This window comes from Leucobacter komagatae (genome assembly GCF_006716085.1).
GTDB lineage: Bacteria > Actinomycetota > Actinomycetes > Actinomycetales > Microbacteriaceae > Leucobacter > Leucobacter komagatae.
In genome coordinates this window covers 571948-1494693 of sequence record NZ_VFON01000001.1, presented here as the reverse complement: position 1 = coordinate 1494693, position 922746 = coordinate 571948, and the positions used below count along the sequence as shown (strand labels likewise).

The following is a 922746-nucleotide window of genomic DNA, read 5'->3' as shown; positions in this document are numbered from 1 at the left end:
CAGGCGCTGTCTGCGGCGCACGCAAGGCGCCTGCTCGGTGCGGCACGCAACCTTGAGAACGCTGGCTCGCTGACGCTGCTCGCGACGGCGCGCACCCACACGGGCGTCGACGCCGACAAGGATCTGCTCCGCGCACTCGTTCCCGCGGTGAACAGCTTCGTGAAGATCTCAGGCACCCGTCGGGCGCCCGAGGTCAACGCGGAGAAGTCGTACACCCTCTCGTTCTAAGGGAGCGAACTGTGTTTGAACAGGTTTCAGGGCTCATCAACGAGCACACCGAGTTGCAGAACGAACTTGCAGACCCGGCGCTGCACGCCGACGCGGCGCGCGCGAAGCGCGTCAACCGACGCTACGCCGAGCTGAGCAAGATCAAGTCGGCTCACGAGCACTGGGTGCAGCTGGGGGATGACCTCGAGGCTGCGCGCGAGCTCGCGAAAGAGGACGACGCGTTCGCCGAGGAGGTCCCGCTCCTCGAGACGCAGCTCGCCGAGGCCCAGGAGAAGGTTCGCCGCCTCCTGATCCCGCGCGACCCCGACGACGCCCGCGACGTCATCCTTGAGATCAAGGGTGGCGAGGGTGGCGCAGAGTCGGCGCTCTTCGGTGCCGACTTGCTGCGCATGTATATGCACTACGCGGAGTCCAAGGGTTGGAAGACCGAGATTCTTGAGAAGGACGAGAGCGATCTCGGAGGCTACAAGAACGTGCAGGTCGCTATCAAGGCCAACGCGAGTGACCCGTCGCAGGGCGTGTGGGCTCACCTGAAGTACGAGGGCGGGGTGCACCGCGTGCAGCGCGTGCCCGTCACCGAGTCGCAGGGTCGCATCCACACCTCGACGACGGGCGTGCTCGTGTACCCCGAGCCCGACGAGGCCGAAGAGGTTGAAATCAGCCAGAACGATCTTAAGATCGACGTCTACCGTTCGAGCGGTCCCGGCGGCCAGTCAGTGAACACGACCGACTCCGCCGTGCGTATCACGCACCTCCCGACCGGCATCGTTGTCGCGATGCAGAACGAGAAGTCGCAGCTGCAGAACCGTGAGGCCGGCATGCGCGTGCTCCGTGCCAGGCTGCTCGCCCGGCTCGCGGAGGAGGCTGCCGCTGAGGCGAGCGCGCACCGCTCGAGCCAGATTCGCACCATGGACCGCTCTGAGCGCATCCGCACGTACAACTTCCCCGAGAACCGCATTGCGGATCACCGCACGGGGTACAAGGCGTACAACCTCGACCAGGTGATGAACGGTTCGATGGAGCCGATCATCGAATCCTGCATCCGCATGGATGAGGAGGAGCGGCTCAAAGCCCTCGGCCAGTAACTGGCGAAGCGCCCCAGCGGCGATAGGCACAGCGCCTGTCGCCGCTGGGGCTTTCTCGTGCGCCCGGCCCGGCAGTCGGCCTGCAAAAGACGCTCCCTATGCCCAGATCGCGGCACCAGGGCATAGCAATCGTTGATCGCAGATGTATGGCGCGGGAACTGGAAGCCTGGAGGCCTCAAGAGACGGAACCGTGGCGGTCAGGGCCCGCGCCCCAGTACGCTTACTCCATGTCAGAACCTGTTCTCCCCGCAGCCCCCATCGTCGGGCCCCTCGTGTCACTCCGCGCGCCGCAGCAGGCCGACCTCGACCCGCTCTTCGCGATCCTGCTCGAGCCCGAGGTCGCCTTCTGGTGGGTGGGCTACACCCGCGAGCGGGTGCAGGCCGAGTTCATCGAGGCTCCCGAGACGACCCGCATCATCGAGGTCGCGGGGGAGTGCGCTGGCGCCCTCTACGTGCTGCGAGGCGAAGACCCGGAGTACCCGACGACTGTCATGCACCTGTTCATCGGCACGCGCTTCCGCGGGCAGCGGATCGGGGAGGAGGCGCTCGCCCTCGCTATCAAGCACGAGTTCGCGAACGGAATCTCGCGCGTGACGCTTGACCCGAACGAGAACAACGATGGCGCGATTCGCAGCTACGAGCGGCTCGGGTTCAAACGCATCGGCGTGCTCCGCGACTACCAGGTGCGCCCGAGTGGTGCGCTCGAGGGTGCGCTGTTCATGGACCTCACGCGCAGCGACTTCCCCGACGGGCCGCCGCTCCCGCCCCGCTAGTCACTGCAGCGCAAAGTGCAGGGCTCGCTATAGTTTTCTACGCCCGACATCGTCACGCGCCGTCACGCTGCCCGAGCTTGGTGCCTCCAGGGGGATAGCATTGAGCGCATGCGCTCCTCAAAATCACTCCTTCCCTGGGTGGTGTGGGGAGTGGCGGTCACGCTCTACGCGATCGCGATCGTCAACCGCTCGTCACTCTCGGCGCTCGGCCCCGCGACGCAAGATCACTTCGGCATCGACGCGTCGACGCTCGCGGCGTTCCCGGTGATCCAGCTGCTCGTGTACGCGGCCTGCCAGATCCCGGTCGGGATCCTACTCGACAAGTACGGCTCGACCGTTCTGATCCTCGCGGGCGGAACGCTCATGGTCATCGGCCAGGTCGTGATGGCGACGGTCGTGAACGTCGAGTTCGCCATCCTCGCCCGCGTGCTCGTGGGCGCTGGCGACGCCTGCACGTTCACGGCGGTGATGCGCCTGCTACCCGAGTGGTTCAAGCCTCGCCAGCTGTCAACGCTCGGGCAGATCACCGGACTCATCGGCCAGGTGGGCCAGCTCGTGTCGGTCGCCCCGCTCGCGTTCGTGGTCGACAGGTTCGGCTGGGCGACCGGCTTCCTCGGGATCGCGGCGGTGGGGTTCCTATCGCTCCTGCTCGCGGTCGTCGTGCTGCGCGACGCACCCGGCCGCCGCACCGCGCTCGAGCGCCTCACCGGCCGCACCGGCAAGATCACCAAGAGCTCGGAATCGCTCGCGGCCGCCCCGATCACGACCGTGACGATGGCGCCGCCGGCCACGAACATGATCCCTGTCGTCGGAGGGGACCGCGCGCGCAGAAAGCGAGAGACGAAGGGGCCAAACGCGCGCGAAGGGATCCTTGCCCGCGTTCGCAGGCTGCTGTCGATTCCGGGCGTGCGGCTCGCGTACTGGATCCACTTCGTGACGCCATTCTCCGCTCAGGCCTTCCTGCTGCTGTGGGGCACCCCGTTCCTCACGGGCGGGCTCGGGCTCAGCGCCCCCGCCGCGAGCGGCCTGCTGAGCCTCACCGTCGTGTCATCGATGGTCGCTGGCCTCGTGCTGGGCCCCATCAGCTCGCGGTTCATTGAGCGGCGCGTGCTGCTCGTGATCGGCATCACGCTGCTCATCATGGTGACCTGGCTTGCGGTGCTGCTCTGGCCCGGCATGCCGCCGAGGTGGCTCATCATCGCGCTGCTCGTCATCCTCCCGCTCGGCGGGCCGGCCTCAATGATCGCCTTCGAGGTGTCGCGCTCGCACACCCCGCGCTCGTTCGCCGGGTTCGGCACGGGGCTTGTGAACACGGGCGGGTTCACGGCGGCGCTCGTGCTCGTCATGCTCATCGGTGTGATTCTCGACCTGCAGGGGGCTGGCTCACCAGAGACGTACTCGCTGACGGCGTTCAAGGTGGCGTTCGCCGCGCAGATCCCGCTGTGGGTGCTGGGGCTCGTGATGATCCTCATCGAGCGCCGCCGCACGACTGCCTGGATGGACAGGCACGGGCGTACGTTGCGGTAGACCTTGGGAGGCGCTGTGGCGGGCGAGGGGCTCGATCTCTGCGGGCCGACCGCGCCCCGGCTTGACCGCAGCCAGTGCTGCTCGCCCTACTGGAGCGCTCCAGGGTGTGCCTGCCGCCCAGTCATCGTGTGAGCCCGTGACCTAGGTTGGCTCCGAACCGTATCGATCGACAAGGGAGTCTCGTTGGAAACCACTACTGCTTCTACGGCCAGAGCCACTGGGCCGGTCGCGTTACAGGACGTCTACGAGCGTATGCGCTTCACGCCCGCCCACGTGCGGATCGTGATCGCGATGTTTGTCATCTTCGTGATCGAGTCGTGGGAGCAGCTCGCGCTCGTCTACGTCGCCGGCGACGTGTCGAACCATTTTGGGCTCGACGAGACCAAGCTCGGCCTTGTACTCTCGGCCGTGGCAATCGGAATGATCCCTGGGGCACTCGTCTGGGGGCCCATCGCGGACCGCGTTGGTCGTCGCCCAGTGACGATCGTGAGCTTCATTGCCTACGGCGTCATCGCAGCGCTTGTGCCGCTCGCGCCGAACTTTGAAGCGCTCGTCGGCCTCCGCGTGCTTTCCGGGTTCGCGCTGGCCGGCGCATACACCGTCGTCTTCCCGTACTTCCTAGAGCTCATGCCATCGAAGCAGCGGGGTCGGGCCGCCGTGCTCCTCTCAATCGGCTGGCCAATCGGCACCCTCGTCGCTATCGGGGTGACCTCGTTGTTTCACGACGCCGGTTGGCAGGTTGTCGCGTTCGCGGCAGCGGTTGCGTGCCTCTGGGTGATTGTCGTTGCGTTCTGGGTGCCAGAGTCGCCGTATTTCCTTGTCAGCCGCGGCAAGCACGAGCGCGCCGCGAAGGTCTTGCGTGGGCTCGGCGTTGCGGTCGCGCCCGGTACCGAGTTCGTGCGCGAGGCGCAGGCTGACAAGGCCGGAAACCCGCTCCAGCTCCTGCGGAAGGACATGCGCCGCCGCACGCTGCTTATGCTGATCGTGAACTTCGCATTCAACTGGGGCTATTGGGGCCTTCAGGTGTGGCTGCCGACGCTGCTGCAAGAACGCGGGCTCACGCTCGCCGACTCGCTCGGCTTCGTTGCCATCAGCGCGGTCTTCATGATTCCCGGCTACCTCGCTGCGGCGTGGTGCACGAAGCGCTTCGGTCGAAAGCCCACGTTCGTCGCGTTCCTTGTCGGCGCAATCCTCGGCGGCGTGCTGTTCGCGGTGTCGTGGGATCTGCCATCGCTGTACGTCGCGAACTTCGTCATGTCGTTCTTCATCCTTGGCGGTTGGGGCGTCTGGAACACCTGGAACGGCGAGTTTTACCCGACGCGTGTTCGCGCAGCTGGTTATTCGTGGGCGACCGCGGCGCAGCTCATCTCGAACGCGATCGCGCCTGTTGCGGTAGGGGCGCTGCTCGCAGCCTCGGTCTCATTTACGATGACAGTGCTGTTCATTCTCGTGTTCCTCGTGATCGCTGTGCTTGCCGCGGTCACCCTGCCAGAGACTGAGGGGAAGCCGCTCGACTAATGCCGACCCGCCAGGCGAGACAATAGAGGTATGCAGCTCGGAATTGATCTCACGGCGTCAACCGTTCGCCTGGCGGTGACCGACGGCAACGAGGTGCGACACACGGCCACACTGCCACACGCAGCAACGCGCCTCGCGACGCTGGTAGCGGCGCGGGAGAGCCTGTCCGCGCCGCTCGCGACGAAGATCACCGGAGTGAGGATCGCGGCAGCCCCGGAGGAAAGTGACCTCCGACTCGCGGGCATCGGGCTCATCCGGGTCGCTCCACCGACCATGCCAGCTCTGCGCCCGTTTGCTTCGTGGCCGGGTGCCACAGGAGAGTCGCTTCGGGCTCGTAGCGCTCTGGTCGACGGCGGGAGCGACTTCGTTGGGAACGAAGCGAGACAGGCCGACGGTGCCGAGCTTCGCGTCGCGGCAGAGCGGCTCACAGCTGCGGGGGCAGACCGCCTGATCGTGAGCGCGGCGGGGGCACCTTCGGCACCGTGGCTCGAGCGTGAGGCCGCCAGCGAGATTGCCGTCGCGGGTACCGCGCCACCCGGTGCTAGGGTCACGGTTGCCCATGCCTCAGGGGGCACAGGAATACGGGAACGCGAGCACGCCGCCGCGCTTAATCTCGGTCTTGCCGACTGGGGTGCGGATCTCGCCCGGGCGGCGACCGAAGCGTTCCCGAACTGGGAGATCGGGTTTGCCCACGGGCTCGGCGGGTTTGGTTCCGGAGCGGAGCTCATGCGACAGCCGCTCGGAGCGCTGCATGGAGTTGTCCGGGCTGCCGCTCGCGGAGTGCGGCTCGTGACCGGCGAGGACGACTTCGTCCTTGCGCTCGCAGACCGTGGAGCAATGCGACTTATTGGAGTGACAGCGGGTGACGTCGACCGCGCTGACGTCGAGCGACGTTGGGGCATCGCGCACAACCACCTTGCGCTCGATTTCGTCGAGTGTGACAGCACCCCCAGTGACGTTCATCGCGCCCCTGAGGTGCAGCGTATGCTCTCCCGCAGGCCGGGCTACCCCGTGATCGTTGTCGACAGTAGCGGGAACGGATCTTCGGCGCTCGAGTTTGCGACGGCGCTTGGGGTGACTCACGGAAAGATCACGGTCTCACTGGAGCGCATCGCGAGACGCCCCCAGGGAAGCAGAGCCGGGGGCGACAAAGCCGCAGCGCTCGTTGAAGAAGCGATCACCCGGGCGATCCTCGCCGGGGCCGCGCCCGAGCTCGGCCTGACCCGCACCACTGACGTGCGCCCGCTCGCGTATGTCGCCGACCCTATCGACACCGTGCGAGTCAGCGTGACGGGGGCACCGGCGTGACCGAGAATCAGGGAGCCCCACACACTTCACGACTGCGCAGAGCCGACGTCGCGCGTCTCGCTCGCGGGGCTCGCCCGTTCGCGAGCGGAGTGAACAGCGCGGCACTGCAGGTGCTGCGGGATTGGGCCGAGTCCGAGATCGAAGCAGCGGATGTTGAACTTCCCTCCGTCTTCGAACTTGACGACGACGCGCTGTACGCCGTTGTGACGCTTGTTGGGTCGCCAACGGCGCTCGCTGAGGGGCTGCCCGACGGCACTGAACCTGTTCGCGCGGTCGCAGCGCTCGAACGAGCAGTCGGCAAGAGTGTACGAGGAGTGCTGCCGATTAACACCGCGGGCGAGAACGCCGTTCTAGCCCTTGCCGCAGCCGCAGCGTTGGGGGTTGACCTCGTCGACGCCGATGCGTGCGGTCGAGTCCGCCCGACCGTTCAAGACACGCTCCTCACGCTCGCGGGGGTGCCGATTGCCCCGTGCGCCATCGCCTCGCCACTCGGCGAAACGACGCTCGTCGACGGAATGACAGCACGGGTCGCGCAGATCGTTCCGCGCCTGGTCGGGGCAAGTGGGGGCTGGGCATTCTTCGCGGGCTATGCGCTCACGGGCAGGGAAGTGCGAGCCCACGCGAATCCCGGTACGATATCGCGTTACCTCGAAGCTGAGCCGGGCAACGAACTCGCGGGGGTACCGCACCGCACGTTGCTCCGCGCGACAATTACCAATATCGAGAGCGTCGACGGTGTCACCCTGCGTACGAGTATTCTCATGACCGAGCTCGTGGCTGACGGTTTCGGTCGGCGAGTCCGAGTGGACGCCGATGAGAGTTACCTCGGCGCACTCGCCGACGGAGTTCCGCTGCAATCGGCGGCCCACGAGCTCTTCGTGATCTCTGAGAGTGGCGAGGTGCTTGATCCTGAGCGTTGCCTCCCCGGGATGCGCGTTGCCCTCGTCGCCGTCGAGCTGCCAGGCGCATGGGAGGCAGCGAGTACGCATACGACCGGAAGGGAACGGGATGTCATCTAGTCTCACAGTGAGGGAACTCGCGGTTCGTCTCGGCACCCCCGTGACGCTGAACGGGCCCGTCGACACCCGGGTCGATAGCGTGCGAGTGTCAGACAATCACGTCGATATCGCCGTGGCGCCCGCGGGCTGCGCTCTGGTGCTCACTGGGGAAGCGACGAGCGCATCCTGGCGCCTCGAGCGTGCGATCCGCATTGCCTGGGAGCGCGCAGTCGCGTGCGTCGTTATCAGTTCGCGCGATGCCAGCGGACCAGAGCCAGCGGAGCTCGCAGCCAAGCTTGGGCTTGCGCTCATCACGCTCGACTCCGGGGTACTCGATGCGACCGTCAGACTCGCCGCTATCGTCGCAACCGACGAAGCATCTGCGTCGGGCACGCTCGCAGAAGCTGCGCGAGCGTTCGGTGTCGCGGCGGCAAGCCCTCGCCGGGCGCTCGCGACGCTTGGGAGGTTGCTGCCTGACCACGAGTTCGCGCTCGTTGATTCCGCGGGCGCGCTCATCGAAGGTAGCGTTCGAGTCCGTGAGGACACCGCGCACCAGATCGCGGTCGCCGTACCGTTCCCTGATTCGGGCGCCCCCGCCCAGATTCTTGGCGGGCCGCGAGGCACACGAGGTGAGCGCGACGCAAGCCGCACCACGGCAGAGACCGTTGCTCGGCTCGCTATTGCGCCGCTCACAGCCTGGGCCGCGCTGCGCTACATTGACACGTCCCGCGATGTCGTGCGCGCCCAGACCCTGCTCGCGGGTGTGATCGCGGCCAAAGGCGCACCGTCAGGGAAGTTGCGTGGGCGGCTCGCGGCGGGCGGTTGGCCCCTCGCCACGCGATACCGCGTCGTGAAGGTTCGCTCGGAAGGCGGGCGGAGCCACGAACTCGACGCACTCGTGCTGGCGCGCGTCGCTGAGCTCGACGGCCCGGCCGGCGCGGCCCCGCACGGCGACGGTTGGGTGGTGTTCCTGGGGGCCCAGGGCTCGGGCGAGCTGCGGCGCACAGAAGCGGCAGCGGCGGTGCTTGGAACGGAGGATCCGCGATTTGCGCGTCTGGCGGTCGGCGTCTCGACGGTGTTTGCGGCGGGGGAGGCTCCGGTCGAAGCTGTCGAGGAAGCGGATCGCGCGGCCCTGATCGCGCTGAGCACGCCGGGCCTTGTCATGTTCTCCGAGGGGCTCACTCCTGAAGCCGCGCTGCCCGCGCTACTCGGCGCTGACGCGGATGCCGCGGCACGGGCACTTCTTGCGCCACTCATAGAGGTTGATCGTGACGGGTCGCTGCTGCGGACGCTGCTGGCATCGCTCGACCATAGCGACAGGCCCGCGCAGGTCGCACAGGTGCTCGGCGTGCACCGCAACACGGTGACTGCGAGGCTCGACAGGGTGCGGGGACTCGGCATCGATCCGGCGAACCCAGCGCACCGGCTCGCGATCCATGTCGCAGCAAAGCGGGTAGTCGACGCCTAGGGCAAGCCCCGGTGTCGACCACCCGCTCGAACCAGGCGGGGTCTACTCGGTTCCGTAGCCGCCGCCCCCGCCCGACTCGCAACGGAGTACGTCACCAGCGGCGACACGCATCGCGTTTGCTTTCAGGAGTGTACGCTCGCTCTCGGTCCCCGGGTTGAGCGTGACGCGGGGAGCCGCGCCTGACTCGCCGCCGAATAGCCCCCACGCCGGGGTGACCGAGCGCTCCCACCAGAGCGACAAGTCTTGGTCGGCCTCGAAGGTGTACTCACGGACGACGCCATCGCCGCCACGGAAAGCGCCGGCTCCACCCGACCCCTCGCGCACCTCGTACCGGTCGACCCGCACTGGAAACAGTGTCTCGAGCACCTCCACGGGCATGTCCCGGAGCGAGCCGTTCACGTTGTTGATTAGCGCCGTCTCACCGTCACCGCCGTTCCAAGCACCCCAACCGCCGACCGTTGCCTCCTGCGACAGGAAGTCCCTGCCCGTGCGCGGGTCGAAGCCCATCATCTGAACGATGAGCGAGTCACCGTAGCTCGCTGCGGCAACCGCATCGGGCATTGCCTCGGCGAGCGCGCGTGTAACCAGGTCGATGAGCAGGCCGAGGTGCGAGTAGTAGTACTGCACGGGAGCGGGCTCGACCGCGGCAAGCACCGACCCCTCCCTCACGGTGACGTCGAGGTGCTTGAACGAACCACCGTTCAGCGCCACGTCAGGGCTCAAGAGGGCCTTGTAAGCCACTCGACACGCTGCGACGGCTTGCGCCGCCCCGCAGTTCACGGGCCCCCGAGTCTGGTCTGCGGACTCGGTAAGGTCGATCGAGATGCGTCCAGCCTCGACGCTCACTCGCACGCGGATTGGGATTGGAGTGTCGAGGTCGATCCCGTCGTTGTCGAGCGCGCCCTCTGCGAAGTACTCTCCGTCGGGGAGCCCGGTGAGGGCCGCAGCCTCGAGCCGCTCGGTCTGCGCAAAGAATGCGTCACGAGCAGCTTCGACGAGGGGCAGGCCCCACCGTGAGACAATCTCACGCATTCTGTCTGCGCCGGTGCGAATGCAGGCGGTCTGCGCCCGCAAATCTCCAAGCAGAGGCTCGGGGAAGCGCGAGTTCGTGGCTATGAGCCGGAGTACCTCGGCAACGGGTTCGCCCGCTGCGTAGATACGCGTCGCACCGAGCCGCAGGCCCTCCTGATAGATCGAAGTCGAATCCATCGAGCCACCGGGGTCTTTCGAACCGAGGTCGATCCAGTGTGCGCGGCTCGCGGCGAAGCCGATGAGTTCGCCGCCGTCGGCGCGCTCAAAGACCGGCCCGAAGACCGTCACGTCGTTGAGGTGTGCGCCAGCGATGTACGCGTCGTTGAGCACCCATACGTCACCGGGCTGCCAGACGTCGCGCCCGAAGCGAGACTCGGTATCGCGAGTGACCTCCTCGAGATTGCCGAGGAAGATGGGCAGGCCACTTGACTGTCCGAGCACCTGGTGATGGCGATCCATGATCGCAACAGCGCAGTCTTTCGCCTCGTAAATCGTCGGGGTATACGCCGACCGGATGAGCGTCGTGTTCATGTCCTCGGCTGCCTGCAACAGCGCGCTCCGAATGATTTCGGTCCGTACGGGGTCGATTGTGGGTGTCATGCCTGCACCTCCATGGTGAGATGTCCGAGTGTTTCGCGCCTGATCGACGCGCGAGGGGACACAACGGTCGTGGTTGTGTCTTCAACGATGAGGAGAGGACCAGCGATTGTCTCGCCGATCGGAAGCGCATCCCTGCGGCGGATCGGGGTCTCCCACGCCCGCCCGTCGAAACGAACCTGCGCGGTGCGAGCACCCATAGCGTCCTCCCGGTAGCGCTCGCCTGTGAGGTGGCCGAACTCGTTCGTGCCGAGGCCGGTGACTCGCAGGCTCACGAGCTCGACTTTCGCTTCGGGCGTTGCGTGGCCGTAGCGACGCCTGTGCTGCTCGCTGTAGCGGGCTGAGATGCGTGCGGCAAAGCCTGGCATGCCGGGTTCTTCCCCCTCGTGCAACGGCACAGTGAGCGTGTAGTCCTGGCCCTCGTAGCGCATGTCAATGGCGCGCTCAAACCGGCGAAGTTGCTGCGCGACGCCCTGCCTGTCAAGCTCCGCGTCGGCGGTCGCGGAGAGAGCATCGATCGCGGCGCCGAGGTGATCGGCGTCGAGCTGGTCCTCGTGTACGTAGTACTGGGCGCTGAGATCGCGACGTATGTCCGAGCCGAGCATGCCCCAAGCGGAGAATGCTCCGGGAAACTCAGGGATGAGTACCTCGGTGACTCCGAGCTCACGTGCGATCGCCTCAGCATGCATTGGGCCGGCTCCGCCGAAGGCTACGAGAGAGAAGTCGCCGGGCTCCCGGCCGTGGTCGACGGTGAGGGTGCGAATAGCCTGAGCCATCTTAGCGTTCGCGATGTCGAGGATGCCCTCTGCAAGGTCTGCTGCGTCCATGCCGAACTCGTCGCCGAGGCTCGCGATAGCGCGCTCGGAGGCTGCGACATCGAGCGCAAACCGGCCACCAGCAAAGTGCTCGGGATCAACTCGGCCGAGCACCGCGTTCGCATCCGTGACAGTTGGTTCTGTGCCCCCTCGGCCGTAGCAGGCAGGGCCTGGCTGCGCCCCTGCGGAGCGTGGGCCGACGCGCAATGCGCCAGATTCCGAGAACGCGACCGAGCCACCGCCAGCACCGATCGTGTGGAGGTTGACGAGCGGCATCAGCACGGGGAAGCCGTCGGCCTCGCCGTCGGTCGAGATGTCTGGCTGCCCCTCAAGTACGAGCGATGCGTCAAACGAAGTACCACCCATGTCAACGCAAATTGCGTTCTCACGCCCGAGGAGTTGCATGAGCGCGACGCCGCCCGCCGTTCCCCCGACAGGGCCGGAGAGCAGGGTCTGCAACGGATGCTCGGCTGCGAAGCCCGCGCCGACGATTCCGCCGGATGACTGCATCACTTGCACACCACTGGTAATGCCTTCACGCTCGAACCGATCCTCGATCCGCGCGAGATAGCGGCGCACGACGGGGCCGGTGTAGGCTTCGAGCACCGTTGACGAGGTCCGCTCGTACTCGCGCCACTCTCGAGCAACTCGGTGCGAGAGGACCACGGCGACATCGTCCTCGAGCTCCTCGCGCAGTATTCGCTCGGCGGCGATCTCATGCGCTTCGTTCGCGTATGAGAAGAGCAGGCACACCGCAACGGCCTCGTAGCCGCCTGCGCGTGCGATTCCGGCGGCGTCGCGCACTGACTGCTCGTCGAGCGGGTGAAGCTCGCTGCCGTCGTAGCGGAGTCGGCCGCCGACCTCAACCGTGTCTTCGCGTGCGACGAGGGGCTCGGGTTTCCGATAGTGAATGTCAAACATTCGTGTTCGGTTGCCTCGAGCAATGCGATAGACATCACCCATCCCGGTCGTGGTGACCAAGAGTGTCTTTGAACCTCTGCGCTCGAGAAGGGCGTTCAGCCCCTGTGTGGTGCCGTGTACGAACGACAGGATCTCCTCGGGGGGAACCTCAAGCTGCGCGATCGCGGTCAGCACGCCCTCAGTAAGGTCGCCGGGCGTCGTGTCCGCCTTTGATGCGCGTAGCGCGCCTGTTTCGGTGTTGTGCACGACGATGTCCGTAAACGTCCCGCCGATATCCATGGCCACTCGATAGCTCAATGGTGCCTCCTGCTTCATTGCCGTTGTGGGCAGCGTACGGGCAGCACAAAGGGGTGGGCAGTGCGAGCTGCACTGCCCACCCCTCAAGGGTGTGCGATCGGCTAGGCCGTGGGGCCTGCGACCTCGGGGAGGCCTGCCGTTACGGGGCCGCCCATCGGCTGCACGACGTCTTCGTGGATCTGCACGATGCGCAGCGGGCCGTCTGAGTCGACGAGCACCGCGGAGTTGCGAACCAGCTCGGGGACGGCGACGTCGCCGTTCTCGTGGACGCCGTCGATGCGCAGCCACCACGTCGCGGTGATGACGCCCTCGACGCGGCGTGCGGTGAAGAGGTCGGGCGTGAGCGAGGTCTCGCGCGGGGGAGTGGGATCACCATCTGCGGGTGCCTTTCCGCGGCCCGCGCGAACCTCGTTGAGAGCGTCCATGCCGAGGATGACGGGGGCGCTGGCGCTGTCAAACATTGTGAGCTCGGGGTCAAGCAGCGCGTCGATCGCGTCGCGGTCGCCCCCGATGTAGCCCCCGTACATCGTCTCGACGAGTGTGCGGACGCGGGCTGCGAGTTCTGGTTCATTCATAACTCTGAGCATAGGTGCAATGTGCGGTGACATTGCAACTGCGCGAGGGGGCCGCGCGGCGTCGCCGCTCAATGACGGAGAAGCTCGCGGTGTTTGGGGCGGCCAGGGAGGCCCGAGTGGCGGCAGTAGGCAAGGTGATCTGCAGTGCCTATGTCGAACTTGGCTCGTGAGGGCATTGGGCTTGCAGATCCCATTGATTCGGGCTTGGCGTCGAAGGCCGAGGGTCCACGCAGCCCAGGTGGCCGGCGCGGCCAGAAACACTGCTGCTAAATCATGTAAAAGCTTGCGGTGTTCGGGTGCTCGGCGACTGGCGCGCCGCGGCGCGGGCGACCCGTCGCCGGGATCCCGGTGAGCGTGGTCCACGGCCCCGCCGAGCGCACGACGACGGCGTTCGCCCCGACGGCCGAGTCAGCGCCGACCTCGATGTCGCCGAGCAGCTTCGCGCCCGCCCCGAGCACCACGCGATCACCCACGGTCGGGTGGCGCTTGCCGCTCTGGTGCCCCGTCCCGCCGAGGGTCACACCGTGGTAGATGAGTACGTCGTCGCCGACCTCGGCGGTCTCGCCAATGACGATGCCCATGCCGTGGTCGATGAACAGGCGCCGCCCGATCGTCGCGCCCGGGTGGATCTCGATGCCGGTGAAGAACCGGGTCAGCTGCGAAATCGCGCGCGGGAGGAACCGGAGGCCACGGCGCCAGAGCGCGTGCGACACCCGGTGCCACCAGACAGCGTGGAGACCTGAGTACAGAAAGAACACCTCAACCGGCCCGCGCGCAGCCGGATCGTGCGCGCGGGCCGAAGAGATGTCCTCACGGATACGGGAAAACAGGTTCAAACTGCGAGATCCTCGTAGAGCACCGTCGAGAAGTAGCGCTCACCAAAGTCGGGGACGATCACGACGATCTTCTTGCCGGCGTTCTCGGGCCGCTTGGCGACCTCGACAGCAGCCCAGACCGCGGCGCCGCCCGAGATGCCTGCGAGGACCCCCTCGTCGGTGCCGAGCGCGCGCGCCTTGGCGATCGCGTCGGGCAGTGCGACATCGATGACCTCGTCGTAGACGTCGCGGTCGAGGATGTCGGGCACAAAGTTCGCGCCGAGCCCCTGGATCTTGTGGGGGCCGGCCTTCCCCTCGGTGAGCAGCGGCGAGTCGATCGGCTCGACAGCAATCACCTTGACGTTCGGGTTCTGCTCCTTGAGGTACCCGCCGGCGCCGGTAATGGTGCCGCCAGTGCCGATACCGGCAACAAAGATGTCGACCTCGCCGTCAGTGTCTGCCCAGATCTCGGGGCCGGTCGTCGCGCGGTGAATGGCGGGGTTCGCCGGGTTGCCGAACTGCTTCGCGAGGATCGCGCCGGGGGTGTTCGCGACGATCTCCTCCGCCTTCGCGACGGCGCCCTTCATGCCGAGGGGTCCCTCGGTGAGCACGATCTCGGCGCCGTAGGCGGCGAGCAGCTTGCGGCGCTCGACGCTCATCGTCTCGGGCATCGTCAGAATGACCTTGTAGCCGCGGGCCGCGCCGACGAAAGCGAGCGCGATGCCGGTGTTACCGCTCGTGCCCTCAACGATCGTGCCGCCGGGCTGCAATTCGCCAGACTTCTCTGCCGCGTCGATGATTGCGACGCCGATGCGATCCTTCACGCTGCCCGCCGGGTTGTAGAACTCGAGCTTCGCGAGCACCTCCGCGGGCGCGCCCTCGGTCACGCGGTTGAGCCGGACGAGGGGAGTGTTGCCAAACGCCTGAGTGATGTTGTCGTGAATGCGAGCCATGCGGAATGCCCTCCGTGTTAGAGTTGGGTGAAGCGCGGGTGAGTTATGCCACCAGGTTATCTGAAATGTTCTGAATGCTTATGCTGAACGTCGTTGTGTTACAACGCGGGCCGCGCTCGGGTATTCCCGGGCCATCCCCTGAACGCCCCCGCCGCGCGCGTGCGAGAGAATGTCAGGGTGACAGCAGAACGTGAACACCTCATGACCAGCGTGCTTGGGCGCCTCCGCGAGAGCTTCGGCGAGGCCGGCATCGCCGACCCGGAGGTCGACGCCGAGCTGCTCGTTGGGCACATCCTCGGTGTGAGCAGGGGCCGGGTGCAGGCGCTCGCCATCATGGGCGAGCGTTTGACGCCGGCTCAGGCCGAGCGGGTCGCTGAGCTCGCCGAACTCAGGGCCGAGCGCATTCCGCTGCAACACCTCACCGGTCGTGCCCCGTTCCGAGCCCTCGAACTGCGCGTTGGCCCAGGGGTGTTCGTGCCGCGGCCCGAGACCGAGACGGTCGCGCAGTTTGCGATTGACGCGCTCCTCGCTGCCCAAAGTGACGAGCCCCTGGCCGTTGACCTGTGCACGGGTAGCGGGGCCATCGCGCTCGCGCTCGCGACCGAGGTGCCCGCGGCGCAGGTGTGGGCTGTCGAGAAAAGCTCCGACGCACACGCGTGGGCCGCTGAAAACGTCGCCGCGCTCGGCGGGGGGCGCGTCAACCTCATTCACGGTGACCTCGCTGACTTCGTGCCCGGCGCGCTCGCCCCCGAGCGGCTCGCCGGGCGCACGCACGTCGTGATTTCGAACCCTCCCTATGTGCCCGACGCGATGGTGCCGCGCGACGCCGAGGTGCGCGATCACGACCCCGATCTCGCGCTCTACGGCGGCAGCGATGGGCTCGACGTGATCAGGATCATCAGCGGCGTCGCCGCTGAACTGCTCCGTGAGGGCGGCACGCTCGTGCTTGAGCACGCCGAGGGGCAGGGCGAAGCCATCCGATCGCTGCTCGCGCGTGACGGCTGGCGCTCGCCGGCAACGCACCCCGATCTGACGGGTCGCGACCGCGCCACGACCGCACTCAAGTAGAGCTGAAGTAGAATTGCCAACTATGTCCGAGGTATTTGACTGTTCAGATGGCGCCCAACTGCTGCAGGGAACGAGGCTTGCCCGACAATCCCTTGGGCGGGGCGAACTGATCGTCATGCCGACCGACACCGTTTATGGCATCGCCGCAGACGCGTTTTCGCCCGAGGCGGTGCAGCGGCTGCTTGACGCGAAGGGCCGCGGACGGCAGTCGCCGCCCCCCGTGCTCATTCCCAACGTTGGCACGCTGGCAGCCCTCGCCGCCGACGCGAGCGAAGCGCTGCACACGCTCGCCAAGGCGTTTTGGCCCGGGGCGCTGACGATCGTCACGCAGGCGAACCCGTCGCTGAGCTGGGACCTTGGCGAGACTGGTGGAACGGTCGCGCTGCGCATCCCTGGCAACGCGTTCGCCCGCGAGCTGCTGCAGGAGACCGGCCCCCTTGCCGTCTCCTCGGCGAACAAGACGGGGCTTCCCGCAGCCGGAACCGCGGCCGAGGCGCGCGAGATGCTTGGCCAGTCGGTTGCCGTCTACCTCGATGGGGGAGAAGCCCGCGGCGAGGCTTCAACGATCATTGACGCGACGTCGCTCGAAGGTGACGGGGGAGGCACCGTGCGCGTGCTGCGCCAGGGCGCGGTCACGGTAACTCAGCTCCAGGAGGCGCTGCCGAATGCGACGATCGTCGAGCAACTCGCCGCGCCCGCGGTGCCGGTCGAAGCCCCTGTTGAGGGCCCCGAGGACTCGGATACTGCCGAGACCCCAGAGGCTTCCACAGCCATCGAGGCTTCGCGGGCCGACGGCTAACCATGCTTCCGTACCTGCCGGTGCTTGTCGTAGCGGTTCTCGTGACCGCGGCGGCCTCGTTCGGGATACTCAAGCTCGCCCGCAGGTACCGGCTCGCCCCTGAAATTCGAGAGCGAGACGTCCACAAGAATCCCACCCCCCGCCTCGGCGGTGTCGCAATGTTCGTCGGGTTGCTCGCGGCGCTCGGCGCAGCGGCGCTGATCCCTGAGTTTCAGGGCTTGTTTCGTGACGGACTGAAGATGTGGGCACTCATTGGTGCCTGCCTGCTTATCGCTGTCATCGGCTTCCTTGACGACCTGCTCGACCTTGATTGGATGATCAAGCTCGGAGCGCAACTTGTCGCCTCGGGCCTCCTCGCCTGGAATGGCGTACAGATCGTGTCGATCCCAGTCGGCGACACGCTCGTGATCGGCTCGTCGACAGTCAATTTCGTACTCACGGTATTTCTCATCACGCTCGTGATGAACGCCGTGAACTTCGTCGATGGGCTCGACGGCCTCGTTGCCGGCGTTGCCATCATCGCGAGCGGCACGTTCTTCGTCTACACAATCATTCTGAACTCGCAGCTCGGAAACTCGCAGTCGGTGACGTTCGCGAGCCTGATCGCGCTCGTGCTCGTTGGTATGTGCGTCGGGTTTATTCCGTTCAACTGGCACCGGGCCAAGATGTTTATGGGTGATACGGGCGCGCTGCTGGTTGGCATGCTCATGGCGACTTCAACAGTCTCGGTCACGGGCGACCTCGACCCCGCGGCGCTCGACCTCAAGCTCGTTCTTGCGAGCTACATCCCGATCCTTCTCCCGTTTGCCGTGCTCGCGATGCCGCTCGCTGACTTCGTGCTCGCCGTGCTCCGGCGCCTCCGCGCGGGGAAGAGCCCATTCGAGGCGGATCGCCTGCACCTGCACCACCGGCTGCTCGACATGGGCCACTCGCCCGTCCAAGCCGTGTCCATCTTCTACCTCGGCACCGCGGTGCTGTCGGTTGCGGGACTGCTCGTCTTCACGAGCCAGAGCTTTGTACTGCCGCTCGTCGTGCTCGTCGTCGGTATCGCCGTTGGCGTGCTGCTCGTCAGGTTCCCGGCGAGTACGGTGCGCGCAGCTCTTGCCAAGCGCGGGTTGGTAGCGTTAGATGAACGGGCCGCGCCCGACACAGCCCAGGACGCGAGTGCAGATTTAGCTGCCGCGCCCAACGAAAGGACCTCTGAGTGAGCACACCCGTGCACCCCGACGCCCCGCAGACGCCGGGGGTCGAGCCCTCCACTTATGGAAGCGGGGAGTACCCGATGCCGTCGTCCCAGCCAATGCTGCTGCGCGGTGTGCGGTGGGGCATTATCGCGACCGTCGCGTCGATGGTCGTGTTCGCTGGGGTCGGCTTCCTCGTCAGCGGTTCGACGGGGCTCGTCGGAGGGCTGCTCGGTGCTGGCATCGGGGGAGCGCTGCTGCTCGCCACGGTCGGAAGCATCGCTTTCGCAAACCGGTTCGTGCAGAGCCCGGTCTACCTGCAGATCTTCATGGGAATTGTGATGGGGACATGGGTGCTGAAACTCATTGCGTTCGTTGCCGCCGCACTGCTGCTGCGTGACCAGCCCTGGCTCGACCCCAAGATGCTCTTCATCGCGCTCGTCGCCACAGTAATTGTCTCAATCGTGATTGACACAGTCATTGTTGCCAAGGCTCGCGTACCATACGGCGTAAATCTGCCGTAATCCTCCGTTCGCTTGAGGGGAGATTCTCAGGCGGCGTAAAAACTTGACCCGCGAGGGGTCTTCCCGAGTTTCGCTCGGAGTGAAACCTTGTTAGGATTAGTTCGTTCCCAGCCCCGTGGCGCCATTTCTGAGTGCCCGCGAGCAGGGCGCGCGACCATCGTTCGATGCCGTGCGGCTGACGCCGCGCCCCGAATCAGGAGAATGGCCTGTTCGCTAACGCTATGCACCTCGTTGCCCCCGGACTTATTCGTGCCGAGGAGGGTGGCTTCCACGGTCCTACTCTCAATGACTTCTTCCCGCCGGCAGTCCTCTTCGAAGGCACGCCATTTGAGATGAACCGGATCATGCTGATCCGTATGCTCATGGTCGTTGTCCTCCTGGTTCTGTTCTGGCTCGGAACGCGCAATCTGCGCGTTATCCCTGGCCGCGCACAGGGCGTTCTTGAGTTCGCACTCGATTTCGTCCGCAAGAACACGATCGAGTCGCAGCTCGGCGTGAAGGAGGGGCGCCGCTTCGCTCCGCTCCTCATGACGATCTTCTTCCTCGTCTTTGCGTTCAACATCACCGGCGTGATCCCGGGCCTCAACATTGCGGCCTCGTCGGTCGTCGGCTTCCCGATCTTCATGGCTGTTGTCGCGTACGTCTCGTTCATCTACGCGGGCATTAAGAAGCACCCGGGCAAGTTCTTCAAGAACTCGCTCTTCCCCGCTGGCGTGCCGAAGGCCATGTACCTCCTCGTCACCCCGATCGAGTTCATCTCGACGTTCATCGTTCGCCCGGTGACGCTCGCGCTCCGACTGCTCATGAACATGCTCGTCGGCCACATGATCCTCGTGCTGCTGTGGGCCGCAACGAACTTCTTCCTGCTGCATGCAGGGGGTGCGTTCCCCGCGCTGAGCGCGGTGACCTTCACCTTCGGCTTCGCGTTCACGCTCTTCGAGATCTTCGTCGCAGGCCTCCAGGCCTACGTCTTCACCTTGCTCACCGCGCTCTACATCCAGCTCGCGCTGGCTGACGAGCACTAATACCAAACCTTGGGTTCGGCAACCGCCGCTCTCATACACGGAAGGAAACACATACTGTGTCTGTTCTCGCTGAAATCTCGGGCAACATTGCAACCGTAGGCTACGGCCTCGCTGCCATCGGACCCGCCATCGGTGTGGCCATCGTGGTCGGCAAGACCATTGAAAGCACCGCACGCCAGCCTGAGCTCGCCGGCAAGCTCCAGGGCATGATGTGGATCGGCATCGCGTTCACCGAGATGCTCGCCCTCATCGGCGTCGCAACCTACTTCATCTTCCAGTAACCAGCATCCTTTCAACTAGTCTCGAAAGGGAGGCAAGATGAATCACGCAGTGCAGTTCGCCGCTGCAGAGGGCGCTAATCAGAACCCGCTGCTTCCGGCAACGTACGATATCGTCTGGTCGGCGATCGCGTTCTTCATTATCCTCATCGCATTCTGGAAGGTCTTCCTCCCGAAGGTGCAGGTCATGCTTGACGCGCGCGCCGAAGCGATTGAGGGGAACATCGCAAAGGCCGATGAGGCTCAGGCAAAGGCAGAGGCTGCCTTGCAGGAGTACACCGCGCAGCTCGCAAGCGCTCGCCAGGAAGCTGGCGAGATCCGTGAGTCCGCACGTCTCGACGCGACCAAGATCGTGTCGAAGGCAAAGGAAGACGCCACAACCGAGCAGGCACGCATCACGCAGGCCGCTCAGGTGCAGATTGAGGCAGAGCGCCAGAGCGCACTTGTCTCGCTGCGCAAGGATGTTGGCTCGCTCGCGATCGACCTCGCCTCCGGCGTTGTCGGCGAGAGCCTGAGCGACGACAAGAAGGCATCGGCGCTCGTCGATCGCTTCCTCGTCGACCTCGAAGCGTCCGAACGGGCGGCGAAGTAATGGGCAGCGCGTCACGCGAGGCACTCGCGGCGGCGAAGTCCGCGCTCAGCGGCCGCCTCGGGAAGGCAGTCGGTTCAGAGCTCCTCTCGGCGTCTGCGCAGATCGAGAGCTCACCGGCTCTCGTGAGTGCTCTCGCCGATGCGTCGCTCCCGGCTTCTGCGAAGGCAGAGGTCGTCGGCAAGCTCTTCGGCAGCCTGTCGGCTGGCGCGCGCTCTGTGCTTACCGCAGCAGTCGAGCAGAACTGGTCGACCGCAGCTGAATTCGTTGACGGCGTTGAGGAGCTTGGCTTCCGCGCCCAGTCGCTCGCAGAGCCCGGCCTTGCCGATGAGCTGCTCGCAGCGACGGCGACGATCAACTCGAGCCACGAGCTCGAGCTCGAGCTTGGCAACAAGCTCGGCGATCCCGCCGCGAAGGCGCAGCTCGCGTCGAAGATCTTCTCCGGCAAGCTCTCCGCTGGCGCCCTCGGCGTCGTGACGCACGTGGTCTCGAACCCGCGCGGTCGCCGCGTGAACGCAGCGCTCACCGAGGCGGCACGCGTTGCCGCCGACCAGGGTGGGCTTGAGCTCGCGACCGTCACGGTCGCCGCTCCGCTGACCGATGCACAGCAGGAGAAGTTGGCTGCTCTGCTCGAGCAGACCGCTGGCCGCAAGGTCAAGGTCACCACGGTTGTGGATCCCGCCCTCATCGGCGGCGTACGTATCCAGATGGCTGACGACGTTATCGACGGAAGTGTCCGGGCTCGCCTGGATGACCTCCGCCAGCGGCTCGCTGCGTAGAGCACAACATAGTTACTTGCCGGAGAGTCTCTCCGGAACAGATAGAGGAAACGAAATGGCAGAACTCTCAATCAGCCCGGATGAGATCCGTAGCGCGCTGAATGAATTCGCAGCATCGTACGAGCCGGCCCAGGCGGGGAAGACCGAGGTCGGAACTGTCGTCGACGCCGCTGACGGCATTGCACACGTCTCCGGGCTTCCCGGAGTGATGGCCAACGAGCTCGTTCGCTTCGCAGACGGCACGCTCGGCCTTGCACAGAACCTCGAAGAGGACGAGATCGGCGTTGTCGTGCTCGGCCAGTTCACCGGCATCGAGGAGGGCCAGCAGGTCACCCGCACCGGCGAGGTTCTCTCGGTTCCCGTGGGCGAGGGCTACCTCGGCCGCGTGGTCGACCCGCTCGGCAACCCGATCGACGGCCTCGGCGAGATCACCGGCATCGAGTCGCGTCGTGCGCTCGAGCTGCAGGCTCCCGGCGTGATGCAGCGTAAGTCGGTTCACGAGCCGCTGCAGACCGGCATCAAGGCGATCGACGCGATGATCCCCGTTGGCCGTGGCCAGCGTCAGCTCATCATCGGCGACCGCCAGACCGGTAAGACCGCTCTCGCGATCGACACGATCATCAACCAGAAGGCCAACTGGGAGTCGGGCGACAAGAACAAGCAGGTTCGCTGCATCTACGTCGCGATCGGCCAGAAGGGTTCGACCATCGCTTCGGTGAAGGGCGCGCTCGAGGACGCAGGCGCGATGGAGTACACCACCATCGTTGCTTCGCCCGCATCTGACCCGGCAGGCTTCAAGTACCTCGCTCCGTACACCGGCTCGGCAATCGGCCAGCACTGGATGTACGACGGCAAGCACGTTCTCATCATCTTTGATGATCTCTCGAAGCAGGCCGAGGCTTACCGTGCCGTTTCGCTGCTCCTCCGCCGCCCGCCGGGGCGCGAGGCATACCCGGGCGACGTGTTCTACCTCCACTCGCGTCTGCTGGAGCGTTGTGCAAAGCTCTCCGACGAGCTCGGTGCGGGTTCGATGACCGGTCTGCCGATCATCGAGACCAAGGCGAACGACGTCTCGGCGTACATTCCGACCAACGTGATCTCGATCACCGACGGCCAGATCTTCCTCCAGTCTGACCTCTTCAACGCGAACCAGCGCCCCGCCGTTGACGTGGGCATCTCGGTGTCGCGCGTTGGTGGCGACGCACAGGTGAAGTCGATCAAGAAGGTTTCGGGCACGCTCAAGCTTGAGCTCGCTCAGTACCGCGCGCTTGAGGCATTCGCGATGTTCGCATCCGACCTCGACGCGGCAAGCCGCAAGCAGCTCGAGCGTGGCGCACGCCTCACCGAGCTCCTCAAGCAGCCGCAGTACTCACCGTTCGCGGTTGAGGAGCAGACAGTTTCGATCTGGGCAGGCACCAAGGGCTTCCTTGATGACGTTCCCGTTGTCGACATCCTCCGTTTCGAGCGCGAGTTCCTCGACTACCTCGGCCGCAACTCCGAGGCGCTGTCGACGCTCGCGAAGACGAACGTCCTTGATGACGACATCGTCGCTGAGCTCACCACTCAGATCGAGAAGTTCAAGAGCGAGTTCCTGACCGCTGAGGGCAAGTCCCTCAACGAGCAGTTCGACGCGCTCGACGAGGCAGAGATCCAGCAGGAGCAGCTCGTCGTCAAGAAGTAGCTGAGACAGTGGGGGCGTTCGTGCCCCCACTGCTCGCCACTTGACAACTAGCCAGCACCGAATAACACAGGAGAGACATGGGAGCGCAACTTCGGGTCTACAGGCAGCGCATTCGCTCTGCCCAGACGACCAAGAAGATCACCCGTGCGATGGAGCTCATCGCTGCCTCACGCATTCAGAAGGCACGGGCTCGCGTCGACGCCTCAAACCCCTACACCCAGGCGATCACCCGGGCTGTATCGGCGGTTGCGACGCACGCGAAGACCGACCACCCGCTGCTGACCGAGGCCGACAAGGTCGAGCGCGCAGCAGTAGTGATCTTCACCTCCGATCGCGGCCTTGCCGGCGCGTTCAACTCGCAGGTACTGCGCGAGGCCGAGGAGCTCAGCGAGCTGCTCCGTGCCGAGGGCAAGGAGATCTCGTACTACCTCATCGGACGTAAGGCGCAGGGGTACTTCACCTTCCGCCGTCGTGCTGCTGAGCGGGTGTGGGTAGGGGACACCGAGAACCCGGTGTTCGAGACCGCGAAGGAAGTTGCAGAGGCAGTCGTCTCGGCATTCCTCCGGAACAGCGACGAGGGTGGTGTGCAGGAGATCCACCTCGTGTACAACCGCTTCATCAGCATGGTCACGCAGGCACCGCAGGTTACCCGCCTGCTGCCGCTGCAGATCGTTGAGGGCGTCGCCGAGGCGAACGACCTGAGCCCGCTGTACGAGTTCGAGCCAGAGGCAGATGTCGTGCTCGACAAGCTGCTGCCCGACTACATCGAGTCGCGTATTTTCAACGCGATGCTTGAGTCCGCAGCCGCAAAGCACGCGGCAACCCAGAAGGCGATGAAGTCCGCGAGTGACAACGCTGACACACTCATCCGCGACTTCACCCGCCTTGCCAACAACGCACGCCAGGCGGAAATCACCCAGCAGATTTCCGAGATCGTGGGCGGCGCTGACGCGCTGTCCTAAGTCCAGACTGAAGAGAGAAGAGACATGACCGATACGGCCACCACCAAGGTCACCGGGCGCATCGCCCGCGTTACCGGCCCCGTCGTCGACATCGAGTTCCCGCACGACGCGATCCCCGGCGTGTACAACGCACTCGAGACGACCGTCAACATGGGCGAGGGCGCTGAGCCCTTCACCCTCGTCCTCGAGGTCGCACAGCACCTCGGCGACAACCTCGTCCGCGCAATCGCGCTGAAGCCCACCGACGGCCTCGTTCGCGGCCAGGAGGTTGTCGACACCGGCGGCTCCATCACCGTTCCCGTCGGCGACATCACCAAGGGCAAGGTCTTCGACGTTGCCGGTAACGTGCTCAACCTCCCCGAGGGCGAGACGATCGAGGTGACCGAGCGCTGGGGCATTCACCGCACCCCGCCGGCATTCGATCAGCTCGAGTCAAAGACCGAGCTCTTCGAGACCGGCATCAAGTCGATCGACCTCCTCACCCCCTACGTGCAGGGCGGCAAGATCGGTCTCTTCGGTGGTGCGGGCGTCGGCAAGACCGTCCTCATCCAGGAGATGATCCAGCGCGTTGCTCAGGATCACGGTGGCGTGTCGGTGTTCGCCGGCGTCGGCGAGCGTACCCGTGAGGGCAACGACCTCATCCACGAGATGGACGAGGCTGGCGTCTTCGACAAGACCGCACTCGTGTTCGGACAGATGGATGAGCCCCCGGGGACGCGTCTTCGCGTTGCACTCTCGGCGCTCACCATGGCCGAGTACTTCCGTGATGTTCAGAAGCAGGACGTGCTCCTCTTCATCGACAACATCTTCCGCTTCACGCAGGCTGGCTCGGAGGTGTCGACCCTTCTCGGTCGTATGCCCTCGGCCGTGGGCTACCAGCCCAACCTGGCTGACGAGATGGGTATCCTCCAGGAGCGCATCACCTCGACCCGTGGCCACTCGATCACCTCGCTGCAGGCAATTTACGTCCCTGCTGACGACTACACCGACCCGGCTCCGGCGACCACGTTCGCGCACCTCGACGCAACCACCGAGCTCTCGCGTGAGATCGCATCGCAGGGTCTCTACCCCGCGATCGACCCGCTGACCTCGTCGTCGCGCATCATGGATCCCCGGTACTTGGGCGAGGATCACTACCGCGTGGCAACCACCGTCAAGCAGATCCTGCAGAAGAACAAGGAACTCCAGGAGATCATCGCGATCCTCGGTGTCGACGAGCTCTCGGAAGACGACAAGATCACCGTCTCGCGCGCACGACGCATCCAGCAGTTCCTCTCGCAGAACACCTACATGGCGAAGAAGTTCACCGGTGTTGAGGGTTCGACCGTTCCGCTCAAGGAGACCATCGAGTCGTTCGATGCGATCGCCAAGGGCGAGTTCGACCACGTCGCTGAGCAGGCATTCTTCAACGTCGGCGGAATCAGCGACGTCGAAGAGAAGTGGGCTCAGATGCAGAAGGATATGGCCTAATCATGGCGCTCAACGTCAAGGTTGTCTCGGCAACAAGCGAGATCTGGTCTGGCGCTGCCAGCCAGGTCGTCGCGAACACTGTCGAAGGCGAGATCGGTATCCTTACGGGCCACCAGCCGTTCCTCGCTCTCCTCGCCAAGGGTGAGGTGCGCGTGACGACTGAGGCGGGCGAGAAGGTTACCGTAAACGCTGAGGACGGGTTCCTGTCCGTAGACCACGACACCGTTACCGTCGTTGCCGGTGACGCCGTGCTCGTCGCGTAGGCGGGTAGCACTTACAACGGTCGGGCACTTGCCCGTCCCGCGCTAGGCTAGAGTCACTATGCGTATCCTGTTGCCGCCCTCTGAGACCAAACGTCTCGGGGGGCGGCTTCCGTTTACCCCGGGAAGTCTGTTCCTGGGGGAGCGGCTCGCGCCCACCCGGCACGCGGTGCGCGGCGCGCTCGAAGCGGTGAGCAGCGATGAGGTCTCGGCGACGAAGGCGCTCAAGCTCGGAGTGAAGAACCGCGACGAGCGGCTGCGCAACCTCGAGCTCGACGAGAGCGGTGCGATGCCGGCCGTCGAACGCTACACGGGGGTGCTCTACGACGCGCTCGACACCGAGACGCTCGACGACGAGGCTCTCGCCTGGGTCGGCGAGCACGTCTTCGTGCAATCAGCGCTGTTCGGCCTCGTCCGCGCGAGCGACGCGATCCCCGGGTACCGCCTCTCCGCATCCTCACGACTGCCAGATCTCGGCGCGGCCCTGGCGAAGCAGTGGGCGGCGCCCCACGAGGGCGCCCTCGCTGGCGAGCAGTACGTACTCGATCTGCGTTCGAAAGACTACGCGGCGCTTGCCCCGCTCGACTCGCTCGGCGCGGCGCACACCGACTACCTCGAAGTCGTGGCCCGCAGCGACGACGGCGAGGTCCGGGCGCTAAACCACTTCAACAAAGCAGCGAAGGGCGACCTCGTGCGCCGCCTCGCAGTCTCCGCGCCGACCATCGGGTCGCGCGCAGACTTCCTCGCGTGGGCCGAAGCGGCGGGCCTCGAGATCAGTGAGGGCGCCGACAGTGACGTGCTGCGCCTGGTGACGGCTCAGGGCGTCCCCGCCGCGAGCCGTTAGAATACATGAGTGCAGGAGATGAGCTGGTGACCACCCACGGTGAGAACGCTGTGAGGCGACGCCTCGCGTACCGGCCCGGCGGCGAGGCCGACATTGAGCTTTCCTGGCACGCGATTACCCACGTGGGCAACCGTCGCGAGACCAACCAAGACAGCTTCATCACCGTGCCGCCGGTGTTTGCCGTCGCAGACGGCATGGGCGGGCACTCCGCTGGCGAGGTCGCTTCGGCCGCTGTCGTTCGCAGGCTCAACGAGCTCGCGGGTGACCTGTCGGTCACCGAGGACGACCTCCTCGAGATCCTCACACAGGCCGTCGATGACATTGAGCTCGACACGGGCGACACCGAACTCGGCGCTGGCACGACGGTGACGGGCGTCATCGTGAGCGAGCAGGCCGACACCCCCGTGTGGAAGGTCTTCAACATTGGCGACTCCCGGGTCTACCAGTACTTCAAGGGCGCGCTCAGCCAGATCACCGTCGATCACTCTGTCGTGCAGCACCTGCTCGACACCGGCGCGATCACCGAGGAAGAAGCCGAGGTGCACCCGCACGCAAACGTGATCACCCGTGCCGTCGGGCTCGGCGAAGCACCGCTGCCCGATTACACCACGCTCGCGCTCATCCCGGGCCAACGGATCCTAATCTGTTCTGATGGGCTCACGAAGGAGCTGACGGAAGTCGGTATTCAGTACTTCCTCTCGACCCAGCACAGCGCTGGAGACGCGGCGACGACGCTCGTCGAGCAGGCCCTGAACAACGCGGGCCGCGATAACGTGACCGTCGTTGTGATCGATGTGCACGCCGTCGGCGACGTCATTGATACCGGGAGTCTCGCCTCGAGCGGGATCGAACTCGAACCGAGCGGCGACGCTCACCCCACAGAGGAGCCACGTGCTGAAGAAGCTTAGTTCACAGTCCACTCGCCGGGCGGGGAAGGCCGCAGCGGTCGTGCTCGCCGCCGCGCTCGCGCTGACGGGCTGCAGCGGTGGCGATGCAGGGGGCAAGGCGAGCGAGACGACCCTCACGATGAGCCAGGGCGGCGCGGCGACGACCGTGACCTACTACGCCGAGGGGGACAACGTGACGAAGCAGACGACCGAGAACGTCGTCGACTACGAAGCGAGCGGGATCGCCGATCGCGACGAAGCGGAGAAGACCGTTGGCGGGCTCGTTGACCAGTACAAGGGCATCAAGGGCGTCGACCACTCAATCGAGTTCGGCGACACCGAGCTCACCGAGACGGTGACCATCACGTACGCTGACCTCGATGTCGAAAAGCTTGCCGAGGCAACGGGTGCTGACACCGGGCAGGATCCCGAGGACGCCCGCAAAGTGAGTCTCAAGGAGGCGGTGAAGACTCTGACCGACGCCGGGTTTACCGAGGTCGAGTAACGCCGGGGGTGAACAGGCAGGGGCCGGGAGTCGCGCGCGTGGCGCGGCCCCGGCCCCTGTACTGTTCGGCCTTGGTTATTCTGGCTCCGGGGGTGCTGCCCGGCTGTTCGCCGGGCTGCTGTTAGCCGCGTCGCCTGAGGGCGAACACAGCCGCGGCGACGGCGGCGACGCACCAGGCAAGCACCGTGAAGAGGTCGCGCCCGCTCGCCTCGAACGCCTGGCCCGCGAGCCCGGCCCGCATGAGGTTCGCCATCGGCTCGATCGGAAGCACCTCGTGCGCGGCGCGCAGCCACTCCGGCAAGTTCGCGGCGGGGAAGCTCACCGGCGAAAACAGCAGCAGCAGAAATACGAGCATCTGTGAGACGAGCTGCGTGATCACCGGCGGCAGGAGCGCCGCGAAGGCGTAGCCGATCGAAGCCGCGGTGAGGGAGATGAGGATAGCGATCGGCAAGACCCACGCGGCCGGCTGATACGTGATGTCGTACCGCAGGGCGCCGACGATCGTACCCAGTACGAGCCCGGGGAGCGCGAGCGCCGTCCACACCGTCAGGTCGGCGGCGAGGAAGGCGCCGCGGGGGAGAGGCAGCGTTCGCAGCCAGTCGGCGCTGCCCTCGGTGCGCGCCTGCACCATCGCCTGCGGGGTCATCACGAGCCCGATCACGATGAGCGTGATTGTTGGCGCGCCGGTCGCGAGGAACAGCGCCGCTTCCTGATCCACGTCACCGATGAGCAGGCCGTAGCCGAGCACCGTCGAGACCGCGAGGGCAGTCTGCACGACCGCCATGAGCGGGAGAAACTGGGCCTGCCTGCGCACCTGCCACTGGATGAGCAGCAGGGTTCCGCGGAGCCCCTGCATCGCCCGCCCGGCTGACGATGTGTGCTTGGGCGTCTGAAGAGCTGTGATCGTGCTCATGCTGCGGCCTCCGATCCTGCTCCGACGAGCTCAAGGTAGGCGTCCTCGAGCGATGCTGGGGTGAGCGAGAATCGCTCGACCTGGCCGCGCCCCACGGCTGCCTGTGCCCACGCGACGACCTCGGCCCCGCGTTCGGCCGGTACCGGGACGATGCGCTGCGCGGGTCGAGACACGCTCGCCCGAAGCCCCGTTGGCAGTTCGGGCAGGTTGACGCCGTCAAGCTCGAGGAAGAGCTCGCCTCGCAGGTGCGCGGTGAGCTGCGCGGGGCTGCCGGCGGCAAGCACACGCCCGCTGTCGAGTACGACGAGGTCGTCGACAGTGCGCTCCGCCTCGCGAACGTTGTGGGTGACGAGCAGCACCGCGGCGCCCCCGCTCGCGGTGTCGCGAATCGCGTCCCAGAGCAGTCGGCGGCGGGCGGGATCCACATCGTTTGTCGGCTCGTCGAGAATCACGAGGGCCGCGGGCTGCACGACGGTCATGCAAAATGCGGTGAGTCTGGCGACCCCGCCAGAGATTTTCTCCGCGGGGGTGTCGGCCCAGGGCCCGAGGTCGAGCGCTTCAAGAAGCTCGTCGGTGCGCCGGCGTACGGCACCCGGTTCGCCACCGCGGATCCGGCCGACGAGTTCGACAGCCTTGCGCGGGGTGAGGCCGGTGATCGGCACGTTCGCCTGCGCCTGCACCGCGACGATCTCGCGGGCGCGGGCGGGATGGGCGATCGCGTCGACGCCCCCGACGGTAATCGAGCCCGATGTGGGCTTGAGCAGCCCGACGATCTGGTTGACCATCGTCGTTTTGCCGGCGCCGTTGTGCCCGAGTACGCCAAGGACGCGGCCCGCGTGAGCGGTGAGCGAGATGTCGTCGTTGGCGGCCACGGACTTCCCGCGGTAGCGCTTCACGAGACCCTCGATGCTCAGTACTGGATTGCGGTGTGCGCCCGATGGGGCTCGACCGGCGAGCTCGAGTTGCGGTGGTGGGGATGGCGACATCGCGGTTCTCCTGACAGATTGAGGTACTGGTTGGTATGAATATACCCATCGGTATCTGGTGACGCAATAGGATACTTTTGGTATGTCATGTACCCTGGGTGCATGGCAACGAAACCTTCGGACGGCGCAGACGCGAGCGGAGAGCAGCGCCTGCGCGACGCCGCGCGAGCGCTTGCTGACGCTGCCGGCCAGCTCGGTCAGTCACTCGGGGGCGCTGGAGCCCAGGCGGAGACCGGCGTTACCAAGGGGCTGCTCGCTGCGGCGCAGGCGCTCGCGCAGGCGAGCGCGTGGGTCGAACAGCGGGCACGGCCGCTGAGCACCAAGGAGAAGCTGCTCGAGCAAGCCATCAGGCTATTTGCGGAGCGCGGTTACGCGGGCGTCTCGCTCGAGGACATCGCGCAGGCTGCGGGCTTTACGAAGGGAGCGGTCTACAGCCACTTCGGTTCGAAGGAACAGACGTTCCTTGCGGCCCTGCGCGCCGCTGCCGAGGAGCTCGCTGGCCTCGGTCTTGAGGGGTCGGCTGAGAGTGGAAGCGCGCCCGATGGAGCGCAGGCCGAAGGCGAGCCCTCGTCGGGTGCTGCGGCCGGCGCCGCGGCGCAGCCCGAGTCACAACGGCTTGCCCAGACGGTCACGCTGACCCTTGAAGCGATGCTGTTTGGGCGGCGTACCCCTGACCGGCGAGAGGAGGTCCGCACGATTGTCGCGGAGCTCGTTGCGGCACTTGCGGCCGCGGAGCGCAGGCTCAGTGATGCGGGGCTCACGCAGTCGCGGGTGCTCGACCGAGACGAGTCTGAGGTCGCGGAGCTCGCGCTGCGGACACTGCTGCTCGGGCTGACGCCGGACGAGAGGGCGGGCGGGCCCTCCGCGGTCTAGCGCTCCGCTACCTGGCTGCCCTGCCCGGCCCTGCCCTCAAGCCCTCAACCCCCGGCCAGAGAGCCCCATTCTTGCAAGGCTGCCCCTTCCGGGCGGTTTGCAAGGGGCTTTCCTGTAGGGAAGTGGCTCTTCGGTGGGCCTGGGGCCGGGGACGCAGAAGGGGCCCAGGCCAACATGGCCTGGACCCCTGCTGTGTTGCGTGGAAGTGCTACGCGGTCGCCGCGAACGCCTCACGAAGCACGCTCGCAACGTCGAGCAGCAGCTCGTCGCTCATCTTCAGCGACGGCAGGAAGCGGATCGCCTCACCGTACAGGCCAGCCGACAGTAGAATAACGCCCTGCTTGCCCGCGTAGTCGATGATCGCGTTGACGCGGTCTGCGTCGGGCTCAAGGGTGCCCGGCTTCACGATCTCGATCGCGAGCATGGCGCCCTTGCCGCGAACCTCAGCGATCGCGTCGAACTCGCCCTGGAGCTCGCGCAGTGCGCCGCCGAAAGTCTGCTCGATGCGCTTCGCCTCAGCAAGCAGGCCGAGGCTTTCGATGCGCTCGAAGACGGCTACTGCTGCAGCGCACGAGACGGGGTTGCCGCCAAAGGTGCCGCCGAGGCCACCGGGCATCGACTTGTCCATGATCTCGGCGCGGCCGGTGATGCCGGCGAGCGGGAGGCCACCGGCGATGCCCTTTGCGGAGAGTACGATGTCGGGCTGCACGCCGAACTGCTCGATCGAGAACATAGTGCCGGTACGGGCCATGCCCGCCTGCACCTCGTCAGCGATGAAGACGATCCCGTTCTCCTTGCACCACGCGGCGAGCGCGGGGAGGTAGCCGTCGGCCGGGACGACGAAGCCGCCCTCGCCCTGGATCGGCTCGACGACGAGGCAGGCGAGATCGGATGCGCCAGCGGTCTTCTCGAGGTACTTGATGGTGCGCTTCGCAGCCTCTTCGCCGGTCAGGCCGTCGTGGAGGGGGTGCGAGTTCGGTGCACGGTAGATGTCGCCGGCGCGGGGGCCGTAGCCGAGCGCGTACGGTGCGCCCTTGTGGTTCATGCTGCTCGTGAGCATGGTGCGGCCGTGGTAGGCGTGCTCGAGCACGGCGACGCCGGGGCGGCCGGTGAACTTGCGCGCAATCTTCACGCCGTTCTCCACGGCCTCCGCGCCCGAGTTCATGAGCAGCGTCTTGTACTCGCCGTCGCCCGGAACGTGCTCGGCGAGTAGCTCGGCAACGCGCACGTAAGGCTCGTACGCGTTCATTGTGAAGAGGGTGTGCGTGACCTTGCCGACCTGCTCGCGGGCGGCGGCGACGACTGCCTCATCGGTGTGGCCGATCGTGGTGACGCCGATGCCACCGCAGACGTCGATGAGCTGGTTGCCATCAACATCGACGACGATCGAATCGTGTGCGCGATCGATGTAGACGGGGAAGACGGTGTGGACGCCCGGTGGGATGACTCGCTGACGACGCTCGTGGATCTCGCGCGAGCGCGGGCCAGGGATCTCGGTGACGAGCTTGCGCTCCTGAGTAATTTCTGCTTCCAACATGTCTGAGGTCATGGGGCAAGCTTACTCCCGACTATCCGAGGACTCTACGATAGGGCTATGGGAAACGAGCACGAGTACAAGATCGAAGTCGAGTGGCGCGGCAACCGGGGAACCGGCACGAGCGGCTACAGAGATTACGGCCGCGAACTTGTCATTCGCGCTGCCGGCAAGGAGGAGCTCGAGGGTTCCGCCGACCCGACCTTCCGAGGCGACCGCGACCGCTGGAACCCCGAGGAGCTGCTCGTGACCGCGCTCGCGCAGTGCCACATGCTGTCGTACCTGCACATGGCGGTCCGCGAAGGCGTGGTCGTCACGAGCTACCGCGACGCCGCCGTAGGCGTGATGCGGCAGGAGGGGCTCGGGGGCGAGTTCACGGGTGTGACGCTCTACCCGCGCGTGACGGTCGCGGACGAGTCCATGGTCGACGCCGCGCTCGCTGCGCACAGGGACGCGTACGAGAACTGCTTCATCGCGCGGTCGGTGAACTTCCCGGTCAAGCACGAGCCGATCGTCACGGTTGGGTAGGGTGCCGCGGGGTGCGGTGGCGCTGTCGGCGTAACACGGTCCCGAGCGCCCCGCACTGCCAATACAATGGAACCCATGGCCCAGTCCTCTTCGTTCTCCGTCTCCACGCCGATCTTCTACGTCAACGACGCCCCGCACATCGGGCATGCCTACACCGAGGTGGCTGCCGACGTGCTCGCACGCTGGCACCGTCAGGCGGGCGACGAGACGTTCTTCCTCACCGGCACCGACGAGCACGGCCAGAAGATCCTGCGCACGGCGACCGCGAATGGCGTGCACCCGAAGGAGTGGGCAGACCGCCTCGTCGAGTCGTCGTGGCGCCCGCTGCTCGACACGATCAACATCTCGAACGACGACTTCATTCGCACGACCGACGACCGCCACAAGGTCGGCGTCGAGACGTTCCTGCAGCGCCTGCACGACGACGGCCACGTCTACGCCGGCGAGTTCGAGGCGCTGTACTGCGTCGGGTGTGAGGAGTTCAAGCCGAAGAGCGAGATCGTCGACGGCGAGGGCGCGTTCGAAGGCCAGAAGGTCTGCGCGATCCACTCGAAGCCGCTCGAGCTGCTCCAGGAGAAGAACTACTTCTTCAAGATGAGCGCGTTCCAAGACCGCCTGCTCGCCCTCTACGAAGAGCGCCCCGACTTCGTGCAGCCCGCCAGCGCGCGCAACGAGGTCATCGCGTTCGTGCAGCAGGGTCTCGAAGACCTGTCGATCTCGCGCACCTCGTTCGACTGGGGCATCCCCATCCCGTGGGACTCGGCGCACGTCACCTACGTGTGGTTCGACGCGCTGCTCAACTACATCACCGCGCGCGGTTACGGGCAGAACCCCACCGACCCGACGGCTGAGCTGAAGCACTGGCCGGCGGTGCAGATCGTCGGCAAGGACATCCTGAGGTTCCACGCCGTGATCTGGCCCGCGATGCTCATGGCCGCTGGACTCGAGGTGCCCTCGAACGTGTTCGCGCACGGCTGGCTGCTCGTCGGCGGCGAGAAGATGTCGAAGTCGAAGCTCACGGGCATCGCGCCGAACGAGATCACCGACACCTTTGGTGCCGACGCGTTCCGCTACTACTTCATGCGCGCCGTGTCATTCGGCCACGACGGCTCGTTCAGCTGGGAAGACCTCGCGGCCCGCTACCAGGCCGAGCTCGCGAACGGCTTCGGCAACCTCGCGAGCCGCCTGCTCGCGATGAACGTCAAGTACTTCGACGGCGTCGTCCCCGCCGCGGGCGCAGAGGAGCCGGCCGACGCCGTAATCCGCGAGCTCGCCGCGAAGGCGGCTGCCGACGCAGACGCGCACATCGAGGCGTTCGCGATCCACGAGGCGCTCGCCTCGATCTGGGAGCTCGTCGACGCGCTGAACGGTTACATCACCGAGCAGCAGCCGTGGGTGCTCGCAAAGGATGAGACGCAGCGTGAGCGCCTCGGCACCGTGCTGTACACGGTGTCGGAGGGGCTTCGCGTGCTGGCCGAGCTGCTGCACCCCGTGATCCCTGAGTCGACGGGCAAGCTCTGGGCCGCGCTCGGTGCCGAGGAGAGTCTCGGCGCGCTCGCCGCCCAGTCGATTCGTGAGGCTGGCACTTGGGGCCGCCTTCCGGCTGGCGCGACCCAGCACCCGCTGCCCGTGCTCTTCCCCCGGATCGAGACCGAGGGCGACGGTAAGTGAGCCCCGCAGCTGAGGGGACGGCGCCCTCGCAGACTCCCGCGGGCGGGATTCGCAAGCGGCGAGAGGCGCCCGAGGGCCCCGGGAAGCAGACGCGTGATCTGACGCGCCCCGCGAACCCCGAGCCGCTGCCGTTCCCGCTCTACGACAACCACACGCACCTCGAGTTCGAGGACGGCGTCACCCAGCTCGATCCGCTCGAGTCGCTTGCGCGGGCCGAGGCTGTTGGTGTGCGCGGCGTCGTTCAGGTGGGCACCGACCTGGAGACGAGCCGTTGGAGCGCCGAGTTCGCGGCGAACGACGCGCGCGTCCTCGCCGCTGTCGCCCTGCACCCGAACGAAGCGCCGCGGCTCGCAGCAGCCGGCACCCTCTCCGAGCACCTCTCGGAGATCGCCAGGCTTGCGACCCAGCCACGCGTGCGCGCGGTCGGGGAGACCGGTCTTGACTTCTTCCGCACGGGCGAGGACGGGCGCGAGGCCCAGTACGAGTCGTTCGAGACCCACATCGAGATCGCGAAAGCGAACGGTATCGCGCTGCAGATCCACGATCGCGACGCGCACGACGAGGTCGTTGCGACGCTCACCCGCGTCGGCGCCCCCGAACGCACGGTGTTCCACTGCTTCTCGGGTGGCGCGGCTCTCGCGAAGATCTGCAACGAGCGCGGCTGGTACATGTCGTTCGCCGGCACCATGACGTTTAAGAACGCACCGGCGCTGCGCGAGGCCCTCGAGGTCGCGAAGCCCGAACTCGTGCTCGTCGAAACCGACGCGCCGTTCCTCACGCCCGAGCCGCTGCGCGGCCGCCCGAACGCGCCCTACCTCATGCCGCACACGGTGCGTCGCCTCGCCGAGGTGCAGGGCCTGCCACTTGAAGGCGTGTGCCGCCAGCTGGCCGCAAACACCGAGCGCGTGTACGGCACGTGGGAGATGGACACCGATGAGTAGCGCGCTGCTCGGCCCCGTCGAGGTCCGCGAACTCGCGGAACGGCTTGACGTCTCGCCGACGAAGAAGCTGGGCCAGAACTTCGTGATCGACCCGAACACCGTGCGCAAGATTGTGCGGCTCGCGGGCGTCGGCGCGGAGACGGCTGTCATCGAGATCGGTCCCGGGCTCGGCTCACTGACGCTCGGAATCACCGAGGTCGGCGCCGACGTCACCGCGATCGAGATTGACTCCCGCCTGGCGGCTGAGCTACCGAACACCATCCGCGCTATGCAGCCCGAGGCCGCAGAGCGGTTCCGCGTGATCCACACCGACGCGCTCGATCTCGCCGCCGCGCACCTCGCGGGCCTCCCCGCTCAGCCGACGGCTCTCGTCGCGAACCTCCCGTACAACGTGTCGGTGCCGATCCTCATGCACCTCCTTGAGCTCATCCCGACGCTGGATCGCGGGCTGGTGATGGTGCAGGCTGAGGTCGGCTACCGGATCGCCGCTGGGCCCGGCTCGAAGGAGTACGGCGCACCGAGCGCGAAGGCGACCTGGTACGGCGAGTGGGGGATCGCGGGCACCGTGAGCCGCCGCATCTTCTGGCCCGTGCCCGGCGTCGACTCGGTGCTCGTCTCATACGAGCGACGCGCCGAACCCATCGGAACTGAAGCGGAGCGCGTGCTCACCTTTGAGCTCGTGAACGCGGCGTTCGCGCAGCGTCGCAAGATGATCAGGCAGGCCCTCCAGCCCGTACTCGGAGCCGAACACGCCGTCGCGATCATCGAGCAGGCGGGTATCGCTCCCACAGCGCGCGCAGAGCAGCTGCACATCAACGACTTCCTCGCGATCGCGCGGTCACGCGCGGCCTCAGACTTGCGCTAGCGTAGGAACCATGCGGAGCGACCAGCGAAGATCGATCACCGTGCGAGCGCCCGGTAAGATCAACGTCTACTTTCGCGTTGGCGCGCTCCAAGACGATGGCTACCACGAGGTCGCCTCGCTCTATCAGGCTGTCTCGCTGTTCGAGGAAGTGACGGCGACCGAGTCCGACACGTTCTCGCTGCGGTTCGGAGGCCCTATCGAAACGGCGGGGCTTCCGACAGACGACACGAACCTTGCTATCCGGGCGGCGAAACTGCTCGCGGCCCACACGGGCTACCAGGGCGGAGTCGACCTCACGGTGCTCAAGCGCGTGCCCATCGCGGGCGGCATGGGCGGCGGGTCAGCCGACGCTGCCGCGACCCTTCTCGCCTGCGACGAGCTGTGGAGCACCGGTGTCGGGCGCTCGGGGCTAGCCTCGCTCGCCGCCGAGCTCGGCGCTGACGTGCCGTTCGCGCTCGAGGGCGGCACTGCCGTGGGAACCGGGCGCGGCGACGAGCTGAGCCAGGCGCTCGCGAAGGGCACCTTCCACTGGGTGCTCGCCCTGTCTGACGGCGGACTGAGCACGCCGGAGGTCTACAGCATGCTCGACCGGCACCGCGACGACCACGCGAACGAGCTTGGCGAGCAGCCCGAGTACGTGAAGGTTGAGACCGCCGTGCTGCAGGCCGTGCGGGTCGGGGACGCCGAGTCGCTCGCCGACTCGATGCACAACGACCTGCAGGCGGCCGCGCTGCGGCTCGCGCCGGAGCTCACGAAGCTCCTCGAACTCGGGGAGTCGCGCGGCGCGCTCGCCGGCATTGTCTCGGGGTCAGGGCCGACCGTCGCGTTCCTGGTCGAGAACGCGCAGGAGGCCTCCGAGCTGAAGTCTGTGCTCATGCGGGCTGGCGTGAGCGCCCTCACCGTCACAGGCCCCGTGCACGGCGCGCGCGTCATCGAAGGTTAAAAACTTCGCCCTGTTCTTTGGAATAGTTTCGGTCTTGGCTGGGTTGCACGGGACGTGAGTAATACGATCCGCATTGACATTTGGTCAGACATCGCCTGCCCCTGGTGCTACATCGGGGCGAACCGCTTCCGTAAGGCCGTCGAGCAGTTCCGCACCGACAACCCCGAGGTTGAGTTCGAGATCGAGGGCCACAGCTATGAGCTCGCCCCCGACACGCCGCTGAACTTCGAGGGCAGCGAGATCGACTTCCTCGTTAAGCACAAGGGCATGCCGCGCGAGCAGGTTGAAGACATGCTCGGACAGATGACCGCGATGGCGGCAGCCGAGGGCATCACCTTCGACTTCGACAGGGTCGCGCACTCGAACACCGCGGCCGCGCACCGCGTGCTGCACCTCGCGAAAGAGCAGGGTATCTACGACGAGGTACTCGCGCGCCTCTTCAAGGCCTACTTCGAGGAGGGCGTCAACGTCGGCGACCCCGAGCAGATCGCCAAGGTTGTCGACGAGGTCGGGCTCGACCCCGATGAGGTTCGCGACGCATTCGAGGATGAGGGCTTCGGCGAGTCCGTCGAGAGTGACATCACCCGCGCGCGGATGCTCGGTGTGACCGGTGTACCGTTCTACCTCATCAACGAGAAGTACGGAGTCTCTGGCGCCCAGCAGCCCGAGATGTTCGTGAGCGCGTTCGAGCAGGTGCTCACCCTCGAAGCCGAGGCGAACTCGGCTGACTGAGCCTTCACTGAGAGGCCAGTGGACGGGCGGCCTGTCAGCGGGGCGCCGAACTAGAATTCACAGAGGAGAGGATCCAACTATGAGCGACAAGACCGAGACCCCTGACCAGGTCGAGCTGAACACCGACGCGAGCATCGCGGGCGCAGCAGCGTTCGCAGGCGCCGAGACCGCAGAGATTCTGAACCTGCTCGGCGACAGCTCCACCGGCGGCTCGTGCTGCGGCGGAAGCTGCTGCATGCCCGGCGAGGGCTAAGGATTCACAGCTATTGGCGGCGCGCCCCTCGGGGTGCGCCGCCTTTTGTATGGCCTGCACCGGCACTGCGTTGCCCTGCAGGCACCGGCACAGCGTATGCGATCGACTCTTGCAATGCAGAAAGCCCCGGAGTTCGGCATTACTAGGGCCGATCGCAGGCGCTGGAGCTGAGGGCAGGGTTGAGCCGGGCTGCGGCTGAGCCAGACCGGGGCAGGCAGAACCCCCTACGGCCGCGCGTCGCAGTTCGGGGTGGCCGGCTCGCCCGCGGCCCGGGCAAGCGTCCACTCGACGAGCTGCGGCGTCAGGGGTGACTCGGCGGCGACGAGTGTGAGGTGGTCAAGCCCCGCAAACTCCCGGTAGTCGATCTCGGCGCCAGCCCCGCAGCGCTCCTCGACCCACCGCTGCTGCTGCTCCGGCCGCACAAGCGGGTCGGCCGAGCCCTGCGCGACGAGCACCGGGGCCGGGAATGGCCCGACGGGCGTCTGCGCCCGAAGCAGGTCGCCGAACTCGCCGTCGAGCAGGCTGTCGGGGAAGATCTGGTTCGGCACCTGCGTGCCGTGCAGGATAGCGCCGAGCACGTCTTTCCCGTTGAAGCACAGGTTCTGGATCTTCTCGACGCCGCGCGCCGACCCCGGCGTGAGCTGGGACTCGAGGTTGAGCTGCGGGTAGAGCTCGCTCCAGGTCGCCGCGATATAGGCGGAAACGGTCTTGCCGACGGCGTCGTTCTTGTTCACCTCGGCCAGGCCGAAGAGGTCAGCGGCGGGTGCGAACGCGGCGACCCCCTGCACGGTCACGTCGGGGGCGTAGGAGGCAGCGAGCTGCCCCGTCCAGAGCGCGCCCTGGCCGCCCTGTGAGTGGCCCCACACGACGGTCTCGTTCGTGACCGTGACCTCCGAGAACTCGCGGGCGGCGCGGGCCGCGTCGAGCACGTTGCGAGCCTCGGCTTCGCCAATGAGGTATGGGTGGGCGCCGGCCGTGCCGAGGCCGATGTAGTCCGACGTGACCGCGGCCCAACCGTTGTCGACAACGAGTTGCTCGAGCGCGGCCCCCGCGCCGTCTGCGAACGGGGTCGCGCTGAGCGACGGCGCGCACTTTGCGGCCACGCCGGTCGTGCCGTGAGCGACGGAGAGGAGCGGCAGCGGCTCATCACCCCGGGCCGTCGGCGCGACAATCGTGCCGCTCGAGATAGCGGGAGACCCGTCGGCGTTGGTCGTGGTGTACAGGATCCGCCAGGCGTCGGCACCCCTCGGCACGCCCTCGCGCAGCTGCTCCGAACGGATGAGCTTTCCGGGCTCAGCGGGCACGCTCGCTGGTGCAGCGTAGAACGCCCCGGGCTGGGGGAGCGGCACCCCGCCGAGCGCCCAGTTCGAGCCCAGCGCGACCGCGACTGCGAGAATCAGGGCGAGGCTCGCCCCGATGGTGCGCGACCAGCGCGCGACCCTGCCCCGGGGCCGCTCCGGGTCGCGGCCGCCGCTGTAGAGCGCCGCCATCACCAATTGCAGGCCGAAGAAGACGAACCACGCGCCCACGCCGAGCCTGAAGAACGTGAGCGTCAGCACGGGCCAGGCCAGCGCGACGACGCCGAAGACGATGCTTGCGAGCGCGATGATCACGCTCGTTGCGCGCTGATCGCCTCCGTGCCGGATCACCTGGACAGTCTGCAAGACCCCGTGCCCTATGAGTGAAGCGCCGACGACGAACGAGATCCACGGGGCGCCGCCAGCCGGCCAGACCGCGATGATCGTGCCGAGCACGAACAGCACCGCGCCGAAGACGCGCGCTGACACCCTGGTAAAACCATCGAGCGTTGGTAGCAGGGCAGCCGCGATACCGGCGAGCGCCAGCCCTATGCCCGTGACCACCGCGATCTGCTGCGTCGACAGCGGGGCAAGGACAAGCAGCACGCCGAGCGCGACGCCGGCGACGCCGATGAGCGCACGCACCGGCTCCGCGAACGATGACAGCGAGGCGGTGATCGTGGATTTCAGCGGCACTTCGTTGCCCTCACATGGCTCGGCGTCGCCCCGGGGCGAGCGGGCAAGGCGTTCGGTATGACGCGTTCAGAATACCGCGCGTTCACGCCTCCACGGCGACATCGAGCACCTCGTTCTCAGGCCCGAGGTAGACGGCGGGCCAGTAGCCCTCGGGGAAGTGCTCGCCCGTCGTATCGTCAAAGTGCAGCACGAGTCCGCCGCCGGGCGATGCCGCGAGGGTCTGCAGCGCAAGGCCTCTGGCTGCCTCCTCGCGGTCTGACTCCGTGGGATCCTCATCGCCGAACTCGGTGACGATCGCGTCGGTGGAGCGCCGCACGAGCGCGGGCAGCTGCGCGAGGGCGGCGGCGAGCCGCTCGGCGAGGGCCTTCACGACCTTCGGATCACTGCTTTCGACGAGCAGTTCGATGGTTGCCCCGGCGACCTCAATCTCGCCGCCGTAGCTGTCCATGAAGTGGACATCGCCGTCGGTGAGCGTGAACGATGAGCGGCTCAGCGTGCCAAGGGTCGGGTGGGTGACGTCTGGGTGCGCGGTCATACGGCAAGCGTACCGGCGGTGCACAGCATCTATCGGCCGAGCCCTGAAGCTCCGGCCCCCCCGGCACACAGGCCAGTCGACTATTCTCGATAGGTACTCCTTCCGACGCGCGCCGCGTATCGGGCGGCGACGCCCGTGGCGATCGACTGCGTCGGGGGATCCACGCGACTATTGAGGCAGGTATGGCGCATATTCTCGGGGCTGAGGCCCTGCATCTTGAGGTGCCCACGAAGACGGTGTTCGACTCGGTGACGCTCGGCGTTGACGAGGGAGATCGCATCGGCATCGTCGGTCGCAACGGCGACGGCAAGTCATCCCTCCTCATGATGCTCGCCGGGCGGCGCGAGCCCGACTCGGGCCGCGTCACCTACCGCGGCGGCACCACGATCGGGGTGCTCGACCAGGCCGACCAGTTCGACGATGGCGAGACCGTCGGCAACGCGATCGTCGGCGATACGCCCGAGTACGAGTGGGCGGGCGACCCGAAGGTGCGCGAGGTCATCGCGGGGCTCGTCTCAGACCTGCCGTGGGACGCCGAGCTCGAGTCGCTTTCGGGCGGCCAGCGCCGCCGAGTTGCCCTTGCCCGCCTGCTCGTCGGCGACTGGGATGTACTGTTTCTCGACGAGCCGACGAACCACCTCGATGTCGAGGCCGTCGCCTGGCTCGCCGACCACCTGAAGCGCCGCTGGCCGAACGGGCAGGGCGCGCTGCTCGTCGTCACGCACGACCGGTGGTTCCTCGACGAGGTCTGCACGGCGACCTGGGAGGTTCACGACCGCATCGTCGAACCCTTCGAGGGCGGGTACGCCGCCTACATCCTGCAGCGCGTCGAGCGCGACCGGCAGGCCGCGGTTGTCGAGCAGAAGCGTCAGAACCTCGCGCGCAAGGAGCTCGCGTGGCTCAGGCGTGGCGCGCCCGCGCGCACGGCGAAGCCGAAGTTCAGGATCGACGCCGCGAACGAACTCATCGCCGACGTCCCCGAGATCCGCGACAAGGTGTCACTGCAGTCGATGGCCGTCTCACGCCTCGGCAAGGAGGTCGTGAACATCCTCGATGTTGGCGTCTCGTACACCGACCCGGTTTCGGGGGAACCCCGCGAGGTGCTGCGCGACGTCGAGTGGCGAATCGCCCCGGGCGAGCGCACAGGCATTCTCGGCGTGAACGGCGCGGGTAAATCGACGCTACTCGGGCTCATCTCGGGCGCGGTGGAGCCGACGAGCGGCACCGTGAAGACCGGCAAGACCGTGAACGTCGCGCAGCTCACGCAGCGCCTCGACGAGCTCGAGGCGCACCTGAACGAGCCGGTGCGCCTCGTCATCGGGCGACTGCGTACGAGCTTCACGGTTGGCTCAGGCTCGAAGGCGCAGGACCTCACTCCGGGGCAGCTGCTCGAGCGGATGGGGTTCACGAGCGCGCAGCTGTCGACCCCCGTGAAAGATCTTTCCGGCGGTCAGAAGCGACGCCTGCAGCTGCTCCTGATCCTGCTCAATCAGCCGAACGTGCTCATCCTCGACGAGCCGACTAACGACCTCGACACCGACATGCTTGCGGCGATGGAAGACCTGCTCGACTCGTGGCCGGGCACCCTTATCGTGGTCTCGCACGACCGCTACTTCCTTGAGCGCGTCACCGATCAGCAGTATGCGATCCTCGACAAGCGGCTTCGGCACCTCCCGAACGGCGTCGACGAGTACCTCAAGCTGCGCCAGGCCGAGGAACGCGCGAAGGAAGCCGCTGCCGCGGGCGTGGGATCGGCGAAGCCGGGCCAGCCCACGGTCTCGGAGACCGGGCAGCAGGGTTCGAAGGCTTCGCAGCCGGCGCAGCCAAAGCTGTCGGGGCGCGAGCTGCGCGATGCCCAGAAGGAGCTGGCGTCGGTGGAGCGCAAGATGGAGAGGATGCAGGGCGATATCGCGAAGTCGCGCGACGGGCTCGCGACCCTCGACCAGGCGGACTATGCGCTGCTGAACGCGGAGATGGCGAAGATCACCGCGCTCGAAGCGGAGGTCGCGGGGCTCGAGGAGCGCTGGCTGGAGCTCTCGGAGGCGCTCGGGTAAGACACCGGCACTCGGCCAGAGCCTAGCTCTGGCGTGCCAGGCGCCCGCCCGACTCGATGGTGTACGGGATGAGCAGATCGAGGTTTCGCAGCAACTGGCTGACGTCAGCTGGGTCGACGGAGACGTACGTGCCGATCCTGAGCTGATTGCGCCCGACCCCGCTGTACCCGTCGGTGTCGAGGATTCCTGCGCTTCGGAGGAGCGCCGTGAGCGTCTTGACGTCGGCGCGCGGGTCGATCTCAAGGGTCACGTTCGTTGGTGAGCGGAGCGCCGGGTTCGTAACGAACGGTGCCGCGTACTCGCTGCGGTCCGCCCACTCGTAGATCGCGGCGGACAGTGAGCGGGTGCGCCCGGCTGCCCAGGGGAGGCCGCCGCGCTCAAGGATCCAGCCGAGCTGGCTGTCGAGCAGCATGAGGGTCGCGAGCGCTGGAGTGTTCAGGGTTTGCCGCTTGCGTGACTGTTCGATGGCGAGGTGGAGGTTCAAAAAATCTGGGATGTACCGACCCGATGCCGCTATCCGGCCCGTTCGCTCGATCGCCGCGGGCGAGAGCAGTGCGAGCCAGACGCCCGCTTCAGAGCCAAGGTTCTTCTGCGGCGCAAAGTAGTAGACATCGGCGTTCCGTGCATCGAACTCGGCGCCGCCTGCCGCGCTCGTCGCGTCGATGAGCGTGATGGCGCCGTCAGTGGCCCCTACGCGCCGAACGGGGGACAGTACGCCCGTTGACGTCTCGTTGTGGGGCCACGCATACGTATCGATTCTCTCAGCGTGTTCGGCGAGTACGAGCTCGCCGTGCGGAGCGGTGCGCACGTCTGGCGTCATGAGCCAGGGCGCCGCCGCGGCCCGCGCGAAGCGGTTGCCGAAGACGCCGAAATCGAGGCACTGGGCCCGCTGATCGATGAGCGAGAACGCGGCGAGGTCCCAGAACGCCGTGGAGCCACCGTTGCCGAGGACGACTTCGTACCCGTCGGGGGCATCGAAGAGTTCGCGCAGCTGCTCTTGAATGCGACCGACCAGCCGCTTTGCAGGTTCCTGCCGATGGGAGGTGCCCAGCACGCGATGCGGGTCGGCCGCGAGCTGCCCGAGCTGAGCGGGCCGGATCTTGGCAGGGCCGCTCCCGAATCGTCCGTCGCCCAGCGGGTAGCGCGGGAGCGTGCGTGGGTATGTGAGATCCATGTCTGAGTGTCCCTTCGCGGTGGCGCGAGGCGAAATCTCACCTCGAATGTTTTTGTCCTATGACAAAGTGTAGCATTGGCATGACGCTACGATCCGGCGCGAGCGCGCCGAGTGGGGACGAAGGACAATGACAGCACTAGGCGCAGCACCAACCCTCCAAACGGCGGGAGCCGTGCCCCAGGCATCGGAGACGCCGCTGTGGGTGGGCGACACGGTCGACGCCTCCCAGCTCTCGGTGCCCGAATCGCCGCTCGTGACGAACGCCCGAGAGGTGCGCGCTGCGCTCCACGAAGCGACGCGGGTGCTCCGGGCTGACTGGCTGCACCACTACGGGGAGGAACTCGAGCGCCCCGCGACCCGCGTTCAGCGGGAATGGGGGAGCGTCCGAGGTGAGCCGCGCACCCGACCTGAGCTCGACGCCGAAGCGTCGATCGCACACGGACTCGCTCGCGTGCGCGAGCTCTCCGAGCAGTGGGAGCAGCTGCTCGCTGACCCCGAAGCTGCCCGGGCGCTCGCCGCAGCGAGTACCGCGCGCGCCTGGGCGCTGCGCCGGGCGATTGCACTGGTGCGAACGGTCGATGGTGCCGGGAACGAGGATCGCGTCGATGCCCTCGTGCGGCACGCGGCCAGGCGTTCGCGGTCGCTCACGCGTGCGGAACAGGAGACCATCGCAGCGTCTGACGGATGCACCTCGGCGGGCGGCGCCTCGATCGGTTATGCCCCGCAGGCAACGCAGGCATCGCAGGCAGCCCAGCCAACGCCGGAGCCCGATGCGGTGCTTGACGCAGTGCTCCAGATTCGCATCCGACAGGCACGGCGTGAGCTTGAGGCCGGGCTCGTGCTGAACCCGCAAATGCGTGAGCTGATCGCGGCGGCGACGCCCGCGGTGCTCACCGGCGCGCCGATCCTGCTCATCGGCGAAACCGGCGGTGCCAAGACCGCCCTCGCCGAGCACCTTGCCGGGCTGGGCGGCACTACCCACGAGTTCGTCTCGGGGTACGGCGACATCACCGGAGCTCAGATCATCGGGGCTCACGAGCTTCGGGCGTCGGGCGATGCAACGGTGACGGAGTTCGCGCCGGGCCCGCTGCTGCGCGCGATGCAGCGCGGCGTGCCCATCATCCTCGACGAGATCAACGCAATGCCGCCCGAGTTCCTCAAGCGCCTGAACCGCATCCTGCAGCTGCGCCCGGGAGCGCGGTTCGCGGTGCAGGAGCAGCCTGGGTTGACCGTCGAGATTGCGAGCGGGTTCGTCGTGCTCGCAACGGCCAACGAGTACGCACCCCACAGATACCGCGGCATTGAGCCGTTGAGCGCAGAGCTCGTGAATCGATTCGGGTCGGGGACCTTCCGAGTGCACTACCCGGATTCGGGGGCAGACATTTCCGACGTCCCTGCCGAAAACCTGCTGCTCGCGGCTGCGGTGGTGTCTGCCCCGGACGGGTCGCTGCCGCAGGGCCTCGGTATCGCCGAACTCACCCCACTCGCACGCGCGGCCTTCATCAGCCAGCAGGTGTTCGTCGGGAACCCCGACGCGGCGCTGGAACGCTACCGCGGCACCGAGCGCGAGTTCGATGATGAGCCGGGCCTCGCAGAGACCGTCATCGCGCCGCGCACGCTCGCCGCGGTGCTCCAAGGGGTGATGTTGCAGGGCGGGGCGACGGCACTCACGGGCGCACTCGAGCGGTTCACCGCCGGGGTGATGCACGCTGCCGACCGGGCGGTGCTCAGGCTGATTCTCGTCGGACAGGGCCTCCTCACGTGAGCGGAGACGGCAGCGAGCGGGACGCTGAGCGCGCTGAGGCGGCGGAGTTTGACGGCGCGCTCGCCGCGGCGGGCCGGCTCCTTGGGGTGCGCGTCACCACTCTCGCGGGTGAGGAGTGGCGCTTCGAAGGTGAGCGCCTTGCTGTGGGGCGCGAGTACTTCACGCGGCGCGGGCACGGAGTCGACGCTGCGGTCGCGCTGACGCTGCGCGAGCTCTGGTTCGTCACGGGCGCGGGCTGCTCCCCGGCGCGCGAGAACCGTCGCGCGCGAGTGCTCGCGGCTCGCCCCGATCTCCACACGCTCATGGTGACACTCGACCGGGTGCAGGCGCAGCGCGCGCTGCTCGAGGCGCAACCGGGATTCGGGCGACAACTCATTGGGGCCGTTCGCCGCGACATTCCCGAAGCGCTCACCAGTTGGCCACCCAACGCGCAGTGGCTGGGGCTCGTGCAGCGCGCCTCGCTCGGGCTTCCCACGCAGGTGGGCGAGGCCGTCGGGCAGCTGTTCACCCCCGTCACCCGCGCCGCGCTCACCGGGACGGGCGCGGCCGACCCGGTCGACGGCCTCGACCGACTGCTCGCCGCCGTTGCGCCCGCGTATGAGGCGCTCGCGGCGGGCAGCGGCCTGAGCGATGCCGCGGGCGGCGGTGCCGGCCCGCCGCAGGAGGGGCAGAGCGGGGTCGAGGGGCTTGGCGACCTGGGAAGCGCCAACGCGGCTGGTGACGACGCAGGCGGTGAAACGAACGCGGATCCGGATCGCGCGAACGCAGACGAGCAGCGCCGTGAGGGCGACCTCTGCGAGCCGGATCCTTCGGGGTCCCCGCCATCGGCTGCGACCGAGCCGGGTTCCCTGGTTGAAGCCGATTCCGGTCGCATCCCACCAGTGCTGAGTGAGACGCCGTTGCCCGCTCAACGCCCCTCGCTCACGCCGCCGGGCGGCGGTTCTACCGCGCAGCTGGAGGCGGCCGAAGCAGCGACGCCCGGCCAGGCGGCCGCCGAGGCCGGAGGAGAGTGGCGGCGCGGCAGTGCGGCCGCGCTCGCGGAATACAGGCACTGCCTCGGCACGTACCGTCGGGAGATTCGGGCCGTCGGGGACGTCTGGCGGCGCCTGCTGCGGGAGAGTCTGCGGGTCGCCCAGCGCGAGACACGCTTCGCCGGGCCCGAGCCGGGGCCGATCCACACCGGTCGCCTGGCCGCGACGGTTGCTGAGGCCCGCGGCGGCGACCCCCGGCCGAACGTGTACCGGGCGCGCATGCCGGTGACCGTGAGCGGGCCTGGCCTCGGGCGGACCGACACCGTGCTCGTGCTCGACAGATCGGGGTCGATGCAGGGCCAGGCCGCGCAGCTGTCAGCGGACGCGGCGATGGTCTTCCTCGAAGCGCTCGCGGGTGCGGCGAGGGAGCTCCGCGAACTTGAAACCCGATACCCCGGCGGGGAGCCGAGCGCCGTGCGCTCCGGCCTTGTCGTGTTCGACAGCGCCGCGACGCTGGTGAAGCGCTGCAACGAACGGCTTACCGACACCCACCGGATCGCCCTGCGCGAGGCGATGGTGGCGGCGGAGGGTGAGACGCACCCCGTTCCCGCGATCGAGCTCGCGGTGCGTGAACTGTTGATCGCCCGGCGGCCCGCAGGGGTGGCGCAGCGGCGGGTGCTCGTCTTCGTGAGCGATGGTGGATTCGCGAGTAGCCCCGAACATGTTGAGGGCCGTGCCCTTGCGCGCGAACTGGCGAGGGCTCGAGCGGCGGGGATCGAGGTGTACGGAGTCGGGATCGGTGTGACTGGTGGAATGGGCCTCTTCCGCCCGGGACTCACCTTGATCGGGTCGGTGCGGGAACTCCCGGCCGCGCTCGCGCAAATGCTCGGCGACCAGGCGCGTGTGGCGCTGCCAGGGCAGGGTGGCTCGGCTTAGAGGCCTGACCCGGGGCCTTGACCTAGCAACCTGACTTAGAAAACAGTGCGGGCGCCGACGTGGCTGCCGCGGTCAGAGCGGGCCCTGGTGCTGATGCGGATCGAGCCGGTGGAGCTGTCGAAGGTGTGCCTCGCTGCGAGCGCGCGGTCGGGGAGCGCCCCGGCAAGCCAGGTGAAAGTGCGCCCGTCAACAAGCGGAGCAGTCAGTGAGCGCTGCCTGGCCTGCAGCGCGAACATCTCCGGAAGCGTCGGCCAGTTTGCGAGGGCAACGCCCTGCTCCGTGAGAGTCGGCGATGGTCTCGCAGGGGCTGTGCGCTCGGGGGTGGGGCTCGCGGCGGCCGAAACCCAGCGGAGGGTCCAGGAGACGGTGCCGTGGGCGCTCGAGGTTCGCACGGTCGGTACCGCTGACGCTCGCGGCGGCCGATCCAGGGCCGCGAACCAGCGCAGCACCTCGGTGGCGCACTCGATGGGTGGAAGCACGCCGTCTGCGGCAGCCACCCGCAGCCATGCCGGGGCACCGAGCCCGTGCGGCGCGATGACGGGGACGAGTTCGTCCGCTCTCGCGCGGTTCGCAGTCGGCTCGTTCGCACCCAGCGCGAAGAACGCCTCGAAGGGCGGCGCGGTGACCTCGAGCACGCTTGCGAGCGCGTCGGAAGCGGAGCGGGTCTCGGCATAGCGCTCGCTGAGCTCAGGTGACGGCGTCGTCTGGAACCCCGTGCCGAGGGCGCCGACCCTGAGCTGGCGCACCCGCGCAGCAAGTTCGACTTCGGCCTCAGAGCGCGCGACCGGCCGCGGCGAGGGGCCCGCCTCGGCCGCCTCCCGCGCGACGAGGGCAAAGCGGGCCGTCCGGTCGCTACCTGCCACGGTTCACCGCTCCGACGGCCGGCAACGGAGCCAGGCCGCTGGGGAGGCTCGGGAGGCGCCTGAGCCACGCGCGCAGCACGGCCCTGCCCGCAGACGAGAGCGCGGGGCCGTACTCGGAGGCCTGGACACGGATCACGCCCGGGTCGACGCCCGCCGAGCGGAGCTCGACTGCGTGGCCGATGAGCCACTCCTCAATGGCCGCGTGGTCGGCCTCGATGTGAAACTGCAGCCCGAGCACGTGCTCACCACTCGCGAAAGCCTGCACGGGGGTCGCTGGCGTTTGCGCGAGTCGCCGCGCTCCCGGGGGCAAGCTCGCGTGGTCTCCGTGCCAGTGCAGTACCGAGAGGTGAGCGAGCGGGGCGAGCACGCTACGCGCACCCGCCTGGGTCAGTGTCAGCGGGGCGTAGCCGATCTCGGGGGAGCGCAGCGTCTCAACCGTCGCGCCCATGGCCTCAGCGATGAGCTGAGCCCCAAGGCAGATGCCGAGCAGCGGCCGATCGAGCTCGAGCCACTTGCGAATGAGGCGTTTCTCTTCGTGGAGAAAGGGGTACGTCGCCGTCTCTGCCACGCCAATCGGGCCGCCGAGTACGGCGAGGAGCGCGCCGTCGGCGAGCGCGCTGAGGTGCAGCGGGTCGAGGCCAGCGAGTCGAACCCTGACCTCGTATCCGAGCTCGGTGAGCACGCCGTGGAGCGTGCCGGGCCCCTCGAACGCGACGTGTTGAATCACGTATGCGATCGGCGAAGTCGCAGGCTGAGCCTCCTCGGCGGCGGAGGCGCCTGCCAAAAGTTGCATTGTCATAGGACAAACAGTAGCATGGGTGATGTCGCCGAGATGATCTGGCGACTCAGGTGGGGTGACCGAGTGGCCAGGTAGCAGCCCGCAAGGCTGCGCACGCAGGTTCGACTCCTGCCCCCACCTCAACCGTCTCCGCGGTCTTTCGCGTGCCGTCGGGCTCGATGGGTTGAGCGAGGCCGTCCACCCGGCCGGTGCCGGGGTGGCCGGTCTGTGAATCGTGCGACATGCACCAATACTGTCAGTCGCCGATGTGCTGAGTGCACGATCTGCACGCAACGTTCGCGCATTTGTCGCGCCCGTGTCAGACTTGCGCAGAGAACCACAGCACAAAGGAGTAGCTATGACACTGGCAGGGAAGACGATCCTTATGTCTGGCGGCAGCAGGGGAATCGGGCTTGCGATTGCGTTGCGCGCCGCGGCCGACGGCGCCAACATCGCGATGCTCGCGAAGACGGATACCCCGCACCCGAAGCTCGCTGGGACGATCCACACGGCCGCAGACGAGATCCGCGCGGCGGGCGGGAACGCGCTTGCGATCGTGGGCGACGTGCGCAACGACGACGATATCGCGTCGGCCGTCGAGCAGGCGCGTGCCGAGTTTGGTGGGGTCGACATTGTCGTGAACAACGCGAGCGTCATTGACCTGTCGGGCACGCTCGACCTCAATCCGAAGAAGTACGACCTCATGCAAGACGTGAACGTGCGCGGCACCTTCATGCTCTCTCGCGCGGCGCTCCCGCTGCTCCAGCAAGCCGAGAATCCCCACATCCTGTCACTCTCGCCGCCCCTGAACCTCGACCCCAAGTGGCTCGGCGGGCACACGGGCTACACCCTCGCGAAGTACGGCATGACGATGGCGACGCTTGGCATGGCCGCTGAGTTCGCGAAGACCGGCGTCGCTGCGAACACGCTGTGGCCGGCGACCACCGTCGCGACCGCGGCAGTGCAGAACCTGCTCGGCGGCGACCAAGTCATGGCCGCGAGCCGCACGCCCGCGGTGTACGCTGACGCGGCGTACACGGTGCTCACGAAGCCAGCGGGCCAGTACACCGGCCAGTCCCTCATCGCAGAGGACGTGCTGCGTGGCGAGGGCGTCACCGACTTTTCCGGCTACGCGGCGGTGCCCGGAACCCCGGACAGCGAGCTGCGCCCTGACATCTTCCTGGACTAGGGTTCCGTTCCCGGGGTAGCGGTATTAGCGTTGGCACATGGTCAACTATCGCTACCTCGGAAACAGCGGCCTCAAAGTCTCGGAGATCACCTACGGCAACTGGATCACCCACGCCTCGCAGGTCGCCGACGAGGCAGCGACGAAGACCGTGCACGCGGCGCTCGACGCGGGAATTACGACCTTCGATACCGCCGACACGTACGCGAACCAGGCCGCCGAGGTTGTACTCGGCAAGGCGCTCGCTGGGCAGCGGCGCGAAGGGCTCGAGATCTTCACGAAGTGCTACTTCCCAGTCGGAGCCAAGGGGCCGAACGACACGGGGCTGAGCCGGAAACACATCTTTGAGTCGATCAACGGCTCGCTCACCCGGCTCGGCACCGACTACGTCGACCTCTACCAGGCGCACAGGTTCGACTACGAGACGCCGCTCGAGGAAACGTTCCAGGCGTTCGCCGACATCGTGCGCCAGGGGAAGGCGCTCTACATCGGGGTGTCGGAGTGGACGGCGGAGCAGCTGCGTGAGGGCCACGCGCTCGCGAAACAGCTCGGGATCCAGCTCATCTCGAACCAGCCACAGTACTCGATGCTCTGGCGGGTCATTGAGGGTAAGGTCGTGCCAGCGTCCGAGGAACTCGGCATCTCGCAGATTGTGTGGTCGCCAATGGCGCAGGGCGTGCTCACTGGCAAGTACCTGCCGGGCCAGCCGCTCCCCGCGGGGTCGCGCGCGACCGACGAGCGGAGCGGCGCGAGGTTCATCCACGATTTTCTCCGAGAGGAGCTGCTCGTCGCCGTGCAGCGGCTGAAGCCCATCGCCGAGCAGGCCGGCCTCACGATGCCACAGCTTGCAATAGCGTGGGTGCTGCAGCACCCGAATGTCGCGTCGGCGCTTGTTGGAGCGTCCAGGCCAGAGCAGCTCGCCGACACCGTGAAGGCGTCGGGCGTCACGCTCGACGCAGCGACCCTCGCTGCCGTCGACGAGGCGCTCGGGGACGCGGTGTACAGCGACCCAGAAGACACATATACGGTCTCCCCGAAGACCCGCCTGAGCTAGTCGGTTGCGGTGCCGCCCTCAAGCGCGGGCGCGTGCGTCGCGAGCAGGTCGGCGTACGTCTCGCGTCTGGTGACGAGCCGCGCCTCGCCGTCCGCGACGAAGACGATCGCGGGTTTCAGGGCGCCGTTGTAGTTGTTCGACGTCGTGTACGAGTACGCGCCCGTCGTCGCCATGACAACGACGTCGCCCACCCGCGCCTCCGGTAGGTCGGCGCCGTCGATGAGCAGGTCGCCCGACTCACACTGGCGGCCGACGAGCTGCACGGCTTCCGCCGCGGGCTCAGCCGCGCGGTTCGCGATCACGGCCTCGTAGCGCTGCAGCGTGAGGGCAACGTCGAGCTGGTCTGCCATGCCGCCGTCGACCGCGACGAACACCTGCCCGGTGCGCTTCACTGAGACGACGCGGTAGGCCGAGACCCCGGCGCGGGCCACGAGCGAGCGGCCTGGCTCGATGAGCAGCCGCGACCCCTCCGGGAGGTGCGCCTTCGCCGCCGCAACGATCTCGTCAAGGTACGCCTCTACGCTCGGCGCGTCATCCGCGTGGGTGTACTTCACGCCGAGCCCGCCGCCAATGTCGTAGGTGGGGAAGTGGCCCGCGCTCGAGATCTTTTCGACGGCCTCGGCGAACTGGGCGGTGTTGAGAATCTGTGAGCCGATGTGCAGGTGCACGCCCTCAAATCGCATGAGAGGGTGCGCGCGCATGCGCTCAATTGCAGCGAGGGCCTGGTCCATCGGAAGCCCGAACTTCGAGCGGGTGCCACCCGTCGCCTGTGACGCGTGGGTTTCGGCCTCGACGCCGGGAATCACGCGGAGCAAGAGCGCTTGCGGTGCGGTGAGCAGCGCGTCGAGCCTGTCGAGCTCGTCGGTGTTGTCGACGATGATCGTGCCGACACCGCGCTCAAGGGCAAACGCGAGCTCTGCCGTCGTCTTCGCGTTGCCGTGAAAGTAGATGCGTGCAGGGTCGACGCCGGCGGCAAGCGCGAGGTGCAGCTCACCTGCACCGGCAACGTCGACCGCGAGCCCCTCCTCCTGCGCGATCTTGTACATCCCGACGGCGGGAAGCGACTTCGACGCGAACAGCACGTCGGAGTTGGGCCAGCGCTCGCGGAGGCCCCGGACGAAACGGCGCGCCTGCTCGCGCAGCCCGATCTCGTCAAACACGTGCAGGGGCGTGCCGTACTGCTCAACGAGGGCAGAAACCTCGACGCCGCCGATGGTGAGCTCGCCCGCCTCGGTGACGCCGCTGTGCTCTGGGAGCACCTCGCGAAGTCGTGCGGCGTGGGATTCCTGAGCGGGCACTGCGGTCATCACATCTTCCTCGATTCTTGTTATACCTAGCAGTATATGGCGCGGAAATGGCTTTCTGCCCTAGGCTTGCGAATAATAAGTGAGTCTGGGCTAACAGGAGGTACTGACTTGGCGTCAACAAAATCGGGCGCAGCCGCTCCAGCGGAGCCGGGCGCTGGCCGTGAGTTGCGCTACCAGCGTGTCTACGACCTCGTGCTGCGCCTCATTGAAGAACAGGGCCTCGAGCCGGGCGACAAGCTCCCGAGCACCGCAGAGCTCACGAAGCTAGCCGACGTGAGCGTCATCTCCGTGCGCCGCGCGCTCGACGAACTCGACCACGACGGCGTCATCGAGCGCCATCAGGGGCTCGGCACCTTCGTCGCGAAGCCGCGGCTCATCAGCCAACCGGGCCGCGCCGGTGCGCTGCTCGGCACCATCTCGCAAGACGAGCGGCCCGTGGAGTTCACGACGGAGCTCGTACGGATCGCGGTCGGCATGCCAAGCCGAAACCACGTGCGCGCCCTCGACATTCAGGAGGGGCAGCCGGTGTGGGAGATCTCGCGCGTGCGGAGCAGGGAAGGGCGCGCGACCGTTGCCGAGCGCGCGACGCTTCCCCTGAGCCTCGTGCCAGCGCTTGACGAGGCCGAGCTTGCAAGCGGGCGATCGCTCTACGAGCTGCTCGAAGAACTGCACGGCATCACGGAAGCGTACGCCGAGCAGGTCTTTCAGGTAGACCGCCCGAGTCAGTGGGAGCGCGAGCAGCTCGGGCTTGGCCCGAGCGACACCGTGATGCGCGTTCGCGGGGTGAGCTACACCGAAGATGACGTAGCCTTCGACTCGTACCAGCAGTCGTACCGCGCCGACGAGTTCCTGTTCCATGTGCAGGGGCCGCGCTCAACGCCGCGCCTGGTGAGCCCCGAGGCTGCCGGCTCCTGGGGCGTGCGCGCGCTCGGCGCCGAATAGCCGAACGCGCGCGCCCCCTAGACCCGCGCGTGCGCCGGGTCTGGGCTTGGGATGCTGTTGATGAGCAGCTGCGTGTACGGATCCTGAGGCCGGTTCACGACCTCGTCGGGTGTGCCCGACTCGATGATCTTGCCCTCTCGCATCACGATGATGCGGTCGGCGTACTCGGCGGCCGTTGACAGGTCGTGCGTGATCATCAGGATCCCGAGGCCCGCCGTGTCTTTCAGTTCGGCGAGGAGCTGGAGCACCCCCGAGCGCACCGACACGTCGAGCATGCTCACCGGCTCGTCCGCGAGCAGCAGCGACGGCGTCAGCACGAGACCCGACGCGATCGCCACTCGCTGCCGCTGGCCGCCGGAGAGCTGGTGCGGGTACCTGTCGAGGTACTGCTCAACCGGGGTGAGCCCGACGGACTCTAGTGCCGAGGAGATTCGCGCCAGCCGCTCGGCTCGGTTCTTCCCGACCCTGTGGATGAGGAGGGGCTCTTCGAGCGTGTCAGCCACGGTGAAGCGCACGTCGAGCGACTCGTATGGATCCTGAAAGATCGGCTGCACGAGCGAGCGCAGCTGCTTGCGCTCCGCTCGCTTGGCGCCGAGCGCGTTGATACCGGCGACCTCGATGCCGCCCGTCGCCTCGGGCACGAGCCCCATGATCGACTGCATGGTCGTCGTCTTACCGCAGCCCGACTGGCCGACGAGCGCGACAAGCTCGCCGCGGTCGACCTGGAAGGAGACCCCGTCGACCGCGCGATGCTCGCGCCTACCCGCGTACTGCACCGTGAGGTCACGGACAGAAAGGAGTGGTTCGGTCGCGGGCTCGCTCGCCCGGGTCGCGTTCGCGACAGCGGTGATGTCGGGCGTCGATTCGAAGAGCGTGCGTGTGTAAGAGTGCGCGGGGTCGCGGTAGAGCTGTTCGACCTCGCCGATCTCGACGATGTCGCCCGCGCGCATGACCGCCGCGCGCGAGCAGCTCTGGGCGACGACGCCGAGGTCGTGGGTGACGAGGATCACGGCGAGGCCGAGCCTGTCAGACAGGTCGACGAGGAGGCGGAGGATCTGGTCTTGCACCACGACGTCGAGCGCGGTCGTCGGCTCGTCGGCGAGCAGCACCTTGGGTTCGCACGAGAGCGCCATGGCGATGACCGCGCGCTGCTTCATACCGCCCGAGAGCTCGTGCGGGTAGCGCTTCTCGGTGCCGTCGGGGAGGCCGACGAGGCCGAGCAGCTCGCGCACGCGCGCCTGCATGGTCTCGCGCGGGAAGCCGTGGAAGCGCAGCGCCTCCTCGATCTGCCAGCCGATCGTCTTCACCGGGTTGAACGCGCTCATCGCGCCCTGGAAGACCATCGCGATGTCTTTCCAGCGGTGGGGGCGGACGGTCGCGTCGCCACCCGCGATGATGTCGGTGCCGTTGAGGAGGATCTGGCCGCTCACGGTCGCGTTCGCGGGCAGCAGGCCGAGCGCGGCGAGGATCGTTGTCGTCTTGCCGCAGCCCGACTCGCCAACGAGGCCGAGCCGCTCGCCAGGCGCGAGCGCGAGGTTGATGCCGTGAACCGTCTCGGTTTCTTCGCCGCGGTCGTTCGCGAACCAGACGCGCAGGTCGCGGATTTCGAGCACGGGGGTGGGGGATAGTGCTGCGGTCATACGCCCGCTCCGTTCGTAGTGTCAGTTGCGCTGGTGCTGGCCCGCGGCGTCTTCGCGCGGGGCTTCGCGTCTTCGGTCGAGCCGAGCGGGCGAATCGCCCAGGTGCGCAGGGCGAGGTGCGAGATCTTGAGTCGCGGGTTGAGCGCGTCCTCGATGGCGCGGCCGACGAGGTAGCAGCCGAGAATGAGCAGCGCGACGGCGACTCCGGCCGGCACGATCGCCCACCAGGCACCCGTGCTGATCGCGGCTCGGCTGAACGCGCGCTCCATGATGACACCCCAGGTGACCGTGTTCGGGTCTGAGAGGCCAAGGAAGGCGAGCGCTGTCTCATTGAAGATCGCGACGGTGATCGCGAGCACGCCGCTCGCCGCGAGGAGCGGCCCGAGCTGCGGCAGAATGTGCCGCATGATGATGCGAAGGTGGCTGCCGCCGAGCGCCTCGACGCGCTTCACGTAGACGCGCTCGCGGAGGCTCTTCACCTGCGACCGCACGATGCGCGCGGTTCCCGTCCACATGAGCACACCGATCACAATGATGACGTGGTTGAGGCTCGGGCCCCAGACCGCGGCGATGACGATCATGAGTACGATCTGCGGGATGACGAGGAAGTAGTCGGTGATGCGCATGAGCACCGTGTCGACCCAGCCGCCGAAGTAGCCGGAGAGGATGCCGACGGCCGAGCCGATCACGATCGCGATCGCGGCCGCGGTGAACCCGACCCACATCGAGACGCGGCCTCCCTCGAGTACGAGGGTGAGCACGTCGACGCCGCCGTCGTCGCAGCCGAACCAGTGGGCGGCCGACGGTGCCTCGAACACGGCGCAGCTCACCTCGCCGCCGGAATACGGTGTGAGGAGCGGTGCGAAGATCGAGATGAGTAGGAAGATCGCGATGATCGCGAGCCCGATGATCGCGCTTGGCTGCCGAAGCGCGGTCGCGAATGCGCCGCGGCGGCGATCACGCGGCCTGCGCCTGCGCGGGAGCGAGAAGAGTGTTGTGCCCGGTGCTGCCATGGTGTGCTCCCTGCTCAATCGGATACCCGCGGATCGAGCCACGCGTATGCGAGGTCGGCGAGGTAGTTGAAGACGACGACGGTGATGGTGATGACGAGAAACCCGCCCTGGAGCATGGGGTAGTCGCGCTGCAGGACCGCTTGGTAGAGCTCGCGGCCGATGCCCGGCCACGAGTAGATGACCTCGATGAGGATCGCGCCGCTCACGACCGTGCCGAGCGCGAGGGCGATCATCGTGACGGTCGGGAGCATCGCGTTGCGAACCGAGTAGGAGCGGATGATGCGGCCCCTCGGGAGCCCCTTTGCGCGCGCGGTCAGCACGTAGTCCTCACCGAGCGTCTCCAACACCGAGGAGCGCATGATGAGTAGGTACTCGGCGTAGAGCGTGAGCGCGAGCGTCGCGACCGGGAGGATAAGGTGCCGCAGCCTGTCTGCGAACTGCTCGCCCGGGCTCAGCGCCATCGCGAAGGGATCGGCCATGCCGGCCGAGGGAAGGACGCCCGCGAAGAAGATGAGCAGCATCGCGCCGACGAACTGGGTGGGGAACGCGTAGAAGAGCACCGAGATGTTCGTCATGGCGTGATCGAAGAACGTGCCGCGCCGCACGGCGCTCAGGATGCCGAGGAGGATGCCGATGGCGAGAGCGATGATCGTTCCGGTGAGCACAAGGGGCAGCGTGTTGAGGAACGCCTCCGCGAGGTTCGCTGCGACGGGCTGCCGGTTCGAGAACGAGATGCCGAGGTTTCCGGTGAAGAGCCCCTTGAGGTACAGGACGTACTGCTCCCAGAGTGACTTGTCGATGCCGAACTGCCGTTCGAGCGCGGCCTTCATCTCAGCCGAGGCGCCTGGCACGCGCGAGAGGCGATTCGCCGCCGAGCCGGGGAGCACGCGGAAGAGTAGGAAGTTTATGGTGACTGCGACAAAGACCGTGACGAGCGCGAACAGTGTCCTGCGCCAGATATATCTTCCTCGATGCATCGGTGGTCCTTTCAGTGCAGCGACTGTGCGTGCGGCCCGGATTGCGCGGGCGATGGAACTACATTACTGCCTATATGAGAAGTAGCGCTATATAGTATGCTAAGTCTACTGAGAGAGGTGCGCGGGCCGCGCGTACCGATCAGTCGATGGAGGATCAATGAAGATCGCAGTACGCGCGGGCCTGGCTGTAGCAGCCGCGGCCGCACTTGTTGTTTCAATCTCCGCCTGCTCACCTGGCGGATCCGGAGGCGCGAGCGGGGGAGGGAACTTCCTGCGGGTCGGGGCGACCGCGGTCGTCGACTCGCTCAACCCGTTCGTGTCTGACTCCGACTACTCGAGTGTGATGTACCAGTACATCTACCCCCACCTCACCGAGTACGACGAGAACCTCGAGATCGTCCCGTCATTCGCCGAGTCCTGGGAATCGAGCGAGGACGGCACGACCTGGACCTTCCACACCGTGAAGGACGCGAAGTGGAGCGACGGCGAGGCGCTTGACGCCGAGGACGTCGCGTTCACCGCGAACCTCATCCTCGAATACGCCGACGGCCCGACGGGCATCCTCGCGGGCTGGGTGGCGCACCTCGACAACGCGAAGGCAACCGACGCGAACACGGTCGTCTTCACCTACGACGCCCCCGTCGCGAACGTGCTCACCCAGGTACAGGCACTGCACATCTTGCCCGAGCACATCTGGGCGCCCAAGGCGACCGGTGACGGCCTCGACCTCACGAGCTTCGACAACGCCCCGCCCATCGTGTCAGGCGGCCCATTCACGCTTGAGTCCTACAAAAAGGACCAGATGATGATGTACAAGACCAACCCCAATTGGTACGGCAAGGCGCCAGAGATTGAGGGTTGGGGCCTGCAGTTCTTCGCAAACGACGACGCCATGGTGTCGGCGCTGAAGAGTGGCCAGGTTGACATGGTTGGCCTGACGACGCCCCCGACCGCGGTCGAGAAACTCAAGGCCGATGGCATGACCGTGCAGACGGGTCAGAGCGTGTCGATCAAGAACGTCATCATCAACACGAACCCCGAGAAGACCTCGCACCGCGAGCTCCTCAACCCCGAGGTGCGCAAGGCGCTCGAGTACGGCATCGACCGGAACGAGATCGTGGAGCAGACCTACCTCGGAAACGCCGAGCCAGGCTCGACACTCCTCGCCCCGATCTCGGGGTTCAAGAACGAGTCGCTCCCCGGCCTGCCGTTCGACATCGAGGCGGGCAACAAGATCCTCGACGACCTCGGCTACCTGCCGGGCGACGACGGCATTCGAGTCGCTGACGGCGAGAAGATGGCGTACGAACTCGTGTTCCCTACCGCGGAATCCGGCTCCGGTGACCGCGCGTTCCAGACCATGCAGCGCGGCTGGGAGAAGCTCGGCATCAAGGTTGAGCAGCGCAAGATGGACTCGGACGCGGCGTGGGATGCGATCACCGCGCCCGACAACAAGTACCTCGATTTCGACATCGCAATGTGGAACTGGGCGCCGCCGTATGAGCCCGACTTCATCCTGAGCACGCTCACCTGCGACTCGCTCGGCGGAAACTCTGACAGCGGCTACTGCAACCCGAAGTACGACGAACTATACAAGGCTCAGGGCACCGAGCTCGACGCGGCGAAGCGCCAGGAGATCATTAACGAGATGCAGCAGATCATCTTCGACGACCGCCCCTACATCGTGTACGCGTACCCGAACGTGATCGAGGCGTTCAACCCGGCATGGGACGGCTTCGTGCTGTCGCCGCTTGTGGGGTCGATCAACAACCTCTCGACGCAGACCCTCACGGGTGTGTACCGGGTCGAGAAGTAGCGAGGGGAAGTACTGTGCGGGGAACACACCTCCTGCTACTCGCTGACGGCTGGGATTCTGGCAGTGTCGGCACCGGCGGGCCCGCCGGGCTTGCCGCGGCGCTCGGCCTGGGGGAGCGTGAGCTCATCGCTGCGATTGCGGCGGGGCTCGGCGCTGGCTCGGAACCCAGTCGCGTTGTGATCCCCGCGCAGGGAGCGCCCGCGGTCGTGGCGGCGGTTAAGCTGACCGCCGCCCACCGCGGGCCGGGGGCGCCCAGCGTGACCGAGCGCTACTTCGAGGCCGGGCTGAAGCTCGGGGCTGCGAGCGTGGGCCAGGCGACCCTGTGGGTCGCAGGCGGCGAGGATGCGAGTGCCCACGATGCCCTTTGGGCTGGCGCCTGGCTAGGCACGCAACGCCCCGCAGCGCCGCTTGACGCAGAGCGGCGCCCCCTCTTTGGTGATGGCCGAGCGCCATCAGCGGGTGCCGAGCTCGGTGCCGTCGCCCGGGGCTGGGTGCGCGACCTCGTTGAACGGCCTGCGAGCGCGCTCGGGCCGCGGGAGCTGGGTGATGAGATTCTCGCGCTCGCCGCCGGGATGGGCGAAGGTGTCACCGCCGAGCTCTGGGCGGCGGAAGACGCCGAAGCTCGCGGGTTCGGTGCCCTCGCCGCAGTAGGTGGTGGATCGGCGCGGCCCCCCGTTGTTGCGCGACTGCGGTGGGCGGGCTCGGGCTCAACCGGGCCAACTCTTGGCGTCGTCGGCAAGGGGGTCACGTTCGACTCCGGCGGGCTGAATGTGAAGAAGGACCCGGGCGAACTTGCCTGGATGAAGAGTGATATGGCGTCTGCCGCGACGGTCGCGGCCGCGCTCGTCCTCGCGTCACGCCTCGCTGAACCCGGTGCGCCGGTCGAGGTGATCCTGCCGCTCTGCGACAACGCGGTCTCGGGAACGTCGGTGCGGCCCGGGGATGTCGTCACGCACCCCGATGGGCGCACGACCGAGGTCGTCGACACCGACTGCGAGGGGCGTCTCATTCTCGCCGACGGCCTCGCCTGGCTGCGCTCGCAGGGGGCCGCAGCGCTCGTTGACCTCGGCACGCTCACCGACGGCGGCGCCGGCCTGCGCGCTGCCGGGATGTGGTCAAACGATGCCGAATTCGCGGAGCGGCTCCAGAACCTCGCGGGTCAGGTGGCAGACCCGCTGTGGGCAATCCCGCTCCCGTACGGCGAGGACGCGGTGCTTGAGAGCCGCGTCGCCGACGCGAAAAACGCGCCACTTGACCGCCCCGACGTGGGGCGGCACGCCGCAACCTTCCTCGCCGAGTTTGTGGGGGAGACCCCCTGGGCGCACCTCGACATTGGTGGCGTTGCGTACCTCGAGAGCCCCATCGCGGGTTGGCCGGAGGGCCCGACGGGAGCGACGACGCTCGCCCTGGCTGAGGCAATGCGCGCGTGGGCAGCGGGGTCGCTCCGCTAGGGATTGCATCCGCACGTCACCGTGTATATGCTTAGTATGACAAGCTAGCGGGGGAAGGATCCTCCGCGGTAATTGAAAGGCTCAACGTGGACCTCACATTCGATTCAGCGTTCCCCGCGCGCACCGCGCGCTCCCGCGAACTTTTTGAGCGCGCGAAGCTCACGATTCCCGGCGGCGCAGGCAGTACGGCCCGCCTCCCGCGCAACGGCTGGAACCCGTACCCCCTGTTCATCGAACAGGGACAGGGGTCGCGCATCACCGATGTCGACGGCAACGAGTACGTCGACTACCTGCTGGGCCTCGGCCCGGATATCCTCGGCCACCGCCACCCGGTCGTCACTGAGGCCGTCGTGAAGGCGATTCAAGAGCAGGGTACGAGCTTCGGTCTGCCCTACGAGCTCGAGATCGAAGCCTCCGAGAAGGTCGTCGCCGCCGTACCCGGCGTCGAGCAGGTCCGTTTCGCAAACTCCGGCTCCGAGGCCGTCGGGCAGGCCGTGCGTATCGCCCGCGCGACAACCGGTCGCCGCATTATCGTGCGCTTCGAGGGCCTCTATCACGGCTGGCAAGACAGCGTGTACTGGTCGAACCACGTCGATCTCGACAAGGCGGGCTCGGCCGAGCGCCCCCGCCCCGTCGCGATGGGCCCCGGCGTGCCCGCCGAGCTCGAGGAGACCCTCGTCGTGCTCACCTGGAACGACGCGGAAAGCTTCGTGAAGCTCATGGAAGAGCGCGGCGAGGAGATCGCCGCCGTCATTACCGAGCCCGCCGTGCTGAACACCGGCTGCATTCTGCCCGAGCCCGGCTATCTTGAACTGCTGCGCAGCGAGACCACGAAGTACGGCGCAATGCTCATCTTCGATGAGGTCATCACCGGCTTCCGTATCGCCCGCGGCGGCGCGCACGAGTACTACGGCGTGATCCCTGACCTCACGACCTACGCGAAGGGCGTTGGCGGCGGGTTCCCGGTCGCAGCGATCGGCGGTACGAAGGAGGCCATGCGCCTCATCGCCGACGGCACCTATTCGCACTCGGGCACATACAACGCCAACGTGGTGCAGTGCGCCGCGGTCTCGGCGACGATGGACCTCCTCGCTGAGCCCGGCCTGTATGAGCGCCAGCGCGCACTCGGCGATCGGCTCGCACGCGGCCTCGAATCGATCGCGAACGACAACGGTATCGACGCGTACGTGACGGGCCTTGGCACCGTCTTCCAGCTCTGGTTCGCGGACGGCCCGATCAAGAACTGGCGCGACGCGGTCGCGCACACCCGCGAGGGCGTGTTCAAGCGGTGGTACGAGGAGATGCTCGTGCGCGGCGTGCTCTTCCACCCGCTACAGTTTGAGAACCTCTTTGTCTCGCTCGTACACGACGACCGCGACATCGATGACACCCTCGAGGCCGCCGCGGGCGCCATGAAGGTGCTCAAGCAGGAATTCTCGCGCTAAGCGATTCAACGAAGAAAGGGCGCGGCATGACGCCTCCCGAGGGCATCGCGATCGGACTCGACCTTGGCACCTCAAGCCTCAAAGCCATAGCTGTTGGGGTTGAGTCCGGGCGGGTGCTCTTCAGGGAGCGCCAGCCGTACCCGACGCACCGGCCAGAACCCGGCGCCGCAGAGCAAGCGCCGCAGGACTGGATGGCGGCGGCAATCGGCGCGCTCGCGCGGCTCGCCGCCGCCACCGGGGCGGAGCGCTGGGTCGGCATCGGCCTCTCGGCGATGCTCCCAACGCTCGTCTGCCTCGACGCAGACGGCGAACCCGTCGGGAGCGCAATTGTCTGGGAAGACACCCGGGCCGAGCCCGAGGCCGAGTGGCTGCGTCGCGAGTACCCCGATGCCGTGGCCTACGAGCGCACCGGCCAGCAGTTCGACGGTCGCTACCTTGTGCCGATGTTCTTGCGGCTGCGCGACAGGGACCCGGAGGTCGCGGCGCGCACGACGAGGATCGCGGGCGCAAAAGACTACCTGTTCGAACAGCTCACAGGCGAGCTGCTCACCGACCCCTCGACGGCGGCCGGGAGCGGCGTGTACGACCTCACGACGGGCGAGTATGCCGCGGGCCCGTGGCCCGCGCTGCCGCCCACCAGGCCATCGACCGAGTCCCGCGGCCTCGACGCCGGGGTCGCGAGGCTCATCGGCGTGCGGGCGGGCCTTCCCGTCGCACTCGGCGGGGCTGACTCGGTGCTTGGGGCTGAGGCACTCGGCGCCCGGCCGGGGCTCGACGTCGCCATCATCTCGGGCACGAGCACGGTCGTGCTCGGCACCCGCGACGAACTCGAGCTGAGTGCCTCGGGTCGCGCTCTCGTCACCCCGCTCGCGCTCGGCGGCTACGGGCTTGAAATGGACCTCGTCGCGACGGGCTCTGCGTTCCAGTGGCTCGCGGGCCTCACCGGCGCAGCCAGCGTCGCAGACCTCGTCGGCGAAGCGAGCGCCATCGACCCGCTCGCGGCGCCCGCCGTGCTGCCCTACGTCGGGCCGGGTGAACAGGGGGCGCTGTGGGAGCCGGGCATCTTCGGCTCGTTCAGCGGGCTCACCCTCGGCACGACCCGCGGCGCACTCATGCGCGGGCTCCTCACCGGCGTGATTCTCGAACTGCGCCGCTGCATCCTCGCGATCGCGGGTGACAGTGGTGGGCGCATCATCGCCTCCGGCAGTTCGCTCGCCTCACCGCGCGCCCTGCAGGATCTTGCCGACGCCTGCGGCCGCGAGGTCCTCGCCGACGAGAGCGACGCCGACCACTCGGCGCTTGGTGCGATCGCGACGCTGCTCGTTGGGCTGGGGATGTCGCTCCCGGAGCGCCGAGAGCGGCTCACGAGCTACTCACCGGATCCTGATCGGGCTGCCGTGTGGGGGGCGCTCGCGACGCGGCACGACGGCGATCTCGCGCGCGAGCGGGAGCGCGCGGGGGCGGCGCAGTGACCCGCGCGCTAGGGGCCGACGGGGCCCTGCTCGGCGGCGGGTCCATCGGCTCGCTCATCGGCGGCCTGCTTGACGCGGCTCCGGTGAGCGGCGGCACCATCGCCATCGCTCGGGGCGGCGTCGTCGAACAGCGCGCGTTCGGTACGCGTGGCCCGGGCGGGCGGCCCGTGGAAATCCACGACAGATTTGAGATCGGCTCGATCTCAAAGACCGTCGCAGCCCTCGCCGCCGCGAGGCTCGAAGCCGAGGGTGTGCTCAGCCTCGACGACCCGGTGCGCACGTACCTGCCGTGGCTCGAATTGCCGGAGGGGGCAGGCGAACCGAGCCTGCGGCACCTGCTCGCCCACACCGCCGGCTGGATCTCCGGGAACTCCGCGTCTCCCGGGGAAATCGCACAGGCCCTCTCGCTCCCGAAGACGCGCACCCTGACAGCCCCCGGCGAGCGCTTTCACTACTCGAACGTAGGGTACGTGGTGCTCGGCCTCGCGCTCGCTGAGGCGGCGGGGACGGCGTTCCCGCGGCTGCTCGCAGAAGAACTCTTCGGGCCGCTCGGGCTGCCCGGGGCGCTCGCAAGCCTGACGGGCGTGGAGCGCGCGCGGTTGTGCCCGGGAACCGTGCCGACGCGCGACGACGCGCAGTGGGCGCCGGGTGATCCGCTCAGCCAGCAGAGCTGGGTAGAACCGGCGGGCGCCGATGGAAACGTGGGCGCGAGCGCGCGCGAGCTCCTCCAGTTCGGGCTGGCGCTCACCAACCCGACGAGCTTCGCGAGCGAGTCAGCCTGGCTTCCCGCGGCCGTCGCGGCGATTGCGACGCTGACGGCACCGAGCGGCGAAGACATCCTCGGGGCCGGCCCCCACCTTCGCGTGCGGGGCGCGCGCTACGGGCTCGGCGTGAACGTTGAGCCGACGGCCCACGGCACCCTCCTCACGCACGGTGGCGGCATGATCGGCTACGGCGCGTTCTTGGTTGCGCACCCCGAACTCGACCTCACGGTCGCCGTGTTGCTCAGCACTCCGGGGGAGTGGCCGCACGCCGAGCTGCTCGCGCGGGCGGCACACGCGGAGCTCGTTGCCGAGCAGGTGGGCGGCGCCGCTGGCGCTGATGGCGGCGACATCGCCGGGGGCGCCCCCGACCCGATTGCCGCGCTGCGGGTGACCCGCGGCCCGCTCTCTCGAGGTGCCGGCGACGCGGCCCGCCTGGCCGGGCACTACCGGAGTTACACGCCCTGGTGCCCGCACTACGAGGTCGGTGTCTCTTCCGAGCCGGGCGTCGCCGGTCGGCTCGTGCTGCGCGCGTACAGCGGCGTCGAAGCGCCGACCGAAGACACCCCGCTCGTGCCGATCGCGGAGGGGGGCGGCTACACCGTCGGCGCCGAGCCCGGCACGCCTGAGCGGGCGAGATTCTCAAACTTCATCGGTGGCGTAGCGCAGACGCTCGACATCGACGGCTGCGTGTACTCACGCGTGGTCGACCGCTAGCGTGCCGCTCGGCGGCACAGAAAGGGAGTGCGCAGTGCACATCCACGTCTTTTCCTCCGAAGCCGAGCTCGCTGAGGCCGCGGCGGGCCGTATTGTCGACCGCGTGCGGCAGGATGCCGGGGCCGTCGTCGGGCTCGCGACGGGGTCGTCGCCTGTCGCCGTCTACGCAGCTTGGGGTCGGCAGGCCCGGGCGGCCGGGCTCGACCAGAGCGGCGTCCGCGGCTTCGCGCTCGACGAGTACCTCGGCCTCGAGCCTGAGGACCCGCGGAGCTACCACGCCGTGATCCGCCGCGACGCTGTCGCCGGTGCGGGGCTGGACGCAGACCTCGTACGCATCCCTGACGGCTCGGGCGCCCCGGGCGCCGCCGAGGCGTACGAGCAGGCGATCAGGGACGCCGGTGGCATCGACGTGCAGGTACTCGGCATCGGACGCAACGGACACCTCGGGTTCAACGAGCCTGGTGCAGCCGCTGACTCGCGCACCCGAGTCGTGGAGCTCGCCGAGGCGACGATCGAAGACAATGCGCGGTTCTTCGAGCGCGCGGATGACGTGCCGACGGAGGCGATCACCCAGGGCCTCGGCACGATCTTCGAGGCGCGGGAGCTGCTGGTCATCGCTGTCGGAGCTGCGAAGGCGGCGGCGGTCGCCGCGGCGATCGAGGGCGAGGAAACTGAGCTCGTGCCCGCGAGCCGGCTGCGGAACCACGCGAACGTGCACTGGTTCATCGACGAGGCCGCTGCCTCGGGGCTCAGCGCGGCGCCCGCCGCCACCTAGGGCGGCACCTGAGGCCTTTTGCGGAGCGGAACCCGCTCGCCACACCGATCACATCAGATGTGTGTGAGGTTTACCTAACAAGGTGCTACCATCTGGGCTAGAACAATCATCAGATGAATCGCGCCGAAGTGCAACCCCTACGAATGCCGCGGGGAGCGCTGGCGCACGCGCACCTGTTAGGGGAGACATGATTACGTGTGAGCGTTTGACCGTCGGCGGGGCCGCCGGTGCCGAAAGGCCGGTGCTTCGTAACCTCAACGCGCGGATCGAACACGGCCGGGTACGCGCCGTCGTCGGCGGCAAGGGTGCGGGGAAGACGGTGCTCGGTTGGGCGCTGCGGGGTGCGCTGTGCCCAGGGCTCTCCCGTACCGCGGGCAGCGTCAGGCTTGGCGACTTCGACCCGCTCGCTCGCGCCGCGACAGCTGAAGCGGCGGGGCACGTCGCCTGGCTAAGTGAGGACGCCGAAGGGGAGCTGCGCGGCGCCGCCACCGTCCGCGACGCGCTCGCCTCGGCGCTCACCGCGCGCTTCCCGGGCATCGCCTTCGATGATTTGACGCTGTGCGCTGCACTCGCGCGCCTCGGGATCAACGACCCGAAGATACTGGACCGCGACCCCGAACTGCTCCCGGCGGGGCTGCGGCGCAGGGTCGCGCTCGCGCAGGCCGTTGCCCGCCCCGCGAGCGCGGGGTCGCCCAAGCTCGTCGTGCTGGATGAGCCGCTCGCCGGCCTCGAGCGCCCCGTCGCTGACGAAGTCATCGACGCGCTCGCGGGGATGCGGCGCGCCATCCGCACGACGGTCATCGTGCTCACCCGTGACCTTGAGCTCGCGCAGCGCTTCGCGGACGAGATCTCCGTGCTCGAAAACGGCCAGATAGTCGAGACCTTTTGCCCGGAGCGCGCCGCGCGCCGCGCGAACGGAGTCACGGCGCGGCCGCTCGCACGGGGCGCCGGTGACGCCCCGGTCGCGGAGGTCGCTGGTGCGACTGCCCGGCCCCGCGCCAAGGTCGTCGCTGAAGCCGCAGCCGTCACTCGTGGTACGACACGGCGGGCGAAGTCGGGGCCGCTCGCACAGGGCCCACTGGCCGCGCCCGCCGCGCTCCCGGCTCTCGAACTGCGCAATTTCGCCGTGACGCTTCCCGGGGCGCTCGGTGCAACGCCGCCGGTCTCCGTCGCGCTTCAGCGCGGGGGAGGGCTCGCGATCACCGGCCCAACAGGCAGCGGAAAAAGCATGCTCGCGCTCGCCCTCGTCGGCGGCGTGAGCCCCAGCTCTGCGCTGCGCATCGGCGGCGACCTGCGCATCGACGGCGCGCTGCAGGAGTCGCGCGCCGCGGCGCGCACCGCGGCCGAGCGTCGCGCGATCCAACTCGTGACCTACTCGACGGAGCGGGCGTCAAGTGAGACGCACACCGTGCGCACGCTCCTGCGGCGGGCAGTGCGGCGGGCGCGGCCCGCGGTGTCGCCAAGCGCCGTCGGCTCGCGCGTTTCTGAGTTGCTCGCGCTCGTCGCGCTCGGGCCCGACAGGCTGCTCGTGCGCGTCTGTGACCTGTCGCGGGCTGAGCAGCTACGGCTCGCCCTCGCGCGGGCGCTTGCCCACGACCCGCGCGTGCTCGTGCTCGACGGCGGCGAGACCGGCGAGGCCGAGGGCTCGGCTGAGTTCTTTGCGGCCTGCGCGCGAGCCCGCCGCAGCGACGGTGTCGCCCTACTCTCGCTCTCGCGTGACGCCGATGCGCTCGGTGAGTGCTGCGACGCAGAGATGAGGATCGGCGGGGGCTCGCCGGTGCCTCTCGCTGGCAGCCTCATCGAGGGCGAGCCCCGGTCAGCGCGCAGGGCCGCCTGAGCGCCCATCGGGCCACCCGAGCTCCCGCGCCTCATTGCGGCGGGGTCTTTTCCTGTATCCCAACAGACTCCGTATGTTTCAATTTGGGCACATAACACGAGTTCCTGGGGTGTGGCTTTGAGAAAAGCTGTGCGTTGTGCCACGTTGTTGAATACATATCGTTCATTCGTACACGTTTTGGCGTGCCAAAAACTGCTAGGAGAATTCAATGAAGATGAAGCTTCGCGCCGCGGCCGTTGTCTCAGCGTCGGCCCTGTTGCTCGCGGGTTGTAGCACCGGTGGTGACGGCGGGACGGGCGGTGACGGTGGCGGCCTCGTCGGCACCGGCTCGGGTGAGAGCTGCGTCATCGAGAGCCCTGTCAAGGTTGGCGCGGCGCTTAGCTTGACCGGCGGCGCTGGCAGCTACGGTGTCTCGCAGCAGCAGGGTCTTGAGCTTGCGCTCGCTGAGCTGAACGAGGCGAAGGGCATTGAGTACAAGCTCAGCGTCGAAGACGACGCATCCGAGCCGCGCCAGGGCATCAGCGTGATGGAGGGGTTCGTCGGCGATGGCACGAGCATCGTGCTCGGCCCGACGCTCTCGAACACCGCCGTTGCGGCCATGCCGATCGCGACTGAGGCGTCCATGCCGGTCATGGGCATCTCGACCACAGCCGGCGGTATCACCGACATCGGCGACTACGTCTTCCGCGACTCGCTCACCGAGGCGCAGGTCATTCCGCAGACCATTGACGCGGTCATCGACGAGTACAGCCTGAAGAAGGTCGTCGTGATGTACTCGAACGATGACGCCTTCACGGAGTCGGGCTACGAGGTCATGGCGGAGGCGCTTGAGGATACAGACGTCGAGGTGCTCGACACGCTGACCTTCTCGAAGGCCGACACCGACTTCCGCAGCCTCCTCACCGCGGCGAAAGACAAGAACCCCGACGCGATCGTCGTGTCGGCGCTCATCGAGGCGGCCATCCCGCTCGTCACGCAGGCGCGTGAGCTCGGCATCGACCAGCCCATCGTTGGCGGCAACGGCTTCAACAACCCGAAGCTCATGGCAGACGCCGGCGCAGCCGCAGAGGGCGTCGTGGTCGGTGCTGCTTGGAACTCGGCATCGGACAACGCCGAGAACCAGGCGTTCCTCACCGCCTACGAAGAGAAGTTCGGCGCACAGCCCGACCAGTTCGCGGCACAGGCGTACTCGGCGCTCTACCTCATCGACGACGCGATCCGCAGCACCTGCTCGGCCGAGCGTTCGGACCTTCGCGACTCGCTTGCGCAGTTGAAGGACGTCGCGACCCCGCTTGGCGCGGTGACGATCAACAAGAACCGTGACGCTGAGCACCCGGCCGTCGTGCAGATCGTGAAGGACGGCAAGTTCGCCGTTCTGCGCTAGACACGCATCACACCGAACGAGGATCACCCATGCAGCAACTGCTCAACGGCCTATTCATAGGCTCGATCTACGCGCTATTCGCCATTGGCTTCACCCTGGTGTTTGGCATTCTTGATCGCTTGAACCTGGCGCACCCCGCCGTGTTCGCGGCGTCAGCTTTCGTCGGCATCGGCCTTGCCGAGGCGTTCGAGCTGTCGATCTGGGTGATCCTCGTCCTGGTGTTCTTGTTTGGGGCCGTCCTCGGCCTCGTCATTGAGCGGGTGGCCTTCCGCCCGCTCAAGAACAGGCCCGACGCCCACTTTGCCGGGCTCATCGCGTCGATCGCGATGGCAGGCATGATCGTCGCCGTGCTGCAGGCATTCTTCGGCCCGCAGACACGACGGTTCCCCGAGGGCACGGCGCCCGAGGGGAAGGTCGAACTCTTTGGCGCGAGCGCGACCTACGTGCAGCTCGCCATCGTGGTGATCTGCATTGGCCTCGTGATCGCGCTCAACGTGCTCGTGAAGCGTTCGTCGCTCGGCCGCTCGATGCGCGCCGTTGCAGAGAACCCGACCGCAGCGCGCGTGCTCGGCATCAACGTCGACCGCGTGACCGCGATGACATTCTCGATCTCGTCGGCGCTCGGAGCCGTCGCCGGTGTGCTCTTCGCGCTCAACGTGAACAGCGCGCAGCTCGGCATGGGCACCGCGATCGAACTGAAGGGCCTCGCGGTCATCATCGTCGGCGGCATGGGTTCCCTTCCCGGCGCCCTCGTCGGTGGGCTCGTGCTCGGCGTCGCCGAAGTCTTCGCGATCCAGTACATCGGCTCGAGCTGGCGCGACTTCATCGCGTTCGCACTCCTGTTCGTCATCCTGCTGCTCATGCCCCAGGGCATCTTCGGCAAGCGGAAGGTGCGCGAGGTCTAGACCATGTTTACTGAATCGGTTCTCGTCTTTATCGCCCTCAACGGCATCTTCGCGTACTCGTTCTACGCGGTGCTCGTCGCGGGCCAGCTCAGCCTCGGTCAGGCCGGCTTCGCCGGTATCGCCGCGTTCGTCGCAGCCACGTTGGCCCCCACTCCCGCGTCGTGGGGCCCGGTGCCGACGCTCATTATCGCGATCCTTATCGGCATGGTCGTCGGTTCGCTCGCCGCCGTGATCCTCGGCCTTCCGACCATGCGCTTGCGCGGTGTGTTCCTCGCGATCGCGACGCTCGGGTTTGCTGAGGGCATTCGCATCTTCATCCTCAACCAGTCGTGGACGGGTGGCGCGCAGGGCATGTCGGTGCCGAAGATTGTCGGCCCCGAGCTCGCCTGGGCGCTCCTCATCGTCGTCGCGTACTGGTTCTGGCGTCAGGGGCGCTCGCGCTACGGTCGCGCGCTCGAAGCGATCCGTGAGGACGAGCTCGCCGCCCGCTCCATCGGGATCGACGTCGGCCGCCACCGCCTCGCCGCCTTCGTATCGGCTGGCGCTATTGCGGGCCTCTACGGCGTGCTGTGGGCGTACTTCATGCGCATCATCACGCCAGAAGACTTCAGCTTCTCGACCGCGATTGATGGTCTCGTAACCGCCGTCGTCGGCGGCTCGACGAACTTCTTTGGCCCGATCCTCGGTTCGGGGTTCCAGACGATGCTCCCTGAGATCCAACGCGCCGTTGGCATCGAGGCTGGCTGGCTGCGCCCGTTTATCTCGGGCTTGCTGCTGCTCATCGTGATCCTGTACCTGCCCGGTGGCATCGCGAGCCTTGTGCCGCGCCGCAAGCAGAAGATCGACGTTGCGGCGCTCACCGCGGCGGGTGCTGCGCCGGCTTCGCTGCGTTCGCACCCTGCCAAGGGTGAAATCGTGGTGCAGCTCGACGGGCTCGCGAAGGAGTACGGCGGCGTGCACGCGGTGCAGGGCGTCGACCTCACGATTCGCAGCGGCGACGTCGTCGGCCTCATCGGCCCGAACGGCGCAGGCAAGACGACGCTCGTGAACATGATCAGCGGACTCATTCCGCCGTCGAGCGGGTCGGCGACCGTGCTCGGGGTCGAGGTGGGGCGCACTCCGGTCCACAAGATCGCGGCGGCGGGTGTGACCCGCACGTTCCAGCACTCGAAGCTGTTCAACAGGCTTACCGCGCTCGAGAACGTGCTCATCGGCACGCACCTCATCGCGAAGCCGACCTTCCTGCGGCGCCTCGTGTGGCTGCCGTCGGCTCGCCGTGACGAGCGCGCGGCGCTTGCGCAGGCCGCCCGCTGCCTCGACCGTGTGGGCCTCGTTGACAAGGCGAACGTCGAGGCGAAGGGCCTCTCGTATGGTGACCAGCGCCGACTCGAGATCGCTCGTGCGCTCGCGGCCGACCCGTCGATCCTGATTCTCGACGAGCCCGCCGCCGGGATGAACCACGTCGAGGCGGAGGCGCTGTCGGAGCTCATCAGGTCGCTCGCGAACGACGGGTTGACCATCATCTTCATCGAGCACAACGTCGGTATGGTGCTCGGCACCTGCGACCACATCGCGGTGCTGAACTTCGGCCAGCTCCTCGCGAGCGGCACCCCAGCCGAGATCGAGGCCGACGAACGCGTCATTGAGGCATACCTTGGCGCCGTGCAGGAATCCGACGCTGAGGTAGCTCCCGGCGCCGATTCGACAAGCGGGAAGGCCTAACCATGGCAGAGCCAATTCTTCGCGTCACCGATCTCAAGGTGACCTACGGCAAGGTGGAGGCCGTGCGCGGCGTCTCGTTCGATGTGCAGGCGGGGTCGCTCGTCACACTCGTCGGCGCGAACGGCGCGGGCAAGTCTTCGATCATCAACGCGATCTCGGGCATCGTGAAACCCTCCGGGGGCAAGGTGCTCTTCGAGGGGCAGGACATCACGAAGACCGGCGCGCACAAGCTCGTGGGCCGGGGCCTCGTGCAGGTTCCCGAAGGGCGCCAGGTGCTCAGCACACTGACCATCGGCGAGAACCTGCAGCTCGGTGCTCGGAAGCTCCGCGGGGGAGCCGCGGCCGCAATCGATGGCATCTACGAGCGCTTCCCCGTGCTCGGCGAGCGGCGGCAGTTGCCCGCGGGCTCGCTGTCGGGTGGCGAGCAGCAGATGCTTGCGATCGGGCGGGCGATGCTCGCGGAGCCGCGGGTGATCTTCATGGACGAGCCGTCGATGGGGCTCGCGCCGAAGATCGTCGACGAGGTCTTCAAGGTTATCGAGGAGATCCGTGCCGGCGGCACCACAGTCGTGCTCGTCGAGCAGAACGCCCGCCGTGCGCTGCAGGCAGCTGACGAGGGTCACATTCTGCAGAACGGCGAGATCGTGCGCTCCGGCACGGGCGCCGAGCTCCTTGCGGACGACGGAATTATTCAGGCATACCTGGGAACTGGTGGTGGAGACAAGTGACGACCGCGCGCGGCGACTCCCTCGGAGCACGCAAGATCAAGCGGAAACTGCCGAAGTGGAGCGAGGTCTCACCGTTCCTCGGGTTTAAGAAGCCCGAGCTTGATCCGGTGGAGCGGCGGCTGCAGAGAGCCCTCACCGTGAAAGACCTTGCTGAGGCGGCGCGCAGGCGCACCCCCAAGTCGGTGTTCTACTACGTGCATGGCGCGGCCGAGGGGGAGCTGTCGATCTGGCGAGCCCGCGACGCGTTCTCGCGCGTGGAGTTTGAGCCGCGTGTGCTCCACGACGTCGCGAACGTTGACACGAGCACGACGATCCTTGGCAAAGAAGCGAGCTTTCCGCTGATCCTTGCCCCGACCGGGTTCACCCGCATGATGCAGCACGAGGGTGAGATCGCGGTCGCGCGGGCCGCCGCCCGAGCAGGGGTGCCGTACACCCTGTCGACGATGGGCACCACCGCGCCCGGCGACCTGCAGGCCGCCGTGCCGACGGGAGACAACTGGTTCCAGCTGTACCTCTGGAAGGATCGCGCGGCGACCAAGCAGCTCATCGACCAGGTGCGGGCCGCGGGCTACGACACCCTCGTCTTGACTGTTGACACCCCCGTCGCGGGGAACCGGCTGCGCGACACCCGCAACGGCCTGACGATCCCGCCGTCGCTGAGCGTGAAAACCTTCGTCGACTTCGCCCTGTACCCAAACTGGTGGGCCAACATCCTTACGACTGAGCCGATCGAATTCGCCAGCCTGAAGTCATTCGATGGCACCGTTGCCGAGCTCGTCGGACAGATGTTCGACCCGAGCCTGAGCCTCGAGGACCTGCAGTGGCTGCGCGACGAGTGGGAGGGCTCGCTCGTCGTGAAGGGCATTCAGTCCGTCGAGGACGCGAAGCGAGTCGTCGAGCTCGGCGTCGACGCGGTCGTGGTCTCGAACCATGGCGGTCGCCAGCTCGACCGGGCACCAACCCCGCTTGAGCTGCTGCCACGCATTGCCGAGGCCGTGAACGGGCGGGCGCAGATTTTCCTCGACACCGGCATCCTGTCGGGCGCCGACGTGCTTGCGGCCGTCGGGTTGGGCGCCGATGCGTGCATGGTCGGACGCGCCTACCTCTACGGCCTCATGGCCGGGGGAGAGCGCGGCGTCGACAGGATGTTCGAGATCATGCGCTCCGAGGCCGTGCGTACGATGCAGCTGACCGGCGTCGACACTCCCCAGGAGATGCGCGGGCGGGTCATGCTCCGCGCTTAGGTCTAAGCCCAGGCCCAGGCCCAAGCACAAGATCTGCAATCGGCAGAAGGTATGCCTCGTGGGCGCTGAGCGGGCATTGGAAAGGTCGATCCCAGGGGTAGGGGCGGGCCATCAAGCGTCGGAGGTGGGCAGCCAAACGCCTGGGGACCAGGGCTCACCTCGATCGTATGCAAACGACAGAAGATATGCGGCTTCAGGCCAGAAGCTCCATCAGCACTGCAGATCCCCAGGCGGTGTGAGAGAGTGAGGCGGGGCTGCGCTCTGGGAAGGGTGGCTGTCGAGACAAGCCACCAGCCGCCCAGCAACCACAACCCCTACTGGGGCGCCGTCACGCCCTGGGGGTCATAGCCAGCCCCGATGAGGCTCTCGGCGCGCTCAGTGTTCGGGCTGAGGTCGAGCATGTCAGCGTGCACGCCGAGGTCGCGGTCTGCGTGCAGCGCCATCGTGTGGGCGGCGTCGCGCACGTCGCGCTCCTCAATCGCCTTCAGCAGAGCACCGTGGTCGAGGTGCATCGTGTCAGAGGAGATGCCGAGGAAGACGACACCGCGGGCAACAGCCCTCCCAAGCACGGTCATGACTCCCGTGTAGAGATCAAGCAGGAGCTTGCTTCCCGACGCCTCAACAATGAGGCGGTGAAACGAATCGGGGCGTGCGATGTCGTTGCAGCGCTCGCAGTTCGCCGGGTTCATGGCAGAACCCTCGGGCGCCTCGTCGAAGGCGAGGCTGCGCTCGTAGCTCGCGCGCAGAGCCGCGAGCTGAGCGTCGCTGCGCTTCACGGCCGCCGTCTGGGCCGCCTCAATCTCGAGCGAGCGGCGGTAGATGAGCACCTCTTCGAGGTCTTGCTCGATCAGAAACTCGGTGAGCAGCGAGCTCACCGGTGTCCGTGCGCGCACAAAAGTGCCAACGCCGGGAACGGGCTCGAGCATGCCGAGGGTCGTGAGTGACCTGACGGCCTCACGCACGGTCGACCGACCGACGCCAATGAGGTCCATGAGCTCAGGCTCTTTCGGGATGAGCTGGCCGATTGGCCACTCACCCGTACTGATGCGCGAACGAAGGAATTCATGAGCCTCGCGCACCTTGTGCGAACCGAGCTGTGTGGAGGACATGCACTGAGTGTACCGAGCGCGCGCCCATTCAGGCGCGGCGCGCGCTCAGGTATCCCTCGGGCACGGTGCAAGCACGGTGCAGCCACAGCGTGGCTCCCGCCCAGCGGGCGGCGGGCGAATACCTAGCCGAGCGTCGAAACCCAGCCGGTGAGCGACTCGAGCCCGGCGACCGTCGCGCCGAGTCCGAGCGCCTGCACGTCGCGACCCTGAACACGCATGAGCTTGTCGTCCGCGGCGGCCGCAACCGTCGCGACTGCCGGGTTCGCGAGCAGTTCAGCGAACATACGGTCGCCTGTACCGTTCATGTCGATGAGCACGATGCCGTCAGGGTTCGCCTCGACGATCTGTTCGGCGCTGATCGGGCCCGTCGCCTCCATGCCGAGCTCATCGGTCACGCTCACCGCGCCGGCAAGGTTGAGCAGGTGCAGCGGGAACGCGCCGCCTGCCGCTGCGAACGGGCGCCCTGCCTGGTTGGTGAGTACGAGCACGCGCGGGGCGTCCCCGGCGTCGGCGCCCGGCGTCTTTGCCGAGTGCTGCTTCAGCCCGTCTTCGATGTCGGATACGACGCCCGCAGCCTCGGTCTCGGCCCCGGTTGCCTGCCCGATAAGGTCGATGTTCTTGGCGAGGATCTCGGGGCTCGTCCACGGGTCGGGCAGCTGCAGCGTGGTGAGGCCGGCCTGCTCAAGCACGGCGCCGATCGACGCCTCGGCGCCGTGGCGGGGGCTCATGACGACAAGGTCAGGCGCCGTCGAGATGACCGTCTCGGTGTCGAGGTTCATGGCGACCGGGAACGTCGCGGGCACCTCCGCCATCTCGTCGACGTGCCCGCCGAGCGCCGGGTTCAACACGGCCTCGGGGATGAGCACGAGCCTGTCGGTCAGCCCGAGCTCAGCGAGCACCTCAGCGCTCTCATAATCGAGCGCGGCAATCGCCTTCGGCTCCGCCTCAATCGTGATGCTGTGGGCCTCACCGCCGCGCCCTGCCGGAATCTCAACCGTCCGCGGGAACCCGGCGGGGGCCTCAGCCGTGTCGCCAGCAGCCTCGGTCTTTGCAGCGTCGGCGGACGTGTCGGGCGCGGTGCAGCCGGTGAGCGCGAACAGTGAGAGCGCGGTGAGCGCGGCTGCCGCGACGGAACGGGTCGTATTCATGAGTGTCCTTGGCTAGTCGTCGGCCGCGAGAATGCGGCGGCCTTGCGGGGTCGTGTGGATGGTGGTGCGCACGCCGTACGCGGCGAACACGCGGTCGGCGCCGAGCACCTCGTGGGGTGCGCCGTTGTGGGAGGCGCCGCCCGGGTCGAGCAGCAGCACGCGGGTGCAGGTGTTGAGCGCAAGGCTCAGGTCGTGGATCGCCGCGATCACGATGCGCCCCTGGTTTCCGAGGCCGCGCATGATCTGCTCGACCGCGCGCTGGTGGGCGAGGTCGAGCGCGCTCGTCGGCTCGTCGAGTATCACGATCGGCGTGTTCTGCGCGAGCACGCGCGCGAGCTGCACGAGCTGCCGCTGGCCGCCGGAGAGCGTCGCGTACCGACGGTCGGCGAGGTGCGCGATCCCGGCGCGAGTGAGAGCCGAACCAACGGTGGCGTGCGGATCCTCACGCGACGACGCCCACGCGCCGACCCCCACGAGCTCCCGCACGAGCAGTTCGCCGGGCGCCCCGTGATCCTGCGCCATGAGCGAGACGAGCTGCGCGCGACGCTTCGCCCGGCTCCGCCCGAGATCCTCCCCGCCGAACGCCGCGGTGCCGTAGCTCGCGACCCCGGAATGCGCGATCGCGCCGAGGAGGGACGACTTCCCGACGCCATTCGGGCCAACGATGCCGAGCACCGTCCCCGGCTCGATCCGCATCGAGAGTGGGTCGCTGAGCGCGACGCTGCCCCGGACCGCGCCGAACCCGTCGAGTTCGAGCGGCTGCAGTTCGCTGGGCGCCGGGATCATGCGCGGCTCTTTCGCAGGAGGAGCGCGAGAAACACGGGCGCCCCCACGAGCGCGGCGACGACGCCCGTCTGCACGACAACCGCGCCGAACGCCGTGCGGGCGATCGTGTCCGCGACGATGAGGAACAGCGCGCCGCCGAGCGCCGCGAGCGGCAGGAGACGCGCGTGCGATGCGCCGACGAGGAGCCGCAGGAAGTGCGGCACGACCAAGCCGACGAAGCTAATGATGCCGCTCACCGCGACGGCCGCGCCCGTCACGAGCGCCGCGACAAGCAACAGTATGGTGCGCTCGCGGGTGACGTTCACGCCCGACGTCGCCGCGATCTGCTCACCGAGCGCGAGGGCATCGAGCGCGCGCACCCGGGTCGCGAGGTAAGCGAGGCCGATGAGGATCGGGCCAACCGCCATCGCCACGTGGTCCCAGCCGCGCAGTTCGAGGTCGCCAGCGAGCCAGAACATGGCGCTGCGCACGAGCGAATCGTCTTTCGCGTTGGCGATGAGAACGTTGATGAGCGCGCCCGCGAGCGCGCTGATGGAGACACCGACGAGAATGATCGTGCCGGGCCCGAGGTCGCGCCGCGAGCGCAGCACGCCGAGCAGGATCAGCGCAACCGTCGCTGCCCCCGCGAACGCGGCAAGCGGAATGCCCCACTGAGCGGTGCCCGAGAAGCCGAGGGTGATGCCGGCGACAGCGCCTACCGCGGCGCCCGCCGAGACGCCGGTGATGCCGGGCTCGGCGAGGGGGTTACGGAGGATGGCCTGCATGACAGTGCCGACCACGGCGAGGGCCGCGCCGACGAGCGCGGCGACGGCGATGCGGGGGAGCCGGATCGACCAGATCACGGTTGCCGCCTGCATGTCGGCCGCCGACGGATTACCGAGGGCGGCGATGGTGTCGGCGGGCGTGAGGCGTACGATACCAAGCATGAGGGAGATGAGCGCGGCTACGCCGAGCGCCAGTGTCCCGACGATGGCGGTCCACATGACGGGGTGTCGTGTGCGGCTCACGGATCTCCTGCTGCCGAATGTGTGCGGGCGTCGATTGGCGCCGGATCCACTCTAGTCATAGGTCAGATCTAATAAGTCAGATCTTTCACATCAGACGTTCAGGTTCGGTCGAATAGCGTACGGAGCGTGACTGAGAATTCGCCTGCCGCTCTCGCGGCTCCCTACGATGCCCTGCTCCTGTGCTCCTTTGGTGGCCCCAACGGCCCCGACGACGTGCTGCCGTTCCTGCGCAACGTCACCGTTGGCAAGAACATCCCTGAGGACCGACTTGTCGAAGTGGGTGAGCACTACGGCCATTTCGGGGGGAAGAGCCCGATCAACGAGCAGAACCTCGACCTGTTGCAGGCGCTCCAGGCCGAACTCGGTCGCCGCGGCATCGAGCTGCCCGTCGTGTGGGGCAACAGGAACTGGCACCCGTACACGGTAGACACGCTGCGCGACGCCGTCGCGTTCGGCGCGAAGCGCGTGCTCACTATCGTGACGAGCGCGTACGCGTCGTATTCCGGCAGCCGCCAGTACCGCGAGCACCTGGCCGCTGCGGTCGCTGAGCTCGGCGACGCCGCTCCCGAGATCGATATTGTGCGCCCCTTCTTCAACGACCCGGGGTTCGTCATGGCGAACGCCGACGCGATCGCCGAGGCTGCGGCGCAGCTCGACGGCGGGCTCGCTGGCGCCCACATCGTCTACGTCACACACTCGATCCCAGACACCATGCAGGATGCCTCGGCCGAGACCGGCCCCGGCTACCGCGAGCAGCACGAAGACGTGCTCGCGACGATCAACGCGTTCCTGACTGGCGACGTGGCGCCGACCTTCGAGTCGTCGCTCGCCTACTGCTCGCGCTCCGGCGACCCGCGCACGCCGTGGCTCGAGCCCGACGTCAACGACCACCTCGAGGAGCTCGCGAAGCAGGGCGTTCGCAAGGTTGTCATCGCCCCGATCGGCTTCATCTCAGATCACATGGAGGTCGCGTTTGACCTCGACACCGAGGCGCTCGAGACGGCGGAGGAGCACGGCATTCAGGCCGTTCGCGCTGACACCGTCGGGGTGCGCGACAAGTTCGTTGCCGGGCTCGTCGACCTCATCGTCGAGCGGGCGGCCCGCGAGCGCGGCGAAGAGGCCACGCCGGTCACCGTCGGGGAGTTCCCGGCGCTGCCAGACGTCGCTCCACCCGGGAGCTGCCGCATGCGCCACGGCGAGGTCACGGGAATCCCCGTGCTTGCCGGGGCCGAGGACTAACTGAAGGAGAGAGACCGTGACCGAGACCGTTCGCCCCGTCATCGACCACAGCGAGATCGCCGAGTCCATCAATGAGGCGGTGAACTACACGATGTTCGCGGTGTTCCGTGAGGAGCGTTCCGCGGCCCCCGTTGGGGATCCGGCCGCCGCAGCCGCTTCGACCACTGCGGCGCTCGCCGCGATCGATGGCCTGACTGTTCGCGGCTGGTACGACATCGCAGGCTTCCGGGCCGACGCCGATGTGCTGGTCTGGCTGCACGCGCCCTCGACCGAGGCGCTGCAGGCCGGCTACCGCGCGATCCTTGCGGGCGCTTCGGGCAGGCTCTCGCCGGTCTGGTCGAACATCGGCGTGCACCGCGCAGCCGAGTTCAACCGCGCACACATCCCCGCCTTCCTGGCGGGGGAGACCCCGGGCGACTACCTTTGCGTGTACCCGTTCGTGCGCAGCCGTGACTGGTACCTGCTGCCCGACGAGGAGCGCTCGAAGATGCTCCGTGAGCACGGCGCTGCGGCTCGCGACTACGGCGACGTACTTGCGAACACGGTTGCCTCGTTCGCGCTTGGCGACTACGAGTGGCTGCTGGCGTTCGAGTCCGCTGACCTCACGCGCATCGTCGACCTCATGCGCGAGCTTCGCGCGACGGAGGCGCGACGCCACGTCATCGAGGAGACCCCGTTCTTCACGGGCCCGCGTGTGGCCCCTGAAGTGCTGCTCGCCCGCGTGCTCGGAGGGCTCGCGGCATAGGCCGGGTGCGCGGCACAGGCCAGGTGCGCACTCAACACACTTGAACGGGTCAGTTCGCCGTGGGGGCGGGCTGGCCCGTTCGGGTATCTGGGCCGCCACCCATGCCCCCGACACCCCACCCCCACCCCCACCCCCCCCAATTTCTCCGGAGCGCATCATATTCGATCGGATTTCGACGTGTTCTCGCGAAAATGAGGTGTTTTGGCGGCGGGTGGGGCGGGCGGTGTTTGGCACACGCAGTGGGTGGGACTAGGCCCCAACGATTGTGAGGTCGGGAAGGCCGCGCACGGGGGCGGTGTCGGTCACTTGCGAACCAGTGAGCTCCAGCATTCGAAGGTTTCGCAGGGTGCTGAGCGGGGAAAGGTCCGATACGTCGGTCGCTTCGATGTCGAGCCACTCAAGCTCGGCGAGGCCGGCGAGCGACGTGAGGTCGCGAACCTCCGTCTCAGCAAGCTTGAGCGATTGGAGCTTGGCGAGCGAGCGCAGCGGCCCAAGATCACGTACCGCAGTCCAACGAAGGTCGAGCACTTCGAGGTTGCGCAGGCTCGCGAGTGGCGAGAGGTCGGTCACGTGTGTGCCACTGAGGAACACGTGGGTGAGCTGGTCGAGGCCCCCCAGCGCCTCGATGTCTGCCACCGGAGTCCAACGGAGGTCGAGACGAACCAACGCCTTGAGGTGTGAGAGCGGCTCAAGATCGTGCACCGCGGCGCCGTGGAGACGAAGCTCAGTGAGCGCTGTCAGCTGCGCCAGCGGTGCGAGGTCTGAGTCCGGTAACTCATCGAGCTCAAGAAACTGCGTGGCCGCGACCGCCGCACCGTCGAGAGGAGTACCCGTTGGGCGGCCCAGACCTGCATTGACAGCGGCGGTGATGCCATCGGCCCCTCGAAGAGCACTGCGTTGCTTACTCATGTGCTTGTCCGTTTCCCCGGGGGTTGAATTCGGGCTCAATTGGCCGCCTCGGAGCCCCCGAGACCCTCCAACCGGTACCCCATACCGGGCTCGGTGAGAATGTGCACGGGGTTCGCCGGGTCAGCCTCGATCTTCTTGCGCAGCTGCGAGACGTATAGCCTCAGGTAGCCGGTGTCTTCTGCGTGCTCGGTGCCCCAGATCGTCGTCAGCAGGGTCTGCCTGGTCACAAGCTTGCCCGCGTTGCGGATGAGAATCTCGATCACCTGCCACTCGGTCGGGGTGAAGCGAATCTGGCGCTCGCCCGCAGGCGATGCCTGCACGGCGCTGTGCGCGGCGAGGTCAATCGTCACGTCGCCGAGTCGAGCGACGGGCGCGACGGGCTCAACGTCCCCCGCCGAGACCCGCCTGGTGAGCGCACGGATACGGGCGAGCAGCTCGCCAACCGAGAACGGTTTTGTGACGTAGTCGTCGGCGCCCGCGTCGAGCGCCTCAATCTTGTCGGAGGCGCCAGCGCGGCCCGACACGACGAGGATCGGCGCCCGCGACCAGCCACGAATCGCGTGGATCACCTCGACCCCGTCAAGCTTCGGCATCCCGAGGTCGAGAATCACGAGGTCGGGTTCGTGCTCGATCGCGGCTGAGATCGCCTCAGCCCCGTCGACGGCCGTCGACACCTCGTGCCCCTGCGCGGCGAGCGTGATGCGAAGCGCGCGCAAGATCTGCGGGTCGTCGTCGGCGATCAGGATCTTCACGGCCGCGCAGCCCCGTCCGTCTCGGTCGCGAGTGATATGACCATCGTGAGCCCTCCTCCTGGGGTGTCCTCAGGGGTGAGCGTACCGTGCATCGCCTCGATGAAGCCACGGGACAGCGCGAGGCCGAGGCCGAGGCCCGTGTCGTTGTCGGTGTCGCCGAGCCGCTGGAACGGCACAAAGATGTCGTCGCGCTTGTCGGCCGGAACCCCGGGGCCGTGGTCAACGACGCGCACCTCTAGGGTGCCAGCGAAGACGCTCGTCGTGATGACGACAGGCTCGCCCGCGGGGGAGTGGCGCGTCGCGTTCGCGAGCAGGTTGACAATGACGCGCTGCAGGAGGGCAGGATCGGCCTGCGCTCGAGCGTCTCCGTGGTTGAGGGCGAGGCGCACGTCTGCGGGGCCGAGGCCGAGCTCGTCGAGCGCGGGCGCGATCGCCTCGGCTGGGTCGGTCGGCCGGTTCGCGATGCTCAGGGCGCCGCCCTGCAGCCTGCTCACATCGAGCAAGTCGGTGAGGAGGGCAGCGAGCGCACCGAGGCTCTCTTCGGCCGTGTCGAGTAGCTCCCCGCGATCCTCATCGGTGAGTTTGAGGCCGCTCGTGCGGAGCCCGCCGACCGCCGCCGTTGCGGCCGCGAGTGGCCGCCGCAGATCGTGGCTGAGGGCAGTGAGGAGCGCGCCGCGAACCCGGTCTGACGCCGCGATCGGTTCGATCTCCTTCGCGGTCTGCTCGAGCTCCTGGTGCGCGAGCGCGGCCGAGAGCTGAGCGACGACGACCGAGAGTAGGCGCTGTTCTGATGCCGCGAGCGGCGGCCCGTAGAGTTCGAGGTGCGCGCCGTCACCAAGGGCGATGCGGGTGAGTGGGTCGCTATCGGTGTGGGCCCCCGAGCTCGCGATGACGCCCTCTGTCCCGCCGTCCACGACGCGCACGGCGGGCAGCCCGAAGGCCTCGCGGGTGCGCTCGGCGAGGGCCTGCGCCGCGTCATCCCCGCGCAGTACGCTGCCCGCGATCGTCTGGATGAGCTCGGACTCGGCGGCCGAGCGTTTCGCGGCCCGGGTGTGGCGCGCCGCCCGGTCGACGATGATACTCACAAGGCTCGCGATGACGACGTAGAGCGCGAGCGCGAGGAGGTGCAGCGGCTCGTGAATATGGACGGTGAAGATCGGCTCGATGAAGAAATAGTCGAGCGTGAGCCCCGAGAACACGGCGGCGAAGAGCGCCGGCCAGATGCCGCCGACGAGCGCGACGATGACGGTGAGTAGCTGGTAGCTCAGCACGTCGCTCGTGATCGAATCGGGCGTGCGCGACAGCATGAGCAGGGACGTGAGGATCGGGCCGCCGAGCAGCGCGACGACGAAACCGAGGATCCGCCGCTTGGCGGTGAGCGCGCCCGTGAGCGGCGGCAGCGCGAACCTGCGGGCGGCCGCGGCGTGGTTCACCATGTGCACGTCGATCTCACCCGACTCGCGCACCACGGTCGCGCCGATTCCCGGGCCCGTGAGGGCTGCGGCGAACCTGCCGCGGCGGCTCGCGCCGAGCACGAGCTGCGTCGCGTTCTGGGAGCGCGCGAACTCGACGAGCGCCGTCGGCACGTCCTCGCCCACGACCTGGTGGTAGCTGCCGTTGAGCTTCTCGACGAGCGCGCGCTGCTGCGCGAGTACGTCTGGCCCGGCGGTGCGCAGCCCGTCTTGCGTCGTGACGTGCACCGCGAGCAGTTCGCCGCCCGACGACCTGGCTGCGATGCGCGCGCCACGGCGCAGCAGCGTCTCGCCCTCGGGCCCGCCCGTGAGCGCGACGACGACTCGCTCGCGCGCCTCCCAGGTTCCCTTGATTCCGTGCGCGGTGCGGTACCCGCGCAGCGCCTGGTCGACCTCGTCGGCGAGCCACACGAGCGCGAGCTCGCGCAGCGCCGTGAGGTTGCCGAGCCTGAAGTAGTGCGAGAGCGCGGCATCGACGCGCTCGGCCGGGTACACGAAGCCCTCCGCGAGCCTGTCGCGAAGCGACTGCGGGGCGATGTCGACGAGCTCGAGCTCATCGGCCGAGCGGAGAAAGCTGTCGGGCACGGTCTCTTGCTGGGGCACTCCCGTGATCTGCTCGACGACGTCGTTCAGCGATTCGATGTGCTGCACGTTGAGCGTCGAGATGACGTCGATGCCGGCCGCGAGCAGCTCCTCGACGTCTTGCCAGCGCTTCTCATGCGTTGACCCCGGAACGTTTGTGTGTGCGAGCTCGTCGACGAGGGCGAGCTCGGGTTTGCGCGCGAGCACGGCCGCGAGATCCATCTCCTCGAGCGCGACACCGCGGTGAACGACGCGAGCGCGGGGCAGCGTGGGGAGACCTACGGCGAGCGCGGCCGTCGCAGCGCGGCCGTGCGACTCGACGATCGCGACGACCACGTCGCGGCCATCGGCGTGGAGCCTGCGCCCCTCCTCCAGCATGGAGAACGTCTTGCCGACGCCGGGCGCCGCGCCAAGAAACACCCGCAGCCTGCCCCGCTTCGCCATGCTCACCCCCGCAACTGCTCGAGCGCCAGATTGAGTTCGAGTACGTTCACCCTACTCTCGCCCAGGTACCCCAGGTCTGGCCCCGCAGTGTGCGCCCTGACGAGCTGTTCGACCTCGGCGGAACTGAGGCCCCTGGCTTCAGCGACGCGCTCCACCTGGATCGCGGCGTAGGCCGCGCTGATGTGCGGGTCGAGGCCCGAGGACGAGGCCGTGACGGCGTCGGCTGGGACCTCTGCCTCGGGCACCCCGTTGAACTCGGCGACCTGCGCCTTGCGCTCGCCGATCGCGGCGACGAGGTCGGGGTTCTCGGGGCCGAGGTTCGACCCCGACGACGCGGCGCCGTCGTAGCCGTCGCCCGCCGCCGAGGGGCGGGGCTGGAAGAACGCGGGGTCAGGATCGCCTGCGGCCGTGAGAAACTGCTGGCCGATGAGCGAGGAGCCGACTGGCGAACCCGCTGAGTCTCTCACGAGGGAGCCGTTCGCCTGAGCGGGCAGCGCGAGCTGGCCGACCCCGGTCACGGCGATCGGGTAGGCGACGCCGAGCAGGATCGTGAAGAGCGCCATGGCCCGCACTGCGGCCCAGACGGTTCGGCGTGACGTGCGTCGTGCAGCGTTCATGATGTGTGCTTCTTTCGTGGTGCGCTAGAACCCGGGGATGAGCCGGACCAGCTGGTCGATGAGCCAGATGCCGAGGAAGGGGGCGACGACACCGCCGAGGCCGTAGACGGCGAGGTTGCGGCCGAGGATCTGGGCGGCGCCGCCCGGGCGATACTTCACGCCGCGCAGGGCGAGCGGGATGAGCGCGATGATCACGAGGGCGTTGAAGATGATCGCGGAGAGCACCGCCGAGGCCGCCGAGTGGAGGCCCATGATGTTCAGCGCCGCGAGCCCGGGGAAGACGCCCAAGAACATGGCGGGGATGATCGCGAAGTACTTCGCGATGTCGTTGGCGATCGAGAACGTCGTGAGCGCGCCGCGGGTGATGAGCAGCTGCTTGCCGATGCGCACGATCTCGATGAGCTTTGACGGGTCTGAGTCGAGGTCGACCATGTTGCCCGCCTCTTTCGCCGCCGACGTGCCCGAGTTCATCGCGACGCCGACGTCTGCCTGCGCGAGCGCGGGCGCATCGTTCGTGCCGTCGCCGGTCATCGCGACGAGGTTGCCGCCCTCCTGCTCCCTGCGGATGTAGGCGAGCTTGTCTTCCGGGGTCGCCTCGGCGAGGAAGTCGTCGACGCCGGCTTCGCGGGAGATCGCGGCGGCGGTGAGCGCGTTGTCGCCGGTGATCATAACGGTGCGGATCCCCATCGCCCGGAGCTCCTTGAACTTTTCGGGCAGGCCCTCCTTTACGACGTCTTTCAGATGGACGACGCCGAGTAGTCGGCGCTCGCCTTCGGCCGCTCCGCTGCCCGAGCGCATCGCGACGACGAGTGGGGTGCCGCCGGTCTCCGAGACCTCGGCGACGCGCTGCTGGAGCTCTGCCGACCGCTGCGGGGGCAGCGGTGCGCCGCCCTCCTCGAGCCACGCGATGATCGCGGAGCCCGCGCCCTTGCGGATTTCGGTGCCGTCGGGGAGATTGAGCCCAGACATTCTTGTCTGCGCGGTGAACGGGACGATCTCGCCCTGGGTGTTCCTGTCGAACTGCGCGCCCAGCCCGTCCGCGAGCTCGACGATCGAGGCGCCCTCCGGCGTCGGGTCGGCGAGTGAGGAGAGCGCTGCCGCCGTGACGAGCTCGCTCTCGGTGATGCCGGGCAGTGGGATGAAAGCGCTCGCGCGGCGGTTGCCGTACGTGATCGTGCCCGTCTTGTCGAGCAGCAGCGTGGTGACGTCACCCGCAGCCTCGACTGCGCGGCCCGAGGTCGCGAGCACGTTGCGCTGCACCAGGCGGTCCATGCCGGCGATGCCGACTGCGCTGAGCAGCGCCCCGATCGTCGTCGGAATAAGGCAGACGAGCAGCGCGGTGAGCACGGTCAGGCTGACGGGGGCCGCCGCGTACGACGCGATCGGGTTGAGTGTCAGCGCGACGACAACGAAAACGATCGAGAGGCTTGCGAGCAGGATGTTGAGCGCGACCTCGTTCGGGGTCTTCTGCCTGGCCGCGCCCTCGACGAGCGCGATCATGCGGTCAACGAAGGTGTCGCCCGGGCGCGACGTGATGCGCACGATAATCCGGTCACTCAGCACGCGCGTACCGCCCGTCACCGCCGAGCGGTCGCCGCCGGATTCGCGCACGACCGGCGCCGACTCGCCTGTGATTGCCGATTCGTCGACCGAGGCGATGCCCCAGACAATATCGCCGTCGCCAGGGATGAGTTCGCCCTGCTCGACGACCACGACGTCACCGACGCGCAGCTCCGCCGAAGGCAGCGGCGAGAGGGCCGCGCCTGTCGCTGCGGGGTCGCCGGCCTCGTCGTAGCCGTCGACGCGATGCGCGACCGTCGTCGTGCGCGTCTTCCTGAGCGAGTCTGCCTGGGCCTTCCCACGCCCCTCGGCCACTGACTCGGCGACGTTTGCGAAGAGCACTGTCGCCCAGAGCCACGCGGCGATGGCCCAGGTGAACGAGCCGGGCACCGCGCTGCCGCCCGACTGCGCCGGGCCGCCGAGGAACGGTTCTGCGATCGCGAGCGCGGTGGTGAGCGCCGCGCCGGCCCACACGATGAACATGACGGGGTTGCGCCACTGCTCGCGCGGGTCGAGTTTGCGAAGCGCGCCCGGCAGGGCCGCGACGAGCACGGCGAGCGAGAACCCGTTCTTGGCGGGGACTGTGTGCGTTGACATGGTTACATGAGCCCTTCAGCTAGGGGGCCTAGCGCGAGAACGGGAAGGAAGGCGAGCGCGGAGAGCAGGATCGTGACCGCGGCAAGGAGCCCGACGAAAAGCGGGCGGTGGGTGGGGAGCGTGCCAGAGGTCGCGGGGACGATGTCCTGCTGCGCGAGCGACCCGGCGAGGGCAAGCACGAGCATGATCGGTACGAAGCGGCCGAGCAGGATCGTGACGCCGAGCGCCGTGTTCAGCCACGGGGTATCGGCGGTGAGCCCGGCGAAGGCCGAGCCGTTGTTGTTCGCCGCCGACGTGAACGCGTAGAGCACCTCTGACATGCCGTGCACGCCGGGGTTCGCAATCGACTCGCTCGTGACGCTCTCGCGCACGCCGGGCAGCGCGAAGCTCAGCGCCGTTCCGGCGAGCACGAGGGTCGGCATCACCAGAATGTAGAGCGCGGCGAGCTTGATCTCGCGGGGCCCGATCTTTTTACCGAGGTACTCGGGCGTGCGGCCGATGAGTAGGCCCGAGATGAACACGGCGATCACGGCGAGCACGAGGAGGGCGTAGAGCCCCGACCCGACGCCGCCTGGAGAAACCTCGCCGAGCATCATGTTGAGCATCGGGAAGAACCCGCCGAGCGCGGTGTACGAGTCGTGCATCGAGTTCACCGCGCCGGTCGAGGTGCCCGTGCTCGTCGTTGCGAAGAGCGTCGAGCCGACGATGCCGAAGCGCTGCTCTTTGCCCTCGAGCGCGGCCCCGGCGAGCTCGGGCGCCGTCCCGCGGCCCGCGAGCTCGACGAGCGTGAGCGCCGTGAATGACGCGACGTAGAGCAGCCCCATCACCGAGAGGATCGCGTAGCCCTGCCGGTTGTCGCCGACCATGCGGCCGAATGTGCGGGGAAGCGAGAACGGGATTGCGAGCATGAGTAGCACCTGGAAGATGTTGGTCCAGGGCGTCGGGTTCTCGAACGGGTGCGACGAGTTCGCGTTGAAGAAGCCGCCGCCGTTCGTGCCGAGCAGCTTGATCGCCTCCTGCGAGGCCGTTGGCCCGCCAGGGATCGACTGCGTGGCACCCGCAACGGTTGTCACGTCGGTGAAGCCGTTGAAGTTCTGGATAACACCGCCCGCGAGCAGCACGATTGCGCTGACCGTGGCGAGCGGCAGCAGCAGGCGGACGATGCCGCGCACGAGGTCGACCCAGAAGTTGCCGATCGTGCCCGACTTTCGGTAGGCGAAGCCACGCACGAGTGCAACGGCGACGGCGATGCCGACGGCCGCTGAGGTGAAGTTCTGCACGGCGAGGCCCGCGATCTGCACGGTGTAGCCGACGGTCGCCTCCGGCGAGTACGACTGCCAGTTCGTGTTGCCGACGAACGAGGCCGCCGTGTTGAACGAGAGCGGGGCGCTCGGGGCGCCGAGGCCGAGGGAGTACGGCAGAAACTGCTGCAGCCGTTGCAACCCGTACACGAGCAGTAGGCCGACAGCCGAGAACGCGAGCACGCCGCGCAGGTACGCGCGCCACGTCTGCTCGGCCCCCTCATCGATGCCGATGACGCGGAAGATGCCGCGTTCGACGCGCCAGTGCTTCGTCGACGTGTAGACCCACGCCATGTAGTCGCCGAACGGTCGATAGATGATGGCGATCAGGGCGGCAACCGTGAAGAGTGCCATGAGAGCGGTAAGAATGCTCATCAGAACTTCTCCGGTCGGGTGAGTGAGGCGGCGAGGTAGGCGAGGGCCGCGAGCGCCAGGGCCGCGGCGATGATGTTGAAGACGATCACAGCTTCTCCACCGCCTTCGCGAGCAGGCCGATGAGTGCGAAGAGGGCGATCACGCCGGCCGCGTAGACCACATCGAGCACGATGACTCCGTTCAAGAGAGTGACGCCCTGGCCGGTGCCAGGGCGGTGCGCCTCAGTGGCGCATGTTCTGATTGAATACCCGCGGGGCGCCCAAAAACGGCGTCCTAACGGAATCCATACGGCCGCTCCGCGATCCCTAACGAGAACCCAACGCCCCGCGCGAAAACTGGGGGAGTGACCGCGAACTATCAGTGCGCTAATCTCCACCTATGAGTAGTTCTCGCATGCAGCCAACCGTCACGCAGCCGAAGCTAGGGGCCGGGAAGTGAGCGAGACAGGCGAGCTCGCGCAGCTGCGCGAGCGGCTTGACGCGCTCGAGTCCGAAAACACCGACCTGAAGCGGGAGAAGGGTCGCCCCGCTGGGGCGCGATCCCGAACCGCGGCTGCGGTGATCCTCATCCTGCTCGCCGCGCTGCTCGCGCCCGCCGCGGTCGTAAGCACCTGGGTGCGCGCGGAACTCATCGACACCGATCGCTTCGTCTCGGGCCTCGCCCCCCTCGCCGAAAAACCCGCGGTGCAGTCGTACATCGCCGACGAGGTCGTCGTCGCGATCGAGGGCAGCCTTGACATCGAGGCCGTCGTGCACGACGCCGTGAGCGGCCTGAAAGCCCTTGACCTGCCGCCGCAGGCGACCGCGGCGTTCGGGCTGCTCGAGGGGCCCGCCGTGCACGGAATCCAGTCCATTGTGCGCACCACCGTCGATCGCATGGTCGCGTCGCCGCAGTTCGCGCAGATCTGGGAGGTCGCGCTGCGCCAGACCCACGCGCGCGCGATCGCCGTCATTCAGGGTGACCCCAACAGCGCCGTGCAGCTCTCCGGCGACGGCACCGTCTCCATCGAGCTCGGCACCATCATCGCCGAGGCGAAGACACTGCTCGTCGCACAGGGCGTCGACCTCGCGACGCTCATCCCGGAGATCGACAAGTCGATCCCGCTCGTGACCTCCGACTCGCTCACCCAGGTGCGCACCGCCTATTCGTTCGCGACGGCGGTCGGCTACTGGCTCCCGTGGCTCGTGCTCGCGCTGCTCGTCGGCGGCATCGCGATCGCCACGCGCCGGAGCCGGGCCGCGCTTGGCGCCGGCATCGGACTCGCCGCGTCGTTCCTGCTGCTGCTCGCAGGCATCGGCACCGGCAAGGTGTTCTTCCTCGCGACGGTGAGCCCCGCCTTCATGCCGGTCGCGACGGCTGAGGCGCTGTTCGGGCAGGTCACGGTGAACATCCACGCGATCCTCGTCGCGCTCGTCGTGCTCTCGTGCGTGATCGCGCTCGCCGCCTGGCTGTTCGGCGGGTCGCGGCAGGCTCGCGCGATGCGCGGCGCGGCAAACCGGGGCTTCGCTCGGCTTCGCGGCGGCCTCGACAGGCTGCACCTTGACCCCGGCCCCGTCGGCACCTGGGTCGATAGGCTGCGGCCGGCGATCTGGTTCGTTGCTGTCGCCGTGACCGTGCTCGCGGTGTTCTTGAACCGGCCGATCTCCCTCGGGGGCGTCACGGCCGCGCTGGTGTGGCTCGTCGTGGCGCTCGTCGCGGTGGAGCTGTTGCGCAGGCCGCGGGGCCCGGAAGCCGGAAAACCTGGAGCAACGCAACAAATCTCTTGACGTTGCATCAATGCGTCGTTCATGCTTGGGTGTACCGAAAGCCTGCGTTTGGCTCGCCCGCTCGCGGCGCGAGCCTCGCCGGTCCACTCATCACAACCGCTCAACGCGACGACGCGAAGGGAAGACCCACATGGAACGCGAGATTTACGAAGAGATCCACGACGATTTTCGTGAGATGGTGAAGGAGTTCATCAAGCGCTACGTCACCGCCGAGAAGGCGAACTCGTGGGAAGAAGCTGGTGAGGTTGACCGCGCGACGATGCTCGCCGCAGCCGAGCACGGCATCGTCGGTCTCTCGGTTCCCGAGGAGTTCGGCGGGGCCGGCATGCTCGAGGATTACCGCTTCCGCTCGATCGTGCTCGAAGAGCTCACCATCTCTGGCACCGGCGGTGCGCTCGCGGGCGCAGTCGGCATCCAGGATGACCTCGCAGTCCCGTACATCGCTCGGTTCGGCACCGACGAGCAGAAGAAGAAGTGGCTGCCGAAGATGGCCTCGTGCGAGGTGCTCGGCGCGCTCGCGATGACCGAGCCCGGTACCGGCAGCGACCTCCGCGGCGTCACGACGACGGCGAAGAAGACCGAGGGCGGCTACATCGTCAACGGCGCGAAGACCTTCATCTCGAGCGGCAAGACAGCCGATATGGTCGTGACGTTCGTGAAGACCGGCGAGGGCAACCGCCCCGACGCGTTCAGCCTCATCATTATCGAAGACGGCATGGAAGGCTTCGACCACGGCCGCAAGCTCCACAAGATGGGCTCGCACGGCCACGACACCGCCGAGCTGAGCTTCGTCGACGTGTTCGTGCCCGACGAGAACCTCATTGGCGGTGTCGAGGGGCACGGCTTCGTGCAGCTCATGGAGAACCTGCCGCTCGAGCGCCTCTCGATCGGCGTCGCGGCGACCGCGATCGCGCAGGCAGGGTTCCAGTGGACCCTCGACTACACGAAGAGCCGTGAGGCGTTCGGTAAGCCCGTCGCCGACTTCCAGAACACGCGCTTCAGCCTCGCAGACATGGCGACAACCGTCGATGTCATGTGGGCGTACATTGACCGCGCGATGAAGCTCTTCATGGAGGGCAAGCTCACCGCAGACGAGGCGGCCAAGGTGAAGTTCTGGTGCACCGAGCGCGAGTGGGAGATCCTCGACCAGGGCGTCCAGCTCCACGGCGGCTACGGCTACATCACCGAGTACCCCATCGCCCGTGCCTTCCTGGACGCGCGTGTGCACCGCATCTACGGCGGCACGAACGAGGTCATGCGCGAGATCGTCGCGCGCGCCGTCACCGGCCGCAAGTAGCGTCTCCCGGCTTCGCGCCGTTTAGCGGCTTCGTGCCGCGCCACTCAGACTCGCGCATGCCCCACTAGCATTGGGGCATGCGCGAGTCTTTTGATCTCAATGAAGCGAGCATCGCCGACGTGCTCACCGCCTACGAAACGGGAGAGACGACCCCGACCGCTCTGACACGGGAGTACCTCGCCCGCATCGACACGTACGACGCGGGCCCGGAAGGGCTGCACGCCGTCGTGGTGCCAAACCCCGAGGCGCTTGCCCAGGCCGCAGAGTCTGACGCGCGGTGGGCGGAGGGCACGCCCCGCGCGCTTGAGGGGGTGCCGTTCACCGTGAAGGATTCGTACATGGTGCGGGGACTTACCGTCGCCTCCGGCTCACCCGCATTTGAGCACCTCGTCGCCCAGTGGGACGCGTTCTCCGTCGCCAAGCTGCGGGAAGCCGGGGCGGTGCTCCTCGGCAAGACGAACATGCCGCCGATGGCAGACGGCGGGATGCAGCGGGGCGTCTACGGCCGCGCGGAGTCGCCGTACAACCGCGACTACCTCGCGGCGGCGTACGCCTCGGGTTCGTCGAACGGTTCTGCCGTCGCGACGACCGCAAACCTCGCCGTGTTTGGCATGGGGGAGGAGACGGTCTCGAGCGGGCGCAGCCCGGCCTCGAACAACGGCCTGTGCGCGTACACGCCGTCGTGGGGTGTGCTGTCGATCCGCGGCAACTGGCCGCTGTTCCCCGCGCGCGATGTGGTCGTGCCCCACACCCGGTCGATGCCTGACATGCTGCGACTGCTCGACGTGCTCGTGCAGGACGACCCCATCACCCGGGGCGACTTCTGGCGCGCCCAGCAGGTGGTGCGGGTGCCGAAGCCGAGCGAGCACCGGCCCGAGTCGTACCTCGCGCTCGCTGGTGCGACGGGCTCTGCTGGTGCGGCTGGCGACGCGGGCTCCGCTGGTGCCGCGACTGGCGCTGGTGCCGCGGGCTCTGCTGGTGCGGCCGTCGCCCGCCCGCTCGCGGGAAAGCGCTTCGCCGTGCCGAAGATGTACCTCGGGGTTGACCCCGCGTTCCCGATTGCGGTGCGGCCGTCCGTGCTTGACCTCTGGCGTGCAGCGGAGGCGCGGCTCGTCGCCCTCGGCGCCGAAATCGTGGTGACTGACTTCCCGCTCATCGAGCAGTACGAGGGGGATAGGCCGGGGCAGGAGAATGTCGGCGCCCTTGGTGTGCTCCCCGACGGGTGGATGGACACCGAATTCAACCACTTCCTTGCGTATGGCTGGGACGACTTCCTTCGTGCGAATGGCGACCCGGCGACCCCGACGCTCGCTGACGTCGACCCTGACACGATCTTCCCGCGGCCTGAGGGCACCCTTCCCGATCGCTACGAGGAAGTCGAGGACTACGACAACAGATACCGGGCGGTGGTCGCGTTTGCACAGGCCGGGATCCCTGACCCGCGGGAGCGGCCCGATTTCGCAGCAGGGCTGCGTGCGCTCGTCGAGCTTCGCGAATCCCTCTTCGAATCATGGCTCAAGCGCGAAGGTTTCGACGGTGTCGTGTTCCCCGCGAACGCAGACGTGGGGCGCGAAGACGCGGAGCGCGATGCGGCCGCAGCCGACCACGCCTGGTCGAACGGCGTCTTCTTCTCGAACGGCAACTATGCACTCCGGCACCTCGGCATCCCGACCGTGACTGTCGCGATGGGGGTCATGAGCGATATCGGCATGCCGGTGGGGCTCACCTTCGCCGGCCGGGCGTACGCTGACCCTGAGCTGCTGGCGTTTGCCGCGGCGTTCGAGGCGGGCGCAGGAGCCGGGACGCTGCGTGTCGCACCGACGCTCCCGTAGTCGGCCCACCCCAGCCCACCCCAGCCCACCCCACCCCAGCCCACCCCAGCCCACCCCAGCCCACCCCACCTCGAATAATCTGTTGGACCTCAAATACCCCGAAGATTTGGGGAGCAACAGATTATTTGGGCCGGAATGGCTGGGGAAAGCGGTTGTGGGCGGGAATGATGTGTGCGAGCAGGCGTTGGGGTCGGCACCTGTCAGGATTCAGTACAGTCTTGCCAGGTGCTGACTGCCCGCGTCCGCAGTGCCCGCGCTCTCAGTGCCTGCGTCCGCAGTGCCCGCGCTCCCCGCCCAGTGCGCCTCAAATAATCTGGTCGACCTCAAATACCCCGGGCATTTGGGACGTAGCAGATAATTTGGGTTGTTTTGGTGGTGCGGCCGGCGTGGGCGGTTTGGGCAGGCCGGCGGGCAAAGGGCAGGCCGGCGTGGGCGGTTAGGGCAGGCCGGCGGGCAAGGGTCGGGCCAACGGGCGGGCCGGCGGCCGGCGGGCACGAGCCCCCCCAAAAAAATTGTCAGGCGACCGGGTCGTCTGACGCCTCCGAGACCGGTTCGTAGCGATCAACGCTGCGCGCAAGCTTCCGCAGCAGCACCGCGAGTCGCTCGCGCTCGGGCCGGTTCATCGCCCCGAGCAGCCGCTCCTCGCTGTCGGTGAGCCTGGTCATTGCGGCGTCGACGAGAGTCTGACCGCGCGGCGTCATCTCGACGAGCACGCCGCGCCCATCGTTGGGGTCGGTGAGCCTGCGCACGAGGTCGCGCTCCACTAGCCTGTCAATGCGGTTCGTCATCGTGCCGCTCGAAACCATCGTCTGCTGCACCAGCACCTTCGGGCTCTGCCGGTACGGCGCGCCGCCACGCCTGAGCACCGCGAGCACATCAAATTCCCACGATGCAAGGCCCGAGCGCTCGAACGCGTGCGACCGCGCCCGGTCGAGGTGCTTGGCGATGCGCGACAGCCTGGAGAACACGGTGAGCGGCGCAAAATCGAGGTCGGGGCGTGCTGCGCTCCACGACGCGATGATCCCGTCAACCTCGTCGGTCGAGTCTGGGGTGCGGTCTTCCATCTGCCCATTATCTCGGGTGCAGCATCTTTTTTCCCCGCGAACCCGCCGGAGTTGGCCCCGTTCTGCCCGAGAGGTGCGAAAGTGCCCGCGACGTCTGGCAGACTATATCTGTGCCGGTTTCGGTACGGTCCGCCTTGGTGTAATGGCAGCACGACAGCCTTTGGAGCTGTTAAGTCTAGGTTCGAATCCTAGGGGCGGAGCGGCGGCGGGTGAGGGGACCTCACCGCTGCGCGTCGGTTTCGGCGCAGTTCCGCGCAGTGCTCACGCCCTCGCGAACGAGAAAGGGACACCCGACATGACAGAACGCTCACTTGCTGTCGTGATCCTGGCAGCCGGCCAGGGCACCCGCATGAAGTCGACCCTCCCCAAGGTGCTGCACCGAATCGGCGGGCGCGCGCTCATCGAGCACGTGCTCGACACCGCAGCGGCCCTGTCGCCCGAGCAGATCGTTGCCGTCGTCCGGCACGAGCGTGAGCGCGTCTCCGAGGCAATCCTGAACCACGCACCCGACACGGTCATCGTCGACCAAGACGAGGTGCCCGGCACGGGCCGCGCTGTCGAGCTCGCACTCGCGGCGCTCCCCGCCGACTTCGACGGCTCCGTCGTCGTGCTCTCGGGCGACGCCCCGCTCGTCGACGGCCCGTCGGTGACGAGCCTGCTCGACGGCCACTTCGCGGAGCACCGTGACATGACCCTGCTGTCGGCCCTGCTTGAGAACCCGACCGGACTCGGCCGCATCCTCCGCGACGCAAGTGGCGGAATGACGGGCATCGTCGAGGAGAAGGACGCGACCGACGAACAGCGCCGGATCACCGAGATCAACGGCGGCATCTACGTGTTCGCGCACCGCGCGCTCACGCAGGCACTCGGCGAGATCGACACGAACAATGCGCAGGGCGAGAAGTACCTGACGGACGCGGCGGCGCGGATCCTCGCGAAGGGCGGCGGCGTCGAAGCCGTCGCGACGAATGATCCCTGGGTCGTCGCCGGCGTGAACGATCGAGCTCAGCTCGCTGATGCGGGCCGCGAGCTCAACGCCCGCATCATCCGCGAGCACCAGCGGAACGGTGTCACGATCGTTGACCCGGCGACGACGTGGATCGACGCCGACGTCTCCATCGAGCAGGATGTCGAGATCCTCCCCGGCACGTTCCTGCACGGCGCGACCTCGATCGCGACGGGCGCCATCATCGGCCCCGATACGACGCTGACCGATTGCGAGGTCGGCGAGGGCGTGCGCGTTCGCCGTTCGGAGGCGACGCTCGCCGCGTTCCTCGCAGGCGCAGAGGTTGGCCCGTTCGCTTACATTCGCCCGGGCACCGAGCTCGGCGAGGGCGGCAAGATCGGGGCGTTCGTCGAAGCGAAGAACGCGCAGATCGGCGAGGGCTCGAAGGTGCCTCACCTGAGCTACGTCGGTGACGTCACGATCGGCACCGGCTCGAACATCGGCGCGGGCACGATCGTCGCGAACTACGACGGCGTGAACAAGCACCAGACAGTTATCGGTGACGCCGTTCGAATCGGCTCGAAAAACGTGCTCATCGCACCGGTTACCATTGAAGACGGAACGTACACCGCGGCGGGGACAATCGTGCGCAAGCCCGTGCCCGCCGGTGCGCTCGCGATGACCGTCGCCCCTCAGCGGAATCTGGAGGGCTGGGTCGCTGCGAACCGCCCCGGGACTACCTCCGCTGCCGCCGCCGAGCGGGCCGCGAGCCCCGAGGCCGCTACAGACTCACTCAACGACACACCTCACACACTGTAGACACCGAAGGGCAAGTGGGAAAGCACTGATGAGCAAAATCGAGATGACCGGGCAGAAGAAGCTCGTTCTCATTACCGGCCGAGCGTACCCCGAGCTCGCCGAGCAAGTTGCCGCTGAACTCGGCGCTGAACTCGTTCCCACTGATGCCCGAACCTTCGCGAACGGTGAGCTCTACGCCCGCTTCGACGAGAGTGTCCGCGGCTCGGATGCGTTCGTGATCCAGTCGCACACCGACCCGATCAACGAGTGGCTCATGGAGCAGCTCATCATGGTTGACGCGCTGAAGCGCGCCTCGGCGAAGCGCATCACGGTCGTCGCGCCGTTCTACCCGTACTCGCGTCAAGACAAGAAGGGCCGCGGCCGCGAGCCCATCTCGGCGCGCCTCATCGCCGACCTCTTCAAGACCGCGGGCGCTGACCGCATCATGTCGGTCGACCTGCACGCGCCGCAGATCCAGGGCTTCTTCGACGGCCCGCTCGACCACCTGTTCGCGATGCCCGTGCTGCTCGAGCACTTCGAGAAGAACCTCAACCGCGACGACCTCACTGTTGTCTCGCCCGACATGGGCCGCGTTCGCGTCGCCGACGTCTGGAGCGACCGCCTCGGTGCGCCGCTCGCGATCATCCACAAGCGCCGCGACCCCTCGGTTGCGAACCAGGCCTCGGTGCACGGCATCGTCGGTGACGTGAAGGATCGCTGGTGCCTCATGGTCGACGACATGATCGACACGGGCGGCACGATCTCGAAGGCCGCCGAGGCGCTCAAGCAGGCCGGCGCCCGCGGCGTCACGATCGCCGCGACGCACGCGATCTTCTCGGGCAAGGCCGTCGAGTACCTCTCGCAGGATTTCATCGACCAGGTCGTCGTCATGGACACCCTGCCGGTGCCCGAGGAGAAGCGCTTCGAGAAGCTCACCGTGCTGTCGATCGCCCCGCTGCTCGCGAAGGCGATCCACGAGGTGTTCGAGGATGGCTCCGTGACCTCGATGTTCGAGGGCGCGGCCTAACCAGGCGCCAACCATGACCCTGCGCGTCGTGCGGGTAGCGCTCACCGGGAGTGGCGGGATCGGATCTCGCGTCGCGGTGGCGCTGCTCGCGCGGCGCGTTCGCTATGCGGAACGCTTCGGGGTCGACCTTCGTCTCGTCGGCGCGGCGGGGAGCCGCGCGGGCATCGTCGGATCGGGCGGGATCGCGGTGGGCGAGTTCGAGGATCGCGCCTCGTGGGCGCTGGGGCTCACCGGGGCCGCGTTCCTCGCAGAAGCGGCACCCGATGTCATCATCGACGCCGGGCCGAACGATTACGAGACAGGCGGCCCGGGGCTCGCGCACCTTGAGTGGGCGCTGCCGCGCGGCATCCACGCGATCATGGTCTCAAAGAGCGCCCTCGCCCTGCACGGCGCCAGGTTGCTCGGCCTCGCGAGCGCGAGCAGCAGCCGGGTGCACGCGAGCGGGGCGAGCTCGGCGGCGCTGCCCGCCGTCGACTTCCTCAGACACAACCTGGCGGGCGCGAGTGTCACGCGCGTGGAAGCCGCGCTCACGGGCACAACCTCGTTCGTGCTCGACGCGGTCACCCGGCAAGGATCCTCGCTCGACGCCGCCGTCGCCGAAGCGATCTCGCGCGGGATCGCGGAGCCAGACCCCACCTTCGACCTCGACGGCAGCGACACGGCGGCGAAGCTCGTTGTCATCGCGGGGCTTGCGCTCGGCGAGTGGCTGCCATTTCGCGGGATCACACGGGAAAGCGTGCTCGAGGTCACCGGCGCGCGGGTGGCCGCCTGGCGCGAGGCGGGGGAGAAGCCCGCGCTCGTCGGCGTGCTCGAACGGACGGCGACCGGTTACGAGGCGCGGGTCGAGGTGCGGGCGTACCCGCGCGAGCACCCGTTCGCGTCAGCGACGGGGAGCACGAAAGCGCTCATGGTCTCGGCCGAAGGCTTCGGCGACTACACCCTGGTCGGTGGCGCTTCGACGCCAGAGGCGACGGTCGCCGCGGTGCTCAAGGACGTCGAGCACCTCCTCGCAGAGCTCTAACGCTGCGAGGAGGTGCGGAGACGCGCGGCTCGCTGCCGGGACGCGCCGAGCGCGGGCTACCGGGGCAGTTCGACGCTCACCGCGAACCCAGCGCCGGCCGATCCTGACCCCTCACCGGCAGCAGCGGGCGTCGGCCCGGCCGTGACCGACCCGCCGAGCGCGGTGACGCGCTCCCGCAGCCCGGCGAGGCCGAGGCCCGAGCCCGGCGCAGGCGGCGCCTCCTGGGGTGCGGGGCCGTTGACGACGCCGACGGTGATCGTGTCGTCCCCGAGCGTGACCGTCACGTCGATCGCGGCGCCGGGGGCGTGCCGCATCGCGTTCGCGAGGCTCTCCTGAACGACGCGATACACGGTGAGCCCCGTCGCTGACAGCACGCTCTCGGCGGGAGCGTCACCCGCTGTGCGGTAATTGATCTCGGCACCCGAGTTGCGGCTCGACTGGATGAGCGCCGGCAGGTCGGCGAGGGTGGGCTGCGGTGCGAGCGGGGCCGTGCCGTCGCTGTCGCGGAGCGTCGCGAGCAGCCCGCGCATCTCGGAGAGAGCCTGCCGCGATGACTGCGCGATCGCCTCGAACTCGGCCTCCGCCTCGTCACCGAGCCCGGGGATGCGGTACTTCGCCGTGTTCGCCTGGATGCTCACGACCGACATGCTGTGGGCGACGACGTCGTGCAGCTCGCGCGCGACGACATTGCGCTCGGACAGCTCACGCTGCTTCGCATCGAGCTCTGCGCTGTGCTGGCGCTCGGCGCGAAGCGCCCCACGGTTCTCGAGCAGGCGCTGCGCGACGATTCCGCAGAGCCCCAGACCGAGTGCCACGGAACTGCTGATGACGAGGCTCGTGATCGCGCCGCCAGTGAACCCGGCCCCCGAGAACGCGACGGCCGCGATGACGGCGAGCTGCGGGAGCGCGAGCGCCGCGAGTACCCACCGCCAGTCGTGCCGCAGCCCGATGATGAAGGCGAGAAGCGCCTGCACGATCAGCATGGTGACGGGCCACGGCCACGGAGTGGCGATGGGCGCGGCGGTGATGAGCGTGGTCGCGGCGGGCGTGACGGTGCCAAGCGCGATCGCAAGGGCGGGGAGCCGCAGCGCGAGGGCAACCGCGGCCGCCTCAGCGGCGGCGAGCACCATCGCGATCGCAGGGTGCACCTCGTAGAGCGTGACAAGGAGGGGCCAAGTCACGGCGATCGTCGCGACGGTGGCGAAGCCGATCAGGATCCATGACCAGCCAGTGAATGACGCGAACGGCAGCGCCTCGGCCAGCGACATGCCGTCGCTAGGGCTGGCGGCGGTCGGGGCAGCCGGCGCCTCCGCCGCGTTCCCGCCGAGGCCCGCGCGAGTGAGGGCGATGTCGAACACCGCAAGCGCACGCATGACGATGGGCAGCAGTAGGAACGTAACAACGCCGAAGACCGTGTAGGTCACGCCCTCAGCGGCGCGCGAGTAGGCGACCTCTGGGGTCAGTGCATCGCCGAACAGGGCGAGAAGCATGTTGCCGGGGAAGACGCTGTCGTTTTCGGGAAGGAACCGGGCCCAGATGAACCAGGTCGTGCCCCCCGAGCGCGGCCGACAGCCAGGTGATCCCGATCGAGAACGTGATCGCGCGAGCCGGAAACGCGACGAGCGTCTCGAACGCGAGGTCGAGCCACCGGCGGCCGTCCGCCATGATGCGCATGAACCCGGTCACGCCTTCGCCGACAACCTGGTAGCCGGGGGGCGGAACGCTCTCGCCCCACCAGGCGGCGCGGCTCCGGGAGAGGTGTGCGAACTTCGTCGCGAGCAGGAGCGTAGCGGGGAGTAGGAGCGCGCCGAGCCAAATGATGAGGGTAGCGATGCCGAGGGATGCGAGGGGGACGAGCAGCGAGAACGCGAACAGCGAGACAAAGAAACCGGGAAGCACGTAGCCGATGTCGCGCATCACTCGGGCTGGGTTGAAGAGCTCTGACCACCTGCCTCCTCGCGATGGCACTGTCGTCTGTGCTGCTGTATTCACCATGGTGGGTATCCCTGTCTCTCTTCCGACCCGTGGCCGGTGAGGCCGATCTTCCGGCACGAGTGCTGCCGGTGCTGCCAACTGTAAAACGCCGCACCCGCCGCGCACGTCACCCTGCGGGGTGAACGTCGGCCCCGGGCCGTTCCCCCGTGAGAGCGAACGTGCCCGAGAACTCGGGGTGGGTGGGCGCTTTGCGATCCTGCCCGTTTATGATCGTCCCATGACCATGAGCGCCCCCGAGACCTCTCCCATTCGTGTCGCGATCGTCGACGACCAGGCGATGGTGCGGCAGGGCTTCGGCGCGCTGCTCGGCGCCCAGCCCGACATCACCGTGGTCGGGGATGCCGCGGACGGCGATGAGGTGCTTGAGCTTGCGCGCCGCGCGCGCCCGGACGTGATCCTGATGGACATTCGTATGCCGCGGATGAACGGCCTCGACGCGACCCGTGCGCTGCTTGGCAGGCCGGGCGACGACCACCCGCGGGTCATTATGCTCACGACGTTCGATGCCGACGAGTACGTGTTCTCGGCGCTGCGGGCGGGCGCGAGCGGGTTTCTCCTCAAGGACGCGAGCGCGGAGGATCTCGTTGGCGCGGTGCGCGTCGTCGCGTCGGGCGAGGCCTTGCTCGCGCCGTCGGTGACGCGGCGGCTCATCGCCGACTACGCGGCCAGGCCGGAGCGCAAGCAGAGCGCGACCTTGTCGCAGGTCACCGAGCGCGAACTCGATGTGATGCGGCTCATCGCGGCGGGGCACACGAACGCCGAGGTTGCGGAGCGGCTGTTCCTCTCTGAGCAGACCGTGAAGACCCACGTCTCCCGGCTGCTGAGCAAGCTCGGGCTGCGCGACCGGACGCAGCTGGTCATTGCCGCCTATGAGTCGGGGCTCGTGACCGCTGGCGGCTGACCGCTCGAAAGCTGTGAGATTGCGCCGGGAGCGATACGCAGCGCACAACTAGTTGCCAATGGCAACTAAAGGAGTAGGCTGGGAGTATGCCAGCCAGACCCAGTGAGACAACCGCCGCCGACCTGCTCACTGCCGTCGTCGGTCTGATTTCAAACTGGACGGCGGCGGTGACCCAGGGCAGTATCGCGGCAGCGATCAATCTCGACATCGCCGAGGGCGACGTGCGCGCGCTCTACGTCATCGGGCAGCACCGCGCAGGCGTGCAGCCAGCGGCGCTCGCCGCGGAGCTCCGGCTGAGCCGGCCAACGATGAGCAAGACACTGAGCAGGCTCGCGACCGCGGGCCTCATCGACCGGACGCCGAGTCGCACTGACGCGCGCTCCGCGCTCATCGAACTCTCCGAGTCCGGGCAAACGGCGTACGACGGCCTCGTGCTCTACGGGATTCGCATGGTCGAACGCGCGACGGCAGGGCTTCGACCCGACGAGATTGGCACCGTCACCGAGGTCGCAAGAAAGCTGCTTCAGCCGGAACCATCCGCCTAGAAGCTGGTCGGCCACTCGGCCGCCCGAAAGGCCGCTCGAACCGGGCGGCGCATGCAAGCGAAGGAGAAACACCATGACACGTACCTATGTTGTGACCGGCTCAGCTTCAGGCATTGGGGCAACGACGGCACAGACGCTGCGCGACCGAGGGGATCGTGTGATCGGTATCGACCTCAAGGGCGCCGAAGTCGAGGCCGACCTCTCCACACACGACGGCCGAATCGACGCGGCAGCGCGCGCGACCGAACTCGCGGGCGGCGTGATCGACGGCGTGATCGCGTGCGCGGGCATCTCCGCTCCGATCGCGAAGACCATCTCGATCAACTACTTCGGCGTCACCGAGCTCCTCGAGGCGCTGCGGCCGGCGCTCGCCGCAGCCGAGGCTCCTCGCGCCGCCGTCGTCTCATCGATGGCGTCGCTGCAGCCCAACTCCAAGGAGATGGTCGAAGCCGCGCTCGCCGGTGACGAGGCGAAGACGCTCGAGATCGCTGACGCGGTCGTGGCGCAGGGCCCCGAGGTCGGTTACCTCGTGTACCCGTCGTCAAAGCGGGCCATTGCCCGCTGGGTGAGGCGCGAGGCGGTGACGCCCGAGTGGGCCGGCGCTGGCATCGCGCTCAACGCGGTCGCACCCGGCACGGTCGTGACTCCGATGACCGAGCAGTTGCTCGCCACGGAGGAGGGCCGCGCGATGGTCGATGCGGCGGTTCCGATGCCGCTCAACTCGCACCAGCCGGCGCAGTCGATCGCTGACGTGCTCGTCTGGCTCACGGACGCGAACAACACGCACATGGCAGGCCAGGTCATCTACTGCGACGGTGGCGCTGACGCGTCGCTGCGCGGTGACGACATCTGGTCGTGGAACGACCAGTAAGAACCGGGCTCACCCGGTGAAATAGTTTCTTCCCCGGGGGCGTTTCACCGACTGGGAAACGCCCCCGGGACAGAAACGAGGCAGCAGTGACGGACGCAGCAGAGACCAGCCAGAGCGCACCAGCTGAGACCAGGCGTGCCGCGTCCGATGCTGCGGCACGCGGGCTCACCGTCGAGTTCGTGGTGCGCGACGGCACCGGCCGCCCGACCAACGCAGACTTTGGCGGCGCTCAGATCGTGAAGAGCGTCGTCGTACAGCGCGGCGACAGCTTCGTGTTCGTGCTCACCCCACTCGACGGTCAGTTCAGCTGGGCGAAGCTGCGTGCGCACCTCGGCGTCAACCGGCTATCGCTGCCCGACGCCGACGCTGCCTACGCCGCAACGGGCTACAAGCGCGGCACAATCACGCCGCTCGGGTCAAGCACAGCCTGGCCTGTCATCGTGGATGAGGGTCTGCGCGGGCAGACCGTCGTCGTTGGCGCGGGCAGCCCGGGCATCGGGGCGCTCGTCGACGCCGACGCGCTCGTCGAGGCGTATGGCGCCGACACCGTGCAGCTCACCGGCGCTCAAACCGAATAGTCGCAAAGGAGTCACCAGTGAACGAGTTTCCCCCAAATTTCACCGTCGGCATGATCGGCGGGCATGGGCAGATCGCCCTCAAAGCAACCGCGCTCTTGAGCGCAGCCGGCCACCGGGTGCTCAGCGCTATTCGGAACCCCAACCACGCGGCCGACGTCGAACGAGCGGGGGGAGAGCCCGTGGTGTTCGACCTCGAGCGATCCTCCGGCGACGAGCTCGCTCGTGCGCTCGGCGCCGCAGACACGCTCGTGTTCGCAGCTGGCGCCGGTCCGGGGTCTGGCCCCGAGCGCAAGGAAACCGTCGACTATCAAGGCGCGCTCACGACAATGGCGGCCGCCGCTGAGCTCGGCGCGCGGGTTGTACAGATCTCATACATCGGGGTTGCGACCGCGCCGCCGGAGTCCATGGGCGTTGATTTCGCCGCATACCAGCGCGCGAAGTACGCGGCCGATCTCGCCCTCGAAGCCAGCGGGCTCGACTGGGTGATCGTGCGCCCCGGCACCCTGACAAACGAAGAAGGGAGCGGCCGCGTGACCGTGAGCTCCCAGCTCGACCGTGGGCCGGTGAGCCGCGACAACGTCGCACAGGTGCTCGCCGAGGTGGTGGCGCGCCCCGAACTCGGCAGTGTCGCCTTCGACTTGCTCGACGGCGACACGGAAATCGGGCAGGCAATCGCGACGCTCGGGTCGTAGACGTGGCCCGGTTCGTGTAGGATTAGTGGCTGTACTTCGGCGAGGGGCGGAAACGCCCGTTATCGACGCGGAACGACCTCCCCACATCGGGGCATCGCTGCGTCGCACGTTATAAGTGCGAGACACCACGCCGGCGGGGAAACCCGCCCGACACGGGGCGAGAGCCCGCAAGGAGAATCATCATGAGCGTAGAGAACAAGCTCGAAGCAACCACCCGCGATAACTTCGGTAAGGGTGCGGCCCGCAAGCTCCGCGCTGCAGGCAAGACCCCCGTCGTTGTCTACGGCCACGGCACCGACCCCAAGCACATCACGGTTGAGACCCACCCGCTGAGCCTCATCGTTCGCCAGGCGAACGCGCTCATCGAGCTCGACATCGAGGGTAAGTCGGAGCTCGTGCTCGTCAAGGACGTGCAGAAGGATCCCGTACGCCAGATCATCGAGCACGTCGACATGCTCATCGTGAAGAAGGGCGAGAAGGTCGAGGTCGAGGTTCCGATCCACGTCACCGGCACCTCGTTCTCGGGCACCACCTCGCTGCAGGACCTGAACACGGCACGCCTGCTCGTTCCTGCAACCTCGATCCCCGACTCGGTTGTCGTTGACATCGAGGGCGCGGAAGAGGGCACCCAGATTCTCGCCGGCGATCTCGAGCTCCCCAAGGGCGCCGAGCTCCTCGACGACGCCGACCACCTCGTTGTGCAGGTTGTCGTTCCCCGCGGCGCTGGCGCGGACGAGGAGGCCGCAGAGGCGGCAGAGGAAGCAGCTGCCGAGTAACCCTCAGGTACTTCACGAAACCCGCCGGGCGGTGGCTCACCGCCCGGCGGGTTTCGTGTGTCTAGACAAACCATTCAGCCGAGAGCAATTTCGCACTCTCGGCGGCCCGACGGCGCATAGGCTTAGAGGGTGTTTGGCCTGCGAAAGAAAAAGGACGTTGAGACCGTGGCGAGTGATAGTTGGCTGGTCGTTGGCCTGGGCAACCCCGGGCCTAAGTACGAGGCGACTCGGCACAACGTCGGCCAGATGGCGCTCGACGTGCTGGCGGGCCGCATGGGTGCGAAGTTCTCGCCCCACAAGACGAACTCGCGCGTCGCCGAGGGCCGGCTTGTGCCCGGCGGGCCGAAGCTCATCCTCGCGAAGTCCAACGGGTACATGAACACGTCGGGCGGCCCGGTGTCGGCGCTCGCAAAGTACTTCGGCGTCGAGCCCGAACGCGTGATCGTGCTCCACGATGAGCTCGACCTCCCGTTCGATTCGCTGAAGCTCAAGCAGGGCGGTGGCCACGGCGGCCATAACGGCCTCCGAGACATCGCTAAGGCGCTCGGCACCCCCGAGTTTTTGCGCGTGCGCATCGGGATCGGGCGCCCGCCAGGCCAGCAGGATCCGGCCGACTTCGTGCTGAAACCGTTCGCTTCCGGTGAGCGCGACACGCTCGCCGTGCTGCTCGAAGATGCGGCAGATGCGAGCGAGATGCTCGTGACAGACGGGCTCACCGCGACGCAGCAGCGATTCCACGGGGGCGCACGATGAGCCTCCGCGGGCTTGACGGGCTGCTCGAGGGCGCGCCCTCGTTCGCGCGAGCCCTCGACGCCGCGGGCACCGACGCCGAGTTCTCGGTCTCTGACGGGCTGCGCGCACCTCTCATCGCCGGCCTGATCCATCGGCGCCGAAAGGCGGGGGATCGCGGGGCGTACCTCCTTATCGCCGCGACGAGCCGCGAGGCTGATGCGATCCGCCAAGCGATTGCGTCGCTCATCCCTGAGGCGCGCACCACCGAGTTCCCGGCATGGGAGACGCTGCCGCACGAGCGGCTGAGCCCGAGCGCTGAGACCGTCGGGCGCCGCGCCGAGGCGCTGCGGATGCTCCGGGATTACCGCGACGACTCAGCGCAGTCCGAGGCCGGGCCGCTCGTCATGGTCGCCTCGGTCCGCGCGGCGCTGCAGCCCGTGTCGCCACACGCCGCGCTCGCCGAGCCCGTCGTGCTCCGCGCTGGCGAGGAACCGCGGATCGGCGGCGCAGAGACCGGCCTCGAATCGCTCTCGCGCAAGCTCGTCGACTTCGCCTACACGCGCGTCGACATGGTGACCAGGCGCGGCGAGTTCGCCGTGCGCGGCGGCATCCTCGACGTTTTCCCGCCCGCGGCCGAGCAGGCGATGCGCGTCGACTTCTTCGGCGACGAGGTCGATCAGATCCGCAGGTTCTCGGTGTCCGACCAGCGCAGCGCCGGCGACCCCGTCGAGCTCCTCGAACTGTGGCCGGCGCGCGAGCTGCTGCTCACCGACGAGGTGCGTGCCCGCGCCGCCGAGCTGCTGCCGAAGTTCCCGGCGCTGTCGACGATGCTCGAGAAGATGACCGAGGGGATCGCGGTCGAGGGCATGGAGAGCCTGCTGCCGCAGCTCGTGCCAGGGCTCGCGCCACTCACCGGGCTGCTGCCCGACGGCGGCGCCGTGCTCGTCGTGTCGCCCGAGCGGGTCTCCGGTCGTGCGGTGAGCCTTGCCGAGACGAACCGAGAGTTCCTTGAGGCGGCCTGGCACGCGGCGACCGTCGGCGCTGAGACGCCCGTGCCGACCGGCGACAGCGGCATGCTCACGGTCGCCGAGCTTCGGCGCGCGTCGCATGATCGCCCGTGGTGGAGCCTGACGGGCTTCGTGCGCGACGCTGAAGATCTGGACGGCGCGGTGAGCTCAACTGGCCCGAACGACGCCGAGGGCGGCGATGAGCCGCGCGGCCTCACCGTGATCGACGGCGTCGACGACGCGATCATCACGGTGCAGGGCGGACCGGTTCGCCGGTCGGCGACGGACAGCGACGCGACGGCCCAGGCGCTCGTGCACCTGAGCCGCAGGCTTGCGGACGGGTGGCGCGCGATCGTCACCGCTCAGGGCGTCGGGCTCGTCGAGCGCGCCCGCGACCTGCTCTTAGAGACGGGCGCCGCGGCCCGCATTGTCGAGGAGCTTCCGGCTGAGCTCGAACACGGGGTCATCTACCTCGTCACGGGCATCGCATGGCAGGGCTTTGAGAACGAGGAAGCCAAGCTGCTGCTCGAGACCGAGGCCGAATTCTTCGGCCGCACGGTCACCGCGCAGGGGCAGACCGGGCAGAAGCTTGCGCGTCGGCGCGGCAAGAACGTCGTCGACCCGCTGAAGCTCGTCGCCGGCGACCACGTGGTGCACGAGACGCACGGCATTGGCCAGTTCGTCGAGCTCACCCAGCGCATGGTTCCCACCGGTATCGGGCGCGACGCCGGGAAGGCGCTGCGCGAGTACCTCGTTATCGAGTACGCCTCGACGAAGCGCGGCATGCCGAAGGACAAGCTGTACGTGCCGACCGACCAGCTCGACCAGCTCTCGCGGTACGTCGGCGGCGAGGCGCCCGCGCTTTCAAAGATGGGCGGCAGCGACTGGGAAGGCGCGAAGAAGAAGGCCCGCAAGGCCGTCCGTGACATCGCCGTCGAGCTCGTGAAGCTGTACTCGGCACGCATGGCGTCGCCCGGTCACGCGTTCTCCACGGACACCCCGTGGCAGCGCGAGCTCGAGGAGGCATTCCCGTACGCCGAGACGCTCGACCAGCTCACCACCATTGACGAGGTGAAGCGCGACATGGAGCGCCCCGTGCCGATGGACCGGCTGCTCGCCGGTGACGTCGGGTTCGGCAAGACTGAGGTCGCGGTGCGCGCGGCGTTCAAGGCGGTGCAGGACGGCAAGCAGGTCGCGATGCTCGTGCCCACGACGCTGCTCGCGAACCAGCACTTCGAGACCTTCCAGAACCGCTTCGCCGGGTTCCCGGTGCAGTTGCGCGCGCTCAGCCGGTTCCAGACCGACAAGGAGGCAAAAGAGACGCTTGAGGGCCTCGCCGCCGGCACCGTCGACGTCGTCATTGGCACGCACCGGCTCCTCGCCGACAGCGTGATCTACAAGGATCTCGGCCTCCTCATCATCGACGAGGAGCAGCGCTTCGGCGTCGAGCACAAGGACAGCCTGAAGAAGCTCAAGACGGGCGTCGACATCCTCGCGATGAGCGCGACCCCGATCCCGCGCACGCTCGAAATGGCCGTCACCGGCATCCGCGAAATGTCGACGCTCGCGACACCGCCGGAAGATCGGCACCCGATCCTCACCTTCGTCGGGCCGCGCAGCGACCGGCAGATCTCGGCGGCGATCCGCCGCGAGCTGCTCCGCGAGGGGCAGGTGTTCTTCGTGCACAACCGCGTGAGCTCGATTGGCCGCACGGCGGCGAAGATCGCAGAGCTTGTGCCCGAGGCGCGCGTCGCCGTCGCCCACGGCAAGCTCTCTGAGCACCAGCTCGAGCAGGTCGTGCAGGATTTCTGGGAGCGTAAGTTCGATGTGCTCGTCTCGACGACGATCATCGAGACCGGCCTCGACATCGCCAACGCGAACACGATCATCATCGACCAGGCTGACAAGTATGGCCTCAGCCAGCTCCACCAGCTGCGAGGCCGCGTCGGGCGCAGCCGCGAGCGCGCATACGCGTACTTCCTGTACGACCCCGACAAGCCCCTCACCGAGCACGCGAACGAGCGGCTGGAGACCCTTGCCGCGAACAACGAGCTGGGCTCGGGCATGCAGGTCGCGCTGAAGGACCTCGAGCTTCGCGGCGCGGGCAACCTGCTCGGCGGTGAGCAATCGGGCCACATCGCCGGGGTTGGCTTCGACCTCTACCTTCGCATGATCGGCGAGGCGGTGAACACGTTCAAGGGTGAGGACGTGCAGACGACCACCGAGCTCATTCTCGAGCTTCCCGTCGACGCGCACATCCCCGAGGACTACGTCGAGAGCGAGCGGCTCAGGCTCGAGGCCTACCAGAAGTTCTCCGCGGCCTCGCACCCGCAGGCGCCGGCCGAGAACGTCGAACTCGTGCTCGAGGAACTCACGGACCGCTACGGCGAGCCGCCGGCGGAGGTCGCGCGCCTCGCCGCGGTTTCGGCGCTGCGCCGCCGAGCGTCGATCCTCGGCCTCACGAAAGTTGTCGCGCTCGGCCCGACGCTCAGGCTCGAACCCGTCACGCTGCTCGATTCACGGCGCATGCGCATGACGCGCATGTACCCGGGCGGCAAGTACACGGAGTCCACGAAGACGCTGCAGATCCCGCTCCCGGGCGGCACCGCGAGCGCGCGGAGCCCGCTCGCGGGCGTCGGCCAGCGGTCGACCCCCGACGACGGCGACATTGTGAAGTGGACGTCGACGGTGGTGGCGACGCTGCTCGAACCCGATCCTGGTCCCGCTGCGGCCGCGCCGGCGACCAGCTAGCGACCGCGGCTACTTGGCGGTGCAGAGCTCCTGGAGCGCTGCACCGCTGTCGCGGAGCTCCTGCACCTGCGCCCCGAACTCCTGTACGTAGCCGGCGGCCTCGAGCACATTTTGCGGTGCGGGGATATCGGCGAACCCCGCGAAGCCTGTCTGCACCTCGGTAAGCGCCGCGAGCAGCTCTGGGTCGGTCACGCCCTCGGTCAACGACGCGACGTCGGTTTGGAAGGGCGCGAGCAGCGCGGTGAGGTCTGGCAGCTCGCCTGCGAGCGCCGTCTCCTGCACCGTGTCGAGCTCGGCGAGCACGTCGTTCACGAGGGCCTCGACCTTGTCGCCGGCTACGCCGCAGCCCTCGGGCCCGATCCGGTTCGATGCCTCGGGTGAGGGGAGATCGCCGGGGAGCGCCGCAGAGAATGACACGCAACCGGTGAGCGCGGAGGCAAGGGCGACGGCACCCAGTGTGGCCAGGAGTTTCGGGGTCACGTTGCTCATGCGATCGAGCCTAACCGTGCGGGGTCACGGTCCGCTGAGATTGTGCCCGGCCCCGCGGAACACAGCTGGCGTGCACCCGCGGGTCAGCCCGACGCGTTAGGCTCTCACTCATGGATGCTGGCGCTGACAGACCCAAACCAATGGCCGCGACGGACGCGGTGGGGGAGGTCGTGGCGACCGTGCGCCGCCTCGTCGGAGAGGGGGGCTGCGCGTGGCACGCCGCTCAAACCCACGAGACGCTCGTGCCGTTTCTCATCGAGGAAACCTTCGAATTCATCGACGCGCTCGAGCGCGAGCTCCCGGCCGACGAGGTGCGCGGCGAGCTCGGTGACGTGCTGTACCAGGTGCTGTTTCACGCTGCGATTGCCGAGCGTGACGGCGAGAGCTACGACCTCGATACCGTCGCGCGGGCGCTCAACGAGAAGCTGATTGCGCGACACCCGCACGTGTTCGGCGACCGGGGGTACATGTCGGTTGAAGAGCTCAACGCCGAGTGGGAGCGGCTGAAGGAGGACGCCGCGGGGGAGCAGCGCGGCTCACGCGCACCGCTCGATGGCGTTCCCGCGGGCATGCCGACGCTCGCGCGGGCCGCGAAGGTCGTCGAGCGGCTGAAGCGGGCCGGGCTCGTTGACCCGGCCGCCGCCGAGCGATCGGCTGTGGACCCGCTGTCGGTGGCGATCGGGCCGCAGGAGGCGGCGATCGCCGAGGTCGGGATCGGGGACGCGATGCTCGCGCTCGTCATTCGCGCGAACGCGGCGGGGGTCGATCCGGATCGCGCGTTGCGCCTCGCGAGCGACAGGCTCGCAGCGCGCGTGACGGCCGACTGACGCCGCTCGGGCGGGCGGGTGCGCTGGTGCGCAGTGCCTGCCTGGGCTAGTACCTGTCGATTCCGCTGTGCTCTGGGGGTGCGGGGAAGCACGGGGACCAGCCTCCGATTGCGAAGTAGCCAGTCTCTGCGTCGATGTTGACGTTGAACATGTACTCGCCTGGGGAATGCAGGGTGATCTCGGGGCCCGAGTAGCCTACCTTGGGGCGGGTGACGATCCACCCGGGCTTGGCGGAGTAGTCCGCCTCGATCTGCTTGGCAACCTCCACGACGTCGACGGTGTCGTCAGCCCACATCAATCCGCCTCGGGTGATTGTGATGTAGTCGGAGACGCCGTCGAGGTCGGCGCTGCAAAACATCGTGGAGCGGGTCTGATCTTTCTCCGGGTGGTACCAGCTCTCTTCGATGTGCTCTGGGGGGATGTAACTGACGAGCTCTTCCACGACCTCTTCCATGAAGGGCGGCGCTTCTGTGAGAGTACTCGCGGGGGCAACGTAGCCCTCTTGTGGGCTCCCTGAGCAGCCCGACAGAGCCAGCGTAGCGAGTGCTCCAACGAGCAGAAACCCTTGAGCTCTGCTGCGTGTGTGCAGCTTCCTCGGGGTGGCTGCGTTGACGAATGTCGGCATTTGGGGAGCGCTGGAAGTTCAATACTTGTGGATAGTGCGATGCTCTGGAGGCTTGGGGAAGCACGGGGACCACGCTCCGATTGCGAAGTAGCCGGTTTCAGCGTCGATGTTGACGTTGAATATGTAATGCTCGGGGGAGCGGACGGTGATCTCGGGGCCCGAGTAGCCTTCTTCGGGGCGGGTGACGATCCACCCGGGCTTGGCAGAGTAGTCCGCCTCGATCTGCTTGGCAACCTCTACAACGTCGACGGTGTCGTCAGCCCACATCAATCCCCCCCGGGTGATTCTGATGTAGTCGGAGACGCCGTCGAGGTCAGCGCTGCAAAACATCGTGGAGCGGGTCTGATCTTTCTCCGGGTGGTACCAGCTCTCTTCGATGTGCTCTGGGGGGATGTAACTGACGAGCTCCTCCACGACCTCCTCCATGAAGGGCGGCGCCTCTGTGAGCGTACTTGCGGGGGCAACGTAGCTCTCCTTCGGGCTCCCTGAGCAGCCCGACAGAGCCAGCGTAGCGATGCCTCCAATGAGTGCAAGCATGTGTAATCTGTGGCGCATTGCCTACCCCTCCTCGGTTGGGAAAAGCTCCTGCACGAGATCATCGAGCAGTGGCAAGTTTTGTTCCGCGTCAGTTGCGGTCAGGTTGTGGGCGTCGATGCCGCTCATGCCTTCGCCGCTGTAGACGTTCTTGTCGTAGGTGCTGTCTGGAGACGTCGGTGAGTCGAGGCCCGGAACCTTGCCGATGTAGGCGATGGGGTCGTTGTCGTAGCCATAGCTCAGATACTTCGTCATCGATGGCGGCCGCTCGAACTTCGCGCCGAAGCTGTACGACCCCGCGAGCGAAAAGACGATGTCGGCTTGTACCGTCGGCCACGTGACGGGCGTGAAGCCCGCGCTGTGCCCGCCGACAACCGTGGTCGCGTTCGCGAGCACCGGGTCGCGGCCGATGACGTCGCGCTGGAAGCCCCCGAGCGCCGCCCCGACTTTCGCGAGGTACCAGGGGTTCGTATTGCGCCGCTCGCCGGTCCAGGTAATCCACGGCCGGTCCATGTAAACGAAGGTGACGCCCTTGCCATCGCTGTGGTCTGCCAGGTACTTCGGGACCTGCTGCGGACCTTCCTTGAACAGATCGCCCATCGTGATCCCGGTGCCGGGAAGATACGTGATCGCGTGCGTCGTGTTCGGCCCGATCGTGCCGAACATCTCGATCATGCGCTCGAACTCGGGCAGACACAGCACGAGCGAGCGCTCGCCGCTCGCGACCTCCAGCCAATACGTCCGCTCGGCCTTTGAGATGCCCTTGACCTCCGCGAGCTCTGCCGCGCGCAGCGCGTTGGTCGCCGTGCGCGTGGCGATCGGGATGCCTGCGAGGTTTCCGATGAGCACCGCAGCCGCCGTTGTCAGTGCCTCGCGATCCGCCTCTCGGAGCCCTGCCCACCAGTTCTCGACGACGTCAACGGTGACCCCGGGGAAGCCCGCGGCCGCGAGCGCGAGGAGCTCTTCGTCCGTGAGTTCGAGCAGTGACGCGGGCGTTGGCATCGCTGTCGCTGTGGCGAGGTCGAGCACGCGGGTAGTGAGTTCGCCCCCACCGGCATTTTGGAACGCGGTGGCAACGCGGCTCACCCACGCCGCGGTCTCCTCGTTCTCGGTGAGGTAGCGCTCGAACGCTGCGAGGGCTCCCGCGGCCTCAAGCGGAGCCCAACCGCACGACTGCTGAAACTTGGTTACCGAGTCGCGCAGGCGCGAGAAGTCACTGTGCAGTGCAAGGTCCATCGCCTTCGACTGCCTGACGAACTCCCTGAGCTTCCCCGGGTCTGCCGAGCACACTGCCGATCCGTCTCCGCTGCCCTGACGCCCGCGCGGGCGGCCGCGCGCCTGAAAGGCAATGCGTAGCGGCGGCGGGGCTATCGGGTAGTACGACGGCTGTGGGCCCTGCTGCACCATCGGCACCGGAGAGGTGGGCGACAGGGCGAGCTGGCGGAGCGCCGCGCCGGCTTCCCACACGGCAACCTCGCGGAGCCGCTCTTCCTCTTCCCGCGCCTTCTGCGACGCAGTGGCAATCTCGGGTTGCAGGTCAGCGATCTTGCCCCGAAACCTCCCGCGATCTTCTGACTCAATCATGCAAGCGTCTACGAGAAGGTCTGAGTATGGGCCTTTCGCGTCGAGCAAGGCAGTATTCATGGCCCCTCGCCGATGAGCGCCCTGGTCGATGAGGACAGTTGCAAACCAGCCGAGGTCATTCATAAGGCTCGTTGCGACCTGGTGGTCAAACTGAATGGTGGACATTGGGGGTTGCAGAGCTCCAGATCTCGTAGCCTCGGCACGGTTTCCCCACAAACCAATGGCGTTTGTCACACAATCATAGCGCGACGCGGGCGAGCGGAGCTATGGGATGAGCCCGAAGCCGCGCGCTGCGGTCACCGCCGCGTGCCTGGTTGGCGCTTCGAGCTTGCCCATCGCGGTCTTGAGATAGCTCTTGACCGTGCTCTCCGCGATGCCGAGCGCCTCACCGATGCTCGCGTTCGTGCCGCCGAGCGCCGCCTGGCAGAGCACATCGATCTCGCGCGTCGTGAGGTGTAGCTCGGCGGGGGCGGCTGCCGGCCGCCCGATCCCTGCGAGCCGCTGCTCGATGGCGGCGAGCCGCTCGCGGGCGACGGGGTCAGTGGTCTCCGAGGCGATCCTGCGGATCTCGGCGTGGCTGCTCCGCAGCTCCTCGAGCACGTTGCCCGGCAGCTCAGCGGGCTCGACCGGCCGCCGCGCGTGCGCGTGCGCCTGATCCTCCGCTCGGATGACCCGCGCGAGCTCCTCGCTCACACCAGCTGCGGCCTGCATGAAGGTCGCGTCGGGCGCCGACTCGCCCCGCGTGCCGCCATAGAGCACGGCGCGGGTGACGCCGTCGACGATCACGGGAACGGCAACGAGCATCACGATGCGTTCGGCACCGATCTCGAGGTCGTAGTCATGGCTGATGCTCTGCGACGACATGTAGTCGCGGGTGAACCGCGGCCGCAACTCGATCATGGCCTTGCCGCCGAGGCCGCGCCAGTTCGCGACTCTGAGGCCCTGCAGGCTCGCGCCCTCGGTCCCGGAGAGCGCGGTCACGGTCGTGACGCCATCGGCCTCGTACCCGCCGAAGGCGAGCGTGAAACCGGTGGCTCGAGAGAACTCCGTGACTGCGTCCTGGAGGATACGCTGCTTGGTCACGGTCATAGGTGGCACCATTGGCACTCCCAACTTTCGGGGGTACTACATGCTAACCATGATTTCTAGCATCGTGAACAGACCGCAGCGCCGCGGTCGTCAGAGGAGACGAGAACCCGCCACGAGCGGGCCTTGGCTCCCTGAGTTCGACGAGACAGGGCAAGGAGGCCCAGATGTCCGAAGACGTTCCCGTGCAGGAGGCGGCGGAAGCCGCCCCGATTGACTACGAGAAATTTCAAGCAAGCCCGGAGTTCCAGGAGCTCAAACGGAGGCTTCGCAGCTTCGTTTTCCCGCTGACCGCCGCGTTCCTCGCCTGGTTCTTGCTCTACGTGCTGCTCGGCGCGTTCGCGCACGAGTTCATGGCCCGGCCTTTCCTCGGCCTCAACGTTGCCATCTGGCTCGGGCTGCTGCAGTTCGTGACGACCTTTGCGATTACGACCGCGTACGTGATGTTTGCCAACAAGCGCATTGACCCGCGCACGGAGGCGCTGCGCGCCGATCTCGAAGACCTTGCTCGCGAGGCGGAAGGGGCTGCCCGATGAGCGGACTCGTACTGGCGGGGCCGCTCGCGGCCCAGATGTTTACCTTTGAGACCTCGGCGGCGCAGAACCCGACGCTCAACATCTCAATCTTCGGCGCGTTCGTCGCGGTCACCATGGTGATCGTGATCCGTGCGAGCCGCAACACGAAGACGGCCGCTGACTTCTACGCGGGCGGCCGATCCTTCACCGGCAGGCAGAACGGGCTCGCAATCGCGGGCGACTACCTCTCAGCGGCGTCGTTCCTCGGCATCTGCGGCGCAATCGCCATCAACGGCTACGACGGGTTTCTCTACTCCATCGGGTTCCTCGTCGCGTGGCTCGTCGCGCTGCTGCTCGTCGCCGAGCTCATGCGCAACACCGCGAAGTTCACGATGGCCGACGTGCTGTCGTTCCGCCTCAAGCAGCGCCCCGTGCGCATGGCTGCGGCCCTCACAACTCTCGCCGTGACCTTCTTCTACCTGCTCGCTCAGATGGCGGGCGCTGGTGGGCTCGTCTCGCTGCTGCTCGGCATCGACGACAAGATCGGCCAGTCGGTCGTCGTCGCCGTCGTCGGCGTCGTGATGATCCTCTACGTACTCATCGGCGGCATGAAGGGCACCACGTGGGTGCAGATCATCAAGGCCGCGCTGCTCATCCTCGGCGCGGGCGCCATGACGGTGTGGGTGCTTGCGCTCAAGGGCTTCAACTTCGCGGCGGTGCTCGAGGCGGCCGTGAACAACCCGGAGAACACGAACGGCGACGCGATCCTCGCCCCCGGCATCCAGTACGGCGCGATGCCGCTCGACTTCGTGTCACTCGCGCTCGCGCTCGTGCTCGGCACTGCCGGCCTGCCGCACGTGCTCATGCGGTTCTACACCGTGCCGACGGCGCGCGAGGCTCGCAGGTCTGTCGTGTGGGCGATCTGGCTCATCGGTATCTTCTACCTGTTCACCCTCGTGCTCGGGTACGGCGCGGCGGCCTTCGTTGGCCCAGAGACGATCAAGTCGGCACCCGGCGGCGTGAACTCTGCGGCACCGCTGCTCGCAGCAGAGCTCGGGGGCCCACTGCTGCTCGGCTTCATCTCGGCGGTCGCCTTCGCGACGATCCTCGCGGTCGTCGCTGGCCTCACGATCACGGCCTCCGCCTCGTTCGCGCACGACATCTACTCGAGCGTCATCAAGAAGGGCAACGTGACACCGAAGCAGGAGGTCAAGGTCGCCCGTATCACGACCCTCGTGATCGGCGTCGTCGCCATCGCTGGCGGGATCGGTGTGCAGGGGCAAAACGTTGCGTTCCTCGTTGCTCTCGCGTTCGCTGTGGCGGCGTCGGCCAACCTCCCGACGATCCTCTTCTCGCTGTTCTGGAAGCGGTTCACGACCCGCGGCGCTGTCTGGTCGATGATCGGCGGGCTCGTGACCGCCGTTGGGCTCATCACCCTGTCGCCCGTGATGTCTGGCGCACCGACATCGATGCTTGGGGAGAACATCGACTTCGCGATCTTCCCGCTCGCGAACCCGGGCATCGTGTCGATCCCTGTCGGGTTCTTCCTCGCCTGGCTCGGAACCGTCACAGACAAGACCGTTGAATCGACAAAGCTGGCGGCCGAGATGGAGGTGCGCTCGCTCACCGGGTACGGTGCTGAGCCGCCAGTGAACCACTAACCACTCACCGACAATGCGGAAGTGCCCCCGACGCGGTGTGTCGGGGGCACTGCTGTTGTTGCCTGACTTTCTCTCCGTTTTCACGTACTTCGGGCGTGCGCAACTACGTCAAAACGGAGAGAGAGTTCCGCGCGGCCCGAGCTAGCCACGCGGCGGGCCTGCCACCTGGCGGGCCTGCCGCCCCCGCCGGGCATGGAAGAATGGGAGACATGGCTAACCCAGTGAACCCGCCGCGCGGCATGCGCGACTTTCTGCCAGCCGACAAAGCCCGCCGCGAGCACGCCCTCGGCATTATCCGCGGCGTCTACCGCTCGCACGGCTTTGACGAGATCGAGACGCCGGTCGTTGAAGACCACGCGCGCCTCCACTCGGGCCTCGGCGGGGATAACGAGAAGCTGAGCTTCTCGATCCTGAAGCGCGGGATCAAGCCCGAGGCGCTCGCCGCAGCCGCTGAGTCGGGCGACCCGGAACAGCTCGCAGACCTTGGCCTGCGCTTCGACCTCACCGTGCCGCTCGCGCGCTTCTACGCCTCGCACCGCGCAGAGCTGCCGCCGGTGTTCCGGTCAATCCAGATCGCCCCGGTCTGGCGGGCCGAGCGCCCGCAGAAGGGGCGCTACCGGCAGTTTGTGCAGGCCGACATCGACATTATTGGCGAGTCCGGCGTGATCGCCGAGATCGAGCTCATCACCGCGACATCGCAGGTGCTCGCGCAGCTCGGTCTGAAGGACTGCGTAATTCGCGTCAATGACAGGCGCATCCTGTTCGGCCTGCTTGACCACTGCGGCTTCGCGCCAGAGGAACAGGCCGGCGCCCTCATCACCATCGACAAGCTCGACAAGATCGGCGTCGACGGCGTCACGGCCGAGCTCGCGGAGACGAACGAGGCAGCCGCCGCGGCGATGCGCGGCATCCTTGAGGGCGTCGACCAGGCGCTCGCCGCGGGCATCCCGGTCACGCGCGAGGCGATCGCCGCGGTGCTGCCCGCAGGCGCTGCCGAGGAGGGGGTCACGAGCCTCGTCACGCTCGGCGAGGCACTCGACGGCGGCCTCCCCGAAGGCGTCGAGATCCGCTTCGATCCGACCCTCGTGCGCGGCATGGGCTACTACACCGGCACGATCTTCGAGATTGCGCACCCGGGATCCGGATCCTCCGTCGGCGGCGGCGGCCGCTACGACGGCATGATCGGCCGCTTCCTCGGCCAGGATGTGCCCGCCGTTGGCTTCTCGATCGGCTTCGAGCGCGTCGTCGACCTCATCGAGCTCGACACCAGCTCGGGCCCCGCGTCGGTCGCCCTCGTCGCCGACACCGACACCCCGCTCGAGGACCTCATGGTGCTCAAGCGCGCGCTCGTCGCTGACGGCCTGCGCGTGCGCCTCGAGAAGCGCCAAAAGAACATGAAAACGCTGCTCGCCAGGCTCGAGAGCGAGGGCTTCCAGCGGTTCGCGAGCGTGCGCCCTGGCGACCGCGACGCAGCCCTCTTGTCATGGCGCGAACTCGGCGAGTAATGGCCTGATCCCAGGGGCGATGAGCCCCGCACCCTCTACACTGAGAGGAGGCGCGGAACACGCGTCTCATGACTTCCACCACAAGGAGCAGACTGTGGCATTTATCGACGCGGTGATCGCACGCGAGATTCTTGATTCGCGCGGAAACCCGACCGTTGAGGTCGAGATCGGCCTGACCGACGACTCGGTCGGGCGCGCGGCAGTGCCCTCGGGCGCCTCGACCGGTGCATACGAGGCGTACGAACTGCGCGACGGTGACAAGGATCGCTACCTCGGTAAGGGCGTGCTCAAGGCCGTCGACGCCGTGTTCGACGAGCTTGCGCCCGCGATCGAGGGCTTCGCCGCCGACGATCAGCGCATCATCGACACCGTGCTGCGCGAGATCGACGGGACCGACAACAAGTCGCGTCTCGGCGCGAACTCGATCCTTGGCGTGAGCCTCGCCGTCGCGCACGCCGCTGCCGCGTCGGCCGAGCTGCCGCTCTACCGCTACCTCGGCGGCCCAACGGCGTGCACGCTTCCCGTGCCGCTCATGAACATCATCAACGGTGGCGCGCACGCCGACACCGACGTCGACATCCAGGAGTTCATGGCGGTGCCGCTCGGCGCCGAGAGCTTCTCGGAGGGCCTCCGCTGGGGCGTCGAGGTCTACCACGCGCTGAAGGCGCTGCTCAACGAGAAGGGTCTCTCGACCGGCCTCGGTGACGAGGGCGGCTTCGCGCCGAACCTTGAGAACAACGCCGCTGCCCTCGACCTCATCGTCGAGGCGATCAAGCGCGCCGGGCTCGAGCCGGGCAAGGATGTCGCTGTCGCGCTCGACGTCGCGTCGTCGGAGTTCTACGAGAACGGTGTCTACAAGTTCGAGGGCAAGGATCGCACCGCGGCCGAGATGGCCGACTACTACGCGGACCTGCTCGACCGGTACCCGCTCGTCTCGATTGAGGATCCCCTCGACGAGGCAGACTGGGACGGCTGGAAGGAGCTCACCGACCGCGTTGGCGACCGCGTGCAGCTCGTCGGCGACGACCTGTTCGTCACGAACCCCGAGCGCCTTGCCGACGGCATCGCGAAGGGTGTCGCGAACTCGCTGCTCGTAAAGGTCAACCAGATCGGTACGCTGACCGAGACTTTCGATGCCGTGCAGCTTGCGCAGCGCTCGGGCTACACCGCCGTCATGTCGCACCGCTCGGGCGAGACCGAGGACGTCACGATCGCCGACCTCGCCGTCGCGACCGACTGCGGCCAGATCAAGACCGGCGCCCCCGCGCGTTCGGACCGCGTCGCGAAGTACAACCAGCTCCTCCGCATCGAGGAAGAGCTCGGCGACGCAGCTCGCTACGCGGGGCGCGGCGCGTTCCCGCGTTTCCAGGCGTAACCTCTCGCCTGACCTGAGGAGTACACGGTGAAGAACTGGGGCGCAGACATTGCGGCGTGGGTCGCAAGTCTGCGCTTCAGTGTCTTCACCGTCGTCGTGGTCGTCTCGGTGATTGCCGGGGCGCTGATCCTCAGCCCGAACATCTCGACGTTCGTGCAGCAGCAGCGCGAGATCGCGCAGCTGCGGGAGAGCGTGCGTCAGCACCGTGAGGCCGTCGAGGAGATCGACGCCGAGCGAACGCGGTGGAAGGATCCGTCGTACGTGCGCGCCCAGGCACGCGACCGCCTCTCGTACGTGCTTCCTGGCGAGACGCAGCTCAGCATCATCTCCGATGTTGTTCTGCCGGTCGAGTCGCAGGAGGAGACGAGCGCCGACCTGACGCGCGTTGAACGCAACTGGGCGAAAGACCTCCTCGGGTCCGTGATCGCCTCGGGCACCGCGGTGCCCGACACCCCATCTGAAGACGAAGCCTCAAGGAGCAGCAAGTGAGCCGGCCCCCATTCCCCGAACCGACCGCAGCAGACATCGCGGCGGTGAGCGAGCAGCTCGGACGCGAGGCGCGCGGCGTTGTCGGCATCGCTGCCCGTGCCGCCGATGGCAGCCCGACGGTCGTTGCGACCTCGCCCCGCCTGCCCGACGGTTCGCCGTTCCCGACGTTCTACTACCTGTCGCACCCCGAGGTCGTCGCCGCGGCCTCGCGTCTCGAGGCCGCGGGCATGATGGTCGAGTTCAACGAGATGCTTGCCGAGGATGAGGATCTCCGAGCCGCGTACCAGCGCGCCCACGAACAGTACATTGCTGATCGCGATTCGGTGGGGGAGGTTCCCGAGCTTGCTGGGATCAGCGCGGGTGGGATGCCGACCCGCGTGAAGTGCCTGCACGCGCTGATCGGGCACTCGCTCGCGGCGGGCCCCGGGGTGAACCCGATCGGTGACCTTGCGCTTGAGCGTTCTGACTGGAACGAGTAACAGCGCAGTAACTGCGGAATCTGCTCTCGGCAGGCGAATATTCGTCGGCCTGAGTGGCTCCTCGCGCTGTTTGTGACGATCTGCAGGGAATTTGCAGGTAAAGTGGTCTGGGTTGGGCGAACGTTGCCCAGCTGGCTTCCCGCGCAAACAAGCGGGCGCACCTTGCAGACTGCATTTCGTGCATATTTGATCATCAAGGAGATCGCTTCGTGGCGAAGAAGATTCTGATCGTCGGCGGCGGCTACGCCGGCTTCTACACCGCATGGAAGCTCGAGAAGCTTCTCCGTGCCGGCGAGGCTGAGGTCACCATCGTTGACCCGCTTCCGTACATGGCATACCTGCCGTTCCTTCCCGAGGTTGCTGCTGGCTCGATCGAGCCCCGCCACGCGGTTGTGGCGCGTCGCCGTCACCTCAAGAAGACCGCGAACGTCGCGGGCAAGGTGACCGGCATCTCGCACGCCACCAAGACCGCAACGATCACGCCGAATACCGGCGAGGCGTACGACTTCGAGTACGACCAGATCGTCATCACGACCGGTTCGGTCTCGCGCACCTTCCCGATCCCGGGCATCGCTGACCGCGCCATCGGCATGAAGACCATCGAAGAGGCCGTCGCGATCCGCGACCGCATGGTCGGCAACTTCGAGCGCGCCGCGTCGCTGCCGAAGGACTCGGCTGAGCGCGCACGCCTGCTCACCGTCACCGTCGTCGGCGGCGGCTTCGCTGGCATCGAGTCGGTCGCTGAGCTGCGCTCGTTCGCGACCGCGCTGCTCCGCCGCTACCCGGAGATCACGTTCGACGAGACGAAGTTCCACCTCGTTGAGGCCATGGGCCGCATCATGCCCGAGGTCACCGAGGGGCTCGCTGACTGGGTCGTCAAGGACCAGACCCGCCGCGGCGTGAACATTCACCTCGACACGCAGCTGTCTTCGGCTGAGGGCGGCAACATCGAGCTGTCGACCGGCGAGAAGTACGAGTCTGATCTCATCGTCTGGACCGCTGGCGTCATGCCCCGTCCGTTCCTCCGTGGAACCGACCTCCCGATCGGTGCTCGTGGACACGTCGTCGGCACGCCGTCGCTGCGCGTCGCGACCGAAGAGGGCGAGATCGTCGAGGGTGCATGGACCGCGGGTGACACCTCGCAGGTTCCCGACATCTCCTCGACCCCCGGCCCCGGCGGCTTCTGCGTTCCGAACGCACAGCACGCCGTGCGCCAGGGCCGTCTGCTCGCGAAGAACATCGTCGCGACGCTGCGCGGTGAGGGCGTCGTTGAGTACAACCACAAGAACCAGGGCGCAGTCGCGGGCCTCGGCATGAACACCGGTGTGTTCCGCTCGGGCAACTTCACGCTCAAGGGCTACATCGCGTGGCTCGCGCACCGCTTCTACCACGGCCTCGCTATCCCCACGTGGGAGCGCAAGTGGCGCGTGTTCGGCGGCTGGGTTGGACACTTCTTCCTCGGCCGTGACATCGTCAACATCGAGGCAGTCACCGAGCCCCGCGCAGTGTTCGAGGAGTTCGCTTCGCGCCCGCGCCCGGCCGCTGACTAAGTTCTGCTGCTGCTTGCGCTGCTGCTCGTGTGAGTAGCGAGTCGCGCTGAAGGCCGCGAGACCCACTGGGGTTTCGCGGCCCTTCGCGTGCCCGAGCCGTGACGTGGCGGGTGCTTTCCCCGCGGCTGGCACTCGCTCCCTCCGCTCCCTCCGCTCCCTCCACCCCAAATCTTCTATTCCACCTCAAATGCCCGGGACATTTGGGCGCGAACGGATGACTTGGGGTGGAATCGGTGCGCGGGCCGACCGGGAGGCGGTCGGCGGGCCGGGATGCAGCCTGGAGGGTCGGGATGCAGCCGGGAGGGCCGGGCCTGTGCGTGCGGCGGGCCGGTGCGCGGGAAAGACCAGCTGGCCGCAGCCCTACACCTCGGGAGCGTGCTTCGACAGGAACTCGTACATCGAGGTGTCGTCGACCCCGGGGAAGGTGCCCGTCGGCAGGGGGGCAAGCACGTGCTGGTGCATGCGCGCGCTCGGCCAGGCCTTCCCCTCCCACCGTTCACGCAGCGCTGGCGGCGCGGTTCGGCAGCACGACGTGTCGGGGCAGGTGGAACGCTTGCGCACCTGAGTGTCGCGCCCCCTGAACCAGCGAGCATCGTCGAACTGGACCCCACAGGCGATCGCGAACGGGCCGTGCTCCGCCTCACCCGTCTGCACGCTTGTCCAGTACGTCCCGTTCGGTGTATCGGTGTACTGGTAGAACTCGCTCGTTCGGTTCTGGCGGTGGAAGGCGGTTCTGCCGCCCCACTTTGCGCAGAGGATCTCGCCCTCGATCGCACCGCCCTCGTCGGTGGGGAAGGGCTTGCCGTCGTTTTCGTACCCGCGCACGAGCGTTCCCGCGCCGTCTGCACGGTAGTGGTGCACGCGCAGGTCGAGGTGCCTCGTCGCGAGGTTTGTGAACCGGTGTGCGGCCGCCTCGTGCGTGACGCCGAACGCGTCACGGAAGTCTTCGATCGCGAGGTTGCGGTTGCGCTTCGCCTGCTGCAAGTAGTCGACGGCCCGCGCCTCGGGCAGCAGGCACGCGGCCGCGAAGTAGTTGATCTGCAGCCGCTGCTCGAGGAACTGCGCGTAGCTCTCTGGCTCCGAGTGACCAAGCACGCGGTGCGCCATCGCCTGCAGCGCGAGCGACCGGAGGCCGTGCCCACCAGGGATCGAGGTCGGTGGCAGGTAGATGCGACCGTTCTCAAGATCGGTGATGCTTCGAGTGTTCGAGGGCAGGTCGTCAACGAAGATGAGCGTGAAACCGAGCAGCTCGGCAACCATCGCGACGTCTCGGTGCGTGACAGCGCCGACGGTGTGGCCGATGCGCCGCATAAGGTCGGATGCGATGAGCTCGATGTCGGGAAGGTAGTTGTCGCGCGCCTGCATCTGCAAGCGGATCATCGTGTTCGCACGCCTCGCCTCCTCAGAGGTCGTCGCTGCCGCGCGGGTGCGACGTGCGAGCTCGCGGTGCAGGCCGATGAGCGCCTCGAGGGCTTCGTCGTTGAGAGAGCGCGGGGTGCGGATCCGGGGGAGCCCGAGCTGTTCGTAGCCCGGCGTGCTCTGGGCCCGCTCCAGCTCGATCTCGAGCTCGCTACGCCGGTCGGGCGCCTCCTCGCTCAACAGGTCACCGGCGTCGATGCCGAGCTCGCGAGCGACCGCCTGGATGAGTGTGAGCTTGGGCTCGCGCTTTCCGTTCTCGACGAGTGACAGCTGGCTCGGCACGACGCCAACGCGGCCGCCGAGCTGCTCGAGCGTGAGGCCTGCCTGGTTGCGAAAATGCCTGAGGCGCTTGCCAAGGACCAGGCGGTCGACCGTGGCGGCGCTGAGTGAGGAGGCGAGTTGAGGGCTCATAAGTTGACTATATGTCAAAAACCTGAAAATTTGACAGCGGTTTTGGTGAACGGAGGGTTACGGGGGCCGCGACAATAGAAATACAGCCCGGTTCGACGAAACCCCAAGGAGACTCGACGGTATGAGTAACGCTACTCTCGCTTCGATCACTGAACTTGTTCGCGAGAACGCGACGACCGACAACGCAGAGGTTCTGCAGTGGGTCACCGAGGTTGCGGAATTGACGCAGCCCGACGCAATTCTGTGGTGCGATGGTTCGCAGGACGAGTGGAACCGCATCACCAGTGAAATGGTTGAGGCAGGGTCCCTGATCCCGCTCGACAAGAACCTGCGCCCGGGCAGCTTCCTCGCCCGTTCGCATCCCGCCGACGTTGCGCGCGTTGAGGATCGCACCTTCATCTGCTCGGAAAACGAAGCAGACGCCGGCCCCACGAACAACTGGGTCGCCCCTGACGCCATGCGCGCCGAGCTCATGCCCCTCTTCGAGGGATCGATGCGCGGCCGCACCATGTACATCGTGCCGTTCTCGATGGGCCCCGTAGGCGGCGCCATCACGCAGCTCGGCATTGAGATCACCGATTCGCCCTACGCGGTGCTCAACATGCGCATCATGACCCGTATGGGCCAGCAGGCGCTCGACGGCATCACCCCGGGCAGCGAATGGGTGCGCACCGTGCACTCGGTCGGCGCTCCGCTCGTCGACGGCGCTGAAGACTCGGCGTGGCCCTGCAACGACACGAAGTACATCACGCACTTCCCCGACACCCTCGAGGTCTGGTCGTACGGCTCGGGCTACGGCGGAAACGCGCTGCTCTCGAAGAAGTGCTTTGCGCTGCGCATCGCGAGCGTCATGGGCAAGAACGAGGGCTGGCTCGCAGAGCACATGCTGCTCCTCAAGCTCACGAACACCGAGACCGGCAAGGACTACCACCTCTCGGCGGCGTTCCCCTCGGCGTGTGGCAAGACCAACCTCGCGATGCTGCAGCCGACGATTCCTGGCTGGAAGGTCGAGACCATCGGTGACGACATCGCGTGGCTCCGCCCCGGCAAGGACGGCCGCCTGTACGCGATCAACCCCGAGGCAGGCTTCTTCGGCGTCGCGCCCGGCACCGGCGAGTCGACCAACCCCGTCGCGATGGAGACCCTCTGGGGCAACACGATCTTCACGAACGTTGCGCTCACCGACAACGGTGACGTCTGGTGGGAAGGCATGACCGACTCGGTCCCCGATCACCTCATCGACTGGCAGGGCAACGACTGGACGCCCGACTCCGGCCGCCCCGCAGCGCACCCGAACTCGCGGTTCACCGTGCCGATCCAGCAGACCCCGTCGCTCGCACGCGACTGGTACGAGCAAGACGGCGTGCCGCTCGACGCGATCCTCTTCGGCGGTCGCCGCGCGACCAACGTGCCGCTCGTCGCGCAGTCGCGTTCGTGGAACCACGGCGTCTTCGTCGGCGCGACGATCTCGTCCGAGAAGACCGCGGCGCAGGAGGGCACCGTCGGTGAGCTCCGCCGCGATCCCTTCGCGATGCTCCCGTTCTGTGGCTACAACATGGCTGACTACTGGGGCCACTGGCTCGAGATGGGTGAGCAGCTCGGCGAGAACGCGCCGAAGATGTTCCAGGTGAACTGGTTCCGTAAGGACGAGGACGGCAACTTCATGTGGCCCGGCTTCGGCGACAACTCGCGCGTCATCGACTGGGTGATTCGCCGCGTTGAGGGCGAGCACACCGGCGTTGAGACCGCGGTTGGCACCATCCCGGCGCCGGGTGAGCTGAACCTCACCGGCATCGAGGAGGTGGAGAAGGATCTCGGGAAGATCTTCGCCATCGACCCGACCTCGTGGCTCGCCGAGGCTGACCTCACCGAGGAGTACTTCGCACAGTTCGGCGATCGCCTCCCGGCGGCGCTGACCGCTGAGCTCGACGCGCTGCGTGACCGCCTCGGGAAGTAGCGCGTAAGCCCCGAAGGGGCGCGTAACGCCAGAGGGCGGCGCGGCAGGGAGATTCTCCCGCCGCGCCGCCCTCTCGCTGTGTGCTGGGGCAATGGGCCCGTCCGAAGTCAGTGCGCGGAGAACTCGCGGCTGAGGATCGGCGCGATTGCTCGCGCCCCACGCTCGCTCATGACCACCGTGTAGTGGTTGAGGTCGGGCACCTCGACATGGTGCACGTTCGGGAGCGCCTCGAGCAAAGCCGCGAGGTGCGCCGGTGGGTAGAGCCCCGGGGGCTCATCGAGGAGCCCGCGAGCCACCGTGATGAGCTCGACCGGGCTAACGAATGCCGGCAGCGCCCTGAGGGCCGCGGAGAGAGTCGAGCCCGTGTTCATGTCGACGGTATCGTCGGTCGTCGTCGCGAGGCTCGTCGCCGGACGTAGCGCGTCGCCGTCTGGCACGAGATCGTATGCGAAGTACGCCTCGAGCTCCGCGCTCCAGTCACGCGCGAACGCGGGGTGCGCCCGCCAGAAGTCAAGGTAGGCGGGCACGTCGGCGAAGCGCTTCGAGAGGCGCTCGGCGGTCGGCCCGAGGATCGCCTGCACCAGCGCCTCAGCGCTCACCCCCGCGGGGGCGTCGAGCGGCAGGCCGCCGTCGATGAGCACGAGGCGAGCGACCCGCTCGGGCGCGAGGTTGGCAAGTGTGACGGCGACGAACGCCCCCATCGAGTGCCCGAACACCGGAACCGAGCGCTCACCGAACGCGTCAAGAACCGCGACCAGGTCGGCCGCGTGGGCCGCCATTCCCGCCGGGCCGTCGACGCCGTTGCTCGCTCCGCGGCCGCGGAGGTCGGGGGCGATGATCCGGACACCGGGGAGCTCCTCGACAACAAAGGGCCAGGCGAGGTGGGAGGCCGTGACTCCGTGAATCGCGAGCGCAGTTGGATCGCCAGCGGTCGGTGACACGGGATCCCAGACCCCGACCCTCAGCAGTCCACCGGATACCGGTACATCGACCGTGCGATAGGTGTGCGAGCTCATCGAGCGCTCCATCCGCCATCCATGGTGTACGACGCCCCCGTCACCATGCCCGACTGGTTCGAGGCAAGCCAGCCGACGAGAGAAGCGACCTCCTCGGGTTCGACGAGTCGTTTCACCGCGCTCTCGGTGAGCATGATGCGCTCGACAACCTCGCTCTCGGGAACCCCGTGAACCTTGGCCTGGTCGGCAATCTGTCGTTCGACGAGGGGGGTGCGCACGTACCCCGGGTTTACGCAGTTGCTGGTCACGCCGTGCGGGCCGCCCTCGAGCGCCGTCACCTTCGACAGCCCCTCCAAGCCGTGCTTGGCGGCGACGTACGCCGACTTGAACGCGCTCGCGCGCAGCCCGTGCACGCTCGACAGATTGATGATGCGGCCCCAGCCGCGCTCGTACATGCCGGGGAGAGCCGCGCGGATGAGGAGGAACGGGGCCTCAAGCATGAGCCGCTGGATGAGTCGGAACGCATCGGGGTCGAACTCCTCGATGGGGCTCACCCGCTGGACCCCGGCATTGTTCACGATGATGTCGACGTCGAGCTTGAGTCCGTCGAGCGGGCCCGTGTCGGCGAGGTCAACGACCCAGGCTTCCGCCGCCCCACCAGCTGCGGTGAGGTCGGAGACCGCGCGCTCGGCGGCGTCGGCGGTGATGTCGGCAACGATGACGTGGGCGCCGCGCGCCGCGAACTCGTGCGCGCACGCGAGCCCGATGCCCGAGCCGCCTCCGGTGATGAGGGCCCTGCGGCCCGCGAGATCCTGATCGCTCACGACTCCGCTCCCTTCCGTGTGTGTGACCCGCCGAGCGCGCCATTGATGAACTGCATCATTGCGTCGAGAATGTGCGGGGCGATCCGGTCAGGGGCCGTCCCGTCAGCGTTGCGCTCCCAGAGGATGTAGCGCATGCCGATGAGTTCGCCGAGGCCCATGAGCGCCCATGCGGCGACCTCAGGGTCGAGCTGCGGATCGATGTCGCCCGCCGTTTGTGCCGCCCGCAGGCCGGCCGTATACCCCTCGACGATGCGCTCGTAGTGCAGCCGCATCGTCTCTGGAGAGACGAACTCGGCCTCCCTGACGACCCGGTACAGTGCCGGGTGCTTCGCCGTGAAGCGGAAGAACCCCTCGAACCCACCGCGCTCTGCTTCGATGCGGTTCGTTGCCCCGGCCATGGCCTCGGTCATTGACTGCCTGACGCGGTCATTGAGGTCGATCACGAGCGCCTCGAAGATGCTCTGCTTGCTGTCGAAATACAGGTAGAACGTGCCGAGGGCGACGCCGGCGCGCTCGGTGACCTTCACGATTGACGCCTCGTGGTAGCCGAGGTCGGCAAAGACTCCCTCTGCCGCTTCGAGTAGCCGCCGCCTGGTCGCGAGACCGCGTTTGGTGAGCGGCCGGCCGGTCGCGGGCGAGATCGGTTCACCGGCGTCAGGTACGGCCGGTTCACCGGCGTCAGGTGCGGCCGGTTCACCGGTCGCGGGTGCTGGTTCGCTGTGGGAGGTCATGCGGTGCCTGTCTGATCGTGTGCGGCGAGCGCGGTCCGTGCCCGGTTTGCGAGCTCGCCGCGCGCGACCTTCTCGATGGTGGATCGCGGCAGTTCGTCGACGAACTCGACGTGCGCCGGCAGTTTGAACGGGGCGAGCCTGGAACGCGCGTGGGCGAGTAGTTCGTCGCGCGAGAGCGGGGTCGTGGCGACGACGAACGCAAAGCCACGCTCGCCCCACACCGGGTCGGGAACGCCGACGACGGCCGCGGCCTCGACGAGGGGATGCGCGCAGAGCGCGGCCTCGACTTCTGCCGGCGCGACGTTCTCGCCGCCCGACACGTAGATGTTCTTCACCCTGTCGACGACCCGGTGGATGCCGCCGGCGTCACGCTCAACGATGTCGCCGGTGCGCAGCCAGCCATCCGACATCGCGCGTTCGGTCGTTGCCACGTCGTCGAGGTAGCCGGCGAAGAGGCTCGGGCCGCGCACCCAGAGCTCGCCGGTCGCGGCGCCCGTGAGGGGGAGACCGCTCTCGGTGTCGACGATTGCGGTCTCGACCGAGGGGTAGGGGCGCCCGACGGCGCCAGGAAACTCAGCGAGCTCGGCGGCCTGCAGGTGCAGCACGTTCGGGCCCGCTTCCGTGAGCCCGTACCCCTGCGCGAGGGGCAAACCGAGCCTGGCTGCCTCGACGGCGAGTTGCTCGGGGATCGTCGAGCCGCCGACGAGTACCCGCGACAGCGAGCCAAGGTCTGCGCTCTCGATGCCCGGCTGCGCAAAAAGCATCTGGTACTGCGTCGGCACCCCCATCATGGTGGTGACCTTCCGCTCCCGGATGAGCTGCAGCACGCGGCCCGGCTGGAAGGAGCGCTCAAGCACGACCGTCGCGCCGACCCACCACGCGAGCAACGGTTGCACGTTCCACGCCGCAACGTGGTGCTGCGGCAGGATCGAGAGCACGACGTCGGCCGAGCTCATGGGCATTGCGCGCGAGAGCGCGAGATTCGTCCAGAAGCAGGAGCGGTGGGTGAGCACGACCCCCTTTGGCGCGGCCTCGCTGCCCGAGGTGAACACGACGAGCAGCGGGTCGCCGGCCTCGGCGTCTCGGCGTTCGCGCGGGTTCGCCGCGGGCGGTGCGAACTGCTCGACGCCAGCGAGGCCGGGCTCGGCGCACGGGGGAGCGCTATCGCCTGCCTCCCGCAGCACCGCGAGCGCCTGCTCGCCGAGCCCAGCGTACTCGTCTTCCACGAGCAGCAAGTCTGCCTGCGAGCGCCTGATGAGCTCGCCGAGTTCGCGAGCGGTGAGGCGCCAGGACAGCGGAATGAACGCGATGCCGAGGATCGCGCAGGCGAAGAACGCGACGACGTGGTCAGTCGAGTTGCCCGAGACGGTCGCGATGCGACCGCCCGCCCCATAGCCCGCTTCGGCCAGCCGAGACGCGAGCGCCCGGGCCCGGGAATCGAGCGCGCGGTAAGAGGTGAGCACCCCGCGGTCATCGATCGCGATGTGCGAACCGTCTATCGCTGCGCGATCCGCTAGCCAATTGCCGATGGTGTAGTCACTCATGGGCGGCTCTTCCGCGTGCGTGTGTTCCATGCTGTATCCAGCGTGCCAGCGATTCCGCCGGGAAGGAACATGACGACGAGGATGAACAGCGTGCCCAGCAGGAAGAGCGGCTCGGAAAGCGGGATCCGCAGCACATCGGGGAGCCCCTGGATCACATCGGCTTTCGCGAGCACCGTGAGGCGCTGATCAAGGATCGTGTAGATGAAGCCACCCGCGATCGCACCCCACCGGTAGCCGACGCCGCCGAGCACGACCATCACGAGCACGGTGATCGTGAGGTCGGCTGAGACCGCGCGGGGTACGGTGCCCGACTGCAACAGCATGTAGCCGACGCCAGCGAGGCTCGCGAGCACTGCGGCGATGACGAAGATGGTGAGTTTGGCGGCGTACGGGCTGAGGCCGAGCACCTTCACGCGTTCGGGGTTCTCGCGCGACGCGCGTGCGAGGTGCCCGAGGCGGCTGCGATCAACCCAGAGCGCGACGAGGTAGACGAACACGAGGATCGCGAGGATAACCCAGTACAGGTTGCGCGTGTTCACGACGCCGACGAGCCAGTCGGGCACCTGCGCGGTTGCGAGGCTGAGACCCTCCTCGCCGCCTGTCACCTGGGCGTTGCGGCGAACGAGTACCGACCCTGCCTGCGCGAATGCCAGCGTGACCATCGCGAACGGGATTCCAGAGACGCGGTTCGCGACCGATCCGGTGACGAGCGCGATGACGAGGCCGCCGATGAGCGCGAGCAGCACGGCCGGCACGAGCGGCAGGTCGAACTGTGCGAGCGCGATCCCGAGGAGGTACGCGCCGCCGCCGAACGACAGCGCGTGCCCGAACGAGAGCATGCCTGCGGTGCCGAGCAGCATGTTGTAGGAGAGCGCGAGCGCCGCGAAGACCATGCAGAGCGACAGCAACGCGAGGCTGCCCGGCATGTAGGTCGGCGTCGGGAGGATTCCTGGGATCTGCAGGTTGAGGAGGGGGAGCGCCGCAGCGAAAGCAACGAGCGCGAACCCGGCTACGACGGGGAGAACCGGCCGACGTGGCGCGGTGAGCTGCATTGTGTGTGCCGACATTACTGCGCCACCTTTCGTCCCATGAGGCCGCGGGGTCGCACGAGGAGTACCACGGCGAGCAAGATCACGACGATGAAGTCGCCCGTGCCGCCCAGATAGAAGTTTGCAAACTGCTGGAGCACGGCGACGAGCACTGACGCGACTGCGGCACCCGCGAGCGACCCGAGGCCGCCAACCACCGTCACGATGAACGCGAAGATCAGGAGTGTCTGGCCGAGGTGCGCCGAGACGAACGTCATGTAGTGCATGGCGAGCACGCCGCCGATGCCGGCGGCCGCGCCGCCGATCGCGAAGACGAGTGTGAAAGCTTTGCGCACGTCGATTCCGAGCGCGGTGACCATCGCGCGATTCTCAACGCCGGCGCGAATGATCACGCCGTAGCGCGTCTTCTTCAGGAAGAGCACGAGCGCGGTGAGCACCAGCGCGGCGGCGAGGATCAGGATCCAGTACACGTTCGGGATCTTCGCGCCAAGCACGAGGGTGGTCTGCTTGAGCCAGGCGGGCCCGGCGACGGTGATCGGGTCCGAGCCCCAGATGCCCTCGAACAGGGCGATCGCCGCGAACGAGAGGCCGACCGTCACGAGCACCTGTTCGATGTGGCGCTCGTAGAGCGGCCGAATGAGCAGGAGCTCCGTGAGCGTCGCGAAGACCGCCCCGACGAGCGCTCCGACGAGCACCGACACGATGAGCGCGAACCAACTGTCCGTGCCGAGCGCCTGCGCGGTGCGCCACCCGATGAACGCAGCGAGCGTGAGGAAGGCGCCGTGCGCGAAGTTCAGCACGTGCATGAGCCCATAGATGAGGCTCAGGCCGGAGGCGACGAGGAAGTAGAGGGCGCCGAGGCCGACACCGGTGATGAGGGTCAGGACGAGTGCGCTCACAGCTGGCTCCCTCCCTCTGCGTGGACGCCGAGGAGCTGCGTGGTGAGCTGCTCGTCGTCGAGAATGTCGGCCGCCTTGCCGGTGTAGACGACGCGACCGGAGGAAATCACGATCGCGTCATCGGCGAGCTGCCTGACGACCTCGAGATTCTGCTCGACGAGCAGGATCGGCACGGTCGTCGCCGCCTCGGCGAGCGCGTCGGCGACCTCCTGGACGATTTTCGGGGCGAGCCCCTTCGTCGGCTCGTCGACGAGCAGCAGCCGGTTGTCGTTGATAAGGGCGCGTGCGACCGACACCATCTGCTGCTGGCCGCCTGAGAGTGTTCCTGCAGCCTGGTCGCGGCGTGCGACGAGATCGGGGAACAGGTCGGCGACGAACTCGCGCCGCGGGTTCGGGCCGCGCTCGGCGAGTGCGAGGTTCTCGGCGACGCTCAGCGACCCGAACACCTCGCGGTCTTCGGGGACGTACCCGATGCCGCGCTGCACGAGCTTGTGGGTGGGGAGCGCGTCGATTCGCTCACCAGCGAGTCGCACTTCGCCTGAGCGGGTGATGAGCCCCATGATGCCGCGAAGGGTTGAGGTCTTGCCCGCGCCGTTGCGCCCCAGGACCGCGGTGATTCCGGTCGCGGGGACGTCGAAGGACACGTCCTCAACGACCTGCTGCCCGGCGATGGAACATTCGAGGCCTGAGACTGTGAGGATTGGCGCGCTCATACTGCGCGTCCAAGGTATGCGCTCTGCACGGTGGGGTTCTCCATGATGTTCTGCGGGGTGTCGAATGCGATGATGTTGCCGAAGTACATGACGGCGACGTGGTCAACGAATCCGAGGAGTACGTCGATGTGGTGCTCGACCATGAGCACGGTGCACTGCTTTTCTGCCTGCATGTCGCGAATGTTCTGCACGAGCCCACTCACGTCGCCAGACGCGACGCCGGCCATGGGCTCGTCGAGCAGCACGACGCTTGAATCTGAGACGAGTAGCACGGCTATCTCGAGCTTGCGCTTGTCGCCGTGTGAGACGTCGCCGGCGAGCGTCATCGCCTGGTGGGTGAGCCCGACGGTTTCGAGCGTCTCGAGGGCGAGTTGAGTCGCCGAGTCGCCCTGCTTGGGGAAGCGGAGGAGCGACATGCTGCCGCCCGCCGTCGCCTGGGCAGCGAGCCTGACGTTCTCGAGCACGCTGAGCCCGGGAAAGTAGCTGGAAGTTTGGAACGTGCGGCCCAGCCCCGCCCGCGCGCGGGCGGCGACGGAGCTTTTCGTGATCGGGTTGCCGTGAAGCGACACAGTGCCGCTTGTCGGCGCAATGAGCCCCGAGATCACGTTGAAGAGGGTTGTCTTGCCCGCGCCGTTCGGGCCGATGACGCCGACGATCGATCCCTGCGGAACGTCGAGGTCCACGCTGTCAAGAATCGTGGCGCCGCCGATCTTCAGGCCGAGGCCCGAGACGGTGAGGGCGGACGGGGGCTGGGTGTGCACGTGCGTTCCTACTTCGCTTCGGCGGGAGCCACGTCGTCTGCGGCGACAGTGGCGACCAACTCGGGGGCGAAGCTGCCGTCCTGTGCGACGAGCTTCACCTGGTACATCTCCTGAATGAGGGCGTGGTCGCTCCCGCGAACGGTGGTCTTGCCCTTCGGGCCGTCGAACGAGAAATCGTTCAGCGCCGCAATCATGGCGTCGACGTCGCCCTTGCCTTCCTTCACAGCCTGCACGACCATGAGCGCGGCGTTGAACCCATCGGGGGTGAACAGGTCGGGGGTGCCGCCGGCGTCCTCGACAGCCTTCACCATTGCGGTGTTCACGTCGTTATCGGGGGCGCCCGGGAAGTAGTGGTTGAGGAAGCTGATCTTCTCGGAGGCCTCGCCGTATGCCCCGAACGTTGCCGAGTCGCCGAGGCCGGTGACGACCGGCATCGAGTCGAACACTCCCTGCTGGCTCATCGCCTGCCACATGGCACCGGTCGTTGCGCCCGCCCACGCGACAAAGACGAGGTCTGCCTTGGTGTCGAGCACCTGAGTTGCGAACGGCGTGAACTCGGTGACATCCTCTGCGACGAGCACCGGGGTGACCGATGCGCCCTTTGCGCCGAGGATGGCCTCGACGGCGGCGACGTTGCCCTGCCCGAATGCGTTGTTCTGCGCGAGGACCGCGACGGTCTTGCCGCTGATGTCGTCGAGGAAAGTGCCCGCGGTCGCGACATCCTGGGCGCTCTGGCGGCCCGAGCGGAACGTGTACTCGTTGATCCCGGTGATGGCGTCGGCCGCTGCCGGCCCGGAGATGAAGAGCACCTTGTTCTGTGCGGCCTGCTCAGCCACGACGGCGGCGACGCCCGACGAGGCGCTGCCCGCGAGCAGGTTGACGCCCTGGCCGATGAGATCCTTGGCCGCGGTGACCGCCTTGTCTGGGTCGCCGGCGTCGTCGACGTACTTCACGTCGAGTTTCGTGCCGCCCACCTCTCCGGTACCGCCGGTCGCGTAGTCGAGGCCAGCCTTGAAGCCGTCGAGGTACTGGGCCCCGTAGCCCGCGAGGGGTCCGGTCTCGCTCGTGATGATGCCGACGGTGACCGAGCTGGGCCCCTCAGTGTCACCGCCGGACTCGGGAGCCGAAGCTGCCGGCGCGCACGCCGACAGGACCAGTGCGGTTGACGCCACAAGGGCACCAAACGCGAGTTTCTTTCCGATGCGCATGCGCGTACCTTTCGTCCTTGGAAGGTTGGTTTATGAAACCTGATTCAGGTTGCAAGTCCCAACGGTAGGCCACATGCGCCCGGTGCGTCAAGGGAAATTTGTTGCGGCCACGTTGGCGACCCAAAGAGCCGAGTGGGGCGGCGCTGACGTCTTCTACGGTAGGGTCTGAAAACGTTGGCAGTAACCAAGGGAGGGCCGCCAGATGCCTTTTGCTGTACTGGATTTTGAGACCACGGGTATTCTGCCCTCCTACAACCATCGAGTTGTCGAGGTCGGAGTCACTCACGTTGAGGACAGCGGCGAGATATCAGGGCGCTGGGAGACGCTCATCAACCCGCAGCGAGACCTTGGTCCACAGCGAATACATGGAATCCGGGGCGCTGACCTCATCGACGCGCCGCTGTTTGAAGACATCGCGCCCGACTTGCTTGCCTTGCTGCGTGACCGCACGTTTGTGGCGCACAACGCCTCGTTTGACCTCAGGTTTCTCGTCGCAGAGTTCTCGCGTGCCGGGCTCTATTTTGGCGACACGGTGCCGCATCTCTGCACGATGCAGTTGTCTCGAAGCTTCGGTGTTGGGGGCCGTGGCTCGCTGGACTCGTGCTGCGCTCACCTCGGGGTGCCGCTCGTCGACGCACACTCGGCGGGTGCAGATTCGTTCGCTACGGCTCAGCTGCTGAGTGTCTACATTGCCGCGACCAGGGGTGCGCCGGAGTGGGGACCGTACTGGGCCGCAGCCTCTGCGATGGGGACAGGATTTCGATTTCCTACTCCAGCCAGCAGGGGGGTCGCGTGGAAGGGCCGTGGGGAGTTGTTTGAGGAACCGCAGCACTTTCTCGAGCGCATTTCGGACCCGCCGCTCGAAGTGCAAGCTGAAGGAGCCGAGAACTCCTACCTCGAAGCGTTGGATCGTGCACTGCTAGATCACGTTATTTCGGCAAGTGAAGCCTCGCAACTCGTCGCCCTCGCTGATGCTCTGGGGCTCTCCCGTGAGGACGTTGAAGGTTTGAACCGCAGATACTTTGAAGCGCTGCGACGGCGAGCGTGGGCTGATGGCGTGCTCACCGAACGCGAGGCTGAGGATCTCGCGGCGGTGGGAGAGATGCTTGCTATCCCGGCCTCGGAGTGGAACTTGCATCTGACCGTCCAAGACGAGAGTGAGCCTTCTCTGCCCCTCGAAGGGTTCGCGCTTGCCCCAGGCGACCACGTGGTGCTGACCGGAGAAATGAGCGTGGAGCGAGCAGTCTGGGAAGCGAAGCTCGCTGGGGTGGGGCTTGTCCCACACCCCCGCGTGACCAAGAAATCGAGACTCCTCGTGGCTGCCGACCCAGATTCGCTGTCAGGGAAGGCCCAGCAGGCGCGAAAATACGGCGTCCCGGTAGTTGGTGAGGAGTGGCTGCGTGACTACCTCCGCTGACGTGAGCTGTCGCAAGTCTGCTTTGTTCGGGTCTGAAGTGGTCCCCCCACAGGGATTCGAACCCTGACTGAAAAGATTTTAAGTCTTCTGCCTCTGCCAGTTGGGCTATAGGGGGTGGTGCAATCCTCCCACATCGGGGAGGGGCGTAAGAACGCCTGTCGACGCCGACCGCCCCAGCAGAACGGCAGGGGCAGAGCGGCACGGCGCCCGCGCCAGCTACCCGCGCGCGAGCCGCTCCGTGAGCCGGTGCGCGTGGTCGAGCAGGAGGCGGCCGAGCTCGGGCTGGCGCTCGGCCGCGAACCTGTGCTCGGTGCCGGTGAGGCTCAGGGCCCAGGCCGGCTGGCCGGTTGCGGTGAAGACCGCGGCGCCCATGCCCCAGCTACCGGGCACGATGAGCGCGGGGTTCACGGCGTAGCCCGTGTCGCGGGTCGCCGCGATCCGCGCGCGCAGCGCGTCAGTCGAGTGAGCGTCGCCGAACTCGCCCGTGAGGTCGGTCTCGGTGAGGTAGCGCTCTGCGGTGGCCGCGGGCAGGTAGGAGAGGATCGCGAGCCCCGCCGACGCCACGCCCAGCGGGAACCGCTTGCCCTCGTGCAGCACGAAGGATCTGATGGGAAAGCTCCCGTCTTGCCGCACCAGGCAGACGGTCTCGCTTCCCCGCCTGACCGAGAAGAACGCGCTTTCGCCGGTGGCGTCGGCGAGAGCGGCAACGTGCTCGCGCGCGATCTCGGTGACGTCGTATCGCTCTGCGGCGACGGTGCCCATGAGAAACAGCTCCGGGCCGAGAAGCCAGTTGCCGGTGCGAGTGTCGCGATCCACGAACCCCTGCTCGGCGAGCGCGGAGAGCAGCCGGTGCGCGGTGGGGCGCGAGATGGCCGTCGCTGTGGCGAGCGCCGTGGTGCCGACGCCCTCGGGCATGGTGGTGCTGAGCTCGCGCAGTAGCGCGGTGACGCGTGCGACGACCTGTGCTCCCGGCGTGCGCATTTCGTCCATATTGTGAACGTTAGCACGCGCGCTACTCACTGTGTGAGCAGTTGGAATACGCGCGCAGCGTGGTGGTTGCGCAGCGTTAGAGCGATCTTCTACGCTCGCAGCAGGGTGGTCCGTGTGACCGCATTGTGAACGAAAGGTGGCAAGGGTGGCATCAAAGACCTGGAACACCGCCGCGGAGGCAATCGCAGACGTTGCTCGCGACGGAATGACAATCGCTGTCGGTGGGTTCGGCCTCTCCGGCATCCCGCACAATCTCATCGTTGCGCTCCGCGACGCGGGCGTAAAGGATCTCACGATCGTGTCGAACAACATGGGTGTCGATGGGAAGGGACTCGGCCTCTTGCTTGAGAACCGGCAGGTTTCGAAAGTGCTCGGTTCGTACGTCGGCGAGAACAAGCTGTTTGCCGAGCAGTACCTGAGTGGCGCGCTCGAGGTCGAGTTTGTGCCGCAGGGCACGCTCGCTGAGCGCCTGCGCGCGGGCGGCTCGGGCATCCCCGCGTTTTACACGCCGACGGGCGTTGGCACCCCGATCGCCGAGGGGAAAGAAGAGGCAGAGTTCGACGGCAAGCGCGTCATCCTTGAGCGCGGCATCGTCGCAGACCTCGCACTCGTGCGCGCCCACACAGGCGACCGCGAGGGGAACCTGCGGTACCGGTTCACCGCGAAGAACTTCAACCCGCTCGTCGCGATGTCGGGCCGCGTGACGCTCGCCGAGGTCGAGCACCTGAGCGATGAGTACCTCGACCCCGAGCGCATCGACACGCAGGGGGTCTTCGTGCAGCGGCTCGTCGTCGCCGAGGATCCGGTGAAGGACATCGAACAGCGCACCGTGCGCACCCGAGAGGCGGTCTAACCATGTGGACTCGTGATGAAATGGCGGCGATCGCCGCGGCCGAGCTTGAGGACGGCCAGTACGTGAACCTCGGCATCGGCATCCCGACGCTCGTCGCCAACCACCTGCCCGAAGGCGTGAGTGTCATGCTGCAGAGCGAGAACGGCATCCTCGGTATGGGGCCGTTCCCGTACGAGGGGGAGGAAGACGCAGACCTCATCAATGCGGGCAAGCAGACGGTGACACTCGTGCCCGGGGCCTCGATCTTCGACTCGGCGACCTCTTTTGGCATGATCCGCGGTGGGCACGTGCAGACCGCGATCCTCGGGGCGCTGCAGGTCGCGGGCAACGGTGACCTCGCGAACTGGACCATTCCGGGGAAGCTCGTGAAGGGCATGGGCGGGGCGATGGACCTCGTCGCGGGCACCCCGCGCGTGATCGTGATCACCGAGCACGTTGCGAAAGACGGCTCGCCGAAGATCGTCGCGGAGTGCGACCTGCCGCTCACTGGCGTCGGCGTCGTGGACCGCATCATTTCCGACCTCGCGGTCTTCGACATCGCTGACGGGGCGCTGACGCTCAGGCGCATCGCCCCCGGCCACACCGAGGCTGAGGTGCGCGAGAAGACTGGGGCGGCCTTCGCGGTCGACCTCAAAGACTAGGTTCACTCCCGCCTCAATCCAAGCCCAAGCCCAAGCCCAAGCCCAAGCCCAAGCCCGAGCCCAAACCCAAGCCCAAACCCCAGCCTCAAACCCTGGAATCTGCAGACCCAATGCCGGTTCGGCGGGGCGGAGGCATTGGGAGTGCAGATCACATGGATACGGCCGGAGCTGAGGAGGGGCAGGGGCCAAGCGAGGGGGAGAAGGCCTACGTGCCCCGCTGCAGCAGGTACCGTGCAGTGAGAGCGACCGCCCGATCCTGATCGGCCGCGAGCGCGGTGAGCAGGGGAGCGGTCGCCCGCGGGTCGAACTCACCGAGCGCCTGCGTGAGCCTGCCACGCGCGGCGCCCGAGGCTACCGGGTCACCGAGCGCCGCCTCGATCGCGATGAGAATCTCCCGTTCCGCGTGCCGGTCTCGCGCGATCTCGGCGAGCGCCTCAGCGGCCTCGACATCGCGGGGCCCGGAGACAACGAGGCCGAGCAGCACAGGTACCGCAGCCCCCGCACTGCGCGCCCCGGCGGCGAGCGCAGCGTCCTGCCGAATCACGGCGATGGGGTCGTCGAGGAGCGGCAGGATGAGCTCGGTCGCCACGTCGCCCGGGAACTGAGCGGCCGCGGCGAGTGCGCGGGCTCGCCGCGTCGGATCCGGATCCCGGAGCGCCTCCCGCAGCACCTCCGCTCCGCTGCCCGACTGCACGAGCGCCCAGCGGAGCGCGCCTGCAGCGTTCGTTGACTCCTCCGCGAGCAGCGCATCGATGAGCTGCGCCGCGGGCGCCCCCTGTGGGCTGGCGCCGAGCTCGAGCGCCGCCCGCTGCCGCTCGCCCGCGATCGGGGATTCGAGGCCGCGGGCGAGTCTCACCGCGGCGAGCGCGGCATCCCAGTTGCCCGGGGAAACCGACGTGAGTGTGGTAAGGCGCGCAAGGAGCGCCGTGTCGCGCTCGATTCGCGCCCGCGTCTGCTCGGCGAGGTCGGCGATGAGAGCCTCCGGCCCCGCAGCCTCGCTGTCGAGCGCCTCGGCGACCTGCGCGAGGGTCATACCGAGTGCTCGGAGCCCCTCGATCTGGGTGAGGTGGACGAGGTCGGTTTCGGTGTAGTCGCGGTACCCGCTCGCGGTTCGCGCGGCCGGGACGAGGAGCCCCAGCCGCTCGTAATGCCTGAGCATGCGGGCGCTGACCCCTGAGCGCCTCGCGACCTCACCGATGCGCACGCTAGCTTCCTGAACTCGGTGACAGCGCCCGCGCGAGCCTCGCCGCGTCAGCGGGGTCCAGGGCGAACGAGGCATCAGGATCGGCGATCAGCCGTTCCGTCGCCCGTGCGTGTGCGAGCGCTGCGTCGTTGTCCCGCGCCGTCGCCTCGGCTGCCGCTGCCGCGAGGGGCCCCGTTGCGGCCTCACCGAGCGAGACGAGCACCCGGCTGAGGCTGCGCATGGTGTCGATGTCGCCGCGCCCGAGCTCAGACACGAGCGCCGCGGCGAGCCGTGGGTGTTCGGTGGCCGGGGCGACGGCCGCTGCTGCGCGCCAGGCGGTGCGGGCGATGTCGTCGTCTGCCGAGTGCAGGTGCGCGTCCGTGATTGCGGGCCAGGCGCGCGCGTCGCCAAGCTTCGACAGCGTGTGCAGCGCCTGCGAGACCGCGCGCGGGTTCTCGCTGTCGAGCTCGGCAAGCACGCGGGGGAGCACCGCGTCGAGGGGGTGCATGACGAGCGCCCAGGTGAGGGTATCCCTGACCAAGAAGTCGGGCTCCGTGCCTGAGCGGGCGACGAGGGCCTCGACGTAGTCGGGGCGTGGGTGCGTCCCCGCCGTCATCGCGGCCTGGAGCCGCGATGAGCTATTGGGCGAGGCCAGTGCGGTCGCCAGGTTTGCGGTGTGATCTGTCGGGTTCATGGTGATCTCCTCTCATGAGTACCCAACACCTTGACACCGTGTCAAGGTCAAGTCGCCAGTGCAGAGCGGCTACGCTTGCCGCATGGCCTTCGCGAAAGCACTGCTCGTCGTCCTCCTGCTTGCGGCGGTTGTCGCCGGTATCTACACGCGGTTCCGTACCCGGGGGCGACGCCGCGGCGACGCTGGAGAATAGCGACAACCACTCGCGGGGGGCCCGCGCGTCAGGGCTAGAATGCAGCCATGACCCTCGATCTCGCGGCACCGGAGCTGCGCGCGGCAGCCGACAGCACACCCTGGCTCACCCCATCCCTGTATTGGGAGCGCATGACCGAGGCCACGCGCGAGCACTCGGCCCCCGTGATCGCAGTCAACACCGAGGCGCTGAGCTACAACGCGCATGACATGCTGCGCCGCGCGGGCGGGCTGCCGATCAGGGTCGCGTCGAAATCGGTTCGCGTGCGCGAGGTGCTCGATGCGGTGCTCGCCCTTCCCGGCTACGCGGGCGTGCTCGCGTACTCGCTCGCTGAAGCGAACTGGCTGAGCGAGACGATCGGCGACATCGTCGTGGCCTACCCGACGGCCGATCGTGCCGCGATTGCTGCGCTCGCCGCCGACCCGCGCGCCGCCGAGCGCGTCACGCTCATGGTCGACAGCCCCGAGCAGCTTGACCTCATCGACTCGGTCGTGCCGCCGACGAAGCGCCCGAGCATTCGTCTCTGCCTTGATTTCGATGCGTCGTGGCGCAGTCGAGCACTTGGACACATTGGCGTTTTCCGCAGCCCGATCTTTACGGCTGAGGGCCTGCGCGGCTTCGTGCAACACATCCTGGGGCGGCCCGGCTTCACGATCGCCGGCGTCATGTCATACGAAGCCCAGATCGCGGGCGTCGGCGACGAACCCGTCGGCAACCCAGTCTCCGGGCTCGTCATGCGCGCGATGCAGCGAGCGAGCCGCGCCGAGCTTGTCGAGCGCCGAGGCGAAGCGCTGCAGGGCGTGCGAGAGCTCGTCGAACTCGAGTTCGTGAACGGCGGCGGCACCGGTTCGATCGAGCGCACGGTGTCGGAGGGCGGCATCACCGAAGTTGCCGCGGGAAGCGGGCTCTTCGGGCCGCACCTGTTCGACAACTACCGTTCGTTCACCCCGGCGCCGGCGGTGGCCTTCGCGCTTGACGTTGTTCGCCGCCCCAACGACCACACCGCGACGCTGCTCGGCGGCGGTTGGATCGCATCGGGCCCGGCAGGCGCAGACCGGCTGCCGCAGCTCGTGTGGCCTGAAGGCCTGCGCTATGCGCCGAGAGAGGCCGCGGGCGAGGTGCAGACGCCGGTGGCTGGGGCCGCCGCCCGCGACATGCGGGTCGGTGACCGCGTGTGGCTCAGGCATACCAAATCAGGGGAGCCGATGGAGCACGGCAACGCCGTCGTGCCCGTAGCGGGCGGTGTCGCCGGCGATCCGCTCCCGACCTACCGTGGAGAGGGGAAGTGCTTCCTGTGAGCAAGCGCTGGCACAACTGGGCACGAACAGAGTCGTCGACGCCCGCAACCGAGGTCTACCCGCGGTCGGCAGAGCAAATCATGACGGCCGTGGAGCGCGCACGCGAGACGGGCCACACGGTCAAGCCGATCGGGGCCTCCCATAGCTTCACCGCGATCGGCGCGACCGACGGCATCCGGCTACGCCTCGACCGCATGCGTGGCCTCGTCTCCGCCGACCCTGCCGCGGGCCGCGTTACCCTCTGGGCGGGAACGCACCTCTGGGAGCTGCCGGCGATCCTCGGGCCGCTCGGCCTTGCGCTTGCGAACATGGGCGACATCGACAAGCAGACGATCACTGGGGCGACCCAGACCGGCACACACGGGACGGGTCTCGGCCTCGGCGGGATCTCGACGGGCGTTGTCGGCGCGACCCTTGTCACGGGAACGGGCGAGCTCATCACGGTCTCGGAAGACGAGAACCCCGAGCTGTTGCCGGCCGTCGCGCTCGGCCTCGGCGCGCTCGGTGTGCTCGTCACCGTGACGATCCAGTGTGTTCCGCGGTACCTGTTGCACGCGGTGGAGGCGCCCGAGGCGCTCGACAGCGTGCTCGACGACTACGTCGCGCGCAACCGAGCGGTCGACCACTTCGAGTTCTACTGGTTCCCGCACACCACGGGCGCGCGCACGAAGACGAACACGCGCATCCCCGTCGACCCCGCAGCGGGCGCCGCGGGCAGCGGTGCACGCCCGCTCGGCGCGGTATCGCGGTACATCGACGAGGAGATCGTGAACAACACGATGCTCGGCGCCGTGGTCGGTTTCGAACGCTGGGTGCCCGCGTCGACGCCAGCGGTGAACCGCGCCATCCAGTCGGTGTCGAGCGCCCGCGACTACGTCGACGAGTCGCACCGGGTCTACGTGACGAATCGGCGGGTGCACTTCCGAGAGATGGAATACGCGCTGCCACTCGAAGCGGTTCCAGCCGCGCTGCGCGACCTCAAAGCGCTCATCGAGAAGCGGAAGTTCCGCGTCTCGTTCCCCATCGAGGTCCGCGCGGCGGCTGCCGATGAGCTCCTGCTGTCGACGGCGCACGGGCGCGAGAGCGGCTACGTCGCCGTGCACCGCTACTGGCGGGATCGCGAGGATAACTATTTCCGCGAGGCCGAGGCGGTGCTTGCCGCGCACGCGGGCCGCCCGCACTGGGGCAAGATGCACACGCTCGGCGCGCGCGACCTGGGTGAACGCTACCCGAAGTTTGGCGAGTTTCTCGCGATCCGTGACAGGTTGGATCCGGATCGGTTGTTCGCGAATCCATACCTTGAGCGCGTCTTGGGGGAGTAGAACAGCTCGGCCACTCTCACAGCAGAATCATGAGCTCCCACGCTAGTATTCAGCTATGTCAACCGGATTGGTCATCACGCTCGTCGTCGTCGCCCTCGTCCTCATTGCAGGGATCTACCTCTGGGCTACCTACAACTCGCTCGTCACGCTGCGCGTGCGCGTCGAGGAGGCCTGGAGCGACATCACGGTGCAGCTCAAGCGGCGCGCAGACCTGATCCCCTCGCTTGTTGAGACGGTGAAGGGGTACGCCGCGCACGAGCAGGGCGTGTTCGACTCGGTGACGAAGGCGCGCGCGGAGACGATCTCGGCGCAGAGCCCGGCGGAGGCGTCGGTCGCCGAGAACCACATGCAGTCCGCGCTCAAGAGCATCTTCGCCGTCGCTGAGGCCTACCCGCAGCTCCAGGCGAGCCAGAACTTCCTGCAGCTGCAGAGCGAGCTCGTTGACACCGAGAACAAGGTGCAGGCATCGCGCCGGTTCTACAACGGCGGCGTGCGTGAGCTCAACACCAAGATCCAGGTCTTCCCGAACAACCTGCTGGCCGGGCCCTTCGGCTTCACGCAGCGCGAGTTCTTCGAGGTTGACGACGCGGCGGCTATCGCAGAGCCCCCGCGCATCCAGTTCTAACGCAGTGAATCGCGGAAGGAGCCCGCGTGTATAGCGCCGTTCGCAAGAACAAGATCAACAGCGCCCTCATCATCCTGCTGTTTCTCGGCATCGTTGGCGGGCTCGGCTGGCTCGCCGCGGCGATCTACCAGTCGCCGGGCATCGTCATCGCGGTGATGGGCTTCGCCCTCGTGTATGCGCTCATCCAGTACTTCATGGCTGGGAAGCAGGCGGTCTCGATGAGCGGGGCTGTGCAGATCGGCCCGAACGACAACCCGCGCCTCTACCGCGTCGTCGAGAACCTCGCGATCACGACTGGCATGCCGATGCCCGAGGTGTACATCGTGAACGATCCGGCCCCGAACGCGTTCGCCACCGGCCGCGACCCCGAGCACGCTATCGTTGCCGCGACCACGGGGCTCCTCGACATCATGACCGACGCTGAGCTTGAGGGCGTCATGGCGCACGAGCTCGGTCACGTGCGCAACTACGACATCCGCGTCTCGATGATTGTCTACGGCCTCACCGTCGCCGTCGGCATGATCGCCGACATGCTCGTGCGGATGGCGTTCTTCGGGCGGAACAACAATAACAACCCGCTGGTGATGGTCTTCGGCCTGGTCGCGATGCTCGTAGCCCCGCTCGTCGCGAGCATGGTGCAGCTTGCCGTGTCGCGGCAGCGAGAGTATCTCGCGGACGCGACCGGCGCCCTCACCACGCGCCACCCCGAGGCGCTCGCGAGCGCGCTGCACAAGCTCTCCGAGTACGGCCGACCGCTGCAGAAGCAGCAGTCGAGCATGGCGCACCTGTGGATCGCCGACCCGCTCAAGCCGGGCGTCATGCAGCGGCTCTTCGCGACGCACCCGCCCATCCCTGACCGGATCCGCCGGCTGCTCGATATGGGTGGAAAGATGTAACCTCGCCGTAATAGGCGTAGGGTAGAGGCAGCTAATGAGGGGGTTGTCTACGCAGTGTCAGGTACGTTCCGATCCCTCTCCATCCGCAACTACAGGATTTGGTTCTTCGGAGCGTTCATCTCTAACGTGGGGGCCTGGATGCAGGCCACGACCCAGAACTGGGTGGTACTCACCGAGCTGACCGACAACAACGCTTCGGCGGTCGGCATCACAATGGCGCTGCAGTTCGGCCCGCAGCTCTTGCTCGTCCCGTTCAGCGGCGCCGTCGCTGACCGCTTCGACAGGCGCAAGGTGCTGCTCGTCACGCAGTCGCTGCTCATGCTGCTCGCGCTGGGGCTCGGGCTGCTGCTCATCACGGGGTCGGCCGAGATCTGGCACCTCTACGCCTTCGCGCTCGGCCTTGGCATCGTGAACGCCTTCGACGCGACCTCGCGCCAGGCCTTCGTCTCCGACCTCGTCGGCAACGACCAGCTGTCAAACGCCGTCGCGCTGAACTCGGCGTCGTTCAACTCGGCCCGCCTCGTCGGCCCGGCAGTCGCGGGCGTACTCATCGCCGCGATCGGCTCGGGCTGGGTCTTCCTTATCAACGCGGCATCGTTCCTCGCGATGCTCGGGGCGCTGCTGCTGATCACCACGCAGCACACGAAACCCGACCGCGGCGCGAAGCGTGAGTCGCAGATGCGGCAGCTGTCGGCCGGTTTCCGGTACGTCATGAGCCGTCACGACATCGGCGTCATCTTCGTCATGGTGTTCCTCGTCGGCGCGTTCAGCATGAACTTCCCGGTGATGTCGTCGACGATGGCCGTGGAGTTTGGCCGCGGCGCGGGCGATTACGGCCTGCTCTCCTCGATCCTCGCGATCGGGTCGCTCACGGGTGCGCTGCTCGCGGCGCGCCGCCCGGCGGCGCGGATGCGCGTCGTTGTCATCTCGGTCGGCGGGCTCGGGGTCGTGAGCCTCCTCGGGGCAGTCATGCCGACGTTCTGGCTGTTCGCGTCGACGCTCGTGTTCTTCGGCCTCGCGACCTCAACGATGATGACGACCGCGAATGGCTTCGTGCAAACGACGTCTGACCCCGCCGTCCGAGGCCGTGTGCTTGCGCTCTATATGGCGATCCTGATGGGTGGGACGCCGATCGGCGCGCCGCTCGTCGGCGCGGCCGCCGACGTGCTCGGCCCGCGATCGACGTTCGTTATTAGCGGGGTCGCCGCGCTCATCGCGTTTGCGATCGGTATGACCTGGCTCATGAGCGAGCGTCAGCTGCGGTTGCGCTGGGACGGGGGCCCGCGCATCACCCACGCCGGGCGGCCCGGGCTCGACGACAGCCGCGCTGCGCAGGTCGAAACGCTGACCGCGCCGCTCGACGTGCTGCGCCGCGAACCTGAGGCAGAGGCGCCCCTCGACGCGAACTGGGAGTCGGCGCCGCAGGAGACCGCGCCCACGACCGGCATCATCCAGCTGCCAGGCCGGAAGATTCGGGCGGAAGACGAGGATCCGGAGCCCAACGGAGGGTAGGCTAGAAGGGCTGTGCGGGCCAGCCCGCGGAACCCCTTTAACCACTGGAGCGAGATACTCGTGAGTGACTTCATGTCTGCCCAAACCCGTACCGAAACGGATTCACTCGGCAGCGTCGAAATACCCGCATCGGCATACTGGGGCGTGCACACCGCGCGCGCCCACGAAAACTTCCCGATCGCCCGCCGGCCGATCTCCGTCTACCCCGACTTCATCCGTGCGTTCGCGTGCGTGAAGCAGGCCGCGGCGCGCGCCAACCTCGAGATCGGCGCGCTCGACGAGCAGCGCGCGACGCTCATCGACCGCGCGTGCGAAGAGATCAAGACCGGCATGCTGCACGACCAGTTCGTGGTCGGCGTTGTGCAGGGCGGTGCCGGCACGTCGAGCAACATGAACGCGAACGAGGTCATCACGAACCGCGCGCTCGAGCTCGCGGGTCACGAGAAGGGCGACTACGCCTACATCAACCCGAACGACCACACGAACCACAGCCAGTCGACGAACGACACCTACCCGACCGCAATCAAGATTGCGCTCGCGTTCTCGCTCGGCAGCCTCCTCGAAGAGCTGCGACTGCTCTCGGAGTCGTTCGCCGTGAAGGGCCGCGAGTTCTCGCACATCATCAAGGTCGGCCGCACGCAGCTGCAGGACGCAGTGCCGATGACCCTCGGCCAGGAGTTCAATGCGTTCGCCGTGACGCTCCGCGAAGACATCGAGCGCCTCCAGGAGGCCGTCTCGCTGCTCGGCGAGGTGAACATGGGCGCGACCGCCATCGGCACCGGCATCAACGCGCCGAAGGGCTACAAGGAGTCGGTGATTCGCCACCTGCGCGAGATCACCGAGCTCGACCTCGAAACCGCGGGCGATCTCGTCGAGTCGACGAGCGACACCGGCGTGTTCGTGACCTTCTCGGGCGCCCTCAAGCGCTCGGCGCTCAAGCTCTCGAAGATCTCGAACGACCTCCGACTGCTCTCTTCCGGGCCGCAGGCCGGCCTCGGCGAGATCAACCTCCCCGCACGCCAGGCGGGTTCGTCGATCATGCCGGGCAAGGTCAACCCCGTGATCCCTGAGGCTGTCTCGCAGGTCGCGTACGCGATCGCGGGCTCGGACGTCACCGTCTCGATGGCCGTCGAAGCCGGCCAGCTGCAGCTCAACGCATTCGAGCCGATCATTGCTCACTCGCTGTTCCAGTCGATCACGTGGCTCGAGCGCGCCTGCCAGACGCTGCGCGTGAACTGCGTTGACGGGATCACCGCAAACGAGGATCGCCTTGAAGACATGGTTGCCCGCTCGGTGACCGTCATCACCGCGCTCGCGCCGGTCATCGGTTACGCGGAAGCGGCGAAGCTCGCGAAGGAGGCGCTCGCGACGAACGCGAAGGTCTCCGAGCTCGTCGTGTCGCGCGGCCTTCTCGACCAGGATGCGCTCGACGACATCCTCCAGCCGTCGAAGCTCGCGGGTCTCGCCCCCGAGACCGGTGCGATCCCGGTCATCACGGGTGACGCCGCAGCTGAGGGCGCCGACGCCTAGTTCGTCCGCCGCCTGAGTAACAGCGAAGGCCCACGGGGAGTGATCCCCGTGGGCCTTCGCTGTGTGCGCTGACTGTGCTGTTGCGCGCTCGCTACACCTACACCGCGACGCAGTGCGCGGTGACGGCGCCGATCTTCTCGATCGTGACGGTCACGACGGTGCCGTCCGTGAGGTACAGCGGTGGTTTGCGCGAGCGGCCGGCGCCACCGGGGGAGCCGGTCGAAATCACGGTTCCGGGCATGATGGTGAGTGACTGCGAGATCGACGAGATGAGCTCGGCGACCGTGCGAATCATGAACTCCGTCGTCGAGTCCTGTACGCGCAGGTCGTTGACGTCGGTCGTGATTGCGAGCGCCTGCGGGTCGGGGATCTCGTTGGCCGTGACGACGACCGGCCCGATCGGCGTGAAGCCATCGAACGACTTGCAGCGCGACCACTGCGGCTCGGCGAACTGCACGTTGCGCGCGGTGATGTCGTTGATCGCCGTGTACCCAAACACGTAGTCGAGGGCTTCCTCGGGCGTAACGTTCTTCGCCGGGCGACCGATGACGACGCCGAGCTCGCCCTCGTAGTCAACCTCCTCGCTGATGCGGGTCGGCAGCTCGACGGTGCCGTTGTGGCCGTTCAGCGAGTTCGGGAAGAGCGTGAAAAGCACGGGGCCCGAGTCGTTGTCGAGCGCAAGCTCGCTTGCGTGCTCGTCGTAGTTGAGGCCAACCGCGAGCACCACCGGTGGGTTCAGCACGGCTGGGGCGTAGCTCACATCGGCGCTGGCGATGCCGGCGTCGGCGGGGAGCTCAGCGAGCGCCGATGTGATGCGCGAGAGCGCCTCGGGGCCCGCCTCGATGAGGTCCTGCAGGGAGCCGAAAGACTCGCCGAGATCGCGGACGGCCACGAACCGGTCACCCCGCTCTACAAATAGCTCGGGGCTCTGGTCGGACTCGGGGTTCAGGTGCGCAAATCTCACCACTCTAGATTACCGGGCTTTGACAGCAAAGGGGTTGTCGTGCTGCGCCTAAGTTGCTCCGCCAGGACTGTGACTATCGAAGCCTGATGATTCGCCGTGGTTTCCCTCTCAGCGAACCTCGTAGTGAGCGGGGCCGAGATCGGTCACAATGGGGCCATGACTGATGCACCGCTTTCGAAGCCAGAGATTGACGCACCCGAGGGGCCCGCGCCCGCCGAGCTGGAGATCGTCGATATCGTCGTCGGCGATGGCGCTGAGGCAGCCGCAAGCTCGACCGTCGACGTCCACTACCTTGGGGTCGAGTACGACTCGGGTGAGGAGTTCGACTCGTCGTGGAGCCGCGGCGAGTCCGTGAACTTCCCGCTCAAGGCCCTGATTCCCGGCTGGCAGGTCGGCATCCCCGGCATGAAGGTCGGCGGCCGCCGCAAGCTCGTCGTACCGCCCGCACAGGCGTACGGCACGAGCGGCGGGCACCCGCTTTCGGGTAAGACGCTCATCTTCGTGATCGACCTCAAGGGCGTGAGCTAAGCCCTAGCGAACACCACCTCAAACGGTGCCATCTGGCGCCCGGGCCGCACGGCTCGGCGCAAGATGGTACCGTTTTCCTGTTCAGCAAACACTCAGGAACAGGAGCGGGGCGTGTCAGAGGCCACACATCAGCAGGTCAAGGAACGGGGATTCCTTGACCGCTACTTCGAGATCACCAAGCGGGGCTCGACCATCGGGACCGAGATTCGTGGCGGTCTCGTCACGTTCGTGACGATGGCGTACATCGTCATCCTCAACCCCATTATCCTCTCCGGCAAGGAAGACGTCGCGGGCAATATCCTCGATTTCGGCCAGGTGAGCGCGGTCACCGCTCTCGCCGCCGGCGTCATGACGATCCTCTTCGGTATCGTCTCCCGACTCCCGTTCGCATTCGCCGCGGGCCTCGGCATCAACGCGTTCCTCGCGTTCTCCGTTGTGCAGGAGGTCACCTGGCCTGAGGCGATGGCAATCGTCATCATCAACGGTCTCCTCATCGTGCTGCTCGCCGCCACCGGCCTGCGCCGCATGATCTTCGACGCGGTTCCCGTGCAGCTGAAGCTCGCTATCACCGTCGGCATTGGCTTCTTCATCGCGTTCATCGGCTTCGTGAACTCGGGCTTCGTCGATTCGACCGGGCAGTCGTCGCCCCCCGTTGGCCTCGGCCCGTCGGGCGTTGGCTTCATCGCTACGATCCCCACGGTCATCTTCGTCGTGACCCTCGTGCTCACTGGCATTCTTGTCGCGAAGAAGGTCAAGGGCGGCATCCTCATCGGCCTCGTCACCGGCACGCTCATCGCCGTGATCGTTGAGGCAATCTGGAAGATCGGCCCGAAGTTCGGCGCCGACGGATCGCTCAACCCGGGTGGCTGGAGCCTCACCGAGCCCGTGCTCCAGGGCAACCCGTTCGCTGTGCCCGACCTCGGGCTTGTCGGCGCCGTGAGCTTCGACTTCGGCAAGGTCGGCGTGGTGACCGTCATCATGCTCGTGTTCACGCTCCTGTTCACCAACTTCTTCGACGCAATGGGCACGATGACCGGCCTCTCGCGCGAGGCGCAGCTCGCTGACGAAAAGGGCAACTTCCCGCGCATCAAGTCGGCGCTCATCGTCGAGGGCGTCGGCGCGGTTGTCGGTGGCGGCACCTCGTCATCCTCGACCACAGTCTTCATTGAGTCCGGCGCGGGCATCGGCGAGGGCGCTCGTACAGGCTTCGCGAATATCGTCACCGGCCTCGTGTTCCTCCTCGCGATGTTCTTCACCCCGCTCACGCAGATCGTGCCGACCGAGGTCGCTGCCGCGGCGCTCGTCATCGTTGGCGCGATGATGATGTCGCAGATCTCGAACATTGACCTCGGTGACTTCCGTGTGCTGCTGCCCGTGTTCCTTACCGCGGCGGTCATGCCGCTGAGCTACTCGATTGCCAACGGCATCGGCGCTGGCTTCATCTCGTGGGTGCTCATCCACGCCTTCACCGGCAAGGCGAAGCAGGTGCACTGGCTGCTCTGGATCGTTTCGGCAGGGTTCGTGATCTTCTTCGCGCGCGGCCCGATCGAGGCGCTGCTCGGCGTCTAGCGACACCTCGCACGCAACGCGGCGGTGCGGATCGGCTTAGGCTGATCCACACCGCCGCGTTCGTCTGCTGGTGCTGCCCGCACCGCTAGTTCCCGAGGATCTTCTGGTAGGCCTGCGCGTACCGGTTGTCCTCTTGCGCGGTCGGGGTGCGCATGTCGTGGATTCGCGCCGACATCTCCTCGTCAGGGAAGACGAGTGGGTTCTCGGCCATCTCAGGGTTGAGCGTCGCCATCGCGTCGCGCGCACCGGCCACGGGGGTGACGTACTGCACGTACTCGGCGACGCGGGCCGCAACCTCTGGCTCGTAGTAGTAGTCGATGAGCGCGTGCGACTCTTCGTAGGCCGCCGTGCTCTCGGGGAGGCAGAACGAGTCGATGAAGAGCGTCGCCCCCGCCTCGGGCACGACAAACTTCCAGACCTCCTCGCCCTCTTCCTCGTTGATCATCGCGACGTCTCCCGACCAGGCCATGCCGGCGACGACGGCCCCGCTTTGAAGGTCTTGCGTGTACGAGTTTCCCTTCACCGTGTACACGTCGCCGTTCTTGATGTGTTCTTCCGCCACAGCGAGCGCCGCGAAGAACTCGTCGTCGCCCCAGCCGTCGCCCGTGATGTCGACACCCTGCTCGAGCATGATGAGCCCGAGCGTGTCGTCCTGCTCGCTCAGCAGGCTCACTTTGCCCTTGAGGTCGGGGTTCCACAGATCGCTCACCGACTGCACGCCCTTGGGGTAGAGCTTCGAGTTGTAGACGAGCCCGGTCATGCCGGCCTGGTAGGGGATCGACCACTCGCGGGCCGGGTCAAACGACGAGTGGCGCACGAGGTCGATCATCTGCGCGTCGGCGTTCGGGATGAGCCCGTGGTCGAACGCCTTGAGCTGTTCTTGCTCCCACAGCCTGATGAGCGACGAATCGGTGAGCGTGAACAGGTCGTAGCCGGTGTCTTGCCCAAGCTTCAGCTGGTCCTTCACCTTCGCCATGAACATCTTGTTGTCGTCAACGTCCTCGAAGTACTCGACGCTGATGTTCGACTCGGCCATGAACTCGTTGAGCGTCGGGAAATCTCCCGTCTCCTCATCGAAGTCGAGGTAGTACGTCCAGCTCGCCCACCGCAGGTTCCCGCCAGAGCCGTCTCCGTACTTTGGGCCGCTCGGCGCGCAGGCCGTGAGCGAGGCAGCGCCGAGGGCCGCGGCGCCGAGCCCGAGGCCCTGCAGCAGCCGACGTCTGGAAAACTGGGCGGTGCGGGCGCGCCGCACGAGTTCCGCGATGATGGGGTCAGATGGGGCAGCGCGCATTGCTTTCTCCTTTGAAACGCACGTGAACGGCTGGGCCCCATCATCCCAGATCACTGCAAGCTGCGGTACGCATCCCCGATGAGTGTCGCGAGCTCTGCGGAGATGCGCGGTGTGCCCGCGATGAGCAGCTCCTCACCGGGGGCTGCGTCGCCGAGGCCGCGGACGACCGCGCCGGATTCGCGTGCGATGAGGGTGGCAGCCGCATAATCCCACGGTTGCAGGCCGCGCTCGTAGTAGGCGTCGATGCGCCCGGCCGCGAGCATGCAGAGGTCGATCGCGGCTGATCCCATTCGGCGAATGTCTCGCACCCTTGGCAGCACGTGGCGGAGCACCTCAACCTGCTCCGTGCGGCGCTCGGCCGTGTACCCAAACCCTGTCGCGAGGAGCGTACTGCCGAGCTCGGTTTCGGCGGGGCCGGTGAGGCGCACGCCGTCGAGGTACGCGCCGCCCCCGTGCCAGGCGCGGAATGCCTCACCCGTCGTTGGCACGTACACCGCACCGGCGATGGCGCGGCGGCCGTCAGACATGGTGCCGGGAGCGCCGTCTGAGACCGTCGCAGCCACGCTGACCGCATAAGCGGGGAGGCCGTACAGGTAGTTCACCGTGCCGTCGATGGGGTCGATGACCCAGGTGATCCCGCTCGATCCGGCGCTGCTCGCGCCCTCCTCGCCCAGGATCCCGTCTTGCGGGCGCAGGCGAGCGAGCCCCTCGGCGAGGAGGCGCTCGGCCTCCTGGTCCGCCGCCGTCACGACGTCGGTGAGGCTCGACTTCGTCTGCGCAACCGCGACGCCCTCTGCGCGACGGGCTCGGACGACCTCGCCAACCTCGCGCGCGAGCTTCGCCGCAACGTCGGCCAGGGCTTCGGCCAGGGCAGCTGCATCAACCGAATCAGTCATGCTCCCGAGCCTACCCTCTGGCGGTGAACGAGCGGCCCTGGGCCGACGTGGCGGTTAGGCCGACGTGGCGGTTAGGTCGGCGGGTCGGCGGGGCTATGGGCGAGCTGCCGACTGGGACTCGCGGTCGAGCGCGTACGCCTCCTCACCGTGTACGGCCGCGTCGATCCCACCCTGCTCGACCTCAGCCGAGACGCGGAGTCCAGTCGTCGCCTTCACCACGAACGCGATGATGAGCGACGCGGCGAACGAGTAGGCAGCCACACCCACGACTGAGATGACCTGGACGAGCAGCAGCCCGCCGTCGCCGCCGGTGAAGAGGCCGTCATCGAACGCAAAGAAACCGAGGTAGACCGTGCCAAGCACGCCCGCGACGAGATGCAGGCCGACGACGTCGAGTGAGTCGTCGAAGCCGAGGCGAAACTTCCACTCGATCGCGAAGGCGCACGCCGCACCGGCGATGACACCGAGCAGCAGCGCGAGCCCGGGGGAGAGGTTCGCGGCGGCCGGCGTGATCGCCACGAGCCCGGCCACCGCGCCGGAGGCGGCGCCGATCACGCCGGGCTTCCGTGCGCGCAGCGCATCAACTGCGAGCCATCCGAGGATGCTAGCTGCGGGCGCGCCGAGCGTGTTCACCAGGATGAGGCCCGCGGTCGCCCCGTCCGTCGCAAGGCCTGAATTGAAACCGATCCAACCGAACCACAGGAGCGCCGCGCCGATCGTGACGAGCGGGATCGAGTGCGGCCGGTGCGCGCCCGGCGCGAAGTCCTGGCGTTTGCCGACGACGAGCGCGAGCGCGAGGGCTGCCGCCCCCGCGTTGATGTGGATCGCGGTGCCGCCAGCAAGGTCGATCACGTCGGGCGTCCCGAGCCAGGTCCCCAGCTGTGATATCCAGCCGCCGCCCCACACCCACGCGGCGACGGGGAAGTAGACGAGCGTCGCCCATAGGCCCGAGAACAGGACCCACGAACCGAGGCCGACCCTGTCGGCGATGGCGCCCGAGATGAGGGCGGTCGTGATCATCGCGAACACCGCCCCGAAGCCGACCCCGATGAACTCGGCCGGGTCGGTGCCCGCGAGCCCAAAGTCGCGCAGCGGGCTACCCGCGAACCAGCCGTCGCCGTCGCCGATGACGCTCATGCTATAGCCGAACAAGATCCATAGAACGCCGACGACTCCCATCGCGCTCACGCTGAAGAGCATCATGTTCACGACCGAACGGACCCGCACGAGCCCGCCGTAGAAGAGCGCCAGCCCCGGTGTCATGATGAGTACGAGCGCGGAGCTCGCGAGTGTCCAGACCTCTGTTGCTTCCATAGTGTTCTCCTCTGCTCGGCCGCCGATGGCCGCGTGTCGCCCGTCGCGCCGGTGCGCTCAGGTGATGCCCAGTCTGCGCTCCGACGGTTTCGCCACCGTTTCTCTCGTGCGACGGCCCCGTCACTTCTCTGTTTCGGCAGTGTTTCGGTGGGGCGTAGCTTGCGCTGGGTGTGGGGCTGGGGCTGGGGCTGGGGCTTGCGCTGTGTCTGTTCGTGTGGCTGCCGCCTCGTCTGCTCGTGTCGCTGGCTCCGGCAATCGGTGCTAAGGTAGTGAGGTTGCCGTTAGATCGGCCGCGGATACAGAGAGCCCAAGCACCCTGCTGAAGGCGCCGCGCAACTGGAGAAAGGGGATCACCTATGTCATTGCCCACAGATGTCAAGAAGGCGATCATCGAAGAGTACGCAACCACTGCTGGTGACACCGGATCCCCCGAGGTCCAGGTAGCGCTGCTGTCGCGTCGTATCAAGGATCTGACCGAGCACCTCAAGGAGCACAAGCACGACCACCACTCGCGTCGTGGCCTGCTGCTGCTCGTTGGTCAGCGCCGCCGCCTCCTGGCTTACCTCCAGAAGACGGACATCAACCGTTACCGTGCGCTCATCGAGCGCCTCGGCCTGCGCCGCTAAGCTCAGCGCTTCGGCACGGCCGCGAGGCCCGGTTGATCGTGTCAGTCCCTGCGACTGATCGCCTTTGACTCTGGGAAGCCCCTCTCCTCCGGGAGAGGGGCTTCTTTGCGTCTGCGCTCCGCTGCCGCCGCTGCCGCCGCTGCTCCGCTCCGCCGCCCCGCCGCCCTGCTCCGCTCCGCCGCCCCGCCGCCCTGCTCCGCCCCGCCGCCGCTCCGCTCCGCCGCCCCGCCGCCCTGCCCCGCCCCGCCGCCGCTCCATTCCTCCCCAAATTATCTGTTGCGCCCCAAATAGCCTCCGAGTTTGAGGTGGCCTGGAGAAACTGGGGTAGATGGGATGGGAAATCGCGGCAGCTTGAGCTCGCTCTCGGAATCCTCGCCACGCACGGACCGCGAGCGCGTGACCGCGCCACCACACCGCCGCGTGTCTCGGGTCGTCCGTGCCGGGTACTCTATGAATATGCCAAGGGGAAGTCGTCGGCCGCGCGATCGTGGCCTGTACGTCGAGATCCACATTGATGCGCCGATGGAGCGTGTCTGGGAGCTCACGCAAGACCCGCACCTTCACGCCCGCTGGGACGCCCGATTCAGCAAGATCACCCCGACAGCGGTGCGCGAGAACGGGGCGCAAGAATTCGGCTACGAACTCGACCTCGGCGTGCACACGATCCGCGGCACAGGGGTATCACTCGGCGAGAAACGCACCGAGTCAGGGCAGCGGACGTCCGCACTGCTCTTTACTACCGAGGACCCGCTCTCACCACTCGGTGATGGGCGCGGCTATTGGCGCTATGTTCCCTCAGGGAACGGTGTGAGGTTCTTCACAGGATACGACTACGAGCCCGGCTGGGGTGCGCTCGGACGGCTGCTCGACCCGATCCTCACTCGGCGGCTTGTCTGGTGGCTCACGGCCTGGAGCTTCGACAGGCTTCGACTGTGGGCGGAACAGGGTATTGAACCCGAACGCGTCGGCTGGTGGCGCGGTTGGCTCGGTGGTCCTCGCGCGAGCGCGAGAAACTGTGCTTCCCGGCCGCTGCCACAGGCCACTCCTCCAAACCCTGGAGACGGCGTTTCCCGTTCACACTGGTCGGCCCATCCAACTCGGATCATGGACGATGCACCGCACATACTTACCGAGCTCGGTGACGTCGGAACGATTCTGCCGCGCCAACGCCGTACCCGCAGAAGAGGCACGCATGACTGACACTCATCATCATCAGAGCATATTTGCTCGGGCAATTGGCCCTGAGTTCGATCGGCTGCACCCGCAAATGCAGCGCCGATTTGGCGTTGGCACCGGCACCGGCACCGGCACCGGAGCGAGTCCGGGGTACGCCTGCGTCGGCCGCGGGGTGATGCACGAGATTCGCCGTGGCCCGTGGTGGGTGCGGCCGTTCCTCATGCTTGGCGCGACGCGAAACATCATGTTCCCCGAACGCGGCGCGCACGTCCCGTTCCAGATCGACAACTACGCATACATCGACGGGTACGGGCGTGAGACAGTCACGTTTGTTCGCACAATGGAGCTCGGCGGAGGGCGCCGAAGGCGATTCGATGCGACAATGATCCTCAGCGAAACGAGCGGGCAGATCGTTGACTACTTGGGGACCCACCAGCATCTGGCCGTGGATCTGGATCTATCGGTCACCGCCGACGGTGGTCTACGACTCGAGTCGGGGGCGCAGCGATTCTACGAGGGACTGATCGGGTTTCGGTTCCCCGCGTTGCTCACCGGTCGTGCCTTCCTTACAGAGCACTTTGATGATGCCAAGGGTTGCTTCGTCATAGACCTTGAGGTGCGACACGAGCGCTTCGGACTGCTCTTTGGATACCGCGGCGAGTTCACCTGCGAGTTTCCGGAGGGAGTCACAGTGCCGGGAGCCCTGAAACCATATCGCGAGGAGCGGCGCGAGTGACGACGGAGGTAAACCTTACCGAGGGAAGCCCATTCCCGGGCGGCTCTGTCTTTCTGCGTGCGCTGGGAGACGAAGCGGCAAACCTGCACCCCGCGGTGCTTCGCTACGTATCGGGTTCGGGTGTTATCGGTGAGGCCGTCAGCCTAGATGGAGTGTTTGAAGTTGCGGGTAGTCGATTGAGTCTGCTCAACTGGCTCGCACGTCCCGTCGTCGGGCCCGGGCTTCTGGTCACCGCTTTCGAACGAGGGGTCGCGTTTCGCGTGGAGAACCGCCCGGGCTGGGAACCCCGGTCGGCAGGCCGCGGCGCCGTTGAAGAAGCAGGATCGGTTGGCCCGGCAAGGGAGGAGGTAAAAGGCAGGGCCACCCGTGCGGGAACGGGGGAGTTGGGCCTGCACGCGGAACGTGTCTTCAAATTCCGGCGGGGCGAACAGCGATTTGTCGATGTGTTGCTCGCCGGTGATGCTCCCGGAACCTTGCGGAATTTGCTCGGCGAGCGCCGCCGCGTCGAGCTAGAACTTCACTGCTCTGCAACGGACTCCGGCCGACTGCGGCTCGAGTCGGGCCGGGCCTGGTTGCGGTTCGGTCGTTTGCGGCTGCGGTTGCCGCACCTGTTCTCAGTGCACGCCGTCGTGGAAGACGGGTATGAGGAGACCACCGGGCGCAACACGGTTGACGCGCGGGTGCGCAGCCCGCTCTTGGGCACGATCCTCGAGTACCGGGGTAGCTTCCGTCAGTCCACGGGCGGCTAACCGTCGGGAGCTGGGCCCGAGCCTGCCAGCGGGCACTCGCACTCTGCGGCGGACCTCGTCAGGCCCTCGATTACGCCAAACCCAGTTGAACTTGGCCCGAAACTGAGGGCCAGCGGATGAAATGGGGTAGTGGCGGTGTGGGCGGTGTGGGCGGTGTGGGCGGGTTTGAAACGGGGGCTTTACGTTCTTGCTTCGTCCCCAGTCGTAAGGATGCTGCCGCTGAAGCGGATTCATCCACGATCTCTTCCCTCGCGGAGCGCGGGGGGTCGCAGGCCGTCAGACTACGTCTATGTCTCCCGCACGAAATAGTCATTCAGTGGCACCGATTCAAGTGGCCATCGCCGCGGTGGAGCTCATCGCTGCTGAGAACAGGATCCGCAATGCGCTTGCGCCGATTTTGCTCCGACGGGAGCTTGTGCGTCTGGGGGAGGCCTCGGACGGCGAGCTCTTGACCCGTGTGCGGGAGGGCGGGCTGCGACGGCTCGCACACGGAGCGTACATCGACGCCTCACTGTGGGAGTCGATGTTCCCCGAACAACGCCTGCTCGCCGTGACGCTCGCGCACGCGAAGCGATATCGAGAGCGGAACTGGGTGTTCGCAAGAGAGTCCGCGGCGGCGCTGTGGGGCCTGCCGCTGTACGGCTTCACAGGCCTCCGGGTGCACGTTGCCACTCGCGAGGGAAGTCGGGGACACAGTACTCGGCCCGTGGCACGATATTTGACCGAGCTTCCCGAGCCAGACATCGTTGACGCTGCCGGGGTTCGGTTCACTAGCCTTGAGCGCACCCTCCTCGACCTTGCGCACAGCGCAACACCTGAGGTTGCGATCGGGGCGCTTGACGCGGGCATTCGCCGGATGTTTCAAATGGAGCGAGGCGAGTCGGCTTCCGCGGTCGCTGAATGGCGGGAGCGCCGGCTTGCCGAATCCAAGCGCAGCGGACGGCCCGGGGTGCGAGCGGCGCGGCAACTGCTTCAGATCGCAGACGGCCGCGCCGAGTCGGTGCTTGAGAGTGTGAGCAAGTTGCAACTCTCACGACTTCAAGTGCCCTACGACGTGCAGGTTCCCGTTCGCGCGGCAGGTGGCACAACATACTGGATGGACTTTGAACTGCTCGGGCAAGACGCCTTTGGCGAGGTTGACGGCACCGCAAAGTACTTTGACCGGAGCACTCACGGTGCCGGAACACCCGAGGAACGCCTGCTTGCGGAGAAACGGCGCGAGGACGAGGTGCGCGGCGTCACTGGAAAACGCTTTGTGAGGTGGGGTGCGCAGCACATTCACACAGCGAGGCGGTTGGGGGAGCGCTTAAGTTCGTTTGGGATAGCTGTTTCTGGGCTAGAGCACTGCTGACTGCGGGTAAGGCTGCGGGCCGCGGTGCGACGGGCCGTGGCCGACCTGGTTCAGGTGGCCGGAGCGCCGGAGCGCCGGAGCGCCGGAGCGCGCCAAGCGAGCGCCAGAGCGCGCCAAGCGAGCGCCAGAGCGCGCCAAGCGAGCGCCAGAGCGCGCCAAGCGAGCGCCAGAGCACGCCAATTTTTCCAAAGTCACCCAAATGCTGCGGGAAATTGAGCCCCAGAGGATTATTTGAGGGGGTGGGGCGGCGGGAGCGGCCCGCGGGCGGGGAGGCGGGGCCGGGCCGCGGGGGCGGAGGTCGGCCCGGGAACGCGGAGCGCCGTCGCAGCCGCCGCAGCCGCCGCCGCAACCACCGCAGCCGCCGCCGCAACCACCGCAGCTGCCGCCGCAACCACCGCAGCAGCCGCGCCCCAAATGCCGGTGGCCCCTCCCGCAAACGCGAGAGGGGCCACCGGGCTGAGGGTCTCAGATCATTAGATCTTCGACGAAGCGTCCTTCAGGACGCTGCGGAGGATTCCGCCGATCTCAGCGAACTCAGCCGGACCAATGGTCAGCGGCGGAGCGAGCTGGATAACGGGGTCTCCACGGTCGTCTGCGCGGCAGTACAGGCCTGCGTCCCAGAGAGCGGGCGACAGGTAGTCGCGCAGCAGGCGGTTCGACTCTGCCTCGTTGAAGGTCTCCTTGGTCGACTTGTCCTTGACAAGCTCGATGCCGAAGAAGTAGCCCTCACCGCGGACGTCACCGACGATGTCGATGTCGAGGAGCTTCTCGAGCTCCGCGCGGAACAGCGGGCTGTTCTCGCGGACGCGGCCGTTGAGGTCCTCTTCCTCGAAGATGTCGAGGTTCTCGAGAGCCGCGGCTGCAGCAGCCGGGTGACCCGCGAAGGTGAAGCCGTGGTAGAAGGTGTTGTCCTCCGAGTTGAAGGGCTCCGACACCTTGTCCGAGACGATCATCGCACCGAGCGGGACGTAGCCCGAGGTGATGCCCTTTGCAGAGGTGATGATGTCGGGCTCGTAGCCGAGCGCCTTCGAAGCGAAGAAGTCGCCGACGCGGCCGTACGCACAGATGACCTCATCCGAGACGAGGAGCACGTCGTACTGGTCGCAGATCTCGCGAACGCGCTTGAAGTAGCCGGGGGGAGGCGGGAAGCAGCCACCCGAGTTCTGCACGGGCTCGAGGAACACGGCGGCAACGGTCTCGGGGCCCTCGAAGAGGATTGCCTCTTCGATGCGGTTTGCAGCCCACTGGCCGAATGCCTCGATGTCGTCCGAGGGAGCGCCCATCTCTTCGGCGCGGTAGAAGTTCGTGTTCGGCACGCGGTGACCACCGGGGGTCAGCGGCTCGTAGAACTTCTTCATGTCGGGGATGCCGGTGATGGCAAGAGCGCCCTGCGGGGTGCCGTGGTAGGCAACCGAGCGCGAGATGACCTTGTGCTTCATCGGCTGGCCCTTGATCTTCCAGAAGTGCTTCGCCAGCTTGAACGCCGACTCAACAGCTTCGCCACCACCGGTGGTGAAGAAGACCTTGTTCATCTCGCCGGGAGCGTACGAAGCGAGGCGCTCCGACAGCTCGATTGCGGCGGGGTGAGCGTACGACCAGAGCGGCATGAAGTCGAGCTGCTTCATCTGCTTAGCAGCTGCGTCGACGATGCGCTGGCGGCCGTGGCCGGCGTTGACAACGAACAGGCCTGCAAGACCGTCGATGTACTCCTTGCCGGCGGCATCGTAAATGTGGTGGCCCTCGGCGCGGGTGATGACGGGGATACCGTCGTTGAGCACCTTGCGGTTAGTGAAGTGCGGCCACATGTGGCGCTTGGCCGAAGCCTGCAGCGCAGCAGTGTCGACCGCAGCGGTCGGATCGAAAGACATGGTTATCTCGTTCCCCAGTCGTATTTTTGTTTGTTGAGTTGGAGGTAGACGAACGTCTCAGTAGCTGAGACCCCATCGATGTCCCTGATCTTGTCGTTCAGGAGCTCGATGAGACCGTCGTCGTCCTCACAGACAACCTCGGCGAGGATGTCGAAGGAGCCTGCGCTCAAAACGACGTAGCTCACTTCGGGCAGTTCCGCGAGGCGGTCGGCGACGACCCTGGTGTCGCCGGAAACGCGAATGCCGAGCATTGCTTGTCGGTGGAAACCGAGTCGCATTGGGTCGGTCACAGCAACAATCTGCATGACCCCGGCATCCGTGAGCTTCTGAACACGCTGCCGAACGGCTGCCTCGCTGAGGCCGACCGCTTTCCCGATCTCGGCGTACGAGCGGCGACCGTCGAGCTGAAGTTGCTCGATGATCGCCTTCGACGTTGAGTCGAGGGCAGGAGTAGTTCGTTTGCTGCTCACGCTTCCGATTCTGACAGTACTGGCTGGAAAAAGCAAAGGAATCCGTTGTTTGAGCATCAGTTTTCTGCGCATTTCCCCGGAGGAGCGCGAAAAAGTGACGGCGAGGGGGCTGCCGTGACGCGGTCGCGGGCGGCAGGTTCAGCGCAGCCCTGCGCTTATGAGCACTGTAGCAACGGTGGGCGCGGCAGCGCTCGACTTTCCGGCGGAATCATCCGCAAAAGCTCAAAAAGGGTGTGCGAATCGTCGGTTTTCCGTGAGAAAGGTAACTGTTTCATGAAGAAGTCTGGAAATTCGGTTCCAGACAATTGGCAACCCCGCCCAACGTGTGGGATATTCGTCCATACGACTCGGCGGGTTCAATGACTGCACCCGACGAAGCTAAATATGAGTCAAAGGAGACTTCTATGGCACGCCGTATCCCCGAAGACCCCATTGTTCGCAGCATCGTGAACATGGTGCGCAGCGCACAGTTCGATCGCAGGCAGATGCTCAAGGGCGCCGCCGTCGGAGCCGCAGGGCTCGGCGCGCTCACGCTCGCATCCTGCGCCCCCGGAGGGGGAGGAGGAGCCGGCGGCGGGAGCAACGCACAGAAGCTCGTGTGGGGTAACTGGACCTACTACCTCGACTTCAACGAGGACACAGGCTGGTATGACTCGCTTGACCTCTTCACAGACGAGACCGGTATCGCCGTCGAATACATCGAGGATATCGACGACAACAACACCTTCTACGGCAAGATCAAGGACCAGCTTGAGCTCGGCCAGCACACCGGCTACGACGTCATCACGTTCACCGACTGGATGAACGCGCGTCTCATCCAGGCGAAGCAGGTGCAGGAGTTCGACTACGCCAACCTGCCAAACGTCACGGCCAACCTCGTCGACGCGCAGCTGAACGCGCTCGACGCTGACCAGGGCCGCAAATTCACGATTCCGTGGCAGCTGCCCGCGTCCTGTCTCATGTGGGATACCGAGGCCGTTCCGGGCGGTATCAAGACGCTCGACGACTTCATGCAGCCCTCTCTGAAGGGCAAGGTCGGAGTGCTCACGGAGATGCGCGACACGATGGGCATCATCCTTGCGGGCCTCGGGTACGACCCCGCGGGCGCCTGGGGTGACAAGGAGTGGGGCGAAGCGATCCAGTGGCTTGACGACGGCATCCAGAGCGGCCAGATCAAGAACGTGAAGGGTAACTCCTACACGCAGGATCTGGAGCGCGGTGACACGCTCGCCGCGATGGTCTGGACCGGCGACGTCGTGATGATGAACGCCGAGTCGCCAGACGGTCCGCGCTGGACGATCGAGGTGCCCGAATCGGGCGGCATGATCGCGGCCGACTCCTTCACGATTCCGAACGGAACCGAGTCGGCGAAGAAGAAGCTCGCCGAGGAGATGATCAACTTCTATTACGACCCCGAGGTCATGGCGGCCGTCGCCGACTATGTGACGTTCGTGCCGCCGGTGAAGGGCACGCAGGAGGCCATGCGCAAACTCAACCCCGAGAACGCAGACAACCCCCTCATCTTCCCCTCAGACGAAGACTGGAAGCGCCTGCACAGCTTCCGCTCGCTCTCGCCCGAGGAAGACAAGAAGTACTCCTCCGAGTTCCAGAAGGTGCTGGGGCTGTAACCCATGGCTGAAAGTACCTCATTCGCCGAGTCCGGAGCAGACCTCGAACTCGTCGGAATTCAGAAGCGGTTCCCCGGGTTCACCGCGATCGAGAACCTCGATCTCACCATCCCGGCCGGTTCGTTCTTTGCGCTGCTCGGCCCGTCTGGCTGCGGCAAGACGACGACGCTGCGGCTCGTGGCAGGCCTCGAAGAACCGAGCGAGGGGCAGATCAGGATCGGGGGCCGGGACGTCACGGGGCTGAAGCCCCATAAGCGGCCCGTGAACACCGTCTTCCAGTCGTACGCGCTCTTCCCGCACATGTCGATCCTTGAGAACGTCGCGTTCGGCCTGCGGCGCAGGCGGATCGGCGACCCGGTTGGCAAAGCGCACGAGGCGCTCCGCCTCGTCGAACTGGATCACGTCGCCGACCGCAAGCCGGCGCAGCTCTCGGGCGGCCAGCAGCAGCGCGTCGCGCTCGCGCGTGCCGTCGTGAACCGGCCGGCCCTGCTGCTGCTCGACGAGCCCCTCGGCGCACTTGATCTGAAGCTCAGGCGCCAGATGCAGCACGAACTCAAGGAGATCCAGCAGGAGGTCGGCCTCACGTTCCTGCACGTCACGCACGATCAGGAGGAGGCCATGACCATGGCCGACACCGTCGCCGTGATGAACAAGGGCAGGATCGAGCAGATGGGTGCGCCCGAGGCGCTGTATGAGCTGCCGAAGACCGTGTTCGTCGCGAACTTCCTCGGCCAGTCGAACCTGTTCGTCGTCCAGGTGACGGGGGAGAGCGGCGACGCGATCCACACCTCGCTGAACGGTGACCGGATCACGGTGCCGCTCGCGCGCACGGAGCGCACTACGGGTGTCATCACGGTTGGCGTGCGACCCGAGAAGATCAGGCTGCACGCGGAGGCTCCGGTGGAATCCGCGGGCGTCAACGTGATCGGCCCCGGCCGGATCACCGACGTTTCGTTCAGCGGCGTGAGCACCCAGTACACGGTCGAAGCGCCGGAGTTCGGGGAGGTGCAGGTCTTCGCGCAGAACGTCGAGGCCGGGCCAGCGGCACGCCTCGGCGACGAGGTGTGGTTGAGCTGGCTCGTCGAGCACACGTTCGGCCTCGCCGACGACGAGACCGACACCGGTTCGATCACGGCCGAGTTCTCGACGCAGGCGATCGCCGCGCAGGCAGCCAGAGCCGAGTAGGGGGTCACCGCCATGGCGTTTACGGCATTCTCCGGAAACACGAAAGCGGTTGAGCAGCACCCGCGCAGGCAGGGGTGGGTCGTCCTCCTGCTGCTCGCGCCCGGCATCGCCTACATGCTGCTGTTCTTCGTCGCTCCCTTCATCCAGCTCGCGCTCACCGCGCTCCAGGCCCCCGCGGCCTCCGGCGGCATCGGGCAGTACGTCGCCGCGCTCGAGTTCGGCAATTACTGGACCGCGCTCAGCGAGTACTGGCCGCATCTCGTGCGCTCCTTTATCTACGCGCTGACGGCGACGATCATCGGGCTGCTCATCAGCTATCCACTGGCCTACCTCATCGGCGTGAAGGTGCGTTCGAAGCCGATGCTGCAGGGGATTCTGCTGATCCTCGTCGTCGCACCGTTCTTCATCAGCATGCTGCTCCGCACGCTCGCGTGGAAATCCATCCTCCCGAGCGAGCTCATCGGCACGCACTTCTCGGTGATCTTCGGCCTCGTGTACAACTTCATCCCGTTTATGGTGCTGCCGATGTTCGCCTCGCTCCAGGCGCTCGATTTGCGGCTGCTCGAGGCCGGGAGTGACCTGTACGCGTCGCCCGTGACGACGTTTCGCAGGGTGACCCTGCCGCTGTCGATGCCCGGCATCGTGTCGGGCACCCTGCTGAGCTTCATCCCGATGTCTGGCGATTACGTCGTCGCATCCCGCGAATTCTTGGGCGGCACGAGCACGGCGATGATCGGCAACGTCATCGAGTCGAACTTCCTGCAAACCCAGAACTATCCGATGGCGGCGGCGCTGTCGATCATGCTCATGGTGATCATCCTCATCATGATCGCGACGTACGTCCGAAAGAGTGGGGCGGAGGATCTGCTGTGAAGAAATTCAGTCTTGGTAAGGCGTTCGTCCCCGTCGTTGGCGCGATTGGCCTCATCTACCTGCTGCTGCCGATCGCGCATGTCATCCTGTTCTCGTTCAACGAGAAGCGGGGCCGAAACAACATCATTTGGAACGGGTTCACGCTCGCGAACTGGCAGAACCCCTGCGGCGCCCCGCAGGTGTGCACGGCGTTCGGCAACTCGATCATGGTTGGTCTCGTTTCGACGGTCATCGCGACCGTGCTCGGCACGATGATCGCGATCGCGCTCGTGCGGTACCGGTTCAAGTTCCGCTCGACGATCAGCCTCCTCCTGTTTACGCCGATGGCGACCCCGGAGGTTGTGCTCGGCGCGGGCCTCGCCGCGCAGTTTCTGCTCGCCGGCGTTGAGAAGGGGCTCGGCACCGTCATCCTCGCGCACGTGATGTTCTGCATCTCGTACGTGGTCGTCGCGGTGAAGGCGCGCGTGGCGTCGCTGAACCCCGCGATCGAGGAGGCGGGGCGCGACCTGTACGCGTCGCCCGGGCAGGTGTTCTGGCGGATCACGCTGCCGATGCTCATGCCGGGCATCATCGGCGCCGCGCTCTTGAGCTTCGCATTGTCGTTCGATGACTTCATCATCACGAACTTCAACTCGGGCACGGCAACGACGTTCCCGAAGTTCATTTACGTGTCGGCGCTCAAGGGCGTCCCCGCGCAGGCGAACGTGCTCGCATCGATCGTGCTCATTGGCGCGCTGCTACTCGTGATCATCGTGCAGTCGGTGAATATCAGCCGCCAGAAAAAGCTGGCAACCAGGTAACCAAACGTTCAGCTGTTCTTGAGCGTTGCGCGTGAAAGCCCGCTCGATATCCGAAGATAATTCGGCGTGTCGGGCGGGCTTTTGCGCGGTGCCACGGATGGGTGCAAGATGAACTCCTGGCGGAACACACTTCCGCCCAAGCAGTTGTCGCATCGGAGCGAAGAAGCCTGTGCGACTCTCGGTATTTAGGAGAGCACATGACAAAGACGTTCACGCCCGCTGCAAAGCGTGGCGGGTCGCTCAAACGAAACCTCGGGCTGTGGGCCATCGTTGGCCTCGGGCTCGGGTACATGACCCCGACTGTCGTCTTCGACACGTTCGGTCTCGTCGCTCGCGATACCGACAACGTCGTGCCACTCGCGTACCTCGTCGCGCTCATCGTGATGATGTTCACCGCGGTGAGCTACGGCAAGATGGCCGGCGCCATCCCGAGCGCGGGCTCCGCGTACACGTACGTTCGCGAGTCGATCCACCCGAACGTCGGCTTCATGGTCGGCTGGACGTCGCTCATCGACTACCTCCTGCTCCCGATGGTGAACTGCCTCATCATCCGCAGCTACCTCGAAGCGGTCTTCCCGGGTACGCCGGGGTGGATCTGGGTCGTGCTCTACTGCATCCTCGTCACGAGCGTGATTTACCTCACGATGCGCGGCACCTCGAACCTCAACATGATCCTGCTCGTCTTCTCGATCGTCGTCATGGTCGTGTTCGTCGTGATGGTGTGGGCGCAGCTGCGCGAGGGTGAGGGCGTCGGCTCGATCGCTTCAACCCAGCCGTTCTTCCACGAGGGCGTGCAGATGAGCGCCGTGCTCACCGGCGCCACGATCGTCTGCTTCTCGTTCATCGGCTTCGACGCCGTCACCATGTACGTCGAGGAGGCGAAGAGCCCGAAGATCATGCCCCGCGCGATCCTCCTCACCGTCGTACTCGGCGGCGCAATCTTCCTCATCGCCGGCTACTTCACCCAGCTCCGCTTCCCGGACTGGCAGGAGTTCGCGCCCGGCGGCGACATGCAGTTCGTTGAGGATTCGACGCTGCCGCTCATCGGCCAGTTCGTCGGCGGTCCCGTGCTGCAGGCCGTGCTCACCGCCGCGGGCTTCGCGGCGACCCTCGCCTCGGGCCTCGCCTCGCACGCGTCGGTCTCGCGCATGCTGCTCGTGATGGGCCGCAACAACGTGCTCCCGAAGAAGTTCTTCGGTTACATCAACCCGAAGACCCACACCCCGACGTTCAACATTGTGCTGACGGGCGCGGTGAGCCTGCTCGCGATGGCGTTCACCCTCGAGATCATCTCGGCGTTCATCAACTACGGCGCGCTCATCGCCTTCACCGCCGTGAATGTGTCGGTCATCGCGTGGTTCGCGATCAAGCAGAAGCGCTACAAGACGCCGAAGGATTTCTTCTCGTACGTCGTGATGCCTGGCATCGGCATGATCCTCACCGGCGTCCTGTGGGCGAACCTGCACCTCGACGCGCTCATCGGCGGCGTCGCGTGGACCGTGCTCGGCCTCATCTACCTCGTGTTCCTCACGAAGGGCTTCCGAAAGAAGGTCTCGGCCTTCGACGAGATCCAGCCGGTCACGGGCTACAACAAGGTGCCGGAGGGCGCCGAGTAGTCACGCGCTGAGTTCGGAGCGAGCCGCCGGGGGTGGCGGCTCGCTCCGACCAGCAGTACCAGCAGTACCAGCAGCAGCCCGCGCAGCGCGCAGCTCCCGGCGCGTGATCGGGTCAAAGAGCGGCAGCGTGACTCCGCAGAGCGGCCCGATGAGCAGCGCGAACGCGACGGTGCCGAGGCCGACGTTGCCGCCGAGCAGCCACCCGGCGAGTAGAACGGTGAGCTCGACCGAGGTTCGCGCGATCCAGATCGGCGTGCCGAAGCGATTGTGGATCCCGGTCATCAGCCCGTCGCGCGGCCCCGGGCCGAGTCGGGCACCGATGTAGATGCCGCTCGCGGCGGCGAGCAGCAGCAGCCCGGTCGTGAAGAACACGATGCGCAGCCAGAGGGGCCCGGGCGTCGGCAGCAGCCAGAGGCCGAGGTCGATCCCGGGGCCGACGAGCAGGATGTTCAGCACCGTGCCGAGCCCGGGCCGCTGGCGGAGTGGGATCCACAGGAGCAGTACCGCGAGTCCGATGAGGTTCGTGAGCAGCCCAATGCTCAGCCCGGTGCGCAGCGCGATTCCCTGCGCGAATACGGTCCAGGAGTCGACGCCGACGGCGGCCTTGATCATGAAGGCGTCGGCCAAGCCGTATAGCAGAAGTCCGGGGATGAGACGTGAGAGTCGGGCAAGCATGTGATAAGTCCACTCTCATTTGGCCTGGTCTTCAAGAGGCCACTTTGGTTAGAGTGGCCTCATGATTGCGCAGCGGCTTTCGGCCAGGCGCCTCGTCCAGCTCCTCGGGGAGTGGCGCGGTGACGGGCACAGTTACCTCGAACTCAGCGACTCGATCGCCCTGCTCGCCCGCGACGGAACCGTGCCCGTCGGCACCGCGCTGCCGGCCGAGCGGCCACTGTCGGAGGCGCTCGGCGTGAGCCGCACGACGGTGAGCGCGAGCTATCGGCGCCTGCGCGAGAGCGGGTTCGCGCACTCACGCCAGGGCTCGGGCACCGTTATCCGCGCCCGCGGGGACGGGGCGGGCGCCGCCTCAGACGCGGCCTCCGGCGACATCGACCTGACGACGGCGTGCCCAGCACCGTGGCGCGGGCTCAGGGAGCTCACCGCCCGCGCATTCGCCGAGCACGCAGACACCTTCGACGAGCTCGGCTTCGACACGATCGGGCGGCAGGATCTGCGGGTCGCGATCGCCGACAGGTACGCGGCGCGCGGCCTCCCGACCTCGCCCGAGCAGATCATGGTCACGCTCGGCGCCCAGCACGCGAACTACCTCGTCGCGAGGACGTTGCTGGGGCGGGGGGACAGGAGTCTCATCGAGTCGCCGAGCTACCCGAACGCGCGCGAAGCACTCCGGGCCACGGGAGCTCTCGTCGCGGAGCTGCCCGTCGCGTCGGCGGGCTACGATGCCCCGGCGATCCTTGACATCGCGCGCCGCACCTCGCCACGGCTCGCCTACCTCATCCCCGATCACCACAATCCGACTGGGCAGAGTATGCCTGAGGAACTGCGCGCTGAGCTCATCGCAACGCTCACCGCCCAGGGCGCGCACATCTTGGCCGATGAGACTACCGCTGAGTTGACGCTCGGCGCCCCGGCGCTCGTACGGCCATTCGCGGCGGCGGCCGAGCTCCCTCATCAGCGCGACGCCGTCATCACGGTCGGGTCGCTCGGCAAGAGCGTCTGGGGTGGGTTGCGCGTCGGCTGGATCAGGGCCGCGCCGGAACTCATCGCCCGGCTCGAGATCTCGCGGAGGATCGGGGATCTCGGCACGGGCGCGTGGGAGCAGGTGATCGCGCTCTGCGCGCTCGAGCGGTACGACGAGATCCTCGCCGAGCGCGCGATCGAGCACGCCGCCCAATACCGAACGCTCGCGGAGCAGGTCGCGGCGCAGTTCCCCGAGTGGCGGCTGCCCCAGGTCGCCGGGGGAGTGAGCACGTGGGTCGACCTCGGCGGACACCACTCCACGCGGCTCGCGCGCGCCGGGGCCCGCTCGGGTGTGCGTATCGCGCCGGGGCCGAGGTTCGGGAGCCCGGGGGTCTTCGAGCGCTTCATCCGCTTCCCGTTCTCGGCGCCGTCTGACGACCTCAGGGAAGCCGTGCGGCGACTGCGGCTCGGCTGGGAGAGCGACGGCGGGGCCGCGCGCTTAGAGCTTGCGGACGTCGCCGTCATCTGAGCGCGGCTGCAGCGCCGCCGCCGGGGGAGTAAACTTGCCCCATCATGCTTGAACAGGACTTCTCCGCCCGGATTCGCTCGCTCCGCGCCACCTACGCCGATATCGCGGAGGTCACTGACCTGCCGAAGCTCGATCGCGAGATCGCGGAGCTCGAGGAGCAGGCCGCCGCCCCAGACCTCTGGGACGATCCCGCGGCTGCCCAGGTCGTGACGAGCGGCCTGTCGCACCGCCAGGCGCGTGTGCGCAAGGTGCGCGGGGTCGAGTCGCGCATCGACGACGTTGAGGTGCTTGCTGAGCTCGCCGAGGAGGCAGGCGACGCGGACACGGAGGCGGAGGTGCTCGCGGAGCTCGCCGCGATCGAAGCGCAGATTCAGGATCTTGAGGTGCAGACGCTCCTCTCCGGCGAGTATGACGCCGAGTCGGCGGTCATGACGATCAGGTCGGGCGCCGGCGGCGACGACGCGACGGACTTCGCCGAGATGTTGCTGCGCATGTACCTGCGCTGGGCGGAAGACCGCGGCTACACGACGAAGGTGCTCGACACCTCGTACGCGGAGGGCGCTGGCATCAAGTCGGCCACCGTCGAGATCGACGCGCCCTACGCGTTCGGCACGCTCTCGGTTGAGGCCGGGACGCACCGCCTCGCGCGAATCAGCCCGTTCGGGTCGGCCGACAAGCGACAGACGAGCTTCGCCGCGGTCGAGGTGATCCCGCTGCTCGCGGAGGCGACCGAGGTCGAGATCCCGGAGACCGACATTCGCGTCGACGTGTACCGCTCGAGCGGCCCCGGCGGGCAGTCGGTGAACACGACCGACTCGGCTGTGCGCATCACCCACATCCCGACGGGCATTGTCATCTCGATGCAGAACGAGAAGAGCCAGATTCAGAACCGCGCGGCCGCGATGCGCCTGCTGCAGGCCCGACTGCTCATCCTGCAGCGTGAGGAGGAAGCAGCGAAGAAGAAGGAGCTCGCGGGCAACATCACCGCGAGCTGGGGCGATCAGATTCGCTCCTACTTCCTCTACGGCCAGCAGCTTGTGAAGGATCTGCGGACGGGGTTTGAGTCGACGCAGCCCGACGCGGTGTTCGACGGCGACCTCGACGGTTTCATCGCCGCGGGCATCCGTTGGCGCTCGCTCAACAAGTAGTCGAGGCCGGCTTGCCGCACAGGCACGTCTTGGCCCGCGCAAAGGTTCCCGGGAATGCGCCTAACTCGCGCGCGCCTCAGCCGCTATTCACCAAACCGCGCGTAGTCTCTGTGGCGTTATGATCCTCTTTGAAAACGTCACCAAGAAGTACCGGGGCACGCAAAAACCCGCGCTCGACTCGGTTGATCTCAAGATCGACCGCGGCGAGTTCGTCTTCATCGTGGGTGCGTCGGGCTCGGGCAAATCAAGCTGCCTCCGGCTCATTCTGCGAGAGGATCGCCCGACCTCGGGCCAGATCCACGTCGCCGGGCAGGATCTCAGTAAGATCTCGTCGCGCAAGGTCCCGTACTTCAGGCGCGGCCTCGGCACCGTGTTCCAGGACTTCCGGCTGCTCGCCAACAAGACCGTGTTCGACAACGTCGCGTTCACGCTGCAGGTTATCGGCAAGTCGCGCGGCTTCATCCAGGAGGCGGTGCCCGACACCCTCGAGATGGTCGGGCTGACGGGCAAGGCCAAGCGGTTCCCGCACGAGCTCTCGGGCGGCGAGCAGCAGCGCGTTGCGATCGCGCGCGCCATCGTGAACAAGCCCGCCATCCTGCTCGCAGACGAGCCGACGGGCAACCTTGACCCCGCGACGAGCCTTGGCATCATGCAGCTGCTCAAAGCGATCAACGCGTCGGGCACGACCGTCGTCATGGCGACCCACGAGGCGACCTTCGTTGACATCATGCAGCAGCGCGTCGTCGAGCTGTCCCAGGGCGTTGTCGTGCGCGACGACGTCGAGGGCGGCTACGGCCACACCGCCTCGATCCCGATCGCTGAGCTCACCGACACCGGCGCGCGCGTGCTCCGCACCTCCGAGGAGGTCGTGCGGCAGGCGCTGGCCCCCGACGTCGAGCGCATTCGGCAACAGGACGCGGCGGCCGCCGCGGCGGCCATTGCCGACGGCGCAGTGTCTCCGGCACCCGGCGTGCCCGCCGCTGCGCCGCAGGGCGCCGTCGGCTCCGCGCCCGTCGAGATCCCGCTTCCCGAGCCGCTGCTCTCCGCCGCCGCAGAACCCGTGCCCGCGGAAGACGTCGCCGAGCCGCTCGCGACCCGCCTCGATAGCGGCGACGACCTGAGCGTTCCGCCGCCGCCCGACGAAGCGGTGCCGGGCAAACGCATCCCGTCGTTCCTTGAACCCGACGTTGAGAGCACCGTGCAGGTCGCCGAGACGGGCGGCTTCGCGGAGCGCCTCGGGCTGAGCGAAGACGACGATCAGGGGAATGTGGGGCCCACCCGATGAGATTCAGGCTCGTAATGGGAGAGGTCTGGAGCGGTCTGCGCCGCAACCTCTCCGTCGTGATTTCCGTGATCCTCGTGACGTTCGTGTCGCTGACGTTTGTTGGCGCTGCGATCCTCATGCAGCAACAGGTCCAGCAGATGAAGTCGTTCTGGTACGACCGGGCCCAGGTGGCCGTCTACCTCTGCACGTCTCACGACCGCAGCGCCACCTGTGACGGTACCGACGCAGGTGAAGAGCAGATCACCGCCGTTGAGGAGGCGCTGAAGTCCGAGACGCTCGCTCCCTACATCGAGGATTACTTCTTCCTCGACCACGACCAGGCGTACGAAGAGTTCAAGAAGCAGTTCGAGGGCAACCCGATCCTCGACGTCACCAGCCCCGACCAGCTCAACCAGACCTACTGGGTGAAGCTGAAGGATGCGGCGAAGTCGCAGATCATCCTCGAGACGTTCAGCGGCATCCCCGGGGTGCAGAGCGTGAAAGACCAGCAGAGCCTCCTCGACAGGATCTTCCTGTTCCTCGGTGTTGCGAGCTACACGGCCATCGCGATCGCGGGCCTCATGCTCATCGCCGCGATGCTGCTCATTTCGACGACAATCAGGCTCTCGGCGTTCTCTCGCAGACGCGAGATAGGCATCATGCGCCTCGTCGGCGCCTCGAACAGATTTATCCAAACGCCCTTCATCCTTGAAGGGATCATCGCCGCGCTCATCGGCGCGGTGCTTGCGGGCGCCGCCTCCGTCGCGATCGTGAAGTTCTTCGTGCAGGGCTTCCTCGTGAAGGAAGTGCCGTTCACGAGTTACATCACTGTCGAGCAGTCGCTGATCGTGCCTCCGATCCTCATCGCGCTTGGCGTGATCCTTTCGGCGATCGCCGCGAAGATCGCGATTACCCGCTACCTGCGCGTCTAGCGTTCGCCGCCCGCCCGGTTCCCGCCGCGGCGGGCGGCGTCGTACCGGGGCGCGAGTTCGCGCCGCGCCCGAGGGCTCCGGTAGGCTGGATCCTTGCGTACACCCGCAGAGACGACGACGAGAGGGCGTGAACATGCCAAAAGAGACCGGTGAGAAGCTCATCGCTTCGAACAAGAAGGCGCGTCACGACTACCTCATCTTCGACACGTACGAGGCGGGTCTCGTGCTCACCGGCAGCGAGGTGAAGTCGCTTCGAATGGGGCGCGCATCGCTCGTCGATGGCTACGTCTTCATCGAGCGGGGAGAGGCCTGGCTCGACGCCGCCTACATCCCCGAGTACTTGAACGGCTCGTGGACGAATCACGCGCCGCGCCGCAAGCGCAAGCTGCTCCTGCACCGCAAGCAGATCGACAAGCTGTACGACAAGACCCGCGAGGGCGGCATGACGATCGTGCCGCTGCGCATGTATTTCCTTGACGGCCGCGTGAAGGTCGAGATTGCGCTCGCAAAGGGTAAACGCGAGTTCGACAAGCGGCAGACGCTGCGCGAGCAGCAAGACAAACGCGAAGCCGAGCGCGCGATGCGCCAGCGCAACCGCACAGGGGAGTAGGGGCGTCGATGGGGGATCGCTTGCGCCAAGTCGCTGTCGTCATCTTGGACGGCGCGAAACCGCTCGATGTCGGCATCCCCGCGCAGGTGTTCACCACGCGCCCGAGCATGCCCTACGAGGTACGGGTGTGCGGCGTTGAGCCGGGCCTCGTGTCTGGCGGCGATGGGCTCTCGTACGCGGTCGAGCACGGGCTTGAAGCGCTCGAGGAGGCCGAGCTGATCTTCATCCCCGGGTACCGGCATCCCGACCGCGAGGAGCCGCCAGCAGCCCTTGTTGAGGCGCTCATTGCCGCGCACGACCGCGGCACGCGCATCGCCGCGATCTCGACGGGGGCGTTCGCGCTCGCGGCGACGGGGCTCCTCGATGGCAAGCGCGCGACCACCCACTGGCACTACTCGCGGATTTTCGCCGAGCGATTCCCGCGCGTGCAGGTCAACGAGAGCGTGCTCTTTGTCGACGAGGGAAACGTGCTCACCTCGGCCGGTGCCGCCTCGGGCATCGACCTGTGCCTGCACATTCTCCGCGGTGACCTTGGGATGGCGACCGCGAACCACGCCGCGAGGCGCCTCGTTGCAGCGCCCTACCGCTCGGGCGGGCAGGCGCAATACGTGCGGCGGAGCGTGCCGCCGACGATCGGTGAGCGCTTTTCCGCGACGCGCGAGTGGGCGCTCACCCACCTCGACGACCAGCTCACGATCGAGTCCCTCTCGCGGCACGCGAACGTCTCCCCGCGCACGTTCTCGCGCCGGTTCCGTGAGGAGACCGGGTACACGCCGATGCAGTGGGTCATGCGCGCGCGTATCGACCTCGCGCGCGAGTTGCTCGAGAACACCGACTTCGGGATCGACGAGATCGCGCTCAGCGTCGGCATGGGCTCGGGCGCGAACCTGCGCCAGTTCTTCCGCCGGGTGCTCGGCACGACGCCGAGTGAGTACCGGCGCACGTTCACCGCTGGGGAGTAGGCCGGTCGAGCCTCGCTCTTGGGCGCCGCCGTGGCTGATCGGTAGAGCTTGGCGTTAGCGCTCGGCGCCTGTGGCGCGATCCTTTCGGGAGTGGGCGTTAATGCCACTTGATGGGCTCTCCATTTCTCTTGAAAATGGTCTTAGTACCCCAAGAAGTCCGAGAGAGATGGAACAATGACCGCTCGTATTGCTATCAACGGTTTCGGTAGGATCGGCCGCGGGCTCCTCCGCGCGATCCTTGAGCGGGGCAGCGCCCTTGACGTTGTCGCGGTGAACGACCTCGGCGACGGAAACGCGCTCGCGCAGCTGTTCAACTTTGACTCTGTCTACGGCCGCGCTCCCGAGCGGATGCGCTTTGAAGACGGCTTCCTGATCGTGGGCGACCGCAAGATCCAGATCATTGCGGAGCGTGAGCCCGCGAAGCTGCCGTGGGGAGACCTCGGCATTGACGTCGTCGTGGAATCGACCGGCCGCTTCACCGACGCGAAGGACGCGGCGCAGCACCTCGAGGCCGGCGCGAAGCGCGTCCTCGTGAGCGCGCCCTCGAAGGGCGCAGACGTGACCATCGCGCGCGGCGTGAACCACGATGCGTTCGACCCCGAGAGGCACCGCATCATCTCGAACGCGTCGTGCACGACGAACGCGCTCGCCCCTGTCGCACAGGTGCTCAACGACCTCGCCGGCATCGAGCAGGGCTTCATGATGACCGCTCACGCGTACACGGGAGACCAGAGCCTCGTTGACGGCCCGCACAAGGATCCCCGTCGTGCGCGTGCCGCTGCGCTGAACATCGTGCCCTCCTCGACCGGTGCGGCGAAGGCGATCGGGCTCGTGCTGCCCGAACTCGACGGCAAGCTGCAGGGCGACTCACTGCGCGTGCCCGTGCCCGTCGGGTCGATCGTCGAACTCACCGCGATCGTGAGCCGCGAGATCACGCGTGAAGAACTGCTCGCCGCCTTCAAGGAGGCTGCCGAGGGGCGCCTCGAGGGTGTGCTCGCGTACTCCGAGGACCCGCTCGTGTCGAGCGACATTGTCGGCGACCCGCACTCCTCGATCTTCGACTCTGAGCTCGCCAAGGTCGAGGGCAAGCTCGTGAAGGTGTCGGCCTGGTACGACAATGAGTGGGGCTTCTCGAACCGCGTTGTCGAGACCCTGGAGTTCCTGACGCGCTAGCACTGGCGTGGCGGGTGGTCGGCTATGAGTCGCCCACCCGCTTGTGCGTTGGTGGGGCTGCGGGGGCCTCCTCGGCGCATTCGCTGTGGGCGGAGTTCGGCCGGCTGTGCGCCACCAGGTGTCCGTGGTACTCTGGAGGGCCCGGCGTGCCCGGGAACCTTGAGAACTCAACAGTGTGTGATGCGAAATGTTCGCGGGTTGTTTGCTGACCCGCACAGACGGGGCCGATCGGTTTCGACACGTCGATTTGAGACTGTGAGAAGCGGGCCGAGGACGCGGAGTTATCTCGTAAACGCCCTTCGCAACCAATAGGTGCCACTTCTAAGCGCACCGACTTCGCTCTCGCTGCCTAAGCACGAGACCGAGTCCGTCAGGCCGGGTGTGCCTCCGCCCCGGTTTCCTGGCGTCATCTAGGGGGCTTGCTGGTGCGTTGCGTCTCAGGACGCACCGGGACTTTTACTGAGGCTGGGCCTGTCATCCTAGGTGTTCGTGACAAAGAATGGGGCCGAGTAGAACGTCAACACGAACTACGCTCGTAGAAGGCATGGAATCGTCGAAGTGGACCGGGGTTCAATTCCCCGCGGCTCCACGAACATGCGCATCACGCACTGAGTTTTCTTCCAAGAGGCCGCCCCGCGGGGCGGCCTCTTGCGGTTTCTGTGGCGTTGGCTGGTGCCCACGTCTTGCCAATGTGATCTGCGATGCCTATGCTGAGGCGTCAGTCGTGGCGACATTGGACGCGTCGATTGCAGTTCTTGGGTGTGCCGAGACGGCGTCAAGATGGTGTCGCGGTGGCGCCGGTGTGGCGTGAGGCAGCAACCTGGGTTGACAACTTCGCCTCAGCAACGTAGGTTGACAGCATGGACCTTGAACAGATTTCCGGCATCGCAAACGACGTGGCTGACCCGCGTGAGGGGCTGCGGGCAGTTGTCTCGCTCCGCGCTCTCGCTGACGCGCTTGAGCTCAAGCAGGTCGAGGCCGCGCTGGCCGCGGGCATGACCTGGCAGGTCATCGCCGATGCGCTTGGGGTGACCCGGCAGGCTGTTCACAAGAAGTACGCCAAGCGCGTCGACCAGCGCCTCCTGCCTGGGAAGGGTCGCTGATGGGTAAGTTTTCGCGAAGTGCCGCGACCTCGTACGACCTCTCGCTGGCGGCAATGGAGGAGGCGTCGCGCGACGGCCTGCGAGAAGCCGATCTGGCTCACCTGCTGATGGCGCTGTCAATCTCCGAGCAGGTCGGTGGTCAGGTGCTCAGGGCGTCCGGAGTCACGCTGCAGCGGGTGCGCCAGGCGGTCGCGGAGGAACGGGAGGTGCAGCTTCGCGCCCTCGGTGTTGATCGGGCCCAGGTGGCCCCTGGCCCGATTGTCTTCCACCAGACCGGCGGGTACGAGTGGTCGCGGCGCGCGCAGCGGGTGTTGACCCGGGCAAACGCTCGCGGCCGAGATGGCACGGCCTCGGCCGTCTTGCGCGAGCTTCTTGAGGAACCGAGCGGGGCCATCGTCTCGCTGCTGGGCGGCGTGGGAGTGGCGCGCGGAGAACTCGTGGCGGAGCTCGATGCCGTCGAACGTCTCACAGTGTCGGGCGCCGGGGGAGGTGTGCCCAGCGGGGGTGGCGTGCTCCAGAGGTCGGACGTCACGTTTGTGCCGGCCGCAGTGGGTGACGTGTGGGCGCTCCTCGCGGACCCCGCGCGAATGCCCGAGTGGGACATCCTCTTGGGTGAAGTAGCGGTGCCCGACGAGTCACGGGGGCGCGTGCCGAGGCCCGGCGACACGTGGGAGGGTCTGGCGAAGTCTGAAGCGCCAGACGGCACCCCCTTGAAGATTCGCCCGGCGCTGCGGCGCACGGTCGTTGAACTTCTGGCTTTTCGTCACGAAGAACTCATTTCCTGGCGCATGAGCACTCCTGACGAGCCGCGAGCCAACGCGCGCCGGGTTACGGTGGGCCTCGAACCTGCCGCGGGTGGCACTCGGCTGAATATCTCGTTCGCCTGGGAAACCACAGCCCGCGGTCCGGCCTCTCTCGTGCGGAGGGTGCGCCGGCTGCTCATGACCCCGGCCATGCGGTTCGCGGTGTGGATGCAGCTCTCGCAGATCGGGAGTGGCATTAGTCGGGTGTTCCGCTCTGGCGGTGAGGCGGCGGTTGGCCGGTAGCGAACAACGCTTGCGCAAGCGCGCAAGGATTGGGTAGTGTGGAGCTACCGCCTCCTGCACTCTGCTGCCCGCGTTGCCGCATCTGACGCACCGTCTCGGCGCGCCATTCGCGCGAGTCTGACCGGAGGCGCCCCACTACTGAAAGGGGGCACGTCATGGAAATGCTTGATCTTGCTCTTCGTATCTTTGCCGGTCTCGCGCTCGGCGCCGCCATTGGATTCGAGCGCCAGCTCCGATCCCGCACCGCGGGCGTGCGCACGAACGCGCTCGTGAGCCTCGGGGCCGCGCTCTTCGTGATCATGGGCGCGTTCAGCTTCGACGGGTCAGGCGCAGACCCGACGCGCGTCGCCGCTCAAATCGTGTCTGGGATCGGTTTCCTCGGCGCGGGCGTCATCATGAAGCAGGGCACCTCGATCTCTGGCCTGAACACCGCGGCAACGCTGTGGGCCTCGGCGGCCGTCGGCGCGCTCGCGGGTGGCGGCATGCTGCTCGTGGCGGTCGGGGGCACGCTGGCGATTGTGCTGTCGAACATTCTGCTGCGACCGCTCGGGAGGCTCCTCGACCGCGCGGGCGGCGCCGCCTCCCGCGAGCCCGTCGCGACGGAGTACGAGTTCGTGGTCCGCTCGTCGGCTTCCGCAGAGGTCGCCGTGCGGTCCAAGGTCGTCGCGGCGCTGCAGAACCCCGAGTTTACGGTGCACTCGCTTGCCGCGGCCGATGTCGCGGATGGCGTCGTCGAACTCACCGCGACAATCGTCTCCCACGAACGCAATGACAGCGCGCTGGAGGCCGCCATCGCCGACGTCATCCCGGTCCCGGAAGTGACGTCGGTGCGTTGGGCCGCGCAGGAGCTGCGCGGAGAGGACTAGGAGCGGGCTCGCGCGCGTGACGCAATGAGCGCGATAAGGCGCCACCCGAGGAGGAAAGCGCCCACGGTCAGCGTCGCGACGATGACGAACGGGATCGCGGTGCCCTGCCCCGTCAACGCGCGGAAGAGCATGCCGAAGCCGACGGTGCCGATCCAGACGGGAACGCCCGTGCGAAGGATCGCGGCGGGCCGGCGCCACGCGAGCGTGAGTAGCCACGACAGCGCGAGGCCCGCGAGGAACGGCCAGGCTGTCTCGAACGGGCCAAGGAGGGTCGCCTCGCGCGCGTGGCTGCCGCGGCCGACCGCTGCGAACACCACAACGAGCGCGGCGTCGAGCAGCAGCATGCCGGTCACGGCGGCGGCCGACGTGCGCTTGGGGGAGCCTGTCTGCATGGTCACGGTACGCTCCGCTCGTTAGTTCTTCGCTGCGGCGACCGTCGCGATGACGGCGTCGTGGAGGGGGCCATTGGTGGCGAGCGAGCTGCCGTTCCAGGCAGTCTCGTTGCCTTCGATGTCGGTGAAGCGGCCACCCGCCTCGGTGACGATCGGTACGAGCGCCGCGAGGTCGTACGCCTTGACGTCGAACTCGGCGACGATATCGACGAGGCCCTCAGCGAGCAGCATGTATGACCACATGTCGCCGTAGGCGCGGTCGCGCCAGGTCGCTTGTTCGAGGGCGAGCAGCGAGTCGAGGTAGCCAGCGAGGCGCCACTGCTCGATCGACTGGAAGCTCAGCGAGGCGTGCTCGAGGTCGCTCACGCCCGATACGCGGAGCCTGCGTGGCTCCTTCCCGACCTCCTGGCCCCAGGCGCCGCCGCCGGTCTCGGCCCACCAGCGCATCCCAAAACCGGGTGCGGAGACCACGCCGACGGTCTGTACGCCGTCGACTTCGAGCGCGATGAGCGTCGCCCAGTTCGGGACGCCGCGGAGAAAGTTCGAGGTGCCGTCGATCGGATCAAGGATCCACCGACGCGCCCCCTTGTCCTCGCGGCCGGACTCCTCGCCGAAGAAACCATCGTCCGGTCGCTCTGCCTCGATTCGTGCCCGCAACGCGTCTTCAACCGCCTTGTCGGCGTCGGTGACGAATGTGCGGTCGGGTTTCGTGTCGACCCGCAGGTCGGCCGCGCGGAAGCGGGGGAGGGCGATCGAGTCTGCGAGGTCGGCGAGCGCGAGCGCGAACGCGAGATCCGGCGACGGGGAGGTGGGCTGCTCGGTCATGAGGCTCCGTGAGTGCTCGGGCCGCTGCGCGGCTTGACTACCTCAGCTAAGCCTAGCGCTCGGTGGCGGGAGGGATGAGGCCTGAGAGCTTCGCGAGCTCTGCAGCCTCGTCGACCGTGGGATCCTTCTTCGCGATTCGCCTGATGAGGTCCGCGGCTCCGTCGTAGACGACGTGGCGCAGGAAGGCAGCCGGATCCTCAGCCTGCGAGGCGTCCGCCGCCGCGAGCGAAAGCTGCCCGGTGGCGGTGCGCTTTGCGGGTGAGACTCGAGGATTCTTCAGGCCGGTCACACCATCGCCCGCGCTGATCTCACCCCCGATATGAAGAAACAGGTCGAGGTCGTAGGCGAAGGCGGTGTCAGCGAGGTCGCGCGTGATGCGCTTCGGCTCCCCGTAATACTCGGGTTGGAGCGAGGTGCCGCCGAACACCGTGCGAAAGGTCAGTCGACCGGTCTGCGGCGTGAGCGGATCTGGCATAGGGGAATTCTAGTCGGCGCGGGGCCCGGCTCACGAGATCGCTGCGAGCTGCGTGAAGACGAAAAAGAGCCAGATGGTGCCAGCGATGAGCCCGAGGTAGCCGAGCACGAGCCCCGCAACGGCGAGGCCCCACCCGCGCTCGTGAGTGCGGGTGATCTGGGAGAGCGCGATGTGCCCGAGCACGATGGCGGCGATCGAGATGCAGAAGGACAGCACGAACGAGAGGATCGCGAGCGTGTTGTACTTCTCGACAACCACGTACGACGCTGTGCGGTGTTTCGCCCGCCTCACGGCCGTCGTGATGACGATGACCGTGCACACGACGAGGGCGGCAAGGATGAGCAGGGTGAGCGGATCCATGTGGACTCCTTCCGACGGCCGGCGCGGTGCCGGGCTTCGGCACACGCTAGTTCCGCGGAGCTCGGCCTCGGGGCCAAACGGGAGGGGCGCCGCGTTGCGATTCTCCGGAGAGTTCGTTCGGGCCCCGAACGGACCCGAAACGGGGCAGGGGTATCGCCGAAAACGAGAAAGCCCCGAGATCGTGATGATCTCGGGGCTAATCTGTGCGCCCTCACGGGCTCGAACCGTGGACCCGAGGCTTTGGAATCCGTCTCGGGTGTGACGGGTTCGGGATAGCGACAGTCGGCCAACCCGCATAGCTCGGCTCCCACTGGTCCGGCCGAACCGTGCCATCAGCAGAAAACTCGAGGTACATCACGTTTATTCAGGGTCGACGCCCTCAGTGCGGTGCGCCTCAACCTCAAGCGCCTCCGACGCCTTGCCTTGAACCCTTCCCAGCGGTCAGTAGGCCGTGGGGAGAGCCGACAATAAACATCAATGGGCTCCCAGCCTGGTTCATCGTCGGCACGCGATCGGGTCTGCTATAGGTATGGTCAAGTTGTCACCTGTTCCTACAGCAGACCCGAGTGGAGTATGGCGTCACCGTAGATGTCGGCTATCCGTGTGCGCGGGCAGCGGCGCTAGCTTGTGTGCCTAGCCATCGTGTGCCTCCAACAAGTGGTGTCGTGATCTCTGATTAGCAGAAGCGCTTGAACCAGTGTTCGCGTCGCGCTTCGCGTCGGGGAAGTTTCTCTAGTTGGAACACGGCAGCCAGGCTACGATCAGCGTATGGAGCATCGATTGACCCCCATAGAACTAGCTAAAGAGCTGGGGCATGAGCCGGAAGCGCGGCCTGGATTAAAGGTACGCACTTACTTGCGCAAGCATCATCCGCGTCCTGAGTCTGAAAAGGGAACACTGTGGTTCCTTACACAAGCTCAGGCCGATGATGTGAGAGCATACTTCAACGCGAAAGCTCGGCAAAGGTGATCAGGTAGGTTCCCCGCGCTCGTACCCGGTTCGGTTCAGTGTTGTCAGCGGTACGGCGCGGGTACCGTAGGCTCAAAAGGGGTGTACATCATCGTTGGGTCTGTCGTGGCTGGTCGCGTAGCTCGTTGGTGCGCAGCATGCAGAGCGCTTGGTTCTGCTAAACCCGCCTAGTCGCAGTGGCCTCAGCGGGGTCCTGACTTGTCACCTTTGGAGAGATTCATCCACCATTGGTAGAGCGCGTTTTGTTCCGCGCGGATCTGTTCGTAGAGTTCCCTTGTACGGGAGTCTGCCGACAGTTGCAGGTATCGTTCGTCATGCATGATCAGGCCGATGCCGGACTCAACCGTAAGGTAATAGTCCTGGTCCTCGGGTTGGGTGCGCGATAGCATGTCCGCGAGGTACGTTTCAAGAACTTTCAAGTACGCGCCGTCAGCGATTCTTGCTTCTGCTTTACGTTGGCTGATGGCAAGAAATTCCCGCATTTTTGACGAAAGGTTGCTGGCGAACTCGGCCGCATACGAACGCCTCTCCGAAGAGGCGACAATGAGCGCGCGTTCGAACTCGTCGCACAGCTTCTCAGGTAGGTTCGTGAAGCGCTGCAGCTCAGAAGTGGGCCTGGCGCCGATTTCAACTTTGTATGCCTCAGTGATTCCCGGGACAGCCTCTTGGCGGATGTACTGACGTTGGGGTTCACCGTACTCCCCAGCAGACCAGCGTTGCATGAGGCTCGAGATTGCTGCAGCGTCGTCCACATGCAGGAGCTGCAAATCCAGGTTTGTGTACCAATCTGACATGAGCTCAAGAGCGACCCTGCCGTCATGGAAGAGATGAATCTCGAGTCTCACTGGAGCAGTCTTTTCTTCGCTGGACATGGCCCCAGCATAGTTTTCAGCACCTAGGCCTACAAACGTCATACGCGAGTGACACTGTTGTGCGCTCCTGTGTGGGGGAGCTGTTCTTGCCTGAAGACAACAAGCTGATCCACGTGCTCGCGTACTTTGTTCCGGCCTCTGTCGCAATCGTCGCTGCGTTCGTGCTCTCAGTTGAAGTGATCTTCATGCGAAAGAAGGGCTCTGGCTACGCGCAGGAACCACGGGCAACGCCTGACACGCCCAACGCCATCCACCTTTTATTGCCGATAGCCCCCGATAGCCCCCGATAGCCCGCAGAGTCAAACTCAAAGTAAGGAGTAAGCCAGGGCTATAGGACAAAAAGTGTGTAACGAATCCCGATCTACCCGCACCAGCATGCCGTAGTACGAGGTTCGCTATACCCCGGCACCATTAACCGTGCCGAAAACAACCAACTCGTCCACCTGTCTGGTATGCGGCAACGCGCTCGTGAAGAACGGTTTCACGAGCGCGGGAACCAGGCGCTGGAGATGCCTGAACTGCGGCAGCTCCTCAACCAGGAAACGGGCAGACCTCACCCGCCGGCACACCCTCGACCGGTTCCTGTCCTGGCTCCTGGGCAAGGACTCACAAGCCGAAGCCGCGGAACGAGTCTCAGACCGAACCTTCCGCCGGGAGATCGAATGGTGCTGGCAAATCAGGCCAACGCTCCCGACCGTGACGATACCGCCGAGGTGCGTGATCGTGGACGGAACGTACGTTGGTGGATGGTGTCTCCTGGTCGCGCTCGATGAGGACCTCACCCCGCTCGCGTTCCAGTGGTGCTCGACCGAAACCCAGGCCGCGTGGGGTGCGTTGTTCGCGCAGATCCCTGCCCCACTCGTGGTGGTGTGTGATGGCGGGCCAGGCCTGAACGCGGCACTCAAAACAGTGTGGCCGGATACGCGCGTGCAGCGTTGCATCTTCCACGTCCTGATGAACATACGCACCCATCTCACCTGGAGACCCCGCACCGTTGCTGGGCAGACGCTCCTCGCGCTCACAAAACAGCTTTCACAAGTACAAACGCCAGAGGACGCTCTCGGCTGGCTCAAGCGGTTGAACGCCTGGCATTCGATCTACGGACGCCTCACTCGTGAACGCTCGTACGCGAGGCGCAGACTCAAGGACGGGTCATGGGACTCACCCACCGGGAAACAGTGGTGGTACACCCACGACCGGCTTCGGAAGGCGTACCGGCTCCTCACCGAGATCCAACGCCGCGGACACCTGTTCACTTTCGTTCAGATCGATATCCCCAGAACCACGAGCGGCCTCGAGGGAGCCTTCAACTCGGTCCTGAAAACACTCCTCCGATTCCATCGCGGAATGCCCACCGTCCATCAGAAACGCGTCGCGGAATGGTTCGCTCTAAAACAAGCAGGACTGCTCCAGACCGCGCACTCGTTCATCACGCACGAAGTGATCAACCCGCCAGTGAACCCACGCCCCCGGTTCACGGAACCAGACCCGAGCCCCGAGCTCTACGGCACCGGCCTTGACGCCAGCGAAGGCCTCTGGCTACGCAAAGGATGGGGAGGGCGGACCTGACACGCCCAACGGTTTACACACTTTTTGTCCTATAGGCCCGTAAGCCAGGGTTGCGATGACTCCGGGAAACAAAGAAGCCCCGAGATCGTAATGATCTCGGGGCTAATCTGTGCGCCCTCACGGGCTCGAACCGTGGACCCGCTGATTAAGAGTCAGCTGCTCTACCAACTGAGCTAAAGGCGCTTGCTGCGGTGTGCAACGGGATATACGATAGCACGCAAATTTTCGCCTAATCAAATCGGGGCGAAAAACTGTGTATCCCGCGTGTGCCGCGGCCCCAAAATCCTAGCGCGTTGGGGCCGCGGCGCGCAGCAAAGTCCGCGGAATGGTGCGGATGTTCACTCGCCGGTCACGTGATTCACCTGCGTGGAACGCGCTCGGGCGTGTTTGCGCTGGCTCGGCACGAGAATCGCGGCCGCGACGACGACTGCGAGGAGCGACGCCACCATGACAGAGAGTCGGCCCGTGTCGATGTCGCTTGCGTTGGTGAAGCTGAGCTCGGCGACGAGCATCGCTACGGTGAAGCCGACGCCCGCGAGGGCCCCAATGCCGATGACCTCGCGCCAGAGCACGGACGAGCCGAGGGTCGCCCGCGTGAAGCGGGTGAGCAGCCACGTGGTGAGCGTGATGCCGAGCGGCTTGCCAATGACGAGGCCGAGCATGATGCCGATCGCGATCGGGTCGAAGGGGAACCGCGAGGCGCCCCCGAGTGAGACGCCGGCCGCAAAGAGCGCGAAGATCGGCACCGCGATGAAAGCCGACAGCGGGTGGAAGCGGTTGTTCAGCGTCTCGGAGACCTCGCCGCCGCTCTTGCCGCGCACGGGAACGAGGAAGGCGAGCACGACGCCCGCGATCGTCGCGTGGATGCCCGAGTTGTAGAAGAGCGCCCAGGTAATGATGCCGAGGGGGAGCAGGATCAGCCAGGCGCCCCACTTCGACTGCGCGAACCACTCGCCCTTCCAGCGCATGAGGAGCGCGAATACGAGGGCGGGGGCGATCGCGATGAGGAGCGGCGTGAAGTTCACGCCGTCGGTGTAGAAGATCGCGATGATGGCAATCGCGATGAAGTCGTCGACGACGGCGAGCGTGAGGAGGAACATACGCAGGGCCGGGTTAATCCGGGGGGCGATCAGGCCGAGCACGGCGACCGCGAACGCGATATCTGTCGCGGTCGGGATCGCCCAGCCGTGTGACGTCGCGGTCCCCGCATTGACGGCGAGGTAGATCGCTGCCGGGAAGACCACGCCGCCGACCGCGGCGGCAACGGGCACGATCGCCGTGCGCGGGGAGCGCAGGTCGCCCTCGACGAACTCGCGCTTGAGCTCGAGGCCGACCATGAAGAAGAAGATCGCGAGCAGGCCATCGGAGGCCCAGTGACTGACGCTCATGTGGAGCCCGAGGGCCTCAGGGCCGATCTTGAACTCGCGCAGCTCGAGGAACCACTCCGAGATGGGGCTGTTCGCGGCGACGAAGCCCACGAGGGCCGCGATCATGATGATGAGCCCGCCGACGAACTCGCGGCGCAGCAGCCGGTTGAGGCGGAGCAGTTCGCGCCTACCGATGTAGGCGAACAGCCGGCGGCGCGGGCGCCGCTGGCTTCGCGCCTTCGGCGCGTGTGGGATCGGTGAGGTGGGGGTGGGGCTCGTCATCAATGACTCCTCGTGGTGGGTTGGGTCGAACACAACGTCGACCAGACTTCCCGACACACCTAACCGCTGAAAACTATCGCACCTTGCCCGCGGAGGCAAGTGCGGTGCGGGCGGCTACTCGTCGGCGAACTCGGCGTCGCGATCCTGCATTGCGACACCGGCGATCGCAAGAATGAGGCCGGCGATCCACACGCCCCACACGATAAACCGACGCCAGTCGCGCGGCATCGAATTCGTGCGGCGCGCCGTCGAAACGACACCGGCCGCGGCGCCAAGCACTCCGATGTTGGTGAGGTACTTGCCAACCTCAATGCGTTGCCGAGTCATGGAACACCTCCGGGTCGAGTGACTGTAAAAGGGGTGAAGCGCCGCGCGAGCGCCCGCACGCCAAGCCTAACGGGTGTGCCCCTGGCAGTGCGCTTCGGGGCGGGTCTAGGCTACGCTGGGTGTATCGCGCGTAACTGCGCGCAAGCTTTTGAACCACGGAGGATTTGAGAAGTCATGGCAAAGCAGAGCGAGGACCTGTTCGAGGAGAGCTCACAGGGTTCGGTGAGCGCCGTTACGGCGATCGTGTTTGTCCTGTCATTCGTGCTCGCGATGGGCGGCATCGTGCTCGCGAGCTACGGGTTCAACCCCTCGCTCGGCATGAGCACTGAGCTGTTCATCTTCGCGGGCGGCCTGGCCGCGGCGACGATCGGGTTCGCGCTGCCGTTCGCGCTTCTCCCGAAGCTCGGCAAGTAACGCCGAAGTCACGTCGGAAGGAGGAGGCACCCGGAGCTCAGCTCCGGGTGCCTCCTCCGTTTACGTCCCGCTTCGGGAATCCCGCAGGGCGTAGGATGAGTTCATGGCAGAGAAGTCACATATCGATATGAAGCCGCGCAGTCGCGACGTCACCTACGGCATTGAGAAGGCCGCCGCGCGTGGCATGCTTCGCGCTGTCGGCATGGGCGACGAAGACTGGGATAAGCCCCAGATCGGTATTGCGAGCTCGTGGAACGAGATCACACCCTGCAACCTCAGCCTCGACCGGCTCGCGCAGGGCGCAAAGGAGGGCGTGCACTCGGGCGGGGGATACCCGCTCCAGTTCGGCACCGTTTCGGTCTCTGACGGCATCTCGATGGGCCACGAGGGCATGCACTTCTCGCTCGTGTCGCGCGAGGTCATCGCCGACTCGGTCGAGACCGTCATGATGGCGGAACGCCTCGACGGTTCGGTGCTGCTCGCGGGGTGCGATAAGTCGCTGCCCGGCATGCTCATGGCAGCGGCCAGGCTCGACCTCGCCTCCGTGTTTCTCTACGCGGGGTCGGTCGCGCCCGGCTGGGTAAAGCTCACGGACGGCACTGAGAAGGAAGTCACCATCATCGACGCCTTCGAGGCTGTCGGCGCGTGCAAGGCGGGCACGATGAGCGAAGAGGATCTGAAGCGCATCGAGTGCGCAATCGTTCCCGGTGAGGGCGCGTGCGGTGGCATGTACACGGCGAACACGATGGCCTCGATCGCTGAGGCGCTCGGGATGAGCCTTCCCGGTTCCGCGGCTCCGCCCTCGTACGACCGACGCCGCGACTACTTCGCGCACCGCTCTGGCGAGGCCGTCGTGAACATGATCGCGAAGGGCATCACCGCCCGCGACATCCTCACGAAGAAGGCGTTCGAGAACGCGATCACGCTCCTCATGGCCTACGGTGGCTCGACGAACGCGGTGCTGCACCTGCTCGCGATCGCTCGCGAGGCCGAGGTCGACCTCACTCTCGCGGACTTCAACCGCATCGGCGCGAAGGTTCCGCACCTCGCCGACATGAAGCCGTTCGGCAAGTACGTCATGGCCGACATTGACCGTCAGGGCGGCGTGCCCGTCGTGCTGAAGGCGCTGCTCGACGCGGGTCTCCTGCACGGTGACGCGCTCACTGTCACCGGCAAGACGATGGCTGAAAACCTCGCCGACCTGAACCCCGACCCTATCGACGGCAAGGTGATCCACCACCTCGACGACCCGATCCACGCGACCGGCGGGCTCACCATCCTGCACGGTTCGCTCGCGCCGGAGGGCGCCGTCGTGAAGACCGCGGGCTTCGACGCCGACGTTTTCGAGGGCCCCGCGCGGGTGTTCGAGCGTGAGCGCGCCGCGATGGACGCGCTCACCGAGGGCAAGATCGGCAAGGGCGACATCGTTGTGATCCGCTACGAGGGGCCGAAGGGTGGCCCGGGCATGCGTGAGATGCTGGCGATTACTGGCGCGATCAAGGGCGCGGGGCTCGGAAAAGATGTACTACTATTGACTGACGGCAGATTCTCGGGCGGCACAACCGGCCTGTGTATCGGCCACATCGCGCCTGAGGCCTCGGATGGAGGCCCAGTGGCGCTCGTGCACGACGGTGACCTGATACGGGTTGACATCGCGGCACAGACGCTCGATCTGCTGGTAGACCCCGCTGAGCTTGAGGCCCGACGTGCGAACTGGGCCCCGCTTCCCCCGCGCTATACGCGGGGAGTGCTCGCGAAGTACGCAAAGCTCGTGCATTCGGCATCTGAGGGTGCCATCACGGGCTAGTTCCCACATTCGACGCGCTGGCCCCGATGCGGCCCGCGCTCAATCACTACCGTAAGAAAGCGAAAGAATGACGCTCGAGTCGAACGCTATTCAACGACAATCAGGCGAGCCGCCCGCCCGTGGCGAGCGAATGACCGGCGCAATGGCCGTCGTCCGCAGCCTTGACGCACTTGGGGTCACCGACGTCTTCGGCCTTCCCGGCGGCGCCGTCTTGCCCCTGTATGACACTCTCATGGGTGACGAGCACCTCCGCCACGTTCTCGTGCGCCACGAGCAGGGGGGCGGCCATGCCGCCGAGGGCTACGCTGCGGCATCCGGCAAGGTCGGCGTCGCGATCGCGACCTCGGGCCCCGGCGCGACGAACCTCGTCACCGCGATCGCCGACGCGTACATGGACTCCGTCCCGCTGCTCGCAATCACCGGCCAGGTGTTCTCGCACCTCATGGGCACGGACGCGTTCCAGGAGGCCGACATCATGGGCATCACGATGCCCATTACGAAGCACTCGTTCCTCGTGAAGACGGCGGACGAGGTGCCAGCCGCGATCGCCGCCGCCTACCACCTCGCCTCGACGGGCCGCCCCGGCCCAGTGCTCGTGGACATCACGAAGGATGCGCAGGAGGGTGAGCTCGACTTCGTCTGGGACCCCCGCGTTGACCTGCCCGGCTACCGCCCGATCACGAAGGCGAACAGCAAGCAGATTCAGGCCGCGGCCGAGCTCATTGCTGAGGCAGAACGCCCTGTGTTCTACGTCGGCGGCGGCGTCGGCCGAGCCGGCGCTTCTGAGGAGCTCAAGCAGCTCGCCGAGCTCGTTGGCGCGCCCGTCGTGACGACGCTCATGGCGCGCGGCGTGTTCCCCGACTCGCACCCACAGCACCTTGGCATGCCCGGCATGCACGGCACTGTTCCCGCGGTGCTCGCGCTGCAGGAGGCCGACCTGCTCATCACCCTCGGCGCCCGGTTCGACGACCGCGTCACGGGCAAGGCAGCTCTGTTTGCGCCCGACGCGAAGGTGATCCACGCCGACATTGATCCCGCTGAGATCGGCAAGATCCGCGCCGCCGATGTGCCGATCGTTGGCGACGCCGCCGAGGTCATCTCCGACCTCATCGCCGCGGTGTCGACGGCGAAGCTCGGCCGCGACTTCGCCGATATGACGGCGTGGTGGGAGCGCCTGCGCGGGCTGCAGGAGACCTACCCGCTGGGCTACGCCGAGACAAGCGACGGGCTGCTGTCGCCGCAGCACATCCTCCAGCGGATCGGTGAGCTCACCGGCCCCGAGGCGATCTACGCTGCTGGCGTCGGCCAGCACCAGATGTGGGCCGCTCAGTTCATTAAGTACGAGCGCCCGAACTCGTGGCTGAACTCGGGTGGCGCAGGCACGATGGGGTACGCGGTTCCCGCTGCCATGGGTGCCAAGGTCGCCGAGCCCGAGCGCACGGTCTGGGCGATCGACGGCGACGGCTGCTTCCAGATGACCAATCAGGAGCTCGCGACCTGCGTCGTGAACAACATCCCGATCAAGGTCGCGGTCATCAACAACTCTTCGCTCGGCATGGTGCGCCAGTGGCAGACCCTCATCTATGACGGCCGCTACTCGAACACCGAGCTGAACACGGGCCACGGGTCGCAGCGCGTGCCCGACTTCGTGAAGCTCGGCGAAGCGTACGGCTGCCTCGCGATTCGCGTGGAGAAGGAAGACGAGATCGACGCGGCGATCAAGCTCGCGCTTGAGACGAACGACCGCCCCGTCGTCATCGACTTCGTCGTGAGCGCAGACGCGATGGTGTGGCCGATGGTTCGCCAGGGCACCTCCAACAGCGATGTCCAGTATGCCCTTGAGCAAGCCCCCGAGTGGGAGGGAGAGTAATCATGGCTCGTCACGTACTCAGCCTCCTCGTCGAGGACAAGCCCGGTCTGCTGACCCGCGTTGCCGGGCTGTTCGCCCGTCGCGGGTTCAACATTGAGTCGCTCGCGGTCGGCCCGACCGAGATGGAGGGGCTCTCGCGCATCACCGTCGTCGTTGACGAAGACGAGGTGCTTCTCGAACAGGTGACGAAGCAGCTCAACAAGCTCGTGAACGTCATCAAGATCGTTGAGCTCGACGCGAGCAACTCGGTGCAGCGCGAGCACGTGCTCATCAAGGTGCGCGCCGACAACCAGACCCGCTCGCACGTGCTCGAAGCCGTGAGCCTCTTCCGCGCCCGCGTCGTTGACGTGGTGCCTGAGGCGCTCACGATCGAGGTCACCGGAGACTCCGGGAAGATCGAGGCGTTCCTGCGGGTGCTCGAGCCCTACGGCATCAAGGAGATCGCGCAGTCCGGCCTCATCGCGATGGGCCGCGGCTCAAAGTCGATTTCCGAGCGCGTCTTTAAGGTCTAACCGCGCGGCCCGGCGTTCGCCCGGGCAGCGAACAGATTTCACAGTTTCACAAACCACACAACAAAGGAGAACGGCCAGTGGCTGAAATGTACTACGACAGCGATGCAGACCTGTCGATCATTCAGGGCAAGAAGGTTGCCATCGTCGGATACGGCTCGCAGGGTCACGCGCACGCGATGAACCTACGCGACTCGGGCGTCGAGGTCGTCATTGCGCTGAAGGACGGCTCCAAGTCGATCCAGAAGGCTGAAGAGGCCGGCTTCACCGTGAAGAACGTGGCAGACGCAGCCGAGTGGGCTGACGTCATCATGCTGCTCGCGCCGGATCAGCACCAGCGCGGCATCTACAACGACCACGTTGCGCAGCACATGACCGAGGGCAAGACGCTTGCCTTCGCTCACGGCTTCAACATCCGCTACGGCTACATCGAGGCTCCGGCTGGCGTTGACGTCATCCTCGTAGCTCCGAAGGCTCCCGGCCACACCGTGCGTCGCGAGTTCGAGGCCGGCCGCGGCATCCCCGACATCATCGCAGTCGAGGTCGACGCGTCGGGCACCGCATGGGAGACCGCGAAGTCGTACGCGAAGGCAATTGGCGGCACCCGCGCGGGTGTCATCAAGACGACCTTCACTGAGGAGACCGAGACCGATCTCTTCGGCGAGCAGGCAGTGCTCTGCGGTGGCATGAGCCACCTCGTGCAGGCCGGCTTCGAGACGCTCACCGAGGCTGGTTACCAGCCCGAGATCGCCTACTTCGAGGTGCTCCACGAGCTCAAGCTCATCGTTGACCTCATGTGGGAGGGCGGCATCGCTAAGCAGCGTTGGTCGATCTCTGACACCGCTGAGTACGGCGACTACGTTTCGGGCCCCCGCGTCATCGACGCAGGCGTCAAGGAGCGCATGCAGGGCGTGCTGAAGGACATCCAGGACGGCACCTTCGCGAAGCGCTTCATCGAGGATCAGGACGCGGGCGCACCCGAGTTCACCGCTCTTCGCGAGAAGGAGGAGTCGCACCCGATCGAGAAGACCGGCGTCGAGCTCCGCAAGCTCTTCGCGTGGCAGCAGCAGGATTCGGACTACGTCGACGGCAGCGCTGCGCGCTAAGGATCGACGCTAGCGGATCTCGCAAGCAATGGTGGGCGCCCGGAGGAAACTCCGGGCGCCCACCTCTTTTTCGCTCTCGGGGTCCCTCACACCACATGCGATCTGCGATGTACATGCCCTCCCAGCCCGGCGAGAGCATTACCTGGGCAGATCACAGACGATGTAAGCGACTTAAGCCCGCCCCATCGCCCGCTTCGTCCGGGCCGTGGCCTCCGCCGCCCAGGGGTCTTCCGGCCACGGGTGTTTCGGGTACTTGCCCCGCATCTCACGCCGCACGTCTTGGTACGGCCCATTCCAGAACGAGGCGAGGTCAGCCGTGACAGCCAGCGGCCTGCGGGCGGGTGACAGCAGGTGGAAGAGCACAGGGACGCGCCCGTCTACGAGCCGCGGGGTCTCTGCGAGCCCGAAGACCTCCTGGAGTTTCACCGCGACGACCGGGCCCCCCGAACCCGCGAGGGCATCGCCGTAGTCGATCGCCGCGGTCGAACCAGAGGGAACCCGCAGGCGCTCGGGCACGAGCTCGTCAATGCGCGCCGCTTCAGGCCACGGGAGCAGTCGGCGCAGCGCGCCCGTCACGTCGAGCGACGCGAGCGACGCTTTGGGGCTGAGCCTGTCGAGGTCGGGCCCAAGCCAGTCGCGCACCCGGTCGAGCAGAGCCGTGTCGGAGACGTCGGGCCAGGGGTCGCCGAGTTCGCGGTGCAGGAGTGCAAGCCGGGCGCGCAGCGCGGTCGCGGGCCCGGTCCAGTTCAGCGCGGAAAGACCCGCCTCACGCAGGTGAGCGGCGAACGCCGGGCCAGAGTCCTTGGGGAGGGGAGTGGCCGGCTGCGAAGAGAGCAGGATCGCGCCAAGCCGATCCTCCTCGCGCACTCGCACGCGGCCCTCCTCAATACGCGCGCTGCGCTCACGGGTGCGCAGCGAGGCGCCGATCCTGATCGCGTCGTCGACGGAGAGCGAGGCGGCGAGACGGATGACGGCGCCGGTGCCGTCGGCGGCGCGGCCCTCGGCACGCTGTACCTCGCGCACGGCGATCCACTCTGACGTGAGGAGCGGGCTGCCCTCGGGGACGGCCGCCCGCGTGCCGCTCGCGAACAGGTAGCTCCGGGAGTGCTCGGCTGAGCGGCGCGCGATCCACTCCGGCCGCGCGTAACCGGCAGCGATGCCCTCGGGCGAGGACGAGACTCCCGTGGCGCCCACGGCGCCGGCGCGGTGTTCCGCCCCAAACCGCGCGAACCGCTCGACCTCTCGGCGCCACTTGTCGGCGCCCGATGCCCGCCCGGTTCGCAATTCTCTGAGCAGCGTCGAGAGATCGGCATCGGGGGCGCGGTAGTCGCCGGAGAACGCCGCGACGGCCTCCGCGATCCGTTTGGCGTTGCCCGTCGCCGCTGTGCCCGCGGTGATCGCGCGTGCCTCCCGCGCCCCGAAGGGTTGCCCAGCGATTCGCGCCCCGAGTGGCGTCACGCCGCCCGCCGCGTCAGTGAGGTCGAGCGTGCGCAGCGTGGCCTGGGCTCGCTCGATTGCCGCCTTGGGTGGGGCGGTGAGTAGCCTGAGGCTAGTGCCTCCCGGCGTGCCCCAGGCCGCGAGGAGGAGCGCGGCGTCGGTGAGATCTGCGGACAAGATCTCGGGGGTGATTGCCGCAGGCATCCGCGCGAAGTCAGCCTCAGTGTACGCCCGCACCGCGCGCCCGGCGCCCTCGCGGGCTGCGCGGCCCGCACGCTGCTCGGCGCTTGCGCGCGATGCGCTCACGGTGACGAGCCCCTCCATGTCGCGGGCTCGGTCGCGACGCACCTCGCGCGACAGGCCCGCGTCGATGACGAGCCTCACGCCGGGGACAGTGAGCGAGCTCTCGGCGAGGGCTGTGCTGACGACGATCCGCGGAGGATCTTGCGGGCCGCGGCCGGAGACGGCGCGGTCCTGTTCGCGCGAACTCAGTCGTCCGTGGAGCGCGAGGACCTCGACAGGCCCGCCGGGGCGGCCGGCGCATAGCTCCCGCGCCTCGGCAACCACAGCGTCGACCTCCCGCGCGCCCGGCAAGAACACCAGAGCATCGCACCCCTGCGCGGCCTGTTCCCTGACCGCGAGCCCCGCGACGTGCGACAGGAACGCGCGGGTGACTCCGCGCTCGTCGAGGCGCGGCGCCGCGCCAGCGTCGTACGAGACCTCGAGCGGGTGGAGCGGGGAGGGGACGTGCACGACCGCACCCGAGATCAGGTCGGCGGTCGCCTCGGCGGCAAGCGTCGCGGACATCGCGACGAGGATCAGGTCGGGCCTGAGCTCGCGTACCTCAGCGAGCATCCCGAGCAGCAGGTCGCCGTCGACCGACCGCTCGTGCACCTCGTCAAGGATGACGGCGCCCACGCCCTCGAGCTCGGGGTCTGAGAGCAGACGGCGCAGCAAGACACCGGGGGTGAGAACCTCGACCGCTGTGCTGGTGCTGACGCGACGGTCGCCCCTCACCGTGAAGCCGACGGGGCCGCCAAGCTCCGATCCGTCGAGTGAGGCGAGGCGCCTCGCAGCCGCGCGCACGGCTACCCTGCGGGGCTGGGTGAGGAGGGTGCGCTTGTTGCCCGAACGTGCGTCCGCGGCGATCTGAGCAACGAGGTTTGCGGTGAGCGCGGGCACGTACGTTGTCTTGCCGGTGCCTGGCGGCGCGGTGATGACGGCGGCGCCCGTGCGCAGGGCTCGCTCGATCTCTGCGGAAGCCGCCGAGACGGGGAGGCCCGCGCCGATCGTGGCGAGGTCGAAACGATGCGCGGTCATCTGTCCATCCTAAAACGCCGCGTGGCCCCGGGAATCCCCGGGGCCACGCGGCGTCTACGCGTTCGAGACTACGCTGCGGGAGCGTTCTCAATGACGATCGGCGCGTCGCTCGGGTTCGCCCACACGGGAGCCGGAAGGGTGACGTCGGTCGCACCGCCCTGGATCTCCTTGAGCGCAGCCTCAATTTCAGACGCGTTCTCCGGGACATTCAGGCCGCACTTCTGCAGTTCGCTCGCGAACTTCAGGGTGAGGCGCTGCTTGCCTGCTTCGACAGCTTCTGCGGTCGTGCCGGTGCGCTTCTCGCTGCCGGTCTGAATGTCGGAGACGTTCTCGCACACGTGGTAGACGGAGCCGCCGTCGACCCACACGACCTCGTCTTGCCCGAGCAGCTGAATCACGGTCGACTGGTCGGCGGTGTACTTCTCGACCGACGCGGGGTTGTAGTCGATGCCGAGCGCAGTTGCGGCGAGCGCGAGCACGATGCCGATCGCGCCGGCGATGCCCTTCTGCTTCCCGTCCATGTCCTTATTCGTGAAGATGAGGATGATGAGCGGGAGGAACGCGATGATCGAGATGATCGCGCCCAGCTGGTTCTGCACGAAGAACTTCACGGTCTCGGACTGACGTGCGGGGTCGAGACGGTTCGCCTTCTTCCATAGCATCGAGCCGGTGATCGCGAGAGCGGCGATCACCACGAGCGCGATGATCAGCGTGATAAACGCCCACTGCGGGAACACCGCGGTCGCGTTCTGCTGCTCAAGCAGGCCGGTGTCTTCGTTACGGACGAGGGTGCCGTCCTCGCCAACGAACTCGCGCTGACGCAGCAGCCAGAAGATCGAGACGGCCTCGAGCGCGATCGCGAGAGCCCACAGAGCCACTGCGATCCAACGGAAGCGGGTGGCCTTCGCCTTGGCGGTTGCCGTCGGGGTCCACGAGGCGTCTGCGGTGGGTGCTGTTGACGCCGCGGCCTTGCCGGACGCATTCTTCTTGGGTTCAACCACGGTGCTGTTATTCCTTTGTAGGCATTTCTATGAAATCGCTTTAAGTGTAGCTGTCGTTGGGCAACGCTCTAGTGACGATTCTGCAACGGGGAGAAATGTGCAGAATGTTGTTGCGCATTCCCGTCAGAGATGTCAGAATAATTTCGCTGACATTTCACATAAATTCGGGCGGGACTACCCTCCCTGACTAGCAAGGATCAATGATGATTACCGCTCTCACGCGCTTCGGTGGCGCAGCCCTCGTCGCCTCCGCACTGTTCTTCACCGCTGGTTGCAGCTCGACCGAGGCACCAACCGACTCAGGGGCCGCCGGCCATAACTTCGGAGACTGCGACATCACCGAGAACCCCACGGTGCACGAGCTCACTCCGCTCAAGCCGGGCGCACTCACTGTCGCGGCGTCACTCCCGTACCCTGCGGGCTATCGCGGCAATACGCTCGAAGACGTCGACGGCGGCTACATGTACTGCCTCGTTGCCGAGATCGCGAACCGCGCGGGCCTCGAGCGCGTCGACCTCGTGAACGCCCCGTTCGAAGCGCTCGTCACCGCGAAGGCCTCCAACTTCGACATGGCCGTGTGGGACATTATCGTCACACCAGAGCGAGAGAGCGTTGTCGATTTCTCGACGCCTTACAACACCTACCAGACGGGTGTGCTCGTGCGTGCGGGGAGCGAGCTCACCGAAGCCTCGATCAAAGACTCTGTCGTGGGGGTGCTTGCCGGCTCACGGCAGCAGTCGCTCGTCAACGACCAGCTGCACCCCAAAGAAGTGCGTGTGTTCAATTCGAACGACGACCTGTTTAATGCCCTGCTTGCAAAACAGCTTGACGTCGCGCTCAATGACACTGCGACGGTGATGCCGCGCGCCGCAGCCTCCGACGGCAAACTTGAGGTCATCGCGCAGTACGAGGTCGGCGGAGACGTCGCGGCGCTGTTCCCGAAGGGGTCACCGAACCTTGCGCCCACCGACGAGATTCTCGCCGACATGCGCGAGGACGGCACGCTCGACAAGATCATGAGCAGGTGGCTGAACGAGATCCTCGGTGGCGATCCGACGGCTCTACCGGTCTGGTCGGCCTAGCCCCGAGAAATCGGGAGGAAACGCACACACATGTTTACAGAAGAACTCTCAACGGTCGACGGGACACCGACCCCGGCAGAGCCGATGGCGACGAAGCACTACCGAAGTGGAGCCGTGATTCTCGCAGCGCTCACTATTGCGGTCTGCGCGATGTTTATCGCAGAGCTATTGCCAGCTAATACGCTCGCGCTTGTCGGCATCGGAGTGCTCGTGCCAGCCCTCGTTATCGGCGTTCCCCTTGGCCGGGCGTTCGTTGCAGCGAACGAGTCGAGCACCCAGTGGCTCGAGCACAATCCGGTGGGAGCCCGCATCGCGGCCTCCCGCTCCCGCGATCACTCGATCACGGCGATCGGCGTCTCGGGTGCCCTCGCGGTCATCGGGATCGTCGGCTGGGTGATCTTCGTGAATGGGGGAGCCGTCCAACAGACCTTCTTCAACATTGAATTCATGTTCGAGGGGCTTGGCGACATCTTCAAGGCGCTCCTCGTCAATGTACAGATTGCCGTGGGCGCGCAGATCCTCGCAATGGTCTTCGGGCTCTTGCTGGCTGTCGGGCGCCTGCTCCCGGGGAAGGGGTTCGCCCCGATCCGCGCCCTGTGCATCACGTACATCGACGTGTTCCGCGGCATCCCGTCGGTCGTGCTCATCTACCTGGTGTGCTTCGGGTTGCCGCTCACTGAGGTGCCGGTGCTCAGCGAGGGCAGTCTCGTGGTGTACGCAATCGTTGCCCTCTCCATCACCTACAGCGCCTACAACGCTGAGCTGTACCGAGCGGGCCTGGAATCGATCAATCCTGACCAGAATGCTGCAGCGGTGTCGCTCGGGCTCACCCCGGGCGATGTCATGCGCTTCGTGATGGTGCCGCAGATGTTCCGCAACATTGCGGCGCCCATGCTCAGCCAGTTCATTGGGCTGCAGAAGGACACGGCGCTCGTTATCGTCGTCGGCATCATTGACGCCTTCAGTCAGGCAAAGATTTACGCAGCAAATGATTTCAACCTGTCAGCGGTGACCGCGGTGTGCTTCGTGTTCGTACTCATCACCATCCCGCAGACCAGATTCGTTGATTACCTGCTCGCGCGGACAAGCGTCAGCCGGAAGGGGAAGTAGCCATGCAGCCGTTTATCGAACTCTCCGAGGTGGTCAAGCGCTACGGCGAGAACGAGGTGCTCAAGGGGATCAACCTTGAGGTCGACCGTCACGAGGTGGTCACTTTGATTGGTGCCTCGGGGTCGGGCAAATCGACCATGCTGCGTTGCGTCAACGGGCTTGAGACGATTCAGGGCGGGCAGATCGCGCTCGAAGGAGATGTGATCTCCGGCGAGGGTGTCGACCTCGTCGCACTGAGGCGCAAGGTTGGCATGGTGTTTCAGAGCTACAACCTCTTTCCGCACCTCACTGTGCTGCAAAACTGCACCCTGTCGCCCGTGCGCGCCAAGGTCATGGGGAAGCGAGTGGCCGAACAGGCCGCACGCGACATGCTCGCCCGCGTCGGTCTCAAGGACAAGGCCGACGCCTATCCGACGCAACTGTCGGGCGGCCAGCAGCAACGCGTCGCGATTGCCCGAGCCATGCTCATGCGCCCGCGCCTCATGCTGCTCGATGAGATCACGTCAGCGCTCGACCCCGAACTCGTGGTTGAGGTTCTGAACCTTGTACGGGAACTTGCAACCGACGGCATGACGATGATGATGACGACTCACGAGATGCCGTTTGCGCGAGAGATCTCGTCAAAGATCTGCTTCCTGCACCAGGGAAGGATCCTCGAACAGGGGCCGCCCGCTGCCATCTTTGGCAACCCTCAGACCCCGGAACTCATCGCGTTCCTCAGCAAGCTGCACGAGGCCGGCCGCGACTAGTGCCCGCCCGCACGAAAACCACTCACAGGAGACCCACACTATGAAGACCAATTACGACCCGAACAGCTTCTTCGACTTCCTCGGCTACCCGAGTGGGGATACTCCCTACACGAGCCCCGACCTGCGCACCCTCTCGGTCTACTGCCGGGGAAACCGTGCGAACCTCGAGAAATTGCTCGAAGCCACCCCGTTCGAACTCACCGACGATCGGTTTGTCGTACAGATCGCCGACTTCACGAATTCGAGTGTCGGCGCATTCTACGACTCGGGCATCGTCCTCCCCGTCCGCTACGGCGACACCGTCGGTGCGAACTACACCTTTGAGTGGGAAGACCAGCCGTGGAGCATCTTGCTCGGCCGGGAGGTGTGGGGCTACCCGAAACAGTGGGGCAAGATCGTGCTGGATGATGCTCCGGAACGGGTGGCGGGCGAGGTAACCCGTGAGGGGGAACTGCAGTTCGCGATCAGCATGACGCCGGACGACTCAGCGACAAATGCCGCCTGGGAAGACATGCACATTTACCCTCACCTGCAAGTGCACTACCTTCCCAAGGCGAACGAGCGTGGCTTCGAGACCTTCGAAATCGTGTCGCGTGACACGTCAAAGGACTTCAAACTCCACTCAAAGGTGTTCGGTTCAGCTGAGGTCGAGCTTGGCGCTTCTGTGAACATTGGCGGTGTCGCACTTGAGATCGTGGAGGTACTCGGCGGCGAGTACTCCGTCGGTTACTACAATTGCAGCACGGAACACGGCCGGTCAGAGGTGATCGACTCGCTTGTGTAGTTCGGCCCGCAAGCCCCGCCCGATAGCCTGGCGAGGCGCAGCTTCTCCGACAGAAAGAACATAGGAACCTACCGTGTCAGCCCGTCCCGAAAGCCAGAGCAGCCGCGGCCCGCTCTCGGCCCAACCGAGTGCCTCCGCGATGCTTGGTGACCAGGTCTACAGCGCCCTTGTCGACCAGATCGTGCGTCTCGACTTGTTGCCAGGCACCAAGCTCAGTGAGAGTGAACTTGCCGCTCAGCTCGGCGTTGGTCTCGCGCCCGTGCGGGCTGCCGTACGCAGGCTTGAATCCGAAAAGCTCGTCGTTATCGTGCCGCGCTCGGGTACCGTCGTGCAGCCCATCAACCTGCGAATGTCTCGCTCCATCCTTGAGGCGCGCTTGCCGCTTGAAGACCTCGCGGCGCGGCTCGCGGTGCGGCGCGGCACACGCAAGGAGAAGGAGCGGTTGCTCGACATTGCTGTGAAACAGCGCGACTCCGAGCGGCTCGACGACAAGCTCGACCTTGACGTTCTCTTCCACTCGACCGTGTATGAACTCACGCGCAACGAGTTCCTCATCCCGACGCTCCGGATGTACCTCAACCATTCACTGCGACTCTGGCACTATGTGTCTCGCATTCTCGAGTCCGAGAACTGGACAACTGTAGATAGCGTCGCGATGGCCAAGGCGATGCTCGCTGGAGATGAAGATGAGGCAGCCGCGAAACTCACTGAGCACGTGGGGCATGACGGCCAGGAGATCATCAATCTGCTCGGGGAGCACGGGCTATGAGCGAGGTGCAACCAGGCGCACCAGCCGCGGGACCGTTCTCGCTGATCGGTGAGACGGCCCTCGTCACTGGCGGAGCCGGGGGTCTCGGGCTAGCTCAGGCACGAGCCCTTGCCTGTGCGGGCGCGACGATCGTGCTTGCCGACCTTCGCGACGACATCGTTGTGGGCGGAATTGCTGCGCTCGCCGCAGCTGGGATCGTGGCTCATGGAATCGAACTCGACGTCACAGACTCCGCGAGCGTCACTGCGGCGTTCGAAGACCTTAAGGCCCGTGGCATCGCTCCGACAATCCTCGTGAACAACGCCGGTGTCTCGCTTCGAAACGCGGCAATCGATGCAACTGAACACGAGTTCGACCTTACATTCGGCGTGAATGTCAAGGGAACGTTCCTCGTCGCGCAAGCTGCCGCGCGTCTCATGCGTGAGCGGGGCGGCGGAACGATCGTGAACCTCGCCTCGATCGGTGGCCACGTCGTCGATGGCCCACGTTCGTCGGTGTACGACGCGTCTAAAGCGGCCGTGGTACAGCTCACGAAGAACCTTGCCTATGAGTGGGCGCAATACGGGATCCGAGTCAACGGCATTTCTCCGGGCTATATGCGCACTGCGATGACCGAGACGCTGCTTCCAGACGCCGTCGAAGAGCAACGGATCATCGACGGGCACATCCCGCTTGGCAGGATCGGGACACCGAAGGACTTGGAAGGGCTCGTCGTGTTCCTCTGCTCGCCGGCAGCCTCATATATTACGGGGCACACCGTGCTCGTCGACGGTGGCTGGCTCGTCTCGTTCTGACGTTCCGGGCGGGGCGCTCACAGCGGCTGAAGCCCGCGGCTCGGTAGGATTGTGAGCATGCGAACCGGAAGTGGCGAGGAGCGCGCGAGCTCCCTGCAGAGCGGGTGGACGATTCAGCCCGACCCGAAGACCGTCGAACCGGCCCCGGCCGCGGCGACGCCCAGCACCGAGCCCGCCGCCGAGGCCGAAGGCGCCGCTGACAGCAGTGCGCCCGACGCTGTGGCGCCCGACGCGCAGCTCAGCAACCTCACCGTCGTACTCCTTGGGCTCGCAGGCGGACTGTACCTGCTTTTCGCGCTGGTCTGGCTGAGCTGGGCGCAGGGCTACTCGGCCGTCAGCGCCGCCGTTGCCGCAGGCAGCGGGTCGGTCGGGGGCGTGCTGCAGCAGACTTTCTTCTGGATCGCGCCGCTCGCACCGATCCTGTGGTTCTTCTCGGCCCTGGTGCTTGCCCGCAAACGAACCCGTACACTCGTCGTTGCGCTCGTGCTCGGCCTCGTCGTGACATTCCCCCTGCCCATGGTCTTTGCGAGCGGAGCGGCACTGTGAACGCGAAGGTGATTTCGGCCTGGGTCGCCGGCGTCCTGATCCTTGCCCTCTACGCATACGCCGTCGTTGCGGCCGTCGGCAACCTCATTGGCATGTCAACGTTCCTCGGTGAAGCGCTTGGACCGCTGCCGTGGGCACTGCTCGGCGTCGCGATCTTCGCGCCGATCGGCGCCATTATTACGTCGCTCATCGTCGCTCGCGGTCGTACCGCGTGGGTGCGTGTGCTGCTGCTCGCAACGGGGCTCTGCGTGACGGCTGCCGTGCAGCTCGAGATCATGCACCTTATGTCGTAACCGCGCTGAGAGCAATTGCGACGATCGCCGCATCCCGCTGCGCCGCGGTGTTGGGGCGCCCGCCCAACGCAGTCACCCTCCGATACCGCGCGGTTCCGCCTGGGAACCGCGTCGATCTCGGAGGGTGAGGCTGGGGGAGTCTGACGCTAGCCGCCGTATTCGATGACCGTGCGAATGCCGCGGCCCTTGCGCATCTCGGCGAATGCTTCGTTCACACCGCTGAGGGGGATACGGTCAGTCACCATCGAATCGAGGTCGACGCGGCCTTCCATATAGAGGTCGATGATCTTGGGGAAGTCGATCGACTGGCGGCTCGACCCGTAGTTTGAGCCGATGAGACGCTTCTCCTGGTCGCTCATCACGAACGGGTCAATCGAAATCTTGACGCCGTCGGCGACCTGGCCCACGACGACGGCGGTGCCGCCTCGGCGAATTGCCTCATAGCAGGCCTCGATCGTGAACGGCAGGCCGATCGCCTCGAACGCGTAGTCGACGCCGCGCCCGTCGGTGAGCGCCATGACGGTTTCGACGAGGTCGACCTCGCGGCTGTTGATGGTGTGCGTCGCGCCGAAGGTTCGCCCAAGCTCGAGCTTTTCAGCGCTGACGTCTGCGACGATGATCTGCTTGGCACCGGCCAGCCGGGCTCCCTGCACAACGTTCAGGCCAACGCCGCCGCAGCCGACCACGAGTACGGTGCTGCCCGGTTCGACTCCGGCAGTGTTGGTGACGGCGCCAATGCCAGTGGTCACTGCGCACCCGACGAGGGCTGCTTGCGCGAGCGGGGCATCACGCCGAATCTTGATCGCCGCCGAAGCCGGGACCATGGCGTACTCGCCGAACGAGCCGACCGCGAGAAAGCTCCGCACGTCCTTGTCACCATCGTGCAAGCGAGGCTTGCCGTCGAAGAACACGTGCTGGTATGCGGTTTCGTTCGCGAGCTGGCAGAGCACGGGGCGACCCGCGACGCAGAACTCGCACTTTTGGCAGGAGGGCGTCCACGACAGGATCACGTGGTCGTCGGCCTCGAGGCCGGTGACCTCGGAACCGACGGCCACGACGACGCCCGCGCCCTCGTGTCCGAGCACGAGCGGAGCCGGGGTCTCCCAGTCTCCGTCGAGCGCGTGCAGGTCAGAGTGGCAGACGCCCGACGCTACGAGGCGCACAAGCACCTCCTGCGGGCCAGGCTCCGACGGGATCGTGAGCTCGCGAAGTTCGAGGGGCTCATTCGGGCCGACGAAGACGGCCGCGTTCATGGTGATCATGGTGATCCTTTCGTGTGAATCAGACTGAAAGTGGAGACCAGGTGCGCAGCGCGCGGACGATATCGAGCAGACGCTCGGGCTCGCCGGCGGGGAACGCCGTGGCTTTGAACACTGGGGGAATAAGCACCCACACGTACGAGCCGCCCATCGGAGTGAGCGTGAGTGTGCGCGAGGTGCGAGGGCCCGACACGGTTGCTGCGACGAGGTCCACGCCGCGTAGCCGGTCGCCGACGGAGCTGTTCAGCGCCGTGAGCCTGGCAGCGAGTGCGCCGCCAGCGCCTGGTTGCCCGACCGAGGTGTGGGCGCTGGTGCCGGCCCCGGAACCCGCGCGCACGAACTGCGGGCCACTCCGGGCGCGGTGCGAGAGCTTCAGCCCGGTCGGCACGTCGGACTCGGCCGGAAGGGCGACCGAGAGCGTGAGGTTGTAGACCCGCGAGAACACGAAGTTACCCCCTTCGTAGCTCAACGTGACCTCGAGGCCGTCGGGCGTGCGCGCCGTGACCGAGGTCTGGTCGCTCGCGACGACGTCGCCAAACTCTGTGGCGGTTCTCAAGAGAGCGGCCCGGGCTCGATCAACGATCGGCCCCGAACCGGCGAGCGGGTGCTTACGCACGCGTGCGTTCGTCATCGAACTTCACCATCGGTCTCGCGCTGCAGTGCCGCTGGCGCGGTAAGCGGGGACTCGAAGTCGTCGTCGAGGCTCTCCGAACGCACGACGATGTTGTTCTGCGTGTGCGTGAGGTCGGTCGGAGTGAAGAGCGGGAGCCGATTGCGCTTCAGCCAGATCACAGCGAACAGCGCGATCGCGCCGAGAATGATGGCAGCGCTCGACCAGATGACGATGCGCTGGCTCATGTCGGGGACGATGAACACGATGAGGTACACGCACGACGCGATGCCGAGGATCTGGGGCAGTGGGTAGAACGGCGTCTTGAATGGGCGTCGGGCGTTCGGATAGCGCTTGCGGAGCACGATTACGTCGATCTGGGCGATGATGTAGCTGAATAGCCAGGTCGTGCACGCGATGCTGATGAGGTTGAGGATCAGTTCGATCCCGCCCTTGGCGAACGTCGAGTAGAGCAGCACGGATGCCATGCACGCGGCTGTGACAAGCATGCCGGCCCACGGCACGCGCGTGCGCCGGCTCACCTTGGCGAGCCACTTCGGAAGCAGGCCCTCGTTGGCGAGGCCGTAGAGCATGCGCGGGATCGCCGCGAGGTAGGAGTTACCGGTCGAGAACGACGCGAGGATGGTGACGACGGTCATGATGACGCCGCCCGTCGCGCCGAAGATAGCGGTTGCGCCGACGACGTGCGGGATCGACGAGCTCGCCATCTCAGCGAGGTCGGCGAAGCGCGTCGCGCCCCAGCCGAAGAGCACGTCGACGACGAAGATGGTGCAGACGCCGATGATCATGGCGGCCGGAATCGTCTTCCACGGCTTCTTGACCTCTTCTGCGAGTGGGGCGACGAACTCCATGCCAATGTAGAGCCAGATGGCGACGGCGCCCATCGAAGCCAGTGTGCCCCAGTCGGTGTTGAGTACCGGGTTGTCGACGGGGGTCTGGCTCGTGAAGCCAAACACGCCTGCGAGACCCATGACCGCGAGAATACCCATGAGGCCGAAGACGACCGGGATCTGCACGCGCGCGAAGATGTCGACGCCAGAGATGTTCAGGACGAGCAGGATCGCGAGCAGGATGAATGAGAACGCTGCGGCGGGGAAGCCCGTGAGGCTTTCGAACGAGTCGCCGGCCACCATGAGCTGGGTGCCGCCGTCCGCCGAGACGAGTACGAGGTATCCGCCGAGCACCGCGAGGATGGCTGGGAGCCTGCCGAGTGCCGGGAGCGTGTACTCGCCAACCATGCCGCCGCCGGGCAGCATCGACGCGAGCTCACCGTAGGAGATCGCGACCATTGTGATGATGATCAGGCCGGTGAACGCCGGGATCGCGAACGCGAGCCCGCCGGTGCCGAACCCGTTACCGAGGGAGACCATCGCGGTCCCAGAGACCACGAGTCCTGTTGACGCCGCGTAGGCGGCGCCGAAGCCGAGACTTCGCTTGAGTTTTGTCATACATCGCTCCTTTGCGGTGAGGCCTGTGGCGGCCACACTCAAGCATGCGGAATCTGCGGCGCTCGCGCACTCGACAGTTTGTGCAGATTGCGGAGAGGCGTCGCCGATTTGCTAAGCGTTCCGCGATTCTGGGGTTGTCAAAACGTCGAGTGTTATCCGTTTCATTCGACAGTTTGCCGCAGGGTGGTCAATCTTGTAGGTACCTCAGGGCGAGTGCGAGCTCCGCCCGAGCCTGGAAGTCTTCAAGGTCTGTCCCAGTCAGCACCGAGATCTGCTGCAGCCTCGCCCCGAGCGTGTGCCGATGAATGCTGAGCTCACGCGCGGCAGGAAGAGGGCGTCCGTGATGGCGGAGCCACACTCGCAGCGTCGGGAGGAGGTCGGCGTCATGCTCGGCGTCGTGAGCCGTGAGCGGGCCAAGCAATCTGCGCGCTACGTGTGCCGCCTCAGACGAGTCGATGAGGTCAGAGACACCCTCGCGCCAGATGTCAGGGAAAGCGGTCACTCCCGCGGCCTCCCGGCGCAAGCCAAATTCCGCGGCCTTCTTGGCCTCGTCGAGCGACAGCGCGAGCCCCTCCCAGAGGTCACAGCGCGACCTGCCGAGCGTGAGCGGAAACGTCTCGAGGTGGGCGATTACCCGGTCGGCGTCGCGTTCGCGTGCCAGGACAGCGAGGTCTCCGCGGTACTGGGCAAAGAACATCCCCAAGTCCTCCTGCACCTGAAGTGCCTCGAGTGCGGGGAGTACGCGCGCCGCCTCGACATCTCGCGGCACTCCGACAATCGTTACGAGCGGCACCTGTGGTAGCGGACGCCACACACTCTCGACGATGTGCGAGGTGACGGCAACGTTATCCGAGAGCACGAGCTGCAAGAGCGCCTCGCGGAGAGTCGAGTGCAATCGCTCGAGCGCCTGGTTCTGCTCAAGCGAGACACTCACGAGCGCGAGCACGCTCGACAGCACGTTGCGTGACACGTCGTCGAAGGCTTGGCTGAGGGTGAGGACGAGCATTCCGCTCGGCTCGCCAGGCTCGCCAAGAAGCTGGAGGATCGCCTCGACCTCGGCGGTGACCTGCGCCGAGCGGAAGCGCTGGCCGCCCGCGAGCGTCTCCTGCACGATCGCGGTGAGCTTGGGCTCGGACAGGCGCCTACCGTCAGGGGCGTCGATCACGATGACGGGATGGCCGAGCGGGTCATAGAGCGCGACGCCGCAGCCCAATTGCCTGGCGGTCTCGCGCAGCGTCGCGCTGAGGCCGTCGCGCCTGGTCGCGGCGTTCGCGATCGCTTTCTGCGCGCGCAGTGAGCGCCCGTAGCGTTCGGTTTGGTCGCGCTGCAGCACGCGCGAGGCCTCCTGCAGAATGTCCATGAACGAGATCTCGTACGGTACTTCGAAGAGGATGAGGCCGTGCCGCCTGCAGGCCTGGGCGAGGGGGTGGGGCACCCCGCGGTGGAGTACGTCGCTGCCGAACCCGATGCCGATCACTCCGTGCGCGGCGATGAGCGCCACGTAGTCCTCGTATACGCGCTCGAGGCGTGCGGGGGAGACACGCACCTCAGGGATGGCGGGGTCGGCGGCCTCCGTGACGGGGAACTGCCACCCCAGGGTGAGAATGACCTCTGCCGGGCCAAGGAACGGCGTCGGGTCAACCATGTCTGTGGCATGCAGCCACTCGAAATCGCGGTCGAGTGCCTGGTCGTCCGTCGTGCCCGCCTCGCCACCGACGATGAGGTTCAGGTGGAGCGATGGGTTCTGGAGAAGTTTGCGGAGGCTGAGGGACACGTCACCATCGTAGGCGGGACGCGCGCTCTCGCGGCAAGAAACTGGGCTCAGGCTTGAATGGCAGTTCGGTGAGTGAGATGTCACGTGGTGCCAGGCGTGAAAATGTGCGCATCTTCGAACTGTAGACTGGTGATCCGCGCTCTTGCGCCTCAACTGTGACGCTTCATCTATGCCGAAGGAACCACTCGTGACAAAGCCGGTCGTGCTGATCGCCGAAGAACTTTCGTCCGCTACTATCGCCGCGCTCGGCCCCGATTTCGACGTGCAGAACGTCGACGGTACCGACCGTGATGCGCTCCGATCGGCGCTCGCCACCGCCGACGCGGTGCTCGTGCGATCGGCCACCCAGCTCGATAGCGAGGCGATCGCTTGGGGTTCGAACCTGAAGGTCATCGCCCGCGCAGGTGTCGGCCTCGACAACGTGGATATCAAGGCCGCGACGCAGGCCGGCGTCATGGTCGTGAACGCGCCCACCTCGAACATCATCAGTGCCGCGGAGCTCACCGTCGCGCACATCCTCGGCCTCGCGCGCCACCTGCCGCGCGCGCACGGCTCGCTCTCGGCAGGGGAGTGGAAGCGCTCCTCGTACACCGGCACCGAGCTCTACGAGAAGACGATCGGGATCATCGGTCTCGGCCGGATCGGCGCGCTTGTCGCTGAGCGGCTGCGCCCCTTCGGCGTCGAACTCATTGCTTTTGACCCGTACGTGACGGCGCCCCGCGCACAGCAGCTTGGCGTGCAGCTCGTCTCGCTTGAAGAGCTCGTCGAGCGCTCCGACTTCCTGACGATCCACATGCCGCGCACGCCCGAGACGCTCGGCATGATCGGCGCCGAGCAGCTGAAGGCAATGAAGTCGACCGCGTACGTCGTGAACGTCGCGCGCGGCGGGCTCATCGACGAGGCTGCCCTCGCTGAGGCGCTCACCGCGGGTGAGATCGCTGGCGCGGCGCTCGACGTTTTCGTGCAGGAGCCCCCGGCTGACAACTCGCTTACCGGCCTGCCGAACGTGAACGTCACGCCCCACCTCGGAGCGTCGACCGCTGAGGCGCAGGAGAAGGCCGGCGTCGCGGTCGCGAAGTCGGTTCGACTCGCACTCGCGGGCGACCTTGTCCCCGATGCCGTAAACGTCGCTGGCGCTGGGATCGACGAGTACGTCCGCCCCGGACTGCCGCTCACCGAGAAGCTCGGCCAGGTCTTCGCGGGCCTCGCCGCCGGACCCCTCGCGTCGATCGACATCGAGGTGCATGGTGAGCTTGCCGAGCACCGCGTTGAGGCGCTTCGCCTCGCCGCGCTCAAGGGCATCTTCTCGAAGATTGTCTCCGACCCCGTGTCGTACGTGAACGCCCCGCTCCTCGCTGAGCAGCGCAACGTCGAGGTCCGCTTCTCTGCAGACGCTGTCGCGGAGAGCTTCCGCAACATCATCACGATTCGCGGCTCGCTCACCGACGGCACCCAGCTCTCGGTCTCGGGCACGCTCACCGGCCCGAAGCAGATCGAGAAGCTGATCGAGGTGAACGGGTACGACGTCGAGCTGCCGCTCACCGAGCACCTGCTCGTGCTCAGCTACAGCGACCGCCCCGGTATTGTCGCGACGCTCGGCGGCAAGCTCGGCGACGCCGGCATCAACATCGCAAGCATGCAGATCGCACGCGACGAGAAGCGCGGTATGGCGCTCTCGGTGCTGACGATCGACTCGCCGCTCGCTGAGGATCTCGTTGACTCGCTCGCCGAGTCCATTGGCGCGGAGTCTGCGCGCGCGGTCGCCATCGACGCGTAGTCGCGGCAGCGGCACCCAAGCCGGGGTCGGCCAGGGAAACCTGGCCGACCCCGGCTTTCGCTATTTCTGCTGGTTGATCGTGAACGAGTCGAAGAAGGCGTCGTCGCGCGAAGCCGTTCCGCCCTGAATCAGTACAAAGACCCCGTCGGGCGATGTGACCACCGCATTCAGGAGCCAGGCGGGTTCCTCGCCAAGCCTCACCTCCGTGGCGACTGCGTCAACGCCGGGTAGGTTGAGGGCGACAGAGGAGGCAATGTCGGCACCGATTCCGGCGGCCGAACCCCGAGCGGAGTCTGACGCAGTGAGTCGGGCCGCCGGGTTTCCCGAGAATGATGCCTGATAGAACACGTCGCTGCTCTGGTACGTCGCCAACGTGATCGTGTCGTTGCCGCCGAGCGGGTCTGGTATCTCGGTGATCTCCGGTTCTCCCGGGAACGTCACGCTGAACCCGTCTGGCGAATCATACGTATAGCCGGTGACAGGGTCAGCCGGTGCGTCAGTGGTGTCAGGTCCCGAGTTCTGCTCATGCTGGCTTTCTGCCGGCGCCGCCGGCTGATCCTCCCTCGGCTGGGGCGAGTCAGGGGACAGCGCGCCAGCCAGGCGGAGCGCGAGGTCAGCGCTGAGCTGCGTGGGGTGTGCAGGCGTACCAAACACGAGCCCGGCGAATGCCAGCGGAGCTATGACGGTGCCGACTAGCGCGACTCGGGCCCACCCAGGGAAGGCGCGATTCTTCCGCCCACCGGTAGGCGCGATCGAGACGGTTGGGGCGTGCTCCGCTGGCGCGTCAGGGGAGAACCGTTCGGCTGTTGGCGGCGCAGAGGGCTCGCCAAACGCCTGCGCGGGCTCAGGCTCTGGTTCCGGCTCGGGATCGGGTTCTAGCTCGGGCTCAGGCTCAGGCTCAGGCTCAGGCTCAGGCTCTGAGCTTTCCTCGGGCTCCACGTTCGCGCCGCCGTTGTCCAGTAGGTCATCGGTGAACTGCCGCATGCGCTCGTAGAACTCTTGTGCGGGGCTCTTGCTCTCTGCCGCGGGCGTCTCCGGCTCCGTGGGGGTGCCGCTCGGCGATGCTGGGGGTGATGCCACGTGAACTCCTCGGGGTTACGAACGGGTGGCGTAGCGCCCGCCAGTTCAGTACTTTACCTTCGGTATGTAAAATGTTTAAATTCTGATATTTTAAACCGAGTGAAGCGTTCATGCTTCGCGTCATGCGACGCCGTTCATCGAGGCGATCGCCAGTCATGAGAACAGGACAGATTTCGAGTGAGAATTGTTCACCGCACCTTGATAGCGCTCCTCGCGGGCGCCGCAATCACCGTTGCCGGGGCGGGGGCAGCGCATGCGACTTCCTCGCTTGGCGGCCTTGATGTCGCCGTCAACGGAGACGACTCCCGGCCGGCCGCTGAGCGTGCGTCGGAAGCCATGCCACGTGTTCTCAAGAGCGAGATTGAGGGAACTCCTGATGGGTTCTCGGTCGACCTTGAGTTCCAGCAGGAGTGGTCAGACAGTTGGATCGGCGGCACCCCGCTGTATGTGGGGGCCTACTCGGGCACGCTCAAGGATTTCCCTGCTGACCCGGCAACACTGGGGAGTCATGGCCTGGGGCTGTACGGCGCGCTTCCCAGCAATCACTGGGGTACGGATGCGCGGGCTGCATCCCTCGCGCAGGTTCCCGCGCCGAGCTCGCACTACGCGCCGGCGAGCGCCACGGCGTCTCGGGAGTTCGACGCCGACCGGTCGAAGCCGGTGACCGTTCTCGTGTGGGGGTTTGCGGGAGCGATGAACTTGTCGAACCCTGTTGTCGTCGCGAGCGCTGAGATCTTGCCCTCAGCGACGTTGGTCACCCCGAAGGCGCCAGAACTGAATGGCGGTGTCGTCATCCCTCACACCGAGGGCGTTCGATACGTTGACAGTGCGGGGGCAACCCTGCCTGCTGGGCCGCTCGATCGGACCGGCAGGATTACGGTTACCGCCGTGGCCGAAGACGGATATGAGATTGCGCAGGGCGCAGCGATGAACTGGAGCTTCGACGTGCCCGACGTCACTCCCGCGGTTCCCTCGCCGGTGCCAGCGGTCGACGAGGGCGACCTGGGCGCTGACTACGAGGGGCGGATTGGCGGCCCCGATAGCGCGGTCGCCGGTGGCACCGTTGAGATTGAAGTGGGCGCGCGGTACGCGGGCCAGATGGTCCACGTGTTCATGTTCTCTGAGCCGACCTACCTGGGCGAGCATCTCGTCGACAGTGCCGGCTTCGTGCGCGTGAAGCTCGCCGAAGGGCTGGTCGGGGCGCACCGGCTCGCAGCGTACGACGTCACAGGCGGGTTGATCGGTTGGCAGCGACTGGTCATCGACGGCGGCATGGCGGTCGTCGGTGCGGCCGCGGGCGAGAACGGCATCGTGAACGGTGCGGTCACAGCGCCCCAGGCGAGCGGTTCCGTGCTCGCTGAGACGGGCTCGGCAGACAAGCTCCCGGTCGCGGTCGTCGGTGCGCTGCTGCTACTCGCGGGAGCAGCAGTGAGCTTCGGCGGGCGACATCGCGGCATGCAGACGGCTGCCGGCGCACGTCACGCCGCGCACTAGGTTTGGTCTGGCACGCGGGGCTGGGCCGCATACTGCCGGTCTAGGTGTACTGCCCGGGGAGGTTGCTCGATAGTCGTGTGACTGGCGGGAGCTGCCCGATGGCCGAGTGGGGCCTGTGCTGATTGTAGTAGTGCAGCCACGCGGGGAGCGCTTTCCGTCTCGCCTGCTCTGAAGAGTAGTGCCGACTGTACGCCCACCCGTCCGCGAGGGTGCGATGGAACCGCTCGATTTTCCCGTTGGTCTGCGGCCGGTACGGGCGTGTCCACTTCGGTGTGATTCCCAAGCCGCTGCAGGCATCATGCCAGGCGTGAGAGCGGTACGCGGATCCGTTGTCGGAGAGCACCCGCTCGACCCGCACCCCGCGATCTTGGAACCAGGACACGGCCCGCTGGAGTACTCCGATCGCGGTCTCGGCCCGCTCGTCATCGTGGATCTCGGCATACGCGACTCGGGAGTGGTCATCGATCACGGTGTGCACGTAGGCGTGCCGCATCAGCACGTCACGCCTACGGCTCCGTTCCTTCCCGGGAGTCGCAGCCCGGTTCTTCCCACCCTGGACTCGTCCGACCGTGCGCCAGCCTCCTCCGTCAGGAATGTTGCCGAGCTTCTTCACATCGACATGGATCAGGGAACCCGGATGCGGGTGTTCGTACCTGCGGGCTGGTTCCCCGGTCTTCCGGTCGATGTGGGAGAGCCGGTTCAACCGTTCCCGCACCAAGACTGCGTGAACCGTGGAGGGTGGAAGCTGCAGGAGACCGCCGATCTCGACCGGGCCGAGTCGGCGCGTGATCCGCAGGTGCTTGATCTTCCGCACGATCGGGCGCGGGGTCTGGTTCGGGTGGGCGTGCGGGCGAGAGGATCGGTCGGTCATGCCGGCGATCCCATGCTCGGCGTAGCGGCGAGCCCATTTCTGAGCGGTCGGCCAGGCGACGTGGAAATAGTCAGCGGCGTGCGCGACTGTCCATCCTTCATTGATGATGAGGCGGGCGATGCGGAGTCGTTGGCGTGGGGTCAGGGCTGCGTTAGCGTGGGACACGAGAACCTCCGGTGTAGAGCTGTAGTGGTAGCAGCTCCACTCTGCCCGGAGGTTCTCGTCTCTGTCACGGAGTCCAGATCAAACAACGACCCTGGACACTACATCTAGCCCCGCTTGCGCGCCCTGGGCTGGCGCATCCTGTCGCTCACGAGTAGCGCAGCACAGGCGAGCACCGCCACCGCGATCCCGCTCATCGCGATCGAGCCGTCGGAGAAACCGAGAAACTGGGTCGCAACCGGGTGTGAGGTGCGAACAGGCTCGGTGAACCCCCACCAGCCGTCAGCGCTTCGGTAGTTCGTGAAATGCGAGACGCGGGTGCCACCGAGAGCCTCTGCCATCCGAGGGCGGATGAGCGAGTTGAGTACCACAACGACGCCGAGCGGGGCCGCGACGCACAGGGGGAGTGCAAGCGCTCGGAGTCGGGTTCGCGATCGTGGCATACGGCGAGTGTATCGGCGAGGGATCCACCGCCCGTTCTGAGGGCCCCGATGCTATCCTGGCCTAGCGGGTATCACCCGCATCAATGTTGAATTGAGCCCGTCGGTGGGTGGGCTGGTCTTCGGTGGTGGATCTCTCTGGTGAGTGCCAGGGCGGTCATCTACTGAACATCAGCTCCGAAACGCACCGCCACAGCGCGCCAGCGCTTTCGGACTGCCCCCGCGCGCTCACGTATGTAAGGAGTGCCCGTGGAGGGTCCTGAAATCAAGTTCGCCGAGGCCGTTCTCGACAACGGCAAGTTCGGCAAGCGCACGATCCGCTTCGAGGCCGGCCGCCTCGCGCAGCAGGCGCAGGGCGCGGTCGCCGCGTACCTCGACGAGGAGACCATGCTCCTCTCGGCGACGAGCGCCTCGAAGCAGCCGAAGGATCACTTCGACTTCTTCCCGCTCACCGTGGATGTCGAGGAGCGCTCGTACGCTGCCGGCAAGATCCCCGGCTCGTTCTTCCGCCGCGAGGGCCGCCCCTCGACCGAAGCGATCCTCGTCTGCCGTCTCATCGACCGCCCGCTGCGCCCGTCGTTCGTCGACGGCCTCCGCAACGAGGTGCAGATCGTCGTGACCGTGCTCTCGATCGCGCCGGGTGAGTTCTACGACGCGCTCGCGATCAACGCGGCGTCGATGTCGACCCAGATCTCGGGTCTGCCGTTCTCGGGCCCGATCGCGGGCGTTCGCCTCGCGCTCATCGGCGACCAGTGGGTCGCGTTCCCGAACGTTGAGCAGCTGAAGGACGCGGTCTTCGACCTCATGGTTGCTGGCCGCGTCGTCACCAAGGCTGACGGCACCGAAGACGTCGCGATCATGATGGTCGAGGCTGAAGCCACCGAGGATTCGTGGAACCTCATCAAGGGCGGCGCGACCCGCCCCGACGAGGCAGTTGTCGCGCAGGGTCTCGAGGCGGCGAAGCCGTTCCTCACCCAGCTCGTCAAGGCGCAGGAGCAGCTCGCCGCGCAGTCAGCGAAGGAAGTCCAGGAGTACCCGGTCTTCCTGCCCTACACCGATGAGGTCTACGCAGCGGTTGAGGCACTCGCCGAGACCGAGCTCGCTGGCATCTACCAGATCGCTGACAAGCAGGAGCGTCAGGACGCCGACGACGCGCTGAAGGCGCGCGTCAAGGAGCAGATCGCGGCCAAGGTTGAGGCAGGGGAGCTCCCCGCCGAGGCAGACGGCCAGGTATCGGCTGCCTACAAGTCGGTCACGAAGAAGGTTGTTCGCGGCCGTATCCTCACCGAGGGTGCCCGCATCGACGGCCGTGGGCTTCGCGACATCCGCGCGCTCGACGCAGAGGTGCAGGTCATCCCGCGCGTGCACGGCTCGGCGATCTTCCAGCGCGGCGAGACCCAGATCATGGGCGTCACCACGCTGAACATGCTCAAGATGGAGCAGCAGATCGACTCGCTGTCGCCCATCACGTCGAAGCGCTACATGCACCACTACAACTTCCCGCCGTACTCGACCGGTGAGACCGGCCGTGTCGGCAGCCCGAAGCGCCGCGAGATTGGTCACGGCTTCCTTGCCGAGCGCGCGCTCGTTCCCGTGCTTCCCGCACGCGACGAGTTCCCGTACGCGATCCGCCAGGTCTCCGAGGCTCTGAGCTCGAACGGTTCGACCTCGATGGGCTCGGTCTGCGCATCGACGCTGTCGCTCCTCAACGCTGGCGTGCCGCTGCGCGCCGCTGTTGCGGGCATCGCGATGGGCCTTGTGTCCGACACCGTGAATGGCGAGACGCAGTACGCGACCCTCACCGATATTCTCGGTGCTGAGGACGCGCTCGGCGATATGGACTTCAAGGTCGCAGGTACCTCGGAGTTCATCACCGCGCTGCAGCTCGACACCAAACTCGACGGCATTCCGTCGGACGTGCTCGTCGGCGCGCTCGCGCAGGCGAAGGAGGCCCGCACCGCGATCCTCGACGTCATGGATCAGGCGATCGACGCTCCCGACGAGATGGCGCCCACCGCGCCCCGCGTCATCAGCGTGCAGATCCCGGTCGACAAGATCGGTGAGCTCATCGGGCCCAAGGGCAAGACGATCAACGGTATCCAGGACGAGACCGGCGCTGACATCTCGATCGATGACGACGGCACCGTCTACATCGGCGCCGTCGATGGCCCGTCGGCCGAGGCTGCCCGTCTGCAGGTTAACGCGATCGCGAACCCGCAGAACCCTGAGGTTGGCGAGCAGTACCTCGGTACCGTCGTGAAGAACGCCGCATTCGGCGCGTTCGTCTCGCTGCTCCCGGGCAAGGATGGCCTGCTGCACATCTCCGAGGTGCGCAAGCTCGTCGGCGGGAAGCGCATCGAGTCGGTTGACGAGGTGCTCTCGGTCGGCCAGAAGATCCTCGTGAAGATCACGAAGGTTGACGATCGCGGCAAGCTCTCGCTCGAGCCCGTCATCGAGGAGGCAGCAGCCGAGGCTCCGGCCGAGGCCGCCGCTGAGGCTGACGCCGAGTAACCCTCGAGAATGGACGAAGCGCCCGTCGCTCCCGGAAGGGGGCGGCGGGCGCTTCGTCGTTGCGGGGGATTCGCGCGGGAGGGGCGGCCTACTTGTTTCGGTTCGGGATCAGACCGAACGCGATCCAGAATCCGATCGCGTCGACGACGATTCCGCCGCCGAACAGCCAGATCGCCCACTCGTGGATGCTGAACGCGAGGCCCATGACATAGAAGCCGCCAAAGACGAGGACCATCGCCAGGATGATGAGCGCCACGTCTGACGCGGGCATGCGCGGAGTCGCACTCGGCTCGAACAGGGACTCGGGTGCGGGCTTCTCGGGGGCAGATTCGCCGAGCGACATAACTTACCTCACTAATAGTTTGGGCACAAACGAATGCTGTGCGAAATAAGTATAGGCGAGTCGGCCGAAATGCGCGACAATAAGAGCATGAATGACGTGGATCCGCTACTGCTCGAGCGCCAAGTATGCTTCGCGCTCTCTGTCGCGTCGCGAAGTGTGATTGGCGCCTACAAGCCCGTTCTTGACCCGCTCGGAATCACGCACCCGCAGTACCTCGTCATGCTCGCGCTGTGGGAGCACAAGCAGCTCTCGCTGAACGGGCTGGCGCACCTGCTCAGCCAGGAGCCCTCGACGCTCTCGCCGCTCGTGAAGCGGCTTGAGCGCGAGGGGCTCGTCGCGCGGGTGCGCAGCGCGAGTGACGAGCGGAAGCTCGAGATCACCCTTACCGCCGAAGGCGAGGCGCTCCGCGAGCGGGCGATGGCCGTGCCTGGGGAGATGGCGCGTCGGCTCGGGATGAGCATCGAGGAGCTCACGAACATCCACCAGTCGATGCTCAAGCTCGTTGATGCTGCGAAGCGCGCCGGGGACGTCGACGCCGCCGCGGGCTCCGCTGGCCTCGGCGAGACCGCCTAGGGCGCTCCGGCCTCTTTCCCCGCCGAGGCGGGCTAGTCTGGAGGGATGCGCGAACCCATCCTGTTTCCCCTCGACCTCCCCGAACTCTCCGTTGAGCTTGGGGGTGGCACGATCCGCCGCACCGTCCACCCGAGTGGCCTGCGCATCCTCACGGAGCACATGCCGGCCGCGCGGTCTGCGACCGTCGGTTTTTGGGTCGGCGTCGGCTCGCGCGACGAGCAGTCGGAGCGCAGCGATGCGCCGGGCAGCCTCGGGTCAACGCACTTCCTCGAGCACCTCTTGTTCAAGGGCACCCCAAGCCAGGACGCCTACGAGATAGCGACAAGCTTCGATCGAATCGGCGCCGAACATAACGCGCTCACCGCGAAGGAATACACCTGCTACTACGCGAAGGTGCGCGACGCTGACTTCGAGCACGCAGTGGGCTCACTCGCCGACATGGTGACGAACTCGCTGCTCGACGCCGAGGAGTTCGAGATGGAGCGCGGCGTGATTCTCGAGGAACTCGCGATGGCCGCGGACGACCTCGGCGACGTCGCGAGCGAGCGCTTCTTCGAGGAGGTGCTGAAAGACCACCCGCTCGGGCGGCCGATCGGCGGCAACCCTGACACGATCCGCGCAGCGAACCGCGATGACGTCGACAGGCACTACCGCGACCGGTACGATCCCTCGACGCTCGTCGTCACCGCGGCGGGCGCCGTCGATCACGACAGGCTCGTCGAGATGGTGCTCGCCGCGCTCAACGCGTCGCACGAGGAGCGCTGGCACACCGACCGTGCCGGAGTTCCCGAGCGCCGTGAGCGCGGCAACCTGGAGCCCGTCGACACGCGCGAAGCCGGGGAGGGGTTCGTGACGGTCGAGCGGCCGAGCGAGCAGATCAACCTGCTGCTCGGTGCACCCGGCTTCGTTGCGGGCGACCCGCGCAGATTCGCCTTCGGCATGATGAACTCGGTACTCGGAGGGGGGATGTCGAGCCGGCTCTTCCAAGAAATCCGCGAGAAGCGCGGGCTCGCCTACACGACGTACTCGTTCGGGGCCAGCTACTCTGACGCGGGCCTCTTCGGTATTTTCGCTGGCAGCGCCCCCGAGAAGACGGCGCAGGTCATCGAACTGAGCAAGCAAGAGCTCGCCAAGATCGCGGCAGACGGCATCACCGATGAAGAGTTCGAGCGGTCGCTCGGGCAGATCGCAGGGTCGTCGGCCCTCGCCCTCGAAGACACCGAGACCCGCATGGGCCGCCTCGCGCGTGCGGAGCTCGGAGCCGGTGAACTCTACGACCTCGACACCTCCCTCGAACGCTTCGAGGCGGTGACGGCCGACGAGATCAAGGCCGTTGCGACCTACTTCGCGAACACCCCACTCACGGTCGTCGCAGTCGGTGACACCGGGAAGATGACCCGCTAAACGGCGTCGGCGCCGCGACCGCCCCGTGGGAAGGTCGCGGCGCCGACGTGCGCGCTGCGTCGCTCGCGTGCTACTCGCCGCGCAAACGGCGAAGCCCCGCGCGCCAGTAGCGCTGGATCGTCGGGATCCGCTTCCCCTCGTACTTGCCGAGGATCGAGGGAATGAGCTGCTTCGTGCCTTCAGTGAGCGCGTAGTGCTCCTCCTGCGAACGGCGGCGGGTGATGAGCATGCCGACGTCGACGCCGGTCGAGACGATCTCCCCGGGACCGCTGCTGCGGAACCAGAACGCCTCGTCAGGCTCGGAGATCTCCTGCCAGTCGATGTCGGGCGAGATGAACTCGAGCGAGCCGCCGGCGCCAACCCGGTACCGGCCCGTGCGGGGTGCGACGGCGGTGCGCTCCGTCTGGTCGCGCTGGTGCTGGATGACGAGCGTGCTCCACGTCTGCCCCGCGACGGCGGCCGCGCTCTCGGCGTGGATCGTCTCGAGGTCGAGCGTGAAGTCAGTGCCCGAGTACTCCAGCACGTGGAATGCGAAGAGCGGCAGTGCGGGGTGCGTCTCCGTCGACCCCGGTGCCGTCGACAGGCCCTGCAGGTTTGAGTGCGACGACGAGCCGCTGATGCGCGGGTTGAGCTCGCCGAGGTAGACCTCGCCGGTGTCGGTGTCGAGCAGCGTGCTCACCTCGAGGATGCCGCGGTAGCCCTCTTGCGCGAGCCTGTCGCAGAAGCGCTGCACGACGTCCGAGACACGGGCTCGCGTCTCAGCGCTCACGAGCGACGGGTACATCTCGCTGCCCGCCCAGCCGCCCTTGTACCGGGTGAGTTCGGGGTGGCCGGTGATCTCGCGGAGCACGGGGCCCACGACCGTTCCAGCGCTCGTAATGACGGCCTCCGTCGCGAGCGGCTGGTGGTTGATGTAGCGCATGACCTTGATCGTCGGCGCAGACGCGCCAGCGCCTGCGATCTCGCCAGCGATTCGGTCAAAGTCGGCTCGCGACGAGACAAAGTAGGTCGTGCGGCCAGAGTCACCGTACGGCAGCTGGATGACGAGGTTGTCGCCGAGGTTGTGCTGCTCGGCCTGCGCGCGCAAATCATCCCAGCCCGAAATCGTGGTGAGCATGTTCGGCACGCTGAAAGTCTCTGCCTCGTTGCCGAGCTCCGTGGTGACGATCTTCGAATCAAGATGCTTCCGCAGCTTGATCGACGGCATGATGAGCTCGTACCCGAGCTCGGCGCAGAGCCGCTCCGACTCCTCGTCGAACATCGCGATCGCGATTTGCGGGGTGTAGCCGGCCGGAGTGTGCTTGCGGATGTGCGCCTGCACCTGGTCGTTCTGCAGTAGCCAGTTGACGACATTGATGTTGCCGCGCGGCTCGAGCTTCGGAACGTTGCTCGGGGAGAAGCAGCGCGGGTTCGCGCCGTCCCAGCTGTCGCTGAGCGTGATGTAGCGGAATCCGTTGACAGCGCGGTCAACCCCGAGGAGGTTCGTCGCGCTGCGGCTGAGGTAGAACACGGGTTGCGGGGACTCTGCGAGGTACTTCTTGATCTCGTCGAGCGTGCGGAGCGTCGCCTTCGGGCGCTGAGCGGCAGTCATACATCGAGGCTACCGCAGCCGTGCCTCGCTAGACTCGAAACATGAGTGCGAGTGTGACGAGTGTTGCGGTTGCTGGGGCGTCAGGGCGGCTCGGTACGTTGATCTGTGATGTGGTCGAAAGCCACCCCGATTTCGAGCTCGCAGCGCGGCTGTCGAGCCGGAGCACGGCCGAGGAAGGCGCTGGCGCCCAGATCTTCGTTGACGTCACGACGCCCGAAGCCTCGCCTGCAATCGTCGAGCGTGCGGTGAGGCGCGGGCAGAAGGTGCTCGTCGGCACAAGCGGTTGGTCGTCCGAACGGATCGCCAGCCTGACTGACCTCGTAGCAGAGGTGCGGGGAGCGGGCGTGATCGTTGTGCCCAACTTCTCGCTCGGTTCCGTCCTTGGCACCGCACTCGCCCAGATCGCAGCGCCGTACTTCGACTCAATCGAGGTCATTGAGGCGCACCACCCGGCGAAAATCGATTCGCCATCCGGCACGGCCGTGCGCACGGCCGAGCTCATGGCGGGGGCTCGGGAGCGGGCCGGTCGCGGCCCGGCCCAAGCGCCATTCGCTGACCAGCGAGCCCGCGGCGAACTCGTCGCAGGGATCCCGGTGCACAGCCTCAGGCTCGCTGGCGTCGTGGCGAGGCAGGAGGTCAGGTTCGGCGGGGCCGGTGAGGTGCTTACCGTGCAGCATGACACCGTGTCGAACGAGAGCTACGTTGCCGGGATCCGCGCGGGCCTCGAGGCCGTGCGCGACGCGGCCGGCCTCACCGTCGGGCTCAACCGCGTGCTCGGTCTCGGAGCGGACCTGTGAGCCCGCGCACTCGCGCCATCCTTGGCGTGTCCCTCATGAGCGCGCTTCTTGTGCTCTACTTCGTGTTCGCCGGGTTTAAGGCCATCGCCCTGCTCGGTACCGGCGACCCTGTCGCGGTCATCATGGGCGTCGCGTTGCTCATCTTCCCCTTGATCGGGGTGTGGGCGCTCGCGCGAGAACTCATGTTCGGGTTTGCATCGACGAAGCTCGTGGACGAGCTGGCCAACACCGATGACCTTCCCGAGGAGCTCGTGGACGTCGAGGTGACTCGCGCAGAGGTGCGCCAGGTTGCTGACGCCGCGTTCCCGAAATACCGGGAGGCCGCTGAGGGCCCCGGTGCCGGCTGGCGGGAGTTTATGCGGCTCGGGCTCGTGTACGACGCGGCGGGCGACCGAAAACGCGCAAGAAGTGCGATTCGACAAGCGATTTCGTTGAAGCGCGACTAATTTCGTTCAATTTCGATGGCGAATTAGGGCATATGGCCCGAATCTGCTTACAATCTTCCGCGTACACGATGGCCAGCCCACAAGGCACGAGGCCGTTGAAATCCGATGGAGGACGATAGAACGCGATGAGTAAATACGACCTCGGCGACGCCGATCCGGCTACCCGAACACTCGATTCAGTTTCGGGAATCAGTAAGAAGGGTCTCGAGTCCGGCACCGTGGGTGTGATGGGTGCGCTCGTCATTGGTCTCTCGGTGTGTGCGCCGGCGTACACGCTGACGTCGGCGATCGGCCCGGCCGCTTCTGAGGTCGGCTACCAGACTCCCGCGATCTTCCTCATGGGCTTCCTGCCTATGCTGCTCGTGGCAATTGGCTACCGCGCACTCAACACCGCAATGCCAGACTCGGGCACCTCGTTCACGTGGGCGACCCGCGCGTTTGGGCCCTGGATCGGCTGGATGGCCGGCTGGGGCCTCATTGCTGCCACCGTGCTCGTGCTCTCGAACCTCGCGGGCATCGCCGTCGAGTTCCTGTTCCAATCGATCGCGATCATTGCTGACAACCCCGACATCGCGCTGCTGTCGGGCAACAAGTTCATCAACATCGCCGTCTGCCTCGGCTTCATGGCCGTCGCAACCTTTATCTCGTACCGGGGCATGACCTCGACGAAGATCTTCCAGTACATCACCGTGTTCTTCCAGGTCGCGGTCATGCTCTGGTTCGCTACCGCGATGTTCATCGGCGCAGCTGACCCGGCAAACACCGAGGGCCGCATGCCCGAGCTCTCGTGGTTCAACCCGCTTGAGGTCTCAAGCTTCAGCGCGTTCGCAGCGGGTATCGCCGTCTCGATCTTCGTCTACTGGGGCTGGGACACCGTGCTCACCATGGGTGAGGAGACGAAGAAGTCGAAGGGCCGCGTCTCCACCGAGAGCAAGGCCGCGATGATCCTCGTGCTCATCCTCGTCGTCATGTACGTCGGCACCGCAGCGGCAACCGTCGCATACGCGGGCATCGGTGACGGCCCGACCGGCCTCGGCAACTCCGACATCGCCGAGAACGTCTTCGCAGCACTCGCGCACCCCGTCATGGGCCCCGCTGCGATCTTCCTGTCGCTCGCGATCCTCGTCTCGGCGATGGCTTCGATCAACTCGACGGCGATCTCGCCAGCGCGCACGCTGCTCGCGATGTCCCACTACGGCGCCATCCCCGCATCGATCAAGAAGATCCACCCGAAGCACAAGTCGCCGTACGTCGCGCTCTTCCTCTCGTCGATCGTTGCCTCGGTGTTCTACGCGATCATGCGCTTCATCAGCGAGGACGTGCTGTGGGACACCATCACCGCCCTCGGCATGATGGTCTGCTTCTACTACGGCATCACCGCGCTCGCGAGCACCTGGTACTTCCGCAAGCAGGCGCCCCGCGAGGGCTTCGGATCGGTACTGTCGAAGGTTATCCTCCCGGGCCTCGGCGGCCTGCTGCTCCTCGTCGTGTTCGTGCAGACCACGATCGACAGCCTCGACCCCGCTGCGGGCTCGGGCAGCAACATCGCGGGCATCGGGCTCGTCGGCCTGATCGGCATCGTCATGCTGGGCCTCGGCGTCGTGCTGATGCTCATCCAGTCGCGCTTCTCGCCCCGCTTCTTCAAGGGACAGGTGCTCAGCACGACTGACGCGACGAACGACACCTCGGCTATGGAACTGTTCGACGACGGCCTCGACGGCTAACGTCTCACCTCACAGGCCCGCGCTCGCGCGGGCCTGTGGTGTATCTGGGCCCTCCGCGCCGATGCCCAGCCCTACCCGCTCACCCTCAGCCCCTCACTCCTTGTCCTTGGGATCTGCAATAGCAATGCCGCTGGGGCTTGGGGACGGGCAGACCTTCTGCATATCGCATACGCTGCGCTTGGGCGGGGCCACACCCCGCGCCGAAGCCCCACCCCGTATCCCTGGGATCTGCAATAGCAATGCCGCTGAGGCTTTGGGGTGGGCAGACCTTCTGCAGATCGCATACGCTGCGCTTGGGCGGGGCCACACCCCGCGCCGAAGCCCCACCCCGTATCCCTGGGATCTGCAATAGCAATGCCGCTGAGGCTTTGGGGTGGGCAGACCTTCTGCAGATCGCATACGCTGCCCTTGGACAGCACCAGCCAGCCAAGCCCAGCCCAGCCAAGCCAAGCCCACACCCGAGCGCTGTACCATTGAGTGCATGAGTGCAGCTGCGATTCCCACACCGTACGAAGACCTCCTCCGGGAAATTCTCGAGCACGGCACCCCGAAGTCAGACCGCACGGGCACGGGCACCCGCAGCCTCTTTGGCAAGCAGCTCCGCTTCGACCTGTCAGAGTCGTTCCCCCTGATCACGACGAAGCGCGTCCACTTCAAGTCGATCGCGATCGAGCTGCTCTGGTTCCTCCGCGGCGACAGCAACATTGCCTACCTCACCGAGAACGGCGTGAGCATCTGGGACGAGTGGGCCGATGACGCGGGCGAGCTCGGCCCGGTGTATGGCGTCCAGTGGCGCTCCTGGCCGACCCCTGACGGCGGCCATATCGACCAGATCTCCGAGATCGTCGAGCAGATTCGCACCAACCCCGACTCGCGCCGCCTCATCGTGTCGGCCTGGAACGTCGCTGACATCCCCGACATGGCGCTCGCGCCCTGTCACGCCTTCTTCCAGTTCTATGTGGCCGACGGCAAGCTCTCGTGCCAGCTCTACCAGCGCTCCGCAGACATGTTCCTCGGAGTGCCGTTCAACATCGCGTCGTACGCACTGCTCACCCTCATGGTTGCGAAGCAGACAGGGCTCGAGCCGGGCGAGTTTGTCTGGACGGGCGGCGACTGCCACATTTACGACAACCACGTCGAGCAGGTCACGACGCAGCTTGAGCGCGAGCCCTTCCCCTACCCGCAGATGAAGATCGCGGGCCGCGACTCGATCTTCGACTACGAGTACGAGGACTTCGAGGTCGTCGGTTACGAGCACCACCCCGGCATCAAGGCCCCGGTCGCGGTATGACGACGCTCGGCATGATCTGGGCGGAGGCCCGCGGCGGCGCGATCGGCCGCGACGGCACGATGCCGTGGCACCTACCCGAAGACCTCGCACACTTCAAGCGCGTCACCCTCGGCGCGCCCGTCATCATGGGGCGGCGCACCTGGGAGTCGCTGCCCGAGCGCTTCCGCCCGCTGCCGGGGCGCGAGAACGTCGTGGTCTCCCGCGATCCTGATCTCGTCATCGACGGCGCCCAGACCGCGACCTCGCTCGAAGACGCGATTCGGCTCGCCGGCGGCGACCGCGCGTGGATCATGGGCGGAGGCCAGCTCTACCGCGACGCGATGCCGTTCGCGCACGAGCTCGTCGTCACTCGGATCGACATGGACGTGCCCGACGCCGACACCTTCGCGCCCGAGATCGGTGCCGAGTGGACGCTCGACGGCGGGGGAGAGGCTCTCGTCGCGGCGAGCGGGCTCGGCTACCGGTTCGAGCGCTATCTGCGCGAGGCCGCCGCGTAGCGGAAGCAGGATCACCGGCAGAGCCCCTGAGGCGCGCCCGGTTGTGCCCGCGTTCGCAGGGCGGAGAGTGTCGCGCGGCGCGGATTTCGCAGCGCTGGCCGTATCGCGGTGACCGATCCGGTAGCCTAGTGAGGTGGCAAACGTAGAGAATCCTTTCGGGCAGGTGCTCGTCGCTCTCATCACCCCCTTCGACTCCGACGGTGAGGTTGATTGGGCTGCGACCGAACAGCACATTGAAGATTGCATCGTGAGTGGCGCTGACGGCATCGTCGTCACCGGCACCACTGGCGAGACCTCGACTCTTACGGACCCAGAAAAGCTCAAGCTCGTCGAGGTGGCCAAGTCGGTCAGCAGCGGGCGAGCGAAGATCATCACCGGCGGCGGCTCGAACGAGACCGCGCACGCGATCGAGATGTACAAGGCGAGCGAGCGTGCCGGCGCAGACGGCGTCATGATTGTCACCCCGTACTACAACAAGCCCACGCAGGCGGGGCTGCTCACGCACTTCCGCATGGTCGCCGACGCGACCGACCTGCCCGTGATCCTGTACGACATCCCGGGGCGCGCTGGCATCCCGATCAAGTACGAGACGATCCTGCGGCTCGCGAAGCACCCGAACATCCTCGCCGTCAAGGACGCGAAGGGAGACCTCAGCGAGGTCAGCCGGGTGCTCAACCAGACCGACCTCATGTACTTCTCGGGCGACGACCCCAACGTGCTGCCGCACCTGTCGATCGGGGCGACCGGCCTCATCGGTGTGACCGCGAACATCGCGGCGGCGCCCTACCGGGTGATCGTTGACGCCGTGAACGCGGGCGACCTTCACACCGCCCGGGCCGCGCACCAGCAGCTCGAGCCGCTCGTTCGCGCGGCGATGACGCACGTGCCCGGCACGGTCGCCGTCAAGTACATCCTTCACGGCCTCGGCCGCATCTCGAGCCCCCGCGTTCGGCTCCCGCTTGTCGGGCCCGAAGAGTGGGAGGCCGCGCTCATCGAGGACGACCTGTCGCTCGTGCGCGACGTGCCAGGCGTCGACCTTTCAAACTTCAGGCCGGACCGCAACGCGGCTGCCGGCGGTGCTCTGCCCAAGATTGCAGGCACCACCCGCTAATAACAGGAGGCCCAGTGCCCAACCCCCCTTACTCACCGCCCAAGCTCAAGAAGGGCACCCTACGGATCACGCCGCTCGGCGGCCTCGGCGAGGTCGGCCGCAACATGACCGTGTACGAAATCAACGGCAAGCTGCTTGTCGTTGACTGCGGCGTACTCTTCCCAGAAGAGCACCAGCCGGGCGTCGACCTCATCCTGCCCGACATCACGCAGATTGAGAACCGTCTCCAGGACATCGTCGCCGTCGTGCTCACGCACGGCCACGAGGATCACATTGGCGGCGTCCCGTACCTGCTGAAGCGCCGCGAGGATATTCCCCTCGTCGGCTCGAAGCTGACCCTCGCGTTTGTCGAGGCGAAGCTCAAGGAGCACCGCATCCGCCCGAAGAGCCACCTCGTGGCTGAGGGCGATCGCGTGAAGTTCGGGCCGTTCGACCTCGAGTTCATCGCGGTGAACCACTCGATCCCGGATGCGCTTGCCGTCGCGATCCGCACCGAGGCCGGCATGGTCATCGGCACGGGCGACTTCAAGATGGATCAGCTGCCGCTCGACGGCCGCATTACCGACCTCCGCGCCTTCGCGCGACTCGGCGAGGAGGGCGTTGACCTCTTCATGACCGACTCGACGAACGCCGAGGTCCCGGGGTTCACCGCGCTCGAGAAAGATATCGGGCCCGTGCTTGAGCGCGTCATCGAGAAGGCGAGCGGCAAGGTTGTCGTCGCGAGCTTCTCGAGCCACGTGCACCGTGTGCAGCAGGTGCTCGACGCAGCCTCGAAGAACGGCCGCCGCGTCGTGCTGCTCGGCCGCTCGATGGTTCGTAACATGAAGATTGCCGCCGATCTCGGGTTCCTCGACGTCCCCGAGGGCGTGCTCGTCGATCTCAAGAAGAGCGGCGATATTCCGGATCACCGCATCGTCTACATGTCCACCGGTTCGCAGGGCGAGCCGATGGCCGTGCTCAGCCGCATGGTGAACAAGGAGCACCAGGTCGAGGTTGGGGCGGGCGACACCGTCATCCTCGCCTCGAGCCTTATCCCTGGCAACGAGAACTCGGTCTACCGCATCATCAACGGCCTCATGAAGCTCGGCGCGAACGTCGTGCACAAGGGCAACGCGAAGGTGCACGTCTCTGGCCACGCGTCGGCCGGCGAGCTCATGTACTGCTACAACATCGTGCGCCCGAAGAACGTGATGCCGATTCACGGCGAGTACCGCCACCTCATCGCGAACGCTGGCGTTGCTATCGAGACCGGCGTGCCGCAGAACCGCACGATCATTGCCGAGAACGGCACGATCGTCGACCTGCACGACGGCGTCGCGCGCGAGGTCGGCCAGCTCGCCATCGACTTCATCTACGTTGACGGCAAGAGCGTCGGCAAGGTGACTGACGACGACCTGCGCGACCGCCGCACGCTTGCTGAAGAGGGGTTCATCTCGGTGATCACCGTCGTCGAGACGACGCTCGGCCAGATCGTTTCGGGCCCCGAGATCCACGCGAAGGGTGTTGCCGAGGCAGACCACGTCTTCGACAAGATCAAGCCGCAGGTCGCCGACGCGATCGAGAAGGCGATGAAGGAGGGCGTGACCGACCAGCATGCGCTGCAGCAGGTCGTGCGCCGCACCGTCGGCCGCTGGGTCGGCACGAAGCTTCGCCGCAAGGCAATGATCGTTCCCGTTGTGGTGGTGGTATAGCGGTGGCTTCACTCCGCTTTGCGACCGCTGACGAAGTCGCGCGCTGGGACGAGCTCGTAGAGCTCGCCCCGGGCGGCGGCGAGGTCTGGCAGAGCCGCGAATACGCAGAGATCAAGCGCTACCAGCGCTACACGCCGCGGTACATCGTCGGCGACGACTTCCCGGCGACGCTCGTGCTCGAGAAGAAGATTCCGCTCCTCGGACGGTTCTGGTACTCGCCGGCGGGCCCCGACGTGTCGCTCGACGCGAGTGGCACGCCGATGAGCGCGTCCGAGTACGTCGCGCGGGGTCAGCGACTCGCCGACTTTGCGAAGCAAGAAGGCGTGTTCCTTCTGAAGGTCGAGCCGCGCCTCCTCGCGAGCGATGAAGCGTTCGCGACCCTTGAGACCGCTGGCTACGAGCCGGTTGCGCACGTGCTGCCCAACGTCTCCACGATCATCCTCGACATCTCGGGCGACGAAGACGCCATCATGGCCGCCTTCTCGTCGAGCACGCGCACGAAGATTAGGAAGGCCGACAAGGAGGGCTTCGATGTCCGCCGCGTCGAGGCGACGGAAGAGAACTGCCGCATCATGTTCGACCTGCTCACCGGCACCGCCGAGGAGAAGTTCGAGTTGCGCCCGTACGAGTACTTCCGCGACTTTTGGCAGGGCTTCCAGGCCGCCGGCCGCGGCCAGCTCGTGCTCGGCTACGACGGCGACGTTCCGGTCGCGGGCATGTTCGCGACCGCGCTCGGCCAGACGAGTGGCTACAAAGACGGCGCCTCGGCGAAGGCCAAGCTGCCGACCGGTGCGATGTACCGGATGCAGCTCGAGATCATCAGGTGGGGCAAGGAGCAGGGCGCGACGCGCCACGACCTCATCGGCACCCCGCCGAGCGACAGGCTCGATGACAAGAGTCACCGGCTCTACGGCGTCGGCCAGTACAAGCTGCGCCTCTCGAAAGACGTGACCGACTACGTTGGCACCCTCGACCTCGCGATCAAGCCGGGCAAAGTGAAGCTCTGGCGTTCGATTGGCGACCGGATCGCGCGCCGGTACACCCTCGCGACGCGTGGGGACGTGTTCTACTAATGGCATCTGCCCTGCAGCGCGCGAGCGCGATCATGGCGTCGGGCACCATGGTCTCGCGAATCCTCGGGTTCGCGAAGACCATGCTGCTCGTCTACGCCATCGGCAACACTCTCACCCTCTCGGGTGACGCGTTCGCGAACGGCAACCAGCTTCCGAACACGATCTACATGGCGCTCGCGGGCGGCATGCTGAACGCGGTGCTGGTGCCACAGATCGTGAAGGCCGCGCAGGGCGCTGACGGTGGGCGCGCCTACATCAACAAGGTACTCACGCTCGTCTCGGTCGCGCTGCTCACGATCACCACGATCGTGATGATCGCGGCGCCCTCGGTTGTCTGGCTGTTCACCATGGCCTGGGAGCCCGAGCAGCGCGCGCTCGCGATCGCGTTCGCGTACTGGTGCCTACCGCAGATCGTGTTCTACGGCTGGTACACGATGCTCGGCGAGGTGCTCAACGCGAAGAAGATCTTCGGCCCGTTCACCTGGTCGCCCGCGCTCGCAAATGTCATCGCGATCATCGGCACGATCCTCTTCATCGTGATGTTTGGCGCCGACCCCGATGGCAATCGGGCGGTGACCGACTGGAGCCCCGGGGCGATCGGAGTGCTCGCCGGCAGTGCGACGCTTGGCGTTGTCGCGCAGGCGCTGATCCTCATCGTTCCCTGGCGCAAGGCGGGGCTGAGCTTCAAGCCAGATTTCAGGTGGCGCGGTGTTGGGCTCGGCCAGACGGGCAGGCTTGCCGGCTGGGGCCTCGCCTCGGTTACCGTGCTGCAGCTCGGCGGCATCGTCACCAGCAACATCGTGAACTCGGCGTCGGGGGAGGGGCCTTCGCTCCTCGCGATGAACAACGCCTGGCTCGTGTTCATGCTCCCGCACTCCGTGATCGCCGTCTCCCTCATGACGGCGTACTTCACCCAGCTCGCCGAGCACGGCCAGGGCGGCCGGCTCGGAAGCTACCGCGAGACATTCTCGAGCGCGGCCCGCCAGGTGCTGCTGCTCATGATCTTCGCGAGCGTCGCCCTGTTCATCTGCGCAGGGTACGTGAGCCGCGTGATGCTGTTCGGTGCGAGCGCCGACCAGGTCGACAGCTTCGCTGACCTGCTCCGCGCCTACTCGGTGGGTCTCGCGGCCTACAGCATGATGTTCGTGATTCAGCGCGCCTTCTACGCGCTCTCAGACGCGCGCACGCCGTTCTTTTTCATGTCGGGGCAGCTCGTGCTGCTCATCGCGTTGACGGTGCCCGTCGGCCTGGTGATCGACAAGTCACTGCTCGGGTTCGCCTACGCGCTGATCTGGTCGGGCACGACGATTTTGCAGGCGATCGTCGCCTTCTGGCTGCTGCGGCGGAAGGTCGGCGGTATGGGCGGCCGCGATCTCGCCGCGAGCGGCACGAAGAATATCCTTGCCGCTATCCCGACCGCCGCTCTCGGCATCCTTGCGATCGCACTTCTCGCGAACCTGTTCCCGCCGAGCGAGGGCGGCATCGCAATCGTTCGCGCGATCGTCGAGGCGCTCGTCGTGACCGGGATCATGGGCGCCGCATACTTCGGCGGCTTGCTCTTGCTGAAGTCACCCGAGGCGCACGCCGTTCTTCGGAGGGTGCTCAGGCGCTAGCACCCTAGAAACCCTGAGGCTCAGCTGGTAAATTACGGTGGATTGGTTGTTTCCGCCTCACGCCGGTTGCAGCACGACTCGAAAGGAAGCGAGAAGTCGCGATGACGAGAAAGCCACAGCCACGCCTGCGCCTGCGCCGAAAGGCCGGTCTCGCACTGGGGCTCGCCGCAGCGGGAGCAGTGTTCATCGGAGGCGTTGGGCTCGGCCCAGCGTCGCCCGCGCACGCGATTGTCTCCGACCTGCCGACCTGGCAGGACGTCGAGAAGGCGAAGCAGAACGAGGCCGCGGCCGCCGCGAAGGTCACCGAGATTAAGGATCTCCTGGTCAAGGTGCAGCAGGAAGTCGAACGGACGCGCGCCGAGTCAGAGGCAGCGTCCGTGAAGTTCGACCAGGCCGCGAGCCAGCTGCGTGACGCGCAGGCCCGCGTCGAGGCCCTCGACACGCAGGCGAAAGCGAGCGAGGCCGAGGCCAAGCAGGCGTCTGAGCAGGCGGCGGCGCTTGTCTCCCAGATCTACCGTTCGGGCGGTGTCGACCGCAACCTCAGTCTCTTCCTTGAATCAGACGGCAGCACTGCCGACGCTTTGCTCGATCGCCTCGCGCAGACCGAGAAGGCGACCGAGCGCAACACGAACATTTGGCAGACCGCCGAGCGCGCGATGAACTCAGCACAGACGCTCAGCGAGCAGGCCGACTCCGCGCGCGAGGAGCGCGACAAGCTCGCGAAGGAGGCGGAGGCGAACCAGCAGCGCGCCGCTGAGATCGCCGACGCCGCGCGCAACCAGCAGGTTGAGCAGGAGAAGCAGCAGAAACTGCTGGAGCAGCAGCTCGCGGCGCTCGAGGACAAGACCACCTCGACCACCAAGGGCTACGAGGAGCGCCTCGTGCTCGAGGAGCAGGAGCGCCAGCGGATCGAGGCTGAGCGCCAGGAGGCTATCCGTAAGGCCCAGGAGGAAGAGGCCGCGAACAACGGCGGCGGCAACACCGGCGGTGGCAACACTGGCGGCGGCAATACCGGCGGTGGCAACACGGGCGGTGGGAACAACGGTGGTGGCCAGGTGACTCCGGGCGGCTGGACGAACCCGCTCGGCGGCGGATACTGGGTCTCGACCGAGTGGTGGGGCTACTACGGCCACACGGGCATGGACCTGGCGATCGGCCAGGGTACGCCGATCCGTGCGGCTGCCGGTGGCACGGTCTCGTTCTCTGGCTGGGCAGGGCAGTTTAGCTACGGCAACATGGCCGAGATCAATCACGGCGGCGGCGTCTCGACGCTCTACGGCCATATGCAGTACACCCCCTCGGTTGTCTACGGGCAGAACGTCGTCGCTGGCCAGGTGATCGGGTACGTTGGCAGCACGGGCAACTCGACGGGGCCGCACCTCCACTTCGAGACGAAGGTCGGCGGTGTCCCGCAAGACCCGCGTCCGTTCATGGCGAACCGCGGGGTCTGGATGTAGCCCGGAGCGACCGGGCGGTGGCAGTCTGAGGGCACGCCGCGGTCCGTACCGCCATTGTCGGCGGTGGCTTGTACCGTATTCACATGGCCAAAAACGCTTCGTCGGGCGGGAGCTCTACGCGATCCACCGGTTCGCAGAGTTCCCGTTCGAAGGGTGCCCAAACGCGCACCGGCTCATCGAGGGGGAGTACCCGCACCTCGGCGACGACGAAAGTGATTATGGCTGAGACCGAGCGCGAGAGCTTTATCGTGCGTGCCTGGGGTGGGCTGGCGAACGCCGTCGGCGCGGGGGCCCGCGCGTTCCGGTCGGAGGCGCTTGAGCCCGAGGCCAGACGCGACGGCTTCCCGATGCTGCTCGTGCTGCTCGCCGTGGTGGGCGCAGTCATCGAGTGGTTCCTCATCGGTAACCCCGTGGCGACGCAGCTCGACACCTGGACGTTCGGCGCGCTGTTTGGCCGCATCGCGTTCGGGCTGCCGATTATCATGGGCGGCTTCGCGCTCTGGCTTTTCAATAATCCGTCGACGGTGAACGACAACCGGCGCATCGCCATTGGGCTGTTCATTACGCTCGCGAGCGCGTCTGGCCTCGCGCACGTGCTCGGCGGCGCGCCGAAGCCGCGCGAAGGCATGCCCGGCCTCGCTGAGGCCGGTGGGCTGCTCGGCTGGCTCATTGGCGCCCCGCTGAACCTCGCGACAGTCTGGGTCGCAGTGCCGGTGCTCAGCCTGCTGCTCGCATTCTCGCTGCTTATCATCACGAAGACCCCGCCGAGCCGCATCGGGCACCGTATCCGCGAGGGCTACGCGTACCTCTTTGGTGCGCCCGCGCCCGAGGAGCGGGATCAGGAGGCGACGCCAAAGGCCTCGAAGAAGAAAGCTGCAGACAAATCGGGCGAGCTGTTCGACCACTCCGACGAGAAAGACGGCGAGCTGCCCTGGTGGCGTCGAAACTCGACCGGCCGCGAGGAAGATCCGAACTACCTGCCCGACCCGTCGGCGATCGAAGAGGTGCTCGCGTCGAGCGAGGCCGAGCAGGTTGGTGCTTTCGAGTCCGCGCTCGCTGACGAAGCCCAGACCGACGTGTTCGATGCCGACGTCTTCGCGGGCCTCGAGGGCGTCGACCAGGCCGCCGCGCGCACGGGCCGGGGCTCTGGCCTCGGCGACGACTCGTTCGATAGCTTCGCAGACCCCGTCGAGGAGCCCGAGCCCGTCGTCGCCACGCGTGAGTTCGCAGTCGCGCCGCCCCATGACCCCGCGGCGAATGCCGATTACTCGCTCCCCGAGCAGGCGCTGCTCTCGGCCGGTGCACCGCCCAAGACGCACAGCGAAGCGAACGAGCAGATCATGGCCGCCGTCGCGCGCGTGTTCGAAGAGTTCAAGGTCGACGCCGTTGTGACCGGGTTCTCCCGTGGCCCCACGGTCACCCAGTACGAGGTCGAGCTCGGCCCGGGCGTGAAGGTCGAGAAGGTGACCGCGCTCTCGCGCAACCTCTCGTACGCCGTCGCGTCGAACGAGGTTCGTATCCTGTCTCCGATTCCGGGCAAGAGCGCGATCGGCATCGAGATCCCGAATAAGGATCGCGAGAACGTCGCACTCGGCGATGTGCTCCGCTCGACAAAGGCGCAGCGCAATACGCACCCGATGACGATTGGCGTCGGCAAAGACGTGAAGGGCGAGTTCGTGCTCGCGAACCTCGCGAAGATGCCCCACCTCCTTGTCGCCGGTGCCACGGGCTCGGGTAAGTCGAGCTTTATCAACTCGATGATCACGAGCCTGCTCATGCGCGCGACCCCGGCCGAGGTGCGCATGGTGCTCGTCGACCCGAAGCGTGTTGAGCTCACCGTCTACCAGGGCGTGCCGCACCTCATCACCCCGATCATCACGGCGCCGAAGAAGGCCGCCGAGGCGCTGCAGTGGGTCGTGAAAGAGATGGACATGCGCTACGACGACCTCGCGTCGTTCGGGTTCCGTCACATCGATGACTTCAACGCGGCCGTGCGCGAGGGCTCGATCGTGCTGCCCGAGGGCAGCCAACGTCAGCTCAAGCCATACCCCTACCTGCTCGTCGTCGTCGACGAGCTCGCAGACCTCATGCTCGTCGCCCCGCGTGACGTCGAAGACTCGATCCAGCGCATTACCCAGCTCGCCCGCGCCGCCGGTATTCACCTCGTGCTCGCTACCCAGCGGCCCTCGGTGAACGTCGTCACGGGCGTCATCAAGTCGAACGTTCCGAGCCGGTACGCGTTCGCCGTGGCCTCCGGCACCGACTCACGAGTCATCCTCGATGAGGTCGGCGCTGAGCGGCTGATTGGTCAGGGCGACGGCCTGCTGCTGCTCAACGGCGAGTCGAGCCCGATGCGCGTGCAGGGCGCGTGGGTCGACGAGGCCGAGATTGCCCGCGTCGTGAAGCACGTGAAGGAGCAGGCGACGCCCGAGTACCGCGCCGACGTCGCTCAGGCTGCCGAGAAGAAGGAGATCGACGCCGATATTGGTGACGACCTCGAGGTGCTCGTGGCCGCGATTGAGCTCGTGGTGAGCTCGCAGTTCGGCTCGACCTCGATGTTGCAGCGCAAGCTGCGCGTCGGCTTCGCGAAAGCCGGGCGCCTGATGGACCTCATGGAGTCACGCGATATCGTCGGCCCGTCCGAGGGGTCCAAGGCGCGTGACGTGCTCGTCGCGCCAGAGCAGCTCGGCGAGGTCTTGAACCGTATCCGTGGCGGCGGTGGCTCCCCCGATTTCGGGCAAGCACCAGCGGCGCCAGCCCAAGCGGCCCCGTCAGCTCCGCAGCCCGCCCAGCAGGATCCCGCTCGATTTGATCCACCGTCGAGTGACGCGGCGACCGACGTGATCATCCCGGGCGGCGACGACCGCTACAACGATCCGCTCGCGCAGCGCGAGGCGGCGGCGCCCGAGGCCTACGACTACGGCGACAATGACGACGATGAAGGGTCAGAGGACGCCTGGCAGCTCACCGGGCGCGACTAGCGTCCCCGGCCGTCGGGTGCCGTGCGCGACCGCGCGGCACCTTGGCGTATCGCAGTAGAGTGGGCCCATGAACACTGAGGCAGTCGAGCACGCCAAGCCCAGCAACTGGAACGCCCCGAACATCATCACGGCGGCCCGCATCGTCGCGACCCCGTTCTTCGTGTGGCTGCTCCTCGCGTCCGGTGACAACGCCGCGATGCGGTGGGGTGCCGCGGCGTTCTTCGTCGTCGCGATCGCGACAGACGCCCTCGACGGATACCTCGCGCGGTCACGCGGGCTCATCACCGACCTCGGTAAGCTCCTCGACCCGATCGCGGACAAGGCGCTCACGGGCGCCGCGCTCGTCGGCCTCGCGATCCTCGCGGAACTGCCGTGGTGGGTCGTCGCCGTGGTGCTCGTCCGCGAGATCGGGATCACGATCCACCGCCTGATGATCGCGAGCGACGTCGTTGTCGCGGCCGCCTGGATGGGCAAGCTGAAGACCGTCGCGCAGTCGGTCGCGATCGCGCTGGCGCTCACCCCCCTCGCACACATGGACGGCGCTGTCGGCACCGTGTTTACCTGGGTCAACATCGTGACCATGACGATCGCGGTCGTGCTGACCATCGCGAGCGGCATCGACTACGTGCTCGCCTTCGTGCGCGGGCGAAACGGGGCTGCGCAGAATGCCTGAGGCGACCCCCTCGGGCGAGCAGGGCCCAGGCTCCGCTGATGCGGGGACTGCTGTCGGTGACCTCGCTGGCAGCGCGAGCCTCGCGGGCGGTGGAGACCTCGGTGGGAGTGGTGACCTCGCCGCCGAGGTCGTCAGGTTCGCATCGCGCCTCGGGGTCCGCATCGCAACCGCGGAGTCCCTCACCGGGGGCATGCTCGCGGCAGCAATCGTCGACGTGCCGGGTGCGTCCCAGGCCTTCAGCGGTGGCGTGGTCGCCTACGACACCGCGCTCAAGGCGAGCGTGCTCGGTGTTGACGGGGGCCTGCTCGCCGAGCGCGGGCCGGTCGACCCGCGAGTGGCTGAGCAGATGGCACGCGGCGTGCGCGACGCATGCGCGGTGACCGGGCCAGCAGATATTGGCATCTCGACGACCGGGGTTGCCGGCCCGCTCCCGGACCCGCAGACGGGGCAGGCTGCCGGAACGGTGTGGGTAGGGGTGAGCTCGGCCGCGGGGGAGCGCGCTGTGAGCCTCGGGCTTTCGTCTGCGGAAACACGGGAGGCGGTTCGCCGCGAGACCGTGCGCGCGGCGCTCGAGGTACTGCTTGCCGAGCTTGGCAATATCGACCCAGCTCACTCCCAGGATTCCTAGAGCAACCTGAGAATTTAAAGAAACCTGAGTGGAGTTGACTCAGGTTCAGGGAATGTTGGGAATAGTGCGGGTAGTCTCTTGGTTGTTCCCATTGTCACAATGAGTGGCGGCAAGCGCCGAAATGGTGATTGCCGGGTAAAGTAACATGCACGACCAAGGGGTCGTGCAGATTCAAGGAGGTTGCACATGCTGCTGGTGCGTCAAGAAATTGGTGATGTGCTTCGCGACTTCCGTCTGCAGAAGGGGCGCACGCTCCGTCAGGTTGCCGGTGATGCAAGCGTCGCGCTTGGATACCTCAGTGAGGTCGAGCGCGGGCAGAAGGAAGCGTCGAGTGAGATTCTCGCCGCCGTCGCGGATGCGCTCGACACCCCGCTCTCGGTCATCTTGGGTGAGGTGAGTGAGCGTCTCGCGATCGTGGAGGGGCTGTCCCTGCCCATGCCGAGCCGGGTTCCCGATACCGTTCCCGTCGAACTCGTGTCGGGCTACGGCTCCGAGCTCGTCACCCGCTAGCGGATGCGCCATCGCGCATTCCGTGCAGCGGTCGCTGAAGAGTTTGGGGAAGCCCATTCGGGTGTACTGCTGCGCGACTACTGGCTTGCGGGCCTTGGGTCGACGCCGGATGACGCGCTGGCCCGTGGCGTTGAGCCGCGGCTGGTGTGGGAGGCGCTCTGCGCCGAATTCGACGTCCCTGAGGCCCGCAGGTACGGTCGCGGGCTGAGTGACCCGCGGGAGTAACTGGCTTCAAAGTGCGACACGCCGTCGCGCCGTATTCGAATATGTGTTCGAAGGATGTTATCTTCGTCCACAGGTAGTTATCCGGGCTCAGTTGCCCTCAGATTCGCGCAGCCGAGCGTCAATATCGGTGGCCGGATCTAGGGTCTAGAGCACGGGAACTACCCAGCCTTGTCAGCACCGCCATTCGGTGTCGTGACAGTCGGTAGGCAGCAGATCAGCGGAACGCCCGCGCGAATACGAAGGAAGTCATCATGGCAGCACCCAAAGACCGCGAAAAGGCACTCGAGTCAGCCCTCGCACTCATCGATCGTCAGTTTGGCAAGGGCGCTGTCATGCGCATGGGCAGCCAGGAGCGCCAGGCGGTCGAGGTCATCCCGACCGGTTCGGTCGCGCTCGACGTCGCGCTCGGCATTGGCGGGCTGCCTCGCGGCCGCATCATCGAGATCTACGGCCCCGAGTCTTCCGGTAAGACAACGCTGACGCTGCACGCGATCGCGAACGCTCAGCGTGCGGGTGGCATCGCTGCCTTCATCGACGCTGAGCACGCCCTTGACCCCGACTACGCGAAGAAGCTCGGCGTTGACATCGATGCGCTGCTCGTCGCCCAGCCAGACACGGGTGAGCAGGCGCTTGAGATCGCAGACATGCTGATTCGCTCGGGCTCAGTGGACTTGGTCGTCGTTGACTCGGTTGCGGCGCTCGTGCCGAAGGCCGAGATCGACGGTGAGATGGGCGACAGCCACGTCGGCCTCCAGGCCCGCCTCATGTCGCAGGCGCTCCGCAAGATCACCGGTAGCTTGAGCTCGACCAAGACGACCGCGATCTTCATTAACCAGCTGCGCGAAAAGATTGGTGTCTTCTTCGGCAGCCCCGAGACCACCTCGGGCGGGAAGGCGCTGAAGTTCTACGCTTCGGTGCGTCTCGATATCCGCCGTATCCAGACGCTGAAAGACGGCCAGGAGGCCGTGGGTAACCGCACGCGCGTGAAGGTCGTGAAGAACAAGATGGCGCCGCCCTTCAAGCAGGCGGAGTTCGACATCCTCTACGGCACCGGCATCTCGCGCGAGGGCTCGCTCATTGACTACGGTGTCGAGCACGGCCTCGTGAAGAAGAGTGGCGCTTGGTACACCTACGAGGGTGACCAGCTCGGCCAGGGCATGGAAAACGCCCGCCGCTTCCTCATCGCGAACCCCGAGATTGCGCTCGAGATCGAAGAGAAGATCTTGACGAAGCTCGGCGTCAACGGCCGTACCGAGGAAGAGGCGCCTGCGGCCGAGGCTGCCGACACCGGCGAGAACCTGGCTGCGAGCGCGTAGCCGATGGCCGTCAGGTTCCTCCCGGCCCCCGAAGAGCGGCCGCGGCCGCCTCGAGAGGACCGGGGAGACCTTGCCGAGGTGATCGAGTTTCGCAGTCGGCTTCGCCGCCCCGCGGCTGAGGCTGAGGCCGAGCCCGAAACTTCGGCTGGTGCCGAGAGCGACGGCAGGGCTGAAAACCATCGCCCACGCCTCGTGGCGGCCGTTGAGCCTAGCTTCGAGCCTGCCGATGGCGGTCCAGTGGTGTCAGTGGACTCTGGCGACGAGCCCGAGGGTCCCACGGCCTACGAAGACGCGGTGAAGATGCTCGCCCGGAAGCCGCTGTCGAGTGGCGAACTGCAGCGGGCTCTCGTTGTTGCGGGTCACCCCGAGGTTGACGCGGAGGAAGCCGTGGCGACGTGCGAGGAGTCCTTGTACCTCGACGACGCCGGGCTCGCGTGCTCCGTGGCGACGAAGCTTCGAGATGCAAAGGGCGAGAGTAAGGCGCGCATCAGGCAGAAGCTGCGCGAGCGGCACCTGCCCGATGCTGCCATCGAGGCTGCGCTCGCCGACCTTGACGACGAGGCCGAATTTGAGCTGCTCGCGCAGACGGCCCGCGATCGGGCCCGCCGCATGGCGGGGCTCGACCGGCAGACCGCTGAGCGACGCTTGCTCGGCTTCCTCGCTAGGCGTGGCTGGTCTGGCGAACGTGCCACCAGGGCCGCGCGTGAGGCGCTCGACGGTACCGGCAGTGGCCGCGGCACCGTGAGGTTCCGCTGAGTCGTCCGAGTTCTTGAGACTCGGGCGGCGCGGGTAGAATCGTTGCCATGCCTACCGTCGAAGCCCTCACGATCGATCCCTCGCCGGCGGCGGTCCGCCCCGACGGGACCGCCCGCAGTTACACGGTTCGCACCCTCGGCTGCCAGATGAACGTGCACGACTCCGAGCGCATTTCTGGCTCGCTCGAGGCAGCCGGGTATGTCGCTGCGGACGTGCCGGAAGACGCAGACGTCATCGTCATCAACACCTGCGCCGTCCGCGAGAACGCCGCGAACAAGCTCTACGGCAACCTTGGCCAGCTCGCCTCGGTGAAGCGTGAACGAGGAGGTATGCAGATCGCCGTCGGTGGCTGCCTCGCCCAGAAAGATCAGGGCGAGATCGTCGACAAGGCCCCGTGGGTTGACGTGGTCTTCGGTACCCACAACATGGGGTCGCTTCCCGCCCTGCTCGAGCGCGCGCGCCACAATGAAGAGGCTCAGGTCGAGATTCTCGAGTCGCTTGAGGTGTTCCCGTCGACCCTGCCGACGAAGCGTGACTCTGCTTCGAGCGGTTGGGTCTCGATCTCCGTGGGTTGCAACAACACCTGCACGTTCTGCATCGTTCCGTCACTCCGCGGTAAGGAGAAAGACAGGCGTCCCGGCGATATCCTCGCCGAGGTGCGCGCGCTCGTCTACGACGGCGCCGTTGAGGTGACACTGCTCGGCCAAAACGTGAACACCTACGGCGTCGAGTTCGGTGACAGGCAGGCCTTCGGCAAGCTACTCCGTGCGATGGGCGAGATCGAAGGGCTCGAGCGGGTGCGCTTCACGAGCCCCCACCCGGCGGCCTTCACCGACGACGTCATCGCGGCGATGGCCGAGACCCCGAACGTGATGCCGTCACTACACATGCCGCTCCAGTCGGGCTCCGACACAGTGCTGAAGGCGATGCGCCGCTCGTACCGCTCGAAGAAGTTCCTCGGCATCCTCGACTCGGTTCGCGAGCGGATCCCGAACGCCGCGATCACCACCGACATCATCGTGGGCTTCCCCGGCGAGACCGACGCCGACTTCGAAGACACGCTGCGGGTCGTCGAGGCGTCGCGGTTCGCGAGCGCGTTCACCTTCCAGTACTCGATCAGGCCCGGTACGCCCGCCGCGACGATGGCCGATCAGGTGCCGAAGGCAGTGGTGCAGGAGCGCTACGAGCGACTCCAGGCGCTCCAGGAGCGGCTCTCGCTTGAGGAGAACCAGGCGCAGATTGGCGAGACCGTCGAGGTGCTCGTGCAAGGGCACGAGGGGCGCAAGGACGGCGCGACGCGCAGGCTCTCGGGCCGGGCCGCCGATAACCGCCTCGTGCACTTCGCGATCCCTGAGGGCGGCGACGAGCCGCGCCCCGGCGACATGGTGACCACCACCGTCACCGCCGCGGCGCCGCACTTCATCATCGCTGACGACACGACCCTCTACGCTGTCAGGCGCACGCGGGCCGGTGACGCGTGGGATCGCAGGCAGGCAGACAGCTGCGGCGTACCCGCGGCCGGCGAGCCGACCGGGGGCCGCGCCGTCAACCTCGGCCTGCCGACGCTCCGCATCGGAACGTAGGGTGCCGACACTCTGGGCCGTCGTCGGCGCCACCGGCACAGGAAAATCTGAGGCGGCGCTCGACCTGGCGGAGCGCCTGTCTGCGCGCGACGGGCGCGCAGCGGAGGTCGTGAACGCCGACGCGATGCAGCTCTACCGCGGCATGGACATCGGCACAGCGAAGCTGCCGGTCGGTGAGCGACGCGGCATCCCGCACCACCTCTTCGACGCCTTCGAGCCCGACGAGGAAGCGACTGTCGCGCGCTACCAACCGGCAGCGCGCGCGCAGATCGCGGAGATCCTTGGCGGGGGAGCGGACGCGATCCTTGTTGGCGGTTCCGGCCTCTACGTTTCGAGTGTGATCTTCGACTTTCAGTTCCCGCCGCGCGACGAAGCCACCCGGGCGGCGCTCGAGCGCGAGCACGAGGATCGTGGCATCGCGCCGCTCCTTGCCCGCCTCGCTGAGCTCGCCCCCGAGACCGCGGTCGCGGTCGACAGTCGCAACCCCCGCAGGGTCATCCGGGCGCTCGAGGTAGCGCTCCTGGGCGGTGACGCGCGCGTGACTCTCCCGAGCGACCCCGAACTCTGGGTCGCGGGGGAGTCTCACGAGAGCACCCGCATCCTCGGAATCACGAGCGAGCGCACCGTGCTCACCGAGCGGCTCGACCGGCGCGTGGAGCGCATGTGGGCGGACGGGATGCTCGACGAGGTGCGTGCCCTGATCCCGCGCGGGATCGAGCGGGGCAAAACCGCGAGCCGCGCAATTGGGTATGCGCAGGCGCTCTCACAACTGCGCGGTGAGCTGACGGAACCTGCGGCAATCGCCGAGACGCAGGCGCTCACCAGGCGCTACGCGCGGCGCCAAGTCTCCTGGTTCAAGCGCTACCCGGGTGTGACCTGGATTGACCAGACGGCGGGGCCGGACCGCGGCGCGCTCGACCTGGCGGTTGCGGGGGACTGAGCTCGGAGTTCTTCTAGCGCTCCTCGCGTTTCGCGGCGCGATACGTCTCCCAAGACCCAAAGCCTGCGGCAACCGCGCCGAAGAGCACGGCAGCGATTGGCCAGATGATCCACGAGCTTCCCCACGCGTTCCCTAGGAAGCTCCACAAGAGGTAGACAAGGGTCGTGAGCGGCCAGTAGATGCTCGCGATGGCCCCGACGATTGAGGTTTCTTCCTCGCGGGCGAGCTGGTCGGACGGGACCAAACTTCGCTGCCTGATCCGCTCCGCAGCGCTCGCCGCCCAGTTCGCGGGGAGAAAGACGAGGAGGCCCGTGGCGACCAGCAGGATGGCGCACGCCGCGCCGAGTCCGCCCCAGCCGTCGGCGAGCATGCCTGCGCCGACCACTGGCGCGAGCGCGAAGACCCACAGCCCAATGGCGATCTGGAGTCGCCCTGTTCGGCGAGGGGCCTCATTCGAGGCGAGAGTATTGGCCCACGCCATGACGTCTGGGCCCGCGGAAAAGTGGCCGCGGGTGATTCGAGTGAACGGAGTGAGCTTCTGCGCGCGGCCGACCAGAAGTAACACGCCGCCGGCGACGCAGGCCGCGAGGATCAGGATCCCGATGAAGCCGGCAACGCCCTCGCCGTCTTGCGAGCCGAGGCGCTCAGCCAGGGTTGTGAGAACAATGAGGGCGACCGGGGAAGACACGAGCAGGGCGACAGCGAGACCGAGCCGTGAATCGGCCTCGTGGCGCGCCGCCCCGTACGCGGCGGCTTCGTCGAGCGACAGGGGAGGGTGCTTCGCGGCCCTGCCGAGGGGTGGGCCGGGCTGTGGGGCGGTCGGTTGCGGGGCTGCGGTCGCCGGCTGGGGCTGGCCTTGCGCCTGGGGCTGTGCGTGTGTCGGGGGCTGTGCTTGGGCTTGTGCTTGGGGCTCCGGCGAGATCTCCCGGCTAATGCCGAGCACTGGCGCGAGCTCGTCGAGGTTTCCAAACTCGGTGATCACCTTGCCGACGGCCTCGTTCTCAGACAGACCAGCCGACTTTGCCGCCGCGTATGCGTCCTCCATCATCGCCTGGAGTTCTGCCCGTGCCTCGACGAGCTTCGGGCTCGGCGGGTAGGCCGCAAACATGGTGTCGAGGTAGGAGATGATGATGTTCACGAGGACGCTCCTTTGACGAAACGGTCGACGACGGACTTGGTGATTTCCCACTCTGCAAGCTTCTCCTCGAGATGGGAAGTGCCCGCTGGGGCGATTCGGTAGTACGTGCGCGGCTTCCCGGAGTCGGACGAACCGGCAAACGACGTCACCAGCCCCGCAGCCTCAAGCCGCTTCACCGCTGAATACAGTGTCGTTTGCTTGATCGCGTAGTCGTTTCCCGCGACCACAGCGATTTGCTGTGCGAGCTCGTAGGCGTAGGAAGGCCTGGAGCGCAGGAGTGACAGCACCATGAGGTCGACATAGCCGCGGATTGCGTCGGCGCCGATCATGCTTGCCTCCTTCGCGGAGTCGTACACACTAAACCGATGATGCGATAAACGTACTACGTGAGGCGTAGTACGTCAAGCGTTCTTGGTGGGGGCATGCTGTAGCGTATTCGTCAACGCCCGCGCGAACGCCCAAGGAGATTCGACATGACCACACTCGCATTCACCAAGGGACACGGTACGGGCAACGACTTCGTGCTCTTCACAGACCCCGACGGCGAGGTAGATCTCACTCCCGAGCGGGTTCGTTTCTTGTGCGATCGCAGGTTCGGAATCGGAGCCGACGGGGTGATCCGTGCAGTGAGGTCACGCTCGATCCCCGAGGGCGCCGCAATCCTTGAGACCGAGCCCGAGGCCGAGTGGTTCATGGACTACTGGAACGCAGACGGTACCGTCGCCGAGATGTGCGGCAACGGGGTGCGGGTCTACACGCACTACCTCATCTCCGAGGGGCTTGTCGCCCCAGAGCGGAGCGACACGCTTCCGCTCGGAACCCGCGCCGGTGTACGTGATGTACTCATCGGAGCAGCTGGTTACACGGTTGATCTCGGACGGTGGCGGCTCGGCAAGGAGCGGCTTGTGCAGGCCTCGGGCCTCGAAGTGGCACGGCCCGGGCTGGGTATCGAGGTCGGGAACCCCCACGTCGTGACCGTGCTGGCCGACGAATCCGAGCTCGAAGGGCTCAACCTCGTGGCGGAGCCCACGCTCGATCCGGCCCCGGCAGACGGTGCGAACGCCGAGTTTGTTGTGCCCGCTGAGCCGTTCCTTGTGAACGGGGTCGCCCACATCCGCATGCGCGTCTTTGAGCGCGGCGTTGGTGAGACCCTGTCGTGTGGAACGGGTGCTGCGGCTTCGGCACTGGCGTTCCGCCACTGGGGTGGCGACCAGATGCCGCACAGCTGGAGCGTGGCTGTCCCGGGCGGGAAGCTGGGGGTCAGGATGTTCGCGACGGAAGAGGGCGAGCACGTCTCGCTCTCCGGCCCCGCCGAGCTCGTCTACAGCGGGACGATCGACCTCCCATAGTTCGGGCTGCCCCCGCACCGCGCAACCGCCGTGCCCGGGTAGGCTCCGGCCCGGCTGGGCCTGCTGCGGCCTGTCTAGTCACGCCGCGCCTGATGCCTCTCGCTCTCGCCTGGCTTCATTCCTGGTCGGTCTCACTCCAGTCCGCTCCAAATAATCCGGTCCACCCCAATTACCTGTCGAACTTGGGGTGGACCGGATTATTTGAGTGGGAACGGAGGGCTCGGAGCGTCGAACGCAGCCCCTCCCGACCCGGAATCTGGCCCTCGGGCCCGCAAGAAACGCTTCCCGCGCAGCAGGCTGTGTTGTGCGCACGAGCTTCGGCTGAGCGCCCCAAACGGCGAGTAGGTATTTCCTACGGATGTGCTGCCAGGCACCTCAAAAATATCCTGCACCTACCGCGCTCAGGATCCGCACCGTTGCGGGGGACCCGGGCCGGTGGCGCGCGGCCCGTCGGGTCTCACGTCGGGGGAGGCCGGGCAACGTGCTGAACCCATTTGGCAGTGGGGGCGCCGCTCGCGTCTCCGTGAGCGAAATCGGATCCCGATCATGTTTCAGACATCTCGCCGAGAACCCGGTGGGTTACACGCAACACCGAGGGCGGGCCGGTTCTGGCTCGTCCTTATTGCGGCACTAGCGCTGGCAGTTGGTCCGACGCCGATCGCCGCCTTCGCAGACGACGCGGGAGCGAACTCAACGCCGAGCAGTGACGCAGCCGCGCCGGCGGGTGCCCCCGCGCCAGCTCCAGCGACGGCGCCCTCGACGGCGCCCGCGCCCGCCCCGGCTCCCGAGGCAGCGCCTGCGCCCGCCCCCGCGGAGCCAGCGGTTTCGGAGCCCGCGCCGCAGCCGGAGCCTCCCGCGGCCCCCGAAGCTTCGGCACCTCCTGCCGCCCCAGCGCCAGTGGTGGAGCAGGCACCAGCTCAGGCTCCCGCCTCGGAGCAACCTGCAGCCGGTGATCAGGTCCCGGACGTCCCAACAGCGGCCCCTGCACCGACGACAAACCAGTCGACCGCTGACCCGGGAACCCCAACCACCCTGCAACGTCAGGCCCCGGCCGCGCGCGGCCAGGACAAAGTAGAGATTTGTCATGCGACGGGTGCTGATGGGAAGTGGGTTGAGAATTCGCCCGCGAAGAGCGGCGACCTGAATGGGCACGTCGGGCATCAGGATGGTCGGGACATTATTCCGCCGTTCACGTATGTCGAGGCTGGCGTGACGCATGAGTTCGCCGGGCAGAACTGGGATGAGGAGGGGCAGGCGATCTACAACAACGGTTGCAAGACCCCGAAGACTCCCGACCCCGATCCCGAGTACGAGACCCCTGTTGTGGCCCTTGAAGTGACGCAGTGTGTGGCGACTGATGGCGTGGTTCCAGCCGAGATGATGGCGAACCTGTCGAAGCTGACGGCGGGTGAGCAGTACCGTGTGTCAGTTGCGAAGGACGGTGGTGAGCCGGTGGTGCTGCCGCTGGTGACGGCGTCGGGGGTGTCGATGTCGGTGTCGGTTCCGGTGACGGGTGTCGGTGCGTATGTGGTGTCGGTGTCTCGGGTGGGTGCTGCCGACAGTGAATCGGCCGGGACGAAGTCGGTCGTGGTGAAGCCGTGCCCCGAGACCCCGCCGAAGGAGAAGGTGACGATTTGTCATGCCACGGGTGCTGACGGAAAGTGGGTCGAGAACTCACCTGACAAGAGCGGCGACCTGAACGGGCATGTCGGGCATCAGGACGGCCGGGACATCATTCCCCCATTTACGTATGTCGAGGCTGGTGTGACGCACGAGTTTGCTGGGCAGAACTGGGACGAGGAAGGGCAGGCGATCTACAACAACGGTTGCAAGACGCCCAAGGACCCGGAGCCCGACCCTGAACCCGAGCTGCGCATTATCGCCGACCAGTGCCTCGCCTTCGGCGGCACCCTGCCGACCCAGTTCGAGGTGTTCTTCGAAGACACGGTGGTCGGGCGCGACTACTCGCTCACAGTCAGCAAGGACGGCGTTGCCAGGCCCGCACAGATAGTCCGGGGCGCGGGTGCTGAAGGGTCGATCATGATCGACACCGCTGGCGCCGGTAACTACGAAGTCACCCTGAGCTACGGCGAAGTGACGGCGAGTGTCTCGGTGGAGATCGTGCCGTGTCCACAGGCCGACTTCGACCTCGCGCTCACCAAGGCAGCGACGGTCGACGACGGAGTCGCTGAGGTTGGCGACACGATTCGTTACACCCTTACGGTATCGGGAAGCGGCGCCAACGAAGCGCTAAACCCGACGGTGACTGACGCCCTGCCCACCGGCCTCGCCTTCGCAGGGGGTGTGAGCGCTCCGGACGGCTGGATCGTCGACGGTGGCGCGACCGTCACCGCGTCCTACTCCGGAGCGTTCTCAGGCGAGGCTGTCATCTCCTTCGACGCGATGGTCACCGCGGCGCCGCAGAACGGTGAGCTCGTGAACCGAGCCTGTGTGACGAGTGACGGAGCGGCAGCCGAGCCGGAGCCAGAGATCGCGGTACGCGGCGACAGCGCGTTGGCCACCTCCCGGGAAGTGAGCGGCGAAGAACCAAGCGAAGGATCCGGGGACTCGAACCCGGGCAACGACTGCGGCGAGGCGACCACCCCGGTGCGAAGCGTTGAGGTCGCCGGAGCGGCGGCGTGCCTGAACGACACCCCGTGGTTCAACTACTCGGTGACCCCCGCAGGCATCAGCGACCCCGAGAGCCTTCCGATCTCCATCATCTGGTGGTCGCCCGAGGCATACGCGGCGCGTGACGCCTCGATCGCGGCCGCAGATCACGCCGCGATCATGGCAGATGGGGCCGCGAAAGTGGAGACCCTGCCGTACCCGGCAGGCTGGGTGAGTGGGCAACCGCTCACCGGCTCGGTGCTCTGGCCGGGAGCGACGGTCGATGCCGCGGGTGACCCGACGGGTTGGCCGGGCTGGACGCAGCGCGCCGACGGGACCTGGTTCGAGGACCCCGCGGCACCGTTCTACAACCTTCGGGGCGAGACCGTCGTCGAGATTCGGATCAACCCGACGGCCGCCGCAACGACGGTCTACCCGCCGGCGACCCCCGACTGCAACGCCCGACCGCCAGTGACGGAGCCGCCGGTGACGCAGCCGCCAACCGGTGTGGTTCCCGTTGCGAAGCCCGTGGTGAAGCCGTCGCCGCTTGCGGCGCAGGCGCCGGCCCCCGCGGCACGGATCGCCGATACCGGTAGCGGTGGGCCCGGCACGCTCGGCCTCGCCGGAGCGGGCCTGCTCGTGGCAGGGGCGGTGCTGTCGCTGCTTCGTCTCCGCAGGCACGGATCAGTGACGAAGAGCTAGCGACTGCGCCGCGTGTGGGCCCCGGGACGATGCGCTCCGGGGCCCACACGCGTGTGGCGCGACCCGTACTACTCTTCCCCCTCCTCGACGGTGAAGTCGCCGGTGACGTCCTCCGGGAAGACAGTCGAGCGCGTCGGCTCCCAGAGCGAACCGCGCTGCTCGAGGTGGAGCGATAGCCCCTCGCGGTCGTTGACACCGAGCTTGGTGAAGACCCTGGCGAGGTGCGCTTCGACGGTTCGCGTCGAGATCCTGAGCTTGGCCGCGATGCGTTTGGTCTGGTAGCCGAGCACGGCGAGGCCCGCGATCTCCCGTTCCCGCGGAGTGAGCTGCACTCGCCAGCGCAACGGTGCCAGCACGCCGTGCCGCGCGAGCCTGCGAACAGCAGGAGTGTCGACCACGGGCCCGCCCGCCGCGCGCTCACGCACGACGGTCGCGAGCGCACCGGCGAAGCGGGTATCGATCCGGTCGCGGAGCAGCTCGGCCCGCGTGATCAAGGCGGGGGAGACTGGGTCGGGTGTGAGGCTTGCGAGCTGGAGCGCACGCAGCTCGATGAGGGCAAGACCGCGTTCACCGGCCCAGTCCGCGAGAAGCTCCGCGGCGTCCCGGGCGGCCGGGTCCTCGAGCCAGAGGCGTGCCATAACCGATGCCAGCCTGATCGGCCCCTCGAACACTCGGCTCGCCCGCAGCGACGTGTGTTCGAGTTGAGAGAGGGTCTCTGCGGCCTCGGCCGCGCGGCCTCCAGCAGCGAGGGCGTGGGCGCGAGCGGCGAGCGCGACGGGAAGGAAACCGGTGCCATCCGAATGGTTGAGCGCCTCGACCGACGCCCCGAGCTCCGCGGTCGCGTCGACCCACCGGCCCTCGACGAGTGCGAGCGTTCCCGTGATCACCCCGATGAGCCCTGTGCCCTCTCGGTACGCGGCGGTCGGGTGCTCGACACTGCGCAGCAGCGCGTGGTGCAGTCGAGCCGCGCTCGTGACCTGGCCGTGGAGAACCTCGCTCATGAACAGCGCCCCAAAGATCTCACCCCCGGCAGTGGGGTACTCAGCTGCTCGCGACAGCGCGGCGGGCAGGGAATGCCGGGCGGTCGCGCGGCTCGCGCGGAGGTCGCCAGATTGGCTCGAGATGAGGATGTCGGCCCCGGCGATCGGGATCGCGCCCGGAGCGCGCCGCGGCGCTCCGGGCAGCTCGCGGAGCGCACGCGCTGCGGCGAAGTCACCCGCGTAGGCGAGCCGAACGTACGATCCGCTGACGACAAGCTCGTGCGCGACGGAGCCGGGGTCGGAATGGACGCTGCGCAGGTGATCGAGGATCGCTCGCGCCCCAGCGACATCGTCGTCTCGGTATAGGAGCACGTCGGCGCGCGCGAGCCCGAGTCGAATGCGAGAGAGGATAGTGTCGGCCGAGTCCCCGGGCGCGGGGAGGATCGTCGCGAGGTCGCCGTCGCGCGACCTCGCCCACCCGCTCTCGGGCGCGGGGGCCCGGAGCAAATCGGGTTCGTTGAGGAACTCAGGGACGCCGGAGAACCGGGCTGCCGTGAGTCGCGCCGTCGTCGCCTCAAGGCGGTCGCGCTCGCTCAGGCTCTGGTCGCCGCCGAGCAACCGACCGATGCGGACAGCGAGCCTATAGTTGTTCGTCGCTGTCGCGAGGTTGAGCGCGCGCCACATGATCGGGGTCGGTGGGAGCCGGCCCGCGTCAAGGAGGACGACCGCGCCGCGCAGCAGTGTCTCGGCGGGCGCGTGTTCAAGCTCGGCGGGGAGCGTCTCGGAGATTCGACGGAGCAGCCTGATGCGCTGCCCGGCCGGGATCGCCTGCCGCACGGTATCGCCGATGAGCTGGTTGCTCGTACGCAGCAGCGCAGAGCCGTCGGGCGCGAGATCCTCACGCAGCACGCGGTGGTGGAGGAGGGTGTCGATCGCGTCGGGCGTCGCGATGTCGCCAAGGTCTGCGAGCGTTGCGGCGGGGATAGGCTCGGCGAGGGCGACGGTGAGGAGCGCCGACCTCGTCGTAGGGGAGGTGCGCGAGAGCTCACGTACGAGGAACTCGGGGAGCGACGCCGGGGCATCGGCGTCGGACGTCCAACTCACAAGGTCGTCGAACCGAGTGAGCGCGCCAGACCGCTGCAGGCTCGCGACGAGTTCGGTGAGGAAGAGCGGGTTGCCGCCGCTCGCGCGGTGAAGGCGGCTGATGGTCTCAGCCTCCACGGCGTGCGGGGCGAGCAGATGGCACGCGAGCCCCGCAGACTGATCATGATCGAGCGGCGGGAGTTCGATGATCGTCGCGGGCTTCTCTCGGAGGAGTTGCGAGATTGGTAAGGGAAGCGCGGCGAGGCTGCGGGCGGTGACGACCACGCGATAGTTTGGTTCGCCGGCGAGCGCCGCGATGACCTGGAGGGTGAGATCGTCGGCGCTGTCGGCGTCGTCAACGAGAAAGATCGTCCCGGGCGCTCTTCCGGGCCACGCGGCGACGGCGGCGGCATAGCCAGCCGCCGCATCCGGAATGTCAGCGGGGGCAGCAACATCAGCTTGGGGGAGCACCCCTCGGAGCAGCGCGAACGGGATCTGCTGAACCGTCGTCGAGGCGTTGAGCGCCACTACCGTCGGGCTGCTCGCGACGCCTCCTCCGACGATCTCGCGTTGAATCGCCTGCTGGGCGAGCACGTGCTTGCCCGCCCCTGCTTCCCCGACAAGGAGCAGGACTGCCCCGGGCTCAGCGAGCGCGAGGCACGCTTCGTCAAGTTCGGCTTCGCGAAGCGTTGCGAGTGGGGCGCTCGGGCGCGAAGTACGCGGCATGCTCGCCCCCTTCCCAGGTGGTCCTCTGAGCTGCATCATACGCCGCGTAGGCGACACACAGGCTCCCGCGCAGCAGGGGCAGCGGCGAGGTCAGTCCCTGATCGCCCGAATCACGTGGAAGCCCTTCTTCCGCGCTGCGCGATCGACCTCGAAACCGTCGAACGACTCCGCGATCCACCGCTGCAGCGAGTCTGCCCCGAGGTGCTTCGCAACGACGAGGTACGCCGCGCCGCCGGGTACGAGCCGCGGCAGCCACGCGGTGAGGATGCCGTGCAGCGCCTCCTTACCCACCCGAATCGGCGGGTTCGAGCGGATCTCCGCGAACGCGAGATCGGCCGGCACCTCTTCGGGGGCGGCGACGCGCACGTTTGCGAGGCCCAGCAGCTCGGCGTTACGCCTCGTGAGTTCGCGCGACCGCTCGTTCACGTCGATCGCCCAGACCTCGCGATCGGTGTGCTCAAGAGCCGCCGCGAGCGCGATCGGCCCCCAACCACAGCCGACGTCGAGGATGGGGGCGGCGTCGGGCAGCACGTCGGTCGCGTCAGCGACGACATCGAGCTCGGTGAGACCCGGGAGTGCCGAGAGCAGCGTCGCGGTGCCCTGATCAAGGTGCTCGGGGCTGAAGACGCCGCCCGCGGTGAGCACGCGTCGCGCGGCCCCCGCCAGCTCGACCTCGATCTCGCGGGGAGTGAAATCGCCGGCCGGTGTCTCTGAGAAGTAGTGCTGGTTCACGCTGTCAAGTATCCCAGCGTTCACGGGCAAAGCGCGCCCGCAGCGAACAACCGTGCCTGTGAGAGCCCCACACCGTACACTTGGGAATCAGATGAGTGATTTCATGAACGACAAGACCGATGACGTGACGGCCGAGACTGAGCACGTCACCTCGCCCCAGCAGTCCGACGCTCTCGCGCAGGGAACCAGCGACGATCCGCTTGAGCGGGTGCTTCGCCGCGCCGCGGGCGCGGGCGCCTCGGTTATCCGCGACCTGTCGGAGGCCCAGGCGCTCGGCAGTTCAGCCCACGACGACCTTGATGATGGCGACCACGGGATCCAGATGGATCGTGAGGATCGCGCGTCGCTCACCCGCGTTGCCGGGCTGTCGACCGAGCTTGAAGACGTCACCGACGTCGAGTACCGGCAGCTGCGGCTCGAGAACGTCGTGCTGATCGGCGTCTACAGCTCTGCCCGCGCGAAGTCCGCGCAAGAGTCGCTCGACGAGGCTGAGAACTCGCTTCGTGAGCTCGCGGCGCTCGCAGAGACCGCCGGCGCGACCGTGCTTGACGGCGTGCTGCAGCGGCGCGCGAACCCCGACCCGGCAACCTACTTCGGCAAGGGCAAGGCCCAGGAACTCGCAGAGCTCGTGCGCGCGCTCGGAGCCGACACCGTCATCGCCGACGACGAGCTCGGCCCGAGCCAGCGGCGCGCGCTCGAGGACGTTGTGAACGCGAAGGTCATTGACCGCACGACGGTCATCCTCGACATCTTCAGCCAGCACGCGAAGAGCCGCGAGGGCAAGGCGCAGGTCGAGCTCGCGCAGCTCGAGTACCTGCTGCCGCGCTTGCGCGGCTGGGGCGAGTCGATGTCGCGACAGGCTGGTGGCCAGGTCGGTGCGGCAGGTGCGGGCATGGGTTCGCGCGGCCCCGGCGAGACGAAGATCGAGCTGGATCGCCGGCGCATTAACACCCGGATGGCCAGACTGCGCAAGCAGATCGCAGGCTTCGCCCCAGCGCGCGAGGCCAAGCGCGCGAACCGCAAACGCGGGGCGGTGCCGTCGGTCGCGATCGCGGGCTACACGAACGCGGGCAAGTCGAGCCTCCTCAACCGGCTGACCGGCACGCAAGAACTCGTGCAGAACCAGCTCTTTGCGACGCTCGACACCGCCGTGCGGCACTCGGAGACGCAGGATGGCAGAAGCTTCACCTTCGTGGACACTGTCGGCTTCGTGCGCAACCTTCCGCACCAGCTCGTCGAAGCGTTCCGCTCAACGTTTGAAGAGGTCGGCGAGTCCGACGTCATCATGCACGTGGTTGACGCTTCTCACCCCGACCCCGAGGCGCAGATCAAGACCGTGCGCGACGTGATCGCCGAGGTCGACGCTCAGGGCATCCCCGAGGTCGTTGTGTTCAACAAGGCCGACCTCATCGATGACTCGCGCCGCATGCTGCTGCACGGGCTCGCCCCGACTGGCGTCTTCGTGTCCGCTCGCACGGGCGAGGGGCTTGAAGAGCTGCGTGAGCGGATCGACGCCGCGATCCCGACCCCCGACCGTGAGGTGACCGTCGTCGTGCCCTACGATCGCGGTGACCTCGTCGCCGAGCTCCACGAGCGCAACCGCGTGCTCGAACTCGAGTACGACGAGGCGGGCACGCGGGTGCACGCGTTCGTCACGCCCGAGATGTTCGCGAAGCTCGACGCCTTCCTGGTTTAGCGCGGGCTCGTCAGCGCAGGCTCGTCACAGCGCTTCGGTGTGAGCCTCGACCCGCGCGATGAGCGGCCTGAGCGCTGCCGGGTCGGCCCCGAGCCCGACCTCGCCGCACTTGTCGACGATGCCTCGAAGCTCGGTGAGGATGGCGCCGAGCCGGTTCGCCGAGTCCGCGATCTGCTCGGCGATCCGCCGCGCTGACCGCGGCAGCTCGACCGAGTCGATTTCGTGTCGCCAGGCGAGCAGCAGCTCCCGGGGGATGGCCAGGAGTTCGACGGACCGCGTGATCGTGGCCGCGGAGCGGGCCGTGAGGTCGGCGTGCGAGTGGGATTGCTCGATCATCGCTGAGAGCCCCAGCCTGAGCGCCTGCGACAGCGCGATGGCTGCTTGCCGGCCGCTCGTCTCGCTCTCGGGGTTGTCGATGATTTCGGCAGCGAACGCGGCGAGCATGCGGGTGTGAAGCTTTGCGAGCGCGACCCTGAACCGGTGCTCCATCCCGTTGGTGTCAAGCTCGTTCAGTACGCGGAGCAGCCCGTCGATGTACGTCCCGATGAGCTCCTGCATCTGCGTCCACACGGCGAGCGGCTCGACGAGTTCTTTCGGCACGACTCGTTCGCAGGCAAGTTGGCTGAGCCGCGCGACGCCAGTCGACGCGCTCTCGAGCTCTGAGCGCAACTCCTTCCCGATGCGCCTGAGCGACTCTGAGAGTGTTGCGAGCCGGTGCTGCTCGCCCGTCCACGAGGTGAGCGCCCGATTGACCGCGCCAACCGCGGTGAGCAGCTCGCCTACCTCGCCGGTGGCGCCGGGGCGCTCTGGGATCGGGGCCGCCCGACGCTCGAGGCGAGCGATCTCTCGCGGGAGCGTGTGCCGCTGCAGCGCGGAGACCGACTCGTGGCCCGCGGCGCTGATGAGGGCGAGCAGGCGGTTCGCCCCCTGTTCAGCGGCCGACCGCCTCCCGATGCCAGCCTGGCGCAGCTCTGTCTCGTACTCAGCGACCTTCGCGTATGCCCCGTTCGCGAACTCAGCCGACGCCTCATCCATCGGGCGAATCCGTACGGACAGGTAGCTGTCGTCGCCGAGTGGCGTGACGGTTGCGTACACCGAGTATGCACTGCCGTCGGCCGCGAGGTTTGTGATGTGGCCCGCGAAGGGATGCCCGGCGAGCAGCTCTGACCACATGGCGTAGAACACACCCGCGGGCATCTCCGGGTGCCGAATGATCGAGTGCGGCGCCCCAGACAGCGTCTGCCAGTCGAGCTTCGCGAAATCGACGAACAACTGGTTCGCGTGCTTAATGACGCCCTTGCGGTCAGTGACGGAGAAGAAAATGTCGGCGATGCCGACCTCTCGGACTGCGCCGCTCGGTGTGGTGGAGGGAGACATAGGGTCACTCGTTTCTCAATACGCGTTGCTTCCCCCGGATGCTTCACGAAGTCTAGCGCAGCCGCCAAGGTGGAATGCTGACATATCGCCGTAACACTTCGTAATTCACAAACTGAAACATGCGGGTGCGAAGGCGGGGCCGGGAGCTAGCTTGGGGAGAGCCCGGGGTACCCGCCGGGTGACACACACCACTTCACGGAGGAACGCCATGACCGCAACCGAGCAGCCCGCATCGCAGCTCCCGCCCGCAACGATCCTTGGCTACCCTCGGATCGGAAGGCGCCGCGAGCTCAAGCGCGCCGTCGAGGCGTTCTGGGCGGGGCGACTGTCTGAGGACGAGCTCGTGGCGACCGCGGCCGACCTGCGCGCCGCCACCCGAGCGCGACTTGTCGGACTCGGGCTCACTGCCGAGGGCGGCGCCGTCCCCGAGAGCTTCAGCTTCTACGACCAGGTGCTCGACGCGACGCTCGCGCTCGGCGCGATTCCCGCACGCTTCGGCGAGCAGACCGGGTCAGACCTCGCGACGTACTTCACGCTCGCCCGCGGCGACAGCGAGCACCAACCGCTCGAGATGACGAAGTGGTTCGACACGAACTACCACTACTCGGTCCCAGAGATTGACGAGCGCACCCCGTTCGCCGCGCGCCCGGATTCCCTCGTCGCGCAGTACCGCGAGGCGCGCGAGCAGGGCATTGAGACCCGCCCCGTGCTCGTCGGCCCGGTGACCTACCTGCTGCTCGCGAAGGCCTCGGACGACGCCGGTAACGGCTTCGACCCGATCTCCCGCCTCGACGAGGTGACGGCGGTGTACGCCGAGATCCTCCGGGCGCTCGCCGCAGCGGGCGCGAGCTGGGTGCAGCTCGACGAGCCCGCGCTCGTCTCTGACTCGCTGCGCGTGCCGCGCACGGAGGTGCTCACGCTCGTCGAACGCGCCTACGCCGCGCTCGGTGGTGCGGTCGAGCGCCCCCGGATCCTGCTCACGGCCCCCTACGGCGACTCTGCCGCCGCGGCCACCCGGCTCGCGGCGCTGCCCATCGACGCCGTGCACGCCGACCTGGTTCGCGGTGACCTGCCCGCGGCTGCCCTCGCCGACGGCTCGCTCGCGGCGGCCCTCGCGGACAAGCAGTTTGTTGCGGGCGTCGTCGACGGCCGAAACATCTGGCGCACCGACCTGCGCGCGGCGTTCGAGACGCTCGGCGCGCTCCAAGCCGCCGGGATCAACGTCGTCGTTGGCACCTCGAACAGCCTGCAGCACGTGCCCCACGACGTGAGCGACGAGACCAAGCTCGACGCGCGACTGAAGTCGTGGCTCGCGTTCGCGGATCAGAAGGTTGAGCAGGTCGCGGTGCTCGCCAAGGGGCTCGCGGGCGAGTCGATCGAGCAGGATCTCGCGGAGGTTGATCGGGTGCTCGCCGACCGTGACGCAGCGCCGGGAGTGCACGTCGACGAGATCCGGGCGCGGGTCGCGGCGGCGGGGGAGCCCGACCGGAACCGCGTCACGGAGGGGGAGCGCAGGGACGCGCAGCGCACGCTGAACATTCCGCAGCTCGCAACGACGACGATCGGGTCGTTCCCGCAGACACCGGAGATCCGGAAGGCCCGCGCGTCATTCGTGCGCGGGGAGATCGATACCGCCGCGTACGAGGGGTTTCTGCGCGATGAGATCGCGAGCGTGATCAGGCTGCAGGAGGAGATAGGGCTCGACGTGCTCGTCCATGGCGAGGCCGAGCGCAACGACATGGTGCAGTACTTCGCGGAGCTGCTCGATGGGTTCGCGGTGACCGAGCACGGGTGGGTGCAGTCGTACGGGAGCCGGGCGACGCGCCCGTCGATTCTCTGGGGTGATGTCTCCAGGCCCGCGCCGATGACGGTCCGCTGGTCGGAGTACGCGCAGTCGCTCACCGACAAGCCGGTGAAGGGCATGCTCACGGGGCCCGTGACGATTCTTGCGTGGTCGTTCGTGCGCGACGACCAACCGCTCGGCGATACGGCGTCGCAGGTCGCGCTCGCGCTTCGCGATGAGATCGCCGACCTCGTCGACGCCGGCATCGGGATCGTGCAGGTCGACGAGCCTGCACTCCGCGAGCTGCTGCCGCTCGACCGCGCGAGGCAGGCCGCGTACCTCGATTGGTCGGTCGGCTCGTTCCGCCTCGCGACGGGCGGCGCGGGCGCCGGGGTGCAGATCCACACGCACCTCTGTTACTCGGAGTTCGGTGAGATCATCGAGGCCGTTGATGGGCTCGACGCCGATGTCACCTCGATCGAGGCGGCGCGTAGCCGCATGGACGTTGTCGAGCCGCTGGGCGACCACGGCTACTCGCGCGGCATCGGCCCGGGCGTGTACGACATCCACTCGCCGCGCGTGCCGGGCGTTGACGAGCAGACCGAGCTCATCCGCATCGCCGCTGCCCGCATCCCGGGCGAGCAGCTCTGGGTGAACCCCGACTGCGGGCTGAAGACGCGCGGCTACGACGAGACCGTCGCAAGCCTCAAGAACCTCGTCACGGCCGCGAAGGCCGTGCGCGCGGAGGCGTAGTGGTCGCGGCGGCGGGCATCGCCCTCGGCGCGGCCGGGGTGCGGCCGTGGCCCGCTGACGGGCTGCCGACGGAGCAGGTCGGTTCGCTCCCGCGGCCCTCGCGGCTGCAGCGGGCGGTCCTCGACGCCGAGATCGGCGCGATCTCCGCCGCCGAGCTCGAGCGCGAGCAGGATCACGCGGTGGCCGACACGCTCCGGCGGCTCGCCGAGACCGGCTCCCAGATCGTGAGCGACGGCGAGCAGCGGCGCCAGAGTTTCGCGAGCTACCCGCTCGCAGGCGGTGACGTTGAAGCCGGGCCCGTGTTTGCGGTGTTCGCGGACGGGCACCACCGGGTGGTGCCGACGCTCGCGTCGGCTCCATTCCGGTTCCTCGGCTGGGCAGCCGACGACGTTGCGCGCGCACGCGCAACCACCTCGCTCCCGCTCAAGCAGGCGGTGATCTCACCGTCGATGCTGTCGCTGACGTTCCCAGAGGCCGGGCTCGCCGACTACACCCGCGAGGCTTTCCTCGACGACGTCGTTGCCGGCTGCGCGGAGGATATCCGGCGGTGTTTCGTCGCCGGGGCAAGCCGCGTATCGATCGACTTCACCGAGGGCAGGCTTGCGCTGCGTCGCGACGTGCGCGCGCCGTGGGCCGGCCCCCGAGCGCTCGGCCGCTTCATCGAGCTCCTCAACCGGGTGCTCGGCGAGCTGACTGACGCCGAGCGGTCTGCCGTCGGGGTGCACACCTGCCCAGGGAACGACAACGACTCGGCGCACAGCGCCGACGTCGACTACGCGGAGTTGCTGCCCGAGCTCTTCCAGATCGAGGCCGGCTACTTCCTCGTGCAGGCGGCGTCGGAGAAGGATCCCGATCGCGTCGCTCGGCTCGTCGGGAGGGAGCTTGCGGCACTCAGCGCGGCGGGGCGGGCCGCGCCGCGCGTGCTGCTCGGCGTCACCAACCCGACGCATCCCAAACTCGAGACCGCCGAGGAGGTGCGCGACCAGCTCGTGCGGGCCGCCAGATTCGTGCCGCCCGAGCTGCTGGGCTCCACCGACGACTGTGGCTTCTCGCCGTACCTCATCGATGAGAAGCCGCGCCACGGCTCGCCAGACCACGCGCGCGAGGTCGCGTTCGCGAAGATCGCTGCCCGCGTGCGCGGCACCGAGCTCGCGACCGCTGAGCTCGCCGGCCCGGCTCAGGTACTCGGGGGTGGGGTGTGAACGCGACGCTCTTGACGGGTAGTGCGCCCACGCGCGCCCGCTTCTCATTCGAGGTCTTCCCGGCACGGTCGGGGGCCGCGGCGCTCGCGCTCGGCAACTCGGTGCAGCACCTCTCTGCCGTCGGCCCCGACTTCATCTCGGTGACCTACGGGGCGAACGGCTCGAACCGCGATGCGTCGCTCGACCTGCTCGCGTACCTCCGCGACCACACCGACGCGCTGCCGCTCGCCCACCTCACGACGGTGCGCGAGTCGCGCGAGGCGATCCGCGACACGATTCACCGGATCATGGATGCCGGGATCCACGACTTCCTCGCCCTGCGCGGAGACCCGCCGCAGGGCCTCGACGAGTCGGCTCCCGAGGTCGCGGGGTCGCTCAGCGCGCTCGAACTCACCGAGCTGATCGCGGAGGCGCGGGCCGAGCGGCCGGCTTTCACAAGCGTGGGGCGAACAGCCGTTGCGGCGTACCCGAACGGGCACCCGCTCTCGCGGGGGCGCTCCGCCGACATCGACTGGTTGCTCGCGAAGGAGGCCGCGGGCGCGCAGTTCGCGATCACGCAGCTCTTCTTCGAGGCAGACGAGTACCTTTCGTTCGCGGATGCCGCTCGGGAAGCTGGGCTCGGCATGCCGCTGCTGCCTGGGCTCATGCCTGTCTCGACAAGCGGGCAGCTTCGGAAGGTCGCGTCGCTCGCGGGCCGCCCCGCGCCTCCCGCCCTGGAACGCGCGCTCGAGGAGGCTGGCGGGTATGCGCCCGAGCTCGGTGTCGAACACACGATCGGCCTCGCGCGGGAGCTGCTCGAGGGTGGGGCGCCCTCGATTCACCTGTACACGTTCAACAGGCACGAACAGGTGCTCGCCGTGCTCGCTGACCTCGACCTGCTGCCTGCGCGGTAGGCGTCGCACCCTGTGGCCGTCGCTGCCCGATGCCGCCGCTGAGCTACAGGGTCGCGACGGCCTGCGGGAACGTCGAAGCCAGGTCCGCGGTCTCTGCTGCTTTCTCCAAGTGCCGCAGTTGCGCGGGGATCGCGTTGCCTTTTCGGGTCATTGCCTGAGCCCACAGCCTGCCCGCCCGGTAAGAAGAACGCACGAGCGGGCCCGCAAGCACCCCGCTGAAGCCCAACCCCTCAGCCTCTTTCGTGAGGTCAACGAACTCTTCCGGGCGAACCCAACGTTCGACCGGGTGGTGCAGCTTCGACGGCCGGAGGTACTGGGTGAGGGTGAGGATATCGCAGCCCGCGTCGCGAAGTTCGCGCATCGTCGAGCTGATCTCGGCGCTAGTCTCGCCCATGCCGAGAATGAGGTTTGACTTCGTGATCATTCCCGCGGCGCGGGCCCGCTCGAGCACCCCAAGTGAGCGCTCGTAGCGGAACCCTGGCCTGATCCGCCGGAAGATGCGGGGCACCGTCTCAAGGTTGTGCGCGAACACCTCGGGCGATGCTTCGAACACCTGCTCAAGGTCTTCCGGTCGCCCGCCGAGGTCGTCAGCGAGGACTTCAACACCGGCGCCAGGGTTTAGCGCGTGGATCTGGCGAATTGTCTCGGCGTACAGCCACGCACCAGTGTCAGGCAGGTCGTCACGGGTGACCCCTGTGATCGTTGCGTAGCGGAGACCCATTGTGCGCACGGACTCGGCGACCCGTCGCGGCTCGTCGCGGTCCAGGGGGAGTGGCTTCCCTGACGTGATTTGGCAGAAATCACATCGGCGCGTGCAGATCGACCCGCCGATGAGGAAGGTGGCCTCGCGGTCCTCCCAGCACTCGTAGATGTTCGGGCACCCCGCTTCCGCGCAGACGGTGTGCAGGCCTTCCGACTTCACGAGCTGCTGCACGGCGCGGTATTCGGGCCCGGTGCGTGCGCGAGTCTTGATCCACTCGGGCTTTCGCTCGATCGGTGTGGCGGCGTTCTTCGCTTCGACCCGCAGCAGCCGCCGCTCCTCGGGCTCGGGGCGTTCCCCGGTTGAAGGCAGAATCTTGACGGTCATGCGGCAAACCTCTCGAGAACGGGGGCCAGGTGTACCTGTAGCGCGGGGAGCGCATCTGCAGGCGTGATTGTGCGGCCCGCGAGCTGGGTGAGCGAGGCCACGCCAGCATCGGTGATGCCGCACGGGGTGAACGTGTCGAACGGCGAGAGATCGTTGTTGCAGTTGAGTGCGAGCCCGTGGCTCACGATTCGCCTACCGACATGGATTCCGATCTGTGCGAACTTGGCGGGCACCAGAGGTCCCGGCGCGGCGGGCAGCGCCCACACACCGGTGCGGCCCTCAATGAGGTTGCCTGAGACACCGAACTCGGCAGCGGTGGCGATGAGCGCCCGCTCAAGCGCGTGCACGAGGTCAGCTCCGCCGAATCCGTGAGTGAGGCGAATCACCGGGTAGACGACGAGCTGACCCGGCCCGTGCCAAGTGACCCGCCCGCCCCGGTTCACCGGAACAACGGGGGTGCCGTCGCTCGGGTACTCGTTGCGCTCTGCTCGTCTTCCGGCTGTGAAGACTGGCTCGTGTTCGAGCGCGAGCACGGTGCCGGTGTCCACGCCGGCCTCAAGCCTCGCCGCTGCCTCCTGCTGGAGTGCGAGCCCCGCGGAGTAGGTGACCAGGTTGGGTGAGAGCCCTGCGACGACAAAACTGGGCGCGGCGCTGAATTCGGGGGACGCTGTCGAACGGGAAGGCGCGGGGTGGAAACGCATGCGACCAGTTAAATAGACTCCGTCCAATAAATCAAGCTCATGTGCTGAACATCAAAACAGCCCACCCTGGGCGCCTCATGGATTTGAGGCTGGCCTGGGTGGGCTGCTGGAGTTTCGGTGCCGCCGTGCTGTTGCTGTCGGCGGGGCTGTGGGGCGCGAGTTAGACCGAGCGGAAGACCGCGACGACCTTGCCGAGCACCTCGGCGTGGTCGCCAAGGATGGGCTCGAACGCGCTGTTGCGGGGGAGGAGCCAGGTGTGGCCGTCGCGGCGGCGGAACACCTTCACAGTTGCTTCGCCCTCGAGCATGGCCGCGACAATGTCACCATTGTCTGCCTCGCGCTGCTGCCTGACCACGACGAAGTCGCCGTCGCAGATCGCGGCATCAATCATGGAGTCGCCCACGACCTTCAGCATAAAGAGTTGGCCGTCGCCGACCAGCTGGCGGGGAAGTGGCACAACCTCCTCGACCTGCTGGTCTGCCGTGATGGGTACGCCCGCGGCGATCTGCCCCACGAGTGGTACGTACGCGGTCTCCTGCGCCTGCGTTGCCTGCGCGTCTGCGACGGCGCTGCTCGTGACGGCAAGCTCAACGAGGATTTCAAGGGCGCGGGGCCTGTTGGGGTCGCGCCGAATGTATCCGCCAAGCTCGAGTCGGCTCAGTTGGTGGGTCACGCTAGAGAGTGAGGAGAGCCCGACGGCGTCGCCGATCTCGCGCATGCTCGGCGGGTATCCGCGCGTCTCAACGGAGCGGGCAATGAACTCGAGGATCGCCTGTTGCTTCTCTGTCAACGGCTTCTGCGGCGCCGAGGCAAGTTCGCTCATTGCTCGTCCTCTCGAATGTGGTGGGGCCCGTTTCGCGGGTGATGTTCGCGTGTTTTCACCTCGGCCCGCGTGAATGTCGGTGGTCACTGATTGGGTGATCTCACTGTTCGAAACCCTAGCCCGGATATTCGAGGCGAGGCAAACATTCGTTCGAGTGTCGCGCGGATTCGCGTGATATTGGTTCGAAGTCCGGGGTTGCGGTTTCGAAGACTCGAAGATATATTCGAAAAAGATGTTCGAATCGAGCGAATTCGTTCGAACACTCTCGAGAGAGGAAATCCTCATGACTGCAACAGCAACCGTGACGACGTTCGGCCCCCGCACTGATGCGACCCGCGCCCACGAGCCTGCCACTCGATCGTCTGCTTCCACCCGGCTCCGGCTCACGCGCCGCGGCCGTGTTGTCTTCGGCGGCCTCGCTACCGTGCTTGTCGCCGGGGTGCTCGGTGTCGTCGCGGCGATCGCTGCCCCTGGCGCGATCGCGAACGGCTCCCAGAGCACGCAAGAGTTCCCGTACATCGTTGCCCAGTCGGGTGATTCGCTCTGGAGTATTGCTTCAGACCTCGAGCCGACCGCTGACCCCCGCGACGTCGTCGCTGAGATTCAGCGCCTCAACCAGATGCAGGCGTCTGACCTGCAGGCCGGTGATGCGATTGCGGTTCCGCTGCGGTTCGAGGGCAACGACCTGACCTTCCCCGCGTCAGAACTCTAGGTCGGCTTTGGTCGCCCGGTACGCATCCGGGATGCTCCGCTGACTAGACTTGTCGTGTGGCTGAATTGAGCGATCTTCCTCTCCGTGACAATCTCGTTGGCAAGTCCCCGTACGGTGCGCCGCAGGCTGCGGTCCCCGTGAGTCTCAATGTGAACGAGAACACGCATCCGCTCCCCGAAGCATTCATCGCCGACGCGACGGCGGCCCTTGCCGACGCGCTTCGCAACGTCAACAGGTACCCCGACCGCGAGTTCATGGAACTCAGAGAAGCACTCGCTGGGTACCTCGGTTACGGTCTCGCCCCTGAACAGGTGTGGGCTGCGAACGGTTCGAACGAGGTCCTCCAGCAGATCTTGCAGGCATTCGGTGGCCCCGGGCGATCGCTCATGAGCTTCACCCCGACCTACTCCATGTACCCGCTCCTCGCCGACGGCACGGATACCGGCTGGATCGGCGTGCCCCGCGACCTCAACTATGCGGTGACGCCCGAGCTCGTGGTCGCGGCCATCGCCGAGCACCGGCCCGACATCGTCGTGCTGTGCGCGCCAAACAACCCGACGGGTACCCCGATGTCGCTCGACACGGTGCGCGCCGCGTACGACGCCTTCGACGGCATTCTGATCGTCGACGAGGCCTACAAGGAGTTCGACACCGAATCCGAGTCCGCCATTTCGCTGCTCGAGGGGAGGCACCGCCTCATCGTGAGTCGCACGATGAGCAAGGCGTTCGCGTTCGCGGGCGTAAGGGTTGGGTACCTCGCCGCCGATCGTGCGATCGTCGACGCGCTCCGCCTCGTACGCCTGCCCTACCACCTGTCTGCACTCACGCAGGCCGCGGCGACCACGGCGGTGAAGCACGCCGGTGCCATGCTCGCGACCGTTGACGCGATTCGCGCTCAGCGCGACAGGCTGCGCGACGCCCTCGTCGAACTCGGGTACACGGTGCACGACTCGGGCGCGAACTTCCTGCTCGTTGGGGGCTTCGCCGACCCGTCGGCCGTGTTCGAACGTCTGCGCGCCCAAGGCATCCTCGTCCGAGACCTCGGTATCCCAGGGCACGTGCGCATCACGGCCGGAACGGAAGCCGAGACCTCGACGGTCATCGCCGCGATCGCAGACTTTGGTGCTGCGGGGACGGTATAGCCGCTCCCTGAGTGAATGTGTGGGCGGGCCGGTTGTTCGCGCCCAAACTGTTGCACACCAAATCTCCCGGGAAACATCGTTAGGCTCGTAGGCATGCCGCAGCCGATTGAATCTCTCGACCGCCCAACGCTCGAACGTCGCTACCGCCGGATGCGGCTCGCGACGGTCATCCTCGCCGCCGTGTCGCTCCTGCTTGTCGCGGCGCTCGGCGCTCAGGGGTTCGGGGGTACCTCTGCACCCGAGGGCGATAAGAACACCACGCAGGGCGCAAACGGCTCCCAAACCGGTGACGGGAGCGATGCAGACGCGGCGTCGTGCCCCGTGGTTGACCGACTCGACCCGGAAGACCCGCGCGCGCTCGGCGACATTGACGCTCCCGTCGTGCTGCACGAGTGGACCGACTTCCGGTGCCCCTACTGCGGCTCCTTCTCGCGCGACACGCTCCCGGTCTTGATCGAGGAGTACGTCGAGACCGGCAAGGTCAGGCTCGAGATTCATGACGCGGCGCTTGTCGGTGGCGAGAACTCGATCCTCATCGCCGCCGCGGCCCGGGCCGCTGGCGACCAGGGCAAATACTTCGAGTTCTACGACGCGGTCTACCACGCGCCCGAGAGCGCGATGGACGCGAACGGTGAGCTCACCGTTGCCGCGCTCGTCACCCTCGCGAAGGGCGTTGGCGTCGCCGACATTCCTGCGTTCACAGAAGCTGTCGAGAGCGGCAAGTTCGAGGACGCCGTGCGCAAGGATACGGCCGAAGCGCAGTCGATCGGCGTGACGGGTGTGCCGTTCTTTGCGACGACGGGTTGCGGTCAGGTCATGTCGGGTGCGCAGCCGGTGGAGACGTTCCGCCAGCAGCTCGACGCCGCAGTCGCAGCCGCGACGAAGTAGCCTCCGCGAATGGATCTGAGTCTGCTCGGTGCCTTCCTTGGCGGTACGCTCGCGCTCCTGAGCCCGTGCTCCGTGATGGTGCTGCCGGCGTTCTTCGCCTACGCGTTCCACAGCCCCAGGGAGCTCTTCTCGCGAACCGGTGCGTTCTTCCTCGGCCTCGCGACGGCGCTCGTTCCGCTCGGGCTGCTCGCAGGCACCCTGGGCGCGTGGGTCGCCGCGAACCGCAGCGGCATCATGATGTGGGTGCTCATTGCCGTCATCGCCCTCGGCGTCGTCATGCTGCTCGGCATCCCGCTCCCTGCGCTCACTCGCCAGCAGAGCGCGAAGGGCACCTCGATCGCCTCGGTCTACGCGCTCGGCGCGGTGTACGGGCTCGCTGGCGGGTGCGCCGGGCCGATCTTCGGTGCGGTCCTCGCGATGGCTGCGTTCGGCGGAAACGCGCTCATGGGTGGCTTCACGATGCTGTTGTACGCGGCAGGCATGACCGTCCCGCTCTTGCTCCTCGCACTGCTCTGGAACCGGATCCCTGGCGTACGCAAGCTCATGCGCCCGCGTGAGCTCGTCATCGGGCGCTGGCGGAACGCCTGGTCGAACGTGATCGGTGGGCTCATCACGATCGCGGTCGGCGTTTTCATGCTCGTCACCGACGGAGCGCAGAAGTTTGGGGGAGTGCTCGACGCGAGCACGCAGGCCGCCGTCGAAGCGAATGTGATGCGAGCGACCTCGGGCACATCGAACCTCATTGTGCTCGGGATCGGGGCCCTGCTCGCGCTGGGCGGCTGGGCAATTGTGCGCTGGCGGCGCAGGCAGCACGCCACCGACGCCGCGCGGTAGGATCGAGACCATGACCGAAGCTGCACGCATCGCGACGCTTGAGCGCGCCACCAGTGAGTCCGCCATCACCCTGAGCCTGAACCTCGACGGAACGGGTGAGGCCGACATCGAGACCGGGGTGCCGTTCTTCGACCACATGCTCACCGCGTTCGCGCGCCACTCGTTGACGGACCTCACGGTGCGCGCGAAGGGCGACGTGCACATCGACGTGCACCACACCGTTGAAGACACCGGCATCCTGCTCGGACAGGCCATCCTTGAGGCGCTCGGCGACAAGCGCGGCATCTCGCGCTACGGCGACGCCTTCGTGCCGCTCGACGAAGCGCTCGCGCAGGCCGTCGTTGACATTTCGGGCCGCCCCTACCTCGTGCACTCGGGCGAACCGGCGGGCTTCGAGTTCCACCTTATCGGCGGCCACTTCACCGGCTCGATGGTGCGGCACTTCTTTGAAGCGATCACCCTCAACGCGCGCCTCTCGGTGCACCTGAAGCTCATCGAGGGCCGCGATCCGCACCACATCGCGGAGGCCGAGTTCAAGGCCTTCGCGCGCGCGTTCCGCACCGCGAAGGCGAAGGATCCGCTCATCACGGGCATCCCGTCCACCAAGGGCGCCCTGTGAGCGCAACCGGCGCGCCGCGCGTTGCCGTGCTCGACTACGGCTCGGGCAACGTGCACTCGGCGGTGAAGGCGCTTGTGCGCGCTGGCGCGGAGGTCGAACTCACGTCCGACCCGCAGGCGGTCATGGACGCGGACGGCCTCTTCGTGCCAGGCGTTGGCGCCTTCGACGCGGTCATGGCTCAGCTCCGCGCGATCCAGGGGCACGAGCTCATCGGGCGCCGCCTCGCGGGTGGCAGGCCCGTGCTCGGCGTGTGCGTCGGCCTTCAGGTCATGTTTGACACCGGCATTGAGCGCGGCGTCGAGACCGAGGGGCTTGGCGAGTGGCCCGGGACTGTCCGGCAGCTCGACGCCCCGACGCTGCCCCACATGGGGTGGAACACCGTGCGGGTGCCCGAGGACTCCGTGCTGCTGCGCGGCCTCGAAGGCGAGCGCTTCTACTTCGTCCACTCGAACGCGGCGACCCAGTGGACGCTCGAGGGGCGCACCCCGGCGACGGCGCCGAAGGTCACCTGGTCTGAATACGGCGAGCCGTTTGTAGCGGCCGTCGAGAACGGGCCGCTCAGCGCCACCCAGTTTCACCCAGAGAAGTCAGGCGAGGCCGGAATCCAGCTGCTGCGCAACTGGATCAGCTCGCTTACCCCCACCCGCACCACCAAGGAGAACTGATGACCGAGCTCGCGACGAGCCCGAAGCTGCAACTGCTGCCCGCGATCGACATGGTCGACGGCAAGGCCGTGCGGCTCACACAGGGTGCTGCCGGCACCGAGACCAACTACGGCAGCCCGGTTGATGCCGCGATGGACTGGATCGAGCAGGGCGCCGAGTGGATCCACCTCGTCGACCTCGATGCGGCGTTCGGCCGCGGCTCCAACGTCGGAGTCGCGCGCAAGATCATCGCCCGCGCCGGGAGCCGCGTGAAGATCGAGTTCTCGGGCGGGATCCGCGACGACAAGAGCCTCGAAGCCGCGCTCGAGATGGGCGCCGCGCGCGTCAACCTCGGCACGGCAGCGCTCGAGAACCCTGAGTGGACTCGCGCGGTCATCGCGCACTACGGCGAGCAGATCGCCGTCGGCCTCGACGTACGCGGCGAGACGCTTGCCGCACGCGGATGGACCGAAGACGGCGGAAACCTGTGGGACGTGCTTGAGCGCCTCGAAGAGGCCGAGTGCCCCCGCTACGTTGTCACGGACGTCACCAAGGACGGCATGATGGCCGGCCCGAACGTCGAACTCCTGAAGAAGGTGTGCTCGCGCACCGACCGTCCCGTCATCGCCTCGGGCGGTATCTCGAGCCTCGACGATGTCGCGGCGCTCCGCGAGGCCGTACCGCACGGCGTCGAGGGCGCGATCATCGGCAAGGCGCTCTACGACGGCGCGTTCACCCTCCCGGCAGCGCTCGACGTCGCAGGCAGGTAGCGGCGGGTTCGGCCATGGCCATCAAGAAGCTGCCCTCGACGGGAGACACCCCGCGCTCGACGGGCGTGCCTGACAGCCTCGTTGCTGGCGGGGCTGCGGACTCTGCCGGATTCCCGTGGGCCGGGCGCACGTTCGACCACCACGAGACCGCGTTCGCTGACGACGACGGGGCGACGCCGCCGGCTCTCGCTGCGGCCGTCGCAGCGATGCGTGCCGCCGGTGAGGCCTACCGAGCCGACGGGGCAGACCCGGCGGCGATCGAGGGCCTCGCGGCATTGCGCCAAGAGGTCATCACGCAGTTGGCGAAGAGCAGGCTTCTCGTGCCGCTCCTCGCCGAGGCCGGCGAGCTTGGCGAAACCCCGGACGGCCGGATCGTCGAAAAGACGCAGGAACTCTCGATCGTGACGGTCGCGAGCCCCGATGGCCGACGGGTCATGCCGGTGTTCTCCTCGGTCGAGGCGATGCAGCGTTGGAACCCGGGGTCGCGCCCGATTCCCGTTCCAGGCCCGCAGGCCGCCATCGCGGCAGCGCAGGAGGGCACCGACCTCATCATTGTCGACCCCGGTTCGCTCGACTCGCAGTTTGGCGTGCGCCGGCCCGAGCTCGAGGCGATGGCGCTCGGTACGCCGACTCCGCCCGCGTGGGCAGACCCCGCCGTGCGTCAGGCGTTCCTTGAGGGCGCGGCGGGCGAGCCAGCGCTTCGCGCGCTCGCACTGCTTCCGGGGGATCCCGTTGGTGACCTCACCGCACCCGAGACCGAGGTGCACCTGCTCCTCGAGGATGGGCTCGACCGCGAGGCGCTCACGGAGCTCCTCGGGAGACTGCAGGATCGGTGGGCCCGGGTTGAGCTGATCGCCGAGCGGGTCGACTCGATGCGCTTCGTACCGCGGGCCGCCTAGCGTCGAGTACGCGGCAGCGGGCGGGAGGATGAGAGGACCTCATCCTCCCGCCCGCTGCTGTGCGTCGTTGCCGGAACTGTTAGCCGGCGACGTAGAGTGCGATTGTGTCCGCGACGAGCGCCGGGGTTTCTTCGCCGTCAATCTCGATCGTGGTCTTCGAACCGACGCGCCAGCCCTGCCGGCTCTCTTCCGCCGACACGACCTCAACTCGGGCGCGAACCCGCGATCCTGCTTTGACGGGCTGCAGGAAGCGCACGCGATCGAGCCCGTAGTTCACGGCCATCGCAACATTCTCGACCGCGAGCAGCCCGCCCGAGAGGTGCGGTATGAGCGACAGCGTGAGGTAGCCGTGGGCGATCGTCGAACCGAACGGGCCGGCCGCCGCGCGCTCGACGTCGATGTGGATCCACTGGTGGTCGCCGGTCGCATCGGCGAACGCCTGGATCCGCTCCTGGTCAACGAGCAGCCAGTCGCTGACCGCAGACTGGCCGATTGCCTGGGGCAGCTCCGACGGGTGGGCGACTGCAATAGTCATGCCTTCGGCCCTCCCGCCACGTAGAGCACCTGGCCGGAGACGAAGCTCGCGGCCTCCGAGCAGAAGAAGGCCGCGGCGTTTGCGATGTCCTCGGGCTTGCCCGCGCGGGCGACCGGGATCTCGGAGACCATGTGCCCGACGAAGTCCTCGAACGAGACGCCCATGCGCTCAGCGGTCGCGCGCGTCATATCGGAGACGATGAAGCCCGGCGCGATGGCGTTGGCCGTCACGCCGTACCGGCCGAGTTCGATGGCCAGGGTCTTCGTGAAGCCCTGCATGCCTGCCTTCGCCGCCGAGTAGTTCGCCTGCCCCCGGTTGCCGAGCGCCGAGGTGCTCGAGAGGTTGACGATCCGGCCCCAGCCAGCCTCAACCTGGTGCTTCTGCACCGCGCGGCTCATGAGGAACGCACCGCGCAGGTGTACCCCGAGCACAGCGTCCCAGTCGTCCTCCGTCATCTTGAAGAGCATGTTGTCGCGGATGATGCCGGCGTTGTTCACCAGGATGGTCGGCGCGCCGAGCTCCTCCGTGACGCGCGCGACTGCCGCCTCGACCGCGGCGCTGTCGGCGACGTTTGCGCCAACGGCGATCGCGCGGCCGCCGGCCTTCGTAATCGCGTCGACGGTGTCCGCGCACGCGGCCTCGTCGAGATCGAGCACCGCGACGGCATTGCCGTCTTCAGCGAGGCGGATGGCGGTTGCCGCGCCGATTCCGCGAGCGGCGCCGGTCACGATTGCAATGCGAGTCATATGAGATTCCTCTCGTCAGGGTTGAGCGTATGAAGTGTGGTGGAGGGGCGAGCTAGACGCGCTCGAGAATCATTGCCATGCCCTGACCGCCGCCAACGCACATGGTCTCGAGGCCGTAGCGACCGCCCGTTTCCTTGAGCCCGTTGATGAGCGTCGACGTGATTCGTGCGCCAGTCATGCCGAACGGGTGGCCGACTGCAATGGCGCCGCCGTGGACGTTGAGTCGATCCTCATCGATACCGAGCTCGCGAGCCGAGGGAATCACCTGCGCGGCGAACGCCTCATTGATCTCGACGAGATCAATGTCACCGATCGAGAGGCCGGCCTGCGCGAGCGCGCGCTTCGAGGCCTCGACCGGGCCGAGGCCCATGATCTCGGGCGAGAGGCCGCTCACGCCAGTGGAGACGACGCGGGCGAGCGGTTGGAGACCGAGCTCGTTGACGACCTTCTCCGAGACGACGACGACAGCGGCGGCGCCGTCGTTCAGCGGGCAGCAGTTGCCTGCTGTGACGGTGCCGTCAGGGCGGAACACGGGGTCGAGCCCCGCGAGCGCCTCAAGCGTGACGCCCGGGCGCGGGCCGTCATCCGCGGAGACGACGGTGCCGTCAGCGAGCGTGACCGGGGTGATGTCGCGCGACCAGAACCCCGAGGCAATCGCGGCCTCCGCGCGCTGCTGCGAGCGAGCGGCGAATGCGTCCTGCTCCTCACGGGTGATGCCGTGCAGCTGCGCGACGTTCTCAGCGGTCTGACCCATCGCAATGTACGGGTCAGGGAGTGCGCCCGACTCGCGAGGGTCAGTCCACTTCGGGGTGTTCGCGCCCGTGCGGGCCTGGGTGTTCGCGATTGCCTCGGCAAACACCGGGTTCTCGAGCTCGACGCCGGGGGTGGCATCCGCCATGCCCTGCGTGTAGCGGCTCACCATCTCGACGCCCGCCGAGACGAAGACATCGCCCTCGCCAGCCTTGATCGCGTGGAATGCCATGCGCGTGCTCTGGAGCGACGATGAGCAGTAGCGGTTCACCGTCGTTCCGGGAACCGTGTCGAGTCCGAGCAACACCGAGACGATGCGCGCGAGGTTGAACCCCTGCTCGCCGGCGGGCTGGCCAGTGCCCAGAATGATGTCTTCGATGCGCGCCGGGTCGAGGCCCGGAACCTTGTCGAGCGCGGCCTGCACCATGCGCGCGGCAATGTCATCGCCGCGGAGTGACACGAGCGACCCCTTCCGGGCGCGGCCAATCGGGGAGCGGGCGGTTGAAACGATGTATGCCTCTGGCATCTGGGTCTCCTCAGTGAGTGGGGTGGGGCGAGTGAAGCGGAAAGTGGGTGGCCCATGCGTGGGCGGGCGCGGGCGTTGCGCTGGTGCGCGTTGTGGTGTCGATGGGCGTTGTGGCGCTGGGGGTTGTGGTGCTGGCGCGCGCTGCCCGGTCGTCGTCGGCGAGCGGGCGCTGAGGAAGACAAGAGAAGCGGGCGGCTGGAACGCGCGCCAGGATGGCTTTCTCGTGCGATGTCATCGTGTCTCCGATCGTCGGTGATCGTGACCAGTATGCATCATAATTCAGAATGTGCACACTATTTCGGAAAATGTTGCACCCCTGCGACAAGCGCCAGATAGAGTATTCGAATGAACAGCACAGTTGGGGCGCCGATCGCCGCCGTTGGTCTCGCCGCCGCTCCGTCGCTGCTGTCTGACCGCCTTGATACGCGAGACGACGCGATGCGCGCCTTTGAGGGGGCCCGCGAGGCCTTCATCGAAGGCAACCGGATCAGTATGGGTGAGCTTGCCGCAGACCTGGGCGTTGACCGCACCTCCCTGTTCCGGTGGGTTGGGAATCGAGACGCGCTGCTGAGCGAAGTGCTGTGGTCGCTTGCGGTGCCAACGTTTGTGCAGGCAGAGCACGCCTCCGAGCACCTCAGTGGGGCACCCCGGGTCGCGGCCATGCTCACCGACTTCGTCGATGGGCTGATTAACGCGACATACTTCCGCACCTTCTTGCGGCGTGAACCGGCGCGGGCGCTGCGGCTGCTCACGACGAAGGAGAGCCCCATCCAGCGCCGCTTCCTTGCGACGGTCGAGTGGCTTGTGCGCCGCGAGCTGGGGGATGAACCGCTTGGCGGAGCAATTGATCCGGCCGGGCTCGCGTACCTGCTCTCGAGGGTTTCGGAGTCATTCTCGTACGCCGACCTCATTTCGGGCGACGAGCCCAGCGTCGAGCGTGCTGGCGCCGCCTTCAGGTTGTTGCTGCGCGTCGACGGCTAGGTTTCGCCTGAGCGCTGGGTGCTGGGTGCTGGGTGCTGGCCTGACTCTCGAAGGTCCAGGGCTTTGCGGTCGGCACCCTTCTCCTCGGAACCATCGCCTCGGCGTTTCGTATGTCTTCTGCGATCTATCTGCCGGAACTAGCGGAAGTCTGCATAGCCACTGCTGATTTGAGGTGTATGGCGCGCCGTGGACGCGTGGAGCAACCGCGCTCCCACCACTCGCAAACATACCGACCATCCGGTATGCTGGCGGTGTGGCTCGAGGCTGAGCCGCAGGAAGACAGGTGCCGATGCCTGAGATCCCAGGCCTGAATGTTGCTGCTCTGACCCGGTGGCTGAGCGAGTCTCACCCCGAGTTAGTTGCCGGTCCGCTGAGCGCTCAAGTCATTGCCGGCGGTCGCTCCAACCTGACGTATTCGATTGACGGCGCCAAAGGGCCGCTCATCCTGCGGCGCCCTCCGCTCGGCCACGTGCTGTCGAGCGCGCACGACATGGCGCGCGAGCATCGCGTCATCTCGGCGCTTGCGGGCACCGCTATTCCCGTTCCCGTCGCGATTGACCTCGTCGACGACACCGGCGGGGACATTACGGGCACGCCGTTCTTCCTGATGGAGAGGGCGTCGGGCAGCGTGGTCGTACGGCCCGAGCAGAACGCAGAGTACACGCGAGAAGAGATCCGTGGCCTGAGCTTCGAACTCGTCCATCACCTCGCTGCGCTGCACGCCGTCGACGTCGCCGCGGTCGGCCTCGAAACGTTCGGCAAGCCCGAAGGCTACCTCACGCGCCAACTGTCAACGTGGCGTCGGCAGCTCGACGCCTCTCGGTCTCGTGACGTGCCCGCCCTCGATGAGCTCCAGGCCGCCCTTGAACGGTCAGTGCCTGAGACTGTCCGCACCGGCATCGTTCACGGCGACTACCGACTCGACAATGCCCTCGTCAATGGCAAACCGCCGCGTATCTCGGCGATCCTTGACTGGGAGATGGCGACACTGGGCGACCCGCTCGTTGACCTTGGAATCTTCGCGCTCTACTGGGAGATCGGCAAGCTCCCCAGTGCGAGCGCGTTTGCCAGCGCGGTTGACCCCGCCGCAGGCTACCCCGAATTCGAAGAGCTTGCTGCCTACTACGCGGCGCAGGCCGGTATCACGCTGCCAGACCTGAGCTGGTACCGGGCCTTCGCGGCGTACAAACTCGCGGTGATCCTGGAAGGGATCCACTACCGCTATCAGGCCGGCGACACCGTCGGCGAAGGGTTCGACCGGATAGGCGACCTCGTGGGGCCGCTTGCCGAGAATGGATTGAAGGTGCTCTGATGGATTTTGCGCAAGACCAAGTAACACGTGACCTCACCGCCAAGGTGCGGGAGTTCGTCGATGAAGTAGTGATCCCGGCTGAGCCGACGCTCGACGCGCAGCTCGCTGAGAACCCCGACAGCTGGTCGACCCAGCAGATCGTTCGAGATCTCCAGGCCGAGGCACAGAAGCGCGGGCTCTGGAACTTGTTTCTCCCGGGTGACCCCGCTGAGACCGGCGCCGCTGGGCTCACGAACCTGCAGTATGCCGCAGTGGCCGAAATCACGGGGTGGAGCCCCCGGCTCGCGCCCGAGGCCCTCAACTGTGCGGCTCCAGACACCGGCAACATGGAAGTGCTCAATGACTTCGGTACGCCCGAGCAGAAGGAACGCTGGCTGAAACCGCTGCTGCGCGCCGAGATTCGCTCTGCGTTCTGCATGACCGAACCCGACGTTGCCTCGAGCGATGCGACGAATATCGGCACGCTCATCCGCCGCGACGGTGACGAGTACGTGATCTCGGGGCGGAAGTGGTGGTCAACCGGAGCCATGAACCCCGAAGCGGAGATCTTCATCGTGATGGGGAAGACCGATCCCGAGGCAGAGCGGCACCGGCAGCAGTCGATGATCCTTGTCCCGCGCGACGCGGCCGGCGTCGAGATCGTTCGCCCGCTCACCGTGTTTGGGTACGACGATCGGGATCATGGAGGGCACGCCGAAGTGTTCTTTGACGAAGTGCGTGTACCAGTGAGCAACCTCATTGGCGCGGAGGGCGACGGGTTCGCCATCGCGCAGGCTCGGCTCGGCCCGGGTCGAATCCACCACTGCATGCGCGCACTCGGTATGGGCGAGCGCGCGCTGTCGCTCGCCATCGAGCGCGCGAACTCGCGGCAGGCCTTTGGGCGCGCGCTCTCGGAGCAGGGCGTGATTCGCGAGTGGATCGCGGAGTCCCGGATCCAGCTCGAGGCCCTCAGGCTGCTCGTGCTGAAGACCGCCTGGCTCATGGACACGGTCGGCAACCGGGCGGCGATGACCGAGATCCAGGCGATCAAGATCGCGGTGCCGAGAGCGGTGCAGGAAATCATTGACCGTGCGATCCAAATCTTCGGTGGCGCCGGAGTGTGCGACGATACGCCGCTCGCCGGTCTCTACGCGGGCGTGCGCACCCTGAGGATCGCGGATGGCCCCGACGAGGTACACCTCAACAGCCTCGGGAAGGCCCAGCTGAAGCTGTAACACCCACAAACCCATCACCGACGTCAAAGGAGACTACGATGGCACACCCGCACGACCCCGCGGTAGACGGGCGAGGATTCACGACGCTTTCTGTTGCGAGTATCCTCAGCGAATCCGCGATCCGGCATGCCGACAGGCCCGCCGTGTTCTATAACGGAGAGGCGATCACGTACCGCGAGCTCTGGGATCAGACTCGCGCATACGCTGGGGCCCTTCGAGCCCGTGGGGTCGGCAGGGGAGACCGCGTTGCGATCATGATCCCGAACGTTCCCGATTTCCCGCGGGTGTACTACGCCGTGCTCGCACTCGGCGCGATCGTCGTGCCGATTCATCTGCTGCTGAAGGCTGAGGAGATCAGCCGGATGCTTCACGACGCGGGCGCCGACCTCTTCATCGCCTCCGCGACCTCGCTTGCGGAGGCTGCTCCGGCCGCTGCTGAGGCGGGGGTGCCGCTCGTGACGGTGCTGCTCCCCACCGAGGCACCTGGCGACTTCGCGCGGCTCGAGGTTGAAGCGGCCGCTGCCGAACCCATCCGGCGGATCGAACCGACCGGCCCGCTCGACGCCGCGACGATCCTGTTCACCAGCGGTACGACCGGAACCCCGAAGGGCGCGGTGGGTAGCCACCTGTCGATTGTCGAGCAGGTGCATGCCGGGCTCATTGACGGGGTTCAAGTGTCGAACCAGGACGTGACGTTTGGCGGGCTGCCGCTGTTCCATACGTTCGGCCAGACCTCGGTGCTGAACATGGCGTTCCGCGCCGGCAGCGCCGTCATCCTGATGCCACGATTTGACGGCGACCAGGCTCTCGAACTCATGGTGAAACACCAAGCAACGGTGTTTGTCGGGGTGCCGACCATGTACGTCGGCCTCGTCGAGGCCGCCCGCCGCACCGACGCGCGCCCGCCCCTGCGGTTCGCGAATTCTGGCGGTGCCGCCCTGCCCGTCGCGCTACTTGAGGCGTTTGAGCAGGCGTTCGGGGTGCCCCCGCACGAGGGCTACGGGCTCACCGAGACAGCCCCGACGGTCACCGTCAATACGTTCGGGAAGCCGACGATCGCGGGTACTGTTGGTGAGACCCTCTGGGGTGTCGAGGTCGCGATCGCCGACCCCGACGTCGAGGATCGGATTGACCTCATTGAAGACGACGGGGTGCTCGGCGAGATCGTCGTGCGCGGCCACAACGTGTTCAAAGGCTATGTCGGGCGTGAGGAAGCAACGAAGGAGGCCGTCGTCGACGGCTGGTTCCGCACCGGAGACCTCGGGACGTACACAGAGGGCATCCTGACGATCGTCGACCGAAAGAAAGACATGATCCTCCGGTCGGGGTACAACGTGTACCCGACGGAGGTTGAGGCCGCTCTCGCTCGCCACCCAAAGGTCGCGGCGTCGGCTGTTTTCGGGGTAGACGACGAAGTCAAGGGGCAGGAGATTCACGCGGCGGTGCTGCCACGCGAGGGGGCCGAAATTGACCCTGACGACATTATCGAGTTCGCGAAGGAGCACGTCGCGTCATACAAGTACCCCCGCTTCGTCCACATCGTGGAGGAGCTGCCGCTCGGTGCGAGCGGCAAGATCTTGAAGCGCGAGCTGCAACGGATGTACACGCCGGCGTAGCAGGGGCCGGGGCGCCCGGGTAACCTGCCCGGGTGCCGGGTGCCGGGTGCCGGGTGCCGGGTGCCGGGTGCCGGGTGCCGGGTGCCGGGTGCCGGGTGCCGGGTGCCGGGTGCCGGGTGCCCTGCATGGGGTCCGGGCATCTTCCCTTCCGCTGCGCCCCAAATTTTCCTCGCGCTGCCAAACTCTGGGGGAATCTGGCGTGCTTCGGAGAAAATGAGGTGTAACGAGTGGGGCGCAACGCGAATTGCCTTGCCCTGGCTCGCGGTCGCGGGTTTCTTCGTCGGTGTTCGGGCTCGCGACCTCGCGGGTGGTGGGCTCGCGAGGCGGGCGTCTTCGTGGGTGCGCGCAAGCCCCTCCCTGTCCACTACACCCCAAATATTCTTTGCGCCGCCAAATTCTGGGGGAATCTGGCGTGCTTCGGAAAAATTGGGGTGTGGCGGGTGCTGCGGGTGTCACGGGTGGGGTGGGCCTGGCGCAGCAACGACTGGCCGGTTGCCGGCCCGGGCCCACCCCAACAAGGCCCCTACAGGCCCGGGATGCCCTTCCCGACTAGCGGGACAGGCTCAGGCTCAACGGCCGTGACCTTGTCGCCGTCGAGGCGGTATGCGGTCCCTTCGAACTTCTGCAGCCCATCGCGGATGACTGCGATTCCCACGCCTCGGAATGATGAGTAGTCGTCCTTCTTGAACGACAGCGGGAACATCCCGTTGCCCACGAGCTTGCCCGACGTGATGGCCTCCACGATTGACTCGCGCGTCGGCTCCTGCCCGGCGGCGTACAGGGCCTCGGTAAAGAGGTAGGCCGAGCTCATGCCGTTGAACACGGCGCCGGTGAACGGAGCGTCCGAGTTGTAGTCGGTGTTGATCTGGCGGAACAGCTCTGACCACCCGTTATCCTCGTCAGCTGACTGCAGGTATCCGGTCGAGACGAGCCCCTCGAGGAGCCCAGCTCCGCCCTCGCCCAGCAGGTCGAGCAGCACGAGCTGGTCGGATCCTACGGAAGAGGTGATCCACGTGGGCGACCAGTCGAGACGCGCGGCGGTGGTGAGCGAGAGCGCCACAAACCCGGGGATTGCGGCGAGGATGACGACCTCGCAACCGGCGGACTTCAGCGCGCCAACCTGGGCGGTAAGGTCGGCGTTCGAGGTCGGATACTCCTCGACCTGCGCAAGCCCTCCCTCTCCGAGTACGAGTTCGGCGCCCCGGCGCATGTCGCCGCCGAGGTCGTCGTCTTGCCCGAGGAAGCAGGCCGTCTGACCCGTCAGCTCATCGGTCGCGTACTGGCCGAGGGCTGAGCCCTCGACAACGTAGTTCGCGTTGAAGGGGAACAAGTTCGGGTACGACTTCGGCTGGTTCCAGGTCGTCGAACCCGAGGAGACGAACAGGTCGGGTACGCCATTGTCGTTGAGGAAGTCGATGACGGAAGAGTGGGTCGGCGTCCCGAGCCCGTTAAAGATTGCGAACACCTGGTCGTCTTGGACGAGCTCCCTGACGACCATCTGCGTGTTCGCGGGGTTGTAGCCGTCGTCTTTCACGATGTAGTTGATCTTGCGGCCGTGCATTCCGCCGTTGTCGTTCACGTAGGCGAAGTAGGCGAGCGCGCCGGCAGACACCGAGGCGTACCCGGGCGCGGCCGGGCCCGTGAGCGGGGTGTGCGTGCCGATCGTGACGGTGTCGTCGGTCACACCGGGTGTCGACGAGGCCGGGGCGTTGCCCCCGGTAGACGGCGTGCTGCATGAGGTGAGCACGAGTGCGGTTGCGACCGCCGCTATCGCGACGGTTCGGCGAGTGCTGCGGTGGGCGCGGCGGTGGGCGCGGCGAGCGCGGCGGTGAGCGAACATGAAAGCCTCTTTCAGGCGGTTCGATGTGCGGATAGGGGGAAACACACAGCCCTAGGCTCCGGGCGGCATGCCGCCCGGAGAGAGCGGTACCTGCGCCATCTCTGTGCGGGTGGCTGTGCCGTCGTCGACGGTGTACGCGACGCCGTTGAAAGCCTGAACTCCGTCGTCGACCGTCACGATGCCGACGGTGAAGTACGAGCCGTGGTTTGTGGAGCTGAAGGAGAGCGGCGCGACCCCGTTCCCTACGAGCTCGCCCGAGCGGATGACCTCAAGGATCCCTTCGCGGGTGGGCGTATCGCCGAGCTTCTCCAGCGCCTCCGCGAACAGGTACGCAGCGCTCATGCCAAACACGATGTTGCCGTTGAACGGGACGCCGCCGTTGTAGGTCTCGTTGACCTCGCGGAAGAGCTCGGCCCAATCGTTGTCGCCGTACGCTCCGGGGAGGTAGTTCACGCCCGTGAGTCTGGTGAGCATCGCGGGGCCAACATCTTCGCCAAGAATCTCAATGAGCGTCGTGTAGTCGATCCCTACCGACGTGGCGAACCACTCCGTCTCCCAACCGATTCTCGCGGCCGTACTCATCGCGAGCGCCGTAAAGGCAGGGATCGAGCCGAGGATGTTGATCTCGCATCCAGCGTCACGCATCGCACCGATCTGAGCGGTGATATCGGGGTTCGAGGTCGAGTACTGTTCGGTGTGCGTGATCCCGTCGGCGCCGAGGCTCGACTCGACGCCCTCGAGGATGAACCCACCGAGGTCGTCATCTTGGCCGAGCACGCAAACCTGCTTCCCCGGGAATTCGTCGCTCGCGTACTGCGCGAGCGCGGCGCCCTCAACCGAGTAGTCGGCGTTGAACGCGAACGTGTAGGGGTACTTTTCGGGCTGGTTCCAGCTCTTCGAACCGGTCGCAACGAAGAGGTCAGGGATCTTGTTCTCGTTGAGGTACTCCAGCACCGACGTGTGCGGCGCCGTACCAATCCCGTTGAAGATCGCAAACACCTGGTCGTCCTGCACCAGTTCGCGAACCACCATCTGCGTGTTCGCGGGGTTGTAACCGTCGTCCTTGATGATGTAGTTGATGGTGCGGCCGTTGATGCCGCCCTGGTCGTTGATGTACTCGAAGTAGGCGAGCGCGGCGGCCGAGACTGACGAGTACCCGGGGGCCGCGGGCCCCGTGAGCGGGGTGTGCGTGCCAATCGTGATGCTGTCTGCCGTGACGCCCGGCACGGTGTCGGCCTGGGGCGACGATGGCGTACTGCACCCGGCGAGGGCAATCGCGAGTGCGGCGGTCGCGGCCGTCGCTACCGTCGCGGCGGTTGCTGTGGCAACCCGAGCGGGCTTGAGGTTCAACATGGCGTCATCCTTTGTGTGTCAGTGTGTGTCAGTGTGTGTCAGTGCGAGCGGCCGTGAGCCGTGAGAACTACTCGGTGGAAGGCGAGCGCAGTGCGGAGCGCAACCCCTCCCGCGGCCCCTGCGGGAAGCGCGGAATGAGCCCAACGATCCCGCTCGGGCGAACCAAGATCGTCACCGTCAAGAGCGCGCCAAAGATGAGCACAGGAAGGTTCCCGGTGAGGCGCTGCGTCATATCAGCCGAGAGCGGCAGCTGCGACGTCGCCGTCGTAATGAGCCAGGGGAGCATCACAACAAGGAACGAGCCGATCGCGGCACCACCGATACTGCCAAGCCCGCCGAGCACCGCGGCGACCACGAGCAGCAGCGAGAACGAGAGCGTGTACGCGCCGGGGCTCACCGACTGCGTAATGAAGCAGAGCACCGCGCCGCCCGCGCCCGCGGCAACCGCGCTCACCGTGAACGCCGAGACCTTCACGCGCCCTGCGGGAACCCCGTTGAGCCGCGCGGCAGTCTCGTCGTCGCGCACCGCACGCATCCGCAAACCGAACGGCCCGCCGCGGAGAATCGCAAGCCACGTCACCACCGCGCCAGCGGTAAGGATCGCGACCCACGCATGCCACTGCTCGGCAGCGATGAGAGTTTGGAGCGCACCCGGAACGCCCTGATAGGGGCTCGGCAGGCCCTGGTCGCCCCCGAGCGCTTTGAATGTCGTCGCGACGGCCGGAACCGCGACGACCAGGGCGAGCGTGATTCCCGCGAGGTAGGGGCCGTGTAGCCGGGCTGCCGCGAGGCCGAGCAGCAGGCCGAGCGCCCCGGCCGCGACGACTGCGACCGCGAACGCCGGCAGAAAGCGGGCGAGCCCCGTGAGTCCGGCCGCCGCGAGCGCGTTTGCCGTGAGCGCGTAGCCGTACCCGCCCGTTGCCATGAGCGCGGCGTGGCCGAGCGAGAGCTGCCCGCTCTGGCCGACAAGCAGCGTGAGTCCGGCCGTGACAGCGAAGTATGCCGCGATCGTCGCGAACTGGAAATTGCGGTAGGGATCGAGCAGAAACGTGGCCCCGATCGCGAGAATCGTGAGGGCCGCGCCGAGCGCGACGATCCGAGCGTGACCGCGAAGCGCGGGCAGGAAGCGGGTCATGCGCTCCGCTCCTTTCTGGTAGAAAACACTCCGGCGGGCCGCAGGAGCAGCACGAGTACGAGGAGTACGAGCACGCCGATCGGCGCGACCGTCGCGCCGAGGTAGCCGGTCAGCAGGCTCATCGCGACGCCGACGATGAGGCCGCCAAACAGCGCACCGCCGGGGGAGTCGAGCCCGCCGATCACGGCGACGGCAAACGCGTAGACGAAGAGCATGTCGGTCGCGTGCGGGTTGAGGCCCAGCTCCGTTGGCACGAGTAGGATCGCGGCGAGCGCGGCTACCGCGCTCGCTAGGATCCACCCGATCGTCACCATCCGGGTCACCCGCACTCCGAGCAGCCGGGAGACGTCGGGAGCGAACGCCGACGCGCGCAGTTGGAGCCCGAGGGAGGTACGGGCGAACACCACGGCGAGGGCGAACATGACGACGAGCGTGATCCCGATCGTGAACAGGTCGTTGACCGACAGCGTGGGGACGCCAGCGATGACGATCGCGCTGCGATCGAACGGCGCCGCCATGGCCCGGTACTGCGCACCGAAGAAGATCCCGAGAAGTGACTGCAGGACCATCACGAGACCGATCGCGGCGAGGACGCCGGTGAGGTGAGACGACTGCGGGGCGAAGCGCATCACGCCGCGCTCTACGACCCAACCGATGAGGCCGCCCGCGAGTATGCCGACGGCGAGGCCGACGGCATAGCTACCCGTTGCGCCGGTCACGGCGAACGCCACGTAGGTGGCGACGAGCGCCATCGCGCCCTGCGCGAAGTTGATGATGCGGGTGGCTCGCCAGATGAGCACGAGCGAGAGCGCGAAGAGCGCGAAAACTGCGCCGCGGGCGATACCCGTCGCGATGAGAAACATGAGTCTATCCATCAGAACCCCAGGTAGGCGTGTCGAATCGAAGGATCCTCTGCGAGCGCCTTGGCGTCGCCATCGGCGACGATCCTGCCAAGGTTCACGACGACGCCGCGATCGGCGATCGAGAGCGCGCCCGTGACGTTTTGCTCGGCGAGGAGCACGGTGAGGCCGCGCTCACGGGCGGTCTCTCGCAGGGTGCGCATAATCTGCGCGACCACAAGGGGAGCGAGCCCGAGTGAGGGCTCATCGAGCGCGATGAGCCTCGGCTCCGCGATGAGCGCGCGGCCGAGGGCGAGCATCTGGCGCTCGCCGCCGGAGAGCTGGTGGCCGTCAGCGTGTTTGCGGCGGTCGAGGGGCTCGAACATGCCGTAGATCTGCCGGATCGCCGCCTCTCGTGCCTTCCCCCGGTGCCGCCAGAGTGCGCCGAGGCGGAGGTTCTCGTCGACGGTGAGTTCGCCGACGACGCTTTGGCCGTCGGGCACCAACGCGAGGCCGAGCCGCGCCCGGTCTTCGGTGCGCATGCCCCGCAAATCGCGGCCGTCGAACGTCACCGAGCCGCTCGCGGCGCGGACCCTGCCGGTGAGCGCGCTCAGCAGGGTCGTCTTGCCCGCGCCGTTCGCGCCGAGCAGCGCGACGACTTCGCCGGGCCGCACGGTGATGCTGATGTCGTGCAGCACCGGGCCACCGCCGTAGCCGACGGTGAGTTCCGAAACGCTGAGCTCGGCGCCGGTCTGAGACGACGCGCTCACGAGCTCGCTCCGAGCGTGGCGCGCGCTGTGTTCCCGGTTGCTTCCCATGGCTCGCTCCCGGCTGGCACTCCGAGGTATGCCTCCTCAACCTTGGGGTTTGCGCGGACCTCGGCGGGCGTTCCCGCGGCGATGAGGCGGCCAAAGTCGAGCACGAAGATGCGATCGGCGAGCCCCATCACGAAGTCGACGTGGTGTTCGACGAGCAGTACCGAGCGGCCGCTCTGTGCGATCTCGCGGATCGTTGATGTGAGGGCCGCGATGTCGTCGGAGCCGAGACCTCCGGCGGGTTCGTCGAGGAGCATGAGGCTCGGGTCAGTCACGAGGGCGCGCGCGAGGGCAACCCGCTTGCGGTCGGGGTATGAGAGTTCGGCGACGCGGCGGGCCGCAACCCGGCCGAGGTCGAGTTCTGTGAGCTGAGCGAGCGCGGCGGCGCGAGCGTTGGGGCCGCTGGCGATCGGTACGAGCACATTCTCGAGCGCGGTCATGCTGGGGAATAGGCCGAGGCCCTGGAGTGTCCGTGCGACGCCGTGGCGGCCGAGCCGCGATGTCCCTCGCGGTATCGGGGCGCCGTCGATGCGAATGCGCCCGTCATAGCGGAGCAGGTTGCAAATCGCATTGAACACGGTCGTCTTGCCGGCACCGTTCGGGCCGATCAGCGCGACGACCTCGCCCGGTCGAACGGAGAATGTCACGTCGTCCAGGGCGGTGAGACCGCCGAAGCGCACAGTGAGATTGTCGACCTGTAGCCGGGGTGTTGTGGTTGGTTGTTGATTCATCGGCACCTCTTCGTGTCGTTGGTGGCCCCACAGTACATCAAATACCGACCGGACGGTATGCTTCTGTTGTTTTGTTTTTCGAAAGATGTATTGTTTGCCAAGTGGAGGGGGCGCGATGCTAGTGTGGTCAAACCGACTGGACGGTATGTACGACGCAAGGAGGCGCCATGGCCGAGTCACGTTTCGATGGGACTGTCACGATTGTTACGGGCGCGAGCCGTGGAATTGGGTTCGCGATCGCCGAACGACTCGTTCGCGAGGGCGGGTCGGTGGTGATTACCGGCCGCAACGAGGAGGCGCTCGACGAGGCGGTCCGAGGCCTTGGCCCGAACGCGTCAGGCGTGGCGGGGCGAGCAGACGACGCAGACCACCGGGCGGCTGTGTTTGCCCACGTCGCTGAGCGCCACGGGCGACTTGACCACCTCGTCAACAACGCGGGTATCAACCCGGTGTACGGCCCCATCGCCGATGTCGACGCGGGGGCGGCGCGGAAGATTCTCGATGTGAACGTCATCGCCTCGCTCGATTGGACCCGCGAGGCCGTCGCCGCCGGTCTGAGTAAGAGCGTCGTCAACATTTCGTCTGCCTCGGCCCTGGGGGCGAGCCCCGGGATTGCGTTCTACGGCATCTCGAAAGCCGCGCTCATGAACCTCACCGTGCAGCTCGCGTACGAGCTCGCACCCAAGATCCGGGTAAACGCGGTTGCGCCGGCGGTCGTCAAGACCTCGTTTGCCCGCGCGCTCTATGAGGGGCAGGAGGCCGAAGTGTCAGCGGCATACCCCCTCGGTCGCCTCGGTGAGCCCGAGGACATCGCGGGGCCAGTTGCCTTCCTGCTCTCGGACGACGCCGCGTGGATCACGGGGCAGACGGTGCCGATCGACGGCGGGGGGAGTATTCGCCCGATCCTCTAGCGAGAGTGAGGCTGGAGCGGCGTTCCGGCGACAGCGGTTGATAGGGAAGAATGACTCGAATGAAGCAGTCTCAGGTAGTAAGCGACGTCATTCGTGCCGCGGTCGAGCTCTTTGCGCTCAAGGGGTACGCGAACACCAGCGTGCAAGATATTGTGAGCGCGGCCGGGGTAACCAAGGGTGCGATGTACCACTACTTCGAGTCGAAAGACGACCTGCTGTTCGGCATCTACGACCGAGTACTGTCACTGCAGCAGGCGCATCTCGATGCGATCATCGCGGAGGGTGGTGAGGTGGACGACGTGCTGCGGGCAGTCTGCGTCGACGTCCTTGAGACCTCGATTGAATTCATCGCCGAGGGCACTGTCTTCTTCCGCAGCATGGACATGCTCTCCGAACAGCGGCGAAAGGAAGTCGTGCGCCGCAGGCGCACCTACAACGATGAGTTCGCTGACCTCGTGAGGCGAGGGCAGCGGGAGGGGCTGTTTCGCGAAGACATCCCCGTCGCGGTGCTCATCGCGCACTTCTTCAGCGACGTCCACTACCTCTCCTATTGGTACTCGGAAGAGAAGCCGGCAGACCGGACGCTCGCGGCAGTGCAGATCACAGACCTGTTTATGTCGAGTCTAAGGAGATCAGATGTCCAGCATTTCAGTTCCACAGACGATGCGAGCTTGGCAAGTCACCAAGCTCGGTGAACCTGCGGAGGCGCTCGCGCTCGTTGACGCCGCGGTGCCCAAGCCCGGCCCAGGGGAAGTTCTTGTCAGGGTCGGTGCCGTTGCCGCGAACTTCCCCGACGTGTTGCTCGCCCGGGGTGAGTATCAGGTCAAACCAGAGCTGCCGTTTACTCCCGGCGTCGAGTGCAGCGGAACAATCGTCGAACTTGGCGAAGGCGTCACAGAGTTCACCGCCGGGCAGCGCATCGTGGCGTATTCCATCGGGCTACTCGCCGAGTACGCGGTCGTCCCGGCGAACGCCATTCAGCCGATTCCCGAAGCCCTCGACGACGTGCGGGCCTCGGGTTTGACGATCGCCTACCAAACGGCGTGGTTCGCGCTGCACCGCCGGGCGCAGCTCCAAACGGGCGAGTGGCTGCTCGTGCACGCCGCGGCCGGGGGAGTCGGTGCGGCCGCGGTGCAGCTCGGCGTCGCCGCCGGCGCTCGCGTGATCGGCGTCGTGGGTTCTGAGGCCAAGGCGCAGGTCGCGCGCGAAGCCGGCGCCGAGCACGTAATCGTCCGGGGCGGAGACGTCGTTGCTGAGGTGAAACGCATTACTGAGGGGCACGGGGCCGACGTCGTTTTCGACCCCGTCGGAGGTGACTCGTTCGTCGCCGCAACGCGGTCGATCGCGTTCGAGGGCAGGATCGTGGTGATCGGGTTCGCGAGCGGCACGATCCCGGAACTCGCCATGAACCGGCCACTCATCAAGAACTATGGCGTTCTTGGGCTCTACTGGGGGCTTTACCAAGAGCGAGCGCCCCACCTGGTCGCAGAAGCTCACGCGCGACTCGTCTCGCTGTTCGAAAGCGGCGCGATCGCTCCCACGGTCGACCACACCGTCGCCTTTGAGAACGCGCCAGACGCGTTGACCGCACTCGCCACGGGCACCACCGTCGGCCGCGTGGTGATTGAGGTGACCAAATGATCTCGCTCGAGGGGAAAGTCGCGCTCGTCACGGGCGGTGCCCGCGGAATCGGCGCGGCCTATGTGCGGGCCCTGCACGACGCAGGGGCACGTGTCGTGCTCGCCGACGTGCTCACGAGCGAGGGGGAGGCGCTCGCCGCCGAACTCGGCGAGCGCACCAGGTTCTTGGAGCTCGATGTGCGCGATGAGCAGCAGTGGGCAGCCGTCGTGGCCGAGACCGTCGCCACGTTTGGTTCGGTCGACGTGCTCGTGAACAACGCGGGCATCGCAAACGCTGCGCCCATCGAGCACTTCACGCTCGAAAAATGGAATGCGGTCATCGCGGTGAACCTCACCGGCGTCTTTCTTGGTTGCCGGTCCGTGGTGCCTGCAATGAAGCGGCAGGGGTGCGGGTCGATCATTAACATCTCGTCGATCGAGGGCATGCGCGGAAGTCCCGGTCTTCACGGGTACACGGCGGCGAAGTTTGGCGTGCGCGGTCTCTCAGCGTCGCTCGCGGTCGAGCTCGGCCCAGCGGGCATTCGCGTGAACTCGGTGCACCCGGGATACATCAAGACGGCGATGTCGGAGCGGATCGACCCCGAAAAGCTCGATATCCCGCTGCAGCGCCCCGGGGTTCCCGAAGACCTTGTGGGAACGATCGTGTTTCTCGCGAGCGAGGCGTCGTCGTTTACGAGCGGCGCGGAGTTCGTGGTGGACGGCGGCATGATCGCGGGGGTCCCGCACCGGTAACGCCGTCTCTGCTACGCTCGCTGCAGACTTTCACGACGAAGACAGCAGGGAACATGAGTAGCACGACGCAGCCCGCAGAGACAGCTGCCCCGGCCAGAGCAGAATGGACGGGGCAGCTTGGGTTTATCATCTCGGCGATCGGCTCCGCCGTTGGCCTTGGCAACATCTGGCGATTCCCCGGGGTCGCGTATGAGAATGGCGGCGGCGCCTTTCTCATCCCGTACATCGTCGCGCTGCTAACCGCCGGGATCCCGATCCTGTTCCTCGACTACGCGATTGGGCACCGCTTCCGCGGCTCGGCCCCGCTCGCGCTGCGCCGCCTCGCAGGCAAGCTCGGCGAGGGCATCGGTTGGTTCCAGGTGATGATCTGCGTGTTCATCGCGATCTATTACACCGCGGTGCTCGCGTGGGCGTCGAGCTACTTCGTGTTCTCATTTGATCTGCGCTGGGGCGACGACGCGGCTGGGTTCTTCACCGGCAGCTACCTGCAGACCGCTGAAGCGCCGTTCACGATGCAGTTCGTGCCGAGCGTGCTCATCCCGCTCGTGCTGATGTGGATCGTGGCGCTCGTCGTGCTAGGCGCTGGCGTCGTGCGCGGCGTGCAGCGTCTAAACATGATCGCGATCCCGCTGCTCGTCGTCGGGTTCCTGATCCTCGTCGTGCGCGCGCTGTTCCTCCCCGGCGCTGCCGACGGCCTGAACGCTCTGTTCACCCCCGACTTCGCGGCGCTGCTTGACCCCTCGGTGTGGGTGGCGGCGTACAGCCAGATCTTCTTCTCGCTCTCCGTTGCGTTCGGCATCATGATGACCTACGCCTCGTACCGTCGCAGGCGCTCAAACATGACGACGCCGGGTCTCGTCGTCGCATTCGGTAACTCGTCGTTCGAGATTCTTGCCGGCATTGGAGTGTTCGCGACACTCGGGTTCTTCGCGCATCAACAGGGAGTCGCGGTCGCCGATCTTGAGGGGCTGAAGGGGGTCGGGCTCGCGTTCATGACGTTCCCCGCGATTGCCGCGCAGATGCCGGGCGGCGAGATCTTCGGCGCGCTGTTCTTCGGCGCGCTCACGCTCGCCGGGCTCACGTCGATGATCTCCATCATGGAGGTCATTCTCGCCGCGGTCATGGACAAGTTCGGGCTGAGCCGCCGGGGCGCCGTCTACGGGATCGGTGGCGTTCTCGCCGTCGTTTCGCTCGCGCTCTTCGGCACCACGTCGGGGCTCACCGCCCTCGACACCATCGATAACTGGGCGAACAACATCGGCATCGTGGCCTCGGCGGTCGTGATGACGATCACCGTGCTCTGGATCAGGCGCGCAGGGACCGAGCTGAGCGGCCACCTGAGTACGCTCTCCACGTTCAAGGTCGGCCGCGCGTGGCTGTTCTTCGTGTCGGTGCTCGGCCCGGTCGTGCTCGGCTACATGCTCGTGACGACGATCATCGGGCTTGTCCAAGAACCCTACTCGGGCTACGACACCGGGTACCTCGCGATCGTCGGTTGGGGGTCGATCCTCGTGATGATCGCCGGCTCCGTCGTGCTGACAATGAGCCCGTGGCGCTACGACCCGAACCAATTCACGCCGTGGCCGCCGGTCTCAAAGACTCCGGCGCAGACGAATGGAGCAGGCCGATGACTCCCATTGCAATCACGTTCCTCGTGCTCGCGCTGACAATTATCTGGGGCGGGCTCATCGGGAGCACCGTGTTTCTTGCGAAGCGCCCGGAGGTGACCGCATACCCCGCGGGTGGCGAGGACGTCGCGGGCGAGCGCATCGAGGAGTAGCGCGGCTATCGGCTACAGCAGGTTCACGAGCGCGATGTAGGTCGCCGTTCCCGCAGCGATGCTCAGCAGCACGCGTCGCCCGCAGAACAGGTGCACCGCGATGGTTACTGCCGTCGCGGTGAGCACCATCCACCACTGATCTGCGCGCGCAACGATCTCGTCGCGCAGCACGACGACGGCGAGGATCAGCAGGATCCCGGCAGGCATCCACTCGCCGAGCGAGCGAACGAACTTCGATTTGCGGAGCGGCTTGAGCATCGCGAAGGGGAGCGCGCGGAGCCCGAACGTGATGACGCCGCCGATCGCGATTGCGGCGATGAGGTACCAGGTCATTCTGTTGCTCCCTCTGCCTGGCCGTCGCCGGTCTCATTGCGGCCCCGACGTGCATCGAGCGCGTACCTGACCGCGAGGAGGGCCGCGAAGAGTACGAGCGCCGCGAGCATGGTGTTCCCGGGGAACGCGGTGATTGCGACGGCAACCGCGAGGGCCGCGAGCAGCGCGGAGGGTACCTGCCTGCGCGACCTCACAGCGTCAACGGTCATCACGGTGAAGGTCGCCGCGAGCGCGAACTCGAAACCCTCGATCGGGGCGGGGAGGGCACGCGCGATCGCGAGCCCGATGAGCCCGCCGACCACCCAGTACAGCTGCATCATGACCTGACCGGTGAGTATTCGGGCGCTCGTGAGCTGCTTCGCTGGCATCAACACATACGTGGCGTAGGCCTCATCGATGAGCGCGTACACGGAGTACGCGCGGGGGAGCCCCGAGCGAACTCTCGACAGCGGGAACGACAGCGCATAGAAGACGTGCCTGAAGTTCACTGCGAAGACCGTGACCGCGATCGTGAGGAGCGGTGCCCCGGCAGCCAGCATGCTCACGAGCAAGAGCTCAACCGAGCCGGCGAAGATCACGATCGAGAGTGCGGGGGCGACCCAGAGCGGCAGGCCCGCCTGGACGACGAGGATGCCGAGTGCGACGCCCAGCGGGAAGATCCCGATCCCGACGCCGAGGGAGTCGCGGACGCCGTGGGCGATTTGGGTGCGCAATGGGCCCTGCTCTGGGGTCTGCGCGGCTGATGACATGATTCCTATTCTCTCGCAGGTTGAGGGGCTTGCCGGCGGGGGAGGTCTTGGCAAGCCGGGCTTTGAGCCCCCGGCGCCTCAAGCGCTCAACCTCACGACCTGAGATCTGCAGTTCCTATGCCGATATCTGTGGTGTGGGGCAGATCAAACGCTGAACACATACGGAGGGCGTGAGGGTGGGGCGGGTTGAGGTCGGGCAAGGCAGCGGCGCAGCAAAAAGGGCGCGCCCAGGCCGAAGCCTGAGCGCGCCCGCGGCGACCGTTCGCCAGAGCTAGTTCACCGGGCCGGTGTACTTCTCGCCCGGGCCCTTGCCGATTGCGTCAGGGATCGGCGACGCCTCACGGAACGCGAGCTGCACGGAGCGGAGACCGTCGCGCAGGCTGCGGGCGTGCATGTCGCTCACCTCGGGTGCGCCGGCGGTGATGAGGCCCGCGAGGGCGTTGATGAGCTTGCGCGCCTCGTCGAGGTCGATCTGGTTCTCGGGGTCGTCGGCGAGGCCGACCTTGACCGCGGCGGCGCTGAGCAGGTGCACTGCGGCCGTCGTAATCACCTCAACCGCGGCGACATCTGCGATATCGCGAACGGCCTGGGCTGCCTCATCGCCCTCCGGATACACCGCGTCATGGTTGGTCGTCTGTGCTGCCTCGTCGGCGTTCTGCTCGCTCATATAAGCGCCCCTGTCTATATCTTCGCTCAGTGTGCTAAGCTTCTTGAGGTTATCGGCAAACTTGCCGGTGCTACGGAAGAGGAGATTCTCCCACCCGAAACCTCTACAAGGTTACCGGGTAGTTGGCACTCCGCCGCATTTCATGCGGCAGCTAAAGGGTGTGGGCACGCGTGCGTTCCCGATCTCGTTTCCGTGAGCCTCGACACCGTCGAGCAGACTTAACACATTGAGATCAGAGGAGCAGGCGATCAGCGATCCCCGTACGAATGACCGAATCCGCGTTTCCGAGGTGCGACTGGTAGGACCCAGTGGCGAGCAGGTCGGAGTCGTGCCGATCGATACTGCGCTGCGCCTTGCTGCAGAGGCGGATCTCGATCTCGTTGAGGTTGCGCCGAACTCGAAGCCTCCCGTTGCCAAGATCATGGACTTTGGCAAGTTCAAGTACGAGGCAGCTCAGAAGGCCAAGGAAGCGCGCCGCAACCAGGCGAACACCGTCCTCAAGGAGGTTCGCTTCCGCCTGAAGATTGACAAGCACGACTACGAGACCAAGGTCAAGCGTGCTGTCGGCTTCCTCGAGCAGGGCGACAAGGTCAAGGCAATGATCCTGTTCCGTGGCCGCGAGCAGTCGCGCCCCGAGCAGGGTGTGCGCCTCCTGCAGCAGTTCGCGGAGCACATTGCCGAGTACGGCACTGTCGAGTCGAACCCCCGGATTGATGGCCGCAACATGGTGATGGTCATCGCTCCGCTCAAGAACAAGTCCGAGGCGAAGGCTGAGCAGAACGCTCGCCGCGCTGAGGAGAAGGCGTCGCGTCGCGCTGAGAAGCCCGCCGCAGATTCCGCCGCCAAGGCAGCGGAACCCGCCGCCGAATAAGACCCGTGGCTGCGAAGCGGAGAGGATCCGCTGAGCGCCCATGACGCAGCCGCTTCGGCGGTGCACCACAACAAGGAGAAAACCGATGCCAAAGCAGAAGACCCACTCGGGGGCTAAGAAGCGCTTCAAGGTAACCGGCTCCGGCAAGCTGATGAAGCAGCAGGCCGGCATGCGCCACAACCTTGAGGTTAAGTCCTCGCGTCGCAAGCGCCGCCTGAACGCTGAGCAGGTGCTGTCCAAGGGTGACGCCAAGCAGGCGATGAAGCTCCTCGGTCACTAAAGCCGGCCCACAACTTATCTCGTTAAGGAAGAACTGAAATGGCAAGAGTCAAGCGGGCCGTCAATGCCCACAAGAAGCGTCGCGTAATTCTCGAGCGCGCCGAGGGCTACCGCGGACAGCGTTCGCGCCTGTACCGTAAGGCCAAGGAGCAGGTTACCCACTCGCTCGTTTACGCGTACAACGACCGTCGCAAGAAGAAGGGTGACTTCCGTCGCCTGTGGATCCAGCGCATCAACGCTGGCGCACGCGCGAACGGCCTCACCTACAACCGCTTCATCCAGGGCCTCGCGCTTGCTGGTGTCGAGGTTGACCGCCGCATGCTCTCGGAGCTCGCGACCAACGAGCCCGCAGCATTCGCGACGCTCGTCGAGGTTGCCAAGAAGGCTCTCCCCGAAGACACTTCGGCTCCCAAGGTTGCTGCCTAAGTAGCCCAAGCGAACACCCCGTCCCGCACTCGCGGGGCGGGGTTTTTGCGTGTCCGGGTAGTCTTGTGTGGTGACTGAACTCATCGAGAACCCCAAGGCCCCACGCGTGAAGCGGGTCGCAGCGCTCGCTCGGAAGAAAGAGCGCGGTGAGACCGGCCGCTTCCTCGTCGAAGGCCCGCAGGCCGTCAGGGAGCTGCTGACCTACAGGCCCGCGCTCGCCGAAGTGGTCTACGCGACGACCGGCACCGAGGCGTGGCAGCTCGAGCTCGATCGCCTCGCGTCTGACGCCGGGGTGGAGATTGAGCGCGCGACGCCGCAGGTCATCCAGGCAATGGCAGAGACCGTGCAGCCGCAGGGCGTGATCGCGGTCGCGCGTATTCCCGACGCAACGCTCGCGGACGCGCTCGCGGGCGCGAAGCTCGTCGCCGTGATGCACGAGGTTCGGGATCCCGGTAACGCTGGCGCCGTGCTCCGAGCAGCGGATGCTGCGGGTGCCGACGCCGTCGTGTTCTCAGGTGAGTCGATCGATCCGTGGCACCCGAAGGTGGTGCGCTCGACGACAGGGTCGCTGTTCCATCTCCCGGTCGTGACCGAGAGCTCGCTCGAGGACGTCGTCGCTGCTGCGCGCGAAGCGGGGCTCGAGACGATCGCAGCGGATGTCCGTGGCGATGAGATCACCGACGTCCGGGCGCAGCTGCGCGGCGGCATCGCATGGGTCTTCGGGAACGAGGCGCGTGGGCTCGGTGAGGCTGAGCGCGACGTGATTGGCCGCTCCATCCGGCTGCCCATCTACGGTGCGGCCGAGTCGCTCAACCTCGCGACCGCCGCGAGCGTGCTGCTGTACGAGACTGCGTTCTCGCAGCGGGCCTAGCCGCCGAGCCGCCGAGCCCTGCCCCAACGGCCCCTAGCTGGCGAGGGGCTGCTCGCCAGCGTCGCCGCGCGCGCCGGATCGCCTCGCCCAGTGCACGAGGGGCTGCAAGATCGTGATGAGCTCGCTACCCGACGGCGTGAGGCCGTAGCGGATCTGCACGGGCGTGCTCGGCACGACGGCGCGCGTCACGAGCCCCTGAGCTTCGAGCTCGCGCAGGCGCGCGGCGAGCAGCCGATCAGAAATGCTGTCGATGCTCGCGTGGATCTCCGAGAAGCGCTCGGCGCCGCGGGCGAGCGAAAGCAGGATCGCGGCAGTCCATTTTCTGCCGGCGAGCTCGGCGGCCTCGCGGAAGAGGCGGCACTCGTCGTCATCGATCGTGTGGAGCTGCGGGGCGCTGTGTGGTGCTGAGACTGTCTTCACGCTTACCAATAGTAAGTGACTAACCTGCGAGTTGTCCGAGCTGCCCCGACGCTTCAGAGTAGAGGTACATCACCACACATTGAAGGGGAGCGGCATGCAGCTCGGTGTCTACAGTTTCGGAAATCAGGCGACGGATCCCGCCACAGGAGGGCTCGTGAGCACGGCGCAGGCGCAGCGCGACCTGCTCGAAGCGATCGTGCTCGCCGACCAGGTTGGGCTCGAGTTCTTTGGCATCGGGGAGCACCACACTGAGGAGATGCCGGCCTCGGCAGCCTCCGTGATCCTCGGGGCGGCGGCGAGCCAGACCAAGCGGATCCGGCTCGCGAGCGCGGTGACGGTGCTGAGCACCGATGACCCCGTGCGTATCTTCCAGCAGTTCGCGACGCTCGACGCGCTCTCGAACGGCCGAGCCGAGATCACCGCGGGGCGCGGCTCGTCCGTCGAGTCGTACCCCCTGTTCGGCTACCGGCTTGAGGACTACGACAGGCTCTACGCTGAGAAGCTCGAGCTTCTGCTCAAGGTGAATGAGCAGGCGACGGTGACCTGGAGCGGTTCGGTGCGCGCCGCGCTCGACGAGCAGCTCGTGGTGCCGCGCCCGGACCGCGGCTCGCTGCCGATCTGGCTCGGCACGGGAGGCAGCCCGAACTCAACCGTCCGTGCTGGGCAGCTCCAGTTGCCGGTCTCGTACGGGATCATCGGGGGAGACCCGGTGCGGTTCAAGGCGCTCGCAGACCTCTACCGGAGGGCGTGGGCGGCGGGGCCGGAGACGACGAGACACCCCCTCATCTCGGTCGGCAACCCCGGCTTCATCGGCGAGACCGACCGCGAGGCACGCGACACCTTCTGGCCGACCTGGTACCGCGGCATGGCCGACATTGGTCGCCGCCGCGGGTTTGCGCCGCCGATCCGCGAGCACTTCGACATTGAAGCCGAGGGCGGCGCGCTCTTCGTCGGCGAGCCCGAGCAGATCGCGAACCGCATCATCAGGCTCCACCACGCGATGGGGCACTCACGCCAGTTCTTGCAGATGGACTTCCTCGGACTGCCGCAGCGCGACCTGCTGCGCTCGATCGAGCTCCTTGGCACGAAGGTGAAGCCCCTCGTCGACGCCGAGCTCGGCCCCGAGCCGGAGGTCGTGCCGAACCCGCTCGACGGCGGCCCCGCGCCAGCGCAGACGGGAGCCGCATCATGACCCGGGTCGCGGTGCTCGGTGTCGGCAAGGTGGGAACGGCGATCGCGCGGGCGGCGCTCGCGGCGGGCCACGAAGTGACCGTCGCGGGCTCTGGCGACCCGGAGCCCGTGCGGTTTATCACGGAGATCATGGCGCCCGGCGTCGCGGTCGCCGCGGCATACGATGCCGTCGAGGGGAGCGAGATCGTCGTGCTTTCGATCCCGCTGCCGAAGCTCGCGAGCCTGGACCCCGAGATGCTTGCGGGCCGGGTGGTCGTCGATGCGATGAACCACTGGGAGCCAACCGACGGTGCGCTGCCGGCGATCTTCGACGGCCACGCCACCACGAGCGAGGCGGTGGCCGCGCACCTCGCCGGCGCGCGGGTTGTAAAGGCGCTGAACCACATCGGCTACCACGAGATGGAGGCCGACGCCCGCGAGTTCGACGCGGCTGACCGCCGCGGCTTGGCCGCGGTGTCCGACGACGCGGCGGCCGCCCGCGTTGTCGCCGAGTTCGTCTCGAGCCTCGGTTTTGACACGCTCGCGGCTGGGGGACTCGCGCACAGCGCAGCCCTCGAGCCGGGCTCTGAGCTCTTCGCAGGCAGTTTCCCGGTCGCTGACGTCGCGCGGCTGCTCGGGGACGCGGGCGCGCAGATTCACGCGCCCGCGCCCACGGCTACGCGGTAGGCGTCCGGCGCACGAACCACGCCCCGACAACCGCGAGGAGCGAGAGCACGGCGCCCATGAGAAACGCGAACGCGATGCCGTCGGCGCTCGCCGCCACCTCACTCGCACCTGCCGCGGCCGCGCTCGCAGACCGGACCCCGAGCACCGTCACGAAGAGCGCAGTGCCGATCGCGCCAGCGACCTGCTGGACCGCGCCAACGGTTGCCGAGCCGTGCGAGTAGAGCTGGGGCGTGAGCGAACCGAGCGCGCTCGTCATGAGGGGGGTCATCATGAACGCGAGCCCGAGCGAGAGCCCGATGTGCGCGGCGGTCACGAGCGCGGGCGAGGTGTCCTCGGTGAGGCGGGTGAGCGCCCAGAGCACGCCGCTCGCGAGCATCGCGCCGGGAATGACGAGCGGTCGCGGCCCGAACCTATCGAAGAGTCTCCCGACGATGGGCGCGATGAGGCCCATGATGAGGCCGCCGGGCAGCATAGTCAGCCCCGTCGTCACCGGGTCGAGGCCGAGCACGTTCTGCAGGTAGATCGGCAGCAAGATGAGCGTGCCGAACATCGCCGCCATCATGATTGTGACGAGCGACACCGAGAGCGCGAACGGGCGCGACTTGAACACCCGCAGGTCGAGCAGTGCCCGCTCGGTGCGCTGCAGTACGATCTGGCGCCACACGAACAGCACGAGACCGAGGGCGCCCGCGGTGAGCACGACCCCGCCGGTGACGAGGCCGCCCTCCGCGCCGGAACCGATGGTCGAGAACCCGTAGACGAGCCCACCAAAGCCGATGGCTGAGAGCGGGATCGAGATCACGTCGAGTGGACTCTTGCGCACCTCGCCGACGTTGGGCAGCCGGAGCAGGCCAACGGCGAGCATAATGAGCGCGATCGGAAGCACGAACCAGAAGAGCGCGCGCCAGGAGAACGCGTTCAGGATCAGCCCCGACACCGTTGGGCCGAGCGCGGGAGCGACGGCCATGACGATCGTGATCCGCCCCATGAAGCGTCCGCGAGACTCGGCGGGGATGAGCGCCATGATCGTGGTCATGAGCATCGGCATCATCATCGCGGTGCCGCCCGCCTGCACGACGCGAGCGACAAGGAGTAAGGGGAACGTTGGCGCCAGCGCGCCGAGCAGTGTGCCCGCGGAGAACAGCGCCATCGCGAGCGTAAAGATCTGCCGCGTGGTAAAGCGCTGGAGCAGGTAGCCCGTCGTGGGGATCACGACGGCCATCGTCAGCATGAACGCCGTCGTCGTCCACTGCGCGGCGCTCAGGGTGATCCCGAGATCCGCGGTGAGGTGGGGGAGCGCGACGCCCATCACTGTCTCGTTCAGGATCGTGACGAACGCGGCTCCGAGCAGCAGCCAGATCGCTTGGGTGCCGGTCGCGCTTGACCTTGTTGGGGCAGGCCCGACCTCGGTGTTACTCACAGCGCCACGAACCAGAGGACCGAAACGGCGATCGCGAGCAGCATGAGCACGATGTTCATGTGGAAAGGCTCGCTCAGGCGCCGGTGGGCGAAGATCGCGAGGAACTGGATGATCGCGAGCCCGATCGCTGCGATCGGTCCAAGCACGGGCGCGACGCCAATGAGCGGGAACAGGACGACGGCGATCCCGCCGAGTACCTCCGCCGCGCCGATGAACTTCACCCGGCCGGGGCTGAGCTCCTGGAGCGTCGCCATCGGGAGGTCTGCGTGTGGTTTCGCGAGTTTCATCGCGCCCGCCATGAGGAACATGAACGCGAGGATGCCCGTGAGCACCCAGGTAATGATCGAGAGAACAAGCACTGTATTGACTCCAAGAGTAACTAAATGTAACTGAGGTACAGTGAGTAAGTATCGAGCATGAGGGATCGGGCACTGCAACGTGACTGAGTTACCTCGGTGTAACTAGAGCGGGTGTGCCGCAGCGAATGGGGGAAGATGTATGGCCAGTCGAGGCGTTGCAACGTATGGGATCGGCGTGCCGGAGACAGCGCCTGAGGCGCCTGAGCTGTTCGCCACGGGCGCAGCCGCAGGCGACGAGCCGCGCATGCAGCACATCTGCGCGGTCGATGAACAGCAGGCCGAGGTCTTCAGATCGATCCTCGCGCGCGTTGGCGACAAATGGAGCATGATGCTCATTGGCATGCTGCAGCAGGGCCCGTACCGCTTCACGGAGCTCAAGCGAATGACCCCGGGCATCTCGGCCCGCATGCTCACGTTCACGCTCAGGCAACTCGAGCGGGATGGGCTCGTCGAGCGCACCGTTTACGCCGAGATTCCACCCCGCGTCGAATACCGGGCGACGCGTCTCGGCAGCACGCTCGTCGGGCCGGTCATGGCGATCGCCGAGTGGGCGTCAACGCACCAGGCTGAGATCGTCGCGTTCCGTGACCAGTACGATCACGAACAGGGCGAGGCGCGGCCCGTGCGCTAACGCGGGCCGCGCCTCGCGCCAGGTTACGCTCGCGCGCCGCTCGGTTCGCGGTTCGCTGAGCCGGGGGAGAGGTAACGCTCGAGCGAATCGTCGAGCTCCTCGATCCACGGCGTGTGATGCTTCGCCGCGATCGTGCCCGTCATCACTGAGCGGTAGCAGTAGTCGCGGTACCCCATGATGTCCTGTCGCTTGTGGTTCTTCCAATCGACGAAAATGTTCGCGACCTCGTCGATGTCGAACGTGGGGTAGTCAGTCTCGCCCATGAGGTCGCGAACGTAGTCGGCCTGGAACCTGATCTGGTCGGCACCGTTCGTCGGCGTCGCGCGGTAGCGCTGCTGCCAGGCGGTCATCGACTGCTCGCGCTCGGCCTTGCTCGGCATTTCGGCGGTGCCGAGGATGAGGTCGCGCACGTACCAGGCCTGCGTGTCGAACATGTTGAAGGTGAACCACTGGTCTTGCGCGCCGACGTAGAAGAGCGCCGGGTTGTCGTTCCACACGACGCCGCGGTAGAGCTGCTCGGGGTAGAGGTCGTTCGCGCCTGAGACCGCAAACTCGCGCGGCAGGAACGGGTACTTGTGCATGTACCCCGTGCAGAAGATGAGCGCGTCGACGTCTTTTGACGTGCCGTCGGCGAAGAAGGCGGTGCTGCCCTCGAACCGCTGAAGCCCGTGGCGCTCTTCAAAGCGCTCGGGCCACTCGTACCCCATCGGCGCAGTGCGGTAGCTCGCGGTGACCGACTTCGCGCCCATCTTGTAGGCCTGGCTGCCGATGTCTTCGGCGGAATAGCTCGACCCCATCACGAGCACGTCCTTGCCGGCGAGCGCCTCCGCACCCCGGAAGTCGTGCGCGTGAGTGACGAACCCTGGGAAGGTCTCGATGCCGTCAACCTCCGGCGTAAACGGGAACGAGAAGTGCCCGCTCGCGACGATGACGTGGTCGAACGTCTCGGTTGTCGTCTCACCCGTCGGCAGGTGCTCGCTCGTCACTGAGAACTGCTGGGTTGCGTCGTCAAACGCGACGAGGCGCACGACCGTCGTGAACCTGATGTGCTTCCGCACGTCGCTCTTTTCAAGCCGCCCCGCGATGTAGTCCCACAGCACCTCGCGCGGCGGGTACGACGAGATGGGCCGGCCGAAGTGCTCGTCGAACGAGTAGTCCGCGAACTCAAGGCCCTCCTTTGGGCCGTTCGACCAGAGATTGCGGTACATGCTCGAATGCACGGGCTCACCGTACTCGTCGAGGCCCGTCCGCCAGGTGTAATTCCACTGGCCGCCCCAGTCGGCCTGCTTCTCGAAACAGACAAGCTCGGGGACGTCGTGCCCCTGCCGCTCGGCCGATTCGAAGGCGCGAAGCTGAGCCATGCCGCTCGGGCCCGCGCCAATGATTGCTACTCGTTTATTACCACTCACTTAACTACACTTCCTCACTCTGTTGTTGCTCCTAGCCGGTCGCGCGGGGAACGGGGCAACGAGGGAGTCGCGTGCGAGTGTGATCGCTGGCCGACACGTCGATCGACCGCTGAGATTCCCAGCGCGGCAGGGAAAAGTGACTTCTCAACCATCCGTCGGCTAGCAACCTTCACACCATAGCAGTACTCCCGAAATGCTGTTGAGTTTGTGGTCGTGTGAGGGGCCTAGATGCGAGGCGAGAACAGGCGACACGCGAGGGGCCCTGCCCCGGCTGGTATGCCGGGGCAGGGCCCCTCGTTCTGTGAGTGTGGCTCGGGCTGGCTAGGCGGTGAGGCCGGCCCCGAGCGTCTCGCCGCTGCGGAATCCGGGCAGGATCGCGAACACCGCGGAACCCGTGTGCGTCACCCACTCGTTGAGCAGGTCGGCCTCGTCGAGCCGCTGCTGGATCGGCACGAACTGCGTGAGCGGGTTGCGCTGGAAGCAGCCGAACAGCAGCCCGGCCTCCTCGCCCGTGTCGTAGTTCACCGCGCGGCGCACGATGCGCTCGTTCGGGTCGCTCGACGTGGCGCGCCTGATGTGCGCCGCAGACGAGATGACGGAGAGCCCGAGCGCGTTCTTCGCGTCGAAGTCGGCGGGCTTGTGCTCGCCACCCTTCGGGTCCGAGAGCGCCGCGCCATCGGAGAGCGTCCGGCCGATCGTCTGCTCGCGGCCCGGGCGGTCGACGCGATCCCACGTGTCGAGCTCCATCCTGATACGCCGCAGCACGAACGCCGACCCGCCAGCCAGCCACGGTTGCCCGTCGGCCTTGTCGACCCAGATGAGCGGGTCGAAATCTGGTTCGGCCGGCTTCGGGTTCACGGTGCCGTCGACCTGGCCCATGAGGTTGCGCATGGTCGCGCCCTGCGCCTCAGCACCGCGCGCCTGCCTGAACCCCTGCTGCACCCACGCCAACTCGCCGAAGCGGTCAAGGTCGCGGTGCAGCATGCGCGCGGCATGCGCGACGGGTAGCGGGTCGTCGGCCTGCAGCGTGAGCAGCAGGTCGCCACCGTCAAACCCACCCCCGAGCTGGTCGAGCGTGAACGCGGGGAGCGGCGCGAGCCACTTCGGGCGCTTCTTCGGGTCGACGCGGTCGACGAGCCCCGGCCCGACGCCCACCGTGATGGTGAGACGCGAGGGGCGCTCGGCGAGCTCGGGTTCGGGGTCAGCGAGCGGTGCCACTCCGGCCGTGAGCGCTTCGATATCGCCGGTCAGGATCCGGAACATGCGCGCGATCGCGCCCCGGTCGGTCTCGGCCCGCAGCGTGTACGCGATGTGGCGAACGTGGGTCGCCGGCACCGTCGTGATCCCGGCCTGATGGTCGCCGTGGCAGGAGAGCGCCTCGCCACCGAAGCCGGGCCCGTCGGCCGCATCATTGAGCGCGGGGGTCGTCTCAGGATCGAAGCCGGGTTCGTTCGCCCTGTCGCGCTCGGCGAGCGCGTACCCGCCGGCGCCACCCAAGAGCGCGCCAATGCCCGCGCCGACCGCGCCCCCCGTGAGGAGGGCGCGGCGGCTCAGACGGCGTGCCTGCTGATCCTGCTCGAGGGCCTGATCGCTACTCATGATCCATCGCGCTGGCGTCACCCGACATGTCCATGTCGCCGTGATCCATAGCGCCGTGATCCATGTCCTCGTAGCTTTCGTTCGCGCCCGAGGTGTCCTTTACGAGCGCGACGATCTCGAGCGTCGTCCCGTCGTTGAAGGTGAGCTCGACGGTGACGTCGTCGCCGGGGGAGAGGGGCTGCGCGATCTCCATGAGCATGATGTGGTTCGCGCCGGGCTCGAGCACGAGCGACCCGCCAGCGGGAATCGTGACGTCGCCCTCGATCTTGCGCATCTTGCCGTCGACGACCTCGTGCAGCTCGGTGACACCCGCCACGTCGCTCTTCAGCCCGGTGATCACGAGATCCTTCTCGCCGTGATTTTCGATCGTGCCGAAGACGCCGCTCATCGCCTCGCCCGGCTTCGCGTCGGCCGCGGTGGCCTTCACCCAGGTGTCTTTCGCTGTGACAACGGCACCGTTCGCCTCGGCGGAAGCGTCGGCTGTCGGCGCCGGTGCATCGCTCGACGGGGCGCAGCCGGTGAGCGCGAGCGCGAAAGCTGCCGCGGCGGAGGCGAGGCCTACCGCCGCACGACGCGAACGCTGGGTGCGGTGTGTGGTGAACATGAATTACTCCTCGTTTTCGCGGGGGCCCGTGCCCTCCGCGGATGCTGCGCTCTTGCGCATGCGAACAATCATTGGAATCGCGATCGCGACGGCCACGACGGCCGCGCCTCCGATCGCCAGGGGAAGCGTGAGGGACTGAGCGCCCTTCGCGCCTTCCGAACCCGCATCAGCGTCGCCCTCGGGCGTGCTGGCGTCGTCGGTCTCCGCTTCTCCGGTGTAGGGGCGAACCTCGCCCGCAGCGCCATTCTCAATGTCGAACATGAAGCCGCCCTCGATCGGGTGGCCGTCGCTCGACACGACCCGCCACGCCGACGTGTAGGTGCCGTCGGCGAGGGGCGTTGCGAATGGTTGGACGACATCTCGTCCGCTGAAGGTCGGCAGGCCGCCGGTTGCGTCGCCGCCATCTGGCGCGGTCACATGAATCTCTGCGCCTACGTCGAGCACGTTGTCGCTGAAAGTGAGCCGCAGGCTCGAGGGGTCCCCGGCCTCCGACGACTCAACGGCGACGTCGATGAGCTGATCGTGCGCGTTGGCCGGAGCCGCGGGCGACGCGAACGCCGCGAACCCGAGTGCGACACACGCAGCGGTCATGAGCGTCGCGAGCGTGCGACGCTTCGGGGCCGCTCCCTGCGTGTGGGTATGCGAAGGCATAGCTGGTCCTGTTTCTTCCCGGGACAATCGGGACATCGATCTGATTCGTGTTAGGGATGGGGCAACGCGTGCGCGAGCGGGGGCCCGCGCAGCGACCACGAGGAGTAGCCACGAATCTGATCGTTGAGGACAGGTGCCTCGCGGCTCACTGGCTGCGCCGGGCGCCGCTCGAACGCGGCAACGTTGAACGGCTGCGGGAGCGCCCTGCGAATGGAGCGGCCGAGCGCGATGATGGCGCGCTCGCCGCGAGCGATGAGCGCCGTCGACAGCACAGCGGCGACCGCGTGGAGTGCCCACATGAGCGTGTCGGCTGACCCGGCCTCAACGACCGTGGGTACGAAGCGCTCGAGTGAGGCGAGGTGGGCGGCGTGCGAGCCCGTGGGGAACGCCATGTCGGCGCCGAACGAGGCCGAGACGCCGATGCCCGCGAACGCCCAGTGGTAGAGGAACTGGCTGGCGCCGACCGCGAGGCCAACGCGCCAGACCGACCCGATGCGGCCCGCGAGCGCGACGCAGAACGGAAGCGCGATGATCGCCGTCACGAACACGGCAAAGACCGAGACCTCGCCGCCCGCGAGCGAGTGCGACGCAGCCGCAAGGACGGTCGCGAGCGCAGCACCGATCGAGCCGCGCGCGGTGCGTGCCGCGCGGCTCAGGGGCTGCTGTCGCCGGGCCATGCTGCAAGCTTAACCTGCCCCACTGCACCGGAAGCTCAACGCGGGCTCCAGTGCGGGTTCTTCACGCGGGCTCTGGGCTCTGGGCTCTGGGCTCGGGTGGCGTTCACCGATCCACGGTAGGATGAATCCTCGTGTCAGACAACACCACGAACCCCAACCCGATTTCGCAGGAAGCGGTCGACGCCGCTGTAGCTGAAGCTCTTGCCGCCTTTAGCGCGGCCGAGTCAGTCGCAGCGCTCAAGGCCGCGCGGACCGAGCACGTTGGCGACGACTCCGCCATCGCAAAGCTCAACGCGCTGATGCGCGAGGTTCCGAAGGACGAGAAGGCAGTGACCGGCAAGCTCATGGGAGCTGCCCGCGGTCGGCTTGAGGGAGCGTTTAAGGGCCGCGAGGCCGAGCTCGCGGAGGCCGAGGCCGCCGCGCGACTCGTCGCGGAGACCGTCGACGTGACTGAGGCGCCCGTGCGTCGTCGCGCCGGATCGCGGCACCCGCTCGAGCAGCTCAAGGACGAGGCGAGCGACATCTTCATCGGCATGGGCTGGGAGGTCGCGGAGGGCCCCGAGGTCGAGCACGAGTGGTTCAACTTTGACGCGCTCGGATTCGACCCCGACCACCCCGCGCGCACGCTGATGGACACGTTCTTCGTCGAGCCCGCCGACAGGCACCTGCTGCTGCGCACCCACACGTCGCCGGTGCAGGTGCGCTCGCTGCTTGAGCGCGAGCTGCCCGTCTACGTCGTCGCGCCCGGTCGCACCTTCCGCACCGACGAGCTCGACGCAACGCACACCCCCGTCTTCAACCAGATCGAGGGCATCGCAATCGACAAGGGCCTCACGATGGCCCACCTGCGCGGCACCCTTGAGCACTTCGCGCGCCAGATGTTCGGTGCCGAAGCGAAGATTCGCCTGCGCCCGAACTTCTTCCCCTTCACCGAGCCCTCCGCCGAGATGGACGTGTGGCAGCCGAACGCCAAGGGCGGCGCCCGTTGGGTCGAGTGGGGTGGCTGCGGCATGGTCGACTCGAACGTGCTGCTCGCCGCGGGCATCGACCCCGAGGAATACCAGGGCTTTGCCTTTGGCATGGGCATCGAGCGCACGCTCCAGTTCCGCAATGACCTCAACGACATGCGCGACATGGTTGAGGGCGATATTCGTTTCAACGCACAGTTCGGAGGCCTCGTCTAATGCGGATCCCACTCAGCTGGCTCGGCGAATTCGTTTCGCTCGCCGCAGACACCACCCCCGAAGAGGCGCACGCGCAGCTCGTGAGCGTCGGCTTCGAAGAGGAGTCGGTGCGACGCTTTGACGTCTCCGGCCCCGTGGTCGTCGGCGAGGTGCTCTCGGCCGAGCCCGAGCCGCAGTCCAACGGCAAGACCATCAACTGGTGCCAGGTGCGCGTCGCCCCCGAGGGCCAGCGCGCCGCCGACGGCGGCGAGGACGTGCGTGGCATCGTCTGCGGCGCCCACAACTTCGGCCCCGGCGACAAGGTCGTCGTGACGCTGCCCGGCGCCGTGCTGCCCGGCGACTTCAAGATTGCCGCCCGCAAGACTTACGGCCACGTCTCCGACGGCATGATCGCCTCCGCGCGTGAGCTCACGCTCGGCGACGACCACGAGGGCATCATCGTGCTCTCGCGCCTCGGGCTCGACCCCGAAGTTGGTGCGAACGCGCTCGCGCTGCTCGGGCTCGACGACACCGCGGTTGAGATCAACGTCACGCCCGACCGGGGGTACGCCTTCTCGCTGCGCGGCGTCGCCCGCGAGTATTCGCACGCGAGCGGTGCGGTGTTCACCGACCCCGCGATCCGCGACATCACGCCCGCGAGCGGCTTCGACGTCACCATCGCTGACGACGCGCCCATCCGAGGCCGCGTCGGCGCGACGGGCTTCGTGACCCGCGTCGTGCGCGGCATCGACCCGACCAAGCCGACCCCGGCATGGATGGTCGCGCGCCTCCAGCTCGCCGGGATCCGCTCGCTCTCGCTTCCCGTCGACATCTCGAACTACGTCATGCTCGAGCTCGGCAACCCGCTCCACTCGTACGACCTCGCGAAGCTTACGGGCGGTATCACCGTGCGCCGCGCGCGCGACGGCGAGACGCTTGAGACGCTTGACGGTCAGGTGCGCAAGCTCCACGTCGAGGACCTGCTCATCACCGACGACTCGGGCCCGATCGGCCTCGCAGGCGTCATGGGCGGCGAATCGACCAAGGTTGACGACTTGACAACCGACGTGCTGATCGAAGCGGCAACGTTCGACAACGTGACGATCGCCCGCAGCCAGCGCCGCCACAAGCTTCCGAGCGAGGCTTCGAAGCGGTTCGAGCGCGGCGTCGACCCGCTCGTCGCGCAGGCCGCTGCGCAGCGCATGGTCGACCTGCTCGTCGAGCTCGCCGGGGGCACTGCCGACTCGCTCGGCACCGACCTCGTCGCGCCGTGGGAGCCGACCGAGGTGCTGCTGCCGATCGCCCGGGTGAATGGCCTGCTCGGCACCGACTACAGCGATGATGAGGTGCGCAGCGCGCTCACGATGATCGGCTGCGAGGTTGCCGAGGCTGACGCCGCGACGCTCCGGGTCTCCGCGCCGAGCTGGCGCTCGGACCTCACCCGTGCCGCAGACCTGATCGAAGAGGTCGCCCGCATCGTCGGCTACGACCGCATCCCGTCTGAGCTGCCCGTCGCGCCTGCCGGCCGGGGCCTCAATCGCTCGCAGCGGCTTCGCCGCCGCGCGGCAAACGTTGTCACCGCAGCGGGCTTCGACGAGGTGCAGAGCTACCCGTTCGTGTCGCGCACGCAGCTCGACAACTTCGGCGCGGGCCCCGAGCCTGCGGGGGAGCACTCGGCCACTGTCGATGCGATCCGGCTCGCGAATGCGCTCGACGGCGAGACGCCCTTCATGCGCCGCTCGCTGCTCGCTGGCCTCGTCACCGCTGCCCAGCGCAACGTGTCGCGCGGGCTCACCGACCTCGCGCTCGTGGAGTTCGGCCGGGTGTTCGACCCGGCGACCCCCGCGGGTGCGCTCGGCACCGCCGAGGTACCGCCGCTCGCGCAACGCCCGACCGATGCGCTGCTCGCTGAGCTCAACGCATCGATTCCGGTGCAGCCGCACACCGCGGCAGCCCTGCTGCTCGGCGACGCCGTAGAGAAGCAGCCGGGCGAGGCCGGCCGCGAGTACGACTGGGCCGACGCCATCGATGCGGCGCGCATCACCGCGGGCGCCGTCTCTGCGACGCTCACGGTGCGGCAGGGCGCGCACCGCGCGTTCCACCCCGGCCGCACGGCCGAGCTCGTCGTCGCTGGCGAGGTCGTGGGCGTTGCTGGTGAGCTCTTGCCCGAGCTCGTCGCCGAGTACCACCTGCCCGGCCGCGTCGCCGCGTTTGAGCTCAACCTCGAGCGCGTCATGGAGCTCGCGCCGCGCGAGCCCGCGACGAAGAACCTGTCGGGCTACCCGGCCGCGACGCAGGATCTCACGCTCGTCGTGCCCGTCGAGGTACCCGCTGGCGACGTGCTCGCGACCGTGGTGGCGGGCGCGGGCGACCTGCTCGAGCACGCGCACATCGTTGCCGACTACCGCGGGCAGGGTATCGAGGAGGGTCAGCGTGCGCTGACGTTCGCGCTGCGCTTCCGCGCCGGGGATCGCACGCTCAAGGCTGAGGAGGCGAGCGAGGCGAAGCTCGCAGGCGTCGCCGCAGCCGAGCAGGCCTTCGGAGCGAAGCTGCGCGACTAGCGAGCGCAGCGTCGACCGATTGTCGGTGCAGTTCCGCGGCGGGCGGGCCGGGCAGACACTGCCCGGCCCGCCCACACTGCGTTCGGGAGGTGCTGCGAGACGTAGCGAGGCAGAGCTGCCGGGCGTATTCTGTAGCCAGGGCCGCCGCTCGCCAAGACGCACGAGGCGAACGCTCGATGCGGCTGAGGAGGGCTCATGCGCATCGCAGTAGCAGGCAGCACTGGCACAGTCGGGGCGCATGTCGTGCGCCAGGCACTCGCGGCCGGGCACGACGTCGTCGCCATCTCGAGGCACCCGGGCGGGCCTCCGTCTGCCGGTGCGGTTGGGAGCGAACCGGGGGAGGCCTTGTCGCTCGGAGCGGCCTCGCCTGGGGCGCTCACGACGCTCGCCGCCGATCTCACCGCTGCAACCGCGCCCCGGCTCGACGGTGTCGATGCCCTTATCGATGTGTCAGCGAGCGGGAAGCTGTCGGGGTCTGAAACCTTCTTCGGCGCCGTCACTGAGAACCTGTTGCGAGCCGCGAGCGCCTCGGGGGTGCGCCACTACATCGCGCTGTCAATCGTTGGGGCCGCCCAGAACCCCTACGGGTACTACGCGGGCAAGGCACTACAAGAGCGGCTGGTGAGCGAGGGGCCCGTGCCGTGGACTGTGCTCCGCGCGACCCAGTTCTTTGAGTTTGCCGAGCAGAGCGCGTTCAGCGTGGGCAAATGGAGCGCGATCGTGAAGATGCGCACCCAGCCTGTCGCCGCGGCGTCGGTTGCGCGGCGACTTCTCGAGCTCGCGGTGGGCGAACCGCAGGGGTTCGCCCAAGACTTGGCCGGGCCCGACGAGCTGTGGCTCGCAGAGCTCGGTCGAATGGTGTTCGAGACGCACGGGCTCGGTCAGAGCGTTATTGAACTGCCGCTCCCCGGCAGGTTCGGCAGGGCGGTGCGCAGTGGCGCATGCCTACCAGGCCCCGACGCCATGATTGACAGCGTGAGCTACGAAGACTGGCTCGTCGGCGGGGCCCGGTGAGAGCCCGCACTCTCACCCGGCTCATATGATCACCTGCAGGTCCTCGGGCATTTTCTCGCCCCTGAGCTTCACAGCGGCTCGGGCCCGGTGCCACCATCGAGCCCGTCGTAGGCCGCGGAATGCCCAGTAGTAGGCGCCGGTAACAACGAGGGTCGCCCCAAGGATGAAGAAGAACACGTTGCTCACGGCATCCATGTCGCGGAGAACGAAGATGCCGTAGAGGGGCATGCAACCGCACGCAATCGCGAACAGCCCAATCACTACCTGGGCGTAGGGGTTTCTGGCGTGCAGGCTCAACGAATACTGCCAGACCGGCAGGTCGGGGAGGCGGGCAGGCTGCACCTGACCCAGGACGCGCTCGATCTCCAACACATGCACCTGATCGGTCAAGCGATCGCGGGAAATCGCTCCTTGGATAGTCACAGTGAGGCGCCCGGAGCCGTTCTCGGGGGAATCGAACGTGTACACGGAGTTCTCTTCGGTCCGTGACGGGCACAGCGGCCGCATCCAAGCTGCCACGGCAGCAGAGACAGTACGACCCATTTTGGATGGGTAGATCTTGACAGTCTCGCGGCTCGACGCGCGCGGGACGGCAGGCATCCTGTCCCAAACAATCTCTACTATTGCGGGCTCCATGGTTTCGCGCCTTTCTCGATTCACGCTTGCGAGGCGGCAGAGGTCTTCGGGTACAGCCTCTGAGTAGGTTCGACCCGTGGCGCGGTTACTCACCGACGTCGCGGGTACCGTAGTGCTCTTTCCGGCCCGTTCATTCTGGTGTTGGAATGTTGAGGGCGCTTCTGACCTCGGCCAAGATCCCCGCATACTTCCGAAGCGACGGGGGAGGGAAGAACGCGAACAAGCCTGACAGTGGCGATGCTTTCTACAGGAAGGAAGAACACGCGCCTGCCGAGACCGCGATAGACGGTGAGCCCCTCCGGCGCGAAGCACAGGGTTTGGTTGACGACGGCGTAGTTTCTGAACGGGGTAGCGCCGAGCACCTGGATAGCTTCGTAGCCTCCCTCAGCGAGATCTGAGTGCACGATGTACAGCGCGCCGGGAGTCTCGGCTCGCGCCCGCGTGAGCCGAATGCGCCCCGGAATGGAAAATACGAGAAAAACGGCCGGCACAAGTAACACGCCAATGTGAACGCCGAGGGTTCCGAACAGACGGTACCTGAGTGGGGAGTCCGGGGGCGCTTCGAGCGCCCCAACAACGATAGGGATAGCGGAGAGCACGGCAGCGCCAACTATGACGGTCCACACGAGCCGATTCTTCCTGGTGAGGGAATCTCGGGGTCGGTTTGGGGTGGTCTGCACAGCTATCCTCCTCGGGCTTCGAGGCCGAGCTTCTCGCGGAACTCGGTGAGGATGCTCTTCATGTATGTCTGAGAGTAGGAGAGGAGGCACAGTTTTCCGGTGCTGAACATTGCGAGGCTGAGCCTGTGGGAGGTATCTGCATCGTCTCGAATGATGAAGCTCACGACCTCGCGTTCCGGCCCCGTCGCGAGTGCACGTCGCTCCAGGCGAATATCGTCGATCCTGTCAGCGGGAAGGAATGCGATGCGGTGCCCGAAGCGTCGGTAGACGTGGAGACCTTCTGCGGTGGCGCCGAAGGAGATGAGGACGCGCTCGGGTTTTGGGAATGAGTGTGAGGCTCCCAGCGCGGCGAGTATCTCGTTGCTGTCTTCCGCGAGCCCACCCACCAGGGCTACGGGAGCGTGTGGGTCTTCCGCCAGGATAGGTTGCACGCGCCGGGACCCGGCAAACCACATGAAAAATATTAAGATTACAAGGATCTCTATGCCTGTGAGCCCTCCGTGGACTCTGGCGAGATTTAACCCGAGCTGCGAGCCCAGTGGCACCTTAAACAGGGCGATGGCGCTCAGCACGTAGACGAGCAGCGTCGTGGCGCAAACTGCGATCCACCAGTTCCGTTCCCTCTGGAGAGAACGAGGCGGGCGTTGCGCGGTGCTGTTTGGCATTCTACGCTCCGTCCTTGACATCGAGCGTCTCTCGAAATCTCGTGAGGAGTGCCTCCATGTACTTTCGTGAATAGCCGATCGCGAACAGCTTTGCAGCGCAAAAGATGGTGAAGCTCAAGCGATGAGATACGCCAGTTGCATCTCGGATGTTGAAGCTCATGACTTCGCGGTCTGGCCCTGACGCGAGCGTGCGCTGCTCGAGGCGGATCTCATCAACGTTGCCCGCTGGGAAGAACGCGATAGATTGCCCAAACCGACGGTAGACGTGGAGCCCCTGTGGTGTCGCACCAAATGAGATGAATGCGTGGCTGGGCCTGGTGAACGAGTAAGACGCTCCGAGCTTGGTCAGCACGTCGTTGCCGTCTTCCGCGAGCCCAGCCACATGCGCAACCGGAGCTCTTGGGCTTGCCGCCATGAGGTGCCGAAGCCGAAGCCTCCCAGGAACCCAGAAGATGAAGGACACGAGGAAGCCCAACTCGATACCGGTGAAGCCTCCGAGGAGACCGAACAAGCTGTACCGCAGTTGAGTGCCCTCCGGCGCTTCAACCGCCCCGATGACCAGCCGGATGGTGGAGAGCACTGCCGTGCCGCCTACCGTGAATCGCCATATCCGCTGCTTCCAAATGGATCCGGCAGGCTGAGGTGTGGTACTGGTTGGCATGGTTAGACACCTCCGTCTGTGAGGCCGAGGGCTTCCTTGAACTCGCGGAGCATGTTCTGTTTGAACGCTCGCGAGTAGGGGATGATCAGGAGTTGCTCGTGATTGAAGATTGTGAACCCAAGGCTGTGGATGTTGCCGGCCTCGTCGGCGATGAGGAAGCTCATGACTTCCCGTTCCATTCCCGCCGCGATGGTGCGTCGCTCATAGAAGACGTCCTTGATGCGATCTGTGGTGAAGAACGCGATTCGGTGGTTGAACCGGCGGTAGACGACGAGTCCTGAGCGGCCGGCACCGAACGAGAGCGATGCGTTCTCGGGTTTCTTGTAGGAGTGGGTCGACCCGAGTGCTGTGAGGACTTCGTTGCCGTCTTCTGCGATGCCGGCGATGTGAACTACCGGGATCGGGGACGTGCCTCCAAACTCGGCTTTGATGTGTCGCACGCGAACGCTGCCCGTGAACCAAAAGACCGAGCACATGAAGACAGTGAAGAGCAGTGTGGTGAGTACCCCGAGGAGAACGGGGAACCAGTATTCAAGTTGCGAATCTTCAGGAGCTTCGATCGCGCCGACGATGACGCGGATCGTGGAGAGTACTGTCATTCCGCCCACTGAGATCCACCAAATCCGCCTAGCCCAAGGGCGGTTGGTTGATTGGGGAGTCTCGAAGTCCTTCATGCTAAGCGGCTCGATCCTTGACGCCGAGGGTCTCGCGGAACTCAGCAAGGATGTTCTGCATGTACTTTGGGGAGTACGGAATCATGCACAGTTTTCCGGGGCTGAACATTGCAAGGCTGAGTCGGCGGGACTCGCCTGTCTCGTGGCGGATGGTGAAGGTCATGACTTCGTATTCCCGCCCCGTGGCGAGGGCGCGCCGCTCGAGCCAGATGTTGTCGATTCTGTTAGCGGGGAGGAGCGCAATGCGCTGCCCGAAGCGCCGGTAAACGTGGAGCCCTTCCGCCGTGGCGCCAAAGGAGATGAGGACACGCTCGGGTTTTGGGAATGAGTGCGAAGCTCCGAGGTTGGTGAGGACCTCGTTGCCGTCTTCAGCGAGTCCGCCAAGCACGGCCACGGGCGCACTGGGGTCTTCCGCGAGGATGTGTTGCACTCGGCGATATCCCGCTGACCAGAAGATGGCCACCACGGCGATTGTCACAAAGATCCCAATGAGTACCCCAAGGAGTCCGAACAAACTATATCTGAGTTGGGAGCCCATGGGTGCGTTTATTGCACCGGTGATCAGCCGGATAGTGGAGAGCACTGCCATGCCCCCTACAGAGATCCACCAGATCCGCCTAGCCCAAGTCCGGTTGGTTGGCCTTGGCGCTTCCAAATCTTGAACGCTACGCGGCATGATTCTTGACACCGAGCGCCTCGCGGAACTCAGCAAGGAGGTTCTGCATGTACTTCTTGGAGTATGGGATCATGCACAGGTTTCCGGGGCTAAACATCGCGAAACTGAGCCTGTGGGGGGCATCGGCCTCGTCTCGGATGGTGAAGGTCATTACTTCCCGTTCAGGCCCCGTAGCGAGTGCACGTCGCTCAAGACGAATCTCGTCGATATGGTCAGCTGGGAGGAGCGCGACGCGGTGACCGAAGCGTCGATACACGTGAAGCCCTTCTGCGGTCGCGCCAAATGAGACGAGGATGCGCTCGGGTTTTGGGAACGAGTGCGATGCTCCGAGCTTGTTGAGTACCTCGTTACTGTCTTCCGCCAGCCCACCTACCAGGGCCACGGGCGCGTTGGCGTCCTCTGCGAGGATAAGCTGTGCACGCCGAGATCCCGCGTACCACATGAAGAAAACCCAAGTGGCTGTAAAAGCGAGGACGAAGAGTAGCCCGAGAAACGAGATCAGGACATACTCCAGCAGTGAGCCCGAGGGTGCCTGGAGCGCGCCAACGATCAGGCGTACCGTGGAGAGGGCGGCCATAGTAGCCACCGCAGTCCACCAGATAGGCTTCTTCCAGCTAGATTCTTTGGTCTTGTCATCGTGCATTTCCGCGACCCTCCGGGACTTCCCCTGCCTCAACGATTGCCGAGACCGTGCTTACCTTGTAGCCGCCCACACCGACAGCTGTCTTGTGGATGCACGCGAAGGCCCTTGGAATGCGTGCGATCTTGCCCAGCGGGGTACGGTTCAACCGGGGCAAAGTAACTCCTGCGGCCGACGAGAACGACGCCGGTTCTGTCGCGCCATCCATTGCTATTGGGGGGAGGCCCATGCCGTGCGATAGAGTAGCGAGTTCTGCACAGACGTCACCGGCTGTGCTCGTGATAGTGCTGGAGTCGTCACTGATCCCGTCACCGTGCTCCTCCCTTGCCGGCTTGAGATTCTTACTCGTGACAGGGGAGAGCCCAAGAATGCCGAGAATGTGGGGCGGATCCTCGCCCACCCAGTCCGCAATTAAACGGATCGATGTTGAGGAAGCCGCGGGATAGCCGTTCGGGGAGACGGATGCCCGTCCATCCAGATTCAAGAAATCGGGGGCCCTGTGACCGTTTCGTTCGACTTCCGAGTGAGAGTTGAACGCAAGACTAAAGCACTCGTACGGGCAGAAATCTCCCGCTAATTGATATGAAGTGAACCTGAGGCAAAGTGAACTCGTCCTCGCTGCGGTCAGGCTCTCCCGGGCGCAGTTCTCGGCAATGCTCAAGGTGGTGCCTGGGAGCTATCGACGGTCTTGATTGTCTGCGCTGGACGGCGAGAGGTTCAGGACCTCCTGGATTTCGGTGAGGATCCCCGAGTACTTTCGATGCGATGGGGGAGGGAAGAGTGAGAAGAACGCATGCTTGTCGTTGAAGGCAAATTCAAGATTGTGCTCAGTGGAGTCCTGGATGGTGCGAAACTGAAAGACCCAGCCCCTTGGCCCTGTCGATAGCGTTCCGCGAACGAGGCTTACTGCGAGAATGCTTGACGAAGGCAGGAAAAAGACCTTTCTGCCTAGACCGCGATATACCGTAAGGCCGTCCCTGGTAAAGCACAGGGACGGTCCTATAGATGTCAAGCCGTACCAAGATCAGTTCTGAGGTCGTTGAACACTTCGCGTGCGATGAATCGTTTGAGGCAACGCAGTACGTCTTTCTTTGAGAGGCCTTCTGTGAGTCGGCGCTGCATGTAGTCGATCGTTCGCGCGTCGTACCTGAGTCTCACGACCGCGATCATGTGGAGTGCACGATTCGCTTTCCGGTCGCCGCCTCGGTGGAGCCTCATACGGTGACTCTTCCCTGATGACACCGGCACGGGTGCGACACCGCAGAGCCTCGCGAACGCTGCCTCGCTGCGGAACCGTGCGATGTTTTCGCCGGCAGTGACCAACAGTTGGGCGGCATGGATCGTTCCGATTCCTACCCTGGATACCAGCGTTGGTGCTGTTGCGTTCACGAGTGTGGTCAGCGCATTTTCAAGCTCTTTGATTTCCGAGTCGAGGTCAGCAGCCCGGACGGCGAGGACTCGGAGGGCGAGCTTCACTGCCTGAACGGGATCATGCAGGCGCGCCCGATCGATACGGAATTTCCGGCAGTGGCGTGCCGCTGCCAGCCCACCCCTGGGTGTGCTCTCCCTCACGTCGGCGGGTGCGGTGACCAAGATATCTTGCAGTTGCACGATGGCAGCGGTGCGAGCTTTCACCGCAGAATCACGCGCGAGCAAGAGGAACCGTATCGATTCGATGACGCTATCGGTTCGTTTGGGGATAGCCGTGGCAACCCCTGCGAGCACTTTCCGTGCAGCAGCTTCAGCATCGATGGTGTCGTCCTTACCGACTCTCGCTTTGGTGTGTGCGTGCGGGGTGTTCACTTCTCGTACCTCGACGTGGTGATCGATCAAGAACCTGGCGAGTCCGGCGGCGTAGGAGCCGGTAGATTCCACTCCGAACGCTTGAACGTGGCCGTGCTCGGTGGCCCAGGACAGCATGTCTGCGTATCCGAGGGAAGTCGCCGGGAACTCGCTATCGGTAAGGCGTTGCCCGGTGCTGGTAATAATTACCGCGTGGTGAATGTGTTTATGCGCGTCAACTCCGACGATGACTTCTGGTTGACGCTTCAGCGTTCCGGTGGTCATGATGGTGGGGTCTCCTTCACTTCGATGTGCTGGATGACCGAACCGGGCCGGGCGGACACAACAGTGACGGGGCACTTGAGCAGGGTCCTATGAAGTCACATCCCCGCCCGGTCTGGCCTCTCCCTTGCGGGAGCAGTGGAATTGGGGCGGCGACGCGTCCCATAACGGACAACACCCAGGGTGCGTCAGTTTGATAGTCAGTCAGCCGCCGCCAACGCCACTACTTCTATCTTCACTGTTTGATTGACAACGGCATGATTCTTGAATGCGGTAGCACCGAGCGTGTGTATGGTCTCATAACTGCCCTCAGCGAGATCCGCGTGAACGATGAACAGAGCTTCTGGGAACTCTTCCCGTGCCTTTCTGAGCCTTCTTCTTCCGGGCATGGACAGGACCCAGAATGTGACAAGGATTACTAGCACGCCAATGAGTATCCCTAGGAGCCCGAACAGGCTGTATCTGAGTTGGGAGCCCTCGGGCGCATTTAAGACGCTGGTGATCAGCCGGATAGTGGAGAGCAAAGCCGTCCCGCACACTGCGATCCACCAGATCCGTCTCTTCCACGCAGACTCGTCCTTGCTTTGTGCGGCATCGTTACTTTGCATTTCTGCGGTCCTCTGCTATTTGCCCTGCTCCAACGATTGCCGAAACTGCGCTCACTTTGTAATCGACAACGCTTACAGTGGTCTTGTAGTTGGTGGCGAAGGCTTTGGGTACACGGGCTATCTTGCCCACGGGAGTGAGGCTCAGCGCGGCAAGAGCGACGCCGGAAACGGATGAGAACGATGCCGGGTCTGCTGCGAGATCCATTGCTGTAGAAGCAAGGCCTGTGCCAAAGGAAACAGCTCCAAGAACGGCTGAGAACAGTTGAAATCCTGGTATCACGGCAGTAGCCATTGCCGCGAAACCGGCGAGGGCCGATACGGCGTCCAACCCGACCTTTACGGCTCGCCCAACGTCAGACCGCGACCATTCCCCAAACCCTGCCCAGACATCGCCGGCCGTCTTCGTGACGCTGCTCCAGCCGTCACTGATGCCGTTGCCGAGCTTCTCCCAGAACCCCGGCTCTTTCGCGGGCTTGAGGTCCTTGTCAGTGACGGGGGAGAGCCCGAGCGGGTCGAGCGCGTGGAGCGGGTCGTTGCCGGCGTAAGCGTACGGGTTGCCCGACCAGCCCGCACCCGTCACGGGTTCGACCGGGTCGACTGTGAGGAAGCCGCGGGTGACTCTGTCGTAGGCGCGGGCGCCCATCCACTCGAGGCCGCCAATCGTCGGGGTGCCGTGCCCCGTCACGCCGATACCGGGTGAGAGCGGCGAGCCGGGCTGGAACGCGCCGGTGATGTCCCACGGGTTAAGCGCGCTCGTGGAGCGTGCCTGCCGCCACCCGGTCGGGGCGAGGGTGGTGCCAAGCCCGGTCATCCCGCCGGGCGCTGCGAACACTGGCTCGGAGCCGAGGCCGGTCAGCGCGGGGAAGCGCGCAGCGCTATCCCACGAGACCGGCTCGTCGCAGGCCGCAGCGAGTTCGCCGTATCCGTCGACCCAGAGCCGGTGCGTTGACGTGCCGTCGGTGATTGCGGAGAGCCAGCCCCGCGTATCCCACTCGAAGTGCTTCTCGCCGTGAGGCCCGGCCTCCTGGGTGCGCCTGCCCGCGCCATCGTAGGCGTAGGTCGTGGTGGCGTCGTCGCCACCGCCGTGGACGGCGACGCGCCTGCTGAGCTGGCCCGCAACGTCGTAGTCGTAGCGAGTCTCGCCCTCGGCGCCGCGGTCGAATACCAGGCGGCCGGCGAGGTCGTACTCCCACTCGTGCAGGGTGCTTACGCCGCCGCCGCCGCGGTGCTCCGCGCGCACGAGCTGCTCTGCCCCGTCATACCCGTAGGCCGTCGAACCGCTGGCATCGGTGATCTCGGTGATGCGGCCGCCCTCGCCTCGGCTGATCCGGGTTGTTTTGACACCGTCGCCGGTGGTGAGGGTGTGCTCGACGGGGTAGCCGTCGTCGTACCGCCACGCCTGCGCAGTATCGCCCGCGACGGCGGCGACAAGGTTGCCGCTCGGGTCGTAGTCGTAGCTGATTGCCCCGAACGCCGAGTGCTCGACGCGGGTGACCCTGCCAGCCCGGTCGTACCCGTACCGCACCTCTTCGCCGGCCGGGGTGACCAGCAACGTCCGCAGCCCGTCGCCGTCATACTCCCACCTGGTCGTCTCGCCGTCGCGGGTGCGCTCGATCATTCGGCCGAGGCGATCTCGCACGATCCGGTGCGAGACGGGGCTGGCACCCCGACGGGTGTGGTCTGTCGCGGTCACCATGTGCGTACGGTGGTCGGTCTCGGTGACGGTGAGTGGTGCGCCATCGCCGCTGAGCCCGCACGGCTGCCCGTCGGCGTCGTACTCCCACGCGACCTCGCGGCCGTCGGGGTCGGTCTGCGTGAGCTGTTTGCCCGCCCGGTCGTACGTGCCGGTCGTGACGCGCCCGAGAGGGTCGGTGAGCGTCGCGACCCGGCTGAGCGCCGTGTAGGTGCGGCGCGTGACGCCCCCGGCGGGGTCGGTGATCGAGGCGAGCCGCCCGAGCTGGTCGTAGTCGTAGTGTGTCTTTCCGCCCGCGCCGTTCACCGCGGTGATGAGCTGCCCGGCCGCGTCATACGCGAACTTCCGCTGCCCAAACCGCGTGTCTTGCGCCGCGACGAGCTGACCCGCGAGGTCGTACCGGTACCGCCCCACGCCTGCGCCCGGGGCTCGCTCGGCGACGACCCTGCCGCACGCGTCGTACTTGAAGTTCGAGACCTCGCCGTTCGGGTGGCGGCGCTCGACGACTCGCGAGTCTGCGTCGTACGAGATCTCGGTGCGGCCCCCTTCGCCATCGATCATCGCCGAAGGCCTGCCGCACGCGTCGTATTCGAACCGGGTCTCGCGGCCCGCCGGCGATACCTGCAGCACCACGCGCCCCGCGGCGTCGCGCACGAACCGGGTGAGCCCGCCGTCGGCGTCGAGCTCTTCGACGACGCGGCCGCACAGGTCGTACACGGTGATCGACGCGGCGCCGTCGGTGCCCGTCGCCCGAACGGGGCGGCCGAACTCGTCGAACTCGGTGACGGTCTCGGTGAACGCCGAGCGCACGGTCGCGGTGCGAGCTTCAGCGTCAGCGGTGAACCGCCTGGTTACGCCGGTAGGGTCGACGGTCGCGGCGACCTCGCCCGTCGGGCTGTAATCCTGCTGCCAGGACCCGCCATCCGGGTCGATGACCTCGCGCAGCCGCGAGAGGCCGTCGTGTCGCAACTGCCAGCTCGCGCCGTCGGGCAGGGTCAGCTCGGCAGGGTTTCCGAACGTGTCAAACCGCTGTTCGATGAGCCGGCCGAGCGGGTCACGCACCCGCGCGAGGTCGCCGTGCGGGCCGTATTCGTACTCGGTGCGCGCCCCGACGGGGTCGATCTGCGCGGTGAGCTGGCCGCCCGGCGCGTATTCGTATCGCCACACCGCCCCATCCGGATCCTCCCGGCGCGACACGTTCCCCGCGGCGTCGTACTGCCAGACCGTCGCGGCCCCCGTGGCAGAGAGCTGGCGGGTGACCCGGCCGGCCTCGTCGCGGGTGAGCACCGTCTCGTTTCCGAGCGCGTCCGCCGTCGACACGAGGTCGCCGCGGTCGTCGTAGCCGAGCGTCAGGGCGACCCCGACCGGGTCGACGATGCGGGTGAGGAGCCCCCGTTCCCAGGTCAAGCGCGTCACGCCGCCCATCGCGTCAGTGACAAGGTGCGGCTGCCGATCCGCGGCCGACGCGTACTCGAACTCGGTCACCGCCGGGGCCTGGGCGGGCTCGGAGTCAGAACCGGGGCCAGAACCGGAGTCAGACGCCGACGCAGCCCCCGCCCGAGCGCGCGGATCCCGCACGAACGTCGTGGCGGTGATGCGCGTGAGGCGATCCTGATCGTCCCACTCATACCGCGTGTCGCCGCCCTCGGGCGTGACGGTGCGCGTGCGGCGGCCCCGCTCGTCGACCGCGTGAACCGTCGTCGTGCCGTCGCGCTCGGTGAGCGACACGAGATTGCCGTGCGCGTCGTAGCTCATCGACTGCCGGTTCCCGTCGGTGTCGGTCACGCCGACGAGGCGCCCCCGCTTGTCGGCGACCCACGAGTTCGAGTGCTCGCCGTCGCGGTCAGCGACGACCGTGACCCGGCCCGACAGGTACGAGAACAGCATGTCGCGCCCGTGCGGCGTGTGCTGGGTCACAACGCGCTGCTTCGAGTCGTAGGTGTTCTCGCACTCGATGACGCCGTTCGCCCCGGTGACCCGGTCGACGAGGCCATCGTCGTTCCACCGGTACGCCCGAGCGCCAGCGGGGGAGGCAGCCTCGACGAGCCTGCCGGCGTCGTCGTAGCTGAACGTGGTGTGCTGCCCGTCGGGGCCCGTGACCCGTGCCGGGCGGCCCCCGGAAGCGTCATAGGCCACCGTGATCCTGCGCCCGAACTCGTGCGCGAGCGCCGATACGCGGCCGGCTCCGTCGCGCTCGACCCGCACCGTCGTGCCGGGCCCCGACCCGGTAGCGAGCCACGCGCCCGCGCGGGTGAACGCCCACCAGGCGCCGGTGTTGTCGCGCACGACGAGTCGGGGCGCGGCGGGCTCGCCATGCTGGGCACCGCGGGCCGCAGTGTCGCTATCAGGATCCCAGTGCTCCTCCGCAAGCCACACGTTGGCGTGGAGCGCGCGCCCCCACGCGGCGCCGTCGCGCGGGAAGAACAGTCGGCGCCCGTCGTGCATCACGAACTCGGCACGCTCGTCGGTGAACTCGAGCCTGACGTCGAGCGTCGACGACCAGCCGAGGCCGAACGCGCCGCCCACCGCGTCCTGCGAGTTGTACATGCGCGTGAAAGTGAGGCGCTCGGCGGGGCCAGTGCCCGCGCAGTCGGTCTCGGGTTCGATGAAGTTTCCGGTCGCCGTGTTCACCGGGTCTGCGGCGTACCCGGTGCCCGGCATCGACCCGAGCGTCTGCGGCAGCTGCAGGTCGAGGCCCGACCGGGTGGGGAACATGCCCGCGCCAGACAGGGCCGCCGCGATCGCGCTGTCGGCGAGCTTGTGCAGGCCGCCCGAGCCGCCGGCCTTCTCGAACTCCGTCGCGAGCTGACCGAGCCACTGCCTGTCGTCTGCGTTCGAGTCGTACCAGCGCTTGATGCTTGAGAAGAGATTGCCAGTCGAAACGTTTCCCCACCCAGCTGTGCCGGCTGAGAAGAGTATCTCGGAGGTCTGCAGCTGCGGCCCGGGCGACTGCGGGTTCTGCGCGCTCGAGAACTTCCGGAGGTTTTCGGGCCGTGCCGAGGTCGTGCCTCCGGCGCGGTGTGAGCCGGCGCTGCGCCCGTCGCGCTGCCTGAGGGAGACGTCGTTGGCCGACGAGGTGGGGGCGGTGCCCGCCGTAAACGGCACGAGCGCCCGCACCTCGGCGATCGTTGGTTTCCGCGCAAATGCAGTGCTGAGCGCCTCGTGCTCGTTGGCATACTGCACCAGGAGCTCGGCGTACTTTTCTCCGCGAGCGGTGCGGGTCGCGTCGCGGTCAGCGTTCTCCTGCCGCGCTGACTCAATGAGCTTGTTGACCTGCTGCTGCACGTGCTTCAAGCAGGTGACGATGTTTTCAGCGTCGACGTTCGCCCACCCGACGTGGTCGCGGAAGATCTGGGCGAACACGCCAGCGAAATCGACCTGCGCTTGGGCCGCCTGCGACGCGAATGAGGAGCGCGCGGATTCGATCTCTGTCATCGCGGTACCGAGCTTCGTCGCGAAGGCTTCCGCGGTCGCAAAGTTGAACTTCAGCCGAGCCGGGCCGAAATCCAGTATCGACATCTCACTCACGTGTCCTCCTGTTGCCGTATCGGGCGTTTGCCCTGTCAAGAGTGCCGACCCGTGGGCCTGACTGTTGCAGGGAAGCACATGGTGTGTGCACGACGAATTCAACAAAACGAATGTTTGAACTCAGGTGCGAGTATACCCATGACAGTGCGTCGAATGCACGCCAGTTGGGTCTGGCGTGTGCGCCGCGCACGGAGTAGAGTCTTCGCACTAGCCCGCACTCACCCCTGGGAAGCTCGGTGGCCGCATGACTCAGAAGATCGTTCCGAATATCTGGTGTAATCGCACCGCGGAGGCTGCCGGTGCCTGCTACGCCGATGCGTTCGGCGCTGCGGGGTTCGACGCCCGCTCTGCTGTCACGGCGCGCTACCCGAGCGAGGGGCTGCTCGACTTTCAGCGCGAGCTCGCGGGCGAGGCGCTCGTCGTTGAGATTGAGATCGAGGGCGTGCAGCTCGCGCTCGTGAATGCCGGCCCCGAGTTCGCCCCCAACCCGTCAATCTCGTTCATGGTGAACTTCGACCCGCTGTTCTTCGGCGACGACGTAGACGCTGCGCGACACGGGCTCGACGCCCTGTGGGCGAAGCTCAGCGAGGGTGGCTTCGTGATGATGCCGCTCGGCGAGTACCCGTTCGCCGCCCACTACGGCTGGGTGCAAGACCGCTACGGGGTGAGCTGGCAGCTCATGCTCACCAGGCCAGAGGGGGAGCCGCGGCCGCTCATCATCCCAGCGTTGATGTTCGACGGGCCGTCGCAGAACCGGGCGGCTGAGGCGGCGGCGCGCTACGTTTCGCTGTTCGACGGCGCCCCTGGTGGCAGCGCGGTCGGCACCCAGTTCCCGTACGGTGCGCCGACGGGCGCGGCCAGTGCCGAGGCGCTCGCGTTCGGCGAGTTCAGGCTCGGCGACCAGTGGTTCATGGGCTCAGACAACGGCTCGGGTACCGACCACGGCTTCACGAACGGAGTCTCGCTGCAGGTGAACTGCGCCGACCAGGCCGAGATCGATGCGCTGTGGGCGGGGCTGTCGGCAGTGCCCGAGGCCGAGCAGTGCGGCTGGCTCGTCGACGAGTTCGGGGTGAGCTGGCAGATCGTCCCCGCGAACATGGGGGAGCTCATGGACAGGCCGGGCGCCTACGCGCGCATGCTCGAGATGAAGAAGATTGTCATCGCGGATTTCTGACTGCTAACCCGATAGCGTGGAGGGACAAGCTACCCGCACGGATGGAGTCAACATGTCAGAGCAGACGCAGTACACCGCAATCATTACTGAGACGCAGGGGCGCGTCGCGACGATCACGCTGAACCGGCCCGAGGCGCTCAACGCCCTGAGCAACACCCTCATCGCTGAGCTCGTCGAAGCGGCGACGGCGTTCGACGCTGACCCGAACATCGGCGCAATCGTCATCACGGGGTCTGAGCGCGCGTTCGCGGCCGGCGCCGACATCAAGGCGATGCTTGAGCTCGAATACTCAGACATCCTCGCGGGCGGCCTCACCTCGACCTGGAACGGCTTCGAACAGATGCTCACCCCGACGATCGCCGCGGTGTCGGGCTTCGCGCTCGGCGGCGGCTGCGAGCTCGCCATGATGTGCGACATCATCATCGCGGCCGACTCCGCGAAGTTCGGCCAGCCAGAGATCAACCTCGGCGTGATCCCCGGCTTCGGCGGCACCCAGCGCCTGCCCCGCGCGATCGGCAAGTACAAGGCCGCCGACATGATCCTCACCGGGCGCATGATGGGGGCCGAGGAGGCAGAGCGCTCAGGCCTCGTCTCGCGCGTCGTGCCCGCGGCCGAGCTGCGCGAAGCCGCGCAGCAGGTGGCCGAGGTTATCGCCTCGAAGTCGCGCCCGTCGGTGCAGGCCGCGCTGAGCACACTCCAAGCCGCGGAAGAGACGTCGCTCGCCGAGGGCCTCCGGCTCGAGCGCACCGCGTTCGCCGCGCTGTTCGCCACGGAGGACCAGACGGAGGGCATGCGCGCCTTCGCCGAGAAGCGCGAGGCGAACTTCAAGCACCGCTAATACTCGCTCGGTCTGGCACCTCGGCCGCGAGGTGCCAGAATAGAGGTGCGCGAGAAAGGGTGCAAATGAAGTACAGTGTGGCGGTCGCCGGAGCGAGTGGGTATGCGGGGGGCGAGCTGCTTCGTCTGCTCGCGGATCATCCGGAGTTTGAGATTCGAACGGTGACTGGGCACTCGAACGCAGGGAAGCCGCTCATCGCGTCCCAGCCGCACCTGCGCTCCCTCGCGCACCTCACGCTCCAAGAGACGACCCCCGAGGTGCTCGACGGCCACGACGTCGTGTTCTTCGCGCTGCCGCACGGCGCCTCTGGCGCCCTCACCGCGCAGCTCACCAACGTGCGCCTCGCGGTTGACTGCGGCGCCGACCACCGCCTCACGAGCGAGGCCGACTGGGCAGCGTTCTACGGCGGCGACTACAACGAGGCGTGGACGTACGGGGTGCCCGAGCTCATCGTGGCCGGTGAGCCGGGCGTGGGCGGCGGGCAGAGCCCAGCGCGCCAGCGCGAGGCCCTCGCCGGCGCGACGCGCATCGCGGCCCCCGGCTGCAACGCCTCGACCGTCGCCCTCTCGCTCGCCCCGGGCATCGCCGCCGGCGTGATCGAGCCCGCCGACATCGTGACGGTGCTCGCCGTAGGCCCGTCAGGCGCGGGCAAGGCGGCGCACACCCACCTCCTCGGCGCAGAGCTCATGGGTACCGCGAACCCGTACGCCGTGGGCGGAACCCATCGCCACATCCCCGAAATCCAGCAGGCGCTCCGCGGGGCAGGCGCCCCCGAGACGCCGACGCTGAGCTTCACCCCCGTGCTTGTTCCAATGAGCCGCGGCATCCTCGCGACCTCGACCGCGCGCATCGTTCCTGGAACGAGCGCCGCCGACGTCCGCGCGGCCTGGGAAAACGCGTACGCTGACGAGACGTTCGTGCACGTGCTGCCCGAGGGCGTCTTCCCGCGCACCGCAGACACCGTCGGCGCGAACACCTGCCTCATGGGCGTCGCGATCGACGAGGCCGCAGGCCGCGTCGTTATCGTCGCCGCCGTCGACAATCTTGCCAAGGGCACGGCTGGCGCCGCGATCCAATCGGCAAACATCGCCCTTGGCATTCCCGAAGCCACCGGCCTGAGCGTGAATGGAGTCGCCCCGTGACCGTAACAACCCCAGCAGGATTCCGCTCGGCGGGTATCACCGTCGGGCTCAAGACCTCGGGCAAGCCCGACCTCGCGCTCGTCGTGAACGACGGCCCCGCCCCCGCGAGCGCCGTCGTGTTCACGTCGAACCGCGCCCAGGCGAACCCGATCCTGTGGAGCCGCAAGGTCGCGCAGAACGGTGCAGCGCGCGCCGTGATCTTGAACTCTGGCGGCGCGAACTGCTTCACGGGCGACTTCGGTTACGAGACGACGAGGCTCACCGCTGAGGCCGTCGCGCGCGAGCTCGCTAGCGAGCCGCAGGGGCCGGTGCCCGCTGACGTGCGTGACGACCGAGCCGAGCGCGTGCTCGTCTGCTCGACCGGGCTCATCGGCACCGGCGACCAGAGCTTCCGCGACAAGATCGTGAACGGCGTTCCCGGCCTCGTCGCCGCGCTCGCCGCAGACGATACGACGGCGCCCGGCGCGATCCTCACCACCGACTCCGTCGAGAAGACAGCGGTGCACGAGGGTGATGGCTGGACGATCGGCGCTATGGCGAAGGGCGCGGGCATGCTCGCGCCAGGGCTCGCGACGATGCTCGTCGTCATCACGACCGACGCGAAGCTCGATAGTGCGGCGCTTGACGCTGCGCTGCGCCGCGCGACCGGGGTGAGCTTCGACAGGCTCGACTCCGACGGCTGCATGTCGACGAACGACCAGGTGACGCTGCTCGCGAGCGGCGCGTCGGGGGTCACCCCAGACGAGAACGAGTTCGCCGCCGCGCTCGCGGGCGTGTGCGACTCGCTCGCAGCGCAGCTTCAGGCAGACGCTGAGGGCGCGAGCCACGACATCGACATCGAGGTGCGCGGCGCCGCGAGCGTTGACGACGCGGTCGAGGTCGCCCGCTCAGTCGCGCGCAACAACCTGTTCAAGGCCGCGATCTTCGGCAACGACCCCAACTGGGGTCGCGTGCTCGCCGCGATCGGCACCACCGACGCGGCGTTCGACCCGTACGCCGTCGACGTGAGCTTCAACGGGGTGCGACTGTGCCACGCTGGCGCGCCCGACCGGCCCGTCGAGGAGTGCGACCTGACGCCGCGGAAGACGCACGTCGAGATCGAGCTCTTCGCGGGCACCTTCGCCGCGACGGTTCGCACGAACGACCTCACGCACGACTACGTGCACGAGAATTCCGCGTACTCGAGCTAGGAGCGAGATGACAAACGTCACGACCCCGCTAGACCACGAGCGCGCTGCCGAGAAGGCCGCGGTACTCATCGAGTCGCTGCCGTGGTTGAAGAAGTTCCGTGACCGCATCATGGTCATCAAGTTCGGCGGCAACGCGATGATTGACGATGCGCTGATGACGGCCTTCGCGGAAGACGTGGTGTACCTCAGGCACACCGGCATCCGCCCGGTCATCGTGCACGGCGGCGGCCCCCAGATCAACCGGATGCTCGACCGTCTCGGCATCGAGAGCACGTTCAAGGGCGGGTACCGGGTGACGACTCCCGAGACGATGGACGTCGTGCGGATGGTGCTCACGGGCAAGGTCAACCCCGAGCTCGTCGACGAGATCAACGCGCACGGCCCCCTCGCGTCGGGCACGACGGGGGAGGACGCAGGCCTGTTCATCGGCCGTAGGCGCCCGCCGTTCGAGGTTGACGGTGAGCTGGTCGACCTGGGGCGCGTTGGCGACATTGTCGGGGTTCGCCCCGAGTCGGTGCTTGCGGCGCTCGACGCGGGGCTCATTCCCGTCGTCTCCTCGATCGCGCCCGACGTCGATCACCCGGGCGAGTCCCTCAACGTGAACGCTGACGCGGCGGCCTCTGCCCTCGCATCCGCGCTCGGGGCTGAGAAGCTCGTGATCCTCACCGACGTGGCGGGGCTCTACTCCGATTGGCCCGACCGCGACTCGCTCGTCTCGTCGATCACCGCCGGTGAACTCGAGGCGCTCCTGCCCTCGCTCGAGTCGGGCATGATCCCGAAGATGCGCGCCTGCCTCGACGCCGTGAACGGCGGCGTGCCGAAGGCCGCGATCATCGACGGCCGTGAGCCTCACTCCGTGCTGCTCGAGATCTTCACGGAGCAGGGGATTGGCACGGAAGTCACCGCGGGGTAGCTGCCGCACGGGCTTGCGCGCGGCGGTGGCGTCGCGCGCATCCGAGGCCGCGCTCGGTGCGCTCGGCGCCGTGGCGGGTGGAGCCGCCTTCGCGCTCCTCGTTCCCGCCGCGGGCGTCGAGCGCCTCGCCGTCGTTGGCTACGCGGGCTACGGCGGCTGGGGCGCGCTCCTCATCCGCGCAGACCTCCGCGACCGGATCCTGCCGAATCGGCTGCTCGCCGGGATCACCCTGTGGACGGTGGGCTGGCTCACGCTCGTTCGCGCCCTCGCAGGTGAGTGGCGGGCGGCGCTCTGGCCGATCCTCATCGCCGCGCTTGCCTTCGCGGCCGCCTTCTCGCTCTGGATCGCGGCACGCCGCCCCGCGGCCCGCCCTGTAGCGCGACCGGGCATTGGCGGGGGCGACGTGAAGCTGCTCCCCGTCGCGGCCTTCGCCGCGGTGTGGCCGTTCGCGAGCGATGGCGTGGCCGAGGCCGCTGCCTGGTTGCTCGCCGCCCTCGCCGTGGCGTTCGCGGTCGCAGGTGTTGTCGCCTTCGCCACCGGGCGGCGAGAGATCGCCGCCGGCCCAGCCATCCTCGGCGCGTCCTGGCTTGCGCTGGCGGCGACCGCTGCGACGGCGGTGCCTGCGGCGACCGCCACTGCGGCGGCCGCCGGGATCCTCGGCTGCTAGCCGCGAACCTTGCGACGCAGGTCGCGGCGCTTGATCTTCCCCGTCAGGGTCTTCGGAAGCTCGTCGATGAACACGATCCTGCGCTGTGTCTTATACGCCGCGAGGCGCTCGCGTGCGAAACTCACGAGCTCCTGCGATGAGACGCGCTGCCCTTCCCTGAGTGAGACGTAGGCGAGCACGGCCTCGCCGCGGTAGTCGTCTGGTTCGCCGACGACGGCGACCTCGCGAACGGCGGGGTGCTCGTAGATGACGTCTTCGACCTCGCGAGGCCAGACTTTGTACCCGGAGGTGTTGATCTGATCCTTGATGCGATCAACGAGAAACACCCAGCCCTCGTCGTCTATGATCGCGACATCGCCGGTGAGCAGCCGCCCAGCGGGGAACGCGGTCTCGGTCGCGGCCGGGTCGCGCCAGTAGCCGCTCGCGAGGAAGTCACCTGAGAGCTCGAGTTCGCCCGCGGCGCCGGCGGGCACCTCATTCCCCGCCTCGTCGAGCACCCTGAGTGATACACCCGGCATCGCCCGCCCGATTGACAGCGTGCCCGTCGGTTCGTGGACGGGGGCGCGCTCGCCGCGCGGCACGCCAATGATGCCGGCGTTCGACTCGGTGAGGCCGTACGCGTTGAGAATGTACTTCCCGAAGCGCTGTTCGAACGCCGCAACCTTCGCGGGCGGCACGGGGGCGCCGCCGGTGAAGAGCTCGCGCACCGTCGCGAAGTCTGCGGCCCGCGCGTTCGGCAGCTCGTACAGCGCGGTGTACATCGTGATCGGGGCGACGGTGACCGTGATCTTGTGCCTGGAGAACGCTTCGAGCGCGACGTCAGGCCGCGGGCGGTTCAGGAAGACGAGGCAAGCCTGCGAGAGCAGTGTGCCGAGGCCGATGATCACGGAGCCAGTGATGTGGAAGAGCGGCGCGAGCGCGAGCATCCTGTCGCGCGCGTCGAGCTCTGCCCACTCAATGAAGTTCAGCGCGACGAACAGCAGCGACGAATGGGTTGCCTGCGCTCCTTTCGGTGGCCCGGTCGTGCCGGAGGTGTAGCTCAGCATCGCGATGTCGTCTGGTCTTCGCTCGGTGGGATCCGGAAACCGCCCTGTGTTTGCTGCAAACACTTCGCTGAGCTCTGCGAGCGCGAATGGAAGGTCGGCCGTGGCGAGGTCGGCTTCGCCACCCTGCCGCGGCGGAAAGACTCGCGGGTCGTTCTCGCTTTGGAACTCGGTGTCGTCGGCGGCGAGTGCCCACGAGAGCGCGGTGCCCGTTGCCGCGGCGCCGGCGACTTCGACAAGCTCAGGCGTGCAGATGAGCCCGACTGCACCAGACGACTTGAGCACAGTGTGCAGCTCGCGCTCGCGGTACATGGGGTTCAGGGGCACAACGATGCCACCCACGTGCCAGATCGCGAGCATCGAAATGGCGAAGTGGGGGATGTTTTGCAGCCACACCGCGACGCGGCCGCCCGGGCCCACCCCGCGGTCGAGCAGCCCGGCGGCGAGCGACTTGCTCAAGCGGTCGGTAGCGGTTACTGAGAGCGTCGTGTCGAAATAGGTGATGCACGGAGCGTCGGGGGTCGACTCAACTCGGGTTCGCCACGCGGCTGTGAGAGTTGTCGGGCGAGGGACGTTAGGGGAACCGGAAGGTTTGGGGGAGCCGGAAGGACTGGGGGAGGGGCGTGCATCATGGGTGTTCATCAGAGACTCCATCGTCGTCGGATTGTTATGGTGATCGCGTGAACGCCACTCGCGCGTCTGCTGTTGCGCAACTGTCGATCGCCTGGTCGTTAACGAACTCTAGGTCAGGATGCGGTGAGTAGCAAGCATTCGGCGTGACGGAAACCGTTGTGATGCCAGGGGCGGGGTGTCTCGCGGCGGTAGGATAGGAGTATTCCGATGACCGAGTGAAAGGCGGGCACAGTGACCTACGTGATTGCGCTTCCGTGCGTGGACCTGAAGGACCGCGCCTGTGTGGATGAGTGCCCGGTCGATTGCATCTACGAGGGCGAACGGATGCTCTACATCCACCCCGACGAGTGCGTCGACTGCGGTGCGTGCGAGCCGGTGTGCCCGGTTGAGGCCATCTACTACGAAGATGATCTGCCCGGCGAGTGGTCTGAGTACTACAAAGCAAACGTCGAGTTCTTTGACGAAATCGGGTCGCCCGGTGGGGCCGCGAAGGTTGGCGTGTACGCGTTCGACCATCCGATCATCGCCGCGCTTCCCCCGCAGGAGCAGTAGCGCCAGGTGCGCCGGCGGCGGTCGCCCGCAGTGGCGGTGACACGCCGCCTGCGTGGAGCGGAGACACGCCGCCCGCGTGGGGCGGAACGGTCTGTATTTTGTTTGATGTCAAAGTACTTTCTGTCAGAAACCGGCATGAAATAGCCATTTGGTTCGTGAACGCCCAGTTTGCGGGTAAGGTGAAAATGATCGCTGCCCAGACCCTGGGGCGTGCTCATACGGACCTCACGAGGAGATGACGTGACTGAAACACCTGCGGCTCAGGCCACCGCCAAGCTGAGCTTTCCTGGGGGAACCGCCGAGCTCCCGATCATCAAGTCCGTTGACGGGCCCGACGCCATTGACGTCAGCACGCTGACGAAGCAGAGCGGCTACACGGCGCTCGACTACGGCTTCGTAAACACGGCCTCGACCAAGTCAGAGATCACCTACATCGACGGCGATGCTGGAATCCTGCGTTACCGCGGCTACCCGATCGATGAGCTTGCCCAGGCGTCGACCTTCCTTGAGGTCGCGTACCTCCTCATCTACGGCGTTCTGCCGACTGCGGATGAGCTTGCGAGCTTTGACAACGAGATTCGCCGGCACACCCTGCTGCACGAAGACATGCGGTACTACTTCGAGGCCGTGCCGCACACCGCGCACCCGATGGCGATGCTCTCGGGCGGGCTGCAGACGATGTCGACCTACTACGAAGACTCGCTCGACACCGCAGTGCCCGAGTTCGTCGAGGTGAACACGATCAGGCTGCTCGCGAAGCTGCCCGTGCTCGCCGCCTACTCGCACAAGAAGTCGATCGGCCAGGCGTTCCTCTACCCGAAGAACAACCTGAGCTTTGTTGAGAACTTCCTGCGCCTCAACTTCGGCAATAAGGCCGAATCGTACGAGATGAACCCGGTGCTCGTCGACGCGCTCGACAAGCTGCTCATCCTTCACGCAGACCACGAGCAGAACGCGTCAACCTCGACCGTGCGCCTCGTCGGGTCGACGGGCGCGAACATGTTCTCGTCGGTGTCGGCTGGCATCAACGCGCTCTCGGGCCCGCTGCATGGCGGCGCAAACGAGGCCGTGCTCGACATGCTCGCGCAGATCCGCGACTCGGGGCAGAGCGTGAAGACCTTCGTCGAGAAGGTGAAGAACAAGGAAGACGGGGTGAAGCTCATGGGCTTCGGGCACCGCGTCTACAAGAACTATGACCCGCGTGCGCGCATCGTCAAGGACTCGGCTGCCAAGGTGCTCGAGGAGCTCGGTGTGAACGATCCGCTGCTCGCACTGGCCCAGGAGCTCGAGCAGATTGCGCTCGAGGATGACTACTTCAAGGAGCGCAGGCTCTACCCGAACGTCGACTTCTACACCGGCGTGATCTACAAGGCGATGGGCTTCCCGACGCGCATGTTCACCGTGCTGTTCGCGATCGGGCGCCTGCCCGGCTGGATCGCGCAGTGGCGCGAGGCTCGCCTCGACCCGCAGACGAAGATCGGCCGCCCGCAGCAGCTGTACTTGGGCTCGGCAGAACGCCACCTCGACCGCTAGTTCGGCGAGTGCGAAGGCCCCGGAGCGTGTGACGCTCCGGGGCCTTCGTACTCGCCCATACCCCCGCAAATTTTCGCTTACCCCTCAAATTCGGCGGGAATTTGGAGCGCAATCGATTATTTGGGGTGCAGTGGGGTGCAGTGGGGTGGGGGCGGTGCGCCCGGCCCCGTCCCAACCCCGCCGCCCAAACGCCTCAAATATTCCTTTGGGTGCCAATTTTCGCAGGAAATTGGCACCCAACGGAAGAATTGGGTTAGCGGAGGGAAGTGATCGACTCCCCGAGCAGGCGGATCGCCTCACGGACCTCCCCTTCCGTCGCGACCGCGGGCGGCGCCATGCGGAGGGTCTTGCCCTGCGTGTCCTTCACCAGCACACCGCGGGCACGGAGCGCCTCGGCGACGGCCTTCGCCGGCGCGAACTCCGGGTCAATGTCGACGCCTGCCCACAGGCCAATCGAGCGCACCGCGGTCACCTCAGGCAGCTCAGCGAGCTCAGCGAGGGCGTCCGAGAGCACGCCGCCGAGCGCGACAACGCCCGGGAGGAAAGCAGGATCGCGAAGCTCCGCGACAACACTGCGCGTGACGGCGCACGCGAACGGGCTGCCGCCGAAGGTCGACCCGTGGCTCCCCGGCGTGAACACCCCGAGGAACTTGCTGTCGCCCAGCACCGCCGAGACCGGCAGAATGCCGCCGCTCAGCACCTTGCCGACCGCAATGAGGTCGGGGCGAACGCCGAAGTGCTCGGTCGCGAACAGCTTGCCGGTGCGGCCCATGCCCGACTGCACCTCGTCAGCGATGAACACGATGTTGTTCTCGGCGGTGAACGCACGAAGCTCTTGCAGGAACCCCTCGGGGGGAAGGATCACTCCTGCCTCGCCCTGCACCGGTTCGATGAGCACCGCGACAACCGGCGACGCGGCCGCGACCGAGCGAACCGCATCCATGTCGCCGAACGGGACGGTGACGAAGCCGGGGGTGTACGGGCCGTACCCCTCGCGAGCGACCGGGTCGTCGGAGCCCGAAATGATCGTCGTCGTGCGGCCGTGGAAGTTGCGCGAGAACGTGATGATGACGCCCTCGTCTGCGGCGAGGTCACGGTTCTCGTGCGCCCACTTGCGGGCACCCTTGATCGCGGTCTCGATGGCCTCGGCGCCGGTGTTCATGAGCAGCACGCGCTCGAAGCCCGCGAGTTCCGTGAGCTCGGTCACGCAGGCCGCGAGCTCATCGTTGTAGAACGCGCGCGCAGTGAGCGTGAGCCTGTCGAGCTGGGCGTGCGCCGCCGCGGTGATGCGGGGCGGGCGGTGCCCGAAGAGCATCGTGGAGAAGCCGCCGAGGAAGTCGAGGTAGGTCTTGCCCTCAATGTCGGTGACCGTTGCGCCGTTGCCCTCGGTGAGCACGAGCGGGACGGGGGCGTAGTTCGAGGCGGCGGCGCGCTCGGTCTGGGCGATCGCGATCTCGGTTGCGGTCTGGGTGGTGGTTTCGGTCATGCGGGTACTCCTTCGAGTGTGGTGGTTGGGGAAGTGGTGGTGGCAGCGACGGCTAGGCGCCGCGCTGGGGCTCGACCAGGCGATCTTCAGCGAGAATTTCTTCGATGATGTGCTCGGCGATCGCCATCGCCGAGGTCGCGGCGGGGGAGGGCGCGTTGCGCACGAACACCGCATTGTCGACGCGCTGGATCACGAAGTCGTCCTCAAGCGTGCCGTCTTGGTTCATGGCCTGCGCTCGCACGCCGCGGAGGCCGGGGCTGAGATCCTCGGAGGCGAGCTCGGGGATGAACTCCTGGGCGCCGGCGAGGAACGACCGCTTGTTCGCGGTGCGGAGCTGATCGATTGCCTCGCCGAAGTTGCCGCCAGCGAAGCGCCAGAACGCGCCCGAGGACGCGATCTCGAGGGCATCGCGGACGTTGAAACCGAGGCGGTGATACTGCTCGCGCGCGAACGAGAGGAAGGCGTTCGGGCCGACGGTGACGTCGCCGTCGACGGTGCGTGTGAGGTGCACGCCGAGGAACGGGTAGTCGGGGTCTGGCACGGGGTAGAGCAGCCCGTTCACGAGCTTCGCGGTCTCGGGTGTGAGCTTGTAGTAGTCGCCCGAGAACGGCACGATCGCGGGATACTTGCCCGCGCCAGACCGCTTCGCCAGCCTGTCTGATTGGAGGCCGTTGCACGCGATCACGTAGTCGAACGCCTGGCTGCCGGCTGACGAGTGCACGATCTGCTCCGCACCCTGGCGCGTGATGCGCGACACCGAGGTGCCGAGGCGCACCTCGCCGCCGGCTGCGCGCACATCGTCGAGCAGCGCGCGGGTGACTCCCGGGTAGTCGACGATCGCGGTGTGGGGGGAGTGGATCGCGGCCCGCCCGACGCAGTGCGGCTCGATCTCCCGCATCGCGTCTTCGCCGATGATCGCGACGCCCGGCACCCCGTTCGCGCGCGCCTTGTCGAGGATCGCGTCGAGCTGGCCGAGCTGCTTCTCGGTGTGCGCGACGACGAGTTTGCCGCACTCGTCATAGCGGATCCCGCGCGACTCGCTGTACGCGTGGAGCAGCTCGACGCCGCGCCGAGTGAGTCGGGCCTTCAGGCTGCCCGGCTGGTAGTAGAGGCCCGCGTGTACGACGCCGCTGTTGTGCCCGGTCTGGTGTGTGCCCGGGGCGGATTCCTTTTCATACAGGACAACGGAGTTTGCGTCATTGCGTGTCGTCAACTGGGCTGCGACGGAGGCGCCGATGATGCCGCCTCCGATGACGGCAATGCGTCGTGTGTGCATACGTTCCTCTTTCAGAAGTGCCATAGTGGGGGTGTGGAAAAGCTCTCGAAACAAGACAGTTTGGCTCGCCGGGCGATGGAACAGATTCGCTCTGAGATCACCAGCGGCCGACTGGAACCGGGGACGATGGTGTCCGCCGTACAGCTCGCCGAGCGCATCGGCGTCTCGCGGACGCCGATTCGCGACGCGCTGCTGCAGCTGGAGCAGGCGGGCATGGTCAGGATCGAGAAGAATCGCGGCGCGACGATCCTTGCGACGACGCTTGAGGATCTCCTTGAGGTGTTCCAACTGCGCCTGATGCTGGAGGTGCCGGCCGCCGGGCAGGCAGCCCGCGCCCGAACCGATGAGCAGCTGCGCGGGATCCTCGACTGCTTCGAAGCGATGGGTGAGGCGACGGAAGACGCCGAGCAGCTGCTCGTGCTCGACCGAGACCTCCACATCTCGATTGCCGAGGCGTCGGGGAACGGGCGGCTGCAGGGGCTGCTGCTCGACCTGCGAAACCTTGTGCTGACCCGCGGCGTTGGCACGACGTCGACCGCGCGAACGGGGCGCGAGCTCGTGGACGACCACGCGGGGCTCGTCGACGCGATCGAGCGGCGTGACGCCGAGGCGGCGTCGGCGGAGATGCGGCGCCACATCAAGAACACGGCGCAGCTGCTCATCGCCCAGGAGGCCGGGGGAGACCCCGAGCACGGCCCCGAGTGGGTCGCGGAGCAGCTGGCCTGGCTGTAGGTTCGCGGGCCACTCGGCACGGCCGGGGCCGGCGGGGTGGCCTGGGCAGTCGGTCCGCTCTGTGCGTCCGGGCTGCCTAGACCGTAGGCGGGGGGCCGCCCGGGGCGCGTGAAACGCGCGAGGCGGTGGCTTCGCTGATGCGTGTTCATGCTGTCTCCTGACGGCAAATGTGATGATCCAGGGGGTGCTCAAAGGGGCGAGCAATCGAAGCTTAAAGTAAGTTGCATGCAACGTGCAACCTGTGTATTCTGATTCCCGAGCGGCTGCGGAGGCCCGGCCATACGCCGACCCCAGCTCGCTCGCACCACAGTTTTTCCAATACCCAAAGGAGGGTTATATGAACCTCAAGCGTGGAGCGCTCGCCGCTTGCCTCGTGGGAAGTGCGGTCCTGATGCTTACCGGTTGCGCGCAGGGGAGCGACGCCGAAGGCGGCAGCTCAGACGCGGCAACGGTGAACACCGAAGCACCCCTGTACGCGAAGCTGCCCGACCGCATCAAGGAGGCGGGCAAGATCGTCAACGCGGGTGACCTCACCTACGCGCCGTTCGAGTGGCTGCAGGAAGACGGCAAGACCGTGAAGGGCATCGACGTCGACATCGCGAGCGCGCTCAGCGAGCAGATCGGCGTGCCGTTTGACTGGCAGGACGTGAAGACCGAGGCAGCCCTCAGCGGCATTCAGTCGAAGCGCTACGACGCGCTACTCGCATCGATGACCTACACGGATGAGCGCGCTGAGGTCTACGACTACGTCACCTACCTCAAGGCGGCTTCCGGCTTCATCACCTCACCAGATCGCGTGGGCGAGTTCACTTCGCTCGACGACCTGTGCGGGAAGAAGATCGCCGGCACGCGCGGCACGATCCAGGTCACCCAGGTCGAGGAGCTGAGCGCCGACTGCGTTGCGAAGGGCAAGCAGGCTATCGACATCCAGATGCTCGACAGCGACCAGGCGGGCATCCTGCAGATTCGTCAGGGCGGCGTCGACGCGAGCGTCATCCTCGGCGCAGTCGGCAGCTACGCGGTCTCGCAGTCCGAGGGTGCCGTCGAGCTGATCCCGGGTCTCACCGTCGGCGACAGCGTGTACGGCATCATGCTGAACAAGGCAGACGCAGAGCTCCGCGACGTGCTCCTCGAAGCGATGAACGCGATCATCGCCGACGGCAGCTACGGCAAGATCCTCGACGAGTGGGGCGTCAGCGACCTCGCGCTCGACGAGTCACTCATCAACAACGGACGATAGGCGTCAGCATGGCCACTCCGAACACTATGACGATCTCGCTCCCCGGAGAGGGGGAGCAGCTCTTCAAGCTCGTCAGGCACAAGAGCGTCGGCTCGGCGATCGCGGCAGTTCTCGTGCTGCTCGTCGCCGCGGGCATTGTCGCCGCGTTCATCTTTGCCGATATCGACTACAAGGTCACCGCGAAGTATCTCTTTGACCCGCAGATTCTGAGCGGAGTCGTGACGACGCTCGAGCTCACGGTGATCTCGATGCTCGTCGGGCTTGTGCTCGGAGTGGTCACCGCGCTCCTGCGCGAATCGAAGAACCGCGTGCTCTCTGGCGCGGCGGGCTTCTACACCTGGCTGTTCCGCGGCACGCCCGTGCTTGTGCAGCTGCTCATCTGGTTTAACATCGCGCTCGTAATCCCGACGGTGTCCTTCTTCGGCCTCTGGCCAGTGAGCACGAACACGATCATGACGCCCTTCCTCGCCGCGATCCTCGCGCTCGGAATCAACGAGGGCTCGTACATGTCCGAGATCGTCCGCGCGGGCCTCCTCGCCGTGGATAAGGGACAAGCCGAGGCCGCGCTGGCGCTCGGCATGCGCAAGCGTCGGGTGATGACGTCGGTCGTGCTGCCGCAGGCGCTCAGGGTCATCCTGCCGCCCGCCGGCAACCAGCTGATCGCGATGCTCAAGACGTCCGCGCTCGCCTACACGATCTCCGTGTCTGAGCTGCTCAACGGGGCCTTCCGCATCTACACCCTGAACTACAAGGTCATCGAGCTGCTGTTCACCGCCTCGATCTGGTACCTGTTTATGACCACTGTGCTGACGTTCCTGCAGAGCTGGCTTGAGCGTCGCATGAACCGCGGCTACGCCGCGCAGGCGGCCCCCAGCATGAAGAAGCGCTGGCTGAAGAACACCTTTGGAGTAACACGATGAGCGTCGAAACCGTGATCCAGGCCGAGGGCGTCAGCAAGCGTTTCGGCGACAACCACGTGCTCAAGCACATCAACATGTCGGTCGGCAAGGGCGAGGTCGTCGTGCTGCTCGGGCCCTCCGGGTCGGGCAAGTCGACGTTCTTGCGCTGCATCAACAACCTTGAGCGCATCGATGACGGCCTACTCACCGTGAACGGCGAGCTCTCGGGCTACCGGCGCGACGGGAATACGCTCTACGAGCTCAGCGAAAAGCAGATTGCGAAGCACCGTGAGCAGGTTGGCATGGTGTTCCAGCGCTTCAACCTCTTCCCGCATAAGACCGTGCTCGAGAACATCATGCTCGCGCCGCTCAAGGTGAAGCGCGCCGAGCGCGCGGCGAGCGAGACGCACGCACGTGAGTTGCTCGCCCGCGTCGGGCTCCCCGAGAAGGCTGACGCCTATCCCTCGCAACTGTCGGGCGGGCAGCAGCAGCGCGTCGCGATCGCCCGCGCGCTCGCGATGCGGCCGAGCATCATGCTGTTTGACGAGCCAACGAGCGCCCTCGACCCCGAGCTCGTCGGCGAAGTGCTCGACGTGATGAAGCAACTCGCCGCCGAGGGAATGACGATGGTCGTCGTGACCCACGAGATGACGTTCGCGCGCGAGGTCGCCGACCGAGTTGTCTTTATGGCTGACGGGTACATCGTCGAGACGGGCACCCCCGAGGCCGTGTTCGGTAACCCGCAGCACGAGCGCACCAGGGCCTTCCTCCGCTCCGTTCGCGAAGAGGCTGCCGACGCCTAGTACGCAAGTGCACCGGGTGTGCCAACCGCACCCACCAACCACTTTTCCAAGAGTCAAGAGAACCGAGACCCCCATGCAGACCAGCCTTCAGACCCACGACGCGTTCCTCAGCTCCTTCGACGGCGGTGCGCGTATCCCGGGGATCGACAGCACGAGCCTCGACCGCTTCGACGTGGTTGACCCCGCGACGGGTGCGGCCTTCACCCAGGTCTCGAACGCCCCGATCGAGCTCGCCGACCACTGCCTCGAGGTCGCTGGGCGAGGGTTGCGTGCGTGGAGTGGCCAGAGCGCCCGCGCGCGCTCGAACGTTTTGCTTCGGGCCGCCGAGCTGCTCATTGAGCGCATCGAGGTCATCGCGGCAACGATGACGCGGGAGATGGGGAAGCCCCTCGACGAGTCGCGCGCGGAGGTGCGCTTCTCCGCAGACTACCTGCGGTGGTACTCAGAGGAAGCCGTCCGGTCGTACGGCGGCTACCGGGAGGCGCCCGCCGGGGGAGCGCGGCTCATCGTCACCCGCCAGCCGGTCGGGATCGCGCTGCTCATCACGCCCTGGAACTTCCCGCTCGCGATGGGCGCCCGCAAGGCCGCCGCTGCGCTCGCCGCTGGGTGCTCGGTGATCCTGAAGCCAGCCGAAGCGACGCCGCTGAGCTCGCTGTTGCTCGGCGACGTGCTTCTCGAAGCGGGGGTGCCGCCGGAGGCATTTCAGGTCGTCACCACGTCGGATTCATCGGGCTGGTCGCGTACGCTCATGGGCGACGCTCGCCTGAAGAAGGTGTCGTTCACCGGTTCCACCCGGGTTGGCTCGATGCTCATCGAACAGTCGGCGCAGCACGTGCAGAAGCTGTCGCTTGAGCTTGGCGGCGACGCGCCCTTCCTCGTCTTCAACGACGCCGACCTTGATCGCGCGGTGAACAGCGCGGTGATCTCGAAGATCCGCAACGGCGGGCAGGCCTGCGTGGCCGCAAACCGCTTCCTCGTGCAGGACGGGATCGCGGCCGAGTTCACCGCCGAGCTGTCGAAGCGGCTGAACGCTTTGACCGTCGGCTCGGGATTCGCCGACGGGGTCGACCTTGGCCCGCTCATCAGCGGGCAGGCGCGCAAGCAGGTGCGCGGGCTCGTTGACGGAGCGCTCGAGCTCGGGGCGGAAGATGCGTGCGCGGCTCCGCAGCCGGGCGGGGACGGCTTCTTCATGAACCCAGCCGTGCTTACGAACGTGCCAGAATCGGCGACGATCGCGTCGGCGGAGATCTTTGCACCGATCGCCGTTGTCGGCACGTTCTCGACGGACGCTGAGGCGGTCGCGAAAGCGAACAACACCCCGTTCGGGCTCGCCGGCTATGTCTTCTCGCAGGATATCGATCGGGCGTTTGGCGTCGCCCATGCGCTTGACGTCGGCGTGCTCGGCATCAATAAGGGGCTCGTCGCCGACGCGTCGAGCCCGTTCGGTGGGATCGGCTACTCCGGCTACGGCAAGGAGGGCGGCATCGAGGGGATGCAGGACTTCCAGACGCTCAAGCAGTTCAACCTCGACTCTCCCGCAGCCACCCTGCTCGGCTAAGCAGTTCACTACACCGCCCAGCACCACCACGAAAGGGGCCGCGTATGTCGGTCACATACCCGCTCGGGTTCCGCGCTGCGGGCGTCGCAGCAGGCATCAAGTCTTCGGGGAAGCCCGACCTCGCTCTCGTCGTGAACGATGGGCCAGAGCCGAGTTGCGCCGTCGTGTTCACCCAGAACCGGGCGCAGGCCCATCCGATCCGATGGAGCAGGAGCGTGATGGCCGCGGGAGGCACGCCCCGCGCGGTGCTGCTGAACTCCGGGGGAGCGAACTGTTTCACGGGCGACTACGGCTACGAGACCGTGGAGCTCGCGGCTGCTGCGGTCGCCGCCGAGGTGCGCGGCATTCGGGCAACCGACGTTCTCGTCTGCTCGACGGGTCTCATCGGCTCGGGCGGCGAAGAGTTCCGGGCGAGTGTGCTTGGAGGGGTGCCGCTCGTGAGCGCCGCGCTCGCTGCCGACGACACGACGGCTCCGGCCGCGATCCTCACCACCGACTCGGTCACCAAGACAGCGACACACGAGGGCGAGGGCTGGCGCATCGGGGCGATGGGGAAGGGCGCGGGCATGCTCGCGCCCGGGCTCGCGACGATGCTCGTCGTGGTCACCACTGACGCGGTCGTCCCAACCGCGGTGCTCGACCGTGCGCTGCGCGCTGCCGTCGCCTCGACCTTCAACAGGCTCGACTCCGACGGCTGCATGTCGACGAACGACCAGGTCACAGCGTTTGCCTCGGGGCAGAGCGGTGTCACACCGACCGAGGTCGAATTCACTGCGGGGCTCCTCGCCGTGTGCGACGACCTCGCCGAGCAGCTCCAGGTTGACGCCGAGGGTGCCGGCCATAACATCCACATCATGGTGGAGGGCGCCGCAACAGAAGCAGACGCGGAGGAAGTTGGGCGCGCGCTCGCCCGCAACAACCTGTTCAAGGCCGCGATCGCGGGTGAAGACCCAAACTGGGGGCGTGTGCTCGCGGCGATCGGCGTGACTGACGCCTCGTTCGACCCCTACTTCGTGGACGTGAGCTTTAACGGGGTGCGGCTCTGCACCGCAGGGGGCCCTGACCGGCCTGTCTCTGAGTGCGACCTGTCGCCAAAGCGCACCGAGGTGCTCATTGAGCTCCACGCCGGCGACGCGACTGCGCGCATCCGTACGAACGACCTTACGGTCGACTACGTCCGAGAGAACAGCGCGTACGCGAGTTAACGGGCGTGGGGCGATGCCCTGCGGCGTGTTGCGCGTCCGAGTGAACAAAACAGCGGCGAATCGACCATTGTAGGCATACAACAATCACAATATGACGCCGCTTTGCATAAAAACCTCAAATGATTTCCGCGACTCCGCCTCGCAGGAGATAATAGAGGAGATAGACCAATCATGCGAGGAGGCGTCATGGCGGCAATGAAACCAAGGACCGGAGACGGGCCAATGGAAGCGGTTCGCGAGAGCCGCGTTATCGTGGTGCGTGTTCCCCTTGAGGGCGGTGGCCGTCTGGTGGTGTCAGTCAATGACGAAGAGGCCGCCGAGCTTCGCGATGTGCTTGCGGGCGTGCTCGGCGACTAGCAGCCACGCACACGCGCAGAATGAGGGCCCCTCGGGGCCCTCATTTTTTGTGCCTGGACTGGTGCTGGGCTGGGCTGGGCTGGGCTGGGCTGGGCTGGGGATGGTACTGGGTCGGGCTGGGCCTTGGGGTGTGGTGTGCCCGCACCTCACCCGCGCTGTGCGCTCGTTGACCGTTAGACCTGGGATCTGCAGATCCTATTGCCCTAACACCGGCGGCAGAGCATTGGAAGTGCAGAACACATGCCTTGCGCTGCGGGGCCGGAGGCAAGGCTCGGGTCGCGATGCCCCAGCAGCACCACGCTTCGACCGCAAGCCCTGGGATCTGCAGATCCTATTGCGTGACGGCGTCGACAGGGCAGAGGGAATGCAGAACACATATCCTGTGCTGGGTGCTGGGTGCTGGGTGCTGGGTGCTGGGTGCTGGGTGCTGGGTGCTGGGTGCTGGGTGCTGGGCCGGGGTGCCGGCAGCAAGAAGTACCCAGCCAGCTCAGCCGTCGAGCTTCACTACGGTCAGCAGCCCATCACCGGTCGGAGTGAGTGAGGCGGCGATCGCGTCAGACTCAGCCACGACAGCCAGCAGGTCGCGGAGCGCCTGGGTTGACTCGTCGCGGGCTGCCGGGTCTGCAACACGGCCGTGCGCCAGCGCGCTCGGCACGACGATCGCACCGCCGGGGCGCACAATTCCGAGCGCGTGCTCGAAGTACTCCAGAAGCTGCGACTGCTCAGCGTCGAGCAACACGATGTCGTAGGCGGCGAGGTTCAGGCGGGGCATGACGTGCCGCGCGTCTCCCTCGACGAGGCGGGCGCGCGAGGCAGGGATCCCGGCCTCTGAGAACAATGACCGAGCCTCGCGGAGGTGCTCAGGTTCAATCTCGATCGACGTGAGAATCGCGTCGGGTCGGTGGCGCAGCAGCGACAGGCCACTCACGCCAACCCCGGTGCCGATCTCGCAGATCGCGCGGGCACCCGAGAGCACGGCCAGCGCCGAAAGTTCTGCCGAGACGGCACGGGAAACGGGCTCGATGCCGAGTTCGAGCGACACCCGCCGGGCACGCACGAGCGTGTCAGTCTCACTCGGATACTGCTCCGTGTACTGCCAGTTGCGCTCGAGCTTGCTCACGTGTTCCTCTGTCCTCCGTCGTTATGCCTGTTCATGATAGGGCTGGCGGCCCAAAATCGGGTGCTGGCTCGCCGTGATCGCCCCGCTTAAGGGCCGGGTCTGAGCCTGTGAGGGCGCGTCCCAGCCCCCGCAAGTCGAAATACCCCAGACCTACTCGGTACGATGATGGAATGGGCGGCCTGAGCTTTGAGAAGATCCTCATCATCCTGGTGATCGCGATGTTCGTCATCGGCCCGACCCGCCTGCCCGAATACGCGAAGAAGCTGAGCGACTTCGTGCGCTCCGTGAAGCGCGCGGCCGACGGCGCGAAAGATCGCCTGAAGGACGAGATGGGCCCCGAATTCGAGGACGTCGACTGGAAGCAGCTCGACCCGAGGCAGTATGACCCGCGGCGCATCATCCGTGACGCGCTCGTCGAGGACGAGCGTGAGGCGCGTCAGAGCGAGCGACGCGAACGCCTCGAGGAGCTGGCCGCCGCGCGCAGAGCCCGGCAGGGCGTTTCAGCGGATGGGGCGGTCACCGTCAGGTTTGACGACGAGGCAACCTAGCGAGAAGCCGGTCCCACCAGCCACCCAGCCAGCAATCTAGACCGAGACCACCAGCGCCCCTAGCGCGGCGTGACGCCGAGCGAGCGACCGGCGAGGCCGCGGCCCTGGGCAGCGAGCTGTTGAGCGATGCGGATGACCGCCGCGGCCGCCGGGTCGTCGGGGCGCGCGAGCACCGCGGGGGATCCCGTGTCGCCACCCTCCCGGAAGTCCGGGCTGAGCGGCACGCTTCCGAGCAGCCGCACCGGCTGCTGACCTTCCGCGCTCTCCGACGAGTTCAGGCGGTCGACGACCGCCGCCCCGCCGCCCGTGCCGAACAGCTCGAGGACGGTGCCGTCGGGCTGCGCGAGCCCCGCCATGTTCTCGATGACGCCGATGACGCGCTGGCCGGTCTGCCGGGCGACGAGCGCGCTGCGCACTGCGACGTCGGCCGCGGCCTCCTGCGGGGTCGTCACGACGAGCACCTCGGCCTGGGGGAGCAGCTGACCGACGCTGATCGCGACGTCGCCCGTCCCCGGTGGCAGATCGAGGAGCAGCACGTCGAGGTCGCCAAACCACACGTCGCGCAGAAACTGCTCGATGGTGCGGTGCAGCATGGGGCCGCGCCACGACACCGCGGTCGACCGCGGGTCTGCGTCGCCAAGGAACATGCCGATCGAGATGACCTTCACCCCGTGGGTCTCCGGGGGCAGGATCATTTCGCCGACCCGCGTCGGCTGCTCTGTGACACCGTCTCGGCTGAGCCCGAGGATGCCGGGGATTGAGAAGCCGAACACGTCAGCGTCGACAAGCCCGACGGAGAGGCCCTGCTGGGCGAGGGCGACGGCGAGCGATGCGGTCAGCGACGACTTGCCAACGCCACCCTTGCCGCTCGTGACGGCGATGACGCGGGTGAGCGAGTCGGGGCCGAACTGCACGGGCCGCGCGGGGCCGCGGACGGTCTCAACAAACGCCTGGCGCTCGGCCGGGTTCATGACGCTGACGTCGACGCGCGCGTCGGTGACGCCCGGGGTGCCGAGGGTTGCCTCTCGTACCTCCCGTTCGATCCGCTGCGCGGCCGGGCAACCTGCGATCGTGAGCTTGAGCGGCACGTCAGCCGCCCCTGCCGCGTCGACCGCGAGCGTGCCGACCATGCCGAGCTCGGTGATCGGCCTGTGGATCTCGGGGTCGTTGACCCGCGCGAGCGCGTCCCAGAGCCGCTGTTCAACCTCGCTGCGCTGCTCGCTACTCACTGCGTACCACATTCCCTTCGTCTGGCGTGTTGGCGTCCGGCTCGCTGGCCTCCGGCTCGTTAGCGTCCTGCTGCTCAAGCTCTGCGAGGAGCGCCCGCAACTCCTGTCGCAGGAACTCACGGTCGGGCAGATCCTTGATCGAGAGTCGCAGCGCGACAACCTCACGGGCGAGGAACTCGGTGTCGGCGAGGTTGCGTTCCGCCTGCTTTCGATCCTGCTCGATCTGCACCCGATCGCGGTCGTCCTGTCGATTCTGCGCGAGCAGGATCATCGGGGCCGCGTACGACGCCTGGAGCGACAGGATCAGCGTGAGTGCAGTGAAGCCGAGCGACGGCGAGTCGAAGCGGAGCTCTTTCGGCGCGAGCGTGTTCCACGCGAGCCAGAGCACGCAGAACAGCGTGAGGGCGAGCAAGAACCACGGGGTGCCCATGCCGCGGGCGATGCCCTCGGTCCACCGGCCGAAGCGCTCGTTGCCGTCAATTCGAGTGCCCGCGGGTCCACGCGCGGCCCTGCCGGCCCTGGGCGCTGCGAGGTCGGGGCGGCGCCTGCCGGGGCTCATGTGCGCCCCTCCTCGTCGTCAGCGTGCCGCCAGTCGTCAGGCAGCAGGTGGTCGAGTACGTCGTCGACCGTGACAACGCCAACGAGCCGATCTTGGTCATCGACGACGGGAAGCGCGACGAGATCGTAGCTCGCGAGCCTGCGCGACACCTCTGCGGCGCTCGCCGTGACGGGGACGGCTTCGATCTCGGCGTCGAGCAGTGCGCTCAGGCGCTCGTGCGGCGGGAAGCGCAGCATGCGCTGGAAGTGGACCATCCCGAGGTACTCGCCGCTTGGCGTCTCGTATGGCGGGTGCGTCACGTAGACGGCGGAGGCCATCGCGGGAGGGATCTCGGCGCGGCGGATCATCGCCAGCCCCTCCGCAACGCTCGACTCGGCGGCGAGCACGATCGGCGTGGGGCTCATGAGGCCGCCGGCCGTATCGAACTCGTACTCCAGCAGGCGGCGAACGTCTTCCGCCTCCTCGGGCTCCATGAGGTCGAGCAGTTCGGCGCCCTGCGCGGCGGGCAGCGCCGAGATGAGGTCGGCTGCGTCGTCGGGCTCCATGCGATCGAGCACATCGGCGGTTCGGCCAGAAGGGATCAGGGCGAGGATCGCGATCTGGTCGGTCTCGCTCATCTCCTCCAGCGCGTCTGCGACCCTGTCATCGGCGAGCTCTTCGAGCACTGGCGCCATGCGCGCCTGCGGCAGCTCAAGGAGCGTCGTCGCGAGGTCGGCGGGCTTTAAATCGACGAGCGTTTGCACGAGGAGCTCGGCCGACTGCGGCCCCGCGTCCTCGCTCGGGCGCTCGACCTGCGACCAGCGGACGGTGCGCGCCGGCCCGCGACCGAAGCCCCCGCCCGCCTTGGGGCTGCGCACGAAGAGCTCTGACACGACCCACTCACCCGCGCGGGTGCGCTCGATCGCGGCGTCCTCGACGGTCGCCCGCACGGGCGCTGCCCCTGAGTCTGACGCGACGTCGACGCGCATCCCGATCATCTCGGCGATCATGCGGGTCTCACCGCGCCGCTGCTCGAACCGGCGAATGTTGATGAGGCCCGTCGTGATGACCTGACCCGAAGCGATCGAGGTGACACGGCTGATGGGCACAAAGACCCGGCGCTTGCCAGGGATCTCGACGATGAGGCCGACGACCCTGGGCGCCGCAGTGGCGCGGTACACGATGAGGACATCGCGAACCTTACCGATCTGGTCTCCAACAGGATCGAACACGCCCCGACCGGCAAGGCGGCCGACAAACACCCGCGAACTACTCACGACTCTAAGGTACCGCCAGCGCGGGCGAATCGGCTGGAGAAGCCGCGTGACACGCCCGCGGGGCGGTTGCGCCGACGCCCACCCGCCCGGCCGCCCAGGGGCCCATCGCGAAGTTCACCGCGCATCTTTGCGGCGCCTGTGCCAGAATCTAGCCATGAGCACCCCCGGTTTCCCCAATTCGCGCGCGCCGATCCAGCCCGAGATCCCGAAGGGCGAGATCGTCTCGACCTACGACCGCTACGAAGACGCGAAGCACGCCGTTGACGTGCTCGCCCGGAGCGGGTTCCCTGTGCAGCGCGTCTCGATCCTCGGCAACGACCTGCGCAGCGTCGAGCGGGTCACGGGCCGCTTGAGCTACGGCAAGGTCGCCTGGATGGGCGCGCTCTCGGGCGCGTACCTCGGTCTCTTTCTTGGCCTGCTGCTCTTCATCTTCCAGCCCGACAACGCGGGCATCGGCGGCGTGTTCCTCTCCGCCGTCGTCATCGGCGCGGGCTTCGGCATGCTGTTTGGGCTGCTCTCGTATGCGATGAACCGCAACCGGCGCGACTTCTCGTCGATCATGCAGATGGTTGCGACCCGGTACGACCTCGTCACCGAGCCGGAGTTGCTCCACGAGGCGCGCCGGGTGCTCGGCGGCGAGTAGCAGCACAGCAACCGCCGCGCCGGCCGCCGGCTGGCAACGCGAACGGGCCCCTCGAATCCGCCAGGATCGAGGGGCCCGTTCGTGCGCGGGGAAGCCGCTGGGAAGAAGCTACGCCTTGCGGGCGCCCTGCACCCACGCCTCAACGTCGTCTGCCGTGCGGGGGATGTTCGCCGAGAGGTTCACGCAGCCGTCCTCGGTGACGACGATGTCGTCTTCGATGCGCACGCCAATCCCACGGAACTCCGGGGGTGCGGTGAGGTCGTCGGGCTGGAAGTAGAGGCCCGGCTCGATCGTGAAGACCATGCCCGGCTCAAGGATGCCGTCAAGGTACATGTCGCGGCGCGCCTGCGCGCAGTCGTGCACGTCGAGGCCGAGGTGGTGGCTCGTGCCGTGCACCATGTAGCGGCGGTGGTAGGGGGTGCCGTCAGCCTCGGGGAGGAGGCCCCACTCGCGGGTGTGGCGCTCGATGACGGCCATCGCGGCGTCGTGCACGTCGCCGAAGCGGATGCCGGGCTTCACGATCGCGCGGGCGGCGTCAGCGGCTTCGAGCACGGCTTCGTAAACCTTGCGCTGCGGCTCGGTGAACGTGCCCGAGATCGGCACGGTGCGCGTGATGTCTGCGGTGTAGAGGCTGTCGAGCTCGACACCTGCGTCGAGGAGCAGCAGGTCGCCCTCGCGCACGGCGCCGTCGTTGCGGATCCAGTGCAGCGTGCAGGCGTGCTCGCCCGCCGCGGCGATCGTCTCGTAGCCGACCTCGTTGCCGTCGAGGCGGGCGCGGTGGTTGAAGACGCCCTCGATGACGCGCTCGCCGCGGGGGTGAGCGCTCGCGTCGCCGAGCGCCGCCAGTACCTCGTTGAAGCCGCGCTGCGTCGAGTCAACGGCGGCCTGCATCTCGGTGAGCTCATACGCGTCCTTGACGAGGCGCAGCTCGCTCGTGGCGCGACCGAAGTCGGCGTCGTCGAGCGTGAGGTCGCCCTCCGCCGCCTGGAACTCCGCGAGGTGCGCGGTCTGCACGCCGAGGAGCGATGCGACCTGGGCGAGCGACGGGCGCGGCCCGATCCAGAACTCACCGATCTCGGGGTTCGCGAAGAACTCGTCGGAGTCGCGGCCCGCGCGCTCCTGGAAGTAGAGGGTCGTCTCGCCAGACGCGTCGATCACGAGGATCGCGCCCGGCTCAGACTCCGAGCCCCACCCTGTGAGGTGCGCGAACGCGCTGTGCGGGCGGTACGGGTAGAACGTGTCGTTCGAGCGCTGCTTGAGCGCACCGGCCGCCACGACGAGTCGCTTGCCGGGGAACTCTGCGGCGAGCTTCGCCCGGCGCTCGGCAGCGAACTTCGCGACGGGCAGCTCGGCGGGGAGCTCGTCGACCCGGTCGGCCCAGCTCGAGGAAATGTAGGTGAGGAACGCGTCCGACTGTGGTGTCGTGCTCCGGTTGCTATTGTCGATCTCCGCCTCGTGGGTGGCGGTCGTGTTCTCGGTCATTCCTCCATCCTCCCACTTTCGCCTGGGTGCGCGCGCATCGGATACGGGCGTAGCGTTGGGGTCGGGCCCGCGCGTCCGGCCGGGCCGATTTCCGTTGGAGAGGACACTGGCTCATGGCACAGTACGAAGTCGCAGATCGCTCGGCAATTGTGACGGGCGCAGGATCAGGGATCGGGCGGGCGGTCGCGCTGCTGCTCGCCGAGAACGGGGCAAAGGTCGTCGTGCAGGATCTTGACGCGGCGGCGGCCGAAGCCGTCGTCGCCGAGATTACGGGCGCGGGCGGCGAAGCCGTCGCGGTCATCGGCGACGCGGGCGCGGTCGAGGTCATCGACGAGACGGTGCGTGCCGCCAAGGCGCTTGCGCCACTGAAGATCGGAGTGAACAACGCGGGTATCGGCGGCGCGGTCGGCGCGACCGCCACGTACTCCGACGCCGACTGGCAGCGCGTTATCGACATCAACCTCTCGGCCGTGTTCCGCGGCACGCGCGCCCAGGTCGCGCACATGGCACAGCACGGCGGTGGGGCGATCGTGAACATCGCATCGATCCTCGGCAGTGTCGGCAGCGCGGGTTCGCCGGCGTATGTCGCGAGCAAGCACGCAGTCGTCGGGCTCACGAAGACCGCGGCGCTTGAGAACGCGGCGCTCGGCGTCCGCGTGAACTCGGTCGGCCCTGGCTACGTCGACACCCCGCTCCTGAAGAACGCTGACGAGGCGGCACGGGCCGCGCTCATTGCGAAGCACCCGATGGGGAGGCTGGGTCGCGCCGAGGAGATCGCGCACATGGTCGCGTTTCTCGCGAGCGATGCCGCCTCGTTCGTCACTGGCAGCTACCACCTCGTCGACGGCGGGTACACGGCGCCGTAGTCGCAGCGGCAGTTCGCGTGCCCGATGCCTCGTAGACTGGGGGAATGACTGGTAGCGCGGGCTACGACCTGCACACGCACTCCCTGATCTCCGACGGTACGACGAGGCCCGCGGAGATCGCAGCCGAAGCTGCCGCGCTCGGGCTCGCCGGATTCTCGCTCACCGACCACGACACGATCGACGGGTGGGATGAGGGTCGGGCCGCGGCGGCCGAGGGCGGGCTCGACTTCGTGCCGGGCATCGAGATCACGACGAAGTACAACTGGAAGTCGCGGCACCTGCTTGGCTACGGGATCGACCCGGCTGCCGGTGAACTGTTTGCCGCGCTCGCCCGGGTGCGCGAGGCACGCCTCGGTCGCGCCCGCGAGATGGTCGAGCTGCTCGCGCATGACTACCGGCTCACCTGGGACGACGTTGTCGGCGAGTTTGAGGCGACGACCGTGGGCCGCCCGCACATCGCCGACGCGCTCGTGACGGCGGGGTACTTCGTCGACCGGAGCGCCGCGTTCGCCGACGTGCTGCACCCGCGGTCGAAGTACTACGTGCCGACGTACGCCCTCGACACCGTCGACGCGATCGGGCTCGTCCGCGCAGCCGGCGGTTTCCCAGTGCTCGCGCACCCCGTCGCAGAGCGGCAGCGCACGCCGACCCCCGTCGACGCGGTGCGGGCGTTCGCCCGGGCCGGGCTCGGCGGAATCGAACTCAACCACCCCGAGAACCGCGAAGACTGGCTGCCGCCCCTGCGCGAGGCCGCCGACGAACTCGGGCTCACGGTCACCGGCGCGAGCGACTACCACGGCGCCGGCAAGCCGAACCGGCTGGGGGAGCGGACGACGCCAGCGGAGACCGTCGAGCGTATTCGCGCGGGCGTCGCGACGCCACGCTAGTCGAGCGGGATCGGGCCCCTGCGGAGTCGGTCAGCCCGCGAGGAACTCGCGAACCCGCGCGTTGAAGGCCTCCGGTTCGGTGAGGAACCCTGCGTGCACCGGGATCGTCGCGAACTCCGCGTGCGGGAGATTCGCCGTCACCCAGCGGCGTGCGTCGTCAGCCCAGCCCGCTTGCGCGATGAAGAGCAGCGGCTTGCCCGAACCGTCGAACGCGACCGCGGGCGCCGACAGGTCGGTTGCGAGGCCCTCGACGCCGGTGATGATCGCGATGTGCTCGGGCGTGCGGGCACCGTCGGCGACGAGCTTCGCGACGGCGGGCTCGGTATCGGCCTCTGCTGCTGCGACGCCGAGCGCGTCTGCCGCGATGTACTCGAGGAAGCCCTGGCGGTCAGTGGAGAGGAACTTCACGTAGGCCGGCAGCCCGTCGTGACTGAGCGCGGCCTCGCCCCACTCCGCCTTGTTTGTCGGGTCGAACGGCACGCGCGGCGGCTCGTCGATCAGGATGAGCTTGGCGACGCGGTCGCCCGCTCCGTCGACCTCAAGCGCCGAGAGCACGTCGAGCACGCCGAACGACCAGCCGGCGAGGGTGACGTCGCGGAGGTCGAGAGCAGCGAGCAGCGCAGCCAGGTCGCGGCCGCGCTGCGGGAAATTGTTGCCCGTGAGTGGCTTGCTCGATTCGCCGTGGCCGCGCGGGTCAACGGCGATGACCTCGTGAGCGTCAGCGAGGCCCGCGAGCTGGTGCACGAAGACCTCAGCCGAGAAGTTCCACCCGGGAACGAACACGACGGGTGCGCCAGCGCCGGCTCGGAGCACGCGCAGCTCGACCTCGGGGGCTACCTCGACGCGGTCGACTGAAACGGAATCCGGCAGGGCGGGAAAATCAATGCTCATGCCCGCAAGCGTAAACGCTGCGGGCATGAGCACGAAGAGATGTTGCGAACCGTGACGCCTGAGACGTCAGGCGAGCTACGCGGCGGGCGCCTCCGAGGTCGCCGGTGCGCCGCTGTCAGCCTGCCCGCCCTCGGCCTGCGTGTTCTCCGCCGAGGCAGCAGCCCCGTTTCCGCGGCCACGGCCGCCGCGACGACGGCGGCGGCGCGGTGCACCCTCTCCGTCGGAGCCGGCGCCCTCGGGCGCGGGAGCGCCGGGCTCACTGCCGCCGTCGGTATCGTGACCGTGCTGCTCGTGCCCGTGTGACTCGTGCCGGCCAGGGCCGTGCGGGTTCGCGCTGCGCGTGCGACGGCGCGTGCGGCTCGAACCGCCCTCGCCGCTCGACTCGGAGCGCGATCCTGATCCCGATCCTGATCCCGCGGAGCGCCCGCCCGAGGTGCGTGAGCGAGTGCGCTCGCCCCGGGGCGCGGTCTCCTTCACCGGCGTCGCCTTCAGGCGGCCCTTCGACCCCTCGGGGATATTCAGGTCGGTGAACAGGTGCGGCGAGGACGAGTAGGTCTCGACGGGCTCGGCAATGCCGAACTCGAGCGCCTTGTTGATGAGCGCCCACTTGTGCAAGTCGTCCCAGTCAACGAACGTCACGGCGATGCCCGTGCGGCCGGCGCGGCCCGTGCGGCCGACGCGGTGCAGGTACGCCTTCTCGTCGTCGGGAACCGTGTGGTTGATGACGTGCGTCACGTCGTCAACGTCGATGCCGCGGGCCGCGACCTCGGTCGCGATGAGCACGTCCTTCTTGCCCGACTTGAACGCGGCCATGGCGCGCTCGCGCTGATCCTGATTGAGGTCGCCGTGCACGGCGGCGGCGCTGAAGCCGCGGTCGGTGAGCTCCTCCTGCAGGCGGGCCGCAGCGCGCTTCGTGCGCATGAAGATCACGGTCTTGCCGCGCTCCTCGGCCTGCAGGATGCGGCCGATGACCTCATCCTTGTCGAGCGAGTGCGCGCGGTAGATGACGTGCTGGATGTTTGCCTGCGCCGCGCCCTCGTCGGGGTCGGTCGCGCGGATGTGGATCGGGTTCGACATGAACCGGCGCGCGAGCGACACGATGATGCCGGGCATCGTCGCCGAGAACAGCATGGTGTGGCGGTTCGCCGGGGTCTTCGAGAACAGCTTCTCAATGTCGGCGAGGAAGCCGAGGTCGAGCATCTTGTCGGCCTCGTCGAGCACCATCTCGCGGACGTTTCCGAGGTCGAGCACGCGCTGGCTCGCGAGGTCGAGGAGGCGGCCCGGGGTGCCAACGACGACCTGGGCGCCCGCCTTCAGCTGCTCAATCTGGCCCTCGTACGCCTTGCCGCCGTAGATCGGCACGACGGTGGTCGCGCGGTTCTTCGTGGCGAGTTCGAGATCCTCGTACACCTGCATCGCGAGCTCGCGGGTGGGAACGACGACGAGCGCCTGCACGCCGGGCTCGGGGTTCGCACCGAGGCGCTGCAGCAGCGGGAGGCCGAAGCCGAAGGTCTTGCCGGTGCCGGTCTTCGCCTGGCCGATGATGTCCTGGCCGGTGATGGCGAGGGGGATCGTCTGCTCCTGGATGGGGAAGGCCTCGGAGATGCCCTTTTCGGTGAGTGCTTCGACGATGTCTTCGTCGATGCCGAGTTCTACAAATGTGGTCACGCCTGTGTCCTGTTCTGTGTTCGATTGTGCATTGCTGCGCGTGAGACAGGGCGCAGCCTCCGACACTCCAGCGGCGACGGAGAAAAATACGTGTCCCATCAGTCTATGGGGAAATGCGACATCTGCGTGATTCCGACTGTGGTATTTCTATGCAAGGTATTCCCGCGGTGCTCCGCCGCGGAGGTAAGCTAGGCACCGTGTTTGACTGGATCCGGAGATTGCGCAAGAAGCAGGCGCCCTCAAAGACGTCGCTCTCGCACGCAAGCGAGTCTGCGGCTGAGCGCGTTGACCTCGCCGAATTCGCGCCCGGAATCATGCCGTTCTTGGGCCTGACTGCGTACCTGCAGCTCGAGCTCTACGAGGCTGCGACGCGGGGCGTCTCGGGCGCCGCGACGCTCGAAGCGAAAGAGACGCTCGCCCGGGTGGCCGGGGAGACGCTCTCGAAGCAGCAGCGACTCGCCGACGAGATTCGTCGCCGCGGCTCTGAGCCGCACGTTGTCATGCGCCCGTTCACGAAGGTCATCGACGACTACGTCGAGCGCATCGACACCGATGACTGGCACCAGCACGTGCTGTCGCTGTACCTCGTCGGCGGCCTGTTCGACGACTTCTTCGCGAGCCTCGCAACCGGCCTGAAAGACTCCTACCGCACGGAAGCCATCGCTGTGCTGACGGGTGGCGAAGGGCGCCAGGCGCTGAAGGGCCTCCTCGAGCAGGCGCTTGAAGACGACCCGAAGCTCTCGAGTTGGCTCGCGCTCTGGGGGCGCCGCCTCGTCGGCGACACGCTGCTCGTGTCGCGCGCCGTGCTGAACCTCAGCGAGAAGCGCGAGTTCGTCGAGAGCGAGGTGGAGCCCGTGTTCACCGAGCTCATCGCCGACCACATCCGCCGCATGGACGGGCTCGGCCTCACCGCCTAACCGATGGTGCTGCCCGTGCAAGACCTCGCCGCGCCGCCCCACTGCCGCTACTTCGAGGCAGGGGTGTGCCGTTCGTGCACCTTCATTGAGACGCCGATCGATGCCCAGCTGCGCGTGAAGCAGGAGCGCTGCGCTGCGCTGCTGCCCAGTGTTCCCGCCGCGGCCTGGCTCGCACCCGTCGCCGGTGGGGTCGCGGGCTTCCGCAACCGCGCCAAGCTCGCCGTCGGAGGGGCCGCCGGGGCGGTGACGCTCGGGATCCTCGACCGGGGCGGCGCCGGCGTCGACCTCACCGAGTGCCTCATCCACGAGCCGGAGATCCAGGCCGTGATCCCTCTCCTTGCCGACTTCGTGAACGCGTCGGGCATCGCGCCGTACTCGGTGCCGCGACGGCGTGGCGAGCTCAAGTACGTGCACGTTACCGTGAGCCCGGCTGGTGAGCTGATGGTGCGCTTCGTCGTGCGTAGCGAGCACGGACTCGGGATGATTCGCGCGCGGGTCGACACACTGCGCGAGCTGCTGCCGCAGGCGGCTGTGATCTCCGTCAACCTGTTGCCCGAGCACAAGGCGGTGCTTGAGGGGGAGCGAGAGGAACCGCTCACCGGGTCGGCCCTCGCCATGGAACTCGGCGAAGGGCTCTCGCCCGTGACGCTGTACCTGCGGCCGCAGAGCTTCTTCCAGACCAATACGCGCGTGGCCCTCGCGCTCTACGAGCAGGCCGCCACGTGGGTCGACGGCGTCGGGCCAGCATCGCTCTGGGACCTGTACTGCGGCGTCGGCGGCTTTGCCCTGTTCACCGCGCGCTCCGCCGCGGGCGCGCAACGCGACGTGCTCGGGGTCGAGCTGAGCGAGCAGGCCATCCGCTCCGCCGAGCGCAGCGCTGCCGAGGCGGGCATCCCCGCACGGTTCCTCTCGGGTGACGCGACCGAGTTCGCGCTCGCCGCAGCCCCGGCAGACTTGCCCGAGCTCGTCATTGTGAACCCGCCGCGCCGCGGCATCGGTGAGACCCTGTCTGAGTGGCTTGAGGGGTCTCAGATTCCGCACGTCATCTACTCGAGTTGCAACCCCGAAAGCCTCGCGCGTGACCTCGAACGGATGCCGTCGTACTCGGTGCGGCAGGCCCGGCTCTTCGACATGTTCCCGCACACGGGGCACCTTGAGGTCGCGGTGCTGCTCGAGCGTCGCTGACGCTCTACACCCTGGTGAGCATTGCCGGGGCTGGCCCCGCGCGCACGGCCTGGCGAGCACGGCCGGGGCGCTCCCGCGCTCACGGTCTGGCGAGCACGGCCGGGGCGCTCCCGCGCTCGGCCCAGCCAGCCCGCCAGCCCGTCTCAGCTCGCTTGCCCGCCCAAGACCCCAACGGCCGATGTGCCCGCTTTGCACCGATTCACCCGGTTTTTGCGCGTTTTTTGTGGGTGCATCGGTGCAATGCGGGTGAAACGGCGGGCGGCTGCGACAGCTGCGGCAGGCGGGCGGTAGCGGTTGGCGGCGGTTGGGGCGGCAGCGGTGGGCGGGTGGCTACACCCGCGTGAACTCGGGGGTGCCCCAGACCCCTGGGTCGGGGAACGGGGCCCAGCGCAGGTCGACCCCACCAGCACCCCCGGCACCGGCACCAGAACCAGAACCAGAACCAGCACCACCAGCACCACCAGCACCACCAGCGCCACCAGCCGCTGCGTCGAGGGCCAGTCGAACCTCGGCAACACACATCAAGAGTGAGAGCGTGGGGTAGCCGAGCGGGCGGTTGTCGCGCACGATCGCATCGTCATCGGTGGGTGCGAGCTCAGCCGTGCGCCCGAGAAGATCCACCCACAGGTCCCGCCACTCGGAATCGGGGGCTCCGGCGAGAGCCTGGAACTCTGGCAGCCACCGGGCGATGCGGGCCGAACGCGGGTCATCAACGTCGTGGTGCGCGAGCATGTGCACGCCGGGGGCGAGAGCATCGCGGCGCAGTTCGACCCCGTCCCAGGCCGATACGAACGCCGACGAGCCCACGACCTCGACGAGCGAGAACGGCGCGGCCGTCGGCGGGTTGGTGAGCTCGTCGCCGTTGACCGAGGCCAGTACGAGACCGCCGCGAGAGGTGAACCCGCCCGGAGGCTCAATGAGTTCGCCCGTTCGGTTGACAACGACCGACAGCCGTCCGGCCCCCTGTAGAGCGGCGCCCTGCCGCGCGGCGAGCCAGGCGCCGTTCGCGCGCCGATCTCGTACCCCAACCGTCCCGGGGTACGAGTCGGGCCACCACTCAGAGGGCGGGTCCCACGGGCGAGCGGGATCCTCGTCTCGGACCGCGAGCACCCTCGTCGGAGCGGCCTGGTCAGCGGGAACTTCGATCACGACCGTACACATGCACCCGAGTGTACCGGCGCGGCCGGGCCCCTGGTCACTGCCGAATCGTAGGAATCAGTGCGAGTATTGAGGCGTGAACATTGTGCTTGGAGTGAGTGGCGGAATCGCCGCGTATAAGGCCGTTGCCCTCGCCCGCCTGCTCGTCGAGGCCGGGCATGAGGTGCACGTCGTGCCGACTGCAGACGCGCTGCGGTTCGTGGGGCAGCCCACCTGGGAAGCGATCAGCAGACACCCGGTCACCACATCGGTGCACGACGACGTGCCAGAGGTGCGGCACGTCGCGCTCGGTCAGAACGCCGACCTCGTCGTCGTCGCCCCGGCAACCGCGAACACGCTGGCCCGGATGACGGCGGGTCTCGCCGATGACCTGCTCGGCACCACGCTGCTCGCGACGCGCGCGCCCGTGCTCGTCGCCCCGGCCATGCACACTGAGATGTGGCAGCACCCCGCGACGCAAGACAACGTCGCGATCCTGCGAGCGCGCGGCGTCTCGTTCGTCGGGCCTGAGAGCGGTCGGCTCACCGGTAACGACAGTGGCCCGGGCCGCATGAGCGAACCGGCCGATATTTTCGCGCGGGTGGAGGAGCTCTTGGCCGGCGTCGAGTCCGGCGCATCGCCGACCGCGCTCGAAGCTGGTGACGACCTAGCAGCCGACGACGTAGCCGAGGCGCCCGGAGGGGCCGGACCCGACGCGCCAGACGCGCCGACCGAAGTCTTCTCGCCGCCCGTCGCGGAGAGCGCACACGGCGACGTCCGCGGCGTCGACTCCGAGGCGCGCGAGCGGGGGGATCTCGCCGGGATCCGCGTGCTCGTCACCGCCGGCGGTACCCGCGAGCCGATCGACCCCGTCAGGTACCTGGGGAACCGATCGAGCGGGCGGCAGGGCATCGCGATCGCCGTTGCCGCGGCAGATCGCGGCGCTGAGGTCGTGCTGCTGGCCGCCAACGTTGACGGCGAGGTGCTCGCCGAGGTCGCGCAGGATCCCGCGGTGCGTATCGTTCCCGTCAGCACGACGGCGGAGCTCGACTCGACAGCGCACGCGGCTGCGAAGGGCGCGCGGGTGGTGGTCATGGCCGCAGCGGTCGCTGATTACCGGGTGGCCGAGGTCGCTGACCGGAAGATCAGGAAAGAGGATGCTCCCGGAGAAGCCCCAACGCTGACGCTCGTCGAAAACCCCGACATCCTGGTGAGTCTTGTGCGTGAGCGCCAGGACAACCAGGTCATTGTCGGCTTCGCCGCTGAGACGGTCGATGACGAAGACGAGCTACTTGAGCGTGGCCGGCGCAAGCTCGCACGCAAGGGCGTCGATCTGCTCGCGGTGAACGCCGTCGGCTGGAACGAGGGGTTCGAGTCGCACGAGAACGATGTGCGAGTGCTCGATATCGACGGCGATGTTGTCGCCGCCGTCGCCGGGTCAAAACGTGAAGTCGCTGACGCGCTGCTCGATGCCGTTCGCGATGAGCTCGACCTCGCCGACAGCCCGCTCGTCAGTTAGCGGAAGCAGCGCCCCGCGTGGCTTGCCCCTCACCGTGAGGCGGGGCTACCCACGCGGGGCGCTGCCGCGCAGGCGGCTACTACTCGCCGACCGCGACCGCGATCTCGTTGGGCACCGCATCGAGGGTGATCGAAGAGATCTTCTTGCCCGTCTTCAGGTCGAGCGCGTGCACCGCCTTCGCCGAGGGCTCAGTGATGTACGCAATGTTCCCGTCGCCGACGATGGCCGGGTGCGCATCCTGCCAGTTGGCGGGCCCTTCCCAAGGTTTGATCACGGGGAAGGAGTTGACGATCTTGCCGCTTGCGGTGTCGAGGACGTGCACAGCGCCGTCCGTCGACAGGATGTACGCGCCCCCGTCGGGGCCACGCGTGACTCCGCGGAAGGTGTAGCGAACGTTGTCGGGCAGCGAGGTGACCTCGAACGATTCTTTGTCGGTGTCGATGAGCGTCACCGCGCTCAGCAGGTACCCTTCGGCATCCGGGTCGCTCTTGTAGTCGCCGACGACGATCTGGCTATCGGGCGCGGTGAACGCGTTCCCCATACGGCCGAACGCGTCTGGCGCGGTGAGCTTGGTGAAGCTGCCAGCCTTGTACAGCAGCGCGCCGTCTTCGCAGCCGAATACCGCGACCTCGTCACGCGCGGTGCCCTCGCCATGGATGCCGGGGCACTCGGCCGACATGGTGAGGTCGTGCCAGTGGTCGTCGTGCGGCTCGAGCGCCGTTGCGCCCGTGCGCGACTCTGCCGTGCCCACGGTGGTGAGCAGCGTCCCGTCTGCGAGCTCGATCGAGACCCCGTGGTGCGGGGCGTCAGCCGTATACGCGCGAGACTTCGGGGCGGTCGTGTTGTTTTCGAGCAGCGCGTCGGTCGGCACGAGCGTTGTCTTGCCTGTGCCGTCATCGAAGAGCGCGGTCGTGCCCGCGTGGCGGACGGCGTGGCCGGCCGCGGTCGCCGGGAACACGAGCCCGGTGAGTCGTGCGGCCTCGGTATCGACGACTTCGAAGCCCTTCGAGGTGGTGAGCAGGAGGTGCTTGCCGTCGCCGAAGGCGTTGAGCCGCGTGAAGTCCTCGGTCGCGAACGAACCGACGGCCTCGATCCCTCCGCCCGCGCCAGCTGCGCTCGAGAGCACGGTGACGCTGCCGGGCGTTGTTACCGCGAGCGCTGTGTGGGTCGAGTCACGGCCACTCCCGTGCTGGTGGGCGGAGTCCTCGTTGGCTGGGGCATCCTGGCCGGCTGGGGCAGCGGGCGCGCACCCGCTGAGTGCGGCGACCCCGAGGCTGAGCGAGGCCGCAGCCAGCCAGCCGATTCGTGCTCCGCGCCGCGGGCGAGCGATTGTGTGGGTCTGCATAGTTCTCCTTTGTGTTGTGAGTGAGTGATGGTAGAAAGCGTTACTGCCGCGGCTGGCGGGGCGTGAGGCCCGAAACGATGCGATCAGCATTCGTACTGACCATTTCGAGATAGCTCTCCGCCCCACCGCCCGGTTCCGACAGCGACTCGGTGAAGAGCGGCACGACGTTCACGGTGATGCCCGCCTCGTCTGCGAGTACGCGCATGAGCCGATCCGGTGACGACGACTCCGCGAAGATTGTCGGTACGCCTGCGTCGGTGATCGCCGTCACCAGCGCGTCGAGGTCGGCGGCGCTCGGGGCGGCGAGCGTGGTGCCCCCGGGAATCGCGGTTCCAAGTACCGTGAAGTCGTAGCGCTGTGCGAAGTAGCCGAAGACATGGTGATTGGTGACGAGTGCCCGCTGCTGCCTCGGGATCTCCGCGAATCGCTCGGCGAGCGCCGCGTCGAGGTCTTCGAGCCCCTGAGCGTAGGCGGATCCGCGCGCCGCGATGGCAGCGCGGGCATCGTCGCTGAGCGAGGGGAGGGCGGCGAGGGCGTCGGTGAGGGCGCGTGCGACCGTCACCATCTGCCGCGGGTCGGTCCAGAAATGAGGATCCGCGACCGCCGAACCGTTTGGCCCCTGGGGCGCTGCGTGATCCGCCCCTGAGGCGTAGCTCAGGGGGTCAATCTCCGCGCCAGCGACAAACTGTTCGACCCCGGCGGCAGCCGCCCGGTCGAGGTGTCGTTGTAGCCCCTCCTCGAGCCCGAGGCCGTTCGATACGACGAGGTCGGCGCTGTCGAGCGCGGCCGCTTGCTGCGCCGAGATCTCGAACGAGTGCGGGTCGGCGTTCGGCTTCATCAGCGTTGTCACGTCAATCGAGTCGCCTGCGATCTCAGACGCCACATCGCCAAGGATGTTGGTGGTGACAACGACCTGGGGCCGAGTGCCCGCCGCCGCATCGTCCGCGGCGGTGTGGGCCTGAGAGCAGGCTGCGAGCGGGAGCACAAGCGCGGCGACCGCGAGGAGGGCAATGCGACGGGATTTCAACGCGGCGCGCGCTCGGCGATGCCCGCCGCTCACAGCCCAACCTCCGCGACGAAGTCGGGCCGGAGAGCAGGGGTGAGCTCACGCGCAACCCTCGCGCCGTCGGCGTAGTCGATCTCGTAGACGATGCCGGCCGTCGGAGCGTTGAGGTAGGCCCGTTGCTGGTCGACGGAGAGCGTAACCGCGCTAGCCGCGCCGGGTTCGAGGTCAGCGGGATCCAGCAGCGGGGGAGTCACGGCGGTCTCCTTGCCCCCGTGGCCGACGTGCACGCGGCCCTCCGTGTCGAGTGCGACGACGTGACCCTCGTCATCGCCCACGGCGCTCACCCTGAGGAGCGGAGCGGAGGCCGGCGACCACTGCCACGAGAGAGCCCTGGCGTCAAAGCTCCAGGTGCCTGGCTGGCCAGCAGCGTCTGCGCCCGGCCCGGCGAGCACGGGTCGGCCCTTCCTGCCGGAGAGGCTGACCGGCGAACCCCCGGCATCCGCCGGCAAGCTCACGAACTCGAGGTCACCGGAAGCCGCGACTACAGCACCACCCTCGCACAGCACGACGAGCCCCGCCCGAGTGCTCGTCGCACTTCTGGGCGACTCGCATGCGGTCATAGCGCCCGTCGGCTTGCCGCCGGCGTCAAGCACCCGCAGCTGCGTCTCGCCCGATGCCTCATCGAGGTGGGACACCAGCGCGCCAGCGCCAAGCGGCGCCGCGATGCCGACGTGTGGCGCCTCCCGCACGCGGAACCGTTCGACAACGCGACCGGAGCTCAGCTCGGCGTTATCGAGCAGCACCGCGTCGCCCGAGCCCGCGAAGAACACCCCCGTCGAGCCCGCGGTAGACAGGACATCGCCGGTCACCGCCGCCGGGCCCTCCCCGGTGACCGAGCCGAGATGCGCGGGGTCTGCCCGGTAGTAGTGGAAGTGGTCTCCGTGGTCCCACGTCCAGGCTCCACTGTCGGTGATTGAGACGCCAGACCCGGAATCGCTGAAGACATAGCGGCCATCGGTCGCGAGGCGTGCGGGGGCCGGAACGGTGGGTAGCGTGCGCTCGCCGCCGTCAAGGAGGTCGAGCAGGCCGACGTCGCCCGCGGCGGTGACCGTCAGCAGCTGGAGCTGCGGTTCGGCGACCTCGGTCGCGCCGGCGACGCTGCCGTGGTCGGAGGATGCGGCCTCGGGCGATGCCGCCGCGGACTGATCCGGCTGTGGTGCGGGGGCCGCCGTGCAGGCCGCGAGGGCAAGCGGGAGGGCTGCTCCGCAGGCGAGAGCGATGGCGAGAGTGCGATTCATGCGTGGCTTTCTAGCGTTGAAGGGTGGGAGTTGCGGCGTCTCAGGGAGGCCGCGGCGGCGTGCGCGGTGTGGGAAGCCCCGGCGGCGGCCACCGCGCTGACCGCGATAGTGGATCCCGCCGCGGATCCCGCCGCCCAGGAAACCGCGAGGCCGACCGCGACCGCGGCTATTCCGAAGCCCGTTGCGAGGGCCATGCGGCCCGGAATTCGTCGGCTCCAGGGTTGCGCCGCCACCGCGGGGCCGAGGAGCAACGCGATGACGAGGAGCGTTCCGACAGCCTGCGCCGAAGCAACGACGGCGAGCGTGACGAGGCCGACGAGCATGCCCTGGGTGAGGGCGGGGCGGTAGCCGAGGGCTTGAGCGATCCTGCGATCGAAGGCGACTGCGACGAACGCCCGGTGGCGAGCGGCAGCGATGGCCACAACACCGACGCTGACCGCGGCAAGCAGCGCGATGTCGGCGGCTGAGATCGCAAGAATGTCGCCGAAGAGTACGGCGGTCACGTCGGTTGCGAAGCTTCCCGAGTGCGAGACGATGATCACGCCGGCAGCGAGCATCGCGACGAACAGTAGCCCGATGCTCGTGTCGTAGGAGAGCCGGCCTCGCCGCTGCAGGAGTGCGATGAGGGTGCTCATCGCAGCGGCCGAGATAGCCCCGCCTACGACGGGAGGCGCGCCGACGATCGTGGCGAGGGCGACCCCTGGCAGCATGCCGTGGCCGATCGCCTCACCGAGAAACGCCATGCCACGGATGACCACCCAGCTGCCGACAATGCCACAGATGACCGCGACGAGCGCGCCGCCAACTAGGGCACGAGCGAAGAACGCTGAACCGAGGGCATCGAATATCCAGGACATGGACACCGACGATACCGATAATGAAAACCATTCTCAACATGCTAGATTGATGCCCATGACCGAATCCTCACCCGCGCGGGCGCGCGCGCTTTTCTATGCTCACGACCGAAAAGAAGTGCTTTCCGGGGTCGACATCGACCTCCCCGCCGGGCGTGTCACCGCCATCGTCGGCGCGAACGGGGCGGGGAAGACGACGCTCGTTGAACTGCTCGCCGGGGTGCGGAGCCCGCAATCCGGCGAAGTGCTGCTGGATGCGCCCGTCGCTCTGGTCGTGCAGCGTCCGGATGCCCCGGCCATGCTGCCAATCACGGCGCGCGAGGTCGTCGCGCTGGGCGCTGCGTCGCCTGTCGCCCGGTCACGCACGTCGGGGCGGCGCGTGCGCGAAGCGCTTGAGCGGGTCGGGGCCGAGAGCCTCGCCGATGCTCCATTCGCTCGGCTCTCGGGAGGGCAGCGGCAGCGAGTGCTGATCGCGCAGGGCCTTGCGGTCGGGGCTGGCGTGCTCATTCTCGATGAGCCGGCGGCCGGGCTCGACGAGCGCAGCCGAGCGCGCGCCCGGGCGATCCTGCGCGAGGAGGCTGACCGAGGCGTGGCCGTTGCCTGCGTGACGCACGACGCCGCCGACATCGAGGCCGCTGACCGAGTTGTGACACTCCGCGACGGGGTCGCAACGCTGACGCGCGAGGCGTCGTTCCCAGTGAAGCCGTGAACAGCAAAGCGAGCGTGACGAAGACCGAGAATCGGTCCGCCACGCTCGCTGTGCGTGATGCGTTGAGCTAGCTCGCGTTAGCTGACGAAGCCCACCTTGCGCGAGGTGTCGCTGCCGAGCTCGACGTACGAGATCGACTCGCGGTTCACGAGGAACGTGCGGCCCTTGTTGTCGGCAAGCGATACGAGGCCCGTCGCTTCGGCCTGGATGAGCGTGCTGAGCTCTTCAGCCGTCGCGTCGGTCTCAAACGAGAGCTCGCGAGCCGACTGGTTGATGCCGATCCGTACTTCCACAGCTGCCTCCTGGCCAAGTCATGATGCGGTTGCGGCCTGCGCCGCAACTCTTTCTCCTTTGAGTGTATGCGTCCACGCTCGGTGAACGGGTCTCGTTCGCCGTCAGCGCACCAGTGGCACGTGCTCGAGTGCCTGCCGCCCTCGTCGCGCACATGCCATGCAATCGACCCTCGGTATGCCCGAAAGTGTCGAATTGGGCATACCGAGGGTCGTTTGCCGGTGGAGGGCCTCGGCCTGAGGCCCGTGCGATAGCCCGACAGCCCCTACTTTGCTGGGGTGAGCGTGAGCGTGTCCTTCGCAGCAGCCCCGACGGCCTCCGGGGTGAAGGCCCAGGCGTACTGCTCGCCGGTCGCCCAGCCCTCGACCTGGTCGGTGTAGTTCTTGTGGAACGCGTGCCCGCTCTGGCCGGTCAGGTTCTGCCACGTCGACGCGTCCCAGTCAGACACATCGATGACCATGCGCATCGACGGCACGGTCGACGTTGCATACCCCTCACCGAGGGCCCAGCCCGTCGCGTTCACCACGCCTGACCCGCCCGACGTGTCGTACGGCCCCCGGTTGAACAGCGCCTCAATCGGCGCGATGCCGCTCTCGCCGAAGGTGCCGTGGGTGAGGGTGATGGCGTGCAGCTTGCCCCAGTTCCACTTCTCCGAGTTCTTGCTCTGCAGCTGTGTGAGTTCCGCGTAGGCGTCGCTCGCGGCGCCCGCGAGGAACTCCTCGCGCGCCTCGGTGCCATTCGCTGTCAACCACTCAGACTTCGGGTCTTCGAGCTGCAGCGTCAGCATCCGGGCGAAGCGCGACTGGTCGTCGCGTGGGATATCGCCGTCTCGACCCGAGACCATGCGCTCGGTGAGGTGCTCCCAGAGCACGTTTGCGAAGGCCGCTGGAGCGGAGTCCATCGCGTTCTGGCCGTCCCAGCCAGCGAGCAGCTCGAGCGCCCCCTGCACGCCGGCGTCGTCGACCGCAACACCTGCGTACGCGTCCTTGAGGGCCTTCGCCGCGGGCATCTGGTTATCCATGTGAATCTCCGCGAGGTCTAGGGCGCTCACGGGGCCTTCGGCGATCTTCGCTTCAAGGAGCTCCACGATCCGCGCGGCGCGGTAGCCGTAATCCCAATCGCGGCTGAGGAAGTAGGCGTAGTCGTCGTTCACGATCGCGTTGTTCGCGGTGACGATGTAGCCCGACTTCGGGTTGTACGACCAGGGCTGTTCCTCGAACGGAATGAAGCCCTGCCAGTCGTAGTCGCTCGACCAGCCCGGGGTCGGGAGGTAGCCCTCCTGGCCCTTGGCTCGAATCGGCAGCTTGCCGGGTGCCTGGTAGCCGATGTTGCCGTCTGGGTCGGCGTAGATGAGGTTCTGGCCGGGAACATCGAACTTGCTTGCGGCCTCGCGGAAGTCGGTGAAGTTCTCCGCCCGGTTCAGCATGAAGATCGCCTCGGGCGTCGAACCGGCGTCGAGCGCGGTCCACCTGAGGGCGAGCGCAGACTCGGTGTACGGCATCGTGCCGCCAATGTCACCCGGGCCGACGGGCAGAATCTTCCCCTCTGGAGTCTCAGAGCGGGGCTTCTCAGCGATTGCGGTGAAGTCACCCGTGAGCCCGGAAACGATCGGGCCGTGGCCGGTTTCGCGAACGGTGAGCGTGACGTCGTCACCTCCCGCGACCTTGATGGTCTCTTCGCGCGTGGTCATGTCGTGCCACTCGTCGTCGTACCAGTACTTGTCGCCGTCAACGCTCTCGACAAACAGGTCGGCGACGTCGGTCGTGAGGTTCGTGAAGCCCCATGCGATGTCTGCGTTGTGCCCAATGACGATGCCCGGCAGCCCCGAGAAGCTGAACCCCGCGACGTCGAACGGGCACGCTTCAGAGACCGTTGAGCAGCGCAACTGCATCTGTGTCCAGACCGACGGCAGGGCCGCGCCGAGGTGGGGGTCGTTGGCGAGGAGAGGCTTGCCCGTCGTCGTGAGCTCGCCCGAGACCACCCACGAGTTCGACCCGATTCCTTCGCCCTGTTGCGTGATGAGCGAGTCGACCTTGCCGAGCAGCTCCTCGAGCGGCTGCAGGTTCAGCGACTCGACGAGCTTCCCGAGCTGCCCCTCGACGAACGCCGCGCCCTGCTCGAGCTTTCCGACGGCGACGACGCGGCGCCCCGCCGGGTCGTCGGCGAGAATCACCGGGTGCTCCTCAAAGGGATACCCGGGGTACAGGTCGGCGAGCTGGTCAGCGTCAAGATACTGCGCCTGCAGCGCCCTCGCGGTCTCGTCCTCGATGTTCGTGCGCAGATCCCACGCCATCGCTTTGAGCCACGCGATTGATTCGGCCGGTTCCCAGGGCTCGGGCTCGTAGCCCGAGTTCTGCAGCCCGAGCACCGCGTACTCGAGCGAGAGCTGGCTGCCGCTGCGCTCCGCGAGGTAGGCGTTCACGCCCGCCGCGTACGAGTCGTAGTAGGCGCGGACCTCGGGGGAGAGGTCTGCATACTCCTGCTCCGCGATGCGCTGCCACCCGAGGGTTCGCAGGAACGAGTCGGTCCCGACCTGCGACTCGCCGAAGAGCTCGGAGAGCCGCGCGCTCGTGAGGTGCCTGCGGAAGTCCATCTCCCAGAACCGATCCTGCGCGTGCACGTATCCCTGCGAGAAGAACAGGTCTTCGCTCGTGTCGGCGGTGATCGTCGCGATCCCGCGCTCGTCGCGCTGCACCGTGACGTCGCCGGAGAGACCGGCCGCCGTGACGGTTCCCGACACCGTCGGGAAGGATCGCTGCACCGTCCACACCCCAAGCCCGGCCGCGACGAGGGCGATCACGACGAGGCTCGCGACGATCCAGCCGATCACGCGCAGAGCTCGGCGTTTTTTCTTCGGGGTGCTTCCCGCGGGGACCTGCGGGAGATCGGTAGCAGCTTGAGTCATCGTTCCTCCACTCTGAGGGCCGTCTGTAGGTACAGAGCCAGCTTTGAGTATGGCACAGGGTCGCGCCGGTGTCGGTGGTGCTCACTAGGCTAAATGCATGACCAACTTCGACTCGTCGCAAGAGCGCGTGCTTGGGTTCGACCCGCGAGCCCACGCGCGGGTGCTCGGCGCTCCCGGCACCGGGAAGACGGGGCTCGTGGTCGAAACGTTTGCGCGGGCGATGGCTCTCGACGGGTGGGCTGAGGGCGACGCGCTCGTGCTCGCGCCCAACCGCCTGGTTGCGGCCCGGCTGCGCGAGCTGGTGCACAAGCGGCTCGCGCACGCACTCGGCGGGGCGCCCGTACGCACTGCGTCTTCGTTCGCGTTCGCGGTGCTGGGGCGCGTCGCGGCCGAGGCTGGGGAGGCGCCGCCGCGGCTCCTCACCGGCACCGTGCAAGACGAAGCGATCGCGGAGGCCGTGCTCCAGCACATCGAGCAGACGGAGCCGCGAGCGGAAGGCGGGCTCGCACCCGAGGTGTTGCTCAGCGCCCCGTTCCGCGCCGAACTGCGCGAATTGTGGCGCGTCCTTGATGACTTCGCGCTCGCCCCGCGCAGCCTCGCCGGCCAGCTTGCCGAAGCCGCGGCGCAGAGCTCGTCGCGGGCGTTCACGGCGGGTCCCGATCCGATGCTCGCCGGGCGTTGGCGTGAAGCGCTCGCTCTCCTCGACGCCGTGCAGCGCCGGCTCGCCGCCGAGCGCGTGCACGAGGTGAGTTCGAGCGCCCTGCTCAGGCTCGCCGCGCAGGCCATTCGTGACGGGCGCGGTGCGGCGCCGCGCCTGATCCTCATCGACGATGCGCAAGAGCTCGGTGAGGGGCAGCTCGCGCTTGTTGCCGCGTGCGCGGCGGCTGGTAGCGCCGTGTGGGTCTTCGGCGACCCCGATGTCGCGACGAGCGCGTTCCAGGGCGAGCACACGCGCGTGCTCGCTGGTCTCACTCCCGAGCTCGTGCGGCGCGGGTGGGTGCCGCCGCCGGGCGCCGTCGAGCAGGTCGCCACGCTCGACACGGTGTATCGGCACGGCGGGGTGATCCGCGGTTTCGTGACCACTCTCAGCGGGAGAATCGGGATCACGGGGGCAGCCGCACACCGCGCCGCCGTGAGCGCCGAACCCGCCACCCGCGACGCCGTCGAATTTTCGCGGGCCTCGTCGCCCGCCGAGCAGCTCGGCTCGATTGCCCACCGAATGCGGGCGCGGAAGCTGGGGCTCGACGGCGACAGGAGCCTTGAGTGGGGCGACATGGCGGTCGTGTGTCGCACTCGCGCCGAGGTGACGCGGGTCGCGCGGCTGCTCGCGGGGCACCAGGTGCCGACGGGCGTCGCAGCCGGCGGCATCGTCTTGCGCGAGCACCAGGTGGTTCGTGAGCTCGTCGCGCTCCTCCAGCACACCCTCGGCATCGCGCCGCTTGACGCCCCCGCGGTATTGCGGCTCGCTGGCGGCGTTGTTGGCGGGCTTGATCCGGTGGCGGTGCGCAGGCTGCGCGGGGCGCTGCTTCTCGACGAGCGGCGGGCTGCCCGCGAAGAGGGCAGAGAACCGGCGACAGTCGATGAAGCGGTGTTCGAGGCGTTCGCGTTCCCCGGGCCGAGCCCCGTGGTCGACAGCGCCGGCGGGCGCGCCATCCGCAGGCTCGGGCTCATGGCCGCCGCGGGCGCTCGGGTGCAGGAGGGCGGCGGTACGCCGCGTGAGGTGCTCTGGGCGCTCTGGGACGGCGCAAAGCTCGCCGACCGCTGGCAGCAGGAAGCGATCGCGGGCCGCGGCCTGCGCGCGGACGAAGCAAACCGGGCACTCGACGCTGTCGTCGGGCTGTTCTTTGCGCTCCAGCGGCACGAGGAGCAAGACAGTGAGCAGCCGATCGCTGAGCTGCTTGAAGACATCCTCCGCAATACCGTGCCAGAGGATTCGCTGGCGCAGCGCAGCGAGCTGCAGACGGTCACGGTGACGACACCGCAGGGCATGATCGGGCGCGAGTTCGCGCTCGTCGCGGTCGTCGGCGTACAGGACGGGTCGTGGCCGAACCTGCGGGCGCGCGGCTCGCTGCTCGGCACCGCGGCCCTTGAACGGTGGTTGCGCGGCGGCGAAGCGCTCATGCCGTCGCGCCGTGACACCACCCACGACGAGCTGCGGCTGTTTCTCCAGGCCTGCTCGCGCGCAACCGAAGAGTTGCTTGTCGTCGCCGTCGCAGACGAAGAAAGCCACCCGAGCCCGTTCTTCGGGCTCGGCTCCGACTTCGCCGTCGACGGGCTCCCGAGCTCGCGACTCACGCTGCGAGGCATCACCGCAGCCATGCGCCGCCGGGCCGTCGAGCAGGCGGGCGACGAAGTCGCGCTCGCGTCGCTCGCCGCGCTCGCCGAGGCCGGCGTGCCGGGCGCGGAACCCGCGCAGTGGTACGGGGTCCTCGAACCCTCGAGCAGCGCACCGCTCTTCGAGCAGGCGGCTGACGAGGAGCCGCGGCCCATTCCCGTGAGCCCGTCCCAACTCGAGAAGGCCGAGACCTGCGCGCTCGACTGGGCGATCGGGGCCCTGGGCGGCAGCACCGGCAGCGTGCAGGCGAGCCTCGGCACGCTCGTGCACCACGCGCTCGAGACTGTCGAGGGGCACGACGCCGAGGCGATGCTTGCGGCGATTCTCGCGGAGTGGCGAAAGCTGCCGTTCGACGCCGAGTGGGAGTCAGAGCGCGCCCGCCGGACCGCGGCGGATATGGCTGGCGGGCTCTCGGACTACCTGCGCGAGTTTGAAGCGTCGGGCAAAGAGCTCCTCGGGCAGGAGTCGAGCTTTAGCCTCGCGGTCGGCCGGGCCGAGCTGCGCGGGATCGCCGACAGGCTCGAATCGAAGCAGACGCCGGCGGGTGCCGAGATCACCGTCGTCGACCTGAAGACCGGGCGCACTCCGGCGACGAAACCCGAGGCCGAAGACCACGTGCAGCTGCAGGCCTACCAGCTCGGGGTGCTGCTCGGCGCGTTCGACGTCGCGGCCGAGAGCTCCGCCCAGGGCGACGTGCACACCGCTGCGAAGCTTCTCTACGTGCACCCGGATGCCGCGCGCGGCAAGGGCTACGTCGAGCGTGAGCAGTCGGGTCTCAGCCCGGAGGCCCGCGAGCAGCTCGAAGCGCGCGTCGCCGCGGTGGCCGAGACGATGGCCGCTGGCGAGTTCACTGCGCGCATCGAGCACCACTGCTCAGACCCACACAAGCCGGGCAACTGCCGGCTGCACATCATCCAGGCGGTGAGCCACGCATGACAGTTCCAGTCTTTTCGGCGGCGCGGGTCGCTGAGATTCTCACGAAGCCGGGCGAGCAGCCGCTGCTGCCGACCGACGAGCAGCGCGCCGTCATCGAGCACCCGCTCTCCGGGAGCACGCTCGTGATCGCGGGGGCGGGCAGCGGCAAGACCGAGACGATGGCGAACCGTGTTGTCTGGCTCGTCGCCAACGGTCTCGCAGAGCCCGACGCGGTGCTCGGCCTCACCTTCACCAGGAAGGCGGCGGGCGAACTCCGCGAGCGCATCGTTGGCAGCCTCGGCGCCTTCGTCGCGCGCCTCACAGACCTGGCCGAGCTCGGGCAGCTCAGCGAGCGCGAGCTTGCGCGGGCGAGCGAGCTGCAGGAGCAGCTCGCCGACGGGCTCTCACTGCCCGACGTGAGCACCTACAACTCGTTCGCGGCCGGGGTGCTGCAAGAGTTCGGTGCGGCTGCAGGGCTCGCTCCGGGCGCGACCGTCATCGACGAGGCGACCGCGTGGCGCGTCGCGCGCGAAACGCTGCTCGCGAGCGACGACCCAGAGCTCGTGACGAGCGAGCTGCGCACCCCGACGCTCATACGGCACGTGATCGGTATGGATCGCGCCGTTGCCGACCACCTCACGAGCTTTGACCGGGTCGATCAGCTCGTAGCAGAGTTCCGAGGCGTGACGCGGCTCCCGTATAACGAGAAAGAGGATCCCGAGAAGCCGAGCGGCAAGGTCTACGCGAAGGTGCGGGACGCTGTGAAAGCGATCGAGGAGACGCCGCTCATTACGCGACTCGCCCGCGCGTACGGCGAGGAGAAGCAGCGGAGAGGGCTTATCGACTTCTCCGACCAACTCGCGCTCGCGACCCAGACGCTCGACTCGGTACCTGAGGCGCGAGGCGCACTGCGCTCACGCTATCGGGCCGTCTTGCTCGACGAGGTGCAAGACACCTCGGTCGGACAGACGCGGCTGCTCTCAACACTCTTCGGCGGGATGCCGGTCATGGCGGTTGGCGACCCACACCAGTCGATCTACGCCTGGCGAGGCGCCTCGGCCGAGGGGCTGCGGTCGTTCCACCAGGACTTCAGGGGCGGAGAAGCCGCCGCGACGCTGACGCTGTCGGTGAGCTGGCGCAACCCGAAGCTCGTGCTCGAAGCTGCGAACACGGTATCGGCTGAGCTCCGCGCGAACGCCGTTGTCGACGTCCCCGAGCTCCGGCCGAAGCCCGGGGCCGGCGACGGCCAGGTGGCGGTCGTGTACCCCGAGACCGTGCACGAGGAGCGGGAGGCCGTGGCCGCCTGGATCGCGGACGCTCGGGAACGCGTGCCCGGGAAGAACGGTGAGCCTCCGACCGCCGCGGTGATCTTCCGCAAGCGCGCGGCGATGCCAGCGTTTGCGGCCGCGCTCACCGAGGCGGGCGTGCCCAATCGGATCGTCGGGCTCGGGGGGCTACTCAGCACGCCCGAGGTGACCGACATCGTGAGTTGCCTGCGCTGCCTCTGGTACGCGGACGCGGGCGGCGACCTGATCAGACTGCTCGCGGGCCCCCGGTTCCGCATTGGCGTGGCAGACCTTGCGGGGCTCCGCGACGCCGCCCGCTGGTTCGCGAAGCGCGACATCGGGCAGCAGCCGCTCATCGACGCAGACCGCGAGGCCGACAGCGTGCTGCCAGACCCCGACCGGGAGTTCACCCTCATCGATGCGCTCGACGCGATCTCGACGATGCGTGACCTCGACCACCGCGCGCTGAAGGGGGTCACCTCGGAGGGCCGGGAGCGCCTGCGCGAGGCCGGGCAACTGCTGCGCGACCTCAGGCAGGGCGTCGGCGGGAACACCGCAGACCTCATCGGCTCGGTCATGCACGCGCTTCGCCTCGACATCGAGCTTGAGGCGAACGAGGGGCGCGGTGCAGCCGCGGGTGCGCTCGCGAACATCGAGGCGTTCACGTCGCTCGCGGAGGGGTTCCTCGCGATCGACACGCGTGGCACGCTCGCCTCACTGCTCGAGTGGATCGAGCGAGCGATCGAAGATGACGACGTCGCCGAACACGTCGCGGCGCCCCTGCCGGGCACCGTGCAGCTCATCACGGCGCACGGTTCCAAGGGGCTGCAATGGGACATCGTGGCCGTGCCACGGCTCGCGACCGACGAGTTTCCCGGCAGCGCGCGCAGCGGATCGGGTTGGCTGCGCACCGGCGAACTTCCCGACGAGCTGCGCGGGGACCGAAACGCGAGGCCGCAGCTCAACTGGCGTATAGCGACGACGCAGAAGGAGCTGTGCGAGCGGCTCGACGAATACCGTGCGGAGCTCAAAGAGCGTCACGCCGAGGAAGAGCGCAGGCTCGCCTACGTGGCCATCACTCGCTCAGCGGGGCTGCTTTTGCTGTCGGGCTCGTTCTGGGGTGGCCAGACCCGGCCGCGCACCCCATCGGTATACCTGCGAGAGCTGCAGGGGCAGTTCTGCCCCGAGCTGCCTGAGGTGAGCGCCCACGAGGCCGACCCGAGCGAGCGGGCGGAGCTCACCGCGAGCTGGCCGCTCGACCCGCTCGGGGCGCGAGCGCCGCAGGTCTTCCGCGCCGCGCGAGAGGTCAGTGAAGCGATCACGGCGGGCTCGGACGGAGAGCGCAGCATTGATGAGACCGTTCGGCTGCTGCTCGCTGAGCGGGAAGCCGCCGAGCGCGTGAGCGGTGGCGAAAGCGGCGCCCCGGGGCCGCTGCCCGAGCGGATCACGGCCTCTACCTTCCACGAGTTTGTGGAAGACCCGGTGACGGCTGAGCGCCACCGCATCAGGCCCGTGCCGCAGCGCCCGTACCGGCGAACCCGCATCGGAAACCGCTTCCACGAGTGGGTCGAGCGGCGAGCCACGACCGCGGGCGGGACAGCGATCCCGCTCCTCGGCATTGACCCGGAAGAGTGGGACCCGGGCCGCGGCGAGTTCGATCACGAGCAGGAGCTGCAGCCACTCATCGACGTCTACGAGCGGTCGCGCTGGGCCGACAAGCAGCCCATCGCGGTCGAGCTTGAGGTCGCGCTGCCCTTCGCGGGGCGCACGCTCGTGTGCAAGCTCGATGCTGTCTACGAGCTCGCGGCCGACGGTGAAGCAGCATCTCGCTTCGAGGTCGTCGACTGGAAGTCTGGGCGGGCCCCGGCGACCGATGCCGAGCGCGAGAGCAGGTTCTTCCAGCTCGACCTGTACCGCCACGCCTACGCCCAGTGGGCGGGCATCGAGCCCGAGCGCATCGACGTATCGCTGTTCTACGTTGCCGAGGACGTCGAGATTCGCGGCACGGAAGTGCGCACGCTCGCTGAACTTGAGGAGGCGTGGCTCGGGGCAGCCGAGAAACTCGTGGGTGAAACCAGCTAGCTGTTGCTGGACATGAGGTTGTTGACTTCTCTTGGGGGTAGCGGCACCGACGGGTAGAGTGAGATACATGTCGAGCCCTGAATCAGACACTCAGGGGCTTTCGGTCACGCCGTCAGCCCCTCACCTTCGCTGAGCCCTCGGCTCTCTGCTGCCCGAGTGTGCGCAGCACGACATTCGGGTGCCCTTTGGGTGCTGACCGTTGTGACGAGACGTTCTCTTGTTCGTACTCTCGCTTCGGAGCTACCTCGATGCCTTTCGCTCTCTATCTTCTTGCCCTGGTGGTATTCGCCATGGGCACTTCCGAGTTCATGCTCGCCGGCCTCGTGCCCGACATCTCCTCACACTTCGATGTCTCCGTGGGAACCGCTGGTCTTCTGACATCGGCGTTTGCCGCAGGCATGGTGATCGGCGCACCTACGATGGCCGCGCTCACTCGTCGCCTCCCTGTGAAATCGACACTCTTGGGTTGCGTGTTTGTATTCGCGGCGGCACATGTCGTCGGGGCGCTGACCGCTGAGTTCAGTGTTCTGTTCATCACGCGTGTGATCGCCGCGATTGTCAATGCGGGCTTCTTGGCGGTCGCGCTGGGTGCGGCGACGAAGCTCGTGGCACCCGACGCTAAAGGTCGGGCCGTGGCGGTTCTGCTGGCGGGTACCACCGTCGCAACCGTCGCCGGCGTCCCGGCGGGTGCTCTACTTGGTGCGGCACTTGGCTGGCAATCGACGTTCTGGGCGATCGCTCTACTCTGTGCCCCCGCTGCGATCGGCATTGCCGTGGGCTTCACCAATCAAGCTGACGACACGTCAAGGGAGGATTCGTCCTCGACCTCGCTGCGGGTGGAGTTGGCGCAGCTTGCCTCTCCGCGCCTCGTTCTAACGATGATGGTGGCTTCCCTGGTGAATGCCGGCACCTTTGCGACGCTGACCTTCCTCGCGCCGATCGTTACAGATACCGCCGGCATGAGCCAGTGGTCGGTGTCGGTGGCGCTTGTGCTCTTCGGCGTCGGTTCCTTCATGGGTGTCACTGTTGCAGGACGGCTCTCGGATGCCCGACCTCGAATCGTGATCGTGGCCGGGGGAAGCGGTCTTTTGCTCGGGTGGATCGCGTTGACGTTCTTCGCGACGAACCCCGTTGCCCTGCTCGGGCTCGTTTTCGCGCAGGGTGTGTTGGGGTTCGCTGTCGGGAGCACGCTGATTACGCGAGTGCTGTATTCGGCAGCGGGTGCGCCCACCATGGCGGGCTCGTACGCGACCGCGGCACTCAACGTGGGCGCAGCAGTCGGTCCCGTGCTGGCCGCTGCCGCGCTCGGCGTGGTACCCGGCGCGCTCGGACCCGTATGGGTGGCCGTCATCACGACCGCAGCCGCCTTGCTGCTCACCATTTCCCTTCTACGGCTGATCGCACCCGCCAAGAGCTAAGTGTCCAAGTGGCCCACGCGAACTCGCCCTGCTTGACCGCTCGTCTACTCCAATCCGGGAGCTACGCGCGACACCCGGCGAGGCGATCCGGCAACCCCAGACGATCATGGCAAGGCATGCCGGGCAGATGGTGGATCTCGACGTCGAGGACTTCGGACGCATATCCAACCTCGACGGTGGGCGGGCGCACGGCAGCGGCAGCCCCGAGGCTCGTGCCGCTGCCCGGGGTAGAACCCGAGGAGCACGAGCCAGGTACGGCTACCTCCATTTCGCGATCGACGGGCACACCCGCGTGGCATACACGGAATCGCTCGAAAACGAACTGGCCACCACCGCCGTCGCGTTCCTGAACCGGGCCCGCGAGTGATTCGCCGCGCACCGCATCACCCACGTCGAGCGGATGATCACCGAGAACGGCGCTTGCTACCGTTCTGCGGCACCATCACGGGTCAACAATGTCTTGGCCTCATGCAGCTAGTCGCGCGGGCGAGCAGGGAGATCGTCGTCGCTGATCGGCTCGGTCAACAGTTCGTCAACGGGCTCGGTGAGCTGCTCGTCTTGCGCGTCACCCGCGTCGTCTCCCTCAGCATCACTCGAATTGGAGTCACTGGGGAGCGGCTCGATGAAGTCGGTGTCGAAGCCGAACATGCGATCCTCATCGAGGGCCTCGAACGCGGCCGTCTCCGAGAGCCTGTCTGGCACGTCGGGTGTCTGCTCGAGCAGTTCGATCGCGGCTGCTTCGTTGATGGGGTTGCGGCCGGGAACGGGAGCCTCGAGAATGCTGAGCCGGTCAACGAGGCGGTCAAGCATGCCGACGGCGTCGTCGATAACTTCGCTGTCGTGCGCGTCGACGCCGTGCAAGAGCCACTTCGCAATCTCGAGCTCGTGGTAGAGCGCCGCTCTGCCGCGCAGGGCGGCCGAATCCCCGACGCCGGAGCGCTTCGCGTACCGCGAGACCACGGCGTCGAAGACTCCGTCGCCGGCTTCGAGCAGCCACGCCAGGTCGCTCGCCGGGTCACCGACAGACAGCCCTGACCAGTCGAGCACCCCGACCACGCGGTCGTCGTCGACGAGCAGCGCATCGGCCGTGAACGCACCGTGCACCATGCGCGGCTCGAAGTCCCACAGCTCGGCCGCCTCCAGCACCTCATTCCAGCGCGCATTCACTGTCTCGGGCAGATAGCGGGTGGCCTGCGCCCGGTCGACGAGCCGGGTCACGAGCAGGCGCTGATCCCGAGCGGTTCGCTCCACGAGGCCGCCCTGCTGAGCGACGCTCCGCGGGAGCGAATGGATCGCGGCGAGACTCCCCGCAATCGAGTCGATGAGGATCGCGTCAGACGCAAGATCCGAGACATCAAATCGCGCGCCGGGAAGGTACGTTGTCGCGACCGCGCGCGTGTCACCGGCGCGCGTCATGCCGAGCGAGCGCGGCACCTCGAACGGGAGCTCGGCGCGGGCGCCGTCGGTGAGGGCCGCGAGCCCGAGCAGCGCGGCCGACTGCTGCGTTTCGGCCTGCTGGGTGCGCGGCACGCTCACGATGACCTCGTCGTCTGGCGTTGTCAGCACGGCGGCGGCGAACTCCTCGCCCGCCGAGTGGTGCGGCCGCACCGCGACCGCGACGAGGCCGGGCACCGCCGATGTTGCGAGCGCTGCGAGGGTGAGGGTGAGGGACGCCATGCCAATTAGCGTAGGCACTGGGCGAGGATCATGCGCTGCGCCACGCGCACCGAACAGGAGTCTCTGAGCAAAAGCTGCGTTGGGCAGCGCGAGAAGTCTGAGAAGATCGATGTATGAGTGTGGAACGCGTGCCATTGGCTGGGGGACTGATCGATCGAGACGCGCCGACGCGCGGCTCGGCCGAAGCCCTCGAAGCGGCCTGGGCGGCTCCCGGCGCGCTCGTGCTGCGCGTGAGTGGCCCCAACATCCCCGTGACGGAAGCCAGCCGCGGCCTTGCGCTGCTGCCGACCTCCGCGGTGCCCACGCCCGCGTCTGAACGGGTGTACCTTGGGCGGCGCGACGGAACACCCGTGTTTGCCGTGGCCGCGAACGCGGAAGCGAGCGAGGGTGCAGGGGATGCGGGTGCCGAGGGGCCCGCAGGACCCGCTGCCGAGCCGGGCGTGAGCTGGCGGCACACCTTCCAAGCGGCGCTGCACCTCGAACCGGCAGAGCGCGAGCTCGTCACGATGGCGCTCGCCGTGCTGCGGTGGCACGAGTCTGCCACGTTCTCGCCCCGCGACGGTGAGCCCACCGAGGTCGCCGACGGCGGGTGGTCGCGGCGAACCGCGGGCGGTGCTGAGCTGTTTCCGCGCACGGACCCCGCGGTCATCGTGCTGATTACTCACGGCGACCGGGTGCTGCTCGGCTCGAACGTGCTCTGGGAATCCGGGCGGTTCTCGCTGCTCGCGGGGTTCGTTGAGGCTGGCGAGACCCTTGAGAACGCGGTGCGGCGCGAGGTGTTCGAGGAGGCCGGGGTGCGCGTGGGCGAGGTGACCTACGTTGCTTCGCAGCCATGGCCGTTCCCGCGCTCCCTCATGCTCGGGTTCCGGGCCGAGCTCGCCGAGGGGCAAGACCCCGAGGCGCTCATCGCAGACCCCACCGAGATCTCCGAGCTTCGCTGGTTCACCCGCGATGAAGTGCGCTCACCGCACGCGGGGCTCGGCCTTCCCGGCGCCCTGTCGATCGCCGGCTGGATGCTCGACAGCTGGGCGCGGGGCGACGTCTCGTGACGGGCGACGCCGGGGGCATCCTCGACGCGCTCGACCCCGACCAGCGCCAGATCGCCGAGGCCCTTCGCGGGCCGGTCTCCGTGCTCGCGGGCGCGGGAACGGGCAAGACCCGCGCGATCACCCACCGCATCGCCTACGGCGTCAAAACGGGCGCGTACGATCCGCAGCGCGTGCTCGCGGTGACCTTCACCCGGAAGGCCGCGGGCGAGCTGCAGGGGAGGCTGCGCGAGCTCGGCGCCGACGGCGTCCGAGCGCGTACCTTCCACGGAGCGGCGCTCGCGCAGCTCAGCCATTTCTGGCCGCAGTTCGTCGGGGGAGACGCGCCGCAGGTGCTCCCCGGCAAGGTTGCCGCGATCTCGCAGACCGTCGAATCGATGGGGTTGCGGCTCGGCGCCGAGACCCTTCGCGACATTGCCGCCGAGATCGAGTGGCGAAAGGTGTCGCTGCTGAGTATCGACGCGTACGCGCAGCACCTCCCGCTCAGGCCAGCGCTCGCCGGGGTAGACAGCGAAAAGCTCATTGATATTCACGACGGATACACGAAGCTCCTCGAAGAGCGAAAGCAGATCGACTTCGAGGATGTGCTCGTGCTGCTCTCCGGCATGCTCGAGGTCGAGCCGCGCGCCGCGCTGCAGGTTCGCGAACAGTACCGCTTCTTCACCGTCGACGAGTTCCAAGACGTTTCGCCCCTCCAGCACCACCTGCTGAAGCTCTGGCTCGGCGCGCGCGACGACCTGTGCGTCGTCGGCGACGCGAGCCAGACCATCTACTCGTTTGCCGGGGCATCGAGCTCGTTCCTGCTACGGTTCGGCGCCGAGTACCCGAACGCGCGCGAGTTCCGGCTTGAACGCAACTACCGGTCGACTCCGCCGATCGTGCTCGGGGCGAACAAGCTCATGCGCGACAAGCCTGGCGCGCTGCAGCTCAGCCCCATGCGCGGTGTCGAGGGCACAGGCGACGGCGCTCCGGCGTCAGCGCGGGGGGTCACACCCACGCCCCCGCAGTTCTCCTGGTTCCAAACGGAGCAGGACGAGGCGCGCGCCGTCGCCCAGGCGATCAGGATGGCCCGCGCGAGCGGCACCCCGGCCTCAGACATCGCGGTGCTGTACCGCACCAACGCGCAGTCAGCGAGGATCGAGGAAGCGCTCGCGAGCGAAGGCATCCCGATCCGTGTACACGGTGCGCAGCGGTTCTACGACCGAGCCGACGTTCGACGGGCGATCCTCCTCATCCGCGGCCAGGCGAAGGCAGGCGACGATAGGCCACTGTTCCAGATCGTGAGCGACATGCTGCGGGAGGTGGGGTGGTCAGCCAAGCCACCCGAGGGCTCCGCGGAGCGCGAGCGCTGGGAGGCGCTCAACTCGATCCTCTCGCTCGCCGACGAGATGCCGGCCGGCACGACGATCGTGAAGTTCAGTGAGGAGCTCCTCGCGCGCCAGCGCTCGCAGCACGAGCCCAAGGTGGAGGCCGTGACGCTGAGCGCGGTGCACGCCGCGAAGGGCCTCGAGTGGCCGCTCGTGCACGTCGTCGGGCTGAGCGAAGGGATCTTTCCGATCTCTCACGCGCAGACCGAGCAGGCGATCGAGGAGGAACGGCGGCTCGCCTACGTCGCCTTCACTCGTGCGCGCGACGTGCTGCTCCTCTCGGGGTTCGCGAGCGCGGCCCGGGTGTCTCGCGTGCCGTCTCGATTTGTGGCGGAGGCCGGGGTCGGGCACTGATCGCGCAGCCACACTCGGTGTGCGTGCGAATTCGGGTGAGCTTGGGGAACGCTGACAGCGTGCCCCCAGCGACCGGGAGCTCGAGTTGCCGGTCGTGCACCCAGCGTTCGCGCCGCCGCCAGGCGCTGAGGAAGTACACCGCGACGGCGGCGGTGAGCTGCGCGACCTCGGGTGTCTCGCTACTCGGAACCGTGCCGTACAGCTGCGAAGCGATCGCGGGAAGTGCCGGGTCAGCGTCGGTGAGGTGCAGCCCCTCGCAGCCGTGACACGGCGCCCCGTCGGGCGCGACGAGCGGGCCGATGCGAGCCGCGTCGTCGGTAAACCTGAGCATGAGGTGCGGTATGCCCGCGCGCAGCCACCGTGCGGTGCGGCCGAGGGGTTCGAGGAACCGGTGCACCTCGATCACGAGGTCGGGCTGCGCCGTCGTTCGTCTGAGGTCGCAGGCGCCCGGCCCCTCGAGCGCCGCCCGCAGCCCGGGTACTTCGCGCCCGTCGTCCGAGAGTCGCGCGGTGAGCGTCGGCACACCCGCGGTGCGCACCCGCGTGCCTGCTGCGCCCTGGAGCGCTGGTGGCGCGGGGAGCTTGGGCGACGCCCGGAGCTCTGCGGCCGGGGTGAACCCGGCTGAGCCCGAGTGTTGGGCGCCTACCCCCTCGGCGAGCCGCTGCCGAGCCCCGCCCTGGGCAACAGCGGTATAGCGGAGCACGGGGGAGAGGTCTGCGAGCACGCGATCAACGACGCGTGTGCCGCTCTCTGCGAGCTCGGCCTTCGTAGCGCCCCGGATGAGCTTCGCTATGACGACCTGGCTCGCTGGAGATGACGCGGCGACGCGCGCGAGCGCCCGGTCGAACCCGACGCGAATGGTCGTCTCGTTTTCCCAGACGACGGGATGGTCGGGGGCGATCTGTGTGAGTGGGAGTGTGGAAGGCATGCAAGCAGTGTCGCCCCGCGGGCACCGCGGGGCGACGTTCTCCACAGTGCCGGCTCTGGAGGGCCGGGCCAGTCAGGGCTGTGCGCGAAGCGGCCCGGGCGGCGGGGTCCGCGCTCCAGCCACCCGGGCCGGGAACCTACTGCTTGGGCGTGTCCTCGGGGGAATCGTCCTCAGGCGCCTCACCGTGGCCGGCCGCGGTGTCGCCGTCGTTCGAGGGCAGCTCGCTGCTCAGCAGCTTACGCAGCTCATCGTCAAATGGGTCAGCTTCGGGCGCACCGTCGCCGAGCAGGCCGATTCGGCTGAGCAGCAGATCGGGAGCGTCGAGCTCCTCAGCTGTCGGCATGATGTCGGGGTGTGACCAGAGCCCGTCGCGGGCGGCGATGCCACCGCGGTCAGCGACAGCCCGCCACATCGCGGCGGCCTCACGGAGCCTGCGCGGGCGCAGTTCCAGGCCCGCGAGCGCGGCGAAGGCACGTTCGCCTGGCCCGCCCGTCGCGCGGCGTCGGCGCACCATCTCCGCGATCGCACCCGCGCCCGGAAGGCGGCTCGTCGCGTCTTCGGTCACGATGTCAACCCAGCCCTCGATGAGCGCGAGCATCGTCTCGAGGCGCTCGTGAGCGGCCTCCTGCGACGCGGTCTTCGGCGGAATGAGCGCGCCGCTCGCGAGGATCTCCTGAATCTGTTCCGGTTGCGACGGATCCAAATCGCGCGACAGCTCCTCGATCCGGTCGGTATCGATATGGATCCCGCGCGCGTAATCCGTGATCGCCGTAAGGAGGTGCAGCCGCAGCCACTTGGTGTGCCGGAACAGCCGCGCGTGCGCGAGCTCGCGCACGGCGAGGTAGAGGGTGACCGCCTCGAGATCCTGATCCAGGCCCTCCGCGAACTTCTGAATGCCGCTCGGCAAGAGCGCCCCGCCCTCGAATCCCGGGCCCTCAAAGAGCGGGATCCCAACGTCGCCGGCCGAGACGACCTCGCCCGAGAGCTGCCCGACGATCGAGCCGAGCTGCACGGCGAACAGTGCGCCGCCGACGCTTCGAAGCATTGGGGTCGCCTGCTGCAACGCTGCGGCCATCTCCTCGGGGAGCTGCGTGCTCATCGAGTTCATGAGCGCCTGTGAAACGGACTCCGCGACGGGCTCCGCCAGGCTGATCCACGTGTCAATCGACCGCTGAACCCACTCGATCCTGTTGACCGTGCGCGGCGAGTCAGACACCGGGCCGAGCTCGGTCGCCTCATCGAGCCACAGTGACGCGAGTGGGAAGGCGCGGTTCGCCGGACCGGGATCCGCAGATGTCTCGCCACCAGCGGCATCGAGCGCGGTGCGGCGCGCGACCGACCAGTCAATCTTGTCGCTCGGGTTCGACATCGCCCCGCGCAGCGTCGAGAACAGCGCGTTCAGCACCGCGGGGTCTGCCGAGATGCCGGCAGCATTGGCGAGCACGCTCGGATCAAGCTCGCCGTCCTGTTGACCGCTCAGCATGTTCTGCAGCATCCGCTGCAGTTCCTCAAAGTTTGGCCCCGACGAGTCGTTGGGGCCGTCTGGCTGCATATCGTCGTTGCTCACGGCGTTCTCCTCATGCCTCGTACACGAATAACGCTACGGCACGCGAGGTGTGACGGCACCGAGAGATGCGGCATTTCATTGCGCCCACTGCGAACAGGTGTCGCCCGATTGCGGCTCGCACAGGAATTTCAGCGGCTAAACGCTACGCTTGGAGGGTGACCGAACAGACTACTTCTGCCCCCCGATCGCGCCGTCTTTCCCCGCTCGCAATCACGATTGTTCTCGTGGTAGCGCTGATTATCGCGTTCCTCGCGGTCTCGTCAGTGATGACTGAGGTCCTGTGGTTCAACCAGCTCGGGTACCTGCCCGTGTTTGCGACGCAGTGGATCGCGGCAGGCGCCATGTTCATCGTCGGCTTCCTTGCGATGTCGATCCCGGTGTTCCTCGCCATCGACATTGCCTACCGCAAGCGGCCCGTCTACGCACGGTTGACCGCGCAGCTTGACCGCTACCAGGAGGTGGTTGAGCCCCTGCGGCGCCTCGTAAAGTGGCTGCTCCCCGCCGTGCTCGGCATCTTCGCTGGCATCGCTGCCGCGTCGAGCTGGCGCACCGTGCTGCTGTGGTGGAACTCCGAACCCGCTGGCGAAAAAGACGCGCAGTTCGGCTTCGACATCTCCTTCTTCCTTTTTGACCTGCCCCTCTGGCAGTCGGTGACGGCGTTCGCCTCGGCGGTCGTACTCATCGCGCTGCTAGTCGGCGCCGCGACGAGCTACCTCTACGGCGGTATCTCGTTCAACGAGCGCGAGGTGCGTGTGTCGAAGTCGACGCGCATCCAGACCGCGATCCTCGCGACGATCTACCTCGCGATCCAGGCTGTGAGCCTCTGGCTCGATCAGTACTCGACCGTGACGAGCACTGAGGGCTACGCCACGGGCGCCATGTACTCGAGCGTGCACGCGACGATCCCGGGCAAGCAGATTCTCGCCGGCATCGCGGCGATCGTTGCCGTGCTGTTCATCGTGACCGCGGTGACAGGCAAGTGGCGCATCCCCGTGATCGGCACCGCGCTGCTCATCGTCTCGAGCCTCGTGCTCGGGGTCGGATATCCATGGGCGATCCAGCAGTTCCGCGTCGTGCCCGACGAGCAGAGCATGGAGTCTGAGTACATCTCGCGAAACATCGATGCGACGCGAAAGGCCTACGGCCTCGACGAGGTCAAGGTTGAGCGCTACGACGCGGTCACCGACGCTGAGCCCGGCGCGCTACGCAACGACGCCGTCGCAACCTCGAACATCCGCATCATGGACCCCGAGGTTATTTCGCGAACCTTCGCGCAGCTCGAGCAGTCGAAGCAGTACTACAAGTTCCCGAAGTCGCTGAACGTCGACCGCTACGAGCTTGACGGCCAGGTCGAAGACACCGTCTCGGCCATCCGCGACATCGACATCTCGGGGCAGAAGAGCTGGTACAACCGCACCCTCGTCTTCACCCACGGCTACGGCCTCGTCGCCGCCTACGGCAACCAGCGCTCGCCCGGAGGCGAGCCGGTGTTCCTCGAGAGCGGCATTCCCACGAGCGGCCGCCTCGGCGAGTTCGAGCCGCGCGTCTACTTCGGTATGGACTCGCCCGAGTACTCGATCGTTGGTGGCGAGCGCGACAAGTCGATTGAGCTCGACTTCCCGTCGGATATCGAGAGCACGCCGGAAGCCCCAGCTGCAGACGCCGAGGACGCGAGCCCAGCTGAGGACAACGCCGACGCAGAGACGACAGGCGATAATAAGGCGGCCGAGGGCGAGCAGGCGGCCGATGCCGAGCAGCCCGCGGACGACGCCGCTGCCGCGGACGACTCGGCCACCGAAGCCCCCGCGGAGGGAGCAACCGAGGGTGACCCGAACGCCGCTGAGGGCGACGTTGAGGCTGCCGTTGGCGGCCGTGCGAACCTCACCACGTTCAAGGGCGAGGGCGGGCCGACGCTCAACAACATCTTCGCGAAGATCATGTTCGCGCTGAAGTTCCAGGACGTCGAGATTCTCCTTTCTGGCGCCGTCGTCGACGGCTCCCAGATCTTGTTTGACCGCAACCCGGTTGAGCGCGTGCAGAAGGTCGCGCCCTACCTCACGATCGACGCCGCACCGTATGCGTCGGTGGTGGATGGCAAGCTGAAGTGGATCATCGACGGCTACACGACCTCTGCGCAGTACCCGTACTCCGAGATCACCGACATGAACGCGCTGACGGTTGACGCTGACAACCAGCGCGCGAGCATGCTCGCGAAGCCGGTGAACTACATTCGCAACTCGGTGAAGGCAACCGTTGACGCCTACGACGGCAGCGTCGACCTCTACGCCTGGGACAGCGAGGATCCGCTCCTGAAGTCGTGGAGCAAGATCTTCCCGGGCACGCTCAAGAGCGTCGACGACATGAGCGGCGAGCTGCTCAGCCACGTGCGCTACCCAACCGACATGTTCAAGGTGCAGCGCGAGGTGCTGAGCAAGTACCACGTGACCGACTCCGGGGCGTTCTACTCGGCTGAGGACGCGTGGCGTACGCCCGACGACCCGGTAGCGAGCGCGAACGAGAACGAGCGCAACCCGGCGCAGCCGCCGTACTACCTGACGCTGTCGGCGGGCAAGGGCGCGGACCCGACGTACTCGATCTACTCGACGTACATCCCCGACGCCCGCGGTGAGACCGCTCGCGATATCCTCACCGGGTATCTCGCGGCGAACTCGAACGCGGGTTCCGAGGCTGGCAAGGTGTCTGAGGACTATGGAACGCTCAAGCTCCTCACCCTGCCGAAGAGCAACACCATTCCCGCGCCGGGCCAGGTGCAGAACAGCTTCAACACCGACCCGAAGGTGTCGACGGAGCTGAACCTGCTGCGCCAGGGCGGCACGCGAGTGATTAGCGGCAACCTGTTGACCCTGCCCGTTGGTGGCGGCCTGCTGTACGTGCAGCCGGTCTACCTCGAGGCGTCGACGGGCACGAAGTTCCCGCTGCTGCAGAAGGTGCTCGTCTCGTTCGGTGACGACATTGCCTTCGAGGACACCCTCGACAAGGCGCTCGACGAGCTCTTCGGGGGCAACTCCGGGGCGAACGCGGGCGATGGCGATGGTGATGGTGATGGCGCTGTCGAGCCAGATCCCGGTACCGGCGGCGAACCGCAGCAGCCGGGCGACGGCTCCAGCACGCCGCCCGCCCTGAAGCAGGCACTGCAGGATATGAAGAAGGCGATCGACGATCGAACCGCCGCTATGAAGGACGGCGATCTCACGAAGTTCGCCGAAGCTGACAAGCGACTCGAAGAGGCGTTTGAGCGGGCGCTGGCTGCGGGGAACTAACGCCAGAACACAGAAGGGGTGCGGCCACGGCCGCACCCCTTTTTGTGTCTTCGGTCATGGAATTAGGCCCACCCAGGCCCCCACCGTATGTGATCGACGATGCCTCTGGCTGCCGGGCCTCGAAACGACATGCGAACTGCAGATCACATGGTTATTGACTGCCTGAGCGACCTCACGGGCACAGCAAAGGGGCCCGAGTCGGAAGACCCGGGCCCTGCGGGAGCAAAGCTTGAGGCTAGAGCCAGCGGAACGCTAGCGGCTCAGCATCGCGCGGTCTACGAGCTTGTGCACCACGCCGAGGGCGATGATCAGCGCGAGCGACACGACCGCCACCGTTCCGAAGTACTGCGCCTCTGCGCCCTCGCGGTACGACTGCGAGATCCACCCCGCGAACGTCGAGCCGCCTGCCATGGTGAGGAAGTACAGCGCGGTCATCTGCGAGGTGGCCGCCTTCGGCGCGAGCTCGGCCGTGAATGACAGGGCAGATGGTGCGAAGAGCGACTCTCCGAACGCGAAGAACACCATGACCAGCAGGGCGATCGCGAGAGGCATAGTGACGCCTGCTCCGAGCCCGAAAGGCACAATCACCGCGGCACCGGCCGACATCGCGATAACTCCGACCACGAGCTTTGTCACGGGCCGCATGCGCGCCGCTCGGCTGCGGGTCCAGAGCACAGCGAGGAGCGCCGTGATGCCGGCCACGGCGAGGCTCTCGAGCGTTACGATGAGCGACGGCGGTACGGTCGCCGAGCCGACGTTGAGGTTGATCTTCGTGTCAGCAAAGACGGCGAACGCGGTGAAGAGCTGGAAGAGAAGCGTCCAGAACACGAGGCTCATCAGGAAGATGGGAACGTAGCGGACGACCCCGCGCCGCTCCTGCCGCGTGACCTGCTTGTTGGTGAGCAGCATTGTGAAGAGGCCGATCGTTGCGACGAGCACGATGAGGGCGACGACGTTGCTAATGTTGTCGGGCCGCACGAGACCGAATCCGACCGCGAGCGCGATCGCTGCGATGAGCGCGATTGTGATGATGATCCAGCGGGTCCGCTCGCTGGCGGGCAGCGGGTTCGGCACGGTCGCGGTGCTCGCCGGGAGCCGGCGCATGCCGAAGATGTACTGCCCGAGGCCGAGAGCCATGCCAGCGGCTGCCGCGCCGAATGCGACGTGGAAGCCCCACGCCTGGTTGAGCCAGCCCGTCACGAGCGGGCCCGCGAACGCACCGATCGTGATGCCCATGTAGTAGATCGAATACCCGGCATCGCGGCGCGGGCCGCCATTCGGGTACAGCTCGCCGACCATCATCGTCGTGTTGACTTTCAGGCCGCCCGTACCAATCACGATGAGGGCGAGGCCGACAACGAGGCCGAGGAGGCCGGGAACGATTGCGAGTAGCAGGTGGCCCGCAAGGATCGCCGAGCCGCCGACCAGCACGACGTATCGCGGGGCGAGCACGCGGTCTGCGACCCACGCGCCGACGATCTGGGCAATGTAGACGAGCCCGCCGTAGGAACCGGCGATGCCGAGGGCGACGGGGCGGGGGAGCTCGAGCCCGCCGTCTGTCAGCGAGTAGTACAGGTAGTACGCGAGGAGTACCTGGAGGCCGTAGAAGCTGAAACGCTCCCACATCTCGACGCCCGAGAGCGTGAGCAGGCCGCTCGGTTTCGCGTCGTCGACCACGATGCCGAGGGCGCTCGTCACTCCGGTTCCCGGGTGCGTGCTGGTGTCGGCTTGGCGGGGTTTCGTCATTGATTCTCCATGTGGCATACGGGCAGCTGCCGCTCCTGCCACTCGTGTCGAGCGCGCAGGTTGGGTGCTGCGGGTATCGGATGTGCGGGTGTTCGGTGTAGGGTTAATGAACTGTTGGTCAGACCAACTTCCTCGAACGAGTGGCAAATATACCCTGCTTTGCGACGCCCCGTCAATTACGGCGAGGCGAGCTCGCGAAACGGTAGTTTCGAGGGGGCCGCCTCCCTGTGGGCGCACCAGCTGACCCCGATACCCGAACCCCGCACGCAGACGAAAGGAGTGGCGAATGGACTGGACATCCATGAAGCGGGCGACAACGCTGTCGCTCCCAGACCGCCTCTCGGTCGACCTTGAACGCCTCATTCTCGATGGCGAGCTCGCCCCGGGCGATCGCTTGCCGCCGGAGCGCGCGCTCGCTGAACACCTGGGCGTCTCACGAGTCTCCATCAGGGAGGCGTTGCGCGAGCTCGAAAACCGCGGTCTGATCGACCGGAAGCCGGGCCGCGGCACGGTCGTGCTGAGCCCGGGGGAGCGCTCGGGCATCGTCGAGCAGATCGGCGACGCCGTGAATTCGGCCGCAGCCGAAATCCGCGACATTATGGAGCTCCGCGCCATCGTCGAGCCGCCCATCGCGCGCATCACGGCCGGTCGGGCGACCCCGCGAGACATCGCCCAGCTGCGCGAGCTCGTTGAGGCCATGGAGAAAGACACGACGAAGGATCGCTACGCCGAACTCGATCGCGCCTTCCACCAGTCGATCGCCCAGTACACCCACAACCCGCTGCTCGAACTCATCAATGAGCAGATCGCGCAGCAGATCGCGCCGAGCCGCGGTAGCCGCTACCAGACGCGCGAGCGCCGCCAGGTCTCGAGCGCAGCGCACCGGCGCATCTTCGAGGCCATCGCGGCGGGAGACGGCGACCTCGCCGAAACCGAAGCTCGGGCTCACGTGCTCGACATCGCGCAGCAGATCGCGCTCGCGGGCCAGAAAGAAGACCGCAAAAACGACACCCACTCACAGGAGCAGGAGAGCACAGCATGACAGCCGCACCGTTGGGCGCAATTTCGACGTCGCACCACCTCGCAACTGAGGCCGGGGCCGCCGTGCTCCGCGCAGGGGGAAACGCGATCGACGCCGCGATCACGGCGGCCGCAACGCTCTGCGTCGTCTACCCGAACAACGTCGCGCTCGGCGGCGATCTCGTCGCCATCGTGCGCAGCCCAGACGGCGAGATCCGCTTCCTGAACGCAACGGGAACGGCGCCAGCGGGCCAGACGCTCGAGGCGCTCCGGGAGACACACGGCGACGCCCTTCCGCTCCGCGGCATCGACACCGTCACTGTGCCGGGTGGAATCCGCGGCTGGGAAGCCCTCCACGAGCTGGGCGCGACGCGCAGCTGGGCCGAGCATCTCGCGCCCGCGATCGGGTTCGCGCGCGACGGGTTCCCGAACTCACGGTCGGTCGCCCGCGAGCTTCGTGCGGCGCAGCCCGAGTTCGCGAAGGATCCCGGCGCGAGCGCCGTGTTCTATCCGGGCGGCGAGCCGCTCGCCGAGGGGGAGCGGCTCACGCAGCCCGCCCTTGCGGCCTCGCTCGAGCAACTCGCCGCGGGCGGGCCGGACGCGTTTTACACTGGCGACCTCGCGCGCAGCTGGGTCGCGGGTCTCGCCCGCCGCGGATCGAAGATCACCCTCGATGACACTGCGGCCTACCGGCCGTTCTGGGATGCCCCGATCGAGACGACATTCCGCGGCCTGCGGGTGCTCACCGGGCCCCCGAACACCTCCGGGTTCATGTTCTTGCGCGCGCTCAACGCGATCACCGCCGAGATAGCAGACCCGCTCGGCGCGGGCGCCGGCGAGCTCGCCCGCGCGTTCTACGAGAGCAACCTCGTGCGTACACAGCTGCTCTCAGACCCCACCTTCGACGGTGCCACGGGTGAAGAGCTCGTTGCGGCGGCGGCGCCCGACCGCCCGATCGCCGGTGACGCGAAGGCGAGCGGCGATACCGTTGGGTTCTCCGCGGTGAGCGCCGACGGCTGGGCGGTGTCATTCATCAACTCGGTGTACTGGGACTTCGGCTCTTACATTCTTGAGCCCGACACCGGCATCATTTTCCAGAACCGTGGCACCTCGTTCTCGCTCGACCCCGCGTCACCCAACGCGTTCGCGCCGGGCAAGCGCCCGCGCCACACGCTCATGCCCGTCATGGTGCTAGAAGGCGACGAGCTGCGCTACGTCCCGGCGACGATGGGCGGAGCCGCGCAGCCGCAGGTGCACACGCACCTTTTGCAGCGGATGCTCGCGGGTGAGGATCCCGAAGCCGCGACCCACGCGCCGCGCTGGATGGTCGAAGAGGTGACCGGCGACAACCCCGCGAGCGTGGTCGCCGAGGTTGACGTCTCAGACGTGGCGAAGGCCGCGATCGGTGCCGCCGGGTTCGCGCTCGTCACGGTGCCGTCGCGAGACGAATCGCTCGGCCACTCAAACGTGGTGCGCATTGACCGATTGCCAGACGGCACCACCGGCTACACGGCCGCGAGCGACCCCCGTTCCGATGGCTCGGCGGTCGTCGTACTCGGGGCAGGGTAGCTGATCCGGATCTCGCGATCCCCATCCCATCTCCTCATCGCCCCGCGATTCTCCAGCGAGCGGTCACGCTCGCGCAACGCACCGAAAGACCCTGATGACTTCACCTGACCTCACTGCACCTCGCCCCTCGATCCTCGTGCTCGCGCTCTTCGGCGCGCTCACCGGAATCCTCTCCGGTCTGTTCGGGATCGGGGGAGGCGTCGTGCTCGTTCCGCTCCTCACCATCTTCCTCGGCTACCAGCAGCGGCTCGCGGCTGGGACCTCGGTCGCCGCGATCCTCCCGGCGGCGGTCGTTGGCAGCATTGGGTATGCGGTGCAGGGTAACGTCGACTGGATCGCGGCGATCTTGCTCGCTGTCGGCATCGTGGTCGGCGCGCAGATCGGCAGCTACCTTCTTGCGAAGGTGCCCACCGGCTTCCTCCGCTGGCTCTTCATGGTGTTCCTGCTCGGCGTCGTCGTCAGCCTGTGGTTCGTGGTGCCGCAGCGCGAGGCGCAGATCGACATGACGGTTGCGGTCGGCATCGGGCTCGTCGCCCTCGGCCTCGTCACTGGGGTGCTCTCGGGCCTGCTCGGCGTCGGCGGCGGCGTCATCGTCGTGCCTGCGCTGATGTTCTTCTTCGGCTCGAACGACCTCGTCGCGAAGGGCACGTCGCTCATCATGCTCATTCCGGGCTCGATCTCGGGCACCCTTGGCAACTTTAAGCGGAACAACGTCGACCTGCGCAGCGCCCTTGTGCTCGGCATCGCGGCGAGCGTGCTCTCGCCGCTCGGGTCGGTGTTCGCGACGAAGATCACGCCGTTCGCGTCGAACGTCGCGTTCTCGCTGCTGCTCGCGTTCGTGCTCGGGCAGATGCTGTTCAAGACGCTGCGCGCGAAGAAGGAGTAGGGCGCCGAGACGCCGGGCCGTCTCTCGGCCCCGGCCCCGCTGTCGACGGCCCGACGAGCCTTGCACACAACGCAAAACCCCCTGACCGATGATCAGGGGGTTTCGCCGCAGTGCGACTCTTGGTTGCGGGGGTAGGATTTGGACCGACGGCCTCGGGGGAGTCGCCAGACGCTCGATGCGGCTGTCAGTGGCACCGGGAAGTATGTGGGGGCTGGCCAAGGCAGCATCAGCATGAGAGAGATCAGGGGATCGGATGGAAGCTCGGCAACGCATTGTCACCGGCATCGAGCTACTTGAGAACGGCTACGTTGTTGAATGGACGCCCTCGAAGGAAGCCGAACCGGGGGTACACACGGTGCCGTATCCCAACTATGACCGCCGTCTCTTGGAAGCGCTCTGGGGAGCGTTGGAGCTGGTCGGAACCGATTACAACTACACCGACCGCGTTGACGAAGTACGAGAGCTGAGCGTACCCGGGATGACTCGTTCGCAGCTTTCCACGTTCCTCACGTGGGTGCAGCGAAGCGAGAGATTTTGCGATGGCGCGATCGACGGCTTTGTGAAGGACGGTAGGGTGCTGCAGGGGCTCCGCCGGGCCGTTGAGCTGGAGGGCGGGACAGCGCAGCTTGTCGAGCGTGCACCAAGTCTTGGCGCGCGTGAAAGCGAGCCCAACGTGCACGGCGAGCCTGCAGGGAGCCGGGCAAAACCGGTCATGGGTCGCGCGGGGTTGCTCGTGTTCCTGGGATCTCTGCTTCTCACCTATGTCGGCACGGCGTCGAACGTTATTCCAGGGGCCGGCTGGGCGATCGGGCTGCTCGTCGCGTTGGGCGGGGGCGTCGTTCTCTCGATCGTCTCCCTCGCCAGGCGCGAGCGCAGGGGCGCCGCTATCGCCACGTTGGTGATGTCTCTGGGCCTGCCGTTCGCGGTATTCGTCGGGTTCGCGGTGTTCTTCACGTTCTTCTACGTCGCGTAGATGGCGTTGCTGTCGACGGGGGCTATAGGACAAAAAGTGTGTAACGAATCCCGATCTACCCGCACCAGCATGCCGTAGTACGAGGTTCGCTATACCCCGGCACCATTAACCGTGCCGAAAACAACCAACTCGTCCACCTGTCTGGTATGCGGCAACGCGCTCGTGAAGAACGGTTTCACGAGCGCGGGAACCAGGCGCTGGAGATGCCTGAACTGCGGCAGCTCCTCAACCAGGAAACGGGCAGACCTCACCCGCCGGCACACCCTCGACCGGTTCCTGTCCTGGCTCCTGGGCAAGGACTCACAAGCCGAAGCCGCGGAACGAGTCTCAGACCGAACCTTCCGCCGGGAGATCGAATGGTGCTGGCAAATCAGGCCAACGCTCCCGACCGTGACGATACCGCCGAGGTGCGTGATCGTGGACGGAACGTACGTTGGTGGATGGTGTCTCCTGGTCGCGCTCGATGAGGACCTCACCCCGCTCGCGTTCCAGTGGTGCTCGACCGAAACCCAGGCCGCGTGGGGTGCGTTGTTCGCGCAGATCCCTGCCCCACTCGTGGTGGTGTGTGATGGCGGGCCAGGCCTGAACGCGGCACTCAAAACAGTGTGGCCGGATACGCGCGTGCAGCGTTGCATCTTCCACGTCCTGATGAACATACGCACCCATCTCACCTGGAGACCCCGCACCGTTGCTGGGCAGACGCTCCTCGCGCTCACAAAACAGCTTTCACAAGTACAAACGCCAGAGGACGCTCTCGGCTGGCTCAAGCGGTTGAACGCCTGGCATTCGATCTACGGACGCCTCACTCGTGAACGCTCGTACGCGAGGCGCAGACTCAAGGACGGGTCATGGGACTCACCCACCGGGAAACAGTGGTGGTACACCCACGACCGGCTTCGGAAGGCGTACCGGCTCCTCACCGAGATCCAACGCCGCGGACACCTGTTCACTTTCGTTCAGATCGATATCCCCAGAACCACGAGCGGCCTCGAGGGAGCCTTCAACTCGGTCCTGAAAACACTCCTCCGATTCCATCGCGGAATGCCCACCGTCCATCAGAAACGCGTCGCGGAATGGTTCGCTCTAAAACAAGCAGGACTGCTCCAGACCGCGCACTCGTTCATCACGCACGAAGTGATCAACCCGCCAGTGAACCCACGCCCCCGGTTCACGGAACCAGACCCGAGCCCCGAGCTCTACGGCACCGGCCTTGACGCCAGCGAAGGCCTCTGGCTACGCAAAGGATGGGGAGGGCGGACCTGACACGCCCAACGGTTTACACACTTTTGTCCTATAGGCCGTCGACGGCCCGACGGGCCTTGCTCACAACGTAAAACCCCCTGATCAATGATCAGGGGGTTTTCGCCGCAGTGCGACTCTTGGTTGCGGGGGCAGGATTTGAACCTACGACCTCCGGGTTATGAGCCCGGCGAGCTACCGAACTGCTCCACCCCGCGGCGTACTTCTAAGCTTAGGGCCGAGCGGGGGCGGTGCACGAATCGGCCGGTTGCCGGGGCGTGTTGCGCCCCGCTTTGCCCGGGTTCACGTAGCGGTCAGACGAGGGTTCGGCGGAGCGTCGCTCACAGGCGGCGTTGAGGGAAAGCGAAAGGCCCCTGATTCGGAACGAATTCCTAATCAGGGGCCTTCCTCACGGTTGCGGGGGCAGGATTTGAACCTACGACCTCCGGGTTATGAGCCCGGCGAGCTACCGAACTGCTCCACCCCGCGGCACAAGAATTAACTTTAGCATCATTTTGGTGAACACGCGAATCGTGCTCGGCTGCAGGGCTGTGGAGAGCGGACCCGGCGACGGTTGGAACTGCGGCAGTCTGGCGGCTCATTGAGTCCATGAGCCGAAAGGTCCACGCATGTTTTCAACCTTCTTCGTTCCATCTTCCAACGCGCCAGGGGGCGTCGCTCGTCGCGGTCGGCGCCGGCGGCGTTGGGCGGCGCTGGCCGTCGCGCTCCCGATCATCCTCGCCGGCGCTGTGCCCGCGGCTCAGGGTGCAAGCTTCGAGGGCATGCTCTCGTTCGCCGGGTACCACGTCGGCGCGTTCACGACCACGGACGGCGCCCGCGCATACTGCCTTGAACCGGGCGCAGACGCCCCCGTGAGCGCGCAACTTCGCCCGACTCGCGTCTCATCCCTCCCCGGGTATTCCATAGCGATCGATGATGCTTGGGGGTGGAAAGGGACGGTGCGCACGTCACCGACGACGAGTGACCAGATGCGGCAGATGAACTGGCTGCTCGCTGAACACGGCGAGCGCGCCGATGCCGCCAAGGCTGTCGCCGTGCAGGTCGCTCTCTGGGAGATCCGGCGCGAGCCGGGAAACGCCGAGTGGCTCGACGCGAAGTATCGGATGTTCGGGCAGAACGGCGGCCAGTCGCACGTCGACGCGGGCAAACGGCTCGCGGCAGAGGCCCGAACATCGGCGCTCGCCCCGGGAAACGTCGCCCCAAAGGGCGCGCTCGCGTTCGCCGAGGGGGTCGAGCCGGGCGCCGGTGACGTGCTGTACCCCGCGGGGACGACGGAACTGCGGATCGTTGGTGGCACCTTCGCTGACGGGTCGACCGCAGTCGCGCTTGACAGTGCAGCGGCCGGTTCAGTCGGGTGGGTCGCGCTTCCGAACGAGCCCGAGTGGAGCCGCACGACGACGGTGCGAGTCACCGGGCGGTGGTCGCTGCCCGAGAAGTGGTGGCCCGCTGAGCTGGTCTTGCACCCCGCGTCGCGAGAGACCGAGCAGCGCATCGGGGCGGGGGTGAAGCCCGTTCTTGGTGAGCACGGCGGCGGGTTCGGTGAGATTGCCCACGCGTTCGACCGGGAGTTCGCGCCCGAGATCTCAACGCAGGTCGCAGATCCATTCGTGTTGCGCGAGGACGGGGTGTTCGAAGACACAGTGGCCGTTGACGTGGCGACGGGGGAGTGGCCGACGCGGGGCGAGCCAGACGAGCCCGAGTACCTCCCGCTTGTCGCTGACGGGACGCTGTACGGCCCGTTCGAGGAGCCGCAGGCGGAGCAGGCGGAGGCCCCCGAGGGCGCGCCCGTAGCTGGCGAGAGTTCGCTGAGCATCGATCGTGGGCCGGGGGAGTATCGCGCCGAGCTTTCGATCTCGAGCCCGGGCTCGGGTTACTACTACTGGGTCTGGCGCATTCGCGAGGAGTTGCAGTCACCTGAAGTACGGGGCGCGGGCTTCTTTGAGCCTGGTGCGGTGTTTGCCGACCGGTTCGCGGTGTTTGAGGAGCGGCAGGTCGTCGCGACAGACCTTCAGCTTGAGACACGGTTGGTGAACAACTCACTCGCCTACGACGATAGGTGGGTCGAAGACATGGTCCGCGCGACGGCTCAGAGCGGGGTCTGGGTGCGCGATGACGCGGGGGATCGCATCCCAGCGAACGTTCGTATCACCTTCTATCGCACCGAGGGACGCCCGCTGCAGCAGCCGACGGTGCCGGCCGAGGCAGAAGCACTGGGCTCAGTCGTGGTGCCGCTTGCGTCGGAGCAGGAATGGGTCGCGGCCAAACCCTTTGCCGTACCCCGGGGTGCGGCGGGGTGGGTGACCGCGCGTGCGTGCATCGATGCTAAGGATCAACCGGAGGAGCACCGGGGGATGCTCCGGGAGACGTGCGACGACTTCGGGGTACCGTCTGAGACGGCTGAGCTGCTTCCGAAACCCGCTGACCTTGCCCGAACTGGCGCGTCTGTGAGCCCGAGGTCAGCCGGCGAGGGGCTCGCCGCGATGCTCGGTGCTGGGGCGTCCGGGCTGGGAGGCCTGCTCTTGGGAATAGTTGCTCTGCGACGTCGGAGCGCAACGAATCTGACTCATCTGCAGTCATTCTGGAGGCTTTCCAAATCAAATTCATAGGATTAGACGGAATGCTTGAGTCATCGAGAGAGGAGCCACGATGGCTGACAACAACGACACCCTGGGCCAGGCGGCTGAACCAGAAGAACCACAGCGTCCGCTGCACGATCCGACCCAGCCGGTTGAGCCCATCGCGGCGGAGCCCGTCACGCCTCAGCAGGCCACGCCTCAGCAGGTTACGGAGCAGCCGGGCGCAGTGCCCGGTGCGCAGCCAACTGCACAGCCAACTGCACAGCCAACTGCACAGCCAGGCGAGGCCTTCGGTGTTCAGCCCGGTGCGCAGCCCGGGGGCTACCCGACGGCGCACCAGTCGGGGCTCGGCCAGCCCGGTGTTGGAGCGCAGCCCGGCGGGCCGCAGCACAACCTGACGCAGGAGTACCCGACGCAGGCACTGCATGACACGCTCGCCGCCCCGGCTGCGGCAGCACCGCAGGGTCCAGCCGCACCGCAGAAGCGCACCCACTCGACCGGCACGTTCCTCGCGGGTCTCGCGGTTGCCGCTCTCATCGGCGGAATCGTCGGCGGTGGCGTCTCGTCGCTCGTTGTTGCGAACTCGTTCCCGAAGAACAACGCGGTCAGCCAGCAGAGCGGAACGGTGAAGCTGAATAACCCCGAGACCGCCACCGAGATCTCGGGTGTGGCGATGGTCGGAACTCCGAGCGTGGTCACGCTGTCGGTGGAGTCACAAAACGCAGCGGGCTCCGGCTCCGGAGTCATCTACAGCGAAGACGGCTACATCATCACCAACGCGCACGTCGTGACACTTGACGGCGCAGCGACAGACCCGCGTATTCGCGTGAAGCACAGCGATGGGCGCGTGTTCGACGCGAAGCTCGTCGGTGTCGCGCCGTACTCAGACATCGCGGTCGTGAAGGTCGAAGCCGAGGGGCTCACCCCCATCGCGGTCGCGAACTCGAGCGACGTCAACGTCGGCGACCTTGCAGTCGCGATCGGTGCCCCGATGAGCCTGTCGAACACCGTCACGAGCGGCGTCGTGAGCGCACTCAACCGCGGCATTTCGGTGGGGAGCGCGCTCATCCCGCAGGATCCGAGCCAGGAGGGGCAGGAAGACCCCCGCGGCGAAGACGCTCCTGACAGCGGGCGCGGCTTCCCGTGGGACTTCCGCTTCGACACCCCGGGCGAGCAAGACAACACGCAGCAGACGGGCGGGCAGGTCACCCTCCCCGTTGTGCAGACCGACGCGTCAATCAACCCCGGCAACTCGGGCGGCGCGCTGCTGAACGCGAAGGCCGAACTCATCGGCATCAACGTTGCCATCGCCTCGCCGGGCGCGACCGAGGGCAACGCCTCGAGCGCGGGCCTGGGCTTCGCAATCCCGGCCGACCTCGCGACCCGCGTCGCCGACGAGATCATTGCAGGCGAGAAGCCGACCCACGGCCTGCTCGGCGCGAGCGTCGTCGATTCGAGCCTCGATGACGACGAAGACGCGAACCATGCCGGCGGCCTCATCAAGGAGGTCGTGCGCGACGGTGCAGCGGCGAAGGCCGGGCTGAAGATCGGCGACGTCATCACCGCCGTCGACGGCGTGCCCGCCGCAGACGGAACCTCGGTTTCGGCACTGATCCGGATGCACGCCGGCGACAGCGAGGTGACAATCGACTACACTCGCCGGGGCGTGGCCGGTCAGACGACCGCAACGCTCGGCACTCTCGACTGGTAGTCGAGACCCTCTCTCGCGAAAGCGGGCACCGGAAACGGTGCCCGCTTTCGTGTTCTACAGTTGAAGCAAATGAGTACAGGTCGATTCCAATTCGCGAGTGGCAACATCTCGAAGCTTCTCGCGATCCCGAAATACATGCTGTCGTGGCTGTTCGCCCTCGTCGTGCCGAGGGTCGCGGGCACCTGGGCGTTCGGCAGTGGCATCGGCGTGGGCGAGGGAGCGCTCGCGCTCGCTCGTGAGCTTCGCGACACGCGCCCCGACACGGAAGTGCAGTGGCTGGTCGCCGACGAGGCCGAGCGACGCCTCGCCGAGCAGGAGGGTTTCACCGCAATCACGCGCCGGGGCTGGCGCGGGTATTGGGCGACGCTGCGCGCGCAGACGCTTGTCGTGACGCACGGCCTTGGCGATGTGAACCGGTTTGGGGTGTTTAGCGGTACCGTCGTGCAGCTCTGGCACGGGGCCCCGCTCAAACGGATCCACCTTGATTCGCCGGTCACGACAGCCGTCGGCGGCCCCGCTCTCCTGCGCGGAGTGCTCCGACGAATGTACGCGAGCGGCACGAAGCAGGTCGCGCTGTACGTCGCGGGGTCGGTGACCGCGGCCGAGCGCCTGCGCTCCGCGTTCCGAGTCGCCCCGGGAAAGGTCGCCGTGCTCGGCGACCCGCGAGACGATGCGCTCGCTCGCCAGGCTGCGCAGCCGGCGGCCGCCCGCGCAGCGCGTGACGAGGTTGAGCGGCTCCTGGAACCGCAGGCCGGAAACCCCATCGCTGGTGCTGAGCGGCTCGTGCTCTACGCGCCGACGTGGCGTGACGGCGAGGCTGATCCGGCGATCCCGAGCGAGACCGAGATCGCCGCGCTCCGTGCCGCGCTTGAAACCGCGGGCGCACGCCTCATCATCAGGTCCCATCCCCTCGGTGAGGGCGAGTACTCCGCGGCGCTCGGTGAGCGTATCCACCTCCTCGGTTCAGACCTCGCGCGCGACATTACGCCGCTGCTCGGCGCCTTTGACGTCGTCGTCACCGACTACTCGTCGCTCGCCGTTGATTTCTCGCTCCTTGGGAGGCCTGTGTGCTGGTTCGCACCGGACCTTGAGGAATACACGCGAACACGGGGGCTCTACGAGGCGCTCGAGGTGACCGCCGGCGCTCCGATCGAGCGCTCCTGGAGCGGGGTCTCGGGGAGCCTGGGGGAGTTGCTCGACGCGGGAAGCGTCGGCCACCGCGAATCGGCGAGGGCCGCCAGGGCGCTCGCCGACCGGTTCCACCCGCACCGCGATGGCCGCTCGGCCGCCCGCGTGCTCGCAGCGATCGAACGACTGCACCTGCCCGCTGAGCGCCTTGTCAACGCCGACGGCGTGTTCTTCGAAAGCTTCTACGGCCGCCAGGTCAGCTGCAACCCGCTCGCGCTCGACCGCGAGATCGCTGCGCGCTTTCCTGCGCTCCCGAGGTACTGGAGCGTCACGAACGAGCGGCAGGCAGTACCCGAGGGGGCGACGCCGCTGCTCGTCGGTGGGCCCGAGTGGTTCGCTGCGAGGCGCCTGTCGCGACTGCTCGTCGTGAACGACTGGCTGCGGTTCAGCTTCACACGGCGCTCGGGCCAGACCGTGCTGCAAACCTGGCACGGTACGATGCTCAAACACCTCGCGCTCGGACGCCCCAACGTATCGCTGCGCACCCGCCTCGCGATTCGGCGCGAGAGCCGGAGGTGGAGTCTCATGCTGTCGCAGAATGGGCATTCGACCGAGCAGTTCCGTGCGAGCTACGCCTTCGACGGTGAGATCCTCGAGACGGGCTACCCGCGCGATGACAGGCTCGCCGTCGCCGACATCGATGGCACGCTGAACCCGATCGTTGTCGCGAGCGCGCGGCAGGAGCTCGGCGTGCCAGCCGACGCCTCCGTGCTGGTGTACGCCCCGACGTGGCGCGATGGTGGCGGGACGGCGATCGACGCGCTCGACGTCAACTCGCTCGCGACAGAGCTGGGTGACGACTGGATCGTTATCGCCAGGGGGCACACGCGCACTCACGAGCATGGCGGCTACCTGCGGATGCATCCGCGAGTGATCGACGCGTCAACTCACCCCGACATCAACGACGTCATTCTCGCGGCGGATCTCGTGGTCACCGACTACTCGTCGCTCATGTTTGACGCCGCCGTTGCAGGCGTACCGCTCGCCTTCTTCGTCCCCGACCTCGCCAACTACCGCGACCGCGAGCGCGGATTCACCTTCGATTTCGAAGCGAGTGCGCCCGGCCCGCTGCTTCGCTCGCGCGAAGACCTCGTAACGTTTGCCGGCGAGCTACCCAGGGAAGGCGACGGGGAGCGCATTCCCGCGGAGTACCGCGACGCCTACGCTTCCTGGCGTGATCGCTTCACGCCGCACGATGACGGCGGCGCTTCAGCGCGGGTGGTGGATCGACTCCTCGCGATTGGGGCCCTGAACGCCGACGCTCAGGCGTCTCGGTAAACGCTCAGCCGCGCACCGCACAGCCGTTGCTACGATCCATCACATGGACAGACGAGCAGCTGGCGGTGTGGGCGCACGCGGTGCACGCGGCGCGTACAGTGCACGCCGCTCGTGGCGCGCGCTCTTCGGTGCGCTCGCGGGCACGCTGCTCGTGATCGTCGGGCTGCTCGGGATGCACACGCTCGCCGGTGGCCCTGACCAGGGGGCCGAGCAGGCCGGGGTCGTCGTCTCCGGGCACGGTTCGCCCGTCGTTTCAGGTCAGGGCGCGCCCGTCGCCTCCGAGCACGGCGTGGCCCTCGCCGAGGGGGCTCACGCCCCTGCGGCCCAGAACATGGCCCCGGCCGACCAGCACGCACCAGACCACGACGCGATGGCGTTTGCCTGCGCGCTGGCGCTCATCGTCGGCATGCTCTTGCTGGTGATTCCATCAGTTGGTCACTGGTTGCGAACGACGCCCCTGTCGCTGACCGCGCTCGCCGTTCAAGCGCGGCGGCTCCTCCCGCCCCCGACGCCCTCACTCATCACGCTTTCAATCAGCCGGACCTGAATACGCGCTGCGCCCTCGCGGGCGGGCGGCTCCGGGCCGCCAGTAGCACCCGAAGTATTCACCTGACTGAAAGAAACTCACATGCAAAAGACCACACTGGCGTTTGGCGCGGCCGCACTCGCGCTCTCGATCGTGCTCACCGGCTGCGCCACGACGGAGACCCCCTCGAATGAGCGGAGCTCGGCAAGCGCTTCGAACGAACAGGGCGCGGCGAACGCCGCAGACATCATGTTCGTCACCATGATGATCCCGCACCACGAGCAAGCGGTGCAGATGGCCGATATCGTGCTCAAGACCTCCGACATCGACCCTGGTGTTCGGGAGGTGGCCGAGAACGTGGCGGCCGCTCAGCAGCCCGAGATCGACCGGATGCTCTCCTGGCTCGAGAGCTGGGGCGTCGAGTATGACCCTGACGCCGCGGCGGGCCACGGCGCGATGGGCGGCATGCTGTCGGAGGATGACCTCACCGCGCTCGCAGCAGCCGACCCCGACACGATGGGGCAGCTGTTCCTCTCGCAGATGATCGAGCACCACGAAGGCGCGGTCGAGATGGCGCGGGCGGCCCTCGACGGGGGAAGCAACGCTGACGTCATCGAACTCGCCGAGCAGGTCGTCGCCGACCAAACCGCTGAGATCGCGGCGATGCAGGATCTGCTCGCTCGCCGTTAACCCCACGCCGAGGCGCGGGAGCACCGCGCCTCGGCCCGAGCGGTGCGGCGCAGAGCGTCGCCCGCCCACGCGACTTTTGGAGACCCATTGAAGACCCGAATTCCCCTCATCATCGCGGCGTTTGCCGCGGCGCTCACCCTCACCGCCTGCGCACCGAACGCCCCTTCAGGTAACGCCTCGGCAGGTACCTCAGCCCCTGGCGCGGCCGGCACCGCCTCGCTCGCGGACCTCGAGCACGTGCACGCAGTGACGGGCGCACCAGACTCAGACAACCTGCTTCTCGCCACGCACCAGGGCATCTACACGCTCAGTGCCACAGGCGACCTCACCGGGCCGATTGGGGGCAACCGGTTCGATGCCATGGGCTTCGCGACGCTCGGCACAGACCTCGTCGCCTCGGGGCATCCCGGCCCCGACACACCGGCCGAGCTTGGCTCGCCGAACCTCGGCATCATTCAGAGCGATGACGCCGGAGCCTCGTGGAAGCCCGTGGCCCTCACCGGAGTGGAAGACTTTCATGTCTTGACGGCCGGCGAAGACGGCGTGCTCTACGGCGTGGGCTCGTCGAGGCCGAACATCGTGGTTAGCGCCGACGGCGGTCGCACGTGGGCCGACCGCGCAGCACTGCCCGTCGCGGACCTCGCGCTGAGCGGCGGTGTGCTATACGCGACCACCGAGCAGGGGCTGCAGCGCAGCGCGGACGGTGGCGCCACCTTTGAAGCAGTCCCTGACAGCCCGGCCCTTGCGCTCATTGAGGCGCTGCCGGGCGGGCAGCTCGCGGGCATCGCATCCGATGGCGTGCTCTGGCGCGGCGGCTCCGACGCGGGCTGGGAACAGCTCGGAACCGTGGCCGGCCGGCCCCAGGCCCTCGGTACCTCGGGCGAGCGGGTGATTGTCCTCGACGATCGCGGCGTCGTTGAGTACGCGGGCGGGGAAACGAAGGTGATCCTGTGAACTCCGGCCCCGGCCAAGCCCCCGGCGCCGGGCGACAACGCGGCGCGACCTACCTGACCCCGGCCCCGCGCCGAGCCGCGGCCCGGCTTGCGGCCTTCATCTCGGCGGGCCTCATCGGGGGTGCCGCCGTGTTCCCAGCCGTCATGAGCCCGGCGGCGCTCCTCCCGCCCGGCGAGGACGAAAGGGCCCTAGCTGCCGTCGCCCAGGGGCTCGAAAGCGTCGACGTCCCTGAGGCCCGATCAGTCCTTGACGCCGTCGGCACCGTGCGCCTCGAGGAGGTGCCGGCGCCGCGCCAGGCGCCCGGCGCGGCCGCCAACGAGTCCACCGCCGGGGCGCTCGCCGCCGGTCAGCTGCAGTCATTAACGCTGAGCGACTCTGAGGTGCGTCTGCCGTTTGACGTCGACTGGCCGCTCACGGACGGCTTCGGGTATCGGAGCGCGCCCGTCGAAGGGTTTCATGATGCGCAAGACATCGCGGCGGCGGCGGGCACACCCGTGCTCGCCGTGGCGACGGGCGTCGTCACGGAGGCAGGGTGGGCGAGCGACGGCTGTGGCTTCTCAGCCAAACTCCAGCACCGGGTTGGCGGGCAAGACCTCACGAGCCGCTACTGCCATATGGAAGACGCGTCGCACGACCTGCGCGTCGGGCAGACCGTGCCCATCGGGGCGCAGGTGGGGCGGGTCGGAAACACCGGGATGTCGTTCGGCGCGCATCTGCACCTCGCGCTGCAGCTCGACGGGCAGCCGATCGATCCGCTGCCGTTCCTGCGCCGCTAGGCTCGCGACCGATCGACGACGCGGCCGCCCCCGAACAGGATCCCACGCAGAAATCCCATGCCCCAGCTCGTGTGCATGGTGACCAGCGTGGCGCCCGTGAGGAGGCGGTCGCGGAGGCCTCGCTGGCCCGGGATCCGCCACACCGCGAAGCAGATCGCGAGCGCGTACGCGGCGAGGGGTGACCAGCCAATCGACCACCAGCCCCAGGGGAGCACCCCCGCGACCTGCAGGCCGAGAAGCACAATCGACACGGCGAGAGAGACGACGAGCAGGCCGGGCGCGAAGAACCGCCATGGGTTCGCCCGCCCGTACTTTCGCACGAGCACGGCGCGCCAGGTACCGGTCGCGAAAAACTGCTTCGCGAGATCGCCGAAGCTGCCGCGCGGCCAGTACGTGACTCCCAGCGCCGGCTCGAACCAGACCAGGTAGCCGGCGCGGCGGATGCGCAGATTCAGCTCCCAATCCTCGCCGCGTAGGATCGCGGGGTCGTAGCCTCCCACCGCCTCGATCGCCTCGCGGCGGAAGATGCCAAGGTACGCGGACTCAGCGGGGCCCGGGGTGCCGTCGCCGTGGTATGCGCCGCCACCGAGGCCATAGGGGCTGTTGTAGCCGCGGGCGATCGCCCGCTGCACGGGGGAGGATCCGGCGGCGCGCATCACGCCGCCGACGTTCGCCGCGCCGGTCTCGCGCAGGGCAGCGACGCCCCGAACGGTGTAGTCGGGGGTCAGCTCAGAGTGGGCGTCGACCCTGATAATGACCGGGTGGCTACTCGCCCGGATTGCGTGGTTGAGCCCCGCGGGGATGTCGCGCTCCGGGTTTGCGACGAGCCGCACCCGAGGGTCGGCCGCCGCAATGCGCTCGGCGATGCTGTTGCTCGCGTCGCGGGACGGGCCGAGTGCGAGCACGATCTCCTTCTCACCCGCGTAGTCCTGCGACAGGATCGTCTCGACCGCGCGCTCAAGGAACCCCTCCTCGTTGAGCACAGGCATGACGTAGCTCACCGCTGGCATGATGGGCAGGGGAGCGAGCTTTGTGCTTGGGGAAGTGACCACCCGACGATCTTCCCACAGCGCCCTCTGGGCTGGCCGCCCTGCCTCTCGGGCTATCCTGTTCAGATGCAGATTGTGAAGGACAGCAAACGTGCGGTCAAGCTCGCGAAGCGGGTGCTCAAAGGCCGTCGGGCCTTCTTCGAGCTCAAGTCGCTGCTCGATGAGCGCGGCCCCCTCGCTGAGAACGCCTACCGCGTGGGTGTTTACTTCGCAGACAGTGATGTCAACATTTACCAGATGCGCCAGTGGTACGCCCCGCTGCAGGAGTTGTCGAAAACCAGGCCAGTTGTCGTGCTCGCGCGGAACGCGGCGGGCGCGCTGCAGCTCATGCGCGAGAGTGGCCTCGACGTCGCCTTCGTGCCGAAGGTGACGAGCATCGAGAGCTTCATCGCGACGCAGCAGCTCGACGTGGTGCTCTACGTCAATCAGAACACTCGCAACTTCCAGATGATGCGCTACGGCGAGCGGTGGCACGTGTTCATCAACCACGGTGAGAGCGACAAGATGTACATGACGAGCAATCAGTACAAGACGTACGATTACGCGTTCGTCGCCGGCGACGCCGCGCGCGCACGCCTGTCGCGCGCCCTCTGGAACTACGACGTTGAGACCCGCACTGTGCCGATTGGGCGGCCGCAGGCCGACCACCTCGACGGCGACCCCGCGTACATGCCCGACGACCGCACCGTCGTCTTCTACGCGCCCACGTGGGAGGGCGACCGCCCCGCCGCGAGCTACGGCTCGGTGCTCACCCACGGCGAGACGCTCGTTCGTGAGCTGCTCGCGACCGGGCGCCACCGCGTCGTCTACCGCCCGCACCCGAGGTCTGGCGTGGTGAGCCCCGAGTTTGGCGCCGCGAACGAGCGGATCATCGCAATGCTCGCCGAGGCGAACCAGGCCGACGCGAGCGCGCAGCACGTGTACGACGACTCTCCCGTGCTCGGCTGGCAGCTGCGCGCGCCCGACGTCGCAATCTGCGACATTTCCGCCATGGTCTACGACCGCCTGGCGACGGGGCGCCCGATCATGGTGACGCGACCGCTGTCGCCCGAGGCTGAGGTCGACGAGGGGGGCTACCTCAGTGTCTGTGAGTGGCTCGATGCGGCCGACGCCGGTGACATTGCGGCCGTGCTCGACCGGGTCATCGGCGATGCCGCTGCGAAAGAGCGGCTCGGGGAGTGGTCGACGAGATACTTCGGTGACACCACGCCGGGCGCGCCGACGCGTCGATTTGGTGAGGCAATCGAGTCGCTCTTGTCTCGGGCAGACGACGAGCGTCGGGTCGGCGCGGCGAGGGCAAACTAGTGGCCGAACTGTGCGCTTCGTGCTCAAATCGTTTGGTAGGTTAGTGGGGTGCTGCCAGAAACACCGCCTTCGCCGTCTGATGCACTTCCGGACGCAGGGTTCGGTGCTGCAGAAATCCCCTCCGGGCTGACCCGACCGGTCGCCGGTGCGAATGCCGCTGGCGAGGTGAGTGAACCGGCAGGCGGCCCTGCCCCCGATGCGGAGCCCGTGGCGACCCCCCGAGTGCGGCGTACGCGGCCGGCGGAGCCCGCAGCCGCCGCGGAGGTGCCCGCGCGCAGCCGCATCGAGGTACCGACCCCGTCTGTCGTCCGCGCTCGCGAGCGCGGCCGCGTCGCTGAGCAGAACCCCGTTGTGCTTCGCACCGAGATGCTCACTAAGGTGTACGGCTCGACGGTCGCCGCGAACGAGGTGTCGTTCGAGGTCCACGCCGGGTCCCTCACCGGCGTCGTCGGCCCGAACGGCGCGGGTAAGACCACAACGCTGTCGATGATCTCCGGGCTGCTTCGGCCGGGGTCGGGGCGCGTCTCCGTTGGCGACGTCGACGTCTGGGCCGACGGGGCCGCGGCGAAGCGACTCATCGGAACGCTGCCAGACAGGCTTCGGCTCTTTGACCGCCTCACGGGCGGCCAGCTGCTCTACTATTCGGGCGTGCTCCACGGCGTCGCCGAGGCTGAGGTCGCGAAGCGAAGCGGTGAGCTCGCAGAAGCTTTCGGTCTCGAGTCGGCGCTCGACCGCCTGGTCTCGGACTACTCCGCGGGCATGCAGAAGAAGATCGCGCTCGCGTGCTCGATGATCCACGCCCCCGATGTCCTCGTGCTTGACGAGCCGTTCGAGGCGATCGACCCCGTGTCGGCCGCGAACGTCACCGACATCCTCGAGAAGTACGTCGCCGGGGGTGGCAGCGTCGTCATGTCGAGCCACAGCCTTGAGCTGATCCAGCGCGTCTGCGACCACGTCGTCATCATCGTCGATGGCTCTGTGATCGCGCAGGGAACGGTCGACGACGTCCGCGACGGCGTGAGCCTCGAGGATCGCTTCCGTGCGCTCACCGGTATCGACGAGTCGCAGAAGGGGCTGCAGTGGTTGCACGGCTCTTCCGACTCCGAGTAGCGCTCGCCGGGGGGCTCTTCAGGGGGTCCTTCTTCCGGGCTGCCCGGGTGGCGCTCCTGCTCGTTATTGCGCTCGGCGTTGCCGCCGTGCTGCCCTTCGCGGTCTCGTGGTTCACGACCCCGGGCCCCCTCCGCAGCGTCCTCGACGTGCTTGTCGGCTCGGTGATCCTCGCCGCCGCTTTCCTCGTGCCGCTGTTCGACAGCCGGCGCAATCTCGTGCCGAGGCAGTTCGCTCAGTTCCCAGCGGGATCCGGATCGGTCGCGACGTCGCTGCTCGTCACGACGGTCTTCAGCTACTCATTCCTCGCGCTGCTTGCCTGGCTTGTCGCGATGTGGTTCGCGCGCCCCGAGTGGCATGCCGCCGGGGGAGTCGCCGCGCTCGCGCTCGTGCTCGCGGCGATCTTCGCTATCGTTGCCGTGCGTTTCTCCTCTGGCCTATCGCAGGTGATCGTTGGTGAGCGCTACGCGGGGGGCGTGCGGCTCACTGGTGGTGTGCTGTGCATCGCCTTCCTGCCACTGCTTGTCTTCGTCATCGCTGAGAGCTTCCGCTCCGACACCAATCAGGTGCTCGTCGATGCGGCAGGGGCGCTGGGGTGGACCCCGTTCGGCGCAGCGTTCGCCGCGGTATCGGACAGCCTCGCAGGTGACAGCTCGACGGCGATGCTGCGGCTCGCCATCGTCGGCGGAGCGACGCTTCTCCTCGCGATCTGCTGGTACGCCATCGTTGGCCGCTCGCTGCGAACCATCGAGCGCCCGCGCGATCTGCTCAGCGCCCGGCGCGGCCTCGGCTGGTTCGAGCGCTTCCCCGCGAAGCCCGCGCCCGTCATTGCCGCACGCCAGCTGACCTACTGGCAGCGCGACCCGCGGTACCGGATCGCGCTCATCGCCCTGCCGATCGCGCCGATCGCTATTGTCGCCGCCTTCCTCGTGGCCGGCGCGGATGTGACGCTCGCGGCGGCGCTCCCGCTGCCGATCTTCATGCTCTTGCTCGGTTGGTCGCAGCACAACGACATCGCGATGGACTCGACCGCGATTTGGGAACACGTCGCCAGCGGGATCAAGGGCTGGGCCGATCGTGCCGGCCGTCTTGCCCCCGCGCTCATGTTCGGGATTCCCGCAGCGGTCATCGGGTCGAGCATCACGGTGACGTTCATGGGGGACTGGCGTGTGCTGCCCGCGGTCATTGGCATGAACGTCGGCGTGCTCTGCATCGCCACGGGCGTCGCGAGCGTGTTCTCCGCGCTCATGCCGTACCCGGCGACGCGTCCGGGCGACAGCCCGTTCGTGCAGCCGCAGTGGTCGGGCTCTGGATCGGGTGCTTCGCAGACCGTCTCCATGGCCGTCGCGCTCGTGCTCTCGGTCGCGCCTGTCTGGGTGTCTGCCGTCGCGATCGCTGACCCGTCGTTCCTCGGCAATATCTGGGCTCTCGCCTTTGGTCTTGGGTTCGGCCTCATCGTGCTGCTCGGCGGCGTCGCCATCGGCGGCAAGATCTTTGACAGGCAGGGCCCCGAGATCCTGGCCGTCACGCAGATCTTCGACTAGCAGCCAGTTGCCATAGGGTTCGAACGGCTACAATGCCGGTATGGGAATCTTCACACGCGACACTCCTGACACCGGCGGCGGCCTTGACGTTATGGACCGCGAGCTCGAAAAGCTGCTCGAAGACTCGCAGATCGAGGATGGCGACCACGAGCGCTTCTCGCACTACGTTCCGAAAGACAAGATCGTCGAGTCGGCGGTAACCGGCAAGCCCGTTCGCGCGCTGTGCGGCAAGAAGTGGACGCCGTCGCGCGACCCCGAGCGCTTCCCGGTCTGCCCGGACTGCAAAAAGGTCTACGAGCGGATGAAGAAGTAGGCTCTGCTGGCTCTGCTGAGAGATCAGCCCTACGACCTGCAATCGGCGTTGTCTATCCCTCAACCGTGGAATTGAGGGCTAGACAACGCCGTTAGCAGTTTTGGGTGTCGAAAGCGCGCGGCTGGTTTAGCCGGCATGCACCCTTCTCGCCCCACCAAGCTCTGCCCAGCCCTGCCCGCCCCGGCAGCGCCTACCCAGTTTTGCCCAACCTAGCCCGGCCCCGCCTTGCCCACCGGCGTTCCCTAGGTGACCGACGCAGCGTAGCCTGCGAACCGCAGGATTTGGGCATTGGAAGTGCTGAACGCATAGGGAGGGTGCTCTGCTTCAGGTCTCAGCAGAGCACCCTCCCTAGGGGGAAGCTTAGAAGCCCCTAGCGGTACTCGGTCGCGATAGCAGGGTCACCGCGTGTGAGGCTCATCGCGACCCGGGGAAGCTCGGCAACGCTCGCGCGGTGGCGGTCACGCGCAAGCGCGATCCCGTCGGCCCCGACGTACTGCTGCTGAATCTCGCCTGCAATCACGAGGTGCTCGAGCACCTCGCGGCTCGACTCTTGGAACTCGGAGCCCTCGTCAGCCCCACCAGGGCCGTCGCCGAGGAAGATGAGCTCTGAACGAGCGACGCCGCGCGCGTTGTGCAGCCTGCGGACGCTCTTGCGGCCGCCGACGGAGGCCTTGTCAGCGCTCTTCTTGGCGACCGACACCCACTCGCCGTTGTCATCCTCGCGAGCGACGAGCTTGTACACCATACCCATGGTCGGGCTGCCCGAGCCGACAACGACCGAGGTGCCGACGCCGAACGAGTCCACCGGCGAAGCCGCGAGCGCAGCAACGGTGTGCTCGTCGAGGTCGTTCGTGACGGTAATGCGGGTGTTCGTCGCGCCGAGCGAGTCGAGGAGTTCGCGCACCTCGACAACAACGACGGGGAGGTCGCCCGAGTCGATGCGCACCGCCCCGAGCCCGGTGCCGGCGACCTCGACTGCGGTGCGCACGCCCTGCTCGATGTCGTAGGTGTCAACGAGCAAGGTCGTGTCCGGGCCGAAGGCCGTGATCTGTGCTTCGAAAGCTTCGCGCTCGGAGTCGTGGAGCAACGTGAACGAGTGCGCCGCGGTGCCCATGGTGGGGATCCCGTAGCTGCGACCAGCCTCGAGGTTCGACGTGGCGCTGAAGCCCGCAATGTAGGCGGCTCGTGCCGCGGCGACCGCGCTGCGCTCGCTGGTGCGACGCGAGCCCATCTCGGCAAGCGGCTTGCCGTTCGCGGCGTAGACCATGCGTGATGCGGCGGTCGCGACGGCGGAGTCGTAGTTCATGATGCTGAGCGCGAGCGTTTCGAGGATGACGCCCTCGGCGAAGCTCGCCTCGACCGTGATGAGCGGAGACCCCGGGAAGAACACCTCGCCCTCCGGATAGCCCCAGATGTCGCCGGTGAAACGGTAGTTCGCGAGCCAGTCGATCGTCTCTGAGCTCACGACGCTGTTCGCGCGCAGAAATTCGAGCTCGGTGTCAGCGAACCGGAAATCGGCGATGGCCTCAAGGAGGCGGCCGGTGCCGGCGACGACGCCGTAGCGGCGCGCGCCCGAGAGCCTGCGCGCAAAGAGTTCGAACACGCTGTTGCGGTTCGCGGTGCCGGCCTTGAGCGCGGCGTCGACCATAGTCAGTTCGTAGTGGTCGGTGAGCAAAGCAGTTGATGTATGCACCTCGCCAGCATAGCTAACGGAAGTCGCGTGACGCGATAGCCTGCGGTGCCGGAAGCGGTTCGAATCCGTGTGCGATGACGTTGAACACCCCCTCGGGTGACCGGTCTGCGACGCCGCGGACGATCATCGCCGGCGCCGACTGCGCGACGAGTCGGTGCGCCTGCCAGGTCTTCGCCCACACGACGACGTTGACGGTGCCGCTCTCGTCTTCGAGCGTGAGGAAGGTCACGCCGGCGGCCGTGCCCGGCCGCTGCCGGTGGGTAACGAGGCCGGCGACTTCGACCGTCGAGCCGTTCTGCGCGCCCCGCGCGAGGTCCGACCGCGCGACACCGCGAGCGTCGAGCGAGTCGCGCAGCAGCGCGAGCGGGTGCGTTCCCGTCGCGACCCCCGTCGTCCACAGGTCGAGTGACGTCTGCTCGGCGTCGGTCAAGACGGGCAGCAGCGGTGGCTGCACGTGCACCGCGATTCCGGGCAGGTAGCGATCCCTGTTCTCGGACGCGGGCCCCGCGGCCCACAGCGCGTCTCTCCGGGAGAGTCCGAGCCCCGCGCACGCACCAGAAGATGCGAGCGCCTCAAGCTGTTCGCGATCCAGATCTGCCCGGCGCGCGAGGTCCGCGAGGTCGGCGAAGGGCCCGGGGGCGCGCGCCGCGACGATGCGCTCGGCGACCCGCGTACCGATGCCGCGCACCTCTGCGAGGCCGAGCCTGACCGCGAAGCGCCCGTCTCTGCGGTGCTGCCCGCTTTGATCTGGCGCCGACTCGTCGAACGGGCCGACTGGCGGGCGGTCGTGCTCCGCGCACTCGGGGAGCCCCGTCGGCGCGAGGAGCCCCGTCGGCGCGAGGGGACCCGCGGCGGGTGATCGCGGCTCGACGCCCGCGTGCACGGTAGAGAACTGCACGTCGGGGGGCCGCACCTCGACGCCGTGCCGCTTCGCGTCTTCCGCGAGGCTGCGCGGCGAGTAGAACCCCATCGGCTGCGATTGCAAGAGCCCGGCGAGGAATACGGCGGGGTAGTGCAGCTTCAGCCAAGAGCTGACGTAGACGATGAGCGCGAAGCTGATGGAGTGGCTCTCCGCGAAACCGAAGTCGGCGAACGACTCGAGCTGGGTGTAGACGAGCTGCGCCTCTTCGCCCTCGATCCCGTTCGCGCGCATTCCCGCGAAGATCTTTTCCCTGAGCGAGTCCATCCGCTCCTTACCGCGTTTCGACCCCATCGAGCGCCTGAGCAGGTCGGCGTCCTCGCCCGTGCACCCGCCAACCGTCGTCGCGATCTGCATGAGCTGCTCTTGGAAGAGCGGGATCCCGAGGGTGCGCGCGAGCACGGGCTCGAGGCTCGGGTGCGAGAACGTGATCGCCTCCTTCCCGGCCCGCCTGCGCAGGTACGGGTGCACCGCGCCGCCCTGGATGGGGCCCGGGCGGATGAGCGCGATCTCGATCACGAGGTCGTAGAAGCTCCTCGGGCGCAGCCGGGGCAGCGTGTTGAGCTGAGCGCGGCTCTCGACCTGAAACACGCCAATCGCGTCGCCCCGGCAGAGCATGTCGTAGACCCCCGACTCCTCTTTCGGGATCGAGTCGAACGTCCACTCCTCACCCGTCGCCTGGGCGACCATGCGCAGCGTCTTATCGATCGCGCTCAGCATGCCGAGGCCGAGCAGGTCGAACTTCACGAGGCGCATCGCCGCGCAGTCGTCTTTGTCCCACTGCAGCACGGTGCGCTTCTCCATGCGCGCGTGCTCGATCGGGCAGACCTCACCGACGGGGCGCTCGGTGAGCACCATACCGCCCGAGTGGATGCCGAGGTGCCGGGGCGCCCCCTTGAACTCGTTCGCGAGCCGCAGCACGGGCTCCGGGATCTCGGCGTACGGCGAACCCGTGTCGCTCGCAGGCGTCGACTCGCCCGCGTCAGCACCCGACTGCTCGGAGGGAAACGCGTCGTGGTGGCTGATGCTGCGCGTCCACGCGCGCTGCTCGGCGACGCTGTACCCGAGCGCCTTCGCCGCGTCGCGGATCGCCGCCTTCGGTCGGTAGGTGATGACGTTCGCGACCTGCGCCGCGTTGCGCCGCCCGTAGGTGTCGTAGACGTACTGAATCATCTCCTCGCGCCGCTCGGAATCGAAGTCAACGTCGATGTCGGGCTCTTCCTCGCGCAGGCTCGAGAGGAAACGCTCGAACGGCAGGCCGTAGAAAATCGAGTCGACGGAGGTGACTTTCAGCAGGTAGCAGACGGCGGAGTTCGCCGCGGATCCGCGGCCCTGGCACAGGATCCCGCGCGACCGCGCCTCCCGCACGATGTCGTGCACGATGAGGAAGTAGCCGGGGAAGTCGAGCTGCTCGATCACGTCGAGTTCGCGCTCGATCCGCTCCCGGCGCGGGGCGTCGAGGGCGTCTTGCCCCGCGCCGTAGCGCTCGGCGGCGCCCCGCCACACGAGCTCCCGAAGCCAGCTCATCTGCGTGTGCCCCTCCGGTAGCGGAAGCTTCGGGAGTCGCGGGGTCGCCTCCCTGAGTGGGAACGCGAGCTCGCGGGCGAGCGGCACCGTCCGCGCGACCGCGTCGGGGTACTGCGCGAAGTGCCTGAGCATCGCGTCACCGCTGCGCAGGTGTGCCGCGCCCGACGCAGGCAGGTGCGGGTCGAGTTCGGCGAGGCTGCGCCGGGCCCGCACCGCAGCCATCGCCTCGGCGGTGCGGGTCGCGTGCCTCGTTGCCGCGTGCACGGCGCCGGTCGCGAGCGTCGGCAGCCCAGACTCGGCGGCGAGCTGAGCGAGTGCCGTGTTCCGCTCGTCGTCGCCCGGGTGCCCGTGGTGGGTGAGCTCAACGTAGACGCTGTCGCGGCCGAAGAGCGCAGCGAGCCTGTCGAGCTCGGCGCGCGCACCCGCCATCCCACCGCGCTCGAGCGCCCGCCGCACGTGGCCCTTCCGGCACCCGGTGAGGATCACCCAGTCGCCACCGGCCGCGGCAGCCAGCTGCTCCACGTCGTAGACGGGTCGCCCCTTCTCGCCGCCGGCGAGCTGCCCCTCGGTGATAGCCGACGCGAGCCGGTGGTAGCCGGCCGCGCCCCTGGCGAGCGCGAGGAGGTGCGTCCCCGCCGGGTCAGCCGCGCCCAACTGCGGCGCCTCGAGCCCGAGCGTGAGTTCGGCGCCGTACACGGTGAGGAAGTCAGGGGTGCTCAGCGCGGCCTCGGCGAACCGGGGCGCGCCGTACAACCCGTCGTGATCGGTTAGCGCGAGGCCCGCGAGGCCGAGGCGCTGCGCCTCGGTGACGAGATGCTCGGGGGAGGACGCGCCGTCGAGGAAGCTGTAGTGGGAGTGCGCGTGCAGCTCCGCGTACGTCTCGGGCGTTGGGCTAGTCATACTTGCCCTCCGCGAACCACGTCGTTTGCGCCCCCGTGACCTCCCCCTCGCGGAGGCGGGCGAGCAGCAGCCAGCTCTCGCCCGTATCGAGCTCGACCTGCATGCGGAAGCGCTCGGGCCGGCCCTCCCACCAGTGCTCCCTGATCGGCCAGGGCTTCGACCACCCCCGCACGGTACCCGGGGAGGGCAGTCCCTCGACGCGGAGCGCGTGCGGGGCAGCGGCGAGAAGATCCTCTTCGTCGATGGCGACGACCTCGCCCTCCCCGTCGGTGAGCCGAGCGCGCAGCGGCGGGGAGAACACGAGCGTCGGTTGCGGCGCGGCGAGCGCCCCCGGCCACGGCCCCGGAGCGCGCTGCCGTCTCGGCGCCGACCCCCAGTGCGTGAACTGCTGGCGCTCGTGCAGCAACCTGCCGCCGTCGAGCGACACCGTGCCGACCCCGCCCGGGCCGAGCAGCCCCTGCGCGCGGCTGAGATGGTGGTGCACGCGCTCGTCGGGCCCGCTCGTCCAGAGCCCTGGCTCGTGCGAGGCGATCCTGTCGGTGCGCACGGGCGCGATGCGTACCGCCTGGATCCCTGCCCCGGCGCGCTCGTCGCTCGCCGCGCCGGCCCACCCCGCGACGAGGCTCTCCGACTGCCACCGCAGCCGCGCCAATGCGTCCTGCGGTGAGAAGAACCGCGGGTGCGCCCAGTCGCGTTCGTGCCTGAGACCGATGTCGTCGGTGAGTGTCACGCGCAGCGAGGTACACACGAGCCGCTCCTCGGTGAGCGCGCCGATGAACCGTTCGACGAGCGAGCTGCACGCGAACGCGAGCTGCTCGGTACCCGAAATCGGCGGCTCGAAATCGAGGCCGACCGCGAAGTCGCGTGCGGCCTGCTGCGCCCGGATCGGCTCGCCACGCTCACCGTCCTCACCCCGGGCGTGCCTGTGCGCGAGCACGCCCCCGGGGCCGAACCGGGCCCGCACCGCGCTCTCCGGGAGCGCGGCGAACGCCCCCAGCGTGTAGATGCCCAAGCCCGGGAGCAGCTGCCCGAGCTTCTCGTCGGTCGCGCAGGCGATGGGGAGCTCGCTGAGAAACGCGGCAGCCCCGCCTGGCTCGACGATCAGCACGCCGTCGCTCGGCTCAGGGTCCGCGCTCGCGGCCTGTTCCGCCGCGAACCTGCCGTCGGCGATGCCGACCCGCGCCGAGCCGAGGTTCTCGGTGCGCGCGAACCCGAGGAGTGCAGCTGCGACCTCGCGCTCGCCGCCGTAGTAGCGCGCGGGGCCGCGTGCCCGCATCGCGACGAGGCCGGGGCGGAGCTCCTCGAGCGAGGGAACGAGGTCCGTGAGCTTCGCGAACACCGGCGCGAAACTCGGGGGGTCGCCCTCTTGGTCGTCGTGCGCTCCCGGCCAGTCGACGAGGTGGAGCACAACGACGCGTTCGGGAGGCACGTCACACCGCCCTGAGCGCGCGCGCCGCGGGCGGCTGTTCCCGCCCCGCCCCGAGGCAGCCGCGCTCGAACCTGACAGCGTGGCGTCGTGTGCCCCGACGGTCTTCCGACTGCACGGTGAGCTCGCGCGTGGTGAGTGCCCCGTGCCCCGCACCAAGCCCCGTCCACCGCGACGACACGACGCTCAGGCGCGCCTCGCTTCGCGCCCACTCGCCGATGACTACGAGGGCCGAGCCGTGCTCGCGGAGTCTGGCGGAGAGACGTTCGATGTCGGCGGGGGAGACCCTTGCGTCGAAGCGGGCGACGACGACGGAGAGCGTCTCGCTGAGCGTGCCGGCGAGCGTGAGCGCGTGCCTGCCCGGCTCTGGAACGAGCACGCAGCGGTCGAGCGCGATGCCGAGCGAGACGGCTGCCTCGGCGCCGAACGCGGGGCAGCCGAGCACGCCGCACCAGGCGCCACCCTGCGACGCCTCCGCGAGGAAGGAAAGCGCGAGTTGCCACGAGCCCTGCACTGAGTATGCGGCTCCCGCGCGGAGGGCGCCGCCGGGGAGCAGCGCCCGCAGGCCGGGCGCCGTGGGGAGCGCGCGCTCGTCGATCCGCAGCGGCTGCATCTCGCTGATGCGCTGCCGCAGGTCGGGGATCGAAGCCGCGGAACTCATGCGACCATATTCGAACATATGTTCGAATGAGTCAAGCTGGGGCGCGCGGTGCTCGCGTGTCGCCGAAGCGGCATAGGATGGAGGGGATGAATGAAGACGATCTTGAGGAATACGAACGCGATGCAGAGCTGGCGCTGTTTCGCGAATATCGCGATATCGCGAGTCAGTTCCGATACGTAGTCGAGACCGAGCGCCGTTTCTACCTCGCGAACGAGGTCGACCTGAAGCGGAATGACGCGGGCAACGATTTCTACTTCGAGCTCACCATGGGCGACGTGTGGGTGTGGGACGTGTATCGTTCCGACCGCTTCGTGAAGTCCGTGCGCGTGCTCACGTTCAAGGACGTGAATGTCGAGGAGCTTTCTGCTCGCGAGTTCAAGTTGCCACAGGAGCTCTCGATCGACGAGTAGGGTGACTGCTTCGCGCGGTCGCTGATCACTGGCTACGTGCCAGCTGGCTGTTGGTGGTTTTTGAGGACTAAAGCCCCGGCGCCCCTTTTGGGGAGCCGGGGTTTTGTGTTCCCCAAGGCGCTCGCCCGTGCTCGGGCGCGGGGTTCAGGTTGACAAGCACCAACTCGCGTTGCAAAATGTTCGCAGAGAGAAAAAGATTTCACAGAACGAACACGAGGGAGTGTTGTTGATGATGATCTGTAGCGACGAGTGCGGCGTGGCGATCTTGCCATGCCGGGCGGCCCGCGGATGAGCGGCAGTGCGGTTTTTCACCGTGACTTCGGTGCCGACTACCCGCTGATCGTCAGCGCGCAGGGAAGCTATCTCTACGCTGACGACGGCACGGAGTACCTCGACGGGAGCTCGGGAGCGGTCGCCGCGAATCTCGGCCACGGGGTTACCGAGATAGCCGACGCGATGCGTGAACAGGCGCTGCGGGTCGGGTTTGCACACACGCTTCGCTTCGAGACCGCTGCGCTTCACGACGCCGCGGCTCGCATCCAGGGTCTCGCACCAGAGGGGTTCACCCGCGTCTTCTTCGCAAGCGGAGGCTCCGAAGCCAACGAATCAGCGTTCAAGCTCGCGCGGCAGTACCACCTGAGTCGCGGCGAGAGCAGTCGCCACCTCGTTGTCGGCATGTGGGATAACTACCACGGCAACACGCTCGGGGCTCTCGCTGTCGGGGGAGACGCATCGCGCAGGCAGCACTATGCCCCGATGCTGCCGCGCACACTCAGGCTGCCGAGCTGGCGCGATAGCGCCGACGCGATGGCCCCCGTTGCTGCGCTCGAGAAGCTCGTGCGCAGCGAGGGCGCGGAGAACATCTCAGCGCTCATCCTTGAACCGCTCGTCGGAAGTCAGCTCGGTGCGTTCGAGCCCGAACACGAGGCGCTGCGGAAGATCGCGGAGATCTGCCGCACGCACGGCATCGTGCTCATCGCCGACGAGGTAATGACTGGCTTCGGACGCTGCGGCACGAACTTCGCCGTCGAGCGATCGGGCATCGTGCCCGATCTCATCACCTTCGGTAAGGGGGTCACTGGCGGGTACGCGCCACTGTCTGGCGTGATTGTCTCGGAGCCTATCGTGCAGGCCGTCCGCGACTCGGGCGGCGTGTTCCATCACGGCTACACCTACAGCGGCCACCCGGTCGCGGTCGCTGCGGCGGCTGCAGCGCTGCAGTTCTACGCGGAACGCGACGTGCTCGAGAACGTTGCCCTGCGAGGAGCAGAGCTGCGCGCAGGGCTCGAAATCCTCGCGGTGCGCTACCCGAACGCCATCACTGAGGTTCGAGGTGCCGGGCTGTTGCTCGCGCTCGAACTCTCGCCCGCGCTGACCGCCCGAGGTGGTGCGAATGCCCTCAACCGAGCGGCGATGGCCCGGGGCCTCGTGCTCTACCCCGGCGCCTCAACGCGTGCGGATAGCCGCGGGGACACAACCGTCGTCCCGCACCTGCTCGTCGCCCCACCGCTCACCGTCACACCCGCGGAAATCGCAGAGATGCTCTCCCGCCTTGACGGAGCACTGCGAGCCCACACCGACTAACACCCGACTCACACTCACACCAGGCGCCGTTCGAGCGCGGGGTCAGCCCCGTGCGCGTCATGCGGCGCGCCATTTTCACCACACACCACCTGAACTTACCGACGCATCAAAGGAGAAACGAAGTATGTTCCTGAATAAGAAAACCAAGGTCCTCGGGCTCATTGGCATGATCTCCGCGGCAGCGCTGCTCGCGGGCTGTAGCGCCGGTGGCAGTAAAGACGCGCTTGAGCGCGTCGAGTCCAGCGGCACACTGAGGGTCGGCATCGAGGGAGCCTACCCTCCGTTCAACTCGTTCGACTCGAAGAACGAACTCGTCGGGTTTGACGTCGACATCAGCAACGCGATCGCTGAGCGGCTTGACGCGAAGACCGAGTTTGTGCCGACACCGTGGGACAGCATCATTGGCGGCCTGAACGCCGGTAAGTACGAGATCGTGATCTCGAGCCTCACCATTACCGACGAGCGGTCTCAGAAGGTTGACTTCAGCGACCCGTACTACCACACGGGTACGCAGATCTTCGCGCCAGAGGGCAACACGATCGCGAGCACTGACGACCTCGCCGGGCTGAACATCGGCGTCACTCTTGGCACGACGTTTGAGGATATGGCGCTCGAACGCGGCGCGCAGGTCACGACGTACAAGTCTGACCAGCTCGCGATGGAGGACCTGTCGAATGGCCGCATCGACGGCGTCATCACCGATGGCCCTGTCGGGCTCGCGATCGTCTCCGCGCGGGGCTACAGCATCGTCACCGTCGGAGAGCGAATCAGTAACCCGGCGGCTGGCATTGCCGTCGACAAGAAGCAGGAGAAGCTGCTCGCTGCCGTGAACGCTGCGCTTGCAGACATGCAGGAGGACGGCACGTACGAGGAGATCAGTACCAAGTGGTTCGGTGCGGACATCCGCTAACGCCATCACGCTAGTCACGAACAGAGAGCAAACGAAGAATGGACTTCACGCTTGTCGCCCCGTACCTGGGGTTCCTCGCGCAGGCAGCATGGATCACGATCCTTATCTCGATCCTGTCGCTCGCGCTTGGCTTGATCCTCGGCCTCGTGGCTGCGGTGATGAAACTCAGCGGTATCAAACCGCTTGTCTGGCTTGTCGACCTGTACGTCTGGGTGTTCCGGGGCACACCGGTGCTTGTACAGCTCTTCCTGATCTACTTCGGCCTGCCCCAGTTGGGTATCGAGCTCGGGGCGTTCCTCTCCTCGATCCTCGGCCTCGGCATCAACGCGGGCGCGTACATCGCCGAGATCCTGCGCGGCGGCCTGCAGGCCGTACCGAAGGGGCAGCTTGAGGCGGCATCGTCGCTCGGTATGACCCGGCCGAAGGTGCTCTGGCGCATCGTGCTCCCGCAGGCGTTCCGCATTAGCGTGCCCGCGCTCGGCAACCAGGCTGTGTCGATGATCAAGGACTCGTCACTCGCCTCGCTCGTCACCGTCAGCGAGCTCATGATGGTGGCGCAGCGCTTTGCGGCCTCGAACTTCGCGTTCATGGAGTTCTACCTCACTGTGGCTGCGATCTACCTGGTCCTCACCACAGTGATGTCAATGTTCCTCACCCGGCTCGAGAAGCGAATGGCGGTGTCAGACCGATGACCACGACAGCAACAACTGACTGCATGATCGACATGCAAGATATTCACAAGTGCTTTGGCGATCTCGAGGTGCTCAAGGGCGTGAGCCTGCAGGTACGGCGGGGCGAGGTCGTAGCGCTCATCGGGGCATCCGGCTCGGGCAAGAGCACGCTCCTGCGGTGCACCAACCACCTCGAGGAGCCCACCTCCGGTATCATCTCGGTGCTCGGTCAGCCCGTTGACGGGAAGACCGAGAACATCCTCAGGGTGCGCCGCACCGTCGGCATGGTGTTCCAGCAGTTCAACCTATTTCCCCACAAGACGGTGCTTGAAAACGTCATCGAAGCGCCTATGCAGGTGCTTGGCGTCAAGAAGGCGGCCGCGACGGAGCAGGCACTCGTGCTCCTGGAACGCGTCGGGCTCGCCGAGAAAGCGGGCGTCTATCCGCACAAGCTCTCAGGCGGGCAGCAGCAGCGCGTCGCGATCGCGCGGGCGCTCGCGATGAACCCGCAGGCGATGCTGTTCGACGAGCCCACGAGCGCGCTCGACCCCGAGCTGCGTGGCGAGGTACTGAAAGTCATGAAGGACCTCGCGAGCGCGGGGATGACGATGCTCATCGTCACGCACGAGATGTCGTTCGCCCGCGACGTCGCCGACCGCGTGGTCTTCATGGCCGACGGCGTCGTCGAGGAAGAGGGCATCCCGTCCGAACTCTTCGACCACCCGAAGAGCAGCAAGCTGCAGTCTTTCCTCAGGCACGTCGCATGAGCGGGATCATCGTGAACACCCAGTTCAGGGGCGGCGTCTGGCACCCGGGAACCGGTGCAGGCACGACCGAGACCGTGAACCCTGCGACGGGAATGCAGCTCTCGGCGTACAGGCAAGCGGGCAGGGAGGATCTTGGGCTCGCGCTTGACGCCCTCCGTGACGCGGTGGCCCCGTGGCAGCGCCTCCCGCTCAAAGAACGCCAGCGGATCCTGGAAGAGGTCGCAGTTGAGATCGAGCGCGACGGCGAGCGGATCGCGCGGCAGATGACCCTGGAAATGGGAAAGACGCTCGCTGAGTCCCGAGGTGAGGTCGGAGTGTTCGCGAGCACCTGCAGGTGGTTCGCGCACGAGGCTGGCCGTGCACTCGGGCAAGTGCTCCCGTCGGCCGACGGCACGCGCTTCATCCATACGCGGAGAAAACCGATCGGTGTTGTCGCGTGTATCACCCCCTGGAACTTCCCGATCGCGCTCGCCGGCTACAAGATCTTCGCGGCGCTCGCCGTCGGTAACGTCGTGCTCTGGAAGCCCGCGCAGCAGGTGAATGGCACGGCGGTACTCGTGACCGAGGCCTTCGAGCGGGCCGGCATCGGGGACGCCTTCGCGCTGCTCGGCGCCTGCACCGGGGAGCTCGCCTCGGAAGCGGTTGGGGACGAGCGCGTTGATGCTGTCTCCTTCACCGGATCCACCGAGGTCGGCACGCAGATTTCGCAGCGCGTCGCTGCGTCGCTCACCCCGTGCTCACTCGAGCTCGGCGGGAAGAACGCGGCCGTGGTGCTTGCAGACGCTGACCTCGATCTCGCAGCGCGAGAGATCGTGCGCAGCGGGTTCCTCACGAGCGGCCAGCGCTGCACCGCAACGAGCAGGATCGTGGTCGTGACTGAGGTCGCTGACGAGCTGATTGCGCGCGTTGCCGACGGAATCCGCGCGCTCACCGTAGGCGACGGTGCCGACGCGGACGTCGATATGGGCCCCGTTGCCACTGCCGCGCAGCTCGCGGGCGTGGAGAACGCCGTGAGGGGCGCTGTCTCGGACGGGGCACGCGTCGTCGTTGGCGGTGCACGGCCCGAGGGCCTGCCCACAGAGGGCTTCTTCTACCTACCGACGCTGCTTGACGGTGTAACCCGCGAGCACGCGATCGCGCGGCGGGAGGTCTTCGGCCCGGTGATCGCGGTGATCAGGGTTGCCGATGCTGCCGAGGCCTTCGCGGTTGCAAACGACACCGACTACGGCCTCTCGACGTCGGTGTTCACGCGCAGCCTTGGTGCGACCTTTACCGCGCTCGATGACGTCGATAGCGGCCTCATCTATGTGAACCGAGGCACGAGTTCGGCCGAGCTCGGCGTTCCCTTCGGTGGCACCGGCATGTCGGGCAATGGGCACCGCGAGGTTTCCGAGCATGGCTTTGAGTTCATGACCGAGCTTGTGTCCGTCTACATCGACCCGCAGAACATGGAGCAGTGATGACCGAAGAAAACCGCATGACGCTGCTCACCCTTGACCCACTGAGCACCGACCTCGAGCAGGGTGATCGCGCGCTACGCGATTACGAAGCCGTGAGCGAGGCCCTTCGCGGTGCCCCGCTCGACGGGCTCGACGGGCTTCGCGTCTTGATCGTTGGCGGGGGGATCGTTGGCCTCATGTCCGCGTACTACGCGAGCGAGGCCGGAGCCGATGTCACTGTGCTCGAATCACGCGCCCTCGGGGGCGCCGCATCGGGCCGTAACGCCGGCGGCATCTACGCGAACGGCCGCGATATTGGCGAGGTCGCCCTCGCCAGGGTCTCGATGGACCTCTGGGCGGAACTCGGCGAGCGGGGGCTCGATGTCAAGTTCCGGCGAAAGGGCCACACGATCGTCGCAATGAACGGCACCGAGCTGTCTCTGCTGCAGCGAGCGCGCGACATCTACGAGCGTGCGGGCGTGCCGATCGAGCTGCGCGAGGGAAGCGAAGCCGTCGCAGAGCTGCCACTCGTCAACCCCGGTATTGCGGGCGCGCTGTTTTCCCCGCACGACGGTCAGGGATACCCGTTCACCGCGACCACATCGCTGCGTAAGGCTGTCGTCAACCGAGGCGGCAAGGTCGAGACGTTCGCGCACGTGGAGCGGCTCATCGAGCGTCAGGGGAGGGTCACTGGCGTGACGACAGCGGACGCTGAGTACGAGGCGGACGTTGTGCTCATCGCCGCGGGCCCCTGGACGACGGAGCTTGGGAGGCATGTCGGGGCCGAGCTGCCCGTGCGGCCGCGCCGCTCGCAACTCACCGCGACGGAGCGGCTACCTGTGAAGGGAGATTTCCCATTCGTCTCTGGAAACCGGGTGTATGCCAGGCAGACCCACGCAGACAACATCCTCATCGGGGGTGGCGGGCCCTGGGAGGAGAACGGGTACCACACGACCACAACCCGGCAGGCGCTCGACGTCTATGGCACCTATATGACAGAGATGTTCCCCGGGCTTTCGCGCGTTCCGATCATCCGTGCTTTCGCCGGGACTGTTGAGCTCACCCCCGACCACTACCCGCTCCTCGGCAAAGTCCCGGGAGTGCCCGGTCTCTGGGTGAGCGCCGGCTACAACGGCCACGGTTTCGGCCTGTCCGCCGCCGCTGGTCGCATGTTTGCCGAGCTCCTTAAACACGAGGTACGCGGCACCGAAACCCCGGCGGCCCTATTGGAAGCCCTTACTGACTACGCGCCTGGGCGCTTTGCGAAGAATTGAAGGAGAGCAGCATGAACCACACTGTGTGCCGGTGCGAAGACGTCACCGCGCAAGACATCGCTGACGCCGTTGAGGCGGGCGTCTGCACCGCTCAGGAAGTGAAGTTTCAGACCCGCGCGGGCATGGGGTTCTGCCAGGGCCGCGTCTGCCGCACCGCGATCGAGGAGCTTCTCGGCCAGGCCGGCATCGCGCCCGAGGCCGGAGGCAGCTCGATGACAGTCCGCCTGCCAGTGCGCCCAACCGCGCTCGGTGATCTGGCGGAGTCGGCAGCACGGGAAGAGGGTGCGGCATGACCGAACGGATTGAGCACCATCCCGTACTCCCAGAGCCGCCCGCGGCTGACGACGCGAACTTTACCTTCAACGGCGAGTCGTACGTGGGGCGCACAGGCGAGCCGGTCGCGGCAGCACTGCTCGCAGCGGGCGTGCGCGAGCTGCGTACCTCGCCCGTCGCGGGTGAGCCTCGCGGGCTCTACTGCGGGATCGGGCACTGCTACGAGTGCCGCCTCTGGCTCGGACCCGACGAGGAGACGGCGGAGCGGGTGCGCGGCTGCCAGGCACCGATCAGCGACGGTGACACCTACCGTTCGACGCGGGGGTGCGACTCGTGAACGGGGGAGCCGTCGAAAGCGTTCACAGAGTCGACCTCGTTGTTGTCGGTGGTGGCCCCGCGGGGCTCTCGGCGGCAGCGCGCGCTGCCGAGGGCGGGCTGACTGTCGTTCTTATCGAAGAGAACCACCAGACCGGAGGCAAGCTGCGCGGCCAACTTCACCAGGAGAACGACGGCGAGTGGTGGATCGGCTGGACCCTCGCGAACGACCTGCTCGCTCGCGTCGAGCGCGCAGGCGTGCGGATCCTCACCGATACCGTTGCCTGGGCCATTGAACCCGGATGGGTGGTTCGCGCGACCTCGTCACGCGGCGGCGACGCCGCCGAGATCCACACCCGCACGGTGCTGATCGCGACCGGTGCTGTCGAAAAGCCGATGCCAGTCGAAGGGTGGACGCTGCCCGGGGTATTCACGATTGGCGGCGCGCAGATCCTGACCAACACGCACAGGGTGCGGCCCGGCGCGCGCAGCGTCGTCGTGGGAGTCGACCCGCTCTCCCTCACGATTGCGCGCGCAATGAAGCTCGGCGGCGTTGACGTCGACTCAATTGTGCTCCCACCCGCGCAGGTCCCCGATAGCGACCCGCAGGCCACCCTGAAGCGGCTCGGCGGCCTGAGTAAACTCGCGCCGTACTTCTACATGCGCCTCGGCGGTGCCCTCATGGCGGTTCCCGGCCTCGCCGCGATCGCCGCGAGGGTACTCCCGCGCTCGCTCCCGCTGTGGGGAATTCCGCTGCGCCTCACCACCCGCCTTGTCCGTGTCGTCGGCGACGACCGCGTGACGGGTGCGGAGGTCGAGACGGTGCGCGCAAACGGTGCTGCCGTGCCCGGGAGCCGGCGCGTCATCAGGACGGACTCGGTCTGCCTCTCGAACGGACTCGTGCCGCTCAGCGACCTCAGCGCCTCCCTCGGGCTCGAATTCGTCACGAGCGACTCCGTCGGAGCGAAGGTGCCTGTGCATTCGGCGACGGGAGCGACCGCGCTGCCGGGCCTCTTTCTAGCGGGGAACACTGTCGGCGTCGAAAGCGCGAAAGTGTCACTGAAACAGGGAGAGATCGTCGCGGGCGAGATTCTCGCAACCCTCGGGAATCACCCGTTCAAGACGCGGGAAACGGAGCTCGGCGAGCTGCGCCAGCTGCGCGCCGACAGTGAGTTCACCTTCGAACCCGCCATCCAGCAGGGCCACGACGAGATCGCGGCCCTCTTCACCCAGCGACAGGAGGCACCTCTGCCGTAACAGCGCTTCGCTGATACGGCAGAGTGACGCAGATCATGGAACAGATGACAGCATCAGGCGGCGGGCAGCAGCCCGCGAATGCCCCGCGCATTGGGGTCGCCTTCTTCTATCACGAGTCACACTCGTTTAGCCCGATCGCGACTGACCTCGCGGCGTTCGAAGCTGAGGATCATCACGAGGGCGACCGCCTCATCGACGTCTACTCGGGGACGCAGACAGAACTCGGTGGATTCCTCGACGTGCTCGGCGCCCGCGGGGCGACGCCGGTGCCGCTCACCGCAGCAGCGGCGATGCCCGCTGGCACCGTCACGACTGCCGCTTACGCGACGCTGTTGCGAGAATTCGAACTCGCACTTCGGCGCGCGGTCGCCGACAACCCGCTCGATGGCCTGCTGCTCGCGCTGCACGGCTCCATGGTGTCTGAGACAGAGCAAGATCCCGAGGGCGCGATCATCGAACTCGCCCGCGCGATCCTCGGCGCCGACGCGCAGATCGCGGTGACCTTCGATCTCCACGCCAACGTCAGCGGCACACCGGCGGAGTGCGGAGCGCTCATCTTCGGCTACCAGACCTACCCGCACATCGACATGTACGATCAGGGCGTGCGGGCCGCAAACGCCCTGCTTGACGCGCTCGCGGGGGAGCCGCTCACGGTGCGCACCGTGCGGCTTCCGATGCTGCTGCGCAGCATCAATATGCGAACCGCTGAGGGGCCCATGGCCGACGTCGTCGAGTTCGCGCGGGCTCGCGAGACCGGCGGCGTGCGCGCGGTCAGCCCGCACGCCGGGTTTCCCTACGCTGACACCCGCTGCTCGGGGGCCGCTGTGAGCGTCGTTGCGGCTGACCCATCCGAGGCCGAGCGTGTCGCCCAAGAAGTGGCCGAGTACTTCTGGGCGCAGCGCGAGCGCTACCAGGTCGACGTCGCGGCCATCCCTGAGGCGCTCGCGGCCGCGCGTGATGCGATCGCTGTGGGGGAGACCCCGGTAGTGCTCGCCGATGTCGCCGATAACCCCCAGTCGGGCGGCAGCGCAGACACTACGGTGCTACTCCGCGAGGTGTTCGCGGCAGACCTCGGCACCGTGCTCATGTCGGCGATCTGTGACGACGGCGTGGTGCGCGTGGCCCGTTCGGCCGGTGTCGGGGCCGTGCTCGAAACGCAACTCGCGGGGAAGGCTTCCACGGAGTTCGGTGCGCCGCTCACCGTCAAGGCCGAGGTACTTGCGGCGACCGACGGCGTCTACGTGAACGATGGGCCGTTCAACGCGGGGCTCTCTGTCGATACCGGCGGCGCCGCGTGGCTGCGGCTGCGCACCGTCGGCGGGCACCCGGTCTCTGCCACAGCAGACGTCGTTGTCACGGGCCGCCCGATCACCGCGAATGACCCGGCGCTGTACCGGTACCTTGGCGTCGACCCGACTGCGTACGACGTGCTCGCCTGGAAAGTGAAGAACCACTTCCGTGCGGCATTTGAGCCCGTCGTTGGGCGCATCATTCCTGTTGATGCCCCTGGACCCGCGCAAACAGATTTCACCGCACTGAGGTTCCAACACACCGACACTGCTGCATGGCCGTTTGACGGCGACCGTAAACTCGGCGACCTCACTGCTGACGAGCCCCTCACCGGGGCCGTGCGGCCGTTTACGATTCGACCGGCGACTCACGAAGACCTGCCCGACATTGCCGAGTTTCACGTCGCCGTCTGGCAAGAAGCGTACGCGGGGCTCATGGACGCCGGTTTCCTCCGCACCCTCACCCCCGAACGGCGGCTCCCGGAATGGGAGCAAGCGCTTGGACGGGCACCCGGCTACCAGGTCTTGGTCGCGCACTCCGCCTCGGGCGCCTTTCTTGGGTTCGGGTCGGCACACCGGCACGACGACACGGGGCCCCTCGGCCTCGAGCTGCACACGCTCAACCTCACACCGGAGGCGCGAGGCACCGGGCTCGCTGCTGTACTCATCGACCGGCTGCTCGGTGACGAGCCCGCGTTTGCCTGGGTCGTCGACGGGAACGCACGAGCGTTTGAGTTTTACAGGAAGGTCGGCTTCGAACCGACTGACGACCGCCGCCCCGACGAAGAGAGCCGCGTTGATGACATTCGGGTGGTGAGGGGTGCGCGATGATTGACAAGACAGTACCTACGGTCGCTGACGCGGTCTCGGGCATCTTTGACGGCGCAACGGTGATGATTGGCGGCTTCGGCCGCGCTGGGCAGCCCGTAGAACTCATCGACGCCCTCATTGACCAGGGGGCGAAAGACCTTACCGTTGTGAATAACAACGCGGGGAACGGCGACGTTGGGCTCGCCGCGCTTCTTGCAACAGGGCGGGTGCGGAAGATCATCTGCTCGTTCCCACGGCAGCACGACTCGTGGGTCTTTGACAGGCTCTACCGGTCAGGTGAGCTTGAGCTCGAACTCGTGCCGCAGGGCAATCTCGCTGAGCGCATCCGCGCGGCAGGCGCGGGGGTGGGAGCGTTCTACTCGCCAACAGCGGTCGGCACCGAACTCGCCGAGGGCCGGGAGACCCGTGAGATCGGCGGCCGAACGTACTTGCTTGAGTACCCGATCCGTGCTGATTTCGCACTCATCAGTGGCCTCTCAGCTGACCGCTGGGGCAACGTTGTCTACCGTGAGACCGCACGAAACTTCGGCCCGATCATGGCTGCTGCTGCAACCGTGTCGATCGCTCAAGTTGATGAGATTGTGCCCTTGGGCGCGCTCGACCCGGAGGCGGTTGTGACGCCGGGAATCTTCGTCGACCGGGTCGTCGCGCTCGGCGAGCGCGAGTGGCTGCGCGGCGGCGAGTTCGCTGGCGGCGTCGACATCGACGGGGTCCCGCTTCCCGCGCCCGGACACGACACGAAGGAGCCCGCAGATGCACTCGCGAATTAGCAGGCAAGACCTCGCCGCAAAGATTGCCCTTGACATCCCCGACGGCGCATACGTGAACCTCGGGATCGGCGCGCCAACGCTCGTCGCGAACTACCTGCCGAGGGATCGCGAAATCATCCTGCACACCGAGAACGGAATGCTCGGGATGGGCGGAGCGCCGGAGCCAGCACGCATCGACCCTGACCTCATCAACGCGGGGAAGCAGCCCGTTACGGCGGTGCCGGGGGCCTCGTATTTCCATCACGCTGACTCCTTCGCGATGATGCGCGGCGGTCACCTCGACGTGTGCGTGCTTGGCGCCTTCCAGGTTGCCGAGAACGGTGACCTCGCGAACTGGTCGACGGGCGCGCCCGACGCGATCCCCGCGATTGGTGGCGCGATGGACCTCGCGATTGGCGCGAAATCTGTCTACGTCATGACCGACCTGTTGACGAAGCAGGGCACCCCGAAACTTGTGCAGCAGTGCAACTACCCACTGACCGGGGTTGGCTGCGTGACCCGGGTCTACACCGACCACGCCGTGTTCGACGTCACAGAGGCGGGGTTCGCGGTGCGTGAGCTGTTCGGGGACAACACCGTCGCGGGGCTCGCAGAACTCACCGGACTGGACCTCGTGACGGTTTAGCCGCAGCTCAACGATGACCGCGTGTGGTGCCGATGCTCGGCTCACACTCCCACCAATGACAGGAACGCAGCAGATGGAAACAACTCACATCTTTGACGCCGTACGCACCCCGTTTGGCCGCGCAGGTGGCGGGCTCTCTGGGGTCCGACCCGATGACCTCGCTGCGGTCGTGATGCGTGCGGCCGTTGACAGGGCCGGAGTCGACCCCGCCCGCGTCGCCGACGTCGTCTTCGGCGACGCGAATCAGGCGGGGGAAGACAACCGCAACGTCGCGCGCTTCGGCGCGCTGCTCGCGGGATTCCCGACGACTGTCACAGGTGTCACTGTGAACAGGCTCTGCGCGTCCTCGCTTGAAGCCGTGATTCAAGGGGCGCGCGCAATTGAATGCGGCGACGCTGAGCTCGTGCTCACTGGCGGGGTTGAGTCGATGAGTCGCGCGCCATTCGTGATTGAGAAATCAGCGAAGCCCTGGCCCGCCGTTGGCAACCAGACAGCCTGGAACACGAGCATCGGTTGGCGGATGGTGAACCCGAAGTTCCCGGATGAGTGGACGATCTCGAATGGTGAAGCCGCTGAACGGACAGCGCGGGAGTGGGGCATCAGCAGGGAAGCGCAAGATGCGTTCGCAGCTCGGTCGCACGCCCTCGCCGCGGCCGGGTGGGCAGGCGGCGCGTTTGAACGCGAGATCGTCCAGGTGCCCGGATACGAGCTCATTCGTGATGAGGGGATCCGTGACGACACTTCAGCCGAGAAGCTCGCCGCGCTCCGCCCGTTGTTCGCATCCGACGGCAGCGTGACCGCTGGGAATTCGTCGTCGATCAACGACGGTGCCTCTGCCGTGCTGCTCGGGCGCGAGGGCGCGCTCGACGCCGAACCGCTCGCACGGATTACCGCGCGGGCGGCGCACGGCGTCGACCCACAGGACTTCCCGACCGCCCCCATCGAAGCGGCGAACCGGGCGCTCGCTCGCGCGGGCAGGTCGTGGGCAGATGTCGACTTCGTTGAACTCAACGAGGCGTTTGCTTCACAGGCGCTCGCGTGTCTTGTGGGCTGGCCAGACCTCGATCCGGCGCGCCTCAACGTACACGGCGGTGCGCTCGCGATCGGACACCCACTTGGCGCGTCGGGCGGCCGTATCGTCGCGCGTGCGGCACACGAACTCGCGCGCCGAGGTAGCGGGGTTGCTGTTGTAGCGATCTGCATCGGGGTTGGTCAGGGACTCGCTATTGTGCTCGAACGCTGACATCTTCGCGGCAGACCGGCAGAATGGGGGTATGAGTAACGAAGACTCGGCTGAGGGCAGCGACTACGTCCAGTCGTTTGCGCGGGGCCTTGCTGTCATTCGCGCGTTCGATGTCGAGAACCCCGAGCTGACGCTCACCGAGGTATCGAAGCGAGTCGGCATCCCCGCGGCTGCGTCTCGGCGTTTCCTGAGAACACTGCAGACCCTTGGCTACGTCCGCACAGACGGTCGGTTGTTTGCGCTCACTCCACGCGTGCTCGAACTCGGCTTCAGCTACCTATCTGCGCTCTCGCTGCCCGAAATGATGCAGCCGCACCTTGAGAAGCTGTCGCACGCGCTCGAGGAGTCGGTCTCGGCCGCAGTGCTCTCTGACGCAGACATCGTCTACGTTGCGCGCGTGCCAACACGGCGCATCATGACTGTCGGCATCACGATCGGTACCCGGTTCCCCGCGCACGCGACGAGCATGGGCCGCGTGCTCGTCAGCGACTTGCCTTCTTCCGATCGTGACCGGCTGCTCGCAGGAGCCGACCTCGCGCGCCTCACCGAACGCACGCTGACGTCTCCAGCCGAACTAAACGCCGAGCTCGAGCGCGTGCGAGCCCAGGGCTGGGCGCTTGTCGACGGGGAGCTTGAGGTCGGGCTGCGGTCGATCGCCGCTCCCGTTCGCGGGCGTGATGGGCGCGTTGCTGCCGCGGTGAACGTATCGACGAGCACAAGCGCCGGGCCGACCGAGACGCTCATCGACCACCACCTTCCGCTACTGTTGCAGACCGCGCGCGACATCGAACGCGACCTTGACCTTCTGAGCAAGTAGCAGGAGAGCGCCGCTCACAAGAGCTCTCGCCTGCGCCCGCGGCGGCGAGTTCTCCACGTCGCTGGCTTCGGTCGCGCGCACGCCCGGCGCCGCGGCGACACTTGGCGCATGGATACTCGAACTCGGCGCAGGCTTGGCGCGTTGCGCAGGCTTGGCGCGTTGGGCCCATTGTGCGTGGCGCTGGTGGGGGTGACGGTGCTAGCGGCGTTAACGGTGCCCGCCGCCTACCCTCCGCTCGCACCCCCGACGGCGAACGTTTCCGAGGGCCAAATGATCTCGGTGCAAACCCCCGAGGGCCCTTGGAAACCGCCACTTGAGCGACCACTCGATGTGTCAGGGCCGTACCGGCCGCCGCCCACTCCGTACACGGCGGGGCACCGAGGCATCGACCTTCCCGCGCTACCGGGCGATTCCGTCTACGCGCCCACGGGTGGCGTCGTCAGCTTCGTTGGCAGGGTCGCCGACAGGCACCTGATCTCGATTCGGGTTGACTCGCGCACAGTCGTGTCGCTCGAGCCAGTCGTGCAAGGCGAAGACAGCCTCGCTGAAGGCGACAGCCTGCGCCGCGGGCAACTCATCGGAGAGATGTCTGAAGGTGGACACTGCTTCGCCGAATGCGTGCACCTGGGCGTGCGGGTTGACGGTGCATACGTGAACCCGTTGCGCTACTTCTTCGGAAAACCGGTACTTCTGCCCTGGTGAGGCCCCTACGCGCGCGGGTGTGCCTGCCGGTAGGTCGCGGCAAGCCGCTCCATCGAGACGTGGGTGTAGACCTGCGTGCTTGACAGGCTTGAGTGGCCAAGCATCTCCTGCACCACGCGCAAATCGGCGCCGCCATCGAGCAGGTGCGTTGCCGCGGTGTGCCGCAGGGTGTGCGGCCCGCTCGGGCCTCCGCCGGGCTCTTGTTCAAGCTCGCGGGAGACCAGACGGTACACCGAGCTCGCGTTGAGTGGGGTGCCGTTCCGGTTGCCGATGAAGAGCTCGCTCGGCTGCACGGCTACTCGGCGCGCGCGCCTATTGGGGGCGGAGCCGGCGGCCTGGCCCGCTGCCGGGCTCGCAGCCGCGTCTTCCCGCCGGGCGAGTAGCGCCTCGCGACCCCCCATGAGATAGCGTTCAAGCGCCCTGGCAGCTGGGGCGCCAAGCGGAACGACGCGCTCCTTGTCTCCCTTTCCCGTCACGCGCACGGTGAGGTCGCGGCGATTGAACCCCGAGACGGGAAGAGACGTGAGTTCTGACACGCGCAGCGCGGAAGAATAGAGCAGCTCGAGCACGGCGTGGTCTCTGAGGTGCTCGGGGGCGCCATCCGCTGCTCGGGCGGCGGCGCGCTCAAGGACGCGCGACATCTGTTCCTGACTGAGCACGCGGGGGAGCGGCTTAGGTACGCGCGGCGTACGCAAACGCGAGGCCGGGTTACCCGGGAGCACACTCCGAGCCTCAAGCCACGAACCAAACGACTTCACCGTCGCAACGTTCCGGGCGATCGTTGACGCGGCGAGCCCCTGTTGCTGCCGCTCCCACAGCCACGAGCGCAGGAGCTCGAGGTCGATGCCCTCAACCTCGGTAACACCCTGCTCGGTCGCAAAGTCTGAGAGCCCCAAGAGGTCTCGCCGGTACGAGCGGATCGTGTGGTCGGAATACCCGAACTCCAAGCGGGCAGCTTCGAGGAACGCTGTGGCGGCATCCGTGATCCTCATATCCCTATTGTCGCCGATACGCGTCACAAAGGGGTGCCCACCCGCTCAATTGCGCTGGCTAGCGGCCACCACGCTGGCGAGCGGCTACGCGCGCCGAAGTAGCCGCCATACCGGTTCGCCACCTCCCGGTTCCGCCGGTTGCGCCACGTACCCGAGTAACTCGAGCTCGGCAAGCGTGCGCAGCGCCTCCTCGCGCGTGATCCCAGCCCGCGCGGCCACGTCGCAGGCCAGGCGCCCGCCCCTGAGTGGTAGGGCGTCGAGCACTCGAAGGTGGAGTGGCGGCTGCCGATCCTCGCCGGCGGCGTCTTCTGCGGCACCGCCGCCCGCCACAGCCGCAGTGTCCGTGGCCCCGAAGCCACCGTCAGCCTGGGCATCCAATAGTTCAAGCACCTCCGACCCGCTGGTGATAAGCGACGCGTTGTACTCGCGGACGAGCCTGTGGCAGCCGGCCGAAGCCGCGGACGTGACGGGGCCGGGAACCGCGCCCAGCGCACGGCCCAGCTCGGCCGCGTGGCCCGCGGTGTTCAACGTGCCCGACCGAACGCCCGCCTCAGTCACCAACACCGCCCGGGAGAGCGCGGCGATCAGTCGATTGCGCTGCAGGAAACGCCACCGGGTCGGGGCAGCCCCTGGCACGAGCTCCGAGCACACGGCACCCCGGTCGGCGATGCGTGAAATCAACTGATCGTGAGACGCCGGGTACGGTCGGTCGGCGCCACCCGCGAGCACGGCCACCGTCGAAACATCCATCGCCAGCGCCGTGCGGTGGGCAACGGCGTCGACGCCGTATGCCGCCCCAGAGACGATGCTGAACCCGGCGCTCGCCGCAGCGGCGGTGAGGTCCGTCGTGACATGGCTGCCATAGCCGGTGCAGGCGCGCGCCCCGACGACGGCCAGCGCCGCCTCGCTCAGCAGGGGGACCTGACCACGCACCCACAGCCCGTGAGGTGCGTGTGCGCCGAGGTCGTCGAGTTGCCGAGGCCAGTCCGGGCACCCGGGGGTGACGAACCGCATCCCTAGCGACGCGGCCGTCGCTAGGTCCTGCACCGTTGCGGAGCGGTCGAGCCGCGGTAACCAGCGCTTGACGCCGGCCGCCAGCTGACGCTGCGACAGCGCGGGGTCGCTACCGATCTCGGCGACGGAGACCGCTGCGAGCGCCTCCGCGGCCGCGCGGGCTGGGCGTGCCGTGCCGAGGAGCTTGAGCGCGTGAGCCGCCCCAACTGCAGTGACGAGCGTGCCTGCCGTCGCGTCCCCGGGCTCAGCGAGCCTTGACCAGACCACTCGCGCAAACACCTCTGCAGTGTCGCGCTCCGAGAGGTCGCGCTCGCCGCCGAGCGCGGTCACGAGGGGGAGCGTTTCGCTGTCGAGTCTCGCGGTCATGGCGTGGCTCCTCGTAGCGTGAGCGCCTGCGCGAGTTCGTCCCGCCCGGGCTGTGGCATGCCGGCAAGGTCGGCGATCGACCACGCCACACGCAAGATCCTGTCGTAACCTCGCACGGTGAGCGCCCCGATCGACAGTGCCCGGTCGATGGCTCGGGTCGTGAGCCCTGGGAGGCGCATCTCGTCGCCACGTAGCCATTCTCCGGGGACTTCGCCGTTGAGCTGCCAGGGGGTCCCGGCGAGCCGCGCGGCTGCGCGGCCCCGAGCCTCACTGACCCGTGCGCGAAGCGTCGCGCTCGTCGCCGACGCGTGCTCAGCGCGCTGGGCGGCGAGCACAGTGCTCACACGGTGTACCCTCAAACGCAGGTCAATTCGGTCGGTGAGCGGCCCCGAGAGCCTGCCAAGGTACCGGACCCGGGTGTGCGGCGTACACGTGCACGCAAGCGCGGTCTCTGGCGAGCCCGACATGCCGCACGGGCAGGGGTTTGCCGCGAGCACGAGCTGCAGCCGTGCGGGAAGTGTCGCGTGGAGTCGCGCGCGAGAGATTGTCACCGTGCCGGCTTCAAGCGGCTCCCGTAGGTCATCGAGTACGACGCGCCCAAACTCGGGCGCCTCAGCGAAGAATTCTAAATACAATAGTAGCTGACGGACGAAGGAACGACAACAACTATGGCTACTAGAGCAGCGATCTACACCCGCATCTCCAAAGACCGCGAAGGTAACGAACTTGGTGTCACACGACAAGAGGATCTCTGTCGCGAACTCGCTGATCGGCGAGGGCTTGAAGTGGTGCATGTCTACTCGGACAATGACATTTCGGCTTCAATGCGATCTTCCAAGCCTCGCCCCTCCTTCAAAGAGATGTTCGCAGCAGCCCGACGCGACGAGTTCGATGTCATCGTTGCTTATTCGAACAGCCGACTGACGCGACAAGTACGCGAATACTTGGACATCATCGAACTCGTTAAAGAGACCGGCTTGCAGATCAAGACCGTCGCCTCCGGTGAACTCGACCTAAGCACTGCGGACGGTCAAGCCGTCGCGACAACCATCGCGGCATGGGATCAAGCTGAATCTGAACGAACTTCCGAGCGCATCAAAGCCGCGAAGGCGCAACGCGCAGCCAACGGCCAGTGGCACGGCGGCACAGCACCCTATGGTTATCGTGCCAGCAACGCTCGGCTGGTTCCCAACCCGAATGAAGTGAAATACGTCAATGAGGCGGTCCGTCGCGTTCTTGCTGGTGACACGCTTGCCAGCATCGTTAAGGATTGGAACGACCGCAGTGTTCCGACTAGGCATGGCAAACACTGGCGCCAAACTAACCTGCGCTCAATACTCATGAACCGATCATTGCTAGGTGAAACAAAGATCGGCATTAAAGGCTGGGAACCGATCATCAATTCTCGCGACTTCGACCGGCTGCAACGCATCTTCAACGATCCTGCACGCAAAGCCACTCACTCGCCAGGTGTGAAAGGTGGCAAGTATTCGATGGGAGGCGGCCTCACCGTCTGCGGTAACTCGAAAGAGAATGGTGAAATATGCGGAAAACGCCTCATCACTGGCAAACACCACGATTACACATCCTTGAAGTGCACCAAGGTCGTGAATGGACCTGACGCATGTGGAAGGGTAACCATCGGACAAGACTTCCTTGAAGAGTATGTCTTCGAGAAAGTGCTTGCCGCTCTAGAGAAAAATCCAAGGTGGGGTCAGCGCAAGGTTACGCCAGTGGGAGAGTCTGAAGCCCAGCTGAGGGTGGCCGAACGCAAGCGCGACGATCTGCAAGCTCAGCTAGACCGACTCGTGGACGCTATCGCTGACGACATCATCACAAAAGAACAAGCCGCTTCCCGTAGCGCAACTATTCGCGCTCAGCTTTCAGAGGCACAGAATGAAATCGGTCGACTATTAGGCTCGACCGTCATCCAAGACGCGGCCGAAGATGGGTTTGAGTGGCATTCGTGGACTCCAATGCGCCGCCGGAATTTCCTGCGTCAGGTGATTCAGCGTGTGGAGATTGACGTGTACCCCCAAGGATTCCCCCGATCAATCTCACGCCGTAAGGAGGAACCTAAATCCGCCTATGAGGAACGCCGCCGCAAGCATCACTGGGCAGTTATGGATGAACGTGTCCGCATCATCGCTAACTAGCCGCGCGTGAATGGATTAAGCACGGTATGCACGCCGTGTTCCGCGCAAGTGAAAGCTATTCTGAGCCCACATCAGTCACGAATGGCTCTGGCCCACAATCGCTTCCGCACTCTTCGCACGTCCGATACGACTCGTCCGTGAACCTCTCCATAGCTGAAGCTTAGACTTCAAGTGGCGTAAAGGTCGATAGGTCTAGCCCTACATCTCGATACCGAGACCAAACGTCGTCCTTGTTGCTTCGCACATGCCCGAGACCGGCCCGAGTCAGGAGCCGGTCTTCATCCTTGGTAATCACCACAGCGCGGCACCCTTCAATCATTAGATGAGCCAATCCGCTTGGGGTGAGGGAGGCCGCTTGTTCAGCGATCATCGCCATGAGTTCTCGCTTGGGAACAACATGCTCAATTACGAGTTGCCCTGCACGGCCGGCCCGCTTTGGAGAGCGCTGGTAGGTCTCACGCGCTAACGCCGACCAAGGATATGCGCATGGGTACTTGCCGTCGATGAGCGGCCGAGGGAGACGAGGATATTCCCACTTGAACCAGATAACCTCTTTCAAGATGCGGTCGTGAAGACTCTGACCGAGCCATTCCCGCTCACCCTGCAGAGTCGTAACCATGCGCAGAATGCTCGTTGCATCATCAACATCGCTGTCAAGCTGCAACCCTTGACCCGGCTCAAGTGCCACTACTTCTGCCACCCTCTGGACTTGAGTTCTTCACCACTTAGCAGCGGCCGCTCGAACGTGTAGCTCGTTTCGCACACCCGCCACTTCGCCTGCTCCGCATCCTTAATGACACAGCCGTTCGCTTCCATGCCAGCGATTATCTTCTTGGCGCGTCGAGTCTTCGGCATCGGCCGCTTCTTCACAACCTGCACACCGTCGCTCTTGAAACGCGTCACGCGACTGTAGGACATGGAATTCTGGCGTGCTTTTGCGTAGTTCAACTCGTAGCCGTTCCTTCACCCTGTTTCCCGACATGGTACTTATGATCCGCTCGCGTCAAGAGTTCACACGCCGATATAGGTATATATGCTCCGTGGACTCATGCGCCGCATGATTCCAGTGTTGAATGGTGCAACGAACGACCGATCTTGAGCGCCAGCAGCGCAAGGAGTTCGGCGCACGACTTCGCGAACTCCGCAAAGAACGCGGTCTCAGCCAAGAGGGTCTGGCTCACGAGGCCGAGCTTGACCGTAGCTACGTCGGCCAGGTGGAACGCGGTGAGCGCAACATCAGCTTGGACAATATCTACCGTTTCTCGCGCGCACTGGGGATCAGCCCAGCTGACCTCTTTACCCCTGGTCCCAGGTAGGGTGAACATATGGATGCGCCCGATGAAACACCAGTGGCCACGCAAGAGCCGACCGACCAGGTGCGAGAGCTGACGCAAGATGATCGCTTTAGGTTTATTGGGCAAGAATTCCGCGATGCCATAGAAGCCATTCGCGAGACCCACGTTGAGCTTTCTCCCGCAGCCCTAAAACTTGATTCAGTGGAACAGTTTTGGGAGGGAGCATTTAAGGGCCCTCGAAGTCTTTCTGAAGAAGATCTGGAATTGCTTAAGGCAGCGTTTGTGGACGTACCGGACGAGGGGTTGTCCGCTCAAGAGCTCGTCGACCGGGTCTTCGAGGCAGTGAAGCACACTGCCTGGGGTCCGGAGTTCGCCTTGAACTTCATGCGCCGCGTTTATCGCACGCCACGGGGCCCCATCTTCCACAACTCCATGCTCATAAGCGCAGTCTCGGCCTTCGAAACTCACCTAGCAAGGTTGGCAGAGGAATACTATCGCTGCGCGCCCGCAGCTCTTCATGATCTTCCTAGGGAATCCGTCAAGGAGTTCTCCCTGAGAGAGCTTCAAGATCTTGGCTCTGTAGATGAAGCGATTGAAATTGCAATCGAACGTCGCGTCACTCAGCTAATGTTTGGAAGCTTGACAGATTGGAAGAAGTTTTTCGCAGATCGAATAAAGCTTGACTTTGCCGACTATGCACAGATTTGGGACGAGGTGAAGGAGGTATTTGAACGACGCAATTGTGTTGTCCATAATGATTCACGAGCCTCTCGTCGATATGTCCAGAACTACTCCGAAACCGAAATTGGCGCTCCGCTTTACGCGGATGTGGCGTACGTAGAGTGGGCTATCGAGAGACTTGAGTTGTTGGGGGTTCTCTTCCATACCCAGGTTTGGGTTAAGTTCGCGCTGAATCAAAAAGAGGTCATCGACGCACTCGAAATAACGGCGTTCGAGGCACTCAAGGACCAACGCTGGGTATTCAGCAGGGCACTGTATGAAAAATGGACTCAGCTTCCGCTTTCACAGGCGGAAAGCCATATGGCTAAAGTCAACCTTTGGATTACTAGCAAGGAGGAGCATGGACTCGCGGCTATTCAAAGCGAAGTGGAAGCCTGGGATATATCAGGCTCTGACGAGCTGTATTCCCTCGCCAGGTTGTGCTTGCTCGATCAAGTAGATGGTGCTTTCAAATTACTTCCTGCACTGATTGATCGGGACAAAATTGATGGTCGTGCTTTGGCAACATGGCCTCTTCTCCGCCCCCTCCGTGAAGACCCACGGATAAATGAGCATTCCGAGATTATGCGGGAATACCTGCACGATGAGAATGAGATATCTGCTGCGGAAAGGCTCGAGGTTGAGGCCGAAACTGCTATGGATCTCGACTCGTTTACCTCAGAGGTTATTGATAGCGGAACGGACGGAACTGGCGAACCAGAAGTGACCACCAGCGGGTAGCGGAACGCAATCGTCATTGAGAGCCTTCGCAATCGCGCCGTAGGACAAACCCTCACGCCGCATCTGAACTATGCGATCCCTGGCTTCTGGTGATACTGAGCGCGGTCTACCGACCTTCACGCCGCGACGTTTCGCTTCCGCGAGACCTTCCTTCGTGCGCTGGCCGATCATGCGTCGTTCCCACCGTGAGACCGCCGCCATGATGTTCGCGACCAGTTCGCCGGTGGGCGTGGTGGTGTCGATGCCGAGGTCGATAGCTACGACGCCCCAGCCTTGCTTGCTGGCCGTCTCAAGCATGCGCGCGAAGTCGGCCAAGGATCTGCTCAGCCGGTCGAGCTTCGACACCACCAGCGCATCCGCAACACCGCTCCTCAACTGAGTCAGCGCGTAGGTAATGCCTGGCCTGTCGATGTCCTTGCCCGAGCGCCCCGCGTCCTCGACCCATTCGACCTGCCAGCCACACCGTTCCGCTTCTGCTGCAATCGCCGCGCGCTGAGCCTCGATGCCATACTCCTGGCCGAGTGTGGACACTCGAAGATAGCCGATGACCCGCATCACTCGACCCACTCCGGCTCGATCACCTGCGCCACCAGCGCGGCTTCCCAAGAGCCAGGCCGATTGTCCGTGAGGCTGCGGAAGTCATGCGCCAGCTGCCTATCTGCCGCAGTGACAGCCGCCACCAGCAATTCCCCAACGTCGATGCCCGCCCGGTGCTCACGCATGATCGCCCGCCGAATCTCGTCTACCGACTTCGCGAAGGTGCTCATGCTCGCGCTTCCTGCTGAACGGCAGCAGACTCGATGCTGCCTCTCATCCTCTCAGCCGCGGCTATCTTCCTCCTGGCCGCCCGTTCGATCTGAGCCAGTGGGATAGCCTCGCCTGCTCGGTATCGCCGCCCTAGATCGGCGAGCGAATCTCGCGCCTCAAAGTATTCCGCCAGTGCCTCATTCATGTTGTTCGTCCTCCGTCATTCTCGGTCACTTGCCGAGTTCGAATCGAAATCAAAACAGGCGGGATGCCCGATGTAAACAAAAACCGAGGGGTTCTTGTACATGATGCGAGTATGGCCTTGAGAGCATCTTTCTCGGCTTCGCTGGATAGTTCAGCATCGCCAGCGGGCCGTCACGTTAGACCTCATTCTGCACACGCCACGGGCGCTGTTTCATGCCGCCAGCGCGCACGAAATCGTAGGTCGTAGTCGTAAGTTTTGAGGCTGTCTCTGTCGTGGGTGAAAGCGGAAACCTCCTTCATTTCGTCCGCCTTGCGTGAGTGGACACAAGCAAGGGATGAAGCACCTCAAAGCCCAAAGTTAAGAAGTTAACTTCATTAAGAATTTTTGGTTTCCCTATAGAGGTTTTATTTAGCTTCATCCGGAATTTCTTAAAATGTTTAACTTCTTAACTGAACTCGGCCGATAACACGCAGAAACCCAGCCGAACCGCTGAAAAAACGAGTTCGACTGGGTTTCAGCACTGTGCAGGTGCGGCACGAACGCAGCGCTACTTCAGCACGATGCCCGCGAACGCCTGCTGGTTACCTGCAACCTTGATGACCGTGTAGCCCGCGCGCTCAACCGACTTGTAGAAGTCCAATCGGCCGATCGCCTGCACGCCGCTGGTCTGTATCGACCGCCATACTTCCCATGCCTCGTGAAGCCGCTTCTTCACCACGTACCCTGAAGGATCAGCCCAGCAGCTGTCCGCAATGAAGTTCGCGATCTCGTCCGCATCTGTTCGATACTCTTCCGTCACGAACCGCACCTTCTCTGGCGTACGCAGACCGCCGCCGCGCTGGTAATCGCTCCATCCTTGAATGGCCCACGCGAGAATGCCGTCTGCCTCAAGCTGGAGTTGTTCTCCTAGATGGGGGTCACGTTCGTGCTCTGGGATCACCGCATCAAAGGGCACGATCTTTAACCGTTCCCATAGCGCCATATCTCCGCCTGAAACCTTTGGGAGATGGTTGGTTACGAGCACCGCAGTATGAGATGGATCGAACTCAACGAAGTCTTGCCGCATCTTCCTCGCAGCGATCTTGTCACCGCCTGTCAGCCGCTTCACCGTGTCAGCCGCAAGCTGCCTACCGCCTGACGTCTCCGACACGACAGCCCATCGCGCCCCGAACAGATCCATCTGGCCTGTAGGGTGGGTGCCCGCATTCTTCATGAAGATCTCTGGGTCTGGGGTCTTCGCGTAGTCGCCCAGCGCGTGACTGATCGCCCCATAGAAGACGCCCTTGCCGTTGCGCCCTTGCCCAAGCAGCACCAGCAGCGTGTGCTCGATCACTTTCCCGAGCAGCGCCACACCGACATAACGTTGCAGATAGGCGCGCAACTCTGGATCTGGCATCGACCTGTTGAGGAACTTCTGCCATGCAAGCGCTGAAGCGCCTGGATCGTATGCGCCGCGAGCAACCTTCGTGAGGCGATTCTCTGGTGAATGAGGTTGAAGCTGCCCCGTCCTCAGATCGTATGTGCCATTCGCTAAGTTGAGGAGATAGGGGTCTGCGTCAACATCCTTCACCGTGAACGCGAAGATCTCGAGAGTGCTCGCAATCTCCAGCACGCCGCGCCCACCGCTCGCCGTCTGTGCCGCTTTGAAGTCCCGCTGTAATGCTGCGTCTGACATCGCCTCCATCCATTGATCCTCGATCAGAGAGTGAAGAGCCTGCTCGACCTCGCCACGCTCCGACAGCTCAAAGTGGGTGCCCTTCCAATAGTGCCAACCGATGCCTTTCACGAAGATGAACTGGTCTCGATACTCTGACGCAAACCGCTTCGCAATCCGAAGGTGGCTCGACAGCTTCCTGTCCGCACGTGGCGAAGGAGGCGCGTCGATCAACTGGCCTGGCGCACCGTCATCGTCGCTGTCACCGATGGGGACAAACCTCACAGTCACTGGTGGCCTCCCATCATGCGCGCCGCAGCCGCCTGTTCAGCATTGATCTGCTGCGCCACATAGGCGCGTGCGCCGTTCAGCTTCGCGAAGGCTTCTCTCCATGTGAACTCATCCGGCACCTGTGGAGTGCGCTCCCACACTTCACGAATGAGGTATTCGACCGTATCGTCGTCACCCCAAAATTGCCGCCACAGTGAACACGCCAGCCGATAGCAGTCGTTGTCGCGCTGACCTGGCTTGAACCCTTCCTTGAGGAATTCAGATAGGTGGGGAAGATTCTTCCCGGCGATCCTTGAACCATCGTTTCCGGCGTTCGCATGGAATCGACCGCCGTCACGATTGATCGCCGCGACAAGCGCTTCTGGTGCCAACGGAAGACTATTCAGCGCGCCCTTCGTGAGCGCGTAGAAGGCCGCATATGGTTCCGACTTGCTCATGCTGGAATCTTGGAATGAGTTCCACACCATCGACGGCGCTGCCGCAACGTAGCCACCATCTGCGCGAACATCGACGCCTGGAAGCCAGCCCACTGGACTCTTGCACGACTGATCCAGCCGGAACCAAAGATGCCGCCCGCCTGAGGGCGTCAGCACGATAGGAGACTCCGGCAATTGGATGCTCGATGCGCGTTCCCACTCGCTGAGTGAGGCCATGCCGTTCACGCCGTTCTTGGCGTCCACATCGATCACAAGCAGCCGATTCGCTTCCCCAGTGACCACGCCGATGTTGCGCCCCTTGTGCTGACCGCTCCACCAGTCAGCGACCTCGGAACGCTCACTGCTCGCGGCGTTCTGCCATTCTTCAAGGATCGGCCGCTTTGACGCTGGGCGGAGTGGATGCACTCGATAGCCCGCCGCCGCGTACCAAAGCGCCGCATCTAGGAAGCCGCGCTCGTTGGTGACCTCTGGGATCTGATTACTTGCGCTCATCATCGTCACCCCCGCTCGTTGCAACGATAAAGTTCCACGCGCGATCAATGGCCTCATCTGAGAACTGGAGGTTGTCGTTCTGCCCCATCACGCACCCCGCTTCTTAGCGCGCTCAGATGGATGCCCCGAGTAGTTGCCTTCGAGAAGCTCAGGGTCGAGAAGTGTCTCGATAGGCAGACAGAGAACTCTGGCCAGCCCCTTCCGTACCCTGTGGGAAGGATGCGCCCGACCTTGGAGAACGTTACTGAGGTGAGCAACTGGGCAGCCGATCCGTTCGGCTACTTGGAGAGTTGTGAGATCAAGGATCGCCATTTGACGGCGCGCGATCCTCTGACGCCGATTCGTGAGAGCCACGAGAGTCTTTCCGCGAACGACTGCGAGAGTGGAAGTTTGTCCTTGGTTCAGCGCAGCGTCGCTAAAAAAGACTTGAGCTGCTAATGCAGACTCAACGAACCATTACAGGGTTCCACCTCGCCGGTACTTCGGTGCCCCTGTGTGATCCTCAGGGCGCTTGTACCTCGCACCGCTCGAAGCGGCCGTCCAACGAAATTCACTGGCGGACTCTTGGTCTCCAATCCCAGATAAATCGACTATACAAAAGGATGTACCCAATGTAAACAAGGCCGTGCACACCTAGCGCATGCGCCTCGGCAGCGCCACCATCACCGTCGCTGACCTTGGCACGTCCAACGTCCATGCTGGTTCGTCCTCCTCCTGCCAGATGTACCTACATTTGAGGCGGTGCAGCTTCCGACGGTCAGCACCCGAATGGCTTGTACCGATGATGACCGCCGGGTGAGCTGGGCTCTCCATGAAGACCATACCCACTCGCAAAGAGCGGACTGGTACTGGGTTCGTCTCCGGCGTGTACCCGTAGACGCTAAGCAGGTCTGACACGCTCTACCGAAGGTGTCTGGGTGGCAGCGCTGCTCCCTCCATGCGTGGAATCAACGGAATCGGATCGGGGTACCTCTCCGCAGCCTCTTGATCCTCACCAGGCCACTCCTCTATCGCATTCTCAGACGATTTGGTTTCGACCTCGATAGTTTTCTCGTCCGGGTCATTTTCGACGATCTCAGCCTCTTCTAGGGCCTCTGGTAGTTCCCGAATCACGGACACTGCGATCTGTTCGTACTTCTTCACTTCGATACCGACCTCGCTCTTCGCTCCGAAGCCAGTTCGATCCAATAGCAGCGTGATCGCGCGCAACCGATCAGCGTCCGATGTGTCTGTTTTCGTGAGAATGTTCTGTAGCTCTTGAATCGCTGGCGCGATCAGCGCCTCCATCCGTTCACGAGCCTTCGCTTTCACCTGAGGCACAGCACCGCCGTGATGCTTGCAGACCGTGCCGCCGAGGATCGCTTTACGCTGGCACCGCTCACCGGTTCGCTTACTGTTCGCCGAGCACTGCACCTGATTGCCGCGATCATTCCGAAGACGTGGCTTCTCTGGCGTAGTCGTGTCCTTCATGCCGCCGTGCGCCTGACAGAACGTAGAGCCTGCGACAGCGTAACGCCGACACTGCCGCAGAGCCTCCTCGTCCTTGCGTTTGGTCTGCGCCTCACACTGCGCCATGACCTCTGCTCCAAGCCAGCGGACCCCACTGCTGCTCAAGGTGTTCTGAACAGACCGGGCAGACTCGAATCTCTACGACGGTTCGACCTGCCGGAGAGTCCAAGGAGTCGAACACCCTTCCTTCAAAACATAAGTCGCAAATGTCGAGGGGTTGCTTGCTCGGCTCCGCGTTTGCAAGCTCGTGGACTATGCCGTTGCAGTTCCACTGGCCTCCCTGCACGTGCACCGCCGATGCCGTAGGCCGCAGCCCGTAGGCTTCCGCCTCAAGCTCATCACTCAGTGCCATGCCCCCATTCGCTCGCTGCTGGATGAGTTCTCCGATGCGTGGATGGTTCACAAGGTGCCGATTCGCCTCCGCATGCCGATGCCCTTGCATCACGGCCGCCATCATCTGGTCGACCTCTGCAAGATCTGCAGCCGTCAGCGTTTCCTCGATGCGACGTTCGATCTGCTCTCTGGTATTCATGATTGGTTTCGCCTTCCTAGGTTTACGCCTTTCGAGAGAACTCCGTGAGGGTGCCGAAAGGCGCGAAGAGCACCCCCACGGATTCATAGCCAGAGGGCGGTTAGGAAGGTACCAACGCCTCCGCTTTCTGGCCGTTGCGCCCACTGATCAACTCAGCAGGAGGAGCCTCGTGGAGTACCCGCAGACCGTCGCAAAGCGTCCAGGGCGCCCCCACGAGGGGCTTAGAAAGTCGGACTGGTGTAGTCCGCCGATGTCGTAACCTGCATCACAGCCGCAGCGCCACGATGCTGCACACCGACGCCGAACCCGCGTGCGTAAGTGGCATCCACGAGCGGGTAACGCTTGTCACCTGGGATGAGACGCAGCCCCTTGTACTCGATGCGCTGGTGCTCACGGAACGCTAGAGGGGTTCGCGATCCCGTCGCCGTTGCGATCACGTAGCCGCTCGGAACGTAGTAGTCCTCCACGATCAGCGCACCGCCATACGATCCGATCACGTCCAGCCCCGCGTAGGTGGCCGGAGGCTTGTCGCCGATGATCTGCTCGCTGCTGAGGAATGCCGGAGCGCCCGCCGAGGGAATGAAGTCGAACGGAGAGATCACACCACCAGGCCCAGCCTGCCCCGCACGGAAGGATCGCACGACCTCACCCTGGTTGGGGTGAACGAGCACGATCATCTTTTCGCCCGCAGCAGTGCCGTACCCATGCTCGGTGACGTCGTTGATGAGGTCGCGAAGATCGACTCCATCAAGCTCCGCCGATTGGGTAGTGAGATAGTGCTTGTGACCCGCCGCGAACTCCTTACCCGCGAAGCTGGGAGGGGTTGCGTCAGCCTCTCCATCCCACAGGGAGTAGATGGTTGCGCCGTTCTCATTGACTGGCCGTGTCGCGATAGTGGTCTTGGTCAGCAGCGCCCGCATGATCTGACGGAACAGCAGTCGGTTGTCCGCCTCAAGCGCCGCCGAGTGTTGAGCCTGCACCTCCGATGAGGTCGCGTCACGAAGAAATGCTTCCGTGTAGCGAATCGCGCTGTCATACCACTTCAGCGGGAACCCCATCGTTAGCGGCGTTGCCTCAGCACGGATCGACTTCGGCTTACCGAACGTCGAAGCTTCCTCAAAGTCGTCGCCTTCCGCCGCCTGGGAAATTGCAGCGCCCGACTGAGCTGTGAGAGAAGTGAACAGCGAGGCGATAGGGGAACGCGAATCGTTCCACACCCTCAGCGTCTCGATGTACTCATCCCAGATATTCTCTAGGCTGATCCCGTCAAGGGTGGTGGTGAGTACGTCCCCACCCGTAAGAATGCCGCGCGCCATGTCGCCCTCCGAAGGTATTGCTTGCTGGTTCGATCACCGCTGATTCTCACGGTTGTATTTACCCGTGATTGCATCGTCGAGAAACAGCACACCGTATGTCGCTCGTGAGATCGCACCCGGCCGGATGCCACGCGAGTCACCGCTGCCCACGATTGCGGCCGACGATGCCGTGTGGTGCGGGCTCTCGAACGGTGGGCGCACCACGAGCGAACTGAGCGGTGACCCGCTGAGGGACGCGATGCTGCTCGCCACGAGTGACTCCGGCGAGGACAGGTCGGGAAGGATCGTGGGTAGCCTGGTCGCGAGTAGCGTCTTGCCGGAGCCCGGCGGGCCGATGAGGGAGACATGGTGCCTCCCCGCGGCGGCGATGACCATTGCCTCGACCGCTTCCGGCTGCCCGATGACCTCCGCCATGTCGGGGACATGACCGCTGTCACCTGGCGGCGGGAGAGCCCGGTCGAGAACCGGGCCGGCGCGGTCGCTCCAGTCTCCCGGCTCCCGCCTGTGCCAGGCCACTGCGCCGCCAAGCGAAGATGCTTCGATCACTTCGACGCCAGGAACGAGTCTTGCTTCCTCGCCGCTCTCGGCTGGCACCATGACCCGTGTGAATCCCAGCGTGCGTGCCGCCACAACCGAGCTGAGGAGCCCGACGGGGCGGCGCAGCCCGCCGTCGAGCCCAAGCTCGCCGATGTGCGCCGTGTCGGTCAGCCTGTCTGCGGGCAGCTTGCGCGAGGCAGCGAGTGCGGCGAGCGCGATCGCCAGGTCGAACCCCGATCCCTGTTTCGGCAGCGACGCGGGCGCGAGGTTGATGACGACAAACCGCTCGGTGAGCGGGAAGCCCGCCTGGGCTGACGCGGTTCGCACGCGCTGCTTTGCCTCTGCCAACGCGGCGTCCGGTAGCCCAATGATCGCCATGCCTGGAAGCTGTCGAGTGACCGCTGCCTCGACCATCACCGTCGTGCCCTCGAGCCCGGTGAGCGCAATGGCCGCGGCCTGGCATACGCCGCTCACGCCACTGCTCGCAGGTGAGTGACTTGGGGTGCGCCTCCAGGGGAACCGAAGGTCACCCCGACCGCGTCGACCCGAAGTGGGCGGGCTCGGTTGCCGGTGACGGTGCTCCATTCGAGGAGCAGTCTGCGGAGCCGAGCCGCCTTGCGCGGGGTGATGGCCTCGAGCGGCGAGCCGTAGCCGGTGCCGCTTCGCGTCTTGACCTCGACCGCCACAAACGTGTCGCCGTCTTTCATGATGAGGTCGAGCTCGCCGTAGCGGCACCGCCAGTTGCGCTCGAGGGTGCTGAGCCCGGTCGCAACGAGCTGGCGCTCAGCGATGCGTTCTCCGAGCGAACCGAGCCGCTGATTGTGTGACCCGCCACTCGGGGCCGCCGGGGCGGCCGGGGCGGCCGGGACGGCCGGGACGGCCGGGGCCGCCGGGGCTGCCGTATTGGGTGTGTGCAGTGCGTCGTTCATGGTTTGTGCTCCGTTCGCTGAGGGATCCAGTCTGCGGAGGTGGGGGAGAGCGCGAGAGCGTTGGGTTGGCTGCTGTGGAAAATCGCGCCAAGAACAACAGATTCTGTGGAATGTGGGCCGAGCAGAAACACCCCGGAGTCGTGTCACACGGGAGCCGCCGCAGTGCTAGACTCTTCTATTGCGCCTCGCAAGAGGTGACTTCGCGTGCCCACTCACCGAGGTTTTGCCGTTGGTCCCCGTAAGGGGTGGTGAAACTCGGGGGCACTAGGACTAGGTCGCATCCGCGGCCGAACAAACCAAACAGTCGCGCGTTTCGCGCGAGAACAGGAGACGGCAATGGCCGTTGTAACCATGCGCCAGCTGCTCGACAGCGGCGTTCACTTTGGTCACCAGACCCGCCGCTGGAACCCGAAGATGAAGCGCTTCATCTTCACCGAGCGCTCGGGCATCTACATCATCGACCTGCAGCAGTCGCTCACCTACATCGACTCGGCTTACGAGTTCGTGAAGAACACCGTCGCTCGCGGCGGCACCATCCTCTTCGTTGGCACCAAGAAGCAGGCTCAGGAGGCGATTGCTGAGCAGTCGACTCGCGTGAACCAGCCCTACGTGAACCAGCGCTGGCTCGGTGGCCTCCTCACCAACTTCCAGACCGTCACCGGCCGTCTGGAGCGCATGAAGGAGCTCGAGCAGCTCGACTTCGAGGGTGGCACCACTGGCTTCACCAAGAAGGAGCTCCTCCTCAAGAAGCGCGAGCTCGACAAGCTGCAGAAGACCCTCGGTGGTATCCGCAACATGACCAAGACGCCTTCGGCTCTCTGGGTTGTTGACACCAAGAAGGAGCACCTCGCAATCGACGAGGCGAAGAAGCTGGGTATCCCGGTTATCGGCATCCTCGACACGAACTGCGACCCTGACGAGGTCACCTACCCGATCCCGGGTAACGACGACGCAATCCGCTCGGTTGCGCTGCTCACCCGCGTGATCGCTGACGCAGCTGCTGAGGGCCTCATGGAGCGCCACCAGAAGCCTGCTGAGGGCGAGGCAGCTGCTGAGCCGCTCGCTGAGTGGGAAGTTGAGCTCCTCAACGCCGACAAGGCTGAGGCGCCCGCAGCAGAGGCAACTGAGGCTCCCGCAGCCGAGGCAGCTGAAGCGACCGAGGCCCCCGCTGCTGACGCAGCTGAGGCTCCCGCCGCCGAGTAATTTTTCTCTCATAGTCATTGATCCGGGTCGGGCACCACGCTCGACCCGGGTCCACAACCCAAGGAGTCACACATGGCTGCAGTAAGCATGGCCGCTGTGAAGGAGCTGCGCGAGCGCCTCGGCGCCGGCATGGTCGACAGCAAGAACGCACTCGTTGAAGCCGAGGGCGACATCGAGAAGGCAATCGAGATTCTTCGTCTCAAGGGCCTCAAGGGCGTCGCGAAGCGCGGCGACCGCGAGGCGAGCGAAGGCCTCGTCGCCGCAAAGCAGAGCGAGGGCGCTGCAACGATCATCGAGCTCGTGTGCGAGACCGACTTCGTTGCGAAGAACGAGAAGTTCCTCGCCCTCTCGGAGCAGGTTCTCGACGCACTCGTCGCCGCAGGTGCAAAGAACGCTGAGGAGGGCCTCGCTGCCCCCGCAGGTGACAAGACCGTTGGCGAACTCATCACCGATGAGGCCGCGATCATCGGCGAGCGCATCGAGCTCCGCCGCGTTGACCGCATCGAGGCTCCCGGCACCGCTGTCTACCTGCACCGCACCTCGAAGGATCTGCCCCCGCAGATCGGCGTTGTCGTCGGGTTCGAGGGCGACGACGAGAAGGCTGCGCTCAGCATCGCTCAGCACATCTCGTTCGCTGAGCCGGTGTACGTGAACCGCGACGAGGTCCCCGAGGCCGACGTCGACAAGGAGCGCGACATCGTCACCGAGATCTCGAAGAACGAGGGCAAGCCCGAGGCTGCGCTCCCGAAGATCATTGAGGGCCGCCTGAACGCGTTCTTCAAGCAGGTCGTTCTCAACGAGCAGGTGCACGCACTCGACGCTGACAAGCGCGACGTGTCGAAGGTTGCTGAGGCAGCCGGCATCAAGGTGACCGGCTTCAGCCGCTGCAAGGTCGGCGCCTAACACGCTCAGCACAAAACCCGGGCCGCTCTGGCCCGGGTTTTGTGCTGCGTGGGCGGTAGGCTGTTGTGTTGAGCAGGCTGGCGCCGCACAGTTCGGGTCTGAGACTCGGGTGAGTGCCGGGATACCGGCGAAAGATTTAATGAAGGAGACGCATGTCCGATCAGAGCAATCGTAAGCGCAGGGTACTGCTCAAGCTGTCGGGCGAGGCGTTTGGCGGGGGCACCCTCGGCGTGAACCCCGACGTCGTGAGCCAGATCGCTCGCGAGATCGCCGCATCGATGGACCAGACCGAGGTTGCCATCGTCGTTGGCGGCGGCAATTTCTTCCGCGGGGCAGAGCTCTCGCAGCGCGGCATGGACCGCGCCCGCGCCGACTACATGGGCATGCTCGGCACGGTCATGAACGCACTCGCGCTCCAGGATTTCCTCGAGCAGGCGGGCGTCGAGACGCGCGTGCAGTCAGCGATTACGATGACGCAGGTCGCTGAGACCTACATCCCGCTCCGCGCGATCCGCCACATGGAGAAGGGGCGCGTCGTGATCTTCGGAGCGGGTGCAGGCCTGCCCTACTTCTCGACCGATACGGTCTCGGCGCAGCGCGCACTCGAGATCGAGGCCGACGAGGTGCTCGTCGCGAAGAACGGCGTCGACGGCGTCTACACCGCAGACCCAGCGGTCGATCCGAGCGCGACCCTCATTACCGACATTACGTACAATGAGGCGCTCGTCAAGGGGCTCAAGGTTGTCGACTCGACAGCGTTCAGCCTGTGCATGGATAACGGCATGCCGATGCGCGTATTCGGCATGGAACCGGCGGGCAATGTGACGGCCGCCCTCCGTGGCGAGAAGCTCGGCACGCTCGTTCACCGCTAAACTCGAACTATTGCAGTAAGCCGACCGCTGGCCGAACTGGCCAGCCGGGAGTTGTGGAGGAGACACAACGTGATCGAAGAAGTCTTTGCAGACGCGAAGGATCGAATGACCAAGGCGGTTGAATCCGCGAAGGAGTCGTTCGCGACGGTGCGTACCGGCCGTGCGAACCCTGCGCTCCTTCAGAACCTCATGGTTGACTACTACGGAACGCCGACGCCGCTCCCGCAGCTCGCCTCGGTCGCGAACCAGGATGCGCGTAGCCTTATCATCACCCCCTATGACAAGGGCGCGATGAAGGCGATTGAGCAGGCAATCCGCGATATGCACAATCTCGGTGCGAACCCGACAAACGACGGCAATGTCGTGCGCGTCACGCTTCCCGAGCTCACGGAGGAGCGCCGCAAGGAGTTCGTCAAGATCGTGAAGACTCGCGCTGAGGACGCGCGCGTCGCGGTCCGCAACGTGCGTCGCAGTGCGAAAGACGATCTCGACGCGCTGAAGAGCGAGGTCGGCGAGGACGATGTCGCTCGCGCCGAGAAGGAGCTTGAGGTGCTGACCAAGCAGTTCACCGACCAGGTGGACGATGCCTTCAAGCGTAAAGAAGCAGAGCTCCTGGAAGTCTGATCCGCATGACAGGGGGAGGGCGGCGCGAGGAGATTCGAGCACATCTCGATTCGACTCGCGCCCAGCTCGAGGCGACGAACGCCAAGATCGAGAAGAAGGCCGGGCGGAATCTCTTCCTCGCGATCGGCGTTGGCCTTGGGCTCGCTGCTGTATTTCTCGGCAGCCTGCTGTTCGTTGAAGCGCTGTTCGTGTGGTTCGTCGCCGCGATTGTCGGCGTCGCCGTCGTAGAGCTCGCGACCGCGTTCCGCGTGGCCGGCCGCCGCGTGCCCCGCATTGGGGTCGTGGTGAGCGGTCTTGGGATGGTCGCGGCCGCCTACTACTACGGCGCTGAGGGCCTCCTGCTGAGCCTGTTCGCAGCCTCAGCCCTCCTCACCATCTGGCGCATCATTGAGGGTCTCGCAGCGCGCACTCCCGTTGAACCCAAGACCCTCATTCGCGACATTTTTTCGGGGCTCTTCACACTCGTGTACGTGCCCTTCCTCGCAAGCTTCGCGATCCTGCTTTTGGATTCGCCGAACGGCCGCTGGTGGGTCTTCGCGCTCGTGCTCATTGCGGTGTCGGTCGACATCGGCGCGTATGCCGCCGGTGTGACGCTCGGCAAGCACAAGATGACGCCGCGCATCAGCCCAAACAAGACGTGGGAGGGTTTCGCCGGGGCCGCCGTCGCCGCGATGATCGCGGGCGTCGGTATCACCGTCGCCGCGCTCGATCAGCCGTGGTGGATCGGCCTGATCTTTGGCGCGCTCGTCCTGCTGACAGCGACCGGAGGCGACCTCACGGAGTCGCTCATTAAGCGCGATCTGAATGTCAAGGATATGAGCAATTGGATCCCGGGCCACGGCGGCCTGCTCGACCGACTCGATTCGCTTTTGCCATCTACCGTCGTGGCCTATGGCCTCGCACTCACACTGGGGGTACTCGCGTGAGCCACGCAACAGAACACGAGAGCCCGTTTCCGCTGACCACCGGGCGTGAGCGCGGCTACAAGCCTCAGCAGGTTGACGAGTTCCTTGACCGCGCTCGCTCGGCGTATGAAGAGGGCGGCGCGCCCGCGCTCACCGCCGAGGACGTGCGTAACCTCGCGTTCAAGATGCAGCGCAAGGGCTACTCGCCCCGTCACGTCGACGCCGCGCTCGACAGGCTCGAGGACGTGTTCTTCGAGCGTGAGCGGCGTTCGATTGTCCGTGAGCACGGGGAGGACGAGTGGTGGCGTGAAGCACGCAGCCTGCTCTCCGAGGTGCGGGGGAGGATCGGGCGCCCGCGGGGCAAGCGTTTTAAACGGCGCGGTGTTTTCGCCCTCGGTTACCGGCGCTCGCAGGTCGACGCCTTCCTCGACCGCATCGGTGCCATGTTCGCCAACCGTGAGATCTCGGTGACGCCGGGGGAGGTTCGCGAGGTTGTCTTTCACCCCGAGTGGCGCGGTTACGACGAGGCACAGGTTGACGCTCTGCTCGACGCGCTTGTCGACATCATTCTTTCAACCCGGTAATCCGGCCCAATTGTTCGCCCTTGGCTTCCCAGCGGCCCTGATATAAGATCGTTACATTGTGAGTACTCAGACAACACGCCCCACCCGCCCCTGGATGCGCCTGCGAGCGCCGCTAGCGGTCGCGGCAGTAGCTGTGCTCCTAGGCGGCGCAGCGGTTGCGCCGCTGACTCTGACGGATGCCAGCGCTAACGCCGACCTCGTCCCAGCCTCGCTGAACGAGCGGCTCTTCCAGGAGTTCGTGCCGAACGCGAATCCCGCGGACGATTTTGTGCTGCCTGAGGTGCCGATCGAGAAGCTCCCGGACCCGAAGCCAGAGCCCAAGCCTGAGCCGACGAAGACCGAGTCATCGACGTCGCAGGATGCCGTCGAGGCTCCCGCCGCGCTGCCCCGATTCGAGGGAGGCGGCTCGCCGGCGGAGTGGATGGCCGCGGCTGGCATCGCAGAGAGCGACTGGAGCTACGTCGACTTCATTGCGCAGAAGGAGAGCGGCTGGAACCCGAACGCGACCAACCCGTCGTCGGGCGCGTGCGGTCTCATTCAAGCGCTGCCCTGCAGCAAGGTTCCCGGCAGCGGATACAATCCAGTCGATAACCTGCGCTGGGCAAACGGCTACGCGACCGACCGCTACGGCAGCTGGGCAGGCGCGTACCAGTTCTGGACAGCAAACCACTGGTGGTAGGCCGTGGCCCGCAGTCGCGGCCCGAATAAGTATCAGCGGGCCGCACAGTCACCGCAGCGTGACGTAACGCGTCTTGCGTACGGTGGTGCCCGTAAAGAGTTCGTGGGCGGCCGGGAATGGTTCGTCCGCGATATCCCTGCGCACCGAGCCGAAAAGGCCTACCGCTGCCCGGAGTGTGGCACCGAGGTGCCCGCGGGGCAGGCGCACGTCGTGGCGTGGCCCGCCGACCACCTGTTTGGCGACGAGGCCGCCGTGCGCGACCGTCGTCACGTGCACGCCCACTGCTGGCGAGGCAGATAGCGCGCTTCACGCTCGCCGTGGGCACTTGAACACGCCTCGCCGCTCCCGCAACACCGCGCTGCACTCTGCTGCGGCCCCGCAACCGCCCCCGCTACACCCCAAGTCTTCCGTTGCGCGCCAAATTCCCCCGGTATTCGGGGTGCAATCGATAATTTGGGTGGTTGGGGGAGGCTGGCCACAGCCAGGCCGAAGCGCGCACCCTAGAAGAGCGTGGGAGGGGCCTCGGCCGTGCGCGCGCCCTCGACGGCGACCTCGGGGGTCGGGCCGGCGCCCACAAAGCCCGGGCCCCGGTTGGGCTCGGCTCCGCGAGAGTACGCCTCGGCCGCAGCGCGGGCGCGATCGTCAGCCGCCTCGTTCAGCGGGTGGCCCGCGTGGCCCTTCACCCACTCGAACTTCACGTCGCGCCCGACGAGTGCCTGGTCGAGCGCCTCAAGCAGCTCTCGGTTCAGCACCGGCTTGCCGTCGGCCTTGCGCCAGCCGCGGCGCTTCCAGCCCGGCATCCACTGCGTGACCGAGTTGATGACGTACTGGCTGTCGCACTGCACGAGCAGCGGCTCCGTGACCTCCGCCGTGGCGTGCAGTAGGTCAAGGACGGCCATGAGCTCGCCCTGGTTGTTCGTTGCCCGAGGCCAGCCGCCTGCGCGCCAGCGGTCGCCATCGATGATCCACGCCCAGCCGGCCGGGCCAGGGTTACCGAGTGCCGAACCGTCTGCTGCCGCGATAAGAGTCATACCCTCTATCTTGCCAGCGATTTGGTGTCGCCCCGGCCGCTGCCGGGGCGACAACGCTTGAGCTAGGCGCCCTGGTTAGGCGACTCGTTCGAACCACTGGAGGGCGCCTCGGGCGCGCCAGCAGTACCGGGCGCGCCCGGCACCTCGGGCTCGGCCTGCTGCCGTGAGGGGAGCGGCCGCTCAACGAAGTTCTCGGCGACGGTGTTCATCTTCTGCGCGTTACCGAGCACCTCTCCGAGGCTCTCGAAGTAGCGGGCGACGGCGCCGCGCTCGACCTTGAGCTGGGTCATACGATCCTCAGCGGCGGCGAGCACCTTCGTTGCCCGGTTCTCCGCGTCAACCCAGGTCGTCTGCGCGCGCTGCTCGGCCTCGACGACGATCTCGCCAGCCTTGCGCTCGGCGTCGGCCCGTACCTGAGCCGCGGCTTGCTGCGCCTCGCTCAGCAGCCGCTGGTGCTCCTCGCGGGCTTCGGTGAGCTGCGTGTGAAGCGACGCGAGCTCGCTTCGCGCCGAATCAAGCTGCGACCGGGTCGTGTCGGCGGCTTCGCGCTGGCGGGTCGCGAGCTCCGTCTCAAGCGTCTCGCGCTGCGTCGCCACGTGCGTGGCGGCCTCAAGCGACTCGGCCTCAAGCTTCTCGCGCTTCTCGCGGATCTCGTCGTCGGTTTCAGCGCGGAGTCGAGCCAGGTCGGCCGTCTCGGCAGCGCGCAGCTCCGCGAGCTCTGCGATCGTGTCGGCGCGCAGCAGCGCTGTCTCCTCGGCAACGGCGGCGCGCTGCGCCGCGACCTCGCGTGCAATTGCGGCCTCGGCGGCCTCGCGCGCAGTAACCAGGTCGATAGCGTGCTGTTCGGCCGCCGTCGCGAGGGTTCGATCCTGCTCCTCGCGCGCGGTGCGCAGCTCTGCCGCAAGCGCCTGCCGCTCGCGATCGATCTGCATGCCGAGCGACTCGCGCTCGACCGCGAGCTTCTCCGCTGCATCGTCACGGTTGATCTGCAGGCGAGTCTCGAACGCCGCTGTCTCATCTGCCACACGCTGTTCGTGCGCGACGAGCTGGGCGGCGAGGCGCTCCTGCTGCACGGTCACCTCGTCCGACAGCGTCGCGTCGTGCGCGCTGCGCTCGTCGGAGAGCGCAAGCTCCTGCGCTGCCCGCAGCGCATCGAGCTCCCGCTCGTGGGCCTGGCGGTCCGCCGACAGCAATTCCTGCTGCTCGGCCGACTCGGCGTCGACGCGGGCGCGGTGCTGCTCCCACTCGGCGATGAGCCGATCCTGGTGGGAACCTAGCTCGTTCTGGATCCGCTCCTCGTGCGCGGCGCGCTCAGCGCGAATGCGCTCGTCGTGGGTGGCGCGCTCGGACTCGATCTGCTCTGTGTGCTCCGCGAACTCACGTTCGAGCTGAGCGCGCTGGGTGTCGCGTTCACCCGCGAGCTGCGCATCATGGGTGTCGCGCTCGGTCGCGAGCGTGGCGTCATGCACCTCGCGCTCGCTGGCGAGGGTGGCGTCGTGGGTCTCGCGTTCGCTCGCGAGCTGCGCCGCGTGCGCTTCCTGCTCATCCGCGATCCGGGTGTCGTGCGCGAGCCGCTCGGCGCTCATACGGTTGGCGTGGTCGGCGCTCTCGGCCGCGATGCGCTCCTCGTGGTCGGCGCTCTCGGCCGCGATGCGCTCCTCGTGGTCGGCGCTCTCGGCCGCGATGCGCTCCTCGTGTGAAGCGCTTTCCGCGGCGATGCGCTCGTCGTGCGCCGCGCGCTCGGCGCTCAGCTCGGAAGTGTGCTGCTCAAGCTCGCGTGCGAGCTGGGTGTCGTGGGCGATGCGCTCGCGCGCGATGCGCTGCTCGTGTACCTCGCGCTCTTCTGCGATGCCCGCGTCGTGAGCGCCACGCTCGTCAGCCAGCTGCGTATCAAAGGCCTCCCGCTCGCGCCCCTTCTCCGTGGCGAACTGGGCCGCCTGCCGCTCGCGCTCGCGCTCGGCCTGCGAAGCGAGCGTCTCGATCTCGGCGTTCTGCGACGCGAGGTCGCGGGCGACGCGCTGGGCCAGCTCCTCGAGTTCTTGCGCGATGCGGGCGTTGTGCTGGGCCCGCTCGCCGCTGATTGAACGCTCGTGCTGCTCTCGTTCTTCACTGATCAGCGCGTCGTGCGAGGCGCGCTCCTGCGCAATGCGCTCGCGCAGGGTCTCGATCTCGGTCGTGAGCGCCCTGCGCTGGGCGTCGATCTCGCTCGTCAGTTTGCGCTCAAGCTCGGTGTAGTGCGCCTCGAGAGCCGTTTCGTCTGCCTGGCGCTTGGCCTCAAACTCCGTCCGGTTGCGCTCAGTCTCGTGAGCGAGCCGCGCGCGCTCCGCGGCCGCTTCGCGCTCGTAGGCATCCTTCTGGCGGCTGAAACTCGTCGCGGCTACCTCTGTCTCGGCGCGCAGCGCAGCCGCTGCCTCGCGAGCTTCGGTCAAGAGTCGCGTCGCCTCGGCCTCGGCCTGCGCGACGCGAGAGCGAGCCTCGCGGTCAGAGCTCTCGACGAGGGCGTCGACCTGCAGCTGGGCGGTCGTCATCGTCTGCTCGGCGGCGTTCCGAGCTTCGGTGAGCAGACGCTCGCGCTCTGCGTTCAAGTCGTGGCCCTGCCGCGCGGCGTCGCTGCGCGCGCTCTGGATCATGATTTCGGCCTGCTCGTTCGCGGAGCTCAGCAGCTCATCGGCGCGAGCCTGCGCCTGGGTGAGCACGCGAGCGCTCTCGGCCTCGCTCGACTTGCGGAGCTTGTCAGCATCAAGGTCAGCTTGCGCCATCAGGCCCTGAGCATGCTGCTCCGCGTACTGGAGGCTCTTCTCAACGCGCAAGCCAAGCCCGGAGTAGCCCGACGCGCCAAGCTCGGCGACCTGGGCCTGCAGATCTGCGATGAGCTGACGCTGTTCCTGCTCGGAGCGAACGGACTGCTGGTGAGCAGCCTGCAGTGACTCAAGGTGAGACTGGAGCGTGCCGATGTGGCCGCTCAGGGCGCGAACGCGCTCGTCTACCTCCTCGCGCTTGTAGCCGCGAAACGCTGGAGTGAACTGCTGAGCTGAATCGGTCACGGAGCCTCCGATGAGATGAGCGGGCGTGCGCCCAAAAGTGACTGCACTGCCCGGCTGTAGGCAGTTGTCTCCATGATAGTCGTACTCGCAAACAGCTGATTATTTGCGACCCAGCCCAGCGCTCACCCCGGAAGCTCGGGTACCGTTATACGGTTGATACATGCCGCGCGCCTGCGTGGCTGCCGAACATACCTCTGGAGGAACTCGGTGAGATACGTCCTAGCCATCGTGGCGCTAGCCATCTCGGGGGTGTTGTTGCTGCTCGGAATTGGTCAGCGTACGTTCCTGGCAGGCCCGTCTGAGATCGTTTACCCGATTGCGGCCGAGTCCGACGCGCCATACGCGGTGCTCGACGTCTCAGAGCTCACGAAGGTTGACGGGCAAGCAAACGTTGTGATGCGGGGTAGCTCCGCGTTCTCAGCGCTCGCGACGACTCGCGACGCGCAGGCGTGGCTCGAGCCATTCGACCACGTTGCGCTGACGGTCGACCCCTCCACAAAGGCCGTCGTGAGCGACAAAGTCGCGGGCAAGGCGCCGACAACCGACGTGCTCGCGCTCGACGACGAGGGCAACGCCGTGCCGATTGACCCGCGGGGGAGCGATCTCTGGCTCAGCGAGCGCTCCGGCGACGAGGGCGTCTCGCGCATGGCGATCGAGCCCGCCGCTGACCAGTCGATCCTCATCGCCGGTAATGGCACTGACCCAATTCCGAAGGGCACTGCGCTCGTGTGGGTGCAGGATCGCGCGACGCCGTGGGCGGGCCCGCTGCTGGCAGCCGGCGGACTCTTCGCTGTGCTCGGCGCCGTGCTCTACCTCATTGCGTTCGACCGCGATAAGCGCGCGCTCGGCCCGCGCCGCGGACGCTCGGGCCCGCTGCTTGGAGTGCGCAACGTCTTCACACCTTCGGGCAAGCGCTCGAGCGGGAACGAACTCGATTCTGCGCCCCGCCGCGGGAGTAATGACAATACGCCCGGCTTGGATGCAGGCTCCGCAGCAGGCGCTTTGGGCGAGGCAGAGTCGGCTGAGAACGCGAGCGCGGCCGATGACGCAACCACGACGGGCGCGGAGACGGCGGGGTCAGACGATGAGATCGTCACCGCCGAGGTGCTCGAAGAGGATCAGGACGACAGCGGCGCCACCGACGCCGAGGGCGACGAGTACGCGAACGCCGAGATCGTAGCCGAGGACGTGGAAACCGACGAGGATCCAGACGTTGACGTTGACGTTGACGTTGACGTTGATTCAGAAGCAGAAGCAGAAGCAGAAGCAGAAACTGACTCCGACGCTGGGGAGCAAGGGGAACGCACCGGGGAAACGGGGAAGAACGATGCGAAGTAATCGACGACGGACTACCTCGGCCCGGGTGGCGCTGGCGGGCCTCGGCCTCACTGCCGCGCTCGCGGTCTCGGGTTGCTCGGCAAACTACTGGCCAGACTTTTCGCCGGAGCCCGAGGTGACGGCCGAGGGAAGTGCGCCGGAGCAGACCGGGCTCGCCCCGGTGCCCGTGACCGAAGCGCAGACGCAGACGATCATCGACCGCGTCGCGGCCGCGGCCGCGAAGGGTGACGAAAGCCTGAGCGTCGACGAGCTCACGTCACGATTCAAGGGCGACGCACTCGCTCAGCGGACCGCGAACTATAAGATCCGCAGCGAAGTGCCCGAGTACGGCTCCGTGCCGGCGAAGATTACGAACGAGATGCTCGGCTACCGCCTCGTGCAGAGCACGGAGGTCTGGCCGCGGACGATGTTCGTGACTGTTGCCTCCGAGGCTGGCACGGACGCTGACGGCAACGCTACCGATGCACCGTCGCTCGCGCTGATCCTGACTCAGCGTGCCCCGCAGGTCGACTTCCGCGTCTCGCGCGTGATTTCGCTGCGCGGTGGGCTCGACATGCCGAAGGCGGCTCCAGCCGAGGAGGGCACGGCGTTGCTTTCTGACGACATCGAGAGCCTCGTGCTGAAGCCCGCTGATGTTGGCGCGTCGTACGCCGCGATCCTGCAGGGTGGCGCGGAGGTGCCCGAGGCGGCTCCGTTCGATCTCACCGACGACCCGCTGCTCGACCACTACGGCAAGGCGTGGGCTGCCGATGCGAAGGCGAAGTCTGACGCGGAAGAGAAGACGCAGAAGTACTCCGTGAGCGTTGCGCAGGGCGAGGAGCCGATCGTGAGCTTCTCAACAGGCGCGGGCGGAGCGCTCATCGCGACGACGGTTGTCGAATCCCAGGTCGTCGACTCTGACGGCGGGCGCTACAAGCCTCAGGCGGAGGGTGCGGTGAGCGCGCTCTCAGGGCTCACCGGCCAGCAAGACAAGATCGTGCGCAACGTCGCACACCAGCTGCTCTTCTTTGTGCCGAACAAGGAAGACGGATCGAAGATTCAGCTCCTCGGCGTCACGAGCGAGCTCGTTGGAGCAGGGAAGTAGACATGGCAACCGAAATGCCGCAGCGGATCCCCAGCGGGGGAGTAGACCTCAGCCACCTCGCGCAGCGCGGAGCGGCCGCACCGGCCGGGCCTGCCGGGCAGGCTCCCTCGGGTGCCCAGTCTCCCGGCGCGCCGCAGACCGTCGACGTGCCGTCACTCGTGCTCGATGTCACCGACGCAGCGTTCGGCCAGATCGCCCCGCTCTCCGCGGTCGTTCCGATCGTGTTCGACCTGTGGGCTGAGTGGAGCGAGCCGAGCAAGGCGCTGAGCCCGCTCCTCGAGAAGGTGACCCGCGAGCTCGACGGGCGCGTGCTGCTCGCTCGCGTAGACGTCGACGCGAACCCGGGCCTGGCGCAGGCGTTCCAGGCGCAGTCGATCCCGACGGTCGTCGCGATGATCGGCGAACGCCCCGTCCCGCTTTTCCAGGGCCCCGTCCCCGAGCAAGAGGTCCGCGAGTTCTTCGTGCGGCTGATCCAGCTCGCGGAGGAGAACGGCGTCGCAGGTCGTGTCAATGCGCCGGCTGGCGACGGCTCCGAGGCACCCGGCCCCGTCGAGCCGCAGATTCCCGAGGCCCACATCGCGGCGTTCGAGGCAGCCGAGCGCGGCGACTTCGAGACCGCCGTGCGCGAGTGGGAAGCCGTGCTGCAGAAGTCACCTGCCGACGCCGACGCGAAGGCTGCGCTCGCACAGTCGAAGCTCTTGCTTCGGCTCCAGGGGCACACCCTCGAAGACATCCGGGCCGAGGCCGCAGCGAACCCCGCTGACCTCGAGGCGCAGATGCGCGTCGCCGACCTCGATCTCTCGGGCGGGCACATCGAAGACTCGTTCCTCCGGCTGCTTGACCTCTTTGCGGGGGCCGACGATGACACGCGCACGGTGATCCGGAACCGGCTGCTCGAACTGTTCGAGGTCGTAGGCGTCGCCGATCCGCGCGTGATCGCGGCCCGCGGCAAGCTCGCGAGCCTGCTCTACTAGGAACCCTGGTGACCGGCCCGGCCTACCTCGACCACGCCGCGACCTCGCCCATGAGCGCCGCGGTGCTCTCGGCATACACCCGCGCGCTCGCCGAGGTCGGCAACCCGGCCTCAACCCACGGCCACGGCCAGCGCGCCCTTGAAACACTCGAGGGTGCGCGCGAGCGAATCGCCGTGGGCGTCGGGTGCGACACCGCTGAGCTCGTGCTCACGGGCGGCGGAACCGAGTCGATCAACCTCGCGCTGAAGGGCGCCTTCTGGGCGCGGCAGCGTGACGCTGCGCGACCGGTGCTGCTCGTCGCCGACGGCGAGCACCACGCCACGATCGAAGCAGTCGAGTGGCTGCGCGACACGCAGGGAGCGCAGCTCGTGTGGCTGCCGCTCGACGAAGAAGGCAGCCTGTCGCCTGAGACGCTCTCCGAAGCGCTCGACAAAGCGGGGCCCGACCGAGTAGCGCTCGTCTCGTTCCTCTGGGCGAACAACGAGATCGGCACTGTTCAAGACGTCGCGGGGCTGTGCGCGGTCGCGCGCGCGGCCGGTGTGCCCGCTCACGTCGACGCCGTCGCCGCGCTCGGCCAGGTCGAGATCGATTTTCGCGCTGTTGGCGCTGACTATCTCAGCGTCTCCGCCCATAAGATCGGCGGCCCCGTCGGTGTCGGTGCGCTCGTCGTTGGCCGCCGAGCGCCGCTTGAGCCCCTGTTCCACGGCGGCTCGCAGCAGCGCGGGCGCTCGGGTACGCAGGATGTCGCTGGGGCCGTCGGGTTCTCGGCGGCGCTTGATGAGGTCTTGCTCGCGGGTGGGAGCGCGCCCGATCCTGATCACACGGCGGCACTCGCCGCCCTTCGCGACCGGCTCGCTACCGGGATCCTGGGCATTGACCCCACCGCGGTCTACCGCGGGGCCACCGACCCAGCGCGGCGGCTTCCCGGCAACGCGCACTTCACATTCCCCGGTTGCCAGGGCGACTCGCTCGTGTTCTTGCTCGACGCGGCCGGGGTGTCGGTTTCCGTCGGATCGGCGTGCCGAGCCGGCGTTGCAGAGACCTCGCACGTGCTCCTCGCCATCGGGCTGCCTGAGGACGAAGCAGCCGGGGCGCTGAGGTTCACCCTCGGGAGCGCGAGCACGGCGGAAGAGATCGACACGCTGCTCGCGGCCCTCCCGACCGCGCTCGACCGCGCCCGGGCAGCGGGCCTAAGCTAGACACTTCCTCAAGATTTCCCCGCAAACCTGCGCGGGGGCGTGGAAACGATTAAGCTGCTCTGGTGAAGATTTTGGCAGCTATGAGTGGTGGGGTTGACTCCGCCGTCGCCGCTGCGCGCGCCGTCGAGGCGGGGCACGAGGTCGTCGGCGTCCACCTCGCGCTGAGCAGAATGCCGGGAACCCTCCGCACGGGATCGCGTGGGTGCTGCACGATCGAGGACGCGATGGACGCGCGACGCGTCGCAAACCTGCTCGACATTCCCTTCTACGTCTGGGACTTCAGCGAGCGGTTCAAGGCCGACGTCGTTGACGACTTCGTCGCTGAGTACGCGGCCGGGCGCACGCCGAACCCCTGCATGCGGTGCAACGAGAAGATCAAGTTCGCTGCCCTGCTCGATAAGGCGATTGCGCTCGGTTTCGACGCCGTCGCGACGGGCCACTACGCGACGCTCATCGACGGCGCAGATGGCCCCGAGCTGCACCGCGCGAGCGCCTGGGCGAAGGATCAGTCGTACGTGCTCGGCGTGCTCACCGGCCCGCAGCTTGAGAAGTGCTACTTCCCGCTCGGTGACACCCCCTCGAAGGCCCTGATCCGGGAGGAAGCCGCCGACCGCGGCATCCAGATCGCGCAGAAGCCCGACAGTCACGACATCTGCTTCATCCCCGACGGCGACACGCGAGGGTGGCTCTCCGAGCACCTCAAGCGTGAGCCCGGCGACATCCTCGACGAGTCCGGTACCGTCGTTGGTACGCACGACGGCGCGCACGGCTACACGATCGGTCAGCGCCGAGGCCTCCAGCTCGGCATGCCCGCCCCCGATGGTAACCCGCGCTACGTGCTGTCGATCCGCCCGGTGTCGAACCAGGTCGTCGTCGGCCCGAAGGAGATGCTCGACATCTCGCGCATCGCGGGTGGCCGCTTCACCTGGGCGGGGGAGCCGGGGCTCGACCTCACCGAGACGTTCGACTGTGACGTTCAGATCCGCGCGCACGCCGACCCTGTGCCCGCTCGGGCGCGAGTCGTGCCGATTTCGGAAGACGAGCGGACCGAGCAGCACCGCGCCGACGCAACTCACGAGGTCGTCGTTGATATCAACCTTGAGCAGACCGAGCCCCTCTCGGGCGTCGCGCCGGGCCAGACCGCCGTGCTGTATCTCGGCACGCGTGTGCTCGGGCAGTTCACGGTCGATCGCGCGGTGTCGGCGCGCGAGCACGCCGCGGTCTAGCCGGGTCCTCGCCGGGCGATCCCCTCGGTGGGCGCGCCCGGTGCGCGTGGCTTGACCGGCGTGCGCGCGATCCTGGCGGAGAATGTCGGCGGTGAATCGTAAACTGTTCTCGTGACTGATGCAGCTGTGACTCCGAGCGACTTCGAAGCGGCCCGCGCTGAGAGCGATGCCCTGACCGCCGACATTGAGCGGTACCGCACGGCCTACCATTCGGAGGGCGTGAGCCTCGTCTCAGACGCCGAGTACGACGTGCTGTTCCGCAGGCTCGAAGCGATTGAACGCGCGTTCCCCGAGCTCGCCGGGCACGACAGCCCGACGCAGGAGGTGGGCGCAGCCCTCGTGTCCGCCGGGTTCCCCGAGCACGAGCACGCCGAGCGGCTGCTCAGCCTCGACAATGTCTTCTCGATCGAGGAGTTCCGTGAGTGGGCGAGCAAGGCGCGTGCTGCTGCAGGCCGCGAGGTGCGCTGGCTCTCGGAGCTGAAGATTGACGGGCTCGCGATCAGCCTGGCCTACCGCAACGGCGTCTTGGAGACCGCGACCACCCGCGGTGACGGCCGGGTGGGCGAGAACATTACGGAGAACGTCGACTTCATCGCGGCTATCCCGCGCACGCTGTCTGGCGACGGTATCCCCGAGTTCTTTGAAGCCCGCGGCGAGGTGTTCCTGCGCCGCGAAGATTTCGAGTGGCTCAACGAGCGGCAGCACCAGCTGCAGGCGGCATTCGCCGACGAGCAGCTTGCTCGTGGTGTCGCCGAGGAGAAAATTACGATTCGCTACCCCGAGTTCGCGAACGCGCGTAACACGGCTGCGGGCAGCCTGCGGCAGCGGGCCGACAAGAAGACGCCCGCCGAGCTTGAACTTATGCGCGAGCGCCTGGGCCGCTTGTCGCTGTACGTGCACGGCATCGGCGCCTGGGCGCACCCTTCGTTCGAAAGCCAGTCAGACGCCTATGCGCTGCTCGCCGGTTGGGGGCTGCCAGTCTCGCCGCACTCGCGGGTGTTCGAGACCGTCGACGAGGTCGCCGAGTTCATCGAGGATCGCGGAGCTCGCCGCCACGACATCGACCACGACATCGACGGCATCGTCGTGAAGATCGACGAGTTTGCGCTCCACGCAGAGCTTGGCGAGACAAGTCGGGCGCCCCGCTGGGCGATTGCTTACAAGTACCCGCCCGAGGAGGTGCACACGAAGCTCCTCGACATTCGCGTGGGCGTGGGCCGCACGGGGCGCGCGACGCCCTACGCGGTGATGGCGCCGGTGAAGGTGGCTGGGTCAACCGTCAGCCAGGCAACGCTCCATAACCAGGAGGTCGTGCGCGCGAAGGGCGTGCTCATCGGTGACACCGTTGTGCTGCGAAAAGCAGGCGACGTGATTCCCGAGATCCTCGGCGCCGTGCTCGAACGGCGCGACGGCAGCGAGGTCGAGTGGCAGATGCCGACCGAGTGCCCAGAGTGCGGCACCACGCTGCGGGCGATGAAAGAGGGCGATATCGACCTGCGCTGCCCGAACGCTCGGGCCTGCCCGGCTCAGGTGCGCGGCAGGGTCGAGCACATCGGCTCGCGTGGCGCGCTCGACGTTGAGGTGCTCGGCGAGATCACCGCCGCAGCGCTGACGCAGCCCGAGATCCCGGCGGAGCCACCGCTCGAGACCGAGGCCGGGCTCTTTGACCTGACCCTCGATGAGCTCGTGCCCATCGTCGTCATTGTGCGAGACGCCGAGACGGGGGAGCCCGTGCTCGAGGACGAAACGGGGGAGCCACGGCGCCGTCGACCATTCCAGAAGATCGAGCGCACGTACCCGCCTGGCTGGGAAGACAAGACGCCGGCCGAGCGACGGGCCGCCGGGGTTCGCAAAGACTTCGAACGCATTCTTCCGTCGAAAGACGCAGAGACGTTCCTCGCCGAACTCGATCGCGCGAAGACGAAGCCCCTGTGGCGCCTCCTTGTCTCGCTGAACATTCGCCACGTTGGCCCGGTCGCCGCCCGTGCGCTCGCGGAATGGTTCGGCTCGCTCGATGCCATCCGGGCGGCCTCGGCCGAGGAACTCGCGCAGGTCGACGGTGTCGGCGGAATCATCGCCGACTCGCTCCTCGCCTGGTTCGAGGTCGACTGGCACGTCGACATCGTCGACCGGTGGGCTGCCGCGGGCGTGCAGTGGTCGACACCGGGGCACGCCGGGCCGGGCGCAGCCGAGAGCGCTGAGGGCGTGCTCACGGGCCTGACGATTGTCGCGACGGGCTCGCTCGACGGCTTCACCCGTGACGGGGCGAAAGAAGCGATCATCCAGGCAGGCGGGAAGGCCGCCTCGAGCGTTTCGAAGAAGACCGACTTTGTCGCGGCTGGCCCCGGCGCGGGCTCAAAGCTTGCGAAGGCCGAGGAGCTCGGCATTCCGGTGCTGGACGCGGCGGGCTTCGCGATCCTGGTGACGGAGGGGCCTGCGGGCCTCCCCAGCTAGAGCGAGCCCCAGGCCGCACAGGCACCCTGCCCTAGCGCCACCGGCACCCAGCCGTCAGCCCTCAGCCCTCAGCACTCAGTACTCAGTACTCAGCCGTACCGTATGCGATCGACCATAGATCTGTTGTTCCGGCCCGAATTCGGCATTGGGTGGGCCGATGGCATGTCGAACGTCGAGTCCTGGCAGTATTCCGCGGTCTCTGCTGCCAGGCTGTGATCCCCGGGCTGGACTCCTGGCGCTCTACCCCGACACCCCCACTCACAGCCGATCCAGAAGCGCTTGGAAGCGGCTCCACAGTGGTGCAAACGGGGCCGCATCCAAAGCCCTCGGTGCACGCACAAGAGAGGGCTGAGAATGCTCGAAAACAGCGAGTTATCCACAGAAATACGCCCCTCGCCCTCCCCGCCGGAGGGCCGGGCTACGCTTGGGTCAGCCGGGAGCACCCCGGTCCGAGCAGAGAGGGTTTTCAGATGACGAACACGCACGTGACCCCGATCCGCGCAGCATGGGCGCTGCAGTCACCGCTACTCACCGACTACTACGACACCGAGTGGGGCATGCCCGTGCGCGACGAGCGCGGGGTGTTTGAGCGGCTCACGCTCGAGGCGTTTCAGTCGGGGCTTTCCTGGCTCATCATTCTCCGCAAACGCGAGAACTTCAGAGCTGCGTTCGACGGCTTCGACCCGGCCGTGGTTGCCGCCTACACCCAGGAAGACGTTGACCGGCTGCTCGGTGACGAAGGCATCATTCGCAACCGCGCCAAGATCGAAGCGACGATCTCGAACGCGAAGGCGGTGCTTGCCTTGAACGTGGCTGGCGGCTCACTCAGCGAACTCATCTGGAGCTTTCAGCCTGAACGTTCTCCCTCGCCCGAAACCGATGGTGAGGTGCCCGCAACATCGGCCGAGTCTGAGGCCCTCGCGAAGGCACTCAAGAAACGAGGGTTCAAGTTCGTCGGGCCCACTACCGTCTACGCCCTGATGACAGCGATCGGTGTTGTCGACGCCCACCTTGTCAGCAGCCACAGACGTGGCTGTTCAGGCCTCTGGAATACCGATGGCACCCGAGCGGGTGAAGCCGCTATTGTTTGACTATGTGCACTCGATTCTTGTGGTCTTCAGCAGGTGAGCCAGGCTCAGGCAACGTTCTTGTGGGCCGCAGCATGGACTGGTTTGAAGACACGAGGACTGTGCTCGCGGTACGTCCCCGCGGTGCGACGAGGCAGAGCGCGCCGGGCGATGCGGGCTCATTTGAGTGGACGGCGGAGTTCGGTAGCATCGTCTGCCTGATGTACGGCGAAATCGCCGTGGATGGGCTCAACGAAGCAGGGTTCCAGGTGAGCGGACTCTACCTCGCCGAGTCGGACTACGGCGCGCGCGACGAGGACCGGCCGGGGCTCGCGCTCGCGCAAGCAATTCAGTGCCTGCTCGACAGATTTGCGAATGTGGCCGATGCCGTCGCGTGGCTCACGGAAAGCAACGTTCAGATTATCCCGCTCGATATCGGCGGTAAGCCGGGCACCGGGCACATCGCGCTCGCTGATCGCGGCGGCGACTCCGCCATCATCGAGTTCATTGACGGCGAGCTCACAGTGCACCACGGCAGCGCCTACACCGTCATGGCAAACTCTCCCGTGTACGCCGAGCAGCTCGAGCTTGAGCGCCGCTACGCGGGCCTCGGCGGCGACGACCCGCTGCCGGGCGGTACGGACTCGCCCGATAGGTTCGCCAGGGCCGCGTTCTACTCTGCGCGGCTGCCGAAGACCGAAGACGAGCGCGAAGCCTCGGCGTATGTCTTTAGCGTGATTCGCAACGCTTCCGCGCCTTTCGGTACCGCCGACCCGGTGCGCCCAAACGTTTCCACGACGCGGTGGCGCACCGTCGCAGACCTGACGGCGAGCCGTTTCTTCTTCGAATCGACGAGCAGCCCGAACGTCGTGTGGGTCAGGCTCGACCGTTTTGATCTGGCTCCGGGCCCAGAGTTGCGCTTCGACCCGCAGGCAACCATGGCGGTGAGTGGGCTCGTCAACGCGGAGTTCGTGGCCGCATAGCTCGCGACGCCTGAGTAGCCCGGCACCCGAGGCGCCCACTGGCCGGGGCTCCCCGCGCCGGAGTGCCCCAGGGACGGAACATGGGGTGGCTGCCGGAAAGGCCACCGCTCGCTAGACTGGACAGGTTGAGATCAACTCCCAATCTATGATGGAGCAGCATGCCTGAAACTTCTGCGGCCGATACGGCCGCGCCCGGCACCGAGATCACGGCTGACACCGTGAAGCACCTCGCCGGCCTCGCCCGCATCGCGCTGACCGACGCCGAGGTCGAGGGGCTCACCTTCGAGCTCGACTCGATCCTCGCGAACATCGCCAAGGTGAGCGAGGTCGCGACCGACGACGTGCCAGCGACGAGCCACCCGATCCCGCTGAGCAACGTCACTCGCGTTGACGAGGTCTCGGACGTCCTCACCCGCGAAGAGGCGCTCTTGAACGCGCCCGCAACCGCAGACGGCATGTTCCGTGTGTCGTCGATTCTGGGGGAGGAACAGTAATGAGCGAACTCACAACGCTGACCGCCGCTGAACTCTCAGCGAAGCTCGTCGCTGGCGAGGTCTCGGCCGTCGAAACAACGCAGGCACACCTCGACAGGATCGCCGCCGTCGACGGCGCCATCCACGCGTTCCTCGCGACTGACAGCGAGGCCTCGCTTGCGGCTGCCCGCGCAGTCGACGAGCGCCGCGCCGCTGGCGAGGAGCTCGGCGAGCTCGCGGGCGTACCCCTCGCGATCAAGGACGTGCTCGTCACGACCGACATGCCGTCGACCTCTGGCTCCAAGATCCTTGAGGGCTACCGCTCGCCGTTCGACGCGACGGTCGTCGCGAAGGCACGCGCTGCCGGCCTGATCAACATCGGCAAGACGAACATGGACGAGTTCGCAATGGGCTCAGCCACCGAGAACTCGGCCTACGGCCCGACGTTCAACCCGTGGGCTCTCGACCGCGTTCCTGGTGGCTCGGGTGGCGGCTCGGCCGCGGCCGTGAGCGCGTTCGAGGCGCCGCTCGCGCTCGGCAGCGACACCGGCGGCTCGATCCGTCAGCCGGCTGCCCTCACCGGCACGGTCGGCGCGAAGCCGACCTACGGCGGCGTGAGCCGCTATGGAGCGATCGCGCTTGCATCCTCGCTCGACCAGGTTGGCCCCTGCGCTCGCACCGTGCTCGACACGGCGCTGCTGCACGACGTGGTCGTTGGCCACGATAGGCACGACTCGACTTCGCTCAACCACGCCTGGCCGTCGATGGCCGCGGCAGCTCGTGACGGCGTCGATCCGGCGTCGCTCAAGGGACTCCGCGTTGGCGTCGTGAAGCAGCTCGCGCTCCCCGGCATGCAGGCCGGAGTGAAGGCTCGCTTCGACGAGACCGTCGCCCTGCTCACCGCCCAGGGTGCAGAGGTCGTCGAGATCGACGCGCCGCACTTCGAGTACGCGGTCGCCGCGTACTACCTGATCCTGCCCTCTGAGGCCTCCTCGAACCTGGCAAAGTACGACTCCGTGCGCTTCGGCCTCCGCGTCGAGCCGGAAGGCGGCGGCACGATCGAGGGCGTCATGAGCGCGACCCGCGGGGCCGGCTTCGGCCCCGAGGTGAAGCGCCGTATCATCCTCGGCACGTACGCGCTCTCGGCGGGCTACTACGACGCTTACTACGGCAGCGCGCAGAAGGTTCGCACCCTCATCCAGCGTGACTTCGCTGCCGCGTTCGACAAGGTCGACGTCATCGCGTCGCCGACCGCGCCGACCACGGCGTGGAACATCGGCCATGTGAACGAGGATCCGATGCAGGATTACCTGAACGACGCCACAACGATCCCCGCGAACCTCGCCGGCATTCCGGGCCTCAGTCTGCCGATCGGCACCGCGAGCGAGGACGGGCTGCCCGTCGGCCTGCAGCTCATGGCGCCCGCGTTCGCGGACGCCCGCCTCTACCGCGCGGCCTCGGCGATCGAGTCGCTCATCACGGACCGCGACGGCAAGCCCTTCTGGGCGCAGGCACCCTCCCTTGTGGCGGCTCAGACCGGAAAGGCGGCAGCGTAATGGCGAAGACGAAGCTCATGGACTTCGACAAGGCGCTCGAACTCTTCGAACCGGTCATCGGTCTCGAGGTGCACGTCGAGCTCAACACTAAGACGAAGATGTTCTCGTCCGCGCCGAACATCTTCGGCTCGGAGCCGAACACGAACCTCGCGCCGGTGTGCCTCGGCCTGCCGGGCTCGCTGCCGGTCGTGAACGAGGAGGCAGTCAAGTACTCGATCCGCCTCGGGCTCGCGCTCGGCTGCGACATCGCGGAGGTCTCCGGGTTCGCGCGCAAGAACTACTTCTACCCAGACATGGGCAAGAACTACCAGATCTCGCAGTACGACGATCCGATCGCGCACGACGGCTCCGTCGAGATCGAGCTCGAGTCGGGCCGCGTGATCCACGTGCCGATCGAGCGCGCGCACATGGAGGAGGACGCCGGCAAGCTCAACCACGTCGGTGGTTCGACCGGTCGTATCCAGGGCGCCGAGTACTCGCTCGTCGATTACAACCGCGCTGGCGTGCCGCTCGTCGAGATCGTGACTCACCCGATCTTTGGTGGCGAGGCTGATACCCCTGAGATCGCGGCGGCCTACGTCTCCACGATCCGCGACATTGTCGTGTCACTCGGCATTTCGGACGCGCGCATGGAGCGCGGTAACATCCGCTGCGACGCGAACGTGTCGTTGCGACCCCGCGGCAACGAGGACGCCGGCATGAGTGTGCTCGGCACCCGCACCGAGACGAAGAACGTGAACTCGCTGCGCTCGATCGAGCGCGCCGTCAGGTTCGAGATCCAGCGCCAGGCGCAGCTGCTCTCCGAGGGCACCGCGATCACGCAGGAGACCCGTCACTGGCACGAGGACACGGGGGAGACCTCGCCGGGCCGCCCGAAGAGCGACGCCGACGACTACCGGTACTTCCCGGAGCCGGACCTCGCGCCGCTCACGCCATCGCGCGAGCTCGTCGAGGAGCTGCGCGCTCTGCAGCCCGAGCACCCGACGCTGCGCCGCCGCCGGCTGCGCGCCGAGTGGGGCTTCTCGCCGCTCGAGTTCCGTGACGTCGTCAACGGCGGCCTCGTGAACGACATCGAGGCGACCGTCGCCGCTGGCGTTCCCGCTCAGACCGCCCGCAAGTGGTGGACAGGGGAGATCGCGCGCATTGCGAACGAGCGCTCGGCCGTGCCCGCCGACCTCATCACGCCCGAGCAGATCGCGTCCGTTGTCGCGCTCGTCGACGCGGGGACGCTGAACGACAAGCTCGCTCGCCAGGTACTCGCCGGCATCATTGACGGCGAGGGCACCGCGCAGGAGATCGTCGACGCCCGCGGGCTCGCGATCGTATCTGACGACGGCGCCCTCATCGAGGCGGTCGACGCGGCCCTCGCCGAGCAGCCCGACGTGCTCGAGAAGATCCGCGGCGGCAAGGTGCAGGCCGCCGGCGCCATCATCGGCTCGGTCATGAAAGCGATGAAGGGCCAGGCTGACGCCGCCCGCGTCCGCGAGCTCGTGCTCGAGCGCGCGCAGGCGTAACCGCCGAACGAGAAGGGGCGGGGTGAGGATCATGTGCGATCCTCGTCCCGCCCTTTGTCGTGGCGCTTGACTGTCGGGTCCTCGCCCGCTCCGGAGCTCTTCTGTCCCCGTCAGGGGCATGTGCTACCTTGTCGAACATGGTGATTGCAGGTGAGCTTGCTGGTGCTCAGGGCCGTGACGACGGCCCTGAGGTGGGCATCCGCGCGCTGAAGCAGAATGCGTCGGAGGTTCTTGCCCGCGTGCGAAAGGGATCGACACTGACAGTCACGGACCGGGGAGTTCCGGTCGCGCGAATCGTACCGATGCAGCCGACGCCCCTCGACGACCTCATTGCTTCCGGTGCCCTCGAACCCGCTCGTCTGAGCATGTCAGAGCTGTGGGCCAGGCGGGCCGGTTGGCAGCGAGCAGAGCCTCCCGGCGAGGAACTGGCTGGTGTCTCTGAACTGAGTACCGATGACATTCTCACGGAGCTTCGCGTGGAGCGCCTCTGATGCTTGTCTACGCTGACGCATCCGCGCTTGCGAAGCTCGTCGTTGACGAACCCGAGTCTGAGGCGCTGGTCGCCTGGCTGCAGGATACAGGCGCAGAGTTGGCAACCTCCTGGCTGTCCCTCGTCGAGTTGAGACGCGTGGTTGCGCGGCGTGCGCCCTGGCGTGCACCAGACGCAACGGACGTCCTTCAATCCTGCCAGCTCATCGCGTTGGACCGGCAGACGTACGAGTCTGCTGCGCGGCTGCATCCACCTGCCTTGCGCTCGCTCGACGCGCTGCACCTCGCCGCAGCATTGCGGCTCGGCGCCGAAGCTGCGGGCATGCTTGTCTACGACAGGAAGCTCGCGTATGCGGCACGGGCGGTGGGCCTTCGTCCGATTGCGCCGGGCGTTGAACTGGCAGCAGACCCGACGCCTGATACCCCGGGAGGAAGGTAGCCTCGGCGGGACCACGACCGCGATACAAAGTGCAATCGGGCCCGCTTAGCGCCGGAACACACGTTCCTCGGCGCGCAGCGGGCCCGACAGGGCGTCACCGGACGGTGCTACCGCACGTCCTCGTCGACCCAGTCCATCGACTTGGTGACGGCCTTGCGCCACAGGCGCAGCTGGCGATCCTGCTCCGCCTGCTCCATGGCGGGCTCCCACCGGCGATCCTCCTGCCAGTTCGCCGACAGCTCGCCGAGGCCGCTCCAGAAACCGACCGCGAGGCCTGCGGCGTAGGCCGCGCCGAGCGCCGTCGTTTCTGCGACGACGGGCCGCACGACGGGCACGCCGAGCACGTCGGCCTGGAACTGCATGAGCGCGTTGTTCGCGACCATGCCGCCGTCGACCTTGAGCTCGGTGAGGTCCACCCCGGCGTCTGCATTCACCGCGTCGAGCACGTCGCGGGTCTGGAAAGCGACCGCTTCGAGCGCGGCGCGGGCGATGTGCCCCTTGTTCGCGTAGCGGGTGAGCCCGACGATCGCGCCGCGGGCGTCCGGGCGCCAGTACGGGGCGTACAGTCCCGAGAACGCCGGGACGATGTAGACGCCGCCGTTGTCAGGCACGCTCGCCGAAAGCTCTTCAACGTCTGGCGCCGATTCGATGATGCCGAGCTGGTCGCGCAGCCACTGAATGAGTGAGCCGGTGACCGCGATCGAGCCCTCGAGCGCGTAGTGCGTCGGGCCGTCGCCGAGCTTGTAGCCGACGGTCGTGAGTAGGCCGTTCTTCGAGTGGACGATCTCCTCGCCCGTGTTGAAGATGAGGAAGCAGCCGGTACCGTACGTGTTCTTCGACTCGCCGGCCTCGAACGCTGCCTGGCCGAACGTCGCCGCCTGCTGGTCGCCGAGGATGCCGGAGATCGGCGTCTCGCGCAGCAGCGACGAGTCCTCGGCGACGCCGTAGACCTCGGACGACGACTTGATGGCTGGCATCATCGACTTGGGTACGCCGAACGTCTCGAGGATGTCTTCGCGCCACTCAAGCGTTGCGAGGTCCATGAACAGGGTGCGCGAGGCGTTCGTGACGTCGGTCGCGTGCACGCCGCCCTCGGGGCCGCCGGTGAGGTTCCAGAGCACCCAGCTGTCGGTCGTGCCGAAGAGCAGGTCGCCGGCGTCAGCGGCGGCGCGAGCGCCCTCGACGTTCTCGAGGATCCAGGCGATCTTCGTGCCCGAGAAGTACGTCGCGAGCGGTAGGCCGACGACCTCCTTGAACCGGTCGGTGCCGCCGTCGGCCGCGAGCCGGTCGACGATGGCCTGCGTACGCGTGTCTTGCCAGACGATGGCGTTGTAGACCGGGTCGCCCGTGTGCTTGTTCCACACAACGGTGGTCTCGCGCTGGTTCGTGATGCCGATTGATGCGATGTCGTGGCGGGTGAGGTCGGCGCGACCGAGGGCGATGCCGATGACCTCCTGCGTGTTCTGCCAGATTTCGGCAGCGTCGTGCTCGACCCAGCCGGCCTGCGGCATGATCTGCTCGTGCTCCTTCTGGCCGACGGAGATGATCGATCCCGCCTTGTCGAAGATGATGGCGCGCGTCGACGTCGTTCCCTGGTCGATTGCAACTACGTAGTTAGACATGCTGTAATCCTTTCGCGTGTGAGCTTAGGCCGCGAGGCCGAGAAGAGCGGGCGCGGCGGCGGCGGCGAGTGCGCCACCGACGAGCGGGCCAACGACGGGAACCCAAGCGTATCCCCAGTCGCTCGAGCCCTTGCCCTTGATGGGGAGGATCGCGTGCGCGATGCGAGGGCCGAGGTCACGTGCGGGGTTGATCGCGTAGCCGGTGGGGCCACCGAGTGACGCGCCGATGCCGACGACGACGAGGGCGACGGGCAGCGCGGCGAGCGGGCCGAGACCGCCGGGCACGCCAATCTCGATGTCACCGTAGTCGGCGAACGCGAAGATGACGAAGACGAGTACGAAGGTCGCGATGACCTCGGTGACGAAGTTCCAGCCGTAGGAGCGCATCGCTGGGCCCGTAGAGAACACGCCGAGCTTGTTCGCAGCTTCGGGCTCGTCATCGAAGTGCTGCTTGTAGCTCATCCAGCAGAAGATCGCGCCAACGATTGCGCCGAGCATCTCGGCGGCGAACGCGACGAAGAACATGGGGGCGGTGATCGTGCCAGCGAGCATGAGGCCGATGCCAACTGCGGGGTTCAGGATCGCGCCCGAGTATGCAGAGACGAGCACGCCCATGAACACCGCGAGGCCCCAGCCCCAGTTGACCATCAGAAAACCGCCGGCGTTGCCCTTCGTCTTTGCGAGGGCAACGTTTGCGACGACGCCGCAGCCGAGCAGCACGAGCAGGCCCGTGCCAACGAATTCGGAGAGGAAATACAGTCCGAGGTTGATCTCATTCATGTGTCTTCATTGACCTTTCGAAGAACCGCCGGCACCTTCCAGATGCCTCGGCGGAGCAGCGGCGCGAGTGACGCGCCTTCGGTGAGTAAGAACGCGAACCGACGAGGGTCGGCGGCTCGCGGAAACCGGCCTGTGGTTAGCCGGCGATAAAGGTTCCCCCCTTTGCGATATCGACGCGGTGAGCGTCGCGCATGAGCGCGACGAACCGCTCCACTTCCGAAGTCTTCTTGACGTCGTTCCAGCCGAGGGCGGGCGCGACAGCATCGGCCGCGGCGCTCACGCGCGCTTCGGTGAGCCCGCCGACGAACGCGATGGAGGTGCGGCGCAGCAGGAGATCGTCGAGGTGCACGACCTGCTCGGCCTCTGCGAGGTGGGCGAGCTCCGCCGCGGTGTAGCCGGTGAGCTCGGCGAGATCAGGATCCTGCTCTGGCGTTGCCTCGATGATCTCGGTGGCGCGCGTGCCGTACCGCTCAAGGAGCGCCTCGACGCGGCCCGCGTCGCGGCCGTCGGCCTGCTCAGCGACCCACCGCACCCGAGCGTGCTTGTCTGCGGGGAAACCTGCTCCGCCGCCGATCGCGAGCCCAGCCGTGCTCACGGTGCGTTCGCGGCCGAGCAGCGCGAGGGTGTCGTTCGCGAGGTGCTCAGCGAGCGCCCGGAACGTCGTCCACTTGCCGCCGACGAGGCTGAGCACGGGCATGCCGAGCGCGTCTGACTGCACGATGCGGTAGTCACGCGAGACGAAGCCCGGCGCGGTGTCGTCGTGGCGGGGGAGCGGGCGAATCCCTGAGAACGAGTACACGATGTGTGAGCGGTCAACAGTGAGCTGCGGAAACACCTGCCCGATGAGGTCAAAGAAGTAGTCGACCTCGTCCTCCGTGCAGACGACCGGCTGTGACGGGTCTGCGTCGATGTCGGTCGTTCCCACAAGCACGCGGCCCTTGAGCGGGTAGATGAGCACGATGCGCCCGTCGGAGTGCTCGAAGAAGATCTCACGCCCGCCGGTGGCGGCGAGCAGCTCGGGGTGGTCGAGGACGACGTGCGAGCCCTTCGTGCCGCCCATGAACTTCGTCGTCTCGCCGAGGGCCGCGTTCGTGATGTCGGTCCAGGGGCCGCTCGTGTTGAGCACGACCTTCGCGGTGAATGCGAACTCCTCGCCGGTGGTCTCATCGCGCAGTGTGACGCCGCCCTGGTGCATGCCCACCGCGCTCACATAGTTCGCGGAGCGCGCCCGATCGCCGCCGGCGATCTCACCGTCGCGCAGCACGTCGAGCGCGAGCCGCTCGGGGTCGTGCATCGAAGCGTCGTAGTAGGTCGCCGTGTACTTGATATCAGGGTTCATCGCGGGGAGCTCCGCGAGCGACTTCTTCTTCCCGTGGAACCGGTGGCGCGGCACCTGGCCGCCGTCGCGCGAGAACGTGTCGTACATCATGAGGCCCATCTTGATGAGCGCCGCGCCACGCTCGCGGGGCTTGCCACGGCCGTGAGTGACGAGCAGGCGGAAGGGCGCGGAGAGGATCCCGGAGAACGTCGAGAAGATCGGGATCGTGGTTTCGAGCGGCCGCACGTAGTGCGGGGCGGTCTTGAGTAGCCGATTGCGCTCGGTGACGGACTCCTGCACGAGGCGGAACTCGCCGTTCTCGAGGTACCGGATACCGCCGTGGATCATGTGGCTTGACGCCGAGGACGCGCCGGAGACGTAGTCGCCCCGCTCGACGAGCGCGACATCTACGCCCTGCAGGGCCAGGTCACGGAACGTCGCGATGCCGTTGATGCCAGCACCGATGATGAGCACGTCGGCGCTCGGACGCTCGCGCAGGCGGGCGACGTTCGGTCGGATCGACTCGGGGCTGGCGTTCATGACTGGTGCCTCTCTGTGCGTGTCCTTTCAGCTTGCTCGTCAGGTGCACTGAATTGCAAAGCTCCTGCACATATGTGCAAGACTGGTGCCGGAACAGAGGGGTAGAGGATGGCCGGAGAGCGAAAAAGTGTGAAAATGCGCGAAGCGCTCGCTGCCGCGCACCTCTACTACCGCCAGGACTTCACGATGGAGGCGATCGCGCGCGAGCTCGGGGTCTCCCGTTCGTCGGTGTCGCGGCTGCTGACCTACGCGAAAGAGACGGGGCTCGTTGAGATTCGCATCCACTCGCCGCAGGAGGCCCGCTCTCGCGTCGAGCAGCGCTTCGCAGACACGTTCGGGGTCAACGCCCACGTCGTACCCGTCGCCGGGCGGCTCTCCGAGGCTGAACAGCTCGAGCGCACCGCCCAGGCGGCCGCGCACATCATCTCCAACCGGGTGAAGCCCCGCTCAATCGTCGGCCTCGCCTGGGGGTCGACGATGAGCGAGGTCGCAAAGTACCTCCCCGGTACGGCGAAGCCCGGGGTGCAGCTCGTACAGATGAATGGCGCAGCAAACGTGTACTCCACCGGCGTGCAGTACACAGCGGAGCTGTTGGGCGGGTTCGCCGAGCGCCTCTCGGCCGAGGTTTTTCAGCTGCCCGTGCCCGCGATCTTCGACGACCCACTCACGCGCGAGGCGCTGTGGCGCGAACGCTCGGTGTCGCGCGTGCTAGACATGCAGGCGGCGGCGAACCTGTTCGTGTTTGGGCTGGGGTCGCGCATCGGCGACCCGCGCTCCCACATCTACTCTGGCGGGTACCTGGGCGCCGACGACCTCAACCAGCTCGCGCACGAGGGCGTCGTTGGCGATTGCGCGAGCCGGTTTTACAGACTCGATGGTTCGACGGCCGGGATCCCGATCAATGACCGCTCGAGCGGGCCGTCGTTCGACATTGTGCGTCGCGCGCCGCAGCGCATCTGCGTCGTCTCGGGCTCGACGAAGCGTGATAGCTTGCGCGGCGCGCTCGCTGCCGGTCTCATGACCGACGTGGTTGTCGACGAGGCGCTCGCGCGGCTCGTGCTCACCGCAGGTGAGTAGCTGCGCAGGGGAGTAGCTGCGCAGGGGAGTAGTGCCTGGTGTATCTTGTGCCCCAGCATCGGAATGTCAGCCGTGTGTGGTGTGATTGAGGGGTGAGACACGAGGCCAGGCAGACAGCGTCGATTCTGCACGTCGATATGGACGCGTTCTTCGTCTCGGTCGAGCTGCTCGACAGGCCTGAGCTCCGCGGGCTGCCGGTAGCCGCTGCCCACGACACCAGTCGCTCGGTCATCTCGAGCGCGAGCTACGAGGCGCGCAGGTTCGGCGTGCGCTCGGCGATGCCTGTCGCTCGTGCCCGACAGCTGTGCCCGCAGATCGTCTTCGTGACGCCGGTCTTCGAGAAGTACCGGGTTGCCTCGAAACGCGTCATGTCGATCTTTCGCGAGTTCACGCCGCTCGTCGAGCCGCTGAGCATCGACGAGGCGTTCCTCGACGTCGCCGGCTCAGTCGGGCTCTTCGGCGAGCCGATCGAGATCGCGAGGCAGATCAAGGAGCGGGTGTTTGCTGAGACGGGGCTTCCGCTGTCCGTCGGCCTCGCCGGTTCAAAGTTCGTCGCGAAGCTCGCTTCGCAGCGCGCGAAGCCCGAGGGCATCCTTGAGATCCCGCCCGCGCGCACCCTCGAGTTTCTGCACCCGCTGCCCATCAAGGCCATGTGGGGTGTCGGCGCTGCGACGGAGCGCGCACTGAAGACGCGGGCGATCCACTCGGTCGGTGACCTCGCGCGCGAGCCGCTGGCCTCGCTTCGGCAGATCGTCGGCAACGCGAGCGCCGAGCGCCTCCACGAGCTCGCGAACGGCCGCGACGCTCGCGACGTCGAGACGACGCGGGTGGAGAAGAGCATCGGGCACGAGGAGACCTTCGCGGTCGATGTCGCGGACGTTGAAGAGCTCGAGCGCGAGCTGCTGCGGCTCGCGACCAAAACTTCGGAGCGGCTGCGCGACGCGCAGCTCGAAGCCCGCACGATCGCAATCAAGGTGCGCTGGGACACGTTTGAAACGGTGACGCGCTCGCGCACGCTGCAGGAGCCAACGAACGCGACCCAGCGCGTGTACCGCACCGCGCGCGAACTCTTCGCGGGCCTCTCCCCGGGTGGCCGAGTGAGCCGGCCCGTGCGCCTCATCGGCGTGCGCGCCGAACAGCTCGTCCCGGCGGGCAGCGAGAGTCAGGCGCTGTGGGACGACGACGAGCAGTGGCGGGCGCTCGACTCGGCGGTCGACGAGGTACGCGGGCGGTTCGGGGCGGCGGGCCTCACTTCCGCGAGGCTACTCGGCGGCCGTGGCGAGGTTGTGGATCACCGCTCGCTGCAAGACCCGGGCTAATCCTCTTCGGTGACCGAGGAGAGCATCAGCACAGCCTCAAGGAGTGAAGCGAGCCAGTCGTAGACGAGCACGGTGCCGCGCGTCGACTCGTCGTCGATGAGCCTGTCGTAGTCTTCCTCGCGCTCGAGCCCGATGCGCGCCGCCATCGCGAGCCGCAACGCCGTGATGGTGCGGGCCCACGCGAGGAAGGACGCGGGCGTGATGCTCACCGGGATCGGCGCGGCTTCGTCGCCCGAGTGCTCCGTTCCGACGCTCAAATCACCCATGACCTGCTGGGCATCCTGCAGCTTCCGGTTGATCAGGCCCTGCTCCGTCACGCGACGGAACCCGGCTGCCTCACCGGTGTCGGCGAACGCATCGGGGAAGAGCCTGGCGAGCGCCGGATCGGCCGGCCGTTCGTCAGAGCCGCCGATCTCGAGGCTCGCGAACAGCGGGTCGGCATCGAGCGGCGAGGAACTGTGGCTTTCGAGCAGCAGCACGAGCTGATGGACGAGCTGGGAGAGTACGCCCGCCTCCTCTGGCTCGAAAAGGATCGCGACGCCGCCGTCACCGGGTTGGAGCCTCATACGCCGTCATCCTCTTCAACGGTTGCCCACAGGCCGTAGCCGTGCATCGCCTCGACGTGCAGCTCCATGGCCTCGCGAGAGCCCTCGGCGACGACCGCGCGGCCAAGGCTGTGCACGCGCATCATGAGCTCTTCGGCGCGCTCTGTCGAGAAGCCGAAATAGGCGCGGAACACGTAGCTCACGTACGACATGAGGTTGACCGGGTCGTCCCACACAATCGTGCGCCACGGCTTTGCTGGTGCGACCGCGACGGCGCCCTCGTCGAACGGGCTCCGTTCAACTCCTGGCGCGCGGTCAGTCACTATCCCCACCCCAACTCGTGAATGCGTTCTTCGGAGAGGCCGAGGAAATGGGCAACCTCGTGCACGAGCGTCACGCGGATCTCCTCCACAAGATGCTCGTGATCGTCGCAGTGCTCGAGAAGGTTGAGCCGGAACAGCGTAATGCGATCCGGCTCCTCGCCGAAGCCGTACGCTTCGCGCTCGGCGAGCGAGAAGCCCTCGTATAAACCGAGCGTGTCGCTGCCGTCCTCGGGCCTGTCTTCGACCAGGAAGATGACGTTGTCGAGCTTGTCGAGCATCTCCTCGGCGAGCGTGTCTAGCCCGTCTGAGACCAGCGCCTCAAACTCATCGCGTGACACATCGAGCATGCGTTCAGCCTAGCGGCTCTTGGCAAACTGCGCCTGAATTTCCTATCCCATCCGGTAGGCGTGCACGGGGAGCGCGTAGCGCAGCCCCGCTTGCTCGCCGCCGCCCGTCAATACGCCCGTGACGAGGTCTGTCGGCGTCGGGTGGTCCGTGAGCGCGGCGAGGTACTCGCGGTGGGCCGCGAGTGAGGCGATCCCGAGCTCGAGCCCGCGCTCCGAGACCTCGATTGCGTGGGTGGGGCGGTGCGCGGTCGCGAGCAGCCAGGTCGTCTTCCACTCCGCGAGGCCGTCGGTGAGCTGCTCGCGGAAGAGCCAGGGGTTGTCGGCGTCGCGGATGGCGTCGACGACGGCGAGCCCGGTCGAGCGATGATCAACGTGGTTGAGCCCCCAGCCCGCGTCAAGGTCCCAGGTCATGGTGATGACGGCGTCGGGCTGGGCCTGGCGGATCGCGAGCGCGATGCGGCGCCGGGTCTCGATCGAGTGCTCTACGAGCCCGTCGGGGAGGTCGAGAATGGTGAGGTTCTTCACGCCGACGATGTCGCAGGCTTCGCGCTGCTCGGCCGCGCGGAGCGGGCCCGTTTGCTCGGGCGAAAGGTGGCGCATGCCCGCCTCACCGGCGGTCAGCAGCAGGTACGAGACCTCGATGCCCTGGGCGGTCCACTCGGCTACCGCTGCGGAGCCGCCATACTCCATGTCATCGGGGTGGGCGACGACGCAGAGCACGCGCCGAATGCCTGTGGGATCGAAACGCTCGAGAGTAGTCATGGGCTGAGCCTACCCCGCGAGGATGTGGACGGTTGGGCGGCTTCCCGCCCGTCGCTGCCCGGCTTCCCATGCCCCCTCAAATCTTCCGAAGCACCTCAAACTCTCGGGGAAATTGGGGTGCACCCGTGAACTTGGGTGGGTAGGGAAGGCAGCGGCGCGGGTGGGGCGCGGAATTGCGTGGGTGGGGCGTGGAGCGGAACTGAGCCACGGGAGCGGAACTGGGGCTATAGGACAAAAAGTGTGTAACGAATCCCGATCTACCCGCACCAGCATGCCGTAGTACGAGGTTCGCTATACCCCGGCACCATTAACCGTGCCGAAAACAACCAACTCGTCCACCTGTCTGGTATGCGGCAACGCGCTCGTGAAGAACGGTTTCACGAGCGCGGGAACCAGGCGCTGGAGATGCCTGAACTGCGGCAGCTCCTCAACCAGGAAACGGGCAGACCTCACCCGCCGGCACACCCTCGACCGGTTCCTGTCCTGGCTCCTGGGCAAGGACTCACAAGCCGAAGCCGCGGAACGAGTCTCAGACCGAACCTTCCGCCGGGAGATCGAATGGTGCTGGCAAATCAGGCCAACGCTCCCGACCGTGACGATACCGCCGAGGTGCGTGATCGTGGACGGAACGTACGTTGGTGGATGGTGTCTCCTGGTCGCGCTCGATGAGGACCTCACCCCGCTCGCGTTCCAGTGGTGCTCGACCGAAACCCAGGCCGCGTGGGGTGCGTTGTTCGCGCAGATCCCTGCCCCACTCGTGGTGGTGTGTGATGGCGGGCCAGGCCTGAACGCGGCACTCAAAACAGTGTGGCCGGATACGCGCGTGCAGCGTTGCATCTTCCACGTCCTGATGAACATACGCACCCATCTCACCTGGAGACCCCGCACCGTTGCTGGGCAGACGCTCCTCGCGCTCACAAAACAGCTTTCACAAGTACAAACGCCAGAGGACGCTCTCGGCTGGCTCAAGCGGTTGAACGCCTGGCATTCGATCTACGGACGCCTCACTCGTGAACGCTCGTACGCGAGGCGCAGACTCAAGGACGGGTCATGGGACTCACCCACCGGGAAACAGTGGTGGTACACCCACGACCGGCTTCGGAAGGCGTACCGGCTCCTCACCGAGATCCAACGCCGCGGACACCTGTTCACTTTCGTTCAGATCGATATCCCCAGAACCACGAGCGGCCTCGAGGGAGCCTTCAACTCGGTCCTGAAAACACTCCTCCGATTCCATCGCGGAATGCCCACCGTCCATCAGAAACGCGTCGCGGAATGGTTCGCTCTAAAACAAGCAGGACTGCTCCAGACCGCGCACTCGTTCATCACGCACGAAGTGATCAACCCGCCAGTGAACCCACGCCCCCGGTTCACGGAACCAGACCCGAGCCCCGAGCTCTACGGCACCGGCCTTGACGCCAGCGAAGGCCTCTGGCTACGCAAAGGATGGGGAGGGCGGACCTGACACGCCCAACGGTTTACACACTTTTTGTCCTATAGGCCCGGAACTGAGCCAGGGGAGCGGAACTGGGCCAGCCGAGAGCGGAAACGACTGAGGCCCGCAGCCGGGGAATATCCTCGGGCTGCGGGCCTCAGTACTGCGTGGGGTGGCTAACGGGACTTGAACCCGCGACCACCGGCACCACAAGCCGGTGCTCTACCAACTGAGCTATAGCCACCATGCGTCCGAGTGAGCAGGCTCACTTGGCAACCTGATCAGCATAGCCCAGGGGATAGTGCGTTGCCAAAACGGGTGCGATACTTATGGCGTGTCTGAGATCAAAACGAAGCCGACCGACGCCGATGTCGCCGCATTTCTCGATGCCGTCGCGCCGGCGAAGCGCCGTGAGGATGGCCTGGAGCTTGCCGAGATCTTCGCCGAGGTGACGGGCGAGCGTCCCGTTCTCTGGGGCCCGAGCATGATCGGGTACGGCAGCTATCGATACATCTCGCCGTCGAATCCGCGCACCCGCGGCGACTGGCCGAAGACCGGGTTCTCGCCGCGGAAGGCGCAGCTGTCGCTCTACGGGATCAAAGATCTGCCCGAGGGGGCCGCGCTCCTACCCGAACTCGGAAAGTACACCGAGGGCGCGGGGTGCGTGTACGTGCGCAAACTCGAGGACATCGATCTTGGCGTGCTGCGCCAACTTATCCTGATCGCCGCGGGCCGCGCCGATGACCCAGAACCCGCGTAGCTCGCAGCCCGCGTAGCCGGCAGCCCACCGGACTCGCGAGACCAGCGGTCAGCGCGAGCTATTCGGCTGCGGCGGCCGCCGACTCCTCCGGGGTGCCATCCACGAGCGCGGCGTACTGTTCAGAGACTGCTCCGGCGAGCTTCTTCGCCGACTTCGAGTCGGGCCCGCTGCCGGGAACGAGCACGGCGCCGCGGAAGTACGCGAGCTCCTGGATCGACTCGGCGATGTCGGCGAGCGCCCGGTGTCCGCCGCGCTTCTCGGGGGCCGCGTAGTAGGCGCTCGTGTACCAGCGGCGCGACAGCTCTTTGATCGTCGACACGTCGATCGAGCGGTAGTGCAGGCGCTCTTCGAGCGTCGGCATGTACTTCGCGACGAACCGGCGATCCATGCCGATCGTGTTGCCTGCAACGAGCGGGCGACGGCCCTCGGGGATGAAGCGGTTGATGTACTCGATGACCTGCTTCTCGGCCTCGGCTGGCGTGACGCCAGACTCGATGCGGGGGAGCAGCCCTGACGTCTCGTGCATGTTGCGCACGAAGTCGTTCATGTGCGCAAGCGCGGCCTCGCCGGGGTTGATGACGATGTCGAAGCCGGGGTCGAGCGGCGTGAGGTCGAAGTCGGTCACGATGACGGCGATTTCGCACAACCCGTCGTTGTCGGTATCGAGCCCGGTCATTTCGCAGTCGATCCAGACGATCTGTTCTGCGGGGGCGTTCGACAAGGTGACTCCTAATAACGGGGGATGCGGTCTGCCCAGTCTATCCGCGCCGGTAGGCTTGAGCTCATGGCTATTCTCCCAATCACCATCTGCGGCGAGCCCGTTCTGCACCGCCCGGCGGCACCCGTGACCGAGTTCGACGCCGAGCTGCGCACCCTCGTTGACAACATGTTCGAGACGACGGTCGCGGCACCGGGCGTTGGCCTCGCGGCGCCGCAGGTTGGCGTTGGGCAGCGGATCTTTGTCTGGATGTACGAGGATCAAGACGAGGCGCCCGCCGAGGGCGTCGCGATCAACCCCGAACTATGGATCGCCCCGCTTGAGCCCGGCCTCCCTGAAGAAGACGAGGTCGAGGGGTGCCTCTCGTTCCCTGGCGAGCGGTTCGCGCTGCGCCGCTCCTCGCGCGCGCTGCTTCGCGCACAGGACATCGACGGCAAGCCCTTCGAAGTTGAAGCGAGCGGCTGGTTCGCCCGCATCATGCAGCACGAGTTCGACCACCTGAACGGGCTGCTCTACGTCGATCGCCTCGTGCACCCCGAGAACCGGGCAGCGCAGAAGATCCAGCGCAAGCGCGGCTGGGGCGTCCCTGGCCTCACCTGGATGCCAGGTCTCGACGACCTCGAAGGCGAGTAGGGCGAGTAAGGCAAATAGGGCTAGTAGGGCCGGGAAACGGGCAACCGAGCCCCGGCCTAGCCCTTCGTCAGGGCGGCGGTGCGCTTCGCCGTCGCGAGCCAACCGACTGCGGCGGCGGCGAGTAGCGCGGCGGTGAGCCCGAACGCCCAGCCGAAGCCGGCGAAGTCCACGATCGCGCCGGCGATGAGCGGCCCGAGCACTCCGCCGAGGTCGCTCGACATCGAGTAAGTCGAGACGACCATGCCGCCGCGGCGGGGGCCGAGTACGTCTGCGAGCACCGCCTGGTGGCCCGGGTTCGCGAGGGCCGAGCCGGCGCCGGCGACGACCATGATCGCCATCGCGACCCAGAGCGATCCCGCGAACGGGAACGCGAGGAACGCCGCGGCGAGCACGGCGAGCCCCGTCGACAGGAGCGGCGTGCGGCCAATTGAGTCGCTCCACCGGCCAGCGGGGAAGATGAAGATCGCGTTGCCCGCAGCGTATGCCGCGAGCACCCACGCCGCCGTCGTCGCGTCGCCGGCGAACACGACAGCGACGAAGATCGGGATCAGCGACACCCGCACGCCGAACGACGTCCAGCCGAACGCAAACACTGAGAGCAGCAGTGAACGGTACGTCGGGATTCTGAGCGCATCGCGCAGCAGCAGCTCCTCGCCGACCGGCCCGGAACCCACCGCCGTGCGCGGGAGCGCGTGCTTGCTGCGGAGCGCGATCGTGACGACGATCGCCGCGGCGACGAGCGTGAAGAAGTAGAAGACGAACGGCGCTCGGAGGCCGAAGCCCGCCACGACGCCACCGAGCACGGGGCCGAGCAGCCCGCCGAGCAGGAAGCCCGCTGCGTTGACGCTCGCGACGCGGGCGCGGCCCTGCGGCGGGCTCGCCTCGACGAGCAGCGCGGTCGCCGCGATCGTGAACATCGCCGACCCGAGGCCGCCGAGGCCGCGCAGGATCAGGAACTGCGGGTAGTTCATCGCGAACGCCGCTGCTCCCGTGGACGCGGCGACGATGAGGATCCCGGTCGTGTACGTCGCCCGCTCGCCGAATCGGCTCACGAACCAGCCCCCGAGGGGAGCGCCGATGAGGCGCATGAGCGCGAACGCGCTCACAATCGCCGACGCCGCGAACGTGCTCACGCCGAACTCGAGCGCGAACTGCGGGATCGCGGGCGCGACCACACCGTAGCCGAGGGCGACGGTGAATCCGCCGGCGACGAGCGCCCACACCTCGAAGGGAAGCTTCACTTTTGGAGGTGTGTTCGCGGGCATTTTGGGCACTGAACGAGTCTATCCTCAGCGGATTCCGTGGGGCCGCTGCGCGAGGCAGTGCGGGCCGTGCCAAAGTCGAGGGCAGCGAGTACACTTGGAGTACGACGCCGCCGGGACGACCCGGTGGCTCTGTGTTGTATGGGGACGACCCCGCAGAACCGGGGAAGGCCTCGCGATGTCAACCACCACAGCTATACCCTCAGTTTTCAAGACTGTGCTCACGCCCACGGCGCTCGTGAAGCTCGCGCTCGGCTGGGGGAGCGTGCTCGCCCTCATGCTCGGCGGCAATGCCCTCGACGGCGACCTCCCGACGCCGGTGCTCTTCACGATCCTCGGACTCATCGTCGCCGTGATCCTTGTCGCTGCATCGGGCGTCGTCACCGAGGCCGAGCACCTCGCCGAGAAACTTGGCGACCCCTACGGCACCCTCGTGCTGACGCTGTCGATTGTGCTCATCGAGGTGATTCTCATCTCGGCCGTGATGCTCGGCCCGGGGGAGCACGCGACGATCGCCAGGGACTCGGTCATGGCGGTCTCGATGATCATTCTGAACCTCGTTGTCGGCGTCGCCCTACTCGTCGGTGGGCTCCGGCACAGCAATCTGCGGCCCAACAAGACCGGCGTCTCCGCCTATCTGTCCTTGCTCGTCGTGCTCGTGACGGTCGCCTTTGGGTTGCCAGCAATCATCGGCACGGAAGGTTCGTACGCCGCGGCCCAGGCGATCCCGATCGCCCTGCTCACCATCGCGCTGTACGCGTTCTTCCTCGTCCGCCAGATGGGCGCCCAGAAGAGCGACTTCCAAGAGATCGACCCGGCGCAGGCCGCGGGGAAAGCGCAGGCCGAGACCGCGGCAGGGGCCGCAGCCGCGGCGCAGCGGGAGCGACGCGGTGGGATCGTCCGGCACCGCCCCGAACTCATCGCGCGCGCGATCCTGCTCGTCGTGATGGTGGTGCCCATCGTGCTGCTCTCGCACGACATGGCGACGCTGCTCGACGAGGGCCTCGACAGGCTCGGGGCGCCGGTCGCGCTCTCCGGCATCCTCATCGCGATGATCGTCTTCCTCCCCGAGACGATCACGGCGATCAGGGCGGCGCTCGCGGGTGAGATCCAGCGCGTGAGCAACCTCTGCCACGGTGCGCTCGTTTCGACGGTCGGCCTGACGATTCCGGCGGTGCTCATCATCGGGCTCGTCACTGGGCAAACCGTGACGCTCGGGGAGGGCCCGACGAACCTCGTGTTGCTCGCGGTGTCTCTGCTGCTCACGATGACGACGTTTTTCGGGAATCGGGTCACCGCCATGCACGGTGCCGCCCACCTATTCGTGTTCGTTCTGTACGGGCTCACAGTGTTTCAGTAGCTGACTCGCTGAAGATAATTCGGCCGATGCGAGATTCCTCACCGAGTTCGTCGCCCGTACTCCCTAGACTGGAACGACCGACCCGAAAGGAACGCGAAGCATGGGCTTTTTCACCAAGGACGCACCCGTCCCCGCAGCAGGGGGCGCGCTGAAGCCGCTCTCGAAGGATCGCATCAAGCACTCGCTTGAGCAGGCCGGTTGGTCGTACAACGTCGACTCCGATGGAGACATCGGCGGCGGCTGGGAGTACGGCTCGTTCTACTTCTTCGTGAACGGCGACAACGACGAGCTGCTCTGCGTGCGCGGCTTCTGGCGCGGCGAGCTGCCGGAGTCCGATTACCTGAAGGCGCTCGAGGCCGCGAACGACTGGAATCGCGAGAAGCTGTGGCCGAAGGTCTACATCGCGCGCGACGACGCCGGCAACGTGCGCGTCAACACCGAGCTGAACGTTGACTACGAACACGGTCTCACTGACGAGCAGCTCTCGCAGCACCTGCTCTGTGTCGTGAACACGAGCATGTCTGCCTTCGAGCGCATGAACGAGATCTTCCCCGAGGCGTGGGAGAAGGCGAAGCCACAGGACTAATCCTCGGCAGGTGGGTGCTGGCTGGCTTCCGCGGGCACCCACCGCAACACCGCGCCACAGCACCACCGCAACACCGCTTCACCGATCGCTAGGAATCCCGTGTCCGAACGTTTTCAAGTTGACCTTTCCGGAATGGTCGACCTGCTGTCCAGGCACCTGTATTCCGGCCCGCAGGTGTACCTCCGCGAGCTCATCCAGAACGCGGTTGACGCGGTTACGGCGCGGGCAGCGCTGGATCCCGAGGCGCCGGTCCGCATTCGCCTGTCGACTGGCACCGACGCCTCGGGGAACAGCACGCTTGAGGTGACCGACACCGGGGTGGGCCTCACCGCGGATGAGGCGACCGAACTGCTCGCAACGATCGGCCGCTCATCGAAGCGCGACGCGACGCTCGGAACTGGGAGGGCGGAGTTCATCGGCCAGTTCGGCATCGGCATGCTTGCGGCGTTCATGGTCGCAGAGCAGATTGAGTTCACGTCGCGCTCGGCGAAGCCCGGCACGGTTCCGATCCGCTGGCAGGGCCGCGCCGACGGCACGTTCGACGTGACCGAGCTGCCTGACGCCGGCCCGGAGGTTGAGGTCGGCACGACGGTTCGCCTCACCGCGCGCCGCGACACTGCCCACTGGCTCGCGAACGAGACGGTGCTCGGGCTCGCCCGCGAGTACGGCTCGCTGCTGCCGTTCGACGTCGCCGTGCGCGTGCCGATCGAGGGCGGTGCGGGCAGTACCGGTGGCGCCGAGCAGACGGTCTGGCGCCGCGTCACCGAGCCCGAGCTGCCGTGGCGCATCGAGTACCCGAGCGGTTCCGCGCGGTCACGTGCGCTCACTGAGTACTGCGAGCGCACGTTTGGCTTTACCCCGCTCGGGCACATCGACCTCGAGCTCCCGGTCGCGGGGGTGACGGGCGTCGCCTTCATCCTGCCGCAGGCGGTGACTCCGGGGTCGGGCCAGCACCGCGTGTACATGAAGCGGATGCTGCTCAGCGCCCGTACCGATCGCGTGTTGCCCGAGTGGGCGTTCTTCATCCGCGCGGTCATCGACAGTGACACGCTCTCGCCGACGGCGTCGCGTGAGCAGCTGCACGACGACGAGATTCTGCTCGGCGTGCGTGACGCCCTGGGCGAGCAGGTGAAGCGGTGGGCGCTCGATACGCTCCGCACTCCGAGCCAGCTCACCCAGCAGGTGCTGCGGACCCACCACCTCGCGCTCCGCGCAATCGCGCTCACCGACAGCGACATGCTGAGTCTCGTCGCTGAGGTGCTCCCGTTCGAGACGAGCGACGGCCCGATGACGCTCTCCGCCGTCGCGAAGCAGGGCGAGCTCGTCTACACCTCAACAACCGAGGCGTTCCAGCGGGTCGCCGCCGTCGCGCGAGCGCAGGGGCTCGTCGTGGTGAACGCCGGGTACGTCTACGATTCAGACCTGCTCGCGAAGCTCGCGGCACGGCCCGGCTGGAACGTGCGTGAGCTGACCTCGTCTGACCTCGTGCAGGTGCTCGGCATGCCCGGCGTCGAGCGCGAGATGGCGGTCGCCGGTGCGCTCAGCGTGGCTCGCGGGGTGCTCGCCGACGAAGACTGCGACGCGATCTTGCGCGCTTTCGAACCCGAGACCGTGCCCGCAATGCTGCTGCGCGACCCCGAGGGCGAGCACAAGCGAGATTTGGATCGCGAGCGCGGCGAGTCTCCCGACCTGTGGGACGGCCTGCTCGACTCGTTCGCGGGTGAGGGGCAGGGGCGCACCCGCACCCTCGTGCTCAACGACCGCTCACCCGTCGCGCGGCGCCTGCTCGCGTCGCCGGGCGGCGAAGTATTCGGTGCAGGCCTGCGCTCCCTCTACCTCTCCGCGGTGATGCTCGCCGGCGAGGGCCTGCGCTCGGCCGAGTCCGCGGCGCTGTCTGACTCGCTCGGGGTGCTCCTCGACGCGGCGCTGCACGCCCCGGAACCAACGCCTGAACCCGAACCAACGCCTGAACCCGACTCCGACTCCGACTCCTGAGGAGCGCCATGAACGCCGCGCAAGAGCTGCACAACATCCGTCACATGCCCTACGGCACCGCCCGCACCGCGGCAGCCGAGGCCGCCGCCCGCAAGATCGAGGCCGACGGGCCGAAAGAGCACCTCGCCGAGGCGCTGCTCGACCTTGTCGAGGCGTACACGTTCGGCGGGGAGGGCGCGAAGTCGTTCGTCGTCTTCGCGCGCGCACTGCGGCACTGGGACGCGAACCCGGAGCTCTTCGACGGGAGCGACGAGCACAATCTGTTCTGGGAGTTCAAGTGGGTCGCGAGTGACCTGCCCGACTTCCCGCAGATTACCGCGGCCCAGGCCGAGGCCTTCCTTGACGACATGCAGCGGCGCTTCGAACTGCAGGGGAGCGGCATCTCGGCCGTGCTCGCCGCACGCTTCGGGTGGTCGTGGCAGTCGGGTGCCCCCGACGCGGAAGAGCGGCGCCTCGCCTGGATCTCGAGCCCCCGCGACGACTTCGACGACTGCCACGCCTGCGTGATCGGCAGGCAGACCGACTTCTTCATGGAGCAGGGGCGCTTTGCCGAGGCGTACGAACTCGGCAAGACGCAGGACGGCAAGTGCAATATCGAGCCGACGAAGACGTTTCACGCGACTGCGCTCGCCGCCCTCAACCTCGGGCACGCCGCAGAGTCGCTGAGGTTCCACCACCGCGCGACCGCGAGCGACACCCGCGCGAACCGCGACCTCGCGTCGTCGCGGGGTCAGAGCTTTGAGCTCCTCGCGCGCGGCGGCCACTTTGAGCGCGCGCTCCGCGAGCTGCGCGGCGACTACCGTGACATGCTCACCGACCCGCCGTCGCCGCTGCAACACCTGCGCTTCCTCCTCGGCCTCCTCGCGGGGCTCTCCGCGAACCTCGACAGCGGCGAGCAGCACACTGGCATCGCGCTGCCGGGCGTCGGCGAGGCCGGGCGTGACGTGAAGGTTGCTGACCTCCACGCCTGGGCGACGGGCAAAGCACGCGAGTACGCGTCGGCGTTCGACGCGCGCTCGGGCACGACCTACTACGCCGACCTCGTCGACCGCGCCCTCGCCTCCGAGCGAGCGCCACACCCGCTCGACTTCGGCCCGGCGTACGGCGCCGCTACCGGCGAGGCGCCGGCTGCCGACGAAACAAACGTGAACGCTGTTACTTCGGCTGCTTCAGCTGCGGCATCGGCCCCCTCCGAGGCGCCGCAGCGCTCGGGCCTCGCGAAGCTCTGGGGCAAGCTCACGGACTCTGGCGCGTCGCGAGACCAGGATCCCGCTGCGGGAAGCAGCGGAGCCGCGCAGGCGGCTGTGACGCCGGACGCCCTGCTCGCCCGCGCTGAGGAGGCGTCGGCCCGCAAGGACTACGCCGCCGCGACCCGCGACTACGCCGAGGCGATCCAGCCACTTGAGGCTGCCGGCTGGCTCGAACGCGCGGGCCTCGCGGCCGCGGAGGCGGCGCAGTGCGCGACGCTCGACCGGAACGAGGAGCGCGCGCACGCGCTGTTCGGCCGAGCGCTCCCGCTGCTGCGTTCCGGGGGCACCGAAGCCGGTACGCTCGCGGCGGTGCTCGCCGCGTGGGCGCCAGTCGCTGACCGTATGAACGACGCTGAAGCGCAGATCCGTGCGACGGCCGCGACGCTCGCTGCGCACCCCGAGTTTGACCCCGAAGGGCTGACCGAGGAGCTCGCGGAGAAGCGCGGGCATGAGTGGGGAGTCGAGCGAGCGACCCTGCGAGACACGCTCGCCAGGTCGCTCGCCGCGACCCGCGGCCGCTCGTTCGGGGAAGGCCTCGACAGCGAACGCGCCGCTGCCGAGGCGCTTCGCGCAGGCGAGGAGTTCGCGCGGCTCGGCCTGCTCGCCGACGCCTCACACTCGTTCTGGCTCGCAGGCAAGATCCACGCTGATCGCGGCGACACCGAGTCCGCAGTCTGGGGGCTCGAGTCTGCGTTCGAGGGGTTCACGGCCGCGAAGAAGCGCAAGGAGCGGCTGCTCGTCGCGGGTGAACTCATCACGCTCTTGAAAGAGACCGGGCAGACGGAGCGCGCGAACGCGGTCGTCGCCGAGCTGCAGTAGCCGCTCGGCGACGACTCGAACGCTAGCTCATCGAGACGAGGATCTTCACCTCGCTGCGGTCGTGCAGCAGCTTCTCATAGCCGTCCTTCACAATGCTGTCGACGGTGATCTTGCTCGTGATGAAGGGCGCGAGGTTCACGAGCCCCTCGTTCACGAGGCGGATCGCCTCGGCGTGATCGTTTGCGTACCCGATCGCCGAGCCGAGCACACGATCCTGCATCGTGAGCTTGCCGGTCACATCGAGCTCGTAGGGGCGCGTGTGCAGCGCGATGACCTCGAGCCTGCCGCCCGCGCCGAGCGAGTCGAAGAGCTGGTCGAGCACGACGCCGACGCCCGCCGCGTCAAACGCGAAGTCCGCCATCGCGCCGCCGGTCTCCGCGCGCACGACCGCCGCGAGATCCTCTGTCGAAGGGTCCACGACGACGTCGGCGACGCCCGTCTCCTGCGCCTTGGCGCGGCGCTCGGGCGAAACCTCGCTGACGATCGTCTTGAGCCCGTAGGCGCGGAGCACCGCGGCGGCGAGTAGCCCGATCGGGCCAGCCCCGCCCACGACTGCCGTCTTCCCAGCCGCAGCGTCGGCACCCGCATGGCGGACGGCGTGGAGTGAAACCGCGAGCGGCTCAAGCAGCGCGGCCTGGTCGAGCGGCATTTCGCCGACCTTGTGCACCCAGCGCTCCTCAACGACGATGTGCTCGGAGAGCCCGCCGCCGAGCCCTGAGATACCAATGAACCCCATCTTCTCGCAGAGGTTGTACTTGTTCGCCTTGCACGCGTGGCAGACGCCACAGACCATGAGCGGCTCGACAGCGACGTGATCGCCAACGGCGATGCCGGTGACCCCTTCGCCGACCTCTTCGACGACGCCCGAGAACTCGTGGCCGAACACGACGGGGAGCGTCTCTCCCGAGATCGGGTGCGCGGTCGTGTCTGTTGGGGCGGGCGGCATCGGGCCGTCGTGATAGAGGTGGAGATCGCTGCCGCAGATCCCGTTGAACGCGGGCGCGATCTTCACCGTGCCGGGCCGGGTCGTCGGCTCCTCGATCTCTTCAACGCGGACGTCGTTCTTGCCGTAGTAGCGTGCAGCCTTCATTCCATGCCTCCTGAGCGATGTGCCGGGTGGTCACCGGCCCGGCGGGCAGATGACCTGTGGACACCTCCACCCTATGAAGGCCGGATCAATCCGCTCTCAGACCCGGGGGATAGGCTTGGGGCTTAGCCTGTGCGCCCGCGCTCGGCCATTACACCGCGGGGGTCGCGAAGCGATGCATCGCGTCGTCGCCCTCGCCGTCGAGCCCCTCGTACTCCCAGCCAATCGCTTCGAAAAACAGCCTCGCACCCTCGTTCTCCTGGTCGACGAACGCGATCCATGAGTTGGTCGCTGGGTGATCACCCCAGGCCATCGTTGCGTCGATCGCGATGCGGCCGAGGCCGAAGCCGCGCCGCTCGGGGTCGATGGCGAGGTCGGTGATCGCGTGGCCGGTCTCGGTCGCCTCGGTGGGGGAGTCTGCGCCGCCTGCCGCCGCGTCAGCTTCGGGCACGCCCCAGACCACGCCGACGAGCGCAATTGGTGCGAGCTGGCCAGTGGCGGGGTGCGCGGCCTCGATGACGAGTTCGACGCCATCGGTCTCACTGAGCACGTGCTCAAGCCACTCGTCGTCGAGCGGGCCGAGCTCATTGTCGAGGGTCTCATCCTCAAACCAGCGCTGGACCCACTCCCAGTCCGAGCGCACCATCCGACGCGCGACAGCGTGGCCTGCCGCGCCCTGTGATCCAAGCTGCTCTGCCATGCTCTGAATGTAGCACTGCTAAGCGCCGGGTGCGACGGCCTATGAACTGGCCCGCGCCAACCACTTGAGCACCTTTGCCGGGTGCCCGCCCGGGTCGGCGATGTCCGTGAAGCGGTGCACGACCGCGCCGGCCTCGATCACCAGCGTGGTTCTGCGGTAGAGCGTCACGCCCTCGAACGTGAACGTCTCGAGCCCGAGCGGGGCGGCGAGCGAACACCCGGCGTCCGAGATCAGCGGGTATGGCAGGTGCAAGCGCGCGGCCGCCTCTGCCTGATACGCGGGGCCCTGCGTCGACAGGCCGAAGATCGCGGTGTCGTGCGCCGCAAAGTCGGCCGCGAGGTCGCGGAACGTACAGCTCTCTGCGGTGCAGCCGCGCGCCCCGGGAATCAGCTCCCACCCCTCGGGCGCACCCTCGGGCGGGCTCGTGCGCGGATAGACGAAGAGCACGCTCCGGCAAGGCAGCTCGCTGAGGTCGACTGCGCCGCCGATGGTCGCGGGGAGCGGGCCGCGTGGAACTCTCGTCACGTCACGCATGCGCCCCATCGTAGTGGCCCCGGGCGAGCGGGCGCCCGCGGCTAGACTGGGTGACGTCTTTCGTCGTGCGGCGCCTGCCTGGCCCACCGCTCGCGCGCCCACAGAACCGACCGAGAGGCGGCGCCAATCATGCAGCAGCACCCCGCCCCCGAAACAGTGACCTGGGACGAGAGTGGCACGGAGGTGTCCGCGGCGTGGCTGAGCGCGAGTGGGCGGCCAGCTCCGAAGCGCGTCGTGACCGTCGACGACCGGCTCACGGCGAATCGCGCGATCGGGCTCGCCTCGCAGGGCACCGCGATGCTCTGGCAGGGGGACTTCCACGGCGCAAAGCAGATACTGAGCGCGATCGGGCGGCGCCTGGCAAAGCAGACCCGGGGGCCTGGTCGGTCCGGCAAGACCGGCGCATCGGGCAAGCGGAGCTCCGAGCCAGCGACGACTGCCGACGAGTTCTACCGGATCAGGCAGGCGCGCGCCCAGCGCTCCCGAATCCTTTCGCTGATCCTTATTCCCCTGGACCTCGCCGACGCGAGCGCGGCGACCATCCCACTTGCGCGCGCCCCCAGGGTCGACGCCGCGATTCCGTTCGCCTACGGTGAGGCCCCCGCGGGCGGGCAGGATCGCGCGGTCGTGAGCCTCCAAGAAGTCGTCGGCGTGCTGAGCGCGCACCAGTGGTACGTGAACGGGGTCGATGTGCCGAGCCTCGGCGCGAAGATTCACCCGCACTACGGCACGTTCATGCCGACGCGCCACGAGTACGTCGACCTCGTCGCGGCCGCGCCTCTGCCCGCGCTCGACAGGGCCTTCGACATCGGTACCGGAACCGGTGTGCTCGCGGCGGTGCTCGCGAAACGGGGCGTGCGGCGCGTCGTCGGCACCGACCTCCACGAACGGGCCGTGCTGTGCGCGACCGACAACTTCGAGCGCCTGGGCATCACGGACGTCGCCGAAGCGCTCGTTTGCGACATGTTCCCCGAGGGTCGGGCATCGCTCATCGTGTGCAACCCACCGTGGTTGCCCGGAAGCGCGGCGACGTCGCTCGACGCGGCGATCTACGACCCCGGCAGCCAGATGCTGCTGAAGTTTCTTGCGGGCCTGCCAGACCATCTCGCGGAGGGCGGCGAGGGCTGGCTCATCATCTCTGACCTTGCGGAGCTGCTCGGCTTGCGTACGCGCGAGATGCTGCTCGACGCGATCTCGCGGGCGGGCCTGGTCGTGGTGGATCGGCTCGACACGGCGCCCACTCACGGCCGCGCGGCTGACAGCGGTGACCTGCTACACGCGGCCCGCTCGCGTGAGGTCACCTCGCTCTGGCGGCTCAAGGTCGCGTAGTTCAGGCTCACGAGCGTCCCGAGAGCCCCAGCCTCGCGGTTACATCGCACCCACGAGGCTGGGGGACGCGTGCGCGACCTTCGGCATCTCTTGCCTGAGGAGCTGAGCGGCCATGAGTATTTCCGGCCAGCGACTGTCTTGGTGGAGGTCGACGCCAATGAGCGCGGATATGCGCGAGAGCCGTTGCCGAAGAGTATTTCGGTGAATGAAGAGGAACTCCGAGGCGCTGACGATCGAACCGCCGTGGTGTGCGAGTGCTTCGACGGTCTCAAGTAGCTGCGTTCCGTGGCGCTGGTCATAGTGTTGCAGCGGAGCGAGCCTCGCCAGGTACATCTTCACTCGGGGTGCGAGCTCGCACACGAGCTGCGGGAGCGAGCGAACCTCGCGAACGGCGCTGTATTCGATCTGCTGCGAGGACTTTCTCGTCGCGGAGAAGCTCGACCATGCGAGAGCGACCCGTGCTTGCGCGAGCGATTGGCGAATACTGTTGCTGCGAATCGTGCTTTCGCCGACTCCGACATCGGCCGACAGACCTATCCTGTCCTCCAGGCGCGCAAGCCAGGCCGCGACTCGCGCCTGTGCGCTTCCCTCGGGCGTTGACTGGTCGGCATGGAGGAGTAGCACGAGCAGCGTGCCGGAGTGCGCGAGCAGTGTCTCCGGCCCGAGCTCCGCGAGCACGGTCTCTTGCACGACACGGCCGAACGTATCAGCGTTGGCGCCGATGTATTTCACCTGTACAAGCACGGGAACAAAGCCATTGCCCTTCCACCCGAGGTGCCCCAGGCTCTCGAGCATGTGATCCTCGCGGTCCGACGCGAGCAGCGCCATGATCTGAGCTGCGCGGTTCGGGACCATCCCGATGTTCTCGATGAGCACGCCGACCTGGGTAGCCAGCATGTGTAGCCGGCGGGTCTCCTCCTTCGTGAAGCGGCGCGCGCGAAAGCACGTCAGCACGCCGCTCGAGACGCCGTAGCCGAGCGTGGCAGAAATCTGGTCGTACCCCTCAGCTTCATAGCGCGCCTCGAGGTCGTGCGCCTGGGTTTTGGAATGGCTCAACCAGACCTTGGGGTGCTGCGGGTCTCCCAGGCGTTCTGCGACGGCGATCGGCTCGGTGGCCATTGAGAGCCAGCCAACGTGATCAATGATGCACACGTCGGCGTCGAGCAGCGTGAGGATGCGTCGGGTGCACTCCCGAGCTGCCGCCGGAAAGGAGGCGCTTGCGGTCTTGGGGAGGTCGATGAGAAAGCGGGCTGTCGCTGACTGGAGCTCGAGTTCGTGCACCGTATCCGCCCGCTTGAGGGCGCTCGCAAGAAGCAGCCCGACCTCCTCCGCGATTGCCAACTCGTCATCGCCGAACGCGTCGCCCTCGACTGAGTAGAGCGAAAACACCCCGTAGAGCTTCTCGTCGTCGTGGATCGGGGCGATGAGCGCAGACCGGAACTCGTTCTCGTCGACACCCATATCGAAGAAACGCGGATCTTGCCGGAAGTCATGGTTGAGCAAGAGCGGCTTTCTGTGCAGGGCGCTCCAGCCGGTGAGACCCTCACCAAGCCGCATTCGCACACTCTTCTCGGAGTAGGCAATATCGGTATCGGTCATGTTGCTGAGCACGAGTTGATCCGAATTCTCGTTCCAGAAGTACACGAAGACACTCATGCCGCCGGTTGCCTCGGTGACGAGGTTGACGGCCGCTTCCACGAGCTCGGCAGGCTCCTTTCCGAGGGTGAAGAGCCGAATGAGGCCCGACAGTACGTTGGCTCGTCGCTCGGAGAATCTTGCGCGGGCGTCATCTTGGCTTGTGCGAGGGTCCTTCAACGTGATGCCTCCTCCTCGTCGTTGAGTGGTGAAACAGCGTGCTTTGTGCAGGGTTTCTCGCCTTGGCCTACGCGGCGTTCACACGAGTGTCGCGTCCCAATGCATTTCTATCAGTAAACGTCTTTGACATATCTGCCAGCGGTTCGCAGCGCTTCGAGTGAGGCTGCTCCGGCGCCGGCTGCGACATCCGCTTCGTCGCCCGTGAGGATGTGCGCAAGAGTCTGCTCGACGTCGTGCGCCATGTGGTTCTTATCGCCACACACGTAGACGTGTGCACCTCGAGCTATCCAGTCACGAATCTCCGACGCGTGCGTGAGCAACTCGTGCTGAACGTACTGCTTTTCCGCCTGGTCGCGCGAGAATGCGAGGTTGAGCCGGGTGAGCACACCAGAGTCCAGCCACGCCTTCATCTGGCTCTCGTACAACCAATCGCTCGCCCGATGCTGATCGCCGAAGAAGAGCCACGTATCCCGCGCCGAGCCGTGAGCTTCGATATCCTCCAGGAATCCGATGAACGGAGCGACACCGACTCCTGGTCCGATCATGATGACGGGTGTGTCGGGAGTGTCGGGCAGGCGGAAGCTGCGCGCTGGCACCCTTCGCACAGAGACCTGTGATCCAACGAGCGCCTCGAGGTGTGAACTGCCGGTGCCGAAATGCTCGCGACCGTTTGCGGCATACTCCACCGACGAAATCGTGAGCCCCACGGTTGAAGGGTGCACCCGGGGGCTGGATGCGATGGAGTACGACCTGAACTGCAATGGCCGCATGGCGTCGACGATGGGCTGCAGTTCGCTCCCGGCGAGCCCAAACTCATGCACAATGTCGAGGACATCCCTGCCCCAGAGCCACGCATCGATCTCTTGGCGGTCGCCGGACTCGACCATGCGTCTTGCGAGCTCAACCCCCGCTGATGCCTGAGCCCGGCTCGCGAGAGTGTTGACCAGGCCGACGTGGGGAATGCGCAGCTCGAGATGGCTCCGCAGCGCATCCCACAGTCGTACGGTCTCGCCATTGAGGCTTACTGTCTCCTCTCCCGGAAACGCGCGAAGCCACTCGTCGATGAGTACTCGATTGTTGAGCGCTCTGGTGTCGAGCGAATCCCCGGGCACATAGGTGAACGAGATAGGTAGCTCGAGCGTGAGGTGGAACGCACTCTTATTTGAGGCGGGACCGGAGAGCGCCCGGATAGCGGAGACGTGCGCCGAATGCCACTCTTCGGCCTCGGCGACGAACTCGCCGGCAGTGTCAGTGTCGATGTGCTCCGAAGCCCCGGGGCTCCACGACGGTGTATCGGGCACGGCCGCGAGGAACTTCTTGATCCACGGCGGTGCCGTCATATCGAAATCGACATCGCACTCCATCATGTCGAGGATGGGGGTTGCTCCCAAGTTTGCGAAGGCCGCGTCAAAGTCTCTGCCAGCTTTGCAGAAGTCGTCGTACATGGAGTCGCCGATAGTGAGCACCGCGTAGGGGAGCCCCGCATACTGCCGGTCATCGAGAGAAGTGAGCCAGCTCCAGAACGCGTCGGCGTTGTCTGGCATGTGGCCATTGTCATGGGTTGAGGTGACGATGAGTAGCCGCTGCCACGAGAGGTTCCCCGCAGCCAGGGCATCGTTCAGCGTCAGAAACTCGGCCTGTATGCCAGCCTGCTGCGCTTGCTCGCAAAGGTTGTACGCAAGAAACTCCGCGTTTCCGGTCTGGCTGCCGTACAGAATTGTGAGCTCGGCGTCGGAGATCGAGTTCATCATGTCCAATCGCTCGGGGAGGTTGCTTGCCCGGTTCTGAGGAGCACGAGACGACTGCTCATCGGCCCCTGTGCCCTGGCCTGTGATGCAGGCGACTACGGTCCGGCTCGGGAAAGCTGTGAGGTGCTCTTCATTGAGAAAGCTTGGGTTATCCAACTCTCGGCGATAGCCAGAATTCCCGCGAATGCGAAGTGTACGCTTCATGCCCGAAGTATGTGCAGAAAGCACATAGCGGGCCGACTGTCGGGTCGCGAGAGATTGTATCGTTGTGACGCGCAGAGTCTGCACCCGGGCCGAGTGAGCGGCCCACTCGGCGCGTAGAGGAGAGACATTGGCTGCTACGCGGGTAGAACATACGCCCTCAATTCTGGTGCTCCAACCCGATGAGAATTGCGGCCCCGACCGGATCGCCCAGTGGGCTTCCAACCACGGGGTCGAGCTCAGCGTGTACAGCATGAGCGTTTCAACGGACATGCCGCCTTCGCTTGACGGCTACGCCGGTCTGATCGTGCTCGGCGGTGACATGGGAGACCGCGACACCGCTGCGTACCCCTGGCTTGAGGATATGCGCGAACGTCTCCGAGAAGCTCACCGCGAGGGCATTCCCGCGCTGGGAGTGTGCCTGGGGGCGCAACTGCTCGCCTCGGCGCTCGGCGGCGAGGTGCAGCTCGGTGAACCGGGCCTCGAGGCGGGGGTGGCCGGCATTCGCATCACGGATGAGGGTGCTCGCGACCCGCTGCTGCAGGGAGTTCCCGAGGTGTTCTACTCGGGCTCGATGCATAACGATGCGGTCGTGCGCTTGCCCGAGGGCGCGGTGTTGCTCGCAACGGGCGATGTCTACCCCCATCAGGCATTCCGCAGCGGCACCACCTGGGGAGTGCAGTTCCACCCCGAGGTCAGCCCAGCGAGTTACGAGACCTGGGTGGGGCTGGAAGACCACACAGCCAACCCCGAGTTGAAGGCCAGATTTGACGCCTCGGTCGAGGACTTTTGGGCGCGTGACGCGATCGTAGCCCCGGCGTGCGAACGATTGGTGGGCAACTTCCTCAGCACCGTGACGCAGGAGCGGAGATAGTCAACACGTGAGCGGGTGTCCGGTGAAAGCTCACCGGACACCCGCTCTGTGTTCTGCCCCTAGGAACGGCTAGAGTTCATCGAACACGCGACCCATATCGGCCCATGCCTGTGCGCGGGCCCGCTTGGTCCACGCGGCCACGCTCCATCCTGCGACGACGACGGCGACGCCAACCCACGGGATCAGGCGAAGCGCCATAGGAATGTCTCCGCCCGGCGCGTCGGGCACAAACGAGAAGTAGAGTCCGCCGGTAATGGCAACCGTGGCGAATACCCCGGCTCCAATTCCCGCCCAGACGAACTTGGTGAGGCGGTTCCGAATCCCGTGGATGATGCCGGCGATGCCGAGCATCAGGTACACGAACATCACGATCGGGGTGCCGAAGTTGAGCAGGAGCGTGAAGGCGAATACGCCGCCCGTGACGTTGTCGTCGGTGCCGCCCGCGAGCGCAATTTGGGCGTCGCGCGAGACAACGAGCACCGAGCCGAAGATCAGCAAGATCCAAATGGCGATCGCGAGTACCATCGAGTTCCACGGCGTGTTCCAGTGTGGATGCAAGCGCCCGAGCCGTTTGGGGAGGACGCCTTCGCGGCCCATAGCGAACAGCACGCGAGATGACGCGGTGTGTAGGCCGAGTGCGCAGAACAGGCTTGCGCCGGCAGCCGCTGCAAGCACGACCGCCGAGGTGAACGTGTTCGGAGCCAGGCCTGCGAGGCCGGTGGCCGACGCTGGCCAATCCGTCTTCGCCTGCTGCACGCCGAAGCCGATGGCGGTGGCATAGCTCACGATGAGATAAAACACGCCAGCGATCACGATGGAGCCGATGACGGCGCGTGGGATGTTTCGCTTCGAGTCGCGAGTCTCCTCAGACAGCGAGGCGCTTGACTCTGACCCAACGAACGACAGCATCGCAAAGCTCATGCCAAAGAAGATGCCCATCCAGGAAGCACCCGCCGCCGGTGGCCAGAAGGCTGCACCGTCCCAGCTCTGGCCGGCGGTAGCAATTGGTGTCTGCCCGTCGACGACACTGACTTCGGGCGAACCAATTGCGATCACAATGAATGAGACCGTCAGCATGGCAACCATGCTGAGGACGAGGAAGATGAGCTGGTTTCGTGTTGAAACGGCGATGTTGAAGAAGTTGAGCGCTGCGATTACTACGATGCCGATGAGCGTAAACCAGTACCAATCAACGGCGGCGCCAAAGAGCATTTGCACGAGTTGCGCCATGAAAAAGCCGAACCCCGCGAGCACTCCTGAACCGAACAAAAGGTACGCGCTGACGTAGGCCCACCCGCCCACAAATCCAGTGGTACGACTGGCGCCTTTGCTCAGGTACGTGTACATGGATCCGGATGAGGAGAGGCTCTTTGCGAAGAGGGCTACGACAGACCCAACGCACAGCATTCCGAGTGCCCCAAGTAAGAAAGAAACCGGTGTTGCGCCTCCGGCCTGCGTGGCAGCGAGGTATGTGAGAAACGCGCCAGACATGGCGGGCGCAATCACAGACAAGCTCTGCGCAATCACATCCGGGAGCCCGAGTTTCTTGCGAAACTCTTGGACTGGCTGTCCGTCTAAAGTTGTCATTCTGACTCCTGATTGAATGAAAAACACCCCTGAGGAGTGCAATCTGCAGTCACAGATTGCCAAGACTGTAGGTGAGCTGTGAGGCGCGAGCAAGAGCGCTAGGGCAAGCTGGTGAGAAGTGTGGTGAGATGTGCCGCGCTATGGATTCTTTGCCCATATGCGGCTATGGACTGGGCATTCTCGGTTTGATAGGTTCCAGCGAAGTGGGAGCCGAGACATGCCTCCGCATCCCACTATCTGCGCCGCACACCGCCCGAATACGCGGGCACTTTCTGACGAAACATCGAGGTTGAGTTGACTAGTCCTTTCGCGCCCACAGAGCTGCCCAAAACTGAGCTGCCCACAACGACCGATGAGCTTGATCCGCAACTCAGACCGATCGTTTCACTGCTCGCCGAGTCAATTGACGGCGCCAGCGATGCTCCGCACACGTCGCGCGCCCTCGGAGATATCGCTGCTACGCTTCGCGCGATCGCAGAAACGCGCAGTCCGGGCGAGATACGCGTCGCAGTCACCCCGCAAACGAGGAACGAAGGCGAGCCCGCCCCGCGCCGTACCGCCGTCGCCGTATGCACCGCAGACGCGCCCTTTCTGGTCGATTCGGTGGCCGCTGCGATCGCTCGTGAGGGCCTCGAGATCCGCCTGCTCGCGCACCCAATCGTCCCCGTGCTCCGCAGCAGGGCAGGCGAGATCATCGAACTCGGCACTGCACAGGGCCAGCCCGAATCGTGGCTGTACCTAGAGGTGGACGAGATTGCTTCTGCGCGGGTGCGCAGCGAGGTGGCCGAGCGCATCGAGACCGTCGTGCGTGACGTCCACCTCGCCGTCGACGACTGGCAAGCGATGCGCGCGGTGTGCCTCGACATCGCTAGCGGCCTTCACGCGCAGCCGCCTGCCTCAGTCGACCAGGCATCAGTTGCGCCGACGGTCGATTTCTTGCGGTGGCTCGCAGCCGACAACTTCACATTTCTCGGGTATCGGGAGCACACGCTGGAGACCGACCACCGCGGGGTATCGGTGCTGCGGGCAATGCCAGAAACCGGGCTCGGAATACTCCGCCGGACGCGAAACCCAATCACTCACCTCAGCAAGGAAGCGAGCCGCACCGCGCGAGACCCGCGTCTACTCACGATCACCAAGGCGAACTCTCGGGCGACCGTCCATCGCGATAGCTTTCTCGACTACATTGGGCTTCGCACCTTCGACGAGCATGGCGATGTGACGGGCGAGATTCGCTTCCTGGGGCTGTTCACCTCAGCCGCGTACGCCGCGTCTGCGATGACACTGCCGATCGTTGGTCCGAAGGTTGCGGACGTGCTCGCGGCCTCGGGATTCGCGCCACGTTCGCACTCGGGCAAGGACCTGCTGCAGGTGCTCGAGCAGTACCCGCGCGACGAACTGTTCCAGGATTCGGCAGAGCATCTGCTTGAGGTAGCGACCGAGGTGAGCCGGCTTTCCGAGCGGCGGCGCACCCGAACTTTCATGCGCGCTGACGAGTTTGGGCGCTTTATTTCGGTGCTCGTCTACATTCCGCGGGATCGCTACAGCAGCACCGTGCGGCTGCGGATCGAACGACTGCTGAGCGAGACATTCGATGCGGCGGGTATTGACCAGGCGGCGCGAATTGGGGATGCTCCGCTTGCGCAGCTGCACTTTGTGGTGCGGCTGCGCAGGGGAGCCGTACCTCCGGCACTCGACACACTCGAACTGCAGCACAAGGTGGAACAGGCAGTACGCAGCTGGGCTGAACATCTCGGCGACGCCCTGCACGCGCGATTCGGGTGGCGGGAGGGTACGGCGCTGCTCGACCGCTACGGTGACGCGTTCCCCGAGTCCTACAAAGAAGCGGTGGCGCCAGCCGAGGCGTTGCTCGACATTGCGGTGCTCGAGGAGCTCGAGCACACGGACTTCGCCGTACGGCTGGGCGCCCCCGAAGCAGCCGACCGCACGAGGCGGGTGCATACGATTGCTTCGCACAGGCCGTACCCGCTTACCGAGGTGCTTCCGGTGCTCACCGATCTGGGCGCGGACGTGATTGATGAGCGTCCGTACACGATCTCGCTCACAGATGGGCGGATCCGGTACCTCGCCGACTTTGGGCTTCGCGGCCCAGCGTCACAGCTCTGGGGTGACCCCGCCTGGGGCGAAGCATTTGATGACGCATTTCGTTCGGCATGGACGGGGCAGATTGAGAGCGATCGCTTGAACTCGCTGGTGCTGCTCGCAGGCCTCGATGCGAGGAGCATCGTCGCGCTCCGCGCGGTCGCACTGTACATCGGTCAGATTGGGTCAGCATTCTCCGTCGACTACATCAACCAGGCGTTGATTGCACACCCCGAGATCGCAGCCGAGCTCGTGCGGCTGTTCGAGGTGCGGTTCGACCCTGCCGCGGGAACAGACCGCGCCGAACGGTGCGCGCACCAAGAGTCGTACGTCGCATCACTGCTCGCCGGGATCGAGAGCCTCGACCATGATCGAATTCTGCGCACGTTCGCAGGGGTGATCGGTGCGATCAGCCGCACGAACTTCTACCAGCCTGCCGCTGACGGCAGCTCGAAGCCGTGGGTATCGATGAAGCTCGACTGCAGCCGCGTGCCCGGCTTACCTAAGCCCCGCCCTATGGCAGAAATCTGGGTGTACGCGCCCGAGGTGGAGGGGGTGCATCTCCGCTTTGGAGCGATCTCCCGCGGCGGGTTGCGGTGGAGCGACAGGCGCGAGGACTTTCGCACGGAGGTACTCGGCCTCGTGAAAGCGCAGATGGTGAAGAACGCGGTGATCGTGCCGACCGGCTCGAAGGGAGGGTTCGTTGCAAAACGGTTGCCGACCTCGAGCGATCGACAAGCATGGCTCGCGGCTGGCCGCAGCGCCTACGCGACTTTCGTTCGAGGGCTGCTCGATGTTACTGACACCCGGGAGGGCTCGGCAGTGGTGCCCCCGGCAGCCGTGGTGCGTCACGACCCCGAAGATTCCTACCTCGTCGTCGCTGCCGACAAGGGCACCGCAACGTTCTCAGACCTCGCGAATAGTGTCTCCGAGGAATACGGATTCTGGCTGGGCGACGCCTTTGCTTCGGGAGGGTCGGCCGGATACGACCACAAGAGCCTCGGCATTACCGCTCGCGGAGCGTGGGAATCGGTGAAACGCCACTTCCGTGAGCTTGGGCACGACACTCAAGCGGCAGACTTCACCGTTGTCGGCGTCGGCGACATGTCGGGTGACGTGTTTGGCAACGGTATGCTCCGCTCCTCACACATTCGCCTGGTCGCGGCGTTCGACCACCGCCACGTGTTTGTTGATCCGCATCCCGATGCATCGGCGACTTTCACCGAACGGCGCAGACTCTTTGAGCTCCCGGGCTCGTCGTGGAACGACTTTGATCGCGCGCTCATCTCGCCAGGAGGAGGGGTGTTCCCGCTGAGCGCGAAGTCGATCGACATCACCCCCGAAATGCGCCAGGCGCTCGGCCTCGCTGCCGCCGTGACAACGCTGACACCGGCCCAGCTCAAGCGTGCTGTATTGCTCGCTCCTGTCGACCTCATTTGGAACGGAGCGATCGGCACGTACGTCAAATCCAGCGAGGAATCGCAGGCATCGATTGGCGACCGGGGCAATGATGACGTGCGCGTCGACGGGCGGGAACTGCGTGCGCGCGTCGTCGGCGAGGGCGGCAACCTCGGTGTGAGTCAGCTGGGGCGAGTCGAGGCCGCGCGAGCCGGTGTCCGGATCAACACCGATGCGATCGACAACTCGGCCGGGGTCGGAACCTCCGATCGCGAGGTGAACATCAAGATCTTGCTCGGCGAGGCAGAGCGAGCGGGCCGACTCACTCGTGACGCGCGGAACCAGCTGCTGCAGTCGATGACGAGCGAGGTTGCGGCGCAGGTACTGCGCGATAACTATGAGCAGAACGTCTTGCTCGGCAACTCCAGAGAGACCGCAGTCGAGATGCTGCCGAGCCACGAACGGCTGATTGCTTCGCTGGAAGCCCGTGGGGTCCTCGACCGCGACCTCGAGGGGCTGCCGAGTGCCACCCGAATCGCCGAGCTTGTTGAGTCTGGGGTGGGGCTCACTCGGCCGGAGTTCGCCGTGCTCGTCGCCTATTCGAAGATCTCGTTGAAAGACGAACTCATGCTCAGCGGCCTTGCTGAAGACCCGTGGCTTTCCCACACGCTTTCCGAGTACTTTCCGCAGGCGCTGCGGGCCGAGTACGCGAAAGAGATTGCTGCTCACCCGCTCCGTTCCGAGATAATCGTGAACTCGGTCGTCAACTCGCTCGTGAACCGGGGCGGCATCACCTTTGCCTATCGCGCCGCTGATGAGACCGGTGCGACGAGTGAACAGATCGCACGTGCGTTCATTGTTGCGCGCGAGGTTTTCGACCTCAGCGGGTTCGTGGAGGAAGTTGAGCGCACCGACAACGTCGTGCCGACGTCCGTACAGACGAACCTCTATCTCACGTTTCGGCGGCTCCTCGACCGAGCCGCGCGCTGGTTCGTGCAGCACCGCGCAGGTGGCATTGACGTCGGCGAAGAGATCGCGCTCTGCCGCGACCAGCTACAGAGCCAGCTCGTGCGCATGGAGCGCCTGCTGTGCGGTGCCGACCTAGAGAAATTCAGGGGGCGCTCGGCAGCGTTCGTGGCCGCTGGGGTGCCCGAAGAACTGGCGCGGCGCGGCGCGGGGCTGCTCGAATCAATCCCGTTGCTCGACATCGTCGAACGTGCCAGAACGGGCGGGTGGGAACTGACAGAGTTCGCGGAACTCTACTTTGCGCTCGCCGCCCGAGTGCGTTTCGACGACATGCTCGAGCGCGTCTCGGCGCTGCCGCAGGGCGACCGCTGGGGATCGATGGCGCGCGCTGCGATGCGAGATGACCTGTATGGAGTGATGATCGACCTCGCGGACTCGGTGGCCAGTCTCACGCCGCACGGCACGTGTGAGGGGCGAATCGATGACTGGCTGGGCCAGGGCGGATCGCACGCGTCGCGGGCGCTCGCAGAAGCTCACGAGGCGACAGCAGCAGGCAGCGACACCGGACTCGAGACGCTCTCAGTGGCCCTGCGTCGGCTGCGGTCGCTCGTGCGGTAGCTCCGGAGCGACAGCTGTGCTGGACGCTGACGTTCCGTCTGCACTGTCACTGAGCGAGCTGTGTTCGAAAAGCACACTGATTGGGGTGGGTTCCTTGAATACGGTGGAGCAACACACATCGAAAGAAGAAAGGCCTTCCTCGAAATGAACAAAGAAGTTCGTGGGTACGACCCGGAAACCGATCTGAAAACCTACCTGGAGGACAACGGCGTAAAGGTTGTCAAAGTAGGCGCACCCGATATGGAAGGGATGTGGCGTGGCAAGCGGATCATGACGGAGTTCTTCTTGAAGACCGTCGCCACAGAGGGGAGCCACTTCGCCGACCTGTTCTTCGCTTGGGATCCTCAGTCCGAGCCGATTCCCGGCCTCGACTACACGGGTGCACACACCGGCTACCCTGACCTCGCACTCGTGCCAGATCTGTCGACGCTGCACCTTGTAGCAGGGGAGCCGGGGGTCGCCGCGGTGATCTGTGATGCGTTTACGCCGGAGGGTGAGCCGCTCGAGCTGGCCCCGCGCGAGGTGTTGCGCCGAGTGATCGGGCGGGCGGAGGAGGCCGGCTTCGATCCCATCTGTGCGTACGAGTTTGAGTTCTACCTTTTCAAGGGCACACCGAACGAGCTTGCGAGCCAGGGATACTCAGATCTCACCCCAATCACCGACGGGATCTTCCCCTACAGCTTTACTCGCGACAGTGGCACGGAGTGGATCATCGGCGACATTCGTGACCGCCTCGCCAAGATGGGCGTCTTCATCGAAGCGAGCAACAGCGAATACGGGCCCGGCCAGATCGAGGTCAATATTCACTACAGCGACGCGATGTTCGCTGCTGACAGTGCTTTGATCCTGAAGAACACAGTCAAAGAGGTCGCGGCCGAGCACGGCTACACCGCATCGTTCATGGCGAAGGTGAAGTCAGATGTCTCGGGTAGTTCGGGGCACGTGCACCTGAGCCTGCTGTCGCGGGAGACGGGGGAGTCGCTGTTCGCGAACCCCGAGTCTCCTCGCCACCTCAGCGGCCTCGGTATGAATTATCTCTCGGGGATCCTGCGCAACGCCGGACACATGTCGGCCATCTACATGCCGACTCCGAACGCCTTCAAGCGCGCGGCGGCGGGCGACTTCTCGGCCACGAACTGCACGTGGGGCGTCGACAACCGCACGGTCGCCATCAGGTCGATTCCGTCGGGCGGTCACTCCGCACGGGTTGAGAACCGGCTGGCGGGGGCAGACGCGAACCCCTACCTTGTGATCGCAGCGAGTATCGCCAGCGGCCTCGACGGCATCGACAGGAAGCTTGAAGCGGGGGAGCCCGTGGTTGGCACCGCCTACGGCATCGGTGACAGCGAGGAGCTGCACCTGCCGATCTCGCTCGAGGAAGCGGCGGATCTGTTTTCAAACTGTGAGGTAGCGAAGAGCTACTTCGGGGAATCCTTCGTGAAGCACTACGCGCGAATGCGTCAGTGGGAAGCAGAGCAGTCACGATTGGCGGTGACTGATTGGGAAGTGAAGCGCTATCTCGAACGCATGTGACGTGCCCACCGGAAACCTGCGAACCACGACAAGCAAAGGAAAGAACCAATGGCGAAGACCAAAGCAGATCTAGAGAACTTTAGCTACCACGGCGACAACCTCGACGACATCTTCGAGGACTACGAGGTCATGGTGAACGAGTGCCCGGTCGGGCGCAGCAAGCGCTACGGCGGATTCGCGTTTCTCGCAAAGAATGACGACATCTTCGAAGCGGAGCAGGACTACGAGACCTTCTCCGTCACCCCGACGATGCTCCTGCCCGACCTCGAAATGGGCATGCCCATGATTCCCATTGACCTGGATCCACCCGAGCACACCGGGTACCGCAAGGTGCTGTTGCCGCTGTTCACCCCGATGAACATCGCAAAGCTCGAACCAGGCATGATCGAGACCGCCAGGCAGCTGGCCGACGAGGTCGTCGAAGCGGCAGCGGCGAACAACGGCGTCGTCGACGTCTCGACGCTGTTCGCTCGCCCGCTCCCAACGATCATCTTTAGCCGCCTGTGCGGCTACCCAGAAGAGGACTGGCCGAAGTTCGATAAGTGGGTCGATGACGTGCTCTACGAGCGCACCGAACACCCCGAGATTGCGCGAGCAGCAAGCGCCGAGATTCTGCGCTACTTCGAGGGAATCATCTCGGCCCGCAAGGCCGAGGGCGGCGAGCGCAACGACCTCATGGACAAGATCATCAATGCTCGCGTCGACGGCCGCGAGCTCACGCTCGACGAGATGCTCTCGTACAGCTACCTTCTGTTCATCGCGGGGCTCGACACGACCGCTTGGGGGCTTCGTTCCTCGCTCTGGTACCTGGCGCAGAATCCCAAGGCGCAACAACAGCTCCGGGAGAACCCCGACCAGATTCCCGCGGCGGTCGAAGAGTTCCTCCGCACAATGTCGCCGGTGCAGGCGATGGCACGTACCTGCATGCGAGACACCGTCGTGCAGGGGCAAGAGATCAAGGCCGGCGAGCGCGTCGTTCTCGTCTTCGGTGCGGGTAACCGTGACCCCGAGATCTTCGAGGATCCGCACGAGATCAAGATCGACCGCGAGGACAATCGCCATCTCTCATTCGGCGGTGGTCCGCACCGGTGCCTGGGGTCAAACCTGGCCCGAAAGGAAATGGTGATTGGCATCGAGGAGTTCCTCAAGCGGGTCCCAGCGTTTGAAAACGCGGGCGGCGAAGTGTGGCACGGCGTTGGCCCACTGACCGTTCGCCTGATCGAGGAGTAGCTGACATGTCACAAGAGCTGTACATTGACCCCAAACGCTGCCAGGGCCACGCGCGCTGCTGGTCAATCGCCCCAGAGACCTTTGGCATCGACGAGGAGGGGTTCGCTTACGTGCTCCCCGGCCGCGAGGGAGCCTACGACGAGGAGAGCGCCCAGAAAGCGATTAAGAACTGCCCCGAACGCGCGATCAAGGTGCGAGACGTCGAGGTAGGAAAGTGAGCTCCGAGCCGCGCCGCATTGTTGTGGTGGGAGCCTCCACCGCGGGCGAGGCATTCGTCGGTCGGCTTCGCGAACTGGGTCACGAGGGCGAGATCGTCGTTGTGGATCGGGACGCGCGGATGCCTTACGATCGGCCACCGCTCTCGAAGGGGTATCTCACGGACCCCGACGACACCGATATCGGCGTCGAGTGGGGTGCTGGCACAACCATTACCGTCGGCGAGGCGACCGGCCTCGACACCGCGGCAAGAATGCTCACGTACGTCGAGCCCAACGGCGCGGTACGCGAGCTCACCTACGACACTCTCGTGATTGCATCGGGGGCGACCCCGATGCGTCTGCCGATCGAGCAGCCAGGAGTGTGTCACTTTCGCTCGGCCGAAGACGCAGATCGCCTCCGCGCCGCGGCCGGAGCCGGTACTCGCGTCGGGATCATCGGCGCTGGCGCGATCGGGGCCGAGCTCGCGACCTCGCTCAGCTCGAACGGCGCAGCGGTCGTGCTGCTTGACAAAGCCGATCGTCCTCTCGAACGGCTACTCGTTGGGTACCTCGGCGCCGATGTGACGTCTTGGCTGCAGTCGACCGGGGTCGACTGCAGGTGGGGCGTTGACATTGAACGGATTGCGGGTGCGCCGGGCGACTGGAGAGTCGAGCTCGGTGACGGCAGCCAGCTCCCGTTCGACGTTCTGGTGAGCGCCGTCGGTGTGAGCCCCACCGTCGCTTGGCTCGCAGAGAGCGGGCTGCTCACGGCCGGGCAACTGCGCTGCGACGACACCGGGCGCGTGATAACCGATAACGGACCCCATCCCGATGTTTTCGCGGTCGGCGACGTCGTGACGCGCGTGCTGTCAACCGGCGACGTCCTGCGCACGGAGAGCTGGAGTGCGGCGAAGGAGCACGGCGCACAGCTCGCAGAGCATCTGACCGGGGCTCCAATCACCTCGGCAGAACTGCCCTACTTCTGGACCGACGTCGCTGGCCGAAAGATTCAGGTGTTGGGCACCGTTCGGCGTCAGGGCAAGATCGAAATTGAGTTTGAGAGCACCTCCCGCGGGGGCGTCGTGTACCGGGTGGATGGTGACGACGGGAGTACCGGCTGGATCGGCGTCAACGCCCCGGCCCGAATCGCTGCGCTGCGCATGTCAGCGCAACCGGTGTTGGAAGGAACAGGAAATGACTAGCATTCAGCCCCCAATTGTGGTGCAACGCTCGTACATCGACGGCAGCTGGATCGAGCTGGAAGACAGCGGCCGGCCACTGTGCGACCCGAACACGGGCGAGGTGCGGCAGCCGAAGCTCACGACGACACCGGAGCAAGTGGAACGGGCGCTGGATGCGGCCTATCGCTTCGACCAGGACGGTCTCGCCCGCACGATCCCGCTGAGCGAGCGCGTCGAATTCCTCGAGGCATTTGCCGAGGAGCTCGACAGACAGCAGGAGGCGATCGCGGTGCAAGACGCGATCACCACGGGAGCGACGATTCGTACGACGCGCCTCGTCGCCGCCTCCCTTGGCGCGCGGGTGCGGTCGATGGTGAGCGATGCGGTGGCGCTCGGCGAAGCGGTGGATCTCGGCTCGGCCGAGTTCCCGGTGAAGCTCCTGCGTGAACCCATCGGGCCAGCGGTGATCATCGCACCGTGGAATGTGCCTGCGTTCACCGCCTCGGGCAAAGTCGCCGCCGCGCTGCTTGCCGGGTGCCCGGTGATTCTCAAACCGTCGGAGAACACTCCGACGGGTGTGCAGGTGCTCGCCGAGATCTTGGTGTCGGTGATGGAGTCACGAGGGCTCCCGCCGGCCTACTTTCAGCTCGTGCAGGGCGGATCGTCCATCGGGTCGCTGCTCACGAGCGATCGCCGCGTTGCCGCGCTCGTGTTCACCGGGGGCGTGGAGACCGGGCGCACGGTGGCGCAGGAGGCCGCATCTGCACTGATGGTCATGCAGATGGAACTGGGCTCGAACAACACCGTCATCGTTCGGGAGGACGCGGATGTGCGGCAGACAGCCGCATCGCTGGTGCAGGGCACCACTCGCGTCAACGGCCAGTGGTGTGAGGCGCCGGGGAAGGTGCTCGTCCATGAGCGCCTGCACGACGACCTTGCGGAGGCGCTCCGAGAGGAATTCGATGCCCTGCAGATCGGGAGTTCGCTAGATGACGAGACGCAGCTGGGCCCGCTTGCCTTCGAACGGCACCGAGACGCGCTGCGCGCCGAAGTGGCCCGGCTCGAGAGCCTCGGAGGCCGTTTCATTGGGAAGCAGGAACTGCCGGCGCTCGACGGCTGGTTCGTCGCTCCAGGGGTGATCGTCGGCGTCGACCCCGAGCACGCGACGACGGAACTATTCGGTCCGCTGCTGACACTCCACTCGTTCAGCGACGACGAACAGGCGCTGCGGCTCGCGAATGCGCCCGAGGGCGGCCTCGACGCCTACGTCTTCAGCGCAGATATTGAGGCGGCCATGACTCTGGGGTCGCGAATCAGAGCGGGCGAGATCCGCATCAACGGCACGTTCATGTCGGACCTCGCTGACGGGTCACAGCAGACGTTCTGGGGGTCGAGCGGTATTGGCGGGCACGCCCCGCAATACGGGGTTCGATTCTTCCTTGGCGACCGCGTTGTCGGCGTCGACTCGGGGGCATTCGAGCTCTAGCGCGTCACGATTACCGATCCCCGTGTCGGGCGCCAACTTCCCGGCACCCGGCCCACCAACCACGCTGTGCAGCGATGCTGCGTGGCGCACAAAAACACTCAACTCGAAGGAGAGAACCATGGCTGTTCGCACACTCACACACTTTATTGACGGCGCGTATCGCGAGGGCACGTCAGGGCGGTTCGCTGACGTCTTCAACCCCAGCACGGGGCAGGTGCAGGCCCGCGTGCCGCTCGCAAGCAAGGAAGAGCTCGAGGCCGCGATCTCAGTGGCAGCCGAGGCGCAAATCGCTTGGGCAGCGTCAAACCCCCAGCGCCGTATTCGGGTGCTGATGAAGTTCATTGACCTGGTTGCTCGCGATCGCGACGCGCTTGCAGAACTCATCTCGAACGAGCACGGCAAGACCTTTGAAGACGCGAAGGGCGACATTCAGCGCGGCATCGAGGTTGTGGAGTTTGCGCTTGCTGCCCCGCACTTTCTCAAGGGTGAGTACTCGAGCGCCGTCGGCACCGGGATCGACGTCTACTCGATGCGCCAGCCGCTCGGTGTCGTTGCGGGCATCACCCCGTTCAACTTCCCAGCAATGATTCCGCTGTGGAAGCTCGCGCCGGCAATCGCGTCGGGCAACTCCTTCATCTTGAAGCCGTCGGAGCGTGACCCATCGGTTCCGCTGCGGTTCGGCGAGTTGCTCCAAGAAGCCGGGCTCCCCGCCGGGGTGTTCAGCGTGGTGAATGGCGATAAAGAGGCCGTGGACACCCTGCTGGATGACGACCGAATTAAGGCCGTTGCGTTTGTCGGATCCACTCCGATCGCCCAGTACATCTACGAGCGAGCAGCCGCGAACGGCAAGCGGGCGCAGTGCTTCGGTGGGGCGAAGAATCACATGATCGTCATGCCCGACGCCGACCTCGACCAGGTCGCGGATGCACTGATTGGGGCCGGCTACGGCTCCGCCGGCGAGCGGTGCATGGCCATCTCCGTGGCGGTGCCGGTTGGCGAGGAGACAGCGGAAGCGCTGTCGGCGAAGCTCAGTGAGCGCGTGAAGCACCTGCGGGTCGGCCCGGCAATGGACCCCGAATCCGACTACGGCGCCCTCGTCACCGCCGAGGCCAAAGCCCGAGTCGAAAACTACATTCAGATCGGCGTCGACGAGGGGGCAACGCTGCTCGCCGACGGTCGCGGCCTGACGGTTGCCGGCCACGAGGAAGGCTTCTACGTCGGCCCCACGCTGTTTGACAACGTCACCCCCGACATGACGCTCTACCGCGAAGAGATCTTCGGGCCGGTGCTCATCATCACGCGCGCCGACACCTACGAAGAAGCGCTCGCCTTGGCTTCAGACCACGAATACGGCAACGGTGTTTCGCTGTACACCCGCGACGGCGATACGGCGCGCGACTTCAGCGCCCGTGTGAACGTCGGCATGATCGGCATCAACGTGCCCATCCCGGTGCCCATCGCATACCACACGTTCGGAGGGTGGAAGAAGTCTGGCTTTGGCGACCTGAACCAGCACGGGCCCGACTCCTTCCGCTTCTACACCAAGACAAAGACCGTCACGAGCAGGTGGCCGAGCGGCGTGAAGGAGGGCGCGAGTTTCGTGATGCCGCTCATGGACTAGTGCCGTGCAGTGTCCCTGGTGGTGAGGATCGTCCTCGGTGAAGAGTGAAAGGAACGAAGAGATGTCAGATTTTGTTGGAATGAATGGTGCCGAGGAGCGCTTTGGTGACACCGCGGCTCAGCGCGAGGTCAGGGCGAACGACCGCCAGTACGTCTTCCATTCGTGGTCGGCGCAGGACGCGATCGATCCGCTGCCCATTGCGAAGGGTGAGGGGGTGCGATTCTGGGACTACGACGGGAACGAGTTCCTTGATTTCTCCTCGCAGCTCGTCAACCTGAGCCTCGGGCATCAGCACCCGGGGATGGTGCGTGCGATCCAAGACCAGGCTGGGCGTCTGGCAACCATTCAGCCCGCCGTTGCGAATGATGTTCGGAGCGAGCTCGCCAAGCGAATCGTTGACGTCTCATTTGACGGTGCGCGCTCGGTGTTCTTTACGAATGGTGGGGCCGACGCAAACGAATACGCCATTCGTATGGCGAGGCACCACACCGGCCGCAACAAGGTGCTGGCTCGCTATCGCTCGTATCACGGATCAACGGCCACAGCGATCACGCTGACGGGGGAGCCACGTCGCTGGGCAAACGGGACACTCGATGTCGGGGTCGTGCACTTCATGGGGCCCTACCTCTACCGGTCCGCCTTCTACGCCGAGACGCCAGAGCAGGAGACCGAGCGCGCGCTCGCGCACCTTGAGCAGACGATTCAGCTTGAGGGTGCGAACACGATCGCCGCGATCATTCTGGAAACGGTGACTGGTACGAACGGCGTGCTTGTCCCGCCGCCCGGCTACCTCCCCGGTGTGCGTGCGCTGTGCGATAAGTACGGCATCGTGATGATCTGTGACGAGGTGATGGTCGGGTTCGGTCGCATCGGCGAGTGGTTCGCGTACCAGGCATTTGATGTGAAGCCCGATCTGGTGACCTTCGCCAAGGGCGTGAACTCCGGCTACGTGCCGCTGGGTGGGGTCGTCGTATCCGACGCGATCCACCAGACCTTTGCCACGACTCCGTTCCCCGGGGGCCTCACCTACTCCGGCCATCCGCTTGCGTGCGCGTCTGGGGTCGCCACCTTCGACATCTATAAGGACGAGGGAATCCTTGAGCGAGTGCGCGACCTCGGGGAGCGTGTGGTGGCGCCCCGGCTCGCCGAACTGGCGGCGAAGCACCCGTCGGTCGGCGAGGTCCGCGGGGCCGGAATGATCTGGTCGCTCGATCTTGTCCGGGATCGCGCAACCCGAGAGCCCCTCGTGCCATACAACGCCGCCGGGGAAGCCGCGGCGCCGATGGCCGCAGTCGTCGCTGCGTGTAAGGACGCAGGGCTCTGGCCGTTCGCCCACTTCAATCGCTTGCAACTTGCGCCGCCGCTCATCATCAGCGAGGAAGACCTCGAACGCGGCCTCGCGATCATCGACGCCGCGCTTGATGTTGCAGACAGCTATTACGCGGGCGAGTAGCGCCCGCGTATGGGGAACAACCGGCCGGTTGAAACGACCCGGCAAATGAAACAACAGAGAAAGGGGGTGCACGATGACGCATCAGGCATCGGCAACGTTGGGACGTGAGACGAGGGCCATGCTCGCGATCCCAGCGCCTATTGAGCAGGCCAAGTGGCGGTGGGTGGCTGGCCGAGCACACCTGTTGACCGCAGGCTATTCGACCCATCTCCAACAGGCCGGGGCGACGGTCATGTTGCTGCCAGTGCCGAGCCGCGTGCACGAAGACCTGATCCAGGAGGCAGCTGACATCGTTGCCAGGCTGGATGGGCTCGTGATCGCGGGCGGCGCTGACGTTGAGCCGAGGCATTACGGACAGGCTGCGGCGCCGGAGGCAGGGCCATTTAGCGCCGAGCGCGACGCATGGGAGCTCGCGCTCGTGCGTGCGGCGATCGCGGCTGGCGTGCCGGTGCTCGGGATCTGCCGCGGCCACCAACTGCTGAACGTCGCGCTGGGCGGCACGATCATTCAGCACCTGCCGCCGCACGTGGGGGGAAGCGAAGCCCACCAACCATTTGGAGAGGCATTTGGGGAGCATGCCGTGCATACGGTCGAGGGAAGCTGGTTGCGGCACGCGATCGGCGACACCCTCGACGTCGCGACGTTCCATCATCAAGCCATCGACGAGGTCGGAGAAGGACTTGCCGTCACCGCGACCGCCGACGATGGCACGGTCGAGGGGGTCGAAGACATCGACCGGGGCCTGATCGGGGTGCAGTGGCACCCCGAGATGAAGGACCACGGAGGCGTCTTTGACCGGTTCGTGCGCCTGTGCGAAGAACGCAGGGCACTGCGCGCATAGCGCTGCACCCGTGGCCGAGCCGCGCACACCGAGCGGCTCGGCCACGACAACACATCACGATCTGAGGAGACATCACCATGAAGGCAGCAATTCTCGAGGATGGGCGAACCGACCTCGATATCCAAGAAATCTCGGTAGACGGCGTTGGCCCGAACGAAGTGCTCATCAGAACGGTCGCTGCCGGGCTGTGCCACAGCGACCTTCACCACCTCGACGGAATGTTCGAGATACCCCGGCCATCGGTGCTCGGACACGAGTCCGCCGGCGTCGTCGAAGAGGTCGGCAGCGGTGTGGAGGGGTTCGCTCCAGGCGACCACGTGATCACCTGTCTCGCAACGTTTTGCGGCAAGTGCGACCGCTGCCTTGGCGGGCGCTCGTACCTCTGTGAAAGCGCCCCGTCTGCTCGAGCCGCTGGCGAGCGGCCACGGCTGCACCGCAACGGGGCAGAGCTGCACCAGTTTCTCAATGTCTCGAGTTTTTCTGAGATGCTGCTCGTGCACGAGAGCGCGGTGGTTCGTATTGACGAGCGGATGCCACTCGATCTCGCGGCGCTCATTGGCTGCGGTGTCACGACCGGCCTGGGCGCGGTGTTCAACAAGGCCCAGGTTCGGCCAGGACAAAGTGTCGCCGTGCTCGGGTGCGGCGGCATCGGGTTGAGCGCGATCCAGGGCGCACGGATTGCCGGCGCAACGGAGATCATCGCAGTCGACCTGAACCCAAGCAAGCTTGAGGTGGCGATGGAACTGGGCGCGACCCACGCGGTCGTTTCAGAACCGAACGGCAACCTCGCGGACCAGATCCGCGATGCGATTGGGCGGGGCGTCGACCACAGTCTCGAGGCAGTCGGGGCTGTCGCGACTGCGACCGCGGCGTTTGAATGCCTGGGCGTGGGGGGCACTGCAACAATCGTTGGGCTCATGCCCGGTGGGCGCACGTTCCCCGTGCAGGGGCGCATGCTGCTCGACGACCGTAAACTGCAGGGCTCCTACATGGGCACGGAAAACTTCCGGCTGGCGATGCCGAAGTACGTGGAAATGTATCTGCAGGGCAAGCTCAACCTCGAAGGGATGGTGAGCTCGCGTATCGCGCTCGAAGACGTTAACAGGGGGTTCGACGCGATGCGCAAGGGCGAGGCGCTGCGAGACCTCATCATCTTCGACGGTTAGGGGGCCTTCCCATCTGTGCTCATGATTGCTGAATCGCGGTTGTGTGCGAAGCATTGTCGCGGGCCAGCGCGGGCCAGCGCGGGCAGCTTCGCAGCTGAGCTGCCGCTCACGCGCGGGAGCGTCGAGAGCGCGAGGTCACCTCGCTCTGGCGGCTCAGGGTCCCGTAGCCTGGAGCGGTGCTCAAGGTTATTGCTCAAGACTTCATCAGGCTCGACGCGATCGAGACCGTGCTCCCGCTCTACCGCGAACTCGTTGAACTCACCCGCCTGGAGCCGCTCAACGTCTCGTACGAGCTGTTCGTGGATCAGGAAGACCCGGGCCACTTCATCTTTGTCGAGGAGTGGCCCGACCGTGCGGCGCTCGACGCGCACTGCGCGACCGAGCACTTCACCAGGCTCGTGCCGCAGATCGACGCCCACCAGCGCGCTGCCGACACCTACATTCAGATGCGCCGGGTGTTTCCGGCGTAGCGGGGCGCGGGGCGCGGGCGTGTGGGCGGGCGCGCGGGCGTTGGCTTGGGCGTGGGGCTGCGCTAGCGTTTGCGGCGCGGCATACCAACGATGAAGCCGACGACGGCGCCGATCGCGAAACCGAGGCAGGCGCCGATCTCGACGCGGCCCGCGAGTGCGCCGATACCGGCGCCGATTGCCGCGCCGAGCAGGATCCCGGCGACTGTCCATGTCATTGAGGCGTTCATGAGGGGGTGCTTGTTCTCGCTCATGCGTCCAACGGTACGTCGCCCGGTGCGGGTGGTCTTCCCCCGCGAGGCGGAACTTTCGGCGCCGTTCTCGCCCCGCGGGCTCCCGCGGCTCCCGCGCGAGACGGACTACTTATCGAACGGGGGAGCGATCGCCTCGCAGGTCACAGCTGAGCCGGGCTCGCCGGTCGCTGTCGCGATCTCGCGCTCGCCGTCGAGCAGGATCCTGCACGTCGCTCGCTCGCCCTCCGCGGCGGTGGCGCTGACCTTCGCCTCATCCCCGACAACGACGATCGACTCTACCTTCCAGCTCGCGGTGCCGTCGACCGCAGCCGAGGCGGTCACTGTGCCGGCATCGACCGATGTGCGCTCCGCGGTGCGCATCTCTTGGTCGAGGTACGAGACGTCGGTGAGGGTCGCCGTGTCGACGCCTTCGACCGTTACTTCGTAGGTGACTGCCCACGCGTCTGCGGTGGACTGCTGCAGCTTCGCGATGGCGCTGCAGCCGGTGAGGGAGACGCCGAGTAGTGCAGCGGCGCCAAGAGCGGCTGAGATGCGGAGCGAGGTCGATGTGGTGTGCTTCATGTTTCTACTCTCGCAGCGAGGGTCGCCGTTGGCGTCGCACCACGGTGCCAAGCGGATGGTACTTTGGGGCCGACCTGTAGCAGGGCTGAGGCCGCTCGCGCTGGCTGGGGTGTCTGCGCTGGCTGGGGTGTCAGCGGGGCCTGCCTTAGCTGCGCTACTTGTCGGCGCGACGCCTTCGCACGGAGTCGTACACGGCCCCGCCAGCCAGCCCAGCGGCTATCGCAGTGCCATTTACGACTCCGATCGGAAACGCATCTCCCGTGATCAGGGTGAGAGCGAGACCCGCAAGCAGGCCGATGCCGGGCCCGGCGATGAAGCCCCGCCGCCTGCGCCAGTTCTCTCCCGGAGTTCGCATGCTTCAAGGGTAGCTTGTACGCGGATTCCCTTAGCTGAATGATGTGTAGGCGTTCACGGTTGGGGGGGGCTTAGAGCTCTCAGTGTGGGGCGATTCTGTGCCGGGCTGAGATGACTCACTTCTCGCTGCACGCGCCCAGCTGGTAGGTGCAACCGTTGGAAGCGCTGGTGCCACACAGTGAGTGGCATGTATGTTTGCCCTTGGCACCAGCGGTGGGTGCGCGATGACGGCGACCATTGCCGGGCGTGAGGGTGGCAACGCCCAGGACTCTCAAGGCTGGCCAGTTGTTCAAGCAGTCGTCGGCAACCATGCCGGTGAGGCCGGGCCGGCGACATGCCGCCATCAGCAATGTGGGGACGATGCTTGTGTTGATGTAAGCGCAGGGGGAGTGCTTCTGAAGGGGAGTGGTAACTTCTTGTGCACATTTCGCATACATCTGATAGTTGGGTATTTGCTAAGCGCGTTCTATGCTTATTCCATGAGAAGACTTCCACTAGTTATGGCAGCAAGTGCATTCGGGCTCCTTCTATCCGGTTGCGCTGGCGCTCAGGAAGACACCCTGGAAACGCCAGTTGCTACCGAGCATCCTCCTGTAACAGATGACAGCTCGAGCGACGAAATCTCCTTGAGTAAGATCACCTCTTGCGACGATATTAAGCCGTTCGTCGAGACGTGGACTGAAGGGTTCGAACCCTACGAATGGAACAATGTCTCAGAAGACGTCATTCAGTGCGGCTGGAATACCCCGCCCGAAGAGGTCACCCCAGACAATGCGCGTTCCGTCGAGGTCAACGTAACTCGGCTCGGCGAACGACCTGACTACAGCCCTCTGGCGGGCATGAGCGGCTACGAAGCCATCAGCGACGATTGGGTCGCCGCGAATGACGGACAGGCCTACACGATGACTGTCGATATTGGGTTGTCGGCAGTCATCGGTACAACCGTTTGGGTTCCGGGTGTTGAAGTGACGGTGTCTGGCGGCCGGTGGGCAAATCTTCCAGAACTCGATGGCGCTGCGGCTTTGGGTGTCGCGAAACAGATTCTCGGCTGACGCTCACCCCGGCTCGAGTTTCGCGAGTCCCCTTCCGTGCTTCCCGCACAGGTGTGCGTCTCCGTGGGCAGCTCTTCGCGGGCAAGAGTGCGTGGTCGGTCTCTTGGATCCATTGATGGAAGCCTGCGGTATAGGGCATGGAGAGTGGGTCGTCAGCGTGTTTGTGGTGTCCGGCTTGCCTGCGTGGAGATGCCCCAGGACCCCTGGTTGAACTTCTTGGGAGAGTGACCGTTAGTGGTTCACTGTTTTCCTTGATGCTCAGTAGAGGCGGCCTGCTTTGTGGTCACATTCGCTCTTCGCTGCCTGAGTGCAACTCGAGTCGTCAAGATAGGGGCCGCCAAAGCCGCAAGGTCTTTCTTTCGGCACGTGGCCGCTTGTATCGGGGCGATCGAACCTTCCGGGGGTGTTCTGTCGCGACACCAGTTCTTGGCAGAGCATGTCCCTCGCCGGAAAATGCGAAAGGCGGATCGGCTGCATGAGTGGCTGGTTTTCTCTTGCCCCTCGGGGGAGAAGCGCACGAGGCGGCTCTTATGTGCCGCTCTGGAAAGCCCAGTTGATGTAGGCGATAACGTGCCTGTCGGGGAGAGCCTGTGCGCAATCCTATTTCTGGGCCGCGGTGGGGCAGCGGGCTGCTGAGCCAACGGTGCTGCGACACGCAAGCTGCACTCTAAGCTGCACGCAAAAGCCTCAGGGGAAGTCGGTCTGCCCGACTGCCCTTTGCTCGTATGGTGCCCCCTGCTGGACTCGAACCAGCGACCGACAGATTAGAAGGCTGTTGCTCTATCCACTGAGCTAAGGAGGCGACTTAAGAAATCGTACACTGCGGGCAGGGGCCAGCGCGAAAGCGCCGCTGCCGCGCCCCACGGTTGACATGTGCTATCGAGTCGGCACATACTTTCTATATGGAAAGTTCAAGCGAGCAAGGCGCCGCCCCCGACAGTCTCAGCCGCGACCCGAGTTCGGCGGCGGCGCAGCTCGCCGAGCTTGAGCGGCTCCAGCGCCCCGAGGAGGGGCTCGCGCCCAGTCGCGGCTACTCCGCCCTCATGATCCTGCTCGCGCTGATGATGTCGGCGTACGTTGCGCTGTTCCTGTTCGCCTACGGCGGGCGTGGAGCGGTGGGGGCCGAGGGGACCTACCCAGCGAGCATGCTGCTGCTCGTGCCGGTGATCTGTGCGAGCGCGCTGTCGCAGGGGGGCCGTGAGCGCTACGGCGTGCGCGTCCGGGAATCCGCGACGACGATTGGGCTTTGGGTGCTCTTCCTGGCGGGTTTCCTCACGCTAGGGATCGCGAACTATGCCGGCTCAGGCTACCCCGGGTGGTTGAACGTAGTGATGCCGATCTGTGTGTTCCTGTTGATGGGGCTGCGGCCCCTTCGGCAATTTGCATCCCGAAGCACCCGGAAGAACGAGGAGTGGGAGCCCGCCCGGCTCAGCGGCGCGGCGCGAACTACGAGCGTGCTCGTCGGGGTCGTGCTCGCGGCACAACTCATCGCGAGCGCGCTGCCGTTTGCTGCCGCGGTGACCGGGGTCATTGTGATGGTCGCCTTCATCCCGATGCTGTTCGCGTGGCGCTCGAACTTCGGCCTGCCGAATGTCGGGTTTGAGTGGGGCCCGGCGCAATGGGCGTGCTTTGTGGTCGCGGTTGCGGTCGCATTCGGGTCGAGTGCCTCCGTCGTGGGCGGGGCGAGCTGGGGCTGGCCGTGGGCCATAGGTGCCGCCGCGAGTGTGGTTCTCGTGATGACCGTCGCCGCGTTCCTCCCGACAACCAGGCGCCGATGACGCCCCCGCAGCATCCACTGCATCGTCTGAACCCTGCCTTTCAAACCCCGGTGCGGTTCTCGCTCATGGCGGCGCTCGGCCCGGCGACCGAAGCCGACTTCGCGACGCTTCGCGAGCTGCTCGACGTCGGCGACTCGCAGCTCAGCAAGGCGATCGCGCACCTCGAGGGCGAAGGCTATCTCCAGGTAACGAAGGGCTACGTCGCGAATCGGCCGCGCACCTGGGTTGCAGCGAGCAAGACGGGCACGAAGGCCTTCGCTGATCACGTCGCCGCTCTGCGGGAGATAGCCGGGGGCGCGTAGCGGCCGCAAACCCGCCGCGTGCGGGGCACGGCCGCGGTAGCGCCCACGCGAGTGGCGAGGCGCCAACGGAGGATCCTGCTGGTTCGGCTTTTCCCGAGTGTTCGATTCCGTCGAGAACATCGCATTCCTTGCCCGAGCGTGTGGTGAGCTGTCGCCATGACCGGGCGCACCTGCGCCCACGGTGGGCGCTTGGCCCGGACCTTTGCCGCACTAGGAGACACATGAACACTCGGAGATTCAATCGACCGCGCGCCGCTGGCGCCGTCCTCGTCTTGCTCGCTCTCCTTACGGCTGCCGGCTGCGCAGGCGCGCCTGGAAAGCCCCCTGGAAAGCCCAAGGTGGAGGCCCCCGAGACCTGCGAAGAGTACTTGGCGCTTCCCGCAAAGACCGCGGCGAAGTTCTTTGCGAAAGAGCCAGCGGTGCAGGTCTATTCGTCGAGCGGGGCGAAGAGCATGTCGCTCGCCGACTACTACTTCGAAGTCTGCGGGACGGCGGACGGGGCTGAAACCCTGAGCAACCTGCAGTACGCCGACGCGAACGACCCAGACTGTGCGTCGTTCGAGGGGCTGGACCCAGCGACGCAGCAGGCATGGCTCGCGGCAATGTACGAAGATCAGTCGTTCTCGCTCGACCGCGAGGTTACGAGCGAAGAGATCGTGCGCGCGTGCACCGTGTTCGGAGCGGGCAACATCGTTGGGGCATCCAACCTCATCAAGAGCTTCGGAGACGACTACGTCACGTGGGAGACCGAGAGCAAGCTCGGGTACCGCGAGATTGTCGCGCTGAGCGCCCATACGTTGCTTTCGGGCGAGGCGATCCAACACCCGAAGAAAGATGAATTCATCGCAGGCGCCGGATGCGGGTTCGACCCGACCAAGGACGCGGCGATTCCGCTTGGCGCATCGGTGAAGAACGTGACCCCTGGGCAGCCGCAGCCCCTCAGGCTCCGGTTCGCGCTCGTGGCGGCTCAGAGCGGGAGCTTGACGACGACGGCGTACCTCGAAGCCAACCACTCGTCGGGGGCAAGCTGTTCAGAGTCCGCGGGCGGAATCATCTCTGGGGCAGCGATCGGCACGAAGTACGATGAGCCTTCAGAAGCTGGAGAGGCGCACTACCCCAACTACTTCGTGATCGTGAAGGACTATTTCTCGCCGAGGTACCCTGGCGGCGCTGTCGACGAACTCGCTGCGTATTCACTCCACGCGCAGGCGTCCTACAACGAGGCCGACCCGGTAACACTCCTCGAGCCCGCGGAGCTATCGCTCGCGATCGCGGCCCCGTAGTTGCTCGCGCCGGCCTCGGGCGCGCTTCGCTCGGAGGGAGGAGCACAGTGGATCACCGCGCGCGGAGCATCCCGATCCCGGCGAGCAGTTGCCACGCGAAGAACGAGTAGACGGCACCGCGCTCTGAAACCCCGGCTGGCACGAGCAGGGTACCGATAAGCAGGAGCGCGCTTACGAATCCGAGTGCGCCGAGAATCTGGCCGGAGCGGAGAACCCACCGCGGCAGGCCAAGCGGTCGAAGCGCTCTTCCTGACAGAATCGCGGCGACGTTTCCTCCAGCGATGAGCGCAATGGCGCCCACGACGTGAACGACCATGAGGCCATTGTCCCAATTTGTCTGAGACCCCGGCACAAGCCCAACGAAGACTATCCCGACAGCGTGAAGCACCGCTGCGAAGAGCCAAGACGTCTTCGCGGCACCGCGGTCGAGCTGTGAGGCGACGGCGACGGTGCCAAGGAAGAATAGGAGGCCGGCTCCAATGAAGCCTGCGTTCATGACGCTTGAGATTTGGGAGGTGAGGAGGCGGCCGTCGAACTGCCCAGGCTCTGGCACGCCAAGGTCACTGATGAAGAAGGTGGCGTAGTTGTACCCAGGGAATCCGGCCGCCGCGACGGCCTCACAAAGCACGTACCACAGTGGAGCCGCGACCCAGAGCGCGCCGGCCCAGCCCTTCACCAGCACGGTGGCCGACGATTGCTCTGCTCGGTTGAGCGACGAGTCGCTGGAATCTGTGCGGCTTGAGAGTGGCTCGCCCGTCGCGGGTTGCCTAGCTGGGGCGTTTCGGCGCATCTCTCGGTGTCTCCAACTCATCTCGTGTCAATCACAATACGATTCCAAGACATTCTCTTGGAATCTTCCGATTCAAGTCACAGATTTGGTCCAATTGGGAGCGTGTCGTGGCTCCGCACTATCGGGCCGTGCGGCCGGGCACACCTCGACCCGACCCCAGGCTAGGCTGGCCCTAGCACGAAGGGGAGGCCCAAGGATGAGACCACCAACGTCAGTGAGAGCATGCCCGCGCGCGAAGCGGACAGCGGTGGTGCGGGCAGTAGCGGGTTCCACCGCGCTCCTCTCAGCGCTGCTGTTCACTGGGTGCGCCTCACTCGGCGCAGAACCTGGCTACACTCCGCGCACCGCGAGCGGCACCATCGTTTCGGAGGACGAGCTGACATCCGCCACCTTCGAAGTCGAGACATTCCTACGCACCCTTGACGACGGCGAAACCGAGGAGATCGGTGAGGTCCGGTTCACCGACCTCACTGCGCCCGTTGCGACCCTCGGCGTGGGCGGTGAGCTCATCGGGAGCGCGGCAGGGCCATGCTTCGACACCGGCCTCCGCACGGGCGGCGGCGACATCTCCGTCGGACCCGCAGAGGGGCCGCAGACGTCGACCATGCCGATGGACGCCGAGGGGCGGGAGGTCGCCGAGTTGGTCTTGCTCGTGCACGAGCAAGACCCGAACGCAGAGTGCTTCTACCGCGTGGTCGCGCGCGCCCCGCTGGTCTGGGACGAGCAATAGCCCTTCGGCGGCTGCCGATCAGTGGAAGGAAGCCTCCCCACTCCAGCCCAGCCCAGCCCAGCGGGGGAGCACCGCCGCTATTCGAATCGGTTGACCATTGCGAGCGCCGCGCGCTCGATGTAGTCGCGGAACGCGGCGTCGTGCATTGGCGGCAACTCGACCTCGTCGAGTGCGACGTGCATGTGCTTCAGCCACCGCTCCTTCGCGTCGGGGGTGACTGGGAACGGTGCGTGCCGCATCCGCAGTCGCGGGTGGCCGCGCTCCTCCTGGTACGCCGACGGGCCGCCCCAATACTGCTCGAGGAACGCCTGGATACGCCAGGTCGCGCCCTCCCAGTCGTCCTGCGGATACATCGGCGCGAGCACCTCGTCCTCACGAATACCGCGGTAGAAAGCGCGCGCGATCCGCTCGAACGTCTCGGTGCCGCCGACCTGCGACCAGACGGTGTCGGTGACGGCGTGGCCGGTCTCACCCTGACGGAGCGTGAGGCGCGGGGCAGGGGGCTGCTGCTCGCCGCCGGCATCTGCGGGCGGCGTCGGTGCGTCGGTCATACTTCTCCCTTGGGAAGGCGGGGGAGCTCATCGGAGAGCCGGATGCCCTCCTTCGCGAACGTGCGGCGAAGCTCTGCTCGAATGCCCCGCTGCACCTCCCATTGTGCCTCTGGCCGCGTGCGGATGGCGAGTCGGAGCGTCGCGCGGTCCCCGAAGACGCTCTCGAGGCCGAGCACCTCGGGCTCGCCGGTGACCTTGCGGGCGAACTGATCTGAAGAGAGCAGGTTGCGCGCCGCAGAGATGGCGACCTCTGAGACGTGCTCGAGATCCTGCTTCGCGTCAACGGTGATGTCCACGAGCGCGCGACCCCACCCCTGCGAGGAATTTCCGAGCGTGAGAATCTCGCCGTTGCGAATAAACCACAGCGTCCCGTCAAGCGCGCGCACCTTCGTGACGCGGATCCCGACTTCCTCGACAGTGCCCGTGATCTGCTCGACGGTGACGACGTCGCCGACGCCGAGCTGATCCTCAAACACCATGAAGATGCCGTTCAAGACATCCTTCACGATGTTCTGAGCGCCGAACGCGAGCCCCGCCGCGACGATACCCGCCGAGGTGAGCACCGCGCCGAGATCGACCTGCAGGCGGCCGAGGATCAGGATCAGCGCGATGACCGCAACGGTCCACGTAACGACTGCCCGCCCGACTGAACCGAGCGTGCGGGTGCGCTGCACGGCGCGCGCGTGAATATACGGCGCGGCGCGCATCTCTGACGTGGTGTCGACGTTCTGCGAGCGCTTCACGCCGCGCACGATCTGCGTGACGGTGCGGTTGAGTACCCGCAGCAGCACCCAGTTCACGATGACCGCGGCGACGATGATGCCGACGATCCAGAGCGGGGTCGCCCAGGCGTGGAGGAAGTCGACGAAGGCGTTTCCTACCGCCTCCGTGACCTCCTCCGTGCCTGTCTGGGTGAGACGCATTAGGCCCTCGCGTCAGCCGCCTGGGCAACGAGTGCCCGCTCGACGCCTGCGAGGTGCTCGACGATGAGGCGGCGAAGCGCTGCTGGCGCTTCCGCGTTCGCCTCGAGCCACGCGGCGGTCGCGCGACGCAGCTCATCGTTCGCGAGCGGCGAGGGGTAGAACCCGTCGATGAGCTCCTCGGCGATCGCGTAGCTGCGCGACTCCCACACTGGAAGCAGCTCGGCGAAGAAACGCTCGATGTAGGGCGTGAGTAGCTCGCGATCCTGCGCGCGCAGGAAGCCGAGGCCGGTCGCGCGGACGATCGCGTTCGGCTTGCCAGCCTCTGCCCAGACCGAGGCCCACGCTGCGGCCTTGTCGTCGGCGGTAGGGAGCGCGGCGCGCGCGTGCGCTGCCGACTGGTTGCCTGTCGCGGTGCGGTCGTCGGCGAGTGCGGCGTCGATCTCAGCGCCGGTCGCGCGGCCGCCGGCAGCGAGCGAGATGAGCAGCTCCCAGCCGAGGTCGGTGTCGATGTCGAGCCCGGTGAGCGGGGTGCGCTCCTCAAGCAGCGCGAGCACCTGGTCGAGCTGCGCGTCGGTGCCGGCGAGGCTCGCAAACGCCTTCACGAACTGGAACTGGTTGTCCGAGCCCGCCTCAGCCGCGAGGGCGAGTTGCCAGAGCGCGTCGGCGGCCTTCTCGAGCGTCGCCTCGCGCTTCGCGGGCGCGACGTAGCTCGACGCCGAGAGCACGAGCTGCTGGATCACGGTGCGCAGCACGGTCGAGTTCGTCTCGCCGGCGACGTGCGCGAGCACGATGTCCACGAAGCGGCTCGCGGGGAACTCGCCGTCGCGGGTCGCGTCCCAGAGCGAGCCCCAGACGAGCGAGCGGGCGAGCGAGTCCTCGATCTGGCCGAGCTGGGTGCTCGCGGTTTCGAGCGAGCGCTCGTCGAAGCGGATCTTCGCGTACGAGAGATCCTCGTCGTTGAGCAGCACGAGCGCGGGCTGCTGGGTGCCGACGAGTTCGGGAACGTTGGTCGACGCGCCGTCGACGTCGAGCTCGAGCCGCTTCACGCGAACGAGCTTGCCCTCCTGCTCCTCATAGAGGCCAACCGCGATGCGGTGCGGGCGAATCGTCGGGTAGTCGGCTGCCGCAGTCTGCGTGATCGCGAAGGTCTCGAAGTTTCCTTCGGCGTCGACCGTGAACTCGGGGCGAAGCGTGTTCACGCCAGCGGTCTCGAGCCACTTTTTCGTCCAGTCGCTGAGATCGCGGCCGCTGCGCGCTTCGAGCTCGACCATGAGGTCGGGCAGCTCGGTGTTCGAGTGGTTGTGCTTCACGAAGTAGTCGTGCACGCCCTGCATGAACGGTTCGCGGCCGACCCAGGCAACGAGCTGCTTGAGCACCGAGGCGCCCTTCGCGTAGGTGATGCCGTCGAAGTTCACGAGCACGTCTTCGAGGTCGCGGATGGGCGCCACGATCGGGTGGGTCGAGGGGAGCTGATCCTGCCGGTACGCCCAAGACTTCTCGCTGCCGACGAACGTCGTCCAGCTGCCGGTCCACTCGGTCGCCTCGGCGGTCGCGAGCACCGACATGTACTCGGCGAACGACTCGTTGAGCCACAGGTCGTTCCACCAGCGCATCGTGACGAGGTCGCCGAACCACATGTGGGCGAGCTCGTGCAGGATCGTGACGACGCGGCGCTCGCGCATCGCGTCGGTCACCTGGCTGCGGAAGACGTACGCCTCGGTGAAGGTCACGGCGCCGATGTTCTCCATCGCACCCATGTTGTACTCGGGGACGAAGAGCTGGTCGTACTTGTCGAACGGGTACGGGTAGTCGAACTCGGTCTCGAAGAACTTGAAGCCCTCGCGGGTCTTGTCGAAGATGTAGTCGGCGTCGAGGTACGGCGCGAGCGACTCGCGGCAGAATACGCCGAGGGGGATGACGCGGCCGTCGGTGCTCGTGAGCTCGCCGCGCACCTCGCGGTACGGGCCGGCGATGAGCGCCGTGATGTAGCTCGACATAACCGGGGTCTTGCCGAACGTCCAAGTCGCGATGTCCTGCTCAGCCCAGTCAGCGCCCTGCGCGCCGGCCTTCGTGCCCGCCGGGGTCGGCTCGGGCGTGGGCTGATTCGAGACGACCTTCCAGCGCGCCGGCGCGGTGATCGTAAACTGGAACGTCGCCTTCAGGTCGGGCTGCTCGAACACGGGGAACATGCGGCGCGAGTCGGGCACCTCGAACTGCGAGTACAGGTAGACCTCGCCGTCGGCGGGATCCTCGAACCGGTGCAGACCCTCGCCCGTGTTCATGTAGCGCATCGTCGAGCGGATGCGCAGCGTGTTCTCGGCCGCGAGGTTCGGCAGCTGGATGCGTGAGTCGGCAAACAGCTCAGCCGGGTTGAGCTCTGCGCCGTTGAGCTCGATCGACTCAACCGAGTCGGCGATGACGTCGATGAAGGTCGCGGCGCCGGCGGTTGCATCGAAGCGGACGGTGGTGTCAGCCGCGAAGGTCTCGGGGCCCGTCGTGAGGTCGAGCGCGACCTCGTAGCTGTGGCTCGTGACGATGCTTGCCCGCTCCTGAGCTTCGACGCGGGTGAGGTTTGTTCCTGGCACGGTACTCCTTGTGCAAAGTAAGAACTATCAGTGATTGGCTCAAGCCTAATCCCGTAGCCAATGAGACGGCTGACGAAATATGGTTGGTCTATGACTCGTGCACTCGGAAGCTCGTCCATCGTCGTCTCTGCAACCGGCCTCGGCTGCAACAACTTCGGGCGGCCGGGCTCGAAAACCGAGGGGCAGGAAGGCACCGACGCCGTCATCCACGCCGCGATCGATGCCGGAATCACGCTGTTCGACACGGCCGATCTCTACGGCTACTCGTTCGGAAAGAGCGAGGAGATGATGGGGCGTTCGCTCGTCGGCCGGCGCGACGAGATCGTGCTCGCAACGAAGTTCGGTTACCCCGAGTCGGGCGCGCCGTACGCGGGGGCGCGCGGCTCGCGCGAGTTCATCCGCGCGTCGATCGAGGGCTCGCTGACGCGCCTCAAGACCGACCGCATTGACCTCTACCAGCTGCACATGCCCGACACCGACACCCCCATCGCTGAGACGCTATCGGCTCTCGATGAACTTGTTCGCGAGGGCAAGGTCCTCGCGATTGGACACTCGAACTTCTCCGCCGAGCAGATGGAGGAGGCGGCGCGCGTCGCGGCGGAGCTCGGGGTGACACCATTCGTCACCGCTCAGAACGAGCTCAGCCTCGTGAACCGCGAGACCGACATCTCGGTGACGCCTGCCGCCCGCAAGCTCGGGCTCGGGCTGCTCCCGTTCTTCCCGATCGCGAACGGGCTGCTCACCGGCAAGTTCACCCGCGACCACTTCCCGGCCGACTCCCGCATCATGCGCCAGCGAGCGCACGTCGCCGAGGGCGCGAACTGGGACGCGCTCGACGCGTACCGTGCGCTCTGCGAGGGTTGGGGCGTCTCAATGCTTGAGGCGACCTTCGGGTGGCTGCTCACGCACGAGCCGATCTCGAGCGTCATCGCCGGCGCGACGACACCCGAGCAGGTGCGCCAGAACGCGGCGGCGGGGGAGGCGTTCAGGCCCACGCCCGAGCAGATCGCGCAGATCGAGGCGCTCTTCCCGCGGCCCGCAGCCGCGTAGCGGGCGCACCTCCGCCCGCCAACCACCCCTCCGCGCCCGCCCCGCGCCCGAAGATCCTCCGCGCACCCACTGTCCCTCCGCGCCTGCCCAGCGCCCGAAGCTCTTCCGCGCGCCCACTACCCCTCAAATATTCGGTTCTCACTCAATTGCGCGCAGCATTTGAGTGACAACCGGGAATTTGAGTGGGAGGGGCGGGCGGCGCGCTCGCCGCAGCTAGCCCTCTGCGCTCGCCGCAGCCTTGTCCTCTGCCCACGCGGCGCGGAAGGCGGCCATGCGGCGGGTCTGGATCCTGCGCCCGATCCTCGTCGAGATGAACTCCACCAGCAGGCCGATCACGAACGCGGTGACGAGCCCGAGCAGCAGCGCGAGCAGCGGGTGGCTGCCGAAGATGTTGCCGAAGATCGCGCCGATCGCGATCGAGTACGTCGCCCAGAAGACTGCGGCGAACGCCGCGGCGATCGAGAACTTCCATGCGGGGTACCTCGTCGTGCCGGCCGCGAGGTTCACCGCGGTGCGCCCGACGGGAATGAACCTGCCCGTCATGATGAGGATCGGCCCGCTGCGCCTGATGGCGCGCCGGGCCCAGGCGAGCGTCCGCTGCGCGCGCTTGCCGTTCAGCCACTTCGGATTGCGGGCGCCCAACTTGCGGCCGATCCAGTAGACCATCTGGTCGCCGGTGAAGGCGCCGACCGCCGCGATGACCCCGAGCAGCCAGAGAGTGTGCGAGTGATCCGCGACGACTACGGTGGCGACGGCGATGATCACCGACTCTGAGGGAACAGGCGGGAAGATCGCGTCGATGATGCAGAGCGCGAGAACCACGAGCAGCACCCACGGCGACTCCACGGTCGCGAGAGCGAACGCCTCGATCGCGTTTGTCACCCATTCCCAGATGCCCAAGCGGCCCCCTTTAGCTCTGCCGGCCGACGCCGATTTGCTCTTGCAGCAAACAGCCTAGAATCAGCACATGGGAAATACGCCGAGAGTTGAGTTCTATTTCGATCCGATCTGCCCCTGGTGCTGGATGACCAGCCGCTGGGCGCAGGAAGTGTCTGAGGCTCGCGGCTTCAGCATTGTGTGGAACCCGATCAGCCTGAAGATCATCAATGAGGGTAACTCCGATGACTCGCACGCTGAGCACCACGCGGCGGGGCACCGTTTCGGCCGTGTCGTCGAGGCCGCGCGTGTCGCAGCTGGCGAGGGGGCGGAAGGCGATGCGGTCGTCGGCAAGCTCTACACCGAAATCGGGACCCGCGTTCACCCGGGCGGACGCATGGACGTCGAGGAGATTCTTGCCGAGTCGCTTGCTGCCGTAGGGCTCGACGCGGGCCTCGCGGCCGCCGCCGACTCTGACGAGAGCGACGAGCAGCTGCGCGCGAACACGACCCACGCTCTCGACATCGCGGGCCCCGACGTTGGTGTGCCGATCATCTCGATCGACGGTGTCGCCTTCTTCGGCCCCGTTGTGTCGCCCGCGCCGACAGGCGACATGGCGCTGAAGCTCTGGGATGGTATCGCGGCAGCCGCGAGCGTGCCCGGGTTCTACGAGCTCAAGCGCGGGCGCACCGTTGGCCCGCAGTTTGGCTAGGCTTAACCTCATGCGTATTCACGTCGCCACCGACCATGCCGGCCTTGAGTTCAGCCAGCAGCTGCAGCAGCATCTGCGCGACCGCGGATTCGAGGTGATCGACCACGGGCCCGCCGAGTATGACGCGCTCGACGACTACCCGTCGTTCTGCATCAACGCGGCCCTCGGCGTCGCCCGTGATGAGCGTGACGGCGTTGAGGCTCTTGGAGTTGTCTTCGGCGGCTCGGGCAATGGCGAGCAGATGGCAGCGAACAAGGTGCAGGGCATCCGCGCCGCGCTCGTGTGGAACGAATCGACGGCGTCGCTCGCGCGCGAGCACAACAACGCGAACGTGATTTCGATCGGCGCGCGCCAGCACGAGGTGGCTGACGCGATCAAGTTCATCGACCTGTTCATCGACACCCCGTTCCCCGGTGACGAGCGCCACGTGCGCCGCATCGGTCAGCTCGGCGAGTACGAGCAGACCGGCGCGATCGCCGGCAAGCAGGTCGACAGCCTGTAGCGATGCCTGAGGGTCATTCCGTACACCGAATCGCAAGGCAGTTCGCGGCGAACTTTGTGGGCTCGGCACCTGAGGTGTCGAGCCCACAGGGGCGCTTCGTTGAGGGCGCGGCCGAGCTCGACGGGCGCAAGATGCTCGATGCGCGCGCGGTCGGGAAGCAGATGTTTCTCGAGTTCGAGGGCGACCTGTGGCTTCGGATCCACCTCGGCATCTACGGCGCCTGGGACTTCTCTGGTGAGGTGAAGGTCGACCCGTCGATCCAAATCCACGGTCAGACGCCGGGCCATTCGAAGCTCGGCCAGACCGGTGAGCACATTGGCAGCGGCACGAAGGGCAGCGACGCGCTCCGCGACGCCAAGTCCGCTGGGGGAGACACACCAGTCGACAGTCTCGGAGAGGACTCGATCACCTCGATCGGGGCTCCCCGTCGCACACGCGTGCGCATGGCCGAGGCTGACAAAGAGGGCGACCTGCTCGATTCGTTCCCGCCCGAGCCGGTCGGCGCGGTGCGGGTGCGGCTGCTGAACGAAACGGTGTGCGCTGACCTGCGCGGGCCGACGGCCTGCGAAGTGCTCACTCCCGCGGAGGTCGACCGGGTGATCCAGCGGTTGGGGCCCGACCCGGCGAACGCCGATGGCCCCGAGGAGCGCAAGCGCTTTGTCGAGCGCGCGGGCAAGAAGAAGACCGCGATCGGTCTTGTGCTCATGGATCAGGCAGTGGTCGCCGGCATCGGCAACGTCTACCGTGCCGAGATGCTGTTTCGTGCGGAGCTTGACCCACACACCCCGGCGAACACGCTCGACCGAACCGTGCTCGAAGAGCTGTGGGACGACTGGGCGCACCTGCTTGAGATCGGCATCACCGTCGGCCAGATGATCACGATCGATGGCCTCGTCGGCGATGCGTACCAAAAGGCCCTGGTCGATCGCGACGAGCGACACTGGGTGTACAAGCTTGAGGGAACGCCGTGCAAGCGCTGTGGTGCGAACATCAAGCTTGAGGAGATGGGTAACCGCAAACTGTACTGGTGCCCGGGCTGCCAGACCTGACGCACACCTCTGCTCGGGGCTCGGGGCTCTGGGCTCGGAGTTTGTGCGTCGAACTCGGGGTTTCGTGTGTCACGGTGCGCAGCTTGAACGCCGCAAACACCCCAAATTCACGCGAGCACCCGCAATTTTGCCCAAAAGTGATGTGCTCTGGAGAAATTGGCGTGTCCTGGGCGTGAGGCGACGCGCGGCGGGCGGCGGGCGGCGTGCGGCGTGAGGCGACGCGCGGCGGGCGGCGGGCGGCGTGCGGCGTGAGCCGGCGTGCGTGCCGGGCGGCAGCGAAGCGCCCGCTAGAAGTCCTGCCCGCCCGCCCCGACAAGAGCGAGGTAGGCGTAGTGCACGTAGGGAAGCGCGAAGTTCACCACGGCGATCGCTCCGACCACGAGCGTCACGAATGCGAGCGAACCGGCGATGCCGAGCCCCCAAGCCGCGAGCTTTGTGCGCCCCTCGAGCGGCCCGGTGGTCGTGGCGGTCGGGGCGTCGATGCCAAGCTCGTGCAAGCCGGGGTCAACGGCGCCAAGCCCGGAACCCGGCACAGCGGCCTGTTCTGCGCCCAGCGCCGAGTCTCGCTTCGTGTCCTGCGTAGCCGTGCTCTCCATGCCTGCAGCCTAACGCGCTGAGGTGTGCAAAGTCACGGAAACCGCGTGCCGCTAGCCGACCGACGCGAGCGCGAACGGCAGCACCTGCTGCGCCCCAGCCAACCGGAGCTCGCGCGCCGCGACCGTGAACGACCAGCGGCTGTCTACGAGGTCGTCGATGAGTAGCAGCGGGCCGGGAGCTCGCGCCACGAGCGCGGCAAGCTCGGGTCCAACCTCCCACCGCCCCCACACCGATGCGAGCCTGAACGCGCTGTTGCCGCCGGGCCCCGTCGCGGGCCGGCCGTCTGCGAAGTCGAGCGTGCCGAGGAACGGCAGCTTGCCGCGCTCGGCGATCGCCGCGGCGGTGCTGCTGATGAGTGTCGGCCGGCTGAGCGAGGGCATCGCGACGACCCCGACGGGGCGCGCCTCCCATGGCCAGTCGCGCAGCGTAGTCAGCACCGCGCCAAGCAGCGGCTCCGGGATTACCCGGTCTGGTGCCCCGCTCGCGAAGATCTCGCGGAGCGTGCCGCCCCACCCCAGGTCAGTGAGGCGCGCGACAACGCGCCCAGCCTCGGCCCGCTCATCCTGCGCGATGCGCCCGCGGACGTTGACCCCGCGCCTGTCCGCGCCGGTCGGCCACTGCCCGCGCGGTTCGATCGGCACGCCAGCCTGCTGCAACCTGCTCGTCGCCCGCGCTGCTGCCTCGCCGGTCACCTCCGTCGGATACCAGGGGCCCGCACACACGTCACAGCGCCCGCAGTCTGCCGCCGTCGGGTCGTCGAGCTCACGCTGCAGCTCGGCCATACGGCAGGCCTCGCCACGCTCGTAGCGCAGCATCGCAGATTGCTCGGCCTCGCGCGCAGCGGCGATGCGCCTGTAGCGCTCGGCGTCGTACTCCCACGGGGCGCCGGTCGCCGTCCAGCCACCCGACACGCGGTTCACCGCGCCGTCAACGTCGAGCACCTTGAGCAGCAGGTCGAGCTGCGTGCGCCGCAGGTCAACCCGCGCCTCGAGCGCCGGCGTCGAGAGCGGGGGCGAATCGGGCGCGCCGAGCGCCTCAATCACCGCGTGCGCGCGCTCAGGATCAGGCATAGACGCCGTCGCGAAGTAGCTCCAGATTGCGGCGTCTTCTGCACCAGGCAGGAGGAGCACGTCGGCGTGCGCGGTGCCGCGGCCCGCACGGCCGACCTGCTGGTAGTAGGCGACGGGGGAGGAAGGGGCCCCAAGATGGAGGACGAAGCCCAGGTCTGGCTTGTCGAAGCCCATGCCGAGGGCACTCGTCGCGATGAGCGCCTTCACCTCGTTGTTCTTGAGCGCCGTCTCGAGCCGCGCGCGCTCCTCGGGGTCGGTGCGGCCGGTGTACGCCGCGACGTCGTAACCTGCATCGCGCAGGAGGAGCGCGGTGTCTTCCGCGGCCGAGACCGTCAGGGCGTAGACGATCCCGCTGCCGGAGAAGCCGCCCAGGTGCTGCACGAGCCAGGCGAGCCGCGCATCGGCAGAGGGCAGCCGCAGGCACCCGAGCCGCAGCGAGTCGCGCGCGAGTGTGCCGCGCAGCGTGAGGACATCGTCGCCCAGCTGCTCGGCGACGTCATCGACGACGCGGGCGTTGGCGGTTGCGGTCGTCGCGAGCACGGGCACGTGGCGCTCCAGGCCCGCAAGGAGCGCCGCGATGCGGCGGTAGTCTGGGCGGAAGTCGTGGCCCCAGTCTGAGATGCAGTGCGCTTCGTCGATCACCATGAGGCCCATGCGGGCGAGGATCGACGGCAACTGGGTGTCGCGGAAACGCGGACTATTGAGCCGCTCGGGCGACACGAGCAGCACGTCAACTTCGTCGCGCGCGAGACGGCCCTCGATCTCCTCCCATTCCTCAGCCGTCGCCGAGTTGATCGCCGCGGCGCGCACACCCGCGCGTTCGGCCGCAGCGACCTGGTCGCGCATGAGCGCGAGTAGCGGAGAGACAAGCAGTGTCGGCCCAGCGCCGCGGGCGCGCAGCAGTGCGGTCGCGACGAAGTACACCGCCGACTTCCCCCACCCCGTGCGCTGTACGACGAGCGCGCGCCTGCCTTCGTCGACGAGGGCGCTGATGGCCTCGAACTGGCCGGGGTGAAAATCGGCGTCGGCGGCGCCCGTGAGCTGGCGCAGCACCGCAAGGGCCTGTGTGCGGGTGGGGGTGTCGAGATTCGCCATGCCTCGATCCTCTCAGGTGCCGCAGACATTCGCCTCTGCGCCCGCGGGCAGTATGACTGCGCAAGATCGGTCATGCGCGGCGACGATCGAGGGGTCAGACTAGATCCATGACCACATCCGAGCCCGATCGCCTCCGCGAGCTCCTCGATGCCGTGCTCGACGAGTCAAACCGCACCCTCGACGACATGGCGGGCGCGGCGCATGCCTCGCGGTTCCACTTCGCGCGCCAGGTCTCGGCGGCCGCGGGGGAGTCACCCGCCGCCCTTCGCCGACGCGTGCTCCTGGAGCGGGCGGCCTGGCAGCTGCGCGACGGGGCGAGCGTGCTCGGCGCGGCGATCGCGGCAGGCTACGACTCCGCTGAAGGGTTCAGCAGGGCGTATTCGCGTGCGTTCGGGCACCCGCCGAGCGAGCACGCGGCGGGCCACTGGTTGCCGAGCGCGAACGGAATCCACTTCCACCCGCCAATGTCGATTTGGATCGAAGAACGCAATGCCCCTGCGAGTCCGATCCTTGAACAGCAGTTGCTGCACGATGCGGATGACTCGGCCGAGTTGCTCGCGTTCGCCGCGACGTTACCGACACAGGCCGTGACGCGTGCGCAGCGGCCAGGTCAGCGCGTGCTCGACTGGGCGGGCGAGGAGTCGAGCATCGCCGCGGTGCTCGCCGGTCTCGTGTTCGCGAAAGAGACCTGGCTTGCCGTGCTCGACGGCCGCACGGCCCCAACGCCCGTTGCGCTCGGTGCCCCGCGCGTGATGGCCGAACTCGCGGAACGAAACGGTGTCGCCTCTGCGGCGTGGATCGCCAAGGTGCGTGAGATTGCGCGCCGCGGAGCGTGGCAGGATCGCGTGATCGACGCGCTGTGCGTGCCGCCCGAGAGCTTCCAGCTCAGCGGCGTCGTCGCGCATGTGCTGCACTACGGGGCGCACCGGCGTGAGCTCGTGCGCGGCATGCTCGCAGAACACGGGCTCGAGCGTGACGCTGGCGATCCGATCCTCTGGCTTCGAGCCCGCCGCGGGGAAGCGTAGCGCCAAGACCGCGTGGAAGCGTAGCGGCCAGCCCGCGGGGTATTCCCACCACCATTGACCACTCTCGAAAGGACACATCATGTCTCGCCTTATCTACTACGTTGCCTCGTCACTTGACGGGTTCATCGCCGACGAGCACGACTCACTCGACTGGCTGCTTTCGCAAGAGCAGGCGCCCGGCGGCGGGAACGACTACGAGTCGTTCATCGCGAACATCGGCGCGATTGCGATGGGCTCCACCACCTACGAGTGGGTGCTGGCGAACGGTGGCTGGGGCTACGAGATGCCGGCCTGGGTGCTCACGACGCGTGAGCTTGCGGTGCCCCCGGTCGCGGAGGGCGCTGCCGCTGCCGACGTGCACTTCGCACACGGACAGGTCACGGAAGTGTACGAGGCGATGCGTGAAGCCGCCAGGGGCAAGGACCTCTGGGTCGTGGGCGGCGGTGACCTGGCCGGCCAGTTTGCTGACGCGGGCCTCCTCGACGAGGTGCACCTCTCGATTGCGCCCGTGACGCTCGCGGGCGGGCGGCCGCTGCTGCCGCGCCGCCTCGACCTCGAACTCATCGAGCACAGCACGAACGGGGCGTTCTTGACTGCGCGCCACCGGGTTCGTCGCCAGGGCAATTAGCGGCATAGCGCCCGGCACGGCGCCCTGCCTAGCGCCCGGCATTGCGCTCTCCACCGCGCACGGCTCAGCCCGTGGCCCGACCCTAGACCTAGCAAGCGCTGCCGTCATCCCCTCGGATGTGGCATAATAGATCCTTGTGCCACGGTGCGAATCTGCCGCGAGGGGTCCGCACACACCGTGAATGCACGCAAATTCTTTGAACATTTATTCCGCGTACCGACTTGCGGCGGGCGCAGAGAGAGATCATCATGCAGAAGCTCGACCACGTCGATGCCCCGTCGCTCAAGAGCGACATCCCCGATTTCCGCGCAGGCGACACCGTCAAGGTTCACGTGAACATCATCGAGGGCAACCGCTCGCGTGTTCAGGTGTTCCAGGGCGTTGTTATCTCGCGTCACGGCGAGGGCGTTCGCGAGACCTTCACGGTTCGCAAGATCAGCTTCCAGGTGGGCGTGGAGCGTAAGTTCCCCGTGCACTCGCCGACGATTGAGCAGATCGAGGTAGTCTCGCGCGGTGACGTTCGCCGCGCGAAGCTCTACTACCTCCGTGGCCTCACCGGCAAGAAGGCGAAGATCAAGGAGAAGCGCGACGCGTAAGCGTTCAGCTTTTTCTGTTCAGGCCCTCCGCCGCTTCACAGGCTGGGGGCCTGAACTGTCGGTACTGTTAGTTTTGCCGTGCGCGTTCCGCACGCGGTCTGCGACAAAGAATGTGAGTCAGATATGAGCGAGACTGCGGAGCGGCGCCGGGGAGGCCTGCTGGGCTTCCTCAGGGACCTGATCATCATTTTGGTCGTTGCTTTCCTCATCTCCTTCTTGCTGAAGAGCTTCCTCGTGCGAAGCTTCTACATTCCGTCGAGCTCGATGGAGCAGACGCTGCAGGTGAACGATCGCATCCTCGTGAACCAGCTCGTACCGAACGTCGTTGACGTGAAGCGCGGCGACGTTGTCGTGTTCCGCGACCCGGGCGGTTGGCTCTACCCGAAGGCGATGGCGACGACACCGAGCCCGTTCGAGAAGGCGCTCCAGGCCGTGGGCCTCGCGGCTGACACGACTCACGACTATGTCGTCAAGCGCGTCATCGGCGTGGGCGGTGACCGCGTGACCTGCTGCGACGCGAACGGCCGCATTGAGGTGAACGGCGTACCGCTCAATGAGCCGTACATCGTGATCCCGGAGGGCAAGACCCGCGCCTCCGACATTGACTTCGACGTGACGGTTCCCGAGGGGTCCGTTTGGGTGCTCGGTGACAACCGCTACGCGAGCAAAGACTCGCGCTACAACCAAGATCAGCCTGGCAAGGGGTTCGTCGCCGAGTCCGAGATTGTCGGCCGCGCATTCCTGCTGAACTGGCCGCTCGAGCACTTTGGCTGGCTGTCACGCCCCGACGCGACGTTCACGGGCGTCGACGAAGCCCGCGCCAACTAGCACCGCGAAGTCCGTGCCAACTAACGCCCCCGCGAAGCCCGCCGTCAGCACCGCGAAGCCCGCCATCAGCAAAGACCCGACTCTCGAGTTTGAGCTCGCCGAGTTCGCGCGCGGCATCGAACTCGTGATCGGACTCGACGAGGTGGGGCGCGGCGCCATCGCAGGCCCCGTCGCGGTCGGGGCCCACGCGCTCGTCACGGGCGTTGAAAGCTTTCCGGAGGGCCTCCGCGATTCGAAGCTGCTGAGCGAGAAGAGACGCGAGTCGATCGCACCGGCCGTCGAAGCGTGGGGGACCGGCGCCGTTGGGTTCGCCTCCGCCGCTGAGATTGACGAGCGCGGCATCACCGCCATGCTCGGGGAATCCGCCCGCAGGGCTCTGCTTGAGCTGCACCAGGCCGGCATTGCGGTTGATCGCGCGCTGATCCTGCTCGACGGATCGCACGACTGGCTGAGCCCCGTGCTGCGTTCGCCGCTTAACGTCGTCACCCGGGTGGGGGCGGATCGCGCGTGCGCGAGCGTGTCTGCGGCGTCAGTGCGCGCAAAGGTCGCTCGTGACGCGGTTATGCGGGAGGCCCACGATCGGTTCCCGCACTACGCATGGGCGTCGAACAAGGGGTATGGGGCGGCCGCCCACTACGCAGGCATCGCCGAACACGGGCTCACCGAGTTCCACCGCAAGACCTGGGTGAAGTAGCGACCTGGCCGGGGCGCAACGCGATTCCCAGCCGCCAGAATAGGAGCGATTCGGCCCAGCCGCTAAGCTTGAATCCGTGAGTACCCGCACGATTTCCGCTGAGGCTCCCATCGGAGTATTCGACTCAGGCGTGGGGGGTCTCACGGTTGCGCGAGCGATCCGTGACCAGCTGCCGAACGAATCGATCCTGTACGCAGCCGACACCGCGCACACCCCCTACGGGCCGCGCCCCATCGAAGAGGTGCGCCGGCTGGCGCTCGAGATCCTTGACGGCCTCGTCGAATCCGGCGTGAAGATGCTCGTCATCGCCTGCAACACCGCGTCAGCCGCAGTGCTTCGCGATGCCTACGAGCGCTATGACGTGCCCGTGGTCGAGGTGATCGGCCCGACCGCGCGGAGCGCCCTGTCGATCACCCGGAACGGCAAAGTCGGTCTGATCGGGACGACGGCGACGATTGAGTCTGGGGCGTACAACGCCCACTTTGCTCAACACCCCGAGGTGACGCTCAGCTCGCAGGCGTGCCCGCGTTTTGTGGAGCTCGTCGAAGCGGGCCAGACGAGCGGCGACGAGACGCTGCGCGTCGCGGAGGGCTACCTGCGCCCGCTCATCGACAAGCAGATCGACACGCTGGTGCTCGGCTGCACGCACTACCCGTTCTTGCGCGGCGCGATTCGCCAGGTCGTCGGGCCCGACGTCGCGCTCGTCTCGAGCGACATCGAGACCGCCAACCTCGTCTTCGAGAAGCTCACCGAGCGGAGCCTCCTTCGCGACCCCGCGGCCGGGCCCCCGAGCATTCGGTACGAGACGACGGGCGGCGACACGAGCGAGTTCGTGCGGCTCGCGCGGCGCATGTTGGGCATCGGCGGCGACACCCTCGACCCGCTGGTGCGCGGGAAGTCGCGCGACGCGCCGGAGGCTCCCTGAGTCGCGCTCTCAGAGCCTGCCGCGCACACGGGTCTCCCGGTGAATCAAGCGGAGCAGGATCCAGAGCAGCCCACCGCCCCAGCCCCGACCGCGGCGCAGCCCAGCACGCCGCAGCCTATTTGACCCACACCCCACCTTCGGAGGAAACATGACCGAGAACACTCGAGTAGACGGACGCGCGCCTGGAGCGATGCGCGAGGTGACTATCGAGCGCGGCTGGAGCGCGCAGGCGGAGGGGTCTGCCCTCATCTCCTTCGGCAACACGAAGGTGCTCTGCACGGCTTCGTTCACCCCGGGCGTTCCCCGCTGGCTCATGGGCAAGGGCACCGGCTGGGTGACCGCCGAGTACTCGATGCTGCCGCGCTCAACGAACGAGCGCATGCAGCGCGAATCGGTCCGCGGCAAGATCGGCGGCCGCACCCACGAGATCTCACGCCTGATCGGGCGTAGCCTCCGCGCGATCATCGACACGAAGGCCCTCGGAGAGAACACCGTCGTGATCGACTGCGACGTGCTCCAGGCCGATGGCGGTACCCGCACGGCCTCGATTACCGGCGCCTACGTCGCGCTCGCTGACGCTGTCGAGTGGGCCCGCTCGAACGGGCACATCGCGCGAAACGCGAAGCCGCTCATCGACACCGTCTCCGCGGTCTCGGTCGGCATCGTGAAGGGCCTTCCCGTCAGCGACCTCAACTACATCGAGGACTCGAGCGCTGAGACCGACATGAACGTCGTCGTGACCGGTGCCGGCGACTTCGTCGAGGTGCAGGGAACAGCCGAGGGCGCGCCGTTCAACCGTGCCGAGCTGAACTCGCTGCTCGACCTCGCCCTCGTCAGCACGTCCGAGCTCGCAGCGCTGCAGACCGCGGCCCTCGCAGAGTAACCGTTTCGCTTGGGGCCGCTGCCCTGACGCGGCCCGCCAGTTTCACCGATGGAGTCACACATGACACGCACAGTTGTTCTCGCCTCGCACAACGCCAACAAGCTCGTCGAGCTTCGGGCGGTGCTTGAGCCACTCATCCCCGGCATCGAACTCGTCGGCTACGACGGCCCCGAGCCTGTAGAGGATGGCCTGAGCTTTGAAGCGAACGCGCTGCTCAAGGCGCGCGCTGCGGCGGCGCACACGGGTCTGCCCGCGCTTGCGGACGACTCGGGAATCGCCGTCGAGGTGCTCGGCGGCAGCCCCGGCATTTTCTCGGCGCGCTGGGGCGGGCACGCTCGCGACGATAGGGCGAACGTGAAGCTGCTGCTCGAGCAGCTCTCTGACATCGCCGAGGAGCACCGCGCCGCCGGTTTCGTCTGCGCCGCGGCACTCGTTACCCCCGAGGGCCAGGAGGTGTGCGAGCTCGGCGTCTGGCAGGGCGCGCTCCTCACCGAGCCCGTCGGTGAGAACGGCTTCGGGTACGACCCGATCTTCTTGCCGGAGGGTGAGCGCCGCTCGGCTGCGGAGATGCGGCCCGAGGAGAAGAATCTCGTCTCGCACCGCACGCGGGCGTTCACGCAGCTCGCACCCGCAATCGCGGAGCTGTTCTCGGAGTAGCGGCCGAGCGATACACTCAGCACAGAATCGTTGAAGCGCCCCGAGCGCAATGTCGAAGGTGGTTTCCCGTGTCACAAGAAAGCGGCGGCCTCGTGCGGCCTAACGTCACCGAGGTCGATGCGACTGCGATCGCGAGTGACCTGTACGGCGTCGACGTTGTCGCGACCGAGCTCGGCAGCAACCAAGATCGGAACTTCGTGCTCGAAGCGGCCGACGGCTCGCGCACGGTGCTGCGCATCGACCACCCCATCTTCGAAGACTCAGCGCGCGAAGCCCAGCACCTCGCGCTCGACGCGTACCGTGAGGCCGGGGTGTCGGTGCCCGCAGTGCTTCCGGGCACCGACGGCGAGCACGTGCAGCGCTGGGGCGAGTACGCGGTGCGCCGCAGTGAGTTCGTCTCGGGCGAGGCGCTCGTCGATTGCGGCTACCTCGCCCCGGGCGTCATCCGGGAGTTCGGCGCGCTCGCGGCAGCATCGGTCAACGCGCTCGCCGGGCTGAGCCACGAGGGGCTTGACCGCGACCACATGTGGGACATGCGCGTCGCTCACGAGCAGACCGAACGGCTCGCCGCCGCCATCACCGATGACGGGCTGCGCCGCCGGGTGCTTGAAGCCGCCGCCGAGGCGCACCACGCCCTCGCGCCCCTCACCGGCGAGCTTCCCGTGCAGGCGATCCACGGCGACCTCACCGACGACAACGTCGTTGGTGAGCGCGGCGACGACACTCGCGTGCACCCGAAGACGGTGCTCGACCTCGGCGACCTTTCCTACGGCTGGCGCATCGCGGAGCTCTCGGTGACGCTCTCGTCGCTGCTTCACCACGACGCAGAGCGCCCGGTGCGCACCCTCGACGCCGTTGACACATTCCACGAGGCCGCGCCGATTTCGGCCCCCGAGGCGCGCGCCGTCTGGCCGCTCGTCGTGCTGCGGGCCGCGCTGCTCGTCGCGAGCGGCTGGCGCCAGCTCGAAATCGACGGCGACAACGATTACGCTCGTGAGCGCATTGCGGGGGAGCAGGCGATCTTTGATGCGGCGACGCGCTACTCGCTCACTGAGATGACCGAGCAGGTGCTCGCGCGCCTCGGCTATATCGGTGCGCCCTCGGCGTCCGGCGGACTCGATCTCCAGGCGTCGCCCGCGGTCCCGGCCCCCGCAGCCGGCGCCCCCGCAGCAAGCCCGCTCCGCGCCCTTCTTCCCGAGCTCTCGGGCGAGGTCAGCGTGCTCGATCCCGGCGTCGAGGCCGACGCGCTCGACGCGGGCAAGTGGCTCGACGCCGAGTCTGAGCGTGACCTCGTCGACGACGCGTTTGTTACCGGGGCGGCCGCGGCTGTCTTCCCGTACGGCGTGTACCGGCTGACCCGCGCCGCGATCAATGCCGTCGACGGCGCCGAGACCTGGCCGATCGGCACCGAAGCGTGGATCGCACCGGGCTCCGCGACTCCGGTCGCCGCTCCGCTCGCGGGTACGGTCGTCGCTGCGACCGCGCGAGGGCTGCTCCTCGACGCCGGCAACGGCTGGTTCGTCTCCATCGATGGCGTGGCCCCGACTGTCGCCCAGGGCGCAGCCGTGCTCGCGGGTGACGCGCTCGGCGAGCTGGGCGAGTCGGATGACCCGAGGCCGCTGTCGATCCTCATGTGCCGCGCGGACGCGGTGTCTGGGCTCGCCCCCGCGATCCTCACCCTTGCAGCTCCCGAACCGGGCCGCTGCCAGTTCGTCGCGCCCGAGCGCGTCGCCGGGTGGCGGCGCCTCACGCAGGATCCCGCGACGCTCCTCGGCCTCCCGTCCCTCTCGCAGCGCGATGAGGCCGGCGACGAGCTCGCACGCCGCGCGCAGATCTTCGCGAGCGCGCAGGAGCGCTACTACGAAAGCCCGATGCAGATCGAGCGCGGCTGGCGGCACCACCTCGTCGACACGACGGGTCGCACCTACGTTGACATGGTGAACAACGTCACGGGTCTCGGGCACGGACACCCGGGCGTCGCTGACGCGATGAGCCGTCAGATCAGGATCCTGAACACGAACTCGCGCTTCCTCTACCGCGAGCTCGCCGAGTACAGCGAGCGGCTTCTCGCCCTGCTCCCGCAGGGCTCTGAGCTCGACACCGTGCTGCTCGTGAACAGCGGATCTGAGGCCGTTGACCTTGCGCTCCGCCTCGCGCAGGCCGCGACCGGGCGTAAGACGGTCGTCGCGCTCCGCGAGGCGTATCACGGCTGGACGATGGCGAGCGACGCCGTCACGACGAGCGCCTACGACAATCCGTACGCGCTGGAGAACCGACCCGACTGGGTGCACGTCGCAGACGTGCCGAACCGCTTCCGCGGCACCTACCGCGGCGAGGCCGGCGACGCGACCGTCGGAGCGAGGTACGCCGCAGACCTCGGGGCTGACCTCGACTCGCTCGCAGCGGAGGGGCGCGACGTCGCCGCCTTCATCTGCGAGTCGGTGCTTGGCAACGCTGGCGGCGTGCTCCTGCCAGACGGCTACCTGCGCGACGCTTACGCGCGAGTGCGCACGGCCGGCGGGCTCTGCATCGCCGACGAGGTGCAGGTCGGCTTCGGGCGCATGGGCTCGTCGTTCTGGGGCTTCGAACAGTCGGGCGTCACGCCAGACATCGTGACGATCGCGAAGCCGATGGGCAACGGCTTCCCGATCGGCGGCGTGATCACTTCGAAGAAGATCGCCGACGCGCTTGCGAGCCAGGGCCAGTTCTTCTCATCGGCCGGTGGTAACCCGCTGTCGTGCCGCGTGGGCATCGCCGTACTCGATGCGATGCGCGACGAGCGGCTGCAGGAGAACGCCGCGACCGTTGGCGAGCGCCTCGCCGCAGGCTTCCGCGAGCTCGCAGACAGGCACGACATCGTCGGCCCGATCCACGGCGAGGGCCTGTACCTCGGCGTTGAGCTCGTGCGTGACCGCGAGACGATGGAGCCGGCGACGGCGGAGGCTGCCGCGATCTGCGAACGCCTGCGCGAGCTCGGTGTCGTCGTACTCACGACCTCCGAACGCTCGAACGTGCTTAAGGTGAAGCCGCCGCTGACGCTGAGCGCGGAGAGCGCCGACTTCATGGTTGCGCAGCTCGACAGGGTGCTCACCGAGGGCTGGTAGGGGGTCTGCGTCGCAGACCGGCTACCCACGAGTCGGTCTGCGCCGGCGATGTGAGGCGCGCGAGGGTCAGGTGCGGGTTGCGTTCGAGGGCCGCTGGCATCCGCTCCCGCCAGTTGTTGCGGGTCTTGCGCTGCCAGGCAAGTATGTTCTTCTCCGGGTCAGGGCTCACGAGCCGCAGTAGCGAGCCCTCACGGTTGCCGTTCCAGAGCTCGGTTCGCAGGAGGCTGCGCGACAGCGTGCGGCGAACAAGGCGTCGCCGCGCGACCTTCCACGGGTAGTCGAGCCAGACCGCGAGCTGGGCGCGCGGTTCGTAAATGTCGCCCGCGCCCTTGCTCGTGTACTGCCACTCGGTCACCCAACGCTCGGTCTTCGCGAACCGTGTCACGTCGTCGAGAAACTCAGGGCGGGGAACCCAGTTAGGGCCGTGGTAGAGCGCGTCGATCTCCACGTGGGTGAGGCCCCACACCTCGGCGAGGCGCCGAGCGAGGGTCGTTTTGCCAGACCCGGTGAGCCCCGCGATGATGACCCGGTCGTAGGGCCCCAGGGGGAGCGCGTCGGGTTCCGTTGCCATAGCGAAAGTATGACAGGCGCCCCGCGCGCCCCGCGTGCTCCGGCTACAGCCCGAGCACGGTCCGTGCGATGAGGAAGTAGATGATGAGGCCGAGCGCGTCAACGAACGTCGAGATGAAGGGGTTCGAGAACACCGCCGGGTCGACCTTCACCGCGCGAGCGAGCAGCGGCATGCAGCCGCCGACAGCCGCAGCAAGCGTGCACACCGCGAGGAGGGTGAGCCCGATGACGAGCCCGATCTGAGGTGAGAACGCGATCGCGGCAATCGCGAAGCCGAGCGTTCCCAGCAGCAGACCGAGCATCGCGCCCGTGCGCAGCTCGCGGGTGAGCACCTTCCAGAAGTCGCGCGAGCCGACGTCACCGAGCGCGAGGGCTCGGGTTACGGTTGTTGCGGCCTGATTGCCGGTGTTGCCACCCGTGCCGATGAGTAGCGGCACGAACAGCGCAAGCACCGTCACCTGCTCGATTGTCGCCTCAAACACCGAGAGCACCTGCACGGTGAGCGTCGCCCCGATTGCGAGGACGAGTAGCCAGATGACGCGCGAACGCACGAGCGCGCCGACCGGGGTCGACAGGTAGGGGCGGCGAAGCGGTTCGGTGCCGCCCTGACGCGCCGCGTCCTCACTCTCCTCGTGCTCAAGGATGCGGATGGCATCGTCAATCGTGAGCATCCCGACGAGCCGGTTCTCCCTGTCGACGATCGGCATCGCGAGCAGCGCGCGGTCGGCGCAGCGCCGGGCGGCAAGCTCGGCCTCTTCGACGGCGCCCGCGGAGTGCGCGGGGCTCATGATCTCGGAGATGAGTGCGTCGTCGTCGGCCGCAAGCAGCTCACGGAGGCTCACCACGCCGACAACGTGGCGCGAGTCATCGAGCACTGGGATCGTGTACACGGTCTCGGCGTCATCGAGCCTGTCGCGCACTCGGTCAAGCGTCTCCCGCACCGTGAAAGAGGCGCGCGTCGAGACGTACTCAAGCGACATGCGGCGGCCCACGCTGCCCTGAGGGTAGCCGAGCAGCGCTGCGGTGAGCACGCGCTCCTGCTCGGGGAGCCCGCGCAGCAGCCGCGTCGCGAGCGCGGCGGGAACCTCGTCGATGAGCCACAGTCTGTCATCGTGATCGAGGTCGACGAACAGCTGCGCGACCTCAGCGTCCTGCAGCCCGTGCAGCAGGTCGCTCTGCAATGCGGGGTCGAGCATCTCGAAGACCTCGGCCGCGCGGTCCTTCGGCAGCAGCCGGTACATGACGGCGCGCTGCCTGTCGTTCAGGCGCTCGAACACCGGGATGATGTCGGCCGCGTGCAGCGGCGTCAGCTCTTGCGTGATCGCGTTGAGATCGCGGGCCTGGTACAGCTGCGCGATGCTGTCGACGAGCTCGTCTTGCGTCTTGGGCTGCGCGGGCTGCGGGGTCTGCTGGGTGGTCGTCATGGCGTCGCTCCTTCGCCGAGGGGTGCGCGCCGCAGGGTTGAGCGCGCAACTAAGAAAGCGGGCGCTCAGCGAGTGCGGCGCCCGTGAGGGAGCCGGACAGCGAGTGAGCCGCTACGCAGCAGGGAGCGCGAAGCGGGCGAACACGAGATCCGGCCGAGGACTGCAACTGTCACTGGACACGGAAATCACCTCACTTCGGTCGACACACGGTGCGGGCGGCACAAGCGGCCCGCACGTACCTTATCAGCGGGAGAGCGCCCGCGACAAAGTGAAACCTGAGAGCGTCCCGGGGCGCGGTGCCAGCTAGGCGTCCTTGCGGCGCTCCCGCACGTAGAGCTGGCGGCGCACGTTTGCGACGACCGAACCGTCATCCGCGGTGATCGGCACCTCAAACCAGCGCAGCACCTTCTTACCGCCAGCGGCGGCCTCACGCATCTCAGCGACGGTCTCCTCAGGCATCTCGATGGTCGCGTGCACGGAACCAACGCCAGGGGCGACGAACTCGATCTCCGCTGCCTTGTCCCAGACGACGTAGTCAGGCCCAAGCTGGTTGATCGTCATGACTACGAGGAACGGGTCGAGCATCGAAAACAGCGAGCCGCCGAACGCCGTGCCCATGTAGTTTGCGTTCTCGTCGGTGACGTCCATCCGCAGCACCGTGCGGGTGAAGTCGTCGCTGAGCTCGACGACGGTAACCCCCTGCGTCTTGAGCGTCGGCCAGCTGTTAAACCCAGCGGCGTGCGCGGCCGCGTCCTTCCCTCTGAGAATGATCCCGCTCACGATGACTCCTCTGTCTCTCTCCGATATGCGTTCATCCACTCAACACGAGAACCCGGCCGAGCGCTCGGTTTTTGTGAGGTGCGGCACCGCGATCCGCCCCGGAAGGCGAGTCTTGACGTATGTTCCGTACAGCGGGCGCGCCGGCGCTAGTCTGGTGCGGTGACGGCTCTCATCTGGTTTCGCGACGACCTCCGCCTCGCCGATCATGCGGCGCTGACCGAGGGCGCAGCTGACCCCGGCGGCATCGTCGCGCTCTACGTCCTCGACGAGGTGAGCGCCGAGACCAGGCCGATCGGGGCAGCCGCCCGCTGGTGGCTGCACGAGTCGCTCACCAGGCTCGGCGAGGAGCTCCGCGAACGCGGCATCCCGCTCGTGCTTCGGCGGGGCCAGGCCGAGGAGATCCTGCCCCTCGTTGCCCACGAGGTCGGTGCGGATCGCGTGCTCTGGAACCGACGCTACGGCGACGAGCGGGCGATCGACGCGCGGCTCAAGGTAGCGCTTCGGGCGCGAGGGATCGCGGCACACTCGTTCCACGGCGGGCTGCTCTTCGAGCCGTGGAAGATCACGACGGGCGCCGGTGGGGCTTACCGGGTGTACTCGCCGTTCTGGCGAGCCTGCCTCGCAGCGCCTGCACCACAAAAGCCCCTCCCAGCCCCGTCCGCACTCCGCGCGAGCGATCGCCAGCCCGCGAGCGATGAGCTTGCGGCCTGGCAACTCAAACCCACCTCGCCCGACTGGGCCGGCGGGCTCGCCGCGCGCTGGGAGCCAGGGGAGCAGGCGGCGACCGCGAAGCTCGACCGATTCCTCTCCGAGCGTGCCAGCGGGTACGAGGCGGGCCGCGACGTGCCGGCGCTCGACGTCGGATCGGAGCTTTCGCCGCACCTCAGGTGGGGCGAGATGAGCCCGCGCACGGTGTGGCACACGACCCTCGCCGCCGGAGTGACCGCGGGCGGCTTCCTCTCAGAACTCGGCTGGCGCGAGTTCGCCTGGCACACGAAGTTTCACAACGGCAGCCTGCACGAGCGCGGGCTCAACGCACAGTATGACGCGTTCCCGTGGCGCGGCTACGAGCCGGAGACCGTCGGGCCCTGGCAGCGCGGAGAAACCGGGTTCGGGCTCGTCGACGCGGGGATGCGCGAACTGTGGGAGACGGGCTTCATGCACAACCGGGTGCGGATGGTCACCGCCTCGTTCCTCACCAAGAACCTGCTCACCGACTGGCGGGTGGGGGAAGCCTGGTTCTGGGACACGCTCGTCGACGCAGACGCCGCGAGCAACCCGTTCAACTGGCAGTGGGTTGCGGGTTGCGGGGTTGACGCTGCGCCCTACTTCCGCGTCTTCAACCCCGCGACGCAGCAGCAAAAGTTCGACCCGGCGGGGGAGTACGTGACGAAGTGGGCACCCGACAGCATCATGCGCCCCGAACTCGTCGACCTGCGCGAGACCCGACTGCGGGCGCTCGCCGCATACGAAACGATTCGGGGTGCCTCGCGAGATCGCCGACCCTAGCCGACTTTCTCTGCGTTGTGACGTAGCTGGAGGTAGCTCAACTTCGTCACAACGAAGACAAAGTTCTGGGGTTAACGTGCGAGCGCGGCTCGCACCGCGCCAGCCGCCTTCGGGTGCGTGAACTCGAACCCCGAGGCGAGCAGAGCCTCGGGCCGAACGTCGGCATCGCTGAGCAGCAGCGAGTCGGCCGCGTCGCTTCCGAGCCCGAGCCGCAGCGCCCATGCCGGGGCGGGCAGCAGGTACGGGCGGTGCAGCTCGGCCGAGATAGCCCGGCCGAGCTCGTTGGCGGTCGCCGGCGATGGGCCGGAGAGGTTCACCGGCCCCGTTAGGCCCCGATCGATGATGTGGCGTATCGCCCGAACCTCGTCTGCGAGCGAGATCCACGGCCACACCTGGGCGCCGCCACCGAGCGGCCCGCTGAGACCGAACCGGGTGAGCAACACGAGCGGCTTGAGCACGCCCTGACGGTGAATGATCGGTGCGGTGCGGAGGAGCGCAACTCGTGCAGCTTCGCCAGCAGTGAGCGCAGCCGACTCCCAGTCCGCGCTGAGGGCCGCAAGAAACGTGTCACCTCGGCACGATCGTTCGGTGAGCACCTCACCCGGGCGGTTGCCGTAGAACCCCACCGCCGAGGCTGATACGAAGAGCGGTGCATCGGTGCCCAACGCGTGCACGGCGGCGGCAATGGTTCGAGTTGGCGTGAGCCGTGAGGCGCGCAGTTCCTCTCGGTAGTTGCGCCCCCAGGGGAGCTTGCCGATGCTCGCCCCATTGAGATTGACGACGGCTCGCGCCCCGGCGAGTACCGACGGGTCGAGCGGTAGCTCGCCGGGGTACCAGCGCACCTCGCCCGAAGCGGTTGGTTGGCGCCGTACGAGGCGGGTGACATCGATGCCGTCGGCGCGAAGCGACTCGACGAGGGCGGAGCCGACGAGGCCGGAGGAGCCAGCGATGACCACCCGTCCGACCGCGTTCATGCCCGTACCCGCCTGCGCGCAACGAACGGGAGAGCGAGCGCAGCGGACGCGAGCACATAGAGCATTGGTTCGAGGCTCGCCAGATGCAGCCAGGTCGTCAGCCCGAAGCCCCCGATCCACTGATTCGGCGAACTCAACACGAACAGCAGGCTGAGGTCGGGCCCCGAGAACAGCCCCCACAGTGCGAGCGTCAATCCAGCCGCTCCGAAGCCGAGGAGCAGGGGGCCTCCGAGCCGTTCTCGCGCGACGAACGCGGCTAAGCAGAGACCTGCAAGCGCGAGCAGCCCGAGCCCCACAATGCCCAGCGTGGGGCCGATCGGACGGATCGGCTCGCCAATGGCGTTCATCGTGGTTGCGATCGGATCTAGCCGAATGCCGAGGGGAAGCGAAGCCCGGTGCGCCGCGAGGATGCCGGTGCAAACCGTGAGGAGGAATGCTGTTGCTGCCCCAAGAACCAGCCAACAGAACCGGGCCAGCGCCTGTTTCCCTGGCGAGTCGGCATTGGGTGCAGTCACGGTGGCCTCCGTTTCGTCGGGATGTGCCAAGCGTAGCGGCCCCGGTCACTGGTGCGACAGGGCCCCGCCCCGACCTGAGTCGGCGTGCGGGGCCCTGGGACGGAGCAGAGCGCGGCTACGGCTGCGTGATCGGCGCTACCGAGGTGCTGCCCTGTGCGCGAACGACCGCCTTCCGCAGCGCGATGAAGAACACGATCATGCCCGCCGTGATGAGCATGTGGCCGAGCCCGGCGATGCCCGAGATCATCTTCGAGGACTCTTCGCCGAGCACGGTGAGGCTCCCATGCCAGATGAGCATTGCCGAGGTGAGCACGACGCCCGCGTTGTACAGCCAGAAGAACCAGCTGAACAGCTTCGGTGTCGCGCTCAGCGTGAACACCTTCTCGAGCGCGAGCACGATGAGCAGCACGATGAACCCGAGCGTGAGCAGGTGAGTGTGGGCGAGACCGAGCTGCGTGAACTGCCCCTCGGGGAAGTCATTGAGCTTGGTGAACTCGCGGTAGAAGAGGCCCGAGCCGACCCCGACGAGCATGTAAATGAACGCGGCGTTGAGGAGTTTTTTCATGGTGGTGTCCTTTCGAACGGTTGGTGAATAGCGGAGTTGGACTGGGTGTGAGGGCACGCTTGATAGCGCCTCCCAGACATGCTGGGCGTGCGCAGGGAAGCGGGCGGAACGCGGAAGGGGCTGCCGGGCTAGATCAGCCCGGTTTCCCGGGCTATGTGGATCGCCTTCGAGCGGCTGTCGACATCGAGCTTCGTGAAGATGTGCGCGACGTGGCTCTTCACGGTCGCCTCGGTGACAAACAGTGCTCGCGCAATCTCCTTGTTCGCGGCTCCGGTCGCGAGCAACCGGAGCACCTCCACCTCGCGGTCCGTGAGCTTCGGGAGCGGGTCGCGCATGCCCTTGAGTACGCGCGACGCGATGTCGGGGGTGAGGAACATGTCGCCGGCAGCGGCGCGCTCAATCCCCTCGACGATGATCTCCGGGGCGACGTCTTTGAGGAGGTAGCCCGCGGCGCCAGCCTCGATCGCGCCGAGAATTTCGGCGTCGCGGTCGAACGTGGTGAGGATGAGTACGGCGGGCGCCTGGTCGAGCGCGCGGAGCGCCGCGGTCGTCTGAATCCCGTCGATCCCGTCGCCGAGGCGCAAATCGCAGAGCACCACTTCGGGGCGCAGCTGCTCAGTGAGCGCGATCGCGGCCTCGCCGGTCGCCGCCTCACCGACGACGGTCACACCGCCGCCACTCGCGGTGACGCCGCTGTCGAGCACCGCCCGTAGTCCGCTGCGAACGACGGGGTGGTCATCGACGAGAAGCACGGTGATCGTCATGGGGTCTCCTCGGTGTCAGTCGGTTCAGCGTAAGTCGGTTCGATCTCTTCGGGGGTGCTGGCCGCGGCCGCGCGAATCGGCAAGAACGCCGAGAGCGCCGTTCCGTCGCCCGGGCTGCTCTCGATGTCGAGCCCGCCGCCGAGTTCGCGGAGCCTGTCTCGCATGAAGCGCAGCCCGTAGCTCGAGGCTTTGCTCGCGGGGCTCCGCTCCCACTCGGCGACGTCGAAGCCCTGCCCGTCGTCGATGATGTCCATGCGCACCGAGTCGCCCGCATCGATGAGGCTCACGACGACCCGCTGTGCCCCAGAGTGCAGCCGCACGTTGGCGAGGGCCGACTGCGCGCTCCGCAGCAGCCCAACCTCAACCTCGGTCGGCAGAAGTGGCAGCGTGTCGTCGACGTGCAGCTCGGCCACGATGGCCGACTCCTCCCGGGCCCGGTCGAGCATGCGCTCGAGCGCGGCCGCGAGGGCTCCGTCCTCGAGCTCCGCCGGGAGCAGCTCAGCGACGATCCTGCGCACGTCGGCGAGGCTGTCTCCGGCGAGGCTCTCAACCTGGCCGAGGGCGAGGCCCGCCGCTGGGTCTTCGGAGCGACTGCTCGCCGCGTGGGCGAGGAGACGGATCGATGAGAGCGCCTGCGCGATCGTGTCGTGAATATCCCTGGAGATCCGCGTGCGCTCGGCGATGGCCCCGGCCTCGCGCTGAGCGACGGCGAGCTCGTCTTGCAGCTCCGACATCTCGGCCTGCGCGAGTCTCAGCGACGTGACGAGCCGTTCGCGTTCGGCTGCCTCGTGCAGCAGCTGGAGGTAGCCGCGCGAGATGCCGAACGCGAAGACGCCGCCGATGAGCGGGCCGAAGAGATTCGCGTAGCTCGTCGACCCGTGATGCAAGATCGGAGCGACCGCGACAACCGCGAAGACGAACACTGAAAACGCGAGGCCCCAGCGCAGCGGGAGCAGGTGCCCGGCGAGCAGCCACAGGAGGAACGCGAGCCAGACGAACTCGGGGGAAACTGTGACGGCGGCGATCCACACCGCGGCGAAGCCGACGAGCCACCAGACGACCGCGGTCTGCGACGTCGTCCTGCCCGGCAGGAACGTGCCGGCGGTGTGCCAAGCAAGGATCGCGATCCCGGCGACGACCGCTGCCGGGGCCGGAACCCCATCACCGATCGCGCGGATCGCGCCGATGATCGTGAGCGCGAGGGCGATGAGGTGCTGGCCGACCTCCATCGCCCGCACGGTCGGCTCGGAAGGCCGACCGCTCGGCGCGTGCCCCCGGGGCAGCGGTGCGTCTACGAGACTCATGCCTTCATTGTCTCCTGTGCGGCCGGCTTTCCGGGCAACCAGATCCGGTCACCCACCAGGGTGAACAGGGCGGGGACGATGACGGTGCGCACGACGAGGGTGTCGACGAGTACGCCGACGCCGACGATAAGGCCGAGCTGCCCGAGCGTCACGAGGGGCAGTACGCCGAGGGCCGCGAAGACCGCCGCGAGCACGACGCCGGCGCTCGTGATGACGCTGCCGGTGTGCGCGACAGCCTCGACCATCCCGTCGCGGGTGCCGTGCAGCTTCGCCTCTGAGCGAGCACGGTGCACGAGGAAGATCGTGTAGTCGATGCCGAGCGCGACGAGGAACAGGAAGGCGAGCAGCGGCACCTGCAGGTCGAGCGCCTGCTGGCCGAACACCACGCGGCTCAGCCACGCACCCGCGCCGATCGCTGCGAGCGCGCTCGCGAGGTTCACAACGAGGAGCAGCACCGGCGCGACGAGCGAGCGCAGCAGGAGGGCAAGCACGATAAAGCTGATTGCGAGCACGAGCGGCGCGACGAGCAGGAGGTCTTGCTGCGCACCAGCCCTGGCGTCGACGTCTGTCGCGACGGCCCCGCCGACGAGGGTATCGGGGATACCCGAGACAGCGTCCCTGAGATCGGTGATCTGCGCGAGGCTCTCCTCGCTGCTTGGCTGGTACTCGCTCGTCACCATGATCTTCGTGAGCGCGCCGTCGGTGCTCTCGCCGATCGGATGCGCCCGCACCACGCCGTCGACGTCGCTCACCGCCTCAACGGTCTCCCGCGCGGTCGCGGCGTCGGTCACGATAAGGATCGGTTGGGCCTCGCCAGCGGGGAAGTGCGCGGAGAGCGTCTCGAGGCCGCTCGCAGACTCGGAGCCGCCACGAAACTTCTCGACCTGGTCGAGCCCGACGGAGGTGCCGAAGAGGCCGGCCGCCATCACCGCGAGGAGCGCGAGGCCGGCGAGCAGGCTCGCGACGGGCCGACGAGAGACCTTCGTCGCGATCCCGCGCCACACGCCGCCCTCGGGCGCACGGCCCTCCGCTCCGCCTGAGGCGGGCTTCGGGACGAACGGCCAGAACACCTTCCTGCCGAAGATCGCGAGGAGCGGCGGCAGGAGGAACAGGACGGCGCCGAGCGCGATCACGAGGCCGAGCGCCGACGAGACGCCGAGGCCATGGTTGCCGGGAATCACGGCGAGCACGAGCGTGGCGAGCGCGGCGACGACCGTCACGTTCGAGGCGAGGATCGCGGGCAGCGTGTGCCGCCACGCGGTGCTCAGCGCGACCCTGTGGTCATCGACCCGGAGCAACTCCTCACGGTAGCGCGAGATGAGCAGCAGGGCGTAGTTCGTGCCGGCGCCGAATACGAGCACGCTGATGATGCCCGCGTCGAACTGCAGATTCCACGCGGCGCCCGCGGCGGCGGTGACCCGGCCCGCGAGCCCGTCGGCGAGTGCGACGACGATGAGCGGTATCAGCCACAGCACAGGGGAGCGATAGGTCACGATGAGCAGCACCGCGACGATGAGGATCGTGACGAGCAGGAGCGTGAAGTCGGCGCCCTCGAACGCGGCGGCGATGTCGGCGCCGAAGGCCGGGCCGCCCGTGACCTGCAGCGTGATCTCTGGGATCGAATTGTCTGCGAGGTCGGCGCGGATGTCTCCGATCACCTCGGCGGTGTCGGTGTTGCTCTCGCCGACGGTGATGGGCGTGACGAGCAGCGCGGCCTTCCCATCGTCGCTGACCATCGGCCCGGTCGGGGCGGCTGCGGCCTGGCCCTGCAAGACGGGCAGCAGCCCGGAGAGCGCCTCGATATCGGCCTCAGTGAGCCTTCCGCCGTCGCCGCGCTCGGCCACGACGAGCACGGACTGCTGGTCGGCGTTCGGGAACTCGGCGAGGAGTTCGCTTACGCGGGTGGACTCGGAGTCGTCGGGGGCCTGAGCATTGCGCGCGGGGGCCTTCGCGCTCCCGAATACGCCAAAGAGCGCCACGAGAACGAGGAGGACCACGCTGAGCGAGATCCACGCCCCGCGACGTGAGGCAAGGACGTCTGAGAACCGTCTGCGTTGTGAGCTATCATCCATACCCTCAATTTCACCAGCGCGCGCAGTTTGGGGCATCGGGGGCGAGGCTGAACTCGGTGTCATCCAAAAGGATGATGCCGGTAGCGCAGCGGGCCACCAGAGAGCAGCTCGGTGCTGCCCGGTGGCCCGCTGAGCTCAGCCCCGCTGAGGTGGAATCCAGTCGTCGGGTTGACCGCCCGCGCTAGATCGCGAGAGCGAGGTCGTCGAGGTCGTGCACGGAGCGGCCCTCAGCGAGTGCGATCTCGTAGGCCTTGACTCGCTGCACGTCGATCTGGGTGTTCGTCGTGCCGCGCTTCCAGTAGCCGAACACCGCGACGTCGTCTTTCGCGAGCCCATTGTCGTTGCGGAAGAACGACCTGACGGCGCGCATCTCGTCGCGCTCGCCGGCGCCCCAGACGACGACCTCGCTCGGGTTCGGCAGCGTCGCAAGCTGGTCGACGAAGCCCGTGCCCGGGGCGATCCGTGTGAGCGTGAGGCCGGGAAGCACAGGCAGCTCGGCGAACGCGCCCTCATCGTTGGTCGCGATCCACCCGCGACCGGTGAGCCCGGCATCCGCCTGCGCGAGGATCGCGTAGAGCGCGGGGATCGAGGTCGCGTCGGCGAAGATGACGGCGTCGCGGCCTTCCGTCGCGGGGATGTCGAAGTGCGGTCGCGGGCCGCCGAACTTCACGGTGTCGCCGACCTTGAGTGTGTCGAGCCACAGCATCATCGGGCTCGTTGCCCCGTGGCGCACCACGTCGACCTCAACGGTTCCGGCAGCGACGTCGGCTGAGCGAACCGTGTAGACGCGGGTCGCGCTCTCGAACCGCTCGTCAAGGTAGAGCCTGATCGCGACGTTCGGGCGCACCCAGTTCGGTTCTTCCGCGAGGTCTGGGATGCTCACGATGACGCGCGCGAGTTCCGGCGTGATGTCGGCGAACGACTCGATGATCGCGGTGCCGAGCTGGAGGCCGCGGTTGTGATCCTCCGAGTGCGTCGCCTCGGAAGTGATGAGCTGCGACGTGCCCGTCGCGGCTTGCTGGTTTTGCGTGTCGGTCATGCTGACTCCTGTTCTGCCGCGAGGGGTTCGCGGCGTGGTGTTGGTCGGGAAGCGTCGGGCAGGGAAGTGTCGAGCCGGGAAGCGTGCGGTCGCGTATCGCGCGGCACGATGAGCGGCCTGCCGGTCTCGGGGTCTTCGATGACGAGCGCCTCGAGGTCGAAGACCTGCCTGAGGAGTGCCGGGGTGATGAGCTCGTCGGGCGGACCCTGAGCAACGATCTCGCCCCCGCGCATCGCCACGATGTGGGTGGCGTATCGCGCGGCGAGGTTCAGATCGTGCAGCACCGCGACGAGCGTGCGGCCTCCGGCGTGCAACCGCGAGCACAGGTCGAGCACATCGACCTGGTGCGAGATGTCAAGGTACGTCGTTGGTTCGTCGAGGAGCAGGATCGGCGTCTCCTGCGCGAGTGCCATCGCGAGCCAAGCGCGCTGCCGCTGGCCTCCGCTGAGCTCCTCTACCAAGCGCTCAGCGTGCTCGGTCATCTCGACCTCCGCGAGCGCCCGGCTGACGGCTTCGTCGTCGGCTGCGCTCCACTGGCGCAGAATGCTCTGGTACGGGTTTCGGCCGCGCGCAACGAGGTCAGCAACGGTGATCGCAGTTGGCGTGGCCGGCGCCTGCGCGAGGGTACTAATGCGCCTCGCGACCTGTTTCGTGCGCTGGCCCGCGAGGTCGGCGCCGTCGAGGGTGACCGCGCCGCTTCGGGGTTTGAGCATGCGCGAGAGTGCTCGCAGCAGGGTCGACTTGCCGCAGCCGTTCGGGCCAATGATCACGGTGAAGCCCTCGGGTGGCACGTCGAGGGACAGCCCCTGCACGATGGTGTGGGGCCCGTAGCCGAGCTCGAGTTCTGTGACGGCGAGCCCTCGTGCGGCAGGCAGTGACGTGGACGGCGAGGCGGGCGGTAGCACTGGGGAGTGTGGCATGGGGAGGTTCCGTTCAGATACGCCGGGCGAGGAGCCACAGCAGGTAGATGCCACCGAGCAGGCTCGTGACGAGACCGACCGGGGTGCGCATGCCGACGTCGAGGTTCTGCGCGAGCAGGTCGGCCCCCGTGAGCAGCACCGCGCCGATGACCGCCGAGAGCCCGATGAGCACTCCCGGGACAGGGGCGAGGTGACGCGCGATGTGTGCGGCGGCGAACGCGATAAAGGCGATCGGGCCGGCGACCGCGACGGCCGCGGCGGCGGCGATGACCCCGACGACGAGCGCCACGAAGCGGATGCGCTCGACGCGCACGCCAACGCTGTGAGCCGAGTCGTCGCCCATTTCCATGAGGGCGAGGCTTCTCCCGAGCGTGAGGAGCAGCGGCGTGACAACCACGAGCGCCACGATCGCGACGGCGGCGTGAACCCACCCGCGCCCGAGCAGCGAACCCGCGCCCCAGAGCTGGGCGACCATCGCGTCGTTGATGTCCGCTCGCGCGATGAGGAGCGAGGAGAACGCGCTTACGACCGCGCCAACGCCGATGCCCACGAGCACGAGCCTGAGCCCGCCGGTGACACCGTCTCGGCGGGCGAGGAAGTAGACGGCGAGCGCGGTGAGAATGCCTCCGAGGATCGCGGCGGCAGCCGTCGCGAGCATGCCGCCGCCGAGCACGACGATTTGAAACACCGCGCCCGTCGCGGCGCCCGAGGTGAAACCGATGATGTCGGGGGAGCCGAGCGGGTTGCGCGAGAGTGATTGGAATGCGGCACCGCTCATGCCGAGCAGCGCGCCGACCGCACCCGCGGTGAGCGCGCGGGGGAGTCGCCTGCCAAACACCGAGCGCGTGAGTGAGGGCTTTGCGTCGCCGGTGAACACTGACACGAGGTCTCCCGGGCCGAGGCGCATGGTGCCGATCATGAGTGAAGCGATGATCGCCGCGACAAGCACCGCGACCGCGATGAGGGTGACGGTCATGAGGCGTGGGCGGATTCGGAAGGAGAAGTCGCCGACGCGGAGGATACGGCCGGAGATCGCGGTCACAGGGCTGCCACCTTTCGTGAGCGGACGAGTGCAACGAAGAGCGGGCCGCCGAACAGTGCAGCCGCAACGCCGGTCTGTAGTTCGGCGGGCGCGACGATGACCCGGCCGAGTGTGTCTGCGACAACGAGAAGTGTCGCGCCGAGGAGGAGCGCTGCGGGGAGCAGGCGGCGGTGCTCATTCCCGGTGAAGAATCGGGCGATGTGTGCGGCGCCGAGGCCGATGAAGCCGATCGGTCCAGCGGCGGCGGTCGCGGCCCCCGCGAGCAGCACAACGGCCACGGCAGCGCCTATCCGGGCTCCGAGGGTGCTCGTGCCGAGCGCCGTTGCGACGTCGTCACCGAGTGTGATTGCGTTCAACGGCGAGATGAGCGCGAGGCTCAGCGCGATGCCGACCGCGACGAAGGGCAGCACGGTCAGGGCGACACCGAAGTCGCGGCCCTGCAACGACCCGATCGCCCAGAACCTGAAGCTGTTGAACGCCGCATCGTTGCTCAGCAGCACCATCTGGGTGAGCGCACCGATGACGATGGTCACGGCGGTGCCAGCGAGGGCGATGCGAACGGGGGTGCCGGCGTTCCCGCGGGAGCTGCCGAGGAGGTACACGAGCGCCGCGGCCGCCGCGGCCCCGACGAACGAGAACCAGATGTAGCCACGTACGTCGGTGATGCCGAGGAACGCGATAGCGATGACGACCGCGAACGAAGCCCCGGCGTTCACCCCGAGAATGCCCGGGTCGGCGAGCGGGTTGCGGGTGACCGATTGCATGAGCGTTCCGGCAACCCCGAGCGCCGCACCGACGATCGCGCCGAGCGCGATTCGCGGCAGCCGCGAGAGCACGACCACGAGGTGATCGTTGTTTCCCGGGTCGTACGCGACGAGCGCCTCGATCACCCGCGCGGGTGGGATCGGGTTCGATCCGAGGCCGATCCCGACAACCGCCGTCGTCGCGAGGACGATTGCGCTCGAGATGAGCAGCAACGCGGTACGGCTCGCTGCGGAGCGCCGCGGGGTACCCACGGCGCTCCGCTCAGCAACGGTCTTGGGCACGCGCTAGCCCGAGAAGGTATCGACGATGAGCTCGACGGTCAGCTTCGCGCTGTAGTAGTCGAGGCGGAACGCCTGCGCGCCCATCGTGTAGACGTTGTCGCTCGTGAGCGCGGGGAGGTTCTTCAGCAGCGGATCCTTCGCGAACTCAGCGACGGGGTCGCCTCCGAGCATGGCGACGATCATGATGGTTTCTGCGTCGGCGAGGCCATCGGGCGCGTTCTCGCTCGTGAGGATGCCGACGCGGCCACCCTGCCCCTCGGTGAGGAATTCTTCGCGCGGCGGCTGGTAGTCGAACCCGAGCGAGCTGAGTAGCATCGCCTGCGGGCTCGCGGGGTCAAAGGGCCACGAGCCCTCGGGGCCCATATAGACGAGCGCCGTTGTCGGCTGCGGCGGGAGCTTGATCTTCTTCGCCTGGCCGACAACCCACTCGTCGTACTCGGCGAGCACCTCCGTCGCCTTCGACTCGAGCCCAGTGATCTCTGCGATCTGCTCGGTGAGCTCCTGCCAGGTGGCGTCACCGTAGTCGAGGAGAACCGTGGGGGCGATCTCGGAGAGCTGATCGTATGCGTCGGCGGTGCTGTCGCCGCCGTTCGCCGAGCCGATGATGAGGTCGGGCTCGAACTGGTCAACGGCGTCAATGTCGAGCTCAAGGTCCTTGTACGCGACCTCGACACCGCGGTCGATAGCGACGTCTGCCCACTGCGTGAAGAAGCCGTTCTCGTCAGACAGCGGGGTGACGGGGGCGGCACCGGTGGCCACGATGGGTGCCTCAAGCGAGAGCAGGCCGCCCGTGATCGACGGCGCGACCGATACGATGCGGAGGGGCTGCTCCTCGATGGTCGTGGTGCCCGCGGCGTGCTCGATTGTGCGGGGCCAGTCGCCGGTGGATTCCGCGGGGCCCGAGTCGCCCGGCGCGGAATCCGAGGCGGCGGGGCTGCAACCTGCGAGCAGCAAGGCGGCTGCGGCGAGGGCAGCGAGGGTGGGCAGGCGTCTAGCCATGCGGGAAACCTCCGAGTGTTCCTGATGTTGTGTGGCGGCACAGCGGTGCGCGCTATCCTCAAAGTTAGCCAAGCCTTACTTTCATCTGTTGATTGGAAATGACACCGTGTTACCAGCCGTTCAGCTGCCACCTGTTCGACTCACCGAGTCGATGCTCTACGCCGTGCTTCGCGGGAGCGCGGAGGTCAGCATTGGTGGCGAGAGGCTCCGGCTTCGAGCGCACACGGGGGTGTGGGTGCCCGCCGGCGATCTCGTGGCTGTGCGGCCCTCGCCCGGCGCTGTCGTGCTGCCACTTCCGGTCTCGGGCGGGGGTCGCACGGTCGCCACTCGGCTGAGCGTCCCCGAGCACGCGCACACGAGCCTCCTGCACGCCTTCGTTGACGTGCTCGGGCACCTCGACGGGGCAGACGGTCCAGCGCAGTTCGAGCTCACGGGTGACAGCCCAGAACCGCTCGCGGCGCCGCCTGCCCCCGTATCGCCGGAGCTCCGCGCACTCGCCGAGCTGCTGACGCGCGGCTCGGAGACAGGGCTCGCGGAGGCGGTGGGGTCGGCGGCCCCTGGGTGGAGCGTTCGCACCGTGCAGCGTCGATTCCAATCGGAGACCGGATGGGGCATCGCCGCGTGGGCCAGGCGACAGCGGGTGCGAGCCGCGGCTGACATGCTCGCGGAGGGGCGCGACATCGAGTGGGTCGCGCACCGCGTGGGGTATGGCGGGGTGCCCGCCTTCAGCCGCGCGTTCTCTGAGGCGACAGGCGCGACCCCGGGGCAGTGGCGCCAGCGCTCCGCCGACGCGTGTATGCGCGTCTCCGCGCCGGGGCTCGGGCGAACCCGCCCCGGGAGTGGGGGAGAGGCGGGCGCCCGGCCGGGCGCCGCGCCAGAACGACGCACCTGGACCCGCGTGAACGGGGCGCACGTCGCCGTCTGGGCGGCGCGCGGCGGCGCTCAGCTCATAGTTGGTGGCCGCGAGCTCTCACTCGCCGAGGGGGATGCTGTCATCATCCCCGCGGGGACGCCCAACGAGTTTCGCACCCCGGCGGGCTCGCTGCTCGTGCCGCTCGGGTTCCGCTCCGCGCGCACCGGCGCGATTGGCGCGCCGGTGAAGCCCGCCGCGATTGGATCGCTGTGGGAGGGCGGGCTGCTCGAAGCGGTGCTCGCCAGCTACACGCGGGTGGGTGTCGTCGGCGTGGATCCTGATCGCGGCTTTGCCGCTACGATCGCGGGCTCGGTGCGCGCCGCGGTGACCCCGGACGACGCCCTCCTGGGCGCCGCCGCGAACCTCTTCGCGCGCGAGCCCGACCTGCGGCTCGGGGTCGCAGCCACGCGACTCGGGGTGAGCGAGCGCGAGTTCGCGCGTGTGATCCACGAGCGGACCGGGGAGAGCCCAGCGGCCTGGCTGCGCCTCCTCCGCATGACTCGCGCCCGCAATCAGCTCGGCGACGGCGAGACACCGTCGGAGATCTCGCGCGAGCTCGGCTACGCCCACCTGCCCGCTTTCTCGCGGGCGTTCCGCGCTGTGCACGGCGCGGGCCCGACGGTGCTCGGCGTGCCAAACCTCAAGCCAACCCGAGCCGCCTGGGGGCGCTCGATGCGGGTGCCCGCGTCGGCGCTCTAGGCGCGCTCGCGCGCTGGCAGCGTGCCGTAGATCTTGCCGAGCACGAGGCGCTCCACGAGCGTCCACGTCGTTGTCGTCGCGAGGTAGAGCGCGGCAGCAAGCGGCACGATCGCGGCGATGAACACCGTGATGAAGGGCACGAAGCTCATCATCTTCGTCATGCCGCTGAGGTCGGGCATCCCCTCGGGGAGATTCGCGGGCTTGGAGGCCGTGGCGGCGGCGGGCTCGGGAGCGGGCGGCGTGAGCAGCTTTCGAGAGGTCTGGGTGACCGCGCCGATGAGGGCCATGATCACGAGGCCGACGACAACGTGAGTGATCGTGACTGTGCCGCCGCCAACCTGGCCGGCGAGGCCCGCATCAAGCGGGATCCCGAGGAACGACTTCGTGAGGAGCTCGTTGGGGTGGCCGTCGACCTCTGGGAGGATGAACAGGCCGTAGACGGCCATGAGCACGGGCATTTGCGCGAGCACCGGCAGGCACCCGGCAAACGGCGAGGCCTTCTCGCTCGCATAGAGCTCCATCGTCTTGCGCTGCAGCACCTCTGGGTTCTTGTACTTGCGCTGCAGCTCGGCGAGCTTCGGCGCGATGCGCTGGCGCGCGAGCGTCGCCTTCACCTGTGAGCGGCCAACGGGGATGAGGATGAGGCGGACCCCGATTGTGAGGATGATGATGGCGACCGCAGCACTCTGTGCGCCCGCGAGAGGGTCGATGAGGTCACTCAGCGTGGTGACCAGCCAGTAGGCGCCGCGGATCAGCAGTTTGATGGGCAAGAATTCGTAGATATTCAAGGGTGTCTCGTTTCGTCAGTGTGATCGATGGATCACCTCGAGACGGCGACGAAGCTTTGGGGCCCACGGTTGGGGTACACGTCCGGGCGCCCGCCGACTGTGTCGGCGCGCGGGGAGAGGGTTCGTCGTCGGGTCGAGGCGCTAGGCGACGAACGAGGGTGCGCGAGCGAAAGCGGAGCCGGGGGTACCCGGGTCCGCGGGCAGCACGAATGTCCGCAGCGCGGCCCTGCGGGGCAGCGCTGCTGGCGGGGTGACAGGTGTGGCGAGCGGAGCCCTTCGCCGCCCGACGGCTGCGGTGAGCATCGGGGCGAGCGCGAGCAGGCTCGCCGCGCCGAGCAGGAGGAGCTGCGCGGGAGACTGCGGCTGTGCTGCACCGAAGGCGACGACGAGGGTGAGCAGCACGAACTGCGCCATCATCCACAGCGAGATCAGCATCCCATACACCTCCGCTCCAATAGCTATGTGGGCCCAGTCTACTCGCGGCGAGAGTCCGGCAAGTGTCTTTGCGAGGGCGGCGGCTACTTGGTCACGGGCCGATCGTGCGCAGCGCGCGCTTCACGATCCGGGCCGTCGCCGACGTTGGGCTTTCACGGAGCCAGCGCTCGCACGTCGCCCGGGCCCACTCGGGGGCAGACTTTGAAGCGTCGTTCACCCAGTTCGCGACCGAATCCTGCACGTACTTCGCTGGGTCTGATCGGAGTGGCTCGAGGAGCGGTTCCCCGAGCTCCGGGTGAGCCTTGAACTCCGCAATGTGGGCGGCCCACACGCCGCGCGGGCGGAGAGCCTCGCTCGCGAACCGGCGCAGGTTTTCTGATTCGCTTCGCGTCCACGGCTCGAGCAGCGCGACGGCCTGCGCGAGGTCGGGGGTGAGGCGGGGCCTGAGCGCCATCCAGACCCACTCGCGCACGGTGAAGCGGGAGTCATTGGCGCGGGGCCTGCATGCGTCCAGCAGCTCCGCGGCATCGAGCGAGGCGTCGGCCGCGGTGGCGAAGCACCACCAACCGCGTACGGTGTCGGACGGGTGCTCGGCGAGCGTGGCGAGTTCGGTGGGTGACAGGTGTTCGTGCAGGGCCGCGCCGATCGCCGCCATGCGCTTCAGGATACCGAGGCTCTGCGCCTCCGAGACCTCGGCTATGAGCTGGGCGTTCGGGCTCGGGCCAGCGGATGAGGGGAGCGCGGCCGTGAGGAGCGCGGCGTGGTCGATCGCGAGCGCCTCGGTCAGCGTGCGCGCCTCCGCGGTACCCGCGTTCAGCGCCGCGAGGTGGCGGCTCGTGACGTCGGCGATCCTCGACGCCCCCGGGGTCTGTCCGCTCACTGGGCTGCTCCCGACCTGAACGCCTCGACATTGCGCTGCAGGGCGTCGAGCGTTGCGAGCGCGGCGCTCGCCGCGCTGTCGTCGATGCCCGCGGTCAGTGCAGAGAGCCACTCGCCGTAGATGGGCGAGACCCGCTCAAGCGTCGCGGATCCTGATTCCGTGAGTGAGATCGTCGATGAACGGCGGTCGGTCGCGCTGCCCTGGCGCGTAACGAAGCCCTGGCGTTCGAGGCCGTCGAGCAGTCCAGTGACCGCGGCCCGGGTGATGCCGAGCCGATCCGCGACGAGGGCCGGGGTTGCGCCTTCGTGACTTGCGACCACGAGCATGACGCTCAGCCGACCCTCGGTGAGGTCGAACGTCGCCAGCTGGGCTGCACAGGCGCGATCGATGCGAGCCGCGGTGTGCAGGAGTGCCATCACGAGGTCAGTGGCGCCGGCGGCCTGCCCGCGAAGCCCGGCGTGTTCGAGGAGCAGGGCATGTTTGTGATCCATTAACGCATTCATTAGGCACCATACTATAAGGCACTTAACTACTTTGCTGGTTTGTGAGTTTGCTAGTTTCGCCGAGCCCTGCGGGTTACGAAGTCGAGCACCATCGAGGCGACGGGTTCCGGGCTCTTGATTACGGCCTCGTGGCCGCGATCCGGAATTTCCTCGTACTCGGAGTTCGGGAGCGCGTCCGCGACCTCCGTGACCCAGTCCCTGGGGCACACGCGATCTGTCTCGCCGCGCATCACGAGCGTTGGCGTGGCGACCTCTCGAACGACCTCTTCGATGCGGTGGTCGAGCATTAGGCGCAGCTTGTTCGCGAACCATAGGGGGCTTGTCTTCGTGTACTCGACGACGCCCTCGACAAGCACCTTGGGGGACTCGCCATAGAGATCCTGCACCATTCGCGCGGCCTGCTTCGTCGCGCTTCGCTCGTGCCGATTGATCGTGGGGGCGATGAGCACGAGCGTGTCGATGGTGTCGGGGAACTGCTTCGCGACCTCCGCGACGATCTGGGTGCCCATGGAGTGCCCCACGAGCGTCACCTCGCCCGTGGCCTGGCTGTCGATGAACCGCTTGATGAGTTCGGCGTTGTCTTGAATGGTGGCCATGGTGCCGGGTTCGGGGGAGTCTCCGAACCCCGGGAGATCAGGAACCAAGACGGTGCCCTGCGCCGCCAACACTTCCGCAACCTCGTCGAACACGATGCGGCCCATGCCAATGCCGTGAATGAGCACGAAGGTGCGGGAGCGCGGCCCGGGATAGCTCGAGAACACCATGGTGAAGTCGTCGTGCTCAAAGGTGTGATCGGAATGCGCCATGCCCTCTAGCGTAACGGTGGCACGGGAGCTACGGCCTGTCGGTGAGCGCCCGGGTGAGGTGCTCGTTGCGCTCGCGAATAAGTTTTCGCAGGTAGGGAACGAGCACGAGACGCTCGGCGAGTACGCCGACCACGGGCGCTGCAAGGGTGATGGTGTCACGCATGACAGTCATCTCACCGACGCGCTCGAAGTGGTGCTCATGACGGAAACGTTTGAACGGCCCGCGCTGCTGCTCGTCGACGAAGAAGTTCGGGCGGTCGAGTGCGGTGATCTTCGACGTCATTGTGAACCAGACGCCGAAGTGCCGGGCCCGCCAGGTGACGCTCTCGCCGAGGCGCATGTCCCCAGAGGTGACCCCCGCGATAGCCCGCTCGCGGCTCGCTGACATAGACGCAGTGTGTTCGTCGACACTCAGCGATGCGTCGAAGAGGTCCTCGAGCGGCACCCGCGCGTGGGTCGTGACGGTGAACGTGCTTGCCATGGAGCCAGTCTGACACGGGGCTGCCCCGATTCTGCTCAGAGCGGAGAAGGGTCGGCGTCGGCGCCGCCCGTGCATACGATCTGGATATGACCGAGAACGCCCACACGACACACCCTGCACCACGCGAACGGGCCGAACGAGCGCTCCCGATGCCGCTCTGGCGTCACATGCTTGGGGCTGAGCTGCGCCGGCTTCGCCACCACCGCGGTGAGACGCTCGGCGACATCGCGAGACGCGCGGGCATCTCTCCGCAGTATCTGTCAGAGATGGAGCGGGGGAGCAAAGACGCGTCGAGCGAGATGATCGCCGCGGTTGCCGGAGCGCTCGGCGTCACCCTCATTGACCTCACCCTTGCGGTTGCCGACGGGCTGCGGGAAGCGGGGGGCCAGACCGCCGCCCCGACCGCGCGGGCCGCATTCGCGGTGGGGACAGCGGTGGTGTTCGCGCTCGCCGCATAGCGTTGCGTTGCGCTCGCTGCTTAGAAGCTCAGTTGGCCCTCGAAGCTCACTTCTCGACGATGACGTGATCGAGTAGCCCATAGTCGCGGGCCTCGGCTGCGGTGAAGACGCGGTCATGATCGGTGTCGCGCCGCAGGTTCTCGACGGGCTGCCCCGTGTGCGCCGAGAGCACTGCCTCGAGGTCTGACCGCAACCGAACGGCCTCATCGGCCTGCAAGATGAGATCCGGGATCGTGCCGCGCCTGCCCTCGTTGCTCGGCTGATGCAAAACCACCCGGGTGTGCGGCAACGCCATCCGCTTCCCTGGTGCTCCGGCGGCGAGCAGCACTGCGCCGACGCCGACAGCCTGACCGACACACGTCGTGGCGACCTGCGAACGCACAAACCTGACGGTGTCGTAGATCGCAAGCATCGCGCTCGGGTCGCCGCCCGAGCAGTTGATGTAGAAGCTGATGTCGGTCGTGCTTCCCGCGGCGTCGAGATACAGCAGCTGCGCAATGATCGCATTCGCGACTCCCGCGTCGATTGGCGTGCCGAGGTAGACGATGCGTTCGCTGAGCAGGTGCGAGTAGACATCCATGATGCGCTCTCCGCGCGGGCTCTGTGACACCACGCTCGGAATTGTGTAGCTCTCGCTCATCGCGTCGCCTCCACCCCGCCCGTGCCGAACCCGGCCGGAGCTGAGAACCGGGGGAGGAGCTCATCAAACGAAGCAGTGATCCCGTCGACGAAACCGTAGTCGACGCTCTCCGCTGCGGTAAACCAATGATCGTGCAGCGAATCTTCAAAGACGCGTTCGAGCGGCTGGCCAGTATCGACGCTCGTGATCCCGAGCACCGTGTCCCGCGTGTGGCGCAGGTGCGCGGCCTGGAGCTCGACATCGACGGTGGTTCCGCCGATCCCCGCTGATCCCTGGTGCATCAGGATCCGCGAGTGCTGAAGGACCCGGCGCTTGCCGCGGGTGCCCGCCGTCAAGAGGAACTGGCCAGCGCTGCAGGCGATCCCGAGCGCGAGCGTCGCGACGTCGTTGGGAATGATCCGGATCAGATCGCGGATCGCGAGCATCGCGGGGACGGAGCCGCCGGGCGAGTGGATCCACAGCGAGATATCCGCGAGGGGGTCCGCGGCGGAGAGTGCGACCAGCTGGGTCGCGAGAAGTACGCCGTTGTCGTCGGTGAGTTCGCCGTCGAGCACCAGCACGCGGCGCTCGTAGAGTTCGCGGCGGTACGGCTCGGTGAAGAGGGTGGGCCTGGGAGGTTGAGAATCGCTCATGCTGCAAGCCTCGCCGGTGGGTGGGCCTCGGGCGCTCGATTCTGCTCAAGGCAGCTCTGCTTGTGGCAGCTCCGCTCAAGGCAGCTCCGCGTGAGCGGTGCCGCGATCGCCCGGATGGCCCTAGCCTGGGGGCATGACTGAATACGTGCCTCAGGGGCTGTTCTGGATCACGCTTGCCTTGGTGAATGCTGGGCTCGCGGAGCAGAAGAACCGGTCGAGGTTCTCATGGTTCTTGCTCAGCTTGTTGCTGGGGCCCTTCGCGACGTTCTATATCGTCGCGACGGCAGTACCCTCGTCTGCGCAAGAAACCGGGGCAGAACCGATCAGTCCGAGGGCTTAGCTTCGGCCTCAGGCGTCAACCGCGCCGAAGAACCCAGTCCCCACCCCGTAGACAAACGAGCGCTCTAGGCCCGGCGCCGACTGGGGAAGGTCGCCCGCGTCATGCCTGTCGCACGCGAGCACAGTGAACTCGGGCCACCACTTCTTCGGGCGGGTAGTTTCCTCGGCACCGCAAATCGCGCACACCAGGGTTGCCCACACGGGCTTCTTCCCGGTTCGGTTCGCTCGCGATTGCAGTAGCCAAGCGGGCGGGTCAGCAATGATCTTCTCGAGCTCGACCTTGCTGATCTGTGATGGGATCCCGTGGCGCTTCGCCATCTCCAATGGAATGTCGAGTTGGATTGCGGCTTCGTAGCGGGTAGGCATACCCCCAGGCTACGCTGTTGCGTGGCGCACAGTGGCGTGCGCGCGATCGATTTGAGCGGACTGCATGATGATTAACGGCAAGGTATCTCACTGGTGGCAGCAGATCGGTGTGCCGGCGCCCCGGCCCGAACTGCCGGGCGCGCTCGCCGCAGACGTCGCGATTGTCGGCGCGGGGTTCACCGGGTTATGGACGGCCTACTACCTCAAGCGCCAGCGACCCGAGCTGCGCGTCATCATTATTGAGCAGCGTCACATTGGCTATGGGGCGTCCGGGCGGAACGGCGGGTGGCTGACGAACTCAATCACCGGCGGGCGTGAGCAGTACGTCGGCGCGCACGGGCGGGACGCGGCGGAGCGCTTCCAGCTCGCGATGAACGCCACCGTCGACGAGGTGATTCGTGTCGCAGCAGAAGAAGGGATCGACGCAGATATCCAAAAGGGCGGCGAGTTCAACGTCGCGTATACGCCGGCGCAGGAGGGCAGGATCCGCGCGTTCGCCGCCTCCGAGCAGACCTGGCGGTCAACTGACCTCGAGCTGCTCGAGGCGCCGGAGGCAACCGCCAAGATCAACGTCGCGAACACGCGTGCTGCGGTGTGGCACCCGCACGCGGCAAGGATCCAACCCGCGAAGCTCGTGCGCGGGCTCGCCGAGGCCGTGGAGCGGCTCGGCGTCGAGATCTACGAGAATACGCGCGCGGTCGAGATTACCCCGGGTAACGTGCGCACCACCCACGGCGTGGTGGCCGCCGACTTCGTGCTGCGCGCGACCGAGGGCTTCACCGCCGGGCTCAAGGGGCTGAAGCGCCTGTGGCTTCCAATGAACTCGTCGCTCATCGCGACCGAGCCACTCGACGCGTCAGTGTGGGACGAGCTCGGTTGGGGGCGGGGCGAAGTGCTCGGGGACTTTGCGCACGTGTACATGTACGCGCAGCGGACGGCGGACGACCGCATTGCCATCGGTGGGAGGGGCGTGCCGTACAAATGGGGATCGGGCATCGACCTCGACGGCGAAACGCCCCCGGCGACAGCGGAGACGCTGGCCGCGATCATGCACAGATTCTTTCCGGCGACGGCCGACGCCAAGATTGAGCATCTCTGGTCGGGGGTGCTCGGCGTGCCACGAGACTGGGCCGCGACGGTTGGCCTCGACCGGGCGACTGGACTCGCCTGGGGCGGCGGCTATGTCGGAACCGGCGTGACGACCACAAACCTGGCGGGGCGAACACTCGCGGACCTCATTCTCGGCAACGCTACCGAGCTCACCGAACTGCCGTGGGTGGGGCACCGCGTGCGTAAGTGGGAGCCGGAGCCGCTGCGGTGGATCGCGACGAAGGGCCTCTACGCTGCGTACGGGGTCGCTGACGCGGCTGAGGATCGCGGGCGCCGATCGACCTCGCCGATCGCGACGATTGCCGACGTCGTGACGGGGCGCTGAGAACACGGTGGCCCCCGCTGTTTCTGAGCAACTGCTCGGAAACAGCGGGGGCCACCCTTTGGTGCGCGAGAAGGGACTTGAACCCTCACGTCCGAAGACACTGGAACCTAAATCCAGCGCGTCTGCCAATTCCGCCACTCGCGCGAGTGTGCCGCGAACGGCACCGCCCAAGACTATCGCGTTGTGGCAGGCCTTGGGGCACCCCTGGTGCTGGAGACGCGGTGGTGGCGCTGGTTTTGGTGGCGTGGGGTGGCGGGGCGCTCCCAAACTCATGAATGTCGGTGGTGTGTGAATTAATGTACACATGACTTCCAGTGGACGATTTACACGACAGCAGATTGCGGAGATCGACGTCTTCCTTAGCGCTATCGAGCGCTGCGAAAAGCAGATGCGCCAGCTCGAGGCCGAGCAGCTCGCGGCCCTCGCGCGTGCGATGCAGTGCGCGCTCGGCGACGATGATGATGGCGGCGAGGCGAGGGAACTCGCCTACCGCTCCCTACGGCTGGAGCTCGCTACTGCGCTGCAGGAGAGCGAGCACACAGCGGAGCGGCTCCTCTCGACGGCGTACATCGCGATCGAGCACCTGTCGGCCGCGCACCAGGCGCTTCAAGCCGGCGAGATTTCGCTGAGTCACCTTCGGGTGATCGTTGACGAGGGTGCGCCGCTCACAGTGCGCCAGAGTGCGGATAGCGACGCGGAGCAGGCACGGAAGATGGCGCAGTACGAGCGGGAGATGCTTGAATTTGCGCGGGAGGAGACGCCGAACCGCCTGCGCCCAATCGCCCGCCGCCTGGCGGCCGCGCACTCGGAGCAGAGCATGGCCGAGCGGCACGCCGAGGCGCTCAAGCGTCGTTGTGTGCGGGTCATCCCTGCTGACGAGGGGATGGCCGACCTCGTCGCGCACCTTCCGGCTGAGGACGCGTACGCTATACGGGATCTGGTCCAGCAGCTCGCGAAGCAGGCGCTTGCGCTCTCGGGCAATGAGGTGGCGGAGGGGCCCAACGCGGGCGTCGCCCCGGTCACCCACGTCGCCCGCGACTCCCGAACTCGAGGCGAAGCGGGCGCGGATGTCTTTCGTGACCTCCTGCTCGGCTCGGGGACGGAAGTGGGGGAGGCCGCGTCGTTGCCGGCGAGTCGCGTGCGCGCTCACATCCAGGTCGTCATTCCCGAGCACGGCGCAGCCGAGCTCGTCGGGTACGGCCCCATCGACTCGGCTACGGCAGTTCGTGTGGCCCAGGGAGCGGCTGCGTGGGATCGGGTGACCGTCGACGAGGCAGGGGGAGTGATCTCCGTAGACCGCTACCGGCCCTCCGCTGAGATGGCTCGATTCCTCGCGGCTCGAGACCTCCACTGTCGGGCGCCGGGATGCAGGGTACCCGCGAAGCGGTGCGACCTTGACCACACGGTCGATGCGGTCCGCGGTGGGGCCACCTCGACGGTCAATCTTGCTCACCTCTGTCGCGGGCACCACATGATCAAGCACCACACAGACTGGCAGGTGTCGCAGGGCTCCGACGGGGTCGTGACCTGGGTGAGTCCTACCGGTCGAAGGCATCTCGACAGGCCGCCGAGCCGGGTGAGGTTTCGTCGGGCAGACGAATGAGGTTTCAGGCAAGCCACTACCCATGGTCGGGCGCCTGGACGGTTGCCAGGTTGCGCGGTTGGCCGCTTGCGCCTTACGGGCGCTCGGGGTGAATGACCTCAGCGCCCTCCGGAAGGGCTGAACCGGCAGGAAGTCTCACCGTGACGAACCCGTCCACCGAGCCGGCAGCGCCCACCGAGCCGGCAGCCTCCGGCGACCCCGCGACTGCGCTCGCCTGGCCCGGGGCAGCGAAGCCCGTGCCCGAGAGCTGCGCCTCGATGGCTCCGGCGGTGACTTCGTCGCGCTGCACCGCCGGGTGGTGCTGCGCCATCTTGTCGATCCAAGCGAGCGCGAGCGCAGAGACGATGAACGCGAGGTGGATCATGACCTCCCAGAACACGCCGTCGTTGGAGTAGATGACTTTCCCGTTCGGGCCGACGACGAGGCCGTCTTCCATGCGGCCAACCTCAATGAAGGTCTTGAGGAGGTGGATCGAGGAGATCGAGATGATCGAAACCGCGAGCTTCACCTTGAGCAGGTTCGTGTTGACGTGCGAGAGCCACTCGGGCTCGTCGTGGTGGCCCTCGACGCGGATCTTCGAGACGAAGGTCTCGTAGCCGCCAATGATGACCATGATGAGGAGGTTCGCGATCATGACGATGTCGATGAGCGCAAGCACCGACAGCATCACGTCGGTCTCCGTGATCTTTCCCGAGACAATGACGTTCTCGAACAGGTGCCACAGCTCGACAAAGAACAGCACAACGTAGACGCCCTGCGCGATGATGAGCCCGAGGTAGAGCGGTGCCTGCAGCCAGCGGCTCGCAAAGATGAACGCGGCGAGGGTGCGGGAGGCGGCGCCAGGTCCACGGTCGGTGCTGCGCTGGATTGGCGGCGTCGATCGTTCGTTCACGGTTGTTCTCCATCGGGGCTCAGAGCAAAAGCTGGAAGCGGGAAAAATAGAGTCATATGTTATCCCAGCGCGTGTTTCTGTGCCTGGGGAAACGGAAAGTCCGGAGCTTCGGTCATGAACGGTGGACGAAGGCTGGGCCTCGCGAGTTATACTTGTGCACTGCGAAGGGGAGTATTCCACCTCGCCCGTATCGTCAATACGCCACGCGAAGACCGCGCGGCCGGTGCGGGTGCGGAGCCGACGGGTTCGTTGGAGCCGGGAAGAGACTTTCGGAGTTTCGCGCACCCTGCGCCAGCCCGAAGGAGAATGTCTCTACCGTGACAACCGCTTTACCCCTCTGGTTCGAAATCGGATCAATGGTGTTGCTCACCGTGATCCTGATTGTTGACCTGCTGCTCATCATTAAGCGGCCCCACGTTCCATCCATGCGCGAGGCCAGCCTGTGGGTCGGCTTCTACGTGCTGCTCGCGCTGCTGTTCGCGGGGGCGATCTACCTACTCGGCGACGCGCAGCACGCGACCGAGTTCGTAGCAGGCTGGCTCACCGAGTACAGTCTTTCGATCGACAACCTGTTCGTGTTCGTGCTGATCCTTGGAGCATTCAAGGTTCCGAGCGCGTACCAGCAGCGCGCGCTCATGATCGGCATCGTGCTCGCCCTGATCTTCCGCGGCATCTTCATCCTCGTCGGCGCCGCGATCATCGAGCGGTTCATCGCGGTGTTTTTCATCTTCGGCGCGTGGCTCATCTGGACGGCCTGGCAGCAGGTGAAGCCGGGCGGGCACGACGAGCAGGGCGACGGCTGGCTCATCCGCCAGGTGAAGAAAGTCATGCCGTTCAGCGATGAGTACGATGGCGGCAAGCTCCGCACGACCGTCGCCGGCAAGCGGATGTTCACGCCGTTCCTACTCGTGCTCATTTCTCTCGGCGCGACCGACCTGCTCTTCGCGCTCGACTCGATCCCGGCGATCTTCGGCATCACCCAGAGTCCGTTCATCGTGTTCACGGCGAACGTGTTCGCCCTCATGGGGCTCCGCCAACTCTATTTCCTGCTCGGCGGGCTGCTCGAGAAGCTGCCGTACCTCAAGTACGGCATCGCCGCGATCCTCGCTTTCATCGGCGTGAAGCTCATTCTCCACGCGCTCCACGAGAACGAGCTGCCCTTCATCAACGGTGGCAACCCGGTCGCGGTCCCCGAGATCAGCACCGGTACCTCGCTCCTGTTCATCCTCGCCGCGATGGTGATCGCCACGGTCGCGAGCGTGTGGAAGGCAAAGCAGGTCGCGAAGGCGACCGGCGAAACGCTCCACCTCGGCGCGGCTGAGCCGCACCTTGACGACGAGGGCGACAAGTAGCTGCCGGCGGGCATGCTTCTGCAGGGCCCCGGGACGCATCGCACGGTGCGTTCCGGGGTCTTGTTGTGCCGGGCTAACGGCCCCGGGAATGGATGGCATGGGCAGAGTGTTAGACTCTTCATCATGCGTCAGCGGCACCAGCTTCTTCGTGGCCGCGACGGGATCTAGCCAACGGCCTCCCGTCGCGGGGTTCTTGCATGGCCGTTCTATTCGCGCTCGCAACGGTGATTTGCGCGTCGCAAAGCAAGAGAATGAAGAGAAGCAATGACTGAGACGAAGCCTCGTACGCTGGCCGAGAAGCTCTGGGACGACCACGTCGTCGTCAAGGGTGAACCGGGTGATCCCGACCTCATTTACATCGACCTCCACCTCATCCACGAGGTCACCAGCCCCCAGGCGTTTGACGGCCTGCGCGTGGCAGACCGCCCGCTCCGGCGCGTTGACCTGATGATCGCGACGGAGGATCACAACACGCCGACGCTGAATATCACGCGGCAGATTGAAGATCCGACGAGCCGGGTGCAGATCGACACCCTCCGCAAGAACGTCGAAGAGTTCGGTGTGCGCTCGCACCCGCTCGGCGACAAGGAGCAGGGCATCGTCCACGTGGTTGGCCCGCAGCTCGGCCTCACAATGCCGGGCATCACCGTTGTCTGTGGTGACAGCCACACCTCGACGCACGGTGCGTTCGGCGCGCTCGCGTTCGGCATCGGCACGAGCGAGGTCGAGCACGTCATGGCGACGCAGACGCTGTCGCTGAAGCCATTCAAGACCATGGCAATCAACGTCGAGGGCGAGCTGCGCCCAGGCGTGACTGCGAAAGACATCATCCTCGCGGTCATCGCGAAGATCGGCACCGGCGGTGGCCAGGGCTACGTGCTCGAGTACCGCGGCTCCGCGATCCGCGACCTGTCCATGGACGGGCGCATGACGATCTGCAACATGTCGATCGAAGCGGGCGCGCGCGCCGGCATGATCGCGCCCGACGAGAAGACCTTTGAATACGTGAAGGGGCGCGAGGCCGCCCCGAAGGGCGCCGACTGGGACGCGGCCGTCGAGTACTGGAAGACGCTGCCGACGGATGAGGGCGCCGTATTCGACGCCGAGGTCACGATCGACGCGAGCGCGCTCGAGCCCTTCGTGACCTGGGGCACGAACCCGGGCCAGGGCGTTCACCTGAGCGAGACCGTGCCGAACCCGGCAGACATCGCTGACGCGAACGAGCGTGCCGCCGCCGAGCGCGCGCTTGAGTACATGGACCTCGAGGCCGGAACTCCCATGAAGGAGATCAAGGTCGACGCCGTGTTCATGGGATCCTGCACGAACGCGCGCCTCGACGACCTCCGCGAGTTCGCAAGCATCATCAAGGGCAAGCAGAAGGCCGACGGCGTGCGCCTCATGGTCGTTCCCGGCTCCGCTCGCGTCCGGCTCGAGGCCGAGGCCGAGGGCATCGACAAGATCGTTGAGGAGTTCGGCGGCGAGTGGCGCTTCGCGGGGTGCTCCATGTGCCTCGGTATGAACCCGGATCAGCTCGAGCCGGGAGAGCGCTGCGCGTCAACCTCCAACCGCAACTTCGAGGGCCGTCAGGGCAAGGGTGGTCGCACCCACCTCGTCTCCCCGCTGGTCGCCGCCGCGACCGCCATCCGCGGCACGCTCTCGAGCCCGTGGGACCTCCAGGGTGACGATTCCGAAGTAGCAGCCGACGAGAAGGTAGGGGCGTAATCATGGAGAAGTTCACCACACTGAACGCGACCGCCGTCCCGCTGCGACGCTCGAACGTCGACACTGACCAGATCATCCCCGCGGTGTTCCTCAAGCGGGTCACGAAGACCGGGTTCGACGACGCGCTCTTCTACCACTGGCGCCAAGACTCCGAGTTCGTGCTCAACCAGCCGCAGTACGCGGGCGCCCAGATCTTGATCGCCGGCCCCGACTTCGGCACGGGCTCCTCCCGTGAGCACGCCGTGTGGGCGCTGCGCGACTACGGGTTCAAGGTCGTGATTTCGGCTCGCTTCGCCGACATCTTCCGCGGCAATTCGGGCAAGCAGGGGCTCCTCGCGGCCCAGGTCTCCGAGGCAGACGTCGAGCGACTCTGGGCCGTCATCGAGGCAGACCCCAAGACCACCGTTTCGGTCAACCTCGAGGACCGCACGGTCACCGCGGGCGACCTGACGGTTTCATTCGACATTGACGACTACACTCGGTGGCGGCTCATGGAGGGTCTTGACGACATCTCCCTGACGCTCCGCAACGAGTCCGCTATTACTGAGTTTGAGGCACGTCGCCCGGGCTGGATGCCCACGACCCTGCCCTCCACGACCGCCTAGGAGGCACCCACGTGAGCAACGCTGAGCAGACGGACACGCCGGAGATCCCGGCGGGTCTGACGAAGCCGAACGAGGAGGAGACCGCATCCCAGGCCCTCCAGCACGACGCCGCAAACCAGGGCGCAAAGGTCGGCCTCACCTCCGATGAGATCATCATCAAGGGCGGCAAGCCGCTCAAGGGGCGCATTGAGGTGCGCGGCGCGAAGAACCTCGCCACTAAGGCTATGGTCGCGACCCTGCTCGGCAAGACCCCCAGCGTGCTGCGCAACGTGCCGAACATTTCCGACGTGCGCGTCGTTGCAGGCCTGCTCGCCCTCCACGGCGTGCTCATCACCAAGGGTGAGAACGCGGACGAGTGGCACTTCGACCCCTCGAACGTCGAGGTCGCGCACAAGGCCGACATCGACGCGCACGCGGGCTCCTCACGGATCCCGATCCTGTTCTGCGGGCCGCTCCTGCACCGCCTCGGCGAGGCGTTCATCCCCGATCTTGGCGGGTGCCGGATCGGCGATCGCCCGATCGACTTCCACCTCGATGCGCTCCGCGAGTTCGGCGCGGTCGTAGAGAAGCTGCCGAGCGGCATCAGCCTCACCGCCCCGAACGGCCTGAAGGGCGCGAACATTGAGCTGCCGTACCCCTCGGTCGGCGCGACCGAGCAGGTGCTGCTCACGGCCGTGCTCGCTGAGGGCCAGACCGAGCTGCGTAACGCCGCGATCGAGCCCGAGATCATCGACCTCATCTGCATTCTGCAGAAGATGGGCGCGATCATCTCGATGGAGCCCAACCGGGTGATCTTCATCGAGGGCGTCGAGGAGCTGCGCGGGTACGACCACAAGGCCATCTTCGACCGTAACGAGGCCGCGAGCTGGGCCGCCGCCGCGCTCGCGACGAAGGGTGACATCTTCGTCGGTGGCGTGCGCCAGGAAGAGATGATGACCTTCTTGAACGCCTTCCGCAAGGTCGGTGGCGACTTCGACGTGCACGACGACGGCATCCGATTCTGGCACCCGGGTGGCGATCTGAAGCCCGTCACGATCGAGACCGATGTGCACCCCGGCTTCATGACGGACTGGCAGCAGCCGCTCGTCGTTGCGCTCACCCAGGCGAGCGGGACGTCGACCATTCACGAGACCGTGTACGAGAACCGTTTCGGGTTCACCGATGCGCTGAACACGATGGGCGCGAACATCGTCGTCCACCAGAACGGGCTGCACGACGAATCGCGCCGCGTGAAGCGCCGCGAGTTCGAGCAGGCCGCTGTCATTACCGGGCCGACGCCGCTCACGGCGGCCGACGTCGTGGTCCCTGACCTGCGGGGCGGGTTCAGCCACCTCATCGCCGCGATGATCGCGGAGGGGGAGTCGAAGGTGTCGAACATCGGCATCATCGCGCGCGGCTACGAGAACTTCATCGAGAAGCTTCGGCTCCTCGGCGCCGATTTCGTGTTCGAGGCCTAGGGCGAGATCCACAGGAGTCCCGCGCCGCACTGGCGCTTATGCAGTTGCGTGCGCGGGATTCGGGGATAATTGAACCATGACGAAAACGGTGAAGCTACGAAGCCTTCCTGGGGCGGAGAAGCGCAAGCCTTCCATGTTCTGGCTGCTCGCGGGATTGATCCTTCCTGTGTGGTCGCTCATGGTTCGCTATCGCTTTACCCCGGATTCGAAGATTCCGAAGAGCGGCCCGTTTATCCTCGCGCCGAACCACTTCAGCGAGATCGACCCCATCGCGATGGGCGCCGCTGTCTGGCACCTCGGCCGCGTGCCGCGCTTCATGGCGAAGGAGAGCCTCTTCAAGGTGCCCGTCTTCGGCTGGATGCTGCGCAAGAGCGGGCAGATCCCCGTCGAGCGGGCAGGAGCGAGCCGTGCGACGGGGCTCGACAACCCCATGAGCTCGGCGAGCACCCTGATCGAGAGCCAGGGCGGCGTGATCGTGTACCCCGAGGGGACACTCACGCGCGATCCTGATCTCTGGCCGATGCGCGGCAAGAGCGGTGCAGTTCGCCTCGCCCTCGAGAGCGGCGTGCCGCTCATCCCCGCCGCGCACTGGGGCACGCAAGAACTCATGCCGCGCTACGGCAAGACAATTCGCCCGTTCCCGCGCAAGACCATCGAGGTCGCGATCGGCGAGCCGATGGACATGAGCGAGTTCGCGGGTCGCCACGTCGACCAGAAACTCATCAACGAGGCGACGAAGAAGCTCATGAACGAGATCACGGCGCTCCTCGAGGGGCTGCGCGGCGAGACCGCGCCCGAGGAACGATGGGATCCCGCGAAACACCAGCAGAACGAGACGGGGCGTTTTTGAACGCGGCAGCAGCGCGAGCCGGTCGGCCAGGGCAAGCAGGTCGGCCAGGGCAAGCAGGTCACGGCACCAAGGTCGCGGTCATCGGGGCAGGGAGCTGGGGGACTACGTTCGCCAAGGTCCTCTGCGATGCCGGATCGGACGTGACGATCTGGGCGCGGCGCTCCGAGGTCGCCGATGAGATCAAGGTCGCGCGGCGCAACACGCAGTACCTCCCCGGCATCAACCTGCCAAAAACGCTGAAGGCGACCTCGAACCTCGCCGAGGCGCTCCGCGGCGCCCGCCTCGTGTTCCTCGCGGTTCCGAGCCAGTCGTTGCGCCAGAACTTGCAAGACATCGAGCCGTTCCTCGAACCGTCGAGCGTGCTCGTGAGCCTCGTGAAGGGCGTTGAACGCACCACAACGATGCGCATGAGTGAGGTCATCCACGACACGCTCGATCTTGAACCCGACAGGATCGCTGTCGTCTCGGGGCCAAACATCGCGCTCGAGATCGCGAAGGAACAACCGACGGGCGCCGTCGCCTCGTGCGCGTCGATCGCGGTTGCGCAGGAGGTCGCTCAGGCCTGCTCGGCCCCGTACTTCCGCACCTACGTGAACCATGATGTGACTGGCACTGAGCTCGGCGGCGTGCTCAAGAACCTCATCGCGCTCGCGATCGGCATCGTCGACGGCGTCGGCTACGGCGAGAACACGAAAGCCTCGATCATCACCCGCGGCCTCGCGGAAATGACCGAGTTCGCGGTCTCGCAGGGTGGCGACCCGATCACGCTCTCGGGCCTCGCGGGCCTGGGAGACCTCATCGCGACCTGCCAGTCACCGCTGTCGCGCAACAACACCGCAGGCAGGCTCATCGGGCAGGGCTACTCGCAGGAGGAGACCCGCGAGCAGATGCAGCAGGTCGCCGAGGGCATCACCTCGGTCGCGCCCGTGCTCGAACTCGCGAAATCCCGTGGCATCGTCATGCCCATCGTGCAGCAGGTCGCGATGGTGCTCGACGGCGAGATGGAGCCGAAGAACCTCGGCCCGCACCTCGCAACCGAAGACGGAATCCCGCGTCGCGAACTCGTGCTCAAGCGCGAGTCGAAGCCGGGTTGGAAGCGCCTGTTCGGGCGCCGGAAGGAGCGTACGTCGTGAGCGTATCTCAGGCAGCGTCCACTACAGCGCCATCTCAGGCAGCGCCTACAGCAAAGCGCACCGTAGCCCTCGTCTTTGGCGGGCGTTCGAGCGAGCACGGCATCAGCTGTGTCACCGCGGCTGGCGTGCTGCGTGCAATCGACCGCGATCAGTTCGACGTCGTGCTCGTCGGCATCACGAAGCGCGGCGCGATGGTTCGCATGCAGGAGGAAGACCTCGCTGACTACCGCCTCGACGCCCCGGCGCTTCCCGAGGTGCGCGACAACGGCACCCGCGTGATCTGGCCCGCCTCGGTCGACACCCGCTCGCTGACGCTCGTGGCGAGCGACGGCACGCTGAGCACGCTCGGCCATGTCGACGCCGTGATGCCGATGCTCCACGGCCCGTATGGCGAGGACGGTACGATCCAGGGGATGCTCGACCTCATCGACATGCCGTACGTCGGCTCCGGGGTGCTCGGCTCCTCGCTCTGCATGGACAAGCACCTCGTCAAGGTCGTGCTGCAGAGCATGGGGATCCCGGTCGCGCCCTGGCGTACGGTGACCCGCGGCGAAATCGATCGCAACCCGGCGCTCGTCGAGACCCTCGATGACGGCCTCGCCTACCCACTGTTCGTGAAGCCGGCGCGCGCGGGCTCGTCGGTCGGCGTGAGCCGCGTCACCGAGGCGAGTGAGATTCCCGCCGCGCTTGAGGTCGCGTTCGCTGAGGATCGCACGGTGCTCATCGAATCCGGGATCACCGGCCGTGAGGTTGAGATCGCCGTTCTGGAGGGCCGCGAGGGTCAGCCAACCCGCACGAGCAGCGTGATCGGCGAGATCGTCGTCACGGGCCGCGACTTCTACGACTTCGAGGCGAAGTACCTCGGCGCTTCGGGCGTTGAGCTCGTGCTGCCGGCGAAGGTTACCGAGGCCGAGTTCGAGGCGATCCGCGACGCCGCTGTCCGCGCGTTCGAGGGCACGCAGGCGCGCACGCTTTCGCGCATCGACTTCTTCCTCACCGAAGATGGGCCGGTGCTCAACGAGCTCAACACCCTTCCCGGGTTTACCCCAGCGTCGATGTACCCGATGCTGTGGGAGGCCTCAGGCATGAGCTACTCCGAGCTCATCACCGAGCTCATCGAGCTCGCGCTCGAGAAGCGCCCCGCGTACTAGACAGGGCTGCGAAGAGCTGAGGTGAGTAGTGGCGCGGGTGCGCCGCTACTCACCCGAGGGTGTCTCGCGCTATTCCCCCGAGGGTGCTTCAGGGGCAGTGCCGTCGGGCGTTTCGGCCGTCGACTCGTCGGGCGCCACGTCGGTCTGCGGTTCGTCCCCGAACTGGGAATCGTCGATCGTGTCTGTGATTGCCGTGCACTTGCGCTCCTGCGGGAGCTTCTTTACGGACGCGCTGAGCTCAGTGATGACGTTGGTGCCTGACACGCCGTCATCGAAGTTCACGATCACCTCGAGGCCCGGGCTACGGCCGTACGCTTCGAAGCGGAACATCGGTGCGCGCGAGTCGTCAATGATCCAGTCGACGCCGTTGACCGACACGCAGCTGTCTGTTGTCGGCCCGCTCGGTTCGATGCCGCAGTAGAGCAGCACGCTCGCGGGGTCTCCCCAGGCGCCCGTTGACTGGGCGTTCGTGTACCGGCGGTCGAGCCCGTCAACGGTCGACGGGAGCCGAACGATGACGTCGGCGCAGGCGGGGTTGTTCGCGTCGGCCGCTGGCTCCATCGGAACGTCTTGCGAGCACCCGGTCAGGGCCGCGGCGATAGCCCCGGCAGAGACGACGAGAGCGGCGGTACGGACAGTACGGGCGGCACGAGCTTTCACCCTCCAAGCCTATCCGGTGCCGTGCGGCAGAGCCGGAGAGCGGGCTGAGCGTCGCGGTGTCGGCTGAGCGTCGCGGTGTCGGCTGAGCTTCGCTGTGCTGGCTGAGCCTCGCTGTGCTAGCTGTACTGCCCGGGGAGGTTGCTCGATAGTCGTGTGACTGGCGGGAGCTGCCCGATGGCCGAGTGGGGCCTGTGCTGATTGTAGTAGTGCAGCCACGCGGGGAGCGCTTTCCGTCTCGCCTGCTCTGAAGAGTAGTGCCGACTGTACGCCCACCCGTCCGCGAGGGTGCGATGGAACCGCTCGATTTTCCCGTTGGTCTGCGGCCGGTACGGGCGTGTCCACTTCGGTGTGATTCCCAAGCCGCTGCAGGCATCACGCCAGGCGTGAGAGCGGTACGCGGATCCGTTGTCCGAGAGCACCCGCTCGACCCGCACCCCGCGATCTTGGAACCAGGACACGGCCCGCTGGAGTACTCCGATCGCGGTCTCGGCCCGCTCGTCATCGTGGATCTCGGCATACGCGACTCGGGAGTGGTCATCGATCACGGTGTGCACGTAGGCGTGCCGCATCAGCACGTCACGCCTACGGCTCCGTTCCTTCCCGGGAGTCGCAGCCCGGTTCTTCCCACCCTGGACTCGTCCGACCGTGCGCCAGCCTCCTCCGTCAGGAATGTTGCCGAGCTTCTTCACATCGACATGGATCAGGGAACCCGGATGCGGGTGTTCGTACCTGCGGGCTGGTTCCCCGGTCTTCCGGTCGATGTGGGAGAGCCGGTTCAACCGTTCCCGCACCAAGACTGCGTGAACCGTGGAGGGTGGAAGCTGCAGGAGACCGCCGATCTCGACCGGGCCGAGTCGGCGCGTGATCCGCAGGTGCTTGATCTTCCGCACGATCGGGCGCGGGGTCTGGTTCGGGTGGGCGTGCGGGCGAGAGGATCGGTCGGTCATGCCGGCGATCCCATGCTCGGCGTAGCGGCGAGCCCATTTCTGAGCGGTCGGCCAGGCGACGTGGAAATAGTCAGCGGCGTGCGCGACTGTCCATCCTTCATCGATGATGAGGCGGGCGATGCGGAGTCGTTGGCGTGGGGTCAGGGCTGCGTTAGCGTGGGACACGAGAACCTCCGGTGTAGAGCTGTAGTGGTAGCAGCTCCACTCTGCCCGGAGGTTCTCGTCTCTGTCACGGAGTCCAGATCAAACAACGACCCTGGACACTACAGCTAGCTGAGCGTCGCTGTACGACCTTGCGCGTCCCGGCATGGACCGCCCCCTGCCGCGCGGTACCGTTGAGCTATGCAGACAGTTCGTGAATCTGGCGATGGGCACGTGGGCGTCACGGTCGGGGAGCTTCGCGAGTCGGGCGTGCTCGCCCGTATCCTCGCCCAGCTCGGCCCAGCTCGGGCGGCCTCGATCGGTCCCGGTGATGACTGCGCGGTGCTCTCGTCTGTCGGCGACGTCGTCGTCACGACCGACACCATGATCGAGGGGCCCGACTTCCGCCTCGCGTGGCACCGTGGCTTCGACCTCGGGTGGAAACTTGCCGCCACGAACCTTTCCGACGTCGCGGCGATGGGGGCGCGGCCGACAGCGCTCACGGTCGCGCTCGCGTGCCCAAAGACGACGCCCGTGGCGCTCCTCGAGGAGATCGCACGCGGGATCGACGCCGCCTGCCGCGCGCTCGCGCCGGGCTGCGGCGTCGTTGGCGGTGACCTCGGGCAGGCCCCCGTGCTCACGGCGGCAGTCACCGCGCTCGGCGACATGGAGGGCCGCGCCCCTGTGACGCGCGCCGGCGCTGCGCCTGGCGACACGGTGGCATACGCGGGTCCGCTGGGGCTCGCCGGCCTCGGGCTCGCCCTGCTCTTCCAGCACTGCTCCGACGAGGAGGGCGTTGCTCACGCGGAGGGGCTTCCTGAGCTCCGGGAGCGCCACGCCGCGGAACTCGCCGCGCAGTTTGCCCCCGCTGCGCCGATCGGGCTCGGAGTCGTCGCGAGTGAGGCCGGGGCGACGGCGATGATGGACGTGTCCGACGGACTCGCGCTCGATGCCGCAAGGCTCGCGCGCGCGTCGGGCGTCGCGCTTGACCTTGCGAGTGACGTGCTGCGCGGGGCGTTCGGCTCGCAACAGGGGGTTGCCGTGCCGCTCCGCGCTATGCTTGAGGGCGGGGAGGACCACGGGTTGCTGGCCACCTTCCCCGCGGGCACCGAGCTCCCGGCAGGGTTTCAGGTGATTGGAACGGTCACGGAGCTCGGGAGCGCCGCACCCGCTGCCGGCACCGCCGCGCCCGCTGCCGGCACCGCCGCGCCCGCTGTCGGTTCCCTGAGCGTGGACGGTGAACCCTATGCGCCGGGCGGGTGGGATCCATACAATAAGCTCACAACGCTGGGCAGCTAGCCCGGGGTACGCTGCGGCTCGACGGTGGGTTTCCACCGCGAAGGTGGGGAGACACCGATGACGAACATTACTGTGATGGGTTCGGCCGAGGCGCGTGTGCCCGCCGACCAAGCCGACATCTACGCCTCCGTCTCGAGCCGAGACGCCGCGCGCGAGGTCGCCCTCGAAGCAGCGAACGCCGCGCACGCCGGGCTCGTCGAACGCGCGAAAGCGCTCGTCGCCGAGGGCGCAGCTCTCGAATACGTCGCAGACCCCGTTTCGACCTACTCGAACTCCTGGCGCGACGAAAACGGCAACAACATCGTCGAGCACCAGGCTCACGCCAACGTGCGCATCGTCTTGAGCGCGCTCGACCGGGTCGGCGAGGTCGCGGCAGAGCTCACCGGAAGCGGCGCCGACGTCCGCGTGCAGTGGGAGCTGAGCTCGGCGCTCCGCGAGGAGTGGACCCGCAACCTGCGAAGCGCCGCCGTGAACGACGCCCGCTCCGCCGCTGAAGACTTTGCGGCCGCCATCACCGCGCCCAGCCTGACACTCCTGTCACTGCGCGACGGGCGTGCTGGGGGCGGCCCGTCGCCGATCGGTGAGGCCCGCTTCGCGATGTCGGCCGCGGCTGCGCCCGAGGTCACGGTGGGCCAGATCTCAGTGAGCGTCCAGGTCGAGGCGTCGTTCTCCGCTAAGTAAGGCGCTGAGCAGGGCGCTAAGCAGCCGGGCCGAGCCCTGCGCTAGTGCTGGGCCCCGGCGGGCGGCGCGGCGATCCGCATCGCCGTCCACAGCTCAGACCGCGTATCCGGCGAGTCAATGTCCCGCTGCAGCAGGCTCGCGGCGGTGCGGATCCGCGCGCGCAGCGTGTGGCGGTGGATCCCGAGCTCCTCGGCCGCGGGGGAGAGCTGGCCGTTGTGGCGCAGCCACGCCTCAAGGCTCCGCTCGATCTCGTCGGCGTGCTTGCGGTCGTGCGCGCGCACGGGGGAGAGGAACCCCGACGCGCGTCGGCGGGCGTCCTGGCTCTCGCCGATGAGCTGGAGCAGCCCAGCGTGCATCGCCGGCCGGTACTCAACGATGCGGTTCGCGGCACTCGGACGCGAGGCGCTTGCCGCTACCCGGCCAGCCGCCTCGCCCGCACCCGACCGATCCTGCGCGAGTGAGTGCTCGAGCGCCCGGTCAGCCTGCGCGACCAGCTCGACGAGGTCGTCGAGCGAGCCGCGCTCCGACAGCCCCCCAGGGATGCCGCGCGCGATCCGCTTCGCCGTCGGAATTTGGCCCGGCTCGCAGATGATCAGCAGGCGTCCGTCGACGACGCCCGCGGCGCTGCCGTCTCCGAGCGCGTCGAGATCAAGCTCCCGGGGCGAGCCGGGGAGCGCGATGACCGAGACCTGCCCGCGCGGCAGCCGCGGGAACAAGGGGCCTGCGACCTCCTCGGCGAGGTCACGCCGTCCGGCGATGAGCAGACGGACGACCGCGGTCGCGAGCGCCGCCTCTGCGCGGTCGAGCCCGGCGCGGCGCGCGGATCCTGATTGGGATCCAGGGCGTGAGCCAGTTCCCGCGCGTTCCTGCGCGATCCGATCCAGGTTCTGGGCATGGACGGCGGCGTCGATGAGCCGCGCTGCCGCACGCGTGATCGCGATGAACGGGGTGTCGTAGGGGACGCGGATGAGGGGGAGCGCGAGCTTCTCGCACGCCTCGACGAGGGTCGGCGGGATTCGGTCCCAGCGAATCCCGACACCGACACCGAGCGCGGTCGTTCCCGCGGCGACGAGGCGTGACACGTAGGCCTCGGCCGTGCGGATGCCGAGCGTTCCCTTGAACTGTGCGCCCGTCGTGAGCAGCACGGTGCGGGGGGTGAGGAACGGCGTAGGATCCGTGAGGTCGGTCGAGTGCACCCACTGCACCGTGCGCGAACCCGTCTCGCTGTCACCGCCCGCGACCACCACGAGACCGAGCTCGTAGTCGCGGAGGAGCGTGTCGAGATCGATCCAAGAGTGGATTGCCGGTTCGGCGAAATATTGCATCATCAAACGCCATTATGGCACTCTTCGCTGAGGTGCACCGGCCCTATCCTTGGAGGTGTCCGGCGCTGTGGTGGGAAACCGCTCACGCGCCCAACCCACTCAACGTAAAGGAGACATCCATGACTCTCACCGGCGGCCCCTCACTCCCGCAGGAGCGCAAGCTCGTCACCAGCATCCCCGGCCCGAAGTCGCAGGAGATGCTCGCACGAAAGAACGCAGCTGTCGCAGCTGGCGTTGGCGTTGCTCTTCCCGTCTCGATCGTTGCGGCAGGCGGCGGCGTCATGGTTGACGTCGACGGCAACTCGCTCATCGACCTCGGTTCCGGCATCGCCGTGACCGGCGTTGGCAACTCGGCACCCGCAGTCGTCGAGGCCGTGACCGCGCAGGTCCAGCAGTTCACCCACACCTGCTTCACCGTCACCCCCTACGAGGGCTACATCGCCGTCGCCGAGAAGCTCAACGAGGTCACCCCCGGCGACCACGAGAAGCGCTCCGCACTCTTCAACTCGGGTGCTGAGGCGGTTGAGAACGCGATCAAGATCGCCCGCCACTTCACCAAGAAGAACGCCGTCGTCGTCTTCGACCACGCCTACCACGGCCGCACCAACCTCACCATGGGGATGACCGCGAAGAACATGCCGTACAAGGATGGCTTCGGCCCCTTCGCGCCCGAGGTTTACCGCGTACCGGCTTCGTACCCGTACCGCGACGGCCTGACCGGCGCAGAGGCAGCTCAGGTTGCCATCACGCAGATCGAGAAGCAGGTTGGCGCTGACAACCTCGCAGCCATGATCATCGAGCCCATCCAGGGCGAGGGCGGCTTCATCGCTCCGGCCGAGGGCTTCCTCCCCGCGCTGCAGGAGTGGGCGACCGCGAACAAGGTCGTCTTCATCCTCGACGAGGTGCAGACCGGCTTCGCCCGCACCGGCGACCGCTTCGCTGCCGACCACGAGGGCGTCGTCCCCGACCTCATCACCACCGCGAAGGGCATCGCAGGCGGCCTCCCGCTGTCGGCAGTGACCGGCCGCGCCGAGATCATGGATTCGGCTCACGCAGGCGGCCTCGGCGGCACCTACACCGGCAGCCCGATCTCGTGCGCCGCTGCGCTCGCGACGATCGACACCTACGAGAAGGAAAACCTCGCTGCTCGCGCAACCGAGATCGGCGCGATCATCACCGAGTTCTTTGCTGAGCTCCAGAAGAACGACGACCGCATCGGTGACATCCGTGGCCGCGGCGCCATGATGGCCGTCGAGTTCGTTGAGTCGGGCTCGAAGAACCCCGCAGCCGCGCTCACCAGCGCGATCGCGAAGCACGCAGCGAACGAGGGCGTCATCCTCCTCACCTGCGGCACCTACGGCAACGTCGTGCGCTTCCTCCCGCCGCTCTCGATCTCCGACGAGCTGCTCCGTGAGGCCCTCCAGATCGTCGCTGACGCGCTGGCAGCGAACTAACACCCACCCCACCCGCTCCCGAGGCACCGCGCTCTCGGGGCACCGCGCTCTGTGAGCGCATTTAGTCTGAAAGGAAACCCGCTCATGGCTTTGAAGCCCAACGAACAGGAACTCCTCGACCGCGTACCCTCCGGGCTCGCAATCGGTGGAAAGTGGGAGGACTCGACCTCCGGTGCGACGTTCGACGTCGTAGACCCCGCGACCGGCGCCGTCATCAAGACGATCGCCGACGCCACGGTTGAGGACGCAGTGCGCGCCCTCGACTCGGCAGTCGCAGTGCAGGACGAGTGGGCAGCGACCTCGACGCGCGAGCGCTCGAAGATTCTGCGCCGCGCGTTCGACCTGCTCATGGAGCGCAAGGAAGAGTTCGCGCTGCTCATGTCGATGGAGATGGGCAAGCCCATCGCCGAGGCTCGTGGCGAGGTGAACTACGGCGGCGAGTTCCTCCGCTGGTTCTCGGAAGAGGCCGTGCGCGTGCGCGGCGACTACCGCCCGAACCCCGAGGGGACCGGCAACATGGTCGTCTCGCACATCCCGGTCGGGCCGTGCTACTTCATCACGCCGTGGAACTTCCCGCTCGCGATGGCAACCCGCAAAATCGCTCCGGCGCTCGCTGCTGGTTGCACCGTGGTCATCAAGCCCGCAGCGCTCACCCCGCTCACGACGATGTTCTTCGCGCAGCTGCTCGAAGACGCTGGCCTGCCCGCAGGCGTCGTGAACGTCGTGCAGACGTCGAAGTCGAGCGCTCAGTCGAGCGCCCTGCTCTCGGACACCCGCCTCCGCAAGCTCTCGTTCACCGGCTCGACGCCGGTTGGCGTGACGCTGCTCCAGGCCGCTGCGCAGAACGTGCTCCGCACCTCGATGGAGCTGGGCGGCAACGCTCCGTTCGTCGTCTTCGAGGACGCAGACCTCGATAAGGCTGTTGAGGGCGTGCTGCTCGCGAAGTTCCGCAACATCGGCCAGGCGTGCACCGCTGCCAACCGCATCATCGTGCACGAGTCGGTCGCAGACGAGTTCGCTCGTCGCGTCGGCGAGAAGGTTGCTGCGATGACGATCGGTCGCGGCGCTGACGAGGGCAACGACATCGGCGCGCTTGTCGAGGAGAAGGCAGTGGCGAACACCGCCCGCCTCGTCGCAGACGCTGTCGAGACCGGCGCGACCATCGTCACTGGTGGCGAGGCGATCGACGGACCCGGCAACTTCTTCCAGCCGACCGTCATCGACAAGCTCAGCCCGCAGTCGGCGATCATGCGCGAGGAGATCTTCGGACCCGTCCTCGGCATCATCCGCTTCTCGACTGAGGACGAGGCTGTCGAGCTCGCGAACAACACCGAGTACGGCCTCGTGAGCTACGTCTTCACCGAGAACGTCGCTCGCGGACACCGCATGATCGAGAAGCTCGAGACCGGCATGATGGGCCTGAACACCGGCCTCGTGTCGAACGCCGCGGCTCCCTTCGGTGGGCTCAAGCAGTCGGGCATCGGCCGCGAGGGCGGCTTCGAGGGGATCCACGAGTTCCTCTCGACGAAGTACACTCTCATCCCGCGCTAACACGCGGTAGATGCTGCGGGGCCCGGGTCGTTGACCCGGGCCCCGTTTGCGTTGAGGCGTTTTGGGGTTTGGTCGCGCCGGTGCTGTGCGGTTTGGTCGCGCCCCTGTTATTTGGGTTGGTCGCGCCTTCCGTATGGGATCGGCACAGGGAATCGGCCAGTGCTTGCGTGGCGGGCATACCCAGTGCATATCCGATACCGACGGGCCGAAGGCCAATGGTTTGGGTGTCGGAGCTAGACCGGCTCAGACCACCACAACACGGTCTCGCCGTACGCGCGGTTTCGGATCGGCGCGAGCCCAGCTGGCAGCGTCGGCTCGGGGGAGCGGCTGCTCCGCTCAACGAGCACGACGGCCTCGGGCGCGAGGAGCGGCACGAGAGCCGTGAGGTTTGCCGTGAGTGACTCCTCGTCGAGATCGTACGGCGGGTCGATGAGCGCCACGTCCCAGTGCGCCCCCGAACCGCGCGCGAGCTCTCGGTCCAGGAAAGCCTGCACGGACTGGCGCTCGACCTTGACGGACGGGGCGATATCAGGCCCTTGACCGCGCCACGCCTGCAGCACCGTCTTCGCGTTGCGCCCGGCGACCTGCGCTGCCTGCGGGTGCTTCTCGACGAGCGTCACCGACGAGGCCCCTCTGCTCGCGGCCTCAAGTCCGAGCGCCCCTGAGCCAGCGTAGAGGTCGACGACTCGCGCGGACGCGACGACGCCCCACGACTCGAGTGCTGAGAAGATCGCCTCGCGTACCCTGTCGCTCGTTGGGCGGGTGCCAGCTTTTGGCACCTCCAAGCGCAGCGAGCCGGCTCGGCCCGCGATGATGCGTGTCACGGTCAGGCCTTCGCGACGAAGCGGTCGGCGAGCGCGGCGAGCCGCCCCTCGGTGAGTCCGAGACCGCGGACGAAGTAGCCCTCGATCGACCCGAAGCGCTCGCGCATCTCGTCGAACGCGGCCTGAAGCATGCTCTCGTGCACCGTGAGGACGGGCTTGATGAGCGAGGAATCAACGCCGTTGCGCTCCGCGCGCTCGAGCATCGGCTCGATCATCGGAAGAATGTCGACGTTGGTCTGCAGGTAGTCGGCCATGGCCGTCTCCTCGTCGGCGCCGAGCAGCAGCAGGAAGGACGCAGCGGCCCAGCCTGTGCGATCCTTCCCCGTCGTGCAGTGGAAGAGCGTGGGGGCGTAGTCGCCCGGCTCCGTGAGTGCCTCGTAGAACCCGCGGAACGCCGTGATCGCGGAGTCGCTTGAGACGATGAGCCGGTTCGAATCCTGCAGGATTTTCACGCCGCGCCCATCGCCGAGCCTCTCGCTCATCTTCGCGCGAATGGCGACGAGCTGCTCCTCCGTGACCTCGCCGCGCCCCTCGTCACCCGGCATGCCGAGGTGGGCGAGGCTCGCGGAGAGGTCGCGCGCGTGGTCGCCGAGCACGTCGAGGTCGACGCCTTCGACGCCCGCGGGGAGCCTGTCGGGGGCGGAACGCCGCTCGCCCGCGGTGCGGAAATCGACGACGCGCCGGATCCCGAGCCCCACGAGCGCCTCGCCGTCTACCGGGGAGACAGCGCCGAGCGTTGCCGACCGGAACAGGAGACCCTGAGCTACGGTGCCTCCTGCGACGGGAAGCCCACCGAGGGTGCGCAGGTTCGGCACGGTTACGAGCGGGATGCGGCGATCGAGTGTTTCTGTCACACGCCCAGACTACCCCTGTGCTGGTTACCCATGTGCAGACTACCCCTGTGGAAAATCGCGCGCATTGTCGGTCGCTGCCGCTAGCCTTGATGCATGGCGACCGTGACTCTCGAATCACCGCTCAGCGGGATCATCGGTGGGCGGAGCGCGAAGGCCCTTGAGAAGGCGTTCGGCGTCGTGACCGCGCAAGACCTGCTTGAGCACCTGCCGCGCCGGTACTCCCGCCGGGGCGAGCTGACCCCGCTCGTTGGCCTCCCCGTCGGCGAGCAGGTCACGGTGGTCGCGCAGGTGCTTGACGTGCAGGTGCGGCGCATGCAGCGGCGCCCGGGCCAAATCGTCGAGGCCCGCATCACCGATGGCGTCGGCACGTTGACGCTCACCTTCTTCAACCAGGCCTTCCGCGCGAACGAGCTCAGGGCCGGGCGCCAGGGCATCTTCGCAGGCAAGGTCTCGGAGTACCGTGGTGCCTACCAGCTGCAGCACCCCGACTACGAGTTCTTCGACGCCGACGCCGAGGTGCCGGGCGGTGCGCAGCTCGAGGAGGCGGCTGCGAAGGCCTGGGCTGAGACCCCCGTGCCGATCTACCCGGCGACGACCCAGATGCCGAGCTGGACAGTGGCGCGCTCGGTAGCGATGGTGCTCGACGCGCTCACCGATGTGCCCGACCCGCTTCCCACCCAGCTGCTCCGCTCCGAGGGGCTGCTCGCGCTCGGCGCTGCGTTTGAGGCCGCCCACCGCCCCCGCAACGACTCAGACTGGCGCTCGGCGCAGCGCAGCCTGAAGTTCCGGGAGGCGTTCGACCTGCAGCTCGCCCTGCTCTACCGGCGGCGGCAGCACGCCGCAGAGCCCAGCACTCCCCGGGAGCCGGGCGCCCTCCTCGAAAGCTTCGACGCCGCACTCCCGTTCACCCTCACGGGTGACCAGACCGAGGTCGGCCGCGTCATCGCGCAGGAACTCGCGCTTCCGCACCCAATGCACAGGCTGCTCCAGGGCGAGGTCGGCTCAGGTAAGACGCTCGTCGCGCTGCGCGCGATGCTGCAGGTCGCCGAGTCGGGCGGCCAGAGCGCGTTGCTCGCCCCGACCGAGGTACTCGCGTCGCAGCACTTCCGGTCGGTCGTGGAGGCGCTCGGCCCCGATCTCGCGGCGCGGCTCAACCCCGTGCTCGTGACGGGCCGCATGCCGGCCGCCGAACGCCGCAGGGCGCTGCTGTCGCTCGCCTCGGGCACCGCGCGCATCGCCGTCGGCACTCACGCCCTCATGAGCGAGGGCGTGACGTTCTATGACCTCGGACTGACGGTCATTGATGAGCAGCACAGGTTCGGCGTCGAACAGCGCGAGGCGCTCAGGCAGAAGGGTGCTCAGCCGCACGTGCTCGCGATGACCGCGACCCCCATCCCGCGGACCGTCGCGCTGACCGCGTTTGGCGACTTGGAGACGCTGACGATTCGCGAGCTTCCCCCCGGTCGGCAAGGGATCGAAACGTTCGTCGTGCCCGAGATCGAGATGCCGCGCCGCGCAGCGCGGGTGTGGGAGCGCGCCGCCGAGGACATCGAGTCCGGGCGGCAAATCTACGTTGTCTGCCCAGCGATCTCGGGAGGGAAGAGCCCGAGCCTTGAGGAGGGAGAGCTGGCCGCTGACGAGGCGGAGGCGACGACGGCGCCTTTGGCTGGTAGAGCCGCTGCTGGTACATCCGCCGCTGGTGCGTCCGCCGCTGGTGGACCCGCTGCGCAGGCCAAGCGGCCGCTCGCGAACGTGAGCGACACCGTGGCTGAGATCCGCGCGATGGCGCGATTCGCCGGGATGCGGGTCGAGGCGCTGAGCGGCGACATGCCCGGCCCCGAGAAAGATCAGGTGATGAGCGAGTTCGCCGCAGGCGACATCCACGTGCTCGTCGCGACGACCGTGATTGAGGTCGGCGTGAACGTGCCGAACGCCTCGATCATGATCGTGCGGGACGCCGACCGTTTCGGTGTCTCGCAGCTGCACCAGCTGCGAGGGCGCGTTGGGCGCGGCGCCCACGCCGGGCTGTGCCTGCTGATGAGCACCGCAGAGCAGGGCACGACCGCACGCGAGCGCATCGAGGCCGTCGCCGCCACGATCGACGGCTTCGCGCTCGCCGAGATCGACCTTGAACTGCGGCGCGAGGGGGACATCCTTGGCACGGCCCAGTCCGGCGGGCGTTCGACGCTCAAGCTCCTCAGGGTCACCCACGACGGCGAGCTCATCGCCCACGCGAGGGAGCTCGCCGGGTCGCTCCTCGATGTGGATCCTGAGCTCATCACCCACCCCGGCCTCGCCGCGATGATCTCGCGCGAAGAGGAGCACCTCGAGAATCTCGCGAAGTCGTAGGGTCAGTACCCCGCTGCGGAAGCTTTCCCAGCCGCATCCCTGAGTAGTGGTGGCCGCACGCGCAAACGGTACCCAGGTACTACTGGCGCGATACTCAAGTGGGATACGTGGGAGCGCTGCGTTTTCTAGGCTGAAGCCATACGCTCAACCTCCCTACCAAAAGGAGACACCATGATCGAGGCTCGCGGACTCACCAAGCACTACGGTGCGAAGAAGGCTGTCGACAACGTCAGCTTCACGATCAAGCCGGGGCAGGTCACCGGCTTCCTCGGACCGAACGGCGCCGGAAAGTCGACGAGCATGCGGCTCATGGTCGGCCTCGACAAGCCGAGCGCCGGAACGGTCACCGTGAACGGAGAACGCTACTCGGGGCTGCGCGCCCCGCTCGCTGAGATCGGCGTGCTGCTCGACGCCAAGGGCGTGCACCCCGGCCGGAGCGCGCGCAGTCACCTCCGCGCGCTCGCGGCGACCCACGGCATCTCGGACGCCAGGGTCAACGAGGTCATCGAGCTCACCGGCCTCGAATCGGTCGCGAACAAGCGCGTCGGCGGGTTCTCGCTCGGCATGGGTCAGCGCCTCGGTATTGCCGCCGCGCTGCTTGGCGACCCGAAGGTGCTCATCCTTGACGAGCCCGTCAACGGCCTCGACCCCGACGGCGTGCTCTGGGTGCGCAACCTCCTGCGCCACCTTGCGAGCGAAGGCCGCACCGTGCTGCTGTCGAGCCACCTTATGAGCGAGATGGCTCAGACCGCCGACCACGTGATCGTGCTCGGTCGTGGCCGCGTCGTTGCGGACGCGCCCATTTCGGACTTCGTCGGCAACGGCACGGCGCGAGTGACCGTGCGCAGCCCGCAGGCGGCAGAACTCGCCTCGCTCGTGATGACCGGCCGCCCAGACATCGACCTGCAGCCCCTTGACCGTGGCGACGGCCAGGGCTTCTCCGCTGCGGGCCTCACGGCGGCCGAGATCGGCGAGGTCGCGGCCGTGAACGGCATCGTGCTCCACGAGCTCACGCCCGTGACGGGCAGCCTCGAGGACGCCTACCTCCAGCTCACCCGCGACGAACTCGAGTACGCGGCTGGCTAGCCACCGCGCCGCTCGACCCCACTGACTTTTCGACGAACTGGAAACTCTCACCATGACTTCTCCCACGTACACGCCCCCCGCAACGCGTCAGACGTTCGCAGGCTCGGGCCGGGCGCCGCGGCTCAGCTTCGGCGGAGTGCTCAAGTCTGAGCGCATCAAGCTGAGCTCGCTGCGATCGATCCGCATCACCCTGCTCATTACCCTGCTCGCGAGCGCGGGCCTCAGCCTCCTCAGCGCCTGGGCGATGAAGAGCTCCTTCTCTTACGAGGGCGTTGAGGTTTTCGCGCTGTCCGGGGAGGCGCTGCAGAGCTATCTCCTCACGGTCTCGACCTTCGCTTCGCCCTTCCTCGCGCTGATCTTCGGTGTGCTCGGGGTCTTCGTGATGTCGAGCGAGTACTCGAGCGGGATGATCCTGTCGAGCCTCGCGGCGGTGCCGAAGCGCTCGCCCATGTACTTCGGCAAGGCGCTCGTCCTCGCCGCGATCGCGGCGATCACTGCGCTCGTCCTCGTCGTCCTTGGCCTCGCCATTGGTGTGCTGTTCCTCCCCGACGCGGCCTCCGAGATGTTCTCGGTACCAGTGCTCACGGGCGCGCTCGGCGCGATCGTGTACCTCGTGTGCGTCGCGCTGCTCGGCTTCGGCTTCGCTGCGATCCTCCGCTCGACGGCCGGAGGTATCTCGGTCGTCGCTGGCCTCATCTTTGTCCTGCCAATCGGGTTCCAGTTCCTGTCGATGACCGGCTGGGAGTGGGTTCCCACCGTCTCGAACTATCTTCCGCTGGCCCTCGGCAGCACGCTGAGCATGGGCGATGTCGCGGCGGGCACGGACCCGGGCTACTGGGGCGCGATGCTTGCGATCGTGCTGTGGGCCGCGGTGCCGGCGGCGCTCGGGCTCGCCGTGCTCAAGTCTCGCGACGCGAAGTAGGTTCGGCCAGGCTCGGTTCGGTCTCCCTCGGTTCGGTCCATGCGTGGCCGGACCGAGGGAGTTTCCCGCCCGCGCCAGTAGGGTAAGAGTGTGATGGGGGAGAGACCAATGAGTGAGGCCGCACGCGCCACCTCCGAGGCGTTCCTTCCGAACCCTCCGGGTGCGATCCGGCGCTGGGTTGCCGCGCATCCGCGCGCAATCGACCTCGGGATCCTCGTCTGCTATCTCATTGGCGCGATCCCGCTCGCGCTGTTCGACATCTTCAGCGTCCTCTACGACCGCTCTGACGGGAACGTCGTGGTGGCGGCCGCCTACACGCTTCTCGTGTCGCTGCGCCTCGCCGCCGGCACCGTGGCCCTCATCTTCCGACGCCGGGCGCCTCTGCTCGGCCTCATCATCGTCACGGTCGCCCTGCTCGGTGACGGCGGGCCGCTCATCGTCGCGAACGCGGTCGCGAGCTGGTTTCTGCTGTACGCCGTGCCGGTCTACCGCGACGTTCGCACGGGCTGGATCGCCTATGCCGTCGCGGTGGGCGGAAGTATTCTCGGGGCGTCAATCCCGTCGGCCTCGACGGTGTTCGGAGAGGACCCGCAGGGGCGGGGACTCATCGGCATCATCGTGCTCGACGCGATCTGGGCGCTCGCTGTGCTGCTCATCGGCATCAACCTCGGAAACCGGCGCCGCTACCTCGAAGCGATCATCGACCGCGCGCACCAGCTCGCCCGCGAGCGCGACCAGCTCGCGCAGCTCGCCGTCGCGGAGGAGCGCTCGCGCATCGCGCGCGAGATCCACGACATCGTCGCTCATTCCGTCTCGGTGATGATTGCGCTGTCGGAGGGCGGCGCTCGCGCCGTCGAGACCGCCCCGAAAGAGGCCGCGAACGCGATGCAGCGCAGCGCCGAGACCGGGCGCACCGCGCTCACCGAAATGCGCCGCCTGCTCGGTGCGCTGCAGATGAGCGAGGCCGCCGACATGGCGCCGCAGCCGAGCGTCGACGACATCCCGGGGCTTGTGCGCGGGTTCGAAGACGCGGGCCTGTACGTCGAGTTCGAAGACAGCCTCGGCAGCCTGCAGGATCGGCTGCAGGGCCTGGCGATCTTCCGCGTCGTGCAGGAGGGGCTCACGAACGTGCTGCGATACGCGGGCGTTGGCGCACGCGCGGAGGTGACGCTCAGCGGCACCCCTGCCGGGATCGAGATTATCGTCCGCGATCACGGCCGCCCAGCGAACACGGTCGGCCCGACGACGGGCCTCGGGTCGGGGCGCGGGCTCGCCGGGCTCGCGGAGCGCGTTCGCGTGTTCGGCGGCTCCATCGATTCGGGCCCCGCGCCGAGCGGCCCGGGGTGGCAGCTTCGAGCATTCTTCCCTGCCGGGCCCGCGGGCTCGATGCGTGCCCAGTAGTTGCGCGTGCCCAGTAGCTCGCCGGGGCTGCGGCATAGACTGATACCCAACGACATACCGATCGGAGAGGCGCGACCGTGAGCGATTCCACCCGCACCAGAATCATGCTCGTCGACGACCAGGAGCTGATCCGCACCGGCTTCCGCCTCGTGCTGCTGTCAGAGACCGACATGGAGGTTGTCGCCGAAGCCGGTGACGGCGGTGAGGCGCTCGCCGAGCTCGCGAGGCTCTCGGGCGAGGGGAGCGGTTGCGACGTCGTACTCATGGATGTGCGCATGCCGGGCATGAACGGCATCGACGCGACGAAGCGCATCGTCGCCGAGTTCCCGGCGACCCGCGTGCTCGTGCTCACGACATTCGACCTCGACGAGTACGCGATCGGCGCGATCCAGGCCGGCGCGAGCGGGTTCCTGCTCAAAGATGCGCGACCGACGGAGCTCGTCGACGCGATCCGGCGGGTTGCGAGCGGGGATGCCGCGATGGCGCCCGCGGTGACGGCCCGCATGATCGAGCGGATGCGCGAGACGGGCGGGGCAGCGCCGGCTGCACTGTTCGCGGCGCCCGGGCCCGGAAGCGACGCGCCCGTGGCCGCCGAACTCAGCGAACTCACGGAACGCGAACTCGACGTGCTCAAGCTCATTGCTGACGGAAAAAACAACACCGAGATCGGCGCCGAACTGTTCCTTTCCGAGTCGACCGTGAAGACGCACGTTGGCAGGGTCCTCTCAAAACTGCAGCTGCGCGACCGCGTGCACGCCGTAATCTTTGCAAAGCAGCACGGACTGTAGGGCAACTCTCGCCACAACCGCGTACTGTAGAGGCATGAGCAAAATCGCAGTGGTTCCCGGGTCGTTCGACCCGATCACCCTGGGCCACCTCGACGTCATCCGCCGCGCAGCGGCAGTCTTCGACGAGGTCCACGTACTAGTCGTCCACAATCCAGGGAAGTCGGCGATGCTGCCGATTTCGGAGCGCATGGCACTGATCCAGCAGTCGCTCGACGAAGACCCCGAGACCCCAGACAACATCATCGTTGCCTCGTGGTCGGTCGGCCTTCTCGTCGACTACTGCACCGAGGTCGGCGCTTCCGTTCTCGTGAAGGGCATTCGTTCGCAGCTTGACGTTGCGTACGAGACGCCCATGGTGCTGATGAACCGCAGCCTCGCGGGCGTCGAGACCGTCTTCATGCTGCCCGAGCCGTCGCACGCGCACGTGTCGAGCACGCTGGTGCGGCAGGTGTCGTCGCTCGGCGGTGACGTGAGCCCGTACGTTCCTGCTGCCGTCGCCCGCTTCCTCGCTTCGACGAGGCCCGCATAATGGCGCGGCTCTATGAGGAGAGCGTTCGCGACATCATGAACCGCCCGGGGGAGATGCGCGAGCGCGAGATCGACATCGTCGTTCCCGACCGCTTCGGCGAAGCGCTTGCCTCGATCCCTGAGGGCGAAAAGCTGTCGCTCGATGTGCGCCTCGAATCAGTACACGAGGGCATCCTCGTCTCTGCTACGGTGCGCTCGACGATGCACGCGGAGTGCGGTCGTTGCCTCCGCGATTTCACCGCGCCATTTGAAGTCGAATTTCAGGAACTTTTCGCGTATACTCCTACGGAGGCCGACGAGTATGGGGTTCACGGTGATCACGTGGATCTTGAACCCCCGCTCCGAGACGCGGTAGTGCTTGCACTGCCGTTCCAGCCTGTGTGTCGCCCGGACTGCCCTGGGCTCGATCCCGAGTCCGGCGAGTTGCGCGATGCCGAGGCTGCGATGGCGACTAATGTGGATGTTGATCCGCGTTGGGCGGCACTGGCTGACTTCAAGGCTGTAGAATCATTAGGTTCGGGTGTGCCCGAATCTGAGAGTAACTAGGAAAGAGAGCATCATGGCTGTTCCCAAGCGCAAGATGTCGCGTTCGAACACCCGTCACCGCCGTTCGGCGTGGAAGGCTTCGGTACCCGCACTCGTCAAGACTGTCGAGAACGGCAAGACCGTATACAGCCTCCCGCACCGCGCCCGCGTGGTCGAGGACTCGCAGGGCAACGCTCTGTTCCTCGAGTACAAGGGTCGCCGCGTAGCTGACGCGTAAGACTTACCCGTGAAGGGGAATGATCACTCACTCCCGCGACACGAACACGGAGAGCCGTCGGGCACCCCTCAGGGAGTGCCAGGCGGCTTTCTTCACGCGTTCGACGTTGCGGTTGACCAGGAGCTGCTCGAGCTCGCGCTGACCCACCGTTCGTGGGCCTACGAGCACGGGGCAGCCCCGCACAACGAGCGCCTCGAGTTTCTCGGCGACTCAATCCTCGGACAGGCGGTCACGGTGAAGCTCTACCGCGAGCACCCAGACCTCACCGAGGGCGAGCTCGCGAAGCGCCGTGCAGCGCTCGTGTCGACGCTCGCGCTCGCCGAGGTCGCCCGCGGCCTCGACCTCGGAGCCGAGCTGCGGCTCGGCAAGGGGGAGGAGCAGACCGGCGGCCGCGACAAGGACTCGATCCTTGCCGACACTGTCGAAGCTGTCATCGGTGCGGTCTTCCTGTCGACCGACCCCGACACCGCCGCGAGGTTCGTGCTGCAGCTCATTGACCCGCTGCTCGACGACCCAGACCGGTTTACCGAGGTACTCGACCCGAAGACGACACTCCAGAAGGAGGCCGCCACTCGCGGTCTCCCGAGCCCCGCCTACGACACCGAGGGAACCGGCCCAGACCACGCGCGCGTGTTCACGTCAACCGTGCGGCTCGGCGATGTCGTCGGTCGCGGCGAGGGTACGAGCAAGAAGGTAGCGGAGCTCGCCGCCGCCCGAGACGCGGCAGCCCAGCTGCGCGCTGCCCGCGCTGCCCGTTCGGGGCGCAAAGCGCGGCACAGCAGCAAGGCTGATCCGGCCTTGGTCGCGCAGCCTGGAGCCCCGGCCGCCGGACGCGCGTAGATGCCCGAGCTACCCGAGGTTGAGGTCGTGCGCGCGGGCCTCGCCCCGGCCGTCACCGGCGCGCGCGTCCTCGCCGTTGAGGTGATGGATCCGCGGGCGCTCAAACGCCACACGCCCGTTGGCGAGGAACCGGGCCTTGGCGGGCACGGCCGCACCCTCTCCGCGGAGACGGGCCGCGGGCGGGCCGGTGACTTCGAGCGCCGCCTCACCGGGCGCACGCTCACGGCGCCGCTGCGGCGGGGCAAGTTTCTGTGGATCCCGCTCGCGCCCGACACCGCGAGGCCCGGGGTCCCCGAAGGCGCCGGCGGCCCCGGAGAGCACGGCGGCCCCGGCGACCCCGACACGGCACTCCTCGCGCATCTCGGCATGAGCGGGCAGATGCTGCTCCGCGCGACCGACGCGGCAGATGACAGGCATGTGCGGATCCGGACCTGGATCGAGCACCCCGAACACGGCGAGCTCAGGCTCGACTTCTCGGATCAGCGCCTCTTTGGCTCGCTCGCGCTCGACACGCTGACGCCCACGGCGCCGGCCGGGTCGATCCCGGCGCAGGCCGCACACATCGCGCGCGATCCGCTCGATGAGTACTTCGACGACGCCGGGTTCGTCACCGCGATCCGGTCGCGCGGCGTCGGGGCGAAGAAGCTGCTGCTCGATCAGCGCATCGTCAGCGGTGTCGGCAATATCTATGCAGACGAGACGCTGTGGCGTGCCCGCGTGCACCCCGACACCCCGGGGGCGGCGATCTCGCCGCGGGGAGCGGTCGCGCTGCTGCACCACCTTCGCGAGGTTTTCGATCAGGCGCTCGCCGAGGGCGGCACGAGCTTCGACGAGCAGTACGTCAACGTGAACGGGCAGGCCGGTTATTTTGCGCACTCCCTGAATGCCTATGGCCGCGGGGGAGAGGCTTGCCCGCGCTGCGGCACCGCGATCAAGCGCGTCCCATTCGGCGGGCGGTCGAGCCACTACTGCCCGCGGTGCCAGCGGCGAAAGTCTTCGTAGCCGTGGAGCTGTTGAATCCGGGTGAAGTTTATCGTGCCGCTTGAGGTTTGGATTGTCGCAGGCGGGCTCGTCGTGCTCGCGATCTGCGTGTGGCGCGTCTGGGCGTGGACTGAGCGAAACCCCGGCGCCATTACGTCGCAGCTACCGCCACAGCGGTACCGGAGGGTTCAGCTGGCGCTCTTCGCACTCACGTCGGTGATGATGGGAGCAGTCCTGGCGGTGTTCCTTGTCTGGCGTGACCTCCCGTTCTGGGGCACGCTGCTCTGCCTGTGCTGGGCGCTGCTGCTACTCGGGCTGGCGCGAAGCATCGTCATCGCACGCATATGGCGATGTGGGTCGTGCAGGGCCGCGCTGCCCACGAGGATGCGGCGGAGCGGCACAAACCCCGCGAATGTGCTGAACTGCCCGAGCTGCGGTGCCGAGGTCGCGAGCTGAGCCAAGACACTTCATCGCGGCTGGCCAACTGGCTGGCTTACGCACCTCAGCGGAAGGGGCGTTGCCCGTGAGCGGAATGGACTGGTAGCGCAACTCTCGGTGCCAGCGGATCAGCGTCGCTGAAGCGTGCGACTAACGTGCGAGCGACCTTTCTCTCGTCGCGGCACCAACCTGGCCACTAGCTGACTGAGCACCGCCGTAGGGACGAGCAGAGACGCGCCCCGAGCGAGATCCTGAGAATTGACCGGTTGTCCCAACAGCCGAAGCTCATTTCGAGCCGCCCGCGCGCCTGGCAGCATAACCGGGACTGCGGTGGCGGCACCGGCCGTGTACCGTCGGAGCGCAAGCGACCCAGCGATATGGGTGTAAACGTGCGCCTCAAGCCCAGCCACTGTCGCCCGATACAGCCGAGAGCGCCCGCCAGTTCGTGCCCCCTGCCAACAGGCCGTCGCTACCGCGATTCCCATCAGCCCCACCGCGAACCAAGACTGACGCGCGTCCAGCCGAAGGGCCCCAACGCCCGATCGTGCAGCGAGATGCTCACATGTAGCGGGGAAGGCCAGGGCCTCTTCGACATCGTGAATTGCCCAGGCAGCAAAAAGGAGCGAGGGGCCACGGAGCTTCATGAGTGCAGTCTAGGGGACCTTCTTGGCGGGTACGCGCACTCTTTGCGCGAGGTGCGCGACGATGAGTCCGGGGGTTGCTAGGGTGGCCACTATGAGCGTAGGCGAGGGAACGGAGTCGTCTGGACCTGTGCGCCCCATCTTTGTGGAGATAGCGATCGCACTGGTGGCAGCCGGGCTCGCCTGGCTCACGGTGCCTGCCCAGGGCGTTGTGATGCACTGGGATGCTGATGGTGTCGCCGGTTGGTCGCTTGGCGCAGCTGGCTATGCAACAGTCACGGCGATCGCGACGTTTCTGCTTGGTCACTTCATCTCGCTCGCCGTCACAGCCAAGACAGGGTTCCTGTTCAACTGGCTCGCCCCGACCGCCGCGGGCGTGTTCTGGGTGGCGTACGCCTCGCTCGAACGGCTGTGGCCCGACGCATTCTCGTTCGTCAGCGCGCTTACGGTCGCCGTCCTGGGCTATGTTCTGGGGTTATGGCTGAAGCTCTGTCGAACCGACGACGGCGAGAACTCAACGACCTAGTGCAGCACGTTAAACACGACGTGGGCGTGCTCGTCCCGCGCAGCAAGGAAGAATTCCCGGAGCCCTGACAGCGCTCCAAGCGCGTACGACTCTTCATCTTGCCCGAACTCGGGGTTGCGGAGCTCCTCAGGCATTTCGGCGTATGCGCGGGAGAAGTCTGCGTCGGTGAGGTACTCCAGGTAGGTGGCGACTTCAGCGGCCTCTGCTGGCGTGAGATAGGTGACCCAGGATTCGTCGTCGTCCTGCTGGAGTGAGCGCGAACCGCCGATCACGCCGCGCGCCGGCCACGGGCCCTCATCTCCGGCGGGCGACAGTGCGCAGGCGATCGGGTCCCATGCCTTGTCGGTCTCGCATGCGAGCGTGAACACAGTGGGGTCTTCTTCGTAGGTCGTGAGGACGGTGAGGAGGGCGTCGTCGCCAGCGGCCGCAAGCACTGGTGCGATCTGCTCGTCAGTGAGCCGGAAGTGAAGTCCGAGTTGCAAACCGTGTATCGCTTTCTGTCGATTGGCAGGGCAATTTCTGTCGATTGGCAGGGCCATGCCTGGCCACCCGACTAGCGTAGCGGCCCCGGATCGTGGCGCGCGGAACCTGCGTCTGCCAGAATTGTCGCCCAGGTGCAGGCCTCGATTCTGTTTGGAGGGGGGGGAAGCGATGCCCACAGACGCGGCGCTTATCGATTCGGCTATCGCGCGGCTTTCTGGCGTCGGCTGGTGTTGCCGCGGCAGCGGCAAGTTCAACCACGATCGAGGGGATATGGGAGGACCACTCTCGGGGTTTGAGGGGTCAAGTGCCCTGCTTGAGGCGTGGGGTGCCCGCTTTGGGGAGCTTTCGAGTTCTGACCAGACCGTCTGGTTCCTCAGCCAGGAGGACTACAACGCGAGTGGCGAACCCTTCGCGTGGGATGAATTTCGGCGCATCAGCATCGAGGCCGCCGTGAGTGAAACAGAGAAGCTCAAGATAGCTGCCTTTTGGCGCGAGCACGTGCCGATCTTACTTGGAGTTGCCGACAACTATTGGTACCTCGCCGTTCGCTCCGACGGCGTGGTCGTGAGCGGGCGAGAACCCGAGTTCGAGGCAACGGATCAGATCGCCCCCGACTTCAGGGCGCTGCTTACGGCGATCGCCGCTCAGGGGAACGCGGCGAATACGCCCGAAACCGTACTCCTGCCGCGCGAACTTACCGCGACGTTTCAGTAGCTCGATGTGGCGCCGGGTCGGTTCTAGAACGGCTCTCCGGGCCGCGGAGAGCCGTTTGTTCGTGTACGTATGATATTCGCGCTGGGGCCGACGATTGGCAGATTGTTCGCTTGGGCTATGTATCTTCCATGCGGTTGAGAGTTTTCTTGAAAACTCATTGACATTCGACAGATAACTCTTAGTGTTGCTGGCATGGAGCTCATCACATCAAGCCCAATAGTTCATGGTGCTGCCAAGTCGCGGTCGCGCGCTATTGGTGCCCTGCTCACTGTCTCCGCGATGCTCTTCGGTACGGCATTGTTGAGCACACCAGCGCACGCAGTTGACACCGTGACGGTTGATACGGTGGACGACCTTCGGGCTGCCTTCAACGACGCGACCACGGATACGACCGTGACGCTGGGGGCAGCCTTCCCCGACGAGCTTCCAACCACAGTCACTCTGTCAAACAGCGCCGACGTGGCGATCGTCGTTGACGGCGCCGGCAAGACGCTGCAGGCCCCGCCCACAGGCCGGCACCTTTCCATGACCGTCGGGGGATCCGGATCTGCAGTGCTCAGCAACCTCTCGCTCGAGCCGCGTTCCGGCGCAACCAATGGCGGGCTGGAGGTCTCCCTGGAAGGAACCGCTCAGGCCGAGGTTTCGGCGTTGACGATTTCAGGGCTTGGGCAACGCGCCTTCGGTATCGGCGGGTCAGGGTCGGGGCATCTCTTGGTGGAGGATGTGACGCTCCAGGGCAACTCGGCCGGCTACGCGTCCGCGCTCGGCTATGGCCGCGGCAATGCAGACGCAACAACGACGATGAACAACATCTCCGTACTCGAGAACAACGGGTTGAGTGGGGGCGGCTACTCCGGCGGCGCCATGCTGATTGGCGCGGGGTCGCGCGGTGCCGTGACGATTCAGAACTCCCTGTTCCGAGATAACTCCTTCGTGGATGGCGGATCACAGCCACGCGGCGGCGCGATTGCAGTACACAACTCACACGTTCAGCTGACGCTTGACAACGACCTGTTCGAAGGCAACAGTACGTATTCGTCCACGAGCCCAGCGAACGCTGACGGTGGGGCGGTCTCAGTGTTTAACCCGAACACGACGGCGACTGGGTCGCTCGTCGTGACGAACAGTACGTTCGCCAGGAATACCGCACAGGACGACGGGGCGGCCATCTTTGTCGAGGGGCAGAACTCGAGCTCAAGCCGGCCATTCACTACCAACCTGACTGTTAAGAACTCGACCTTCGCCGACAACGTTTCGGGTGGTGAGACAAGTGACACGGGCGGCGCGATCCAGGCATCACTTCGCGTAGACGTCAACATTTCGAACAGTACGTTCTTTGGAAACACGAAGGCTTCGGGCCGTGGCGGCGTTGATTTTGGCGTCCACACGACGTTCAACTCCGGCGGCTTCCAGCGCCCCATCGGCGAGCTCTCCAACAACGTGTTCACTCGGTCGAACTCAGTCGCCGGAGTGTTTGGCTCGTCGTTCACTTGCACGGGTGGCGTGAGCTGCAAGGTTCCAACAGGCCAAGAAGATGCGCACGCTACGGGAGTCTTTGGGTCAGTAAACCCATCGGTGGGAGCCAACGGTACAGCGGTCATCGCGGGTGACAGCCGTGCTGGTAGCGAGAGCAAGCCCGTTCCGACGCTCGCAATCGTGCCACCGCTCACCGGCTCGACTCCCACCGCATCACGCATCGTGACCGATGACACCGGGCTCGCGGCGGATCAGCGCGGCGTCGCGTACCGGGCTGCGGGCCCGCAAGATGCGGGCAGCTTCACGATGGACTACGTGAGGTTCGACGCAGCCACGAATGGTGGCTCCTGGAGCGGCCTGACACCCCAGCTGCCCGGTGCACAGGGCACCTTTGTTGGCGACGCCGCAGCGACGAACGGTTGGTTCGAAGTGGCGGCCCCGGGTGCGAGTGTGCCAGCGCCAATCACTGACCCGACGCCGCCAGCCGGCCACACATTCGTTGGCTGGTTCGACAGCGCAACCGGAGGGCAGGCCATCACTGCGCCGATCGCGGCCGCTGCTCAAACTGTGTACGCGCAGTTCCAGCCGAACGACTACGTTGTGACCTTTGACCCCGACAACGGAGAAGCCACATCAACGGAGACAGTTGCGCACGGCGGCACCGCCACCGAGCCAACACCGCCTGTGAAAGACGGCTTTACCTTTACGGGCTGGACACTTGACGGAGCTCCCTACGACTTCGCGACCCAGGTGGAATCCGACCTGACCCTCGTGGCGACCTGGGAAGAAGCTGAAGTACCGAACCACACCGTCACGTTCGACCCCGACAACGGCGAGGCAACGTCGACGGTCACGGTGGCGGACGGGGCCGCAGTTGAGAAGCCCAGCGCTGATCCTGTCAAGGACGGCTTTACCTTCACCGGATGGATGCTCGACGACGCCGCGTACGACTTCACGGCACCCGTCAAGGGCGACCTGCTGCTCGTAGCTGGCTGGGAGGAAGTCGAAGTGCCGCTGCACACCGTCACATTCGATCCCGCGAATGGCAGCGCGACCACGGCGATTCAGGTGGCAGACGGCGACCCGGTTGGCGAACCGGCTGACCCGATTCGCGACGGGTTTACGTTTGAGGGGTGGACCTTGAACGGTTCCCCCTACGCCTTTACGACACCGGTGACAGCCGACATCACGCTCGTCGCGACCTGGGCTGAGATTCCGGTCGTCACCTACACCGTGACATTTGACCCTGACAATGGCGGCGATACGTTTAGTCAGCAGGTCATTGCGGGTGAAACCGCTGCCCGGCCAGGTGCAGACCCGACGCGCGAAGGCTACGTGTTCACCGGGTGGACGCTCAACGGGGCAGCCTACGACTTTGCCACTGCAGTGTCGGCTGACATCACACTCATTGCGGGCTGGGAGCTAGCGCCCGTCGGTGACCACACGGTCACCTTCGATCCGCAAAATGGCGAGACGGCCTTCACTGTGACGGTCCCGCACGGCGGCTCAGCAGCCAAGCCCGCTGACCCCATCCGTGATGGCTACTCCTTCACGGGCTGGACGCTCTCAGGAGCGCCATATGACTTCGCGAGTGCGGTTGTCTCCGACATTACGCTTGTCGCAGGCTGGGAGGCCGAAGCGGTCGTCACCCATACCGTGAGGTTCGACCCGGCGAACGGGGCGAGTGTCACCCAGGTGAAGGTTGCGCACGGCGGAACCGTGGCGCGGCCCGCTGACCCGGTGCGCGAAGGCTTCACGTTCACTGGATGGACGCGCCTGGGGGCTGCGTACGATTTCGCGACGCCCGTCACAGCGGATGTGACGCTCGTCGCCGGTTGGAGCGCAATCGTCGCTCCGCCCGTGCATCCGCCGAAGCCGCCGACAATTGAGAGCACCGGTGGCGATGCGCTACTCCCCGCTGCCCTGGCGGCCGCGCTGCTCCTCGGGCTTGGGGCGGTCGCCGTGGTTCGCGCGCGGAGGCTGACGCTTCGGGGCTAGGTGCAGCTTGTGGGCGCGTGAAACGCGCGCGGTCGGCCCGGTCGAGAGGGGAGCGAAAGCTCGCCAATCGACCGGGCCGTTTCGCTGCCCGCACTCCCGTGCCAGTATCGCCTGCATCACCGGGCACGAAGCGAAGCGCACTCCGGACTATGCGCCGCACGCGCCGAAAATTCTAGCGAGTAGAAATACCCGCTTATTTCACCCCCGGAATGTGCATCTCGGCGGGTTGCGGGGGTGCAGAGTGAGAAGTAGCCCGCAACGATCACCGAGAAGTGATCAGGCAATCACCACAGATCTGGCAATCACTACAAAGGAGTCACGATGACTGCATTCAAAGACGATCTCGAGGCAGTAGAGGCACTCAAGGCTGAGAACGGAACCGGCTGGGCGCAGATCAACCCCGAGTACGTGGCCCGGATGCGTGCTCAGAACCGCTTCAAGACCGGCCTTGAGATTGCGCAGTACACCGCCGACATCATGCGCAAGGACATGGGCGAGTACGACGCAGACTCGTCGGTCTACACCCAGTCGCTCGGCGTCTGGCACGGCTTCATCGGTCAGCAGAAGCTCATCTCGATCAAGAAGCACCTGAAGACCACTAACAAGCGCTACCTGTACCTCTCGGGCTGGATGGTTGCCGCCCTCCGCTCGGAGTTCGGCCCGCTGCCCGACCAGTCGATGCACGAGAAGACCTCGGTGCCGGCCCTCATCGAAGAGCTCTACACCTTCCTGCGTCAGGCCGATGCCCGCGAACTCGACCTGCTCTTCACGCAGCTCGATGATGCGCGGGTCGCCGGCGACGAGACCGCCGTCGAGTTCGTCCAGTCGCAGATCGACAACTTCGAGACCCACGTTGTGCCGATCATCGCCGACATCGACGCAGGCTTCGGTAACCCCGAGGCAACCTACCTGCTCGCGAAGAAGATGATCGAGGCCGGCGCTTGCGCGATCCAGATCGAGAACCAGGTCTCCGATGAGAAGCAGTGCGGCCACCAGGATGGCAAGGTCACCGTGCCGCACGAGGACTTCCTCGCGAAGATCAACGCCGTCCGCTACGCGTTCCTCGAGCTCGGCATCGACAACGGCGTGATCGTCGCCCGCACCGACTCGCTCGGCGCTGGCCTCACGCAGAAGCTGGCCGTCACCAACACCCCGGGCGACCTCGGCGACCAGTACAACTCGTTCCTCGACGTCGAAGAGATCTCGGAAGACCAGCTCGGCAACGGTGACGTTGTTATCAAGCGCGATGGCAAGCTGCTGCGCCCGAAGCGCCTCGCATCGAACCTCTACCAGTTCCGCGCCGGCACGGGCGAAGACCGCTGCGTGCTCGACTGCATCACGTCGCTGCAGAACGGCGCCGACCTGCTCTGGATCGAAACCGAGAAGCCGCACGTTGAGCAGATCGCAGGCATGGTCGACCGCATCCGCGAGGTCATCCCGAACGCGAAGCTCGTCTACAACAACAGCCCGTCGTTCAACTGGACGCTGAACTTCCGCCAGCAGGCCTTCGACCAGCTCGCAGAAGAGGGCAAGGACGTCTCGGTATACGACCGCGACAAGCTCATGGCCGTGGAGTACGACGGCACCGAGCTCGCCACGCTCGCAGACGAGAAGATCCGCACCTTCCAGAAGGACGGCTCGGCACGCGCCGGCATCTTCCACCACCTCATCACCCTCCCGACCTACCACACAGCGGCGCTGTCGACCGACAACCTCGCGAAGGGCTACTTCGGCGACGAGGGCATGCTCACCTACGTTCGCGACGTGCAGCGTGAGGAAATCCGCCAGGGCATCGCGACGGTGAAGCACCAGAACATGGCCGGCAGCGACATCGGTGACAACCACAAGGAATACTTTGCAGGTGACGCAGCGCTGAAGGCGGGTGGTAAAGACAACACGATGAACCAGTTCTAACTCGTCTCCCGGGCGCACGCCCGTAAGCGAGAAACGCAAATTTCCAGCAAATGGGGTTCGGCTTTGGCCGGACCCCATTTGTGTTGGGCCAGCACCGGAGACAGGGTGCCGCAGCCGGCGATGCGTCGGCTATGCTTCGCACATGACAACGCTCCACGGTGCCATCCCAACGCTCAGGTATAGTGCCTTCCCGACCCCAACGGGCGGCGGCAACCCGGCAGGTGTCGTGCTCGACGCCTCGGCGCTGACCGACGCCGACAGGCTCGGGTTGGCCGCCGAGCTTGGCTACTCTGAGACCGCGTTCCTCGAGCCGCGCGGCGACCGCGAGTACCGGATCCGGTACTTCAGCCCGCAGGCGGAGGTCGACTTCTGCGGCCACGCGACGGTCGCTGCAGCCGTCGCGCTCGCCGATGCTGCGCTTGGGGCGGGGGAGCTGCTGCTCCACACCAACGTCGGGGAGATCCGCGTGAGCGTGGCGCGGGCCGAAGACGGCTTCCGGGCGACCCTCACCACGGTCACGCCGAAGACGGCCGAGCTCGGGTCGGGGCCGCTCACGGAGCTCATCGCGGCACTCGGCTGGGATATCGAAGATTTGGATCCCGATCTGCCGACGGGCCTCGCGTTTGGCGGGCTCTGGCACCCGATCCTCTGGGCGAGAACGCGCGAGCGCCTCGCGACGCTCGACTACGACTTCGCCGCGCTGACCGCACTCATGCTGCGTGAGGGGTGGGGGACCGTGAGCCTGCTCAGCCGCGAGCGCGCAGATCTCATCCACTCGCGCAACGCGTTTCCGATCGGCGGGGTCGTCGAGGACCCGGCGACCGGGGCCGCGGCCGCCGCGCTCGGTGGGTTCCTCCGCGCGAATGGGTTGCTGCCGGAGACCGGGGAGTTTCGTGTGCTGCAGGGCGAAGACATGGGGCAGCCCTGTCTGCTCGAGGTGGACGCCAGCGGTGACGGCGGAGTCAAGGTGAGTGGCACCGCCGTGCGCATCAGTGCTGTGCCCCCATCAGTGCTGTGACGCCCAGCAGCAACGACGAGGTTGACGGGAGCTGAATCAGTGGCCGCCATCATATTCACGGTCGTTATCGTGGCACTCGGGGTCTTCCAGATTGCGGCGGCGGCCGGCGCCCCCGTTGGCGCGTACTGCTGGGGTGGGCAGCACCGGGGTCGACTCCCCGTGAGGCTCAGGGTCGGCTCAGCTGCCTCCCTGCTGCTGTACGCCGCGTTCGAGCTCGTCATCCTGAGCAGAGCCGGCATCATCGACCTGGTGCCTGAGCCAGCGGCAACCATTGGAACATGGGTGATCTTCGGGTACAGCGTGCTCGGCATCGTCATGAACGGCATCTCGCGCTCGAAGCGTGAGCGCTTCGTTATGACGCCGGTCGTGCTTGCGCTCGCCGTGCTCTCGCTCATCGTTGCGCTGTAGGGCTAAGTGCCAGTGCCGCGGCGTATCGTTGACGCATGAACGCACCCGCACCCACAACCGCAATGCTCACAGACCTCGCCCGCCGGCCCGTGGCGGCCGCCGAGATGCTTCGCGAGCAACTCACCTCCGTGGTACTCAACGCGCACCCGCATCACGACAACTCGATTGCCTGGCTGCTGTGGCATGCCGCGCGCGAGATCGACGTCCAGCTCGCAGCACTCACTGCCCTTGAGCCCGTCTGGTCCGCCGCCGGGTTCGACGTTCGCTTCGCGCTCGGCACCGTTCCCGATGACCTCGGGTACGGCCACACCCCTGAGCAGGCGCGCGCGATTGTCGTTGACGACCCCGGCCTCCTGCTCGAACACCTCGCCGCGGTCGTCGACGCCCAGGTCGCATTCATCGAGACCCTCGCCGAGGCCGACCTGTCTCGCGTGGTGGACGAGCGGTGGGACCCGCCCGTCACGCTCGGCGTACGCCTCGTGAGCATCTCGGCAGACGCGCTTGAACACGTGGCGCAGGCCGCCTATGTCCTTGGGATCGGGGAACGGGGTTTTGAAGGGAGCTAGCCTCCCGAGCCGCTTGGGTCTTTCACGCGCTCGGTGAGTGCGACGATGATGCCCTCCGGCCCCCGCACATACGCCATCCGCCAGGCGCCCTCGTACTCGCCGACGCCGCCGATGAGGCCGTAGCCGTCTGCGGCCAGCGCGGCGAGCTTCGCGTCCAGGCCCTCAATCTCAAACGCGAGACTGCGGAGCCCGACCTCGTTCGCCATTGGCGCGTGGGTACCAGTTGTGTGGGCCGGTCGCACGAAACTCGACACCTCGATCGCCGTCGCGCCGCCCCCGCTCGGGGAACCCGGGAGCGACAGCATGACGATCTCGGAACGGGAACCGGGGATTCCGGTCACGGCATCGATGAACTCGCCCTCAACGAACGTGCGGCCTTCGACCTCGAAGCCAAAGGATTCGAAGAACGAGACCGCCGGTTCGAGGTGCTCAACAGTAATGCCAACGTGGTCAAAGCGGATGCCCTGGTGCATGGGGGTAGCCTGCACCTTCCTCGCGCAGTCGTCAAGGTGGTTGCCATACTAGCCGTATGCACGGACGACTCCTGACCACCGCGGCGCTCGCCCTCGCGACAGCCGCGGCAAGCCTGACGCTCGCGGGCTGCGCCTCCGCTCAAACCGGCACGGCGACAATCGAGCTGCGACAGCTTCCCGAAGACCTCGCGGGCGAACAGGTTCAGGTGCGGGTCAGCGTCGACGGAGAGGCCTTTGAGGCACTCGAGCTCGGCGAGGGCACCACGATGGCGTTTGAGGGCGTGCCCTTCGGGGAGGTCGAGATCGAGGCGGGTAAGGTGTGCTCCGTTGCCGGGTCGATCGACGAGCCGAACCCGACGATCCGGCTCATCGTCGAAGGGGCCAACTGCACCCTGGCCGACTAGGCGGCTGACGCGGTGATCAGCGCGAAAGCGATATGTGTAATCGTCTGCTACTGGCGCTGAAACACGAGGAGGGCATCGGCGACGAGATCGTGCGGGTACACGTTCCACGCGATCTCCGTGACCCCGACGCGGGTGAAGTGCCTGTCGAGCACCTTGCCGCAGTCCACAATGAGGTGCGTCGTGTGGCCGTGGTGCAAGATGTCGGCGACGTTCCACACCACGAAGCCTCCGGGCCTCACCAGGCGGGCACACTGCGCGGCGACGAGGCCGAGCTCGGCGAGGTAGCGCGCGTAGTCGCCGGTATCGTGCTCGTAGGCGGTGAGAGGATCGGCCGGGTGGTTGTTCGCGGTCATGTATGGCGGCGAGGTGAGGATGAGGTCAACGGACCCCGCGTCGACGGTCGGCGTCGCGGTCCGCGCGAGGCGGAGGAGTTCGCGCGCGTCACCCTCGATGACCTGCGCGGAGGGCACGAGCCGCCGCACAAGCTCGACGCGCTCGGGAAGGAGCTCGACGCCGAACGTGCGTCGCCCAAGCGCGGCCGCGCGGGCGAGCGTCGTGCCGAATCCGGCGAATGGGTCGGCCACGAGCGCGCCGGGAGCGGACAGAGCTGAGACCACGCAGTCGACGACGGCGGCGACCATGTGCACGTCCTCGTCAGCGCCAGCCGCGCGGGAGGCCTCGAAGGCCGCGAGTGTCGTCGCGATCGGACGAGCGAGCTCGGTGGGCAGTGCGGTGGACAGCTTGGCGGGCGGCGCGGAGGAAAGCGGGGCGGCGCCGGGTGCTGCAGGCTGGGTGCTCATCGGTAGCAGTGTACCGCCGGCCCAGTGCCGGCCCAGGCCAGTCCGGGCCGCGCCGCGTGTAGGCTGGCGCCACCCGAATGAAGGAGCCCGCGTGTCAGACAAGATCGATTTCAAGAAGACGCTCGACAGCTTCCGGGCGAAGCGAGGCGAGTTCCGCCTCGCCCAGGTGCCTGAGACGACGTACCTCATGATTGACGGCCAGGGCGACCCCAACGAGGGCGGCGAGTACGCCCGCGCGCTTGAGGCGCTGTATCCGGTCGCGTACAAGCTGAAGTTTGCGAGCAAGCGTGAGCTGGGCCGTGACTACGTTGTCCCACCGCTTGAAGGGCTCTGGTGGGCCGACGATATGGACTCTTTCACGGTGTCGCGCGACAAGTCGGTATGGCGCTGGACGATGATGATCATGGTTCCGGAGTGGATCGACCACGCCATGTTCGACACCGTTGTGCGCGGTCTCGGCGGGAAGAATGCCCCCGAGATGCTCGAACGTGTCCGCTTTGCGACGCTCGCTGAAGGGCTCTGCGTGCAAACCTTGCACGTTGGTTCGTTCGACGACGAGGCCCCGGTGCTCGAAGAGCTGCATGAGCGGTTTATTCCGTCCGCGGGGCTCGCGATGCGCGGCACCCATCATGAGGTGTACTTCAGCGACCCGCGGAAGACCGCCCCGGAGCGGATGCGCACGCTCCTGCGGCAACCCGTCGAGCGAGTTGGGCCGGGCGATTCGGCGGCGCGTGCCGCGGATAGCTAACCCCGGCCTCGTTCCATAAGCTTCCACTGCCCGCCGGCGAGGGGAGTGAGCGTCGCTGCGACGTAGACCACCCCAATCGCGAGAAACATCCAGCGCACCCCGATGAGCTCGGCCCCGACGCCGCCAAGGAGGCTGCCGACCGGCATTCCGGCCCACGCACCCGCTGTCACAAGCCCGAGCACGCGGCCCCTGAGCTGGGGAGGGATGCGCTCGAACTGCGCCGCGCCGAGAATCGGGTTGATTGCCCCCGCGGCGAGCCCGCTGACGGTGGCGGCCGCGACCATGCCCGGCACCCCGGCCCCCAGCGCTGGCGCGAAAGAGAATGCGCCCGCAACCGCGAAGCACAGCGCGAACGGGATCCTTCGCGGGAGCCGGTGCGCGACGTATCCGAACGCGACGGTACCGAGGAGGGCGGCGGCGCCGAACACCCCGACGACCACCCCGAGGGCGGTCGGGCCGCCGAGCTGCTCCGCCGCGTAGAGCGGCATCAGCGTCCCCGAGCGCGCCGCGTCGAGCGCGTTGGTGAGGAGCACGAGGGCGACGATGCGCGCGAGCAAGGGATCCCGAACCGTGAACCGCATTCCCTCCGCGAGGTCGCGCCAGTAGCCGAGCGATGGCTCGCGTTCGACCGCGCCCGCGGGCAGACGCACGAGGCCCGCCGTGATCGCGGCCGAGAGCGCAAAGGCCGCCGCGGTGGCGAACAGGGCGGGGTGTGGCCCAATGGCTGCGACCAGGGCGCCCGCGAGGGGCGCACCGAGCAGCGCCGACAGCCGGCTCGTGCCGTCGAGAAAGCCGATGGACCGCTCGATGGGAAGCCCCGCCCGCTGTGAGAGCGGCGGCAGCAGCACCCGCCGCGCGGTCTCGCCCGGAGCGTCGAACACCCCACCGAGGAAGACGAGCGCGAGCAGCGCCCCGTAGGGGAGCGCATCGGCACGCGCGAGGAGAGGGATCAGGGCGAGCGTCGCCCCGCTGATGAGGTCTGCGATGACCGACGCCCGTACGTGTCCGATGCGGTCGATGACCACGCCGCCGAACGTACCACCGATGACGACGGGCGCCGTCGTGGCGGCCGCGGCGAGCCCCACCTGCAGCGCAGACCCGCCCGTGGCGAGCACCGCGAACGGGATCGCGAAGACAGTGACGACATTTCCCGTTCGCGAGAGCGCGTGGCTGACGAGCAGGGCGCGGAGGGAGCGCATCGCTGCGGGGCGGCCCGGCTGGTCGGGGCTCTTGGCGGCGTCGGAACGCCTACTCATGGCTGCCGGTAGCCCTGCACGAGGAAGAAGACGTCTGCCGCGTCGGGGCTCACGTCGGGTTGGGCGATGTTCTCGCGGCTCACCGACAGCCAGCGCTCCTGGAGTGCTTCAAGTTCTGAGCCGAGCTGCCCGAGCTGCCCGGGGGTGAGCCGCAGGCTCCGGTCTGTCAGAAAGCCAGCTTCGAGCCAGATTCGGTCGAGTTCGCCAGCTCCGTCGATGTAGGCGGCGAGGCGCTGCGCGTAGGCCTGCCCGAGCGCTCGGTACATGTCTTGCTGGGCCGCGAGGCGTTCGGGGTCGGCCGCGAACTCCGCCGTGTTCCACACCGTCTCTGCGTGTGTGGCGCGCCACCACCGCTCGCGCGCGTCGGTGCCCGCGTCGGTCGCCTCCTCGATGAGGTCGGCGCTTGCCAACTTTCGCAGGTGGTAGCTCAGGGAGCCAGGCGCCTCATCGACGTGTCGTGCGAGGAGGGCGGCAGTCTGGGGACCGTGCTCCCGCAGCAGGGCGAGCAGCTTCAGTCGTGTCGGGTGGGCGAGCACGCGCATGTGGGCAGCGCGGTGGAGGTTTGCTTGATCGGCCATGAAACGAGAATATCGCACAAGAACTATTGCGCAAGATTTATTGTGCATCTTGTGGCGTTGTGGCGTCGGGCCTGTAGGCGGCGCCGGGGTAGGCTTCTCGGGTGTCATTTCCAACGTTTCACCGGTTGTCTCCGCGCCTGGTCGGCCTCGGCGAGGTGCTCGGCGGTCCGACACCAGAGGAACAGGGTGGCGAGTACGAGTCTGGAACCGTGCTGCTGAGAGTGGGTGAGGCCGAGGAACGCTGGCGGATCCGCACCGCCCGCATCACCCCCACGAAGCCAGGCGCGTTCGTCGCCGTCTGGGAGCGGGGCGCTGACGGGAAGACCCAGCCGTTTGCCGCCGACGATGGGACAGCGGGGCTGCTCGTCTTTGTCGCCGAGCCAGGAGCAACCGCTGAGTCCGGAACACTCGCCCGGTCGGGGGTGTTTCGGTTTACCGCAGAGATGCTGATGGACCTCGGAATCACGCAGCACGCGGGCTGCGCAGGCAAGCGCGGATTCCGTCTGTACCCGAGCTGGTGCGACGGACTCAACGCGCAGGCAGCCCGAACCCAACGAGCGCAGGCGCCAGCCTTCACGCTCCTCGACGGATAGCGGGGCAGCCGGTTAGTCGCAAAGCGTCCCCGAGCCCTCAACCCTTCCGTATGCGATCGGTCCGAGACATCATGCTTCGGGGCAGTCTCGGCATCAGCAACGTCGATCGCAGCCGGAGTGAGCGCGCCGAGCGGGAAAGCCCCGAGAAACCCCGAGAAACCCCCCGCATGGCTACGCGGCCGGGGAGTCCTCGATGAGCCGCCTGCCGAGCACGAGCACCTCGTTCACCCCGTACCCGAGGGCCTCGTAGAACCCGGTGGCCTGGGTGTTGTCAGTGCGCACCATGAGTTGCGCCTTGGGGCAGCCCAGCGACTCAAGGCGTCGCTCAACCTCAGCGACGAGGGCGCGCCCGATTCCTGCTCCTCTGGCCTCGGGCGCGGTCGCGAGGTAGTACATCCAGCCGCGGTGGCCGTCGTACCCCGCCATCACCGTCCCGAGGAGTTGGGGCTTTGTGCGGGGCGCAGCCTGATCTGCCACGGCCGCGAAAAACAGCTCGGGCTGCGCGGCGAGGCTGCGGGCGATGTCAGACCGCGGGTCGTTCCAGGGGCGCGTCAGCCCACACGTCTCCCAGAGCGCCACCGCCTGCTCCGTGTCTGCCTCGGTGAACTGCCTAATCGTGTGCGAGAGCGTGGCTGCCATCCTGTGAACCTATCCGACGCCCAGTAGCGAGGCAACCTCGGCGAGCCCCACCGCAGCGCGGTCGCGTCGGGGGAAGCCCACGTAGATGGCGTCCATGCCGAGGGCGCGCGGCCCGGCCACATCGGCCTCCCAGGTGTCGCCGACGAAGACCGTGGCGTCGACTGAGCCCGCGGTGCGTTCAAGGGCGATCCGGTAGATCTCGGGGTGTGGTTTGCGCCAGCCCAATTCCACAGAGGTGATGACATCCGTGAAGAAGTGCTCGATCTTAAACCTGCGGAGCATGCGCGGCACCAGGCGTGGATCGTGCGCGTTACTCACGACCGCGAGCGTGTGCAGAGGGGCGAGCGCCGCGAGGCATGCTTCGGCGCCGGAGGCGAGAGTGATCCCTGAGGTCCAGGCCTCGAGGTAGTCGTCGACGAGGCATTCGAGCTCAGCGTCGGGTGCGGCGATGCCTGCGAGCTCGCTGAAGCGTTCAGCGATCTCGCGCATCGAGCACTCTCGCCCCGTACTCGCCGCCTGCCCGTCGACTTCCAGCCACGCCCGCTCCCACAATCGACTCGCGGCGGGCGCATCGATCGGGGCACCGGCGCGCACGGCGAACTCGTGCGGCGCGTTGCGGGAGGCGGGGTGGACGGAAGGGTCATAGTCCACGAGCGTGCCGAAGAAATCGAAGAAGACGTGCGTCTTGGGGCGTGCCGTCGCTCGCGGGCTTGGCGCGGCCGTCACTCGGATACCTCGCGTTGAGGCCGCTCAGGATCCTCATCCGACAGCAGCGCGCGCAGCTCGGCCGCGATGAGCTCGGGCCGCGTGAAGGGCGCGTCGTGGCCCGCGCGCTCCGCGACAACGAGGGTGCTGTGGGGGAGCGCAGCGTGCGTGAGTTCGGCGGACGCGCGCATGAGCCCCCGCTCCTTTGTTCCAACGACGACGGTCGCGGGCCCCGCGAACGCCGCCCACCCGTCGGGGAGCGTGAACGAGATGTTCTCCTTGACGCTCGCGAGGAGCGTCGCCTCCGACACCCTGGCGCTGTCTGTGATGTACCGCCCGAGGAGCGTCGCGGGCACGCCGAGCTGACGGGCCTGCAGCTTCGCGAACCACTCGCGTTTCGCGAGCGGCGCGGAAGCTCTGAGCAGCGCGAGCGTCGCGGCCTGCGCGGGAGCGGGCGTGGTCTCGGCGCTCACGACGAGTGCGGCCCGAACGAGCTCCGGATGCTCGGACGCAAGCCGAAGGGCGAGCTGCCCACCGAGCGAGAAGCCGACGACGGTCACTCCGCGGGGTGCACGGTCACGAATCAGGTCGGCGAGCCGGGCGAGCGTTTCGTCGTGGGAAACGTAGTCGACGGAGCCGCTCGAGCCGTGGCCGGGCAGATCAGGGACGATCGCCCGCAGGCCGCCGGCGAGCACGTCGAGCACGGGCCGCCACATCCAGCCCGCGACGCCGCCGCCATGCAGGAAGAGAACATCGGATCCCGATCCCGAAATCATAGTGTTCATGTTTCCGAATCATAACAGGGCCGCGGGGTGACACCGGGGTGCCCGGCGCCGGGACAGGCGCGCCCGTCGCCGCGCCAACATGACGCCGTGTGACGCCCCGTTTCACCGTGTTTCGGCGGCGGATGCGGGCTGCTTTTCGGCTCTGTACCGTAGCCGACATGACTTCTCTCGCACTCGCCACAGACCGCCCCCAGTCCACCACGATCCCCAGCGTCACCGTTCCCAGCATCACCGCCGCAGACCGCGCGCAGCGACTCGATGACGCGGGCGCCGCTTGGAGTAAGCGCATCGACCAGAACCGCGACTCCTCAAAGCTCACCTACCGGGTCGAGGGCGTTGGCGAGGGTGGGGTTGCTACCCGCGTACGGGCCGGCAAACACGAGTTCGTCATCGACGAGCCGGCCGCGCTCGCTGGCGACGACGTCGCCGCGAGCCCCGTTGACTATGCGCTCGGCGCGCTCGTCGGTTGCCAGGTCGTCGTGTACCGGCTGTATGCGCAGGCGCTCGGGATTCAGGTCGACGACATTCGCGTGCGCGCCGAGGGCGACCTCGACGCCGCCCGCCTCCTCGGGAAGGACGAGACTGTGCGGCCCGGCTTCAGCGGGATCCGCCTTCACGTTGAGCTCACCGGGCCCGAAACGCAGGAGCGCTACGAGCAGCTCCGCGACGCGGTCGACATCAACTGCCCCGTCTACGACCTGTTCGCGAACCCGACGCCCGTCGTCGTGAGCGTCGCGAAGGGGTAGCGGCGACCCGGCCTGGGCACAGCTCAGCTGTGCCCGGGCTTCGAGCGCACCCAATAGCATTGCCTCATGGGTTATTCGCGTGTGGTTTGGGGCATGAGCGCCCTCCTCTGGCTGATCATCACCGTGCTGTGGTGCGTGTGGTTCGGGTGGCCGGCGGTCACCGTCGCCCTGATCTTCGCGATCCTGCCCGACTTCGCGCTGATTGGGGCGTTCGCGAGCCCGGGGCGCCTGAAGCCCGAGCGCGTCGCCTTCTACAACACGATGCACAACGCCCTCATCGCCGTCGGGGTCCTTGCCGTTGGCTTCGCGGTCTTCCTGCTCACCGGGGCGATGGACGGCGGCGTCTGGGCCCTCGGACTCGCTGGGCTTGCGTGGTTCGTGCACATCGCGGTGGATCGCGCCTTTGGATTTGGCAGGCGCGACACTGACGGCAGCATCATCCCCGTCGTGTAGCGTTCGAAAGCGGCGCGGGAGCGAGCGCCGGGAAGCGCGGGGCGCCTGAAAGATCATCCCCTGGGTGGACGGGCGTCGTACCTGGGTACGACGCGGGGAGCGAACGGGAACGCCAAACTGGATCGGTACGTGAGATCGACCCTGCCCGAAAGGCGTTATGACCCCGCTCACCCGTCTCAGTTTGAAGAACCGCTTGATAGTCGGCCTCGTGACCCTCGCGGTCGCGGTGCTCGGCATCATCTCGATGGGAGCGCTCAAACAAGAGCTCATGCCGTCGATGAAGGTGCCGATGGCCTACGTATCGGTCCAGGCTGACGGCCTCGCGCCCGAGGAGCTGGTGAAGGCGGTCACCGAGCCCACTGAGCAGGCGATCAAGTCGATCCCGGGCGTCACGAGCGTCAACTCCGACACCTCGAGCGGCTACGCGAACATCATGGTCGAGTGGCCGTTTGATGAGGACGCCGAGGAGACGGTGCGCACCATTCGCGCAAGCCTGGACGCCCTGAAACCGAGTTTCCCGAGCGGCGCGCAGGCGGAGGTTTTCTCCGGCGGCGCTGACGATATGCCCGCCATGATGCTGAGCGCTGGAACAAGCGGCGACGAAACGACATTCGGCGACGCGCTTGAGCAAAGTGTCGTCCCCGCGCTCCAGGCGCTTCCGGGCGTGCAGAAGGCGACGCTCTCGGGCCGGGAGGCCCAACGGGTCGTCGTTGATCTCCGGCCAGCCGACGTTGCAAAGCTGAAGGTCGAGCCCGCCACGGTCCAGGCCGTGCTGCAGGCGAACGGCGCGAGCCTGCCCGCCGGGCAGATCGACGGCGAAGCGGGATCCATCCCCGTCACGGTTGGCACCGGCATCGGGTCGCTCGACGACATCGCGGCGCTCCCGATCGCGACCGAGGACGGCGTCGTGCGCGTCTCGGACTTCGCGGACGTGCGAACCGAGACGATTCCCGCCGATACGATCTCTCGCGTCAACGGCAAGCCTGCCCTCACGCTTCAAATCATGCCCGCGCGCGGGGCGAACGTCGTGCAGATCTCGCACGCCGTCACCGCCGAGCTCGACCGCCAGGCCCCCGGGCTCAAGGCCGAGTTCGTCACGATCTTCGACCAGGCCCCGTTTATCGAGCAGTCGATCCACGACCTCGCTGTTGAGGGCGGACTCGGCCTCGTCTTCGCGGTGCTCGTGATCCTCGCGTTCCTGGCCTCCTGGCGGTCCACCATCATCGCCGCGGTCTCAATCCCGCTCTCGCTACTGATCACACTGATCGGCCTGCAAATGAGCGACAACACCCTGAACATCCTGACGCTCGGCGCACTCACGATCGCGATCGGCCGCGTCGTTGACGACTCCATCGTCGTCATCGAGAACATCAGCCGACGGCGCGGGACCGGCCCGCTGACCATCGAGGGCGTCGTGGCCTCCGTTCGCCAGGTCGCCGGGGCGATCACCGCGTCGACCCTGACAACAGTTGCCGTGTTCCTCCCGATCGCGTTCGTGTCGGGCATGGCGGGGCAGCTCTTCCGGCCGTTCGCCGTGACCGTCTCGATCGCGCTCATCGCCTCGCTCGTTGTCGCGCTCACCATCGTTCCTGTGCTTGCCTACTGGTTCATGCAGAAGCCCCCGAAGCCGCGCCGTGGCGAAGCGGGCGCCGGCACGGACGGCGAGGCGGGCCTGGCTGGCGAGGCGGGCCTGGCTGGCGAGACGGGCGACGCCGACGCTGATCCTGATCGCGTGCCCTCCGAACTCGATGAGATCCACTCGGCGCCGGACCGGTTGCAGCGGGCATTCATGCCCGCGCTCTCGGCGACCCGTCGTCACCCGGTGATCACGCTCGTGAGCTCGGGCCTGATCCTCGCGCTGACGCTCGGCATGACCGCGTTCCTGAAGACCGACTTCCTCGGTTCATCGGGGCAGGAGAGCCTGCAGCTCACCCAGACCGCGAAGGAGGGGGCGACGGACCTCGTTGCGGAGGCCGAACCCGTCGAGCAGGCGCTCGCGAAGGTTGATGGGGTGCGTGACGTTATGACGTCGATTCCTGTCGGCGGCGAGGGCCAGCCGACCATCTCGTACGACCTGCAACTCGCAGACGGCGCGGACGTCGAGCGCGTGAGCGGGGCCGTCCAGGGCGCCCTCGACAAGCTCACCGACGCCGGCGAGCTGCGACTCCAGACGCAGGACGCGTTCGTCGGCGACGCGGGCGGGGGCGGCGGCATCGCGCTCCAGATCCGCGGCAACGACCCCGTCGCGCTCCGCGAGGCGAGCGAGCTGCTCGAAAAGGAGCTCGCGGAAGCCAAGGGCGTGCAGAGCGTCTACTCCGATATCAAGGGCGAGCAGCCGGTCATGCGGGTGAAGCTCGACGAGGCCAAGGCTGCGCGCCTCGGGTTCGACCGCGCCGCCGTCGCGAAGACGATCAGCGACGCAATGCAGGGCGAAACGATCGGCCGACTCATGCTTGAGGGCGCGGAGCGCGATATCGTGTTGCGCACCCCGGGCACCGAGTACACGGCGGCGACGCTCGGCGATTTGCTCCTTCCGGTGACGCCGCAGCAGACCGCGATCGTGCAGAAGGCCGCGAGCGACGCCCTCCAGGAGAAGGCCGAGGCCGAGGCCGAGGAAGCTCGACTGAAAGCCAACGCAGACCTCACGAACCAGATTTGGGAGGCGGGCAATCAGCGCGCAGAGCTCGTCCAGCAGCTCGGAGAGCTGAACTCCCAGCTCGCGGCGCTCGCTGCCGCGCCGGTGACGCCATACCCGCCCGTTGACCCGAAGGATGCCGGTAAGCAGCAGGCCGCGCAGGAACGCGCGGAGCAGCTGGCCGGCCTGCAAGCGGCAATCGACGGCGCTCAGAGCGGGATCGCGGGCATCGACGAGCAGATCGCTGCGCTGCGTCAGGGCCAGGCAGACGCCGCCCAGGCCCTCGTTGACCAGCAGGCAGCCGAGGCCGAGACGAAAGCGGCGACGGAGGCGAAGGGCGCCCCGATGAAGCTCTCCGAGATCGCTGCGGTCGAGGAAGAAATGACGGCCCCCGTGATCACCCGCGCCGACGGCGAACGCCAGGTCGTGCTCTCGGTGACGCCGAAGACGGGCCAGCTCGACGCCGCCAACACAGCCGTGGACCGGGCGATCGCCACGACCGACCTGCCCGCGGGCGTGAGCTTCGAGCTCGGTGGCGTGAGTGCACAGCAGGACGAGGCATTCGGTCAGCTCGGCGTGGCGATGCTCGCCGCGATCATGCTCGTGCTGCTTGTGATGGTGGCGACGTTCCGCAGTTTCCGCGGACCGCTCGTGCTACTTATCTCGATTCCGTTCGCAGCGACGGGCGCGATCCTCGGCTTGCTCATCACCGGTGTGCCGCTCGGCCTGCCCGCGCTCATCGGCCTGCTGATGCTCATCGGCATCGTCGTCACAAACGCAATCGTGCTCATGGACCTCATCAACAGGCTTCGTGAGAGCGGGGCATCACTCGACGAGGCAGTTGAACACGGCACGAGGCTGCGCCTGCGGCCGATCCTGATGACGGCGGCGGCGACGATCTTCGCGCTCGTTCCCATGGCGCTCGGGCTTACGGGCGGTGGGGTCTTCATCTCACGCCCGCTCGCGATCGTCGTGATCGGTGGCCTCGTGTCGTCGACGCTTCTGACGCTCATCCTCGTGCCAGTGCTCTACACTCTCGTCGAGCGGCGCCGGGAGCGGAAGCTCGAGAAGCGCGCCGCGAAGCGTGCGGCCAAGGCCGCGGGAATGGCTGGCGTTGTCGCTGTCGCGGGCGCGGTCTCTGGCGACACGGCGGCCCTGACCGAGGCTCTTGGGCTGGCGTCTGCTGAGGAGACGAACGCGCCGGCGACGGGCGACGCGGAAGGCGGCCCTGCAGGTGCCTCTGGAGATGCCCCTGATGGTGCCCCTGATGGTGGGCCTCTCGGCGGCTCAAGCCGTGACTAGGTAGCGTTAGGGCCGCCCCTCCCCACAGTGGGAAAGGGCGGCCCTAACGTTTCTGCCGTTCCTACGCTGCCGTGCCCCGGCGGCGGCGCAGCAAGAGGAATGCTCCGCCTGCCGCTGCCAGGAGGGCGCCGATCACAGCGATGCCCGCGAACGCGTTGCTACCTGAGTCGGCAAGCGGGTCCTTCGTGCCGGTCTTGCCCGGTTCTGGCTTGGGCTTGGGGTCGGGCTTCGGCGGGGTCACCGTGCCACCGTCTTCGTCACGGATGATGGTGCCGGTGGCGGTGACGCGGTCTCCGAGGGTCGTGTTTGTTCCGGGGTCGGAGAGCGTGACGGTGAAGGTGACGTTGCCCTCGCCGACGTGGCCGGGGCTGGTGTGAACGGTGACGGTTTTCGGGCTGGTGTCGCCGTCTTCCCAGGTGAGGGTTTCCTCGATGCCGGTGTAGTCAGTTCCCGCGGTCGCGGTGCCGTCGTGGGTGGTGACCTTGACGGTGGCTTCGCCGGTCCAGGGGTTCTCGGTCGCGTTTGCGCGGGTCACGTCGAAGGTGATCGTGTCGCCTGCGTTGCCGGTCTGGTCGTCACCGATCTCAATGGTTGCGGGCTGGGTTTCGACCTCGACAGCTCCGATGTCTGGCCCCGCGCCTTGCGGGCGGGCAAGCCCACGCTGGTCGGTGGGGGAGCCTCCGGGGCCCGCCGCGTCGATAAGTTTCGACCCTGTTCCCGGCACCATGACAGGGGTGAGCCCGAGCGAAGCATCAAGCGCCCCGAGCGCGAAGTCTGCTGTCGTACCAACGAGGCGTCCTTCACCGGCGGGAACAAGCGATGGCGCGGTGGTGTAGGCCATGTGGCTCTCGGAGAAAGCCGGGACGACGTCCTCGCCAGCAGCCTTAGCGGCAACCCCGGCCCGCATCGGAGCATCATCAAATTCCAGCGGATCACGGGTGCCGGTGCTCAGCACAGAATTGGTGAACTCGAACGACGCGTTTTCCTCGACCGAGTCTCGGTACGAGATGCCGTTCCCCACGAGGGTGATGTGATCGAACACATGACGCCCGTCAACCTCGTCAAAATGGATGTTGGGCACGCTCGAATCCGCAGCTGACTGGAAGGTCGAGTCGCTGACACGCAGCGCAGTAACTCCTGGAAAGTCGTCGAGGGACTCGCTCTGGATCTGGATGTCGCTTGCAAGTCCGTTGTAACCAGGGGAACTGATGAGCGCAACGTTATCGTCGAAAGTGGAGCGCTCGATCGAGACCATGGTGGCCTCGGCTGAAGTTTCGTTCGAAAAGCTGAGTCCCCCGATACCCACAGCGCCAACGAGCCCTCCGGCATTGTTCTCGAAGAGAGTGTCCCTAATCGTTAGGAACGGTCCGGGAATCGGGGGTAGCCCCTCTTCTTCCTCAAGCGAATCGGCACTGACCCAGCTCAGCTGGAGTGCTCCGGCGCGCTCATCGTCGGACGTCTCACGGTTGTTGATGAACCGCGAGTTCTCGACGAGCATCGTCGAACGGAGGTCGGAGCTGCTATCGAGATCCGCATAGACATTAAACGCGGTGACCTCGTTGTCGCGGAACTCGGTATTGATGATTCGGATGTCGCCCGCGATGCCCTCGTTCTCGAGCGTGATCGCGCCGTCGCCGTAGCCGTGGCCGCTCGTGCGGTTCCCGGTGACAAAGCTGTCTTTGATCTCAAACAGGGGGAAGGGCCAGGTGTCGCCGACGAGCAGGCCGTAGTCGGCGAAGCCTTGGAGTGTCACATTATGGAGCCCGACTGAGCACACCTCACTTCGGAAGTAGAGCCCGAGCGGGTCGGCTGCATCAGAGGCCCCTGAGAGCACGATGTTGCTAGCGAAGAAAGGGAACTCCTCGTCCGCGTTGTAGTCCAAGAAAAGTGCGGCGTCGTCAGAGACGTTCGTGATCTCGGATGCGGCATTCTCGCCGCGCAGGACGATAGCGCCGTTTACTTCGATATCCCCGGTGCTTCGCACAACGAGGTCTGCCGCGACGACGACCTCGTCGATGCCGGGGTGCTCGTTTGCCTGGGCGAAGGCCCACCGGAGGCTGCCATCGTCCTCGGAGTCGTCGTCTTTGGTGACGAGGTACGACTTTGACGAGGCCTCGAGAGCGAGCGGAAAGCTCACTCCCGCGCAGGGGCTGTCGAGCATTCGCGAGGCCGGCGGTGGCTGTGTGTCGGGCACTTCAGACTCCGCCATGGCCGGCGCGGCCCCGACGGACGTGACAACGATGGCGGCGGCAACAATCGACCCCAGCCGAGCTTTTAAGCGCAAAGAATCCCCCTCGATTTATCACTGTCGAAACATAGATTTTTGACAGCTCCTCAGGGTCAGACTAGTTCGTCGGAAGAGCGGGCACCAGCCCTCCCCGGGCGTGAACGGTCACTGACGCGGCGGGTTAGGCGAGGTGCGTGGTGACCAGGTCCAGCGCGCCCGCCCCAGTTTTCGGCGCGGGAGAGGGGCTCTCTCCGCGCCCACCCGGTAGTGTTTGGGCATACTCTGCGCAAGTCACTGCGCAAGTTACTGCGTACGCTGGCGCGTCAGCCGACGCACCGAAGCAAGCGAGGCACCTGAGACGGGAAGGACACGGCGTGCACCTGAAGAGCCTGACCCTTCGCGGATTCAAGTCCTTTGCGCAGCCGACGACCTTTCAGTTCGAGCCCGGTGTCACGGCGATCGTCGGCCCGAACGGGTCGGGAAAGTCAAACGTTGTTGACGCGCTCGCCTGGGTGATGGGCGAGCAGGGGGCGAAGACGCTCCGCGGCGGCAAGATGGAAGACGTCATCTTCGCAGGCACCTCAACGCGTGGGCCGCTCGGCAGGGCCGAGGTGCGCCTCACGATCGACAACAGCGACGGCGCACTCCCCATCGAGTACACGGAAGTGACGATCAGCAGGATCCTCTTCCGCAATGGCTCGAGCGAGTACGCCATCAACGGCGAGTCGTGCAGGCTGCTCGACGTGCAGGAGCTCTTGAGCGACTCGGGGCTCGGCCGCGAGATGCACGTCATCGTCGGTCAGGGGCAGCTCGACACCGTGTTGCGCGCGACGCCCGAGGACCGCCGCGGGTTCATCGAGGAGGCCGCGGGCATTCTCAAGCACCGCCGCCGGAAGGAGCGTACGCTCCGCAAGCTCGACGCGATGGAGACGAATCTCACCCGGTTGAATGACCTCGCGGGCGAGATCCGGCGCCAGCTCAAGCCCCTCGGGCGCCAGGCGGAGGTGGCGCGGCAGGCACAGACCATCGCCGCCGAGGTGCGCGACGCGAAGGCGCGCCTGCTCGCTGACGACGTCACCCGACTGCGGGCGGAACTCGCGAGCCTCGCGAGAGACGAGTCGGAGCGCCACTCCGAGCGGATCGTCCTCCAGGAGCAGGTCGAGCAGAAGCAGCTCAGGATCGCGCGCCTCGAGCAAGAGCAGCAGGGCGACGAGCTTGACGCGGCGCGGCGCGTCACGTTCGCGCTTGAGAGCGCGCAGTCGAAGCTTCGCGGCCTGTTCGCGCAGGCGCAGCAGCGCCTGACGTTCCTCGCGACGCAGTCTGAGGCGCCGGAGCAGGTCGCGCTCACGAGCCGCGCGAGCGTCGACGAAGCGCGGGAGGAAGCCCACGAGCTCGCGGCGCGCATTCCCGAACATGAGGATCAGTGGCGCGCCGCCGAGCAGGCCACGAGGCGGTCGCAGCAGGCGCTCGACGGGATCGACGAACAAATCCAAGCTCAGGCAGAGCTCGTATCGCGACACGACCTCGAACTCTCCGACCTCAGGGGACGCCTCGACTCCGCGGAGCAGAAGCGGGCGACGATCGCCGCCGAGCTCGAGCGGCGCACGCAGGCACTCGCGCAGGCCGAGGCCAGGGCAGCCGACGCCGAGGCGGAGCTCTCGGCCTTCGAGTCCGAGAGCGCCGATGCCGCGCTTCCCGAGGGCGGCCTCGACGGGGCGTACCGGCAAGCGCAGGAGCGGGAGACCGAGGCCGAGCGGCTCGTCGACGAACTGCGGTCCGCGCTGCACGCGCTCGAACAGGAGTCAGCCGGGCTTGAAGCCAGGGCGAGCGCACTCGCGCGATCCCTCGACCAGCGCGACGCCTCGGGCGCCCTGTTGGCGGAACAGCCCGACGGGATCCTCGGCCGCGTCGCGGATCACGTGCGCGTGCGAGAGGGCTACGAGGCCGCGGTGGGCGCGGCCCTCGGGGTGTTCGGTGACGCGCTGCTCGTCGAGAGTGTTGACGTCGCGGGCGGCGCGGTCGCGGGCGCACGCGAGCGTGACCTCGGCCGGTTACGCGCGGTGATTGCGGGCGCCGCGAACCATCGGCTCGATACGACGAACACCGCGCCAGCCCCTGAGGGCCTTGTTGCGGTCTCGGAGATCCTGCTCGAGGCTCCCGCGGGGGTCCGCGGGCTGCTCGCCCGGAGCTACGTCGCAGAGAGTATTGACGCCGCGGTCAGCGGCGCCGCGAAGCTTGCGGCGGCGCTGCCAGCGAGCGGCTTCACGATCGTTACGGCCGACGGTGACGTGCTCACCGAGCACACGCTGGCGGGCGGCTCGGGGCAGGCGCCGTCGCGCATCGAGCTCACGGCCGATCTCGGTGAAGCGCGGAGCAGGCTCGCCCAGATCGCGGCAGAGATCGAGGCCGCCGCGGCCGAGCTCGCCGACCAGCGCGAGCGCGCGACGAGGCTGAAGGCGGAGAGCAAGGCGGCGTACGCCGAGCTCCGCGAGGCCGATGCCCGCCTCGCGGAGCACGCCAGGCGCAGGCAGCAGCTCGTCGTCCGGGCCGAGGCGACCAGGTCGGAGGCGGAGCGAGCAGCGACGGCGCTCGCCGGGGTCTCAGGATCGGGTGACGAGGCTGCGCAGCAGGTCGACGCGGCGACGCAGGCTCTCGAGGCCGCGGCGGCGAAGCCCCGCCCGATCCTCGACGCGAGCCAGCGCGATGGGCTGGTCGCCGAGGTGGATCGCGCGCGCGCGTCCGAGATCGAGGCGCGGCTCGCGTTCGAGACCGCCAAGGAGCGGGCCCGCGCCGCCGAGGAGCGCAGCGTCGCGCTCGCGCACCAGTTCGCCGCGGAGCGTACCGCCGCGGAAGAGGCTGCTCGCCGGGCCGTGCTTCGCAGCAGGCAGGTCGCCCGCGCTGAACACGTCGCTGAAACGCTTCCCGGGATCCTTGACGCGTGCGATCGCTCCCTCAGCGAGGCCCGCATCGAGCAGCAGGCCGCCGAGCAGGAGCGCGCGCGCAACAGCCAGGAGCTTACGCTGCTGCGCTCGGAGGAAGCCGAGGGGCGGAGCAAACTCCAGTCGATCACCGAGCTTGTCCACGGGGCGGAGCTCAAGAGCTACGAGCGCAAGCTGCAGCTGTCATCGCTGCTGGAACGCGCGGGGAACGAGCTCGGCCTGGTCGAGGAGATATTGGTCGCCGAGTATGGGCCCGAGGTCGGGATCCCGACAGGTGAGGATCTCGGCTCGCCGCAGGGCGCGGCGCCCGCGGATGGCGGTGCTGCTGCTGGTGTTGGTGGTGGCGGTGCTGCTGCTGGCGCAGACGTCGACTCTGGCGCCGCACGCGAGCTCACGCTCGAGGAGCAGCTCGCCATGGAACTCGGGCTTGCTGAGGAGCCCGCGGGAGCCTCGGAAAGCGGCGAGGGAGACCTTCCGGGTGCTGGTGGTGGCGCTGGTGCTGGTGCTGGTGCTGGTGCTGGTGCTGGTGCTGAGGTTGCCGCTGCCGCTGCTTCGCCCCCTGCGCGGCCCACGATCCCATACGTGCGCGCTGAACAAGAGAAGCGCCTTGCGAAGGCGGAGCGTCGACTTTCCGAGCTTGGGCGGATCAACCCGCTCGCGCTGGAGGAATTCGCGGCGCTTGAGCAGCGGCACAAGTTCCTTGTCGATCAGCTCGCGGACCTCACGAAAACCCGCGCAGACCTGCGGCAGATCATCGAGGAGCTCGACGAGCACATGCAGGGCATCTTCGCTGCGGCCTTCGAGGATACGCGGGCGGCGTTTGCTGAGGTGTTCCCGATCCTCTTCCCAGGCGGCGCCGGCGAGATCTCGCTCACGAACCCTGACGACCTGCTTTCCACGGGCATTGACATCGCAGTTCGCCCCGCGGGCAAGAAGGTGGAGCGCCTCTCGCTGCTATCTGGTGGGGAGCGTTCGCTCGCGGCAGTGGCGCTACTCGTCGCCATCTTCCAGGCGCGGCCCAGCCCGTTTTACATCATGGACGAGGTCGAGGCGGCGCTCGATGACGCGAACCTCGGGCGGCTGCTGCAGGTGTTCGAACGGCTCAGGGCGACCTCACAGCTCATCGTCATCACCCACCAGAAGCGCACCATGGAGATTGCCGACGCGCTCTACGGCGTCTCAATGCGCCGCGATGGGATTTCCGCGGTCGTGGGGCAGCGGCTCGGCGAAGAGTCTTAGAGGCCGAGCCCAGGCTCTTCCGGCGCCACGGCAAGCGTCGCTGTTGACGGAATCTAACAAATTTGTCTCAGGCATTGCAGGGCACCCCACAAGTCTCGCGCTCGGCGATACGCTACGAACGTACCGCTCCAAAGGTGGGGCGTACCAAAACGTATGGAAAGGCGTAACCAATGAAGGTTTACTCCAAGAAGACAGCCGCGGCTATCGCGCTCGTAGCCGGTGCGGCGCTGGCTCTCTCGGGCTGCTCGACCAGTAACGGCTCAGGGTCTGAAGAGACGACGAAGCCCGCCGGTGACACTGGGGCGCTGAAAATCGGCACACTGCTTCCGCAGACGGGCACGCTTGCACACCTGATCTACGGGCCGCAGGCGGCTGTGAAGCTTGCGCTGTCGGAGATCAATGAGGCGGGCGGTGTGCTCGGCAAGGACGTCGAGCTTGTCGTCGAAGGCAACGAGCACGACGCCTCCGACCCGACGATCATCAACAAGAGTGTTGACGACATCATCAAAGCGAACCCGTCGTTCGTGCTTGGCGCGATGGGCACCGGTAACTCGAACGCGGCCATGCCGAGGCTTACGGAAGCTGGAATCCTGATGGGATCCCCGTCGAATACCGGCATCGGGATGTCCGGTATCAACGATCTCTACTTCCGCACGATCGCGTCCGACATCATCCAGGGTCGCGCGCTCGGCAACCTGGTGCTGCAGGACGGCAACACGACCGTTGCAATGCTCGCGCAGAACAACGACTACGGTATCGGCCTCCGCGACAACTTCCAGGAGACTCTCGAGGGCGCCGGCGCAGAGCTCGTCTACGGGGCGAAGGGTTCAGGCGAGGAGTTCCCCGAGGGGCAGACCACGTTCACCTCCGAGGTGACGGCGGCGCTCTCGAAGAAGCCGGACGCCATCGCGATCGTCAGCTACGAGGAAGCCAAGCAGATCATCCCCGAGCTCGCAGCGCAGGGCTTCGATCTCTCGAAGCTCTACCTCGTCGACGGCAACACCGTTCCCTACCCAGAGTTCGATGCTGGCCTCCTCGAGAATGCCCAGGGCACCACGCCGGGCCGCGCGTCTGAGGGAACGTTCCTTGAAGACCTCGTTGCGGCCGATAGCTCGGCGACGAAGAGCACGAACTTCGCGCCAGAGTCGTACGACGCCGTGATGCTCGTGGCTCTCGCAGCGCAGAAGGCGGGCAGCACCGATCCTTCAGCGATTCGCGATAACCTCGCAGCGGTCTCGGGCGCGGATGGTGGCGACACCTGCAGCACCTTTAAGGACTGCCTCGCACTCCTCGAAGACGGCAAAGACATTCACTACGAGGGTCAAGCCGGTGGCGGGCCGCTCACCGATAAGAATGAGCCTTCGTCGGCGCTCATCGGCATCTACCGCTACGACGACACGAACACGCCGAACCCTGTCGGCGAGATCGAGGGCTAGGCGCTCGCGCCCTTTCAGCTCTCGCAGTGCAAGTTAAGAGCGTGGCCCCGGCTCATACATGAGCCGGGGCCACGCTCTTGCCGCTTGGGGCGGCTGGGGTTGGTTGGAGGCGGTTGGCGCGGTTGGGGCGTCGCTTGGCGTGCTGTTCGGCGTGCTGTTCGGCGTGCTGTTTGGCGTGTTGTTCGGCGTGTTGTTCGGCGTGCTGTTCGACGTGTTCAGGTGTGGCCGTGCACTGCTCGGCCCACAGCGGACGAATGCTCGTCGCGGCACCCGTGAGTCGCATTGCCGCTGGGGATAGCCGGATCAGGGCTGCGGCGTCGTGTTGAACTCGGAGCATGACTGAATTACACCCACCCTCCGATGCTCCAGATGAGTCCGGGTTTTCACCGGCGTACGAACTTCACCTCCGCGCTGAGCGGGCTGAGGTAGGCTCGCGTAGTGCAGCCGATGCTTCCCCGCAGGGCCCCGGCACGTCCCAGGAGAGGCGCCTCGCGCAAGACCGCGAAGACTTCGCGCAACTTGACGAGGCCATGCTGTCGATACGGCGAGCTGAGGCGGCCCAGACACGGGCGCTGAGCCGCATCGTCGAGCGTGCCTGCGGCCCGGTTGGTGGGCCAGCGCCTCCAAACAGTGCCCTGGCTCAACGATCGCTGAGGCTCGAAGTGGCGGCTCGATACCGCATGAGTGAACACGCGGCAGGGCGGCTCATGGACGTCGCGCATCAGGCGGTGTCGCTGTACCCCGCATCGCTGCGCAGCCTCGCTGACGGGGAGATTAGCGCCGAGCATCTCCGCATCATTGTTGATGAGGGGAGTCTCTTCGGGCTCGATAGCGACGGTGAGGCAGCGGAGCGCCGGGGCCGATACGAGGCTGACGTGCTCCCTCGGGCCAAGGTTGACCCACCGAATCGGTTGAAACCGGTCGCACATGTGCTCGCTGAACGGGGCGCCCAAGTAGAAGTCGAAGTCATGCATCAGCGTGCCGTCGCGCGGCGCCATGTGCGAGTCGCGGAAATGCCGGACGGCATGGCAGAGCTGCGAGCCTACCTCCCTGCGCTCGAAGCGTATGGGATTCGCGATCGAATTCGGCGGATTGCGAAGGCGGCGCTTCGTGGAAGTGCTGCGGAGTCTACTGCGGAGTCTGCTGGGGAGTCTGCGCAGGCGGAACGAAGCGGCGAGACCCGTAGGACGCCCGACAACGCAGAGGGGCAGGGGAACAAGCGCGGGGACTCGTCTGGTTACACCAGCAATGAGGCGCCGGCTGGCTCTGAAAAACCCATCCCGAAACAGCGAACCCTCGACCAAACTGAAGCCGACGCGTTCTGCGATCTCCTATTCTTCGGCGACATCCCTCTCGGCGACGACTCAACCGACCGCCGGGCGCGGGGGATACGTGCCCTGGTACAAGTCATCGTGCCGGGCTCTGCAGTCGGCCTCGGGGCTGGCCTCGAACCCGGCCTCGAGCCTGGCTTCGAAACCGGCTCCGGCGCCCGCAATGACTCTCCGGTCGAAAGCGCGGCGTTGACGACCCGTGGGCCTGTCTCTGAACTGGTGGGGTACGGGCCGATCTCTCGGGGTGCAGGTCAGCGAGTCGCGGGCTCCGCCGATGTGTGGGACGCTGTCTCGGTAGACAGCCGCGGCACCGTGCTCAGCGTCGACAGGTATCGACCGACTCCGACAATTCAGCGCTTCCTTGCAGCGCGAGATCTGCATTGCCGGGCCCCCGGTTGTCGCGTACCCGTAGCTCGATGTGACGTTGACCACACGGTTGCCGCCGAGCACGGCGGACCTACATCGACTGACAACCTTGCGTATCTCTGCCGAGGTCACCACACGATCAAGCATCACACGGGGTGGCAAGTGAGTCAGCGCGACGGTGGGGTGCTGACCTGGGTGAGCCCTACGGGAACGGAACACGTGGAAGACCCGCCGAGCCGAGTACGGTTCAGAACTGAGCCGTAACGGCAGAGGGCTCTCAGCGCACCTACTGAACCTTGCCCAGTTGCTCACGCAGGATCCGCCGATTGAGCTTGCCAACAGCGGTCTTCGGTATCTCTTGAACAAAGACGACCCGCTTGGGCTTCTTATATCCGGCCAGCCGTTCACCAACAAAGGAAACAAGCTCCGGTTCAGTCACCTTGCCGCCCTCACGGATCACAACCGCCGCAGTTACTGCCTCGACCCATCGGTTGTCTGGTAGCCCGACTACGCAGCATTCTCTGACCTCTGGATGCGCAGAGAGCGCGTTCTCGACCTCAAGTGGGTAGACGTTGTAGCCGCCGGTTACGATCATGTCCGACGTGCGGTCCTTGAGTGAGAGGAATCCGTGCTCGTCGATGACGCCGATGTCTCGAGTCCTCACCCAACCGTCGTCGGCGAATGTGGCCGCGGTGAGCTCTGGCGCATTGTGGTAGCCGTCGACGGCCGATGGAGCACGGACTGCGATCTCGCCGGGAGTGCCCGCAGGCGCTTCAGAGCCATCATCCGCGAGGATACGCAACTCAACATCGACACATGGCATACCCGCGACACCGCTGAGTGCGAGCTGCTGATCCTCCGGACGCAGCACCGCTAGGCAGAGCGGGGCCTCTGTTTGTCCGTAGTACTGCCAGAATCGGTGGGAACCCCAGGCCTCCATCGCCCGTTCAAGCAACGTCGCGGGCATCGGTGAAGCCCCATAGATTACATTCTGTAACGCGCTGACATCGGTGTGGCTGAATTTGGGATGATCGACGAGTGCCGCCAGCATTGTCGGCACCAGGTTGACCGCGGTGATGCGTTCGCTCGACAGGGCAGCCAGGAAAGTCACTGGGTTGAAAGCGGAGTGAATGACGGTTCGGGCGCCCCTGAGCCAGAACGGCAACACGAACACCCCGCTTGCATGGATGAGCGAGGCCGCGTGCAGCATCGCATCGCCTGGCTTCGGGTCGAGCAAGTTCAGCATGACGTTTCGCGCGATAGCAGCGTAGCTGGCCTGAGTATGTCGGGCGGCCTTTAGCGTCCCAGTGGTGCCCGACGTGAACAGGGTCAGAATGACTTCGTCAGGTGAAACCGTGCGCTGAATAGCTTCATCCGACGCGTGGTTGGCGAGTTCCAAGAGGGGCACCGTCTGAGGCTCGACGTCACCAAGACTGAGCAGTTCGAGTCCGGGAACTCGAGCCGCAAGTTCAGCTGCCCGCTCCTCCAGTCCGGGGCCGACGACGAGATGACGCGCCTGCACCTCAGCGAGCATTTGCGCGTGTTCCCCTGGAGAGAGACGCGAGTTCAGCGGCACTCGATTGATGCCTGCTCGTACGCACGCAAAGTCGACGGGCACGCTCAATAAACCGTTGTCAATGAGCAGGGCGACGGGTGTGCCAGGCGTCACGCCGCAGGGCCCGAGCAGAGCGCGGGCAAGACGCCAACTCAAGCTATCGACTTCCGAAACAGTGAGGGCCGCATCACCAAAGGTGACCGCGATGCGATCACGATGCTGGGCAGCGCCGCGGGCAATGAGTTCGATGGTTAACGGCTGGCGCGCCATTGCGCCTCCGAGTGTCGACATGATGCGTTCCTAACTGGGTTGGGGTTGGGGTTGGGGCGGGAAACGGACTCAGACTGAGACTGAGACTGAGACTGAGACTGAGACTGAGACTGAGACTGAGACTGAGACTGAGACTGAGACTGAGACTGAGAGCGGAGAGCGGAGAGCGGGGAGCGGAGAGCGGAGAGCGGAGCGCGGGGAGCGGAGAACGGAGAGCGGAGAGCGGGGAAGCGTATGGCGCGAAGATCGAGCTCGAAGGTAGGAGCGCCCGACCGTGCATGGGCCGCAGGAGAGGCGATCGATGCAAGCTGATTCAAACCGGTGCGGCGCATACCAACGGGTGCATAAGCAGGTGCAGCTCAGTCGGCAGGGGGCGTCACGGTGATTGGTTCGCCGGCGGCGGTCGTTCCGGCGGCGGACGCCTCGGTCGAGAATGCCCCGTGCCGGCCAGCTCCATCCGCAAATCGACGGGCTCCTGCGATGCCCTCGCGCTCGACGATCGGGCCGCCCGCAACGCCTTCGCTGCGGATCGCTTCCTCGAGTGAGAGATCCATTGCAGCGTATGTCGAGGCGCGGTCAGTGATCATGCATTCCTGCGGGAAGCTGGCGATTGTCCGTGCGAGGTCGAGGGCGCCTGCGAGTGCTGCCCCAGGTGCGGTGAGGCTGGTGACCAGTCCCATGGCGAGTGCCTCCGTTGCGGGAACGGCGCGGCCTGTGAGAATCAGATCCAATGCGCGCCCAAGGCCGACGATGCGGGGGAGCCTGGCTGTTCCGCCGTCGATGAGGGGAACCCCGAAACGGCGGCAGAACACGCCGAGCACGGCGTCCTCTGCCGCAACGCGCAGGTCTGCCATGATGGCGAGCTCGAGCCCGCCTGCGACCGCGTACCCTTCGATTGCCGCGATGAGTGGCTTCCCGACGCGCAGCCGAGTGGGACCCATCGGGCCAGGCCCGTCGCCGACGGGAGAAACGTCGTTGCGGAGATCGGGATCCTGCATTGAGCCCAGGTCCGCCCCGGCGCAGAACGTGCCGCCCGCGCCGGTGAGAACCAGGACGCGGAGAGCCTCATCCGCTTCGAATGCCGCGACGGTCGCTGCGAGCTCATCGGCCATCGGGCGGTGCACCGCGTTGCGTACCTCCGGGCGGTTGAGAGTAACGAGACACATCGGTCCATCGGTGTCGACTGTGATGTATTCCATGTGTGCTCCTGTGCAGCTCGCTGATGCTCGGCTGCTCAGCACGCTACGCATCATTCAAATGTTGCGCAACGGTATCCATGTCATGTAACAAAGAGGCATGGCACTTTCGGCTCCTTCCCTGCTGCTTGACCTCCTCGGCACCCACGGGGGAGAGGCCAACGTCGCGGGGCTCTGCCGAGCGGGAGCGGTGTTCGGCGTCGGCGGCACAACTGTGCGCGTCACACTCACTCGACTCGTCGCGGAGGGCAAGCTGCGCCGCGTGCGGCGGGGCGTGTACGCGCCGCCTTCGGACCCTTCGGAGCTCTCGCAGCGTGTCGCCGCGTGGCGCAGGCACGGGGAGGAACTCGTGGACTGGGAGGGCGACTGGGTCGCAGTACACGACGGCGACGTGCTGCGGTCTGACAAGGTTGCGTGGCGAACCCACCAGCGGGCGCTGAGTCTCTCTGGGTTCCGTGCACTCGGCAACGGGCTCCAGGTGCGGCCCAACAACCGTCCGGGTGGCGCGAAAGCGACGGCGGCGGCGCTGCGCGGAATCGGCCTCTCCTCGGGCGCGTCCGTCTTTCTTGCCGGGCCGTTTGACAGTGAGCTGTACGCGCGAGCCGCGAGCCTCTGGGATATTGATGGGATACAGAGGGCACTTGCGGGGCGCCGCGCCGAGATTGCTCAGAGCTTGGCGCGGCTCGACTCAATGGGTCGGGATGCAGCAGTGCGAGAGACCCTGCTTCTCGGGCGAGACACGATCACTCTGATCCTTCGCGACCCGGTGCTTCCAGATCAGCTCATGCCAAGCGCCGCTCGGACAGAGCTGATCGCTGCAATGAGTGGCTATCAGGCGGCGGCTCTTCCGTTGTGGAAGGAATGGCTCGAGGAGCCCGCGTAGGGGCGGGCGGGCGGGCGGGCGGGCGGGCGAGGGGCCGAGCGGGCGGACGAGGGGCGGGCGGGCGGGCGAGGGGCCGAGCGGGCGGGCGCCAAGGGCCTCGACCCAGCCCCGCCAGTTGGGCGCCGCCCACGGAGCCCAACTCCCAACCCCCTCCACCCAACAGCCTTTGCCTGGCCACCCTACGCCTGGCCGCCCTACGCCCGATCCTCCTCCGAGGGCTGCACCTGGACCCCGCCGGTCTCGGCTCGCTTCGCGTCGACCTCGGTCGCGAGGGTCCCCAGATACAGCTCAATCACCTTGGGATCGTTCGCGAGTTCCCTGCCCGTGCCCTGATGCGCGTTCGTGCCCTGATCCAGCACGTATGCGCGATCGCAAATCTGCAGGCAGCGGCGAGCGTTCTGCTCGACCATCACGATCGTCACGCCCGTCTGGTTGATCTGCCGGGTGCGAATGAAAGTCTCGTCCTGTCGCACCGGGGAGAGCCCCGCGCTCGGTTCGTCGAGCAGCAGCACGCTCGGCTCCGTCATGAGCGCGCGCGCCATCGCGACGGACTGTCGCTCGCCGCCCGACAGCGACCCGGCGAGCTGCTTGCGGCGGTCCGCGAGCATCGGGAACAGGTCCCAGATCTCGGCGACGCGGCTCGCGAACCGTTTGGGGTTGAGGAACAGGCCCATCTGCAGGTTCTCTTCGATCGAGAGGGTCTGAAACACGTTGTTGGTCTGCGGAACGAAGCCGACTCCCTTACGCACGAGCTCGGTCGTCTTGGCTTTCGTGACGTCCTCCCCGTTGAGCACGACCGCACCGTCGCGAATGTCGACGAGGCCGAAGAGGGACTTGAGTAGCGTCGACTTCCCGGAGCCGTTCGGCCCAATGATGCCGACGAGCTCGCCCCGGTGCGCCGCGATGTTGCAGCCGTTGAGAATGTTGATGCCGGGAAGGTACCCCGCGACGAGGTCCGTCGCGTTGAGCACGAGCTCTCCGGCGGGCACAGTGACTCCGCCCGTTGGCGTGGCGAGTGTCTCGGTCATCGCGCCTCCTCCTTGATCTCTTCCTCGATCGCCTGCATCATCTGCGTGTTGATGACCTCGCCCAGATCCTGGTCGTGGTGCGCTCCGAGGTACGCGTCGATCACCGAGGGGCTCGTCATGACGTCTTCGGGGAGCCCCTCCGCGATGATCCGGCCCTGAGCCATCACGATCACCCAGTCCGAGATGTGCCGCACCATGTGCATGTCGTGCTCGACGAACAGCACCGTGGTGCCGTCGTCGCGCAACTGCTCGATGTGCTCGAGCAAGCTCTGCGTGAGCGCGGGGTTCACTCCGGCCATCGGCTCGTCGAGCATAATCATCGACGGGTTCGACATGAGCGCCCGCGCCATCTCGAGCAGCTTCTTCTGGCCGCCCGAGAGGCCGCCCGCCATGTCGTTGCGCTTCGCGTCAAGCTTGAAGCGGCGCAGCAGATCCTCCGCGCGCTCGATGTTCTCCCGCTCGCGCTTCGCCCAGAGCGGCTTCACGAGCCCGACGAACAGGTTCTCTCCCGGTTGGTTCGCAGCGCCGATGAGCATGTTCTCGAGGACGGTCATGCGAGTGAGTGCCTTCGTCAGCTGGAACGTGCGGATCATGCCCGAACGGGCAACGCGCGTCGCGCTCGTGCGGCTGAACGACTTGCCGTCAAACGCCCAGCTCGCCTTCTCACGCCCGGTCGCGGGCGTCGGCTTGTCGAAGCCCGTGAGCAGGTTGAAGAATGTCGTCTTGCCCGCGCCGTTCGGCCCGATGAGGGCCGTGATCGCGCCGCGCTGCACCTCGACGTGATCGACGTCGACAGCCGTCATGCCACCGAATCGGCGTACGACATTGTCGGCGACCAAGATCGGGTCTGGCTTCGGGGTGCCGGGTCGCTGTTCGAGCCCTGCAAGGCTCGCGCGCAGCTCATTCCGGTCGTAGGGGTAACTAGTCATTGAAGGCCAACTCCTTCCTATTGCCGAGGATGCCCTGCGGTCTGAATATGACGAGCAGCATGAGCATGAGGCCGATGAGTATCCACGCGAGGATCTCAGCCTGCTGTGCGTTGAGCATGCTCGCCGGCACGAACTCCGAAGCGACGCTCGTGATGACGAGCCGCACGACGAAGAAGAGGATCGCGCCGAGGAGCGGGCCAAGGATCGTCGCAGCGCCGCCGAGCAGCAGGATCATCCAGATATTGAAGGTCGTCGCGCGCGACATGCCGTCGGGGTTAATCGTTGCGGGAAGCGACATGATGATGCCGCCGAACCCACCCATGACGCCGCCGATGATGAGCGCCTGCAGCTTGTACGAGAACGGGCTCTTGCCGAGGCTGCGAACCGCGTCTTCGTCCTCGCGAATGCCCTTCAAGACGCGCCCCCACGGGCTTCGGATGAGCAACCAGGTGATGAGCAGGAAGAGCGCGACAAGCGCCCAGGCAACGATGCGCGACCACCAGTCGTCGACGCCGGTATTGAAGTAGTTCAGCCCGAGGAACGTCGTGCGCCCCTCCGGCAGCGGCGACAGCGCGTTGAGCTGCTCGCGGAAGCGGGTGCTCTGGATCCCGCTCGGTCCGCCCGTGATGTGACTGATATTCGCGAGCCGCGCCGTCATGCGCAGGATCTCGGCCGCGCCGATCGTCACGATCGCGAGATAGTCGCCGCGCAATTTCACGGTCGGGATCCCGAGCAGCAGCGCGAAGAGCGCCGATGCCGCCATCGAGATAAGGATCGCGGGGAACAGCCCGACCCCGTTCATCACCGAAATGACGAAGCCGTACCCGCCGACGAGCATGAAGCCCGCCTGGCCGATATTCATGAGTCCGGTGAAGCCGAAGTGGATGTTCAGCCCGATGGCCGCGATGACGAAGGCCGCGGTGACGGGGGAGAGCGCAGTCTGCAGCATTGCCTGCAGGAGTCCGGTCCAAAAGTCCATGGGTTATCCGATCCGTTCCTTGCGCCCGAAGAGGCCCTGCGGCCTCACCAGCAGCACCACGATAAGGATGAGCAGCGCCGCAGCGTGCTTGAGGTCGCCGGGCAGCCAGATGTTCGCCATCTCGATGACGAGGCCGATGATGAGCGCGCCGACGATGGCGCCGAAGGTCGTACCGATCCCGCCGAGGATCACCGCGGCGAACAGCAGGAGCAGGTAGTGCCAGCCCGTGTTCCACGCGATGCCGTTGAGCACGAGGCCGAGCAGCACGCCGGAGAGGCCAGCGAGCGCGACGCCGACCGTCCAGACTGAGCGGATCACGCGATCCACGTCGATCCCGGAGGCCTCCGCGAGCGGCCGGTTGTCTGCGACCGCGCGCGTCGCCCTGCCGAAGCGCGTGTACTTCATCACGAGTGCGACCGCGATGATGGCAACGAGGGCGATGCCCATCGCGATGTAGGACTGCACGGTGAGCGTTACGCCGAGGAGCGTCACGGTCTTCGGCGTCGACGGGTCGATACGCAGGATGTTCGCGCCGAAGAAGAACTGGAAGATGTTCTGCAGCACGATCGAGAATCCGATCGAGACGATCATCATCTGCGTGAGGCTCAGCCGCTTCTTGCGCAGCGGTTTCCACAGCACCGCGTCCTGGAACCAACCGAACGCGGCCATGACGATCACGACGATCGCGCCAGACAACCAGATGTTGCCGGTGAGCTGCATCGCGAGGAACGCGAGAATGCCGCCCATCGACAGCATCTCGGCGTGCGCGAAGTTTGAGAGCCCGGTCGTGCCGAACACGAGCGACAGGCCCACTGCGCCGAGCGCGAGGAGGAGGCCCATGCGGAGCCCCGAGGCTGCCTGCTGCCAGAACCTCGGCCAGGAGAAGCTGTTCGAAGCGCCGGGCGTGGCTTCGGTAGCGGTGTCGGTGCTTGTGCCGCTACCAGTGTCGGAGCCTGCGTCTGCGCCGGTGCCGCTGCCACCGTCTGTCTCGGCGCTCGTACCGCCGTCGGACTCGCCTCCGCCCGGTGCCGCCGGCTGGGCCGCCGCTGCTGGGTCGTCGGTGAGCGGGAAGAGCGCGCTCGCCGACTCAAACAGCGCCACCCTGACCTTACGGGTGTCCGTCGCCTTCGGGAACTGGCCGTCGGGAAGCGTCGCGCCGTCGATGGTGACGGTGTACTCGCCTGCCTTCGTGACCGGGAACGACCAGCGGCCGTTCGCGTCGGTCGCGGTGCTCTCGGCTGCCGCGTTCGTCCCCGAGGCTCCCTTGCCTGACATTGTCAGCGAGACGCCCTCCGCGGGTTCCCCAGTGCTGAGCTTGACGATGCCCTGGATGCAGCCCGTCGTTTCGTCAGGCACGCACGTCGCCGCGTGGGCTGGCGCGACCTGGAACGAGAGCGCAAAGAAGCTGAGCACGATCGCGAGCAGCGCAATCGCCGGGGCGCGCAGCGGCGCCCCCCTGATAATTCTTCCGTGGTTCACTTGACCTCCATTGGTCCGCGCGTTGCCACCTGCGCGTTGGTCGAAGCATCATTGCTGTCACCGATGAATATACAAGGCACGTGCGCGGCCGGCGCGAGTTTGTCGGCGTTGCGGTTCCATCGTTGCCGATACGCAACATCGCGCGACCGTCAGCCGCGGCGGTTCTTGTCGGTAGTCTTGAGCTATGGCAGAAAAGGCATGGTCGTTTGCGCGCGCGTTTCGCAATGTGTTCGGTGGGGGGTCTGAGACCATCACCGATGAGACCTGGGACGATATTGAGACCGCGCTCATCACCGCGGACTTCGGCCCCGAGATTGCGGACTCGATTCTGGAAGAGGTACGTGGCTCCGTCGAGCGGCACCGGGTGAGCGAGGTGAAGGAGCTCAAGCGGATCCTGCGTGAGGTGCTCGAGGAGCGCCTCGCCGCCTTCGACCCGACGCTGAAGCTCATCGACCGGCCGGCCGTGATCCTCGTTGTCGGCGTGAACGGCGTCGGCAAAACCACGACGATCGGCAAGCTCTCGAACTACCTGACGCGCTTCGACAAGAAGATCATCGTTGGCGCGGCGGATACCTTCCGCGCCGCCGCCGTCGAGCAGCTCGCGACCTGGGCCGAGCGCGCGGGCGTCGCGATCGTGAAGCCGCAGCAGCAGGGGCAGGATCCGGCGTCCGTCGCGTTCCAGACCGTGCAGCGCGCGATCGACGAAGAGCTCGACATCGCGATCATCGACACCGCGGGCAGGCTGCAGACGAAGGGCGGGCTCATGGACGAGCTCGGCAAGATTCGGCGCGTGATCGAGAAGCTCGCGCCCGTGTCGGAGGTGCTGCTCGTGCTCGACGCGACGACCGGCCAGAACGGGCTCGCGCAGGCGCAGGCCTTCATCGAGCATGCCGGCGTGACCGGGCTCGTGCTCACGAAGCTAGACGGTTCGGCGAAGGGCGGGTTCGTGCTCGCCGTGCAAGAGCATACGAAGCTGCCGATTAAGCTCGTCGGCCAGGGCGAGGGCATCGGCGACCTCACCGGCTTCACCCCGCACGTGTTCGCTGCACAGCTCGTGCCGTAGGGCTGGTGTGTTCCGTGGGGCTGGCGTGCCCTGCGGGGCTGGCTCGCTCCGCGGGGTCATCGCGCGCTGTGCTCGGAGCGAAACCCCGTACACTTCGGCGGCCGCTTTGTTACGCTTATGAATAAGGCCTGACGGCCGGCCAATGCATGCGGCCGCCGGACCGGAATGCGCCCCGAACGTACGGGGTGCCTCTCGAGAAAGGCTATTCCTATGCAACATGTCACCGTCCTCGGCACTGGTGTCCTTGGTTCGCAGATCATTTTCCAGTCCGCGTATATGGGCAAGGACGTCGTCGCGTACGACATCAACGACGAGATTCTCGCCAAGCTGCCCGAGCGCTGGGAATACCTGAAGGCCGCCTACCGCCGCGACATCGCGGACGCGACCGATGAGAAGCTCGACGCAGCGGCGGCCCGCATCCGCGCGACTGCCGACCTCGCCGACGCGATGAAGGACGCCGACATCGTGATCGAGGCCGTGCCCGAGCGCCTGGACGTCAAGCAGCAGACCTGGGAAGCTGTCGCCGCGGTCGCCCCGGCCCACACCATCTTCGCGACGAACTCGTCGACCCTGCTCCCGAGCGACATCGCGCCGTTTACCGGCCGCCCCGAGAAGTTCCTCGCCCTGCACTTCGCCAACGAGGTCTGGAAGTTCAACGTCGGCGAGGTCATGGGCCACGAGGGGACCGACCCGGCCGCGTTTGAGGCCGTTGCGGAGTTCGCGGAGGAGATCGGCATGGTCCCCGTCCGCATCCACAAGGAGCAGCCCGGCTACGTACTGAACTCGCTGCTCGTGCCGTTCCTCTCGGCCGCGAGTGAGCTGTTCGTGAAGGGCGTCGCGACCCCGGTAGACATCGACAGTACCTGGCGCATCGCTACGGGCGCGCCCTCTGGCCCGTTCCAGATCTTTGACGTCGTTGGCATGATGACGCCCTACTATCTCAACGTCAACAGTGACGACCCGATCAAGCGCGAGTTCGCCGAGATCATCAAGCGCGACTACATCGACAAGGGGTATCTCGGGAAGGGTGCGGGGCGCGGCTTCTACGAATACGAGTAAACCCGCGGGGGAGAGGGCGCCCGGCCTGTCCGAGCGCGGTAGACTGTTCGCACTATGGCTACTTTCGGCACCCTCTCCTCGCGGCTTACCGACACCTTCAAGAATCTCCGCTCGAAGGGCAAGCTCTCAGCGGCAGACGTTGACGGCACCGTCCGCGAGATTCGTCGCGCCCTGCTCGAGGCTGACGTCTCGCTCGACGTCGTCAAGGACTTTACCGGCAAGGTGCGCGAGCGTGCCCTCGGCGACGAGGTCAACCGCGCGCTCAACCCGGCGCAGCAGGTCGTGCAGATCGTCAACGAGGAGCTCGTCGAGGTGCTCGGAGGCGACCAGCGTCGGCTGCAGTTCGCGAAGAACCCGCCCACGGTCATCATGCTCGCTGGCCTCCAGGGTGCGGGTAAGACGACGCTCGCGGGCAAGCTCGCGAAGTGGCTGAAGAACCAGGGCCACACGCCGCTGCTCGTCGCGTGTGACCTCCAGCGCCCGAACGCCGTCACGCAGCTCGGTGTCGTCGCCGAGCAGGCTGGCGTTGCGATCTTCGCGCCCGAGCCCGGCAATGGCGTCGGTGACCCCGTGAAGGTTGCGAAGAACGGCGTGGCCGAGGCAAAGCGTCAGCAGCACGACTTCGTGATCGTTGACACCGCGGGCCGACTCGGCGTCGATGCCGAGCTCATGAAGCAGGCAGCAGATATCCGCAAGGCCATCGACCCCGACGAGGTGCTCTTCGTCATCGACTCGCTCATCGGCCAGGACGCCGTCGCGACCGCGCAGGCCTTCCAGGAGGGCGTCGACTTCACCGGCGTTGTGCTCACGAAGCTCGATGGCGACCAGCGCGGCGGCGCCGCGCTGTCGATCCGTGGCGTGACGGGCCGCCCGATCCTGTTCGCATCAACCGGTGAGGGCCTCGACGACTTCGAGCCGTTCCACCCCGACCGCATGGCGAGCCGCATCCTTGACCTCGGCGACATCCTCACCCTCATCGAGCAGGCGCAGACCGCGTTCGATGAGGAGGAAGCGAAGAAGGTCGCCGAGAAGATCGCGAAAGACGCGTTCACACTCAACGACTTCCTCGGCCAGATGCAGCAGCTTCGCGGCGCGGGCTCCATCAAGAAAATGATGGGCATGCTCCCGGGCATGGGCAAGATGAAGGACCAGCTCGACAACTTCGACGAGCGCGAGATCGTGCGCACCGAGGCGATCATCCAGTCGATGACGATGGAGGAGCGTGAGAACCCGAAGATCTTGAACGGCTCGCGCAGGCTGCGCATCGCCAAGGGCTCCGGCATGACGGTCACCGACGTGAACTCGCTCGTGCAGCGCTTCGAGCAGGCCGCGAAAATGATGAAGACCGTCGCGCGCGGCGGTATGCCGCAGATCCCCGGCATGGGGCCGATCCCGGGCATGGGTGGGCACGGCGGCAAGAAGAAGCAGCAGCAGAAGGGTAAGGGCGCGAAGCGCTCGGGCAACCCGGCGAAGCGCGCGCTCGCACCGACCGAGGCGCCGGCGCCGCAGGGCGGGTCGGGCTTCGGCCTCGGGAAGGGCGGCGCCGCGAGCGCGCCGAGCCCCGAGGAGATGGAGAAGCTGCAGCAGATGCTCGGCGGCGGTCTCCGCTAGGTGACGGAGCGCCTCGGCGCGGTCGACCCCACCGGGCGGCTCGCGCAGCTCCAAGCGCTGTGGCCGGGCCGCGTGACGTGGGCGCGGGTGCGCGAGGAGGATCCGAAGGTCTTCCGGCAGGCAGCGCTCGGCGCGCTCCTCGTCGTGCTCGCGGTGCCCGTCACGATCCTGTGGTCGGCGCTCAATCTTGAGTGGCCGTTCGCGATCGAGCTGCCCGGCTGGATCGAATGGGTGCGCCCGCTGTCAACGGTGGTGTGCTTCTTCATCGCGATCCTGCTCTGGCTGTTCGGGTGGATCCTGATCTCGATGCCGCTCGATACGAAGCGCGCGATCGCGTTCTCGGATTTCGCGGGGCGCGTGGGTCTCACCTACTCCCGTTTCGGTTTCGCGTCGCCGACGCTCGGCATCTTCTTCGCCGAGCGACTCCCGAGTAAGCGCGACCCCGCAAGGGTCAGGCCGCCCGTGAACGCGACCCCGCCGAAGCCGCTGTTTCGCACCGAGTTCGTGCTCTGGTCTGGGCGGAACGGCCTCGAACCGAAGCTGCAGTTCGGCAAGGCGTCGTTTCAGGGAGATAAGAGCGACCCGAAGGGTCCCAGGCACGGGTTCCGCTACCTCTCGATGCGGCTGCCGCGCGCCCTGCCTCACCTCGTCATCGACGCCAGGGGCAACGGGAGCCTGCGGTCACTGCTGCCCGGGTCGCAGCGTGTCTCGCTCGAGGGCGACTTCGACAGGTTCTTCACTGTATATGTGCCCGAGGGGTACGAGCGTGACGCACTCGAGCTGCTGACGCCCGACGTCATGGCCTGCCTGATCGACCACGGTCGCGGCTGGGACATCGAGGTCATCGACGACACCCTACAGCTCGCGTCGACGCGGCTGCACGCTCACTCAGACAGGCGCGAGAGCGCAGCACTGCTCTACTTCGCCGAACTCATTGGTGAGGAGCTCGGGCACCAGGCGAAGACCTACTCCGACCCGCGCGCGGCCCGCCCGCGGATGCAGGTCGCGCCGCAGGGGAGGCGCCTCCGTCGCCGCTCTGGCGTGTGGACTGGTGTGCTCATCGGCGCGGGAATCGTCTTTATGTTCACGTACCCGTTCGTGCTCGGGTGGTGGCTCGACCGCTAGCCGGTCACGCTCCCTGTTTGGTTGGGCTCCGCGCCTGATCGGGCGATCACTGCTGTGCAACCAGAGCGCGGCGTCAACTCGCCGCGCGCCCAGGAAGCCCAGTTGGCGTGTTCCCGCCAGGTTGCCGCGGGAGCTGGGGCGCCCTGTCGTGATTACGCCATTCCCGGGTTAGGATCACCCGTCGGTGTGACATGCGCACCATGACATGTACAATTGCACTTAGGTTGCGATTCGCATCCATTGCGTCCGCCGGGCGCAACGTAAGCCTCTCAGCGATTCAAAGGTGACTCTTATGGCTCGGAAACAGATACTCTCAGGCGTCGCGCTCGGCGCGGCGGCGATGCTCGTGCTCAGCGGGTGCGCGAGCGGCGGCTCAGCCGACGGTGGCGCGGGCGGGGGCGAGGCCCAGGCGGGCGGCACCCTCAAGGTGCTCGCGAACGGCGACGTCGACCGCCTCGACCCGCAGCTCACGGCCTACGTGCCCGTGAACAGTGTGGTGCGGTCGCTCTCGCGCTCGCTGCTCAGCTACGTCTCATCGAACGACGTCGACGAGCGCATCGCGCTCACGGGCGACCTCGCGGAGGAGGTACCCACCGCGTCGGAGGACGGGCTGACCTACGAGATCAAGCTGCGCGATGGCGTGACCTGGAACGCGCCCGACGGTGCCCGCCCGATTGTTGCCGGCGACGTCGCTCGCGGCATCGAACGCATCTGCAACCCGCACATCGGCGCGGCGCTCGGTGGCTACTTCATCAACCTCATCGACGGCATGGCCGAGTACTGCGACGGCTTCGCGGGCGTGGCGGCCGAGCCCGCAGCGATGAAGGACTACATCGAGTCGAACGACATCAAGGGCATCGAGACCCCGGACGACCAGACGGTCATCTTCAAGCTCGTCGAGCCGGCCTCCGACTTCACGTCGATGCTCAGCCTGCCGACCGCGAACCCCGCGCCCATCGAGGTACTCGACTACCTGCCCGACTCGCCCGAGTACCGGGAGAACTTCGTCTCGTCTGGCCCGTACACCGTCGCGTCGTACACCCCTGACGTGAAGTGGGAGTTCGTGCGTAACGAGGCATGGAACGCCGACAGCGACCCGCTGCGCAAGGCGTACGTCGACAAGATCGAGATGACAATGGGCGTCGAGGGTGACGCCGCGATGCAGCAGCTCCAAGCCGGCTCGGCCGACCTGCTCTTCGACCTCAGCCCGAGCCCCGCGAACATCCAGCAGCTCACCGCCGCGAACGATACGAAGTTCACGACGATGGAGAACGGTGGCATCGACCAGTTCATGTGGTTCAACACCACCTCGGACAACAACGGTGGCGCGCTGAAGAAGCTCGAGGTTCGCCAGGCGATCCAGTACGCAATCGACAAGCCCGCCGTCGTGCAGGTCATGGGCGGCGAAGACATCGCCTCAGTGACGAACGGTATCTTCGGCCCCGGCATCAACGGCTACGAAGACTTCAGCCTCTACGGCGACAAGAGCGGCAAGGCCGACCCCGAGAAGGCGAAGGCCCTGCTCAAGGAAGCCGGGGTTGAGAACCTCACCCTGAAGTTCCCGTACCGCAACGTCGGTACGCAGCCCGACATCGCGCAGACCGTGCAGGCGAGCCTCGAGGCCGCTGGTATCACCGTTGAGCTCTTCCCCGTGCCGCCTACGGACTACTACGCCAACTTCATGACGAACCGCGAGAACGCCTCGGGTGGCGAGTGGGACGTCGCGCTCGTTGGCTGGTCGCCCGACTGGGTAGGCGGGGCCGCGCGCTCGGTCTTCCAGCCGCAGTTCTCGTTCGACGGCACCCCGCAGGCGTACAACTACGTCGACTTCAACAGCGACAAGGCAAACGAGCTCGCCGACCAGGCACTCGCTGCCGCGACGCCGGAAGAGGCAGGCAAGCTCTGGCACGAGGTCGACAAGACCGTCATGGAAGAGTCGCCGATCGTCTCGATCGTGTCGCGCAAGAAAGCGAACTACCACTCGGACCGCGTGCAGAACTTCCAGATCTACGCGCTCGCCCAGAACGGTGACTGGACGAACGTCTGGCTCAAGCAGTAACTCGCTCAGCCGTGGGGTGGGCGGCGGGCACACGCTCCGTCGCCCACCCCACAGTTCGTAGTTCTCTGGGCACAACAACACTGCGCACAACAACACTGCGCACAACAACACTGCGCGTTACAACACTGCACACCACAACCTGGGAGTACGAGTGGCAATACTCGATGTGCGGAATCTCGTGATCGACATTCCGACAGAAGACGGCGCGGTCCATGCCGTGCAAGACGTTTCATTCACCGTCGGCGAGGGCGAGTTCTTCGGCATCGTCGGCGAATCCGGCTCGGGCAAGTCAGTGCTCGTCCAGTCGGTCATGGGCCTCATTCCGCAGGCGAAGCGCTCGGGCGAGGTCCTGTTCAAGGGCGAGGATCTGCTCTCGCTCTCACCCGAGGGGCTCCGCAAGAAGCGGGGTGCCGAGATCAGCATGATCTTCCAGGACCCGCTCTCGAGCCTGCACCCGCAGTACACGATCGGGTGGCAGATCGTTGAGCAGATCCGCGCCCACGAGAAGATCTCGAAAGAGGCCGCAAAGGCGCGCGCGATTGAGCTGCTTGAGAAGGTCAGGATCCCGGACGCTCAGGCGCGCTTCGACGCGTATCCGCACCAGTTCTCGGGCGGCATGCGCCAGCGCGTCATGATCGCCATGAGCCTCTCCCTGAACCCCGCGCTCATCATCGCGGACGAGCCGACGACGGCGCTCGACTCCACCGTCCAGGCTCAGATCCTCGACCTCCTCGCCGAGATGCGTGAGGACTTCGGCGCGACGGTGCTCATGATCAGCCACGACCTCGGCATCCTCTCCCGCGTCGCCGACCGCGTCATGGTGATGTACGGCGGACGCAAGCTCGAGGTTGGCACGAGCGAAAACGTGCTCGGCAATCCAGCGCACCCCTACACCGCTGGGCTACTGCGATCCTCATCCTTTAACCGCGCGCCCGGAACGCCCCTGATCCCGATCGGCGGTCGCCCGCCGAGCCTGCTCGCGCCGCCCGCGGGGTGCGTGTTCCGCGACCGCTGCCCGAACGCGATGGACATCTGCGGCGAAGCGCCGCCCCTCCAGAAATACGACGACGGCACCGAGTCGCTCTGCTGGCTCACGACGCCGCCCGTCGAACCGCCGGCTCCCGAGATGCCGCCCGCCGAGATCATCGCCTCGAGCGACGACGCGATCGTTGAGGTCGAGCACCTCTCCGTCGCGTTCGCGCAGCGCCGCGGCGAGCCGCGGACCGTGCTCGATGACATCTCCGTGCAGGTGCGCAGGGGCGAAACCCTCGGCCTCGTGGGGGAGTCTGGCTGCGGCAAGACGACGCTCGCGCGCACGATCGCCGGGCTGAACCCGCCGACCTCGGGCCTGATCCGCTTCGACGGCCAGGACACCGCAGACCTCAGCGACGCCGAGTGGCGCCAGATGCGCCGCAAGGTGCAGGTCGTGTTCCAGGATCCGTTCGGATCGTTGAACCCCAAGCGTCGGGTTGGCTCGATCATCGGTGACCCGTTCCGCATTCACAAGGTTGCGAGCGGCGCCGACAGGCTCGCCCGCGTCCAGGAGCTCATGGAGATCGTCGGGCTGAACCCCGAGCACTACAACCGGTTCCCCTCGCAGTTCTCGGGCGGCCAGCGGCAGCGCATCGGCATTGCCCGCGCGATCGCGCTGAACCCCGAGCTCGTGATCCTCGATGAGCCCGTCTCTGCGCTCGACGTGTCGATCCAGGCGCAGGTGCTCAACCTGCTCGACGAGCTCCAGCGCGAGCTCGGCCTCACGTATCTGTTCATTTCGCACGACCTTGCCGTCGTACGGCACGTCTGCGACCGGATCGCGGTCATGGACGGCGGCAAAATCATCGAGCTCGGCACCGCTGAGACCGTCTACGGCCAGCCGCAGCAGGCATTCACGAAGAAGCTGCTGTCGGCGGCCGCCCCGGAGATCCCACGCGTTGAGCGCGAGCGCACCCTCATCTCGGCGTCAGGAGGCGCACTGTGACCGGCGTATTTTCGAAAGACACGAAGCTCATCACGACGCCCGGTTACGCGGCCCAGAAGGCCGCCGATATCCAGGCGAAGAGCTCGGCGCAGCTCACGATGGCACGCCTCGTGCGCGACCCGGCGAGCGTCGCCTCGGCCATCGTGATCCTCGGCATCGTGCTGTTCGCGATCTGCGCGCCGCTTATCGCGCAGTGGACGGGGCACGGGCCGACCGAGCAGTTCCGTGAGACCGGGCTGTCGGCCGCGGGTATCCCCGTCGGGCCCTCCAACGAGTTCCTGCTCGGCACCGACCAGCTCGGCCGCGACGTGCTCGTGCGCCTCGCTTACGGAGCGCGCGTCTCCCTGCTCGTCGGCGTCGTCGCGTCGCTCGTCGCGTCAGCGATCGGCGTCATCATCGGCGCGACCGCGGGCTTCTTCGGCGGCTGGGTCGACACGCTGCTCAGCCGCGTCATCGACCTCGTCATGAGCGTCCCGTTCCTGCTCGTTGCGATCGCGCTCGTCGCCGTGCTCGGCCCGAGCCTCGGCCTGTCGATCGTCGTGATCGTGTTCTTTAGCTGGGCCGGCCTCGCCCGCGTGATCCGCGGCCAGGTGCTCGCGATCCGCGAGCGTGAGTACATTGAGGCGGCCCGCTCGCTCGGCGAGTCGCGCTTCTCGATGATGTTCCGTGACGTACTCCCGAACCTCGTCGTGCCGATCATCGTCTACACCACCCTCGGTATCCCGGCGGCGGTCGTGTTCGAGGCGACGCTCTCGTTCCTCGGGCTCGGCATCGTGCCGCCCACCCCGAGCTGGGGCAACATGCTCGCCGACGCCGCGAACGGCTCCATGTACATGGTCGCGCCGTGGATGGTGCTCGTGCCGGGCCTCGCGCTCCTCGCGCTCACGCTCGCGTTCAACCTCCTTGGCGACGGGCTCCGCGACGCCCTCGACCCGACTTCCACGAAGGGGAAGAAAGCATGATCCGCTATTTCCTTTCACGGGTGGGCTTCGGCGCGCTCGTGCTGTTCCTGCTGAGCGTGTTCGTGTTCGTGCTGTTCTACGTCTCGCCGTCAGACCCCGCCCGCATCATCGCGGGCGACAAGGCCACCGAGGCGCTCATGGAGCAGATCCGCGTGAACCTCGGCCTCGACAAGCCGATGATCCAGCAGTACTTCATGTTCCTCGGAAACCTCCTGCAGGGCGACCTCGGCTTCTCGTACCGCTCGAACCTGCCCGTCTGGGAGCTCCTGTCACGGCGCATCCCCGTCACAATGTCGCTCGTGTTTGGGGCCGTTATCGTCTGGCTCGCGATCGGCATTCCGATCGGCATCGGCTCGGCGAAGAACCCCGGCACCCTTCGCGACCGCCTCGGCCAGGGGTTCGCGATCATCGGAATCAGCTTCCCGACCTTCGTGCTCGGCATGATTGCGCTCTACACGCTGTACTTCCTGCCGACGAAGATGGGCGTCACGCTCTTCCCGCCGTCAGGGTACGTGCCGTTCGCCGAAAACCCCGGCCAGTGGGCCTGGCACCTCGCGCTGCCGTGGGTGACGCTCGCGCTCGTGACCGCCGCCGTCTACGCCAGGCTCACCCGCGGCCAGATGCTCGACGTGCTTGGGCAAGACTACATTCGCACCGCCCGCGCGAAGGGGCTCACCGAGCGGCGCGTCACCTACGTGCACGCGTTCCGGTCGGCGATGCCGCCGCTTGTCACCCAGCTCGGCATTGATATCGGTATGCTCCTCGCAGGCGTGATCGTCATCGAGCAGGTGTTCGGCCTCCCCGGGGTCGGCTCGCTCGCGGTGACGAGCGTCGCGATGCAGGATCGCCCCGTCGTGATCGCCATCGTGCTGCTCGGCGGCCTGTTCGTTGTGCTGTCGAACCTGATCGTTGACACCCTGTACGCGCTGTTGGACTCGAGAGTAAGGACTGCCCGCAAATGACCGACTGGTACCCGATTGGAATGCGCCTCGTTGCCCGCGACCTGTGGGTGACGGTGCCGCTTGACTGGAACGAGCCCGAGGGCGAGACGATCCGCGTGTTCGCCCGAGAGGTCGTGAGCGCCGCGAACCGCGACGCAGACCTGCCGCTGCTCGTCTTCCTGCAGGGCGGGCCCGGGGGCAAGTCACCCCGACCGCTCGACGCCGACGGCTGGATCGGCGACGCCGTGACCAAGTTCCGCGTCATCCTGCCCGATCAGCGCGGCACGGGCCGCTCGACCCCGCTCGGCGCGGGCGACTTCGACGGGCTCGACGCGGCAGCGGGGGCGCGCCTCCTCGCGCTCCACCGCCAGGACTCGATCGTGCGCGACTTCGAGGCGCTCCGCGAAGCGCACTTCCCGGGGCGCCAGTGGTGGACGCTCGGGCAGAGCTACGGCGGATTCCTCACGCTGCAGTACCTCTCGCACTTCCCCGAGTCGATCGTCGCGTCGGCGATCACGGGCGGGCTGCCAAGCATCGACCCCGACCCCGAGGTCGTGTACTCGCGCACCTTCCCGCGCATCGCCGAGAAGAACCGGCAGTTCCGCGAGCGGCACCCGCACCTCGTTGAGCGGATCGCGCGCGTCGCCGACCTCCTCGAGCGCGAAGACGTGCGGCTGCCCGGCGGCGACAGACTCACCGTGCGGCGGCTCCAGACCCTCGGGCTCGATTTCGGGATGAAGCCCGGCTTTGACCGCGTGCACTGGATCTTCGACGAGGCGTTCGTAGACGAGGCCGAAACCCGGCTGTCCGAGGTGTTCCTCGCCACGGTCGAGGCGGAGACGGCGTTCCTCACAAACCCGCTCTTCATCGCGCTGCAGGAAGCGATCTACGGCCCCGGCCCGAGCGCCTGGGCCGCGCAGCGCGAACGTGAGTCCCGGCCCGAGTTCGCCGAATCGGCCAGGCCGCTCAACTTCACCGGCGAGACCGTGTTCCCGTGGATGTTCGAGGAAATCTCGGGGCTCACGGGCTTCCGGGCGGCGGTCGAGCACCTCGCCGCCAACGAGCAGCCGATCGCAATGTACGACCACGATCGGCTCGCCCGCAACGAGGTGCCCGTCGAAGCCGCCGTCTACTACGACGACATGTATGTTGACGCCCAGCTCTCGCTCGACACCGCGTCGCGCGTGCGCGGCGTGCACGCCTGGGTGACGAACGAGTTCGAGCACGATGGGCTGCGGCTCGGAGACGTCGCCGAGCGCCTCTTCGCCGCCCTCGAACAGCGGCTCGGCGGCACCGCCCGCAGCCGCGACTAGCGCGCTGAAGCGGGGCCGGGGTGTCGCGTCGCGGCTTGCCGGCCCCGCGCCTTCTTTCTCCCGCGCTTTCAACCTCTCACGCTCCCTGAAAGGAACACCCATGACCCACCACCACGATGTCCAGACCTCGACTGGCCCTACGCTCAGCGGCCTCGGTCTCACCGTCAACGTCGTCGACTGGGAGTCGGGCATGCCGAACTCCCGCGCGACCCGCCGCGACCCGCGCATGCCGCTGCTCACGGAGGCGACCGGGTTTAGCGCGTGGATGTCTGAGGGGTGGGGCGACGCCGAGCGTGAGCTGCCGGTGGAGGAGGGGGCAGCGGGCGCCGCTGCCGACCACCGCGCGAGGCTGTCTGCTGCGCTGCCCGGGAGCACGATCGTCGTTGCGGCGGGCCGCTCGCAGCTGCGCGCGAACGACACCTACTTCGAGTTCCGCGCCGACAGCGACTTCCTGTGGGCCGTGGGCTACGGGATTGAGGACGCAGTGCTCGTCATGCGCCCCGTCTCCGGCGGTCACGACGCGACGCTCTACATCACCCCGCCGGCGCGGCCCGGCAGCAAAGCCTTCCACGCTGACGCGAACCACGGCGAACTCTGGGTCGGGCCGATCGCGGGCGTCGAGGAGGTCGCCTCGGCCCTCGACATCGCTGTGCGGCCGATCGGCGAGCTCGCGGAGTCTGGTGTCGCTGACGACGCGCTGATCGCGGGCGCCGCGGTCGTCGCCCGCGGCGCGGGAGCGGCGCTCGGCGGGCGCGCGCGCTCGGCCCGCCTCGCGACCGTGCTCTCGGAGCTGCGCCAGATCAAGGACGCCTGGGAGATCGTGCAGCTGCGCGCCGCGAACCTCGCCACGATCGACGGCTTCGCCGCGGTGACGCGCGAGATCCCGAACGCCATCGCGGCGGGCGGGGAGCGCTGGCTGCAGGGCACATTCGACCGGCACGCGCGCACGGTTGGCCAGGCCCCCGGCTACGCGACGATCGTCGGGTCAGGATCGCACGCGCCGATCCTGCACTGGGTTCGCGCCGATGGCGCGGTGGATCCCGCGGAACTGCTGCTGCTCGACATGGGCGTTGAGATGCGCTCCGGCTACACCGCCGACGTGACCCGTACGCTCCCCGCGAGCGGGACGTTCTCTGACGCTCAGCGCCAGGTGCACGACCTCGTCGAGAAGTCGCACCGGGCAGGCCTCGCGGCCGTGCAGCCCGGGCGCCTGTGGGCAGACTTCCACGCCGCCTGCATGGAGGTGCTCGCCGAGGGGCTCCACGACTGGGGGATGCTCCCGGTCTCCGTCGACGAGGCGCTCTCGGCCGACGGCCAGCACCACCGGCGCTACATCGTGTGCGGCGTCGGCCACCACCTCGGCCTCGACGTGCACGACTGCGACTCGTCGCGCTACGAAACCTACCTCGGCGGGACCGTGCAGACCGGAATGGCGCTCACCGTCGAACCCGGGCTTTACTTCCACTCGTGGGATGAAACGGTGCCGCCCGAGCTTCGCGGCATCGGTGTTCGGCTCGAGGACGACCTCGTCGTGACCGAGACCGGGCACGAGGTCATCTCCGACGCACTCCCCATTGACGCGGCCGGTATCGAGGCCTGGATGCGCTCCGTTTCCGGGGCCTAAGCCGCCTGCGGGGTGAGGGGGTGCCCGCGAGCACGCCATAAAACCCCTGATCCCAACAAAAATTGCATTTCGGACGACAGTGTGGCAAACTTGCCTAGTTCGCTTTTGCGTACCAGGCTTCCGCGCCCCGTGCCCCTGTGGCCGGCGACATTGCGCGGCGTCACACGTAACCCAACCTGAAGGAGCCAGCACATGGCAGTCAAGATTCGCCTCAAGCGCCTCGGCAAGATCCGCGCACCGTACTACCGCATCGTCGTTGCAGACTCGCGCACCAAGCGCGACGGCCGCGTCATCGAGGAGATCGGCAAGTACCACCCGACCGAGAACCCCTCGTTCATCGAGGTGAACTCGGACCGCGCGCAGTACTGGCTCAGCGTTGGCGCACAGCCGACTGAGCAGGTCGCAGCGCTCCTCAAGCTGACCGGCGACTGGGGCAAGTTCACGGGTGAGGGCTCGACCGAGTCGAAGGTGCTCGCACCCGAGGCGAAGGAAGTTTTCGAGGCTGACGCCAAGAAGAAGTCGGTTGTTCGCCCCAAGGCTGAGAAGCCGGCAGAGGCTCCTGCCGAGGAGGCCGCTGAGGCTCCCGCCGAGACCGAGGCACCGGCTGAGGAAGCCGCTGCTGAGTCGACCGAGGCCTAGGCCTCTTGGCTGAGATGGTGCTCGCTGACGCGCTTGAGCACCTCGTCCGTGGGGTCGTTGACCACCCGGACGAGGTGCGTATTCAGCAGCGCGCGGGAAGCCGCGGCGAGACCCTCGAGATCCGCGTTCACCCGGAAGACCTGGGACGGGTCATTGGCCGCAGCGGCCGAACCGCTCAGGCGCTCCGAACCGTGATCTCCGCACTCGCCTCGGGTGAGCGCGTGAGGGTCGATATCGTCGATACCGACGCACCTGAGGCCGGCTGATATGGCAGACGCTCCTAAGCGTGCGCAGGCTCCCCGTCCCGCTAGCGGGGCGGGGAGTTTGCGTGTCGGACGACTGACGAAGCCCCACGGGCTCAAGGGCGGCGTGAAGCTCGAGATGTTCACGGACAATCCCGACCTCCGCTTCGTTCCCGGCGCGACCTTCCACCTGCAGGTCCCTGAGGACTCGGAGTGGTTCGGCAAGACCATCGAGCTTCGCGAGCTGCGGTGGTTCAACAGCATGCCCGTCGGCTTCTTCGCCGAGGTGCCCGACCGCACCGCCGCCGAAAGCATCGTGCGCGCGATTCTGTGGATCGATGAGCAGCAGGTTGCCGCCGGCTCCGAGGAGAACGCGTGGTACGCCCACGAGCTCGTCGGGCTCGACGTCGTGCAGGCCACGGACGACGGCGGTACCGAGAAACTTGGCACCGTCGCAGAGATCCAGCACTTTCCCGCGCAGGATCTGCTCGCCGTCGCGACACCCACAGGCACCGTGCTGGTTCCGTTCGTCGAGGCGATCGTTCCGTCGGTCGACCTCGAGGCCGGGATCGTGACAATGACCCCTCCGGCCGGCCTGTTCGGCGAAGGCGCGATCGAAGACGGCACGCAGAACCCGGGGGCCGGCGCGTGAGGATCGACGTCGTCACGATCTTCCCGGGGTACTTCGATGCCCTCGAGCTCTCGCTCATGGGGAAGGCTCGCGACCGGGGCCTCATCGACCTGCACGTGCACGACCTGCGCGACTCGGCGCACGACAAGCACCGCACGGTCGACGACACGCCGACCGGCGGGGGTGCCGGCATGGTGATGAAGCCGGAGCCGTGGGGTGCGGCACTCGACGGGATCCTCGTGGGTGCTGGCGCCGGTAGTGACGCGGCTTCCGAGGCTGGCGAGCAGCCTCTGGCTGAGCCCGCGGCCGAGCCGCTCATCATCTTCCCCTCACCCGCAGGTGAGGTGTTTACCCAGGCGATGGCGCGCGAACTCGCGCACGAGCAACACCTGGTGTTCGGCTGCGGCCGTTACGAGGGCATCGACCAGCGCGTCTTCGAAGAGTACGCTGAGCGCGGCCGTGTTCGGCTCGTGAGTATCGGTGACTACGTGCTCAATGGGGGAGAGGTCGCCTCGATTGCGATGGTCGAGGCCATTGGCAGGCTGCTGCCGGGCGTCGTGGGAAACCCCGACAGCCTCGTCGAAGAATCGCACGAGGCGGGGCTCCTCGAGTACCCGAGCTACACGAAGCCCGCCGAGTGGCGAGGCCGCCGCGTGCCCGACGTACTGCTCTCCGGAAATCACGCCGCGATCGATGCGTGGCGCCACGAACAGAGCGTCGAACGCACGCGCCGTGTTCGGCCTGACCTGCTGGGCGACTAATCTTGATCCATGCGTGATTTTTTCTCGGCTGCGGTCGGTAAAGCGGTGCGAGCAGCCGCGCGACTCCGAGGCGGCGGCTCTGCACTGCCCGGCCTCGTTGTCGAGCGGCTCGACCCCGGCTTCATGGCTCGGGGGCTCGCCCGCCTGCCGCTCGGCGTCATCGCCGTGAGCGGCACGAACGGCAAGACCACGACGACGAAAATGATCGTCGAGATGCTCGAGGCGCAGGGGCTGACCGTCTTCACGAACAAGACAGGGTCGAACTTCTCCCGGGGCGTCGTCGCGGCGATGATCGGCGAGAGCACGGCGGCCGGGAAGCTCCAGGCCGACGTCGCGGTGCTCGAACTCGATGAAGCACACGCCATGTTCTTCATCGAGCGCGTGAAGCCGCGCTTCACGCTGCTCCTCAACGTGCTACGCGACCAGCTCGACCGCTTCGGCGAGATCGACACGACGGCGCGCTACCTGCAGCGCATCGCCGACGCGACGACCGACGTGCTCGTCGTGAACCGTGAGGACCGACTCATCGCAGAGATCGGCGACCGCACCCGCGAGCGCGCCGCGGCAGGATCCGGCCCCGAGGTGCGCGAGTTCGGCCTCGCGCCCGCGCTCCTCAGCACATTCCCCGGCGACGACGACTTCCACGTCGTGCCGGGCCAGGCTGCTGGGGACGCTGCCACCGACCCAGCCACCGACACCCGTGGGGCAGCTGACGTCACCCTGCTCGAACTCGGCAAGAACGCGGCGACCTTCCTGATTGACGGCGAGGCGCACTCGACGCCGTTGCAGCTCGAGGGCCTCTACAACACGTACAACGCAGCCGCGGCGCTCGTCACCGTGCGCGCGGTGCTTGAGCGAGCGGTCGCGGAGGGGGCCGACACGAGCGCTCGCACGACCGAGGTGCTTGAAGCGCTGTCGACGGTGCGCCCGGCGTTCGGCCGCGGCGAGAAACTCGAACTCGACGGCCAGCCGCTCGAGCTCGTGCTGGTGAAAAACCCCGCCGGGTTCCGCCTCGGACTCGCGTCGTTTGACGCTGAGGGCGTCGCCGTGATGATCGCCGTGAACGACCAATACGCTGATGGCCGCGACATGTCGTGGCTGTGGGACGTCGACTTTGAAACCCTCCGCGCCGGGGGAGTCGACACCGTCACCGGCACGCGGGCCTGGGACATGGCGCTGCGGCTCGAACACGACGACGTTCCCGTCGGCTCGGTGGAAGAAGACCTCGGTGCAGCGCTCAGCTCGTTCCGGGCGCAGACCCAGGGGCGGCCGCGCCGCATCTACTGCACCTACACTGCGATGCTCGGCCTGCGGAAGCGGCTCTCTGAGATCACCGACGTGGAGGAGATCTAATGTCAGACAAGCCTGAACTCGTGATCGTCTCGCTCTACCCGCGCGACATGAACATCTACGGTGACCGGGGAAACATCCTGTCGCTCACCCGCAGGGCCAGCGCTCACGGCTACGAGCCGCGCGTGATCGACCTGAATGTCGGCGATGAGCTCCCCGAGCACATCGACATCGTGATCGGCGGTGGCGGGCAGGATTCCGGCCAGGCGCGGGTCGCGGCGGACCTCGCGGGCCGGGCCGGGCAGTTCCGTGAGCTCGCTGATGCGGGAACTCCCATGCTCGTCATCTGCGGCCTCTACCAGCTCTTTGGCCACCGCTTCGTCACGGCCTCGGGCGCGACGCTTGAGGGCATTGGCGTGCTCGACGTCGAGACCCGCGGAGGTGCGGAACGGATGATCGGCAACGTCGTCGTCGAATCCGCAGACTTCGGGGAGATCATCGGCTACGAGAACCACAGCGGCTTCACCGTGCTTGGCGAAGCCTCCGAGCCGCTCGGCCGGGTGACGCAGGGCGCGGGCAACAACCCCGACGACGGGACTGAGGGCGCGCGCACCGGAAACGTCATCGGGAGCTACCTTCACGGGTCGCTGCTGCCGAAGAACCCGGCCATCAGTGACTTTCTTATCGAGACGGCCGCGCTGCGCCGCTACGGTTCGTTTGAGCCGGTAGCCAGCGTCGACCCAACGGTTGAGCGGGCTCGCGCGAGCGCAAAGCGCCGCCCCCGCTAGGCAACGCCCCGGCTAGGCGCACTGGGCCCGCACGCATGGGCGGTGGCACGCCCGAATTGGTGTCGGCGGTTTCCCGTCCCGCCCTCGTTTACCCGGAGCTGGTGTGGGCGCCTTCCCGCCCCGCCTCGTTCGCGCCCGGAGCTGGTGTCGGTAGTTTCTCGTCCCGCCCCCGTTCGCCTCCATTCGCCCCGAATTCTCTATTGCGCCCCAAATACCCGGAACATTTGGGGTGCAATAGAGAATTTGCGGGACGGAGGTTGCGGGCGGAGGTCGCGGGCCGGATTTTGAGAGCCGGAGGTTGCGGGCGGTGTTAAGAGCCAAGGTTGAGGTGCGTCTGTTCCGCGGAGCGTCAGAACGGCGCGCGGGGTGCCCAGGTGCCAGGGCGCCAGGACGCCGGGGCGCCAGGGCGCCCAGTGCACGCCCGCCAGCCCACGCACAGCACCACCTAAAAAGATTTTCAAGAATCCGGGAATAGATGCGTCTGCATGTAAGTTGTTCTCTGTGTCCGCAAGATCCCGGACGCCAACTTAGTGGCAACCAGCAGCGGCAGTCAGCAGTGACAACGCTTGGCGCTGGACACGTTTTTGAAAGGTAATCTCACATGACGCTCACCGCAGATCAGATCCCCGGCTACCGCGCAGGCACCTGGAAGATTGACGCCACGCACTCCGAGGTCGGCTTCTCGATCCGCCACCTCGCGATCAGCAAGGTGAAGGGCAAGTTCGAGGACTTCGACGCGACCTTCGTGACAGGCGAGAACCCGCTCGACTCGACGGTTACCGCAACCGCAGAGGTCGTCTCGGTGAACACAAACGAGAAGAACCGCGACGGCCACCTCCGCACCGGCGACTTCTTCGAGGCTGAGCAGTTCCCGCAGCTCACCTTCACCTCGAACGGCGTGCGCGTTGTTGACGGCGACTTCAAGGTTGACGGTGACCTCACCATGCGCGGCGTGACGAAGCCCGTCACGTTCGACTTCGAGTTCGGCGGCTTCGGCGAGGACCCGTACGGCAACTACAAGGCGGGCTTCACCGCGAAGTCGGTCGTGAAGCGCGAGGACTTCGGCCTCACCTGGAACGCGCCCCTCGAAAAGGGCGGCTTCCTGCTCGGCGACGATGTGACGATTACCATCGACGTGCAGGCGGCGCTCGTTAGCTAGTCGAGCTCTCCGGTGATCCTGCCGCGCACGCGGCGGAGATCCTCCATGAGTGACCCGATGAGCACCCAGTGCCTGGGTGGCGGCCTCGGAATCGTGTACGGCGCAGTGAGCGCCGGCGGTTCCGGGGCCGTGCTCGTTTCGGTCGCGCTGGCCGCGTCGGCGGCCGCCGTGCCGAGCAGCGCGAGGTCGTGAGCGGCGCGCCGAATCTCGCGGCGCATCCCGATGACCGACGGATCCTCCACGAGCTCCGCGTCGTAGAGATCGTAGAGCGCACGCGACATGCCGATGACCTGGGTGACGATCGGCTGCACCCGCTGGAACAGGGCGTCGTCTTCGAGCAGCTGCCGCATGTGCCTGCGGCTCCTTGGGTTCAGCCGCAGGCTTTCGCGAGCGCGCCGGAGCGCCGCGTGCACCGCCGCGCGCTCCTCGTGGAGTTCGCGCGCCGACTCGAGCATGTCCTCAAGCCATGCGTCGTCTCTCGGCGTTTCGAGCGCGTCCGCCAACCGATCCAGAGCTCGAGCCGCGTTTTCCGTGAGCGAGATGATCTCGTCGTGCATTGCGCCGGTGCGCACCGGCGCCGCGATGATCGCGTTCACCGCGACCCCGATCGCCGCGCCGATCGCCGTCTCGACGAGCCGCTCGACGCCGTAGCCGATCTCGGAGCCGCCGAGCGCGATCATGAGCATCGCGGAGATCGCGATCTGATTGGTCGAGGTGGCGCTCATGCGCAGGAGCCAGCCGACGCCCATGGAGACGAGGATCGCGGCGATGAACAGCCACGAGCTTGTCCCGAACAGCGCACCCGCGCCGAGCGCGACCGACACCCCGAAGAGCACGCCGACGACGCGCTCAATGCCCTTTGTGAGGGACTGGTCGACGCTCTCCTGCACGACGATGAGAGCGGCAATCGCGCCAAACATCGGCAGCGATCCGGGGAAGAACAGCAAGCAGACGAACCAGCTGAGCACCGCCGCGCCGCCGGCCTTGGCGAGCTGCAGCGCCGGAGGCCGCTCGGCCGTCGTGAACCTGCCGGTGACCCGCTGCTCGGCGCGCTTCCACCTGGCAGCTGATGACTCGCTCATAGAAGGCCGAGTTTCGTGAGCTCCTCGCTCAGCGTCGCGCCGTCGGGCCCGTACACCCAGGGAACTCCGCTGGCGTCTTTGTGCTGCTTGGCCTTGGAACGGCCGCCCGCGAGCACTGCCTGCCCGACGGAGAGCTGTCTGATTGCGACCGCGGCAACGTTTTCGGGGTGGTCGCGGGCGAACTCGGCGTAGAGCGCCTCATCGTGCTGGCCGTCGTCACCGAAGAGGATCCAGCGCACCCCGGGGAACTCGCGGGCGAGCCGCTTGAGTTCGCGCTGCTTGTGCTCGCGGCCGCTGCGGAACCAGCGGTCGTGGGTGGGGCCCCAGTCAGTGAGGAGAAGGGGGCCCATCGGGTAGAGGTTGCGCGCGAGGAACCGCGAGAGGGCTGGCGCGGCATTCCACGCGCCGGTGGAGAGATAGATGAAGGGCGAGCCCGTGTGTTTCTTCGTCAGCCGGTCGTAGAGCACGGGCATTCCGGGGGTCGCGCGCCGCGCGGTCTCGTCAAGCACGAAACTGTTCCATGCCGCAACGAACGGCTTCGGGAGCGCCGTGATGAGCACGGTGTCGTCGACGTCCGACAGCACGCCGAGGCGCGCCGTGGGGTCGACGATCTTCACGGGCGCGTGCGCGGCCTCGTCCTCGCTCACCTGCAGTGTGACGGTGTGCCACCCTGCGGTGAGGGAGACGCGCACGATCGAGTCGATGACGCCGCCGCGGTCAGCGACGACCTCTGCGGCGGGGACGTTGTCAACGAGCACAGTGACCCGCTGGTACGGCACGTAGACGCTCGTGAAGGTGCGCCACCCGCGTACGCGTGACACCTCCTGCACGTCAGGCCTGAACCGCGAGTGCTCGCTCGTGTCGGGGCGCAGGTAGAGTACGCGGCCGAGTACGCGTACCCACTCCGTTGTTCCGTACCCGATGTAGGGGATGACCGACGGGGTCTTGCCCCGCTTCACCGCCTGCTTGGCACGACGACGGTGCATACGATCCTCGAACCGCGCCGCGAAACGGGGGCGGCTGTCAGGCATGTCGTCTGGCGAAGTCACCTAGCCAGTGTATGACGAATCGCCTGCGTGCTCGCGCTGGCCCGCGAGGCAAAGAATCTTGACGTCAAAACGGATTCGCAGGGAACTCTCAGCTTGCATATACTGACAACAGTTGGTGTTTACCAGCGCCCCGCGGGCACACCCGCCCGTAGGGAATTCCTACGGGAGTAATGCGTTCCTGCGTAGTGAGCGCTCCTCTCCTGGTTATAGGAGAACAAATGAATGAGTTTCTCGACCCCGTAGCGCTCGCGCGCTGGCAATTCGGGTTGACCACCCTGTATCACTTCATTTTCGTGCCCCTCACCATCGGAATGGCGCTGCTCGTCGCCATCCTGCAGACGGCGTGGGTACGGACAGGCAAGGAGAAGTACCTCCGCCTCACCAAGCTGTTTGGCAAGGTATTCCTCATCAACTTCGCGATGGGCGTTGTGACCGGCATCGTGCAGGAGTTCCAGTTCGGCATGAACTGGTCGAACTACTCCCGCTTCGTCGGCGACATCTTTGGCGCCCCGCTCGCTATGGAGGGCCTCATCGCCTTCTTCTTCGAGGCGACGTTTATCGGCCTCTGGATCTTCGGCTGGGACAAGCTGCCGAAGAAGATCCACCTCATGACGATCTGGTTCACCTGGATTGGCACGGTGCTGTCGGCCTACTTCATCCTCGCCGCAAACGCGTTCATGCAGAACCCTGAGGGGTTCGTGCTGAACGAGGAGCGTGGGCGTGCCGAGCTCGAGAGCATCAGCGATGTCCTCCTGAACCCCGTCGCGCTCACCCAGTTCCCGCACACCATCTTCGCGTCGCTCATGTTCGCGGGCGTTGTGCTCGTGTCGGTCGCTGCGTGGCACCTGAAGCGCAATCAGTTCGTTGACGAGATGCGCACCACGCTCCGCTTCGGCGCCTGGACGAACATCATCTCGTTCATCGGCGTCGGCCTGAGTGGCCACTCGCTCGGCCTCGTGATGACCGAGACGCAGCCGATGAAGATGGCAGCCGCGGAAGCGATGTACAACACGGCCTCGGGCCGCGACGCGTCGTTCTCGCTGTTCAGCCTCGGTACCCCGGATGGCGCGCACGAGATCTTCTCGGTGCGCATCCCGTACCTGGCCTCGTTCCTCGCTACGAACTCCCTCGATGGCACCGTTGAAGGCATCAACGATCTGCAGGCCGAGTACACCCAGATGTACTGCGGCGGTGCGGACTCGCTGCTCACCTGCCCGACCGACGGCTCCTTCGTGCCGATCGTGTGGGTCACCTACTGGGCCTTCCGCTGGATGATCGGCCTCGGTGCCATCGCCGCGCTCGTCTCCGTCGTCGGCCTGTGGCTCACCCGCAAGGGCAACATTGAGCTGCCGAAGTGGACCTGGACCGTTGCGATCTGGACCGCGCCGCTGCCGATGCTCGCATCGCTCGTTGGCTGGGTCTTCACCGAGATGGGCCGCCAGCCCTGGATCGTGTTTGGGGTGATGACGACAGAACAAGGCATCTCCCCGGGAGTGCCCGGGTGGGCCGTGCTTGTCTCACTCGCGGCCTTCACCATCGTCTACGGTGCGCTCGCGGTTGTTGAGTTCGGTCTCATCGTGAAGGCCGTCAAGGCCGGAACCCCTGAGATCGCTCGTGTGGGCGGCGGAGACGGAACCGACGGTTCCGGCGAAGTCGACCAGAACCAGCTCGCGACGGTCTACTAGGAAAGGAGAGAGATCATGGAATTGACTACCGTATGGTTCCTCATCGTCGGCGTCATGCTCATCGGGTACTTCGTGCTCGACGGGTTCGACTTCGGTGTAGGCATGTCCCTGCCTTTCCTCGGAAAGACGAACACTGATCGCCGTGTGCTGATCAACACCATTGGCCCGGTCTGGGACTTGAACGAGACCTGGCTCATCGTGGCCGGCGCATCGCTGTTTGCCGCGTTCCCTGAGTGGTACGCGACGATGTTCTCGGGCTTCTACCTCGCGCTGCTCTTGATCTTGATCGCGCTCATCCTCCGCGGTGTGTCGTTCGAGTTCAGGCACCAGCGCAAGGGCGTCAAGTGGACCCGCTGGTTTGACCAGTTCATCTTCTGGGGTTCGGTACTACCCCCGCTGCTGTGGGGCGTCGCGTTTGCGAACCTCGTTCAGGGGCTGCCGATTCGCGCAGTTGAGGGAGGTGGCTGGCTCTACGAGGGCACGCTGCTCACCCTGCTGAACCCGTACGGGCTGCTCGGCGGCATCGTCGTGATGCTGCTCTGCTTCACGCACGGCCTCGTGTTCGTCGCGCTGAAGACCGTCGGCGAGATGCGTGACAACGCGCGCAAGATGGCCAAGAACGTTGGCCTCGTGACAATCGTGCTCGCCGCCGCCTTCCTCGTCTGGACGATCGTGATGAACCTGTCGAACCCGAACATCGGGCTCATCATCACCTGCGCCGCCATCGCGGCAGTCGCCCTCATCGGTGGCTGGGTTGCGAACCTCGCCGGTCGCGAGGGTTGGGCATTCGCCGGAAACACTGTGACAATCGCGTTTGCGCTCCTCACGATCTTCTCGGCGCTGTTCCCGAACCTCATGATCTCGACGTTCGGCGGCGAGAACACAATGAGTGTCGTCGGCGCAGCAAGCTCGCAGAAGACGCTCGAACTCATGACGTGGGTTGCGGTGTTCACGCTCCCGCTCGTGCTCGCATACCAGGCGTGGACGTACTGGGTCTTCCGGAAGCGGTTGACCCACGACATGATCCCCGCCGAAACGCCCGCCGAGGCCACCGTCTAGGCGGCCCCGACCCACATGAAGCCCTTCGATCCACGTCTGTTGCGTGTTGCGGGCGCCGCCCGCTCGGTGTTCGCGCTCGGTGCGCTACTCGGAGTAGTGCGCACCGTCGCGATCATCGCTTGGAGTTGGTTCCTGGCGCAGGCGATAGCCGCGGTGGCTATCCCCGTGTTCGAGGGGCTGTGGGATACCGCCGGAGCGGGGCGGGTTGCGGAGGGCGTATTCGCCCCGAGCAGCCTGCCCTGGCTCGCGGCCGGCGCGCTGGCTTCGGCCGTTGTGCGCGCGCTCTCGACCTGGGGGATGGATGTCGTTGCCGCCCGCGGTGCCGTCAAGGTGAAGGCCCAGCTTCGCGCTGCCGCACTTGACGCCCTCGACGGGCGCAGCCCCGAGGCGACCTCAGCGATGCCCGACGCGAAGCTCGCGACGGTACTTGGCCGCGGCCTCGACGCGCTCGATGGGTACTTCTCGGGCTACGTGCCCCAGCTCATTCTCGCGGTCGTCGCCACCCCGATCCTCGTCGCGACTGTCCTCTTCTCTGACCTGCTCAGCGGCGTGACCGTGCTCATCGTGTTCCCGGTCATCCCCCTCTTCATGGTGCTCATCGGGCTCGCGACCCAGTCGGTGCAGGGCAAGCAGTGGGACCAGTTGCAGCGGCTGTCGGCATCCTTCCTCGACGTGGTCGAGGGGTTGCCCACGCTCAAGATTTTCCGGCGGGAGAAGCGCCAAGCCGCGCGCATCACCGCCGAGACCGAGGAGTACCGCTCGCGCACCATGAAGGTGCTCCGGGTGACATTCCTCTCAGGGTTTGTGCTCGACCTCGCGGGCACCTTCTCGATCGCACTCGTCGCGGTGACCGTTGGAACGCGGCTCGTCGCGGGGGAGTTCCCGCTCTCGCTCGGGCTTTTCGTGCTGCTCGTGTTGCCCGAGGTCTTCGTGCCGATCAGGCAGGTCGGTGCGGCCTTCCACGACTCGACCGAGGGGCTCGCGGCGTCAGAGGACGTCTTCGCGCTCATCGAGGGGGAGGATCCGGCGGCCGGCGCCGAAGCCCCGGTCGCCCACACGGTAACCGGTCGCGCGCCCTCCGCGGAGACCACACCCGGGCTCTCGATTGGGAATCTCGAGATCCGGCGCGGTGAGAGGCTCGTAGCAGGCCCCGTAGACTTCGACGTCGCCCCAGGCGAGTTCGTCGCACTTGCCGGGCCCTCTGGAGCCGGCAAATCCTCGATCCTTGCGGTCATCCTTGGCTTCCTTCCCGCGGCCGCTGGCAGTGCTACCGCGAGCGGGCCGATCGCCTGGGCCGGGCAGCAGCCCGGTCTCGTGCAGGGTTCACTGCTCGACAACGTTGCGCTCGGGAGTGAGGCGCCCGACGCGGCGCTCGCCCGCGACGTGCTCGCCCGGCTCGGGCTCGGTGACCTGCCGCTCGACAAAGAGCTTGGTGCGCTCGGCTCGGGCCTCTCAGGCGGGCAGGCGCAGCGGGTATCGATCGCGCGTGCGCTGTACCGCGCCACGGAAGTCGACGCCGACGTCGTACTCCTTGACGAGCCGAGCTCTGCCCTCGACACGGGCAGCGAAAACCTCGTCATCGAGGCGGCGCGAGCGGAGGCCCGTGCAGGGCGCGCCGTGCTCGTCGTGAGCCACCGGCCCGCGCTTCTCGCAGCCGCCGACAGGCTCGTAGAGATCTTGCCGCCCACGGCGGAACCCGCACTAGATTCCGAGAGGGGCATGCGCCTGTGAGCGTTGAGACCGTGCTCAAACGAGCGACACCCTCCTGGCGTCGCTCGCTCCCGGGTCAACTCCTCGGGATCCTCTCCGACGGTGCCGCGGTGGGCCTGCTCGCCCTGAGCATGTGGCTGATCACCCGGTCGGGCGAGCAGCCCCCGATCCTACACCTCACGTTCGCGATCGTCGGCGTTCGCGCTCTCGCGATCGGGCGCGCCGCGTTCCGCTACACCGAGCGGCTCTCGAGCCACGACGCCGCGCTGCTCCAGCTTGCGAAGCTTCGCGCCGACACGTTCACGGCGCTCGTGCCGCGGGTGCCCGGGGCGATCGAGTCGTCGCGCCGCGGTGAGATCCTCGCCACGTTCGTTGACGACGTCGACCAGCTGCAGGATCACCCGCTCCGCGTGCGGCAGCCCCTCATAGTGAGCCTCACCGTAACGGTGCTCACGGTGCTTATCATCGCGATCGCGTCGCCCGTCGCGGCCATGATCCTTGCCGGCGTGCTGCTCGTTGCGATGCTGCTCGGTGCGTCGCTCTCCAAGCGCATTGCGGGCCAGAGCGATCGCGAGCTCGCGGACGCCCGCTCCGCTCTCACCGACGCGCTGCTTGACCGCTTCGCTTCCGCGAGCGTGCTCGCTGCGTTCGGCGCGCTCGGCGCGCAGCGAGCCCGGATCACCGCGGCAGAGGAACACCTGAGCCGCGTTCAACTCACCCGCACACGGGCGGCTGGGCTCACCGGGGCGATTGTCGCGCTGGGCGCGGGCATCGCTTCGACCGCGATCCTCCTCACCGTCGCGCCTGGCGCGGGCGCGACGTTCTCCGTTCCCGTGTTCGCGGCAATCGTCGTCGTCCCGGCGGCGGTGTTCGACGTGTTCGCCCAGGTGTTCGCCGTGCTCACCGCGCGCCGCACCGTCGAGGCGAGCGCGGTGCGTGTTTCGCAGCTGACGGAGGGCACGATTCCGCCCGAGATCCCTGTCGACCCCGCGGATGGCGTCCGCGCCGGCTCGGGGGCGGTGCTTGATGCTGCGCCGGTCGCGGTTCCTGTGGCGGTGCCGGGTGAGCCGCTCGTCGCGGTGCGCGACCTCGAGATTGCCCACCCGGGCGGGGCAGCGGTGATTTCCGGGCTGTCGTTTGAGCTGAACGCCGGCGACCTGCTCGTGCTCACGGGCGATAGTGGAACGGGCAAGTCAACGCTCGCGCTGGGACTCGCCCGCTTCCTCGACTACCGCGGGAGTTACACGCTCGGCGGTGTCGAAGCCCGCGAGTTCACGGGAGAGGCAGTGCGCAGCTTTGTCGGGCTGTGCGAGCAGCAGCCTCACCTTTTCAACACTGACATTAGGCAGAACCTGAAGTTCGCACGCGAGAGCGCCACCGACGAGGAGCTGCTCGACGCCCTGGAGCGGGTGGGGCTCGGGGACTGGGTCCGCGAGCGCGGAGGCCTCGATGCGCGGGTGGGCGAGCGCGGGGCGCTCGTCTCGGGCGGTCAGATGCAGCGCATCTCGCTGGCCCGAGTGATCCTTGCGGACTTCCCCGTCGTCATCCTCGACGAGCCAACCGCGGGCGTCGACCAGCTCGTCGCTGACAGGCTGCTGCGCGACCTGCTCGGGGCGATCCCGGACGATCGGGCGGTGATCCTCATCACGCACACGGCCGTTCCCGAGGGCGTGCCTATCTCGGCGAGGGTCGCGCTGTAAGCGGGGTGGCGCGGTGGCTCTGTGGCGCTGTAGCGGGGTGGCGCGTGCGTGGCTTGGCCCGACGCCCTGGCCTGGTGTCCACGCCCTGTTCCTCAAATATTCTTGTGCACCCCAAACTTCCTCGAAAAACGAGGGGGTGTGGCGAATTTGAGGGGGGACTGGAACTGGGACCGAGTCCGGGGCGGGATAACAACGGGGCTCGTGCGGGTAAGCAGCGCGCGGCGCCCACAAGCCGGTTCACCCGAGTAGCGGCTCCCGGGAGGAGTCGAGCGCGGCACGGAAGTGTTCCAGCCGCTCCGGGTTGGCACCTGGAAGCGGGATGTCGTCGAGGTGCGACACCGGCCTGATGCCGTGCAGGGCATTCACTGCCCACACCTCGTGATTCCGGAGCGCGTCGACGGTGATGTGCGACTCGCCCAGAGACCAGCGGGGTACATCGTAAGTGGTGTCGAGAGGGGCTGTCGGCTCACGAAGAACCTCCCGGCGAAGCAGGCGCTCGGTCACCGACGCGACCCTCTCGGTGTGCGCGACGACAAACCCTGTGCCGGGGTGCGCGTCATCCGTCGGCCAGAGAATCAAGCTTGTCGTCGCGCCCTCCCGCACGCGGCCCCCCGGGTCGACGAGGAGCGCCTCGCACCCGTGCTGAGCGTTTAGCGCCGCGTACCGCGAGATGTTGGGGCCCTTGCGGCGAGCAGCGGTCGCGGGGTCAGAGACCTCGGTTCCGAGCGCGAGCGTGTCCAACAGCTTCGGGAGTGGTCGCAGCGACAGGCCAAAGGAGAGGGTGCCGTCGGCGGCGAGCCAGCACTCGAGTCGGGGGAACCCTTCGCCGTACGCAGCGATCTCCGCGCGCGCCTCATCGAGGAAAACGTCGAGCGATGGGCCAGCGGTGCAGGGCCAAGTACTGTCGAATGGACCACCGTCATGCCGAAGCCCGTCGCGCCGTGCCGCGTCCGCGACAGCCCAGCGAAACCTCTCAAGGTGGAGGGCGAGCCCGCGAACCTCCGCACGGCCGCCGCTGACGCGCACCCGGAACGAGTCGGCGGCGACAAGCCTCGGGGCGTCGGCGGATGTGTCCATGGCGCGAGCGTAGCACTACGCTGTGAGGGTGGAACACGGGGGAGTCTCTGAGGCGGCGGCGCTTGCTGGCCAGCTGACGGCTGCCGGCGCGGCAGCGGCGCTGTCGACAGCGGGATCAGCGTGGTTCTGGCTCGACGGCGAGGCTGCTGCGGCGGGGGAGCCCCGAGTCAGCTACCTTGGCATTGCGAGCGAGGTGCGTGAGGCCGCGCGCGGGGACGAGCGCGCCTTCCTCGAAGGGCTCCGGGCACACGGCGGGCCGCGCTCCGGTACTGGCGCAGGATCGCACAGCGATGCGGAACCCGTCGGGTTCGGAAGCGGCTGGGTCGTCGCCCTCGGCTACGAGTTCGGCGTCGCGCTGCTGGGCGTTGAGCCGCAGCCTGACAGTGCTGCTCCCGCTTTTGCGCTGCGGGCTGAGGCCGTTCTGGCGATCCACCATGGCACTGGCGAGGCGCGATTCAGCGGCGACCCGTCGGTGGCCGCGCGCCTCCGGGATCTGGTGTTGCGGGGCGCCGCGAGCACAGACCGCGGGCCCGAGGAACCCCGGAGCGCCAACCACAATGCCCCCCGCTGGCGCCGGCAGGACTATGACGCACAGGTCGAACAATGCCGGAGCGCTATCCGAAACGGCGACGCCTATGTGCTGTGTCTCACCGACACCGCGGAGGGGGCGACGACCGCCGCCCCGCTCGACCTCTACCTGCAGTTGCGTGGCGGCGCCCTCCGTGGCGGCGTCATCGTGACCGGCGACCGGGCGCTCGTGAGCGCGAGCCCCGAGCGGTTTTTGAGCGTGAGAGCGGGAAGGGTGTCGACACACCCGATCAAAGGGACCAGACCGCGCGGGGCAGATGCCGCGCTTGACCGAGCCCTTGCTGAGGAGCTTGGCTCTGACCCGAAGGAACGCGCCGAGAACCTCATGATCGTCGACCTCATGCGCAACGACCTTGCGCGCGTGTGCGAGCCGGGCAGCGTGCGCGTCGAGCGCTTTCTCGCGGTCGAATCGCACCCTCGTGTGCACCAGCTCGTGAGCACGGTGTCGGGCGCCCTTGCCGACGGCATGGACGCCGTCGACGCGATCGCCGCCTGTTTCCCGGGCGGGTCGATGACGGGTGCCCCGAAGCGGAGCGCGGTCGAGATTCTCGCCGGTCTGGAGGTGGGCCCGCGGGGGCTGTACTCGGGCTGCTTCGGCTGGCTCGGCGACTCCGGCGCGGCAGAGCTCGCGATGATGATTCGCGGCATCGAGCTCCGGGGCGCGGGGCTGCTCCGGGGACGCGAGCAGTCGGATCAGGAGCGTCAGGCGCTCGTCGGCGCGGGGGGTGGGATCACGATCGATTCGGATCCCGCGGACGAGGTCCGAGAACGAGATCTGAAGGGCGCCGCGATGCTGGCAATCCTTTGACTCCGGGCGGGATAAACTGGGTGGATGTGTGCGGCCGTCGCGGCCGGACGAAGACCGACGAGTGTTGAGGTGCGTGTGAGCGAGCAGGGAACCGGCCAGCAGGATGCTGAGCAGGGGTATGACTTCAAGGCGATTCAGGATCGTTGGCTTCCGGTCTGGGAAGACCTGAAGCCGTTCGAGGTGCCCGAGGGGCTAGAGTCTGATCGGCCGCGCAAGTACGTCCTCGACATGTTCCCGTACCCGTCGGGCGACCTCCACATGGGGCATGCCGAGGCGTTCTGCTTCGGTGACATCATGGCGCGCTACTGGCGCGGCCAGGGATACGACGTGCTCCACCCGATCGGATGGGACTCGTTCGGCCTGCCCGCCGAGAACGCCGCGATCAAGCGCGGCGTCGACCCGCGCGAATGGACCTACGCGAACATCGCGCAGCAGAAGGCGTCGTTCCGCACTTACGCGCCATCGTTCGACTGGAGCCGCGTGCTCCACACGAGCGACCCCGAGTACTACAAGTGGAACCAGTGGATCTTCCTGAAGATGTACGAGAAGGGCCTCGCGTACCGCAAGGCGAGCTGGGTGAACTGGGACCCGGTAGATCAGACCGTGCTGGCGAACGAGCAGGTGCTCGCCGACGGCACTTCCGAGCGCTCGGGCGCTATGGTCGTGAAGAAGAAGCTCACGCAGTGGTACTTCCGAATCACCGACTACGCGGATCGCCTCCTCGATGACCTCGACGCGCTCGAGGGCCGCTGGCCGTCAAAGGTGCTGAACATGCAGCGCAACTGGATCGGGCGTTCGAAGGGCGCCGAGGTCGAGTTCGAGATCGAGGGCCGCTCTGCGAAGGTTCCGGTCTTCACGACGCGCCCCGACACCCTGCACGGCGCTACCTTCATGGTCGTCGCTCCCGACTCAGATCTCGCGGCGGAGCTGGCCGCCGGAGCGTCAGCCGAGGTTCGGATGCAGTTCCAGGCATACCTCGAGGCGACCCAGAAGCAGACCGAGATCGAGCGCCAGAGCACTGACCGCGAGAAGACCGGCGTCTTCCTCGATCACTTCGCTGTGAACCCCGTGAACGGCGAGCGCATTCCCGTCTGGGCATCCGACTACGTCCTTGCCGACTACGGCCACGGCGCCATCATGGCGGTCCCAGCGCACGACCAGCGCGACCTCGACTTCGCGCTGAAGTTCGAGCTCCCCGTGCGCGTCGTCGTTGAGGTGTGTGACGAGGACGGCGAGATCCTTGCCGATCCGAGCGAGTCCGGCGTCGCGACCTCCGGCGAGGGTAAGGTCGTGAACTCCGGCGAGCTCGACGGCCTCGACAAGGTCTCGGCGATCGCGAAGGCGATCGAGATCCTTGAGGAGCGCGGCACCGGCCGCGCGACCACCACGTACCGCCTGCGCGATTGGCTCATCTCCCGCCAGCGTTACTGGGGCACGCCGATCCCGATCCTCTATGCGGAGGACGGCTCGATGCGCCCGGTCTCCGAGGCATCCCTGCCCGTCGAGCTTCCCGCGGCCGCGGGCCTTGACCTCAAGCCGAAGGGATCATCGCCGCTCGGCGCCGCGACCGAATGGTCGACGGTCGTCGACCCTGACACCGGTGAGACCCTCACGCGCGACCCTGACACGATGGACACCTTCGTTGACAGCTCGTGGTATTACTTCCGCTTCCTGTCGGCGAACGACCCGACGCAGGCGTTTGACCCCGCCGAGGCGAAGAAGTGGGCTCCCGTCGACCAGTACGTCGGCGGTGTTGAGCACGCGATTCTGCACCTGCTGTACTCGCGCTTCATTACGAAGGTGATGTTTGACCTCGGGTACATCGACTTCGAAGAGCCGTTCCTCGACATGCTCAACCAGGGCATGGTGCTGCTCGACGGCGCCAAGATGTCGAAGTCGAAGGGCAACCTTGTCGAGTTCGCCTCTGAGCTTGAGGAGCACGGCGCTGACGCGCTGCGAGTGACGCTTGCGTTCGCGGGCCCGCCGGAGGACGACATCGACTGGGCTGATGTCTCGGTGCAGGGCTCGGCGAAGTTCCTCGCCCGCGCCTGGCGCATTGCGCACGACGTCGAGGTCGGGGGAGCGCCGGTTGGTGCAGACTTCTCGGCGGGCGACAAGGCGCTGCGCCGGAGCACCCACCAGCTGCTCATCGACGGGCCGCAGCTCGCGGAATCGTACAAGTTCAACGTCATCGTCGCCCGCCTCATGGAGCAGGTCAACGTCACGCGTAAGGCAATTGATTCGGGCGTCGGCGTCGCCGACCCCGCCGTCCGCGAGTCGGCCGAGGCGATCGCAGTGATTCTCTCGATGTACGCCCCGTATGCCGCTGAGGACATGTGGGCAATGCTCGGTCACGAGGCCACCGTCGCGCTTGCGGAATGGCCGAAGGGTGACGCCTCGCTCACCGTCGTCGACGAGGTGCTCATGATCGTGCAGGTCGACGGCAAGGTGCGCGACAAGATCACCGTGTCCGCGTCGATCAGCAACGACGACGCTGAAGCGGCTGCCCGAGCGTCGGCGAACGCGCAGCGCGCGATCGGAGACCGTGAGATCGTGAAGGTCATCGCGCGTGCACCGAAGATCGTCTCGATCGCAACGAAGCCCGCGGCGTAGCGCCTGCTTGTTTGCGGTCCCAGAGGGGCGCCCCCGGAATAGCCCGGGGGCGCCCCTCTGCTTTGCTAGGGTGGCCGTATGGTCCCTCCGGTTCGGAAGTCGTCGCTGCGCTGCACTGCGGTGGCCCTCATCGCAGGTGCGCTTGCCGGAGGTGTCGCGCTGACCGCGTGCGCACCCGCAAGCGAGTCGGCGCCGACGACAGCTCCGCCGTCGCAAACGCCAGCCCCGTCGCCCGACCCATCTGGAAGCGAGGGGTCGGGGAATGGGGGCGGAGCTGGCGCATCGTCTGATCCGGTCATCCCGGCCTGCGGGGGAATCATCACCGACGCCCAGGTCCGCGAGAGCTTTAGCCCAGAGATGGAGCCCTGGTCAGGGCCTGAACAGGTCGCCATCACGAACGGTTTTGGCCCATCGGCGCTTGCGGCGTTCGAGGGCGCGAAGAGCGTCACTGAGTGCTACTGGGGCGTGCCTCTCTCCGGCCACACGGTGAATATGTTCGTCGCCACGCTGCCTCCCGAAACTCGGGCAGGGCTCGTGGCAGACCTCCGCGACTCGAACTACGTTGAGTCGCAGTCGAACGGTATCACCCTGTTCTCGTACACCGTGAACGACGACGGGTGGCAGCAGAACATCTGGTTTGGGTTCGTCGGGAATGTTTGGGTCGCATCAGTCCAAGCCTGGGAGCAGGCCGTGGTCGAGCTTGCGTTCGAAAACATCCGCGCAGCGAATCCCGGGTGGGAATCGTAGGCCCCCTAGTTTTCTGGCTGCCTGGGCTTTCCTAGCTGCTCGCTCCACATGGGGCGCGACTCCCGTGTTTGAGCGGTCTTCTCCCCAATTCGTTCGGCGCCCCGGCAAGCTGAGCACGGCTGCGGTTTGGTCGGTGCATGACCAAACATCACCTGGAGCGCGGACGCCGCGCCTCCCACTACTCCGTGTACGAGACCGCGCCCAAGTCCGGGCCAGGCTCGGTACACGGGCCAGACCCGCTTCCCGTGTTAGACCCGCTTCCCGCGTTAGATCCGCTCAGAGACGGTGAAACAAACCGCGCCGCCAGCGCGAGTCCCGGCCGATGGGAGCGCAAGCCCGGCCGAGGCCGGCTCACGGACGACGACCCGCTGAGCTGGCAGCCCGAGCTCACCGCGTGGGAGCGGATTCGCGCTCAGCTCAGCGTCCCCAAAGCGGCGGCGGTTGTCGTGTTTGCGATCGCACTGATCGTGACGGCCGTGGTGATGCTGCGTGCGCTGGGGGACCCTGTGACGTCTGAGGACAGCGCCGGCTCGCCCAGTCAGAGTGCACCAAAGCTCGAAACGGCCTCCGCCGGTGCACAGTCGGGGCGGGACGCGGCGGGGGCCTGGCCGGAAGATCCCGCGCGGGGTGCGGCGGAGACGAAGATTTTCGTGCACGTCGTGGGTGAAGTCGAACGCCCGGGCGTCGTCGAGCTTCAGGCCGGTGATCGCGTGCTCGACGCCATCACCGCGGCCGGAGGGGCCACGCCGCGGGCCGAACTCTCGGCCGTGAACCTCGCCCGCGCGGTGACCGACGGCGAACAGATAGTCGTGCTCGATGCCGAGGCGGCGGCGCAGTTGCCGACCGAATCTGCGCAGGGAAACGCTTCGGTCCCATCCGGCGGCGGGCCGGGCGGATCGGCAGGGGGCGGGATCAACGTTAACAGCGCCTCGGTTGACCAGCTGACGGAGTTGCCGGGCATCGGGCCGGCGCTCGGACAGCGCATCGTCGATTGGCGGGAGGCGAACGGCCCCTTCACTTCAGTCGAACAGCTGACCGAGGTGAGCGGCATTGGGGCGAAGACCCTTGAGAGGTTCAGGGACCGGGTGATTCTATGAGGTCCGTCGGACGAGCAACCGCGGATGGGCGGGTGCCGGGCAGAGTTCAGGCGCGCAGCGCAGCGCAGCCGACTCCGCCCCCTCCGCACGGGCAGTGGCGCTTGCTCGCGGCAGCCCTCCTCTGCTGGGCCGCGAGCGCTGCGCTCATCCACGTGCCCGGCACGGCACGGGCACTTGCGGTGATCTGTGTGGTGGCTGGCATAGCGTGCTGCGCGGTCTTGGGGCTGCCGCATGTTCGGAGCCGGGGTAAGACTCTGCACCCCGCGGCCGCCCCAGTGGCTCAAGGGGCTGCGCCACGCGTTCGCGGTGCCGCCGCGGTGTCGCTCGTTGCGCTTGCCTGCCTGGTCTTGATCACGGTGCGTATTGACGCTGGTGAGCGACGGCGCGAACTCCCGGCTGGCGTTCTCGCCGCCGGTCAGGGTGGCGGCCTCAACCTGAAGGTAACGCTGTCCGGCTTCCCTGCAGGGGCGCGGGGCTTCGACGACGAGCCACGAAGCTGGGTCCGCGGTTCCATTGACTCGGTCGCCTGGGGAGCAACGCAGCCGAACATGCGTCCCGCGGGCCCGGATCACATGCGCCTTGGCGGGGTCCCAGTCATACTGTGGGGGCCAGAAGCTCCAGACCCGACCTGGTATCCGGGAATGGGTGTGTGCGTGTCAGGGGGTCTCAAACGGGGGCCGCCCCAAGACGCCGCGGCCTACGAGGTGTCGGTGACTGCGATCGAAGCATGCCAGAGCGCCGAGACCGGGTTCTGGAACGCGGGTTCGCTTGCGCGCAACCTTGGCCACGGAATTGCGTCAATGCGCTCGGGGCTCAGGGGCGTCGCAGCCGAGACGCGTGACGCGGAACTGGTGCCTGGCCTTGCTGTTGGCGATACCGAGCTCGTCAGTGATGAGATCGACGACCTCATGCTGGAGGCAAACCTCACGCACCTGACGGCGGTCTCCGGAGATGCAGATGATACTGAGGGTGAGTTATCCGATGCCTTCATCCGCACCACAGCACGTGACACGCCAGCGCCGGCCATCGCTTCGCGATGTAGATCACTGTCGTTATGTGGCCGTCCCGTCAGGGTCATTGCAGGCTCACTACTCATTGTGCTGATCGGTGCAGCGCTCATCACTGACTTCTATGCCGGTCCGATGCGCACGACCGCGATCGCTGTGGCGTTCTTCGCGATGGGTGCTGTGCTGTCACGGGGCGCGCACCTCGCGCGGTGGCCGGGATGGCCGGCACTGGTCGCGTTGATCCTCATCGCACCGACCGACGGGTGAGTGGGTGAGCTGCTGGCGCTGCCGGTGGTCGCGTACGCGGTGATCGCCATCGGTTCACGAAAGGGTAGGGTCGCCAGTGCCGTACGCAAAGCGGGCGACCCCTCCTACGGCATGTATTTGTGGGGCTTTCCTATTCAGCAGCTGCTCATACAGGCCACCGGCACGACGTCCATTGCGCTTAGCATCACCGTCGTCCTTCCGCTCGCGGCTGGGATGGGATACCTGTCGTGGTGGCTGGTTGAGCATCCGTCCATCCGATTCGGGGCGAAGCTGTCCCGCCTCGCGTCACGAGCTGTGCGCGAAGATCGGGCAGTTCAGAGCTGAGCCTCGTCCCCGGTGAATGTGTCGTGCGACAGCCTGCTCTACGGCTCAGTTGTCGCTCTCGGCGTCGAACTCCTCGCGGGCTTCCTCGATGACTGCCATATTGTTTGCGGCCCAGTCCAGTAGCGCGTCGATCGGCCCGCGCATGGACTTACCGAGCGCGGTAATCCGATATTCGACCGCGATTGGTCGTGTCCTGACCACCGTGCGCGTGATGACCCCGTTGCGTTCCAGTCGACGCAGCGTGTTGGTCAGTGACTTTTGGCTCACGTCGCTGATCGAACGACGTAGTTCATTGAACCGTTTCGGGGAGTCGCACAATTCTCCAAGCACCGCGAGAGACCACTTGTCGAGAACTTGGTCAAGGAGGTCTCGGTGGGGCGCGGAGATTGTGAGCGAAGTCGAGTGGGTTTCCTGCACGATACCTAGTTTCGTTGAAGTGTCTTTCGGTGACCAAGTATAAATATTACACCTGCAAAAACGTAGGCCATTAGAAGGAGAAAACATGCCAGTTCAGTACCTCAGCCCGAATGAGATGATCCCCGATGTTCCTTACCGCCACGTCGCCGTCGGGACAGGTGAGCGGCTGGTCTTCATCGCTGGTCAGGTGGCGCACATGCCTGACGGCTCTCGAATCCCCGAAGACCTCTCCGGTCAGGTCGGTCAAGCATTGCGCAACGTCAAGCGTGGCCTGGAAGCGGCCGGTGCGAGCTTCAGTGATGTCGTGCGGTTGACTGTCTACGTCACTGATTGGCAAGCATCGAAGATGGAGGCCTTCATGGAAGGGGTTGAATCTGTGGCGGACGAGATTGGACTGCAGCTACCGATGCCACCGGCTTCACTCATTGCCGTTGTGCAACTGTTCGAGCCCGGAGTCCTCGTCGAGATCGAAGCAACCGCGGTACTCTAAGCGTCGACAGTAGTGCTGCTAGCGCGGCCGCGGACAATGGCTACCGTTCTGCACGCATGTCAGGACTGAGTCCCGCTCTCGGCGGCGGTGATCGGAGCCAACAAGGATTCGATCACCTCGCGCACGACCGGCTCGACAGCTTCCTGGCGCTCTGCCTCGGTGCATCCCGTCAACACAGCACTGACCAACACTGCCATCGCGACCAACGCTGCCTTCCTCATCTGTCTGTCTGCTCTCTGTGATCTGAATTGCCTGGGACTACGGAAGAGGCCTCGACGTTTCCGCCGAGGCCTCTTCTTGTCTTGCTTGATCGCTTAGAAAACGAAGTTCGCGACCATCTCGCCGGCGTCCTTGCACATGCCGGTGAACTGTCGCAGTTCGATGTCGGTGTGCGTGGCCGCCATCTCATCGGTGCCTGAGTACCGCGGAGCCAGCGTGCGGTCGGAGATCTCCAGGTCGTCCTCCGTGTCGTTGGAGCCGAACACTGGTCCTTCTCCCTCCCACGTCGCCGTCCAAACTGAAGCGCCCTGGGACGGTCCTATAGATGTCAAGCCGTACCAAGATCAGTTCTGAGGTCGTTGAACACTTCGCGTGCGATGAATCGTTTGAGGCAACGCAGTACGTCTTTCTTTGAGAGGCCTTCTGTGAGTCGGCGCTGCATGTAGTCGATCGTTCGCGCGTCGTACCTGAGTCTCACGACCGCGATCATGTGGAGTGCACGATTCGCTTTCCGGTCGCCGCCTCGGTGGAGCCTCATACGGTGACTCTTCCCTGATGACACCGGCACGGGTGCGACACCGCAGAGCCTCGCGAACGCTGCCTCGCTGCGGAACCGTGCGATGTTTTCGCCGGCAGTGACCAACAGTTGGGCGGCATGGATCGTTCCGATTCCTACCCTGGATACCAGCGTTGGTGCTGTTGCGTTCACGAGTGTGGTCAGCGCATTTTCAAGCTCTTTGATTTCCGAGTCGAGGTCAGCAGCCCGGACGGCGAGGACTCGGAGGGCGAGCTTCACTGCCTGAACGGGATCATGCAGGCGCGCCCGATCGATACGGAATTTCCGGCAGTGGCGTGCCGCTGCCAGCCCACCCCTGGGTGTGCTCTCCCTCACGTCGGCGGGTGCGGTGACCAAGATATCTTGCAGTTGCACGATGGCAGCGGTGCGAGCTTTCACCGCAGAATCACGCGCGAGCAAGAGGAACCGTATCGATTCGATGACGCTATCGGTTCGTTTGGGGATAGCCGTGGCAACCCCTGCGAGCACTTTCCGTGCAGCAGCTTCAGCATCGATGGTGTCGTCCTTACCGACTCTCGCTTTGGTGTGTGCGTGCGGGGTGTTCACTTCTCGTACCTCGACGTGGTGATCGATCAAGAACCTGGCGAGTCCGGCGGCGTAGGAGCCGGTAGATTCCACTCCGAACGCTTGAACGTGGCCGTGCTCGGTGGCCCAGGACAGCATGTCTGCGTATCCGAGGGAAGTCGCCGGGAACTCGCTATCGGTAAGGCGTTGCCCGGTGCTGGTAATAATTACCGCGTGGTGAATGTGTTTATGCGCGTCAACTCCGACGATGACTTCTGGTTGACGCTTCAGCGTTCCGGTGGTCATGATGGTGGGGTCTCCTTCACTTCGATGTGCTGGATGACCGAACCGGGCCGGGCGGACACAACAGTGACGGGGCACTTGAGCAGGGTCCTATGAAGTCACATCCCCGCCCGGTCTGGCCTCTCCCTTGCGGGAGCAGTGGAATTGGGGCGGCGACGCGTCCCATAACGGACAACACCCAGGGTGCGTCAGTTTGATAGTCAGTCAGCCGCCGCCAACGCCACTACTTCTATCTTCACTGTTTGATGGAGATACAGTTGATATTGCGGGTGAGTGATGCGATGCCCTCATCCGCGATGCGCTGCGAGCCCCTCCCCGTGCAGCGGCGGGAGCGCAGCCGCTGCACGATCAGGTGCAGCAGCGGTCTCGGAGCGAGAGCGAGGCGGTCGAGCGCCGAGGGCCGCTCATCCGCACCACAGCGCGTGACACGCCAGCGCCGGCCATCGCTTCGCGATGTAGATCACTTTAACTACTCTTGACGTGTCGCTCCAGGTCATGACAGCGACTGCCTTTCAGGGGGGGCGCTCCAGACTCGGAATCTGCGGAGCGGCCCTCGGTCTTTTCGTCCGCCTCCGGCAGGGCTTATGAGTACCTGGGCAGCGGAGCGGCTGCCACGTGAGAAAGCGCCTTATCGCACCATTGCGGCCACGACTCCGTAGATACCGCGCAGCAGCGCTACGACCACCACCGCACCCCAGACGACGAGGAGCGCGATCATCAGGCTCGCAGGCACGAACATTGCAGTAAACAACGTGGTGATCGCGCCTAGCACTGCGAGCACCGACATGGCGAACCTCGCTCCTCCCTCTGGTGTGCTTCCGCCGCTCGTCAGAGCAATCCAAAGCATCACCAGCAGCACCACTGCTTGCCCTGCCCAGGTGCCTGCCTGGAGCGGCCAGCGGATTACGGCAGGGAAGACAGAGAGATCCGCGTTCCAGTCATAAGCCTGCTCCCGAGGCAGGGTGTAGAGCACCATGGTGAGCAAGGACAGTGCTGAGACCGGGAGTAGCGAGAACGCAGCAGTGAGCAGCCACGCTTCGCCTGTGAAGAGTCCGATCGGGGCGAGAAGCGGCGCAGCGCAGATCAACAGACAGCTTGAGCCCCACAGCGCCCCGGGAACGAGAGCTGCTGTGCTACGTGACGCTTTCGGCTTGCGTCGGGAACGCGGCGCCGCGGTCATGGCTACCCTCTTCTCCTGGCATTAACGATGCGCTACACATGGCTGCACACCACCCATTCTCAGACTTCAATTCTACCGTCGAGCAACTTGACCGGGGCGTGACGTCTAGTTGCTACCGCAGATGCTCGAACGGGTCGACGACGCTGTGCAGCCCGTGCTCCGGGCAGACGAACGCAATCCGCGCGCCCATGTCGTCGCTGCCGGCGTGCTCCGGTACGCAGTCGCTCCCGCACTCCTGGCACGTGCGGTACCGCTCGTTGCCCGTGCCGTCGCCGACCTGGATCACCAGGCCCTCCGGCAGTTCGATCGGGTGTTCGTCGCTCATGAGTCGAGCCTATGCGCACCGTGCTCTCTGCTGTCAAGAGTAAGCATCGACGAGTCAGCCGAGCCGTGAAAACAAGAGCCCCGAGGCGCGATGCCTCGGGGCTCTATCTTTGCTGCTCGCATGCGCGAGCAAGGAAGCGAATGTTGGGGCCGGGAACCCCGGCCCGGGAAAGACCGTGAGAGGTGCAGCCCTGCGGGCTGTGGCTCTGTTGGCATCACGGAACAACAGAAATGAGCACAGCCATGCCTAAGCAAAAGCAAGCGCAAAAGCAAACACAGAACCGGATCACCGTCTCGGGCGTCGTCGGAAACGTCATCAAGCGCGGCACCACGAAGAAGGGCCAGCCCTACGTCTCGTTCCAGATCACCGTCCAGGAGGGCCCTCGCGGCGGCGAGAAGCACGCTGTGCCCTACACCGTGAACGCGTTCCGCCGGCTCGCCGAGAACGCGTCTCAGAGCCTCAAGCCCGGTGACCGTCTGCTCGTGACCGGCACCGTCAAGGAAATGCTCTGGCAGCGACCGGATCGTCTCGTCACGCAGCGCACCATCACTGCCGAGCGCATTGGGCGCGACCTGTCCTAGGACGCCAGAACGTTCACGCACGCAGAAGAAGACCCCGAAGACGCATAGGGAGACACGAAATGACCGCTTCAAAGCCCACCACGTCCACGCTCACGATGCTCGGCATCACCGTCGTCGTGTGCAGCATCATCGGCCTCGCCTTCAACGACCTCGTGATCGCCGACGGCACGAGCCTCGTGGGGCGCGCTGGTTTGTTCGCCGCAGTCGGGACAGCGCTCCTGGTGGTCGGCTGTGTTCGCGATGCACGAAGAAGAGAACAAAGAGTGGAGACAACACCATGACTACCCGGCTCACTCCCTACGACACCGGCGACCGCCTGGAGCCGCACCCTTGGCCAATCGTCCACACCGAGCCCGGCGGCAGCGCCATCGACCGCGACCACTACGGCTACGTCGATCTCGACAACGATGAGAGCGCCACTGTGTTCACGATCGTCGGCAAGCGCCATGACCACAACACAGCCGACGGCTCACAGGGATATCTGTTGAGCGTCAGCACCTACGGCGACGATTCAGCCGTCGAGATCGACGGAGACAGAGTCCTCGTTCTCGACGAAGAGACGCTCGCGGGCCTCGACGCCCTCGTCGAGCTCGCCCGCCGCAGCGTACTGGCCGACCTGCCCCGCCGCGGCCGCGAGGACTTCGTTGACCGGACACGAGGCCCTCACGACTACAGCGACGAAGGGATCGCCGTTGCGGACGACCAGTGGCGCCGCGCGCAGCAGGCGATCAAGACGATCCGAGGAGAACGACCATGACCAGGAAACCACCAGGCAGGGGACCCGCTGTCATGGGTCGGCATAGCCGAAACGTCGCCGCCGGCGTGCGGGCGCTCCGCCAGTCCAACGGACTCACGCTGGGCGACCTCGCGAAGAGAACAGGAGAGCACGGCCGTACCATCACGACCACGCAGCTGAGCCGCCTGGAGAACGGTGCCCGGACGATCTCCGTCGACGACCTCTTTGTGCTCGCGGAGGCGCTGGAGGTCGAGACCTGCGTGCTCACCCACTTCGACGAGTTCGAGCTGCGCACGGAACTCGTGCACGCGACAGACGCTGCATCCCGTGCAGCAGAACAGACCAAGGAGACATCATCATGACTGAACCGACGATACTCAAGGCCACGAGCAGCGCCGACTTCCTCGCCGCGCTGCCGCGCCTCACCGGCATGACCGCCCCTGAGAGCCTGTTCGTCGTGCTGTTCGACGGCAAGCGCACCATCGGCTCAGCCCGCGTCGATCTGCCCGAGCGCCTCGAAGAGCAGCTGAACGATCCAGGCCCCGAGCTGGAGGCGTGGCTGCGCCAAGTCGTCTCCATCGTGAACAACGGTAATCCGGTAGTCGTGGTCGTCCAGACCAGGCACAGGATCACGAAGCGGCCGGAGACAAGTCCCCAAGGCGTACTGAAGGCAGTGCTGACAGACATACTCGCCGCTACCGGTATAACACTTCGGGACGCGCTGCTCCAGGGCTCGGACGGCTGGGCGAGCTTCGCAGACGGTGCCGAACGGCCTGATCTGAACTGGCTCGACGAGATCCAGCAGAGCCCGCTCCACGACCCGGACCACGAGCCGCTCTCGATCGACGAGTGGCGCGAGCAGCACCCCGGCCGGACCGCCGAAAGCAGCGCAGAGATCAGCACCATGGCCGAGCAGATGCTCGCCTCTGGCAATGAAGCGAAGGACCAGTCATGACCACGACAACGAGCAGCCGCAGCAGCATGGAAAGAGACAGAGACCTCCTCGCGCGCTTCGCCTGGAGCCGCATCGTCGAGCCCGGCGACCGCGCGGCAGCGGTGCTGATCAACGCGTTCGGGGCTGCAGAGGCACTGCAGCGACTCGCCGCCATCGACGAGCAGATCAAGAAGCGCGTCGTGAACGCGTCCTACGCGCCTCTCGCTGAGAAGTGGCTCGCCCGTCACGACATGTCGCAGGCCCAGCGCGAGCTGGAGCAGGCACTGGCCGCAGGTCTCACGGCTCTGCTGCCCGACGACGAGCTCTGGCCTGCGCGCCTCGGCGACCAAGAAAGCGCAGACCCGCTCGCACCGGCTCAGCCCCTCATGCTCTGGGCTCGCGGCGACGTTGCGTTGCTCCAGAAGCCGAGCCTTGCGATCACCGGGGCCCGCGCCTGCACCGGCTACGGCGAGCACGTGACCCGCGAGATCGCAGATCACGCAGCGCAGCACAGCGTCACCGTGCTGGCTGGCGCCTCCTACGGCATCGACGGCGCGGCTCACCGTGCTGCACTGGCGGCCGGCGGCAAGACCGTCGCGGTGCTCGCGAGCGGAGTGGACAGAGCCTATCCCGCAGGCCACCGGGATCTGATCGACCGCATCGCTGAGCAGGGCTTGGTCGTCAGCGAGATACCTCCTGGCACCGCGCCAACGCGGCACAGGTTCCAGATGCGCGGTCGGATCATCGCAGCGCTGGCGGGCGCAGTGGTCATTCCCGAGGCGGGCCTGCGCTCTGGCGCGCTGCGGGTGGCACAGCAGGCGCATGGCATCGGCAGGCCCGTCGGCGCTGTGCCGGGTCCCGTCACCAGCGCAGCGAGTGCGGGCTGCCACATGCTCCTGCAGCAGGGCACAGCGCAGCTGGTTGCAGACGGCGAGGAAGCGCTCGCCTTCATCATGCGGAGCAACGGTTGCAACGAAGAAGGAGTACCAGCATGAGCACCACCACGTTCGAGCTCACTCAAGGAGAGGCAGCCTGCGGCGTCGACCTGGAAGACGTCCATGCCCTGCGCGCGAGGGCGCTCGTCATCGACGGCGGTGCTGCCGTGGTGCTGCCCGCCGACCTTGCTCCGGCACTGACCGGGGCCGCGGCGAGGCTTGCGCTCGGCGGAGCAGTGGTATTCAGCGGGTTCAACCAGTTCGGCCAGCCTGTCTACCGACGCGAGGAGACAGCGCGATGACATGGAAGCTCATGCGCGAGGCTCTGAGGCTGCGATTCGGCGAGACCGAGCTGCAAGGCTCGCTTCATTACGACCCAGCCCAGCACGCACTGGAGATGCTGTTCCCCGACAGCGACAGCGAGATGCTCACGGTAGATCTGCTCGCGTCCGGCTACGTCGCGTACCCGGGCGAGGTGTTCGTCCGCGACTACAGCGAGCACAGCGGCCTGCCGGCGGCCCTTGTCGCAGCAGGTGTCTGCGGGGAGGTGGAAAAGCTCAGCGTCGGTCCCTTCAGCTCCAGCGTGAGCCGGATGCGTGTGATCGCTGCTGGTTGAGACGCGAAGAGACCCCGGGGCCCGACGGCCTCGGGGTCTCTGTGTAGTTCAGAGTGATCTATTAGAAGATCATTCGACACCGTAGTGCGCGTTCATCTGTCGAGTACCCTGAATGATGAGCAGCTTCTTCAGATCAGTCCCCTTTGCCACATCATCGGTGAGCTTCCCGCCCCACTTCTGGATCTCCTCCTGAACCCAGAGACTCGCAAAATCAGGGGCGAGTTTGCCAGTACTGCGGATCTGCTTCGCGGTGTCAGTGCTCTCATACTGATCGAGGCTCTTCTTGATGAAGTCGAAGAAGCTCCGCAGTCGCTCATTCCCCTGCTTGGACAACTCACCAACCTCGACGAGCTTCACTCTCAGATCGTCGTCGGTGTTCTGTTCGCTCATTTCTCTCCTCTTTTCAGCGCCTGTTCCGGCGATCTCAAGCCTACGGGTCAGGCTTCTACGGCGAGCACGGCCCTACCTCATCCCCTCGAACGGGTCCGTGACGCTGTGCAGGCCGTGCTCAGGGCACGAGAACGCTACCCTGATCGCGGCTTCCTCGCCGCCGTCGAATATCTCGGGCTCGCAGTCGCAGCCGCACTCGGAGCAGGTTCGGTAGTCCTCGTTGCCCGAGCCGTCTCCGATCCTGATATGCATGCGTTGATGATACGCGGGACGCCACCCTTCTCGCGGAACTCGGTGTTGTCGTGAGCGATCCCGCCTCACGAACATAGAATCGTTCCATGACCAACAAGCTCGGAGGCAATGAAGAACAGGTGCGCCGCTTCATCGACGCGGCGCAGAGTCTGAGTAGCTCTGACATCGAGCCGGTCGTCACAGCGACGCGCAGACAGGAAGTTCGCGATGCGGGGTCTCGGATCTTGGACGTTCCTTACTGGTAGTGCCGATTGTTGCAGAGTCGCGTATTCGTCAGTTTAGGGTCGTGCGAACGACCTTCGGCACTAACCGAACGAAGACCACCATGGCGACAAGCTCGACCAGGGTCTGTGTGACGACGACGAGCGGCGCGAGGTCGAATGCTGCGGGCAGGGCGAGTACCAATGGCAGTACGACGAGTGAGTTCCGTGTCGCGCCGCTGAACACGATCGCCCGTCTGCCCGGTGCGTCAAGGCCGGCGACTCTGCCCGCGAGTATTCCCACTGGCACCATCACGGCCGCGAACAGGACGTACACCGGCACCGCGAGCAGGAGCGAACCAAACTCCGCACTCACGCCAGCGATCTGCGAGGAGACGACGACCGCGAGCGTGGCGACCATCAGAGGCACCATCGCTCCCAAAGCGATGCGCTCGACCATTTTCCCGATGCGCCAGCGGGCGGCGGCGAGCTGCGTGAGCGCGGCAGCGACCAGCGGCACGGCGATGATGAGGACGAAGGCCTCGACGAAGGGGGCGAACTCCACAGATTCGACGAACTCCGCCCCGACGAATAGCCAGAGGTACAGCGGCAGCAGGACCATCTGGGTGAGCATCAGCAACGGGGTAGCCGCCAGGAGCTTCTCCTCATCGCCGCCAGCGAGTCCGGCGAAGACGATGACATAGTCGATGCACGGGGTCAGCAGCACGAACAGCACGCCGACGAGGAGCACCTGGTCGTGGGCGACGATCCTCGACAGCAGCCACGCGATGGCGGGCACCAGGGCGAAGTTGACGACGAGGAGGGTGGCGAGGAACCGCCAGTCCCGAAATGCTTGCCCGATCCTGCCGAAGGGGATGCCGAGGAACGTGGCGTAGAGCAATAGCGCCAGCATGGGCTGGATCGCGAGCTCGGCGGGGTGGGCGACCGCGGGCCAGGCCAGTCCGATGATGGCCCCGATTGCCAGCCCCGCGACGAAGAGCGCGACCTGTTGCCGCTCCATCCATTCCATGGTCTTCCGCATCGCTCTCCAGCCTCGTACTCAAGGGCGACCGACGTCGCCTCGAAAGATGTTAGACCTTGAACCCGGGTTGAAGGTCAAGTGAGCGAGGTATATGGTCGAAGCGTGAAGATCTCCGAGGTTGCCGAGCGCAGCGGGGTGCCGGCGAGCACGCTGCGCTACTACGAGCGCCTCGGGATCCTGTCCGCGCGCCGGAGCCCGAACGGGTACCGCGACTTTGACGAGAACCACCTCGAGCGGCTCGACTTCATTGCCTCTGCGAAGCGCCTCGGCCTCGAGCTACCCGAGATCCGCCGACTCCTTGAACTCGCCGACGACGGTACCTGCACCGGGGTGAAGGCTGCGATGCAGCCGCTGTTGGCTGATCAGCTCGCCGCCGTTGAACGGCAGCTTCGCATCCTGGGCAACTTGCAGGACCAACTGCGCGCGGCGCAAGTCCACGTGGACGGCTGCCCTGACAGCGACCAACGATGCCGCTCGGAGTGCGCCTTCAGAGCCTTCGCACTGGGAAACCCCACACGAGAACATCGATCGAATAACCAATAGGTCAGTGTGGGCTGTATAGTTATTGCATGCTGACTATTGCTTCGCGCCTCGACGTCATGAACCGGCTCGGCCGGGCCATGGCGGATCCGACGCGCTCCCGGATCCTGATGACGTTGCTCGGTGGGCCGAGCTACCCGGCCGTCCTTTCGCGTGAGCTGGAGTTGACGCGCTCGAACGTGTCGAACCACCTGACTTGCCTGCGGGACTGCGGGATCGTGGTCGCTGAGCCTGAGGGCCGCCAGACCCGCTATGAGATCGCTGATCCGCACCTCGCGGCGGCGCTCGTCGCGCTGGTGGATGTGACGTTGGCTGTCGATGAGCACGCGCCGTGTGTGGACTCGTCTTGCACGGTGCCGGGCTGCTGCGGTACAGGGGCGGACGCGTGAGCGCGGCGTGCGGCTGCGAACCCGAGCCTGAAACCACGTCGGGCGAAGAACATGAAGAGGCTGAGCGGCCCTGGTGGAGGGATCGCGGGATCATGGTGCCGGTCTTCTCCGGCGTTGCCTTCCTCGCCGGTCAGATTCTCGAATGGTCCGGCCTCGAGATCCCGGCGCTGGTGTTGTTCTGGGCCGGCCTGTTGCTGGGTGCGTCGACGTTCACGCCGGGCGCGATTCGGAAGCTGTTCAAGGGCAAGCTCGGCATCGGGCTGCTGATGACGATCAGCGCGATCGGTGCAGTCGTCCTCGGCTACGTGGAGGAGGCTGCAGCTCTGGCGTTCTTGTACTCGATCGCTGAGGCGCTTGAGGACAAGGCGATGGACCGCGCCCGCGGCGGGCTGCGGGCACTGCTGAAGCTCGTGCCGGAGACAGCGACCGTGCTGCAGGGCGGCGTCTCCTCGCAGGTGCAGGCGCGAGAGTTGACGGTCGGCCAGGTCATGGTGGTCCGCCCGGGTGAGCGGATCGCGACTGATGGGGTCGTGCGTTCTGGCCGCTCCAGCCTGGATACCTCGGCGATCACCGGGGAGTCGATCCCCGTCGAGGTCGAGCCCGGGGATGCGGTGTCGGCCGGTGCGATCAACAGTGCCGGTGTCCTGGAGGTCGAGGCGACGGCAGCGGGCACCGATAACTCGCTCACGACGATCGTGGAGCTGGTGGAGAAGGCGCAGACGGAGAAGGGCGAACGTGCTCGTCTGGCGGACAGGATCGCCCGCCCGCTCGTGCCCGGCGTTCTGATCCTCGCTGCGCTCGTCGCGATCGTCGGGTCGCTGCTGGGCGACCCGGAGGTGTGGATCACCCGCGCGCTCGTCGTGCTGGTCGCCGCTTCTCCGTGTGCGCTGGCGATCTCGGTGCCGCTGACTGTCGTCGCGGCGATCGGTGCAGCGAGCAAGTTTGGCGTGATCATCAAGTCCGGTGCCGTCTTCGAGCGCTTCGGCACGGTCCGCCACGTCGCCGTCGACAAGACCGGCACCCTCACCCGCAACGAACCGGCGGTCACCGCCGTGATCACTGCGAACGGCGTGACCGAGACGCAGGCTCTGGCCTGGGCGGCCGCGTTGGAGCAGCACAGCACACATCCCCTCGCCTCAGCTATCACTGCCGCGGCCCCGGGGACTCCGGCAGCCGCAGATGTGACCGAACAGGCCGGGCACGGCATCGACGGCAGCGTCGACGGATCGAGAATCACCGTCGGCAGCCCCCGCTGGCTGGACGCCGGCGACCTCGTGGACCGGGTCGCGAAGTTGGAAGAACAGGGCATGACCGTCGTCATCGTGCACCGCGACGGGTCACCGGTCGCCGCGATCGGCGTCCGCGACGAACTTCGACCTGAAGTCCCCGAGGTAGTCCGAACACTCACCGGCCAGGGCGTCGGGGTGACGATGCTCACCGGCGACAACGCCCGCACCGCTCGTGCACTGGCGGCGCAGGCCGGGATCAGAGACGTGCGGGCGGAGCTGCGCCCGGAGGACAAGGCGACCGCGATCGCAGAACTGTCGAAGACGGGACCTGTCGCGATGATCGGCGACGGCATCAACGATGCCCCGGCCCTCGCTGGCGCAGACATCGGCATCGCGATGGGCGCGACCGGCTCCGACGCAGCGATCGAATCCGCCGACGTGGCCTTCACCGGACATGATCTGCGCCTCATCCCACGGGCATTCGACCACGCCCGGCGAGGTAGACGGATCATCAACCAGAACATCATCCTGTCGCTGCTGATCATCACCGCACTGCTCCCGCTGGCGCTGTTCGGTGTGCTGGGGCTCGCGGCTGTCGTCCTGGTCCACGAGGTCGCGGAGGTCATCGTGATCCTCAACGGCCTGCGCGCCGCCCGCACGCCACGGTTGGCGAGCTGATGCTCGCGACCATCGGCTCAGCGATCGGCCTGTTCGCTGCGACCAACATCGACGACATCGTCGTGCTCACGGTGCTGTTCCTTGCCTCCAGCCGGGGGAAGCCGCGTCCGTGGCAGATCGTTGCTGGCCAGTATCTCGGGTTCATCACCCTCGTCGTGATCAGCGTGATCGCCGCGCTCGGTCTCACGATCGTCCCGGACGAATGGGTGGGCTTCCTCGGTCTCATCCCGCTCGGCATCGGCATCTGGACCCTCGTGCGCGGCCTGCGCCGCAACGGCGACGATGATGACGACGACAAGATCACCGCAGTAGGCATGTGGGGCGTCGCGGGGATCACGATCGCCAACGGTGCGGACAACATCTCCCTGTACACGCCGATCTTCCGCACCAGCACTCCCGGCGACGTCGTGATCATGATCGTTGTGTTCCTGATTCTCGTCGCCGTCTGGTGTGCTGCCGGGCGACTGATCGGCACGCACAAGGCGGTCACAGAGACGCTCGAGCGCGTCGAGCACTGGCTCGTCCCGGTCGTGTTCATCGGCCTGGGCCTGTTCATCCTGATCGAGTCCGGCGTGATCGTCCGTCTCTTCGAGGTCCTCGCATGACCCCGGACACAAACGCCGACGTTGAGTCGGCGTCGGAAGAGCGGCCGCAGAGGGGGCGCTGGCGGTTCACTGCCTGGGCACTCCTGATCACCGTGGTCGTCGTCTTCATCGATCAGGGGACGAAGGCATGGGCCGAGGCCACTCTGTCGGAGCACGAGCGCATCCCGCTGATCGGCGACCTGCTGGGCCTGCAGCTCGCGTACAATCCTGGGGCGGCGTTCTCCTTCGGTGAGGGCTCCACCTGGGTGTTCGCTCTCATCGCCGTCGCGGCCACGGTGACCGCGATCGTGTTCGCGTTCCGGGTCCGACGCCCTGGGTGGGCGGTCGTGATCGGTGCGCTCGGTGGGGCCGCAGCCACGCACGCCAGTGACCGGCTTCTCCGCCAACCAGGATTCGCTCGGGGGCACGTCGTCGATTTCCTCGCCTACGGTGACTGGTTCATCGGGAACGTCGCCGACATCGTGATCGTCACCGCCGCGATCGCCGGAGCGCTTCTGATGATCCGCGGCACCGAGAACTGAGAGGACCAACTATGGAGATCACCCTGCAGTACTTCGACGGCTGCCCGAATTGGGAGATACTCGACGGCAGGCTTGTTGAGCTGCTCGATGGCCGATCAGATATCCGCGTCACGCGGCAGCTGGTCGAGACCGCCGAGGAAGCCGAGCGCCTCGGGTTCCACGGGTCACCGACCGTCCTCGTCGACGGCGTCGATCCCTTCGCCGATGAGCACGCCCCCGTCGGGCTTGCCTGCCGGGTGTTCCGTACCCCTGCCGGGTTAGCGGGGTCTCCGACTGTCGAGCAGCTGCACGAAGCGATTTCCGTCCCGGGCTCGGACGGCTGATGCTCGATCAGGCGTGGGTGGAGCGGAGCGTCGGGTAATCGGACCATTCTCCGCCGGCGAGACGTGACCATGAAGCGGCGGACGCCGTTGTGATGCCGAGGAGATCCGAGACGATCCGGGGATGCAGTTGCCGGGTGAGCTCGATGAGCGCTGTCGTGCGGGCGCTCCCAGCAAGCAGACCTTCGGTGCGAAGGCGACGGCTGAGCGGCCCCGGGGTGAGGTGACGGCCCGGGTTCCTGCCGGGGAACAACCACCCTTCAGGATGGCGCTTTGCGGCATCGACGAGCTCGACGATGGCGTCGCCGAGGATCTCGGGGAGTTCGATCGGCTCGGCCCCGACGGTGAGTGTCACGGGCCGCGAGCTCGTATCGACCTGTGCCCGGGTGATCGTGACGATGCGGGTCAGCTGGATGCCGTAGAGCAGCACGAGGAGACCCGCCGCCCGGGTCTTCGGGTCCATGTCGGCATCGGACAGGAACTTGCGGGCCATCTGCCATCGGTGGTCAGCGGCATAGCCTCGCCCTTCGAGGCGATTGACTCGGAACTCGACTCGGAGGTTGCTCAATCGGTGCCGGCGCAGCCAACGGGTGAATGGTGCCAGCGCGTCACGCTGGCTCGGCGAATCGGTCAGATATGCGTCCAGACGGCGTTGTGGGAAAGTCGCCAGCGTCTCCTGCTGTGACCGGATCTCCTCAAGGAGCGCAGCACAGTATTTCAGAAAGGCCCGTTGCCTTTGGAAGCCTGAGGTAAGGCTGGACACCCGAGCCGATCGTAGGAGCTCCCAGGCGCAGTAGCGGCGCAGGATCAGCCGGTCCTCGGGATGGTCGATATCGTTGAGCCAGCCATTGAGCCAGTGGTTGAATCGCGTGCCTTCGACGTCGAGCTCCGGCAGCACTCCTGAGCGGACCAGAAGCGAGAGGAGAAATGCCACGGACTGCCCCGATTGAGCTCGGGCGATAATCGCCTCGGCGGCAAGCGGCAAAGTTCCGTCCGCGAGCTCGCGGAGCACCAGTGCACACTTGCTCTTATGCAACCAGCGTTCGAGCGACACCGCGTTGCTGTGATGCGTCAGCAGGTAGTCCGCAAGAGGGTGAAGGTCTGCGCGGATCTCGCCCGCATCGTCGGCGAGTAGCTGCTGGATCGCGACAGGCCGACGGCACTCGACGCAGAGGTGATGTTTGCGGATCTCCTCGATCGAACCGCAACCCGGACAAGCCATCGTCACCGGAGCACCCGTGCATTTGGCACAGGCCCTCTGACCGTTCATGAACCCGGTGAGAAAGACCCTGCGCCCGCACTCAGGGCAGGGCTGCGGTCTACGCATCGCGTAGTAGCAGCGCGCGCATATCCGTCGCCCGTCGAGGTGGGAGGCCACACGACCGGGCTCTCCGCAGAGCCCGCAGGTTTTGATCGGCGCTGTGTAGCAGCGCAGACAGACCAGTTCGGGCCGACGGACGGCGATGGTCGCGTGCTGACCGCACCGGGAGCAGCGATCGAATGATCGGGGATCGGTGCGCCAGCATTCGCGGCAGTACCGTTCCCCTTCGATGGTGCGCTGCACTGGCCTGACCCGTCCGCAGGTCGCGCAGGCTACCGACCTGGCGTTCCGCTCGCAGCGCGAGCAATGCCTGCCGCAGCTTGGCGTCTTGTGTGGCAGACGGACAGCTCGGCCGCATGACTCGCACGTCGGCAGCACAACCCTGCTTGTTCCTTCGACGACCAGCGCGCGGGCCAAATCTTGGACAGTTACCGGAACATTCGCATGCCGCCCCTCGAGGACGCCGGTCTGTTTGATCAGCGCGAGCTCAAGAAGCCGCTGCGTCAGCGGCACCGGCGCGACCGAATGCACGATCTCAGCGAGACGATCGGGCGAGATCTCGGGGACGAGAGGCATCACGAGGTCGACGACTTCCGCGACTCGCGGCTGTTGCGGAGGCTTCGCCACCGTGGCTACTTCGTACGCGGACGACGGATCGTTGCACGAACGGGACGAAGATCACCGATCGACCCGCGCGTCGCCTCCTCACCGACGGCCACCGGGGCCGAGGCCTCCCGACGAGTGATCGTCACCAGGTCGTCGAGTGAGCACTCCAGCGCATCGCACAACGCTGCCAGCACGTCGAGACGCACCCGCTGCGGCTGCTGCGTCACCAGCCGATACACCTGCTCCCGGGACAGGTCGATGCCGCGCTCCTCGAGTAGGGGCTTTAGCTTGGAGGTCTGGAAGATCCCGCGCGATGCCATCAGGCTGCGCAGGTTCCATCCGGTGTCGAGCTCAACGGTCATCAGCTTCTCCTTCGATGAGGGCTTTCAGCGCTTCCGCGAGCACTCGGTTCTTGTAGTCCGAGCTGACAGAGGCGTAGATCGAGGTAGTCGACGCGTGCATGTGTCCGACTTGTTCCTGGACGAATCGATCGGCGTACCCGAACTCCAGCAGGTGCGTGACATAGGAGTGCCGGAGGCTGTGCAGCGTCAGATCCTTCGACAGGCCGGCCTCGTCCCGCAGCTCCGCGAACCTCCGGTCGAGATACCCTGCGGACAGACGTGTGCGCCTCTCGGTCACCCAGAGCGCGTCGAGGTCGTCTCCGGGCGCGAAACGCTCCCTGGCCTGTTCGAGCCACTGCTGCATACCGGCCACCCTCCAGTCAAACTCTGGCACCAGCAGCACGGTGCGCCGCCGAGGCGAGCCGCCACCCGCCGCCTTCGCCCACCGCACGTGGATAGAGCCGTATCGTCCCCACTGGCGCATCTTGGCGTTGTGGTGCAGGTCAACGGTGTCGAGCATCACAGCTTCCGTGCGGCGCAACCCGAACGCGTACACGGTCTTCAGTAGCTGCGCGTCCCGCAGCGCACCTAGTGCCCCCTTCCTCCTGGAACTGACTAGCAATTCAACGCGAGCGTCAGCTGTGTCGAACAGGCGCTCCACCTCGGCATAGGAGAACGGTCGGCGTTTTCCATCTCCCTCGAATTCGAACCGGTGAGCCACCGTGTTCCACGGCAGACACACTTGGGACGGAAAATCACCGAATTCCCGATGGCAGATCTCCATCCAGTCATACAACGGGTTCGTGAGGTAGTCGCAGAATCCCCTGATAGCCCCATGGTGATGGCGCAGCGTCGACAGCGACCTGATCGGGGTCGCCGCCTCGACCGTGAACTCGTCGACATCTGCGACCGTCCACTTCCACGGCGGCTTGTCCACGAAAACCGCGAAGCGCGTCACCGTGGAGACACGATTGCGGATGGTCTGCTCGCGAAGTCCCCGCGATAGCTGCTGATTTCGCCACCCGTCGACCATCGCGCTGAAGATCTGTTGCTCGGGGTTCACCAAAGTGACGTTCGACGCCGAAGTAATCAGTCGAAGCGTGGATGGAGAAGCGCCATAATCTTTCATTAGATGCAACAATGTACGGAGGGGTGCATCACTATGTCAACCCAAATCCAAACTTCCGCGAGATCACGCTGTTATGATCGGAGGGCTTCGCCATTGAGTTGGACAAATAGACGTCGTTTGCAACCATAGACAGTTGCATTCACTGCAACATTCGATGGTTCGGTCTGCATCGCACTACGCGGCCATAGAGTCTGCAGTTCGCGGTCTCGAAAAGGATGTTCGGGCGAAGCTGCCACAGTCCACCACGACTGCCGAGCGAATGACCATGGGGAGCTTCACTTCGCTCCTGGGTTTGGCAGTGTTCGCTCTCGCATCGCGCACGCAGCTCGATGACAACACAGTGGCGCTAGTAGTGGACCCATTCGCAAGGCGACTCGGGTTCGAGTGGCGGTCCTGGGGTGTGCCCAACGCAACAAGAAACCTCTGGAGCGGCGAGCCCAACGACGACGATGCAGCTCGGGAGCCTATAACAGTCGCGGTGAGCGGCGAGCCCGACGACGACGTAGCTCCTGCGCCGAGGTTCGACCGCGACGAGCCGGCTTGGGCGGCGCGCATAGTGGTCGGGGTGAGCGAAGAGCTCGGCGACAGGGAACGACAGCAGCTCGCCCACTTCCTCGACCCCGACTACTCGGCGAGGATCGAGGACGACGAGCCGGAGACGAAGTTCGAGGACATCTACGTCTCGCAGGAGCACCGCTTCTCGCTGGGCGCGGAGCTCATCTTCGGCATCGGCTACCTGTCGATTCCGGTGTCGACGGGCCTCGTCGACTACGAGGAGTACTACGCCCTCAACCGCGACGAGTTCGAGCAGTTCCGCAAGGACCCCGAGCTGGCTCTCCCGCTTGTTGAACAGTGCCGCAGGCGCGAGCAGGACGGCCGCCTCATGCAACAGCTGCCGGTCACGAATCGTGGCGTACCCGTCTAGCGGGCGAGCGTCCGCTTGCTCTCAGGGGAGCCGAGGCGTCGCGTGCCTCGCCCCGCTGCGAACGGGGTTTACGCGACGTAGAAGAACGTGAAGAACACCGCGAACCCGACGAATACCGCGAGCGGCAGGCCCAGAGACATCACCAACGTGGCGATAGCGGCGCCCCTACGCTCTCGCCTGACGAGGGAGATGATCGAGAACACGACGCCCCCGCCCATCGCGACGAGCAGCCCGATCGCCCACCCGGCTCCTGGGAGGACGTTTGACGCCGTGCCGACATAGGTGAGCAGCAGGGAGCCCAGGAACACGAGCAGCGCCGCGCGACCCCAGACCGGCTTTGCTCGGCTCCCTGCAGGCTCGCCTCGTTCGTCGGGCTCGCTTCGGCGCGCTCCAAGACTCGGTGCACGCTCGAAGCCCTGTTCCGTGCAGCCCTCTAGCTCAGCGGCCCGGCGGAGCGCCTGCAGCACCCTGCCGTCCTTCACGAAGCCGTCGATAAAGCCGTCGCAGAACCTCTCGCCGCGCTGCACCCACGTGAGGAACGTGGACAGCTGCGACTGGCTCATCTCTGGGATGCTCAGCTCTCGCACCTCGTCGACACGGTCTATGTAGCCGTAGTCTGTTCCTACCAGCTCCGATGCGCCCCATAGCGCCTCCATCAGCCGGCTGTCATATCGGGGGTACGACATCGTGTGCACTCCTGGCTCGATCTCCCGCGAGGGTTCCCACTCGACGGTGTATCCGCTCTCAAGCAGCTCGATGCCTGTGCTGATTCGCTGCAAGGCGTCCATCTGGTCCTCGTTTCTGGTCATCACGTGAGGTACCTCTTCGGACCGAGCATCGGCAACGGCCGGCCCGGCGGGTGCGGATGCGCCGGGTTCCCTGTGTTCAGCAGTGCGTCGAGCGTGTACGCTCTCACGCTCATCCGGTCGAGCAGGGTCTGCACGTCGGGCAGTGCTCGCCTCAGCGTCGCTGAGCCGCCCATGTTGCCCCAGGCTCCGAGCACCTCGGTAGCGCCCACCAGTCCGAGCACATGCTCGATGGCCTCGCAGTTCGCCGCGGAGAGCCCCGCGTCGTACAACTTGAGCGCCTTCGGCTTGGGAGACCGCTCCGGGTAGAGATTTAGCATGAGCCATCCCGAGTGCTCACGCCTCGATACGTTGATGATGTGGTTCACGGTCTTGTCCGACTCGGTCTCGCGAGCGTGCGAGGGGTTCATGCCGATCACGACGAGCGGCGGCGACTCCGGTGTGCAGTCGCCGACCCTGCCCAGGGCGAAGCGGTGCCGTGCATCCGCCGGATTAGGCTGCCAGAAGTCCGGCTCCTGGCCTGCGGGGTACGCGATCATGATGACGCGCCCGCCAGCTCCGCGTACTTCCCAGTGCCGCTGAGCGCCGCGTACAGCGTCTGGCGACTCACCCCGAGGTCTCGGGCCACCCGAGCCTTCGGGACGCCACTGTCGGCCCGCTGGCGCGCCTCTGCGATCTGCTCGGGCGTGAGCTTCGGTGCGCGGTCGTACACGCCGTTGCGCTTCGCGATCGCGATGCCCTCGGCCTGGCGCTCGCGAATCGTCGCCCGTTCGAGCTGCGCGACGGCGGCGAGGATCGTCAGCATGAACTCGCCCTGCGGGGTGTCAGTGTTCAGCGCCGGGTTGTCCACGAACTCGACGGCGACGCGCTTCGACCTGAGCTGCTCGACCAGCGAGAGGAGGTCCGTCGTCGAGCGCGCGAGACGGTCGGGCGACTTCACCCGCACAGTGTCGCCCTCGCGGACATAGGCCATCATCTCCTTGAGCTGCTCGCGGTCGGAAGTGTTCTTCCCCGACACTTTCTCCGAGAACAGTCGGTCGACCTCGCCGAGGGCTTCGAGCTGGCGTGCCTCGTTCTGGTCGGCCGCGCTCACCCGCACGTAGCCGACGACCTGGCCCCGGTGGGAAGTCATTCTTCTACCGCGCGGAAGACGATGAGGGGCCTGTCGCTGTCGGGCCGTGGTTCGACGGACTCGGCAACAGCGCCGGAGCCCCGCAGGATCTTCACAGCCTCGCCGAGCTGCGTCTTGCCGACCATCGCGGAGAAAGCTCGGAGTTCCACACCCTCGGTACCGGAGACCACGATCTCCGCGTAGAGCCGCTGCGCTGCGCCGTAAGCCTTCTGCAGGTGCGCGGGCGCATCCGTCGGCGCCCGCAGCGAGTCGGGAGCCTCGACCGCCTGGAGTGCTCTGCTGCGGGCGATCTGGTCGGGGGTGCTGTGTTGCGCGCGAACCGCCATCTGGAATGCACTCGTCATTGGTGATTCTCCTTGAGTCGTCCAGCGATATCCAAACCAGATAACACTTATGTCTAATAATATCAAGAATGACCACATTAGACACGCAATCGAACCACATTCACAGTGTCCACTCGGGTAGGCTCTGATGGACACGAAAAAGCCAGCGCCCGAGCGATGGGGCTTTGTGAGATGACAGCGAAGATGGCACTTTTTCGCTAGTTGGCATCCCAGTGATTATGCGGAATTTCTCCGTAATCACGTTTGGTTTAGTCGGTGTTTTGCCAACGAAGTTGGCATTGTTTCTGGATGTGCTGCTTCGCTCGCTAGGGCCACACCCAGCCCCTCCTCCCTCGGGCTTGCGATGCGCTCCGAAGGTCAATGGCCCTGCGGCTGCGCCTTGTTCGCGAAACCGCTTCAAAGTACAGGCGAGTTTTTCTCGGGAAACGGCCCAGGTTTCAACGTGAGGTGCGAGAGCAGTCATGCTCTGAAGTAGCATTTGTGAACAAAAAATATGTACATCTTTATGCTCATGTTCACCTAACTCGAGGAGGGTGACCTCTGAGGTTAGGGGAGCATTCCGAGAAACTGATGCGGGTCGAGTGCCGGCCGATTCGATGCCTCCAGGCGCTCTCGGAATGACGGGTCAATGTCACCCACATACAACCACCCCATGAGGTGCTCGTGTTCTTCGAGCCCGTGCATGGCTCGCACTGGGTCGCTGTTCGCGAGCACTCCGGTGCGCCACATCACGCCCCACCCGGCTCGCCACAGTGCGAGTTCGAGCAGGTGCCCGGCGCCAGCCGCAGTCGCGTGTTGCTCCCACTCTGGCACGAGCGGGTGCTCGGTGGAGCTGGCGATGACCGCGATGAGGAGTTCTGCCCGGTATGGCTTGGAATTGCGTTCTCCCGGTTCACGGGTGGTCCCTGCGGCCGCGTCGAGCGCATCGGCTAGACGGCCCCGATCCTCGCCCCGCAACACGATGAGTCGCCACGGGCGCAACGCCTTATGGTCGGCAACCGGGGTGACCGCGGCGAGGAGCTCGCGGAGTTCGTCGTCGGTGGGGGTGTGCGGCCCCACTTTCGACACTGAACGCCTGGTCGCCATGGCCTCGAGTACCTCGTCGTCAAAGAATTTGCCCTGTGTCATCCCTGAACCTCTCCAATCTGAATGGTTGCCGAGCAAGGCCAGCCTATCCTCGCTTGATTACTGCTCGGCCAGGTCATTAGGCTTAAGCAATGACACAAACACCAGATCATGGCCCAAACCCATATACCGTTAACATCGAAGCATCGACCCGTGCAAACACCAATTTCCGCACGACAGTATGGACGGGGGAGCTCATGCAGCTCACCCTCATGTCGATTCCTGTCGGAGGCGATATCGGTCTCGAAGTGCACGACGATACCGATCAGTTCTTGCGACTTGAACAGGGTCGCGGTCGGGTACAAATGGGACCTTCGCCCGAAGAGCTCTCGTTTGATGAAGAGGTCGCCGACGACTGGGCCGTGCTTGTGCCCAAGGGCATGTGGCACAACATCACCAACATCGGCGACGTTCCGATGAAGGTCTACAGCATCTATGCTCCACCGCATCACGCGCCGGGCACCGTGCATGAAACACAGGCGGATCAGGATCACGACCACTGATCGCGGCAAGTGAACACGGGGGCGAGTCTGCCCCCGTGACCGCCAGCGAGTGGTGGTATTCGAAACTCATCCGTCGTTCCCGAGACGCCGAGCAGCGCATGCCCAAAGGGCTGCGCGACAAGGTGGCGTCAAATGGTCTGCGCCAAATCACGGCGGGTGCCCTGCAATCGTCTGGCGATCAGGCGGTCAACGCATCGACGGTGCTGCCCTGGGTGCTCGCGTCACTCGGGGCCCCGGCTGCGTTGACGGGACTTCTCGTGCCGATCCGCGAGTCTCTCTCGATGTTGCCGCAAGCGCTACTTACCCCACTCGTTGTGCGGGTGAAGCATCGCAAATGGATCTTCGTAGTTGGCGCGCTCGTGCAGGCGGGGGCGGTCGCGGTGATGGCGTTCATCGCAGCGCTCGGCTCAGGGCTTGCAGCGGGCGTCGGCATTCTCGTCGCGCTCGCGATCTTTGCGCTCGGTCGATGCCTCTGCTCGATCGCGTCAAAAGATGTGCAGGGACGCACGATTCCGAAGGGCGAACGGGGGCAGCTCAATGGTATTTCAACCACCGTTGCAGGCATTGTTGCGATCACCCTGGGCCTTGCGATCAGAGCGTTTGTGGGAGCGGAACTCGCAGCTGCTCACCTCGCCTGGTTGCTCGCCGCGGGTGCAGCGCTCTGGGTGGGGGTCGCGGTGATCTATGCCGGAGTGCGTGAACCTGTGAGTGAGGAAGCCCCAGAGGCGCAGAGCACCGAGGTCGCTCCAGCCAAACCGTTTCATGGGCTCTCTCAGGCGGTGCAATTGTTGCGTGAAGACGCGCGTTTCAGGCAGTTTGTCGGGGTCCGCGGGTTGCTTCTCGTTTCGTCGCTGAGCCCTCCGTTTATCGTGACGCTGTCGATCCAGTCTGGCGCGTCGAGTCTCGCGGGGCTTGGCGGGTTCATTATCGCTTCTGGGCTTGCTGCGCTCATCGGCGGAAGGCTGTTTGGCAGGCTCGCAGATCGCTCGAGTCGCAAGGTCATGAGTATCGGGGCAGGGGTTGCTTCGGCGATCATTCTCTCGGCCGTGATCGTCGCTACGCTTGCCGAGGCTGGCAGTGCGTCGGCATTCCAATCAGACGCGAGCTGGTGGGTAAACCTGTTCTACATCACGGTGTATTTTGCACTCACGCTCATGCACACGGGCGTGCGCATCGGCCGCAAAACGTATGTGGTCGACATGGCAGAGGGCGATACTCGCACCACCTATGTTGCAGTCTCAAACACCGCAATGGGCATCATTCTTCTCGTCGTGGGTGGGGTGAGCGCGCTGCTCGCGACCGTGCACGTCTCGTGGGCGCTGCTGTTGCTCGCGGCGATGGGCCTCGTCGGCGTCTTTGCAGGCGCAAAACTGCCCGATGTCTCACGCAGTTGAAGTGAAGCCCGTATTGTTCTCAATAATACGGGCTTTACCATGAATTAGGTGAAAGCGCCAGGATGGTTGATCCTTGCCAGCTGATGACAACTAAGCGGATACGTTTACTGTTCCGCTGACGTTATTGATATTGGTGAGCTGTGTAGCTTCTAGCCGCTAACCCAAAGCTACCTCGCGGCTGTTGCCAAGTACTGTGTCAAAATAACGGTTATTGCCAACTTGATTGAGTTATTGCCAACTTCACTGTCACTATTGCCAACTTCGCTGTCAATTCACAGGCTTAGCTCTTCTTCATACGTGCGGCGATTTCGATCGGATCAACTCCGGCACGGATTCCCTCGGCGATAGCCTGCGCATACATGCGGGATTCGCGATGCGCGTTCTCGTAGTGCGGCAGCAGAGCGCGGTTCTCGTCGTCAACGAAGTACAGAATCTCAAGGCCTTCGTGGCGGAACTGCCACTCACCCGACTCCGGCTCCGTGCTTCGCACTCGGATCAAGATGCTGGGCGCATCGACTCCCACATTCCCCAGCTGCCGCATGTTGGGATCGAGCAGAAGCTTGTGCTCGTCAGAGGTCACAACGAGGTGACCCGTGTCGCGCCCGCCTGGTCGGTGGTTCTCCATACCGGCAATCTGCTCGGGACTGAACTTCTTTGTCGCTTTCGGTCCCATCGCAAGCAACGTATTGGACTTCGTCTCCCTGATGATCGCAGCCACGGGACGCGGCCGAAGAGCGTGCCCAAGTTCATCGCCGATCGCAACAAGCAGCCCCGCGGCAGCCGCGCAGTCGGCCTCTATGCCGAAGAGCTCGCCTACGACGCTGGTGGCGGCGCTCAGTTCTTCCTCAGGCGTCCCCCTCTGGCCCACAGACACAAGTCTCCCTTTTCTGTCCGCAGCCCGTTCAGCCTTCAGTCGGCTCGCTTTACCCATACTCAGACTGCTCCGTTGTTGGGCTCCGCACCGACACCGTCGGCAAAAACCTCTGCCTGCTTCAGGACGAGCTCCACAGCCTGCTCCTCGGCGTCCGGTGGATAGTCGTAACGGGCCAAGATCCTGCGCACCTTCGAGCGCATCGTCGCGAGCACCGACTCCTTGAGGTTCCAGTCGATCGTCGCTGACTGCTGCACCGACTTCACGAGGTCCCGTGCGATCGCCTTCAGTGTCTCGTCGCCGAGCTCCAGCACGGCGGAGTCGTTCTGGATTACCGCGTCGTAGAACGCGACCTCGTCCTCGCGAAGGCCCAGCTGCTCGAAGCGGTTCTGATCGTCGCGGACCTGCTTCGCGAGCTTCACGAGCTCAGCGATGATCTCCGCAGTCGACAGAGACCTGTTCGTGTAGCGCTTCACCGCCTCGTCGAGCATCTCCGAGAACTTCCGCCCTTGCACGATGTTTTTGCGCTGCACCGTGCGGATCTGGTCGTTCAGGAGCTTGCGGAGGAGCCCCATCTGGAGGTTCGGCTTGTCTTTGCCTGCGAGTGAGTCCAGGAACTCGTCGCTCAGGATCGAGATCTCAGGTGTCTCGACGCCCGCCAGCTTGTACACGTCGACGACGTCCTCGGCGGCGACCGCCTCGTTGAGCAGCTGCCCGAGCGCTGTGTCGATCTCCACCGCACCGGAGCCGCCCTTGCCGGAGTCTGGGTTCAGGATCTTCAGGATCGCCGCGCGCACGTCCGTGAACAACCGCACGTCGTCACGGATCGCCGCAGCCTCGTCACGGGCGCCAGCTAGCGCGAACGCCTTCGCCAGCGCGAGCACCTCGCCGTTGAACCGCTTCGTGCGATCAGGGTCTGCCATCACGAAGTCGAGCACCTTCGCGTACTCTGCGAGCCGCTGAGACGACGACAGCGCTGGCGATGCGTCATACGCGACGCCGTGCAGGATGCCGCGAACGACGTCGTGCTTCTCCAGCATCGCGTTCACGATCTCCTCGATCGGCACGCCCGCCTGGTCACGGTCCGACGGCGAGTACTCCTGCAACGCCTCTTGCAAGTTCGCGAACAGCCCAATGTAGTCGACGATCAGCCCGCCGGGCTTGTCGCGGAACGTGCGGTTCACGCGTGCGATAGCCTGCATGAGCCCTGCGCCCTGCATTGTTTTGTCGACGTACATCGTGTGCATTGACGGCGCGTCGAAGCCGGTGAGCCACATGTCGCGCACGATCACGAGCTCCAGCTCGTCGTCAGCGTTCTTCGCCCGGAGCTTTAGATCCTTGCGCACGTCCTTCGAGTGGATGTGCGGCTGGAACTCTGCAGGGTCAGCAGCGGACCCGGTCATGACGACCTTGATCTTGCCCTTCTCAGGGTCATCTGAGTGCCAGTCTGGCCTGAGCGCAACGATCTTCTCGTACAGGCGCACAGCGATGCGGCGGCTCATCGCGACGATCATGCCCTTGCCGAGCATCGCCTCGCGGCGCTTCTCCCAGTGGTCGACGATGTCCTGCGCTACACGGTCGAGACGCGATTCCGAGCCGACGATCGCCTCCAGGCGCGACCAGCGCGACTTCGCGGCGGTCGCGGTGTCTTCCTCCACCGTCTCGGTGATCTCGTCGGCGAGCTCGTCCAGCGCTGCGAGATCAGCGTCCGAAAGCTCGACGCGAGCGAGCCTCGACTCGTAGAAGATCTTCACCGTCGCACCGTCGTCGACAGCCCTGGTGAGGTCGTAGACGTCGATGTAGTCGCCGAACACGGCGCGGGTCGACTTGTCGTTCGACTCGATGGGCGTGCCGGTGAAGCCGAGGTACGTGGCGCCTGGCAGCGCATCGCGCATGTGCTTAGCGAGCCCCGCCTTCAATCTACCGTGACGGTCGAGCGTTTCCCCGAAGCCGTACTGGCTGCGGTGCGCCTCGTCGGCGATCACGACCACGTTCCTGCGGTCCGTGAGGACCGGATTAGTATCCCCGTCCTCGCCAGGGGCGAACTTCTGCAGCGTGGTGAACACGATGCCGCCAGACGCGCGCCTGAGCTTCTCGCGCAGGTCTGTGCGCGTCGAGGCCTGCACCGGCGTCTCGGGCAGGATGCGCGCCGGTGCGAACGTCTCCCCGAACAGCTGGTCGTCGAGGTCGTTGCGGTCGGTGATGAACACGAGCGTCGGGTTCGCCATGCGCGGGTCCCGCATGATCTTTGCCGCGTAGAACACCATCTCGAAGCTCTTGCCCGAGCCCTGCGTGTGCCAGACCACGCCGCCCCGCCGATCGCCGTCAGGGCGCGAGGCGGACACCGTGGACTCGACCGCGGCATTGACCGCCCAGTACTGGTGGTACTTCGCAACCCGCTTCACGAGCGTGCGCGTCGGTTGGCCGGTGCTCTTGTCGGTCACGGTCTCGTCGCTGAACACGACGAAGTTCTTCAGGATGTCGAGGAACCGCCCCGGCTCGAACACGCCCTTGATGAGCACCTCAAGCGCGGGGCGGTCGGTCACGACCTCGCGGCCCTCGATCGTCTTCCACGGCGCGTAGTGCTCGAACGAGCCTGAATAGCTGCTCATCGCGGCGGACATTCCATCCGAGATCACCGTCACCGCGTTCGGCACGAACACCGACGGGATGTCATGGCGGTAGGTCTGCACCTGGTTCCACGCTGACTTGAGGGTCGCGTTCTCCGATGCAGGGTTCTTCAACTCAAGCAGCGACACAGGCAAGCCGTTCAGCATGACGAGCACGTCAGGACGGCGGTTCTTGCTGTTCTCCACGATCGTGAACTGGTTGATCGCGACCCAGTCGTTGTTGCTCGGAACGTCGAAGTCGACGAGCTGAAGCCGCGTCGTTCGGAGCAAGCCGTCAGAGTCACGGTGCTCCACAGGTACGCCCTCGACAATCAGCTTGTGCACGCGGGCGTTCTCGTCGATCGCGCTCTGCGACTCGGCGCGCTGGAATGACTTGATCGCCTCGGAGATCAGCGCAGGGGTCGCGTCGGGGTTGATCCGGCGCATTGCCTCCCGCAGCCTGCCCCACAGGATTACGTCCTCGTATGACTCACGCTCGGAGGCAGGCTCGCCCGGCGCGAGATCGGGGCCGTGCAGCACCGCGTAGCCGAGCTCGTCGAAGTACTCCAGAGCAGCCTGCTCGACGACGTTTTCGTTGAAAGCGGTCATGATGTGCTCTCTTCCGCCGAAGGTGACTTGTACCATTTGCCAGGCTCGCTCCACTCGGTAGGAGCACCAACCTCAACGTCTATCGAGAGATGGCCATTTGCTGCGCTAAGTCGGATTTGCTCTCGCACCACAGCGACTGCGTGCATGAGATGAGCGAGTTCCATCGCTACTGATTGCATTATGGTTTCGTCGCTGCTGACATTCTCCAGGCGAGCAATTTTGTCATCGTCCTCGTGCAGAGCGACCCCATAGATGTAGTCCATGGTGATCTGTCCAGATGAAAGGAGCTGCCCAGGAGCACCTGCGCCGTTATCCATTTCGAGTCTGCCGGAGTACATAAAACCGCCGCCCACAAGCTGGTCATTGGATATGAAGCCTCCGACGAACCTCTTGAGCCCGTTATCCCTGAGGGCAATGGCGTGTTCTCGCGTGGCAACTTGGCTGAGCGCGTTTACAACTCCGGGGAGGTAGGCGTCTTCTTTGACGAGGAAGAACGGTCGGCAGTCCACGATCGCGGCTTTGATCTCATTGCTATGAAACTCAGGCATTTTCAGCTCTGCCGAAGTCGCTCCAGTCTTCTTATCAAGCGAGAACATAAGAGACATCTCGAATCGGTCGCGACCAGATGAAAAGAGAGAGTTGCTCAGAGCAATATCAGCGCGGCGAAGAAACTTCTTGATCTTCCGCTCGTGTGGTGACACGGTGTGATCTTTTTGCACCATACAATCAGGCACTCCTTCTGCCGGGTTTGAGTCGACCCGACAGCAACTCCGGCAGCAGAGCATCGCGGAGCCTGGAAAGGCGCTGGACTTCTCGATCAAGCGACTCTATTCGGTCGTCAAGAGCTGACAGCGTAAGTTCGAGAGCCTCCGCTGAGTCATTGGACACCCAAAGGATCTCTGAGTCGTGGACGTCCTTCTTGTTGACCGATGCGAACACCGTGCCCTCTCCCTGAAACTTGTCCCAGGTGGATGCAGAGGCTCGCATGGCGTAGTAGAGGGTGCTCGGCTGAGACTCACTATGGACAGCTGCGACACCACGACCGACGCAGCAGTCGAACGGTGCACGGTTGAGTTCGCCCACTGGCGCACGTACGGACATCAAAGTGTCGTTCTTTTTCGCGAGTCTTACAGGGCTCTCCGTCCATACGCGAAGCGACGGGAACCTATCTCCGAAGTCGCGGGTGCCTTGATAGAAGGGTGTGCCTTCGCCGACCTCGTTCAAGGTCTCACCTCTTGGCGAGCTGCCCATAGTGATCATGGCGACATCAGAGACTGCTCGGTAGTCCGACGACGCTGATCTGAACAACGCATCGCCAAGTTCCTGAGCCTTCGCCATCGCCCGCCGGTTCGACTCGATCTTGTCGTCGAGTGCGCCGAGCGTCGCCGCGATCGCGCGCTGATCTTCGATTCCGGGCACTTTGACTGGTACTTCGCGAAGTAGGCGGGTATTGAGATTCGGCATCGTCGCGCCGACAGCGTGCTGGCTGATCCATGCACGGGTTTCAGGGAGAGAAAGCGCGTATGAGAGAAACCGAGCGTCCAAGTGCGGACCATGCACTCGCACGAGTAGGCACCCTGTTCCGCAGAGCCAGCCTTCCTCCTCCTCCGAGACGAGAGCGCACTTCTCAACGTCACCTCTGCGGCTATAGACAATGTCGCCGATCTGAAGCTTATGACGCGCCAGCCGCTCGACGTGTTCACCGCTGACACGAGCAATTCCGGCGGGGTCGATTCGCAGATCGCGAATGTTCGTTGGCATGACGACGGGCGTCCCGTGCTCTGAATAGTCGCTCATATGGAGCTGGCTGCCAAACGGACCGGTTTGGATGGTCCCTTGAGACTCTTGTTCGAGCTCTCCTAGCGTCGTGGAAGTCCATTTGCTCATCGTTCGAGTGCCCCAAGCCGGACCCGAACCTCGTCCTCAAGCTCGCGCCCGCGCTCGAACTCCGCGAACAGCTCGCTCGTCAATCGCTCGATCTTCTCGTCGATCGGCTCGTCATCGACCTCGGCCTCCTCAGCGCCGACATATCGGCCAGGCGTGAGCACGAAGTCATGCTTCTCGATCTCCTCGATCGTTGCTGACTTCGCGAAGCCAGGGACGTCCTCGTACTCGCCGTCGTGGTTGCGCCACTCGTGGTAGGTGTCTGCAATCTTGGCGATGTCGTCATCCGAGAGCACACGCAGGCGACGCGACTCCATGTCTCCGAGCTTGCGGGCGTCGATGAACAGCACCTCGCCCTTGCGAGCACGGTGACCGTTGCCGTCGCGGCCCTTGGACACGAACCACAGCGACACCGGGATACCCGTGTTGAAGAACAATTTGTCCGGCATCGCCACGATGCAGTCGACGAGGCCCGCTTCTACCAGCTTCTGTCTGATCTCACCCTCGCCGCTGCTCTTCGATGACAACGACCCGTTGGCCAGCACGAAGCCGGCGGTGCCGTTCGGTGCCAGGTGGTACACGAAGTGCTGTACCCATGCGAAGTTCGCATTGCCCTGTGGCGGCGTGCCGTACTTCCAGCGCGGGTCGTCCGCGAGGCTCGCGTCCCACCAGTCGGAGACGTTGAACGGCGGGTTCGCGATCACGAAGTCCGCACGCAGGTCAGGATGCAGGTTCTCGGTGAACGAGTCAGCCGAACGCACGCCCATGTCCGCCTCGATGCCGCGCAGCGCGAGATTCATCTTCGCGAGCTTCCACGTCGTGTCGGTGAACTCCTGCCCGTACACGGAGATGTCAGTGCGCTTACCGCCGTGAGCCTTCACGAACTCGGCCGAGTGTACGAACATGCCGCCGGACCCTGCCGCGGGGTCGTACACGCGACCCTTGTACGGCTCCAGCATCTCGACCAGCGTCTTGACGACCGAGCGAGGCGTGTAGAACGCGCCGGCGTCCTTGCCGGTCTCCTTGCCCGCGAACTGGCCCAGGAAGTACTCGTACACGCGGCCCAGCACGTCGTCTGCGCCATGGTCATCGGTCTTCGTGAAGCCGATCGAGCCGATGAGGTCGACGAGCTCGCCGAGGCGTTTCTTGTCGAGGCCGTCGCGGCCGTAGTTGCGCGGCAGCACGCCCTTGAGTGTTGGGTTCTCTTTCTCGATGAGATCCATCGCGGTGTCAATGAGTTCACCGATCTCCGGCTGCTTCGCCGAGTCCTGGATCGTGCCCCAACGGGCTGCCGAGGGTACCCAGAAGACGTTCTGGCTCGCATACTCGTCGCGGTCCTCCAGGAAGCCGTCGATGCGCTCGGGTTTGATGCCCTCAGCCGCGAGCTCGTCCTTGAGCTGTGCGCGGCGCTCCTCGAAGCGGTCGGAGATGTACTTCAGGAACACAAGGCCGAGCACGACGTGCTTGTACTCGCTGGGCTCCTGGTTGCCGCGCAGCTTGTCCGCGGCGTCCCACAGGGTCTGCTCAAGGGTTCGTTGCGGCTTGGCCGAGGCCGACTTTCTCGCCATATTTTGTTAGCTCCTTCGCGCGCGATCGCGCTTCCAGATGAAGTATCAGGTGTTAGGAGCGATCCTATCGAGGGCCTACGACACTGCTAAACGAAGCGCCCGAACTGCGCTGGCGATGACCCGGGTCGTGGGTCTCAGATCATCCGAGAGTCAACGCAGCGGGCAGGGAGCGACTTGCTCCCTGCCCGCTGTCTCTCAGACCACTGCCGGCGGCTGCTGCATCCGCTGCTGGTAGCTGTGGATCGCGTGCCACTCAGGGATCATCAACCCGTGCTTCGCGAGCAAACCCCAGTAGCCCAGCGGGTCCTCTCCGCCCGCTCCAAGCTTCGCTGCGCGCTCCATGGTGAGCTCCACGAACCGGCGCTCGTCGCGGGCGAGGCGTGCCTCGTACTCGGCACGCGTTTCCTCATCCAGCTCGTCGGGCTCACGAATGCAGTCCTCGCACTCGCAGTCCCCATCTTCGTCATCGAGGAGCCCCAGCATGTCCTTGAGTAGCTCGATCGTCCCCTCCAGGTACTCCAGCTCCTCGTCGATCTCCGCGACCAGCTCGTACGCTGCCCCCATGGCATCGCTCGCGGCGGCGATCTCGGCGACCTCGGCCGCCAGCACCGTCGCGCCACGGTCTTCAGGGTCCCACGGGATCGGTGCCTTCGCGAGTGCGTCGAGCTCGTCCAGTGCTGCGTACCTTGCCACATCCGCGGGCGAGCCGTCCTCGAAGTCGGACGGGGTCTGGATCCAAGCCCGGGACGCTGCGGTGCAGGCCTGCACCGCAGCGCGCACCGCCTGCTCGTCGCCAGCGCGCATCGCCGCCTCGAACTCGTGGTGCTTGTCGCTCATCGTCTGGATTGCTCGCAGTACTGCATCGAGTTGCGCCTGCTCAGCCTGTGTCATCGCTGCTGTCTTCATCATGGTCTTGCTCCGTTCTGATTCTTTGCGCTCTTGCGCGAGGGGGGCCTCGGCGACTTTCGCCGAGGCTGTGTTCTCTCGTCGGGGGCGGCGTCCTGCGCCGCCCCCGGTTGTCTTTGCTCTCTGGCGCGCGCTACTTCACCGCGATCATCGAGCGGCCCTTGAGCTTCTTGCCGTGCTTCAGTAGCACTCCTGCGAAGGAGAGCTCGATCGCGAGCCACATCTCCAGCGCCTCGGAGGCGGCGCTCATCGCTTCGTTGATCGCGCTGGGGTCGCCCCATGCTTCGGCATCGTCGAGCTCAGCGAGGTGTTGTTCCACGCCCTTCCGCATGGCCTTTGCTCCGGCCTCTGCGATCGTGATCGTTCCGGGCGTGTCCATCGGGATCGCGTCGCGAGGCACCACAACGATCAGCGGCATCTTGCCCGTCGGATCCTTGCGAATCTTCATGTTGTCGAATGCGAGGTTCAGCTGCTTGTTCGTAATAGTCATGTTCATTTCCTCTTCTCGATTTGCTGCGCGCAGCACTCATTGCTTCGCGCTCGTCTGGACGAGTGCATCTCACCCGTCTCACATGCTTTTCCGGGCGCGGCGTCATGCCGTGCCAAGCTCTGCTGCTCGCTGTGCTCGTCACAGCGCTCGCTTCGCAGGCTCCGCCAGGGGCGCCGGGCTCGCAGAGGCAGGCGCTTCTCACCTGTCTCACCAGCTTCTCGGGTCGGCAGAGTTGCCGGCCCACGCAGGGCACCTCGTGCCGTGCGCAGCTCTCTGCTCTGCTACCTGGCTGCGATCACCGCAGCCAGGTGCCTGTCGCACGCGTGTGCGCGTGCTGTACTTCCCGCGCGGCGTCCGTGCCGCGCTCTGTGCATCTCGCGCTCGCGCATGCTGCGCGGCGACTCGTCCACCCGATCCGACGCTTGCGGCGTCGGGGTAGGGCTTCAGCTGGCCGCTTCCGGCGACCACCTATGACAGCTTCTGAAGGAACTAGACTTTAGCTCCTCTGCCTCAGCAGGATCTCTCTCTCAAGTGATTTCCCGGGCAGTGCTCTGCACTGCCACCACGAGCCGGAGTAACCTCTGCAAAAACAGCTCGTGATCGTCATGATGCCCGTCCCGGGTATCGAGTAGTGAAGCTAAAGTCTAGTAAGCAAAAATGTGACAGAGATGTGAACACTCCGTCGCTGGTCTCTATCGTTACTGGATCGTTACCTCTTCTGTTCCTCTGCGGAGCAGCACACCACGCGGGGCCGCCCCGCGCACGCGGGGCCGGGAGCTCTCTGGACGAGCAGGGCACTTCCGCCGCTGCTCGCGCACGAGACCGGAGGACGCTCCCATGGTTACTACTGTTTCTTCTACTTCTACCTCTGCTGCTACACCCGGCAACACAGCCCAGACGCCGAGCGTCTGGCTCGGCTGCATGGCGCACTACAACGCCGGTTACCTGGTCGGTGACTGGTACGACGCCGCAGAAGCAAGCACAGTCACCGTCGCCGAGCTGCACAGAGGCACGGGCCTGAGCCCTGCCGGCTGCGAGGAGCTCTGGTGCTACGACACGGAATACATGCTCGTCGACCGCGAGATGAGCCCCCACGAGGCCCAGCAGCAGGCCGAGGCTCTGTTCGCCGTGGACGAGCACCTGCGCCCGGCCCTGCGGGCCTGGGTCGCGAGCGGCGACTACGTCGCCGAGGGCGACGGCAGGAGCGACGTGCCTGCCCTCGGTGATTTCCACGACCGCTACTGCGGCAACTGGGACTCCTTCGAGGAGTACGCGGCTGATCTCGTCGACAGCACGGGGATGCTGCAGGGCGTTCCCGAGGAGGTCGCGCAGCACTTCGACTGGAAGAGCCACGCCCGCGAGCTGGTGCACGACTACGCTGTGCTGGACGCTCAGGCTCCGGCATCCGGCGTGTACGTGTTCAGGAGCTGCTGAGCCATGTCTGCCAATGAGATCGCCGATGAGAAGTGGCAGCGCTTCTGCCTCGACTGCGACCCGCCCCAGCTCTGCACGAGGGAACTGCTGTTCTTCCCGGACCTCGGCGCGTACAGGGTGAGGGTCTGCCCCGAGCACGGCGCCTGCGCCATGGAGACCGTGGTCAGCACCGCAGAGGCAGCGCAACGATGACCGCGCTGCTTGAGCACGAGCTCATCGTGCAGGAGGAGTGCGCCTCCCTCAGGCAGTACGAGCTCCAGGAGCTCCTCTCCGCAGCCGAGAGGGCTGCGCACCTCTCTGTGTCCGTCGAGGACCTGCTGCGCCTCCTGGCGGCCGTCCAGGCCCAGGTGCACGCCTGCAGGAAGGCAGTGGTAAGCGAAGCCCGCGCGACAGGGCATAGCGACAGGGAGGTAGCGCGGATGTTGAAGATCCACGTCAATGACTTCGTGTCGCGGTTCCCCGCGGCATAGAAGCAGACAAGCAGAGACCCCGAGGCTAGCCACAGGGGGCTCTGCTTGCAGTCATCACAGCAGGTGCGATGGCTGCAAACCTCTACTGTCTACTGCCGCGCCGGCCCTTCGGGTTTGCATCGTCAGGCCTGACTCGCACAGCGGGTAGCTCGTCATGGACCTCTCCAGAGAGCAGAGCGCCCGCGTCGAGCCCCAAGAAGCCGGCGTACTCGTCGAAGGTGTCTAACGTCACATTCCGCTCGCCCCGCTCAAGTGCCGCGAGATAACGGGGGGTCACGCCGATCCTTTCGGCAAGCTGCTCCTGCGTAAGGCCCCAATGGTTCCGTTGCGCACGGAGCCCCTCGCCAAGCCGGCCCCTCAGTGTTTTTCCCACCCTTCAACATTTTCGACAGGAACGTGACCGTGCCAGGTACGGATACGTTCCTATTTCCAATAGGATCTGCTGATAGACGAGCGGGAACGACGCCCGTCAGCAGAGACGGGAACCCCCGCCCGAGCGCCACGCCCGCGCCGGAAGACTCCAGCCCCGAACGGCCCGCACTGCAGGCGACTTCACACAAGAACAGGAAAGAGGCCACGCCATGTTGGTACCAACGAAGAAAAAGACCATCGCGACCGTCGCCACTGCGATCGCCCTGCTCGCGGCCCTCACCGGCTGCGCCACCGAGAACACCAAGACCCCCAACGAGACCGTCGCACCCGAGCAGACGCAGACGCAGACCCAGGAGCCCGCCCCCGAGGCGTGGATCCCCGAGGGTCCTGCAGACGACTGGACCGCGGAGCTGACCGACCCCGCCAACCCGATCGCCGACGGCACGTCCGTCGGGGTGAGCCTGACCGCATGGTCCGGCGGGCACCCTGCTCAGAACGGCGTTATCGTCGTCCCCTGGGGCGTCGAAGGCCCCGCGGCCGGTGAGTGTGGCTTCGACGAGGCCCGCGCAGGCGCGGCCGCGAAGATCGAAGAACTCGCTCCGCAGGTCCACGAGTGGCGCGTCTCCTACGTGGAGGGTGCCGACACCGTCAACACTGAAGACCAGCACGTCGCGAAGATCGCGATGGGCGACTACGGCTACGGCCCCGTGCTCGTGCGCGCGGGCTGGGCCAAGGACACCGGCGGACAGTACGCCGAAGACCAGAGCATCGCTCAACAGGCCGGTTCCGGACTCTGGGCCACTTGCTGGGCTGAGTAGCCCCAGCAAGACACAAGAACATCACAGACAACGAAGGAGGTGGCGGCCATAGCTGACAAGAGCATCAATGCCGTCGACGCCCCGAAGGGCGCCGGCGCGAAGAAGAGCAAGAAGAAGATCTTCGCGATCGCGGCTGCTGTCGCGCTCGTGCTCGGCGGCGGCATCGCATCCGCCGTTGCAGTGAGCAACAGCAACGCCGAGACCGAGCGTCTATGCGTCGTGGCGACTGAGAGCGCAACCCAGGCCCGCACGACCGCGAAGACCGCCCAGCAGGGCGCGGACGCGGCGCTCGCGGCTGTTGAGGACACCACGCTCCCCGAAAGCGCGGGCACCAGCACCAAGTACGCCGACCGCAAGGCCGTCGAAGAGGTGAAGGCGCAGAAGGCAGAGGGTGACAAGCCCGAGGTCAAGGCTGTGCCCGCCCGCCAGAGCGGCGCTGACTTCGTGGGCGATGTCACCGACGCCAAGGCGGAGCTCACCAAGGCCGAGAAGGCCCTCGCCGACACCTGCGAGACCCGCGAGGACGTCACAGCGATCGACGCACAGGTCACAGCCGTGACCGACGCCGCGAAGAAGCTCGACTCTGCATCCACTGCACTCACCGAGGACTTCGCTCTCTTCCAGGCTGACGAGGCTGCACGCCTCGCGGCTGAGAAGAAGGCTGCCGAGGAGGCTGCAGCAGCAGAAGCCGCACGCATCGCCGCAGAGCAGGCCGCGACCGAAGAGGCCGCTCGCCAGGCCGAGCAGGAAAGCTGGGACAACAGCTACGACGACGGCTACGACGACGGCTACTACAACCCCGGAAACGGCGGTGGCGGTGGGACCATGATCGTGCCCCCGAACGGTGGTGGCGGATGCCCTCCGGGCATGTCCCAGTCTCCGAACGGAGAGGGTTGCTCCTAAACCCAGAACACCCCGCAACAGCGACGATGACCCCCGAGGGAGAGAGCCCTCGGGGGTTTTCGTTGCACCCGGTGCGAGAAGTCGCTTCGTGCACTGCCGGCGCTGTCTCACACGACAAACAGTCGCGAAAGGCTGTGACGCCACAGGCGTCACGGGAGGAACATGAGGATGCCAACCGGTATCTTCCCTTACCGCGACACGTCGATAGCCCGGAAACGAATTGCGCTGATTTGACACGGTTGTTGGGCTCCCGCGCACCGACTTCACATCCGGCTTCACGATGTGATTTTGCTTGGGGCCCTAGCTTCTCGCGCACTTGGCAGGTATCTCGTTATCTGTAGCTCTCGGCCCGTCTTCCGCCTGTATTCTGACCACCCTCGATATCAGCACCTTCCCTGTAGCTCTCTGGACACGAGGCTGCATGCGGGGTTCGGGATACACAGTTTCTGGAGGTCTCATGCCCACCACAATCACTAATGCAATGAACACGAGCGTCGACGAGTTCGAACTCTTTGACAACACCACACACTCACGGTCTACCGGCTACGAAGCCCTGCGCAACACCCGCACCGTGGAGTCAGCATCGAACACACGTCTGCTCGCACCCAGCTACCAGTTCCATCGCCCAGACCTCGCTCACGAAACCGCTGCTCAACTGCTCCGCACGAAACCCCAGGTCGTCGCCGTCACTGGAAGACCCGGTGTCGGTCGCACCGCATTTCTTGCTGAAGTCGCTGCAGTCGTGCACGCAGCACACTCCACCCTTCGTTTGCGCGTTGCGGAACTGCCCGGTGGTGATTCTGCGACCGAGCTCGCCGACATGATCGACGTGTTGCACGCAGAAGGCCTTGCCGACTCGGCAGTGCTCGTGGTCGATAACATCGACCTCCGTTCCGACATGCACACGGACACGAGACATTTGGGTGTCATCAGCCTGCTCACCAGCTACGCGAACGAGTACGGCCTCCGCAGCATCCTGGTGTACGACGAACGCAAATACGCCGAACTGGCCGAAGCTGAACCCGTGCGCATCTCAAAGCTGCATCGCGTACAACTCGAGCCCCTCCCAAACGAGGCGCTGACAAGGATCGTTGCCACCGAATCACTCGCGCTGCCACAGCTCGCCCACATCAACACGGAGATCACCCCCGCCGTCATCGAGCACGCACTCACACCGCCAACGCCGACAGATGCCTACGTACACCCGCGGCTCGCGTTAGAGCGGATCGACACCGCGATCGCACGCGCACAGATCGAGCAGCGAACCACCCGAGTGCAGCTGAAACCAGACCACCTCGCGCTCGCTGCTCTCCCCGCCGCGAAAACCGCGACCGAGCTGCGTGACCGGCTCACCGAAGTCGTCAGAGGGCAAGACGCCGCAATCCACACGGTCGCCGTTAGGGTCGCCCCGGCACTGTCCGGCCTCACGCTACGACCAGAGCGCCCCCACGGGGTGTTCTTGTTCGCTGGCCCATCCGGAGTCGGCAAGACCGAGGCTGCGAAACAGCTCGCACGAACCGTGTACGGCGCTGACGAGGCACTCATCCGTCTCGACATGAGCGAGTACAGCACGCACGAAGACTCAGTCATGAAACTCATCGGCGGGCACCGGATCTGGAAGAAGAGCAGCACTGAAGGTCTCCTCACCACGAGGATCATCCAGCAACCTCGTACCGTGCTCCTGCTCGATGAGTTCGAGAAATCTCACCCACTGGTCTGGCCGCTGTTTCTCCAGATCTTCGATGAAGGCCGCCTCACCGACGGTTGGGGCAACACCGCCTCGTTCGCCGAGACCATCATCATCATGACGTCGAACCTCGGCGTCAGGGAAGGAGCAAAACCGGGCACCGGGTTCGGCTCCACACACACATTCGACAGCAGCCGGCAACTCAAAGAAATCGAACGAGTGCTTCCTCCGGAGCTGCTCGGCAGGATCACCGAGACGATCTGCTTCGACCCCCTCAGCGAGAGCGCGATCCAGCAACTCGCGCACGACGAACTCGCCCGCCTGAGCGGCCGCCTCACCGGCAGCGGATGGCGACTCGAGTACGCGCCAGAGGTCCCGTCGTGGCTCGCCAGCCACCGCAGAAACCCCGCACTCGGTGCACGCCACCTCCAGAGCAATATCGAACGCGAACTGCTTCCCGCGCTCGCACGAGAAGCATCACGAGAGCTGATGGTCACTATCCGCGACGGAAAGATCCACACGCAACCGATTCTGGATCACTACTAATTACCCATCGAGCGAGCCCCTGCAGCACAGCGCTGCAGGGGCTCATCTTCTCACCACACGAATACCCCCGAGGCACACGCCTCGGGGGTATTCGTTTTCACCGCACCGGTCAGCACCAACACAACACACGTCCAAGACATTGGCAACGCGTCACCGAGTTATCCACAGGCTCAGCGACAGGGTCGCAGAGGCCGTGTGACGGTCCCGCTACAGTCCTGCTGCTGTGCTCGTCACCTACGGCGACAGAGGCAGTGGCAGCACCAGAGGCAGGTCTGTAGCATGCGATGTGACCCGTCTGCGACGGGTGCGTTGCGACGACAAAGCGTGCGATGAGGAGACCGTGCAGAGCCCGGTCTCGCGCTGGAGAGAGGCAATGGCCGCAGCCTTCGGGGCTGCGGTCGACACGGAAGAGTGAGCGGAGGCGCCCCGGGGGCACCACCGCTTCTCAGCGCTTCGCGCTACACAGGCGCCCCGGGACCAGAGGTCCCATAATCCTGGGCGCCCGTGCTTCCGCGTCTTTCCAACGAAGTAGCGGGGGTCAGGTGCCTAACCTCCACGGAGGCCCCTCCGGGGCTACCCTAGGCGCCTAGGGCCGAGGCCCCCCGCAACTTCGTTGATTCTCCAGCAGATTCCATACCTGTTTCACCGCTAAGGCGGCGAAACGAGGTAAGTAACGAAAAGAGCATAAGGGGGCGTGGTCCTTCGCTGCGTTTATCCATTCGCTGCGCTCCTGTCTAAACTTGCTTCGGAGTTGGCATAGCCAACACGCCTTCGTCGACGTCTCGGGACTCGCTGCGCTCCTCCCTCTCCGTCTCCTCACCCGGTCTCGCTGCGCTCGCCGGGCCCTTACTTCGGGAGCTCACGCTCCCTCGCCCCTGCGGAGCCCCACTGGGGCTCCTGGGGGTGCTCCTGCCCTCCGCGCAGCCGGGCTCGCGCTGCCGTACCCTCGCTGCGCTCGTGTAACGGACAGCACGAGGTTATCCACAGCTGAAGCTGTGACCGACCCAGCCCTCGGACGGAGCTTCGGGACGGGGTCTGAAGCGATGCGCGGAGCCAAATAAGTAGCGCCGATAACAGCGGAAACCCCCGCTGCAACAAATGCAACGGGGGTCCCCGTGACTGCGCTATTCAGAAACTGAATGCAAGAAACTCCTCACACTCAACACCTACAGCGCTTAACGCAGTAGCGCTCACTCCGAACCGACAGAATCACTGCCACCCTCCGGGAACAGCACACGCATGAACAACTCGCGAAGCTCGCTGCGCACCCCACCAAGCAGCTCCCCAAAGCTCTTGTCCCAGTGAGGCGTCTGGTAGTACTCCGGATCAGCCTTCAAGATCACATCGGCAGCAGAAGGGAACACGCTGCTAGTGAACCAAAGCAGATTCACCACACGCACCTGCTCGACGAGCGCGGACGTTGCCTGAGCCTGAGCGAGTGCCGCATAAGTGGCAGCAATCTCGCAAAGCTCCTGATGCTCGCCATACAGCGAGACAAGACCGAGGTGATCCTGAGCCACGGCGATGTTCTTACGGATGGCCGCAGTACTGTCGACGTGCGGCTTGGAGTCGTTCTTCACGTTGTCATTCGACATGAGAACTTCCTTTTCTGTAGATAACTTGCAAATGACCGGTCGGCCACTTGAGGTAGCCGCCACTCGTGGGCGGATCGGGAATAGTAGGGGAACGGCCGGATCCCAGCGCTGGCCTACGACGGAGACAGCAACTCGTCAAGGTCTGCCCTCGCTGCACTGACCGCAAGGGCGACGCTCTCGGCGCGGGCGAACTCGGCGGGGTCGTACGCGCGCTGCGGCGCGGCCCCGCACCCGCACGCGGACCCCATGCGCGTGATCCTGGCGTGATCGGTCACATGAGCAGGGTCGGTGACGCCCTCCTCCACCGCGCGCTGCTCCCAGAGGGCCTGCTCGTCAGCCGCGAGGCGCTCGCAGCGGGCGAGATGCGCCTCGGCCGCGGCGACCGCGGGGTTGGCAGAAGAAACAGGCGCCTGTGCGGGCACAGCGGCGGGCGAGACAGGAGCAACGGCAGTGCTCGACGCCGCAGCGGTGAGAGCAGCGGCACGATCCCGGTACAACACGTTGCGGAACTGCATGCTCTTGGGGAACTCGCGCTTCCACTTCTCGGGCATCTCGAACACGTTGCGATGCTGGTACTCCACGACGAGGGGCTCCCGCCCAGTCATTCGCACCGAGGCCTTCATCTTCTCGCCCTTGCCAAGGTCAACCCAGTCGCCCGGATCGTCGGCCACGGCCTCCCTGATGCTGTCGTCGAACGACCTGCGGTCGACCATGCGGCCGCTCGGCTTGTTGCGCGAGAACCAGCCCTTGTAGAGCTCGAAGAGGAACTCCAGCGGCAGGAGATCCCACACGAACTCGTCGCGGTGCTCAGCCCAGAACAGGCGCACCGGGTCGTTCTCGTTCTTCGCCTCCAGCAGCAGGGCCGCAGAGACGGAGGTCTCGCTGTACCCGGTGAAGTCCATCTCCAAGGCCCGGCGCATGACGTACTGCAGCACCTCAGGGCGGCGCATGTAGTCGTCCTTGATGTACTTGCGCTCGCGGCCCTCGAAGCGGGCCGTGAGCGGGATCAGCAGCCAGCGGCGCCACATGCTCCCGCCGTTGTCCCCGAACCTCGGCAGCGCGTTCATACAGTGAATCTGCGCCCCTTCAAAGACCTCGTTATAAGGCTTCTCGTACTTCGGGTTCACCAGGATCGGGTCCCGGGTGGCGAGGGACTTGATGACCTCGGCGTTCCTGACGAAGTCGTTCGTCGCGTTCTCGTCAGAGGCGATCAGCGACTTGCCGGAGATCAGGGGCAAAGTAGTGTCCTTCGCGAGGTTCGAGAGGCTCGCAGCGAGCGTCCTGGACTCCCCGGCGAGACCGGTCGCCAGAGCGACGATCGTGCCCTTGCCGTTGTTGCCGTCCTTGTCGTAGAGCGCCACCGCCTTGTTGGTGCGGATCTGCGGCTGCACCACCGAGGCGAGGACCTCCCAGATCTGGCCGTAGACCTCCTCGTCTCCGTCCGCGATCTCCATAAGACCCGAGTCGACGTCCCAGTCGGTGCCGTCGTCGTCGTTGTGGATCACAGGGTTCTGCGCGTCCGCCACGTAGGCGACCGGCGAGCGGGACAGGAACACGCGGTCCGGCGAGAACGGGTGCAGCTCACCCGTGGCGCGCTCGTAGTCGCCGTTCGCGACGGGGGCCCACTTGGTGCTCGTCTCCCGCCTGATGCGCGGCGCCAGGCGACGCACTGCCGACTCGACGTCCTTCATGAAGCTCGCGCCCCCGGAGGAGTTGTACACGCCGGCCAGCGCGAAGACGTGCTCCACGTTCAGACTGTAGACGCCGTGCGCCGGGTCCCAGGCGACGACGGGATCGAGCTTGTCGGGACGGGCGCCGGGGGCACGCGAGGCCAGCAGCCTGCGCACGCCGTGGAGGGAGACCAGGATGCGCGCGACCTGGTTGAACGTCAGCGTCTTCAGCAGCGGGGCCTGGTTCTTCTCGTTCGCGTCGGCCTTGGGGCTGACGCGAACGGCCCGGCCCGCGTTGAGGAGGCGCAGGTTCGCGTTCACCTGCTCCAGGAGCTCGCGCTCGATGTCCTGCGGGTGAGGGAGCGCCTCTCCACGCGCTGCGGCATCCAGGAGCCCGTCCAGGTACACCGTGGTCACATTCTCGATGACCGAGTTCTGCGTATCGGCGTCCTTGCTCGGGGACGAGGAGAAAGTCGCTGCGACAACTGGCAGGAACGCCTCGGTTCCTGGAGTATTGATCTCAGCGCCGCCAAACGCTTCGGAAGTCCCCTCTACCTCACGGTGGGGGGCTTCTTCTTTTTCAGGAGGTGCTCCCGCTGAAACGGGCATAGTCTGCTCGGTCATGTCACTCGCCCCCGATCGTGATGAGGGCGTCGGCGAAAGCCGACAGCACGACGTCGCGCTGCTCAGGTCGCAGCGGAGGAGCAGCCTCAGCCACGCGCTTCGCCCACAGGCGGAGGGTGGAATCGTCTGCCGTTCGCGCGCCCGCGAGCACAGGCGCCGGGCCGAAGAGCGCGTCGAGGTCTCCCGACGACACGCGGTGCTTGCCGTTGACGATCTGGGACGGCAGCCTGCCGTCGGCGATCCTACGCATCAGAGTGACGCGGGACACTCCCGTGTAGACGACCGCCTGAGTCAGGTCAAGGTGGTCCTCGCCGTCGCGACCCACGAGCACTGTCCGATTACGCTCCGCCATGATGGCGGCCTCTCCGCAGAAGGGCGCGACGAGCGCTCACCGAGCGGTGAGAGCTTCAGTCGCCTGCCGGCTCCTGGGACCTGCCCTCGCGCCCTCCCGCTTGAGAGGATGTTCAGGGGTTTTCTTAATGTGTGGGACTCGTCTTACGTCGGCGGTTAGTCACTTCCGTTCCTCCGACGCCGCCGAAGCGGTGCACTATCGTTCAGGTCTCTAATTGCTACAAGCATATCTTGTGCCTACCTGACACTGCAACCACAACATGTAGTGTGTCGTGATGTTTTCCGAGGCGGTCCGTGCGGCGCTCCCGCTCGTCGCCGGGCAGGAGGGGCCCCCTCCTGCCAGAGGGTGCTCGGCGTGGGCGGAGGGGGCGGACGATCTACGGCGGGTGACAGCATCTGTCACCCGCTTTTGCCGCATGATTACGCGGAAGTTGACCTTGCGGGTGACAGCGGGTGACAAACGGGCAGAGTCTCTGTCACCCGGTTTTACCGCAGAATCATGCGGAAGTAGCCATCCGGGTGACACGGGTGACAGATTTTCTGCTCAACCTTATATAGAGAAATCGCACTTCGGGGGAGGTGGATCTCTAAATATAGTCATAACTCAATAATGCTGTCACCTGTCACCCATAGAGGTAAAAACCGCAGAATCATGCGGCTAGAACGGGTGACAATGCGGGTGACAGGCTGTCACCCGCTGTCACCCGCATTGTCACCCACCGCCATGCGCCCGTCTGCCCGAGCAACCTCATGCCCGACGAGCTCTCCCTCCCCATCGACCGTCCGAGGCGCAGCGGGAGCGCAGCCGCGGACCTCAAGACGTCACAAGACTCTGCGACCACACGTCTCGTCGCCCTCTCCGTGACGCAGCGGGAGCGGAGTCACGGGGCAAGCAAGCGCCGCAGAGAGCGCAGCAGCAGTCGGCAACGACCACGCACAACGAGCGCAGCAACAAACCGCGACACGCCGTGCCGGTCATCGCTTCGCGATGTAGATCGACTCGTCTAGCCTGTGAGAAGTCGCAACTCGTATTCCGACTGCCTTTCAGGGGGCCGCTCCAGGACTCGGACACCACGGAGCGGCCCTCACCTTTTTGCCGGCTCCGGCAGTGCGCTTTATTGCTGGCTACTTCCAGCCGGGCACCACACGCTCAGGGTGCAGACCCTTCTGCCCGCGGGCACCGCGCTTCACACGAGGGGCGAGCACAGCGCCTATGACGCGCCTGCGCTCGATGAGATCCATCTCCTCCCACGCCTGGCGAACGGCGCCCTCGCGCGCCACTTTGAGGACCCAGGGGTCGACCTCGCTGAGCTGCTCCAGCCGCTTCTGCGCCGCCTCGATCTTCGGCTCGACCCGTGCCTGCTGATCGAACAGCAGGTCCAGGTTGCGCTCACGCTCGGCCCGCTCCCTGACCTGCTCCAGCCACTCGCGGTGCCCGTCGATCTCGTCGAGCAGAGCCCGGCGCTCGGCGTCGTTGCCGCTACCCCTTCCAGCAGCAGCCGCCACGAAGTCCGGTCGCTCAAGACGTGCGAGCACGAGCTCCGTCACGATCTGGTCGAGCGACTCCATCTTCATCGCAACGTGGAAGCCCTTCTTCCCGTCCGGGCCCGGTCTGCCGGGCAGTCCCTGGCACATGTACGTGAGGTAGTGCGGCCGGTCGATCACCATCATCGGTTCGCCGCGCTTATCGAACATCGGCCGCATCTGCCTGTCCAGGCGCTGCTTCATGGCCACCTGCTTCACCGGCTGGCCAGCCTCGTCGAGCACGGGAGAACCATCCGCGTCGAGCACCGGCACGAGTCTCTTGCCCCCGGCGTTCTGCTTCCCGACGCGCAGCGAGGAGCCACAGACGTCGCAGAACGCGATCCCGCTGAGCAGGTGCTTGAACTCCCGGAAGGCTCCGGGTCGCTTGCGTGAGGCGGGAGAGAGCGCTGCCTGCAGTCGCACCCAATCGTCGTACTCGATCAGAGCCGGCCACACGGCGTCACCCACGATCTCACCGCGGTGCTGGCGCTTGCCTGCGTACGCGTGCATCGTGAGCATCTGCTTGATTGCCACCCCGTCCCAGCCGTGGTGCATGCGGTGCTCCTTGCGCTTGGGCCGACGGGGCTCGATGCCCCGCTCGTTGAAGCTCTTCGCGATCGAGTACATGCTCTCTCCCGCGAGCGCCCGGCGTGCGGCTTCTTTGACGATCGGCGCCTGCTCCGGGTGCTCCTCGATCCGCACCAGCTCACGCGTCTGAGGATCGTAAACACGGAGGTACCCGTAGACGTTCTTGCCGTGGGGCTTGCCCTCCTTCGCCGCGTCGCGGACGTTGCGACGGATGCGCTCGGAGGACTTGTCGCTCTCGTACTCGGCGTCGACGGCGTCCTCGTGCAGCGATCGCCTGTCGCGAGCGTTCGTAGGGTCATAGAGCCTGCTGTGCGTCGTGACCCAGATCTTGACCCCTCGATCTTCGCAGAGCTCGATCAGCCGGGACCACTCGCTCACCCGGCGCGAGCCGCGCGACGACTCCCAGATCGCGAGCACGTCAGCGTCGAACGTCCCGCCCTCCAGGTCGGCGACGAGCCGCTCGAAGTCCTCGCGTCCGCCGCGCGCGTAGCGGCTCGCACTTCGATCGACGTCGCGGTACGGCTCCGAGGCGTGCGGCACGAGGCCTTCGCGCGCGAACGCCGCGAGATTCTCCTCGTGCTGCTGGTCGGGGGACTTGCCCGTCTTCTTGTCGTCCCTGGAGACGCGAAGGTATTCCCGCACTACTAACGATCTAGCCATATCACTCACCTCTGGTACTAATGATAGCTGGTTCGAACTGCGCGCTTGTCATCGCCGCGATGAACGCGGCGGTCCGGGCGGCCGGGGGCGGCCGAAGAACCCGCGCTGCGGTTTCAGTACTGGCGCTGGGTGGGTTCGTGCTCGTGGTTGGCCCCGACCCGAGCGTGCAGCGCGCCGCAATCATGGCAGCCGTGCTGCTCGTCTCGCGTTTCGGGGGCAGAGCGGGTCACGCGCTGCCTGCGCTCGGAGCTGCGACGCTGGTGCTCTTGTGGGCCGACCCCTGGCAAGCGATCCAACCTGGGTTTGCACTCTCGGTGAGCGCGACTCTCGGTATTCTCCTGGCCGCGTCGCCGGTCACCGATCGGCTGCGACTACGGCTGCGGCTGCCGCCTGCGCTCGCTCTGCCGCTTGCCGTAGCGGCCGCCGCCCAGCTGAGCTGCGCCCCGCTCTTGCTACTCCTGCAGCCGGGTCTCTCACTTGGAGGCGTCGTCGCGAACGTCTTGGCTTCGCCCGCCGCCCCGGTCGGGACAGGCCTCGGGCTCGCCGCGCTCGTTGTGCTCCCGCTCTGCGGGAAGCTTGGTAGCGTGCTCGTGGAGCTCGCAGTGTGGCCGGCGCGGTGGATTGCGGCCGCGGGGAACGTGGGCGTCAGCCTCCCCGGCGCGCGCCTGTTTTGGCCTGAAGGCTGGAGAGGCGCGCTCAGCCTCAGCCTTGCACTCGCGCTTATTGGCGGCGCCATCGTTCTTGGCCGGCGCGCCGGGTTGGCCCGGGGAAGACTGCGCGGCGCACGCCGCGGAGGCACGAGCTGGGTACGTATCGCGGTGCCGTCGCGCGGTCTACTCGGCGTCGCGCGAACGCTCATGGCGGCAGGCGCGGGCCTGATACTCGGTGTCACCGCTGTCGTGCCGGGTACCGTCCGTCTCGGGACGCCACACGACTGGGTCGTCGTGGCCTGCGACGTCGGCCAGGGCGACGCGGTGATGCTCCGCGACCCCGGCTCGCCTGGCGACGTCATGCTCATCGACACTGGCGACGACGAGGAGAGCCTCGTCGCCTGTCTCGACCTGTTTGGAGTGGATCGCATCAGCTTGCTCGTGCTTACCCACAACCATTGGGATCACACCGGCGCCCTGGAAGCGCTCGTTGGAAGAGTGGATCGGGCGATCCTCCCGAAAGAGAGCGTCGACGACGTGGGTAAGGCCGGGGAGGCGCAGCTTCGTGAGCGACTGAGCAGACTTGGCGTGCCAGCAAGCGAAGGTTATCGCGGCATGAACGGGAGCTCAGGCGGCTTGAGTTGGCGGGTTCTCGGCCCGCCGGAGCGCTCGAGCTACCGCGATGCCAATGCCACAAGCCTGGTCGTCTCCGCCGAGGTCGCGGGGCACACGGTTCTGCTGCTTGGTGACACCGGCGCCGACGAGCAGCGACAGCTCGAAGATCTTGAAGCCTCGGCGAAGGGCCCGGCCATTCGCGCCGACATCGTGAAAGTCGCCCACCATGGCTCGAAGAACCAGCTTGACGGGTTCTATGAGCGGCTTGGCTCTGCGATCGCTCTGGTGTCTGTAGGGGAGGGGAACCGCTACGGGCACCCGAACGCCGCGCTGGTTGGGCGCCTGGAAGCTGCGGGCACGCGTGTGTTGCGAACCGACGAACTAGGGTCGATTGCCGTCAGCATCCGGGGCGGGGCTCCGGAGCCATGGGCCGCGGGCGAGCGGTCGACAGTCGTAAGGGCGACGGGGCGTAGGGGGCTCGCAATATCGACGGGGCGCGTCGCAGGCGCGATGACGACGAGGCACATTGCAGACGCGAACGCCCCGGTCAGGTGAACCCCCTCACCTGACCGGGGCGCCTGCTCCACTGAGGGAGCGGCCGCGCGAACGAGCGCGCGGGAACCTAGGAGAAGTCCTTGAACCCCTCGACTGCGTCAGCGACGTCATTCACGAAGCTGGTGTACGTGAGCGCGAAGCCGAAGCGCTGGGCTAGGTTGCCGTCGATCCAGTTGCCGCGCTCGACTGCGGGGACGCGCTTAAGCAGCGGGTCGAGGTCAGCGGCAACATCCGCCTTGTAGACGAAGAGAATGTCAGCGGCGCCGAGGGCGCTCACGGCGTTCTCGTAGCTCAGCATGTGCCCGGCCCCGTTCGGGTTCGCGGGCGCAGCCGAGATCTCTTCGTTGTCGAGGATCGTCATGCCGAGGGCTGGCAGGACAGTCTGGTACACCGAGTCGTCCGAGATCACCGTGAAGTTGTCAACGGGGGAGTGGATGACCGATGCCACCTTGCCGTCGGTGTATGACCCGATACGCTCACGGGCATCCGCGACGGCCTTCTCGTACCCTGCGATGGCCTCTTCGGCCTTGTCTTCGCGGCCGAGCAGGCTGAGCTGTGCCGTCATCGCCTGGAACGGGTTGTCAGCTGAAGCGCCCTCGACGTCCAGACCGTCATTCACCGCGAGCACCGGGGCGATGTCGCCAAGCTTGAAGTCTTCGCCCTCGTAGAAGTTCCACCAGCCGATGCCGACGACGATGAGATCGGGGTTGTAGGAGGCGATCTCCTCGCGGTTCAGGTCGAACGCGGTGTTCTTGAGATGCGCAACGTCGTCGTCGATGAGCGGCGAGAGCGGGCTGTCCATCCCGTACGCGGTCGCTACGAGCGGGTAGTCAGCGAGCAGCGCCATCTCGAGGCCGGCCCGGCTGTCGAGCACGACGACTCGCTTGGGGTCATCGGGGATCTCGGCTGCATAGCCCTCGTACTCGAAGCTGATGGTTTCTGACGCAGCCCCCGCGTCGTCGCCCGCGGAGGGGGCGCCGCCGCTCGCGCAGCCGGCGAGAAGCCCCACGGTGACGGTGGCCGCGAGTGCGGCGAGCGAACGACGCAGCAGTGATGGGCGGCCGGCTGCTCGGGAAGCGGATGAGGTTGGGAGTGGCATGTGTGTCCTTGCGGGAAGCGTGAGCCCGGAAAATCGGGCCTGGGTGAGATGAGCCTGAGTGAAATGAGCCTGGGGCAAAACAGAGCCCGGAGGCCTACAAACCACGGTATTCAGGCTGCGGTTCGCGAGGGGGACGAGCCGCATCGCGTTCAGGACGCGTTCGGCCGGCGGCCGAGCGGTCGCGCCCGAGCGGCACGACCGTTGGCGTTCCCGCGACTGGGTCGGGCACGACGCGGCAGGCCAGCCCAAACACCTCTGACACAATCTCCTCGGTGACGACCTCCTCCGGCGAGCCCTGCGCGACGATGCGGCCGTCTTTCATCGCGATGAGGTGGGTGCCGTAGCGGGCCGCCTGATTGAGGTCGTGCAGCACCGCAACGAGCGTGTTGCCAGCGAGGTTCAAATCAGTGAAGAGCTCGAGTAGCTCGATCTGGTGCGCGATGTCGAGGAAGGTCGTCGGCTCGTCGAGCAGCAGGAGCGGGGTCTCCTGAGCGAGGACCATGGCGACCCACACCCGCTGGCGCTGGCCTCCCGAGAGCTCGTCGACGAGGCTCGGTGAGAGCTCGGTGACGCCCGTCGCTTCCATAGCGCTGAGAACGGCCTGTTCGTCGGCAGCTGTCCACTGGCGGATGAGGCCCTGGTGCGGGTAGCGGCCGCGCGACACGAGGTCTGCGACCGTAATGCCGTCGGGAGCGAGTGACGTTTGTGGGAGGAGACCGAGTCGCGTTGCGACCTCCTTCGCGCGGTACGACGAGATGCTTTTGCCGTCGAGTAGCACCTGCCCCGCCGAAGGGCGAATGAGGCGCGAGAGTGCCCGCAACAGCGTCGACTTGCCGCACGCGTTGGGGCCGACGATCACCGTGAACGAGCCGTCAGGAATTTCGACAGACAGCTCCGAAGAGATCGTCTTCTGGTCGTATCCAATCGTCGCGTTTTCCACCCGAAGCGCGGTCGCGGTGTTCTCATTCTCAAGCATGGTGCACTTTCGTGTTGGTTGTGATTGGGGTTTTGCCAGGGCGTATAGATGAGCGCGACGGCCGGGCTGAGCGAGCACGGCCCCTAGAGCCTGCGCCTTGCCTCGTGCACGAGCAGCCAAATAAGGTACCCACCGCCGAGCACGACGGTGACGGTGCCGACGGGGAGCATCGTGGGGAGGGCATGGAGCGCGATGAAGTCTGATGCCGAGAGCAGCAGGGCCCCCATCGCAGCCGACGCGACGACCGAGACGCCTGCCGACCGCGTAAGCCTGCGAGCAATCTGCGGGGCCGCCAGCGCGACGAACGAGATCGGCCCGGCCGCCGCGGTGACCACGGCGATGAGGGCGACCGAGACGAGCATGAGCCCGAGCCGCGCCGGCTCGACGCGCACGCCGAGCGCCTTCGCGGCGTCGTCGCCGAGCTCCAACTGTCTGAGGGGGCGCGAACAGGCAATCGTCCCGAGAAGCAGCAGGACGACGAGGATGCTCCCAAGCCCCGTCTGGTTCCAGGTCATCCCATTGAGCGAACCGGCACCCCACACCGCGGCGACGAGCGCGGTATCGAGGTCGGCAGTGAGCGTCAGCCAGGTGTTGAGCGAGCTCAGCATCGCCGAGACCGCGATGCCCGCGATGATGAGCCTGAACCCCTGCACCCCGCCCTTGAACGCAAGCAGGTAGACGACGGCGGCGCTTGCGAGCCCGCCGACGAACGCCCCGATAGCGACGTCGATGTAGGTTCCTTGGAACACGATCATCACGATGATGGCGCCGGTGTACGCGCCTGCGCTGAAGCCGAGGATGTCGGGGCTCGCGAGCGGGTTGCGTGTGAGCGACTGGAATACCGCGCCGCTCGCCCCGAGCGCCGCGCCGAACGTGATCGCGGCGAGTGCTCGAGGCATCCGCCACTCGACGACGACGGTGTGAGTGAAGTCATTCACTCCCGATGCGATCGCGTGCCACACCTGGCTGAGGGTGAGCGGATACTCGCCGTTGGCGAGCGCGGCGACACCGATCGCGACCCCTGCGAGCAGCACGAGCGCGCAGACTGTCAGGTGGCGAACATCGATGCGAAGCCGCGCGCGTCCGATACTGACTCGCTTGACCTTGCGACCGAAATCCACTGTCGCGCGCGGCGACGGCGGGACTGGGGATGAGGCGGGAGCGGTCACAGCGCACTCAGCTTTCTTCTGCGAATCAGCACAATCAGCACGGGCGCACCGACAAAGGCCGTCACGATGCCGACGGGCACCTCCGCGGGGCGCATAATCAGGCGACCAGCAATGTCCGCCACGAGGAGCAAAATTGGGGCGAGCACAATGGTGTACGCGATGATCCACCGCTGATCTGGCCCGACGATCCAGCGCGCAACGTGCGGCACCATGAGCCCGATGAAGCCGATGGGGCCGGCGAGCGCGGTTGCTCCGCCCGCGAGCAGGGTCACGGCGATGATGACGAGGATCCTGGTGCGGAGCACGTTCGCGCCGAGCGCGGCGGCGAGATCTTCGCCGAGCGCGATCGCGTTGAGTGGGCGCGCCATGAGGATCCCGATCACGATCCCAACGGCGAGGAACGGGAGCACCGGGGCGATCACATCGAAGCCCCGCCCGACGACGGTGCCGGCGCCCCAGCCGCGCATCTTGTCGAAGGCCTGCGGGTCGAGCAGCGTGAGCGCGGTCGTGAGCCCGCTGAGTGCCGCGCTGAGCGCCACGCCGGCGAGGACGAGTCTGAGTGGGTCGGCACCGCCGCGGCCAGCGGAACCAATCGCGTAGACGGCGACCGTGACGAGCAAGGCGCCCGCGAACGCAAACCAAATGTAGCCGGTGATTGTTGACACGCCGAACGCCCCAACCCCGATCGCTACCGCGAAGGACGCACCCGCGTTGACCCCGAGGATGCCGGGGTCTGCGAGCGGGTTCCGGGTGAGCGCCTGTATGAGGGCGCCAGCCACGCCGAGCGCAGCGGCGACGACGATGGCGACGACGGTGCGGGGAAGCCGGAGGTCGCGAATCACGAAGTGGTCCTCGACCGAACCGGGCGCGACGATCGCGTCCCAGACAACGCTCACCGGGATTTCACGTGAGCCGATGACGATGCTGAGGAGCGCTACGAGGGCGAGAGCCGCGACGCACCCTAGGAGCGTGAGGGAGCGCGCGGCGTTGGTTCGTGCGAGCCCTTGTGTTTGGCGTACGGGCTGCGCCTGTGACGTGCGAGAGGTCATGCTTGCGGATGTGCTCCTGGCGGTCTGGCTGGCTGGCTGGCTGGCTGGCTGGCTGGCCTTGAGGGTGTCTAGCCTTCTTGCCTTCTAGCGTTCTGCGGACGATCTCGAGCCTATGAACGCGCCGCTGCCGGTTGGAGACAGGACGTGTTCCGTTCCGGACAGCGCGTGCTGTTCCGCAGGAGGCGTGCTGTACAGCGTCGTGCGTGCTGACGCGCAGGGCTGCCCGCCTACAGCCGTGTGCTCAGCTCGCCCGGGGTGCAGCCCACTGTCTTTCTGAACGCGGTCACGAACGCGCTCGTGGTGCTGTAGCCCACCTTGCGGGCGACGACCTTCACACTCAACCCCTCCGAGAGGAACCCGAGAGCGGCGCGCATCCGTACGAGCCGCCGCCACTGGGCAAAGCTCATCGCGACCTCGGCGCTGAACGCGCGGGTGAGCGTGCGGGAGGTCATGTTGAGCATCGATGCCCACTGCTCGAGTGAGCGGTCATCGGCGGGGTCGCTGAGGATCAACTCGACGAGCAGCGCGAGTCGGCCGTCTTCAGGGATCGGGATGTCGAGCCTGACGGCATCCGCAAGCTCGAGCATGTCGATACACACTTGCTGCGCCCTGATGCGCTCTTCTTCTGACATGTTTGAACGCGAGAGGTGCACGAGGAGCTCTCTCACGGCCGGGCGAACAGTGACCGCGACCGGCCGGTCCCACGGTTTCGACCACGACGCCGGGGCGAAGTAGGTCGCGCGCACCTCGGTGCTTTCTCGGGAGGAGCCCTCGTGCGGAACTCCCGCGGGAATCCAGAGGCCGACGCCCGGCGCAACCGTCCACTGCTTGCCGTCGGTGTGCATCGTGACGACGCCACGGTCCGTCCACAGCAGTTCGTGTTCGGGATGCTCGTGCGACGGCCACTGTGTTGCGTGCAGCGGAACGTGGATCTTGGTGCGGAGCAGGTATGGCTCGGCGACGAGACGGTCATTCGCGATCGCGGCCGGGCGAACGTCGAGCAGAGTCATTACGTACCTCGTGAATTCATCAGATGTTAGGTCTACCTTACCTTAGTCAGACGTATGGCGTGGTGTGGGTGGTTGCGGCTGAGCGCCTGCTGAGTGTCGGTGGCTGCCGGTAGTCTGGGTGCGTGGCTACAGCAAAGATCTCCAAGGTTGAATGGACCGACGTCACCCCTGCGCCCGTGGTGCTGGTGAGCGGCCCCGAAGAGTTCTTCGCTGACCGCGCGTCGCAGCGCATCCGCGAGCTGCTTCGTGAGGCGCACGCCGAGTTGGAGGTCCACGACGTCGACGCGGCGAGCTACGGGGCGGGGGAGCTGTTCACGATTGCGAGCCCGTCGCTCTTCGCGGAGCCGCGCCTCATTCGCGTCACCGGCGTCGAGAAGTGCTCCGACGCGTTTATCGAGGACGCGAAGCGGTATATCGCGGAGCCGGCAGAGGACACGACGCTCGTGCTGCGGCACACCACCGGCCAGCGCGGTAAGGCACTACTCGATGCGGTGCGCAAGGCGCAGGGCGCGATCGAGGTGCTGTGCCCCGAGCTGAAGAAAGATCAGGATCGCCTGGCCTTCGCCCAGGGCGAGTTTCGCCGACTGAGGGCGCGCGCGACGCCCGGGGCTGTTCGCATGCTCGCCGCGGCCTACTCGTCGGGCAGTGTGACCGAGCTCGCGGGCGCGTGTGCGCAGCTCGTGTCCGACATCGGCGCAGACATCACCGAGGATGATGTGAACCGCGCGACCGAGGGTCGTGTCGAGGCGAGCGGGTTCAAAGTCGCCGACGCCGCGGTCGCGGGCAAGCGCGCCGATGCGCTCGTGCTGCTCAGGCAGGCGCTGCTGGGTGGCACCTCGCCGATCCCGATCCTTGCAGTCTTGAACATGAAGCTCCGCGGCATGGCCCGGGTCTTCGGCGCGCGCGGCTCCTCGGGACAACTCGCCAAGCAGTTTGGCATGGCGCCGTGGATGGTCGACAGGGCGCTCAAAGACATCCGGGGGTGGCGGGAGGAAGACCTCGCGCGCGCGATCGATCTCGGCGCCGAGACGGAGTGGAGCCTCAAGGGCGGCAGCAGGGACCCCGAATATGCGATGGAGCGGTTCGTTACGTTTGTGGCGCTCCGTGGCCGCGACTCGTAGGGGTGCCCAGGCGCTCGCGCAGTTCTGCTTGCCTTGCCTTGCCTAACCTTGCCTAACCTTGCCTAACCTTGCCTTGCCACCCGCGTGGTATCTATGCGATCTGCAGAAGGCATCCCGGCCCGGGACTTGAAGGGGCATTGATTTCGTCGATCCCATTGCGAACGTCGGGCGCGACGGCGGGCGCCAGGGGTGCAGCGCCCGGTCTCACGTGAAGCGGGTACAAAAAAGCTCGGGCCCCACCGAAGTGGAACCCGAGCCTCGAAGTCTGTCTGCTTAGATCTTTGCGACCTGAGCGGCGAGCTTCGACTTGCGGTTCGCGGCCTGATTCTTGTGAATCACGCCCTTCGAAGCCGCCTTGTCGAGCTTGCGGGTAGCGGTCTTCAGCGCCGACTCAGCTGCTGCCTTGTCGCCTGCGACGACGGCCTCGCGGGTCTTGCGGATGACGGTGCGGAGCTCGCTCTTGTACGCCTTGTTGCGCTCGGTAGCCTTCGCGTTGGTCTTGATGCGCTTGATCTGCGACTTAATGTTTGCCACGTTGGGTAGGTTCCTTCAGTAAGAGGTCAATCGGGTTGATCCGCGCGGTGAGAGAGGGCACCTAACGGGGGTGTGGTTTGATCCACACGCAAGCCAAGAACCTACTTTAGCAGATCCCGCGCCTCGAAGCACGCCACCCGGGGTGGGTTCAGCGCGATCGGCGACGCGTGAATGCCGCCAGCCCGGTGGTTCGGGAGAGGAGCCACACGAGGCAGGCCGCGAACGCCAGGGTCGCAAGCAGACCTGCGACGTGAGCCAGCACGTAGGGGGCCCCGTGGCTGGGGAGGAGGAAGCCGTATGGCACCCAGCCATCCGTCACGCCGCGGATAAGGACCACACCGAGCCAGGCGAGCGGGTAAGGCAGCACAAGCCATAGCCTTCGCCACGGGAGCGGAGGCCTGTCGCCCACGCATGCCCAGTCGACAAGCAGGAATGCGGGAGCGATCGCATGAAGCAGGAGCGACACCCACCAGGGCGCGCTGCCCGTGCCCGGAATGAGCGTGTTGTAGATCACGCCTACGACGAGCATGCAGGAGGTGACGACGCCGCGAACGAGGTTGAGTGGCAGCGGGACCGGGGCCCCGATGCGACTGAGCGCGCCGCACGCGACGAGAGTGAGCGCCGCCAGCAGATTGGTGAGGTTCGTGAAGTAGCCGAAGAAGTTGAACGGGGTCGCGCCGTCTCGCGGAACCCCGAGAACGTAGGCGATCCAGAGAGCGAGGAGGATTGCGGTACCGAGCGCAAGGCGGGTCCAAGCCACAGCGGAGTGGGCAACCGTGTGCACTACAGCCAGCCCTTCTCGACGGCAATGCGCGCGGCTGCGGCGCGGTTCTTCGCGCCGACCTTGCCGATGGCCGAGGAGAGGAGGTTGCGCACCGTGCCCGCCGAGAGGAAGATCTCTGCCGCGATGGCGGGGGCGGTGAGCCCCTCTGCGGCACGACGCAAGACCTGGCGCTCCCGCTCGTTCAGGGGGTTGGTGCCCTCAAAGAGTGAAGCCTCAGCGAGGGCTGGGTCAACAACGCGCCGCCCCCGGTGAACCTGCCTGATCGACTCCGCAAGCTGCTCAGGGGACGCGTCCTTCACGACGAACCCACTCGCCCCCGCGTCGAGCGCGGAACGAAGATAGCCCGGGCGTGCGAAGGTCGTCACGATGAGCACCCGCGACGTTGGGCTCACCTCAAGCAGGGCTCGTGTCGCGGCGATGCCGTCCATGCCGGCCATTTGAATGTCCATGAGGCACACGTCGGGGCGCAGCTCGGTCGCCAGTGCAATCGCCTCGGCGCCACCAGCGGCGTAGCCGACGACCTCGAGGTCGGGTTCGAGCCCGAGCAGCGCGCCTAGGGCTCCGCGAACGAGTGCCTGGTCATCGACGAGCAACAGTCTGATTCGATCGCCCGACCCGACCGGCGCTCCAGCAGCCCTAGATGGCTCACCGGCATTCATGCTCATCACCATGTCAGACTCACCTGCGTTCCCTGCGTTCCCTGCCCCGGAGCGCTCTCAATGCGAAGTTCGGCGCCGGCAGCCGCCGCGCGCTCGCTCATCCCGCGGAGCCCGTTGCCCGCGACACCCCGGCCTCGGTCGGCACCGGGCTCGATCCCGATCCCGACCCCATCGTCACTCACGGTGAGCTTCCCGGGCGCGAAGGTCACGACGACCCGAGTCGCGCCCGCGTGCCGGAGGACGTTCGTTGTGGCCTCGCGCAAGATCCAGGCGGCGGGGATCGCCTGCGCGGGGGACAGGGCGGATGCGCTGCCACGCACGTCGAGCGCGATCCCTGCCGTGGCGAGCGCTCCTGAGGTCTCGGTGAGCTGTTCTGCGAGCCCGTCGGCGCGAAACCCGGTGACCGTGCCGCGCACGCCGGAGATCGCCTCGCCCGTGAGCCTCACGATCTCGTCGAGCTCGGCGCGTGCGGCTGCGGGATCGAGCTCGAGGAGCCGCGACGCAAGCTCGGCCTTGAGTTTCACAACGGTGAGTGAGTGGCCGAGCAGATCGTGAACGTCGCGGGCGACGGCCTCGCGCCCCTCGCTCGTCGCGAGCTCGACGCGCAGTTTGTCGGCTGCCGTCGACCGCTTGATCAGCCACGAGTTGATCGTGTTCACCGCTGCGATCATCATGACAATCCACAGGAGCGGCCATGGCGGGGCGGCGCCGCGAGCCCCGGCTGTCGCGATCTCGAACACGATGAGCGCCGGGCCGAGCGTGTTCGCCGCCCAGTGAACGGGGCGGCTGAGCAGGTACGACGCGTACGACATCAGGAACGGCGTGAAGCTCGTCGCGTTCCAACCGATCGCAGGGATCGTGAGTGCCGCACACCCGAGCGCCGCGACGAAGAGCCAGACGGTAACCGGGCGCTCCCTGCCGTGCGGCGCGCGCATCCCGACGATGAAACCAGTGAGGTACGAGGCCGCGAACGCTGCAACGCCGAGCCAGCCGAGCGCGACCGCCCACGCCGCGGCCTCAGAGTTCACGAGGGCCGCGGCGGGGAAATAGAGGAACACGAGCCAGATTCCGCCCATGAGCCAGCCGAAGCGCGCCCAGGCGTTCGCAGGGTCGGTGAGGGTCGGATCACTCATTTGTGACAGCCTAGCGCCGGCGGCGCGAACGCAGCACGCCGAGCCGAACGAGCCCGGCGAACAGTAGCGCCCAGACCGCGAAGTTCGCGAGTACAAGCCAGATCGAGTCGCTGCCCCCGGAGATGAGCGCCCCCTCGGTGATCGGCCAGCGCACGAGAGCCGCGTAGCCGTACATGGGCGTGAAGTGCGCGACGGCGAGCATCGCCCCGGAGAGTGGCATAAACACGTTGCCAACGAACCCGAAGAGCGTGATCGCGATAGAGGCGAGCGACGCCGCGGTGTCGGAGTTGAAGGCGAGCCCAGTGCCGAGACCGAACAGCCCGAACATGAGGCCACCGGCGAGCACGAGGGCGGCGACGGCAGCCCAGAGCCACGGCGAGTCAGCATGGGCGCCGGTGAAAACGCCGACGACGAAGACGCCCGTCGTGGACACCGCCGAGAACGTGAGGGCAACCGCAAGCTTGACCGCGGCGTAGCCCGGAATGGAGAGCGGAGTGAGCGCGATCTGCCTGCCCCAGCCCTGACCGACCTCGGAGGCGGCGAGCGAGCAGAGCGACGTCATCGCGGTTGCGGTGCCGAAGGCTGCCATCGAGGCCATGACGTAGAAGGCGACGTTTCCGTTGCCTGCGCTCGCATCCTTGTACTCGGCTCCGGCGCCGAACAGTAGGTACATCGCGATCGGCATGCCGAGGGTGAACACGAGCGTGTATGGGTTGCGGAACTGCCGCCTGACCTCGACGCGGAAGAACGTGGTTGAAAACAGCATGGGGGTTAGTCCTCCGTGAGCGCGGTAAACGCGGTTTCGAGTGTTGGGGCCGCGATCTCAAGGTCGGTTGCGCCGCCCGCGAGCAGCCTCGCCGCAACCGCATCCGAATGGTGCGCACGAAGGGTGACGCGGCCGGCATCGATCTCGAGCGACGAGATCGCGGTGTCCGCACGGAGCACCGCGAGCAGTTCGTCCGCGGCAGCCGGGAGCGTTGCCTGAAGCGTGCGGCCACCGAGCGAAGCCCGAAGGGTTGCCGTCTCGCCGTCTGCGACGACCTCGCCGTGGTTCAAGACGACGGTGCGCCTTGCGAACTGCTCGGCCTCCTCAAGATAGTGCGTCGCGAACACGATGGTTCGGCCCGCGTTCGCGTCGGCGCGCATCGCATCCCAGAACCTGCGGCGTGCGGTGACGTCCATGCCCGCCGTGGGCTCGTCAAGAATGAGTACGTCGGGGTCGGGGAGGAGCGCGAGCGCAAACTTCACACGCTGCTGCTCGCCGCCCGAGCACTTGCTCACCTTGCGCCGCGCAATCTCGGTGAGGCTCGCGCGCTCAAGCACCTCGGGAACACGCGCCCGGACGCCGTGGAAGCTCGCGATCACCTCGACGGTCTCTCGCACGGTGAGATCTGCGAGCAGCCCGCCGGTCTGCAGCACGGCCGACAGTGCCCCCTCAGCGACGGCAGCTCGGGGCGTTCGCCCGAGGACGCGCACTGTGCCCTCGTCGGGGTCGCTCAGGCCGAGCACCATGTCGATGAGCGTGGTTTTCCCGGCCCCGTTCGGGCCGAGGAGCGCGACGACCTCTCCGCGCTCGACGCGAAGGTTGACGCCGCGGACGGCGCGAACGAGCTTCGCGCCGGCGCCGAACTGGCGAACGACGCCGACCAATTCAAGAGCCGTGGCTGTGCTCGGCGAGGAAGGCGCCAAGGGCGCGGGCACGCCGGGCGGCCGGAGTGCTGATTGCGGTGAGTCATGTTGAACCATGCCTCTAGCTTTTCGATTGGCCGTGCCTGGCCGCGAGAGGGCGGTGTCACGCAGAAGACGTGACAGGTGTCACACTCGCTCGATTAGCTGCGGGCTAGCTGCGGGCTAGCTGCGGGACTGCAGGCGGGCGAGGATCGCAGCCCGCCTGTCGCTCGGTGCGTCACTCTCAAGCGAGAACGTCACCTCGGCGAGAGACGGCCACTGCCCGGGCCAGTGCCCGGCCGCGCTGGCGCGGTGCGTGCGGCCTGCTGTGTTGCCACGTGTTGCGTCGCCGGCCGTGCCGTCTTCGAGGGTGAGTCGCGCGAGGAGGCCATCCTCGACGAACAGCCTCACGAGGCGGTTCGTGCCAGAGTCTGGGTCGCGGAACTCGGCGGTGACCGGAAACCGCTGCTCGTGGGGGACGGCGCGCGGGGCCGCGTGCGCGTCAGACACGTCGATGTTGATGACGTCGTAGGATCCGGGCACCCCCTGCCACACGAGCTCGCGGGCGTCTCCGAGTTGCGCGGCGAGCGCGCCAGCGCTCGGTTCGGCGCTGTACTCGAGCATGCCCGCGATGAGCGCGCGAGCGCCGTCGGGGAGGTCGCCAAGGGTCGTGTGGTCGCCGGCGGGGCCGATGCCGAGTGCGCTGCTGGGGCCAGTGCTGAGGTCAGTGCCGAGGCCAGCGCCTGGGCTAGTGCCGAGGCCAGTGCGGCTGGCCCGACGCTTCGCGAGAATGCCCGGTAGCTCGCTTGCGAGGACGAGTGCCGCGCCCGCGATTGCGAGGGCCACCCTCGGGCGACGCACGCCCCGTCGCGCGAGGGAGCGCTGCAGTTTCGCGTCGAAGGCCTCGCCGAGCGGCGAGAGCCCGAGTACCGCGCCAGCGCCAAGCGTGGCGATTGCGGCGCGCGCGGCCGGGCTCGTTCGCGGAGGGAGGTCGGTCGCAAGGTCGGCGGCGGTGATCCCTGCCAGGGTGGTGCGGTAAGCGGCGAGCTCGCCCGCTCTGAGTTTCGCGGGGTCGATAAGAGTGATCGCGCCGAGTGATGCCGCGAGCGCGACGGCGCGTTCTGGCCGTCCCGGCGCGAGGGCGCGTCGAACAAACTGAGAAGCAGACACGCTGTCATCCTACGGGCCCGGCCTGATCGGGGCGTGTGGCGGCCGGGTGCGCGGGGCGTTCGGTCGGGGGAGCGCCCGAGCGGTGACAGATGTGGTGGTGCCGCGAGCTCGCCGTGCGTGAGATAATGGCTGGCAATGTCTCCACGCAGTCTGAAACCACCGGTGCCGGCGTCGACCGACCCCTCGATGATCCGCAACTTCTGCATCATCGCGCACATCGATCACGGCAAGTCGACGCTTGCCGACCGCATGCTCCAGGTCACCGGTACGGTGGCCGATCGCGACATGCGCGCCCAATACCTCGACAACATGGATATCGAGCGCGAGCGCGGTATCACGATCAAGTCGCAGGCCGTGCGCATGCACTGGCAGTCCGAAGGGGGAGAGTACGCCCTCAACATGATCGATACGCCGGGCCACGTCGACTTCTCGTACGAGGTCTCGCGCTCGCTCGCGGCCTGTGAGGGCGCGATCCTGCTCGTCGACGCGGCGCAGGGCATCGAAGCCCAGACGCTCGCGAACCTGTACCTGGCCATGGAGAATGACCTCGAGATCATTCCCGTGCTCAATAAGATCGACCTGCCAGCGGCCGACCCCGAGCGGGTCGCCCGTGAGATCACCGATCTCATCGGCGGCAACCCCGATGACATCCTCAAGGTCTCGGGCAAGACCGGCGCGGGCGTCGAAGAACTGCTCGACGTCGTTGTGTCTCGCATCCCCGCGCCCGTCGGCCAGACCGACGCGCCAGCCCGGGCGATGATCTTCGACTCCGTGTACGACCCCTACCGCGGCGTCGTGACCTATGTCCGTATGGTCGACGGCAAGCTCACCCCGCGTGAGAAAGTGCAAATGATGTCTACGGGCGCCGAGTATGAGGCGCTCGAGATCGGCGTCTCCTCGCCCGGCCCGACCCCCACAAAGGGGCTGGCGGTCGGCGAGGTCGGCTACCTCATCACGGGCGTGAAGGATGTGCGCCAGTCGAAGGTTGGCGACACTGTCACGAGCAAGCTCAAGGGCGCAACCGAAGCGCTTCCCGGGTATACCGACCCGAAGCCGATGGTGTTCTCGGGCCTGTACCCGCTCGACGGCTCCGACTATCCGGTGCTGCGCGAGGCGCTCGACAAGCTCAAGCTCTCTGACGCGGCGCTGCAGTACGAGCCCGAGACCTCGGTCGCGCTTGGCTTCGGCTTCCGTTGCGGCTTCCTCGGTCTGCTCCACCTCGAGATCATCACGGAGCGGCTGCGCCGCGAGTTCGATCTTGACCTCATCACCACCGCCCCGAGCGTGATCTACGAGGTCTCGAAGGAGGACGGCACCGAGGTGACGGTGACGAACCCCTCGGAGTACCCCGACGGGAAGATCGCGAGCGTGCGCGAGCCCATGGTTCGCGCCGCCATCCTCGCGCCGAAGGACTACGTCGGCGCGATCATGGAGCTGTGCCAGTCGCGCCGCGGCAGCCTGCTCGGCATGGAGTACCTCGGTGAGCGCGTCGAGCTGCGCTACAACATCCCGATGGGCGAGATCGTCTTCGACTTCTTCGACCACCTGAAGAGCCGCACCCAGGGCTACGCGAGCCTCGACTACGAGCCGAGCGGCGAGCAAGAGGCAGATCTCGTGAAGGTCGACATCCTCCTGCAGGGGGAGGCCGTCGACGCGTTCTCCGCGATTGTCCACCGCGACAACGCGTACGCCTACGGCACGATGATGACCGAGCGCCTGCGCAAGCTCATCCCGCGCCAGCAGTTCGAGGTGCCGATTCAGGCAGCCATCGGCGCCCGCGTGATCGCCCGCGAGAACATCCGCGCGATCCGTAAGGACGTCCTCGCGAAGTGCTACGGCGGCGACATCAGCCGTAAGCGCAAGCTGCTCGAGAAGCAGAAGGAGGGCAAGAAGCGCATGAAGATGGTTGGCCGCGTCGAGGTCCCTCAGGAGGCCTTCATCGCAGCGCTGTCGGGCGACGTCGAGGGTAAGGAATCGTCGAAGAAGTGAACGCACCCCGCAGATCAAGCTATACACGCATGCCCGTCGCCTACGCGGCGATCGGAGCATCGGGTGCACCCGACCTCATGCGGTTCCCGCCCGCGGGGAGCACTCCCTACGAGGAAGCCCTGCAACTGGGCAGCGGTCAGGAGCGCTTCCTGACCGCGGCGAACCTCCTCATGACCTGGGGCGCGCACCGCGCCGCCGGGTTCACCGTCGAGAACATCGAGCTTGGCGAGCAGGCAGACTACGTCGGCGTTCAGTTCGACGACGGGGGCACCCCGGAACTCGGGGAGAAGCCCGAGGAGCTGTTCAGCCCCGAGGGCGAAGCGTACGTGCTCCCTGGAACGACCGCGACGCTCGTGTCCGCGAAGGCGAAGCACCCCCGGCCGATCCTCGTGATCTCGACCGTCGACGAGCCGCAGCGGCTCGGCTTCGCGTGGGGTGATCGCGAGGAAACCGCCGGTTTCGGTGAGCAGCTCGTCACCGTCGAGCACCGCTCCGATGGCACGGTGTGGGCCGTTGTGCGTGGCTTCACCTTCCTCACAAGCTCTGGCCTCATGGCGAGCGTGAAGCAGCGTTCCGAGCTGCGGGATGTAATCGAGCAGGCGCAGGCGCTCATTGGCGCGCTCGCTCCGGGCGCAGCGATCAGAAACGGCGTCGCCGCGCCCGCGGGGACGGAGAAAAGCACCGCGGAGCGGGATCCCGCACTCGAGGATCCGGCAATCGAGGATCCGGCTTCGGAACCCGACGGCGATCCTGCCCAGGGCGTCTAGCGATGCCGAGCGTGCTCCCCGACGGTGACCCTGCGCCGGCCGATGGGGCGCTCCCCGCGAGCGTGCTCGACGGCGCGGGCGAGCGCGCCTTCGGCGTGTACCTGCACGTGCCCTACTGCAGGGTGCGCTGCGGATACTGCGATTTCAATACGTACACCGCGAGCGAGCTCGGCGGGGGCGCAAGCCAGGCGGGGTATGCCGCCGAGGCCGCGGCCGAACTGAGCTTCGGCGCGGGCGTGATGCGCGCGGCCGGGTTGCCCGAGCGCGAGGTATCGACAGTGTTCTTCGGCGGCGGCACCCCGACGCTCCTGCCCGCGTCTGACCTCGCGATGATGCTCGGCCGCATCCGCGACGAGTGGGGCATTGCCCCCGGCGCGGAGGTGACGACCGAGGCGAACCCCGATTCGGTTGACGAAGCCTACCTGGAGACGCTTGCCGACGCGGGCTTCACGCGAGTGAGCTTTGGGATGCAGTCGGCGGTGCCGCACGTGCTGCGCACGCTCGACCGCACGCACAGCCCCGAGCGCGTGCCCGTCGTCGTCGCTGCCGCCCGCGCAGCCGGCCTCCAGGTAAGTCTCGACCTCATCTACGGCACCCCCGGAGAGTCGATCGAAGACTGGTCGCGGTCGCTCGACGCCGCGCTCGAGAACGCCCCAGACCATCTCTCGGCGTACGCGCTCATCGTTGAGGCAGGCACGAAGCTTGCGGGCCAGATCAGGCGTGGCGAGGTCGCTCAGCCCGACGACGATGTGCACGCCGAGATGTACGAGATGCTCGACGCGCGGCTCGCCGCAGCCGGGTACGAATGGTACGAGATCAGCAACTGGTCGCGCACCCCCGAGACGCGCTCGCGCCACAACCTCTCGTACTGGACGGGGGAGGACTGGTGGGGCGCTGGCCCTGGCGCACACTCCCACATCGGTGGGCTGCGGTGGTGGAACGTGAAGCACCCCCGCGCCTATGCCGATCGGATGAGCCAGGGTCTGTCGCCCGCGCACGCGCGCGAGCTCCTCACCGACGAGGCCCGCTACAGCGAGCGCGTGCTGCTGGAGACGCGCATCGCCGATGGCTTCGCGATCGACGCTCTGAGCGAACAGAGCCGCGATGCTATCCCCGGCCTCATCGCCGATGGCCTCATCGATGGCCGCGCCGCGCTTGGCGCAGGCGGATCCGAGCGCAGGATCGTGCCGACGCTTCGCGGTCGGCTCCTAGCGGACACAGTCGTCGGACAACTCCTGCGGTAGTAGACTGGCACTCAGGTTGTTCGAGTGCCAGAAAGGCGGTGCGTGATGGTCCCTGAGCGCAGTCTTGCCGTGCTGCACGCGATCGTGAGCGACTACGTCGCCCTCAACGAGCCCGTCGGCTCGAAGTCGATCGTCGAGCGGCACGCGTTTGGTGTGTCGGCCGCGACGATTCGCAACGACATGGCGCTGCTTGAGGACGACGAGTTGATCGCGCAGACCCACACATCTTCCGGGCGTGTGCCCACCGACAAGGGCTACCGCCTGTACGTCGACACGCTCGCGAAGCTCCGGCCGATGACGGCCGCTCAGCGCTCGGCGATCGAGCGCTTTCTCGGGGAGTCGAGCGACCTCGACGACGTCATGGCCCGAACGGTGCGGCTGCTTTCGCAGCTCACGAACCAGGTTGCCGTCGTGCAGTACCCGTCGTTGCGCAGCGTCGCTGTGCGGCACGTCGACCTCGTCGCGCTCGGTGAGAACCGGGTGCTTAGCGTGCTCATCCTTGGCAACGGAGTGGTCGAGCAACAGACGGCGATGCTCCCCGCAGAGCGGGCGAGCGAGGTATGGCTGAACACCGTCCGTGAGCGCATCGCGACCCGCGTCGTGGGGCAAGACATCGACGCTGCCGACCGGGCGGTCACCGAACTCGCGGCCACCGTGCGCGATTGGGCCGAGCCCGGCGACGTCGAGCTCGCGGGCTCGCTCCCGACCGTGCTCGAGGCGATCGAAGAGCAGGTGACCCTGCTCCGCCTGTTCGGTGAGCTCGTGCAAGACGAGCGCGACATCGCCGCCTCGATTGGGCGAGAGAACGAGGCCTACGGGCTCTCTGACGCGTCGATCATCGCGACGAACTATGAGCAGGCGGGGGCGTCGAGGCTCGGCGTGCTCGGCCCGCTGCGCATGGACTACGCCGGGAATATTCAGGCGGTGCGCGCGGTTGCCAGATACCTCAACCGGTTACTCAGTGAAGACCGCTGAGCGCAGAGCATTGAGCGCAGAGCCTTGAACGAACAGCACTGAGCGCCGCCGGCGCGCTGGCCTGACTCAGACACCGGCCCTACATACATCACACATCCACGACCCCTAGGAGTATCACTGTGGCGGATCACTACGAGACGCTCGGCGTTTCTCGCGAAGCGAGCCTCGAAGAGATCAAGAAGGCGTATCGGAAGCTGGCGCGCCAGCTGCACCCCGATGTGAACCCGAGCGAGGAGGCGGCCGAGCAGTTCAAGAGCGTGACGCACGCCTACGACGTGCTCAGCGACCCCGAGCAGCGCCAGCGCTACGACATGGGCGGCCAGCAGGGCGGGGCCGGCGGGTTCGGTGACATCTTTGAGACGTTCTTCGGCGGCGGGTTCGGCGGTGGGTCGCGCGGCCCGCGCGCCCGTGAGGAGCGCGGCGAGGACGCGCTCATTCGCGTTGACGTGAAGCTCTCGGAGGTTGTCTTTGGCGTGCAGCGCGACATCACGGTCAACACCGCTGTGCTGTGCAACACCTGCGGCGGCAACGGCTGCCAGCCGGGCACGCACCCGGTCACCTGCGACGTGTGCCGCGGCCAGGGCCAGGTGCAGCGCGAGGTGCGCTCGCTCTTCGGTAACGTCGTGACGATGCACCCCTGCGGCAGCTGCCAGGGCTACGGCACCATCATTGAGAGCCCGTGCGTCGAGTGCGCAGGCAAGGGGCGGCTGCGTGAGCGGCGCACCATGCAGGTCGATATCCCCTCGGGCATCGACACCGGCACCCGCATGCAGATGCGGGGCGGCGGCGAGGTTGGCCCCTTCGGCGGGCCGAACGGTGACCTGTTCATCGAGTTCCGCGTCGAGCACGATGACGTTTTCAGCCGCGACGGCAACGACCTTCTAAGCACGATGCAGGTGTCGATGACCGACGCGATCCTCGGCACCGAGGTTAACGTTGAGTCGCTCGACGGGAGCGTGAAAGTCGAAATCCCTGCCGGCACGCAGTCGGGCGACCTCGTTTCGGTGCGTGGCAGGGGCATCCAGGGGCTTCGCTCGACGACCCGCGGTGACCTCAAGATTGCGATGCAGGTGGCGACGCCCACGAAGCTGTCGCACAAGGAGAAGTCGCTCGTCGAGCAGCTCGCGAAGCTCCGCAAGGAGGAGCCGCCGCACTTCGGTGAGTTCAAGCAGAGCTTCTTCGGCAAGCTGCGCGATCGTTTCTTCGGATAACCGTGGCGAACCTGTACTTCGACGAGTCGCTCGCGGACACCGAGCCCGGCGGGCTGATCACCGTCTCCGGTGACGAGGGTAGGCACGCCGTGCGCGTGAGCCGGCTGCGCCTGGGCGAACAGACGATCGTTGGAAACGGTCGCGGGCTGCGTGCTTTCGGGGCGGTGACTGAGCTGGGCCGCGACAGCTTTACCGTCGCGGTCGAGCGTGTCGAGGAGGTTCCGGCTCCCGCCCGCAGGCTGGTGCTCGTGCAGGCCCTCGCGAAGGGCGACCGCGACGAGCGTGCCGTCGAGCAGGCTACCGAGTTTGGTGTTGACGCGATCGTTCCCTGGCAGGCCGAGCGCTCCGTGTCGAGGTGGGTCGGCGAGAAGGCCGAGAAGGGCGTCGCCAAGTGGTCGCGGATCGCCCGCGAGGCTTCGAAGCAGTCGATGCGCGGGTGGATCCCGGAGGTGCTTCAGCCTGTGGCGACGGCGGATCTCGCGGCGCTTGACGGTCACGTCATCGCGCTGCACCCGCGTGGCGAGGAGCGGCTCAGCGCCTGGCGCCCCCCTGACGAGCGCGACGTGTACCTCGTCGTTGGCCCCGAGGGCGGGCTCACCGACATCGAACTCTCGACACTCACGGCGCAGGGGCCGGGGGAGCGGCAGATCGCGCTCCTCGGGAACAACGTGCTTCGGACGTCGTCGGCCGGGCCCGCCGCGATTGCCGTGCTGAACGCCGCGCTCGGCCGCTGGTGACTGGAACGTTCCCGGCGGCAGCGCGAGTGTGACAGTAGACTGGGCGTATGGCTGAAGAGACAGTATTTGGCAAAATCGTCTCGGGTGAGATCCCCGCGAAGCTCCTCGCAGAGACGGAGCGCGTGATCGCGTTCCCCGACATCAACCCGCAGGCGCCCGTTCACATCCTCGTGATTCCGAAGACCACGGAGTACCGCGACGTGACCGAGCTTGCCGCTGGCGACCCCGAACTGCTCGCCGAGATGGTCTCGGTCGCGAAGCAGCTCGCCGAAGAGCACGCGAACGGCGAGTACCGGCTCATCTTCAACAACGGTGCCTCGGCGGGTCAGACGGTGTTCCACGTCCACGCGCACATCATCGCGAATCTTGAGGAGCGATCCCTCCTTGGGTTCTGAACCAGACTCGTCAGGTGCCGGGGCCGCGACGGACCCCGCCACCGGGGGTGAGACGCCGGCCGGTCAGCGACCCGAGCCGCAGCTCGAGCGCACGGTGACGCTCACCGGTGTCGAACTCGCCTCGTTCCTCGGCCATCGCGACCAGCTGCTCGCTGACCTCGAAGCGCAGCACCCGAGCGTGCAGTTCAACGCGCGCAACGACGTCCTCTCGATTCGTGGCGAGACGAGCGCGGTCCGCGCGGCGGAGCAGCTCGTCCGCGAGATCCTCGAACTCGCGCGGCGCAGCGGCGCTGTCTCGAGCACCGACGTCCGCTCGATCGCACGCATGGTGCGCGACGGTGACGGCCCGCGAGCCGCGATCACGCTGAGCGAGCCGATCCTCACCGTGCGCGGCAACTCGGTTCGCCCTCAGACGCAGGGCCAGCGCGAGTACGTTGACGCGATCGACAAGAACACGATCGTGTTCGGCCTGGGCCCCGCCGGCACCGGCAAGACCTACCTCGCGATGGCGAAGGCCGTGCAGGCGCTGCAGCGCCGCGAGGTCTCGAAGATCGTGCTGACGCGCCCCGCCGTTGAAGCGGGCGAGCGCCTGGGCTACCTGCCGGGCAGCCTCGAAGACAAGATTGACCCCTACCTCAGGCCGCTGTTTGACGCGGTCGGGTCGATGATGGATCAGGATCTCGTGCCCAAGCTGCTCGCGAACGGCACGATCGAGGTCGCGCCGCTCGCGTACATGCGCGGACGCACGCTCAACGAGGCGTTCGTCGTGCTCGACGAGGCACAGAACACCACGCCCGAGCAGATGAAAATGTTCCTCACCAGGCTCGGCTACGGCTCGAAAATGGTGGTGACCGGCGACATGACCCAGGTCGATCTGCCGGTGAAGCAGAGCGGGCTGCGCGTGGTGAGTAAGATCCTTCGCAGTGTGGAAGACATTCACTTCGCCGAGCTCACGGCCGACGACATCGTCCGCCACAGCCTCGTTGGCCGCATCGTTGACGCGTACGCCGCGTTTGACGAGCGGCAGGCCGCGGAGAGGAACGGCTCAGCAGATACAGCAGTTAGCGGTACAGCAGTTGGCGATACGTCAGTTGGAGATGCCGCACCGGGCGCGCGATCGAGCCGCCACGATCACATCGAAGGGAAGCGCGACCGATGAGCGTCGAGATCAACAACGAATCAGGGGTCGCCGTCGGCGAAGACCGGCTGCAGCGGCTCGTGAGCTTTGTGCTCGAGTCGATGTTCGTGCACCCCGACACCGAACTGAGCCTGATGTTTGTGGACGAAGCAGCGATCGAGCAGCTCCACGTGCAGTGGATGGACGAGCCCGGTGCGACCGACGTGCTCAGCTTCCCGATGGACGAACTGCGCCCCGGCCGCCCCGACGCGCCCTCGCCCGCCGGGCTGCTCGGTGATATTGTCGTCTGCCCGCAGGTCGCGCAGGTGCAAGCGGAGAACGCCGGGCACTCGCTGGAACAGGAGCTGACGGTGCTCGTCACCCACGGCATGCTGCACCTGCTGGGCTTCGACCACGGAACTCCCGATGAGGAAGCCGAGATGTTCGGGATGCAGCGCGACCTGGTGCTCGCGTTTAGCACGCGAGAACGGTGAGCTCTGTGAGCGACGACGACCTGCCTCCGCTGTTTGAGCGGGTGAGCGCCGCCGTGCGGCGCATCGCGGAGCGCGTGGCGCTCGGGCGCGGTCGCGTACGCGATGAGCAGCAGCTCCTCTCGATGGTGGACCACGCGACCGAGCTCGCCCTGCTTGAGGAGGGGGATCGCGACTACATCCACTCGATCGTCGAGTTCGGCGACACGCTCGTGCGAGAGGTGATGGTTCCGCGCACCGACATGGTGACTGTCGACTCCGACGTCTCGATCCGCGATGGGCTTGAGCTGCTCTTGAACTCTCGCCACTCGCGGGTCCCGGTGATTGGCGACGACGTCGACGAGGTGCTCGGGGTCATGTACCTCCGAGACGCGAGCGGGTTCGTGCTACGACGGCCCGATGAGGCGGAGGAGTCGCCCGTCACGCGCATCATGAAGCCCGCGATGTTCGTGCCCGAGGTGCAGCGGGCTGACAGGCTGTTGCGCCGGATGCAGCAGGAATCGAATCACCTCGCCCTGGTCGTCGACGAGTACGGCGGCATCTCGGGGCTCGTGACACTCGAAGACCTGATCGAAGAGGTGCTCGGCGATATCAGCGACGAGCACGACCGTGAAGCGCCCGAGGTCGTTGAAGAGGCTCCCGGCCTGTTCCTGGTGAGCGCGATGCTGCCCATCGATGATCTGGGGGAGCTGTTCGAACTCGAACTTGATGACGAAGACGTTGACACCGTCGGCGGGCTTTTCGCCAAGTGGCTCGGGAGACTCCCCGAGGTCGGCGACCGAGTCACGGGTGAGGGCATCGAACTTGAAGCGCTCGAGACTGAGCGCCGGCGCAAACGATTGATTACGGCGCGCGCCCGCGCCATTCACGAACCCGCGGAGTCCGCGGAAGACAAGACTGAGGAAACGGCATGAACGAACCCGATAGCACCACCCCGCTGCCCGCGGGCGAAGCGAGCGAAAACACAATGCCTGCGGGCGAAGAGTTCCGGGCGGGCTTCGTCTCCTTCGTCGGCCGGCCGAACGTCGGCAAGTCGACGCTCACGAACGCGCTCGTCGGCGAAAAGATCGCCATCACGAGCCCGAAGCCGCAGACCACCCGCCGCGCCATCCGCGGTATCGCGCACCGGCCCGACGGACAGCTCATCATCGTCGACACCCCCGGCATTCACCGGCCGAGGACACTGCTCGGGGAGCGACTCAACGCGCTCGTGGAGTCGATGCTCGGTGACGTCGATGTGATCGGGTTTTGCGTTCCGGCGAACGAGAAGCTCGGTCCCGGCGACCGCTTCATCAATGACCGGCTGAACGACTTTCCGCGCGCGAAAAAGGTCGCGATCCTGACAAAGGTCGACGAGGCGTCGAAGTCAGAGATCTTTGACCAGCTGCTGCGCTTGGGCGAGCTGCGTGAGTGGGATGCCGTCGTGCCGATCTCCGCCGTGACCCGCGAACAGCTCGACATCCTCAGCGATGAGCTGCTGAAGCTCATGCCCCTGTCGCCGCCGCTCTACGACGACGAATCATCAACTGACGAGACTGAGGACGATCGGATCGCCGAACTCATCCGTGAGGCCGCACTGCGCGAGGCTCGGGAAGAGCTGCCGCACTCGCTCGCGGTGACCGTCGACGACCGTGAAGAGCGCGAGCCGGAGAGCGACGGTGAGCTCGGCCTGCTCGAGCTGTACGCCTCGCTCTACGTTGAACGCGACAGCCAAAAGGGCATCGTCATCGGCAAGGGTGGCTCTCGACTGCGCCAGATCGGTGAGGACGCCCGGCACGAGATCGAGGCGCTGCTCGGCCGGAAGGTGTACCTGTCGCTCCGCGTCAAGGTAATGAAGGAGTGGCAGCGCGACCCGAAGGCGCTCGGACGGCTCGGCTTCTAGCCGCCCGAGCACCGTCTGCGGCTAGCGGCGCCGGTTAGCGAGCGTCGCGCCCCGCCGCCGCACGACCGCTGCGGCGAGCAGCCCGCCGCCGAGCAGCAGCGCGGTGGCGGCTCCAACGAGCACTGCCGAGTCGGTCAGGCTGTCACCGCCGGTGGCGGCGAGAGTTCCGTGGGTGCCCGCGCCACCGGGCTTGGTGCCGGTGCCTGCGCCAGGGCCGGTACCGGTGCCCGTACCGGTGCCCGGGGTTTCAGTCCCGCCGCCCGTACCAGGAGTGCCAGTACCGGGTGTCCCGGTCCCGCCGTCGGTTGTGGGCTTGGTAAACAGAGTGCCCGTCTGGAGTGCCCCGGTCTTCGCCCCGTCGGTGAACCACCACACCGCACGCTCGGCTGCCTGGGAGCGCTCTGCTGCCTGGTAGCGCTTGGCCGCCGTCGGCGCAACCGGGGAGGTCGCGAAGCCCTCGTTGTTGGTGTTCGGGAGGCCCTCGGGCCGCTTGTAGCGGGTCACGTCGGGCGAATCAGTGCCATTGAGCGTGAAGAATGCTGATGCGCCATCGCAGCCGTCGTCGCACACCGCCCACAGGCCGCCACGCACGACGTCCCAGTCAAGCGCCATGACGCCCGCGAGGCGGGGTTTCAGTTCCGCCACGCGGGTTGCGCTGCCGTCCGAGTTGAGCGCGAGCGCAAAGACCTGGCCGCCGTCCTCGACAGCGACGAAGAAGAGGCCGCCCCCGTGCCCTGGGTAAGTCGCGGGCGTGTACGGGGCGCCCGTGTGTGAATCAAAGAGCTTCCCGGCAAGGTCTGCGTCCGATACCCACTCGACGGCTTCGATCCCGAGGTTCGGGCTGACGGCGGGAAGGATCGAGGTGACGTCCCACTCCTGCGTCGCGACGACGTCTTGGCCCGCGGCGTTCGGGTCGATCTTCAACACGGTGTTCTGGTTCACACCCTTCGCACCGTTGTCTCGTTCGGATGCGAGGTAGAGGAAACCGTCGCCCGCGACTGTGATGCCCTCGGTGTCGGGGCCCTTCGCCGAAGGGTTCGCGGCGTCGCGCTGGAACCGGGCACGCTTGCCCTGCTCCCAACCCGGCGCGAAGGTCACGGTGCCGTCGGCCGCGGTGTCGAGCTTCCAGAACCGGCCCTCGCCGTTGTCGACCGCCCACAGCACGACGCCGTCGTCCGTGAGCTCCGTGTCGAGCCCCGATGAATCCTCAAGGAACATGCGGGTCGTGTCGACGGTGCGGCTCGTTGACGCACCCGGCCACGCCTCGGTCGGTGCCTCGACTCCTGGGTCGGTGCCCGGCCCTGTTCCCGGGTCGGTGTAGCAGGAATTCGGGGCCCCGGGCGTCGGGTGCGCGAGCACGAACGAGCCCGCGCCGTCTTCGCAGCGGGCGAGCGTCGCCAGGGCGGCGTCGCCGTCGATGACCGCGTGGCCCTCCCACGCCCCCGTGTCATCGAGCAGAGCCCCATCCGGGGTGAAGAGGCGAATTCGGTCGGCGCTGCCGATCCCGATCGCGTCCGTGAACGCGCCCGTCCCGGCGCCGATGTCTCCGATGCTTGTCTCGGAGACGACGAGATACTCGCCCGGGGCGATCGTCGCCCCCGCCGGGAACTTCCAGCTGTGATCATCTGAGTTGTCGCGCAGTTCGTAGCCGAACAGCTCGATCGGTGTCGCTCCCGTGTTCACGAGCTCGACCCAGTCGGCGGGCTGCGAGTCGACCTCGCTGAGAAACAGCGTCGCGGTCGTAGGGGGAGCGAACACATTTGTGCTTCCCTTGGTCGGTTCGAGGGTTTCGGCCCAGGTACCGCCGTCGGTGAGCCCCCAAGTCGTTGGGGCGTGAGTGGCCCACGACGTGGAATCGACGAGCGCGCCCGCGGCGTCGAAGAGACGAGCCGAGTCCGCCTTGCCGAGACCGAAATCGAAGCCGGGGGTCGTGCTGCCCTTCTGGAGTTCGTCAAGGGCGAGGAATTCGCCCGGGGCGATAACCGTGCCCTGTGGGAGCACGTACGCGTGCGAATCGTCGCTGTCCTTGAACGTGAAGCCTGAGAGGTCGACGGGGGCGTCGCCGGAGTTGTGCAGCTCGACCCAGTCACCCGGAACACCCTCATTAGATTCGATCTCGGTGAAGCGAACCGCGGGGGAGGCGACCGACGCGTGAGCGGCCTGAGCCACCGCGAGGGGCGACGCCGTGATGGCTGACGCTGCGATGACTGCGACTGCGCAGCCCGCGAGGAGTTGGTGTTTCAGCACGAATGATCCTTCGGTGGTGAGATGAGAGTGAAGCCGGACTCATCTCACCAGCCATACGCTACGAACAGGCGACGCGGCGGTTGCCAGCGGGTGAACGTCGCGTCCACGCGTTGCAGCCTCATAGACTTGAAACCATGATCACATCGAACACACCCATGGACGACGCACTTGCAGCGATCTTTTCGGGCACGACTTCGTTCATCGCTATCGCGCTCTACATCGTCTTCGCCGTCGCGGCGTGGAAGATGTTCTCGAAGGCCGGCTACCCCGGCATCCTGGCATTCATTCCGATCGTCAACGTGATCCTCATCGTGAAGATCGCGGGCTACTCGGCATGGATGTCGCTGCTCTACCTGATCCCGATCGTCGGCTTTATCTTCGCGATCTTCGTTGCCCTCCGCCTCGGCGCAAACTTCGGAAAGGGCGCTGGGTTCTCAGTCTTCCTGCTGTGGCTCTTCCCCGTGTTTGGGTACTTCATCCTCGGGCTTGGCGACGCTCGCTATCAGCCGCGTGCGCACTAGCGCCCGCCGCTGAACCCGCCGCCCCCGCCGCCGCCAGCGAAGCCGCCGCCAGCGGAGCCGCCCGAGCTCGACGAGGTGTAGCTCACGGAGCTGGAGATCGATTCGGTGTAGCGGGCGAGGGTGTTCGGGAAGCTGCCGAGCCCGTGAACGGCGAGTGCCGGGTACCAGTAGGGCACGTACCCCGGCTCAGCCGAGTAGCGCACCTCGAGGGCTTTCGCCCACTGCTTCTCCTGCCCAAACAGGATCGCGTACGGGAGGAGACGCTCGTAGAGGTGAATCACCCGCACACCGTCAACCTCGCGCCGCTCGGCGCCGGTCACGGACTGGAGGATCCGGATCCGGTCTTCCTCTGCGACGCGAATGAACATGCGTACGCCCTCGAGGTACTCACGCGTCTCGGCGCCGAGTCTGGTGTGCACCGTGTGCTTGGCGACGGAGAAGAAGCCGACCGCCGCAAGGAAGAGCCCGCCGAACACGAATAGGGCGGGGAGCGCGGAGCCGCGCGTCGCGAGCCCGACCACGCCGAGTACGAACAGCACAGCTGAGATCGCGAGCGTCACGTACCCGAGGACTCGCGCGCCGGGTGCCTGCGCCTTCTCGAGGTAGCCGCGCGCGACGGCCTCCTTCGCTCCCCGCTGGGTGAGCTTCGCCATCTTCTCTGCGAACTTCGTGCTCGACTTCGGTATCGCCCGTGCCGCCCCCGGTTGGGCGTCAGGGACGAGGGCTCGGAGCATTCGCTGATCCAAATCGTCAGTCGCACGCGCGGGGTCAACCACCCTCACCATCTGCACCTGCTTGCGCTTGGAGCCGCCCAGCTTCTTGCCCTGCTTCTCGCCGTCTTCGAGTCGAGTCGCGCCGATGACGGCGAGGTGGATGATCTCGGCGGTCGTGGCCGATGAGCTCCCGGCCGCCGCGACCGGCCCGGCGATGAGCGGGGGCAGCTCTGCTGGCACGTCGTACTGGGCGACAACGGTGCCCCGTCCGGTGCGGCGCTTCCCCCGAAAGCGGGCGACACTGATGCCGCCAGCGGTCGCGGTCGCGAGGCCCGCGCCGCCGATGACGAGTGGGAGGCCATCGAGGGCGAAGTTCGGCAGCCGCTGGGAAGGCTGCACGACCGAGCCCTCGGCAAGCCCGACCGCGACCGTCACACCCTGCTTCGGCCCGAGCTGCGTGCCAGACACGCGAACCGGGTCCGTCGGGGTGCCTGCGCCGGTGAGCGCGCACTCGTCAGTGCTCCCAGGGTTGCCGACATAGCAGTGACTGTTCCCGTTGAGGGCGGGCACCAGCGCGTCCGAGAACGAGACCTCGGCGCTGAACCGCTGAACCGGCTGCTGGTGTTCGAAATCCATGATGTCCCAGTAGAACTCATCAGCGGTGCCGTCATCGCGGCCGAGTACGACGTCTGACAGCGTGTAGCTCAGCACGTATGTCTGCTGCCCGTGGACGTAGCTGTCGTCGCCCACGAGTAAAATACGGAACCCGTCTTCGTCCTCGACCTCGAAGGGCACCGGCGCGCCGCTCCCATCGGTGACCGAGAAATCGCGCGGATCGGTCGACGCTCGCTCATAGTCGATCGGGATCCCGCGGACAATGCCACGATTCTGATCTGTCTCGGGGAAGCGTGGCGTCACCGTTTCCGTGACCTTCGCGATCGCGCGCCCGGCGTCGTCCACGCCAACCTCTGCCTCAACATGCCAGGCGTCATACGTGAAATCGTTGACGTCCGCGAAAGCCGGGCTGGCGGCGAGTGGAGCGGCGAGCGCGAGCCCCGTCGCGGCGATGAACAGCGTGCCGATTCGCAGAAGTTTTCGCATATCGTCGAGGTTACGCTAAACTCGTCACCATGCTGTTCGGCTCGCTTCTTCTTAGCTGCCGCGACGAGTCCTCGACTTCGAACTAATTCAGTCTCAGGCCTTCCTCGTCGCGGTGTTTGTGTTTGGCTGAGCGAACGTTACGAAGAAGGAACACGTCATGAAGAACACGCAGCAGCCCTCCGGTATGCCGATTCACCGCTACCGCCCCTACAGCGAGATCATTCCCGTCGAACTGCCTGACCGCACCTGGCCGACGAAACAGATCACCGAGGCGCCTCGCTGGTGCGCGGTCGATCTGCGTGACGGCAACCAGGCGCTCATCGACCCGATGGGCCCCGAGCGCAAGCGCGTCATGTTCGATCTGCTCGTGCAGATGGGGTACAAGGAGATCGAGGTTGGGTTCCCATCGGCGAGCCAGACCGACTTCGACTTCGTGCGGCAGCTCATCGAAGAGAAGGCCATCCCTGACGACGTCACGATCCAGGTGCTGACGCAGGCGCGCGAGCACCTCATCACCCGGACCTACGAGTCGCTCATCGGTGCCAAGCAGGCGATCGTTCACCTGTATAATTCGACGTCGATCCTGCAGCGCGACGTTGTCTTCCGCTCCGACCGCGAGGGTATCAAGCAGATCGCCGTCGAGGGCGCAAAGCTCTGCCGGGCCGCGGAGCACATCTGCGAGGGCACCGAGATCTACTACGAGTACTCGCCCGAGTCGTACACGGGCACCGAGCTCGAGTATGCCGCCGAGGTCTGCAACGCCGTGCTCGAGGTGTTCGAGCCGACGCCCGAGCGCAAGGTCATCATCAACCTGCCCTCGACCGTCGAGATGGCGACACCCAACGTCTACGCCGACTCGATCGAGTGGATGGGGCGCAACCTCAACCACCGCGAGAACGTCATCCTGTCGCTGCACCCGCACAACGATCGCGGCACCGCGGTCGCCGCGGCCGAGCTCGGCTACATGGCCGGCGCCGACCGCATCGAGGGGTGCCTCTTCGGTAACGGCGAGCGCACCGGCAACGTCGACCTCGTCGCGCTCGGCATCAACATGTTCACGCAGGGCATCGACCCGATGATCGACTTCTCGCGCCTCGATGAGGTGCGCCGAACCGCTGAGTACTGCAACCAGCTGCGCGTGCCCGAGCGGAGCCCGTGGGCGGGTGACCTCGTCTACACCGCGTTCTCGGGATCGCACCAGGACGCGATCAAGAAGGGCTTCGAGCGCATGCAGGCCGACGCCGACGCGGCGGGCGTCTCGATCGACGAGGTCGAGTGGGCTGTGCCGTACCTGCCCGTCGATCCGAAGGACCTCGGCCGCTCGTACGAGGCCGTCATCCGCGTGAACTCGCAGTCGGGCAAGGGCGGCGTCGCCTACCTGCTGAAGACCGACCACTCGCTCGACCTGCCGCGCAGGCTGCAGATCGAGTTCAGCGCCGTCGTGCAGGGCGTGACCGACTCCGAAGGCGGCGAGGTCTCGAGCGACGCGATCTGGACGATCTTCCAGGACGAGTACCTGCCTTCGACCGGTGTTGACGGCGTCGAGCGCTGGGGTCGCTACGAACTGTTCCGCACCTCGAGCGTCAGCGCTGGCGACGGCGTCACGAACCTCACCGTTGAGTACCGCGACGGCGACGAGCAGCGCGAGGAAACCTCGCAGGGCAACGGCCCCGTCGACGCGTTCATCAACTCGCTGAACGACTCCGGCCACGCCGTGACCCTGTTCGACTACGTTGAGCACGCCATGAGCGAGGGTGGCGACGCCGTCGCCGCGGCGTACGTCGACCTTGAGGTTGACGGGCAGCGCCTGTGGGGTGTCGGGATCGATCCTGACACGAGCCGCGCAACGCTGAAGGCGATCGTTTCCGCCGTGAACCGTTCCGTGCGCAATGCTGCGTCGCAGCGCGAGGCGGTTTCGGCCTAGCATCCCGGGCCGCTGCGCGCCCCGCGCTGCGCTTCCCGCGCCGCTGCGCTTCCCGCCACATCCCGCGCTGCCACATCCCGCGCCGCCCCGCGATTCGCACATATGTTCGAATCTGCGGTGTGGCGCGGCGGTGTTTTGGGCGCTGCGCCTTAGGCTTGGCGTGTGATTGCTTCGTTACACGGTGAGGTGCTTGCCTCGGGTGCCGGTTGGGTTGTTCTTGGTGTCGGCGGCGTCGGCATGCGCGTCGAGGTGCCAAGCGGCAGGATGTCGCAGCGTACGCCGGGGGAGCAGCTCTTCCTGCACACGTCGCTCGTGGTGCGCGAAGACTCACTCACCCTGTACGGGTTTGAGACCGAGACCGAGCTTGCCGCCTTCGGGTTCTTGATCGGGGTCACCGGGGTCGGCCCGCGTTCGGGTCTTGGCGTGCTGTCGGAGCTTTCCCCCGGTGAGATCGCACGCGCCGTCGCGGCTGAGGACGATAAGCCGTTCCGTAGGGTCTCGGGCATTGGCCCGAAGACCGCGAAGCTCATTACGGTGTCGCTCGCGGGCAAACTGAGCTCGCTCGAGTTCGATGACGAGGGCTCACAGGCCGAGACCCTGGCCCCAGACGATGCCCTCGTGGAGGGCGTCACCGAAGGCCTGCAGGGCCTCGGGTGGAGCGAGGGCGAGGCCCGCCAGGCCGTGCAAGACGCCCGCGACGCCGGCGCTGAGATGACGAACGCGCAGCTCCTCAGGGCCGCACTCACCCTGCTACAGCGGGGTCGCCGATGAGCGCCCCGATGTCGGGGGAGCTGTCGCCGCAGGCACTGCCGACCGAGGTGAGCTACGAGGGTGCCCTGCGCCCGGGCTCGCTCTCCGAATTCGTCGGCCAGGAGAAGGTGCGCGAGCAGCTCGGGCTGCTGCTCGGCGCGGCCCAGATCGATGGGCGCACCCCCGACCACATTCTGCTCGCGGGCCCTCCCGGGCTCGGCAAGACCACGCTGTCAATGATCGTGGCAACCGAGCTTGGGGTACCGCTGCAGCAGACCTCGGGCCCAGCGATCCAGCACGCGGGTGACCTTGCGGCCGTGCTCTCCGCGCTCACACCGGGGGAGGTGCTCTTCATTGACGAGATCCACCGGATGGCGCGCAGCGCCGAAGAGATGCTCTACCTCGCGATGGAAGACTTCAAGGTCGACATCATGGTCGGCAAGGGAGCTGGCGCGACCTCGGTGCCGCTTGAGCTCGCGCCGTTTACGCTTGTCGGCGCAACGACCCGGGCCGGCTTGCTCCCGAACCCGCTGCGCGACCGCTTCGGGTTCACCGCACACCTCGAGTACTACGCGACCTCCGAGCTCGAGGGCGTGTTGAGCCGCGCGGCGGGCCTCCTCGATTTCCCGCTCCACGATGCCGGCGTGGTCGAGATCGCGGGGCGCTCGCGCGGAACGCCGCGCATCGCGAACCGCCTGCTCAGGCGAGTGCGCGACTACACCCTCGTGCACGGCACGCAGCCCGATGAGCGTTCGGTGCGCGCGGCACTCTCGCTGTACGACGTTGACGAGCACGGCCTCGACAGGCTCGACCGCGAGGTGCTGCGCATCATCGTCGAACGCTTCGCCGGTGGCCCCGTCGGGCTCTCGACGCTCGCCGCGTCGGTCGGCGAGGAGGCAGAGACGATTGAGTCAGTTGTCGAACCCTTCCTCATGCGCGCCGGTCTTATTGCGCGGTCGCCGCGGGGGAGGATCGCGACGTCTCTCGGCTGGGCACATCTCGGGATGGCGCCGCCCGCGCACTAGTTTGCTGCCGCTCGCAGGATTCACCGCTAGACTTGTGCGGTCCGTGCGTGTTCAAGGGCGCGCTCATTAACTTTGAAAGGGTCACCGCCTCATGGATCCGATGACACTCATCATGCTTGGCCTCGTCGCCGTGCTCATCTTCTTCATGTTCCGCAACAGCAAGAAGCGCCAGGCGCAGATGGCTGAGATGCAGAACAACATGCAGCCGGGCGCAGAGGTCATGCTTCAGTCGGGTATCTACGGAACCATCGTCTCGGTTGACGAAGAAGAGAACCGCGTCACCGTGCAGAGCGGCACCAGCACCCTCGTCGTGCACCGCAACGCCATCGGTCAGGTCATCACACCGGTTGACGCCCCCGTCGAGGAGAGCGAAGCAGCGACGCTCGCTCCCGACGACGACCCTGAGTTTGGCGAGCGCGTCGCCCCCGCGGAGACCGCTGCTGCTGATAGCGCCGTCGCTGATACCGCCGACGCGACCGTTGCTGATGAGGTGTCGGCCGAGAACGCAACCGACGTCGAGGGTGCACCCGCAGTCGAGAAGAGTGAAGACAAGAACTCCGACAAGGAGTAAGTAAGCTCCGGCGCGCCTATGCGCGCCGTTATCTGAAAGCGAGACAGCTGTCTTGGCGAAAAAATCCATCGCGCCTGCGGTGCGGAGCGCACGTCGCTCGCTCATCTTTCTGCTGGCCATCATTGTTGGGTTGACCGGACTCATCACCCTCGGGGTGTACCGGAGTGACGCAACCTGGACGCCGAAGCTTGCGCTCGACCTGCAGGGCGGCACGCAGATTCTGCTTGCTGCCAACCAGAATGACGGCAAGGCCGTCACCGGTGAGCAACTCGACCAGGCAGTGGAGATCCTCCGTCAGCGAGTGAACGCCTCCGGCGTTTCCGAAGCGGAGATCACCACGCAGGGCAACAACCACATTTCCGTTGCCATCCCGGGCAAGGTGGACGACGCCACGATGCAGCGCATCCAGGCTTCGGCCGCCCTCGACTTCCGCGGTGTGCTTCTCGAGGCACCCGCCGGCGCTGCTGATCCCGCAGCCGAGGGCGAGACCGTCGAGGGTGCCGATGGTGCCGACAAGGCCGCTGAAGGCGATGCTCCCGAGGGAGACGCCGCGGCTGACGCTGCCGCTGATACCGCCGCTGACGGTGCGGAGAAGGGGGTCGAGGCTGAGGCTCCGGCCGGGCTTTACCCCGACCCGCTTCCCACTGACCCGGCCGACCAGGCCTGGCTCACGCCGGCTCTGCTCGAGCAGTTCGCGTCGTTTACCTGCACCTCGGACAACGCGCTCGAGGTTGCGAACGCGCCGGCAGACAAGCCGCTCATCACGTGTGACGACACCGGCCTGATGAAGTACATCGTCGGCCCCGTGGAGCTCACCGGTGACGTCATCACCGACGCCGTGTCGCAGCAGCAGGCGCTCTCGAGCGGTGGCACGACCGGCCGCTGGGAAGTCGCGATCACGATGAACAAGGAGGGGGCGACGAAGTTCGGCAAGGTCTCGACCCGCCTCTTCGGGCAGCAGCAGCCGCTCAACCAGTTCGCGTTCGTGCTTGACGGCAAGGTCATTTCTGCGCCCACGATGAACGCGCAGATTCTTGACGGCCGTCCCGCCATCTCAGGTAACTTCACTAAGGAGTCAGCTCAGGTCCTCGCCGATCAGCTGAAGTTCGGCGCCCTGCCGATCTCCTTCACCGTGCAGAGCCAGGAGGACATCTCCTCGACCCTCGGTGCGAACCAGCTGCTTGGTGGCCTGCTCGCAGGCCTCATCGGCCTCGGGCTCGTGGTCATTTACTCGCTGTTCCAGTACCGCCTACTCGGCACGCTCACGATTGCCTCGCTCGGCATCGCCGCGATCCTCACCTACCTCCTGCTCACGTTCTTCTCGTGGCGCCAGGGATACCGACTCTCGCTCGCGGGTGTCGCCGGTATTATCGTGGCGATCGGCTTCACGGCCGACTCGTTCATCGTCTACTTCGAGCGTATTCGCGACCAGTTGCGCGACGGCTTCGGCATCACGTCAGCCGTCGAGGGCGGGTGGAAGCGTGCACTGCGCACGATCCTCGCGTCTGATGGCGTGAACCTGCTGGCCGCGGCGGTGCTGTTCGTGCTGGCCGTCGGCAACGTCAAGGGCTTCGCGTTCACGCTCGGCCTGACCACGATCGTCGACGTGATCGTCGTCGCGCTGTTCACGCACCCGATGATGACCCTGCTGGCGCGTACGCGTGTCTACTCGGGCGGCTACAAGTTCTCGGGTCTTGACCCGCGTCAGCTCGGCGCTGTCTACCAGGGGCGCGCGAAGTTCCGCGAGCCCGTCGTCCCGACGAAGGGCAGCGCCAAGAAGGTTGCCCGCAGCCGTGGTGAGGCGGAGCGTCGCCAGACCATTGCCGAGCGCAAGGCAGCCGAGTCTGCCGGCGCAGGAAAGGAGAGCTGACATGGCTCGCTCATTCGCTGAATTTGGCAATGCCCTGCACACCGGCGAGAAGTCGATCGACTTCGTCGGTCGGCGCAAGCTCTGGTACATGATCTCGGCAGTCCTGCTGATCATCGCGGTTGTGGGCCCGTTCCTCCGCGGCGGGTTCCAGCTCGGTATCGAGTTCACCGGCGGTAGCCAGTTCCAGGTGCACGTCGCAAACAGCGCTGACCGTGACCCAGACGTGGCCGCCAAGGCCGTCGCCGAGGCACTTCCCGGCAGTGCGCCGCGTATCTCGGTGCTCGGTCAGAACGACGTTCGTGTGCAGACCGAGGCGCTCGATGATGCCCAGAACAAGGCAGTCACCGAGGCGCTCGCGAAGGGCTATGGTGTCGATGCCGACGAGGTCACGTACTCGTTCATCGGCCCCGTGTGGGGGCAGGACATCACGAAGCAGGCGATCATTGCGCTCGTCGTCTTCATCCTGCTCGCGGCGCTCGTGATGGCGATCTACTTCCGCACCTGGAAGATGTCGCTGGCCGCGATGCTCGCACTGTTCCACGACCTCATCATTACCGCCGGTGTCTACGGACTCGCGGGCTTTGAGGTTACCCCCGCCGCGATGATCGGCTTCCTGACGATCCTCGGTTACTCGCTGTACGACACCGTCGTGGTCTTCGACAAGATCCGTGAGAACACGAGCCCCGGTGAGCTCAGCGACTCGCGCACGTTTGGCGAGGCGGTCAACCTGGCCGTCAACCAGACTCTCGTTCGGTCGATCAATACCTCGGTTGTTGCGCTTCTGCCGGTCGCGTCGATCCTGTTCGTCGGTGCGGGCCTGCTTGGTGCGGGCACCCTCCGCGACATTTCGCTCGCGCTGTTCATCGGTATTCTCGCCGGCGCCTACTCGACGATCTTCGTCGCGTCGCCCGCCTACGCGCACCTGCGCTCGGGCGAGAAGGAGATCAAGGAGCGCGACGAGCGTATTCTGCGCCAGCGCGCGAAGCAGGACGAGGTCGACCTCGTCGCTCAGTCGTAGCGCTTGCTGCTAGCGCACTGCAGGTGAATGCGCACGGCAGGTGACTGCACACTGCGGTTGAACTCGCACTGCATGTGAAAGGGGAGTCCGTCTCGGTGAGTCGGGCTCCCTTTCGCGCACCCGCGGTGTTCGATGAGGGCTGAAAATCGGGGGTGTCGCACACACGATTCAAGGAATGCGCACACCCTGGTGTAACGTTCAAGAAGTTGAGGAGGCTGCGGTGGTGAGTTCAGACGCGACACAGGCGAGTACGACTTCGCTGCGCCGGTTGGTGCCGCGAATTTTCTCACGCGGCGCCACGCACGGCGCGATCGAAGAGGTGATGCGCACCGTGCGCGCGAATTATCCGCGCGCCGACCTTTCGGTCATCTCCCGGGCATACGATGTGGCGGAGCGCGCCCACCGCGGCCAGAAGCGCAAGAGCGGCGAGCCCTACATCACGCACCCCATCGCGGTGTCGAAGATCCTCGCGGACCTGGGCGTTGCGCCGGTCGCGATCGCCGCTGCATTGCTGCACGACACGGTCGAGGACACCGACTATTCGCTCGAGGAGCTCACTCGCGACTTCGGCGAGGAAATCGCGATGCTCGTCGACGGCGTCACGAAGCTCGACAAGGTCAAGTACGGTGACTCGGCCCAGGCCGAAACGGTGCGAAAGATGGTCGTTGCGATGTCGAAGGACATTCGCGTGCTCGTCATCAAGCTCGCAGACCGGCTGCACAACGCGCGCACGTGGGGCTTCGTCTCAGGAGACTCCGCAAAGCGCAAAGCGCAGGAGACGCTCGAGATTTACGCTCCGCTCGCGCACAGGCTCGGCATCCAGTCGATGAAGACCGAGCTTGAGGATCTCTCGTTCGCGGTGCTCAAGCCGAAGCTCTACGCCGAGATCGAAAACCTCGTGAAGCAGCGCAACCCCCAGCGGGATGAGCTCGTCGGCAAGGTGATCGGCTCGATCGAGACCGACCTGCGCGATTCGCGCATCAAGGGTGAGGTGACCGGGCGCCCAAAGGAGCTCTACTCGATCTACCAGAAGATGATCGTGCGCGGGCGCGACTTCGACGACATCTACGACCTCGTCGGCATTCGGGTGCTGGTGAACTCGATTCGTGACTGCTACGCCGTGCTCGGGGCCGTGCACGCCCGCTGGACGCCCATTCCCGGGCGTTTCAAGGACTACATCGCGACCCCGAAGTTCAACCTGTACCAGTCGCTGCACACAACCGTGATCGGGCCCGACGGTCGCGCCGTTGAGATCCAGATCCGCACGGTCGAGATGCATCAACGCGCGGAGTACGGCGTCGCGGCGCACTGGAAGTACAAGCAGCGCCAGCCCGGCGCCGACAAGCAGACCTCGTCGAACGATATGGCCTGGCTTGCCCACATCTCTGACTGGCAGGCCGAAACAGAAGATCCGAGCGAGTTCCTCGACGCCCTCCGCTTCGAGATCGGCGCGAAGGAAGTCTACGTGTTCACGCCGAAGGGCCGGGTCATTGGGCTTCCCGCGGGCGGTACGACAGTCGACTTTGCGTACGCGGTGCACACCGAGGTGGGCCACCGCACCATGGGGGCCCGCGTAAACGGCCGGCTCGTTCCGCTCGAGACCGCGCTGCAAAACGGCGACGTGGTCGAGGTGTTCACGTCGAAGGATCCGAATTCGGGGCCGAACAAGTCGTGGCTGAACTTCGTGAAGAGCAAGCGCGCTCAGAACAAGATCCGCCAGTGGTTCACGAAGGAGCGCCGCGAGGAGGCGGCCGAGACCGGCAAGCAGGAGCTTACGAAGGCGCTCAGGCGCCAGAGCTTGCCGCTGCACCAGGTCATGAACTCTGAGGCGCTGCAACAGGTCGCGCTGCAGCTGAACTACGCTGACGTTACGACGCTCTACGCCGCGATCGGCGAGGGGAACGTCTCGGCGCAGTCCGTCGTCGAGAAGGTGGCGGCGCACCTGTTTGACGACCAGGCATCCACCGAGCCGGCCGCGCTCAGCGTTCCGCTCGTCGACACGCCGCGGGCGCAGCCCTCGCGGGCGACCTCGAGCGGCGTCGTCGTGAAGGGTGCCTCTGACGTCCTGGCGAAGCTCGCGAAGTGTTGCACCCCCGTTCCCGGGGACGAAATCCGTGGCTTCGTGACGAAGGGCCAGGGCGTGTCCGTGCACCGCACCGACTGCCACAACTTCAAGAACCTGCAGACGCAGCAGGAGCGGGTCGTCGAGGTTGAGTGGGCGCCGACGCCAAAGAGTGTTTTCCTCGTGCAGATTCAGGTCGAGGCGCTCGACCGCTCAGGCCTGCTCTCTGACGTCACGCGAACGCTCTCCGAGCACCACGTGAACATTCTTTCGGCGTCGGTGAACACGTCGAGCTCACGCCTCGCGATCAGCAGGTTCCTGTTCGAGATGGCAAACGCGACGCACCTCGACCATGTGCTGAACGCAGTGCGGCGCATCGACGGGGTCTACGACGTGTACCGACTCACGAACTAGTGCGCTGACGAGCTTGCGCGCTGAACAACTACTGCGCTGACGAGCCAGGGGCCTCACGGCGCCCGCGCGTGCTGGCCGAGTTCGCGCAGCCGACGGCGCACGCGGGCGCCGTCCGAAAGGCTTGCGCCTGCTGCCCGGGCCGTGAGACTTCCCAGCAGCGTCGGGTCTTGGGCGCTCAACAGGCGGCACGCGACGCGTCGGTGGACGGTGAGCGGGGCCTTTGAGCGCAGGAGGTCGTAGGCGGTGCGCACGGGGCTCGTGACCCCGTGGCCTGCCACCTCGTCAATGTCGCCCGGGGCGAACCTGTAGGCGCTCACACGCACGAGTCCACGCGCGTCACCGAGCTCGAATGTGGCGGGCGCCCGGCCGTGTCTCGTGAGCAGCTGCAGGGGGCTGCCGGGGGAGCGGCGCACACCCCAGACCCACGCCGCAGTATCCTCGGCGGCGATGAAGTTCTCGCCGAGCAACCCAGCGATCGACGCGACGCGTGCGCGGGGTCCGTCTGGCCAAGAGACTGCGCGGTAGCCCGGCCCGCTTCGGACGAGCGTGCCACTGAGTACGGCCGCCGACCGGAGTGCCGGCGGCCAGTGATCGACGCGGGGTGGTTGCCTGGTTGCCATGCAACAAGAATGATCGCCCCGCCCCGGAAAAACCAGGGCGGGGCGATCATCTGTGGATAATTAGTCTCCGAGCGCCGCGAGCCACGACTGCTGCGTGGCGAGTGCCTCTTCGGCCTTGGCCTTTGCCTTCGCGTCCTTCGCCCCGGCGATCTCTGCCTCGAGCTCGGCGATTGAGGCCTCGAGCTGGCCGCGGAGGCCTTCGCTGCGAGCCTTGGTCTCGGGATTCGTCTTGCGCCAGTGCTCGTCTTCGAGGCCCTTGACGTGATCTTCGATGCGGCGCAGCTGGCCCTCGATGTCGCGCAGTGCCTCGCGCGGAACGCGACCGATCTCGTCCCAGCGGAGCTGGATCGTGGTGAGCTGCTTCCGCGCCGCCGAGTGCTCAGCGATCTCGAGGATCGGCTTTGCGTCGTCGAGCACTGCCTGCTTGGCGACGAGGTTTGCCTGGTACTCCTCGTTCGTCTGAGCGACTTCTTCGGCCTTCGCCTGGTAGAGCACGTCGCCGGCCGCCTTGAAGCGAGCCCAGAGCTGGTCGTCAAGCTTTCGGCTCGCACGCCCGGCCTGCTTCCAATCCTCAAGGAGGTTACGGTAGGCGGGAATGCCGTCGAGGCCGCGGTCGGCAAGCGCCTCGGCGGAGGCGATGAGGCGCTCCTTGCGGGCCTTCACGTCCTTGTTGTTCGCATCCATCTGCGAGAAGTGCGCGCGGCGCGCGGTGTCGAAGCTCTGGCGGGCGGCCCGGAAACGCTTCCACATCGCATCGGCCTGCGGCTTCGGCACGTGGGGGCCCGACTTCTGCGCGGTCTGCCACTCGGTGAAGAGGCGCTCGAACGCTGCGCTCGTGTCCTTCCACCGGACCGAAGTTTCTGGCTGCGCAGCGAGCTGCTCGGCCTCAACAACGATCGCCTCACGCTTCGCGACGGCCTCCTCGCGGGCCGCCTCACGCTCCTGCTGCTGCTGTTCGCCGAACGCGGCTGCCTTCTCAGACAGCTTTGCGACGCGATCGCGCAGGGCGGCGATGTCGCCAACGGCTGCGGGCTCAACAAGCTGCTCCTCGAGCTTCTTTACGGTGCCAGCGACGGAGGCGTCGGCGGTGCCGCGTGCGATGCGGGCCTCGAGCAGGGTCACCGCGCCCGCGAGGTCAGCGAACTTCCGTTCGAAGTAGGCCAGGGCTTCCTCGGGGGTGCCGTCGGGGAACGCGCCAACGGCCCGCTCACCCTCTCCCTCGCGTACGTAGACCGTACGATCTTCGTCGACCCTGCCCCAGGGCTGCTCGTTCGTCGCTTCACTCACCGTGTTGCTCACCTGTCGTGTGGGATCGGCTGTACCGACCGCGTTACTAGATAGACCCCTCCACTATGCCACAGAGCGCCCCCGGGAGCATGATTGTCAGGGGTGCTCGGTAGCATTAATGTGTGACCCAGATTTCAGGCTCGACCGCTGCGACCGCGCCGCTCGCCGTTCGAATGCGCCCGCGATCGCTCGATGAGGTCGTCGGGCAGAAGCATTTGCTCGGCCAGGGCTCGCCGCTGCGCGTCATCGCGAGCGACAGTGAGGGCTCCGCCGTCTCCGTCATCCTGTGGGGTCCGCCTGGCACTGGCAAGACGACGATGGCTCAGGCGATCGCGCACACGAGCGGCCGCCGCTTCGTTGAGCTGTCGGCGGTGACGGCCGGTATCAAAGACGTGCGTGCGGTGATGGAGCGCGCGCTCAACGACCGCGACCTGTACGACATCGCGACCGTGCTCTTTCTCGATGAGATCCACCGCTTTACCAAAGCCCAGCAAGACGCGCTGTTGCCCGGTGTTGAGAATGGGTGGGTGACGCTCATCGCGGCCACCACCGAGAACCCGTCGTTCTCGGTGATTAGCCCGCTGCTCTCGCGTTCGCTGCTGCTCACGCTCGAGTCCCTCAGCGACGCCGATATCGCCGAGCTGCTGAACCGCGCGACGAGCGACCCGCGCGGGCTCGCGGGCGCTGTTGAGCTCACCGAAGAGGGCTGCGACGCGCTCGTGCAGCTCTCCTCGGGCGACGCCCGCCGGGCGCTCACGGGCCTCGAGGCCGCGGCCGGTTCCGCGCTCGCCCTCGTGGACGGCGGCGAGGGCACAGCCCCCACGGACGCCCTCCCGCAGATCACCGCGGAGATCGTGTCGATTTCCGTCGACCGTGCTCTGCTGCGGTACGACAAAGACGGCGACCAGCACTACGACGTTGTGAGCGCCTTCATCAAATCGATGCGCGGCTCTGACCCCGACGCCGCGATCCACTACCTCGCTCGGATGATCGAGGCTGGGGAGGATCCGCGTTTCATTGCCAGGCGGCTCATGGTGCACGCGGCAGAGGACGTCGGCCTCGCCGACCCGCAGGCGCTCACCATCGCGGTCGCGGCCGCGCAGGCGACGCAGCTCATCGGCCTCCCTGAGGCGCGGATACCGCTCGCTGAAGCGACGATCTATATTGCGACCGCGCCGAAGTCGAACGCAGTGATCTCGGCGATCGACGCAGCCATTTCCGACGTGAAGGCCGGCCGCTTCGGGGCGGTACCGAAGCCGCTGCGCGACGCGCACTACCCGGGCGCCAAGAAATTCGGTCACGGCAAGGGCTACCGCTACCCGCACTCCGACCCGCGCGGAGTGCTGCGGCAGCAGTACCTCCCTGACGAGATCGCGTCCGCGACCTACTACAACCCCACAACGCACGGAAATGAGCGTGAGGTGTCGGAGCGGCTCGAGAAGATTCGGCGCATCACGCGCGGCGAATAGGGGTGAGGCTCTCGCGTGCCCGCCGCCGACTCGTGGTTGCTCGCCCTGATCTGCTAGGCTGATCACTGGCCAACATTGCTCCCGCGGCAGGCTGCAGCGGGTAGTGAATGGCAGGTGCCCTGTAGCCGGGTTTCTGCAACGGTCGTTCCCTCACCGAAAACGGTTTGCTGCGTCGCGTGCATTTCGAGCGAAAGCCCTGAATGCGGGCGCAGCGTGGCCGAGAGAACATGTGGCCGCGCACCCGCGCGTGCCCGTCAGAAACCCGAAAGGATACCCGTGTCGACTACGTCACGTACCCGTTCCAAGACGCGCCTGTCGCGCTCGCTTGGCATTGCCCTTACGCCGAAGGCTGCTCGCTACCTCGAGAAGCGCCCCTACGGCCCCGGCCAGCACGGCCGCACCAAGCGTAAGAGCGACAGCGACTACGCAGTTCGTCTCCGCGAGAAGCAGCGTCTGCGCGCTCAGTATGGCATCCGCGAGAAGCAGCTCGTCATCACCTTCAACGAGGCACGTCGTCAGGACGGCCTGACCGGTGAGAACCTCGTCGAGCTCCTCGAGATGCGCCTTGACGCCCTCGTGCTCCGTGCAGGCTTCGCCCGCACCACCGCACAGGCTCGCCAGCTCGTCGTGCACCGTCACATCCTCGTCGACGGCAAGCTCGTTGACCGCCCGTCGTTCCGCGTGAAGCCGGGCCAGCTCATCCACGTGAAGGAGCGCTCGGAGGCTCTCGAGCCGTTCCAGGTTGCTGCCGCTGGTGGCCACGCTGAGGTTCTTCCCGCAGTCCCCGGTTACCTCGAGGTTTCGCTCGACAAGCTCGAGGCTCGCCTCGTTCGTCGCCCGAAGCGCGCTGAGGTCCCCGTGACCTGTGAAGTTCAGCTCGTCGTCGAGTACTACTCGGGGCGCTAAGCCTGAACGCCTGAGGGCGCTGGAATCCGGAAGGAATCCAGCGCCCTCAGGCGTTTCTAGCATGCGATACCGGTTAAGCTTGACCAGGATCGTTCCGCGGCGCGCACAGGGTCGCCGCGACACCACGGGAGGGTGGAAGAGGTGCGGAAACTATTCGTGTTCGTGTTCGGAGTTGCGACGGGCTTTGTCGCCGCGCACTTCGTGAACCAGAGCCCGGGAGGGCGCCGCTTCTTCGAGCGCGTCAATCGCGGCATCACTGAGCTGTCGACGGCGTTCTCGAGCGGCTACGAAGCCGCAGAGCGCGAGCAGTTCGACGAAGACCTCGAGCGGACGCTCAAAGGCCTCGACAGCAAAGACGCATAGGGCCGTTGGGCTCGGGGCGCGCCAGGCGTGTGCCCCGATCCTGATCTTCCTGATTCCCAGATGACCCGCAGCTTCGGCTGCCGCCGACCCGGCGTCGGCAATTATGCCTCAAGGGCAACCACGCACCAACGCACCACAAAGGACGAAGCACCAAACATGCAGACCGCCGAGATTCAACGCCGCTGGCTGAACTTCTTCGAGCAGCGAGGCCACACGGTAGTGCCCTCCGCGTCGCTCGTGAGCGATGACCCGAGCCTGATGTTCACGGTCGCGGGCATGGTTCCCTTCGTGCCGTATCTCTCTGGCCTCGTCCCCGCGCCGTACGACCGGGCGACGAGCGTGCAGAAGTGCATCCGCACGAACGACATCGAAGAGGTCGGCAAGACGCCGCGTCACGGCACGTTCTTCCAGATGTGCGGCAACTTCTCGTTCGGCGACTACTTCAAGGAAGGCGCAATCAAGTTTGCGTGGGAGCTGCTGACGACCTCGGAGGCCGACGGTGGCCTCGGCTTCTCGCCCGACGACCTGTGGGTCACCGTGTACGAGGAGGACGATGAGGCCTTCGCGCTCTGGCAGCAGCACTCGTCGCTGCCTGACGAGCGCATCCAGCGCCTCGGCAAGGATACGAACTACTGGTCGACCGGGCAGCCCGGCCCCGCCGGCCCCTGCTCCGAGATCTTCTTCGACCTCGGCCCCGAGTACGGGATCGACGGCGGGCCCGCCACCGACGACGACCGGTACGTCGAGATCTGGAACCTCGTCTTCATGCAGTACCAGATCGCCGACGTGAAGTCGAAGCTCGACTTCACGATCGTCGGCGACCTGCCCAAGCAGAACATTGACACGGGCATGGGCCTTGAGCGCGTCGCGTTCATCAAGCAGGGCGTCAACAACATGTACGAGATCGACCAGGTTCGCCCGGTGCTCGATCGCGCTGCCGAGCTCGCGGGCAAGACCTACGGTGCCGCTATCGAGGACGACGTGCGGCTTCGGGTGATCGCCGACCACGTGCGCAGCGGCCTCATGCTCATCGGCGATGGCGTGACGCCGTCGAACGAGGGTCGCGGCTACATCCTGCGGCGCCTCCTGCGGCGTGTGACCCTGTCGATGCGGCTGCTCGGGGTGAACGGTCCGAGCTTCGCTGAACTCTTCCCGGTATCGCGCGACGCGATGCAGGCCGCGTACCCCGAGGTTGCCGAGAACTTCGACTTTATCTCGCGCGTCGCGTACGCCGAGGAGAAGACGTTCCTGCGCACGCTCGCGAGCGGCATCCAGATTCTTGACAGCGCTATCGAGGCGGCGGTGTCTGCCTCGCAGCCGGGCAAGGCTGGATCCACCGGAGCGAGCGTTGACGGCGACACCGCCTTCCTGCTGCACGACACCCACGGCTTCCCGGTTGAGCTCACGCTCGAGATCGCGGAGGAAGCGGGCGTATCCGTGGATCGCGAGGTGTTCGCGACCCTGATGCAGGAGCAGCGCGACCGCGCAAAGGCTGACGCGAAGGCGAAGAAGGGGCAGCGCGCTGACCTCGCCGTCTACAAGGAGCTTCGCGGCCTGGGCGAGACCGCATTCGTGGGCTACGACTCGCTCGTTCACGAGAGCAAGGTGCTCGGCATCGTCGTTGACGGTGCGCCCGCGCAAGAGGCCCGCGAGGGTGAGATCGCCGAGCTCGTGCTCGCCGAGACCGCGCTGTTCGCTGAGTCGGGCGGTCAGGATTCTGACAATGGCGTGATCGTTGGTGACGGGTTCGAGGCCGAGGTGCTCGACGTGCAGAAGCCCGTGCCCGGGCTCATCGTGCACACTGTCAAGGTCACCGTGGGCAGCATTGGCGTGGACGCGCGCGCCGAGACCCGCGTCGACGCTGACTACCGCCGCGGCGCCACCCAGGCACACTCTGCGACGCACATCGTGCACGCGGCGCTCCGCGACGTGCTCGGCCCGAACGCGCACCAGGCAGGCTCCTACAACAAGGCCGGCTACATGCGTCTCGACTTCACGCACTCCGAGGCGCTGAGCGCGGCCACGAAGAGCGAGATTGAGGAGATCTCGAACCTCGCGATCCGCTCGAACTACGCGGTCGTGACCCGCGAGATGGCGCTCGACGACGCGAAGGCGATGGGTGCGATGGCGCTCTTCGGTGAGAAGTACGGCGAGCGCGTGCGCGTCGTCGACATCGGCGGCGAGTGGTCACGCGAGCTGTGCGCGGGAACGCACGTCGCGACCGCGGCTGAGGTCGGCATGATCAATCTTGTGTCCGAGAGCTCGGTCGGCTCCACGAATCGTCGTGTCGAGTCGCTCGTTGGCCTTGAGGCGTTCCAGAGCTTCGCCGCCGAGCGGCTCATCGTGCAGCAGCTCGCGGGCGGGCTGCGCGTGCCGCGCAGCGAGGTCGTTTCGCGCGTTGAGGATCTCAGCGCGCAGTTGCGTGCCGCCGAAAAGAAGATCGCGGCGCTCGAGGCCGCGAAGCTCGCAGAGCGCGTCCCCGAACTGTTCGCGGGTGCGGAGCGGGCAGGATCGGTCGCGCTGGTCTCGGCAGACCTCGGCACTGTCGGGTCTCCAGATGACCTCCGTGGCCTCGTCACTCAGCTTCGCGACAAGTTCGGTTCCGAGCCGGGCGTCGTGCTGCTCGCGGGTACGGTGGCCGAAGGCAAGCCTGTCGTCATCGCGGCGACGACTGCGGCCGCGCGCGAACTCGGTGTCAAGGCGGGCGACCTCGCGAAGCGGGGCGCTCAAGTGCTCGGTGGTGGAGGCGGCGGCAAGCCCGACCTCGCGCAGGGGGGCGGCACTGACCCCTCGCAGATCCCGGCAGCGCTCGCCGAGATGCGCCGCACGATCGAGGCGTAGGCGGTGAGCTCGGGGATGCGCTCTGGGGTACGGCTCGGGATCGACGTTGGCAAGGCTCGCATCGGCGTTGCCCGGTCTGACCTGCACGGCATGCTCGCGACGCCGGTCGAGACCGTCAAGCGCGAGGCCGAGCCTGGCGCGGACATCGCGCGCCTGGTTGAGCTCGCGACCGAGTACGAGGCGCTCGAGGTTATCGTCGGGCTGCCGCTCAACCTGCGTGGCGAGCGCACCTTATCGACCGACGACGCCGTCGGCTTCGCGCAGGCGCTAGCGGACAGGCTCTCGGGCGCACGCGAGGTGCGCCTCGTCGACGAGCGGCTCTCGACCGTCTCTGCCCAGGGCCAGCTCCGGCAGGCCGGGCGCAAGACCAAGGAGAGCCGCGGGGTCATCGACCAGGCGGCAGCCGTCGTCATCTTGCAGCACGCGCTTGACGTTGAGCGCAATCGAAACGAGGCGCCGGGCGAGGTCGTGGCGCCCACAGAACAGCACCTGAACAACGAGGAGACCCCGTGACTGAGCAGGAGACGCGCCGTGGGCGCCGTGAGGCGCGCGAACTGAACGAGGAGGAGCGTAGCTCGCGCAGGCGCGGCCGGATTGTCATCTCGTCCGTGCTCATCGTCATGCTGCTGCTCATCGGCGGTGGCGCGGCGTGGGTCTGGAGCTCGTACGGCGACAAGATCTCACAGGCGCTTGGCTGGACCTCGAACGATTACGAGGGCGAGGGGCACGGTGAAGTGCTGCTCACCATCACCGAGGGCCAGATCGGCGGCGACGTCGCTGCTGCGCTCGCGAATGCTGACGTCGTAAAGACGTCGGAGGCCTTCTACGACCTGCTACTGCAGCAGCCCGAGGAAGTGAACTTCCAGGTCGGCACGTACCGCTTGAAGCAGCAGATGAGCGCGGCCGCAGCGCTCGCAGCTCTCCAGGACGATGCGAACCGGATGGAACTCACCGTCACGATCCCGGAGGGCATGGCCGCGCTCGACGCGCTCGAACTCACCGCGGGCGTCGTGAACATTCCGTTTGAGGACTTTCAGGCCGCCGCTGCGAACCCCGCTGCGTTCGGCGTGCCCGCTGAGTTCCCATCGATCGAGGGCTTCCTGTTCCCGGCGACCTACACGTTTGAGCCCGACGACACGGCCGAGTCAATCATCCAGACGATGGTGGACCGCATGTGGCAGGCGCTCGACCAGCACGGCGTTGCGCACGAGGACGCCTGGCGTGTGCTCACCCTCGCGGCGATGGTGCAGCGCGAGGCAGGGTCACGGCTTGAGGACTTCCCGAAGGTCGCCCGAGTCTTCCTCAACCGCATCGACATCGACATGCTGCTGCAGTCGGATGCGACGGTCTCGTACGGCACCGGCAACACGCACACCGTGTGGACGACCGATGAGGAGCGCGCCGACAAGTCGAACAAGTACAACACCTACGCGAACCCAGGGCTGCCCGCCGGCCCGATCTCGCTGCCGGGCGACACCGCGATCGAGGCCGCCACGAACCCCGCGAGCGGCCCGTGGCTGTACTTCATGCCCGTTGATCTGTCGAGCGGCGAGACCGAGTTCGCCGAGACCGCCGAGCAGCACCAGCAGAATGTCGAGAAGCTTAGCGAGTGGTGCACCGCGCACCGCGCCGAGGGCGGAAAGTACTGTGACTGAGTCATGGAAAGTACTGGCATTTGGAACGAGCTGTGACTGAGTCATGACCAATTCCCGGCAGGCGGAGAGCGCCAAGCTCGGTGTGCTCGGTAAGCCGATCGCGCACTCCAAGTCGCCAGCGATCCATCGCGCGGCATACGAGGTGCTTGGGCTCCCGTGGAGCTACGACCGATTCGAGGTTGACGCCCCCGAGCTCAAGGCTTTCCTCGCGGGGCTCGGCCCCGAGTGGCTTGGGCTATCGCTGACCATGCCCCTCAAAGAGGAGGCTGCGCGGCTCGCCGTCGACGTCGACCCGGTCGCGCGTGAGAGCGGTGTCGTGAACACACTCGTGCGCGCTTCAGGGGATCGCGGAGGCTGGGTTGGCTTCAACACGGACGTCGCGGGGCTCGCTCGCGCGATCCAGAACGCCGGTCTCGATGCGACCTCGACGGTCGTGCTCGGTGCCGGCGCGACCGCGGTGTCGGCGATCCTTGCCGCCCGTTCGCTCGGCGCTGAGCGCGTCGCTGTCGCGGCGCGGCGGCCCGAGGCTGCCGGCGACCTTGCTGCCCGGTTCGGTGACGGCATGAGTGGCCTCGCGCTCGGCGACGCGCCCGGCTTCCCTGCGACGCTCGTGATCTCGACGCTGCCCGGCCACGTGACTGCTGGCATCGAGCTCGACCCGGCACTGCTCGGCGTGCCGCTGTTCGATGTCGCCTACGATCCCTGGCCGTCGCCCCTCGCGACGCGCTGGCGTAGCGCCGGAACCGATGCTCACGCCGGGCTCGACATGCTCATCGAGCAGGCGCTCGTACAGATCAGAATTTTTAGAAACGGCGACCCGAACGAACCTGTCGCCGATGAGCAAACAGTGCTCGCGGCCATGCGCGCCGCGAGTGTGGAAAGATAGACCCTATGCTTCGTTGGCTTACTGCCGGGGAATCCCACGGCCCTGAACTCATTGCTGTCATCGAGGGTATGCCCGCTGGCGTGCCGATCTCCCTCGACGCGATCCGAGAGGATCTCGCGCGCCGCAAGCTTGGCTATGGACGCGGTTCGCGCATGAAGTTCGAGCAGGACGAACTCAACATGTCGGGCGGCGTCGTGCAGGGGGTCACCATTGGCGGCCCCGTCGCGATTCGCATCGGCAACACCGAGTGGCCGAAGTGGGCCGAGGTGATGAGCCCCGAGAAGTCTGAGCTTTCTGAGAAGTCCCGTGGGCGTGGGGCTGCGCTCACGCGCCCGCGGCCGGGGCACGCAGACCTCGTCGGTATGCAGAAGTACGGCTTTGATGAGGCCCGGCCCGTGCTCGAGCGCGCGAGCGCTCGCGAGACGGCCGCGCGAGTCGCGCTCGGCGCGGTCGCACGCTCGTTCCTGCAGGAGCTCGGCATCAGGCTTGTGAGCCACACGGTCTCGATCGGCGACGTCGTCGCGCCCGCAGAGGCCGCGCTGCCACGCCCCGAAGACGTCGCTGCGCTCGACGCCGACCCGCTGCGGTGCTTCGACGCCGCGACGAGTGCGCGCATGGTCGAAGAGGTCGACGACACGAAGAAGTCGGGCGACACGATTGGCGGCATCGTCGAGGTGCTCGCCTACGGGCTGCCCCCGGGGCTCGGCTCTTACGTGCACTGGGATCGGCGACTTGATTCGCGCCTCGCTGGCGCACTCATGGGCATTCAGGCGATCAAGGGGGTCGAGGTCGGCGACGGCTTCGAGACCACCCGCCGTCGCGGCTCTGTCGCCCACGATGAGCTTCACCTGCGCGACGGCGAGATCGTCCGCGAGACGGGGCGCGCGGGTGGCATCGAGGGCGGCATGACGACCGGGCAGGTACTGCGCGTTCGCGCGGGCATGAAGCCCATCGCCACCGTGCCTCACGCGCTCCCTACCATTGATGTCGCGACCGGGGAAGAGGCGAAGGCGCACCACCAGCGCTCTGACGTCTCGGCTGTTCCCGCTGCCGGTGTTGTTGCCGAGGCGATGGTCGCCCTCGTGCTCGCCGAGGCAGTCGTGGAGAAGTTCGGGGGCGACAGCCTCCGTGAGACGAAGCGCAACCTCGACAGCTATCTCGCAGAGATCCCGACGCAACTCGCGACCGCCCGCGAGTCGTGAGCGGCTCGCGCAGGGCCGGGCGGCCGGCGGGAGCTCCCGTCGCCGCGCCAAAGCCCGCGCCTCCGACACAGCCCGTGCGGGTGCAGCCGGCGCCAGGGTCGCAGCCCGCGGCAGCTCGGCCGGCAACGGGCCAGCCTGCCGCGAGCCAGCCTGCCGCGAGCCAGCCTGTTCCGACACCACCGGGCGGAACCGGCGCCTCGCGCTCGCGGCGGCGACGCTCCCAGCGCGGAGGCGGGCGGGGCCAGGCGCCTAGAACTACCGAGGCCACGGCACCAGTCGGTTCAGCGCCGGCGCAGGATCGCCCGACCGCGAAACGACGCAGGCGCCGTCGTGGCGGCGGAAACCGCCTGCCAACGCGCACCATCGTGTTTGTCGGCCCGATGGCCGCGGGAAAGACGAGCCTCGGTCGCCGGGTCGCCAAAGAGCTCGGAATCCCGTTCGTCGACAGCGACGTCGTCTTCGTGCGCAAGCACGGAGCGATTACCGACTTCTTCGCCGCGCACGGCGAGGCCGAGTTCCGCCGTATCGAAGCGGAGATCATTGCCACGGAGCTTGCGCAGCAGGGGACGAGGATCCTCGCCCTCGGTGGAGGCGCTGTCCTCGCTGAGTCGACGCGCGAGTTGCTTCGCGCGCACCCTACGATCCTGCTCATGACGACGCAGGAGGCGGTGCTTCGCACCGCGAACATTTCGCGCCGCCCGTTGCTGCGCGACGACCCGTCGGCCTGGGGACGGATCCTGGCCGAGCGGAAGCCGCTCTACCTCGAGGTCGCCGACGTGACGTTCCGGACTGACCGCGCCGGGAAGGAACAGCTCACCCGACGCGTTGTAGATTGGGCGCGCGCCTACGCGCGACGGGAACGCGCGGCGGCGACCGCTGGGCAAGCGCCCGACAGCGCACAAGCATTCAGCGCCCCGGCAGACAGCGCCCCGGCAGACAGCGCCCCGGCAGACAGCGCCCCGGCAGACACCACAGCAGCGGGGGAGACCCGCACACCGGCCCTTGGAGAGGATCAGGATTGAGCACGCCTACGCAGATCAGTGAGATTACTGTCACGGGGGAGACGAACTATACGATCACCGTCGGGAGGGGCCTCCTTGACCGCGTTCCTGAGGCCCTCGGGTCGCGGGTCGCGAAGGTACTCATCGTGCACACCTCGACCGTGGGGCGACTCGCGGACGAATTGCGCACGTCGCTTCAGGAGCACTACACCGAGGTGATTCTCGCCGAGGTGCCCGATGCCGAGTCGGCCAAGCGCGTCGAGGTTGCGGCTTTCTGCTGGCAGATTCTCGGCCAGGCCGACTTCACCCGCACCGACGCCGTTATCGGTCTCGGCGGCGGCGCGGTGACCGACCTCGCAGGCTTCGTCGCGGCGACGTGGCTGAGGGGTGTGCGACTGATCCAGATCCCGACAACCGTGCTCGGCATGGTCGACGCTGCCGTTGGCGGGAAGACTGGGATCAACACGGCGGAGGGCAAGAACCTCGTTGGCGCGTTCTACCCGCCGGCCGCGGTAATTTGCGACATCGCGCTGCTCGACACGCTTCCCAAGAACGAGATCCTGGCCGGTTTCGCTGAGGTCGCGAAGTGCGGGTTTATCGCTGAGCCTGAGATTCTCGACGTTATCGAGGCGGACGTGGAGCGCGCGACCGACCCAGCGACCCCCGAGTTCCAGCGCGTGGTTGAGCTCGCAGTGGGCGTGAAGGCGCGCGTCGTTTCGGAGGATTTCAAAGAAGGGGGCCTTCGCGAGATCCTGAACTACGGGCACACGCTCGGGCATGCCATCGAGCATGCCGAGCGCTACCAGTGGCGGCACGGGGTCGCGATCGCGATCGGTATGGTCTATGCGGCTGAGCTCGGACGCATGTCTGGCGCGCTGTCGGATGCCGCCGTTGAACGGCACCGCTCGATCCTCACCCTGCTCGGGCTCCCGCTCTCGTACCCCGCTGGCCGCTGGCCGGGGCTGCTCGCTGCGATGCAGCGGGACAAGAAGGCGCGCGCGGGCATGCTTCGTTTTATCGTGCTCGATGAGATCGGCAAGCCCCGTGTGCTCGCGGGCGTCGACGACTCAATGCTGCAGTTTGCGTATCAGGAGATCGCAAGCTAACTCCCTCGCGCAATTCTGGGATTGCGCGTAGACTGGGGGCATGAGTATCGCAATGCCTCACCAGCCCGGCTTCGCTGACGGGTTTCGCATGCTGCTCGGGGCGGCCGGGAACGGCACGCTGCTCGCTGAGCTGCTCGGCGTCAAGCCCTCCCAGGTGACCCGGTGGAAGCAGGGTACCCAGGTGCCGTCGCCAGAATCGGCGCGGTCGATCATGGACTTTGCCTACATCATCGCCCGCGCCGAATCGACGATGCACACGAAGGTGGTGCCGATCTGGCTTGACTCGCCGAACCAGTTCTTGCGCGGTTCGACGCCGCGGGAGTGCATCAAGCTTGGGCGGGTTGCCGAGGTCATTGGCGCGATCGACGCCGAGGATGAAGGTGCGTACGCGTAGGTGCGTCGTCGTGCGTGGGTGTGAGTGGTGGCGTGCGTGATGGTGTGTGGGTGTGAGCCGTGGTTGAGCCAGAATTGACGTCGCTGCGCCTCTTTCGCTGCTACCCCCGCGTGTCGGGTGCGAGGCCCGGAAAGCCCGGCCACTGGTCGTTCGTGCCGCGCCCGCAGTTTCACGGGCGATGGGACAACGCTGACCTCTATGACTCGTGGTATTTTTCTCGGTCGGCCGTTGGCGCGATCGCGGAGAGCTTCTACAACAAGCGGCGGTGGATCCCTGAGGTGTTTCTCACTCCGGCAGACGAGCCGCGGGCGATCGTTGAACTCGAATACACGGGCCCGGCACTCGTTGACCTCGACAACGCGCGGGAATTGCTCGCGCTCGACGTGCGCCCGAGCGCGGTGGTTGTACAGGATCTTGGGGTGACGCAGGCGCTCGCCCGAAGGCTCTTTGAGCAGCGCGGCGCTCAGGTTGGCGGCCTGAGCTGGTGGTCTTCGCAGATGCCTGCGGAGACCTCGGTGCTGCTCTGGGGCGGTGACGGGAAGCCGCCCGCCGGGCTCCGAGTTGTCGGCATCCAGGCGTTGAGTGTGGAGCACCCAGCGGTCGTTGAAGCCGCGAGCCGGCTCTACCGCGAAGTGGGGTAGGGGTGGGCAGGCTCGGCGTGCGGCCCGTACCGTGAATGTCGGTGGTTGGTGTTCTACTTGACACATGCCTACAAATTCGAAGTTTACGAGACAGCAACTCTACGAGATCGACGCGGCCATCACCGAGTTTGAGGTGATGGAGGCCGAGCGCCGCAAGATCGAAGCGAATCAGCTTCGGCGCCTTGCCAGCGCTATGGAAGCGGCGGTGGGGTCGGCCAAGCTGACTCAGGCCGCACGTGACCTTGCCTTTCGATCCCTCCGCATGGAGCTCGCAAGTACGCTCCATGAGGGTGAGCACGCGGCAGAACGACTGCTGCAGCTTGCATACGACGCCCACAGATCGTTCCCTCTCGCGCTTCGCACGCTTGAATCTGGGACAATTTCCCTGAACCATCTGCGAGTCATCGCGGCGGAGGGAGCGCCTCTGACCATCGGGGACGGCGCCCTCGAACGCGAGCGACGCGAGCGCTACGAGGCTCGAGTCCTTGAAGTCGCCCGCGAGGAAAGCCCGAGCAGGCTCCGACCGATTGCCCGCAGGCTCGCGGCGAGCGAGGCCCAAGCCTCGCTCGAAGAGAATCATGAGCGAGCCGTCGCGAAGCGCAGTATTCGTTTGGTTGAGGCCGACGACGGCATGGCCGACCTGATCGCCCACCTGCCTGCGGTGGAAGCTCAGGCGATCTACGACCGGGTCGCCCGGCTCGCAAAGAAGGTCTCGAAGACGGCGGCTGCTGGCGCGGCGACCGGTGTCGGGACGGGGCCGATGACCGCCACAGGTCCTGAGTCGGCATCCGGCGCAGCGGGCGGCAGTGCGTTCCGGTCGATCGACGCGGTACGCGCCGACGTGTTCCGTGACCTGCTGCTCGGAGATGTCGATGGCGGCGGCGACGCGCTCGGAAGCAGAAGGGCAAGCTCGGGCATCGATGGGCGGGTGCAAGTCATCATCCCAGGCCGGCTGCTCACTGAAGACCATGCCGGTGCTGCCGGTGCCACCGGCACCTCCGACGGCACTGCGGAACTCGTCGGCTACGGTCCGATTCCGGCGAGCGTGGCGAAGCGCATCGCGGGTGAGGCCCGCGCGTGGGAACTCGTCACCGTTGACGAAGGGGGCAAGCTGCTCTCGGTCGACAGATACCGACCCACAGCGGCAATGCGGCGGCACCTGGCCGCACGAGATCTTCATTGCCGAGCCCCGGGCTGTCGCGTCCCCGCGCACCGGTGCGAGATCGACCACACGGTCGCCGCGGAAGACGGCGGCCCGACCTCGATAGCGAACCTCTCCCACCTCTGTAAGGGGCACCACATGCTGAAACATCACACCGACTGGCGAGTCAGGCAAGAAGAGGGTGGCGTGATGATCTGGACAAGCCCGACCGGAAGGCAGCACCGCGACAGGCCAGAGAGTCGCGTGAAGTTCCGGCACGCGGAGTAAAACGTTCGAGGGGGAGCGCTGGGAGCAGAGCAGAGCGCTGGGAGCAGAGCAGAGCGCTGGGGCAGAGCAGAGAGCTGAGCCCAGCCCCTCCTAAACCCCTGGAGCGAGCACCGCTCGGCAAGCGAGGTGGAGGGCGAGCCGGGTCTCGGGTGAACTCAGATCGGCTCCGACCAGTTCCTGAGCGCGCTGCACCCGCTGGGCGACGGTGTTTCGGTGAAGGCCGAGCGCGACCGCCGTTGCCTGGATGCCCGACTCGTGGTCGAGGTAGGCTGCGAGCGTGTCGAGGAGCTCGGGTGCCTCGGTGAGTAGCGGAGCGAGAAGTGACTCGGCCGCGGGGAGGAACGTGTCGGTTCCCGTCCACGCAAGCAAGAGCTGTTCGAGGCCAAGACTGTCCACCCGCACGAGGTACCCACTGCTCGACCGTGACGTCGCGATCTTCGCGGCGTCGCTCGCCTCGTTGAGCGTGCGCGCGAGGCCAGTTTCCCCGCTCTGCAGAGACCCGATGCCGAGGGCCACATCGCGCGTACGCCGAAGCTGCTGGTGCACGCCATTCAATGCGGCAGCGAATCGCTCAACCTCGGACGAGGCAGGCGGGTCGGCGAATGTCAGCCACCCGAGCACGCCTCGGCCGCTGATCGCGGCGCGCGACTCGACCGAGACGGCGGCGAGCTCGTGAGACACGGCACGCAACAGTCCAACGGGATCGACGCGCGTGCGGGCGGCGAACTGGAACCCCAGGTGGTAACCCGAGGTGCGCCAGCCGAGCTCGGCCATACGCTGCTGCACGTCGGGGTCACGCGCGCCACGCAGCTCGATGAATGCGCGGAGCAGGTCGGCAGACGACGACGCGTCATTGACGGACGCGAGTTCATCGATGAGGATGCGCGCCGCGACGGCGGGCATCATGATCTCGGCAACGGTCGACAGGGCGCGGAGCTGCACATCGCTGAGCCCCGCGTCAAAGACGGCGAGCCGTAGCCCTTGCCGGGTCGAGCTATCAACGCGTACGGACGCGGCGGCGGCGTCATCAACACGGGCGACGCTGATCCACGGCGCAAAGTCGAGGTTCGCGTGGAGCTCGGGGGAGAGCACCCCGCCCGCTTGCTGCACGGTTCGGGTTGAATCGATGAGGGCGATGCCGTGCCCAATTGCGGCGCAGAGGTGCCCGAGCAGGTCGCCCAGGTCGGCCGCGGGGTACTCAAACGCCTGCGCGACCTTCCGCACATAGTCGATGGTGAGGGCATCGCGCGCCTGCTGCAGTTGCCAGCTTGCGCGCGCAAGCTCGATCGGTCGGGCGACTGAGAGCAGTGTGAGGCCGAGCCGGTCGGCGAGCTTCCGCGCGCCGGGCCCCGCAGACCCGGCATTGCGCACCGCGAGGGCGGCGAATCCGCGATCGCGCACTCGGCGAACGAGGGCGTCCTGCTGCCAGCTCGTCTCGGGTAGGGCCGTGGTGACGATGAGCAGCCCCTCGGTGGCAGATTCGGGCTCGTCGACCGAGACGTTGTGCCAAGTCTCGCTCTTCGGCCCCGCGACGTAGTTGAGCTCGCCGTTGTCGGGATGCGCGAGCAGGCTCGCGAGATCGAGCGACGCTGGCGGGGTGCGCAGGGTGCGTGGGGCTGGCGGGGTGCGCGGGGCGCCTACCATTCGGGATCCAATCCGGACAGTCCGTACGACGACGGGAAGAGCTTGGCTGCGCGCTCGGGGGCATTGCGCCACCAATCATCGGCGGGCAGGGTGAGGATCGCGACGTGCCTGTGCAAGCGTAAGTCGGTCACTTCGATGAGCTCGCGCGAGAGTACATCGATCGCGACGATGTACTCGGGCGCAGCCGCGACGGTCGCGCCATCGACTAGTACCGCGAGGTGCTCGGAGCGCGAGACGAGCCTGATGACGGAACCGTCCATGCCGGTGACTTCCGCGGCGTGAACGTGGGCATCGCGGGCGTCCTGAGTGAGGGTTGCGATCCTGCCCTCGCCGATGAGCGTCGCGCCGAGCCTTGCGGCGAGCGTTGCCACCGGATCCTCGATGGTTTCGCGAAGCGCCCGCCCGATCTCGCGCGAGCGCGCGAGGTGGCCGTGGAGCGATGCGGTGAGGAGGTCGCGGGCGGTGAACCCGGCGAAGAGCACGGCCCCCGCTCCGCCCGCCTGAATCATCGCCGCTCGCATGAGACCGTCGACGTCTTTCGAGCGCTCGGAGGTGACAAGCGCGACGCCGCCGGCGCCGGTTGCGCAGACGGCGAACAGGCCGGGGAGGCGCTCGACGTAGATGCTTGTGCGGTCGAGGGTGGGCACGGCCCGTCCGCTGCAATCAGCGTCAATCACCGCGCGGTCTGGCGCAAACAGGAAGGGCGTGAGCGCGTTCATGCCGCCGGCCTCGAACGAGCAAGCCGCTTCGAGGCGGGCCCCGATCCAGCGCTCTGCCACCGCGATGAGCGGACCGAACTCGTCCCTTCCGGGGAGCCGCTCGCTGAGCAGCAGTGTCGAGCCGGCGAACGCCGGCGCGAAGCACTGGGTCTCGGGTGGTAGCTCGCCCGGGAGGACGGTTTCAACGGGCTCCGCGAAGACGGGCCGCACCATGAGCTCCGTGAGCTTGGGCGACCCGCCGCCTCCCGTGCCGCAGAACGAGGCTCCCGCTGCGAGCAGCGGCAGATCGTCCGCGGTGAGAGTGAGAGCCATGGTTGTAAGCGTAGAGGATGGGGCGGGGAGGCGCTGCGGCTGCGCGGTGAAGCCGGGGCTGCGCGGTGAAGCCGGGGCTGCGCGGTGAAGCCGGGGCTGCGCGGTGAAGCCGCAGCGCCCCCACGCCTTAGACGGGTCGCCCCGCCAGCGTTTCCACGGGAACGAATGTCTCCGTGAGTCCGAACGCGCTCGGGCCGAACGTGTCGAGCGCCTCGGGTGTTCGCATAAGATCGGGCGTTGAGATGCCGAGCACCCGCACGCGCTGGCCGTAACGCAGCCCCTCCGTCGTGATCGGCTCGGCGGTCTCGTGGTCGACGACGCAGATGAGGTCGGGCACAATCGCGAGCAGCTCCTCGCCGCGGTACGCCGTGAGGTTTTCGTTCTGGAACGCGATCACCACGGGATCACCCGAGCCGTCAGTCGCCTCGATGAGTGCCTTGCCTCGTGCGAATCCCTCCGTCGTGCGTCGCTCGACGTCAACAACCTTGCCGACATGCAGCTCGCGAACGTGCGAGTAGAGCGTGGTCGACAGGGTGTCAGCCAGCGCGGCAAAGGGGGAGCGGTGCTGCTCGCGCGCGATCCTGATCGCCCGGCCGAGAGCGAGCGCCATCGACAGGGTGCGCGGGATCGCGGTCCGGCGCACGTCCGCTCCGGTCATCGCGTACTCGGCGATGTGCCCGACCCCGCCGAGCCGAATCGTGATCGCGCGGGCGAACGACTCCATCTGCCGGTTGTCGCTGCCGGTGTCGATGATCACGTGCTCGCCGCGCTCTCCCGCGAGGGCGAGCGGCGAACCCTGCACGCCGTAGACGGCGAACGTCTCCATTGAGAGCTCCGGGAACGCGCGGCCCATGCCGTCAGCGTCAACGACGGGCAGGCCTGACTCGGCGGCGACGATGAGCGGGATCATCGAGTTCACGCCCCCGCACTCGATCGGCATTGTCGCCTCCGCAGTCCGCCCGAGGTGTGCCTCGAGCGTGCGGAGCGCCGCGAGCGGTTCCGTCCCAGCCGGGATCTTCTCGACCATCACGGTCGGGGCGCCCATCTGCGCGGTCGGGATCACGAACATGTCGTCAGCGAGCTCGTCTGGGTCGAGTATCGTGATGCCGCCATTGCCGAGCACCTGTTGCACGAGCATCTGCCCGATGTACGGGTCACCGCCCCCGCCCGTTCCGAGCAGCGTCGCGCCGCGCGCGAGGTCGGGGAGGTCAGCGGCGGTCAGGATCCAGCTCACGCTGTCACCCCCGCGGGCGGTGCGCCTAAGGGCGCCGCGTCTGCGATAGGGCTGCCCGCTCGCACCGTCCCGTCGAAGCGGTGCGGGTCGAGGTCGTACCCGAAGTAGCGCGGCCCGACCATCTCGATCGCTGCGGGCGAGTGCCAGCGCTCGTCGGCCGGCGCGGCGATCACGCGCACCCGCTGGCCGTATCGGAGCCCCTCGGTGGTGACGGGTTCGCCCGTCTCGTGGTCGAGCACCATGATGAGGTCGGGCGTTGTGGCGAGCACCTCGCCGTCGCGCTCGGCGATGAGGTGCTCGTTCTGGAAGAGGAGCGTGAGCGTGCGGCCGTCTTCCTCGATCGTTGCGCGGCCCCGGGCGAAGCCCGCCGTCGTTGCGCGCTCAACGTCGGTGACCTTGCCACCGTAGAGCACGCGGCCGCCAAGGATCTCGGTCGCCCGTTCGACGGCGTCGACCTTCTCGGCGCGGGCGTCTACGATGCCCTTGCCAACGTTCACGCACAGCGAGAGCGAGTCGGCGACGAGCGCCTTCTTCGCGGTCGCGCCAGACATGTGGAAGCCTGACAGCATGATCGAGCAGCCCATCTCGACGGCGGCGACGCGGATGATGCGCTCGCCCCAGGCATTGTCGACGGTGCGGAGCACGCCCACATTGCCCTTCTCGTCGGAGTACGCGAGCGGCGACGAGGTGACGCCGTAGAGCGTGGGCAGCACCATCTGCAACTCGGGGAAGGCGCGGCCCATGCCGTCAGCGTCGAGCACGGGGAGCCCGGTCGCGGCGGCCGCGGCGATCGGGATCGTCGAGTTCACGCCGCCGACCTCGATGCACATGATGTGGGTGATCGGCCTGCCGTAGTGCTCGCTCAGCTCGGTGACCGGCCGCATGACCTCGTCGAGGCTTGGGAGCTTCTCGACCATGACGGTGGGGGCACCGAGCATCGAGACACAGGCGACGACCGCGTCGTCGGGGAGCTCGTCGAGGGTGACGACGGTGACGTCACCGTGCCGCCGCAGCGCCTCCTTTGCGAGAAGCCCGCCGATGTACGGATCGCCACCGCCGCCGGTGCCGAGGACGGCGGAACCGCGTGCGAGGTCGTCGATGTCGTCGACAGAAATCGTCCAGCTCACGATTAGCCCTCCATGCTCAGGTCGCCGACAGCCTTCACGCGGATGCGCGTGGCGTTGCCGGGCAGGTACGGGATGGGTACCTCGTCGAAGTCGATGATTGCGACCGTGTCGGGCTTTGCGCCGGCCGCGACTGCCTTCTCGACGGCCTCGGCGCGCACCTCGGTGATGGTCTTCTCGCGCGCACCCGGGGCGATCGAGTACACCTTGTCGATCTCGCCGCCGACCTGCGCGATGGACGCCCCGATCGCGTTCGCGACGGCATAGTTCTCGGGCTTCGAAACCTCGCCGAAGATGGGGAGCACGTCGGGGAGCAGCACGGAACCGCCGCCGACGGCGACAACCGGGATCGGATCAGGCGAGGTGCGCATCCGGTCGACCGCTTCGGCAACGCGCTCCGCGATCCGGTCGAGTACACGCTGTACGAACGCGGAGTCAAGGTGCGCGACCTTCGACGCATCGCCGATGCTCGCGCGGCCGGCAGCGACAGCGATGTCAGTCGCGGTCAGAACGTCGCCGCCGAACACGAGCGCCTTTGTCGAGAGCTGGTAACCGACGGACTCGGGGCCGACCTCGGCGGTCTCGGTGTCAACGATGCTGCCACCGCCGATGCCGAGTGAGAGCACGTCGGGCATCCGGAAGTTCGTGCGTACGCCGGCGACCTTCACCTCGTTCGCGGTCTCGCGGGGGAAGCCGTTGATGAGCAGCCCCACGTCGGCCGTCGTACCGCCGACATCGATGACCGCGCAAGTCTCGAGCCCGCTGGTGAGCGCTGCGCCACGCATGGAGTTCGTGGGCCCCGAAGCGAAGGTGGCGACGGGGTAGCGGCGTACGTAGTCCTCATCCATGAGGGTGCCGTCGTTCTGGCTCAGGAAGATCGGTGCTTCGATGCCCTCGGCGCGGACCGCGGCGGTCAGGCCATCGACGATCTCAGACGCGAGCTCGCGGAGCGCGGCGTTGATGACGGTCGCATTCTCGCGTTCAAGGAGCCCGATGCGGCCGATCTCGTGCGAGAGGGAGATCGCGACGTCATCACCGAGCACCTCGGAGACGATGCGTGCAGCCTCGACCTCGAGGTCGTGGTTGACCGGGCTGAAAACCGACGAGATTGCGACCGAGCGGATGCCGTGCTCGCGCATGTCTGCGGCGTGGGCGCGAAGCTCTTCGGGGTTGAGCGGGCTGATGGGGCGACCGTCGAACTCGTAGCCGCCGTGCGCGAGGTAACTGCGGGCCTCGATGGCGCCCTTCAGCTCCTCAGGCCAGTCGACGAGCGGCGGCAGCGCCTGAGTCGCGGGCAGGCCGAGGCGGAGCGCAGCGGTGGGGGCGAGGCGTTTCGCCTGGACGAGCGCGTTGATGAAGTGGGTCGTGCCGATCATCACCGCCGAGATGTCTGCGCCCTCGAAGCTGTTCTTCTCGCGGAGCCCCTGGATGGCCTGGATGATGCCCGCCGTCACGTCAGGGGTGGTGGAGTGCTTGATGCCGACGAGCGTCTCGCTGCCCTTCATGAGCACTGCGTCGGTGTTGGTGCCTCCGACGTCGATCCCGATATGCATGGTTCTCGCTTTCGCTGTGAGTGGGAAAAGGGGCTATGCCTGGTTTGGCTGGGCGCTATGCCTGGGTTGGCTGGGCGCTATGCCTGGGTTGGCTGGGCGCTATGCCTGGGTTGGCTGGGCGCTATGCCTGGCTGGCTGTGGTCTCGGCCTGGCGCGTCTGCACGGTACCGACCGGGCGAACCCAGCCGAGCTTGCCCGCGATGACGTAGAGCACCATGGAGATGAGCAGCGAGAAGACGGCTGGGATGCCCCAGGTGATGAAGTAGCCAGCGACCGACGAAACGAGCCAGATGATGATCGTGGCGGGGACAAGGCGCGGTGCCGTCGCGGGGAGGCGGCCCTCGGCGCGGGATGCCTCGAGCTCGGGGCGCCAGATCTTCACGATGAAGTACTCGGCGACCATGATACCCGCGATCGGCGGGAAAGCGACCGAGAGGAGCATGAGGAACCCCGTGAGCTGGCCGAGGATGCCGGCGGCCGCGAGCACCGAGCCGACGACGCCCAGCACGATCGTTGTTGTTACGCGGTTCAGGTGCTTCCCGAACGCCGTCGAGATGAAGTTCACGAGACCGAGGGTCGACGAGTACAGGTTCCAGTCGTTGATCTTCAGTGTGCCGGTGATGACGATGAGCAGCCCGATGAACCCGACGGAAGACGTGATGATCGCGACGATGTCGCCGCTTGCGGTCGCATGTGCGAGAAGCACACCCGAGAGGCCGATGACGAACTCGCCAAGCGTCACGCCGACGACGGTCTGCTTCACCACGTCGGGGCCCGTGCGGTTGAACCGCGTCATGTCAGCAGAGATGATCGCACCGACGATGAGGCCGCCGGCGACGATGCCGGTGCCCGCCCAGACGCTCATCGCGGGCCCGGGCGGTGGCCCCGTCATGAGCTCACCGATGTCGTGGCGCGAAAGCTCGCTGATCACCGACCATCCGACGAGGATCAGGAACAGCGGCACCGTCACGTTCGCGAGCAGCTGCATGCCCTTGAAACCGAAGGCGACGATCGCGGTCACCGCGAGCCCGAAGAGTAGGCTCCACACCCACACGGGGAAGATGCCGGGCATGAGATTGTCGAGCGACTGCGCCGAGATGGCGGACTGGATGCCGAACCAGCCGATGAGGCTGATGCCGATCGCGAGACCAACGAGGGAGGCCCCAACCTCACCAAAGCCCGTCCACTTGGCAAGCAGCGAGGTGTTCAGGCCCTCGCGCTGGCCGATGAGGCCGACGAACACGATGACGACCTCGAGAATGAGCGAGCCGAGCAGGAAGGCCAGCACTGCATCGCCAAACGTCATCGCGTACCCGAGCGTCGCGCCGAGGAGGAACTGGGAGAGCGCCGACACCTGGCCGAATCGCTGCACTGCGATCCCGAACCAGTGTTTGCGGGAGGACTGGGGCACTCTCGAGAGGGCGAAATCGTCGCCGTGCGTGCTGCTTGCCATGAGCATCCTTGCCTAGGAGTGGAAGTGGTCTCCGCCAGGCTATGTGCGCCCCCGCTGCGCGTCAGTATGCGGTGTGCACTTCTATCGGGAAGAAATGTGCGAACTGCACTTCTCGCGAGATGGGCGCGGGGCTGTCGTGATCTGTGTTAACCCCGTGCCCCAGCAAGAAAGCCCTGTGACCGGAGGATGAGCGTGAGCACCTGGCGATCCTCCGCGTGCATGACTCCGTCGACGAAGCGGTCGAGTGCGTGGTCGAGCGTCACCTGCCCGCCGCTGCCCGCGACCTTCTGCACGATGGCGACGAGGGTTCGCGGCGCGAGCACGGACTCCTCGAGCCCGGGCCGACCGTCGATCTCGCGCTCGGTCGTGACGAACGTATTGAACCCCTCGCCGTGCGAGCCCGCGAAGACCTGCTGGCTGATGAAAGCCGCGCGAGCCACGCGCTCGAGCTGGTCGACGTCCAAGGGCACCACCCCCGTCTGATCGGCGATTGCGGCGGCAGCGAGCAGCGCGTTCTCGCGAGGGGAGTCGGTGTACTCGCGCCCCGCGTCGGGGTAATGCACCCGATAACTGTTCGCGCCAAAGCGGTTCACGAGTTCGGCGCTCATCCTGTCGATTCCGCGGTAGCGGTGCGGGGTCTGTTCGTTCGCGGTCGCGAGAATCGCGAACCCGTCGGCAATCTTCACGGGCGCGCCATTGTTCTCCTGCACGGCAAACTCCTGGCCCGGCCGCAGCTGCAGGATGCGGTTGAGCCGTTTCAAGAACTCCGACGGCATCGCATTCACCTCGTCCAGGATGACTGGCCTGCCCTCGGTCATCGCCCGGAGCAGCGGCCCCGGCACAAAGACACTCACTGTCGCGCCCCCATCCGAGCGCAACTCGTGGCTGCCGATGAGCTGAGAGCTCGTGATGTCGCCATACCCAGACACGAGCTCGGGCTCGGCGCCGAGCTCCTCGCGCGAGAGGTACTCGGCGAGCGCGGTCTTCGCGCCACCAGTCTCGCCAAGCAGGAGGAGCGGCTCGCCACGGGTGAGCGCGGGCGTCGCCTCAGCGATGATCGCTCGCATTTGGGCGGTGAGGAGGAGCCCTCGGCGGAGCTGCGCGCGGGCCTCACGGATCCGGATCGCCGAGAGCGCCTCAAGCGCCCCGTCTCGAGCGGCTCCATTCGTGAGGCGGGCCGCCAGCCCAGACTCTCGTTCTGCTTCAAGCCTGTCAGCGCGGCTGTGCAGTGTCGCGACCAGGAGTGTCTCGGCCTGGATGAGGGACCGCTTCTCGCGTGCGGCCCCGGTCGCCACGCGGGCTGCCTCGTCGCGCAGGGCCCGCGCGGCAAGCGTCGACCGCCAGGCCTCCACGGCCGCGCGCAGCACCGCGGCGCGCTCGGTGAGTGCTCGGTCAATGAGCTCGCGGCTCTCCGGATCCTCGTAGAGTGCGGCCAGGCGAGCCTCGAGCGCCTGCTGCGCATCTGCGGCGAGCGCCGCGCTCGGAGACGCCGCGCTCGAAGACACCGCGCTCCGAGGCACTGTCGAACCGGCGACGGGGCGGGTGCGCGAGAGTTCCCGGCTGACATCTGCGACCTCTGCGAGCACGGGATGAGCGTCGTACGAGAGCATGGTGCCACGGTACCACTCGGCACGGTACCGGTCGGTCCGGTGCCAGTCGGTCCGGTGCCAGTCGGTCCGGTGTCGGTCGGTCCGTTGCCAGTCGTACCCGGCTAGATAGGCTACTCACCATGGAACGGGAGCACGACGACGCTGCGGTCCGCGGCGGGGTAGCGGCCGCCGCCGCTATCTTGGGCATCCCGGTCACCGTGCACGACGGTTCCGAGTGGAGCGTGCGCGACGGCGCAGCGCGGGTGGGCCTCGGGTGGGTCACGGGTGGCGCTGGTACCGAAACACGTGACAACTCGAACACCGACGACGCGGTCGCGCGCGTGCTTTTGCTCCTCTGGGAATCAGTCCGGGAGGTGCGCGTTGCCCCCGCTCGGCGGCGGCGACGCCTTGCGCTCGCCGGCGCCAAACCCGAACTCGAACCACTCCTCGCGACCCTCGACAGGCTGCTGGCGGCGGGGGAGCTGCTTGCCGCGCTGCCTTCGCTACGGCTGCCGATCGCGCGGGTCCTTGCGAGTCATGCGGTGCTTCCCAATCCCGCCGAGCTTCCGCGGCACCTGCAGTGGGCCGTGCTCCTGTTGGCGACCGCGGCGACCCGGTGGGCGGGCGGCGGATCCGGATCCGCGCCGTTCCTCGACTCGCTCGCCCCCGAGGTGCAGCGCGAGCTTCAGAGCATCGACGGCCCGTCAGGCGAAACCGCCGAGGCCCTCCTGCTGGCGCTCGCCCCCGACCCGGGGCGGTCGGCGATCGAACGATTCGAGCGCGCCTACGGGCTGCTCGCGCCCGGCTACATCAGGCTCCTCGAACTCGACGTGCGGGGGCGTGGTCCGCAGGATGGGCGGGGCTCGGAGGGGGCCGAGCCCGATCCCGGTGTCGAATCGGGGGCGGATGCGTTCGACCCGTCCGCGGGAAGCGGGGGCGCCGATGACGACAACGCGACGGGTTCGGACTCGGCTGACGGCGGGGACGCGACGAGCGACGGCGAGACGGAGCGTGCCCGAGCCGGTGACAAGCAGGAGGGTGCGGAGGGCGCCGACCTGTTCGCCGCAGAGCAGGCGGGCTTTGTCGAGACCGTGCTCGCGACGCCGCTGCCGGCGGCTGGCGCCTGGGCCGAAGGGCTTGAGCTGCCCGACATGGCGCTTCCCGAGGCCGGGAGGCCCGACCGTTGGGAGGATCCCGACCGCGGGAGTGACCCCGGCACCCCGGGTGGCGGCCCCGGCGCCGCCGCACTCGCGAGCTACCGCGACCGCGTCGCGCTCAACGCCCGCAGCATCGATGACGTGCGGGAGGTGTGGCGGCAGGTCGTCTCTGAACGTGTCCACCTCGAACGAGGGTTTACGCGGACGCCCGAGCCCGAGGGCGAGATGCTCGATCGTGCCTCGCTCGTCCGCGTCGTCGCAGACGTCACCGCGGGGATCGAACGGCCGCGAGCATTCCTCCGCCGTGAGCGCCGACCCAAACGCACGAGGCGAGAGGGGAGCACCGACTACGTGCTCCTTATCGACCGGTCGGCCTCCATGCAGGGGCCCGCGGCCTCGGCAGCCGCGACGGCAGCGCTCATCATGCTCGAAGCGCTTGCCGGCGTCGAACGAGACATCGCGGCCGAGGAGCGCGCGCTCGGGATCGACCTCGAACTCAGCCTGCGCACCGCGCTCATCGTGTTCGACTCGGCTCCGCACACGGTGAAGCCTCTCGCGGGGGCGCTCTCCGACCGAGCGCGGATCGAGCTCGACACCGCGATCCACTCGCCCCAGGGTTCAACCAACGACGCCGCCGCGCTCAGGTCGGCGGCGGAGGAGTTTGGGATTGCTAGTTCTGCTAGTTCTGCTGGCTCTGCTGGCTCTGCTGGCTCTGCTGGCTCTGCTGGCTCTGCGGGCTCTGCTAGGGCCGGAAGCCCTGCTGGCTCTGGAGACGGGGTCGAGCGGCGGCGGGTCGCGATCCTGGTGAGCGACGGCGGAACCAACGATGCCGATGCCGCAGCCCGCGAGCTCGCCGCGCTGCGGGCCAAAGGCGTGACGGTGTTCGGGATCGGGATTCGCACCGACGACATCGCCTCACGTTTCGCGCCTGACGGCATCAGGGTGGACGCTGCCGAGCAGCTGCCGCTCCTGCTTGAACAGCTTGTCACGGGGGCTGGGCTTGCCAGGTAGCAAGGCTCACCAGGTGCAGGGCTCACCAGGTAGCGGGGCTCGCCAGGTAGCAGGGCTGGCTCGGTCGGAGCGTGCGGGGCGTGGCGTTGGATGCCTATGCTCTGCTCCGCCGTCGCGACCCCGATAGGCTCGTCACCGGGAGGGAATGTCATGTCAGAAGCACAGGGTCAACGCTTGGGCGGGGATCTGCATGGTCAGCAGCCCGGTCAGCAGCCCGCAGGAAGCACGAGGCTTGCCCGGCTCCTCTTCCCGGAGCTGGCGGCGGAGGCGGACCGTGCGTTTGATGCTGCCCAGCGCACCGCCGGCACCGCGCCAGTCAGGTCGCGGGTCGACGCGATGCTCGACGCCGCCGCGCTCTCGGCGCGCGAGGGCGACCTTGGCAAAGCGGCGTTCTCGGGGCTCGACGGGCAGGAAGCAGCGCGGCTCTCGCGCGGCTTTGAGCTTGCGGGAACCGTGGCGGGCTGGCGTGGCCTGCGTGTTCCCGAGCCCGAGGAGTTCTGGGCCGCCAGCGTCGACCACGCCGCGCTTGCGCGCGCGCTCATGGCCGACGCGGGCCTCATCGCTGTGCCGACGGCGTATGGCCTCGGATCAACCGGCTGGACGGAACTCTTCCGGGCGGCGGCTCGGCTTCCCGCGAGCTCGCTCTCGCTCGCGGCACCACTTACCCTCGCTCCTGAAGTCGCGTCAGAGTTTGCTCTGCTCGACACGGTACCTCGCGGCGTGCCCGGGGTCGCCGTTGGCGACGTGGTGTGGACGCTGCGCCTCGTGCCAGGCACCCCAAAGCCGCCACTCGTCGGGCTGAGCCACAGCCACGGGCCACACCCGACGCTGCCGGAGATCTTGATGCTTCAGCTCATGCATGCCGCAGCTGGAGAGCCGCTCGTCGACAGCAGCAGCTTCACCTGGGTGCACGGCACACTGAGTGGCGGCAAGTTTGCGGCGCGCGAGCTCTTCGACGCGACCGAACGGAGCGTGCGCGTGAACACCCGAGAGATTGGCAACCAGGGCCCGCACCTTGGCGCGCGGCCACCGATCGGCTAGCGGCGCTGTGCTGGCGGTGCTGAGCTAGCGTGCGCCGCGGAACCCATCCACGACGCGCTGGCCCGAGAGCCTGCCCGCGAGACCTGAGCGGTCAGGGGTCGCGATCGCCCAGATGAGGATGATGAGCGCGTAGGCACTCGCTGCCCACGCGAAGCCGGCATGCTCGACTGCGGGAGCCGAGAGGAGCATGTACCCGCCGATCCCGCCGAGGAAGCGGAGCGGCCGGGCAAAGATCGGTGGAATCGAGCCCGCTTCGTAGCGCACGTTCACGATGAGATCTCCAACAGTGCGCCCGGTGAGCAACACGAGGCAAAGCTGCAGGCCGAGAGCGACCGCCCACCCAAAGGCTGGCGAGGCGGCGTCGGCGGCGTCCGTGGCCGCTGCTGCCTCCTGGCCGAGGGCGCTCACCCGAATGAGGTTCCGCGCGACCTCGGCGGCCGCGCCGATAAACCCGACGGCGACAAGGTCGCCGAGCATCCCGAGGAAGCGGCGCCCAAAGGTGATTGGGCGCGGGCCAAGTTCCCCGCGGGGTTCGACGGGCCGGAGTCTGAGAAGAGCAGCGAGCAAGGCGCCGATGAGCGCCCCTGAAGTGTTCACGATGATGTCATCGACGTCGAACAGGCGGTAGGCGCAGGGGTAGATTCCCCACAGCCCGGTGAGCTGCGAGGTTTCGATGAAGAGCGAGATCCCGAGGCCGATGAGGGTCGTCGCGACGACACCTCTGCCCCACAGGAGCCTGGCGAAGAGCCCGAGTGGCATGAAGAGCAGTACGTTGAACGCTATCTGCAGGACAGCCGGGTTGGTGAGCAGCGCCCGCGCTGACGACGTGTCGAACTCGGCAATGTCGGTGACGGAAGCGCCCGGGGCGAATCGCGGCGCGACGCACTCGTAGCTGCCCGCCTCGGGCAGCGGCAGCATCGTGTACGTGAGCAGCGCGAAGGCGTAGACAGTGAAGGCGCCCCAGACGACGATGCGACCGGGGGAGAGCCTGCCGAACTTGCGATAGTTCGCCGCGATGAGCGGCACAATGATCACAAAGAGAAACAGGCTGCCAAAGAGAATGGCCATGAGGCCAGGCCAGATGCGCGCTTCCATGCAGTCAACGGTAGCGTGCCCACGGGGGAGTGGGCGCTAGCGGAGTGACCCCGGGGCTTCCTCCCACACGCTCGGCGCGTCAACCCTCGTCGAAGGAAGCTTCGTCGTCGCGCCCCAGTCAAGGTACTCCTGCGGCACGTGCAGGGTCGCGGGGTCAGCGCCGGATTTCTCGACGATCTCGTCGATCGGCACGACACCACCGGCCCTGCGGAGGATCCGGGCACGCACGATAGCCCTGGCGTACACCTCCGGCTCGCCGACAATGCCGGTGCCGCGCGGCGCCGGGCGCACAAAGCGCTGCTCCATGTAGACGGCCTGCTCGTCGATGCCGAGGATGCGCGACTCGATCGTGAACTTCATCCACGGGTTGAGTGACTTTCGGTATGAGATCGTCTGGCCGACGACAACCGGGTACCAGGCTTCCCTGGCGAAGAGGTCGAGCACCCCGTTCCGCTGCATGAGGTCGAACCGCCCCACGTCCATGAGCGACAGGTACTTGCCGTTGTTCATGTGGCGGAGGATGTCGAGGTCCGTCGGCCAGACCCGGAACTCTGAGCGGGAGACCGCACCGAAATCGAGGCGGGGGCCGCGAGGGCCCACGAACCACCGGTGCCAGAGCGTGCGAGGGAGCATGTGCATGCCGACGATCCTAGGAGATTGCTTCTGCCGGGCGCAGGCACTTGGCGGGAATGTACAAACGGACTAGGCGCCGACCGCGCAGAACTCGTTGCCCTCGGGGTCGCGCATCACCCACCAGGTGCCGGCCGGCCCCTGGTCGACGAGTTCCACTCGTGTCGCTCCGAGAAGTTCAAGCTTGCGTGCGAGGTCCTCAAGTGGGCGCTCGCTGTCATGCACGTCGATGTGCAGGCGGTTCTTTGTGGTCTTTGCTGTCTTTCGTTCGGGGACAGCTTGAAACAGGATCCTCCGGCCGCGGCCCGCGCCCGAGAACGGGTCGAAAGGGTCATCCGGGTGACGCACGGCGGCAAGCTCCGCAAACCGGCGTGTGCCGACGTGAATGACGGTCGCCGAGTCGGGGAGATCGCCGTTCCTTAAGAGCTCGGCGACGAGTTGCCCCGGATCCTCCACGACGTATTCGAGCGCGGCCGCCCAGAAGTCGGCGAGCGCGTGTGGCTCGGCGGCGTCGATGATGAGCTTCCAGTACAGTGCCATGCCCGTCATGCTACGTCGGACTTCGCGGAAGGGGTAGCCCTCAGCCGCCCAGGCCAGGCGGGGTGTAAGATGGATCGGCGCGCACGGCGCACGAACTTTCACACAGGCTTTGGAGAACACCGCATGGCAACCTCGAACGACATCAAGAACGGCACGGTTATCAAGGAGGCAGGCCAGCTCTGGAGCGTCCTTGAGTTCCAGCACGTGAAGCCGGGCAAGGGCGGCGCATTCGTCCGCACCAAGCAGAAGAACGTCGTCTCGGGCAAGATCATCGACAAGACCTACAACGCCGGCACGAAGATCGAGACAGCGACCGTTGACCGACGCGACTTCCAGTACCTGTACCAGGACGGCGCTGACTTCGTCTTCATGGACATGTCGGACTACGACCAGATCACCGTTCCCGCGGTCGTTGTTGGCGACGCTCACAAGTTCATGCTGGAAAACCAGCAGGTGCAGATCGGTCTCCACGAGGGCGAGCCGCTCTACCTTGAACTCCCCGCATCGGTCGTGCTCGAGGTGACCTACACCGAGCCGGGCCTCCAGGGTGACCGCTCGACCGGCGGCACGAAGCCCGCGACGGTTGAGACCGGTGCAGAGATCCAGGTGCCGCTCTTCCTTGAGGCTGGCACCAAGGTGAAGATCGACACCCGCACGGGTGACTACCTCGGCCGCGTCAACGACTAGGCGTGTCTGCTCGGACGAAGGCGCGCAAGCGCGCGCTTGACATGCTGTTCCAGGCCGACGTGATGAACACCTCGGTCATGGATGTTGTTGCCGACGAGGCGAAGCGCGCGGTCGGTGAGCCCGACCGCGTGGCCTCCTGGCTCTATGCCCGCGAGATCGTCGACGGCGTCAACGACCACCGCGAGGAGATCGACGAGCTCATCGCGAGCTACGCGCAGGGGTGGACGATCGAGCGGATGCCGAACGTTGACCGCGCGATCCTCAGGATCGCGTCGTGGGAGATGCTCCACAACCCCGAGGTCCCGGCCCCTGTCGCGATCAACGAGGCTGTCGCGCTCGCAAAGGAGTACTCGACGGACGACTCGGGTCGATTCGTGAACGGTGTGCTCGGCAAGATTGCGGAGCACGCCGCGTCGTAGGTATTCGAGCGCTCGGTGGTGCGCTAGACTGATCCAGCTACAGCTTTTCTTTAAAGGCGTCCAGTGAGGCGCAGAAGGGGGGCGGTGAATGACCACGCGAACGGTTCTCGATGGAGCCGAGATTTCGCGGGCCTTGACCCGAATCTCGCATGAAATCATCGAGGCAAACAAGGGAGTTGCTGACCTCGTGCTTGTCGGCATCCCCACCCGCGGGTCGATGCTCGCGCGTCGGATCGCGGAGATCATCTCGCGAATCGAGGGTGTCGACGTGCCCGTCGGCAGCCTCGACACCACGATGTACCGCGATGACCTCGCGCAGCACCCGACGAGGGCCCCGCACCCCACCGACATGCCGATGAGCGTCGACGGCGTCACCGTCGTGCTCGTCGACGACGTGCTGTTCTCCGGCCGCACCGTGCGAGCGGCGCTCGACGCCCTCGGCGACCACGGCAGGCCCAAGGCGGTTCGCCTCGCTGCGCTCATCGACCGGGGGCATCGCGAACTCCCGATCCGAGCCGACTACATCGGCAAGAACCTCCCGAGCTCGCGCGATGAGCGCATCTCGGTGAAGCTCACGGAGCACGATGGTGAGGACTCGGTCACGATCAGCGGCGGCACCCGCGAGGCGGGGGAGAGCGCATGAGGCACCTGCTCGACACGCGCACGCTGAGCCGCGACGACGCGATCCTGATCCTTGATACCGCCGAAGACATGGCGGCGACGCAGCAGCGGGAGATGAAGAAGCTCCCGACGCTGAGGGGAAAATCGGTCGTGAACCTCTTCTTCGAGGATTCAACGCGCACGCGCATCTCGTTCGAAGCGGCCGCAAAACGGCTATCCGCCGACGTCATTAACTTCAGCGCGAAGGGTAGCTCGGTCTCGAAGGGCGAGTCCCTGAAAGACACGGCGCAGACCCTCCAGGCGATCGGTGCTGACGGCGTCATCATCCGCCACCCTGCGAGCGGCGCCGCCTCGCGCCTCGCCTCAAGCGGTTGGATCGACGCCGGCGTGCTCAACGCGGGCGACGGGACGCACGAGCACCCGACGCAGGCGCTCCTCGACGCGTTCACGATGCGCAGGCGCTTGCACGGCGATGCGAGCCGGGGGCAGAGCCTCGACGGTGTCTCCGTGGTTATCGTCGGTGACATCGCCCACTCCCGCGTAGCCCGCTCAAACCTCTGGCTGCTCAACGCGCTCGGCGCGAAGGTCAGCCTCGTCGCACCCGAGACGCTGCTGCCGTTCGGGGTGCGCGAGTGGCCCGTCACGCTCTACCACTCGCTCGATGACGCCCTGGCAACGGAGCGGCCCGACGTCGTCATGATGCTGCGCATCCAGACCGAGCGAATGCACGCCGCGTTCTTCCCGAACGAGCGCGAGTACGCCCGCAACTGGGGCCTCGACGATGCCCGCCTCGCCCGCCTCACCGAGCGCGCGATCGTGATGCACCCCGGCCCCATGAACCGTGGCCTTGAGATCTCCTCGGGCGCGGCAGACTCACCGCGGTCGACGGTGCTCGAACAGGTGGCGAACGGTGTCTCGGTGCGCATGGCGTGCCTCTTCCTGCTGCTGTCTGGCGAGCGGCCCCAGAGCGAACGAACCGAAGGTTGAAGGAGAAACTCATGACTCAAGCGATCCTGATCCGCGGAGCGCGGTTGGCAGCCGACCTCGTCGAGCGCGGCACCGGCATTGAGGGTGTCGCTCAACACGATCTGCGCCTCGCAGACGGCCGCATCGTCGAGCGACGGGCCAGCGCCATCGAGCCCCGCCTCGAACCGCGTGACGGCGAGCGTGTGATCGAGGCCGACGGTCTCGTCGCGCTCACCGGGTTCGTTGACCTCCACACACACCTTCGCGAGCCCGGTTTCGAGCAGTCGGAGACCGTGCTCACCGGCACCCGAGCCGCCGCTGCCGGTGGGTTCACGACAGTGTTCGCGATGGCGAACACGCTCCCCGTGCAAGACACCGCTGGCGTCGTTGAACAGGTGCAGGCGCTCGGCGACGCGGCGGGCTACGCGACCGTGCGCCCCATCGGTGCCGTCACCGAAGACCTCGAGGGCGTCAGGCTCAGCGAGATCGGCGCTATGGCTCAGTCGCGCGCTCAGGTGCGCGTCTTCTCTGACGACGGCAAGTGCGTGCACGACCCCCTGCTCATGCGCCGCGCGCTTGAGTACGTGAAGACGTTTGACGGCGTGATCGCGCAGCACGCGCAGGATCCCCGCCTCACGGAGGGCTCGCAGATGAACGAGGGCGCGCTCTCGAGCGAGCTTGGGCTGAAGGGCTGGCCCGCAGTCGCGGAAGAGTCGATCATCGCGCGCGATGTGCTGCTCGCCGAGCATGTCGGGGCGCGGCTGCACATCTGCCACCTTTCGACCGCCGGGTCGGTCGAGGTGATTCGCTGGGCCAAGGGCCGCGGCATCCAGGTCACCGCCGAGGTCACCCCGCACCACTTGATCCTCACCGAAGACCTCGCCCGCAGCTACGACGCGCGCTACAAGGTGAACCCGCCGCTCAGGCGCGAGGAAGACGTCCGTGCGCTCAGGCAGGCCGTCGCTGACGGTCTCATTGACATCGTCGCGACCGACCACGCACCGCACCCCGTGGAGGCGAAGGAGTGCGAGTGGGACTCGGCGGCCTTCGGCATGGTCGGCCTCGAGTCGGCCTTCCCGATTGCGCTGCTCTCGCTCATCCAGCCGGGCCACGCCAGCTGGGCAGAGCTCGAGGTGCTGCTCTCGCAGAAGCCCGCCGAGATCGGCCGCCTGCGCGTCGGCGCCGACGGCGAACACCCGAGCACCCTCGACGTCGACCAGCCCGCCGACATTGTGCTCGTTGACCCGGAGGGCACGAGCGTATTCGATACCGCACGTCTCTACGGCCAGAGCACGAACTCGCCGTTCCTCGGCATGGAGCTTCCCGGCCGGGTCACCCACACCATCAGGCAGGGGTACCTGACGCTTGCTGACGGCGAGCTCGCCGACGCAGCGGTCGTCGCTGGGCTCTCGACGGCGCAGCTGCCCAGTTCACCCGCACTGAATTCACCCGCACAGAACGGAGCGAGCGCATGAGCCGCACCATGTTCCTGATCCTGTGGCTCGTCATCGCCTCCGGGATCCTTACCTTCATGGCGCTCGCGTGGCGTGCGCGTAACCGACGCGATGCGGGCCTTGCGCTGCCCGACAGCGGCCTCGCGGGCGACGTCGTGCAGGCCTTCGAGCACGTCGGCTACGTATCGACGACGCCGGCCGGCGCGCCGCTTGAGCGGCTCGCGATCCCCGGCCTGCGCTACAAGGGCTGGGCCGACGTTACGGTTCGCCGCGACGGCGTCGAGATCGCCGTGACAGGCGAGCGGCCGGTGCACCTCGCGGCCGCGAGCGTGCGCGGCACCGACTCCGCTGGGGGCCGCATCGGCAAGGTCGTCGAGCGCGATGGCCTCGCGCTGCTCGGCTGGGAGGGAACCGACGGCCGCGCCGTCGAGTCGAGCTTCCGCTTCCAGACAGCCGGCGAGCAGCGACGATTCGCGGCAGCCGTGGGTGAGATCGCCCCGAGCGCCTTCGCCCCCAAATCTTCACACACCCTTACAACGAGCCAGACCACCCACACGAGCCAGGAGGACGCGTGACCACGACGACGAATGAAGTGACGGTGCCGCCAGCATCCGCACTCCCCACAGGAGCAGCAGTGCTCGTGATCGAGGATGGTACGCGATACGCAGGCCGCGCATACGGTGCGACGGGCCGCTCACTCGGCGAGATTGTCTTCTCGACCGGCATGACGGGCTACCAGGAGACACTCACTGACCCCTCGTACGCGGGTCAGATCGTGCTCATGACCGCGCCGCACATCGGCAACACCGGTGTGAACGACACTGACATGGAGTCGCGCAAGATCTGGGTTGAGGGGTTCATCGTCCGCGACCCAGCTCGCCGCGTCTCGAACTTCCGTGCCGAGCGCTCACTCGACGAAGACCTCAAGAATGACGGTGTCGTCGGTATCTCGGGCATCGATACTCGCGCCGTGACCCGCAAGATCCGTTCGGCGGGTGCGATGCGCGCCGGCGTGTTCTCGGGCGCCGACCTCGAGCTCTCTGATGATGAGCAGCTCGCGCTCGTTCGTGAACAGGCTGGGATGGCGGGCAAGAACCTGTCCGCCGAGGTCACGACCCCCGAGCGCTACGAAGTGCCGTCGGCCGAAGGCGTTGAGCGCGTCGGCTCCATCGCCGTGCTCGACCTCGGCATCAAGCGCGCGACCGTGCAGTACCTCGCGGAGCACGGCTTCGACGTCACAGTGCTGCCCGCGCAGACGACGCTCGAGGAGATTCGCGAGCTCGCTCCCGACTCGGTCTTCTACTCGAACGGCCCGGGCGACCCCGCGGCGAGCGACGCCCAGGTCGAGCTGCTCGCGCAGCTGTTGCGCGACGGCCTGCCGTACTTCGGCATCTGCTTCGGGAACCAGCTGCTCGGCCGCGCGCTCGGCCTCGACACGTACAAGCTGCCGTTCGGCCACCGCGGCATCAACCAGCCCGTGCTCGACAAGCGCACCGGCCGCGTCGAGATCACCGCGCAGAACCACGGCTTTGCGGTCGACGCTCCGATCGAGGGCGAGTTCGAGTCTCCCGCCGGCTTCGGCCGCGTGCAGGTCAGCCACTACAGCCTGAACGACCAGGTCGTCGAGGGCCTCGAGTGCCTCGACATCCCCGCGTTCTCTGTGCAGTACCACCCCGAGGCGGCCGCCGGCCCGCACGACGCCTTCTACCTGTTCGACCGCTTCCGCGCTCTGGTCCAAGACCGCGCCGCAGCCGCCGACACCACCACTCAGGGAGCTTAACCAGACATGCCCAAGCGTTCAGACATTAACTCTGTCCTCGTCATCGGCTCCGGCCCGATCGTCATCGGCCAGGCCTGCGAGTTCGACTACTCGGGAACCCAGGCGTGCCGCGTGCTGCGCGAGGAGGGCGTCCGCGTCATCCTCGTGAACTCGAACCCGGCCACGATCATGACCGACCCCGACTTCGCAGACGCGACCTACGTCGAGCCGATCACCGCCGAGGTCATCGAGACGATCATCCAGAAGGAGAAGCCCGACGCGATCCTCCCAACCCTCGGCGGCCAGACCGCGCTGAATGCGGCCATGGAACTGCACGAGCAGGGGATCCTCGAGAAGTACAACGTCGAGCTCATCGGCGCGAAGGTCGACGCGATCCAGAAGGGCGAGGACCGCCAGCTCTTCAAGGACATCGCGATCGCAGCCGGTGCCGGCGTCGCGAAGTCGTACGTCGCGAACACGCTCGAGCAGGCGAAGGAGTACGCCCAGGACCTGGGCTACCCCCTCGTCGTCCGCCCCTCGTTCACCATGGGCGGCCTCGGCTCGGGCTTCGCGTACACCGAGGAGGAGCTTGTGCGCATCGTCACCGACGGTCTGCACTACAGCCCCACCACCGAGGTGCTGCTCGAGGAGTCGATCCTCGGGTGGAAGGAGTATGAGCTCGAGCTCATGCGCGACACCAAGGACAATGCGGTCGTCGTCTGCTCGATCGAGAACGTCGACGCCGTTGGCGTGCACACCGGCGACTCGATCACCGTCGCACCGGCGCTCACCCTCACCGACCGCGAGTACCAGAACCTGCGCGACATCTCGATCGACATCATCCGCCGCGTTGGCGTTGACACGGGCGGCTGCAACATCCAGTTCGCGATCGACCCGGACGACGGCCGCGTCGTCGTCATCGAGATGAACCCGCGCGTCTCGCGCTCCTCGGCGCTCGCGTCGAAGGCGACGGGCTTCCCGATCGCGAAGATCGCGGCGAAGCTCGCGATCGGCTACACGCTCGACGAGATCCCGAACGACATCACGCAGAAGACGCCGGCCTCGTTCGAGCCCGCGATTGACTACATCGTCGTGAAGACCCCGCGGTTCGCCTTCGAGAAGTTCCCCGCCGCCGACGACACGCTCACCACGACCATGAAGTCGGTCGGCGAGGCGATGGCGATCGGCCGCAACTTCACGACCGCGCTGCAGAAGTCACTCCGCTCGCTTGAGAAGCGCGGCACCTCGTTCCACTGGGACGCGCTGCCCGCTGACGCTTCCGCTGAGGCCCGCGTCGCCGACCTGCTCGTGTCGATCAAGCGCCCGACTGACGGTCGCATCGTTGACGTGCAGCAGGCGCTCCGCCTCGGCGCTTCGATCGAGCAGGTCTTCGAGTCGACCTCGATCGACCCGTGGTTCCTCGACCAGATCGTGCTCATCAACGAGGTCGCCGACACGGTGAAGGCTGCGCCGCAGCTCTCGCTCGAGGTGCTGCGCGAGGCGAAGGATCACGGTTTCTCGGACGCGCAGATCGCGGCCATCCGCGGCATCTCGGAGTCGGAGGTCCGCGGCCTGCGCCACGGCCTCGGCCTCCGCCCCGTGTTCAAGACGGTTGACACCTGCGCCGGCGAGTTCCCGGCGCTCACGCCGTACCACTACTCGTCGTACGACCTTGAGACAGAGGTCACCCCGAGCGACCGCAAGAAGGTCGTCATCCTCGGCTCGGGCCCGAACCGTATCGGCCAGGGCGTCGAGTTCGACTACTCGTGCGTTCACGCCTCCTTCGCGCTGAGCGAGGCGGGCTACGAGACCATCATGATCAACTGCAACCCCGAGACCGTGTCGACCGACTACGACACGTCCGACCGCCTGTACTTCGAGCCGCTCACGCTCGAGGACGTGCTTGAGGTCATCTACGCCGAGCAGGCGTCGGGCGAGCTTCTCGGCGTCGTCGTGCAGCTTGGCGGGCAGACCGCCCTCGGTCTCGCGCAGCCGCTGAAGGACGCCGGGATCCCGATCCTCGGCACGACGCCCGAGGCGATCGACCTCGCCGAGGAGCGCGGCGCGTTCGCTCAGATCCTCGAGCGCGCGGGCCTCACCGCCCCGCGCAATGGCACCGCGATCGACAAGGAAGGCGCGATCCGGATCGCGGAGGAGATCGGTTACCCGGTTCTCGTCCGTCCGTCCTTCGTGCTCGGCGGCCGCGGCATGGAAATTGTGTACGACACCGAGTCGCTGCACGGCTACTTCGAGCGGATCGAGGGCCACGCGCTCGTCGGGCCCGGCCACCCGCTGCTCGTCGATCGCTTCCTCGACGACGCGATCGAGATCGACGTTGACGCGCTCTACGACGGCGAGCAGCTCTACGTCGGCGGCGTCATGGAGCACATTGAGGAGGCAGGCGTCCACTCGGGTGACTCGAGCTGCACCCTGCCGCCCGTGACGCTCGGCCACGACCAGATCGCCCAGGTGCGCGAGGCGACGCTTGGCATCGCCGAGGGCATCGGTGTGCGCGGACTGCTCAACGTGCAGTTCGCGATCGGCCAGGGCGTGCTCTACGTGCTCGAGGCGAACCCGCGCGCGTCGCGCACGGTGCCGTTCGTCTCGAAGGCCCTCGGCATTCCGCTCGCGAAGGCAGCTTCGCGGATCATGGCGGGGGAGACCATCGCCCAGCTCATCGGCGAAGGCTTCCTGCCTGAGCGCGACGGCTCGCGTGTGCCGATCGACGCGCCGATCGCGGTGAAGGAAGCGGTGCTGCCGTTTAAGCGATTCCGCACGAACGAGGGCCTCGTTGTCGACTCGCTCCTCGGGCCAGAGATGCGCTCGACGGGCGAGGTCATGGGCATGGACCGCGACTTCCCGACCGCGTTCGCGAAGAGCCAGGCCGGCGCGGGCAGCTCGCTGCCGAAGTCGGGCACCGTGTTCCTCTCGGTCGCTGACCGCGACAAGCGCTCGGTCGTACAGCCCGCGCTGCGCCTCCAGGAGCTTGGCTACCGGATCCTCGCGACGCAGGGCACCCAGGTCGTGCTTGCGCGCAACGGCATCAAGTCGGAGACCGCGCGGAAGCACTCGCTGCAGGCCGAGGGGGACACGATCGTTGACCTCATCAACCGAGGCGAGATCGACATGATCGTCAACACCCCGTCCGGCAGCTCGGCTCGTGCTGACGGCTACGAGATCCGCGCGGCTGCCGTGGCGGCCGACAAGCCGATCTTCACGACGGTCTCGGAGCTCTCGGCCGCTGTCGGTGCGCTGTCGGCGCTCCAGCAGGGCTTCGATGTGAAGTCGCTGCAGGAGTACGAGGCAGACCGCCAGGCCGCGCTCGCGGCTGCGGAGTGATGCCGAGCTTCGGTGCCAGGCTCGCGGCCGAGTTCGCCGCGAGCAGGCACCTGTGCGCGGGCATCGACCCCCACGCGCCGCTGCTCGCCGAGTGGGGTCTTGACGACTCCGCCGCCGGCGCCGAGCGGATGGGCCGCGACGTTGTCGCGGCCGCCGCCGGCGTCGCGGCCTGCGTGAAGCCGCAGATCTCGTTCTACGAGCGCTTCGGGTCCGCGGGCTTCGCCGCGCTCGAGCGAGTCTTCGCAGACGCGCGTGACGCCGGCCTCCTCATCGTCGCCGACGTGAAGCGTGGCGACATCGGCTCGACGTTCGCTGCCTACGCCGAGGCGTGGCTCGCCCCCGGCTCGCCGCTCGAGGCCGACGCGATGACCGTCGCGCCCTACATGGGGTTCGAGACCCTGTCAGGCGCGTTCCCCTACGTGCGGTCGCACGGCAAGGGCCTGTTCGTGCTCGCAGCGACTTCGAACCCCGAGGCGCGCGACGTACAGACAGCTGTTCGCGGTGACGGCCGGACGCTTGCCGCGTCCATGGTCGCGAGCGCGAACGCGTTCAACGCGGCTGAAAGCTCTGCGGCTGGCGATACCGGGGCAGACAGCGTGGGCTCGGTTGGTGTGGTGCTCGGCGCGACGCTGAAGCTCGCCGATTTCGGCATTGACACGGCCGAACGGGTGAGCCCGGCGCTTCCCGTGCTCGCCCCGGGCTTCGGCCACCAGGGCGCACGGATTGAGGATGCCGCTGAGATCTTCGGTGGCATCGGTCACGCGGTGCTCGCGAACGAATCGCGCAGTATCCTTAGTGGTGGAGGCGAAGGCCTCGCGGCCCGCGTCCGAGACCGGGCCGAACGTATCACTGAGGCGCTCTACGGGAGATCATGACGAAGCAGCAGGCAGGAATGCCCGAGGTAGATCGAGTCGCAGCCAATCGTGCTGCCGTCGCCGCGCGCCAGGCGCGCGCTGAGCTCAAGCGGAAGCTCCGGGGCGGCGAGATTTCGCCGCTCAAGGTGCTCGAGTACTCGAAGGTGCCGGGCCACGCGGCGGCGACGCTGCGCATCACAGACTATCTGCTGTCGTTCCCGTCGATTGGGCAGGTGAAGGCCGAACGGATTCGCGAAGACCTGCAGATCTCGGACCGCAAGCGGCTCGGGGGATTGGGGGCGCTGCAGCGCGAACGCCTCGAGTCCTTCGTGCGTGAGCGTTCGGGCGCGCTCCCGCGAGGCGAGCGGCCACCGCTCACCGTGCTCGCGGGCCCGACCGCCGTCGGGAAGGGGACGGTCGCGACGTTCGTGCGCGACAACCACCCCGATGTGAAGCTGTCTGTGTCGGCGACGACCCGTGCGCCCCGCCCCGGCGAGGTTCACGGCGTCCACTACTTCTTCGTGACCGACGAAGACTTCGACCGCATGCTTGCCGCTGATGAGCTGCTCGAGTGGGCCACCGTCCACAACAAGTACCGCTACGGAACCCCGCGTGGCCCCGTCATGGAGGCGAGTGCACGGGGCGAGGCGGTGCTGCTGGAAATCGATCTGCAGGGCGCCCGTCAGGTGCGCCAGAGCATGCCCGACGCTCGGCTCGTGTTCCTTGCGCCGCCGAGCTGGGACGAACTCGTCCGTCGACTCGTTGGCCGGGGGACGGAAGACGAGGAAGAGCGCGTTCGCCGGCTCGATACCGCGAAGGTTGAGCTCGCCGCTGCCGACGAGTTCGACGAGATCATCGTCAACGACGAGGTCGAGTCCGCGGCAGACCGGCTCGTTGAGCTCATGCGCGGCGACGGTTAAGCTTTCCTGGTGATCTCACTGACAGAGCTGCCACAGGCACTCGATAGCCTCGTCACGGCTGCAACCGAGGCGATGACTGTCGACCCCAAGCAGTTCTGGGGGATTCCGCTTGCGCTCGTTGGAGCGGCATTGCTCGCGTTTGGCGCGCAGTACCAGTCGCGCGGGCTGAACAAGGTCGAGCGACTCACTGGTCAGAGCGCGCACGCCGGGCTGTCGGTCAGGCACATGCTCAAGCTGCTGAAACGGCCCTCGTGGGTTGTGGGCACACTGCTGCTTGGCCTCGCCGTCGTGTTCCAGATCGGCTCGCTGTCGCTGTCTCCAATCACCATCGTGCAGCCGATCGGCGTTGTTGGCCTCATCATCACCTCGGTGTTGAACTCGCGCATCTCGGGCGTAAGGCTCGGTAAACGCGTGACCGCGTCGATCGCGCTCGCGGTGGTGAGCATCGCGGTGTTCGTCTTCGTTGCGGCGACGAACGTTGCTGACCAGGTTGTCACCGATTCAAAACTCATCGCGATCCTCATCACGTTTGGTGCCGTGCTTGTCGCCGCCCTCGTCATGTTTGTGCTCTACCGCCACCGCGGCGTTGCGCTTATCTACATCGTGGGCGCTGGTGTGCTCTACGGCTTCGTCGCGACGTTCGCAAAGGTCGTCATCTCGCGCCTGCAACAGGGCGACTTCGAGTGGCTCACGTGGACGTGCGTGGCGGCGCTGGCCGCGGGTGGCTTGCTCGGCATGCTGTTCGTGCAGAACGCATACTCGTCAGGCCCGCCCGACCTCGTCGTAGCAGGCCTCACGGTCATCGACCCGATGGTGGCGGTGCTCATCGGCATCCTCATCCTGGGGGAGGCGGCCGACGCCCCACTCTGGGTGGCAATCGCGTTCGCCGTGACCGGTGCGACGGCGATGATCGGAGTGATTGGCATTTCGCGGTTCCACCCGCAATCCGGCCAGTCCGTGCTTGAGCACACGGGCAAGCTGCCAGTGGTCACTCCAGACGAAAACGAGTAGGCGCGCTACGGCGCTCGCTCGCGCGGTCGCTCGCGCGGTCGCTCGCGCGGTCGCTCGCGCGGTCGCTCGCGCGGTCGCTGCGGTGCCGGGCTTGCTTGCGTCGGGCCGTTGGTGCGCACCAACCCCCCCCAAATAATCTGGAGCGCCTCAAATTTTGGGGGAATCTGGGGTGCAATCGATAATTTGAGTGGGAGCGGCGGCTCTCGGTGCGAGAGGTGTCTGGCGACGAGCCGACTGGCGCGGGGCTGTCTGATGGAGGCCTGCGGGTGCGGGGGCCTGCGGGTGCGGGGGCCCGCGGGTGAGGAGTCTCCCAACTCCCAAACACCCCAAATAATCTGGTGCGCTTCAGGTGGTTTCAGGTTGCTAGTGCAACACCCTGAACCTTGAACGGAACCAACATGGGTGTACGCCATCCCTGGGAAACCCGACTCGCGGTCTACGCGTTGATCACCCGCGGACACACGATGCAACACGCGGCCCAAACACTCGCTCTCAGCCGGGAAAATGTGAAGAGCTGGGCAAAAATTGCAGGCATGACTCTCACCCCAGGGCGTCCACGTATCCATCCCGAGCCTGACACCCTTGACCAGGACACCCGCACGCCCGGATCCTCCTACCATCGCCTCACGCTCCCGGATCGGGCCTTTATCCAGGCCGCGCGAAGCATGCAGCCGCCACTGTCACTGCGGAGCATCGCGAAAGAACTCGCGGTCGCTCCGTCGACTGTGTCTCGCGAACTCCAGCGGGCATCGATCATGGACGGGCGGCACGGCAGACAATACAGCGCGGACGTCGCGCACTTCCACGCAAAAGCGAGAAGACCCCGTCCGAGACCACACAAGCTCGATCACACCCGCCTTCGCGCGGAAGTCGTGGCACGATTAAACGAGAAACACTCACCCCGGCAAGTCTCCAAGCGCTTGCTGGTTGACTTCCCGGACTGTCAGGAAATGCGTGTGTCCCACGAGACGATCTATCAGGCACTCTACGTGCAGGGCAAGGGAGCGCTCCGGCATGAGTTGACTGTTGAGAAAGCAGTCCGGTCTGGCAGGACGACCCGGAAGCCCCGGTCGAAGCTTCCGCCGCGTCCGCAACGCTCGTGGCTTGCAGGGGCGAGGCTGAGTGACCGGCCAGCAGCCGTTGAGGATCGGGCTGTGCCTGGGCATTGGGAAGGAGACCTGGTAGTGGGGCCGCAGAACTCCGGGATCGTGACGCTCGTGGAGCGGAGCACCCGGTATGGGCTGGTGGGTCGACTTCCGGGGCGGCGTGACTCTGAGACCGTGATCGAGGTGTTACAGGCCATGATCTCGGGGCTGCCGCAGGCGTTCCGAGAGACGATCACGTGGGATCAGGGTGCGGAGATGGCGCAGCACGTGAAGTTCAGTGTCGCGACGGGGTGCCGAGTGTTGTTCTGTGACCCGCACTCGCCCTGGCAGCGTGGCAGTAACGAGAACTACAACGGGCTCGTGCGTGATTTCTATCCCAAGGGAACGAACTTCAACACGGTCACGGATGGAGAGTTGGCGGACATGCAGCGCATGTTGAATGATCGGCCACGGGAAACGTTGGGGTGGGCGACGCCTCGTGAGAAACTGAACGAACTATTGGCTGGTGTTGCACTAACTCCCTGAAACCGCCTCAAACTCTGAGGGAATATGAGGCGCAGTCGAGAAATTGGGTGCGAGCGGTGCCTGGGGTGGACGCGGGCGGTGAGCGGCGGAGAGTAGCGGAGAGCGCCCATGTGTTCGGGGCGGAAGTGGGCGGACTGGCGACGCCGTTGTCATCAGCCCTGCCCGCAACTTTAGCTCGCCTGCGCCGCCCACAGGTCAAACGTGACACATCTGTGATGGCAGCAGTCTTGGAGGGCAACTACCCGCGGAATGCCCGACCCTGTGTCACGACGGTGGCACTGGGATGGGCGCGCGGCCAGCACCTGCGCCGGTAACAGCAGATACCCAGCAGTGGCGGGAGCACAGCTGCAGGGAAGTAGGGCGTGCGGGGCTTGAACCCGCGACCGACGGATTATGAGGCCGTCGTGAACGCCATACGCCCGCGTTGCAATCGCCGCTAGCCCTCGCAGCGCTTGCCATCCGCCGCCATTCCCTGACCGGGGATGAGCGCCGATTCTCGCCAGGCACCGACCACCTGCCGACCGGCTCTCGGGCATGAAAAGGGACCGCCGCCCGACCAAGAACGGCGGCCCCTCTACCGGGAGAAATCATGGACAATCTCGACCCGGGCGTGGCCAGCGCTCTCAGTGTATATCTGGCCGCTGACGATACCCAGACCGATTATGGGCGCGGCACGAGAGCCGCGCGTGCGGAGCGTAAGCGCGGCGGCAGTGCCGCCGCGAGCGAAGCGAGCGAGGACGCCGGAACGGCGGCCCTTGATAGTACTCTGAGTTACTGTTGGGGGCAGAGTCTGGAGGGCGAGAAGGACGCTGATTCTCCCGACAGTGTTGGCGAGCGGCGTGCGATTCGTTGGGGCGCGCGTGCGCTACTTTGGCAGGCTTCGACGTTGCGTCCGGTCAGGCAGTGCGGTCGCGTTTTGAGGGATGATCCTGGTGCTCCGTCCACCGGCGCAGGGGTGAAGCGCCGCGACTTGGCGAACGGCGCTGTAGCCGGATACTCGGGTGTGACGCTCTGCGGCTCTGTGTGGTCTTGCCCTCGATGCTCCGCGGTAATTGCCCAGCGCCGCGCGGAAGAGATTTCGCGCGCAGTCGCGACTTGTCATCGTCTCGGTGGCCGTGTCTATCTGATGACGCTGACCGTTCGGCACACTCGGAAGGACTCGCTTGACGACCTCTTCGATGCGCTGCAGGAGGGCTGGCGTTCGGGGCTTGGCGGCGTTGCTTGGTCTGGTCGAAAGGAGCGGGTGCGGAGTCGGAAAGGTCGTGAGTGGGTTGAGCCTGCGGTGCTCGGGGATGCAGAGCGGTTCGGTGTAGCGGGCCGGGTTAGGGCGACCGAGGCGACTGTCTCTCTCCCTGGCTCCGGAGGCCACGGCTGGCACGTCCACTTTCACGCGCTTCTCTTCGTCACGGGCAGCCTCGGCAACGGTTTGCGCGAGGATCTTGACTCGTACCTGAACGGGCTCCTCAAGACGAACTCGCGGTGGGACCGCAACGGCCTCGGGGAGTTGGTATTCGGCGCGCAGGTCTTTGGGCGGTATCGCAGGGCGGTTGAGAAGGCAGGATTCCGTGCCGATCCAGAGGGCTTCGACTTGCGGGAGGTGCATGACGGCGGGTCCGAGTTCGTCGGTTCTTACCTCTCGAAGGCGACTTACGATGTCGCTGCGAGGATCGGTTTCGAGGTCGCAAGCGGTGCGCACACGAAGGGCGCTCGTACAGAGCGCAATGTCACTCCATTTGAGGTCCTAGCGCGGTGCGCCGACGATCTGCATGCACGGCGGTTCGGGATTCGCACGCCTCGTCGTTGGGAAATCATCGACATGGAGGATGGAAGGCTGAGCCTGGTCGATCTCGATACCGGTTCGATCGAGGCGATCACTTCGCCTGGCCTGTGGGCACTCTGGCATGAATGGGAACGCTCTTCGCGAGGGCGACACCAAATCCACTGGTCGCTACAAGTGAAGGGCTCTTCCTCTAGAGCCGATCACTGGAACGCGGTTCTCGCTGCTCGCGGAGAGAGTGAAGACGATGAAACAGTTGCTCAAGTTGAGCTTCGAGGTGAACCGCTGGGTGAGATCCCACGCGATGCTTGGTACGGTCGTCTTGTGTGGCGTCCGAGTTGGCTAGTGGGAGCGCTTGAAGCGGCCGAGCGCGGCGGGACTGATGCACTTGAGAGTTACCTCAGTTCTCGGGGGGTTGGGTTTACACCGGTGCTGCAAGAGAATTAGAACATGCTCGCAACGCACTCCACCAGCAGCCCTGAAACGGACGGAACCCGCCAAGTACTGAAAACCTCAAATACAGCCCAAACCGAGGGTTCCAATGCGGAGCTCTGTGAGGAGCACGATCATGCCGAGTGCGTGAGGTTCAGCCCTGAACGCATTGCAGAGCTGATGAACGACCAACACGCAATTACCATGTTGGAACTTGCGGACCGGTGAACCTCAAATCGCAAAGGTCCTACTTGGGTCTTTTCGGCCAATATCGAACGGGCGCTTGACCACTCAGCTCGATCCAGTGGTTTTCGTACGCTTTTCGTTGGTCAGGAGTAGCCTCTCCCAGGACAAAGACAGTCTTTCGCCTGGTTGGATCAATCGCTGCGTCTTCAATATTCCAGACTCCTACGACGAGCGGCCCAACCAACGCCACTAGCGCACTGCTGATCCGCGCAGCGGGGTTCTTCACGCGCCAATATTGGCGCGCAGCATCGCGCTTCTTCTCCTCGTCCCATGACTCATGCCAGCCCATCCAACGACCATCTGGTTCTTCGGACGGGACCCCAAGGCGAACAAGTACCGCGTCGGGAAGAGCATCCGTGACGGTCAGGTTCGCCCGCTGAGCTGACGACAGCCGCTTTACGTCCTGAGCTTTGTAGATTACGGCAGTCCCCACCTCACCTATCGAACGCAGCACACCTGTGGCACTCCAGCGCGTCACTTGGTCTCCCGACACGCCGAGGTCTTGAGCAATTTTTGTGCCGGTCCAGAGATCCATAGTTTCACCATAACACCAGGGACTTGCCCCCAATAAACAGGAACCGGCGGTAACGATTAGCGCCGGCAAGCGCACTTGCTTATTGACTTGCTTCGACTCCTCACGTAGCGTTTATCACGGGCAAGCGATGCCTCTAAATGATGCATTCCCTGTTCGGCAGCCGCCGATCAACGGCAACTTTGCGTAACCAAAAGGAGTACCTTCATGAAAATTTCAAGAATTCGAAACGGGCGGAAGATCGTTGTTGACGAGGTCGATGCCTCCGTCTCCAGGGATCAGTTGGATGCCCTCGTAGCCACCGCACTCGCCTGGGAAGCTCAGGCACTCGGTGGCGGAGGTGCTGCATTGTCGCACACCGAGCCAACCAAGCGCGGCGGGACTTTGACTCTGGTTCAGGACGCCGCCGGGGTAGTTAGCATCAGCCTCTACCGCAAGGACGAGGCAGACGTGGCGGCCAGCGAAGTTATCAACCGCCAGATGCTCCTGCGCCATGTATCACCCCGTCTCAAGGAAGTTCTCCTCAACGCATAGAACCATTGGGCGGGCGGGATGGTCCCGGCCCGCCTAGCCCTTATCCGACTCATCCCAAGCACCCAAGAATTACAACAGGAAGGCCGAATCATGGCACTACGAGAGATCACTTTTTTTGCTCCCGCAAGCGACGTGACTTTTATGGGCGGAGGTGAAGGTCGACCCGTAACCGACTTTGACTCGGGGACGCCCGTCCTGCGCAACGGGCGTCCCCTTCGTCGCTTTGCCGGCGTCACGGCGATGTACAAGGGAACTGTCCTTGAGAACCTGACGGTCGAGTCCACGACGGAGGCTACCGATCTCGGCTCGGGCGGGCTGCTCGCAGCGCAAGGACAGACCGTGGAGATCACTCCACGCGGCGACGCGAAGGCCGGGTTCAACGGCGGAGCGCCGCGAGCCTCCCTTGCTGGGAAGGTTTTTACAGAAGGCTTCACTCCCGTCGGGTCGATCAGCGATCTGCTCGCACAGGCCGCGCGTCGCACCGGAAAGGCAGAGTGATCTCCGCTAGCCGCTGCTCGCAAGCATAAGGACGAGAGAGGGCGGCTGGACCCCGCCCTCTCCTGCCCCTCCCCAAGAACCATCAAAGAAAGGAGCACTTCAATCATGCTCGAAATTCTCATCGCGGCCTACCTCGCGAACATCATTCCGGGTCTGCCCTCTCCAGTTGACACCCCGTGGAAGAGCCCCGCTCTGCCAGTCGTCATCCCTGTAGAGGCCAACGCCACTGCGCTCTGTGAGGTCCGCGCAGTCGGAGTTGCGGACGCCCTAGGGGCAGCGTCACATGGCAATTGGGACGCACTCGAACAAGCCGGAATCGAATACAACCCAGTTGATCTGGACGGCGACGCCTGCCGGATTGGGATAACGGATGACGTCCACCGGGTTGGCTTGGTCGACGGGATCGAAAAGATTACCGGCGTTGGCCCCACACGCTTTGCGGTCATCTGGAAGGCCAATTCATGAACGCGAATGGCAAGAGCGCTATCGGCGCCGTCATGGGCCTTCTTCCGTGGATCCCGCTTTCGGGCCTCATCATCATTGCGCCGTTGTTGACGATCTTCAACCTTCGGGGCTTCTCTGTCGTAGCGGCTTTTGTCAGCATCATTTGGATAGTCATCTGGGTCATTCGTAGCGCCCGTCGGTGGCTAAGAATGATGAGACTCGCGGTCGCTGGAACTCCGGCGGTTCTGCTTCCGGCTGGTGCCGTAATGCTCGATGCTTGGCCAGTTCTAGTTGATGTTTGCGGGTGGGTGCCTCGGACGGCGCTTGGCCAGAAGCCACCCCTTGCTTTGAAGCTATGGGGGCTCGTCTCGGGCAACACCACCGACCTCGGGCCGCGAATTTTGCGCATCGAGAATGCTCCCGCTGGGCCGGTTGCGATTGTCGGACTGACTCCGCGCATCACGGCAGAACACATCGCCGCTCACTCTGAGCGCATCGCGGATATGTGGGGCGCTCAGGCTGTGGAGGTTACGCGAACCAGGCCGAACGAGGTCGCGATTTTAGCGCGTGTTCGCGATCCGCTGGAAGGGACGACTACGGGCTTTATCGGTGCGCCTCCGGCCCCGCCCACGGTAACCGCTGCGGACTTCCTCCCATCGAATGATGATGGCCAGGGTCTCTGATGAAGGACACATTCGGGTACTTCGTGACTCAGATCAGTGCTCATCGCGCGGCACAGATTTATGGGTGGATGGGCGAGGATGCGGCAGCCGTAAATCGTGAGCACCATGTAAGGCAAGATGACGGTTCGATTTTTCTGACGGTCCGTTTCGCGGGTGGTGGTGTTCGTGTCGGTTCGGAGGCTCATCCCGCCGTTGAGGGTTCTATGCTGGTCGCGCTTTACCTTCCTGGCCAGAATCCGCTTCCGTTGTTTCCTCCTGAGGCGGCAGCGCTGGGACAGGCACTGATCGACATGGCTGCGGAGCTCACCCCACCTGGAGAAGGCGCAATCGAGATGGAAGACCTGCCTGATGCGATCCGTGCCGTACAGCGTTTGGAGAGGTCTCGGGATGATTGAGTTCGGAGTAGACGAGAACGGCGCGCGAGTCTCCTTCCATCCGGCGAAACTAAGTTCGGTGCTCGCCGGCCGGACCCGGAGTGGGAAGAGTGTGACCGCGTATCGCATTTTGGCGGAATGCGCAGAAGTGTCGTGGGTCCGTCTCGTCGGCTGTGATCCAACCGGAATCTTGCTCGGACCAGCAGCCTCGGGGAAACCTGACGACTTCGCGCTCGGCACCTCACCGCAAGCTCTAGAACACGCGGTGGCGGTTCTGCGGAACGTCGAGGGTCTGATGGATGAGCGCATCTCCAAGCTCATGGAACTCGGGATCGTTCAGATTCCGGCTCACGTCTATACCGATCCCCGAGTCGGTGCTGTGCTCGTCGTTCTCGAGGAATATGCGGGTCTGCTGGCGGCAGCGGATAAGAAGGCGGGTGAGGAAGTTCGTCGGATCGTCGGGCGGCTGCTGCGTGAAGGAAGTAAGGCAGCGGTGCACGTCATGACCATTTTGCAGCGCCCCGAGGCTGCGGTGCTTCATGACCGCGCCCAGTACGCGAGGGCGATCGTTATGGCGGTCGAAAATGCGGACAGCGTGAAGATGTTGCTCCCGATGGCTGCACCGGAGGAAGTGGAACGTCTCGTCGCTTCGAAGCCGGGACGCGGGTATCTGATGGAGGCAGGGGAGCCCCTGAAGTACTTCCGCGCTGATTATGTGACCTACGAGACGTATGCCGCAATCGTGCGTGAAGCCTCCGCGCGCAAGCAGCCCGTCTTTCCAAGGCAAGGGTCCGACGAGTCCGACCCGCGGCAGCCCATAGAGGGGGTGAGTAGCTAATGGCAACAGCAACGAAGCGCCCGGTGCCCGCTCCGGTTCTGCTGAACGAAACCGAGTCCGCGAAGTACCTGACCGTCAGCGTCGGCTCCCTTCGGGCTTGGCGAGGTCAGGGCAGCGGCCCGCGATTCCTCAAGGTTGGAGTGCAGGTGCGATACCGCCCAACCGACCTGGACGACTACCTTGACGGCTCGGTAGTCGAACCCACTGAATGAACGAGTGAAGTGCCTCGCCTCTTGTGGCGGGGCACTTCTGTTAGGAAGAGATGATCGACAAGAGACCGAACGGAACCTACAGGGTCCGCCTCTACTATCGCCGCCGCTATGTTGGCAGCAAGACGTTTACTCGCAGACGTGACGCTGAAGCCTGGGAGCGTGATTCAAAGGCCGCTCTTGCCGCTGGCCGCTGGGTTGATCCGTCGACCAGCGAAGCGGTGACCGTTGCGGAGTGGGCCGAACTCTGGCTCGCGACTCTCGAAGGCGGAAAGCCGTCCTCTGTGGCTGACCGTCGCGCGAAGTTCCGGCTCTATGTCGAGCCAGCATTCGGGCGTCGGCCAATTGGAATGTTGAAGCACTCCGAGGTTGCGGCATGGGCGCGTGACATCGCGATTCGGTTGTCACCTTCGACGGCTCGGCGTGCGCTTGCTGTGCTTCGGCGCACTATCGAGCTTGCGATCCGTGACGGCGCTGCGAACACGAACCCAACCCTGGGTATTCGCCTTCCTGCCCAGCAAGCCGGGGAGCCTCGACCTCTTACGCACACGGAGGTTCTACGACTCGCAGAGCAGATGCCGACGCAAAAGGACCGGCTTCTCGTGCTGGTCGCTTGCTATGGCGGTCCTCGCTGGGGTGAGCTGACTGCGCTGCGGGTATCGGACCTCACGGCGACGGGCGCACTTCGGTTGGTGAATGCGTGGTCTGAGACGGGCGGAGTGATGCACCTCGGCGATCTGAAGACGCACCAGGCGCGGACGGTTCCGTTGCCCGCCTCGGTCGTCGCTGATCTACTAGACTGGGCCGCAGATCTACCGCGAGATGCCTTCCTCTTTCACGCTTCACAGCCGCACATTCCCTTGAGAAACAACAACTATCGGCTCCGCGTTCTGAATCCTGCACTCGAACGGGCCGGATTGAACGGGATCACTCCGCACAACTTCCGCGATACGTGCGCTTCACTAGCGATCCAGGCCGGAGCCACTGTCCCCGCCGTTGCAGCGCTACTTGGTCACCGTGATCCCAGCGTCACCCTCAAACACTATGCGAGTCTGTTCCCAACCGACCTTGACGCCGTGGCGAATCGACTGGATCAGGCACTCACGGCAGCGCAACAGTTCGAAGCGAAGAGAGCCGATTCGAGCTAGACCACCGACCACACACCGACCAAGCCGAAGCCGACGATGCAGAACGACGCCTCAGAATCGAAGCGGCGCAAGGAGTAGGGCGTGCGGGGCTTGAACCCGCGACCGACGGATTATGAGTCCGGTGCTCTAACCGACTGAGCTAACGCCCCTCGCGATACCGCTCTAGCTTAGTGGAAAACGGCCACTGGCGCGGGCGGTACTCGTGTCGCGCAACATCTCCCCCTCAATCATCTGATGAATTGTGCTACGCTTCCCGAGTAAGGCGAGCCTTACCTAGAACAGATGATGTTTGCGTCGTATGTGAACTCTGCGCTGTAGATAAACTCTCCGCCCGGGAAGGCTGCCCCTCATGATCGCGACCCTGCTCATCGGACTGCGTGAGGGCCTCGAAGCCGCGCTCGTCGTTGGCGTGCTGCTCGCCTATGTCGGCAAACTCGGAAGACCGGATGCGGCCCGCAAGATTTGGCTGGGTGTCGCCGCGGCGATCCTGCTCTCGCTTGGACTTGGCGCGCTTCTCACCTATGGCGCCTACGGGTTGTCGTTCACCGCGCAGGAAGCGATTGGCGGCTCGCTCTCGATCCTTGCCGTTGCGATGGTCACCTGGATGGTGTTCTGGATGCTCAAGATGTCGAGAGGCATCAGCGGTGAGTTGCGGGGTCAGGTCGACCGCGCCCTCGTTGGCAGCGGCTGGGGCGTGGCGGCGATCGGCTTCATCTCGGTCGCGCGCGAGGGCATCGAGACCGCGCTTTTCATTTGGGCGACGACCAGAGCGAGCGGAACAGCGCCGCTCGTCGGGTTCCTGACGGCGATCTCAGGGATCCTGATCGCAGTCGCGATCGGGTGGGCGCTCTACCGGGGCCTCCTCAGGGTGAACCTCACGGTGTTCTTCCGCTGGACGGGGGTTCTGCTGATCATCTTCGCGGCGGGGGTACTCGCCTACGGCATCCACGATCTGCAGGAAGCAGGATTCCTTCCCGGGCCGTTCATCGCCGCCCCGGAGGGAGCCGGGCCGATCGCCACGGCCTGGTTCGGGGAAGCGGGCTGGGCATTCAGGATCCCGCACATCGTCGCGCCCGACGGCGTGCTCGCCGTGCTCCTCAAGGGCACCCTCGGGTTCTCGCCGGAAATGACCAAGCTCGAGGTGCTCGCATGGGCGAGCTACCTCATCATCACTCTGCCGCTGTTCCTCGTACGCTCGTACGGCGCGCAGCGTGCCTCGCGAAAGGAACGCAAATGACTCACCAGAAACTCAAGGGGTCGGCGACGCTTGCCGCCATTGGCGCCGCAACGCTGCTGCTCGCTGGCTGCGTCCCGAACGCCGCGCCGAGCGCGCAGTCGATCGCGGTGAGCGCGGTGGATGACGGGTGCGAGGTTGCCGAGACAGCGGGCACCAGCGGCACCATCACGTTTACGGTGCAGAACGACGGCACGAAGGTGAACGAGTTCTATCTGCTCGGCAGCAACAAGCTCACGATCGTCGGCGAGGTCGAGAACATCGCTCCTGGAACGAGCCGTGACCTCACTGTGCAGGTCGGGCCTGGCGAGTACTTCACCGCGTGCAAGCCCGGCATGATTGGCGCCGGAGTTGGGCAGTCTCCCTTCACCGTCACGGGCGACGAGGTCGCGACAACTCCCGAGGAAGACGCGGTCGTCGCGCAGTACATTGCCTACGTGAAGACCCAGACCGAGGAGCTCGTGCCCCAGGTCGAAGCCTTCGTTGACGCGTACAAGGCCGGGAACGATGATGAGGCGCGCGCCCTCTTCCCGATCGCGCGGATCAACTACGAGCGCATCGAGCCGACCGCCGAACAGTTCGGTGACCTCGACCCGAAGATCGACTACCGCAAGCCGGGAGCGATTGAAGAGGGGCTGCCGTTCACCGGCTTCCACCGGATCGAGCAGGATCTCTGGCTTGACCGCGCCATCGAAAACTACTCGCAGCCCGAGAAGAACCACTACCCGAAGGATGACCTCGTCGCGCTGACGCCGGACGAGCGCGCCGAGATCGGGGACCAGCTCGTCGCCGACATCTCCGAGCTCAACGAGAAGGTTAAGAGCCCTGACTTCTCGCTGACGCTCGCCGATATCACGGAGGGCGCGAAGGGCCTGCTCGACGAGGTGGCGGCCCCCGACGGCAAGCTCCCGGGCGAAGAGAACGAGTTCGCGCACACAGACCTGTACGACTTCACGGCAAACGTCGAGGGCGCGCAGGTCGCGTTCGACACCGTTCGCGAGCTGCTCGTCGCGAACGGGGGCGAAGACCTGGCGAAGGATCTGGATACCCGCTTCGCCGACATGCTTGCGACGCTCGCCACCTACGGATCCTATGACGCGGGCTTCGTGTCGTACGACACCGTCGACACGACGAAGCGAAACGAACTCGCTGCGAAGCTGAGTGCGCTGAGCGAGCCGATGTCGCGCCTCACCGCGGGCGTCGTAGAAAGCTAGCGCTGTGGGCGGCGAAACCCCGGGTACCTCCCGCAGGCAGCTTCTCGGCCTCGTCGGGGCCGGCGCGATCGGCCTCGCTGCGGGAGGCGTCGGGGGCGCGGTCGCGACCGCCGCTGCGCGCCCCGACGCGCACGCGACGGGGCGCCCGGGGGCGGGTGCCGTGCCCTTCCGGGGGACGCACCAGGCGGGTATCGTCACGCCAGCGCAGGATCGGCTGCACTTCGCGGCCTTCTCCATGAACCCCGGCGCGACCAGGAGCGACCTCGTCGCGCTGCTCAAGGATTGGACCGCCGCCGCCGAAAGACTCACCCGGGGTGAGGAGGTCGGCGACGGGATGGAACCCGACAACGCCCTGCTTCCCCCGGACGACACCGGCGAAGCCACCGGACTTGGGCCGGGCAACCTCACGATCACGTTCGGCTTCGGCAGGAGCCTGTTCGTCGGGCGCCAGGGCGGCGATCAGCAGGGCGGCGAGCAACCCTCGCCGGATCCCGATCCCTTTGGCCTTCGCTCACGTCTGCCGCGCGAGTTCGAGCCACTCCCATCGTTCGCGTTCGACCTGCTCGACGACACCCAGAGTGGCGGGGACCTCTGCGTGCAGGCCTGCGCCGACGACCCACAGATCGCTGTCCACGCGATTCGCAACCTGTCGCGCATCGCAGCGGGGCGAGCGCACCTCGCCTGGAGTCAGCTCGGCTTCGGGCGCACCGCGTCGACGTCGCGCGCGCAGGACACGCCACGCAACCTGTTCGGGTTCAAAGACGGCACCGCGAATGTCATGGCTGAGGACACGGCCGGCCTCGCCGAGCACATTTGGGTCGGAGACGAAGCCCCGGCCTGGCTGCGCGGTGGCAGCTACCTCGTCGCGCGGAAGATTCAAATGACGATCGAAACGTGGGATCGCTCATCACTTGGCGAGCAGGAGCGCATCTTCGGCCGCACGAAGCGAGAGGGCGCGCCGCTTACGGGCCATGGGGAGTTCGACGCCCCCGACTTCGCCGCCGCCCTGCCTGGCTCGGGGGAGCCTGTCATCGACGTCGCGGCGCACGTTCGGCTCGCGCACCCGGCGCAGAACAGGGGGCGCCGGATGCTGAGGCGCGGCTACAACTACGTTGACGGCTCAAACGGGCTCGGGCAGCTCGGGGCGGGGCTCTTCTTTATCTCGTTCCAACGCTCGCCCGACACGTTCGTGCGCGTGCAGCGCTCGCTGCAGCCCGATCTCTTGAACGAGTACATCCGCCATATTGGCTCCGGCCTGTGGGCGGTGCCCGGCGGCATCGGCCCGGGGGAGTATGTCGGGCAGGCGCTGTTTGAGTAAGCGTTCTCCGCACACACGTGACCGCCCCGAGACTCATGAGTCCCGGGGCGGTCGCGTTGGTTGTCGTTGAGCTACGCGTCGTACGAGCGGATCGCAACGACAGCGTTGTGACCGCCGAAGCCGAACGAATTCGAGATCGCGAGCTGCGGCCCGTCGGCGAGCGGCTGCGGCTCGCTCGACACCTGGAGCGGGATCTCGGGATCCTGATCGACGAGGTTGATCGTCGGAGGAGCGACGCGGTGGTGCACCGCGAGCACCGAGAACAGCGCCTCGAGCGCGCCGGTGCCGCCGAGCAGGTGGCCGGTCGCCGCCTTGGTCGCCGAGACCGGGATCTCGCGGGCGCGGTCCCCGAACACGCCGAGCAGCGCAGTGTACTCGTTGATGTCGCCGACCGGCGTCGAGGTTGCGTGCGCATTGATGTGCGTGACGTCCTCGGGGTGCGCGCCAGCCTGCGAGAGCGCGAGCTTCATCGCGCGGATCGCGCCGTGACCCTCGGGGTCGTTCGCCGTGATGTGGTACGAATCGGCGGTCACGCCGCCGCCAGCGATCTCGGCGTAGATCTTCGCGCCACGAGCGAGCGCGTGCTCCTCGGTCTCAAGCACGAGCGCCGCGGCGCCCTCGCCCATGACAAACCCGTCGCGGTCGGTGTTGTACGGGCGCGACGCGGTCTCGGGCGAATCATTGCGGCGGGAAAGGGCCTGCATCGACGAGAATGACGCGAGCGTTACGGGGTGGATCGCTGCCTCGGAGCCGCCGGCGATCACAATGTCGGCGAGGCCGAGCTGCAGGTGCTCGTAGGCGTTGGCGATCGATTCGGTGCTCGACGCGCACGCGGAGGCAACGGTGCGGGCGAATGCGCGCGCGGTGAAGTGCATGGAGATCGCGGCCGAGGGCGCGTTCGGCATGAGCATGGGCACGGTGAGGGGCATCACGCGACGCGGGCCCTTCTCACGGAGCGTATCCCACGCGTCAAGCAGCGACCAGATACCGCCGATGCCGGTGGCCCAGTCGACGCCGAGGCGCTCGGACGGGATCTCGGGTGAGCCGGCGTCGGCAAAGGCTTCTTTCGCCGCGACGAGCGCGAACTGGCTGGAGGGATCGAGGCGCTTCGCGACCGGGCGGTCGAGCACCTCCGTGGGCTGCACGCGGGCCTGCCCCGCGAACGAAACGGGAAGGTCGTACTTCTCAACCCAGTCGGCTTCGATAGTGCGAACGCCGGACTCGCCTGCGAGGAGCGCCTCCCAGCTATCGCTCGCGGTACCGCCAAGTGGCGAACTAGCACCGATACCGGTGACGACGATCTTCTTGCTCATGTGTTGCGCTCTCCGCGTGGCTCTGGGGGAGTAGCCCTTGTGGGGCAGTTCTCCCGAAAGTCTGTGTGTTGAAGCGAGCGGCTGGGATGGGACGACCGGTGTTGGTCGTCGCGCATCCCCGCCGCGAAAGCTTCGCTTAGGCCTGAGCCTTGACGATGAAGTCGACTGCGTCGCCAACGGTCTTGAGGTTCTTGACCTCTTCGTCCGGGATCTTCACGTCGAACTTCTCTTCTGCGTTCACGACGATGGTCATCATCGAGATCGAATCGATGTCGAGGTCGTCGGTGAACGACTTGTCGAGGGCGACAACGTCGGCCGCAATACCGGTCTCATCGTTGACGAGCTCGGCGAGACCTGCGAGGACCTCTTCGTTGCTGAATGCCATTGGATTCTCCTTATTAGATAGGGGTTTGTAGTAAACCTCGTGCAGTAGTTTCTCGCAACTTCGCGCGCGAAGTCGACAGGGCGCGCGGTGCGCCCCCGAGCGAAAGACTACGGAAGTTCGATGATTTGCGCACCGTAGACGAGCCCGGCGCCGAAACCGATCGTGAGCGCCAGCCCACCTGAGAGCTCGGGGCGTTCGGCGAGTAGCGCGTGCATCGCGAGCGGGATCGAAGCGGCGGAGGTGTTGCCCTGCATCTCGATGTCGCGAGCGATCGCGACCGTCTCGGGCAGCTTCAGCTGCTTCGCGAGCTCGTCGATGATGCGCATGTTCGCCTGGTGAGGGATGAACGCCGCAAGATCCGAGGGCTCGATACCCGAGGCCTCGAGGGTCTGGCGCGCGACCTTTGCCATCTCCCAGACGGCCCAGCGGAAGACGGTCTGGCCGTCCTGGCGCAGTGTGGGCCAGGCGACGACGCCGGGAGCCTCGCGGTACTCCTCGAAGGTCGATGTCATGCTGATCGTGTCCCACTTCTCGCCGTCGGAACCCCACACGGTGGGGCCGATGCCGGTGTGGTCGCTCGGGCCGACGACGACGGCGCCCGCGCCGTCACCGAGCAGGAACGAGATCGAGCGGTCGGTCGGGTCCACGACGTCAGAGAGCTTCTCCGCGCCGATGACGAGCACGTTCTTGCAGACGCCCGAGCGGACGAGCGCGTCGGCCTGGCCGACGCCGTAGACGTAACCGGCGCAGGCGGCCGAGATATCGAAGGCGGCGGCCGGGGTAAGGCCGAGCCGGTGCGCCGCGAGCGCGGCCATCGAGGGCGTCACCGCGACGTTCGAGATCGTCGAGATGATGACGCCGTCGATGTCTGCGAGCTCGAGGCCCGACTTCTCGATTGCCTCCTGACCCGCCTCAACGGCGAGGTCGACGGCGTTCAGGCCCTTCCTGGCGCGGCGGCGCTGGACGATGCCGGTGCGCTGCCTGATCCACTCGTCTGACGAGTCGATCGGGCCGACGAGGTCGTCGTTCGGGACGTCGAGGTCGCCGCGGGAAGCGCCGACCGAGAGCACGCGGGTGTGAGCGGGGCCCGTGGGCTGTACAAGGGTTGCCACGATTCGATCCTTTCGATCAGGCTGCGTCAGTGAGAAGCTGCACCGCAGCCTCAAGGTCAGCCGGGGTCTTGACTGCGACGGCGGGGATGCCCTTCAGGCCGCGCTTCGCGATGCCGGTGAGCGCGCCGGCCGGGGTAAGTTCAATGAGGCCGGTGATGCCCGCCGCCTGGAACGAGTCCATGCACGCGTCCCAGCGCACCGGGTTCGCGATCTGCGAGACGAGTGAATCCCGGAACGAGGTGCCCTCGGTTACGAGGCCGCCGTCGGCGTTGCTCCACAGCTTGTGCGTCGGGTTTGATACCTCGGTCGTAGCTGCCGTCTCGGCGAGCACGGGAACGGCCGAAGCCATGTAGCTCGTGTGGAATGCGCCGGCGACCTGGAGCTGGATCACGCGTGCGCCGCGCGGAGCATTCTCGCCCAGGCTTGCGAGCCCGGCAAGGGAGCCCGCGGCCACGATCTGACCGCCGCCGTTCCGGTTCGCCGGAGTGAGCCCCGCGGCCTCGATTGCGGCGAGCACGTCGGCCTCAACGCCGCCAACGACGGCCGACATGCCGGTCTGCTCGGCAGCCGCGGCCTCCGCCATCGCGCGCCCACGAACGCCGACGAGGCGCATCGCGTCGGTCTCGCTCATGACCTGAGCGGCCGCGGCGGCGGCGAACTCGCCGACGGAGTGGCCAGCGACGCCCACCTGCGAGAGGTCAGCGCGCGCTGCGAGCGCACGCCAAGACAGGATCGAGGCGGCGACGATGAGCGGCTGCGCGATCTCGGTCGCGCGGATCGTGTCTGCGTCGCTCTCGGTACCGTGGCGAAGCAGGTCGACTCCGGAGGCCTCTGAAGCGGCTTCGAGGAAGGCGCGGGAATCCGCGTCCTCGATCCAGTCGGAGAGGAAACCGGGGGTTTGAGAGCCCTGACCCGGGCAGGCGATAACAATCACGTCAATTAGTTTCTCAGATGCGAGGCGAACTGGCTGCATATACTCGACGATAAATTCGAAGATTCGTTGTAGAAATGCGCCAGGCTTGGAGGGTTTCTCCGGCGAACGAGCCTTACGAGCCGCGCTTTGTCGGGCGACGCCCGCCCTGCTGCGCGATGGATCCGGCGATGAGCGCCGACTGCAGGATGAGTGACTCCCGGGCCCCCGTCGCGTTCCAGCCGATGACCTCTGAGACCTTCTTGAGCCGGTAGCGCACGGTGTTCGGGTGCACGAACAGCTCACGCGCCGTCGCCTCAAGCGAGCGGCCGTTGTCGAGGTAGCACCACAGCGTCTCCATGAGCTCTGCCGAGTGCGCGAGGAGCGGTTCGTAGATCTGCTCAATGAGGGTCCGGCGAGCCAGGCCGTCGCCCGCGAGCGCGCGCTCGGGGAGCAGGTCGTCCGCGGGGACGGGGCGGGGTGCGTGCCGCCAGGCGCGCGCAACCGCGACGCCGGCGAGCGCAGCCCGCGCGCTTCGAGAAGCTTCGATGAGGTTGTCGACGGTCGGCCCGAGCACGAGCGGCCCGTCGGCAAACCCGTCGGCGAGGCGTCCGGCGATCTCGAGGAACGTGCGCTGCGGCTCCTCGGGAGCCACGCCGGGCTCGGCCGGTTGCGGCGGAGCCATGCGGCCCAGCACGAGCACGAGCCGGGTGCCCTGCAGCCCGATGAGCACGTCGGCACCGGCGTGACGCGCTGTCCTGCGCATCTGATCGACATCGACGGAGCGCTCAGCGCTGCCGACGAGCACCGCCGCCTCGCCATCGCCGTGCCAGCCGAGTGCCGCGATCCTGCTCGGGAGCTCGTCGTCAGATTCGCCCGTGAGGATCGAATCGACGACGAGCGCTTCGAGGCGCGCGTCCCAGAGCCCGCGGGCCTCGGCCTGCCGCGCATACACGTCCGCTGCCGCGAATGCGACGTCACGTGAGTAGTGCAGGATCGCCTCGCGGAGCGAGTCGCTGCGTGGCGCGACCCGCTCCTCGACGACGGTCACCACGACCCGAATGAGCTGCAGGGTCTCCTGCAGACTGATCGAGCGCAGCAGTTCGCGCGGGGCTGAGCTAAAGACGTCCGAGGCGATCCACGGAGTCGAGCCCGGGTTCTCGTACCACTGAATGAACGAGCTGATACCGGTCTGCGCGACCAAACCAACCGCCGATCGGCGGCTCGGGGGCATGCTCCCGTACCAGGGGAGCGTGTCCTCGAGCCGCGTGACCGTCAGCGTTGCCAGCTCGCCCGAGATCGTGCGAAGCCAGGCGAGTTCCTGAGCCTTGTTTGGAGTCATCCCCGCGCCCGGTTAGGCGTCTCCGCCAGCGCCGCCGGTCGTGCCGGCGTTCACGTCAGAGAGCCTGTACTTCTCAGCAGCGGCGACGGGAACGCTCGCGTCGATCTTGCCCTCGAGCGCGAGGCGCTGGAGTACCTTTACGACGAGCGACTCGCGGTCGATCTTGAAGAACCGGCGCGCGGCCGCGCGGGTGTCGGAGAAGCCGAACCCGTTCGCGCCGAGCACCGAGTAGTCGCCGGGAACGTAGGGGCGGATCTGCTCGGGGACCTCCTGAGTCCAGTCGCTGACAGCCACCTTCGGGCCCTCAGCCGCCGAGAGCTTCTCGGTGAGGTACGCGGTGCGCTGCTCGCCGCCGAAGTTCTCGAAGTTGTGCTGATCGGCCGCGAGGCCGTCGCGCTGGAGCTCGCCCCAGCTGGTGACGCTCCACACGTCGGCGGCGACGTCCCAGTCGGTCGCGAGCAGCTCCTGGGCCTCAATGGCCCACGGCACTGCGACGCCAGAGGCGAGGATCTGAGCCTTGTGCGTGCCAGCGGTCGCCGCGCTCACGCGGTGGATGCCGCGGACGATGCCGTCGACGTCAACATTCGCGGGCTCGGCGGGGTGGATGATTGGCTCGTTGTACACGGTGAGGTAGTACATGACGTTCGGATCCTCGTGCTTGCCGCCGTACATCCGCTCGATACCGGCGCGCATGATGTGGCCGATCTCGTAGCCGTACGCCGGGTCGTACGAGACGACCGCTGGGTTCGTCTGCGCGAGCAGCAGCGAGTGCCCGTCGGCGTGCTGCAGGCCCTCACCCGTGAGGGTAGTGCGGCCCGCGGTCGCGCCGATCATGAAGCCGCGCGCCATCTGGTCGCCCGCAGCCCAGATGGCGTCGCCCGTGCGCTGGAAGCCGAACATCGAGTAGAAGATGTAGATCGGGATCAGCGGTTCACCGTGCGTCGCATACGACGTACCGACGTTCGTGAACGCGGCGGCGGCGCCAGCCTCGTTGATGCCGACGTGGATGAGCACGCCCTGCGGGCTCTCCTTGTACGCGAGCAGCAGTTCGCGGTCGACCGAGGTGTAGTTCTGGCCGTGCGGGTTGTAGATCTTCGACGTCGGGAAGTACGAGTCCATGCCGAAGGTGCGCGCCTCGTCAGGGATGATCGGCACGAAGCGGCCACCCATGTTCTTGTCGCGCATGAGGTCCTTCAGCAGGCGCACGAAGACCATCGTGGTCGCGGCCTCCTGCGTGCCCGAGCCCTTCGCGGCGATCGCGTAGCTCTTGTCCTCGGGCACAGCGAGGTCGACGTGCGTCGTGCGGCGCTCGGGGAGGTAACCGCCGAGTTCGCGGCGGCGCTCGTGCATGTACTGGATCGTCGGGTCGCTCTCGCCCGGGTGGTAGTACGGCGGGAGGTACGGGTTCTCCTCGAGCTGCGCATCCGAGATGGGGATGTGCATCGTGTCGCGGAAGAGCTTCAGGTCCTCGAGCGTCATCTTCTTCATCTGGTGGGTCGCGTTGCGGCCCTCGAAGTGCGGCCCGAGGCCGTAGCCCTTGATCGTCTTCGCGAGGATGACGGTCGGACGGCCCTTGTGCGCCATCGCTGCCTGGTACGCGGCGTAGACCTTGCGGTAGTCGTGGCCGCCGCGGCGCAGGCCCCAGATCTGGTCGTCAGTGTAATCCTTGACCAGGTCGAGCGCGCGCTCGTCGCGGCCGAAGAAGTGCTCGCGCACGAACAGGCCGCTCTCTGCCTTGTACGTCTGGAAGTCACCGTCGGGCGTCGTGTTCATGAGGTTCAAGAGCGCGCCGCTTGAATCGCGGGCGAGGAGGTCATCCCACTCGCGGCCCCAGACGACCTTGATGACGTTCCAGCCCGCGCCGCGGAAGTAGCTCTCGAGCTCCTGGATGATCTTGCCGTTGCCGCGGACGGGGCCGTCGAGGCGCTGCAGGTTGCAGTTCACGACGAAGGTGAGGTTATCGAGGCCCTCGTTCGCTGCGACCTGCAGCTGACCGCGGCTCTCAACCTCGTCCATCTCGCCGTCGCCGAGGAAGGCCCATACGTGCTGGTCGCTTGTGTCCTTGATGCCGCGGTTGTGCAGGTACTTGTTGACCTGCGCCTGGTAGATCGCGTTGATCGGGCCGAGACCCATCGAGACCGTCGGGAACTGCCAGAACTCGGGTGCGAGGCGCGGGTGCGGGTAGCTCGGGAGGGCGTTCGGGGCGTGTGACTTCTCCTGACGGAAGCCGTCGAGCTGGTCTGCGCTCAGGCGGCCCTCAAGGAATGCGCGGGCGTAGATGCCGGGGGAGGCGTGCCCCTGCACGAAGATCTGGTCGCCGCCACCCGGGTGATCCTGGCCGCGGAAAAAGTGGTTGAAGCCGACCTCGTACAGCGAAGCTGCCGAGCCGTACGTCGAGATGTGGCCGCCGACGCCAATGCCCGGCCGCTGCGCGCGGTGCACGGTCATCGCCGCGTTCCAGCGAATCCACGAGCGGTACTGGCGCTCGGTGTCGTGGTCGCCCGGGAAGCTCGGCTCGTTCTCCGACGCGATCGTGTTCACGTAGTCGGTCGTCGGAACCATCGGCACGCTCAGGTGCAGTTCGCGCGAACGCTCGAGCAGGCTCGTCATGATCTCGCGGCCTCGGCCGGGACCGTGCGTCTCAACGACGCCATCAAGCGACTCGCGCCATTCGGCGGTCTCGGCGGGATCCATGTCTTCGTGATCCTGCGAGTAGGGATCTTGTGTATTCACAGCCACGGAAAGTGCTCCATTCGCCACCACGCGCAAAACCATGGGCATGTGGGTTCAGCCCCGTTGAGCACGCAACTCATAAAACGCCCCGCAAGGTTAGCGGGCACCCTCCAGACTAGCGAACATCCACGAGCAAACGCGGAATCCAAGGGGTGTCTGTGTCATTCTCGAACAATATTTCTTGTGCGTCGCCACTAGTCTGGGGAGTGGAGGATCCGCTACGCGGTATCCACAGGCTCGAAAGGAAGTTCACGATGGTTCTAGCGGTAGGCGAAGTCGCCCCCGATTTCACGCTCTCCGACCAGCACGGGGAAGAGCTGACGCTCAGCGAGCTCGTCGCCGAGGGCCCTGTCGCCCTCGTCTTCTTCCCGCTCGCGTTCTCCGGCATCTGCACCGGCGAGCTCTGCGAGCTGCGCGACAACCTCCAGATCTTCGAGGACAGCAAGGTACGCCTCGTTGGCATCTCGGTCGACTCGGTGTTCGCGCTCAAGGCGTGGGCTGAGGTCGAGGGCTACGAGTTCTCGATCCTGTCTGACTTCTGGCCGCACGGCGCAGTTGCGAAGGAGTACGGCGTCTTCATCGAAGAGCGCGGCATCGCGACCCGCGCGACGCTCGTTATCGGCGAGGAGCGCAAGGTGCTTGCGTCGTTCGAGACCGCCCCTGGCGAGGCTCGCGACTTTGGTGCGTACCGCGAGGCAATCGCTGCGATCGCGTAGGCGCCGCTTTAACTGACTGAGCGGTCCCCACCGACATAGGTGGGGACCGCTCAGTTGTCTTCGGGCGTGTTTCCCAGCCGTGCTACTTCGGTTGGCTCTTCCTTGGAGGAAACGCGCCTCGGGTGCGCCCGATCCGGTAGTCAATCCGGTCATCAACGAATGTTTCGATCGCGGGGTGGTCACCGATGTTTTCGGCGAGCTGCGCCGTCATGTGCTCGGTGAGCCTGTCGATGCGTTCGTTGCGTTCGGCGCGCTCAAGCACTCGATCATCGATGCGGAGCGCCTTCACGGTCGCAAACGCCATGAGAAGCAGGATCACGCTGAAGGGCAGCGCCGTCGCGAGGGCCGCTGCCTGGAGTGACTTCAGCCCGCCGGCGAGCAGCAGCGCGATCGCGACGAGCCCCTCGATCACGGACCAGAGCACGCGCGACCACGTCGGCGGGTTCGGGTGGCCGCCGGAGGCGAGCATGTCGACAACGAGTGATCCGGAGTCCGAGGACGTGATGAAGAAGATGGCGACGAGCACGATTCCGAGCGCGGAGAAGATCGTGCCGAGCGGCAGGTCGCCGAGGATCGTGAAGAGCACGCTGTCTACATCGACCTTGCCGTCGGTGACGAGGTCGCCGGCCCCGAAGAACTGGCGGAACAACCCGCTACCCCCGAGTACTGAGAACCAGAGGATGCCGACGAACGTCGGAACGAGCATCACGCCCGCGACGAACTCGCGCACGGTGCGACCCCGCGAGATCCGCGCGATGAAGATCCCGACGAACGGTGACCACGAGATCCACCAACCCCAGTAAAAGATCGTCCAGTTCGCGAACCAGCTCGTGCCCTCGCCCCGCTGGAAGGCGCCGACATCGAAGGTCATCTGCATGAAGTTCGCGAGGTAGAACCCGATCGACTCGGTGAGGTTCTGGAAGAGGAACAGCGTGGGGCCGAGGAGCAGCAGCGAGATGAGCAGCACGCCCGCGAGCGACAAATTGATGTTCGAGAGCCACTTCATGCCGGCGCCAATGCCACTGATGACCGACATCATCGCGATGAGCGTTACCACGATGATGAGCACGACCAGCGTGGTGTTGTCAACTCGGTCCACGATGCCCATTTTGAGCATGCCGGCCGAGATCTGCTGCACGCCGAGGCCAAGCGAGGTAGCGACACCGAAGACGGTGCCGAGGATGGCAAGCACGTCGATGACGTCGCCCGTCCACCCCTTCACTCGCTCCCCGAAGAGCGGTTCGAGCGCCCAGCGGATCGAGACGGGGCGGCCGCGGCGGTGGATCGCGTACGCGATCGATAGCCCAATGATTGCATAGATCGCCCAGGGATGAATACCCCAGTGCACGAAGGTCTGCGCCATGGCGAGGCCCGCGAGTTTCGCCTCATTGCCCTCCCAGCCCGGCTTCGGGTCGACCGTTGCGTAGGTGAGCGGCTCTCCGACGCCGTAGAACACGAGGCCGATTCCCATGCCTGCCGCGAACAGCATTGAGAACCAGGAGAGGAGCCCGAACTCGGGCTCGTCGTCATCGCGCCCGAGCCGGATCCTGCCGAGCCGGGAGAACCCGAGCGTCGCCGCGATCGCGATGAACGCCGCAACGATGAGCATGTAGTACCAGCCGAGGTTCTCGACGATCCAACCCTGCACGCTCGAGAAGGTTGACTCTGCGCCCGCTGGCCAGATGACCGCGTAGGCGACGAGGGCGAGCACGATGAGCAGCGCAGGCCAGAACACACGGGGCGAGATCATGCCCTTGCCGATCCGTACCCCGTGGGTGCGGAGCTTTGCGGTGATGCGCTCGTCGCTGTCGTCGTCGTTGATCTGGACGGCCTCGTGCAGGTGCACAGTGTCGGGAAGCGCGAGGTCGCCCGGCTCGAGGACGAGCGCACCGGTCGTCGTGGGTGGCTCGTGGCGCACCTCCGCGGCGGGGCTTGGTGCCACTGGGGGAGCGTGCTCGGGGGTGGTGTGTTCAGGGGAAGTGTGCTCAGGTGAGCTCACAAAATCATCTCCGTTAAGGGTTGTCGTCGCAGCAGGGGGTTGCCCTCAAGAAGCTCCCTCTCCGCTCGACTGATAATGAGAGTGCTGTTCTTTCGCGTCTGCGATGCAGTAGCGCTTGCGATGCAGTGAACCATCCTTGCACACACTTGTCGCGAGCTAAAGTCTCGGTGTGAAGGAATGGGTGCGGAAGAACCGAAGGAGCCCACGCCGCGCCCCATAAATCTGGGATCTGCGATAGATAAGCCGGGATTGCTCGGGCAAGGCCAGTTGTACCGCAGAGGCCATACCGAAGTGCTGGCACAAGACCGGTCGGAAACTCCGAGAAAGAAAAGTGATGGTGGACCTCCATAGGTACTTCTCAAACCCTAGGAACCCGCGCAGAACGTTGATTTCGCGTGTTATCAAGGGATCAAAGACCCGGCGGTCCGGTTCGGGAAGTCACCCGGTGTCCGATTCTCGTGGTCCGTTGCGGAAAAATTCGCGCCAGTCTCAAACCCGTTTGAGCGCCTCGAATCGCGAAGAACTGCTCACCGGCTACACCCAAGGTGTGCCCGTCCAGAAGCTTGCAACGAGGTTCAACATACATCGCGCGACGGTGCGAGAGATTGCCCGACGCGCTGGTCACCCAAGCCGTACCCCGGAACAAACGGAACATCTACGAGCTGAAGCCGCACGCCTCTATCTCGAAGGCTTCACACTCAGTCAGGCAGCACACCAGTTAGGGATCAGTGACGAGGCTGTTCGTTCAGCTGTGGTGGCTCACGGTGGCATGATCCGCCCAAAAGGACGCCGTCCAACCAACCTGCGCGGGCGCAACCCGGGCCGCTCTACTTGACGTCCAACGGCGCGCTGTGACGGCCGCCGCGTTACCACCGTCGAGGTTCCCAGAGCGACTTGTCATCAACACGTTCTTCTTCAATCCTATTATCGGCCAGTCGGCTCACATCTTCGTAGAACGAACGAACACGCGAGTTCATCGGGTGCCGCTGTGCAAGGGCGTACGCACCATCGCGGAGGGCGATTTCCTCGGGATCATCGACGCCGATTGTACGCGACCAGGTGCCATAAATCGCAGGGGCATGCAGCCCCCGGATGAGCACTCGCGCTGTGGCCTCGTCCGCATGCCCGGCGACGGATAGGGCTGTTTCAACAAAACCTGGGTGTTCCAAAACAAAGTGCCGATGCGCATGCTGCAAGAGATCTACCGCGAGTCGAATCTCCGCGCTGTCTTCAGAACGAATCAGCTCCAGCAACACGGTAAGTGTTTCGGCATCGATCCGGCCAGTGATCTGTTCGAACAACTGTGACCCTAGCGAGGCTCGCTTCCAGCCATCAACCTCCAGTATCCACTCGACAAGTTCAGCGAGCGTGCGCGAGAAGGAGGCAGAATCGCGAAATGCGAGTTGCTCGCCCCACGAGTGCGGCAGCGCACGGTAGTCGCTGTTGGTATGTTCCTCGAACTCAAGACGCTCCAAGAGGAATCGCAAGCTGCTTGACGCGTCCATTTGAATCTGGGTGTTGAGTAACTTCGCGAAGTCGTAGCCATCCAGAGAAGGCGTTTTGACGAAACGGCCGAGTAGCAAACTCCTGTCTTCGTCCGGCAGGTCCGACCATCCCACGATGCGTCCGTCGACAAGTAACTCGGCCGCGGATTCGGCCAGGCCAGAATCGAGATCTACAGGTGCCATTCGCAGCAAATCAAGTACGAGGTTGCGGTCTCGAGGTTCCCACCAACGTGCAGCACTCAGCAGTCGCCTGTATAGAACGAGATCGTCGCGTGCAGCAAGGTCGCGGATGATCTGCTCACGTTGACCACCAATTGTGTCGCCGCGAACACTCGTTACGGCCGCCTCAACAAGATGAGCACCACGCTCATCCATGTCGGCCAGTGCACGTGCAGCGCGACCTGCGATCGGGTCCTCCTTTGCGAACAGCGTCATCAGCGCAATTCGTTGGGTGGCCATCACGGCGTCATCGCCAACTGTGACGTCGGAGAGCGCTGCATGGGCTACGCCAGGTCGCGCTTCGAAAAGCCGGACTAGAAGGTGATCCGGAGCTAGAAAACCACCGGAAGCCGCTTGCTCGTTACGTATCAGACTATGCAACCGATCCAGAATCTGATGATCATCGAAAGAGCCTGACCACTCGGCCACGACACTGTCGATCATGCGTCGGGATGTCTCAAGCGACTTCTCATACCGGTTTGTTGGTTGCTCAGAGTCTTCGTCATCGTCCTCGTCGACTGCCCAGCCAGCACGCAGGAGACGCGTGACTTGGTAGTCCGTGTCGATAGCGAGGCGACGGCGGGCCTCGCGGGCGGCACCCCTCCGCGCGCCGTGACCATACTTCGCCTGCCAATTAAGCGCACGGTAGCCGGATAGTCGCACACTCGGCGGAATCGAAGGGTCCGAAATGACGTCTCCGAGAAGTCCAAACACGGTCTCTAGCTCAGATGTCATTTCTTCATCACGGCCTGCGGAGCGAATGACCTCTTCGAGCAATGAAATTGCGGCCAATGCCGTAGCTGAATCAGCCCGGAGTTGCCCAGAGGCGAGTTCGATGACTCGAACGCGTAGCGTGCCAACGACGTCCATATTGATGGATCGACGAGATAGTTCGATCGACGGACCTTTCGAGCGAGTAAAGGTGACTTCGTCAGCAAGAGCGGGCTTGAGAAGAGATAACAGTTGCGGCGGGCCAGTCGTCAAGCGACCATTCTCCAGCCACTTACCAACGACTGTGACGTAGTGCTCATTGAGGTGCAAGCCTCGGTGCTGTTGGAATTCACCTAACTCGCGCAGCACCCGGAAAGCATGCCCAGGGTTCTGGTTCTCTGGCCGAGCATCGCCCTGGCTAATAGCCAACAGAAGTTCCATAGCGTGTTCGAGGTAATCCGGATGATACGAGGCGTTCCGAATGAGTTCGGTAAGCCCACGATTCGTCGAGGTCGCGGTCACATACCCTTCACCACCCCAAAGACGAGAAAGAGAATCTTCCTCGTCAGGTGCTGGATTATCAACGATCAGCTGCGCAAGGCGCATGGCGCGGTCTGGGTAGACAGCGGCGACCGCCTCTATGCCGTGCACCAAGCTCTTACGGTCGGAGTTACCAAGTTCTAATACAGATTGGGTCAGCCGTTCCCAGAGTGAGTCTGCGAGTTGCGATTCAGACGCACCTCGTCGATACCAGTCAATCAAGCTGATGTTTCGAATCGCATGCGTTAGCGCATCGCCGCGAACGAACTGGGCAACCTGCATCGACCACTTCGTATCGAGGCCTGACCGAGAAACGAGCGCGCGTTCGAGCATCGCTTCACCGAGCAGATCTGGAACAATGCGGACCGACTGCCCTCGGCGCATAACGACGCCAATGTCTTCGAGGTCATCCACGGACTGAAGGACAACACGTTCAGACTGCCCGCTCAGGGCGGTGAGCGCGTCAAGAAACTCGGATTGATCCAGTCGTGCAGGTTGTACGGTAGCGATCGAATCAAAGATGGCTCGGCGAGCCTCATCGTCCGTACCGCGGGTCACGACGTCAGCGAAGTGAACTAGGACCTCTCTTCGAAGTTGAGGGTTCCCTGCTAATGCGTCAGAAGCAAGGTGGCCTTCTCGGATGAGGTGCGCGCCGACAACGATTATGAGAGGACAATCATAGCCAGCCCGGCCGAGCAACTCGACGATTTGATCAGATCCGGCTTCTCCTAGCGCAACACGAGCCAGCTGCTCAGCATCTGGAATCGACAACTCCATGACACTGACCCGAATTTCCGTCGCGGTCACCGACGTCATCGACAGAACTGAAAGCAGCTCAGGTTCAACCTTAGGCCGCACCGATAGAACGATAGTGGCGTCGGGCCGAGCATTACGAATGCCAGAAACGAGACTCACCACGTTTGTGTCTAAGCTCAGTGCGTCGTCGAGCACGATGACGGGGGCCCCACTCGGGAGCAATTCGAACATTTCAGGAGTGATCGGACCACGTGATGCGAAGCGTATCTCACGATCAGATTCGGTACGCGCAAGCTCTACAAGGAGGCGTGTCTTGCCGATGCCTCCGCGCCCAACCACGAACACGGTGGGCTGATGGTCGGCGATAAGTCGAGCAAGCCGATCGATCTCGCCACCTCGACCTACCAGGTCAAACCGGCGATCATATCCGAGCCTTCCCGCAAGCGCGGGCTCATATTCATCCACTTTCAGCCACGGGGACGGTGCCGAGACACCAAGAAAGTCTTCGCGCAACCTTGGGAAGTACGCGTCGATGAGGACGAGCTGTTTGTCGGTAGGGAGGTCTCTAACGCGGGCCGCAATGTCCTCACCATCCCATAACGCCCATCCGGGATAGTCTGCGACCCTGAGCCGCGCTTTGGGTGTTGCGGTAGGCCGACTCAGTGCGATCAGTCCCGCGTTGATACGCGCTTCAGGCATTACTGCATCGATTGCAGCTTGCACATCTGATGGTCCAAATACTTTCTCGTGTTTGCACTGAATACCTACCCGCTGCCCCTTTCCGGTCGCGAAGACATCGATTCCGTACTGCTTGTATCCAGTCGAACCGTTTCGAGTGACTTCCCAGTCCGGGTGCAGTCCGCGGTACAAGTCGCGGACAAAAGCCTCAAACGCTTCGTCGGTTAGTTGCGCAAAGGGAAGCAAGCGGAGGAGTGATTGACTTGGCGTGACCTTGGTGTCTTCATACTCGCCAGCAGCTCGAACGGCAACAATGTCAAGCTCAAGCAAGGAACAGAGTTGTGGTAGCTGCTTCAGTCGTGGCCTCGATCCGCCTCGTTCCCAGGTGCTGACCGCTTGCTGCCGCAGTCCCGCATGCTGCGCAACTGTGGCTTGATCCAGCCCTTTCGCTTCTCGAGCTGTGCGCAGAAGGGCGGCGAGCGCTGGATACCTCATACACTAACGATACACGCATCAAATGCGTACGCGTGAAGTCTCGCTCCGGCCACATTAGAGCAATTCACGGTGAGCCAGACCTCGACGGCGAGCGTAGTTAGCCCTTGGACACGTCTAACGGCAGGTTTGAACATCGTTGTTTAGGTCTTCAGAAGTGGGCCTCCATAGGTACTTCTCAAACCCCAGTAAACCGCGAAGAACGTTGATTTCGCGTGTTATCAAGGGATTGCAGACGCGGCAGGCACGTTCGGGAACACGTCGCATGGCAGATTCTCGTGGTCCGATGCGCGAAAATTCGAGTCAGCCTCAAACCCGTTTGAGTGCCTCGAATCGTGGAGAACTGCTCGCTGGATACGGCGAACGTGTGCCCGTTCAGGAGCTAGCAGCAAGGTTCAATATCCATCGAGCAACGGTACGCGAGTTCGCCCGGCGTGCGGGTTATCCGAGCCGTGCACCTGAACATTCGGAACAACTACGGGCCGAAGCCGCACGGCTCTACGCCAAAGGCCTCACACTCATCCAAGTGGCTGGCCAGTTAGGGATTAGTGACGAGGCTGTTCGTTCTGCTGTCGTGGCTACCGGTCGAACTATCCGCCCAAGAGGACGCCATCCAATCAACCTGTGAACCACACTCTGTCAATTCATCTCGCATTAAAGAATGCACAAGCGCACTCTTTTGTATTACACCAACAAACCGCGACCAGCCGCCATACTTCCGTTTTCTTGACGAAGGCAAACTAACTAATTCAAGTCGAAGATTCGTGGAGCTGCATCTCTATCAATGTCCCATTCCAACGCCATAAGTCGCGCCATGGACATGGAACTCGTCATCTCTGTTTGATGACCTTGTGTCACCATCCGCAGAAACTGACTCGCGATGCCTCCGCCGACAGATTCACCGACTTCCTCGCTCTGTAATTGCGACTCTAAATCTTCGAGAAACAAAGATACCTGCGCGATTATCGAGTCCGATGGCACCTGATCAATGAACCTCTTTGAACGAACGAATCTCTGCCTGGCATCTTCCATCACCTTCACGACAGCGCCGTGTGTTCGTTGTGAGTCAGAAAGCGCCAGGACCCCTGACGCGATTTGCACCGAAGCGATCGTCTCATCGAGCACCACTGTCAGTTGAGTCTTATGCGGTTGCGCGAGTTGAGCTGTCCATGACCCCAGCGTCCCCGCTGGCAGTAGCGATGAGATCAAAGTCATCGCGAGTGATTCGACAGGTCTCCCGTTACGGAGCGGAACGAGGAGGAACTTCTCTCCAGGTAGCCCCGACGCCTGGAGGGCTGCGCCAATCACTTCGACAGCTTGGCTCCATTCGATAAGCGATAGCACATCGAGAGTGATCAGCCGCTCGGGGACAAGTTGATAATGGTCATCCTTGGACATGTAGGCTCGGAATCGCCAACCGATAGTTTTACCGATCTGCTCCAGTTCAGATTTCCTAGCTTGCAATCGTCGTCGTGCGCGGGTTCGGGCTGCATCTGCAGCTCTGCCAAGCGCGCCCTCGTGTCGCCCAGCGCGTGCCGCGCGCACGAGTGCTTGGTTCGCGGATGAGTCCGCGGCAAGTTCTGCAACAACAGCGAGGAGACGATGAAGGTCGGTTTCTAGCGCCGCAAGACTGTCGGGGAACTTGTCATAGCCAAGCAGGTACCAAGGTTCTTGTTGCGCCCGATAGAGCGATTTCGCAATCACCTGATCGCTGAGGTGCGCTGCGAGCGCCGCAGGGTTGTCTAGTTTAGTGAGCCGCGGGAACACGTTGCCCGTAAGGTCGGTAACTATGCCCGAGAGTGGATCTGCGAGCGTTGTTCCAGGTTCTTGTTCCGCTTTGATGTCGAGAGCCCGAGGGCGTCCGTTGAGGCTCGGTCCAATCTGTTTGGCTCCATCGCCGAGTGTGTTAATCTCATCCGCAAGCTGATTGGTGTCGACGTGTCGGACATCCGCAGCTGTGAATGCGTTGCCCACTACGCGCGTGAGTCGAGATGCAGCTTCAATCAGAGGAAGCGCGGCAGCCAGACGTTCTGTATCGGTAGCTCCGAGGACCGCCTTGGTTACTTGCATGCGTTCCTGGTTCCAGGACACCTTTAGTTCGGAGTGGTCATACTCTCGACGGAGTTTAGTGGCACCAAGTTGATGCTCTCTGATCTGGTAGTCGTGTCCTCCTGGGAGTACCAGTTTCACATCAACATGCTTGGTTCTGGGAAAGCAGCGCAGAAGAAGGCGTCCGAGCGCAATTACTCGGTCGTGAGGATCGCCGTGGATTTCATCGGAGATGTGAAGGACACGAGCAAAGGCGACCGCCTCGTCTTCAGATTCATCAATCCGGAGATCGATAATCCAGGGGTCGGTACTTCTGAATTCTGCGATTATTGCAGGCTCTCCGTCGCATGACTCAACGAGTGTCTGGGCGAGTTTCGAGTCGAGCGAGTTCGCAGTAGCTAGGATGTTTGCGATTTGCGTTATCGAAGCTCGCTGCATCGCCTCGATAAGCGGGCTGGAAGGTGTGAGAGCAGAACGGAATTCGGTTACAACATCGATCTCGCTTCCCTGGAACTCGAACAACAACTCGTTCGCTAGATCGACGTCGTCCGTTTTGACAAGCACCTCGGCGAGTCGCTGACTACCGATCGCGGAGATCAGCGCTGATCCACGCGAAGACTCGGGCGCGGCCACCATGTCTGAAACAGCTTGGTTGAACTCCTCCGGAAAGAAGTCCGGAAGGACGGTGCCTGTGATTGCGCACAGTTGAGAAACAGGCTGATTTGCGGGCGGGATTCCATGTCGTTCAGCGATGTCTATCCAGTTCACTGCCCGCTCATAGAAGTCGAAAATACGAAGCCCTCGAAGATAAGCCGTCAGCTTGACAGCATCGTTATATTCACGTTGCGCGACGTGGTGAATCAGCTGGCCTATCTGAGGCTCATCTCTGAGTGCGTTAGGGATGAATCGCCGGATCTGATCGGGTGCGAGAGCTGAGAGTAATCGACTGATCGTGTGCTCAAGGGTGGGCGGCGGTAGGTCATGGATTACGTTCGAGATAGCGGCTGATCGTAGTTGGTGTACTCCAGAGATTGTTCCGTTGCGTTCGACTAGAAGATGTTCCTCCGTCAAGCGTGCAAGCGGTTCTTTGAGTTCGTACTGCGATACACCGCAAGCTTCCGCCGCTTTGTCAACGGGCAAGGTGGCAGACCATCGGTCGGCCGTGGCAGAAAGACTCAACAGTTCTAGTTCGACATTCCGTCGCTCAGAGACACGTCGACGCACTTGATCACCGATCACAGCGCTGAGGCGCTCTCCGCGAGTGAGCAAGTGGGTAAACTCAAGGGTAAGCCCTTCAGCTTGTTCGAACGCCTCTTTCCAGTGTGGAGAATCGGTAGCGTTTCGGTCACGAAGGCCACTGAAGATCGCCTCCGCACCAGATTCATCCAAGGACACGGTGATGGTTGTATTCCCCGACAAATCACCGAGTGACAGGAGATCTTCGTGCCGGGCAGTCGAGATGATGAAGAGCCCCGGTGTCGCAGCTGCTTCTTCGCGTAGCTGTGACCACCCACTGAACTGCCCTTTACCAGCATCATCGATGAGGAGGCCAATCGGACTACGATCAGAAACCCTGTGAGATCGGCAGAGCCGTAGCACCTCTGCGACGTCAGCAGGAGATAACCGATTCACACGGAACCATAAGACCCCGGGAAGAGCATGTGGAACCGACCAGAGAAGGGCGCTCTTCCCCACACCAGACGGTCCGGTCAAGATAACGGAAGATGTCTCCTGTATTCCTGTTACAGCCTCACCAATCAGGTCTGTCCGAGGCACAACCAATCCTGCGGCGACGTGCCCTGGTTGCGTCGCGACACCCTCGTAGAAGCGATCATCGTGAAGCTCCTCACTGAGGACCAACGGTGAACAGATACCAAGGGTAATAGCCGATTCGAGCGCATCGAGATCAACTTGCTCAATGAAGTGTTGGCTACGCTGAGCCAACTCACTGCGATCAAGCAAATACCGGTCCGCATAGTTGACGGCTTGCGCGTTCAGATTTGTAGTCTCAGCAACGACCACCCGAAGCTCACGTGCGAGATAGTTGAGAGCTGCCGGGCTCAACTTTTCGAAAGCCTTTCCAAGCAAAAATCTGTTGCTCTCATCTATGGATACCCAGGAGACCCCGTAAACGGACGTCTGATCCAGTAGTTCCTGTAGGTCTGTTTCACTCAGACCTCGCTTTTCCATTACGGTCGCGATTCTTGCCCGTAGAGTCGAGTCTTGGTCAAGTGTTTTATCGAGTGGAGTATCAAACTCTCCGAGTCCACTTTCGCCCTTGACGCCCCGCTCCAACACGACTGTGAGAGTGTCTGCTTTAATATCTCGATCGCGGTGTCGAACCCATGCGTCCACGATGTGATTGCTTGCAATTCCCACAGGAAACGCGCCGAGATGTTCAGCTCTCGATTTGACTTGAACATGACGAGAGGTCTCTGACTCAATACTTACGTCCTCCAGCCCTTCCGGAACGAGTGCATGAGCTTGCAGATCGCCCGCAATCAGCCGGGCAGCAAGCCAGGCCGCAATTGTGTGCTGAAAGTCGAAACCCCTGCTAGCCCAACCGCCGCTTCTCGTGCCGCTCCACTCATCTATGAGGCGCGCAGACGTGTCTTTCTCGATTGGCGCATCAAAAGTTTCAAGATACGGGTCGGGTCTTAAGGGACGCTGTTGACGCTTTTTCATACGCTTTGACTTCTTTTTTCGAGCCATATGAGAATTATCCCAGAGATCTCACACAGGTGAGCGAACCATGCGACAGGGGGTCACTTACGAAACTTCGCAACTCAACAAAAGGTTTGAACTACACCCTTTAGGTTGCTCGAAGTGGGCCTTCGTAGGTACTTCTCAAACCCCAGTAAACCGCGAAGAACGTTGATTTCGCGTGTTCTCAAGGGATCGAAGACACTACCGCCGCGTACTGGTACCCGTCACACGACAGATTCTCGTGGTCCGGTGCGTGAAAATTCGAGTCAGTCTCAAACCCGTTTGAGTGCATCGAATCGTGAAGAACTGCTCGTCGGATACGCCGAGGGGGTACCAGTTCAGGAACTGGCAAGAAGGTTCAACATCCATCGCGCGACGGTGCGAGAGATCGCCCGGCGTGCTGGTCATCCGAAAAGAGCCCCGGAACATTCACAACGGCTACGAGCCGAGGCGGCACGTCTCTACGCCGAGGGCTTCACCCTCAGTCAAGTAGCAGCGCAGTTGGGCATCGGCGACGAAGCCGTCCGCTCGGCCGTGGTAGCCAATGGGGGCACGATTCGACCCAAAGGCCGCCGTCGAATGAATGCTTGACCCAGGCGTCGAATGCCCACCTTCCCTTCAACGACGAAGGGACCGGGAACATGGGTACGCTCTTGACATTCACGACGGACGAACGTGCGGCACGGATCGCCTTGACCATGATCACAGACCCCACCGATGTGACAACGGGGCATCTCCTTGCGGTTCACGGCGCAGTCAACACTGTCATGCTGCTTGCCGACGACGCACCGGTTCCCGGTTTGGATAACGTGGAAGCTCAGCTGTGGCGTAAACGCTTGCTGCCCCGGGTGGAACCACGACTGATCCAAGAAGCACTCGACCTCACAGAACATGGTGGCTTCAAGACGCTTATTCCCAGCGATGACAACTATCCGGCGTCGCTGCACGATCTCGGCGACGGTGCTCCATATGTCCTCTGGGTCAAAGGCGAGGAGTCACTACTCGCAATGCCAGTGAGCGATCGCTTTACGATCACCGGTGCACGTGCGGCAACCAGCTACGGCGTCCAGATCGCAAACGAGATCTCTGCTGACCTTGCCAGTGACGGGAAAGTCATTGTTGCTGGTGGCGCATACGGCATAGATGGTGAAGTTCACCGGTCTGCGTTGGCTGTTGCGGGTCATACGATTGCGGTGATGGCCGGTGGAATTGACCGTCCATACCCAGCGGGTCATCGAGATTTGCTTGAACGTGTGAGCGATGTCGGAGTGTTGGTGAGCGAGCAGCCGCCGGGAGCCACGCCGACACGAGCACGGTTCATGGCCCGTGCCCGCATCGAAGCTGCACTTTCGGGTTCAACGACGATCATTGAAGCCGGTTCACGGTCGGGCTCGCTGCTGGTGGCTCAACAGGCATACTCGCTGGGGCGCAGCGTCGGTGCGGTTCCCGGGCCGGTGACAAGTGCCACAAGTTATGGCCCACATCGACTCATTGCCCAGGGCATCGCCAGTGTCGTGACCAACGCCAACGATATAAGGGCACTTTCCGAAAAACAGCCGCCTTCAGGCTCGATGCCGCCACCCTGCGCCGAAGCATTCCGCATGGACAGCTACTCGGCACATGCTCGTGCCGCTCATTCAGCTCACCGTGATCTCTGACGGAACCCACGAGATCAGCGATCGCAGCACGGATCGTTTGGCCTTGAGCGTCATGTGTAGATAACGACGCGGATCAGTGCGCCGTTTCTAAATCACGATATTCAGCATCCTCGCCAGACATATGCTGGGTCCTCTGCTGATTCCTGGGTCTGGCCTTGAGCCGGTTGACCTGGAGACGCGCAAGCAGCATCAGACTCAACGGACCGATCCACAACATCTTCAGTCCGTTCCAAATGCTCAACAGGACAAGCACATTGAGCCAAGCTGGGCCGCGATCATTGATGGCCTGTACCAGGATTGCAGCGATCAAGAAGTATGGGACCGCCAACAGCATCGCTGGCACACCCCATTTGAGACCGCGTGGGGTGCGGATCGCATCAAGCAGGATATTGGTCGGCATGTACCGACGCAGAAAACTTCGGGTAAGGACGCTTCCAGTCCAGAGCAAGCGAATCACGATCTCGTTCCTCTCCATCGCACAAACAACTCCGACGAGGCGATGCGTTGAAGAGTGACCTCGAAGGTCTGCCACGAGTGGCGCGTTGGAAGGAGTATCCGCCTCTCTCACCAGGATACGACGAAGCACTGACGGGAGGGAAGCCCAAGACCTTCTTGGCCTCAGAGGCCGAGGGCTCGATTGACCTGTCGCAGCTGTTCACGGTGTGGAGGTTGCTCGACGGCTGCTTGGAGTTGCGTGACGGCAGCGTGTGCGCGGGCATAGTCAATCTTCTGTGCAGTGCGCTCAGGCACTGGGCCAAGTGGATCACTGCTGCTGACCTGGTACCGGTCGCGGTAGGCAGCGATGACGCGTGCACGCCGCCGCCAACCAATCATCATGTGCTCGTTCTGACGTTGTGGGAGGAGCGGCTGCACCCAATCGGCAGTTTCATCGACAGCTTGGTCAACGAGTGCATCGGCGCGTTGCTCGATCAGCTCGTGTCGTTCATTGAGTGCCTGCCGCATTTCTGGTCTCATGGTTCCGTCGGCGTGTGGGATAAGTCCTGCGATCAGGCGTGGCTGTTTGCGGGCGCGTCCTGACCCTGCTGGACGAGCGGTGGCTTTGGCGAGTCGAGCGTGCAGCACCGAGGCGATGTCATCGGCATCTTCGACGCTGCGGGCTTGTATGAGGCGTGGCAGGAGCCGATCCACATCGTGGTGATTCGCTTCCGCTCGTCGCAACTCCGCCGATAGTGCACCGTATGCATCGGAGACAAGCACGTCTTCAGACTGTTCAGGTGTGAGGCCACTCTCCTGTAGCAAGGTCGCCCAGCGGTCGTATTGGGCGGCTTGCGCGATCGTCTCGTACTCCGCCGCGAGCTGCGCGATCGAGCCCCACTGCTCCTGCTCCGCCGTGATGGTTTCACGGGCGGAGAGTTCAGCACCGACGTGTTGCATAACTCCGTAGAGCACGGACCTGGCAGTGGCATCGGCGTTATCGCCCGGGTGGGGCTGACTATGCACATCATCAAGTTGGTCTACGGCAACATAAGCGTGGTTGGCGTTGCGGCCACGGGTCATCGCGACATAGAAGTTCTCCCGCGTCGTTGTCGCAGTCACAACCGTGTGCGCGGTGTCAGTCGTGATTCCTTGCGCCCGGTGTGCCGTGACGGCGTAACCGAGATCGACATGCTCCGCCGCATAGGCGGCAGGGAGCACAATCGCGCTGCCGAATGGTCGTCCCGCTGCTCGAACCGTGAGGGAGCCATCATTGCGGACCCGGGTGATCTTCCAGCGCGCACCGTTTCGCACCCACGTGTCCTTGGTACGAAGTCGCCGATCGTTGCGACGTGTGATGATCGTGTCCCCAGCCCCCGCCAGCGAACCGTCAGTCAAACGAACTTCGCGATCCACCTTGAGGGTGCCGTCGAGGATGAGGTCAGCGCGGGCACGGTTGTTCAATGCGGTGACGGTCTCATTGGTCTCCGCGATCAGCACCGACACCAGGCCAGCGTTCGTGTCTGCACGCCAGGCCGTATAAGCGGCATCTGTCATGGTGTCTTCTTCACCGCCGTGGACGCGGTCGTGGAGGGTGTAGGTGTCGATGATGTCGGTGCGTCCGTGCCGGAGATCAAGGGAAGCGGTCTTTTCCCACTCGTTGGTGAATCGGTGAATATCGACCAGCTCGGGCGCATCGTCGCGGTCACCGACCAGGAGTGAAAATGCGCCACCTGCGTCGACGGATTGCAGTTGCGCGTAGTCGCCCACAAGCAGCGCCTTCGCCCCTGCTTTCTCAGCAAGTGCCGTGATGCGGTCCAGCGAGTGGGTGCCCGCGAGGGAGGCTTCATCAATAATGACCAGCTGACCCGCAGTGAACGTGGTGGCGTGGGTGAGGTGCTTCTGCCACCACTTCGCCGTGTTCTCCGTAGCGATCCCAAGATCATCGGCGAGCACCTGCGCCGCGACCGCGGACGGTGCGAGCCCGACCACGGAACCGGCGCCATTTTCTTGTTCCCATGCTCGGCGGAGCGCATTCATGGCGGTGGTCTTGCCAGCACCGGCTGCCCCCACAAGCACATCAATGCCTCGTCCAGAGATCGCGATCGTAGCGAGTGCTGCCGCTTGATCCTCGCTCAGCATCCGTCCATCAGCATCGGGGCGTTGCGTGATCTGTTCAACCGTCGCAAGAGCAACAGTTGGTGCAGTAGTAGCGCGGGAGCGTTGCAGGAGTCGGTCTTCGGCTTCAAGCAGTGTTTCGGAGGAATAAACGGTGGAGTGCTTCGGTCGGAACCGACTACTCCCGTCGGCTCGTTGAAACACCACCGGGTTTGAAGCCAGCTCGGGTGGCGTCAGTCGGAGCGACGCGTTCTCGGCGGCATCGACCACCAGCCCGGTGATCGCTTCACGATCCAACATGGAGGCGAAGCGCCAGCCCATGAGTTGCCGGGAAGCCTCGGCGTGCAAGTTCCAGCGCCGCCACGTCGACCGCTTCTCACCCACGACCTCAACGACGCTCTGAGCGATCTCGGCAACGGTATCGAGGGGGACATCGTCAGCGCGTAACAGCATCGCAGGTGGGTTCACCGCAACACCTTGCGCCCAGCGGGTTGCATTTTCACCGAGCAGACGGGTTGCGCGGGTGCGCCAGTCTGTGGTGAGCTCTGACAGGGAGCGCACCTGCTTCTCAGGCCGGGTTGCAAGGGTTGCTTGCGCACGGAGTTTCAAGATCGTCGCCGTGGACGGCTGTCTGCCGTGCTTCTGCACATAGGCCTCAATGAGTCGGTTCTTCTCGACCTCAATATGGCGGGAACGGGTCGAGAATTCCGACACCAGAGTCTCGGGCACGGCGCTGATGGCCCACGCAGGGTTACGGTCGCGCCCCATATCGCGTGACTCCCACTCGACGCCAAAGGTGCGGGTCATGTGATCAGCGAACACCGCCTCATGCAGTTCTGAGAGTGCGACCACGGCGGCGTGCATAGGCCTGCCATCGAGGGAACGCCACTTACCATCTTGCGCCGTCTTGACCTTGTTTGATATCACCACATGCGTGTGCAAATGCGGGTCACCGGCGCGGGAATCGTAGTGATCAAATGCGGTGGCGATCACACCTGTAACATCGACTTGGGCTGCGGCTCCGTCGAGGCCGGTTGCCCCCACCCGTGTGGTCGCAACCTCGCGTTCGATGAATGCAACCATCTCCGCAATCGCCGCATGATGCGCCTGCGCGATCAACGATTGCGTCCCCGCATCCGCAACCGCCCACAGCACCGAAGCGGATTTCGGCACCGAGAACGTGTAGTCAAACCCCGCCACCGCACGGCGCGTCCCCCGCTCGGTCTCCTCGGCTTCGATCTGCGCGGCTTGTTCCGCACGGGCGGCGGGCGACAACGAAGCATCCAGTCCGGTTACGCGAGTCTCGATCCGCTCCGACACCGGCGCGAACGACTGATAGGCGCGTCCAAGAGGATCACCGGTGATCGGGTCTCGCCCCATCCCCACCAAGAGTTGAAGCTGCGCTTCGGACACCTGATCGCCGACCATGAGCTGCCCGGTACCGATCCCGGCAAGGCCTTGCCCGATCCATCGCCCAGGCGGTGACCCCTGCTCGGCGTAGTAGCGGGTCAACGGCGTAGAGAGCGACCGGTCACCATCACCGGACGCGACGGTCCTCAACAGATATTTGTAGCCGTCACCGGCAGACATCACCCGCACTGAAACCGTCATCGCCACTACCTCCTGAACGACAGGTAGGCCTCAGTGACCGCCCTCCTGTGGTTTCAAAAGTCAGAACGCGAAGCTCGCGCGCGCCTCTTCTGCAAGACGCGTGGTAGCTCATACGGGCGGTCTTAACAGTGAATCGTTCGAGGCTGCGAAGCGTGGCTTCAGGGCACTGCGTTCGCGAGTGGGCGAAGGAGAACGATGAAGGATTGGATGTGTTCGTGGTACACCTGAATGGCGACCATTCCAGCATCAAGCACCGAGTAGCTTCGGACGGAACTCACCGATCTGTCGGAGCCCTAAAAGCACGATTCCACGAGTGGGCGGCGGCGTGTCGGGTCGTTGATTTCCAGGCGCAACGGCGATCATGCGTAACTGAGCAAGGCACAGAAAGTGCACTCCGCCAGTCACGGCAATTTACTGCAATCGCTCACCACGCACACGTTGCGTGCACGCAACTGGAGCGGTCTGCTAGTCGATTTCGCCAACGGGGTCGCAGTAAAGTTTTGCGTTGTGTGTGTCCTGAGCCAAGGAAGAAGTGCGTCACCGAACTACTGCGACGGGACACTGCGAATGCTGGAGTAATGCTTGGGTCACTGACCCGAGGATGAGCGTGCTGAGTGGGCTGCGCCCACGGGTGCCGGTGACGAGAAGGTCGGCCTCGCGGCTTGCCTCAGCGAGTTTCTCGGAAGCTTCTCCCTGAACATGTTCGATCTGCACAGAGACACCATTGAGTTGCGTTCCTCCGAGCACCTGCTCGACTTTTTCATCTGTATCGCCGTCATGCTTGTGGTGCACGTGCATCGCAAGCACACGTCCATCGGTATCTCGGGCATGTCGCATGGCGAACTCGAACGCATGTTTGCTCGGCTCGGAGCCATCTATCCCGACAACGATGAGTCCTGTGCGAGGGGTGTGCGGGTCACGAACTACCACGACCGGTCCGCTGGCGTGGCGGGTGACATGCTGGCTCACAGACCCGTTGACCATGCTCTGGAGCGGGCCCTGCGTTCGCGCGCCGAGCACAGTGAGATATGCATCCTTGCTTTCACGCACGATAGCTTCTCCCGGAGAGTTGAGCACATTCGTGACTGAAGTCCGTGCAGCCTTTGCGTTAGCAAGTAGCTGGTTCAACTCGTCGGTGACGTAACCCGCCTGGAGGTGCTGAGGCGCATCAGCTGCTCCACGCACATGCAATGCTGAAACCAGCACATGGAGGGGGCGAGAAAGTTTGGCAGCGATGTTGTCGGCCCAGTTCAGAGCAATTTTGCTGTGGTCCGATCCGCCGTAGCCGAGGAGGATCGCGCCTTCTGGTGTCGTCATGACCCAACCCTAACATAACGTGAATGTTTCAAGCATTCGGCGAGAGTGCCCCAGCGATGCATCGTTCGCGATCGAAGACCTACCGTAAGAGTTCCCGGTTTTCGACAGGGTCAGCATCCCTCATGAAGAGTGTGATGAGGGCGCGTATTCGAGTGGCAGCGCCAGGATGACGTTCTTGAGCCTGACCTGCTTCGAGAGCGGCAGGAGTATTGAGAGCAATTGGGCAGTGGAAGGCAGCAGGCTGGAGGCGTTTTCTGCTCCGGAATCGTTGAGCGTTTCCCGCACTGCCATTGCATCCATGTGCGTCCCGTTCTGGATGCTGATGAGGTAGCTGGGCAACACCTCGGTCGGGTTTTCGGCGGCTAGCGTGTATTGACCCGTGTCGCGGTATGCGGCGACGATGAAGCGGCCGACGGTGTAATCGAGCAGTGATGCATTCTGACGCCCCCAGGTTTCCCCTGAGATCCGCTGCATCTCGTTAATCTCATGGTGCCACTCTTGGGGTTCTGCCTCAGAGGCGAGCAAAAACACCACTTTCGTCATCATAAGATCCTGAATGAGTGCGTGATCCTCCGTGGCGTACGGATGTAATGTCACAGGTTCCGCCTCCTTTGCGTTCATCAAGCAGTCGGCATGAGTTGCCGCACCCGAACTACTTGGCGGCCACCCTTCGACCCACAATCAACCTTACCCTTACGTAAGTGTTAAGTTGTAAGAGCTGCTGCTGTTCACGGGATCGATGCGACCTGGGGTCGCCTTTCCCTGCGCCGTATTCGCGTTGACGAGCATGCTATGCACTCGTCACACCAAGGGGGAACGATCAAGCAGAGTTGGTCTAAACAGCGGCGACGCGACGGCATGAGGTCGCGCTGGGCAGCGACAGTCATCGCAGGTGGATTGATCGCTACCATGACGGTACCCGGGCAGACTGCGGGGCTGTCGGTATTCACGGACCCGCTTATTGAGGAACTGAGCACCAGCCGGACAGCGATCTCACTGAGCTACCTCATCGGCACATTAGTCGGCGCAGCGTGTCAGCCCCTCATCGGTAAAGCGTCAGACCGATGGGACATCCGAAGGGTGATTATTGGGATCGCGGTTGCGTTCTCGGCAATTTTGTTCGGCTTGAGCTTCATTACCGACATGCTTGGCTTGACCATCGGCTTCGTCGGAGTGCGCATGGCCGGCCAAGGTGCACTCAGCCTGGCTGCAACAACTGCCATTTCACGCGCCATCACTCATCGCCGCGGGCTTGCCTTAGGGGTGTCGGCAGCGCTCGGTTCAGCGGGCATCTCGCTTGCTCCGATCGGGTTAGAGCGACTCATCACGACTGTGGACATTCAGGGGGCCTGGCGCTGGGAAGCCCTCGCGGTGCTGGCGATCGTCATCCCCGCAGCCTTCTTCATCAAAACACCGCCATCACGCAAGGGCCTTTCTAAACACTGGACTCCAGAGCGTGGGTGGACGCTTGCTGAGGCCCGGCGCACCGGAATGCTCTGGGTACTCTCGGCCGCCGTCGCGGTGTCATCAATGCTGACGACTGCCCTCGCATTTCACCAGATCGCGCTGCTCGGCGAGCGAGGGCTCAGCCCACTAGAAGCCGCGGCAAACTTCCTCCCGCAAACCATTACGACCCTGCTCGCAACGCTGGTCGTCGGCGCACTCATCGATCGCGCCGACCCACGCATTTTCGTGATCGCCGCTATGGCCGCCATGTCTGCCGCACTGCTCCTCGTGGGGGTAGTGACCCCAGGTTGGAGCGCGGTGTTTTATGGGCTCGTTCTCGGCACTGCCGGTGGTTGTCTGCGGGGCATGGAAGCGGCCACCTTTGCGCGGTTCTACGGCGTAAAGCATATCGGCGCGATCCGTGGGCTCTCGACGGCGTTCTCCCTCGGAGCATCAGCATTGGGACCCTACATGCTCGCACTTGGCGTGGAGCTTGATGGTGGGTTCACCACACCGACGGCACTGTTGAGCGCGATCCCGGTAATAGTCATCATTGCCACAGTGATTGTCCGCCCGCCGACGCACTCAGATGGGGTGCGACCGCAATAGGTCTAGTACTCCGCCAGCTTGCCGATGAACTCGTCCGCCTGCGCAAGCTGCTCGGCCAGCCGTGCACGGCGCTCGTGCGCGTCGTCGCGGAAGCGCTCGATCGCCTCTTCAGAATCCCTTGATCCGCCGTCTGCCCGTGCGTCGATGACTTCCAGCAGCTCTGCCATCTGCTCCAGTGTGTAGCCCAGTGGTTTCATACGCCGGATCAGCATCAAACGAGTCAGATCCTCAGCTGCATACAGACGGTACCCGCCATCACTACGACCTGACGGTACCACAAGCCCAATCTCGTCGTAATGACGGATCGTCCGCTGAGAAAGCCCTGTCAGCTCAGCCAACTCTCCAATGTGGATCAAGCGGTCACCAAGCATGTTCACGTCCTCACATTCGCAGCAACCCTCACGTTGCGGTAGGGTTGTGTTGTGTGTCTGACTCTCGCCGGAATGTGCTCCCATCGCCTCCTAGAGTTTCAGACCTTCCGCTCAGCCTACATCGACGAGAACATGCCGAAGCTGAGCCCACTTTACTTGGAGTCGGTAGTTTGGCGCGCAGCGCTGTCGCACGGCTTCCAGCCCATTACTTGATCACCAAAAGGCGAACAACACCGCCTTGCTCATCGAATAGGAGCCATTCTTGGCCACTCGCACTCATACCGCCCCGGATTCGGGACCGACACCCGAACAGCGGCAGTCCGTTCTTCGTACGCTCAAGTCCCCGCGTCTACTCAAAACAGAGGTCCTAGCCGGGCTCGTCGTAGCCCTCGCCCTCATTCCAGAAGCCATTGCGTTCTCGCTCATCGCCGGTGTCGACCCGCGTCTGGGCCTATTCGCGTCATTCACAATGGCAGTGTCCATCGCGTTCCTCGGTGGTAGACCAGCAATGATCTCAGCGGCTACCGCCGCAACAGCCTTGGTGATCGCGCCACTGGTGAAGAGCCACGGCGTGGATTACTTCATTGCCGCGGTGATTCTCGCCGGAATTTTCCAAGTCATTCTCGGGCTGATTGGTGTTGCCAAACTCATGCGTTTCATCCCTCGGTCAGTCATGATTGGGTTCGTCAACGCGCTCGGCATTCTCATCTTCATGTCTCAACTGCCAGAGCTCATTGGTGTGCCCTGGCTCGTGTACCCGCTGACCGTCCTCGGCCTCGCAGTTATCTACCTGCTCCCACTGCTCACGAAGGTTGTTCCTGCTCCGCTTGTGTCTATTGTGCTCGTCACTTTAATCGCAGTGGTATTCGCATTGAATGTGCCTACTGTCGGCGACAAGGGAGACCTTCCCGAGTCGCTGCCCTCGCTGTTCATTCCGAATGTGCCTTTCACGTTTGAGACGCTTCAGGTCATCGCACCCTTCGCACTGGGCATGGCCCTGGTCGGTTTGCTCGAGTCGCTCATGACGGCAAAGCTTGTCGATGACATCACCGACACCAGATCGAACAAGGTCCGAGAGTCTTGGGCCCAGGGGGCCGCAAACATTATCACCGGCTTCTTCGGTGGAATGGGTGGCTGCGCGATGGTTGGTCAAACAATGATTAACGTCAAGGCGTCTGGCGCTCGGACCCGAATCTCGACATTCCTTGCGGGCGTATTCGTTCTGATTCTCGCTGTCTCACTCGGCGACATCGTAGCGATGATCCCCATGGCCGCATTGGTCGCGGTAATGATCTTTGTTTCAATCGCCACCTTCGACTGGCACAGCATCAAGCTTTCCACGTTGAAGATGATGCCAAAGAGCGAAACTGCTGTGATGCTTGTCACCGTCATTCTGACGGTCTGGACGCATAACCTCGCAATCGGCGTGGTCATCGGCGTGATCGCCGCAATGATCGCGTTTGCGCGACGAGTCGCACACCTGGTCACCGTTAAACGAACCATCGAGGAATCGGATAGCGTTCAAGTCGCTCGCTACGAAGTCAGCGGCGAACTGTTCTTCGCATCCTCAAACGATCTATACACCCAGTTCAGCTACATCGAAGACCCCGATCACATTGTGATCGACATGCGAAACTCACACCTTTGGGACGCCTCCACGATCGCCGCACTGGACTCGATTACCGCGAAGTATGAACGGTATGGAAAGAACGTTGAGGTGGAGGGCCTAAATGACGCTAGCCGTTCAATGCGTGAACGCCTCGGCGGGAAGCTCGGGGCAGGTCACTAAATCCAGGCCTGAATATACGAGCTAGGGTGCAATAGTGATCTCGCGCTTAGCTGCGAGGGGTTTTCATCCTGTTATGGCGAGAACACGGACGATTCAACGTCCAGTCGGTCCGGTTGCGTATGACTGTGTGAAAGTGATTATCGTGCGTGACGGGAGTGCGCTGCTGTTTAGTGAATTTGGGCAGCGGATTGTCACGGTCGGTGATGTGGTGGTGTTGAACGCGAACGTGCTCTGCGGCAGTGAACCGGAAGGTCACATCACCACGACAACGATCTACCTTGACACTGATTATGTGATCGATCAGGTGTTCTGGCAGCACGCTTGGCTGCTCCGTGATCGCCTGGATGCGCAACGGTTCACCGAAGCCGTCTACAGTGAACCGTCTCAAGTGCTCCGGCTCGGTGAAGACCGAACTGGCATGTTGATGCCGTGGTTGGACGAGTTGGTCGCGCGCAGCATCGACGGCGGGTTCGAGCATAATTTCCATCGCATGCAGGCGCTCTGGTTTGCAATCGCTGATGTGGTGACCCCGTTCATCAATGTCTCCCCGGTACGCCAGAGCCCGACACAGCGGGCTCATTCCCGTCCGACCCTGCCGCGGTGCCGACGATTCGCACCGGTCAGGGACGAAGCCCACGAGACCCGCGCGACTCTGGCAAGTGACATCGCCGCGAACTGGACGTTGGGTGTCTTGTCGGCCCGGGTGCATCTGTCGCCGAAGCAGCTCTCACGGGTGTTCACTGAGACCTATGGCAAGACGCCGCTGGCATATTTGACCATGCTTCGGGTTGAGGAGATGGCGCACCTGCTCCGAGAAACTGACATGACGATCGACGTCGCTGCTCGTAGCGTGGGTTGGGCCAGCCGTAGCCGCGCCAATGAGGCATTCCAAGAGTGTGTGGGCATGACGCCGAGTGCTTACCGGCGGATGCACCTGGCCGGAGAGTGACCGGGAACGGAACATCGCTGGTGTCCTTCGGGACGACTTCTCCGACACCGCGCCCCGGTGCAGGTTTTTGCTGGTAGGACGGTAAGGACTGTCGGGTTCGAGATTGTTCCTGGCGGTCGTCCCGCACTTTGACTTCCGTCTCGTCGCTCAGGTGATCCCGGCGCACCTGGTAGTCGCAGGCCATGCCTAAACCCTGGCCTGCGGCCACACAGGTTTCTGGGAGAGGCGGACACGATGGCGAAGAAGTGGGAGGAAGTACGAACAGCGCGTGAGGCCAAGCTCGACGGGCTCCAGGAGCGTTTGACCGGTGCGGTCGAGACGTTGGTGTCTGGGGCTGATTGGCAGCGTGCCATGAATTTTGCGGCCAGGTTTAGGTCACGCAGTTTTAACAATACGTTATTGATCTGGTCTCAACATCTCGATGCGTTCGAGTCAGGCCGTGTGCAGGCGGCGGAGCCGTCGTATGTGGCGGGGTTCCGGCAGTGGCAAACCCTGGGCCGTCAGGTGGATAAGGGCCAATCCGGGTACATGATCTATGCCCCGGTCACGGCGCGGTTCGCTTCTTCAAGCCCTGCCGATGCTGCGTCATGGCAACGTTTGGAGCCGGGCGAGAAACCCCGTCCCGGCGAAGTCGCCCGCTCAAAGATCGTCGGGGTAAAACCCGCCTACGTATGGGATGTCTCGCAAACCTCCGGAGACCCCATTCCCGAACGCCCCACACCAGTGCTGTTGGAGGGTGAAGCACCCGAGGGTCTGTGGGACGGGCTCGCGACTCAGGTTGAGGCGCGGGGTTTCACGGTGTTGCGGGTGCCACATGAAGGCATGATCCACGGCGCGAACGGACTCACCGATTACACCGCGAACACTGTCGCCGTGCGGGAGAATATGCCGCCTGCGGCGCAGGTGAAAACTCTCGCACATGAGCTGGCGCACGTGATCCTTCACGGGCCGAATAATCCCGATGCGAGCGGCCATCGCGGTATTGGTGAGGTGGAGGCCGAATCGGTTGCCCTGACGGTGGGTGCCGCGCACGGAATGGACACCACCGGTTACACGATCCCGTACGTGTCGGGCTGGGCGAGCACAGTGAAGGACTCCTCCCCGGTAGAAGTTATACAGGCCACTGGTGAACGAGTGCGTAAGGCCGCGACCGAGATTCTCGATCATCTCGATACCGTGCAGATCGGTGCCGGTGACCCGCCCGGCTTAGTGCGCGATGTGACCCGGCGTGAACAGCCCAAACGGGAGGTCCCTGGCCCGCTGCCCGAGCCGTCGCAGTCGGGTGCAGGCAGGCGTGAACCGGTGAGGGGGCTATGACATGGCTCCCGTGTTCGACTTCCTCGCTCGTGCCCAACAGCTGAGTCTGGCAGATGCAGCGAGGATGCTGGCAGAGTCGGGGGTGCCGGTGTTTCCGTGCATGCCCGGTGAGAAACGGCCACTCACGAGGCGCGGCTTCCATGACGCAAGCACCAACCCGAAACAAGTGTCGGCGTGGTGGCGGCGGTGGCCTGCCGCGAACCTCGCCATCCCCACTGGCCCGGCCTCTGGGATCGAGGTCGTGGATGTCGATGTTGGCTCTACCGGTTCCGGGTTCCCTGCGTTCCAGGGGGCACGCCGGGAAGGGCTCGTAGACGGTTGGGCTGCGCTGGTGCGCACGCCCTCTGGCGGGTTGCATGCCTATTTCCCGGCCGATGAGTCGCGAGAGCAGGCGTCGTGGCAGGCCCCGACCGCGCATATAGATTTTCGTGGCAGCGGCGGATACATCCTCGCGCCACCCTCACGAGTGCTCCAGTCCGATGGTCAGTTGCGTCCGTACGAGCTACGAAGCACGGGTCTTGTCGAGTCTGGGCCGGTGGATGCGGGCCGGTTGCGGAACTTTCTCGATCCTCGACCACCGGTCCCGCACGGCAAGGGAACTTCGCATACGCGCTCCCGGGATGTGCAGCGGTTGGGCCGGTGGGTCGCCGCCCTCGGTAAAGGGGAACGGAACCGTGGCCTGTTCTGGGCCGCGTGTCGTCTCGCCGAACACCACACCCCGGTGGCCGACACGCTCGCGGTGCTTGGTCCCGCGGCAGAGCACGCCGGGCTGGGAGCGCGGGAGATCGCGACGACGATTCGTTCTGCTTACCGTGCCACCGATCCCGCTGCTCGCGAACCAGCAGGCAGCGATCCGCCACCTTTTCGTGGTTCTGTGCCGCAGCAGTCTTTGGGGCGGGTGATCGCATGACGACACCCATGTTTCAGCGGCGTGGTGGACGCCTCGCGGTAACTACCGCTGTGGCCGGGACGATCCTGATCGCCCTCGGCGCGTTCTGGCTGTCGTTCACCGCACTGGCGGACCTCGCCAGGCGCAGCGGGATCAGTGAAGGGCAGGCGTGGGCGTGGCCTTTGATCGTAGACGGAATCATCGTGGTCGCCACGGTCTCTGTAGTGGCATTGGCCGGGCAACGATCCGCGTGGTATCCGTGGATGCTGCTGACGGCGGGTGCCTTGGTATCAGTGACCGCGAACGCGATACATGCGGTGATCGCCGCCGACGCCGACGTACCCCGGCTGCTTGCCGCCTCCGTCGCCGCAGTGCCGCCGCTGGTGCTACTGGCCATCACCCATCTCACCGTCATCCTCACTCGGCCTATCCCTCCGGGCGAGATCTCGGCCACTACTCAGACCGAAGAAGCCTTCGACGGCGCGAACCTGGACGGCCACGATGACGAAGCCTGCGGGGGCATACTTCCCGAACTCCCCATCGCTACAAAAGCAACGCCCATCGGCGATGCGGTGGAATTACGCCCCGATCTGGGTGAGCGTGACCGACGGGAGGTCGCTGCGGGCTTGCGTGAGGACGGCTGGTCGAACAAGCGCATCGCCAAGCATTTCGGTGTGCATCCCTCGACGGTGGGCCGCTGGCTGCCCCAACCATTTTCCGTCACGAATGAACAGGAGACATCACCATGAATACCGAAAACCCGCATCCCACAACTATCCAGCCGCGTATCCCTGCCGACGCACCCACCGCAGTGGAGACACCGCCCGATACGGACGTGTCCGCTTTGGCGCATCGGGGCGATCCATCATTGAAAAAGGTTTCGGCGACGGCGAGAGGGGTGGACCGGTTCGATCCGCGCAGCGTCTCCTGGGTGCGCATGTCCGACGCCCTGTCTGCTTCGACCGCACAGCTGGCGGGGCGCGGTATCAGTTTCGAGGCGGAACTGCACCGCCGGATCAGACAGCTCCCGGTGCAGACCGTGGCAGCGTCGCGGACGGCGATCTCCAACCGGTCACACCGGCTCCCACCGATCACCGCATTTGGTCACTCCCGCTCGCACGTGATGCAGGGGCCAGCACGGTCGGGTGTGGGGATGGCCCGGTGATGAGTCATGACGAGCATCACGATCGCGCAGGCCCCCAGGCGGTGGGAACCGGTGTGCACCTGTCTATCAGGAGGTGCCGCCACCATGACCACACACCGTGCTGCACGTACAGATTTCACTACCGGAGAAGGGCTCCGCACCCTTCTCACGCGAATCCACGAGGCGGGCCATGAGGCGTGGCGCACCGACCGTGATGTCGCGGCGCTCATGGACTACACGGCCACCAAGTATGCGCCGCTGGCGAGGAAGCACGGTTTGGATGCGTGGGAGGCCGCGTCGGCGGCGTTCGATGTGATGCGCACCCCGTCGGTGCTGCGCGCCAATGACCCCTGGGGCGTGATCACCCGCGCAGTACAGATCACCTGCATCGCGGAGGCACGCGCGAACGGGATGCTCTGCTCCACCCACCAAGCTCGCCGCCCGCACTACTCGGTGTTCCACGACGCTGAACGATTCAGCGACCGGGAGAATCCGCTCACCGATTACCATCCCGCGTTCCACCATCACGATGACGAGGACAGCGCTGATACTGCGTCACCGGAGAATGAACACGTGATGGCGGTCTCAGCGGTGAGCGACACGATCGCGCTGTTCGCTGTGCTCGGCTGGCCCGAAAGCACCGTCAAGGCGAGCGTTGAATACATTTGTGAACGCCTCGCCCGCGCCGGGAACCGTGCCACCGCGTTCGAGGCGCTGCGCCGTGATAAACACGCCCGCGCCCTCCTCGATCTTCCCGCCTCGTCTTGGCATGGGCTGCTGCGCACCGTGCTCGGAAACCCCGAACCGGTGTATGTCGGCACGTCGCTGGGTCGCGGGGTGCTGTTGCGGCTCCTGATCGGCGAACCGGTCCCGGTGCTGCTGCGGGATGACGAACTCGTGCTCACGATCACCGCTTCGATCCCGGTCAGGGGTGGTGGTCGTGAGTGAACGAGGCGGTTTCATCGAGCTGGAACGCACCGTCGAATCCATCACCGTCGGTGTCCGACACCGCACCGAGTACGGTGATCTCGCCCTACTGATCGCATCGATCGAGCGCGACGGGCTCCTACAACCGATCACCATCACCCCGGACGGGATGCTCGTGTGCGGAGCCAGGCGACTGGCAGCGATCACACAGCTCGGTTGGCGCACGGTGAATGTGTGGGTCCGGTCGGGGATCACCGACCGGCTCGGAGCACTGCTTGCCGAACAAGACGACAACGTCCTCCACAAGCCCCTCACCCCGACCGAGCAAGCGACCTTGTATCGGGAACTCAAAGACATCATGGCCGAAGATGCCGCACAACGGCAGGCGGCGACTCAGTTCGGGCCAGGTGGAAAACACGGCGGAGAGAGCGGTGATGCCAATTTGGCATCACCGTACACCGGGGAGGCAGGAGCATCGCGCGCACAGGCGGCGAGGATGGTCACCGGCCGCGCCTCTTACACGACGCTCGAACGCATCGCCCATCTCCAAACCCTTGCGGAGGACCCGGAGCAGACCGAGGAAGTGCGGCAACGCGCACGTGAGGAACTTGCCGCCATCGAGACCGGGTCCCCGGTCTACCCGGCATTCCAACGCATCAACGCCCAGACGTCTATAGCTGAGCTGGAGCGCATCGCGAACGACGCAGACGCTGATGAGGTCGCACGGCATCACGCGAGCGTCGCAGCCGACCACATTCGGCAGACCCCCGCCGACATGAAAACTGCCGAGTTGGAACGACTCGCCACCGAAGCCCTGCGCCGAGTAAAAGAACAAGCGAAGACGAAGAAGCCGCGACCACTTCGCCCCGCACCCGAGCAGGACGATCAGCCGGTGCCTCAGTTCCCAGTACGCGCATTCCGAGTCCTGTGGTCCGAAATGGCAAACTGGTGGCTGCACTACGACCCCGCCGACATCGCGCATGCGCTCACCGATGATGAACACGCCGCGTTCCAAGAAACGATCACCGGAACGAACGATTTCGCCCGCCAAGTTGCCGAGCATCGCGCCACAGCGAATACGGCACAAGACGCACCGGCGAAGGCGACCGCTTAACGCAGCTGGGCCCCAGGTGCACGTCGATGTGCACCTTAAGGGTATGAACTCTTCTGCTACGTCGAAGCATCGCCGCATCCTCATCGCCGCCATCGCAGGCACCCTCGCCCTGTTGGTGCTTGTCGGGATCGGTGTCTACGGACTGATCCGCGGCCCCTACACCCCAGACCCCGGCACCGATGACACCAACCAGACGGCCACCGCCACACCCACTCCGCGGACACCAGCTACGCAGGCGGTACCGCACCCGATTCGCGAGACCACTCGTCCCGAACTGTTCGCCAGCGATGTCGCAACGGCGCTGTTCACGTGGGATACAACCAGCGGCTACCAGTCCTCGGAATACGCGCAGATCATTGTCGATGTCGGTGACCCCTCAGGGATTGAAACTGCGGGTCTTGCCGCCGACATACGTGCATACCTTCCCTCGCCCGAACAATGGACGCAGCTGCGCACCCACCAAACATCCCAGTGGCTCACGATCGACGAACTTTTTGTGCCCGAGGCGTGGGCGGACGCCGAAGCCCAGGCTGCACCGGGGCAGCTGCTGCCCGGCACGACTGCTTTTACCGTGACCGGTATTCGGCATCGTGCTGGGCATTGGGGTGAGAACCCGGTCGAGACCGACCGGCCGGTGGCGTTCACGATGTTCATCACCTGCCAGCCCACCTTTGACCATTGCCGTCTGCTGCGGCTGTCCCGCGTCGACGCACCCCTGGACTGAAGGCGGGTGAACTGCCGTGCGTAAAATTCTTATCACTCTCGTCATCGCGGCCGTGTGTTTCGGACCCGCCGCCATGCTCCTGGGTATCGGGCTGGTTATGAATCCCGCCGCGCAAGCCTCATGCCTTCCTGGCATGTCCTTGTCGGTGGGACCGATTCCGGACTCACTTGCGGTGACGACGAAGAACGGGGAAAGATTCACACTGAACCGCACGCAACTCACGCATGCGGCCACGATCATCACCATCGGCGGGCAGACCGACGGCATCGACACCCGTGGGGTGACAATCGCGCTCATGGCAGCGCTCACCGAATCGACGCTCCGCCAACTCGCGAACACCGGCACCTACCCAGAGTCCGGGGACTATCCGAACGATGGCAACGGCTCCGACCACGATTCTCTCGGCTTGTTTCAGATGCGCCCACAGGCCGGGTGGGGGACGGTCGCAGACCTCATGGACACCACCTATCAAGCGCGTGCGTTCTACGGCGGACCAGCAGGGCCGAACTATCCGAGCCCGCGTGGGCTGCTCGACATTCCCGGCTGGCAACAGATGGACATGGGCGAAGCCGCCCAAGCCGTCGAAGTGAGCGCCTACCCCGATCGATACCAGAACTATCAACCGGTCGCCGAAGCGATCCTCACCGCACTCACCCGCCCCGCGCGCGGCAGCGGTGGTGAGACGGGGTCGGTGCCGGAGACCTCCCGTATCGTGTTCCCGCTCCCCGCTGGGACGTGGACGAAAACCAGCGAATGGGGGTGGCGATCAGACCCGTTCACCGGGGAACGCTCCTTTCACTCCGGTTCCGACTACGGGGCCTCCGATGGCACCCCGATCTACGCAGTAGCCGACGGTCACGTGCTCGTCGCCGAGTTCTCCGGCGGATATGGCGGGCTGATCGTCATCGAACACACCGTACGTGGCCAAGCGCTCCGCACGGCGTATGCGCACATGTGGGCACACGGCATCCACGTCACCCCCGGCCAGACCGTGACCGCAGGAACCCATATCGGTGATGTGGGTTCCTCTGGCCGCTCCACCGGAGCGCACCTGCATTTGGAGGTCCGCCCCGGCAGCACCGGCGGCGACACGATCGATGCCGACGCCTGGCTTGCCGAGCACGGCGCAACCGAAGCCGACGGCACCACCACTCCCGGTCCCGGCTGCGCCGCCGGTGGAGACGCCCCCGCACCTGGCGGCTTAACGGGTGAACCTGATGCGATGGTGGACGACCCCACCAGCAGCGGGCAGATCACAGTGCGGATGTCCCACGTTATGACCCAAACCCGAGCCGCGTTCCCCGACACTGGGTGGGGTTGCTACTCGCCACGGCCTGGCACCACATCCGAACATCCGCTCGGTCGTGCATGTGATGTGACGTTCGGAAACAGCATCGGCCAAGCCGCCACCGGGACCTCGCTCGAGAACGGGTGGGCGGTCACCAACTGGCTCAAAACCCATGCCGAAGCCCTCGGCGTGGAGTACCTGATCTGGCAGGGACAAATCTGGTCCCTCACCCACGACCCCCAAGGGTGGCGACCCTATAACGGTGGCGGCATGCACAACCCCACTGATGTCACCGGCGGGCACTTCGACCACCTCCACATCACCGTCAAACAAGGAGCCTGAACCCAAATGGATGTCTTTCCCGATTTCGGTGGCGTCGGCGGCACTCATGACCTGCGCGCCGTGATCGGCGCCCTGTTGACGTTCGTGCTCATCATCGCCGTGCTCATGCTGATCGTCTGCGGGGTCACCTGGGCGATTGCCACCGCCAACGGTCACCACCAAACCGCTACCAAAGCCCGCGCCGGGGCTTGGACCGCACTCGGAGCCGCCGTCCTCGCCGGTGGAGGCGTCGCCTGGATGAACTGGCTCTTGAGCCTCGGATCGACTCTTTAGGACGAGTCTGCGTCGTCGCCCCGGCTGACCTCACATTGATCGAGAAGCCGAGCAAGATAGCTATACGCAGAAAGCCGTTCCATTGCTTCCTGTTCGGACAGTTCATCGCGCGTATGTGTGGTGACGTTCCGAACGGTCAGGTTCAAGCCAGTAGCCAATCCGTTCAAGGCCTTTGCGAGAGGTTCCAGACCGCCACGCATGCTCTTTGTCGTCTTGTCCGCACTATCGCCGGGCCAAGCCAATTTCGGCTTGCCTGCCGTCGCTGCTCCTGGGGAGAGAGTTTGCTGCCAGAAAACCGTGTCATCGACATCATTACGCTCAAGCTTTGTTTTCCAATGGACCGTGAGCGCTTCGGATGCTTCTCGCACGGCTACCCGGTACTGGTGCGTTGTCCAGTGCGCGGCAGCAGCCGTCCACACCACGGTGTGGAGCTGAGCCGGGGAGAAACTAGGCAGCGACGTGTCGTCGCGAGCTTCAGCATCAATAATCATCGAATCCAGACGACCTTTGACGTTCGATGCCGTCATGCGCACATCACGCGGAGCAATCGGTGCTTTCGGGGAGGACATGAACGACCAGTTCGAGATCGGATCAATCAGCCCAAGCCCCTGCACTCCAATGTAGGCACCCGTAACAGCGACGGCACGTGCCGCCAGCCCCGCAGTCTCAGCAACATCCAATTCAAGGCGACGCACGTTGCCCTCATCTTGGCCGTCCTTTGACCACACGGTCGGCATGAGGCCTCTGGACTCCAAATGACTGGACTCAGTCTGTGTCACCATCCATGCGTCAAATGCTGACTCAAATTTTTCGACTGCATCACGTAGTCGACGCAGATAATCGGCACCGTATTCAGACAGCTGTTCGTCCTTTCGCTCTCACATCGTCATCGGCTCCAATCTCGGACTGCCGTTCCTTCCCCACGCTAGCCCGGACCTATGACATTGGCGGACGGCTCACCCGGTGATGGGTGCGCACCTGTTCTGGGAGAAGCGCTGTGCTTCCACGAACTGAAGGAGCCACCGTCGTGAACACTCTGACTTTCCTCACCGAAACCGCACCCGTCCTGTCAACGTTGCTTCCGATGCAGATCGACATCGACCCCAACAGTTCCGGGCTTCCCGGGATCAACCAGCTGCGCACCATCGTCGGTGCGGTCATGACCGTCGGCCTCATCCTCAGCGTGTTGGCGCTGATTGTGTCGGCGATCGTGTGGGGTTTCGGCGCGAACTCCTCCAACCCGCACCTGGCCGGGCGCGGGAAAGTCGGCGTCCTCGTCTCCTGCGGTGCGGCGATCATCTGCGGTGCCTCGGTGACGTTGATCAACTTCTTCTGGACCGTCGGTCAGTCCGTCTAAACCCACCCGTCTCGAATCAAATTCTGTAGGGAGTGATGTGCGGTGGGTGTATGCGATGTCCCCATCATCTCAACGGTCTGCGACGTCGCCGGTGAAGCGGCAGCCACACTGGTGTCAGCCCCGTTCGACTGGCTCGCCCAAGCCATGGGTGCCGCGGCCGGTTGGTTGTTCGAAGCCGCCTGGTCCGTGTTCGACACCACCACGCTCGTGGATGTATCCGACCCGGGCTATATCGGGGTGTACAACGTACTGTTCGGGGTGGCGGTGTTCATCATGCTGATCTTCTTCTGCCTACAACTGATCACCGGCCTCATCCGCCGAGACCCCACCGCCCTCACCCGTGCCGCGCTCGGGCTCGCTAAAGCCGTCCTTGGCTCGTTTGTGGCGATCGGTATCACTGGCCTGTTGTTGGAAATCACCGACCAATTGAGCGTCGGCATTGTGCAAGCCACCGGGAACACGATGGAAGGTATGGGCGACCGTATCGCCCTGCTGGCCGCGGGTCTCGTCGGTATCAACATCACAGCCCCCGGCGTGGGCGCGATCATCACGATCTTCCTTGCAGGACTTGCCATCAGTGCGGCAGCGATCGTCTGGTTCAGCCTGCTCGTACGAAAAGCGCTGCTGCTCGTGGCGATCGTGTTCGCACCCATCGCTCTATCGGGGTCTTCGTGGGATGCGACGAAGGGGTGGTTTTCCAAATGGGCGGCGTTCGTGATCGCGTTGATCGTCTCCAAGCTTGTGCTGGTGGTGATCTTCCTTGTCGCGATCACCCAAGTGTCTGCACCGATTGAAGCGGATCTGGCCTCCATCAGTGACCCCATTGCGGGGATTGTGCTGATGTTCATCGCCGCGTTCGCGCCCTATATGGCGTACAAATTCATCTCCTTCGTCGGCTTCGACATGTACCACGCGATGTCGAGTGAACAAGAAGCGAAGTCGGCGATGAACCGCCCCGTCCCCACACCTGCGAAACCGGCCGGTGAGGGACCCAAGAAGATCCTTGATGACGCCTCCGGCAGCAAGGGCGCAGGCAGTGGCGGGGCCGCACCGCCGAAGGCCACCGGTTCAACAGCGGGCACAGGAGCCACAGCCGGACAAGCAAGTAGTGGCACCGCTGGTGGTGCCACAGCAGGCACTGCCGGAAGCACCGGCGCAGGTGCCGGTGCTGGTGCGAGTGCCGGAGGTGCGGCAGCTGCTGGTCCTGCTGCCGCAGCGGTCGTTGCCGCGCAGGTCGTCAAGGGAGCCGCAACCGCCGGTCCCAAGGCAGGGTCTGCCATCGGCGGTCAGGCCGAAGCACACGCGGGAGCTGCGCAAGACACGCCCACACCCTCGCCGACACCGAACACCCCAGCAGCGCCCACGCCGCCATCACGCAGCGGACCCCCGACCCCCAATGCACCGCCAAAACCTGCGACCCCACCGCCACCATCGACGCCGAAGCCGAAAGAGTGAGTGATCATGGCTCGTAAACATGACCGAGATTCGACACGGACCGAGTACGAGTTATCGCCGGTGAAGTTCTCCCGCCTCACCCGCCGCGGTATCCTGCTCGGGCTCTCCTTGCCGCAGCTCATCACCCTCGCGGTCGCGGTGCTATCTGTGGTCGGGGCGCTCTATGCCGGTGGCGGCATCCTCCTCGCTTATACCGCCCCCATCTGGCTGGCGTGTGCGGTGTTGACGTGGGTGCCCGCAGGCGGCCGGAAACTCATCGAATGGGTCCCGGTCACTTTCCGGTGGGCCTGGCGCGTGACCGGCGGGCACCTCATCTATCGCCGCCGGGTGGTCAAACCCCGCCCAGCCGGGACCCTTGCCCTTCCCGGGGATGCGGCAGCGCTTCGGGAATATGTGGACCCTGAAACTGAGGCCGCGATGATCCACGACCCGCACCAGCACACCCTCACGGCGGTGATCGGCCTGTCACATCCCGCGTTCGTGCTCCTTGACCCAGGCGAGCAGGAACGCCGCGTCACCGCCTGGGGCAGAGTCCTTGCCACCACCTGTCGATCCGGCAGGATCGCCCGCCTCCAAGTCCTGGAACGCACGCTACCCGACTCCGGAACCGGCCTAGCCGAATGGTGGGACGCCCACGGGGATGCCGACGGGTCCTGGGCCGCCACCACCTATCAAGAACTGATCGAACGAGCTGGCCCCGCTGGGGAACGCCACGCCACCACTTTGTCTCTCGCTTTGGATATGAAAACCGCAGCCAGGCAGATCAGAACCGCTGGCGGTGGGCTTCGCGGTGCCGCAGCGGTGCTCCGGCAAGAGATGACCACGCTCCTCGCCGCGCTGCGTGCTGCCGACCTCACCGCCCGCGCCTGGCTCACCCCGGGTGAAGTCGCCGTCATCCTCCGTAGTGCCTATGATCCGGCGATCGCCGCCACCCTGGAACGGCACGGCGACCTGGGACGTGACCTCGCCACGGCGGGACCGGTTGCCGTCACCGAAACCTGGGACCAGCTGCGCTCGGACTCCGCGCACCACGCCGTGTTGTGGATCAGCGAATGGCCACGCTCTTTGGTGTATCCGGGATTCTTGGCCCCGGTGTTGCTGTCGACGGGGATTCACCGGTCGTTCTCGCTGATCTGCACCCCGATCCGTTCCGACCAGGCCGCCCGCGATATCCGCAAGAAAAAGACCGAATACATCAGCGACGCCGCCCAACGACAGAAGATCGGGCAGATCGAAGACGCCGGGCAAACCGCGGAATACCACGACGTACTGCAACAGGAGGCCGACCTGACCGCTGGGCACGGCATCCTGCGCTACACCGGCCTCATCAACATTTCCGCCCCCAGCACCGACGAACTCGAAGCCGCCGTCTCCGCGGTCGAACAGGCCGCGATCCAAGCATCGTGTGAGACCCGCCGACTCGTCGGTCAGCAAGCCGCCGCGTTCACCGTCGCCGCCCTACCGCTGGCACGAACGGTCTGACCCGAACAGCACGTGCTGTGCCCCCTCCGCCTTCTGGGTTGAGGGGGCACACCTGTTTGACGACCCATCACTTCGTCACGCAGAAAGGCACGCACCATGCCCACGTTTCAGGATCCGATCCACGACGCTGATGAGGCGTCCCAGGCATTGCGTGGTCTCGCGCACGCCACCCGTTCCTTCGATGACCCCGCCGCCACCTACGCGGTGATCGGTGACCTCCTCGGTGGTGCGCGTTCGCTCCGGCAGGTCCTGGACCAGCTCTCCCGAACGCATCTCACCCATCAGAACCGTGCCTTCAACGACGCCGGAAGCCACGAGGCAGGAGCACAGGCAGCGCTAGCCGCCGCCGATGCGTTGCATCAGGCCGCCACGTTGCTCGATGCCGTCGATACTCACCTCGACGCCGCCTCCCAAGCCTCCGGGAAGATCGCGTGGCACCCCGCCAGTACCCCTGAACCGGCGCATCGATATGTGTCCGTGGTGTTTCTCCAAGGTGAGGAAGCAGGCCGCGTGCTCGATCTGATCGGGGCCGACGGCACTGATGCTGCGATCGATCACCTCGCCGGTTGGGACTACGGCGAGGAAACCATGCAAGCGGCACTCGTCAACGGGTACGTCTACGACACCCCACCAACCGGGGCCCTCGATAGCACCGCCGAACGCGGCGAGTACGTGCTGACGTACAACCGAGATTTCGGACACGTCAGCCTCCTCAGATCCTTCACCCCCGAACCTGAACCAGCATCCGCGGTATCGGAGGCAGAAGCGGTCGGTCGTGACGCTCATATCACCGCCCGTGCGGATGCATTCGCCAATCCGTTCCGCTCCACCGTGGTGGCGGCAGTGATTCGGAACCGGGGGCTGGGACTGTGAACCGGAACGAGGAACGTCTCCATACCTCCGTGCTCGTTGGCCCCGAAGGTGAACGCCGCAAGCACCGTAAGGCCCGCAGACAGGCGGCCACCGCGATCCATACCGAGGAACGCCAGACACGCCTCACAGAAGCGAAAACACGGGCGGATGCCGAGCGTGAAGAACGCCGCAACACCCACTACCTGCCCAGTGCAGGCGAACCAGGCTCTGCGGCGCTGCGAACCCCGGGCCGTTTCCGGCTGCCCCGCCATCAAGATACCTCCGCCGCATTGGCCGGGGCCTACCCCTTTCTGGCTGAGGGCGGGCTCGGATCGCAGGGCGTGTTCGTGGGTCAGGATCTCTACTCCGGTGGCTCATTCGTGTATGACCCGTGGGTGCTCTACAAACAGGGCCTCATCACCGCCCCCAACGTGGTGCTGGCAGGCATCGTCGGTTCCGGCAAGTCATCGCTCGCGAAAAGCTTGTATACCCGCTCGATACCGTTCGGGCGGCGCGTCTATGTGCCCGGTGACCCGAAGGGTGAACACACTGCGGTCGCGGAAATGGTTGGAGGGAAAGCCATCGTCCTCGGTCACGGGCTGCGCAACCGGTTGAACCCGCTCGATGAAGGGCACCGCCCCTCCGGTCTCACGGACTTTGAGTGGACGACCCAGGTGGCGTCGCGTCGGAGGGATCTCATTGGTGCGTTGGCGGCGACCGTGCTGGAACGTTCGCTTTCGCCGTTGGAGCACACCGCCATTGATGTTGCACTTACTGCTGTCGTTAGCTCGAATGATGTTCCGATCTTGCCCATGGTGGTCGACCGCATTCTGACCCCTGATCCGGTGGATGATGAGGATGGCCGGTTGGCCGAAGATGGGCGACTGGTCGGCCACGCGCTGCGACGGCTGGTCGCCGGTGATCTCCAAGGTCTCTTCGATGGCCCATCCACGGTGACGTTCGACCCGTCGCTGCCGATGATCAGTCTCGATTTGTCGCGGGTAGCGGAGAACAGCACCCTGGTGTCGGTGCTGATGACCTGCTCCAGCGCATGGATGGAATCAGCGCTCATGGACCCCAATGGTGGGCAGCGGTGGGTTATCTACGACGAAGCCTGGCGGCTCATGTCCCACCCTGCGTTATTGAAGCGGATGGATGCGCAATGGCGGATGGCCCGTCATTACGGAATCGCGAACATGCTGATCTTCCACAAACTCACCGACCTTGACAACGTCGGCGATTCAGGTTCCGCGATGCGTGCCCTCGCCAGTTCTTTGCTGGCGAACGCGGAGACGCGGATCATTTATCGTCAAGAATCCGACCAGCTCGGTGTCACAGCCCGCACCTTGGGACTCACGGGTACCGAACAAAAGCTTCTCCCTGGGCTTGGTACCGGGCAGGGGCTCTGGAGGATCAAGGACCGTTCCTTCGTCATCCAACACCAGTTGCACCCAGATGAGCTGACCGCGTTCGACACCACCACCCGTATGACCGGCGGTACCAAATGAACGCCTCGAAACGCGACCGCATCAAACGAGCCTCCGCTCAAAGGGCGGCGGCCGAGTCTCCGGCCATGGTTCTGCTTCCTCACGTCATCGTCACCGTCAACTCCGACGGGACACTGACCGTCACGATCGACGGGGAATCCTTCGCTCCGGAGCCGTACGCTCCGCCGTGGCGACGCACGACTTTCGGCACTCTGATTGACCGGATTAGTGACCACCGACGCACGCCAGTACGCGTCGAGGTTCGCGAAACCGACGGCAGCGTGTTCACCGACATCATCACCCCCGCAAAGCAACACCCCACCCAGTTTGACCCGGTGCCGCAAGCCCCGAAACCGGCGGCACCTCCCGAATTGGTCGAAGTCACAGCTGATGGATTCGTGCCCGGCGAGGATGTCGCCGTTGCGATCATCATCACCCACACCGACGCCGCCCACACCGGCATCGCTCGCGCATTGCTCGAAGCCACCCAACTCAATGCGTCACCCACCGGTGAAGTAGTGCTTTTGGGACGAGTCTCCGGCACGTACGAGATCGTGAGCCGACGATGAACCGGCCAGGATCGACGACGATGAGTGACGGGATCGCGAATCTCGGCATCGGCCTTCTCATCAGTGCTGCCGCTCTCGCAGCTGTTCTTCGGGCAGCAGGCTCAGTCGCCGCGTTCCTCACGCACGCCTCGCAACCGGAAGCCGGAATCACCGCCGGACTCATGGTGCTCCTCAACCCCGCAGACCCGTCCACATCGCTCGATGCCGATGGGTTGCATCCCGTGGCATATTGGGTCACCACGGCCCTGATACTGACCATCGTCGCAGTGAGCGCGTGGTGGATATGGGCGAAACTCCGCGACCACTCACGCCACGCACACACTGACCCACGCAGACTGGAAGGCACCGCCACCAGTGCTGAAGTTGCCCGGGTCGCATCCGACAAGGCACTGATCAAACGAGCCGCAACGCTCCGTCCCTCACTTGATGCCCCGAAGCCATCCGATGTCGGTTACCTGCTCGGGCAGTCACGAGGCAAACGGGTCTGGGCGAGCGTTGAAGACTCGATCCTGCTTGTCGGGCCACCCCGCTCAGGCAAGGGCCTGCACGTGGTGATCAACGCGATCTTGGACGCGCCTGGGGCGGTCGTGACGACCTCGACCAGGCCAGATAACCTCACCGCCACTCTGAAAGCTCGCAAACACATTGGCCCGGTCGCGGTTTTCGATCCGCAACGACTTGCCGAAGGCCTCCCCGCAGGCCTGCGCTGGTCACCGGTGCGCGGGTGTGAGGACCCGTTGACGGCGATGATCCGCGCCGCCGGACTCGCCTCCGGCACCGGACTCTCGTCTGGCGGCGTCGAAGGCGGCGGGTTCTGGGAAGGCAAAACCCGCACCGCACTCCAAGCCCTCCTGCACGCCGCAGCACTCGACAACCGGTCACCGGCCGAGTTGTTCCGCTGGACCCTCGACCCGACCGCCGCCGCCGAAGCAGTTGCGATCCTCACCGGCTCCACCCAGGCCGCTGCCGGATGGGCAGAATCGCTCGAAGCGATGATCGACGCCGACCCGCGCACCCGGGACTCCATCTGGCAAGGCGTATCTCTCGCTCTTGCCGCGCTTGCTGACCCTCGCGTGCTCGATGCCGTGTCACCACGGACCGGTGAGCACTTCGACCCCGAAGCGTTCCTCACCCAATCGGGAACCCTCTACCTGTTGGCGACCGGTGCCGGAGCGGGAGCGTCCAGTGCATTGGTGGCAGCGCTCGTGGAAGACCTTGTTGAAACCGCCCGCCGCCTGGCGGCTCGTTCTGCCGGTGCTCGCATTGACCCACCAGTGTTGCTGGCGTTGGATGAGATCGGGAACCTGGCACCGCTCCCGTCTCTGCCGACGTTGATGGCTGAGGGCGGAGGCACCGGAATCACGACCATGCCGGTGCTCCAGTCGTTGGCGCAGGCGCGGGATAAGTGGGGTGAGAACGCCGCGAACGCGATTTGGGATGCCGCCATCGTGAAGATCATCCTCGGTGGGGCCTCCAACAGTCGTGACCTCCAAGACCTGTCCACCCTCATCGGTGAACGCGACGAATTCACCGATTCGACCACCATCGGTGATCACGGTACTCGCTCGAACCAGCGTTCCATCCGCCGGGTGCCGATCCTGCCACCGGACCGGCTCCGCACCTTGCCGTTTGGCACCGGGATCACCATGCTTCGCAGCGCACCACCCATTGTTACCAACCTTAGATCCTGGGTCACACGTGACGACGCGAAAACACTGCGCGCTGACCGGATCGAGATCGAAGCCCTTCTGCAACAACACCCGTAACTCGGCAAGCCGCCGGGAACAGGTGTGCACCTGTCTGACACGAGGCGGTGTTCGAACCATGAAAGCCGCCGCTGAACTGTCAGGAGGACAGGACCGATGGCTATTCACACGCAGCAGTCGTTCTCAGGCTTTGTTGCTTCGCAACCGCAACTGACCTACACCGAAAATGGCGATGCCCGGCTATTCCTCAAAGTAGGCAAGGAACACTACCAGAAAGAACAAGATGGATCGTTCACCGAGCTGGAGCCGACGTTTCACAATCTTGTAGCGTTCAAGGCTGCTGCTGAACAGGGGCACGCTCGCCTCGCGAAGGGTGACCGGTTCATCGCAGAAGGTTTCGTTCGCGAATACACCTACGAACGTGACGGGCAGACCGTCGAGGGTGAAGAATTCACGGCTCGAAGAGTCGGGCACGACATGGCCCGCACCCGATACGAGGTCGATCGCACACCGCGAGGCAAGGCAGCCGGACTAGAAGCGGCTTCCCGTGACGCATCCGCATTCGAACCTCCCAGTCACCCACGCTTCGGAGCGTCCTCAGCCGGTCTCGGCATCTGAGGCGATCACCATGAGCGACTACGAAATTGGACCTGACGAAATCGGCGTTGACAATCTCGGTGAAGACAACTTTGACGCACCCTCGGAGCCACCACATCCGGTCAACTGGAACCTCCTGAGCGCTGACGATCTGGAAGCAGAATGGCTTGAACTCAACCGATGGGTGGACTGGTTGCGGGTGACGTATGGTCTTCCAGCTTCCGTGGTTCCGCCGTTCTGGCACCATCATCCTGAACTGGTGTGGGAACTATCAGCGCTGCATCTCCATTGGCTTTGTGCCTACGACCCTGAGCAGAACGGTTCGGCACCCTTTGGCTGGCATAGGGACTTTGTCGATGCCAGGCAGCGGCTCCGAGACTGGGTGAGTGCATCGGGTACGCGATTGGATCGTGACCGTCCTACCCGACAAACCACTTGGCCAGGTGAGGAACAGGCCCCGCCGGTTGAGGATGTCGTCATTGAAGATCGCGTTGAAGAGTTCGTGGAATTTGTGCTGGCGGAAGTAAACAAAAGACGCACACAGGAAGATGCGTTCTACAGCACGCTCGATTCCGAAACTGGTGAAGCGTCATGACTTCTCACGTTCCGCAGCTTCCAGCAAGGATGCGCGATTACGAGGTGCATGCTGAATTCCGGGAAACCCCAGATCTTCATCGGCTTGCGCAAGTATTCATCGGTATGGCGCTTGCCCGCACCGAGCAGACCCGCACCGGACCTGGCCCTTCGGGTGTCGAGCCTGGGAGCTGTCAGCCCGGTGAGATAGAATCAAAGATATAAGAAGCTAGCGGTCAAGCCTTCGGCTTGGTCGTGGTGCGCAGTCCTGTTTGGCCCATCGTGGCTTACCCGACTGGCTCCGTTGAGAGTCATCCGGGTCATGTTTCCGTTTACGAGTCGCACCGCACGAGCGGCATGACTGCTCGTGTTGGCCCCAACTAATGGGGAGAGGAAACACGACCCGTGAGCACCACACAGCAATCTGCCGCCAACGACCACAAACACTTCGGTGAAACGACCGCCATCGCGGTCTCATACTTGCGAGTCTCGACGAAAGAGCAAGCCGAACGTGGAGGTCGAGACGAAGGCTTCTCCATTCCCGCGCAACGCGAAGCAAATCTGCGCAAGGCCCGCGACCTTGGTGCGATCGTGGTAGAAGAGTTCGTCGACGCCGGTGAATCAGCCCGGAAGGCAGACCGTCCCGAGTTGATGCGGATGATCGAGTACGTCAAATCCAATCACGTGGCGTACTGCATCGTGCACAAAGTTGACCGTCTGGCTCGTAACCGTGCCGATGATGTTGCGATCCACGTCGCGCTCAAAGACGCCGGTGTCATGCTGGTCTCGGCAACCGAGAACATTGACGAAACGCCATCGGGAATGCTGCTCCACGGCATCATGTCAACCATCGCTGAGTTCTACTCCCGGAACCTCGCCAACGAGGTCTCCAAAGGCATGAACCAGAAAGCGATAACAGGCGGTACCAACGGAAAAGCTCCCGTCGGTTACCTCAACGTGACCACTCGCGATGAACTCGGTCGCGAACTCCGTATCGTTGAGCCAGACCCCGCACGTTCCCACATTGTGAAATGGGCATTCGAGGCGTACGCGACGGGCACCTACTCCACGGCAACGCTGCGCGAAACCCTCATCGACCGGGGGCTCACCACACCACCCACGCCGAAACGACCAGCACGGCCACCTGCTCTTTCAACGGTGCAGAAGATGCTGTCCAACCCGTATTACAAGGGCAACGTGTCTTTTCGTGGTGCCACCTATGACGGCATCCATGAACCACTGGTCAGCCCAGAGGTCTGGTACCGAGTTCAAGCCGTGCTTGGCGCGAAACGAGTATCAGGTGAGAAAACTCAAGCCCACGATCACTACCTCAAAGGCACCGTGTTCTGTGGTGAGTGTGGCTCCCGACTCATGGTGACCAATGCCAAGAGCCGCCGGGGCGTCATCTACCCGTACTTCATCTGTGCCGGTCGGCACGCGAAACGCACCAACTGTGAACGAAAAGCACTCTATGTGCCTGATGTTGAAGCCGCAGTTGAGGAGTACTACCGGCGCATCCAAATCCCTGAACACACTATTGCGGCGCTGCGCAGCTTCATCACGGCGCAGTTCTCCCAGCTCCACGCCACCGTCAAACAAGAACGCAACGCACACGTCCTCGAACGTGACGATCTTCAGGCCGAGCGATCCAAACTTCTGCAAGCTCATTATGCGGGGGCGGTACCGCTGGATCTCCTCAAGTCGGAGCAGGATCGCATCGGCAAACGACTCGCATTCCTGGAAGCGCAGATTGAGGCCGGTGACGTTGAGTACGAACTCGCAAGTGCCCACCTTGATGACTGCCTCGCACTGGCCAAGGACTGCTACAAGCTATACATGAGCATCGATGACTCGCTGCGGCGCATCGCCAACCAAGCCTTCTTCGACAAGCTCTACCTCAGCGAAGAGGGCACCGTCATCGGTGAGCCAGGCGAACCGTTCAACGCGTTCTTCGACCCGGCTGTGCAGACAACAGCGGCCCGCCACGAGGGACGAGCCGCTGAGTCGAGGTCTCAAACCGATAATGTCGCAGGTTTGAACAACGACCTCATGGTGGGCCCGGCCGGGATCGAACCGACGACATCCACGGTGGAACACGGGCACTTGGCCGAGGTCATTCAGGGGCCGTGGGGGGCTGCGGCATGAGCCATGAGGAGTATCACCGCGCCGAGCGCGAACGCGATATGTGGGCGAGGTTGGTTGCGGATGCGGTCGTCACTGGTCAGGATACGGGAACAGTGGAGATATTCGCAGCGCAGTACCGCTTGGCGAGCGATGCTCTCGCTGAAGCTCAGCGTGAATACTTCGGTGAGGAATCAGCGCGATGAACGCCGCTCTGGGGGCGCAGGAACGCGCCATTCAGCGTTGGCACTCTCAGGGCATGGATCAAGATGTTATTGAAGATTTCGCCGAGTACCAACTAGCTGCGCGACTGTCGCCGAACACTGTGCGCAACCGTGCCAGCTTGCTGCGCACCTTTGTCACGACGCAAGGGGTGAGCCTGCTCGAAGCCGAGCTGCGCGACCTGCGGCGGCACCTCGGGCGACCCTACGTCACGCCCGGCACCGCCCGCACCGAGCGCAACGCTCTGCGCGCGTTCTTCGACTTCGCGCACGAGGAAGGCTACCGCGACGACAACCCCGCCGAGCGCCTGCCGACAATCCACGTGCCCCGTCCAGACCCGCGTCCGTTCACTATCGAACAGGTACAGGCCATGCTTATGAGCGGCGCTTACAGGCGCACGCGCGCGATGATCTTGGTGGGGTATTTCCAAGGCTTCCGCGTCTCGCAAATCGCTCGGGTTCGTGGTGACGATCTAGACCCTCTGACGGGTACAGTACGCACCGTAGCGAAGGGCAGCAAAGCACGCCGCGTGCCGCTGCACCCCGTCGTGTCCGACCTCGCCAGATATATGCCGCCTGACTCGTGGTGGTTCCCGGCGCGTGACGGCAGTGATGCGCCGATTAGTGGAGCATCGGTGACCAACCTCATTACGCGAGCGAAAAAGCGTGCAGGGATCATCGACCCGCTACTCACGCCGCACTCGCTGCGCCATGGCTTCGCGACCGGCCTTGTCGATCAGGGCGTAGACATCCGGACGATTCAGGAACTCATGCTCCACGAGGACATTTCATCTACGCAGATATATACGCGCGTATCCGAGGCACGCAAGCGGGATGCAATCACACTCTTACCTTCCATTCCCATTCCCGAACGCACTGTGCGCGGGTTCGCCGCATAGATAGGATCAAGCCATGACACAGCAAACCCAAACCCCCGCTACGCGACTCGTACCCGCTGCGCAGTCCGCGTTTAACTGGCTGCTCTGGGGTGGCCTCGCCCTCCTCGGCGTCGCTCTAGTTGTCGTCGTGCTCTGCTTCGGCACAGGTGACCCGGGCGGGCTGGTCTTTGCAGCCGTGCTGCTGCTCACTTGCACGCCATTGCTCGCAGCGGCGGGCATCGTTGCGGGGCTCGGAAAGCGCACCGAGTAGCGCCCTCATTGTAGAAACCCCTGTAGCCGGCACCGCGCCGGCTACAGGGGTTTCTACAATTTAGTCCGCCGTCGGGTTCGCGAGCGCGAGCCCGGTCACACCGAGGAGCGCGCCCGCAAGCGCGAGGAGCGCCGCGGCCTGCGCGTCGGTGGTGAGTCCGTACACGGTAGCGACGGGCACGAGCGCCGCCGCGACGCCGTAGAGCCACCTACGGCGCTTGAGCGTAAAGACACTCCCGCGACGGCTGCGGTCGCGTCTGAGGGGCTTGGGTGTGGTCATGAGGGGTCTCCTGATTCGTAGATGTGTCGGATGGATTCGGGCGGTTCGGGCGGGGGTGAGCCGAGGCCGCGATAGATGTGGTCGATCAGTGTGCGGGTGTAGCGCCACAACTGCACGTTGTGGGCCTCAGCACGGAGCATCCGCCGCATCGTCCACACCCACGCCGTCACGACCGCTGCAATGAGCGCAGCGCCGAGCGCGGCGGCGGCGGCGACCGCCGCCACGATCAGCGGGGTGAGGTCGGTCATGCCTGCGGAATCTTCGCGAGTTCGGCGTCGGGCACGAGGCCCACGGGAATCTTGTTGCCGCTCGCGGACTCGACGGCGCGGCGGGCCGTCCACTCAGGCGACGGCACAAGGCGGCGCTTGCCCGCTGCGGTGAGCTGGTACACCTTGCCGTTGGTGCCCTCCTTCTTACCTGCGATGAACTGTGGTTCCATTTCTTCATCCTCCTGGGGGGTCGGTTTTGGTTTCGGTTTGGGCTTGGGCGCTGGGGCTGGTGTGGCAGTGATGTACGGGAGCGGGTCTACCCACTGCCCGCCGATCTGGAGCATCGCGTGAAGGTGCGCGCCGGTACTCATTCCGGTTGAGCCGACGTACCCGACGATCTGGCCTGCGCTCACGTGGTCGCCGGGGCGGAGCTTCGTCGGGCTCTGCATGTGGAGGAACATCGTCGAGTACTGCGCGGAACCGATCTTGATCGCGTTGCCGCCGCCCGCGTAGTCCCACCCGGCGAACGTGACCCGGCCCGAGTGCATCGCCCGAATCGGGGTGCCTGCCTTCGCTGCAAGGTCGGTGCCGTTGTGGAGCATCGCGGGCACCCATACGCCGTTCTCGGTGAACGCCGGACGCCAGCCGAACCGTGCCGTGACAGGCGCGCCGGGGACGGGGTGGAGGAGCTTGATTGCCATTAGGCGGCCCGCTTCACGATGCGCCAAGCGATGCTAAGGGGCTGCGTCACGTTCGATGCAAACGCCAGGTGGCGCACGGTGATCTGGGTCTTGTCGGTGTAGCGAGTGATGCTCGCGAGCGAGGCCGCTGAGAACCCGGTGCCGGATCCCTCGTCTTGCGTGACCATGAGCGTTTCGGTTGGGGCCAGAACGGTCGGCAAGTCCCAAGTGATTGTGCGGCCAAAGAACGGCGTTTGCGAGGTCGCCCATGCGCCCGCGATAACGGATACTCGGCCTTCGTGGAGTCGCCACGCGCCGTCTGGGCCGACAGACCACAGGCGTTCGCCGTTGTCGGTGTCTTGCCACATTGCGCCGGGCGGGGGCGGCACAAGCGCCATGCGCTTTGCTGAGGTGTCGGCGAAGTACTTGAGCGTGTTCGATACGGAGTCTTGGCCGAGGTTCAAAAGCGCGGACATCGTGACCGCATCGTCTGCCTCGGTGTACTTGTATATGCCCTTGTTGTCGTATGCCATGTCGGGAGCCTTTCTAGGTGATGATGTCGCGGAGGCTGATCGTCATTTCGCCAGCCGGGAACTTGTGGGTGACCGCGCGAACGGTGCCGTATTGGAAGTACGGGAACGTTTCGCCGTGTGCTTCGCGCTCGCCCATGTACGTTGCGAGGCGATGCCCGGGGCGCAACGGGAGGAGCGTGAGGGCTTCGGCGGTGCCGGACTTGCCCCGGGTCTGCGCGCGCTCAACGAACGCGCGGGCGGCGCCGGGCATCGTCTTAATCCCTGGCCGGGTTTCGTGGGCAACACGGGTTGCCCACGGCGCATACGAGTCGTAACGCTGCGCCGTGTTCAGCGGGTCGGCGTCGGTGTACTCAATTACTGCGCCGTCGTAGAAGTCCCCGGCGCGGTCGTCGTCGTACTCGTGCTTAATGAGATTGAGCTCCGGGTCAAGCTGCACGGGAGCAGGTGACGGGGTACGCGGTTCAAGCCGGTAGCGGCCTGCCTCGTCGGCGTACAACGCCCAGTCCACAACCTCAAGAATCGGATGTAGGAACTCCCACGCGGTCATGCCGGGCTCCCACTCTTGCCCGCTCGCGATGCGCACGTCTTGGCCTGGCGCGAGTTCGATCACCTGCGCGAACGCTGCCACGACAGCAATTTCGCTGAGCATCCACGCCACGAGGTCACGCATGTACACAAACGGGTTGACCCACACCGCCGGGTACGTGCGCCGGAAGTCATGCAGTCGTACCTCTTCGGAGGCGAGCGTGAGCGTCGTGGTGCCGGTCTCGGGGTTTGGGTGGTACTTACGGATGCGAAGCTGCACGAACATCGTGTCAGTCGGCGGGATCAAGTAGGAGCCTCCCGGCACGCGCAGCGCTCGAGTAATCTCGTGGACTCCCACGCGCGGCGCGAATGCCTGCGTGACGCGCTTCGTTTTGCCGCCCCACTTGGCCGTAGCGCTCGATAGCGGTTCGATCCGCTCGCCCGGGTTCCACGGCCTCCCAAACTCGTCCGTAACCGCGCCTGGCCTGCCTTTCCATCGGGTCGTTGCGCGCTTCACGCTGCCGCCCACTTTCGCGGTGAGCGCTGCTAGCGCGAAGCTCTCGCGGTACTGCGTTGACAGTTCGAGGGCGAGCACGTCGGCCTGTAGCTGTCCGAGCTTGAGGTCGCCCCCGGGGCGTGCGAGCGCGGCGAGCACGTCGTCACCGACCACGATGTCGCCCTGTATGCGCGGTGACCATTCCTCATCCATCGCGAGGGTGAACGTCACCGGCTCGCCGAGTGAGATACGGCGAATGCGATCGACAACGCGCACGCGGTTCTCTCGAATCGGGATCATGCGGTGACCTCAAGTACTTCGACGGTGACAAACCATACCGACGCCGTTTCCGGGTCGAGGGCACGCTCAATGCTCCCGATCACGGCGTACTGCATTGACGCGGTGTCGCGCCCGTCCTCGGTGATCGTGATGATGCCCGGGCGGGCGTGCATGTCCTCGCACCGCTTCGATTCGTTCTCGTCCTCGAACAGGAGCGCAACCGTGACGCGGCGCGAGCCCGCTGGGCGGAGCGTGAGGGCGTTCTTCCCGGACTGCAGCGTGTGGACTTGCGTGTTCGATTCCCGGGTACTGCGGTAGTTCATCCACAGCGTCGGGTGGAGCGTCGTGGTGCCGTCGGTAATGGTGGTCACGGTACGGGCTTCCCTTCGGGTGTCCGAGCGACGACGGTAACGGTCGCGGTTCGGGGCTGGCTAACGAACGAGCTGAGCGCGGCGCGGGCGGCGTACAGATCGACGTATGCGCCGATGCGTGCGGTTCGGGGGCGGCTTGCGAGCGCGTTGAGCGACTGCGACGCTGCGGCAGTGTCGGCCTTCGCTTTGATCGTCGTGGTTCGATCCTTCGCGGCGGTGTCGAGCGCTTTGCCGGTCGCGGCCGCGTTCGTATCGGCCTCGATGGTCGTCTCACGGTCTTGCGCAGCTTCGCCGAGTGCGGCGCTCGCGGCGTCGGTGTCAGGTACGGCGGTGACGGTCGCGCCGAGCTCGGTGCCGTTGAGGATTTCTTGCCCGCCACCGACTGCGGCTTGGATTTGCTCCACGAACTGCGCACTCATGCCGCTGTCAAGGATCGCCTGGAGCATTGGCGCGAAGTCGAGCCCCTGGTCAAGGATTGCTTGGGTCTCGTCGGCGGAGAGCTTGAACTCTTGTGCGAGGAGCTGCACGTTTCCGTTGAAGTTCGAGGTGGCGGCGGCGCGCTCGGCCATACCGGCGATGTACGCGCTCGGGTCTGCCGCCTCGGTTTCCTTGTCGATGTACTGCTGCCAGGAGGCTACGCCCGCGTCCAGCTCAGACTGGAGGGTGCTCTCTGCGTCGCTGCGGGCTTGCGCGGCGTCGGCAGCGGCTTTGTCTGCGGCGGCGAGCTCGGCGGTCACTTCTGCCGAGAGCTTCGTCAGCTCGATAGCTTCCTCGGTGACGTTGCCCTGCGCTTTGAGCTTCTCGATAAGGGTCTCGCGCTGGCGAATCTCCGACTTGATGTCCTCCCTCTCGGTTGACTTCTGGGCGCTGCGGCGCTTGCTTTCCAGCGCTTCGATCTGGTCGCCGAGTCGTTCGATGGATCGGGTTGCGGCGTCGGCGTCCATCCCGGACAGTCCGAGCGCGAGGTCTTTTACGGAGAGCCCGAACTTGTCGGCCTGTTCGGCTGCGACCTCGAACGCGGTTTTGGCGTCGTCCTGCCAGACCTCGAACCATTCCTTCGAGTCCTCGACTGCTAGGCCCCACTCTTTGACCTTGTCCGCCCAGCTAATTTTCGACAGGTCGCCGTCTACAGCGTCAATCTCGGCGGCGAGTTCGGCGGCGCGCTCTTTGGCCTGGTTGACGGCCTCGGCGAGCTCGGTGCCCTTTGCGACGGCGACGCCGATACCGATAGCGAGCGCTGAGCCGAGCACCGCACCCATTGGCCCCATGTTCGAGACGATGCCACCGAATGTTCCTTGGATACCGTCCACGAAACTATCTACCGAGCCGTCGAAGCTTGAGAACGTTTCGGATGCGTTTTGCATCGCTTCGTCTTTGAGCTCGTCAAGGTCGCGGGCGGCTTGTGAGGTCGCCTCTTTGGTGTTCTTTTTCATCGCGTCGCCACCGCGCGCGGTCTCGCGTTTGGCTGCGTCGGCAACGTCTTTGTAGCTGTGTTCCAGCTTGTCGAGTGCCTTCGTGGACTCCCGCGCGGAGTCCTTATTGGCGTCTCCCAAGTCCTTCGCGCTGCGTTCGAGCTTGTCGAGCGCCTTGGCCGAGTCTTGGGCGGCGTCGGTCATCTTGTCGCCGGACTTGTCGGCATCGCGTGACACGTCGTCTAGCGCGTCGGCTACGTCTTCGAGGGCTTTCTCAACGTCTTTGGTGCCGCGCTGAAAGTCTCGCGTGTTCGAGGCAATGTCAATCTCGATGCCTTTACCGGCCACTAGCTTTTCCTTTCGAATGCTTCGTGCATGGTGCGCACGACGGTTTGAGTCCACAGCGCCGCAAGGCGGGGGATGATGGACGCGGCGGCGGGGTAGACCACCCATCCCTTGCGGTTCTCGTGCTTGAACTGTGCGCCGCTCGTGCGGCTCACTGGGTAGCTCTTGCCCCGTTTTGTCGCGGTGTATTTGATGGTTCGAAGCGGCGCGCCGAACTCCGCTTGTCGGGAGATTTCGTGGGTGCGTGCGCCGCCTCGGAGCTTCCGGGCGAGCCCGCCTGACTTGAGCCGAACGTTCTGGTTGCTCACCGAGACGCGGGCCGAGTCAACGAGCACGCGGTGAGCAAGTAGTGTGTCGGCGTGCTCGGCTAGGGCTTTCTGCCATGTGTTTTGCACGAGCGGCTTGGTCTGCTGTCTGATTTGCGCCTGGTAGGTCTTCTCGGCCCGCCGGATGCTCAGGAGCACCGCTTGGAGCTCGCGGGAGCTATGGGTGTCGATCCTGAGCATCCGAGTGTGTCCTAGCTGCCAGTGCCGGACGCGGTGACCTTGCGCGGCTCGCCCTGCACGCCGAGTGAGATTGAGGAGGTCGCGTGGGCTCCCACCTGCCCGCCGATGCCGCCGGGCACGAGCTGCACGTCAACCTCCCATAGCTGTCCGCCCTCGACGGGGGCGAACTGGATGGTCTCGGTCTTGCCCTGGTTATCGTGGAGGACAGTCGAGAACGAGCCTGCGGTTTCGAAGTCCTGGGCGAAGTCGACGTTAAAGACCCAGCTCTCCACCGAGGTGTGAGTAAAGCGGGCGTTGCGCTTCATGCCTCGGAACGTTGCCGTGGCGGTCTGGGGCTCACAGCTGATCTTCGACGCGGCTGCGGCGTAGTCGAGGCTCTTCATGATGAGCGAGCTGTTGTCGAGGTAGACGGGCTTGACGTCCACCACGGTCGGAGTTGCTGCGGGTGCTACGGGGGTCATGGTTGTACCTTTCGGGTGAGTGTGTCGGTTTCGATGACATATGACAGGTGGGTGTCGCCCCAGACCTCTTTCGTTGCGGTGCCGACGATGAGGTAGCGGAGCGATTCAAGGGCGTCGAGCACTTCGAGCACGAGCGCGTCAACGGCGTCCTCGGCGGCTTCGGTGATGCCGTCCAGGTGGGTGACGACGTGGACGCGGACGCCCACGTTGCGGAGTCCTGCCGCGCCGGGCGAGGGGCTGACGGTTCCCTGTTCGAGCTGCACGAGGGGCTTGGCGAGCCTGTCCACCGCGCCCAGGTGCGGCACGACACGGTACTTGCGCGGGGGCAGTGCGGCTTCGAGGTCGGAGCCGAGTTGCGCGCGGATGCTCATAGCGCCACCGGAATCGGGGTTTTGGGGCGGAGCATCTGCCGCACGATCCAGTCGAGCGGGCGGGCGGGAATCGAGAAGCCGTCATCGCCGTACGCGGAGCGGTCGGGCTCGGTGGCGTTCCACAGGTTGCGCGCCTGCATGAGGTGAGCCACCCGGTAGGAGGCGGGGCATTTCCCCGCCTCCACGAGCTCGGGAGGGAGCGCCGGGGCGAACTCAAGAACCTGCTCTCGGGCGACGTTCAGCACGTCGTTGAGCGAGGCGGTGGGGATGTGCTCGGCGTCTTCCCACGGTGCGGGTTCACCGGGCTCTGACGGGGTACGCACGGAGTCCACCGTGTGCCAGTCGGTCGGCTCGCCGTACTTGGGCAGGTTCTCGGTCATGCTTAGCCCTTGTCCGCGACGGGTGCGGCCTTGTCGGAGATGAGCACAACGGAGTCCTCGCGAACCACGAGGGAATCGACGTAGCCGTGTACGGCGCGGTCTACTGCGCCAATCGCGATCTGGAGCGCGTCCACCTTGATTGGCGTGGTGCCGTTCTCCTCGAACTCGATAGCGCGCTGTGCGCCCACGATGACCGACAGCGAGTCCGCTGCAACAAGCGGCTTGCCGTCGAGTCCGACCAGGCTGGCGCGCTCGGCCTCGACAACCTGCACCTTGCCATTCGCGGCGCTGCCGGTTAGCTCGGTGTTGAAGTCAAACGTGATGTACTCGGGAATCAGATCCTTCGGGGTGTCCAGGAGTTCGTCCATGACTTCCTCCGTGACAATGGCGTAAGACGCCGTGTCGCGGGTACGGTTCACGGTCGTGATGCCCTGGATGAGCATTCCCAGGCCGACGCCGCCCTCGTAACGTGGCGAGCGGGGGCGAGCCATGATCGGAGCGCCTGCGGTCTCGCCGATGATGGAGAGCGCCTTGTAATCGCTCCACATCGCGTAGTCCTCAACGATGAGCTTGAAGAACGCTTCGAGGTATTCCTCGCCGCCGGGGAGGTCGAAGAACTCGCGGGCGATGGTGTTCGCGAGGGCGAAGCGGTGGAGCGTGCTCGACTGCTCAGTGATGAACGCCTCGGCGCTGTTGATTTCCGCGAGGTTGCCCGCCCAATTGCCGTCGTACCGATCGACGGGCGCGGTGGCGGTGCCACGGTGGGCCTTGTAGCCGCGCTTGCGCACGGCCTGCACGTCGGTGCCGAGGCTGCACAGGTTGATGAACTTGCGGTCATACTCGCGCCCATCCCAGAGCTGCCCCATCCAGTGGTCGGGGAGCCCCTTGTTCTTGCCGCCGCCCGCGCCAACGCCGAGCGCGCCGTCGGTCTTGATCTGCTTGAGCGCGGCCAGGAGGGTGTCCTGCGAGGCCAGACCCTGCTTCACCTGGCTCATGGCGGCGAACAGCGTTTGAAGGTTCTCCTGGGGCGATGCCTCGCGGCTGGAGCTGGTGACGGCTGCGGGGCGGGTCGCGCCACGGCGTGCGCTCGCGGTAAGGGTGGACACGATAGATTCCTCTTCCTCTTCGGTGGTGTCGGCGTCGGGCTCGACGATGACGGTCTCGGTGGTGATGGTGGTGGTGTTGCCGTCTTCGACGGTGGTAATCGTCGTTTCGCGCGAAGACTCGTTGCCGTCTTCGTCTACGAACTCGTCGGTGTACTTCTCGACGGTCTCGGTGGGCTCGGAGCCCGTGCCGGTGTCGTTGTCCTCGGTTTCGAGCACGGTCTCGGTGGTGCCGTTCTCTTCGTCCTCGTCGTAGGACGCGAGGAGCGTGGCAGATGGAAAGGCCGGCCTTTCCACGAGTGCCGCACCGAACAGTCGCCCGGACTTAGCCAAGCCGCCCGCGATCTTGACGCTTGCGACCTCTGCGGAGAAGAAACCGAGCTTCGCGGGTTCGCCGTTCGGGCCGGGCTGTGAGTCACGCAGGGCGGCGTCGCCCTCGGGGGTCTTGGCGGCGTAGGCGGCAAACATGACGCCCTCGGGCGTCTCGGTGAGGCGTGCGCCGTGGCCAAACACGGCTTCGCGCTCGTGCTCGACGTTGACAGTCATCTGTGCCGGATCGGTCGGGAGCGTGAACGCGCCCTGGGGAACACTGAACTTGCCAAGGTTCGAGTTGCCCTGTTCTCCGTAGGGGATGAGGAGGCCAGTAATCAGCCGGTCTTCTGCCGACGCGGTAAGCGTCGAGGCTTCGAAAGTAATGCGCATGGTGGGTTAGTCCTCCGTGTATGTGCCAGTGGTTGATTTGCGGGAGTCGGTGAAGTCGAACCTGACGCGGTGCTTGCTCGCCACCACGTCATCGAGCGAGAGACGCGCCTCGATGGGCTCAGACCAGAACGCCATGCGGTCGGCTGTCTGCGCCTCGGCCTGCTGCGCGGTCTCGTAGGTGAGCGTTGATTGCACTTTGGAGGCTTCGACGCTTTGCGCGGTGAGGTTCATGTGTGCGGCCACGTCCAGTCGGATCGCGTTGCGGGCTGTCTCCAGGAACGATTCCCCCGAGTGCTCTTCGAAGCTGGCGTCGATCTTGAACGGGATGAACATCACCGCGCCGTTCGGGTTGCTGCGCGCCTGCGCGACTGCATCCACATAGACCTTGGCTTCTTCCATCGTCATGCCGTTGTCCTCGCGCTCGTTGAGGATGATGGAGGGCACGGGGTTCTTAGCTCGCGCGCGCCACGCCTGTTCGAGGGCGAGCCCGCCCTCGATGAGGTCGCGGCCTGCCACGAGGAGCCCCGGGTGTGCAGCCGGAATGACAATGACCTGGTCTTCGGGCACCTCTTTGCCGTCGAAGAACACGACGCCGTACTCGTCCTGGTGCCACCTGTCGAACGGAATGTGCAGCGCTTCGGTGATTTGGCCGCCTGCGTCACGGTTCACCGCGAACGCGGAGACGCCGTTGAAGATGTGGTCGTCCAGCATCGCCACCGTGCGCTGGTAGGGCGACATGGCCAGCGCGTTGTCTGTGCGGGTGAGCCATGCGGGTTGCTGCTCTGCGCGACCCTCGGGCGTGTAATCCACGAGTGGACGCCCTGCTAGGTGCTCGATGATGCGGTTGCGGCTTGCAGCGATTGCGGGCACGCGGAGCGCGTCGAGACGCGAGTAGGGGCGAGCTGATCCGTGGGGGCTGAGCTGCCCGAAATAGTCGTTCCATACGAGCTCATTGGGGTGCTGCGTCGCAAAGGATGAGCGGAACAGCACACCGCCGCCCGTGGGTCGCGTGGAGCGACTACGAGCGGCGGTGCCGGGGCGGAGCAAGTCGAGAATTCCCATACCTGCGAGCTAATGCCCCGATGCGCGACATTAACGCTTTGCTGCGCGTTCTCGGCGTTTCGCGTGTCGCTTGTCGAGGCGTTGGCGAATGCCGCCGGTATAGCCTGGGTGTGCCCGTTCTTCGTGAGCCTCGGCGCTCTTCTCGGCCTCGGCCAGCGTCCACGCGAACGCGCGCCAGGTACCGCCGCAGTCGTGGCACACGAGCAACACCTCAGTGTCGGACTTGTCGAATTCGATGCCGGTCTTCTTGGTCATGCGCTGATGATTCCTGCCTGCTCGGCCTCGTAGCCGCGCTCGTAGTACTGATCCCAATTGCGGAGCGCTCGCACCGCTGCGAGCAAGGGCGTAACGTCCTTGCCTTGTTCGGCTGTGAATATCCACACGCCTCGGTCGTTGCCTCGAATCTCGCGTTTCTTGGCGTCGAGCGCGGCGGCGTTGAGTGCGCCTTGTGATGCGTAGTGGCGAAGCGTGCCGGTTTCGAGCTCGCGCATAAATGTCACGCACCCGGCGGCGGTCTCACTCCAGGTCTGCATCTGGAGTTTGGGCCGGGGGTGGATGTACCGGGTCGCGATATACGTGGCTTCGCCCTCGGCGATCTTGTCGAACGCTACCGAGCTACCTCGGTAGCCCTGCCGGGTGAGGTACTGGAGCCGGGCGGGGAGCCACGCAGTGCCGAGCTGGTGGTCTACGAGCTCGATGAATGCGCGCCCCTCGCGGTCACGCCAGGCCGCGCAGATAGCGGCGGTCGCGCCGCCGCCCGGGCGTATGTCCATGCCGAACGCGACGCGCGCCGGGCGATCCGGCCAGCGTTCGAGCGCTGTGCCGTCCCAGAGCAACGGGTCGATTACCACGTCTTGCCCCACGTCGGGCCAGAGCGACAGGTACTCGCGCGCCCACTGGGGTTTACCCATTGCGGGGTCGCGGTAGTTGTCACGCATGGTCTCCATGTTCGTGAGCGTGCCGACTCCCGGATGCGTGCGCTCCACGAGCTGCATGGCGCGGTCTTCGTCTTCGATGTCGCTCCAGTCGGTCATCTGGTCAATGGCGAAGTCCACGCCGCCGAGCGCGGGGTCTCCACGCCTGAGCCTGTCCAAGTTCGTCCAAAACGCTCCCGCTTTGGCTTCTCCTGCGGTGCCGGAAACGATGATCTGTGAGCCCGGGCGAGTGTCCATGAGTGGGAGCACGCCCGCGACAATCGCGTTGCTCTCGGCGGGGTCGATTTCCTGCGCCTCGTCCAGCCAAGACACGTCTGCGGCCTTGCCTCGGTAGGCGCTCGCTTCGGGCTTGAGTACTCGGAACGTCGAGTGGTTGTCGAAGCGGATGCCCGGGCGGCTGTTGCCGACGCGGGTGCGGAACGTGCGCCCGCTCGTGTTCATCGAACGGGGCTGGTCTTCGGCGGGTGCGAGGTCTCCGTAGAGCGGCATCTGTCCGAATCGCTCCCACTTCGCGAGCTCGGGCGAGACACGGCGGGGCAGGTCACCCCGCTTCCACGGCGGCAGGTCTGCGTCCGCTGGTGGCTGCACGTAGTCCAGCCCGTCTTTGACCCATTCCTCGAACATCTCAGTGCCAGCGGTGCCGGTCTGTGCGGAGAACACGACGCGATAGCCCGGGCGCATGGCGCACCGGCCTAGGAGCAAACAGAACACGGTCGTGGACTTCGACGCGCGCCGTGGCACCTCGATAGCGTTGCGCTTGGTACCGGCGTTGAGGGCGTCAGCGATGAGGAGCTGCTGAGGCTGGAGCGGGAGCCGGGGCGGTTCCATGAGGTCGAGCTCGGCAAGCTGCTCGGGGTCTTCGAGGTCTACGAGCTCGTAGCCCATCATCGAGGCACCGACAAGGAACTCGGCCCTCAGTTCGGGCGTATCGTCTAGTTCTCCGCGCCACCGTGGCGCGATTCCGCGCGCCCGATTCTTCTCCCAGATTTTTTGAAGTGGGGGGAGAAAAGTCGTGCTGCCCCCAGGCGAAGGTTCTAGAGCAATCTCAAAAAACGGGCGACGAATCGCGCGCTCAGTATCGGTGACGTTCACCATGCGCGGATACCTTTCGATGAGTTCGAACGAGTGCGACGCTGCGCGTTCGTGACACGTGCCCCGCGCTTGCCACCCGCACTCTGGTTGCAGCGCCGCGCGCAGCGTTCGCAGTAGTCATGTGATGGGCCAACGTTCGAGAGCGTCGGCGTGCCGCCGTCCATCGCATCGGTGATGTGACCGACCTGGAACTTGTCACCGGGCATGACGGCGTGCGGGCAGTTCACGCAGCGCAAGGGCAACTGTGGCTCGATGAGCTTTCGCAGCTTCGGGCTGTGCGTGCTCCACTTCTGCGCCCGATGGTGGCGGCTCACAGTGCCGCCCTCGCGTGCTTGCGACGCTCGCGCGCATGAGTCCTGGTGCCGCGCTTGAGCACTGCGAGCATGTCGCCCGAGACTGGAACGATGAGCTTGAGGAGTCCAGACTGCGACCACTCGGTGAGGTCTGCCACGCTGGTGTGACGGTTCAGGGCGGTGATGTGTTCGCTCGCTGCGGCGTACTCGCTGAATGCGCTCATGCGTTCAGCGCCTTGTGCATGGCGCGGATGCTCGCGCACTCCTCACAGTTGCACGGCTGGAACGCGGGCGGCAGGTCGCGACGGCTTGCTCGGCTCGCGTGTACCTCGTCCATGAGCTGCCGCTCGATGTTGGCGCGCATGAGGTAGACCGCCTGGATAGCCTCGGGCAGCGAACCTGACCATGTGGTCTCATAGCAGTCTGGTCTAGCCTCGGCGGCGTCGCTCACGGTGTAGACGACTGCGAACCAAGGCTCGCCCTTGGGCGTTCCTCCGACGCGGGGCAGTCGGCGAACGTTGGCGCGAATCTCGATGCTCACAGTGTCACCGCCAGGAGACAAGCGGCGACGGCGCACGCGGCGAACACGAGGCCGAGGATGAATGTGAATCGGATCATGGCTGAGGCTCCAAACTTTCGAGATTGAGGATGTCGGCTACGTCTGCGCCACAGCGGACGCACGCGGCATCCGTAGGCGGGCACCAATGGCGCGAGCCCTTGCCGGTGCCGAACCCGTCAGGGCAGGCGAACTGCTCGGCTTTGACGTTGAGTTTCTGCTGTTCGGCGCTCACGAGTTCGGGGCGGGCGGGGATCGTGGCGGGATCGAAGCGGGGGACGGTCGGGGCCGGTGGTGTGGTCGCGATCTTGCCTGCGGGCTTCGAGTAGTCGGGGCGCTTCACCGGCTGACGGTCGGCCTCGACTGCCGCCTGACGCATCGCCTCGGCAACTTGAGCGCCGGGGTGCCACGAACCGTAATCCGCCTGCCCCTCGCTCTCGGACTTTGAAACGCGGTCGTCCCCGCCGAGATCCCCAAGGTCTAGTTCTGAGTTTCCAAGATGGGTAGTTAATGGATGGTTCGCCCCTCCGTGCGGCTGGGGGGCACCCCTCCGCGCGGAGGGGACCCCTCCATTTGGCTGGGGGGTGTTATCCACAGGCTCGGGGCGTTCGCGGTGGCGGGCCGAGTGGTCGCAAGTCGGCGGGCACTCGATTGTGATTTCGTAGCGGTTCGTGCGCATGTGGGATGCTGTGCGGAGCCCGCCGCCGCCGTTCGTGTCGGTGACGATCTCGCCCATCGCTTCGAGCTTGCGAACGAGCTTGCGGGCTGTGTCGCGGGTCACCCTTGCGCGGTGTGCGATCGTCTCCATCGAGGGCCATGAGCCGCCGTCTCCGTCGTGGTCGGCGATGCACAGAATCGCGAGTAGTGCAGCGCCGTCAGCTTTGGAATGCGCCCACACGAGCGCCGTGGATTCGAGGCTCACTCTGGGGTCTCCCCAAGTAGTGTCGCTGCCGTGACGCCGAGGACGCTGGCAAAGCTGTGAAGGTCGGACTCAGAGAACTCGACCTCACCTGATAGCCGTCGACTCACGTAGACGGGCGAGAAGTCTAGGCGTCTGGCAATCTCGCGGCCCGATAGCTTCTGACGCGCAGCTTGAGCGCGTGCATTCGCTGCCGCCGTTCGCTCAACGTGAATTTGTAATGCCATGCGTGACACTTTAGGGAGTGTACGCTCAGCGTGACACTCGACACGCCGCCGAACGCGTAATGTCCATTGCGGGTTTGTAACTCTGAGCGATACAATGAAGCTATGAACGCAAACATATCTCAATTTCCAGCACGGAATGCGGACGAGCTAAGCGCCGCTCAGATGGTTGCAGACAACCTGGCGGCAGAGCTTGCTCGACGCCGCATCTCTGGGAGGCAAGCGTCCGCAGCAATGGGGCTGAGTGTGCCTTACGTGGCTCGCCGCATCTCAGGGGAGACGCCTCTTGACGTGAATGACCTGTTCGCTTTTTCGGCGCTGCTTGGAGTATCGCCTGCGGTGCTTCTGGGAACAGAAAACCCCCACCAGTCTCCTGATGGGGGTGTATCGGTGGGCCCGGCCGGGATCGAACCGACGACATCCACGGTGTAAACGTGGCGCTCTACCAGCTGAGCTACAGGCCCTCCATTCGCCGAAGCGAACTCGATCAGTCTAGTGTGGAACAGCGCGAGATCTGAAATCGAGGTGACCGCGTGTCGCACAGATCGATCGGAGCGCCCTTGTCCACTCACCCCGAAGCCTCCGGCAACACCCAAGGCAGCGGGGTAGCACACGGCGGAAGCTCGGGTGCGCACGCCCCGACTGGTTGGACACACCGCCGCCTTCTCGAAGTCGGCAGCGGCTCAGCCGCTATCGAGTCGCGCGCCACCCAGCTGGCCGTCGCGGCGTTCGTGGTCTCCGGGATCCTCACCACGCTTTTGATGCTCGGGCGCAGGCTTCCGCTCGCTGGCGACGAATCGCTCGGTAACATTGCCGCCTGGTGCGCGGGAGCCGGCGCGGGTCTCGCCTACCTTGTCGCCTACGTGGTCGAGACGAAGCGTGGGCTGCACGGCTGGCGGCGCGAGCTGCCCGTGGCGAAGCGGGTGTTCGATATCTTCGCGCTCACCCTTGCGAGCGGCATGCTTGCCTACCTTGCTGTAATGGCGATCGCGAGCCTGTTTCAGCTCGGCTTTCAGGGCATCACCGTCGACCCCCTGGGCGGCGGGGTGCTTGCCGGCGCAGCGACGGCAGCGATGACCTATATCGGCGCACTTGTCGGCTCGCGGGTGCGGTCGGAGTCGATCGCACTGCTCGCGACCCTCCAGCTCTTCACCGGCACGATGGCGAGCATGGTGAGCTCGCCCGACGCGTCGTGGTGGCAGCTGCACTTTTCTCAGCTTGGCAATGAGGAGGGCGCGAGCGGGTATCGCTTCAACGTGTCGCTCATCATCACCGGGTTCGTGCTAATCGCGCTCTCGAACTTCATCGGCAACGACATTCGACGTGGGCTAAACGCGCGCGAAGCAGACGACCCGAAGCTTGTGCGCACGCTCTCCTGGCTGTTCGCCGGCATCGGTATTTGTATGGCGATTGCGGGCTCCGTGCCCGACGCCGAAAACATCGTCGTGCACGTTGGCTCCGCGAGTGGCATGCTCGTCGTGTTCGCGGTGTTCGTATACGTGTCGCTTCGCCGAGTCGTCGACGTGCCACGCGACCTCGTCGTGTTCTCCCTCATTGTCGTCGGAGGGATCGTGATTGCGGTGCTGCTCTGGATTCCGTTCGGCTACTACAACCTCACGGGAACCGAGTTCATGGCCGCGAGCTTGCTCTTCGCCTGGCTGACGGTGTTCGTGCGCACGGCCGCGGCGTACGCGGAGCCGAGGGGAATAGTCGCGACGGCACCCGAGTTGCATCGAGGGACGGCAGGAAGACCTGCCGAAACGGCTGGCGCCCCCGACGATCGCGCCTGAGAGAGCTACAGAGCCTGAAAGAACTATAGAGGAGTATCGGTGAACGAGTTTGAGGCTGGCGACGCGCTAAAGCGGGCATTCCGAGACCACCCCGCCGGGGTGGGGCTCATTACCGCGCAGACACCGGAGGGGCCCGTAGGGCTCACCGTCTCCAGCGTCGCATCGGTTGCGGTCGACCCGCCCGCGCTCTCGTTCTCGGTCACGCGCGCCACGGGCAGCGCCGGGGGAGTCCTCCACGCAGACTCCTTCGTGGTGCACCTGCTCGATTCGCGGCACGCCGAGATCGCACAGACGTTCGCGGTATCGGGTACCGAGCGCTTCATCCCCGAACAGGGTTGGGAAACCCTACCCACAGGCGAGCCGGTGCTGCGCGACGTGCGCGTCGCACTCCGCTGCCGCTCACTGCACCAGCTCGAAGTCGGCTCGTCAGTGATCGTCGTCGCGGGCGTGCTCGACGCGCATTTCGGCGAGACCGGCGAACCCATGGCCTACATCGACCGCACGTTCAGGAGTCTCGGCGAGAAGCTCTAACTCGGAGCGGCCTGCCCTAGCTACTGAGCCTGCGCTGCCCAGGCGGCGATCTGAGGGGTCTCGGCACCGATCGTCGTGGCCGACCCATGGCCGGGAAGCACCGTGGTCACCGCGGGCAGCGTGAGCAGTCGCTCACTGATGGACTCGATGAGTTGCGGGAAGCTCGAGTATTCCCACCTTGTTGCGCCTGGACCGCCCTGGAAGAGTGTGTCACCCGAGAGCAGTGTGCCGAGCGCGCCAGCGTAGAAACTGACCGATCCGGGCGTGTGCCCCGGTGTATGTAGCGTGACGAGTTCGGCACCGGCGACGGAGAACGTCGCCCCGTCTGCGAGCTCGAAATCGGGGAGCCTGTCTGCGCCGTGCGTTTCTTCCCAGAGAAACAGGTCGTCCGGGTGCAGGTAGAGGTGCGTGTCGAGCGCGTCGGCAAGCGCGATTGCGGCGTTCACGTGATCCTCGTGGCCGTGCGTGAGCAGGATCCCGAGCGGGTCCCGATCGCCGACCGCGGTCACTACGGCGTCGGCATCGTGCGCGGCGTCGATGATGAGCGCGGTGTCGTCGTCGCCGACGATCCATACGTTGTTGTCGAGCGGAATGCCCTCCGGCGGGTACCCGGGACGGCCAGCCCCGAGTACCCCGAAGGTGACGACGCGCTCAATGCGAAGATCGCCGGCCATTGACGCCTACTCTGCGCGAGTGACGACGGTCGTGCACGGCAGCGCGTTGAGCACGCCGTGGCTGACCGAGCCGAGAAGCAGGCGGGAGATCCCGCCGCGGCCGCGGCTGCCGACGACAACCATCTCTGCGGTCTCGGCGACCTGAAGGAGTGCGGTGACCGGGGGAGCCTGAACGATCTCGCGGCGAACCTCGAGATCGGGGTAGCGCTCGGCAAGGCCGGCGGTACCGATGGCGATCGATTCCTCGGCCGCTGCCTGCTGGGCCGTGACGAGCTCCTCGCTCCACAGGTATTCGAGGCCCGGGGTGAGCGGGGGCATCCACGCGTAGACGGCGATGAGCGGTACGCCGCGGAACGACGCCTCTTCAGCAGCGAACGCGATGGCGCGCTTCGATGCCTCGGAGCCGTCGACGCCGACCACGACGCCGCGCCCCGCGTCTTCCTGCTCGGCGGGGATGACGGCGACCGGGCAGTGCGCGACGGCCGCGATCTTCACTGCGCGGGTACCGAAGACGGAGCCCGCGAACTTGCCACCGGTGTGGGCGCCGAGCACGAGGAGGTCGGCCTGCTTGGACGCGGCCTCAACCTCCGCGATCGGGTGGCCAACGACGGCCGTGCCCGCGATCTCGCCAGTGAAGCCGAGCTCGGTGCGCGCGCGCTCGATCTCGTGAGCGAGCATCTGCTCAGAAGCCGCCTGGGCCTCGGAGAGGAACGCGACACTCTCGGACAGGAAGGAATCGTCAGCGACGTGGATGAGTTCAACGGCTGCGCCACGCTCGGTCGCGCGTGCGAGGCCCCACTTCAGGGCAGCGCGGCTGTGATCTGATCCGTCAACTCCGATGAGGTACTTCTCGGACATAACGAGTTCCTTCCTGTTCGGGTGTCTGTGACTTCAGCTTACTTGCCGAAGCCTCCGTCTGGTGGTTGAAACCTACTTGGCGAGCGCGGGAAGCTGCAGGGGGTGCCCGCCCGCGAGCTGCTCGATGATGCGGACGACCTGGCAGCTGTACCCGTACTCGTTGTCGTACCAGACGTAGAGCACTGCGCTCGAACCGGTCACGAGGGTCGCGAGGCCGTCGACGATGCCAGCGCGGTTCGACCCGACGAAGTCGGTCGAGACAATCTCTGGCGACTCAACGTAGTCGATCTGCGTGCGGAGGCTGCCGGTGAGCGACACCTGCTCGAGCAGCGCGTTCAGCTCCTCGGTGGTCGTCTCGCGCTCGAGCTGCAGGTTAAGCACAGCCATCGATACGTTGGGTGTGGGAACGCGGATGGCGTTGCCCGTGAGCTTGCCCTCGAACTCGGGAAGCGCCTTCGCGACGGCCTTCGCTGCGCCGGTCTCGGTGAGCACCATGTTCAGTGCTGCCGAGCGGCCGCGGCGGTCGCCCGAGTGGAAGTTGTCGATGAGGTTCTGGTCGTTCGTGTACGAGTGCACGGTCTCGACGTGGCCCTGCTTGACACCAAAGGCGTCGTTTACGACCTTGAGCACGGGGGTGATCGCGTTCGTCGTGCAGGAGGCGGCGCTAAGGATCGCGTCGGCGTCGCTGATCTTGTCGTTGTTCACGCCGTACACGACGTTCAGCAGGTCGCCCTTGCCGGGGGCCGTCAGGATGACGCGCGAGATGCCCGAGTTCTCGAGGTGCTTGCCGAGGCCCTCGGCGTCGCGCCAGCGGCCCGTGTTATCGACGAGGATGGCGTCTTCGATGCCGTACGACGGGTAGTCAACGTCAGCGGGGTCGCTCGAGTAGATGACCTGGATGCGAACGCCGTTCGCGAGGATGACGTTCTCGTCCTCGAGGACCTTGATCGTGCCGTTGAATGGGCCGTGAACCGAGTCGCGGCGCAGGAGGTTCGCGCGCTTCATAAGATCGTTCTCGCCGTTCTTGCGGACGACGATCGCGCGGAGGTTCAGGCCGTTCTGGCTGCCGGCGTGCTCGATCATGATGCGCGCGAGGAGGCGGCCAATGCGGCCGAACCCGTAGAGCACGACGTCGCGGCCGGTTGCGGGCTTGGCCTCGAGTGCCGGGGCGAGCTCTGCGCGGAGGTATGCCTCGAGGTCGGTTGACTCAGAGGCGCGGAAGCCGTTCGCGAGCAGTGCGAGGTCAAGCGAGACGGGGCCCGGCTGGATAGCGGTGAGCGCCTCGACGATCGCGGAGGTTTCGGCGATGTCAAGCTCGACGTCGTCGATCTTACGGGCGTAGTTGTGGGCGCGGATGATGTCGATGGCTGAGCGGCCGATCAGGCTGCGGCCGTGGACAGACATGACGATGTCGTGATCGCGGTAGAGCTGACCGATGAGCGGAATCATTCGCTCCGCCAGTGCCTGCTTTGTGTTCCAGGCCTCGAGGTGGTCAGATGTGGGCTGATTCATGTGAACCGACGGGTCCTTCCGATGTGCTCGGGTGCCGATGTTTTCCGCCCCGACTCGCTGAGTGATTCGACCTCAGTATCCCACGCGCATGACGCAATGTGACGCTCCGATTGGGGGATTCGCGCCGTACGGAGCAGGATTGTCTAGTAACGGACGGGGCATAGTCATTCTTGCCACTGCGCAAGATTCTCGCCACGTTTCATGCTCAAGCTCCTCAAACCCAACGAAAAGGAACAACATGTCTGTGAAGAAGCGCAGTCTCATCGCCGCATCGGTCGCGGCCCTCGCAATCGCGGCAACCGCGCTCACCGGCTGCGCGAGCGACTCCTCGCCGAAGGGCGAGGGAGCCGAGGCCGACGGCCCCGTACGCATCGGCGTCGTCCCCGGCGGGCAGCCCTACTGGGAGACCTTCGTTGACGAGGCGAAGAAGGAGGGGATCGAGGTTGAGATCGTTGACTTCAGCGAGTACCCGCAGCCGAACCCCGCCGTCTCGGCCGGCGACCTCGACCTCAACCAGTTCCAGCACATCATCTACCTCGCGACACACAACGTCGATGCAGACGACGACCTTGTCGCGCTTGGCTCGACCGTTGTCTACCCGCTGAACCTGTTCTCGAACAAGTACACGGACGTGAAGGACATCCCTGAGGGCGGCACCATCGCCATCCCGAACGACGAGTCGAACCGCGCCCGTGCCCTGCTCGTGCTTCAGAAGCTCGGCCTGCTCGAGCTCAAGGACGGTGGCAGCGCAACCTCGACGCCCGACGACATCATCGCCGACAAGTCGCGGGTGAAGGTCACGGAGCTCGCGGCCGACATCATCCCGGCGTCGCTGCCCGACGTTGACGGCGGCGTCGTGAACAATGACTTCGTTGCGCTCGGCGGGCTCGACTTCAAGGACTCGCTCGGCTCGGACAGCGCTGACGACGCGGCCGTTGAGCCGTACACGAACATCTTCGCCGCGCGCGCAGAGGACAAGAACAATAAGACCTACCTCAAGCTCGTCGATATCTACCAGAACAACGAGACCTTCCAGTCTGCGCTGAAGGACTACGTCGGTGAGGGAGCTGTGTCCGTGAAGCTGTCGCAGGATGACCTCGCGAAGCTGCTCGCTGACGCCGAGGATAACTACCGCGCAACCAAGGGCTAGGCTCGTACTTCATGACGAAAGTTGAACTGCAGGGGGTCGGCAAGCGGTATTCAGCCCGCGGCCGGCCCGGCACCGAGGTGGTCGCGGTAGACGATGTCTCCATCGACATCGCCTCTGGAGAAATCCACGCTGTGATTGGGTATTCGGGGGCGGGGAAGTCGACCCTGCTGCGCCTGGTGAACGGCCTCGAGCGCGCGACGAGCGGCTCGATCCTCGTGGACGGCGTCGATATTACTGCCCTCTCCGAAGCGAAGCTGCGGAGCGTCCGGTCGCGCATCGGCATGATTTTCCAGCAGTTCAACCTGTTCCACTCGCGCACAGTCGCGAAAAACGTGGAGTACCCGCTCGTCGTGGCGGGTACTCCACGCCCGGAGCGCGAGGCGCGAGTCGCCGAGCTCCTGAGCTTCGTCGGGCTCACAGGCCACGCGGGCTCGCACATCGAGCAGCTGTCGGGCGGGCAGAAGCAGCGCGTTGGCATCGCCCGGGCGCTCGCGACAAGCCCGGGCCTCATCCTCGCGGACGAGGCCACGAGCGCGCTCGACCCCGAGACTTCGCGCGAAGTGCTCGCGCTGCTCACGAAGATTAACCGCGACCTCGGCGTCACGATCCTGCTCATCACGCACGAGATGGACGTGGTGCGTGAGATTGCCCACCGCGTCACCGTCATGGAGGGCGGCAAGGCCGTGGAACAGGGCGAGGTGTTCGACGTGTTCTCGAACCCGCAAACCGACACGACGCGGCGCTTTGTCTCGACAGCACTGCCGACTGAGCCCGACCCAGCGCACCTCCGCGCGCTGCGCGAAAAGCACCGCGGCAAGCTCATCGCCCTCACCTTCCGCGACGGCGGCGCAGACCAGCCGATCGTGTTCCAGACTCTCGCTGACCGCGGCGTCGGCGTGAACATTGTTCACGGCGGCATCACCGACGTCGGCGGCCGAACCTTCGGCAAGCTCACGCTCGAACTCATTGGCGAGGGCGTGCAGGTCGAGCACGCCATCGCAGCCCTCGCCCAGCAGACCGAGCTGGAGGTGCTCGCGTAATGGACCGCCTCATTGAACTCCTGCCGAAGATCGGCGACGCGACCATCGAGACGCTGATCTATGTCGCGTTCGCGATCACGATCGGCGGCATTCTCGGCCTCATCGTCGGCGTTCTCCTCACGACGACGAGGCGCGGCGGCATCCTGCAGAACGCTCCGACGTTCTGGGTGCTGAACCTGCTCGTGAACTTCTTCCGCCCGATCCCGTTCGTGCTGATCCTGTTCGCGCTCCAGCCGCTCGCCCGCCTCGTGGTGGGCAAAGGAATCGGCGGGCCCGCGCTCATCTTCTCCCTCATCATTGCCGCCTCGTTCGGCATCTCCCGCCTCGTCGAGCAGAACCTCCTTACCGTGCCGCCCGGCCAGATCGAGGCGGCCCGCGCGATGGGCGCCGGCCCGCTGCGAATCATTTTCACGGTACTCATCCCTGAGGGCCTCGGCCCGCTCGTGCTCGGCTACACGTTCGCATTCGTCGCGATCGTTGACATGACCGCGATGGCCGGCATCGTTGGCGCCGGCGGTATTGGTAACTTCGCGCTCCAGTACGGCTACCGTCAGTCGAACCCGTGGGTGACCTGGGCCTCGGTGCTCATCATCGTCGTTATCGTGCAGGTCGCGCAGCTCATCGGCAACGTGACGGCGCGAAAGCTCCTCAGGCGCTAGCCTCGAGGCATGACGAATGTTTCACTAGCAGACCTGAGGCGAGTCACCGACGAGATGTGGCCGCTCGACACGGCCGAATCGTGGGATCGCGTCGGGCTCGTCACGGGTCGCGACGATGCGCCGCTTCGGCGCGTACTGCTCGCCGTCGACGCGGTCGGGGCGACCGTGGAGGAGGCGCTCGCCTGGAAGGCGGACGCGCTCGTCACGCACCACCCACTGCTGCTGCGCGGGATCCACACGGTAGCTGAGGACACCGCGAAGGGCGCGCTCCTCGCCTCGCTCATCCGAGGCGAGTGCGCACTCATCGCCGCCCACACGAACGCCGACCAGCCGGCCGGGGGAGTCTCCGACGTGATCGCGCGCCGACTGGATCTCGTCGGCGCCGTGCCGATCGTTCCCCACGCGTCGGACCCAGAGATCGGCATCGGCCGGGTCGGGCAGCTTGCCGCGCCGGAGACGCTGAGGTCGTTCGCTGAGCGGGTCGCGGGCGCGATGCCCGCGACCGTGTCGGGCGTGCGGGTGGCGGGGGATCCGGATCGCCTCGTGCGCACCGTCGCGCTCCTCGGCGGCGCGGGTGACAGCCTGCTCGACCACCCGGCGGTGCGCGGCGCGGACGTGTACCTCACCTCCGACCTCAGGCACCACCCGGCCCAGGAGGCGCTCGAGCTCTCCGCCGTAGCGGGAGGCCCTGCGCTCGTCGACGTGGCCCACTGGGCGAGCGAGTCCCTCTGGCTTGAGGGCGCTGCGGAGGAGCTCGCCGCACGGCTTCCGGGTGTCGAGGTTCGCGTCAGCACCCTCCGCACCGACCCCTGGGACTTCTCGGTCGGGGCGCGCCCGGGCGACGCCCCGCGCGCAGAGTAAGCTGGAGGTATGAAGGCTACCCCGCGCCAGCAGCTGTTGCTGCTCGACCTCCAGCAGCTCGACCACACTCTTGCGAGGCTCCGCAAGCGCAACGAGCAGCTGCCGGAGCGCGCCGAGCTCGCGGCGCTCGAAGCTGAGCGCGACGAGGTGCGCAACCGCTACATGGAGGCGCAGCGAGAGCTCGATGGGCGACGGCTTGAACTGTCGCGCATCGAAGCCGATGTTGAGGTCGTCGAGCAGCGGGTGAAGCGCGACAACGAGTTGCTGGCTGCGAGCACGTCGAGCAAGGAAGCGCAGGCGCTCCAGGGCGAGCTCGATACGCTCGGGCGCCGCAAGGGTGAGCTTGAGGAGCGGCAGCTCGAAGCGATGGAGGTCGCTGAGGCGGCTGAGCAGGTGTTCGTCGAGGCCGAGCAGGTGCTCGCCGGGGTCGACGAGCGCCGCGACATGATCAACGCCCGCATCGCTACGGCGGAGGCCGAGACCGACCGCGACCGCGCCGCTGCCGAGGCCGAGCGCGCAGGCAGGGCCGCCGAGGTGCAGGGTGATCTGCTCGCGCTCTACGAGAAGACTCGCGCCCAGGCGGGCATTGGCGCCGCGCGCCTTCGCGCGGGCGTCTCCGAGGCGAGCGGCATGGCGCTCAGCCCCGCCGACCTCTCCACGATCAAGGCCGCCGCAGACGACGAGATCGTGTTCTGCCCCGAGACCGGGGCAATTCTCGTTCGCGTCATCGAGGCGTAGCGGCGGTTCCAAGCGTCGGCTGATGCTGTGTGCGCGGTTGGGGGCCTCCGACCGGCTAGACTGGGAGTTGGAATGGGCCGGTGGACGGTTGCGTCCCGTGTCGCTTGCGGCAGCGGGCCGAGGAACGTCCGGGCTCCGCAGGGGAGAACGGTGGATAACGTCCACCCGGGGCAACCCGCGAGAAAGTGCAACAGAGAGTAGACCGCCTGCCGTGGTTCGCCGCGGCCGGTAAGGCTGAAAGGGTGGGGTAAGAGCCCACCGGCGCCCGTGGTGACACGGGCGGCCAGGTAAACCTCGTTCGGAGCAAGGCCAGACAGCAGACGATGACGCGCCCCGCCGAGTCTGCGGGTGGGCTGCTAGAGGGCGTCGGCAACGGCGCCCCGAGATAGATAACCGTCCAGGCTGGTTTCGGCCGGCCGGACAGAACCCGGCGTACAGCTGGCCCATTCCCTTCTCGAGCCGCGTGCTGCGCTCACCAACACCCCAAATTCGCGGCCGCACCTCTAATGCGGCCCAAGTTTGAGGTGCACTCGTGAGAGTGGGTGGTTGGAACGCCTCAGGGGCGGGCGCTACTCCGAGACGGTGAGCAGCTCGAACCCATCCTCGCGCACAACAATAGTGTGCTCGAACTGTGCGGTGATCGACTTGTCTTTGGTGGTGACGGTCCAGTCGTCGGCCCACATATCCCACTCGTGCGTGCCGAGCGTGAGCATCGGTTCGACAGTGAAGACCATGCCGGGCACGATGAGGTCGTTGAAGCGGGGCGCCGAGTCGTAGTGGGGGATGATGAGGCCCGTGTGGAACGACGACCCGACACCGTGGCCGGTGAAGTCGCGGATAACGCCGTACCCGAACCGCTTCGCGTAGGTCCCAATGACTCTGCCGATGACGTTGACTTCGCGCCCGGGCTTCGCGGCCTTGATGCCGCGCATCATCGCCTCGTGGGTGCGCTCGACGAGCAGGTCGACATCCTCGGAGACCTCGCCAACCCGGAACGTGCGGTTGGTGTCGCCGTGGAAGCCGTCGAGATACGCCGTGATATCAACGTTCACGATGTCGCCCTCGCGCAGCACGGTGTTGTCGGGAATGCCGTGGCACACGACCTCATTCACTGAGGTGCACGACGAGGCCGGATATCCGCGGTAGCCGAGCGTCGACGGGTACGCGCCCGCGGCGACGACGGCGTCGTGCCCAATGCGGTCGAGCTCGGCCGTCGTGACTCCGGGCGCGACCGCAGCGCCGACAGCGTCGAGCGCGCACGAGGCGATGCGCCCGGCCGCGCGAATCTTCGCGATCTCGTCTTCCGTGTAGGTGTTGTCGCCGGTGTACGCGGGTGGCTCTTGCAGCCCAACGTAGGGCGGTCGCGCGATGTCGCGAGGGACCGACAGTGGCGCGGGCAAAACACCGGGAACCAGATGGCCGTGATCATCGAAAGGCATGGGTCTAGTCTAGGAGCAAGCCGACGAAGGGAAGCTCATGAGCAAGAAGGACTGGGGGATCGATGATCCCGAGGAGACCTACTGGTTCAACTCCAAGACCGGGGAGGTGGAGGAGGGGCCGCAGTCGCTCGCCATCTACCGCGTCGGTCCGTTCAAAACGCGCGAGGAGGCGCAGCGCGCCCCCAAGCTCCTCGCTGAACGGGCCCGCGAGTGGAACGAAGAGGACGAGGAAGAGTACTAGTCGACGAAGACGACGAGAAGTCACGCTGCGAGGGATGCCGGGGCGGTAGGCTGAAAGGCGTACCGGACCCGGTGCACCCCGCGCCCCGAGAGGAGCTGCAGCGTGAGCAAGCAGAGAGACTTTGTGCTTCGTACGATTGAGGAGCGGGGCGTGCGCTTCGTTCGCCTCTGGTTCACCGACGTCGCCGGCGCGTTGAAATCTGTCGCGCTCGCACCGGCCGAGGTTGAGGGCGCGTTCAGCGAGGGGATCGGGTTCGATGGCTCAGCCATCGAGGGGCTTACGAGGGCGTACGAGTCAGATCTGCTGGCGGTCCCCGATCCCTCGACGTTCCAGATCTTGCCCTGGCGGGGCGAGACCGAACCGACGGGCCGCATGTTCTGTGACATTCGCACGCCAAACGGCGAACCGGCCGTGTCTGATCCGCGCAACGTGCTCAAGCGCACGCTCGCGCAGGCCGCGGATATGGGCTTCTCGTTCTACACCCACCCAGAGATCGAGTTCTACCTGTTGAAGTCAAAGGAGATCGGGCCTGAGGGGCCGGTTCCCGTTGACCGCGCGGGGTACTTCGACAACGTCCCCGGCGGCACGGCTCACGACTTCAGGCGCGAGAGCGTCAACATGCTTGAGGAGCTCGGCATCTCGGTCGAGTTCAGCCACCACGAGGCAGGCCCCGGCCAGAACGAGATCGACCTGCGCTACGCCGACGCGCTCGCGACGGCCGACAACATCATGACGTTCCGGTCGGTGGTGAAGGAGGTCGCGATCGCGCAGGGCGTGCACGCGACATTCATGCCGAAGCCGCTCGCAGGCCAGCCAGGATCGGGCATGCACACCCATCTCTCGCTGTTCGAGGGGGAGGAGAACGCCTTCTACGACCCGAGTGCGAACTACCAGATGTCGGTAACCGCTCGCCGCTTCGTCGCTGGCATCCTCCGGCATGCGCCCGAGCTCACGGCGGTCACGAACCAGTACGTCAACTCGTACAAGCGGCTGTGGGGCGGCGACGAGGCTCCGTCGTTCGTCAGCTGGGGCCACAATAACCGGTCTGCCCTCGTACGCGTGCCGATGTACAAGCCTGGCAAGGGCGGCGCCGCGCGCATCGAGTACCGCGGGATGGACAGCGCAGTGAACCCCTACCTCGGGTTCTCGGTGCTGCTTGCGGCAGGGCTCAAGGGCATCCGCGAGGAGTACGAGCTGCCGCCCGAGGCAGAAAACAACGTGTGGGCGCTGAGCGACGGCGAGCGGCGCGCGATGGGCTTCGACCCGCTGCCGCAGAGCCTCGAGCACGCCCTCGCGGTGATGGAACGCTCGGAGCTCGTTGCCGAGACCCTCGGCGAGCAGGTGTTCGCCTACCTGATTCGCGACAGCCGCCGAGAGGTCGACGAGTACCGCAGCCAGGTAACGCCGTTCGAGCTCAAGTCGATGCTCGACACCATCTAGGCGTGTCGGTGTCGGGGCCAGAGCCAGCGCCTGTGCCAATGTCGGACGGTGGACGGGCTCGGCCCGGCCGACGCGGCGAGCTCGGCGCGTACGTTCGCGCGGGGTTTCAGAGCCTGACCGAGGCACGCGCGGGCATCGCCGAGCTTTCCGAGCGCATCGGCTCGACGGATGAAGCGGCAGTGCTCGATGGTCTCTCGGCCGCAGCGGACCCCGACGCGGCACTGGCGGCCCTGCTTAGGCTCGCGGAGTCTGAAGCTGGCACGCTCGCGGGCCTCGACGCGTTCGCTTGGCGACGCCTGTGCCTGGTCATGGGGGCCTCTCCGGCGATCGGCGTGTTCCTCACTCGACACCCCGATCTCATCGCCGGGCTGGTGTCGCGCGACGGGCGGCTCCCGAGCGGCGAGGAAGCGAAGCGTGAGCTTCTGGAGGCGGTCGGCAAAGCGAGCGACGTCGCGGAGCAAGGCACTGTGCTCGCCGGCGAGCCCGGTTGGAACGCCCTGCGTGTCAAGTACCGCGAGCTGCTCACCGGTGTCGCCCTCTACGACCTCGTGAGCGCCGAGTCGCACGACGGCGCCCCAGACCCCCGGTCGGCCTTTGAAGCCGTCGCGGCTGCACTCTCCGGTCTCGCGGATGCCGCCCTCGAGGCCGCCATCGCCGTGGGGAGAGCGACGGTGGGGAGAGGGGATCAGTTCCCGCGGATCGCCCCCGAGGCGCTCTCGGACCTGCGGTTCTCGGTCATCGCGATGGGCAAGTGCGGGGCGGAAGAGCTCAACGTCGTATCTGACGTCGATGTGATGTTTATTGCGGAGGGGGATGAGCGCGCCGCGACCGCGCTTGCGCGCGAGGTGATGCGCGCCATTCAGGATTTCTCGCTCGAGCTGCCCCTCTGGCAGGTCGACCCCAATCTGAGGCCGGAGGGGCGCCAGGGCCCGCTCGTGCGGACTCTGGGCTCAATGCTGAGCTACTACGACCGGTGGGCGAAGACCTGGGAGTTTCAAGCGCTCATCAAGGCGCGAGCCTGCGCCGGCGACCTCGAGCTCGGCGAGGAGTTTGTCGCCGGTACGCGGCCGCTCGTCTGGGGGTCGTCAAACCGCGACGACTTCGTCGGTTCGGTCCAGCGGATGCGCGAGCGAGTGACCGAGCACATCTCGCCCGATGAGCTGCCGCTCCAGATCAAGCTCGGCCCGGGCGGGCTGCGCGACATCGAATTCAGTGTGCAGTTGCTCCAGCTCGTGCACGGGCAGCACGACGAGCACCTGCAACTGCGAGGCACGCTCCCCGCGCTGCGGGCGCTCGTCGAGGACGGCTACGTCGCCCGCCGCGACGGCGAACGCCTGAGCGAGCACTACCGCACGCTCAGAGTGCTTGAACACAGGCTGCAGCTCCGGGAGCTTCGCCGTACTGCGCTCATGCCGCGAGACGAGGAGGGACTGCGCGTACTCGCGCGCGCCTCGGGTCTCGCCCGGAACGCGAGCGAGCTCACGGCCCTCTGGGAGTCGGTGCGCCGAGAGGTGCGCGAGCTGCACCTCAAGATTTTCTACGCGCCCCTGCTCAGCGCGGTGGCCGCCCTACCCGGCGAGGAGTTCGTGCTCGGCTCCGCGGAAGCGAAGGCGAGGCTGTCGAGTATCGGCTTCCTCGACCCCGATGGAGCCTCCCGGCACCTCGCCGCCCTGACGAGCGGGCCGTCGCGCAGCGCGAAGATCCTACGCAATCTCACGCCGGTGCTGCTCCAGTGGCTCGCGGAGGGCACCGATCCCGATTTTGGCCTCCTCGCCTTCCGCAAGATCTGCGAGGCGAACCGCGACGCGTCGTGGTATCTGCGCTTGCTCCGTGACGGCTCGCTCGCCGCGGAGCGCCTCACTCTGCTGCTCGCGAACTCAAAGTACGCGGCCGGGCTGCTTGAGGGCTATCCTGAGGGCGTCGCCTGGCTCGAACGTGACGCGCTGCTTGCCCCACCGGATCCGGCCTCGCTGCTCGGCGAGATGCGCTCGCTCGTGTCGCGGCGCCCCTCGACGGAGGCGGCCGCAGAGCGGCTCCGGCGGGTGCATCGCCGCGAGATCCTCCGCCTCGCGATGGGGCGGGTCGTCGGCGTGCTCGACGAGGGCGAGGTTGCCCGCGGGCTCGACGGCGCGCACACCGCGCTCCTCGACGCGCTCCTGCACGCGATCCGTGCCCACTCCGCCGAGGGCGCTCCGGCGCCCGACATCTCCCTCATTGGGATGGGGCGGTTCGGCGGCGGCGAGCTCGGGTTCGCCTCCGACATCGACCTGATGGCCGTGACCCGAGGCGGCACGACCGGGTCGGGGCCCGTCTCACCGGCGGCTCGCGTCGTGGCTGAGTTGCGGTCACTCGTTTCGGATCCGCGATTCCCCGTCGACCTCGACTTCGACCTGCGGCCCGAGGGCAAGAACGGCCCGCTCGTTCGCAGCATCGACTCCTACCGCAGCTACTACGAGCGCTGGTCGGCGACGTGGGAGGCGCAGGCGCTGCTGCGTGCCAGGCACGCAGCGGGCGACAGCGAGCTCAGCGCGGAGTTCTTCGAGATGGCCGACCCGATCCGGTACCCTGCGGAGTTTCGTGAGGAGCAGCGCCGCGATGTGCGCCGAATGAAGGCCCGGGTCGAGGGGGAGCGGCTGCCGCAAGGGCAGGATCCGGCGATGCACCTGAAGCTCGGGCCGGGCGGCATCAGCGATGTGGAGTGGCTCGTCCAACTGCTGCAGCTGGAGCACGGAGCCACGTACCCGGACCTGCGGACGGTCTCGACGCTCGATGCGCTCGAGGCTGCGGCGCGACACGGGCTCATCGGCCGCGACGACGCGGAGACCCTCGAGGAGTCGTGGCGGCTCGCGAGCACCCTCCGCTCGGCGATGCGCCTGTGGAACGGGCGCTCGTCTGACGCGCTGCCGCGAGACTGGCGCGACCTCGCCGGGATTGCTGGCGTGCTCGGGCTGCCGCGGGACCGAACGGGCGAACTTGTCGAGGGATGGCTTGCCGCGAGCCGTCGCTCCCGTCAGGTGTTCGAACGGGAGTTCTTCGGCTACCGCGAGGACGAACTGTTCCCCGAGGTGCAGGCCTAGTTCCCAGCGTTCGCCACCGGTCGCCACTGGTTGCCGGTCGGTGACCAGGGGGTGACGTTTTGGGGTGAGGTCTAGCCAGGAGGCACGGTGCGGCGTAGCCTGGCTGCATGAACTACCTGGCAAGCTTCCTCGAAGCCATCCTCGCTGTGGAGGATGCCGATATCGAGGACGATATCAATTCCTAACCCACCCGCCTGAGCGTGCCGCGCGCACAACGATGAGTGGCCTGGCCCGGAGAGCTATTCTCCTGGCCAGGCCACTCGCCGTCTAGGTGTACTCAGTGGGTAGACCCTACACGCCGTAGTACAGCTCGAATTCGTACGGGTGAGGGCGAATCGCCATTGGCAGCAGCTCGGTCTCGTTCTTAAGGTTGATCCAGGTCTGGATGAGCTCCTCGGTGAAGACTCCGCCCTCCAACAGGTAGGCGTGATCCGCCTCTAGCGCTGCGAGTGCCTCGCCGAGCGACCCCGGCACCTGCGGAATGTTCGCGGCCTCCTCCGGGGGAAGCTCGTAGAGATCCTTGTCGATCGGCTCGCCCGGTTCGATGCGGTTGCGAATACCGTCGATACCCGCCATGAGCTGCGCGGCGAACGCGAGGTACGGGTTGCCCGAAGCGTCGGGCGCGCGGAACTCGATGCGCTTCGCCTTCGGGTTCGAACCCGTGAGCGGGATGCGGATCGCGGCCGAACGGTTGCCCGCCGAGTACGCGAGGTTCACGGGAGCCTCGTAGCCCTTGACGAGGCGACGGTAGCTGTTGATTGTCGGGTTCGTGAAGGCGAGCAGCGACGGCGCGTGCTTCAGGATGCCGCCGATGAACCAGCGCGCCATGTCAGACAGGCCCGCATAGCCGTTCTCGTCGTAGAACAGCGGCTCGCCGTTTGACCAGAGCGACATGTGGGTGTGCATGCCAGAGCCGTTGTCACCGAAGACGGGCTTCGGCATGAACGTCGCGGTCTTGCCCCAGAGCTCAGCGGTGTTCTTTACGATGTACTTGAACTTCAGCACGTCGTCGGCCGCGGAAACCATCGTGTCGAAGCGGTAGTTGATCTCTGCCTGGCCCGGCGCGCCGACCTCGTGGTGCGAGCGCTCGAGGTGAAGGCCGGCCTCGATCAGGCGGAGTGAGATGTCGTCGCGCAGGTCAGCCTGCTTGTCGACGGGGGAGACGGGGAAGTAGCCGCCCTTGAGCGGCGTCGTGTTGCCGAGGTTGCCACCCTCGTACTTGGTCGCCGAGTTCCAGTGCGCCTCTTCCGAGTCGATCTCGAAGAACGTGCGTCGCGGTGTGGTCTCGTAGCGCACCGAGTCGAGAATGTAGAACTCGGCCTCCGGCGCGAAGAACGCGGTGTCGGCGATACCTGTCGAAGCGAGGAAACGCTCGGCCTTCTTCGCGACCTGACGCGGGTCCTTCGAGTAGATCTCGCCGGTGCGCGGGTTGTAAATGTCGAACACCATGATGAGGGTGCGCTCGGCGCGGAACTGGTCGATGTACGCGGTGGTGACATCGGGGATGAGCTGCATGTCCGACTCAGCGATCGTCGCGAAACCGCGGATCGAGGAGGCGTCGAACATCTGCCCGACCTCGAAGAACTCGAGGTCGACCGTGCTCGCCGGGATGTTGAAGTGCTGCTGCACGCCGGGGAGATCGGTGAACCGGATGTCAAGGAACTTGACATCGGTTTCGCGGATATAGTCGATGACTTCCTGGGGAGTCTTGAACATCGGGATCCTCACTTTTCGGTGCGGCAGTCTGCCGCTTCGTAGTACAAGCCTATGCTTCTCGCGTTTCGGGAGCGTGGAAGCAGTGTTTCAGGCGTGTTACGTCTTGCGGCACGTAGCTGCTGGGTGTCGACTCTGACACTGCGTGTGTGCACCATGATCCTGATCGTGCTGATCTTCACCGCGCTAGGCGCGAATCAACACCGTCCCCGCGATCTTGTCGTGGAACCCGCGCTGATCGCTGTCCCACACGAGGGCGGGGAAAACAAGCGTGACGAGCACGGCGCGCACGATCGGGCGCCACACACCCACCCAGCCGCCGGCGAGCGGCACGACCTGCAGTCCGACGAGGCGATGGCCGATCGAGCCGCCGATTGTCGGAACGAAAATCATCTGCATGATCATGAAGATCAGCGAGTGCCACCACATTGCCTGGGGCCCACCGATGAGCAGGTAGGCGGGAAGGGAAGCGATCGCCCAGTCGATGCAGATCGCGAGCAGCCGTCGCCCGACGCGACCGACGGAACGGGGGCCCTCCTCGGGAAGGCCGAGGCGTTCGCCGGGGTATTCGCTGGGTGCGAGGTCTCCGAACTTTTGACTCATGGCTTAGCGCGGGCGCTGAGCGCGGACGCGGTTCGGGTCAATGCCCTTCGGGATGCCAACGGGGCTCGCCTGCAGCGAAGAAAGTCGGTTGTACACCGCCGCGATTTCGTTGCGGTTGAGCACGCGCTTGAGCTTCTGGAGCTCTTTCGAGAGCTTCGGCAGCGCGACGGCGCCCTCATCGGGGCCGACGTAGAGGTGCGAGATCGGCACGTTCGAGATCGCGCGCTTGAGCTTGCGTTCTTCGTCTTGCGCGATGCGCTGGGTGCGCTGGCGAGAACCCTCGGAGATGAGCACGACGCCACCGCGCCCGATCACGCGGTACACCGCGTCCTGCTGCCGGGTCATCGCGACCGGCACCTCGGAGCCGCGCCAGCTGCGACGGAGCGCACTCTGCACGATCGCGCCAACGGCGCCCGGGCGCCCCTCGATCTGGGCGTAGGCGACGGCCTCCGCGCGGCGGCCGAGCACGATCATTGCGATGAGCAGGCCGGCGAGAATACCGGTCAGCGGCCAAAGGATCCAGCTGAACCAGTTGCCCGGGAGCAGCCATGCGAGGAGTACGGCGACCACGATCGGGCCGACGAACGAGAGCAGCATGAGCGGGGTCAGCAGCTTGTCTTGGGTGCGGGTGTTCTTGTACACCTGCACCATCTGCTTGATGCGACCCGGGGACTTCTGCTTCGCCTCTGCCATACCTTCCATCGTACCGCGTTCTGCAGCCGGGCGGAGACACTTCGGGCGAGCGCGGCCCGGAAACCGTTGCTCGCTCCACATTGAGATTGCTGCGGCAGTTCCTCACGGAGTGGCTCCAAGCGAGCAGAGGACCACGCGGGCAGCGCAAAACTGGGCGAGGCTTGGGCCATGACTAATCGGGAACGACGACGGGCCCCGCCGAGGCTTTCGGCCGGCGAACTCGCACACCTGCTGCTGCGTGTCTGTGAGCTTGGCGTGCCAGTGCGCGAGCGGGCGGCATGCCTCGGGGTCGGGCTTGCCAGGCGGCTCGTCGTGGGGCTCGCGGGCGGCGGACGCTATCGGCGTCGCGGAGGCGTCGCTAATGAGATCAGGATCGCGGTGGCCGGGCCACGCTCGGCGTTTGGAGCCGCCAGGGAGCTTCGGGAGGGCGTGCGCCATGCCCGCAGCGGGCACGACGACGGGTGCCTCGCGTTTGGAGTGTCGCTCTCCGAACTCCGCCTGCTCGCTGAGCGGTGGGCTGCGCCCGATGCTGCGGGGTTCGCGCTCGAGGTGCTCGTCGATGCGGCGGGCGTCCTCGCCGCAGGCGCGGCCGCCCCTGACGAGTTGCATGCGTCCCCCGAAACCCGGGAACCTCGGCTCGAGACGCTGCATTCGGCGGTGCGGGCGCGGCTCACCCCGGTCATGCCTCCGGCAGAGGCGATCGCCGCTCTCGGCAGAGATCGGCCGGCACGGGCCGATCGGCCTGCCTTGTTGAAGGCGGAGGCCGGGAAAACACCAAGGGGGCTGTGGCGCTCAGCGCCACAGCCCCCTCAGCTCAGAGTGGTGCGTTAGATGCCCAGATCAGCGGAGAAGTTGCCCTCTTCAAGGCGAGCCTTCATCTGCGTGAGGAAGCGAGCTGCGTCGGCGCCGTCAATCGTCCGGTGATCGTACGACAGGGCCAGGTAGACCGTCGAGCGGATCGCGATCGAGTCGCCCTCGGGGGTCGAGACCACACCGGGCTCCTTAACAACGACGCCCGTGCCAAGGATTGCTGACTGCGGCAGGAATACCAGCGGAGTGTCGAAGAGCGCCCCGCGCGAGCCCGTGTTCGTGAGCGTGAACGTGCCGCCGCTGAGCTCATCGGGAGTGAGCTTGTTGTCGCGGGTGCGCGCAGCGAGATCGGCGATTTCACCGGCGATCTGCGCGATGTTCTTCGTGCCAGCATCACGGAGAACGGGGGTCAGTAGGCCACGCTCGGTGTCGACCGCGATGCTCACGTTCTCGGTCGCCGGGTAGACGATCGAATCGCCCTCGACGGTTGAGTTGATGACGGGGTAGGCCTGCAGTGCCTCGGCGGCGGCGAGTGCGAAGAACGGCATGAACGACAGCTTCGACCCCGTCTTCGCGAGGAACTCGTCTTTCTTCGCCTGACGGAGCTGCGCGACGCGCGTGACGTCAACCTTCACGACCGTGGTGAGCTGAGCAGTTGCCTGCATCGAAGCCACGGCGCGCTCGGCGATAACCTTGCGCAGGCGGCTCATCTTCTGGGTCGTTCCGCGAAGCTCGGAAACCACGCGCGGCGCGGGCGCGGCAGCGGCGGGTGCAGCGGCCGCGGGGGTTGCGGCGGCAGCAGCGAGAACATCTTCCTTGCGGATACGTCCGCCGACACCGGTTCCGGTGACGGTCGCGAGATCAACGCCGCGCTCATTTGCGAGCTTGCGCACGATCGGCGTGACGTAGCCGCCAGCCTCAGCGGGCGCTGCCGGCGCTGCCGGTGCGGGTGCTGCTGCCACGGGTGCAGGTGCGGCGGGTGCAGCCGGAGCGGGTGCGGGCGCTGCTGCCGGAGCAGGCGCTGCTGCAGGTGCGGGTGCTGCTGCCGGTGCGGGTGCTGCTGCCGGTGCGGGTGCCTCGGGTGCGGGGGCACCGCTTCCGACGCGCGCGAGCACTGCGCCAACCTCGACGGTCTCATCCTCGCCGACGAGCATCTCCTGGAGGATGCCGGCAACGGGGGACGGCACCTCGGTGTCGACCTTGTCGGTCGAGACCTCAAGGAGCGGCTCATCGATCTCGACGGCCTCGCCGATCTGCTTCAGCCACCGAGTCACGGTGCCCTCAGTGATCGACTCGCCGAGCGAGGGGAGCACGATGTCTTGCGTGTCGCCGCCTGCAGCGGGAGCCGCGGCCGTCGGTGCGGGCTCTGCCGCAGCGGGCGCTGCGACAGGTGCGGCCGGGGCGGCAGCCGGCGCCGCAGGTGCAGCCGCGGGCTCGGCCGCGGGAGCTGCGGGTGCGGCAGCCGAACCGGATCCATCACCGATGCGCGCGAGCACTGCGCCGACCTCGGCGGTCTCGTCTTCTTGCACGAGGATCTCTTCAACCACGCCAGCGACGGGCGAAGGCACCTCGGTGTCCACCTTGTCGGTCGAGACCTCGAGCAGCGGCTCATCCACCGCTACAGTCTCGCCCACCTGCTTCAGCCAGCGGGTCACCGTCCCCTCGGTGACGCTCTCGCCGAGCGCTGGGAGGACTACCGATTCACTCATCGTGATTCTCCTTCTAAAGTTTCTTCTATAACTAGCTTGTGTGGCAGCGCTTAGATCGCGTGCAGCGGCTTGCCAGCGAGCTTGAGCATGGCCTCGCCGATGGTTTCGTTCTGGGTGGGGTGACCGTGGACGAACGGTGCGACGTCCTCGGGGTAGGCCTCCCAGTTCACGATGAGCTGCGCCTCGCCGACGAGCTCGCCAACGCGCGCGCCAATCATGTGCACGCCGAGTACGGGGCCGTCGTTCAGCCGCACGGCCTTTACGGTGCCTGCGGTGCCGAGGATCGAGCTCTTCGCGTTGCCCGCGAGGTTGTACTCGTACGAGCTGATGTTCTCAGCGCCGTACTTCTCGGCGGCCTTCGCTTCGGTCAGGCCGACCGAAGCAATCTCAGGGTCGCAGTAGGTGACCTTCGGGATATTCACGTCGGCGACGACGACGGGGTTGAGGCCCGCAATCTCCTCCGCGACGAAGATGCCCTGCTGGTAGCCGCGGTGCGCGAGCTGCAGGCCCGGAACGATGTCGCCAACGGCGTACACGCCGGGAACGTTCGTCGCGAGGCGCTCGGTCGTGAGTACGAAACCGCGATCCATCTCGATCCCGGCCTCCTCGTAGCCGAGGCCGGCGGTCGCCGGGCCGCGGCCCACTGCGACGAGCAGGTAGTCAGCGGTCAGCGTGGTGCCGTCCTCAAGGGTGACCGTGACGCTCGAAGCATCCTGGGTGACGCCCTGGAAGCGGACGCCGAGCTTGTAATCGATCCCGCGCTTGCGGAACGCGCGCTCGAGCTGCTTCGAGACCGACTCCTCCTCGTTCGGGACGAGGTGGGGGAGGCCCTCAATGATGGTGACCTCAGCGCCGAACGAGCGCCAGACGCTCGCGAACTCGACTCCGATGACGCCGCCGCCGAGCACGAGGACCTTGTTCGGGATCTCCTGCAGTTCGAGAGCGTGCTCGCTGGTGATCACGCGGCCACCGATCTCGAGGCCGGGGAGCGAGCGGGAGTAGGATCCCGAAGCGAGGACGACATTCTTGCCGACGACGGTGTCAGCGCCGACCTGCACGGTGTTGGGAGCGGTGAGGCGTCCCTCGCCCTCAAATACGGTGATGCCGTTTGCCTTGATGAGGCCCTGGAGGCCCTTGTGCTTGCCCGCGACGAGCTTCTCGCGGAACGCGTTCACGGCTGCGATGTCGATCGACTCGACCGACGAGTTGATGCCGTATGTAGCGCCCTCACGCGCAACGTCGGCGACCTCAGCTGAGTGGAGGAGTGCCTTCGTGGGGACACAGCCGCGGTGCAGGCAGGTGCCGCCGAGCTTGTCCTTTTCAATGATCGCGGCGGTCATCCCAAGCTGGGTTGCTCTCACTGCGGTCGCGTATCCGGCGCTTCCGCCACCAAGAACTACGATGTCAAACTGGTGCTCGGCCAAGTGGGGTCTCCCTCGGTTCTCTTAAACTGTGCCTGATCCGCGCGGTATGCGGTGCGCATCGTTTAGCCTACTACTTCTGGCTATATCTGGGCGCGCATCCCCGCGTGTTCGCTGTTCGCGCATTCCGGCCAGTTCAGACGTCGGTTTCGTACAATGGAATTGTGACCGAATCTCTCTTCTCAGCTGTCTATGCGGAGCGCCGCGCGAGTGTCGCGAAGGGGCTCCCGCTCGTCGTAGCGCTTTCCGGTTCAACGGACGCGGGCAATGCGGTCTCCCAACTCGAACAGTACCTTTGGGAGCGGTGCAAGCCCGAAGAAATTATTCGCTTCGACGCCGACTCGCTCCTCGATTATCGGGCGAGGCGGCCCCTCATCACCTTCAATGAAGATCACTTCACCGACTACAGCCCAGAGGAGCTCGTGCTGAGCCTTGCTCGCGACGAGCTGGGAGCGCCGTTCCTCCTCCTGTCAGGGTTCGAACCTGACTTCCGCTGGGAGGCGTTCGTCGATGCCGTGCTGCTGTTAGTGCACGAGTTCGAGGTGTCGCTCACCACCTGGGTGCAAGCGATTCCGATGCCCGTGCCGCACACGCGCCCCATCGTCGCGACCGTGAGCGGCACCCGCGAGGACCTTATGGAGCGCTCGGCGTGGAAGCCGACCACGCGTCTGCCTGCGAGCATCGTTCACGTGCTCGAGCACCGCCTGCACGGAGTTGGCGAGGAGGTCGTTGGGTATGCGCACCTCGTGCCCCACTACCTCGCGAACAACGAGTACCCCGAGCTGCTCACAGCGGCCCTCGACAACATCATGGCGGCCACGGGGTTGCTCTTTGCCACCGATGAAGCCAAGGAGCGGGCGCAGGAGTTCCGAGCTCAGGTTGATCGCCAGATTGCCGAGAACGACGAGTCCCGTGAGATGCTCGTGAACCTTGAGCAGCGCTTCGACCAGTACGTTGAGGCGCACGGTGAGCGCGCCCCGCTGCTCGGCGACGAGGGCTCAATGCCCACCGCTGACCAGCTCGCGAGCGAACTCGAGCGGTTCCTCGCGGAGCGCCAGCAGGGTCCTGAAAACAACGACGGCCCGGGCGTGCAATAATAGGAGGTAGGAACCCATTCAACCGGCGCGGGAATACCGCGGGCTTGACATGGGTTTTCATGGTGTGCGCAGTTATTTGGACGCGCATCGACGAGATCTGAGAGGAAGTTGCGTGGCAGCAGCGACAACGACCAAGACTCGCGCGGCGAAGGCGGCAGAGGGCGAAGAGCAGAGCGCTACTGAGGCGCCTGCGAAGAAGGCCCCCGCCAAGAAGGCCGCGTCGGCAGCGAAGACGACCGCGGCAAAGAAGGCTCCTGCAAAAAAGCCAGCGACCCGCGCGAAGAAGGCTGTCGATGAAATCATCGACACGCCCGATGAGGCCGAGGTGACTGAGGTTGACGAGCAGGCTGAAGAAGATCAGCCGGTAGCCGAGCACCGCGAGCCCCTCCCGACCGGCGCCATTGTCCTGAAGGCTGGCGATGAAGAGGACGTGCCAACGGTCACGACCGCGATTCCCGGCGCGACAGCCGACCCGGTCAAGGACTACCTAAAGCAGATCGGTAAGGTTGCCCTGCTCAACGCGGCAGAAGAGGTCGAGCTTGCGATGCGCATCGAAGCCGGCCTGTTCGCCGAGGAGAAGCTCGGCACCGAGAAGGGCCTGCCCAAGAAGCTTGAGCGCGAGCTCAAGTGGGTTGCCCGCGATGGCCAGCGCGCGAAGAGCCACCTGCTCGGCGCGAACCTCCGCCTCGTGGTGTCGCTTGCGAAGCGCTACACGGGTCGTGGCATGCAGTTCCTGGACCTCATCCAGGAGGGCAACCTTGGCCTGATTCGTGCGGTCGAGAAGTTCGACTACACGAAGGGCTTCAAGTTCTCGACGTACGCGACGTGGTGGATTCGCCAGGCGATTACCCGCGCCATGGCCGACCAGGCCCGTACTATCCGTATCCCTGTGCACATGGTCGAGGTCATCAACAAGCTCGCCCGCGTGCAGCGGCAGATGCTGCAGGATCTCGGGCGAGAGCCCACTCCTGAAGAGCTGAGCCGTGAGCTCGATATGACCACCGAGAAGGTCATCGAGGTGCAGAAGTACGGTCGCGAGCCGATTTCGCTTCACACCCCGCTCGGCGAGGATGGCGACAGCGAGTTCGGTGACCTCATTGAGGACACCGAGGCGATCGTTCCCGCCGACGCCGTCGGCTTCACGATGCTGCAGCAGCAGCTCGAGCAGCTGCTCGACTCGCTGTCGGAGCGTGAGGCTGGCGTGATCAAGATGCGCTTTGGCCTCGGTGACGGGATGCCGAAGACCCTCGACCAGATTGGCGATACGTTCGGCGTGACCCGCGAGCGGATCAGGCAGATCGAGTCGAAGACGATGGCGAAGCTTCGCCACCCGTCGCGGAGCCAGCAGCTGCGCGACTACCTCGACTAGCATCGAGCGACGCGAGAAGCGCGAAGGGGGTGTCACACGGGAGACCGTGTGACACCCCCTTCGCGCGTTCCGGCCCGGTGTGCAGGGTTGGCAAACGCGAGTGAGCCCCCGGGGGGAATCTCCCCGGGGGCTCACTCAGTTGTGCAGCTGTCGCTATGCGCTCAGCTTGTGGCTTTCGTCGTGCCAGGCCTCTGCCATTGGGCGGAGCTTGGCTTCGTGCTTCGTGGCGTGGTGTGCGCAGAAGAGCAGCTCGCTGCCGCTCAACGTGACGCGGACGTAGGCTTGCGCGCCGCAGCTATCGCAACGGTCAAGGCCGCTAAGCGGACGATCCGCCGCAGTGACCTCCGCTACGTCAGCGGTGTGTTCGAGTGTGCTCATGGCCACCTCCCAGTTCTTCAGGTACCTCTATCCAACCATCACTTTGCCCCACGCGCGCTGTTTGGCGGCCTTGTTTCGCTGACCGCGTACGGTTGACGCGGCTACGCTTCCCCTGTCTCCGCACTCGCCGCGCCCGTTGGCCCCGCGCGTCGGTGGTGTGCTCTACAGTAGGGGAGTCTCTTAGAAAGCAGGTTCTTCCACGTGGCTGAATCCAGTTACTCCGCCAGGCACCTCACCGTCCTCGAGGGGCTCGAAGCCGTTCGCAAGCGCCCGGGTATGTACATCGGCACGACCGACTCGCGCGGCCTCATGCACTGCCTCTGGGAGATCATTGATAACTCCGTCGACGAGGCTCTTGCGGGCCACGGCTCAAACATCGGAATTACGCTGCACGCCGACGGCAGCGTCACCGTTGCCGACAACGGTCGAGGCGTGCCCGTGGACATTGAGCCGCGAAGTGGCCTGAGCGGCGTCGAGCTGGTGTTCACCAAGTTGCACGCCGGCGGAAAGTTTGGCGGCGGTGGGTACGCGTCGTCGGGTGGCCTGCACGGCGTTGGTGCCTCCGTCGTGAACGCACTGTCTTCGCGTCTCGACGTCGAGGTCGATCGCGACGGCAAGACCTGGACGATGTCGTTCCGTCACGGCGAGCCCGGCGTCTTTGCTGGCGACGGCCCCGACAGCGACTTCACGCCGTATGACAGGGCGACCGAGCTACGCGTCGTCGGCAAGGTGAAGAAGGGCGTCACCGGCACGCGCGTGCGCTACTGGGCCGACCCGCAGATCTTCCTGCCGACCGCGCGGTTCGAGGTCGATTCGCTCGTCGCGAGAGCTCGCCAGACGGCCTTCCTGGTCACCGGCCTCACCATTGAGATTGAAGACAACCGGGCCGAGTCGCTTGACGAGTCTGGCGCGCCCGCCACGCACACCTTCAACTACGAGGGTGGAATCGCCGAGTTCGTGAACTTCCTCGCCCTCGACGCCCCCGTGACTGACACGTGGCGGGTGCAGGATTCGGGCAAGTTCACCGAGACCGTTCCCGTCATGGATGAGGAGACTGGCCACCTCGTGTCGCGCGAGGTCGAGCGCGAGTGCGAGGTTGACATCGCGCTGCGGTGGGGCACCGGTTACGACACCGAAGTCCAGAGCTTTGTGAACATCATTGCGACGCCCAAGGGCGGCACGCACCTGGCCGGCTTCGAGCAGGGCCTCACGAAGTTCTTCCGCAAGCAGATTGAGGCGAACGCCCGCAAGCTCAAGGCCGGCTCGGACAAACCGGATAAGGACGACATTCTCACCGGCCTGACCGCCGTCGTGACGGTGCGCGTCCCCGAGCCGCAGTTCGAGGGCCAGACGAAAGAGGTGCTCGGCACGGCTGCCGTGCGACAGATCGTTTCCCGGGCGGTGACGAGCGCGCTCACTGAACGTTACGAGTCCACGAAGAAGCACGACAAAGCGCAGACGGGCACACTGCTCGAGAAGATGGTCTCCGAGATGAAATCTCGGATCGCGATGCGCGCGCAGCGCGACACCGCTCGCCGAAAGAGCACCCTTGAGAGCTCTTCGCTGCCGTCGAAGCTCATAGACTGCCGCTCGAAAGATGTCGCGAACTCCGAACTCTTCATCGTTGAGGGCGACAGCGCGCTCGGCACAGCGAAGCCCGCGCGCGACAGCGAGTACCAGGCGCTCCTGCCCATTCGCGGCAAGATACTGAACGTCCAGAAGGCCTCGCTCGCCGAGATGCTCTCGAACGCCGAGTGCGGCGCGATCATCAAGGTCATCGGGGCTGGCTCCGGCCGCGACTTCGATATTGAGGCTGCCCGCTACGGCAAGGTGATTCTCATGAGCGACGCAGATGTCGACGGCGCGCATATCCGCACACTGCTGCTGACGCTGTTCTTCCGGTACATGCGGCCGATGCTTGAGGCCGGAAGGGTGTACGCTGCCGTTCCTCCGCTGCACCGCGTGATCGTGCAGAACTCGGGCAGGAAGCCGAACGACGTGATCTACACCTACAGCGAGAAGGAACTGCAGACGCTACTGACCGACCTGCGCAAGCGGGGCAAGAAGTACCAGGAGCCGATTCAGCGCTACAAGGGCCTCGGGGAGATGGACGCCGATCAGCTGGCCGAGACAACGATGGACCGCGAGCATCGCACCCTCCGCCGGGTTCGCCTCGAGGATGCGCACGCCGCTGCCCAGATGTTCGAGCTGCTCATGGGCAACGACGTCGCGCCGCGCAAGGAGTTCATTATCGAGAACGCGGACGACCTCGACCGCGAGCGCATCGACGCGTAGCGTCCGCGCCCGATGACTCTCACAGCTCTCGGCCTTGTCCTCGCTGCGGCGTTCGCGCACGCCGCGTGGAACATCCTCGCGGCGAAGTCGAGTAGATCAGGCATTCCGTTCCTCTTCTGGGGCGCGATTGTCAGCGCGGTCGTCTGGTCGGTGGCGATCCCGTTCACCGGCGGGATCGGCTCGGGTGGGTTCTGGCCCTTCATGCTCGCGGTCGCGGTGTCCGGGGTGCTGCACGTGCTGTACATGCTTGTGCTTCAGCGCGGGTATCGCGCGGGCGATCTGAGCACCGTTTACGCCACGGCTCGCGGAAGCGGACCGGTGCTCACGGTGATCGTTTCGATCCTGCTGTTCGGCGAACGGCCAGGTCTGCTCTCGCTGTCGGGCGTGCTGCTCGTCGTCGTCGGAGTCACGGCATTCGGGCTGATCGGCCGTCGGAGCGCACCGAGCGACCAGCAGTTCTCTGGGCCCGTGCGGCGGTCACGTTTTGACCCATCGATCGTGTTCGGCTTGCTCACCGGCGTCGCGATCGCAACGTACACGCTGTGGGACGTCTCGATGGTGAACGGCTTCGGAATCGCGCCCGTCGCATTCATGGTCGGGACCAGCGTGGCCGAGGCCGTGATCTTCGGCGGCATGCTCGGCGTCGAGGGCGCACGGGGCCTCAGTCCGGCAAGGCGTATGCGGGGCGAGCTTCGGACGAACTGGCGCAGCCTTCTCGCGTTCGGGGTGCTGTCGCCGCTGTCGTACGTGCTCGTGCTCACCGCCGCGACGATCGCCCCGCTGTCCCTGGTCGCCCCCATGCGTGAGACCAGCGTTGTGCTCGTCGGGCTCTACGGGGTATTCAGGTACCGAGAGAGCAACCCTGCGCTCCGCCTCACCGCCGCCGTTGTGGTCGTGTGCGGCGTCGCGCTCATCGGACTGTAGGGCGCAACGGCTGAACGCTCTCAGCACCCGCACGCTCTCAGCGGCTGAACCCTCTCAACAGGGGAAAACCCCCTGCGCTCCGAGTTCGATCGGCACTTCGTATCGGGAAAGCCCCCGGATTTGGCATACGGGGTGAGGATTTGCCTGGAAACGTGCGGTGCTGCGGGCGCCCTGCCGAGAAAGGGCGGGGCGCCCGCCAGGTGCCGCTAGGGTGCCTCGCCGATGAAGGCGACGGCCCCATCGAGGGGCGTGCCCGAGCCGTCGCGCTTCCCGAGATCGTCAGGGAGCTTACGCGCGGCCCCGTCTGACGCCAGCGCGCGCGGCTCGCCGACGCCAACCCATGCGGCGACCAGGCGATCCTCACCCTTCAGGAAGCGCTGGGCGCGAACGCCACCGGTCGCGCGCCCCTTTGCCGGGAACTCCGCCCAGTCGGAGACCTTAGCCGATGCGGTGCCGGCACTGAGCAGCGCGTTCTCGTCTGAGCCCTCGGCGACAGTTGCGACGCGTGCGTCGAGGTCGCTTCCAATGGCCGAGGCGAAGATGATGCTCGCGCCCGACCCGAGCTTCATACCGGCCATTCCGCCGGCCGGGCGGCCCTGCGGGCGAACCGTCGAAGCGTCAAAGCGCAGCAGCTGGGCGTCGGACGTGACCGCCGCGAACTCAGTGTCATCGGGCGCGGGGAACGCCGACACAACCGAGTCGCGGGCCTTGAGCGTGATGACCTCGAAGTCTGGCCGCGCCGGAAGGTCGGTGAGCACGACGCGCTTCACAACGCCCTGCGCGGTGAACAGGCCGACAGGCGTCTCAGAGTCGAGCGGAACGACGCCGACAACCCTGAGCTTCTTGTCGGTGAGCCCGATGTACTCGGTGAGCTTCACGCCCGCCGAGAACGCGATAGACGCAGCCGGCACGAGCGGCAGGTCGACGGGGGCGAACCGGTGCAGCGTGCCGTCTGACAGAATCGCGCCGAGCTCGCCCCGCACCGTGGAGTCGACTCGGGCCAGGACGGCGCCGTGCTTCGTCGCTCGGGGCGTGGCGCGCGCAGTGTCTTCTGCTTCGGGGTCGCGGTCGATGCGCAGCGCACGGCCAGTCGCCGAGAGCATGACCGTGCACGGGCTATCCGCAACCTGCATCGCGTCGGGCGTGACGGCCGCGCGGGAGGGCCGAGCGACGGCGCCCGTAAGGAGCGTGCGCCTGGGCGTGCCGTACGCCGCCGAGGCTTCATCAAGCTCGCCGGCGACGACGGCCTGCAAGCGTTCCTTGCTGCCGAGAATCTCGAGGAGCGCTTCGATCTCTGCCTTCAGCTGATCGCGCTCACCCTCGAGCTCGACCCGTGAGAACTTCGTGAGGCGGCGCAGGCGCAGCTCGAGGATGTACTCGGCCTGCGGCTCTGACAGATCGAATACCTGCTGCAGCCGAGTCCGAGCCTCCTCAGAGTCGTCGCTCGTACGGATGACCTGGATGACCTCGTCGATGTCGAGGATCGCGATGAGCAGGCCCTCAACGAGGTGCAGTCGCTCACGACGCTTCCGCAGTCGGTACTCGCTTCGCCTGGTGACGACCGACATGCGGTGATCGAGGAAGACACGAAGCATCTCGCGTAGGCTCAGGGTCTGCGGCTGGCCGTCGACGAGCGCGACGGAGTTGATGCTGAACGAATCCTCGAGCGGCGTGTACCTGTAGAGGAGTTCGAGTACGGCTTCGGGGGAGAAGCCGGTCTTCAGGGTGATGACGAGCTTCAACCCGTTCTTGCGGTCGGACAGGTCAACGACATCGGTGATGCCGGTAATCTTCTTCGTCTCGACGCCCTGCTTGATCTTCTCGATGACGCGCTCTGGCCCGACAAGGTACGGCAGTTCGGTCACGACGAGGCCGGTGCGGCGCGGGCCGATTTGTTCGACGGACACCTTCGCGCGCGTGCGGAACGCGCCGCGGCCCGTGCGGTAGGCGTCGGTCACGCCGTCGAGCCCGACGATCGTGCCGCCCCCCGGGAGATCGGGGCCGGGGATGAACTCCATGAGCTCTTCCACGGTGGCGTCGGGGTGGTAGAGCAGGTGCTTGGCACCCTCGATCGCCTCGACGAGGTTGTGGGGCGCCAGGTTCGTGGCCATGCCAACAGCGATGCCGCTTGCGCCGTTCACGAGCAGGTTTGGCACCGCTGACGGCAGCACGTCCGGCTGCAAGAGTTGGTTGTCGTAGTTGGGTACGAAGTCGACAACGTCTTCGTCGAGCGCCTCGGTCATTGCGAGCGCGGCGCCCGCGAGGCGCGCCTCTGTGTACCTAGAAGCGGCGGGGCCGTCGTCGAGCGAGCCGAAGTTGCCGTGGCCGTCAACGAGGGGGAGTCGCATCGCGAAGTCTTGCGACAGGCGAACGAGTGCGTCGTAGATCGAGGAGTCGCCGTGCGGGTGCAGCTTGCCCATCACCTCGCCGACGACGCGGGCCGACTTCACGTGGCCCTTGTCGGGGCGCAGCCCCATGTCGGTCATCATGTAGAGGATGCGGCGCTGTACCGGCTTCAGGCCGTCGCGCGCGTCGGGGAGCGCGCGCGAGTAGATCACCGAATAGGCATACTCAAGAAACGAGCCCTCCATCTCCTGCGAGATGTCGATATCTTCAATGCGCTCCCCGGCAGCTTCGTGCGCTGCACCGGGAAGGTCCATGTCGGTTGCGTCGGCCATAATGGGATTATGCTACCGACTGCCACCGACAACGGCGGGAGGCTTGCCGCGATATTCCCGACTGGGCTCGCTGCTCTCGCGCTCGGCCACGGCGCCTCACCCGAGGCGACGCTTAGAAGCGCCACCGGGCTCGACCCTGCAGAGCGCGCGCCGCAATCGCAACTCGCGGCGGCCGCCCAGTTGCTCCCTGCGCTGCACTCGCTCGTCGTGCTCGCCGTTGACGGGCTCGGCAGCGCGAACCTCAAGGCCCGCAAAGGCCACGCGCCGACGCTCTCGGGCTTAGCTCAGCGCCGCATCACGACAGTCACCCCGTCGACGACCGGCGCGGCGCTCACAACGCTCACGACGGGTCGGCTGCCAGCCGAACACGGGCTCGTCGGGTATCGCATCATGCACCCCGTTCTGGGCCTGCTCTCGCCGCTGCGCGACTGGGAGGGCATCGCCGATCCGCGGGGGTGGCAGCACTCGGAGCCGCTGTTCGCGGAAGCGGCCCGCCTCGGCGTCCGCCCGCGCGCCTACGGCCGGCCCGCGCACGCTTCGAGCGGGCTGACCCGGGCCATGCTCACCGGCTCGGAGTACGTCGGCGGCGACACCACGGCTGAGCGGCTGACTGCCGCGAGGCGCGACATCGACTCCGGCATTCCGACCCTCGCGTATGTGTACGTCGACGAGCTCGACCGTGCGGGGCACAAATACGGCTGGGAGAGCGGCGAGTGGTCACGGCGTCTCGAACAGCTCGATCAGGCGCTCGCGGACTTCATGCTGGGCCTGCCCGCCGGCACAGGTGTGATCGTGACCGCCGACCACGGCATGGTCGATGTTGCCCCTCATCAGCAGATCGTGTTTGACCTCGAGGCCCGCGAGTTCGCTGACGTTGTCGCGGTCGGCGGCGAGCCCCGCTTCCGCACGTTCTTTCTCGCCGAAGGCGCCGACGTAGGCGCCTTCGCGGCAGCGCTTGAGGCGCGCGAGGGGAAGCGTGCGTGGGTCACCACGCGCGACGAGGTCTTCAACTCGGGTGTGCTCGGGAGCACCGTGACGGCTGGCGTTCCCGAGCGCATGGGCCAGGTCATCATTGCGGCCCGGGCACAGTGCGCCTACTACACGACAGCGGACGACCCGCAGTCGCTCGACATGGTCGGCCAGCACGGCTCGTGGACGGATGAGGAGCGCGGCATCCCGCTTCTTCTCGGCGGTGCGCTCGCGGGGAGCGGGTTCGGCAAAGCCGTCGAGCTCGTCGGGTCGGCGCGCTCCTAGCTCTGCTCCCGGGCCGCGTTGCTAGGCCGGATCGTCGTCGCTGCGGGTGCCGAAGAGGATATCGTCCCAGCTCGGGATCGACGACCGGCCGCGCTTCGAGCCGCGGCCCTCGCGACCACCGCTCTGACCGCGGTCCCCACGCTGAGCCTGGGACGGCGCTGCGTCGGTTGCGTCGCTTGCAGATGAATCCGCGCCGGGCTCCGTTCCGTCACCGGCCTCAGGCATTGGGTCCGCCATAGGCGCGGGCGGGACTGCGCGGAGCTGGGCGGTGTCGGCGCTGTCACCTTCGCCCGTGCCTGCGCCGGAGCCGCTCTCGCGTGTGGCATTCGTGGGCGCGGGATCCTCATCGCCGGAAACGCCGGACACCCCGGCAGTTCCCCAGATATTCGCGGCAGCGCCGCGCCGCGTGCTCGGCGCGCGTGGCGGGAGGCCGAGCACCTCAAGCGGCGAGGGGTCTGCGGAGTCATCGCCCGCGGCCCCCTGATTCTGCTCGGCAAGCGACTCCGCGGCTTCGCGGGACCGTTCGCCGCGGCGGCGGCGCAGTGCATCGAGCAGGTCGGCGGTCTGGCTGAGGTCGTGCCCGTCGTCGTCGGTCGTCTTGACGGCGAGGTGATCGATCTCGCGCCGGCGCTCATACTCGGCGTCAGCATTGATGGGCTCTTCGCCCGCTGAGTCTGCCACCGCGGCGTTACCGGGAGTGTCGGCCGCGGGAAGCGGTTCAACTTCCTGGGTCGGCGCGAGGAGGCCGTCGGGGTCAAACGGCGCGGGTTCGGGCTTCGCCGCCCGCTCCGGTTCGTCAGCGTCCACGGCGCGAAGCTTCGGGATGAGCCTGTCGCCGATCTCGCCGACCTTCGACAGGTTCGTGGCGTCCGGGGTGAGCGGGCTCAGCACGCGCTTCTTGTGGTCAAAACTCCAGACGGCGTCGTGATCGCCGTCGCGGGAGTCGAACGCGAGGCCAACAAGCCAGCCCGCCTCTTCGTCGCGCCACGAGCGCCACTCGCTGTTGACGTTTCCGAGGCCGACGAGCCGCTCGGCGATGACCTGCCCGAAGCGCTGCTCGTCGTCGTTCGCGGAGGGCGAACCGTTCGTACCGGTGGGATCGGTACGAACGACCACGGCGTGCGCGAGGTCGAGCATGTATCGCTTCTCGGCCCGGACGGGCTCCTCGAACCGCTCGACATCCGCCTCTTCGAGGCCAGTCTCCGCAGCGACCTCGGCCCGGCTCTTGCCGGCGCGGAGCAGCGCCTGAATCTCTCGGGGGCGCACCCGGACCGCGCTCGCGGCGCGAGGCAGGGCAAGCCGCACCTCCTGCGCGACCGACTCGTCGATCGCCAACCGGTATTCCTCGCCGAGCTCGTTCGCGAGGATGAGTGAGCCGTCTTCGCGCCGTACTACGCGCAGTTCATCCATTGCAGATCCCTTCGGTGTTCGCTCAAGAGTGCCACAGCTTCCCGATTGAAACGCGGATTGAACCGGGCGAGTGGGGGATAGTTCGGTGCTCTCCGATCGCTCTCAGCAATATTGGTTTGCGTTCGAACGATCTATCGGGCAGACTATGGCCGCTCCCAAAGCCAGCCGCGACGAAAAGCAGGAGAAACATGGCAACCGATTACGACGCACCGCGCAAGAACGACGACGAAACCGCTGAGTCGATTGAAGCGCTCAAGGAGCGTGGGCCTTCCAAGGGGCCGTCGTCGCTCGACTCGGAAGACGCTGACAACCCCAGCTTCGATCTCGGCGGGTCAGACCTCTCCGATGTTGAACTTGACGTCGTCGTTCTGCCGCAGCAGGCGGACGAGTTCACCTGCGTGAACTGCTTCCTCGTTCGTCACCGCTCACAGCTGTCGCGCGAGATCGACCTCGGCCCGATCTGCGTGGAGTGCGACGCCTAAGCGCTCTGCTCGGGCCCAGCTCCCGCCGAGACTAAGCGCTCTGCTTGCTAGCCGCTAGCGCCTCTTTGAGGGCTAGCGGCTTTCGGCTTGTAATGACCCAGTACGGGGTCGGGTCGCTCTCGTCGGTGATTTCGACCTGCACGCCCCGGTGGATCCAGCCGCGGACGACCATGTAGCTGCGCGCGTCGGCGCCGGGGCCGATCACGTTTCTCAGCGCATCCTGCCCCAGGGGGGTGACCTCACCCACAAACTTGAGCGGGATTGTGGCACGGCCCGCCCGCAGCTCACCGTTCTCGACCGCGATGACCGGGCTGAGCGCGACGAAGATCAGCGCAACGAGCACGTACAGGCCGATGGCAACGGGGATAGCAGCTCCCTTGTTGATGGGTGTCATCACGAGGGCCGTCGCGGGGATGAGGAGCAGCCAGGCGCCAAAGAACCCGATTCCCGGGAGAAGGCGTTCGCGGTAGGTTGCTGCCGGAGTAGTTGCGGTCATAGCCCCATTATCTCGCCAATCTGACGTGCTTGCTGAGCGCCACCTCCGTGGCGGGTTTCCGTGGGGGACGCGCGCGTTCTGCGGCCGATCCGATAGCCTGTGGGCGTGACTGATGTAGTACGCGTTCCTATCGTTGCGGAGCGACCCCCGCTGTATGCCCACGCCGACGACGCCGGCGCAGACCTGTGCGCCGCTGAGGCAGTGACGCTTGCCCCCGGCGAGCGTGCCCTCATTGGCACGGGCGTATCGATCGCCCTGCCGGAGGGGTACGCCGCCTTCGTGGTGCCGCGTAGCGGCCTCGCTGCGAAGCACGGGATCACCGTGGTGAACTCACCGGGAACCGTCGACGCTGGCTATCGCGGCGAGATTAAGGTGACGCTGCTCAACACCGACCAGCGCGCGAGCTTCGATGTCGCGGTTGGTGACCGGATCGCCCAGGTGATTGTCATGCCGGTGACCCGCGCGATCTTCGAGCCGGTCGACGAGCTTCCCGCGGACTCGGTGCGCGGTGCAAACGGATTCGGATCAACGGGCGTGAGTGGCGCCGCCTAACCGCGCGCCGCAGCCCCGCCCAGGAACGAGGAGACTGAAACAATGAACGAAGACGCAACCAACGAGGCCGCTGAGTCGGCCGAGGCCACCACCACCGAAGCCGACGCCGCCGCTGAGGCTGTCGACGCGGTCGATACGAGCAAGTCTGCGCCGGAAGACCGCGCAACGGCTGGCCCGTTCGACTTCTCGGAGGTGCCCGCGATGCGCCCCTACGTCGATCTCGGCGGCATCAAGATCGCCCCACGCGAGGGGCTCCAGATGCGCCTCGAGGTTGACGAGCGCGCGAAGCGCGTCGTCGCGGTCTCCCTCGAGTACGCGGAATCGCTGCTCCAGGTGCAGGCGTTCTCGGCGCCGAAATCGAGCGGCATGTGGCACCAGATCCGGCGCGACCTCACCACTCAGCTCGCAGCTCAGGGCGCTGAGGTAGTTGAAGAGGACGGCGCGCTCGGCGCCGAGCTTCTCACCGCAACCCAGGTACCCGCCGAGCAGGGCGGCGGCACCCGCGCAGCGCGCTTCATCGGCGTCGACGGGCCGCGCTGGATCCTGCGCGGGATCCTCATGGGCAAGGCGGCGGTCGATGCGGCCGCGCGCGAGGAACTCATCGAGCTCTTCCGCGAGATCGTCGTCGTGCGCGGCGACCTCCCGATGCCTCCCGGCGATCTTCTCCCGCTGAAGGTGCCCGCCGGCGTGCAGCCAGGCGCGCAGCCCACCGGACCGGCGGGCGAGTGACCGCGACCCCGCGCGAGCCACACGAGGCAGAGGGGGCCGAGCAGGATCCCTCGCCGCAGGCAAGCGGTGCCGCCAAGCTCCCGGCGCTGAATGGCGGCATTGCGCGCGCGGTTCGCGCGGGCGGATCGGGTGAGGATCTCACCGCGGCCGGCGTCCTTGATGCGATCGGTGGCGTGCGTGGCGTTGTCGAAGCGATCGTTCCAAGCCTGCTGTTCGTCGTGCTCTTTGTCGCGACAAAGGATGCTCGGCTCTCCGCGCTCGTTCCGGGCGGCCTCGCGCTCGTCATGGTGATTGCCCGGCTCGTGCGGCGCGAAACGATCGTGTCGGCACTGTCGGGCGTGCTCGGCGTTGGCGTTGCTGTCATCATCACCCTCATCACGGGGCGCGGCGTCGACTACTTCCTTTCGGGCTTCATCGTGAATACGGTGTGGGCGGCCGGGCTGCTCATTTCGATTCTGGTGGGGTGGCCCGCGGTCGGGCTGCTTATCGGCATGCTCGACGGCGACATGCGCGGGTGGCGGCGGACACCCAAAGTTCGCCGAACCGCCCTCTGGCTCACCGTGATGTGGCTTGCGCTCTTCGTTGCGCGCCTCGCAGTGCAACTGCCGATGTACCTCGCAGAGCGTGTCGAGGCCCTCGGCGTCGCGAGAATCGTGATGGGGGTGCCGCTGTTTGCCGTCATCATCGTCGTAACGTGGTTCGTCGTGCAGCGCCTCCAATCTTCATCAGATGATTCGAGCGGCGAAAAGGGCGTAATCTCGGGGGAGAACACCCCGTCGGAGTGACAGCGGAGGTCGCCGTGAGGGTGTAGGATTTATCTTGACATCGAGAGACTTTGGAGGAACCTCATGGCATCGATCAACAGCTTCGGCGCACGCGACACGCTTGCCGTCGGAGACAAGAACTACGAAATCTTTAAGATTTCTGAGGTCGCCGGCAGCGCGCGACTTCCTTACAGCTTGAAGGTTCTCCTCGAGAACCTGCTCCGCACCGAGGACGGCGCGAACGTCACCTCGAAGCACATCGAGGCGCTCGGTGGTTGGGATCCGTCGGCAGAGCCCGACACCGAAATCCAGTTCACCCCGGCTCGCGTCATCATGCAGGACTTCACCGGCGTTCCCTGCATCGTCGACCTCGCGACCATGCGCGAGGCCGTCACCGACCTCGGTGGCAACCCCGACAAGATCAACCCGCTCGCTCCCGCCGAGCTCGTGATTGACCACTCGGTCATCTCGGACTCGTACGGCAACAAGGAAGCGTTCGCGAAGAACGTGGCCATGGAGTACGAGCGCAACGGCGAGCGCTACCAGTTCCTCCGCTGGGGCCAGGGCGCGTTCGACGACTTCAAGGTCGTCCCCCCGGGGACCGGCATCGTGCACCAGGTGAACATCGAGCACCTCGCTCGCGTGACCTTCACGCGCGACGTTGACGGCGTCACCCAGGCGTACCCCGACACCGCCGTTGGTACCGACTCGCACACCACCATGCAGAACGGCCTCGGCGTGCTCGGCTGGGGCGTTGGCGGCATCGAGGCCGAGGCAGCAATGCTCGGCCAGCCGATCTCCATGCTCATCCCGCGTGTCGTCGGCTTCAAGCTCTCGGGCAAGATCCCCGCTGGCGTGACCGCGACGGACGTCGTGCTCACCATCACCCAGCAGCTGCGCCAGCACGGCGTCGTCGGCAAGTTCGTCGAGTTCTACGGCGAGGGCGTTGGCTCGGTGCCGCTCGCAAACCGCGCGACCATCGGCAACATGAGCCCCGAGTTCGGCTCGACCGCTGCAATGTTCCCCGTCGACGAGGTCACCCTCGACTACATGCGCCTCACCGGCCGCTCGGACGAGCAGGTTGAGCTCGTCAAGGCGTACTCGCAGGCGCAGGGCCTGTGGCACGACCCGGCGAACGAGCCCGTGTTCTCGGAGTACCTCGAGCTTGACCTCAGCACCGTCGTGTCGTCGATCGCCGGCCCGAAGCGTCCCCAGGACCGCATCGAGCTCTCCGCTGCGAAGACTCAGTTCGAGACCGACCTGAAGAACTACACCGAGGCATCGAATCCCGCCAAGGTGAAGGACGACAAGGGCCGCGAGTTCGAGCTCGACCACGGCGCAGTGACGCTCGCGTCCATCACGTCGTGCACGAACACCTCGAACCCATCGGTGATGCTCGCCGCCGGCGTGCTCGCACGCAACGCCGTCGCGAAGGGCCTCCAGGCGAAGCCGTGGGTCAAGACCACGCTCGCGCCGGGCTCGAAGGTCGTCACCGACTACTACGAGAAGTCGGGCCTGCGCTCCGACCTCGAGGCGCTCGGCTTCTACCTCGTCGGCTATGGCTGCATGACCTGCATCGGTAACTCCGGCCCCCTGAACGACGAGATCTCGCAGGCAGTGAACGACAACGACCTCGCTGTGACCGCGGTGCTCTCGGGTAACCGTAACTTCGAGGGTCGCATCAACCCGGATATCAAGATGAACTACCTCGCGAGCCCCCCGCTCGTCGTTGCGTACTCGCTTGCCGGCACGATGGACTTCGACTTCGAGAACGAGTCGCTCGGGCAGGACTCCGAGGGCAACGACGTGTTCCTTCGCGACATCTGGCCCGACCCGACCGAGGTGCAGAAGATCGCCGACGCGTCGATCGACTCCGACATGTTCCGCGAGAAGTACGCAACCGTCTTCGACGGCGACGAGCACTGGACGGCGCTGCCGACCCCCGAGGGTAACACCTTCGCGTGGGACGACAAGTCGACCTACGTTCGCAAGGCACCGTACTTCGACGGCATGGAGCTCACGCCCGCGCCCGTCGTTGACATCACCGGCGCACGCGTCCTTGCGAAGCTTGGCGACTCGGTCACGACCGACCACATCAGCCCCGCAGGTAGCTTCCGCGCCGAGACCCCGGCCGGTAAGTACCTCGTCGAAAACGGCATCGCGGTTCGCGACTTCAACACCTACGGCTCGCGCCGCGGTAACCACGAGGTCATGATTCGCGGCACGTTCGCGAACATCCGCCTCCGCAACCAGCTCCTCGACAACGTCGAGGGTGGCTTCACGCGTGACTTCACGCAGGAGGGCGGCCCGCAGTCGTACATCTACGACGCGTCGCAGAACTACCAGGCAGCCGGGACCCCGCTCGTCGTCCTCGGCGGCAAGGAGTACGGCTCGGGCTCGTCGCGCGACTGGGCGGCGAAGGGCACCAGCCTCCTCGGCGTCAAGGCGGTCATCACCGAGAGCTTCGAGCGTATTCACCGCTCGAACCTCATCGGCATGGGCGTGCTGCCGCTGCAGTTCCCGGTCGGCAAGAGCGCTGACTCGCTCGGCCTCGACGGCACCGAGACGTTCGACATCACCGGTGTCGCGCAGCTCAACGAGGGCGTCACCCCGAAGACCGTGAGCGTCAAGGCAACTAAGGAAGACGGCTCGGTCGTCGAGTTCGACGCTGTCGTTCGTATCGACACCCCGGGTGAGGCGGACTACTACCGCAACGGCGGCATCCTGCAGTACGTGCTGCGTTCGCTCGTCTAAGCACCGGCACCGGGTTCCCTGAGCCCGTTCGCTACCGGAGGACCCCGCGCCTATTGGCGCGGGGTCCTCCGCGTTGTTGGCGCGTCGGTCGGCCGATCCTCAGATCTCGAACAAATTGCAGGGTTGCTAGCGTAAGAGCACGGGCAGAGACACGAAGGAGCATCACATGAGCGCCAGAGCCGACCTCGCGCAACGGATCATCAGCCAGCAGTTCCGCACCTCCAAGTACTCGGGGAGGTACGACCTTGGCGATGTCGATGCCTTCCTCGACGATCTCGCGCAGCAGGTAGGGGCCGGTGTGCCCGGGGACGAGCTTGCCCGCGCGGCGGTGCAGTCTCGATTCAAGGTGATGGCCTGGTTCCGTGTCGGTTACCTCGTCGATGACGTGGACGACTTCATCGACGAACTGGTGCAACAATTGCGGAGCCTTCCTGAGGCTAGCCCGCACAGAGACGACCAGCCATAGCGGCCGGCCTACATTGCTGCGCCTCGCCCGACCGCGCCAACGCGGCGCGGCACCGCGCCGGTCGGAGACCGTACGGCTTTGTTCAGTAGACTGAGTGGGTGCTTGAGCGAATTACTGGACCCCGAGATCTCGACGCGCTAACCCCCGAGGAGTGCGTGGAGCTCGCGGCTGACATTCGCGAGTTCTTGATCGCCGAGGTCTCGAAGACGGGCGGTCACCTGGGGCCGAACCTGGGCGTCGTTGAGCTCACGATCGCGCTGCACCGCGTGTTTGATTCGCCGAACGACCCCATTGTTTGGGACACCGGTCACCAGAGCTACGTTCACAAGATCCTGACCGGGCGCAAGGACTTCACCGACCTGCGAAAGCGCGGTGGCCTCGCGGGCTACCCGCAGCGGTCCGAAAGCGTCCACGACGTCGTGGAGAGCTCGCATGCTTCGAGCTCGCTGAGTTGGGCAGACGGCATCTCGCGAGCCTTCGCGAGCACCGGAAAGCAGGATCGCCACGTTGTCGCCGTCGTCGGCGATGGCGCGCTCACGGGTGGCATGACCTGGGAAGCGCTCAACAACATCACCGACGACAACGACCGCAATCTCATCATCGTCGTGAACGACAACGGCCGATCCTACGCGCCGACCATCGGCGGCATGGCGCGCTTCTTGAACGGGGTGCGCGTTACCGGGGGATACCGCGACCTGCAGGAGGGGAGCGAGCGGCTCTTCAACAACTTTGGTGCCGCGGGCCGCACCGTGTATCGCGCCGCGCGCGGTGCCCTGCGCGGCTTCGTCTCGCGCGCCTCCGGCAATCAGGATCTGTATGCAAACCTCGACATCAAGTACGTCGGCCCCGTTGACGGGCACGACCTGGCCGCCGTTGAGGTCGCGCTCAAGCAGGCGAAGGGGTACGGCCGTCCGGCCCTCGTGCACGTGATCACGGAGAAGGGTCGCGGCTACGCTCCGGCGGTGAACGACGAGGCAGATCAGTTCCACGCGATCGGTCAGATCAATCCCGACAACGGAGCCCCGCTCAGCGCTTCGTCCGAGCGCGGGTGGACTTCAGTGTTCCGCGAAGAGATCGTCGCACTCGCGCATCAGCACCCGAAGCTCGTCGGTATCACCGGGGCGATGCTCAGGCCCACAGGGCTCGACGGCTTTGCCCAGGCATTCCCGCAGCGCGTGTACGACGTCGGCATCGCTGAGCAGCACGCGGTGACGACTGCAGCTGGTCTTGCCTACGGCGGCCTCCATCCCGTCGTGGCGATCTACGCAACCTTCATGAACCGCGCTTTCGACCAGGTGCTCATGGACGTCGGCCTCCACCGCGCCGGCGTGACGTTTGTGCTTGACCGCGCCGGTATTACCGGGCCTGACGGCGCGAGCCACAACGGTGTGTGGGATCTTGCGATGCTTCAGATCGTGCCAGGCATTCGCATCGCGGCGCCCCGGGACGAAGCAACGCTCCGAGAGACGCTCGGCGAGGCGGTCGTCGTTGAGGACGCACCGACCGTTATCCGCTACCCGAAGGGTTCCGTCGGGGTCCCGCTTCCCGGGCTCTGGCGCACCGAAGACGGCGTCGACGTGCTTTACGCGGGCGAGCAGACCACTGCGCCGGCCGAGGGCCCGCTGGCGGTGTCGGCCGACGTGCTCTTCGTTGCGGTCGGGCCCATGACGCGGACTGCGCTCGATGCGGCGGCGATCCTCGCAGAGCAGGGCATCACCTCGACGGTGATTGACCCGCGCTGGGTGATTCCGGTGATGCGCTCAGTCATTGATCTCGCTGCGACTCACCGACTCGTCGTGAGCATTGAGGACGGGCTGCGCGTTGGCGGCGTTGGCACCACGATCCGGCAGGAGCTCCGTGAGGCCGGCGTCGACACGGCCGTCTCCGAGCTTGGCACCCCCTACGAGTTCTTGGAGCACGCGAGCCGCGACGAGCTGCTCGAGGACGCGGGCCTCACCGCGCCGCAGATCGCCGCCGAAATCGTCGAGCAGGTGCACGGCACTCGGCTGCCTGCGGCTCGGCCCGAGTAGCGCGTCCGTGCTCGCGCGGGCTGATGGCGCGGGCTGCACCGGCACCACCACCCACAACACCCCAAATCTTCCGTTCCACCTCTAATCCTGAGGGTATTTGAGGCCCAACCGAATATTTGGGCGCATGTGGGTGCAAGTGGGTGCGCAGACACCGGTGGCGAGGTGCAACCCGACGCCGCAGACCCGACGCCGTGAACGCAGTTCGCCCCGCCTCCCACCCGTGAGAGGGGGAAGCGGGGCGAACTTTCCGAAGCCGGGAGCGGGCTAGGAGACCGCGGCGATACGGGGGTCGTGGAACGTGCCGCCGAACGCCCGCTCCGACGCTCCGACGCGGTCGAGGTACGGCGTCGCGCCACCCGCCTGGAACGGCCAGCCGGCGCCCAGAATCAGGCCGAGGTCGATGTCCTCGGCGGCGTGCACCACACCCTCGTCGAGCATGATCTTGATCTCGTTCGCGAGCTCGTCTTCAACCCGACGCAGAATCTCCTCGGCGGTCACCGGGGTCTTGCCGAACTTCAGGGCCTTCTTCGCGGCCTTCGAGAGATCCTCGACCTTGCCAAGCTTGTTCTTGACGAGCGGCTCGTCAAGCTCGGCGATCGCGTGCATGTTCGGCGACGCGTAGAAGCGCTCAGGGAACGCCCCGACCATCGTGTCTTGCACGTGCGCGGCGACCTTCCAGCCGACAAGGTCGATCAGTTCGAACGGCCCCATCGGCAGTCCGATGGGCGCGAGCGACTGCTCAACAACGGGGAGCGGAGTGCCCTCATCGAGCGCGCGCGCCGCCTCGCCCATGACCTTCGCGAGCAGGCGGTTCACCACGAAGCCGGGGCGGTCAGCGGTGATAATCGCGCTCTTGCCGAGGTTCTTCGCGATGACCATCGCGGTCGAGAGCGCGCCCTCACCGGTCGCGGGGCTCTTCACGACCTCGATGAGGGGCATGACCGCGACCGGGTTGAAGAAGTGGAACCCAACGAGGCGCTCCGGGTGCTTCAGGTTTGCGCCGATCTGCTCGACCGAGAGCGAGGAGGTGTTCGTCGCGAGGATCGCGTCCTCGGCGATGATCGGCTCGATCTCAGCGAAGACCTGCTGCTTCACCGACAGCTCCTCGAAGACAGCCTCGATGACCCAGTCACAATCAGCGAACAGCGACTTGTCGGTCGTGCCGGTGACGAGCGCCTTCACCTGGTTGGCGTCGTCGCTTGAGAGCCGGCCCTTGCCGTGCATCTTGTCGATCTCGCCGTGAATGTAGGCGACGCCCTTGTCCACGCGCCCCTGGTCGAGGTCGGTGATCACGACGGGCACGCGAAGCTTGCGCGCGAAAAGCAGCGCGAACTGGCTCGCCATGAGGCCAGCGCCGATGATGCCGACCTTCTGTACCTTCTTCGCGAGCTCCTTGTCAGGGGCGCCGGCGGGGCGCTTTGCGCGCTTCTGCACCAGGTCAAAGGCGTAGATCGAGGCGGCGAACTGGTCGCCCGAGATGAGTTCGGCGAGCGCCTCATCCTCGCGAGCGAAACCAGCGGCCACGTCGTTGTCTTTTGCCGCGGCGAGCAGATCGAGCGCCGCGTACGGCGACTTCGCGGCCGTGCCTAGGCGGCCCTTGACGGTGTCGCGCGCGACCTTGATCGCGATCGGCCACTTGGTCATACGCTCGATCTTGCCGGGCTCGTTCGGGCGCTCGACCTTCGTCTTGCCCGTGAGCACACCGTCGGCCCACGCGACCGACTGCTCGAGGAAGCTTGCGGCGCCGAACATCGTGTCGAAGATGCCGAGCTCGAGGGCCTGCTTCGGCTTCAGCATGCGGTTGTTCTGCAGCGGGTTCGAGACGATCACCTTGAGCGCGTTTTCGATGCCGATGAGGTTCGGCAGAAGCGTCGCACCTCCCCAGCCGGGGATGATGCCGAGGAAGACCTCGGGGAACGCGATCGCAGCGGCCGAAGAGTCAACGGTGCGGTAGGTGCAGTTCAACGCGATCTCGAGCGCCCCACCGAGCGCGAGCCCGTTGACGAACGCGAACGAGGGCACGCCGATGGTGCTGAACTTGCCGAGCACGCGGTGGCCGTACTGGCCCATGAGTAGCGCGTTCTCACGGGTCGCGAGCGTCGAGACCTTTGAGAGGTCGGCGCCGGCGGCAAAGATGAACTGCTTGCCGGTGACCGCGACGGCCTGGATCTCGCCGGCCGAGGCCCGGGCCGTGAGCTCGTCGAGCACGCGCTCGAGGCCCTGCAGCGTGCGGGGGCCCAGGGTGTTCGGGCGTGTGTAGTCGCGCCCGTTGTCGAGTGTGATGAGCGCGAGTGTGCCGCCGGAGGGCAGTTTCACGTCGCGAACGTACGACTCGGTCACGACCTCGTCAGCCGAGGCGTCGATGATGGGGGAGAAGTCGATCTTGCTGTAGTCAGTCATGGCGTTACTTGCCCTTCTTGCCGTTGAAGTGTGGGTTCTCCCAAATTTGGGTGCCGCCCTGGCCGAGGCCAACGCACATCGCGGTGACCCCGTAACGCACGTCGGGGCGCTGCTCGAACTGGCGCGCGAGCTGGATCATGAGGCGAACGCCGGTTGCCGCAAGCGGGTGGCCAATGGCGATCGCGCCGCCCCACATGTTGACGCGCGGGTCGTCATCGGCGATCTCAAAGTGATCGAGCAGCGAGAGCACCTGCACGGCGAACGCCTCATTAAGTTCGAACAGGCCGATGTCGTTAATTGACAGGCCCGCCTTCTTGAGGGCCTTCTCGGTTGAGGGGACCGGGCCGAGGCCCATGACCTCGGGCTCGACGCCGGCAAAGGCGAACGAGACGAGGCGCATCTTCGGCTTGAGGCCGAGCTCCTTCGCGGTGTCGCCGCCGGCGAGCAGCGACATCGTCGCGCCATCGGTGAGCGGCGACGCGGTGCCGGCCGTCACGCGACCGTGGGGGCGGAACGGGGTCTTCAGCGTCGCGAGCCCCTCCATCGTCGTCTCGGGGCGGCGCCCCTCGTCTTCGGTTGCCATACCCCAGCCCTGCGCGGACTGGAACGCGACGGGAACGAGGTCTGGCTGAATGTCGCCGCGATCGTACGCCGCCTGCACCTTCTGCTGGCTGAGCATGCCGAAGCGGTCGGAGCGCTCCTTGGTGAGCTGCGGGAAGCGGTCGTGCAGCCGCTCCGCGGTCATGCCCATGTTGAGCGCATCGGGGCTCACCATCTTCTCGGCGACGAAGCGGGGGTTCGGGTCTGCGCCCTCGCCGATCGGGTGACGGCCCATGTGCTCGACGCCGCCTGCGACTGCGAGGTCGTACTGGCCGGCCCCGATAGCAGCGCCCATGAACGACGCCGTCGTCATCGCGCCCGCGCACATGCGGTCGAGCGCAAAGCCCGGGACGGTCTGGGGGAGCCCCGCGAGGATCGCGACTGAGCGGCCGAGGGTCAGACCCTGGTCACCCTGCTGGGTGGTCGCCGCGATGCCCACATCATCAATGCGATCGAGCGGGACGTTGGG

The 922746-nt window shown here is 66.3% G+C and carries 847 protein-coding genes, 11 tRNA genes and 2 other RNA genes (2 of these 860 cut by a window edge); 517 read left to right on the top strand and 343 right to left on the bottom strand.

Going from position 1 to position 922746, the window contains the following annotated elements:
• The 8 genes from FB468_RS06925 to FB468_RS06890 form a co-directional block, all read left to right on the top strand.
• Positions 1-228: the 3' end of a hypothetical protein gene (locus FB468_RS06925; RefSeq protein WP_141886693.1), read on the top strand. The gene continues 1683 nt to the left of window position 1, outside the view; 228 of the gene's 1911 nt are visible here — the last part of the coding sequence; its start codon lies beyond the left edge, outside the window; the stop codon is at positions 226-228.
• An 11-nt stretch (positions 229-239) separates the two neighbouring features.
• Positions 240-1313 carry a peptide chain release factor 1 gene (prfA, locus tag FB468_RS06920; RefSeq protein WP_141886692.1) on the top strand — a complete coding sequence of 358 codons (1074 nt, stop codon included), beginning with the start codon at positions 240-242 and terminating at the stop codon, positions 1311-1313.
• A gap of 227 nt (positions 1314-1540) precedes the next feature.
• Positions 1541-2086, top strand: a complete 546-nt coding sequence (locus tag FB468_RS06915) for a GNAT family N-acetyltransferase (protein WP_141886691.1) — start codon at positions 1541-1543, stop codon at positions 2084-2086.
• A 108-nt stretch (positions 2087-2194) separates the two neighbouring features.
• On the top strand, positions 2195-3613 hold the full coding sequence (locus FB468_RS06910) for an MFS transporter (RefSeq protein ID WP_141886690.1): 1419 nt from the start codon (positions 2195-2197) through the stop codon (positions 3611-3613).
• A 252-nt stretch (positions 3614-3865) separates the two neighbouring features.
• On the top strand, positions 3866-5131 hold the full coding sequence (locus tag FB468_RS06905) for an MFS transporter (protein WP_141888175.1): 1266 nt from the start codon (positions 3866-3868) through the stop codon (positions 5129-5131).
• 30 nt (positions 5132-5161) lie between these two features.
• Positions 5162-6439 carry a hypothetical protein gene (locus FB468_RS06900; RefSeq protein WP_141886689.1) on the top strand — a complete coding sequence of 426 codons (1278 nt, stop codon included), beginning with the start codon at positions 5162-5164 and terminating at the stop codon, positions 6437-6439.
• Positions 6436-7458: an S-methyl thiohydantoin desulfurase domain-containing protein gene (locus tag FB468_RS06895; protein WP_141886688.1), complete on the top strand. Its 1023-nt coding sequence runs from the start codon at positions 6436-6438 to the stop codon at positions 7456-7458. The genes FB468_RS06900 and FB468_RS06895 overlap by 4 nt, the downstream gene beginning before the upstream one ends.
• On the top strand, positions 7448-8905 hold the full coding sequence (locus FB468_RS06890; protein ID WP_141886687.1) for a PucR family transcriptional regulator: 1458 nt from the start codon (positions 7448-7450) through the stop codon (positions 8903-8905). The genes FB468_RS06895 and FB468_RS06890 overlap by 11 nt, the downstream gene beginning before the upstream one ends.
• Before the next feature lie 42 nt (positions 8906-8947).
• Here the strand turns inward: FB468_RS06890 and FB468_RS06885 are convergent, their stop codons facing one another.
• The 5 genes from FB468_RS06885 to cysK form a co-directional block, all read right to left on the bottom strand.
• Entirely contained in the window at positions 8948-10537 is a 1590-nt protein-coding gene (locus tag FB468_RS06885; protein WP_141886686.1) for a hydantoinase B/oxoprolinase family protein, read from the bottom strand.
• The gene (locus FB468_RS06880; protein ID WP_141886685.1) at positions 10534-12567 is read right to left on the bottom strand and encodes a hydantoinase/oxoprolinase family protein; all 2034 of its coding nucleotides are present in this window, start codon (positions 12565-12567) and stop codon (positions 10534-10536) included. Before FB468_RS06880 ends, FB468_RS06885 begins: the two co-directional genes overlap by 4 nt.
• A gap of 101 nt (positions 12568-12668) precedes the next feature.
• The gene (locus FB468_RS06875) at positions 12669-13142 is read right to left on the bottom strand and encodes a nuclear transport factor 2 family protein (RefSeq protein ID WP_141886684.1); all 474 of its coding nucleotides are present in this window, start codon (positions 13140-13142) and stop codon (positions 12669-12671) included.
• A gap of 266 nt (positions 13143-13408) precedes the next feature.
• Complete coding sequence (cysE, locus tag FB468_RS06870) at positions 13409-13978, bottom strand: serine O-acetyltransferase (protein WP_141886683.1); 570 nt, start codon at positions 13976-13978, stop codon at positions 13409-13411.
• The gene (gene cysK, locus FB468_RS06865) at positions 13975-14910 is read right to left on the bottom strand and encodes a cysteine synthase A (protein WP_141886682.1); all 936 of its coding nucleotides are present in this window, start codon (positions 14908-14910) and stop codon (positions 13975-13977) included. The genes cysE and cysK overlap by 4 nt, the downstream gene beginning before the upstream one ends.
• A 201-nt stretch (positions 14911-15111) precedes the next feature.
• On the opposite strand from cysK, the gene prmC reads away from it, so the two are divergent.
• The 15 genes from prmC to FB468_RS06790 all read left to right on the top strand — a co-directional run bounded on the left by prmC (position 15112) and on the right by FB468_RS06790 (position 27762).
• Positions 15112-15978 carry a peptide chain release factor N(5)-glutamine methyltransferase gene (prmC, locus tag FB468_RS06860; RefSeq protein ID WP_141888174.1) on the top strand — a complete coding sequence of 289 codons (867 nt, stop codon included), beginning with the start codon at positions 15112-15114 and terminating at the stop codon, positions 15976-15978.
• Between the two features lie 22 nt (positions 15979-16000).
• Entirely contained in the window at positions 16001-16777 is a 777-nt protein-coding gene (locus FB468_RS06855; protein ID WP_141886681.1) for an L-threonylcarbamoyladenylate synthase, read from the top strand.
• Positions 16778-16779: 2 nt separating this feature from the next.
• Positions 16780-17985, top strand: a complete 1206-nt coding sequence (locus FB468_RS06850) for an MraY family glycosyltransferase (protein ID WP_141886680.1) — start codon at positions 16780-16782, stop codon at positions 17983-17985.
• Entirely contained in the window at positions 17982-18482 is a 501-nt protein-coding gene (locus tag FB468_RS06845; protein WP_246055789.1) for a Cg1360 family ATP-synthase-associated protein, read from the top strand. The genes FB468_RS06850 and FB468_RS06845 overlap by 4 nt, the downstream gene beginning before the upstream one ends.
• A gap of 221 nt (positions 18483-18703) precedes the next feature.
• The gene (gene atpB, locus FB468_RS06840) at positions 18704-19507 is read left to right on the top strand and encodes a F0F1 ATP synthase subunit A (RefSeq protein ID WP_141886679.1); all 804 of its coding nucleotides are present in this window, start codon (positions 18704-18706) and stop codon (positions 19505-19507) included.
• Between the two features lie 56 nt (positions 19508-19563).
• Complete coding sequence (gene atpE, locus FB468_RS06835; RefSeq protein ID WP_119284718.1) at positions 19564-19788, top strand: ATP synthase F0 subunit C; 225 nt, start codon at positions 19564-19566, stop codon at positions 19786-19788.
• Positions 19789-19825: 37 nt separating this feature from the next.
• Entirely contained in the window at positions 19826-20377 is a 552-nt protein-coding gene (locus FB468_RS06830) for a F0F1 ATP synthase subunit B (protein WP_141886678.1), read from the top strand.
• Complete coding sequence (locus tag FB468_RS06825) at positions 20377-21153, top strand: F0F1 ATP synthase subunit delta (protein ID WP_141886677.1); 777 nt, start codon at positions 20377-20379, stop codon at positions 21151-21153. Before FB468_RS06830 ends, FB468_RS06825 begins: the two co-directional genes overlap by 1 nt.
• A 55-nt stretch (positions 21154-21208) precedes the next feature.
• Positions 21209-22834, top strand: a complete 1626-nt coding sequence (gene atpA, locus FB468_RS06820) for a F0F1 ATP synthase subunit alpha (RefSeq protein WP_141886676.1) — start codon at positions 21209-21211, stop codon at positions 22832-22834.
• Between the two features lie 77 nt (positions 22835-22911).
• Complete coding sequence (locus tag FB468_RS06815) at positions 22912-23796, top strand: F0F1 ATP synthase subunit gamma (protein ID WP_141886675.1); 885 nt, start codon at positions 22912-22914, stop codon at positions 23794-23796.
• 24 nt (positions 23797-23820) lie between these two features.
• Positions 23821-25266, top strand: a complete 1446-nt coding sequence (atpD, locus tag FB468_RS06810; protein WP_141886674.1) for a F0F1 ATP synthase subunit beta — start codon at positions 23821-23823, stop codon at positions 25264-25266.
• A gap of 2 nt (positions 25267-25268) precedes the next feature.
• The gene (locus FB468_RS06805; RefSeq protein ID WP_170219648.1) at positions 25269-25529 is read left to right on the top strand and encodes a F0F1 ATP synthase subunit epsilon; all 261 of its coding nucleotides are present in this window, start codon (positions 25269-25271) and stop codon (positions 25527-25529) included.
• A 58-nt stretch (positions 25530-25587) separates the two neighbouring features.
• A complete protein-coding gene (locus FB468_RS06800; RefSeq protein WP_141886673.1) occupies positions 25588-26370 on the top strand; it encodes a YaaA family protein in 783 nt (260 codons plus the stop codon).
• A gap of 5 nt (positions 26371-26375) precedes the next feature.
• A complete protein-coding gene (locus tag FB468_RS06795; protein ID WP_246055788.1) occupies positions 26376-27278 on the top strand; it encodes a PP2C family protein-serine/threonine phosphatase in 903 nt (300 codons plus the stop codon).
• On the top strand, positions 27262-27762 hold the full coding sequence (locus FB468_RS06790) for a DUF1307 domain-containing protein (protein WP_211359098.1): 501 nt from the start codon (positions 27262-27264) through the stop codon (positions 27760-27762). The genes FB468_RS06795 and FB468_RS06790 overlap by 17 nt, the downstream gene beginning before the upstream one ends.
• Before the next feature lie 121 nt (positions 27763-27883).
• Here FB468_RS06790 and FB468_RS06785 read toward each other — a convergent pair whose 3' ends face one another.
• Positions 27884-28675 (bottom strand): ABC transporter permease, encoded by a 792-nt coding sequence (locus FB468_RS06785; protein WP_246055787.1) that lies wholly within the window; start codon positions 28673-28675, stop codon positions 27884-27886.
• On the bottom strand, positions 28672-29661 hold the full coding sequence (locus FB468_RS06780) for an ABC transporter ATP-binding protein (RefSeq protein WP_141886672.1): 990 nt from the start codon (positions 29659-29661) through the stop codon (positions 28672-28674). The genes FB468_RS06785 and FB468_RS06780 overlap by 4 nt, the downstream gene beginning before the upstream one ends.
• Before the next feature lie 102 nt (positions 29662-29763).
• Between FB468_RS06780 and FB468_RS06775 the strand changes: the two genes are divergently transcribed.
• A complete protein-coding gene (locus FB468_RS06775) occupies positions 29764-30534 on the top strand; it encodes a TetR/AcrR family transcriptional regulator (RefSeq protein WP_141886671.1) in 771 nt (256 codons plus the stop codon).
• Positions 30535-30742: 208 nt separating this feature from the next.
• On the opposite strand, the gene FB468_RS06770 is transcribed toward FB468_RS06775, so the two are convergent.
• Positions 30743-32083, bottom strand: coding sequence for an aminotransferase class III-fold pyridoxal phosphate-dependent enzyme (locus FB468_RS06770; protein WP_141886670.1), 1341 nt, complete (start codon positions 32081-32083; stop codon positions 30743-30745).
• A 45-nt stretch (positions 32084-32128) separates the two neighbouring features.
• Between FB468_RS06770 and FB468_RS06765 the strand changes: the two genes are divergently transcribed.
• The 7 genes from FB468_RS06765 (at position 32129) to FB468_RS17085 (ending at position 38001) form a co-directional block, all read left to right on the top strand.
• Complete coding sequence (locus tag FB468_RS06765) at positions 32129-32596, top strand: OsmC family protein (RefSeq protein ID WP_141886669.1); 468 nt, start codon at positions 32129-32131, stop codon at positions 32594-32596.
• 75 nt (positions 32597-32671) lie between these two features.
• Entirely contained in the window at positions 32672-34267 is a 1596-nt protein-coding gene (gene metG, locus FB468_RS06760; RefSeq protein WP_141886668.1) for a methionine--tRNA ligase, read from the top strand.
• 47 nt (positions 34268-34314) lie between these two features.
• Positions 34315-35208 carry a TatD family hydrolase gene (locus FB468_RS06755; protein WP_141888169.1) on the top strand — a complete coding sequence of 298 codons (894 nt, stop codon included), beginning with the start codon at positions 34315-34317 and terminating at the stop codon, positions 35206-35208.
• Positions 35201-36073: a 16S rRNA (adenine(1518)-N(6)/adenine(1519)-N(6))-dimethyltransferase RsmA gene (rsmA, locus tag FB468_RS06750; RefSeq protein WP_141886667.1), complete on the top strand. Its 873-nt coding sequence runs from the start codon at positions 35201-35203 to the stop codon at positions 36071-36073. Before FB468_RS06755 ends, rsmA begins: the two co-directional genes overlap by 8 nt.
• Positions 36074-36083: 10 nt before the next feature.
• Entirely contained in the window at positions 36084-37016 is a 933-nt protein-coding gene (locus FB468_RS06745) for a 4-(cytidine 5'-diphospho)-2-C-methyl-D-erythritol kinase (RefSeq protein WP_141886666.1), read from the top strand.
• A 54-nt stretch (positions 37017-37070) separates the two neighbouring features.
• Entirely contained in the window at positions 37071-37748 is a 678-nt protein-coding gene (locus FB468_RS06740) for a DsbA family oxidoreductase (protein WP_141886665.1), read from the top strand.
• Between the two features lie 79 nt (positions 37749-37827).
• On the top strand, positions 37828-38001 hold the full coding sequence (locus FB468_RS17085) for a hypothetical protein (protein ID WP_170219647.1): 174 nt from the start codon (positions 37828-37830) through the stop codon (positions 37999-38001).
• 224 nt (positions 38002-38225) lie between these two features.
• Here FB468_RS17085 and FB468_RS06735 read toward each other — a convergent pair whose 3' ends face one another.
• Both FB468_RS06735 and FB468_RS06730 read right to left on the bottom strand, forming a co-directional pair.
• Positions 38226-39995, bottom strand: coding sequence for a lipase family protein (locus FB468_RS06735; RefSeq protein WP_246055786.1), 1770 nt, complete (start codon positions 39993-39995; stop codon positions 38226-38228).
• A gap of 82 nt (positions 39996-40077) precedes the next feature.
• A complete protein-coding gene (locus tag FB468_RS06730; protein WP_141886664.1) occupies positions 40078-40530 on the bottom strand; it encodes a hypothetical protein in 453 nt (150 codons plus the stop codon).
• A gap of 182 nt (positions 40531-40712) precedes the next feature.
• Between FB468_RS06730 and FB468_RS06725 the strand changes: the two genes are divergently transcribed.
• Positions 40713-42584, top strand: coding sequence for an ABC-F family ATP-binding cassette domain-containing protein (locus tag FB468_RS06725; protein WP_141886663.1), 1872 nt, complete (start codon positions 40713-40715; stop codon positions 42582-42584).
• Between the two features lie 22 nt (positions 42585-42606).
• Here the strand turns inward: FB468_RS06725 and serC are convergent, their stop codons facing one another.
• Positions 42607-43758 (bottom strand): phosphoserine transaminase, encoded by a 1152-nt coding sequence (serC, locus tag FB468_RS06720; RefSeq protein WP_141886662.1) that lies wholly within the window; start codon positions 43756-43758, stop codon positions 42607-42609.
• A 127-nt stretch (positions 43759-43885) separates the two neighbouring features.
• On the opposite strand from serC, the gene FB468_RS17370 reads away from it, so the two are divergent.
• Positions 43886-45523, top strand: a complete 1638-nt coding sequence (locus FB468_RS17370) for an AAA family ATPase (protein WP_246055785.1) — start codon at positions 43886-43888, stop codon at positions 45521-45523.
• Positions 45520-47430 carry a VWA domain-containing protein gene (locus FB468_RS06710; protein WP_141886661.1) on the top strand — a complete coding sequence of 637 codons (1911 nt, stop codon included), beginning with the start codon at positions 45520-45522 and terminating at the stop codon, positions 47428-47430. The genes FB468_RS17370 and FB468_RS06710 overlap by 4 nt, the downstream gene beginning before the upstream one ends.
• 35 nt (positions 47431-47465) lie before the next feature.
• On the opposite strand, the gene FB468_RS06705 is transcribed toward FB468_RS06710, so the two are convergent.
• A complete protein-coding gene (locus FB468_RS06705) occupies positions 47466-48293 on the bottom strand; it encodes a hypothetical protein (protein ID WP_141886660.1) in 828 nt (275 codons plus the stop codon).
• Positions 48283-49092 carry a glutamine amidotransferase gene (locus FB468_RS06700; RefSeq protein ID WP_211359097.1) on the bottom strand — a complete coding sequence of 270 codons (810 nt, stop codon included), beginning with the start codon at positions 49090-49092 and terminating at the stop codon, positions 48283-48285. The genes FB468_RS06705 and FB468_RS06700 overlap by 11 nt, the downstream gene beginning before the upstream one ends.
• A 49-nt stretch (positions 49093-49141) precedes the next feature.
• Here FB468_RS06700 and FB468_RS06695 point away from each other — a divergent pair.
• From FB468_RS06695 to FB468_RS06685, 3 genes are all read left to right on the top strand, one after another.
• Positions 49142-49212 (top strand) — tRNA-Cys (locus FB468_RS06695).
• A gap of 217 nt (positions 49213-49429) precedes the next feature.
• Positions 49430-50260 carry an SDR family oxidoreductase gene (locus FB468_RS06690; RefSeq protein WP_141886659.1) on the top strand — a complete coding sequence of 277 codons (831 nt, stop codon included), beginning with the start codon at positions 49430-49432 and terminating at the stop codon, positions 50258-50260.
• Between the two features lie 37 nt (positions 50261-50297).
• Entirely contained in the window at positions 50298-51311 is a 1014-nt protein-coding gene (locus tag FB468_RS06685) for an aldo/keto reductase family protein (RefSeq protein WP_141886658.1), read from the top strand.
• On the opposite strand, the gene lysA is transcribed toward FB468_RS06685, so the two are convergent.
• Complete coding sequence (gene lysA, locus FB468_RS06680; RefSeq protein WP_141886657.1) at positions 51308-52618, bottom strand: diaminopimelate decarboxylase; 1311 nt, start codon at positions 52616-52618, stop codon at positions 51308-51310. The two genes, FB468_RS06685 and lysA, sit on opposite strands and share 4 nt — an antisense overlap.
• Positions 52619-52726: 108 nt before the next feature.
• Here lysA and FB468_RS06675 point away from each other — a divergent pair, with 108 nt between their 5' ends.
• Entirely contained in the window at positions 52727-53560 is an 834-nt protein-coding gene (locus FB468_RS06675) for a GntR family transcriptional regulator (protein WP_170219646.1), read from the top strand.
• A gap of 17 nt (positions 53561-53577) precedes the next feature.
• Here the strand turns inward: FB468_RS06675 and FB468_RS06670 are convergent, their stop codons facing one another.
• Genes FB468_RS06670 through FB468_RS06660 form a run of 3 tightly spaced genes read right to left on the bottom strand, consistent with a single transcriptional unit; the run spans position 53578 to position 57190 of the window.
• Positions 53578-55200, bottom strand: a complete 1623-nt coding sequence (locus FB468_RS06670; protein ID WP_141886655.1) for a dipeptide ABC transporter ATP-binding protein — start codon at positions 55198-55200, stop codon at positions 53578-53580.
• The gene (locus FB468_RS06665; RefSeq protein ID WP_141886654.1) at positions 55197-56213 is read right to left on the bottom strand and encodes an ABC transporter permease; all 1017 of its coding nucleotides are present in this window, start codon (positions 56211-56213) and stop codon (positions 55197-55199) included. Before FB468_RS06665 ends, FB468_RS06670 begins: the two co-directional genes overlap by 4 nt.
• A gap of 14 nt (positions 56214-56227) precedes the next feature.
• Positions 56228-57190: an ABC transporter permease gene (locus tag FB468_RS06660; protein ID WP_141886653.1), complete on the bottom strand. Its 963-nt coding sequence runs from the start codon at positions 57188-57190 to the stop codon at positions 56228-56230.
• A 157-nt stretch (positions 57191-57347) separates the two neighbouring features.
• Between FB468_RS06660 and FB468_RS06655 the strand changes: the two genes are divergently transcribed.
• The 12 genes from FB468_RS06655 to FB468_RS06600 all read left to right on the top strand — a co-directional run bounded on the left by FB468_RS06655 (position 57348) and on the right by FB468_RS06600 (position 73447).
• Positions 57348-59006, top strand: coding sequence for an ABC transporter substrate-binding protein (locus tag FB468_RS06655; protein WP_141886652.1), 1659 nt, complete (start codon positions 57348-57350; stop codon positions 59004-59006).
• Positions 59007-59020: 14 nt separating this feature from the next.
• Positions 59021-60457: a M17 family metallopeptidase gene (locus tag FB468_RS06650; RefSeq protein ID WP_170219645.1), complete on the top strand. Its 1437-nt coding sequence runs from the start codon at positions 59021-59023 to the stop codon at positions 60455-60457.
• An 86-nt stretch (positions 60458-60543) separates the two neighbouring features.
• Positions 60544-61902 carry an aspartate aminotransferase family protein gene (locus FB468_RS06645; RefSeq protein ID WP_141886650.1) on the top strand — a complete coding sequence of 453 codons (1359 nt, stop codon included), beginning with the start codon at positions 60544-60546 and terminating at the stop codon, positions 61900-61902.
• Between the two features lie 26 nt (positions 61903-61928).
• The gene (locus FB468_RS06640) at positions 61929-63374 is read left to right on the top strand and encodes a xylulokinase (protein WP_141886649.1); all 1446 of its coding nucleotides are present in this window, start codon (positions 61929-61931) and stop codon (positions 63372-63374) included.
• Positions 63371-64852, top strand: coding sequence for a serine hydrolase domain-containing protein (locus FB468_RS06635; RefSeq protein ID WP_170219644.1), 1482 nt, complete (start codon positions 63371-63373; stop codon positions 64850-64852). The genes FB468_RS06640 and FB468_RS06635 overlap by 4 nt, the downstream gene beginning before the upstream one ends.
• Positions 64853-64886: 34 nt before the next feature.
• Complete coding sequence (locus tag FB468_RS06630; protein ID WP_141886647.1) at positions 64887-65627, top strand: glucosamine-6-phosphate deaminase; 741 nt, start codon at positions 64887-64889, stop codon at positions 65625-65627.
• 187 nt (positions 65628-65814) lie between these two features.
• Positions 65815-67464 carry an ATP-binding cassette domain-containing protein gene (locus tag FB468_RS06625; RefSeq protein ID WP_141886646.1) on the top strand — a complete coding sequence of 550 codons (1650 nt, stop codon included), beginning with the start codon at positions 65815-65817 and terminating at the stop codon, positions 67462-67464.
• A 208-nt stretch (positions 67465-67672) separates the two neighbouring features.
• Complete coding sequence (locus tag FB468_RS06620) at positions 67673-68848, top strand: ABC transporter substrate-binding protein (protein WP_141886645.1); 1176 nt, start codon at positions 67673-67675, stop codon at positions 68846-68848.
• Between the two features lie 29 nt (positions 68849-68877).
• Positions 68878-69753 carry a branched-chain amino acid ABC transporter permease gene (locus tag FB468_RS06615; RefSeq protein ID WP_141886644.1) on the top strand — a complete coding sequence of 292 codons (876 nt, stop codon included), beginning with the start codon at positions 68878-68880 and terminating at the stop codon, positions 69751-69753.
• A gap of 3 nt (positions 69754-69756) precedes the next feature.
• Entirely contained in the window at positions 69757-71475 is a 1719-nt protein-coding gene (locus tag FB468_RS06610) for a branched-chain amino acid ABC transporter ATP-binding protein/permease (protein WP_141886643.1), read from the top strand.
• Positions 71476-71477: 2 nt separating this feature from the next.
• A complete protein-coding gene (locus tag FB468_RS06605; protein WP_141886642.1) occupies positions 71478-72203 on the top strand; it encodes an ABC transporter ATP-binding protein in 726 nt (241 codons plus the stop codon).
• A complete protein-coding gene (locus FB468_RS06600; protein WP_246055784.1) occupies positions 72200-73447 on the top strand; it encodes an alpha-hydroxy acid oxidase in 1248 nt (415 codons plus the stop codon). Before FB468_RS06605 ends, FB468_RS06600 begins: the two co-directional genes overlap by 4 nt.
• A gap of 314 nt (positions 73448-73761) precedes the next feature.
• On the opposite strand, the gene FB468_RS06595 is transcribed toward FB468_RS06600, so the two are convergent.
• From FB468_RS06595 to FB468_RS06580, 4 genes are all read right to left on the bottom strand, one after another.
• A complete protein-coding gene (locus FB468_RS06595) occupies positions 73762-74556 on the bottom strand; it encodes a FadR/GntR family transcriptional regulator (protein ID WP_141886641.1) in 795 nt (264 codons plus the stop codon).
• Positions 74557-74678: 122 nt separating this feature from the next.
• The gene (locus FB468_RS06590; protein WP_141886640.1) at positions 74679-75704 is read right to left on the bottom strand and encodes an ABC transporter substrate-binding protein; all 1026 of its coding nucleotides are present in this window, start codon (positions 75702-75704) and stop codon (positions 74679-74681) included.
• A 12-nt stretch (positions 75705-75716) separates the two neighbouring features.
• On the bottom strand, positions 75717-76490 hold the full coding sequence (locus FB468_RS06585) for an ABC transporter ATP-binding protein (RefSeq protein WP_141886639.1): 774 nt from the start codon (positions 76488-76490) through the stop codon (positions 75717-75719).
• Entirely contained in the window at positions 76487-77497 is a 1011-nt protein-coding gene (locus FB468_RS06580) for a FecCD family ABC transporter permease (protein ID WP_211359096.1), read from the bottom strand. The genes FB468_RS06585 and FB468_RS06580 overlap by 4 nt, the downstream gene beginning before the upstream one ends.
• A 126-nt stretch (positions 77498-77623) precedes the next feature.
• On the opposite strand from FB468_RS06580, the gene FB468_RS06575 reads away from it, so the two are divergent.
• The gene (locus FB468_RS06575; RefSeq protein ID WP_141886638.1) at positions 77624-78736 is read left to right on the top strand and encodes a ferrochelatase; all 1113 of its coding nucleotides are present in this window, start codon (positions 77624-77626) and stop codon (positions 78734-78736) included.
• A gap of 16 nt (positions 78737-78752) precedes the next feature.
• Positions 78753-79481, top strand: a complete 729-nt coding sequence (gene hemQ, locus FB468_RS06570) for a hydrogen peroxide-dependent heme synthase (protein ID WP_246055783.1) — start codon at positions 78753-78755, stop codon at positions 79479-79481.
• 249 nt (positions 79482-79730) lie between these two features.
• Here the strand turns inward: hemQ and FB468_RS06565 are convergent, their stop codons facing one another.
• The 7 genes from FB468_RS06565 to FB468_RS06535 are packed head-to-tail and all read right to left on the bottom strand — an operon-like array spanning position 79731 to position 88179.
• Complete coding sequence (locus FB468_RS06565; protein WP_141886637.1) at positions 79731-80390, bottom strand: leucine-rich repeat domain-containing protein; 660 nt, start codon at positions 80388-80390, stop codon at positions 79731-79733.
• 35 nt (positions 80391-80425) lie between these two features.
• Positions 80426-81142 carry a response regulator transcription factor gene (locus FB468_RS06560; protein WP_141886636.1) on the bottom strand — a complete coding sequence of 239 codons (717 nt, stop codon included), beginning with the start codon at positions 81140-81142 and terminating at the stop codon, positions 80426-80428.
• The gene (locus tag FB468_RS06555) at positions 81139-83640 is read right to left on the bottom strand and encodes a DUF4118 domain-containing protein (RefSeq protein ID WP_141886635.1); all 2502 of its coding nucleotides are present in this window, start codon (positions 83638-83640) and stop codon (positions 81139-81141) included. Before FB468_RS06555 ends, FB468_RS06560 begins: the two co-directional genes overlap by 4 nt.
• Positions 83641-83642: 2 nt before the next feature.
• Positions 83643-84257, bottom strand: coding sequence for a potassium-transporting ATPase subunit KdpC (gene kdpC, locus FB468_RS06550; RefSeq protein ID WP_141886634.1), 615 nt, complete (start codon positions 84255-84257; stop codon positions 83643-83645).
• Positions 84258-84281: 24 nt separating this feature from the next.
• Positions 84282-86414 carry a potassium-transporting ATPase subunit KdpB gene (gene kdpB / locus FB468_RS06545; RefSeq protein WP_141886633.1) on the bottom strand — a complete coding sequence of 711 codons (2133 nt, stop codon included), beginning with the start codon at positions 86412-86414 and terminating at the stop codon, positions 84282-84284.
• Positions 86415-86416: 2 nt separating this feature from the next.
• On the bottom strand, positions 86417-88069 hold the full coding sequence (gene kdpA / locus FB468_RS06540) for a potassium-transporting ATPase subunit KdpA (protein ID WP_425460820.1): 1653 nt from the start codon (positions 88067-88069) through the stop codon (positions 86417-86419).
• Positions 88070-88089: 20 nt separating this feature from the next.
• Positions 88090-88179 carry a potassium-transporting ATPase subunit F gene (locus tag FB468_RS06535; RefSeq protein ID WP_141886631.1) on the bottom strand — a complete coding sequence of 30 codons (90 nt, stop codon included), beginning with the start codon at positions 88177-88179 and terminating at the stop codon, positions 88090-88092.
• 345 nt (positions 88180-88524) lie between these two features.
• On the opposite strand from FB468_RS06535, the gene FB468_RS06530 reads away from it, so the two are divergent.
• The 3 genes from FB468_RS06530 (at position 88525) to FB468_RS06520 (ending at position 92985) form a co-directional block, all read left to right on the top strand.
• Positions 88525-89856: a hypothetical protein gene (locus FB468_RS06530; RefSeq protein WP_141886630.1), complete on the top strand. Its 1332-nt coding sequence runs from the start codon at positions 88525-88527 to the stop codon at positions 89854-89856.
• A gap of 130 nt (positions 89857-89986) precedes the next feature.
• Positions 89987-91153 (top strand): acyl-CoA dehydrogenase family protein, encoded by a 1167-nt coding sequence (locus FB468_RS06525; RefSeq protein ID WP_141886629.1) that lies wholly within the window; start codon positions 89987-89989, stop codon positions 91151-91153.
• Between the two features lie 77 nt (positions 91154-91230).
• The gene (locus FB468_RS06520) at positions 91231-92985 is read left to right on the top strand and encodes an amidase (protein ID WP_141886628.1); all 1755 of its coding nucleotides are present in this window, start codon (positions 91231-91233) and stop codon (positions 92983-92985) included.
• A 515-nt stretch (positions 92986-93500) separates the two neighbouring features.
• Here the strand turns inward: FB468_RS06520 and FB468_RS06510 are convergent.
• Positions 93501-94049, bottom strand: coding sequence for a MarR family winged helix-turn-helix transcriptional regulator (locus tag FB468_RS06510; protein WP_141886627.1), 549 nt, complete (start codon positions 94047-94049; stop codon positions 93501-93503).
• Positions 94050-94177: 128 nt separating this feature from the next.
• Here FB468_RS06510 and FB468_RS06505 point away from each other — a divergent pair.
• The 4 genes from FB468_RS06505 to FB468_RS06490 all read left to right on the top strand — a co-directional run bounded on the left by FB468_RS06505 (position 94178) and on the right by FB468_RS06490 (position 97841).
• Positions 94178-94249: transfer RNA gene (locus tag FB468_RS06505), tRNA-Gln, on the top strand.
• A 95-nt stretch (positions 94250-94344) separates the two neighbouring features.
• Positions 94345-95814: a bifunctional UDP-N-acetylglucosamine diphosphorylase/glucosamine-1-phosphate N-acetyltransferase GlmU gene (glmU, locus tag FB468_RS06500; protein ID WP_141886626.1), complete on the top strand. Its 1470-nt coding sequence runs from the start codon at positions 94345-94347 to the stop codon at positions 95812-95814.
• A 28-nt stretch (positions 95815-95842) separates the two neighbouring features.
• Positions 95843-96820 (top strand): ribose-phosphate diphosphokinase, encoded by a 978-nt coding sequence (locus tag FB468_RS06495; RefSeq protein ID WP_141886625.1) that lies wholly within the window; start codon positions 95843-95845, stop codon positions 96818-96820.
• Positions 96821-96833: 13 nt separating this feature from the next.
• A complete protein-coding gene (locus FB468_RS06490) occupies positions 96834-97841 on the top strand; it encodes a homoserine dehydrogenase (RefSeq protein WP_141886624.1) in 1008 nt (335 codons plus the stop codon).
• 56 nt (positions 97842-97897) lie between these two features.
• On the opposite strand, the gene FB468_RS06485 is transcribed toward FB468_RS06490, so the two are convergent.
• Entirely contained in the window at positions 97898-99331 is a 1434-nt protein-coding gene (locus FB468_RS06485; protein ID WP_141886623.1) for a sensor histidine kinase, read from the bottom strand.
• Positions 99270-99836, bottom strand: coding sequence for a sensor domain-containing protein (locus FB468_RS06480; RefSeq protein ID WP_141886622.1), 567 nt, complete (start codon positions 99834-99836; stop codon positions 99270-99272). The genes FB468_RS06485 and FB468_RS06480 overlap by 62 nt, the downstream gene beginning before the upstream one ends.
• A gap of 217 nt (positions 99837-100053) precedes the next feature.
• On the opposite strand from FB468_RS06480, the gene FB468_RS06475 reads away from it, so the two are divergent.
• From FB468_RS06475 to mfd, 8 genes are all read left to right on the top strand, one after another.
• The gene (locus tag FB468_RS06475; RefSeq protein WP_141886621.1) at positions 100054-100737 is read left to right on the top strand and encodes a response regulator; all 684 of its coding nucleotides are present in this window, start codon (positions 100054-100056) and stop codon (positions 100735-100737) included.
• A gap of 86 nt (positions 100738-100823) precedes the next feature.
• Positions 100824-101282, top strand: coding sequence for a MarR family winged helix-turn-helix transcriptional regulator (locus tag FB468_RS06470; RefSeq protein WP_141886620.1), 459 nt, complete (start codon positions 100824-100826; stop codon positions 101280-101282).
• Positions 101283-101355: 73 nt separating this feature from the next.
• Complete coding sequence (locus FB468_RS06465; protein ID WP_141886619.1) at positions 101356-102153, top strand: SDR family oxidoreductase; 798 nt, start codon at positions 101356-101358, stop codon at positions 102151-102153.
• A gap of 86 nt (positions 102154-102239) precedes the next feature.
• Positions 102240-102731 (top strand): aminoacyl-tRNA deacylase, encoded by a 492-nt coding sequence (locus tag FB468_RS06460; RefSeq protein ID WP_141886618.1) that lies wholly within the window; start codon positions 102240-102242, stop codon positions 102729-102731.
• Between the two features lie 17 nt (positions 102732-102748).
• Positions 102749-103423 carry an SDR family oxidoreductase gene (locus FB468_RS06455; RefSeq protein WP_141886617.1) on the top strand — a complete coding sequence of 225 codons (675 nt, stop codon included), beginning with the start codon at positions 102749-102751 and terminating at the stop codon, positions 103421-103423.
• 182 nt (positions 103424-103605) lie between these two features.
• On the top strand, positions 103606-104199 hold the full coding sequence (locus FB468_RS06450) for a 50S ribosomal protein L25/general stress protein Ctc (RefSeq protein WP_141886616.1): 594 nt from the start codon (positions 103606-103608) through the stop codon (positions 104197-104199).
• Between the two features lie 165 nt (positions 104200-104364).
• Positions 104365-104952 (top strand): aminoacyl-tRNA hydrolase, encoded by a 588-nt coding sequence (gene pth, locus FB468_RS06445; RefSeq protein ID WP_141886615.1) that lies wholly within the window; start codon positions 104365-104367, stop codon positions 104950-104952.
• Entirely contained in the window at positions 104949-108689 is a 3741-nt protein-coding gene (gene mfd / locus FB468_RS06440; protein ID WP_141886614.1) for a transcription-repair coupling factor, read from the top strand. The genes pth and mfd overlap by 4 nt, the downstream gene beginning before the upstream one ends.
• Before the next feature lie 9 nt (positions 108690-108698).
• On the opposite strand, the gene FB468_RS06435 is transcribed toward mfd, so the two are convergent.
• Positions 108699-109178 carry a hypothetical protein gene (locus tag FB468_RS06435; protein ID WP_141886613.1) on the bottom strand — a complete coding sequence of 160 codons (480 nt, stop codon included), beginning with the start codon at positions 109176-109178 and terminating at the stop codon, positions 108699-108701.
• 110 nt (positions 109179-109288) lie between these two features.
• Here FB468_RS06435 and FB468_RS06430 point away from each other — a divergent pair, with 110 nt between their 5' ends.
• A complete protein-coding gene (locus tag FB468_RS06430) occupies positions 109289-110005 on the top strand; it encodes a MazG nucleotide pyrophosphohydrolase domain-containing protein (RefSeq protein WP_246055782.1) in 717 nt (238 codons plus the stop codon).
• A gap of 46 nt (positions 110006-110051) precedes the next feature.
• On the opposite strand, the gene FB468_RS06425 is transcribed toward FB468_RS06430, so the two are convergent.
• From FB468_RS06425 to FB468_RS06410, 4 genes are all read right to left on the bottom strand, one after another.
• Entirely contained in the window at positions 110052-110459 is a 408-nt protein-coding gene (locus FB468_RS06425) for a hypothetical protein (RefSeq protein WP_141886612.1), read from the bottom strand.
• A gap of 189 nt (positions 110460-110648) precedes the next feature.
• Positions 110649-111167 (bottom strand): hypothetical protein, encoded by a 519-nt coding sequence (locus tag FB468_RS06420; protein WP_141886611.1) that lies wholly within the window; start codon positions 111165-111167, stop codon positions 110649-110651.
• A 21-nt stretch (positions 111168-111188) separates the two neighbouring features.
• On the bottom strand, positions 111189-112748 hold the full coding sequence (locus FB468_RS06415) for a hypothetical protein (protein ID WP_141886610.1): 1560 nt from the start codon (positions 112746-112748) through the stop codon (positions 111189-111191).
• Positions 112749-113012: 264 nt separating this feature from the next.
• A complete protein-coding gene (locus tag FB468_RS06410; RefSeq protein ID WP_170219643.1) occupies positions 113013-113837 on the bottom strand; it encodes a LuxR C-terminal-related transcriptional regulator in 825 nt (274 codons plus the stop codon).
• 164 nt (positions 113838-114001) lie between these two features.
• Here FB468_RS06410 and FB468_RS06405 point away from each other — a divergent pair, with 164 nt between their 5' ends.
• The 7 genes from FB468_RS06405 (at position 114002) to FB468_RS06375 (ending at position 121408) form a co-directional block, all read left to right on the top strand.
• Positions 114002-114370, top strand: coding sequence for a DUF485 domain-containing protein (locus FB468_RS06405; RefSeq protein ID WP_141886608.1), 369 nt, complete (start codon positions 114002-114004; stop codon positions 114368-114370).
• A 35-nt stretch (positions 114371-114405) separates the two neighbouring features.
• Positions 114406-116010 carry a solute symporter family protein gene (locus FB468_RS06400; protein ID WP_141888160.1) on the top strand — a complete coding sequence of 535 codons (1605 nt, stop codon included), beginning with the start codon at positions 114406-114408 and terminating at the stop codon, positions 116008-116010.
• Positions 116011-116219: 209 nt separating this feature from the next.
• Positions 116220-117515 carry a histidine--tRNA ligase gene (gene hisS, locus FB468_RS06395; protein ID WP_141886607.1) on the top strand — a complete coding sequence of 432 codons (1296 nt, stop codon included), beginning with the start codon at positions 116220-116222 and terminating at the stop codon, positions 117513-117515.
• A gap of 94 nt (positions 117516-117609) precedes the next feature.
• Positions 117610-118890, top strand: a complete 1281-nt coding sequence (gene eno / locus FB468_RS06390) for a phosphopyruvate hydratase (protein ID WP_141886606.1) — start codon at positions 117610-117612, stop codon at positions 118888-118890.
• Between the two features lie 27 nt (positions 118891-118917).
• The gene (locus FB468_RS06385) at positions 118918-119379 is read left to right on the top strand and encodes a septum formation initiator family protein (protein ID WP_141886605.1); all 462 of its coding nucleotides are present in this window, start codon (positions 118918-118920) and stop codon (positions 119377-119379) included.
• Entirely contained in the window at positions 119376-119858 is a 483-nt protein-coding gene (locus FB468_RS06380) for a DUF501 domain-containing protein (RefSeq protein WP_141886604.1), read from the top strand. The genes FB468_RS06385 and FB468_RS06380 overlap by 4 nt, the downstream gene beginning before the upstream one ends.
• A gap of 209 nt (positions 119859-120067) precedes the next feature.
• Positions 120068-121408, top strand: coding sequence for an NAD(P)/FAD-dependent oxidoreductase (locus tag FB468_RS06375; protein ID WP_141886603.1), 1341 nt, complete (start codon positions 120068-120070; stop codon positions 121406-121408).
• Between the two features lie 360 nt (positions 121409-121768).
• On the opposite strand, the gene FB468_RS06370 is transcribed toward FB468_RS06375, so the two are convergent.
• Positions 121769-123238 carry a helix-turn-helix domain-containing protein gene (locus FB468_RS06370; protein ID WP_141886602.1) on the bottom strand — a complete coding sequence of 490 codons (1470 nt, stop codon included), beginning with the start codon at positions 123236-123238 and terminating at the stop codon, positions 121769-121771.
• Between the two features lie 121 nt (positions 123239-123359).
• Between FB468_RS06370 and FB468_RS06365 the strand changes: the two genes are divergently transcribed.
• Positions 123360-125195 (top strand): phosphoenolpyruvate carboxykinase (GTP), encoded by a 1836-nt coding sequence (locus FB468_RS06365; protein WP_141886601.1) that lies wholly within the window; start codon positions 123360-123362, stop codon positions 125193-125195.
• Positions 125196-125302: 107 nt separating this feature from the next.
• Here FB468_RS06365 and FB468_RS06360 read toward each other — a convergent pair whose 3' ends face one another.
• The 9 genes from FB468_RS06360 to FB468_RS06320 are packed head-to-tail and all read right to left on the bottom strand — an operon-like array spanning position 125303 to position 133880.
• Positions 125303-126211 carry an alpha/beta fold hydrolase gene (locus tag FB468_RS06360; protein ID WP_141886600.1) on the bottom strand — a complete coding sequence of 303 codons (909 nt, stop codon included), beginning with the start codon at positions 126209-126211 and terminating at the stop codon, positions 125303-125305.
• Positions 126208-126975: a 3-hydroxybutyrate dehydrogenase gene (locus tag FB468_RS06355; protein WP_141886599.1), complete on the bottom strand. Its 768-nt coding sequence runs from the start codon at positions 126973-126975 to the stop codon at positions 126208-126210. Before FB468_RS06355 ends, FB468_RS06360 begins: the two co-directional genes overlap by 4 nt.
• Positions 126972-127706, bottom strand: coding sequence for a TetR/AcrR family transcriptional regulator (locus tag FB468_RS06350; protein WP_141886598.1), 735 nt, complete (start codon positions 127704-127706; stop codon positions 126972-126974). Before FB468_RS06350 ends, FB468_RS06355 begins: the two co-directional genes overlap by 4 nt.
• Positions 127703-129250: a class I adenylate-forming enzyme family protein gene (locus FB468_RS06345; protein ID WP_141886597.1), complete on the bottom strand. Its 1548-nt coding sequence runs from the start codon at positions 129248-129250 to the stop codon at positions 127703-127705. Before FB468_RS06345 ends, FB468_RS06350 begins: the two co-directional genes overlap by 4 nt.
• Positions 129247-130317 carry a branched-chain amino acid ABC transporter permease gene (locus FB468_RS06340; protein WP_246055781.1) on the bottom strand — a complete coding sequence of 357 codons (1071 nt, stop codon included), beginning with the start codon at positions 130315-130317 and terminating at the stop codon, positions 129247-129249. The genes FB468_RS06345 and FB468_RS06340 overlap by 4 nt, the downstream gene beginning before the upstream one ends.
• Positions 130317-131198: a branched-chain amino acid ABC transporter permease gene (locus tag FB468_RS06335; RefSeq protein ID WP_141886596.1), complete on the bottom strand. Its 882-nt coding sequence runs from the start codon at positions 131196-131198 to the stop codon at positions 130317-130319. The genes FB468_RS06340 and FB468_RS06335 overlap by 1 nt, the downstream gene beginning before the upstream one ends.
• Complete coding sequence (locus tag FB468_RS06330; RefSeq protein ID WP_141886595.1) at positions 131195-131911, bottom strand: ABC transporter ATP-binding protein; 717 nt, start codon at positions 131909-131911, stop codon at positions 131195-131197. The genes FB468_RS06335 and FB468_RS06330 overlap by 4 nt, the downstream gene beginning before the upstream one ends.
• Positions 131908-132672: an ABC transporter ATP-binding protein gene (locus FB468_RS06325; RefSeq protein WP_141886594.1), complete on the bottom strand. Its 765-nt coding sequence runs from the start codon at positions 132670-132672 to the stop codon at positions 131908-131910. Before FB468_RS06325 ends, FB468_RS06330 begins: the two co-directional genes overlap by 4 nt.
• A gap of 8 nt (positions 132673-132680) precedes the next feature.
• Positions 132681-133880 (bottom strand): substrate-binding domain-containing protein, encoded by a 1200-nt coding sequence (locus FB468_RS06320; protein WP_141886593.1) that lies wholly within the window; start codon positions 133878-133880, stop codon positions 132681-132683.
• A 202-nt stretch (positions 133881-134082) separates the two neighbouring features.
• On the opposite strand from FB468_RS06320, the gene FB468_RS06315 reads away from it, so the two are divergent.
• Positions 134083-135297: an exonuclease domain-containing protein gene (locus FB468_RS06315; protein WP_141886592.1), complete on the top strand. Its 1215-nt coding sequence runs from the start codon at positions 134083-134085 to the stop codon at positions 135295-135297.
• Between the two features lie 38 nt (positions 135298-135335).
• Here FB468_RS06315 and FB468_RS06310 read toward each other — a convergent pair.
• Positions 135336-135412, bottom strand: a tRNA-Leu gene (locus tag FB468_RS06310).
• Between the two features lie 101 nt (positions 135413-135513).
• Complete coding sequence (locus FB468_RS06305; protein WP_211359094.1) at positions 135514-136287, bottom strand: IclR family transcriptional regulator; 774 nt, start codon at positions 136285-136287, stop codon at positions 135514-135516.
• A gap of 205 nt (positions 136288-136492) precedes the next feature.
• Here FB468_RS06305 and FB468_RS06300 point away from each other — a divergent pair, with 205 nt between their 5' ends.
• Complete coding sequence (locus tag FB468_RS06300) at positions 136493-137140, top strand: CoA transferase subunit A (protein WP_246055945.1); 648 nt, start codon at positions 136493-136495, stop codon at positions 137138-137140.
• Positions 137141-137142: 2 nt separating this feature from the next.
• Complete coding sequence (locus FB468_RS06295) at positions 137143-137781, top strand: CoA transferase subunit B (RefSeq protein ID WP_141886590.1); 639 nt, start codon at positions 137143-137145, stop codon at positions 137779-137781.
• A 205-nt stretch (positions 137782-137986) separates the two neighbouring features.
• On the opposite strand, the gene FB468_RS06290 is transcribed toward FB468_RS06295, so the two are convergent.
• Together FB468_RS06290 and FB468_RS06285 are read right to left on the bottom strand one after the other, a co-directional pair.
• Positions 137987-138985, bottom strand: coding sequence for a helix-turn-helix domain-containing protein (locus FB468_RS06290; RefSeq protein WP_170219642.1), 999 nt, complete (start codon positions 138983-138985; stop codon positions 137987-137989).
• Between the two features lies 1 nt (position 138986).
• Positions 138987-139658: a HEAT repeat domain-containing protein gene (locus tag FB468_RS06285; protein ID WP_141886588.1), complete on the bottom strand. Its 672-nt coding sequence runs from the start codon at positions 139656-139658 to the stop codon at positions 138987-138989.
• 240 nt (positions 139659-139898) lie between these two features.
• On the opposite strand from FB468_RS06285, the gene FB468_RS06280 reads away from it, so the two are divergent.
• The 6 genes from FB468_RS06280 (at position 139899) to FB468_RS06255 (ending at position 147034) form a co-directional block, all read left to right on the top strand.
• A complete protein-coding gene (locus tag FB468_RS06280) occupies positions 139899-141149 on the top strand; it encodes an alanine racemase (protein WP_141886587.1) in 1251 nt (416 codons plus the stop codon).
• Complete coding sequence (locus FB468_RS06275; protein WP_141886586.1) at positions 141137-142471, top strand: D-arabinono-1,4-lactone oxidase; 1335 nt, start codon at positions 141137-141139, stop codon at positions 142469-142471. Before FB468_RS06280 ends, FB468_RS06275 begins: the two co-directional genes overlap by 13 nt.
• A 55-nt stretch (positions 142472-142526) precedes the next feature.
• Entirely contained in the window at positions 142527-143096 is a 570-nt protein-coding gene (locus FB468_RS06270; protein ID WP_141886585.1) for a LemA family protein, read from the top strand.
• A 26-nt stretch (positions 143097-143122) separates the two neighbouring features.
• Complete coding sequence (locus FB468_RS06265) at positions 143123-143992, top strand: M48 family metalloprotease (RefSeq protein WP_141886584.1); 870 nt, start codon at positions 143123-143125, stop codon at positions 143990-143992.
• A 54-nt stretch (positions 143993-144046) separates the two neighbouring features.
• Positions 144047-145504, top strand: coding sequence for an MFS transporter (locus FB468_RS06260; protein ID WP_141886583.1), 1458 nt, complete (start codon positions 144047-144049; stop codon positions 145502-145504).
• A 72-nt stretch (positions 145505-145576) separates the two neighbouring features.
• Complete coding sequence (locus tag FB468_RS06255; RefSeq protein ID WP_141886582.1) at positions 145577-147034, top strand: aspartate ammonia-lyase; 1458 nt, start codon at positions 145577-145579, stop codon at positions 147032-147034.
• A 97-nt stretch (positions 147035-147131) separates the two neighbouring features.
• Here FB468_RS06255 and FB468_RS06250 read toward each other — a convergent pair whose 3' ends face one another.
• Positions 147132-147998 (bottom strand): fumarylacetoacetate hydrolase family protein, encoded by an 867-nt coding sequence (locus FB468_RS06250; protein WP_141886581.1) that lies wholly within the window; start codon positions 147996-147998, stop codon positions 147132-147134.
• Positions 147999-148154: 156 nt separating this feature from the next.
• Between FB468_RS06250 and FB468_RS06245 the strand changes: the two genes are divergently transcribed.
• Complete coding sequence (locus FB468_RS06245) at positions 148155-148526, top strand: FKBP-type peptidyl-prolyl cis-trans isomerase (RefSeq protein WP_141886580.1); 372 nt, start codon at positions 148155-148157, stop codon at positions 148524-148526.
• 63 nt (positions 148527-148589) lie between these two features.
• The gene (locus tag FB468_RS06240; protein ID WP_141886579.1) at positions 148590-150095 is read left to right on the top strand and encodes an NCS2 family permease; all 1506 of its coding nucleotides are present in this window, start codon (positions 148590-148592) and stop codon (positions 150093-150095) included.
• An 85-nt stretch (positions 150096-150180) separates the two neighbouring features.
• On the opposite strand, the gene FB468_RS06235 is transcribed toward FB468_RS06240, so the two are convergent.
• From FB468_RS06235 to FB468_RS06225, 3 genes are all read right to left on the bottom strand, one after another.
• Positions 150181-151386, bottom strand: a complete 1206-nt coding sequence (locus FB468_RS06235; RefSeq protein ID WP_141886578.1) for an ABC transporter substrate-binding protein — start codon at positions 151384-151386, stop codon at positions 150181-150183.
• Positions 151387-151436: 50 nt separating this feature from the next.
• Positions 151437-152282 (bottom strand): inositol monophosphatase family protein, encoded by an 846-nt coding sequence (locus FB468_RS06230; protein WP_141886577.1) that lies wholly within the window; start codon positions 152280-152282, stop codon positions 151437-151439.
• A 93-nt stretch (positions 152283-152375) separates the two neighbouring features.
• A complete protein-coding gene (locus tag FB468_RS06225; protein WP_141886576.1) occupies positions 152376-153596 on the bottom strand; it encodes an ammonium transporter in 1221 nt (406 codons plus the stop codon).
• A gap of 356 nt (positions 153597-153952) precedes the next feature.
• On the opposite strand from FB468_RS06225, the gene rpsO reads away from it, so the two are divergent.
• From rpsO to FB468_RS06200, 5 genes are all read left to right on the top strand, one after another.
• The gene (gene rpsO, locus FB468_RS06220; RefSeq protein ID WP_141886575.1) at positions 153953-154222 is read left to right on the top strand and encodes a 30S ribosomal protein S15; all 270 of its coding nucleotides are present in this window, start codon (positions 153953-153955) and stop codon (positions 154220-154222) included.
• Between the two features lie 456 nt (positions 154223-154678).
• Positions 154679-155422, top strand: a complete 744-nt coding sequence (locus FB468_RS06215; protein WP_141886574.1) for an SRPBCC family protein — start codon at positions 154679-154681, stop codon at positions 155420-155422.
• Positions 155415-156134 (top strand): DUF4166 domain-containing protein, encoded by a 720-nt coding sequence (locus FB468_RS06210; RefSeq protein ID WP_141886573.1) that lies wholly within the window; start codon positions 155415-155417, stop codon positions 156132-156134. The genes FB468_RS06215 and FB468_RS06210 overlap by 8 nt, the downstream gene beginning before the upstream one ends.
• The gene (locus tag FB468_RS06205) at positions 156131-156883 is read left to right on the top strand and encodes a DUF4166 domain-containing protein (protein WP_170219641.1); all 753 of its coding nucleotides are present in this window, start codon (positions 156131-156133) and stop codon (positions 156881-156883) included. Before FB468_RS06210 ends, FB468_RS06205 begins: the two co-directional genes overlap by 4 nt.
• 316 nt (positions 156884-157199) lie before the next feature.
• The gene (locus tag FB468_RS06200; RefSeq protein WP_141886571.1) at positions 157200-158234 is read left to right on the top strand and encodes a hypothetical protein; all 1035 of its coding nucleotides are present in this window, start codon (positions 157200-157202) and stop codon (positions 158232-158234) included.
• Positions 158235-158461: 227 nt separating this feature from the next.
• Here FB468_RS06200 and FB468_RS17235 read toward each other — a convergent pair whose 3' ends face one another.
• Genes FB468_RS17235 through FB468_RS06180 form a run of 3 tightly spaced genes read right to left on the bottom strand, consistent with a single transcriptional unit; the run spans position 158462 to position 160572 of the window.
• Positions 158462-158686: a hypothetical protein gene (locus FB468_RS17235; RefSeq protein WP_211359093.1), complete on the bottom strand. Its 225-nt coding sequence runs from the start codon at positions 158684-158686 to the stop codon at positions 158462-158464.
• A gap of 21 nt (positions 158687-158707) precedes the next feature.
• On the bottom strand, positions 158708-160102 hold the full coding sequence (locus FB468_RS06185; RefSeq protein ID WP_119278989.1) for an aspartate aminotransferase family protein: 1395 nt from the start codon (positions 160100-160102) through the stop codon (positions 158708-158710).
• A gap of 2 nt (positions 160103-160104) precedes the next feature.
• On the bottom strand, positions 160105-160572 hold the full coding sequence (locus FB468_RS06180; RefSeq protein ID WP_141886570.1) for an Lrp/AsnC family transcriptional regulator: 468 nt from the start codon (positions 160570-160572) through the stop codon (positions 160105-160107).
• A gap of 404 nt (positions 160573-160976) precedes the next feature.
• Here FB468_RS06180 and FB468_RS06175 point away from each other — a divergent pair, with 404 nt between their 5' ends.
• The 5 genes from FB468_RS06175 to FB468_RS06155 all read left to right on the top strand — a co-directional run bounded on the left by FB468_RS06175 (position 160977) and on the right by FB468_RS06155 (position 166674).
• A complete protein-coding gene (locus FB468_RS06175) occupies positions 160977-162200 on the top strand; it encodes an ABC transporter substrate-binding protein (RefSeq protein WP_141886569.1) in 1224 nt (407 codons plus the stop codon).
• A 3-nt stretch (positions 162201-162203) separates the two neighbouring features.
• A complete protein-coding gene (locus tag FB468_RS06170; RefSeq protein WP_141886568.1) occupies positions 162204-163385 on the top strand; it encodes an ABC transporter ATP-binding protein in 1182 nt (393 codons plus the stop codon).
• 12 nt (positions 163386-163397) lie between these two features.
• Complete coding sequence (locus FB468_RS06165; RefSeq protein WP_141886567.1) at positions 163398-164258, top strand: ABC transporter permease; 861 nt, start codon at positions 163398-163400, stop codon at positions 164256-164258.
• Entirely contained in the window at positions 164255-165058 is an 804-nt protein-coding gene (locus tag FB468_RS06160) for an ABC transporter permease (protein WP_141886566.1), read from the top strand. The genes FB468_RS06165 and FB468_RS06160 overlap by 4 nt, the downstream gene beginning before the upstream one ends.
• Before the next feature lie 197 nt (positions 165059-165255).
• Positions 165256-166674, top strand: a complete 1419-nt coding sequence (locus tag FB468_RS06155; RefSeq protein WP_211359092.1) for an APC family permease — start codon at positions 165256-165258, stop codon at positions 166672-166674.
• Here FB468_RS06155 and yczE read toward each other — a convergent pair whose 3' ends face one another.
• Positions 166675-167349, bottom strand: a complete 675-nt coding sequence (yczE, locus tag FB468_RS06150) for a membrane protein YczE (protein WP_246055778.1) — start codon at positions 167347-167349, stop codon at positions 166675-166677.
• 61 nt (positions 167350-167410) lie between these two features.
• Here yczE and yczR point away from each other — a divergent pair, with 61 nt between their 5' ends.
• From yczR to FB468_RS06095, 11 genes are all read left to right on the top strand, one after another.
• The gene (gene yczR / locus FB468_RS06145; RefSeq protein WP_141886565.1) at positions 167411-168844 is read left to right on the top strand and encodes a MocR-like transcription factor YczR; all 1434 of its coding nucleotides are present in this window, start codon (positions 167411-167413) and stop codon (positions 168842-168844) included.
• A gap of 44 nt (positions 168845-168888) precedes the next feature.
• Positions 168889-169992: a peptide chain release factor 2 gene (gene prfB, locus FB468_RS06140; protein ID WP_141886564.1), complete on the top strand. Its 1104-nt coding sequence runs from the start codon at positions 168889-168891 to the stop codon at positions 169990-169992.
• 118 nt (positions 169993-170110) lie between these two features.
• The gene (ftsE, locus tag FB468_RS06135; RefSeq protein WP_141886563.1) at positions 170111-171277 is read left to right on the top strand and encodes a cell division ATP-binding protein FtsE; all 1167 of its coding nucleotides are present in this window, start codon (positions 170111-170113) and stop codon (positions 171275-171277) included.
• Entirely contained in the window at positions 171274-172188 is a 915-nt protein-coding gene (gene ftsX, locus FB468_RS06130; protein ID WP_141886562.1) for a permease-like cell division protein FtsX, read from the top strand. The genes ftsE and ftsX overlap by 4 nt, the downstream gene beginning before the upstream one ends.
• Positions 172189-172321: 133 nt before the next feature.
• Positions 172322-172798 (top strand): SsrA-binding protein SmpB, encoded by a 477-nt coding sequence (gene smpB / locus FB468_RS06125; RefSeq protein WP_141886561.1) that lies wholly within the window; start codon positions 172322-172324, stop codon positions 172796-172798.
• Positions 172799-172806: 8 nt separating this feature from the next.
• Positions 172807-173760: a GlxA family transcriptional regulator gene (locus FB468_RS06120; protein ID WP_141886560.1), complete on the top strand. Its 954-nt coding sequence runs from the start codon at positions 172807-172809 to the stop codon at positions 173758-173760.
• Between the two features lie 174 nt (positions 173761-173934).
• On the top strand, positions 173935-174933 hold the full coding sequence (gene gap, locus FB468_RS06115) for a type I glyceraldehyde-3-phosphate dehydrogenase (RefSeq protein ID WP_141886559.1): 999 nt from the start codon (positions 173935-173937) through the stop codon (positions 174931-174933).
• A 220-nt stretch (positions 174934-175153) separates the two neighbouring features.
• Positions 175154-175525: a transfer-messenger RNA gene (gene ssrA / locus FB468_RS06110) on the top strand.
• Between the two features lie 268 nt (positions 175526-175793).
• A complete protein-coding gene (locus FB468_RS06105) occupies positions 175794-176036 on the top strand; it encodes a hypothetical protein (protein WP_141886558.1) in 243 nt (80 codons plus the stop codon).
• Entirely contained in the window at positions 176036-177082 is a 1047-nt protein-coding gene (locus FB468_RS06100; RefSeq protein ID WP_141886557.1) for an SRPBCC family protein, read from the top strand. Before FB468_RS06105 ends, FB468_RS06100 begins: the two co-directional genes overlap by 1 nt.
• Positions 177083-177237: 155 nt before the next feature.
• Entirely contained in the window at positions 177238-177948 is a 711-nt protein-coding gene (locus FB468_RS06095; RefSeq protein ID WP_141886556.1) for an MgtC/SapB family protein, read from the top strand.
• Here the strand turns inward: FB468_RS06095 and FB468_RS06090 are convergent.
• The 5 genes from FB468_RS06090 to FB468_RS06070 form a co-directional block, all read right to left on the bottom strand.
• Positions 177945-178340, bottom strand: coding sequence for a DUF3054 domain-containing protein (locus tag FB468_RS06090; protein WP_141888156.1), 396 nt, complete (start codon positions 178338-178340; stop codon positions 177945-177947). The genes FB468_RS06095 and FB468_RS06090 overlap by 4 nt on opposite strands.
• 21 nt (positions 178341-178361) lie before the next feature.
• A complete protein-coding gene (locus FB468_RS06085; protein WP_141886555.1) occupies positions 178362-179165 on the bottom strand; it encodes an inositol monophosphatase family protein in 804 nt (267 codons plus the stop codon).
• 52 nt (positions 179166-179217) lie between these two features.
• The gene (locus FB468_RS06080) at positions 179218-179640 is read right to left on the bottom strand and encodes a hypothetical protein (protein ID WP_141886554.1); all 423 of its coding nucleotides are present in this window, start codon (positions 179638-179640) and stop codon (positions 179218-179220) included.
• 30 nt (positions 179641-179670) lie between these two features.
• Complete coding sequence (locus tag FB468_RS17230; protein WP_211359091.1) at positions 179671-180000, bottom strand: DUF4190 domain-containing protein; 330 nt, start codon at positions 179998-180000, stop codon at positions 179671-179673.
• Between the two features lie 1151 nt (positions 180001-181151).
• On the bottom strand, positions 181152-181841 hold the full coding sequence (locus FB468_RS06070) for a hypothetical protein (protein WP_141886552.1): 690 nt from the start codon (positions 181839-181841) through the stop codon (positions 181152-181154).
• Positions 181842-181927: 86 nt separating this feature from the next.
• Between FB468_RS06070 and FB468_RS06065 the strand changes: the two genes are divergently transcribed.
• On the top strand, positions 181928-182131 hold the full coding sequence (locus FB468_RS06065; RefSeq protein WP_141886551.1) for a hypothetical protein: 204 nt from the start codon (positions 181928-181930) through the stop codon (positions 182129-182131).
• 127 nt (positions 182132-182258) lie between these two features.
• Positions 182259-183410, top strand: a complete 1152-nt coding sequence (locus tag FB468_RS06060) for an IS1249 family transposase (protein ID WP_141885937.1) — start codon at positions 182259-182261, stop codon at positions 183408-183410.
• 110 nt (positions 183411-183520) lie between these two features.
• Here the strand turns inward: FB468_RS06060 and FB468_RS06055 are convergent.
• From FB468_RS06055 to FB468_RS06045, 3 genes are all read right to left on the bottom strand, one after another.
• Positions 183521-183593: transfer RNA gene (locus FB468_RS06055), tRNA-Lys, on the bottom strand.
• A 155-nt stretch (positions 183594-183748) separates the two neighbouring features.
• Positions 183749-185059 carry a Na+/H+ antiporter NhaA gene (gene nhaA / locus FB468_RS06050; RefSeq protein ID WP_141886550.1) on the bottom strand — a complete coding sequence of 437 codons (1311 nt, stop codon included), beginning with the start codon at positions 185057-185059 and terminating at the stop codon, positions 183749-183751.
• Positions 185060-185173: 114 nt separating this feature from the next.
• Complete coding sequence (locus tag FB468_RS06045; protein ID WP_246055777.1) at positions 185174-185386, bottom strand: hypothetical protein; 213 nt, start codon at positions 185384-185386, stop codon at positions 185174-185176.
• A gap of 174 nt (positions 185387-185560) precedes the next feature.
• On the opposite strand from FB468_RS06045, the gene FB468_RS06040 reads away from it, so the two are divergent.
• The 5 genes from FB468_RS06040 to ilvC all read left to right on the top strand — a co-directional run bounded on the left by FB468_RS06040 (position 185561) and on the right by ilvC (position 191092).
• The gene (locus FB468_RS06040) at positions 185561-185800 is read left to right on the top strand and encodes a hypothetical protein (protein ID WP_141886549.1); all 240 of its coding nucleotides are present in this window, start codon (positions 185561-185563) and stop codon (positions 185798-185800) included.
• A 103-nt stretch (positions 185801-185903) separates the two neighbouring features.
• Entirely contained in the window at positions 185904-187607 is a 1704-nt protein-coding gene (gene ilvD / locus FB468_RS06035) for a dihydroxy-acid dehydratase (protein WP_141886548.1), read from the top strand.
• Positions 187608-187674: 67 nt separating this feature from the next.
• Positions 187675-189477, top strand: a complete 1803-nt coding sequence (locus tag FB468_RS06030; RefSeq protein ID WP_141886547.1) for an acetolactate synthase large subunit — start codon at positions 187675-187677, stop codon at positions 189475-189477.
• 2 nt (positions 189478-189479) lie between these two features.
• A complete protein-coding gene (gene ilvN, locus FB468_RS06025; RefSeq protein WP_141886546.1) occupies positions 189480-189989 on the top strand; it encodes an acetolactate synthase small subunit in 510 nt (169 codons plus the stop codon).
• A 77-nt stretch (positions 189990-190066) separates the two neighbouring features.
• The gene (ilvC, locus tag FB468_RS06020) at positions 190067-191092 is read left to right on the top strand and encodes a ketol-acid reductoisomerase (RefSeq protein ID WP_119278892.1); all 1026 of its coding nucleotides are present in this window, start codon (positions 190067-190069) and stop codon (positions 191090-191092) included.
• A 171-nt stretch (positions 191093-191263) separates the two neighbouring features.
• On the opposite strand, the gene hrpB is transcribed toward ilvC, so the two are convergent.
• Positions 191264-193849, bottom strand: a complete 2586-nt coding sequence (gene hrpB / locus FB468_RS06015; RefSeq protein WP_141886545.1) for an ATP-dependent helicase HrpB — start codon at positions 193847-193849, stop codon at positions 191264-191266.
• A gap of 68 nt (positions 193850-193917) precedes the next feature.
• Positions 193918-194850, bottom strand: a complete 933-nt coding sequence (locus tag FB468_RS06010) for a hypothetical protein (protein ID WP_141886544.1) — start codon at positions 194848-194850, stop codon at positions 193918-193920.
• A 200-nt stretch (positions 194851-195050) separates the two neighbouring features.
• Between FB468_RS06010 and FB468_RS06005 the strand changes: the two genes are divergently transcribed.
• The 8 genes from FB468_RS06005 (at position 195051) to FB468_RS05970 (ending at position 200977) form a co-directional block, all read left to right on the top strand.
• The gene (locus FB468_RS06005) at positions 195051-195932 is read left to right on the top strand and encodes an ABC transporter substrate-binding protein (RefSeq protein ID WP_141886543.1); all 882 of its coding nucleotides are present in this window, start codon (positions 195051-195053) and stop codon (positions 195930-195932) included.
• Between the two features lie 30 nt (positions 195933-195962).
• On the top strand, positions 195963-197042 hold the full coding sequence (locus FB468_RS06000; protein ID WP_141886542.1) for an amino acid ABC transporter permease: 1080 nt from the start codon (positions 195963-195965) through the stop codon (positions 197040-197042).
• A 2-nt stretch (positions 197043-197044) separates the two neighbouring features.
• Positions 197045-197791, top strand: coding sequence for an amino acid ABC transporter ATP-binding protein (locus FB468_RS05995; RefSeq protein ID WP_141886541.1), 747 nt, complete (start codon positions 197045-197047; stop codon positions 197789-197791).
• 40 nt (positions 197792-197831) lie between these two features.
• Entirely contained in the window at positions 197832-198575 is a 744-nt protein-coding gene (locus tag FB468_RS05990) for an acetoacetate decarboxylase family protein (protein WP_141886540.1), read from the top strand.
• A 73-nt stretch (positions 198576-198648) separates the two neighbouring features.
• On the top strand, positions 198649-199344 hold the full coding sequence (locus tag FB468_RS05985) for a GntR family transcriptional regulator (RefSeq protein WP_141886539.1): 696 nt from the start codon (positions 198649-198651) through the stop codon (positions 199342-199344).
• Complete coding sequence (locus tag FB468_RS05980) at positions 199341-200138, top strand: SDR family NAD(P)-dependent oxidoreductase (RefSeq protein ID WP_141886538.1); 798 nt, start codon at positions 199341-199343, stop codon at positions 200136-200138. Before FB468_RS05985 ends, FB468_RS05980 begins: the two co-directional genes overlap by 4 nt.
• A 57-nt stretch (positions 200139-200195) precedes the next feature.
• Positions 200196-200684 carry a hypothetical protein gene (locus FB468_RS05975; protein WP_141886537.1) on the top strand — a complete coding sequence of 163 codons (489 nt, stop codon included), beginning with the start codon at positions 200196-200198 and terminating at the stop codon, positions 200682-200684.
• Positions 200681-200977, top strand: a complete 297-nt coding sequence (locus FB468_RS05970) for a hypothetical protein (RefSeq protein ID WP_141886536.1) — start codon at positions 200681-200683, stop codon at positions 200975-200977. Before FB468_RS05975 ends, FB468_RS05970 begins: the two co-directional genes overlap by 4 nt.
• Before the next feature lie 146 nt (positions 200978-201123).
• Here the strand turns inward: FB468_RS05970 and FB468_RS05965 are convergent, their stop codons facing one another.
• The 4 genes from FB468_RS05965 to FB468_RS05950 form a co-directional block, all read right to left on the bottom strand.
• A complete protein-coding gene (locus tag FB468_RS05965; protein ID WP_141886535.1) occupies positions 201124-202239 on the bottom strand; it encodes a Zn-dependent alcohol dehydrogenase in 1116 nt (371 codons plus the stop codon).
• 19 nt (positions 202240-202258) lie between these two features.
• Positions 202259-202867 carry a DUF3156 family protein gene (locus FB468_RS05960; protein ID WP_141886534.1) on the bottom strand — a complete coding sequence of 203 codons (609 nt, stop codon included), beginning with the start codon at positions 202865-202867 and terminating at the stop codon, positions 202259-202261.
• Entirely contained in the window at positions 202864-204315 is a 1452-nt protein-coding gene (locus tag FB468_RS05955) for an APC family permease (RefSeq protein WP_141886533.1), read from the bottom strand. Before FB468_RS05955 ends, FB468_RS05960 begins: the two co-directional genes overlap by 4 nt.
• Before the next feature lie 187 nt (positions 204316-204502).
• A complete protein-coding gene (locus tag FB468_RS05950) occupies positions 204503-206089 on the bottom strand; it encodes a PucR family transcriptional regulator (protein ID WP_170219640.1) in 1587 nt (528 codons plus the stop codon).
• A gap of 187 nt (positions 206090-206276) precedes the next feature.
• Between FB468_RS05950 and serA the strand changes: the two genes are divergently transcribed.
• Positions 206277-207866: a phosphoglycerate dehydrogenase gene (gene serA / locus FB468_RS05945; protein WP_141886531.1), complete on the top strand. Its 1590-nt coding sequence runs from the start codon at positions 206277-206279 to the stop codon at positions 207864-207866.
• Positions 207867-207926: 60 nt separating this feature from the next.
• Here serA and FB468_RS17080 read toward each other — a convergent pair whose 3' ends face one another.
• Positions 207927-208946: a hypothetical protein gene (locus FB468_RS17080; RefSeq protein ID WP_170219639.1), complete on the bottom strand. Its 1020-nt coding sequence runs from the start codon at positions 208944-208946 to the stop codon at positions 207927-207929.
• Between the two features lie 177 nt (positions 208947-209123).
• On the opposite strand from FB468_RS17080, the gene FB468_RS05930 reads away from it, so the two are divergent.
• A complete protein-coding gene (locus FB468_RS05930; protein ID WP_141886529.1) occupies positions 209124-210440 on the top strand; it encodes a hypothetical protein in 1317 nt (438 codons plus the stop codon).
• A gap of 40 nt (positions 210441-210480) precedes the next feature.
• On the opposite strand, the gene FB468_RS05925 is transcribed toward FB468_RS05930, so the two are convergent.
• Together FB468_RS05925 and FB468_RS05920 are read right to left on the bottom strand one after the other, a co-directional pair.
• The gene (locus FB468_RS05925; protein ID WP_141886528.1) at positions 210481-211476 is read right to left on the bottom strand and encodes an IS481 family transposase; all 996 of its coding nucleotides are present in this window, start codon (positions 211474-211476) and stop codon (positions 210481-210483) included.
• Between the two features lie 104 nt (positions 211477-211580).
• Complete coding sequence (locus FB468_RS05920; protein WP_141886527.1) at positions 211581-211916, bottom strand: hypothetical protein; 336 nt, start codon at positions 211914-211916, stop codon at positions 211581-211583.
• A 246-nt stretch (positions 211917-212162) separates the two neighbouring features.
• On the opposite strand from FB468_RS05920, the gene FB468_RS05915 reads away from it, so the two are divergent.
• Positions 212163-214424: a polyribonucleotide nucleotidyltransferase gene (locus tag FB468_RS05915; protein ID WP_141886526.1), complete on the top strand. Its 2262-nt coding sequence runs from the start codon at positions 212163-212165 to the stop codon at positions 214422-214424.
• Between the two features lie 88 nt (positions 214425-214512).
• Here FB468_RS05915 and FB468_RS05910 read toward each other — a convergent pair whose 3' ends face one another.
• Positions 214513-214767, bottom strand: coding sequence for a hypothetical protein (locus tag FB468_RS05910; RefSeq protein WP_141886525.1), 255 nt, complete (start codon positions 214765-214767; stop codon positions 214513-214515).
• An 87-nt stretch (positions 214768-214854) separates the two neighbouring features.
• Between FB468_RS05910 and FB468_RS05905 the strand changes: the two genes are divergently transcribed.
• Entirely contained in the window at positions 214855-215340 is a 486-nt protein-coding gene (locus FB468_RS05905) for a MarR family winged helix-turn-helix transcriptional regulator (RefSeq protein WP_141886524.1), read from the top strand.
• Positions 215341-215385: 45 nt separating this feature from the next.
• Positions 215386-216744 carry a M16 family metallopeptidase gene (locus FB468_RS05900; protein WP_141886523.1) on the top strand — a complete coding sequence of 453 codons (1359 nt, stop codon included), beginning with the start codon at positions 215386-215388 and terminating at the stop codon, positions 216742-216744.
• A gap of 70 nt (positions 216745-216814) precedes the next feature.
• On the opposite strand, the gene FB468_RS05895 is transcribed toward FB468_RS05900, so the two are convergent.
• The gene (locus FB468_RS05895) at positions 216815-218335 is read right to left on the bottom strand and encodes a biotin carboxylase (RefSeq protein ID WP_141886522.1); all 1521 of its coding nucleotides are present in this window, start codon (positions 218333-218335) and stop codon (positions 216815-216817) included.
• Between the two features lie 41 nt (positions 218336-218376).
• Here FB468_RS05895 and dapB point away from each other — a divergent pair, with 41 nt between their 5' ends.
• The 19 genes from dapB to miaA all read left to right on the top strand — a co-directional run bounded on the left by dapB (position 218377) and on the right by miaA (position 239647).
• A complete protein-coding gene (gene dapB, locus FB468_RS05890) occupies positions 218377-219132 on the top strand; it encodes a 4-hydroxy-tetrahydrodipicolinate reductase (RefSeq protein ID WP_141886521.1) in 756 nt (251 codons plus the stop codon).
• Positions 219129-219578, top strand: coding sequence for a hypothetical protein (locus FB468_RS05885; RefSeq protein WP_211359090.1), 450 nt, complete (start codon positions 219129-219131; stop codon positions 219576-219578). Before dapB ends, FB468_RS05885 begins: the two co-directional genes overlap by 4 nt.
• A gap of 125 nt (positions 219579-219703) precedes the next feature.
• Positions 219704-221302 carry an APC family permease gene (locus tag FB468_RS05880; protein WP_141886520.1) on the top strand — a complete coding sequence of 533 codons (1599 nt, stop codon included), beginning with the start codon at positions 219704-219706 and terminating at the stop codon, positions 221300-221302.
• Between the two features lie 481 nt (positions 221303-221783).
• Positions 221784-222593 carry a thymidylate synthase gene (locus FB468_RS05875; RefSeq protein WP_141886519.1) on the top strand — a complete coding sequence of 270 codons (810 nt, stop codon included), beginning with the start codon at positions 221784-221786 and terminating at the stop codon, positions 222591-222593.
• The gene (locus FB468_RS05870) at positions 222590-223090 is read left to right on the top strand and encodes a dihydrofolate reductase (RefSeq protein WP_141886518.1); all 501 of its coding nucleotides are present in this window, start codon (positions 222590-222592) and stop codon (positions 223088-223090) included. The genes FB468_RS05875 and FB468_RS05870 overlap by 4 nt, the downstream gene beginning before the upstream one ends.
• Positions 223091-223223: 133 nt before the next feature.
• Positions 223224-224201, top strand: a complete 978-nt coding sequence (gene dapA / locus FB468_RS05865) for a 4-hydroxy-tetrahydrodipicolinate synthase (protein WP_141886517.1) — start codon at positions 223224-223226, stop codon at positions 224199-224201.
• A gap of 14 nt (positions 224202-224215) precedes the next feature.
• A complete protein-coding gene (locus FB468_RS05860; protein WP_141886516.1) occupies positions 224216-225892 on the top strand; it encodes a ribonuclease J in 1677 nt (558 codons plus the stop codon).
• A gap of 2 nt (positions 225893-225894) precedes the next feature.
• Positions 225895-226965: a lipid II:glycine glycyltransferase FemX gene (locus FB468_RS05855; RefSeq protein ID WP_141886515.1), complete on the top strand. Its 1071-nt coding sequence runs from the start codon at positions 225895-225897 to the stop codon at positions 226963-226965.
• A complete protein-coding gene (murJ, locus tag FB468_RS05850; RefSeq protein WP_141886514.1) occupies positions 226965-228578 on the top strand; it encodes a murein biosynthesis integral membrane protein MurJ in 1614 nt (537 codons plus the stop codon). The genes FB468_RS05855 and murJ overlap by 1 nt, the downstream gene beginning before the upstream one ends.
• 101 nt (positions 228579-228679) lie before the next feature.
• Complete coding sequence (locus FB468_RS05845; RefSeq protein WP_141886513.1) at positions 228680-230035, top strand: M23 family metallopeptidase; 1356 nt, start codon at positions 228680-228682, stop codon at positions 230033-230035.
• A gap of 83 nt (positions 230036-230118) precedes the next feature.
• Complete coding sequence (locus FB468_RS05840; RefSeq protein WP_141886512.1) at positions 230119-233016, top strand: FtsK/SpoIIIE family DNA translocase; 2898 nt, start codon at positions 230119-230121, stop codon at positions 233014-233016.
• 67 nt (positions 233017-233083) lie between these two features.
• A complete protein-coding gene (gene pgsA, locus FB468_RS05835; protein ID WP_141886511.1) occupies positions 233084-233689 on the top strand; it encodes a CDP-diacylglycerol--glycerol-3-phosphate 3-phosphatidyltransferase in 606 nt (201 codons plus the stop codon).
• Complete coding sequence (locus tag FB468_RS05830; RefSeq protein WP_141886510.1) at positions 233682-234317, top strand: CinA family protein; 636 nt, start codon at positions 233682-233684, stop codon at positions 234315-234317. Before pgsA ends, FB468_RS05830 begins: the two co-directional genes overlap by 8 nt.
• A 186-nt stretch (positions 234318-234503) precedes the next feature.
• Complete coding sequence (locus FB468_RS05825; RefSeq protein WP_141886509.1) at positions 234504-234827, top strand: helix-turn-helix domain-containing protein; 324 nt, start codon at positions 234504-234506, stop codon at positions 234825-234827.
• Between the two features lie 3 nt (positions 234828-234830).
• Complete coding sequence (locus FB468_RS05820) at positions 234831-235052, top strand: DUF3046 domain-containing protein (protein ID WP_141886508.1); 222 nt, start codon at positions 234831-234833, stop codon at positions 235050-235052.
• Positions 235053-235303: 251 nt separating this feature from the next.
• Positions 235304-236368: a recombinase RecA gene (gene recA, locus FB468_RS05815; protein ID WP_141886507.1), complete on the top strand. Its 1065-nt coding sequence runs from the start codon at positions 235304-235306 to the stop codon at positions 236366-236368.
• Between the two features lie 78 nt (positions 236369-236446).
• Positions 236447-237124, top strand: coding sequence for a regulatory protein RecX (locus FB468_RS05810; protein ID WP_170219638.1), 678 nt, complete (start codon positions 236447-236449; stop codon positions 237122-237124).
• 47 nt (positions 237125-237171) lie between these two features.
• Positions 237172-238707 (top strand): tRNA (N6-isopentenyl adenosine(37)-C2)-methylthiotransferase MiaB, encoded by a 1536-nt coding sequence (miaB, locus tag FB468_RS05805; RefSeq protein ID WP_141886505.1) that lies wholly within the window; start codon positions 237172-237174, stop codon positions 238705-238707.
• A gap of 1 nt (position 238708) precedes the next feature.
• Positions 238709-239647 (top strand): tRNA (adenosine(37)-N6)-dimethylallyltransferase MiaA, encoded by a 939-nt coding sequence (gene miaA, locus FB468_RS05800; protein ID WP_141886504.1) that lies wholly within the window; start codon positions 238709-238711, stop codon positions 239645-239647.
• A 13-nt stretch (positions 239648-239660) separates the two neighbouring features.
• Here miaA and FB468_RS05795 read toward each other — a convergent pair whose 3' ends face one another.
• Positions 239661-240785 (bottom strand): permease prefix domain 1-containing protein, encoded by a 1125-nt coding sequence (locus FB468_RS05795; RefSeq protein ID WP_141886503.1) that lies wholly within the window; start codon positions 240783-240785, stop codon positions 239661-239663.
• Positions 240782-241114, bottom strand: coding sequence for a PadR family transcriptional regulator (locus tag FB468_RS05790; RefSeq protein ID WP_141886502.1), 333 nt, complete (start codon positions 241112-241114; stop codon positions 240782-240784). The genes FB468_RS05795 and FB468_RS05790 overlap by 4 nt, the downstream gene beginning before the upstream one ends.
• A gap of 144 nt (positions 241115-241258) precedes the next feature.
• Here FB468_RS05790 and dapF point away from each other — a divergent pair, with 144 nt between their 5' ends.
• Positions 241259-242134 carry a diaminopimelate epimerase gene (dapF, locus tag FB468_RS05785; RefSeq protein WP_141886501.1) on the top strand — a complete coding sequence of 292 codons (876 nt, stop codon included), beginning with the start codon at positions 241259-241261 and terminating at the stop codon, positions 242132-242134.
• A gap of 546 nt (positions 242135-242680) precedes the next feature.
• Entirely contained in the window at positions 242681-245446 is a 2766-nt protein-coding gene (locus FB468_RS05780) for a DUF11 domain-containing protein (protein ID WP_141886500.1), read from the top strand.
• A 68-nt stretch (positions 245447-245514) separates the two neighbouring features.
• On the opposite strand, the gene FB468_RS05775 is transcribed toward FB468_RS05780, so the two are convergent.
• Together FB468_RS05775 and FB468_RS05770 are read right to left on the bottom strand one after the other, a co-directional pair.
• Positions 245515-248235: a helix-turn-helix transcriptional regulator gene (locus tag FB468_RS05775; RefSeq protein WP_170219637.1), complete on the bottom strand. Its 2721-nt coding sequence runs from the start codon at positions 248233-248235 to the stop codon at positions 245515-245517.
• A 90-nt stretch (positions 248236-248325) separates the two neighbouring features.
• Positions 248326-248967, bottom strand: a complete 642-nt coding sequence (locus FB468_RS05770; RefSeq protein WP_141886498.1) for a class I SAM-dependent methyltransferase — start codon at positions 248965-248967, stop codon at positions 248326-248328.
• Between the two features lie 103 nt (positions 248968-249070).
• Between FB468_RS05770 and hflX the strand changes: the two genes are divergently transcribed.
• The gene (hflX, locus tag FB468_RS05765; RefSeq protein ID WP_211359089.1) at positions 249071-250663 is read left to right on the top strand and encodes a GTPase HflX; all 1593 of its coding nucleotides are present in this window, start codon (positions 249071-249073) and stop codon (positions 250661-250663) included.
• A 24-nt stretch (positions 250664-250687) separates the two neighbouring features.
• Here hflX and FB468_RS05760 read toward each other — a convergent pair whose 3' ends face one another.
• Positions 250688-252040 carry a histidine kinase gene (locus FB468_RS05760; RefSeq protein ID WP_141886497.1) on the bottom strand — a complete coding sequence of 451 codons (1353 nt, stop codon included), beginning with the start codon at positions 252038-252040 and terminating at the stop codon, positions 250688-250690.
• Positions 252041-252248: 208 nt separating this feature from the next.
• On the opposite strand from FB468_RS05760, the gene metE reads away from it, so the two are divergent.
• The 3 genes from metE to FB468_RS05745 are packed head-to-tail and all read left to right on the top strand — an operon-like array spanning position 252249 to position 256671.
• Positions 252249-254576: a 5-methyltetrahydropteroyltriglutamate--homocysteine S-methyltransferase gene (gene metE / locus FB468_RS05755; protein ID WP_141886496.1), complete on the top strand. Its 2328-nt coding sequence runs from the start codon at positions 252249-252251 to the stop codon at positions 254574-254576.
• A complete protein-coding gene (locus tag FB468_RS05750) occupies positions 254576-255778 on the top strand; it encodes a uroporphyrinogen decarboxylase/cobalamine-independent methonine synthase family protein (protein WP_246055774.1) in 1203 nt (400 codons plus the stop codon). The genes metE and FB468_RS05750 overlap by 1 nt, the downstream gene beginning before the upstream one ends.
• On the top strand, positions 255775-256671 hold the full coding sequence (locus tag FB468_RS05745) for a methylenetetrahydrofolate reductase (RefSeq protein WP_141886495.1): 897 nt from the start codon (positions 255775-255777) through the stop codon (positions 256669-256671). The genes FB468_RS05750 and FB468_RS05745 overlap by 4 nt, the downstream gene beginning before the upstream one ends.
• 43 nt (positions 256672-256714) lie before the next feature.
• Here the strand turns inward: FB468_RS05745 and lipA are convergent, their stop codons facing one another.
• The 3 genes from lipA to lexA form a co-directional block, all read right to left on the bottom strand.
• Entirely contained in the window at positions 256715-257758 is a 1044-nt protein-coding gene (gene lipA, locus FB468_RS05740; protein WP_141886494.1) for a lipoyl synthase, read from the bottom strand.
• On the bottom strand, positions 257755-258459 hold the full coding sequence (gene lipB, locus FB468_RS05735; RefSeq protein WP_141886493.1) for a lipoyl(octanoyl) transferase LipB: 705 nt from the start codon (positions 258457-258459) through the stop codon (positions 257755-257757). The genes lipA and lipB overlap by 4 nt, the downstream gene beginning before the upstream one ends.
• Before the next feature lie 160 nt (positions 258460-258619).
• A complete protein-coding gene (lexA, locus tag FB468_RS05730) occupies positions 258620-259282 on the bottom strand; it encodes a transcriptional repressor LexA (protein WP_141886492.1) in 663 nt (220 codons plus the stop codon).
• 283 nt (positions 259283-259565) lie between these two features.
• On the opposite strand from lexA, the gene FB468_RS05725 reads away from it, so the two are divergent.
• The 8 genes from FB468_RS05725 (at position 259566) to FB468_RS05690 (ending at position 265790) form a co-directional block, all read left to right on the top strand.
• Positions 259566-259994: a LysM peptidoglycan-binding domain-containing protein gene (locus FB468_RS05725; RefSeq protein ID WP_141886491.1), complete on the top strand. Its 429-nt coding sequence runs from the start codon at positions 259566-259568 to the stop codon at positions 259992-259994.
• Between the two features lie 56 nt (positions 259995-260050).
• The gene (locus tag FB468_RS05720) at positions 260051-261136 is read left to right on the top strand and encodes a histidinol-phosphate transaminase (RefSeq protein ID WP_141886490.1); all 1086 of its coding nucleotides are present in this window, start codon (positions 260051-260053) and stop codon (positions 261134-261136) included.
• Between the two features lie 93 nt (positions 261137-261229).
• Positions 261230-262024 (top strand): DsbA family protein, encoded by a 795-nt coding sequence (locus tag FB468_RS05715; protein WP_170219636.1) that lies wholly within the window; start codon positions 261230-261232, stop codon positions 262022-262024.
• A 9-nt stretch (positions 262025-262033) separates the two neighbouring features.
• On the top strand, positions 262034-262858 hold the full coding sequence (locus FB468_RS05710) for a cytochrome c biogenesis CcdA family protein (RefSeq protein WP_141886488.1): 825 nt from the start codon (positions 262034-262036) through the stop codon (positions 262856-262858).
• Between the two features lie 10 nt (positions 262859-262868).
• Complete coding sequence (gene hisB, locus FB468_RS05705; RefSeq protein WP_141886487.1) at positions 262869-263477, top strand: imidazoleglycerol-phosphate dehydratase HisB; 609 nt, start codon at positions 262869-262871, stop codon at positions 263475-263477.
• The gene (hisH, locus tag FB468_RS05700; protein WP_141886486.1) at positions 263474-264142 is read left to right on the top strand and encodes an imidazole glycerol phosphate synthase subunit HisH; all 669 of its coding nucleotides are present in this window, start codon (positions 263474-263476) and stop codon (positions 264140-264142) included. The genes hisB and hisH overlap by 4 nt, the downstream gene beginning before the upstream one ends.
• Positions 264142-264891: a bifunctional 1-(5-phosphoribosyl)-5-((5-phosphoribosylamino)methylideneamino)imidazole-4-carboxamide isomerase/phosphoribosylanthranilate isomerase PriA gene (priA, locus tag FB468_RS05695; protein WP_141886485.1), complete on the top strand. Its 750-nt coding sequence runs from the start codon at positions 264142-264144 to the stop codon at positions 264889-264891. Before hisH ends, priA begins: the two co-directional genes overlap by 1 nt.
• A 14-nt stretch (positions 264892-264905) precedes the next feature.
• On the top strand, positions 264906-265790 hold the full coding sequence (locus FB468_RS05690) for an SseB family protein (RefSeq protein ID WP_141886484.1): 885 nt from the start codon (positions 264906-264908) through the stop codon (positions 265788-265790).
• A 79-nt stretch (positions 265791-265869) separates the two neighbouring features.
• Here FB468_RS05690 and FB468_RS05685 read toward each other — a convergent pair whose 3' ends face one another.
• From FB468_RS05685 to FB468_RS05675, 3 genes are read right to left on the bottom strand one after another with little or no spacing between them, the layout of a single operon-like run.
• Positions 265870-266325: a MaoC family dehydratase gene (locus FB468_RS05685; RefSeq protein WP_141886483.1), complete on the bottom strand. Its 456-nt coding sequence runs from the start codon at positions 266323-266325 to the stop codon at positions 265870-265872.
• Positions 266322-267071 carry an SDR family oxidoreductase gene (locus FB468_RS05680; protein ID WP_141886482.1) on the bottom strand — a complete coding sequence of 250 codons (750 nt, stop codon included), beginning with the start codon at positions 267069-267071 and terminating at the stop codon, positions 266322-266324. Before FB468_RS05680 ends, FB468_RS05685 begins: the two co-directional genes overlap by 4 nt.
• Positions 267072-267123: 52 nt before the next feature.
• On the bottom strand, positions 267124-268347 hold the full coding sequence (locus FB468_RS05675) for an acetyl-CoA C-acetyltransferase (protein WP_141886481.1): 1224 nt from the start codon (positions 268345-268347) through the stop codon (positions 267124-267126).
• Between the two features lie 345 nt (positions 268348-268692).
• Here FB468_RS05675 and FB468_RS05670 point away from each other — a divergent pair, with 345 nt between their 5' ends.
• The 4 genes from FB468_RS05670 (at position 268693) to FB468_RS05655 (ending at position 273470) form a co-directional block, all read left to right on the top strand.
• On the top strand, positions 268693-269328 hold the full coding sequence (locus tag FB468_RS05670; protein WP_141886480.1) for a QsdR family transcriptional regulator: 636 nt from the start codon (positions 268693-268695) through the stop codon (positions 269326-269328).
• 289 nt (positions 269329-269617) lie between these two features.
• Positions 269618-270640 carry a phosphotransferase family protein gene (locus FB468_RS05665; RefSeq protein WP_141886479.1) on the top strand — a complete coding sequence of 341 codons (1023 nt, stop codon included), beginning with the start codon at positions 269618-269620 and terminating at the stop codon, positions 270638-270640.
• Positions 270640-271854: an acyl-CoA dehydrogenase family protein gene (locus FB468_RS05660; RefSeq protein WP_141886478.1), complete on the top strand. Its 1215-nt coding sequence runs from the start codon at positions 270640-270642 to the stop codon at positions 271852-271854. Before FB468_RS05665 ends, FB468_RS05660 begins: the two co-directional genes overlap by 1 nt.
• A 38-nt stretch (positions 271855-271892) precedes the next feature.
• Entirely contained in the window at positions 271893-273470 is a 1578-nt protein-coding gene (locus FB468_RS05655) for an AMP-binding protein (protein ID WP_141886477.1), read from the top strand.
• Positions 273471-273993: 523 nt separating this feature from the next.
• Here the strand turns inward: FB468_RS05655 and FB468_RS05650 are convergent.
• The 6 genes from FB468_RS05650 to FB468_RS05625 all read right to left on the bottom strand — a co-directional run bounded on the left by FB468_RS05650 (position 273994) and on the right by FB468_RS05625 (position 280183).
• Positions 273994-275310, bottom strand: coding sequence for an ABC transporter substrate-binding protein (locus FB468_RS05650; protein ID WP_141886476.1), 1317 nt, complete (start codon positions 275308-275310; stop codon positions 273994-273996).
• A 51-nt stretch (positions 275311-275361) separates the two neighbouring features.
• Complete coding sequence (locus FB468_RS05645; RefSeq protein WP_141886475.1) at positions 275362-276663, bottom strand: ABC transporter substrate-binding protein; 1302 nt, start codon at positions 276661-276663, stop codon at positions 275362-275364.
• A gap of 67 nt (positions 276664-276730) precedes the next feature.
• Positions 276731-277798 carry a branched-chain amino acid ABC transporter permease gene (locus FB468_RS05640; RefSeq protein WP_141886474.1) on the bottom strand — a complete coding sequence of 356 codons (1068 nt, stop codon included), beginning with the start codon at positions 277796-277798 and terminating at the stop codon, positions 276731-276733.
• The gene (locus tag FB468_RS05635) at positions 277795-278661 is read right to left on the bottom strand and encodes a branched-chain amino acid ABC transporter permease (RefSeq protein WP_246055773.1); all 867 of its coding nucleotides are present in this window, start codon (positions 278659-278661) and stop codon (positions 277795-277797) included. Before FB468_RS05635 ends, FB468_RS05640 begins: the two co-directional genes overlap by 4 nt.
• An 11-nt stretch (positions 278662-278672) precedes the next feature.
• On the bottom strand, positions 278673-279407 hold the full coding sequence (locus FB468_RS05630; RefSeq protein WP_246055772.1) for an ABC transporter ATP-binding protein: 735 nt from the start codon (positions 279405-279407) through the stop codon (positions 278673-278675).
• Complete coding sequence (locus FB468_RS05625) at positions 279404-280183, bottom strand: ABC transporter ATP-binding protein (protein ID WP_141886471.1); 780 nt, start codon at positions 280181-280183, stop codon at positions 279404-279406. The genes FB468_RS05630 and FB468_RS05625 overlap by 4 nt, the downstream gene beginning before the upstream one ends.
• A 167-nt stretch (positions 280184-280350) precedes the next feature.
• On the opposite strand from FB468_RS05625, the gene FB468_RS05620 reads away from it, so the two are divergent.
• From FB468_RS05620 to FB468_RS05595, 6 genes are read left to right on the top strand one after another with little or no spacing between them, the layout of a single operon-like run.
• Positions 280351-281094 (top strand): SDR family oxidoreductase, encoded by a 744-nt coding sequence (locus tag FB468_RS05620; protein WP_141886470.1) that lies wholly within the window; start codon positions 280351-280353, stop codon positions 281092-281094.
• A 59-nt stretch (positions 281095-281153) separates the two neighbouring features.
• Positions 281154-281789, top strand: a complete 636-nt coding sequence (locus tag FB468_RS05615; protein WP_141886469.1) for a TetR/AcrR family transcriptional regulator — start codon at positions 281154-281156, stop codon at positions 281787-281789.
• On the top strand, positions 281731-282735 hold the full coding sequence (locus FB468_RS05610; protein WP_246055771.1) for an NADPH:quinone oxidoreductase family protein: 1005 nt from the start codon (positions 281731-281733) through the stop codon (positions 282733-282735). Before FB468_RS05615 ends, FB468_RS05610 begins: the two co-directional genes overlap by 59 nt.
• A complete protein-coding gene (locus FB468_RS05605) occupies positions 282732-283466 on the top strand; it encodes a glucose 1-dehydrogenase (protein ID WP_141886468.1) in 735 nt (244 codons plus the stop codon). Before FB468_RS05610 ends, FB468_RS05605 begins: the two co-directional genes overlap by 4 nt.
• Positions 283467-283519: 53 nt before the next feature.
• Entirely contained in the window at positions 283520-285097 is a 1578-nt protein-coding gene (locus FB468_RS05600; protein ID WP_141886467.1) for a sodium-dependent transporter, read from the top strand.
• Positions 285094-285246: a methionine/alanine import family NSS transporter small subunit gene (locus FB468_RS05595; protein WP_141886466.1), complete on the top strand. Its 153-nt coding sequence runs from the start codon at positions 285094-285096 to the stop codon at positions 285244-285246. The genes FB468_RS05600 and FB468_RS05595 overlap by 4 nt, the downstream gene beginning before the upstream one ends.
• Before the next feature lie 12 nt (positions 285247-285258).
• On the opposite strand, the gene FB468_RS05590 is transcribed toward FB468_RS05595, so the two are convergent.
• The 3 genes from FB468_RS05590 to FB468_RS05580 all read right to left on the bottom strand — a co-directional run bounded on the left by FB468_RS05590 (position 285259) and on the right by FB468_RS05580 (position 286995).
• Positions 285259-285579 carry a branched-chain amino acid transporter permease gene (locus tag FB468_RS05590; RefSeq protein WP_141886465.1) on the bottom strand — a complete coding sequence of 107 codons (321 nt, stop codon included), beginning with the start codon at positions 285577-285579 and terminating at the stop codon, positions 285259-285261.
• Complete coding sequence (locus FB468_RS05585) at positions 285576-286328, bottom strand: AzlC family ABC transporter permease (RefSeq protein WP_141886464.1); 753 nt, start codon at positions 286326-286328, stop codon at positions 285576-285578. Before FB468_RS05585 ends, FB468_RS05590 begins: the two co-directional genes overlap by 4 nt.
• A 271-nt stretch (positions 286329-286599) precedes the next feature.
• Complete coding sequence (locus FB468_RS05580; protein WP_141886463.1) at positions 286600-286995, bottom strand: DUF1844 domain-containing protein; 396 nt, start codon at positions 286993-286995, stop codon at positions 286600-286602.
• 247 nt (positions 286996-287242) lie between these two features.
• On the opposite strand from FB468_RS05580, the gene infC reads away from it, so the two are divergent.
• From infC to FB468_RS05560, 4 genes are all read left to right on the top strand, one after another.
• Complete coding sequence (gene infC, locus FB468_RS05575; protein WP_141888150.1) at positions 287243-287866, top strand: translation initiation factor IF-3; 624 nt, start codon at positions 287243-287245, stop codon at positions 287864-287866.
• Between the two features lie 85 nt (positions 287867-287951).
• Positions 287952-288146: a 50S ribosomal protein L35 gene (rpmI, locus tag FB468_RS05570; protein WP_119284241.1), complete on the top strand. Its 195-nt coding sequence runs from the start codon at positions 287952-287954 to the stop codon at positions 288144-288146.
• A gap of 38 nt (positions 288147-288184) precedes the next feature.
• The gene (gene rplT, locus FB468_RS05565) at positions 288185-288571 is read left to right on the top strand and encodes a 50S ribosomal protein L20 (RefSeq protein ID WP_119284240.1); all 387 of its coding nucleotides are present in this window, start codon (positions 288185-288187) and stop codon (positions 288569-288571) included.
• Positions 288572-288638: 67 nt separating this feature from the next.
• Positions 288639-289442: a TrmH family RNA methyltransferase gene (locus FB468_RS05560; RefSeq protein WP_141886462.1), complete on the top strand. Its 804-nt coding sequence runs from the start codon at positions 288639-288641 to the stop codon at positions 289440-289442.
• A gap of 33 nt (positions 289443-289475) precedes the next feature.
• On the opposite strand, the gene FB468_RS05555 is transcribed toward FB468_RS05560, so the two are convergent.
• Positions 289476-289862: a winged helix-turn-helix transcriptional regulator gene (locus FB468_RS05555; protein ID WP_141886461.1), complete on the bottom strand. Its 387-nt coding sequence runs from the start codon at positions 289860-289862 to the stop codon at positions 289476-289478.
• Between the two features lie 94 nt (positions 289863-289956).
• On the opposite strand from FB468_RS05555, the gene FB468_RS05550 reads away from it, so the two are divergent.
• Positions 289957-291054 (top strand): LLM class flavin-dependent oxidoreductase, encoded by a 1098-nt coding sequence (locus FB468_RS05550; RefSeq protein ID WP_141886460.1) that lies wholly within the window; start codon positions 289957-289959, stop codon positions 291052-291054.
• Entirely contained in the window at positions 291051-291719 is a 669-nt protein-coding gene (locus FB468_RS05545) for an NADPH-dependent F420 reductase (RefSeq protein WP_141886459.1), read from the top strand. The genes FB468_RS05550 and FB468_RS05545 overlap by 4 nt, the downstream gene beginning before the upstream one ends.
• Here the strand turns inward: FB468_RS05545 and FB468_RS05540 are convergent.
• Positions 291709-293139, bottom strand: a complete 1431-nt coding sequence (locus FB468_RS05540) for an MDR family MFS transporter (protein ID WP_246055770.1) — start codon at positions 293137-293139, stop codon at positions 291709-291711. The two genes, FB468_RS05545 and FB468_RS05540, sit on opposite strands and share 11 nt — an antisense overlap.
• Positions 293136-293498 (bottom strand): DoxX family protein, encoded by a 363-nt coding sequence (locus FB468_RS05535; protein WP_246055769.1) that lies wholly within the window; start codon positions 293496-293498, stop codon positions 293136-293138. Before FB468_RS05535 ends, FB468_RS05540 begins: the two co-directional genes overlap by 4 nt.
• Positions 293499-293637: 139 nt before the next feature.
• Between FB468_RS05535 and FB468_RS05530 the strand changes: the two genes are divergently transcribed.
• Positions 293638-294129 carry a winged helix-turn-helix transcriptional regulator gene (locus FB468_RS05530; protein WP_342777242.1) on the top strand — a complete coding sequence of 164 codons (492 nt, stop codon included), beginning with the start codon at positions 293638-293640 and terminating at the stop codon, positions 294127-294129.
• A 23-nt stretch (positions 294130-294152) separates the two neighbouring features.
• Here the strand turns inward: FB468_RS05530 and FB468_RS05525 are convergent, their stop codons facing one another.
• The 5 genes from FB468_RS05525 to FB468_RS05505 form a co-directional block, all read right to left on the bottom strand.
• Positions 294153-295490, bottom strand: coding sequence for an NAD(P)-binding domain-containing protein (locus FB468_RS05525; protein WP_211359167.1), 1338 nt, complete (start codon positions 295488-295490; stop codon positions 294153-294155).
• Positions 295491-295859: 369 nt separating this feature from the next.
• Positions 295860-297137: a Dyp-type peroxidase gene (locus FB468_RS05520; protein ID WP_141886457.1), complete on the bottom strand. Its 1278-nt coding sequence runs from the start codon at positions 297135-297137 to the stop codon at positions 295860-295862.
• Positions 297130-297741: a copper chaperone PCu(A)C gene (locus FB468_RS05515; RefSeq protein WP_141886456.1), complete on the bottom strand. Its 612-nt coding sequence runs from the start codon at positions 297739-297741 to the stop codon at positions 297130-297132. The genes FB468_RS05520 and FB468_RS05515 overlap by 8 nt, the downstream gene beginning before the upstream one ends.
• A 3-nt stretch (positions 297742-297744) precedes the next feature.
• Positions 297745-298392 (bottom strand): copper resistance CopC family protein, encoded by a 648-nt coding sequence (locus tag FB468_RS05510; protein WP_170219635.1) that lies wholly within the window; start codon positions 298390-298392, stop codon positions 297745-297747.
• Positions 298393-298442: 50 nt separating this feature from the next.
• Positions 298443-299069 (bottom strand): hypothetical protein, encoded by a 627-nt coding sequence (locus FB468_RS05505; RefSeq protein WP_141886454.1) that lies wholly within the window; start codon positions 299067-299069, stop codon positions 298443-298445.
• A 131-nt stretch (positions 299070-299200) separates the two neighbouring features.
• Between FB468_RS05505 and pheS the strand changes: the two genes are divergently transcribed.
• From pheS to FB468_RS05490, 3 genes are all read left to right on the top strand, one after another.
• Complete coding sequence (pheS, locus tag FB468_RS05500; RefSeq protein ID WP_141886453.1) at positions 299201-300253, top strand: phenylalanine--tRNA ligase subunit alpha; 1053 nt, start codon at positions 299201-299203, stop codon at positions 300251-300253.
• A complete protein-coding gene (pheT, locus tag FB468_RS05495; RefSeq protein WP_141886452.1) occupies positions 300253-302793 on the top strand; it encodes a phenylalanine--tRNA ligase subunit beta in 2541 nt (846 codons plus the stop codon). The genes pheS and pheT overlap by 1 nt, the downstream gene beginning before the upstream one ends.
• A 195-nt stretch (positions 302794-302988) precedes the next feature.
• On the top strand, positions 302989-303807 hold the full coding sequence (locus FB468_RS05490; protein ID WP_141886451.1) for an SDR family oxidoreductase: 819 nt from the start codon (positions 302989-302991) through the stop codon (positions 303805-303807).
• Between the two features lie 21 nt (positions 303808-303828).
• Here FB468_RS05490 and FB468_RS05485 read toward each other — a convergent pair whose 3' ends face one another.
• The 9 genes from FB468_RS05485 to FB468_RS05445 all read right to left on the bottom strand — a co-directional run bounded on the left by FB468_RS05485 (position 303829) and on the right by FB468_RS05445 (position 316323).
• Positions 303829-304275, bottom strand: a complete 447-nt coding sequence (locus FB468_RS05485; RefSeq protein ID WP_141886450.1) for a hypothetical protein — start codon at positions 304273-304275, stop codon at positions 303829-303831.
• 850 nt (positions 304276-305125) lie between these two features.
• Entirely contained in the window at positions 305126-305788 is a 663-nt protein-coding gene (locus FB468_RS05480) for a hypothetical protein (RefSeq protein WP_141886449.1), read from the bottom strand.
• Between the two features lies 1 nt (position 305789).
• Positions 305790-306368: a hypothetical protein gene (locus FB468_RS05475; RefSeq protein WP_141886448.1), complete on the bottom strand. Its 579-nt coding sequence runs from the start codon at positions 306366-306368 to the stop codon at positions 305790-305792.
• A gap of 83 nt (positions 306369-306451) precedes the next feature.
• A complete protein-coding gene (locus FB468_RS05470) occupies positions 306452-307048 on the bottom strand; it encodes a hypothetical protein (protein WP_141886447.1) in 597 nt (198 codons plus the stop codon).
• 76 nt (positions 307049-307124) lie between these two features.
• Complete coding sequence (locus FB468_RS05465) at positions 307125-307553, bottom strand: hypothetical protein (protein ID WP_170219634.1); 429 nt, start codon at positions 307551-307553, stop codon at positions 307125-307127.
• A gap of 235 nt (positions 307554-307788) precedes the next feature.
• Entirely contained in the window at positions 307789-308442 is a 654-nt protein-coding gene (locus tag FB468_RS05460) for a hypothetical protein (protein WP_141886445.1), read from the bottom strand.
• A gap of 1005 nt (positions 308443-309447) precedes the next feature.
• Positions 309448-310506 (bottom strand): IS110 family RNA-guided transposase, encoded by a 1059-nt coding sequence (locus FB468_RS05455; protein ID WP_141886165.1) that lies wholly within the window; start codon positions 310504-310506, stop codon positions 309448-309450.
• 197 nt (positions 310507-310703) lie between these two features.
• A complete protein-coding gene (locus FB468_RS05450) occupies positions 310704-311111 on the bottom strand; it encodes a hypothetical protein (RefSeq protein ID WP_141886444.1) in 408 nt (135 codons plus the stop codon).
• Complete coding sequence (locus FB468_RS05445; RefSeq protein WP_246055942.1) at positions 311101-316323, bottom strand: DUF6531 domain-containing protein; 5223 nt, start codon at positions 316321-316323, stop codon at positions 311101-311103. Before FB468_RS05445 ends, FB468_RS05450 begins: the two co-directional genes overlap by 11 nt.
• Positions 316324-316576: 253 nt before the next feature.
• Between FB468_RS05445 and FB468_RS05440 the strand changes: the two genes are divergently transcribed.
• From FB468_RS05440 to FB468_RS05415, 6 genes are all read left to right on the top strand, one after another.
• On the top strand, positions 316577-317506 hold the full coding sequence (locus FB468_RS05440; RefSeq protein ID WP_141886442.1) for a VOC family protein: 930 nt from the start codon (positions 316577-316579) through the stop codon (positions 317504-317506).
• Between the two features lie 52 nt (positions 317507-317558).
• Positions 317559-318344 carry an enoyl-CoA hydratase-related protein gene (locus FB468_RS05435; protein WP_141886441.1) on the top strand — a complete coding sequence of 262 codons (786 nt, stop codon included), beginning with the start codon at positions 317559-317561 and terminating at the stop codon, positions 318342-318344.
• Positions 318345-318409: 65 nt separating this feature from the next.
• Positions 318410-319486 carry an N-acetyl-gamma-glutamyl-phosphate reductase gene (gene argC, locus FB468_RS05430; RefSeq protein ID WP_141886440.1) on the top strand — a complete coding sequence of 359 codons (1077 nt, stop codon included), beginning with the start codon at positions 318410-318412 and terminating at the stop codon, positions 319484-319486.
• Entirely contained in the window at positions 319483-320676 is a 1194-nt protein-coding gene (gene argJ, locus FB468_RS05425) for a bifunctional glutamate N-acetyltransferase/amino-acid acetyltransferase ArgJ (RefSeq protein ID WP_141886439.1), read from the top strand. The genes argC and argJ (FB468_RS05425) overlap by 4 nt, the downstream gene beginning before the upstream one ends.
• Before the next feature lie 7 nt (positions 320677-320683).
• A complete protein-coding gene (argB, locus tag FB468_RS05420; RefSeq protein WP_141886438.1) occupies positions 320684-321589 on the top strand; it encodes an acetylglutamate kinase in 906 nt (301 codons plus the stop codon).
• Positions 321564-322256 (top strand): prepilin peptidase, encoded by a 693-nt coding sequence (locus FB468_RS05415; RefSeq protein ID WP_170219633.1) that lies wholly within the window; start codon positions 321564-321566, stop codon positions 322254-322256. Before argB ends, FB468_RS05415 begins: the two co-directional genes overlap by 26 nt.
• Here the strand turns inward: FB468_RS05415 and FB468_RS05410 are convergent.
• Positions 322253-323941: a class I adenylate-forming enzyme family protein gene (locus FB468_RS05410; RefSeq protein ID WP_141886436.1), complete on the bottom strand. Its 1689-nt coding sequence runs from the start codon at positions 323939-323941 to the stop codon at positions 322253-322255. The two genes, FB468_RS05415 and FB468_RS05410, sit on opposite strands and share 4 nt — an antisense overlap.
• Positions 323942-324163: 222 nt before the next feature.
• Here FB468_RS05410 and fdxA point away from each other — a divergent pair, with 222 nt between their 5' ends.
• Both fdxA and FB468_RS05400 read left to right on the top strand, forming a co-directional pair.
• Entirely contained in the window at positions 324164-324484 is a 321-nt protein-coding gene (gene fdxA / locus FB468_RS05405) for a ferredoxin (protein WP_141886435.1), read from the top strand.
• Positions 324485-324724: 240 nt separating this feature from the next.
• Positions 324725-326017: a citrate synthase gene (locus FB468_RS05400; RefSeq protein WP_141886434.1), complete on the top strand. Its 1293-nt coding sequence runs from the start codon at positions 324725-324727 to the stop codon at positions 326015-326017.
• A gap of 253 nt (positions 326018-326270) precedes the next feature.
• Here the strand turns inward: FB468_RS05400 and rocD are convergent, their stop codons facing one another.
• Together rocD and lhgO are read right to left on the bottom strand one after the other, a co-directional pair.
• Positions 326271-327503, bottom strand: a complete 1233-nt coding sequence (rocD, locus tag FB468_RS05395) for an ornithine--oxo-acid transaminase (RefSeq protein ID WP_141886433.1) — start codon at positions 327501-327503, stop codon at positions 326271-326273.
• Between the two features lie 52 nt (positions 327504-327555).
• A complete protein-coding gene (gene lhgO, locus FB468_RS05390; RefSeq protein WP_141886432.1) occupies positions 327556-328779 on the bottom strand; it encodes an L-2-hydroxyglutarate oxidase in 1224 nt (407 codons plus the stop codon).
• A 75-nt stretch (positions 328780-328854) separates the two neighbouring features.
• Here lhgO and FB468_RS05385 point away from each other — a divergent pair, with 75 nt between their 5' ends.
• The 7 genes from FB468_RS05385 (at position 328855) to FB468_RS05355 (ending at position 335573) form a co-directional block, all read left to right on the top strand.
• Positions 328855-329511: a GntR family transcriptional regulator gene (locus FB468_RS05385; protein WP_141886431.1), complete on the top strand. Its 657-nt coding sequence runs from the start codon at positions 328855-328857 to the stop codon at positions 329509-329511.
• Positions 329512-329848: 337 nt separating this feature from the next.
• Positions 329849-330751 carry an ABC transporter substrate-binding protein gene (locus tag FB468_RS05380; RefSeq protein ID WP_141886430.1) on the top strand — a complete coding sequence of 301 codons (903 nt, stop codon included), beginning with the start codon at positions 329849-329851 and terminating at the stop codon, positions 330749-330751.
• Positions 330752-330759: 8 nt separating this feature from the next.
• Positions 330760-331671, top strand: coding sequence for an amino acid ABC transporter permease (locus FB468_RS05375; protein WP_141886429.1), 912 nt, complete (start codon positions 330760-330762; stop codon positions 331669-331671).
• Entirely contained in the window at positions 331668-332453 is a 786-nt protein-coding gene (locus FB468_RS05370) for an amino acid ABC transporter ATP-binding protein (RefSeq protein WP_141886428.1), read from the top strand. The genes FB468_RS05375 and FB468_RS05370 overlap by 4 nt, the downstream gene beginning before the upstream one ends.
• Before the next feature lie 73 nt (positions 332454-332526).
• Positions 332527-334011, top strand: coding sequence for an NAD-dependent succinate-semialdehyde dehydrogenase (locus FB468_RS05365; protein ID WP_141886427.1), 1485 nt, complete (start codon positions 332527-332529; stop codon positions 334009-334011).
• A gap of 44 nt (positions 334012-334055) precedes the next feature.
• On the top strand, positions 334056-335216 hold the full coding sequence (gene argJ, locus FB468_RS05360) for a bifunctional glutamate N-acetyltransferase/amino-acid acetyltransferase ArgJ (RefSeq protein ID WP_141886426.1): 1161 nt from the start codon (positions 334056-334058) through the stop codon (positions 335214-335216).
• Between the two features lie 186 nt (positions 335217-335402).
• The gene (locus FB468_RS05355) at positions 335403-335573 is read left to right on the top strand and encodes a DUF3117 domain-containing protein (RefSeq protein ID WP_083506522.1); all 171 of its coding nucleotides are present in this window, start codon (positions 335403-335405) and stop codon (positions 335571-335573) included.
• Positions 335574-336060: 487 nt separating this feature from the next.
• On the opposite strand, the gene FB468_RS05350 is transcribed toward FB468_RS05355, so the two are convergent.
• On the bottom strand, positions 336061-336693 hold the full coding sequence (locus FB468_RS05350; RefSeq protein ID WP_141886425.1) for an O-methyltransferase: 633 nt from the start codon (positions 336691-336693) through the stop codon (positions 336061-336063).
• Positions 336694-336863: 170 nt separating this feature from the next.
• Between FB468_RS05350 and FB468_RS05345 the strand changes: the two genes are divergently transcribed.
• A complete protein-coding gene (locus FB468_RS05345) occupies positions 336864-337241 on the top strand; it encodes a twin-arginine translocase TatA/TatE family subunit (protein ID WP_141886424.1) in 378 nt (125 codons plus the stop codon).
• Between the two features lie 59 nt (positions 337242-337300).
• Here FB468_RS05345 and FB468_RS05340 read toward each other — a convergent pair whose 3' ends face one another.
• From FB468_RS05340 to FB468_RS05330, 3 genes are read right to left on the bottom strand one after another with little or no spacing between them, the layout of a single operon-like run.
• A complete protein-coding gene (locus tag FB468_RS05340; RefSeq protein ID WP_141886423.1) occupies positions 337301-338482 on the bottom strand; it encodes an Mrp/NBP35 family ATP-binding protein in 1182 nt (393 codons plus the stop codon).
• Complete coding sequence (locus tag FB468_RS05335; protein WP_141886422.1) at positions 338463-339029, bottom strand: DUF1003 domain-containing protein; 567 nt, start codon at positions 339027-339029, stop codon at positions 338463-338465. Before FB468_RS05335 ends, FB468_RS05340 begins: the two co-directional genes overlap by 20 nt.
• The gene (locus FB468_RS05330; RefSeq protein WP_141886421.1) at positions 339026-340285 is read right to left on the bottom strand and encodes a magnesium transporter MgtE N-terminal domain-containing protein; all 1260 of its coding nucleotides are present in this window, start codon (positions 340283-340285) and stop codon (positions 339026-339028) included. Before FB468_RS05330 ends, FB468_RS05335 begins: the two co-directional genes overlap by 4 nt.
• Before the next feature lie 154 nt (positions 340286-340439).
• On the opposite strand from FB468_RS05330, the gene FB468_RS05325 reads away from it, so the two are divergent.
• A complete protein-coding gene (locus tag FB468_RS05325) occupies positions 340440-340928 on the top strand; it encodes a YflT domain-containing protein (RefSeq protein ID WP_141886420.1) in 489 nt (162 codons plus the stop codon).
• A 108-nt stretch (positions 340929-341036) separates the two neighbouring features.
• Here FB468_RS05325 and FB468_RS05320 read toward each other — a convergent pair whose 3' ends face one another.
• On the bottom strand, positions 341037-342410 hold the full coding sequence (locus tag FB468_RS05320) for an aminopeptidase P family protein (RefSeq protein ID WP_141886419.1): 1374 nt from the start codon (positions 342408-342410) through the stop codon (positions 341037-341039).
• 113 nt (positions 342411-342523) lie between these two features.
• Between FB468_RS05320 and FB468_RS05315 the strand changes: the two genes are divergently transcribed.
• Complete coding sequence (locus FB468_RS05315) at positions 342524-343276, top strand: SDR family NAD(P)-dependent oxidoreductase (protein ID WP_141886418.1); 753 nt, start codon at positions 342524-342526, stop codon at positions 343274-343276.
• A 44-nt stretch (positions 343277-343320) separates the two neighbouring features.
• Entirely contained in the window at positions 343321-344163 is an 843-nt protein-coding gene (locus tag FB468_RS05310) for a PHP domain-containing protein (RefSeq protein WP_141886417.1), read from the top strand.
• A gap of 30 nt (positions 344164-344193) precedes the next feature.
• Here the strand turns inward: FB468_RS05310 and FB468_RS05305 are convergent, their stop codons facing one another.
• Both FB468_RS05305 and FB468_RS05300 read right to left on the bottom strand, forming a co-directional pair.
• Positions 344194-345054 carry an alpha/beta fold hydrolase gene (locus FB468_RS05305; RefSeq protein WP_170219632.1) on the bottom strand — a complete coding sequence of 287 codons (861 nt, stop codon included), beginning with the start codon at positions 345052-345054 and terminating at the stop codon, positions 344194-344196.
• A gap of 75 nt (positions 345055-345129) precedes the next feature.
• Entirely contained in the window at positions 345130-346722 is a 1593-nt protein-coding gene (locus tag FB468_RS05300) for a DEAD/DEAH box helicase (protein WP_246055767.1), read from the bottom strand.
• 197 nt (positions 346723-346919) lie between these two features.
• Here FB468_RS05300 and FB468_RS05295 point away from each other — a divergent pair, with 197 nt between their 5' ends.
• Together FB468_RS05295 and FB468_RS05290 are read left to right on the top strand one after the other, a co-directional pair.
• On the top strand, positions 346920-347639 hold the full coding sequence (locus FB468_RS05295; RefSeq protein WP_141886414.1) for a ferritin-like fold-containing protein: 720 nt from the start codon (positions 346920-346922) through the stop codon (positions 347637-347639).
• A 15-nt stretch (positions 347640-347654) separates the two neighbouring features.
• The gene (locus FB468_RS05290; RefSeq protein ID WP_246055766.1) at positions 347655-348824 is read left to right on the top strand and encodes a methyltransferase domain-containing protein; all 1170 of its coding nucleotides are present in this window, start codon (positions 347655-347657) and stop codon (positions 348822-348824) included.
• Between the two features lie 330 nt (positions 348825-349154).
• Here the strand turns inward: FB468_RS05290 and FB468_RS05285 are convergent, their stop codons facing one another.
• Positions 349155-349985, bottom strand: a complete 831-nt coding sequence (locus FB468_RS05285) for an NRDE family protein (RefSeq protein WP_141886412.1) — start codon at positions 349983-349985, stop codon at positions 349155-349157.
• Between the two features lie 73 nt (positions 349986-350058).
• Between FB468_RS05285 and FB468_RS05280 the strand changes: the two genes are divergently transcribed.
• A complete protein-coding gene (locus tag FB468_RS05280; protein ID WP_141886411.1) occupies positions 350059-351480 on the top strand; it encodes a bifunctional phosphopantothenoylcysteine decarboxylase/phosphopantothenate synthase in 1422 nt (473 codons plus the stop codon).
• Positions 351481-351559: 79 nt separating this feature from the next.
• Here the strand turns inward: FB468_RS05280 and FB468_RS05275 are convergent, their stop codons facing one another.
• From FB468_RS05275 to aztB, 4 genes are read right to left on the bottom strand one after another with little or no spacing between them, the layout of a single operon-like run.
• Positions 351560-352825 (bottom strand): hypothetical protein, encoded by a 1266-nt coding sequence (locus FB468_RS05275; RefSeq protein WP_141886410.1) that lies wholly within the window; start codon positions 352823-352825, stop codon positions 351560-351562.
• A gap of 40 nt (positions 352826-352865) precedes the next feature.
• The gene (gene aztC, locus FB468_RS05270) at positions 352866-353885 is read right to left on the bottom strand and encodes a zinc ABC transporter substrate-binding protein AztC (protein WP_246055765.1); all 1020 of its coding nucleotides are present in this window, start codon (positions 353883-353885) and stop codon (positions 352866-352868) included.
• The gene (locus FB468_RS05265; protein WP_141886409.1) at positions 353882-355129 is read right to left on the bottom strand and encodes an ABC transporter; all 1248 of its coding nucleotides are present in this window, start codon (positions 355127-355129) and stop codon (positions 353882-353884) included. Before FB468_RS05265 ends, aztC begins: the two co-directional genes overlap by 4 nt.
• Positions 355126-355986: a zinc ABC transporter permease AztB gene (gene aztB, locus FB468_RS05260; protein ID WP_141886408.1), complete on the bottom strand. Its 861-nt coding sequence runs from the start codon at positions 355984-355986 to the stop codon at positions 355126-355128. Before aztB ends, FB468_RS05265 begins: the two co-directional genes overlap by 4 nt.
• 55 nt (positions 355987-356041) lie before the next feature.
• Here aztB and FB468_RS05255 point away from each other — a divergent pair, with 55 nt between their 5' ends.
• Positions 356042-356692 (top strand): metal ABC transporter ATP-binding protein, encoded by a 651-nt coding sequence (locus FB468_RS05255; RefSeq protein WP_141886407.1) that lies wholly within the window; start codon positions 356042-356044, stop codon positions 356690-356692.
• Positions 356693-356769: 77 nt separating this feature from the next.
• Here FB468_RS05255 and FB468_RS05250 read toward each other — a convergent pair whose 3' ends face one another.
• Complete coding sequence (locus FB468_RS05250; RefSeq protein WP_141886406.1) at positions 356770-356985, bottom strand: DUF3107 domain-containing protein; 216 nt, start codon at positions 356983-356985, stop codon at positions 356770-356772.
• A gap of 263 nt (positions 356986-357248) precedes the next feature.
• Entirely contained in the window at positions 357249-359888 is a 2640-nt protein-coding gene (locus FB468_RS05245) for a penicillin acylase family protein (RefSeq protein ID WP_141886405.1), read from the bottom strand.
• Positions 359889-359985: 97 nt separating this feature from the next.
• Here FB468_RS05245 and FB468_RS05240 point away from each other — a divergent pair, with 97 nt between their 5' ends.
• The 4 genes from FB468_RS05240 (at position 359986) to FB468_RS05225 (ending at position 368291) form a co-directional block, all read left to right on the top strand.
• Complete coding sequence (locus tag FB468_RS05240) at positions 359986-363159, top strand: UrvD/REP family ATP-dependent DNA helicase (RefSeq protein ID WP_141886404.1); 3174 nt, start codon at positions 359986-359988, stop codon at positions 363157-363159.
• Positions 363156-366506: an ATP-dependent helicase gene (locus FB468_RS05235; protein WP_141886403.1), complete on the top strand. Its 3351-nt coding sequence runs from the start codon at positions 363156-363158 to the stop codon at positions 366504-366506. Before FB468_RS05240 ends, FB468_RS05235 begins: the two co-directional genes overlap by 4 nt.
• 248 nt (positions 366507-366754) lie before the next feature.
• A complete protein-coding gene (locus tag FB468_RS05230) occupies positions 366755-367924 on the top strand; it encodes a Cmx/CmrA family chloramphenicol efflux MFS transporter (protein WP_141886402.1) in 1170 nt (389 codons plus the stop codon).
• A 106-nt stretch (positions 367925-368030) separates the two neighbouring features.
• A complete protein-coding gene (locus FB468_RS05225; protein WP_141886401.1) occupies positions 368031-368291 on the top strand; it encodes a hypothetical protein in 261 nt (86 codons plus the stop codon).
• A gap of 107 nt (positions 368292-368398) precedes the next feature.
• Here the strand turns inward: FB468_RS05225 and FB468_RS05220 are convergent, their stop codons facing one another.
• The gene (locus tag FB468_RS05220; protein ID WP_141886400.1) at positions 368399-369601 is read right to left on the bottom strand and encodes a phosphotransferase; all 1203 of its coding nucleotides are present in this window, start codon (positions 369599-369601) and stop codon (positions 368399-368401) included.
• A 113-nt stretch (positions 369602-369714) separates the two neighbouring features.
• Here FB468_RS05220 and nudC point away from each other — a divergent pair, with 113 nt between their 5' ends.
• Both nudC and FB468_RS05210 read left to right on the top strand, forming a co-directional pair.
• A complete protein-coding gene (gene nudC, locus FB468_RS05215) occupies positions 369715-370650 on the top strand; it encodes an NAD(+) diphosphatase (RefSeq protein WP_141886399.1) in 936 nt (311 codons plus the stop codon).
• Positions 370647-372368 carry an ATP-dependent helicase gene (locus tag FB468_RS05210; protein ID WP_141886398.1) on the top strand — a complete coding sequence of 574 codons (1722 nt, stop codon included), beginning with the start codon at positions 370647-370649 and terminating at the stop codon, positions 372366-372368. Before nudC ends, FB468_RS05210 begins: the two co-directional genes overlap by 4 nt.
• Here the strand turns inward: FB468_RS05210 and FB468_RS05205 are convergent.
• Both FB468_RS05205 and FB468_RS05200 read right to left on the bottom strand, forming a co-directional pair.
• Complete coding sequence (locus tag FB468_RS05205) at positions 372265-373296, bottom strand: hypothetical protein (RefSeq protein WP_141886397.1); 1032 nt, start codon at positions 373294-373296, stop codon at positions 372265-372267. The genes FB468_RS05210 and FB468_RS05205 overlap by 104 nt on opposite strands.
• Before the next feature lie 136 nt (positions 373297-373432).
• On the bottom strand, positions 373433-374863 hold the full coding sequence (locus tag FB468_RS05200) for a zinc-dependent metalloprotease (RefSeq protein ID WP_246055764.1): 1431 nt from the start codon (positions 374861-374863) through the stop codon (positions 373433-373435).
• A gap of 155 nt (positions 374864-375018) precedes the next feature.
• On the opposite strand from FB468_RS05200, the gene FB468_RS05195 reads away from it, so the two are divergent.
• Complete coding sequence (locus FB468_RS05195; RefSeq protein ID WP_281290266.1) at positions 375019-378144, top strand: UPF0182 family membrane protein; 3126 nt, start codon at positions 375019-375021, stop codon at positions 378142-378144.
• 252 nt (positions 378145-378396) lie between these two features.
• Here FB468_RS05195 and FB468_RS05190 read toward each other — a convergent pair whose 3' ends face one another.
• Positions 378397-379890: a peptide MFS transporter gene (locus FB468_RS05190; RefSeq protein ID WP_170219631.1), complete on the bottom strand. Its 1494-nt coding sequence runs from the start codon at positions 379888-379890 to the stop codon at positions 378397-378399.
• 286 nt (positions 379891-380176) lie between these two features.
• Between FB468_RS05190 and FB468_RS05185 the strand changes: the two genes are divergently transcribed.
• The 5 genes from FB468_RS05185 (at position 380177) to FB468_RS05165 (ending at position 385601) form a co-directional block, all read left to right on the top strand.
• Positions 380177-380932, top strand: coding sequence for a FadR/GntR family transcriptional regulator (locus FB468_RS05185; protein ID WP_141886394.1), 756 nt, complete (start codon positions 380177-380179; stop codon positions 380930-380932).
• The gene (locus FB468_RS05180) at positions 380929-382479 is read left to right on the top strand and encodes a gamma-glutamyltransferase family protein (protein WP_141886393.1); all 1551 of its coding nucleotides are present in this window, start codon (positions 380929-380931) and stop codon (positions 382477-382479) included. The genes FB468_RS05185 and FB468_RS05180 overlap by 4 nt, the downstream gene beginning before the upstream one ends.
• 94 nt (positions 382480-382573) lie before the next feature.
• Positions 382574-383365 (top strand): sulfite exporter TauE/SafE family protein, encoded by a 792-nt coding sequence (locus FB468_RS05175; RefSeq protein WP_141886392.1) that lies wholly within the window; start codon positions 382574-382576, stop codon positions 383363-383365.
• Between the two features lie 253 nt (positions 383366-383618).
• Entirely contained in the window at positions 383619-384338 is a 720-nt protein-coding gene (locus tag FB468_RS05170) for a DUF6508 domain-containing protein (protein ID WP_141886391.1), read from the top strand.
• A 111-nt stretch (positions 384339-384449) separates the two neighbouring features.
• The gene (locus FB468_RS05165; protein WP_141885937.1) at positions 384450-385601 is read left to right on the top strand and encodes an IS1249 family transposase; all 1152 of its coding nucleotides are present in this window, start codon (positions 384450-384452) and stop codon (positions 385599-385601) included.
• 117 nt (positions 385602-385718) lie between these two features.
• On the opposite strand, the gene FB468_RS05160 is transcribed toward FB468_RS05165, so the two are convergent.
• Positions 385719-385795, bottom strand: a tRNA-Met gene (locus FB468_RS05160).
• Between the two features lie 197 nt (positions 385796-385992).
• Positions 385993-386066 (bottom strand) — tRNA-Met (locus tag FB468_RS05155).
• 140 nt (positions 386067-386206) lie between these two features.
• Between FB468_RS05155 and FB468_RS05150 the strand changes: the two genes are divergently transcribed.
• The 7 genes from FB468_RS05150 (at position 386207) to FB468_RS05120 (ending at position 395297) form a co-directional block, all read left to right on the top strand.
• On the top strand, positions 386207-388204 hold the full coding sequence (locus FB468_RS05150) for a hypothetical protein (RefSeq protein WP_141886390.1): 1998 nt from the start codon (positions 386207-386209) through the stop codon (positions 388202-388204).
• Between the two features lie 40 nt (positions 388205-388244).
• On the top strand, positions 388245-389885 hold the full coding sequence (locus FB468_RS05145) for a S1C family serine protease (RefSeq protein ID WP_141886389.1): 1641 nt from the start codon (positions 388245-388247) through the stop codon (positions 389883-389885).
• A 69-nt stretch (positions 389886-389954) separates the two neighbouring features.
• Positions 389955-392351, top strand: a complete 2397-nt coding sequence (locus tag FB468_RS05140; protein WP_141886388.1) for a CDP-glycerol glycerophosphotransferase family protein — start codon at positions 389955-389957, stop codon at positions 392349-392351.
• 43 nt (positions 392352-392394) lie between these two features.
• Positions 392395-392898, top strand: a complete 504-nt coding sequence (locus FB468_RS05135; RefSeq protein ID WP_141886387.1) for a DUF6153 family protein — start codon at positions 392395-392397, stop codon at positions 392896-392898.
• An 81-nt stretch (positions 392899-392979) separates the two neighbouring features.
• Positions 392980-393567: a DUF305 domain-containing protein gene (locus tag FB468_RS05130; protein WP_141886386.1), complete on the top strand. Its 588-nt coding sequence runs from the start codon at positions 392980-392982 to the stop codon at positions 393565-393567.
• Positions 393568-393654: 87 nt separating this feature from the next.
• The gene (locus FB468_RS05125) at positions 393655-394521 is read left to right on the top strand and encodes a F510_1955 family glycosylhydrolase (protein WP_141886385.1); all 867 of its coding nucleotides are present in this window, start codon (positions 393655-393657) and stop codon (positions 394519-394521) included.
• Positions 394518-395297 (top strand): M23 family metallopeptidase, encoded by a 780-nt coding sequence (locus tag FB468_RS05120; RefSeq protein WP_246055762.1) that lies wholly within the window; start codon positions 394518-394520, stop codon positions 395295-395297. Before FB468_RS05125 ends, FB468_RS05120 begins: the two co-directional genes overlap by 4 nt.
• Here FB468_RS05120 and FB468_RS05115 read toward each other — a convergent pair.
• Positions 395294-396307, bottom strand: a complete 1014-nt coding sequence (locus FB468_RS05115; protein ID WP_141888143.1) for a glycosyltransferase family 2 protein — start codon at positions 396305-396307, stop codon at positions 395294-395296. The two genes, FB468_RS05120 and FB468_RS05115, sit on opposite strands and share 4 nt — an antisense overlap.
• Before the next feature lie 105 nt (positions 396308-396412).
• Between FB468_RS05115 and FB468_RS05110 the strand changes: the two genes are divergently transcribed.
• The 4 genes from FB468_RS05110 to FB468_RS05095 all read left to right on the top strand — a co-directional run bounded on the left by FB468_RS05110 (position 396413) and on the right by FB468_RS05095 (position 400615).
• Positions 396413-397651, top strand: a complete 1239-nt coding sequence (locus FB468_RS05110; protein WP_141886384.1) for a CDP-glycerol glycerophosphotransferase family protein — start codon at positions 396413-396415, stop codon at positions 397649-397651.
• Between the two features lie 207 nt (positions 397652-397858).
• Positions 397859-398761, top strand: coding sequence for an ABC transporter ATP-binding protein (locus tag FB468_RS05105; protein ID WP_141886383.1), 903 nt, complete (start codon positions 397859-397861; stop codon positions 398759-398761).
• Complete coding sequence (locus tag FB468_RS05100; protein WP_141886382.1) at positions 398731-400302, top strand: hypothetical protein; 1572 nt, start codon at positions 398731-398733, stop codon at positions 400300-400302. The genes FB468_RS05105 and FB468_RS05100 overlap by 31 nt, the downstream gene beginning before the upstream one ends.
• Positions 400303-400342: 40 nt before the next feature.
• The gene (locus FB468_RS05095) at positions 400343-400615 is read left to right on the top strand and encodes a DUF3039 domain-containing protein (protein ID WP_119284164.1); all 273 of its coding nucleotides are present in this window, start codon (positions 400343-400345) and stop codon (positions 400613-400615) included.
• Positions 400616-400985: 370 nt separating this feature from the next.
• Here the strand turns inward: FB468_RS05095 and FB468_RS05090 are convergent, their stop codons facing one another.
• The 4 genes from FB468_RS05090 to FB468_RS05075 are packed head-to-tail and all read right to left on the bottom strand — an operon-like array spanning position 400986 to position 407741.
• Positions 400986-402308 carry a nicotinate phosphoribosyltransferase gene (locus FB468_RS05090; RefSeq protein ID WP_141886381.1) on the bottom strand — a complete coding sequence of 441 codons (1323 nt, stop codon included), beginning with the start codon at positions 402306-402308 and terminating at the stop codon, positions 400986-400988.
• Positions 402309-402321: 13 nt separating this feature from the next.
• Complete coding sequence (locus tag FB468_RS05085) at positions 402322-405654, bottom strand: error-prone DNA polymerase (protein WP_141886380.1); 3333 nt, start codon at positions 405652-405654, stop codon at positions 402322-402324.
• Complete coding sequence (locus FB468_RS05080) at positions 405647-407083, bottom strand: DNA polymerase Y family protein (protein ID WP_141886379.1); 1437 nt, start codon at positions 407081-407083, stop codon at positions 405647-405649. The genes FB468_RS05085 and FB468_RS05080 overlap by 8 nt, the downstream gene beginning before the upstream one ends.
• A 1-nt stretch (position 407084) precedes the next feature.
• Positions 407085-407741, bottom strand: coding sequence for a hypothetical protein (locus FB468_RS05075; protein WP_211359088.1), 657 nt, complete (start codon positions 407739-407741; stop codon positions 407085-407087).
• Positions 407742-407827: 86 nt separating this feature from the next.
• Between FB468_RS05075 and FB468_RS05070 the strand changes: the two genes are divergently transcribed.
• The 16 genes from FB468_RS05070 to FB468_RS04995 all read left to right on the top strand — a co-directional run bounded on the left by FB468_RS05070 (position 407828) and on the right by FB468_RS04995 (position 422918).
• Entirely contained in the window at positions 407828-408151 is a 324-nt protein-coding gene (locus tag FB468_RS05070; protein WP_141886378.1) for a DUF2469 domain-containing protein, read from the top strand.
• Between the two features lie 288 nt (positions 408152-408439).
• Positions 408440-409735, top strand: coding sequence for an aminotransferase family protein (locus FB468_RS05065; RefSeq protein WP_141886377.1), 1296 nt, complete (start codon positions 408440-408442; stop codon positions 409733-409735).
• 124 nt (positions 409736-409859) lie between these two features.
• The gene (locus FB468_RS05060; protein WP_141886376.1) at positions 409860-410645 is read left to right on the top strand and encodes a transporter substrate-binding domain-containing protein; all 786 of its coding nucleotides are present in this window, start codon (positions 409860-409862) and stop codon (positions 410643-410645) included.
• Positions 410646-410683: 38 nt separating this feature from the next.
• The gene (locus tag FB468_RS05055) at positions 410684-411337 is read left to right on the top strand and encodes an amino acid ABC transporter permease (protein WP_141886375.1); all 654 of its coding nucleotides are present in this window, start codon (positions 410684-410686) and stop codon (positions 411335-411337) included.
• Entirely contained in the window at positions 411334-412083 is a 750-nt protein-coding gene (locus tag FB468_RS05050) for an amino acid ABC transporter ATP-binding protein (protein ID WP_281290265.1), read from the top strand. Before FB468_RS05055 ends, FB468_RS05050 begins: the two co-directional genes overlap by 4 nt.
• Complete coding sequence (locus tag FB468_RS05045) at positions 412080-413543, top strand: aldehyde dehydrogenase family protein (protein WP_141886374.1); 1464 nt, start codon at positions 412080-412082, stop codon at positions 413541-413543. The genes FB468_RS05050 and FB468_RS05045 overlap by 4 nt, the downstream gene beginning before the upstream one ends.
• Complete coding sequence (locus FB468_RS05040) at positions 413543-414796, top strand: NAD(P)/FAD-dependent oxidoreductase (protein ID WP_141886373.1); 1254 nt, start codon at positions 413543-413545, stop codon at positions 414794-414796. The genes FB468_RS05045 and FB468_RS05040 overlap by 1 nt, the downstream gene beginning before the upstream one ends.
• An 11-nt stretch (positions 414797-414807) precedes the next feature.
• Positions 414808-415089 (top strand): (2Fe-2S)-binding protein, encoded by a 282-nt coding sequence (locus FB468_RS05035; protein WP_141886372.1) that lies wholly within the window; start codon positions 414808-414810, stop codon positions 415087-415089.
• Positions 415086-415406, top strand: coding sequence for a 2Fe-2S iron-sulfur cluster-binding protein (locus FB468_RS05030; RefSeq protein ID WP_141886371.1), 321 nt, complete (start codon positions 415086-415088; stop codon positions 415404-415406). The genes FB468_RS05035 and FB468_RS05030 overlap by 4 nt, the downstream gene beginning before the upstream one ends.
• Positions 415403-416641, top strand: coding sequence for an NAD(P)/FAD-dependent oxidoreductase (locus tag FB468_RS05025; protein ID WP_170219630.1), 1239 nt, complete (start codon positions 415403-415405; stop codon positions 416639-416641). Before FB468_RS05030 ends, FB468_RS05025 begins: the two co-directional genes overlap by 4 nt.
• Positions 416642-416685: 44 nt before the next feature.
• Positions 416686-418761, top strand: a complete 2076-nt coding sequence (locus tag FB468_RS05020) for a GNAT family N-acetyltransferase (protein ID WP_170219629.1) — start codon at positions 416686-416688, stop codon at positions 418759-418761.
• On the top strand, positions 418758-419531 hold the full coding sequence (locus tag FB468_RS05015) for a 3-oxoacid CoA-transferase subunit A (RefSeq protein WP_141886368.1): 774 nt from the start codon (positions 418758-418760) through the stop codon (positions 419529-419531). Before FB468_RS05020 ends, FB468_RS05015 begins: the two co-directional genes overlap by 4 nt.
• Positions 419515-420156 (top strand): 3-oxoacid CoA-transferase subunit B, encoded by a 642-nt coding sequence (locus FB468_RS05010; RefSeq protein WP_141886367.1) that lies wholly within the window; start codon positions 419515-419517, stop codon positions 420154-420156. The genes FB468_RS05015 and FB468_RS05010 overlap by 17 nt, the downstream gene beginning before the upstream one ends.
• A gap of 73 nt (positions 420157-420229) precedes the next feature.
• The gene (locus FB468_RS05005) at positions 420230-421399 is read left to right on the top strand and encodes a thiolase family protein (RefSeq protein WP_141888141.1); all 1170 of its coding nucleotides are present in this window, start codon (positions 420230-420232) and stop codon (positions 421397-421399) included.
• 31 nt (positions 421400-421430) lie between these two features.
• A complete protein-coding gene (locus tag FB468_RS05000; protein WP_141886366.1) occupies positions 421431-422216 on the top strand; it encodes an IclR family transcriptional regulator domain-containing protein in 786 nt (261 codons plus the stop codon).
• A 108-nt stretch (positions 422217-422324) separates the two neighbouring features.
• Positions 422325-422918 carry a M23 family metallopeptidase gene (locus FB468_RS04995; RefSeq protein ID WP_141886365.1) on the top strand — a complete coding sequence of 198 codons (594 nt, stop codon included), beginning with the start codon at positions 422325-422327 and terminating at the stop codon, positions 422916-422918.
• A 5-nt stretch (positions 422919-422923) separates the two neighbouring features.
• Here the strand turns inward: FB468_RS04995 and FB468_RS04990 are convergent, their stop codons facing one another.
• From FB468_RS04990 to FB468_RS04980, 3 genes are all read right to left on the bottom strand, one after another.
• Positions 422924-423910, bottom strand: coding sequence for a tyrosine-type recombinase/integrase (locus FB468_RS04990; RefSeq protein ID WP_141886364.1), 987 nt, complete (start codon positions 423908-423910; stop codon positions 422924-422926).
• An 84-nt stretch (positions 423911-423994) separates the two neighbouring features.
• Complete coding sequence (gene dprA, locus FB468_RS04985) at positions 423995-425290, bottom strand: DNA-processing protein DprA (RefSeq protein ID WP_141886363.1); 1296 nt, start codon at positions 425288-425290, stop codon at positions 423995-423997.
• Positions 425287-425925 (bottom strand): ATP-binding protein, encoded by a 639-nt coding sequence (locus tag FB468_RS04980; RefSeq protein WP_246055761.1) that lies wholly within the window; start codon positions 425923-425925, stop codon positions 425287-425289. The genes dprA (FB468_RS04985) and FB468_RS04980 overlap by 4 nt, the downstream gene beginning before the upstream one ends.
• Before the next feature lie 33 nt (positions 425926-425958).
• Here FB468_RS04980 and FB468_RS04975 point away from each other — a divergent pair, with 33 nt between their 5' ends.
• A complete protein-coding gene (locus FB468_RS04975; RefSeq protein WP_141886361.1) occupies positions 425959-427446 on the top strand; it encodes a recombinase family protein in 1488 nt (495 codons plus the stop codon).
• Positions 427447-427606: 160 nt separating this feature from the next.
• Here FB468_RS04975 and FB468_RS04970 read toward each other — a convergent pair whose 3' ends face one another.
• A complete protein-coding gene (locus tag FB468_RS04970) occupies positions 427607-428146 on the bottom strand; it encodes a hypothetical protein (RefSeq protein WP_141886360.1) in 540 nt (179 codons plus the stop codon).
• A complete protein-coding gene (locus tag FB468_RS04965) occupies positions 428134-428394 on the bottom strand; it encodes a hypothetical protein (protein ID WP_141886359.1) in 261 nt (86 codons plus the stop codon). Before FB468_RS04965 ends, FB468_RS04970 begins: the two co-directional genes overlap by 13 nt.
• 128 nt (positions 428395-428522) lie before the next feature.
• Between FB468_RS04965 and FB468_RS04960 the strand changes: the two genes are divergently transcribed.
• Both FB468_RS04960 and FB468_RS04955 read left to right on the top strand, forming a co-directional pair.
• Positions 428523-428762 carry a helix-turn-helix domain-containing protein gene (locus tag FB468_RS04960; protein ID WP_246055760.1) on the top strand — a complete coding sequence of 80 codons (240 nt, stop codon included), beginning with the start codon at positions 428523-428525 and terminating at the stop codon, positions 428760-428762.
• A 9-nt stretch (positions 428763-428771) separates the two neighbouring features.
• Complete coding sequence (locus FB468_RS04955) at positions 428772-430202, top strand: hypothetical protein (protein ID WP_141886357.1); 1431 nt, start codon at positions 428772-428774, stop codon at positions 430200-430202.
• Here the strand turns inward: FB468_RS04955 and FB468_RS04950 are convergent.
• The 10 genes from FB468_RS04950 to FB468_RS04905 form a co-directional block, all read right to left on the bottom strand.
• Positions 430140-430757 (bottom strand): recombinase family protein, encoded by a 618-nt coding sequence (locus FB468_RS04950; RefSeq protein WP_141888140.1) that lies wholly within the window; start codon positions 430755-430757, stop codon positions 430140-430142. The genes FB468_RS04955 and FB468_RS04950 overlap by 63 nt on opposite strands.
• Complete coding sequence (locus FB468_RS04945) at positions 430757-430969, bottom strand: hypothetical protein (protein WP_141886356.1); 213 nt, start codon at positions 430967-430969, stop codon at positions 430757-430759. The genes FB468_RS04950 and FB468_RS04945 overlap by 1 nt, the downstream gene beginning before the upstream one ends.
• Before the next feature lie 732 nt (positions 430970-431701).
• Entirely contained in the window at positions 431702-433099 is a 1398-nt protein-coding gene (locus FB468_RS04940) for a DNA primase family protein (protein ID WP_141886355.1), read from the bottom strand.
• The gene (locus tag FB468_RS04935; RefSeq protein WP_246055941.1) at positions 433096-434031 is read right to left on the bottom strand and encodes a bifunctional DNA primase/polymerase; all 936 of its coding nucleotides are present in this window, start codon (positions 434029-434031) and stop codon (positions 433096-433098) included. The genes FB468_RS04940 and FB468_RS04935 overlap by 4 nt, the downstream gene beginning before the upstream one ends.
• Positions 434032-434661: 630 nt before the next feature.
• Complete coding sequence (locus FB468_RS04930; protein ID WP_141886353.1) at positions 434662-434841, bottom strand: hypothetical protein; 180 nt, start codon at positions 434839-434841, stop codon at positions 434662-434664.
• A gap of 87 nt (positions 434842-434928) precedes the next feature.
• Entirely contained in the window at positions 434929-435498 is a 570-nt protein-coding gene (locus FB468_RS04925; RefSeq protein ID WP_141886352.1) for a hypothetical protein, read from the bottom strand.
• A 91-nt stretch (positions 435499-435589) separates the two neighbouring features.
• The gene (locus FB468_RS04920) at positions 435590-436069 is read right to left on the bottom strand and encodes a hypothetical protein (RefSeq protein ID WP_141886351.1); all 480 of its coding nucleotides are present in this window, start codon (positions 436067-436069) and stop codon (positions 435590-435592) included.
• Positions 436070-436290: 221 nt separating this feature from the next.
• Positions 436291-437385, bottom strand: coding sequence for a hypothetical protein (locus FB468_RS04915; RefSeq protein ID WP_141886350.1), 1095 nt, complete (start codon positions 437383-437385; stop codon positions 436291-436293).
• 33 nt (positions 437386-437418) lie between these two features.
• Positions 437419-438396 carry an ATP-binding protein gene (locus tag FB468_RS04910; protein WP_246055759.1) on the bottom strand — a complete coding sequence of 326 codons (978 nt, stop codon included), beginning with the start codon at positions 438394-438396 and terminating at the stop codon, positions 437419-437421.
• Positions 438393-438851: a YraN family protein gene (locus tag FB468_RS04905; RefSeq protein WP_141886348.1), complete on the bottom strand. Its 459-nt coding sequence runs from the start codon at positions 438849-438851 to the stop codon at positions 438393-438395. The genes FB468_RS04910 and FB468_RS04905 overlap by 4 nt, the downstream gene beginning before the upstream one ends.
• 336 nt (positions 438852-439187) lie before the next feature.
• Between FB468_RS04905 and rpsB the strand changes: the two genes are divergently transcribed.
• The 7 genes from rpsB (at position 439188) to FB468_RS04870 (ending at position 444621) form a co-directional block, all read left to right on the top strand.
• Positions 439188-440054, top strand: coding sequence for a 30S ribosomal protein S2 (gene rpsB / locus FB468_RS04900; RefSeq protein WP_141886347.1), 867 nt, complete (start codon positions 439188-439190; stop codon positions 440052-440054).
• A 72-nt stretch (positions 440055-440126) separates the two neighbouring features.
• Positions 440127-440957, top strand: a complete 831-nt coding sequence (gene tsf / locus FB468_RS04895) for a translation elongation factor Ts (protein ID WP_141886346.1) — start codon at positions 440127-440129, stop codon at positions 440955-440957.
• Between the two features lie 152 nt (positions 440958-441109).
• Entirely contained in the window at positions 441110-441829 is a 720-nt protein-coding gene (pyrH, locus tag FB468_RS04890) for a UMP kinase (protein WP_141886345.1), read from the top strand.
• Between the two features lie 69 nt (positions 441830-441898).
• Complete coding sequence (gene frr, locus FB468_RS04885; protein ID WP_141886344.1) at positions 441899-442453, top strand: ribosome recycling factor; 555 nt, start codon at positions 441899-441901, stop codon at positions 442451-442453.
• A gap of 5 nt (positions 442454-442458) precedes the next feature.
• Positions 442459-443379 carry a phosphatidate cytidylyltransferase gene (locus FB468_RS04880; protein ID WP_141886343.1) on the top strand — a complete coding sequence of 307 codons (921 nt, stop codon included), beginning with the start codon at positions 442459-442461 and terminating at the stop codon, positions 443377-443379.
• Entirely contained in the window at positions 443376-443942 is a 567-nt protein-coding gene (locus FB468_RS04875) for a DivIVA domain-containing protein (protein ID WP_141886342.1), read from the top strand. The genes FB468_RS04880 and FB468_RS04875 overlap by 4 nt, the downstream gene beginning before the upstream one ends.
• Positions 443943-444000: 58 nt before the next feature.
• A complete protein-coding gene (locus FB468_RS04870; RefSeq protein WP_246055758.1) occupies positions 444001-444621 on the top strand; it encodes an aggregation-promoting factor C-terminal-like domain-containing protein in 621 nt (206 codons plus the stop codon).
• A gap of 48 nt (positions 444622-444669) precedes the next feature.
• Here FB468_RS04870 and FB468_RS17075 read toward each other — a convergent pair whose 3' ends face one another.
• The 3 genes from FB468_RS17075 to FB468_RS04855 form a co-directional block, all read right to left on the bottom strand.
• Entirely contained in the window at positions 444670-444891 is a 222-nt protein-coding gene (locus FB468_RS17075; protein ID WP_170219627.1) for a hypothetical protein, read from the bottom strand.
• 230 nt (positions 444892-445121) lie between these two features.
• Positions 445122-445652 (bottom strand): ribonuclease H family protein, encoded by a 531-nt coding sequence (locus FB468_RS04860; RefSeq protein ID WP_141886340.1) that lies wholly within the window; start codon positions 445650-445652, stop codon positions 445122-445124.
• A gap of 62 nt (positions 445653-445714) precedes the next feature.
• The gene (locus FB468_RS04855; protein ID WP_141886339.1) at positions 445715-448696 is read right to left on the bottom strand and encodes a coiled-coil domain-containing protein; all 2982 of its coding nucleotides are present in this window, start codon (positions 448694-448696) and stop codon (positions 445715-445717) included.
• 207 nt (positions 448697-448903) lie between these two features.
• Here FB468_RS04855 and FB468_RS04850 point away from each other — a divergent pair, with 207 nt between their 5' ends.
• The 13 genes from FB468_RS04850 to FB468_RS04790 all read left to right on the top strand — a co-directional run bounded on the left by FB468_RS04850 (position 448904) and on the right by FB468_RS04790 (position 463492).
• Complete coding sequence (locus FB468_RS04850) at positions 448904-450034, top strand: hypothetical protein (protein ID WP_141886338.1); 1131 nt, start codon at positions 448904-448906, stop codon at positions 450032-450034.
• On the top strand, positions 450024-451118 hold the full coding sequence (locus tag FB468_RS04845; protein ID WP_141886337.1) for a DUF8094 domain-containing protein: 1095 nt from the start codon (positions 450024-450026) through the stop codon (positions 451116-451118). Before FB468_RS04850 ends, FB468_RS04845 begins: the two co-directional genes overlap by 11 nt.
• A 2-nt stretch (positions 451119-451120) precedes the next feature.
• Positions 451121-452092, top strand: a complete 972-nt coding sequence (locus FB468_RS04840) for a tetratricopeptide repeat protein (protein WP_141886336.1) — start codon at positions 451121-451123, stop codon at positions 452090-452092.
• 8 nt (positions 452093-452100) lie between these two features.
• The gene (locus FB468_RS04835) at positions 452101-453291 is read left to right on the top strand and encodes a cysteine desulfurase family protein (protein ID WP_281290264.1); all 1191 of its coding nucleotides are present in this window, start codon (positions 452101-452103) and stop codon (positions 453289-453291) included.
• 62 nt (positions 453292-453353) lie between these two features.
• Positions 453354-454517: a tRNA 2-thiouridine(34) synthase MnmA gene (gene mnmA, locus FB468_RS04830; RefSeq protein WP_141886335.1), complete on the top strand. Its 1164-nt coding sequence runs from the start codon at positions 453354-453356 to the stop codon at positions 454515-454517.
• 111 nt (positions 454518-454628) lie between these two features.
• Entirely contained in the window at positions 454629-456971 is a 2343-nt protein-coding gene (ligA, locus tag FB468_RS04825; RefSeq protein WP_141886334.1) for an NAD-dependent DNA ligase LigA, read from the top strand.
• Positions 456972-457441: 470 nt separating this feature from the next.
• On the top strand, positions 457442-458062 hold the full coding sequence (locus FB468_RS04820) for a DNA-3-methyladenine glycosylase I (protein ID WP_141886333.1): 621 nt from the start codon (positions 457442-457444) through the stop codon (positions 458060-458062).
• A 2-nt stretch (positions 458063-458064) separates the two neighbouring features.
• Complete coding sequence (locus FB468_RS04815; RefSeq protein WP_141886332.1) at positions 458065-459021, top strand: linear amide C-N hydrolase; 957 nt, start codon at positions 458065-458067, stop codon at positions 459019-459021.
• 158 nt (positions 459022-459179) lie between these two features.
• The gene (gatC, locus tag FB468_RS04810) at positions 459180-459515 is read left to right on the top strand and encodes an Asp-tRNA(Asn)/Glu-tRNA(Gln) amidotransferase subunit GatC (RefSeq protein ID WP_141886331.1); all 336 of its coding nucleotides are present in this window, start codon (positions 459180-459182) and stop codon (positions 459513-459515) included.
• Positions 459515-461050: an Asp-tRNA(Asn)/Glu-tRNA(Gln) amidotransferase subunit GatA gene (gene gatA / locus FB468_RS04805; protein WP_141886330.1), complete on the top strand. Its 1536-nt coding sequence runs from the start codon at positions 459515-459517 to the stop codon at positions 461048-461050. Before gatC ends, gatA begins: the two co-directional genes overlap by 1 nt.
• Positions 461050-462564: an Asp-tRNA(Asn)/Glu-tRNA(Gln) amidotransferase subunit GatB gene (gatB, locus tag FB468_RS04800; protein ID WP_141886329.1), complete on the top strand. Its 1515-nt coding sequence runs from the start codon at positions 461050-461052 to the stop codon at positions 462562-462564. Before gatA ends, gatB begins: the two co-directional genes overlap by 1 nt.
• Before the next feature lie 137 nt (positions 462565-462701).
• Entirely contained in the window at positions 462702-463055 is a 354-nt protein-coding gene (locus tag FB468_RS04795) for a type II toxin-antitoxin system Phd/YefM family antitoxin (RefSeq protein ID WP_141886328.1), read from the top strand.
• On the top strand, positions 463055-463492 hold the full coding sequence (locus tag FB468_RS04790) for a type II toxin-antitoxin system VapC family toxin (RefSeq protein WP_141886327.1): 438 nt from the start codon (positions 463055-463057) through the stop codon (positions 463490-463492). The genes FB468_RS04795 and FB468_RS04790 overlap by 1 nt, the downstream gene beginning before the upstream one ends.
• A gap of 107 nt (positions 463493-463599) precedes the next feature.
• Here FB468_RS04790 and glpK read toward each other — a convergent pair whose 3' ends face one another.
• The 3 genes from glpK to FB468_RS04775 all read right to left on the bottom strand — a co-directional run bounded on the left by glpK (position 463600) and on the right by FB468_RS04775 (position 467752).
• Positions 463600-465114: a glycerol kinase GlpK gene (glpK, locus tag FB468_RS04785; RefSeq protein WP_141886326.1), complete on the bottom strand. Its 1515-nt coding sequence runs from the start codon at positions 465112-465114 to the stop codon at positions 463600-463602.
• 24 nt (positions 465115-465138) lie between these two features.
• Positions 465139-465894: an MIP/aquaporin family protein gene (locus FB468_RS04780; RefSeq protein ID WP_141886325.1), complete on the bottom strand. Its 756-nt coding sequence runs from the start codon at positions 465892-465894 to the stop codon at positions 465139-465141.
• A 136-nt stretch (positions 465895-466030) separates the two neighbouring features.
• On the bottom strand, positions 466031-467752 hold the full coding sequence (locus FB468_RS04775; RefSeq protein ID WP_141886324.1) for a glycerol-3-phosphate dehydrogenase/oxidase: 1722 nt from the start codon (positions 467750-467752) through the stop codon (positions 466031-466033).
• A gap of 135 nt (positions 467753-467887) precedes the next feature.
• Between FB468_RS04775 and FB468_RS04770 the strand changes: the two genes are divergently transcribed.
• The gene (locus FB468_RS04770) at positions 467888-468829 is read left to right on the top strand and encodes a sugar-binding transcriptional regulator (protein WP_246055757.1); all 942 of its coding nucleotides are present in this window, start codon (positions 467888-467890) and stop codon (positions 468827-468829) included.
• Between the two features lie 92 nt (positions 468830-468921).
• The gene (dinB, locus tag FB468_RS04765) at positions 468922-470148 is read left to right on the top strand and encodes a DNA polymerase IV (RefSeq protein WP_281290262.1); all 1227 of its coding nucleotides are present in this window, start codon (positions 468922-468924) and stop codon (positions 470146-470148) included.
• Here dinB and FB468_RS04760 read toward each other — a convergent pair.
• The 4 genes from FB468_RS04760 to FB468_RS04745 are packed head-to-tail and all read right to left on the bottom strand — an operon-like array spanning position 470145 to position 472125.
• Positions 470145-470714: a DUF2017 family protein gene (locus FB468_RS04760; protein ID WP_141886322.1), complete on the bottom strand. Its 570-nt coding sequence runs from the start codon at positions 470712-470714 to the stop codon at positions 470145-470147. The genes dinB and FB468_RS04760 overlap by 4 nt on opposite strands.
• Positions 470711-471016, bottom strand: a complete 306-nt coding sequence (clpS, locus tag FB468_RS04755) for an ATP-dependent Clp protease adapter ClpS (protein WP_246055756.1) — start codon at positions 471014-471016, stop codon at positions 470711-470713. Before clpS ends, FB468_RS04760 begins: the two co-directional genes overlap by 4 nt.
• A complete protein-coding gene (locus tag FB468_RS04750) occupies positions 471016-471363 on the bottom strand; it encodes a metallopeptidase family protein (protein WP_141886320.1) in 348 nt (115 codons plus the stop codon). Before FB468_RS04750 ends, clpS begins: the two co-directional genes overlap by 1 nt.
• A 42-nt stretch (positions 471364-471405) precedes the next feature.
• On the bottom strand, positions 471406-472125 hold the full coding sequence (locus FB468_RS04745; protein WP_141886319.1) for a PIG-L deacetylase family protein: 720 nt from the start codon (positions 472123-472125) through the stop codon (positions 471406-471408).
• Between the two features lie 313 nt (positions 472126-472438).
• Here FB468_RS04745 and FB468_RS04740 point away from each other — a divergent pair, with 313 nt between their 5' ends.
• Positions 472439-473590 carry an IS1249 family transposase gene (locus tag FB468_RS04740; RefSeq protein ID WP_141885937.1) on the top strand — a complete coding sequence of 384 codons (1152 nt, stop codon included), beginning with the start codon at positions 472439-472441 and terminating at the stop codon, positions 473588-473590.
• Between the two features lie 138 nt (positions 473591-473728).
• Here FB468_RS04740 and FB468_RS04735 read toward each other — a convergent pair.
• Positions 473729-473804 (bottom strand) — tRNA-His (locus FB468_RS04735).
• Between the two features lie 90 nt (positions 473805-473894).
• Between FB468_RS04735 and FB468_RS04730 the strand changes: the two genes are divergently transcribed.
• The gene (locus FB468_RS04730; protein ID WP_141886318.1) at positions 473895-474320 is read left to right on the top strand and encodes a DUF1801 domain-containing protein; all 426 of its coding nucleotides are present in this window, start codon (positions 473895-473897) and stop codon (positions 474318-474320) included.
• A 58-nt stretch (positions 474321-474378) separates the two neighbouring features.
• Here FB468_RS04730 and orn read toward each other — a convergent pair whose 3' ends face one another.
• Positions 474379-475041 carry an oligoribonuclease gene (gene orn, locus FB468_RS04725; protein ID WP_141886317.1) on the bottom strand — a complete coding sequence of 221 codons (663 nt, stop codon included), beginning with the start codon at positions 475039-475041 and terminating at the stop codon, positions 474379-474381.
• Positions 475042-475104: 63 nt separating this feature from the next.
• Here orn and def point away from each other — a divergent pair, with 63 nt between their 5' ends.
• Positions 475105-475671 carry a peptide deformylase gene (gene def / locus FB468_RS04720; RefSeq protein WP_119284098.1) on the top strand — a complete coding sequence of 189 codons (567 nt, stop codon included), beginning with the start codon at positions 475105-475107 and terminating at the stop codon, positions 475669-475671.
• 56 nt (positions 475672-475727) lie between these two features.
• Here the strand turns inward: def and FB468_RS04715 are convergent, their stop codons facing one another.
• Positions 475728-476936, bottom strand: a complete 1209-nt coding sequence (locus FB468_RS04715) for an MFS transporter (RefSeq protein WP_141888136.1) — start codon at positions 476934-476936, stop codon at positions 475728-475730.
• Between the two features lie 175 nt (positions 476937-477111).
• On the opposite strand from FB468_RS04715, the gene FB468_RS04710 reads away from it, so the two are divergent.
• From FB468_RS04710 to FB468_RS04695, 4 genes are all read left to right on the top strand, one after another.
• On the top strand, positions 477112-478293 hold the full coding sequence (locus FB468_RS04710) for a calcium:cation antiporter (protein ID WP_141886316.1): 1182 nt from the start codon (positions 477112-477114) through the stop codon (positions 478291-478293).
• Between the two features lie 100 nt (positions 478294-478393).
• Positions 478394-478879 carry a type III secretion system chaperone family protein gene (locus tag FB468_RS04705; RefSeq protein ID WP_141886315.1) on the top strand — a complete coding sequence of 162 codons (486 nt, stop codon included), beginning with the start codon at positions 478394-478396 and terminating at the stop codon, positions 478877-478879.
• Between the two features lie 99 nt (positions 478880-478978).
• Positions 478979-480874, top strand: coding sequence for an HSP90 family protein (locus FB468_RS04700; protein WP_141886314.1), 1896 nt, complete (start codon positions 478979-478981; stop codon positions 480872-480874).
• Between the two features lie 8 nt (positions 480875-480882).
• A complete protein-coding gene (locus FB468_RS04695) occupies positions 480883-482943 on the top strand; it encodes a hypothetical protein (protein ID WP_141886313.1) in 2061 nt (686 codons plus the stop codon).
• Positions 482944-482965: 22 nt separating this feature from the next.
• On the opposite strand, the gene FB468_RS04690 is transcribed toward FB468_RS04695, so the two are convergent.
• The 3 genes from FB468_RS04690 to FB468_RS04680 all read right to left on the bottom strand — a co-directional run bounded on the left by FB468_RS04690 (position 482966) and on the right by FB468_RS04680 (position 485264).
• Positions 482966-484033: an alcohol dehydrogenase catalytic domain-containing protein gene (locus tag FB468_RS04690; protein ID WP_141886312.1), complete on the bottom strand. Its 1068-nt coding sequence runs from the start codon at positions 484031-484033 to the stop codon at positions 482966-482968.
• Positions 484034-484181: 148 nt separating this feature from the next.
• Positions 484182-484730, bottom strand: coding sequence for a GNAT family N-acetyltransferase (locus FB468_RS04685; protein ID WP_211359086.1), 549 nt, complete (start codon positions 484728-484730; stop codon positions 484182-484184).
• 39 nt (positions 484731-484769) lie between these two features.
• Positions 484770-485264, bottom strand: a complete 495-nt coding sequence (locus tag FB468_RS04680; RefSeq protein WP_211359085.1) for a peroxiredoxin — start codon at positions 485262-485264, stop codon at positions 484770-484772.
• Between the two features lie 129 nt (positions 485265-485393).
• On the opposite strand from FB468_RS04680, the gene FB468_RS04675 reads away from it, so the two are divergent.
• On the top strand, positions 485394-486593 hold the full coding sequence (locus FB468_RS04675) for a methyltransferase (protein ID WP_141886310.1): 1200 nt from the start codon (positions 485394-485396) through the stop codon (positions 486591-486593).
• 39 nt (positions 486594-486632) lie between these two features.
• Here FB468_RS04675 and FB468_RS04670 read toward each other — a convergent pair whose 3' ends face one another.
• Positions 486633-488408 (bottom strand): helix-turn-helix domain-containing protein, encoded by a 1776-nt coding sequence (locus tag FB468_RS04670; RefSeq protein ID WP_141886309.1) that lies wholly within the window; start codon positions 488406-488408, stop codon positions 486633-486635.
• A gap of 110 nt (positions 488409-488518) precedes the next feature.
• Positions 488519-490159, bottom strand: a complete 1641-nt coding sequence (locus FB468_RS04665) for a diflavin oxidoreductase (RefSeq protein WP_170219625.1) — start codon at positions 490157-490159, stop codon at positions 488519-488521.
• 367 nt (positions 490160-490526) lie between these two features.
• Here FB468_RS04665 and FB468_RS04660 point away from each other — a divergent pair, with 367 nt between their 5' ends.
• Positions 490527-491231, top strand: coding sequence for a type 1 glutamine amidotransferase (locus FB468_RS04660; protein ID WP_281290288.1), 705 nt, complete (start codon positions 490527-490529; stop codon positions 491229-491231).
• Positions 491232-491300: 69 nt separating this feature from the next.
• Here FB468_RS04660 and FB468_RS04655 read toward each other — a convergent pair whose 3' ends face one another.
• Positions 491301-492818, bottom strand: coding sequence for an APC family permease (locus FB468_RS04655; RefSeq protein WP_141886306.1), 1518 nt, complete (start codon positions 492816-492818; stop codon positions 491301-491303).
• A 294-nt stretch (positions 492819-493112) separates the two neighbouring features.
• Here FB468_RS04655 and FB468_RS04650 point away from each other — a divergent pair, with 294 nt between their 5' ends.
• From FB468_RS04650 to FB468_RS04600, 11 genes are all read left to right on the top strand, one after another.
• On the top strand, positions 493113-497903 hold the full coding sequence (locus FB468_RS04650; RefSeq protein ID WP_246055755.1) for an NAD-glutamate dehydrogenase: 4791 nt from the start codon (positions 493113-493115) through the stop codon (positions 497901-497903).
• A 144-nt stretch (positions 497904-498047) separates the two neighbouring features.
• Positions 498048-499436: a glutamine synthetase family protein gene (locus FB468_RS04645; protein WP_141886305.1), complete on the top strand. Its 1389-nt coding sequence runs from the start codon at positions 498048-498050 to the stop codon at positions 499434-499436.
• A gap of 48 nt (positions 499437-499484) precedes the next feature.
• Positions 499485-500666 carry a cytochrome P450 gene (locus FB468_RS04640; RefSeq protein WP_141886304.1) on the top strand — a complete coding sequence of 394 codons (1182 nt, stop codon included), beginning with the start codon at positions 499485-499487 and terminating at the stop codon, positions 500664-500666.
• 5 nt (positions 500667-500671) lie between these two features.
• The gene (locus FB468_RS04635) at positions 500672-500884 is read left to right on the top strand and encodes a ferredoxin (RefSeq protein ID WP_141886303.1); all 213 of its coding nucleotides are present in this window, start codon (positions 500672-500674) and stop codon (positions 500882-500884) included.
• Entirely contained in the window at positions 500881-502065 is a 1185-nt protein-coding gene (locus tag FB468_RS04630; protein ID WP_170219624.1) for an NAD(P)/FAD-dependent oxidoreductase, read from the top strand. Before FB468_RS04635 ends, FB468_RS04630 begins: the two co-directional genes overlap by 4 nt.
• Positions 502058-503530, top strand: a complete 1473-nt coding sequence (locus FB468_RS04625) for an aldehyde dehydrogenase family protein (protein ID WP_246055754.1) — start codon at positions 502058-502060, stop codon at positions 503528-503530. Before FB468_RS04630 ends, FB468_RS04625 begins: the two co-directional genes overlap by 8 nt.
• Positions 503531-503648: 118 nt before the next feature.
• Entirely contained in the window at positions 503649-505151 is a 1503-nt protein-coding gene (locus FB468_RS04620; RefSeq protein WP_141886300.1) for a CoA-acylating methylmalonate-semialdehyde dehydrogenase, read from the top strand.
• A gap of 61 nt (positions 505152-505212) precedes the next feature.
• Positions 505213-506604, top strand: coding sequence for an aspartate aminotransferase family protein (locus FB468_RS04615; RefSeq protein ID WP_141886299.1), 1392 nt, complete (start codon positions 505213-505215; stop codon positions 506602-506604).
• 73 nt (positions 506605-506677) lie between these two features.
• Positions 506678-507445 (top strand): gamma-glutamyl-gamma-aminobutyrate hydrolase family protein, encoded by a 768-nt coding sequence (locus FB468_RS04610; protein ID WP_211359084.1) that lies wholly within the window; start codon positions 506678-506680, stop codon positions 507443-507445.
• Between the two features lie 77 nt (positions 507446-507522).
• Positions 507523-508611: a Zn-dependent alcohol dehydrogenase gene (locus FB468_RS04605; RefSeq protein WP_141886298.1), complete on the top strand. Its 1089-nt coding sequence runs from the start codon at positions 507523-507525 to the stop codon at positions 508609-508611.
• Between the two features lie 176 nt (positions 508612-508787).
• Complete coding sequence (locus FB468_RS04600; RefSeq protein ID WP_141886297.1) at positions 508788-509081, top strand: putative quinol monooxygenase; 294 nt, start codon at positions 508788-508790, stop codon at positions 509079-509081.
• 62 nt (positions 509082-509143) lie between these two features.
• Here the strand turns inward: FB468_RS04600 and FB468_RS04595 are convergent, their stop codons facing one another.
• The 3 genes from FB468_RS04595 to FB468_RS04585 all read right to left on the bottom strand — a co-directional run bounded on the left by FB468_RS04595 (position 509144) and on the right by FB468_RS04585 (position 510248).
• The gene (locus tag FB468_RS04595) at positions 509144-509332 is read right to left on the bottom strand and encodes a hypothetical protein (RefSeq protein WP_141886296.1); all 189 of its coding nucleotides are present in this window, start codon (positions 509330-509332) and stop codon (positions 509144-509146) included.
• 105 nt (positions 509333-509437) lie between these two features.
• The gene (locus FB468_RS04590; protein ID WP_141886295.1) at positions 509438-509893 is read right to left on the bottom strand and encodes a hypothetical protein; all 456 of its coding nucleotides are present in this window, start codon (positions 509891-509893) and stop codon (positions 509438-509440) included.
• Between the two features lie 154 nt (positions 509894-510047).
• Positions 510048-510248: a hypothetical protein gene (locus tag FB468_RS04585; RefSeq protein WP_141886294.1), complete on the bottom strand. Its 201-nt coding sequence runs from the start codon at positions 510246-510248 to the stop codon at positions 510048-510050.
• Between the two features lie 499 nt (positions 510249-510747).
• Here FB468_RS04585 and FB468_RS04580 point away from each other — a divergent pair, with 499 nt between their 5' ends.
• Entirely contained in the window at positions 510748-511299 is a 552-nt protein-coding gene (locus FB468_RS04580; protein ID WP_141886293.1) for a hypothetical protein, read from the top strand.
• Between the two features lie 726 nt (positions 511300-512025).
• Here the strand turns inward: FB468_RS04580 and FB468_RS04575 are convergent.
• Positions 512026-512101: transfer RNA gene (locus tag FB468_RS04575), tRNA-Arg, on the bottom strand.
• Between the two features lie 100 nt (positions 512102-512201).
• Between FB468_RS04575 and FB468_RS04570 the strand changes: the two genes are divergently transcribed.
• The 3 genes from FB468_RS04570 (at position 512202) to FB468_RS04560 (ending at position 514662) form a co-directional block, all read left to right on the top strand.
• Positions 512202-513077 (top strand): hypothetical protein, encoded by an 876-nt coding sequence (locus FB468_RS04570; RefSeq protein WP_141886292.1) that lies wholly within the window; start codon positions 512202-512204, stop codon positions 513075-513077.
• On the top strand, positions 513074-513379 hold the full coding sequence (locus FB468_RS04565) for a transcriptional regulator (RefSeq protein WP_141886291.1): 306 nt from the start codon (positions 513074-513076) through the stop codon (positions 513377-513379). The genes FB468_RS04570 and FB468_RS04565 overlap by 4 nt, the downstream gene beginning before the upstream one ends.
• 221 nt (positions 513380-513600) lie before the next feature.
• Complete coding sequence (locus tag FB468_RS04560) at positions 513601-514662, top strand: hypothetical protein (RefSeq protein ID WP_141886290.1); 1062 nt, start codon at positions 513601-513603, stop codon at positions 514660-514662.
• Positions 514663-514714: 52 nt separating this feature from the next.
• Here FB468_RS04560 and FB468_RS04555 read toward each other — a convergent pair whose 3' ends face one another.
• Positions 514715-515452, bottom strand: a complete 738-nt coding sequence (locus FB468_RS04555) for a DUF998 domain-containing protein (RefSeq protein WP_170219623.1) — start codon at positions 515450-515452, stop codon at positions 514715-514717.
• A gap of 247 nt (positions 515453-515699) precedes the next feature.
• Here FB468_RS04555 and FB468_RS04550 point away from each other — a divergent pair, with 247 nt between their 5' ends.
• Complete coding sequence (locus FB468_RS04550; protein ID WP_141886288.1) at positions 515700-516182, top strand: hypothetical protein; 483 nt, start codon at positions 515700-515702, stop codon at positions 516180-516182.
• 77 nt (positions 516183-516259) lie between these two features.
• On the opposite strand, the gene FB468_RS04545 is transcribed toward FB468_RS04550, so the two are convergent.
• Genes FB468_RS04545 through pepN form a run of 3 tightly spaced genes read right to left on the bottom strand, consistent with a single transcriptional unit; the run spans position 516260 to position 520241 of the window.
• Complete coding sequence (locus FB468_RS04545; RefSeq protein WP_141886287.1) at positions 516260-516733, bottom strand: globin; 474 nt, start codon at positions 516731-516733, stop codon at positions 516260-516262.
• Positions 516730-517656 (bottom strand): mechanosensitive ion channel family protein, encoded by a 927-nt coding sequence (locus FB468_RS04540; protein ID WP_141886286.1) that lies wholly within the window; start codon positions 517654-517656, stop codon positions 516730-516732. Before FB468_RS04540 ends, FB468_RS04545 begins: the two co-directional genes overlap by 4 nt.
• A complete protein-coding gene (gene pepN, locus FB468_RS04535) occupies positions 517656-520241 on the bottom strand; it encodes an aminopeptidase N (protein ID WP_141886285.1) in 2586 nt (861 codons plus the stop codon). Before pepN ends, FB468_RS04540 begins: the two co-directional genes overlap by 1 nt.
• 90 nt (positions 520242-520331) lie before the next feature.
• Between pepN and FB468_RS04530 the strand changes: the two genes are divergently transcribed.
• Positions 520332-521291 carry an aldo/keto reductase gene (locus tag FB468_RS04530; protein WP_141886284.1) on the top strand — a complete coding sequence of 320 codons (960 nt, stop codon included), beginning with the start codon at positions 520332-520334 and terminating at the stop codon, positions 521289-521291.
• A 213-nt stretch (positions 521292-521504) separates the two neighbouring features.
• Here FB468_RS04530 and FB468_RS04525 read toward each other — a convergent pair whose 3' ends face one another.
• The gene (locus FB468_RS04525; RefSeq protein WP_141886283.1) at positions 521505-522191 is read right to left on the bottom strand and encodes a DedA family protein; all 687 of its coding nucleotides are present in this window, start codon (positions 522189-522191) and stop codon (positions 521505-521507) included.
• A 67-nt stretch (positions 522192-522258) separates the two neighbouring features.
• Here FB468_RS04525 and FB468_RS04520 point away from each other — a divergent pair, with 67 nt between their 5' ends.
• Genes FB468_RS04520 through FB468_RS04510 form a run of 3 tightly spaced genes read left to right on the top strand, consistent with a single transcriptional unit; the run spans position 522259 to position 524430 of the window.
• Positions 522259-522879, top strand: a complete 621-nt coding sequence (locus FB468_RS04520; protein WP_141886282.1) for a DsbA family protein — start codon at positions 522259-522261, stop codon at positions 522877-522879.
• A gap of 10 nt (positions 522880-522889) precedes the next feature.
• Positions 522890-523381 carry a ribose-5-phosphate isomerase gene (locus FB468_RS04515; protein WP_141886281.1) on the top strand — a complete coding sequence of 164 codons (492 nt, stop codon included), beginning with the start codon at positions 522890-522892 and terminating at the stop codon, positions 523379-523381.
• Positions 523382-523383: 2 nt separating this feature from the next.
• Positions 523384-524430 carry an Fpg/Nei family DNA glycosylase gene (locus FB468_RS04510; RefSeq protein ID WP_141886280.1) on the top strand — a complete coding sequence of 349 codons (1047 nt, stop codon included), beginning with the start codon at positions 523384-523386 and terminating at the stop codon, positions 524428-524430.
• Between the two features lie 287 nt (positions 524431-524717).
• Here the strand turns inward: FB468_RS04510 and FB468_RS04505 are convergent, their stop codons facing one another.
• On the bottom strand, positions 524718-525026 hold the full coding sequence (locus tag FB468_RS04505) for a hypothetical protein (RefSeq protein WP_141886279.1): 309 nt from the start codon (positions 525024-525026) through the stop codon (positions 524718-524720).
• A 51-nt stretch (positions 525027-525077) separates the two neighbouring features.
• Positions 525078-527192 (bottom strand): RecQ family ATP-dependent DNA helicase, encoded by a 2115-nt coding sequence (locus FB468_RS04500; protein WP_141886278.1) that lies wholly within the window; start codon positions 527190-527192, stop codon positions 525078-525080.
• A 107-nt stretch (positions 527193-527299) separates the two neighbouring features.
• Here FB468_RS04500 and FB468_RS04495 point away from each other — a divergent pair, with 107 nt between their 5' ends.
• The 9 genes from FB468_RS04495 to FB468_RS04455 all read left to right on the top strand — a co-directional run bounded on the left by FB468_RS04495 (position 527300) and on the right by FB468_RS04455 (position 536532).
• On the top strand, positions 527300-528217 hold the full coding sequence (locus FB468_RS04495; protein WP_141886277.1) for a helix-turn-helix domain-containing protein: 918 nt from the start codon (positions 527300-527302) through the stop codon (positions 528215-528217).
• Between the two features lie 79 nt (positions 528218-528296).
• On the top strand, positions 528297-528845 hold the full coding sequence (locus FB468_RS04490; protein ID WP_141886276.1) for a dihydrofolate reductase family protein: 549 nt from the start codon (positions 528297-528299) through the stop codon (positions 528843-528845).
• 248 nt (positions 528846-529093) lie between these two features.
• Positions 529094-529441, top strand: coding sequence for a 50S ribosomal protein L19 (gene rplS, locus FB468_RS04485; protein ID WP_141886275.1), 348 nt, complete (start codon positions 529094-529096; stop codon positions 529439-529441).
• A gap of 123 nt (positions 529442-529564) precedes the next feature.
• Complete coding sequence (lepB, locus tag FB468_RS04480; protein ID WP_141886274.1) at positions 529565-530269, top strand: signal peptidase I; 705 nt, start codon at positions 529565-529567, stop codon at positions 530267-530269.
• A gap of 13 nt (positions 530270-530282) precedes the next feature.
• Positions 530283-530963, top strand: coding sequence for a ribonuclease HII (locus FB468_RS04475; RefSeq protein ID WP_211359083.1), 681 nt, complete (start codon positions 530283-530285; stop codon positions 530961-530963).
• A 76-nt stretch (positions 530964-531039) separates the two neighbouring features.
• Positions 531040-531888 carry a glutamate racemase gene (murI, locus tag FB468_RS04470; protein ID WP_141886273.1) on the top strand — a complete coding sequence of 283 codons (849 nt, stop codon included), beginning with the start codon at positions 531040-531042 and terminating at the stop codon, positions 531886-531888.
• Between the two features lie 148 nt (positions 531889-532036).
• Positions 532037-532771 (top strand): ribonuclease PH, encoded by a 735-nt coding sequence (gene rph / locus FB468_RS04465; RefSeq protein ID WP_141886272.1) that lies wholly within the window; start codon positions 532037-532039, stop codon positions 532769-532771.
• A 60-nt stretch (positions 532772-532831) separates the two neighbouring features.
• Positions 532832-533428 carry an RdgB/HAM1 family non-canonical purine NTP pyrophosphatase gene (gene rdgB / locus FB468_RS04460; protein WP_141886271.1) on the top strand — a complete coding sequence of 199 codons (597 nt, stop codon included), beginning with the start codon at positions 532832-532834 and terminating at the stop codon, positions 533426-533428.
• Between the two features lie 68 nt (positions 533429-533496).
• On the top strand, positions 533497-536532 hold the full coding sequence (locus tag FB468_RS04455; RefSeq protein WP_141886270.1) for an aminotransferase: 3036 nt from the start codon (positions 533497-533499) through the stop codon (positions 536530-536532).
• On the opposite strand, the gene FB468_RS04450 is transcribed toward FB468_RS04455, so the two are convergent.
• The 3 genes from FB468_RS04450 to FB468_RS04440 form a co-directional block, all read right to left on the bottom strand.
• A complete protein-coding gene (locus FB468_RS04450) occupies positions 536516-537103 on the bottom strand; it encodes a P-loop NTPase family protein (RefSeq protein WP_141886269.1) in 588 nt (195 codons plus the stop codon). The two genes, FB468_RS04455 and FB468_RS04450, sit on opposite strands and share 17 nt — an antisense overlap.
• A gap of 43 nt (positions 537104-537146) precedes the next feature.
• A complete protein-coding gene (gene mgtE / locus FB468_RS04445) occupies positions 537147-538526 on the bottom strand; it encodes a magnesium transporter (protein WP_141886268.1) in 1380 nt (459 codons plus the stop codon).
• A 303-nt stretch (positions 538527-538829) separates the two neighbouring features.
• Positions 538830-539306: a DUF4442 domain-containing protein gene (locus FB468_RS04440; RefSeq protein WP_246055753.1), complete on the bottom strand. Its 477-nt coding sequence runs from the start codon at positions 539304-539306 to the stop codon at positions 538830-538832.
• Positions 539307-539465: 159 nt separating this feature from the next.
• On the opposite strand from FB468_RS04440, the gene FB468_RS04435 reads away from it, so the two are divergent.
• Positions 539466-540815 (top strand): cryptochrome/photolyase family protein, encoded by a 1350-nt coding sequence (locus FB468_RS04435; RefSeq protein ID WP_141886267.1) that lies wholly within the window; start codon positions 539466-539468, stop codon positions 540813-540815.
• A 71-nt stretch (positions 540816-540886) separates the two neighbouring features.
• Here the strand turns inward: FB468_RS04435 and FB468_RS04430 are convergent, their stop codons facing one another.
• The 11 genes from FB468_RS04430 to fepB form a co-directional block, all read right to left on the bottom strand.
• A complete protein-coding gene (locus tag FB468_RS04430; RefSeq protein ID WP_141886266.1) occupies positions 540887-541789 on the bottom strand; it encodes a TIGR01777 family oxidoreductase in 903 nt (300 codons plus the stop codon).
• Positions 541786-542304 carry a hypothetical protein gene (locus FB468_RS04425; protein ID WP_141886265.1) on the bottom strand — a complete coding sequence of 173 codons (519 nt, stop codon included), beginning with the start codon at positions 542302-542304 and terminating at the stop codon, positions 541786-541788. The genes FB468_RS04430 and FB468_RS04425 overlap by 4 nt, the downstream gene beginning before the upstream one ends.
• Before the next feature lie 115 nt (positions 542305-542419).
• A complete protein-coding gene (locus tag FB468_RS04420; RefSeq protein ID WP_141886264.1) occupies positions 542420-542869 on the bottom strand; it encodes a DUF2871 domain-containing protein in 450 nt (149 codons plus the stop codon).
• Positions 542870-542997: 128 nt separating this feature from the next.
• On the bottom strand, positions 542998-543633 hold the full coding sequence (locus FB468_RS04415) for a response regulator (protein ID WP_141886263.1): 636 nt from the start codon (positions 543631-543633) through the stop codon (positions 542998-543000).
• On the bottom strand, positions 543630-544937 hold the full coding sequence (locus FB468_RS04410; protein ID WP_141886262.1) for a sensor histidine kinase: 1308 nt from the start codon (positions 544935-544937) through the stop codon (positions 543630-543632). The genes FB468_RS04415 and FB468_RS04410 overlap by 4 nt, the downstream gene beginning before the upstream one ends.
• Positions 544934-547009: an MMPL family transporter gene (locus FB468_RS04405; RefSeq protein WP_141886261.1), complete on the bottom strand. Its 2076-nt coding sequence runs from the start codon at positions 547007-547009 to the stop codon at positions 544934-544936. Before FB468_RS04405 ends, FB468_RS04410 begins: the two co-directional genes overlap by 4 nt.
• Positions 547010-547190: 181 nt before the next feature.
• Entirely contained in the window at positions 547191-548048 is an 858-nt protein-coding gene (locus FB468_RS04400) for a siderophore-interacting protein (protein WP_141886260.1), read from the bottom strand.
• Complete coding sequence (locus tag FB468_RS04395) at positions 548045-548968, bottom strand: ABC transporter ATP-binding protein (protein ID WP_141886259.1); 924 nt, start codon at positions 548966-548968, stop codon at positions 548045-548047. Before FB468_RS04395 ends, FB468_RS04400 begins: the two co-directional genes overlap by 4 nt.
• A gap of 13 nt (positions 548969-548981) precedes the next feature.
• Positions 548982-550010, bottom strand: a complete 1029-nt coding sequence (locus FB468_RS04390; protein ID WP_246055752.1) for a FecCD family ABC transporter permease — start codon at positions 550008-550010, stop codon at positions 548982-548984.
• Positions 550007-551056 carry a FecCD family ABC transporter permease gene (locus tag FB468_RS04385; protein ID WP_211359081.1) on the bottom strand — a complete coding sequence of 350 codons (1050 nt, stop codon included), beginning with the start codon at positions 551054-551056 and terminating at the stop codon, positions 550007-550009. The genes FB468_RS04390 and FB468_RS04385 overlap by 4 nt, the downstream gene beginning before the upstream one ends.
• A 3-nt stretch (positions 551057-551059) precedes the next feature.
• Entirely contained in the window at positions 551060-552055 is a 996-nt protein-coding gene (gene fepB / locus FB468_RS04380) for a Fe2+-enterobactin ABC transporter substrate-binding protein (RefSeq protein ID WP_141886258.1), read from the bottom strand.
• 106 nt (positions 552056-552161) lie between these two features.
• On the opposite strand from fepB, the gene FB468_RS04375 reads away from it, so the two are divergent.
• Positions 552162-553667 (top strand): AraC family transcriptional regulator, encoded by a 1506-nt coding sequence (locus FB468_RS04375; protein ID WP_170219622.1) that lies wholly within the window; start codon positions 552162-552164, stop codon positions 553665-553667.
• Here the strand turns inward: FB468_RS04375 and FB468_RS04370 are convergent.
• The 6 genes from FB468_RS04370 to FB468_RS04345 all read right to left on the bottom strand — a co-directional run bounded on the left by FB468_RS04370 (position 553664) and on the right by FB468_RS04345 (position 557560).
• Positions 553664-554455, bottom strand: a complete 792-nt coding sequence (locus tag FB468_RS04370; RefSeq protein WP_141886256.1) for a YidC/Oxa1 family membrane protein insertase — start codon at positions 554453-554455, stop codon at positions 553664-553666. The genes FB468_RS04375 and FB468_RS04370 overlap by 4 nt on opposite strands.
• A 141-nt stretch (positions 554456-554596) precedes the next feature.
• On the bottom strand, positions 554597-554890 hold the full coding sequence (locus tag FB468_RS04365; RefSeq protein WP_141886255.1) for a hypothetical protein: 294 nt from the start codon (positions 554888-554890) through the stop codon (positions 554597-554599).
• Between the two features lie 91 nt (positions 554891-554981).
• Complete coding sequence (locus tag FB468_RS04360) at positions 554982-555770, bottom strand: DNA alkylation repair protein (protein ID WP_211359080.1); 789 nt, start codon at positions 555768-555770, stop codon at positions 554982-554984.
• On the bottom strand, positions 555767-556261 hold the full coding sequence (locus FB468_RS04355) for a MarR family winged helix-turn-helix transcriptional regulator (protein ID WP_170219621.1): 495 nt from the start codon (positions 556259-556261) through the stop codon (positions 555767-555769). Before FB468_RS04355 ends, FB468_RS04360 begins: the two co-directional genes overlap by 4 nt.
• Positions 556262-556323: 62 nt before the next feature.
• Positions 556324-557079 (bottom strand): alpha/beta fold hydrolase, encoded by a 756-nt coding sequence (locus FB468_RS04350; RefSeq protein WP_141886253.1) that lies wholly within the window; start codon positions 557077-557079, stop codon positions 556324-556326.
• A 28-nt stretch (positions 557080-557107) separates the two neighbouring features.
• Positions 557108-557560: an SRPBCC family protein gene (locus FB468_RS04345; RefSeq protein ID WP_141886252.1), complete on the bottom strand. Its 453-nt coding sequence runs from the start codon at positions 557558-557560 to the stop codon at positions 557108-557110.
• Positions 557561-557646: 86 nt separating this feature from the next.
• On the opposite strand from FB468_RS04345, the gene FB468_RS04340 reads away from it, so the two are divergent.
• A complete protein-coding gene (locus FB468_RS04340; RefSeq protein WP_211359079.1) occupies positions 557647-558018 on the top strand; it encodes a helix-turn-helix domain-containing protein in 372 nt (123 codons plus the stop codon).
• 46 nt (positions 558019-558064) lie between these two features.
• Here FB468_RS04340 and FB468_RS04335 read toward each other — a convergent pair whose 3' ends face one another.
• On the bottom strand, positions 558065-558658 hold the full coding sequence (locus tag FB468_RS04335) for a ClpP family protease (RefSeq protein ID WP_141886251.1): 594 nt from the start codon (positions 558656-558658) through the stop codon (positions 558065-558067).
• Positions 558655-559290, bottom strand: a complete 636-nt coding sequence (locus FB468_RS04330; protein WP_141886250.1) for a ClpP family protease — start codon at positions 559288-559290, stop codon at positions 558655-558657. The genes FB468_RS04335 and FB468_RS04330 overlap by 4 nt, the downstream gene beginning before the upstream one ends.
• Positions 559291-559423: 133 nt before the next feature.
• On the opposite strand from FB468_RS04330, the gene FB468_RS04325 reads away from it, so the two are divergent.
• Positions 559424-559630, top strand: coding sequence for a hypothetical protein (locus tag FB468_RS04325; RefSeq protein ID WP_141886249.1), 207 nt, complete (start codon positions 559424-559426; stop codon positions 559628-559630).
• A gap of 8 nt (positions 559631-559638) precedes the next feature.
• Here FB468_RS04325 and FB468_RS04320 read toward each other — a convergent pair whose 3' ends face one another.
• Entirely contained in the window at positions 559639-559995 is a 357-nt protein-coding gene (locus FB468_RS04320) for a hypothetical protein (protein WP_141886248.1), read from the bottom strand.
• Positions 559996-560062: 67 nt separating this feature from the next.
• Between FB468_RS04320 and FB468_RS04315 the strand changes: the two genes are divergently transcribed.
• Positions 560063-561430: an NAD(P)/FAD-dependent oxidoreductase gene (locus FB468_RS04315; RefSeq protein ID WP_141888126.1), complete on the top strand. Its 1368-nt coding sequence runs from the start codon at positions 560063-560065 to the stop codon at positions 561428-561430.
• A gap of 59 nt (positions 561431-561489) precedes the next feature.
• Here the strand turns inward: FB468_RS04315 and FB468_RS04310 are convergent.
• A tRNA-Leu gene (locus tag FB468_RS04310) sits at positions 561490-561574 on the bottom strand.
• Positions 561575-561734: 160 nt separating this feature from the next.
• Here FB468_RS04310 and FB468_RS04305 point away from each other — a divergent pair.
• Entirely contained in the window at positions 561735-563033 is a 1299-nt protein-coding gene (locus FB468_RS04305) for an HNH endonuclease signature motif containing protein (RefSeq protein WP_141886247.1), read from the top strand.
• 73 nt (positions 563034-563106) lie between these two features.
• Here the strand turns inward: FB468_RS04305 and FB468_RS04300 are convergent, their stop codons facing one another.
• Positions 563107-563925, bottom strand: coding sequence for a TIGR00645 family protein (locus FB468_RS04300; protein WP_141886246.1), 819 nt, complete (start codon positions 563923-563925; stop codon positions 563107-563109).
• Between the two features lie 317 nt (positions 563926-564242).
• Here FB468_RS04300 and FB468_RS04295 point away from each other — a divergent pair, with 317 nt between their 5' ends.
• The 7 genes from FB468_RS04295 to FB468_RS04265 all read left to right on the top strand — a co-directional run bounded on the left by FB468_RS04295 (position 564243) and on the right by FB468_RS04265 (position 572195).
• Complete coding sequence (locus FB468_RS04295) at positions 564243-565277, top strand: TerC family protein (protein WP_141886245.1); 1035 nt, start codon at positions 564243-564245, stop codon at positions 565275-565277.
• Positions 565278-565541: 264 nt separating this feature from the next.
• A complete protein-coding gene (gene leuC / locus FB468_RS04290) occupies positions 565542-566999 on the top strand; it encodes a 3-isopropylmalate dehydratase large subunit (protein WP_141886244.1) in 1458 nt (485 codons plus the stop codon).
• Between the two features lie 2 nt (positions 567000-567001).
• The gene (gene leuD / locus FB468_RS04285) at positions 567002-567604 is read left to right on the top strand and encodes a 3-isopropylmalate dehydratase small subunit (protein WP_141886243.1); all 603 of its coding nucleotides are present in this window, start codon (positions 567002-567004) and stop codon (positions 567602-567604) included.
• Positions 567605-567753: 149 nt separating this feature from the next.
• Positions 567754-569061 carry a UDP-N-acetylglucosamine 1-carboxyvinyltransferase gene (gene murA, locus FB468_RS04280; protein ID WP_170219769.1) on the top strand — a complete coding sequence of 436 codons (1308 nt, stop codon included), beginning with the start codon at positions 567754-567756 and terminating at the stop codon, positions 569059-569061.
• Between the two features lie 76 nt (positions 569062-569137).
• Positions 569138-569911, top strand: a complete 774-nt coding sequence (locus tag FB468_RS04275; RefSeq protein WP_141886242.1) for a lysophospholipid acyltransferase family protein — start codon at positions 569138-569140, stop codon at positions 569909-569911.
• A complete protein-coding gene (locus FB468_RS04270) occupies positions 569866-571044 on the top strand; it encodes an NAD(P)H-dependent glycerol-3-phosphate dehydrogenase (protein ID WP_141886241.1) in 1179 nt (392 codons plus the stop codon). Before FB468_RS04275 ends, FB468_RS04270 begins: the two co-directional genes overlap by 46 nt.
• On the top strand, positions 571041-572195 hold the full coding sequence (locus tag FB468_RS04265) for a D-alanine--D-alanine ligase family protein (protein WP_141886240.1): 1155 nt from the start codon (positions 571041-571043) through the stop codon (positions 572193-572195). Before FB468_RS04270 ends, FB468_RS04265 begins: the two co-directional genes overlap by 4 nt.
• A 69-nt stretch (positions 572196-572264) precedes the next feature.
• Here FB468_RS04265 and FB468_RS04260 read toward each other — a convergent pair whose 3' ends face one another.
• Both FB468_RS04260 and FB468_RS04255 read right to left on the bottom strand, forming a co-directional pair.
• The gene (locus tag FB468_RS04260) at positions 572265-572855 is read right to left on the bottom strand and encodes a DUF3515 family protein (protein WP_246055751.1); all 591 of its coding nucleotides are present in this window, start codon (positions 572853-572855) and stop codon (positions 572265-572267) included.
• Positions 572856-572971: 116 nt separating this feature from the next.
• A complete protein-coding gene (locus FB468_RS04255) occupies positions 572972-573967 on the bottom strand; it encodes an IS481 family transposase (RefSeq protein ID WP_141886239.1) in 996 nt (331 codons plus the stop codon).
• Between the two features lie 177 nt (positions 573968-574144).
• Here FB468_RS04255 and thiL point away from each other — a divergent pair, with 177 nt between their 5' ends.
• Together thiL and FB468_RS04245 are read left to right on the top strand one after the other, a co-directional pair.
• Positions 574145-575242, top strand: a complete 1098-nt coding sequence (gene thiL, locus FB468_RS04250) for a thiamine-phosphate kinase (protein WP_141886238.1) — start codon at positions 574145-574147, stop codon at positions 575240-575242.
• Positions 575243-575299: 57 nt separating this feature from the next.
• Positions 575300-575923, top strand: coding sequence for an SIMPL domain-containing protein (locus FB468_RS04245; protein ID WP_141886237.1), 624 nt, complete (start codon positions 575300-575302; stop codon positions 575921-575923).
• A gap of 41 nt (positions 575924-575964) precedes the next feature.
• Here FB468_RS04245 and FB468_RS04240 read toward each other — a convergent pair whose 3' ends face one another.
• Positions 575965-577251 (bottom strand): PucR family transcriptional regulator, encoded by a 1287-nt coding sequence (locus tag FB468_RS04240; protein WP_141886236.1) that lies wholly within the window; start codon positions 577249-577251, stop codon positions 575965-575967.
• Positions 577252-577367: 116 nt separating this feature from the next.
• Between FB468_RS04240 and gabT the strand changes: the two genes are divergently transcribed.
• Entirely contained in the window at positions 577368-578702 is a 1335-nt protein-coding gene (gene gabT / locus FB468_RS04235) for a 4-aminobutyrate--2-oxoglutarate transaminase (protein WP_141886235.1), read from the top strand.
• 84 nt (positions 578703-578786) lie between these two features.
• A complete protein-coding gene (locus FB468_RS04230; protein ID WP_141886234.1) occupies positions 578787-580253 on the top strand; it encodes an NAD-dependent succinate-semialdehyde dehydrogenase in 1467 nt (488 codons plus the stop codon).
• 233 nt (positions 580254-580486) lie between these two features.
• Here FB468_RS04230 and FB468_RS04225 read toward each other — a convergent pair whose 3' ends face one another.
• Together FB468_RS04225 and FB468_RS04220 are read right to left on the bottom strand one after the other, a co-directional pair.
• Positions 580487-581077 carry an RsmD family RNA methyltransferase gene (locus FB468_RS04225; protein WP_141886233.1) on the bottom strand — a complete coding sequence of 197 codons (591 nt, stop codon included), beginning with the start codon at positions 581075-581077 and terminating at the stop codon, positions 580487-580489.
• A gap of 2 nt (positions 581078-581079) precedes the next feature.
• A complete protein-coding gene (locus FB468_RS04220) occupies positions 581080-581931 on the bottom strand; it encodes a tyrosine-protein phosphatase (RefSeq protein ID WP_141886232.1) in 852 nt (283 codons plus the stop codon).
• Between the two features lie 93 nt (positions 581932-582024).
• Here FB468_RS04220 and FB468_RS04215 point away from each other — a divergent pair, with 93 nt between their 5' ends.
• From FB468_RS04215 to FB468_RS04165, 11 genes are all read left to right on the top strand, one after another.
• Complete coding sequence (locus FB468_RS04215; RefSeq protein WP_141886231.1) at positions 582025-584280, top strand: ATP-dependent DNA helicase RecG; 2256 nt, start codon at positions 582025-582027, stop codon at positions 584278-584280.
• Positions 584281-584451: 171 nt separating this feature from the next.
• Positions 584452-585366: an ABC transporter ATP-binding protein gene (locus tag FB468_RS04210; protein WP_141886230.1), complete on the top strand. Its 915-nt coding sequence runs from the start codon at positions 584452-584454 to the stop codon at positions 585364-585366.
• 52 nt (positions 585367-585418) lie between these two features.
• Positions 585419-586288 (top strand): ABC transporter permease subunit, encoded by an 870-nt coding sequence (locus FB468_RS04205; protein WP_141886229.1) that lies wholly within the window; start codon positions 585419-585421, stop codon positions 586286-586288.
• Positions 586289-586396: 108 nt separating this feature from the next.
• The gene (locus FB468_RS04200) at positions 586397-587689 is read left to right on the top strand and encodes a sensor histidine kinase (RefSeq protein ID WP_170219620.1); all 1293 of its coding nucleotides are present in this window, start codon (positions 586397-586399) and stop codon (positions 587687-587689) included.
• 104 nt (positions 587690-587793) lie between these two features.
• Complete coding sequence (locus FB468_RS04195; RefSeq protein WP_141888123.1) at positions 587794-588477, top strand: response regulator; 684 nt, start codon at positions 587794-587796, stop codon at positions 588475-588477.
• Positions 588478-588511: 34 nt separating this feature from the next.
• Positions 588512-589006, top strand: a complete 495-nt coding sequence (gene coaD, locus FB468_RS04190) for a pantetheine-phosphate adenylyltransferase (RefSeq protein ID WP_141886227.1) — start codon at positions 588512-588514, stop codon at positions 589004-589006.
• Between the two features lie 53 nt (positions 589007-589059).
• Positions 589060-589551 carry a YceD family protein gene (locus tag FB468_RS04185; protein ID WP_246055749.1) on the top strand — a complete coding sequence of 164 codons (492 nt, stop codon included), beginning with the start codon at positions 589060-589062 and terminating at the stop codon, positions 589549-589551.
• 13 nt (positions 589552-589564) lie between these two features.
• Positions 589565-589768 carry a 50S ribosomal protein L32 gene (rpmF, locus tag FB468_RS04180; protein WP_119283991.1) on the top strand — a complete coding sequence of 68 codons (204 nt, stop codon included), beginning with the start codon at positions 589565-589567 and terminating at the stop codon, positions 589766-589768.
• Between the two features lie 75 nt (positions 589769-589843).
• The gene (gene rnc / locus FB468_RS04175; RefSeq protein WP_246055748.1) at positions 589844-590608 is read left to right on the top strand and encodes a ribonuclease III; all 765 of its coding nucleotides are present in this window, start codon (positions 589844-589846) and stop codon (positions 590606-590608) included.
• Positions 590609-591610 carry a bifunctional DNA-formamidopyrimidine glycosylase/DNA-(apurinic or apyrimidinic site) lyase gene (gene mutM, locus FB468_RS04170; protein ID WP_141886224.1) on the top strand — a complete coding sequence of 334 codons (1002 nt, stop codon included), beginning with the start codon at positions 590609-590611 and terminating at the stop codon, positions 591608-591610.
• 21 nt (positions 591611-591631) lie between these two features.
• Entirely contained in the window at positions 591632-592045 is a 414-nt protein-coding gene (locus FB468_RS04165; protein WP_141886223.1) for a hypothetical protein, read from the top strand.
• Between the two features lie 110 nt (positions 592046-592155).
• Here FB468_RS04165 and FB468_RS17655 read toward each other — a convergent pair whose 3' ends face one another.
• Positions 592156-592671, bottom strand: coding sequence for an HXXEE domain-containing protein (locus FB468_RS17655; RefSeq protein ID WP_141886222.1), 516 nt, complete (start codon positions 592669-592671; stop codon positions 592156-592158).
• 91 nt (positions 592672-592762) lie between these two features.
• Here FB468_RS17655 and FB468_RS04155 point away from each other — a divergent pair, with 91 nt between their 5' ends.
• On the top strand, positions 592763-593194 hold the full coding sequence (locus FB468_RS04155; RefSeq protein WP_141886221.1) for a hypothetical protein: 432 nt from the start codon (positions 592763-592765) through the stop codon (positions 593192-593194).
• Here FB468_RS04155 and FB468_RS04150 read toward each other — a convergent pair.
• The gene (locus FB468_RS04150; protein WP_170219619.1) at positions 593191-593676 is read right to left on the bottom strand and encodes a DUF1877 family protein; all 486 of its coding nucleotides are present in this window, start codon (positions 593674-593676) and stop codon (positions 593191-593193) included. The genes FB468_RS04155 and FB468_RS04150 overlap by 4 nt on opposite strands.
• 271 nt (positions 593677-593947) lie before the next feature.
• Between FB468_RS04150 and FB468_RS04145 the strand changes: the two genes are divergently transcribed.
• From FB468_RS04145 to FB468_RS04120, 6 genes are all read left to right on the top strand, one after another.
• On the top strand, positions 593948-594391 hold the full coding sequence (locus tag FB468_RS04145; RefSeq protein WP_141886219.1) for a hypothetical protein: 444 nt from the start codon (positions 593948-593950) through the stop codon (positions 594389-594391).
• Positions 594392-594583: 192 nt separating this feature from the next.
• Positions 594584-597865 carry an InlB B-repeat-containing protein gene (locus tag FB468_RS04140; RefSeq protein WP_141886218.1) on the top strand — a complete coding sequence of 1094 codons (3282 nt, stop codon included), beginning with the start codon at positions 594584-594586 and terminating at the stop codon, positions 597863-597865.
• 321 nt (positions 597866-598186) lie between these two features.
• Entirely contained in the window at positions 598187-599779 is a 1593-nt protein-coding gene (locus tag FB468_RS04135; protein ID WP_141886217.1) for an isocitrate lyase, read from the top strand.
• Positions 599780-599921: 142 nt separating this feature from the next.
• Positions 599922-600797, top strand: a complete 876-nt coding sequence (locus FB468_RS04130) for a PhzF family phenazine biosynthesis protein (RefSeq protein WP_211359078.1) — start codon at positions 599922-599924, stop codon at positions 600795-600797.
• 39 nt (positions 600798-600836) lie between these two features.
• Positions 600837-601205: a hypothetical protein gene (locus FB468_RS04125; protein ID WP_141886216.1), complete on the top strand. Its 369-nt coding sequence runs from the start codon at positions 600837-600839 to the stop codon at positions 601203-601205.
• Between the two features lie 35 nt (positions 601206-601240).
• Positions 601241-601771, top strand: coding sequence for a mycothiol transferase (locus tag FB468_RS04120; RefSeq protein WP_246055747.1), 531 nt, complete (start codon positions 601241-601243; stop codon positions 601769-601771).
• Here FB468_RS04120 and FB468_RS04115 read toward each other — a convergent pair.
• Positions 601768-602244 carry a VOC family protein gene (locus FB468_RS04115; RefSeq protein WP_141886215.1) on the bottom strand — a complete coding sequence of 159 codons (477 nt, stop codon included), beginning with the start codon at positions 602242-602244 and terminating at the stop codon, positions 601768-601770. The genes FB468_RS04120 and FB468_RS04115 overlap by 4 nt on opposite strands.
• A gap of 56 nt (positions 602245-602300) precedes the next feature.
• On the opposite strand from FB468_RS04115, the gene FB468_RS04110 reads away from it, so the two are divergent.
• The gene (locus FB468_RS04110; RefSeq protein WP_141886214.1) at positions 602301-602648 is read left to right on the top strand and encodes a hypothetical protein; all 348 of its coding nucleotides are present in this window, start codon (positions 602301-602303) and stop codon (positions 602646-602648) included.
• A gap of 47 nt (positions 602649-602695) precedes the next feature.
• Here FB468_RS04110 and FB468_RS04105 read toward each other — a convergent pair whose 3' ends face one another.
• Positions 602696-603448 (bottom strand): DNA methyltransferase, encoded by a 753-nt coding sequence (locus tag FB468_RS04105; protein ID WP_141886213.1) that lies wholly within the window; start codon positions 603446-603448, stop codon positions 602696-602698.
• Between the two features lie 91 nt (positions 603449-603539).
• Between FB468_RS04105 and FB468_RS04100 the strand changes: the two genes are divergently transcribed.
• On the top strand, positions 603540-604196 hold the full coding sequence (locus FB468_RS04100) for a GyrI-like domain-containing protein (protein WP_141886212.1): 657 nt from the start codon (positions 603540-603542) through the stop codon (positions 604194-604196).
• Here the strand turns inward: FB468_RS04100 and FB468_RS04095 are convergent.
• Both FB468_RS04095 and FB468_RS04090 read right to left on the bottom strand, forming a co-directional pair.
• Positions 604193-605452 carry an MFS transporter gene (locus FB468_RS04095; protein WP_246055746.1) on the bottom strand — a complete coding sequence of 420 codons (1260 nt, stop codon included), beginning with the start codon at positions 605450-605452 and terminating at the stop codon, positions 604193-604195. The two genes, FB468_RS04100 and FB468_RS04095, sit on opposite strands and share 4 nt — an antisense overlap.
• A complete protein-coding gene (locus FB468_RS04090) occupies positions 605449-606030 on the bottom strand; it encodes an ArsR/SmtB family transcription factor (RefSeq protein ID WP_170219618.1) in 582 nt (193 codons plus the stop codon). Before FB468_RS04090 ends, FB468_RS04095 begins: the two co-directional genes overlap by 4 nt.
• Before the next feature lie 101 nt (positions 606031-606131).
• On the opposite strand from FB468_RS04090, the gene FB468_RS04085 reads away from it, so the two are divergent.
• A complete protein-coding gene (locus FB468_RS04085; RefSeq protein ID WP_246055745.1) occupies positions 606132-606623 on the top strand; it encodes a MepB family protein in 492 nt (163 codons plus the stop codon).
• Positions 606624-606794: 171 nt separating this feature from the next.
• On the opposite strand, the gene FB468_RS04080 is transcribed toward FB468_RS04085, so the two are convergent.
• From FB468_RS04080 to FB468_RS04070, 3 genes are read right to left on the bottom strand one after another with little or no spacing between them, the layout of a single operon-like run.
• A complete protein-coding gene (locus FB468_RS04080) occupies positions 606795-607262 on the bottom strand; it encodes a GNAT family acetyltransferase (protein WP_141886210.1) in 468 nt (155 codons plus the stop codon).
• 9 nt (positions 607263-607271) lie between these two features.
• Entirely contained in the window at positions 607272-607988 is a 717-nt protein-coding gene (locus FB468_RS04075) for an HAD family hydrolase (protein ID WP_141886209.1), read from the bottom strand.
• Entirely contained in the window at positions 607985-608752 is a 768-nt protein-coding gene (locus tag FB468_RS04070) for an alpha/beta fold hydrolase (protein ID WP_141886208.1), read from the bottom strand. Before FB468_RS04070 ends, FB468_RS04075 begins: the two co-directional genes overlap by 4 nt.
• A 158-nt stretch (positions 608753-608910) precedes the next feature.
• Here FB468_RS04070 and FB468_RS04065 point away from each other — a divergent pair, with 158 nt between their 5' ends.
• The 3 genes from FB468_RS04065 to FB468_RS04055 all read left to right on the top strand — a co-directional run bounded on the left by FB468_RS04065 (position 608911) and on the right by FB468_RS04055 (position 613888).
• Positions 608911-609498 (top strand): OsmC family protein, encoded by a 588-nt coding sequence (locus FB468_RS04065; RefSeq protein WP_141886207.1) that lies wholly within the window; start codon positions 608911-608913, stop codon positions 609496-609498.
• Between the two features lie 93 nt (positions 609499-609591).
• Positions 609592-609951, top strand: coding sequence for a DUF4260 family protein (locus FB468_RS04060; protein ID WP_246055744.1), 360 nt, complete (start codon positions 609592-609594; stop codon positions 609949-609951).
• A 157-nt stretch (positions 609952-610108) separates the two neighbouring features.
• The gene (locus tag FB468_RS04055; protein ID WP_141886205.1) at positions 610109-613888 is read left to right on the top strand and encodes an efflux RND transporter permease subunit; all 3780 of its coding nucleotides are present in this window, start codon (positions 610109-610111) and stop codon (positions 613886-613888) included.
• A gap of 61 nt (positions 613889-613949) precedes the next feature.
• Here FB468_RS04055 and FB468_RS04050 read toward each other — a convergent pair whose 3' ends face one another.
• On the bottom strand, positions 613950-616082 hold the full coding sequence (locus FB468_RS04050; protein WP_170219617.1) for a choice-of-anchor Q domain-containing protein: 2133 nt from the start codon (positions 616080-616082) through the stop codon (positions 613950-613952).
• A 407-nt stretch (positions 616083-616489) separates the two neighbouring features.
• Between FB468_RS04050 and FB468_RS04045 the strand changes: the two genes are divergently transcribed.
• From FB468_RS04045 to FB468_RS17650, 4 genes are all read left to right on the top strand, one after another.
• The gene (locus tag FB468_RS04045) at positions 616490-620293 is read left to right on the top strand and encodes an AAA family ATPase (protein WP_141886203.1); all 3804 of its coding nucleotides are present in this window, start codon (positions 616490-616492) and stop codon (positions 620291-620293) included.
• A gap of 170 nt (positions 620294-620463) precedes the next feature.
• Entirely contained in the window at positions 620464-621729 is a 1266-nt protein-coding gene (locus FB468_RS04040; protein ID WP_141886202.1) for an ABC transporter substrate-binding protein, read from the top strand.
• 58 nt (positions 621730-621787) lie between these two features.
• A complete protein-coding gene (locus FB468_RS04035) occupies positions 621788-622027 on the top strand; it encodes a hypothetical protein (protein WP_170219616.1) in 240 nt (79 codons plus the stop codon).
• Between the two features lie 37 nt (positions 622028-622064).
• Entirely contained in the window at positions 622065-623690 is a 1626-nt protein-coding gene (locus FB468_RS17650) for an HNH endonuclease signature motif containing protein (protein WP_141886200.1), read from the top strand.
• A 22-nt stretch (positions 623691-623712) separates the two neighbouring features.
• Here the strand turns inward: FB468_RS17650 and FB468_RS04025 are convergent, their stop codons facing one another.
• The gene (locus FB468_RS04025) at positions 623713-625272 is read right to left on the bottom strand and encodes a class I adenylate-forming enzyme family protein (RefSeq protein ID WP_141886199.1); all 1560 of its coding nucleotides are present in this window, start codon (positions 625270-625272) and stop codon (positions 623713-623715) included.
• 338 nt (positions 625273-625610) lie between these two features.
• A complete protein-coding gene (locus FB468_RS04020; RefSeq protein ID WP_141886198.1) occupies positions 625611-626450 on the bottom strand; it encodes a crotonase/enoyl-CoA hydratase family protein in 840 nt (279 codons plus the stop codon).
• 97 nt (positions 626451-626547) lie between these two features.
• Between FB468_RS04020 and FB468_RS04015 the strand changes: the two genes are divergently transcribed.
• Positions 626548-627330 (top strand): type IV toxin-antitoxin system AbiEi family antitoxin domain-containing protein, encoded by a 783-nt coding sequence (locus tag FB468_RS04015; protein WP_141886197.1) that lies wholly within the window; start codon positions 626548-626550, stop codon positions 627328-627330.
• A 194-nt stretch (positions 627331-627524) separates the two neighbouring features.
• On the opposite strand, the gene FB468_RS04005 is transcribed toward FB468_RS04015, so the two are convergent.
• The 4 genes from FB468_RS04005 to FB468_RS03990 are packed head-to-tail and all read right to left on the bottom strand — an operon-like array spanning position 627525 to position 631745.
• Positions 627525-628358: an ABC transporter ATP-binding protein gene (locus FB468_RS04005; RefSeq protein WP_141886195.1), complete on the bottom strand. Its 834-nt coding sequence runs from the start codon at positions 628356-628358 to the stop codon at positions 627525-627527.
• Complete coding sequence (locus FB468_RS04000; RefSeq protein WP_141886194.1) at positions 628355-629287, bottom strand: ABC transporter ATP-binding protein; 933 nt, start codon at positions 629285-629287, stop codon at positions 628355-628357. The genes FB468_RS04005 and FB468_RS04000 overlap by 4 nt, the downstream gene beginning before the upstream one ends.
• Positions 629280-630266 carry a branched-chain amino acid ABC transporter permease gene (locus FB468_RS03995; protein ID WP_141886193.1) on the bottom strand — a complete coding sequence of 329 codons (987 nt, stop codon included), beginning with the start codon at positions 630264-630266 and terminating at the stop codon, positions 629280-629282. Before FB468_RS03995 ends, FB468_RS04000 begins: the two co-directional genes overlap by 8 nt.
• Before the next feature lie 3 nt (positions 630267-630269).
• Entirely contained in the window at positions 630270-631745 is a 1476-nt protein-coding gene (locus tag FB468_RS03990) for a branched-chain amino acid ABC transporter permease (protein WP_246055742.1), read from the bottom strand.
• A gap of 184 nt (positions 631746-631929) precedes the next feature.
• Between FB468_RS03990 and ftsY the strand changes: the two genes are divergently transcribed.
• From ftsY to FB468_RS03905, 17 genes are all read left to right on the top strand, one after another.
• Positions 631930-632808: a signal recognition particle-docking protein FtsY gene (ftsY, locus tag FB468_RS03985; protein WP_141886192.1), complete on the top strand. Its 879-nt coding sequence runs from the start codon at positions 631930-631932 to the stop codon at positions 632806-632808.
• A gap of 210 nt (positions 632809-633018) precedes the next feature.
• Entirely contained in the window at positions 633019-633867 is an 849-nt protein-coding gene (locus FB468_RS03980; RefSeq protein ID WP_141886191.1) for a 3-hydroxyacyl-CoA dehydrogenase, read from the top strand.
• 54 nt (positions 633868-633921) lie between these two features.
• Positions 633922-635478 (top strand): signal recognition particle protein, encoded by a 1557-nt coding sequence (ffh, locus tag FB468_RS03975; protein ID WP_141886190.1) that lies wholly within the window; start codon positions 633922-633924, stop codon positions 635476-635478.
• Complete coding sequence (locus FB468_RS03970; RefSeq protein WP_141886189.1) at positions 635479-636603, top strand: hypothetical protein; 1125 nt, start codon at positions 635479-635481, stop codon at positions 636601-636603.
• Between the two features lie 292 nt (positions 636604-636895).
• Positions 636896-638662: an ABC transporter substrate-binding protein gene (locus tag FB468_RS03965; RefSeq protein WP_141886188.1), complete on the top strand. Its 1767-nt coding sequence runs from the start codon at positions 636896-636898 to the stop codon at positions 638660-638662.
• A 151-nt stretch (positions 638663-638813) separates the two neighbouring features.
• The gene (locus tag FB468_RS03960; protein WP_141886187.1) at positions 638814-640640 is read left to right on the top strand and encodes an ABC transporter ATP-binding protein; all 1827 of its coding nucleotides are present in this window, start codon (positions 638814-638816) and stop codon (positions 640638-640640) included.
• Entirely contained in the window at positions 640637-641602 is a 966-nt protein-coding gene (locus tag FB468_RS03955; RefSeq protein ID WP_246055741.1) for an ABC transporter permease, read from the top strand. The genes FB468_RS03960 and FB468_RS03955 overlap by 4 nt, the downstream gene beginning before the upstream one ends.
• Positions 641599-642564, top strand: coding sequence for an ABC transporter permease (locus FB468_RS03950; RefSeq protein ID WP_141886186.1), 966 nt, complete (start codon positions 641599-641601; stop codon positions 642562-642564). Before FB468_RS03955 ends, FB468_RS03950 begins: the two co-directional genes overlap by 4 nt.
• Positions 642561-643856, top strand: a complete 1296-nt coding sequence (locus FB468_RS03945; RefSeq protein ID WP_141886185.1) for an alpha/beta fold hydrolase — start codon at positions 642561-642563, stop codon at positions 643854-643856. Before FB468_RS03950 ends, FB468_RS03945 begins: the two co-directional genes overlap by 4 nt.
• Positions 643857-643956: 100 nt before the next feature.
• On the top strand, positions 643957-645480 hold the full coding sequence (locus FB468_RS03940) for an aminopeptidase P family protein (RefSeq protein WP_246055740.1): 1524 nt from the start codon (positions 643957-643959) through the stop codon (positions 645478-645480).
• A 192-nt stretch (positions 645481-645672) separates the two neighbouring features.
• Positions 645673-646119, top strand: a complete 447-nt coding sequence (rpsP, locus tag FB468_RS03935; RefSeq protein WP_141886184.1) for a 30S ribosomal protein S16 — start codon at positions 645673-645675, stop codon at positions 646117-646119.
• A 17-nt stretch (positions 646120-646136) separates the two neighbouring features.
• The gene (locus tag FB468_RS03930) at positions 646137-646385 is read left to right on the top strand and encodes an RNA-binding protein (protein WP_141888115.1); all 249 of its coding nucleotides are present in this window, start codon (positions 646137-646139) and stop codon (positions 646383-646385) included.
• A gap of 1 nt (position 646386) precedes the next feature.
• Positions 646387-647013, top strand: coding sequence for a ribosome maturation factor RimM (gene rimM, locus FB468_RS03925; protein ID WP_141886183.1), 627 nt, complete (start codon positions 646387-646389; stop codon positions 647011-647013).
• On the top strand, positions 647010-647753 hold the full coding sequence (trmD, locus tag FB468_RS03920; RefSeq protein ID WP_141886182.1) for a tRNA (guanosine(37)-N1)-methyltransferase TrmD: 744 nt from the start codon (positions 647010-647012) through the stop codon (positions 647751-647753). Before rimM ends, trmD begins: the two co-directional genes overlap by 4 nt.
• 9 nt (positions 647754-647762) lie before the next feature.
• The gene (locus FB468_RS03915) at positions 647763-649106 is read left to right on the top strand and encodes a Mur ligase family protein (RefSeq protein ID WP_141886181.1); all 1344 of its coding nucleotides are present in this window, start codon (positions 647763-647765) and stop codon (positions 649104-649106) included.
• On the top strand, positions 649106-649831 hold the full coding sequence (locus tag FB468_RS03910) for a type 1 glutamine amidotransferase (protein WP_141886180.1): 726 nt from the start codon (positions 649106-649108) through the stop codon (positions 649829-649831). The genes FB468_RS03915 and FB468_RS03910 overlap by 1 nt, the downstream gene beginning before the upstream one ends.
• 601 nt (positions 649832-650432) lie before the next feature.
• Positions 650433-650990 (top strand): YceI family protein, encoded by a 558-nt coding sequence (locus tag FB468_RS03905; protein ID WP_141886179.1) that lies wholly within the window; start codon positions 650433-650435, stop codon positions 650988-650990.
• Here the strand turns inward: FB468_RS03905 and FB468_RS03900 are convergent.
• Positions 650987-652072: an FUSC family protein gene (locus FB468_RS03900; RefSeq protein WP_141886178.1), complete on the bottom strand. Its 1086-nt coding sequence runs from the start codon at positions 652070-652072 to the stop codon at positions 650987-650989. The genes FB468_RS03905 and FB468_RS03900 overlap by 4 nt on opposite strands.
• On the bottom strand, positions 652069-653121 hold the full coding sequence (locus FB468_RS03895; RefSeq protein WP_246055739.1) for an App1 family protein phosphatidate phosphatase: 1053 nt from the start codon (positions 653119-653121) through the stop codon (positions 652069-652071). Before FB468_RS03895 ends, FB468_RS03900 begins: the two co-directional genes overlap by 4 nt.
• Before the next feature lie 218 nt (positions 653122-653339).
• On the opposite strand from FB468_RS03895, the gene FB468_RS03890 reads away from it, so the two are divergent.
• From FB468_RS03890 to cydC, 4 genes are read left to right on the top strand one after another with little or no spacing between them, the layout of a single operon-like run.
• Positions 653340-654806 (top strand): cytochrome ubiquinol oxidase subunit I, encoded by a 1467-nt coding sequence (locus FB468_RS03890; protein WP_141886177.1) that lies wholly within the window; start codon positions 653340-653342, stop codon positions 654804-654806.
• Positions 654807-654821: 15 nt separating this feature from the next.
• A complete protein-coding gene (gene cydB, locus FB468_RS03885) occupies positions 654822-655865 on the top strand; it encodes a cytochrome d ubiquinol oxidase subunit II (RefSeq protein ID WP_141886176.1) in 1044 nt (347 codons plus the stop codon).
• 15 nt (positions 655866-655880) lie between these two features.
• Complete coding sequence (cydD, locus tag FB468_RS03880) at positions 655881-657596, top strand: thiol reductant ABC exporter subunit CydD (protein WP_141886175.1); 1716 nt, start codon at positions 655881-655883, stop codon at positions 657594-657596.
• Positions 657593-659275: a thiol reductant ABC exporter subunit CydC gene (gene cydC / locus FB468_RS03875; protein WP_141886174.1), complete on the top strand. Its 1683-nt coding sequence runs from the start codon at positions 657593-657595 to the stop codon at positions 659273-659275. The genes cydD and cydC overlap by 4 nt, the downstream gene beginning before the upstream one ends.
• A 237-nt stretch (positions 659276-659512) precedes the next feature.
• Here the strand turns inward: cydC and FB468_RS03870 are convergent, their stop codons facing one another.
• Positions 659513-660352 (bottom strand): aminotransferase class IV, encoded by an 840-nt coding sequence (locus tag FB468_RS03870; RefSeq protein WP_141886173.1) that lies wholly within the window; start codon positions 660350-660352, stop codon positions 659513-659515.
• Between the two features lie 28 nt (positions 660353-660380).
• Here FB468_RS03870 and FB468_RS03865 point away from each other — a divergent pair, with 28 nt between their 5' ends.
• The 6 genes from FB468_RS03865 (at position 660381) to FB468_RS03840 (ending at position 667803) form a co-directional block, all read left to right on the top strand.
• On the top strand, positions 660381-661748 hold the full coding sequence (locus FB468_RS03865) for an anthranilate synthase component I family protein (protein WP_246055738.1): 1368 nt from the start codon (positions 660381-660383) through the stop codon (positions 661746-661748).
• A gap of 24 nt (positions 661749-661772) precedes the next feature.
• Complete coding sequence (gene leuS / locus FB468_RS03860; protein ID WP_141886172.1) at positions 661773-664361, top strand: leucine--tRNA ligase; 2589 nt, start codon at positions 661773-661775, stop codon at positions 664359-664361.
• A 78-nt stretch (positions 664362-664439) separates the two neighbouring features.
• Complete coding sequence (locus FB468_RS03855; RefSeq protein WP_141886171.1) at positions 664440-665108, top strand: hypothetical protein; 669 nt, start codon at positions 664440-664442, stop codon at positions 665106-665108.
• Between the two features lie 137 nt (positions 665109-665245).
• The gene (locus tag FB468_RS17360) at positions 665246-666205 is read left to right on the top strand and encodes a ComEA family DNA-binding protein (RefSeq protein WP_141886170.1); all 960 of its coding nucleotides are present in this window, start codon (positions 665246-665248) and stop codon (positions 666203-666205) included.
• 275 nt (positions 666206-666480) lie between these two features.
• Entirely contained in the window at positions 666481-667479 is a 999-nt protein-coding gene (locus tag FB468_RS03845; RefSeq protein ID WP_141886169.1) for a hypothetical protein, read from the top strand.
• Complete coding sequence (locus FB468_RS03840) at positions 667480-667803, top strand: acyltransferase family protein (RefSeq protein WP_141886168.1); 324 nt, start codon at positions 667480-667482, stop codon at positions 667801-667803.
• A 45-nt stretch (positions 667804-667848) separates the two neighbouring features.
• On the opposite strand, the gene FB468_RS03835 is transcribed toward FB468_RS03840, so the two are convergent.
• Positions 667849-668220: a winged helix-turn-helix transcriptional regulator gene (locus FB468_RS03835; protein ID WP_141886167.1), complete on the bottom strand. Its 372-nt coding sequence runs from the start codon at positions 668218-668220 to the stop codon at positions 667849-667851.
• 85 nt (positions 668221-668305) lie between these two features.
• On the opposite strand from FB468_RS03835, the gene FB468_RS03830 reads away from it, so the two are divergent.
• Positions 668306-668710 carry a RidA family protein gene (locus FB468_RS03830; protein ID WP_141886166.1) on the top strand — a complete coding sequence of 135 codons (405 nt, stop codon included), beginning with the start codon at positions 668306-668308 and terminating at the stop codon, positions 668708-668710.
• Positions 668711-669024: 314 nt separating this feature from the next.
• Here FB468_RS03830 and FB468_RS17070 read toward each other — a convergent pair whose 3' ends face one another.
• The 4 genes from FB468_RS17070 to FB468_RS03815 all read right to left on the bottom strand — a co-directional run bounded on the left by FB468_RS17070 (position 669025) and on the right by FB468_RS03815 (position 671818).
• Positions 669025-669195: a hypothetical protein gene (locus FB468_RS17070; RefSeq protein WP_170219615.1), complete on the bottom strand. Its 171-nt coding sequence runs from the start codon at positions 669193-669195 to the stop codon at positions 669025-669027.
• 62 nt (positions 669196-669257) lie between these two features.
• Positions 669258-670316 (bottom strand): IS110 family RNA-guided transposase, encoded by a 1059-nt coding sequence (locus FB468_RS03825; RefSeq protein ID WP_141886165.1) that lies wholly within the window; start codon positions 670314-670316, stop codon positions 669258-669260.
• Between the two features lie 625 nt (positions 670317-670941).
• Entirely contained in the window at positions 670942-671400 is a 459-nt protein-coding gene (locus tag FB468_RS03820; RefSeq protein WP_141886164.1) for a hypothetical protein, read from the bottom strand.
• 205 nt (positions 671401-671605) lie between these two features.
• Positions 671606-671818, bottom strand: coding sequence for a hypothetical protein (locus tag FB468_RS03815; RefSeq protein ID WP_141886163.1), 213 nt, complete (start codon positions 671816-671818; stop codon positions 671606-671608).
• A gap of 242 nt (positions 671819-672060) precedes the next feature.
• Between FB468_RS03815 and FB468_RS03810 the strand changes: the two genes are divergently transcribed.
• The 8 genes from FB468_RS03810 to FB468_RS03775 are packed head-to-tail and all read left to right on the top strand — an operon-like array spanning position 672061 to position 675620.
• On the top strand, positions 672061-672399 hold the full coding sequence (locus FB468_RS03810) for a single-stranded DNA-binding protein (RefSeq protein ID WP_170219614.1): 339 nt from the start codon (positions 672061-672063) through the stop codon (positions 672397-672399).
• Between the two features lie 59 nt (positions 672400-672458).
• A complete protein-coding gene (locus FB468_RS03805; protein WP_141886161.1) occupies positions 672459-672680 on the top strand; it encodes a hypothetical protein in 222 nt (73 codons plus the stop codon).
• On the top strand, positions 672677-673156 hold the full coding sequence (locus FB468_RS03800) for a hypothetical protein (RefSeq protein WP_141886160.1): 480 nt from the start codon (positions 672677-672679) through the stop codon (positions 673154-673156). The genes FB468_RS03805 and FB468_RS03800 overlap by 4 nt, the downstream gene beginning before the upstream one ends.
• Entirely contained in the window at positions 673153-673497 is a 345-nt protein-coding gene (locus tag FB468_RS03795; RefSeq protein WP_141886159.1) for a helix-turn-helix domain-containing protein, read from the top strand. Before FB468_RS03800 ends, FB468_RS03795 begins: the two co-directional genes overlap by 4 nt.
• A complete protein-coding gene (locus tag FB468_RS03790; RefSeq protein WP_141886158.1) occupies positions 673494-674090 on the top strand; it encodes a DUF4192 family protein in 597 nt (198 codons plus the stop codon). Before FB468_RS03795 ends, FB468_RS03790 begins: the two co-directional genes overlap by 4 nt.
• Complete coding sequence (gene dprA / locus FB468_RS03785) at positions 674087-675064, top strand: DNA-processing protein DprA (protein ID WP_141886157.1); 978 nt, start codon at positions 674087-674089, stop codon at positions 675062-675064. The genes FB468_RS03790 and dprA (FB468_RS03785) overlap by 4 nt, the downstream gene beginning before the upstream one ends.
• Complete coding sequence (locus FB468_RS03780) at positions 675061-675306, top strand: hypothetical protein (RefSeq protein WP_141886156.1); 246 nt, start codon at positions 675061-675063, stop codon at positions 675304-675306. The genes dprA (FB468_RS03785) and FB468_RS03780 overlap by 4 nt, the downstream gene beginning before the upstream one ends.
• On the top strand, positions 675303-675620 hold the full coding sequence (locus FB468_RS03775; RefSeq protein ID WP_141886155.1) for a hypothetical protein: 318 nt from the start codon (positions 675303-675305) through the stop codon (positions 675618-675620). Before FB468_RS03780 ends, FB468_RS03775 begins: the two co-directional genes overlap by 4 nt.
• A gap of 69 nt (positions 675621-675689) precedes the next feature.
• Here the strand turns inward: FB468_RS03775 and FB468_RS03770 are convergent, their stop codons facing one another.
• Both FB468_RS03770 and FB468_RS03765 read right to left on the bottom strand, forming a co-directional pair.
• Positions 675690-676010: a hypothetical protein gene (locus tag FB468_RS03770; RefSeq protein WP_141886154.1), complete on the bottom strand. Its 321-nt coding sequence runs from the start codon at positions 676008-676010 to the stop codon at positions 675690-675692.
• A gap of 72 nt (positions 676011-676082) precedes the next feature.
• Positions 676083-676262: a hypothetical protein gene (locus FB468_RS03765; RefSeq protein ID WP_141886153.1), complete on the bottom strand. Its 180-nt coding sequence runs from the start codon at positions 676260-676262 to the stop codon at positions 676083-676085.
• An 86-nt stretch (positions 676263-676348) separates the two neighbouring features.
• On the opposite strand from FB468_RS03765, the gene FB468_RS17065 reads away from it, so the two are divergent.
• Positions 676349-676507 (top strand): hypothetical protein, encoded by a 159-nt coding sequence (locus FB468_RS17065; protein WP_170219613.1) that lies wholly within the window; start codon positions 676349-676351, stop codon positions 676505-676507.
• A 28-nt stretch (positions 676508-676535) separates the two neighbouring features.
• Here the strand turns inward: FB468_RS17065 and FB468_RS03760 are convergent, their stop codons facing one another.
• On the bottom strand, positions 676536-677504 hold the full coding sequence (locus tag FB468_RS03760) for an arsenic resistance protein (RefSeq protein ID WP_141886152.1): 969 nt from the start codon (positions 677502-677504) through the stop codon (positions 676536-676538).
• 102 nt (positions 677505-677606) lie between these two features.
• Between FB468_RS03760 and FB468_RS03755 the strand changes: the two genes are divergently transcribed.
• Genes FB468_RS03755 through FB468_RS03730 form a run of 6 tightly spaced genes read left to right on the top strand, consistent with a single transcriptional unit; the run spans position 677607 to position 681789 of the window.
• Entirely contained in the window at positions 677607-678047 is a 441-nt protein-coding gene (locus tag FB468_RS03755) for a MerR family transcriptional regulator (protein WP_141886151.1), read from the top strand.
• A 26-nt stretch (positions 678048-678073) separates the two neighbouring features.
• Positions 678074-678433: a Cd(II)/Pb(II)-sensing metalloregulatory transcriptional regulator CmtR gene (gene cmtR, locus FB468_RS03750; protein ID WP_141886150.1), complete on the top strand. Its 360-nt coding sequence runs from the start codon at positions 678074-678076 to the stop codon at positions 678431-678433.
• The gene (locus tag FB468_RS03745; RefSeq protein WP_211359076.1) at positions 678430-680340 is read left to right on the top strand and encodes a heavy metal translocating P-type ATPase; all 1911 of its coding nucleotides are present in this window, start codon (positions 678430-678432) and stop codon (positions 680338-680340) included. Before cmtR ends, FB468_RS03745 begins: the two co-directional genes overlap by 4 nt.
• Complete coding sequence (locus tag FB468_RS03740; protein ID WP_141886149.1) at positions 680340-680945, top strand: cadmium resistance transporter; 606 nt, start codon at positions 680340-680342, stop codon at positions 680943-680945. The genes FB468_RS03745 and FB468_RS03740 overlap by 1 nt, the downstream gene beginning before the upstream one ends.
• Positions 680942-681466 carry a signal peptidase II gene (locus tag FB468_RS03735; protein WP_141886148.1) on the top strand — a complete coding sequence of 175 codons (525 nt, stop codon included), beginning with the start codon at positions 680942-680944 and terminating at the stop codon, positions 681464-681466. The genes FB468_RS03740 and FB468_RS03735 overlap by 4 nt, the downstream gene beginning before the upstream one ends.
• An 11-nt stretch (positions 681467-681477) precedes the next feature.
• Positions 681478-681789, top strand: coding sequence for a thioredoxin family protein (locus FB468_RS03730; RefSeq protein ID WP_141886147.1), 312 nt, complete (start codon positions 681478-681480; stop codon positions 681787-681789).
• A gap of 7 nt (positions 681790-681796) precedes the next feature.
• Here FB468_RS03730 and FB468_RS03725 read toward each other — a convergent pair whose 3' ends face one another.
• The 3 genes from FB468_RS03725 to FB468_RS03715 are packed head-to-tail and all read right to left on the bottom strand — an operon-like array spanning position 681797 to position 685120.
• Positions 681797-683734 (bottom strand): zinc finger CCHC domain-containing protein, encoded by a 1938-nt coding sequence (locus FB468_RS03725; protein ID WP_246055736.1) that lies wholly within the window; start codon positions 683732-683734, stop codon positions 681797-681799.
• 5 nt (positions 683735-683739) lie between these two features.
• On the bottom strand, positions 683740-684075 hold the full coding sequence (locus tag FB468_RS03720; protein ID WP_141886146.1) for a helix-turn-helix domain-containing protein: 336 nt from the start codon (positions 684073-684075) through the stop codon (positions 683740-683742).
• A complete protein-coding gene (locus FB468_RS03715) occupies positions 684065-685120 on the bottom strand; it encodes a tyrosine-type recombinase/integrase (RefSeq protein WP_141888110.1) in 1056 nt (351 codons plus the stop codon). Before FB468_RS03715 ends, FB468_RS03720 begins: the two co-directional genes overlap by 11 nt.
• A 463-nt stretch (positions 685121-685583) precedes the next feature.
• On the opposite strand from FB468_RS03715, the gene FB468_RS17220 reads away from it, so the two are divergent.
• A complete protein-coding gene (locus tag FB468_RS17220; RefSeq protein ID WP_211359075.1) occupies positions 685584-686108 on the top strand; it encodes a hypothetical protein in 525 nt (174 codons plus the stop codon).
• A 68-nt stretch (positions 686109-686176) separates the two neighbouring features.
• Here FB468_RS17220 and FB468_RS03705 read toward each other — a convergent pair whose 3' ends face one another.
• From FB468_RS03705 to FB468_RS03685, 5 genes are all read right to left on the bottom strand, one after another.
• Complete coding sequence (locus FB468_RS03705; protein ID WP_141886145.1) at positions 686177-686917, bottom strand: DUF6508 domain-containing protein; 741 nt, start codon at positions 686915-686917, stop codon at positions 686177-686179.
• Complete coding sequence (locus FB468_RS03700) at positions 686917-687453, bottom strand: DUF1643 domain-containing protein (RefSeq protein ID WP_141886144.1); 537 nt, start codon at positions 687451-687453, stop codon at positions 686917-686919. Before FB468_RS03700 ends, FB468_RS03705 begins: the two co-directional genes overlap by 1 nt.
• Positions 687450-688046 (bottom strand): recombinase family protein, encoded by a 597-nt coding sequence (locus FB468_RS03695; RefSeq protein WP_141886143.1) that lies wholly within the window; start codon positions 688044-688046, stop codon positions 687450-687452. Before FB468_RS03695 ends, FB468_RS03700 begins: the two co-directional genes overlap by 4 nt.
• Complete coding sequence (locus FB468_RS03690) at positions 688043-688390, bottom strand: hypothetical protein (protein WP_141886142.1); 348 nt, start codon at positions 688388-688390, stop codon at positions 688043-688045. The genes FB468_RS03695 and FB468_RS03690 overlap by 4 nt, the downstream gene beginning before the upstream one ends.
• 546 nt (positions 688391-688936) lie before the next feature.
• Positions 688937-689518 carry a nitroreductase family protein gene (locus tag FB468_RS03685; protein ID WP_232299595.1) on the bottom strand — a complete coding sequence of 194 codons (582 nt, stop codon included), beginning with the start codon at positions 689516-689518 and terminating at the stop codon, positions 688937-688939.
• A gap of 89 nt (positions 689519-689607) precedes the next feature.
• Between FB468_RS03685 and FB468_RS03680 the strand changes: the two genes are divergently transcribed.
• Together FB468_RS03680 and FB468_RS03675 are read left to right on the top strand one after the other, a co-directional pair.
• The gene (locus FB468_RS03680; protein WP_042542561.1) at positions 689608-690018 is read left to right on the top strand and encodes a cupin domain-containing protein; all 411 of its coding nucleotides are present in this window, start codon (positions 689608-689610) and stop codon (positions 690016-690018) included.
• Positions 690019-690053: 35 nt separating this feature from the next.
• Complete coding sequence (locus tag FB468_RS03675; protein ID WP_246055733.1) at positions 690054-691412, top strand: MFS transporter; 1359 nt, start codon at positions 690054-690056, stop codon at positions 691410-691412.
• 280 nt (positions 691413-691692) lie between these two features.
• Here the strand turns inward: FB468_RS03675 and FB468_RS03670 are convergent, their stop codons facing one another.
• The 7 genes from FB468_RS03670 to FB468_RS03640 all read right to left on the bottom strand — a co-directional run bounded on the left by FB468_RS03670 (position 691693) and on the right by FB468_RS03640 (position 700349).
• Positions 691693-692343 carry a hypothetical protein gene (locus FB468_RS03670; protein WP_141886141.1) on the bottom strand — a complete coding sequence of 217 codons (651 nt, stop codon included), beginning with the start codon at positions 692341-692343 and terminating at the stop codon, positions 691693-691695.
• 2 nt (positions 692344-692345) lie between these two features.
• Positions 692346-695501 carry a type I restriction endonuclease subunit R gene (locus FB468_RS03665; RefSeq protein ID WP_141886140.1) on the bottom strand — a complete coding sequence of 1052 codons (3156 nt, stop codon included), beginning with the start codon at positions 695499-695501 and terminating at the stop codon, positions 692346-692348.
• Positions 695498-696202, bottom strand: a complete 705-nt coding sequence (locus FB468_RS03660) for a hypothetical protein (RefSeq protein ID WP_141886139.1) — start codon at positions 696200-696202, stop codon at positions 695498-695500. The genes FB468_RS03665 and FB468_RS03660 overlap by 4 nt, the downstream gene beginning before the upstream one ends.
• A 25-nt stretch (positions 696203-696227) precedes the next feature.
• A complete protein-coding gene (locus tag FB468_RS03655; RefSeq protein ID WP_170219612.1) occupies positions 696228-697298 on the bottom strand; it encodes a restriction endonuclease subunit S in 1071 nt (356 codons plus the stop codon).
• A gap of 86 nt (positions 697299-697384) precedes the next feature.
• Positions 697385-698953 (bottom strand): class I SAM-dependent DNA methyltransferase, encoded by a 1569-nt coding sequence (locus FB468_RS03650; RefSeq protein ID WP_141886137.1) that lies wholly within the window; start codon positions 698951-698953, stop codon positions 697385-697387.
• Between the two features lie 195 nt (positions 698954-699148).
• Complete coding sequence (locus FB468_RS03645) at positions 699149-699862, bottom strand: hypothetical protein (RefSeq protein WP_141886136.1); 714 nt, start codon at positions 699860-699862, stop codon at positions 699149-699151.
• Positions 699863-699992: 130 nt separating this feature from the next.
• On the bottom strand, positions 699993-700349 hold the full coding sequence (locus FB468_RS03640; RefSeq protein WP_141886135.1) for a hypothetical protein: 357 nt from the start codon (positions 700347-700349) through the stop codon (positions 699993-699995).
• Between the two features lie 837 nt (positions 700350-701186).
• Here FB468_RS03640 and FB468_RS03635 point away from each other — a divergent pair.
• The 3 genes from FB468_RS03635 to FB468_RS03625 are packed head-to-tail and all read left to right on the top strand — an operon-like array spanning position 701187 to position 702253.
• Positions 701187-701783, top strand: coding sequence for an antirestriction protein ArdA (locus tag FB468_RS03635; RefSeq protein WP_141886134.1), 597 nt, complete (start codon positions 701187-701189; stop codon positions 701781-701783).
• A gap of 3 nt (positions 701784-701786) precedes the next feature.
• On the top strand, positions 701787-701975 hold the full coding sequence (locus tag FB468_RS03630) for a hypothetical protein (RefSeq protein WP_141886133.1): 189 nt from the start codon (positions 701787-701789) through the stop codon (positions 701973-701975).
• A complete protein-coding gene (locus tag FB468_RS03625; RefSeq protein WP_141886132.1) occupies positions 701972-702253 on the top strand; it encodes a hypothetical protein in 282 nt (93 codons plus the stop codon). The genes FB468_RS03630 and FB468_RS03625 overlap by 4 nt, the downstream gene beginning before the upstream one ends.
• Before the next feature lie 82 nt (positions 702254-702335).
• Here the strand turns inward: FB468_RS03625 and FB468_RS03620 are convergent, their stop codons facing one another.
• On the bottom strand, positions 702336-702626 hold the full coding sequence (locus FB468_RS03620) for a helix-turn-helix domain-containing protein (RefSeq protein WP_141886131.1): 291 nt from the start codon (positions 702624-702626) through the stop codon (positions 702336-702338).
• A gap of 208 nt (positions 702627-702834) precedes the next feature.
• Between FB468_RS03620 and FB468_RS03615 the strand changes: the two genes are divergently transcribed.
• From FB468_RS03615 to FB468_RS17545, 4 genes are all read left to right on the top strand, one after another.
• Positions 702835-703443: a hypothetical protein gene (locus tag FB468_RS03615; RefSeq protein WP_141886130.1), complete on the top strand. Its 609-nt coding sequence runs from the start codon at positions 702835-702837 to the stop codon at positions 703441-703443.
• A 39-nt stretch (positions 703444-703482) separates the two neighbouring features.
• A complete protein-coding gene (locus tag FB468_RS03610) occupies positions 703483-704346 on the top strand; it encodes a hypothetical protein (protein WP_141886129.1) in 864 nt (287 codons plus the stop codon).
• Positions 704347-704803: 457 nt separating this feature from the next.
• The gene (locus FB468_RS03605; protein ID WP_170219611.1) at positions 704804-706579 is read left to right on the top strand and encodes an AAA family ATPase; all 1776 of its coding nucleotides are present in this window, start codon (positions 704804-704806) and stop codon (positions 706577-706579) included.
• A gap of 286 nt (positions 706580-706865) precedes the next feature.
• Positions 706866-706994, top strand: a complete 129-nt coding sequence (locus tag FB468_RS17545) for a hypothetical protein (RefSeq protein ID WP_281290258.1) — start codon at positions 706866-706868, stop codon at positions 706992-706994.
• A 775-nt stretch (positions 706995-707769) separates the two neighbouring features.
• Here FB468_RS17545 and FB468_RS03600 read toward each other — a convergent pair.
• The 4 genes from FB468_RS03600 to FB468_RS03585 form a co-directional block, all read right to left on the bottom strand.
• Positions 707770-708174, bottom strand: a complete 405-nt coding sequence (locus tag FB468_RS03600; protein WP_141886127.1) for a hypothetical protein — start codon at positions 708172-708174, stop codon at positions 707770-707772.
• Between the two features lie 113 nt (positions 708175-708287).
• A complete protein-coding gene (locus FB468_RS03595) occupies positions 708288-710468 on the bottom strand; it encodes a phage/plasmid primase, P4 family (protein ID WP_141886126.1) in 2181 nt (726 codons plus the stop codon).
• Position 710469: 1 nt separating this feature from the next.
• A complete protein-coding gene (locus FB468_RS03590) occupies positions 710470-710820 on the bottom strand; it encodes a helix-turn-helix domain-containing protein (RefSeq protein ID WP_141886125.1) in 351 nt (116 codons plus the stop codon).
• A 1124-nt stretch (positions 710821-711944) separates the two neighbouring features.
• Positions 711945-713591 carry a recombinase family protein gene (locus FB468_RS03585; protein ID WP_141886124.1) on the bottom strand — a complete coding sequence of 549 codons (1647 nt, stop codon included), beginning with the start codon at positions 713589-713591 and terminating at the stop codon, positions 711945-711947.
• Positions 713592-713611: 20 nt separating this feature from the next.
• On the opposite strand from FB468_RS03585, the gene FB468_RS03580 reads away from it, so the two are divergent.
• The gene (locus FB468_RS03580) at positions 713612-715411 is read left to right on the top strand and encodes a ComEC/Rec2 family competence protein (RefSeq protein WP_141886123.1); all 1800 of its coding nucleotides are present in this window, start codon (positions 713612-713614) and stop codon (positions 715409-715411) included.
• A gap of 67 nt (positions 715412-715478) precedes the next feature.
• On the opposite strand, the gene FB468_RS03575 is transcribed toward FB468_RS03580, so the two are convergent.
• The 5 genes from FB468_RS03575 to FB468_RS03555 all read right to left on the bottom strand — a co-directional run bounded on the left by FB468_RS03575 (position 715479) and on the right by FB468_RS03555 (position 720714).
• A complete protein-coding gene (locus tag FB468_RS03575; RefSeq protein WP_170219610.1) occupies positions 715479-716510 on the bottom strand; it encodes an ABC transporter substrate-binding protein in 1032 nt (343 codons plus the stop codon).
• A gap of 94 nt (positions 716511-716604) precedes the next feature.
• Positions 716605-717486, bottom strand: a complete 882-nt coding sequence (locus FB468_RS03570; protein WP_141886121.1) for an ABC transporter ATP-binding protein — start codon at positions 717484-717486, stop codon at positions 716605-716607.
• Positions 717487-717569: 83 nt separating this feature from the next.
• Positions 717570-718655 (bottom strand): FecCD family ABC transporter permease, encoded by a 1086-nt coding sequence (locus tag FB468_RS03565; RefSeq protein WP_211359073.1) that lies wholly within the window; start codon positions 718653-718655, stop codon positions 717570-717572.
• On the bottom strand, positions 718652-719704 hold the full coding sequence (locus FB468_RS03560) for an iron chelate uptake ABC transporter family permease subunit (RefSeq protein WP_141886120.1): 1053 nt from the start codon (positions 719702-719704) through the stop codon (positions 718652-718654). The genes FB468_RS03565 and FB468_RS03560 overlap by 4 nt, the downstream gene beginning before the upstream one ends.
• 227 nt (positions 719705-719931) lie before the next feature.
• Positions 719932-720714, bottom strand: a complete 783-nt coding sequence (locus FB468_RS03555) for a helix-turn-helix transcriptional regulator (protein WP_141886119.1) — start codon at positions 720712-720714, stop codon at positions 719932-719934.
• A gap of 122 nt (positions 720715-720836) precedes the next feature.
• On the opposite strand from FB468_RS03555, the gene holA reads away from it, so the two are divergent.
• Positions 720837-721835 carry a DNA polymerase III subunit delta gene (gene holA, locus FB468_RS03550; protein ID WP_141886118.1) on the top strand — a complete coding sequence of 333 codons (999 nt, stop codon included), beginning with the start codon at positions 720837-720839 and terminating at the stop codon, positions 721833-721835.
• 273 nt (positions 721836-722108) lie between these two features.
• On the opposite strand, the gene rpsT is transcribed toward holA, so the two are convergent.
• From rpsT to FB468_RS03515, 7 genes are all read right to left on the bottom strand, one after another.
• On the bottom strand, positions 722109-722369 hold the full coding sequence (gene rpsT / locus FB468_RS03545; RefSeq protein WP_141886117.1) for a 30S ribosomal protein S20: 261 nt from the start codon (positions 722367-722369) through the stop codon (positions 722109-722111).
• 148 nt (positions 722370-722517) lie between these two features.
• On the bottom strand, positions 722518-723129 hold the full coding sequence (locus tag FB468_RS03540) for a Pr6Pr family membrane protein (protein ID WP_141886116.1): 612 nt from the start codon (positions 723127-723129) through the stop codon (positions 722518-722520).
• 23 nt (positions 723130-723152) lie between these two features.
• Positions 723153-723812 (bottom strand): response regulator transcription factor, encoded by a 660-nt coding sequence (locus FB468_RS03535; protein WP_141886115.1) that lies wholly within the window; start codon positions 723810-723812, stop codon positions 723153-723155.
• 5 nt (positions 723813-723817) lie between these two features.
• Positions 723818-724945, bottom strand: a complete 1128-nt coding sequence (locus tag FB468_RS03530; protein ID WP_141886114.1) for a sensor histidine kinase — start codon at positions 724943-724945, stop codon at positions 723818-723820.
• A 10-nt stretch (positions 724946-724955) separates the two neighbouring features.
• The gene (locus FB468_RS03525; RefSeq protein WP_141886113.1) at positions 724956-725711 is read right to left on the bottom strand and encodes an ABC transporter permease; all 756 of its coding nucleotides are present in this window, start codon (positions 725709-725711) and stop codon (positions 724956-724958) included.
• Positions 725712-725716: 5 nt separating this feature from the next.
• Positions 725717-726595, bottom strand: a complete 879-nt coding sequence (locus FB468_RS03520) for an ABC transporter ATP-binding protein (RefSeq protein WP_246055731.1) — start codon at positions 726593-726595, stop codon at positions 725717-725719.
• A gap of 201 nt (positions 726596-726796) precedes the next feature.
• Positions 726797-727783, bottom strand: coding sequence for a serine/threonine-protein kinase (locus FB468_RS03515; protein WP_141886111.1), 987 nt, complete (start codon positions 727781-727783; stop codon positions 726797-726799).
• A gap of 135 nt (positions 727784-727918) precedes the next feature.
• On the opposite strand from FB468_RS03515, the gene lepA reads away from it, so the two are divergent.
• From lepA to era, 11 genes are all read left to right on the top strand, one after another.
• Positions 727919-729772: a translation elongation factor 4 gene (lepA, locus tag FB468_RS03510; RefSeq protein ID WP_141886110.1), complete on the top strand. Its 1854-nt coding sequence runs from the start codon at positions 727919-727921 to the stop codon at positions 729770-729772.
• Positions 729769-730539 carry a DUF1990 family protein gene (locus FB468_RS03505; RefSeq protein WP_141886109.1) on the top strand — a complete coding sequence of 257 codons (771 nt, stop codon included), beginning with the start codon at positions 729769-729771 and terminating at the stop codon, positions 730537-730539. Before lepA ends, FB468_RS03505 begins: the two co-directional genes overlap by 4 nt.
• A 2-nt stretch (positions 730540-730541) precedes the next feature.
• On the top strand, positions 730542-731783 hold the full coding sequence (gene hemW, locus FB468_RS03500; protein ID WP_141886108.1) for a radical SAM family heme chaperone HemW: 1242 nt from the start codon (positions 730542-730544) through the stop codon (positions 731781-731783).
• 45 nt (positions 731784-731828) lie between these two features.
• Positions 731829-732758: an HrcA family transcriptional regulator gene (locus FB468_RS03495; protein WP_141886107.1), complete on the top strand. Its 930-nt coding sequence runs from the start codon at positions 731829-731831 to the stop codon at positions 732756-732758.
• 119 nt (positions 732759-732877) lie between these two features.
• Positions 732878-733969, top strand: a complete 1092-nt coding sequence (gene dnaJ / locus FB468_RS03490) for a molecular chaperone DnaJ (protein WP_141886106.1) — start codon at positions 732878-732880, stop codon at positions 733967-733969.
• Positions 733970-733971: 2 nt separating this feature from the next.
• Positions 733972-734706 (top strand): 16S rRNA (uracil(1498)-N(3))-methyltransferase, encoded by a 735-nt coding sequence (locus FB468_RS03485; RefSeq protein ID WP_141886105.1) that lies wholly within the window; start codon positions 733972-733974, stop codon positions 734704-734706.
• Between the two features lie 47 nt (positions 734707-734753).
• Complete coding sequence (locus FB468_RS03480) at positions 734754-735101, top strand: histidine triad nucleotide-binding protein (protein ID WP_141886104.1); 348 nt, start codon at positions 734754-734756, stop codon at positions 735099-735101.
• Positions 735091-736260 carry a PhoH family protein gene (locus tag FB468_RS03475; RefSeq protein ID WP_425460806.1) on the top strand — a complete coding sequence of 390 codons (1170 nt, stop codon included), beginning with the start codon at positions 735091-735093 and terminating at the stop codon, positions 736258-736260. The genes FB468_RS03480 and FB468_RS03475 overlap by 11 nt, the downstream gene beginning before the upstream one ends.
• On the top strand, positions 736257-736712 hold the full coding sequence (ybeY, locus tag FB468_RS03470; RefSeq protein WP_141886103.1) for an rRNA maturation RNase YbeY: 456 nt from the start codon (positions 736257-736259) through the stop codon (positions 736710-736712). Before FB468_RS03475 ends, ybeY begins: the two co-directional genes overlap by 4 nt.
• A gap of 5 nt (positions 736713-736717) precedes the next feature.
• Entirely contained in the window at positions 736718-737623 is a 906-nt protein-coding gene (locus FB468_RS03465; protein ID WP_246055730.1) for a hemolysin family protein, read from the top strand.
• A gap of 53 nt (positions 737624-737676) precedes the next feature.
• Positions 737677-738591, top strand: coding sequence for a GTPase Era (era, locus tag FB468_RS03460; protein WP_246055934.1), 915 nt, complete (start codon positions 737677-737679; stop codon positions 738589-738591).
• A 21-nt stretch (positions 738592-738612) separates the two neighbouring features.
• On the opposite strand, the gene FB468_RS03455 is transcribed toward era, so the two are convergent.
• Positions 738613-740838, bottom strand: coding sequence for a lamin tail domain-containing protein (locus FB468_RS03455; RefSeq protein ID WP_141886101.1), 2226 nt, complete (start codon positions 740836-740838; stop codon positions 738613-738615).
• A gap of 134 nt (positions 740839-740972) precedes the next feature.
• On the opposite strand from FB468_RS03455, the gene FB468_RS03450 reads away from it, so the two are divergent.
• Entirely contained in the window at positions 740973-741359 is a 387-nt protein-coding gene (locus FB468_RS03450) for a DUF5684 domain-containing protein (RefSeq protein WP_141886100.1), read from the top strand.
• On the opposite strand, the gene FB468_RS03445 is transcribed toward FB468_RS03450, so the two are convergent.
• Entirely contained in the window at positions 741356-743173 is a 1818-nt protein-coding gene (locus tag FB468_RS03445; protein WP_141886099.1) for a DUF2207 domain-containing protein, read from the bottom strand. The genes FB468_RS03450 and FB468_RS03445 overlap by 4 nt on opposite strands.
• A 157-nt stretch (positions 743174-743330) precedes the next feature.
• Here FB468_RS03445 and leuA point away from each other — a divergent pair, with 157 nt between their 5' ends.
• From leuA to FB468_RS03410, 7 genes are all read left to right on the top strand, one after another.
• A complete protein-coding gene (gene leuA / locus FB468_RS03440) occupies positions 743331-745097 on the top strand; it encodes a 2-isopropylmalate synthase (protein WP_141886098.1) in 1767 nt (588 codons plus the stop codon).
• Positions 745098-745259: 162 nt separating this feature from the next.
• The gene (gene ruvA, locus FB468_RS03435; protein WP_141886097.1) at positions 745260-745868 is read left to right on the top strand and encodes a Holliday junction branch migration protein RuvA; all 609 of its coding nucleotides are present in this window, start codon (positions 745260-745262) and stop codon (positions 745866-745868) included.
• 8 nt (positions 745869-745876) lie between these two features.
• Entirely contained in the window at positions 745877-746872 is a 996-nt protein-coding gene (ruvB, locus tag FB468_RS03430) for a Holliday junction branch migration DNA helicase RuvB (RefSeq protein WP_141888104.1), read from the top strand.
• A gap of 91 nt (positions 746873-746963) precedes the next feature.
• A complete protein-coding gene (gene yajC, locus FB468_RS03425; RefSeq protein ID WP_141886096.1) occupies positions 746964-747443 on the top strand; it encodes a preprotein translocase subunit YajC in 480 nt (159 codons plus the stop codon).
• 52 nt (positions 747444-747495) lie between these two features.
• Entirely contained in the window at positions 747496-749313 is a 1818-nt protein-coding gene (gene secD, locus FB468_RS03420) for a protein translocase subunit SecD (protein WP_246055729.1), read from the top strand.
• 1 nt (position 749314) lies between these two features.
• Positions 749315-750331 carry a protein translocase subunit SecF gene (gene secF / locus FB468_RS03415; RefSeq protein WP_141886095.1) on the top strand — a complete coding sequence of 339 codons (1017 nt, stop codon included), beginning with the start codon at positions 749315-749317 and terminating at the stop codon, positions 750329-750331.
• A 271-nt stretch (positions 750332-750602) separates the two neighbouring features.
• The gene (locus tag FB468_RS03410) at positions 750603-752807 is read left to right on the top strand and encodes a RelA/SpoT family protein (RefSeq protein ID WP_246055933.1); all 2205 of its coding nucleotides are present in this window, start codon (positions 750603-750605) and stop codon (positions 752805-752807) included.
• Positions 752808-752860: 53 nt separating this feature from the next.
• Here the strand turns inward: FB468_RS03410 and FB468_RS03405 are convergent, their stop codons facing one another.
• Positions 752861-753427, bottom strand: coding sequence for a hypothetical protein (locus tag FB468_RS03405; protein WP_141886093.1), 567 nt, complete (start codon positions 753425-753427; stop codon positions 752861-752863).
• A gap of 60 nt (positions 753428-753487) precedes the next feature.
• On the bottom strand, positions 753488-754714 hold the full coding sequence (locus tag FB468_RS03400) for a DUF349 domain-containing protein (RefSeq protein WP_141886092.1): 1227 nt from the start codon (positions 754712-754714) through the stop codon (positions 753488-753490).
• Between the two features lie 173 nt (positions 754715-754887).
• On the opposite strand from FB468_RS03400, the gene FB468_RS03395 reads away from it, so the two are divergent.
• The 13 genes from FB468_RS03395 to FB468_RS03335 all read left to right on the top strand — a co-directional run bounded on the left by FB468_RS03395 (position 754888) and on the right by FB468_RS03335 (position 768607).
• Positions 754888-756183, top strand: coding sequence for a replication-associated recombination protein A (locus tag FB468_RS03395; RefSeq protein ID WP_141888102.1), 1296 nt, complete (start codon positions 754888-754890; stop codon positions 756181-756183).
• 276 nt (positions 756184-756459) lie between these two features.
• Positions 756460-757089: a 30S ribosomal protein S4 gene (rpsD, locus tag FB468_RS03390; RefSeq protein WP_141886091.1), complete on the top strand. Its 630-nt coding sequence runs from the start codon at positions 756460-756462 to the stop codon at positions 757087-757089.
• Between the two features lie 141 nt (positions 757090-757230).
• The gene (locus FB468_RS03385; protein ID WP_141886090.1) at positions 757231-757452 is read left to right on the top strand and encodes a hypothetical protein; all 222 of its coding nucleotides are present in this window, start codon (positions 757231-757233) and stop codon (positions 757450-757452) included.
• 156 nt (positions 757453-757608) lie between these two features.
• On the top strand, positions 757609-760293 hold the full coding sequence (gene alaS, locus FB468_RS03380; RefSeq protein ID WP_141886089.1) for an alanine--tRNA ligase: 2685 nt from the start codon (positions 757609-757611) through the stop codon (positions 760291-760293).
• A gap of 15 nt (positions 760294-760308) precedes the next feature.
• Entirely contained in the window at positions 760309-760806 is a 498-nt protein-coding gene (gene ruvX / locus FB468_RS03375; protein ID WP_141888101.1) for a Holliday junction resolvase RuvX, read from the top strand.
• Positions 760803-761948, top strand: coding sequence for an endolytic transglycosylase MltG (mltG, locus tag FB468_RS03370; RefSeq protein WP_246055727.1), 1146 nt, complete (start codon positions 760803-760805; stop codon positions 761946-761948). The genes ruvX and mltG overlap by 4 nt, the downstream gene beginning before the upstream one ends.
• Positions 761949-761991: 43 nt before the next feature.
• Positions 761992-762834 (top strand): shikimate dehydrogenase family protein, encoded by an 843-nt coding sequence (locus tag FB468_RS03365; RefSeq protein ID WP_141886088.1) that lies wholly within the window; start codon positions 761992-761994, stop codon positions 762832-762834.
• A 5-nt stretch (positions 762835-762839) separates the two neighbouring features.
• Entirely contained in the window at positions 762840-764036 is a 1197-nt protein-coding gene (aroC, locus tag FB468_RS03360) for a chorismate synthase (protein WP_141886087.1), read from the top strand.
• A gap of 365 nt (positions 764037-764401) precedes the next feature.
• Positions 764402-765058 (top strand): shikimate kinase, encoded by a 657-nt coding sequence (locus FB468_RS03355; RefSeq protein ID WP_246055725.1) that lies wholly within the window; start codon positions 764402-764404, stop codon positions 765056-765058.
• A complete protein-coding gene (gene aroB / locus FB468_RS03350) occupies positions 765055-766143 on the top strand; it encodes a 3-dehydroquinate synthase (protein ID WP_246055724.1) in 1089 nt (362 codons plus the stop codon). The genes FB468_RS03355 and aroB overlap by 4 nt, the downstream gene beginning before the upstream one ends.
• A 40-nt stretch (positions 766144-766183) precedes the next feature.
• Positions 766184-766537 (top strand): helix-turn-helix domain-containing protein, encoded by a 354-nt coding sequence (locus FB468_RS03345; protein WP_141886086.1) that lies wholly within the window; start codon positions 766184-766186, stop codon positions 766535-766537.
• Between the two features lie 59 nt (positions 766538-766596).
• Positions 766597-767178, top strand: coding sequence for an RES family NAD+ phosphorylase (locus FB468_RS03340; protein WP_141886085.1), 582 nt, complete (start codon positions 766597-766599; stop codon positions 767176-767178).
• Between the two features lie 64 nt (positions 767179-767242).
• On the top strand, positions 767243-768607 hold the full coding sequence (locus FB468_RS03335; RefSeq protein ID WP_141886084.1) for an HNH endonuclease signature motif containing protein: 1365 nt from the start codon (positions 767243-767245) through the stop codon (positions 768605-768607).
• A gap of 90 nt (positions 768608-768697) precedes the next feature.
• Here the strand turns inward: FB468_RS03335 and FB468_RS03330 are convergent, their stop codons facing one another.
• The 7 genes from FB468_RS03330 to FB468_RS03300 form a co-directional block, all read right to left on the bottom strand.
• Positions 768698-770251, bottom strand: coding sequence for a helix-turn-helix domain-containing protein (locus tag FB468_RS03330; protein WP_141886083.1), 1554 nt, complete (start codon positions 770249-770251; stop codon positions 768698-768700).
• Positions 770245-771282 carry a DUF917 domain-containing protein gene (locus FB468_RS03325; RefSeq protein WP_141886082.1) on the bottom strand — a complete coding sequence of 346 codons (1038 nt, stop codon included), beginning with the start codon at positions 771280-771282 and terminating at the stop codon, positions 770245-770247. Before FB468_RS03325 ends, FB468_RS03330 begins: the two co-directional genes overlap by 7 nt.
• A gap of 127 nt (positions 771283-771409) precedes the next feature.
• Positions 771410-772516 (bottom strand): S-methyl thiohydantoin desulfurase family protein, encoded by a 1107-nt coding sequence (locus FB468_RS03320; protein ID WP_141886081.1) that lies wholly within the window; start codon positions 772514-772516, stop codon positions 771410-771412.
• Positions 772513-773643, bottom strand: coding sequence for an S-methyl thiohydantoin desulfurase family protein (locus FB468_RS03315; RefSeq protein ID WP_141886080.1), 1131 nt, complete (start codon positions 773641-773643; stop codon positions 772513-772515). The genes FB468_RS03320 and FB468_RS03315 overlap by 4 nt, the downstream gene beginning before the upstream one ends.
• A 2-nt stretch (positions 773644-773645) precedes the next feature.
• A complete protein-coding gene (locus FB468_RS03310) occupies positions 773646-775193 on the bottom strand; it encodes a hydantoinase/oxoprolinase N-terminal domain-containing protein (protein ID WP_141886079.1) in 1548 nt (515 codons plus the stop codon).
• Between the two features lie 121 nt (positions 775194-775314).
• A complete protein-coding gene (locus tag FB468_RS03305) occupies positions 775315-776646 on the bottom strand; it encodes a purine-cytosine permease family protein (RefSeq protein ID WP_141886078.1) in 1332 nt (443 codons plus the stop codon).
• A gap of 146 nt (positions 776647-776792) precedes the next feature.
• Positions 776793-778256, bottom strand: coding sequence for an AAA family ATPase (locus FB468_RS03300; RefSeq protein WP_141886077.1), 1464 nt, complete (start codon positions 778254-778256; stop codon positions 776793-776795).
• Between the two features lie 119 nt (positions 778257-778375).
• Between FB468_RS03300 and FB468_RS03290 the strand changes: the two genes are divergently transcribed.
• A complete protein-coding gene (locus FB468_RS03290; protein WP_141886076.1) occupies positions 778376-780403 on the top strand; it encodes a VWA domain-containing protein in 2028 nt (675 codons plus the stop codon).
• Positions 780404-780553: 150 nt separating this feature from the next.
• A complete protein-coding gene (locus FB468_RS03285; RefSeq protein ID WP_246055722.1) occupies positions 780554-781444 on the top strand; it encodes a hypothetical protein in 891 nt (296 codons plus the stop codon).
• A 24-nt stretch (positions 781445-781468) separates the two neighbouring features.
• Here the strand turns inward: FB468_RS03285 and FB468_RS03280 are convergent, their stop codons facing one another.
• The 3 genes from FB468_RS03280 to FB468_RS03270 form a co-directional block, all read right to left on the bottom strand.
• Positions 781469-782539, bottom strand: a complete 1071-nt coding sequence (locus FB468_RS03280; protein ID WP_141886075.1) for a VanZ family protein — start codon at positions 782537-782539, stop codon at positions 781469-781471.
• Between the two features lie 36 nt (positions 782540-782575).
• The gene (locus FB468_RS03275; protein WP_211359072.1) at positions 782576-783178 is read right to left on the bottom strand and encodes a thioesterase family protein; all 603 of its coding nucleotides are present in this window, start codon (positions 783176-783178) and stop codon (positions 782576-782578) included.
• Positions 783179-783241: 63 nt separating this feature from the next.
• Positions 783242-783709, bottom strand: coding sequence for a VOC family protein (locus tag FB468_RS03270; protein WP_211359071.1), 468 nt, complete (start codon positions 783707-783709; stop codon positions 783242-783244).
• 123 nt (positions 783710-783832) lie between these two features.
• On the opposite strand from FB468_RS03270, the gene efp reads away from it, so the two are divergent.
• From efp to FB468_RS03195, 13 genes are all read left to right on the top strand, one after another.
• Entirely contained in the window at positions 783833-784396 is a 564-nt protein-coding gene (gene efp, locus FB468_RS03265) for an elongation factor P (protein ID WP_121072168.1), read from the top strand.
• A 2-nt stretch (positions 784397-784398) separates the two neighbouring features.
• Positions 784399-784815, top strand: coding sequence for a transcription antitermination factor NusB (gene nusB / locus FB468_RS03260; protein WP_141886072.1), 417 nt, complete (start codon positions 784399-784401; stop codon positions 784813-784815).
• An 88-nt stretch (positions 784816-784903) separates the two neighbouring features.
• Positions 784904-785458 carry a bifunctional pyr operon transcriptional regulator/uracil phosphoribosyltransferase PyrR gene (pyrR, locus tag FB468_RS03255; RefSeq protein ID WP_141886071.1) on the top strand — a complete coding sequence of 185 codons (555 nt, stop codon included), beginning with the start codon at positions 784904-784906 and terminating at the stop codon, positions 785456-785458.
• Complete coding sequence (locus tag FB468_RS03250; protein ID WP_141886070.1) at positions 785455-786423, top strand: aspartate carbamoyltransferase catalytic subunit; 969 nt, start codon at positions 785455-785457, stop codon at positions 786421-786423. The genes pyrR and FB468_RS03250 overlap by 4 nt, the downstream gene beginning before the upstream one ends.
• Before the next feature lie 11 nt (positions 786424-786434).
• On the top strand, positions 786435-787877 hold the full coding sequence (locus tag FB468_RS03245) for a dihydroorotase (RefSeq protein WP_141886069.1): 1443 nt from the start codon (positions 786435-786437) through the stop codon (positions 787875-787877).
• On the top strand, positions 787874-788431 hold the full coding sequence (locus FB468_RS03240) for a PH-like domain-containing protein (protein ID WP_141886068.1): 558 nt from the start codon (positions 787874-787876) through the stop codon (positions 788429-788431). Before FB468_RS03245 ends, FB468_RS03240 begins: the two co-directional genes overlap by 4 nt.
• On the top strand, positions 788428-789636 hold the full coding sequence (gene carA / locus FB468_RS03235) for a glutamine-hydrolyzing carbamoyl-phosphate synthase small subunit (RefSeq protein ID WP_211359070.1): 1209 nt from the start codon (positions 788428-788430) through the stop codon (positions 789634-789636). Before FB468_RS03240 ends, carA begins: the two co-directional genes overlap by 4 nt.
• 6 nt (positions 789637-789642) lie before the next feature.
• Entirely contained in the window at positions 789643-792954 is a 3312-nt protein-coding gene (gene carB, locus FB468_RS03230) for a carbamoyl-phosphate synthase large subunit (protein ID WP_141886067.1), read from the top strand.
• Entirely contained in the window at positions 792954-793829 is an 876-nt protein-coding gene (gene pyrF, locus FB468_RS03225; RefSeq protein ID WP_141886066.1) for an orotidine-5'-phosphate decarboxylase, read from the top strand. Before carB ends, pyrF begins: the two co-directional genes overlap by 1 nt.
• Positions 793826-794728 carry a guanylate kinase gene (gene gmk / locus FB468_RS03220; RefSeq protein WP_141886065.1) on the top strand — a complete coding sequence of 301 codons (903 nt, stop codon included), beginning with the start codon at positions 793826-793828 and terminating at the stop codon, positions 794726-794728. The genes pyrF and gmk overlap by 4 nt, the downstream gene beginning before the upstream one ends.
• Positions 794729-794737: 9 nt before the next feature.
• Positions 794738-795739, top strand: a complete 1002-nt coding sequence (locus FB468_RS03215; RefSeq protein WP_246055720.1) for a DMT family transporter — start codon at positions 794738-794740, stop codon at positions 795737-795739.
• Between the two features lie 398 nt (positions 795740-796137).
• Positions 796138-797370 carry an IS30 family transposase gene (locus FB468_RS03205; protein ID WP_342777257.1) on the top strand — a complete coding sequence of 411 codons (1233 nt, stop codon included), beginning with the start codon at positions 796138-796140 and terminating at the stop codon, positions 797368-797370.
• A 589-nt stretch (positions 797371-797959) separates the two neighbouring features.
• Positions 797960-799594 (top strand): hypothetical protein, encoded by a 1635-nt coding sequence (locus FB468_RS03195; RefSeq protein ID WP_211359069.1) that lies wholly within the window; start codon positions 797960-797962, stop codon positions 799592-799594.
• A 232-nt stretch (positions 799595-799826) separates the two neighbouring features.
• Here FB468_RS03195 and FB468_RS03190 read toward each other — a convergent pair whose 3' ends face one another.
• Positions 799827-800360 (bottom strand): hypothetical protein, encoded by a 534-nt coding sequence (locus FB468_RS03190; protein WP_141886063.1) that lies wholly within the window; start codon positions 800358-800360, stop codon positions 799827-799829.
• A 204-nt stretch (positions 800361-800564) separates the two neighbouring features.
• On the opposite strand from FB468_RS03190, the gene FB468_RS03185 reads away from it, so the two are divergent.
• The 8 genes from FB468_RS03185 (at position 800565) to FB468_RS03150 (ending at position 805085) form a co-directional block, all read left to right on the top strand.
• Complete coding sequence (locus FB468_RS03185) at positions 800565-800891, top strand: hypothetical protein (protein ID WP_141886062.1); 327 nt, start codon at positions 800565-800567, stop codon at positions 800889-800891.
• A gap of 90 nt (positions 800892-800981) precedes the next feature.
• On the top strand, positions 800982-801389 hold the full coding sequence (locus FB468_RS03180; protein ID WP_141886061.1) for a hypothetical protein: 408 nt from the start codon (positions 800982-800984) through the stop codon (positions 801387-801389).
• 105 nt (positions 801390-801494) lie between these two features.
• Positions 801495-801854, top strand: coding sequence for a hypothetical protein (locus FB468_RS03175; RefSeq protein ID WP_141886060.1), 360 nt, complete (start codon positions 801495-801497; stop codon positions 801852-801854).
• Complete coding sequence (locus FB468_RS03170; protein WP_141886059.1) at positions 801851-802516, top strand: hypothetical protein; 666 nt, start codon at positions 801851-801853, stop codon at positions 802514-802516. The genes FB468_RS03175 and FB468_RS03170 overlap by 4 nt, the downstream gene beginning before the upstream one ends.
• A complete protein-coding gene (locus FB468_RS03165) occupies positions 802516-802911 on the top strand; it encodes a hypothetical protein (RefSeq protein WP_141886058.1) in 396 nt (131 codons plus the stop codon). The genes FB468_RS03170 and FB468_RS03165 overlap by 1 nt, the downstream gene beginning before the upstream one ends.
• Positions 802912-803002: 91 nt before the next feature.
• Positions 803003-803728, top strand: a complete 726-nt coding sequence (locus FB468_RS03160) for a hypothetical protein (RefSeq protein WP_141886057.1) — start codon at positions 803003-803005, stop codon at positions 803726-803728.
• The gene (locus tag FB468_RS03155) at positions 803728-803940 is read left to right on the top strand and encodes a helix-turn-helix domain-containing protein (RefSeq protein WP_141886056.1); all 213 of its coding nucleotides are present in this window, start codon (positions 803728-803730) and stop codon (positions 803938-803940) included. The genes FB468_RS03160 and FB468_RS03155 overlap by 1 nt, the downstream gene beginning before the upstream one ends.
• Positions 803941-803990: 50 nt before the next feature.
• Positions 803991-805085 carry a tyrosine-type recombinase/integrase gene (locus FB468_RS03150; RefSeq protein ID WP_141886055.1) on the top strand — a complete coding sequence of 365 codons (1095 nt, stop codon included), beginning with the start codon at positions 803991-803993 and terminating at the stop codon, positions 805083-805085.
• 75 nt (positions 805086-805160) lie between these two features.
• Here the strand turns inward: FB468_RS03150 and FB468_RS03145 are convergent.
• Positions 805161-805234: transfer RNA gene (locus FB468_RS03145), tRNA-Ile, on the bottom strand.
• Positions 805235-805434: 200 nt separating this feature from the next.
• Here FB468_RS03145 and efeU point away from each other — a divergent pair.
• From efeU to efeB, 3 genes are read left to right on the top strand one after another with little or no spacing between them, the layout of a single operon-like run.
• Positions 805435-806322 (top strand): iron uptake transporter permease EfeU, encoded by an 888-nt coding sequence (gene efeU, locus FB468_RS03140; protein WP_141886054.1) that lies wholly within the window; start codon positions 805435-805437, stop codon positions 806320-806322.
• Positions 806319-807533: an iron uptake system protein EfeO gene (gene efeO / locus FB468_RS03135; RefSeq protein ID WP_141886053.1), complete on the top strand. Its 1215-nt coding sequence runs from the start codon at positions 806319-806321 to the stop codon at positions 807531-807533. The genes efeU and efeO overlap by 4 nt, the downstream gene beginning before the upstream one ends.
• 4 nt (positions 807534-807537) lie before the next feature.
• On the top strand, positions 807538-808851 hold the full coding sequence (gene efeB, locus FB468_RS03130) for an iron uptake transporter deferrochelatase/peroxidase subunit (protein WP_141886052.1): 1314 nt from the start codon (positions 807538-807540) through the stop codon (positions 808849-808851).
• Between the two features lie 71 nt (positions 808852-808922).
• Here efeB and FB468_RS03125 read toward each other — a convergent pair whose 3' ends face one another.
• From FB468_RS03125 to aceE, 6 genes are all read right to left on the bottom strand, one after another.
• A complete protein-coding gene (locus tag FB468_RS03125; RefSeq protein WP_141886051.1) occupies positions 808923-810164 on the bottom strand; it encodes a beta-ketoacyl-[acyl-carrier-protein] synthase family protein in 1242 nt (413 codons plus the stop codon).
• Positions 810165-810300: 136 nt separating this feature from the next.
• On the bottom strand, positions 810301-810549 hold the full coding sequence (locus tag FB468_RS03120; protein WP_010157098.1) for an acyl carrier protein: 249 nt from the start codon (positions 810547-810549) through the stop codon (positions 810301-810303).
• Between the two features lie 107 nt (positions 810550-810656).
• Entirely contained in the window at positions 810657-811664 is a 1008-nt protein-coding gene (locus tag FB468_RS03115) for a beta-ketoacyl-ACP synthase III (RefSeq protein WP_141888093.1), read from the bottom strand.
• A 13-nt stretch (positions 811665-811677) separates the two neighbouring features.
• Complete coding sequence (locus FB468_RS03110; protein ID WP_141886050.1) at positions 811678-812595, bottom strand: ACP S-malonyltransferase; 918 nt, start codon at positions 812593-812595, stop codon at positions 811678-811680.
• Positions 812596-812707: 112 nt separating this feature from the next.
• Positions 812708-813913: a PucR family transcriptional regulator gene (locus FB468_RS03105; protein WP_141886049.1), complete on the bottom strand. Its 1206-nt coding sequence runs from the start codon at positions 813911-813913 to the stop codon at positions 812708-812710.
• A 12-nt stretch (positions 813914-813925) separates the two neighbouring features.
• Positions 813926-816652 (bottom strand): pyruvate dehydrogenase (acetyl-transferring), homodimeric type, encoded by a 2727-nt coding sequence (gene aceE / locus FB468_RS03100; protein WP_141886048.1) that lies wholly within the window; start codon positions 816650-816652, stop codon positions 813926-813928.
• Positions 816653-816900: 248 nt separating this feature from the next.
• Between aceE and FB468_RS03095 the strand changes: the two genes are divergently transcribed.
• Entirely contained in the window at positions 816901-817362 is a 462-nt protein-coding gene (locus FB468_RS03095) for a peroxiredoxin (protein WP_141886047.1), read from the top strand.
• A gap of 82 nt (positions 817363-817444) precedes the next feature.
• On the opposite strand, the gene FB468_RS03090 is transcribed toward FB468_RS03095, so the two are convergent.
• From FB468_RS03090 to FB468_RS03070, 3 genes are all read right to left on the bottom strand, one after another.
• On the bottom strand, positions 817445-819304 hold the full coding sequence (locus tag FB468_RS03090; protein ID WP_141886046.1) for a BCCT family transporter: 1860 nt from the start codon (positions 819302-819304) through the stop codon (positions 817445-817447).
• A gap of 923 nt (positions 819305-820227) precedes the next feature.
• Entirely contained in the window at positions 820228-824265 is a 4038-nt protein-coding gene (locus tag FB468_RS03080) for a helix-turn-helix domain-containing protein (RefSeq protein WP_141886045.1), read from the bottom strand.
• Between the two features lie 741 nt (positions 824266-825006).
• Complete coding sequence (locus tag FB468_RS03070) at positions 825007-829023, bottom strand: hypothetical protein (RefSeq protein ID WP_141886044.1); 4017 nt, start codon at positions 829021-829023, stop codon at positions 825007-825009.
• A 114-nt stretch (positions 829024-829137) separates the two neighbouring features.
• On the opposite strand from FB468_RS03070, the gene FB468_RS03065 reads away from it, so the two are divergent.
• Both FB468_RS03065 and FB468_RS03060 read left to right on the top strand, forming a co-directional pair.
• Complete coding sequence (locus FB468_RS03065; RefSeq protein WP_342777240.1) at positions 829138-829608, top strand: helix-turn-helix domain-containing protein; 471 nt, start codon at positions 829138-829140, stop codon at positions 829606-829608.
• Positions 829605-830675 carry a DNA-processing protein DprA gene (locus tag FB468_RS03060; RefSeq protein WP_141886043.1) on the top strand — a complete coding sequence of 357 codons (1071 nt, stop codon included), beginning with the start codon at positions 829605-829607 and terminating at the stop codon, positions 830673-830675. Before FB468_RS03065 ends, FB468_RS03060 begins: the two co-directional genes overlap by 4 nt.
• A 73-nt stretch (positions 830676-830748) precedes the next feature.
• On the opposite strand, the gene FB468_RS03055 is transcribed toward FB468_RS03060, so the two are convergent.
• The 4 genes from FB468_RS03055 to FB468_RS03040 form a co-directional block, all read right to left on the bottom strand.
• Positions 830749-831132, bottom strand: a complete 384-nt coding sequence (locus FB468_RS03055; RefSeq protein WP_246055717.1) for a sulfate permease — start codon at positions 831130-831132, stop codon at positions 830749-830751.
• A gap of 161 nt (positions 831133-831293) precedes the next feature.
• Positions 831294-834839 (bottom strand): MobF family relaxase, encoded by a 3546-nt coding sequence (mobF, locus tag FB468_RS03050; RefSeq protein ID WP_141886041.1) that lies wholly within the window; start codon positions 834837-834839, stop codon positions 831294-831296.
• Between the two features lie 537 nt (positions 834840-835376).
• Positions 835377-836156, bottom strand: a complete 780-nt coding sequence (locus tag FB468_RS03045) for a universal stress protein (protein ID WP_141886040.1) — start codon at positions 836154-836156, stop codon at positions 835377-835379.
• Between the two features lie 120 nt (positions 836157-836276).
• The gene (locus FB468_RS03040) at positions 836277-836699 is read right to left on the bottom strand and encodes a hypothetical protein (protein WP_141886039.1); all 423 of its coding nucleotides are present in this window, start codon (positions 836697-836699) and stop codon (positions 836277-836279) included.
• 366 nt (positions 836700-837065) lie between these two features.
• On the opposite strand from FB468_RS03040, the gene FB468_RS03035 reads away from it, so the two are divergent.
• Complete coding sequence (locus tag FB468_RS03035; RefSeq protein ID WP_141886038.1) at positions 837066-838211, top strand: MFS transporter; 1146 nt, start codon at positions 837066-837068, stop codon at positions 838209-838211.
• 2 nt (positions 838212-838213) lie between these two features.
• Here the strand turns inward: FB468_RS03035 and FB468_RS03030 are convergent, their stop codons facing one another.
• A complete protein-coding gene (locus tag FB468_RS03030) occupies positions 838214-838582 on the bottom strand; it encodes a MerR family transcriptional regulator (protein ID WP_141888089.1) in 369 nt (122 codons plus the stop codon).
• A gap of 262 nt (positions 838583-838844) precedes the next feature.
• On the opposite strand from FB468_RS03030, the gene FB468_RS03025 reads away from it, so the two are divergent.
• From FB468_RS03025 to FB468_RS02975, 11 genes are all read left to right on the top strand, one after another.
• Positions 838845-840371: a SulP family inorganic anion transporter gene (locus FB468_RS03025; RefSeq protein WP_141886037.1), complete on the top strand. Its 1527-nt coding sequence runs from the start codon at positions 838845-838847 to the stop codon at positions 840369-840371.
• A 73-nt stretch (positions 840372-840444) separates the two neighbouring features.
• The gene (locus FB468_RS03020) at positions 840445-841320 is read left to right on the top strand and encodes a helix-turn-helix domain-containing protein (RefSeq protein ID WP_141888088.1); all 876 of its coding nucleotides are present in this window, start codon (positions 840445-840447) and stop codon (positions 841318-841320) included.
• A gap of 234 nt (positions 841321-841554) precedes the next feature.
• The gene (locus FB468_RS03015; protein ID WP_141886036.1) at positions 841555-842637 is read left to right on the top strand and encodes an ArdC-like ssDNA-binding domain-containing protein; all 1083 of its coding nucleotides are present in this window, start codon (positions 841555-841557) and stop codon (positions 842635-842637) included.
• Position 842638: 1 nt separating this feature from the next.
• Positions 842639-843547 (top strand): bifunctional DNA primase/polymerase, encoded by a 909-nt coding sequence (locus FB468_RS03010; protein ID WP_141886035.1) that lies wholly within the window; start codon positions 842639-842641, stop codon positions 843545-843547.
• A complete protein-coding gene (locus FB468_RS03005; RefSeq protein WP_141886034.1) occupies positions 843544-844275 on the top strand; it encodes a DUF2637 domain-containing protein in 732 nt (243 codons plus the stop codon). Before FB468_RS03010 ends, FB468_RS03005 begins: the two co-directional genes overlap by 4 nt.
• On the top strand, positions 844272-844691 hold the full coding sequence (locus FB468_RS03000; protein WP_141886033.1) for a hypothetical protein: 420 nt from the start codon (positions 844272-844274) through the stop codon (positions 844689-844691). Before FB468_RS03005 ends, FB468_RS03000 begins: the two co-directional genes overlap by 4 nt.
• A gap of 84 nt (positions 844692-844775) precedes the next feature.
• Positions 844776-845618, top strand: a complete 843-nt coding sequence (locus FB468_RS02995) for a hypothetical protein (RefSeq protein ID WP_141886032.1) — start codon at positions 844776-844778, stop codon at positions 845616-845618.
• Positions 845602-846711, top strand: coding sequence for a ParB N-terminal domain-containing protein (locus FB468_RS02990; protein ID WP_141886031.1), 1110 nt, complete (start codon positions 845602-845604; stop codon positions 846709-846711). Before FB468_RS02995 ends, FB468_RS02990 begins: the two co-directional genes overlap by 17 nt.
• 43 nt (positions 846712-846754) lie before the next feature.
• Positions 846755-847435 (top strand): hypothetical protein, encoded by a 681-nt coding sequence (locus FB468_RS02985; protein WP_170219608.1) that lies wholly within the window; start codon positions 846755-846757, stop codon positions 847433-847435.
• 16 nt (positions 847436-847451) lie between these two features.
• Positions 847452-849065, top strand: coding sequence for a M23 family metallopeptidase (locus tag FB468_RS02980; RefSeq protein WP_425460805.1), 1614 nt, complete (start codon positions 847452-847454; stop codon positions 849063-849065).
• Positions 849066-849071: 6 nt separating this feature from the next.
• A complete protein-coding gene (locus tag FB468_RS02975) occupies positions 849072-849338 on the top strand; it encodes a DUF6112 family protein (RefSeq protein WP_141886030.1) in 267 nt (88 codons plus the stop codon).
• On the opposite strand, the gene FB468_RS02970 is transcribed toward FB468_RS02975, so the two are convergent.
• Positions 849335-850075: a TIGR02391 family protein gene (locus FB468_RS02970; protein WP_246055716.1), complete on the bottom strand. Its 741-nt coding sequence runs from the start codon at positions 850073-850075 to the stop codon at positions 849335-849337. The two genes, FB468_RS02975 and FB468_RS02970, sit on opposite strands and share 4 nt — an antisense overlap.
• Before the next feature lie 347 nt (positions 850076-850422).
• Between FB468_RS02970 and FB468_RS02965 the strand changes: the two genes are divergently transcribed.
• From FB468_RS02965 to FB468_RS02910, 12 genes are all read left to right on the top strand, one after another.
• Complete coding sequence (locus FB468_RS02965; RefSeq protein ID WP_042543553.1) at positions 850423-850695, top strand: DUF6112 family protein; 273 nt, start codon at positions 850423-850425, stop codon at positions 850693-850695.
• 42 nt (positions 850696-850737) lie between these two features.
• Positions 850738-852150 (top strand): TrbL/VirB6 family protein, encoded by a 1413-nt coding sequence (locus FB468_RS02960; protein ID WP_141886028.1) that lies wholly within the window; start codon positions 850738-850740, stop codon positions 852148-852150.
• A gap of 6 nt (positions 852151-852156) precedes the next feature.
• Positions 852157-853632, top strand: coding sequence for an SCO6880 family protein (locus FB468_RS02955; RefSeq protein WP_141886027.1), 1476 nt, complete (start codon positions 852157-852159; stop codon positions 853630-853632).
• A gap of 96 nt (positions 853633-853728) precedes the next feature.
• Positions 853729-854505, top strand: coding sequence for a hypothetical protein (locus tag FB468_RS02950; protein WP_141886026.1), 777 nt, complete (start codon positions 853729-853731; stop codon positions 854503-854505).
• Positions 854502-855992, top strand: a complete 1491-nt coding sequence (locus FB468_RS02945; RefSeq protein WP_141886025.1) for an ATP-binding protein — start codon at positions 854502-854504, stop codon at positions 855990-855992. The genes FB468_RS02950 and FB468_RS02945 overlap by 4 nt, the downstream gene beginning before the upstream one ends.
• 65 nt (positions 855993-856057) lie before the next feature.
• On the top strand, positions 856058-856540 hold the full coding sequence (locus tag FB468_RS02940) for a hypothetical protein (protein ID WP_211359068.1): 483 nt from the start codon (positions 856058-856060) through the stop codon (positions 856538-856540).
• Between the two features lie 20 nt (positions 856541-856560).
• On the top strand, positions 856561-858306 hold the full coding sequence (locus FB468_RS02935) for a type IV secretory system conjugative DNA transfer family protein (RefSeq protein WP_246055715.1): 1746 nt from the start codon (positions 856561-856563) through the stop codon (positions 858304-858306).
• 96 nt (positions 858307-858402) lie between these two features.
• Positions 858403-858864 carry a single-stranded DNA-binding protein gene (locus tag FB468_RS02930; protein ID WP_141886023.1) on the top strand — a complete coding sequence of 154 codons (462 nt, stop codon included), beginning with the start codon at positions 858403-858405 and terminating at the stop codon, positions 858862-858864.
• Between the two features lie 10 nt (positions 858865-858874).
• Positions 858875-859438 (top strand): hypothetical protein, encoded by a 564-nt coding sequence (locus FB468_RS02925; RefSeq protein WP_141886022.1) that lies wholly within the window; start codon positions 858875-858877, stop codon positions 859436-859438.
• 383 nt (positions 859439-859821) lie between these two features.
• The gene (locus FB468_RS02920) at positions 859822-861561 is read left to right on the top strand and encodes a recombinase family protein (protein WP_246055714.1); all 1740 of its coding nucleotides are present in this window, start codon (positions 859822-859824) and stop codon (positions 861559-861561) included.
• Positions 861562-861739: 178 nt separating this feature from the next.
• Positions 861740-862657, top strand: a complete 918-nt coding sequence (locus tag FB468_RS02915) for a tyrosine-type recombinase/integrase (protein ID WP_141886021.1) — start codon at positions 861740-861742, stop codon at positions 862655-862657.
• A 13-nt stretch (positions 862658-862670) separates the two neighbouring features.
• On the top strand, positions 862671-862907 hold the full coding sequence (locus FB468_RS02910) for a hypothetical protein (protein ID WP_141886020.1): 237 nt from the start codon (positions 862671-862673) through the stop codon (positions 862905-862907).
• Positions 862908-862967: 60 nt separating this feature from the next.
• Here FB468_RS02910 and FB468_RS02905 read toward each other — a convergent pair whose 3' ends face one another.
• The 20 genes from FB468_RS02905 to FB468_RS17645 all read right to left on the bottom strand — a co-directional run bounded on the left by FB468_RS02905 (position 862968) and on the right by FB468_RS17645 (position 876643).
• A complete protein-coding gene (locus tag FB468_RS02905) occupies positions 862968-863186 on the bottom strand; it encodes a phage holin (RefSeq protein WP_141886019.1) in 219 nt (72 codons plus the stop codon).
• Positions 863183-863434: a hypothetical protein gene (locus FB468_RS02900; protein ID WP_141886018.1), complete on the bottom strand. Its 252-nt coding sequence runs from the start codon at positions 863432-863434 to the stop codon at positions 863183-863185. The genes FB468_RS02905 and FB468_RS02900 overlap by 4 nt, the downstream gene beginning before the upstream one ends.
• Positions 863431-864096, bottom strand: coding sequence for a M23 family metallopeptidase (locus tag FB468_RS02895; protein WP_141886017.1), 666 nt, complete (start codon positions 864094-864096; stop codon positions 863431-863433). Before FB468_RS02895 ends, FB468_RS02900 begins: the two co-directional genes overlap by 4 nt.
• Complete coding sequence (locus FB468_RS02890; protein WP_141886016.1) at positions 864096-864608, bottom strand: hypothetical protein; 513 nt, start codon at positions 864606-864608, stop codon at positions 864096-864098. The genes FB468_RS02895 and FB468_RS02890 overlap by 1 nt, the downstream gene beginning before the upstream one ends.
• 13 nt (positions 864609-864621) lie before the next feature.
• Entirely contained in the window at positions 864622-865929 is a 1308-nt protein-coding gene (locus FB468_RS02885) for a hypothetical protein (protein WP_141886015.1), read from the bottom strand.
• Entirely contained in the window at positions 865926-866279 is a 354-nt protein-coding gene (locus FB468_RS02880; protein WP_141886014.1) for a hypothetical protein, read from the bottom strand. Before FB468_RS02880 ends, FB468_RS02885 begins: the two co-directional genes overlap by 4 nt.
• Complete coding sequence (locus FB468_RS02875; protein ID WP_141886013.1) at positions 866276-868039, bottom strand: hypothetical protein; 1764 nt, start codon at positions 868037-868039, stop codon at positions 866276-866278. Before FB468_RS02875 ends, FB468_RS02880 begins: the two co-directional genes overlap by 4 nt.
• Positions 868039-868542 (bottom strand): hypothetical protein, encoded by a 504-nt coding sequence (locus FB468_RS02870; protein WP_141886012.1) that lies wholly within the window; start codon positions 868540-868542, stop codon positions 868039-868041. The genes FB468_RS02875 and FB468_RS02870 overlap by 1 nt, the downstream gene beginning before the upstream one ends.
• Positions 868543-868553: 11 nt before the next feature.
• Complete coding sequence (locus FB468_RS02865; RefSeq protein WP_141886011.1) at positions 868554-869003, bottom strand: hypothetical protein; 450 nt, start codon at positions 869001-869003, stop codon at positions 868554-868556.
• The gene (locus FB468_RS02860; RefSeq protein ID WP_141886010.1) at positions 869000-869374 is read right to left on the bottom strand and encodes a hypothetical protein; all 375 of its coding nucleotides are present in this window, start codon (positions 869372-869374) and stop codon (positions 869000-869002) included. Before FB468_RS02860 ends, FB468_RS02865 begins: the two co-directional genes overlap by 4 nt.
• Positions 869371-869754 carry a hypothetical protein gene (locus FB468_RS02855; protein WP_141886009.1) on the bottom strand — a complete coding sequence of 128 codons (384 nt, stop codon included), beginning with the start codon at positions 869752-869754 and terminating at the stop codon, positions 869371-869373. The genes FB468_RS02860 and FB468_RS02855 overlap by 4 nt, the downstream gene beginning before the upstream one ends.
• Before the next feature lie 2 nt (positions 869755-869756).
• Complete coding sequence (locus FB468_RS02850; protein WP_141886008.1) at positions 869757-871559, bottom strand: hypothetical protein; 1803 nt, start codon at positions 871557-871559, stop codon at positions 869757-869759.
• A gap of 6 nt (positions 871560-871565) precedes the next feature.
• Complete coding sequence (locus tag FB468_RS02845) at positions 871566-872621, bottom strand: phage portal protein (protein WP_141886007.1); 1056 nt, start codon at positions 872619-872621, stop codon at positions 871566-871568.
• A gap of 30 nt (positions 872622-872651) precedes the next feature.
• Positions 872652-872876 carry a hypothetical protein gene (locus FB468_RS02840; RefSeq protein ID WP_141886006.1) on the bottom strand — a complete coding sequence of 75 codons (225 nt, stop codon included), beginning with the start codon at positions 872874-872876 and terminating at the stop codon, positions 872652-872654.
• Positions 872873-874444 (bottom strand): hypothetical protein, encoded by a 1572-nt coding sequence (locus tag FB468_RS02835; protein WP_141886005.1) that lies wholly within the window; start codon positions 874442-874444, stop codon positions 872873-872875. Before FB468_RS02835 ends, FB468_RS02840 begins: the two co-directional genes overlap by 4 nt.
• A 200-nt stretch (positions 874445-874644) precedes the next feature.
• On the bottom strand, positions 874645-874962 hold the full coding sequence (locus tag FB468_RS02830; protein ID WP_141886004.1) for a hypothetical protein: 318 nt from the start codon (positions 874960-874962) through the stop codon (positions 874645-874647).
• Positions 874959-875165, bottom strand: a complete 207-nt coding sequence (locus FB468_RS02825) for a hypothetical protein (RefSeq protein WP_141886003.1) — start codon at positions 875163-875165, stop codon at positions 874959-874961. Before FB468_RS02825 ends, FB468_RS02830 begins: the two co-directional genes overlap by 4 nt.
• Positions 875162-875482: a hypothetical protein gene (locus tag FB468_RS02820; protein ID WP_141886002.1), complete on the bottom strand. Its 321-nt coding sequence runs from the start codon at positions 875480-875482 to the stop codon at positions 875162-875164. The genes FB468_RS02825 and FB468_RS02820 overlap by 4 nt, the downstream gene beginning before the upstream one ends.
• A gap of 73 nt (positions 875483-875555) precedes the next feature.
• Complete coding sequence (locus tag FB468_RS02815) at positions 875556-876419, bottom strand: helix-turn-helix domain-containing protein (RefSeq protein ID WP_141886001.1); 864 nt, start codon at positions 876417-876419, stop codon at positions 875556-875558.
• On the bottom strand, positions 876416-876643 hold the full coding sequence (locus tag FB468_RS17645) for a helix-turn-helix domain-containing protein (RefSeq protein ID WP_141886000.1): 228 nt from the start codon (positions 876641-876643) through the stop codon (positions 876416-876418). Before FB468_RS17645 ends, FB468_RS02815 begins: the two co-directional genes overlap by 4 nt.
• A 102-nt stretch (positions 876644-876745) precedes the next feature.
• Between FB468_RS17645 and FB468_RS17640 the strand changes: the two genes are divergently transcribed.
• On the top strand, positions 876746-877072 hold the full coding sequence (locus FB468_RS17640; protein ID WP_141888083.1) for a helix-turn-helix domain-containing protein: 327 nt from the start codon (positions 876746-876748) through the stop codon (positions 877070-877072).
• Here FB468_RS17640 and FB468_RS02800 read toward each other — a convergent pair.
• Positions 877032-877104 (bottom strand) — tRNA-Val (locus FB468_RS02800). The genes FB468_RS17640 and FB468_RS02800 overlap by 41 nt on opposite strands.
• 96 nt (positions 877105-877200) lie before the next feature.
• Here FB468_RS02800 and FB468_RS02795 point away from each other — a divergent pair.
• Both FB468_RS02795 and FB468_RS02790 read left to right on the top strand, forming a co-directional pair.
• Positions 877201-878430 carry a DUF998 domain-containing protein gene (locus FB468_RS02795; RefSeq protein ID WP_141885999.1) on the top strand — a complete coding sequence of 410 codons (1230 nt, stop codon included), beginning with the start codon at positions 877201-877203 and terminating at the stop codon, positions 878428-878430.
• 39 nt (positions 878431-878469) lie between these two features.
• Entirely contained in the window at positions 878470-878961 is a 492-nt protein-coding gene (locus FB468_RS02790) for a flavin reductase family protein (protein ID WP_141885998.1), read from the top strand.
• Positions 878962-878981: 20 nt separating this feature from the next.
• Here FB468_RS02790 and FB468_RS02785 read toward each other — a convergent pair whose 3' ends face one another.
• The 3 genes from FB468_RS02785 to FB468_RS02775 form a co-directional block, all read right to left on the bottom strand.
• Positions 878982-879635, bottom strand: coding sequence for an MBL fold metallo-hydrolase (locus tag FB468_RS02785; RefSeq protein WP_141885997.1), 654 nt, complete (start codon positions 879633-879635; stop codon positions 878982-878984).
• Between the two features lie 6 nt (positions 879636-879641).
• Entirely contained in the window at positions 879642-880493 is an 852-nt protein-coding gene (locus tag FB468_RS02780; RefSeq protein ID WP_141885996.1) for a universal stress protein, read from the bottom strand.
• Positions 880494-880565: 72 nt separating this feature from the next.
• The gene (locus FB468_RS02775; protein ID WP_141885995.1) at positions 880566-882005 is read right to left on the bottom strand and encodes a glyceraldehyde-3-phosphate dehydrogenase; all 1440 of its coding nucleotides are present in this window, start codon (positions 882003-882005) and stop codon (positions 880566-880568) included.
• A gap of 238 nt (positions 882006-882243) precedes the next feature.
• Between FB468_RS02775 and FB468_RS02770 the strand changes: the two genes are divergently transcribed.
• The 6 genes from FB468_RS02770 (at position 882244) to rnpB (ending at position 886904) form a co-directional block, all read left to right on the top strand.
• Positions 882244-883155 (top strand): MetQ/NlpA family ABC transporter substrate-binding protein, encoded by a 912-nt coding sequence (locus FB468_RS02770; RefSeq protein ID WP_141885994.1) that lies wholly within the window; start codon positions 882244-882246, stop codon positions 883153-883155.
• Between the two features lie 11 nt (positions 883156-883166).
• The gene (locus FB468_RS02765) at positions 883167-884195 is read left to right on the top strand and encodes a methionine ABC transporter ATP-binding protein (protein WP_141885993.1); all 1029 of its coding nucleotides are present in this window, start codon (positions 883167-883169) and stop codon (positions 884193-884195) included.
• A complete protein-coding gene (locus tag FB468_RS02760) occupies positions 884195-884854 on the top strand; it encodes a methionine ABC transporter permease (protein ID WP_141885992.1) in 660 nt (219 codons plus the stop codon). The genes FB468_RS02765 and FB468_RS02760 overlap by 1 nt, the downstream gene beginning before the upstream one ends.
• Positions 884855-884863: 9 nt before the next feature.
• The gene (locus FB468_RS02755; RefSeq protein WP_141885991.1) at positions 884864-885715 is read left to right on the top strand and encodes a Nif3-like dinuclear metal center hexameric protein; all 852 of its coding nucleotides are present in this window, start codon (positions 884864-884866) and stop codon (positions 885713-885715) included.
• 9 nt (positions 885716-885724) lie between these two features.
• Entirely contained in the window at positions 885725-886453 is a 729-nt protein-coding gene (locus tag FB468_RS02750) for a zinc ribbon domain-containing protein (protein WP_141885990.1), read from the top strand.
• A gap of 72 nt (positions 886454-886525) precedes the next feature.
• Positions 886526-886904, top strand: an RNA gene (rnpB, locus tag FB468_RS02745) — RNase P RNA component class A.
• A gap of 118 nt (positions 886905-887022) precedes the next feature.
• Here the strand turns inward: rnpB and map are convergent.
• A complete protein-coding gene (gene map, locus FB468_RS02740; protein WP_141885989.1) occupies positions 887023-887892 on the bottom strand; it encodes a type I methionyl aminopeptidase in 870 nt (289 codons plus the stop codon).
• 37 nt (positions 887893-887929) lie between these two features.
• Between map and FB468_RS02735 the strand changes: the two genes are divergently transcribed.
• From FB468_RS02735 to FB468_RS02725, 3 genes are all read left to right on the top strand, one after another.
• The gene (locus FB468_RS02735) at positions 887930-888133 is read left to right on the top strand and encodes a methionine aminopeptidase (protein ID WP_211359067.1); all 204 of its coding nucleotides are present in this window, start codon (positions 887930-887932) and stop codon (positions 888131-888133) included.
• Between the two features lie 102 nt (positions 888134-888235).
• Positions 888236-889573: a glutamine synthetase family protein gene (locus tag FB468_RS02730; protein WP_141885988.1), complete on the top strand. Its 1338-nt coding sequence runs from the start codon at positions 888236-888238 to the stop codon at positions 889571-889573.
• A gap of 38 nt (positions 889574-889611) precedes the next feature.
• Positions 889612-892650: a bifunctional [glutamine synthetase] adenylyltransferase/[glutamine synthetase]-adenylyl-L-tyrosine phosphorylase gene (locus FB468_RS02725; protein ID WP_141885987.1), complete on the top strand. Its 3039-nt coding sequence runs from the start codon at positions 889612-889614 to the stop codon at positions 892648-892650.
• A gap of 291 nt (positions 892651-892941) precedes the next feature.
• Here the strand turns inward: FB468_RS02725 and glnA are convergent, their stop codons facing one another.
• The 3 genes from glnA to FB468_RS02710 all read right to left on the bottom strand — a co-directional run bounded on the left by glnA (position 892942) and on the right by FB468_RS02710 (position 895659).
• On the bottom strand, positions 892942-894366 hold the full coding sequence (glnA, locus tag FB468_RS02720) for a type I glutamate--ammonia ligase (protein WP_141885986.1): 1425 nt from the start codon (positions 894364-894366) through the stop codon (positions 892942-892944).
• Positions 894367-894549: 183 nt separating this feature from the next.
• Positions 894550-894966 carry an RDD family protein gene (locus FB468_RS02715; protein ID WP_141885985.1) on the bottom strand — a complete coding sequence of 139 codons (417 nt, stop codon included), beginning with the start codon at positions 894964-894966 and terminating at the stop codon, positions 894550-894552.
• 3 nt (positions 894967-894969) lie between these two features.
• Complete coding sequence (locus tag FB468_RS02710; RefSeq protein ID WP_141885984.1) at positions 894970-895659, bottom strand: DUF4191 domain-containing protein; 690 nt, start codon at positions 895657-895659, stop codon at positions 894970-894972.
• Positions 895660-895827: 168 nt separating this feature from the next.
• Between FB468_RS02710 and FB468_RS02705 the strand changes: the two genes are divergently transcribed.
• Complete coding sequence (locus FB468_RS02705; protein WP_141885983.1) at positions 895828-896490, top strand: hypothetical protein; 663 nt, start codon at positions 895828-895830, stop codon at positions 896488-896490.
• On the opposite strand, the gene sucB is transcribed toward FB468_RS02705, so the two are convergent.
• Positions 896487-898178, bottom strand: a complete 1692-nt coding sequence (gene sucB / locus FB468_RS02700) for a 2-oxoglutarate dehydrogenase, E2 component, dihydrolipoamide succinyltransferase (RefSeq protein ID WP_141885982.1) — start codon at positions 898176-898178, stop codon at positions 896487-896489. The two genes, FB468_RS02705 and sucB, sit on opposite strands and share 4 nt — an antisense overlap.
• Positions 898179-898228: 50 nt before the next feature.
• Positions 898229-899602, bottom strand: a complete 1374-nt coding sequence (gene lpdA / locus FB468_RS02695; protein ID WP_141885981.1) for a dihydrolipoyl dehydrogenase — start codon at positions 899600-899602, stop codon at positions 898229-898231.
• A gap of 161 nt (positions 899603-899763) precedes the next feature.
• Here lpdA and FB468_RS02690 point away from each other — a divergent pair, with 161 nt between their 5' ends.
• Together FB468_RS02690 and FB468_RS02685 are read left to right on the top strand one after the other, a co-directional pair.
• Positions 899764-900696, top strand: coding sequence for a proteasome assembly chaperone family protein (locus FB468_RS02690; protein ID WP_141885980.1), 933 nt, complete (start codon positions 899764-899766; stop codon positions 900694-900696).
• 112 nt (positions 900697-900808) lie between these two features.
• On the top strand, positions 900809-902065 hold the full coding sequence (locus FB468_RS02685) for an RNA polymerase sigma factor (protein WP_246055713.1): 1257 nt from the start codon (positions 900809-900811) through the stop codon (positions 902063-902065).
• A gap of 153 nt (positions 902066-902218) precedes the next feature.
• On the opposite strand, the gene FB468_RS02680 is transcribed toward FB468_RS02685, so the two are convergent.
• On the bottom strand, positions 902219-902443 hold the full coding sequence (locus FB468_RS02680; RefSeq protein ID WP_141885978.1) for a DUF7455 domain-containing protein: 225 nt from the start codon (positions 902441-902443) through the stop codon (positions 902219-902221).
• A gap of 201 nt (positions 902444-902644) precedes the next feature.
• On the opposite strand from FB468_RS02680, the gene FB468_RS02675 reads away from it, so the two are divergent.
• Positions 902645-904738, top strand: a complete 2094-nt coding sequence (locus tag FB468_RS02675; protein ID WP_141885977.1) for a DNA gyrase/topoisomerase IV subunit B — start codon at positions 902645-902647, stop codon at positions 904736-904738.
• A 12-nt stretch (positions 904739-904750) separates the two neighbouring features.
• The gene (locus tag FB468_RS02670; protein ID WP_141885976.1) at positions 904751-905662 is read left to right on the top strand and encodes an SMR family transporter; all 912 of its coding nucleotides are present in this window, start codon (positions 904751-904753) and stop codon (positions 905660-905662) included.
• Between the two features lie 206 nt (positions 905663-905868).
• Here FB468_RS02670 and FB468_RS02665 read toward each other — a convergent pair whose 3' ends face one another.
• Positions 905869-908340 (bottom strand): DNA gyrase/topoisomerase IV subunit A, encoded by a 2472-nt coding sequence (locus FB468_RS02665; protein ID WP_246055712.1) that lies wholly within the window; start codon positions 908338-908340, stop codon positions 905869-905871.
• A 9-nt stretch (positions 908341-908349) separates the two neighbouring features.
• Here FB468_RS02665 and FB468_RS02660 point away from each other — a divergent pair, with 9 nt between their 5' ends.
• Positions 908350-909594 (top strand): alkaline phosphatase family protein, encoded by a 1245-nt coding sequence (locus FB468_RS02660; RefSeq protein ID WP_141885975.1) that lies wholly within the window; start codon positions 908350-908352, stop codon positions 909592-909594.
• 21 nt (positions 909595-909615) lie between these two features.
• On the opposite strand, the gene sepH is transcribed toward FB468_RS02660, so the two are convergent.
• Entirely contained in the window at positions 909616-911004 is a 1389-nt protein-coding gene (gene sepH, locus FB468_RS02655; protein WP_141885974.1) for a septation protein SepH, read from the bottom strand.
• Between the two features lie 188 nt (positions 911005-911192).
• Between sepH and FB468_RS02650 the strand changes: the two genes are divergently transcribed.
• The gene (locus tag FB468_RS02650) at positions 911193-911486 is read left to right on the top strand and encodes a DUF4193 domain-containing protein (protein ID WP_141885973.1); all 294 of its coding nucleotides are present in this window, start codon (positions 911193-911195) and stop codon (positions 911484-911486) included.
• 31 nt (positions 911487-911517) lie between these two features.
• Here the strand turns inward: FB468_RS02650 and FB468_RS02645 are convergent, their stop codons facing one another.
• A complete protein-coding gene (locus FB468_RS02645) occupies positions 911518-911982 on the bottom strand; it encodes a DUF3093 domain-containing protein (protein ID WP_141885972.1) in 465 nt (154 codons plus the stop codon).
• Positions 911983-912087: 105 nt separating this feature from the next.
• On the opposite strand from FB468_RS02645, the gene dut reads away from it, so the two are divergent.
• The 6 genes from dut to dxs all read left to right on the top strand — a co-directional run bounded on the left by dut (position 912088) and on the right by dxs (position 919277).
• On the top strand, positions 912088-912534 hold the full coding sequence (gene dut / locus FB468_RS02640) for a dUTP diphosphatase (RefSeq protein ID WP_141885971.1): 447 nt from the start codon (positions 912088-912090) through the stop codon (positions 912532-912534).
• A 42-nt stretch (positions 912535-912576) separates the two neighbouring features.
• Positions 912577-913263, top strand: a complete 687-nt coding sequence (locus FB468_RS02635; RefSeq protein ID WP_141885970.1) for a DUF3710 domain-containing protein — start codon at positions 912577-912579, stop codon at positions 913261-913263.
• On the top strand, positions 913260-914048 hold the full coding sequence (locus tag FB468_RS02630; RefSeq protein WP_141885969.1) for a DUF3159 domain-containing protein: 789 nt from the start codon (positions 913260-913262) through the stop codon (positions 914046-914048). Before FB468_RS02635 ends, FB468_RS02630 begins: the two co-directional genes overlap by 4 nt.
• Before the next feature lie 63 nt (positions 914049-914111).
• Positions 914112-916781, top strand: coding sequence for an aconitate hydratase AcnA (gene acnA / locus FB468_RS02625; protein ID WP_141885968.1), 2670 nt, complete (start codon positions 914112-914114; stop codon positions 916779-916781).
• 166 nt (positions 916782-916947) lie between these two features.
• Positions 916948-917247, top strand: coding sequence for a hypothetical protein (locus FB468_RS02620; RefSeq protein ID WP_141885967.1), 300 nt, complete (start codon positions 916948-916950; stop codon positions 917245-917247).
• Positions 917248-917345: 98 nt separating this feature from the next.
• Positions 917346-919277, top strand: a complete 1932-nt coding sequence (gene dxs, locus FB468_RS02615; RefSeq protein WP_141885966.1) for a 1-deoxy-D-xylulose-5-phosphate synthase — start codon at positions 917346-917348, stop codon at positions 919275-919277.
• A 264-nt stretch (positions 919278-919541) separates the two neighbouring features.
• Here dxs and FB468_RS02610 read toward each other — a convergent pair whose 3' ends face one another.
• The gene (locus FB468_RS02610; RefSeq protein ID WP_141885965.1) at positions 919542-921677 is read right to left on the bottom strand and encodes a 3-hydroxyacyl-CoA dehydrogenase NAD-binding domain-containing protein; all 2136 of its coding nucleotides are present in this window, start codon (positions 921675-921677) and stop codon (positions 919542-919544) included.
• A 4-nt stretch (positions 921678-921681) separates the two neighbouring features.
• On the bottom strand, positions 921682-922746 hold the 3' portion of the coding sequence (locus FB468_RS02605; RefSeq protein WP_425460804.1) for a thiolase family protein. The gene runs 129 nt beyond the window's last position; only the last 1065 of its 1194 coding nucleotides appear in the window; the start codon falls outside the window, past its right edge — the gene reads right to left on this strand; its stop codon occupies positions 921682-921684.

What these genes read in the sequence shown, in the direction of transcription:
- FB468_RS04200 (WP_170219620.1), top strand. Translation starts at nt 586,397, where the DNA reads ATGAGTGAGGCCGCACGCGCCACCTCCGAGGCGTTCCTTCCGAACCCT.
- FB468_RS06100 (WP_141886557.1), top strand. Translation starts at nt 176,036, where the DNA reads ATGGGTAAGTTTTCGCGAAGTGCCGCGACCTCGTACGACCTCTCGCTG.
- FB468_RS05620 (WP_141886470.1), top strand. Translation starts at nt 280,351, where the DNA reads ATGGCCGAGTCACGTTTCGATGGGACTGTCACGATTGTTACGGGCGCG.
- FB468_RS17640 (WP_141888083.1), top strand. Translation starts at nt 876,746, where the DNA reads ATGAACGCAAACATATCTCAATTTCCAGCACGGAATGCGGACGAGCTA.
- FB468_RS02760 (WP_141885992.1), top strand. Translation starts at nt 884,195, where the DNA reads ATGGACCGCCTCATTGAACTCCTGCCGAAGATCGGCGACGCGACCATC.
- FB468_RS06825 (WP_141886677.1), top strand. Translation starts at nt 20,377, where the DNA reads ATGGGCAGCGCGTCACGCGAGGCACTCGCGGCGGCGAAGTCCGCGCTC.
- FB468_RS17650 (WP_141886200.1), top strand. Translation starts at nt 622,065, where the DNA reads ATGACTGAATTACACCCACCCTCCGATGCTCCAGATGAGTCCGGGTTT.
- FB468_RS04920 (WP_141886351.1), bottom strand. Translation starts at nt 436,069, where the DNA reads ATGAATACCAGAGAGCAGATCGAACGTCGCATCGAGGAAACGCTGACG.
- FB468_RS03345 (WP_141886086.1), top strand. Translation starts at nt 766,184, where the DNA reads ATGAGTATCGCAATGCCTCACCAGCCCGGCTTCGCTGACGGGTTTCGC.
- FB468_RS03855 (WP_141886171.1), top strand. Translation starts at nt 664,440, where the DNA reads ATGGTCCCTCCGGTTCGGAAGTCGTCGCTGCGCTGCACTGCGGTGGCC.
- FB468_RS05045 (WP_141886374.1), top strand. Translation starts at nt 412,080, where the DNA reads ATGAGCGGGATCATCGTGAACACCCAGTTCAGGGGCGGCGTCTGGCAC.
- FB468_RS04025 (WP_141886199.1), bottom strand. Translation starts at nt 625,272, where the DNA reads ATGTCGACACTCGGAGGCGCAATGGCGCGCCAGCCGTTAACCATCGAA.
- FB468_RS03900 (WP_141886178.1), bottom strand. Translation starts at nt 652,072, where the DNA reads ATGAGCGAGTCATCAGCTGCCAGGTGGAAGCGCGCCGAGCAGCGGGTC.
- rpsO (WP_141886575.1), top strand. Translation starts at nt 153,953, where the DNA reads ATGTCATTGCCCACAGATGTCAAGAAGGCGATCATCGAAGAGTACGCA.
- pyrH (WP_141886345.1), top strand. Translation starts at nt 441,110, where the DNA reads ATGTCCGATCAGAGCAATCGTAAGCGCAGGGTACTGCTCAAGCTGTCG.
- FB468_RS04635 (WP_141886303.1), top strand. Translation starts at nt 500,672, where the DNA reads ATGTCACAAGAGCTGTACATTGACCCCAAACGCTGCCAGGGCCACGCG.
- FB468_RS05110 (WP_141886384.1), top strand. Translation starts at nt 396,413, where the DNA reads ATGCAGATTGTGAAGGACAGCAAACGTGCGGTCAAGCTCGCGAAGCGG.
- FB468_RS05635 (WP_246055773.1), bottom strand. Translation starts at nt 278,661, where the DNA reads ATGTTTCTCATCGCGACGGGTATCGCCCGCGGCGCAGTTTTCGCGCTC.
- FB468_RS04305 (WP_141886247.1), top strand. Translation starts at nt 561,735, where the DNA reads ATGACTTCCAGTGGACGATTTACACGACAGCAGATTGCGGAGATCGAC.
- FB468_RS06510 (WP_141886627.1), bottom strand. Translation starts at nt 94,049, where the DNA reads ATGGAAGACCGCACCCCAGACTCGACCGACGAGGTTGACGGGATCATC.
- FB468_RS06725 (WP_141886663.1), top strand. Translation starts at nt 40,713, where the DNA reads ATGGCGCATATTCTCGGGGCTGAGGCCCTGCATCTTGAGGTGCCCACG.
- FB468_RS06000 (WP_141886542.1), top strand. Translation starts at nt 195,963, where the DNA reads ATGTTTACAGAAGAACTCTCAACGGTCGACGGGACACCGACCCCGGCA.
- FB468_RS06090 (WP_141888156.1), bottom strand. Translation starts at nt 178,340, where the DNA reads ATGCAGACAGGCTCCCCCAAGCGCACGTCGGCCGCCGCCGTGACCGGC.
- glmU (WP_141886626.1), top strand. Translation starts at nt 94,345, where the DNA reads ATGACAGAACGCTCACTTGCTGTCGTGATCCTGGCAGCCGGCCAGGGC.
- FB468_RS05320 (WP_141886419.1), bottom strand. Translation starts at nt 342,410, where the DNA reads ATGACCGAGAACACGACCGCCACCCACGAGGCGGAGATCGACAATAGC.
- FB468_RS06910 (WP_141886690.1), top strand. Translation starts at nt 2,195, where the DNA reads ATGCGCTCCTCAAAATCACTCCTTCCCTGGGTGGTGTGGGGAGTGGCG.
- FB468_RS03015 (WP_141886036.1), top strand. Translation starts at nt 841,555, where the DNA reads ATGGCGAAGAAGTGGGAGGAAGTACGAACAGCGCGTGAGGCCAAGCTC.
- FB468_RS05910 (WP_141886525.1), bottom strand. Translation starts at nt 214,767, where the DNA reads ATGTCGCTCGGCGAATCTGCCCCCGAGAAGCCCGCACCCGAGTCCCTG.
- FB468_RS06615 (WP_141886644.1), top strand. Translation starts at nt 68,878, where the DNA reads ATGCAGCAACTGCTCAACGGCCTATTCATAGGCTCGATCTACGCGCTA.
- FB468_RS05255 (WP_141886407.1), top strand. Translation starts at nt 356,042, where the DNA reads ATGACCGAATCCTCACCCGCGCGGGCGCGCGCGCTTTTCTATGCTCAC.
- FB468_RS04395 (WP_141886259.1), bottom strand. Translation starts at nt 548,968, where the DNA reads ATGCCACACTCCCCAGTGCTACCGCCCGCCTCGCCGTCCACGTCACTG.
- lipB (WP_141886493.1), bottom strand. Translation starts at nt 258,459, where the DNA reads ATGCGTTTCCACCCCGCGCCTTCCCGTTCGACAGCGTCCCCCGAATTC.
- FB468_RS03695 (WP_141886143.1), bottom strand. Translation starts at nt 688,046, where the DNA reads ATGACTTCCCACCGGGGCCAGGTCGTCGGCTACGTGCGGGTGAGCGCG.
- FB468_RS06815 (WP_141886675.1), top strand. Translation starts at nt 22,912, where the DNA reads ATGGGAGCGCAACTTCGGGTCTACAGGCAGCGCATTCGCTCTGCCCAG.
- FB468_RS04950 (WP_141888140.1), bottom strand. Translation starts at nt 430,757, where the DNA reads ATGCGGGTCATCGGCTATCTTCGAGTGTCCACACTCGGCCAGGAGTAT.
- leuC (WP_141886244.1), top strand. Translation starts at nt 565,542, where the DNA reads ATGACTGAGACGAAGCCTCGTACGCTGGCCGAGAAGCTCTGGGACGAC.
- rpsP (WP_141886184.1), top strand. Translation starts at nt 645,673, where the DNA reads ATGGCAGTCAAGATTCGCCTCAAGCGCCTCGGCAAGATCCGCGCACCG.
- FB468_RS06785 (WP_246055787.1), bottom strand. Translation starts at nt 28,675, where the DNA reads ATGAGCACGATCACAGCTCTTCAGACGCCCAAGCACACATCGTCAGCC.
- lysA (WP_141886657.1), bottom strand. Translation starts at nt 52,618, where the DNA reads ATGACCGCAGTGCCCGCTCAGGAATCCCACGCCGCACGACTTCGCGAG.
- dprA (WP_141886363.1), bottom strand. Translation starts at nt 425,290, where the DNA reads ATGACCGCGAGACTCGACAGCGAAACGCTCCCCCTCGTGACCGCGCTC.
- era (WP_246055934.1), top strand. Translation starts at nt 737,677, where the DNA reads ATGCCTGCGGGCGAAGAGTTCCGGGCGGGCTTCGTCTCCTTCGTCGGC.
- FB468_RS04775 (WP_141886324.1), bottom strand. Translation starts at nt 467,752, where the DNA reads ATGAACGCCAGCCCCGAGTCGATCCGACCGAACGTCGCCCGCCTGCGC.
- FB468_RS05060 (WP_141886376.1), top strand. Translation starts at nt 409,860, where the DNA reads ATGTTCCTGAATAAGAAAACCAAGGTCCTCGGGCTCATTGGCATGATC.
- FB468_RS04520 (WP_141886282.1), top strand. Translation starts at nt 522,259, where the DNA reads ATGGGAAATACGCCGAGAGTTGAGTTCTATTTCGATCCGATCTGCCCC.
- FB468_RS04615 (WP_141886299.1), top strand. Translation starts at nt 505,213, where the DNA reads ATGTCAGATTTTGTTGGAATGAATGGTGCCGAGGAGCGCTTTGGTGAC.
- FB468_RS04930 (WP_141886353.1), bottom strand. Translation starts at nt 434,841, where the DNA reads ATGGAGAGCCCAGCTCACCCGGCGGTCATCATCGGTACAAGCCATTCG.
- FB468_RS02835 (WP_141886005.1), bottom strand. Translation starts at nt 874,444, where the DNA reads ATGATGGGCTACGAGCTCGTAGACCTCGAAGACCCCGAGCAGCTTGCC.
- FB468_RS06830 (WP_141886678.1), top strand. Translation starts at nt 19,826, where the DNA reads ATGAATCACGCAGTGCAGTTCGCCGCTGCAGAGGGCGCTAATCAGAAC.
- FB468_RS05275 (WP_141886410.1), bottom strand. Translation starts at nt 352,825, where the DNA reads ATGCAGACCCACACAATCGCTCGCCCGCGGCGCGGAGCACGAATCGGC.
- FB468_RS05530 (WP_342777242.1), top strand. Translation starts at nt 293,638, where the DNA reads ATGGCCAGTCGAGGCGTTGCAACGTATGGGATCGGCGTGCCGGAGACA.
- FB468_RS04795 (WP_141886328.1), top strand. Translation starts at nt 462,702, where the DNA reads ATGGTGATTGCAGGTGAGCTTGCTGGTGCTCAGGGCCGTGACGACGGC.
- FB468_RS03740 (WP_141886149.1), top strand. Translation starts at nt 680,340, where the DNA reads ATGCTCGCGACCATCGGCTCAGCGATCGGCCTGTTCGCTGCGACCAAC.
- FB468_RS05075 (WP_211359088.1), bottom strand. Translation starts at nt 407,741, where the DNA reads ATGAGTTCCGCGGCTTCGATCCCCGACCTGCGGCAGCGCATCAGCGAG.
- ruvX (WP_141888101.1), top strand. Translation starts at nt 760,309, where the DNA reads ATGCGCTCTGGGGTACGGCTCGGGATCGACGTTGGCAAGGCTCGCATC.
- dapF (WP_141886501.1), top strand. Translation starts at nt 241,259, where the DNA reads ATGACCACACTCGCATTCACCAAGGGACACGGTACGGGCAACGACTTC.
- FB468_RS05455 (WP_141886165.1), bottom strand. Translation starts at nt 310,506, where the DNA reads ATGACCACCGGAACGCTGAAGCGTCAACCAGAAGTCATCGTCGGAGTT.
- FB468_RS04570 (WP_141886292.1), top strand. Translation starts at nt 512,202, where the DNA reads ATGGAAAGTTCAAGCGAGCAAGGCGCCGCCCCCGACAGTCTCAGCCGC.
- FB468_RS06400 (WP_141888160.1), top strand. Translation starts at nt 114,406, where the DNA reads ATGTTTACCTTTGAGACCTCGGCGGCGCAGAACCCGACGCTCAACATC.
- carB (WP_141886067.1), top strand. Translation starts at nt 789,643, where the DNA reads ATGCCCAAGCGTTCAGACATTAACTCTGTCCTCGTCATCGGCTCCGGC.
- FB468_RS03170 (WP_141886059.1), top strand. Translation starts at nt 801,851, where the DNA reads ATGAACGCGAATGGCAAGAGCGCTATCGGCGCCGTCATGGGCCTTCTT.
- FB468_RS06240 (WP_141886579.1), top strand. Translation starts at nt 148,590, where the DNA reads ATGGTACCGTTTTCCTGTTCAGCAAACACTCAGGAACAGGAGCGGGGC.
- FB468_RS06120 (WP_141886560.1), top strand. Translation starts at nt 172,807, where the DNA reads ATGGGGGATCGCTTGCGCCAAGTCGCTGTCGTCATCTTGGACGGCGCG.
- def (WP_119284098.1), top strand. Translation starts at nt 475,105, where the DNA reads ATGGCTATTCTCCCAATCACCATCTGCGGCGAGCCCGTTCTGCACCGC.
- FB468_RS03495 (WP_141886107.1), top strand. Translation starts at nt 731,829, where the DNA reads ATGGTCCCTGAGCGCAGTCTTGCCGTGCTGCACGCGATCGTGAGCGAC.
- FB468_RS06640 (WP_141886649.1), top strand. Translation starts at nt 61,929, where the DNA reads ATGACGCCTCCCGAGGGCATCGCGATCGGACTCGACCTTGGCACCTCA.
- pheT (WP_141886452.1), top strand. Translation starts at nt 300,253, where the DNA reads ATGCGGATCCCACTCAGCTGGCTCGGCGAATTCGTTTCGCTCGCCGCA.
- FB468_RS05515 (WP_141886456.1), bottom strand. Translation starts at nt 297,741, where the DNA reads ATGTTCACCACACACCGCACCCAGCGTTCGCGTCGTGCGGCGGTAGGC.
- nudC (WP_141886399.1), top strand. Translation starts at nt 369,715, where the DNA reads ATGAGTGTGGAACGCGTGCCATTGGCTGGGGGACTGATCGATCGAGAC.
- FB468_RS05960 (WP_141886534.1), bottom strand. Translation starts at nt 202,867, where the DNA reads ATGACGAACGCACGCGTGCGTAAGCACCCGCTCGCCGGTTCGGGGCCG.
- FB468_RS17065 (WP_170219613.1), top strand. Translation starts at nt 676,349, where the DNA reads ATGACCAACAAGCTCGGAGGCAATGAAGAACAGGTGCGCCGCTTCATC.
- gabT (WP_141886235.1), top strand. Translation starts at nt 577,368, where the DNA reads ATGACTCTCACCGGCGGCCCCTCACTCCCGCAGGAGCGCAAGCTCGTC.
- FB468_RS03010 (WP_141886035.1), top strand. Translation starts at nt 842,639, where the DNA reads ATGGCTCCCGTGTTCGACTTCCTCGCTCGTGCCCAACAGCTGAGTCTG.
- FB468_RS03600 (WP_141886127.1), bottom strand. Translation starts at nt 708,174, where the DNA reads ATGTCGAATGACAACGTGAAGAACGACTCCAAGCCGCACGTCGACAGT.
- FB468_RS06480 (WP_141886622.1), bottom strand. Translation starts at nt 99,836, where the DNA reads ATGGTGAATACAGCAGCACAGACGACAGTGCCATCGCGAGGAGGCAGG.
- FB468_RS06300 (WP_246055945.1), top strand. Translation starts at nt 136,493, where the DNA reads ATGACAATCGCTGTCGGTGGGTTCGGCCTCTCCGGCATCCCGCACAAT.
- FB468_RS06850 (WP_141886680.1), top strand. Translation starts at nt 16,780, where the DNA reads ATGCTTCCGTACCTGCCGGTGCTTGTCGTAGCGGTTCTCGTGACCGCG.
- FB468_RS04540 (WP_141886286.1), bottom strand. Translation starts at nt 517,656, where the DNA reads ATGCGTCTCACCCAGACAGGCACGGAGGAGGTCACGGAGGCGGTAGGA.
- FB468_RS04115 (WP_141886215.1), bottom strand. Translation starts at nt 602,244, where the DNA reads ATGCACCAGGGCATCCGCTTTGACCACGTTGGCATTACTGTTGAGCAC.
- FB468_RS05545 (WP_141886459.1), top strand. Translation starts at nt 291,051, where the DNA reads ATGACCCGGGTCGCGGTGCTCGGTGTCGGCAAGGTGGGAACGGCGATC.
- FB468_RS06905 (WP_141888175.1), top strand. Translation starts at nt 3,866, where the DNA reads ATGCGCTTCACGCCCGCCCACGTGCGGATCGTGATCGCGATGTTTGTC.
- FB468_RS03590 (WP_141886125.1), bottom strand. Translation starts at nt 710,820, where the DNA reads ATGGCGGAGCGTAATCGGACAGTGCTCGTGGGTCGCGACGGCGAGGAC.
- FB468_RS17085 (WP_170219647.1), top strand. Translation starts at nt 37,828, where the DNA reads ATGAGCGACAAGACCGAGACCCCTGACCAGGTCGAGCTGAACACCGAC.
- FB468_RS04000 (WP_141886194.1), bottom strand. Translation starts at nt 629,287, where the DNA reads ATGACTAGTTACCCCTACGACCGGAATGAGCTGCGCGCGAGCCTTGCA.
- FB468_RS04645 (WP_141886305.1), top strand. Translation starts at nt 498,048, where the DNA reads ATGAACAAAGAAGTTCGTGGGTACGACCCGGAAACCGATCTGAAAACC.
- FB468_RS03030 (WP_141888089.1), bottom strand. Translation starts at nt 838,582, where the DNA reads ATGCTTGGTGACCGCTTGATCCACATTGGAGAGTTGGCTGAGCTGACA.
- coaD (WP_141886227.1), top strand. Translation starts at nt 588,512, where the DNA reads ATGAGCAAAATCGCAGTGGTTCCCGGGTCGTTCGACCCGATCACCCTG.
- FB468_RS06305 (WP_211359094.1), bottom strand. Translation starts at nt 136,287, where the DNA reads ATGGACGAAATGCGCACGCCGGGAGCACAGGTCGTCGCACGCGTCACC.
- FB468_RS05650 (WP_141886476.1), bottom strand. Translation starts at nt 275,310, where the DNA reads ATGTTCGCTCACCGCCGCGCTCGCCGCGCCCACCGCCGCGCCCACCGC.
- murJ (WP_141886514.1), top strand. Translation starts at nt 226,965, where the DNA reads ATGGCATCTGCCCTGCAGCGCGCGAGCGCGATCATGGCGTCGGGCACC.
- FB468_RS04065 (WP_141886207.1), top strand. Translation starts at nt 608,911, where the DNA reads ATGACTTCTCTCGCACTCGCCACAGACCGCCCCCAGTCCACCACGATC.
- FB468_RS06450 (WP_141886616.1), top strand. Translation starts at nt 103,606, where the DNA reads ATGAGCGTAGAGAACAAGCTCGAAGCAACCACCCGCGATAACTTCGGT.
- aroC (WP_141886087.1), top strand. Translation starts at nt 762,840, where the DNA reads ATGCTTCGTTGGCTTACTGCCGGGGAATCCCACGGCCCTGAACTCATT.
- FB468_RS06080 (WP_141886554.1), bottom strand. Translation starts at nt 179,640, where the DNA reads ATGCCAGATCCGCTCACGCCGCAGACCGGTCGACTGACCTTTCGCACG.
- FB468_RS05675 (WP_141886481.1), bottom strand. Translation starts at nt 268,347, where the DNA reads ATGCCAGAGGCATACATCGTTTCAACCGCCCGCTCCCCGATTGGCCGC.
- FB468_RS04335 (WP_141886251.1), bottom strand. Translation starts at nt 558,658, where the DNA reads ATGAGCGAGAGCTACACAATTCCGAGCGTGGTGTCACAGAGCCCGCGC.
- efeO (WP_141886053.1), top strand. Translation starts at nt 806,319, where the DNA reads ATGACTCACCAGAAACTCAAGGGGTCGGCGACGCTTGCCGCCATTGGC.
- FB468_RS06565 (WP_141886637.1), bottom strand. Translation starts at nt 80,390, where the DNA reads ATGAGTAAGCAACGCAGTGCTCTTCGAGGGGCCGATGGCATCACCGCC.
- pyrF (WP_141886066.1), top strand. Translation starts at nt 792,954, where the DNA reads ATGCCGAGCTTCGGTGCCAGGCTCGCGGCCGAGTTCGCCGCGAGCAGG.
- FB468_RS04510 (WP_141886280.1), top strand. Translation starts at nt 523,384, where the DNA reads ATGCCTGAGGGTCATTCCGTACACCGAATCGCAAGGCAGTTCGCGGCG.
- FB468_RS04365 (WP_141886255.1), bottom strand. Translation starts at nt 554,890, where the DNA reads ATGCTGATCTCGCTGTGGATGATGGCGCAGTTCGTGCTGCTCACCCTC.
- FB468_RS05355 (WP_083506522.1), top strand. Translation starts at nt 335,403, where the DNA reads ATGGCGGCAATGAAACCAAGGACCGGAGACGGGCCAATGGAAGCGGTT.
- FB468_RS06280 (WP_141886587.1), top strand. Translation starts at nt 139,899, where the DNA reads ATGACCCTCGATCTCGCGGCACCGGAGCTGCGCGCGGCAGCCGACAGC.
- FB468_RS06430 (WP_246055782.1), top strand. Translation starts at nt 109,289, where the DNA reads ATGGATGCTGGCGCTGACAGACCCAAACCAATGGCCGCGACGGACGCG.
- gatA (WP_141886330.1), top strand. Translation starts at nt 459,515, where the DNA reads ATGAGCGAACTCACAACGCTGACCGCCGCTGAACTCTCAGCGAAGCTC.
- FB468_RS05980 (WP_141886538.1), top strand. Translation starts at nt 199,341, where the DNA reads ATGAGCGAGGTGCAACCAGGCGCACCAGCCGCGGGACCGTTCTCGCTG.
- leuS (WP_141886172.1), top strand. Translation starts at nt 661,773, where the DNA reads ATGTGTGCGGCCGTCGCGGCCGGACGAAGACCGACGAGTGTTGAGGTG.
- FB468_RS04690 (WP_141886312.1), bottom strand. Translation starts at nt 484,033, where the DNA reads ATGAAGGCTGCACGCTACTACGGCAAGAACGACGTCCGCGTTGAAGAG.
- FB468_RS03270 (WP_211359071.1), bottom strand. Translation starts at nt 783,709, where the DNA reads ATGGCACTGTACTGGAAGCTCATCATCGACGCCGCCGAGCCACACGCG.
- argC (WP_141886440.1), top strand. Translation starts at nt 318,410, where the DNA reads ATGAAGTACAGTGTGGCGGTCGCCGGAGCGAGTGGGTATGCGGGGGGC.
- FB468_RS04595 (WP_141886296.1), bottom strand. Translation starts at nt 509,332, where the DNA reads ATGAGCGAGAACAAGCACCCCCTCATGAACGCCTCAATGACATGGACA.
- FB468_RS02660 (WP_141885975.1), top strand. Translation starts at nt 908,350, where the DNA reads ATGCTACCGACTGCCACCGACAACGGCGGGAGGCTTGCCGCGATATTC.
- FB468_RS06095 (WP_141886556.1), top strand. Translation starts at nt 177,238, where the DNA reads ATGGAAATGCTTGATCTTGCTCTTCGTATCTTTGCCGGTCTCGCGCTC.
- FB468_RS06045 (WP_246055777.1), bottom strand. Translation starts at nt 185,386, where the DNA reads ATGACTCGGCAACGCATTGAGGTTGGCAAGTACCTCACCAACATCGGA.
- FB468_RS02915 (WP_141886021.1), top strand. Translation starts at nt 861,740, where the DNA reads ATGAACGCCGCTCTGGGGGCGCAGGAACGCGCCATTCAGCGTTGGCAC.
- cydD (WP_141886175.1), top strand. Translation starts at nt 655,881, where the DNA reads ATGAAGCCCTTCGATCCACGTCTGTTGCGTGTTGCGGGCGCCGCCCGC.
- FB468_RS03405 (WP_141886093.1), bottom strand. Translation starts at nt 753,427, where the DNA reads ATGGCAACCAGGCAACCACCCCGCGTCGATCACTGGCCGCCGGCACTC.
- FB468_RS05880 (WP_141886520.1), top strand. Translation starts at nt 219,704, where the DNA reads ATGAGTAAATACGACCTCGGCGACGCCGATCCGGCTACCCGAACACTC.
- FB468_RS06595 (WP_141886641.1), bottom strand. Translation starts at nt 74,556, where the DNA reads ATGTCCTCCACACAGCTCGGTTCGCACAAGGTGCGCGAGGCTCATGAA.
- FB468_RS05990 (WP_141886540.1), top strand. Translation starts at nt 197,832, where the DNA reads ATGAAGACCAATTACGACCCGAACAGCTTCTTCGACTTCCTCGGCTAC.
- FB468_RS05440 (WP_141886442.1), top strand. Translation starts at nt 316,577, where the DNA reads ATGACTCAGAAGATCGTTCCGAATATCTGGTGTAATCGCACCGCGGAG.
- FB468_RS03790 (WP_141886158.1), top strand. Translation starts at nt 673,494, where the DNA reads ATGACTGAACCGACGATACTCAAGGCCACGAGCAGCGCCGACTTCCTC.
- FB468_RS05235 (WP_141886403.1), top strand. Translation starts at nt 363,156, where the DNA reads ATGACAGTTCCAGTCTTTTCGGCGGCGCGGGTCGCTGAGATTCTCACG.
- rocD (WP_141886433.1), bottom strand. Translation starts at nt 327,503, where the DNA reads ATGACCGAAACCACCACCCAGACCGCAACCGAGATCGCGATCGCCCAG.
- FB468_RS05010 (WP_141886367.1), top strand. Translation starts at nt 419,515, where the DNA reads ATGCACTCGCGAATTAGCAGGCAAGACCTCGCCGCAAAGATTGCCCTT.
- FB468_RS04245 (WP_141886237.1), top strand. Translation starts at nt 575,300, where the DNA reads ATGACGAACATTACTGTGATGGGTTCGGCCGAGGCGCGTGTGCCCGCC.
- FB468_RS06805 (WP_170219648.1), top strand. Translation starts at nt 25,269, where the DNA reads ATGGCGCTCAACGTCAAGGTTGTCTCGGCAACAAGCGAGATCTGGTCT.
- FB468_RS05220 (WP_141886400.1), bottom strand. Translation starts at nt 369,601, where the DNA reads ATGGCGTCCCTCACCCTCACCCTCGCAGCGCTCGCAACATCGGCGGTG.
- FB468_RS04270 (WP_141886241.1), top strand. Translation starts at nt 569,866, where the DNA reads ATGGGATCCCGCGAAACACCAGCAGAACGAGACGGGGCGTTTTTGAAC.
- lipA (WP_141886494.1), bottom strand. Translation starts at nt 257,758, where the DNA reads ATGACCGTCAAGATTCTGCCTTCAACCGGGGAACGCCCCGAGCCCGAG.
- FB468_RS05070 (WP_141886378.1), top strand. Translation starts at nt 407,828, where the DNA reads ATGAATGAAGACGATCTTGAGGAATACGAACGCGATGCAGAGCTGGCG.
- FB468_RS06295 (WP_141886590.1), top strand. Translation starts at nt 137,143, where the DNA reads ATGTGGACTCGTGATGAAATGGCGGCGATCGCCGCGGCCGAGCTTGAG.
- FB468_RS06610 (WP_141886643.1), top strand. Translation starts at nt 69,757, where the DNA reads ATGTTTACTGAATCGGTTCTCGTCTTTATCGCCCTCAACGGCATCTTC.
- FB468_RS05905 (WP_141886524.1), top strand. Translation starts at nt 214,855, where the DNA reads ATGAATGACGTGGATCCGCTACTGCTCGAGCGCCAAGTATGCTTCGCG.
- FB468_RS04145 (WP_141886219.1), top strand. Translation starts at nt 593,948, where the DNA reads ATGGGAGGACCACTCTCGGGGTTTGAGGGGTCAAGTGCCCTGCTTGAG.
- FB468_RS05040 (WP_141886373.1), top strand. Translation starts at nt 413,543, where the DNA reads ATGACCGAAGAAAACCGCATGACGCTGCTCACCCTTGACCCACTGAGC.
- FB468_RS05955 (WP_141886533.1), bottom strand. Translation starts at nt 204,315, where the DNA reads ATGACAAAACTCAAGCGAAGTCTCGGCTTCGGCGCCGCCTACGCGGCG.
- FB468_RS03190 (WP_141886063.1), bottom strand. Translation starts at nt 800,360, where the DNA reads ATGGATCTCTGGACCGGCACAAAAATTGCTCAAGACCTCGGCGTGTCG.
- FB468_RS06070 (WP_141886552.1), bottom strand. Translation starts at nt 181,841, where the DNA reads ATGTCCAGCGAAGAAAAGACTGCTCCAGTGAGACTCGAGATTCATCTC.
- FB468_RS02780 (WP_141885996.1), bottom strand. Translation starts at nt 880,493, where the DNA reads ATGTCCGAGAAGTACCTCATCGGAGTTGACGGATCAGATCACAGCCGC.
- FB468_RS06665 (WP_141886654.1), bottom strand. Translation starts at nt 56,213, where the DNA reads ATGGCAGCACCGGGCACAACACTCTTCTCGCTCCCGCGCAGGCGCAGG.
- FB468_RS05760 (WP_141886497.1), bottom strand. Translation starts at nt 252,040, where the DNA reads ATGTCTCCCTCCACCACACCGAGCGGCGCAGTCCGAGAGGTCGGCATC.
- FB468_RS05840 (WP_141886512.1), top strand. Translation starts at nt 230,119, where the DNA reads ATGGCCAAAAACGCTTCGTCGGGCGGGAGCTCTACGCGATCCACCGGT.
- FB468_RS06255 (WP_141886582.1), top strand. Translation starts at nt 145,577, where the DNA reads ATGTCTGCCCAAACCCGTACCGAAACGGATTCACTCGGCAGCGTCGAA.
- FB468_RS03945 (WP_141886185.1), top strand. Translation starts at nt 642,561, where the DNA reads ATGACCGACTGGTACCCGATTGGAATGCGCCTCGTTGCCCGCGACCTG.
- FB468_RS03275 (WP_211359072.1), bottom strand. Translation starts at nt 783,178, where the DNA reads ATGCACATGCTCCCTCGCACGCTCTGGCACCGGTGGTTCGTGGGCCCT.
- FB468_RS06410 (WP_170219643.1), bottom strand. Translation starts at nt 113,837, where the DNA reads ATGACCGTGACCAAGCAGCGTATCCTCCAGGACGCAGTCACGGAGTTC.
- FB468_RS05645 (WP_141886475.1), bottom strand. Translation starts at nt 276,663, where the DNA reads ATGTTGAACCTCAAGCCCGCTCGGGTTGCCACAGCAACCGCCGCGACG.
- ruvB (WP_141888104.1), top strand. Translation starts at nt 745,877, where the DNA reads ATGTCGGGGGAGCTGTCGCCGCAGGCACTGCCGACCGAGGTGAGCTAC.
- FB468_RS05920 (WP_141886527.1), bottom strand. Translation starts at nt 211,916, where the DNA reads ATGCCACGATCGCGAACCCGACTCCGAGCGCTTGCACTCCCCCTGTGC.
- FB468_RS05345 (WP_141886424.1), top strand. Translation starts at nt 336,864, where the DNA reads ATGGGCGGCCTGAGCTTTGAGAAGATCCTCATCATCCTGGTGATCGCG.
- mutM (WP_141886224.1), top strand. Translation starts at nt 590,609, where the DNA reads ATGCCCGAGCTACCCGAGGTTGAGGTCGTGCGCGCGGGCCTCGCCCCG.
- FB468_RS04945 (WP_141886356.1), bottom strand. Translation starts at nt 430,969, where the DNA reads ATGAGCACCTTCGCGAAGTCGGTAGACGAGATTCGGCGGGCGATCATG.
- FB468_RS04840 (WP_141886336.1), top strand. Translation starts at nt 451,121, where the DNA reads ATGGCAACCGAAATGCCGCAGCGGATCCCCAGCGGGGGAGTAGACCTC.
- FB468_RS02890 (WP_141886016.1), bottom strand. Translation starts at nt 864,608, where the DNA reads ATGGCATACGACAACAAGGGCATATACAAGTACACCGAGGCAGACGAT.
- FB468_RS05525 (WP_211359167.1), bottom strand. Translation starts at nt 295,490, where the DNA reads ATGGCTCAGCTTCGCGCCTTCGAATCGGCCGAGCGGCAGGGGCACGAC.
- FB468_RS04240 (WP_141886236.1), bottom strand. Translation starts at nt 577,251, where the DNA reads ATGATGCAATATTTCGCCGAACCGGCAATCCACTCTTGGATCGATCTC.
- FB468_RS05490 (WP_141886451.1), top strand. Translation starts at nt 302,989, where the DNA reads ATGCGCATCGCAGTAGCAGGCAGCACTGGCACAGTCGGGGCGCATGTC.
- FB468_RS02970 (WP_246055716.1), bottom strand. Translation starts at nt 850,075, where the DNA reads ATGCCGACCGTGTGGTCAAAGGACGGCCAAGATGAGGGCAACGTGCGT.
- kdpA (WP_425460820.1), bottom strand. Translation starts at nt 88,069, where the DNA reads ATGGCACTCTTCACGGTTGCCGCCCTGATCGCCATCATCTATCGACCG.
- FB468_RS04505 (WP_141886279.1), bottom strand. Translation starts at nt 525,026, where the DNA reads ATGGAGAGCACGGCTACGCAGGACACGAAGCGAGACTCGGCGCTGGGC.
- FB468_RS03650 (WP_141886137.1), bottom strand. Translation starts at nt 698,953, where the DNA reads ATGGCGAGAAAGTCGGCCTCGGCCAAGCCGCAACGAACCCTTGAGCAG.
- FB468_RS02995 (WP_141886032.1), top strand. Translation starts at nt 844,776, where the DNA reads ATGACCACACACCGTGCTGCACGTACAGATTTCACTACCGGAGAAGGG.
- FB468_RS05460 (WP_141886445.1), bottom strand. Translation starts at nt 308,442, where the DNA reads ATGCACGATGACAAGACCAAAGAATCTAGCTGGAAGAAGCCTATCTGG.
- FB468_RS03080 (WP_141886045.1), bottom strand. Translation starts at nt 824,265, where the DNA reads ATGAGGTATCCAGCGCTCGCCGCCCTTCTGCGCACAGCTCGAGAAGCG.
- FB468_RS04770 (WP_246055757.1), top strand. Translation starts at nt 467,888, where the DNA reads ATGCGCGAAGCGCTCGCTGCCGCGCACCTCTACTACCGCCAGGACTTC.
- FB468_RS03700 (WP_141886144.1), bottom strand. Translation starts at nt 687,453, where the DNA reads ATGATCGCGTACCCCGCAGGCCAGGAGCCGGACTTCTGGCAGCCTAAT.
- FB468_RS04330 (WP_141886250.1), bottom strand. Translation starts at nt 559,290, where the DNA reads ATGAGCGATTCTCAACCTCCCAGGCCCACCCTCTTCACCGAGCCGTAC.
- FB468_RS03300 (WP_141886077.1), bottom strand. Translation starts at nt 778,256, where the DNA reads ATGCTCTCGTACGACGCTCATCCCGTGCTCGCAGAGGTCGCAGATGTC.
- FB468_RS06875 (WP_141886684.1), bottom strand. Translation starts at nt 13,142, where the DNA reads ATGAATGAACCAGAACTCGCAGCCCGCGTCCGCACACTCGTCGAGACG.
- FB468_RS05680 (WP_141886482.1), bottom strand. Translation starts at nt 267,071, where the DNA reads ATGACTCGCATTGCAATCGTGACCGGCGCCGCTCGCGGAATCGGCGCG.
- pyrR (WP_141886071.1), top strand. Translation starts at nt 784,904, where the DNA reads ATGACCACGCGAACGGTTCTCGATGGAGCCGAGATTTCGCGGGCCTTG.
- FB468_RS04215 (WP_141886231.1), top strand. Translation starts at nt 582,025, where the DNA reads ATGGCGACCGTGACTCTCGAATCACCGCTCAGCGGGATCATCGGTGGG.
- FB468_RS05505 (WP_141886454.1), bottom strand. Translation starts at nt 299,069, where the DNA reads ATGGCCCGGCGACAGCAGCCCCTGAGCCGCGCGGCACGCACCGCGCGC.
- FB468_RS03245 (WP_141886069.1), top strand. Translation starts at nt 786,435, where the DNA reads ATGACTCAAGCGATCCTGATCCGCGGAGCGCGGTTGGCAGCCGACCTC.
- FB468_RS06245 (WP_141886580.1), top strand. Translation starts at nt 148,155, where the DNA reads ATGACTGATGCACCGCTTTCGAAGCCAGAGATTGACGCACCCGAGGGG.
- FB468_RS06235 (WP_141886578.1), bottom strand. Translation starts at nt 151,386, where the DNA reads ATGCGCGCTGCCCCATCTGACCCCATCATCGCGGAACTCGTGCGGCGC.
- cydB (WP_141886176.1), top strand. Translation starts at nt 654,822, where the DNA reads ATGGAATTGACTACCGTATGGTTCCTCATCGTCGGCGTCATGCTCATC.
- FB468_RS04655 (WP_141886306.1), bottom strand. Translation starts at nt 492,818, where the DNA reads ATGACAACTTTAGACGGACAGCCAGTCCAAGAGTTTCGCAAGAAACTC.
- FB468_RS03125 (WP_141886051.1), bottom strand. Translation starts at nt 810,164, where the DNA reads ATGAGCAAGAAGATCGTCGTCACCGGTATCGGTGCTAGTTCGCCACTT.
- FB468_RS05895 (WP_141886522.1), bottom strand. Translation starts at nt 218,335, where the DNA reads ATGACTGCCGCTCAGCGCCCGAAGGCGACGCTCCGCACGCTCGACGAG.
- hisS (WP_141886607.1), top strand. Translation starts at nt 116,220, where the DNA reads ATGGCTAACCCAGTGAACCCGCCGCGCGGCATGCGCGACTTTCTGCCA.
- FB468_RS03250 (WP_141886070.1), top strand. Translation starts at nt 785,455, where the DNA reads ATGAGGCACCTGCTCGACACGCGCACGCTGAGCCGCGACGACGCGATC.
- FB468_RS06210 (WP_141886573.1), top strand. Translation starts at nt 155,415, where the DNA reads ATGACTGACACTCATCATCATCAGAGCATATTTGCTCGGGCAATTGGC.
- FB468_RS05965 (WP_141886535.1), bottom strand. Translation starts at nt 202,239, where the DNA reads ATGATCACCATGAACGCGGCCGTCTTCGTCGGCCCGAATGAGCCCCTC.
- prfB (WP_141886564.1), top strand. Translation starts at nt 168,889, where the DNA reads ATGCTTGAACAGGACTTCTCCGCCCGGATTCGCTCGCTCCGCGCCACC.
- FB468_RS05625 (WP_141886471.1), bottom strand. Translation starts at nt 280,183, where the DNA reads ATGAATCAACAACCAACCACAACACCCCGGCTACAGGTCGACAATCTC.
- FB468_RS03045 (WP_141886040.1), bottom strand. Translation starts at nt 836,156, where the DNA reads ATGACGACACCAGAAGGCGCGATCCTCCTCGGCTACGGCGGATCGGAC.
- FB468_RS04500 (WP_141886278.1), bottom strand. Translation starts at nt 527,192, where the DNA reads ATGGCGAATCTCGACACCCCCACCCGCACACAGGCCCTTGCGGTGCTG.
- FB468_RS04355 (WP_170219621.1), bottom strand. Translation starts at nt 556,261, where the DNA reads ATGGATCACAAACATGCCCTGCTCCTCGAACACGCCGGGCTTCGCGGG.
- FB468_RS03445 (WP_141886099.1), bottom strand. Translation starts at nt 743,173, where the DNA reads ATGCGAAAACTTCTGCGAATCGGCACGCTGTTCATCGCCGCGACGGGG.
- FB468_RS06470 (WP_141886620.1), top strand. Translation starts at nt 100,824, where the DNA reads ATGCCAGCCAGACCCAGTGAGACAACCGCCGCCGACCTGCTCACTGCC.
- FB468_RS05445 (WP_246055942.1), bottom strand. Translation starts at nt 316,323, where the DNA reads ATGTCGATACTGGATTTCGGCCCGGCTCGGCTGAAGTTCAACTTTGCG.
- FB468_RS06360 (WP_141886600.1), bottom strand. Translation starts at nt 126,211, where the DNA reads ATGAGCTCGCACACCTATCGCACGGTCGATGTACCGGTATCCGGTGGA.
- lhgO (WP_141886432.1), bottom strand. Translation starts at nt 328,779, where the DNA reads ATGCACACACGACGCATTGCCGTCATCGGAGGCGGCATCATCGGCGCC.
- FB468_RS03825 (WP_141886165.1), bottom strand. Translation starts at nt 670,316, where the DNA reads ATGACCACCGGAACGCTGAAGCGTCAACCAGAAGTCATCGTCGGAGTT.
- FB468_RS05050 (WP_281290265.1), top strand. Translation starts at nt 411,334, where the DNA reads ATGACCACGACAGCAACAACTGACTGCATGATCGACATGCAAGATATT.
- FB468_RS05015 (WP_141886368.1), top strand. Translation starts at nt 418,758, where the DNA reads ATGATTGACAAGACAGTACCTACGGTCGCTGACGCGGTCTCGGGCATC.
- thiL (WP_141886238.1), top strand. Translation starts at nt 574,145, where the DNA reads ATGCAGACAGTTCGTGAATCTGGCGATGGGCACGTGGGCGTCACGGTC.
- lepA (WP_141886110.1), top strand. Translation starts at nt 727,919, where the DNA reads ATGTCTCCACGCAGTCTGAAACCACCGGTGCCGGCGTCGACCGACCCC.
- FB468_RS05725 (WP_141886491.1), top strand. Translation starts at nt 259,566, where the DNA reads ATGACTGCAACAGCAACCGTGACGACGTTCGGCCCCCGCACTGATGCG.
- FB468_RS17645 (WP_141886000.1), bottom strand. Translation starts at nt 876,643, where the DNA reads ATGGCATTACAAATTCACGTTGAGCGAACGGCGGCAGCGAATGCACGC.
- FB468_RS03980 (WP_141886191.1), top strand. Translation starts at nt 633,019, where the DNA reads ATGCAACATGTCACCGTCCTCGGCACTGGTGTCCTTGGTTCGCAGATC.
- FB468_RS03395 (WP_141888102.1), top strand. Translation starts at nt 754,888, where the DNA reads ATGCGCCCGCGATCGCTCGATGAGGTCGTCGGGCAGAAGCATTTGCTC.
- FB468_RS02650 (WP_141885973.1), top strand. Translation starts at nt 911,193, where the DNA reads ATGGCAACCGATTACGACGCACCGCGCAAGAACGACGACGAAACCGCT.
- FB468_RS03665 (WP_141886140.1), bottom strand. Translation starts at nt 695,501, where the DNA reads ATGACCGCTTTCAACGAAAACGTCGTCGAGCAGGCTGCTCTGGAGTAC.
- FB468_RS03155 (WP_141886056.1), top strand. Translation starts at nt 803,728, where the DNA reads ATGGCAACAGCAACGAAGCGCCCGGTGCCCGCTCCGGTTCTGCTGAAC.
- FB468_RS05585 (WP_141886464.1), bottom strand. Translation starts at nt 286,328, where the DNA reads ATGTCATCAGCCGCGCAGACCCCAGAGCAGGGCCCATTGCGCACCCAA.
- FB468_RS06225 (WP_141886576.1), bottom strand. Translation starts at nt 153,596, where the DNA reads ATGGAAGCAACAGAGGTCTGGACACTCGCGAGCTCCGCGCTCGTACTC.
- FB468_RS04880 (WP_141886343.1), top strand. Translation starts at nt 442,459, where the DNA reads ATGACAGGGGGAGGGCGGCGCGAGGAGATTCGAGCACATCTCGATTCG.
- FB468_RS03165 (WP_141886058.1), top strand. Translation starts at nt 802,516, where the DNA reads ATGAAGGACACATTCGGGTACTTCGTGACTCAGATCAGTGCTCATCGC.
- FB468_RS04320 (WP_141886248.1), bottom strand. Translation starts at nt 559,995, where the DNA reads ATGCCTACCCGCTACGAAGCCGCAATCCAACTCGACATTCCATTGGAG.
- FB468_RS04955 (WP_141886357.1), top strand. Translation starts at nt 428,772, where the DNA reads ATGGATGCGCCCGATGAAACACCAGTGGCCACGCAAGAGCCGACCGAC.
- FB468_RS06285 (WP_141886588.1), bottom strand. Translation starts at nt 139,658, where the DNA reads ATGAACCCGACAGATCACACCGCAAACCTGGCGACCGCACTGGCCTCG.
- yajC (WP_141886096.1), top strand. Translation starts at nt 746,964, where the DNA reads ATGGATCCGATGACACTCATCATGCTTGGCCTCGTCGCCGTGCTCATC.
- FB468_RS04580 (WP_141886293.1), top strand. Translation starts at nt 510,748, where the DNA reads ATGGCAGCAAGTGCATTCGGGCTCCTTCTATCCGGTTGCGCTGGCGCT.
- metG (WP_141886668.1), top strand. Translation starts at nt 32,672, where the DNA reads ATGGCCCAGTCCTCTTCGTTCTCCGTCTCCACGCCGATCTTCTACGTC.
- FB468_RS03280 (WP_141886075.1), bottom strand. Translation starts at nt 782,539, where the DNA reads ATGGAAGCGCGCATCTGGCCTGGCCTCATGGCCATTCTCTTTGGCAGC.
- FB468_RS03720 (WP_141886146.1), bottom strand. Translation starts at nt 684,075, where the DNA reads ATGACCGTTGAGCTCGACACCGGATGGAACCTGCGCAGCCTGATGGCA.
- tsf (WP_141886346.1), top strand. Translation starts at nt 440,127, where the DNA reads ATGGCTGCAGTAAGCATGGCCGCTGTGAAGGAGCTGCGCGAGCGCCTC.
- FB468_RS05435 (WP_141886441.1), top strand. Translation starts at nt 317,559, where the DNA reads ATGTCAGAGCAGACGCAGTACACCGCAATCATTACTGAGACGCAGGGG.
- FB468_RS06495 (WP_141886625.1), top strand. Translation starts at nt 95,843, where the DNA reads ATGAGCAAAATCGAGATGACCGGGCAGAAGAAGCTCGTTCTCATTACC.
- FB468_RS04090 (WP_170219618.1), bottom strand. Translation starts at nt 606,030, where the DNA reads ATGGCCGATCAAGCAAACCTCCACCGCGCTGCCCACATGCGCGTGCTC.
- FB468_RS05335 (WP_141886422.1), bottom strand. Translation starts at nt 339,029, where the DNA reads ATGAGCCCCGGCAGGCGCCGCCCCGACCTCGCAGCGCCCAGGGCCGGC.
- FB468_RS05185 (WP_141886394.1), top strand. Translation starts at nt 380,177, where the DNA reads ATGGACTGGACATCCATGAAGCGGGCGACAACGCTGTCGCTCCCAGAC.
- FB468_RS05085 (WP_141886380.1), bottom strand. Translation starts at nt 405,654, where the DNA reads ATGACTAGCCCAACGCCCGAGACGTACGCGGAGCTGCACGCGCACTCC.
- FB468_RS02680 (WP_141885978.1), bottom strand. Translation starts at nt 902,443, where the DNA reads ATGAGCACACTCGAACACACCGCTGACGTAGCGGAGGTCACTGCGGCG.
- FB468_RS05685 (WP_141886483.1), bottom strand. Translation starts at nt 266,325, where the DNA reads ATGACTATTGCAGTCGCCCACCCGTCGGAGCTGCCCCAGGCAATCGGC.
- FB468_RS05665 (WP_141886479.1), top strand. Translation starts at nt 269,618, where the DNA reads ATGCCTGAGATCCCAGGCCTGAATGTTGCTGCTCTGACCCGGTGGCTG.
- FB468_RS04715 (WP_141888136.1), bottom strand. Translation starts at nt 476,936, where the DNA reads ATGCCCGCGAACACACCTCCAAAAGTGAAGCTTCCCTTCGAGGTGTGG.
- FB468_RS05995 (WP_141886541.1), top strand. Translation starts at nt 197,045, where the DNA reads ATGCAGCCGTTTATCGAACTCTCCGAGGTGGTCAAGCGCTACGGCGAG.
- FB468_RS06775 (WP_141886671.1), top strand. Translation starts at nt 29,764, where the DNA reads ATGGCAACGAAACCTTCGGACGGCGCAGACGCGAGCGGAGAGCAGCGC.
- FB468_RS04975 (WP_141886361.1), top strand. Translation starts at nt 425,959, where the DNA reads ATGGCTACTAGAGCAGCGATCTACACCCGCATCTCCAAAGACCGCGAA.
- FB468_RS05190 (WP_170219631.1), bottom strand. Translation starts at nt 379,890, where the DNA reads ATGACGAAACCCCGCCAAGCCGACACCAGCACGCACCCGGGAACCGGA.
- FB468_RS02895 (WP_141886017.1), bottom strand. Translation starts at nt 864,096, where the DNA reads ATGGCAATCAAGCTCCTCCACCCCGTCCCCGGCGCGCCTGTCACGGCA.
- FB468_RS06030 (WP_141886547.1), top strand. Translation starts at nt 187,675, where the DNA reads ATGACGCTCGAGTCGAACGCTATTCAACGACAATCAGGCGAGCCGCCC.
- FB468_RS04695 (WP_141886313.1), top strand. Translation starts at nt 480,883, where the DNA reads ATGAACGCCGCGCAAGAGCTGCACAACATCCGTCACATGCCCTACGGC.
- FB468_RS04410 (WP_141886262.1), bottom strand. Translation starts at nt 544,937, where the DNA reads ATGAGTCTCGTAGACGCACCGCTGCCCCGGGGGCACGCGCCGAGCGGT.
- pgsA (WP_141886511.1), top strand. Translation starts at nt 233,084, where the DNA reads ATGAACACTGAGGCAGTCGAGCACGCCAAGCCCAGCAACTGGAACGCC.
- FB468_RS03940 (WP_246055740.1), top strand. Translation starts at nt 643,957, where the DNA reads ATGACCCACCACCACGATGTCCAGACCTCGACTGGCCCTACGCTCAGC.
- FB468_RS05640 (WP_141886474.1), bottom strand. Translation starts at nt 277,798, where the DNA reads ATGACCCGCTTCCTGCCCGCGCTTCGCGGTCACGCTCGGATCGTCGCG.
- FB468_RS05005 (WP_141888141.1), top strand. Translation starts at nt 420,230, where the DNA reads ATGGAAACAACTCACATCTTTGACGCCGTACGCACCCCGTTTGGCCGC.
- FB468_RS04685 (WP_211359086.1), bottom strand. Translation starts at nt 484,730, where the DNA reads ATGGCAGAGCAGCTTGGATCACAGGGCGCGGCAGGCCACGCTGTCGCG.
- FB468_RS04665 (WP_170219625.1), bottom strand. Translation starts at nt 490,159, where the DNA reads ATGATGAACTCGATCTCCGACGCCGAGCTCACAATTCTGTACGGCAGC.
- rsmA (WP_141886667.1), top strand. Translation starts at nt 35,201, where the DNA reads ATGAGTAGCGCGCTGCTCGGCCCCGTCGAGGTCCGCGAACTCGCGGAA.
- FB468_RS02765 (WP_141885993.1), top strand. Translation starts at nt 883,167, where the DNA reads ATGACGAAAGTTGAACTGCAGGGGGTCGGCAAGCGGTATTCAGCCCGC.
- FB468_RS06105 (WP_141886558.1), top strand. Translation starts at nt 175,794, where the DNA reads ATGGACCTTGAACAGATTTCCGGCATCGCAAACGACGTGGCTGACCCG.
- atpA (WP_141886676.1), top strand. Translation starts at nt 21,209, where the DNA reads ATGGCAGAACTCTCAATCAGCCCGGATGAGATCCGTAGCGCGCTGAAT.
- efp (WP_121072168.1), top strand. Translation starts at nt 783,833, where the DNA reads ATGGCAACCTCGAACGACATCAAGAACGGCACGGTTATCAAGGAGGCA.
- FB468_RS05375 (WP_141886429.1), top strand. Translation starts at nt 330,760, where the DNA reads ATGGCCACTCCGAACACTATGACGATCTCGCTCCCCGGAGAGGGGGAG.
- FB468_RS04450 (WP_141886269.1), bottom strand. Translation starts at nt 537,103, where the DNA reads ATGGCAACGGAACCCGACGCGCTCCCCCTGGGGCCCTACGACCGGGTC.
- FB468_RS05670 (WP_141886480.1), top strand. Translation starts at nt 268,693, where the DNA reads ATGAACAGCACAGTTGGGGCGCCGATCGCCGCCGTTGGTCTCGCCGCC.
- FB468_RS05875 (WP_141886519.1), top strand. Translation starts at nt 221,784, where the DNA reads ATGAGTGCAGCTGCGATTCCCACACCGTACGAAGACCTCCTCCGGGAA.
- FB468_RS06465 (WP_141886619.1), top strand. Translation starts at nt 101,356, where the DNA reads ATGACACGTACCTATGTTGTGACCGGCTCAGCTTCAGGCATTGGGGCA.
- FB468_RS02865 (WP_141886011.1), bottom strand. Translation starts at nt 869,003, where the DNA reads ATGACCCCCGTAGCACCCGCAGCAACTCCGACCGTGGTGGACGTCAAG.
- FB468_RS06435 (WP_141886613.1), bottom strand. Translation starts at nt 109,178, where the DNA reads ATGAGCAACGTGACCCCGAAACTCCTGGCCACACTGGGTGCCGTCGCC.
- FB468_RS02775 (WP_141885995.1), bottom strand. Translation starts at nt 882,005, where the DNA reads ATGAATCAGCCCACATCTGACCACCTCGAGGCCTGGAACACAAAGCAG.
- FB468_RS05310 (WP_141886417.1), top strand. Translation starts at nt 343,321, where the DNA reads ATGACTGGTAGCGCGGGCTACGACCTGCACACGCACTCCCTGATCTCC.
- FB468_RS03330 (WP_141886083.1), bottom strand. Translation starts at nt 770,251, where the DNA reads ATGGTAGGCGCCCCGCGCACCCCGCCAGCCCCACGCACCCTGCGCACC.
- FB468_RS03735 (WP_141886148.1), top strand. Translation starts at nt 680,942, where the DNA reads ATGACCCCGGACACAAACGCCGACGTTGAGTCGGCGTCGGAAGAGCGG.
- FB468_RS02850 (WP_141886008.1), bottom strand. Translation starts at nt 871,559, where the DNA reads ATGCGCATTACTTTCGAAGCCTCGACGCTTACCGCGTCGGCAGAAGAC.
- rpmI (WP_119284241.1), top strand. Translation starts at nt 287,952, where the DNA reads ATGCCAAAGCAGAAGACCCACTCGGGGGCTAAGAAGCGCTTCAAGGTA.
- dapB (WP_141886521.1), top strand. Translation starts at nt 218,377, where the DNA reads ATGAGTGCGAGTGTGACGAGTGTTGCGGTTGCTGGGGCGTCAGGGCGG.
- FB468_RS03815 (WP_141886163.1), bottom strand. Translation starts at nt 671,818, where the DNA reads ATGAGCGACGAACACCCGATCGAACTGCCGGAGGGCCTGGTGATCCAG.
- FB468_RS03645 (WP_141886136.1), bottom strand. Translation starts at nt 699,862, where the DNA reads ATGATGAAGACAGCAGCGATGACACAGGCTGAGCAGGCGCAACTCGAT.
- FB468_RS06230 (WP_141886577.1), bottom strand. Translation starts at nt 152,282, where the DNA reads ATGACTGATTCGGTTGATGCAGCTGCCCTGGCCGAAGCCCTGGCCGAC.
- FB468_RS04705 (WP_141886315.1), top strand. Translation starts at nt 478,394, where the DNA reads ATGGGCTTTTTCACCAAGGACGCACCCGTCCCCGCAGCAGGGGGCGCG.
- FB468_RS04820 (WP_141886333.1), top strand. Translation starts at nt 457,442, where the DNA reads ATGACGAACACGCACGTGACCCCGATCCGCGCAGCATGGGCGCTGCAG.
- FB468_RS03285 (WP_246055722.1), top strand. Translation starts at nt 780,554, where the DNA reads ATGTCAGAAGCACAGGGTCAACGCTTGGGCGGGGATCTGCATGGTCAG.
- FB468_RS03615 (WP_141886130.1), top strand. Translation starts at nt 702,835, where the DNA reads ATGTTGGTACCAACGAAGAAAAAGACCATCGCGACCGTCGCCACTGCG.
- FB468_RS04080 (WP_141886210.1), bottom strand. Translation starts at nt 607,262, where the DNA reads ATGGCAGCCACGCTCTCGCACACGATTAGGCAGTTCACCGAGGCAGAC.
- lepB (WP_141886274.1), top strand. Translation starts at nt 529,565, where the DNA reads ATGAGCGAGACTGCGGAGCGGCGCCGGGGAGGCCTGCTGGGCTTCCTC.
- FB468_RS05135 (WP_141886387.1), top strand. Translation starts at nt 392,395, where the DNA reads ATGGACAGACGAGCAGCTGGCGGTGTGGGCGCACGCGGTGCACGCGGC.
- FB468_RS06330 (WP_141886595.1), bottom strand. Translation starts at nt 131,911, where the DNA reads ATGAGCGCGCCAATCCTCACAGTCTCAGGCCTCGAATGTTCCATCGCC.
- FB468_RS05660 (WP_141886478.1), top strand. Translation starts at nt 270,640, where the DNA reads ATGGATTTTGCGCAAGACCAAGTAACACGTGACCTCACCGCCAAGGTG.
- FB468_RS05450 (WP_141886444.1), bottom strand. Translation starts at nt 311,111, where the DNA reads ATGCAAAGTAACGATGCCGCACAAAGCAAGGACGAGTCTGCGTGGAAG.
- FB468_RS03310 (WP_141886079.1), bottom strand. Translation starts at nt 775,193, where the DNA reads ATGCATATCGGGATCGACGTCGGAGGCACCAACACCGACGCAGTGCTC.
- FB468_RS04040 (WP_141886202.1), top strand. Translation starts at nt 620,464, where the DNA reads ATGAAGGTTTACTCCAAGAAGACAGCCGCGGCTATCGCGCTCGTAGCC.
- argB (WP_141886438.1), top strand. Translation starts at nt 320,684, where the DNA reads ATGACAAACGTCACGACCCCGCTAGACCACGAGCGCGCTGCCGAGAAG.
- fepB (WP_141886258.1), bottom strand. Translation starts at nt 552,055, where the DNA reads ATGGCTAGACGCCTGCCCACCCTCGCTGCCCTCGCCGCAGCCGCCTTG.
- cmtR (WP_141886150.1), top strand. Translation starts at nt 678,074, where the DNA reads ATGCTGACTATTGCTTCGCGCCTCGACGTCATGAACCGGCTCGGCCGG.
- FB468_RS04995 (WP_141886365.1), top strand. Translation starts at nt 422,325, where the DNA reads ATGGATACTCGAACTCGGCGCAGGCTTGGCGCGTTGCGCAGGCTTGGC.
- FB468_RS06215 (WP_141886574.1), top strand. Translation starts at nt 154,679, where the DNA reads ATGCCAAGGGGAAGTCGTCGGCCGCGCGATCGTGGCCTGTACGTCGAG.
- FB468_RS06605 (WP_141886642.1), top strand. Translation starts at nt 71,478, where the DNA reads ATGGCAGAGCCAATTCTTCGCGTCACCGATCTCAAGGTGACCTACGGC.
- FB468_RS04640 (WP_141886304.1), top strand. Translation starts at nt 499,485, where the DNA reads ATGGCGAAGACCAAAGCAGATCTAGAGAACTTTAGCTACCACGGCGAC.
- FB468_RS04495 (WP_141886277.1), top strand. Translation starts at nt 527,300, where the DNA reads ATGACCACATCCGAGCCCGATCGCCTCCGCGAGCTCCTCGATGCCGTG.
- ftsX (WP_141886562.1), top strand. Translation starts at nt 171,274, where the DNA reads ATGAGATTCAGGCTCGTAATGGGAGAGGTCTGGAGCGGTCTGCGCCGC.
- FB468_RS04565 (WP_141886291.1), top strand. Translation starts at nt 513,074, where the DNA reads ATGACGCCCCCGCAGCATCCACTGCATCGTCTGAACCCTGCCTTTCAA.
- FB468_RS05095 (WP_119284164.1), top strand. Translation starts at nt 400,343, where the DNA reads ATGGGAATCTTCACACGCGACACTCCTGACACCGGCGGCGGCCTTGAC.
- FB468_RS02985 (WP_170219608.1), top strand. Translation starts at nt 846,755, where the DNA reads ATGAACTCTTCTGCTACGTCGAAGCATCGCCGCATCCTCATCGCCGCC.
- FB468_RS03365 (WP_141886088.1), top strand. Translation starts at nt 761,992, where the DNA reads ATGACCAATTCCCGGCAGGCGGAGAGCGCCAAGCTCGGTGTGCTCGGT.
- nhaA (WP_141886550.1), bottom strand. Translation starts at nt 185,059, where the DNA reads ATGACGAGCCCCACCCCCACCTCACCGATCCCACACGCGCCGAAGGCG.
- FB468_RS03770 (WP_141886154.1), bottom strand. Translation starts at nt 676,010, where the DNA reads ATGAGCGAACAGAACACCGACGACGATCTGAGAGTGAAGCTCGTCGAG.
- FB468_RS03020 (WP_141888088.1), top strand. Translation starts at nt 840,445, where the DNA reads ATGGCGAGAACACGGACGATTCAACGTCCAGTCGGTCCGGTTGCGTAT.
- FB468_RS17655 (WP_141886222.1), bottom strand. Translation starts at nt 592,671, where the DNA reads ATGAAGCTCCGTGGCCCCTCGCTCCTTTTTGCTGCCTGGGCAATTCAC.
- FB468_RS03535 (WP_141886115.1), bottom strand. Translation starts at nt 723,812, where the DNA reads ATGAATGCCGGTGAGCCATCTAGGGCTGCTGGAGCGCCGGTCGGGTCG.
- FB468_RS06320 (WP_141886593.1), bottom strand. Translation starts at nt 133,880, where the DNA reads ATGCGCATCGGAAAGAAACTCGCGTTTGGTGCCCTTGTGGCGTCAACC.
- ftsE (WP_141886563.1), top strand. Translation starts at nt 170,111, where the DNA reads ATGATCCTCTTTGAAAACGTCACCAAGAAGTACCGGGGCACGCAAAAA.
- FB468_RS03890 (WP_141886177.1), top strand. Translation starts at nt 653,340, where the DNA reads ATGAATGAGTTTCTCGACCCCGTAGCGCTCGCGCGCTGGCAATTCGGG.
- FB468_RS05520 (WP_141886457.1), bottom strand. Translation starts at nt 297,137, where the DNA reads ATGAGTAGCGATCAGGCCCTCGAGCAGGATCAGCAGGCACGCCGTCTG.
- FB468_RS03450 (WP_141886100.1), top strand. Translation starts at nt 740,973, where the DNA reads ATGATCACATCGAACACACCCATGGACGACGCACTTGCAGCGATCTTT.
- FB468_RS03105 (WP_141886049.1), bottom strand. Translation starts at nt 813,913, where the DNA reads ATGACTCCAAACAAGGCTCAGGAACTCGCCTGGCTTCGCACGATCTCG.
- FB468_RS04275 (WP_141886242.1), top strand. Translation starts at nt 569,138, where the DNA reads ATGACGAAAACGGTGAAGCTACGAAGCCTTCCTGGGGCGGAGAAGCGC.
- FB468_RS06620 (WP_141886645.1), top strand. Translation starts at nt 67,673, where the DNA reads ATGAAGATGAAGCTTCGCGCCGCGGCCGTTGTCTCAGCGTCGGCCCTG.
- FB468_RS04110 (WP_141886214.1), top strand. Translation starts at nt 602,301, where the DNA reads ATGCACGGACGACTCCTGACCACCGCGGCGCTCGCCCTCGCGACAGCC.
- FB468_RS04625 (WP_246055754.1), top strand. Translation starts at nt 502,058, where the DNA reads ATGACTAGCATTCAGCCCCCAATTGTGGTGCAACGCTCGTACATCGAC.
- map (WP_141885989.1), bottom strand. Translation starts at nt 887,892, where the DNA reads ATGCCTTTCGATGATCACGGCCATCTGGTTCCCGGTGTTTTGCCCGCG.
- FB468_RS06185 (WP_119278989.1), bottom strand. Translation starts at nt 160,102, where the DNA reads ATGTCTTTCGATCCGACCGCTGCGGTCGACACTGCTGCGCTGCAGGCT.
- FB468_RS02770 (WP_141885994.1), top strand. Translation starts at nt 882,244, where the DNA reads ATGTCTGTGAAGAAGCGCAGTCTCATCGCCGCATCGGTCGCGGCCCTC.
- FB468_RS02715 (WP_141885985.1), bottom strand. Translation starts at nt 894,966, where the DNA reads ATGAGTCAAAAGTTCGGAGACCTCGCACCCAGCGAATACCCCGGCGAA.
- FB468_RS03760 (WP_141886152.1), bottom strand. Translation starts at nt 677,504, where the DNA reads ATGCGGAAGACCATGGAATGGATGGAGCGGCAACAGGTCGCGCTCTTC.
- FB468_RS02950 (WP_141886026.1), top strand. Translation starts at nt 853,729, where the DNA reads ATGCCCACGTTTCAGGATCCGATCCACGACGCTGATGAGGCGTCCCAG.
- FB468_RS05175 (WP_141886392.1), top strand. Translation starts at nt 382,574, where the DNA reads ATGACTTCACCTGACCTCACTGCACCTCGCCCCTCGATCCTCGTGCTC.
- FB468_RS04680 (WP_211359085.1), bottom strand. Translation starts at nt 485,264, where the DNA reads ATGCGTGACGTGACGAGAGTTCCACGCGGCCCGCTCCCCGCGACCATC.
- FB468_RS06170 (WP_141886568.1), top strand. Translation starts at nt 162,204, where the DNA reads ATGGCTGAAAGTACCTCATTCGCCGAGTCCGGAGCAGACCTCGAACTC.
- FB468_RS05510 (WP_170219635.1), bottom strand. Translation starts at nt 298,392, where the DNA reads ATGCCTTCGCATACCCACACGCAGGGAGCGGCCCCGAAGCGTCGCACG.
- FB468_RS04610 (WP_211359084.1), top strand. Translation starts at nt 506,678, where the DNA reads ATGACGCATCAGGCATCGGCAACGTTGGGACGTGAGACGAGGGCCATG.
- FB468_RS03325 (WP_141886082.1), bottom strand. Translation starts at nt 771,282, where the DNA reads ATGGCTCTCACTCTCACCGCGGACGATCTGCCGCTGCTCGCAGCGGGA.
- FB468_RS17360 (WP_141886170.1), top strand. Translation starts at nt 665,246, where the DNA reads ATGACCAAACATCACCTGGAGCGCGGACGCCGCGCCTCCCACTACTCC.
- FB468_RS05595 (WP_141886466.1), top strand. Translation starts at nt 285,094, where the DNA reads ATGACTCCCATTGCAATCACGTTCCTCGTGCTCGCGCTGACAATTATC.
- FB468_RS02935 (WP_246055715.1), top strand. Translation starts at nt 856,561, where the DNA reads ATGAGTGACGGGATCGCGAATCTCGGCATCGGCCTTCTCATCAGTGCT.
- FB468_RS04325 (WP_141886249.1), top strand. Translation starts at nt 559,424, where the DNA reads ATGACTGAATACGTGCCTCAGGGGCTGTTCTGGATCACGCTTGCCTTG.
- FB468_RS03630 (WP_141886133.1), top strand. Translation starts at nt 701,787, where the DNA reads ATGTCTGCCAATGAGATCGCCGATGAGAAGTGGCAGCGCTTCTGCCTC.
- ybeY (WP_141886103.1), top strand. Translation starts at nt 736,257, where the DNA reads ATGAGCGTCGAGATCAACAACGAATCAGGGGTCGCCGTCGGCGAAGAC.
- FB468_RS05205 (WP_141886397.1), bottom strand. Translation starts at nt 373,296, where the DNA reads ATGCCTTCCACACTCCCACTCACACAGATCGCCCCCGACCATCCCGTC.
- FB468_RS05870 (WP_141886518.1), top strand. Translation starts at nt 222,590, where the DNA reads ATGACGACGCTCGGCATGATCTGGGCGGAGGCCCGCGGCGGCGCGATC.
- FB468_RS02710 (WP_141885984.1), bottom strand. Translation starts at nt 895,659, where the DNA reads ATGGCAGAGGCGAAGCAGAAGTCCCCGGGTCGCATCAAGCAGATGGTG.
- FB468_RS02705 (WP_141885983.1), top strand. Translation starts at nt 895,828, where the DNA reads ATGACTAATCGGGAACGACGACGGGCCCCGCCGAGGCTTTCGGCCGGC.
- mfd (WP_141886614.1), top strand. Translation starts at nt 104,949, where the DNA reads ATGAGCCTCCGCGGGCTTGACGGGCTGCTCGAGGGCGCGCCCTCGTTC.
- rpmF (WP_119283991.1), top strand. Translation starts at nt 589,565, where the DNA reads ATGGCTGTTCCCAAGCGCAAGATGTCGCGTTCGAACACCCGTCACCGC.
- FB468_RS03995 (WP_141886193.1), bottom strand. Translation starts at nt 630,266, where the DNA reads ATGGACTTTTGGACCGGACTCCTGCAGGCAATGCTGCAGACTGCGCTC.
- FB468_RS04155 (WP_141886221.1), top strand. Translation starts at nt 592,763, where the DNA reads ATGAGCGTAGGCGAGGGAACGGAGTCGTCTGGACCTGTGCGCCCCATC.
- secF (WP_141886095.1), top strand. Translation starts at nt 749,315, where the DNA reads ATGGCTCGCTCATTCGCTGAATTTGGCAATGCCCTGCACACCGGCGAG.
- FB468_RS06700 (WP_211359097.1), bottom strand. Translation starts at nt 49,092, where the DNA reads ATGACAATGCAACTTTTGGCAGGCGCCTCCGCCGCCGAGGAGGCTCAG.
- FB468_RS05975 (WP_141886537.1), top strand. Translation starts at nt 200,196, where the DNA reads ATGCGAACCGGAAGTGGCGAGGAGCGCGCGAGCTCCCTGCAGAGCGGG.
- FB468_RS04340 (WP_211359079.1), top strand. Translation starts at nt 557,647, where the DNA reads ATGACCGAGAACGCCCACACGACACACCCTGCACCACGCGAACGGGCC.
- smpB (WP_141886561.1), top strand. Translation starts at nt 172,322, where the DNA reads ATGCCAAAAGAGACCGGTGAGAAGCTCATCGCTTCGAACAAGAAGGCG.
- FB468_RS03965 (WP_141886188.1), top strand. Translation starts at nt 636,896, where the DNA reads ATGGCTCGGAAACAGATACTCTCAGGCGTCGCGCTCGGCGCGGCGGCG.
- FB468_RS04490 (WP_141886276.1), top strand. Translation starts at nt 528,297, where the DNA reads ATGTCTCGCCTTATCTACTACGTTGCCTCGTCACTTGACGGGTTCATC.
- FB468_RS03775 (WP_141886155.1), top strand. Translation starts at nt 675,303, where the DNA reads ATGACATGGAAGCTCATGCGCGAGGCTCTGAGGCTGCGATTCGGCGAG.
- FB468_RS06590 (WP_141886640.1), bottom strand. Translation starts at nt 75,704, where the DNA reads ATGAATACGACCCGTTCCGTCGCGGCAGCCGCGCTCACCGCGCTCTCA.
- FB468_RS06690 (WP_141886659.1), top strand. Translation starts at nt 49,430, where the DNA reads ATGACACTGGCAGGGAAGACGATCCTTATGTCTGGCGGCAGCAGGGGA.
- FB468_RS02870 (WP_141886012.1), bottom strand. Translation starts at nt 868,542, where the DNA reads ATGCTCAGGATCGACACCCATAGCTCCCGCGAGCTCCAAGCGGTGCTC.
- FB468_RS04845 (WP_141886337.1), top strand. Translation starts at nt 450,024, where the DNA reads ATGCGAAGTAATCGACGACGGACTACCTCGGCCCGGGTGGCGCTGGCG.
- FB468_RS05055 (WP_141886375.1), top strand. Translation starts at nt 410,684, where the DNA reads ATGGACTTCACGCTTGTCGCCCCGTACCTGGGGTTCCTCGCGCAGGCA.
- leuA (WP_141886098.1), top strand. Translation starts at nt 743,331, where the DNA reads ATGAAGAACACGCAGCAGCCCTCCGGTATGCCGATTCACCGCTACCGC.
- FB468_RS04015 (WP_141886197.1), top strand. Translation starts at nt 626,548, where the DNA reads ATGGCACTTTCGGCTCCTTCCCTGCTGCTTGACCTCCTCGGCACCCAC.
- FB468_RS02910 (WP_141886020.1), top strand. Translation starts at nt 862,671, where the DNA reads ATGACACAGCAAACCCAAACCCCCGCTACGCGACTCGTACCCGCTGCG.
- FB468_RS05845 (WP_141886513.1), top strand. Translation starts at nt 228,680, where the DNA reads ATGACGAGAAAGCCACAGCCACGCCTGCGCCTGCGCCGAAAGGCCGGT.
- FB468_RS02735 (WP_211359067.1), top strand. Translation starts at nt 887,930, where the DNA reads ATGAGCAAGAAGGACTGGGGGATCGATGATCCCGAGGAGACCTACTGG.
- FB468_RS05020 (WP_170219629.1), top strand. Translation starts at nt 416,686, where the DNA reads ATGACAGCATCAGGCGGCGGGCAGCAGCCCGCGAATGCCCCGCGCATT.
- FB468_RS06670 (WP_141886655.1), bottom strand. Translation starts at nt 55,200, where the DNA reads ATGACCGCAGCACTATCCCCCACCCCCGTGCTCGAAATCCGCGACCTG.
- FB468_RS03800 (WP_141886160.1), top strand. Translation starts at nt 672,677, where the DNA reads ATGACTACCCGGCTCACTCCCTACGACACCGGCGACCGCCTGGAGCCG.
- efeU (WP_141886054.1), top strand. Translation starts at nt 805,435, where the DNA reads ATGATCGCGACCCTGCTCATCGGACTGCGTGAGGGCCTCGAAGCCGCG.
- FB468_RS02755 (WP_141885991.1), top strand. Translation starts at nt 884,864, where the DNA reads ATGACGAATGTTTCACTAGCAGACCTGAGGCGAGTCACCGACGAGATG.
- FB468_RS05600 (WP_141886467.1), top strand. Translation starts at nt 283,520, where the DNA reads ATGAGTAGCACGACGCAGCCCGCAGAGACAGCTGCCCCGGCCAGAGCA.
- FB468_RS06365 (WP_141886601.1), top strand. Translation starts at nt 123,360, where the DNA reads ATGAGTAACGCTACTCTCGCTTCGATCACTGAACTTGTTCGCGAGAAC.
- FB468_RS03525 (WP_141886113.1), bottom strand. Translation starts at nt 725,711, where the DNA reads ATGCTGTTTTCAACCACGTTCTTCCGCGTCGAGGTCAGGCGGCAGTTC.
- FB468_RS03555 (WP_141886119.1), bottom strand. Translation starts at nt 720,714, where the DNA reads ATGACTCTGCTCGACGTTCGCCCGGCCGCGATCGCGAATGACCGTCTC.
- hrpB (WP_141886545.1), bottom strand. Translation starts at nt 193,849, where the DNA reads ATGACCGCGCATCGTTTCGACCTCGCCACGATCGGCGCGGGCCTCCCC.
- FB468_RS05830 (WP_141886510.1), top strand. Translation starts at nt 233,682, where the DNA reads ATGCCTGAGGCGACCCCCTCGGGCGAGCAGGGCCCAGGCTCCGCTGAT.
- kdpC (WP_141886634.1), bottom strand. Translation starts at nt 84,257, where the DNA reads ATGAACGCTGCACGACGCACGTCACGCCGAACCGTCTGGGCCGCAGTG.
- FB468_RS03560 (WP_141886120.1), bottom strand. Translation starts at nt 719,704, where the DNA reads ATGACCTCTCGCACGTCACAGGCGCAGCCCGTACGCCAAACACAAGGG.
- sepH (WP_141885974.1), bottom strand. Translation starts at nt 911,004, where the DNA reads ATGGATGAACTGCGCGTAGTACGGCGCGAAGACGGCTCACTCATCCTC.
- yczR (WP_141886565.1), top strand. Translation starts at nt 167,411, where the DNA reads ATGATTGCGCAGCGGCTTTCGGCCAGGCGCCTCGTCCAGCTCCTCGGG.
- FB468_RS04210 (WP_141886230.1), top strand. Translation starts at nt 584,452, where the DNA reads ATGATCGAGGCTCGCGGACTCACCAAGCACTACGGTGCGAAGAAGGCT.
- FB468_RS03480 (WP_141886104.1), top strand. Translation starts at nt 734,754, where the DNA reads ATGGCTGAAGAGACAGTATTTGGCAAAATCGTCTCGGGTGAGATCCCC.
- FB468_RS02925 (WP_141886022.1), top strand. Translation starts at nt 858,875, where the DNA reads ATGAGCGACTACGAAATTGGACCTGACGAAATCGGCGTTGACAATCTC.
- FB468_RS06685 (WP_141886658.1), top strand. Translation starts at nt 50,298, where the DNA reads ATGGTCAACTATCGCTACCTCGGAAACAGCGGCCTCAAAGTCTCGGAG.
- FB468_RS04590 (WP_141886295.1), bottom strand. Translation starts at nt 509,893, where the DNA reads ATGAAGCACACCACATCGACCTCGCTCCGCATCTCAGCCGCTCTTGGC.
- FB468_RS05550 (WP_141886460.1), top strand. Translation starts at nt 289,957, where the DNA reads ATGCAGCTCGGTGTCTACAGTTTCGGAAATCAGGCGACGGATCCCGCC.
- FB468_RS02750 (WP_141885990.1), top strand. Translation starts at nt 885,725, where the DNA reads ATGAAGGCTACCCCGCGCCAGCAGCTGTTGCTGCTCGACCTCCAGCAG.
- FB468_RS05825 (WP_141886509.1), top strand. Translation starts at nt 234,504, where the DNA reads ATGCTGCTGGTGCGTCAAGAAATTGGTGATGTGCTTCGCGACTTCCGT.
- FB468_RS05115 (WP_141888143.1), bottom strand. Translation starts at nt 396,307, where the DNA reads ATGCCAGCGGTGAGCTACGTCATGCCTGTGCTCAACGAGGAGGGGTTC.
- FB468_RS05690 (WP_141886484.1), top strand. Translation starts at nt 264,906, where the DNA reads ATGGCCATCAAGAAGCTGCCCTCGACGGGAGACACCCCGCGCTCGACG.
- FB468_RS04140 (WP_141886218.1), top strand. Translation starts at nt 594,584, where the DNA reads ATGGAGCTCATCACATCAAGCCCAATAGTTCATGGTGCTGCCAAGTCG.
- FB468_RS06795 (WP_246055788.1), top strand. Translation starts at nt 26,376, where the DNA reads ATGAGTGCAGGAGATGAGCTGGTGACCACCCACGGTGAGAACGCTGTG.
- FB468_RS02635 (WP_141885970.1), top strand. Translation starts at nt 912,577, where the DNA reads ATGAACGAAGACGCAACCAACGAGGCCGCTGAGTCGGCCGAGGCCACC.
- FB468_RS03915 (WP_141886181.1), top strand. Translation starts at nt 647,763, where the DNA reads ATGCGTGATTTTTTCTCGGCTGCGGTCGGTAAAGCGGTGCGAGCAGCC.
- FB468_RS03595 (WP_141886126.1), bottom strand. Translation starts at nt 710,468, where the DNA reads ATGACCGAGCAGACTATGCCCGTTTCAGCGGGAGCACCTCCTGAAAAA.
- FB468_RS03040 (WP_141886039.1), bottom strand. Translation starts at nt 836,699, where the DNA reads ATGACGAAAGTGGTGTTTTTGCTCGCCTCTGAGGCAGAACCCCAAGAG.
- FB468_RS03635 (WP_141886134.1), top strand. Translation starts at nt 701,187, where the DNA reads ATGGTTACTACTGTTTCTTCTACTTCTACCTCTGCTGCTACACCCGGC.
- prmC (WP_141888174.1), top strand. Translation starts at nt 15,112, where the DNA reads ATGACCAGCGTGCTTGGGCGCCTCCGCGAGAGCTTCGGCGAGGCCGGC.
- miaB (WP_141886505.1), top strand. Translation starts at nt 237,172, where the DNA reads ATGCCTACCGTCGAAGCCCTCACGATCGATCCCTCGCCGGCGGCGGTC.
- FB468_RS05030 (WP_141886371.1), top strand. Translation starts at nt 415,086, where the DNA reads ATGACCGAACGGATTGAGCACCATCCCGTACTCCCAGAGCCGCCCGCG.
- FB468_RS02825 (WP_141886003.1), bottom strand. Translation starts at nt 875,165, where the DNA reads ATGAGCGCATTCAGCGAGTACGCCGCAGCGAGCGAACACATCACCGCC.
- FB468_RS04745 (WP_141886319.1), bottom strand. Translation starts at nt 472,125, where the DNA reads ATGACTACTCTCGAGCGTTTCGATCCCACAGGCATTCGGCGCGTGCTC.
- FB468_RS02955 (WP_141886027.1), top strand. Translation starts at nt 852,157, where the DNA reads ATGGCTCGTAAACATGACCGAGATTCGACACGGACCGAGTACGAGTTA.
- FB468_RS04915 (WP_141886350.1), bottom strand. Translation starts at nt 437,385, where the DNA reads ATGGCGCGCGGCATTCTTACGGGTGGGGACGTACTCACCACCACCCTT.
- FB468_RS05180 (WP_141886393.1), top strand. Translation starts at nt 380,929, where the DNA reads ATGACAGCCGCACCGTTGGGCGCAATTTCGACGTCGCACCACCTCGCA.
- FB468_RS06525 (WP_141886629.1), top strand. Translation starts at nt 89,987, where the DNA reads ATGGAACGCGAGATTTACGAAGAGATCCACGACGATTTTCGTGAGATG.
- FB468_RS05790 (WP_141886502.1), bottom strand. Translation starts at nt 241,114, where the DNA reads ATGATCGGCGCCGACGCAATCCGCGGCTATGTCGACCTCATGGTGCTG.
- FB468_RS04620 (WP_141886300.1), top strand. Translation starts at nt 503,649, where the DNA reads ATGGCTGTTCGCACACTCACACACTTTATTGACGGCGCGTATCGCGAG.
- FB468_RS05580 (WP_141886463.1), bottom strand. Translation starts at nt 286,995, where the DNA reads ATGAGCGAGCAGAACGCCGACGAGGCAGCACAGACGACCAACCATGAC.
- FB468_RS05385 (WP_141886431.1), top strand. Translation starts at nt 328,855, where the DNA reads ATGGAACAGATTCGCTCTGAGATCACCAGCGGCCGACTGGAACCGGGG.
- FB468_RS04415 (WP_141886263.1), bottom strand. Translation starts at nt 543,633, where the DNA reads ATGACGATCACCGTGCTTCTCGTCGATGACCACCCCGTCGTTCGCAGC.
- yczE (WP_246055778.1), bottom strand. Translation starts at nt 167,349, where the DNA reads ATGCTTGCCCGACTCTCACGTCTCATCCCCGGACTTCTGCTATACGGC.
- FB468_RS02885 (WP_141886015.1), bottom strand. Translation starts at nt 865,929, where the DNA reads ATGATCCCGATTCGAGAGAACCGCGTGCGCGTTGTCGATCGCATTCGC.
- FB468_RS06770 (WP_141886670.1), bottom strand. Translation starts at nt 32,083, where the DNA reads ATGACCTCAGACATGTTGGAAGCAGAAATTACTCAGGAGCGCAAGCTC.
- FB468_RS02975 (WP_141886030.1), top strand. Translation starts at nt 849,072, where the DNA reads ATGGATGTCTTTCCCGATTTCGGTGGCGTCGGCGGCACTCATGACCTG.
- FB468_RS05285 (WP_141886412.1), bottom strand. Translation starts at nt 349,985, where the DNA reads ATGTGTACGGTCGTGATCGAAGTTCCCGCTGACCAGGCCGCTCCGACG.
- hflX (WP_211359089.1), top strand. Translation starts at nt 249,071, where the DNA reads ATGAACGACAAGACCGATGACGTGACGGCCGAGACTGAGCACGTCACC.
- FB468_RS04195 (WP_141888123.1), top strand. Translation starts at nt 587,794, where the DNA reads ATGCTCGTCGACGACCAGGAGCTGATCCGCACCGGCTTCCGCCTCGTG.
- FB468_RS06490 (WP_141886624.1), top strand. Translation starts at nt 96,834, where the DNA reads ATGACCCTGCGCGTCGTGCGGGTAGCGCTCACCGGGAGTGGCGGGATC.
- FB468_RS06890 (WP_141886687.1), top strand. Translation starts at nt 7,448, where the DNA reads ATGTCATCTAGTCTCACAGTGAGGGAACTCGCGGTTCGTCTCGGCACC.
- FB468_RS05715 (WP_170219636.1), top strand. Translation starts at nt 261,230, where the DNA reads ATGCCGCAGCCGATTGAATCTCTCGACCGCCCAACGCTCGAACGTCGC.
- FB468_RS06555 (WP_141886635.1), bottom strand. Translation starts at nt 83,640, where the DNA reads ATGGCGAAGCGGGGCAGGCTGCGGGTGTTTCTTGGCGCGGCGCCCGGC.
- FB468_RS04350 (WP_141886253.1), bottom strand. Translation starts at nt 557,079, where the DNA reads ATGGCGCATTCCGATCACACCTTTGAGCACGACGACTTCACCATGGTG.
- FB468_RS05150 (WP_141886390.1), top strand. Translation starts at nt 386,207, where the DNA reads ATGTTTTCAACCTTCTTCGTTCCATCTTCCAACGCGCCAGGGGGCGTC.
- FB468_RS03655 (WP_170219612.1), bottom strand. Translation starts at nt 697,298, where the DNA reads ATGAGCGACTATTCAGAGCACGGGACGCCCGTCGTCATGCCAACGAAC.
- hisB (WP_141886487.1), top strand. Translation starts at nt 262,869, where the DNA reads ATGACCGAAGCTGCACGCATCGCGACGCTTGAGCGCGCCACCAGTGAG.
- FB468_RS05820 (WP_141886508.1), top strand. Translation starts at nt 234,831, where the DNA reads ATGCGCCATCGCGCATTCCGTGCAGCGGTCGCTGAAGAGTTTGGGGAA.
- FB468_RS05655 (WP_141886477.1), top strand. Translation starts at nt 271,893, where the DNA reads ATGGCACACCCGCACGACCCCGCGGTAGACGGGCGAGGATTCACGACG.
- FB468_RS04315 (WP_141888126.1), top strand. Translation starts at nt 560,063, where the DNA reads ATGATTAACGGCAAGGTATCTCACTGGTGGCAGCAGATCGGTGTGCCG.
- FB468_RS02645 (WP_141885972.1), bottom strand. Translation starts at nt 911,982, where the DNA reads ATGACCGCAACTACTCCGGCAGCAACCTACCGCGAACGCCTTCTCCCG.
- FB468_RS03570 (WP_141886121.1), bottom strand. Translation starts at nt 717,486, where the DNA reads ATGCTTGAGAATGAGAACACCGCGACCGCGCTTCGGGTGGAAAACGCG.
- FB468_RS03730 (WP_141886147.1), top strand. Translation starts at nt 681,478, where the DNA reads ATGGAGATCACCCTGCAGTACTTCGACGGCTGCCCGAATTGGGAGATA.
- glpK (WP_141886326.1), bottom strand. Translation starts at nt 465,114, where the DNA reads ATGTCTAACTACGTAGTTGCAATCGACCAGGGAACGACGTCGACGCGC.
- atpB (WP_141886679.1), top strand. Translation starts at nt 18,704, where the DNA reads ATGCACCTCGTTGCCCCCGGACTTATTCGTGCCGAGGAGGGTGGCTTC.
- FB468_RS02610 (WP_141885965.1), bottom strand. Translation starts at nt 921,677, where the DNA reads ATGACTGACTACAGCAAGATCGACTTCTCCCCCATCATCGACGCCTCG.
- ilvN (WP_141886546.1), top strand. Translation starts at nt 189,480, where the DNA reads ATGGCTCGTCACGTACTCAGCCTCCTCGTCGAGGACAAGCCCGGTCTG.
- FB468_RS03795 (WP_141886159.1), top strand. Translation starts at nt 673,153, where the DNA reads ATGACCAGGAAACCACCAGGCAGGGGACCCGCTGTCATGGGTCGGCAT.
- FB468_RS06655 (WP_141886652.1), top strand. Translation starts at nt 57,348, where the DNA reads ATGAAGATCGCAGTACGCGCGGGCCTGGCTGTAGCAGCCGCGGCCGCA.
- rimM (WP_141886183.1), top strand. Translation starts at nt 646,387, where the DNA reads ATGGCAGACGCTCCTAAGCGTGCGCAGGCTCCCCGTCCCGCTAGCGGG.
- FB468_RS05780 (WP_141886500.1), top strand. Translation starts at nt 242,681, where the DNA reads ATGTTTCAGACATCTCGCCGAGAACCCGGTGGGTTACACGCAACACCG.
- FB468_RS06520 (WP_141886628.1), top strand. Translation starts at nt 91,231, where the DNA reads ATGCGCGAGTCTTTTGATCTCAATGAAGCGAGCATCGCCGACGTGCTC.
- FB468_RS03000 (WP_141886033.1), top strand. Translation starts at nt 844,272, where the DNA reads ATGAATACCGAAAACCCGCATCCCACAACTATCCAGCCGCGTATCCCT.
- FB468_RS04345 (WP_141886252.1), bottom strand. Translation starts at nt 557,560, where the DNA reads ATGGCAAGCACGTTCACCGTCACGACCCACGCGCGGGTGCCGCTCGAG.
- FB468_RS05145 (WP_141886389.1), top strand. Translation starts at nt 388,245, where the DNA reads ATGGCTGACAACAACGACACCCTGGGCCAGGCGGCTGAACCAGAAGAA.
- FB468_RS04005 (WP_141886195.1), bottom strand. Translation starts at nt 628,358, where the DNA reads ATGACCGAGACACTCGCCACGCCAACGGGCGGAGTCACTGTGCCCGCC.
- FB468_RS05610 (WP_246055771.1), top strand. Translation starts at nt 281,731, where the DNA reads ATGTCCAGCATTTCAGTTCCACAGACGATGCGAGCTTGGCAAGTCACC.
- FB468_RS06345 (WP_141886597.1), bottom strand. Translation starts at nt 129,250, where the DNA reads ATGAGTGACTACACCATCGGCAATTGGCTAGCGGATCGCGCAGCGATA.
- FB468_RS04750 (WP_141886320.1), bottom strand. Translation starts at nt 471,363, where the DNA reads ATGCTCGATGTGTCACGCGATGAGTTTGAGGCGCTGGTCTCAGACGGG.
- FB468_RS04430 (WP_141886266.1), bottom strand. Translation starts at nt 541,789, where the DNA reads ATGAACGCGGTCGGACGGGTGGTCATCGCTGGCTCCTCCGGCCTCGTC.
- FB468_RS04585 (WP_141886294.1), bottom strand. Translation starts at nt 510,248, where the DNA reads ATGCGAACTCCGGGAGAGAACTGGCGCAGGCGGCGGGGCTTCATCGCC.
- FB468_RS05230 (WP_141886402.1), top strand. Translation starts at nt 366,755, where the DNA reads ATGCCTTTCGCTCTCTATCTTCTTGCCCTGGTGGTATTCGCCATGGGC.
- dprA (WP_141886157.1), top strand. Translation starts at nt 674,087, where the DNA reads ATGACCACGACAACGAGCAGCCGCAGCAGCATGGAAAGAGACAGAGAC.
- FB468_RS04120 (WP_246055747.1), top strand. Translation starts at nt 601,241, where the DNA reads ATGAACGCACCCGCACCCACAACCGCAATGCTCACAGACCTCGCCCGC.
- mobF (WP_141886041.1), bottom strand. Translation starts at nt 834,839, where the DNA reads ATGACGGTTTCAGTGCGGGTGATGTCTGCCGGTGACGGCTACAAATAT.
- kdpB (WP_141886633.1), bottom strand. Translation starts at nt 86,414, where the DNA reads ATGTCAACGCACACAGTCCCCGCCAAGAACGGGTTCTCGCTCGCCGTG.
- FB468_RS03185 (WP_141886062.1), top strand. Translation starts at nt 800,565, where the DNA reads ATGAAAATTTCAAGAATTCGAAACGGGCGGAAGATCGTTGTTGACGAG.
- cysK (WP_141886682.1), bottom strand. Translation starts at nt 14,910, where the DNA reads ATGGCTCGCATTCACGACAACATCACTCAGGCGTTTGGCAACACTCCC.
- FB468_RS04860 (WP_141886340.1), bottom strand. Translation starts at nt 445,652, where the DNA reads ATGACTCTTATCGCGGCAGCAGACGGTTCGGCACTCGGTAACCCTGGC.
- FB468_RS02900 (WP_141886018.1), bottom strand. Translation starts at nt 863,434, where the DNA reads ATGACCGACCTCACCCCGCTGATCGTGGCGGCGGTCGCCGCCGCCGCC.
- FB468_RS05000 (WP_141886366.1), top strand. Translation starts at nt 421,431, where the DNA reads ATGAGTAACGAAGACTCGGCTGAGGGCAGCGACTACGTCCAGTCGTTT.
- FB468_RS06040 (WP_141886549.1), top strand. Translation starts at nt 185,561, where the DNA reads ATGGCAAAGCAGAGCGAGGACCTGTTCGAGGAGAGCTCACAGGGTTCG.
- FB468_RS05035 (WP_141886372.1), top strand. Translation starts at nt 414,808, where the DNA reads ATGAACCACACTGTGTGCCGGTGCGAAGACGTCACCGCGCAAGACATC.
- FB468_RS04135 (WP_141886217.1), top strand. Translation starts at nt 598,187, where the DNA reads ATGACTGCATTCAAAGACGATCTCGAGGCAGTAGAGGCACTCAAGGCT.
- FB468_RS04420 (WP_141886264.1), bottom strand. Translation starts at nt 542,869, where the DNA reads ATGAAAAAACTCCTCAACGCCGCGTTCATTTACATGCTCGTCGGGGTC.
- FB468_RS03950 (WP_141886186.1), top strand. Translation starts at nt 641,599, where the DNA reads ATGATCCGCTATTTCCTTTCACGGGTGGGCTTCGGCGCGCTCGTGCTG.
- FB468_RS03180 (WP_141886061.1), top strand. Translation starts at nt 800,982, where the DNA reads ATGGCACTACGAGAGATCACTTTTTTTGCTCCCGCAAGCGACGTGACT.
- FB468_RS06370 (WP_141886602.1), bottom strand. Translation starts at nt 123,238, where the DNA reads ATGAGCCCTCAACTCGCCTCCTCACTCAGCGCCGCCACGGTCGACCGC.
- rdgB (WP_141886271.1), top strand. Translation starts at nt 532,832, where the DNA reads ATGACACGCACAGTTGTTCTCGCCTCGCACAACGCCAACAAGCTCGTC.
- rplS (WP_141886275.1), top strand. Translation starts at nt 529,094, where the DNA reads ATGCAGAAGCTCGACCACGTCGATGCCCCGTCGCTCAAGAGCGACATC.
- FB468_RS04105 (WP_141886213.1), bottom strand. Translation starts at nt 603,448, where the DNA reads ATGAGCACCCAGCCTGCAGCACCCGGCGCCGCCCCGCTTTCCTCCGCG.
- FB468_RS02905 (WP_141886019.1), bottom strand. Translation starts at nt 863,186, where the DNA reads ATGACCACACCCAAGCCCCTCAGACGCGACCGCAGCCGTCGCGGGAGT.
- FB468_RS06175 (WP_141886569.1), top strand. Translation starts at nt 160,977, where the DNA reads ATGGCACGCCGTATCCCCGAAGACCCCATTGTTCGCAGCATCGTGAAC.
- FB468_RS05365 (WP_141886427.1), top strand. Translation starts at nt 332,527, where the DNA reads ATGCAGACCAGCCTTCAGACCCACGACGCGTTCCTCAGCTCCTTCGAC.
- FB468_RS05340 (WP_141886423.1), bottom strand. Translation starts at nt 338,482, where the DNA reads ATGTGGTACGCAGTGAGTAGCGAGCAGCGCAGCGAGGTTGAACAGCGG.
- FB468_RS04035 (WP_170219616.1), top strand. Translation starts at nt 621,788, where the DNA reads ATGAGCCGGGGCCACGCTCTTGCCGCTTGGGGCGGCTGGGGTTGGTTG.
- ilvD (WP_141886548.1), top strand. Translation starts at nt 185,904, where the DNA reads ATGGCAGAGAAGTCACATATCGATATGAAGCCGCGCAGTCGCGACGTC.
- lexA (WP_141886492.1), bottom strand. Translation starts at nt 259,282, where the DNA reads ATGAGCGAACTTGCCTCGGCGCCGCAGAAGCCGTTGACAGAGAAGCAA.
- gatB (WP_141886329.1), top strand. Translation starts at nt 461,050, where the DNA reads ATGGCGAAGACGAAGCTCATGGACTTCGACAAGGCGCTCGAACTCTTC.
- glnA (WP_141885986.1), bottom strand. Translation starts at nt 894,366, where the DNA reads ATGTTCAAGACTCCCCAGGAAGTCATCGACTATATCCGCGAAACCGAT.
- FB468_RS05480 (WP_141886449.1), bottom strand. Translation starts at nt 305,788, where the DNA reads ATGCCAAACAGCACCGCGCAACGCCCGCCTCGTTCTCTCCAGAGGGAA.
- FB468_RS03780 (WP_141886156.1), top strand. Translation starts at nt 675,061, where the DNA reads ATGAGCACCACCACGTTCGAGCTCACTCAAGGAGAGGCAGCCTGCGGC.
- FB468_RS05470 (WP_141886447.1), bottom strand. Translation starts at nt 307,048, where the DNA reads ATGACAGTACTCTCCACGATCCGCGTCATCGTCGGCGCGATCGAAGCT.
- FB468_RS06005 (WP_141886543.1), top strand. Translation starts at nt 195,051, where the DNA reads ATGATGATTACCGCTCTCACGCGCTTCGGTGGCGCAGCCCTCGTCGCC.
- sucB (WP_141885982.1), bottom strand. Translation starts at nt 898,178, where the DNA reads ATGAGTGAATCGGTAGTCCTCCCAGCGCTCGGCGAGAGCGTCACCGAG.
- FB468_RS06745 (WP_141886666.1), top strand. Translation starts at nt 36,084, where the DNA reads ATGCGGAGCGACCAGCGAAGATCGATCACCGTGCGAGCGCCCGGTAAG.
- FB468_RS05325 (WP_141886420.1), top strand. Translation starts at nt 340,440, where the DNA reads ATGAGCACCCCCGGTTTCCCCAATTCGCGCGCGCCGATCCAGCCCGAG.
- FB468_RS04405 (WP_141886261.1), bottom strand. Translation starts at nt 547,009, where the DNA reads ATGGATGATAGCTCACAACGCAGACGGTTCTCAGACGTCCTTGCCTCA.
- rpsB (WP_141886347.1), top strand. Translation starts at nt 439,188, where the DNA reads ATGGCCGTTGTAACCATGCGCCAGCTGCTCGACAGCGGCGTTCACTTT.
- FB468_RS03195 (WP_211359069.1), top strand. Translation starts at nt 797,960, where the DNA reads ATGGACAATCTCGACCCGGGCGTGGCCAGCGCTCTCAGTGTATATCTG.
- FB468_RS06350 (WP_141886598.1), bottom strand. Translation starts at nt 127,706, where the DNA reads ATGACCTCCCACAGCGAACCAGCACCCGCGACCGGTGAACCGGCCGCA.
- FB468_RS03910 (WP_141886180.1), top strand. Translation starts at nt 649,106, where the DNA reads ATGTCAGACAAGCCTGAACTCGTGATCGTCTCGCTCTACCCGCGCGAC.
- ftsY (WP_141886192.1), top strand. Translation starts at nt 631,930, where the DNA reads ATGGCAGAAAAGGCATGGTCGTTTGCGCGCGCGTTTCGCAATGTGTTC.
- FB468_RS05315 (WP_141886418.1), top strand. Translation starts at nt 342,524, where the DNA reads ATGGCACAGTACGAAGTCGCAGATCGCTCGGCAATTGTGACGGGCGCA.
- FB468_RS05380 (WP_141886430.1), top strand. Translation starts at nt 329,849, where the DNA reads ATGAACCTCAAGCGTGGAGCGCTCGCCGCTTGCCTCGTGGGAAGTGCG.
- FB468_RS03805 (WP_141886161.1), top strand. Translation starts at nt 672,459, where the DNA reads ATGACCGCTTCAAAGCCCACCACGTCCACGCTCACGATGCTCGGCATC.
- atpD (WP_141886674.1), top strand. Translation starts at nt 23,821, where the DNA reads ATGACCGATACGGCCACCACCAAGGTCACCGGGCGCATCGCCCGCGTT.
- FB468_RS03585 (WP_141886124.1), bottom strand. Translation starts at nt 713,591, where the DNA reads ATGGCTAGATCGTTAGTAGTGCGGGAATACCTTCGCGTCTCCAGGGAC.
- FB468_RS04790 (WP_141886327.1), top strand. Translation starts at nt 463,055, where the DNA reads ATGCTTGTCTACGCTGACGCATCCGCGCTTGCGAAGCTCGTCGTTGAC.
- FB468_RS02845 (WP_141886007.1), bottom strand. Translation starts at nt 872,621, where the DNA reads ATGGGAATTCTCGACTTGCTCCGCCCCGGCACCGCCGCTCGTAGTCGC.
- FB468_RS06730 (WP_141886664.1), bottom strand. Translation starts at nt 40,530, where the DNA reads ATGACCGCGCACCCAGACGTCACCCACCCGACCCTTGGCACGCTGAGC.
- FB468_RS04760 (WP_141886322.1), bottom strand. Translation starts at nt 470,714, where the DNA reads ATGAGGCTCCAACCCGGTGACGGCGGCGTCGCGATCCTTTTCGAGCCA.
- FB468_RS05065 (WP_141886377.1), top strand. Translation starts at nt 408,440, where the DNA reads ATGAGCGGCAGTGCGGTTTTTCACCGTGACTTCGGTGCCGACTACCCG.
- FB468_RS04605 (WP_141886298.1), top strand. Translation starts at nt 507,523, where the DNA reads ATGAAGGCAGCAATTCTCGAGGATGGGCGAACCGACCTCGATATCCAA.
- FB468_RS03575 (WP_170219610.1), bottom strand. Translation starts at nt 716,510, where the DNA reads ATGCCACTCCCAACCTCATCCGCTTCCCGAGCAGCCGGCCGCCCATCA.
- rph (WP_141886272.1), top strand. Translation starts at nt 532,037, where the DNA reads ATGACCGAGAACACTCGAGTAGACGGACGCGCGCCTGGAGCGATGCGC.
- FB468_RS02665 (WP_246055712.1), bottom strand. Translation starts at nt 908,340, where the DNA reads ATGGCCGACGCAACCGACATGGACCTTCCCGGTGCAGCGCACGAAGCT.
- FB468_RS04780 (WP_141886325.1), bottom strand. Translation starts at nt 465,894, where the DNA reads ATGAATGAGATCAACCTCGGACTGTATTTCCTCTCCGAATTCGTTGGC.
- FB468_RS02860 (WP_141886010.1), bottom strand. Translation starts at nt 869,374, where the DNA reads ATGAGCATCCGCGCGCAACTCGGCTCCGACCTCGAAGCCGCACTGCCC.
- FB468_RS03290 (WP_141886076.1), top strand. Translation starts at nt 778,376, where the DNA reads ATGGAACGGGAGCACGACGACGCTGCGGTCCGCGGCGGGGTAGCGGCC.
- FB468_RS06855 (WP_141886681.1), top strand. Translation starts at nt 16,001, where the DNA reads ATGTCCGAGGTATTTGACTGTTCAGATGGCGCCCAACTGCTGCAGGGA.
- FB468_RS04020 (WP_141886198.1), bottom strand. Translation starts at nt 626,450, where the DNA reads ATGGAATACATCACAGTCGACACCGATGGACCGATGTGTCTCGTTACT.
- FB468_RS05370 (WP_141886428.1), top strand. Translation starts at nt 331,668, where the DNA reads ATGAGCGTCGAAACCGTGATCCAGGCCGAGGGCGTCAGCAAGCGTTTC.
- FB468_RS06485 (WP_141886623.1), bottom strand. Translation starts at nt 99,331, where the DNA reads ATGCTTCTCGCCCTGTTCGGCGATGCACTGACCCCAGAGGTCGCCTAC.
- FB468_RS04205 (WP_141886229.1), top strand. Translation starts at nt 585,419, where the DNA reads ATGACTTCTCCCACGTACACGCCCCCCGCAACGCGTCAGACGTTCGCA.
- FB468_RS05140 (WP_141886388.1), top strand. Translation starts at nt 389,955, where the DNA reads ATGAGTACAGGTCGATTCCAATTCGCGAGTGGCAACATCTCGAAGCTT.
- FB468_RS04530 (WP_141886284.1), top strand. Translation starts at nt 520,332, where the DNA reads ATGACTCGTGCACTCGGAAGCTCGTCCATCGTCGTCTCTGCAACCGGC.
- FB468_RS03830 (WP_141886166.1), top strand. Translation starts at nt 668,306, where the DNA reads ATGCCAGTTCAGTACCTCAGCCCGAATGAGATGATCCCCGATGTTCCT.
- FB468_RS03705 (WP_141886145.1), bottom strand. Translation starts at nt 686,917, where the DNA reads ATGACCAGAAACGAGGACCAGATGGACGCCTTGCAGCGAATCAGCACA.
- FB468_RS17370 (WP_246055785.1), top strand. Translation starts at nt 43,886, where the DNA reads ATGACAGCACTAGGCGCAGCACCAACCCTCCAAACGGCGGGAGCCGTG.
- FB468_RS05605 (WP_141886468.1), top strand. Translation starts at nt 282,732, where the DNA reads ATGATCTCGCTCGAGGGGAAAGTCGCGCTCGTCACGGGCGGTGCCCGC.
- FB468_RS04925 (WP_141886352.1), bottom strand. Translation starts at nt 435,498, where the DNA reads ATGAAGGACACGACTACGCCAGAGAAGCCACGTCTTCGGAATGATCGC.
- FB468_RS04095 (WP_246055746.1), bottom strand. Translation starts at nt 605,452, where the DNA reads ATGAGTAGGCGTTCCGACGCCGCCAAGAGCCCCGACCAGCCGGGCCGC.
- FB468_RS02725 (WP_141885987.1), top strand. Translation starts at nt 889,612, where the DNA reads ATGTCGGACGGTGGACGGGCTCGGCCCGGCCGACGCGGCGAGCTCGGC.
- FB468_RS05900 (WP_141886523.1), top strand. Translation starts at nt 215,386, where the DNA reads ATGCGCGAACCCATCCTGTTTCCCCTCGACCTCCCCGAACTCTCCGTT.
- FB468_RS04555 (WP_170219623.1), bottom strand. Translation starts at nt 515,452, where the DNA reads ATGCGCCGAAACGCCCCAGCTAGGCAACCCGCGACGGGCGAGCCACTC.
- FB468_RS03530 (WP_141886114.1), bottom strand. Translation starts at nt 724,945, where the DNA reads ATGAGTGATCCGACCCTCACCGACCCTGCGAACGCCTGGGCGCGCTTC.
- FB468_RS03070 (WP_141886044.1), bottom strand. Translation starts at nt 829,023, where the DNA reads ATGGCTCGAAAAAAGAAGTCAAAGCGTATGAAAAAGCGTCAACAGCGT.
- FB468_RS06340 (WP_246055781.1), bottom strand. Translation starts at nt 130,317, where the DNA reads ATGTCGGCACACACAATGCAGCTCACCGCGCCACGTCGGCCGGTTCTC.
- FB468_RS06270 (WP_141886585.1), top strand. Translation starts at nt 142,527, where the DNA reads ATGTCAACCGGATTGGTCATCACGCTCGTCGTCGTCGCCCTCGTCCTC.
- FB468_RS03005 (WP_141886034.1), top strand. Translation starts at nt 843,544, where the DNA reads ATGACGACACCCATGTTTCAGCGGCGTGGTGGACGCCTCGCGGTAACT.
- FB468_RS05615 (WP_141886469.1), top strand. Translation starts at nt 281,154, where the DNA reads ATGAAGCAGTCTCAGGTAGTAAGCGACGTCATTCGTGCCGCGGTCGAG.
- FB468_RS04545 (WP_141886287.1), bottom strand. Translation starts at nt 516,733, where the DNA reads ATGACCGACGCACCGACGCCGCCCGCAGATGCCGGCGGCGAGCAGCAG.
- FB468_RS06420 (WP_141886611.1), bottom strand. Translation starts at nt 111,167, where the DNA reads ATGCTTGCACTCATTGGAGGCATCGCTACGCTGGCTCTGTCGGGCTGC.
- FB468_RS02965 (WP_042543553.1), top strand. Translation starts at nt 850,423, where the DNA reads ATGCAGATCGACATCGACCCCAACAGTTCCGGGCTTCCCGGGATCAAC.
- priA (WP_141886485.1), top strand. Translation starts at nt 264,142, where the DNA reads ATGACCGAGCTCGCGACGAGCCCGAAGCTGCAACTGCTGCCCGCGATC.
- FB468_RS03670 (WP_141886141.1), bottom strand. Translation starts at nt 692,343, where the DNA reads ATGGGTAAAGCGAGCCGACTGAAGGCTGAACGGGCTGCGGACAGAAAA.
- FB468_RS02840 (WP_141886006.1), bottom strand. Translation starts at nt 872,876, where the DNA reads ATGACCAAGAAGACCGGCATCGAATTCGACAAGTCCGACACTGAGGTG.
- FB468_RS04060 (WP_246055744.1), top strand. Translation starts at nt 609,592, where the DNA reads ATGAGCGCCCTCCTCTGGCTGATCATCACCGTGCTGTGGTGCGTGTGG.
- FB468_RS04675 (WP_141886310.1), top strand. Translation starts at nt 485,394, where the DNA reads ATGCAGCAGCACCCCGCCCCCGAAACAGTGACCTGGGACGAGAGTGGC.
- FB468_RS03175 (WP_141886060.1), top strand. Translation starts at nt 801,495, where the DNA reads ATGCTCGAAATTCTCATCGCGGCCTACCTCGCGAACATCATTCCGGGT.
- FB468_RS03870 (WP_141886173.1), bottom strand. Translation starts at nt 660,352, where the DNA reads ATGGACACATCCGCCGACGCCCCGAGGCTTGTCGCCGCCGACTCGTTC.
- FB468_RS05225 (WP_141886401.1), top strand. Translation starts at nt 368,031, where the DNA reads ATGGCAAGGCATGCCGGGCAGATGGTGGATCTCGACGTCGAGGACTTC.
- FB468_RS03035 (WP_141886038.1), top strand. Translation starts at nt 837,066, where the DNA reads ATGACGGTACCCGGGCAGACTGCGGGGCTGTCGGTATTCACGGACCCG.
- FB468_RS06085 (WP_141886555.1), bottom strand. Translation starts at nt 179,165, where the DNA reads ATGACCGAGCAGCCCACCTCCCCGTCGCCGGATCTCGCGTTCGCGCTC.
- acnA (WP_141885968.1), top strand. Translation starts at nt 914,112, where the DNA reads ATGGCATCGATCAACAGCTTCGGCGCACGCGACACGCTTGCCGTCGGA.
- FB468_RS02855 (WP_141886009.1), bottom strand. Translation starts at nt 869,754, where the DNA reads ATGACCGAGAACCTGCCCAAGTACGGCGAGCCGACCGACTGGCACACG.
- rplT (WP_119284240.1), top strand. Translation starts at nt 288,185, where the DNA reads ATGGCAAGAGTCAAGCGGGCCGTCAATGCCCACAAGAAGCGTCGCGTA.
- FB468_RS05710 (WP_141886488.1), top strand. Translation starts at nt 262,034, where the DNA reads ATGGATCTGAGTCTGCTCGGTGCCTTCCTTGGCGGTACGCTCGCGCTC.
- FB468_RS06405 (WP_141886608.1), top strand. Translation starts at nt 114,002, where the DNA reads ATGTCCGAAGACGTTCCCGTGCAGGAGGCGGCGGAAGCCGCCCCGATT.
- gmk (WP_141886065.1), top strand. Translation starts at nt 793,826, where the DNA reads ATGACGAAGCAGCAGGCAGGAATGCCCGAGGTAGATCGAGTCGCAGCC.
- FB468_RS06900 (WP_141886689.1), top strand. Translation starts at nt 5,162, where the DNA reads ATGCAGCTCGGAATTGATCTCACGGCGTCAACCGTTCGCCTGGCGGTG.
- FB468_RS06800 (WP_141886673.1), top strand. Translation starts at nt 25,588, where the DNA reads ATGCGTATCCTGTTGCCGCCCTCTGAGACCAAACGTCTCGGGGGGCGG.
- FB468_RS06780 (WP_141886672.1), bottom strand. Translation starts at nt 29,661, where the DNA reads ATGTCGCCATCCCCACCACCGCAACTCGAGCTCGCCGGTCGAGCCCCA.
- FB468_RS03810 (WP_170219614.1), top strand. Translation starts at nt 672,061, where the DNA reads ATGCCTAAGCAAAAGCAAGCGCAAAAGCAAACACAGAACCGGATCACC.
- FB468_RS03690 (WP_141886142.1), bottom strand. Translation starts at nt 688,390, where the DNA reads ATGACGAGTGCATTCCAGATGGCGGTTCGCGCGCAACACAGCACCCCC.
- FB468_RS03605 (WP_170219611.1), top strand. Translation starts at nt 704,804, where the DNA reads ATGCCCACCACAATCACTAATGCAATGAACACGAGCGTCGACGAGTTC.
- FB468_RS05265 (WP_141886409.1), bottom strand. Translation starts at nt 355,129, where the DNA reads ATGAATCGCACTCTCGCCATCGCTCTCGCCTGCGGAGCAGCCCTCCCG.
- FB468_RS03335 (WP_141886084.1), top strand. Translation starts at nt 767,243, where the DNA reads ATGCCTACAAATTCGAAGTTTACGAGACAGCAACTCTACGAGATCGAC.
- FB468_RS03625 (WP_141886132.1), top strand. Translation starts at nt 701,972, where the DNA reads ATGACCGCGCTGCTTGAGCACGAGCTCATCGTGCAGGAGGAGTGCGCC.
- FB468_RS06625 (WP_141886646.1), top strand. Translation starts at nt 65,815, where the DNA reads ATGATTACGTGTGAGCGTTTGACCGTCGGCGGGGCCGCCGGTGCCGAA.
- FB468_RS04515 (WP_141886281.1), top strand. Translation starts at nt 522,890, where the DNA reads ATGCGTATTCACGTCGCCACCGACCATGCCGGCCTTGAGTTCAGCCAG.
- FB468_RS03240 (WP_141886068.1), top strand. Translation starts at nt 787,874, where the DNA reads ATGAGCCGCACCATGTTCCTGATCCTGTGGCTCGTCATCGCCTCCGGG.
- argJ (WP_141886426.1), top strand. Translation starts at nt 334,056, where the DNA reads ATGTCGGTCACATACCCGCTCGGGTTCCGCGCTGCGGGCGTCGCAGCA.
- FB468_RS04130 (WP_211359078.1), top strand. Translation starts at nt 599,922, where the DNA reads ATGACAACGCTCCACGGTGCCATCCCAACGCTCAGGTATAGTGCCTTC.
- FB468_RS17230 (WP_211359091.1), bottom strand. Translation starts at nt 180,000, where the DNA reads ATGGATCCGCTCACCCTGCTCATCCTTGCCGCCCTCGTCGTGTGCACG.
- metE (WP_141886496.1), top strand. Translation starts at nt 252,249, where the DNA reads ATGACCGCAACCGAGCAGCCCGCATCGCAGCTCCCGCCCGCAACGATC.
- FB468_RS04185 (WP_246055749.1), top strand. Translation starts at nt 589,060, where the DNA reads ATGCGCGAGCGCGAGATCGACATCGTCGTTCCCGACCGCTTCGGCGAA.
- aztB (WP_141886408.1), bottom strand. Translation starts at nt 355,986, where the DNA reads ATGTCCTGGATATTCGATGCCCTCGGTTCAGCGTTCTTCGCTCGTGCC.
- FB468_RS04400 (WP_141886260.1), bottom strand. Translation starts at nt 548,048, where the DNA reads ATGACCGACACGCAAAACCAGCAAGCCGCGACGGGCACGTCGCAGCTC.
- FB468_RS06915 (WP_141886691.1), top strand. Translation starts at nt 1,541, where the DNA reads ATGTCAGAACCTGTTCTCCCCGCAGCCCCCATCGTCGGGCCCCTCGTG.
- FB468_RS06155 (WP_211359092.1), top strand. Translation starts at nt 165,256, where the DNA reads ATGACAAAGACGTTCACGCCCGCTGCAAAGCGTGGCGGGTCGCTCAAA.
- FB468_RS04230 (WP_141886234.1), top strand. Translation starts at nt 578,787, where the DNA reads ATGGCTTTGAAGCCCAACGAACAGGAACTCCTCGACCGCGTACCCTCC.
- FB468_RS03580 (WP_141886123.1), top strand. Translation starts at nt 713,612, where the DNA reads ATGATAGCTGGTTCGAACTGCGCGCTTGTCATCGCCGCGATGAACGCG.
- FB468_RS03765 (WP_141886153.1), bottom strand. Translation starts at nt 676,262, where the DNA reads ATGCATATCAGGATCGGAGACGGCTCGGGCAACGAGGACTACCGAACC.
- FB468_RS06765 (WP_141886669.1), top strand. Translation starts at nt 32,129, where the DNA reads ATGGGAAACGAGCACGAGTACAAGATCGAAGTCGAGTGGCGCGGCAAC.
- FB468_RS02670 (WP_141885976.1), top strand. Translation starts at nt 904,751, where the DNA reads ATGACTCTCACAGCTCTCGGCCTTGTCCTCGCTGCGGCGTTCGCGCAC.
- FB468_RS05775 (WP_170219637.1), bottom strand. Translation starts at nt 248,235, where the DNA reads ATGCCGCGTACTTCGCGCCCGAGCGCCCCACTCGCAACGCTTCGCGAA.
- leuD (WP_141886243.1), top strand. Translation starts at nt 567,002, where the DNA reads ATGGAGAAGTTCACCACACTGAACGCGACCGCCGTCCCGCTGCGACGC.
- FB468_RS06425 (WP_141886612.1), bottom strand. Translation starts at nt 110,459, where the DNA reads ATGGAAGAGGTCGTGGAAGAGCTCGTCAGTTACATCCCCCCAGAGCAC.
- FB468_RS03205 (WP_342777257.1), top strand. Translation starts at nt 796,138, where the DNA reads ATGGGTGTACGCCATCCCTGGGAAACCCGACTCGCGGTCTACGCGTTG.
- FB468_RS06475 (WP_141886621.1), top strand. Translation starts at nt 100,054, where the DNA reads ATGACCATGAGCGCCCCCGAGACCTCTCCCATTCGTGTCGCGATCGTC.
- FB468_RS05305 (WP_170219632.1), bottom strand. Translation starts at nt 345,054, where the DNA reads ATGAGCATTGATTTTCCCGCCCTGCCGGATTCCGTTTCAGTCGACCGC.
- FB468_RS06315 (WP_141886592.1), top strand. Translation starts at nt 134,083, where the DNA reads ATGCCTTTTGCTGTACTGGATTTTGAGACCACGGGTATTCTGCCCTCC.
- ffh (WP_141886190.1), top strand. Translation starts at nt 633,922, where the DNA reads ATGGCTACTTTCGGCACCCTCTCCTCGCGGCTTACCGACACCTTCAAG.
- FB468_RS03685 (WP_232299595.1), bottom strand. Translation starts at nt 689,518, where the DNA reads ATGACACAGGGCAAATTCTTTGACGACGAGGTACTCGAGGCCATGGCG.
- FB468_RS05590 (WP_141886465.1), bottom strand. Translation starts at nt 285,579, where the DNA reads ATGACCTGGTACCTCATCGCCGCAATCGCGATCGGCGGCGTCATCACG.
- FB468_RS03305 (WP_141886078.1), bottom strand. Translation starts at nt 776,646, where the DNA reads ATGGCAAGCAGCACGCACGGCGACGATTTCGCCCTCTCGAGAGTGCCC.
- mgtE (WP_141886268.1), bottom strand. Translation starts at nt 538,526, where the DNA reads ATGACGACCACCCAGCAGACCCCGCAGCCCGCGCAGCCCAAGACGCAA.
- FB468_RS04935 (WP_246055941.1), bottom strand. Translation starts at nt 434,031, where the DNA reads ATGATGAGCGCAAGTAATCAGATCCCAGAGGTCACCAACGAGCGCGGC.
- alaS (WP_141886089.1), top strand. Translation starts at nt 757,609, where the DNA reads ATGCAGACCGCCGAGATTCAACGCCGCTGGCTGAACTTCTTCGAGCAG.
- FB468_RS06585 (WP_141886639.1), bottom strand. Translation starts at nt 76,490, where the DNA reads ATGATCCCGGCGCCCAGCGAACTGCAGCCGCTCGAACTCGACGGGTTC.
- FB468_RS04815 (WP_141886332.1), top strand. Translation starts at nt 458,065, where the DNA reads ATGTGCACTCGATTCTTGTGGTCTTCAGCAGGTGAGCCAGGCTCAGGC.
- FB468_RS02620 (WP_141885967.1), top strand. Translation starts at nt 916,948, where the DNA reads ATGAGCGCCAGAGCCGACCTCGCGCAACGGATCATCAGCCAGCAGTTC.
- FB468_RS03120 (WP_010157098.1), bottom strand. Translation starts at nt 810,549, where the DNA reads ATGGCATTCAGCAACGAAGAGGTCCTCGCAGGTCTCGCCGAGCTCGTC.
- FB468_RS04055 (WP_141886205.1), top strand. Translation starts at nt 610,109, where the DNA reads ATGACCCCGCTCACCCGTCTCAGTTTGAAGAACCGCTTGATAGTCGGC.
- FB468_RS03095 (WP_141886047.1), top strand. Translation starts at nt 816,901, where the DNA reads ATGGTTCTAGCGGTAGGCGAAGTCGCCCCCGATTTCACGCTCTCCGAC.
- FB468_RS05170 (WP_141886391.1), top strand. Translation starts at nt 383,619, where the DNA reads ATGGAAGCTCGGCAACGCATTGTCACCGGCATCGAGCTACTTGAGAAC.
- FB468_RS05245 (WP_141886405.1), bottom strand. Translation starts at nt 359,888, where the DNA reads ATGACTCAAGCTGCTACCGATCTCCCGCAGGTCCCCGCGGGAAGCACC.
- FB468_RS02785 (WP_141885997.1), bottom strand. Translation starts at nt 879,635, where the DNA reads ATGGCCGGCGATCTTCGCATTGAGCGCGTCGTCACCTTCGGGGTACTC.
- FB468_RS06885 (WP_141886686.1), bottom strand. Translation starts at nt 10,537, where the DNA reads ATGACACCCACAATCGACCCCGTACGGACCGAAATCATTCGGAGCGCG.
- FB468_RS04560 (WP_141886290.1), top strand. Translation starts at nt 513,601, where the DNA reads ATGAACACTCGGAGATTCAATCGACCGCGCGCCGCTGGCGCCGTCCTC.
- FB468_RS02930 (WP_141886023.1), top strand. Translation starts at nt 858,403, where the DNA reads ATGGCTATTCACACGCAGCAGTCGTTCTCAGGCTTTGTTGCTTCGCAA.
- recA (WP_141886507.1), top strand. Translation starts at nt 235,304, where the DNA reads ATGGCAGCACCCAAAGACCGCGAAAAGGCACTCGAGTCAGCCCTCGCA.
- serC (WP_141886662.1), bottom strand. Translation starts at nt 43,758, where the DNA reads ATGGATCTCACATACCCACGCACGCTCCCGCGCTACCCGCTGGGCGAC.
- hemW (WP_141886108.1), top strand. Translation starts at nt 730,542, where the DNA reads ATGCCGAGCGTGCTCCCCGACGGTGACCCTGCGCCGGCCGATGGGGCG.
- FB468_RS06415 (WP_141886610.1), bottom strand. Translation starts at nt 112,748, where the DNA reads ATGATTGAGTCAGAAGATCGCGGGAGGTTTCGGGGCAAGATCGCTGAC.
- FB468_RS03905 (WP_141886179.1), top strand. Translation starts at nt 650,433, where the DNA reads ATGACGCTCACCGCAGATCAGATCCCCGGCTACCGCGCAGGCACCTGG.
- FB468_RS05410 (WP_141886436.1), bottom strand. Translation starts at nt 323,941, where the DNA reads ATGAACACCCATGATGCACGCCCCTCCCCCAGTCCTTCCGGCTCCCCC.
- FB468_RS06165 (WP_141886567.1), top strand. Translation starts at nt 163,398, where the DNA reads ATGGCGTTTACGGCATTCTCCGGAAACACGAAAGCGGTTGAGCAGCAC.
- gatC (WP_141886331.1), top strand. Translation starts at nt 459,180, where the DNA reads ATGCCTGAAACTTCTGCGGCCGATACGGCCGCGCCCGGCACCGAGATC.
- FB468_RS04905 (WP_141886348.1), bottom strand. Translation starts at nt 438,851, where the DNA reads ATGAACGACGCACTGCACACACCCAATACGGCAGCCCCGGCGGCCCCG.
- FB468_RS03680 (WP_042542561.1), top strand. Translation starts at nt 689,608, where the DNA reads ATGACACAAACACCAGATCATGGCCCAAACCCATATACCGTTAACATC.
- FB468_RS04710 (WP_141886316.1), top strand. Translation starts at nt 477,112, where the DNA reads ATGTCAACCACCACAGCTATACCCTCAGTTTTCAAGACTGTGCTCACG.
- FB468_RS06660 (WP_141886653.1), bottom strand. Translation starts at nt 57,190, where the DNA reads ATGCATCGAGGAAGATATATCTGGCGCAGGACACTGTTCGCGCTCGTC.
- gap (WP_141886559.1), top strand. Translation starts at nt 173,935, where the DNA reads ATGACCGCTCGTATTGCTATCAACGGTTTCGGTAGGATCGGCCGCGGG.
- FB468_RS04990 (WP_141886364.1), bottom strand. Translation starts at nt 423,910, where the DNA reads ATGAGGATCACGGATGCCGCCACAGCGTTCCTCGAAGCTGCCCGCTTG.
- FB468_RS03150 (WP_141886055.1), top strand. Translation starts at nt 803,991, where the DNA reads ATGATCGACAAGAGACCGAACGGAACCTACAGGGTCCGCCTCTACTAT.
- FB468_RS05130 (WP_141886386.1), top strand. Translation starts at nt 392,980, where the DNA reads ATGCAAAAGACCACACTGGCGTTTGGCGCGGCCGCACTCGCGCTCTCG.
- FB468_RS03640 (WP_141886135.1), bottom strand. Translation starts at nt 700,349, where the DNA reads ATGACTATTACGAACAAGCAGCTGAACCTCGCATTCGACAACATGAAG.
- FB468_RS02940 (WP_211359068.1), top strand. Translation starts at nt 856,058, where the DNA reads ATGGTTCTGCTTCCTCACGTCATCGTCACCGTCAACTCCGACGGGACA.
- FB468_RS04070 (WP_141886208.1), bottom strand. Translation starts at nt 608,752, where the DNA reads ATGAACACTATGATTTCGGGATCGGGATCCGATGTTCTCTTCCTGCAT.
- FB468_RS05240 (WP_141886404.1), top strand. Translation starts at nt 359,986, where the DNA reads ATGACCAACTTCGACTCGTCGCAAGAGCGCGTGCTTGGGTTCGACCCG.